The sequence below is a fragment of the Sinomonas sp. T428B genome (assembly GCF_056780155.1).
This window is the reverse complement of the sequence record NZ_JBRAZR010000001.1, coordinates 2,362,292-3,264,088: the sequence shown is the minus strand read 5'-3', so window position 1 is coordinate 3,264,088 and position 901,797 is coordinate 2,362,292. Positions and strand designations below refer to the sequence as shown.

Here is a 901,797-nt window from a genome sequence, read left to right as displayed (position 1 = left end):
ATCGTCGCCACGACGATCCTCGCCGTCGCCATCGAGGCCGTCTTCCACCTCGGCCCGGCCGGCCCGGACAACCCCGACGGCTGGCACCTCAACACCCCCGTGCTCTCGGGCCAGCTGCTCGCGGCCCCGGACCTGTCCCTCGTGGGCCAGTTCAGCCTCTTCGGCGCGTTCGAGCGCATCGGCGCGCTCGCGGCCGTGACCCTCGTGTTCACGCTCGTGTTCACGAACTTCTTCGACGCGATGGGCACGATGACCGGCCTCGCCAAGAGCGCGGGCCTGGCCAGGAAGGACGGGACCTTCCCGCGGCTCAAGGGCGCGTTCATCGTCGAGGGCTTCGGCGCGGTGGCCGGCGGCGCGGCGTCGGGCTCGTCGAACACCGTGTACGTCGACTCGGCGGCCGGCATCGGCGAGGGCGCCCGAACGGGCCTGGCCTCGGTCGTGACCGGTGCCCTGTTCCTCGGGGCCATGTTCCTCACGCCGCTCACGTCGGTCGTGCCGCTCGAGGTCGCCTCGTCCGCGCTCGTCGTCGTCGGCACGATGATGGCCGCGCAGATCCGGGAGATCGACTTCCGCAAGTTCTCGGTCGCGCTGCCGGCGTTCCTGACGATCGTCACCATGCCGCTCACGTACTCGATCGCGAACGGCATCGGCGTCGGCTTCGTCACGTGGGTCCTCGTGCGCGCCGCGAGCGGCAAGGGGAAGAAGATCCACCCGCTCCTGTGGGTCGTCGCCGCCGGGTTCGTCGTGTACTTCGTGCGCGGCCCGCTCAGCGCCCTCATCGGGGCCTGACCCCTTACTCACCCACCCCAAAGCCGCGCCCGACGGGCCCCGGAAGTGACGCTCCGGGGCCCGGCGGGCGCACCATTGACCTAAGCTTTCGCTCCCGGCGCGTGCCGGGTTCCGGCCCCTCGGGGGGCCGAGGAAGGGGGAGCCATGCTCGAGCTCCTGCGGGCGCTGCCTCGCTGGCAGTCCACCTCCGGCGGCGGGCCATGCGCCGTCGCCACTGTCGTCTCAGCCTCCGGGTCCGTCCCCCGGCCCGTGGGCACCTCGATGCTCGTCGCGGCCTCGCCGGACGGCACCCCGCAGGTGCTCGGGAGTCTCTCGGGCGGGTGCGTCGAGGGCGCCGTGGTCGCCTCGGCGCTCGAGGCGATGCACGACGGCGCCGCCCGGCTCGAGCGGTTCGGCTACAGCCTCGAGGACGCCTTCGCCGCGGGGCTCACGTGCGGCGGCGAGCTCGAGGTGCACATCGCGCCCCTGCCGGCGTCGGCCCTCGCCGAGCTCGCTGCCCGGGCCGCGCACGACGCCGACGGCGCGACTTCTGTCAACAACGGAGCCGGCGCGCCGCTCGCCGTCGTGCGCCGGCTCGACGGTGCCGCGCCCGATGCGGGGCACGGCCCGGCCCGCGGCGGCGAGCACGACGGCGCCGCTGCACTCGCGCTGCTGGGCCCCGCCGAGTGCGCGGCGCCCGCTGCCCTCGCCCATGCCCTCGGCGGGCTGTTCCCCGGGCGGCCAGGGCTCGCCGCGCGGGCCGCGGCGCTCGTGGCACCCGTCGTCGCGCAGGGAGTCACCGCCGTCGTGGCCCTCGAGCCGGAGGGAGGGTGCGCGGTCGCAGGACCCCATGTCGGCGACACACACCCCCATCTCGCGGTCACAGGACCCCATCTCGGCGGCACAGGACCCCACCTCGGCGAGACGGAGGTGGGGCCGCTGCGGCTGCTCGTCGAGTCCCGGCTCCCGGCGCCGCGCATGCTCGTCGTGGGCGCGAACGACTTCGGCGCCGCCCTCATCCCGGCGGCCCGGCTCCTCGGCTACCGCGTGACCCTCGTCGACGCCCGCCCGGCCTTCGCGGGCCAGGCCCGCTTCGCCCCCGGCGGACCGGCGGCCCCGGACGAGGTCGCCGTCGCCTGGCCGCACGAGTACCTCGCGGCCGAGGCCGCGGCCGGCCGGCTCGACGCCCGCAGCGCCGTGTGCGTCCTGAGCCACGACCCCAAGTTCGACATCCCCCTGCTCGACACGGTCCTCGGCCTGGACCTCGCCTACCTCGGCGCCATGGGCTCGCGCCGCAGCCACGAGCAGCGCATCGCCGCGCTCCTCGAAACCGGCCACGGGCCGCTCGACCTGGGCAGGCTGCGCTCGCCGATCGGCCTCGACCTCGGGGCCGTGACGCCGGCCGAGGTCGCGGTCTCGATCCTCGCCGAGATCGTCGCGTCCCGGCACCCCGGCGCCGGCATCAAGCCCCTGCGCGACCGCGGCGGACGGATCCACGCGGACGCCGGCCACACCTCCGCAGCACAGAAGGGACAGCCCTCATGGACCTGAACACGATCGAGGCCTGGGTCCCCACCGCGGACCCGGACGAGTGGCGTGAGGGCGACGCGTGGCTCGCCGGCGGCACCGTCCTCTACTCCTACGGGAGCCAGACGCTGCGCCGCCTGCTCGACCTCACCACGGCCGGCTGGGAGCCGGTGACACAGGACGACGGCGGGATCACCCTCGCGTCGACCTGCACGGTCGCGCGGCTGTGGGAGCTGGGCGACCCCGCCTCGGCGACGGCCGCGCGCTGGCCGGGGCTCGCCGTCGTGCGCCCGTGCTGCGACGCCTTCGTGGCCTCCTTCAAGATCTGGAACCTCTCGACCGTGGGCGGGAACATCGCGACGTCCCTGCCCGCCGGCCCGATGACGAGCCTGATCGCAGGCCTCGACGGCGTCGCGACCCTCTGGGGGCCCGGCGGCAGCGTGCGCGAGCTGCCCGTCGCCGAGCTCGTCACGGGGGACGGCACCAACGCCCTCGCCCCGGGGGAGCTCATCCGCTCGATCCGCCTGCCCGCGCACGCCCTCGAGGCCAGGACCGCGTTCCGGCGCCTGTCCCTGAGCAACCTCGGGCGCTCGGGCGTGCTGCTCATCGGGCGGAGGGACGGCGACGGCGGGTTCGTCCTGACCGTGACGGCCTCCGTCCGCCGGCCCGTGCAGCTGCGCTTCCCCGCCGGCGCGCTCCCGGACGCCCCCGGCCTCGGGGCCGCGATCGACACCGCGATCCCCGCCGACCTCTACCACGACGACATCCACGGCCTCCCCGCGTGGCGCCGGGACATGACCTACCGGCTCGCCGAGGAGCTCCGCCGCGAGCTCCTCGACTCGACGGGCCCGGGACTGCAGGAAGGAGCCTGAGACATGGCCATCGAGATCAACGGGCTGCCCTCCGAGGCCGCCCCGCGCCCGGGGCAGTGCCTGCGCACCTTCCTGCGCGAGCAGGGCGCCCTCGGCGTCAAGAAGGGCTGCGACGGCGGCGACTGCGGCGCGTGCACCGTGCACGTGGACGGCGTCCCCGTGCACTCCTGCCTCTATCCGGCCGTGCGGGCCGAGGGCCACGCCGTGACCACGATCGAGGGGCTCGCCGCGACGCGCGGCGAAGGCCACTCGCTGCACCCCATGCAGCAGCAGTTCGTCGACGCCCAGGGCTTCCAGTGCGGCTTCTGCACTGCGGGCATGGTCATGACGGGCGCGACGTTCGACGCCGGCCAGCTCGCCGACCTGCCGCGGAACCTCAAGGGCAACCTGTGCCGGTGCACGGGGTACGCCGCGATCGAGGCCGCCGTGTGCGGCACCGGGCAGGGCGGGCCGGCGGACGGCGGCTTCGGCCAGGACGTGCCCTCGCCCGCGGCGGAGCGCATCGTGACGGGCGCCGAGCGGTACACCCTCGACGTCACGGACGCCGAGGTCCCGGGCGGCCAGGGCGCGCTCCTGCACGCCAAGCTCCTCCGGTCCCCGCACGCCCACGCGCGGATCCGCTCGATCGACACCTCGGCGGCGCTCGCGGTCCCCGGCGTCGTGGCCGTCTTCACCCACGAGGACGCCCCGGACCTGCTGTACTCGACCGCGCAGCACGAGCTCGTGACCGACGACCCGGACGACATGCGCCTCTTCGACACCGTCGCGCGCTTCGTCGGCCAGCGCGTGGCCGCCGTTGTGGGCGAGACCGTGGCTGCGGCCGAGGCGGGCGTGCGCGCCGTCGTCGTCGACTACGAGGTGCTGCCCGCCGTCCTGAGCCCCGCCGCAGCCCTGGCGCCGGGCGCGCCGCTCGTCCACGGGGACAAGGACCCGGTGGCGACGCGCATCTCGGACCCGGGCCGCAACACGGTCGCCCAGCTGCACTCCGAGGTCGGCGACGTCGAGGCGGGGCTCGCTGAGGCGGACGCGGTCTTCGAGGACACCTTCCGCACCCAACGCGTCCAGCATGTGGCCCTCGAGACCCACTGCTCGATCGCGTGGACCGAGGGGGACCCGGCCGACGGCGGGCGGCTCGTGGTCCGCTCCTCGACCCAGGTGCCGTTCCTCGCCCAGCGGTCCCTGGCCCGGATCTTCGGGCTCCCGCGCGAGGCCGTGCGGGTCGTCACGGGGCGCGTGGGCGGCGGCTTCGGCGGCAAGCAGGAGATCCTGACGGAGGACGTCGTCGCGCTCGCCGCGCTGCGGCTCGGCCGCCCCGTGCAGCTCGAGTTCACGCGCTCCGAGCAGTTCCACGGGACGACGACGCGGCATCCGTTCGAGATCCGCGTCCGGGCCGGCGCGCGCCGGGACGGCACGCTCACGGCGCTCGCGCTCGACGTCGTCACGGAGACGGGCGCGTACGGCAACCATGGGCCCGGGGTCATGTTCCACGGATGCAACGAGTCCGTCTCCGTGTACCGGTGCGCGAACAAGAAGATCGATGCGCGCGCCGTCTACACCCACACCGTGCCCTCGGGAGCCTTCCGGGGGTACGGGCTGAGCCAGATGATCTTCGCGGTCGAGTCGGCCGTGGACGAGCTCGCCCGGGCCCTCGGCATGGACCCCGTGCAGTTCCGGCGCCGCAACATGGTCCGCAAGGGCGATCCGATGATCGCGTCCCATCCCGTGCCCGAGAAGGACGTGCTCTACGGCAGCTACGGGCTCGACCAGTGCATTGCGCTCGTGACCAAGGCCCTCCGGCGGGGCCGCGAGCGGGCCAGGGAGTTCCCCGGCGGCCCGCTCGGCACGGGCGAGCTCGGCCACGAGTGGCTCGTGGGGGAGGGGACGGCGCTGTCCATGATCGACACCGTCCCGCCCCGCGGCCACCACGCGCACTCGCGGATCGCGCTCCTGCCGGACGGGCGGATCGGGCTCGACGTCGGCACCGCCGAATTCGGCAACGGCACGAGCACCGTGCACGTCCAGCTCGCGGCGACCGCGCTGGGGGTGGGCGCGTCCGAGGTCGTGCTCCGGAACGCGGACACGGCGCTGACGGACCACGACTCCGGCGCGTTCGGCTCCACCGGGACCGTGGTCGCGGGCAAGGCCACGCTCGCGGCCGCCCAGGAGCTCGCGGCGCGGATCCTCGCCTTCGCCCGGCAGGAGCTCGGGGGCGAGGGATGGACGCTCGCCGACGGCGCCGTCGTGCGTCCCGGGAAGAGCGTCCCGCTCGCGGAGCTCGCGGCGGAGGCCGCGCGGGGCGGCACCGTGCTCGAGGCGGAGGGCCGATGGGGCGGGACTCCGCGCTCGGTCGCCTTCAACGTCCACGGCTTCCGCGTCGCCGTGCACCGCGGGACCGGGGAGCTGCAGATCCTCCAGAGCGTCCAGGCCGCGGACGCGGGCGTCGTCGTCAATCCCCGCCAGTGCCGCGGGCAGGTCGAGGGCGGCATCGCCCAGGCCCTCGGCGCCGCGCTGTGGGAGGAGGTGCGCCTCGACGAGACCGGTCGCGTCACGACGGACATCCTGCGGCAGTACCACATCCCGACCTTCGCGGATGTGCCCCGCTCCGAGGTGTACTTCGCGCACACGTCCGACGAGCTCGGGCCGCTCGGGGCCAAGTCGATGAGCGAGAGCCCGTTCAACCCCGTGGCCCCTGCCCTCGCGAACGCCATCCGCTCGGCCACGGGCCTGCGCTTCACGGAGCTGCCCATCACGCGTGACCGGATCTATCTCGCGCTCAAGGAGGCCGGCCTCGCCGAGCCGCTCCCCGCGGCCGGGGCCGTGACGGCCTAGGCGTCGCCTGCGCGGGCAGGCCGCCGCCCGCCCCCGCAGCGTGGACCTCTTGACCCTCCTTCTGGTATCCCGATAGAATTTCATGTATCAAAAAAATTTTTCCGAAATGCGGAAGATATGAGTCCATCGGATCCTGGAAAGGGGAGAGACATGTCCTACGACACGACCGCCGCACGGGGAGGCTCCGTCCTCCCCGGGACGCCCGCCGAGCGGTACATCCCGAAGGTGACGAACGTCGACCCAGACTTCTCGCTCCGGCCCGACCGCCACGAGCGCGCCCGCGCAGAGCGCGGACCGGCGGCGGGGCGCGGCTCCTGGGCCGCCCGCGTCCCGGTGATCAACTGGTTCGTCCCCCGCTGACCCACGCCTACGCAGCGACTGCTCCGCAGCCGTCCTCCTGAACCCTCAGGACGATGGCTGCGGAGCAGTCGTTAAAGCTCGTGAATCACGCGCCCGTGAAGTAGTGCGGCTCGGCCACGGGCTTCGACTCGGCCGAGCGACGCTCCCGCAGGAACACCGACGCCCCGACGATCACGGCCACCGCGAGGAACTCGCTCTGCCAGTTCTGGAAGGACTCGAACCAGAACTGGCTCGTGCCGAGGTACTCCCAGACGGTCACGCCGGGCTCGCCGTGGGCCATCTGCTCCTCGCTGTAGGCCTCGGCGCCCCGGACGGCGTGCAGGATGAAGGAGAGCGCGAAGAGGACGGCGAAGAGCATCGAGAGCGAGTGCTCGTAGACGGTGAGGATCCAGCCGCCCTTCTTCACGGGCCAGGGCGTGTCCGGGTTGACCTGGGCCGCGCGGGGGTCCTGGTCCTGCTTCGCGGGCTTCCCGAGAGGCTTGGACTCCGACGAGCCGCGCTGGTACAGGTACGCGGTGAGGATGACGTACATGCCCATCTGCAGGAATTCGGACTCCCAGTTCTCGAAGACGGCTTCGCCGAAGCTCCCGCTCGCGACATAGCCCCAGAAGGTCTCGAGGGCCTGGCCGTGGGCCATCTGCTCCTCGTTGTAGTGGTGCCAGCCGCTGACCGCGGTGCCGATGAGGAAGGCGAGGAACAGGGCGAGGTTGGCCAACAGGAGCCCGTTGTTCTTCAGGAATCTCTTCACGGAGGTCCTCCTTGCGCATCGTGCCCGAGACCGGGCGGTCTGCCTCTCTCCTACCCGCGGGGGCCGCGGTCACGCAGGGCAAAAGAAACCAGGGCAGCACAAGGCGACCCTCCCGTTGCGCGAGGAGGGCCGCCATGGCCGCCGTTGTGGACCCGGCGGCCGAGCCCCGCGCGCCGTCCGTCCAGGCCCATCGGGATGGCGCGCGGGGCGGTCTGTGAGGAGCCGGAGGCTAGCTGTCGCCCCCGGCGCTGCCGGTCGTGCCGGCGGTGACGTCGAGCAGCCGGTACCGCTCGATCGCCTCGCGCGGGGCCCCGGCCGGGACCTCGCCGCGGCGGGCCAGCTCGGCGAGGGTGCGCACCACGATGGAGTGCGAGTCGATCTTGAAGAACCGGCGGGCGGCGGCGCGGGTGTCGGAGAAGCCGAAGCCGTCCGCCCCGAGCACCGCGTAGTCGCCCGGGACGAACTGCCGGATCTGGTCCGGCACCGACTTCATGTAGTCCGAGACGGCGACGATCGGGCCCGAGGTGCCCGCGAGCTGCTGCGTCACGAACGGCACCGGGGCCTCGAGCTCTGGGTGCAGGAAGGCCTGCTCCTCCGCGGCCAGGCCATCCCGGCGCAGCTCGGTCCACGAGGTCACGCTCCACACGTCCGCCGCGACGCCCCAGTCCTCGGCGAGGATGCGGCGCGCCTCGACCGCCCACGGCACCGCGACGCCCGAGGCGAGCAGCTGCGCGCGGGGAGCGTCCGCCGAGAGCCGCGCGACGGCGTCGTCCGCCTCGCTGCCCTCACCCAGGCCGCCCGCGGGCAGCCGGTACATGCCCTTGAGCAGGGCGTCGACGTCGAGGCCCTCGGGCTCGGCCGGCTGGACGATCGGCTCGTTGTACACCGTGAGGTAGTACATGACGTTGGGATCGGGGTGGGCGCCGCCGTACATCCGCTCGAGGCCGGCGCGCATGATGTGCCCGATCTCGTACCCGTACGCGGGGTCCCACGTGATGACCGCGGGGTTGGTCGAGGCCAGGATCGGGGAGTGCCCGTCGGCGTGCTGGAGCCCCTCGCCCGTGAGGGTGGTGCGCCCGGCCGTGGCGCCGATGATGAAGCCGCGCGTCATCTGGTCCGCGGCGGCCCAGAAGGAGTCGCCGGTGCGCTGGAAGCCGAACATCGAGTAGAAGACGTAGATCGGCACGAGCGGCTCGCCGTGCGTCGCGTAGGACGTCCCGGCGGCTGTGAACGCCGCGACCGCCCCGGCCTCGTTGATGCCCGGGTGGATGAGCTGGCCCGCCGGGGACTCCTTGTAGGCGAGCACGAGGTCGCGGTCCACCGAGAGGTAGTTCTGGCCGTGCGGGTTGTAGATCTTCGCGGTCGGGAAGAACGCGTCCATGCCGAAGGTCCGGCTCTCGTCCGGCACGATCGGGACCACGCGCCGGCCGAACTCCTTGTCCCGCATGAGGTCCTTGAGCAGCCGCACGAACGCCATCGTGGTCGCGGCCTGCTGCTTGCCCGAGCCGCGGGCGGCGACGGCGTACGCGGACGACGGCGGCAGCGTCACCTCGGCGTGACGGCTGCGGCGCTCGGGGACGGCGCCGCCGAGGGCCGCGCGGCGGCCGAGGAGGTAGCGGATCTCGGGGGCGTCCATGCCAGGGTGGTAGTAGGGCGGGCGGTACGGGTCCGCCTCGAGCTGGGCGTCTGTGACCGGGATCCGGAGGTAGTCGCGGAAGTCCTTGAGGTCCTGCAGGGTGAGCTTCTTCATCTGATGGGTCGCGTTGCGGCCCTCGAAGTGGGAGCCGAGGCCGTAGCCCTTGACCGTCTTGGCCAGGATGACCGTGGGCTTGCCCTTGAACTCGGTCGCGGCCTTGTACGCGGCGTAGACCTTGCGGTAGTCGTGGCCGCCGCGCTTGAGGTTCCAGATGTCCTCGTCGCTCAGGTCCGCGACGAGCTCCTTCGTCTCGGGGGTCCGGCCGAAGAAGTGCTCGCGGACGAACTCGCCGTCCTCCGCCTTGAACGTTTGGTAGTCGCCGTCGGGGGTCTCGTTCATGAGCCGGACGAGGTGCCCCTCGCGGTCCTTGGACAGGAGCGAGTCCCACTCGCGGCCCCAGACCACCTTGACCACGTTCCAGCCGGCGCCGCGGAAGAACGCCTCGAGTTCCTGCATGACCTTGCCGTTGCCCCGCACGGGCCCGTCGAGACGCTGGAGATTGCAGTTGACCACGAAGGTGAGGTTGTCGAGCCCCTCGTTTGCCGCGAGCTGGAGCAGGCCGCGGCTCTCGGGCTCGTCCATCTCGCCGTCGCCGAGGAAGGCCCACACATGCTGGTCCGAGGTGTCCTTGAGGCCCCGGTTCGCGAGGTAGCGGTTCGACTGGGCCTGGTAGATCGCGTTCATGGGGCCGATGCCCATCGAGACCGTGGGGAACTCCCAGAAGGAGGGCATGAGGCGCGGGTGGGGGTAGGAGGAGAGGGCGTGGCCCTCGTGGGACTTCTCCTGGCGGAAGCCGTCGAGGTCCTGCTCCGTGAGGCGTCCCTCCATGAACGCCCTGGCGTACATGCCGGGGGAGGCGTGGCCCTGGAAGAAGACCTGGTCGCCGCCTCCGGGGTGGTCCTTGCCGCGGAAGAAGTGGTTGAAGCCGACCTCGTAGAGGGTCGCGGCGCCGGCGTAGGTCGAGATGTGGCCGCCCACGCCGACGCCGGGGCGCTGCGCGCGGTGCACGAGCACGGCGGCGTTCCAGCGCATCCACGCGCGGTAGCGGCGCTCGATCTCCTCGTCGCCGGGGTACTCGGGCTCCTGGTCCGCGGGGATCGTGTTGACGTAGTCGGTCGTGTGGACCAGCGGGACGCCGACGCTCTGCGCGCCCGCGCGAGCGAGGATGCTCCTGACCATGAACTGCGCGCGCTCCGTGCCGCGCTCGGCCACGAGCGAGTCGAAGGATTCGATCCACTCGGCCGTCTCTTCCGGATCGCGGTCCAGCGGTGCGCCGGAGCCGCCGAGGATGTGCTGGGTATGCTCGCCAGTCAACACGTCCAACCTCATTTCTGCGCGAGGGGTGCGCGCGCTCGTCCTCGGAACCTCGTTATCCCGGGGAAGATGTCCGCAGCCGCTCCACTGTTTCGTATAGTGGAAACTAAATACTGCAATGTGGATTAAGAGTCGCGTGTCGGGGTGATGCGCGTCAAGTTGGTGTCGCCCGCTTCTCTGGAGCGGGCGCGGGAGGGAGCGGGAGATGACGAACGCCGGCAACAACACCGAGAACGCGGAGAACACCACGCGGACGACGGCGGAGGCTGGCTCCCAGCCGAGGGTCGCCGTCGTGACCGGGGCCGGGTCGGGGATCGGCCGCGCCGTGGCGCGCAGGCTCTTGGGGGAGGGCTGGAGCGTCGTTCTAGCAGGGCGCCGGAGCGAGCCCCTCCGCGAGACGGGGGAGGGCTTCGGCGACCGCGCGCTCGCGGTGCGGGCCGACGTCACAGTGCCCGCCGACGTCGAGCGCGTCTTCGCCGAGGCCGTTGCCGCGTTCGGGCGCGTCGACGTGCTGTTCAACAATGCCGGCATGTTCGGACCGGCCGGGAATGTCGGGGAAGTGTCGCCGGAGGACTGGGAGGCGACCGTCGCGGTCAACCTCACGGGTAGCTTCCTGTGCGCGGGCGCGGCCTTCCGGACCATGGCCGCGCAGAGCCCGCGCGGCGGGCGGATCATCAACAACGGCTCCATCTCGGCGCACTCGCCCCGGCCGAGGTCCGTGGCCTACACCGCCACGAAGCATGCCATCTCTGGCCTGACCAAGAGCATCGAGCTCGACGGCCGGGAGTTCGGGATCACGTGCGGGCAGATCGACATCGGGAACACGCGGACGGAGATCATGGACACCCTGGGCGTCGGCGAGGGCGCCCTCCAGGCCGACGGGACCCGCCGAGTCGAGCCGACCTTCCCCGTCGAGGAGGCGGCGCGCGCCGTCGTCCTCATGGCCTCGCTCCCGCGCGAGGCGACCGTCGGATCGCTGCTCATCACGGCCTCGGGGATGCCCTTCGTCGGACGGGGGTAGCGCCCTTCGGGGGCGCGGCCGCGCCTGGGGGGAGGTCCGGAACCCCGACGCGCTCCCCAGCAGTGCGAGTTCCGCCGTCACGTGCTCTTCAAGCGCACTGCAGGGCGAGACACGCACTGCTGGTCGACCCCCGGTATGGGCTCAATGGACCATGTTCGACGGTATACCAAAGATTTCACAAAGTGGAAACAAAATTTCCCCTTGCGGAATTGATAGAAGCGGTCCTACCGTGGAAGCACAGCCCCTCAAGGGTGAGGGGCGCCACACTTCCCAAGGATTGGTATCCCCATGAAGCTCCAAGATCCGGCGGCGCTGAAGGCGAGTTCGGCGCCCGCGAAGAAGAAGCGGCTCTGGCAGTCGCTCTTCTTCCAGATTCTGATCGCCGTCGTGGCGGGCATCTCGATCGGCCACTTCTGGCCGGATCTCGGTGCCGACCTCAAACCCCTGGGCGACGGGTTCATCCGCCTCATCAAGATGATCATCGCCCCGCTCATCTTCCTCGTGATCGTCACGGGCATCTCGGCGGTCGGGGACGTCAAGGCCGTGGGCCGCGTGGGCGTCAAGGCGCTCCTCTACTTCACGGCGGCGACGCTCTTCGCGCTCGTGTTCGGGCTCGTCGTGGCCAACGTCGTACAGCCCGGCGCATCCCTGAACATCGATCCCGCGACGCTCTCACGGGACGCCCTCGACGCCAAGACCGGCGGGGCCGCCCCCAAGGACGCCGCGACGTTCATCCTCGAGGTCATCCCGGTCAGCGTCATCGACGCCTTCGCGGGCAACCACCTGCTCCAGGTGCTGTGCTTCTCGGTCTTCTTCGGTGCCGCCGTCGTGGTCATCGGCAAGGACCGCTGCGCCCCCGTCCTGTCCTTCTTCGAGGTCATCCTCGAGCTCGTCTTCAAGATCATGGCCTGGATCATGCGCGTCGCCCCGATCGGCGCGTTCGGCGCGATGGCCTTCATCATCGGCCAGTACGGCGTCGAGACCCTCGGGACCTTCGCGCTGCTCATCGCGGCCTGCTACGGCGCGGCCATCGTCTTCATCGGCCTGCTCTTCATCGTCGCGTGGTCCTTCGCCCGGGTCCCGCTGTGGCAGTTCCTCAAGTACACCCGCGAGGAGTTCCTGCTCGCCCTCGGCACCGCCTCGACCGAGTCGGTCATGCCGCGCATCATGGGCAAGCTCACCAACGCCGGCTGCTCCCGCGCCACCACGGGCCTCGTGATCCCCACTGGCTACTCGTTCAACCTCGACGGCGCGGCGATCTACCTCTCGATCTCCCTGCTGTTCCTCGCCCAGGCCTTCGGGCACCAGCTCGACCTCGGCCAGCAGCTCGCCGCCCTCGGCGTCCTCCTCCTGACCTCGAAGGGCATGGCCGGCGTCCCCGGGTCCTCGTTCCTCGCCCTGTCCGCGACCGCCGGGGCGCTCGGGCTCTTCCCCGTCGCGGGCGTCGCCCTGCTCCTCGGCGCCGACCGGCTCATGGACTCGATGCGCGTCGTCGTGAACCTCCTCGGCAACTGCGTCGCGACGTTCGTCGTCGCCAAGTGGGAGGGCCAGTTCGACCGCAAGGCCATGAAGCGGGCCTTCGACGGCGAGCTCACCAACGAGGACTCCGCGATCCTGCTCGGCCGCGAGGCGGAGTTCGAGCGCCAGGAGGAGGAGCGCGCCAAGCGCGGCGAGGCGCCCTCGCCGAAGTGGAGCGGCGGCCCCTATGAGGAGGACCTCCCCGAGTTCCAGATGTCCCGCCACGGCTCGGGCCACGCAGGCGAAGGCCACGTGGCCGAACCCGCCGCCGCAGACCAGCCGCGCTAGACGAGCGGCAGGACCTCCCCGAGGTCCGTGCGGGTTCCCGAGGCGCTGAGCTTGCCCGAGCTCAGCGCCTCGGCCCATGCCAGGGAGCCGGTCGCGAGCGCGAGCCACGTCGCGGCGTCCGTCTCCACGACGTTGGGCGGGGTGCCGCGCGTGTGCCGCGGCCCCTCGACGCACTGCGCGACCCCGAACGGCGGCACGCGCACCTCGACCGAGTTGCCCGGGACCCGCGCGGCGAGCTCCTCGAGCGTGTACCGCACGGCCGTCGCGAGCGTCTGGCGGGCGACGGCGGTAGTCGCCTCGCCCGTCTGGCCCGCCGAGCGCTCGGCGAGCCAGGCGGCGACGGCGGCGCGGCCGGCGTCGTGCGCGATCTTGCGGCGGGCAGCCATGAGTTCCTCCGTGTTCAGCAGTACCTGCGGCTAGTCCAGCAGCGCCGAGACGGCGGTCCCGAGCCGGATCCGGCCAACCTGCCGGCCCCCGCCGAGGACGGGCTCGACGACGCGCTCGAGCACGCGCGCGACGTCGGGGATGTCGACGGCGTCGGCCGCGGCGAGCATCGTGAGGCCGACGAGGGTCGTGGCCCGGACGTTCCCGTCGAGGACCTTGACGGCCGCCGTCGCGCCTTGGGGCGTCGAGAGGACGAGGAGCCCCTCGGCGCCGATCTTGGCGAGGATCCCGAGCTCCTCCATAACCACCGTGTTCTCGCGGTCGCGGCCCTGAACGGCCCACGGGTAGTCGAGCATCGAGGTGGCGACCGTAGCGGCGCGCGCGTTGGCCGAGGCGTCCCCCGGGGCCTTTGCGAGCCGCGAGTAGGCGCGAGCGAGGCCCGTGAGCGAGACGGCCGCGACGGGCGCGCCGCAGCCGTCGATGCCGAGATGCGCGATGGCCTCCTCGGTGTACTCCTCGACCGTGGCCCGCACACGCTGCTGCATCGGGTGGTTGGGCTCGAGGTAGCTGCGGCGGTCCCAGCCGTTCTCGACGCAGGCCCACAGGAAGGCCGCGTGCTTGCCCGAGCAGTTGAAGGCGAGCCTCCGCCGGCCCTTGCCCGAGCGCACGAGCCAGGCCCGCGCGTTCTCGTCCGCGGGCCACTCGGCCGGGCACAGGAGGTCTTCCTCGCGCAGGCCCGCCGCGGAGAGCATGCCCTCGACGACGTCCATGTGGTCGAGCGAGCCCGTGTGCGAGGCGCACGCGAGCGCGACCTGCGTCCCGCGCAGCGGGACGCCAGCCTGCATCGCGGCGAGCGTCTGGAAGGGCTTGAGCGTCGAGCGGGCGAAGACCGGCGTCCGGATGTCCCCGAGCTCGGTCACGACCGTCCCGTCCCCGGCAAGGACGACGGCGGAGCCGAGGTGCCGCGACTCGATGAAGCCGCTGCGCTCGATCACGGCGAGCTCGACGGCGTCGTCCGCCGAGAAGGTTGCGTGGGGGGCCATGCGAGAAGTCTATGGGGGAGGTCCCCCGATGCAGGCGAGCGCGGAGTGCGCCGCGCGGGGCCCGGCGGATACCCTTGGGGGCGTGAAGGTTCTCGTGATCGGCCCGGGTGGCCGCGAACACGCCATTGTCCGCTCCCTCCTGGCCGATCCCGCGGTGTCCGAGGTCCACGCCGCGCCGGGCAACGCCGGCATCGCCCAGGTCGTCCCGACGCACGCGATCGACGCCAACAGCCCCGAGGCCGTGACGGCGCTCGCGCAGAAGCTCGGCGTCGACCTCGTCGTCGTCGGCCCCGAGGCCCCGCTCGCCGCGGGCGTCTCCGACGCCGTCCGCGAGGCCGGGATCCCCGTGTTCGGCCCGAGCAAGGCCGCGGCCCAGCTCGAGGCGTCCAAGGCCTTCGCGAAGCAGGTCATGGCCGAGGCCGGCGTCCCGACGGCGATGGCCCGCGTGGCCGCGACCGCCGAGGAGGCGGCGGACGCCCTCGACGCGTTCGGCGCGCCCTTCGTGGTCAAGGACGACGGGCTCGCGGCGGGCAAGGGCGTCGTCGTGACCTCCGACCGGGACGAGGCCCTCGCGCACGCCCAGGCGTGCTTCGACGCGGGCGGGACCGTGGTCATCGAGGAGTTCCTCGACGGCCCCGAGGTCTCCCTCTTCGTCCTCTCGGACGGCCGGAACGTCGTCCCCCTCGCTCCCGCGCAGGACTTCAAGCGCATCTTCGACAATGACGAGGGCCCCAACACGGGCGGCATGGGCGCGTACACCCCGCTCGAGTGGGCGCCCGAGAACCTCGTCGCCGAGGTCGTCGAGCGCGTCGCGCAGCCGACCATCGACGAGATGGCCAAGCGCGGCACGCCGTTCGTCGGCGTCCTCTACTGCGGCCTGGCCCTCACGTCCCGCGGGACGCGGGTCATCGAGTTCAACGCGCGCTTCGGCGACCCCGAGACCCAGGCCGTCCTGGCCCGGCTCAGGACGCCGCTCGGCTCGCTCCTGCTCGCCGCCGCGACCGGCCGGCTCGACCGCGCGGAGAAGCTGCGCTGGGCGCCCGAGACGGCCGTCGCCGTCGTCCTCGCCTCCGAGCACTACCCGGACACGCCCCGCACGGGCGACCGCATCCGCGGGCTCAAGAAGGCCGCCGCGGTCGAGGGCGTGCACGTCCTGCACGCCGGCACGAAGCTCGGCGAGGACGGCAAGGTCGTCTCGGCCGGCGGCCGCGTCCTCGCGGTCGTGGCCCTGGGCGAGGACCTGACCCAGGCGCGCGAGCGCGCCTACGAGGGCATGGCAGAGATCAGGCTCGACGGCGGGCAGTACCGCCGGGACATCGCCGCCAAGGCGGCGCGCGGCGACGTGCGCGTCCCGGCCCCGTCCGGCCGGCGCGCCGCGCACGTGGCGGGGGCCGAGTGATGGCGGGCCTGGACGCCCAGAGGGGCTTCGCGGCGCAGGCGCCCGAGCTCGCGGGCTGGAAGCACGTCTACTCGGGCAAGGTCAGGGACCTGTACGAGCCCGCGGAGGGGCCCGGTGGGGCGCCGTTCGAGGACGCCGTGCTCGTCGTCGCAAGCGACCGGATCAGCGCCTACGACCACGTGCTCGAGAGCACGATCCCGGACAAGGGGCGGATCCTCACGCAGCTGAGCCTGTGGTGGTTCGAGCAGCTCGACGTCCCGCATCACGTTCTCGCCTCGACCGCCGCCGAGGGGGTCCCGGCCGAGGTCGAGGGCCGCGCGATGGTGTGCCGCCGGCTCGAGATGTACCCCGTCGAGTGCATCGCGCGCGGCTACCTCACCGGCTCCGGGCTGGCCGAGTACCGCGAGTCCGGGACGGTCTGCGGGATCCGGCTCGAGGACGGCCTCGTGGACGGCTCGCGCCTGGCGAAGCCCATCTTCACGCCCTCGGCGAAGGCCGAGGTCGGGGAGCACGACGAGAACATCACGTACGAGGACGTCACCGGCATGGTGGGCGACGACGCCGCGGCCCGGCTGCGCGACCTGACCCTCGGGATCTACTCCAAGGCCGAGGGCATCGCTAGCGAGCGCGGGATCATCCTCGCCGACACGAAGGTCGAGTTCGGGCTCGACCCCGTGACGGGCCTCATCACCCTCGGCGACGAGGTGCTGACCCCGGACTCGTCCCGGTTCTGGGACGCGGCGACGTGGGAGCCCGGCCAGGCGCAGCCTTCCTTCGACAAGCAGTACGTGCGCGACTGGCTCACCTCGGCCGAGTCCGGATGGGACCGGGCCTCCGGTGACGAGCCGCCCGCGCTGCCCGCCGACGTCGTCGAGCGCACCCGCGCCCGCTACATCGAGGCGTACGAGCGCATCACGGGACGCCGCTTCGCCTGACGCCGTAAGGGGAGGGCCCGGGCTCGGAGAGCCGACCCCGGGCCCTCCCTCATTCCTCGTCGGAGTGCGGATGCTCCGCCCGCTGGGCCGCGAGCCTGATCTCGAGGATCGCGTCCATGGTCTGCTGGACCTTCTCGGACGCGCCCGCGTAGCCGAACTGCTCGCGGGCGTCCTTGAGCATCTCGAGGGCCTCCTCATTGCTGCCGAGGGCCTTGAGCGCGCGCCCGAGGAGCAGGGCGACCTCGCCGGCGGTGTGCCGCCCGAGCACGGACTTCTCCTTGTGGATCGTCCGAAGGAGCTCGATCGCCGGGCGGATCTCGCCGTTGAGGTACAGCCAGCGGGCCCTGATGAAGCGGACCTCGAGCTGCTCCGTCCGCGAGCCGCCCACGATGCTCAGGGCGAGCTCGGCCCGCTCGATCGCGCCGAGGGTCGCCGGCTCGATGATGCCGCCCGAGAGGCGCACCGCGGCGGAGGCCTTGTTGAATCGGGCCCACAGCTCGATGTCGTTCGCGGGGGAGAGGAGCTGGGCTGCCCGCTCGTGGTGCTTGACGCCCTCCTCGTAGTCGGCACGCATGAAGGCCACGTTGCCGATGACCCACTCGACCTCGCCCGCGAGCTGGCCCATCGCGTCCTCGTCGATGAGGGTCTCGAGGATGCGGCATTGGTTCCAGGCCTCCTCGAGCTTGCCGCTCTCGGCGAGAGCGGCGATGAGGGCGCGCAGCGCGCCGATGTAGATGGTCGAGCCGGCCGGCAGCTGGGCTCCGATCCGGACGGCCTCTCGCGCGTGCTCGATGGCGGTGCTCAGCTGGCCGAGGCCGTGGCTCACGGCAGCGAGCATCTGACGGGCCCGCACTGCCAGGCCCGAGGACTCGGCCACGATGGGGTGCTCGAGGAGGTGCTGGACGATCCGCTGGCACTCGGCCAGCTCGCCCTGCTTCATGAGGCACTCGGCTTGCATGTAGGTCATGTTCCACCACGCGCTGTTGTTCTTGCCGTCGAGGGCGAACTGGGCGGCGGTGGCCGCGTGCGTGGCGGCCTGGGCGTAGTCCCTCAGGTCCCACGCCTGGCGCGCGTAGAGGCCGGCGAGGACGTACTCGGCGTCGTTCGCGCTCACGGGCTGGCTCCAGGCCTCGAGCGCCTTCGGCGCGAGCTGGAGGCGACGGGCGAGCTCCTGGATGACCTCCGCCGTGGGCTCCCGGCGACCGGTCTCGAGCAGCGAGATATAACTGGGCGAGTACAGGTCCTTCCCGAGCTCGGCCTGGGTGAGCCCGCGCTCGAGGCGCTCCGCCCTCAGCTTCTCGCCGAATCCACTCCCCACAGCGACCTCCTTGCCCAACGCTGCCGGATGACCGGCGTGTTTCCTTGCTTCGACCGCTGCGCGAACGCCTCGATACAGCGGGAGCTGTTGCTTGACAGCCCGTGTGGAAAATATTTTACTTGGTGTGTCAATCATGACAAAGCACGCTCTGCCCGAAACATCGCACCCGTTCTGGAAATAGTCTCCAGAACACAAAATAAGGACAAGATCATGCTGAAGAAACTCACCGCTGCTGTTGCCCTGGGGGGTTCCCTCGCCCTCTCGGGCGTCGCCGTCGCCCCGATGGCGACCGGCGAGTCGTCGGATACGTCGACGTCACCTGTCGCGATCGGCAACTGGCCGGACCCTATGTCCCAGCCTGCGGATAGCGACAAGCCCTCGAAGAAGGGCTGACGGCCCTCGACTCGGGAGCCTGTACCAGGGAGTGACAGCCTGGGCTAGGAGGCTGGCCAGACTGCAACCGCGTCGATGCCCCGGGGAGCGATCCCCGGGGCACCGCCGTTTCCAGGCCCCGGGGATTATGGGAATGGCAAAGGCCCCGCCGCCCAAAGGGCTGCGGGGCCTTCCGTATGGTCGGGATGACAGGATTTGAACCTGCGACCTCTTCGTCCCGAACGAAGCGCGCTACCAAGCTGCGCTACATCCCGATCCGCGCCTCAGGTCTCCCCGAAGCAACTCATCCAGAGTACCCGATACCGGCCACAGGACGAAATCGAAACGGCCCCCGGCGGGGCGATCTCAACGATGCGGGGTCACGTCCCAAGGATGCGGGGTCACGTCCCAAGGATGCGAGGTCAGCTCCCAAGGATCCGGGGTCGATGTCCTGACATTGCCCATGGATCGCAGGGAGGTGACCCCGCATGGCAGGGAGCAACCCGCATCGCAGGGAGGTGACCCCGCATCGCAGGGAGGTGACCCCGGATCGTTGTCAGACGAGGGAGTCCCGCCACGCCCCGTGGAGCGCGGCGAATCGTCCTCCCCGCGCGAGGAGCTCCTCGGGCGAGCCGTCCTCGACGATCCGCCCGCCGTCCATGACGAGGACGCGGTCGGCGATCTCGACCGTCGAGAGGCGGTGGGCGATGATCACGGCGGTCCGCGCGCCGCCGCCGTCGTCCGCCGCGCGCTCCCGCCCGGACCGCCCGGCCAGCAGGCGCGCGAGGCCCGCCTGCACGAGCCGCTCCGAGGGGACGTCGAGCGAGCTCGTGGCCTCGTCGAGGATGAGCACGGCCGGATCGGCCAGGACGGCACGGGCGAAGGAGATGAGCTGCCGCTGGCCGGCCGAGACGCGCCCGCCGCGCTTGGTCACGTCCGTGTCGTATCCCTCGGGGAGGTCCGCGATGAACTCGTGCGCACCGACGGCCCGCGCCGCCGCCTCGATCTCGTCGCGGGAGGCGCCGGGCCGGCCGAGCGCGATGTTGTCCGCGACGCTCCCCGAGAACAGGAACGCCTCCTGGGTGACCATGACGACGGCGCGTCGCAGGTCGCGCGTCGCGAGGCGCCGCAGGTCGACGCCGTCGAGCGTCACGGCACCTGCGGTGGGGTCGTAGAACCGCGCCACGAGCTTGGCGAGGGTCGACTTCCCGGCCCCCGTCGCCCCGACGAGGGCGACCGTCTGGCCTGCGGGGATCTCGAGCGAGAACTCGGGCAGGACCTCGGGGCCCTCACCGTAGGAGAATGCGACCGACGCGAACGAGACGGCGCCGCGCGCGCGGGGCAGCGGCACAGGGTCGTGCGGCGGCCGGACCGAGGGGACCTCCTCGAGGAGGCCCGAGACCTTCTCGAGCGCGGCCTGCGCGCTCTGGAACGAGTTGTAGAACATCGCCATCTGCTCGAGCGGGGCGAAGAAGCGCTTCGCCGAGAGCACGACGGCGAGCAGCACCCCGACGGCCAGCGTCCCCTCGAGCACGCGGAAGCCCGCGGCCAGGAGCACGGCCGCGACGGTGACGTTGCCGACGAGCGCGAGCCCCGGCTGGAACACGCCGTGGAGCTGGATCGAGCGCAGGGTCGCGGCGGCGTAGTCGTCGGCGAGCCGCCCGTACTCGTCTGCATTGCGGCGCTCCCGGCGGAAGGCCTTGACCGCGCGGATGCCGGTCATGGTCTCGACGAAGTGCACGATCAGGCGCGCGGAGACGACCTGCGAGGCCCGGTACGCCCGCTGCGAGTGCACCTGGTACCAGCGCGCGAGCACGGCCATCGGCACGGCGGCGGCGAGCATGATGAGCCCCGAGCGCCAGTCGAGCAGGAACACCGCCACGGCCGTGAACCCCATGAACATGAGCCCGGAGGCGAGCGCCCCCACGCCCGAGTCGAGGAGCTCGCGCAGGGCCTCGAGGTCCGAGGTCTGGCGGCTGATGATCCGCCCAGAAGTGTAGTGCTCGTGGAAGTCCAGGCTCAGGCGCTGGGTGTGCCGGAAGACGCGCACGCGCAGGTCCAGGAGCATCGCCTGGCTCAGCGCCGCCGTCGAGGTCACGTAGCCGGCGGTGAGCAGCGCCGTTGTGAGCGCCGCGGCGAGGTAGGCCCCGCCCGCGAGCCACATGACGCCCGCATTGCCGGTGGCCAGGGCCGGCAGCGCGCGGTCGATGCCGAAGGCGATGATGGCGGGGCCGGCCGCCCGCGTGGCCTGCGAGACGACGACCATCGCGAGGGTCGCGACGAGGCGCCCACGGACCGGGCGCATGAGGTCGCCGAGGAGCCGCAGCGAACGGCGCCGGACCGCCCGCGACGCCTCGCGGGAGAGGTCGAGGGAGTCCTCGCCGGCCGTCCCGAAGCCTGTCCCCGCGCCCGCCGTGCTCATCGCGCCTCCTCGAGGTCGCCGCGCTCCGTGTCTAGGTCCCGCGGCTCGTCCGGCAGGCTCGCGATGACCCAGCGGTAGTGGGCGCTGCGGGCGAGCAGCTCGGCGTGCGTGCCGACGTCCTCGATCACGCCGTCGTAGAGCAGCGCGACCCGGTCCGCGAGGGCCACGGTCGAGGGCCGGTGGGCGACGACGAGCGCCGTCGTCTCCGCGAGCGCCTCGCGCAGCCGCGCGGTGACGCGCTCCTCGGTCGCGACATCGAGGGCCGAGAGCGGGTCGTCGAGCACGAGGACGGCGGGCCGGGCGGCGATCGCGCGGGCGAGGGCGATGCGCTGCCGCTGGCCGCCCGAGAGGCTCAGGCCCTCCTCGCCGATGCGGGTGTCCAGCCCGTCCGGGAGCGAGTAGGCGAACTGGGCCTGGGCCACGTCGAGGGCCTCCGCGAGCAGCGCCTCGGCCTCCGGCCCCTCGCGCACGGCGGCGCCGAGGAGCACGTTGTCCCGCACCGAGGACGAGAAGAGGGTCGTGTCCTCGAACGCGACCGCGACGAGGCGGCGCAGCCGGACGAGCGGCAGGCGGCGCACGTCCACGCCGTCGATCTCGACCGAGCCCGCCTCGACGTCGTAGAGCCGCGGGACGAGCTGCAGGAGCGTGCTCTTCCCCGACCCCGTCGCCCCCACGAGCGCCATGGTCTCGCCCGGGCGCACCTCGAGCGTCACCCCGGCGAGCACGGCGGACGACGGCGCGTCCCCGCCCGGGCGGGCGGCGCCGTCGTCCGCTGCGCCACCACCCGCAGCGGGGGAGCGCGCGAAGCCGAAGACGACGTCCCGGAAGGCGAGGGCGCCGCGCGGGGCGGGCACCTGCTCGGGGTCGGGGGGATCCGCGATGGTGCTCTTGGCGTCCATGAGCTCGAAGTGGCGGTCCACGGCCGTCTTGGCCGTGAGCGCCATGCCGACGAGCATGCCGCTCGACTCGACCGGCTGCGCGATGGCGGCCGCGGTCGCGAAGAAGGCCGCGAGCGAGCCGATGCTCAGCTGTCCGGTCGCGGCGAGCCAGATCCCGGTGACGAGGCCCGCGCCGAGGGCGAGCTCGGGGAGGAGCGTCACGACAAGGCTGAACACGGCCTGATGGCGGGCCTTGGCGACCTCGGTCTCGCGCAGCCGGCCCGCCTGCTCGGCGAAGCTCTCGAGCGCCTCGCGGCCGCGGCCGAAGGCCTTGAGCACGCGGATGCCGTGGACGGACTCCTCGACGGTCGTGGCCAGATCGCCCGCGAGGTCTTGGCTGCGGCGGGTGGCCAGGGAGAAGTTCCGCCGGAAGACCGCGCCGTAGACCATGATCGGCACGGCGGCAGCGAGGAAGATGAGCGCGAGCTGCCACGAGAGCATGAACAGCAGCACGGCGCCGATCGCGACCGTGCTGACCGACACGACGAGGTAGATCGCCCCGAACGCGAGCCAGCGCCGCAGGAAGCCCAGGTCCGCGACCGAGCGCGAGAGCAGCTGGCCCGAGCCCCAGCGGTCGTGGAAGGCCACGGGGAGGTCCTGGAGGTGGTCGTACATCGCGACGCGCAGCTGCCGCTCGAGCTTCACGCTCGGCTGGATCACGAGGAGCCGGCGCAGCACCATCATCCCGGCCTCGAGCACGCCGAGGAGGAGGACGACGCCGGCCGCCGCCCACACGGCCGACGGCTTGGTCCCGCTCGCGACGAGCTGGTCGATCACGCCGCGCAGGACCTGGGGGACAGCGAGGGCGAGGGCCGAAGTGGCCAGGGCCGCGGCGAGGCCGGCGCCCAGGCGCGGGAGGATGGGCCGCACGATCGGGCCGAGCCGCGCGATGCTGCGGAAGAACGGCGTCGGCGGCACCGGGGCGCTGGCGGGGGCGGCGTCGGGGCCGTGTGCAGGGGCGCGCTGTGGCATGCCGGGGGCTCACCCGCCTCGGGGTCGGAAGGAACGGTGGCTGCGGACACCACCCTACGCCCGAGAACCGGGCCGGTGCTCACAGGCCGGACAGCGGGGGCCTGGGCGGCGACGCGGGCCGGCCTCAGACCCCGAGGAGCGTGAGCAGCACCGCCTCAGGGCGGCATGCGATCCGCACGGGCGCGAAGCGCGACGTGCCGATGCCGCCCGAGACATTGAGCGGGACGGTGCGGCCGGAGTTGTCCCAGTCGGTCAGGCCCTTGGCCCGCCACGTCGGGAGGTCACAGTTCGACACGAGCGCACCGTAGCCCGGGATGCAGAGCTGGCCCCCGTGCGTGTGGCCGGCGAGGATGAGCTGGGCGCCCGCGTCGGCGAAGTGGTCGAGGACGCGCTGGTAGGGCGCATGGATGACGGCGACCTTGAGGTGGGGCTTCTCCTCGTGGCCCGACGCGCCCTGCGGCCAGCCCGCGTACCGCTCCCGGCCCAGATGGGGATCGTCCACCCCCGAGAAGTCGAGGCGCACGCCGTTGAGCGGTACCGACTGGGACCGGTTGGTCAGGTCGATCCAGCCGGCGGCGCCGAAGCCCGCGAAGAGGGCGGGCCAGTCGAGCTCGACCCTCTTCGGCAGTGGTGTGCGCGACGACGGGCCCAGCAGGTAGCTCGCCGGGTTCCGCAGTGTCGGGGCGAAGTAGTCGTTCGAGCCGGGGACGAAGACCCCGGGGAAGCGAAGGAGGGGCCCGAGCGCCGCGAGGAGCGGCGGCACCGCCTCCGTGTGGCTCAGGTTGTCCCCCGTGTTGACCACGAGGTCCGGCTCGAGGTCGGCGAGGCTCGCGAGCCAGCGGGCCTTGGCGGCCTGGCCCGGGACGAAGTGGATGTCGCTCAGGTGCAGGACGCGCAGCGGCCGCGACCCGGCGGGCAGGACCCGCAGGGTCTCCTCGCGGAGCGTGAACTGGTCCTTCTCCCACCACCCGTACGCCGCGGCCGCGAGGCCCGCGCTCAGGCCCATCCCGGCCACGAGGGCCGCGCGCCGCGCACCGGTGCCGATCGCGGCGGAGGCGCGTGACGCCGTCGGGCGTCCCCCCGGAACCGCCACGCCGCTAGCCGTTGCCGTTCCCGTTGCCGTTCCCGCGGCCCGGATCCGAGGACTTGCTCGGCTCCTGGCTCGGCTCGGGCGCGGGGCTCGACGGCGCGGTGGTCGCCGGGGCGGAGGGCCGGGGCTGCGGCTGGCTGCCCTGGATCAAGGACGGCGGCGGGGCCTCGAAGCCGTCGTGCTTGTAGAGGCCGGCGACCTGGGCCATGTAGTCGCCCCACTGCGGGCCGGCGATGTACGCGCCGTCGACGACCTTGTAGAACTTGCCGTTGATCGTCACGTTGCGGCCGTAGCGCGAGCCGGGATCCTGCAGGGCCTCGCCGAAGAACGACGCCGTCACGAGCCCGGTCGTGTAGCCGAGCACCCAGGTCTGGCTGTTGAAGTTGTTCGTGCCGGTCTTGGCCGCCGCGGGGACGCCCGTCTTGGGGATCTGGTAGCCCGAACCCTTCGCGAGCACGTCCTGGAGCGCGAAGTTGACGCCCTTGGCGACGTCTGGCTTGATCACGTTCTGCTGGCAGCTCGGCGCCTGGCCGCCGATCCTCTGGCCCTTGATGTCCGTGACCTCGGTGACGGACATGGGGGTGCAGTACGTGCCGTTGCTCGCGAAGACCGCGAACGCGCTGGCCATGGACATCGGCGAGACGTTGTACGGGCCGAGGAGGCTCGAGAGCGTGGACATGTCGAGCTTGTCCTTGCCCTCGCCGTTGTGCAGCTGGACGGCGTCGACGATCCGCTGGATGTCGCAGAAGTCGTTCAGGCCGGCGGCCGTCGCGTAGGTCGCCGTGTTGATCGAGTTGTAGAGGCCGTAGTTGATGGGCATCGGCCGGTAGTAGCCCTCGTCGTTGTTCTGCAGGGTCGGGGCGGCGCCGAGGCCCTCCTCGGCGCTGTTGAAGGCGCCGGTGACCCGGTTGCAGGTGGTCTTCCACGCGTAGTTGAGCGGGTAGACGCGCCGAGAGGCGTCGACGGTCTGCGTCGCGGACTTGCCCTCGGTGAGCCACGCGGCGAAGGTGAACGGCTTCATGGTCGAGCCGGGCTGGAAGCCGCCCGCCCCGCCGAGGTCGTTGCCGTTGGCGTCCTTGCGGTCGACGTTGAAGTTGTACGTCGTCGTGAAGGTCGAGCCCTGGCCCGGGAGCATGCGCGAGTTCTGGGCCATCGCGAGGACCTTGCCGGTGCCGGGCTCGATCGTCAGGAGCGAACCGCCCCACTTGTCCGGGTTCGCGCCGGCCGTGGCGTCGACGCGGGCCTGGGCCGGACCCTGGAGGCGCGGGTCGAGCGTCGTCTTGATCGTCAGGCCGCCGCGGAAGACCTTCTTCTCGCGCTCGTCCGGGGTGGAGCCGTAGGCGGGGTCGTTGAGGATCGTATGCAGGACGTAGTCGCAGAAGTACTGGGCCTGGGCGGCGTAGGCGCAGCCCTGCTTCGGAGGGTTCGTCTTGAGCTCGATCGGGGTCGCGATCGCCTCGTCGTGCTGCTGCTTGTTGATCTTGCCGTGCTGCAGCATCGCGTCGATCACGAGGTTGCGCCGGGCGAGGGCGTTGTCCGGGTTGACCTCGGGGTTGTACAGCGTCGGGCTGTTCACGAGGCCCGCGAGGAGCGCTGCCTGCGGGATCGAGAGGTCCTTCGCGTCCACGGAGAAGAAGTACTGGCTCGCCGCCTGGATGCCGTAGGCGTTGCGGTTGAAGAAGACGATGTTGAGGTAGCCCTCGAGGATCTGGTCCTTCGAGTACTGCTTCTCGAGGGCGATCGCGAGCTTCATCTCGCGCAGCTTGTCGCCCACGCCCTTCTGGCCGTTGAGGACGACGTCCGTGTCCTTGCCCTGGGCGATGAGCGACTCGTTGATGACGTTTGTGACGTACTGCTGCGTGAGGGTCGAGGCGCCCTGCCGGTTGCCGCTGACGTTTGCCACGACGGCGCGCAGGATGCCGGTCGTGTCTACGCCGCCGTGCTCGTAGAACCGCGAGTCCTCGATGGCGATGATGGCGTCCTTGATGTTCTGCGACATCGCGTCGAGCGGGACGTGCGTGCGGTTCTCCGCGAAGAGGGTCGCGATCTCCGAACCGTCCGCGGCGAGGACCTTGGTGACCTGCCCGGGGGTGTCCACCGTGAGCTCCCCGGGGAGGCTCTCGAAGAACTGCACAGAGCCGTTGGCCGCGCTTCCGGTGACGGCCGCAGCGGGCACCATGAGGCCCGCCACGAGTACCCCGCAGATCGCGCTCACGCCGAGGAAGGCGAGGATCTTGCCGAGGGTTGTGGCCGTGTCGAAGACAGGGTTCTTGCCAGACGCCATGTGTAGGAGTCTACCGGGAGGGGCTAATCTGGCCTCATGACCGCCTGGGAATACGCCACCGTGCCCCTCATCGTCCATGCCACCAAGCAGATCCTCGACCAGTGGGGAGAGGACGGCTGGGAGCTCGTCCAGGTGGTTCCCGGGCCCGGCGGCAACGGCATGGTTGCCTATCTGAAGAGGGAGAAGCAGGCGTGACGGATTCGACAGCACAGGCAGCACAGGCCACCGCAGCGGACGGAACCGAGGTGACGAGCGCCGTCGAGCGCCGCCTCGCGGACCTCGGCCTGGCCATCCCCGAGGTCGCGGCCCCCGTCGCCGCCTACGTCCCCGCCCTCGTCACGGGCTCGACCGTCTACACGTCCGGCCAGCTCCCGTTCGTCTCGGGGCAGCTCCCCGCCACCGGCAAGGTCGGCGCAGAGGTGAGCGCCGAGGACGCGAAGAAGTACGCCGAGCTGTGCATCATCAACGCGCTCGCCGCGGTCAAGTCGCAGATCGGCGACCTCGACCGCATCACGCGGATCGTCAAGGTCGTGGGCTTCGTGGCCTCCGATCCGTCGTTCACGGGGCAGCCCGGGGTCGTCAACGGCGCCTCCGAGCTGCTCGGCAAGGTCTTCGGCGAGGCCGGCACCCACGCCCGCTCCGCCGTCGGCGTCTCGGTCCTGCCGCTGGACGCCCCGGTTGAGGTGGAGCTGATTGCCGACTTCGCTTAGGCGGCGCTTCGTCCTGCCCAAGCGGCTCCAGGGCGCGGCCCGCAGCTGGCTCTCCGACGAGGACCGGGCGCCGCGCTCGCCGCGCCCGGCCTCCTCGGTGGCCCTCGTCCGCGACTCCGCGGACGGGACCGAGACCTGGCTCGCCTACCGCCCCGGGGACTCGCCGCTCGGCCTCGTCGCGTTCCCCGGCGGGTCCGTCGAGAACGCCGACGAGGACACCTTCGACTGGTTCGGCCCGTCGGTCGGGCACTGGGCCGAGCTCCTCGGGACCCCTGACTACTCGCTCGCTCGCGTGCATGTCGTCGCGGCGATCCGCGAGCTGTTCGAGGAGACGGGCGTGCTGCTGGCCGGCTCCGACGAGTCGACCGTCGTCGAGGGCACCGGGACCGCCGACTGGGTGCGGGCGCGCGAGGCCCTCTCGGGCCAGGAGATCGGCTTCGCCGAGCTGCTGGCCAAGCGCGGCCTCGGCCTGCGCACCGACCTCCTGCGGCCCCTCGTGCACTGGGTGACCCCCGACTTCGCCCACCGCCGCTTCGACACGCGCTACTTCGCCGCGACCCTGCCCGTCGGGCAGACCCCGACGCTCCTGCCGAGCAAGGGCGTGTGGGGAGAGTGGGTGACCGCCGCGAAGGTCATGGCCGAGCGGGACACCTCCCATCTGGGCGACCGCGTCGGCCAGCCGGACACGCGCGGGCAGGTGCTCCCCGAGCTCCTCGTCCCCGCGACCGAGATCATCCTCGCGAAGATGGCCAAGGCCAAGGGCTGCATCGCCTACCTGAACCTCAAGCGCACGACCCACACGTACCAGGCCGAGCTCGTCGAGGACGCCGGGCAGCTCTTCCTCGAGGTCGAGGCCCCCAGCGCCGCGCCGCCCACCGAGGCGCTCAGCGTGGTCCCGCCTGGAGCGCGTCCGGCGGAGGCGCCGCAGGGCGACTGACGCCCGCCCGGACAGCGAAGGAGCCGGCCCCCGCTGGGGGCCGGCTCCTCCGTGCTCCGGGATGCCCTGCGCGGGTCAGCGCGAGCGCTGGCGCAGACGCTGCATGTCGAGGATGACGACGGCGCGGGCCTCCAGCCGGATCCAGCCGCGCTGGACGAACTCGGCGAGGGCCTTGTTGACGGTCTCGCGGGAGGCGCCGACGAGCTGGGCGAGCTCCTCCTGGGTGAGCTCGTGGGCCACGAGCACGCCGTCGGTCGCGGGGCGGCCGAAGCGGTCCGCGAGGTCGAGCAGGGCCTTCGCGACGCGGCCGGGGACGTCGGAGAACACGAGGTCCGAGAGCGAGTCGTTCGTGCGGCGCAGGCGGCGGGCGAGGGCCTGCAGGAGCTGGGCCGAGACCTCGGGGCGGTTGCGCAGCAGGGCGTTGAGGGACTCGTTCTTGAGGCCCGCGAGTCGCGTCTCGGAGACGGCGGTCGCGGTCGCGTTGCGCGGGGCCGGGTCGAAGAGGGCCATCTCGCCGAACAGCTCGCCCGGGCCGAGGATCGCGAGGAGCGACTCGCGGCCGTCGGGGGACGTGCGGCCGAGCTTCACCTTGCCGGAGACGATGAAGTAGAGCTGGTCGCCCTGGTCGCCCTCGCGGAACACCGAGGCACCGCGGGAGAGGTCCACCTCCGTCAGCTCGTCCGTCAGCAGGCGGAAGGCGTCGTCGTCGAGCGTTGCGAAGAGGGGCGCGCGGCGCAGTACCTCGATGTCCAAAGCAGTCTCCTAGTTCCGTTCAGTGCACTTCTTTTCAGTTCCACGTGCCGGGCCGGGCCGGGCGCACGTGCTGGCTCCGCCGTCATTGTTTCAGATCCCTCTCCGTTTTGTGACGAACTTGGCAGCCGACACAGGCCGCTCGAGGCCGGATTGGGCGCCTGCACAGCCCCGTCTTCCGCAGAAACACGCGGTTTGCCGCCACTGGGAGGCGGCCGCGGTCTCACAGCAGAGTGTCAGACGCCACGGATACACTCCGAAGGTGCTGTTCGGATTGACGATCCTCGACGTGGTCCTCGTGCTCGTGCTGATTGGCTATCTGGCCCACGGCATCCGGGCCGGCTTCGTCGTGAGCCTTGCCGGCATCCTCGGCTTCCTCGCGGGGGGAGCCGCCGCCTTCTTCGCCGTCCCGCTCGTGAGCCAGGCGCTCGCCGAGAGCGGCTGGCGGGCGGCCGGCGTCGTCATCACCGCCGTGGCGCTCATGGCGGCCGGCAACGCCGTCGGCTCCGCCTTCGGCCACCGCATTCGGCGCGGCATCACGTTCAAGGGGGCCGGCGCCGTCGACCGCGCCCTGGGCGGGGCCGTGAGCCTCGTCGTGACGGCCCTCATCATCTCGATGACCGCGTTCACGGTCTCGAGCATCGGCATCCCGTGGGTCTCGCAGCAGATCGCCGACTCACGGGTCGTGCGCGGAATCGACGACCTCACCCCCGAGGCCCTCAAGGAGCAGGCCGCAACACTGCGCGCGTTCGCCATCGGGGACGGCCTCCCCAAGCTCATCGAGGGCATCGGCGGGCCCGTCAACCCGGTCACGGTCCCGGACGAGGCCGCGGACACGCCCGAGCTGAGGGCGGCCTCGGAATCCGTCCTGCGCATCACCGGCACCGCGTTCCAGTGCGGCCAGAACCAGACGGGCAGCGGCTTCGTCGTCTCCCGGGACCGGGTGGTGACCAACGCCCACGTCGTGGCAGGGGTGGGGGAGCCCGTCGTCGAGCTCCAGGGCGGCGGAGCCCGCACCGGCCGTGTCGTGTACTTCGACGCGGTGCACGACCTCGCCGTGCTCGCCGTCGACGGGCTCGACGTGCCCTCAGTCCCGCTGACGTCCACGAGCCCGGCCGGCACGAGCGCCGCGTTCGCCGGCTACCCGCTCGGCGGGCCGTTCCAGACGCGTCCCGCGGTCATCCAGGGCACGACGACGGTCCTCGCCCCGGACATCTACGGCGCCAACGAGACGCCCAAGCAGGTGTACCAGCTCTCCGGCAACGTCCAGCAGGGCAACTCGGGCGGGCCGCTCCTGACCCTCGGAGGGCAGGTCACAGGCGTGATCTTCGCCAAGAGCGAATCGACCGAGGGCGTGGGATACGCGATCACGATGGAGGAGCTCCGCCCGGTCGCGGCCGCCGCCCAGTCGATGACGGCGCCGGTCCAGCCGGGCGTGTGCACGCGGAAGTAGGCCGCCCCGGCCGCCGGTGCTGACGCGCGGGGAGGCGGCCGGTCAGACCGTCGTGGCCTTGCGCTCTTCTGTGAGGTCGGCGAGGTACTCGACCGCGAAGCGGTAGCCAAGGACGCCCGCGCCCGCGATGACCGCCTTGCTGATGTCGCTGAGGTAGGAGTGGTGGCGGAAGGGCTCGCGCGCGTGCACGTTCGTGATGTGCACCTCGACGGTGGGGAGCTGGACGGCAGAGATCGCATCGCGGATCGCGACTGAGGTGTGCGTGAAGGCCCCCGCGTTGATGACGATGCCGAGCGCCGTGCTGCGGGCCGCATGGATCGCGTCGAGGAGGCCGCCCTCGTGGTTCGACTGGACGCAGTGCACCTCGAGGCCGTGGGCCGCCGCCGCCTCGGCGCACAGGCGCTCGACGTCGGCGAGGGTCGCCGTGCCATACTTCTCGGGCTCGCGCGTGCCGAGGAGGTTCAGGTTCGGGCCGTTGACGACCAGGATCATGCCGCGGGGGGTCTCTTCCGTCATGGGCCTTACTCTAGGCTGTCCCGCCGGCAGCCCTGCTCGCGTCCGGAGCCCGGCCTCACGCCCTCGCGTCACCTCCGAGCGCGCCGATCAGGCCGACCAGGGCCGTCGCGACCAGCAGCACCTGTCTCGCTACGAGACCGGTCCGGGGCTGCGAGACCGGTCCATCCAAGGCCGGTCCCGCGAGGACGCGCCGGTTCCGAACCAGTGGAAGCCCCGGACGGAGGGTGGCGCGGGCCGTCGAGGGTCAGTCACGTCGCTGTGCCTGGTGCCCGAGCGCCCGTCGGTTCGGCCCCACGATCCTCTCCGGACTCCCTCAAGTGCTCCTCCACAGCCGCATGTTCCGGCCTGTCATCCACATGGGAGGGTCCGAGGCTCTCTGGCCCCGCCTGCAGCGGGACAGTGAACGCATGGACACGAGAGTCTTGGAAGCCCGGCTCGCCGAGGTCTGGCCGGACGGGGATGTCTGCACCGCCGCGCACCTCCGAATGGCAGGGATCGGCGACCGGCAGTTGGCCGCGGCCGTGGCAGCCGGTCTGCTCGTCCGCGTGCGGCGCGGCGCCTACGCGGTCGCCTCTGCCTGGCGGACCCTCGCCCCATGGGAACGGCAGTCTCGCAGGCTCGAGGCCCACATCCGCACTGTGAGCGGGGCCGTCTACTCGCATTCGAGCGCTGCCATCCTGCACGGAGCACGGGTCTGGGACGCGGGGAGTACGTCCACGTCACGACCTCCTACCGGAACGGGCAGCGCAACCACGGCATCGACGTGACTTCGCACTGCCATCCGCTGCCCGAGACGGCAGTCGTCGCCGTCAACTCGTCGTGGGGATCCGTTCTGGCGACGTCGCCGGCGCGCACCGCGGTCGACTGTGCGAGAACGCTCCCACTCGAAAAGGGCCTGGTCATCATGGACAGTTTCCTAACCGCGAGTGCGAGCAAGAAGGACATCGCCGCCGAGCTTGAGGCAGCGACCACGACTCGGGGAATCTCTGTGGCACGCCGCGTTCTCGCCCTTGCCGACGGCCGGTCGGGAGTCGGTGGGGGAAACGCGTCTGCGCTTGCTCATGACGCTGCTCGGCATCCCCGAACCCGTGCTGCAGTTCTGGCCCAAAAGGCACTCCACACAAGGCAGTGCTCGCAGAGCGCCGCCGCGAAGCGGCCATCATGGAACGGGGCTGGCGCTTCATCAGGATCAGGTGGAGCGACCTCGAAAGGCAAGGGCCGGCCTCGTGCGAGGCCGGCCTTCGGCGGCGGTTCGGGATCAGCCGGCAGGGTCAGCCGGCGGCAACCTCCTCGGCGTGGATCAGGAGCGCGTGCTCCGGGCGGAGGATCGGCAGCGGGAGGCCGACCTCGGCGAGGAACCGGCCCGTGGCCGTCGCGCCGTCCGCCATCCATGCGGGCGGGGCGATCTGGGTGAACGTGTCCTTCCAGTCCGCGTCCTCGGGCGTCGGCAGGACCGCCGAGACCCGGTAGGTCCGCTCGGGGTCGAGCCCCGGGACGCCCACGCGCCCGGGCATCTCGGCCGCGAACGTGCCCAAGGCGACGGCCGCGAAGAGGCCCTCCCCGCCGTCGTGCGCGACGACGCCGTGCAGGCGCAGGTTCGGCTCGGCCACGTCCGCGTTCACGCGCACGCCCGAGTGCAGGAGCCCGCGGTGCCGCTTGAAGAGCGCGATCGCCCGGCGGAGCGTGGCCCGATCCGCCTCGATGGCCTGCCTGATGTCCCACTCCATGCCGAAGTGGCCGAAGAGGGCGGTCACGGCGCGGAACGAGATGTCGTGCACGCGCCCTGTCGTATGCGAGTGCGTCGGGCCCACGTGCGCGCCCACGAGCTCGGGCGGCAGGACTGCCTGGGTCCAGCGCTGGATGGTCTGCCGCTCGAGGGCGTCGTTGCAGTCCGACGCCCACACCCGGTCGGTGCGCTGCAGGATGCCGAGGTCCACGCGGGCCCCGCCCGAGGAGCAGGACTCGATCTCGACATGGGGGTGGGCCGCCTTGAGGGCGTCGAAGAGCCGGTACGCGGCGAGCGTCTGCTCGTGAACGGACGGACGGCCGCCGCTGCCGTGCTCCGTGAGGTCCCGGTTCTGGTCCCACTTGAGGTAGGAGATGCGGTTCCCGGACAGGAGCGCGTCGAGGCGGTCGTAGATGTACTGCCACGCCTCGGGGTTGGCGAGGTCGAGGACGTGCTGCTGGCGCCACTCGAGGGGGAGCCGCCCGCCCTCCTTGTGCGAGACCGCGGCCGGGCCCACGATCCACTCGGGGTGCTGCCGGGCCACGTCGGAGTCGAGGTTCACCATCTCGGGCTCGACCCACAGGCCGAACTCCATCCCGCGCGAGGTCACGGCGTCGACGAGCGGGGTGAGGCCATCGGGCCACAGGCCCTCGTCGACGTACCAGTCGCCCAGGCCGGCCGTGTCGTCGCGGCGCCCGCGGAACCACCCGTCGTCGAGCACGAACCGCTCGACGCCGAGCTCCGCCGCGGACTCCGCGAGCTCGATGAGCGGCTCGATGCGGTGGTCGAAGTAGACGGCCTCCCACGTGTTGAGCACGACCGGCCGCGCCCGGCCCGACCCGCCGACCTCGCCCTGCGTGCCCACGTGATGGGGGCGCGCGCGGAACCAGTCGTAGAAGCGCTCGGTCACGCCGTCGAGGCCGCGGTCCGAGAAGGCCGCGTAGAGGACGGGGGTCGTGTACGAGGCGCCGGGGGCGAGCAGGACCTCGCCCGGGCCGAGGAGCTCCGACGCGCCGAGCATGCGGCGCCCGTCTGCGAGCGAGTCGAGGTACTGCTCGTGGTTGCCGGACCAGCCGAAGTGCACGGCCCAGACCCGACCCGAGCGGTTGGAGAAGCCCGCCGTGCCCGCGGCGACGAGGAGCGAGGAGTCGTGGCCCGTGCGGCCGTGCCGGCCTGTGCGCACCCAGGTCCCCTGGGCGATGGCGTGCCGCTGGGGGTGGTTCTCGCGGCACCAGCGGCCCGTGAGGTCGAGGAGCTCCGCGGTCTCGCCGGGCACGGGCAGCACGGCGCTGAGTTCCTCGAGCTGGTACGCGCTGCCGCCTGTGTTGGTGAGCGTGTGGGAGAGCTCGAGGAGCCCGCCGGGGTTGAGGCGGAGCGAGGTCTCGAGCTCGAGCCCCGCCTCGTCGTCGCGCTGGCGCACGACGGCGGTGCTCGCCCCCGCGGGACCGTCGCCGGGATCGGTGGTCATCTCGGCCGAGACGACCCGCAGGGCGGGGGAGAAGCCGAAGCCGGGCAGGCCCGCTCCGCTGCCGACCGAGGCGGTGCGGTGCCCGCGGAGGCCGGGACGGCCGAGCCAGCCCGAGGAGGCCTGGGGGACGAGGCCGGCGACGACCGCGACGTCGAGCGCGGAGTGCGGGACCGGCGGGGCCAGGAGGCCGAGGTCGGGGAGGTCAGCACCCAGGTCAGCGCCCCAGTGGACGATCTGGGCCTCGCCAGAGTCGAAGGCGAGCACGAGGCTCGTGCCGGCTGCCCGGAGGTGCAGTGGGGTCAAGGAGTGCATGGGTTCGCTTTCACGTGGTGCCGGAGGGTTGCTGCGGGCGCTGGGGCCGGTCCCGGCGGACGGTGCCGCGGGGACCGGCCCCTGCGAGGCGTCGGTCCTACTGGAAGAGGGCGTTGACCTGCTCGTTGGCCTGGCTCAGGGAGCTGGCCGGCGCCTTGCCGGAGACGACGGCGTCCATTGCGGGCTTCATGATGCCATCAACCTTCGCGGCATTGTCCGCGATGGGGAAGAGGAAGGTCGTCTTGTCCGCCACGTGCTGGGTGAACGGGGTCACGTCCACGCCCTTGGCCTTGAAGGCCTCGGCGGCCTTCTCCGAGGAGGACTTCACGGCCGGGAAGACAACGGCCTTGGACGCGACCACGTCCTGGCAGGCCGCGGAGCCGAGGTACTCGACCCACTTGACGGCGGCGTCCTTCTTCTTCGTGCCGGCCCAGATCGAGTCCGCGAGGCCGTTGAACATCGAGGCGCGCTCGCCGTTCGGGCCCTCGGGGGTCGGGGCGATGCCGACCTCAACGCCCTTGTAGCCGGTGTACTGGCCGATCATCCACGAGCCGCTGGTGTTGATCGCAGCCTTGCCCGCGGCGAACGTGTCCGCGACCGAGCTGCCCACCGTCGTCTCGAGCTTGGGCATGTAGCCCTTCTCGATGAGGCCGGCCCACCAGGCGATGGTCTGCTGGAACCTCGGGTCGTCGTACTGGAACTCCTTGCCCCACGGGTTCTTGTCTGTGTGCGTCCAGCCGGTCGTGGCCGTGAGGAAGCTCCACTGCGTCTGGCCCTGGCCCGAGCCGGCGTTCTCGAGGCCGAGGCCGTAGACGGCCACGTTGTTCTTGTCGAAGCCGGGCTCGTCGCCGCGGACGCCGTTCTTGTCCACGGTCAGCCGGGCAATGACCTTCTCGTAGGACCCGCCGTCCTCGGGGTTCCACGTGAGGGACTTCATCTGCTCCTCAGAGACCCCGGCGTCGGCGAGCATCTTCTTGTTGTAGAACAGCGCGACGGTGTCCCAGTCCTTCGGCAGGCCGTAGCGCTTGCCGTCCTGGCCGGCCCAGAGGTCCGCGAGGCCCTCGTTGTACTGGGCGAGGTCCACGCCGTCCTTGGAGACCGCGTCGTCGAGGGCCAGGAGCTGCTTTTTGTCCGCGTACTCGGCGTACTTCGAGACGTGGTTGGTGAACACGTCCGGGGCCGTGCCGGCGACGAAGCCGTTGGTCAGGGTTCCCCAGTAGTCGTCCCAGCCGCGCTGGGTGACCTTGACGGTGATATCCGGGTTGGCCTTCGTGAAGTCGTCGGCGCACTGCTGGTAGGCGGGCAGCTGGTTCGCGTCCCACAGCCAGTAGCTGATCTCGCCCTTCGCGGAGTCGCCTCCGCCCGAGCTGCCGCTTCCGCAGGCCGAGAGGGCGAGGGATGCGGCGGCCGCGAGGGCGACGGCGCCCCAGGCCTTGTGTGCGAGTGCTTTCCTCATTTTTCCGGGGGTCCTTTCAGGACAGGGGTGTGGTGGGGGTATGGGTGGTGCGGGAGGGGGAGGTGCGGGGAGTCGGGGACGGGCTACTTGATGCCCGAGAAGCCGATGGAGTTGACGATCTTCCTGCCGAACGCGGCGAAGAGGATCAGGACGGGCAGGGCCGAGACGAGGGTCGCTGCCATGAGGCCGGACCAGTCGGGGGCGCCCTGCGGGGACTGCGATTTGAACACCCCGAGGCCGACCTGGAGGACGCGCGCGTCCGGCTCGGTCGCGACGAGGAGGGGCCAGAAGTACTCGTTCCACTGGCCGATGAAGGTCAGGAGCGCGAGGGTCGCGATCGGGGCGGCCGCGTTCGGCAGGATGATCTGGAAGAAGATCCGCAGGTGCTTCGCGCCGTCGAGCATCGCCGCCTCCTCGACCTCGCGGGACATGTTGAGGAAGAACTGGCGCAGGAAGAAGATCGCGAACGGGGTCATGAAGACGTAGGGCAGCACGAGCCCGAGCATCGAGTTCAGCAGGCCGAGGTTCTTGATGAGCAGGAAGTTCGGCAGGGCCGTGAAGATCGGCGGGACGAGCATCGTGCCGAGGAAGAGGCTGAACACCGCGTTGCGGCCGCGCCAGCGGAGGCGGGCGAAGGCGTAGGCGGCCATCGCGCTGAAGAAGACCGCGCCCGCCGTCGTGATCGAGGCGAACAGGACCGAGTTGCGCAGGTAGACCCAGAAGTCGATGGCGGCGCCGGAGCCGCCCTCGGTGATCGCCTCGGAGGCGGTCTGCAGGCCGAAGACGCGCTTGAACGCGCCGAGGCTGAACTCGGCGGGGAGCAGGCTCCCCGAGTTGGCGGCCAGGGCTCCGTTGGTGGAGAGGGACGTGCGCAGGACCCAGTAGAAGGGCAGGACCGTCACGAGGATGGCCAGGACCAGGAGCGCCCAGGCCCCGGCGCGGCGCCAGGAGAGGGAGTGGCGGGTGGGGCGGAGGAAGCTGCGGGCGGGGCGGAAGAAGCGGCGGGCGGCGGCGCTGCTGCCGGAGGCGGGCCGGGTCGCGCGGCTGGTTGCGGTGCTCATGGCGGGGACTCCTTAGTCCAGGTCCGACTCGTTGCCCTTGAGGAACTTCATCTGGATGAAGGCCACGAGGGCGAGGATGAGGAAGAGGATGACGGCGATGGCCGAGGCGTAGCCGAAGTCGGACTCCGTGAACGCCTTCTGGACGATGTAGAACTGGATCACGCGGGTCGCGTTGACCGGGCCGCCGGCGGTGGTCACGGCGACGGTGTCGAAGACCTGGAACGAGCCGATGACGGTCACGACGAGGACGAGGACCAGCACGGGCCGCAGGAGCGGCAGGGTGACCTTCCGGAACGTCTGGAAGGGCGAGGCGCCGTCGAGGTTGGCGACCTCGTAGAGGTGCCGTGGGATGGCCTGGAGGCCGGCGAAGATCAGCAGGGCGGTGTAGCCCATGTGGCGCCACGTGTTGATGAGCGCCTGGGTCGGGATGGCCCACTCCTCGCTGCCGAAAAAGGCCACGCGCGGCAGGCCGAGGCCCTCGATGAGCTGGTTCGCGATGCCGATCTGGTAGTCGAGCATCCAGAACCACAGGAGCGCCGCGATGACGTTGGACATGAGGTACGGCAGCAGGAGCGTGCCGCGGACGAGCGTCGACTTCGCCACCCGGTCCATGAGGAGCGCGATCCCGAGCGCCAGGACCGTCTGGAGGGCGATGTTGATCACGACGTACTGGGCCGTGACGCCGAGGGCGTTCCAGAAGAGGGGGTCCTTCGCGAGGGCCTCGTAGTTCTTCCCCCCGACCCACTCGGGGTCCCCGAGGATGCTGTACTCCGTGAAGCTCAAGTAGATGCCGCGGAGGGTGGGGACGAGGAAGAAGACGATGAAGCCGATCATCGCCGGGGCGATGAAGAGCATGGCGATCGTGAAGTCCCCTCCGAAGGCCCGGGCGCGTCGCGGCGTCTCCGCCCCCGAGTCGGTTCTGCGCGGGGGCCTCCCGGGCGCCCGGCGGGCAGACGGCGCACTGGCAGTCGTGGTGGTCATCGTCGATCCTCCGGAATGTGATGCGGCTAACAGCGTGAATAGGAATCTACACGAGTAACTCGACAGGGGGCAAGAGGATTTCATTGGAGCTGCTGACCTCAGCTGGCTTGCGCGTCAGGTCTATTGACTCGAGTAACTCAACGCTGCGAGACTCGGCGCATGACCTTCACCCTCGGTATCGTCGGCGCGGGACAGTTCGCCGGCCAGTTCGCCAAGCTCTTCGCCGCCCACCCGGAGATCGCCGCCGTCCACGTCACGGACGTCCTGCCCGAGCGCGCAGAGGCGCTCGCGGCCCGGCTCGGCCTCGCGGGCACGTACCCGAGCTTCGGGGCGATGCTCGACGACGGCGGGCTCGACGCCGTCGCCATCTTCACCCAGCGCTGGACGCACGGCCCGCTCGTCGTCGAGGCTCTGCGGGCCGGCAAGCACGTCTACTCGGCTGTGCCCATGGCGGTCAGCGAGGGTGAGATCGCCGAGATCATCGAGGCCGTCCGCGAGACCGGCCTGACCTACATGATGGGCGAGACGAGCTACTACAACCCCGCGACCGTCTATGCCCGGCGGCGGCATCACGATGGAGCCTTCGGCCGCATCTTCTACGCCGAGGGCGACTATGTGCACGACATGGACCTGGGCTTCTACGAGGCCTACCAGTACTCTGGCGGGGCGGAGTGGAAGCGGACCGCGAGCTACCCGCCCATGCTCTACCCGACCCACTCGGTGGGCGGAGTCCTCGGGGCCATCGGCGGCCACGCCGTGAGCGTGAGCTGCATCGGCGTGCCCGACGAGCGCGGGGACGGCGTCTTCGACCGGGGCGTGAGCATGTTCGGCAACGACTTCTCCAACGCCTCGGCCCTGTTCGAGCTCGCCGGGGGCGGGTCGATGCGCATCAACGAGTTCCGCCGGGTCGGCTACCCCTCCCACCTGCGCGAGAGCCGCTTCCGCTACTTCGGCACCGAGGGCAGCTTCGAGCAGCTCGTCGAGACGGCGGTGTGGCAGGACAAGGAGGGCTTCGAGGACGTCTCGGCGCAGCTCAGGGCCCAGCGCACCGTCGACCTCGACGACCCCTCGCTCGCCGAGGTCGCCCCGGCCCTGCGCGAGGCCTTCGTCTCGGGGCTGGCCCCGGTGCACGACGCCGGGCGGCTCCCCGTCGAGCTCCGCGGCCTGCCCAACGGCCACGAGGGCAGCCATCACTTCCTCGTCGACGACTTCGCCACCGCGGTCGCGAACGGCGCGCTCCCGAGTGTCAACGCGTGGGAGGCTGCGCGCTATACCCTCCCGGGCATCGCCGCGCACGAATCCGCCCTCCGCGGCGGAGAGCGGATCCCCGTGGCGGACTTCGGCGACGCCCCAGCCCGTCTGGGCCGAGGCGCAGCGGGGCAGGTCCCACACGGCGCCCTGCAGGAACGCGGCTAGCATGGTCGCCATGACGCACCAGCCAGCTCCTGCCAGGCCGGCCGTCACCCGCAAGGACGTCGCCCGGCTCGCCGGCGTGAGCACCGCCGTCGTCAGCTACGTGATGAACGGTGGGCCGAAGCGGGTCTCGCCCACGACGGAGGCCAAGGTGCGGCAGGCGATCAGCGCCCTGGGCTACCGGCCCAACGCGGCCGCGCGCGCCCTCAAGCTCGGCTCGTCGGAGATGCTCGGAATGGTCGTGCCGGACGCGACCAACCCCTTCTTCGCCTCTCTCGCCCGGGCGGTCGAGGTCGCTGCCGCCGAGCGCGGCTACGCCATGCTCCTGGCCGACTCGGACGGCTCGCTGCGCACCGAGCGGCGGCTCGTCGAGAACCTCGTCGGCCGCAGGGTCGACGGCGTCTTCCTCTGCAGCGTGCTCTTCGAGCCGGACCTGACGGACCTCGAGCAGGCCGAGATCCCCGCCGTCCTGCTCAACCACAGCGCCGAGAGCCCCGGCTTCAACTCTGTCGGCGTCGCCTTCCAGGACGGCGGCCGCATGGCCGTCGAGCACCTCGTTGGCCACGGCCACCGGCGCGTCGGGCTCGTCATGGGCACGAACACCGGCGGCGACCTCGACGCGCGCGAGGTCGGCTGGCGCCAGGGCGTCCGGGAGGCCGGCCTGCCCGAGGGGCCGGTCCTGCGCGTGCCCTTCACGCGCGAGGGCGGGTACCGCGCGGGTCAGGACCTCATCGCCTCCGCCGACAGGCCCGCGGCCGTGTTCGTCAGCTCCGACCTGCAGGCCGTCGGGCTCCTGCGCGCGGTCCACGAGGCCGGGCTGCGGATCCCCGACGACCTTGCGATCTTCTCCTTCGACGGCTCGGCCGAGGCGGAGTACAGCTGGCCCCCGCTGAGTACGGTCGCGCAGCCGGTCGAGGCGATGGCCCGCGCCGCCGTGGACGCGCTCATCGACGCCGAGACCGGCAAGCCCACCCAGAGCCAGATCTTCCCTGTCGAGCTCGTGCTCAGGAGCTCATGCGGCTGCCCGTGAGGCTGCCCGTTCCCTGAGGCGAGCACGACGGCGGCGGCACACCCTTGAGGGGTGCGTCGCCGCCGTCGTCCTTCATCCAGACCGGCCGGTGCTACTTCCGCAGGTCCGCGGCGATCTGCTGCATGACGCTCGGGTCGGCGAGGGTCGTCGCGTCGCCCGGGTCGCGGCCCTCGGCGACGTCCTTGAGCAGGCGGCGCATGATCTTCCCGGAGCGGGTCTTGGGCAGCTCGGGGACGATGAGCACGTGCTTGGGCTTGGCGATCGGGCCGATCTCCTTGCCGACGTGGGCGCGCAGCTGGGCGGACGCCTCGTCTGCACTGCCTGTCTCGGCATCCGAGCGCAGGATCACGAACGCCACGACGGCCTGGCCGGTGGTCTCGTCCGCGGCGCCGACGACGGCGGCCTCCGCGACCCACGGGTGCGAGACGAGGGCGGACTCGATCTCGGTGGTCGAGAGGCGGTGGCCGGAGACGTTCATGACGTCGTCGACGCGGCCCAGGAGCCAGACGTCGCCGTCCTCGTCCTTCTTCGCGCCGTCGCCGGCGAAGTACATGCCCTCGAACCGGGACCAGTACGTGTCCTTGAACCGCTCCGGGTCGCCCCAGATCGTGCGCAGCATCGACGGCCAGGGCTCGCGGACCACGAGGAAGCCGCCGTGCCCGTTCGGGACCGAGTGGCCCTGCTCGTCCACGACGTCCACGGCGATGCCGGGCAGGGGGACCTGGGCGGAGCCTGGCTTGGCCGCGGTCACGCCGGGGAGCGGGGCGATCATCATGGCCCCCGTCTCGGTCTGCCACCAGGTGTCGACGATGGGCGCCTTGTTCCCACCGATGACCTCGCGGTACCACATCCACGCCTCGGGGTTGATCGGCTCGCCGACCGTGCCGAGGACGCGGATGCTCGAGAGGTCGTACTTGTCCGGGATCTCCCGGCCCCACTTCATGAAGGTCCGGATCGCGGTGGGGGCGGTGTAGAGGATCGAGACCTTGTACTTCTGCACGATCTCCCACCAGCGGCCCTGGTGCGGGGAGTCCGGGGTGCCCTCGTACATGACCTGGGTCGCGCCGTTGACGAGCGGCGCGTAGGCGACGTACGAGTGCCCGGTGACCCAGCCGACGTCGGCCGTGCACCAGTACACGTCCGTCTCGGGCTTGAGGTCGAACACCGCCGAGTGCGTGAAGGCGGTCTGGGTGAGGAATCCGCCGGTGGTGTGGAGGATGCCCTTGGGCTTCCCGGTGGTGCCCGAGGTGTAGAGGATGAAGAGCGGGTGCTCGGCGTCGTGCCCGACAGCGGTGTGCTCGGGCGAGGCGGCCGCGAGGAGCTCGGACCAGTGCAGGTCGCGGCCCTCGGTCCAGTCGATGTCCTGGCCGTTGCGCCTGACGACGACGACGTGCTCGACCGTGTGCCCCGGGGCCGAGAGCGCCTCGTCCACGGCGGGCTTGAGCGAGGACGGCTTGCCGCGGCGGAACGTGCCGTCCGCGGTCACGACGAGCTTGGCCTCGGCGTCGTCGATCCTCGAGCGGAGCGCGTCCGCGGAGAAGCCGCCGAACACGACCGAGTGGACCGCACCGATGCGGGCGCACGCGAGCATGGTCACGACGGCCTCGGGGATCATCGGCAGGTACACCGCGACCCGGTCGCCCTTGGCCACGCCGAGGGACTCGAACGCGTTCGCCGCGCGCTTGACCCGCTCGGTCAGCTCCGCGTAGGTGATGGTCTCGGTGTCGCCCGGCTCGCCCTCGAAGTGGATCGCGACCCGGTCCCCGAGCCCGTTCTCGACGTGCCGGTCCAGGGCGTTGTACGCGGCGTTGACCTCCCCGCCGACGAACCACTTCGCGAACGGCGGCTCGGACCAGTCCAGCGTCTGGCCGAAGTCCTTCGACCAGGTCAGCAGCTCGCGGGCCTGCTTCGCCCAGAACGCGGTCCGGTCCGCCGCGGCCTCGGCGTAGATGCCCTCGCCCACGTTGGCGGCTGCGGCGAACTCGGGCGACGGCGGGAACTGGCGCTCCTCGTGGAGCAGGTTCTCGAAGGCGTCTCCTTTGACGGTTTCCTGGGACATGGGAGTCCTTTCGGCTCGTTCCTCGCGGTCTCCAGCGGCGTGGCCCCGCCCGCGGGAGCACCCGCGCGGCTGTGAGGTCGAGCACACCGCTGCCTGCTCCCACACTAGCGCCCTCCGGGTAGCCGGGACGTTGCGCGCATCACACTTCGGCGCCCGGCGGCCGCTGCCCTGCGGTGGGCGGTAGACGCACGACGGCGAGCGGTCGCCTTCCGCGCGATGGCGGCGGTGCACGGCGTCTAGGTGGGGCCCGCGCGGTTGGCTAGGCTGGCATGGAGAAGAGGCGAAGGAGTGACCATGTCTGAAGCGAGCTACGGCCCGGCGGAGAAGCCCCGGCCGGGTGGACCCGGCGCCAGCCGGAACGAGGCCGTGGGCCATCCCGGCCCCGGCGAGCGACGCCGGAACGAGGCGGTCCTCGGGCCGTTCACCGTCCGTGACCTGACCCTGCTGGGCGGGGTGCTCATCACGTTCGTGGGGTCGCTCCTGCCGCTCCTCCAGCGCAACGTGCTGCTGAACCTGTGGAACGCGCAGAATGTCTTCTTCCTCGCGATCGGGTTCCTGCTCCCGGCGGCCGCCGCGGGGCTTTTCGTCTGGCGTCGGCTCGATCCGCACCGCTCCCTGCGCGTCGGCTCGCTCTCCGTGGACCAGTTCGCGTCCGTCGTGGCCGTGCTGTCCTGCTCGTACTATTTCGTGTTCACCGTCACGACGTTCACGCCCGGCGCCGTGGTCGGGCTCCTCGGCGGCGTCGCGCTCGTCGCGGCAACGACCGCGGCCCGCGTCGTCCCGCCCTTCGCCGGCGACTTCGACGGCCGCCCCGCGACCCCCGCCCACATCGTGGCCCGGGATGCCGTCCAGCCCGTCCACCGTCCCGCCGGCGCCGACACGTCCGCGCGGGTGGGGGCGGCCGCTGGCCCCTCCGCAGAGGACCGCGCCGGCGCCTCCGCCGACGAGGACCGGTCCGCCGCGTGGTTCGGCGCCGGCTGGGCCGCCTCGGCGGCAGGATCCGGCGCCGCCGCCGGAGCGGGCCTGGCGGGCGCTGGCGCCCGCGAGGCCGGCGCTGGGGCCAAGGAGCCGGGGCCCTCGGCTGGCTCCGCACCCACGGGGACCGCTGCGGAGAGGCCGGTGCCTGCGGGCGCGGCTCCTGCTGGCTCGGCACGCGGGGGTGTGACCCCGTCGGCCGACGACGTCGCCCGCCCCGACGAGGCTCCCTCGACCGCGGCACAGGCGGCCGTGGGCGTCCGGGGACCCAGCACCAAGGAACCCGGCGCCGTCGACGCTCGCGAGGCCCGGGAGTCCGAGGGGGCGGCCGGTGTGGAGGCGCGCGAGGCCCGTGAGCCGGAGCGGGCTGCCGGTGTCGAGGCGCGCGAGGCCGCGGCTGCGGGCGGCGGCCGCGCTGGGCAGCGTCCGGCGGCGGCCGATGCAGCGCCAGGTGCCGCCGACGCTGCTGCACCGGCAGGCGCAGGGGCCGGCGGCAGGGCCGGCGCGCCCTCGCAGCTGGCCCCCCAGGACGCCGGCCCGGAGACAGCCGCCATGCCCGCCGGACGGGCTCGAGGCGAGGTCGAGCGCGAGAACGGCAGGCAGTTCCGGGACCGGATCGCCGAGGAGCCGGAGGAGACGGCCGCCCTGCCGGGACCCGCCCGGGCACGAGCTGACGAGCCGGCCGGAGAGTATGAGCCGGCCAGGGCCGAGACCGAGGCCTACGAGCCTGCTGCCCCTTGGCCGGCCCGCGGGGCAGCCGACGAGCGGCGGTCCGAGCGGGCCCAGCCGTGGCTCGAGGGCACTGCGTACGGGGAGGCCGACGGCGAGGCGTATGGCGCGCCCGAGTCCGCCGGCCCGGCGACGGCGGTGTTCCCGTCCACAGCGGGCGCCGGGGCAGGCGGGGGCGGCGGAAGCGCGGCCGGCGCCCTCGGCGGTTCCGAGAGCATCGGTGCCAGCCGGCCGTTCGACGAGCCGGCCCAGCACTACGAAGCCTTCTGGTTCGCCGTGAGCCAGCCGCGCACCGCGGTGGACGCGATGACCGGCGAGCCGCTCTTCATCCTCGAGCCGGGTCAGTGGATCCTCGCCCTCCAGGACAGGGGGAACGAGTTCGTCGTGCAGAACACGGACGGCCGCGTGGGAGTCCTGCGGGAGCTCTCGGGAATCGAGCGGGGCTGAGCACGACGGCGGCGCAGGCCCGGCGTAGGCGCAGGCTCAGCCCGGACGAGTCGCCCTTGGCCCTCAAGCGGAGGGCACGCAGGATCAACCGCGTGCTCGCCGAGGTGTACCCCTATGCCCACGCCGAGCTCGACTTCAGCGACCCGTTCGGCCTGCTCGTCGCGACCGTGCTCAGCGCACAGACCACGGACGTCCGTGTGAACCAGGTGACGCCCGTCCTGTTCGCCCGGTATCCAGACGCCCGCGCGATGAGCGAGGCCGAGCTCGCCGACCTCGAGGAGATCATCCGTCCGACGGGCTTCTTCCGGGCCAAGGCCAAGAGCCTGCACGCCCTGTCGGCGCGGATCGTCGACGAGTATGACGGCGTGGTGCCCGGCACCCTGGCCGAGCTCGTCACCCTCCCGGGAGTGGGGCGCAAGACCGCGAACGTCGTGCTGGGCAACGCCTTCGGCGTGCCGGGCATCACGGTCGACACGCATTTCGGGCGGCTCGCGAAGCGCTTCGGCTGGACTGCCTCGGACGATCCCGTCGTCGTCGAGCGGGACGTCATGGAGCTCTTCGAGCCGGCCGACTGGACGATGCTCTCCCACCGGGTCGTCTTCCATGGGCGCCGGGTGTGCCTGGCCCGCCGGCCCGCCTGCGGCGCCTGCCCTGTGGCCTCCCTGTGCCCCTCGTTCGGCTCCGGCGAGACCGATCCCGAGAAGGCCCGGCGCCTCCTGCGGTTCGAGCTGGCTCCTGGCAAGGAGGAGCTGAGGGCGGAGATGATCGCCAACGCAGACAGGGCCGCGGCGATCCGCCAGCGCACTGAGGCCACCGCCGCGCGTGGCGCGGAGGCCGGGGCCGCCGATGCCGTGGGGGAGGAAGGGTGAACGCCCGCGCCGACCTCGAGGCCCTCGTCGCGGACATCACCGCCGGAAGGAAGGACCCCTTCGACCGCCGCTGGCATCCGAGGACGCTCAAGGGGCCGTCCCGGGCGGCGGCGGTCCTCGTGCTCTTCGGCGCCCTCGACGACGTCCCCGCCCAGTCGGATCGGCCCCTGGCCCCTTCGGAGCTGGACATCCTCCTGCTCGAGCGGGCGGCGACGCTCGGGTCCCATCCTGGGCAGGTCGCGTTCCCCGGAGGGGGTCGGGATCCCGAGGACGGCTCGCTCGTGGAGTGCGCCCTCCGCGAAGCCAGAGAGGAGACCGGCCTCGACCCCGAGGGTGTGGACATCCTCGGCGAGCTGCCGCCGCTGGGCATGGCGTTCACGGGCTTCCTCGTCTCGCCGGTCATCGGCTGGTGGTCGTCGCCCTCCAAGGTCCGCGTCGTGGACTACGGGGAGTCGGCGCAGGTCTTCCGCACTCCCGTTCGCGACCTCCTGGACCCGCGGAACCGGGTCATGGCCGTCCTGCACCGCAGCGGGGCGCGGTTCGCAAGCCCTGCATTCACCGTCAACGGGGTCCTCGTGTGGGGCTTCACCGCGATGGTGCTTGACTCCCTCTTCGAGGCCCTCGGCTGGGCCGTCCCGTGGGACCGCGGCCGCGAGCATCCCGTCCAGCCCTAGCGAACGGCGGCTGCCGGCTGGGAGAGAGCCGGGCCGGCCGGCTGCTGCGCCGCCTCCGCCGCGGCCTCCCCGAAGGTGAACGTGACATCCCGGACACCGGCGGCGGCGTCGAGGCGGTCTGCCCAGTAGTTGTCCTCGAGTGTCGCCGCCCTGGCGAGGGTTCCGAGTGCGGACAGTTCGGCGCCAGCGCTGCCGGGCAGGGACAGCTGGCTCTGGAAGCCGCCGGGCCCAGTCACGGATCCGGCGGCCAGATCGAGGGTCACACCCGGCGCGAGGCCAATCGGCTCGGGCTCTCTGATGGACGGCCACGCGCCCTCGGGGAGACCAAGGACCTCGGCGATCCTCGCGCGCCCGCCATCGGCGCCGGCCGGAGCCTCTTCCTCCGGGGCGGGCAGCTCCGGCTTCGGGAGCAACTCGCGGGCGGCCGTGGTCATGGACTCTTGGGACCCTCGGACGGCCCGGGCGACAACGGTTCCCCCACCCTTCTCCATGGCAGCGCGCACGGTGCCCCTGGTCGCGAGGCCCCGCCCGGACTCTGGCGGGGTTCTGCACTCCGCCGTCCTCAGGAGCGTGCTGCGGACCGTGGAGCTGTGATTCCATCCGAGCACGAGCGTCCTCTCGGCGGCGCCTTTGCCGAGCTTTCCCGCCACTGCCGCGATCTGCTTGTTCGCGATCTTGCCGGCCAGGGCTAGCGGCCCGTTCGTGGCAAGCGTGAAGAGCCAGTGGTCGGTGACCTTCTGTGCCCCCTCTCCGAGCCGGCGCAATGGCTGGGGCAGCCTTCCCATGGCCCACTGGGACATCCTGGCGGCGAGACCGTCGAGGGCCTCCTTGATCTTCGTGATGCGCCCGGCCACGGATCGGGCGAGGGAGGCAAGACGCTGGAAGAGGGACGCGAACCTCCCCCCGGCAGCCACCACGCGGGCGATGGCGGCCGCGCCGCCGACGAGGGCCCCCGCCCCGAAGGTCACGAAGGACAGTCCGGCGCTCACGGCGGCGGTGATGGCGGCGTCCCTGCCCAGATTGATGATCTCCTGCTGGGCCTCGCGGTGGGCCTCGTCGATATGGCCTGCCAGATCGCGGCACGCCGTCGACAGCTCAGTGGCTCCGGCAGCCAGATCGCTGAGCCCGGTATCTAGCGTCCGCGTCCGGTCCGCGGCCGCCGCGGCCATCGGGCCGCTCATCGTGGCAAGCGTGCCCGCGGCGCTGGTCATCGCCGTCGTCCGGGCCGCGGCCAGGCCCGCGGCGAGCTGTGACCACTGCACCGCGGCGGCCTCGAGCCGCCCGGTGCTGCCGTTGGGCCAGACCGTTCCGATCAGGGCGACGGCCGCCTGGACGATGGGGTCGCCATGCCCGACGGGCACGCCGCCCCTGGCCTCCGGGAGGGAACGCATCACGGCCTCCGGCCACGCCTGTGCGGGGGTGGGCGCCGGCGCCGGCTCTCCCCCGAACCAGCCTTCCGTCGCGTGGTAGGCCGCGGCGGACTCGTTGAGGGCATGCACGTGGTCGCCGAGCCTGTTCCCGACCTCGGCGGCGAGGCCCAGTAGCCGGGCCGCTGCCGGATCGTAGGCGGACGCCCAGTCGCTCCCCGCCGGGTCGTTGCCGGCCATGCCCCCGCTCCCCGCGAGCCCTTCCGCCGCGGCGTCGGCGGCCGCGAGCAGATCCCCCTGCGCCCGCGCCACGTGGGCGGCGCAGTCGACGAGCCCCTGCGGATCCACGGCGATCACTGCCATCCTGTTCCCCCGTCCCGCTCGTTGCGTGCTTCGACGTCCACGCTAGGACCGCCGTCGGCCCGATGGCCCGGGAAAGTCACCCTCTGTGGACAACTCCGCCATTCCGGCCTGCCTGTGGAGGAGAAGTGCCGGCGAGGGCGGCTACTTCGCCTGGTCGTAGGAGTCGACGACGGCCACGCTCAGGGGGAATTCGACCGGTGCGCCCGGGAACAGCAGGCGTCCCGCGGATCGCGCGGACTCCTCGACGGCGGCGGCGCACGCCTCCGCTGCGGACTCCTCGGCGTGGAGCATGACCTCGTCGTGGAGGAAGTACACGAGCTCGGCGCGCAGCCCGTCGCGCCGGAGCCGGAGCAGCCTGAGCCGCAGCTCGGCGATCCAGCACTCGGCCCACTCGGCCGCGGTGCCCTGGACGATGAAGTTGCGCGTGAAGCGCCCCCGGTCGCGGGCGATGGCATCCGCCCGGCGCTGCTCCTCGGCCGTGGCCGTCCGCTGGGATGCCAGCCACCGCTCTGACGGCGGAGGCGTGCTCCGCCCGAGGTGGGTCGTCACGCGGAGGCCGCGCTCGCCGTCGCGCGCTGCCTGCTCGACGAAGCCCACGGCGCGCGGGTAGAGGCGCGCGAGCTGGGGCATGAGCCGGCCGGACTCGCCGGTCGTCGCACCGTAGATGGCGCCGAGCAGGGCGACTTTGGCCTGGCCGCGGTCGCCCCCGAAGCCCGCGGCGGCGATCCCGGCGTAGAGGTCCTTCCCCCGGGCCGCGGCGGCCATCGCCTCGTCGCGGGCGAGGGCGGCGAGGACCCGCGGCTCGAGCTGCGAGGCGTCCGCGACGATGAGCCGGTGCCCGGGCAGGGCCCGCGCCGCTGACCGCACCTGTGCGGGGATCTGCAGGGCCCCGCCTCCCCGGGACGACCACCGGCCGGTCACGACGCCGCCCACCACGTACTCGGGCCGGAACCGCCCGTCCGCGACCCATGCATCGAGCCACGCCCAGCCGTTCGCTGTGAGGAGCCGAGCCATCTTCTTGTACTCGAGCAGGGGCGTGATGGCCGGATGCGAATACTCCCTGAGCTCCCACGCGCGCGTCGTCCGCGCCTCGATCCCGGCGCGGTGCAGGGCACGCATGAGCTCCTGCGGAGAGTCGGGATTCATTCCCGGGGCGCCGAGGAGCGCCCGCAGCTCCGCCGCCTTCGCCTCGAGGAGCGCGGGCCTGGAGCCTGCGGGCGGGCGGGGGCCGAGCCGTTCGGCGAGGACGGCATCGTGCACGTGCGCGTCCCAGGGCACGCCGGCATGCTGCATCTCCGCGGCGGCGAGCGAGCCGGCGGACTCGGCTGCGAGCAGGAGCGCCAGCCGCGGGCGGTGCGGGGAGCGGGCGAGGGCGGCGAGCTGTTCGGCGAACTCGGCCGCGAGCGTCTCGGGCGGTGGTCCCGCGGTCGCCGCGTGCTCGAAGAGCGAGCCCTGGTGCGGGGAGGGAGGAAGCCCGGGCAGGCCGTTGGGCGGGGCGGGCTGCCCCGCCTCGGCGACGGCGGGCCCGGGGACGTACCCCGAGGCGTAGGCGGAGTGGGCGAGGATCGCCGCGGACAAGGAGAGGTCGTGGCAGCGTTCGAGCGGGACGCCCTCCGCGAGGAGCCGGGGGTACCAGTCGGGCGTCCGCCGCCAGACCCAGCGGGGGCGCTCAGCGGCCTCGATCGTCCGGGCCGCCTCCGCGAGGCCGTCCTGTGCGAGGCGCTCGGGTGCCCCCGAAGGGCTGCCCGCGGCGTCGAGGCGCTGCAGGAGCACGGCACCGTCCGGGGCGGAGGCGACGAGCACATGCATCCATCCATTGTCCCGGGCGGGGAGGACAAGACTCGTCCTCCACACGGAGCCGCCCCGGCGTGTTGTCCACATAGCCCCAGGCTCCGGTTCCCCGGGTCTGGGCCCGGGGCGAGGGTGGGCGCATGGCAACGGAACAGCTGGGCAGGGGGACGGCCGGGGAGGCCTGGATCCCCGACGACGGGGCGGTGGTCTGCTGCATCACCGCGGACCTTGCGCTGCGGGAGGACTGCGCCCGCGTCGCCGCCGCCGCGGGGCTCGGCTTCGACGCGGTCTCGACGGCCGAGGAGGCCGGTCACCTGTGGGCGGGCGGCTCCCTCGTCCTTCTCGGGGCTGACGTCGCCGACCTGCCGCCGCAGCGGCGCCAGGACGTCATCCTCGTGGGCCGCGGAGGGGACCGGGCCGTCCTCTGGGCGCGGGCCGCGGTCCTCGGGGTCGAGCACGTCGCCGAGCTCCCCGAGGCGTCCGGCTGGCTCGTCGAGTTCCTGGGGCGCCGGCGCAGCAGCACGGTGCGGGGCAGCGTCCTCGGCGTGATCGGCGGCTGCGGCGGGGCCGGGGCGAGCACGACGGCGGCGCTCCTCGCGGCGGCCTGCTCCCTCGGCGGCAGCCGGACGCTCCTCGTCGACGGGGACCGCCTCGCGGGAGGGCTCGAGCTCTGCGTGAGCGCCCGGGCTCCCGAGGGGCTGCACTGGCCGGATGTCGTGGCGGCAAGCGGTCCCATCAATCCCGACCAGCTCGAGGCATCGCTCCCGCGCGTCGGCGGCCTCGCCCTGCTGTCCTGGCCGGCGGGTGCTGAGCCCGCGGCGAGGGTCCCGGGCACCGCCGTCGCGGGCGCCCTCGACGCCGCCAGGGCGGCGTTCGATGTCGTCATCGTGGACGTCGGCCGCGGGCGCGAGGCGATTGAGGACTTCGGATGGGCCAGCGATCGCCTGGTCGTGGTGGTCCCGAGCAGGCTGGGCGGCGTGCTCTCGGCCGCGCAGCTCGTCCACGAGCTCCCGCCAGTCCCGGTGGGCGTCCTCGTGCGCGGCAGGCCAGCGGAGGGCATGGACGCCGAGCAGCTCGCGGATGCAGTCGGCTGCCCGCTCGTGGGGCGGGTCCCGACGCTGCGCCGTGCGCCCGCCGCCGCCGAGTCGGGACGGCTCCTCGAGCTGTCCCGGCGCCGCGACGTGCGGAGGCTCGCCGAGGCGGTCGTAGCCCCTGACCCGGAGCCGGACGACGGCGAGGCGCTCCGGGTGGGGCTCCGGCTCGCCGGACGGAGGCGGCGGCCATGAGGCTCCAGGGGGCCGTCGACGACGGGCTGCTCGACGCCGTCCGCCGCTCGGTGCTCGCCGAGCCCGGGCCGGTGACGCCCGCGAGGATCGCGGCCGCCGTGCATGCGAGCGGCCGCCTCCTCGGAACGGCGGGAACCCTCGCCGCGATCGACGCCATCTCCGCCGAGCTGCGCGGCCTAGGACCGCTCCAGGCCCTCGCGAACGATCCGCACGTCACGGACATCTTCGTCAACGGGCCCCGCGACGTGTGGGTGGACCGCGGCCAGGGCCTCGAACGGGCCGGGGGCGTGCCCTTCGACTCCGAGGATGCGGTGCGTGCGCTCGCCGTCAGGCTTGTCGCCGCCGGGGGCCGGCGCCTCGATGACAGCAGCCCCTGCGTCGACGTGCGCCTGCCCGGAGGGTACCGCGTCCATGCAGTCCTGCCGCCCGTCTCGACTGCCGGCACGCTCCTGTCGGTCAGGATCAGCCGCGAGCGGACTCTGAGCCTGGACGAGCTCCAGGCAACGGGCACCGTGCTGCCCGTCCAGCGGGAGGTCCTGGAGGCCCTCGTCGCGCAGAAGCGCAGCTTCCTCGTCAGCGGCGCCACCGGGGCGGGGAAGACGACGCTCCTGAGCACGCTCCTGGGCCTCATTCCGGACGACGAGCGACTGGTCCTCGTCGAGGACGCAGCCGAGCTCGCGCCCGAGCATCGCCATGCCGTCACACTCGAAGCCCGGCACGGGAACGTCGAGGGCGCCGGCCGGGTCGATCTGGCCGAGCTCGTGCGCCAGGCCCTGAGGATGAGACCGGACTGGCTCGTGGTCGGGGAGTGCCGCGGCGCCGAGGTCAGGGAGCTCCTGGCGGCCCTCAACACCGGCCACAGCGGGGCCGGGACGATCCATGCCAACAGCGCGGAGTCCGTCGTCGCCCGGCTCACCGCCCTCGGCGCGCTCGCGGGCATGACCCCCGAGGCGACGACGCTCCAGGCCGCCAGTGCGCTTGACGCCGTCGTACACCTCGAGCGCGCCCCTCAGGGCCGTCGAGTCGCGAGCATCGCCGTCGTGGCCGAGGTGGCGGGACGCCTCTTGATCTGCGACGCCCTCGTGCGCGACGACGGGGGCGAGCCGGGCCACTGTCGGCAGGGGCCCGGATGGGCGGACCTCGCCTCGATGCTGGGACTGGGTCGCCGTCTGGGAGCGGTCGCATGAACGAGCTCGTCCCCGCCGCGATCCTCGGGGCCGCACTGTTCCTCTCCTTCCTCCTCGTGCGTCCTCTCAGGCGTGGACCAGAGGCGGCGTCGGCGGCGGATCGCTCAGGTCCCGGTGGGAGGAGGGGCGTGCGTCGGGGATCCCGGGGGCCGGCAGGAGACCTCCAGAGCGCTTCCCTCCTCGTCGCGCAGATCTCCGCGCTGCTCAGGGCGGGCCGGTCGCCGGCCCAGATGTGGGCGCAGGCCGCCGAGATCCACGGTGAGGCCCGAGGTGGCGCCCACGGAGGCGACGGGACCCGCCGCACCGCCGCGCCGGCGGGGCTGCGAGCAGGGCGGGCAGGCAGCTTGGGTCCGGCCCCTGCGACGTGGGAGGAGACGAGCTCGCGGGTCCTCGCGGCCGCCGCGCACGCGGCATCGCTCGGCCGCCCCGTCGCACCGGCCATCCGAGCCGAGGCAGGAGTCGCCGCGAGCCGCAACGCAGAGCATTCCGGCGGGGCACGTGGGCGCTCCGCTGCGATCTGGGGCAGCGTCGCTGCGTGCATCGAGACGGCGGAGGCCTCGGGTTCCCCGCTCGCGGCGGTCCTCGACCGGCTTGCTGCACAGTTCGAGTCCGACGCCGACGCGGCCGCCGCCCGGGGCGTGGCGCTCGCGGGGCCGAGGGCGACGGCGAAGGTCCTCAGCGTGCTCCCGCTGGCCGGGCTCGGACTCGGCATCCTCATGGGCGTGGACCCGCTAGGGCTCCTGCTGTCCACGCCCCTCGGGGCGGCGTGCCTCACGGTCGGGAGCGTCCTGACCCTCCTGGGCCGGTGGTGGTCGTCGAAGCTCGTGAGCGCGGCATCGGAGGAGCGATGAGCCTCATGGTCCTGGCCGCCGGGGTCGCCGCGGCGATCTCGGCCACCGCCCTGTGGCTGGCCGGCCCTTCACACGGGCTGCGTCGGGCCGTCGCTCCGGGGACCCGAGCAATGCCCGGGCGGGTCCGACCGGAAGGCGTAGGCGCCGCAGCGGACACTTCGGCTCCTGCCCCCGGCCGGGACGAGGCCACGCGGCGGAGCGGGCCTGAGAACGCCTCGCTCCTGCTCGAACTCATCGGATCCATGCTCGAGGCCGGCCTGCCGGTGGCCCGCGCCCTCGAGGTCGTCGCCCCGGCCGCCGGGGCCTCCGCAGCGCCCCTCGCGCGCGTGGGGGCGGCGCTTCGACTCGGAGTGGGCTGGCAGAGCGCCTGGCCACCCGTCGAGCCCCGGACTGTCCTCGGCGAGCTCAGGGAGGCTCTGCACTTCGCCGCCGGGACCGGAGCGCCTTCGGCCGAGCTCCTCTATGCCCGGGCGAGACAGCTCCGGCGGACCCGCCACCGGGAGCTTGAGCGGCGGGCGGCAGCACTCGGAGTGAGGCTCGTTGTCCCGCTCGGCGTGTGCTCGCTCCCGGCGTTCCTGTGCCTCGGAGTAATCCCCGTGCTCCTCGCGATGCTTCCCGGCGGTTGAGTGCCGCCCCCATCAACGTCCTGCCGCATCCCGCGTCAGGAGGCGCCGCCGACGCGGCGCGCCCGTCCCCGCCACCCGGTGGGGAGCCAGCAAGGAGGAACCATGTCCATGTCCACCACCGCCAGCGCGCCGGGAGCCTCACCCGAGGCCCTGCCCGAACTCGACCCCTCCCGCCCCGACGGCCTCGCGCAGGTCATCGAGCTCTTCCCCGGATCCACGGCCTTGGGACCCGATGTTCCCGGTGGGGGCCCGGCAGCGGGGCGCGGCCAGGCACCTGGCAGGGCGTCTGCCATGCACCGGGCCGCGACAGCGGCACGAGGCCGCATGCGTCGGGCCCGCCGCCGATGGGCAGTGCGCGTGCAGCTCCTGCGCCTGTGGCTCGGCAGCCGAGCCGCCGGGGAGCACGGCATGGCAACGGCGGAGTACGCCATCGCCACCTTGGGAGCCGTGGCCTTCGCCGGCCTCCTCGTGGTCATCCTGCGCAGTGAGGAGGTCCGGGGGTTCCTCCTCGGCATCATCCGCGCGGCCTTGGCGATGCCGTGAAGTACCTCCGTGGGGCCGTCGGGTCCCCTCGGGGCCCGGCGGCCTCGCGGGGAACCGTCACGGCGGAATTCGCGGTGGCCATCCCGGCCGTGATCGTCCTCCTCGGCGTGCTGCTCAGCGCCGTGGCCGCGGGGGTGTCGCAGCTGCGCGCCGAGGAGGCGGCGCGGGCAGCCGCCCGCAGCCTCGCACGGGGAGGAGGAGCTCAGGGGGCGGGCCAGGAGGTGTCCCGAGTCGCGGGCCCGGAGGCGGCGCACACGGTCGAAGCCGCGGGTGCGATCGTGACCGTCCGTGTCACCCTTCCCGTGCCTGGACCTCTCGCGGCGGCTGCCGGCCTACGAGCCAGCGCGGCCGCGAGCCTGACGGCGGAAGGGCCGCCATGAGCGGCAGGGCCGGCCGGCCGAACCGCGTGGCACGGGGGACCGCAGGGGACACTGCGGTAACGCCGCCGGCGCGTCGCAGCGCCGAGCGGGGCGCCGGAACGATCCTGGCGCTAGGCCTCGGCCTGCTCCTCATCGTCGCCTCCGGAGCGGTCGGCGTCCTCGGCCAGGCGCTCGCCGCTTCGTCGCGGGCGGCCGCCGCCGCTGACCTCGCCGCGCTCGCTGCCGCCGACGCCGAGCGGGGGCTCAGGCCGGGCCACGCATGCGCCGTGGCGGCCGAAGCGGCGGGCCTCAACGCCGCGACGATCGCCTCCTGCGAGGTCGAGATCCCCGGGAGCACGGTCCGGGTCGTCGTGAACGTCGACGGCGGGTCGCTGTGGGGTCCCGTTCCGGGCCGTGCCAGGGCGGGACCGCCACCCTGAGCGAGTCCAGCAGCGTTCGAGGGCCCGACAGCCTTCATCTATCGAGCGGAGCGGCTTCCCTGCGGCGGTCAGCCCACCCTCGCTGTGGATCAGAGCATGGTCGGCGGCGGTCAGCCGACCGTCGGCGCAGGAGCGGATGCCGCGCTGCTCAGGACCGCGCCGAGGAGCGTCACCGCGCCGGACTTGTCCAAGGGATTGTTCTTGTTCCCGCACTTGGGGCTCTGGACGCACGAGGGGCAGCCGGACTCGCATTCGCAGGCCTCGATGGCCTGCTTGGTCGCCGTGAGCCATTCGCGGAGCCTGTCGTAGCCGCGCTCGGCGAATCCCGCACCGCCCGGGTGCCCGTCGTACACGAAGATCGTGGGCTCCTCCGTGTCCGCGTGGAGCGCCGTCGAGACGCCGCCGACGTCCCAGCGGTCGCTCGAGGCGACGAGGGGGAGCAGGCCGATGGCGGCGTGCTCGGCCGCGTGCAGGGCCCCCGGGAACTGTGCCTCGGCGAGCCCGGCGGCGGCGAGCGTCGGGCCCGGGACCGTGATCCACACGGCCTTCGTGAAGAGGTCCCGGGCCCCCAGCTCGAGGGGCTCCTCGCCGAGGACCTCGTTGGAGATGAGCGCCTTGCGCTGGAAGGAGACGACTTGGGTGGTGACCTTGACCTCGCCGAAGTGGACCCCGACGGGGCCCCACTGCTCGGAGCGCAGGCCGCTCAGGACCTCCACCGTGGTGATGTCCCGGGCTGTCGTGTAGTAGTCCGGGTTGACTCTCCGGACGACGACGCAGTGCTCGGCCTCGTTGAGCTCCTCGACGAGGTAGCTCGCGCCCTGGTGCACGTAGATCGCACCCTGGTGGGCCTGGTAGTGCGTCTGCGGCGAGTCCATCGAGCCGAGGAGGAGGCCGGTGTCCGCCTCGATGATGCTCACGGGCCCGCCGCCTGCGGCGCGCAGGTTCACCATGGCCGCGGCACTCTCGGGGTGCGTCCAGTACCAGCCCGACGGCCGCCGCCTCAGGTAGCCCTGCGCCTCGAGCTGGCCCAGAAGGGACTCCGTGGTCGGGCCGAACAGGTCGAGGTCCGCCGGGCCGATCGGCTTCTCCGCCGCCGCCGCGCACAGGTGGGGGCCCAGCACGTACGGGTTCGAGGGGTCGAGGACCGTGGCCTCGACCGAGACGTCGAAGATGGCCTCGGGATGGTTGACGAGGTACGTGTCGAGGGGGTCGTCGCTCGCGACGAAGGCGGCCAGCGCCTGCTGCCCGGCGCGCCCCGCACGCCCGATCTGCTGGAAGAGCGACGCCCGGGTCCCCGGCCAGCCGGCCACGAGCACCGCGTCGAGGCCGGCGATGTCGATCCCGAGCTCGAGAGCCGAGGTGCTCGCCACGCCCAGCAGCTCCCCGGAGCGGAGCCTCCGCTCGAGCTCGCGCCGCTCCTCGGGAAGGTATCCCGAGCGGTAGGCCGCGACGCGTCCGGGCAGGCTCGGGTCCACCTCGTCGAGGAGGCGCTGGGAGATCGAGGCGATCGCCTCCGCGCCACGGCGCGACTTGATGAAGGCGATGGAGCGCACGCGCGAGGAGACGAGGTTGGTCAGCAGGTCGGCGGTCTCCGCGATCGCGGTGCGGCGCTGCGGGGCGCCGTTCTCGCCCTTCGACTCGGTCAGGCCGGGCTCCCAGAAGGCCACCTCGGTGGCGCCGTGCGGCGAGCCGTCCTCGGTCACGGCCGAGACGGGCGCGCCGATGAGGCGCGAGACCGAGGCCTCGGGATCGCCCGAGGTGGCCGAGGCGGCGACGAAGACGGGCTCGGACCCGTAGTACGCGCAGACCCGCCGCAGCCGACGCAGGAGGTTCGCGACGTGGGAGCCGAACACGCCCCGGTAGGAGTGGGCCTCGTCGATGACCACGTAGCGCAGCCGGCGGAAGAACGCGGCCCACCAGGCATGGTTGGGCAGGATCCCGAAGTGGAGCATGTCCGGGTTGGCCAGGATGACGTTGGCGTGCTCGCGGATCCACCGCCGCGCGGCGGGCTCCGTGTCGCCGTCATACGTCTCGGCGCGCACCGTCGGGAGGCGGAGGGCCCGGATGGCGGCGAGCTGGTCCGCGGCCAGCGCCTTGGTCGGCGAGAGGTACAGGACCACGGCGCCGTCCGCATGCACCCGGCCCGGCTCGGCCGCGACCCTCAGCTCGGCGCGGTGGACGGCGTCCAGGGCGGGCAGCTGATAGGCGAGGGACTTCCCGGAGGCTGTCCCCGTCGCGAGCACGACGTGCTCGCCCGCATGGGCGCGGGCCGCGGCCTCCGCCTGATGCGTGTACGGCTCATCGATGCCCAGCCTTGCATAGGCCTGGACGAGGTCCGGGTGCGCCCACTCGGGCCACGGGGCATGCAAGGCCTCGCGTGCCGGGATCGTGTGGACATGGCGCAACTGCTCCGGAGCGGGGGAATGGCCCAGGAGGGGGATCAGCGAGTCATGCGCGGCCACGGAAGCATTCTGCCAGCCCGGAGAAGGGCACCCGTCAGACGCAGGGGGACGATCGGCCCCCGACGGCGTCCCCTCCAGCCGGACCGGGCCGCGGCCCCAGGGAGGATCCCCTGTCCCCGGTCAGTCGCTGAGGGAACCGCCCTCGGTGGTGCCGGGGTTCGTCAGCATCAGGACGCTGGAGACGTCGTTCCAGCCCAGGTGGTGGTACAGGTGCTGCCCGTCGCTCGAGGCGATGAGCAGGCCCTGCTCGAGGTCGTGCTCGCTCATCGCGGCCGTGAGTGCCCGCATGATGAAGCTCCCGAGGCCCCGTCGGCGGAATGCGGGCTCGGTGATGATCCTGTCGAAGACCGCGTACCCGTGGGTCACGGCGACGTGGCCGCGGGCGGCCAGGACCCCTCGGTCCGTCGTGACGGTCACGGTCGCGCTGTGGTCCTCGATCTCGGTCGAGAGCCTGAGCTCGTCGTCGTTGAGCCACGGCTCCTCGACGTCCTTGCCCTCGAAGTCCATGACCATGAGCTCCTGGTCGGCTGCGAGGACCACGAGGCCGTGCTTCTCCGCGAGGGCGCGGTAGCGGACGTGGTCCTCGGTGAGGATCGTGAGGATCCGCGGCTGGGCCTCGGCGGTGAACGCGGCGAGGGTCGCGAAGTCGTCGTCGCTCGGGTCGGCGGCGAACGTCTCCCAGTCGCCGGACTTGTCGGCGAGGCGGACGGCCCGGAACGAACCGACGTTGCGCACCTCGTAGCGGCGCGTGGAGGCCCAGCCCTCGACCCAGATGTCCAGAAGTTCGCTCAGCGATGCCTCACCCATAGCGATGACCATACCGGCCGCACTGTGGACTGATAAGGCCCGTGACAGAACTGTCACCGGCCGTTCACTGCCACGCTTGCGTACCCTTGATGGGTGGCCCTGCACCGTATTGTCCTCTTCTACTGCTTCACCCCGCTCGCCGATCCGGAGGCCGTCCGGCTGTGGCAGCGCACCCTGTGCGAGGGCCTCGGGCTCACGGGGCGCATCATCGTCTCGCCGGACGGGATCAACGCGACCGTCGGCGGCGAGCTCGGCGCCGTCAAGCGCTACCTGCGAGCCACCAAGGAGTACCCCGGGTTCCGCGGGATCGACGTCAAGTGGTCCGAGGGCGGGGCCGAGGACTTCCCGCGGCTGTCCGTCAAGGTCCGCCCGGAGCTCGTGACGTTCGGGGCCCCGGAGGAGCTCGTCGTGGACGAGGGCGGGGTCGTCGGCGGCGGCGAGAAGCTGACCCCCGGGCAGCTCCACGAGCTCGTCGACGCCGGCCGCGCCTCCGGCCGCGAGGTCGTCTTCTTCGACGGCCGCAACGCCTTCGAGGCCGAGATCGGCCGGTTCAAGGGCGCGGTCGTCCCCGACACCGCGACGACGCACGACTTCCTGGCCGAGCTCGATTCGGGCAAGTACGACGGCCTCAAGGACCAGCCCGTGGTCACCTACTGCACGGGCGGGATCCGCTGCGAGGTCCTCACGGCCCACATGCGCCAGCGCGGCTTCCAGGAGGTTTACCAGCTCGACGGCGGGATCGTGCGGTACGGCGAGCAGTTCGGCGACGCGGGCCTGTGGGAGGGCTCGCTCTACGTCTTCGACCGGCGCATGCGCCTCGAGTTCAGCCCCGACGCGGTCACGATCGGCCGCTGCGCGCGCTGCGAGTCGCCGACGAGCGACTTCCACAACTGCGCCAACCCGGCCTGCCGGGAGCTCACGCTCTACTGCTCCGCGTGCGCGGCGTCGTCCGAGCCGCTCGTGTGCCCCGGCGGGTGCGGGTACTCTGCCGAGCTGGACCTGCCCGGGGCAGGCGCGCCAGGTACGGACTTGCCCCGGGCGGACGCGCCCGGCGCGGACGCGCCCGCCCCCGCCGGCGTCAGGGGCGCGTGAGCCGGAAGGCGACGTTCGACGGCGCGTTCCCGGCGGCGGCGAAGACGACCTCGACGGTGCCCGCCTCCGGGACCGTGATGACGCGGGCGTGCGCCCGGTTGCAGCCGAAGTCGAGCGCGAGCGGGACGCTGTCCCCGACGCGCACGGTCACGCTCGCGGACCCCGGCCCGCGGCACACGAACCGTACGGTCGTCGTCCCCGCGGCCACCGCGGCGTGGAGGGCCTGAGGCTGCGCGCCCGGGTGCACGGCGGCCGCGCCGAAGCCGACGGACTGGCCGTGCTCGTCCGGGAGCATCGCCCGGGCCCACGAGCGCAGGACGCGGCCCTCGAAGAGCTCGTCGAGCGGGGCGTCGCGCGGGTACCAGCCCCGGCTCCGGCTCTGGGCGGCAGCCGACGCCGCCGCTGCCGCGGCCGACGCGCTGGCCTCGGCGGCCGCGCTCGCGGACGCCTCGCGCTGCCCGAGCGGCGGCAGGCCGTCGTCGTACGCGTAGGCGCACCCCGTGAGCCATGCGCCCGCGCAGGCCGCGAGCACGGCCAGAGGCGAGGCCCTCGCCGCGGTGCGCCCCCGACGGCGTTCACCGCCTTGGCGGTGAACGCTCTGGCTCTGACCGACCACACGTCCATTGTCCGCACCCGGCCCGTGCCCCGCCACGCGCCCGAGCCAGTGGGAGCCGCGGGCCCCTGCGGACCGGGCAGCACCAGGCGGCCGCCCGAAAGGCCCGCCCGGCCGGGGCGCCGCCTAGACTTTCCCGGGTGAACAGCGCAGAGCCCGTCCAGCCGGCTCCCCTCGATGCCCCCGCCGCCGACCGGCCCGAGCCGCTGCGCGCGCTCGCGGCCGACCTCGCCGCGGCGGGCTTCACCGTCGACGGGGTCGCGGAGCTCCTCGGCCCGTCCGCGCACGCGGCCCTCGGCCGCGACCAGATCGTCCCGGCCCTCATGGCGACCGCCCGCGCCGGTGAGGATCCGCGCCGGGCCCGGCTCGCCGCCGTCGTGCGCTTCTTCCTCCTGGCCCGCCCCCTGTCCGCCCGGGAGCTCGACGCCGTCCTGCCCGCCGTCGGCGCGGAGGGGCTGCTCGCGCTGCGGCTCGCCGCCCCGGCCGACGGCGGACGCCTCGCCTCCACGGTCGACCTGCGCCCGTACGCGTGGGACGGCGCCGCGGGCCAGACGCAGCTGTGGGTCGCCTCCGACCTGGCCGCGCACCAGCGCCCCGGTGTGCTGCGCGCGGACCACGTCCTCGGGATCGGCCATGCGTCGGCGACGCTCGTCCAGGCGACGGCGCGCAGGCCCGTCGCCCGGGCCCTCGACCTGGGCACCGGCTGTGGGATCCAGGCCTTCCACCTGCTCGAGCACGCCGAGCATGTCGTGGCGACGGATGTCTCGGAGCGGGCGCTCGCCTTCACGCGGTTCAACCTCCTGCTCAACGCGCCCGCGCTCGGGATCGACCCCGAGAACCCTGGGGAGCGCATCGAGCTGCGGCTCGGATCCCTGCTCGAGCCCGTGGCGGGGGAGCGGTTCGACCTCGTCGTCTCCAACCCGCCCTTCGTCATCACGCCCCGCACCGCCGGGGAGTCCGCGGAGGAGCAGTTCACCTACCGGGACGGGGGCCTCCCCGGGGACCAGATCGTCGCGGACCTCGTCGCGGGCCTCGGGGGCGTGCTCGCCGAGGGCGGGACGGCGCAGCTGCTGGGCAACTGGGAGATCCCCGACGGCGCCGAGTGGCACGAGCGCGTGCGCCGCTGGATCCCCGAGGGCCTCGACGCGTGGGTCCTCCAGCGCGAGGAGCTCGCCCCCGAGCAGTACGCCGAGACGTGGCTCGCGGACGCGTCCCAGCAGCGGGACCCCGCGGCCTACGAGGCCTCCTACGCGGCCTACCTCGCCGACTTCGCCGCCCGGGGCACGGGTGCGATCGGGTTCGGCGCCGTCTGGCTCCGCCGCCCGGCCTCCTGGCAGGCGCGCCTGGACCGGTTCGAGGAGCTCACGCACCCGCTCGAGCAGCCGATCGGGCCCCACTGGGGCGCCGCCGTCGAACGGGCCGACTGGCTCGCCGGGGTCGGCGACGGGCTCGCGGGGGAGCGGCTCACCGTCGCCGACGACGTCACGGAGGAGCGGCACCAGCGCCCGGGCGCCGAGCACCCCGGGGTGATCCTCCTGCGCCAGGGTGCCGGGTTCCGCCGCACGAACCTCATGAGCACGGAGCTCGCGGGCTTCGTCTCGGCGTGCGACGGCGAGCTCACGGCCGGGCAGATCGCGACGGCGCTCGCGGCCCTCCTGGGCAGGGACGATGAGGCCTTCCGCGAGGGCCTGCTCGCGGAGGCCGCGAACCTCGTCCTCGACGGCTTCCTCGTCCCCGCCGAGCGGCCCGGCGCCGCCCCGGCTGGCGCCCCGACGGAAGCCGCGCAATTATGAAGAGAAAGCTTGACACCATAGCAAGTGTGGCGTTAATTACACTCCAACATCACATCGACGAAAAAGCAGCATGAGCGAGAAGAAGCGCAGCCCCCGCACCGAGAACCCGGTAAGGATCACCGATCCGAAGGCCATCCGGGCTCTCGCCCATGCGGCGCGGCTCGAGGCCATCAACGAGCTCTACTCGAGCCAGAAGAGCCGCACCGCCACGGAGCTCGCGGCCTTCACCGGGCTGACGCCCAGCGCCATGAGCTACCACCTGCGGGCGCTCAAGAAGTGGGGCATCGTCGTCGACGCGCCCAGCGACGGGGACGGCCGCGAGCGGCGCTGGAAGGCCGCCGGCACAGACCTCAACCTCGACACCGCGACGACCGGCCAGACGCCAGGCCTCGCGATCGTGGACATGGAGCTCGAGTCGCTCCGCCGGCGCATCTCCGCGCATGCGAGGCACCGCGAGGACGCCCTCCGCCACGGCCAGCCGGACGAGAGCCCCGTCATGGTCGTCTCGGGCAACGTCCTCAAGCTGACGCTCGAGCAGCGCGCCGAGTTCAAGCGGCGCATGTCCGCGCTCCTCGACGAGTTCGAGCCGGACGAGACGCCCGGGAGCGAGGAGCCGGAGGGTGCCGAGCGGATGTACGTCCTGTGGTCCATGCTCCCCGAGGTCCGGGAGAGCGCCGCCGCCCCCGCGAAGCCGCGCTCCCGGCGCGCGAAGGCGGCCCCGACCGACAGCTGAGCCCGCGCCTCCGGCGCGGGGGATGTCCACATAGGACGGGCGGCGCTTGCGCTCCGGCCGCCGTCGTATGGTGAACTAGGGACTTGCGCGGCCGCCGCCGCGCCCCCAGCGCGCCCCAGGGGCGGGCAGGACTGTTGCTGTTTCCGAGGAGTAGCGTGGCCACGAAGGCTAAATCCGGCAAGAAGCTCGTGATCGTGGAGTCGCCGGCCAAGAGCAAGACCATCGCCCAGTACCTGGGCGAGGGCTTCGAAGTCGATGCCTCGATGGGCCACATCCGCGACCTCCCGCAGCCCTCGGACCTCCCGGCCGAGCTCAAGAAGACCTCGGTGGGCAAATTCGCCGTCGACATCGAGCACGGCTTCGAGCCGTACTACGTCGTCTCCCCGGACAAGAAGAAGAAGGTCGCCGAGCTCAAGGCCAAGCTCAAGGACGCCGACGAGCTCTACCTCGCCACCGACGGTGACCGCGAGGGCGAGGCCATCGCGTGGCACCTGCTCGAGGTGCTCAAGCCCAAGGTGCCCGTGCACCGCCTGACCTTCCCCGAGATCACCAAGGAGGCCATCCAGCGCGCGATGGCCGAGCTGCGCGACGTCGACGAGTCGCTCGTCGACGCGCAGGAGACCCGCCGCGTCCTCGACCGGCTCTACGGCTACGAGATCTCGCCGGTGCTGTGGCGCAAGGTCGCGGGCGGCCTGTCCGCGGGCCGCGTGCAGTCGGTCGCGACCCGCCTCGTCGTCGAGCGCGAGCGCGAGCGCATGGCCTTCCGCACCGCCGAGTACTGGGACCTGACGGCGACGCTCGCGCCGGCGTCCGGAGCCGGGGCGGACGACGGCGGCGCGCGCCAGAGCTTCACGGCGCGCCTCGCGTCGGTCGACGGCAAGAAGGTGGCCAGCGGACGCGACTTCGACGACCGCGGCCAGCTCACCGCCAAGAACGCCCAGCTGCTCGACGAGGCAGCGGCCCGCGCGCTCGCCGACGGGCTCGAGGGCGCGGAGTTCGCCGTCCGCTCCGTCGAGGAGAAGCCGTACACGCGCCGTCCGGCGGCCCCGTTCACGACCTCGACCCTCCAGCAGGAGGCGGCCCGCAAGCTGCGGTTCTCGGCGCGCGTGACGATGCAGCTCGCGCAGCGCCTGTACGAGAACGGCTACATCACCTATATGCGTACCGACTCGACGGCCCTGTCCGACCAGGCCGTCACGGCCGCGCGCCGCCAGGCCTCGGAGCTGTACGGCACCGAGTACGTCCCGCGCTCGCCGCGCGTCTACGCGTCGAAGTCCAAGAACGCGCAGGAGGCCCACGAGGCCATCCGCCCCTCGGGGGACTCGTTCCGCACCCCGGCGCAGGTCGCCAAGCAGCTCTCGGGCGACGAGTTCCGCCTCTACGAGCTCATCTGGAAGCGCACGGTCGCGTCTCAGATGGAGGACGCGAAGGGCTCGACCGCGACGGTGCGCCTCGGCGCGGTCGCCGTCTCCGGCGAGGCCGCCGGGCGGGACGCCGAGTTCGCGGCCTCCGGGACCGTCATCACCTTCCGCGGCTTCCTCGCCGCGTACGAGGAGGGCCGCGACGAGGCGCGCGAGGACACCGAGAACGCAGGGAGTGCCGGGAACGCCGGGGCGCAGGCCGCCGGCGAGGGCGGCCGCCTCCCCGCGCTCACCCAGGGGCAGGCCCTCGACGCCCTCGAGCTCGCGCCCAACGGGCACCAGACCTCCCCGCCGCCGCGGTACACCGAGGCCTCGCTCGTCAAGACGCTCGAGGAGCGTGGCATCGGCCGCCCCTCCACCTACGCGGCGACCATCTCGACCATCATGGACCGCGGCTACGTGCGCTCTCGCGGCACGGCCCTCGTGCCGAGCTGGATCGCGTTCTCTGTCGTGCGCCTCCTCGAGGAGCACTTCCACGACTACGTCGACTACGACTTCACGGCGGAGATGGAGGAGGACCTCGACCGGATCGCCGCGGGCGAGCAGGCCGGCTCCGAATGGCTCAGCCACTTCTACTTCGGCGACGACGACAACCCCGGCCTGACCCGGATCGTCAACGGCCTCGGGGAGATCGATGCCCGCGAGGTCAACTCGGTCGAGATCGCCCCGGGCATCGTCCTGCGGGTGGGCAAGTACGGCCCGTACCTCGAGAAGCCGCTGCCCGAGGGCGCCCCGGAGGGCACGGTCCCCGAGCGCGCCAACGTCCCGGACGACCTCGCCCCCGACGAGCTCACGGCCGAGAAGGCGCGCGAGCTCATGGAGAGCGCGGGTCCCGAAGAGCGCGTCCTCGGCACCGACCCGCTCACCGGGCACACCGTCGTCGCCAAGAACGGGCGCTACGGCGCCTACGTCACCGAGGTGATCCCCGAGCCGACCCCCGAGCAGCTCGCCGCCCAGCCGGTCGAGTACTACAAGAACGGCAAGCCCAAGCCGCCGAAGAAGCCCGCCAAGGTCAAGCCGCGCACGGGCTCGCTCTTCAAGTCGATGACTGTCGACACGGTCACGCTCGAGGAGGCTCTGGCCCTCATGAGCCTGCCCCGCCGCCTCGGTGAGGACGCGGAGGGCAACGCCATCACGGTGCAGAACGGCCGCTTCGGCCCGTACCTGAAGAAGGGGACCGACTCGCGGTCGATCGGCAGCGAGGAGGAGATCTTCACGATCACCCTCGAGCAGGCCCTCGAGATCTACTCCCAGCCCAAGACCCGGGGCGGCCGCACTGCGACCCCGCCGCTTGCGGAGTTCGGCGAGGACCCGACGTCGGGCAAGCCGATCGTGGTCAAGGAGGGCCGCTTCGGCCCGTACATCACGGACGGGGTCACGAACATCACCGTGCCGCGCAGCACGGCCATCGAGGAGCTCACGCGCGAGCGTGCGATCGAGCTGCTCGCCGAGAAGCGCGCGAAGGGCCCGGCCAAGCGCCCGGCGTCGCGCGGCCGCTCCGGCGGAGGCCGGACGAAGGCAGGAGCGAAATGAGCGAAACGCACGGGACCAGCGAGGACGGAACAGCGACTGGGACTCCCGGAACGCCGGCGGAGGGCGACGGCGGGGTCCCCGCACACCTCGACCCCGCCCCGCTCACGGAGCTCGAGGAGGCCCTAGCGGCGGCCGCCGAGAACCAGGGCGGCGAGGGGGAGAACGCCGAGACGGCGCCGATCCTCGCGTTCCTCAACGGCCTTGTGTGCCTGCTCGTGCCCGAGCCCGTGCCGGGGGAGACAGAGTACGTCGAGCCGCTCGTCCTCACGAACGGCGAGGGCAAGCCGCTCGTCGCGGCCTTCACCCACCGCGCGAGGATCCGGCCGGACTTCCTCGAGCACGCCCCCACGGTCGTGGAGACGCAGGGGGCCCTGCTCCTGCAGAACCTCGGCACCGAGCTCGGGGTGGTCCTCAACCCGGGCAGCGCATACGGCTTCGAGCTCAGCAGCGAGCACGTGGCCGCCGTCCTGCGCGACTTCCGCCCGGCAGAGCCGGGCGAGACCGTGCCGGGAGAAGCCGTGCCGGGCGAGACCGGCTCGGGCCAGGCCGGGGAATAATAAGCTCATGCGTCTAGGCGTCCTCGACATCGGTTCGAACACCGTGCACCTGCTCCTGGTGGACGCCCATCCCGGCGCTCAGCCCGTCGCGTACGCGTCGCACAAGCGCCCGCTCTCCCTTGTGAGGTTCCTCGACGCGGACGGGAGCATCAACGAGGCGGGCCAGCGCGAGCTCGTCGACTTCGTCCAGGAGGCCTGGGCGTTCGCGGGCAGGCATCACGCGGAGGACCTCCTCGCGTTCTGCACCTCGGCGATCCGCGAGGCGACGAACGGGGAGGCCGTGCTGGACCGGGTCCAGCGCGAGGCGCACGTGATGCTCCAGGAGCTCACGGGGCCCGAGGAGGCGGCGATGACCTTCTTCGCCGTCCGCCGCTGGTACGGCTGGGGCGCCGGGACGATCCTCGACCTCGACATCGGCGGCGGCTCGTTCGAGCTCGCGATGGGCCACGACTCCCTGCCCGCCGTCGCCACCTCCGTGCCGCTCGGAGCGCAGCGCCTCACCCGGGACTGGCTGCCCGAGGACCCGCCGAGCGCCAAGAGCATCAAGGACGTGCGGCGCTACATCCGGGAGACGCTCAAGCCCGTGGTCAAGGACTTCGAGCCCTTCGGGCCGCCCAACCTCGTCACCGGGACGTCGAAGACCTTCCGCTCCCTCGCCCGCATCTCCGGGGCGGCGCCGTCCGCGGCGGGCCCCTACGTCCGCCGCATCCTGACCCGCACGGACCTCGGCCTGTGGGCCCAGCGCATCTCGGCCATGGCCGCCTCGGACCGCATCCACCTCCCGGGCGTCTCCGAGGCTCGCGCCCGGCAGCTCCTCGCGGGGGCCCTCGCGGCGGAGGCCGCGATGGAGCTGTTCGAGATCGAGGAGCTCGAGATCTGCCCGTGGGCGCTGCGCGAGGGCCTCATCCTCCGCCGCCTCGACCAGCTCGTCTTCGAGGGCCCGCTCGAGCCGCCGGCGCACATCGAGCCCATCGCGAGCGAGCGGCTCAGGGCCGCGCGCCTCCACCCGTCGAGGGCGCGCGCGTGACGGGCGCCGAGCAGATGCCGGCAGAGCAGATGCCGGCAGAGCAGATGCCGGACGGACACACGCCGTTCGGGCGGACGTCCGGGGGCCAGAGAGCGGCCGGGACCGAGGGGGAGCAGATGCAGGACGTGGTCAGCGATGAGGTCCTCGACCGACACATCCCCGTGGCCCTCTCGAGCGCGTCCGTGTACCCGCTGAGCATCCACGACGCGTTCGCGGTGGCCTCCGACCTCGGCTTCGACGGGGTCGAGGTCATGGTCACGAACAACGCCACAAGCCAGAAGGCGGACGAGCTCATCCATCTGGCCGAGCGCTATGGCCAGCCGATCGTCTCGATCCACGCACCGACCCTCCTGCTGACCCAGCAGGTCTGGGGGCCGGCGTGGAACAAGATCAGCCAGTCGTGCAAGATGGCGCTCGAGGTGGGCTGCGACACGATCGTCGTCCACCCGCCGTTCCGCTGGCAGGGCGCCTACGCGGAGACCTTCGCCCACGGCGTGCGGGACCTCGCGGACGCGTTCGGCGTCCGGATCGCCGTCGAGAACATGTACCCGTGGCGGGTCCGCGGTCGGGAGACCCTCGCGTACCTGCCCCACTGGGACCCGGTCGGGCAGGGGTACCGCGACGTGACCTGGGACTTCTCGCACGCCGCGACCGCGCGGGAGGACAGCCTCGCCGCGCTCAAGGCCCTCGGAAGCACCGTGCGGCACGTGCACCTCACCGACGGCTCGGGCCGGACCTTCCGCGATGAGCACCTCGTCCCCGGCCGTGGCACGCAGCAGGTGGCCGAATGCCTCCAGTACCTCGCGGGCAACGGCTTCGAGGGCGCCATCGTGGCGGAGATCAGCACCCGCAAGGCGCGCGGGGCGGGGGACCGGGAGCGTCTGCTCGCCGAAACCCTCGAGTTCGCCCGCACGCACCTCGGGCAGACCGTCACGCGCTAGGGGTTTTAAACGCAGAACGCCGGGACGGTATAGCAGGAAACATTGGGGGGAAATCTCCTGCACCGCCCCGGCGTCTGGGACCAATCCGGAGAACCGGACGGGCCCATCACTCGCACCTAATGAGTGGTTCCACCATACGCCCGGCGTCTGGGAGGATGCCACGGTTTTGGCTGGGAGTACCCTGTGAGACCGGGCCGGAGGGGCCGCCCCGAAGCCCCGGAAAGCGGGAAGGGCGCCGGCAGGCGGGAGGTGTGAACCAACCCGTGCTGCCGGCGCCCTGTGCAGCGGATCCGGGGAGACCCGCCGCTTCCATCACTCGCACCCTGTGAGGTAGTCCCCACTCTAGGAAGCGCCTATGGGAGGACCCCGGGCGATTCATGGGAGCAAGCTGGGAATGCGAGCCGATGCCCCGGCTGGCAGGATGGGGGCATGACCAACAAGATCGCCTTCCTCGGCTGCGGATCCATGAACGAGGCCATCATGTCGGGCCTGCTGGCCTCGGGGGTCCATGCGACCGACGTCGTGGCCACGGTGCGCCGCTCCGAGCGGGCCGCCCAGCTCGCCGCGAAGCACGGCGTCACCGTCATCGCCACGAGCGAGGAAGAGGAGGCGAACCTTGAGGCCGTCCGCGGCGCCGGGGTCGTGATCCTCGGCGTCAAGCCGGTTGGCATCGCCGACCTCGCGGCGTCCATCGCCCCGGCGCTCTCCCCCTCGACCGTCGTCGTGAGCGTCGCCGCCGCCGTGTCGATCGCCCAGCTCGAGCGGGCGCTCCCGGAGGGGCAGCCCGTGATCCGCACGATGCCCAACACCCCCGCGCGCGTGGGCCGCGGCGTCGTCGCCCTCGCCGGCGGGACGCACGCGGGTCCCGAACATGTAGCCCGCGCGACCGAGCTGTTCTCCGCCGTCGGCTACGCGGTGACCGTGCCCGAGGACCAGATCGACGCCGTCTCCGCCGTGAGCGGTTCGGGCCCGGCCTACGTCTTCTACCTCGCCGAGGCGATGGCCGCCGCGGGGGAGGCTCTTGGCCTCGACCCGGAGCTGTCCCTCATCCTCGCGCGCGAGACCGTGGTGGGGGCGGGCCTCATGCTGGCCGAGCCCGGCGCCGACCCGACGGCCCTGCGCCGCGGGGTCACGAGCCCGAACGGGACCACCGAGCGCGCCATCGCCGTCTTCGACGAGCGCGGGCTGCCCGGCATCGTCGCCGACGGGGCGAAGGCCGCGACGGCGCGCAGCCAGCAGATCACGGCCGAGCTCGGCTGATCGCCCGACCCGAGCATCGGTGAGGTGAGGTCGTGCGCGCCGAACCGCACCCCATCACGGGCCAGCCCTTCGACTCGCCGGTGCCTCCGGGGGCCGGGTGGCCCGGCGACCCCGCGACCGCAGAGACGCCCGTCGCCCGCTCGGCGTCGGACGTCGCACGCCTCGCGGCGGCCGCGACGACCGTGGAGGAGGTCGACGCGCGGAGCTCCGTCTGCCGAGGATGCCCGCGCCTCGTCGAGTGGCGGGAGGCCGTGGCCGTCTCGGGCCGCCGCGCGGCCTTCGCGGCCGAGCCCTACTGGGGGCGGCCCGGCCCGTCCTTCGGGGACCCCGCGGCGCGGAAGCTCATCGTCGGACTCGCGCCCGCGGCCAACGGCACCAACCGCACGGGCCGGATGTTCACCGGCGACCGCTCCGGCGACTGGCTCTACGCCGCCCTCCACCGCACGGGCTACGCGAGCCAGCCCGTCTCGCTCGCCGCGGGGGACGGCCTGGTGCTGACAGGGCTCCGCATCCTCGCCTCGGTGCGCTGCGCCCCGCCCGCGAACCGGCCCACCCCGGCCGAGCTGGCCGCGTGCGGGCACTGGCTCGACCGGGACCTCGCCCTCACGGCGGCGTCGCCGCAGGGGCTCGACTCGGTGCTCGCGCTCGGCGGCATCGCGTGGAACGCCGTGCTCGCCGCGGGGCGGCGCCTCGGGTGGGACGTGCCGCGGCCCAAGCCCGCGTTCGGGCACGGGGCCGAGGCGCTGCTCGGCCTCCAGGGCGAGGGCCTCTCGGGGCGAGGCGCCGTCCGGCTCCTCGGCTGCTACCACGTGAGCCCGCACAACACCTCTACGAAGCGCCTCACCGAGGAGATGCTCGACGCCGCCCTGCTGCGGCTGTGAGGTGCCTGCGCCCCTCCTACGGCCTCGCGGCGAAGCGCTCGAGGAGGTCCACGTGGCCCGAGACGATGAGCATGTCCCGGCTGCTGACCTTGGTGTGCGGCTGCGCGTAGGTGAAGTCCTCGCCCGGGCTCTTCACGCCCACGATCGTCACGCCGTACTTCGAGCGGACCTGGGACTCCGCAAGCGTGAAGCCCTGGGTCTCCTTCGGCGGGTACATCTTGACGATCGCGAAGTCGTCGTCGAACTCGATGAAGTCCAGCATGCGCCCGCTCACGAGGTGCGCCGCACGCACGCCGGCGTCCGCCTCGGGGTAGATCACGTGGTTCGCGCCGATGCGGGTGAGGATCTTGCCGTGCGAGGGCGTGATCGCCTTGACCCAGAGGTGCTCGATGCCCAGGTCCACGAGGTTCGCCGTGATGAGCACCGAGGACTCGATCGAGGTCCCCACGCCGACGACGGCGGACTGGAACTCCTGCGCGCCGAGCTGGCGGAGCGCGTCGATGTTGGTCGCGTCCGCCTGCACGACGTGGGTCAGGGTCCCGGACCACTTCTGGACAAGGGACACGTCCCGCTCGATCGCGAGGACCTCCCGGCCCTGCTTGACGAGCTGTTCGGCGGTCGCCGAGCCGAACCGGCCGAGCCCGATGACGAGCACCGGCGCCGAGGGGTGCGGGCGGCGGGTCGACGGGCTGGTGGAGGGACTGGGGCTAGCCAATGATCGGCCTCTCTTCGGGGTAGTGGTAGAGCTGGATGCGCTGCCGGACCGTCAACGCCGACGCGAGCGTGATCGTGCCCAGGCGGCCGGCGAACATGAGCGCCGAGAGGACATAGGCGCCCGCGGGCGGGGCCTCGGCGCTCAGGTTCGTGCTGAGCCCGCAGGTCGCGAACGCCGAGATGACCTCGAACATGATCCGGTCCAGGGGCTCGGCCGTGATGGCGGCCATGAGGAAGCAGCCGACGAGCACCATCGTCGCGCCAGCGACCATGACCGAGATCGCGACGCGCAGGGCACTCTCGGGGATCGTGCGGCCGTAGGCCTTGACGTCGGCATCGCCGCGCACCTCCGCCATGATGGCCAGGAACATGACGGCGATCGTGGTGACCTTGATGCCTCCGCCCGTCGACGCCGAGCCCCCGCCGGCGAACATGAGGGCATCGGTGAGCAGGAGGGTCGTGCCCTCCATCTGGTTCTGATCGACGAGGTTGAATCCGCAGGAGCGGGTCATGACGGAGGCGAAGAGGGCGTGCAGGATCTTGTCCCCCGCCGTCATGCCCGCGATGGTGCGCGGGTTGTCCCATTCCATCCAGCCCCACAGGATGGTGCCCAGGCCCACGAGGATCGCCGAGACCTGGATCGTGAGCTTGACGTGCAGGCTCCAGCGCGACCAGCGCAGCCCCGCCTGGCGCAGGCCGAGGATCACGGGGAACCCGAGCGAGCCCACGAACCCGCCGATCATGAGCGGCACGAGGATCCACAGGTCCTCCTCGTACGGGACGATCCCGTCCGAGTGCGGGGTGAACCCCGCGTTGTTGAACGCGGAGATCGAGTAGAAGACGCCGTGCCACAGCGACTGCCACCAGCCCTCGCCCAGCACGAGGAACCGGCCTGTGAGGACCACCGCGAGCGTCCCCTCGATCACGACCGACGTCACGATCACGACGCGCAGGAGCTCGCCGACCTCGCCGAGGCGGCTCGAGTTGTTCAGCGCCTCCTGGGCGATGAGCTTGCTGCGAAGGCCCAGCCGGCGGGACACCATGAGGGTCAGGAGCGAGGCGATCGTGAGCGTGCCCAGACCGCCCACGAAGATCCCGAGCAGGATCACGAGCTGCCCGAAGAACGTCCAGTGCACCGCCGTCGAGACGACCGTCAGGCCCGTGACGCACACGGCGGAGACTGCGGTGAAGAGGGCCTGATGGAGCGGGGTGACCTCGCCGTTCGCGGCCGAGATCGGCAGCGAGAGCAGCGCGGTGAAGACGAGGATCACGGTGGTGAACGCGAGCATCGCGAGGCGCGCCGGCGACGAGGCCGCGACGCGGTCCACGAAGTCGCGCAGGCCCGTGAGGGGACCGAGCCCCTCGCGCTCGGGCGCCGGCTCCCACACCTGGGGTGTCTGGGCCATGGGGTACGTGTCCCTCCGACATCCTCGCCGCCCGGGGGCGGCCACTATCTGTCTCAGTAAACCACTCGCACGCCCCTGTCGCGGCACCGTTGGCACGACGGCGCCCGCCCGCCGTCGTCGGCATCGCGCCGGCTGCCTGTGGCCGGTCGGGTAGCCTTGCAGCATGTCCGATCCCGCAGCGCAGCCGGAGGCCGCCGGCCTCCCCGGCGCCGCACCGGGGGACGGGCACCGGACCCGTGTCGCGTGGAGCGAGGAGCTGCTCGCCTACGACTTCGGCCCCGGGCACCCGATGAACCCCGCGCGGCTGGACCTCACGGCCCGCCTGTGCCGCGACCTCGGCCTCTTCGGACACCCGGCCGTGCACGTCGCCGCTCCGCACGTTGCGGACGACGCCGAGCTGGGCACCGTGCACACGTCCCAGTACATCGCCGCGGTGCGCCGCGCGAGCGAGGACCCGGCGCGGGCCGACCCGCTGCGGGGACTCGGCACCGAGGACGACCCGGCCTTCGCCGGAATGCACGAGGCGGCGGCCCGGATCGCGGGCGCGTCCCTCGAGGGGGCCGAGGCCATCCTCGACGGATCGGCCCTCCACGCCGTGAACTTCGCCGGCGGGCTGCACCATGCGGCGGCGGACCGGGCGAGCGGTTTCTGCATCTACAACGACGCCGCGGCGGCGATCCGGCGGCTCCTGGACGGCGGGGCCGCGCGGGTTGCCTACATCGACATCGACGCGCACCACGGCGACGGCACGCAGGCCATCTTCTGGGACGAGCCGCGCGTCATGACCATCTCGCTGCACGAGAGCGGCCTGAGCCTCTTCCCCGGGACGGGCTTCGCGAACGAGACCGGCGGGCCCGACGCCCCGGGGACGGCCGTCAACGTCGCCCTCCCCGCGGGCACCGGCGACGCCGGATGGCTGCGCGCCTTCCACGCGACCGTCCCGCCGCTCGTCGAGTCGTTCCGGCCCGACGTGATCGTGAGCCAGCACGGCTGCGACGCGCACGGCCTCGACCCGCTCACGAACCTCGCAGTCTCGGTGGACGCGCAGCGCGCGGCCGCCCTGACCATCGCCTCGCTCGCGCGTCGATTCTGTGAGGGCCGCTGGCTCGCCACGGGCGGCGGGGGGTACGAGGTGGTCGAGGTCGTGCCCCGGGCGTGGGCGCACGTGGTGGGGATCGCCGTCGGGCGCCCCGTGCAGCTCGGCGCGCCGACGCCGCCCGAGTGGCGCGACTACGTCCGCGAGCGGTACGGCCGCACGGCGCCGGCGGTGATGGGGGAGGGCACGGACCTGTGGTGGCGCTCGTGGGACATCGGGGTCAACCCGAACGACGCCCTCGACCGGTCGGTCATGGCCACCCGCAAGGAAGTCTTCCCGCTCCACGGGCTCGACCCGTGGTTCGACTGAGGCGCCACGCACGCCGCCGCGGCCGCCCGAGGTTCGGGCTGCCCGTCACATACCGAGGAATGAGTAGGCTGGGGACATGGTGACAGACATCTTCGCCGTCATCGCGGACCGGACGCGCAGGGACATCCTGGACACGCTGCGCACGGGCGACAAGGCGGTCGGCGAGCTGGTCGAGGCCCTCCAGGCCAGCCAGCCCACGGTGTCCAAGCACCTCAAGGTCCTCCGGGACGCGGGCCTCGTCACGACCCGCGCACAGGGCCAGAAGCGCTTCTACACGCTGCGCCTCGAGCCGCTCGGCGAGGTCGGGGGCTGGATCGAGGGGCTGCGCACGACGGCGGGGTCCCCGGACGCCGCCGCCTCGTCGGCCGCCGAGGACGGCGCGGAGGCCGCGGCCCACGAGAGCGTGGTCCTCGACGCCCCGGCCGTTGCGCAGCCTGTGTCGGCTGCCGGAGCGGCCGCCGGCGAGAGGCAGGCCGCCCTCATCGGGGAGCGTCCGGCGGCTGCTTCCGCGGGTGCCCGGGCCTTGGAGGCCGACGGCGGGGGCGAGCCGGCCGCCGTCGTGCGCGCCGCGAGCGGGGCGCCTGTCGTACCCGCGGCGACCTCCGGGCCCATCGGGCCGGCGGCGGGGGACGAGAGCCGCCCGGCACAGATCCAGCGGACGGTCGAGCGCACGGTCGAGCGGGCCGCGGCACGGGCGACGGAGCTCATGGCCAACCTGCCGAAGTTCGGCCGGCGCCGGTAGCGCCCGTTTGCTGGGAAACGTCAGGCGCGCGGTGCGGCGATCGCCGTCGTGAGGCGGTGTGCCTCGGCCATGAGGAGCTCGCCGAGCTCCTCGCGGCGGCCCGGGCGGAAGCGCGGCTCGATGCCCGTGAGCGAGAGCGCCCAGGCCGGGCGGCCCGCCGGGTCGAAGACCGCGGCCCCGAGGCCGTAGGAGCCCTCGACGATGAGCCCCGGGTTGACCGCGTAGCCGAGCTCGCGCGTCTCGGCCAGCCGCTCGCGCAGCGGCCCCGCGGCGTGGGTGGGCCCGAAGCGCGCGGTGCGCTCGCCGTCGTCCTCGATGATCGGCCCGGCCTCCTCCTCGGGCAGGAACGCGAGGATCACGAGCCCGGCCGAGGCGACGCCGAGCGGGAACCGCACGCCCTCGTAGAGCACGAACGAGCGGACGGGGAAGCTGCCCTCCTCGCGGGCCAGGCACACTGTCTCGTCGCCGCGGCGGATCGAGAGGAACGCCGACTCCCCCGTGGCCTCGGCGAGGCGGCGCAGGGCGGGACGGGCGAGGTGCTCGACGGCGAAGCGGCCCGCGGCGACCGTGCCCATGACGTACAGCTCGGGGCCGAGGTGCCAGCGGCCCGTGGCCTCGTCGAGGTCGAGGAGCCCCTCGGCGGCGAGGGCGCGCAGGAGGCGGTGGACGGTGGGGCGGGTCAGGCCCGACGCGCGGACGATCCCCGCGAGCGAGAGCCCGGTGCCGCCGGTGCGGGCCACGATGCGCAGCAGCTGGGCCACCCTGCCCACGACCTGCGTGCCCTGCACATCCGCCACGAGTCCCCTTTCCCGCCGTCGGACTACTGGAGGAGAGTCTAGGCGGGCTACTTCTCCTCGGGCGGATCGCCCCGGTGTTGCCGCAGCGCGCGGCCCGCCTCGAGGTCCTCCTCAGCCTTCTCGTGCTTCTTGTCCAGGACCTTCGTGTCCTTGGGCGGCAGCTGGAGCTCGTCCTCGGCCTCGATGCCGGCCTGGAGCTGGCGGCCGCGCTCGAGCTCGGCGTCGATCTCCGCGCCGAAGAGCAGGGACATGTTCAGCAGCCACAGCCACAGCAGCAGGATCACGACGCCGCCGAGCGCGCCGTACGTCTTGTTGTAGTTGGCGAAGTTCGCCACATAGAACCCGAAGCCGGCGGTCGCGATGATGAACACGACGAGCGCGATCGCCGAGCCGACGCTCATCCAGCGGAACTTGGGTTGGCGGACGTTCGGGGTGAAGTAGTACAGGACCGCGATGAGCGCGATCGCGAGGGCGAGCGCCACGGGCCACTTCGCGATGTCCCACACCATGACGGTGGCGGCACCGAGCCCGATCACGGAGCCGACGGCCTCGGCCACGTCGCCGCTGAGCACGAGCATGGCCGCGATGACGGCGACGACGATGATCGAGAGCGCCGTCACGCCGAGCATCGTGCCGCGCAGCTTGACGAACCCGCGGCCCTCCCCGATCTCGTAGATCCTGTTCATTGCCCGGCTGAACGCGCCGACGTACCCGGACGCCGACCACAGGGCGCCCGCGACGCCGCCGATGAGCGCGAGCCCGGCCGCCGGGCTGTTGACGAGCTCCTCGAGGGGACTCCGCAGGGTGTCTGCCGTGGTGCCTGGGGCGATGCCCTCGACGATGTCCATGAGCCCCGACACCGTGGTCTGGGCCTGCCCGAAGAGTCCGAGGAGGGACACGAGCGCCAGCAGGGCGGGGAAGAGGGACAGGATGCCGTAGTAGGTCAGCGATGCCGCGAGGTCGGGGCACTGGTCATCGCTGAACTCGCGGAACGTCTTCTTGGCGATGTACTTCCACGACGGCTTGGTGATCTCCCGGAGTTCGTCCGGCTTCGCGCCGTCGTCGGGGTGGGGAGCCTGATGCCCCTTCCGGGCCGTCTCGGCCGCGTCCTGCTGCTGCTCGCTCACGGATCACTCCTCTGCTCGCTTGCAGGGAATCGATCCCCCGGACAGGGCGTGTCGAAACCAGCGATCTGGCTGCCTGGCCGGGACCGGAGCGCCGCTTGAGGGCCTGGAGGAGGCATCCTCCGGCCCACCCCGATGCGGGGTCACCTTCCAGCGTTGCGGGGTCAGGTCCCTGCGTCGCGGGGTCAGGTCCCTGCGTTGCGGGGTCACCTTGGCGAGAGGTGACCCCGCAACGTTGAGACGTGACCCCGCATCGTTGAGACATGACCCCGGATTCTTGAGATGTGACCCCGGATCGTGAGAGGTGATCCCGCATTCTTGGGAGGTGACCCCGCATTGTTGGCGGGCGGGGCTAGGCCTTCCCTCCCCACCAGGAGTTGCCCCACGTGAGCGCGGCGAGGTCGGCCTGGCCGCGGAGGCTCGGATGGAAGTAGTCGAGCCGGCTCACGTGCTCCGTGCCGAACTGGAAGGCGAACGTCGCCCCGCCGTCGTACAGGCAGAAGCCGGGAAGTGCGGCGCACTCCTGGCCGAGGATCGTGTTGAAGTCGATGACGCGTTGCCGGACCGTCTGGCGATCCTGCTCGGTGTTGGAGGGAGCGAGCATGGACTGGCAGATGTCAGCCACGGACCAGACGAACCGGGCCGTGGAACTGCCGTTGAAGAGCTGCCACAGGCGGTAGATGTCCGGGATGCTGCTCACGAAGACGTGACCGCCCGGCAGCCCCGCGTGCAGGGTCGCGAGGCCGTCGCGGACCTGCTGCCGGAATGTGTCGGGGGAGGTCATCGTCGAGGGCGAGGATGTGCAGGCGTCGTTGGCGCCGATCAGCACGGTCGCATAGTCGGGACCTGCGGACAGCGTGCCCTGCGAGACCGCCGCGGAGGCCTGGCCGGCGAGGTGGGCGGCCCGCGCCCCGGGGCTCGAGTTGTTGTAGGCGACGACGCCCGGGTTGAGCGTTGCGCGGATCCGCTCGCGGTGGCTGTAGATGCCGTCCCAGAACGCGCTGCCGGTGGACCACGAGTTGGCGGGGTGGTTGCCGTACCAGCAGCAGGCGTTCGTGGCCTGGGTCACCGAGTCGCCGAGGGCCACGATGCTGGCCGGAGGCGGAGGAGGGGCCGCGGAGGCGGGAATGCCCGAGACGAGCGAGAGGGAGACGAGGAGAGTGAGGAGGACTATGCGGGCGGCCTTGTGCATGGCGACCTCCGGAAGCCGGCCCGTCGCATGCCTCCACGCGGCGTCTGGGAGCCGGCGTCTTCGTCCACGGTAGCCGCTGGTGTGAGGAGCCGCGAGAGAACCGGCGCTATCTCTTGACCGGCCGAGCGGGCGGGTAGCAACGGCTAGCGCGCCTCGCCGATCCGTCGCGTGCCCACCTGCTGGTGCGCCATGCCGTCCCTGCCGGCGAGGTTCTCGGTCGAATGGTGGTAGCGCGTGCCGGCCACGTCCACCCAAGCCTGGGGCGAGTGCTCGCTGGCCACCACCCACAGCCCCTTGCTGTCCATGCTGAGGATGCGGAGCACCCCCGCATCCGTGACAGCGTAGGCGTACTTCCGCTCGTCGTCGTCCAGGAACTCCTGGCTCGCGCCGCCGGCCCAGACAATCTCCACGGTCATTCGGCCATCGCCTTCCCTGGGCCGCGCCGCCGTCCGCGACAAGGGCCCGTGCTCCCTGACGCTACTCCTCGCGGCGCCCGGCCAGAAGGCCTGCAGCGACCGGGCGGCAACCCGAGGGCGGGCTCAGGCGAGGCGCGCCACGGTGCGCCGCGTGGGTCGGGCCGGCTCGCTGCCCGCGAAGAGCTCGGGGGAGGCGGCCTGGATGCGCTCGATGTCGTCGAAGACCGCGCGCAGGTGCGTCCGGAGCGCGTCGATCGCGCTCGAGGTCTCCTGCGCCTCGATCGCGTCGACGACGGCGGTGTGCTGCTCGAGCAGGACGGCGAGCGGGCGCGTCCCGGACAGGCTCAGGCGGCGGGCGCGGTCGAGGTGCGCCTTGGCGGAGTTCACGGCCGCCCACGCCGAGACGTGGCCGCCGAGACGGAGGAGCTCGCGGTGGAACTCCTCGTCGAGCTCGAAGAACCGCTCGGCGTCGTTCGCGTCGACGGCCTCGCGCTGGCGGGCGAGGTTGCCGCGCACGGCGGCAAGGTCGTCCGGGCCGCGACCCGAGGTGTCCGCGAGCGAGGCGCACTCGATCGCCTCGCGGACGAACTGGGCCTGCGAGACCCGAGCGATATCCACGAGCGAGACGAAGGACCCGACCTGCGGGTAGACCTCGATGAGGCCCTCCTCGCGCAGGAGGATGAGGCTCTCGCGCACCGGCGTCCTGCTCACGCCGAGCTCCTTGGCCAGATCGTTCTCGGAGAGGGGCTGGCCGGGCGGGAGCTCGAGCGAGATGATGCGCCGGCGCAGGGTGTCGAGCACGCTGTCCCGGGTCGAGGAGCGCGACGACCGCTGCTCGGCTGGTGTTCGCATGCAACGAGTCTAACCCGTTGACACACTAGAATGGCAGTGCTTGTATGGTAGCAGTCCGGAGAGCCTCCGGGACCTGATCCCCCTCCACATCCCCGAGCTCATCGCCTGCAAAGGAGCACTGATGACCGAGAGCATCGCGCCGCCCGCCACCGGGACGCACCGCACCACCCGCGAACTCGCCAAGGTCGCAGCGTCCGGCTGGCTGGGTACCGCCATGGAGTTCATGGACTTCCAGCTGTATTCGCTTGCCGCTGCCATCGTCTTCAACAAGATCTTCTTCCCCGATGTCAGCCCCGTGATCGGCCTGATCGCCGCGATGGCCACCTACGGCGTCGGCTATGTGGCCCGCCTGGCCGGCGGCATCTACTTCGGCCGCATGGGCGACCGCCTGGGACGCAAGAAGGTCCTCGTCATCACCATCGCCCTCATGGGCCTCTCGACCACGCTCATCGGCATCCTCCCGACGTACGCGATGATCGGCATCTGGGCCCCCATCCTCCTCGTCGCGCTCCGCCTGGCCCAGGGCTTCGGCGCCGGCGCCGAGATCGCCGGCGCCACCGTGATGCTGGCCGAGTTCGCCCCGGTCCGCCGCCGCGGCCTCATCGCCTCGCTCGTGTGCCTCGGCACGAACTCCGGCACGCTCGCAGCCTCGGCCGTCTGGGCGATCCTCGTGGCCGTGCTGTCCGAGGATCAGCTGCTCAGCTGGGGCTGGCGCATCCCCTTCCTGGCCAGCTTCCTCATCCTGGTCTTCGCCCTGTGGGTCCGCCGCTCCCTCAAGGAGAGCCCCGTCTTCGAGCAGCGCGAGGACGTTGTCGACGGCGTCGCCCTTTCCAAGGCCGAGGCGTCAGTCAAGGAGGGCAAGCTCGAGCAGGCCCTGCACCAGCGCAAGGGCAAGGCCTTCCTCATCGCGCTGGCCCTGCGCTTCGGCCAGGCCGGCAACTCGGGCCTCGTCCAGACGTTCCTCGTCGGCTACCTCGCCACGGTCCTCCTCGTCGACAAGACCGTCGGCACGACGGCGATCATGTACGGCTCGATCATCGGCTTCGCCACCATCCCGCTCGTCGGCATCCTGGGCGACCGCTTCGGCCGCCGCCCGCTCTACCTCGCGCTCACCGCTGCCACGGCCGTGTTCGCCATCCCGATGATGTTCATGATCACGAGCGGGAACACGGCGCTCATCACCGTGGCCATGATCATCGGCCTCAACCTCGGCGTGCTGAGCCTGTTCTCCATGGAGAGCGTCACGATGGCCGAGTTCTTCGGCGCCCGCACCCGCTTCACCCAGCTCGCCCTGGCCAAGGAGATCGGCGGCATCCTCGCCACCGCGATCGGCCCCCTGCTCGCCGCGACGCTCACGGCCGTGACCGGACACTGGTGGCCGCTCGCGGCGATGCTCGTCGGGTATTCGCTGATCACGCTCGTCGCCGCCCTCGTCGGCCCCGAGGTCCGCGGCCGCGACCTGGTCCGCCTCGAGGACGCGGTATGAGAGCCGTCGTCGTCCATGGCCCCCGGGACCTCCGCGTCGAGGAGCGCCCCGACCCCGCCCCGGGGTCGGGGGAGGTGGCCATCGCCGTCGAATGGGGCGGGATCTGCGGCTCGGACCTCTCCTACTGGAAGCACGGCGCCTCCGGCACCGCCACCCTCAAGGGCCCCTTGGTCCTCGGCCACGAGATCGCCGGGCGCATCGCCCGGATCGGCGCCGACGTCCGGGGACTCGAGGTCGGCCAGCCCGTCACGGTGCACCCCGCCCAGCTCGTCGGCGGCGGCGTCATGGAGGCCCGGCTGGCCGGGCGAACCAACCTGTACCCCCGGGTGAGGTACTTCGGCTCCGCCGCCTTCGACCCGCACACCGACGGCGGCTTCGCCGAGCTCAAGCTGGCCCGCGCGGACCAGATCCGGCCCCTGCCGAAGGCGGTGGATACACTTCATGGCGCGCTCGCCGAGCCGCTGGCCGTGGCCATGCACGCGGTCAAGCGCGCCGGCGTCCTCGCGGGCAAGGACGTCCTCGTCAACGGGGCCGGCCCGATCGGTGCCCTCGTCGTCGCCGCGGCGAAGCACGCCGGAGCCCGCTCGGTCACCGCCGCCGACATCAGCGACGCGTCGCTCGCGCGGGCGCGCGCCATGGGAGCGGATGACGTCGTCAACGTCGCCGCGGGCAGCCTGCCGGAGGACTTCGTGGTGGTCTTCGAGGCGACCGGCGTCCCCGCCGTCCTCGGCGGGGTCCTGGGCGCGACCGCCCGCGGGGGCACGCTCGTCCAGGTTGGAAACCTTCCCGGGATCCCCGCCCCCTCCGTCCTCGGAGATCTCGTGACCCGCGAGATCACGTGGATCGGCTCCTACCGGTTCATCGACGAGATCAGCGACGCCGTGACCGCCATGGCGTCGGGCCTCGACGTCAGCCCCATCATCAGCCACACCTTCGAGGCCGAGCAGGCTCAGGCCGCCATGGAGCTCGCCGCCGACCCCCAGTCGGACAGCAGCAAGGTCATGCTCCACTTCGGCACCGCCTAGGCCACGGCGCCCTCGACACAGAAACCAGAAGGACCACCGTGAAGATCACCGATGCACGCGTCGTCGTGTCATCCCCCGGCCGGAACTACGTCACCCTCGTCATCGAGACGGAGGACGGCGTGACCGGCGTCGGGGACGCGACCCTCAACGGCCGCGAGCTCGCCGTCGCCGCGTACCTCAGCGAGCACCTGTGCCCCATGCTCATCGGCCGCGACGCGCGCCGCATCGAGGACACGTGGCAGTACTTCTACAAGGGGGCATACTGGCGCCGCGGCCCGGTGACCATGACCGCGATCGCCGCGATCGACGTCGCCCTCTGGGACATCAAGGGCAAGGCCGCGGGCATGCCCGTGTACGAGCTCCTCGGCGGGGCGGCCCGCGATGGCGTCATGGTCTACGGCCACGCGAGCGGCAGCACGCTCGAGGCGCTCAGCGCGGACTTCCAGGCCCATCTGGACCTCGGCTACAAGGCCATCCGCGCCCAGGCTGCCGTGCCCGGGCTCGACAAGACCTACGGGATCGCCCCGGCGGACAACATCTACGAGCCGGCGAGCGGCAACGTCCCGCAGGAGGACCGCTGGGAGACCTCGGCCTACCTCGACTTCGCGCCGGCCATGATGCTGCACCTCCGCGACGAGTTCGGCTACGGCGTGCACCTCCTGCACGACGTCCACCACCGGCTCACCCCGATCGAGGCCGGCCGGCTCGGCGCGGCGCTCGAGCCGTACCGCCCGTTCTGGATGGAGGACCCGACGCCGGCCGAGGACCAGTCCGCGTTCCGGCTCCTCCGCAGCCACACGACGACGCCGGTGGCCGTGGGCGAGGTGTTCAACTCGATCTGGGACTGCCAGCAGCTCATCACCGAGCGCCTCATCGACTACATCCGCACGTCGGTCTCGCACGCCGGGGGCATCACGCACCTGCGCCGGATCTTCTCCCTCGCGGACCTCTATGGCGTTCGCTCGGGCTCGCACGGGGCCGGGGACCTGTCCCCGGTCTCGCTCGCCGCGGCGCTGCACGTGGACCTGTCCATCCCCAACTTCGGGATCCAGGAGTACATGGGCCACCGCGAACCGGCGTCCGAGGTGTTCCGCACCTCGTACACGTTCGTGGACGGCTACATGCACCCGGGCGACGCCCCGGGGCTCGGCGTCGAGTTCGACGAGGAGGCGGCCGCCGCCTACCCGTTCGACCCGAAGTACCTGCCCATCAACCGCCGGCTCGACGGGTCGGTGCACGACTGGTGAGCGCGAACCAGGCCGCCGCTGGCGGCACCCAGCCGTTCGACGTCGTCGTGCTCGGCGAGGTCCTCCTCGAGATCGCGACCGACGCGCCCGCCGCCCAAGGCACTCCGGCGACGCTCGGCGTCTCCGGCGACGCGCTCAACGTCGCGGCCGCCGCTGCCGCCGCGGGCGCCCGGGTGGGCCTTGTGGCGGTCCTGACCGACGACGAGCTCGGCCGCTCGATCGCCGCCCGGGTCGCGGAGCTCGGCGTCTCGACCGAGCTGCTGCGCTTCCGCCACGGCCAGCAGGGCATGTACCTCCTGCACTGCGACCCGAGCGGCCAGCGGGAGTTCTCCTACGCCCGCGCCGGCAGCGTCGGCTCGACCCTCGGCCCCGCGGACCTCGACCCGGACGTGCTCGCCGCGGCCGGCGCCGTCGTGGCCAGCGGCATCACGTGCGCCATCTCGGCCACGGCCCGCGCGGCGGTGCTCGAGGCGGCCCGCCTCGCGCGGCGGTTCGTTTACGACCCGAACCACCGGCCCCGGCTCGCCTCCGCGGAGGCCGCCGCGGCCGACCTGCGCGAGATCGCCCCGCGCGCCTTCCTCGTCACGCCGTCCTCGCCGGGGGAGACCGCGGCGCTGCTCGGGGCCGGCACGCCCGCCGAGGCCGCCGCCGTCCTGCGCGGCTGGGGCGCGCGGAACGTCGCCGTCACGTGCGGCGCCGAGGGAGTTCACGTGGTCGGGGCAGGCTCAGGAGACACGGACGACGGCGGGGCCTGGGTCGAGGCGGTCCCCGCGCCGGCCGTCGTGGACCAGACCGGCGCCGGGGACGCGTTCCTCGGGACCGTCGCGGCCCGCCTCGTGCTCGGCGACGGCCTGCTCGACGCGGTCCGGCTCGGCGCGGCGGCGGCCTCGCTCGTCGTCGGCGGCAGGGGCGGGACGTCCTCGCTGCCGAGCCTCGAGGCGACGCGGGCGCACGCCGCTTCCGCCGGCACTCATGCGGAGAAGGGGTCCGCGGCATGGAGCGCCTGAGCTACGCGTCGCTGGCCCGCAGCTCCGGCCCCCGGCCCCGGTTCGGTCCCGGCGAGATCACGCCAGGGATCGTGCACCTGGGCGTCGGGAGCTTCCACCGCGCCCACACCGCGGTTTTCACTGAGGACGCGATGGCGGCCACGGGCGAGCGTGCGTGGGGGACGGTGGGGGTCACCCAGCGCTCGGACGCCGTCGTGCGCCAGCTCGCGCCGCAGGACTGCCTCTTCACGCTCTCCGAGCGCGGGGACGGCGCGGCCCCGCTGAGCGTCGTCTCGGGCATCACAGGGATGCTCGCGGGGCGGGCCGAGCCGGACGCCGTCGTGGCCAGGATCGCCGACCCCGGCATCCACGTCGTGACGCTCACGGTCACCGAGAAGGGCTACCGGATCGACCCGCTCACCGGCGGGCTCGGCCTCGAAGACCCCGAGGTTCGGGCCGACCTCGCGGGCGCCTCGCCGGTCACGGCCATCGGGCAGCTCGCCCGCGGCCTCGAGGCCCGGCACCGCGGCTCCGGCGCGCGGCTCACCGTGGTCCCGTGCGACAACCTCCCGGCGAACGGGGCGCTCACGCGGCGCCTCGTGGGGGAGTTCGTCGACGCGCTCCCCGCCGGCGAGGCGCCCGGACTGGCCGACTGGATCGCCTCCTCCGTTGCGTTCCCGAGCACGATGGTGGACCGCATGGCGCCGGCCACGACGCCGGCCGACCTCGACGCCGTCGAGCGCGTCCTCGGGCTGCGCGACGAGGCCGCGGTCGTCGCCGAGCCCTTCCGGCAGTGGGTCATCGAGGACGGCTTCGCCGGCCCGCGACCCGCCTGGGAGGCCGCCGGCGCGGTCCTGACCGACGACGTCGAGCCGTGGGAGACCGCCAAGCTGCGGATCCTCAACGCGGGCCACTCCCTCCTGGCGTACCTCGGCCTCGCCGCGGGCCACGCGACGATCGCCGAGGCCGTGCGGGACGAGGCCTTCGAGGCCGCCTGCCGGGGCCTCATCGGGGATGAGGTGCTGCCGACGGCGGTCCTCCCTGAGGGGCTCGACGGCGAGGAGTACGCGCGCTCCGTCGTCGCCCGGTTCGCCAACCCGGCCCTCGGGCACACGACGGCGAAGGTCGGCACCGACGGCTCGCAGAAGCTCCGGCTCCGGCTCCTGCCGACCGCCGCCGCCTGCCTCGCGGCGGACCGCGAGCCGCGCTGGGCCGCGCTCGCCGTCGCGGCATGGATGCACCACGTTGCGACGGCGTCCGCCGCCGGCGGCGCCCTGGCCGACCCCCTCGCGGGGACCCTGACCGCCGCACTGCGCGACCGGCCCGCCGGCGCCTCGGCAGCCGACGTGCTGCTGGCCCTGCCCGAGGTCTTCGACCCGGCCCTCGCTGCCGATCCGCGCTTCGCCGCCCCGGTGCGGCACTGGTACGAGCTCCTCGACGCCCACGGCGCGACGGGCCTGAGAAGGGAGATCCTCCATGGCTGACGCCCCTGCTTTCGCAGACGCCACCGACGTTCTGAACGTCTCGCCCGTCATCCCCGTCGTGACCCTCGACGACCCGCACGACGCCGTCCCCGTCGCCCGGGCGCTCGTCGGCGGGGGAGTGGGCATCATCGAGCTCACGCTCCGCACCGAGACGGCGCTTTCCTCGCTCGAGCGCATTGCCGCCGAGGTCCCCGACATCGTCCTCGGGGCCGGAACGGTCCTGACGCCCCGGCAGGCGAAGGCGGCGGCCGACGCCGGGGCGCAGTTCCTCGTCTCGCCGGGCGCGACGCCCGCGCTGCTCGACGGCGCCGCCGAGGCCGGCGTGCCGCTCCTGCCGGGGGTCGCCACCGTGAGCGAGGCGCTCCAGGCCCTCGAGCACGGCCTCAGCGCGCTCAAGTTCTTCCCGGCCGGGCCGGCGGGCGGGCCCGAGTACCTCGCCGCGCTCGCGGCCCCGCTCGCCGGGGTGACCTTCTGCCCGACCGGCGGGATCGGCGCGGCCACGGCGCCGGACTACCTCAGGCTGCCCAACGTCGCGTGCGTCGGCGGGAGCTGGCTCACGCCCCGGGACGCCGTGGCGGCGCGGGACTGGGGCCGGATCGCGGAGCTCGCGCGCGGCGCGGCGGCGCTCGGGGTCACCGCCGGCTGACCGTGACCTTGAAGCCCGGCGACGCCCCTGACGAGGCGGCCGCCGGAGTGGATCCGGCGGCCGCGGAGCTGGGGCCTACTTGGCGGCCGCGACCGGCTCCTTCTGCTCCGCCACGGGCCTCGAGCCGGCCGAGGGTGACGTGCGCCTGCGGAACGTGAACCACTTGCCCAGACCGCCGGCGCCCGAGCGGTTCTTGTTGAAGATGTCGAACGCGACGGCGAGGAGGAGGACCAAGCCCTTGATGAGCTGCTGGTAGTCGGTTCCGAGGCCCAGGATGGACATGCCGTTGTTGAGCACACCCATGATCAGGCCGCCGATCATGGCTCCGGCGACGGTGCCGATGCCGCCCTGGACGGCTGCGCCGCCGATGAAGGCCGCGGCGATGGCGTCGAGCTCGAAGCCGGTGCCGCCCGCGGGCTGGGCCGAGTTGAGCCGGGCGGTGAAGATCAGGCCGGCCAGCGCGGACAGGACGCCCATGTTGACGAAGAGCCGGAAGGTCACGCCCCTGGTCTTCACGCCGGAGAGCTCGGCAGCGTGCAGGTTGCCGCCGAGGGCGTAGATATGGCGGCCGAAGACGCTGTTGGCCATCACCGCGCTGTAGCCGACGACGAGCACCGCCAGGACGACGAGGACGATCGGGGTCCCGCGGTAGCTGGCCAGCAGGAAGGTCATGGCGAGCATGAGCAGGGCGCTGAAGCCGATCTTGGTGAAGAACCAGGCGGCCGGCTCGTTCTCGAGGTTGAACTTCAGGCGGATGCGGCGCTGCCGGACCTCCTGGATGAGGAACGCCGCCGTCGCCCCCACGCCGAGGATCACGGTGAGCCACTCCACGACCGAGTTCCCGCCGCTGATGTCCGGGAGGAAGCCGCCGCCGAGGGCCCGCAGCTCGTCGGGGAAGGGGGTGATCTGCTGGTTCTTCAGGGTGATGAGCGTCAGGCCGCGGAAGATCAGCATGCCGGCGAGGGTGACGATGAACGCGGGGATGCCGACGTAGGCGATCCAGTAGCCCTGCCAGGCCCCCACGAGGGCCCCGACGAGGAGGCACGCGGGGATGGCGAGCCACCAGGACCAGCCCCAGTGGACGATCATGACGCCGGCCATGGCGCCGATGAACCCGGCGATGGACCCGACGGACAGGTCGATGTGGCCGGCGATGATCACCATGACCATGCCGATGGCCAGGATGAGGATGTAGCTGTTCTGCACCACCAGGTTGGTGACGTTCTGCGGCTGCAGCAGGATGCCGTCGGTGAGGCCCTGGAACAGCAGGACGATCAGGATCAGGGCGACGAAGATGCCGACCTGCCGGAGCCGGTTGGCCAGGAAGCCCAGGGATTCTCGGAGGGCGGACATTGGCTATTCCTTCTCTTGGGTCATGTAGTGCATGAGGGTCTCCTGGGTGGCCTGCTCGATCGGGACCTCGCCCGTGACCCGGCCTGCGGCCAGGGTGTAGATGCGGTCGCAGATGCCGAGGAGCTCGGGCAGCTCGGAGGAGATGACGATGATGGCCTTCCCCTCGGCGGCGAGCTTGGCGATGATCGAGTAGATCTCGTACTTGGCCCCGACATCGATGCCCCGCGTGGGCTCATCCAGGATGAGCACCTCGGGGTCCGAGAACATCCACTTGCTGAGCACGACCTTCTGCTGGTTGCCGCCGGAGAGCTTGCCGACGACGGCGGCGACGGAGGGCGCCTTGATGTTCATGCTCTTGCGGTAGCCCTCGGCGACCAGCGTCTCCTGGTTCCTGTCCACCCACCCGCGCTTGACGAGCTTCCGGAGCCCCGCCATGGAGACGTTGCGCTGGATGTCCTCGATGAGGTTCAGCCCATAGTGCTTGCGGTCCTCGGTGGCGTAGGCGAGCCCGTTCTCTATCGCCTGAGGTACCGTGGACGTGTTGATCTCCCGGCCGTTCTTGAGGACGCGGCCCGAGGTGGCCTGGCCGTACGTGCGGCCGAAGACGCTCATTGCGAGCTCGGTGCGGCCGGCGCCCATGAGCCCGGCCAAGCCGACGACCTCGCCCTTGCGGACGGTGATCGTGGCGTTCTGGACCACCATGCGGGAGGGGTCCTGGGGATGCTGGACGGACCAGTCCTCGATCCGCAGCACCTCCTCCCCGATCGTGGGGTCGCGGTCCGGATAGAGGCTCTCGAGGTCACGGCCCACCATCCCGCGGATGATGCGTTCCTGGGTGATCCCGTCCTTGAGGCGCAAGGTCTCGATGGTCTTGCCGTCGCGGATGATCGTGACCGCGTCGGCGACGCGGCGGATCTCGTTGAGCTTGTGGCTGATGATGATGCTCGTGACTCCCTGCCCCTTGAGGTGCAGGATCAGGTCCAGAAGGTGACCGGAGTCCTCGTCGTTCAGGGCGGCTGTGGGCTCGTCGAGGATGAGCAGCTTCACCTGCTTGGAGAGTGCCTTGGCGATCTCCACGAGCTGCTGCTTGCCGACCGTGATGTGCTGGATGGGCGTGGCGGGGTTCTCGCTCAGGCCCACTCGGGCGAGCAGCTTGGACGCCTCGAGGTTGGTCTTCTGCCAGTCGACCCAGCCGCGGCTGGCCTGCTCGTTGCCGAGGTAGATGTTCTCGGCGATCGAGAGGTACGGGCTCAGCGCGAGCTCCTGGTGGATGATCACGATCCCGCGCTTCTCGCTGTCGCTGATGCTCGAGAAGTGGCAGGGCTCGCCCTCGAAGAGGATTTCGCCGTCGAAGCTGCTGTGCGGGTAGACCCCAGAGAGCACCTTCATGAGGGTGGACTTGCCGGCGCCGTTCTCGCCGCAGATCGCGTGGACTTCGCCACGGTTGACGTCGAGGCTCACGTCCTGGAGCGCCTTGACTCCGGGGAAGGTCTTGGTGATGCCGCGCATCGACAGAATGGGTGTCTGCATCTGGTTCTCGCTGACTCCTGCGCTGCAGGGGTAGGGCGGGGCCTCGCCTCCTGCGGCGAGGCCCCCGCCCGGGAGGCTACTTGACGTCGGCTTCCGTGTAGTAGCCGGAGTCGATGAGCTCCTTCTGGTAGTTGTCCTTCGTGACGATCACGGACTTGAGCAGGTAGGAGGGGACGACCTTGACCTTGTTGTTGTAGGTCTTGGAGTCGTTGATCTCCGGCTCCTGGCCCTTGAGGACGGCGTCGACCATCTTCACGGCCTGGGAGCCGAGCTGGCGGGTGTCCTTGAAGATCGTCGAGTACTGCTCGCCGGCGATGATCGACTTCACCGAGCCCTTCTCCGCGTCCTGGCCGGTCACGATCGGAAGGCTGCCCTTGGCGTAGCCGCCGGTGCTGGTCAGGGCCGAGATGATGCCGATCGAGAGGCCGTCGTAGGGGGAGAGCACGCCGTGCAGCTTCGTGCCGGAGCTGTAGGCGGACGTGAGGAGGTCCTCCATGCGCTTCTGCGCCACGGGGGCCTGCCAGCGCAGGATGGCCGCCTGCTCGAAGTTCGTCTGCCCGCTCGGGACCTTGAGGGCGCCGGAGTCGAGGTACGGCTTGAGCGTGTCCATCGCGCCGTTCCAGAAGAAGCCGGCGTTGTTGTCGTCCGGGCTTCCGGCGAAGAGCTCGATGTTGAACGGGCCCTTGCCCGCGACCTGCTTGCCGCTCGCGTCCACGAGCCCGAGGCCGGTCAGGAGCGAGGTGGCCTGCTGCACGCCGACCTGGTAGTTGTCGAAGGTCGTGTAGTAGTCCACGTTGGGCGTGCCGTTGATGAGCCGGTCGTAGGCGACGACCTTGACGTTCTGCTCCTTGGCCTTGGCCAGGACGTCGGTGAGGGTGGTGCCGTCGATCGCGGCGATGATGAGGGCCTTGGCACCCTTGGTGAGCATGTTCTCGATCTGCGAGACCTGGGTCGGGATGTCGTCGTTGGCGAACTGCAGGTCCGTCTTGTACCCGAGCTTCTTGAGCGACTCCTCAACGTTCTTGCCGTCGGCGATCCAGCGCTCGGAGGTCTGGGTCGGCATCGAGATGCCGACGAGCGAGGTGCTGGGGTCCGCGGATCCGCCCCCTCCGCCGCCGCCGCCGGCGGCGCTGCCTCGGGTGCCGCAGCCCGTAACGGCGAGCATGAGGGCCAGGACGACGGCGAGCGCGGCCCAGAGCTTCTTGAAATTCACGATGTGTCTCCTCCCGGGGACCTCGCGGTCCGCGTGCTGGGTGCTGTGAGGCAGGCGCCTGGAGCTGGCCCGCGTCGCCTTCCCTCCCGTTCGAGGGAGTAGGCTGCCACGTCCCGCGGCGGCGCTGCCGGCGGTGAGAACGTTCACAACGGCACCACGATAAGGGCCTCCCAGAATGTGAGTCAAGCAACATGTGAACGTTCACCAAATGTCGCCTCCGGCCTTGACGCCGGCTCCTGTGAGCGTTCACACTGATCTCGACCTCCTTTGCTCCGTTCGTTCCCCCTTCCCTCATCCCGGCTCCCCAGCCGACAGACTGGAGAATCCCCATGAGCACAACACCGGCCGGGGCCGCGCTGCCCCGATACGTCATCGGCGTCGACTACGGCACGCTTTCGGGACGCGCCGTCGTCGTCCGCGTGAGCGATGGCCGGGAGATGGGCAGCGCCGTCCACGAGTACGCCCACGCCGTCGTGACCGAGCGCCTGCCCGGGGGCGGCGAGCGGCTGCCCGCGGACTGGGCCCTGCAGGTGCCCGATGACTACCGCGAGGTCCTACGCCGCGCCGTGCCCGAGGCCGTGAAGAGCGCCGGCGTCGACCCGGCCGACGTCATCGGCATCGGCACGGACTTCACCGCCTGCACGATGGTGCCGACGACGGCGGACGGCACGCCGCTGTGCGAGCTCGACGGGTTCCGCGACCGCCCCCACGCCTACGTCAAGCTCTGGCGACACCACGCGGCCCAGCCCCAGGCCGACCGGATCAACCGGCTCGCCGAGGAGCGCGGCGAGGCGTGGCTGCCCCGCTACGGCGGCCTGATCTCGAGCGAGTGGGAGTTCGCCAAGGGCCTGCAGCTGCTCGAGGAGGACCCCGAGGCCTACGCGGCGATGGAGCACTGGGTCGAGGCCGCGGACTGGATCGTCTGGCAGCTCACCGGCCAGTACGTCCGCAACGCGTGCACCGCCGGCTACAAGGGCATCTACCAGGACGGGGAGTACCCGTCGGAGGATTTCCTGGCCGCGCTCAACCCCGACTTCAAGGACTTCGTCTCGGCCAAGCTCGAGCACCGCGTCGGCCAGCTCGGCGAGGCCGCGGGAAGGCTGAGCGAGCAGGCCGCCGAGTGGACCGGCCTCCCCGCCGGGATCGCCGTCGCCGTCGGCAATGTCGACGCGCACGTCACCGCTCCCGCCGCGAAGGCCGTCGCCCCGGGGCAGATGGTCGCGATCATGGGCACGTCCACGTGCCACGTCATGAACGGCGAGGAGCTGCGCGAGGTCCCGGGCATGTGCGGCGTGGTCGACGGCGGGATCCTCGCCGGGCGCTGGGGGTACGAGGCCGGGCAGAGCGGCGTCGGAGACATCTTCGGCTGGTTCGTGAGGACCGGCGTCCCCGCCGCCTACGCCGAGGAGGCAGCGCGCCGTGGGCTCGGCCTGCACGAGTACCTGACCGAGCTGGCCTCGCTGCAGCGGATCGGGGAGCACGGCCTGCTGGCCCTGGACTGGCACAGCGGCAACCGCTCGGTGCTCGTGGACCACGAGCTCTCCGGCCTCCTCGTCGGCCAGACCCTCGCCACCAAGCCCGAGGACGTCTACCGCGCCCTGCTCGAGGCCACGGCCTTCGGCACGCGGACGATCATCGAGGCCTTCAACGCCTCCGGGGTCCCCGTGAGGGAGCTCATCATCGCGGGCGGCCTCGTGAAGAACCCGCTGCTCATGCAGATCTATGCCGACGTCACCGGGCTCCCGCTCTCCACGGTCGGATCCGACCAGGCCCCCGCGCTCGGCTCGGCGATCCACGCCGCCGTGGCCGCCGGGGCGTACGACGGCGTCGAGGCGGCGTCCGCTGCGATGGGAGCCGATGCGGCGGCCGTCTACACGCCGATCCCCGAGAACGTGGCCGCCTATGAGCCGCTCTTCGCCGAGTACACGGCCCTGCACGACTACTTCGGCCGCGGCGGCAACGAGGTCATGCACCGCCTCAAGGCGATCCAGCGGAAGGCGATGAGCGCCGAGACCGTGGGGGCTAACGCATGAGCGCCCTCCTGGACACCATCGCCCGCCTGCGCGCCGAGGTCTGCGCCCTGCACTCTGAGCTGACCCGCTACGGGCTCGTCGTCTGGACGGCCGGAAACGTCTCGGCCCGGGTGCCCGACGAGGAGCTCATGGTCATCAAGCCCTCCGGCGTCTCCTACGACGACCTCACCCCCGAGTCCATGGTGGTCACCGACCTCCACGGAACCCCGGCGGACGGCGAGTGGGGCAACCCCGGGCTGGCCCCGTCGTCGGACACCGCCGCCCACGCCTACGTCTACCGGCACCTGCCCGAGGTGGGCGGCGTCGTCCACACCCACTCGACCTACGCGACGGCATGGGCCGCGCGGGGCGAGCCCATCCCGTGCGTGCTGACCATGATGGGCGACGAGTTCGGCGGCGACATCCCCATCGGCCCCTTCGCCCTCATCGGGGACGACTCGATCGGCCAGGGCATCGTCGAGACGCTCAAGAACTCGAACTCGCCCGCGGTGCTCATGCAGAACCACGGCCCCTTCACGATCGGCAGGGACGCCCGCTCCGCCGTGAAGGCCGCCGTCATGTGCGAGGAGGTGGCCCGCACCGTGCACATCGCCCGCCAGCTCGGCGAGCCCGAGCCCATCGACGCCCGGCTCATCGCCTCCCTCTACGACCGCTACCAGAACGTCTACGGCCAGTAGCGCCGAGCCCAGAACCCTCAGGAGAACCCCATGGCCGATGCGCCTAGCGCAGCACACATGTCCCTCGACGGCTACGAGGTCTGGTTCCTCACCGGCAGCCAGCACCTCTACGGCCCCGAGACCCTCGCCCAGGTCGCCAAGCAGTCCCGCGAGATCGCCGAGGCGCTCAACGCCTCCTCCGACGTGCCGGTGAGGCTCGTGTGGAAGCCCGTGCTCACCGACTCCGACGCGATCCGCCGCGCGGCCCTCGAGGCCAACTCGGCGGACCACGTCATCGGCGTGACCGCGTGGATGCACACCTTCTCCCCGGCCAAGATGTGGATCCAGGGCCTCGACGCCCTCCGCAAGCCCCTGCTGCACCTGCACACCCAGGCCAACGTCGAGCTGCCCTGGTCGGAGATCGACTTCGACTTCATGAACCTGAACCAGGCCGCCCACGGCGACCGCGAGTTCGGCTACATCCAGGCCCGCCTCGGCGTGCCGCGCAAGACCGTCGTCGGGCACGTCTCCCACCCCGAAGTGGCCCGGCAGATCGGCGTCTGGCAGCGCGCGGCCGCCGGATGGGCAGCCGTCCGCGGCCTCAAGCTCACCCGCTTCGGGGACAACATGCGCAACGTCGCCGTCACCGAGGGGGACAAGACCGAGGCCGAGCTCCGGCTGGGCGTCTCCGTCAACACGTGGTCCGTCAACGAGCTCGCCGAGGCGGTGCACGCCGCCTCCGAGTCCGACGTCGACGCGCTCGTCGCGGAGTACCAGGACCTCTACGACGTGGTCCCGGAGCTGCAGAAGGATGGCGACCGGCACGAGTCCCTGCGCTACGGGGCCCGGATCGAGCTCGGCCTGCGCTCCTTCCTCGAGGCCAACGGCTCGGCCGCCTTCACCACCTCGTTCGAGGACCTCGGCGAGCTGCGCCAGCTCCCGGGCCTGGCCGTGCAGCGGCTCATGGCCGACGGCTACGGCTTCGGCGCCGAGGGCGACTGGAAGACCGCCATCCTGGTCCGCGCGGCGAAGGTCATGGGCGCAGGGCTGCCCGGCGGCGCGTCCCTCATGGAGGACTACACGTACCACCTCGTGCCGGGCGAGGAGAGGATCCTCGGCGCGCACATGCTCGAGGTCTGCCCCTCGCTGACCACGTCCAAGCCGCGGCTCGAGATCCACCCGCTGGGCATCGGCGGCAGGGAGGACCCGGTGCGCCTCGTGTTCGACGCCGACCCCGGGCCGGGCGTCGTCGTCGCCCTCTCCGACATGCGGGACAGGTTCCGGCTCGTCGCGAACGCCGTCGACGTCGTCGACCTCGACGAGCCGCTGCCGAACCTGCCGGTGGCCCGCGCGCTCTGGAAGCCGCAGCCGGACTTCGCCACGTCCGCCGCGGCGTGGCTCACCGCCGGCGCCGCCCACCACACCGTGCTGAGCACGGCCGTCGGCCCCGAGGCCTTCGAGGACTTCGCCGAGATGGCCCAGACCGAGCTGCTGCTCATCGACCAGTCCACGACGCTGTCCCAGTTCAGGAAGGAGATCCGGTGGAACCAGGCGTACTACAGGCTCGCGGGCGGCCTCTGAGCCCCGGCCCGGCGCGGATCCGCTCGATGAACGGGGCCCTCGAGTACGAGATCTCGGCCGGCGACTACACCGCCGTCGTCACCGCCCGCGGCGGGGCGCTGCGCACGCTGACCTTCGGAGGACGGGACCTCGTGGTGCCCTTCGCCGCGGGCGGCCCGATCCCGGACTACCGGGGCGTCATCGCCGCCCCCTGGCCGAACCGGATCGCGGACGGGCGCTACGCGTTCGACGGCGCCGAGCACCGCCTCCCGGTCAACGAGCCCGAGCGGGGCTGCGCCCTGCACGGGCTCGCCTTCGGCCGGGATTGGCGGCTCGTGGACGCCGACGGGCGCTCCGTCACCCTCGCGCTGGACCTCGCCGCGGCCCCGGGCTACCCGTTCCGGCTCCGGCTCGAGGCCTCCTACACGCTCGACGACGGCGGGCTCGCCTGGGAGGTCGCCGCGCTCAACACCGGGCGGACAACCGCGCCCTACGGCGTCTGCCCGCACCCGTACCTGCTGGCGGGGGAGTCGCCGCTGGACGAGTGGGAGCTCGAGATTCCGGCCGAGACCTTCCTCGAGGTCACCCCGGACCGGCTCCTGCCGGTCGGGACCCGGCCGGTCGAAGGGCACGCGTTCGACTTCCGCCGGCCCCGGCGGATCGGGGCGACGGAGATCGACCACGCCTTCACCGGCATCCAGTTCGACGACGCCGGAAGCGCCCGGGTGGAGGTCTGGGACCCGGCGGGCACGGGCGTGGCGATGGAGTGGGACGCCTCCTGCCCCTGGCTCCAGGTCCACACCGCGGACAAGGAGCCGCCGCTCCCCACCCGGCTCGGGCTCGCCGTCGAGCCGATGACCTGCCCGCCGGACGCCTTCAACAGCGGCACCGACCTCGTGCGCCTCGCGCCCGGCCAGGAGCGCCGAACCCGCTGGCGTATCGTGGGGCTGACGCGCTGACGCATGCGCGATGCGCGCAGGAAAGGGCCAGATGACACTCGAACCCGCCGTCAAGCGGGCACCGGTGATGAAGGACGTCGCCAAGATGGCGGGCGTCTCGTACCAGACCGTCTCCCGCGTGCTCAACGGCCACCCCAACGTCAGCGCGAGCGCCCGCGAGCGGGTCGAGGCCGCCATCGCCGCACTCGGCTACCGGCGCAACACCGTCGCCCGCAGCCTCGTGACCCGCCGCTCGCAGACCATCGGCGTCCTGGCGTCCGAGCTCGGGCAGTACGGCCCCTCGCACGCGCTCCTGGGCCTCGAGCAGGCGGCCCGCGACGCCGGGTACTTCGTCAGCATCGCCACGCTGCGCGAGGTCACGCCGGAGGCCGTCCAGGACGCCCTCGGCCACTTCGCCGACCAGGCTGTGGACGGCATCGTCGTGATCGTCCCTCACCCCGGCCTGCTCGAGGCGCTGGACCGCATCGAGCACGCGTTCCCCGTCATCGCGGCGACGTCGGACCCGGACCGGCCGGAGGCCGGTGCCGGGGTGGACCAGCGGCTGGGGGCGCGGCTCGCCGTGCGGCACCTCGTGGAGCTCGGGCACACGCGGATCGGGCACCTCTCTGGCCCCGCGGACTGGTACGACGCCGCCGAGCGCGTCCGCGGGTGGCGCGAGGCCCTGGACGAGGCGGGGCTTCCCGCGGACCTCCTCATCGAGGGCGACTGGACGGCCGCACGCGGCTACGAGGTCGGGCTCGAGGTGGCTCGCTCCCGGGAGGCGACCGCCATGTTCGTCGCCAATGACCAGATGGCCCTCGGCCTGCTCCGTGGGGTCCAGGAGTCGGGGCTTGCCGTCCCCCGGGACCTGAGCATCGTCGGCTACGACGACCAGCCCGAGGCTGCCTACTTCTTCCCGCCGCTCACGACCGTCCGGCAGGACTTCGAGGCCCTGGGCCGGCGTTGCATCGAGGCGCTCCTCGCGGCCCTCGACGAGGGCCGCCCCGCTGCGCGCAGCGTCGAGCCGCAGCTCGTCGTGCGGTCGACGACGGCGGCCCCTCCCGACGTCGTCGCGCGCTAGGCGTCCCCGGGCGCGAGCCATTGTCCAGCGCGGGGGCACACCCTACGATGCTTCCCGGGAGAGGGACTGGTCTCGCCCGACCATGCCTGAGGGGCGCTCCATGACCGACTTCTTCACCCTCCAGCCCGGCGAGACCCCAGCTCCAGTGCCGTCGGGGCCGATCCTCTGCACGGGGACGGCGGCCATGCGCCGCATCCACCGCGTGTTCCTCTGGGCCTACGACGAGGCGCCGGGCCTCGTGCACTCCGCCGAGCCCGGCGACACCGCGCGTGCCGCCTACGTGGGGGAGGTGCTCGGGAACTTCGACATGATCCTCCACGTCCACCACGAGGGCGAGGACCTGCTCATGTACCCGCAGCTCGCAAAGCGGGCACCCGCGTGCGCCCTGCACGTGGAGCAGATGCTCGAGCAGCACCGGCAGGTCGCGCGGCGGCTCGAGGCCATCGAACCGCTCCGGCTGCGCTGGATGGAGACGGCGGACGCCGACATCCGCGACGAGCTCGCCGAGCGCTACGAGGAGCTGTCTGCCGTCCTCAAGGTGCACCTCCGCCGCGAGGTCACCGAGGTGATGCCCGCCGTCGACCGGGTGATGACCGCGAAGGAGCTGGCCGAGGCAGCGCAGCACGGGACCAACAGCTTCGACAGGCGCCTCATGATCGCCTACCTCGGGATGGTGCTGGCCACGAATCCGCCCGGCGAGCGCGAGGAGCTCTTCAAGGAGATCCCCGCGCCGGTCCGCCTGGCCTACCGCCTCGTGGGGCGCAGGATGTACCGGAAGCAGTACGCGACGCTCTTCCCGGGGCGCACCATCCCCGAGACGCTGTAGCCGCTGGCCTATGGCCCCGCGGACTCAGTCCCGCCGGCCGCGCCTTTTACGGCCGCGCAACGAGCCCGTCCCTGCGCCGAAACGACCGCGCCCGAAACTGGCCTGAACCCCCGCGATCCACAGGGGGCCCAGGACAGGAGGTCGGCATGGCCACGTCGTTCACCACGGGCGCAGGGACGGCCGTCGCTCCCGCCGTCCCCCCGGCGCGGCTGCGGTCCGCCCTGCACACGGCGCAGGAGGGTGCCGCGCACGACGGCGCCGGGCTCGGCCCCGAGCTCCTCGCCGAGCTGCGCCTCCTGGCCCGCCAGCCCGGGCTCCTCGTCGCGTGCAACTACGGCGGCACGCTCACGGCTGTCGACGGGCAGACGACCGAGACGCTCCCGCTCGACGCCGCTGCCGTCGCCCTGCGGGCCCTCGCCTCGCTCCCGGAGACCCATGCGGCGGTCGTGTCCGGCCGCTCGCTGCGGGACCTCGCCGCCGTCTCTCGGCTCCCGGCCGAGGTCCACCTCGTCGGCTCGCACGGCCACGAGTTCGATCTCGCGTTCGCCTACGGGGTCCCGCTCGCGCTCGAGGCGCGCCTGGCGTCCGCCGCGTCGGCGCTCTCCGAGGCGGCGGGCGCGCTCGGCGGCGTCGCGATCGAGCGCAAGCCCGCAGCCGTCTCGCTGCACCTGCGCGAGGCCGAGCCGCCGTCGGCCGCGCGCGCCGTCGAGCTCGCGCGCTCGGTGGCCGCCGCCCACGGGCTCGAGCCGCTCGAGGACGGGGCCGTGCTCGACCTCCTGGGGCTCCCGCCCGCCAAGGACGCCGCCCTCGCACGGCTGCGCGGCCAGCTCGGCGCGACGGCGGTGCTGTTCGCGGGCGACGCCGAGAGCGACGCGCGGGCCATCGCCTCGCTGGGCAGCGGCGACCTCGGGCTCTTCGTCGGGAGCAGGCCCGGGGGAGCGGGGGCCGCCCACCGGCTCAAGGACCCGGCGGCCTTCGCGCACGTCCTCGCGACCCTGTTCGAGCTGCGCCGCGCCTGGCTCTTCGGCGAGGAGGCCGTGGGCCTCGAGCGGCACACGATGCTCGGCGACGGCTCCTCGACCGCGCTCCTGACCCCGGACGGGACGCTGTGCTGGATGACCCACCCGCTGCCGGACTCGGGCTCGCTCTTCGCCCACCTGCTCGGCGGCGAGCCAGCGGGGCACTTCACGGTGGGGCCTGCAGCCGAGTCACGGCTCCTGGGCCAGCGCTACGTGGACGGGACCATGGTCGTCGAGACACGCTGGGCGGACCTCACGGCCACGGACTACCTCGAGCCCTCGCCCGAGGGGATCACCCAGCTCGTGCGCGTCCTGACGGGGCCCGGGCGGGCGCGGATCGTGTTCGCGCCCCGGCCGGACTACGCGGGCGCGCCGTTCGGGATCGAGGCCCGCGGCGAGTTCCTGCACGTCGTCGGCACGTCCGAGCCCGTCGTCCTGCACGCCCCCGGCCTGCGCTTCGCCATCGCGAGCGACGGCCGGCACGCGACGGCGACGGCGGAGGCGGACCTCTCCGGCGGCCCGCTCGTCCTCACGCTGCGCTGCGGCGACCCCGATCCCGCGGAGCCGGACCCGGCCCACGAGCCCCTGCGCCGCGCCGCCGTCGTGCGCGCCGCCCGCGAGTGGGTCGCCTCGCTCGAGCTGCCGGCAGTCAAGCCCTCGCTCGTGGCCCGCTCGGCGCTGACCCTCCGGCACCTCGTGCACGAGCCGACCGGCGCCGTCCTCGCCGCGCCGACGACCTCGCTGCCCGAGGGCATCGGCGGCACGCGCAACTGGGACTACCGGTACTGCTGGCTCCGCGACGCGTCGCTCACCGTGCGGGCCCTCGTGGATCTCGGCTCGACCGCCGAGGCCGACGGCTTCCTCGATTGGCTCGGCCGGATCCTCGCCGCGGCGGCGGGACCCGAGTGGCTGCACCCCCTCTACTCGGTCACCGGGGCGCAGCTGGCCACCGAGGCCACAGTCGAGCACCTGCCCGGCTACGCGGGCTCCCGGCCCGTCCGGGTCGGCAACGCCGCGGACCACCAGGTCCAGCTCGACGTCTTCGGGCCCGTCGCCGAGCTCATCGACGCGCTGTCGGAGCGCACCGGCGAGCTGCCCGAGTCCCACTGGGACCTCCTGTGCCAGCTGGCGGCGGCCGTCGAGGCCCGCTGGCACGAGCCGGACCACGGCATCTGGGAGGCCCGCATGGCACCGCGGCACCACGTCTACTCCAAGGTCCAGTGCTGGGTCACGCTCGACCGCGCCCTCACCGTCGCCCGCCGCCACGGGCGCGAGCCGGGCCGGGGCTGGGAGCCGCTCGCCGCCGTCGTGCGCGAGGAGGTGCTGCGGCGCGGCTGGCACGAGGGCTCGGCGTCCTACACGGTCGCGTACGGCAGCCCCGACCTCGACGCCGCCGTGCTGCACGTGGGCCTGTCCGGGATGCTCGATCCGCTCGACCCGCGCTTCCTCGCGACGGTCGCGGCCGTGGAGCGCGAGCTGCGCGTCGGGCCGACGGTGTTCCGGTACACGTACGACGACGGCCTGCCGGGCCTCGAGGGCGGCTTCCACCTGTGCACGTCCTGGCTCATCGAGGCGTACCTCGCGGTCGGGCGGCGGGAGGACGCCGAGGAGCTCTTCGCGCGGCTCGCCGCGCTCATGGGCCCGACAGGCCTCCTGCCCGAGGAGTACGACCCGGCCACCGAGACGCACCTGGGCAACCACCCGCAGGCGTACTCGCACCTGGGCTTCATCCGCTGCGCCCGGCTGCTGGGAGCCTATGCGGCATCGCAGCACGCTGGAAGGACCCCGGAATAATGGCGTGTTGCGATGCGGGGCTGGGAGGGACAGCCCCGCTCAGTCGGAGAAGACCGTCTGCGGCGGCGTCGGGTGGACGTGCTGGACGATCTCGGCCGCGACGTCACGGAGCTTGACGTTCCGGTTGTTCGATGCCCGCTTCAGGACGTCGAAGGCCTCCTCGGTCGAGCAGCCGCTGCGCGCCATGACCACCCCGATGGCCATGTCGATCACGGTCCGGTTGAGCATGGCCTTCGCGCGGTTCTCCGCGCGGTCCCGCTCGTCGGCGTAGCGCACGGCGAGGTTGAGGGCCCACGAGCTCTCGTTGCGGAGCCTGCCGATCGTGGCGAGGAGCTCGCGGCGCCCCGCAGGGCGGGTCGGGACCTCGCCGAGGATCGCGAGGCCCGCACGGGCGTCCCTCCCCGCCCGGGCCGGTACCACGAGGAGGCCGTGGCCGTCCTGGGCCGCCCAGCCCTCGGGGGCGGGGTGCGCATGGGACGTCGCAGAGGCGTCGAGGACCCTCACGAGGTGGGGGTCCTTGCGCGCGAGCCGATCCTGGAGGGAGGCCTCGAGCGCGTCGCTGCTCGCGGCCGTGAGCGCCGGCCGATTCCTGCGCTGGAGGACGATCCCGCAGTGGTACGTCCCGTAGCGCGCGAGCCGCGCCTGCGTCCGGTCGGCGAGAGCCGCCAGGAGCGGGGGGAGGTCAGGGGTGGCCAGCAGCAGATGGATCAGCTCATGCGCGGCCGGATGGTCCGCTGGCCGGGCAGCCATGGTCTCGCTCCTTCGGGCAGGGCCCGGCATACGCCGAGGCCTCGGTTGGACCGTGCCCGATTCTTGAGCGGTGGGTACGTCGTTTCGCGATGCAAAACGCTTGTACTGCGGTTCATCTTCGTCGGCGGCGGGGAGCGGGTCAAATCGATTCCATGGAAAGTTCCGGTCTGTGGCGGCGGAGGCGGGTTCCCGCCATCAGTTCCCGCGGACGGGCCCCGTGCTGGCCCGGACGACGAGGCGGGGCTCGACGTCGACGTCGTGCTCCGGATCCCGCCCCTCGAGGAGTGCCCAGAGCCGGGTCCAGGCCTGCTCGCCGAGATGCGTATGGGGGACGGAGGCCGTGCTGAGGGCGGGGGAGGTGTAGCGGGCGAAGGGGATGTCGTCGAACCCGGTCACGGAGAGCTGCCCGGGCACCTCGACGCCCTCCTCGTGCAGCGCGGCGAGGAGGCCCATCGCGACGAGGTCGTTGAAGCACACGGCCGCGGTCGCGCCGGAGGCGAGGACCGCCGCGGCGGCGGAGTGCCCGTCCTCGAACATCGCGCCGCAGGGGATCCCGACGACCTCCGCGCCCTCGACAGGGTGCAGGGGCCGGCCCAGCCCCTCGCGCCGGGCCTTGTCGCCGTGGCTCGCCGGTGGGCCCGCGACGTAGGCGATCCGCCGGTGCCCGAGGTCATGGAGGTGGTCGACGATGCTCCGGATCCCGGTCGCGTAGTCGACCGAGAGGACCGGGATGCCGGGCACGTTCGAGGTCCGGTTCACGAGGACCGCCGGGGCGAGCTCGGGCAGGAGCGCCTCGAGCTGGTCGGCGTCCATGCGCGGCGCGACGAGGACGAGCGCGTCGCAGCGCCGCCGCGCCTCGCGCGCGAGGATGACCTCCTCGGCGTGGTTCTCGACGGAGTCCGCGACGAGCACGCGGTAGCCGTCCCGCGCCGCGGCGCGCGAGAGCCCGCGCAGGGTCTCCTGGAACATGGGGTTCGCGAGGTCCGGGACGACGATCGCGACCGTCTGGGTCCGCCCGATCGCGAGGCTGCGGGCCACGGTGTTGGGGGAGTAGTTGAGCTTGGCCGCGGCGGCGCGCACCCGCTCGCCGATCGCCGGGTCCACCGTCGAGAGCCCGTTCATGACCCGGGAGACCGTCGCTCGGGAGACCCCGGCCTCCGCCGCGACGTGGGCGATGGTCACGCGCCCCGCGGCGCGGGTGCTCATGCGGGCCATCGGTCCTCCGTGATCGTGCCTGCGCACAGGATAGCAACCGGTTACGCATTGCCTGCAGGGACGTCCTTACCCGGTGTTACGGCGTGTTGCGATGCGGCGTTTGCCCTGCGGGCCGGGGCCGGGCTATGGTCCAACGCATGATCAAGCGTTGGTATGCGTATTTTGCGTTGGCTCTGGAGGGCCAAGCGTAGCGTTTCGCGTACCGACTCCAGAGCCAACAGGGCAGGGACCTCACGGTCCTTGCCCTTTGCCATTCCAGCGGCAGGCTCTGGTCCCTCGAGGGCCTGTCACAGCAAGGACAGGAACCCCATGAATCCCCAGGCCACCAGCATCCAGAGCACCGGCAGCATCCAGGCCGCCGCCCCCTCCGCCTCCGCGACCGGCAACCTCCGCGTCGCCGAGTTCACCGCCCTGCCCACCCCGGGTGAGCTCCTCGCCGAGCTCCCGCTCACCGCGGCGGCCGGGCAGACCGTCACCCGGGGCCGCGACGAGGTCCGCGCCATCATGGACGGCCTGGACGACCGCCTCCTAGTCATCGTCGGCCCGTGCTCGATCCACGACCCCGAGGCTGGCCTCGACTACGCCCGCCGGCTCGCCGCCGTCGCCCGCGGCCTGCGCGAGGACGTGCTCGTCGTCATGCGCACCTACTTCGAGAAGCCGCGCACCACCGTGGGCTGGAAGGGCCTCATCAACGACCCCCACCTCGACGGCAGCCACGACATCGCCGGCGGGCTGCGCGCCGCGCGCGAGTTCCTCCTCGGCGTGCTCGGCCTCGGCCTGCCCACCGCGACCGAGTTCCTCGAGCCGATCAGCCCGCAGTACACCGCGGACGCGATCGCGTGGGGCGCGATCGGCGCGCGGACCTCGGAGAGCCAGATCCACCGCCAGCTCGTCTCGGGCCTGTCGATGCCCGTGGGCTTCAAGAACGGCACCGACGGCGGGCTCCAGGTCGCGCTCGACGCGTGCGGGGCCGCCGCCGCGCCGCAGGCCTTCCTCGGGATCGACGACGACGGTCGGGCCGCCCTCGTCTCGACCGCCGGCAACCCGGACACGCACGTGATCCTGCGCGGCGGCTCGGACGGGCCGAACTACGGCGCCGAGCACGTCGCCCAGGCGTCCGCGAAGCTCGCCGGCAAGGGGCTCAACCCGCGGCTCATCGTCGACGCGAGCCACGCCAACTCGGGCAAGGACCACCACCGGCAGGCCGAGGTCGCGCTCGAGATCGGCGCGCAGCTCGCCGCCGGCGGGGAGGCTGCGGAGGCCGTGGCCGGCGTCATGCTCGAGAGCTTCCTCGTGGGCGGGGCGCAGCCGCTCGACGTCGCGGACCACGCGGCCGGGCGCACCCAGCTCGTGTATGGGCAGAGCGTGACCGACAAGTGCATGGACTGGGAGGTCACCGAGGAGGTCCTGGGCCAGCTCGCAGAGGCCGTCCAGGCCAGGCGCGTTCACAAGAACCACTCCAGCCACTAGAGTTCTTTGTATGACTGCGATGGGCGACTTCTCTTCCTCGCGCTTTCTCACTGTGGCCGAGGTGGCGGAGGTGATGCGTGTCTCGAAGATGACCGTATACCGCCTCGTCCACGCGGGGGAGATGCCGGCGGTGCGCTTCGGGCGCTCCTACCGGGTCCCCGAGGCAGCCGTCGAGCAGTACCTGCGCAGCGCCGTCGTCGAGGGCCGGAGCGAGACCGCCTGACGCGTGCGGTATTCTGTTCAGGATCGTTTTACGTCACGTCACCAGCAGTTGGTTGAAAGCCGCCTGAGCGCGCGCCCGGCCAGCGGCGCGGGGCACCAACTGTAAGGAACTTACTGTGGGTTCGGTTATCAAGAAGCGCCGCAAGCGCATGGCCAAGAAGAAGCACCGCAAGCTGCTTCGCAAGACTCGTCACCAGCGCCGCAACAAGAAGTAGGCGCCCGGCCTCGACGAGGCCTGTGACGCGAGGCCCGTCCCTCCGACGAGGGGCGGGCCTCGCCGCATTAACGCGAGGTGGGGGCCTGCGTCGCCGACGTGGGGGCCTGTGCCGCCGACGTGGGGGCGTGGGAACGCCGAGGTGCGGCTAGCCGCGGATGCGCGCGAAGCCCTTCCACAGGCCGTACGCGACGCCGCCGAGGGTCGCGAGCTTGAGTCCCAGGGTCGCCGCGCGCCTCCCCGAGCGGAAGTCGTAGACCGGCCAGTTGTGCGTCCGCGCATGGGCGCGCAGCCGCACGTCGGGGTTGATCGCCACGGGATGGCCCACGAGGGACAGCAGCGGGATGTCGTTGTGGGAGTCCGAGTACGCCCAGCAGTTCCGCAGGTCGAGCCCCTCGCGCTTGGCGAGCTCCGCGACCGCGACGGCCTTGGCGGGCCCGTGCAGCATCTCCCCGACGAGCCGCCCGGTGTAGGCGCCCCCCTCGATCTCGCCGACGGTCCCCAGCGCTCCGGTGAGCCCGAGCCGCTCCGCGATGACCGAGGCGATCTCGATGGGCGTCGCCGTCACGAGCCACACCCGGCGGCCCACGCGCAGGTGCTGCTCGGCGAGGGCCCGGGTCCCGGGCCAGATGCGGGACTCGATGAACTCGTCGTACACCTCATTGCCCAGCGTGCGGACGTCCTCGCTCATGATCCCCGTCGCGAGCGTGAGCGCGGCTGCCTGGATGGCATGCACGTCCCCGAGGTTCTCCCCGCGGAAGATGAACGCGGCGTGCTTCCACGCGAAGCCGAGCGCGTCGCGGAGCCGGAACGCGCCGCGGGCGTACATCGTGCGGCCCACGTGGAACAGGCTCGCGCCCTTCATGAGGGTGTTGTCGACGTCGAAGAAGGCCGCCTCAGCGGGCCGCTCGGGCCGTGCGGGGCGTGCGCGGACCCGGGCCTTCTTCTCGTCAGGCATGCCACGAGTCTAGCGAGGACGCCGGCGGGCGCCCGGATTCCCGGCCCGGCCGCGGCGGCGGCGCGCTACCGTATGGGCGCGCTACCGTATGGGGGTGCACACGCCGGAGATAGTCCTCGTCACCAAGAACCAGTGCCACCTGTGCGAGGCGGCGCGCGACGTCGTCGCCCGCGTCGCCGCCGACGCCGGGCTCGGGTGGTCGGAACAGAGCATCGACGACGACGCCGAGCTGCACCGCCGCTTCGCCGAGGAGGTCCCGGTCGTCCTCGTCGACGGCGTCCAGCGGGACTTCTGGACGATCAACGAGGCCCGCCTCCGCAGGATCGTCGCGGCGGCCCGCGAGGGTTGAACGTCGGCGGCTCAGGTTTTTGCGCCCGCTGCGGCCCAGTCCTAGAGTGAATCAGGCCGCCGGGGCGGCACAGGCCGAGGGAGGACTCACGTGACTGGACAGGGCAGGACGCCGGGGGAGTCCCCTGCCGGCAAGGGCCTGCCGCCCGCCGTCGTGGCCCGCCTCACCGTGTACCTGCGAGCCCTCAACGGCTTCATTGCCGACGGCGTCGAGCGCGTCTCCTCGGACGCCCTCGCCGAGGCGTCGGGCGTGAGCTCGGCGACCCTGCGCAAGGACCTGTCCCAGCTCGGCTCCTACGGCACGCGCGGCGTCGGCTACGAGGTCGAGAACCTCCAGCAGCACCTGTCCGTGGCGCTCGGGCTCACGCGGGACTGGCGTGTGGCCATCGTCGGCGCCGGAAACCTCGGCCGGGCGCTCGCCCGGTATGGCGGGTTCGGCACGCGCGGCTTCGACGTCGTCGCCCTGCTCGACACGGACCCGCAGATCATCGGCAACGAGGTCGGCTGGCTGCGCGTCGCGGACGCGGCGAACCTCGAGGCCATCTTCCGGCGCACCCGCACCAACATGGCCGTCCTCGCGCTCCCCGCCTCGGTGGCCCAGGCCGTCTGCGACCGGGTCGTGGCCGCGGGCGTGCGCAGCATCCTCAGCTTCGCCCCGACCATCCTCCAGGTCCCCGAGGGCGTGACCCTGCGCAAGGTTGACATGGCCACCGAGCTGCAGATCCTCGCCTACCACGCCCAGCGCGGGGAGTCAGGCGGGCAGAGCGGCGAGCCCGCCTCGGGGAGCGACGTCAGCGCATGAAGCCGACGCCGAGGCGTGCGGCCCTGCGGGCCGCGAAATAGGCGTTGGCCGTCGGCATCCAGGCCGCGACGACCGAGGCGACGAAGCACGCCGAGGCCACGTAGCTCGGCACGTACGCGAGGACCGGGCCCGTGTAGACCATCTCGAGGGGAATGCCCAGCGTGACGAGCAGCGCGAGGGAGCCGGCGATGGACAGCAGCCCGAGGCACGCGAACACGGTCGAGACGATGCGCACCCAGTTCATGCCGGTCCGGATGCCCAGGCCCAGGAGGACGTAGATGCCTGCCTGGAACAGGGCCGAGATCCACATGCCCGGGACCAGGAAGGCCGTGATCTGCTCGATGAGGCCGGGCGGGAGGGCCTCGCCCGAGATGGCCGACGCCTGGGAGAAGATCTCCCGCATGTAGACGAGCACCTCCTCGAGGATCAGCGGCACGGCGATGAGCGGCAGGATGCCCGTGGCGATCATGAGCCAGAACGAGACAGAGACGCTCACCGGCCGCTGGATCCCGAAGGAGGGCATGCCGGGGAACGTGCCGCTGGGCAGCTGGCTCGGCCACGGGCCCTGGTAGGCGTCCGACGGCGCGTGGGCGCCTGCCTGCTGCGGCTCCTGACCCTGCGGGTAGCCCGGGCCCTGAGGATAGGCGCCGGCCTGGGGATTGTGCTGCGTCATGTGTCACTCTCCCTGATCTGGTGGTTGATTCACTGTCCGTACGGGTTGCCGAGACTGGGGCCTCGCGGCGTGTAGGGGCCGGTGAAGCCGTCCTGGCCCGCCAGGAATGCCGTGACCGGCGGGCGGAACAGGAGAACGATCGTCGTGATCGCGAGGGCGATCGTGATGAGGGCGAAGATGCTGCCCCCCACGATGCTTCCGAGGGTCAGGCACAGGAACACCGTGCCGAGGGTGCGGGCCCAGCGGCGGCCCTTGCGCAGGAACACGGCGCAGAGCACGAGCACCGCCGCGTTGACGATCGCGCAGGCGAGCACGAACCACACGAAGGCGTCCATCGCGCTGCGCAGCTGCTCGAACGTCACGCCTGTGGCCGCGCCGCCGGCCTGCTCGAAGACCGAGCGCAGCTCGTCGTCGGGAAGGTTGAGCAGCATGGCCGACGTGACGGCGGAGATGACGACCTCGGCCACGGCCGTGAGGATGAACATCAGCGACGCTGTCCGGACAGCGCTCTGCGATGCGGCCGCGGACGGTGCGCTGCCGAACTGGCCGTAGCCTGTCTTGCCGTATGCGGGCGGCTGCTGGCCGTAGCCGCCGAAGGGGGGCGGCTGCTGCCCGGGTTGCGCGTACTGCGGCGGCTGCTGGCCGGGCTGGCCGTACTGAGGCGGCTGCTGCCCGGGCTGCCCATACTGAGGCGGCTGCTGCCCGTACTGCCCGTACCGCGGCGGCTGCTGCCCCTGCTGCGGCGGCTGGGGCGCGTACTGCCCGTACCGCGGTGCGGGCCGGCCGCCCTGCTCGTGGCCATTGGCACCCTGGGCCCCGTTCGCGCCGTTGCCCTTCGGCTCGTCCGCGCCCTCGTCGCGGCCGGGCCCGCCGCTGCCGCCAGGTGAGGAGTCGTGCGTCATCCGGTCAGGCCCGTCCCGCCACGCGCTGGAACCACGCCTGCGAGTTGGGCACCCACATGAGCACGGTGGCGACCGCGGCGACGACGAAGCCGAAGAAGTTCGCCCCGCCGTCGCCGCCCAGAGCAAGGAGGGACAGCAGAAGCGAGACGCCGGTGAGGACCGTCAGCGCGAGGCGCGCCCACTGCTTGCCCTCCTTCATCCTCAGGGCGAGGATGACCTGCGCCGCCGCGAGGACGATGCCGAGCAGGACGAGCACGAGCAGGATCGCGCCGAAGCCGCCCATCGCCGCGGTGAGCGCGATGCCGGCCAGGAAGCCGAAGAGGCCGAAGACCACGCCGAGGGCACCGCTGATGAGCCAGATCCAGTACGAGACCTTCAGTTCGGTGGGCAGGCCCTCCACCCTGAACATGCCTGAGAAGCCGCCGGCCGGCATGACGTCCTGGAACGAGCGCGGCCTGTCGGCCGGCATCTGGAACGGGCTGCCCGCCTGCGCGGCGGCGGGCTCACCGTAGGGCTGCTGCCCGTATGACGGCGGTTGGTTGCCGTAGGGCGGCTGGCCGTACGACGGCGGCTGGTTGCCGTAGGGCGGCTGGCCGTACGACGGCGGCTGGTAGCCGTAGGGCGGCTGGTCACCGGAGGGTTGGCCGCCAGAGGGCCCGGCGCCGTACGGCTCCTGGCCGTACGGGCTCTTCTGCGGCTGGCCGTAGGGGCTCTCATACGGGTTGGGCCGGGGCTTGCCGTCGGGGTCCTGCGGACCCGGCTGCTCATTAGGGGTGCTCATGCCGTCACTGTATCCGCGCGGCGGCATGCCGACTAGGTCCGAGGGACGCCCGTGGCCCCGCCCCGGCGAGGGCCGGGACGGGGCTGCCGGAACGGGGCTGCAGGGCCGGGATGGACCGGCCAGGCAGGGAGGATCAGGCCTGCGGCGCGATGAACGCGAGGTCGAGGGAGATGACGACCTTGTCCGAGACGAGCACGCCGCCGGTCTCGAGGACGGCGTTCCACGTGAGGCCGAACTCCTTGCGGGAGATCGTGGTCTCGCCGGAGAGGCCTGCGCGCGTGTTGCCGAAGGGGTCGAGGGCCGTGCCGTTGAACTCGGTCTCGATCGTGACCTGACGGGTCACGCCCTTGATCGTGAGGTCGCCAGTGACGTCGAAGTCGTCGCCGTTGGCCTCGATCGACGTGGACGTGAAGGTGATCTCGGGGAACTGCTCGACGTCGAAGAAGTCGGCGCCCTTGACGTGTGCATCCCGGTTCGCGTCGCCCGAGTCGAAGGACGCCGTCTTGATGACCGCGGTGGCACGGGTGCCGACGCCGTCTCCGACCTCCACGGTCCCGGAGACATCGGTGAAGCGGCCGCGGACCTTGCTGATGCCCGCATGGCGGACGGTGAAGGCAACCTCGCTGTGCGAGGGGTCGAGGGTCCAGGTGCCGGTGGTGAGTTCGGGGGCGATGGTCGTCATGGCAATCTCCTTTTGATTGAAGCATCAACTAACTGATGACTCCATAGAATCATGCATATGCATCTATCGCAAGGCCCTGTGGCCGACGTCACTCAGGCAACTCCCGGGTGGACGTGCTACTTCTACAATTCGTAGAACCAACACGGCCCGGTCTGCCGCGATTTCGCCGCTGCCCGGTACCTTTGAGAAACTGGATGTCATGCCCTCCTCAACCGTCCATCTGCTGCGCCACGGCGAGGTGTTCAACCCTGCCGGCGTGCTGTACGGCCGGCTCCCGGACTTCCACCTGTCCGAGCTCGGCCTGCGCATGGCCGAGTGCCTCGCCGAGCACTTCGCGCAGCAGGCGCACGACGGCGCGCGGTTCGCCTACATCGCGGCCTCGCCCCTCACGCGGGCCCAGGAGACGGCGGCCCCGACCGCCGCGGCGCTCGGGCTGACGGTGGAGACCGAGCCGCGCATCATCGAGGCCGAGAACCACTTCGAGGGGCTCAGGGTCAGCCGGCTCGAGCTCATCAAGCCGAAGCACTGGCGCTACTTCGCCAACCCCCTGCGGCCCTCGTGGGGCGAGTCCTACGAGGCCCAGGCCGCGCGCGTCCTCGAGGCCGCGGCGGATGCCGCGCGCATCGCCGTCGAGCGCGGGGGAGACGGCGCGCAGGCGATCCTCGTCGCCCACCAGCTGCCCATCTGGGCCGCGCGGCTCAAGGCCGAGGGCCGCCGCCTCGCCCACGATCCGCGCCGGCGCGAGTGCACCCTGACCTCCGTGACGAGCCTCGACATCGACGCCGCGACCGGCGCCGTGACGGCCGTGCGCTACGCGGAGCCGGCGGCCTGGCTCCTGCCCGGCGCCGCCACGACCCCCGGCGCCTGAGACGCGAGAGAGCAGAGCATGACCCAGCACGATCCCGCCCCCGGAACCAGCCGCGGCCTCTCCCGCAGGCGGCTGCTGGCTGCCGCCGGCGCGGTCACGGCCGCAGGCCTCGCGGCGGTCCTCTCCGGCTGCGCCGCCGAGGACCCGCTCGCCGCGCAGGCCCGCGCCGGCGACAACAAGAACTACGTCGCCGGGGACGGATCGGTGACCGAGTACGCCGCGGGCCAGCGCAAGGACCCCATCGCGTTCACGGGCACCCTCTACGACGGCACGCGCGTGGCCTCCTCCGAGTTCGCGGGCGGGGTCACGGTGCTGAACTTCTGGTTCGCCGCGTGCGCGCCGTGCCGCGTCGAGGCCCCCGAGCTCGAGGCCCTGCACGCCGAGTTCGCGCCCCAGGGCGTGCGGTTCTTCGGCGTGAACCTCCGCGACGAGAAGGGCACCGCCGAGGCGTTCGAGCAGACCTTCGGCATCACCTACCCGAGCTTCAACGACCGCGACGGCCAGGTCCTCCTCGCCGTCTCGGGCATGGTGCCGCCGGGCGCCGTGCCGACGACGCTCGTGCTCGACAAGCAGGGCCGCGTGGCCTCGCGCATCCTCGGCCAGCTCGAGCGCGGCACGCTCAAGGCCCTCATCACCTCCGCGGCGGCCGAGTAGCGTGGGCGTCCCGGCCAACACCTTCAGCGACGCCGTCCTCAACGGCTCGCTGCTCATCGCGCTGCCCGTCGCGCTGCTCGCGGGCCTCGTCTCCTTCCTGTCCCCGTGCGTCCTCCCGCTCGTGCCCGGCTACCTCGGCTACGTCACGGGCCTGACCGGCGTGGACCTCGAGAAGCAGCGGCGCGGGCGCATGGTCGGCGGGATCGGGCTGTTCGTGCTCGGGTTCACGGCGGTCTTCGTCGCGACCGGGGCCGTGTTCGGCCAGCTCGGCTCGTGGCTCGCGATCTCCTCGGGCTGGCTCACCCGCGTGCTCGGCATCGTCGTCGTGCTCATGGGCATCGTCTTCATGGGCGGGCTCGGGATCTTCCAGCGCGAGGCGCGCGTCCACGCCCGCCCGCCCGCGGGCCTGTGGGGCGCGCCCCTGCTCGGGGTCACGTTCGGCCTTGGCTGGGTCCCCTGCATCGGCCCGACCCTGGCTGCCGTCCAGCTCCTCGCCTTCTCGGACGGCGCGAGCGCCTACAAGGGCGCCCTCCTGACCTTCGTCTACTGCCTCGGCCTCGGCATCCCGTTCGTGCTCATCGCCCTCGGCGTGCGGCGCGGGCTCGGGGCCATGGCGTTCTTCAAGCGCCACCGCCGGGCCCTCCAGGCCGCCGGCGGAGGCCTGCTGATCCTCGTCGGCGTCCTCATGGTCTCCGGCGTGTGGAGCCAGTGGATCAGCCAGCTGCAGATCTGGATCGGAACCGTGGAGCTGCCCGTCTGATGAGCGAGAAGAACACTGCACCGCCGGACAAGCAGCTCCAGCCCGAGGCGCCGGGCAAGCAGTCCCAGCGCCCCGACGTCGCCCTTCCCGCCCTCGGCGTGCTCGGGATGCTGCGCTGGGCCTGGACCCAGCTGACGAGCATGCGGACGGCGCTCTTCCTGCTCCTGCTCCTGGCCGTCGCCGCCGTCCCGGGCTCGCTGTTCCCGCAGCGCCCCGCGAACCCCGCCGTCGTCACCCAGTACCTCAAGGACCACCCCGACTACGGCCCGGTCCTCGACGCGCTGCAGATGTTCGACGTCTACTCCTCGGCGTGGTTCTCGGCCGTCTACCTGCTCCTGTTCATCTCGCTCATCGGCTGCATCGTCCCGCGCGCCATCGCCCACTGGAAGCAGTGGCGCTCCAAGCCCCCGCGCACGCCCGCGCGGCTGAGCCGCCTGCCCGAGTACGGCACGCTCGTCGTGCCGGCGGACAGGGGCCTCGCGCCGGACGAGGCGGCCGAGCAGGCCGCCGGCGTGCTCAAGCGGCGCGGCTACCGTGTGGACCTGCGCCCGGCTGGAGACGGGACGGGATTGGCCTCGGTGGGCGCCGAGAAGGGCTACCTCAAGGAGCTCGGCAACCTCTGCTTCCACGCGGGGCTCATCGGCGTGCTCGTCTCCGTCGCGGTGGGCGGGCTCTTCGGCTACAGCGGCCAGCGCACGCTCGTCGAGGGCGAGACGTTCGTCAACACGCTCGTCGGCTACGACACGTTCACGCCAGGGACGAACTTCCAGTCCTCCTCGCTCGAGCCGTACTCGCTCCAGCTGGACAAGTTCGAGGTCCGCTACGACCGCGAGTCGGTCAGGCAGTTCGGCCAGCCGCTGGACTTCACGGGGTACCTGACCACGAAGGACTCCCCGGACGCCGAGGCGCAGCAGCGCATCCTCAAGGTCAACGACCCGGTGGCCATCGGCGGGACGAGCGTGTACCTCGTGGGCAACGGCTACGCGCCCATCGTGACCGTGCGCGGCGGGGACGGGCAGATCGCCTACCAGGGCCCCATCCCGTCGATCCCGACCGACGCCGTCTACACCTCGACCATCGTCATCAAGGCCCCGGACGCGCGGCCCACGCAGCTGGGCTTCGTCGGCTTCTTCCTCCCGACCTCGGTCGAGGGCCAGGACGGCGTGTCCTTCAGCGCCGACCCGGACCCGCTCAACCCCCAGCTCAACCTCAACTCCTACGTGGGGGACCTGGGCCTCGACGCCGGGAAGCCGCAGAACGTGTACGCGCTCGACGTCGCGAAGCTCACCCAGGTGAACGGCCGGGACAAGCCCGCGGGCGGCATCGTGCTCGGGGCGGGCGAGACGTACACCCTCCCCGACGGGCAGGGCTCGATCAGCTTCGACGGGCTCAAGCGCTTCGTCGCGCTCGACATCCACCACAACCCGGGCCAGGCCGGCGCGCTCGCCTTCGCGGTCTTCTCCCTCGCGGGCCTCGTGGTCTCGCTCTTCCTGAGCCGCCGGCGGCTGTGGGTGCGCGTGGGCCGGCACGTGGACGGGCGCACGATGGTCGAGTACGGCCTGCTCGCCCGCGGCGAGGACCACGGGCTCGCGGCCGAGGGCCGCGCCGTCCGGGCGGCCCTCGCCGAGGCCTGGGGCCTCCCGCCCGGAGCGGGCGAGGCGCCCGGCGCTGGCCAGGCGGAAGGCACAGCGCGCGCGCCGGGCGCCGACGCCGACGCGAGCCCCACGACTACCACCCCCACGCACAAGGACGCATGATGCCTGAGATCAACCCCTTCCTCGGCTCCTACAGCGAGCTGTTCATGCTGCTGACGGCGGGGACCTACGCCGTCGCGTTCTTCGCGTTCGCGTGGGACGTCGCCACGAGCGGTCGCGTCGCCCAACTCGACGCCGCGCGGCTCGCCGACGAGAAGGCGGCGGCCCGGGCCGCGCAGTCCGCCGCCCAGGCGGGCGGCGCCGCGGGAGGCGGCACCGCGGTCGCGACCGCCGTCGTCGCCGACCCGGGGCTCAAGTACGTGGGCAAGCGCAAGGCCGCACGCGTGGGCGTCGCGCTGAGCATCCTGGGCCTCGTGCTGCACGCCGCCGGCGTCCTGACCCGCGGCATCGCGGCCGGGCGCGTGCCGTGGGGCAACATGTACGAGTTCTGCACGACCGGCGCCTTCCTCGTCGTCGCGGTCTTCCTCGCGGTCCTCATCCGCCGCGACCTGCGCTTCCTCGGCATCTTCGTCCTGGGCCTCGCGACGGTCATGATGGTCGCCGCCGCCGTCGCGTTCTGGACACCGGTGGGCCACCTCGTCCCGGCCCTGCAGAGCTACTGGCTCGTCATCCACGTCTCGATCGCGGTGCTCTCCTCGGCCCTGTTCACGCTCACGTTCTCGCTCGGCGTGCTGCAGCTCATCCAGGGCCGCCGCGAGGCCCGCATCGCCGCCGGCGAGCCCGAGCGCGGCGGGTTCATGCGGCTCGTGCCGAGCTCGCTCACCCTCGAGACGCTCAGCTACCGGATCAACACCATCGCGTTCGTCGGCTGGACCCTGACGGTCATGTTCGGCGCGATCTGGGCCGAGAAGGCGTGGGGCCGCTTCTGGGGCTGGGACACCAAGGAGGTCTGGAGCTTCGTGATCTGGGTCGTGTACGCGGCGTACCTGCATGCCCGCGCGACCCGCGGCTGGAGCGGGGCCCGCGCCGCGTGGCTCTCCATCACCGGCTACCTCTGCGTGATCTTCAACTTCACGGTCGTGAACATGTACTTCTCGGGGCTGCACTCCTACTCGGGGCTCTGATCCCTGGGGCTCTGTGCGGGCCCCGGTACTCCGGGCCCTGGTGCTCCTCGCTCTGGCGCTCGGCGCCGATCCGGTCGCACAACAGGCTTGGCCCGGCATGGCAGGCCCGCGCCATGGCCTGTTGTGCCGGGCGCGGCCTGTGCAGCCAGAAGTACCTCGTGAAGGGGATCGCGACGACGGGACTCAAGTGACGCCGTCGGCCGCGTGGCTCACGGGGGGTGGGCGCCAGGGGCGCGCTAGGTGAGAGCGCGCCGGCCTCAGAGCCCGCGCAGGAAGTCGGGGTCGTCGTCCGGGGCAATCGGGCGGCGGCCCCGCCCCCTGCCCGCGGCGGGCGGGGGAGTGGCCTTGCGCGGGCGCCCGAAGATGAACCAGAGGGCGGTGCCGACGGCCGGCAGGAGGGACACGAGGAACCAGCTGGTCTTGGAGAGGCCGCCGCGGACGGAGCCGCGGTCGCTCAGCGCGCAGTCGACCACCCCGTAGAGCCAGACGGCGAGGACGAGGATGATGGGCAGAGCGCGGATCATATGGCCATTTTAGTAAGCTCGTCCAGTGGCTTCACTCAAGTACTTCCTGATCCGCACCGTCCTCTTCGTGGTCCCGTTCGCCGTCTTCATGGCCCTCGGGATCGGCGGGCTCCTCTCGGCGGTCTACGCCGTGCTCATCGCCTTCGCCATCAACTACCTCTTCCTGCGCCGCCAGCGCGACGACGCCGCCGAGGAGGTCCGGGACGTCTTCGGCGGCCGCAAGCAGGTGCGCACGAGCAGGGAGCTCGAGGACGCCGAGGCCGAGGACGCGCTCACCGAGGAGCCCCGGCCCGAGGAGCCCCGGCCCGAGGAGCCCCGGCCCGAGGAGAAGCCCCGGAGCCAGCGCCCGGGCGAGGAGCCCGAGGGCAAGCAGGAGCCCGAGGGCAGGCCCGAGGACCGGGCCTAGCTAGACCGAGACCCCGAGCACGATCGCGAGCGAGAACAGCGCCGCGTAGCCGAGGTTCATGAGCCCGGTCTGCTGCAGGACGGGGATGAGCCGGATCCCGCGCTTGCCTCCCAGCATGAGCCAGACCGGTGTCAGGCACGCGGGCACGAGCAGCAGCACGAGCAGCATCCACGGGTTCCACGGCACGAGCACGAGCGGGGAGAGCACTGCGATCCCGAGCATCCACACGTAGGCCTTCCGGGCCCGCGTGTCGCCCAGCCGCACGGCCATGGTCCGCTTCCCGGAGACGCGGTCCGTGGGGATGTCCCTGACGTTGTTGGCCATGAGCAGCGCGTCCGCGATGAGGCCGGTCCCGACCGCGCCGATCCACGCGGCAGGGCTGAGCGTGCCCGCCTGCGTGTACGCCGTGCCGAGCGTGGCCACGAGCCCGAAGAACACGAACACGAACACGTCCCCGAGCCCGAGGTAGCCGTACGGGTTCTTCCCGCCCGTGTACCCCCACGCCGCGGCGACGCAGCCGAGGCCGACGAGGAGCAGCCACCACGTCTGCGACAGGATCACGAGGAGCAGCCCGAACACCATCGCGGCGCCGAACGCGATGAACGCCGCGCGCTTGACGGCGGCCGGCTCGGCCGCGCCCGAGCCCGTGAGCCGGAAGGGCCCCACCCGGTTGTCGTCCGTGCCGCGGACGCCGTCGGAGTAGTCGTTCGCGTAGTTGACGCCGACTTGGAGCAGGAGGGCAACGAGCGCGGCCAGGACGGCGTTGAGGGGCCTGAACGCGCCGAGCCCGAACGCCGCGGCGCTGCCGATCACCACGGGCGCGACGGCCATGGGCAGGGTCCGCGGCCTCGAGCCGGCGATCCACTGGGCGGGAGTTGCCACGTGTTGAGTCCTCTGGTTCTGGGTCTGGTACTGGTCGGTGCGGGAGGGCGTGGTTGCGTGGCTCATGGCTCCGGATGGTCTGCGGAGCGCTGCGCGGAGCGTTGCGCCGAGCGCAGGAGCTCGGCCAGGGCCGCGCGGTCGGGCTTGCCCGTCGCGAGGTGCGGGAGGGCCTCGAGCACGACCCACACCTTGGGCGCGAGGCGGCCCAGGCGCACGACGGCGTCGGCCCGGACCGCGGTCAGGTCCGCCTCCGGGGCGAGCACCACCGCGGCCGCGAGGGCCTGGCCCCACTCCGGGTCGTCCACGCCCGCGACGAACGCCTCGCGCACCGCGGCCAGGGCCTCGAGCTCGGCCGCGACCCGCGCGGCGGAGGCCTTCACGCCGCCGGTGATCACGACGTCGTCCGCGCGCCCGAGCACGTGGAGGCGCCCGTCGTCGTCCACCTCCCCCAGATCCGAGCTCACGTACCAGCGCATGCCGCCCTCGTCGGTGCGGAAGTGCTCGGCCGTGCGCTCAGGGTCGCCCACGTAGCCGGCCGCGACGACGGCGCCGCCGAGCCACACGCGACCGTCCACGAGCTCGACCTCGACGCCCTCGAGCGGCTCGCCGTCGTACACGCAGCCGCCGCACGTCTCCGCGGAGCCGTAGGTCGTCACGACGTGCACGTCCTCCTCGCGCGCCCGCTCGAGCAGCCGTGGGGGGATCGGGGCGCCGCCGAGCAGGACGGCGTTGAAGCGCCGCAGGGCGGCCATGACGCGCGGGGACGCGTCGTCGAGGAGCCGCCGCAGCTGCGTGGGCACGAGCGAGGTGTAGCGGATGGGGTCGGTGAGCTGCTCGGCCGCCTCGGCGAAGGCCTCCGGCGTGAAGCCCTCCGAGAGGTCCATGGGCCATGGGCGCGTGCCCGCGAAGAGCGAGCGGACGAGGACCTGGACGCCCGCGACGTACTCGAGCGGCAGGGCGAGCAGCCACTGGCCCTCGCCCCTGAGCGCGATCGCGGTGCCCATCGAGGAGGCCGCGAGCGCGTCGACTGTGAGGGCCGTCGCCTTGGGCGCGCCGGTCGAGCCGGAGGTGCGCACGACGACGGCCGTCCCCTCGGGCAGCCCGGCGGCGGCCTGCGACGGGCGCCAGAGCCGCCACGCGGCGTCGTCCGCGGCGCCGGCGAACGCGCTGCCCGAGGCCCCTCCCGCGGGGCCGAACTCGACGGCGGGGCCCTCTCCCGCGAGCGCGGCGGCGAGGGCGGTGAGCACTGGGTTCAGGTTCACGGCCGGCGCCTCTAGAAGTAGTAGGGGAACGGGGTCCAGTCGGGCTCGCGCTTGGCGAGGAACGCGTCGCGGCCCTCGACGGCCTCGTCCGTCATGTACGCGAGGCGAGTCGCCTCGCCCGCGAAGACCTGCTGGCCGGCGAGCCCGTCGTCGGCGAGGTTGAAGGCGAACTTGAGCATGCGCATGGCCTGGGGCGACTGGCGGGCGATGTCCGCGGCGTACTCGAGCGCGACCTCCTCGAGCCGCGCGTGGTCCACGGCCTCGTTCACGGCGCCCATCGCGACCATGTCCTCGGCCGAGTACTCTCGGGCGAGGAAGAAGATCTCGCGGGCTCGCTTCTGCCCGATCTGGCGGGCCAGGAGCGCCGAGCCGTAGCCGGCGTCGAACGATCCGACGGTCGCGTCGGTCTGCTTGAACTTCCCGTGCTCGCGGCTCGCGATCGTGAGGTCCGCGACGACGTGCAGCGAGTGCCCGCCGCCGGCGGCCCAGCCGTTGACGACGGCGATGACCACCTTGGGCATGGTCCGCATGAGCCGCTGGACCTCGAGGATGTGCAGCCGGCCGGCGCGGGCCGGGTCGATCGTCTCGGCTGTCTCCCCCGACGCGTACTTGTAGCCCTCGCGGCCGCGGATGCGCTGGTCCCCGCCGGAGCAGAAGGCGTGGCCGCCGTCCCGGGGGGAGGGGCCGTTGCCCGTCAGGAGCACCGTGGCGACATCCGGCGTCATGCGAGCGTGGTCCATCGCGCGGTAGAGCTCGTCCACGGTGCTGGGGCGGAAGGCGTTGCGCACCTCGGGCCGGTCGAAGGCGATCCGCACCGTGGGCAGGTCGCGGACGACGGCGCCGGAGGCGTCCCGCTCGACCTGCCGGTGGTAGGTGAGGTCCTCGAAGCCGAACCCCTCGACCTCACGCCAGCGGCTCGGGTCGAAGGTGTCGGAGACTTTCTCGGGGAGGCCTGGCAGTTCAGTCTGTGCGGGGGTCACGTCTAGAGAGTCTAGTCGGGCCCGCCGGGCGGGTGGACGATGGTCGCATGGAGGTCGTGGCCGTCGACACACCCCAGCTCGGGGACCGCAGCTACCTGGTCCACGACGGCGAGGTCGCGCTCGTCGTCGACCCGCAGCGGGACACGGACCGGATCGAGGAGGCCGCGCGGGCCGCGGGCGTGCGGATCACGCACGTCGCCGAGACCCACCTGCACAACGACTACCTCACGGGCGGGCTCGTCCTTGCCCGCGCCCACGCGGCGGCCTACCTCGTCGGGGCCGAGGAGCAGGTCGCCTACGAGCGCGAGCCGGTCGCGGACCGGCAGGAGTTCCGCGTGGGCGCCCTCTCCGTCACGGCCCTCGCGACCCCCGGGCACACCCACCACCACGTCGCCTACATCGTCCGCGGCGGCGGCAGGACCGCGGTGTTCTCCGGCGGGAGCCTGCTCTATGGCTCGGTGGGCCGCACGGACCTCGTCGCGCCCGGGGACACGGAGGGCCTGGCGCGCGACCAGTACGCCTCGGTGCGCCGCCTCGCGGACGAGGCCGGGCCCGACGCCGAGCTGTACCCCACCCACGGCTTCGGGTCCTTCTGCTCGATCGGGCCCGCGGCACGGGCCGATTCCTCGACCGTCGGCGAGCAGCTGCGCGCCAACCACGCGCTCACCGACCCGGACGAGGACCACTTCGTCGCCGAGCTCCTCGCGAACCTCACGGCCTATCCCGCGTACTACGCCCACATGGCCCCGCTCAACGCCCATGGCCCCGGGCCCGCGCGGCTCGCGGTCCCCGAGCCGCTCGACGCGCACGAGCTCGGGCACCGCCTCGAGGCGGGCGAGTGGGTCATCGACGTGCGCCGGCGCGTGGCCTTCGCGAGCAGCCACCTGCGCGGGAGCGTGAGCTTCGAGTACGGGCGCGGGACGAGCTTCACCGCCTACGTCGGCTGGGTCATCCCGTGGGGCCAGAAGCTCACGCTCGTCGGCCCGCGCGGGGACGTCGAGAAGGCCGTGCGGGACCTGACCCGGATCGGCATCGACTCCCCGGATGCGGCCCTCGGCGAGGACCCGGGCGCCCTCGTCCCGGGCGCGGAGCTCGCGTCCTTCCCCCGCACCGGCTGGGAGGAGCTCGCGAGCGGCAGGCTGGAGGGCGACGTCGTCCTCGACGTCCGCAGGGTCGAGGAGCATGCGGAGGGGCACGTCGCGGGATCGGTCAACGTCCCCCTGCACGAGCTGCTCGGGCGGCTCGACGACGTGCCGCCCGGGCGCGTCTGGGTCCACTGCACGTCGGGGTACCGGGCGGGGGTCGCGGCGAGCCTGCTCGCGAGGGAGGGGCGCGACGTCGTGCTCGTCGACGCCCGCTTCGAGCGCGCGGGAGAGCTCGGGGTGCCGATCGAGCGCTAGCGGCTCACGAGATGCAGAACTCGTTCCCCTCGGGGTCCGCCATCGTGTACCACGAGTGCGGGCCCTGGCGGGCCTCCCACAGGAACTCCGCGCCGCGGGACTCGAGCCTGGAGCGGACCTCGTCCTTGTCGTCCCCGTCGAGGTTGATGTCGAGGTGGATGCGGTCCTTCACCGTCTTGGGCTCGGGCACGGGCTGGAAGAGTATGCGCTGCCGGCCCTTCTGGCCCACCTCGTCGGGCGGGCAGATCGCCGCCCCGTCCACCCAGACGAGCCGGCCGCGGTGCACCGTGGTGTCCGCCTCGGTCGCGTGGCCGGCCTCGATCATGCTGCGGATGAAGGCCTCGTCCGTCGGCTCGACGATCCAGCCGAGGGTCTCGGCCCACCAGTCGGCCTGGGCATGCGGGTCGTGGCAGTCGACGGCCACCTGGATTCTGTACGCCATGACCCCACGGTAGGTTTCGCGCGGTGACATCGGAAGGCGCCCGAGGACAGGGGCCGTCCGCTGTGACCTTCGGTGACCGCGCGTGACTCCACATGAGTGCCTGCTTGACTCGCGCGGCGCCTGCTTGACACGCCAGTGGCGTCCCGGGACCCTAGAACGCATGGTCCGCTGATCCGCTTCCCCGACCCCTGTCCGCCCGGGCTCGGCGCGTGCCCGCGCGAGCCCGTGAGCTTGATGAAGCGAGGCCAGACCATGACCGCACCTCTTCAGCACACCCACCAGACCGCCGTGCACGTCACCGTCACCGGCGTCTCCCACGGCTACGGCGACCGGCTCCTCCTCGACGGCGTGGACCTCGTCGTCGCCGACGGCGAGCGGATCGCCGTCGTCGGCGAGAACGGCGCCGGCAAGTCGACGCTCCTGCGGCTCCTCGCCGGCGTCGAGCGCCCCGACGCGGGCACCGTCGCCGTGCACGGGCGCGTCTCCCGGCTCGCCCAGACGTACGACGCCGGCGCGACCGTGGGCGGGCTTCTCGCCGAGGCGTCGGCAGCGGCCGCGCACACACCGGACGCGCACATCCCGGAGGGGGAGCTCGAGGCGCGGGTCCGGGCGTCCATCGCGCTCGAGCGGCTCGGCGTCGGCCGCCTCGCGCGCGAGGAGGCCGACCGCACCCTCGGGAGCCTCTCCGGCGGGGAGGCCGAGCGCGTGTGCCTGGCCCTCGCGCTCGCGGACCCGGCCCCGATCCTGCTGCTCGACGAGCCGACCAACCACCTCGACGCCGCGGCGCTCGCGTGGCTCGAGGCGGAGCTCGCGGCGCGCAGCGGGATCGTCGTGGCCGTTTCGCACGACCGCGACTTCCTCGAGCGCTTCGCCCGCGTGGTCCTCGAGGTCGACGCCGACCGGCGCGCCGTGCGCCGCTACGGGACCGGCTACGGCGGGTACCGGGCCGCGAAGGCCGCCGAGCGGCGGGCCTGGGAGCACGAGTACGCCGAGTGGGTCGCGGCCAAGGAGCACGAGCGGGCCAAGGCCGCCGCCGTGACCGGCCGCGTCGCCTACGGGCGCATGACGGACAAGGACAAGTCCGGGTTCAACTACTTCGGCCAGCGGGTCAGCGCGGCGGTCGAGAGCCAGATCCGCTCGGCCCGCGAGCGGCTCCGGCGGCTCGAGGCTGCGCCGGTCATGCCCCCGCCCCGGCCCCTGCACCTCGCGGCCGCCTTCGAGGTCGAGGAGGGCGCGGCCGTGTCCGTCGAGGGCGCGTCGGTCCCGGGCAGGCTCGAGCCGGTGGACCTCGAGCTCGGGCCGGGGGAGCGGCTGCTCGTCACGGGGCCCAACGGGGTGGGCAAGTCGACCCTGCTCGGCGTCCTCGCGGGCGCGATCCCGCATGGGGGCTCCGTCCGGTCGGCGGTGGGCGAAGGGACGGCACCCAGCGAAGGGGAGTCGCCCCGCGGCCCGCGGCGGGCCGCCGTCGCCCTCCTCGCCCAGGAGCTGCCGCCGCCCGCGGACCCGCACGCGCGCCTGCTCGCGGCCTACGCGGCGGGCCTCCCCGGCGACCTCGACGAGCACGCCGAGCGGCTCCTGCACGTGGGCCTGTTCAGGGTGCAGGACTTCTTCGTGCCGGTCGGGTCGCTCTCGGCCGGGCAGTACCGGCGCCTCGCGCTGGCGCGCCTGCTCGCCGGCCACGCCGAGCTCCTGCTCCTCGACGAGCCGACCAACCACCTCGCGCCGCTGCTCGTGGGTGAGCTCGAGGCGGCCCTCGAGAGCTACCGCGGCACGCTCGTCATCGCGAGCCACGACCGTGCCCTCGGGCGCTGGTTCTCGCGTCTCGAGGGCGGGCGCGAGCTGCGGCTCACGGCTGCTCGAGGTGGACCAGGAACTCGACCTGCCCGGCCGGCTCGACCTTGACGAAGCCGAGGTCCGGGGCCTGGATGCCGTAGTCGGAGACGGTCACGGGGATCGAGCCCGAGGCGGAGACGCGCTCGCCGCCGCGCACCACGGACAGCGTCGCGGTCACGTCGCGCTTCTGGCCCGCGAGCTCGAGCGTGCCGGCGACGGGGACCTGGACCGGGTTCGCCCCGATCTGGGGCAGGGTGACCGGGGTCCCGAGCGTGAAGGTCGCCGTCGGGAACTGGCTCGTGCGCAGGGCCGTCGAGCGGAAGTAGCTGTCGCGGTTGCCGCTGTCGGTCGTGATGCTCGCGACGTCGACGACGACCGTCGCCGCCGTCAGGACGCCGTCGGCCACCGTCGCCGTGCCGCCGACCTTCTCGGTGCGGCCGACGACGGTCACGTCGGCGCCGTTGAGCACCTCGTCGATGCGGTAGCCGGCCTGGGAGCCGGAGGCGACGTTCCACGTGCCGTTGTCCTCGGCGGTGGGGCGCTCGGCAGTCGTCGCGAGGAGCGTCGGGGAGCTTGCCGTGGGGCTGGACACGGAGAGCGGAGCCCTGGCTTCGGGCTGCATCGCGGCGTAGATGCGCGGCCCGGCGACGACGGCGACGACGGCGACGACGGCCCCGAGCAGCCCGATCAGGAGCCAGAGTCTGCGTTTCTTGGTCACGGAATCCCCTCACGTAGGTTGACGCTTCACGTGATCCACGGGCAGGGGCACGGAGTGGTTCCCGCCGGTGCCTGTGCGCCTACTGTGCGAGCGAGGAGAGGTCCAACGAGTACATGAGGACCACGCTCAGGGCGTTCTTGAGCGCGTGCAGGAAGAAGCTGAACATGAGGTTGTTCGCCGTCCACGCGTACGCGAAGACCAGCACGAGCCCGAGGCCCAGGTACGGCGCGAGCGACTGGAAGGTGATGGCCTCTCGGCCGGCGATGTGCAGCGCCGCGAACAGGAGCACCGAGGCGGTGTAGCAGATCCACCGGTTGACGTAGAGGCTCAGCTTGCCGATGAGGAGGTGGCGGAAGATGTACTCCTCGACGAAGGGCCCGATGAGGATGAGCAGCGGCGCCGTGAGGTACCAGGGCACCTGCTGGGCCATGTCCTCGAGCCCTGTCTGGTTGACGGAGACCTGGACCCCGCCGGCGAGCATGACGACGAGGACGGTCACGATGAGCATCGCCACGAGCATGAGCGGCAGGACGCCGAGGGTGAACCACGGCCGCGTTCCGAGGATCCGCAGGTCGCGCGCCACATACTGCCGGGCGGCGAGCAGCGCGACGACGAACACGACCCCGTAGACGCCGAGGTTGAGCAGGAACGTCGCTGCGGTCGGATCGGCGGCCACCGCGGCGAGCTGGCTGAGGGGCAGCAGCGCGGCGGCCAGCGGCAGGGCCAGGTACAGCAGGACGGCGAGGCCGTCCAGTGCCGTGTAGCGGCCGAAGCGGCGCGGCCTAGCGGGTGCGGAGGTCGAACGTGGCAGCATCGTCGAGTCAACGAACAGGGGATCTGCCCCGTTCCGGGTTGACCCGGAGAGGGCAGGGTGAGAATCTTTATAGAACGAACGGTCGGTAACTAATGTCGGTGCCGACGCCCACGCTCGAGGACTATGCATAAGGAAGTGCACATGGCTGAGGCCTTTCTGATCGGCGGCGCGCGCACCCCGGTGGGGCGCTACGGCGGCTCGCTCTCCTCCGTCCGTCCCGACGACCTCGCGGCACTCACCGTCCGGGCCGCCGTCGAGCGCGCGGGCATCGACCCCGCCGCGGTGGACGAGGTCATCCTGGGCAACGCGAACGGCGCGGGCGAGGAGAACCGGAACGTCGCGCGGATGGCGTGGCTCCTGGCCGGGTACCCGGACAGCGTCCCGGGCATCACGGTGAACAGGCTGTGCGCATCGGGCCTCTCGGCGATCATCATGGCGAGCCACATGGTCAAGGCCGGCGCCGCGGACCTCGTGGTCGCGGGCGGCGTCGAGTCGATGTCCCGCGCGCCGTGGGTCATGGAGAAGCCCGCGGCGGCGTTCGCCAAGCCCGGGGCCGTGTTCGACACCTCGATCGGGTGGCGCTTCACCAACCCGGCCTTCCTCTCCGGGGAGCTCTCCCGCGACGGCAAGGCCACGTTCTCGATGCCCGAGACCGCCGAGGAGGTCGCACGGGTCTACGGGACGTCCCGCGAGGACTGCGACGCGTTCGCGGTCCGCTCGCACGAGCGGGCCCTGGCCGCGATCGAGGCGGGCCGCTTCGCCGAGGAGATCGTCCCCGTGACGGTGACCGGGAAGAAGGGCGCCCAGACCGTCGTCGACACCGACGAGGGGCCGCGGCCGGGCACGACGGCGGAGGTCCTCGCCGGGCTGCGGCCCGTCGTCAAGGGCGGCTCCGTCGTGACCGCCGGCAACGCCTCGTCCCTCAACGACGGGGCCTCGGCGATCGTCGTCGCCTCCGAGGGCGCCGTGGAGAAGTACGGCCTGGCCCCGCGCGCCCGGATCCTCGAGGGCGCCTCGGCGGGCGTCGCGCCGGAGGTCATGGGCATCGGCCCGGTCCCGGCCACGCAGAAGGTCCTGGACCGCGCGGGCCTGTCCGTCGGGGACCTCGGCGCCGTCGAGCTCAACGAGGCGTTCGCCTCCCAGTCTCTCGCCGTCATGCGCGAGCTCAAGCTCGACCAGGACATCGTCAACGCCGACGGCGGCGCGATCGCCCTCGGCCACCCGCTCGGCTCCTCGGGGTCGCGGCTCGTCGTGACCCTTCTCGGCCGGATGGACCGCGAGCTCTCAGGCGGGAGCCGGAGGCTCGGCCTCGCGACGATGTGCGTCGGCGTCGGGCAGGGCACCGCGCTGCTCGTCGAGGGCCTCTGATGGCCGCCGAACCGATTCAGGACGACGGCGCTCCGCGCCTTGACGCCTCCGGCTTCACGACGCTGCGCATCGCCGAGGGCGCGGACCGGCTGCATGCGACGCTGCACCGGCCCGAGGTCCGCAACGCGATCGACCAGGTCATGGTGGACGAGCTGCACGCGGTCTGCGCGCACCTCGAGGCGCATCCCAAGGTCCTCATCCTCTCCGGGACCGCCGCGGACCGGGACGGCGGGGCGAAGGGCATCTTCGCCTCCGGGGCGGACATCGCCCAGCTGCGCGAGCGGCGCCGCGACGACGCGCTGGCCGGGATCAACTCCACGGTCTTCGACCGGATCGCGAAGCTGCCGATGCCGGTCATCGCCGCGCTGGAGGGCTACGCCCTGGGCGGCGGCGCCGAGCTGGCCTACGCGGCCGACTTCCGCATCGGCACCCCGTCGCTGCGGATGGGCAACCCGGAGACGGGCCTCGGGATCATGGCCGCGGCCGGGGCGACGTGGCGGCTGCGCGAGCTCGTCGGCGAGCCTCTCGCGAAGGAGGTCCTGCTCGCGGGCCGCGTGCTGACCGGACAGGAGTGCCTCGACGCGGGCCTCGTGACCGAGCTCGTCGAGCCCGAGCAGCTCCTGCCCGCCGCGCACGCGCTCGCGGACCGCATCGCCGCGCAGGATCCGCTCGCGGTCCGGATCTCGAAGGCCGTCTTCCACACCCCGCGGGAGGTCCACCCGCTCATCGACACCCTGGCCCAGGGGATGCTCTTCGAGTCCCAGGCCAAGTTCGACAGGATGCAGGCGTTTTTGGACAAGAGCAGGAACAAGACCAGGGACGGGAAGCAGTGATGGGCACGATCAACCTGGCCGAGGGCCTCCCGAAGCGCGTCGGAGTCCTCGGCGGCGGGCGCATGGGCGCCGGCATCGCGCACGCGTTCCTCATGGGCGGGGCGAAGGTCGTCGTCGTCGAGCGCGACGACGACGCCGCCGCCGGGGCCCGGGAGCGGGTCGAGGCCTCGGTGGCCAAGAGCATCGAGCGCGGCGGTGTCGAGTCCTCCGCCGCGGAGATCCTCACGTCGTTCGCCACGAGCACCGACTACGCGGACTTCTCCCTGTGCGACCTCGTCGTGGAGGCGGTCCCCGAGGACCGGGAGCTGAAGACGACGGCGCTGACCGCCGTCGAGCGCGAGCTGAACCCGCACGCGTTCCTGGCCACGAACACCTCGTCCCTGTCCGTGACGGGCCTGGCCGAGTCCCTTGCCCGGCCCGAGCAGTTCCTGGGCCTGCACTTCTTCAACCCCGTCCCGGCCTCGACCCTGATCGAGGTCGTCATCGCCGCGAAGACGTCCCCGGAGGCCGAGGCCGCCGCGCGCGGCTGGGTCGAGGCGCTCGGCAAGACGGCCGTCGTCGTGCGCGACGCTCCCGGCTTCGCCTCCTCACGCCTCGGCGTGGCCATCGCGCTCGAAGCCATGCGGATGGTCGAGGAGGGCGTCGCGTCCGCCGAGGACATCGACAACGCGATGGTGCTGGGCTACAAGCACCCGACCGGGCCGCTCAAGACCACCGACATCGTGGGCCTCGACGTGCGCCTGGGCATCGCCGAGTACCTGCATTCGACGCTGGGTGAGCGCTTCGCCCCGCCCCAGATCCTGCGCGACAAGGTCGCCGCGGGCGAGCTCGGCCGCAAGACGGGCAAGGGCTTCTACGACTGGACCTGACCCCGCATCGCAGGGACCTGACCCCGCATCCTTCATGGGGGATGGGGGGTCACGTCTCAACGATGCGGGTCACCTCTCAACGATGCGGGGTCACCTCCCGACGATGCAGGCCCCTCGGTTCAGGGGCGGCTGGCCCCCGTCCGCGCTGTCCTCGAGGGTGAGCCATCGGTGGGAACAGTGGGAGGCGTTCCTGGAACGTCCGTCCACCAGCCCGCCCAGGCCGTGAGGGCGAGGATCTTCGGTTCGCTGGTGGATGCCTGCTCGGTGCCGTACGCCACTGTCGGTCTCCTTCTGGCTCAAGTTCCCGGGTCCTTCCAGTGTCTGGAGCCGGTGTTTCCGCCAGATGTCGCTCGTGCAACGGGGAGGGAAGAAACCTCTCTCGCTGATGGGGCGCCGCTGCCCGCCCGGCGGGCGGCTACGCTGGGCCGCATGGACACCGCCGAGCCGCTCGAGCCCGTCGCCTGGGAGGGCGCGGTCAACGCCCGCCGCGTGCGCGGGGAGGTGTTCCGGATGGGGCGCAGGGAGTGGCTCACCGAGCGCGGGTGGCGGCAGATGCGCGACGACGGGATCCGCACCGTCATCGACCTCCGCAACCCGGGCGAGCAGCACCGGCGCCCAACCGACCCCGAGGTGCCCTCCGGTGCGACGGCGGGCATCGCCGTCGTCAACGCCCCGACCGAGGACCCGGCGCATCCCGAGCACGCCGAGCTGTTCGCCGACCGCGTCCCGCCCTACCTCAACCACCCCGACGGCTACGCCCACATCGTCAGGCTCTTCCCCGAGCGGCTCGTCGCGGTCTTCCGCGCGATCGCCGAGGCGCCCGCCGGCGTCGTGCTCCACTGCTCGGCGGGGCGGGACCGCACCGGCCTGGTCGTGACGATGCTCCTGGCGCTCGCGGCGCCCGGCGGGGCGCGCGAGGCGGCGGCCGTGCACGACGAGGCGAGCGTGCGCGGGATCAACGAGTGGCACCGGATCAGCCCCGTGCGGCACCCCTACGAGCGCTACCATGACGATGCCGAGCTCGCGCCGCTGCTCGCCGGCCGGCGCGAGGCGCTGACCGGCTTCGCGGACGGGCTCGACGTCGAGGGGTACCTCCTGGCGCACGGCCTCACCCGGTCCGAGCTCGCCGCCGTGCGCTCGAAGCTCGCCGGCTGAGCCTCAGTGCCGCGGGAGCTGGGCGGGCTTCACGTGGCTCACGACGGCGGGGTAGTAGCCCCGGGCGTAGCCAGTCGCGTTCGGGTGCAGGTTGAACAGCGAGCCCGGATCGTTCGGATCCAGCACGAGCGGCGTGAACCACGGATCCGCGGTGCCGAGCTCGTGACCGGCGAACTTCTCGACGACGGAGACGAACTGCGTGTTGGCGACCGGGCCGAGGCCCGCGGCGATGGCACCATTGAGCGCGTTGATCGCGGCGTTGAAGGCCGCCGCCTCCTCGAGGCTCAGGATTCCCGCTCCGGGGAGAGGCGCCGCGGGGTCCGCGGTGATCAGGTGCGGGTATCCGGCCCAGGCGATGCGGGCGTTCGGGGCGAGCGCCCGCAGCGTCGCGGCCGTCGCGGTGACGCCCTCGCGGAAGGCCGGGAGCGCGGCCGCGACCGTGTCGAACAGCGCGTCGCACGTGCCGCCGGCCTGCTTCAGCGCGAGGCATTGCCACAGGATCGACTCGAATCCCAGGTCGTTGCCGCCCGCCGTCAGCGTGACGAGGTCGGTGGCCGGGCCCAGGTCGCCGCGGCTCGCGGCCAGCTGGGCCTCGAAGACGATCCTGTCGAGCCGGGCCCCGGAGCACGAGTAGTCGCCGTCGAGCTCGACCCCTCGCAGCGCGTCGAGGAGCGTCACGTGGTCCGGCCCCGAGACAAAGCACTGGATCGCGAGCCCGGCGTACTCCGGATTGGGCTCGAAGGACGGGGCGCTCGCGCCCCAGCCGGCCGAGTAAGAGTCGCCGAGGTTCACGTAGTCGAGGGGCGGGGGCGCGGCGGCGCTTGCGGGGGCGGCCCCGGCCGTGGCAAGGACGACGGCGACGGCGGCGCCGATCCGGCGGATCCGGGCGGGAGCGGTCATGGCGACTCCTGATGTACTCATGGCACAACCAGAACCTGCGCCGCCCCAAAGCGCGCGGACGCCGGTCGCTGCGCCGGTCGGTCCAGACCCGAGACATCCTCCGCCCTCGCGTGGGGGCGCGTACAGGGCCGGAGCAGAAGCCCCTCGTCCTCCACGGGCCGAGCGTGTATTCTTAGTTCATTACCGAACGGCCGGTCAGTAATTGGGCGGCCCACGGAAGCCAGCCTCGCCTCTGAAGAAGGATCCGTCGACGATGACCACTGCCCCGGAAGCCCCCGCCACGGACGCCGCATCTGCCATGGTCGTCCCCAGCTACATCCGCGATGCCTGGTGGACCCCTGCCCAGGAAGCGGCGGGAGCACGAGCCGCCCACGGTGCCGAGGTTCGCGATGCCAGCACAGGCGAGCTCCTCGCCGTCGTCAACGCCGACGGCCTCGACCTCGCCGGCATGGTCGAGCACGCGCGCACGGTGGGCCAGAGGGAGCTCGGCGCGCTGACCATCCACGAGCGCGCCCTCAAGCTCAAGGAGCTCGCCCAGTACCTCAACGCGCGCCGCGACGAGGTGTACGAGCTCTCGTACCGAACCGGCGCGACCAAGGTCGACTCGATGGTCGACGTCGACGGCGGCATCGGCGTGCTCTTCACCTTCGGCTCGAAGGGCCGCCGCGAGCTGCCCAACACGAACGTGATCGTGGACGGGCCCATGGAGAACCTGTCCCGCGACGGCTCCTTCGTCGGCGAGCACATCTACACCCGCATCCCGGGCGTCGCCGTGCAGATCAACGCCTTCAACTTCCCGGTGTGGGGCATGCTCGAGAAGTTCGCCCCGGCCTTCGTCGCCGGCGTCCCCACGATCGTCAAGCCCGCGACCCCGACCGGCTACGTGGCCGAGGCGATGGTCCGGCTCATGGTCGAGTCTGGCATCCTCCCGGCGGGCTCGATCCAGCTCGTCTCCGGCTCGGCCCGCACCCTCCTCGACGAGCTCGACTACCGCGACATGGTCTCGTTCACGGGCTCGGCCTCGACGGCGAACATGCTCAAGTCGCACCCCAACGTGCTGCACGGCGGCGTGCGCTTCACCTCGGAGACGGACTCGCTCAACGCCGCGATCCTGGGGCCCGACGCCGTCCCGGGCACCCCCGAGTTCGAGGCGTTCGTCAAGTCCGTGGTCACCGAGATGACGGTCAAGGCGGGCCAGAAGTGCACCGCGATCCGCCGGGCGATCGTCCCCGCGGAGCTCGTGGACGCCGTCGTAAGCGCCATCGCCGCCCGCGTGGGCGAGCGCGTCGTGCTCGGCGACCCGCGCGCCGAGGGCGCGACCATGGGCGCGCTCGCCTCGCTCGGCCAGCTCAAGGACGTCCGCGGGGCCGTCGAGTCGCTCGTCGCGGCCGGCGGCCGGATCGCCGTCGGCTCCCTCGACGCCCCGGAGGTGCTCACCGCGAGCGGCGAGCGGACGGTCGTGCCCGACGGCGCGTTCATGTCGCCCCTCGTCCTGACGTGGGACGACGTCCGCGCCCCTGCCCTCCACGGCACCGAGGCGTTCGGCCCGGTCTCGTCGGTCGTCGGCTATGCCTCCCTCGAGGAGGCCATCGAGCTCGCGGCGCTCGGCTCCGGCTCGCTCGTGGCCTCGGTGTGCACGAACGACCCGGCCACCGCCCAGGCGCTCGTGACCGGCATCGCGGCGCACCACGGACGCGTGCTCATGCTCAACCGCGAGGATGCCAAGACCTCGACCGGGCACGGTTCCCCGGTCCCGCACCTCGTTCATGGCGGCCCCGGCCGCGCTGGCGGCGGCGAGGAGCTCGGCGGCATCCGCTCGGTCAAGCACCACATGCAGCGCACGGCCCTCCAGGGCTCCCCGAACATGCTCACGGCCGTCACGGGCGTGTGGCACACGGGTGCGGACCGGCGCCTCGCGGACCCGGCGGACCCCTCGGCGCACCCCTTCCGCAAGTCCCTCGCTGAGCTGCGGATCGGCGACGCCGTCCGCTCGGACCTGCGCCAGGTCACCCTCGAGGACATCACCGCCTTCGCGAACGAGACCGGCGACACCTTCTACGCCCACACGAACGAGGAGGCCGCGGCGGCCAACCCGTTCTTCCCGGGCATCGTGGCCCACGGCTACCTGCTCGTGAGCTGGGCGGCGGGGCTGTTCGTCTCGCCCGAGCCCGGCCCGGTCCTGGCCAACTACGGCCTCGAGAACCTGCGCTTCATCACGCCGGTCCCCGCGGGGGACTCGATCCGGGTCACGCTCACGGCCAAGGAGATCACCCCGCGCGTCACGGACGAGTACGGCGAGGTCCGCTGGGACGCGGTCCTGACCAACCAGGACGACGAGATCGTGGCCACCTATGACGTGCTCACTCTCGTGGCGAAGGAGTGGCCGCAGGCCTAGCCACACGGTCTCGTCGGGGCTGGACCGCGGGGCGCTTAAGGAGTGCCCCGGGATTAAAATGGGCCGCGTCAGTTCCCCTCGTGGAGGTGCTCCATGACCAACCTCGCAACAAGACCGACAACCACCATCCTGACCGTGGCGGACGAGGCCCGCGCCAGGAACTTCTACGAGGGAGCGCTCGGGCTCCCTGTCCGCGGAAAGGATCCGACCGGGATGACGATCCTCGGTCTGGAGGGATCCGCATCGCTCGGCCTCATGGTGGATCCGAAAGCGGTCCACTCGGGCCACCCCGCCCTGACGTTCGAGGTCGATGACCTCGACAGGACGATGGCGGATCTCGAAGGGCACGGCGTGCACTTCGAGGACTACGACCTGCCTGACATCAAGACGGATGACCATCACATCTGGACCAAGGGCGGCGATCGCTCCTCGTGGTTCGCCGATCCCGACGGCAACATCATCTGCCTGCATCAGGGCGGGGTCATCGAATACAACATGTGACGACGCTCGTCGCATAATGCACGACGGCGGAGGGCCGGGCAGGTGCCCGGCCCTTCCGCATGCGCCCGGGACGCTCCTTTCAGCGCTCCTCTGCGCCCGCGTCCGGTGCGTCCCAGCATTCGATCCACAGCGGGCCGCCCGCCGTGGCCGCGCGCGAGACCGGTTCGAGGCCGCCCGTGGCGGGGTCGATCCGGTAGGCGCTGACGTGGTCGGACAGCTCCCCGCACACGAGCAGGAACCGGCCCGAGGGATCGATCGCGGAGCCGCGCGGCTGGGCCTCCGTCTCGGTGTGGCCCGCGAACGCGAGCCGCCCGTCGGCGTCGACCGTGAAGGACGCGAGCATGCTCGTCGAGCGCTCCGTCGCGACGAGCACGCGCCCGTCCGGGGTGAGCCGGAGGTCCGCGCACCACACGACCCCGACGCCCGGGTCCGGCGTGCTGGGGGAGCGGACGATGCCCGGCGCGAGCCCCAGGCCCTCGACCGCGGATGTGCGCTGGAGCAGCGAGAGCCCGCCGGTCTCGGGGTCGCGCACGAGCACGTCCACGTCCCCCGAGAGCTCGTGCAGCACGTACACGCGGTCGCCGGCGGCGTTGAGCCGCAGGTGCCGCGGGCCCGAGCCGGGCATCGCGGCGAGCTGCCCCGCGGGGCGCACGACGCCGTCGCGCGTCGCCTCGAGCGGGAACCACGAGACGCGGTCGTCGCCGAGCGAGGCCGTGTACACGTGGCGGCCGTCCGGGCTCGGGACGGCGCAGTGCGTATTGGGGCCGGAGCGGTACTCCGTTGCCCTCGGCCGCGGCGTGGCGGCCGCCTCGGCCGCATGCGGCCCCGCGGCCTCGGGCACGGGGAACCGCGCCATGAGTCCCTCGTGGTACGAGGCGCTCAGCAGCTCCCGGCCGCCCGGGGCCAAGGCTAGGAAGCACGTGCTCGCGGGTGCCTCGCTCTCGGCAGACGGCGTCGCCGCCCCGGTCTCGGGGTCGAGGGCGAGCGCGATGGTGCGCGGCGGCGTGCCGTTCGCCCCCGCGTACAGCGTGCCCGCGGGGTCGAGCGCGAGCGCCGAGACCCGTCCGAGCCCCTCGGCCCGGGACAGGGGCTCGAGTCGGCCCGAGGCGGTGTCGAACGAGAGGGTGTCGACGGCGCCGCCGCCGGCGCACGCGATGAAGACGAGGGTCCGGGACATGCTCAGAGCCCGAGGGTGTCGAGGATGGGGAGGTGGGTGCGGACGGCGGTGCGGGCGTCTGCTGCGGTGGGGGCGTTGAGGGCGAGGGCGGCGAGGTCCTGGGCCTGGGGGAGGGTGATGGTCTTCAGGACGGTGTTGACGGCGGCCAGGGCGCGGGGGGACATGGAGAGGGTGGTGACGCCGAGGCCGACGAGGACGGCGGCCAGGGCGGGGTCGGCGGCGGCCTCGCCGCAGACGCCGACGGGCTTGGGCCGGCCGTCGGGGTTCTCGGCGGTGCGTTCCGCGGCGCGGGCGGCGCCGTCGCAGGTGGCCTTGATCAGGTGCAGGACGGCGGGCTGCCAGGGGTCGTTGAGGGTGGCGAGGGGGCCGAGCATGCGGTCCGCGGCCATGGCGTACTGGGTGAGGTCGTTGGTTCCGAGGGAGGCGAAGTCGGCGTGGTGGAGGATGTGCTCGGCGGTGAGGGCGGCGGAGGGGACCTCGACCATGACCCCGGCGGTCTTGAGGCCGGCCTCGCGGGCGAGGCGGGTGAAGTGGGCGGCCTCGTCGGGGGTGGCGATCATGGGGGCCATGACCCAGACGTCGGCGTCATTCTTGGCGGCGGCGTCGGCGATGGCGGCGAGCTGGCGGGCCAGGACCCCGGGGGTGGTGGAGTCGGTGCGGTAGCCGCGCACGCCCAGGGCGGGGTTGGGCTCGTCGGCGTTGGTCAGGAAGGGCAGGGGCTTGTCGGCGCCGGCGTCGAGGGTGCGGACGACGACCTTCTTGCCGGGGAAGGCGGCCAGGACGGCGGAGTAGGCGGCGACCTGCTCGTCGTGGCGGGGCTCGGTGTCGCGGTCCAGGAAGCAGAACTCGGTGCGCAGCAGGCCCACGCCCTCGGCGCCGGCGGCGGCGGCCTTGGCCGCGTCCTTGCCGGTGCCGACGTTGGCCAGCAGGGGCACGGGGTGGCCGTCGGCGAGGGTGTTGGGGCCCTCGAACACCGCCAGCGCGGCGGCCTGGGCGGCCCAGGCGGTGGCGGCGTCGCGCTCGGTGGGGCCGGGGTCGATGGCGACGGTGCCGGCGGCGCCGTCGACGTAGACCAGGGTCCCGTCCGGGATCTCGTCGACGCCGGGGGCGGCGACGACGGCGGGCAGGCCCAGGGCGCGGGCGAGGATCGCGGTGTGGGACTGGGGGCCGCCGCCGGAGGTGACCAGGGCCAGGACCTTGGTGGGGTCCAGGGTCGCGGTGTCGGCGGGGGCGAGGTCCTCGGCGGCCAGGACGAACGGCTCTGGCGAGTCGGGGATGCCGGGGGCGGGCAGGCCCGCGAGCTCGGCGACGATCCGGGCCCGGACATCGGCCACGTCGGTCGCGCGCTCGGCCATGTAGCCGCCGAGGGCCTTGAGCTTCTCCGCCACCGCGGTGCCGGACTCCCACACCGCGCGCTCGGCGGTGCGGGGCCCGCCGTCGGCGGCGGGGTCGAGCAGTTTCACGGCGCCCTTGACCAGCATCGGGTCCGCGGCCATGAGCGCGGTGGCCTCGAGCACCCCGCGCGCGTCACCGGTCGCGGTCGCGGCGCGGGCCTTGAGCTCGGCCTGGACGGCCTTGGCCGCGGTCCGGATCCGCTCGGCCTCCTCCAGCGGGTCGGCCCCCGCCACCGCCCCCGCCGGGGGCTCGGAGACCGGCGCCGGCATCTGCCGCACCCGGCCCAGGACACGCCCCGGGGTCACACCGACGCCGTGAAACTGCTGCATGAGGGATTCCTTTCGGGAGGGCCGAAGGGGCCGGGGGCGCCTCGTGAGGAGTGAGACGCAGGTAACTGTCGCGTTACCCTAGCGGCTATAGCACTGCTATAACAAGCCCCTGTCGTGATGTCCGTCACAGAACGCGGGCCGCGTCGGCAGATCAGGGGTGGAGTGACGCAGTTCACTTTTGGGTCTTGTTATAGCGTTGCTATATCCACTACGCTAGCGGCCATGCGTGAATCAGGGACCGGTGCCAGCGACGGCGCCGCCGGGGAGAAGACGCCGCGCGCCTCGCCCCGGGAACGCCTCATCCAGGCGGCCATGGAGCTCGTGGCCGCCTCGGGAGGGGCAGCAGTCTCGACGCGGCAGATCACCGACCTCGCGGGCGTCACTGCCCCGACGCTCTACCACCACTTCGGGGACAAGGACGGCCTCATGGAGGCCGTCATCGCCCGGGGCTTCGAGGAGTTCGTCGAGCGCGAGGTCAGCATTGAGCGCTCGGACAGCCCTATCGAGGACGTCAAGAGGCTCTGGGACGTGCATGTCCAGTTCGGCGTCACCCACGCGCAGCTGTACATGCTCATGTTCGGCGGCAGCGGTCCGAGCCGCCGCCGGCCCGTCGTCGTCACCGAGGCGGAGAGGCTCCTCGAGGCCGAGCTCGTCCGGGTCGCGGCGGCGGGACAGCTCGCCGTGCCGCCCCTCGAGGCGGCCCGGGCCATCCTCGCCGCCACGATCGGCGTGACACTCATGCTCATCGCCGATGCCCCCGCTGACGCGGAGGGCCCCGAAACCGTGGCCGACAGCCAGCTCTCGGCCCAGACGCGGGACGCCGTCCTGCGCTCCATCCTCACCGACCCCGGCATCCTCGATGCCCCCACCGCAGGGGCGCCGGCGGGGAAGGGCGGGCCGCCCAGCTACGTCGCTGCGGCCATCGCCCTCAACGCCACGCTCCAGTCCTCGCACCCGGACCAGCTCTCCGGCACCGAGATGAAGCTCTTCCTGGAATGGCTCCACCGGCTCTCCACGGCGCAGTCGCCCCTCGGCGAGGCCCGGGAGCCGCACCAGGGGAGCTGACACCCCCTCTTTCGCAGCCGCACGCTGCCTCCGCCAGACACAAGCAGGAGAATCCATGTCGACCACAGCAGCGCCGTCACGCCTGCACACGGCCAGGGCCGGAGTGCAGAAGTTCGGCACGTTCCTCTCGGGCATGATCATGCCGAACATCGGCGCCTTCATCGCCTGGGGCCTCATCACCGCCCTCTTCATCGAGAAGGGCTACCTCCCCGTCCCCGAGCTCGGCGGCTTCGGGACGAACGCCGAGGGCGTCAAGAACGTCGGCCTCGTCGGCCCGATGATCACCTACCTCCTCCCGCTGCTCATCGCCTACACGGGCGGTCGGATGGTCTACGACGTGCGCGGCGGCGTCGTCGGCGCGATCGGCACGATGGGCGTCATCATCGGCGCCGGCATCCCGATGTTCATCGGCGCGATGATCATGGGCCCGCTCGGCGGCTGGACGATGAAGAAGCTCGACTCGATCTGGTCGCACAAGATCCGGCCCGGGTTCGAGATGCTCATCAACAACTTCTCGGCCGGCATCTGGGGCGCGATCCTCGCCCTGCTGGGCTTCTACGGCATCGCCCCCGTCGTCGCGGCCTTCAGCGCGGCCGCCGGGAACGTCGTGCAGTTCCTCGTCAACAACGGCCTCCTGCCGCTGACCTCGCTCCTCATCGAGCCCGCCAAGGTCCTGTTCCTGAACAACGCCATCAACCACGGCGTCCTGACCCCGCTCGGAACCCAGCAGTCGCTCGAGCAGGGGAAGTCGATCCTCTTCCTCCTCGAGGCGAACCCGGGCCCGGGGCTCGGCCTGCTGCTTGCCTACATGCTGTTCGGCCGCGGGGCCGCGAAGGCCTCCGCCCCCGGCGCCGCGATCATCCACTTCCTCGGCGGCATCCACGAGATCTACTTCCCGTACGTGCTCATGAAGCCGATCCTGATCCTCGCCATGATCGGCGGCGGCATGACCGGCATCGCGACCCTCGCGCTGACCAACTCGGGCCTCGTCGCCCCGTCCGCACCGGGCTCGATCATTGCGGTCCTGGCCCAGACGTCCCGCGACTCCTACGTCGGGGTGATCCTCGCCGTCGTGCTCGCCGCGACGGTCACCTTCCTCATCGCGTCGCTGATCCTGCGCGCGTCCAGGAACCGGGAGGAGGGCGACCTCGCGGCCGCCACCGCCCAGATGGAGGGGATGAAGGGCAAGAAGTCCATGGCCTCGACCGTGCTCGGCGGCGCGGCCACTGGCGCCGGCACGGCGACCCTGACGGGGACCGGCGTGAAGAACATCGTCTTCGCATGCGACGCCGGCATGGGCTCCTCCGCGATGGGCGCCTCGGTGCTGCGCAACAAGATCAGGGCCGCGGGGCACGACGACGTCTCGGTCACCAACGCCTCGATCGCGAGCCTCACGGACACCTACGACCTCGTCGTCGTCCACCAGGACCTCGCCCTCCGGGCCCGCGAGAAGACGCCCAGCGCCCAGATCGTCACCGTGGACAACTTCATGGGCAGCCCGCGCTACGACGAGATCGTCGACGCGCTCGACGCCGAGGGAGCGGCCCCCGGCACCACCGCGAGCGCCGCCGAGGCACCCGCGGCCGCCGCGCCGTCGTCCGCCACGGCAGCACCCGCAGCCGCCGCCGAGGCCCCGGCCCGCGCGGGCGCTCAGGTCCTGGCCCCGCAGTCGATCCTGCTCCAGGGCGCGGCGGCGGACATGGCCGGCGCGATCGACGAGGCCGGCCGGCTGCTGCTCGCAGTGGGCGCCGTCGACGGCGCGTACACCGCTGCGATGCACGAGCGCGAGTCCTCGGTCTCGACCTACATGGGCAACTTCCTCGCGATCCCGCACGGGACCAACGAGGCGAAGGACCACATCAAAGCCTCGGCCGTGACCTTCGCCCGGTACGCCGAGCCGATCGACTGGAACGGCAAGCCGGTCAAGTTCGTCGTCGGCATCGCGGGCAAGGACAAGGAGCACCTCGGGATCCTCGCGAGGATCGCCAAGGTCTTCGGCGACAAGGAGCAGGTGGCGCGCCTCGAGGCGGCCTCAAGCGTGGACGAGGTCCTCGAGATCCTCGGGAAGGTGAACGCGTGACGGCGCAGGGGCAGAAGACCGCCGTCCACTTCGGGGCGGGCAACATCGGCCGCGGCTTCGTCGGGCTCCTCCTGCACAACGCGGGCTACCGGCTCGTGTTCGCCGACGTCGCGGCGCCGCTCATCGACGCCCTCAGCAGCACGCCGTCGTACACCGTGCACGAGGTGGGCGAGGGCGGCGGCGAGCACACCGTCGACGGCTACGAGGCCGTGAACTCCGCCTCCGACGAGGCCGGCCTCGTCGAGCGGATCGCGCGGGCCGACGTCGTCACGACGGCGGTGGGGCCGAACATCCTGAAGTTCGTCGCCCCCGCGATCGCGCGCGGCCTGGCCGCGCGCCCCGCGGGGGAGGCGCCCCTCGCGGTCATGGCGTGCGAGAACGCGATCAACGCCACGGACATCCTCGAGCGCGAGATCCGTGCCTCCGCCGCCGCCGACGGCCTCGACGGCGCCGGGGTGGACGCCCGCGCGGTCTTCGCGAACACCGCCGTGGACCGCATCGTGCCCAACCAGGAGCCCGGCGGCGGGCTCGACGTGCGGGTCGAGCCGTACTTCGAGTGGGCCATCGAGCGGGGTCCGTTCGGCGGCGCCGTGCCCGAGATCCCGGGCGTGACGTGGGTCGACTCCCTGGGGCCGTACATCGAGCGCAAGCTCTTCACGGTCAACACGGGCCACGCCGCGGCGGCGTACTTCGGCCGGGCCGCGGGCGCCGAGAAGATCTCGGACGCCCTCGCGGGCCCCCGCGTGCGCGAGCGCGTCGAGGCGGTGCTCGCCGAGACGAAGGCGCTGCTCGTGGCGAAGTACGGCTTCGCCCCCGAGGAGCAGGAGGCCTACGTGCGCAAGATCCTGGACCGCTTCGCGAACCCGGAGCTGCCGGACACGGTCGAGCGCGTGGGCCGGGCGCCGCTGCGCAAGCTCAGCCGGCACGAGCGCTTCGTCGGCCCGGCCGCGGAGCTGGCCGAGCGGGGCATGGGCGCCGAGGCGCTGCTCGAGGCCATGGGCGCGGCGCTCGCCTTCGACGCGGCCGACGACGACGAGGCCGCGCGCCTGCAGGCGCTCCTCGCGGGGGACTCGCCCGATGAGCAGCTCGCCGAGGAGATCACCGGCCTCGCGCCGGGGCACCCGCTGCACGACGACGTCGTGCGGCTCGTCAGGACGGCCCGCACGGCCCGCCAATCCTGACCGGCGCCAAACCCCACCGACGCGGGGTCACCTCCCAACGTTGCGGGGTCACCTCCCAACGTTGCGGGGTCACGTCTCAGCGTTGCGGGGTCACGTCTCGGCGTTGCGGGGTCACGTCTCGGCGTTGCGGGGTCACGTCTCGGCGTTGCGGGGTCACGTCTCGGCGTTGCGGGGTCACGTCTCGGCGTTGCGGGGTCACCTTTCAAGGATGCGGGGCCATTGTCAGCTCAATGACCCCTCATCGTAGGGAGGTGACCCCGGATCGCAGGGAGGTGACCCCGCAAGGTGGTCAGAGGGCGATGCGGAGGATCCTCGAGTCGGCGCCCTCGTTCGTTGCGAGCCACAGCTCGCGAGCGGTGCCCGGAAAGCGCGCGGCGTCGGGCACCACGACGATGTCGCGCAGCCGACCGTACTCGCCGCGGAAGTGCTCGCTGGCCCCGGGAAGCTGCCCGCCGCCGTCGGGCGCGAACCCCGCGCCCGGGAGCGGGACGCGCCACAGCCGCTGCCCGCGCAGGCACGCAAGGTACGCGACGTCGTCGGCGATCGCGAGCGCGCTCGGCGAGGCGTCCCCCGTGCTGGGCCACACGTGCGCGGCGGGCACGCTCCCGTTGCTCACCCGGGCCCCCGTCACGTCCGGCCAGCCGTACTGCTGGCCGGGGGCGATGAGGTTGAGCTCGTCGTCGCGCTCGGGCCCGAACTCGCTCGCCCAGAACCGCCCGCGCGAGTCCCACGCGAGGCCCTGGACGTTGCGGTGCCCATAGGAGTAGGTGCGGTTGCCGAAGGGGTTGCCGGGGGCGGGGGAGCCGTCGGGGGCGACGCGCAGGATCTTGCCGCCGAGGCTGTCGCGCTCCTGCGCCGAGGCGCGGCGGGTCGCATCCCCCGTGCCGATGTACAGGAGCCCGTCCGGGCCGACCTTGAGCCGGCCGCCGTTGTGGATCGAGGCCTGCGGGATGCCATCCACGAGGATGCGCTCGCCGCCGAGCCGAGAGCCGTCCCAGCGCAGGGCGACGACGCGGTTGGCTCCCTGGGCGGAGTAGTAGACGAAGACCGTGCCGTCGTCGGGGAAGGAGGGCGCGAGCTCGAGCCCGAGCAGCCCGCCCTCCGCCGTGCCGGTGCGGATGGCGATCCGCGCCACCTCGCGATGCTGGCCCCCGCCCGCCGCGATCTCGAGGATGCGCCCCGTGCCGCGCTCGGTCACGAAGGCCGAGCCGCCGGGCAGGAAGGCGATCGACCAGGGCGTGTCGAGGCCCTCGGCCACGGTGCCGACGACGCGCGGCAGGCCGGGCGTGCCCGCACCTACGGTCGGGGCGCCGCCGGTCGGGGCTCCCGTCGGCGGGACGGCCGTGGGCACCGCCCCCGTGGGCGCTGGGCCCCCGGTCGCGGAGCCGTCCGGGCTGGGCGCGGGGGCGGGCGACGGCGTGCACGCGCCGAGCGCGGCGAGGGCGCCGGACGCGGCGAGCGCGAGGGCGGCCCGCCGGCTCGGCTCAGGGCGTTCCGTGCCGTGACTGCCCACCGCATGCACCCCCTGCCTGGGAGAAGGCATGAAAAAACCTGCATCGCGCCATTGAGATGCAGGTCACGCCAAGAAGTCTAGTGGGCGGCGGGCGGGAAACCAAGAGCGGGACTCCGCCCGGCCCCGCCCCCAACCTCCCGCAGACTCCCGCGTCAGCTGCGCGTGTGCAGCCCGTCGAAGAGCACGGCCACGACGTCGTCGGCGAGCTTCTCGGGCGAGAGCGGGCCGCCGGGGCGGTACCACTCGACGATCGAGTTGATCGTGCCGAAGAGCAGGCGGGAGGCCGTGCGCGGGTCGATGTCGCTGCGGACCGTGCCCTCCTCGCGGGCCTGGCCGATGAGCTCGGCGACCTTGCGGTCGAAGGCGCGGCGGCGCTCGAGCGCGGCCCGTTCCGTCTCGGTGTTGCCGCGCAGGCGCAGCAGGAGGGTCACGAAGGGCAGCTTCTCGGTCAGGACGCGCACCGTCGAGCGGACCACGAACTCGAGCCGCTCCTCGGCCGTGCCCGTCTGGGAGGCAGGGGCCTCCCAGACGGACTCGAGGCCGCCGAGGGCCTGCTCGAGCGCGAGCGCGAGCAGGTCCTCCTTGGACGGCACGTGGTGGTAGATCGCCGACTTCGAGATGCCCAGGTTCTCCGCGAGGATCCCCATGCTCGTCGCGTCATAGCCGTGGCGGTTGAACACCTCGACGGCGATGTTGAGCACGGACTGCTGGTCGTAGCCGGGACGGCCCCGGCGGCCAGCGGGCGAAGCGGTCGTGGAACTGGGCATGGAGTACAGCCTAGGCCTCGTTGCGGCGATCGTAGATCCGGCGCAGCTTGCCGTTCGAGCGCTCGAGCGAGCCGGGCTCGACGACGTCAATGTGGCACGAGGAGCCGATGTGGATCTTGATCTGCTGCTTGAGGGTGGCGCCCGCGTGCCGGCGCTGCTCGGGCGTCGTGCCCTCGCGCGGCTCGATCTTGACGGTGAGCTCGTCCATCCGGCGCCCGGCGGGTCGGGTCAGCTCGAGCTGGAAGTGCGGGCTGAGCTCGGGGATGCGCAGGGCGATCTCCTCGATCTGGGACGGGAAGAGGTTCACGCCGCGCAGGATGATCATGTCGTCCGTGCGGCCGGAGATGCGGCCCATCCGGCGGTGCCCTGGCCGCGCGGTGCCGGGCTGGAGGGTCGTGAGGTCCTTCGTGCGGTAGCGGATGATGGGCAGCGCCTTCTTCGTCAGGGACGTGAAGACGAGCTCGCCCTGCTCGCCGTCGTCGAGCGTCCTGCTGAGGTCGAAGGGGTCCACGATCTCGGGGCGGAAGTGGTCCTCCCAGATGTGCGAGCCGTCCTGGGTCTCGACCGCCTCGCCCGCGACGCCCGGCCCCATGACCTCGGAGAGGCCGTAGATGTCGCACGCCTTGATGCCGAACATCTCCTCAAGCTCATGCCGCATCTCCTGCGTCCACGGCTCAGCGCCGAGCACGGCGTATTTGAGCGAGGTCGCGCGCGGGTCGAGGCCGCGGTGCAGCATCGCGTCGCCGATCGTTAGCAGGTAGGTCGGCGTGCACAGGATCGCGTCCGGCGCGAAGTCCTCGATGAGCTGGATCTGCTTCTCGGTCTGGCCGCCGGACATGGGGATGACCGTGCAGCCGAGCTTCTCGGCGCCGCCGTGCGCGCCGAGCCCACCGGTGAAGAGGCCGTAGCCGTAGGCGTTGTGCACCTTCATCCCCGGGCGGACGCCGGAGGCACGCAGGCACCGGGCCACGAGCGTGGCCCACGTGTCGAGGTCCTCCTTCGTGTATCCCACGACCGTGGGCCGGCCGGTCGTGCCCGAGCTCGCGTGCACCCGCGCCACCTCGGACATGGGCACGGCGAACATGCCGAACGGGTACTCGGCCCGGAGGTCCTCCTTCGTGGTGAAGGGGAACGTCGCGAGGTCGCCGAGCTCCCTGAGGTCCTGGGGGTGGACGCCCGCCTCGTCGAACTTGCGCTTGTAGAGCGGGACGCGCTCGTACGCGTACGCGAGGGTCTCCTTCAGGCGCGTCAGCTGGAGGGACTCGATCTGGTCCCTCGACATGCTCTCCTCGGCGTCGAGGACCGCGGGGGCGGGAGCGTTCGAGGTCTCGGGGGCGGGTGCTGTCTGAGTCACGGCTTGCTCACTTCTGGATCGGGCGGGGGCGGGCGGGGAAAGGGGGCTGGGGAGGACGCTCAGCGCTTGGGAATCGTGCGGGAGCGCCCGCGGAACTCGGCCACGAGCCGGCCGGGGTCCTCGTCGGTGTGCGGGTGGCCGTCGGGCCCGGCGAAGACCTGGACGTCGTAGATGCCGCTGCGGCCTGCGTGGGCGCGCCGGGCGGCGACGGCGGTGATCCGCTCGCCCTCGTGGGCGGGGGCCAGGAAGTTGACGTCGACGCCGGCCGCGACCGTGATCGTCGAGGCCTGGTCCTCGTCGGGGCTGTGCGGGTTACACGCGAGGGCGAAGGCCGAGTCGGCGATCGCGAAGATCATCCCGCCGTGGGCGATGCCGAAGCCGTTGAGCATCTCGCGCCGCAGCGTCGTCGCCACGGTGGCCGTGCCCTCGCCGAGCTCGAGGACCTTCAGGCCCATCCACTCGGTTGCGTAGTCGTCCGTCAGGATTGGGTGAGCCAGCGTGTGGGCGGGAGCAGCATCGCTCATGAGTGGGCCTCTCGCAATTTTTACCGAACGTTCATTAGGTAATCTTATCCCGCCGCATGTGTCAAGGAGCACAGCTCCCGATTGGTGGCTGAAAAACACCAGCGGAAGCGGCGGCGGGGGCGTGGCGCGCGGCGGCCCAGCTGGAAGGATGGACCCATGGCACGAGGCATCTATGTCAGCGCTACCACTCCGGGATCGGGGAAGTCCCTCGTGGCCCTCGGCCTCGCCGAGACCCTCCACCGGCAGACGGACAGGATCGGCTTCTTCAAGCCGATCGTCCTCGGCGACGACGCCTCGGCGGACCCCATGGTCGCCCTCATGCGCCGCCGCTACGGGCTGGACGCCGCCGCGTGCCGGGGCGGCCTGACGGCCCAGGAGGTGCGGCAGCTGCTGGCCTCCGGCGACCGGAGCGAGGTGGAGGCGCGCGCCGTCGAGCTCTACTCGGAGATCGCCCGGCGGTGCGACGTCGTGATCGTCGAGGGGACGGACCTGACGGGCCAGGACTCCGCCGTGGAGTTCGACCTCAACGCCCGCCTCGCGAACAACCTCGGCTGCCCCGTGGTCGCCGTCGTCAGCGCCAAGGGCCTCACCCCGGAGGAGACGGCCGACGCCGTCGACGTCGCCCGCAAGGAGCTCGCCGCCGAGCGCTGCAGCCTGCTCATGATGATGGTCAACCGCGCCGCGCCCGACGACGTCGAGGCCATCCGCTCCTCGGTCCGCCTGGGCGCCATGAGGCGGCCCGTCTACGTCCTGCCGGAGCTGGAGGAGATCACGCGTCCGACGACGGGGGAGGTCGCCGGGGCGCTCGGGCTGCGCCAGCTCGCGGGATCCGCGGACATGGAGCGCGAGGTGCGTGGGATCAAGGTCGCGGCCATGACCGTCGCGAACTTCCTGGGCGCGCTGCGCGAGGGCGACCTCGTGATCACCCCCGGCGACCGGGCCGACGTCGTGGTCGGGGCGCTCGCGTCGACGTTCTCGCCCGAGTTCCCGGTGCCCTCGGCCATGGTCCTCACGGGCGGCCTCGTCCCGGACTCGACCATGCTCCCGCTGCTGGCCCACGCCCCGTTCCCCGTCTTCACGTACGGCGAGGACACGTACCACGCGGCCCGGGACGTCGCGGAGGTCCGCAGCGAGATCTGGAGCGGCCACCAGCGCAAGGTCGCCTCCGCCCTCGGCGCCTGGTCGCGGCACGTGGACGAGGAGGAGCTGCTCGAGCGGCTGCAGCTTCCGCGCCCCGAGCGGATGACGCCGCTGCGCTTCCTCCACGAGCTCATCGGGCGGGCACGGGCCCAGCGCCGGCACATCGTGCTGCCCGAGGGCACGGACGTGCGCATCCTCCGGGCCGCAGAGATCCTCGCGCGACGGGACGTGTGCGACCTGACGCTGCTCGGGAGCGAGGGGGCGGTCCGCGAGCTCGCCGCGGCCAACGGCATCTCGCTCGAGGGCATCGCGGTCGTCGACCCGGCCACGAGCGAGCTCCGCGGGCGCTTCGCCGAGGAGTACGCGCGGCTGCGCGCGCACCGGGGCGTGGACCTGGCCAGGGCCCTCGAGGTCATGCTGGACGCGAGCTACTTCGGGACCATGATGGTCCAGCTCGGCCTCGTCGACGGCATGGTCTCGGGCGCCGCACACACGACGGCGCACACCATCCGGCCCGCGCTCGAGTTCGTCAAGACGGTCCCCGGCGTGCGGATCGTCTCCTCGGTGTTCCTCATGCTCATGGCGGACCGCGTGCTCGTCTACGGCGACTGCGCCGTCGTCCCCGATCCCGACGCCGAGCAGCTCGCCGACATCGCGCTCGCCTCGGCCGAGACCGCGGCCCAATTTGGTGTCGCCCCCCGCGTGGCGATGCTCAGCTACTCGACGGGCGGCTCGGGCTCTGGCGCCGCCGTCGACAAGGTGCGCGAGGCCACCGAGGCCGTCCGCCGGCGCCGGCCCGACCTCCCGGTCGAGGGGCCCATCCAGTACGACGCCGCCGTCGAGCCCACGATCGCGGCCTCGAAGCTGCCGGGCTCCGACGTCGCCGGGCAGGCGACGGTGTTCGTCTTCCCGGACCTCAACACCGGCAACAACACGTACAAGGCGGTCCAGCAGTCGGCGGGGGCGGTCGCCGTCGGCCCCGTCCTCCAGGGCCTCAACAAGCCCGTCAACGACCTCTCCCGCGGGTGCACGGTCGAGGACATCGTCAACACGGTCGCGATCACCGCGATCCAGGCCCAGAACTAGGAGGCCCCATGCTCATCCTCGTCATCAACTCCGGATCATCCTCGCTCAAGTACCAGGTGCGGGACCTCGAGGCGGGCACGGTGCTCACCGAGGGGCTCATCGAGCGGGTCGGCGTGGGCAACGGGGGAGGGGGCGACGGCGAGCCCACCGGCCCGCGCGACCACGCCGAGGCCCTCGATCTCGTGGACGGGGAACTGCACGAGGTCCTCGGCGACCGCACGGTCGACGCCGTCGGGCACCGCGTCGTCCATGGCGGCGAGCGGTTCGCCGAGCCCGTGCTCGTGACGAACGAGATCATCCGGGCGATCGAGCGGCTCAACCCGCTCGCGCCGCTGCACAACCCCGCCAACGTCCTGGGCCTGCGGGCGATCGCCCAGAAGTGGCCGGACATGCCGCAGGTCGCCGTCTTCGACACGGCCTTCCACCGCACGATCCCCGAGCGCGCCTGGCGCTACGCCGTGCCGGACTGGCTCTACACCCACCATGGGATCCGCCGCTACGGCTTCCACGGCACCTCGCACGAGTACGTCTCCCGCCGTGCCTCGCAGCTGCTGGGAATCGAGCCCGAGGCGTTCGACGGCGTCGTCCTCCACCTCGGCAACGGCGCCTCCGCGACGGCGGTCGCGGGCGGGCGCAGCGTCGACACCTCGATGGGCTTCACGCCCCTCGAGGGGCTCGTCATGGGGACGCGGTCGGGGGACATCGACCCCTCGATCCTCGTCTTCCTCGCCCGCCACGGCCACGGACCCGACGAGATCGACGACCTGCTCAACCGCGAATCGGGGCTCAGGGCCCTGGCGGGGTCCAACGACATGCGCACGGTCGTCGAGGCTGCGGAGGCCGGGGACCGCCGGGCGGCCCTAGCCCTCGATGTCGCCTCCTACCGGCTCGCGAAGTACATCGGGGCGTATCACGTGGCGGTCGGCGGGGCGAAGGCCGTCGTGTTCACGGCGGGCATCGGCGAGAACTCCGCGGCGTTCCGGGCCCGGGTCGCGGCCCAGCTCGGGGCGCTCGGCATCGAGCTCGACGATGCCCGCAACGCAGAGCGCTCGAAGGAACCCCGAGTCATCTCCACGCCGGGGTCGGCCATTCCGCTCCTCGTCGTCCCCACGGACGAGGAGCGGGCCATCGCGGAGGCCACGGCAGCGGTGGTCGAGCGGGCTTCGGCCGGATCGCGGCCCGTCGGCTGAGCAGGGGCAGCGGGAGACCCGCCTGCTCCTGCCCGGCCGGCCTACTCCTGCCCGAGCTGGGCCTGAATGGCCGCCAGATCGTAGTAGCGGTGCTCCTCGGCGATCCGTCCCTGGGCATCGACTCGGCTGAAGGAGGCGAACTTCTGCTCGATGCGTCGCCCGGTGGGCGGCAGCTCGCCGTCGGGCAGCGCGAGCGGCCCGGACTGGGTTCCCGTCAGGTCGAATTCGGCGGCAACCGTCTCGCCGGACGCCACGACGTTGGTCACCGTGGCGTTCAGGTCGGGCATCGCGGTGAAGAAGGCGGCGACGTCCTCCTCGATGGCTGCACGCCCGCGCAGCGGGTCAGGATACTGGGGATCGACGACGACGGCGTCGTCCGCATAGAACGCGGTGAACCCGGTCGCGTCGTGGGAGTTGAAGGCAGACAACTGGTCGCGGACGAGCTGCTCAAGGGACGTCCGTCCTGCGGCATCTGCTCCCGTTCCCTGCATTGAGGTGGACATGGCGAGCTCCTTTCAAGCGGTGGGACACGACCATGGTCGATCCGGCCCGGAGCCCGGTCAACGCTTCGTCGAGGCAGTCACTGAACGCGTCGACAGCGACGCGTCGAACCTGTCCAGCATCCGGTGGAAGCTCTCCTCGACGTCGCGGGGGAGGCCGAAGCCGCCGGCCTGCTCGAGGCTCACCCAGCCGTGCAGCGCGGCCCGCAGCGCCCACACGGCGTCCACCTCGTAGTCGCCCTCGAGACCGTAGCCGCGGAGGGCATCCGTGACCACGGTGAGCACCCTGCCGGCCGCGGCGACGAGTGCCTCGTCGCGGCTGTCGGGGCTGCGGAGGGTGGCGGCGTACCGCCCGGGATGCTCGAGCGCGTAGGCGCGGTAGGCGGACGCGAGGGCCTGCAGTGCCTCGGCCCCGGAGCGCCCGACGGCGGCCGCCGAGAGCCGGGCGGCGAGCTCCTCGAGCGCGAGCAGGCAGACCTCGTGCTGCAGCGCGTCGAGGCCCGCGACGTGGTTGTAGAGGCTGGGCGTCCTGACGCCGAGCTCCTGGGCGACCGCCGCGAGGCTCAGCTGCGCGAGTCCGCGCTCGTCGGCCAGGGCCGCAGCGGCGGCCACCACCCGGCTGCGGTCCAGGCCGGCCCTAGGCACCGGCGTCGACCTCCCTGAGGAAGCGGACGATCTCGGGGGAGACGAGCTCGGCGTACTCGGCGTGCGGGTAGTGCCCCGACCCGGGGACCATGACGGCGCGGCCGCCCAGCCGGGCGGCGACGTGCTCCGCCTCGGCCCGCGGGTCCGGGAAGTCCGGGTCGCGCTCGCCCATGACGACGAGGGCCGGCGCCCGGACCAGGCCCAGCCTGGCCTCCGCCTCGGCGTGCGAGGTGCGCGTCGTCGCCGTGAAGGCGCGCCAGTAGTGCCGCCGTCGTGCACTGCCGACGACGGCGGCGAGGTGCTCCGCGAAGCCCTCCGGCCTCCGGCCGGGGTACAGGTTCGCGACGTAGCGCTTGAGGACGAGTGGGCCCCATGGGCGCACGAAGGCGAGGCGCAGGAGGGCCGCCACGGCCCGGCCCGTGGGAGGGTTGCGGACGAACGGGCCGATCAGGACGAGCCCCCGGACCAGCTCCGGGGCCTCGGCAGCGGCCCAGACGGCGGCACCGGCGCCCATCGAGCTCCCCGCGAGCACGGCCGGGGTGCCCAGCTCGCCGAGCAGGGCCAGGATGTCCCCGCCGGTCGGGACGTCGCCGTACTCGCTGAAGCCCGCGTCGCTGTCGCCGTGCCCGCGCAGGTCCATGACGGCCACCGAGAAGCCGGCCCGGGCCAGGTCGGCCGCGAGGAAGCGGTAGGACAGGCGGAGGTCGCCCATGCCCGGCACGCACACGACGAGCGGGCCCTCGCCGTGGAGCTCGTAGGCGACCCGCCCCTCGGGGCGGGAGAGGTGGCGGGGCGGCGCCATGCCGAAGCGGGCAGCATCCTGAACGTCGCTATTGCTCATAGTTAACAGACTAATGGCATTAGTTTCGCGGCGTCAGCCCTCCGGTTTCACGTGTCCAGAAGGTCCCTCGCGCCGAGGGCGTCGGCGACGAACGCGTAGTCCCACGCCCGCTCCCGCCACGCCTCGTAGCGGCCCGAGGCGCCGCCGTGTCCGGCATCCATCTCGGTCTTGAGCACCACCGGCTGCCCGCTCGTCGTCGCCTCGCGCAGGGCCTGGACCCACTTCGCGGGCTCGACGTACAGCACGCGTGTGTCGTTGAAGCTCGTCACGGCGGCGACCTTGGGGTACGCGGCGGGCCGGACGTTCTCGTACGGCGAGTAGGACTTCATGTAGGCGTACACCTCGGGGTCCTCGAGCGGATTGCCCCACTCCTCCCACTCGAGCGCCGAGAGCGGCAGCTCCGGATCGAGGACCGTGCTCAGCGCGTCGACGAAGGGCACCTGGGCGACGGCGGCCGCGTACTTCTCCGGCGCGAGGTTGAGCACGGCGCCGATGAGCAGCCCGCCGGCCGAGCCGCCCATGCACGCGATCCGCGCCGGGTCCGCCCAGCCCGAGGCCACGAGCCAGTCGGTCGCGGCCACGAAGTCCGTGAACGTGTTCCGCTTCGCGAGCTTCTTGCCGTCCTCGTACCAGCGCCGGCCCAGCTCGCCGCCGCCGCGCACGTGCGCGGTCACGAACACGATCCCGCGGTCCAGGAGGCTCAGGCGCGCGATCGAGAAGCCGGGGTCCATGCTGACCTCGTACGAGCCGTAGCCGTAGAGGAGCACGGGGTTCGTCCCGTCGGGGACGAGCGACGCCCGCCGGAGGATGGACAGCGGCACCCGCGTGCCGTCGTCGGCCGTGGCCCACGCCCGCTCGGCGACGTAGTCGGCCGGGTCGTACCCGCCGAGCACGGGCGTCTCCTTGCGCAGGAGCAGCTCGCCCGTGGCGAGCACGTAGTCGTAGATGCGCGGCGGCGTGACGTAGGAGGTGTAGCTCAGGCGTGCCATGGGGGAGTGGTAGTCGGAGGCGCCCGCGCCCGCCGTGTAGAGCTCCTCGCCGAACGCCGGCTCCGCGAACGACGGCGTGCCCCCCTCGGCCGCGGACCGCACCACCTCGTCGCGGGCGGCGAAGCGGACGGTCTCGATGGTGTCCCGGCGGAGGGAGAGGACCACGTGCGTTGCGGTGACGGACGCGCCCTCGATCTTGACGGCGTCGTCGTGCGGCACGACGGTGGACCAGCGCTGCTCGGCCAGCGGGCGGGCGAACTCGGCGAGCGGGGCGAGCGAGACCATGTTGTTCACGGCCTTCCGGTCCGCCTCGTCTCCCGGCCCCGCGCCGCGGTTGTGCGTGAGCAGGACCTGCGTGGCGCCGTCGTGCTCGAAGAACTCGGGCGAGTAGAGGACGCGCTCCTCGCGGCCGATCAGCACCTCGAGCTTCGCATCGGGGTCCTCGAGGTCCAGGTAGCGGGACTCCGAGTACTCGGAGTTGCCGATGCCGACGTGCAGCCAGCGGCGGTCCGGCGAGGTATCGATCCCGGTCCACTGCGCGACGTCGTCCTCCTGGTAGAGGACCTCGTCCTGCTCGACGGGGGTGCCGAGGACGTGCACGCGCACCTGGTAGGGGCGCCAGGACTCGTCCGCGACCATGTAGAACAGGCGGCCGCCGTCGGGGGCGAACTCGAGCCCGTAGAAGACGTTCTCGATCACCTCCGGGAGGAGCTCGCCCGTGCGCAGGTCCTTGATCCGCAGCGTGAACGTCTCGTCGCCGGACGTGTCCACGGCGTAGGCGTAGAGGTGGCCGTCCCTGGTCACCGCCGCGGCCCCGACGCTGAAGAACGGGTGGCCCGCGGCCTCGGCGTTGCCGTCGAGGAGGACGTGCTCGCCCGGGACCGGGACCCCGGGCTCGACGGCCGGCGGCGTCCAGTCGGCCGTGAGGTCCCCGGTGTCAGTGGCCGCGACACGGCAGTAGATGGGGTACTGCTGGCCCTCGACGGTGCGCGAGTAGTACCACCACGCGTCCTTGCGGCTCGGCACGGACAGGTCCGTCTCCTGGGTGCGCCGCTTGATCTCGTCGAAGATGGCGTCACGGAGGGGCTGCTGGTCCGCGGTCACGGCGTCGGTGTAGGCGTTCTCCGCGCGCAGATGCGCGATGACCTCGGGGCTGTCCTTGTCCCGGAGCCACTCGTACCCGTCCACAAAGGCGTCGCCATGGTGGGTGCGGGCGTGCGGGACCTTGCGGGCAGCGGGCGGCAGCGGGGTCGAATCCGTCATGGCCCAACCCTAGCCCCGCCTTGGGTCGATGCCCCGTCGAGCCGATAGCATCGGCGGGGACGGCGTGAGGGGGCCGCGTGCTTCAGCCCCTGCGGAAGGAGTGCGGCCCATGGCGGACACCGAGGTGCCGGTGCGCAGTGCGAACGGGGGGCGGCGTGCCCGCCGCGGCCAGAGGACCCCCCGGCGCCGGGCCCGAGCCCTCTGGTGGTGGCTCGGGGGCGTGGCGCTCGTGCTCGCCGCGTGCGGCGTCCTGGCCGCCCAGGCCCTGTGGCTCCGCTCCGACCTCCTGCGTGCCGCCGAGCTCGCTTCCCGCCTCGAGTCCGAGCTCGCCGAGCGCCGCCTCCCCGAGGCCCAGGCCACGCTCGACGAGCTGCGCGAGAGCGCTGGCGGCGCACGCTCCGCGGCCTCCGGGCCGCTGTGGGACCTCGCGGGCCTCCTGCCGTGGATCGGGCCGAACGTCCGTGCGGGGACGGCGGCGGCCCAGGCCGCTGACACGCTCGCCTCCGGGACGCTGGCCCCGCTGGTCGAGCTCGCCTCGACCGTCGACCCGGCCGCGATCCTGCCCGGCAGCGAGCCCAAGGACCTCGCGCCCCTGGCCCAGGCGGTGCCCAAGGTCGAGGCCGCCGCGCAGGCCGTGCGCTCGGCCGAGGAGCTCCTCGCCGCGGTGGACACGTCGGAGCTCGTCCCCCAGCTCGCCGGGCCGGTGCGCTCGGCGCACGACGACGTCGCCCGGCTGCGCGGGCTCGTCGACACCGGGGAGGCCGCCATCCGCATGGCCCCGGGCCTGCTCGGGGCCGACGGGCCGCGGACGTACCTCGTGCTCGTGCAGAACAACGCCGAGGCCCGCGCCTCCGGGGGCATCCCGGGGGCCCTCGTGGAGGTGACCCTCGACCGCGGCGCGATGACGCTCGGGAAGCAGGGCTCGGCGAGCGGCCTGGGCTCCTTCCTTCCCCGGATTCCCGTCGACCCGGTTCAGCAGCGCATCTACAGCACCCGGCTCGGCCGCTACATGCAGGACGTGAACCTCACCCCCGACTTCCCGACGGCGGCGGCCACCGCCGCGGCGATGTGGGAGCGCGAGGGCGGCAAACACGTCGACGGCGTCGTCTCGCTGGACCCCGTGGGCCTCGGCCGCCTCCTCGGGGCGCTCGGGCCGGTCGACCTCGAGGGCCGCGAGTTCGCGCCCTTCCGGGCTGCGGGGCTGCCCGCGACGCTCACGGCGGAGAATGCGACCCGGACCCTGCTTTCGGATGTGTATCGGATCGAGAAGCCGGAGCTGCAGGACGTCTACTTCGCCGCCGTGGCCCGGGAGATCTTCGCGTCCTTCTCGTCGGCCGACGCCGACCCGGCGGCCCTCGCGCGGGCCCTCACCGCCGTCGTCGGCGACGGAAGGCTCTTCTTCTACTCCTCGCACCCCGAGGAGCAGGCCACCATCGCGGGATGGGACGTCGGCGGGGCGATCGACCGCCCCGGACCCGACGACGCCAGATTCGGCGTGTACTTCAATGACGGCACCGGGGCGAAGATGGACTATTACGTCCGCAGGACGGTGGAACTCGTCCGGGAATGCGCGGCCAACGGCACGCGAATTGTGGCCAGGGTCACGCTGGAGAACACCGCGCCGGCGGATGCTGCGACATCGCTTCCGGCATATGTGACAGGAAAGGGTGCCTTCGGCATCCCGCCCGGAAGTGTGCAGACGAACGTCATCGCCTATGGGCCCGGGAAGGCAGCCGTCGAGAGCGTGCGCCTCGACGGGCAGCCGTACACCCTCCACCCCGACGTCCACGCGGGCCGGCCGCTGACCACGGCGGTCACCCGTCTGGCCCCCGGGCAGAGGGCCACGCTCGAGTTCGCCTTCGTCCGGATCCCCGAGGGGCCTCTCGCGCTCGATGTGACACCCGGGGTGCAGCCAAAATCGCAGGTGGTGCGGCCTCCGTCCGGCGAGTCCTGCGCCGCCTCGGGGTAGCGCCGAGGACGCCGCGTGACCAGCCGCGGAATTTCCTGTGACGCGGATATTTCTTGCTCGTCTGTTAAGTTTATTGACCGTTATTTGTGCGCTTTTCGGTTTTTTCCTCATCGTGCTAGTGTCCGAAAAGTGCCTTTGGGGCATCTCGGGTGTCATCGTGAGATCCATCGGGTGCGTGTGCCGAAGTCTCCGCGACGGCCGTGGCCCACTAAGGGCTTCGACAACAAAGTCTTGAGGGGGACTTGACCATGAAGAAGATCTACGCAGCACTTGCACTGGCCGGTTCGATCGCACTCGCCGGGGCTGCCCCGGCCGCCGCCACCAACTACCCGGCCCCGACTCCGGCAGCCGCCGTTTCCGTCAGCATCGTTACTCCCGGAGTGGCCTTCACGTTCTCGGGCTCCGGCCTCGCGGGCAACGAGCCCGTCATCATCGATGTCGTGGCCATCCCGGGCGGTCCCAACGCCGCCGGTGGTTCCGCGGGCGCCGCGCTCAGCGTCCCGTCGGGCCTCATCGTCCTGGCCGAGAACCAGCGGCTCACCACGACCACTGATGCCAATGGCAACTTCTCCACCTCCATCGTCATCAACGAGCCCGGCACCTACCGTCTGACCGGGACCGGCCAGACGTCCGGCGTCTCGGTCTCGGCGACGGTCACCGTGACCGGCGGCGGTCTCGCCAACACCGGCGGTGGCGCCGCGACCGGCGGCCTCGCCAACACCGGCATGGACCCGGCCCTCGTGGGCTGGTCGCTCGTGGGTGCCGGCGCCGTGGCTGCCGGTGCCGCCGCGGTCGTCGTCGCGCGCCGTCGCAGCAGCGCTGCCACCCGGATCTGATCCGGTTCCAACCAGAACAGCTCGACATGGCGGGGCAGGTGCGCGAGCACTTGCCCCGCTTTGCTGTCCGCGCGCGGCGGGACGCCTGTGAGGACAAGGGCGGACTGCTAGGGTGGGCCGGTGAACCCCACTCCACCCCTTTCGCTCCTGGTCGTCTGCACGGGCAACATCTGCCGCTCGCCCTTCGCGGAGCGCTGGCTGCAGCAGGCCTTCGACGCCCTGGCCCCCGGCCAGGCCGTCGTGGCGAGCGCGGGGACGCGAGCCCTCGCGGGGCATCCCGCCCACCCGTCGGTCGCGGGCCTCGAGGAGAGCTCGGGCCTGAGCTTCGAGAGCTTCACCGCCCGGCAGCTGACCGCGGCCATGGTGCGGGAGGCGGACGTGGTCCTGACCATGACGGCCCAGCACCGTGCCCAGGTGCTCGACGTCGCCCCGGCGGCGCTCAAGCGCACCTTCCTGCTGCGGGAGCTCGCCCGGCTGCTCGAGTCCACGCCCGGCCTTCCGGGCCCGGCGGAGGGCGGCCTGAGGGCCTCGTGGCGGGGCATGGCCGCGGCCCTGTCGGCTGGACGGCGCGCGTCCGTCCCGGACGACGACGTCGTGGACCCGTATGGCGGCGGGCCCGAGGACTACCGGCTCATGGCCGAGCAGATGGTCCCCGCACTCGCCGTTTTGATGAAGCACGTCCAGGCCCTCGTCTGACGTCCGCCGGGGACGCCTCCGGTAGACTCTCGTGACGTATGCGCGCTGGCGGTCTAGGGGGAGGAAACCGTACGTGGAGTATGAGAATGAGCAGCGGGGCGCGCAGGATCTGACCCTGGGCGACTATCTGAGGGTCGCTCGCCGCTACTGGCGGGGAATCGTGGCCATCACGGCGCTCACGACCGCCCTCGCCTTCGGCTGGTACCTCATGCAGCCTCGCATCTACGCGGCCGAGTCCAGCGGCGTCGTCATCACCGTCGGTGGCGACAACCTGAGCCTCTCGCTCGCTGGCGACAACCTCGCGAAGTCGCGCGCCAAGAACTACAAGTCGGTGGCTGAGTCGGCCCTCGTCGCGGAGCGAGTGGCCCGCGACCTCGGCCTGAACCGCACCGCACCGGAGCTCGTCGCCGCCGTGTCCGTGACGGTCCCGCAGGACACGACGGAGATCCGGGTCACGGCGAAGTCCACGGACCCGTCCGAGGCCCAGCGCGTCGCCGACGCCTGGATCACCGCGCTGTCGGAGCAGGTCCGCGAGATCGAGCAGTCGGCCGGCGAGGCTGACCTTCCGCCCGTGCGGGTCGTGACGCTGGGCCGGGCCGTCCCGCCGGAGGAGCCCGTCTCGCCCAACGTGCGCCTCACGCTCGGAATCGGCGTCGGCGGCGGCCTCCTGCTCGGCCTCGCCTACGCGATGATCAGGCACCACGTGGACCGCCGCATCCGCAACGCGGCGGAGATCGAGCAGCTCTTCAGCCTGCCGGTCGTGGGCACGCTGCCCGTCGACCACAGCCTCGACGCCAACGCCAAGGTCCTCGACGGCCAGAACGGCAGCCGCGCGATCAACGAGGCCTTCCGCGAGCTCCGCACGAACCTGCACTTCATCGACGTCGACAACCCGCCGCGGGTCCTGCTCGTCACGAGCTCGGTGCCCTCCGAGGGCAAGTCCGCGGTCGTGTCCAACCTCGCCGCGACCATGGTGGCCGCCGGCGAGAAGGTCGTCGTCGTCGACTGCGACCTGCGCCGCCCCACGATCCACTCGATCTTCGACGTGGTCCCCGGCGTCGGCCTGAGCGACGTGCTGGCGGGCCGGGCAGACGTCGAGGACGTCCTGCAGGAATGGTCCGGCTCGCCGAACCTCCAGGTCCTCGGCGCGGGCCGCATCCCGCCGAACCCCTCCGAGCTCCTCGGCTCGCGGGCCATGCGCTCGCTCCTCGAGCGGCTCGCGCAGGATGCCTTCGTCCTCGTCGATGCCCCGCCGCTCCTGCCCGTCACGGACGCCGCGGTCCTCTCGCGCGCCGTCCACGGCACGCTCGTGGTCACCCGCGCGGGGCAGACGACGACGGACAGCCTCGGCCGCGCGCTCGGCAACCTCGAGAAGGTCCGCGGCACCGTGCTCGGCGTCGTCCTCAACTGCGTCCCCACGAAGGGCCCCGAGTCCTACACGTACGGCTACTACGGCACGTACGGCGCGGACCCGGAGGGTCACAGCGCGGAGGGTCAGAGCGCAAAGGGTCGCGGCACGAAGGGCTCGGGTACCAAGGGCTCGGGCACCAAAGGCTCGGGCAAGGGCCGCTCGTCCCGGGGCGGGGCCGAGCTGACGCCGGCCGCGGCCCCCGTCGAGGCGCCAGCGCCCGTGGCAGCGCCGGCATCGGATGCCGGCCAGGCCGACTACCCGGAGCCCGCCTACGCGCAGGAGCAGTACGAGGCCCCGGCACAGGCGCACGCCGCCTACGACGACGAGCCGTTCGACTACGCGGTGTCCTATGACGAGGCCGGGGAGGACACGCGGCCCCGCGAGGACGCCGAGTGGCCGCCGTACCCCGCCCCCGTCCCCGTCGACCGCCCGGAGGGCGGCCGAATGGAGGACGAGGACCCGATCTGGCTCCCCGCCAAGGTCAGGGACAGCTACCGCGGCCGCCGCTCCGCGGGCCCCGACTACGACTCCTAGGCCGGGCGCCAGGGGACGGCTGGCAGCACCACCAGAAAATGCGGGCCCCGGGGATGCGATGAGCATCCCGGGGCCCGCTGTTCTGCTGCCGTACATCAGCAGCGCTACGGCTACGCCTGCGGAGCCTGGACCATCCCGGAGCCCACGTCGGCCGGGTCCGTCCCGGAGGCGAGCCCGCTGTGGGTGCCGGAGGCGACGAGCTTGGACTGGAGCAGGACCGGGCTGAGGGGGCCCTGGGCCAGGAGCTTCTCCGCCCAGAGCGCCGTCACGCCGGCCACGTGCGGGGTCGCCATGCTCGTGCCGCTGATGGTCTTCGTGCCGCCCGCAAGCCAGGCGCTCTTGACCCCGACGCCGGGGCCCGCGACCGTCGCGAGCGTATTGGAGAAGGGCGCGACGGTGAACCCGCTGCCGTTGCCCTCGGCCAGGGCGGCGACGGAGACGACGCCGTAGGCCGCGGCCGGCGGGGCCACGTTGATCTCGTAGGCGGGGTTGCCGCTGCGCTCGCTCTCGTTGCCGGCCGCCGCGACGACGAGCGTCGTCTGGGCCACCGAGGCCCTGGCGTTGAGCAGGTTGGCGACCTGCTCGAAGAGCCGGATGTTCGCGCGGTAGTCCTCGAGGGCGATCGACGTCGCCGCCGGGATGGGCAGGCGGTTGACCCTCACGAGCTCCTCGACCCAGCCCGGGAAGTCGATGCCGAGCGACATGGAGATGACGTTGGCCCCGTTGTCGGCGGCCCACAGCATCGCGCTCGCGAGCGTGTCGCTCCCGCCGCCGCTCGGGCCGCCCAGGACCTTGCCGATGAGGGCCTTCTGCACGCCGCGGGCGACGCCGATTCGCTCGCCGTCGAGGTCGCGGCCGAAGATCGTGCCCGCACAGTGCGTTCCGTGCCCGTGGTCGTCCTCGGCGCTGCCCGCGCCGGTGAAGTCCTTCGTGGTCAGCTGCACGCCCGCGAAGGCCGGGTGGTCGGCGTCGATGCCGGTGTCGAGGACGCAGACGGTGACGCCCGCGCCCGTGAAGGGCGACGTGTCCGCGCCGACGGCCTTGACGCCCCACGTCGTGGCGGCGGCAGCGGCCTCCTCCGCCTCGAGCGGCTCGACGAGCTTGAGCGGCATCGCCCTCGCGATGCTCAGGACGGTGGGGTCGTTGCGCAGGGCGCTGATGGTGGCGGCGGAGGGGTTCTCCTCCGTCTCGAGGACGGCGGAAGCCGCGGCCTCGCGGGCCTCATCGTCAGCGCCGAGCCCGCGGGCGCGGGGGCCGTCGAAGGGATCACGCGTGGCCCGGATGCCGGGCGCGCGGAGGATCACCAGACGTGGTGCGGGTGAAGGAGAGGGAGAAGGAGCAGTCATGGCGGGCCTCACAGCAGTCGGTGCCTCTCGGTGGGCGTACCCGGGAGAATGCTCCCGGATTAGTCCATCGAATGTAGTAAAAGGGTAGGCCTGGGCGGGAATCCGGTCAATGTATCGCGAGCGCCTTTGCGGGGAAGGGATCTGCGCGCTTGACCCCGGGTGTGGCGTCGCATATTCTGAACGAACGGTCGGTAATTATTTAGAGGAGGAGACATGGCAGCTGCGTCCCTGCAGCCCGTGCCCCAGCCCCAGCCCGGCAAGGACACTGACGTCCTGACCGAGGCCGACGCGGCGGGCCAGGCATACTTCGATCGCATCATCGCCGAGGACTCGCGCATCGAGCCCCGCGACTGGATGCCCGCGGCCTACCGCAAGACGCTCGTGCGCCAGATCTCGCAGCATGCGCACTCGGAGATCATCGGCATGCAGCCCGAGGCCAACTGGATCACGCGCGCGCCGAGCCTCAAGCGCAAGGCCATCCTCATGGCCAAGGTCCAGGACGAGGCAGGCCACGGCCTGTACCTCTACTCGGCCGCGGAGACCCTCGGGACTTCGCGCGACGAGCTGAACCAGCAGCTCCTCGACGGCAGGGCCAAGTACTCGTCGATCTTCAACTACCCCGCCCGGACCTGGGCCGACATGGGCGCCATCGGCTGGCTCGTCGACGGGGCCGCGATCGCCAATCAGGTCCCCCTGTGCCGCGCGAGCTACGGCCCCTACGGCCGGGCCATGGTCCGCATCTGCAAGGAGGAGTCCTTCCACCAGCGGCAGGGCTTCGAGATCCTGCTCGAGCTCTCGAACGGCACCCCGGCCCAGAAGCAGATGGCGCAGGACGCCGTCAACCGCTTCTACGCCCCCGCGCTCATGATGTTCGGCCCGCCGGACGAGGACTCGCCGAACTCCAAGCAGTCCATGGCGTGGAACATCAAGCGCTTCTCGAACGACGAGCTGCGCCAGCGCTTCGTCGGCATGATCGCCGAGCAGGTCAAGGTCCTGGGCCTGACCCTCCCGGATCCGGAGCTCCGCTACGACGAGGAGACCGGGACGTGGATCCACATGGACCTCGACTGGGCTGAGTTCAAGGCCGTCATCGCCGGCAACGGCCCCTGCAACGCCCAGCGGATGGCGCGCCGCCGCGAGGCCCACGAGAACGGGGCATGGGTGCGCGAGGCCGCGAGGGCGTACGCCGAGAAGGCCGCGAAGAAGCAGGCCGCCAAGAACATCACGATCGGAGCAGCATAAGTGAGCGAGCAGACCAACATCTGGCCCCTGTGGGAGGTTTTCGTGCGCTCCAGCCGCGGCCTCTCCCACGTGCACGCGGGCTCGCTGCACGCGCCGGACGCGTCGATGGCCCTGCGGAACGCGCGCGACCTCTACACGCGCCGCAACGAGGGCGTGTCCATCTGGGTCGTCCCCTCGGACGCCATCTCGTCCTCGGACCCCGACTCCAAGGGCGCCTACTTCGAGTCGCCGCAGGGCAAGGACTACCGCCATGCGACGTACTACACCAAGAGCGAGGGCGTGAAGCACCTGTGAGCCACGAGACCCACGCGCCCGCCCATCCCGACCACTCCCTCGACAGCTTCGGCGACGCCGCGGCGTCGGCCACGCGGGTCACCCCCGGCAACGCCCTGCGCCCCGAGGACATCGCCCTCGCGAAGGACGCCCCGGCCGAGGAGGTCGCGCAGTACGCGCTGCGCCTCGGCGACGATTCCCTCATCCTGGCCCAGCGCCTGAGCCACTGGATCTCGCGTGGCCCCGAGATCGAGGAGGACATCGCCCTCGGCAACATCGCCCTCGACGTCCTCGGCCACGCCCGCTCGTTCCTCTCCTACGCGGGCCACGCGTGGGGCAAGACCGAGGACGACCTCGCCTACTGGCGCGAGGAGGAGGAGTTCCGCTCAGCGTGGCTCTTCGAGCAGCCCAACGGCGACTTCGGCGTCACGATCGCGCGCCAGCTCGTCGTCTCCGTCTACCAGTACCTCCTCTACTCGCGCCTCGTGGACTCGTCCGACGCGACGCTCGCCGCCATCGCGGCCAAGGCGCTCAAGGAGGTCGACTACCACCGCGACCACGCGATCCAGTGGACCCTGCGCCTCGGCGACGGGACGGAGGAGTCGCACCGCCGCATGCAGGCGGCGCTCGAGCTCGTGTGGCCCTACGTCGGCGAGCTCTTCGAGGACGATGCGCTCATCGACGCCGTGGGCGACGCGGGCGTGCGCCCGTCGAGCCTGCGCGCGGAGTTCGACGCCGGGATCGCCCAGGTCCTCGAGGAGGCGACCCTCACGGTCCCGTCCGTGCCCTTCGCCTCGGGCGGCGGGCGGCGCGGCGAGCACACCGAGCACCTCGGCTACATCCTCGCCGAGATGCAGGTCCTGGCCCGCAAGCACCCCGGCGCGACGTGGTAGCACCACCAGCAGCAGAGAGCAGAACGAGGAGGCCGGCCATGATCACGACCGACGACGAGGTCCTCGCCCTCGCGGCCACCGTCACCGACCCCGAGATCCCCGTGCTGAGCATCGCGGACCTCGGGATCCTCCGTGACGGTCGCCTCGCCGCGGACGGCACCGTGCACGTGACGATCACCCCGACCTACTCTGGCTGCCCGGCGATGGACGCGATCCGCGAGGACCTCACGGCGGTGTTCGCCCGGGCCGGTCACGAGCGCGTCGAGGTCGACCTCGTGCTGTCCCCGGCCTGGACGACCGACTGGATGACGGCCGAGGGCAAGGCGAAGCTCGAGCAGTACGGCATCGCCCCGCCCACCGGCGCAGCCCACGTGGCCGGCGCCGCCCGGCCCGTCCGCCTCGGCCTCACCGTCAAGTGCCCCCAGTGCCATTCGCTCAACACGCGCGAGATGTCCCGCTTCGGCTCCACATCCTGCAAGGCGCTCTACGTCTGCCAGGACTGCAAGGAGCCCTTCGACTACTTCAAGGTGCTCTAGATGACTGACCAGCTGAGCGCGGCGTCGGCCGCAGAAAGTACAGCCGCAGACGACACCGTCGCCGCGGACCACACCGGTGCGGCCGGCGAGGCCGCCGCGGAGGGGACCGCACGCCGTCGTGCGTCCTTCCACACGCTCGAGGTGACCGAGGTCCGCCGGCTCACGAACGACGCCATCGAGGTCACGTTTGGCGTCCCGGCGGAGCTCACCGAAGAGTACGACTACATCCCCGGCCAGTACGTGGCCCTCCGCACCCGGCTCGCGGACCCCGCCCAGGGCGGCGAGGAGCGCGAGGTGCGCCGCAGCTACTCGATCTGCGCCGCCCCGCGCCGCTTCGAGGACGGCAGCAGCGAGATCCGGGTCGCGATCAAGCGCGACCTCGGCGGCATCTTCTCGACGTGGGCGAACGAGAGCCTCGCCCCGGGCGACCGGCTCGACGTCATGAGCCCCGCCGGGGCCTTCATCTCGAAGCACCGCATGACGGACCTCAACGACCCCTCGAGCATCGACACGGACGCCGAGCACACGTTCGTCGCCGTCGCGGCCGGCTCGGGGATCACGCCGATCCTCGCGATCGCGAAGACCGTCCTCGCGGCCGACGAGAACGTCCGCTTCGACCTCATCTACGCGAACAAGGCCGCGATGGACGTCATGTTCGTCGAGGAGCTCGCTGACCTCAAGGACAAGTACCCGTCCCGGTTCGCGCTGCACCACGTGCTCTCGCGCGAGCAGCGCATCTCGCCGCTGCTCTCGGGCCGCGTCGACTCGGAGAAGCTCACGACGCTGCTCAGCACCGTGATCCACGCCGAGGACGTCGACGAGTGGTTCCTGTGCGGGCCGTTCGAGCTCGTCCAGCTCGTGCGCGACACCCTGGCCGCGCGCGGCGTCGAGCCAGAGAAGGTCCGCTACGAGCTCTTCACGACCGGCACGCCCACGCACCTCGAGGGCAACATCGGCCGGCCCGTCGTCGAGGACGAGTCTGGGGCGAACTTCGAGATCGAGTTCCGTCTGGACGGGCTCTCGGGCACCGTCAAGAGCCCCGTCTCCGCGAACGAGACGATCCTCAACGCCGCCCTGCGCGTGCGCCCCGACGTGCCGTTCGCGTGTGCCGGCGGTGTGTGCGGCACGTGCCGTGCGAAGCTCGTCTCGGGCTCCGTCGAGATGGCGGAGAACTACGCGCTCGAGGCCGACGAGCTCGAGCGCGGCTACGTCCTGACCTGCCAGTCCCGCCCGACGACGGACGCTGTGTCCGTCGACTTCGACGCCTGATCCGCCGGGAGAGTGCCGATGATCGACCTGACCGTTGCCGAGGGGGTCGCCGAGGTCGTCCTCGACGCCCCGGCCAAGCTCAACGCGCTCGACGAGGCCGCGCTCGCCGAGCTCTCGGACGCGTACGACGACGCCGCTGCCGCCGCCGCGCGCGGCGAGGCGCGGGCGCTGCTCCTGCGGGGTGAGGGCCGGGCCTTCTGCGCCGGCCGGGACATCTCCGGGGTCACCCCGGCGGACGACGACGTGCTCGGCTACCTCGGCGGAATCGTGACGCCCCTGCTGCAGAAGATGGCCGCGTTCCCCGCGCCGAGCTTCGCCGCGGCCCAGGGTGCCTCGCTCGGGGTGGGCCTCGGCCTGCTGCTCGCGACCGACGTCGTCTACGTGGCCGAGGACGCCAAGATCGGCTCGCCGTTCGCGAACCTCGGAGCGACCCTCGACTCGGGCGGCCACTGGTACTTCACCGAGCGGCTCGGCATGCACCGCGCGCTCGACCTCGTCTACACGGCCGAGCTCATGAGCGGCGCCGAGGCCGTCCGCGCCGGGATGTTCAGCCGGTCCTTCCCCGCCGACGAGCTCCTGCCGCGCACGCGCGAGACCGTGGCCCGCGTGGCCTCCGGCGCGACCGGCGCCTTCCGCGCGTCGAAGGAGCTCGTGGCCCAGATCCGCGACCGCCGCCTCGGGCTCTGGGAGTCGATGGACGCCGAGAACAGGGCCCAGGCGCAGCTGTGCGCCTCCGAGGACTACGCCGAGGGGTTCAAGGCCTTCCAGGAGAAGCGCCGCCCGGTCTTCGCCGGCCGCTGACCCTCGATGAGGGGACATGACCCCTCAACGGAAGGGATGTGACCCCTCAAGGGAGGCCTCCGGTTGAGGGGTCATGTCCCGGCGCTGTGGGGTCACTCCGCCGCGATGAACGCGTGCACGCTCGCATGGTTCATCGCCGTCGACGCCTCCTCGGGGCTGGGACACTCGGCGGACATCCGCATCGCCGTGCCCGCCGCGGGCACGGCGCGCACGGCCAGGCGCGTGTGCGCTTCCGTGCCGTCTATGTGGGTGACGCGCAGCGCCGCCCCTGCCATGTCCACGAGCGGCCCCGAGCGCGAGCCCAGCGTCGAGACGACCGTGAAGCCCTGCTCCGTCACGTCCGCCCGCGCGGCCTCGCCCCGCAGGTCCTCGATCGCGGCCTCGAGCGCCGCGTGGGTCGCCGCGGTCTCCGTGTCCTGGGGGGCCGCCTCGCCCGGCGAGGCCGTCCGCGTCGGCGGGATGGGCGCCGTCGTGCCCGGAGCCGCGTCGTTCGCCGCCGGCGACTCTCCCGCTGTCGTCGTCCCCGCCGTCGTCCGCGCCGCCCTCAGCGGCACTGCGCGGAACACGAGGGTGCAGCCGGTGTCGGCGACGTAGCGCAGCTCGTCCCGAGCGGCCGTGAGCCGGTACGAGGCGTTCGGCTCGGGGTGCCATGCGGGCGGCGCGGTGAAGGGCAGCGGGTCGGCGAGGCCGTACGCGTCGAGGTCCGTCCGCGCGGTGGGCGTGCCCGCGGTGGTCGGCGGCGCCGTCGGGCTCGGGGAGGGCGAGGCGACCGACACTGGACCGGCGGGCATGAGCAGGCCCGCCACGGCGACGACGAGGCCGATCCCGACGAGCACGCAGGCCGCGACGAGCGCCCACATCCACAGGGGCCTGCCGCCCGGCTGCCCGGGCGCCGGCGCGTCGCTGCTCATGGCACTCCTGACTGGTCGTTGGGCCTGGGACAACGATCCCACGTCATCGGGTGTCGAGATCCTCGAAGACGAGGAACGTCTGCGTGTCGAGGACGCCGGGCATGCTCTGGAGCTGGTCGAACACGACGCGGCGCAGGTCCGTGTTGTCCACCGCGCGCACGAGGATGATGACGTCGAAGTCCCCGCCCACGAGTGCGATGTGGTGCACCTCGGGGATCGCGCGCAGCCGCTCCCGCAGCTCGCGCCACGACTGCTGGCGGACCTTGAGCGTCACATAGGCGCTCGAGCGCAGGCCCGCACGCAGCGGGTCGACGAGCGCCGTGTACTTCGTGATGACCCCGTCCGCCTGGAGCCGCGAGATCCGGTTGTACGCGTGCGCCCGCGAGATGTGCACGTTCTCGGCGATGGTCGTGACCGAGCGGCGCGCGTCCTCGGTGAGCTGGGCGAGGATCGCGCGGTCGACGTCGTCGAGCGGCCGGGGCTCGACCGGCGCCTGATGCCGCTCCTCGGTCGTGTGCAGATCGTCCACTCGGGCCTCCTGTGATCCGGGTCATGGTGTCGGTTCGTCTTTGGCGAGGCGCCTTCCGGCACCACTTTTCCACGATTCTCCCCGAATGTGGATACGAAAAGCAGCTCAAGCGGATACTTGAGGCAACACGTGCGGCCCGTCCGCACCGGTCCAGCGGCGCACCGAGGAGGAGCCATGACCATCCCCGCCGAGGCCCAGCAGGCCATCAAGAGCTTCGGGATCACCCTCGAGGACTACCTGCTCCCCGTTCACGGGCGTGTGCAGCAGATCCAGATCCTCGACCCGTCCGGGCGGCTCCTGCCCGAGGAGGAGCGCGGCTCCGCCCCGGGGCACGAGTACCCCATCCCGCCCGGCGAGGAGCTGCTCGAGGCCTACCGCCACCTCGTGATCGGCCGCCGGGTCAACGACCAGAACTCGGCCCTCGTCCGCCAGGGCCGCATGGCCGTCTACCCCTCGAGCCACGGGCAGGAGGCGTGCCAGGTCGCCGCAGCCCTGTGCCTGGGCGAGGGCGACTGGATGTTCCCCACCTACCGCGACTCGGTCGCCGTCATGACCCGCGGCGTCGACCCGGTCGAGACCATGACCCTGTTCCGGGGCGACTGGCACGGGGGCTACGACCCCAAGGAGCACCGCGTCGGCATCCAGTGCACCCCGCTGACGACCCAGCTCCTGCACGCCGTCGGCGTCGCGCACGCGGCCAAGCTCCGCGGCGAGGACACCGTGGTCCTCGCGATGTGCGGCGACGGCGCGACGAGCGAGGGCGACTTCCACGAGGCGCTCAACTTCGCCGCCGTGTTCCACCTCCCGGTGATCTTCTTCGTCCAGAACAACCAGTACGCGATCTCGGTCCCGCTCGCGCACCAGACGGTCGCGCCGTCGCTCGCGCACAAGGCCATCGGCTACGGCATGGCCGGCGAGCGCGTGGACGGGAACGACGCCGTCGCCCTCCTCGCCGTCCTGGACCGCGCCGTGCGCCTCGCGCGCTCGGGCTCGGGGCCGCTGCTCGTCGAGGCCTACACGTACCGCATGCAGGCGCACACGAACGCCGACGACGCGACCCGGTACCGCCCGGAGGCCGAGGTGCAGGCCTGGGCGGCCAAGGACCCGCTGGTGCGGATGCGCGAGTACCTCCGCGGCGAGGGCGTGCTCACGGACGACGCCGAGGCCTCCTTCGCGGCCGACGCCGAGGACGTCGCGCGGCAGCTGCGCGAGGGCCTCGGCGCGGACGCCGCCGTCGACCCCGCAGACCTCTTCCGGTTCGTCTACACCGAGCCGACGCCCCAGCTGCGCGAGCAGGCGGCTCTGCTTGCAGAGGAGCAGGACCGCGAGCTCGCCCGAGACGAAGCCTCCGGAAAGGAGCACTGACCATGAGCACCGTCGCCGAGGCCGCCGCCGCGCGCGCCGCCGCCAGCGCGGGCCCCGAGCCCCTCACGTTCGCCAAGGCCCTCACCGCCGCCCTGGCCGATTCCCTCCGCACGGACGACTCCGTCGTCGTCTTCGGCGAGGACGTCGGCACCCTCGGCGGCGTCTTCCGGATCACCGACGGGCTGCAGAAGGAGTTCGGCGAGCAGCGGGTCTTCGACACCCCGCTGGCCGAGTCGGGGATCGTGGGCATGGCCGTGGGCATGGCCATGAACGGCCTGCGCCCCGTGCTCGAGCTCCAGTTCGACGCCTTCGCCTACCCCGCCTTCGAGCAGATCATCAGCCACGTCGCCAAGATGCACAACCGCACGCGCGGCAGGGTCCGCCTGCCCATGGTGCTGCGCGTGCCGTACGCGGGCGGGATCGGCGGCGTCGAGCACCACTGCGACTCCTCGGAGGCGTACTACGCCCACACGCCGGGGCTCAAGGTCTGCACGCCCGCGACCGTCGCCGACGCCTACCGCATGCTCCGCGAGGCCATCGCGAGCGACGACCCCGTCGTGTTCCTCGAGCCCAAGAAGCTCTACTGGTCCAAGGACCTCGTGGACCTCGAGGCGCTGCGCGCGGAGTTCGACGGGCGGCCTGCGGGCAGCGACGGGCGCGCCGTCGTCGCCCGCGCCGGCACGGACGCGACACTCATCGCCTACGGGCCCACAGTGGGCACGGCGCTCGCCGCCGCCGAGGCCGCCGCGGCCGAGGGCCGCTCGGTCGAGGTCGTGGACGTGCGCTCGATCGTGCCGTTCGACGACGAGACCGTCACGGCGTCCGTGCTCAAGACCGGCCGCGCCGTCGTCGTCGCTGAGGCCCCGGGCTTCGCGTCCGTGGCGTCGGAGATCGTCGCGCGGGTCCAGGAGCGCTGCTTCCACTCGCTCGCCGCTCCCGTGCGGCGGGTGACCGGCTTCGACATCCCGTACCCGCCGCCCAAGCTCGAGCACTGGCACCTGCCCAGCGTCGACCGCATCCTCGACGCCCTCGACGACCTTCAGTGGGAGGACTGATGACCGTGGCCAACCAGACTGCGACATCCCGGACCTTCGCCCTGCCGGACCTCGGGGAGGGGCTGACTGAGGCGGAGCTCGTGCGCTGGCTCGTCGTCGTGGGCGACGAGGTCGCCGTGGACCAGCCCATCGCCGAGGTCGAGACCGCCAAGGCCGTCGTCGAGGTGCCCTCGCCCTTCGGCGGGACGGTCGCCGAGCTGCATGGCGAGCCGGGCGAGACCATCGACGTCGGGGCCCCGCTCATCACCGTCGCCCAGCCCGCCGAGATGGGGGCTCCTGCCGCCGAGATGGGGGCCAGAGAGGGGGCCGCCTATCGGACCGAGGAGCGCGCGGGCTCCCGCAAGCCCGCCACGCCGGCCGCGCAGGCGTCCGGTTCCGGCAACGTCCTCATCGGCTACGGGACCCCCGGCGGGGCGAGCGGCGGCCGCACCCGGCGACGCAAGGGGGGCTCGCCGTCGTCCGCTGCGGCGCGGGAGGTGCCGCCCGCATGGCAGGGAAGCACGACGGCGCCAGGCCGGGCCGTGCGGGTCGTCTCGCCGATCGTCCGTCGGCTCGCCCGGGACCTGGGCGTCTCGCTCGCGGGGGTCACGGGCACCGGGCCCGACGGGCTCATCATGCGGCGTGACATCGAGTCTGCCCCCACCTCGGCGGCACAGGCCCCCACTTCGACGGTGCAAACCCCCATCTCGGCGGCGCAGGCCCCCATCTCGGCGGGGGTGGACGGGCGGACGGGGCTGCCGGTCGCGTCCCGGACCCCGGTCAAGGGCGTGCGCAAGGCCGTCGCGCAGGCGATGGTCCGCTCGCGCACCGAGATCCCCGAGGCGACGGTCTGGGTCGACGCGGACGCGACGGCGCTCGTCGAGCTCCGCGCGGACCTCAAGCGCCGCGACCCCCACGGGACGCCGAGCCTGCTCGCGTTCATCGCCCGATTCGTCCTCGCGGGCCTCGCGAAGTACCCCGAGCTGAACACCCGCGTCGACGGCGGGGGCGACGCCCAAGAGATCGTCACGTTCGACGGAGTGAACCTCGGCTTCGCGGCGCAGACGGACCGCGGCCTCGTGGTCCCGGCCATCCGCGGCGCCCAGGCCCTGAGCGCGCGCGGCCTCGACGCCGAGATCCGGCGCCTCACGGCCCTCGCCCGCGAGGGCAAGGCCTCCCCGGCGGACCTCACGGGAGGGACCTTCACGCTCAACAACTATGGGGTGTTCGGCGTCGACGGCAGCGCCGCGATCATCAACCATCCCGAGGCGGCGATCCTCGGCGTCGGGCGCATCGTGGACCGGCCCTGGGCCGTGCGCGGCGAGCTCGCGGTGCGCAAGGTCGTCCAGCTGACCCTCACCTTCGACCACCGGGTGTGCGACGGCGGGACGGCCGGCGGCTTCCTGCGCTACGTCGCCGACGCGGTCGAGCAGCCGGGAAGCGTCCTCGCCGACCTCTAGGCCGCCGCATGGCAGAATCGGGGGAACCGGAATCTGGCAGCAGGCCCGGCGCAGGGCCCGAGGAAGGACGGCAGCACATGGCCGCATGGCGGGAGCTCGGCGGGGACACTCATGTCCTCGCGCTCGAGCCGCTCAGGCTCAACATCGGACTCGTCGTGGGGACGGAGCGGGCGCTCGTCGTCGATACCGGCCAGGGCCCACGCCAGGGCGCAGAGATCCTCGCAGCGGTGCGGGAGAAGACCGACCTGCCGCTCGTCGTCGTCAACACGCACGCGCACTACGACCACTACTTCGGCAACGCCGTGTTCGCGGCCGACGGCGTGACGGAGTTCTACGCACACGAGAACGCCGCCGCGACCATCGCCGAGATGGGCGACGCCGAGCGGGCGGCTGTCGCGGAGGCGGAGCCGGAGATGGCGGCGGGGGAGGGCGAGAACACGCAGATCGTCGTCCCGACGGCGATCGTGCGGGACCAGCCCGTCCTCGTGGACCTGGGCGGGCAGTCCGTGACGCTGTTCTACCTCGGCCGGGGCCACACCGACGGCGACCTCCTCGTCGGGACGGGGACGACGCTCTTCAGCGGCGACCTCATCGAGGAGGGCGCGCACCCCGAGTTCGGCGACTCGTACCCCGAGGAGTGGGCGGACGTCCTGCGGCACATCTCCGCCCTGCGGCACCGGTACGAGAACCTCGTCCCGGGACACGGCGGCCTCTGCAGCGACGCCTTCGTGCGCACCATGGCGGATACGATGGCGACGGCGGTGCGCTCGGCACGGCAGGCAACCCGGGAGACGCCCCAGGACGCCACGAAGGCGATCCCGATTCTCCCGTACGGGCCGGAGCAGTCTCGGCTGTTCATCCACCGGCTCAAGGCCAGCTCCGTGCGCTAACGTAGTGCCGCCAAGGATGGGCGGACGAGGGGAACAGCATGGCTGAGCAGGGCGGCAACCACGTGCCGATGACGAGGCGCGAGGCGCGTCGCCGACGCGAGGCTCTGGAGGGGGCCCAGGCGCCCGCCCCCGCGGAGCCGCCCGCGGAGCCCGAGGCCCCGGCCGAGGAACAGCCCGCGGATCCGGAGCGACTGGCGGGGCCCGCGGAACCGGAGCCCCCGGCCGAGGCCGCTGAGCCCCAACTCCCGGCAGACCCCGAGTCCCTGGCCGAGCCGGCCGCAGAACCCGCCCTCGCCGAGACTGGTCCGGCCGCCGTCCTGGACCCCCGGACCACTGTCGTGCCGACCGTGCAGCAGCCGCCCCTTTCCGAGGTGCCCGCCGCCCGCGCGCCGCTCGCCGAGGTGCCCGTGGTTGACCTGCCCGTGACTCCCGAGCCCCAGTGGGCTGCCCCGGCACCGCCGCAGGAGGCGCCCGAGCCCGCCGCCCAGACGCCTCAGCCCGCCGCCCCGGCGCCGCAGCAGGAATCGCCTGAACCGCCGCCGTCGGCCCCGGCGACTCCCGCGGGCGCGGCCCCGGCCGGCTTCGTCCGCTCCGCCCCGGTCACGCCCCCGAGGGGCTGGCGCGGGTTCATCTACCGCCTCACAGGCGGCGCGGTGAATCTCGGGCCGAGCGCCCAGCAGCGCTACGAGCAGGCCCTCGAGGAGCAGATCGCCCGCCGCCTCGACGGCAGCTGGAACACGGCGTTCCTGTCGCTCAAGGGCGGCATCGGCAAGACCTCGACGACGGTCGGCGTCGGCCTCACGCTCGCCGAGCTGCGCCCCGACCCGCCCTGCGCGATCGACGCCAACCCCGACGCGGGCGACCTCGTGGAGCGCGCCCTCGGCGAGGGCTCCTACGAGTCCGAGCGGCAGCACTCGATCACCGCCCTCATGCGCGACTGCGACAAGGTGACCTCGCGCTCCGAGCTCGGCGCCTACCTGCACCAGGCCGGCGGGCTCCACCTGCTGGCGGGCGAGCAGGACCCCGAGCTCTCCGACTCGCTCACGGGGGACGAGTACCGCCGCGTGCACCAGCTCGTCTCCCGCTACTTCGGGGTGACGCTCACCGACTGCGGCACGGGCGTGAGCCACCCGGCGATGCAGGGCATCCTCCAGGACGCGGACAGCATCGTCGTCGTCGCCGGCTACGCCGTGAGCGGCGCCAAGCGTGCGCGCGACACGCTGCACTGGCTCGCCGCGCACGGGTACGAGCGCCTCGCGAAGGGCGCGATCGTCGTCGTCACCGACAAGGACGGCGTCTCCGGGAGAGTCGACAAGGAGGCGATCGAGGACACGCTCGCCGGCATGTGCAAGGCGCTCATCACCGTCCCGCACGACAAGTCCATGGCGGACGGCGACCTCGTCTCCCTCGCGACCCTCAAGCCGGACACCCGGCACGCCTACCGGGAGATCGCGGCCGCGATCGTCTCGGGCTACGAGCGCTGACGCCGGGAGGCCGAGGAGCAAAGGCAGGGCCCGGCGCCTGCCCCCACAGGCGCCGGGCCACCACAGTCATGGGCGCCGCGGCTGCCCCCAATAGCAGCCGCGACGCCAGCCCCGGAGCAACCCGCGCAAAGGTGCGGCATTTCTCCAGTGACTGTAGTTATGAAGCATAGCGACGCTCTCGCTTGGAAAGCAATGGGGACATGTTCCCCGCGCCCAAGGTGGGAGGGTGGCCCGGTGCCTGGCGCGGGGCTAGCGGCGCCGCGCGGCTCCCGCGAACAGCCAGGCCGCTCCGACGCCGAGGAGGTACCCCGTGATGACGATGAGCGCGCAGCCGGCCCAGAAGTAGTTCGTCGTGCTCGCCTCCTGCCCGACGAGCGGCGCGATGCGCACGAGGGCCACAGCCGCGATCGTAGCCGCGACCATCCCGCCGGCCGCGGGCACGGCGAGCCACGCGTGCGAGGACGCCCAGTGCGCCCCCGGCCCGTCCCACACGTTCCAGCGCCACCCGGCGCGCATCACGATCCACCCGGCGGGGGCCATGAAGGCCGCGACGACGAGGAACGCGGCGACGACGTCGGCGGGCCGGTGCCATTGGTTCACGAGGGTCGAGGCCCCCGAGGCGACGGCGAACGTGCTGCCCGCGAAGGCGAGGAACGGGCGCCATCGGGGCGAGGCCACGAGGAACACGGCGGCCGCCGCAGAGGCCGCGAGCGTCGTGTGCCCCGAGGGCAGCGAGTTCTCGGTGAGGGTCTCAACCCCCCGGAAGGGCCGCGTGAGGAGGTCTGCCTTGAGCACCTGCGTCGTGACGTTCGCGCCGGCCGCGGCCACGACGGCGACGAGCGCGGCGAACCACCGGCCCCGGAAGACCGCCGCGTAGCCGAGCGCCACCGCGGCGACCACGACCGAGATCGCGGGCATCATGTCGAGGAAGCGCAGCGTCGCCTTCCCGGCCGCGCCATACATGCCCACGGCCTCGACGAGCGCGGACTCGTCGATGTACTGGCCCGTGGTCGTGCGCACGAAGAAGAGGTACGTGCCCATGAGCCCGGCGAGGGCCGTGAGCGAGGCGAGGAGGAAGGGCCCGGGTCCGGCCGCCCCCGCGCCGCCCGGGCGCCCCGGCGGGTCCAGGACTCGACGGTGGGTGGGGGGAGCGGCCATGTCTTCAAGCGTCCCACAGGAGGCTGGGAGATGCCTCCGGCCTCTCGGGAGAGGGGTGCCTGACGGGCACTTGACACGTGTTAGGAGTCACATCTACGATTCCTAACACGTGTTAGGCGCGGCCCGTGTGCCGTACAACCTTCAAAGGAGAGTCATGGGCGACTCCATCCGGCTGCGGGACATCTCGCGGCGAACCGCCCTCGGTGCCCTCGGTGTAGGAATCCTCGGGGCGACGGCGGCCTCGTGGCCCCGCCTCACCGGAACCGACATCCCCGGCCGCAACGACGGCAGCCTCAGCATCGCGATCCTCGGCACGGCGGCCGACGCCGCGGCCCGGCAGAAGGCGGTGGACGCGTTCCGGCGCCTCCACCCCGAGATCAGGGTCCGCGTCCAGGCCATCCAGGCCGTGGACTGGAAGGACTTCTTCAGCAAGATCCTCACGATGGTCGCCGCCGGCAACCCGCCCGACGTCGTCTACGTCGCCACCGAGGGGGCGCAGCTCTTCGCCGAGAAGCTCGCCGAGCCCCTCGACGAGTTCGTCCGCCGGGACGCGGACGCCATGGCCGAGTACTTCGCCGACGTCCACCCGAGCCTCGTCGAGGCGTTCATGTACCGCGGCAGCCTGTACCAGCTCCCCCTGGACTGGAACGCGGCCAACATGTACTACAACACCTCGGTCTTCGCGGCCTCTGGCCTCTCCCGCCCCGCCGACGACTGGACGCACCTCGACTTCCGCGCGGCGCTTGCCGCCATGCGCCGCGCGAACCCGGACGGCTTCACCCCGTACTACTGGACGAACCGGCTCTTCGGCGGCGTCGTCCCGTGGCTCTACGCCAACGGCACGTCGTTCCTGACGGAGGAGCGCGCCGCGGGAGGCGACTGGCTCTGGGACCGCTTCTACGGGACGGATCCCTCGCGGGCGTCCCGCTCCGGCGGGTACCTCTGGGAGACGCCCAACGCGGAGGACCCTCGCGTCGTCGAGACCTTCGACTTCCTCCGGGGGCTGGTCCAGGACGGCCTCGGGGTCCGGCCTGAGGAGGGCGGCGGGAACTCCCTCGTCGGGCTCTTCGCCTCGGGCCGGATCGGCACGACGCCGGCGGGCGGCTACTGGGTCCAGGGCCTCGCCGAGGCCGGCATGGGGCCCGAGGCGTTCGACGTCGCGTTCTTCCCGCGCTGGGCGAGCGGGCCGGCGTCGGCCGCGCAGCGCCACCAGTTCGGCACCGCCGGTTACGCGATCATGAAGACCGCGAAGGACAAGGACGCCGCGTGGGAGTGGGTCAAGTTCAGCGCCTCGCGCGAGGCCATGGAGCTCATCTTCTCCACCCCCTCCACGACCCCGGCCCGCCGCTCGATGGTCAACGAGGCCCTCTACGCGGGCAAGGGCCCGGCGCACTGGAAGGTCTTCTACGACACCCTCGACCGGTTCCCCACGACCGGCCCCATCCCCGCGCCGCCCCAGCAGGCCGCCGTCGAAACCGCCCTCATCAAGAACGTCTCGCTCGCCGTGAGCGGGGACGAGCGGCAGCTCAAGGCCGCGCTCGCCTCGCTCCAGGGCGACCTCGAGCTCGCCCTCAGGAGGACCCCATGAGCACCGCGCTCGCCCGGCCCCGCCCCGCCCGCCCCGGCCCGGCCCCCGCTCCCGGCGCGTCGCCGTCGGCGGCCCGCGGCTCCCGGGCCATGGCCTGGCTGTTCCTCGCGCCGACGATCGTCGGGATGGGCGTGTTCACGCTCGTCCCCATCGTCGCCTCCGTCCTCCTCGCGTTCTTCCGCTGGGACATCATCAGCGCCCCGCAGTTCGCCGGGCTCGCCAACTTCACCGAGATCGCCTCCGACCCGACGGTGCGGGTGGCCTTCGGCAACACGATCGGCTTCGTGGTCGTCGCCGTCGTGCTCCAGCTCGGCGTCGCGCTCGGGCTCGCCGTCCTCGTCCAGGAGCGGCTGCCGAACTGGCTGCGCGTGTTCTTCCGGTCCGCGTTCTTCTTCCCGCTCATCCTCTCCGCGGCGAGCGTCTCGATCTTCATGAAGTACCTCTTCAACGAGCAGTTCGGGGTGGTCAACTGGCTCCTCGGCACGGTCGGCGTGCCGGCGGTCCCGTGGCTCACGACGCCGGCCGGGTCGGCGTGCGTCGTCGTGCTCGTCTACGGGTGGCAGAACTTCGGCTTCTCGTTCCTGCTGTTCCTCGGCGCCCTGTCCTCGATCCCGCAGGAGACCTATGAGGCCGCGTCGATCGACGGCGCCACGGGCTGGCGCAGGCACCGCCACGTGACCCTGCCGCTCATCAGCCCCACGACCCTCGTCGCCTCCGTCATGGCGATCATCAACGCGCTCCAGGTCTTCGACCAGCCCTACGTCCTCACACGCGGCGGCCCCGGGGACTCGACCCGCACCGCCGTCATGGTGATCTTCGAGACCGCGTTCCAGCGCCTCGAATTCGGCAAGGCCTCCGCCATCGGCGTGGTCCTCATGCTCCTCATCATGGCCGTGACGGCCCTCCAGTTCCGGCTCAGCAAGCGCTTCGTCTTCTACCAGTGAGGCCTGACATGACCACCACCGCCTCTTCCGCCCCCGCCCCCTCGAACCGGGGTGCCCGCCCGGGAACCCGCGCCGGCCGGGACCTCCACCCTGACGCCCCGGCGAGCCGCCGCCGTCGTCCGTTCGACTGGTCCCTCGCCGGCCGTGTCGCCGTGCTCGTCCTCGCCGCGGCCCTCACGCTCGGGCCCGTGCTTTGGACGCTCTCCACGTCGCTGCGCCCGCCGGCCGACTCGCTCCGGCTCCCGCCGTCGTTCCTGCCGCTGAACCCCGACGTCACCTCCTACGCGCAGGTGTTCAAGCAGGTCGACATGGCCCTGCTCGTGCTCAACAGCGCGCTCGTCACCGGGCTCATCGCCGTCGGCCAGATGGTCTCCGCCGCGCTCGCGGGGTACGCGTTCGCGTTCCTGAGATTCCGCGGCAAGGGCGCCCTGTTCTCCCTCGTGCTCGCCACCATGATGGTCCCCGTGCAGGTCACGATCGTGCCGGTGTTCATGCTCATCCGCGGCATGGGCCTCTCCGACACGCTCCTGGCGCTCATCCTCCCGGCCATCCCCACGGCGTTCGGGACATTCCTCATGCGCCAGTACTTCCTCGGCCTGCCCGCCGAGCTCGCGGAGGCCGCGGCGATCGACGGCGCGTCCCCGTTCCGCATCTTCCGCTCGGTCTACGCGCCGCTGGCCATGCCGGGCCTCGCGATCGTGGGCATCCTCGCGTTCAACTTCCACTGGAACGAGTTCTTCCGGCCCCTGATCCTGACCATCTCCGAGCAGAACTTCACGCTGCCCCTCGGCCTCGTGTCCCTCCAGGGGAATATGGGCACCGGGAGCATCTCGGTGGTCCTCGCCGGCGTCGTCCTGTCCATGATCCCCGCCCTGGCCGTCTTCCTCGTCGGCCAGCGCTCCCTCCGCGACGGCCTCACGGCCGGTGCGGGCAAGTAGGAGGCACCCGTCCATGACCTCGGCCCATACAGCGCACACGGCACCTGCCGCAGCCCCCGTCGCCGGGGCGCCTGCCGCCGTCGGCCACCCCGACCGCTCCTTCCCCCGCCTGCACCCGCGCCCCGCCCGGGGCTGGGTCAACGATCCGAACGGCATCGTCTTCGCCGACGGGCGCTGGCACGTCTTCTTCCAGTACAACCCGGAGTCCGCCCGGCACCACCGCATCCACTGGGGGCACGTGAGCTCCCCGGACCTCGTCCGCTGGGAGGGGCACCCGATCGCCCTGGCGCCGCAGGAGGGCGGGCCGGACGCCTACGGGTGCTGGACCGGCGTCGTGACCCTCGACGCCGGGATCCCCACGGCCGTGTACTCCGGCGTGGAGGACGCGTCCGGGCGCTCGCAGGTCACGCTGGCCCGCGGCTCGGGGGACCTCGGGGAGTGGACGCAGGAGGGCGCCGTCGCCGCCGGGATGCCGGAGGACCCGCGCGTCGTCGCCGTCCGGGACCCGTTCCTCTTCGAGTTCGGCGGCCGGCGCTGGGCCATCCAGGGCGCGGGGCTGGACACCGGGCACGCCGCCCTGCTGCTCTACGCCGCCGACGACCTCGAGGCCTGGGAGTACCACGGCGTCTGGCTCACGTCGGAGGAACCCGTCGCCGCCGGGCTGCCGGCCGCGAACGTCTGGGAATGCCCGCAGCTCGTGCGATCGGGCGAGGCGTGGGTGGCCGTGGTCTCGCTCTGGCGCGACCACGAGCTCACCGGCGTGGGGCACCTGGTCGGGTCCCTGGCGCTCGACGAGGCAACCGGCCTGCCCGCCTTCTCGCCCCGGACGCACGGCATCACCGACCTGGGCGGCTCCTTCTACGCGCCCCAGGCGATCCAGGCCGGGGACCGCGTGCTCGTGTGGGGCTGGGCGAAGGAGGCAGCCCCGCCCGGGGTGCGCGGTCGGTCGGAGGAGGACTGCGACGCCGCGGGCTGGTCCGGGCTCCTGACCTTCCCGCGCGAGCTGCGGGTGCGCGATGACGCCCTCGAGCTCGCCCCGGCGCCCGAGCTGGCGGCGCTGCGGGCGGAAGAGCTGCCGGGGTTGGCGCACGACGGCGCCGCCCGGCGTGCGCTGCCCGACCAGGCCGAGGCGGTGGTCACCGGCTCCGGCCCGGTGCGCCTCATGCTGGGCGGGGCGACGGTGTGGAGCGGGGAAGTGGCCGAGGGGGAGGAGCTGCGCGTGTTCGTGGACGCCTCGATCATCGAGGTGTACCGCGGCGGCGGTGCGGCGACGACCCTGCGGGCCTACCCCGACGGCGCCGAGGAGTACCGCCTCGAGCTCGGCGCCGGGGTCACGGCCAGGGCCTGGCGCCTGGCCGTCCCGGCCTGACCCTCGCGGCGCTCGGCGGCCTAAGGGGACGACGCTCCTCAGGCGGGCGCGGGCCCGGTGGACTCGCGCGGGACGAGCTCGCAGGGGATGAGGACCGGCTCGCCCGCCGAGCGCTGTGCCCGGCCCGGCCCGCCGTCGTCAAGGGCTGCGAGCACCGCACGCATGGCCTCCTCGCCGATCCGCCGCAGCGGCAGCTGCACGGTGCTCAGCGGCGGAATCATGACGGCGGCGACGCGTCGCTCGTCGTCGTAGCCCATGATCGAGACATCGCGCGGCACGTCGAGGCCGAGGCGGGCGGCGGCGAGCACCATGCCCACCGCGGCGCGGTCGTTGCCCGCGAGCAGCGCGGTGGGGCGCTCCGACGCGGGCGCGGAGAGGAGGGCCGTGGATGCGGCGTGCCCGGGGGCGATGTCGAAGCCGCCCTCGAGCACCCAGTCCTCGCGCACCGGGAGGCCGGCCTCCGCCATGGCCGCGCGGAAGCCCGCCTCCCGCAGCGCGACGGCGGGGGAGGAGTACTCGCCGCCGAGGAAGGCGATCCGCCGGTGGCCCAGGGCGATGAGGTGGGCGGCGGCGTCGTGCCCCCCGGCCACCTCGTCGGGCTGGACGGACGTCAGGGCCCCGGCCCCGGGCGGGGAGTCCGGCGAGGCGTAGCAGTTGGCGAGCGCGGCGGGCAGGGTCAGCATGCCCTGGGGGACGTGGAGCTCGTGCAGGCCCACCGTGACATAGATGAGCCCGTCGACCCGCCGGTCCAGGAGCGTCTTCACGGCGTCGAGGTCCCGCTCCGCGTCCTGCTCGGTGTCTGTCGCCAGGGTCACGAAGCCCCGGCTGCGGGCGAGGGCGTCCGCCCCGGCGATGATCTCGCCGTCGAATGGGCTCGTGACGGCCGCGTCCGAGACGAGCCCGATGACGCGGGTCCGCTGGTCGCGGAGGCTGCGGGCGATCGCATTGGGGGTGTAGTTCAGCTCGGCCGCCGCCGCGAGGATCCGCCGCTGGGACTCCTTGGCGACGTTGCCCTCCCCGCGTCCGTTGAGCACGAGGGAGACGGCGCTGCGGGACACTCCGGCGCGCCGCGCGACGTCGAGGGCTGTGGCCTTGCGGGTCATGGCCGCAGTGTACCTGACACGTGTGCGGTCGCCGAGGTGCCCGGCCCTCTCACAGGAGCCTCCGCTAGGGTCGGGGACGTGGAGCAGGCATGGGAACAGTGGTGGGCAGCCTTCGCGTCGGGATTCGCGCGGACGGTGCCGCCGTCCGTCGGAACCCTCGAGCTGGCCCTCGTCCTGGCCGCTGCCGGGGCCCTGTGCCTCGTGCCAGCCCTGTGGCGCCACTTCGGCCGCTTCGTCACGATCGTGCACGAGCTCGGTCACGCGCTCGCCGGGATCGCGACCGGCATGAGGATCACGGGGATCACCCTGCGCATGGACCAGGGCGGCACGACCCACGGCGTGGGCCGGGGCCGCTCGGTCTGGTTCGGCTTCTGGGGCTACCCCGCCCCCGCGCTCGCGGGCCTCGGCCTCGTCTGGGCCGCCTCGGCGGGATGGGGCCGGGCCTCGCTCTCGGGCGCCGTGCTCGTGCTCGTCGTCGCGCTCGCGCTTGTCCGCAACGGCCAGGGCGTCCTGATCCTCGCGGGGGCGATCGTCGCTGCCGGCGCGATGGTCGTCGTCGTGCCGCCCGAGGCCCAGACGCACGTCGCGCTCGCGGGCGGGATTGGCCTCCTGCTCGGCGCAGCCCGCGACTGGTGGAACCTCGTCTCGGTCCACACCGGCCGGCGCCGCGAGCTCGCGAGCTCGGACGCCTTCATCCTCGCCCAGCGCACGGGCGTCCCCGCCGTCCTGTGGCTCGGCGCCTTCGCGGCCGTGATCGGCGGCTGTGGGGCGGCGGCCTGGACCATCCTGGCCTGACTCTGGAGTTGGAGCCTCATGCCGGGGAACTGCGGCGGCCCCCGGCTCCCAGATCCCCGCGTCACCCGCCACCCCCGTTCTTCAGCAGTCTCTAGAGTGGCAGCATGACCGAACCAGCCCCGCGCCTGCCCGACCTCGAGGAGCTCACGGCGCGCGCCGCCGTCGTGCGCGTCCCCCTGCGCGTGCGGTTCCGCGGTGTGACGGAGCGCGAGGCGCTCCTGCTCGAGGGGCCGGCGGGCTGGGGCGAGTTCGCCCCGTTCCTCGAGTATGGCGACGCCGAGTCGGCGCGCTGGCTCGCGAGCGCCGTCGAGGCGGCGTGGGAGGGCTTCCCGGCGGCCGTGCGGCCGCGCGTGCCCGTCAACGCCACCGTTCCCGCCGTCCCGGCCGCCCGCGTGCCCGACGTCCTCGCGGCGTTCGGCCCGGTGGAGGCAGTCAAGGTCAAGGTCGCCGAGGCGGGCCAGACCCTCGCGGACGACCTCGGCCGCGTCGCCGCCGTGCGCGAGGCCCTGCCCGAGGCGGCGCTGCGCGTGGACGCGAACGCCGGCTGGAGCGTCGCGGAGGCCGTCGAGGCGCTCGGGCAGCTCGAGCCCTTCGGCCTCGAGTACGCCGAGCAGCCCGTGGCCGGCGTCAACGGCCTCGCCGAGGTCCGCGCGCTGCTCGCCGCGCGCGGCACGCCCGTTCGCATCGCGGCCGACGAGTCCGTGCGCAAGGCCGAGGACCCGCTGCGCGTGGCCCGCGCCGGCGCCGCGGACCTCATCGTCGTCAAGGCCGCGCCGCTCGGGGGAGTGCGGCGGGCCCTGGCGATCGTGCGCGAGGCCGGGCTGCCCGCCGTCGTGAGCTCCGCCCTCGACACCTCGGTGGGGCTCGCCGCCGGCACGGCGCTCGCCGCGGCGCTGCCCGAGCTGCCCCACGCGTGCGGGCTCGGCACCGGCGCGCTGCTTGCGGCCGACGTCGTGGCCTCGCCGCTCGTGCCCGACGGCGGCTTCCTGCCGGCCGGCCCCGCGCTCGCCGCGCGGGCCATCCCGGATCCGGGCCTCCTCGAGGAGTGGGCCGCGCCCGAGGAGCGCCGGCGCTGGTGGCTCGAGCGGCTCGGGCGGTGCCACGCGGTGCTCGCGGCCTGACCCTAGCGCAGCCTCGTCCCCGGTGGAAGGGCGCCGGCGGAAAAGGGAGTTTGCCTTCAGTTAACCTCTGGGTGGATCCCGCGTCGTCTCGGACTGGTTCCGTGGGGACGTTCGTGCCCAGACGCTCCGGAGGATCCCATGCCCGCTGAGAACCAGCGCCCCACCCTGCTCGGTCTGCCCATGCTCGGCCACGTCCGCGGCAAGCGCAGCGCCGTCACGTGCGCGCTCAAGTGCGACAACGCGTGCGCAGGCGAGGTGTGCAACACCTCGAAGAACAACTACTTCCGCGACATCGTCGAGGGCCAGCTCTCCCGCCGCTCGGCCCTCGGGCTCGGCCTCGCCGGCGCCCTCACGCTCGCGCTCACGGGCACCGGCACCGGCCGGGCCGATGCCGCCGGGCTGTCCCAGGCCGTGAAGACCGCCGCCCCGACCAAGCTCGACTTCACGCCGATCTCGCCGGTGAACTACACCGTCGACGAGTTCACGGTCCCCGGCGGCTACGCGTGGAAGCCGATCATCCGCTGGGGCGACCCGCTGTTCCACGACGCCCCTGCGTTCGACGCCGCGAACCAGACCCCCGAGGCGCAGGCCCGCCAGTTCGGCTACAACAACGACTTCTCCGCGATCATCGAGCTCGAGGGCTCCAAGGGCCGCAACGCCGTGCTGTTCGCGAACCACGAGTACACGAACAACGCCCTCATGTTCTCCGACGCCGAGCTGGCGGCCGACCCCGCGCGCGCCCGCGCCGTCGCCCGCGCTGCCCACGGCCTGACCGTCGTCGAGCTCGAGCGCAAGAACACCTCCGAGGCCTGGAGCTACGTCAAGGGTGCCCCGCGCAACCGCCGCTTCCTCATGGACACGACGTACGAGCTCACCGGCCCGGCCGCCGGGTCCGACCTGCTCAAGACCAAGGACGACCCGGCTGGCCGCTGGGTCAAGGGCACGCTCGGCAACTGCTCCGGCGGCGTGACCCCGTGGGGCACGGTCCTCTCGGGCGAGGAGAACTTCAACGGCTTCTTCGTGGGCAAGAACGTGAACTCGCTCGACGCCAAGGCCGTGAGCCCGGAGCAGAAGCGGTACGGCCTCACCACCTCGGCGACCTCGCAGAGGTGGGAGCTCGACGACCCCCGCTTCAACGGCAACAACGCCGGATATGAGAACGAGCCCAACCGCTTCGGGTGGATCGTCGAGGTCGACCCGCTCGACCCGACGTCGACCCCGAAGAAGCACACCATGCTCGGCCGCCTCAAGCACGAGGGCGCCAACATCCACGTCGCCGCCAACGGCAAGGTCGTCGCCTACACGGGCGACGACGAGCGCTTCGACTACCTCTACAAGTTCGTCTCGCGGGACACCTACCGCGCCGGCGGAACGGCCGCGGACCGTGAGCACAACAAGACCCTGCTCTCGGCCGGCAGCCTCTACGTCGCGAAGTTCTCCGGCGACTCCCCGGCAGCCGAGATCGACGGCTCCGGCAAGCTGCCGTCCGATGGCGCGTTCGACGGCACGGGCGCGTGGCTCCCGCTCGTCGTCGACGGCGTCTCGGCGATCGATGGCATGACCACCGAGCAGGTCCTCGTCTACACGCGCCTCGCCGCGGACCTCGCCGGGGCGACCAAGATGGACCGCTGCGAGGACGTCGAGCCGAACGCGCTCACGGGCAAGGTCTACGTCGCGTGCACGAACAACTCGAACCGCGGCGTCGGCAGCAATGCCGTGGCCGACGAGGTCAACCCCCGCACGCAGAACCGCGACGGGCACATCGTCGAGATCACCGAGGACGGCGGCGACCAGACCGCCACGACGTTCACGTGGAACCTCCTCATGCTCTGCGGCGACTACGCCCAGGGCGACACGGTCTACTTCTCGGGCTTCCCGAAGGAGCAGGTCTCGCCGATCTCGTGCCCGGACAACCTCGCGTTCGACTCGGTTGGCAACCTGTGGATCTCCACCGACGGCGCCCCGAGCGGCATCGGCTACAACGACGGCCTCTTCAAGGTGACCCTCGAGGGCGCCGAGCGCGGCAAGGTCGAGCAGTTCCTCTCCGTCCCGCGCGACGCCGAGACGTGCGGCCCGATCGTCCGCGACGCCGAGCGGCACGTGTTCGTCTCGGTCCAGCACCCGGGCGAGGAGGGCACCTACGCGGCGCCCAACTCGTACTTCCCGGACTATGTGCCCGCCGGCGTCCCGGCCGGCCCGGGCCAGTTCTCCGGCCCGCGCCCGGCCGTCGTGCAGGTCTTCCCGGCCGCGCAGGCCCGCTAGCCCTGGCGGCCGGATGGGGCCCGCCCCGGCCGGCCTGCCTAGGATGGGGGCGTGAGCCCCCTCAGTTCCCTCGACGCCGCCCGCGAGGCAGTCTCCGGACTCCTCGCGGGCGGCGTCCGTTTCGCCGTCGTCAGCCCTGGCTCGCGCAGCGCCCCCATGGCCTACGCCCTCGCGGAGGCGGAGGGGCGCGGGCTGCTCGAGCTGGCCGTGCGCGTCGACGAGCGCGCGGCCGGCTTCACGGCGCTCGGCGCCGCGCTGTCCTCGTCGCGGCCGACGGCGGTGCTCACCACGAGCGGCTCGGCCGTCGGGAACCTCGTGCCGGCGATCATGGAGGCCAACCACGCGGAGGTCCCGCTCGTCGTGCTCTCGGCGGACCGGCCAGAGGACCTCCACGGCACGGGCGCCAACCAGACCACCGAGCAGTTCGACCTCTTCGGCGAGCACGTGCGCTTCGCGAGCTCCGTCGCGGCGGGCGAGCCGCCGTCGTCGGCCGTGAGCACGGCGCTCAGCGCGGCCTCCGGCGTGCTGAACGGCATCCCGCCAGGCCCCGTCCAGCTCAACCTGTGCTTCCGGGACCCGCTCGTGCCGGAGGACGGCTGGGAGCCCCCGGTGGGCGGGTCGGCCGGCTGGGAGCTGCAGCTGGGGTTCGAGCGGCCCATCGTCGCCGCGTACGGGGGCCTCCCGCCGCGGCGCACGGTCGTGCTCGCCGGCCACGGCGCCGGGCCGCTCGCCGAGGCCTTCGCGGCCGCGCACGGCCTGCCGCTGCTCGCCGAGCCGTCCTCGAACGCGCGGTACGGGAGCCACGCCGTCGGCCCCTACCGGCTCCTGCTCGACGGCCACCCCGGGAAGGAGATCGAGCGCGTCGTCCTGTTCGGCCGGCCCACGCTCTCCCGCCCGGTGACGGCCCTGCTCGCCCGCGAGGGCGTCGAGACCGCGCTCTACCACCCGCGGCCGGTCGCGTGGTTCAGCGAGGGGCGGCGCCGCGAGCGCCTCGTCGCGGACCTCGACGAGCTCTCGGTCTTCGCCGGCCGGGGCGCCGAGGGCTGGCTCGACGCGTGGCTGCTCGCCGGCGCGGCGGCGCAGGAGGCCATCGACCGCCTGCTCTCGGCGCCCGGCGCCGCGCTGAACGGGCCGCGGCTGGCCCAGCTCGTGTGGCGGCACGCCGCGGGCCAGCTCATGCTCGGCTCCTCCAACGGGATCCGGGACGTCGACCTCGCCGCGGCCCCGCACACCGAGCCCGCCGCGCGGGTCTTCGCGAACCGCGGCCTCTCCGGCATCGACGGCACGGTCTCCACCGCCGCCGGGCTCTGGCTCGGGAACCGCGCCGAGACGACCGTGCTCCTCGGGGACCTGACCTACCTGCACGACGCCGGCGGGCTGCTCCTCGGCCTCGGCGAGGCCGAGCCGAACCTCCGCTTCATCGTGCTCAACGACGCCGGCGGGGCGATCTTCGGCCTCCTCGAGCACGGGGCCGTCGGCGGGGACGCCGCGACCCGCCCGGGTGCGGCGTCCGCCGTCGAGCGCCTCTTCGGCACCCCGCACCGGGTGGACCTGCGCGCCCTCTCGGCCGCGTACGGGCTGCGGCACACGGTCGTGCGGACCCAGGCCGAGGCCGCGGCCGCGCTCGCGGCGCCCCGGTCCGGGGGACGCGAGGTCGTCGAGGCGCGCGTGGACCGGTCTGGCCTGCGGGGGCTGCACGCGCGGATCCGCGAGGCGGTCGGGGAGGCGACGCGCCACGGCGGGTGAGCGCGGCTCCGACGTCGCTCTGGGCAGGCCGCGCGGCCCTCACGGGGTCGGGGTAGGCGTCGGCTCGGCGGGCGCGGGGGAGGTCGTCTCAGGCGTCGGGGGCGCCGGGGACGTCGTCTCGGACGGCGACGACTCGGACGGCGTCGTCCCGGCTGGCGCGGGCGCGGTTGTCGCCGCGGTCGACGGCGGTTCCGTCGCCCCGGGGACTGAGCCCTCGGCCGGCCCCGGAGTCGGGGACACGGCCGGCTCGACGGGCGGGGCCTGGCCGAGGATGCCGACGATCTCGGCCTTGAAGGACTCGAGCTGCGCCGTGATCTCGCTCAGGGAGAAGGTCCTGATGGCGTGCGCGAAGTCCGTGAGCCGGCCCCAGACGTCGCCGAGGGCCAGCAGCTCCTCCTCGCCGGGCCGTTCCTCGAGCGAGAGCACGAGCTGGTTCGCGATCGCGGCGGTGATGCACCGGTAGCAGTCGTAGTTCGCGGCCACGGCGAGGTTCTGCGGGACCACGACCCGCGCGTCGTCCATGATCAGCACGACCTGGAAGGCGACCGCGACGGCGACGCAGTCCGTGCACGAGGCGTAGGCGTGGGCCTCGTTCACGTTGGGCACCTCCTCGCCCTCGGCCCACACCAGCGCGAAGGCGAGGTCGTAGGTCGCGGCGCCGTCCGCCGTCGCCACGGCGAGGGCCTGGTTGTCGCCCTCTGCGGGGGGCAGCGGCGCGTCGAACGGGAACACCCACGCGTCGGACTGGTCCCCGCCGGCCGTGCCCGGCCCGGCGCCGCCGTCCGCGGACGACGTCATGCTGGCGCCGGCTTCGCGGGGAACAAGCACCATGGCGAGGGCGGGTTTGTCCCGGGTGGGCAGCTCGGCGCCCTCCTCGAAGACCGCCACGAGAGGCTTGCCGCTGGCCAGCCGCCCCTGCGCGGCGGTGCCACCGGCCGGCCGGACGGGCGTCTCGCCCGTCGCTGCGGGGCGCATGCCCGCCGCGGTCTGGACCCCGTCGACGAGGGCGGCGAGATTCCCCCTCTCATCGGGCTCGATGGGCCGGTAGCTTCCCTCGTGGGGCCACCATGCCCACGCGGCGGCAGTGATGAGGGATGCGCTCAGCGCGGCCGCGGCCACCCGCTTGACCGTGGAGCCGCGGCTCCACCGCGCGAGGCCCAGGAGCCATCGCGTGGCCATGCGGCCGAGGATCAGCGCGCACGCCACCACGGGTAGGCCGACGGCAAGCATCTCGAAGGAGTGGCCGGCCACGTCGAGGGAGCGGCCCCAGCCCCACGCGGCGGCGACCACGCCGGCGTCGTCCCGGAGGGCCGCCCAGGCACTGCCCACGAGGCGTGGGACCGCCGCGACGAGGGCGATCAGCAGGAGCGCCATGAGCGGGATCGTCACGAGCACCCAGAGCGTGATCACCGCCCGCGCCCACGGCTTGAGCACCCTGTTCTCGGGCGAGTTCCACCGATGCGGCAGGAGCCCGAGGAGGGCCGGCCTGATCCGTCGGTAGAGATCCGGGACGCCGGTCAGGTCGGCCAGCAGGTGGTAGCCGTCGAAGCGCAGGAGCGGGAGGAGCTGCTGCACCATCTGGAGGATCTGGGTCGCGACCAGGAGCAGGACCGCCTCCCAGCCCGTCCACCACCAGACGGCGAACGTGAGCACCACGACGATCGCATTGAAGTACAGCCCCCCGAGGTCTGTGCGGACGCGGCCGGCCCGCCCGAGGCGGTAGCTGTCCGTGACGTCGGTGTAGAAGGCCGGCCACACGATGTAGAGGCCCGCGCCCATCGCGCCCGGCACGGCGCCGCCGTAGCGGGCCGCCGCCGCGTGCCCGAACTCGTGGAAGCCCCCCGAGAGCACCGACACGAGGAAGACGAGCAGGAGCAGGTGCGGCCGCTCGAAGGCGTCGTAGGCCGAGGCGCCGAGGCCCCGGTCGAAGAAGACCCACGCCACGACGGCGAGGAAGCAGGCCAGGGCCGCTGAGACGGCGAGGGGCCTGAACAGCACCCGGAACGGATCGGTCAGCCGCCGGGTGGTCTGCGGGTCGGTGATCGCGAACCGCGGTTTGAGGCCGAGCAGGGGATTCGAGCGCTTGAGCTCAGGCTCGGAGCCGTCCGGGTTCGCGATGAGGCCGAGCGGCCTGAGGTGGCCGTCGACCAGGGCCCGGACGTCGGCCTCGGTGACGGCGCGGCCGAGACCGCGCCCAACGAGCTCGGCGATCTCGGCATGGCCGCGCCGGCCGTCCGCGGCGTTCAGCACGAGATAGAGCAGGGGCGTGAGCTGGAGGACCTGCCCGTCGTGCCGCCTCACGAGGGCAGGTGGGGTCCGGTACCCGGACCCCACCATCTCGCCGAGGAGCTGAACGCCGTCGACGCGCGCTGGGGCGTCGACGAGCGTGCTCATGGCGTCGGCTCAGTGGAGGACTGGTCGATGTCGGAGACCTGGTCGGAGGTCGCCACGGCCTCGCCGGTGATGGACTGCGTGATGATCGCGTCCTGCTGGGCGATGGCCGTCGACTGGGAGTCCTCGGACAGGATGTTGGCAGCCACAGCGGCGTCGATGGGCGCCGCGACGTTGGCGTTCGCCGCGACGGCGCCGTTGATCGGCGCGGCAAGGTCCGCATCCAGGTCGACGTTGACGTCGACGTTGAGGAGGTCGCCCTTGAGCAGGTCGCCCGTGTTGAGCCGGGTGATCGCGTCCGTGACGTCGTCGACCACCTCGCCGGTCGTGCCCACGAGGTTGCCCGCGGCGTCGAGGACCTGGCCGGTGAGCGGATTCAGTGCGCCGATCACGTTGCCGGCGGCGTCCACGACATTGCCCGTCGCGGCATCGAGGGTGCCGACGACGTTGCCGGCACCATCGAGGATCGACGCGCCGTCCACGATGTTCGTGACCGTGCCGATGAGGTTGCCGGCCGTGTCGACGACGACGCCGGTCGTCTCGTTGAGCGTGCCGAGGACGCTGCCGTCGGGGGCCAGGACGTTGCCCGTCGCGGAGTCGAGCGTGCCGATGATCGTGCCCGCCGAGTTGACGACCACGCTGCCGTCGACCGGCTCGACCGCGGCAGCGGCCGCGGCGCCGTCGGCCAGCTCGGTACCTGCCGGTGCGGCCAGGAGGCTGGCCTGCTGGTCGCCTTCGGCGGCGGGCTCCTCGGTGTCGCCCTGGTCGATCGAGCTGTCCTGGATGCCGGTTGCGACGGCGTCCGCCTGGACCGTCTGGGTGACCTGGACGCCCTGGTCTGCCAGCGACTCGGCGATCGAGCCGTCGCTCAGGAGGTTGGCGCTCACGGCTCCGTCGATCGGCGCCACGACGTTGGCGTTCAGCGCCACCGCCAGGTCGATGGGCGCCGCGCCGTCGATCGCGAGGTCGATGTCGGCCGCGAGGTCGAGGATGGAGACCACCTCCTTGTCCGGCAGGGCCGTCACGCCCTCCTGGGCGAGCTCGTCCGGGGTCAGGGGTGCGGAGTCCCCTTCCGGGGTCAAGGGTGTGAAGTCGTCGGTAGTCATGATTCCCCCTCTACGGCCGTCCGGCGCAGGAGGCGCCGAGGAAGCGGCCGTTCTCTTGTCGTCACTACCACGGGGGCAAGTACCCAGCGGCCTGCTGCGCCAAACCGCTGCCTCGGGTGAGACGCCGAGAGGGCCTCGGTAGGGGGATTAAACGGTCACGGTGAGGGTCGCCGTGTACCCGGCCGCGGCGCTGCCCGTCATGGCCGCGAGCTGGTGCACGGCGCCGTCGTCCCGGAAGACCGTGTCCCGGCTGAGCGGCGTGTTGGGGAAGTTCCGCCGGCTCGTGGCGTAGGCGGGGGTCGCGTAGACGTCGTTGCACGCGGCCTCGGTGAGCGCGACCTGGCTGACCTTGAGCACCTGCCCCGTCGAGTTGATGTTGGTGAGCGAGTCGAAGACCTCGAAGTGGATGTGGGGCCAGCGGCCGTTGTACGCGCCCGGGAAGATCGTCGTGAAGGTGACCTGGCCGTCGGCGTTCGCCTCCTGGACGCCGCGGAGGAAGTTCTCGTCGAGATAGCCGGGGTCGTACATCGAGTACCGGCCGTCCTTGTCGCAGTGCCACGCGTAGACTGCGGCTCCCTTGAGCGGGGTGCACCCGTTGGCGTTGTCGAGGAGCGTGAGTGTGAGCGTGAGCGGGACGCCCTCGGCGCGGTTGATCTCCCCGCCCCCGAAGCTGCCGGTGATGTCGCTGCGCACGATCCCGGACTCCTCGAGGACGTTGGGCCCGTTCGTGCCGTCGCCGGGGAAGGGCCCGCCGGTCTCGCCGGGCATCTCGACGCCGCACTCGGCGATCGCGCGCGTCACCGTGGGGGAGGGGGTCGCCGCGGCGCTGCCCGTCGCCGTGCCGCTCCCGGGCGCGGAGGACGACGGCGAGGCGGCCGCCGCCGTCGTCGTCGCCGTCGGGCCCTGGCCCGTGCCGGGCGTGCACGCGGCGAGGGCGGCGGTCGCGCCGGCGCCGAGGGCGAGGCCGAGGGCCCGCCGGCGCGTGAGGAGTGTGGCCAGATCGAACTCGAGGCCGCGGTCGTGGTCCGGGTGGGGCGTGTGCGTCATGTGTTCATGGTGGCCGGGAACCCCAGTCGGCGGCTATGGCCTTGGGGGAAGGGGCTCGCTGTGACGACCGAGCGTCAGGGTGACGAGCGTCACGCCCGCACATTCGTCGCCTGAGCGACAGGATCTCTGGGTCTTCTCTCGTGAGAGCCTCAGCTGCGCTGTCCTCTCTGTAGGCTCGCGGCTGGATCGGTGGTCTGGTCGCGATTCGGCGCGCCTGGCCGTCCGGAATCCCAGAATGCCCTCGGCGCTCCGGACTTGATTCCGCCCCCGGTCTGTTGTCCAATGGTGAAACATTAGTTGCCTGTGATGCACATCTCATTCCACTGGGGACGGGGTAGGATGAGGCGTCGCTTAGCACTTTTGACAGGTACCTCCAAGTAAAGGTAGAGATATGACTTTCTCCGCGAAGCTCGCCGCCACCGGCGTCGCAGTTCTCGCCGTCGGGGCCCTCACGCTCACGGCCTGCACCAACGCCTCGGAGACCGGCGGGTCTGCGCAGACGGGCGGAACGGCGTCCGCGGCACCGGCGTTCGACCCGGCCTCAGTGAAGAAGGACGACTCTCTCGCCGCCCAGGTCCCCGACGCGATCAAGTCCAGGGGCAAGCTCATCGTGGGATCGGATACCTCCTACGCTCCGGCCGAGTTCCTCGGCGGGTCCGACAACCAGACGCCCATGGGCTACGACGTCGACCTCGCCAAGGCGATCGCCGCGAAGCTCGGCCTGACCGCGGACATCCAGACCGCCGAGTTCACCGGCATCCTGCCGGCCCTCGGCCCCAAGTACGACCTCGGGATCTCCTCCTTCACGATCAACTCCGAGCGCCTCGCCGCCGTGAACTTCGTGAGCTACTTCAAGGCCGGCACCTCGTGGGCCGTCCAGCGCGGCAACCCCAAGAACTTCTCCCTCGACGACGTGTGCGGCAAGAAGGTCGGCGTCCAGACGGGCACCGTCCAGGAGGATCCGGACCTCGCGGACCGCAACAAGAAGTGCAAGGACGAGGGCAAGCCGCCCATCGAGATCGTCACGCTCAAGACCCAGACGGACATCAACACGCGCCTGGTCAACGGCTCGATCGACGCGATGGCGGCCGACTCGCCCATCATCGGCTACGCGATCACCCAGACGAACGGCGCCGTCGAGAAGATCGGCGACACCTACGACTCCTCGCCGCAGGGCATCGCCGTCGCCAAGAGCGACATGGCCTTCACGCAGCTGATCCAGAAGACGGTCACGAGCCTCATGGAGGACGGGACGTACAAGAAGATCCTCACGGCCTGGAACAACGAGGACGGCGCGATCCCCGCCGCCGAGGTCAACCCGGCCGTCTGATGACCATGACTGTTCACAAGGCCGAAGAGGCCACCGCGAAGGGCGGTGCGCCGGAGCTCATCAAGGCGGTTCCGGTGCGCCATCCCGGCCGATGGGTCGGCGCCGCCCTCATCGTCCTCCTCCTGGTCCTCGCGGGCCAGAGCCTCGCCACGAACCCCCAGTTCCACTGGGAGACGGTGGCCCTGTACATCCTCGACGTCAACGTGGTCCGCGGCGTGGGCTGGACGCTCCTGCTGACGGTCCTGTCGATGGCCATCGCGATCGTCCTCGCCATCCTCCTGGCCTTCATGCGGCAGTCGGACAACCCGATCTTCCGCTGGGCCAGCTGGGTCTGGGTCTGGTTCTTCCGCGGAACCCCCGTGTACACCCAGCTCATCTTCTGGGGCCTCGTCGCGGTGCTCTACCCCAAGATCGCCCTGGGCGTCCCGTTCGGGCCGGAGCTGTTCAGCTTCAGCACCCAGGACGTGCTCACGGCCTTCTGGGCTGCCGTGCTCGGCCTGGGCCTGAACGAGTCTGCCTACCTCGCGGAGATCTTCCGCGCGGGCCTCAAGTCCGTGGACAAGGGCCAGATGGAGGCCGCCGAGGCCCTCGGCATGCGCAAGGCCAGGATCATGTGGCGGATCATCCTGCCGCAGGCCATGCGCGTGATCGTCCCGCCGACCGGCAACGAGACGATCGGCATGCTCAAGACGACCTCGCTCGTCCTGGCCGTGCCGTTCACCCTCGACCTGACCTTCGTGACGAACTCGCTCGCGAACCGGACCTACCTGCCCATCCCGCTGCTCATCGTCGCGGCCACGTGGTACCTCGTCATCACGAGCATCCTCATGGTCGGCCAGTACTACATCGAGCGGCACTACGGGAAGGGCATCGACGTCCTCGCCCCCGTCGCCGTGAATCCCGCGGCGGTGAAGGCGGCGCAGGCCGGCAGGACGACCGCCGTGACCGGCGGCGAGACCGAGGAGAGCGGACGATGAGCGCACCCGCTGCGGAGACCACCCACCACCTCGCCCCCGGGGCGAAGGAGCTCGTCCGGATCGAGGGCGTGCACAAGTTCTTCGGCGAGCACCATGTGCTGCGGGGGATCGACATGACCGTCCGGCAGGGCGAGGTCGCCGTCCTCATCGGCCCGTCCGGGTCGGGCAAGTCAACCCTCCTGCGCTGCATCAACCAGCTCGAGACGATCAGCGCCGGCCGGATCTACGTCGACGACGAGCTCGTCGGCTACCGGGAGAAGAGGGGGCGCCTGCACGAGCTCAGCGTCAAGGAGATCGCGCGCCAGCGCCGCAACATCGGCATGGTGTTCCAGCGCTTCAACCTCTTCGGCCACATGACGGCCGTCGAGAATGTCATGGAGGCCCCCGTCCAGGTCAAGGGCCAGGACAGGGCCACGGCGAAGCGGCGCGCGCTCGAGCTCCTCGACCGCGTGGGCCTGTCCGACCGCTCGAACCACTACCCGGCGCAGCTCTCGGGCGGCCAGCAGCAGCGCGTCGCGATCGCCCGGGCGCTCGCGATGGACCCCGAGCTCATGCTCTTCGACGAGCCGACCTCGGCGCTGGACCCCGAGCTCGTCGGCGATGTGCTCAACGTCATGAAGGACCTCGCCAAGTCCGGCATGACCATGGTCGTCGTGACGCACGAGATCGGCTTCGCCCGCGAGGTCGGAGACACCCTGACCTTCATGGACGGCGGCGTCGTGGTCGAATCGGGCAACCCCCGTGAGGTCATCGCCAACCCCCAGCACGAGCGCACGAAGGGCTTCCTCAGCCGGGTCCTCTGACGATGGGCCACACAAGGGAAGGGACATGACCCCTCAACCGGTATCTCCGGTTGAGGGGTCATGTCCTCTTGGCTGAGGAATCACTTCCCCACCGTTGAGTGGCCACGTCTCGTCATGTGACCGGCCAAGATCCGGCCCACTGACCGGCCAGATCTTGCCCGCCGACTGGCCAGAAGTTCTAGCGCTCGATGCCGAGCGCCTCGAGCATGGGGCGAAACTTGGCCCAGGTCTCGGCGAGCTCGGCCTGCGGCTGCGACGCCTCGACGATGCCGCAGCCGGCGTACAGGCGCATCGTGGTCGGCGTCTCGATGACCCCGCCGCGCAGCGCGATGCCCCACTCGCCGTTCCCCGCGCCGTCGAGCCAGCCCACGGGGCCGGCGTACGGACCCCGGTCGAGCTCCTCGAGCTCGCGGATGAGGGCGCCCGCGACGAGGGTCGGCGTCCCGCACACTGCGGCCGTCGGGTGCAGCGCGTTCACGAGCGCGAGCGACGTCGGCACGTGCCCCTCGACCTCCGCGAGCTCGGCCTTGACGTCCGAGGCGAGGTGGAACACGTTGGGCAGCTCGAGGATGAACGGCTCCTCGTGCGAGTTCATGGCCTCGGAGAACGGCTCGAGCGCCACGGTGAGGGACTGGATCGCGATCTCGTGCTCGTGCCGCTGCTTCGCCGAGCCCGCGAGCACCCGCGCGGGGTACCCGTCGCCCTGCCCGACGGCGTCGCGCCGGTCGAGCGTGCCGGCGAGCACGCGCGCCTGCGCCGTGCGCCCCTCGACCTGGATGAGCATCTCCGGCGTCGCACCCACGAGGCCGTCCACGCCGTACACCCACGTGTCCCGGTAGGCCGCCGCGAGCCGCCGCAGCACCTCGGCGCGCGGGATCCCGGCGGCGTCCTCCACGACGATGTCCCGCGCGAGCACGAGCTTCTCGAGCTCGCCCGCGCGGATGTGCCGCACCCCGGCGGCCACGGCATCCATCCAGCGCTGCTGGCCGAGCGCGCCCGGCAGGAGCGCGGCGTGGCGATGCGCCGCCGGTGGCAGGGCTGCAGACGGCGAGAGCGCGGACGACGGCGAGTGCGCGCCGTCGTGCGCCGGGTCGGCCGACGGCGAGCGGGCGCCGTCGTGCGCCGCAGCCCGCGGGCCGCCCGCGGCGACGATCCGCGCGACCGCGTCCCGCAGCGAGGCCTCGGTTGGCACGGTGCCGTCGGTGCTCAGCTGCGTGGCCCACGCGCGCCCGTCGCGGATGCCGAGCACGATCTCGGGCACGATGAGCCGCGAGAGGAACCGGGAGGTCTTCGAGAATGCGAAGCTGCCGAAGGCGAGCGGGCCCGTGCCCGGGTGGCCGACGGCGTCGTCGACCTCGGCCTCGAGCACGAGGTGCTTCCACCACGCCTCGGCCTCGATGAACCGCTCGGGGCCGGTCACCGTGAACCGCGCCGCCTCGCCGAAGCCCAGGTGGCCCTCCCCGCGCCGCGTCCAGCACTGGACCGCGCCCTCCGCTGCACCCTCTGCCTCCCCCTTTGCCTTCGGCGCGTCCGCGAGAAAAGCGGCCAGATCCTCGGCGGGGAAGTCGTCCCCCAGGTCGATGCTGAGGGCGCGGAGGGGGTGGCTCATGATGGATCAAGAGTACGCGCTAATCTTTGGCACAATGGTGCGGGTGATCAGCGCAGGCAGCAGGGCATCCCTCGAGAAGCGTCCCGACGAAGTCGCGAGCATGTTCGACGAGGTGGCGCCCCGGTACGACGTCGTGAACGACCTCCTCTCGCTCGGCCAGACCCGCCGGTGGCGCAAGGTCGTCGTCGACGCGGTCGACGCCGCACCGCACCAGCGCGTCCTCGACCTCGCCGCCGGAACGGGCACCTCCGCCGAGCCGTACGCGGACGCCGGCGTGGACGTCGTCGCATGCGACTTCTCGCTCGGCATGCTCCGGGTCGGCAAGCGCCGCCGCCCGGACATCGACTTCATCGCCGGGGACGCGACGAACCTGCCGTTCGCCGACAACGCCTTCGACGCCGTCACGATCAGCTTCGGGCTGCGCAACGTCAACGACCCGCACAGGGCCCTGCAGGAGATGCTCCGCGTGACCAAGCCGGGCGGGCGGCTCGTCGTCGCGGAGTTCTCCTCCCCGGTCAACCCCCTGTGGCGCACCATGTACCTCGAGTACCTCATGCGCGCCCTGCCCGAGATCGCCCGCCGCGCGTCCTCCAACCCGGACGCCTACGTGTACCTCGCCGATTCGATCCGGGCCTGGCCGGACCAGGACAACCTCGCCGCGTGGCTCGTCGCCGACGGCTGGGAGAACGTGACGTACCGGAACCTGACCGGCGGGATCGTCGCGGTGCACCGGGCGCACAAGCCCGAGGCCCCCGCCTCGACACCGGGCCCGCTCGCCAAGGCCCGCCGCGCCCGCCGCGGCACGCGCTGACCCGATGGAGGTCCTCGTCATCGGGGCCGGCCCCGCCGGCTCCACCGCCGCCCACTACCTCGCGCGCTCCGGCGTGCCGGTCACGGTCCTCGAGAAGACGCGCTTCCCGCGCGAGAAGGTCTGCGGCGACGGCCTGACCCCGCGCGCCGTCCGCGAGATCCAGCTCCTCGGCCTCCCGCACGCCGAGGCGGACGGCTGGCGGCGCAACCGTGGCCTACGCCTCATCGCCGGCGGGCGCACGCTCGAGCTCCCCTGGCCGGCCCTCGGCGACTTCCCGGACTACGGCCTCATCCGCACGAGGCTCGGCTTCGACGCCGAGCTCGCCGAGCATGCCCGCACCGCGGGCGCCAGCATCCTGGAGGGCCACGCCGTCACCGAGGTGATGGACGACGGCGGCCGCGTCGTGGGCGCGCGCGCCCACCTCCTCGACGGGGACGGCCGGCGGACGGGCGAGACGCGCGAGTTCCGCGCCGACGTCGTGCTCGCCGCCGACGGCAACTCGACCCGCGCCGCCGTCTCGCACGGGCTCGCCAAGCGCGACGACCGCCCGCTCGGCGTCGCCTACCGCACGTACTTCACGAGCCCCCGCCACGAGGACGACTGGATGGAGGGCTGGCTCGAGCTGCCCGGCCGGGACGGCAAGCCGCTGCCCGGCTACGGCTGGGTCTTCGGCGTCGGCGACGGCACCTCGAACGTGGGCCTGGGCATCCTCAACTCCTCCAAGGAGTTCGGCAAGCTCGACTACCGCCAGGTGCTGCGCGACTGGACGGCCGGCATGCCGGGGGAGTGGGGCTTCACCGAAGAGAACCAGGTCGGCCCGGTGCGCGGCGCCGCGCTGCCGATGGGCTTCAACCGCACCCCGCACGTCGTGCCGGGGATGGCCCTGCTCGGCGACGCGGGCGGGATGGTGAGCCCCTTCAACGGCGAGGGCATCTCGTACGCGATGGAGTCCGCCCGGTTCGCGGCCCAGTACCTCGTCGACGCGGCCTCGGCCCAGCGCGCGGCGGGCCTCGCGCGCCCGTCCGCGGCCGACGTCGACCGTCGCCTCGCCGCCTACGCCGACCGGGTGCGCGCGGAGTGGGGGAGCCACTTCACGCTCGGGCGGATGTTCGCCGCGCTCATCGGGCACCCCGCCGTCATGCGCGCCGCGCTCGCGACCGGCATGCCGATCCCGCCGCTCATGCGGCTCGTCGTGCGGCTCCTCGCGAACCTCGCCGACCGGCCGGGCACGAGCCCGGCGGACGCCGCGATCCGTGTCCTCGAGTCGCTCGTCCCCGCGACCTCCAACACCCACCGCCCCCGCACGCCTGCGCCCGCCCGGCGCCCCGAAAGCTAGGCTTGACCCGTGACGACTTCTCGAGACCACAGCTGGACGCATGCCGGGCACGGACGCCCGCAGTCCGCTGAGCCGGCCCCGACCACCACGGCGATCGCCGCCGGCCTCCAGCTCCCCGTGGGCTTCGCCGCCATCGCGGAGGACGCCGAGCTCGGCCCGGCGATCACGACGAGCATGGCCCGGGTCGAGAAGCGCCTGCGCGAGGCAATCGCGAACTCCGACCCGCTCGCGGATGCGACGAGCCGGCACCTCGTCGAGGCCGGCGGCAAGCGGATCCGCCCGCTCCTGACGATCCTGTGCTCGCACCTCGGGGACCCGGAGCGGCCCGAGGTCCTGCAGGCGGCCGCCGTCGTCGAGCTGACGCACCTCGCGACGCTGTACCACGACGACGTCATGGACTCCGCCCCGTACCGCCGCGGCGCCCCCACGGCGCACGAGGTGTGGGGCAACACCGTCGCGATCCTCACGGGCGACCTCATCTTCGCGCGCGCCTCGATCCTCGTCTCCGAGCTCGGCGGCCGCGCCCTGTCCATCCAGGCCCGCACCTTCGAGCGCCTGTGCCTCGGCCAGCTGCACGAGACCGTCGGACCGCGCGAGGGGGAGGACCCGGTCGATCACTACCTGTCCGTCCTCGCGGACAAGACCGGCTCGCTCATCGCGGCCTCGGGCCAGCTCGGGGCGATCTTCTCGGGCGCGCCGGACGAGTACGAGTCCGTGCTCGTGGAGTACGGCGAGAAGGTCGGCGTCGCGTTCCAGCTCGCCGACGACGTCATCGACGTGACCGGCGGCAAGGCCTCGTCCGGGAAGTCCGCTGGGACCGACCTGCGCGAGGGCGTCCCCACGCTCCCCGTCCTGCTCGCCCGCCGCGCTGCGGACGACGGCGACGCCTCCGCAGCGGGCGTCGTCGCCCTCGTCGACGGGGATCTCACGAGCGACGAGGCCCTCGCCCGGGCGGTCGAGGCCCTGGCCGCGCACCCAGCGACGCGGGAGGCCTGGGCCGTGGCCCGCGAGTGGGCCGACGCCGCGAAGGCCGCGCTCGCGCCGCTGCCCGAGGGCGTCGTGAAGGCCTCGCTGGCCGCCTTCGCCGACGCGGTGGTCGACCGCACCGTCTAACCCCGCCCCATCCAACGCTGCGGGGCCACCTCCCAACGATGCGGGGTCACCTCCCAGCGTTGCAGGGTCACCTCCCAACGATGCGGGGTCACCTCCCAGCCTTGCAGGGTCATCCCTGACCGTGGATGCCTTGTGGAGGGGAAGTGCGCTCGCGCCTAGCGATGCCTCTCGGCCCATCTGCCTGTGGATAACGCTGAGCCGGCTCGGACCATTGGTGCCAGCATGTGGCCATGAACGCTCCCGCGCCTCACGCGGCGCTCCTCGACACCCCCTTCACGGCCGCCGATGCCCGGCACCACGGCCTGGACTACTTCGCCCTGCTCCGCGAGGACGTTCGGCACGTGAGCCGAGAGCTCTACGTCCCCGGCGAGGGCCAGGCTGAGCTCCTCGATCGAGTCCGAGCGCACCTTGCCGTGACGCCAGGCGCCTGGGCATCGCATCGGACGGCCGCCGCCATCCACGGGTTATGGCTTCCAGGCACTGCTGACGACCATTCGCTGCTCCACCTCAGCAAGCCCACCGAGCTCCCGAGAGTCAGACGTGCCGGCGTTGTCGGGCACCGGGTGAAGATTCGCCCCGACGAGGTGGTCGACGTCGAACCCGGAATCCGGGTGACCAGTCCGGCCAGGACATGGCTGGATCTCGGCAACGAGCTAGGGCCTGTGGCGCTCGTGGCCCTCGGTGACCAGCTGATCCGCATCCCGCGGGCTGACTTCGAGGGCCGGGAGCGCCCGTACGCCACGAGGAGCCTTCTGGCTGCGCTGCTCCAGGCGCATCCGAAGATGCAGGGCGTGGCTAAGTGCCGTGCTGCGCTGGCAGACATGCGCGTCGGGGCAGACTCCGTGCCGGAGACGCTCTTGAGGCTCTGTCTCCTCGCTTATGGATTCCCTGAGCCGGAACTCCAGATCGTGCTGCGGGCGTACGACCCCTTCTCGCCCAGTGGCGACATGGGCTACCGAAGCGTCAAGGTCGTCCTCCAGTACGACGGCGGCCATCACGAGAGCGATGAGCAGCGCGAGCGCGATGCCCGCCGGGACGCTGCTTTCCGAGCTGCCGGATGGGTCGTCATCATCGTGACGGCAGAGGACAGACACGACGATTTCGGCCGGGTTCGGGCCGAGCTGCGGAAGTACCTCGGCAGCCGCTGACCCCGCATCGTAGGGAGGTGACCCCGCAACGCTGGGAGGTGACCCCGCAACGCTGGGAGGTGACCCGGCAACGTGGGTTAAAGCGGATGGCCCCGGGAGGCGGTAGAACCGCTCCCCGGGGCCGTTTCCGTTCGCACCCGGATCCACTGGAGGCTAAGTAGTGAACCCACGATCAAGCATATGACAGATCCGTCAAAAAGCAAATAGACCCCGTCAATGATGTGTGAACTCCAGAGTCACACCGAAGCAGGGCTAGCCCTCGTCGTCCTCGGAGAAGACCCACTCGAACATGTCGAACGTGAACTCGGAGAAGGTTCCGTCCTCGGACACCCACTCGCCCCGCGCGTTGTTCTTGCGGTACACGATCGGGTCAGGCACGCGCAGGTCCCCGGACCGGAACCCCCACGTGAACTGCTCCTCCTCGTCCTCGAGGAACATGAGGAACCCCTCGTCGTCGACCTCGAGCTCCTCGGGGTCCCAGAAGTAGTGGTACGCCTCCATGAGCTCGCTCCCGCCCAGGGCGAGGTAGAACTCGCGCAGAGCGAGCGGGATCGAGAAAGCATGCTCCTCGAGCGCGCCGTCGAGCTCCTCCTCGGAGAGGCCGTCGCTGGGCTGCCAGGGATCCTCGAGGTACTTGGGGACAAGCGCGCGGAACTTCTCCAGGAACATCTCGCTCATGCTGCTCATCCTAGTCGCGGGCGCGGCCCTCGTTTCGGCCGGGTAAACGCCCTCGGGGGTACGCTCCACTCATGACTGACGACATCCTCGTGGCCTGCGCCCACGGAACCAGCAACGCCGAGGGCAAGGCAGCGATCCTCGAGGTTGTCGAGCAGATCCGCGCCGCCCGCCCGGGCCTGACCGTCCTCGACGCGTACGTCGACGTCCACGGCCCCGAACTGCCGGAGGTCGTCGCCGGCCTGCCCGAGGGGGCGCGCGCCGTCGTCGTCCCGCTCCTGCTGAGCGTGGGCTACCACGTCAAGGTGGACATCGCGAAGGCGGTCAAGTCCCGCCCTGGGACCCTGGCCGCGGGGCCCCTCGGCCCCGACGAGCGCCTCGCCGGGCTCCTCGCGGAGCGGCTCCGGCAGGCGGGCCTCGAGGCGGAGGACGCCGTCGTGCTCGCCGCCGCGGGGTCCTCGAACCCGCGCGCCGCGGTCGACGTCGAGCGGCTCGCCGACATGCTGCGGCGCCTCGTCCCGAACCGGATCCTGCCCGGCTACGGGGCGAGCGCGAGGCCGAGCGTCCCCGACGCCGTGTCGGAGCTGCGCGACGAGGAGGAGGGGCGCGTAGTCGTCGCGAGCTACCTCCTGGCCCCCGGCTACTTCCACGACCAGCTCGCCAAGGCCGGTGCCGACGCCGTCGCCGCGCCGCTCCTGCCCTCGCCCGTCATCGCCGAGCTCGCCCTGGACCGCTACGACGCGGCCCTCGCCGCCGCGCAGTGACCCCGGGCCCAGCGGCCCCCGGTCCAGGGTCCGAGCCCGGGAGGCGACCCTCCGCCGCGCTCCTCGTTGTGCTCCTCGCCGCGATGGGCGTCGGGCCCATCCTCAACTACGGCCTGAGCGCCGTGAGCCCGCTCATCATCGCGGACCTCGGCATCAGCCAGTCGCAGTTCGGCATGCTCGCGGGCGCCGTGTTCGCCTCGGCCGCGGTGAGCAGCTTCTCGCTCGGGCGGCTCAGCGACAGCACGACGACGCGCCAGCAGCTCGTCGTCATCTTCGGCGGGACCGCCGTCGCCCTCGTCGCCGCGGCCCTCGCTGGCACCTACTGGCTCCTCCTCGCGGCCGCGCTCCTGGCCGGGCCCGCCCAGTCGCTCTCGAACCCCACGACGAACCGCGTGATCGCCACGGAGGTCCCGCACGCGAAGCGCGCCGGCTGGATCGGCGTCAAGCAGTCGGGCGTCCAGGCGAGCCAGCTCTTCGCGGGCCTCTTCTTCCCGGCCGTCGCGCTGTGGCTCGGCTGGCACGGCGCCTTCGGCCTCGCCGCCGTCGTCGCCCTCGGGCTCCTCGCCTTCGCGCTCCGCACGGTCCCGCGGCAGGCCCCGCGTCCGCGGACGACGGCGCCGCGCGGCCGGGGCGGCGCGCTCGGCTTCCCGGTGTGGCTCTTCGCCGGCTTCGCGTTCTGCTCGGGCCTGGGCATGCAGGCCACGAACGTCTACCTGCCGCTCTTCGCCGTGCGCGAGCTCGGGTTCCCGCTCGTGCTCGCCGGCGCCGCCGCGGGCGTCTCCGGGATCGTCGGGGTCTCCTCGCGCATCCTCTGGGGGCGGCGCATGGCCCGCGGCGCCCGCCCGTCGGGCCTCTTGGCCATCCTCGCCGTCGGCGCGGTCGCGGGCATCGCGTGCCTCCTCGGCGCCGGCGCGTGGCACGCGCCCGCGCTCCTGTGGGCCGGCGTCGCCCTCCACGGCGCGACCGTGCTCGGGGCCAACGTCATCACCAACGCCGCCGTGCTCGTCGTCGTGCCCCCCGAGCGGATCGGCGCCGCGTCCGGCGTCCTCTCGATGGGCATGTACGCGGGCTTCGCCCTCGGGCCGCTGCTCATGGGCGTCCTCGCCGACGCGACGGGCGCGTTCGACGCCGGGTGGCTCGCCGTGGGCGCGGGCTACGCCGTGTGCCTCCTGCTCGCCCTGTGGCTGCGCCGGTACGGGGCCACGCACCCATGGAGCTCGTTCCAGCGCTAGGTGAGTCAAGCCTTCCCCGTCACATTGCGCGGGTATGCGACGAAATGTGTCCTCGGGTGACCCTCCATGTCACATGCCGTAGGGCGGGACCGCGTGGCGTCCGTACCCTCGAATGCATGAGTGAGACTGCTGCACCCGAGCGCACGGAGCGACCCGCCCGCGCGGCTCAGGCCCCGGCGCGGCCGGCCCGTCCCCGCGCGTCCAAGCCCAATGGGCAGTGGAAGGTGGACGGGACCACCCCGCTCAACGCCAACGAGACCTGGAAGCAGGAGGACGGCGGGCTGAGCGTCCGCGAGCGCATCGAGACGATCTACGCCAAGGGCGGCTTCGACTCGATCGACCCGACGGACCTGCACGGCCGCTTCCGCTGGTGGGGCCTCTACACCCAGCGCAAGCCCGGGATCGACGGCGGCAAGACCGCCACGCTCGAGCCGCACGAGCTCGAGGACCGCTACTTCATGATGCGCGTGCGCATCGACGGCGGCGCGCTCACCACCGAGCAGCTGCGCGTCGTCGGCCAGATCTCGGTCGACTTCGCCCGCGGCACGGCGGACATCACGGACCGCCAGAACATCCAGCTCCACTGGGTCGAGGTCGAGAGCGTGCCGGAGATCTGGCGCCGCCTCGAGGCCGTCGGCCTGCACACGACCGAGGCCTGCGGCGACGTCCCGCGCGTCATCCTCGGCTCGCCCGTCGCCGGCATCGCCGCTGACGAGATCATCGACCCGACGCCGCAGATCCACGAGATCGCCGAGCGCTACATCGGCGACGAGTCCTTCGCGAACCTGCCGCGCAAGTTCAAGTCCGCGATCACGGGCCACCCGTCCCAGGACGTGGTCCATGAGATCAACGACATCGCGCTCGTCGGCGTCGTCCACCCCGAGCTGGGCCCGGGCTACGACCTGTGGGTCGGCGGCGGGCTCTCGACGGCGGCGCACCTCGCCGTCCGCCTCGGCACGTTCGTCGAGCCCTCCCGCGCCGCCGAGGTGTGGGCCGGCGTCACGAGCATCTTCCGCGACTACGGCTACCGCCGCCTGCGCAACCGCGCGCGCCTGAAGTACCTCGTCCAGGACTGGGGCGCCGAGAAGTTCCGCGAGGTCCTCGAGACCGAGTACCTCTCCGCGCCGCTCCCCGACGGCCCCGCCGCGGTCAAGCCGTCGACGCCGGGCGACCACGTGGGCGTGCACGCGCAGAAGGACGGGAAGTTCTACATCGGCGCCACCCCGACCGTGGGCCGCGTCTCGGGCGAGATCCTGCTCAAGCTCGCGGACCTCATCGAGGCCCACGGCTCGCAGCGCCTGCGCACGACCCCGCACCAGAAGCTCGTCGTGCTCGACATCGAGAAGGACCGCGTCGACTCGCTCGTCGCCGGCCTCGCGGAGCTCGGGCTGTACGCGAACCCGAGCCCGTGGCGCCGTTCGACCATCGCCTGCACGGGCATCGAGTACTGCAAGCTCGCGATCGTGGACACGAAGGACACGGCGACTGCTGCTGTGGCCGAGCTCGAGAAGCGCTTCGAGGCGGAGCCGGCCAAGGACGGCAGCGGCGCGAACGCCCTGCTCAAGCCGCTGACCCTGCACGTCAACGGCTGCCCGAACTCGTGCGCCCGCATCCAGACGGCGGACATCGGCCTCAAGGGCCAGCTCCTGCCGGACGGCAACGGCGGCCAGACCCCCGGTTTCCAGGTCCACCTCGGCGGCGGCCTCGCCTCCGACACCCGCGAGGAGGCCGGCACCGGCCGCACCGTGCGCGGGCTCAAGGTCACCACGGAGGACCTGCCCGACTACGTCGAGCGCGTGACCCGCCGCTACCTCGCCGACCGCACCGGCGAGGAGCAGACCTTCGCCGAGTGGGCCCTGGCAGCCGACGAGGAGGCCCTGCAGTGAGCACCGTGACGAAGCGCTCCCCCGAGGAGCTCAAGGCCCTGGCCGAGGCCGGCGCGGCCGAGCTCGGCTGGGACGCCTCCGCCGAGGAGGTCATCGGCTGGGTGGCCCGGAACTTCGCGACCGAGGCCACGACCGTGGCCTGCTCGATGGCTGACGCCGTCCTGCCGGCCCTCGTCGCGGACCAGCTCCCCGGCGTCGACGTCCTCTTCCTCGACACCGGCTACCACTTCCCGGAGACGTACCAGACCCGGAACGAGGTGGCCGAGAACCTGCGCGTGAACATCGTCGACGTGACGCCGCGGCAGACTGTCGCCGAGCAGGACGCCGCCGAGGGCAAGGACCTCTTCGCCCGCGACCCTGCCCGCTGCTGCGCCCTGCGCAAGGTCGAGCCGCTCTCCCGCTCGCTCGCCGGCTACGAGCTGTGGTTCACGGGCGTGCGCCGCGACGAGGCCCCGACCCGCACGAACACCCCGCTCGTGACGTGGGACGAGAAGAACGGCCTCGTCAAGGTCAACCCGGTCGCGCCGTGGAGCTTCGACCAGCTGGTCCAGTACTCCGAGGACAACCTCCTGCCGGTCAACCCCCTCCTCGCGAAGGGCTACCTCTCGATCGGCTGCGCGCCCTGCACGCGGCCCGTCGCCCCAGGAGAAGACCCCCGTGCCGGGCGCTGGTCCGGCACTGACAAGACAGAATGCGGGCTCCACGTATGAGCACTCGAGTTGAAGAGACGGTAGACAGCGTGACGCACGAGTTCCCGGCGGCCGAGCCGGCCGCGGCTCAGGCGGCCGTGGCCGCCGAAGTCGGCCCGGCCCTGCCCCTGCTCGACGCCCTCGAGGCCGAGGCCATCCACATCATCCGCGAGGTCGTCGCCGAGTTCGAGCGCCCCGCGATGCTGTTCTCGGGCGGCAAGGACTCCGTCGTCATGCTCCACCTCGCCGCGAAGGCCTTCTGGCCCGGCAAGGTGCCCTTCCCGGTCCTGCACGTGGACACGGGCCACAACTTCCCGGAGGTCCTGGACTTCCGCGACCGCACTGTCGCCCGGCTCGGCCTCAAGCTCGTGGTCGGCTCCGTCCAGGAGTTCATCGACCGTGGCGAGCTTGCGGAGCGCGCCGACGGCACCCGCAACCCGCTCCAGACCGTGCCCCTGCTGGACGCGATTGAGCGGAACAAGTTCGACGCCGTGTTCGGCGGCGGCCGCCGCGATGAGGACAAGGCCCGCGCCAAGGAGCGCATCCTCTCCCTGCGCGACGAGTTCGGCCAGTGGGACCCGCGCAACCAGCGCCCCGAGCTGTGGAACCTGTACAACGGCCGCCACACGGTGGGGCAGCACGTGCGGGCCTTCCCGATCAGCAACTGGACCGAGCTGGACATCTGGCGGTACATCGCCCGCGAGAACATCGAGCTGCCCTCGATCTACTACGCGCACGACCGCGAGGTGTTCCACCGCGACGGCATGTGGCGCGCGATCGGCGAGTTCTCCCAGCCGCGCCCGGACGAGGACGTCGTCGTCAAGACCGTGCGCTACCGCACCGTCGGCGACATGTCCTGCACCGGCGCCGTGCTCTCCGACGCGTTCACCGTGGACGACGTCGTGCGCGAGGTCGCCGCCTCGACCCTCACCGAGCGCGGGGCCACCCGCGCCGACGACCGCATCTCCGAAGCGGCGATGGAAGACCGCAAGAAGGACGGGTACTTCTGATGACCTCGACCCCGATCGACATCGTCGAGTCCGCCGAGGCCGTGCTGGGCTCCGGCTCCCTCTTCCGGTTCGCCACCGCTGGCTCGGTCGACGACGGCAAGTCCACCCTCGTGGGCCGGCTCCTGCACGACTCGAAGGCCATCCTCGCCGACCAGCTCGACGCCGTCGCCCGCACCTCCGCGGACCGTGGCTTCGGCGGCGAGAAGGGCGGCCTCGACCTGGCCCTCCTGACCGACGGCCTGCGCGCCGAGCGCGAGCAGGGCATCACGATCGACGTCGCGTACCGCTACTTCGCGACCGACCGCCGCAACTTCATCCTCGCGGACTGCCCGGGCCACGTGCAGTACACCAAGAACACGGTGACGGGCGCGTCCACCGCGGACGCCGTCGTCGTGCTGATCGATGCCCGCAAGGGCGTGCTCGAGCAGACCCGCCGGCACCTCTCCGTCGTCGCGCTCCTGCGGGTGCCGCACGTCGTCGTGGCCGTGAACAAGATCGACCTCGTGGACTTCTCCGAGTCCGTGTTCTCGGCGATCGCCGAGGACGTCGCGCGGGTCGCGGGGGAGCTCGGGCTGCGCGACGCCGTCGCCGTGCCGGTCTCCGCGCTCGACGGCGACAACGTCGTCGACCGCTCGAACCGCACCCCGTGGTACGCCGGGCCGACGCTGCTCGAGCTCCTCGAGACGCTCCCGAGCACCGACGAGCTGGACGACGAGCACGAGGCGTTCCGCTTCCCGGTCCAGACCGTGATCCGGCCGCAGGGCGCGCTCGCGCCGGGCCTGTCCGAGGACGAGTTCCGTGACTACCGCGCCTACGCGGGCCAGGTCACCGAGGGCGTCGTGCGCGTGGGCGACCGCGTCGCCGTCGTGACCCCCGGCCAGGCGCCGCGCGAGACCACCGTGGTGGGCATCGACGTCGCCGGCCGCACGCTCGAGGAGGCGGCCGCGCCGCAGTCCGTCGCGCTGCGCCTCGCCGACGAGTTCGACATCTCGCGCGGCGACACGATCGCCGCCGCCGGCACGCTCCCGGAGAGCTCCGCCGACCTCTACGGCTCGCTGGCCTGGCTCTCGACCAAGCCGCTGCGCGAGGGCGCGAAGGTGTACGTCAAGCACGGCACCTCGACCGTGCGCGGCCTCGTGCGCGCCGTGACCGGCAAGCTCGACCTCGAGTCCTTCGAGGTGTCCCCGGCGTCCGGCCTCGAGCTCAACGACATCGGCGAGGTCCAGATCCGCCTGGCCGCGCCGCTGCCGCTCGAGCCGTACGCGACGCACCGCCGCACCGGCGCGTTCCTCGTGATCGACCCGCAGGACGGCAACACGCTCGCCGCCGGCATGGTCGGCACGCACCCGGGCGACACCGAGGACGAGCGGTACTGGATCTGACGTTCTCCTCCTGAACACACCAGAACGACGACGGCGTCCGCCACCTCCTCGAGGTGGCGGGCGCCGTTTCCGTTGGGCGCCCCGGAGTGGCTCTACGCTCGTTCCATGGCCGCCGCCCCGACCCCGTTCGCCGCCGCCCTCGCCGCGGGGGAGACGCTCGTGCTCGACGGCGCGCTGGCCACCGAGCTCGAGGCCCGCGGCTGCGACCTCGACGACCCGCTCTGGTCCGCGAAGGTCCTCCTCGAGGCGCCCGGGCTCATCGCCGCTGTCCACGGCGACTACTTCCGCGCGGGCGCGCGGGTCGCGACGACGGCGAGCTACCAGGCGTCGGTGCCAGGCTTCGCGCGGCGAGGCCTGAGCGGCGAGGAGGCTCTCGGCGTCGTGCGCGAGAGCGTGCGTCTCGCCGACGGCGCGCGCCGCGCCCGCCTCGGCGACCACCCGGCGTCGCCCGCCCTCTTCGTCGCGGGCTCGGTGGGCCCCTACGGCGCCTACCTCGCCGACGGCTCGGAGTACCGCGGGGACTACACGCTCACTCGGGCTGAGTACCTCGACTTCCACAGGCCCCGGGCTGAGGCGCTCCTCGAGGCCGGCGCCGACGTGCTGGCGTGTGAGACCCTGCCGAACGCCGCCGAAATCGGCGCGCTGGCCGAGCTCGTCGGCGAGCTCGGGGCGGCCGCCTGGTTCAGCATGACCCTCCGCGACGCGTCGCACCTCAGCGACGGCACGCCGCTCGCCCGCGTGGCGGCGGAGCTCGCGGGCCGGCACGGGGTCGTCGCGCTCGGGGTCAACTGCGTCGCGCCGGCGCTTGTCGGGCCCGCGCTGGCCGAGCTCGCCGCGCACACGGACCTGCCGCTCGTGGCCTATCCGAACTCCGGGGAGGCCTACGACCCGGCGGTCAAGGCCTGGCGCAGCGGCGCGCACGACGCCGGCCTGCTCGCCTCGCGCGCGGGGGAGTGGGCGGCGCTCGGGGCCCGGCTCATCGGCGGCTGCTGCCGGACGACGCCGGCGGACATCGCCGCCCTCGCACGCGCCCTCGAGTGAGCGGATCCGCGCACAGACCATCCGTTTGGACGGGTAGCCGTACCCCCAACCCGCGTGATCCAATGGGCGGTGTTCGACCGGTCGCCCGAGTCCGACGCCGGCCTCGGAGAGAGGAAGGATGACGATGACCGACAGCAAACAGGACGGATCCCCGGCCGCCCCCGACAGCGTCACCTCGCACGGCAGCGAGAGCGAGAACCCGGCGATCGACTCGCCCCAGCCCAAGGCCCACCGCCCGCGGACGAACGCGGACTGGTGGCCGAACCAGCCCGACCTCTCCGTGCTCCACGCCCATCACCCGGCAGGCAACCCGCTCGGCTCGGGCTTTAGCTACCGCGAGGAATTCCAGAAGCTCGACGTCGAGGCGCTCAAGCAGGACATCATCGAGGTCCTGACCACGCCGCAGGACTGGTGGCCCGCCGACTTCGGCCACTACGGCGGCCTCATGATCCGCATGAGCTGGCACGCCGCCGGCACCTACCGCGTCTTCGACGGCAGGGGCGGGGCCGGCGACGGCAGTCAGCGCTTCGCCCCGCTCAACAGCTGGCCGGACAACGCCAACCTCGACAAGGCCCGGCGCCTGCTGTGGCCGGTCAAGCAGAAGTACGGGCAGAAGGTCTCGTGGGCGGACCTGCTGGTCCTGGCGGGCAACGTCGCGCTCGAGTCCATGGGGTTCAAGACCTTCGGATTCGCCTTCGGCCGCGAGGACGTGTGGGAGCCCGAGGAGATCTTCTGGGGCCCCGAGGACGCGTGGCTGGGCGACGAGCGCTACGTGAGTGAGTCGGAGATGGCACCCGTGGTCGGCGCCACCGAGATGGGCCTCATCTACGTCAACCCCGAGGGCCCCAAGGGCAACCCGGACCCGGCCGCGGCGGCGGCGTTCATCCGCGAGACCTTCGGGCGCATGGCGATGAACGACGAGGAGACCGTGGCGCTCATTGCGGGCGGGCACACCTTCGGCAAGACGCACGGCGCGGCCGACGCCGACGCGCATGTCGGCCCCGAGCCCGAGGCCGCGAACCTCGAGAACCAGGGCCTCGGCTGGCTCAGCACCTACGGGAGCGGCAAGGGGCCCGACACGATCACGTCCGGCCTCGAGGTCACCTGGACGGACCGCCCGACGCAGTGGAGCAACAGGTTCTTCGAGATCCTCTTCGAGCACGAGTGGGAGCTCACCAAGAGCCCCGCGGGTGCACACCAGTGGGTGGCCAAGGATGCTCCCGAGATCATCCCGGATGCCTACGACCAGGAGAAGAAGCATCGCCCGACGATGCTCACGACGGACCTCTCGCTCCGTGTCGACCCGACGTACGAGAAGATCTCCCGGCGGTTCCTCGAAAACCCCGACGAGTTCGCGCTCGCGTTCGCCAAGGCCTGGTACAAGCTCCTGCACCGCGACATGGGCCCGGTCGGCCCGCACCTGCTCGGGCCCTGGGTCCCGGAGCCGCAGCTCTGGCAGGACCCGATCCCCGCCGTCGACCACGGGCTCATCGACGACTCCGACATCGCGTCCCTCAAGACGAAGCTCCTGGATTCCGGCCTGTCTCCGGCCGAGCTCGTCTCCACGGCGTGGGCCGCCGCCTCCACCTTCCGCAAGACCGACCGGCGCGGCGGCGCCAACGGCGCCCGGATCCGGCTCGAGCCCCAGCGCAGCTGGGAGTCGAACCAGCCCGAGCAGCTGGGCCGTGTGCTCGAGGCGCTCGAGGGCGTCCAGTCGGAATTCAATGGGGCGCAGGACGGCGGGAAGAAGGTGTCCCTCGCGGACCTGATCGTCCTCGGCGGCTGCGCCGCCGTCGAGAAGGCGGCGCGTGACGCCGGCGTCGACATCACGGTGCCGTTCCGGCCGGGGCGGGCCGATGCCTCGCAGGAGCAGACGGACGTCCAGTCGTTCCAGTACCTCCAACCGCGCGCCGACGGGTTCCGGAACTACGTACGGCCCGGGGAGAAGCTCCAGCCCGAAACGCTCCTCGTCGACAGGGCCTACCTGCTAGACCTCTCCGCCCCGGAGATGACGGCGCTGGTCGGCGGCATGCGGGCGCTGGGGGCGAATCTCGGCGGCTCGCAGCACGGTGTCCTCACGGACAGGCCGGGCGTGCTGACGAACGACTTCTTCGTCAACCTCCTGTCCCCGGGGACCCAGTGGAAGGCCTCGGAGTCCGAGGAGGGCGTCTACGAGATCCGCGACGTCGGCAGCGGGGAGACGAAGTGGACGGCAACCGCCGTCGACCTCGTCTTCGGCTCCAACTCGCAGCTGCGCGCCCTCGCCGAGGTCTATGCGAGCGACGACGCGAAGGAGAAGTTCGTCCGCGACTTCGTCGCCGCCTGGGCGAAGGTCATGGAGCTGGACCGCTTCGACCTCCGCTGAGATGGGCTGCACTGCAGGGCCGGCCGCTCACGTGGCCGGCCCTGCACCGTACCGGGGAAAAGAGACCCGGTCAGGATCGGCCGCCTCTGCGCGGCGTACCAACGACTCCCGGGGGATGTCCATGGCGCTCCGTCGCACACTCCGCACCGTACTGCCCGCTCTCGCCGCCGCCGGCGTCCTGGCCCTCACTGGCTGCGCCGGGGGCTCGGCGGAGAACCCGTCACCGAGTGCATCGAGCAGCTCGTCGGCATCGGTCCCGACCAACGACGCCCGCCCGACGCCGGCCTCGTCGACGGAACCCGCGCGCAACATTCCGGTCCCCGAGCTGCCGGAAGCGGCGAAGCAGAACACGCGAGAGGGCTTTGAGGCCTTCGTGCGGTACTACGTCTCTCTCCTGGACTACGCGTATCAGACCGGTGACACAGAACCCGCCCTGGACAATGCCCACGAGGGCTGCACCCTGTGCGGAACCTCTGCGAAGAACATTGACGCGACGACCGCGGCCGGCGGGTGGATCACCGGGGGACGCCTGAACCTGTCCGGATTCTCCACGGAGGGGACCCCGGACAGCAACGGTCGATGGACGGCGACCGTCGAACTCCATCAGACGGAGATCAGCAGCGTCTCTCCTTCCGGCACCGTCTCGACGCCGACGCCGGCAACAAACGCGACACTTCTGGCAACAGCGGAATATGCCAACGGTCGGTGGTCGATGGTCGACCTCGGACAGCCTGGTGCCGCCCGCCAGTGAATGTCGGCCGGACGTCCTTCTCCTCTCGGGGACGGGCCGGAAGCCCCCGTGTGACGCTCCATGACGCAACGTGACTGCCCGTGACCGCACCCTTGGGGCGCGACTACGCCGTCCCTACGCTTGAACCCATGATCCCGCAGCCGCCTGTCGACCGCCGGGGCACTGTGCCCCGATGTCGGACCTCACGATAGGCCCCATCACCCCCGTCGGCAGGCCGATCTTCGGCCTGCGATTCTGCGAGACCAAGGACCATTCATGAGCGAAACGACCAAGACCCCAGAGACCGTGCGCATCACGGCCGAGTCGGCCGACCAGGAGGCGAAGCGAGGCCGCGGCCTCAAGATCGGGATTGCCGCCGCCGTCGTGCTCCTGCTCGGTGCCGGCGCCGCCATCGCGACCGTCGCCTCCAGCGCCAGCCAGTCCCAGCCGTCACAGAGCGCGGCAGCCGCCGTCGGAACGCCGGCCCCGCAGCTCCGCCTCGGCTACTTCGGCAACGTCACGCACGCGCCCGCCCTCGTGGGCGTGCAGAACAGCTTTATTGCGGACGCGGCCAAGGCGGCCGGCACCGAGACCTTCAGCACCCAGGTGTTCAACGCCGGCCCTGCCGCGATCGAGGCCCTCAACGCCGGCGCGATCGACGCGACCTACATCGGCCCGAACCCGGCCATCAACTCCTTCGTCAAGAGCAACGGCGAGTCCGTGGCCGTGATCGCCGGCGCCGCCGCCGGCGGGGCGCAGCTCGTCGTCAAGCCCGAGATCACCTCCCCGGAGCAGCTCAAGGGCAAGGTGCTCGCGAGCCCGCAGCTCGGCGGAACGCAGGACGTCGCCCTGCGCGCCTACCTCGGGGAGCATGGCTTTGCCACGAACCCGAACGGCGGCGGTGACGTCACGATCAACCCGACTGAGAACGCCCAGACCCTCAAGCTCTTCCAGGACGGCAAGCTCGACGGCGCGTGGCTGCCCGAGCCGTGGGCCTCGCGCCTCGTGCTCCAGGCCGGCGCGAAGGTGCTCGTCGACGAGAAGGACCTCTGGGACGGCGAGGGCACGGGCAAGCCGGGCCAGTTCCCCACGACGATCCTCATCGTGAACAAGAAGTTCGCGGCGGAGCACCCGCAGACCGTCGAGGCGCTCCTCAAGGGCCACGTCGAAGCCGTCAACTGGCTCAACCAGGCCAGCCCGGCGGACAAGGCGAGCACGATCAACGCCGCCCTCAGGGCCTCCTCGGGCGCCGAGCTCCCGGGGGACGTCATCGACCGGGCCCTCGCGAACATCACCTTCACGACCGACCCGCTCGCGGGGGCCTTCCCGAAGCTCCTGCAGGACGGCGTCAAGGCGGGGGTCACGAAGGACGCCGACATCAACGGCCTCTTCGACCTCCGCGCACTCAACGCCATCCCCGGCCACGAGAAGGCCAGCGCCGCCGGCCTCGGCCAGGACTGACCGGGCCCGGACCAACCCGGCCAGGAACCCCACAGAAGGAATCGACATGACCGTACTGCTCGAGAACCTCGGCAAGCGCTTCGGCGCGGGCGCACCCGTCCTCGACGGCGTCAGCGCGAGCATCGCCCAGGGCGAGTTCGTCGCGCTCCTCGGCGCCTCGGGCTGCGGCAAGTCGACCCTGCTGAACATCATCGCCGGCCTCGAGCGCCCCACCTCGGGTGCGCTCGAGGTCCCGGCGGACGGCGCGGCGTTCATGTTCCAGGACGCCGCGCTCTACCCGTGGCTCACGGCCCGCGGCAACATCGAGCTCGCGCTCAAGCTCCGCGGCGTCGGCAAGGCCGAGCGCAGGGCGCGGGCGACGGAACTCCTCGACCTCGTCCACCTCGGCGAGGCCGGCGACAAGCGCCCGCACGAGCTCTCGGGCGGCATGCGCCAGCGCGTCGCCCTCGCCCGGGCCCTGTCCCAGGACCGCCAGGTCCTGCTCATGGACGAGCCCTTCGCCGCCCTCGACGCCATCACCCGCGACCTCCTCCACGAGGAGCTCACGCGCATCTGGCGCGAGACCGGCCGTACCATCATCTTCGTGACCCACAACGTCCGCGAGGCGATCCGCCTCGGGCAGCGGGTCCTGCTCCTCTCGTCGCGCCCGGGCCGGGTCGTCGCCGAGTGGGCGGTTCCGGAGGAGACGAAGAACGACGCCGCCGCTGTCGCCGCCCTCACGGGGGACGTCACCGCCCGCCTGCGTGAGGAGATTGCACGCCATGCCAAGTAATTCCACCCTCGAGAGGGACACGGTGAGCACTCAAGCACCAGGCCACGCGCAGCCGCAGTCCTCCGACGCGGAGCTGCGGACCCTCGAGGCCGGCCTCGACCACCTCCAGTCGGACACGTCCCGCCGCCGACGGGACTGGACCCGCGCGCTCCTGCCGATCGCCGCCGTCGTCGTCCTCGTCCTGGCCTGGCAGCTGTACGTGAGCCTCGGCCTCAAGCGCCGCGACCTCGTCCCGGGCCCCTTCGACGTCCTCGCCTCCCTCGCGGAGCTGTGGGGCGAGGGCAAGGTCCAGGAGTCGGTGTGGACCTCGCTCCAGCGCGGCCTGCTCGGCTTCGCGGTGAGCGTCGTCGTCGCGACCCCGCTCGGCCTGCTCCTCGGCCAGGTCAAGACCCTGCGCCGGGCCTTCGGGCCGCTCATCTCGGGCCTCCAGGTCCTGCCGTCCGTCGCGTGGGTCCCGGCCGCGATCATCTGGTTCGGCCTCACGGACGCGACCGTATATTTCGTGGTGCTCATGGGCGCCATCCCGTCCATCGTCAACGGCCTCATCTCCGGCATCGACCAGGTGCCGCCGCAGTACCGCTCCGTCGCGAAGGTCCTCGGGGCCTCCCGCGCCGAGCTCGCCCTCCAGGTCATCCTCCCCGCGTCCCTCCCCGGTTATGTCGCGGGCCTCAAGCAGGGCTGGGCGTTCTCGTGGCGCTCGCTCATGGCGGCCGAGATCATCGCCGTCGGGGGGACCATGGGCTTCGGCCTCGGCTCGCTCCTGGACCAGGGCCGCACGCTCAGCGACATGGGCGTCGTCATGAGCGCGATCCTCATCATCCTCTTCGTGGGCATCCTCATCGAGCTGGCCGTCTTCGGCCCGATCGAGCGCCGGCTGCTGGCCCGCCGCGGCCTCCTCTCCGGGAGCACGCGCTAGCCCCACCTGCACGGCCTGCCCCACGGCCCCGTCCCTCGCGCCCGTCCGGGCGAGGGGCGGGGCCGCTGCCGTGCCGGCCCCGCATCGCGGCGCGGGACGCTATGTGACGCAGGGTTACCTAGCGTGAACGGCTGTGTCGATGTGTTGCCGCTGCCCCGGGGCGGCAGCCTACCGTTGATTCATGGCACTCCAGGACCTCTATCCCGCGGCGCTGCGCCTGCTGGGGCGCCCCGTCCTCGTGGTCGGCGGCGGCCGGGTGGCCGCGCGCCGCGCGCAGGGCCTCCTCGACGCCGGCGCGATCGTCACCGTCGTCGCCCCGGAGGCGCACGACGACGTCGCGCGCCTCGCGAGCGCCGGCCTCCTCACGCTCGTGCCCCGCGCCTACGAGACCGCGGACCTCGACGGGGTCTGGTTCGTGCAGACCGCCACGGGCGTCCCCGCCGTGGACGCGCGCGTGACCGCCGAGGCCGAGGAGCGCCGGATCTGGTGCGTCAACGCCGCCGACCACGAGGCCTCCGCCGCGTGGACCCCCGCCACCGTCCGCGTCGACGACGTGACCGTGGCCGTGAATGCCGGGGGAGACCCGCGCCGGGCCAAGGCCCTCAAGGACGCGATCGCCCTCGCCCTGCGCACCGGCAAGCTTCCCCTGCGCCGCCACCGGAAGAACTCCAGCCGCCGCCCCGGCCGTGTGGCCCTCGTCGGCGGCGGCCCCGGCGACCCCGGGCTCATCACCGTCCGCGGCCGCCAGCTCCTCGCGGAGGCCGACGTCGTCGTCGCCGACCGCCTCGGCCCGCGGGACCTGCTCGGCGAGCTCGCTGAGGGCGTTCGCGTGATCGAGGTCGGCAAGGCGCCCGGCGCCCACCAGGCCACCCAGTCCGAGATCAACGCGATCCTCGTCCGCGAGGCCCTCGCGGGGCACGTCGTCGTCCGCCTCAAGGGCGGGGACCCGTACGTCCTCGGCCGCGGCGGCGAGGAGGCGGAGTTCTGCCGAGAGCACGGCGTCGACGTCGAGGTCGTCCCCGGCGTCACGAGCGCCGTCTCGGTGCCGGCGGCCGCCGGCATCCCGGTCACGCACCGCGGCCTCGCGACCGGCTTCAGCGTCGCCACCGGGCACGACGAGCTCACGGAGCTCCCGGCCCGCCCCGACCACACCATCGTGCTCCTCATGGGCGTGCGCCGGCTCCCCGAGTCGGTCGCCGTCCTGCGCTCGCGGGGGCTCGGCGCGGAGACGCCCGTCGCCGTCGTCGAGCGCGGCTGGACGCCCGAGCAGCGCGTCACGATCGCGACCCTCGGTACCATCGTTGACCGGGCCCGCGCCGTCGGCGTCGCCAACCCCGCCGTCGTCGTGATCGGCGATGTGGTGCGCGTGAGCCCGTACGCCCGGGCGCACTTCCCGGCACCCCTGGCCTCCCGCACGACCCCCTGACCATCAGCACTTCCGGACTCTTCAGAACGAACAGAAGGAACACAGCCGTGTCGAACTCCCCCCTCGCTCAGCGCGCCCTCCGCGTCGCCGTCGTCGGCTCCGGTCCCGCCGGCGTCTACGCCGCCGACCTCCTGACCAAGAGCGCGCCCGTCGCCTCGGGCGAGCTCACGCTGAGCATCGACCTCTTCGACCGCTACCCGGCCCCGTACGGCCTCATCCGCTACGGCGTCGCGCCGGACCACCCGCGCATCAAGGGCATCGTCAACGCCCTGCACAAGGTCCTCGACCGCGGCGACATCCGGTTCTTCGGCAACGTCGACTACGGCACGGACCTGAGCATCGAGGACCTCCGCAAGCACTACGACGCCGTCATCTTCGCCACCGGCGCGATCAAGGACGCGGACCTCAACATCCCGGGCGTCGAGCTCGAGGGCTCCTTCGGCGCGGCCGACTTCGTCTCGTGGTACGACGGCCACCCGGACGTCCCGCGCGAGTGGCCGCTCGAGGCCAAGGAGATCGCGGTCATCGGCAACGGCAACGTGGCCCTCGACGTCGCGCGCGTCCTCTCGAAGCACGCCGACGAGCTGCTCGTGACCGAGATCCCGGACAACGTGTACCGGATCCTCAAGGAGTCACCGGTCACGGACGTGCACGTCTTCGGCCGCCGCGGCCCCGCGCAGGTCAAGTTCACCCCGCTCGAGCTGCGCGAGCTCTCGCACAGCCACGACGTCGACATCGTCCTCTACCCCGAGGACTTCGAGTTCGACGAGGCCTCCGACCGCGAGATCCAGACGAACAACCAGGTCAAGACGATGGTCGGCACCCTGACGAACTGGATCGCCGAGCAGCCCGAGGACCCGGCCGAGCTCACGGCCTCCCGCCGCCTGCACCTGCACTTCCTGCAGAGCCCGGTCGAGATCTACGACTCGCCCGAGACGCCGGGGAAGGTCGCCGGGATCCGCTTCGAGCGCCAGGAGCTCGACGGCACCGGCAACGTCCGCGGCACGGGCGAGTTCCTCGACTACCCGGTCCAGGCCGTGTACCGCGCGATCGGCTACTTCGGCTCGGCCCTGCCCGACGTCGAGTTCGACCACCGCCGCGGCGTCATCACGAACGACGGCGGGCGCGTCCTCGACGCCGACGGCACCCACGTGCCCGGGCTCTACGCGACGGGCTGGATCAAGCGCGGCCCGGTCGGCCTCATCGGCCACACCAAGGGCGACGCCCTCGAGACGATCAACTTCCTCCTCGAGGACCGCGAGTCCCTGCCCTTCGCCGCCGAGCCGGCCGAGGAGGCCGTGACCGAGCTGCTCGCCGCCCGCGGCGTCGAGTACACGACGTGGGAGGGCTGGATCGCCCTCGACGCGCACGAGAAGGCCCTCGGCGCTGCCGCCGAGCCCGCCGTCACGCACAAGGGCGAGGTCGCGCGCGAGCGCGTCAAGGTCGTCTCCCGCGAGGAGATGGTCGCGATCTCGAACGGCGCGGCGATCACCGCCGGCTGACGCCTGCCGAGTCCGCCCCCGCTCCCCAAATGTTGGGTTGAGCAGGGTTCGCACCCGCGGCACCCTGCTCAACCCAACATTTCGCGTCAAGGAGCCGGACCCAGTCAGGCCTTCGCGACCTTGCGCACCGCGAGGGCCAGGTAGAGCTGGACCCTGTCCGCCGTCACGGCCGGGTCGTAGCCCGTGAGCTCGGCGATCTGCCCGAGCCGGTAGCGCACGGTGTTCCGGTGCAGGTTGAGCTCCTCGGCGACCTGCGCGACCGAGCCGTTGAGGTTCAGATACGTCTCGAGGGTGTGCACGAGCTCCGACCCGTGCTGCGCGTCGAAGCGCACGAGCGGCCCCACGGCCTCGCCCGCCATGTCCGCGAGCGGCACGTCCTCGCTCGCGAGCAGGAGCGAGGTCAGGCTGAGCCGCTCGGGCTCGTTGACGTCGAGCCCGCGCGTCGCGGCCTCCTTGGCCTCGAAGTAGCTCCACCGCAGCCCGTTCGGCTTCGTGTAGGAGCCGCCGATCCCGATCGTCGCGTGGATCCCGGCCTCGGTGAGGTGGTCGGCGAGGAGGCGGCCCAGCCGCGGCGCCCGCGCGCCGTCGTCCTCCACCACGACGACGAGGTCGTGGTCGAGCGTCGCCGAGACCGCGTTCTCGAGCGCCGCCGGCAGGGTCGTGCCGCGCAGGTTCTTGTGGTGCGCGGCAGACTCCGCGAGCAGCACGACGTTGCGCCGGGTCGAGTTGACGCCGACGCCGGCGAGGCGGCGCGAGGCCTCGTCCGCCTCGAGGGTGCCGCGCACGACGTCGTTCATCACCTGCCCGGCGAGCGCGCGCTGGGCCTGGCGCTGCTTCATGAGGTTGTTGAGCTCGAGGCTGATGAGGTTCTGCGCGTAGGAGATGATGCCCGTGTCCTCGAAGGGCTTCTTGGCCCAGAGTGTCGAGGCGTCGCGCCGGCCCGTCGGGATGGGGTAGGCGACCCAGCGGTCCATCGACGGGGTCCCCGCGTCGGGGCTCGAGGCGTAGAGCTGGGCGGTGAACTGGGTCAGGACGAGATCCGTGGAGAGCATCTCGCCGAGGTTCTTCAGCACGTCCGCGAGGCCGCCGCCCGTCAGGAGCGAGCGCGCGAGCACCTGGTGGCCGGCGATGAGCCGCTCGAGGCTCGCATAGTGGTCGGCCGAGTGCGAGTCGGCGACGAGCTTGCCGATGGCCATGAAAGGCGTGTGGTACGGGACCTCGAGGACCGGCACGCCCCAGCGGTTGGCCTCGGCGATGAGCGCCGGGGGGATCTCGTCGTGGCCGAGGCCCACGCCGAAGCCGATGCCGAGCGTGCCCGCGCGCTGGAGGACGCGGACGAACCGGCGCTGCTCGACGGCGCTGCGCTGGCGCGCGCCGGTCGTGAGCACGAGCTCGCCGCCGGAGAGGAACGGGGCCGGGTTCTCGAGCTCCGTCACGGCCACCCACTGGATCTCCGTCCCGAGCGTCGACCCGGCAGATCCGGCGAGCCGGAGTCCCAGTTCGGGGCGTGCGAGGAGGTCGGAGAGCGTGAGCGCCATGCCCACCATCATAGGCTTCAGCGCTGGCCGATCGCACTACGTCTGAGAGGCAAGGTGGTGCGATCGGCCATTCCTGCTGTGGCGCCGCTCGCATACCGTGGAAGGCGACGCAGGCGAGGAGCGCCCCGGGCGCCGCTGCACTGAAAGGAAAGACTTCACATGGACATCCAGTACCGTCTCGAGCAGAAGCGGAAGGTCCTCCACGACTTCCCCGGCCCCAAGTCCCTCGAGCTCGCGGCCCGCAGGGCCCAGGCCGTCGCCGCCGGCGTCGCCTCGTCCGTGCCCGTCTATGTGGCCGATGCCGACGGCGGCATCGTCCACGACGTCGACGGCAACTCCTTCATCGACCTCGGCTCGGGCATCGCGGTGACGACCGTGGGCGCCTCCGACGCCGCCGTCGTCGGCGCCGTCAAGGAGCAGGTCGAGCACTTCACGCACACGTGCTTCATGGTCTCCCCGTACGAGGGCTACATCGCCGTGGCCGAGAAGCTCAACCAGCTGACCCCGGGCGAGCACGCCAAGCGCACGGTCCTGTTCAACTCCGGCGCCGAGGCCGTCGAGAACGCCGTCAAGATCGCCCGCGTCGCGACCGGCCGCAACGCCGTCGTCGCCTTCGACCACGCCTACCACGGCCGCACGAACCTCACCATGGGCCTGACGGCGAAGGCCATGCCCTACAAGCACGGCTTCGGCCCCTTCGCGCCCGAGGTCTACCGCGTCCCGATGAGCTACCCGTTCCGCGAGGAGAACCAGCAGATCACGGGCAAGGAGGCCGCCGAGCGCGCGATCCTGCAGATCCAGAAGCAGATCGGCGCCGACCAGGTCGCCGCGATCATCATCGAGCCCATCCAGGGCGAGGGCGGCTTCATCGTCCCGGCCGAGGGCTTCCTGCCGCGGATCGCGGAGTTCGCGAAGGAGAACGGCATCGTCTTCATCGCGGACGAGGTCCAGTCCGGCTTCGCCCGCACGGGCGAGTGGTTCGCCGTCCAGCACGAGGGCGTCGTCCCCGACCTCATCACGACGGCGAAGGGCATCGCGGGCGGCATGCCGCTCTCTGCCGTGACCGGCCGCGCGGAGCTGCTCGACGCCGTCCACGGCGGCGGCCTCGGCGGCACCTACGGCGGCAACCCGGTCGCGTGCGCGGCCGCGCTCGCCGCGATCGAGACGATGGACACGCAGGACCTCCGCGGCCGTGCCCGTGAGATCGAGGCCACGGTCAAGGAGCGCCTCGGCCGGCTCCGCGACGAGCTCGGCGAGGGAGGCATCATCGGCGACATCCGCGGCCGCGGCGCCATGCTCGCGCTCGAGTTCGTCAAGCCCGGCAGCGCCGCGACGACGAAGCTCCCGGATGCCGACGCGACGAAGAAGATCGCCGAGTACTGCCTCAAGGAGGGTGTCATCATCCTCACGTGCGGCACCTACGGCAACGTCGTCCGCCTCCTGCCGCCGCTCGTGATCGGGGACGAGCTGCTTGCCGACGCCCTCGATGTCCTCGAGGCCGCGATCCGCAGCGTCGCGTAGCTATCCCGGTAGAGTCTGCGGTAGACCGCAGACCGGACGTGGGCGCCCGGCATGTGCCGGGCGCCCACGGGCGTCTCTGCCCTGACGTGAGTGTCCAGCACCAGGAGGTGGGCCATGCGCTACATCGTCGGATACCAGCCGGATGCCCGGGGGGCGGATGCGGTGGCCCTGGCCGTCGCGATCGCCCGCGCGCAGGGCGCCGAACTGGACCTCGTCTTCGTGCTGGCCGGGGACGTGCCGTACATTCCCGCGAGCCCCGACGGCAAGCGCGTCGACGTCGACGAGCAGCTGATCCTCACGGCCCAGGGGGACGCCCTCCGCCTCGTCCCCGAGGGCGTCAAGGCCACCTTCCACGTGCGCCGCGCACACTCCTTCGCGGCGGCGCTCATCGAGGCCGCCGTCGAGTCCGAGGCGGCCCTGATCGTCATCGGCGCGGCGAGCACCGGGCTCTTCAAGCGGTACACCGTGGGCAGCGTGGCCAACGCCCTCCTGCACGCCTCGCCCGTCCCCGTGGCCCTCGCACCCCGCGGCTACCACCGCACGGACCCGATCGAGCGGCTCACGGCCTTCATCGGCAGGCGCGAGGGCGCGGACGCCGCGATCGACGTCGCCCTCGTCGCGGCGAGCCGGCGCAACGTCCCGCTCCGCTTCGTCTCCCTCGTCGAGCTCGACGAGCCGGGAGAGTTCGGCGAGAACATCAACGCCGCGCACCGGCACGCGAACACGGTGCTCACCGAGGCGGCCCACAGGCTCCCGGAGGGGCACGAGGCGACCGTCGAGGTCGCCCACGGGCGCACGTTCGAGGAGGCCGTGGACAACCTCGACTGGCTCGAGGGCGAACTCGTGATCGTCGGCTCCTCGCGCCTGGCCCAGAACCGCCAGATCTTCCTCGGCTCCATGGCCAACAAGGTCCTGCGGGCCCTGCCCGTCCCCATGGTCGTCGTCCCGCGCGACTACGAGCGCGCCGAGTCCCACCCCCTGGGCTAGGGAGGAGCCATGGTCGGCTTCGCCGCAGGCATCGCCTCGTCCCCGGACCATCCGGAGGCCGTCCCGCTGCACGGCCTGGCTATCCGGCACCACAAGAGCGGCGCGGCCGTGCTCTCCGCCCAGGTCCCCTCCGGCGGCCACCTTCTGCACCTGTCCATGGCGACGTGCGTGTTCAACGACCTCCATACGGCGGCTGCCGTGCGTGGCATCGGCCTCGGCAGGGTCGAGGTCCGGGCTGACGGCGCCTTCGACGCGGAGCTCACACGCTCGACCGGGATCGCCGTCGAGGTGGACCTCGAGGGCGCCGCCCCCGAGGCCGAGCTCGAGGCCCTCGTCCGCGAGGTCGTCGAGAACGCCCTGCCCGGTGCGACAGGCATTGCCCGGCACGGACAGGCCTTGCCCGGCACGACAGGCCCGCGCCAACGCCTGCTGTGCCGCTTGAAGCCTGTCGAGCAGGTGACAGGCTCATATGGAGGCGAGCACAGGCAGCCGCGGTGTGAGACGAAGTTGTCCACAGACTCACCGCGGCCCGCCCCATAGGCCGGGCCGCACGGCAGGCTGCAGGGATGAAGCCCACCCAGATGCGCGGCCTCATCGAGGCTCGCTGGCCCGAACCACACGTTGCGTCGACATCCGAGCTAGCTGCCGCCGGAATCGACCACCGCGTCCTGACGGAGGCGGTGCGCCGCAAGGAGCTCGTTCGCCTGAGGCGAGGGGTGTACGTTCGGCGGGCCTACTGGCTGACCCTGGCCCCCTGGGATCAGGAGAGGCTCAGGATCGAGGCCCATTGGCTATCGACCCAGGGTGGTGCGGTCTACAGCCACTCGACTGCGGCGAGGATCCTGGGCTGCCGCACGTGGGGTACTGACGGCGCAGTCCACGTGACGGTCCCGTACTCAGGGTCGAGGACGAGCCACGGGGCGGATGTCCGAGCACACTCCCTGTACGTTCCGGAGGAGGACATCGTCCCCGTCCGCCTCGGTCCGGGAAGACTGGCGCGGTCGACGTCCCTGGAGCGATCCGTGGCGGATGTCGCCAGGATCCTGGACCCGGAACGCGCCGCCATCATCGGGGACCATGCGCTGAGGCTCGGCGCGTCACTGGACGGAATCAGGGCCGCGGCGGAAAGGTCGGGGGCGGCTCGTGGGGCACGGCGGATCGAGAACCTCCTCGGCCTCCTTGATGGCAGGTCCGAGTCTCCCGGGGAGACCCGGACGCGGTTCGCTCTGGCCGCTGCGGGACTGCCCAGCCCCATCCTCCAGTACCGGATCGAGACGTCGGAGGGCGAGTATCGAGCCGACTTTGCCTGGCCTGACCTGCTGGTGATCCTCGAGTTCGACGGGGATGCCAAATACTTCGACTACCGCCCCACGCAGGAGGTCCTGCTCGCCGAGCGCCGACGAGAGCTCGCCCTCGTCGCTGAGGGGTGGACGGTGGCGAGGGTGCGCTGGGCGAACCTCTCGGTCCCCGGACAGATCGCCTCCACGGTCCTCTCTGCGTTCGAGAGGGCGCGCAAACTGGCCGCATGACGGTCGAATTCCTCAGCCAGGAGCCCGACAGGCCGTGCCCTTCACAACAGGCCGGCGCCGACGCCTGTTATGAAGGCAAGGGCCTGACGTGAGGGCAAGCGCCTGCCATTCAGTCAGGGCCCGGCCTGCTGGTCCTGAGCAGTCCCCTAGTCGCGCGCGGATCCACCGGCCGCCAGCCCTGCGGCCCGGAGGCCGGCCCGCCGGCGCCGGGCCATGAGGAGGGTGTCGGCGGTCAGGACGAGGATCGCGAGCCACACGATCCCGAAGCCGATCCACCGCCCGGGGGCCATGTGCTCGCCGAGCAGGGTCACGGCGAGCAGGAACTGGGACAGTGGGGCGATGTACTGCAGGAGCCCGATGGTGGTCATGGGCAGCCGGCGCGCGGCCGCCCCGAAGAACAGCAGGGGAGTGGCGGTGATGACGCCGCTCGCGGCGAGCAGCCAGAAGTGTCCCGGGCCGTGGCCCGTGAGGGTGAGGGTCCCCGCGGCGGCGAGCCAGGCGACGACACCGAGGGCCGCCGGCGTGAGGACCACCGTCTCGACCGTGAGGCTCGTGACGGCGTCGACCGTCGCGCCCACCCGGTTCTTCACGAGCCCGTAGAAGCCGAAGCTGAACGCGAGGATCAGCGCGATCCACGGGACCTGCCCGTAGGCGACGGAGAGGACGAGGACCGCGACGCTGCCGATGCCGACGGCGGCCCACTGCAGCGGCCGGAGCCTCTCCTTGAGGACGAGCACACCGAGCAGCACCGAGACGATCGGGTTGATGAAGTAGCCGAGCGAGGCCTCGATGGCCTGGCCGTTGAGCACGCCGTAGGTGTAGGTGAGCCAGTTGACGCCGATGAGCGCCGCGGCGAGGGCGAGCGCGCCGAACGCCCGTCCGCTGCGCAGGACGGCGCCGAAGGCCCGCCACGAGCGCGCGACGGTGAGCAGGGCGAAGCACACGATGAGGGAGAACAGGACCCGGTCGGCGACGATCTCTACGGGGCCGGCGGGGGCGAGGGTGATGAAGTAGAGGGGAAGCAGGCCCCACAGGCCGTAGGCTCCGATGCCGAAGAGGAGGCCGACCGAGGAGGCCGGGGGTCCCGAGGGATTCGCCGGGGCCTTCCCCGAGGCTGCTGGGGTGGGGGCGGGGGCATCGGCGATCTGCTTCTCGGTCACGAGCGTAGAACATCCATGCCCCTGTCATGTATTCCCCGGCCCGCACCGGGGGCGCCAGCGGTAGACTAGGCGGTTGTGCGTGGCCGCCGGCCGCCAGCCAGCATCCCGGAAGGAAACCCTGTGCCTGAAGCCCCCGCCGAGCCCACCGTGCAGCGCGATTCCGTGCAACGGCCGTTGCGGGTCGCCATCATCGGTGCCGGCCCCGCCGGCGTCTACGCAGCGGACATCCTGACCAAGTCGAACGAGGTCAAGGACGGCGAGGTCGAGGTCAGCATCGACCTGTTCGACCAGTACCCGGCCCCGTACGGCCTCATCCGGTACGGCGTCGCGCCGGACCACCCGCGCATCAAGGGCATCGTCAACGCCCTCCACAAGGTCCTGGACCGCGGCGACATCCGCTTCATCGGGAACGTCACTTACGGCCGTGACCTGACGCTGAGCGACTTCCGCGACTTCTACGACGCCGTCATCTTCGCCACGGGCGCGATCCGCGACGCCGAGTTGGACATCCCCGGCATCGGGCTCGAGGGCTCCTTCGGCGGGGCGGACTTCGTCTCGTGGTACGACGGCCACCCGGACGTCCCCCGGGACTGGCCGCTCGAGGCCAAGGAGGTCGCGGTGATCGGCAACGGCAACGTGGCCCTCGACGTCGCCCGCATGCTCTCCAAGCACGCCGACGACCTGCTCGTGACCGAGATTCCGGACAACGTGTACCAGGCCCTCAAGCGCAGCCCCGTCACGGACGTCCACGTGTTCGGCCGCCGGGGCCCTGCCCAGATCAAGTTCACCCCGCTCGAGCTGCGCGAGCTCTCGCACTCCCGGGACGTGGACATCGTCCTCTACCCGGAGGACTTCGAGTTCGACGAGGCCTCCGACGAGGCGATCAAGACGAACAACCAGGTCAAGACCATGGTCAACACGCTCGCGAACTGGATCGCCGAGGACCAGGACACGGGCGCCTCGCGCCGCCTGCACCTGCACTTCCTGCAGAGCCCGGTCGAGATCTACGACTCGCCCGAGACGCCGGGGAAGGTCGCCGGCATCCGCTTCGAGCGCATGGAGCTCGACGGCACCGGCAACGTCCGCGGCACGGGCGAGTTCCTCGACTACCCGGTCCAGGCCGTGTACCGGGCCATCGGCTACCACGGCTCCGAGCTCGCGGAGCTCGAGTACGACGAGCGCCGGGGCGTGATCCCGAACGAGGCCGGGCGCGTCCTGCGCCCGGACGGCACCCCGCTGCCGGGCGTCTACACGACGGGCTGGATCAAGCGCGGCCCGGTCGGCCTCATCGGCTACACGAAGGGCGACGCCCTCGAGACGATCGGCTGCCTGCTCGAGGACCGCGACGACCTCCCGCCCGCGACGAACCCGGACGAGCACGCGATCATCGCCCTGCTCGAGGAGCGCGGCGTCGAGTACACGACGTGGGAGGGGTGGAACGAGCTCGACGCGCACGAGAAGTCGCTCGGCGAGAAGTTCACGGCGGAGAGCGGCGTGCAGCGCGAGCGCGTCAAGGTGGTCCCGCGCGAGGACATGATCCGTATCTCCCGCACCCCCGAGAGCCGCTGAGCGGAGCGGGACGGGGGATCTGCCCCCGTCTCGCATCCTGAGACATTCTGAAGGTCTCGCCCACTGGACGCCTATAGTTGTCGGGTTTGTGCCATCCCCCCGAACACCAGGAGTCTGGAATGCAGATCCTCCGGACCAAGCCGATCGAGACCACGATCGCGGACTCCCACGAGCCGGGCCGCCGCCTCAAGCGCACCCTGAGCACGTGGGACCTCATGATCCTCGGCGTCGCCGTCGCCGTCGGTGCCGGCATCTTCTCCGTCGGCGCCAAGGCCGCGGCGAACTTCGCCGGCCCGGCCGTCACCCTCTCGTTCGCCGTCGCCGCCGTCACGTGTGCCCTCGCGATCATGTGCTACGCCGAGTTCGCCACCGCGATCCCGGTGGCCGGCTCCGCCTACGTCTTCACCTACGCGACCATGGGCGAGCTCCTGGCCTGGATCATCGGCTGGAACCTCATCCTCGAGCTCTTCACCGCAGCGGCCGTCGTCGCGAAGTACTGGGGCCTGTACCTGAGCAAGGTCTTCGCCCTCGTGGGCATCGAGATCCCGCCGAGCATCCCGCTCGGGCCCGTCGAGCTCGTCTGGGGCCCGTTCCTCGTCGTCTCGGTCTTCACGGTCCTGCTCGTGCTTGGGACCAAGCTGTCCGCGCGCGTGGGCAACGTGTTCACGCTCGTGAAGATCGCCGTCGTGCTCTTCGTCATCGTCGTCGGCTTCTTCTACGTCAGGGCCGAGAACTACGCGCCGTTCATTCCCGACGCCGTCCCCGCCGAGGGCGCGGGCGGCACCGAGGTGCTCAAGCAGTCGCTGTTCTCGTTCCTCACGGGCGCGGCCCCCGCCCAGTACGGCCTGTTCGGCGTCTTCGCCGGCGCGGCCCTCGTCTTCTTCGCCTTCATCGGCTTCGACGTCGTCGCCACCTCGGCCGAGGAGGTGAAGGACCCGCAGAAGACCCTTCCGCGCGGCATCTTCGGCGGCCTCGCGCTCGTGACGCTCCTGTACATCCTCGTCTCCCTCGCGCTCACCGGCATGGTCTCCTACACGACCCTTGCAGAGGCCGAGTCGCCCACGCTCACCACGGCGTTCGAGGCCGTGGGCAACACCGACGCCGCGAAGGTCATCGCGTTCGGCTCGCTCGTGGGCCTCACGACCGTCATCATGGTCCTGCTCATGGGCCTGTCCCGCGTCATCCTCGCGATGAGCCGGGACGGCCTCCTGCCCCGCGCGCTGTCGGTGACCAGCGAGAAGCGCGCGACGCCGGCCCGCCTCCAGGTGATCTGCGGCATCGCCGTCGCCCTCGTGGCCGGCCTCACCAACGTGGACGTGCTCGAGGAGATGATCAACATCGGCACGCTCTCGGCCTTCGTCGTCGTGAGCCTCGGCATCCTCGTCCTGCGGAAGAAGCGCCCCGACCTCAAGCCGGCCTTCCGGGTCCCCGGGGGCAAGGCCGTGCCCGTCCTCTCGGCGATCCTGTGCCTCTATCTGATGACCAACCTGGCGGTCGAGACATGGATCTACTTCACGGTCTGGCTCCTTCTGGGTTTCGCCATCTACTTCCTGTACGGTCAGAGAAATTCGCGTCTCAATGAGCGCTTCGCGGGGCCCCGCGAAGCGGTCGAGGCGAGGACCGACATGGGGGAAAGCAGTGGGCAATGAGGTCAAACCAGCCGTGCCACGGCATTTTGCAGAATTTGTCATACAGATGATTGCTTCGGTCTAGGATAGGTCACATGGCGCGACCTCCTCGTCCTGAGCGGAAGACTGAACTGCTCGAGCAGATCCTCGACTACCTCCTGGAGTCGACGCTTGCAGACCTGACCTTCCGCAGCCTTGCTGATGGGCTCGGCATCAGCAGCTACGTGCTCGTCTACCACTTCGGGAACCGCGAGCAGCTCGTCGGTGAGATCATCCGCGGCATCACCTCTCGGTTCGAGGGGATCGACGCCGGAGCGCCCTCGGCGGGCGTCCGCGAGCTCGTCGAGTGGGCCCGCGGCGCCTTCGCCCTGACCCTCGACCACCGCGGCCGGCACCTCCAGCGGCTCGAGTTCGAGGCCGCCGTCCAGGACGTCGTCGCCCCCGAGCCCCGCCGCGTGGGCGCGGAGCTCACCGAGCGCTGGTCCGGATTCCTGAGCGACTGGCTCGTGGGCATCGGCATGGCGCCGGAGCGCGCGCGGCCCGTCGGGCGGGCCTACGTCGGCGCCATCATGGGCACGCTCTACGACTTCGTCATCACGGGGGACAGGGAGGCCGCCCTCGCGTCCTTCGACGTCCTCGCGGAGGACTTCGCCTCGCGCCTCGCAACGGGTGGGGGGCCCATGGCCTCCGCCCGGCGCGGGGAGCTGAAGTCCTCCTGAGGCGCGACGACTGACAGAAGGGGCCCGGTGCATCGCACCGGGCCCCTTCTGTCATGGCCGCTGATCATCCTCTCTGCGCCACTGGATCCCGTGTTGCCGACATCGAGGCGAAGAGCTCCCGAAGCCCGAACGTCCACGGCTCGAGTTCCTCGGCCCTTCCGACCTCGTTCACGAGAGTGCCGAGAAGGCGGCTGGAGATCGAGACCCGGTCGCCGAGCACGTGGGTGAAGCCCTGGCCGGGTTCGGCCCTGTCCCGGGTGGGAGCGAAGAGCGTGCCGGTGAACAAGGCGAAGCCGTCGGGGTACTGGTGGTGCGGGCCATACGTGGCTGCGACGAGCTCCTCGAGCGGGCGGCTGATCCTGGCCAGGCTGTTGCGGCCCTCGAGGACGAATCCGTCGGGGCCCTCGACGTGCAGCAGGATCTCCTCAGACCGGAGCGAATCCAGATCGAACTCCCTCTCGAACAGGCGGATGAGCGGGCCGATCGCGGTGGAGGCGTTGTTGTCCTTGGCCTTTCCCAGCAGCAGGGCGCTCCTGCCCTCGACGTCTCGGAGGTTCACGTCGTTGCCGAGGGTCGCCCCGACGGGCCGGCCGCCCGAGTCGACGATGAGCACGAGCTCCGGCTCGGGGTTGTTCCATTCGGAGAAGGCCGGGATGCCGATCAGCGCCCCGGTGCCCACCGCGGACAGGACCGGGGCCTTCGTGAAGACCTCCGGGTCCTTGCCGATGCCGACCTCGAGGTACTGAGACCACAGCCCTTCCCCGACGAGGACCTCCTTGGCCCGCTCGGCCTCCGCGCTGCCCGGGCGCACGCCGTCGAGGCTGCCGCCCAGGGCACCGCCCACCCTGGCTCGCAGCTCCGCGGCCCGGGAGGGATCCCCTCCTGCCCGCTCCTCAATGACACGCTCGATCATGCTGTCCACGAAGGTGACGCCGCACGCCTTGACCACCTGTAGGTCGATGGGGGCCAGGAGGCGTGGGCGGGATGCGTCGCGGTCCAGCGTGGCCTCGAGCAGCTCAAGGGTGTCCCACCGCGGGGACTGACGTCCGACGGCGGCGCGCACCCGCTCGGCGGGGGAGGGGGTTTCGACGAGCTCGGCGACCGTGGGCGCGACGGCCTGGAGGTCGAAGGCCTCCTCCCCGATCACGGCGACCACACGCGGCGCGCGGGCAAGCGGATCCCACACGCGGCCGACGAGGAGTGCGTCCTCGGCATCGTCCGGCAGGAGTGCACGGGCCTCGGGTCGCCTCATGCCCGGTCTCCGCCCGGCCGGTGCCACACGCCGTCGATCCGCTGCGGCACCCGCCACGGATTCCCATCGCGCAGCGGCTCGGGCAGCCGGTCCTGCGGCCAGGACTGGAAGGCAACAGGGCGCAGGAAGCGCCGGATGGCCGCCGTTCCCACTGACGTCGACATCGAGGTGGAGGCAGGGTAGGGGCCGCCGTGCTGCTGGGCGTAGCTCACGGTCACGCCCGTGGGCCAGCCGTTCCAGAGCACCCGGCCGCTGATCTCGGCCAGGCGGACGCAGAGCCCATCGAGGTCGTCGTCTGCCTCGGCGTGGACGCCGGTGGTGAGCTGGCCCTCGAGCAGGTCTGCGAGCTCGACCAGCTCCGCCTCGTCCCGGTACTGCACCACGATGCTGGCAGGACCGAACATCTCCTGGCGCAGGATCCCCGGGTCGCGCCGGACGGCGTCGCCCGTCGTCGCGAGGACCGTGGGCTGCGGGGCCTCGTCGAAGCTGCCCTCCAGCAGCACCTCGACGCCGTCGCGGTCGGCGACCGAGCGGACGGCCCTCGTGTAGCCCTCGTGCAGGCGCTCGGTCAACAGCGGTGCAGGCCTGAAGCCTTCCAGGGCCTCCGCGATGCGGTCGCGGACCTCCCCCGCACCGCTTGACGGAACGAAGAGCAGGCCAGGCTTGGTACAGAACTGCCCCATGCCGAGCGTGAAGGACGCCGCGTAGCCGGCCAGGATCTCGGGCCGACGGGCCTCCCAGGCGCGCCGGGTCACGAAGACGGCGTTGATCCCGCCGAGTTCGCCGAAGAAGGGGATGGGCTCCGGGCGGGCGGCGATGCGGTCCAGCAGCGCCCTGCCGCCCGCCGTCGAGCCCGTGAACCCGACCGCCTTCACGAGCGGGTGCTCGACGAGGGCCACCCCGGCCTCCCGGCCGGTGACGAGGGCGAAGAGCCCGGCGGGCGCCGAGGCCTCCTCGAGACCACGGCGCACGGCCTCGGCTGTGAGCGCGGCAAGCTCGGGGTGCCCGTCGTGGCCCTTGTGCACGACGGCGCAGCCGGCGGCGAGTGCCGAGGCGCTGTCCCCTCCCATGACGCTGAAGGCGAAGGGGAAGTTGGAGGCCCCGAACACGCCGACGACGCCGAGGGGGATGTTGACCCGCCGGAGGTCCGGCCGGGGGCCCATGCCCCAGTCCGGGTCCTCGTGGTCGATGACGGCGTCCAGGTGCTCCCCGGCCCGGACCTCCTGTGCGAGGAGGCGCAGCTGGAACACGGTGCGGCGAAGCTCCCCACGGAGCCGCTCGGGCCCCAGGTGCGTCTCCCGGGAGCCGACGTCCACAAGCGGGCCGGCCGCCTCCTCGAGGGCGGCCGCGATGGACTCGAGCCAGCCGGCGCGGGTGGCGAGGTCCACGTCGCGGGCCAGCTCGAAGGCGGTCTGGGCGCGCTCGACGGCGGCGTCCAGCTCTTCGCGGGACGTGGCCGATGGTGTGGACGTGGGCGCGGGAGCGGTCATCGGGCCCCACCCGCCGCCACGAGGCCGGGAGCTGTCACGGCCGCGCGGCCGCCCACCTCCAGCCAGCCCGGCCCGGACGGGAATTCCCACCGCGCCCTCGAGGGGGCGAGCATCTCCGCGCCGGTGCCCGGGAGCAGGGGAGCGGAGTAGCGGCCGCGGACGATCCTCACAGGCTCGGCGAAGTGCTCGTGCAGGTGGTCGACGTACTCGATCATGCGCCCCTCCTGACTGGCCGAGATCGAGGCGTAGTCGAAGAAGGAGAAGTGCTGGACGAGCTCGCACAGGCCAACGCCGCCCGCATGCGGGCATACCGGCACGCCGAAGCGTGCCGCAAGGAGCAGATTGGCGATGTTCTCGTTGACGCCGGCCACGCGTGTCGAGTCGAGCTGCAGGACGTCGATGGCCTTGGCCTGGAGCAGCTGCTTGAAGATGATCCGATTGGCCACAGCCTCGCCGGTGGCGACGCGGACCGGCGCGACGCCGGAGCGGATGGCGGCGTGGCCGAGGATGTCGTCGGTGCTGGTGGGCTCCTCGATCCAGTAGGGCTCGAACTCGGCCAGCTGCCTCACCCACTCGATCGCCTCCGGCACGTCCCAGCGCTGGTTCGCGTCGATGGCGATGGGCAGGTCCCCGACGGCCTCGCGGGCGAGCCGCAGCCGGCGTCGGTCGTCCTCGAGGCTGCCGCCGACCTTGAGCTTGATCATGGAGAAGCCTTCGGCGGCAGCCTCCTTGCTCAGGCGCACGAGCTTCTCGTCGCTGTAGCCCAGCCAACCCGGGGACGTTGTGTAGGCGGGGTAGCCCTCGGCCTTGAGCGAAGCGATCCGCTCGGCCTTGCCGATCTGGCCGGCCTGCAGGATCTCCAGGGCCTGGGCCGGCGAGAGGGCGTCGCTGATGTGGGTGAAGTCGACGACGTCGACGATCTCCTCGGGGGACATCTCGCTCAGCAGCAGCCAGAGCGGCTTGCCCTCGCGCTTGGCCCGCAGGTCCCACAGGGAGCTGACGAGCGCCCCGCAGGCCATCTGGCTCACGCCCTTCTCCGGGCCGAGCCAGCGCAGCTGCGAGTCATGGACGAGCCTGCGGGAGGCGCCGCCGAGGTCGTTGATCAGCTCCTCGGCGTTGCGTCCCCGCATCAGCTCGGCGTAGGCCTCTATGGCCTTGACGATGATCTCGTTGCCCCGACCGCACGTGAAGACGAAGCCGTGGCCCTCCTCGCCCTCGTCCGTTCGGGTGATGACGTAGGCGGCGGAGTAGTCGGGGTCCACGTTGACCGCGTCAGAGCCGTCGAGCTCGAGCGAGGTCGGGAAACGGACGTCCTGGACGGTGATAGAGGCAATGCGGGACATGGAACTCTCTGTCTCTTCGGCGAGTGCCCTGAGGGCTGGAAAGAATCCTATATGAATGCCTTGAATCATATAGGAATGCCTCAAGCCGTCAAGGGGGGCCAACGAAGAAAGCCCCAGTCATGGTGGCTGGGGCTTCAGGGTGCCGCGTGGGACTAGGGGATGAGGCGCGGCCTGGGCATCGCGGGGGCCTGCAGGGGCCCGAGGGCTGCCGGCCCCTCGAAGGCCTGGGCGAATCGGTCGAAGGACTTCAGGATGTGCCTACCCATGGCCTCCTCCGCGCCCACGGGGTCGCAGTCCCCGATGGCCGCTGCAATCTCGCGGTGCTCGGCAAGCGTGATGTCCCCTTCCACGTCGGCCGGGTACAGGCGGAACGTGTGCAAGTGGCAGTGGGTCTGGGCATATGCCTGCCGGACGACCGGGTTCTCCGCCGCGGCGAGGATCAGGTCGTGGAAGCGGGCGTCGTGGGCCACGAGGTGCTGCCGGATGTCGCCTCCGTGCGCGATCCGTTCCTCGAGGGCGTCGAGTTCGCGCTGCAGGATGCGTCCGGGGTTTGAGAGGCGGTCGACGGCGGCGGACCTCGCCGCCCAGGGCTCGACGAGCAGCCGGAACTCGAAGAGCGAGCGGAGCTCCGACGGCTCGAGCAGGGGCGTCGTGCTGTACCCGCGGCCGGGGCTGTAGACCACGAGGTTGTCGCCTTCGAGCCTCTGGAGCGCCTCGCGCACCGGGGTGGGCGAGACCTGGAGGCGGCGGGCCAAGGCGTCGATGTTGATGCGCTCGCCGGGCGCCAGCTCCCCGTCGAGGATCGAGGCCCGCATGACGGTGTAGGCCTCGCCTGCGGCGGCCTTGGCCTTCGGCGCCTCGGCGGCTGAACCCTCGGCCGTTCTGCGTGCCGCCATCGTGCCTCTCTTCCCTTCGGGTGCTGGGGGAAGTCTAAGCGAGGCCGGGCCGGTGCCGGGTCGAGCCGGCGTGGGGTGGCGGCCCGTTGAGGATCCGGGGTTGACCTGCATCACATGACCTATATGATTGCATCCGTTCCTATATGATTCCGCGGCGGCGGCTCCGCCATCCCCATCCTTCGCTGATCCAGCGACCGGCCATGTCCATGTCAAAGGAGACCCGCATGACTGCCCTCGGTAGCCCCACCGGGAAGGCGCGCACGGACTCAGGCGCGCCCCCAACCCGTACTATGACAAGAATGCGCTGGGCCATCATCTGGCTTGCCTTTGTGGGCCTGAGCATCAACTACCTGGACCGCTCGAGCCTCGGCGTCGCGCTTCCCTTCATGGGGGAGGACTTCCACCTGACGGCCACCCAGCAGGGCCTCATCTTTGCGGCGTTCTTCTGGGCCTACGACTTCTTCCAGCTCGCCGCCGGCTGGTACGTCGACAAGGTCGGCCCGCGCCGATCCTTCACCCTGGCTGCCATCTGGTGGTCGATCTTCACGATGGCCACCGCTTTTGCCCGCGGCTTCTGGAGCCTCTTCGCCGCGCGCTTCCTGCTCGGCGTCGGTGAGAGCCCCGCCCCGAGCACCTCGGCCAAGGTCGTGGCCACCTGGTTCCCGGTGCGAGAGCGCGCCTTCGCCACGAGCATCTGGGATTCGGGGTCCCGGGTCGGCGCGGTCATCGCCCTTCCGATCGTCACGCTCCTCGTCTCTCTGACCTCGTGGCAGGGCGTCTTCATCATCATTGGCGCCCTCGGCCTCATCTGGGCCGTCGTGTGGTGGAAGGTCTACCGCGATCCCCAGGAGCACCCGAAGGTGGGCGCCGGAGAGCTCGCCTACATCCAAGCCGGCGGGGCCCGGGGCAGCGGGAGCGACGAGGAGGCCGCCGCGAGGCTGCCCTGGCGTGCGCTCTTCAGGTACCGCACCATCCTCGCCATGATGTTCGGCTTCTTCTGCCTCAACAGCGCGATCTACTTCTTCATCACGTTCTTCCCGAGCTACCTCGTCAAGGAGCGCGGATTCGACCTGCTCAAGCTCGGCTTCTTCGGCGCCATCCCCGGCATCTGCGCCGTCCTCGCGGGCTGGCTCGGCGGCTACCTCGCCGACAGGGCGGTTCGCAGCGGCCACTCAGTGAACAAGGTGCGCAAGACCGCCATCGCCGGCGGCCTCGCCGGCGGCTCGGTCATCATGTTCGCGGCCCTCGTGCCCGAAGCCTGGATGGCGCTCGCCCTCCTGTCCGTTGCGTACTCGAGCCTGACCGTGGCCGCCACGGGCATCTGGTCGCTCCCCGCCGACGTTGCGCCCAGTTCCCGCCACGTCGGCTCGATCGGCGGGCTCCAGAACTTCGCCTCGAACCTCGCGGGCATCTTCACCCCGATTCTCATCGGCCTGCTCGTCGACGCGACGGGATCCTTCGTGGCGCCTCTCGCCGTGATCGGCGGCATCGCCCTCCTCGGTGCGGTCAACTACGTGTTCTTCATGGGCCGCATCGAGCGGCTCAAGGTGCCCGCGGCCGCCTAGCCAGGCGCCGCCAAGACGTGGCGGACATGCAGAAGGGCCCGGTGCAGGTTGCACCGGGCCCTTCTGCGGCTTCGGGAAGCGTCAGCCGATCTTGTTGGCGGCCTCGGCCTGCGACGGGCTCTGCTGGCCGAGCTCCGCGCGGAGCTTGGCGCCGAGCTCGGCGTCGACGTTGGTCCAGTACTGGATCGCGCGCTCCTTGATGTCGGCGCGCTTCACGCCGCCCACCGCGCCCGCGATGGTGTTGAGGAAGCGGGCGCGCGCGGCGTCGTCGAACACCTCGCGGTAGAGGATGCCGGCCTGGACGAAGTCGCTGTCCTCAGCGTGCAGGGAGTGCGCGGCGAGGGTCAGCTCGCCGTCGTTCTCCCAGCCGCCGCCCGGGTTCTGCGGCTCAACAGCGGCGGGGCCGCCGAAGGTGTTGGGCGCGTAGACCGGGGTCTCCGGGGAGTTGAAGCTGATCCGCGAGGCGCCGTCCTGGCTGTAGTTGCGCACCTCGGTCTTCGGGGCGTTGACCGGCAGCTGGGCGTGGTTCGTGCCCACGCGGTAGCGGTGCGCGTCCGCGTAGGAGAAGATGCGCGCCTGCAGCATCTTGTCCGGCGAGGCCGCGATCCCCGGGACGAAGTTCGACGGCGCGAAGGCGGCCTGCTCGATCTGCGCGAAGTAGTTCTCCGGGTTGCGGTTCAGGGTCATGGTGCCGACCTTGATGAGCGGGTAGTCCTTCTTGGACCACACCTTCGTCAGGTCGAACGGGTTGTAGCGGTAGGTCTTCGCCTCCTCGTACGGCATGACCTGGACGAAGAGCTCCCAGCTCGGGAAGTTGCCCTCGGCGATGTTCTCGTAGAGGTCCTGGATGTAGTAGTCGGCGTTCTCGCCGGCGATGCGCTCGGCCTCCTCGCCGGTGAGGTTCTCGACGCCCTGGTTGGTGTGGAAGTGGTACTTGACCCAGAAGCGCTCGCCCTCGGCGTTGATCCACTGGTAGGTGTGCGAGCCGTAGCCCTGCATGTGGCGCCACGTCTTGGGGAGGCCGCGGTCACCCATGAGCCACGTGACCTGGTGGGCCGACTCGGGGGAGAGGGTCCAGAAGTCCCACTGCATGTCGGCGTCGCGCAGGTGGCTGCCCGGGAGGCGCTTCTGCGAGTGGATGAAGTCCGGGAACTTGATGCCGTCGCGGATGAAGAACACCGGGGTGTTGTTGCCCACGAGGTCGTAGTTGCCCTCGGAGGTGTAGAACTTCACCGCGAAGCCGCGCGGGTCGCGCCACGTGTCGGGGGAGCCGTTCTCGCCCGCGACGGAGGAGAAGCGGATGAGCATCTCGGTCTCGACGCCCGGCTGCAGGAAGGCGGCCTTGGTGTACTTCGAGACGTCCTCGGTGGTCTTGAAGGTGCCGAAGGCGCCGCCGCCCTTGGCGTGCACGACACGCTCCGGGACCCGCTCGCGGTTGAACTGCGCGAGCTTCTCGACCAGGTAGTGGTCGGTGAGGATGATCGCGCCGTCGGCACCGACGGACTTCGAGTGCGAGTCCGAGGTGACCGGCGCGCCAGACTGGGTCGTCGAGTAGTTGACCGTCATGTCTCTCCTTTGTGTTCCTTGTATTTGCTGTTCGTTGAGCCGGAAGATCGGTGGGCCGCTGGCGGTCGGTGCGCTCAGCCGGCGGCCGGGGCGGGTGTCTGCGAGGCGGCGCAGTCGGCGCAGATGCCGACGTAGGTCACGTCCGCGATCATGATCGTCATGCCGTGGGAGTCGCTCGGGGTGAGGCACGGAGCGTGCCCGACGGCGCACTCGACGTCCTCGACCCGGCCGCAGATCGAGCAGATCGCGTGGTGGTGGTTGTCGCCCACGCGCGTCTCGTAGAGGGCCGGGGAGTGCGGCGGCTCGAAGCGGCGGAGCATCCCGAGGTCGGTCAGGTCCCCGAGTACGACGTACACCGACTGGGGCGTGATGTCGGGCAGTTCTTCGCGGGCGGTGGCGAGGATCGCCTCGGCCGGGGAGTGGGGCTGGCGGTCGACGGCGGCCAGGACGGCCAGGCGCTGCTTGGTCACCCTGCGCCCGTGCGCGCGCAGGGCCGCAGCCCACTGCGTGTGCTCGGTGCTTGGTTCCATGGCTCCATTGAACCACTTATTTTGATCCACTCACAATAAGGTGAGCCTTAGCTGGGTAAGGACTACGCTGGTGGCCTCGAGGAGGGAGCGGGATGCGCCGATTCGGCGAGCGTCAGGTGGTCCATGACGACATCAATCTGTGGGCATACTCGGGCGGGTCCGGGCCCCGCACGTTCGTCCTCGTGCACGGCATCGGGGTCTCCTCCGTCTACTACCGGCCCCTCGCCGAGCAGCTCGCCCGGCACGGCCGCGTGCACGTCCTCGAGCTCCCGGGCTTCGGCAAGGCCCGCACGCCGCGCCGGCCCCTCTCGATCGAGGAGTTCGCCGAGGAGGCCTGGAAGGCGCTCGACGCCCTCGGCGCGAGCGAGCCGATCCTCATCGGACACTCGATGGGCTGCCAGGTCGTGGTCGAGATGGCCATCCAGCGCCCCGGCCCCCAGCCCATCGCCCTGCTCGGGGCCACCGTGAACGTGCGGGAGCGCACGGTCCCCCGCCAGGCGCTGCGGCTCGCGCACGACAGCCTGATCGAGCCCCTCGGCGTGACCCCGATCATCTTCGGCGACTACGTCCGCTGCGGCGTGCCCTGGTACGTCGAGACCCTCCGGGAGATGATGCGGCACCGGATCGAGGAGCGCCTGCCGCTCGTCGAGGCCCCGGTCCTGCTCGTCTGCGGCCGCCGCGACCCCATCAGCCCTCCCGACTGGAACGAGACGCTCGCGAGCCTCGCCCGGCGGGGCCGCACCGTCGTCGTCCCGCGCGAGGCGCACGTCGTCATGTACCGCGGCGCGCGCGTCGTCGCGCACTACCTGCTCGAGGAGGCCGAGCGCGCCGGGAGGCTGCCGTGACGGGGCCCCGCACGCTCCGGCGCTGGGCCTGGATCGCCTCCGGGCTCGCCCGCGACGCCGGCTACGCGACGCTCGGCCAGCTGCGCGGCCTCTCGCCCCTGTGGTCCTGGGTCCCCGCCCGCGCGCCGGCGCCGCCGGCGCCCGCGCGCCGGCCGCCCGCCGTCGTGCTCCTCCCCGGGATCTACGAGCCCGCCGCGTTCCTCGCCCCGCTCGCCCGCTGGCTCGAGGCCCGGGGCCACCACGTGGTCTCGGTGCCCGGGCTCGGCTGGAACCTGCGCACCATCCCGGAGTCCGCGCAGATCGTCGGCGCGTACCTGACCGGGCTCGGGATCCGCGACGCCGTCGTCGTCGCGCACTCGAAGGGCGGGCTCATCGGCAAGCAGCTCATGGTCGCCGGCGAGCCGGGCCTCGTGGCGGGGATGGTGGCCGTGGCCACGCCCTTCGAGGGCCACCGCTTCTCGCGTCTCGGGCCGACGCCGGCCCTGCGCGGCTTCCGCACGCGGGACCCGGTCATCCTCACGCTCGCCGCGGACCTCGAGGCGAACACGCGGATCGTGACCATGCGGGCCGAGGTGGACCCGGTCGCGTTCCACGGGACCGAGCTCCCCGGATCCGTGAACCTGACCCTGCCCGTCGTGGGGCACTTCCGGATCCTCGGGCACCCGCTCTTCCTGACCCGGCTCGCGGAGGTGCTCGAGGGCGGGCGGTTCGGGCAGGGCAGAATGGGCGCCGAGCGAACCGGGGACCTGCAGCGCGGGGACCAGGCGCGCGGGGACACGGCGACACCGTGAAACGTTGAGTCCAGCAGGAGGGATGCACCGTGCACAAGCACTACAACGGACTCAAGACAGCGGCGCTCTTCGGCGTGCTCTGGGCGGTCCTGCTGGGCCTCGGCGGGCTCGTCGGGGCCTGGACGCGCAGCGGCTCGCCGATCTGGATCTTCGCCCTGCTGGGCGTGGCCATGACGTTCTACAGCTACTGGAACAGCGACAAGATCGCGCTGCGCTCCATGCAGGCCTACCCGGTGAGCGAGGCCGAGGCGCCAGGGCTGTACCAGATCGTCCGCGAGCTCTCGCAGCGGGCCAACCAGCCGATGCCGCGCATCTACATCTCGCCCACGCAGTCGCCGAACGCGTTCGCGACCGGCCGCAACCCGGAGAACGCCGCCGTCTGCTGCACCGAGGGCATCCTCCGCCTGCTCGACGCGCGCGAGCTGCGCGGGGTGCTGGGCCACGAGCTCATGCACGTCTACAACCGCGACATCCTCACGTCCTCGATCGCCGCGGCCGTGGCCGGCGTCATCACCTCCGTGGCCCAGTTCGCCATGTTCTTCGGCGGCGGGGGCAGGGACCGGAACGTCAACCCGATCGCCCTGCTCGCCCTGAGCCTGCTCGCGCCCTTCGCGGCCTCGCTCATCCAGCTCGCGATCTCCCGCACACGTGAGTTCGACGCCGACGAGGACGGCTCGCAGCTCACCGGCGACCCGCTCGCGCTCGCCTCGGCGCTGCGCAAGATCGAAGGCGGCGTCCGGATGGCGCCGCTGCCGGCGGACCAGCGGCTCGTCAACACGTCCCACCTCATGATCGCGAACCCGTTCCGCGGCGGCATGGGCCTCGCGAAGATGTTCGCGACGCACCCGCCGATGGCCGAGCGGATCGCCCGGCTCGAGCACCTGGCCGGGAGGCCTCTGGGCCGCTGACGGCCGGACTCCCCGGGGGCGACTAGGCTTTCGGGGTGCGACGATTGCTGGCCGATACGACACCCCTGACGGAGAGCCCGGACTTCCGGCGCATGTGGGTTGGCCAGCTGCTGAGCATCCTCGGCGCCCAGCTGAGCGTCACGGCCGTGAGCCTGCAGGTCTACGACCTCACGCGCTCGAGCTTCCATGTCGGCCTCCTGGGCCTCGTCGCCCTCGTCCCGTTCGTCCTCGCGGGCCTCTACGGCGGCGCGATCGTGGACGCGCACGACCGCCGCACGGTCGCGATCGCCTCGGCCGGGCTCCTATGGGGCACGAGCGCCCTCATCGCCCTCCAGGCCTGGCTCCGGCTCGACAGCATCGAGCTCATCTACGTCCTCGTCGCGCTCCAGGCCTTCGGCTCCGGGATCAACATGCCCGCCCGGAGCAGCATCATCCCGCGGCTCATCCGGCCCGAGCTGCTCGCGGCCGCGAACGCGCTGAACATGATCACCTTCGGTCTCGGCGGGGCCGCCGGGCCGCTCCTGGCCGGCGCGTTCGTCGCGACGATCGGCTACGGCTGGACCTACACGCTCGACGTCCTGTCCTTCACCGTCGCGATGTGGGCGCTCTTCAGGCTCCCGCCCCTCCCGCCCGAGGGGGCCGTGCGGCGCGCCGGGCTGCGCTCCGTCGCCGAGGGCTTCGCGTTCCTCTCGACCCGGCCCAACATCCGCATGACCTTCCTCGTGGACCTCGCGGCCATGGTCTTCGCGATGCCTCGGGCACTCCTGCCGGCCATCGCCGCCCTCGCCCTCGGCGGCGGCGCCGCGACGGCCGGGCTCCTCCTGGCCGGCATCGCCGTCGGGACCTTCCTCGGCGGGCTGTTCTCGGGCCCGGTCGCGCGGCTGCGCTGGCAGGGGCGCGGCGTCGAGCTCGCCGTCGTGGCCTGGGGCGGGAGCATCCTCGCGTTCGGCGCCGTCGTGCTCGCCGCGGACGGCTCCCCGGGCGCGGCCCCCGAGGCGGCGACGTGGTGGGTGGTCCCCGCGTTCCTCTGCATGGTCGCGGCGGGCGCAGCCGACGCCGTGAGCGCGGCCCTGCGCTCGACCATCCTCCAGGCCGCGACACCGGACGCAATGCGGGGGCGCCTGCAGGGCGTGTTCACCGTGGTCGTGGGCGGCGGGCCCAGGATCGGCGACGTGTTCTCGGGCGGCGTGGCCGCATGGCTCGGGGAGGGGCGGGCCGTCGTCGCCGGGGCCCTTCTGTGCATCGTCCTCGTCGGCGTCCTGCATCTCGCCCAGCCGCGCTTCGCGCGCTACGACGCGACGGCCCCCGCACCGTAGCCCTGCTGCGGACTTGCTCCGGCAGTAAACCGCTATTGTGGATGCGGATTTTTCTGCCCGTCAGCGTTATTCTCGACACTGGCCGGTGCGCCGCTGACGGGCCCGGCAAGCTTGAGAACCAGGACAACTGCATGTGGGGGGAGCATGGCAACGACGCCGCCCGAGGGCTTCACGCCGGAGTACGACAACGACGGAACGACCGTGATGCACTACGAGGGCCCGACGGTCGAGGGCGACGGGTGGAACATCCTCACGTCCTGGTCACCGGACTCTGGTTTCCTGCTCTGGCCTGCGAGGATCGGTGGCGAAGAGCAGTTCACACCGGCCCAGGCGCTTGAAATGGGCCGCGCCCTCATCACAACCTCTGAGAAGTACGGTGCTCGTTGGCCTGACTGAAGCCCGAAGGACCTGCTCATGCTGAAGGCCCGCCCCTTGGGGGCGGGCCTTCGTGCTATTTCAGCGGAAGTTCACGAACTGGAGGTCGGCTTCCTCGAAGCCCTTGAGCAGGGCGATCGTGGCCTGGAGGTCGTCGCGGGACTTCGACGAGACGCGCAGCTCGTCGCCCTGGATCTGCGCCTTGACGCTCTTGGGCGCCTCGTCGCGGATGAGCTTGGAGATCTTCTTCGCATGCTCCTGCGAGATGCCCTCCTTGATGGAGGCCTCGATGCGGTACTCCTTGCCCGAGGCGAACGGGTCGCCGGCGTCGAGGGACTTGAGGGAGATGCCGCGCTTGATGAGCTTGGACTCGAAGACGTCGAGGACGGCCTTGACGCGCTCCTCCGAGTTGGCCTTCATGAGGATCTTCTCGCCGCTGAAGTCGATCTCGGCGCCGACGCCCTTGAAGTCGTAGCGCTGGGCGATCTCCTTCTGGGACTGGTTGAGGGCGTTGGCGACCTCCTGCTTGTCCACCTTGCTGACAACGTCGAACGTCGAATCTGCCATGGATGCCTCCGGGATGGGGTGTGTGGATACTGCCATCCAGCCTAGCCCGCCGTCCTCCGCGCCGGGGCTGCCCGCGGGTGCCCGCTCCCACAGTTCACTCACAGCCGAACCCCAGCGGGCTCGAACCGGACGCTGGCAGCGTTGGATCCACTGGACGAACCGACGTAAGGAGGATCCGTGGCTGGAACGCCTGCCAACGAGTCTGACCAGCGGGGGCGCGCGAACTGGTCGCGGCGGTCGATGGTCGCCGCGGCCGCGGGCAGCCTCGGGGCCGCCGCCGGCGGAGTCGTCGCGGCAGCCAGCGGGGTCGTCGCGGCGGCCACGCTCGCGACGGGGATCGTCATGTCCCCGACGCCGGCGCCCTCGGCCCGCCTCGACGGCGTCCACGCGGACCTGCAACGCGCCGTCGCCCTCCACCAGATCACCGAGGAGCAGGCGGCGTTCCTCGAGGCCCAGCTCGCGCGGGAGATCCTGGCGGACGGCGGCGACGAGGACCCGGACGACGGCGACGGGGAGCCGAACGCCGTCACCGCGCCGCCGTCGTCGAGGGCCTGAGAGGGCGCTGGCCCAGGCCCTCCCGCCCGATTCGATTTGTGGCGGATTGTTCTGTAAGGTTGTCTTGCTCGCACCGCGGAACACCGGGCCACTGGATCCGGTCTCTGTGGGGCTGCGCGCTCTGGCAGATTACCCGAGCGGCCAAAGGGGGCTGACTGTAAATCAGCTGGCATTGCCTACGGGGGTTCGAATCCCTCATCTGCCACCAACGGGAGAACGCTCCCGGTCTTCGGACCGGGGGCGTTCTTCGTCTTCCGCCCCACCCACATCCGCTGCCCTTGGCCGCATGTGCGGCCGTAACCAGGGCAGCAGAAGCGGGTCAGGGCAGCAGAAGCGGGCCAGGGCAGCACATGCGGGCCAGCGTCCGTGGCCCTACGACGGCCCAGCCGTCAGCCGCCCACGTGCACGATGGCCGGGTCCGGGTGCATGAGGAACCCGGTGTGGCTGATGTTGTGCGCGTACGCCCCGGCCATCCCGAAGACCACGAGGTCCCCGGCGCGCACGGCCGGGACGGGGACGCGCCGGGCCAGCACGTCCTTCGGCGTGCACAGCTGCCCCACGAAGGTGACGGGCCCGCCGTCGGACGCCGGGCGCTCCCACGGCGCGTCCCAGCCGTCCTCGGCCAGGACGGCGAGCGGCTGGCTGTGGCCCTTCGCCGCGGGGGTGCGGAGGTGGTGCGTCCCGCCCGAGCAGACCGCGAACCACTCGCCATGGCTGCGCTTGACGTCCAGGACGCGGCCCGCGTACCAGCCCGAGTAGGCGGACACGGCCCGGCCAGGCTCGATCCGCAGCGTCACCCCGGGATGGGCGGTGGCCACGCGGCCGATGTGGGCGCCGTAGTCCTCCCAGTCGAAGGTGCGCGACGGGGTGGAGTAGTCGACGTCCATCCCGCCGCCCACGTTGACCTCGCGCAGCGCGATCCCGTGGTGCGCGGCGAACCCGGCGACCCACGCGGCGATCCCCTCGGCCTGCGCCGCGCACTGCTCGGGCCCGAGGCCGCTCGCGAGGTGCGCGTGGACGCCCAGGACCTCGATGCCGGGGAGCCCGGGCAGCTCGCGCGCCGCGGCGTCGGCCTCCTCCGGGTCCATGCCGAACGGGCTCGGGGCGCCGCCCATCGTCAGGGCCGGCCCGGCCGCGGGGCCGGGGTCCGGCGAGGCGTGCCCGGCGGCCGGGATGTTGACCCTCAGCAGGACCGCGGCCCGCACTCCGGCCGCCCGGGCCGTCGCGTCGAGCCGCCGCAGCTCGTGCAGGCTCTCGACGTGGACGCGGGCGACGCCGGCCGCGACGGCGGCGGCGAGCTCGCCGTCGGTCTTCCCGGGCCCGCCGAAGGCGAGCGGGACGCCGGGCGCGACGGACCGGACGTGGGCGAGCTCGCCCCCGCTGGCCACCTCGAGCCCGTCCACGTGCCTGGCCACCGTCGCGATGACCTCCGCGTCGGGGTTGGCCTTGACCGCGTGCAGGAGCTCGACGCCGGTCCCGGCGAGCGCCGCGCGGATCCGCGTGACGTGGGCGCGCAGGTGGGCGAGGTCGTAGACGTAGGCGGGCAGCGCGCCGTCGTGCGCGAGCTCCCGGACGGCGGCCTCGACGGCGGGGGTCAGCGGGCTGCCGGCGGGGAAGGCGCCAGCCAGGGCACGGGCGCGGCCTGGGGCGGTGGGGCTCCCAGCGGGGGCGGCAGGGGCGGGGGAGAGGGCGGTCATCGGATCTCCTCGGGGACGGCGCGGCCGAACGGGTTGGGGAAGGGCACGTAGCCTGCGAAGCGGTCCGCGCGGCGCTGCCAGCGGACCATGAGGTTGGTCTTGGCCGGCAGCGGGACGCCGGCGAGGAGGGCCCGCAGGCGCGCGGGCTCGCCGAGCTCGGCGCTCGCGGACGCGACGGCCTCGCCGAGGCCGTCCCACAGCTCCGCCTCGAAGGCCGGCGCGCCGGGCACGAGGTCGGCGAGGGCCCCGGCCATCTCGGCGAGGTGGTTCACGAACAGGCAGTAGGCGATCCGGTTCCAGCCCCGCTCCTCGTCGTAGCCGGCGTTCTCGGCGATCTGGGCGGGCAGGGACGCGAGAGCCTCGGCGTGCCGGTGCGTGAGGAGCTTGGTGCCCTCGAGGTCGCGGGCGAGCACGCGCACGGGCAGCGAGTCCTCGCCCAGGACCACGAGGATGTTCTGCAGGTGCGGCTCGAGCACGATCCCGTGCACTGCCCAGAGCCGCAGGACCGGCGGCACGAGCAGGGCGAGGTAGAGGCTCCACCACTCGCGCGCCCAGGCCGCCGGATCGGCCGGGGAGGCCGCGTCCATGAGCTCGGCGAGCCGCGTCCCGGCCGGGACGGAGTCGGGCAGGGCGGCGAGGCTCGCGGCGAGGTGGACGCGCTCGCCGGCGGCGTGGTGCGGGGCGATGCCCGCGCGGACGATCGAGCCGAGGCCCTCGAGGAGCGCGTGCCGGTCCTCGGCGGTCCCGAACCCCTCGGGCAGCGCGACGCTGCGCGCGGCCGGCTCGGGCAGGACGGCGAAGCCGGCGTGCCGGGCGGAGACCTCGGCGAGCGGGGCCTCGAGGAGCTGCGTGAGGGCGACGGCGCCGGAGAGCTCGTAGTCGGCGTTCTTGCGCAGGCAGTTGGTGATCCGCACGCTCAGGCTCGTCTTGAGGAAGACGTCCGCCTCCGGCTGGTAGAGGGTGCGCACGCTCGCTGTGGGGTACAGCGGCAGGCCCGCCTCGCCCAGATCGAGCAGGACGCCGTCCGCGAGGGCCCCGGCGAGGACCGGGCTGAGGCGCGGATCCGAGCTCAGGATCTCGAACTGCCACGGGTGCACCGGGATGGCCTTCCAGCCCTCCGGGACGCCCGCCGCCGCCTCAGCGAGGAGACGCTCGGTCGCGGCGTGCTCGTCGAAGCCCGCGCCCGGGGTGCTGTGCTCGACGACGCGGTCCGCCCGGGCGGCGAGCCAGCGCAGCGGGAACGCCGTGCGGGTCTCGGGCGAGAACCGGCGCCACTGCGACGGGTCCCCGGAGCGCCACTTCGGCGCGGGATGGCGGGGGTGCCCGGCGATGAGGCCCTGCTCGGAGTCGACGAAGACGGCCGGGGCGCCCTCCAGCGGCGCCCCGGACGTCACGGCACGCTCGAGGGGCCGCGTCGCCAGGATGTCGGCGAGGCCGTCGCGGCTCGCGGCGGCCTGGGCCGCGAACTCCTCGTTGGGCACGCCGGTCCGGGCGGTGAGCTCGGCGCCGACGAGCCGCGCGAGCGCGTCGAGCCCGAGGTCCTCCCACTCGCCGCCGCGCTCCTCGCCGCTGCGGTAGAGCTGGACCGGGCCGTCGAAGCGGTGGGCCGCGACGGGGGAGACGCGCAGCACGCGGGCCCGGAGGAGCTTGCCGAGGTGCGGGAGGCGCACGAGGAGGTGACCGGCGTCGAGCGCGGTCTGGCCGTCGGGGCCGGCCGTCTCGCGCACGAGGCAGCCGAGCAGGGTGTGGGCGGACGCGGTGTCGGCGTCGAGGACGCGTCCGGCGGCGAGGAGTGGAGCAGTCACAGGGAACTCCGTTCGAGGGTCGGGACGGGGGTCTGGTGCTGGCGGACATCAGGGGTGCGGCCTGCCGTGCGGGGCGCGGTGAACCTCCGGGCGCTGAGGGCGAGGGCAGCGCCCGCGAGGACGGGCAGGACGAGCGGGGCCGCCGCGCCGAGCCCGAGGGCCCCGGCGGCCATGGCGCCCGAGGCGGAGGCCCCGGCGAGGACCGCGCCGGCCTTTGAACCGGACTCGACGCGGCCGAAGAGGCGGCCGGTGCTTCCTGCGGCTGCGGCCGCCGCCTCGCTCGCGAGGAGCGACAGGGCCGGGAGGCCGAACGCGAGCGCCGCGCCGAGCAGGAGGCGGCCGACGCCGAGCCACACCGCGGGTGCCTCGCCCGCGGTGAGCAGGGTGGTGACAGCGGGGCCCAGGGCCGGGGCCAGGGCGGGGCCGGGGACGCCGCCCAGGGCAGGGCCCGCGGCGGGGGCCAGATGGGCCGCCGCCGAGGCCGCGGCGAACGCGTAGCCGAGGGCGAGGCCGAGCCGGGCTCGCCCCCGCAGGAGCCGGAGCATCCCCCAGGCCGCGGCGAGGTAGACCACGTGCGGGGCCGCGAAGAGCGCCCCGGCCGCGGCGGGCGGCAGGCCCGGGACGAGCTGGGCGGCGAGGGGGATGAAGTACGGGTACGTCACCACCGTCACGAGCACAAAGCCGGCCTCCGCGAGGCACAGCCCCCACACGCTGATGGCCGCGGGGCGCTCGGGAGCGGCTGGCGACGGGGCGGTGTTGGACGACGCTGCGGTGTCGGACACCGGGGCGGCGCCGGCCGGAGACACAGACCCCGCTCCCGGCGCTGCCAGGACGAGCGTGCCCACTGCGGCGGCCAGCGGCAGGAGCGCGGCGAGCCCGTACATGGCCCGGACGTCGAGCACGGCCGAGAGGACGCCCGCGAGCAGCGGCGCCGCGACGAGCGCCGTCCGCGCCGAGCCCTGCATGAGCGCGAGGGCCCCGGCCAGGCGGTCGCCCGTCAGGCCCGCGCCGAGGTAGGCGGTGCTCGCCGCGTACGTCCCGCCGAGCAGGCCCTGGAGGGCGAGCGCGAGGGCGAGCGTGCCGACGTCCTGCGCGCAGGCTGCGAGCGCGAACGCGGCGGCGAGCCCGAGCTGGGCGCGCACGAGCAGCGGCTTGGGACCGTGGCGGTCCGCGAGCCGCCCCCACACCGGCGCCGCGAGCGCGGTGCACAGCGTGGGCAGGACGTAGAGCAGGCCCGCCCACGCCGCGCCGGGGTCCCCGAGCTCGGGCAGGAGCCGCGAGAGGTACGGCGGCAGGCCGAGGGCGGCGAAGGCCGAGGCGCAGTGGGCCGCGGCCACGGCGGCCACATGCCGCCGGCGCAGGGTGCCGGGTGCATCGGGGGCGACCGTGGCCGGCGCGCTCACCGGCGCGCTCATGGGCGGGCTCCCGGGCCGGCTCCGAGAACGTCGGCCGAGCGCCGCAGCCAGTTGGGCCCCGTGCGCAGGTAGTACTTGTTGACGTCGGCGCAGCCCAGGCGCTCCTTCGGCAGGAGCGTCCCGGCCGTGACCATGCCCTTGACCGGGAGCGCCTCGGCGTCGAGGATCCGCTCCCGCAGCAGGCCCGCGGCGGCGACCGATCCGGCGTCGTGCGGGTCGCACCAGCGCTCCGCGGCCTCCTCGAGCCGCGTGCGGGCCAGCGCGAAGAGGGAGGCCCGCAGGCCGCCGTCCCCGCCGGCGAGGCCGTCCGCGACGGCCCCGACGCACAGGTGCAGGGTGATGGTCGTGACCATGTCGGCGAGCTCGCCCGGGTCCTGGACAGCGATGCGCGGGTCTGCGAACGTCTCCGCGGGCACGCTCCGGCCGAGCGCCGCCGAGAGCCGGGCCAGGTCGATGCGGCCGCTGTCGTTGTCCTTGTACACGAGCCGCAGGCCAGCCGGTCCCTGCGCGACGGTGATGTTCTGCTGGTGCGCCTCGAGCGCGATCCCGTAGCGCAGCCACAGGGCCACGTGCCAGTCCAGGAGCAGGCCCACGTACGCGTCGAACCACGCGACGGCGTCGAGGCCGGCCTCCGCGGCGAGCAGGTCCAGGACCGTCCCGCCGCCCCCGGGCGCGGGGGCCGGGAGCGCCGCGAGCGGGGCGAGCCGGTCCCCCTCGAGGCCGCGCGGGAATTCCCGGACGAGCACGGCGCGCAGGTCGCTCGCGCTGTCCGCCCAGCGGGTCTCGTGGGCGAGCAGGACGCACTCCGCAAGCTCGGGCTCCTGGGCCAGGACCTCGCCGAGAAGGGACTCGAACACCTCCCCGCCAGCGAGCGAGCCCGGCTTGATGGTGCGCCGGTTGCGGCTGCCGAGCGTCGCCGTCGGCAGCGGGAGCTTGAGGTGGACGCGCGGGTCGTCCACGAGCGCGACCGTGCGGGTCGAGAGGGTGGGCACGACGGCGGGCCCCGGCGCGTCGACGCACGGAACCTCGCCGCGCGCGGCCGTAAGCGGGTGCACGGGCAGCGCGACGAGCTCCTCGTCGGCCCCGGCGGGGAGGCCGAGCTGGCTGGGGCTCGGCCACCAGGCGGGCAGGGCGGCGCCGAGGGCCGCGGAGAAGCGGACGTCGGTGCGCGGCACGACGGTCCAGCGGAGCCGGAACTCCGGCGCGTACTCGGGGGCGTAGGCGCGGACCTCCTCCTCGGAGAGCCCCCAGCGGCAGCGGCCTGTCGGGTGCACAGGGTGGTCGCGCAGGGCCGCGACGGCCTCGAGGGGCAGGAGCCCCGCGCAGCCGCGCGCCGGCTGCCCGGCGAGCCGTGCGTAGAGGCGCGGCGCGGCGTCGTCGTGCAGGCGGACGACGGCGGACGTCTGCCGGCACTCGTCCGTGAACGCCGCCCACCCGGCCGCGGCCTCGGGGTCCTCGGCGGGATCCGCGACCGGGGCGAGGGCGGCGAGGGCGCCCTCGAGCGTGTCCTCGAGCACGAGGCGCGCGCCCGGGCCCTCGACGGCGATGCACGCCTCGGCGAGCCGCCAGGGGGCGAGGAACCCGTCGGGCCGCACGGGCAGGTGGACCGCCCGGCCGTCGGGCAGCGGCGCGGACCACCAGGGGCCGTTCCACGCGCGGCGGTCCCCGGACGCGGGCAGGCCCCGTGGCCGCGTGCCGAGCTCGCCCCGGGACTGGATCCCGAGGTGGTCCTCGCGCAGCAGCGTGTCGAGCACGCGCAGCATGAGCGCGTCCAGGGACGGCAACGCGCCGGGCGCTGCAGTGTGCAGGGAAGGCGCGGCAGCAGGCAGGGCTGCGGCTCGTGCAAGGGGCGCAGCGGCGCTCACGCGCTGACCACCCAGCGGTTGGCCGCGACGAAGTCCTCGACGGCATCGGAGGCGCCGTCGGCCGTGGGCGCGATCGCGTGCACGACCGAGAGGTAGTCCCGGTTGGTCCCGTGCAGCGGCGCCGTGACACCGGGCTCGCGCAGGCGGCGGTGACCGAGCACGACGCCGCCGGGCAGCTCGGCGGTCTGCGGCTCGGGGGACTCGGAGAGGGTCCCGGGGGCCCCGGCGGTCAGATAGCGGATGTGCACGTGGCGGTCGATGCCGGCCGCCGCCGGCACGTGCGTGGGCAGCGGCTCGCCGAGGTGGACGCGCAGGAGCGCCTCGAAGAGGTCCACGCCGAGCAGCTCAGAGCAGATGAGGTCCATCGTGTCCCCGATGAGCCGGTAGTTGACTTCGATGATCCTGGCCCGGTCGCTCTGGACGACGAACTCCGTGTGGCACGCTCCGAAGCCCACGCCGAGGGCGGCAAGCTGCGCCCGCAGGTGCCCCTCGACGGCCGGCGGCAGCGCCCCGACCCAGTCGCGGCGGGACTCGGTGAAGTACGGCGGCTCGCCGAGCGTCGTGCGCCACGAGCTCACGTGCCGCAGCTCGGTGCCGTCCCCGAGGGTCTCGTACGTGTACAGCGGGCCGGCGAGGTACTCCTCGGCGACGAGGGTCGCGTCGGGGCGGCGCTCGCGGATGTCCGCGACGCGGGCGGCGAGCTCGGCGAGGTCCGCGACGAGCACGACGTCCTCGCTCGCGACCCCCTCCCGGGGCTTGACGACGGCGGGGAACGGCAGGAGCGCGGCGGCCTCGACGGCGTCGTCGCCCGGGCCGATCTCGGTGCTCTCGACCGTGTCGAGCCCGGCCGCGGCGAGGACGCTGCGGGTGAGGGACTTGTTCTTGCACCGCAGCGTGGCACGCCAGTCCTTGCCCGGGAGGGCGAGCAGCTCGGCCGCGAGCGCGGTGGGGGTCTGGAGGTGGTCGCTGTTGCTCAGCAGGGCCGCGGGCGAGCCGTGCCGGGAGGCGAGGGCCTCGACGCGCGCGGCGACGGCACCGGCGTCGCGCACCTCGGCACGCTCGACGGCGGGGCGCACCCCGGCCTCGAGCCGCGCGTAGGCGGCGGCGTGGGCCTCGGGATCGTCGGTGAGGACGACGACGGGCCGGCCCAGCCGCGCGGCGGCCGGCAGGAGGCCGAGGGTCACGGAGTCGGTGGGGTTCAGGGCGGTCAGGTACAGGGTCACGGGCCGGGCTCCAGACGGGGTCGGCGGGGCCGCCCGCGGCGGCCCGGTTCGGTAGTTAGGCGAGGCTAACCTAAATCACCATCCGGCCACGGAGTCAAGCCGCAGCGCCGAGCCCGCGACCAATTTGCTCACAAAACGCTTGCGTATTACAAGTGATGTCGCGGCGTGCCTCCAGCGGCGCCCGCCGCCCGCCCGGACCGCAGCCGAGAGGACACCGAAGGATGCTCAAGCCCAACGCCGTGAAGGCCAAGCTCGGCGCCGGCGAGGAGGCCTTCGGGCTCTTCTGCTCGCTGCCCGTGCCCCAGATGGTCGAGATGATCGGCTGCGCCGGCTTCGACTTCGTGGTCCTGGACACGGAGCACGCCCTCGTGGACCCCGAGAGGCTCGAGAACCTCGTCCGCGCCGCGGAGGCCGTGGGTCTCACGCCGTTCGTGCGGGTCCCGGAGGGCGACGCCGGCGCTGTGCTCAGAGCGCTCGATGCCGGCGCCCTCGGCGTCGTCGTGCCGCACGTCCGCTCGGCGGACGACGCCGCCGCGGCCGTGCGCGCGGCCCGGTACCACCCCGAGGGCGAGCGGTCGCTCAACGGAGGCCGCCCGGCCGGCTTCGGCGCGATCCCGGCGCAGGAGTACATCCGGCGCGCCAACGCCGAGGTCATGGTCGTGGCCCTCGTCGAGGACGCCGAGGGGGTCGCCGCGATCGAGGAGATCCTTGCCGTTCCGGGCCTCGACCTGGTCATGCCCGGCCCCGGGGACCTCTCCCAGTCCTACGGCGTGCCGTGGGAGACGCGGCATCCCGCGGTGCTCGACGCCGTTGACCGCCTCGCTGATGCGTGCGCCGCGGCGGGGGTGCCCTTCTGCCCGATCGCCCGCAGCGCCGAGTCGGTCGAGCGGTGGCGCGTGGCGGGGGTCAGGGCTTTCTCGCTCGGCGAGGACCGGGACCTCGCCGCGGGCGCCCTCCGCGCGCAGCGGCGCCTCGCGGAGGCCGCGCCCGTGGTGTGAAGACCGGCCGCTGCGGGGAATGATCTCCCAGTACCGCGCGTTGGAATACAGGAACCGCCATCAACAGTGAGGAGAGCGGGCATGGCAACGCAGAACATCACGGGCGAGCAGTTCGCCGAGACCATCGAGAACAACGACATCGTCCTCGTGGACTTCTGGGCGTCCTGGTGCGGTCCGTGCCGCCAGTTCGCGCCGACCTACGAGGCCGCGTCCGAGAAGCACCCGGATGTCTTCTTCGCCAAGGTCGACACCGAGGCCGAGCAGCTCCTGGCCGCCCAGGCCAACATCACGTCGATCCCGACCCTCATGGCCTTCCGCGAGAAGGTCCTCGTCTTCTCGCAGCCGGGCGCCCTCCCCGCGTCCGCCCTCGAGCAGGTCATCACGGCGGTGAAGGACCTCGACATGGAGGACGTGCACCGGAAGGTCGCCGAGGCGCAGGCCCAGGGCCAGCAGAACTGACCCCCGTTCCGGCCGGCGCACGCCGCGCGGCCGGCCACAGACGACGGCGCCGCTCCCCACCCTGGGGAGCGGCGCCGTCGTCTGTGGGCCCGGCTGCGGAAGGCTAGACGCGCTCTAAGGTGACCGGCTCGGCGAGCAGGGCGCTGAGGGACTCGTTGAGGTCCTGGAGCGCGATGCCCTTCGAGTGCCGGTCGAGGTCCTCCTCGCTGGCCCAGGCCTCGGAGAGCACGATCCGCTCCTCGGATTCCTCGGTGATCTCGTACTGGAGGCAGCCCGGCTCGCGCTGGACCTCCTCGATCGCGATGTCCAGGGCCAGCTTCACGCGGAAGAACTCGCCCTCATTGGGGATGAAGGTCGCCGTCAGGCGCACGGGTTCGGTCATGGTCTCCAAGACTAGTGCCAGCGGTGGTCCTGGACGCTCATGCGAGGACCGTACCGCGGTGCCCTGATGCCCGAGGCGCCGAGCAGCCGCACCACGCGCTGCCGGTGACCCCGCCACGGCTCGAGCAGGCGGAGCATGCCGGCGTCGTCCGTCCGCTCGCCGGTGAGCGCGTAGCCGACGAACTTCGCGAGGTGGTAGTCGCCGACCGAGACGGAATCGGGGTCGGCGTGCGTGCGCTGCGTGACCTCGGCCGCGGTCCACACGCCGATCCCGGGGATCGACTGGAGCGCAGCGGAGGCCTCCTCCGCGGTGCGGGCGGCGAGCCGCTCGAGGGCCGATGCCGAGCGCAGCGCTCGCATGACGGTCGCCGAGCGCTGGGGCCCGACGCCGGCCCGGTGCCACTCCCACGAGGGAATGCGCAGCCACGCGGCGGCGTCGGGGGCGACCATGAGGCCGGCCGGCGCGAGCGTCCCCGCCCCCGGGGCGGGGGTCCCGTAGCGCCGGACGAGATAGCGGTACGCGCGCCGCGCCTCGAGGGTCGTGACCTTCTGCTCGAGGACCGTGGGCACGAGGGCGTCGACGATCCGGCTCGTCGCGGGCAGCCTGAGCGCCGGGTTCCGCCGCCGGGCCTCGCGCGCGGGGGCCGGGAGCGTCGCGAGGTAGGCCTCGTCGTCGAACGCGGACCAGTCGTCGGTGAGGCCGAGCATGCCCGGCGCCGCCTCGACGGCCGACGCCGCCCCGTCGCCCCACGCGCGCGCCCTCAGCCGCGCGCCGTCGTGCGTCACGAGGAGCGACGCCGTGCCCTCCGCGGTGCGGAAGGCCGCCCACAGCCCGCCCGCAGCCCGCGCGAAGCACGGGTCCCCGTCGCCGCGCTGGAGCGGGAACCAGGTCGCGGCCAGCGAATAGCGGTCGGGGGCGTCCCACGTCCCCTCCGCCTGGGGGCTGTGGCCCACGAGCGGCCGGCCTGCAACGGGCCGGCCCGCGGCAGGCCGGCTGGCCGAGGAGGGGGGAGCGAGGGTCACAGGACCATCGTGTCACGGCAGGCCGACAGGATTCGCGCCGAGCGCGCCTCCCATGTCCGCAGACCGCGCGCGGTTCCCTTGACGGGGAGTTCACGCGCCGAAACAATCCCACTGTGGCGCGCGTCACGCGCCCGTCCACTCTGCGGAAGGATGGCCATGTCCGGAAAAGTCGTGCACTTCGAGATCCCCGCAGACGACAGGGATCGCGCCCGGAATTTCTACACCGAAGCCTTCGGCTGGACCCTCACGCCGGTGCCAGAGATGGACTACACGATGGTCGGTACGACGCCCAGCGACGAAAGGGGCGCGCCCACCGAGCCGGGTGCCATCAACGGCGGGATGTTCACGCGCGGCGACGAGTTCCCGAAGACGCCGGTCATCACCGTGGATGTCGAGGACATCGACGCTGCCCTGGCCCGCGTCGAGCGCTTCGGCGGCAGCACGGTCACGCCCAAGATCCCCGTCGGGGACATGGGCTTCGCGGCCTACTTCAAGGACACCGAGGGCAACGTCATGGGGCTCTGGCAGAACGCCGGGCCCAACCCAGGGCAGTCCTCCCAGCCTCCAGCCCAAGGCTGAGGGCAGGGGCTCTGGCGCAACGGCCGCCGGCGGAGCGGGCATGGCCCCCGAGATCGCACGCTCGGCGCCGTCCTCGACGGCCTTCGTGGGGCGCGCGCCCCGCGGGCCCCACGACGAGCCCGTGCGTGTGCGCTCGTGGGACCGCTTCGAGGAGGTCTTCGGCGCCGCTGACGCCCCCGGGGCCCCCGACACCGCGGAGGTCGCCCTCGCCGTCGCCGTGCGCGGCTTCTTCGCCAACGGCGGGGCGGACGCCGTCGTCGTCCGCATCCCCCGCCGCGGCGGCGCGGGCGGTCCCGCCCAGGACGCGGAGGACGCCGCGGCGGCGACCGCGGACTTCGTCGGCGACCAGCGGCGCGCCACCGGGACGGGCCTGTACGCGCTGGACGCCGGGCCGGCCGGGGCCGAGGACGTCGACCTCCTCGTGATCCCGCCCTACCTCCCGGCCGCGCCTCAGGAGCCGTTCGGGGACATCGACTACGCGGGCCTCCTGCCCGAGGCCCTCGCGTGGTGCGGCGCCCGCCGCGCGTTCCTCGTGCTCGACCCTCCGGCGGCGTGGGAGTCCGTCGCCGACGTCGACCCCGCGCACCCGGCGCTCGCGCACGGCTCGCCGGACGCGGCCCTCTACTTCCCGCGCCTGCGGCGGGCCGACGGGCTCCGCCGGGTCCCGCCGTCGGGCGCCGTCGCGGGGGTGATCGCGCGCACGGATGCCGCGCGCGGACCCTGGAAGTCTCCCGCGGGCCTCGCCGCGCGGCTCGCCGGGGGCGAGCCGGAGATGGCCGCGGGGGCGGACGCCTCGACCATGCTCAACAGCTACGGGGTCTGCCCGCTGCGCACCTTCACGGGATCGGGGCCGGTCGTGTGGGGGGCGCGCACGACGGCGGCCGGCTCGGCCGAGTGGCGGTACATCGCCGTGCGCCGCACCGCGCTCGCGGTGCTCCAGGACGTGGAGCGCGGGACGGCCTGGGCGGCGTCCGAGCCGAACGGCCCCAGGCTCTGGGACGCGCTCCGCGAGGCCGTCGAGGACTACCTGCAGGCCCTCTGGCGGGACGGGGCGTTCCCCGGCTGGACGACCGAGGTGAGCTACTTCGTCCGCTGCGGCGAGGACACGGCATCGCGCGAGGAACTCGCCGCCGGGACCGCCGTCGTGCTGATCGGCCTCGCGATCCAGCGGGCGGGGGAGTTCTCCCTCCTGCGGGTGCCCGTCGCCACGGCGGACGCCGCCGCCGCGACGCCGCCAGCGGCTAGAGTTGGGGCGTGAAGTACGCCAACTCCGTCGTCGAGCTCATCGGCCGCACCCCCCTCGTGAGGCTGAACAAGGTCACCGAGGGGATCAAGGCAACGGTCCTCGTCAAGCTCGAGTACCTCAACCCCGGCGGCTCCATCAAGGACCGCATCGCGCTGCGGATGATCGAGCAGGCGGAGGCCGACGGGCGGCTGGCCCCCGGCGGGACGATCGTCGAGCCCACGAGCGGCAACACCGGCGTCGGCCTCGCCCTCGTCGGGCAGCAGAAGGGCTACAACTGCATCTTCGTGGTCCCGGACAAGGTCGGCGAGGAGAAGCGCGCGGTCCTCTCCGCCTACGGCGCCGAGGTCGTCGTGACCCCCACCGCCGTCGCCCCCGACTCGCCTCAGTCCTACTACGGCGTCTCGGACCGCCTCGTGAAGGAGATCCCCGGCGCCTTCAAGCCGGACCAGTTCTCCAACCCCGGCGCCCCCGCGAGCCACTACGAGACCACGGGCCCCGAGATCTGGGCGGACACGGACGGCAGGGTGACACACGTCGTCATCGGCGCGGGGACCGGCGGCACCATCACGGGCACGGGGCGCTTCCTCAAGGAGGTCTCCCAGGACCGGCCGGAGTCCGAGGGCGGGCGCGTGAAGGTGATCGGCGCGGACCCCGAGGGCTCGGTGTACTCGGGCGGCACGGGCAGGCCCTACTTCGTCGAGGGCGTCGGCGAGGACATGTGGCCGGAGAACTACGACAGGAGCGTCCCCGACGAGGTGCTCGCCGTGAGCGACGCCGACTCGTTCGCCATGACCCGCCGGCTCGCCCGCGAGGAGGGCCTCCTGGTCGGCGGCTCCTCCGGCATGGCCGTCGTCGCGGCCCTGCGCGCGGCGAGGGACCTGCCCGAGGACGCGATCGTCGTCGTCATCCTCCCCGACTCCGGGCGCGGCTACCTCGCCAAGATCTTCAACGACGACTGGATGCGCTCCTATGGCTTCCTGCCGAGCGGCTCCGAGAAGACCGTCGGGGAGCTGCTCCAGGGCAAGGACGGGCGGATGCCGGACCTCGTGCACACGCACCCGAACGAGTCGGTCCGCGAGGTCATCGACATCATGACGGAGTACGGCGTGAGCCACCTGCCCGTGCTCTCCGCCGAGCCGCCCGTCGTCATGGGCGAGGTGCTCGGCGCCGTCGACGAGCGCACTCTGTCGGCGAAGCTGTTCCGCGGCGAGGCCAAGCTCACCGACAAGATCGGCGAGCACATGGGAGACCGGCTCCCCGTGATCGGCTCGCTCGAGGGGCAGGCGACGCTGCTGAAGATGCTCTCCGAGGAGGACGCCGTCATGGTCACCTCCGTCGGCGCCCCGATTGGCATCCTGACCCGCCATGACCTCCTGGCGAACCTGAACAAGTGAACCTGAACCAGCGAAGGGGACACCGATGACCGAGCAGCAGCCGACCACCGGCTTCAACACCCGCGCCATCCACGCGGGCCAGGCCTTCGAGCCGCGCACGGGCGCCGTCGTGCCCCCGCTGCACTTCTCCTCGACCTACGCCCAGGACGGGATCGGGGGGCTGCGCGAGGGCTACGAGTATGGCCGCGGCACCAACCCGACCCGGGACTCGCTCCAGGAGCAGCTCGCCGCGCTCGAGGGCGGCCGCCACGCGTTCTCCTTCGGCTCGGGCCTCGCCGCCGAGGACGCGCTCATCCGGGCGCTGTGCGTGCCCGGGGACAGGATCGTGCTCGGCAACGACGCCTACGGGGGCACGTACCGCCTCATCTCGCGCGTCCTGGGCCCCTGGGGCATCGAGAACCAGCCCGTGGACATGTCGGACCTCGATGCGGTGCGCGCGGCGGTGGGGGCCGGCGCGCGCATCGTGTGGCTCGAGACGCCGTCGAACCCGCTCATGAAGATCACCGACATCGCCGCTGTCGCGCAGATCGCCCACGACGCCGGGGCGGTCTTCGTCGTCGACAACACCTTCGCGTCCCCCTACCTGCAGACCCCGCTCGCGCTCGGGGCGGACATCGTCGTCCACTCGACCACGAAGTACATCGGCGGGCACTCCGACGTCGTCGGCGGCGCCCTCGTGCTCGACGACGACGAGATGGCCGGGAAGATCGGCTTCGTCCAGTTCGCCGTCGGCGCGGTCTCGGGGCCGATGGACGCGTTCCTCACGACGCGCGGGCTCAAGACGCTGGGGGTGCGCATGGAGCGGCACTCGGACAACGCCCAGCGGATCGCCGAGTGGCTTGTCGGCCGGCCCGGCGTCGAGAGCGTGCTCTACCCGGGCCTGCCGGACCACCCGGGCCACGAGCTCGCGGCGCGCCAGATGCGCCGGTTCGGCGGGATGGTCTCGGTCCAGTTCACCGGCGGGGAGTCCGCGGCCCGGAAGGTCGCCGAGTCCACCGAGCTGTTCACGCTCGCCGAGTCCCTTGGCGGCATCGAGTCGCTCATGAACTACCCGTCCGAGATGACGCATGCCTCCGTCAAGGGCACCGAGCTTGCCGTCCCGGTCAACCTCGTGCGCCTCTCCGTCGGCATCGAGGACGCCGACGACCTCATCGCAGACCTCGACCAGGCCATCTCCCGCCTCTAGCGACCCACCCCCAAGGATTCCCTGACATGCCGCAGCCCTCCTCCGCGCCCTCCCTCACCAAGGCCCCGTGGTTCCGCCCGGCCGCGATCGCCGTCGGGGCCCTCGTGGCCCTCACGGTCCTCGTGCTCGTGGCCAAGGGGCTGCGCAGCACCGACGGCGTGGCCTCGTTCATCCAGGCCTACCCCGGACACGCCCCGCTGCCGGAGGGCACCGCCCAGGGGCTTCCGGCGTGGCTGAACTGGCAGCACTTCCTCAACCTGCTCTTCCTCGTCCTGATCGTGCGCTCGGGCCTGCAGGTCCGCTACACGACGCGGCCGCAGGGCTACTGGAAGCGGAACAACAAGGGCCTCATCAAGACCAAGGGCCAGCCCAAAAAGATCAGCCTCGACCTCTGGTTCCACCTGTGCCTCGACGTGCTGTGGGTGCTCAACGGGCTCGTGTTCATCGTCCTGATCTTCGCGACCGGCCACTGGGTCCGGCTCGTGCCGACCACGTGGGACGTCTTCCCGCACGCCCTCTCCACCGCGATCCAGTACGCCTCGCTCGACTGGCCGCTCGAGAACGGCTGGGTCAACTACAACGCGCTCCAGCAGCTCACGTACTTCGCGGTCGTCTTCATCGCGGCCCCGCTCGCGATCATCACGGGCCTGCGCATGTCCGGCGCGTGGCCGGCGAAGGCGCCGCGCCTGAACAAGGCGTTCCCCATGGAGTGGGCCCGGGCCGTGCACTTCCCGGTCATGGCGTTCTTCGTGGTCTTCGTCATCGTCCACGTCACGCTCGTCCTCACGACCGGCGCGCTGCGCAACCTCAACCACATGTTCGCGGCGCACGACGGCGGCGACTGGCTCGGGTTCATCTTCTTCGCGGTCGCCTTGCTGGTCATCGTGGGCCTGTGGCTCCTCGCCCGGCCGCTCTTCCTGCGGCCCGTGGCCTCGCTCATGGGAACGGTGACGAGGAACTAGCGCGGGGGCCCGCCGCCGGCGCTCAGGAGTAGCGGAGCTTCTCGGAGGCGATGTACCAGCGGCCGTGCCGCTCCTCGCAGGCCAGGACGCCGGAGCCGGCGAGGTCGAGCTCGGAGCCGTCGGCCGTGGTCCCGGAGACGGTCCACTCGACGAGGACCTCGGCCTGCCAGCCGTCCTCGACCACGCCTGTCACCGTGAACCGGAGGGGCAGGCCCAGCCGCATGAGGTCGTCGATCGCGACGGCGGGGGGTATGGCCGCCTCGTCCTCGGCGTCGCCGAGCGTGACGGTCGCGCTGGGCAGGTACAGGTCCTCGAGCGCTGCGGCGTCCCGGGCCGCGAAGCCGTCGATGAGTGCCCCGCACAGCTGCGCGAGCGAACGCTCCCCGGCCTCCGGGCGGTCCGTCATGGCCGTTCCCCTCCACCCCGGCGCCCCGCGGCCCCGCGTCATCTGAGAGTGCGATCGCGCCGCGTCATGACGCCTGTATGAACTTCGTGCCCGAGGTTCCGCCGGGCCGGCCCGGGCTCGCGCGCCGACCTGCCAGAATGGGCCGCATGAGCGAGCGAACTCCGTTCTTCCCCGCCCGCGAGCACCGTCTGGGGCTCGCCGAGCTGGGCGTCCTGGACCGGCGACGCACCCTGCTCGGGCTCGCGCTGGCGTTCGCCCTTCCAGCCATCGTCGAACTGGCGGTCGTCGCGACTGGATACACCAACTTTCCGATCATCATGCTACTGCAGCTCGCCGCGGCCGTCGTGGTGGCGGTCGTTGGCGGACTGTGGCCCGCCGTGACCGCCGTGGTCGTCGCCGCGCTCGCGCTCAACTGGTTCTCGACCGACCCCGTGGGCAGCCTGCTCGTCGCCGAGCCGGAGGCCGTCGTCGAGCTCGCCGTCTTCCTCGCCGTCGCGTGCTCGGTGGCCCTCGCGGTCGGCGCGTCGGTGCGGCGCTACGAGCAGGCGACCCGCGCCGCCGCCGAGTCGGACGCGATGAGCGAGCTCGCGCTCGGCATCCTCGGCTCGACCGCGGACACCGAGGAGTTCCTCGAGCGCGTGCGCGCCACCCTCGGCCTCCGCGCCGTCACGCTCCTGGCCCGCCACACGGACGACGACGAGGGGCGGCTCGGCGGCCCCGCCGTCCCGCCCGAGGCCCTCCGCCGCGGCGGGTGGGACGTCCTCGCGAGCGTCGGCGAGGCGCCGCCCGTGACCCACGCGGCCGCGGACGACGCCGTCGCCCCCGACGGCTGGTACACCCTCCTTGCCGCCGGGCGCCGGCTCGATCCGGGGGAGCGGCGCATGATGCAGGCCTTCGGCGCCTACCTCGTGGCCATGCGCCAGCGGGCCCAGCTCGCCCTCAGCCGCGAGGACAACCGCCGGCTCGAGGAGGTCAACACGATCCGCACCGCGATCCTCCGTGCGGTCTCGCACGACCTCCGTACGCCCCTGGCCGGGATCAAGCTCAGCGTGAGCAGCCTGCGCCAGCCCGCCGTCGAGTTCTCCCCCGAGGAGGAGGCCGAGCTCCTCGCCACGATCGAGGACTGCACGGACCGGCTCGCGCTCCTCGTGGACAACCTCCTGGACATGTCCCGGATCACGGCGGACACGGTCCGCCCGTTCCTGCAGCCCGTGCACTGGCGCGAGGTCCTCCCGCGCGCGCTGCCCGAGGGCGGCCGGGTCGTCGACGTGATCCCTGCGCAGTCGCCCCCGGTCGAGGCGGACCCGGTGCTCCTCGAGCGCGTCGTCGCCAACCTGTTCGAGAACGCCCTGCGCTACGCGCCCGGGCAGGTCGTCGAGTTCGCCGCCCGGAGCGGCGTGCCCGGTCCCGACGGCCGGCCGTGCGGCGAGCTGCGAATCATCGACCACGGCATGGGGGTCCCGCCGCAGGACCTGCTGACGATCTTCCGCCCCTTCCAGCGCCTCGGCGACGCCCCCGGGGGCGGCGGCGTCGGCCTGGGCCTCGCCGTCGCGAAGGGCTTCGTCGAGGCCATGGGCGGCCGGATCGAGGCGGAGGAGACCCCGGGTGGCGGGCTCACGATGGTCGTGTCCCTCCCGCTGTCGCAGGGCGCAGTGCCCGCGCGGACGCCGGGCGCCGGGAGGGCCGGCGATGCCCGCTGAGCTGGCGCCCACGACCGTCCTCGTCGTCGAGGACGAGGCCCAGATCGCGCGCGCCCTGCAGATCAACCTGCGCGTCCACGGCTACGAGGCACTGACCGTCCCGAGCGGCGAGGCCGCCCTCGGCCTCGCCGCCGAGCGGCACCTCGACATCGTCGTGCTGGACCTCGGCCTGCCCGGGATGGACGGCGTCGAGGTGATCCGGCGCCTGCGCGAGTGGACCTCGGTGCCGATCATCGTGCTCTCGGCCAGGCACGGCTCGGAGGACAAGGTCGAGGCCCTCGACGCCGGCGCGGACGACTACGTGACGAAGCCGTTCGGCCTCGAGGAACTCCTCGCCCGGCTCCGCGCGGCCGCCCGCCGGGGCCAGCGCGCCCCCGAGGAGCCGGCCCGCGTGCAGACGGGGGACCTGAGCGTGGACCTCGCGGCCCGCCGCGTGACGCGGAACGGCCGGCAGGTCCGCCTGACGCCGACTGAGTGGAGCATCCTCGCCCTCCTCGTCCGGCGGCCCGGGGCGCTCGTGACCCAGCGCGAGATCCTGACCCAGGTGTGGGGCCCGGCCTACGCGAAGGAGACCCAGTACCTGCGCGTGTACCTCGCCCAGCTGCGGCGCAAGCTCGAGGAGGATCCCGCGCATCCCCGGCACCTCCACACCGAGGCGGGGATGGGCTACCGCTTCGACCCGTAGCGGCCCGGCCCGTCCTCGCCCGCGGCCCGCGGGGGCGGCGCTACCCTGAGGGCATGAAGTCTGCTGTGATCCAGGCCGTGTGCCGCGTCCACCAGCTGCTGCCGGACGAGGGGACGGTGGGCGTGACCGCTATCGACAAGCGCCCGGTCGAGGGCTCGGTGCGCGTGCGCCGGCTCGGCCTGCACGGCGACGTCCAGGCGGACCGCGCGAACCACGGCGGCGAGGACAAGGCGCTCTACGCCTATTCCGCGTCCGACGCCGCGTGGTGGGCCGAGGCGCTCGGCCGCGACGTCCCGCCGGGCTTCTTCGGCGAGAACCTGCGCATCGCCGGCCTCGAGCCGTCGGAGGCCGTCATCGGCGAGCGCTGGCGCACGAGCGGCGGGGTCGTGTTCGAGGTGACGATGCCGCGCATCCCGTGTGCGACCTTCGGCCGGCGCATCGGCGTCGAGCGATGGGCGCGGCGGTTCACCGAGGAGGGTCGGCCCGGGGCGTATCTGCGCGTCGTGGACCTCGGCGAGGTCGGCGCGGGGGACACCCTCGCCGTCGTCCACGTCCCGCCGCACGGGGTCACGGTCGGGGAGTGGTTCCGCGAGCCCACCCGGGAGCGCGCCGAGACCCTCCTCGACGCCGACGCCGAGGGCGAGTTCCGCATGGCTCCGGCCCTGCGCCGCTACGTCGAGAAGGCCGTGGAGCGTCCCTAGCGGGCCTCGTCCACGATCCTGGCCGGGGTGCCCCTGTGCCCAAGTTCACCGCCGGCTCCACGCTGAGGGGGGAGGGCGCCGTCGTCCATGCCGTATAGTGGATGTATCCCCCACTATCCGGAATTCCCTTCTCCTGCCCAATTCTTGAGGCAGGACTGGTTGCGTGTTGGGGCCCGCGGAGCGGGCAATTTCATAGGGGAGTCCGGCTGAAGCAAAACGCTGTACGGGTGCATGTGACGCCGGACGCAGCGAGGAAGCCTTGCCACGGGATTGAGAGAGCGCCGGGCTTCGTCCCCGACCGACGAGCCCCCGGCTCCTGAAACCCGACAGGACACACGCATGTCTGAATCCACCCAGGACCTCACCCCCGAGACCGAGCTCCCCGCCGACGAGACCGCCGCGGCCGCAGAGGCCACCCCCGAGGCGCAGGCTGCTGAATCCCCGGCCCCCGCGGCCGAGAAGCCCGAGGCGCAGGCCCCCGAGGCCGAGGCGCCTCAGGCGCAGGCCCCCGCCGACGACGAGGGCGACGGCGTTCGATTCTCCGACCTCGGCATCGACGCCCGCGTCCTCACCGCGCTCGACGACGTCGGCTACGAGAAGCCCTCGCCCATCCAGGCCGCGACGATCCCGCTCCTGCTCGCGGGCCGCGACGTCGTCGGCCTCGCGCAGACCGGCACGGGCAAGACCGCGGCGTTCGCCGTGCCCGCGCTGTCCCGGCTCGCCGAGCTGCATGACCTGAACGGCCCCTCCCGCTCGACCCAGGCGCTGGTGCTCGCACCGACTCGCGAACTGGCGCTGCAGGTGGCGGAGGCCTTCACGTCCTACGCGAAGCACCTCGAGGACTTCACCGTCCTGCCCGTCTACGGCGGCTCGGCCTACGGCCCCCAGCTTGCGGGCCTGCGCCGCGGCGCCCAGGTCGTCGTCGGCACGCCCGGCCGCGTCATCGACCACATCGAGAAGGGCTCCCTGGACCTCTCGGAGCTCCAGTACCTCGTGCTGGACGAGGCCGACGAGATGCTGCGCATGGGCTTCGCCGAGGACGTCGAGCGGATCTTCCAGGAGACCCCGGAGGACCGCCAGGTGGCCCTCTTCTCCGCCACGATGCCGTCCCAGATCCGGCGGATGTCCAAGCAGTACCTCAACAACCCGGAAGAGGTGACGGTCAAGTCCAAGACCACTACCTCGGCCAACATCCGGCAGCGGTACGTGCAGGTCATGGGCCCGCACAAGCTGGACGCGCTCACCCGCATCCTCGAGGTCGAGGAGTTCGACGGCGTCATCGCCTTCGTGCGCACCAAGATGGCCACCGAGGACCTCGCCGAGAAGCTCAAGGCGCGCGGCTTCCAGGCCGCCGCGATCAACGGCGACATCGCCCAGGCCCAGCGCGAGCGCACGGTCGAGGCGCTGCGTGCGGGCAAGGTCGACATCCTGGTTGCCACCGACGTCGCGGCGCGCGGCCTCGACGTCGAGCGGATCAGCCACGTGATCAACTACGACATCCCGACGGACACGGAGAGCTACGTCCACCGGATCGGCCGCACCGGCCGCGCCGGCCGCAGCGGCGACGCGATCCTGTTCATGACCCCGCGCGAGAAGTACCTGCTGCGGGCCATCGAGAAGGCGACCCGCCAGGCCGTGGAGCAGATGCACCTGCCCACCGCCGAGACGGTCAACACGCTGCGCATGAACAAGTTCGCCGAGCAGATCACCGAGACGCTCGAGTCCGAGGACGTCTCGATGTTCCGCGACCTCATCGCCTCCTACGAGGAGGAGCACAAGGTCCCGGCCGCCGAGATCGCCGCGGCGCTCGCCGTCATGGTCCAGGGCGACGAGCCGTTCTTCGTCAAGGAGCTCCCGGCGGCGCCGGAGTTCCAGCGGCGCGAGCGCGGCAAGGACGGCTTCGGCTCCCGCGGCCCGTCCCGCACCCTCACCGAAGGCAACGCGACGTACCGCATCGCCGTCGGGCGCCGCCAGCGCGTGCTCCCGGGCTCGATCGTGGGGGCCCTCGCGAACGAGGGCGGCTTCCACTCGAGCCAGATCGGCGGGATCGACATCCGCGCCGACCACTCGCTCGTCGAGCTCCCGGCGGAGCTCTCGGCCGAGCAGTGGCAGGCCCTGTCCAAGACCCGGATCGGCGGCGAGCTCATCAAGCTCGAGCTGGACTCGGGCCGCCGTCCCAACCGCGAGGGCGGCTACGAGGACCGCAGTGACCGCGGCGGCCGTGGCGGCTACGGCGGGGGCCGGGGCGGCTACGGCGGGGGCCGCAGCGACCGCGGCGATCGTGACTTCGGCGGAGACCGCGGCGGACGCGGCGGCTTCGGCGGCGACCGTGGTGACCGCGGCGGCCGTGGCGGCTTCGGCGGGGACCGGGGCGAACGCGGTGGCTTCGGCGGCGACCGCGGTGGCCGGGGTGGCTTCGGCGGCGACCGCAAGCCGCGCCAGGGCAAGGACGGCGGCCGCGGCCGGAAGTGGTAGCAGCCGGACGTGGTGAGGGCCGGTAGCGGTACCGGCCCCGTGACCCGCGCGGGAATCTGAACCTCATTCAGGGCCCCGGACCAACAGGTCCGGGGCCCTGCTGCCTTCGTCCCCCAGAGGGGTGGCTCCGATTTGGACCCGCCCTCACGGGTGCTGTAGAGTATCTGTCTGTTGCCCCCCTAGCTCAGTGGTAGAGCGCCATCTTGGTAAGATGGAGGTCACGGGATCGATTCCCGTGGGGGGCTCTCGCAAGGAGGGTCCGTGTCAACCGGTCGTTGGCCGGATGGCACGGCCTTTTTCCTTGTGTGTGGCGGTGTAGCTCAGCTGGTTAGAGCGCACGACTCATAATCGTGAGGTCCCGGGATCGAGTCCCGGCACCGCTACGATCAAGGGGTCCGTCCCGAGGACGGGCCCCTTTGTCGTCCCCCAGCTTTGTCGTTCCACAGTGCAGAAGGTGACATGCCCGAGCCCGCCCTGCCCCCTGCCGCGTCGCGCCCCGACAGCCCCCCCAGCTGGTCTCGCCTGATCTACGGCTGCATGGGCCTGGGCGGGGCCTGGGGCTCCTCGCACTACGGCGCGGCCGAGGTGGACCACGCCGCCGAGGCCATCGAGGCCGCGCAGGGGATCGGGATCGACCGCTTCGACCACGCGGACATCTACCGCGGGGGCACGTCGGAGTCAGTGTTCGGCGAGGTCCTCGCGCGCAGCCCCGGGCTCCGCGAGCGGGTCTGGATCCAGGGCAAGGTCGGCATCCGCCTCGGCGAGGACGGGCTCGACGCCTACTACGACCTGAGCGCCGAGGCCATCCAGGACCGCGTCCGCAGCACCCTCGGGCGACTGCGCACCGACTACCTCGACTGCCTGCTCCTGCACCGCCCCGACCCGCTGCTCGACCCCGCCGAGGTGGGCGCCGCCGTCGTCCGCCTCCTCGGCTCCGGAGCGGTCCGCGCCGTGGGCGTCTCCAACTTCTCCGGCGCGCAGATGGCGGCCCTCGAGGAGCACCTGCCCGGGCCGCTCGCGGCGAACCAGCTCGAGCTCAGCCTCGGCCGGCACGACTTCGTCGACAGCGGCATCCTCGTCAACCACGCCGAGGGCGCCGGCGTCGCCTTCCCCCACGGGACGCTCGAGCACTGCGCGCGGACGGGCACCGAGGTGCAGGCGTGGTCGCCGCTCGCGGGCGGGCGGTACACGGGGCGCCCGAGGGCGGTGCACGGCCAGGCGGGGCCCCTCGCCGAGGCGGAGGTCCGCACGGCGCGGCTCGTGGCACAGATGGCCGAGGCGAAGGGGGTCACGCGGGAGGCCGTCGTCCTGGGCTGGCTCATGCGCCACCCCGCCCGCATCGCGCCCGTGATCGGCTCGGCGAACCCCCAGCGGATCGCCGCGTGCGCGGGTGCCGAGGCTGTCGCGGCGTCGATGACCCGCCCCGAGTGGTACGCCCTCTACACAGCCGCGAGGGGCCGGCGCGTGCCCTGACCTGGGTCCGGGAGGCGCTGCGGCTAGCCCCGCGGCAGGTCGATCTCGAGCGCGCGGGCGGCGACGTCGTCGAGCGCCCTGCGCACCGCGCCGAGCGTCACGGCACGGCCGCCGAGCGGGGAGACCTCGACCCTCGCCGGCGTCGCCGTCAGGGCCGGGAGCTCCGCGCGGAGCCGGGGGAGGAGCCGTGACGCCGCGCCCGCGACGGCGCCCCCGATCACCACGAGCTCGGGGTTGAACACGGTCGAGAGGATGGCGACGACCCGCGCCATGACGAGCGAGATGCGGTCGAGGATCGCCTTCGCGGCCTCGTCGCCCCCGGCGGCGGCGGCGAAGACGGCCTCCGCGCTCACGTCCTCCGGCCGCAGGCCGCTGAACGTGCCGCCGAGCCCGGCGAAGCCCCCCTGTGCGGCCGCCTCGGCGCCCCACTCGCGCGCGAGCTGCGCGATGCCCGCCGGCGCGCCCACGCCGTCGACCATGCTCAGGAACGCGAGCTCGCCGAAGCCGCCGCCGTGCCCGCGCAGGAGGCGCCCGGACTCGAGCACGCCCGCGCCGACGCGTTCCCCGGCGAGCATGACGGCGACGTCCTCCACGCCCCGCGCGGCACCCCGCCACTGCTCTGCGAGGGCCGCGAGGTTCGCGTCGTTCTCGAGCAGGACCCGCCAGCCGAAACGCGCGCCGAAGGCCTCGGCGAGGCCGAGGTCGAACTGGCCCCAGAAGGCCTGGCCCCCGACGACGCGCCCGTCCCGGTCCACGGGTGCGGCCATGCCCGCGCCGACGGCGAGGACGTCCCCGGGGTGGCGTCCGCACGCCTCGAGCGCCCGCAGGGCCGTCGCGGCGACGGTCTCGATGCGCTCGGCCTCGGGGTCGGAGGGCATCCGGCTCGTGGCCTGCGCGAGGGACTCGCCGCGCAGGTCCGCGACGATCACCGTCGTCTTGGCCACGCCGAGGTCGATCCCGAGCACCACCCCGGCGTCGGCGCGGAAGGCGAAGTGCCTGGCCGGCCGCCCCTTCTGCGGCCCGGGGGCGCGCGGGACGTCTGGCTCCACGGCCCAGCCCCGCCGCACGAGGTCCTCGCAGACGGCGATGACCGTGGCGCGCGTGAGGCCCGTGTGGTCCATCAGCTCGCTCACGCTCAGCACGCCGGGGGCCGTCCGGAGCACCTCGAGCGCGGCGCGGGCGTTGACCCAGCGGACCACATGCGGGCCCGGAGCGGTGATGTCCTGCACGGCCTTGACCTCCCTCGCGGACGCTTCACATAATGTTCCTGCGACTAAATTTAGAGTCTAAATAAGGAGCTGGCCAGCAGGCCGGTCCACGCCGCCCCACAACACCTCCTGAGGAGCACCGGTGTCCACCACCCCCGTGACCCCCGTCCCCGACGCCGACTGGTGGCGCCAGGCCGCCGTCTACCAGATCTACCCGCGGAGCTTCGCCGACGCCAACGGCGACGGCATCGGCGACCTCAGGGGGATCATCTCGCGCGTGCCCTACCTGAAGGAGCTCGGGGTTGACGCCGTGTGGCTCAGCCCCTTCTACCCCTCGGCCCTCGCCGACGGCGGCTACGACGTCGACGACTACCGGAACGTCGACCCACGCCTCGGCACCCTCGAGGACTTCGACGAGATGTCCCATGCCCTGCATGCCGCCGGCATCCGCGTGATCGTCGACATCGTCCCGAACCACACCTCGAACCGGCACGAGTGGTTCAAGGAGGCGCTCGCCTCGCCGAAGGGCTCGCCGGCCCGCGAGCGGTACATCTTCCGCGACGGCAAGGGCGCCAACGGCGAGCTGCCGCCGAACGACTGGACCTCGATCTTCGGCGGCGGCGCGTGGGAGCGTGTCACCGAGCCCGACGGGACGCCGGGGCAGTGGTACTTCCACCTGTTCGCGAAGGAGCAGCCGGACCTCAACTGGGACAACCCCGAGGTGCACGAGGACTTCAAGAAGACCCTGCGCTTCTGGTCTGACCGCGGCGTCGACGGCTTCCGCATCGACGTGGCCCATGCCCTCAAGAAGGACATGGACGCGGCGCATGACGACCTCGAGACGATCCACCGCGCCGACCTGTTCTCGATGGGGGAGCACCCCCTGTGGGACCGGGACGAGGTCCATGAGATCTATGCCGAGTGGCGAGCGGTCTTCAACGAGTACAACCCGCCGCGCACCGCCGTCGCCGAGGCGTGGGTGCACGCGGACCGCCGGGCCCGCTACGCCTCGCCCGAGGGCCTCGGCCAGGCCTTCAACTTCGACCTGCTCGAGTCTGACTTCGACGCCGTGCAGTACCGCGAGATCATCGCCAAGAACCTTGCCGAGGCGGCCGCGACCGGGGCCTCCTCGACGTGGGTGTTCTCCAACCACGATGTCGTCCGCCACGCGACCCGCTACGGACTGCCGAAGGGCGGCGGCCACAGGGGCCACGGCCAGGACGGCAGGGCCTGGCTCCTGCGCGGCGGGGACCCCTCGGAGGTCGACGTCGAGCTCGGCCTCCGCCGGGCCCGGGCAGCGACGGCGGTCATGCTCGCGCTCCCCGGCTCGGCCTACCTCTATCAGGGCGAGGAGCTGGGCCTCCAGGAGGTCGGCGACATCCCCGACTCCGAGCGCCAGGACCCCACCTTCTTCCGCAACCGCGGCGTCGAGATCGGGCGCGACGGCTGCCGCGTGCCCCTCCCGTGGGAGGCCGCGCCGGCCGAGGGCACGTCGTTCGGCTTCGGCTCGAACGGCTCCCACCTGCCGCAGCCGGCATGGTTCGGCCGGTACGCCGCGGACCTCCAGGCCGCGGACACCGGGTCCACGCTCTCGTTCTACCGCCGCGCCCTCGCGCTGCGGCACGAGCTCCAGGGCGCCGAGCGCCTCACGTGGCACGAGAGCGCGGACGACGACGTGCTCCACTTCGAGCGACCGGGCGGCTGGCACGTCGTGGCCAACTTCGGGGACGCGCCGGTGAGCCTGCCCGAGGGCGAGCTCGTGCTCGTGAGCGCCGAGAGCGAGGACGGCAAGCTCCCGGCCAACGCAACGGCCTGGGTGCGCTCGCTCGCCTGATCCCGCCGCGGCTTGCCACGCGAGAGGCCTGCGGCGGAAGGGCCCTGCCCTTCCGCCGCAGGCCTCTGGCATGAAAGCCTTGAGCAGTCCGAGACGATGCCGAGGAGGAAGCCATGCCTGAACTCAATCTCGACTACGGCCCGGGGGCCCGCCACGAGAGCCACGACTTGGACGAGGAGCGCTCGTGGGCGCTCCTGGGAGCGTCCGGCCTCGGCCGCGTCGGCTTCGTCTTCGAGGGGCGCGTGAAGCTGTTCCCGGTCAACTACATCGTGCTCCACGGCGCGCTCTACTTCCGCACGTCGCGGGATGGGGAGGTCGCCGCGAGCCTCCCGCAGCAGGGCGTCGCGCTCCAGACCGACTCGGCGAGCCCGGCGCTCCAGTCCGGCTGGTCCGTCCTCGTGTCCGGCGCCGCGGAGGCCGTCGAGGACCGCGAGGAGCTCACGGTGCTGTTCGGCCACATGACCGAGGAGCCCTGGGCAGGCGGCATCCGCGACCTCTTCGTGCGGATCGTGCCCGAGAGCGTGAGTGGCCGGCAGGTCTATCTCGCGCACTGATGCAGGCCCTGCTCCGCAATTAATCCAGTGTATTGACATATTAGGGATTATGGCGTGGACTTAAGGCGTCACGGGGTGGGGGGCCCGATTCTTCGACCGAGCACTATGAGTCAGGGGAGTCAGATGGCCGAGCAGAAGGGCGCGGGCACGGACGTGCCCGGCCGACATACCGAGGCGGCGCTCGCCGTCCGCGCGGGAGCAGCGGAGCCGGGCGAGGGTCGCGAACCCGAGGCGCGGGAGGCGGAAGGCGCGCGCAGCGGGCCCCGGCCGGACGACCGCTCCGGCATCCAGTGGTGGGAGACGTGCGGCGGCTGGAGCGTCCGCTACGCGATGGGCACGTTCTGAGCCGCTGGGCTGCCTCCCAGGCGCAACGATGGGCCGGGCCAACCGGCCCGGCCCATCGCACGATACTGCGCCTCCTGCGGCCGCTCAGACGGTGACGGTCTCCGAGTAGGCCGTCGAGTCGCCCTTGAGCGACTGGCTGCGCTTCCCGTCGATGCTGGCGGGGACCTCGCCCGCGATCGTCACGCGGTTGAGGCGGCGGGGCTGCTCGCCGTAGTTCGCGGGAGCGTAGTGCTGCGTGATGCGGTTGTCGAAGAGGACGAGCTGGTTCGGCTCCCAGTTCACGCGGACCACGTTCTCGGGGCGGGTCACGTAGGCCTGGAGCAGCCGCAGGATGTCCTTGGACTCGGTGTTGGAGAGCCCGACAATCCGCAGACGCTGCGCGAAGCCGCCGATGAACAGCCCCCGCTCCCCGGTCAGGGGGTGGACGCGCACCACGGGGTGCGCGGTCTCGAAGTGGATGCGGGTGAACTCCTTGCGGCGTTCCTCGGCGTTCGCGTGCTCGAGGTTCTTCGGCACCGAGTAGTCGTAGTCGTTCGTGTGGATTGCCCAGAGCGTGTCCGCGAAGGCCCGCAGCTCGTCCGGGAGGTCCCGGTAGGCGCCCGCCGCCGAGGCAATGAGCGTCTCGCCGCCGTACTCGGGCAGCGTGATGGCGCGCAGGGTCGAGGCCTGGGGCGGGTTCACGACGAACGTGACGTCCGTGTGCCAATTGTTCGCGGAGCCGTCCTCAGAGTCGACAGGGAGGACCTCGGCGGCTCCGTCGACGCTCTTCACGGTGGGATGGGCGTTCGTGAGCGGGCCGAAGTGGCGTGCGAACCGCACCTGGTCCTCGTCGGTGCGGATGTTGGCCTCGCGGAACACGAGGGCCTTGTGCACGTTGAGCGCCTCGCGGACCGCCGTGACCGTCTCGGGCGAGAGGTCGCCCGAGATGTCGAGGCCGCGGATCTCGGCGCCGATCCGCTCGCTGAGCTTGCGGAACTGCAGGGTCCCGTCCGGGGTCTGGACGGCGTCGGTGAGTGTGCTGGTCATGGGAAGCGCCTTTCGTCGGTGTTCTTCGATGGATGGGATGGCTGGGTGCGGTGCGGGTGCGGGGCTCACGCGTTGACGGCGGTGCGCCAGCGCGAGAAATGCCGTTCGAGGGCCACGAGGCCGCCGTTGACGGCGACGCCGAGGAACGCGATGGCGAGGATGCCGGCATACATGTCCGGGATGAGGAAGCTGGACTGGGCGTTGACGATGAGGTATCCCAGCCCGGCCTTGGCCCCCACCATCTCGGCCGCGATGAGCACGAGGATCGAGGAAGTCCCCGCCATGCGGACGCCCGTGAAGATCGTGGGCACCGCGGAGGGCAGGATGACCTTCCGGAACAGGCTCAGCCGCCCCAGCCCGAGCGAGCGGGCCGCCCGGACGAGGAGCGGGTCCACCGTCCGTACGCCGGCAATCGTGTTGAGCAGGACCGGGAAGAAGGCCGCGTACGCGACGATCGTGATCTTCGACTCCTCGCCGATGCCTAGCAGGAGCGTGAACACCGGCAGGAGCGCGAGGGCCGCCGTGTTGCGGAACAGCTCGAGCAGCGGGTTGACGAAGCTGTCCAGGCGCCGGTACCAGGCCACGAGCAGGCCGAGCACGACGCCGGAGGTCACCGCGATGCCGAAGCCCGTCGCCGAGCGGGCGAGGCTCGCGCCGGCGTGCGCCTGAAGCTGGCCCGTCGCGAGGAGGCGCCCGACGGCGGCGAGCACCTCGTGCAGGGGCGGCAGGAACACGCGCGTGCTCGGGCTGGCCAGGAGGGGGCCGAGCTCCCACAGCGCCAGGAAGGCCACGATGGCCGCCGACTTCCAGCCGAGGCGCCCCACTGCCGCGGCTGCGCGCCGGACGGACAAGGTCCGTTCCGACCAGGTCCGGGCCAGTGCGGTGGGCTGCGACGGGCGGGCGTCCCGGGGGTGGCCGGCGGCGTCGCCGTGCAAGGGCGTCGCGGCCGTGGCGCTGTGGGGCTCGTCGAAGGGGAGCGCAATGCGCTCCTGGGTATGAACGGGCGCGGTCATGATGCGGAGCTCCTCTCGGAGTCGGAGTCTGTGTCGGTCTCGTGCAGGAGGGCCCAGACCCGGTGGCGGGCCTCGACGAAGGCGGGCGTCGCGCGCACGTCGGTGTCGTCGTCGTGCTCGGGGAGGTCGATCCGGACCTGGTCCTTGAGCCGCCCCGGCCGCGTGCTCAGGACGGCGACGCGCTGGCCGAGGTAGACGGCCTCGTCGATCCCGTGGGTGATGAAGACGATCGTCTTGCCGGTCGCGCGCCAGATGCGCAGGAGCTCGTCCTGGAGCTGCTCGCGGGTCTGCGCATCGAGGGCCGCGAACGGCTCGTCCATGAGGAGCACGTCGGGCTCGAACGCGAGCGCCCGGGCGATCGCGACCCGCTGCTTCATCCCGCCCGAGAGCTCGTGCGGGTACCGGTCCTCGAACCCGCCGAGGCCGACGAGCGCGAGGTACTTCCGTGCGCGCTCGGCCCGTTCGCGCCGCGGCAGCTTCGTGTCCTCGAGGCCGATCTCGACGTTGGCCTGGGCTGTGCGCCACGGGAAGAGCGCGTACTGCTGGAACACGACCGCGCGGTCCCGTCCCGGCCCGGTGACCGGGGCGCCGTCGACGAGGACCTCGCCCTCCGTCGGCGTCGAGAGCCCCGCGAGCAGGTCCAGGACCGTCGTCTTGCCCGAGCCGGACGGGCCCACGACCGTGAGGAACTCGCCGGGGGACACGTCGAGGCTCAGGCGGTCGACGGCGGTGAGCACCGAGCCCTGCGGCTGCTCCTTCGTGGGGCGGACGTCGAAGCGCTTGACGACGCCGCGCAGGCTGATCTTGGGCTGGGCGACCGGGGACGGTGCCGCTGTCTGGACAGGGGCGCTCATGCCGCCGCCCCCGTGACGAGGCCGTTGAACTCGTTCGTGAAGAGCTTCCCAGGGTCGAGGGGCCCGGTGATGATCCCCGAGTCGCGGAGCCAGGGCTCCCAGCGGGTGAAGTCCTCGGCATGGATCTCGCCCTTGGGCGGGACTCCCGGGCTCTTCCAGTACTGGAGGGTCTCGGTGGACTCGTTGCGGCCCCGGGCCTGGATGATCTTTGCGTAGCGGGCGATCACGTCCTCTCGCGGAGTCGTTCGCGTCCACTCGATCGCCTTCGCGACGCCGGTCGCGAACGTCCGCACGATGTTCGGGTTCGCCGCGATGAAGTCGTTGCGGAACACGTACGGCCCGCCCGCGAAGGTGCCGAAGATCTCAGAGTCGGTGAACAGGCGGCGCAGGCCGCCGGCGGCCGCGGCATGCTCCTGGAGGGGACCACCGAGGGTCCCGGCCTCCACCTGGCCGCGGCGAATGGCCTCCTCGGTGTCGTTCGGAGGGACGACGACGAGCTGGACCTGCTTGATCTCGTCGGGGCTCAGGCCGTTCTTCTGCAGGTAGGTCGTGATGACCGCCTCGTGGTGCGCGCCGAGGGTGTTGACGGCGATCTTCTTGCCCAGGAGGTCCCGGGCGGAGCGGATGGGGCTCGACTCGAGGACGTAGTAGCCGTTGAAGGTCAGCTCGTCCGAGCCGTAGTAGTTCACGATGGCCGTCACGGGCGCGCCCGCCTCGATGAGCTTCACGACGGCGCCGGCGAACGCGCCGCCGAAGTCCGTCTGGCCCGTCGCGGCGGACTGGATGTCCTGGGGCCCGCTCGTGGTGTTGCCGATCCACGAGAGCGTCACGTCTCCGAGGTAGCCGAGGTCCGCGGCGAGCTCCGGGAAGGTCACGGCGTTGGCCGAACCCTGGTACCTGAGCACCTTGGCTTCGGTGCCTCCGCCGGCTGAGGCTTCACCCCCGCACGCCGAGACCGCCGCGCCCACGGCGACGGCTGTCGTCAGGCCCAGGATGAACTGGCGTCTCTTCATGGTCGGTTCCTCTGCTGTGGTTCGGGTTCGGCGTGTGGGTGGAATCGGCTCGTCGACCGGGGTGGACACGATGGAAGCGCACTCGACGGGGGTGGGGAAAGCGCGCCGTTCATGCCGCGACGCGAGGCTCAACGCGGCGTCGTCCGGCTCAACGAGGAGTCGCGGAGGGCCATCCTGGGACACATGGCGGCGCGTGACGCCGGGGGTCGGCGTGCGACGCGCCCGCTGGCGTGGATGCCCCCTCCCTGTGACCGACGCGGCATAATGTGCCAGCCGGGGGCCTCGGGGGCTACCGTTGAACCATGACCTCAACGACTGCCGCCGACTCGGCACGCCCGGCCAGCGAGGGCCGCCCGTCCCGATCGATCAGCCCCGAGATCGCCCGTTCGTGGCTGCTCGTCAATGCGATGAAGACGGAGCTCTTCGACGAGTCCGCGGCCTCCCGGGCCGACGCGATCGTCCTCGACATCGAGGACGCTGTGGACCCCTCACAGAAGGACCAGGCGCGCGAGAACGTCTCCCGCTGGCTCCACGGCGGCGGCCGTGCCTGGGTGCGCGTCAACGACGCCACGAGTCCCTTCTGGGCCGACGACCTCGCGGGCCTGCGCGGCAACCCCGGCCTGCTCGGCATCATGCTCGCCAAGACCGAGTCCGCGGACCAGGTGACCGAGAGCTTCCACCGCATGGACGGCAAGACGCCGGTCATCCCGCTCGTCGAGTCCGCCGTGGGCATCGAGGAGGCCAACCACATCGCCAAGGCGCAGGGCGCGTTCCGCCTCGCGTTCGGCTCTGGCGACTTCCGCCGCGACACCGGCATGGCCGCGACGCAGGAGGCCATGGCCTACCCGCGCGCGAAGCTCGTCGTCGCGTCCCGCGTGGGCAACCTGCCGGGCCCGATCGACGGCCCGACCGTCGGGACGAACCACCCGATCCTGCGCGAGCAGAGCGCCATCACCGTCATGATGGGCATGACCGGCAAGCTGTGCCTCGCGATCGACCAGACCACCGTCATCAACGAGGTCATCAGCCCGACGCCGTCGGACGTCGCGTGGGCCTCCGACTTCATGCGGGACTTCGAGGCCAACGGCCGCGTGATCCGCGACGGCTCGGACCTGCCGCGCCTCGGCCGCGCCGAGAAGATCATGAAGCTCGCCACGGCCTTCGGCGTCCAGCCGGCGCTCTGAGCGCCTCGGACCGCGATCCCTGTGCTGAACGACTTCTGGGAGACCGCGTCCCCGCTGTACAGGAAGGTCGTGCTCTCGGGCATGGCCTTCCTGGGCGTGGGGATCGCGCTCAACATCGCCGCGAACCTCGGCCGCATCACGTGGCTGCTGTACGCGTCCATGGCGATCATCGGCGTCGGCCTCGTGACCCACCTCGCGGGGATCGGCATCCGCGCCCGGGACGCGAAGCGCCGCGCCCGGCGCTGACCGCCCCGCCGCCGTCGCCCTCCCCTTTGCGGGGTCACCTCCCAACGTTGCGGGGTCACCTTCCAGCGACGCGGGGTCACCCGCCCTACCCGATAGGCTTTTCCCCATGGCCATCAACCCTGACCTGCAGGGCCGCGTCTACCCGCCCGCCGAGGCGTACGACGTCGGCCGCGAGAAGATCCGCGAGTTCGCGCGCGCCGTCAAGGCGCAGCACCCAGCCCACTTCGACGTCGAGGCCGCCCAGGCCCTCGGGCACGCGGACCTCGTTGCCCCGCCGTCGTTCGCGATCATCGTCGCGCAGCGCGCGGACGCGCAGCTCATCGAGGACCCGGAGTCGGGCATCGACTTCTCCCGCGTGGTCCACGCCGAGCAGCGGTTCACGCACCACCGCCCGATCGTCGCCGGCGACCGCCTCGTCGCGGAGCTGCACGTGGACCAGGTCCGTGCGATGGGCGGCGGCGCGATGATCACGACCCGCGCCGAGATATCCGGCGAGGACGGCACCAAGGTCGCCACCACGACGTCGTCCATTCTCGTGAGGGGAGAGGGCCAGTGAGCGCCGTCGAGAGCACCGTCAGCAGGCCCGAGTTCGAGACGCTCGAGAAGGGGCAGGAGATCGGCCGCCGCGAGGTCTCCGTGACCCGCTCCGACCTCGTGCGGTACGCCGGGGCCTCAGGCGACTTCAACCCGATCCACTGGAACAACGACTTCGCCGTCTCGGTCGAGCTGCCCGGGGTCATCGCCCACGGCATGTTCACGATGGGCGCGGCCGTCCAGCTCGTCGTCGACTGGGCGGGCGACCCGGCCGCCGTCGTCGACTACCAGACCCGGTTCACGAAGCCCGTCCCCGTCGAGGACACGACCGGCACGGACGCGCCGGGCGCGGTCGTCGAGGTCGTGGGCACCGTCGGGGCGCTCGACGCCGAGGCCCGCACCGCGCGCATCGACCTCGCCGTGACCTGCGCCGGCCAGCGCGTGCTGACCAAGGCGCAGGCGGTCGTGAAGCTCCCGTGACCCTCCTGTCCTCGCTGACCACGTCCCAGGTGGGCGGTCCCGCGGCCCGGTACGAGGAAGCGCGCACCGAGGCGGAGATCATCGACGCCGTGCGCACGGCGGACGACGCCGGGGAGCCGCTGCTCATCATCGCCGGCGGGTCGAACCTCGTCGTGTCCGACGACGGGTACCCGGGGACCGTGCTGAAGGTCGCCTCTGAGGGGCTCGCCATTGACGACGCCGACACGTGCGGCGGCGCGTCCCTCACGGTCCAGGCAGGGCACGTGTGGGACGACGTCGTCGACTACGCCGTGCGGCACGCCTTGAGCGGGCTCGAGGCCCTCTCAGGCATCCCCGGCTCGACGGGCGCGACGCCCGTTCAGAACGTCGGCGCCTACGGGGCCGACGTCTCCCAGACCATCTGGCAGGTGCGCACGTGGGACCGTCAGGCGGCGGCTGTGAAGACGTTCGTCCCTTCCGAGCTGAACTTCGGCTACCGCGACTCGCTGCTCAAGCAGACCACCGTCGAGGGATCGCCGCGGTACGTCGTGCTGAGCGTGTCCTTCCAGCTCCCGCTCGGCCGCATGGGCGCCCCCGTGCGCTACGCGGAGCTCGCGCGCGTCCTCGGCGTCGAGCAGGGGGAGCGGGCCTCCGCCCTCGACGTCCGCCGTGCCGTCCTGAACCTGCGCGCGTCCAAGGGCATGGTCCTCGACCCCGAGGACCGGGACACGTTCTCGACCGGCTCATTCTTCACGAACCCCGTGCTGAGCGAGGCCGACGCCGCCTCCCTCCCCGAGGGCGCGCCGCGCTACCCCGCTGGGGACGGGCGGGTGAAGACCTCGGCCGCATGGCTCATCGAGCGCGCGGGCTTCCCCAAGGGGTACGGGCTCGCGGCGGACAGCGTCACGGGCGGGCGCGCCTCGCTCTCGACGAAGCACACCCTGGCCCTGACCAACCGGGGCGACGCGAGCGCCAAGGACCTCCTGGCCCTCGCCCGGGAGGTGCGCGACGGCGTCCGGGCCCGGTTTGGGATCGAGCTGCACAACGAGCCGCTCCTCATCGGCCTGGAGCTGTGAGCCGCCCGCCCGTGTGACGGCTGCCCCCCTCAGGCATGATGGGGGCATGGGACGGTCAGCCCGGCCACTGGGCACGACGACGCTCGCCCGCCTCCGGCTCGCCGCGCAGGGCCTGCTTCCGGCCGCCTCCGTGGGGGAGGCGCTCGGGCAGGCCGCCGACCCGGCCGAGGCCGTCCGCCGCATGGGCGCCCTCCAGAGCCAGGACCTCCAGTCGGGGCTGCTCGCCGCGGGCGTGCGGACGAAGGTGGGGACAGCGTCCGGCGTGGCGAACGCCCTGGCGAGCGGCGCCGTCGTGCGCACGTGGACCATGCGCGGCACCCTCTTCCTCGTCCCGGCGGAGGACGCGCGCATGTTCGTGCGGCTCGCCGAGGATCGGATCATGCGCTTGGCGGCCCCGCGCCACCGCGACCTCGGGATCGCCTCCGACGACGTCGACGCCGCCCGCCGCGTGGCCGAGTCGGCGCTCGCGGGCGGGAAGGGGCTGACCAGGCCAGAGCTGTTCGAGGCGTTCGAGGCGGCGGGCCAGGCCACGAAGGCCCAGCGCGGAATCCACCTGCTCTCGATCCTGAGCCATCGGCTCGTGCTCGTGCAGGGGCCCCTGCGGGGGAGGCAGCAGGAGTTCCGGCTCGCGGACGAGTGGCTGCCCGCCGACTCCGGTCCGTCCGGAGACGACGCGCTCGAGGCCATCGCCCGCCGCTACATCGCCTCCCACGGGCCGGTCGACGAGCGCGACTTCGCCTGGTGGCTCGCCCAGCCGCTCGGCGTCGTGCGCGGACCGTTCCGCGCCGCCGCCGCGGAGGCCGCCGTCGTCTCCTCCGACGGCCGCGAGCTGTACTGCCTGCCAGAGGTCGCCGAGCTCGCGGGGACCCGCGTGGGGGAGCGGGCAGTCGTCGCGGTGCCCGGCTACGACGAGCTCGCGATCGGGTACCCCGACCGCTCGGTGGCGATTCCGTCCGAGTACCTCGACCGCGTCATCCCGGGCGTCAACGGGGTCTTCAAGGCCATGATCATGGTGGGCGGCCGGGCCGTCGGGACGTGGACCAAGAGCGGGAAGGCCTCGGCACCGCGCCCCGAACCGGTCCTGTACGAGGAGCTGTCCCAGTCCGCCTCCGCGGGGGTGGACAGGGCCCTCGCGCGGATCCAGGCCTACTGGGCGGGGTAGACCGGGGCGCTTGCGTGGGTGGGGCTCACTGGCCCGTGCTTGCTGGGGTCATCAGGCATATCTGCTGCCGAAGCCCGCATGGGCTGCCCTTCGCCGCATCCGCGGCTCGGAGCAGGGCCGCACTTGCGGCGGAGGGCAGCTGATGCGTTTCCGCCGGGCTTCGGTGGGGCGCAGCTGCTCGGGACCCGTACGGCCAATCCACGCCGCAGTTGTCCACAGGCGGGCGTCGGCTCGTTGCCCCGGGGCTCGAGCGCACGCGAGGATCGCCGCATGGACAGACGGATTGCGGAAGCCCTCATCCGGGCTAGATGGCCGGGTACGGATGTCGTTTCCACAGCTGGCCTTCGCGCCGCCGGCATCGATGACCGGCTCGTGACCAGCGCGGTCCGCGCGGGCGCCGTCGTGCGGCTGCGCCGTGGGGCGTACATCCTGGCCCGCCGCTGGCAGGCCCTCGCTCCATGGGAGAAGGACCTGGCGCGCGTTGAGGCACACTGCGAGGCCACCGGGGCCGCAGCCGTCTACTGCCTCTCCAGCGCCGCGAGGCTCCACGGGCTTGCGGTGTGGAGCCCGAGGCTCGGGAGGGACGTGGCAGCGCCTGTCCATGTGGCGACAGACTATGCCGGCTCAAGGACGAGCCGTGGCCCGGACGCCTTGTCCCATCAGCTCAGCCTCCGGCAGGAGGACGTTGTCATCGTCGTGCGGGGCACGAGGCGCCTGAGGGCCACATCATTGGCCAGGACCGTAGCGGATTGCGCCCGGTTCCTGCCATTCGAGGAGGCCGTGGTGATCGGCGACAGCGCCCTCCATCGGGGCGTCCCGATGGACGACATCGTGCAGGCACTCGCGGCAGGATCAACGCGTGGTCGGAGGAGGGCGATCAAGGTTCTGAGCTTTCTCGAACCTGCGACGGAGTCTGTCGGTGAGTCCCGTACGCGGATGCTCCTCGAACAATTGGGCTTCGACAAGCCCGTCGTCCAGCTTGAGCTGCACACCCCGGACGGGACCTACCGGGCGGACTTCGCGTGGGTCAAGCTCAAGATCATCATCGAGTTCGATGGCGAGGGCAAGTACTTGGACTACCAGCCGACTCCGGCGGTGCTGCTGGCCGAGCGGCGCCGGGAGAGCCTCCTCATGGAACAGGGCTGGATCTTCGTGAGGCTCCGGTGGGCCGACCTGGAGCGCCCGGAGGACGTGCGACGCAGGCTCGATGCCGCCATCGCCCGCGCGCAGCGGCGTTCGGCCTGAGGGGACAGCGGCCTGCGGTCGCAGAGGACCGGAACAGCTGCCCTCAGCCGCATGTGCGGCCCGGATCCCGGCCGCTGATGCGGCTGAGGGCAGCCCGTGCGGCTGAGGGCCGGAGTTGGGCACCCCCGATGGCTGCAGCACAACGCCAAAGGGGGGCCGGATCCCAGCGGATCCGGCCCCCCTCGATGCTGGCCCCGGCGTCAGAGCGTGCCGGTGGCGATCTTGAGCATGCGGCGCAGCGGCTCGGCGGCGCCCCACAGGAGCTGGTCGCCGACGGTGAAGGCCGAGATGTACTCGGGCCCCATCTCGAGCTTGCGGATGCGGCCCACCGGGATGTCGAGCGTGCCCGAGGCGGCCACGGGGGTCAGCTGCTCCATCGAGGCCTGCTTCTCGTTGGGGACCACCTTGGCCCACTCGTTGTCTGCGGCAAGGAGCTTCTCGATCTCGGCCACGGAGAGGTCCTCGCGCAGCTTGAGCGTAAGCGCCTGCGAGTGCGAGCGCATGGCGCCGATGCGCACGCACAGCCCGTCCATGACGACCGGCTCGAGCGCGGAGCCCGCGGCGGTGCCGAGGATCTTGTTGGTCTCGACGCCGGCCTTCCACTCCTCCTTGGACTGGCCGTTGCCGAGGTCCGCGTCGATCCAGGGGATGAGCGAGCCCGCGAGCGGGACGCCGAACTGGGTCGCGTCCACGCCGCCGCGCTGGGCGGCGAGGACCTTGCGGTCGATCTCGAGGATGGCCGACGCCGGGTCGGACAGCTCCGCGGCGACCTCGCCGTTGAGCGTGCCGAACTGGGTGAGGAGCTCGCGCATGTGGCGCGCGCCGCCGCCCGAGGCGGCCTGGTACGTCATGGACGTGCCCCACTCGACGAGGTTGTTCCGGAACAGCCCGCCGAGGCCCATGAGCATGCACGAGACGGTGCAGTTGCCGCCGACGAAGTCCTTCACGCCGGAGGCGAGGCCCTCGTCGATGACCTGACGGTTGACCGGGTCGAGGACGATGATCGAGTCCTCGTTCATGCGCAGCGTCGAGGCGGCGTCGATCCACAGGCCGTCCCAGCCGCGCGCGCGCAGCTCCGGGTGCACCTTCTTGGTGTAGTCGCCGCCTTGGGCGGTGACGATGATCGGGAGCTTGGCGAGCGCGTCGACGTCGAACGCGTCCTGCAGCGCACCGGCGCCCTCAGCGAACGACGGGGCAGCGCCGCCCGCGTTGGACGTCGAGAAGAAAACGGGGTCGATCGAGGCGAAATCGCCTTCATCCTGCATGCGCTCCATGAGGACGGAGCCGACCATGCCACGCCAGCCGACGAAGCCTACCGAAGAAGTCATGGGTTCTATTCTACGGACGACGGCGAGTGCTCGCCTGTTGTGTCCATCTCACCGTAGGCTGCCGCGCTCCCGGCAGCCTACGGGAGCCTCACTTGAGGGGATCGGGGAGCCCACGCTTGCGCCGCAGGGCCTTGGCCCGGGCCTCCCGGAGGGTCGCCTGGACGCCGATCCACGTGAAGGCGGCCGAGACGGCGGCAGCGAGAAGACCGAGCCACACGGGGCCCTCGGGGGTCCAGAACGAGAAGACGAAGGCCACGGCGCACGCGAGGGTCAGCGCGACCATCACGACCGAGAGGATCGTCATGCCCCACACGCTGCGCACCTGGGATTCGAGGCCGTGGGTGGAGTTGCCGTACTCGTCGAGGGTGTAGCTGTGGAGTTCGCCGTCCTTGCCGCGGGCGAGGATGCGATGCCCGCCCTTGGTGGCGAGCTCCCGGTGGAGCGCGCGGGCCTGCTCGTCGCGGAGGGCCCTCAGGAGATCCTTGGCCATGGTCAGCCGCGACGGACGTCGTCGATCGCGGCGAGCAGGGCGGCGTCGTCGGCGGGCGACTCGTCCACGGCGTCCGTGCCCGGAACGTAGGTGCCGATGGTCCAGCCTGTCGCGCCCGCCTTGACGAGGAGGCGGCGGCCCTGCGGATCATCGGGGCGTGCCAGCGACGCGCCGCCATCGCGGTTCTGCTCGAGATGGTTGCGGATGATGAACAGCATCGCCTGGGAGGCGGAGAGGTCCGGCCGCTGGGCCATGGCCCACCAGGTGTGGAAGGCGCGGGGCTGCAGGAGGACGCCGATTCCCTCTGCTTCGAGGAAGGCCACGCGGTCGACCGAGTCGGCCGTCAGGAGGGAGAGGTTCACGAGCCGCTCGGTGCGCCCCAGAGCCTGGACGAGGGCAGCGATCGGGCCGGACACCTCGAGCTCGTCGTCAGGGGTTGCCGTGGCGAGGCCTCGGGCCACGAGCGAGGATGCCCCCGCGGACACGATCAGCTCGTTGCCGAGCTGGTCTGCCAGGCCAAGGGCCACCGCCGTCGATTCGGTCGACGGCCCGGGCTGGAAGGCGAACAGGGCTGCGAACTCGGCGAAGCCGAGGCCGATCTGGTCGGGGTAGTCGGTCGACGGCGTCTGGGTCTGCTCTGCGGTACTCGTCATGGAAGCCTCCTGTGGGTCAGAATCCGAAGAAGTCGCCGACGGCCTTGGCGCCGTCGGAAATCGCCCCGCCGACGGCCTTGGCTCCGTCAGCCACCGCGCTGGCAGCACCGTCCACGGCGTTCTTGACGGCGGGCACGTTGTCGTAGAGCGTCCATCCTGCCGTGATCACGCCGGCGACGACGTTGGCCGGTGGCGGGGCGAAGACCGACGCGACTCCCAGCGCGGCCTTGGCGGACGAGGCGATGCCGCCCGCAACGTTGCCCTCGCTGAACTTGTCGATGGCCGAGATCCCGTCGATGCCGGCCCCGAGCACGCCGAGGCCCTTGGTGGCGACGTTGAATGTCTTGAAGGCCTTCGAGTCCTCGGCAAGGCCAGCGAGCTTGTGCCAGTTGCCGCTCACGGCGTCGCTCGAGGCGTTGAAGACCCGGCTCAGGCCCGAGGCGATGGATTCGTCGGGCCAGTACTGCGGCTTCGCGACGTCCCACGCGAGCCGCGCGTAGGAGGAGAACGGGTTGACGGCTCCCGCCCCGAAGGTCTTGGCCATGACCGAGAGGTCGAAGACTCCAGCCCGGATCTTCGGGAAGGCCTTGATCATCGACCACGTGGACCAGCCCTTGCGGAACGGCGAGTTCTTGTCCTCGAGCCAGTTCGGGATCCACGGGTTGTCGTTGAACTCCGAGGTCCCGCCACCGCCGGGGCCGCCGCTCGGCGCACCCGGCCCGGGCGCGCTCGCGGTGCGCGACCCGTACTCGGCGCTCGTGGCCTCCTGCGCCTCGGCGTTGGCGGCCAGGGTGCGTGCGTTCTCGCTCAGCGCGGCGGCGAGCTTTGCGAACGCCGGACGGTGCAGTTGGGCCCACTGCCGGGCGAACTCCTCGGCGTCCTTGCCGCCCCACACCTGTGGCAGGCGCGATGTGAGCTGGTCGATCGAGCCCTGGACGTTCTTGATCGACGTGGACTTCATGGTGAACTGCTTGCCGAGTGCCCTGAGCTGCTCAGGGTTCGCCCCTTGCTGGATGGTCAACGTTCCCCCCTTTCGTGCAATGTCTGCAGCCAACGTACCCGCGTACCAATCCGCTCCGCGATGGGGACGTCTCCCCTCGGGGCGAGCGCAGGCGGGCGAGCGCCGCCGTCATTCAGGGGTCTGTGCCCGGCATGCGCTCAGGCCTGCCGGAAGCGCTCGATGTGCTCGAAGACGGCGGCCTCCCCGAGCAGGCCCTCCTCCTCCGCCCGCTCGGCCCCCGTGGAGAGGAGGCCGACGGCGTAGGCGGCGCCCTCGCGCCTGACGAGCAGTCGGTGCCCTGGGTCCGAGTGGTTCAGGAGCGATGCACGGGCTTGAGGGCGCGCGTCGAGGTGCGCCCTGACGAGGGCGAACTCAGCGTGGGCGCCCGCGAGTCCGGGCTGGCAGGCCCGGAGGAACCAGCCCGAGGCCACGCGCTGGGCCAGGATCGCGTGGTCACTGCCCTCGATCGAGAAGACCGTGTCCGCTGCGCCAGGGGCCTCGAGGTCGATCTGGATCCAGCGGGTCGCGGAGCCGAGCGCGTGGGCCATGGCCGCGACGGCGCCGCCCAGGGAGAGCCCGCCCTCGCCGTCGGCCCTGGCGAGGGCACGGGCGACCAGGGACGAGACGCCGGCCGCGATGCAGTCCGGTTCCGCGAGCTCCCGATCGAGGCCGATGGTCATCGCGGTGGCCTCGGCCTGTGCACCGCCGGAGAGACTGACGAGCGCGGCAATCTCGGCGACGCCGAAGCCGAGGGATTCGGGGAGGACAGTGGCCGGCACCGCGTCACTCGGATGGGCCGTCTGCGTCATCTCAAGCCTCCTCAAGCAGGGAACCGAAGCTCGTCCGGCCTCGCGGACCTCCACTCGGGCCACGCTATCGGCGCAGGGGTGCGACGGCGATGGGGAGCACTCCCCATGGAGGGCGTCGGCCCTGCGGAACCTATCCCCGCCGAAACCTATCCCCTGCGGAATTCCGCGATGCGGTACCGCACCCCCGAGACCGAGGTGAGCCATCCGCCGTCGTCCGGGGTCACGGCCTCGAGCCGCCACTGGGTCCCGAGAGGGGGCGCGAAGGTGTCGCCGTCCGCGTCGCTGTCCAGGATCGTCACCATCGCGAGGTCCGCGAGCGGCATGGCCTCTTCGAAGATCTCCCCGCCGCCGATCACCCACACGAGGTCGCCGCCCTCGGCCTCGGCCGCCGTCGCGAGCGCCTCCTCGAGGGAGTGCACGACGACGGTGCCGGGCGCCTCCCAGCTGGGCTGGCGGGTGATGACGATGTTCGTCCTGCCGCTGAACGGGCGGTACTTCTCGGGGATCGAGTCCCACGTGCGCCGTCCCATGACGACGGGATGGCCCGTGGTCGTCGCGGCGAAGTGCTTCATGTCCTCGGGCACGTGCCACGGCATGCCGCCGTCCCGGCCGATGACGCCCTCCTGCGTCTGCGCCCAGATGAGCCCGATCACACCGCCACCTCAGCCCGGATCGCCGGATGGTGCCGGTACCCGACGACCTCGAAGTCCTCGAAGCGGTAGTCGAAGATGCTTTCGGGCCGGCGGCCGATGGCGAGCTGCGGCGGCTCGAACGGCTCCCGCGAGAGCTGCTCGCGGACCTGCTCGAGGTGGTTGTCGTAGATGTGGCAGTCCCCGCCAGTCCACACGAAGTCGCCCACCGTGAGGTCGAGCTGCTGGGCCACCATGTGCGTCAGGAGCGCGTAGGAGGCGATGTTGAAGGGGACGCCGAGGAACATGTCCGCGCTGCGCTGGTACAGCTGGCACGAGAGCCTCGCGGGCCCATCCTCGGAGGGCGCGACGTAGAACTGGAAGAACGCGTGGCACGGCGGCAGGGCCATGTTCTCGATCTCGGCCACGTTCCACGCCGAGACGATGTGCCGGCGCGAATGGGGGTTGGTGCGCAGGGACTCCATGAGCCCGGCGATCTGGTCGATGTGCCGCCCGTCCGGCGTGGGCCACGAGCGCCACTGGACGCCGTAGACGGGACCCAGCTCGCCGGCGTCGTCCGCCCACTCGTCCCAGATCGTGACGCCCTGCTCCTGGAGCCAGCGCACGTTCGAGTCCCCCCGCAGGAACCACAGCAGCTCGAGGGCGACCGACTTGAAGTGCACGCGCTTCGTCGTCACGAGCGGGAAGCCCTCGGACAGGTCGAAGCGGATCTGCCGGCCGAAGACGCTGCGCGTCCCCGTGCCGGTGCGGTCGTCCTTGTGGACGCCGTGCTCGAGCACGTCGCGCAGGAGGTCCTCGTAGGGGGTCGGGATGCTCACCCCGCCAGTCTAGCCACCCGGTCAGTCATCGAACGGGCGGACCTGCTCGAGCGCGACGACGCGGTGCGTGCCGGCCAAGGGCACGTGGAACACGATGAGCTCCCCGGGCGCGAGGTACGGGTCCGAGGACGGCAGGCTGGCCTCGAGCCCCTCGTCGAGGTACGCGGCGAACTGCTTCAGCAGGGTCGGGAGCACGGGCCGGTGCGAGCACAGGAGGGCCGGCTTCCCCTTCTCGAACAGGCGCACGACGGCGGCGGCGGCCTTGTGCGGGCGGCGCTCGTGGCGGTGCTCGGTCAGGTCCTCGACCAGCCGGATCTTGATCTTCTTCTTCGAGCCGCGCACGTACGGCAGCACCGTGTCGACGCACCGGCGCCACGGGCTCGTCACGACCCGCTCGGGCCGCCAGACCCGCAGGAGTCTGCCGACGGCCTGGGCCTGCCGGACGCCGGTCGCGGCGAGCGTGCGGTCGCCCTCGGCCTTGGTCCATGAGCTGCGCGGCTTCGCCTTCGCGTGGCGCAGGAGGATGAGCGGCCGGGTGTCGAGCGCGCCTCTCGCGTCCGCCTCCTCGAGGGCGTCGAGGGGCTCGACGTCCGAGCGGTTGCTCAGCAGGACCCGTGCCTCCTCGACGCTGCACCAGTGCACGACGTCGACCTCGTCGCCATCTGGCTTGATCTTGTCCCCGGGGCCCACGCGCATGGCCCAGTAGTGGACCGACTTGAGGCCTGCGGCGACCTCGTAGTGGGTCGTGGGCAGCGGGACGCCGAGGGGGACGTCGAGCCCGATCTCCTCGCGGATCTCCCGCGAGGCGCACTCGTGGAGCGTCTCGCCGTCGTCGAGCTTGCCCTTGGGCCAGGACCAGTCGTCGTAGCGCGGCCGGTGGATGAGGAGCACCTCGAGCCCGCCTGCGTTGTGCCGCCAGGGGATCGCCCCCGCGGCGCGCACGGCGACGGGCTGGTCGCTGAGGGCCGGATGCTCGTCGACAGGGGTGTCGGACATCAGCGGCGGCTCGCAGCGCGCTGCCGGGCCCTCGAGGCGAGCAGCCAGGACTGGATGTCCTCGAGGTGGTTGTCCCCGTCGAGGTGGTGGCGCGTCCACACGCCCTCGCGATCGAGGTGCCAGGACGCCGTCGAGTCGGCGAGGTAGCGGTCCAGGAGCCCGATGAGGTCCGTGATGTCCTCGCGGTTGCGCAGCTGCACGAGGGCCTCGACGCGGCGGTCGAGGTTGCGGTGCATCATGTCTGCCGAGCCGATGTACACGACCGGGTTGCCTCCGTTCGCGAACGCGAAGACCCGCGAATGCTCGAGGAAGCGGCCCAGGACCGAGCGGACGGTGATGTTCTCGCTCAGGCCCGGCACGCCCGGGCGCAGCGCGCAGATCCCGCGGACGATCACGTCGACCTTCACGCCCGCCTGCGAGGCCCGATAGAGCGCGTCGATGACCGCCTCGTCCACCATCGAGTTGACCTTGATGATGACCCGGGCGCGCAGCCCGGCCCGTGCGTTGCGGATCTCCGCCTCGATGCGGTCGATGAGGCCCGAGCGCACCGAGCGCGGCGCCACGAGCAGGCGCTTGAAGGTCGACTTCGGCGCGTACCCGGAGAGCTGGTTGAAGAGCTTGGAGAGGTCCTCGCCGACCTGCTCGTCACAGGTCAGCAGGCCGAGGTCCTCGTAGTAGCGGGCCGTGCGCGGGTGGTAGTTGCCCGTGCCGATGTGGCAGTAGCGGCGCAGGCCGTCGTTCTCCTGGCGCACCACGAGGGAGAGCTTGCAGTGCGTCTTGAGCCCCACGATGCCGTACACGACGTGCACGCCGGCCTGCTCGAGCTTGCGGGCCCACGAGATGTTGGCCTGCTCGTCGAAGCGGGCCTTGATCTCGACGAGGGCGAGGACCTGCTTCCCCGCCTCGGCGGCGTCGATGAGCGCGTCCACGATCGGCGAGTCGCCGGACGTGCGGTACAGGGTCTGCTTGATCGCCTGGACCTTCGGGTCGGCCGCGGCCTGCTCGAGGAACGCCTGCACCGACGTCGAGAACGAGTCGTACGGATGGTGCAGGAGGATGTCGCGGCGGCGCATCGCGGCGAACACGTTCGCGGCCTTGGACGTCTCGGACTCGTTGAGGAACCGCGACGTGTGCGCGAGGTGCTTGGGGTAGTGCAGGTCCGCCCGGTCGATCCCGGCGATGACGCTGAGCCCCCGCAGGTCCAGAGGGGTGGGCAGCTGGTACACCTCGCTGTCCTCGACCCCGAGCTCGCGCACGAGCAGGGCGAGGATGTTCGGGTTGATGTCGTCCGTGACCTCGAGCCGCACCGGAGGCCCGAAGCGCCGGCGCAGGAGCTCCTTCTCGAGCGCCTGGAGGAGGTTCTCGGCGTCGTCCTCCTCGACCTCGAGGTCCTCGTTGCGAGTGACGCGGAACGTGTGGTGCTCGAGGACCTCCATGCCCGGGAAGAGCTGGTCGAGGTGGACCGAGATGAGCTCCTCGAGCGCGATGAAGCGCGCCGTGCGCCCGGGGACGGTGCCGGCGCGGGGGCCGTCGATCGCGATGAGCCGGGGGAGCTGGTCCGGCACCTTGAGGCGCGCGAAGAGCTCCTTGTCGCTGATCGGGTTGCGGACCACGACGGCGAGGTTGAGCGAGAGCCCCGAGATGTACGGGAAGGGGTGGGCCGGGTCGACGGCGAGCGGGGTCAGGATCGGGAAGACCTGCTCGGCGAACATCTGGCTCAGCCGGGCCCGGGACTCGTCGTCGAGCTCGGCCCAGTGGACGAGGTGGATGTGCTCCTGCTCGAGCGCGGGGCGGATCTGGTCGGCGAAGACGCGCGCGTGCCGCTCCTGGAGCCGGTGCGCCTCCTCGGAGATCTGGTCGAGCACCTCGATGGGGCTCAGGCCCGCGGGGGAGGGGACGGCGAGGCCGGTCGCGATGCGGCGCTTGAGGCCGGCCACGCGGACCATGAAGAACTCGTCGAGGTTCGAGGCGAAGATCGAGAGGAAGCCGACCCGCTCGAGGAGGTACAGCGAGGGGTCCTCCGCGAGCTCGAGGACGCGGGCGTTGAACGCGAGCCAGCTCAGCTCGCGGTCGAGGAAGCGGTCGGGGCCCACGACCTCGCCCTCGGGCTCGAGCCGGGGCGCGAACTCCGGGATGTCGATCCGGTCCTGGGTCGCGCGGGAGGCGGGCACCTCGGAGGAGCCGAAGACGGGCTGGGCGCGCGGGGCGGTCACCGCGAACGACGCCGCCTCCGCGCCGACCGTTGTGGCGTCGCCGAGCGCTGTGCTGAGCCCGGCCGACGCCTGCAGGGACGCGCCGTCGGAGGCGGGGGGCGCGTCGAAGGCGGCGCTGGCGGGATAGGTGATGTCAGTCTGCGGCTCCGTTGCTGCACTGCTCTCGTTCTGGGCGGCTTCAGTCATGGTTCCTCCGCAGGAGCTGGTCTCTTGCTGACAACCCTACTAGCGTGCGGCGCCCGCGGGGGCATACAGGATGTCCTGGTCCCAGAGGGTGAATCCGAGGCGGCGGTACAGGGCCACGGCGGCCCGATTGTCCGCGTCGGTGTAGAGCATGACCGTCGCGAGGCCCTGGGCGTGCAGGTGGTCGATGCCGTGGAGGGTCAGGGCCCGGCCGAGGCCGCGGCCCTGCGCCTCGGGCACGACGCCGACGGCGTAGACCTCGCCGATGGCACGGTGCTCGCCGTGGGCCGGGTGGACCTTGGTCCAGTGGAAGCCGAGGATCCTGTCCTCGGGATCGACGGCGAGGAAGAACCCCTCGGGGTCGAACCAGTCCTCCGCCATGCGGGCCTCGAGGTCGCTGCGGCGCAGCGCCCCCTGCTCGGGGTGGGTCGCGAAGGCGGTCCGGTTGGCCTCGAGCCACGCGTCCTCGTCCTGGCCGGGCCGGAAGGCGCGGATCGTCACGCCCTCGGGCAGCGGCCCCTCGGCCTCGTGCGGGTGGCGGACGAGCACCATCTTCCAGAGCTGGCGCTCGGCGACGAAGCCGTACGCGGCCGCGAGTTCGGCGGCGGCCTCGTGGTTGCCGTGGGACCAGGCCTTGAGGCCCGTGAAGCCCGCCGGCCCGCGCAGCTCGCGGATCGCCTCGATGAGCCGCGCGCCCACGCCCTGGTTGCGGTAGTTCGGATGGACCGCCAGCTCGGCGACCCCGGAGCCGTCCGGGGCGAAGGCGATCGCCGCGACCCCCGCGAGGTCCTCGGGCGCCGAGGACCCCGAGGTGTCGTCGAGCGCGTGCACGGCGACCGTGAGCAGCTCCTCGGAGCGGGTCTGCGGCGAGCGCATGAGCACCGTGGTCTGCTCCGAGAGGGAGGGGTTGCCGTCGGAGTCCTCCGCGGCCGCGAGGAGGTCGCGGACCTCGGACCAGAGGGCCTGCGGGACGCGGCCTTCGACGACGGTGGCGGGCCAGTCCTGCGGATATGCGCTCGTCATGGACGCAAGGCTAGCGAAAGACGCCCGGAAGGACACCGATCGTGGCCGCTCCCGCCCTTTTTGACGCCCGGCGGGGCCCTCGGGTAATGTCGTGGTCCTGCCGCAGCACCGCGGCACGAGGGGGATCCACCAGTGGGGTGGCTTTGATACGTTCGACCCGTATGTCCTCCACCCTTTGACGAGGGCCCCGCACGGCGACCGCTACGGCGCGTGCGGGGCCCTCGTCGTCGTCCGCGGGTCGACGAGGGGCCGCCGGGGAGTCAGCACGTCCAAGAGGCGGGGCCGCGGGCCTGTACAGACAGGCCCGCGACGACAGCGCATCCCGTTGCCAAGTGTTTCCCCGATGTTCACCGGAGATCGGCCCGCACGCCGGCGATCGGGCCGATGCCCACTTGTACGCTCAGCTCATGACCTCTGAGACCGGTGCGGCGCCTCCCCTGCACCGCCAGCTCGAGGCGGAGATCCGCAGCCGCATCGCGTCGGGGCGGTGGCGTCCCGGGACGAGCCTGCCGAGCGAGGCGTCGCTGAGCGCCGAGTTCGGCGTCTCCCGCGGCACGGTGAGGCAGGCGCTCATGGGCCTGCGCGACGAGGGCCTCCTCTTCGGCGGGCGCGGCAGGCGCCCGATCGTGCGCTCGGGGGCAAAGAGCCAGCCGTTCTCGACCTTCCTGTCCTTCACGGAGTGGGCCCGCAGCCAGGGCCTCAACCCCGGGCAGCGCACGCTCGAGGTCGCGCGGCGGGAAGCCGGGGCGGAGGCGTGCTGCGCCCTCGAGCTCCCCGACGGCGCCCAGGTCGTCGACATCCTGCGGCTGCGCCTGCTCGACGACGAGCCGGCCATGCTCGAGCGCAGCTCGTTCGTGCTCGACGTCGGGCGGCTCATCTTCGACTTCGACCTCGAGTCCGGATCAGGGTCCATCGTCGAGTTCCTCGGCCAGCGCGGCGTCGCCCTGGACCGGGCGCACCACACGATCGACGCCGTCGCGGCCTCGACGGCGGACGCTCAGCTGCTCGGCATCGCCGGCGGATCGCCGCTCCTGCGCGAACGCAGGACGACGTTCGACGCCAGCGGGCGCCCGGTCGAGTATTCGGACGACCGCTACCTGCCGGCCCTGACGAACTTCAGCATCGAGAACCGCGTGGGCCGCGCCGCGCCGCTCGTGCGGCACAGGCCGTAGAGGGATTCGTCAGACGTCGCTGAGCTCGTCCTCGCTCAGCCGTGTCAGCGTGAGCCGGTAGCCCACGTTGCGGACGGTGCCGATGAGGCCCTCGTGGTCCGGGCCGAGCTTTGCGCGGAGGCGACGGACGTGCACGTCGACGGTCCGCGTGCCGCCGTAGTAGTCGTAGCCCCACACCTCCGTGAGCAGCTGCTGGCGGGTGAACACCCGGCCCGGGTGCTGGGCGAGGTACTTGAGGAGCTCGAACTCCTTGAAGGTCAGGTTCAGGGCCTCGCCGTTGACCTTGGCCGTGTAGCTCGCCTCGTCGATCACGACGCCGGCCGCGCGGATCTCCGTCTCGGGCTCCTCCGCCGTGGATGTCCGCGAGATCGCGAGCCGCACGCGCGCCTCGACCTCGGCCGGGCCGGCGGAGTCGAGGATGATGTCGTCCACGCTCCAGGCCGAGGACACGGCGGCCATGCCGCCCTCGGTCAGGATGAGGATGAGCGGCGCCCCGAGGCCCGTGGCCCGCAGGAGCTGGGTGAGGGACCGGGAGCCGACCAGATCCTTGCGTGCGTCGAGGAAGATGACGTCGCACGGGTCCGCGTCCAGCAGGGCCGTCGGCTCCGCCGGCAGGATGTGGACGCGGTGGTTGAGCAGCTCGAGCGCAGGGAGGACGTCGACCGACGAGCCCTGGGCGTTCGTCAGCAGCAGGATGTGCGACACGGTTCCTCCCGAGGATCTGGCTGCACGTCGTCGGGCAGGGGTACCTTTGTTTGCCGATTATAGGCGGCGGCCGCTCGCGGCTGTCGGATGTGTCACGGCGGCCGAGTCGCAGCCCCTGCTCCCATGAGGCAGGATGGCAGTGTGATGGAGACGGCAGCATGAGTAGGGTCACAGCCGCGACAGCTGCTATACGGCCGAGGGGGGCCACCGCGTGAAGCCTTGGGTCGGGTCGGTGTCCGGAGGGGCCATCGCCGTCGCCGGAACATCCGCCATCGTCGCGGCGGGCTGGGGTGGTCCGCTCGCGCAGCTCGCGGCCGTCACGGCCGTGGCCCTCGCCGTGGGCTTCGGCTGGCCGCACTTCCTCGGCATCCCCGCGAAGAAGACCAACAGCGCCGTGATCGCCGCCGCCGGCATCGCCTCGGCCGTGGCCGCGACGTTCACCCCGGGGCCCGAGTACCTCGTGTGGACGCCGCTCGCGGTCGGCGCCGGCGTCATGGCGGTCGCGGTCGTGCAGCTGCTCCGCGGGACGGGCCAGAGCCACCGGCTCGAGTCGGCCTTCGGCGCGGGCGCGGGCGTGCTCCTGTGCAGCCTCGGCGCTGGCTGGATCGCGACGGCCCGGCTCACGGGCGCCGGGTCGATGCTCCTCGTGGCGGGGATCAGCACCGCCGTCGCCCTCCTCGTCGGCATGATCCGCTGGCCCGACACGCTCGTCGCCCCCCTCGCGATCGCGTTCGCAGGCCTCGCGGCGCCGCTCGCGGGGCTCGTCCTCGCCGACGTCGCCGTCGTGCCCGCCGCCGTCGTCGGCGTCGCCGTCGGCGCGGTGCTCGCCGCCTTCCGCCGGCTCAACAGCATGCGCCCCTTCAGGCTCGCCCCGCCCGGACTCGTGGCGCTGGGCCTCGCGCCGGCCTTCGCCGTCGGCGCGATCGCCTACTTCCTCGACCGGATGCTCGTGCCCTGAGCCCATCGCGGCACGGGTTCTCCGGGGCCAGCTGGAGGGCCCGTCCCCCGGGCGTCACATGGGCGGACCTGTGGCAGCCGTCACGGACAGGCGCGGGGGCCGAGGCGCTACGATGACGCTATGAGCGTTGTTGCCTTCGAGATCTTCTTCCTTGTCCTCCTTGCCGTCGCCGGAATCTCCATGGCGTGGTTCGCCGGCCTCGTCGTCTGGAAGCTGTTCAAGGGCCAGCGCTGACGCTGGAAAAGACACCACACGACCCTGAGCCAGGCCTGAAGGAAGCACAGTGCCCATCGAGATCCCGTCCGGTCTGACCCCCGAGCTCGTCCCGCTGTCGTGGCTGATCGGGGAGTGGGAAGGGCGGGGCCGGCTCGGTGCCGGCGAAGCCGGCGACGAGCACTTCGTCCAGCGGGCCGTGTTCGCCCACAGCGGCTTCCCCTACCTGAGCTACACCGCCGAGAGCTGGCTCGCCGACGAGCAGGGCAACCGGATCCGTCCTCTCTCGACCGAGACGGGCTTCTGGCAGCTGGACCGTCCGCTCACTGACGCGGACGGGGGGCCTGGGCTCGTCCCCGCCGACATCGTCCCGGCGTACAAGTCCGCCGAGGAAGTCGAGTCCCTGCGCAACGGGCAGGACGCGTTCGACATCGCCGTCACGATCCTGCACCCCGGCAGCATCGCCGAGCTCTACTACGGCCAGATCAAGGGCCCGCAGATCGAGCTCTCGACGGATGCCGTCCTCCGCGGGGCCCACTCCCGCGACTACAAGGCCGCCACCCGCATCTTCGGCCTCGTCAACGGCGACCTCTTCTGGCGCTGGGACGCCGCCCTCGGCGGCAACGCCCTCGCCCCGCACGCCTCGGCGATCCTGCGCCGCGTCTCGGCCCCGGCGGCCAACCAGCCGCCGTCCGAGGGCGGCGACGCGTCCTAGAGGGATGGAACCGACGCACACGCGCGTTGACACTGACATGACCTACACATCCATCCTGCTCGGCCGGCCCGGCGCCGTCGCGGACGGCGGCCTGGACTCCGGCGTCGCCGCCCACTACGGCGACCCCGTGCGCGAGCAGCGCGAGCTCGCCGCCGGGCGGGCCGCCGTCGACCTCTCCCACCGCGGCGTCGTGACCGTCGCCGGCCCCGACCGGCTCACGTGGCTCACGACCCTCTCCTCGCAGCAGGTCGCCGGGCTGCGCCCGGGCGAGTCGAGCGAGCTGCTGCTGCTCAGCGTCCAGGGCCGGATCGAGTACGACGCCCGGATCGTGGACGACGGCGAGCGCGCGTGGCTGCTCGTCGAGCCGGCCGAGGCCGAGGGGCTCGCGGCGTGGCTCACGTCGATGAAGTTCATGCTCCGCGTCGAGGTCGAGGACGCCTCCGCCCGCTGGGCGGTCCTCGCGGCGACCCGGCGGCTTGACGCCCTCGCGCCGTTCGGCCCCGCCGCCACTGATGGCGCCCAGCTCGTCTGGGAGGACCCCTGGCCGCGCATCGCCCCGGGCGGCACGAGCTACGCGGCCATCGAGGAGTCGGGCCACCCGGGCCTCGAGCGGCCCTGGTTCGAGCACGTCGTCGAGCTGTCCCGGCTCGAGGAGGCCGTCGACGCGCTCGCGGCCGACGGCGTGGGGCTCGCCGGCGCGATGGCCGCGGAGGCGCTGCGCATCGCCGCGTGGCGGCCGCGCTGGGGCGCCGAGACGGACGATCGCACGATCCCGCACGAGCTCGACCTCCTGCGCACCGCCGTGCACCTCTCCAAGGGCTGCTACAAGGGCCAGGAGACCATCGCCCGCGTGCACAACCTGGGCCACCCGCCCCGGCGGCTGACCCTCCTCCAGCTCGACGGCTCCACCCACACCCTCCCCGCCGCGGGCAGCGCCGTCTACGCCGCGGGCGCCGGCCCGGACACCGGGGCCAAGCCCGTCGGCCGCGTGACGTCCGTGGCCCTGCACTGGGAGATGGGGCCCATCGCCCTCGCCGTCCTGAAGCGCAGCACGGACCCGGCGGCCCAGCTGGCGGTCCACGGCGAGGCCGAGGGTGAAGTCTATGCCGCCTCGCAGGAGGTCATCGTCGCCCCCGACGCCGGCGCCGCCGTCGCGCGTCCCACCGGATTCCTGAGGAGGAACGCATGAGTGAGCACGCGCGCCACGCGCAGGACGCCGAGAAGGGCGCAGCCCCGGACGACGACGTCATCGCGCTCGCCGGGAAGCTCTTCGACGCGGCCCGTGCCGGGGACGAGGCCGTGCTCGGCGCCTACCTCGCGGCCGGCGCGCCGGCGTCGCTCGCCAACCAGTCCGGCGACACGCTCATCATGCTCGCCGCCTACCACGGCCACGCGGGCGCCGTACGCCTCCTCGGCGAACACGGCGCCGACGCGAACACGGCGAACGACCGCGGGCAGACCCCGCTCGCCGGCGCGGTCTTCAAGGGGTACGCCGACGTCGCCGAGGCCCTCCTGGCCCTCGGCGCGGACCCCGACGCCGGCGCCCCCACGGCCCGCGAGGCGGCCCAGATGTTCGGCCGCACCGAGATCCTCGGCCTCTTCGACAGCGCCCGCTGACCCCCGGTCCGGGGCAGCTCCACGCACCCCTTGCCGGCCCACATGGGGAGAACTCCCCGCGGGCTGGGTGAGCGCTCCGACGCTGCGGTAGCCTCGTGGTGCCGGCGCGCCTGAGGACGTCTCTGACGTCAGGGCCCCGGCCAGCACAGACTGCAGGGAACTGCACAGACTGCAGGGAATTGGGGCCGGACGCCAATGTGCCATGGCTGGCCCCGTTCCGCGAGGGGAACGGGAGAATCAAGTGCGTCGAGCTGGGGGGCTGCTGCGCCGCCATGCCGCGAAGGTGATCACGGGGACCGCGATGTCCCTCGTCGCGGCGGTCCTCGTGGCCGCCGCCATCTTCTACCCGGGCTTCCGCTCCGTCTCGGCCGAGCTCAACGACGGCGGCGTGTGGGTCACCAACGGCTCGATGAACATGGTGGGCCACCTCAACTTCTCCTCCAAGGTCCTCGACGGCGGGGTGGCCGCCCGCTCGGCGAGCTTCGACGTCGTCCAGGAGGGCCGCGCCGTCGCCGTCCAGGACAAGGGCGTCGGGACCCTGAGCCCCGTCGATGCGGCCGAGGTGCGGCTCACGGCGGACCTCTCCTTCGGCGGCAGCGGCACCGCGGCGTTCGGCACGACGACGGCGGCCCTCGCCGACCCGGGCAAGGGCAGGCTGTGGGCGCTCGGCCTCGACAGCCTCACGGGCTTCAACCCCGAGACCACGGAACCGACGGTTGAGGACGTCCCCGGCGTCGTCGCGACCGTGACCGCCGAGAACGAGGTCGTGGGGGTGTCCCCGGCCCGGGCCGAGATCGTCCGCGTGCCCGAGGGCGGCGAGCCGCGCTTCTCGACGGTCGAGGGCCTGAGCACCTCCGCGAAGGTGCAGCTCGCGGCCGTCGGGGGCGACGCCGTCGTCCTCGATGCCGGGTCCGGGACCCTGTTCCTCCCCGGCGGCGACCGCGTCCAGCGGGACGACTTCCGCAGTGCCCAGCTCCAGGAGAGCGGGCCCGACGCCGACGCGGTGGCGGTCGGGACGTCGAAGGGCGTCGCCCTCGTGCCGCTCGGCGGCGGCGAGCCGCGGATTCTCGAGGCTGCCGGCGGGCGCGAGGGACTGCCCGCTCGGCCCGTCCAGCAGGGCGGCTGCGTGCACGGCGCATGGGCCGGCACGGGCGTCTACCTGCGCGCGTGCGGCTCCGGGGCGCCCGAGCTCAAGGACATCCCCTCCGCGCGCCCGGACTCCGAGCTCGTGTTCCGCACGAACCGCGACCTCGTCGTCCTCAACGACGTCCGCGGCGGCAACGTCTGGCTCGTCACCGACCAGATGCAGCTCGTGAACAACTGGCAGGAGATCGTCCCGCAGAAGCAGACCAAGACGGGGGATCAGGAGGATTCCGCCGAGGTCATGCTCCAGAAGGAGCTGCCGGACCGCAGCGAGGAGAACAAGCCGCCGGTGGCGATGCCGGACGACTTCGGGGTCCGGCCCGGCCGGACCGTCATCCTGCCCGTGCTCCTGAACGACACCGACCCCGACGGCGACGTGCTCTCCGTGCGCGCGATCGGCCCCGCCCCGCGCCTGGGCCAAGTGCAGACGATCTTCAACGGCGCGGCCCTGCAGGTCGTGGTCGGGGCCGAGGCCACGGGGTCGGAGGCGTTCGAGTACGAGGTCTCGGACGGTCGCGGCGGGACCGCGACCGCGCGCGTGAACCTCACCGTCCGCGGGGACACCGCGAACGCGGCGCCGCGGCAGGTACGGGTCAACACGATAGCCGTCGAGCAGGGCACCTCTGTGTCGCAGAACATCCTCGGCGACTTCGTCGACCCGGACGGCGACGAGGTCTTCCTCGCCGGGGCGAGCACGGCGGGCGACGGCGACTCGGTCCGGTTCCAGACGGACGGCACCGTGATCTTCCAGGACGGCGGGAAGGCCGTCGGCAAGAAGGAGGTCACCGTCCGCGTCTCCGACGGGCGGGACGTCGCCGAGGCCACGATCCGCGTCGACGTCCGGCCCCGGGGCACGCTGCCCCCGCAGACCACCCCGGACCACGTCCGCACGGGCACGGGCGAGCCGATCGTGGTCTCCCCGCTCGCGAACGACATCGACCCCTCGGGGACGGGCCTGCGCCTGCTCAAGGTCGAGCCCGTGCCGGGACTCGACGTCGTCATGAACTCCGAGGACGGCACGTTCTCGGCGACGGCGGCCGAGCCGAAGGTCTACTACGCCGTCTACCTCGCCTCGAACGGCGCCGCGACCGCGCAGGGCCTCGTGCGCATCGACGTCGAGCCCCGCAGCCAGGACTCGGGCGCGCCCGTGGCCGTGCGCGACGTCGCGCTCCTGCCCGCAGGCGGCAACGTCCTCGTGGACCCTCTCGCGAACGACACGGACCCGGCCGGCGGCGTGCTCGTCGTCCAGTCGATCTCGCTCCCGCAGGGCGCGCCCGTGACGGTCTCGATCATCAACCACGCGGTGCTGCGCATCACGGACACCCGCGGGCTCAAGGAGCCGCTCTCGATCGGGTACGTCGTCTCGAACGGGGACAAGACCGCGAGCTCCACCGTCACGGTCACCCCGGTCCCCGCGCCCGAGAAGCTCGAGCCGCCGGTCGCCAAGAACGACGAGGTCGTCGTGCGCGCGGGGGACACCGTCACGATCCCCGTCCTCGGCAACGACTCGCACCCGAACAACGTCCCGATCTCGCTCGACCCCGCGCTCGTCGAGGTTCCGGACCCCGCCATGGGGCAGCTCTTCGTGGACCAGGACAAGCTCCGCTTCTCGGCCGGGCCCACCGCCGGGACCGTGTACGGGATCTACCAGGTCGTGGACCCGGCAGGCCAGAAGGACTCGGCCAAGGTCTCCATCACCATCCGCGCCGCCGATCCGACGCAGAACGCCCAGCCCGTGCCCAAGAACCTCACCGCGCGCGTGCTCGCGGGGCACACCGCCAAGGTCGCGGTGCCGCTCGACGGCGTCGACCCCGACGGCGACTCGGTGACGATCACGGGGATCGAGAAGGCCCCCGCGCTCGGGACGGCGATCGTCAAGGACGGCTACATCGAGTACAGCGCCGCGAACAACGCGAGCGGCAAGGACACCTTCACCTACGTCGTCGAGGACCGGTTCGGTGGCCGCGGGGTCGCGACCGTCATGGTCGGCGTGGCCGCCGTGCCGAACTCGAACCAGAAGCCCATCGCCGGGGACGACACGGTCTCGGTCCGGCCGGGCCGGCCCGTCTCCGTCGACGTCCTCGCGAACGACACCGACCCCGACGGGGACACCGTACGGCTCGTCGGCGACGGCTTCGAGATCCCGGAGGGGGCCGAGGCCCGCGTGGACGAGGGGCGCGTGGTCGTCACCGCGCCGAACCGCGCCGGCACCGCGACCGTGCGCTACACGATCGACGACGGGCGCGGCGGCCGGGCCGTGGGCAGCATCGTGGTCGAGGTCACGCCGGACGCCGAGCTCAAGGCCCCGATCGCGCGCGACGACCGCGTCAACGCGATGGACGTCGCGGGCAAGACGACGTTCCAGGTGGACGTCCTCAAGAACGACGAGGACCCGGACGGCGTCGCGAGCGACCTCTCGGTCTCGGTGCCGCAGAGCGCGGCCGACGCCGGGACCTCCGTGAGCGGGCGGACCGTCACCGTCGCGCTCTCGCAGGAGCCGCAGGTCATCCCGTACACGGTCACGGACGTCGACGGGCTCACGGCGACCGCGATCCTGTGGGTGCCGGGCCTGAGGGACCAGCGGCCCGTGCTCAAGACCCTCGACCCGGCCAAGGCCAAGGCAGGCGAGGCCCTCGAGCTCAGACTCTCGGACTACGTGGCCGTCCGGCCCGGCCGGACCCCGCGGATCACGACAGAGGGCTCGGTCACCGCGGTCGCCGCGGACGGCAGCCCCCTCGTCAAGGACGCCGGCACGCTCCGCTACACCGCGCTGCGCGAGTACGGCGGCCTCGCCTCGATCACGTTCGAGGTCACCGACGGCTCCGGGCCGGACGATCCGGACGGGCTCAGGAGCGTCCTGACCGTCCCGATCGAGGTCGAGCCCACGGCGGACAAGCCCAACACGCCGCCCACCTTCGCCACGAGCACCCTCGAGGTCGCCCAGGGCGAGGACGCAGCGCAGCTCGACCTGCGGGCCGCGACGAGCGACCCGGACCCGGGCGACATCGACCGGATGGCGTTCCGCCTGGCCTCCGAGGCGCCCGCCGGCCTGCAGGTGAGCCTCGACGGCTCGGTCCTCAGGGCCAAGGCCGACGGCGCCGCGAAGGGCGCGGGCGGGCAGGTAACCGTCGAGGTCGACGACGGCCGCAGCAGGGTCTCGGGCGCCGTGACCCTGCGGGTCGTGGGCTCGACCCGCCCGCTCGCCCTCGCCAACCCGGACGCGGTCCCCGAGGCCAAGGCAGGGGCGCCCGTGGACGTGCCAGTCCTCGCGAACGACGCGAACCCGTTCCCCGGCACCCCGCTCAAGCTCCTGAGCGCGAACGTCGCCGGCGGGGGCAGCGCGCGGGTCGAGGGCGACCGCGTCGTCGTGACCCCGAGCGCTGGCTTCCACGGGCAGCTCACCGGCTCCTACCGGATCCAGGACGCGACCGGCGACCCCGACCGGGAGGTCGAGGGCTCGTTCACGGTCACTGTGCGGGACCGGCCGGACGCCCCCAGCGCGCCCGTCGTGGACAGCATGGCGAGCCGCCAGGTCGTCCTGCACTGGGCGCCGCCGGCGAACAACGGCGCGGAGATCACCGGCTACAGGGTGCTCTTCGACGGCCGCGGCCAGCCGTGCCCGACCAACACGTGCACCGTGACGGGCCTGACCAACGGCACGCAGTACACGTTCACGGTCCTCGCGATCAACGCCGTCGGCGAGTCCGCTCCCGGCCCCGCCTCGGCCCCGGTCACGCCGGACGCGAAGCCCTCGCAGCCCGCGCCGCCGCAGCTCACGCGCGGGGACAAGAGCATCAGCCTCGCCTGGACGCCGCCGGCCAACGAGGGAACGCCGATCACGAACTACACGATCGAGCTCTCCTCGTCCCAGGGCATGATGCAGAAGACGGTCGGCAACGTCACGTCCCTCACGTGGGACGGGCTCACGAACGGCGTCGAGTACCGGGCCCGCATCCAGGCGAAGAACGGCGCCAAGGACCCGTCCGACTGGTCCGGGCTCTCGGCGGCGGCCAAGCCCGCCGGCGTCCCGCTCGCGCCGTCGGCACCCACGGCGACGCGCACGACGTCGGCCGTCAACGGCGGCGTCGTCGACGTCACGTGGGCCTCGGAGCCGCTCAAGAACAACGGCGACCCGGTCACGGGGTACGTCGTGAAGGTCTACCGCAACGGCGCCTTCGAGAAGCAGACCCCGCGCACGACCGCCACGGCGCAGCAGATCACGGGGCTCGACAACGCGAGCACGTACACGTTCTCGCTCGTCTCCTACAACACCGTGGGCGCGTCCCCCGAGGGGGCGCGGAGCAACGGCGTCGTGCCCTACGGCAAGCCCGGCGCGCCGACGGGCCTGACGGCGACCCCGACCAACACCTCGAACGCGGGGCAGCAGGTGCAGCTTGCGTTCACCGCGCCCGCCAACAACGGCGACCCGATCTCCGGCTACCAGTACTCGGTCAACGGGGGCACGTGGCAGAGCCTGGCCGCGAACAGGGTCGTGGGCGGGCTCACGAACGGCACGCAGTACAGCTTCGCCGTCCGCGCCGTGAACTCGGCAGGACCCGGCCCGGCGAGCAACGCCGACTCGGCCAACCCCTACGGCCAGCCCAGGACGCCCGTCGTGAGCGCGAGCCAGGACGGCATCCGGGTCCAGATGAGGTGGAACACGGGCGCGAATGGCGGGTACGACAACGGCCGCGAGAGCGTGGTCACGGTCGTGATCGACGGGAACCAGGTGGCCAACGACGGCGCCGCCACCGTGGGGAACGGCCCCGACGAGGCGCACTCGATCAGGGTCACGGCCTGCGTCAAGGGCGATCCGGCGAACTGCACGAGCAACTCCGCCTCGGCCCGCACGGCCTCGCCGACGGCGAGCCTGGCGAAGGGCGCCCTGACCCAGGGGGCCTCGGGCTGCCCGTCCAACAACTGCTACTGGTTCGACGTCACGGGCCGGAACTTCCACCCCAACGCGACGGTCACGGTCAAGTGCTGGAACGACGGCGGCGGCGCGCACGTCTTCGCCCAGTACAGGGACCAGACGGACGCGAACGGGTACTTCCGCAACGCGAACGACTGCTACCTCGGCAAGGACTCGAACAACTACTGGAGCAACGGCTGGGTGACCGTCGACGACGGCCAGGGCGGCACCGCGAGATCGAACAACAACAACTGGTAGCCGTTCCCAGCCGGGGGACAGGCGCCAGGCCTAGGATGGCACCCGTGAAGACGAGCAGGAGCGACGTGGGCGCGGGCCGGACTGGGGAACGGCGAGCAGGCGAGGAATCCGCGAGCGGGGGGACCGCCGTCGTGCGCGGCGATCGCCCCGAGGCCATGGAGCGCCCGTGGCCGACGCTGTGGTCCCTCGTGATCGGGTTCTTCATGATCCTCGTCGACTCGACCATCGTCTCGGTGGCGAACCCGGCGATCATGCGGGGGCTCGGGGCGGACGTCGGCGCCGTCATCTGGGTCACGAGCTCGTACCTGCTGGCGTACGCGGTGCCGCTGCTCATCACGGGCCGCCTCGGGGACCGCTTCGGCCCCAAGGCGATGTACCTCACGGGACTCGTGATCTTCACGCTCTCGTCCCTGTGGTGCGGGTTCGCCGGAAGCATCGGGATGCTCATCGCCGCCCGGGCCGCCCAGGGCATGGGTGCGGCGCTCATGACTCCGCAGACCATGGCGGTCATCACGCGGATCTTCCCGCCGGACCGGCGCGGCGCTGCGATGGGGCTGTGGGGTGCGACGGCGGGCGTCGCGATGCTCGTGGGGCCGATCCTCGGCGGGCTGCTCGTCGACGGGCTCGGCTGGGAGTGGATCTTCTTCGTCAACGTGCCCGTCGGGATCGTCGCGTTCGTCGCGGCGGCCCGGTTCGTGCCCTGGCTCGCAACCCACCCGCACCGGTTCGACCTCGTCGGCGTCGTGCTCAGCGCGGCGGGGATGTTCCTCATCGTCTTCGGCATCCAGGAGGGGCAGACGTATGCCTGGGGCAGCATCGCCGGGCCGATCACGGTCTGGGGCGTGATCGTCGCCGGCGTCGTTGTCATGGCCGGCTTCGTGTGGTGGCAGAGGACCACGCGCGGTGAGCCGCTCCTGCCGCTCGGGCTGTTCCGGGACCGCAACTTCTCGCTCGCGACCCTCGGGATGTCGACGGTGGGGTTCGCCGTGACCTCGTTCGGCCTGCCGACCATCTTCTACTACCAGCTCGTGCGCGGCATGACGCCTACGCAGTCCGCGCTCATGATGGTCCCCATGGCGCTGCTCTCCGGCGGCCTCGCGCCGCTCGGCGGGCGGCTCGTGGACAAGGGCCACGCGAAGGCCATGAACATCGCGGGCCTGACGCTCTTCGCGCTCGGGCTCGTCCTGTACGCCGTGCTCCTGACGCCGGACATGCCGATCTGGCTGCTCCTGATCCCGAGCGCCGTCGTCGGGCTGGCCAACATCGGCATCTGGGGCCCGCTCGCGACGCTCGCCACCCGCGGCCTGCCGCCGCACCAGGCCGGTGCCGGGTCCGGGTTCTACAACACGACCCGGCAGGTCGGCGCGGTCCTCGGCAGCGCGGCCATCGCGGCGCTCATGCAGGCCCGGCTCGCGGCCGAGCTGCCCGGGCCCGGATCCGGGGCCCCCACTGGAGAGTACGCTGGCGGCACCCTTCCCGCCGAGCTCCACGCGGGCTTCGCCGCGGCGATGGCCCAGTCCGTGCTGCTGCCCGCCGCGGTGCTCGCGCTGGGCCTCGCGGTCGCGTTCTTCTTCGTCCGGGTACCCCCCGCCGCCCCCGCGGTCACCCTGGCCGAGCACTGACCCCCTTCCCGGCGAGATGGGGTCCTGTGACGCCGAAGTGGGGTCCTAGGACGTCGAGGTGGGGGAGTGGGACGCCGAGGTGGGGGAGTAGGACGCGAAGGTGAGGGCCCGCAATGTCGTATCTGCTGCCGAAAGCCGCATGTGCGGCCGGGATCGAGGCAGCAGATGCGGCCGAGGGCAGCTGTTGCCGCGGCGGCAGTCACTGGCGCGTACGACGGCGCACGCCTTGGCGGGCGCCCCGACCTCGGCGTTCCTAGGGCCCCATTTCGGCGGTCAAGGCCCCCATCTCGGCGGTCAAGGCCCCCACCTCGGCGTCAGCGGCCGGGGGCCAGGGCCACCGAGGCGATCCTGCCCGACGGCGTGATCCCGAGCCCGTCGGCGAGGCGCAGGCCTGCGATCTGGTGCGAGGGCACGTCGAACTGCACGATGAGCCCCTCCGCGAGGGCCTCGTGGATCGCGACCGAGGCGATGAACTTGCCGAGCCCGCGGTGCCTGTGCGCGGGCGCGACGAGCACGCCGAGGTCCGCGAGCAGCCCCTCGACCTCGGCGTAGGCCGCGCAGGCGGCCGGCCCGTCGTCGAGCAGGAGCGTGAAGCGGTGATCGCGCCGCATGAGCTCCGCCGAGGCGGCGTCGTCGGGCGGGCAGCGCATCTCGAGCTCGATCGCCTCGGGCGCGGCCCGGGAGATCTCCGGCTCGGTCCCCGGCTGGTCGAGCGGGAGGTAGTCGGCGAAGCCCAGGACGCCGGAGCGCAGCCGGTGCCCGCCGGCCCCGGCGAGGCGCAGGAGCGCCCCGCCGGCGAGCAGGTCGTCGTCGGGAAGGCCCGCCCCGGCCTCGACGAGGGGCGTCGGCCCGCACAGGGCCAGCTGCCCGAAGAGCTCGACGGCGACCAGCTCGGCGGCGCTGTCGCGGCACCCGAGGAGGCGCCCGCCGTCGTCCGAGAAGCTCAGGTCCGGCAGGCCGAGCCTTCGCGCCCACGCGAGCCGGACGACGTCCCGGCTCCCCTCGTGGAAGGTCTCCGCCATGCGCCCCTCCCCTCGGCTCAGCCGAAGAGGACGGCGGCCTCGTCGTAGCGGTGCTGCGGGACCGTCTTGAGCCGGCCGAGCGCCGAGTCGAAGGCCACGTGCGCGATCTCGGTGCCGTTGAGCGAGACCATCGTGCCCCATCGGCCCTCGACGACGGAGTCGATCGCTGCCATGCCGAGGCGCGTCGCGAGGACGCGGTCGAACGCGGTCGGGACGCCGCCGCGCTGGATGTGCCCGAGGATCGTGGCCCGGGTTTCGATGCCCGTGCGGGCCTCGATCTCGGGGGCGAGCTGATCGGCGATGCCGCCCAGCCGGGGGCGGCCGAAGGTGTCGAGCCCGCGCTCGGAGTGCGGGGCATTCATCCCCTCGAGCACGAAGCCCTCGGCGACGACGACGACGGGCGCGCGGCCGCGGTCGTGGGCCATCTTGACCCACTCGACGACCTGGTCGATGCTGACCTTCTGCTCGGGGATGAGGATCGCGTGCGCGCCCGAGGCCATGCCGGCGTGCAGCGCGATCCAGCCGACGTGACGGCCCATGACCTCGGCGATCATGCAGCGGTGGTGCGACTCGCCGGTGGTCCGCAGCCGGTCGATCGCCTCCGTGGCGATCTCGACGGCCGTGTCGAAGCCGAAGGTGTAGTCCGTCGCGTCGAGGTCGTTGTCCACCGTCTTGGGCACGCCGACGATCCTGAGGCCCGCGTCCGTGAGGCGCTTCGCGGCCGCGAGGGTGCCCTCGCCGCCGATCGCGATCATCGCGTCGATCCCGTGCCGCTCCATGTTGGCCTTGATGACGTCGGGCCCGCCGCCGGCCTCGAACGGGTTGGTGCGGGACGTGCCGAGGATCGTGCCGCCCTGCTTCGCGATGCCGCGCACCATGGTGCGGGGGATGTCGACGATGTCGCCCTCGACCACGCCCCGCCAGCCGTCGCGGAACCCGACGAAGGACTGACCGTGGACGGCGATGCCCTTGAGCACGGCGCCGCGGATGACGGCGTTGAGTCCTGGGCAGTCGCCGCCGGAGGTGAGGATGCCGATCTTCATGAAGGCCCTTTTCGGTTGGCGGCCGCCCCGCGTCGGAAGGTCGAAGGGGGATGGCGACGGTGGCGCGGCCGGAACTGGTGATTCAAGAGCGCCACGTTGAGCCCACCGGACATTCTAGCCACCCCAGCCGTCAATCGTGACGCAGAGCACAGCCGCATGACGCCGGCGGTGCACGACGCCGGCCTCCCGCCGCGGGCGCGGGCCCCGCCGCACGCCGTGCCCAACGCGCGCGTGAGGGCCCCCGATCCTCGCGGATCGGGGGCCCTCACTGGGGTGGCGTTTCAGGCGTTCGGCCCCTTCGGCCCGGACGGGCCCCTTCCGAGGGCGCGCCGCTGCAGGGCGTCCTCGAGGATGATCCGGCCGTCCTGGTTCGGGATGAGGATCCACGCCACGATGTAGGCGAGGAACGCGGGCCCGGGCAGAAGGCACAGGAGCAGGAACCCGATGCGGACGAACGCGACGTCCACGTTGGCCTTGGCGGCGAGGCCGGCCAGGACTCCTCCGAGGATCCGGCGCGGTCCGCGCCGGAGGCCGCTCGAGCGGATGGCTGCGAAGAACTTGTCCATGGATCCTCCTGATGTCTCACTCGGGGCGTGTGTCACTCGGTCGGGGCGGACGCGGCGCCGGGAGTCGCGGCCCCGCCGTCGGTGCCCTCGGATCCGTCGGCGCGGCCCCCGCCGTCGGCCGCTACCCTGCGCCGGCGCCCGGCGGCTAGCAGGCCGCCGACCACGAGGCCCAGGCCCGCGAGGAGCATGACGCCGGCGGCAGCGTACCCCGGTTCCACGTGCAGCCAGCCTAGCCGGTCCGCCAGGATGAGCGCCCCGATGGCCATGACAACTGCCCCCCACACGATCGTGCCCACGGCGGGGCCCTGCTTCTCGGCGATGTTCCCGATGTTCTCGGACCTCTGGTCGTAGTCCTGCATGCTCATGTCAGTGCTCCTCTTCGATCCGGACGCTGCTCAGGGCGGCGTCGAGCTCCAGCACGAGGGTCGCGCCAGGGCGGTCGGCGTTGTAGGTCTGGGTGTCCCGCTGCGAGATCCCCGCGACCGTGCGGGGTCCGAGCCGGACCTCGGACAGGCTGGCGTCCGTGCGGACCTCGACCGGGATGCCCTGCGGGATCTCGATCGCGACCGAGCTCAGCGCGACGTCCAACCGCACCGTCCTGTCGTCGGCGAGCGGCCCGGCGTTGTCCAGCGCGGAGAGGTCAACCGTGCCCTCCGCCGCGGCGATGTCGTACCCGCCGGAGACCTCGGCGATGGTGGCCGGCGCGTAGGCGACGCGGGACGGGCCGCGGGAGTCGGCGAAGCGGTTGATGCCCTGGGCGATCCCGGCCGAGACGATGGCCACGATCGCGAAGAGGGTCAGGATGCCCGCGGTGCGCCCGCGCAGGCCCGCGACGACGATCCCGAGGCCGAGGGCGATGGCCGCGATCGCCCAGATCCCGCCGGTCGCGCCCACGCTCGGCATGCCGGCCCGGTCGAGGGCGAGCAGCGTGCCCGCGATGAGCGCGGTCAGGCCGACGACGACGGCGACGTACGCTCCGCCCGGGCCGCGCCTCCGGGGGACAGGCGGGGGAGGCGGGACGGGGGCGGGGGTAGGGACCGGTGTCCCGTAGAACGGCGGCGGGGCGGACGCGTGGCCGGGCGCCCCGGGACCGCCCGGGGTGCCTGGAGGAGTCGCGTACGACGGCGCGCTGGCCGCCTTCGCGTAGAACGTGTCGCCGGGCGCGGGGACGCCGGGCTGTGTGGCGCCGGGGTGGGGCATGCCGGTCTGACCCGTGCCGGTCTGGGGCATGCCGGGCTGGAAGCCGGGGCCGCCCCCGGGGGCAGGGGCAGCCGCCATCGCGCTGCGCCGACGGGATCCGCGGACGATGCTGTAGACCGCGAAGGCGACGACGGCGACCCAGAAGAGCCCCCAGAACGCCCCACCCACGCCGCGCTCGCCGAACCAGAAGCCGGCGCGGGCGCCGCCGAGGCCGAGGATCGTCACGAGGACCGCGCCCGTCATGCCGGCGGTCCAGCGGCCGCGGCCGGCCTCCTGGAGGTGGATTCGCCCGTCGGGCTCCGGCAGCAGGAGCCAGGCCAGGCCGTAGGCGAGGACGCCTATGCCGAGGAACAGCGCGGCGACGATGAAGAGTCCGCGGATGAGGATCGGGTCGACGCCCCAGCGGTATGCGAGGCCGCTCGAGACGCCGCCGAGCCAGCGGTCGCCGCCGCGCACGACGCCGAGGCCGCGGATCCAGCCGAAGAAGTCGGTGGGGCGTCCCGGCGCGGGGGCCGGGCCGGGGACGGGCGCGGGCTGGGGGCCGCCGGGCTGAGTGCTGCCCGGCTGCCTGCCGCCGGGCACGTCCTCCGGCTGGGGCCCGGGGAGAGGGTCGGGGCGGTCGGGGTCAGGGTGCTGATTGCTCATGCGTCCATCGTTCCGCCGCGCGCTCTGCCCACCCATCGGGGGAACCCCTGACCGCACCCTGAACGGACCCGGGGATGCGGCCGGGAACGCCCCTGACGCGGTCCAAAGGTGCTTGGATTGAGGGCATGAACACCGTGCCCGTGCGCCCGCCCCTCGTCCGGGGGGAGGACCGCCTCCTCGCGGGCGTGTGCTCGGGCCTCGCGCGGCACCTCGGGGTCCGCGTCGACGCCGTCCGCTGGATCATGGCAGCCACGGCGATCCTCGGCGGCGCGGGGATCGTCTTCTACGCGTGGCTCTGGATTATGGTGCCCACCGCGGCGGAGGCGGCCAAGCGCGCCGCCCGCCGCCCGGCGTCGCCCATCGCCCCCACCGTGAGCGCCGTCCCCGACCCCGCGCTGCGGCAGCTCGCCGTCCCTCGGTACGCGCGCGAGATCCTGCTCGGGCTCGTCCTGCTGCTGGGCGCGTTCGTGCTCGGAGGAAGCCTCATCGGCATAGACGTCCCGCTCGACACCGTCGTGCCCATCGCGGCGATCCTCGGCGGCGTCGCGCTCGCGTGGATGCAGCTCGACGAGGCCCGCCGGGAGCGGCTCGTCCGCGGCGCCGGGACCGAGCGCTGGACGGGCTGGCTCCGGCTCGGCGCGGGGCTGGCGCTCGTCGTCGCCGGCGTCGCGCTCGCGGTCTCCGGCAGCCAGTGGAATGTCCTCGGCACGGCCCTGCTCGCCTCCTTCGCGGTCCTCGCCGGCGTCGCCCTCGTCCTCCTGCCCTGGGGGCTCAAGTTCTGGCGCGAGTACGGGGCGGAGCGCGCCGCGCGGGTCCGCGAGGAGGAGCGTGCCGAGATCGCGGCGCACCTGCACGACTCGGTCCTCCAGACCCTGGCCCTCATCCAGCGCCGCGCGGGCAGCGAGGCGGACGTGACGCGCCTGGCCAGGGCGCAGGAGCGGGAGCTGCGCGAGTGGCTGTACCGCGACTCGCGGACCTCGAGCGGCTCGTTCGAGGACCGGCTCACGTCGGTCGCGGCCGAGGTCGAGGACGCGGTCGGCGCGCCGATCGACGTCGTCCTCGTCGGCGAGGCGCGGGACGCCGCGGACGGGCAGGCCCGGCGCGACGCCTACGAGGCCCTGCTCCAGGCCGCGCGCGAGGCCATGCTCAACGCCGCCCGGCACGGCGGCGGCGGGCCCGTCTCGGTCTACGCCGAGTCGCGTGAGGGGACGGTCGAGGTGTTCGTGCGGGACCGCGGGCCCGGGTTCGACCTCGACGCGGTCCCCGCGGACCGGCTCGGCGTCCGCGAGTCCATCATCGGCCGGATGCGCCGCCACGGCGGCGAGGCGGCGATCGCGAGCGGCGCCGACGGCACCGAGGTGCGGCTGCGGCTGCCCGGAACGGAGGAGACATGACGACCGACCCTCACGCGGAGCAGGCCGCCCCGGCGCCCGGGACCCGCGAGCCAGGCCCTGTCACCGTCGTCATCGTCGACGACCACACGATCTTCCGCTCGGGCCTCAAGGCCGATCTGGACGAGCGCGTCGCCGTCGTGGGCGAGGCCGGGACGGTCGAGGACGCGGTCGCCGTCATCGACTCGGTGCGGCCGCAGGTCGTGCTGCTCGACGTGCATCTGCCCGGCGGCCTCGGCGGCGGGGGGCGGGAGGTGCTCACGCGGTCGACGGCGCTGCTTCCGCACGTGCGCTTCCTCGCCCTGAGCGTCTCGGACGCCGCGGAGGACGTCGTCTCCGTGATCCGCGCTGGGGCGCGCGGCTACGTGACCAAGACCGCGTCCGGCCCCGAGATCACCGACGCCGTCCTGCGGGTGGCCGAAGGCGACGCCGTGTTCTCGCCCCGGCTGGCCGGCTTCGTCCTCGACGCGTTCGGGACCTCGGCCGTTGCGGACGTGGCCGACGACGAGCTCGACCGGCTCTCGGCGCGCGAGCTCGACGTCATGCGCCTCATCGCGCGCGGCTACACCTACAAGGAGGCCGCGAAGGAGCTGTTCATCTCGGTCAAGACCGTCGAGACGCACGTCTCGGCCGTGCTGCGCAAGCTCCAGCTCACCAACCGGCACGAGCTCTCCCGCTGGGCCGCGGACCGGAAGATCTGGTAGCCCCGGAAAAACGACTGCTCCGCCGCCGTCGTTCTGAACAGCCAGAACGACGGCGGCGGAGCAGTCGATGGAGAGGCGCTGGGCGCTACTTGGCCGTGCCGAGGAATTCGGCGAGGCGGCCGACGCCCTCCGCGAGGTCCTCGTCGCCGAGGGCGTAGGAGAGGCGCACGTAGCCGCTCGGGCCGAACGCCTCGCCCGGGACGATCGCGACCTCGACCTTGTCCAGGACGAGCGCGGCGAGCTCGGCGGAGGTCGCCGGGCGGATCCCGCCGAGCTCGCGGCCGAGGAGGCCGCGGACGTCGGCGTACGCGTAGAAGGCGCCGTGCGGCGTCGGGCAGTCGACGCCGTCGATCGCGTTGAGCGCCGAGACCATCGCCTTGCGCCGGCGGTTGAAGGCGACCTTCATCTCCTCGACCGCGTCGAGCGGGCCGGCGACGGCGGCCAGGGCGGCGATCTGCGAGACGTTGGAGACGTTGCTCGTCGCGTGCGACTGGAGGTTGGTCGCGGCTTTGATGACGTCCGCCGGGCCGATCATCCAGCCCACGCGCCAGCCCGTCATGGCGTACGTCTTCGCGACGCCGTTGAGGATCACGACCCGGTCGCCGAGCTCGGGGGCCGCGGTCGCGATCGAGGTGAAGGGCACGCCGTCGTACGTGAGGTGCTCGTAGATCTCGTCGGTGATGACCCACAGGCCCTTCGACGCGGCCCACTGGCCGATCTCCTTGACCTGCTCGGGCGAGTAGACCGCGCCGGTCGGGTTGGACGGCGAGACGAAGAGGAGGATCTTCGTCCGGGGCGTGAGGGCGGCCTCGAGCTGCTCGACCGTGACGAGGTAGCCCTGCTCAGGGCCGGCGAAGACCTCGACCGGGACGCCGCCGGCCAGGCGGATCGCCTCGGGATAGGTGGTCCAGTACGGCGTGGGCACGATGACCTCGTCGCCCGGGTCCAGGAGCGTCGCGAAGGAGTTGTAGACGGCCTGCTTGCCGCCGTTGGTCACGAGCACCTGGCTCGCCGCGGCCTCGTAGCCCGAGTCGCGCAGGGTCTTCTTCGCGATGGCCTCGCGCAGCTCGGGCAGGCCGGCGGCGGGGGAGTAGCGGTGGTACTTGGGCTGCCGCGCGGCCTCGACGGCGGCGTCGACGATGTACGCGGGGGTGGGGAAGTCCGGCTCACCGGCGCCGAAGCCGATCACCGGCCGGCCCGCGGCCTTGAGGGCCTTCGCCTTCGCATCAACGGCCAGGGTGGCGGATTCGGCAATGGATCCGATGCGCTGGGAGACACGCGCGGAGGTCATGGGTGGTCCTGTCTGTGTGGGGGCATGGCACTGACCCTCCTACTCTATTCGCTGGCGCCCCGCGGCCGGCGGCACAGGGACCCGGTTCGACGCACGGGCGGAATATGCGTAGACTTGATCCTCGGTATCGGAACCGCGAGAGTGGCCCGTGCCTGGGATTTCTGGCTCGTCCTCAGGGACGACGGCGGTGCGCACCGCCGCGCCGGATCCTTGGTATGGTGGTCCAGCGGCAAGTCCGCACCGAAGGGTAGTGGCGCAATTGGTAGCGCAGCGGTCTCCAAAACCGCAGGTTGCAGGTTCGAGTCCTGTCTGCCCTGCGCAAGGAACGGCCCGGCTTGTCCGGGCCATTCCAGCACCCACAGAACGGATCCGGCGGGGAAGTCCTGCGGGCGAGACGGATGAGCGAGGAATCGGTGACCGAAACAGCTGCGAGCAGCTCTCCGGGCCGCCCCAAGCAGGCCAGGAAGCTCAGCTTCTTCGGCCGCATCGCCCTCTTCATCCGCCAGGTGATCGGCGAGCTCCGCAAGGTCGTGACGCCGACCCGCCAGGAACTCCTCACCTACACGATCGTGGTGCTGGCGTTCGTGGCGGTCGTGATGGTGATCGTCTTCGCCCTCGACTTCGTCTTCGGCATCGGCGTCGGGTGGGTCTTCGGGGGCGAGTCCGCCGACAGCTAGCCGGGGTCCGCAGACCGTGGTCCGGTGCCGGGAGAACCGGCGCCCGGGTCAGGGTGTGCGGATGACGCATTTAAGTCGCATTGAGGAAAGCAGGAGACGAAGTGTCTGAGCACGAGCTCGAGGAACGCGGTACCGAGCAGGAGGAGACTGCCCTTCCCGCAGCCGACTTCGGCGACTCCGCGGACGACTCCGACCAGGGCGCCTTCGAGCCGGCGTTCTCCGACGTGGCTGATGCATCGGCTGAGGACGAGTACGGGGCCGAGGACGAGTCGGCCGATGAGGACACTGTCGACGCTGCGGAGCCCGGCGGCGAGGAGTCCGAGTACGGCGACGCCGAGGAGGGCGTCGGCGCCGAGGAGGGCGCGCCGTCGGCCGCCCCCGAGCAGGCCCTCGACCCCGCCGCGGCCGCGGAGGAGTTCAAGGCCAAGCTGCGCCGCCAGCCGGGCGACTGGTACGTCATCCACTCCTACGCCGGCTATGAGAACCGCGTGAAGGCGAACCTCGAGACCCGCATCCAGACGCTGGACATGGAGGATTTCATCTATGAGATCCAGGTCCCGATGGAGGAAGTCGTCGAGATCAAGAACGCCCAGCGCAAGATCGTGAACCGGGTCCGCATCCCGGGCTACGTCCTCGTGCGCATGGACCTCACCGACGCCTCGTGGGGCGCCGTCCGCCACACCCCGGGCGTCACGGGCTTCGTGGGCAACGCCCACAACCCCGTCCCGCTGACCCTCGACGAGGTCTTCTCGATGCTCGCCCCGGTGTTCGAGCAGGAGCAGGCCGCCGAGGCGAAGGCCGCGGGCAAGGCCGGCCAGAAGGCCGCCGCCGCGCCGGTCAACGTCGACTTCGAGGTCGGCGAGTCGGTCATCGTCAAGGAGGGCCCGTTCGAGACCCTCCCGGCCACGATCTCCGAGATCAAGCCCGAGTCGCAGACTCTCGTGGTCCTCGTCTCGATCTTCGAGCGCGAGACCCCCGTGACCCTCGCGTTCAACCAGGTCTCGAAGATCTAGGGACCCGACAACACAAGACTTCGCCCCGGGACCGGATGCTTTGCCGGACCCGGGGCGGCCGACTGCCTCGCCAGGGCAGTCATCACCTGGGCGGCGCTCCTGCTGCTCAGGAAGCACTGGAAAGAAGGACCTACATTGGCTCCCAAGAAGAAGGTCACCGGCCTTATCAAGCTGCAGATCCAGGCAGGTGCCGCCAACCCGGCCCCGCCGATCGGCCCTGCGCTCGGTCAGCACGGTGTCAACATCATGGAGTTCTGCAAGGCGTACAACGCCGCGACGGAATCCCAGCGTGGCAACGTCATCCCCGTGGAGATCACGGTCTACGAGGACCGCTCCTTCACGTTCATCACCAAGACCCCGCCGGCCGCCGAGCTCATCAAGAAGGCCGCGGGCGTGCAGAAGGGCTCCGCGACCCCGCACACCGTGAAGGTCGCCAAGCTCACCGACGCGCAGGTCGAGGAGATCGCCAAGACCAAGCTCGAGGACCTCAACGCGAACGACGTCGAGGCCGCGAAGAAGATCATCGCCGGTACGGCCCGCAGCATGGGCATCACCGTCGAGGGCTAAGCCCTCACCCACACAACAAAGAATGACGCCGGCGAGTCCCGCCGTCGTCCGTGGCAGGGCCGAGCGCGGCCCACTGAGACCACAACTGCACAAGGAGAACAAGAGCAGCATGGCAAAGCGCAGCAAAGCATATGAGGCAGCCGCCGCGAAGATCGAGGCCGGCAAGCTGTACGCCCCGGCCGAGGGCGTGGCCCTCGCCAAGGAGATCAGCACCTCGAAGTCCGACTCTACCGTCGAGGTCGCGTTCCGCCTCGGCGTCGACCCGCGCAAGGCGGACCAGATGGTCCGCGGCACGGTGAACCTCCCGCACGGCACCGGCAAGACCGCCCGCGTCGTCGTCTTCGCGACGGGCGACAAGGCCGCGGCCGCTGAGGCCGCCGGCGCCGACTTCGTCGGCTCGGACGACCTGATCGAGCGCATCCAGGGCGGGTGGACGGACTTCGACGCCGCCGTCGCGACCCCGGAGCTCATGGGCAAGGTCGGCCGCCTCGGCAAGATCCTCGGCCCGCGCAACCTCATGCCGAACCCGAAGACCGGCACGGTGACCCCGGACGTGGCCAAGGCCGTGACCGACATCAAGGGCGGCAAGATCGACTTCCGCGTCGACAAGCACTCGAACCTGCACTTCATCATCGGCAAGGCCTCCTTCGACGCCCGCCAGCTGGCCGAGAACTACGCCGCCGCCCTCGACGAGGTCCTGCGCCTCAAGCCGTCGGCGTCCAAGGGCCGCTACATCCAGAAGGCCACGGTCACCACGACCTTCGGCCCCGGCATCCCGGTCGACCCGAACGTCACGAAGGTCGTCCTCGACGCCTGAGTGAGCGCACCGGCACGCTGAGCGAGACTGCCCGGCACGGCAGCCATACAGCACGCCCCCTCCCGCCGCGGGAGGGGGCGTGCTGCATTTTCTTTAACAGTTCCAGGGTTTCGCACGTCGTAGACTCCGACCATGAGCGCCGAGTACCGCGTTCAGCGGCTGAGCCTTCCTGCGTCCCTCGAGGCGCGGGACGCTGCCCCCTTTCTGGAGTTCTGCCGCCTCGCCGACGAGGTCCAGAGGCAGATCTGGGGGCACGAGGACCGCTGCGCCCCGGCCGCCTACCGCCTGCGCGCATGGCGGGACTCCGCCTACGAGTCGACGGCGCTCTTCTTCGTCCGGGCCGGGGACCGCATGGTCGGCCGGGCCTGGTGCCGCGTCCCGCTGCAGGAGGACCTCGGCCGGGCACAGGTGCGCGCCGAGGTCCTCGACGGGCACGCGGGCCGGGGGATCGGCCGGCTCCTGCTCGATGCGGCCGTCGAGGAGGCGCGACGGCGGGGCCGCACCCTCCTCGACACGTACACCGAGCACCCGGCTTCGACGCTGCCGGCGCGCGCCGCCGCGCCGAGCGCCGTCGTTGCCTCCACCGGGACGGGTGCCGTGCCCGCAGAGGCGCGCTCGGTCCGCTTCGCGCAGGCCGCGGGGTTCGCGCTGAGCCAGGTCACGCGCTTCAGCGAGCTGGTGCTGGACGAGCACGAGGCCTCCTGGCCGGCCCTCGAGGCGGCCGCAGCGGCGAAGGCCGGGTCCGACTACGAGGTGCTCCTCTGGGAGGGCGTCCCGCCCGAGCACCGGGCGGCGATGGCGGAGCTGTTCGGGCGGATGTCCATCGACGCCCCGCAGGGAGAGGACGTGTACGAGCCGGAGCGCTGGGACGCCGACCGGGTTGCGGCGCTCGACCGCATGCTCAACGAGGCGGGAACGGTGCCGCTCTACGCCGTCGCGCGGCACCGCGGCACGGGGGAGTTCGCAGCGTACACGGCGCTGTGGGTGCGCGAGGGCAAGGAGGACGTGGCTGACCAGGACGACACGCTCGTGCGCCTCGGCCACCGGGGCCGCTCCCTAGGGATGCTCATCAAGCTCGCGAACCTGCGCGCCTACCGGCAGCGCTTCCCGCAGGCGGCAAAGGTCCTGACGTTCAACGCGGCGGAGAACGAGCACATGCTCGCCATCAACACAGCCCTCGGGTTCCGGCCTGCGGGGGCCGACGGCGAGTGGTACCGGAGGCTCGCATGAGCGACGACGCCGTGGGCACCGCCCGGGGCGCCGCCGTCCCCGAGCCCGCTCCCGGACCCCGCGCCCGGCCGCGGCCGCGGGGCACCGCGACCGGGGCCGAGGTCCGCGCGCTCATCGCCGCGGCCGCCGCGATCGCCGCGGGCCTCGCCGTCGCCCTCGCAGCCTTCGCCGACCGGCGCCCTGCGCTCTCGGGCGACCAGGGGGTGGGGGACATCGCGGCGATTGTGGCGGGCGTCGCCTCCGCGCTGGCCTTCGCGGTGGCCTACCGCCGCTCCTACGCCGATCCGGACCGGCGGTGGCTGGCCGAGCGGCCCCTGTGGCGGCGGCTCCTCGGGCTCGTGGCGCTCGCGTTCGCCCACGCGGCGATCGCGTTCATGGTGACCTGGGCGAGCTTCCAGATCTTCCAGCGGGCCTTCACGGGCGTGAGCGTGGACACCTTCGCGGCCGCGCTGCTCACGGCGGTCGCGGCGGCCCTCGCGGCCTACTCGAGCCACCAGTCGGGCTCTCGGATGGACAGCTACGCCCTCTCCAACCTCCTCGCGACGTACCTCGCGGCCGGGGTGCTCACCTCCATGGTCACGACGAGCCGGACGAACTGGTGGGAGGTCAACTTCAGCGTGCTCGGAGCGGCGGACTATGGGGTCGCCCTGGCGTTCAACGCGACCCTCGTGACCGCCGGCGCGGTCATCGCGCTCCTCGCCGAGTACATGACCCGCGACCTGCGGGCCCTCGACCTGCACCGCGCGCGCTCGGGGGAGGGCGCGGCTGCGACGCGCGAGCGCCCGCTCATCGCGTGCTTCGTCCTCACCGGGATCTTCCTCACGGGCGCGGGGCTCGTGCCCGTGGACGTGTTCATGCCCGTGCACAACTCGCTCGCGACGGCGATGACGGCCGCCTACACGGTCCTCGTGCTCGGGGTCCGGGCCTGGCTGCCCGGGCTGAGCCGGACGTTCTACCTGGCCGGGTACGCGATGCTCGGCGCGGCCGCGCTCTCGGTCCTGCTGTGGTGGCCGCTCGGCTACTACACCATGACCGGGATGGAGCTCGTCGTCGCCGGCGTGATCCTCGCGTGGCTCGTGCTCTTCACGCGCCACCTGGCTGCCGCGGTCGAGGACGCGCGGCGGGCCGACACGCAGCCGGCCTGACCCCCCGCGCCGCGTGCTGCCGCCGGGCGGCGGGTGGTGCGAGACTGGGCGCATGCTGCTCGACGAGCTCGTCTCCACGGCAGAGGCGGTCGCCTCCACGCGCTCGCGGCTCGCGAAGGTCGAGGCGCTCGCGCAGCTGCTGCGGCGGCTCGCCCGCGAGTCGCCAGACGAGGTGGGGCTCGCCGTCGGGCTCCTAGTGGCCAGGCCGCGGCAGGGCCGGGTCGGCGTCGGCTGGCGCGGGCTCTCGCAGTCCCGGGGGGATACGCCGGCGGCCGCGGTGCCGTCGCTCACCGTCGCCGACGTCGACGCGTTCCTCGACCGGCTCGCCGCCACGTCCGGTACCGGGTCCGGGGCGGCGCGCGCCGAGCTCCTGGGCGGGTTCATGCGGCGCGCCACCGAGCGGGAGCAGCGGTTCCTCGTCGGGGTGCTGCTCGGGGAGATGCGCACGGGCGCCCTCGAGGGCGTGCTCGCCGACGCGATCGCGGCCGCGGGCGGCAGGCCGGCCGCGCTCGTGCGGCGCGCGGCCATGCTGTCGGGCGACCTCGGCGAGACGGCCCGGATCGCCCTGGCCGGGACTGAGGAGGACCTCGCGGGCGTCGGGCTCGTCGTCGGCCGGCCCGTCCTGCCGATGCTTGCGGCCACGGCGAAGACCCCGAGCGAGGCGCTCGCGTCGACGGGGGAGGCCTCGGTCGAGGTCAAGCTCGACGGCGCGCGGATCCAGGTGCACCGGGCGGGCCACGACGTGCGCGTGTTCACGCGCAGCCTCGCCGACATCACGCACCGCGTGCCCGAGGTCGTCGACGTCGTGCGGGCCATGCCGGCGCGGGACGTCATCCTGGACGGCGAGACGCTCGCCCTCGACGAGGACGGGGCCCCGCGGCCGTTCCAGGAGACCATGTCCCGGTTCGGGGCCGACGCGGCGCGCGAGGCGGTGCTCCGGCCCTGGTTCTTCGACGTCCTGCACGTCGACGGAAGGGACCTGCTCGACGAGCCGCTCGCCGTGCGCCGCGCCGAGCTTGTCAGGCTCGCGCCGGAGCACATCGTCCCGGGCGAGGTGACCGGCGATCCCCAGGCCGCCGAGCGCTTCTCGCGCGAGGCGCTCGCCGCCGGGCACGAGGGCATCATGGTCAAGGCCATCGGCTCGCTGTACGCCGCGGGCCGCCGCGGCTCGAGCTGGATCAAGGTCAAGCCCGTCCAGACGTACGACCTCGTGGTCCTCGCGGCCGAGTGGGGCAACGGCCGCCGGCAGGGCTGGCTGTCGAACCTGCACCTCGGCGCGTACGACCCGGAAGGGGAGTTCGGCGAGCCGGGCGGCTTCGTCATGGTCGGGAAGACGTTCAAGGGCCTCACCGACGAGATCCTGCGCTGGCAGACCGAGCACTTCCCGACCATCGAGGCCCGCCGCGACGCGCACGCCGTCTACCTCGAGCCGGTCACCGTCGTCGAGATCGCGATCGACGGCGTGCAGCGGTCCTCGCGCTACCCCGGAGGGATCGCGCTGCGCTTCGCGCGCGTCAAGCGCTACCGCGACGACAAGCGGCCCGGCGAGGCGGACACCATCCAGACGCTGCGGGCCCTGCTGCGGTAGCGGCGGGCGGCTCACGACGGCGGGTGGGCCGGGCGCGCGGGGCGCGCGGCCGGCGTCGTGCGCACCGGCGATTTGGTGAGGCGTGCAACGTCCCGTACAGTTGAAGGACCAAAGACCGCCGGTCGTTGGATGCTGCGTGCCGAAAGCCGGGACGCGCTCCCAACTGAAAGTCCCCGTCCGGGGGCGGCCTGCGCAGGTGAACCGAGCGAAAGCCTACAGGCCGCACAGCGGCCCGCATGCCACGCCCCGTGCATCTGCGCGGGGCGTTCCTGTTTCCCGGGGGCCGGACAGCCGGCACTGTTTCCCCGGAAGGAGGGTTATGGCAACGCCTACCAAGGTGGCAGCAGTCGAGGAGATCACCAAGGATTTCCAGGAGTCGACCGCTGCGGTCCTGACCGAATACCGCGGGCTCACCGTCGCCCAGCTCAAGCAGCTGCGTCGTTCGCTCGGCACCGAGAACAAGTTCTCGGTCGTCAAGAACTCCCTGACCGCCATCGCAGCCAAGGAAGCCGGTGTCGACGCGTTCGACGGCCAGCTCGCCGGGCCGACCGCGATCGCGTTCATCAAGGGTGACGCCGTTGCGGCCGCCAAGAGCCTGACCGACTTTGCCAAGGACAACAAGCAGCTCATCATCAAGACGGGCTACTTCGAGGGCAAGGCGCTCGACGCTGGCGAGGTTGCCGCCCTGGCAGCCCTGGAGTCCCGCGAGCTGCAGCTCGCCAAGGTTGCCGGCGTCCTCAAGGCGCCGATGGCCGCGGCTGCGCGCATCATCGACGCCCTGCGTCTCAAGCTCGAGGAGGAGGGTGGCGCTCCGGCTGCCGCCGAGGCTCCCGCTGCTGAGGCCGAGGCCCCCGCTGCTGAGGAGGTTGCGGCTCCGGCCGAGGCCGCCGCAGCCACCGAAGAGGCCTGACCTCTTCCCCCAACCCCCACTCTCTCGGTGCGCCGCCTGACTGTCTAGCGGGGCACCACCAAGCGAAAGGACGCCAACCATGGCGAAGCTCACCCAGGACGAGCTGATCGAGGCCTTCAAGGAGCTCACCATCATCGAGCTCTCCGAGTTCGTGAAGAAGTTCGAGGAGGTCTTCGAGGTCACCGCTGCTGCCGTGGCCGTCGCCGGCCCGGCCGGCGGTGCCGGCGAGGCCGCCGTCGAGGAGGAGAAGGACTCCTTCGACGTCATCCTCGAGGCCGCTGGCGACAAGAAGATCGCGGTCATCAAGGAGGTCCGTGGCCTCACGTCGCTCGGCCTCAAGGAGGCCAAGGACCTCGTCGACGGTGCTCCGAAGGCCGTCCTCGAGGGCGCCAACAAGGAGACCGCCGAGAAGGCCAAGGAGGTCCTCGAGGCCGCCGGCGCCACGGTCACCCTCAAGTAGTTCCCGCCCGCACCGCAGGCCCCGCGCCTGCACCGCGTGCTCGAAGGGCCCCGCAGTCCGATCCAATCGGACTGCGGGGCCCTTCCGCGTCCCCGCCGAGGCGGCGGAGCCGGGGGTCAGGCCGGGTCGCTGATGTCCGCCACCGTCGCGCCGAGGGCACGGACGAGCTGCCCGGAGTCGACGAACGCGCTGCGCCCATGCGCTCCCGCTCCCATGGAGACGCGCCCGGTGATCGCCGCGTCCGCGACGACGGGCCACGCCGTCGTGGACCCGAGCGGCGTGATGGTCCCGCGCTCGTAGCCGGTCGCCTCGAACGCGACGTCGGCTGGCGGCAGCGAGAGCCGGTTCACGCCGAGCAGGGCCCGCAGCTTGGGCCACGAGATCTGCCGGTCGCCCGGGATGAGGGCGAACAGGAACGTCCCGTCGGGGCGCTTGACCACGAGGGACTTCACGATCTCCCGCGGCTCGATGCCCAGGATCGCCGCGGCCTCCTCGAGGCTCCGCGCCGCGGCGCGCTCCGCCACGTGGACGTCGAGGCCGTGCTCCCTCGCGGCGGCGAGGAAGCGCGAGTGGCCGTCGGCGCCCGGGGGAGCGCCGCCGTCGTGCGTCACCACGGCTGCTCAGTCCCTGTACAGGAGGAGCGCCTCGCCCTGCCCGCCGCCGCCGCAGAGCGAGACGGCGGCCCGGCCCGAGCCGCGCCGGGCGAGCTCGTGCGCCGCGTGCCCCGCGAGCCGCGCGCCCGAGGCACCGATGGGGTGCCCGAGGGCGATCGCGCCGCCGTGGATGTTGCACTGCCCGAGCGGGTAGCCGAGCTCCTTGAGCGACTGCACCGCGACGGAGCCGAACGCCTCGTTGATCTCGATGAAGTCCAGGTCCGCGGTGGTCCAGCCGGCACGCTCGAGGGCGTCGGCGATTGCGTTGGCGGGCTGGGAGTGGAGCGAGTTGTCCGGTCCGGCGACCTGCCCAGGGCGCCCGACGACGGCGAGCCAGGACAGGCCGTGGTCCTCGGCGTAGGCGCGGCTCGTCAGCACGAGCGCGGCGGCGCCGTCGGAGAGCGGCGAGGAGTTCCCGGCCGTGATGGTGCCGTCGGTCGCGAAGGCGGGCCGGAGCGGGGCCAGGGTCTCGACGGTGGTGGCGGGGCGGACGCCCTCGTCGTCCGTGAGGGTGACCGGCTCGCCCTTGCGCGGCTTGACGGTCACGGGGGCGATCTCGCCCTCGAAGACGCCCTCGGCCTGGGCCTTGGCGGCCCGCTGGTGCGATGCGGCGGCGACCTCGTCCTGCGCGAGCCGGTCGATCCCGAGCGTGAGGTTCTTCGACTCCGTCGAGAGGCCCATGGATTGGCCGTCGAAGGCGTCCGTGAGACCGTCGTGGGCCGCGACGTCGAGGGCTCCGACCGTGCCGTAGGTCCAGCCCTGGCGGGAGCCCGGGAGCACGTGCGGGGCGCGGGTCATGGACTCCTGGCCGCCGGCGACGACGACGGTCGCGTCACCCGCGCGGATCATGCGGGCCGCGTCGATCACCGCGGTCAGGCCCGAGAGGCAGACCTTGTTGATGGTCACGCAGGGCACGTTCCACCCGACGCCGGCCGCGACGGCGCTCTGCCGGGCCGGGTTCTGGCCGGCGCCGGCCTGGAGCACCTGACCCATGATGACGGCGTCGACAGCGGCCGCTCCCGTGCCGCTGCGCTCGATCGCCGCCCGGATCGCGTGCGCCCCGAGCTCGACGGCGGTGAACGGGGCGAGCTGGCCGTTGAGCCTGCCCTGCGGCGTGCGGGCCGCGGACAGGATGACAACGTCGTTGTTGTCGGAGCTCATGGTTCCCTCTTCCTTGACGGTTCCTGCGGGTTGGGTCTGGTACCTGTGCTCAGGCTACCCCCGGGGCCACGCGCCCGCATTCGGCTGTGCCCGCCGTGTGCCCTCCGTGTGCCCGCCGCATTCTGCTGGGATCGCAGCGGTGTACAGTTGTCTCGCGCGGCAGGGCAGAGGGGCCTTGCGGGCCCGGCTTCCTTCCCGAGGCACTTGACCGGAACCCGGACGTGCGCTAGACACGCGCGCACGTTTGGGGTATCTTGGATCTTTGCGTTCTCCCTTTTAACCTCCAGCCTTCATATAGCGGTGGGCTCGTGGGCGGCGGTCCTTCAACAGAAGAAGTTGGCGGGTAGCCGCGCGTCGGGGGAGGGTGCGGACAATCCTGAAGGTCTGTGGAAGGATCCCTCTTGGTCGCCTCGAGCACCTCTGACTACCAAACCGCTAGCACCGACGGTGCGAACCGCCGTCTCTCTTTCGCCAAGATTCACGAACCGCTGGATGTTCCGAATCTCCTTGCCCTCCAGACCGAGAGCTTCGACTGGCTCGTCGGCAACGAGCGCTGGCAGGCGCGGGTCGCGCAGGCCCAGGCCGAGGGCGACGACAGCGTCGCCACGACGAGCGGCCTCTCCGACATCTTCGAGGAGATCTCCCCGATCGAGGACTTCCAGGGCACCATGTCCCTGAGCTTCTCCGAGCCGGAGTTCGCCGACCCGAAGTACACCGTCGCCGAGTGCAAGGACCGCGACGCCACCTACTCGGCCCCGCTGTACGTCAAGGCCGAGTTCATGAACAACAACACGGGCGAGATCAAGCAGCAGACCGTGTTCATGGGCGACTTCCCGCTCATGACCGAGAAGGGCACGTTCGTCGTCAACGGCACCGAGCGCGTCGTCGTCTCGCAGCTCGTCCGCTCTCCGGGCGCCTACTTCGAGCGCACCGCCGACAAGACGAGCGACAAGGACATCTTCACCGCGAAGATCATCCCGTCCCGCGGCGCGTGGTTCGAGCTCGAGATCGACAAGCGCGACCAGGTCGGCGTCCGTCTCGACCGCAAGCGCAAGCAGTCCGTGACCGTCCTGCTCAAGGCGCTCGGCTGGACCGAGGGCCAGATCCTCGAGGAGTTCGGCGAGTACGACTCGATGCGCGCGACGCTCGAGAAGGACACCACCGAGACCCGCGAGGACGCGCTCCTCGACATCTACCGCAAGCTCCGCCCGGGCGAGCCGCCCACGGTCGAGGCCGCGCAGTCCCTCCTGGACAACCTCTACTTCAACCCGAAGCGCTACGACCTCGCCAAGGTGGGCCGCTACAAGCTCAACCGGAAGCTCGGCGTCGAGCGCGCCCTCGGTGAGAAGGACGCCTCCGTCCTGCACATCGAGGACATCGTCGCGATGATCAAGTTCCTCGTCGCGCTGCATGCCGGCGAGAAGTCGATCAAGGGCACCCGCGACGGCGCCGAGACCGACATCCGCGTCGAGGTCGACGACATCGACCACTTCGGCAATCGACGCATCCGCGCCGTCGGCGAGCTCATCGAGAACCAGGTCCGCACGGGCCTGTCCCGCATGGAGCGAGTCGTGCGCGAGCGCATGACGACGCAGGACGTCGAGGCGATCACGCCGCAGACCCTCATCAACATCCGCCCGGTCGTGGCCGCGATCAAGGAGTTCTTCGGGACCTCCCAGCTGTCGCAGTTCATGGACCAGAACAACCCGCTCTCGGGCCTGACCCACAAGCGCCGCCTCTCGGCGCTCGGCCCCGGCGGCCTGTCCCGCGACCGCGCGGGCATGGAGGTCCGTGACGTCCACCCGTCGCACTACGGCCGCATGTGCCCGATCGAGACCCCTGAAGGCCCGAACATCGGCCTCATCGGCTCGCTCGCGTCCTACGGCCGGATCAACCCGTTCGGGTTCATCGAGACGCCGTACCGCAAGGTCAACGGCGGCATCGTCTCCGACGAGGTCGCGTACCTGACCGCCGACGACGAGGCCGAGGTCCAGATCGCCCAGGCCAACTCGCCGCTGAACGAGGACGGCAGCTTCGCCGAGGACATGGTCCTCGTCCGCCAGCGCGGCGGCGGCGGCGAGCCCGTGCTGATCCCGGCCGACGAGGTCGAGTTCATGGACGTCTCCCCGCGCCAGATGGTGTCGGTCGCGACGGCCCTCATCCCGTTCCTCGAGCACGACGACGCCAACCGAGCCCTCATGGGCGCGAACATGCAGCGCCAGGCCGTGCCGCTTGTCCGCTCCGAGGCGCCAGTCGTCGGCACCGGCATGGAGCGCGCGGCCGCCGTGGACGCGGGCGACGTCGTCGTGGCCAAGAAGGCCGGCGTCGTCACCGAGGTCTCGGCGGACCTCGTCGTCGTGCTCAACGACGACGGCACCGAGACGAACTACCGGATCGGCAAGTTCGCCCGCTCGAACCAGGGCAACTGCTACAACCACCGCGTCCTCGTCGACGAGGGTGTCCGCCTCGAGGTCGGCGGCATCATCGCCGACGGCCCGGCGACGGACCAGGGCGAGCTCGCGCTCGGCAAGAACCTCCTCGTGGCGTTCATGTCGTGGGAGGGCCACAACTTCGAGGACGCGATCATCCTCTCGCAGCGCCTCGTGGCCGAGGACGTCCTGTCCTCGATCCACATCGAGGAGCACGAGATCGACGCCCGCGACACGAAGCTGGGCGCCGAGGAGATCACGCGTGACATCCCGAACGTCTCGGAGGAGGTGCTCTCCCAGCTCGACGAGCGCGGCATCATCCACATCGGTGCCGAGGTCGAGGCGGGCGACATCCTCGTCGGCAAGGTCACCCCGAAGGGCGAGACCGAGCTGACCCCGGAGGAGCGCCTCCTGCGCGCGATCTTCGGCGAGAAGTCCCGCGAGGTCCGCGACACGTCCCTCAAGGTCCCGCACGGCGAGTCCGGCACGGTGATCGGCGTGCGCGTGTTCGACCGCGACAACGACGACGAGCTGCCCCCGGGCGTGAACCAGCTCGTGCGCGTCTACGTGGCCGCCAAGCGCAAGATCACGGACGGCGACAAGCTCGCCGGCCGCCACGGCAACAAGGGCGTCATCTCCAAGATCCTCCCGGTCGAGGACATGCCGTTCCTCGCCGACGGCACGCCCGTCGACGTCGTCCTCAACCCGCTCGGCGTGCCCGGCCGCATGAACGTCGGCCAGGTCCTCGAGACGCACCTCGGCTGGGTCGCCAAGACCGGCTGGAAGGTCGAGGGTGAGCCGGAGTGGTTCAAGAACCTGCCGAACATGCCGCGCGAGACGGGCCCGAACCAGACCCTCGCGACGCCGGTGTTCGACGGCGCCCGCGAGGAGGAGATCGCCGGCCTGCTCGACTCGACGAATGTCACGCGTGACGGCGACCGCCTGATCAACTCCTCGGGCAAGGCCCAGCTGTTCGACGGCCGCTCCGGCGAGCCGTTCCCGGACCCGATCTCCGTGGGCTACATGTACATCCTGAAGCTCCACCACCTCGTGGACGACAAGATCCACGCGCGCTCGACCGGCCCGTACTCGATGATCACCCAGCAGCCGCTCGGGGGTAAGGCGCAGTTCGGCGGCCAGCGCTTCGGCGAGATGGAGGTGTGGGCCCTCGAGGCCTACGGCGCCGCCTACACGCTCCAGGAGCTCCTGACGATCAAGTCGGACGACATCCACGGCCGCGTGAAGGTGTACGAGGCGATCGTCAAGGGCGAGAACATCCCCGAGCCGGGCGTGCCCGAATCCTTCAAGGTCCTCATCAAGGAAATGCAGTCCCTGTGCCTGAACGTGGAGGTCCTCTCCGCCGACGGCCAGACCATCGAGATGCGCGATGCCGATGATGCGGTCTTCACCGCTGCGGAGGAGCTGGGCATCGACCTCTCCCGCGACGAGCCCAGCTCCGTCGAAGAGGTCTGACCTCCTCCCCGCACCGGCACGAACGACTTAGAGACACGAGAGATAAGGGACCACATTGTCCAGCGAATCCTCCTTCGGCCTCATGCAGATCGGCCTCGCGACCGCGGACGACATCCGCGCCTGGTCGCACGGCGAGGTCAAGAAGCCGGAAACCATCAACTACCGCACCCTCAAGCCCGAGAAGGACGGCCTCTTCTGCGAGAAGATCTTCGGCCCGTCCCGTGACTGGGAGTGCTACTGCGGCAAGTACAAGCGCGTGCGCTTCAAGGGCATCATCTGCGAGCGCTGCGGCGTCGAGGTGACCCGCGCCAAGGTCCGCCGCGAGCGCATGGGCCACATCGAGCTCGCTGCGCCCGTGACGCACATCTGGTACTTCAAGGGCGTCCCGTCGCGCCTCGGCTACCTGCTCGACCTGGCCCCGAAGGACCTCGAGAAGGTCATCTACTTCGCGGCCTACATGATCACGAAGGTCGACGAGGAGCGCCGGCACGAGCAGCTGCCGAACCTCCAGGCCGAGCACGACCTCGAGCGCAAGCGCCTCGTGGACAACCGCGACTCCGACATCGCCGCCGTCGCCCGCGACCTCGAGGAGGAGCTGGGCCGGCTCGAGGCCGAGGGTGCCAAGGCCGCGGACAAGAAGAAGGCCCGCGACCTCGCCGACAAGACGATGGCGACCATCCGCAAGCGCGCGGATGCCGACATCGAGCGCATGGAGGCGGTCTGGGACCGCTTCAAGAACCTCAAGGTCGCAGACCTCGAGGGCGACGAGGCGCTGTACCGCGAGCTCCGCGACAAGTACGGCATGTACTTCGAGGGTTCGATGGGCGCCGAGGCGATCCAGAAGCGCCTCGAGTCCTTCGACCTCGAGGCCGAGGCCGACAACCTGCGCGACATCATCCAGAACGGCAAGGGCCAGCGGAAGACCCGTGCGCTCAAGCGCCTCAAGGTGGTCAACGCGTTCCTCACCACCGAGAACAAGCCGCAGGGCATGGTCCTCGACGCCGTCCCGGTGATCCCGCCGGAGCTGCGCCCGATGGTCCAGCTGGACGGTGGCCGCTTCGCGACCTCCGACCTCAACGACCTGTACCGCCGCGTGATCAACCGGAACAACCGCCTCAAGCGACTGCTTGACCTCGGTGCGCCGGAGATCATCGTCAACAACGAGAAGCGCATGCTCCAGGAGGCTGTGGACTCGCTGTTCGACAACGGCCGCCGCGGCCGCCCCGTGACGGGCCCGGGCAACCGCCCGCTCAAGTCGCTCTCGGACATGCTCAAGGGCAAGCAGGGCCGGTTCCGCCAGAACCTGCTCGGCAAGCGCGTCGACTACTCGGGCCGTTCGGTCATCGTCGTCGGCCCGCAGCTCAAGCTGCACCAGTGCGGCCTGCCCAAGCAGATGGCCCTCGAGCTTTTCAAGCCGTTCGTCATGAAGCGGCTCGTGGACCTCAACCACGCGCAGAACATCAAGAGCGCCAAGCGCATGGTCGAGCGCTACCGCCCGCAGGTCTGGGACGTGCTCGAGGAGATCATCACCGAGCACCCGGTGCTGCTCAACCGTGCGCCCACCCTGCACCGCCTCGGCATCCAGGCCTTCGAGCCGCAGCTCGTCGAGGGCAAGGCCATCCAGCTGCACCCGCTCGTCTGCGCCGCCTTCAACGCGGACTTCGACGGCGACCAGATGGCCGTGCACCTGCCGCTGAGCCCGGAGGCCCAGGCCGAGGCCCGCATCCTGATGCTGTCCTCGAACAACATCCTCAAGCCGTCGGACGGCCGTCCCGTGACCCTGCCCTCGCAGGACATGATCATCGGCCTGTACCACCTCACGACCAAGCGTGAGGGGGCCGAGGGCGAGGGCCGCGTGTTCTCCTCGGTGGCCGAGGCGATCATGGCGCACGACGCCCGTGAGCTGCACCTCAACGCGCAGGTCAAGATCCGCCTCGAGGGCTTCGTCCCCTCCGCGGAGCGCCCCGCGCCCGAGGGCTGGGAGCCCGGCACGCCGGCGCTGATCGAGACGTCGCTCGGCCAGGTCATCTTCAACGAGACCCTGCCCGAGGACTACCCGTGGGTCGAGTCCGTCGCGGACAAGGGCCAGCTCTCCCGGATCGTCAACGACCTCGCGGAGCGCTACCCGAAGGTCGTCACGGCCGCCACGCTGGACAACCTCAAGGACGCGGGCTTCTACTGGGCGACCCGCTCGGGCGTCACGGTGGCCATCTCGGACATCGCCGTGCCCGACGCGAAGCCCGGCATCCTGGCCGGCTACGAGGACCGCGCGGCGAAGATCCAGAGCCAGTACGACAAGGGTCTGATCGACGACGAGGAGCGCCGCTCCGAGCTCATCGAGATCTGGGACAAGGCGACCACCGAGATCGCGTCGGTCATGCGCGAGTCCATGCCGAAGATGAACACCATCAACCGCATGGTCTCCTCGGGCGCCCGTGGTAACTGGATGCAGGTCCGCCAGATCGCGGGTATCCGCGGCCTCGTGGCCAACCCGAAGGGTGAGATCATCCCGCGCCCGATCAAGTCCTCCTACCGCGAGGGCCTGTCGGTCCTGGAGTACTTCATCGCGACGCACGGTGCCCGCAAGGGTCTGGCCGACACGGCTCTCCGTACGGCCAACTCGGGCTACCTCACGCGTCGACTCGTGGACGTCTCCCAGGACGTCATCGTCCGCGAGGAGGACTGCGAGACCGAGCGCGGCCTCAACGTCACGATCGCGGTGCCGGACCACAACGGCGAGCTCGTCAAGGACGAGAACGTCGAGAACACGGCGTACACGCGCACCCTCGCGGTGGACGTGACCGACTCCGAGGGCAATGTCCTCGCGGAGGCCGGCGCCGACCTCGGCGACGTGCTGATCGACACGCTCATTGCCGCCGGCATCCAGGAGATCCGGGTCCGCTCGGTGCTCACCTGCGAGTCCGCCGTCGGCACGTGCGCGAAGTGCTACGGCCGCTCGCTCGCCTCGGGCAAGCTCGTGGACATCGGCGAGGCCGTCGGCATCATCGCGGCCCAGTCGATCGGTGAGCCCGGCACGCAGCTGACCATGCGTACGTTCCACACCGGCGGCGCCGTCTCGGCTGGCGGTGGCGAGGACATCACCCAGGGTCTGCCCCGTATCCAGGAGCTCTTCGAGGCCCGCACCCCCAAGGGTGTGGCCCCGATCTCCGAGGCCGCCGGCCGCGTGACGATCGAGGACACCGAGAAGCAGCTGCGGATCGTGCTGACGCCGGACGACGGCACCGAGGAGATCGCCTACCCGGTCTCCCGGCGTTCGCGCCTGCTCGTCGAGGACGGCGACCACGTCGGCGTCGGCCAGCGGCTCGTGAACGGCCCGATCGACCCGAAGCAGGTCCTGCGCATCCAGGGCCCGCGCGAGGCGCAGAAGTTCCTCGTCGACGAGGTCCAGGGCGTGTACCGCAGCCAGGGCATCGGCATCCACGACAAGCACGTGGAGGTCATCGTCCGCCAGATGCTGCGCCGCGTCACGGTCATCGAGTCCGGCGACACGGAGCTGCTCCCGGGCGAGCTCGCCGAGTCCCGCCGCTACCGCGACGAGAACCGCCGCGTCGTGTCCGAGGGCAAGAAGCCGGCCTCCGGCCGTCCCGAGCTCATGGGCATCACGAAGGCGTCGCTCGCCACGGAGTCCTGGCTCTCGGCCGCGTCCTTCCAGGAGACCACCCGCGTCCTCACGCAGGCGGCCATGGAGGGCAAGAGCGACCCGCTGCTGGGCCTCAAGGAGAACGTCATCATCGGTAAGCTCATCCCCGCCGGCACCGGCCTGCCCCGCTACACGGAGGTCACGGTCGAGCCCACGGAGGAGGCCAAGGCGACGCTCTTCACGGGTCCGAGCGCGTTCAGCGACTTCGCCTACGACCCGCTCAGCGGCGACGGCGTCCAGGAGTTCCACGCGATCCCGCTGGACGACTACGACCTGGGCGGCGACTTCCGCTGATGTCGCGCCGCCCGCCGTCGTGAGCTGCTGAGACGCACGACGGCGGGCACGCACCACGGGCGGCCGGCACCCCTTCGGGGGCGCCGGCCGCCCGCGCGTATACACCCCGGCCCGTCCCCGTCGAGATGGGGGACTGGGACGCCGAGATCGGGGACTGGGACGTCGAGGTGGCGCCGAATGCCGAGGCGGGCAATCGGGGCCTATGTCGCATCAGCTGCCCTGGCCGCCCGCATCAGCGGCCCTGGCCCGCATCAGCGGCCCTGGCCCGCATCAGCGGCCCTTGACCGCGAGGGCGGCCCGGAGCCGGGCCGCCCTCGCGGCCAAAGGCCGCACAAGTTGCGGGACAGCGAGCTCGCGGCCAAAGGCCGCACAGGTTGCGGGACAGCGAGGCAATGCTTCTCGCGATGCCCGGAGGAGACCGGTCAGCCCCCATCTCGGCGTCCGCCCCCCACTTCGGGGTCACCCGCCCCCATCTCGGCGGTCTTGTCACCCCATCTCGGGGGTCAGAAGCCCCCATCTCGGCGTCCGTGGACCCGACATCGGGAGCCTCCCGGAGGTCCGGTTCGGCGCGGATGAGCGCGCGTGATAAGCTTTCTTCGATTGTTTCTGTGTGGCAGTGGATGAAGGCCGTCGGAATCTGGGCGGAGACGCCGAGCGAATCGACGGGGCCTGTTTCCGGGTTGCGGGGTTGGTGCGCAACGAATGCCACACTTTTGCACGCCTACGGTCGGTTGCCGCAGCGAGTGCGAAGCAACCGACATTGCCCGCCGCCCCGTTGAGGGAGACGCGGGCGAACAGTTCAACGAAGTACGGAGAACACGAAAGTGCCTACTATTCAGCAGTTGGTCCGCAAGGGCCGCACGCCGAAGGTCTCCAAGACCAAGGCTCCTGCCCTCAAGGGCAACCCGATGCGCCGTGGCGTGTGCACTCGCGTGTACACCACGACCCCGAAGAAGCCGAACTCTGCCCTCCGCAAGGTCGCCCGTGTGCGCCTCACCGGTGGCGTCGAGGTCACGGCCTACATCCCGGGCGTCGGCCACAACCTGCAGGAGCACTCGATCGTGCTCGTGCGCGGCGGCCGTGTGAAGGACCTCCCCGGCGTCCGCTACAAGATCGTCCGCGGTGCCCTCGACACCCAGGGTGTCAAGAACCGCCAGCAGGCCCGCAGCCGCTACGGCGCGAAGAAGGAGAAGAAGTAATGCCTCGCAAGGGTCCTGCACCGAAGCGTCCCCTCGTCGTCGACCCGGTCTACGGCTCGCCGCTCGTGACGCAGCTCATCAACAAGGTTCTCGTGGACGGCAAGAAGTCCACCGCTGAGCGCATCGTCTACGGCGCCCTCGAGGGTGCCCGCCAGAAGACGGGTGGCGACCCCGTCGCCGCGCTCAAGAAGGCCATGGACAACGTCCGCCCGACCCTCGAGGTCCGCTCGCGCCGCGTCGGCGGCGCCACCTACCAGGTTCCGGTCGAGGTCAAGCCGGGCCGCGCCACCGCGCTGGCCCTGCGCTGGCTCGTGGGCTACTCGAAGGCCCGCCGCGAGAAGACGATGACCGAGCGTCTCCAGAACGAGATCCTCGACGCTTCGAACGGCCTCGGTGCCGCGGTGAAGCGCCGCGAGGACACCCACAAGATGGCCGAGTCGAACAAGGCCTTCGCCCACTACCGCTGGTAATACCAGCGTTCGCCGCCGGCCCCACGAGGGCCGGCGGCGAATGTGCAGCCAATTAGGGACAAACAGGGAGACACCGTGGCACTCGACGTGCTTACCGACCTCAGCAAGGTCCGCAACATCGGCATCATGGCGCACATCGATGCCGGCAAGACCACCACGACCGAGCGCATCCTCTTCTACACGGGCGTGAACCACAAGATCGGCGAGACGCACGACGGCGCCTCGACGACCGACTGGATGGAGCAGGAGAAGGAGCGCGGCATCACCATCACGTCCGCGGCCGTGACCTGCTTCTGGAACAAGAACCAGATCAACATCATCGACACCCCCGGCCACGTGGACTTCACGGTCGAGGTCGAGCGCTCCCTGCGCGTGCTCGACGGCGCCGTCGCCGTCTTCGACGGCAAGGAGGGCGTCGAGCCGCAGTCCGAGACGGTGTGGCGCCAGGCGGACAAGTACAACGTCCCGCGCATCTGCTTCGTCAACAAGATGGACAAGCTCGGCGCCGACTTCTACTTCACGGTCGACACGATCATCAAGCGCCTCGGTGCCAAGCCGCTCGTCATGCAGCTCCCGATCGGCGCCGAGAACGACTTCGTCGGCGTCGTGGACCTGCTCTCCATGAAGGCCTTCGTGTGGCCGGGCGACGCCAAGGGCGACGTGACCATGGGTGCTGCGTACGAGACCCAGGAGATCCCCGCCGACCTTCGCGAGAAGGCCGAGGAGTACCGCCACCAGCTCGTCGAGGCCGCCGCCGAGGCGTCCGAGGAGCTCACGGAGAAGTACCTCGAGGGCGAAGAGCTGACCATCGACGAGCTCAAGGCGGGCATCCGCAAGCTCACGGTCAACTCGGAGATCTACCCGGTCTTCTGTGGCTCCGCGTTCAAGAACCGCGGCGTCCAGCCGATGCTCGACGCGGTCATCGACTTCCTCCCGTCCCCGCTCGACGTGCCCGCCATGATCGGCCACGACCCGAAGGACGAGTCGGTCGAGATGACCCGCAAGCCGAGCGCCGAGGAGCCGTTCTCGGCCCTCGCGTTCAAGATCGCTGCGCACCCGTTCTTCGGCCAGCTCAACTTCATCCGCGTGTACTCGGGCAAGGCCACCTCCGGCCTGCAGGTCCTGAACTCCACGAAGGGCAAGAAGGAGCGCCTCGGCAAGCTCTTCCAGATGCACGCCAACAAGGAGAACCCGGTCGAGGAGGTCTCGGCGGGCCACATCTACGCCGTGATCGGCCTCAAGGACACCACGACGGGTGACACGCTCTGCGACGTCAACAACCCGATCGTCCTCGAGTCGATGACTTTCCCGGAGCCCGTGATCTTCGTGGCCATCGAGCCGAAGACCAAGGGCGACCAGGAGAAGCTCTCCACCGCCATCCAGAAGCTCTCTGCTGAGGACCCGACGTTCACCGTCTCCCTCAACGAAGAGACCGGCCAGACCGAGATCGGCGGCATGGGCGAGCTCCACCTCGACATCCTCGTGGACCGCATGCGCCGCGAGTTCAAGGTCGAGGCCAACGTCGGCAAGCCGCAGGTGGCCTACCGCGAGACCATCAAGAAGAAGGTCGAGAAGGTCGACTACACGCACAAGAAGCAGACTGGCGGTTCCGGCCAGTTCGCCAAGGTGCAGGTCACTTTCGAGCCGCTCGAGACCTCCGAGGGCACGTTCTACGAGTTCGAGAACGCCGTCACCGGTGGCCGCGTCCCGCGTGAGTACATCCCGAGTGTGGACGCCGGCATCCAGGACGCCATGCAGTTCGGCATCCTCGCGGGCTACCCGATGGTGGGCGTCAAGGCGACCCTCATCGACGGCGCCTACCACGACGTCGACTCCTCGGAGATGGCGTTCAAGATCGCTGGTTCGCAGGTGTTCAAGGAGGGCGCGCGCCGCGCCAACCCGGTCATCCTCGAGCCGCTCATGGCCGTCGAGGTCCGCACGCCCGAGGAGTACATGGGCGACGTGATCGGCGACCTGAACAGCCGCCGTGGCCAGATCCAGGCCATGGAGGACGCTGTCGGCGTCAAGGTCGTGCGTGCCCTCGTGCCGCTGTCCGAGATGTTCGGCTACATCGGCGACCTTCGCTCCAAGACCCAGGGCCGCGCTGTCTACTCGATGCAGTTCGACAGCTACTCCGAGGTCCCGAAGGCCGTTGCCGACGAGATCATCCAGAAGTCGCGCGGCGAGTAGTTCTGGACCGCGACCCGTCGCCGTCGTGCGCGCGCCTTGCGCAGTCTGCGCAGTGCAGAGAAGCACGGACGACGGCGGTGGGTCGCCCTCCGCGCGGGGGCCATCTCCCGCGTGATTTCACGAAAAAACACAGCCCCAGTAGACTTGCTGGAGTTTCAGCCGCGACAAGCGCGGTTGGAAGCAGTCTTCTGAATACGTTCTAGGAGGAACACGTGGCGAAGGCAAAGTTCGAGCGGACTAAGCCGCACGTCAACATCGGCACCATCGGTCACGTTGACCACGGTAAGACGACGCTGACTGCTGCCATCTCGAAGGTGCTTGCCGACAAGTACCCGGATCTGAACGAGAAGCGCGACTTCTCGTCGATCGACGCTGCTCCCGAGGAGCGCCAGCGCGGCATCACCATCAACATCGCCCACATCGAGTACCAGACGGAGAAGCGCCACTACGCTCACGTCGACGCTCCGGGCCACGCTGACTACATCAAGAACATGATCACGGGTGCGGCGCAGATGGACGGCGCCATCCTCGTGGTTGCCGCCACGGACGGCCCGATGGCCCAGACCCGTGAGCACGTTCTGCTCGCCCGCCAGGTTGGTGTTCCCTACCTGCTCGTCGCGCTGAACAAGGCCGACATGGTCGAGGACGAGGAGCTCCTCGACCTCGTCGAGATGGAGGTGCGCGAGCTCCTCTCCTCGCAGGGCTTCGACGGCGACAACGCCCCGGTCGTGCGCGTCTCGGGCCTCAAGGCCCTCGAGGGCGACCCCAAGTGGGTTGCCTCGGTCGAGGAGCTCATGGAGGCTGTCGACGAGAACGTTCCGGACCCGGTTCGTGACCGCGACAAGCCGTTCCTCATGCCGATCGAGGACGTCTTCACCATCACCGGCCGCGGTACGGTCGTCACGGGCCGCGCCGAGCGCGGTACCCTCGCCCTCAACTCCGAGGTCGAGATCGTCGGCATCCGCCCGATCCAGAAGACCACGGTCACGGGTATCGAGATGTTCCACAAGCAGCTCGACGAGGCCTGGGCCGGCGAGAACTGTGGCCTCCTGCTCCGCGGCATCAAGCGCGAGGACGTCGAGCGTGGCCAGGTTGTCGTCAAGCCGGGCTCGATCACCCCGCACACCGACTTCGAGGCGAACGTCTACATCCTCTCCAAGGACGAGGGTGGGCGTCACAACCCGTTCTACTCGAACTACCGCCCGCAGTTCTACTTCCGCACCACGGACGTGACCGGTGTCATCACCCTCCCCGAGGGCACCGAGATGGTCATGCCGGGCGACAACACTGAGATGACCGTTGCGCTCATCCAGCCGATCGCCATGGAGGAGGGCCTCGGCTTCGCCATCCGCGAGGGTGGGCGCACCGTCGGCTCGGGCCGCGTCACCAAGATCATCAAGTAGTCCTCACCGGACTGCAGCCCACGGGCTGATCTGAGGAAGACCCCGTCGCGTATGCGGCGGGGTCTTCCTCGTGCCTGGACTTTCCTCATGCCTCCTCGGCGGCCGTGGCCTCCGGGCGCCGGCGGCTCTGGGCGAGGCGCCGGAGCCAGTAGTAGGAGGCCTTCGGGGTGCGCTCCTGGCTCTCGAAGTCCACGTGGATGAGCCCGAAGCGCTGGGTGTAGCCGGCCGCCCACTCGAAGTTGTCCATGAGGGTCCAGACGTACCAGCCGCGCAGGTCCACTCCCTGTGCGGCGCCGCCGGGCCCGCAGGCGGTGAGCGCCGCCTCGAGGTGACCGGAGAGGTAGTCGATCCGCTCGTCGTCGTACACGAGACCGTCCGCCTGCTCCGGCTCCGGGAAGCTCGCCCCGCTCTCGGTGATGTACACGGGCGGGAGGGCGGCGCCGTAGCGCTGCTTGAGCTCGCGCAGGACGACGCCGCAGTGCTCGGGCGAGATGGGCCAGCCGAAGCCGGTGCTCGCGTACTCGGGGAAGTCGGCGAGGTGGAACGGGACCGCCTTCATCGCCTTGGTCGCCACCACGCCATCGGGCGTCGGGCCGGGCCCGCGGCGGATGCGCGCCGGGTAGTAGTAGTTGACGCCGTAGAAGTCGATCGGCTGGTGGATCGTCGCGAGGTCCTCGGGCCTGGGGTCGCGCAGGGCGTGGAAGAATTTCCGGGCCAGTAGGGGCGGCTTGGGATAGCGGCCGAGGAGCACGGGGTCGGCGTAGAGCCGGTTGACCATGAGGTCGACGACGCGCGCGTGGATCCGGTCCAGGAGGTGCATCCCCGCGGGGTGCACGGGTGCGTGCATGTTGGTGATGCCGACGGCGCCCCGCGCGCCGGAGGCCCGCAGTGCCTGGACCGCGAGGCCGTGGGCGAGGAGCTGGTGGTGCACGGCCGGCATGGAGTCGAAGAGCAGCTGCTTGCCCGGGGCGTGGATCCCGACGGCGTAGCCGTTGAGGGTGACCGAGACGGGCTCGTTGAGGGTGATCCACCGGTCCACGCGGTCGCCGAAGCGGCGCCCCGCCTCGGCGGCGTACTCGCCGCAGCGCTCGGCCGTCTCGCGGCTGAGCCACCCGCCGTCGAGCTCGAGGGGGAGCGGCGTGTCCCAGTGGTACAGCGTCGCCATGGGGGAGAGGCCGAGCTCGAGCATCCGGTCGATGAGGCGGTCGTAGAAGGCCCAGCCCTTCTCGTTCCACGCGCCCCGTCCGTTCGGCTGGACCCGCGGCCACGCGATCGAGAAGCGGTAGGAGTCCACCCCGAGGTCCGCGGCGAGCCGCAGGTCCTCGTCGCTGCGGTGGTAGTGGTCGCACGCGACCGCTGCCGAATGGCCAAGCGCGATGGCCCCGGGCTTCTCCGTGAAGCGGTCCCAGCCGCTCGGGCCGCGCCCGTCCTCGTTCAGGGCGCCCTCGATCTGGAACGCGGCCGTCGCGACGCCGAGGACGAAGTCGGGCGGGATGCGGGCGGCGAGGCGGTCGACGGCGGAGGGGGCCAGGGCGGGCGTCTCGCCTGGGGCGGCTTCCGCGGGCGGCGTGGCGAGGCCGAGGGGCGGCGGTGCCTCGTCGGCGTCCTGCGGGTCCGCGGTGGGCATGGGACCATGATCCTCACGCGGCGCCGGGAGGGCAATGGGGGGTCCGGGGGCCGCGGCCGGCCGCTCGAAGGCCCGATTCGCTATCCCCGCGGATCTCTGGCAGACTAGATGAGTTGTTCAAGCGCTCCTTCGCGTCCCGATCCGGATAATGCCGGGTGCAGGGTCCAGGCTGGGGCCCAAATATGACCCACTTCCGCAGGATTGGCTACGGGTACGTGCGTGCGAAAATCGCGACACGCCCGACCGCGGGGGTCGGATAGGCCGGCTGTCTGAGGAACCCGGGAGGCCCGGATTCAGGCAGTGCGGCCAGTGGTGGTCAGGACCTTGAATGCTTCGGCAGCCACGTGAGCTGAAACAGAACAGTGCAGTGCTAGACAGACGAAAGCGAGTCAGGCGATATGGCGGGACAGAAGATCCGCATCCGGCTGAAGTCGTATGACCACGAGGTCATCGACACTTCGGCTCGGAAGATCGTTGAGACGGTCACGCGCGCAGGCGCAACGGTGGTCGGCCCCGTGCCGCTGCCGACGGAGAAGAACGTGTACTGCGTCATCCGCTCTCCGCACAAGTACAAGGACAGCCGCGAGCACTTTGAGATGCGCACGCACAAGCGGCTGATCGACATCATCGACCCGACGCCGAAGGCCGTCGACTCGCTCATGCGTCTCGACCTGCCGGCCGACGTCAACATCGAAATCAAGCTCTAGAGGGAGGTGCTGAGAGAACTATGACCACGACCCGCAACGTGAAGGGCCTGCTGGGCACGAAGCTCGGCATGACCCAGGTCTGGGACGAGAACAACAAGCTCATCCCCGTCACTGTCGTTAAGGCTGACTCCAACGTCATCACGCAGCTGCGCAACGCCGAGACCGACGGCTACACCGCGGTCCAGATCGGCTACGGCCAGATTGACCCCCGCAAGGTCAACAAGCCGCTCACCGGCCACTTCGAGAAGGCCGGCGTGACCCCCCGCCGCCACCTCGTCGAGGTGCGCACGGCCGACGCCGAGGCATACGAGCTGGGCCAGGAGCTCTCGGTTGAGCTCTTCGAGGCCGGCCAGAAGATCGACGTCGTCGGCACCACCAAGGGCAAGGGCTTCGCCGGTGTCATGAAGCGCCACGGCTTCTCCGGCGTCGGCGCCTCGCACGGTGCCCACAAGAACCACCGCAAGCCCGGCTCCATCGGCGCTTGCGCCACCCCGGGCCGCGTCTTCAAGGGTCTGCGCATGGCTGGCCGCATGGGCAACGAGCGCCACACGACCCTCAACCTCACCGTCCACGCCGTGGACACCGAGAAGTCGCTGCTCCTCATCAAGGGTGCCCTTCCGGGTGCCCGCGGCTCGGTCGTCCTCGTCCGCACCGCCGTGAAGGGAGCCTGAACTCATGGCTAACACTGTGAACGTCGAACTTCCCGCCGAGATCTTCGACGCCCAGACCAACGTGCCGCTGCTGCACCAGGTCGTCGTCGCCCAGCTCGCCGCCGCGCGCCAGGGCACGCACTCGACCAAGTCCCGCGGCGAGGTTGCCGGCGCCGGCCGCAAGCCGTTCAAGCAGAAGGGCACCGGCCGCGCCCGTCAGGGTTCCGTCCGCGCCCCGCACATGACCGGCGGTGGCGTCGTGCACGGCCCGACCCCGCGCGACTACAGCCAGCGCACCCCCAAGAAGATGAAGGCCGCCGCCCTCCGCGGTGCCCTCTCGGACCGCGCCCGCAACGGCCGCATCCACGTCGTGGAGTCCCTGGTCACCGGCGAGAAGCCGAACACCAAGGCCGCCCTCGGCGTCCTGCGCTCCGTGTCCGAGCGCAAGAACCTTCTTGTCGTGCTCGACCGCGCTGACGAGCTTGGCGCCCTGTCCGTGCGCAACCTCACCGAGGTGCACGCACTGTACGCGGACCAGCTCAACACGTACGACGTGCTCGTCTCCGACGACGTGGTCTTCACCAAGGCCGCCTTCGACTCGTTCGTTGCGGCGAAGTCCAAGAACGAGGAGGGCTCCAAGTGAGCAGCACCTACAAGGACCCGCGCGACGTCATCCTCGCGCCGGTCGTCTCCGAGAAGAGCTACGGCCTGATCGACGAGGGCAAGTACACGTTCCTCGTGGACCCGCGCTCGAACAAGACCGAGATCAAGCTCGCGATCGAGAAGATCTTCTCGGTCAAGGTTGACTCGATCAACACTCTCAACCGTGCCGGCAAGCGCAAGCGCACCAAGTTCGGATGGGGTCAGCGCAAGAGCACCAAGCGTGCGATTGTCACCCTCAAGGACGGCACGATCGACATCTTCGGCGGTCCGCTCGCCTGAGCGGAGACCACTTTAACGAGGAACAGGTAAATGGCAATCCGTAACTACAAGCCGACTACGCCGGGCCGCCGTGGCTCGAGCGTGGCCGACTTCGCAGAAATCACGCGTTCGACGCCGGAGAAGTCCCTGGTTCGCCCGCTCCCCAAGAAGGGCGGCCGCAACAACACGGGCAAGATCACGACGCGCCACAAGGGTGGCGGGCACAAGCGCCAGTACCGTCTGATCGACTTCCGCCGCCACGACAAGGACGGCGTCGACGCCAAGGTCGCTCACATCGAGTACGACCCCAACCGCACGGCTCGCATCGCCCTCCTGCACTACGTCGACGGCACGAAGCGCTACATCATCGCGCCGAACAAGCTCGCCCAGGGCGACATCGTCGAGTCCGGCCCGGACGCCGACATCAAGCCCGGCAACAACCTGCCGCTGCGCAACATCCCGGTCGGTACCGTGATCCACGCCGTCGAGCTCCGCCCCGGTGGCGGCGCCAAGATGGCCCGCTCCGCCGGTGCCTCGGTCCAGCTCGTGGCGCGCGAGGGCAAGTACGCCCAGCTCCGCCTGCCGTCGGGCGAGGTCCGCAACGTCGACGTCCGCTGCCGCGCGACCGTCGGCGAGGTCGGCAACGCCGAGCAGTCGAACATCAACTGGGGCAAGGCCGGCCGCATGCGCTGGAAGGGCGTCCGCCCGACCGTCCGCGGTGTCGCCATGAACCCGGTCGACCACCCGCACGGTGGTGGTGAGGGCAAGACGTCCGGTGGTCGTCACCCCGTCAACCCCAACGGCAAGCCCGAGGGCCGCACCCGCCGCCCGAACAAGGCGAGTGACAACCTCATTGTCCGTCGTCGTCGTACTGGCAAGAACAAGCGATAGGAGCCTGGACACATGCCACGCAGCCTGAAGAAGGGTCCTTTCGTTGACCAGCACCTCTTCGTGAAGGTCGCCAAGGAAAACGAGAAGGGCACCAAGAACGTCATCAAGACCTGGTCCCGCCGCTCGATGATCGTCCCCGACATGCTCGGGCACACGATCGCCGTGCACGACGGACGCAAGCACGTCCCGGTCTTCGTCACCGAGTCGATGGTCGGGCACAAGCTCGGCGAATTCGCCCCGACGCGGACTTTCCGCGGCCACGTGAAGGACGACAAGAAGGGCAAGCGCCGCTGATTCCTGCCGCAAGGCAGGCCCAGCAGCGCTGAGCTCTGAGAAAGAGAAGGAAAGCAATGGAAGCCAAGGCTATTGCGCGGCACATCCGCGTGACGCCGATGAAGGCCCGGCGCGTCGTCAACCTTGTTCGTGGCAAGCAGGCGAATGAGGCTCTGGCGATCCTGAAGTTCGCCCAGCAGGCAGCTTCGGAGCCGGTCTACAAGGTCCTCGCGTCCGCAGTCGCGAACGCCCGGGTCCTCGCCGACCGCGACGGGATCGCGTTCGACGAGAGCGACCTCTACATCAGCGAGGCGTTCGTCGACGAGGGGCCGACCATGAAGCGGTTCCAGCCGCGTGCCCAGGGCCGCGCGTACCGCATCAAGAAGCGCACCAGCCACATCACCGTGGTCGTCGCGACGCCCGAGAACGAGGAGGCCCGGTAAATGGGACAGAAGGTCAACCCGCACGGGTTCCGACTCGGCATCACCACGGACCACGTCTCGCACTGGTTCGCGGACAGCAACAAGCCCGGCCAGCGCTACAAGGACTTCGTCCGTGAGGACGTCAAGATCCGCCAGCTCATGACCACGGGCATGGAGCGCGCCGGCATCGCCAAGGTCGAGATCGAGCGCACCCGCGACCGCGTCCGCGTGGACATCCACACGGCCCGCCCGGGCATCGTCATCGGCCGCCGCGGCGCCGAGGCCGACCGCATCCGCGGTGAGCTCGAGAAGCTCACCGGCAAGCAGGTCCAGCTGAACATCCTCGAGGTCAAGAACCCCGAGATCGAGGCTCAGCTCGTGGCCCAGGGCATCGCGGAGCAGCTCTCGAGCCGCGTCGCGTTCCGCCGCGCCATGAAGAAGGCCATGCAGTCGGCGCAGCGCGCCGGTGCCAAGGGCATCCGCGTGGCCTGCTCGGGCCGTCTCGGCGGCGCCGAGATGTCCCGCTCGGAGTTCTACCGCGAGGGCCGTGTGCCGCTGCACACGCTCCGCGCGAACATCGACTACGGCTTCTACGAGGCCAAGACCACCTTCGGCCGCATCGGCGTGAAGGTCTGGATCTACAAGGGCGATGTGACCTCCAAGGAGCTGGCTGCCCAGGCCGCCGCCGCTCCGTCCCGTGGCCGCGGCGACCGCGGCGACCGTCCGGGTCGCCCCGGTGGCGAGCGCCGCCGTCGTCCGTCTGGCGACCGCCAGCAGCAGGCTCCGGCCGAGGCTGCTGCCCCGGCCGCCGAGGCAGCTGCCCCGGCAGCAGAAGGAGGAGAGGCTTAAATGCTTATCCCGCGTCGTGTGAAGCACCGTAAGCAGCACCACCCGGGTCGTTCCGGCGCTGCGACCGGTGGCACCAAGGTCACCTTCGGCGAGTTCGGCATCCAGGCCCTCTCCCCGGCCTACGTGACCAACCGCCAGATCGAGTCCGCTCGTATCGCCATGACCCGCCACATCAAGCGTGGCGGCAAGGTCTGGATCAACATCTACCCGGACCGTCCGCTGACCAAGAAGCCTGCCGAGACCCGCATGGGTTCCGGTAAGGGTTCGCCGGAGTGGTGGGTCGCCAACGTCAAGCCGGGCCGTGTGCTCTTCGAGCTCTCCGGTGTGAACGAAGACGTGGCGCGCGAGGCCCTTCGCCTTGCCATCCACAAGCTCCCGTTGAAGGCGCGCATCGTGCGCCGCGAAGGTGGTGAATGAGAATGGCAGTCGGTTCGAAGGATCTGACGGCTGAGAAGCTCGACCAGCTGGACAACGAGCGCCTGTTCGAGGAGCTCAAGAAGGCCAAGGAAGAGCTGTTCAACCTGCGCTTCCAGTCGGCCACCGGCCAGCTCGAGAACCACGGCCGCCTGCGCGCCGTGAAGAAGGACATCGCGCGCATCTACACCGTCCTGCGTGAGCGCGAGCTCGGCATCCGTGCGGAGGCTGCGCCCGCCGTCGTGGACGCCAAGGACGAGAAGAAGGCGTCCAAGAAGGCTGACAAGGCCGAGTCCGCCGAGGAGGACGCCAAGTGAGCGAGAACCAGGAGAACACCGTGGCAGAGAACGCTGCCCCTGCCCACGAGCGTGGTTACCGCAAGACCGCCCGCGGCTACGTCGTGTCCGACAAGATGGACAAGACGATCGTCGTCGAGGTCGAGGACCGCGTGAAGCACTCGCTCTACGGCAAGGTCATCCGCCGCACCGAGAAGCGCAAGGCCCACGACGAGAACAACACCGCCGGCATCGGCGACCTCGTTCTCATCGCGGAGACCCGCCCGCTCTCCGCCACCAAGCGGTGGCGCCTCGTCGAGATCCTCGAGAAGGCCAAGTAACCAGGCCCCTCGCGGATCCCGCGGATTTCGGAAGGCCCGTCCCCTCGCGGGGGCGGGCCTTCCGCCGTCTCCCGTATCGGCATGTATCTCGACGTGGGTCCCTGGACGGCCCCGGCAGTTCGGTTCCCGCCGTGAAGTGCGCTTCAAGCGCACTTGATGGCGAAAGCCGAACTGCGCGACGGCCGAAGCCCGGAGACGACGAGCAGGCCGCGGAGGCGGGAAGGCCTTTCGAGGTCAGACCAGGTCCAGCGGATCACGGGATGGCCGAGCGCGAGGAGCCGGTTCTCCCGCCTCTTCTCGCGCTTGATGACCACGACGGGGTCCTGGCCGTCGGTCATCCTTGCATTGAAGTACTTGCCCCAGCCATCCATCTCGCCGACCCGCTCCTTGCCGGATCCAGTCGCCGGCGCCCCTGGTCCGGTGGGCCACGCGAAGTCGGTGTGACCGATGATGCCCAGGGCATCCGAAAACTCCCGCTGGAGTTCCGGCTCGGGGAAGCCGAAGAGCAGCATGAGCGCCCGGCTGACCGACTCGCCGGGAGACTGCGCGCCTGCCCGGGCGAGGGCGGCGATGGCTGCCGCGCGTCGTCGATGGGTCTGGAACGCTAGCGCCTCGATAGATGCGAGCACCGATGCCCGGTCCAGCAGCGGGGTCCAGGGGTCGAGGCGCAGCACGCCATCCGCAACTGTCAGTGCCCGAGCAAACTTGGCATGGACCATGGACTCGACGAGGGCCTGGGCGACGGGCACGGCCGCGTATTCACCGACGGGTTCGCGCTCGAGGACGACGTGGTGGTGCCGCCGAACCCGCGGGGGAGCCAGCGAGCGAGCGCGCTCGGCGAGGTCAGAGGCCCCCGCCACGGCGAACGTCGCGGCATTGACGCCAAGCCTCGTGGTCGACGACGTTGCGACGTCGATGGTGGGAGGAGCCTTCACGACGGGGAGGCCCCTGAGGAAGAGTGCCGTCTCTCCGCAGTAGACGGCGCCGGGGTTGGCCCACGAGTGTGCCGCGAGGGCGAGCCTGAACCGCGAGGGCTCGTCGAGGGAGACCCAGGCCTCGGTGGACACGTAGCTGCCCCGGCGCAGCCTGATCAGGTCGCCAGCGGCGAAGGGACGCCTCGGGTCCGTGTCCCGTACAAGGAGGTCGAGCAGGTCCGCGGGCTGAGGGTTCGCTGGTGCAGTCATGCCCTCAGCCTCGTGGCAGTCTGCCTCCTCGGACCGGTGGAACGGGGCCTATGTGGATGACACGCCGCAGTTGATTCCCGGGAGGAGATGTCGGGCAGTTCAGCTCTCGCCGTGGAGTGCTCTTCAAGCGCACTTCTCGGCGAGAAGCGCACTGCCCGTGGCCGGACTGCGGGGGTGCCGGGCGGCCGGGGGCGGATGCGGAGTGGACAGGGGCGGCGTGGTACGATATTGAGCTTGTACGGCTGGCTCCGCCATGCCGTCGCAACACCTCGTGAACTTTTCGTGCCACCGCATAATGCCCTTCATCCCGGAAGGGAGCGCCCCGGCGCTGCCCTCGGGCAGGAAGGGGACACATGCGTGCGGCACGGAGGTTCAGGTCCGACTCTGGCCACATCCAGGCGGATCGAGAGACACCCCATCAACCGTTCCGCAAGGCTCGTACCGCAGCAGGACCGCGGCCCGAGAACCGGCGAGACGTAAGGAGTAGAAGTGATTCAGCAGGAGTCGCGGCTCAAGGTCGCCGACAACACGGGTGCGAAGGAAATCCTCACCATCCGCGTTCTCGGTGGTTCCGGTCGCCGCTACGCAGGCATCGGCGACGTCATCGTCGCCACCGTCAAGGACGCGATCCCTGGCGGCAACGTGAAGAAGGGCGACGTCGTCAAGGCTGTCGTCGTCCGCACCAAGAAGGAGCGCCGCCGCGCGGACGGCTCCTACATCAAGTTCGACGAGAACGCGGCAGTCATCCTCAAGAACGACGGCGACCCCCGTGGTACCCGCATCTTCGGCCCGGTTGGCCGCGAGCTGCGCGACAAGAAGTTCATGAAGATCGTCTCGCTGGCTCCGGAGGTGCTCTGACTCATGGGCGCAAAGATCAAGAAGGGCGACCTGGTCCAGGTCATCACCGGCTCCAAGCAGGACAAGGGCGGTGACAAGGGCAAGCAGGGCAAGGTCCTGAAGGTGTTCCCCGAGACGAGCAAGGTTCTCGTCGAGGGCATCAACCGCGTCACCAAGCACGTCAAGGCCGGCCAGACCCAGCGCGGCACCAAGACCGGCGGCATCGAGCAGGTCGAGGCCCCGATCCACGTTTCGAACGTGGCCCTCGTGGACCCCGAGACCAAGAAGCCCACCAAGGTCGGCTTCCGCCTCGAGACCGTGGAGAAGGACGGCGTCTCCAAGACCGTCCGCATCCGCTACTCCAAGGCCACCGGGAAGGACATCTGATGACTGAGACTGTCGAGACTCCGGTCAAGATCGTGCCCCGTCTGAAGACGAAGTACGCCGAGAGCATCAAGCAGGCCCTCAACGAGGAGTTCAAGTACGAGAACGTCAACCAGGTCCCGCGCCTGGTCAAGGTTGTCGTGAACATGGGCGTCGGCGACGCCGCCAAGGACTCCAAGCTCATCGAGGGCGCTGTTCGCGACCTGACCCTCATCACGGGCCAGAAGCCGCAGGTCACCAAGGCCCGCAAGTCGATCGCCCAGTTCAAGCTGCGTGAGGGCATGCCGATCGGCGCCTTCGCGACGCTGCGCGGCGACCGCATGTGGGAGTTCGTGGACCGCCTCGTGACGCTCGCTCTGCCGCGTATCCGCGACTTCCGCGGCCTCTCCGGGAAGCAGTTCGACGGCAACGGCAACTACACGTTCGGCCTCACCGAGCAGGTGATGTTCCACGAGATCGATCAGGACAAGATCGACCGCCTCCGCGGCATGGACATCACGGTTGTCACGACCGCCAAGACCGACGCCGAGGGCCGCGCGCTCCTCAAGGCGCTGGGCTTCCCGTTCAAGAACGAAGACTGAATCACTACATGAAAGGTCCGTCCCGCGCCCGAGTGGCACGGGAGGGAAACCGTCATGAGGAAGGGCACGAGCCCACATGACTATGACTGATCCCGTCGCAGACATGCTTACCCGTCTGCGCAACGCCAATGCGGCCTACCACGACGCGGTGACCATGCCGTCGTCGAAGCTCAAGGTCCGCGTTGCTGAGATCCTTAAGGCCGAGGGCTACATCGCCGGCTACAAGGAAGAGGACGCCGAGGTCGGCAAGAAGCTGACCCTGGACCTCAAGTTCGGCCCCAACCGCGAGCGTTCGATCGCCGGTGTGCGCCGCATCTCCAAGCCGGGCCTCCGCGTGTACGCGAAGTCCACGAACCTCCCGCACGTCCTGGGCGGCCTCGGCATCGCCATCCTGTCGACCTCTTCTGGGCTCCTGACCGACCGTCAGGCCGCCAAGAAGGGCGTGGGCGGCGAAGTCCTCGCATACGTCTGGTAAGGGAAGGAAGAAGAAGATATGTCCCGCATTGGACGTCTCCCCATCACCGTCCCGGCCGGCGTCGAGGTCAAGGTCGACGGCTCCCTGGTGACCGTGAAGGGCGCCAAGGGCGAGCTGACCCACACCGTGGCCAGCCCCATCGAGGTCGCACTCGAGGACACCACCATCTCGGTGACCCGCCCGAACGACGAGCGCCTCTCGCGCTCGCTGCACGGCCTGACCCGCACCCTCATCTTCAACATGATCGAGGGCGTGACCAAGGGCTACGAGAAGAAGCTCGAGATCGTCGGCACCGGTTACCGCGTGCAGGCCAAGGGCTCGGACCTCGAGTTCGCGCTCGGCTTCTCTCACCCGGTGAACATCACGGCGCCTGAGGGCATCACGTTCACCGTCGAGGGTCCGACGAAGTTCTCGGTCTCCGGCATCAACAAGCAGCAGGTCGGCGAGGTCGCTGCCAACATCCGCAAGCTGCGCAAGCCCGACCCGTACAAGGGCAAGGGCATTCGCTACGCCGGCGAGGTTGTCCGCCGCAAGGTCGGAAAGGCTGGTAAGTAACCATGGGTCTGGGCATCAACAAGAAGCGCGTGGCCAAGTCCAAGCAGCAGGCTCGGGCTCGCCGTCACTTCCGCCTCCGCAAGCGCATCGTCGGTTCGGCCGAGCGCCCCCGCCTGGTCGTGAACCGCTCCTCGCGCCACGTGTTCGTCCAGGTTGTCGACGACAGCAAGGGCATCACCCTGGCCTCGGCCTCGACGCTCGAGGCCGACCTCCGGGCGTTCGACGGCGACAAGACCGCCAAGGCCAAGCGCGTCGGCGAGCTCATCGCCGAGCGTGCCAAGGCTGCCGGCATCGAGGCCGTCGTGTTCGACCGCGGTGGCAACAAGTACCACGGCCGCGTGGCTGCGATCGCGGACGGCGCACGTGAAGGTGGGCTGGCCCTGTGACCGCAGAGAACGCAAACGCAGAGAAGGTTAACGTGACCGAGCAGAATGCAACCGAGGCTGCTGAGTCCGCTCCCGCCACCGAGGAGCGCCGCGGCGGTCGTCGTGGCGAGGGTCGCGGCCAGGGCCGCGGCGAGCGCGGTGGCCGTGGCGGCCGTGACCAGCGTGACGCCGAGAAGAGCCAGTTCATCGAGCGCGTGGTGACCATCAACCGCGTTGCCAAGGTCGTCAAGGGCGGCCGTCGCTTCAGCTTCACCGCCCTCGTGGTGGTGGGTGACGGCAACGGTCTCGTCGGCGTCGGCTACGGCAAGGCCAAGGAGGTCCCCGCGGCCATCGCCAAGGGCGTTGAGGAGGCGAAGAAGTCCTTCTTCCGCGTCCCGCGCGTCGGCACGACGGTCCCGCACCGCGTGCAGGGTGAGGCCGCCGCAGGCGTCGTCATGCTGCGCCCGGCCGCCCCGGGTACCGGTGTGATCGCCGGTGGTCCGGTCCGCGCCGTGCTCGAGTGCGTCGGCATCCACGACGTCCTGTCCAAGTCCCTGGGTTCCTCGAACGCCATCAACATCGTCCACGCGACGGTTGAGGCGCTCAAGAGCCTCGAGGAGCCGCAGTCCGTGGCCGCCCGCCGTGGCCTGGCCCTGGACGAGGTGGCCCCGGCCGCCCTGGTGCGCAACCTCCAGAACTCGAAGGCAGGTGCATGAGTCGTGGCGAAGAACCTGACTCCCTCCGACGCGACGTTGGAGATCACCCAGATTAAGGGCGTCATCGGCGCCAAGCAGAACCAGCGCGACACCCTGCGCTCGCTCGGCCTCAAGCGGATCGGCCACACGGTCGTCCGCAAGGCCGACGCGATCACCGTGGGCTACGTCAACACGGTTCCGCACCTCGTGAAGGTTGAGGAGGCGAAGTAGGAATGGCAGAGAACGAGAAGAGCTCCGCGCTCAAGGTCCACCACCTGCGTCCTGCTGCCGGTGCCAAGACTGCCAAGACCCGTGTCGGTCGTGGTGAGGGCTCCAAGGGCAAGACCGCTGGCCGTGGCACGAAGGGCACGAAGGCCCGCTACCAGGTCAAGGCCGGCTTCGCCGGCGGGCAGCTCCCGCTGCACATGCGCCTGCCGAAGCTCCGCGGCTTCAAGAACCCGTTCCGGGTCGAGTACCAGGTCGTGAACCTGGACAAGCTCTCCGAGCTGTTCCCGGAGGGTGGCGCCGTGAGCGTGGAGGCCCTCGTCGAGAAGGGCGCCGTCCGCAAGAACGAGCCCGTCAAGGTCCTCGGCTCCGGCGACATCACCGTCAAGGTCGATGTCACGGCGCACGCCTTCTCCGCGTCCGCCGCGGAGAAGATCGCCGCCGCCGGCGGCTCCACCACCGTCCTCTAAGGACGGAACCGGAGCGCAGCGGCGAGCTGTGAAGCGCTAGGCCGCCGTCGCCGTCGTACGTGTTATGCGTACGACGGCGGCGGCGGCCTTTCGCGTTCGGCGAGCCGGGCGTGCGGAGGGAGAGCACAGGTACGACGGCGGCGGCGGCCTTTTCGCGTTCGGCGAGCCGAGCGTGCGGAGGGAGAGCACAGGTACGACGGCGGCGGCGGCCTTTTCGCGTTCGGCGCGTCCTGTGTGCCGCTCGGCGCAGCGAAACGAGTGCTGATTATCCGCTCAGAGGCCCCTGCCGCTAGACTCAAGAGCTGGACCCCAGCTCCGGTAGGCCACCCATGCCCCGGAGCCCACGACCCTACATTCCTCGGATGGGGAGGAGAAGCGTGCTTTCTGCGATCGGCCGGGCTTTCCGGACGCCCGACCTGCGGCGCAAGCTGCTGTTCACGCTGGGCATCATCACGATCTTCCGCCTGGGCGCCTTCATCCCCGCGCCGGGAGTCAACTACGCCAACGTTCGCCAGTGCCTCGATCCCGCGGTGACGGGCGGGCAGACCGGCATCTACCAGCTCATGAACCTGTTCAGCGGCGGCGCGCTGCTGCAGGTCTCGGTCTTCGCGCTCGGCATCATGCCGTACATCACGGCGTCGATCATCGTCCAGCTCCTGCGCGTGGTGATTCCGCGGTTCCAGGAGCTCTATGACGAGGGCGCCGCGGGCCAGAGCAAGCTCACGCAGTACACGCGGTACCTCACGATCGCCCTCGGCCTGCTGAATGCGACGACGCTCGTCTCGCTCGTGCGCTCGGGGCAGCTGTTCCCGAACTGCCAGCTGCCGATCATCCCGGACCAGAGCATCATCACGACCCTGCTCGTGGTCATCACGCTCACGGCCGGCACGGGCCTCATCATGTGGCTCGGGGAGCTCGTGACGGAGAAGGGCATCGGCAACGGCATGTCGCTGCTCATCTTCACCTCGATCGTGGCGGCGTTCCCGACCGCGCTCGGGGCCATCTGGACCTCGAAGGGCCCGGGCACCTTCTTTGTGGTCCTCGCGATCGGCCTCGTCACGACGGCGCTCGTCATCTTCGTCGAGCAGTCCCAGCGCCGCGTCCCGGTGCAGTACGCGAAGCGCATGATCGGCCGCCGCACGGTCGGGGGGACGAGCACGTACATCCCGATCAAGGTCAACATGGCCGGCGTCATCCCCGTGATCTTCGCGTCCTCGATGCTGTACCTGCCTGCCCTGATCGCGCAGTTCAACACCCCGACGGACGGCTCGCCGATCCCTGGCTGGGTCGAGTGGATCAACAACAACCTCACCCGCGGGGACCACCCGATCTACATGGCGGTCTACTTCGCCATGATCATCTTCTTCACATACTTCTACGTCGCGATCACCTTCAACCCCGAAGAGGTCTCCGACAACATGAAGAAGTACGGGGGCTTCATCCCCGGCATCCGCGCCGGGAAGCCCACTGCGGACTACCTGCAGTACGTACTTTCGCGCATCACGCTGCCGGGCGCCCTGTACCTCGGCATCGTGGCTCTCATCCCGCTTGTCGCCCTCGTGCTCGTGAACGCGAACCAGAACTTCCCGTTCGGCGGCACGTCGATCCTCATCATGGTGGGCGTGGGTCTCGAGACGGTCAAGCAGATCGATGCGCAGCTCCAACAGCGACACTACGAAGGACTACTGCGATGACGAGAATGCTGCTCATTGGCCCTCCCGGATCCGGCAAGGGCACCCAGGCCGAACGGATCTCGGACCGCCTCGGCATCGTCGCGATCTCCACCGGCGACATCTTCCGCTTCAACGTCAAGGAGCAGACCCCGCTGGGGCTCGAGGCGAAGAAGTACATGGACGCCGGCGACTTCGTTCCGGACAGCGTGACGAACGACATGGTCCGCGACCGCCTCTCCCAGGACGACACGGCCAACGGCTTCCTCCTTGACGGGTACCCGCGCACCGTCGCGCAGGTCGAGTACCTTGACGGGATCCTCGCCGAGAAGGGCCAGTCCCTCGACGTCGTCCTGCAGCTCACGGCGGACGACGAGGAGCTCGTGACCCGGCTGCTCAACCGCGCCCAGGAGACGGGCCGCAGCGACGACACCGAGACCGTGATCCGGCACCGGCTGGACCTCTACCACGAGCAGACCGAGCCGGTCGTGGCCCGGTACGAGGAGCGCGGCGCGCTGACCCGCGTCGACGGCATCGGCGCCATCGACGACGTCACCGACCGCGTGCTCGCTGCGATCGAGAGCGTCCGCTCGGCCTCCTGACCGGGGGTCGCAGTCGGCGGGACGCACGACGACGAGGGGCGCCGCCCGCGGGGATCACACCTTGCGGACGGCGCCCTGTCCATGAGACGAGAGTGTCGAGGACGCGAGGGTGTCCACGACAGGAGAGAGGACGGCTGTGATCGGCCAGCGGAAGATCGAGTACAAGAACAACGGGCAGCTGCGCATCATGGCTGAGGCCGGGGCGCTCCTGTGCCGTGCCCTCGATGCAGCCGTGGCCGCCGCCGTCCCCGGCGCGACGACGGACGACCTCGACGCGGCCTTCGCCGCCGTCGTGGACGCCGCCGGCGCGCAGTACAACTTCCTCGGCTACCACGGGTACCCCAAGCACATCTGCGTCTCGGTCAACGACGAGGTCGTCCACGGCATCCCCGGTGAGCGCGTGCTCGCTGACGGGGACGTCGTCTCGATCGACGGCGGCTGCGTGGTCCGCGGCTGGCACGCCGACTCCGCGCGCACGGTGATCGTGGGTGAGGCGGACCCGGAGGACGCCCGGCTCTCCGAGGTCACTCGCCAGGCCATGTGGCACGGTATCGCCGCCTTCGCGCACGGGAGCTACATCGGGGACATCGGCGACGCCATCGACGACTTCGTCTCCGGCCAGGACGGCGCCCCGCTCGGCATCCTCGAGGACTACGTGGGCCACGGCATCGGCTCCCAGATGCACATGGCGCCCGACGTGCTCAACTACCGCACCGGGCACCGCGGGGCCAAGATCAAGCCCGGCATGGCGCTCGCGATCGAGCCGATGCTCGTGCGCGGATCGATCGACACGAAGGTGCTCGACGACGAGTGGACCGTCGTGACGACCGACGGCTCGCGGGCCTCCCAGTGGGAGCACTCCGTGGCGCGGCACGCCGGCGGGATCTGGGTTCTCACCGCGCCCGACGGCGGCGCGTCCGAGCTCGAGCCGCTCGGCGTCACGCCGGTGCCGATCCCGGCATAGCGCCCCCAGCCACGCGCGACGGCGCCGCCCGCCTGCGGAAGGCGGGCGGCGCCGTCGTGCGTCTGGTGTGGTGCGCGCGTCCGGCCGCCCCTCGGCGCGGCAGAATGGGCCGCATGGGTTCCCTCCTCGACGTCCCCGGCCTGCGCGTCGGCCATGCCCAGCGGACCGGCGGCGGCTGGCTCACGGGCGTGACGGCCGTGCTCGCCCCGCCCGGGACCGCAGGCGGCGCCGACGTCCGGGGCGGCGGCCCCGGCACCATCGAGACCGACGCCCTCGACCCCTCGACCCTCGTGCAGACCGTCGACGGCGTCGCGCTCTGCGGCGGGAGCGCCTACGGGCTCGCCGCGGCCGCCGGCGTCCAGCTGTACCTCGAGTCCGTCGGGCAGGGGTACGGCGTGCTGGGCGGCGTCGTGCCGATCGTCCCGGGCGCCGTGATCTTCGACCTCGGCCGGGGCGGGGACTTCGCGGCCCGCCCCGACACGGCGATGGGCTTCGCCGCGGCGGCGGCCGCCGTCGGTCTCGGAGACCTGAAGGACACCGACGACGTCGGGCTGCGGGGCTGCGTCGGGGCCGGCACCGGTGCGGTGCTTGGCCGCGGGCTGTACAAGGGCGGGGTCGGGATGGCCTCGCAGGCCCTGGCCGGGGGACCCGTGCCGGGGCCGCCGGGGGCGCCGGAGGTCGTGCTGCCGGAGGGGATCGTGGTGGGGGCCCTCGCCGTCGTCAACGCCGCGGGGCTGCCCGTCTTCCCGGGGCAGCCGGTCGCGGCGGTGGGAACCGGGGCGGCGCCGGTCGGGCCGAACACGACCCTCGCCGTCGTGGGCACGAACGCGGCCCTGACCCCGGCGGAGTGCCGCCGGCTGGCGACCGCCTCGCATGCCGGGCTCGCCCGGGCCCTCGATCCGAGCCACACGAGCGTCGACGGGGACACCGTCTTCGCGCTGTCCACGGGGGCCGTGCCACTGGCGCCGGTAGGGGACGTGGGGCGGACGGTGGCGCACGTCATGCTGCAGGCCGCGGCGGCGGAGGCCGTGCGGCTCGCGATCCTCGACGGCGTCGCCCGGGCCACCCCGGTCGAGACCCCGGCGGGCAGGTGGGACCCGTACCCCGTGCCGTGAGTGGATCCGCCGAAGGCGGGTCCGGGGACGCCGATCCGTGCAGCTTTCCCCAGAATCCTGCCACCGGCGTCGGCATGTCCCAGCTTGAGACCGCGTGTCGCACTCTCCTGTGCGGCCCTTTTGGGGAAACCTGCGCGCCGGCCCGACAGGAGCCCGCCGATCCGCGCAAGAGAAGGTTGCTCGAGTTGTCCACATGGAGAAGGCATCCCCGTTCGGGCCGCTCGGGAACGCCCACGATGGCAGAGTGGACAAGCTCCTCGAGGCCATGCGGCGGCACAATGGCGTGGCCCGAGCCAAGGAGTTGCGAGAGGCGGGGGTCAGCCGCAGGGAGCTCGAGGCTGCTCTGACCGCGGGCCTCGTCCAGCGCGTGCGCCCAGGGCTGTACGTTCTGCCCGACGCAGACCCGCTTCTGGCTCGTTGCGCAGCGACCAACTCTTTGCTTACGTGCGTGTCCGCTGCCAAGCAGCATGGCCTATGGCTGCTCCACCCCTCAGAGGTCGTGCACCTCCTACGTCCGGATGGCAAGTTCCGTTCAGACAGGGCCGTGGTTCATCGGGGAAGCTGGGCGCCGGGAGAGCCCGGTTCATTCACCGCATCCCTCATCGACACTCTCATGCATGCGTTGACATGCCTCCCGGAACTCGAGGCGCTCGTGATGGTCGAATCAGCCATTGCCCAGAAGCGGGTCTCGATCTTGGAGCTGCGCTCACGCCTGCGCGGACCGGGCAGCCTTCGGGGCCTCGCGATCCTCGACCTCGTCGACCACGGGGCCGATTCGCTGATCGAGACGCTGGCCCGGGTCCACCTCAGGCGAGCAGGGCTGCGGGTCGAGCCGCAGGTCAAGGTGGAGGGCGTCGGCTGGATGGACCACCTTGTCGAGGGCTGTGTGGACGTGGAGCTTGACGGGCAGACGCATCAGCAGCCGGCCAGCCGATACAACGACTATGCGCGGGACATCAGCGCCCAGGCGAGAGGATACGCCGTCGCACGATTCGGATATGCAGACGTGGTCTTCCGGCCCCAGCTTATGGTGCACCAGGTGCAGGAGGTGGTGGCGCGGCGTCTGGCCATGGGTGCGCTGCCGGCGCGGGCCGCGTGACGCTCCACAATCAGGAGTGTTGCCTTGTATGGTCCAAGGCACCTAACGCGGGACGGCTGGAGTGTGCAGCTTTCCCCAGAAAGGGGGGCAGGAGCGCCGACGCGCTGGCCGAATATCCAGCACACAGGCCTGCGGCCGTGGCTTCTTGAGAGACTTGCCCGACTCGCGGGACTGCTTTTTGGGGAAACTTGCTCGTCCGATATCAAGGGCTGTTGGGGAAATGCGCTGGGCGGGCACGACAGGAGCGGGCCGGACCAGGTCGCATGAGCGCCACCGCCGTGTACCATGGGCGGATTTAACTTCACGCCCCGGGTGGCGTAGCATTGATTGTTGGCTGTCGGCCCATCCATGCCCTCTGGGAGGTGCAGGGGCGTCAGCCAGAAACCATACACGTCCGTCAGGGGCCTCGTGCGCCCGGCGGCACAACAGTTAGCGGAGGCTATGGCCAAGAAGGACGGTGTCATCGAGATCGAGGGCGTCGTGACGGAAGCGCTGCCCAACGCGATGTTCCGCGTTGAGCTGACGAACAAGCACGTCGTGCTCGCACACATCTCTGGGAAGATGCGTCAGCACTACATCCGCATCCTCCCTGAGGACCGCGTGGTGGTGGAGCTCAGCCCGTACGACCTGACCCGCGGCCGGATCGTCTACCGCTACAAGTAAGCAGCGTCCGCCGGGGGCACCCGGAGGCAATGCTGACCACCTGCGACAACACGCAAAGGAAGCGCCATGAAGGTCAAGCCGAGCGTCAAGCAGATCTGCGACAAGTGCAAGGTGATCCGCCGCAACGGCCGGGTCATGGTGATCTGCGAGAACCCGCGCCACAAGCAGCGCCAGGGCTGACCCGCTGCGGGACCTCCCGCACGGAAGCAGCTCGGGCAACGCCCACGCAATAACTAGAGAAGGCAGCACAAGCTGCGCTGGGACGATTCAGGGCCCGGACAGCTGACCCCCGGCCCGGAGGCTGGGGCCGCACACGAACAGTGCGGGTGTACTGCCTACGACCTCCGGAATACACAAGGAGAACCGCCACTATGGCTCGTCTCGCTGGCGTTGACATTCCCCGCGAAAAGCGGCTGGAAATCGCGCTCACTTACATCTACGGCGTGGGTCGCACCCGTGCGAAGGAGACGCTCGCTGCCACGGGCATCAGCCCCGACGTCCGCGTGAAGGACCTCTCGGACACTGAGCTGGTCCAGCTGCGTGACTACATCGAGGGCAACTACAAGGTTGAGGGTGACCTCCGCCGCGAGGTGGCCGCCGACATCCGCCGCAAGGTCGAGATCGGCAGCTACGAGGGTCTGCGCCACCGCAAGGGCCTCCCGGTCCGCGGCCAGCGCACCAAGACCAACGCTCGTACCCGCAAGGGTCCGAAGCGCACTGTCGCCGGCAAGAAGAAGGCCGGCCGCTGATAGCGGTCGCGTCACCTGAGAACTTCACGTAGGAGAAACGCTAAATGCCCCCGAAGACTCGTGCGACGTCGGTCCGCAAGCCGCGCCGCAAGGACAAGAAGAACATCGCGCTCGGTCAGGCGCACATCAAGAGCACCTTCAACAACACCATCGTGTCCATCACGGACCCGACCGGTGCTGTGATCTCGTGGGCCTCGGCCGGCGAGGTCGGCTTCAAGGGCTCGCGCAAGTCCACCCCGTACGCCGCGCAGCAGGCCGCTGAGTCCGCCGCGAAGCGCGCCCAGGAGCACGGCCTCCGCAAGGTCGACGTGTTCGTCAAGGGCCCGGGCTCCGGCCGCGAGACCGCCATCCGCGCCCTGCAGGCTGCTGGCCTCGAGGTCGGCTCCATCCAGGACGTCACCCCCAGCGCCCACAACGGCTGCCGCCCGCCGAAGCGCCGCCGCGTCTAACAGGTTGTCGGGGCCGGCCGGTGCCGTCCGGCCGGCCGCGCGCCGTCGTGCGCTTTTTTCGAGCCAGAAGCACGACGGCGCGTGGCCGGCTGAGGCGGCCCGGCAGGCTTCATTACTGAGTTCAGACCACTTTTCCAATCCATCTGTGTTGCGTCATATAGCGGATGCTCGCTGAAAGGAAAACCTAGTGCTTATTGCACAGCGCCCCACCCTGTCTGAAGAAGCAGTATCCGAGAACCGCTCCCGCTTCGTCATCGAGCCGCTGGAGCCGGGGTTCGGCTACACCCTCGGCAACTCGCTGCGCCGCACGCTGCTGTCCTCGATCCCGGGGGCGGCCGTGACCAGCATCCGGATCGACGGCGTGCTGCACGAATTCACCACGGTTCAGGGGGTGAAGGAGGATGTCACCGAGATCATCCTCAACCTCAAGAACCTGTCCATCTCCTCGGACCAGGATGAGCCCGTCGTCGCGTACCTGCGCAAGCAGGGCCCCGGCGTCGTGACGGCCGCGGACATCGCTCCGCCGGCCGGTGTGGAGATCCACAACCCGGACCTGCACATCGCCACCCTGAACTCCAAGGGCAAGTTCGAGCTCGAGCTGACCATCGAGCGCGGCCGCGGCTACGTCTCCGCTGCCCAGAACAAGTCCGCGGACGCGGAGATCGGCCGGATCCCGGTCGACTCGATCTACTCGCCCGTGCTCAAGGTGACCTTCCGCGTGGAGGCCACCCGTGTCGAGCAGCGCACCGACTTCGACAAGCTCATCGTCGACGTCGAGACGAAGCCGGCCATCAAGCCGCGCGACGCCGTCGCCTCCGCCGGCACGACCCTCGTCGAGCTGTTCGGCCTCGCCCGCGAGCTGAACACCGCCGCCGAGGGCATCGAGATCGGCCCGTCCCCGACGGACGCCGCACTCGCCGCGGACATGGCGCTGCCGATCGAGGACCTGGACCTCACCGTGCGCTCGTACAACTGCCTCAAGCGCGAGGGCATCCACACCGTGGGTGAGCTCGTGGCCCGGTCCGAGGCGGACCTGATGGACATCCGGAACTTCGGCGCCAAGTCGATCGACGAGGTCAAGGCCAAGCTCATCGAGCTCGGCCTCTCGCTCAAGGACTCGCCTCCCGGGTTCGACCTCGCCGCTCGCGCTGCCGCGATCGACGAGGACGAGGCTCCGTTCGGCGACGACGAGCTCTAGAGAACACTTTTGCCCGCGGCCGGGTGAGACCGGCGGCGGACCACACGAGGAGAAACGACAATGCCTGCACCCGCCAAGGGTCCGCGTCTGGGCGGTGGCCCGGCGCACGAGCGCCTCATGCTCAACAACCTTGCTGCTGCTCTGTTCGAGCACAAGCGCATCACCACGACCGTGACGAAGGCCAAGCGCCTCCGCCCGGTGGCCGAGCGCCTCATCACGTTCGCCAAGCGCGGCGACCTCGCCTCGCGCCGTCGTGTCCAGGCCGCCATCTCGGCGCGCACGAACACGAACAAGGGCATCATCCACGAGCTCTTCACCGAGATCGCCCCGCAGCTCGCCGAGCGCAATGGCGGCTACACCCGCATCACCAAGATCGGCAACCGCAAGGGCGACAACGCCCCCATGGCCGTGATCGAGCTCGTCCTCGAGCCGGTCTCTGCGAAGCAGGCCGTGGTGCGCGAGGCCGAGAAGGCCACCGCCAAGGCTGCTCCGGCCGAGGTCGAGGAGACCCAGGCGGCCGAGGCTCCCGTCGAGGTCGAGGAGACCCAGGCTGAGGCCGCCGCCGAGGCTCCGGCCGAGGAGAAGAAGGCCGACGACGCCAAGTAAGGCGCCGTGACTCGGCCCCACTAGACTGGGGCGCATGAGTTCCGAGAAGGCCCCCGTTCCCGCTTCAGGGAACGGGGGCCTTCCCGCGTCCGGCGACGGTGAATCTGGCGCCGATGCCGGCGCCGAGGCGCGCGTCCGCGTTCGCCTCGACCTCGCGTACGACGGCGGCCCCTTCAGCGGGTGGGCCGTCCAGCCAGGGCTCCGCACGGCCCAGGGCACGCTCGAGGAGGCGCTCGCCCTCATCCTCCGCCGGCCGGTGCGCGTCGTCGTCGCCGGCCGCACCGACGCGGGCGTGCACGCGCGCGGGCAGGTCGTGCACCTGGACCTGGCCGAGGGCGAGTGGCAGCAGCTCGTGCGCCGCTCGGCCGAGGCACCGGAGACCGTCCTCGTCCGGCGCCTGCGCGGAGCCCTGAGCCGTGCGCTCGGGGAGGCGACGGGCGCACTCGAGGTGCGCTCCGCCGTCGTGCCTCCCCAGGGCTTCGACGCGCGCTTCTCCGCCCTGTGGCGCCGCTACTCCTACCGGATCGCGGACCGGCCCGAGCACTGGGACCCGCTCCTGCGCGGGATCACCCTCTGGCACAAGGCCCCGCTCGACGTCGGCCGGATGAACGGCGCCGCCGCGCAGCTGCTCGGCCTCCAGGACTTCCTCGCCTTCTGCAAGCCCCGTGAGGGCTCCACGACCGTGCGCGAGCTCCAGGAGTTCTCCTTCGAGCGGACGCACGACGGCGTGGTGCTCGCCCATGTGCGCGCCGACGCCTTCTGCCACAACATGGTCCGGGCGCTCGTGGGCTCCGCGCTGCGCGTCGGCGAGGGCCTTGAGCGGACGGAGTGGCTGCACGAGCGGATGCTGGCGCGCGTGCGCGACGCCAAGACGCGGCTCGCGCCGGCCCACCCGCTCGTGCTCGAGGAGGTCGGCTACCCGGAGACGGCCGAGGGGCTCGCCTCCCGCGCCGAGCAGACCCGGGCCCTGCGGGACGCGATCGACGCCGGCTGAGCCGCGCTGGGCCGCTTCGGGGAGCGCCTACGACGCCGCCGGGATCCTGAGCGTGAAGAGGCTCCCGCGCTCCGGCTCGCTCTCGAATCCGAGCTCGCCGCCGTGCCGCTCGGCGATCATGCGGGTGATCGCGAGCCCCAGGCCCATGCCCGGGATGTGGGCGCGTCTGGCGGCGTCACTGCGGAAGAAGCGCTCGAAGACGCGGGGCTGGTCCTCGGGCCGGATGCCCATGCCCGTGTCGGCGACGCCGATCGTGATCCACCCGTCGTCCGCGTGGGCGCTGAGCGTGACCGTCCCGCCCGAGGGCGAGTACTTGATCGCGTTCGAGAGGAGGTTGTCCACGGCCTGGCCGATGCGGAAGGGGTCCGCCTGAGCCGGGAGCGGGTCCTCTACGTCGACGTCGATCCGGATCCGGGCCGCCTTCGCCACCGGTTGGGCGGACTCGGCGCGCTCGAGGAGCGTCTCGGCGAGGTCCGTGGGCACGGGACGCACGGGCAGCCTCTCGGACGAGGAGGCAAGGAGGTCGGTCGCGAGGCGCAGGAGCCGCTCGGCGCTGGCATGGGCCACGCCGAGGCGGCTGACGGCGGGCTGGGAAAGCCCCGGGTCGTCGAGGACGAGCTCGACGTGGCCCAGGACCGAGGTCAAGGGGGAGCGGAACTCGTGCGCCACGGTCCGCACGAGCTCGGCCTTGGCATCGACGGCGCGCATGAGGTCCGTGACGTCGTCGAACGTCGCCACGGCGCCGCCGTTGGGCCCGTCGAGGGGGAGGCTGCGGACGGCGAGGGCCCGGGCGGCGTCGCCCTCGCCGAGCCAGAACACCTCGCCATGGAGGGGCTCGCGGTTGGCGGCGCGGCGGAGCGGGTGCTGGTCGGGCTCGACGGGGGTGCGCCCGTCCTGCATCCGCAGGGGGAGGTCGGCGAGGTTGACCGCCCTGAGGCCGCCCGTCACGCCGGCATCCTCGAGGAGGGACAGGAAGCGCCGGTTCGCCCGCAGGGGGCGGGCGTCCTCCGAGAGGGCCACGATGCCTGTGTCGACAGCGTCGAAGATCGCGGCGAGCAGTCGCTCCGCCGTCTGCGCCTGGTCGAGGAGGCCGCGCAGTTGCTCCCGCTGGCGCTCGAGTTCCCTTGCCTGGGTGCGCAGCCCGGCCCCCGCGGCGCGGATGGCGAGGGCGACGGTGAACATCCCCAGCGGCAGGACGATGGTGCCGGTCACCTGGCCCGGGGTGGGGTTGGGCAGGCCCGACAAGAGGTTGGGCAACGCGATCGCGAAGGGCGCGAGGAGGCTCAGGGGGAGGACCCACGCGGCGCGCATGGTCGAGGCGGCCAGCCAGATGACCGGGAAGACGGCGAGGTTGCCGACCCCCACGATCTGGCCCTCGCCATTGCGCAAGATCCAGATCGAGACGAGGTCGAGGAGCGGGATGGCCAGGGGCGCGTTCTCCGGCAGGCGCTCCCATGGCACCGACAGGCACGCGATGCCGAGCACGACCTGGAGGCCGAATCCGATGACGAGGCCCCACGGCGCCTTGGCCCCCGCTGCCGGGAGTTGGGTGGTCGCGGCGACGACAATGAACGCGGTGAGGGGCAACTGGCAGAACGCCACCCGCGCACGCGGCCCAAGCCGGCGGAAGACCAGGCTCGCCCGGCTGACCAGCGCCTGCTCGCTGACGGTCACGGTGCTCCTTCGCAATGGTTTGCCATGTCAAGTCATGCCATGCTTCTAGCAGTCATTCTGCGACACAAAAACTAAGCTGGGAATGACGCGCGTGTCGACAGGAGGACAGGAATGGACGAAATGGGCACGGCTCTCGTCGTCGAGGATGACGACGACGTCAGGCAGCTACTGCGCGACATCCTCGAGCAGGCGGGCTTCACGGTGCACACGGCGTCGTCAGGCCGCGAGGGGGTCGAGCTCGCGCGCGAGCACAGCCCGGTGGTGGTGACGCTCGATATCGGGCTGCCGGACTTCGACGGGCTCGAGGTGCTCCGGCGGATCCGCCAGATGACGGACGCCTACATCGTCATGCTCACGGGCCGGGAGGACGAGACGGACACGCTCCTGGCCCTCCAGGCCGGGGCCGACGACTACATGACCAAGCCCTTCCGGCCCCGCGAGCTGCGGGCCCGGCTTGCTGCGATGCTCCGCCGGCCGCGGTCCTCGGTCGCGCTCGCGTCCACCGGGGACCCGGCGGCGGCCGCTACGCCGCACGCCGCGGCGCCGCCCGCCGTCGTGCCCCGCGCCGCCCAGCCCTCCCACGTCATCCAGCACAACGGGCTCACGGTGGATACCGCGACGCGGACGGCGACCCTCGAGGGCCAGGAGCTGGACCTCACCCGCAGCGAGTTCGACCTCCTGCGGGCGCTCCTGACCGGGGGCGGGCGCGTCCTGACCCGGTCCGAGCTCGTGCGCGTGGCCCGGGGCGACAGGTTCCGAGTCGACGCCTACATCAGCGAGGCGGACGAGCGTGCCGTCGAGGTCCACATCGGCAACCTGCGCAAGAAGCTTGCCGACGATCCGCGCAGCCCCCGCTGGCTCATCACGGTGCGCGGCGTGGGGTACCGGCTAGCGCCGTCGCGGGGATAGGTGACCCCGCATCGTTGGGAGGTGACCCCGCATCGTTGGGAGGTGACCCCGCGTCGTGGGTGGCGGGGCGGCAGGTTCTACGTGAGCTCTGCGCCGTTCGTCTCGAGGGCGCGCGCCGTGTCGTCGCCGCAGGCTTCCACGTCGCGAAGGAGGGGGCGCAGCGCCCGGACGCCGCCGGTGCGCAGTCCCGTCTCGAGGCCAGCTGCAAGACCCTCGAGACGGCGCGCCCCCACCATCGCGGAGGACACGCGCATGCTGAGGATGGCATCCATGGCGCCCTCCGCGTCGTCCCGGGAGACGGCAGAAGCGAGCGCCTCGCGGCGGCGGGGCCACATGCCCGCGAACTCGCGGGCAAAGGACGTCGCTGCCCTGGGGCCAATGTCCTCAGCCAGCTCGCGCAGGACCACATGGTCCAGGAGGGGGCCTCCTCGAGCTGTGCTGTCCTCGTTCCCGGACGCGGCCATGATCGACTCCTTGATAAGCATCCGAGACCTACGCTCCTGAGAATATAGCAATCGTGTTGATAACGGCAGGGCCGAGAATTGCGATGAACAGCACGGGGAAGATGAAGAACAGCAGCGGGAAGAGCACCTTCACGGGCAGTTTCATGGCCTGCTGCTCGGCCCGCTGGCGGCGCTTCACGCGGAGCGACCGGGCCTGGACGCGCAGCACGCGGCCGATCGCGATGCCGTACTCGTCCGCCTGGATGACGGCCTGCACGAAGCTGCGGACCTCCGGCACCGTGGTGCGCTCGGCGAGCCCGAGATAGGCCTCGCGCCGGTTGCGGCCCACCTGCATGTCCTGGAGCGTGCGCACGAGCTCCTCCGCGACGGGCCCCTTGCCCGTGCTCCCCGCCCGAGCCAGGGCTGCCTCGAAGCCGAGGCCCGCCTCGACCGAGATGAGCAGCTGGTCCATGATGTTCGGCAGCTCGCGCTGGATGGCGGCCTGCCGCTCCTTCCCGCGGCTGTACAGCAGGAGGTCCGGGATGAAGTAGCCGAGGAACACGAGGAACAGCGCGAGGAGGCGCAGGATCGGCGACGGCCCCGTGACGAGCATGAGCCCGCCTGCGGTGGCCCCGGCCAGCCCGAGGGCAGGCTTGGCCGCGAGGAGCCGGCCGAGAGGCATCGAGGCCGGGCGCCCGGCGAGGGCGAGCATCCTGTCGAGCCGGCGGATGTAGGACTCCGGCGTGAGGGCTCGCGCGATCCGCTCGAGGACGACAGCGCCGCCCGCCGAGGTGGGCGCGGCGCCGGCCGGGGCGAACCCGCGGGTGAGGTTGGTGCGCACTGCCTTGGCCCCGCCGCGGTCCGCGGAGAGGGCCATCCAGCTCAGGGCTGCGACCGGGAGTGCCACGAGGAGGGCTGCGGCGAGGATCAGCATGGTCTCTCTCCTAGAACCTGATAGCGATGAGCTTGCGCAGCCAGAGGCCGCCGATGGTCATGAGCACTGCCGATGCGCCGATCATGGCCCAGCCGAGGGGATCGGTGAACAGGGGGGTCATGTACGAGGGGTTGATCACCATGAGCAAAGTGACGATGCCGAGCGGCAGGGCCATGAGGATGTAGGCGGAGAACTTGCCCTCGGCCGCGAGCGCAGCGATGTGGCCCTTGATCTCGCCGCGCTCGCGGATCGTCTCGTTGACCTGGTCGAGCACCTCGGCGAGGTTGCCGCCGACCTGGCGGTTGATCTGGATGGCCTGCGCGATCCAGACGAAGTCCTCGCTCTGCATGCGCTCGGCTGTCTCCTCGAGGGACTCGAGCAGGTCGCGGCCGAGGGACGTGTCCCGCACGATCCGGCGCATCTCGTGGGCCGTGGGCTCGGGGCTCTCGGCGGCCGCGGCGTCGATCGCGCGAAGGATGCTGTGGCCCGCGCGGAGGCCGCCGGAGAGCAGGTGGAGCATGCTGTCCAGCTGCCCCGCGAAGGCCTTGCGCCGCTTGGCGATGCGCATGCCGACGAGGAAGCGTGGGGCCAAGGGTGCGATCACCGCCAGGAGGAGCCCCAGAGGCAGGCTGCCGAGGACGAGGCCCGCGGCGAGACCGACGAGGGCGCCTGCGCCGGCGAGGATCGTGAGCTCGGCCTGGCCGATCCGCATCCCCGCGAGATCCAGCTTCTCAGGGGCGACGAGCTGCAGCCGCCGGCCGCCGATCCACCCCTGCAGGGCGGTCGTGGCCCCCGCCGCCGCCCGCTCGATGAGCGAGCCCGAGGGGGCATGCGGGCGCCGCCGAGACAGGGGCAGCTTCGCGACGCCGGGCCGGATGGCCAGGACGGAGGCCGCGCCGCCGGCGGCGAGGATGAGCGCGGGGCCGAGGATCAGTTCCATGCCGCCCCCTGGCCGACGCCGACGGGCTGGGCGCCGAAGACGCTCGGGCGCACGTGGATCCCATGGTCCTCGAAGCGCTCGAGGAAGCGGGGGCGGACCCCCGTGGGGATCGGCTTCCCGAGGAACTTGCCGTTGGCGTCGACGCCGGCGGCGAAGTCGAAGACGAACGCGTCCTGGAGCGTCACGACGTCTCCTTCCATGCCCTGGACTTCGGTGATGTGGGTGATGCGGCGCGTGCCGTCGCGCAGGCGCGAGATCTGGACGACGAGGTCCACGGCCGAGGCGATCTGCTCGCGGATGGCCCGCAGCGGCAGGTCCATGCCGGCCATGAGCACGAGGGTCTCGAGGCGCGCGATGGCGTCGCGGGGCGAGTTCGAGTGCACGGTCGAGAGCGAGCCGTCGTGGCCGGTGTTCATGGCCTGGAGCATGTCGAGCGACTCGCCGCCGCGGACCTCGCCGACCACGATGCGGTCGGGCCGCATGCGGAGCGAGTTCTTGACGAGGTCGCGGATCGTGACCTCGCCCTTGCCCTCGGTGTTGGACGGGCGGCTCTCGAGCCGCACGACGTGCTCCTGCTGGATCTGGAGCTCGACGGCGTCCTCGATCGTGACGATGCGCTCGCCGTCCGGGATGAAGGAGGAGAGCACGTTGAGCAGCGTCGTCTTGCCCGTGCCCGTGCCGCCCGAGACGATGACGTTGAGCTTCGCCTCGACGCACGCGCGCAGGAGCTCGGCCATGTCCGGCGTGAACGTGCCGAACCCGATGAGGTCCTTGACCGTGAGGGGGATCTTGCCGAACTTGCGGATCGTCAGCGACGAGCCGCCCACGGCGAGCGGCGGGATGACCGCGTTGACGCGCGAGCCGTCCTCGAGGCGCGCGTCCACGAGCGGGGAGGACTCGTCGATGCGGCGGCCCACGCGGGAGACGATGCGCTCGATCACGGTCCGCAGCTGCGCCTCGGAGGAGAACCGCAGGCCCGAGAGGGTCAGGCGGCCCTTCTGCTCGATGTAGATCTGGTCGTGGCGGTTGACCATGATCTCGGTGACCGTGTCGTCGTCGAGCAGGCGCTGGAGCGGGCCGTAGCCGAGCACGTCGTCCTCGACGTCGCGCAGCAGGCGGGAGCGCTCCTGGGCGCTCAGCGGCACCTGCTCCTCGTCGATGACGTGCATGAGCTCCTCGCGGGCGGCCGCGCGGAGGTCCTTCTCGGTCGCGCCGGAGTCGCCGAAGCGAGCGCCCATGCGCTCGAACAGGGCCGTTGCGGCGCGCTGCTTGATGCCTGCGAGGGCGTCGGCGGGCACGGCCGGGGAGGCCGTCTTCGCCACGGGCGCGAACGTGTTGGCCAGTGCCGTCGAGGTGTTCACCGCTCCGGCCTGGGGCGCTGCGGGCGCCTCGGGGACGGCGACGGACGACGCCGGGGATGCCGCCGCCGTCGTCGGCATCGGTGCGGGCACGGACGCGCCGGGGAGCGGAGCGCCGCCGGGGAGCGCGGCACCCGTGGAGGCGAGGCGTTCGGAGAGCTTCATGCGACCACGACCCGTCGGTGGGAGCGCCGTGCGGCGCGGGAGCTGTCACTGGGGGAGAGCCGCTCGACGACCTCGCCGAGTGCCGCCGTCGCCCGGTCCCCGCGGCGCGGCGACTGGAGGACGGGGATGCCGCGGTTGGTCGAGTAGGCGACCGTGCGCGAGCGTGGCACGCTAACGTCCACGGGAACGCCCAGGGTCACCTCGATGTCCTTGACCGTCAGGCCGACCTTCGGGTCCGCCATGTTGAGCACGAGGTGGCGAGACTCGGGCACGAGGCCCAGGTGGGCGAGGACCTCGAGGCTCGAGCGGAGCCCGCGGACGCCCGGGACGTCCATGCCGGTGACCCAGACCGCGTCCGAGCAGGCCTCGAGGCCCGCGAGGGTGATCTCGCCCAGGCCCGGCGCCGTGTCGATGACGACGTAGTCGAACTGCTCGGCGAGCTGGCCGATGAGGTGGCTGACCTGCTCGGGGGTGATCGAGTCTGCCTCAGCGGGGTTCCGCGGCGCGCACAGGGCGTAGAAGCCGCCCGGGTGCAGCGTGAGGAACGCCTTGAGCACGAGCGAGTCGCGGGCCGCGGCCGGGGTCACGGCGTCGGTCAGGGTGTGCTCAGGCGCGAGGTCGAGGCCCGAGGCGACGTCCCCGAACTGCAGGTCGAGGTCGAGGACGCACACGCGCAGCGGCGCGGTCCGGCCGAGGCCGACGGCGACGTTGGTCGCGAGGGTCGTCTTGCCGACGCCGCCCTTGGGGGAGAAGACGCCGATGACGCGTCCCCGGTGGGCGGTGGATCCCTCCTGCGCCTGGGCGGCGGCGGAGCGGCCGCGGCTCTCGGCGGCCTGGGCGCCGCGCTGGAGGACGACGCGGAGCTGCTCGGCGTCGATGGCGGGGGAGACGACGTCCCGGATGCCCGCGCGCATCGCGGTCAGGGCCAGCTCTGCGTCGGCCTCGGCGGCGAGCAGCATCGTGACTCCGGGGAAGCGGATGTCCATGACGGTCGCGAAGCGCAGGGCCGGCTCGAGGGCCACGCCCGGTCCGATCACGAGGACCTCGGGGACGGCGCCCAGGGCGGCGAAGAGCTCCTCCGGCTGGTCCGGAAGCCCGGCGCCGGCGAGGACGCGCAGCGTGCCCGGCAGCCCGCCGTCGACCGCCGCACCCATGCGCTGGGCGAAGTCGGCGTCCGGGGAGACGAGGACGAAGAGGCTCACTGGTACACCTTCTTCCGGTCGATAGGGCTGGTGGCGGAACGGGTGGCGTCGGCGGGCTCCTTGCTGAGCCAGATGCTGCCGTACTCGGCGGTGAAGACGATCTTCTGGGCCTGCTCGTCAGTCACAGCAACGGTGAACAGGAGCGATCCGGCCGGGAGGGCGGTCCCTGTTTCCGCCGTCTCGGGCTGCGGGGCCCGCTGCACCGAGGTGAGCAGGACCCTGTGCATGGCGAGTGAGGTGCTCTCCGGGCCCTGGCCGGACGGGACGGCGCCGTTGTCGAAGGAGAGGAAGAGGCCCACCGTGTCTCCGGCGGTGAGCCGGCCGCCGACGGCGCGCTGCGGGTCGAGCTGGAAGGAGACCTCCTGGAGGCCCTTGGGCACCGGGACGGTGCCGGGCTGGGCGAGGGTCTCGGGCGAGGCGAGGCGATCGGAGAGGAGCTGCTCGCCCGGCGTGAGCGCCGTCGTCGTGACCGTGCCGGCCTGCCCGTCGAGCGAGGTGAGGGCGGTGGGGACGACCGCGTCGGCCGGGAGGGTGCGCGTCTCGAGGGACGCCGCAAGCTCCTCGACCTTGGTTCCCTCGGGCACCGCCTTGGCCACGACGAGCACCTCGGTGGGCGTGAGTCCGGCCATGGCCCGGCGGTCTGCGCCGCCGGCGTAGGAGAGGACCAGGGCCACGCCGAGGACCGCGGCCACGAGGGCGACGGTGCCAGCGACGAGTCGGGACTTCATGATGCTCCTGAGGGTGAGGGGTGCTAGCGGGTGATGCGGACGACTCGGGTGCCGAGACCGTCGACCGGTCCGAGCGTGTAGCCGTCCGCGAGGGAGACGTAGGTGATGAACTTGCCGATGATCCCGCGGCATTCGCCACGGCACTCGAGCGAGGACGGGACGTCCGGGCTGGTGTTGCGGAAGGTGTTGGGCAGGCTTGAATCGCCGCTGAACTTCCAGCCGACGACCGAGTAGGCGGCGAAGCCCATGAGCGAGTAGACGGCCGAATTGCCGGTTCCTGTGACCGCGGTGAAGACCGGGAGGAGCACGACGACCTTCCGGCCGGCCTGCAGCTCGCTGCCCCACTTGGTCAGCGTCGCCGAGCAGTTTCCGGGAGCGTTGTTGCCCGGGTCGCTGCCGCCCTCGGCGAGGGCCACGTCGATCGAGCCGCCGCACTGGCCGGCGTCCTGGACGAGCCAGCCGAAGCCGCCGGGGGCCACGGCGCCCGAGGGGCCGTAGTTGCAGTCGGGGTTGAGGTTCTTGCCGTGGTCCTGGAGCAGCTGCATGCCGCCGTCGACGAAGCCCTGGACCTGGCAGACCGAGAAGGCCAGCGGGAAGGCCGTCCGGCCGGCCCTCGGGCTGCCCCACACCGCACCGGCCCGCGCGCCCACCGCAGCCTCGGAGCTCCCGAGGACGTTGGCGAGGTAGAGCGCGACGGCGCCCGGCCGCGCACCGGCCTCGAGCGCGCCGGTGACGACGGTGACGCGGCGGGCGGACGTGTCGACCGTGAGGCTCGAGATGAGGCTCGAGGCGTCGCCCGCGTTGCGGTCTGCCAGTTCCTTGGCCAGGGGCGAGCCCTGCACGCACGCGGGGTCCGCCGTGGAAGCCGCGCACTTCTGGGCGAGCGCCAGTGCAGCGGCGTCGGCGCCGCTCTGCAGCTGGGCTCGCTCGGCGAAGAGGAGCCCGCCGTCGACGGCGATGGCTCCGAAGGCGAGGATCACCGGGAGGAGGATCGCCGTGAGGACGGCGATGGCTCCGCGCTCGCGGTGAGCGCCGGCGTCGTGCTTCCGTGCAACCGTGATCAGCCGCCGCACAGCATGACCCCCTTGCCCTGAAGGTTGAACGAGCCGAAGAAGCCCGTGCTCGGAACGGTGTAGGACACCGTCACGGTCACCCGTGTATCGGGAGTGCAGGACGCAGGGGAGACCGTGATCGCCGAGTCGGGGATGGTGCCCAGGGGGGACGCGGCGGACTTGGCTGCCGTGCGGGCTGTCGTGGCGCTGTTTTCGAGGGCCATGGCGCGCACCCCCTCGCGTGCGGCGAAGGTGAGTGTCTGCTCGGCGTTGAAGACGCGGCCGAAGTCGATGATGCCCAGGAGGATGGCCACGAGGACCGGGAGCACGAGGGCCATCTCGACGGCTGCGGCGCCCCGCTCGCGATCGGTCCTGCGCATCGGTCCTCCTCTCGTGTGGTCAGTGGCTGGGATCTTGGGTGTTCCGGAGGGATCAGGAGGTGGGGACCTTGCCGGCCACGTTGTTGAACATGGTCGACAGGTTTCCGCCGAGGGCCGTGACGGCGACGATGATCACGACGGCGATGAGGGCGACCATGATGCCGTACTCGACGGCGGTGGCGCCCTTCTCGCCCGAGACGGCGCGCTCCTTGAGCTTGATGCCGGCGGTGTGCAGGGTGGCGATGAGAGAAAGCACTTTTGCTCCTGTGGGTGCGGTGCGGATGGGGTTGTCGGCTGGCCGATTACCAGTCCCACTCAAGACGATAGGAGTGGATTTCCCATGGACAGAGCGTTCTTGGGGGATGCTCGCAGAAGCCTTGAAGCGGGGTTTTTTCCTGCGCTTTCGCTGAGGGAACGCAGGGCGGTGCGTCTGCCAGAAGTGCCTGGCCGAAAATGAGAACGCCTCCCGGCCGGCAGGACACCTGCGGGCCCGGAGGCGTTCAGGAGGAATCAGGTGGTAGGGATCTTGCCCTTCACGTTGTTGAACAGGGTGCTGAGGTTTCCGCCGAGGGCCGTGACGGCGACGATGATCACGACCGCGATGAGGGCGACCATGATGCCGTACTCGACGGCGGTGGCGCCCTTCTCGCCGGAGAAGGCGCGCTCCTTGAGCTTGATGCCGGCGACGTGCAGGGTGGCGAAGAGAGAAAGCATTTTTGCTCCTGTAGGTGCGAGTGGTTTCTATTCCGGCTGGCTGACCACCAGCTCCACTTATGACGATAGGAGCGCATTTCTCAGGGGCAGAGCGTTCTTGCGGGATGCTTGCAGAAGGCTTGAGCACGGGGTGTTCCTTGCGCTTCCGCTGGGGAAACTTATGGGTTGAGGGCGCGCGAGTAGGAGCCCCCTCCCTGTTCTGGGTACAGGGAAGGGGCTCCGGTCTGAGGGCCCTGCTCTACATGAACGCGTTGACGACGTTTACTGCGGCGGGACCGAGAATGACGATGAAGAATGTCGGGAAGATGAACAGGACGAGCGGGAAGAGGATCTTCACGGGCATCTTCAAGGCGTGTTCTTCGGCCCGCTGTCGGCGTTTCTGTCGCATTTCAAGTGCTTGTGCCCGCATGACGTTGGCGATCGCGATGCCGTACTGGTCTGCCTGAACGACCGCCCGCAGGAAGGTCGTCAGATCAGGGGAATCGGCGCGAGCAGCGAGATCGAGGTAGGCCTCGCGGCGTGACCGGCCCACTTGGATATCCTGGAGCGTCCGCACAAACTCGTGAGCCAGCGGGCCGGTGGTGTTCTGCGCCGCCTTGGTCATTGCGCTTTCAAAGCCGACGCCAGCCTCGACAGAGATCAGCATCTGGTCGAGCACGTTCGGCAGGGCGATCTGGATGGCATGTCGTCGTTTCTTGGCGGTGTTGATGAGCAACAAGTCGGGGAGGAAATAGCCGAATGCGCCAAGTCCGATAAGCAACGCAACCAACGGGCCGGAGAAGTTCGGCAGCAGGAACAGGAGTCCGACCACCAGCCCGCCTGCCGCGAGGATCGTCTTGAACACAATGATGCGTTCGAGAGGCCACGCCTTCGGCCGGCCAGCTCCCGCGAGCTTGCCATCCAGCCAACCGGCGTATCCGACCGGTACTGCCTTATGAGCGAGCCGGGTCAGCGCTTCAGGGATAGAGGCCGCGGAACTCTGGGGGGTATTCTTGGCCAGCCCGAGGTTCTGTTCGATGAGCCGGCGTGACGTGCGGTCGGCGACGACGAGGGCCCACGTCAGGTAGGCGGCAGGCGCCACGACGAGGAGAATGGCGCTCAGGGCGATGATGTTCATGTCTGTGCTCCTAGTACTTGGGCCGAACGAGCCGCAGCATCCAGAGTGTCCCGATGGTGAGCATCACGGCGGCGACGCCGAGCATGATCCAACCCGGAAGCGTCGTGTAGAACACATGCGCGTATGTCGGGTTGATGAACGAGATGACGATCAGGAGGACGACGGGCAGCCCGTCCAAGACGATGGCCGAGAGCCTGCCTTCCGCGGTGAGGGCCCGCACCTGCCGTCCCAAGTAGGCCCGTTCCCGGATCGTATTGTTGACGTTATCCAGAACCTCGGCAAGGTTGCCTCCGACCTCACGCTGTGTCTCGATGGCCTGGGCGGTCCACAAGAAGTCTTGGCTTTTCATGCGCGCCGCGGTCTCGGCCATGGATTCCCCCAGATCTCGTCCGATCCGGGTCTCATTAACCACACGGCGCAGCTCGTCGGACATTGGCTGGGCGGACTGATCCGCGGCGGTGTCGACAGCCCGGAGGAGGCTATGGCCGGCGCGCAGGCTGCCAGTAAGGAGCTGGAGCATGTCGGGCAGCTGCTCGGCGAACTTGCCCTGACGCTTCGAGGCCTTGAGGTTGAGCCAGACGAGCATGCCGATGACAAACAGCACTGCCAAGAGGACACCGAGACCGAGATTGACAAGGAGCGCTCCCAAGACGGCCAGACCGAAGGCGCCGGAAACGCAGATGACGATGAAGCTCGCTGCTGTTAGGGATACACCTGCTTGCTCGAACTTGTCCGCCGCCAAGAGCTTGAGCTGGCGCCCGTGGAGCTGCTTGTTGACAGCTTCCACGGCCTTGACTGCAACCGCGGACAACGCCGATTCGTCCTGCTTGGCCGACTTTGGCCGACGCCGGTCCTTATCAACAGTCCGTCTGGACTTTATCCAAGTGACGACCGCTCCAGCGAGCCCCGCGTACACGCCCGCCAGGCCGATGACGAGCAACAACGTGCTATCCACGGCCCACCCTCCCGAACTGGCTTCCGAAAACCGCCGGACTCAGCGGGATGCCCAGCTCCGCGAAGCGCTCCGTGAATCGAGGACGGACACCTGTGGGGATCGGGCGTCCGAGAAAGCGACCTGATGAATCCACTCCGGCGGTGTAATCGAAGAGGAAGGCGTCTTGGAGAGTGACGACATCCCCTTCCATTCCCTGGACCTCCGTCACGTGTGTAACGCGCCGGGTTCCATCGCGAAGACGAGTCAGATGGACGATGAGGTTCACGGCGGATGCCACTTGTTCACGGATGGCCCGGAGCGGCAGGTCCATGCCAGCCATGAGCACGAGGGTCTCCAGGCGGGCGATCGCGTCGCGCGGGGTGTTTGCGTGGACTGTGGACAGCGAGCCGTCGTGGCCGGTGTTCATGGCCTGGAGCATGTCCAAGGTCTCCCCTCCACGGACCTCGCCGACGACGATGCGGTCGGGCCGCATGCGGAGCGAGTTCCGGACGAGGTCGCGGATCGTGATGGCACCGGTACCCTCGATGTTGGGCGGGCGGCTCTCGAGCCGGACGACATGTTCCTGCTGTAGCTGGAGCTCGACGGCGTCCTCGATCGTCACAATGCGCTCGCTGCGCGGGATGAAGGAGGACAGAACGTTGAGGAGCGTCGTCTTGCCCGTACCGGTGCCGCCCGAGACGATCACGTTGAGCCGGGCAGCGACGCACGCCTGTAGGAGCTCGGCCATCTCGGGCGTGAGCGACCCTATCGAGATGAGTTTCTCGACGCTCAGGGCCTCCTTCGAGAATTTGCGAATGGTGAGGGCCGCTCCGTTGACTGCAAGCGGCGGGATGATGGCGTTGACGCGCGAACCGTCGGCGAGTCGGGCATCGACGAGCGGCGACGATTCATCGATGCGGCGGCCAACGCGCGACACGATGCGCTCGATGACCTTGCGGAGCTGCTCCTCGGACGCGAACGTGGTGGAGGTGGGGGACAGTCGGCCATCGCGCTCGACGTACACTTGGTCCGCTCGGTTGACCATGACCTCCGTGACCGACGGATCGTCGATGTATCGCTGGATGGGGCCCAACCCGAGGACATCGTCCATGACCTCATTGATAAGGCTGTCCCGTTCGCTCGACGTGAGCGGGACGTCCTGCTCGGCGACGACGGTTCTGAGCTCGTTGCGGACGTAATCGTGCAACTGGCGCTCGTCAAGCGACTGATCGGCGATGCGGGCGCCGACGCGCTCGTAGAGATCCTCTGTGACCTGTTCCTTGAGGTCGCGCAGGGCTCGGCTCGATGCCTCGGACATTCCGGGTGCGGAGAGAGTCGCCACCTGCCTGGCCTCGGCGTCGGCTGCGGCCTTCGCGTCGACGCGCACTGACAGCGTCGATGATGGCGTTCTGTCGAGGACTTGGGTGTCCGTCACCACGGTCCCGCTGTGGGGGTCTGCTGTGGCGTCGGGCTTCTCGCCACCGCTGGCCCGTGCGGCCTGGAGCCTATCGAAAAGACTCATTGGAACACCTCCCGGCGATGGGTCTGGCGATGGTTCTTGTCCCACTGCGGCTTGAACCGCTCGGCGAGCGAGCGCAGCCCCTTGGCGACGGGATCCCTCAGGCCGTCCTGGAGCAGGGGGACGCCCCTGTTGGTGCTGAGTGGAATTGCCCGCGAACGAGGCAGCACCACGTCGACGGGGACCCCCAGTGTGGCCTCGACGTCCTTGACGCTGATACCCGCCTTGCGGTCCGCCATATTGAGTACGACGATCCGCTTCTCCGGCAGGAGGTGCAGATCCTCGAGGACTTCCAGTCCCGTCTTGAGGCCGCGGACGCTGGGGATGTCCATCCCGCAGACCCAGACGCCGTCGGTCGCCTGCTCGAGGACGGCAAGCACGTGCTCGCCGAGCCCAGGGGAGGTGTCGATGACGACGAACTGGAACTGCGTAGTGAGATGCTTGATGAGCTCCGCGACGACCGGAGCGCTGATGCGGTCCGCATCCGCCGGGTTCCTTGGCGCGCAGAGCGCATAGATGCCCGCGGGATGCGCCGTCAGGTACGTCTTGAGGGAGAGGACGTCCTGCGGGCCGGTCGCCGCGTCGACGATCGTCCGCTCTGGGGTTAAGCCAAGGCCGCTTGCGACGTCGCCGAACTGCAGGTCGAGGTCGACGACGACCGAGGACATCGGCGCGATCCTGCCGAGAGCCACCGCGATATTTGTCGCGATGGTGGTCTTGCCCACTCCGCCCTTGGGCGACATGACCGCGATCACACGGCCTTGCCCCTGTTCCAGTCTGGATGCCCCCTCCGCGAACAGGGAGCCAGCAGACCGCGTGGCAGCCGCCTGGGCGGCCTCCTCGAGATGGTCTCGCAAGATCTTGGAGTCCATGTCCGGGGCCACAAGGTCCCGTACGCCAGCACGCATGGCCGACAGCGCAAGATCAGGCGTGGCCTGTGCGGCATAGACCGTGCTGACGTGAGGCATGACGACATCCAGCGCGGCGGCAAACCGCAGGACGTCATCGGTGCGCAGGTCCGGCCCGAGGACGAGGACTTCGAGCGGCTCGCCCACGAGTTGACCTATGACATCGGAAACGTCGGCGGGGAGGTAGTCAGCCTGAAAGGCCTGGAGGGAGCCGGCCAAGCCAGCTGCGGCCAGCCGGGTCTTGTGTTCGAAATCCGCATCAGCGGTGATCAGGGCGAAGCGGCTCATCGGAACACCTTCGTCCGGTCGACTGTCCCTGCGTTGTTCTCGAGGGCAGTGCCGGGTTCTTTCGAGAGGTAGATGGTGCCAAATTCGACCGCGAAAACGAGGCGTTCCGCCTCGGCTGCCGGCCGAGCAAGCGTCACGAGGTACACCCCGCCGCCGGATTCACTGGACTTGGCGCCTCCCGAAGCCTTTTCCGAAGCCGCAGCGGAGTTGTCGGGAGCTGCTGCTCCTGATCCTAGCTGCACGCCCGTGACCAAGACCTTGTGGAAGGTGAGCTGGGTCTGGCCTCCGTTCGCGCCCTCACCGGAGAGCGAGATGAACACGCCAACGGTGTCGCCAGCGGAGAGCGCCCCCCCGACGACGCGCTCGATCGGAAGCCTGACGGTCACCTCCTGCATGCCCTCGGGGACGGCCACGCGGCCCTTCCCCTCGACCTCATCGGGTGACGAGAAGCGGGAGGCCAGGAGCACTTCGCCCGGCTGGAGGGCAACGGCGGCGACTTTCCCCTGGAGGTCGTTGAGATCTGTCACGGCCCCGTCAGCAAGTGCGGCAGCAGGCAGAGACTTCTTGGTGACCGCGTTGCCCAGCGCTGCAGCCGGCGTATTGGCGGCAACTGTTGCCTGCACGACGTAGACCTCACGGGTCTCCGTGCCGGCGAAGGCGCGACGCTCGGCGCCATTAACGTAGGTAATGAGAAGTACGGTGCCGATGATTGCGACAATCAAAGCGGCCACGCCTCCCAGTAGGCGGGTCCTCACGGGAATCTCCTTAGGTTAGTGATGAGTTCGTGCTAGTCGATGAGCTGATAGCTCTCGGTGCCGTAGTTGCCGCCACCAAGCTGCTCCCACGATTCGAGGGATTCGAACTTGACAAAGCGGCCGATGATGCAGCGCTCGCTGCCCGCGCAATTGACGTTGGAGGGGAGCGAGGCCGGGATGTAAGTGAAGGGCTTGTTGCCCCCACCACTGAACTGCCAGCCGGCGATCTCGAGCGTGGCGTAGCCCAGGATGTGGTACTCGGCCTTATTTCCCTGGTACGCGGCGTAGTCGAAGATCGGGAAGGAGACCTCGACGCTCTTGCCGGCCTGGAGATCGGTGACCCAGCCTTCCAGGACTGGCTTGCAGTCGGTGTCGGTGCCGGTGTTGCCGGGATCAGACGCGATGGTTTCGTCCACCGCAGTCGCGGCCTCGCACGAACCTGACTCCTTAAGCCAGCCCCATCCCCCGGGGATGGTCTGACCGCTCGCGTTGCGCGTGCACTCGTGGTCGGTTGTCGAGCCGGCGTTCTTGCCGGCGCCGGGCTTGTATGAGAATTCCTGGAGGTCGCCGGATTGCGCGCCGCTCGAGAGGTCGAAGCATGTGTTCGACAGCGCCAGTGGGAAGCCCTTCCCTGCTCCCGGGTAACCCCATTCCGCCGTTGCTGCGGCCTCGACCTGCGCCGAGACCATGCCGAAGATCGGCGCGAGCACGAGGGAGAGACCCGATGCAGGCGTCGACGACTGGACCGTCACGGTTGTGCTCGATGGAAACGTCACTGAGGCAGGGATCGTTGTTCCGTGGTTCGAGTTCGCGGGGGTGTATTGCGCCGCAAGCCCGTCGGCAGAGCTCGTGCAGCTCCCAGGGTCCTTGACGCAATTGCCCGCGATCGCTAAGGCCGAGGCGTCCGCACCGTTCTGCAGCTGCGCCTTCTCGGCCGCCATCCGGCCGATGTCGACCGCCAAAGCGCCAAAACCGATGAGGGCAACCATGAGGACCGCGACGATGACGGCCACGGCTCCGCGTTCGTCGGCCCGGGGCTCCTGGTTCTTGCGGATACCTATCAGCCGCCGCATCGCATGGCTCCTATTCCAGTGAGATCGACGGGGCCCCACCCGAACCAGTTGCCCGTGAGCAGGTCCAGCTGGCCCGTGACCGTCGACGTGACTTGGGACTCCGAAGTCGGGCAGGTTCCGGCATCGACGGCGATCGTGTATCCGGCCGCGACATTTTGTGCGGCACTGGACGCCTCAGTGGCGTCCTTAGTGATCGCCATTGTCCTGGCTGCTTCGCGGGCGGCATTGGAAAAGACAATTTGGGCATTGTAAATGCGCCCGAATTCGATAATTCCGAAGACGAGCGTCAGCAAGATTGGCAGAATGAGTGCGAACTCGACGGCGGCAGCGCCGCGGTCACGGTCCCCTCTATCTGAAGCTGTCATGGCTCCCCCGGTTGAATGATGGGAATAGGGTGCGGCGAGCGCCGTGAGATGTTCGGGACCTCATGGCGCTCGCCGCGCGACGGAAGGGCTAGAGGCTACTGTCCGGCGGGTGCGGGTGCGGCCGGGAGTGCGTCGCTGACCTGCTGGAAGAGGGCTGCGATCTGGGGCCCGAGAACCGCGACCACCACCATGACGAGGACGGCGATGAAGGCGACCATGATGCCGTATTCCACCATGGTCGCTCCCTTCTCCTTCTCGTTCTTGCCCGTGATGTCGTTCCAGAAGGTCATAAGGGAGACCAGAAACTTGTCCATGATTTTGTCCTTTGCATTAGGTGATGCGGGTGGATTTCGGTCCCTTGAGCGGCGTCCCCCAAATTAGGTCCGCCGGGTTCCGATGCACTAAGCATTCCGGCCGGAAAAGTTGAAAACCATCCGTAGTGGTACTCGACTTCGGGACAAAACAGATGTTTTGTATACGTGGCGCGAGGGGAACCTACTCGGTTCCGCGGATGGGGGTTACTTGGACGCCCGCTGGCTGTACTCGGAACTCGGCCCCGGATCCCTTGCAATCATTGGGGAGAGCGCGAGAGCCCTCCCGCCAGCTCGCTTTGACCCGCCAAGTGGCCCCGGGGTACCCTTGATAGTCGTTGTGCGTGTCCTAGCTCGATGGTGCGCGCCGCGGGAGTGTCCAGTTGCAGGACGCCGGCTCCCGGGGCGCATTCGAGACACACGGGATGACTGGTCTGGGAGCCCTCACCTCTGGTCCGGTAGCGCACCGAAGAACGGGGTGTATCTCACCGGCGCCCCACCAGACCAAGAACGAAGGCAATAACTGTGCGTACGTACACTCCGAAGCCCGGCGACGCCGACCGTCAGTGGCACGTCATTGACGCCACCGACGTCGTCCTGGGTCGCCTTGCCAGCCAGACCGCAACACTGCTGCGCGGGAAGCACAAGCCGACCTTTGCGTCCCACATGGACATGGGCGATTTCGTCATCATCATCAACGCTGACAAGGTCGCCCTCACCGGCGCCAAGCTGCAGCAGAAGCGCGCCTACCGCCACTCGGGCTTCCCGGGCGGTCTGACCTCGGTCACCTACGCCGAGCTCCTCGAGAAGAACCCGGTGCGCGCCGTCGAGAAGGCCGTCAAGGGCATGCTCCCGAAGAACAAGCTGGCCGCCCAGCAGCTGTCCAAGCTCAAGGTCTACGCGGGCCCGAACCACCCGCACGCTTCGCAGCAGCCGAAGACCTTCGAGATCACCCAGGTCGCCCAGTAGTCCTGGCCACTACCTAGACATTCACCAAGGAGAATCACTGTGGCTCAGAACGAAGAGCTTGCCCCGGCCGCTGAGGCCGAGGAGAACCTGACCAGCTACACGAGCGAGAGCGCCCCGGCCGGCGAGGCCGCCGTCAAGCGCGAGCGCCCCGCCCTCACGGTCTCCGGCGCTGCTGTCGGCCGCCGCAAGGAGGCCGTGGCCCGTGTCCGCGTTGTCCCCGGCTCCGGCCAGTGGACCATCAACGGCCGCTCGCTCGAGAACTACTTCCCGAACAAGCTGCACCAGCAGGAGGTGAACGACCCGTTCAAGCTCCTCGACCTCGAGGGCGCCTACGACGTGATCGTCCGCATTCACGGCGGTGGCCCCTCGGGCCAGGCCGGCGCTGTGCGCCTCGGTGTCTCGCGCGCTCTCAACGAGATCGACGTCGAGAACAACCGCCCGGCCCTCAAGAAGGCCGGCTTCCTGACCCGCGACGCCCGCGTGGTCGAGCGCAAGAAGGCCGGTCTCAAGAAGGCCCGCCGCGCGCCGCAGTACTCCAAGCGCTGATTTCAGCCTTCTGGAAGGCCCGTCCCGCATTTGCAGGGCGGGCCTTCCCGCTGTCCTGAAGTCGAGTACCCCACACCCCCGGCAAGTGGTGCCTTTCGACACCGCGCTCCGTAGAGTCCCCCCACTCGCACCTACGACCCCTGGGGGACACATGAGCACTTCCCGCGCGCGATCACGCGCCCTCACCACGGCCGCCGCTGCCTCTCTCGCAGCCGCGGCGTCCTTGGTGGCCATCCCGGCCTACGCCGACACGCTCGCCGCCGACGGCGACACGCTCACCCCGGGCGCCGACGTCGCCCTCGGCGAGATCCCGTGCGGCCAGGCTGTCCCGTTCGACGCCGCGCTCGCCCTCGTGCGCGCGGGCGTCCCGGGCACGACGCCGGTCTTCGCCAATGGCGCGACCGTCGCCTTCGACGCCGGCACCGCCTCGGGCATGCCCCAGGGCGCATGGCTCGGCTACCCCAACGACTGGCCGGTCATCCAGCTCCCCGAGGACTGGAGCTCTCTGCCCGACGGCACCGTGAGCCCGGCCGCCCACTACCAGATGTCCCTCGAGTCGACCGTTGAGGGCCCCGGCGAGGTGACCCTGCGCTGGTACGCCGGCGGGCCGTCGGCGAACACCGCAGAGGAGGGCGCCTTCGTCACCGCGGACCACCGCATCACGTGGACGACCGTCGGCTGCAGCACCAACACGCCCCCGACGACGCCAGGCCAGGTGCAGGCCAGCACCACCGTGACCCGCACCGGAGTGGGCCTGAGCTGGGCCCCCTCCGTCGACCCGGACGGCGACGCCCTGACCTACACCCTCGAGACCCGCGACCAGGACGACGCCGCGTGGAGCACGGTCCTCACCGGCCTGGCCGGCACCGCCGTCACCCTCGCCCAGCCGCCGGAGGGCCGCCGCGCCTACCGGGTCATAGCCGTCGAGCAAGGCACCCAGACGCAGAGCCTGCCGGGCACGCCCGCGGCGACGATCGTCGTCGACCGCGGCGTCCCGAATTCGCCGACGGCGACGACGAGCCGCGCGCCGGAGTACACCACCCCGGGCGGCACGCGCTGGTGGCGCGACAACGTCGGCATCACGTTCGCCTCCGCGGGCGACGCGAAGCTCCCGGACGGCTCGGCCGGCAGCGGCGTCGTCTCCGTCACGGGTACGACGACGGTGGCCGCGGCGGGTGCCTTCACGCGCACCGGCACGGCCACCGACGCCGCCGGCAACACGGCGTCGTCGACCGTCTCCGGCGCGCTCGACGCCGTCCACCCCTCCGTCGCGCTCGCCTGCCCCGCCGAGGCGACGCTCGGCTCGTCTGCGTCCGCGGCCTGGACGGCGTCGGACGAGGCGGGCGGCTCGGGGCTCGCGACGGCGGCGGCCGGGCAGCTCGCCCTCGACACCTCGACCATCGGCACGCGCACCGCGACGCTCGCCTCGGGCCAGGTGCGGGACCGCGTCGGGCACTGGTCCGAGGCCGCCGGCTGCTCGTACCGGGTCGTCTACCCGTTCCAGGGCTTCTTCCGCAGCGTGGACACGGACCGGGTCAATACCGCCAAGGCCGGGCGGGCCGTTGCGCTGAGCTTCAGCCTGGGCGGGAACCGCGGGCTCGGCGTGCTTGCCGAGGCGCCGACGTTCACGGTGACGGGCGGGCCGCTCGCGGGCGAGGAGATCGTCCAGTCCGGCAAGCTCCCCGGGCCGGGGCTCACCTACGACGCCGCCACGGGCCAGTACACGTACCTGTGGCAGACCGACCGGACATGGATCAACCGGAGCGGGACCGTCGCGCTGCGGCTCGCCGACGGCACGGTGCACACGGCCGTGTTCTCGTTCAAGTAGCGCCAACCGAGTACCAGGGGGCCTCGGAGTGCGTACACCCGAGGCCCCTGTAGGTACTCAAAAAGCGGTACTCGACTTGCCAAACCAGTGGTGCGTTAGCCCCCGCAGGGGGACAGACTTCTCTACATCGACTTCCCCGACGGGCCCAATGAAGGGACTCAGATCATGGACCGCAGCCGCCATACCACCGCCGAAGCCGCCTCCTTCCTGGTGGTCCTGGGTGGGGGAGCTGCAGTCACTGATGCCGCCGGCAGAGGGACTGCGTCTGCGACGGCGCCGTCCTGTTCCTTCAAGTAGAAATCTCCAGGGACATGTCCCGTTTCAGAAAGGGGAGTTCCATGGCCCACTCACTCATTCCGAGCAGGCGGCTCGGACGTCCGGCACCGCTCTCCCGCACCGGCGGGGCCGAGCCAATGGAGTCGGCCCAGCACTGCCGGCTCGACTGGATCGGCGAGGAGCTGGCGGCCCTCGGGCCCTATGTCGAGGAACTCAGGGGCCGCGTCGCGGCCCTCCGCGCGGCAGGCAACGATGCCGAGGCCCGCGCGCTGCACGCGAGGGCGGTCTGCGAGGCAGGCCGTACCCTCGTCACTTTGGACCTCGCTCGCACCGACGTGCGGCGCAGGGGACGGGCGGAGGAGCTGTGGGGGGACGTCACGGGCAGCGTGGTCTACGCGTTCGTGACGTCTAGCTCTCCCTCGACCGTCGGGGAAGTGAGGCGGGAGGTGCGGCGGCTGCTGGGGGCGCCGTACCCGGGCGAGCCCTACGACCCGGAGCTCGCCCTGTGGCGGGAGTTCCTGCGCTCATGCGTTGAGGGCCACCACGCGGGCGATCCCGCGCCGGAGCCGGCGCCGCACATGCCCGGGACGACGGGCCGGTCCTGGCCCGGGAGCCAGGTGGTCGAGCTCGTCTCGGCGATGCACCGGCTCGGCCTGCTCTCGGTGGCCGGAGCCTACGCCGCGGCGCGGGTCTGGGGAGTCGTCGACATCACGGACAGGACCTCCTGGGAGGCTGCCTGGTACCGCAACGCCGAGGTCCTCGAGCTCGCCATCCCGGAGCCGCGCCTCGCCGCCGAGGAGCTCACGGGCGCCGTCCGCGCCGTCCTCGACGACTGGACCTTCCCGCTGCTCGGGATGGACCTGCCCGCGGCACAGCCGGCCCAGGCCCCGCGTGCCATAAAGGAGGGCGTGTGGTTCCGACGTCGGCGCACTACGTAGACTTGGCCGGGTGACTAGGCTCTTCGGCACAGATGGCGTGCGTGGGCTGGCCAACGGCCTGCTCGACGCGCAGCTCGCACTCAAGCTCTCCCAGGCGGCCGCCGTCGTCCTCGGACACCGGCAGGTGGAGGGCGGCACCCGGCCCCGCGCCGTCGTCGCCCGCGATCCGCGGGCGTCCGGCGAATTCCTCAGCGCCGCCGTCGAGGCGGGCCTCGCCAGCGCTGGCGTGGACGTCTTCGACGCCGGCGTCCTCCCGACCCCGGCGGCCGCCTACCTCGTCGCGGACCTCGGCGCCGACTTCGGCGTCATGATCTCCGCGAGCCACAACCCGGCCCCGGACAACGGGATCAAGTTCTTCGCCCGCGGCGGGCACAAGCTCCCCGACGAGACCGAGGACGAGATCGAGGCGCTGCTCACGGCGGAGCCGCTGCGCCCGACCGGCGGCGCGGTCGGCCGCATCCAGCGCTTCTCGGACGCCGAGGACCGCTACATCGTCCACCTCCTCACCACGCTCCCGCACCGGCTCGACGGCCTCACCGTGGTCCTGGACTGCGCGCATGGCGCCGCGGCCGGCTGCTCGCCGCAGGTCTTCAAGGACGCCGGCGCGAAGGTCATCGTCATCGGCGCGGAGCCGGACGGGCTCAACATCAACGACGGCGTCGGGTCGACGCACCTCGAGCAGCTCCAGGCCGCCGTCGTCTCCCACGGCGCGGACCTCGGCATCGCACACGACGGCGACGCGGACCGCTGCCTCGCCGTCGACCACGAGGGCGCGGTCGTGGACGGCGACCAGATCATGGCGATCCTCGGCCTGGCCCTCAAGGAGGCGGGCAAGCTCAAGGACGACGTCCTCGTCGCGACCGTCATGAGCAACCTCGGCCTCAAGATCGCCCTGCGGAACGCCGGCGTCTCGATCCGCGAGACCGCCGTGGGCGACCGCTACGTGCTCGAGGAGATGCGCGCCAACGGGTACTCGCTCGGCGGCGAGCAGTCCGGGCACGTCATCTTCTCCGACTACGCCACGACCGGCGACGGCGTCCTCACGGGCCTCCAGCTCGCCGCGCGCATGGCGGGCACCGGCAAGACGCTCAAGGAGCTCGCCGCCGTCATGACGCGCCTGCCGCAGGTGCTCATCAACGTCAAGGGCGTGGACAAGGCGCGGGTCGCGGCGGACGACGGCGTGGCCGCGGCTGTCGCTGCGGCCGAGGCCGAGCTGGGGGAGACCGGGCGGGTGCTCCTGCGCCCCTCGGGCACCGAGCCCGTGGTCCGCGTGATGGTCGAGGCGGCCGATGAGGAGACCGCCCACGCGATCGCCGAGCGGCTCGCGGGGGTCGTGCAGAGCCAGCTCGCCCTCGCGTAGGTCTCTTCAGGGCAGGGGAGCGGGGCCGGCACCAGGTGTCGGCCCCGCTCCTTTTAACTGCCCGCCTACTTGTGGATGATGATCTGGCCCTGGCTGATGGCCGTCGCCGGGGCCGCGTCGTCGCCGCCGCCCAGGTTGCTGTCGTAGACCACCGCGTCAGCGGCGTCGGTGATCTTGATCCGGAACCTGTCCGGCGTACCGTCCTCGGCGGTCAGCAGGAACCTGTAGCCGCTGACCCCGTTGACCGTGCCGGCGCCCTTGTAGATCGCCTTGTTCCCCGCGACCACGAGCCAGTCGTAGCCCGTGGACTTGAAGTTCAGCGACCCGGCGTGGAACTGGAACTCGGTGTTGCCCGACGGCGTGGTGGCGCCCTTGTTGTACTTCGAGACGAAGCCGAAGGTCGCCTTGCCCGTGAGTGTCGGGTCCGGGGTGTACGCGCCGGCCGGGGAGTTGATCCAGCCGCCGCCGGTCACGAAGCCCGCCGACGGGTCGTAGACCACGACGTAGGTGCCGGCCGCGACGGAGTCCGAGCCGCCGTCGTCGTCCGTGACCGTCGCCGAGACCCAGTACAGGCCAGCGGCCGTGAAGGCGTGGCTGCCGGAGCCGCTCGTGCTGCCCGCGGGGAGCGCGACGTCCGACGACGTGGCGTCGCCCCAGTCGAAGTGCGCCGTGAACGTGTCCGCCGCGCCCGGGTCGGTGAAGCCGAAGGACGCCGTCACGGGCGTGCCGACGGGGACCGGGCCGTAGGTGTCGAGGGTGAGGGCGTCGGCGTCGGGCGCGACGTTGGTGACCGTCACGGTCGGGGTCGCGACCGCCGTCGCGGTCCCGCCGAGCACCGTGCGGGACGCGCTGACCGTGAGCTGGTCCGCGCCGTCGTCCAGGCCCGCGTAGTCGACGGTCGGGCCCGAGGTGCCGAGGAGCGAGCCGATGGCCGGGGCGTCGTCCGCCCACGTGATCGTGTCGTAGTTCGTGGCCGTCGCGGTGAGCGCGACCGTCGAGCCCTCGGGCACCGAGGCGTCCGGGACCGAGACCGTCGGGCAGCCCGTGACCTCGACCGTGACGGGGGCGAAGCCGACCGTGGCGCCCTGGTCGTCCGTGTAGGCGATGGAGGAGTGGATGTCCTTCGTGCCGCAGGTCGTCGCGGCGTGGGCCACGGTGTAGGAGAGGGTCGCGTTCTCGTCGCCGAGGTCGCCGATGTTCCACGTGATCTGGTTCCCGGCGATCGCCGCGGAGCCCTTCGATGCCGTGATGTTCGGTGCGGCGGCGAACACGAAGTCGGGGGAGAGGGTCGCGGTCACGCTCGCATTTGTCGCCCCCGGCAGGGTCACGCCGGCCACGAGATCGTCGACGAGGTCCGCGAGGCCCGCAAAGTCCGCCGTGCTGAAGACCCGTGAGGGATCGCCGGCGATGCTGCCGAGCTCGCCGGGGTTCGCGCCGGCGACGCCGACGGCGTACGTGACGATGCCCTGTGCCCGTGCGTTCGCGGCCGCCGTGCTCGTGGCGCCGGGGTCGTTGCTGAACCCGTCGGTGAGCGTGATCATCACGAGGTTGCGGGACGGATCGGCCCCGAGCATCGAGGTGGCCAGATCGATGCCTTCGTTCGTGTAGGTCAGGCCGCCGAACAGGCGGTTCGGGAACGCGGCATCGAGCTGGGCGTGGTTCGTCGTGAGCGCGACTTGGGTCGTAGCGTCGTCGGAGTACTTGACGATGCCGGCGCGGCCGCCGTTCGTGAAGAGGCCCTCGGTCACGAGGCCCGCAAGGACGTTCGTGTTGAAGGTGGCCATCTGCGAGTGCTCGCCCGCATCGATCGAGCCGGACTCGTCCACGACGAACACGACGTCCGTGGGCGTGGTCTCGATCGTGGACTCGCCGTCGAGGGTCAGGGTGACGGTGGTCTCGCCGCCGAGGTCGATCGGATCGGGGGCGTTGCCAGAGCCCGGGGTCGGGGCGGCGAAGGCCGTACCGGGGGCCGCGACCGTGGCGATCGAGAGGACAGCGGTGGCCGTGGCCGCCGCGAGGACGCGCCGAAGCCGCGTCTGGGCATGGCGGGGTAGGGACATGGACATGCGGAATCTCCCAGGGTGGGGCACGCGCAAAAGGCGTGCGTCATCAGGTGCGATGAGTGCCGGCCGCGAGGAGCTCGGCCGGTAGTTGCGGGACGTCAGGTGCTGAGTCGGTGCTGGCCCAGCATCCCCATGCCGGGCCGGCGGAATAAATCCTACGACTGGATTAATTGGCTGGCAAGGCTGGATTTCGTCACCCGATGGCTCACACGGTGGCTGCGGATGCTGGAGCCATGGAACTCAACGACCTCCTCACCAGCACCGCCTACCGCATCGACGCCGAGGGCACCCGCACCCAGTCCCGCATCCTCGACGTCCTCGCCGCCGCCGTCCGCCGCATCGCGCCCGGCGCCGCCGCAGCCCTCGTCGACTGGGAGGGCACCGAGATCGCGCGGCAGCGGGCGTTCGGGATCGTCCACGGGATCGTCCTGCACGAGCTCGACGAGCGGGACCGCGACATGGTCCTGTTCAGGCTCGATTCCCTCGCCGCCTCCCGCGCCCTCGCCCGCGTGGCGTGAGTCCTGCTAGGTTGGCCGTGTGCTCCGGGTGCGCCTGATCGGCAGCATGTCCCTGGAACGCGACGGCGTCCCCCTGCCGGCACCCCGCGGCCGCAAGTCGTGGGCCGTGCTCGCCAGGCTCGGCCGGACCGCCAAGCCCCTTCCGAGGCACGTCCTCGCCGACGAGCTCTTCGCCGACGCGGACGATCCCCTCGGCGCCCTCCGCTGGACGCTCGCGGAGCTCCGCCGCGCCGTCGGCCTTCACGAGGCATTCCGCGGCGACCCGCTCCCGCCCCTCGTCTCCGCCGGCATCGAGACGGACGTGGGCGAGCTCGCCCGCGGCGTCCTGCCCGAGCCCTGGCCGGAGGGCCGGTTCCTCGAAGGGCTCGACGCCGGGGCCGGGGCGTCCTTCGCGGCATGGCTCGCCGTCGAGCGGCACCGCGTGGACGGCGAGCTGCTCGCCGCGATGCGCGGCGAGGCGCTGCGGGCCCTCTCAGGACGGGAGGCCGAGCGGGCCGTTGCGCTGGCAGGCGCCATGGTCCGGCGCGCCCCCTACGACGAGGGCCACCACGTCCTGCTCGTCAAGGCGCTCGCGCAGTCCGGGGACGTCGACTCCGCCGTCCGGCAGGCCGAGGCCTCCGAGCGGCTCTTCGCCCGCGAGCTCGGCGTGACGGCGTCCCCGGCCATCCGCGCCGCGACCCGCCCGAGCTACGCCGCGCCCGTGCCGGGCGTCGGGCAGCGCACCATTGCGACATCCCAGCTCGAGGCCGGCCTCGCCGCGCTCGCGGCCGGGGCGGCCGATGCAGGGGTCGAGTGCCTGCGCTCCGCAACCCAGGCCGCCGAGCTCGCGGGCGACGCGCGGCTGTTCGCCCGTTGCCTCACCGAGCTCGGCACGGCGCTCGTCCACGCCGTCAGGGGATACGACGACGAAGGCGCCGTCCTGCTCAGCACCGCCCTCGAGCGCGCGGGCGCGGCAGGCGACGGGCAGCTTGCCGCGAAGGCCTACTCCGAACTCGCCTACACGGACATCCTGGCGGGCCGGCGGGCGAGCGCCACGCAGAACCTCGCGACCGCCGAGACCCTCGCGGGCGAGGACCTCGCGCTCCGCGCAGCGATTGCGGGGTTCGCCGCGATGAACCTGCACGACGGCGGGGACGCCCGGGCCGGGGCGGAGCGCTTCGGTGAGGCCCTTGAGCTGAGCCGGGCGGCGGGTGCCGCGCGGCGGGAGGCCTGGGTCCTGGGCCTGGGTGCCCGGAGCCTGTACGCGCTCGGCCGGATCGGTGATGCATCACAGTGGGCCAGGGACTCGTGCCGGGCGGCCGACCACGAACGGTGGACCGCCTTCCGGCCCTGGCCCGAGGCGTGGCTCGGCCACATCGACCTGACCCTGGGACGCGACCCCGTGAGCGTGCGCGAGTCGGCCGAGGCGACGTTCGTCCTCGCCCGCCAGATCCAGGACCCGTGCTGGGAGGGCCTCGCGGCCAAGACCGTCGGCCTGACGCACCTCGCCACCGGCGACCCCGCGACGGCCCTGGCCTGGATGGAGAACGCCGCGACCCTGTGCCGGCGCGTCACGGACTCGTACCACTGGCTCGACGTCGAGATCCTCCTCGCACTGGCCGAAGCGGCGTGGGCCGATGGCCGCGCGGAGCGGGCCGTCGGCGCCGCCCACCGCGCGCTCGGCCTGGCCGCGGAGGGGGCCATGGAGGCGCACGTCGTGCGCGGCCAGGCATTCCTGGCACGAACCGCCGGTGCCGCCTGATCCTTGACGCTAGGGTGGCCACATGCGCACCCCGCCGCCCGCCGTCGTCCGCGTCCTCCAGAAGCTCGGCGCCGCGCTGCAGCGCGCAGCCGGCGCGCTCCAGCCGCCGCAGGCGCGCTTCCTCGAGGTGAGCGGCGGCGTCGCCGCCGTGCTGCTGCTGAAGGCGGCACTCGAGACGCGGCTCGTGGAGCCGCTCGCGGCCAGACGGGCGACGGCTGCGGAGGTTGCCCGGGAGCTCGGGCTGCACGCGGACATCGTCCACCGGGTGCTGCGCGGACTGGCCGTCTACGGGATCACGCGCCTCGGCAGGGACGGCCGGTTCTCGCTGACCCGGGTCGGGGAGCTCCTGCTCGAGGACCACCCGCACTCGATGGCCGGCTGGATCCGCTACATGACCTCGGACGCGAACCTCGCCGGCTGGCGGCGTCTCCCGGAGAGCCTGCGGGACGGGCGGCCGGCATTCAACGCAGCGACCGGCCGCAGCATCTGGGAGCACTTCGCCGAGCACCCCGAGGAGGAGGCCGGCTTCGCGCGGACCATGAACGAGCTCACACTCGTGTCCGCGCCGTTCATCGTCGCTGCCTACCCGTGGCCGGAGTCGGGGACCGTGTGCGACGTGGGCGGCGGGACCGGGGCGATGCTCGCCGAGGTGCTGCGGGCGCGGCCCGCGCTCGACGGCGTGCTCGTGGACCAGGCGGGGCCGCTCGCCTCGGCGGGGGAGTACCTCGCCTCCCGCGGGGTCGCGGCGAGGGTGCGGACCGTGGAGGGGGACCTGTTCGGTGGGTTCGACGCCGCGGCCGACGTATACCTGCTCAAGGACGTCCTGCACGACTGGGACGACGCCCAGTGCCGGGCCATCCTCGGCTCCGTGCGGGCGGCGGCGCCCGCCGGGGCGTGCGTGCTGGTCCTCGAGTGGCTCCAGGAGCCGAACGTGGCCGCGTTCCCGGTCTCGGTCTCGGACCTCATGATGCTCGCGCAGACCGAGGGCCGCCAGCGCTCCGCCGCCGAGCTGCAGGCGCTTGGCGCGGCGGCCGGCTTCGCGCCGGGGCGGGTCATCGACACGGGGGTGTACGGGATCGTGGAGCTCGTGGCTGTCTAGCGCGCGGCCCGCTCGGATGCGCCCGCGGGACCGGCGCTGCCGGTATCCGCGAGCAGCAGCCGCGGGATGGCTGCGAGGGTCATGAGCGGGAGGGGGCCCGTGAACACCGGGGCCCCGAGCATGACGGCGGGGGCCAGCAGGAAGGCCCATCCCCTCCGGGCCGCCATCAGTGTCAGCGCGAGGGCAGTGACGCAGCGCAGGACGAAGCTCACAGTGCTGTCAGGGGTGTTGCTCCGGTTCGTGATCAGGAAGCGGATCCAGTCGATCCACTCCTGCGGGCTGATGAGTGCGGAGACGAGGACCACGAGCGCCGTGGCGCCGGCCCCCCACGCTGCTCCTCGCCAGTCGCGGCGTGCGGCATGCCAGAGCAGGCCGACGCCGGTCGTCACCTTCGTCAGGATGGGGAAGGCCCAGGCCTCGGAGCGGCGCACGGCCAGCGCGGCCGCGGCTCCGAGGAGCAGGTAGATGTTCCCGACGATCAGTTCCGGAAGACAGGTGACGGCGACGGGGATGGCGAATCGCAGCGGAAGAGGGCGGACCAGCCAGAACAGCACCGCGGCCAGGAACAGCGTCCACAGGAGGCTGAACGCGGGCCACGGCAGCAGGGCGACCGGCCGGATGATCTGCAGGAAGGCGGGGGAGTAGAGGTAGGCGTCCGGCTGGCCGGGTCGAGTCCCATACTCGAAGGGGCCCTGCGCCGCGAGCCAGTAGGCGTGTGAGTCCTCCCCCCATCTGGCGTCCGTGAGCAGGTGGCGGACGATCATGTTGAGCGCGGCGAGTGCTGGAATCCACAGGATGAATGGTGCTGCCTTGGCCACGAGCGGGAACCGGCGCGCGAAGACGCTTGCCAGTCCCCACCTGGAGGCGCCCTCGGCGGTCACGGGCCGTGGGGGTGACTGGATCATTGCTGTTCCTCCGAGGAGCCGGGCATTTCCGCTTCCATCGTGGGGCAGCTTCACCGCCCGCTGGGCTAGGACCAGTCAAGGATTGGCACAGCATTTCCTCCAGTGGCCGCGGAGGGGCCCATGATGCTCGCTGCAAGGCCACCATCAGGGCGGCGTTGGAACGGCCGAAACCTGGCCGGCGCGCATGGCATAGTTCGGGCGCTCCTGACGCCGAGGATGCCGGCGGCGGGCTGAAGGGTCTCAGCCTCGGGGCATGCCGTGGGGCCCCAGCGCATCGCGCTGAGGCCCCACGTTCAATACAGTTCTCTGCTACCAGTCGAGGGACCGCTTGCTCGTCTCGGGCAGTCGCGAGCAGGCGACGAACGCCATGATGCACACGGCGACGAGGTAGAAGGCCGGGGAGAACTTGTTGCCGGTCTGGGCAATCAGCCATGTGGCGATGAAGGGAGCCGTCCCGCCGAACACCGTATAGGCGAGGTTGTAGGTCGTGGCCGACGCCGTGTACCGGACCTTGGTCGGGAACAGCTCGGACATGAGCACCGCGGTGACGATGCCTGTGAGGACCGCGCCGATGCCGAGGAGGAACTGCCCCAGCACGGCGAGGCTCAGGTTTCCGGTGGTGCCCAGCATGAAGGCGGGGAAGACCGCGGCGATGAGGATCGCGCAGGCGCCCATCGTCGTCCTACGGCGCCCGATGCGGTCTGAGAGGCGTCCCGCGAACGGGCAGAGGAGGCCGGCCAGCACCTGGCAGATACAACTTGACAGCAGGGCCGCCGGCTGGCTGAGGCCGCCCACGACCTGCAGGAACGTCGACATGTAGGTCGTGAAGGTATAGAAGGACAGGGCGGTGGCGGCGATGAAGCCGGCCAGCGTCAGGATGGTCCGCCAATGCTCGCGGATCGTCTCGCGCAGGGGAGAGGCAGCGACTTCCTTGTCCTCTTCGATGTGCTGGAAGAGAGGCGTTTCGTCGAGCTTAAAGCGGAGGTAGAACCCGAAGAAGCCGAGGGGAAGGGCCAGGAGGAAGGGGATGCGCCATCCCCACTCGCTCATGGCGGTGGGCCCGAGGATCTGTGCCAGCACAAAAGTGAAGCCGGCCGCGAAGGCGAAGGACCAGAACGTGCTGACGGGGACGAAGCTCGCGTAGGTGGCCTTCTTCTCCCGCGGTGCATGCTCGATCACATAGGCGCAGGCGCCGGCGTATTCGCCGCCCGCCGAGAAGCCCTGAACGCAGCGGGCCAGCACGAGCAGGAGCGGCGCCCAGATTCCCAGTGCGGCGAAGTTCGGCAGGAGGCCGATGAAGGCCGTCGAGCCCGAGATGAGCAGGACTGTCAGCGAGAGCGTCTTCTTGCGCCCGATGCGGTCTCCGAGCCTGCCGAAGAAGATCCCGCCGATGGGCCGCAGGGCGAACGCCACGGCGAACACCGCGAACGTCTCGAGCAGGGCCGAGGTCGGGTTGCTGCCGGGGAAGAAGTTGGCCGCGAGGACCGTGGCCAGATAGCCGTAGACGGCGAAGTCGTACCATTCGATGAAGTTGCCGATGGCAGCCGCGGAGATGACTTTCTTCATCACGGCTAGGTCGGGGGCTGCTGTCTTCTCAAGGGGTTCGATAGCGGACATGATCCCGCCTCCTGTTGGGCGGCGGGCCGCTCTGCGTGCGGGCCGCCAGTCGGGCGCTTAGTGGACAGGTTGACGCTGTGGATCCCGGGCTGTGGTCCCGGTCACTTCGAGCGGCATATACGAACTGTATTAGAGCCAGCGTCATCTGAACAGGGGCCGGACCAAGATCTTTGGAGGTAATCGAGTGTTTCCAGCGTGTTTCCGGGGTTCTGCAGCCGCTGGAAGTAGCGATTCGGAGCCACTCTTCCCATTGACAAATACCGGTCGTATTATTTCGAGCACAGACGAGGCATCCTTCGCCTCGGTCTCAGGAAGGACAACCAGTGACGGCAGAGAAGACCATCAGCCCGGGAACGGTGCACGAGGACAGCATCGTGATCGACGGGCTCATCATCGCGAAATGGGAGCGGGACCTCTTCCTCGACATGCGCAAGGGCGGGCTCACGGCGGCCAACTGCACTGTCTCGGTCTGGGAGGGTTTCCAGGAGACGGTGAACAACATCCTTGAGGTGAACCAGCTCATCGAGGACAACAATGAGCTCGTTAGGCCGGTCAGGACGACGGCGGACATCCGCGCGGCGAAGGCCGAGGGCAGGACGGGCATCATCCTGGGCTTCCAGAACGCCCACGCCTTCGAGGATCAGCTGGGCTACGTCAGCATCTTCAAGCAGCTCGGCGTCGGCGTCGTGCAGCTGTGCTACAACACCCAGAACCTCGTCGGTACCGGATGCTACGAGCGCGACGGCGGGCTCTCGGGCTTCGGGCGCGAAGTAGTGGCGGAGATGAACCGCGTGGGCATGCTGTGCGACCTCTCGCATGTGGGTGCGACGACCTCGAAGGAGGTCATCCTCGAGTCCTCCAAGCCCGTCTGCTACTCCCACTGCCTTCCGTATGGGCTCAAGGCGCACCCGCGGAACAAGACCGACGAGGAGCTTCGCTTCATCGCTGACCACGGCGGCTTCGTCGGAGTCACGATGTTCGCGCCCTTCCTCGCCAAGGGAACGGACTCGACGATCGACGACTACGCCGAGGCGATCGAGTACGTCATGAACATCGTCGGTGAGGACTCGATCGGCATCGGCACCGACTTCACCCAGGGGCAGGACCAGCGGTTCTTCGAGTGGCTCACGCATGACAAGGGGTACGCCCGGCGCCTGACCGAGTTCGGGGAGATCATCAATCCTCTGGGCATCCGAACGGTCGGCGAGTTCCCGAACCTCACTGAGACCCTCCTCAAGCGGGGCCATTCAGAGCAGCGCGTGAGGAAGATCATGGGTGAGAACTGGATGCGGGTCCTCAACGACGTCTGGGGCGGCTGATGGGAGCGCCACAGGTCCCCATCGACGTCGACTCCGAGACGGGCAGGTGGAGCACCGACTCCCTGCCCATGGTCTACGTCCCCGTCCACTTCTTCGTGAACAATCACCTCGCCGTGGAGAAGGAGCTGGGCGTGGACCGCTACGCCCAACTCCTCTACGACGCCGGCTACGCCTCGGCCTGGCATTGGTGCGAGCACGAGGCCGCAGGGCACGGCCTTGCCGGTGCGGACGTCTTCGAGCACTACTTGACGAGGCTCTCGCAGCGCGGCTGGGGCCGGTTCGAGATCCTGGACCTCGATCTCGACGCCGGCACCGCCTCCATCGCCGTCCGGCACTCTGTGTTCACCCGGCCGGAGGGCGGGACGGGCGACTATATGTTCACGGGATGGTTCGCCGGCGCCATCGACCAGATCCTCAACGCTGCCGGCAGTGAGGTGCGCACCCGGGCCGAACAGCTCTTCCACGAGGGCCAGGACGACGCCGCCTATGGCCTATTCCGCGTCGGGCCGCGCTAGCTCCACGGAGGGAAGGATGTCGCCGCCCAGATCAATGGGACCGCCCGGATTCTCTGTGACAAAGCTGAGGATGCGGTCGCGGAAGAGGACCACGTGGCGGGACGCGATGGCTTCGGCTGTATCCGGGTCGTGGTCCTCGTACGCGTCGATGAGTTCGGTATGGTCCTTCTGGACCTGAAGGAAGTGGTCGTGGAGCGACTCCCAGGACGTCGCACCCCCGAAGGCGAGATAGCCCAGCCTCTGGCCCTGGTCGTGGATCGAGCAGGCCATGCTGGCGAGGTAGCCGTTGCGCGCGGCGGTAGCCTCCAGCCGATGCAGCTCCGCATTGCTGGAGGCCACCTCCGCCGGTCGCTGGCGCTCGATGGCCTTGACCACCTTGGCCTCCGCCCGGCGAAGCTGTGTGATGTCCGACGGCGTCGCGCGCGTCGCAAGGAGCCGGGAAATGGCCCGGGCTGCGACCATGTGCGCCTGGAACAGGCTCGAGAGGTCCAGCAGATCGAGGGGCCTGACGAAGAATCCGCTCTTGCCCTGGTCTGCCACAATGAGCCCCTCGGACGCCAACAGGAACAGGGCCTCCCGGGCCGGGGTCCGACTGATGCCAAGCTTCTCGCTGATCCGCATATCGTCCACCACGGAGCCAGGCGCGAGCTCAAGGGTCATGACCTGCTTCTTGATCTCCGCATACGCGCGTTCCATGACAGATCTCTGGCGGCCGGCCATGCCCTCACCCCTCGTATTACGACGGTATACGTGTAGGGGTACACTACCTCACCTTGTCCGCGGAAGGCCGGTCACGCTGGAGCCAGAGGGCCCCCGACGCCAAGTTTCTATCAACAGCCGCGACTAGCATCCGCACCAACGGCACTCCGTCCTCCGAGCTCGATGGCTCCGCCAGACAGGGCGGGTGTCCTTCGCGGAGGACATCAGCTACGTCGCGATTGGCCCCGAAACCTGGACAGGTGGCCACGCCCTCACCCAAACGTGGTGATCAGACCTTCCCGGCCTCTTCCGCGAGGCGCCGCTCGAGGGCATTGGCGACCCGCCGGCGGTACAGCCCCACGCCCGAGATGGACGTCAGGAGCAGGCCCGCGGCGGCGAACATGACGGGGCCCGGGCTGATTTCGAGGGGCTTCCGGGATACCTGGCTCGTGGCGACGTGGCCGTCGTCGGGTGTGGCTTCATTCCTGGTGTGAGACGCGCGGAGGCTCGCGGAGGCGGATGGACTCGCCGACTCGGTCGCCGCGGAGGGGGACGGCGAGGGCTCCGCGGTGGCTTCGCCCGGGGCAGGGAGGCCCTGTTGGCGCACGGCCGGTGCCGGGGCCGTCTGACCGCTGCCGCTGGGGACGGGAATCGTAGTGGCCCCTTGGACCGGGCCCGGCGCCGTCGGGACTTGGCGGGTGGGGGCTGCGGGTGCCTGCGGGGTTGTCGTACTCGGGGCCGCCGTCGGCTGCGGTGCAGGCGCCGTGCTGGTGGTGGTGCCGGAGGGCGTCGGAGTCGCCGTTGTCGACGGGGTGGGGGACGACGACGGAGATGTCGCCTTGAGCGAGTACGACAGGGTCGGGAGGGGGGACGAGAGGAGGGAGTCTTCGGCCTCGATGCATGCAGTCACTGGCAGGCGCTCGGGCTCACACTGAGCAGCCTCCGCCGGAGCCGCGGCAGAGAGGCCCGCACCCGTGACTGACGCAGCCAGGGCCATCCCGGCAGTCAACGGAGCAATCATGGGTCACTAGCCTACACAGTGTTCAAAGAATGCGACGTCGTGCTTGTCACGCTCCCGGTGGGCGGGCGCACGGCCTGGGGATCATCCATCGGCACCGGTGCGGATCCTCCCGCGGCGGATCGGGGCAGTCGCTCCGGCCGTCCCTAGTCGTCGGGGTTCGTCCGGCTCTCGAACTTGGGGAGCATTTCCAGGACGCGGGCTCGGAGCTCTCGGATGCGGAAGGGCTTGGCCATGGCGGCGGTGATCCCGGGGTGGGCGCCGGAGATGAGGTCCACTCGGCCGGTGAGCAGCAGGATCGGGATGTCGGTGAATCCGCGCAGGTCAGCGGCGGTGTCGAGGCCGTTTCGGTCCGGAAGGCCGTAGTCCAGAAGGACGACGTCGGGGCGGTGCTCGCGCGCGGCCTGGACACCGGTGCCGCTGGTCGAGGCTTCGCGGACTGTGAGCCCCGCACTGGACAGGGCGATGCTGATGAGGCGTCGGACGTCGTCGTCGTCTTCGATGACCAGGGCGATGCATTCAGCGGGCATGGGTGTCCCTCTCCCTTACGGGGTGCGGTGGTCGGGTGCGGGATGGGGGTCGGGGAGGTGGACTGCGAAGGTGCTGCCCTGTCCGGGGGAGCTCGTGCAGTCAATGGTGCCGCCGTGGGCGGTCGCGATGGCCTTAGCATCGTCGCGTGGAGGAGGAGCCCTATCTGGAACAGCTGGCCTGCCGCCATGCCCGGGTGCCAGACCGCGACGATGACTGCGGCAAGGCCGGCGGCCAGGGTCAGGGGCAGCCGGCTCAGGATTACCCCGCCTTCCGGGAGACATCTCGTACAAGAACCTGCGTGCTGCGAACGGCCGCGCATCCCTGCCCCGAGATTCTCCCAACCGCGCTCTCCCCCACTGGACCCGGAAATGCTGCCACCCCCCATTGACACCCTCCGCCGTCCCCTTACAAGACCGTCAGGCAAATTTCAGTAGACGTCCCGTGTAAAATGCTTGCCTCTTTCCTTCCGTGGTCCAGCAGACGGAGGCTCTTGGAAAGAGGGCAGGCATTTGGTGCGGAGCAGGCGAACGTTCTCTCCGGGGGCACTCCCTAGAGGAGAGGCACGTGCAACGGGTTTAATCAAACGCGAAGCAGGGCCGCCAGGTTCATGCGGATCAACTGGCGGCTCAATGATGAATGGGTCTGCCGGAGGTGGCGGCGGTCAGAACTGGTCGGGAGAATCGATCGATTCTGCGACAGTGATCTCAGGGGCTGTGTTGGGATCCCCGCCTACGGAACCAATGAATTTCTGAAGTTCAGGGTCCGAGAAGAAACTCTGGAACGCGTTCACTGATTCCCATTCGTCATTGACGAGAACGAACCCGTCGCCAACGGCGAACCGGTGGTGGAGGGCCCCATGCTCCTTCGCCCGCTCAGCGATCTTGCGGTAGTCGTCCGCGCGTTCGTCGAGAGACTTCATGAATGCGTTGGTGTCGCCGGAAACCTTGACCGCGACAATGACAGACATGGCGATTGACCTCCTGCGTTCGTGAGACCGCTGCTCATGTTAGGAAGCTCCGCGAAGGCAGACAAGAGCGGGAGTTGACTCGTGGAGCCTCTGGAGAGAGTGGGTCCCCGTGAAGGGGCCGGGTACCTCTAGTCCCGGGAGGCCTTGAGGGAGTCCCGGATCTCAGTCAGGAGCGCAATCTGCGGATCGACCTTCTCGCCCTGGTCCTCGTCCTTGATGGCCAGCTTGCGATTGCGGCGCTCGATGAAGTGGTTCATCGGCATGACGACGACGAAGTAGATCGCCGAGGCGACGAGCAGGAAGTTCACGACGGCGGTCAGGAACACGCCGAACCTGACGTCGCCGAAGGCGAGGAAGTCGTTGAAGTTCGGCTCGCCCACGAGGAGCGAGATCAGCGGCATGAGGACGCTCTTGACCAGCGCGTCCACGACGGCGCTGAACGCCGTACCCATGATGACGGCCACGGCCAGATCGATGACGTTGCCCTTCATAATGAAGGATTTGAATCCACTCAGCATGCCCACACCCTATCGGGGCGCTAGACGCCAGAGGAAAGGGCGGGACGGAGTTGCAGTCCGTCCCGCCCTGCGGGAGAAAGCCCGAGTGTCAGACGGCGCAGCCGCCGTTGGCGATGGTGGAATCGATCTTTGCGATCTCCGTCTGCACGCTGCCCAGCTGTCCCTGCAGGGTGGTGACCGTCGTCGTCTGGGCGGCGATCGCCTCCTTGTTCTGCTTCTTCTGGGCTTCGAGATTCGCTAGCACGGTCTTGGCCTCGGTGACCTTCTTGTCGAGAGTGGTCAGCTGCGCCTGGAGATCCTTGAGCCGGGCCTCGGTGGCGCTGATCTCGCCTTCGAGGCTTGTGAGCGTCGCGAGCAGCGGCGTGACCCGGGCGTTCAGTGCGAGGATCTCGGCCTCCTTGGCGGCGATCTGCGGGTTCAGCACCTCGAGCGCGGCCACGAGCTTGGCGATCTCGGCATTGAGGTTGGTGACCTCGCCCTGCTTCACGGCGACGGCCTGGGTCGCCGCGTCCAGCTCCCCCTTGAGGGTGGACAGCTGCGACTCGAGCGTGGCGATCTCAGCGCCCTTGGCCGTCACCGCGGCCTCGGCCTCCAGGAGCCGCTGGTCCGCGGCGGCCTTCGCCGCATTGAGTTCGGTGAGCTTGGCCTGCTGCTTGGCCACCTCCTGCTGTGCGGCCTCGAGATTCTCGGTGAGCCCAGGGAGGGCCGCCTCGAGGTTCTTCACGACGGCCTCCTGGTCCACGACGGCCTTGGCAGCTGCCGTTGCGGCGGCTTGGAGACCGGAGAGCTCCGCGGTGAGGGTCGCCAGGACGCCTTGCTGGACCTGCACGGCGGCGGTGGCGTCCTGGAGGCGGATCTGGCCGGAGCTGAGCTGCGTCTGGAGCGCCGCGATCTCGGCCTCCTTCGCCGTCACGACGTTGTTCGCGGTCGTGAGGCTCTCCTGGAGCGGAGCGGTCTGCGTCTGCAGCGCGGCGCTCTCCTGCTTCTTGACCAACAGGGCCGCGTTGAGCGTCTGCACCTGGGTCTGGAGGAGCGCGAGATTGCCGTTCAGACCATTGATGAGAGTGGTCTTGTCGGCGATCTGTGTGGTGAGGATGGGAAGCTCAGCCTCGTACTGGGCGATGAGCGCCTCGCGGTTCTTCTTCTCGCCGTCCTTGTTGTCCTTGATGGCCTTGAGGCGGGCGATCTCCGTCTCGAGGAAGGTCTTGCGCGCCTGGAGGGCTGCGAGTTCGCTGATCGCCTGCCGCAGCTGGTTCTGGACTGTGGTGATCTGCGCCTGCTTGGCGGCGATCTGGTTCTCGAGGCCGGTGATGTCCTTGAGGGCCTGGTCGATCGCGGCCTGGTTCGCTGCCACGGCATCAGCCGCCTTCTGGGCATCCTGCTCAAGGGCCGTCAGAGCAGTACGGGCATCGGCCAGCTGAGTCATCGTGGCGTCCACGGCCGCGGCGGCGTTCGCCTGCTCAAGCTGGAGTGTGCCGAGCAGGGTCTCGGCGTCCGCGATCTCGGCGGTCTTGTCGGCCACGGCCTTCGCGGCGGCCTGGGAGGCCGTTGTGAGCTGGGCGAGCGTGCCCTGCGCCTTCTCCACAGCGGCGCGCTGGGCGTCGAGGGCGTCCTGAGCGGCGGTGGCGTCTCCTTCGAGGCGGGCAAGCTCGGCAGCGGCAGCCTCCACTGTAGCGGCTGCGCCCGCGGCATCATCCGCCGCCTTGTCGGCGGCCTGGACGAGGGCCGCGAGCTCGGACTGCGCAGTGGCAATCTCCAAGGTCTTGGCCGCCACCGCGGCCCCGGCCGCATCGGCGGTGGCCTTCCGCGCATCGAGCTCGGAGGTGGCGGTGGCGAGCTGAGACCGCGTCTCCGCAAGGTCGCCCTCGAGGCCGGCCTTCTGGGCGGCGAGGTCGGCGCTCGCGGCCTTGGCGGCGGCCAGTTGGTCCAGCAGCGGGTTGAGGGTGTCCTGCGTCTCCTGGAAGGAGGCCTGCAGGCGGGCCAGCTCGGCCCTTGCTTCCACGATCTCCTGCTCGGTGTCGGTCGTCGACACGGCGAGCGACGAGAGCTCAGTGTTCTTGCCGCTGATGTCCGTGTTGAGCTGCCCATTCTGCGCGTCGAGATCGGCGATCTCCTTCTCGAGCCCGGCAATACCGGCCGTGAGCGTGTCGGCCCGAGTCTGCAGCGCCGTGCGCTGGGCCTGGAGCTCGGCGATCAGCACGGCGTTCTTCCGTGCCGCTGCCTTGAGCAGGCCCTCTTGAACCACGCCCCGATGGGAGTACTGGTTGACGACGCCGCTGCATATGCCCGCCTGCGAGCCTGCCGGAGCGGCGACGGCGGCGGGTGCGGAGACGGCGAGCATCCCGCTGAGGATCCCGGGGACGACGACGGCGGCCGCGAGTCGCGCGATCTGAGGTGTGGAGCGGTTCATGGCGGGTCCCCTTGGGAGCGGTTCTGCGGCGGTGCAGATGGTGGTGACGAGTGCATTTCTCACGCTACGGACTGGGGTGCGGGTTGGTCTGCGGGTCCGCGCACCCGACTTTGCCCGCGGACTACGCGTCTTTCCGGAACATCACTACTTGGCCGTCCCAGCCGGGTACTCAGGCCAGGGAACGCCGCCGCCCCGGCGACCTGCTCGGGCAGAGCACTGGACCGGCCGCACCCCTGCTGATACAGCTGAAGCATGCGCAAGTGGATCGGCACAGCGTGGGCACTCGCGTTGTGCGCCGCCGTGCTGACCGGCTGCGGGATCTCCATCCCCTCAGACCCCGAGGGCACCCTGGATCGGGTCAGGGGAGGGGTGCTGCGGGTCGGCGTGACAGAGAACCCCGGGTTCGTGGAGCTTCGCGGCGGCGGCGAGCCGCGGGGAACCGAGCCCGAGCTCGTCCGCGAGTTCGCCGCCGCCCTCGGCGCCGACGTCGAGTGGGTCGAGGGCACCGAACGGGAACTCGTGGAAGGGCTCCGGGAGGGCGAGCTCGACGCCGCGGCGGGCGGCTTCCGCGACGACTCGCCGTGGCAGGAGAAGGCCGGCATGACCCGGTCCTACGGAGAGACGGTGGACGAGCAGGGCAGGAAGGCCAAGCACGTCCTGCTCGTCCCCGAGGGAGAGAACGCCTTCCTCCTCGAGCTGGACACCTTCCTCGAGGATCGGAAGCAGCGATGAGCAGGCAGGCGGCCCCGGCCCGGTTCGGAAGAACGGAGCTGCCCCCCGAGCAGCGGGAGGCGCTCCGCAGGGCCAAGCGCCTCGAATGGATCTCGCTCGGGACCCTCTCGGGCACGGCCGTGCTCGTGTTCCTGGTGCTGGGCAACTCCCAGGCGATGAAGGTGGCATGGGTCGAGGACATGCTCTCGCTCCTGCCGCCGCTCGCGTTCCTCGTCGCCGGACGCTTCATCCGGCGCCAGCCGGACCGGGAACACCCCTATGGCTTCCACCGCTCCATCGGCATCGCCCACCTCGTCGCGGCGGTGTCGCTCGTCGCGATGGGCGGCTTTCTCGTCGTCGACTCCGCGATCGACCTTCTCCAGGCAAAGCCCCCCACGATCGGCGGGGTGGCCCTCTTCGGCCAGACCGTCTGGCTCGGCTGGCTCATGATCGCCGTTCTCGCCGTCACGTCCGTCCCGCCGGCCATCCTGGGCCGGAAGAAGATGAAAGTCGCCGAGCAGCTCCACGACAAGGTCCTCTACGCCGATGCCGAGATGAACAAGGCGGACTGGCTGACGGCCAGCGCCGCGATCATCGGGATCCTCGGGATCGGCGTGGGGCTCTGGTGGGCCGACGCCGCCGCCGCGATCCTGATCTCGGTGGACATCCTGTACGACGGCGTGAGGAACCTCCGCGCGGCGGTCGCCGGACTCATGGACAAACGGGCGAGGACTTTCGACGACAAGTCCCCGCACCCGCTGAAGGAGCGGATCGAGGGCTACCTCCGCGGCCTGGATTGGGTTGTCGCGGCGGAGTCACGGGTCCGGGACCTGGGCCACGTCTTCCATGTGGAGGCGTTCGTCGTGCCCCGGGACGGTACCGTGCCGCCGCTCGACGTGCTGCAGAGGACCCGCCAGGCCTGCGGTGCCCTCGACTGGAAGATCCACGACATCGTGCTCGTCCCCGTCGAGGAGCTGCCTGGCCGTTCCGTCCAGGACGGCGAGGCCTAGGCCCGGGACGCCGCGGGCTACTCGGGGGCCGAGCCCTTCTCGATCTTCCGCGCGAGGCCGATGATCTTCTCCAGGTCCCGCCGCGACTCGAGTCCGTGGACCCGGCCCCGCACGCCCTGCGCGAGCTCCTGGATCTCCTTGGCAGCGTCGGCCCACTCCCGCCGTTCCATCCCCTCTTCCTCGTCCATCGTTCCTCCACCCCCATCTGTTCCATGATTTTCACGCCGCCAGCGCTGCTGGCAAGACTTCAGTACGTCGGCGCCGCCGGCAGCCCGAGGTACTCCTCGAGCGTGGCGATGCCGCGCGCGTGCATGTCCGCCGCCGCCTCGACGCCGATGTACCGCAGGTGCCACGGCTCGTAGTAGTAGCCGGTGGTCTCGTGGTGCCACCACGGGTACCGCACGATGAACCCGTACTCATGCCCGTGCGCCGCCACCCACACCGCCGCGGGGGTGTCCTTGAAGCAGGGCATGAGCGAGCACGCCCCGCTCGGGTCCGCGATGTCGAAGGCGAAGCCGGTCTGGTGCTCCGAGTAGCCCGGGCGGGCCGACGCGACGTCTGCCGCCTCCTGCCCCTGCCGTGCGACCCAGCCATCGTATGTCGTCGCCTGCGTCGCGTAGGACCGGTAGCCGCTCAGCAGCACCATCTGCACCCCGTCCCGCGCCGCCGCGGCGAACATCGCCTCGGCCGCACGCGCCGTCGTCGGGTTCAGCTGCGCGCCCTCGCCGGCCGCCGCGAGCGGGACGGCGGGCACGGTGAGCGGCGGCGCGTAGTCGATCGGCGTGAGCGGGGTGCGCTTGTTCACGACGACGAGCGGGCTCGCCGGGTCGGCCGCCGCCGCCGGCCGCACCGCCGACGTGGGGGCCTGCGACGCCGAGATGGGGGTCTGGGACGCCGACGTGGGGGCCTGCGCCGTCGAGGTGGGGGTCTGGGACACCGAAACGGGGGCGGACGACGGCGGGCCGGTCACCGCCGTCGCGGACGTCGCCGTCGACCGCGGCGCCGCGGGGGAGCAGGCGCAGAGCGCGAGGGGGAGGGCCACGGCCAGGAGCACTAGCGCACCCGTGCTACGACCTGCCACGGCTCACACCTTTCTCAAGAGCATGCGCCGGATCGAGTGGTCCCCGTCCTTGGTGAGCACGAGCTGCGCCCGTCCCCGGGTGGGGAGCACGTTCTGGATGAGGTTCGGCTCGTTGATCCGCTTCCAGATGCTGCGCGCGGTCCTGACGGCCTCCTCGTCGGAGAGCGAGGCGTACCGGTGGAAGTAGCTCTCGGGCTGGGCGAACGCGCCCGAGCGCAGCTTGAGGAACCGCTCGACGTACCACTGCTCGATGTAGCTCGTCTTCGCGTCGACGTAGAGGGAGAAGTCGAAGAAGTCGCTCAGGGCCAGGCCGGTGGTCCCGTCGTGCCGCGGGCGGGCGGGGGCGAGGACGTTGAGGCCCTCGACGATGAGCACGTCCGGCCGCCGGACCACGACCTCCTTCCCGGGAACGATGTCGTACGTCAGGTGCGAGTACCAAGGCGCGCGGACCTCCTCCGCGCCGGACTTGATCTCGGCGACGAAGCGCAGGAGCCCGCGGCGGTCGTAGGACTCGGGGAAGCCCTTGCGCTCGAGCAGGCCGCGCCGCGTCAGCTCGGCGAGCGGGAGCAGGAAGCCGTCGGTCGTGATGAGCTGCACGTCCGGCGTCGAGGGCCAGCGGCGCAGCATCTCGCGCAGCACACGCGCGATCGTGGACTTGCCCACGGCCACGGAGCCGGCCACGCCGATCACGAACGGCGTGCGCTGGGTGCGCTCGCCGAGGAACGTGTTCGTCGCGGAGTGGAGCTGCTCGGAGGCCTCGACGTAGAGATTCAGGAGGCGCGAGAGCGGGAGGTAGACGTCGCGGACCTCGCGCAGGTCGAGGGGGTCGCCGAGGCCGCGGATGCGGTCGACGTCCTCCTGGTTGAGGGGCTGCTCCATACGGTCCGCGAGGCGGGCCCACGTGGCACGGTCGAGTTCGACGAAAGGCGTTGCGCCATCGCCGTCGAACTCGGATCTCTGCAGACTCACCATGGTGATTCTGCCAAGTGGCGTGCGCTACGCGAAATAAGGCGGGAACCTGCCCGCCGGTAGGATGGACGGCATGTGTGGAATCGTCGGCTACGTTGGCCGCGCCGAGGCGCGCCCCAGCCACAGTGCCCTGGACGTTGTGATCGAAGGACTGCGCCGCCTCGAATACCGCGGGTATGACTCCGCGGGGGTGGCCGTGGTGGTAGACGGCTCGATCGAGTCGCGCAAGAAGGCTGGCAAGCTCGCCAACCTCGAGAAGGAGCTCTCGGAGCGCCCGCTCCCCGAGAGCATCACGGGCATCGGCCACACCCGGTGGGCCACCCACGGCGGCCCCACGGATGCCAACGCGCACCCGCACCTGGCCGACGGCGGGAAGCTCGCCGTCATCCACAACGGCATCATCGAGAACTTCGCCTCCCTCAAGGCCGAGCTCACGGCCAAGGGCGTCCAGTTCCTCTCCGAGACGGACACTGAGGTCGCCGCGGCGCTCATCGGCGACATGTACCGCGGCGCGGCCGACGGCGACATCACCAAGGCGATGCAGCTCGCCTGCCAGCGGCTCGAGGGCGCGTTCACGCTCCTGGCCGTGCACGCGGAGCAGCCCGGCGTCGTGGTGGCCGCGCGGCGGAACTCGCCGCTCGTCGTCGGACTCGGGGACGGCGAGAACTTCCTCGGCTCCGACGTCTCGGGCTTCATCGACCACACGCGCCGTGCCGTCGAGCTCGGCCAGGACCAGATCGTGACGATCACGTCCGAGACGTTCGAGGTCACCGACTTCTTCGGCAAGCCCGCCCAGGGCAAGGAGTTCGAGGTCTCGTGGGACGCGGCCTCCGCGGAGAAGGGCGGCTTCCCCTCCTTCATGGAGAAGGAGATCCACGACCAGCCGGCCGCCGTGCACGACACCCTGCTGGGCCGCTCCGACGCCTCCGGCCGGCTCGTGCTCGATGAGCTGCGCATCGACCCGGAGGAGCTCAAGCGGGTCGACAAGATCATCGTCCTCGCGTGCGGCACGGCCGCGTACGCGGGCCTCGTGGCCAAGTACGCGATCGAGAACTGGTGCCGCATCCCGACCGAGGTCGAGCTCGCGCACGAGTTCCGCTACCGCGACCCGATCGTCGACTCGAACACCCTCGTGGTCTCGATCAGCCAGTCCGGCGAGACCATGGACACGCTCATGGCGGTGCGGTACGCCCGCGAGCAGGGCGCCAAGACGGTCTCGATCTGCAACACGAACGGGTCCACGATCCCGCGCGAGTCGGACGCCGTGCTCTACACGCACGCCGGCCCGGAGATCGCCGTGGCCTCGACCAAGGCGTTCCTGGCCCAGATCACCGCCGCGTACCTGCTGGGCCTCTACTTGGCACAGCTGCGCGGGAACATCTTCTCGGGCCAGATCAAGGACGTCCTCGCGGACCTCGCCAAGATCCCGCAGAAGATCCAGAAGATCCTCGACTCCGCGGGCCCGCTGCGCGAGCTCGCCCGGAGCATGAAGGACGAGAAGTCGGTCCTGTTCCTGGGCCGCCACGTGGGCTTCCCGGTCGCGCTCGAGGGCGCGCTCAAGCTCAAGGAGATCGCGTACATCCACGCCGAGGGCTTCGCCGCGGGCGAGCTCAAGCACGGCCCGATCGCGCTCATCGACGACGGGCAGCCCGTGTTCGTCGTCGTGCCGTCCCCGCGCGGGCGCAACTCGCTGCACTCCAAGGTGGTCTCCAACATCCAGGAGGTGCGGGCCCGCGGGGCGCGCACGCTCGTGATCGCGGAGGAGGGCGACGAGGACGTGCGCGAGTACGCCGAGCACGTCTTCTACGTCCCGGAGACTCCGGTGCTGCTCATGCCGCTGCTGACGACGGTCCCGCTGCAGATCTTCGCTGCCGAGCTCGCCTCCGCGAAGGGCTACGACGTGGACCAGCCGCGCAACCTGGCCAAGTCGGTCACAGTGGAGTAGCCCCTTCTTGCCCGCGACGACGGGCGCGGGGAGGTACGACGGCGATGGGCCGGCTCGGATGCTCGGGCCGGCCCATGCTAGTCAGGGCTTGCGGTGCCGGCCGTGGCGGTGGACCTCCTTGCCCTCCTTCTCGTACGGGTCCCGGGTCACCTCGATCCAGTAGCTCTCCCGGCCCTTCAGCCGGCCGGCACCCGGGCCGGGGCCGGGGATCTGGGCCGCGGCGAGGTTCGGCATCGCCGGGTCGCGTCCGGAGCCGTGCGTGGCCGCCCCGGACCAGTGCAGCCGCTCGGTGGCGGGGGACTTCCAGATGCGGAACAGTCGCATCTGAATCACCTCCTCGGGGATGTAGTACCCATTGTCCCGCCTGATGTGCGGAAACGTCAGAGGCACGGGGCGTCAGAGCAGGACGTCGAGCGTCACGAAGCTGTAGCCGGCCGCGCGCAGCTGCGCGATGAGCGCGGGGAGGGCGTCGGCGTCGAGCGTCGAGCCGTCCTGGGGGTGCGAGCCCACGTGCATGAGCACGATCATCCCGGGCGTCTGCGCGGCCATGACCCGCGAGACGACGAAGCCGGGCCCGCGCCTGCCGCCCATCGTCCCCTGCCAGCCGAGCGAGTCCACGGTCCAGCGCACCGCCGCGTACCCGTTGGCGTTGACCGCGGCGATCGTGCGCGCGTCGCGATCGCCGTAGGGGAAGCGGAACAGCGGCCGCGGATCGGCGCCGCCGGCCAGGATCGCGGCCTGCGCCCGGACGAGCTCGCTCGCGATCTGCGCATCGCTCAGGCCCCTGAACGCCGCGTGCGTCATGGAGTGGTTGGCGAGCCGGTGGCCGGCGGCGGCGATCTCTGCGACCCCGGAGGGGTTCCCCAGCGCCCACTGGCCCGTGACGAAGAACGTGGCCGCGACCTGCTCGGCGCGCAGGGTCGCGAGGATCGGGGCGAGGCCCGCGCTGCCCGCGCCGGCGTCGAAGGTCAGGGCCGCAATCCGGCGGGTGGTCGGGATCCGCTCGATGTCCAGCCCGCGCAGGGCGTCGGGGAGGGCGTTCGACGGCGCCGGCACCGGCTGCGGGCTCGGCACCAGGCTGCCGGGCTGGGGCGGGGGAGCGGGCGCGGGGAGCTCCGAGGGGTTCGCGGGCTCCTGGACGGGGCCGGCCGGCTCCTCCGGCGGCTCGATCCTGGCCCCCGGCGGCGGGGGGACGATGCCGCCCGGCTCATCCGTCGCCGTCGGGCTGGGCTCGCCCGGGGCGACGGATACCGATGGGCTGCTCCCGCCCAGCGGCCCGGCCGTCGTTGCGGGGGCGCTGGTGGTGGGCGGCGCCGTCGTGCCTTCGAGGCCGCTCGGGCGCAGGACGGCGACGGCGATCGCCGCGGCCGCGAGCAGCAGGGCCGCGATCACCGAGATGACGAGGGCGAGCCGACGCCCGCCGAGAACCGCCACGGGGCGCTCCTAGCATTCCTGTGCTACGACACTACGCCCCGGAGCCCCCGCGCGCGAGGCGCCCTCCTCTCCGGCCCTCAATCCGAAGGCCAAGGGTTCCCACCCTGCGCCCAATGTCCCACTCCGCCCTGTTCACGTCATGCGTATCAGGTACTCGAATTCGCGGTACAAGCGGGCCAGCAGTACGCGGGCAGCAACCCGAGTACTCATCCCGCGCGCTTGACGGGTCCGGGGGGGCATCTGCCCGTCTGGTCAGGGGCAAGTATCCGGAGGCCCCCCTTCCAAGTATCCGGAGGCCCCGCTTCCAAGTAGTCTGCGGCCGCGGTTTCCGTGGGATACGCGTAGCCGCAAGTGTAGGAACCGCCCTGTGCGCTCTGACACAGTCGAATGGCATCGGGCAGCGATTCCACGAAGCCCGGACTCCATCAGCCCGAGGCTTTCCGCGAACAGCTGCGGCCTCACCCAGCAAGGGGGACATCCCATGAACAAGCTCTCCAGCAAGAAGAAGATCGCCGTCGCCGCTGCCACCGCCGGCATGCTCGCACTGGGCGGCGGCGCTGCCATCGCCTACTGGACCACCACCGGGTCCGGCGGCGGCTCGGCGGCAGCGTCCGACGGCGGCGGCACGGTGACTCTCCACGCCACGTTCGACGGCGGCATCGCGCCGGGCACGTCGAAGTCGGTTGCCTACACCGCCGACAACGCGACCGACTCGAGCACTCAGGTCGGCGCGCTGACGGCCACCGTGACCACGAGCAACGCCGGCTGCCTTCCCGCCTGGTTCACGGTGACCGCTAACACCTCCAACTCCCGCGTGCTCGCCAAGAGCACCGGCACCTCGGTCGGCACCGGCACCCTGACGTTCAGGGACCTTGACGTCAACCAGGACGCCTGCAAGGGCGCCACGATCACGGTGACCGTCGGGAGCATCTAGTCGGGCGGCCGGCGGGGGCTTCTGGGGCCCCCGCCGGCTCCATGCGGCAGGCAGTTCCGCGTTTCAGGAGGGGTGGAAGCAGTGCACGGTCTCACAGGCTCGGTCCGGGCCTCATGGCGCGCCGCCGGTCCGGCCACCAAGCTGCTCCTGCCGGGGCTGCTCATCCTGGCTCTCGTGATGCTGATCCCGGCGGGATCGATCTTCGCCGCAGGCCCGACGGCCAAGCCGTCCTTCACCGTCCAGGTCAGCCCCGCGAGCCAGTCCGTGGTCCGAGGCTCCGCGGCGAGCTACACCGTCACCGTCTCCTCCGTCGCGGGATTCGCCGGGACCGTGGCGCTCAAGGCCGATGGGCTGCCCTCCGGGTCCACCTCCTCATTCGCTGCACCATCAGTCAGTCTCGCCTCAGGCGGCTCAGCCTCCTCAACCCTCACGGTGACGACGTCGGGCACATCCCCGGTCGGCACTTACAGCATCAAAGTGCAGGGGACCTCGGGGAAAACCAGCGCCTCAACCACCGCGGGGCTCACGGTCAACTACCCCGTCTCGGGATCCTTCACGCTGGCCAGCTCTCCCTCGAGCCTGGCCCTCGCGCCTGGGTCCTCCGGCGTCTACAGCCTCGCCATCGCCCGCTCCGGGGTGCCAGGCCCGATCTCGCTGAGCATCCTCAGCGGGCTCCCCTCGGGGGTTACCGGGAGCTTCAGCCCCAATCCGGCGGGCGGCGACTCGGCCACTCTCCAGATCACTGTCAGCCCCGTGGCCACGGCCAGTACCGCGACGCTGTACCTCGTCGGCTCAGGCAAGGACGCCGCCGGCAAGACCCAATACGCCTACGCGAGCGTCCGGCTGGAGATCATCACGAATGCTCGGGACTTCACCATCTCCGGGGAGACCGCAGCCCCTCTCGCGCCGGGCCTGACCCGCCCGATCGACCTCAGCCTCTCGAACCCGAACACGCGGCCCATCTCCGTCACCAACCTCTCGGTGTCCATCGCAAGCGTCGAGCGGACCGCTGCCGCCGCCGCCGCCGGCCTGCCCTGCAGCGCCGGGGACTACGCCGTCGTCCAGTACCAGGGCCCGTACCCGCTCAGCGTCGCACCGGGCAGCAGCTCCCTCTCGGGCCTCGGGGTGGCGTCCGGCCAATGGCCCGCGGTCCGGATGCTCGACACGCAGGCGAACCAGGACGGCTGCAAGGGAGCCGTGCTTCGCTTGTCCTACTCCGGCTCGGGACAGGGGAACTGACATGTCCACGGCAACCCGCCGCCTCGCACGCGTCGCCATCGCGACCGGCCTCCTCGTCGGCGCCACGGGCACGGCCTACGCCTTCTGGGGCACCATCGGGAGCGGCGGCGGCTCCGCCGACGCCGGCCAGCTCCAGGTCCTCACCACGGAGGCGAGCGTCCAGCCCTCCGGCCAGTCCCTGCTCGCGCCGGGGACCAGCGCCGACGTCGTCGTCCGGGTCGTCAACCCGAATCCCTACGAGGTGCAGCTCTACAGCGTCACGGCCGACGGCGCCGCCACCGCAGATGCCGCCCACCCGCAGTGCGTTACGACGGGCGTCTCGTTCCAGGCGCCAACAGCCCCGCTGTCGCCCCAGGTCAGCATCCCCGCGAACGCGACCCAGACCGTCACCCTGTCCGGTGCCGCGGCCATGGACCTCGGCTCGGACCCTGGCTGCCAGGGCGCCGTCTTCCGCCTCCCCCTGACCCTCGAGGTGCGCAAGTGATCCAGGACCATCCGCGGCCAGCCGCAGAAACCCCCACGCCCTCGCGCCGCGCCGCGTCCATCGGCCGCCGGACGGCGGCGGTCCTGGCCGCCGCCGTGCTGCTGACCGGCCCGGGGGCCGGCGCCTTCGCCTTCTGGCAGGCCAGCTCGAGGACGAGCGACGCCGTGGCGGCGGCCGACACGCTGCCCCAGGGTGCCAGGCCGACGGTGGCGACGAGCGGGCACGACGTCGCCGTGTCGTGGGACGCCGCGACCACCGCCGGCGGCAGGGCTGTCACGGGCTACGCCCTGACCCGGTACGACGCCGCCACCGGCGGCACGGGGATCCCCGCGACGGGCGCCTGCGCCGGGACCGTCAGCGCGCTCTCCTGCACGGAGGCGGGCCTGCCCGGAGGAACGTGGTACTACACGGTGACCCCTGTGATGGGCCGCTGGACGGGAGCCGAGGGGCCCCGTAGCGCCGCGGCCGTGACCGACGCCGCGGCGCCCACGGTGACCGTCGCCTCCGTCTCGCCCGGCCCCAACGCCGCGGGCTACAACAACACCAGCCCGGTGATCGTCACGCTCGTCGCGCAGGACGAGGCGGGCGGCTCCGGCGTCGCGAGCGTCGCCTACGTCCTCGACGGCGGCCAGCAAGTCTCCGTGCCGGGGACGACGGCGGACGTCACCGTCAGCGGCGACGGCAGCCACACGCTCGTGTACTCCGCGACGGACCGGGCCGGGAACACCTCGGCCAGCCAGTCCCTCACCGTGAGGATCGACACCGCCCGCCCCGGCGCACCCACCCTCGCCGTCCCCGCCGTCGTCAATGGCGCGAACGCGGCGGCGGTCCCGGTCACCGGCGCTGCCGAGGCCGGCAGCACCGTGACGGTGACGGCCAGGGACGGATCGGGGACGACGTCGACCCGATCGGCGATCGCGGACGGCTCCGGGTCGTGGGCCCTGGCCCTCGACGCGAGCGGCCTGGCCGACGGAACGCTGACGTTCTCGGCCACCGCCACGGATGCCGCCGGCAACGCCAGCCTGGCGACGTCGGCCACGGCCGGCAAGGACGCCACGCCGCCCGGGACCCCGACGCTCAGCGCGCCGGCCCTGGTCACGGGCGCAACGGTCTCGTCCGTGAGCGTGAACGGAACGGCCGAGCCCGGCGCCGCCGTGGCCCTGCGCATCGCCGATGCCGGCGCCGCCCACATCCTGACGCGGAACCTCACGGCCGACGCCGGCGGCCTGTGGAGCGCCTCGGGTCTGAACCTCGGGGGGCTGGACGAGGGCCAGCTGACCTACACGGCGACGGCGACCGACGCCGCGGGCAACGCGAGCCTGACGGCGTCCCGGACGGGCACCAAGGACGCGGTCTCGGCGACGCCGACGTTCACTTCAATCACCGGCACGACGCTCGCCAACGGAAGCATCGGCATCACGTCCGAGCAGGCCAAGGCCGTGCGGATCGACGGCAGGTCCGACGCCGGGGCCACGGTCACGGTGACCGCGGCCGACTCGTCTGCCCCCACGCGGACCGTCTCCTCGACCGTCACCGCCGACGCGGGCGGCGTATGGTCAGTGACCTACAACCTGAGCGCCTTCGCGACGGGTCCGGTGACCTTCACGGCCCGGGCCACCGATCCCGCGGGCAACGTCAGCGGCCTCGCCACGGCGTCCGGGCGCATTGGCGCCAGGGTCAGCAACGTGACGCTGCAGAACGTCTCCGGCACCTCTGGGAAGGCCGACACGGGCGACCGCGTGGTCATCGAGTTCTCCTCCAGGATGAACGCCTCGACCTTCTGCGCCTCGTGGACGAACTCCGCGGTTACCAACACCCTCTCCGGTGCCAACGTCGTGACCGTCACGATCGTCGACGGAGGCGTCTCGGGCGGGAGCAGCCTCCCCGACCGGCTCACGGTCGGCGCAACCTGCGGGACGACGAGCTTCGTCCTCGGCGAGGTCTCGCTCGACGCCAACTACGTCGACGGCGGAAACCTCATCTTCAAGGGCAACGGCAACTCGACGGCGGCCTCGCAGGTGAGCCTGACGCCGTCGGGCATCCTCACGGTGACGCTGGGCGCCAACGCGACCAACGGCAAGAACATCACCCAGCCGACCCAGCCCATCCCGCCCGGGGCGACGCCGAAGTACACCCCGGCGCAGGGCCTGGTGGACGACTCCGGAGTCCCCCTGAGCACGACGCAGGTGTCGGGGACGGCCTCGAGCTTCTAAGAGATGAGTCCTGAGCATGCCCATCTTCCACCAGGCGCAGCAGTTCGCCGAGATCATCCAGCTCGACGCCCCCTTCGATGAGGACGAGGACAAGGCGCTCAGACTGAAGCTGTTCCTGAAGGCCGTGAAGCGCTGGGTCCGGGACATGCCCGAGGGGGTAGAGATCCGCGGCGAAATCCGCGTCGGCCTCCACGGCACGACCGGCACCGAGCTCTGGATTGTCCTGCTCGACCCGCAGGCCCGGGAGATCGGCCGGGTGCCCGTCGGTGCGACGGAGATCGGCACCGATCCGGCGAATTCGTTTGTGGCCGTCCGGATCGCCCGCGAGGCGTCTGCGGTCGCCAAGCTGAGAAGCTTCTGATGGACGCCGGATCCCTTCACAGAACGCGCCCGCCCCCGCACGATGGCAGGATGACGACGTCGGACGGTGACGACCAGCCTGATGCAGCCGCTGAGCCTCAGGCCACCGGCTCGGTGAAGGTAGACGCCGGGGCCCTGACGACGGCCATTGTCGCCGCTGGCGCCGCCTTCTTCGCCCAGCCCGGGGACTGGACGTTCCTCTCGGTGGTCCTGGGCATCGCCTTCCTGCTGGTCCTCCTGGCCTACCATCGGCCCCTCGACAGCGACTCGACCGTGCAGGGCATTTTCGTGCGCGGGGCCTTCGCGGGGACGGTTGCCCTCTCGCTCTGCATCATCGCCGGGCCGCCGCTGCAGGTGGCGGCCGAGAACGCCGGGATGGCCCGCGAGCGGTACGAGGCGGCCGACGCCGTGACCGAGTGGGTCAGCTGGGCCTGGGTCCCGATCACTCTCGTCGTCTATTGGTTCGAGCCGAGGATCACGAGGGCCCTGATGCGAGGCAGGCGGGGACCCCGCGCTCGCGGCTAGCACCACGACCCGAATGAGTCAGGCCCGGAGGAGGCCCCGGACGTAGGCGGCCTGGCCCACGTGCTGGGTCGTGTCGTTGAGCACGTTCACGAGCCGGACGGCCGCCGTGATGTGCGGGGTCCAGCGGAGGTCGACAATCCTCCCGAAGTCCTCGATGCGCAGGTCTCGCAGGATCGCGACGACGCGGGTGTGGACGGCCTCGTGGTAGCCGCGGAGCAGGTCCGCGTCGCCGACCGTGAAGGCCTCGACCTCCTCGGGCCGGTGCCCCAGGCCGGTCGCGCCCGGAGCGTAGGGGAGGCCGAAGCTCTCCTCCCACGCGGGCCACACCTGGCCGGGCGGGATCTCGTGGTTGCCGCGTGCAGGTGGCCGGCCCCCGGCGAGGACGGCGGCGAGCGAGGCGAAGTGGTCGTCCTCGATGCGCGTCAGGTGCCACACGAGCCAGCCGATGGGGTTCGCCTTGGGACCGGGCCGGTGGAGCAGGTGCTCGGGGCCCATGCCCAGCAGGGCGTGCCCAACCCCCTCGCGGACCCGCTCGAATCCGTCCTCGAGGATGCGGGCCGCCCACAGCGACTGTGCGTTCATGTGCCCCAAGGTAGACCCGGCGCGCGCGGCAGGGGAGGGGCCAGGGGGTGGGAGGCGAGGCCACGCCGTCGGACGCTCCGGGGGCTCCGGCGAGCTGGAAAATGCCCCTCGTTTCGGGCAATGCCCCGCGCCGCGGGTCGGGGCATTCTCCCAAAGCCGGGGCGCTGTCACACGCTACGGGGCTCCATGCCTTCGACGCCGAGCGTGGACGGCTCCTCGCCGGCCGAGCGGAAGCCGATCAGCTGCGGCCCGGGGGCCGTGCAGCATTCGGTGTCCGCTGGGGCGCCCACGGACGACGGCGCGTCGCGCCTCGTGTCGGCGTCGGCGGAGCAGACGCCGGTCTCGGGGAGCTCGAGCTGGACGGTGTTCGCGGCCTGGCGGTCCCCGGCCAGGGCGGCGGCGACGGACCGGACCTGCTCGTAGCCGGTGGCCAGGAGGAACGTGGGGGCGCGGCCGTAGGACTTCATGCCCACGATGTAGAAGTCCTTCTCCGGGTGCGCGAGCAGCCTCGCCCCGTGCGGCGGCACGGTGCCGCAGGAGTGGAACTCGGGGTCGATGAGAGGCCCGAGGCCGCGAGGCGCCTCGACGGCGGGATCCAGCTCGAGGCGCAGCTCCCGCAGGATGTCCAGGTCCGGCCGGAAGCCGGTGCAGGGGACGACGACGTCTGCCTCGAGGGTGCGCCCGTCGCCGGCCTCCACGACGACGCCCGAGTCGAGGGCCTTGAGCGAGCCGATGCCGAAGCCCGCGTGCAGCTCGATGGTGCCCGCCTCAACGAGGCGGCGCAGGCGTGAGCCGAGCTGGCCGCGCGCCGGCAGCCCGTCGGCGTCACCCCCGCCGTAGGCCTTCGCGGCGGACATGCCCCGGACGGCCCATAGGATGGACGTCCCCGGCTCGGCCCTGACGAGCTCGGCGAGGCTGACGAGCGTGTTCGCCGCGGAGTGACCGGCGCCGATCACGAGGACCCGGCGCCCGGCGAAGCGCGCCCGGTCGCGGCCGACGACGTCGGGCAGCGGTGATGAGATCCGTGCGACGGCGTCCGCCTCGCCCGCCGCTGGCAGGCCGGAAGTCCCGAGCGGGTTGCGGTGGGCCCACGTGCCCGAGGCGTCGAGAACGGCCGCGGCCTCGACGTCCCGCAGTGTGCCGTCCGTGTACTGCACGCGCACGCTGAAGGGAGCGGCGTCTCGGTCACGGGAGTGGGTCTTGTCGAGACCTTGCCGGGTCACGGCGACGACGCGGGAGCCCGTCTGCAGCCGCGAGGCGATTTCCGGCAGGCTCGCGAGGGGAGCGAGGTAGCGGTCGACGAGCTCGGCGCCATAGGGGAGGGCGGTGGGCCTGGGCGCCTCCCAGCCGGACGCCTCGAGCAGGCGGACGGCGGCGGCGTCCAGGTTGTACCGCCAGGGGGAGAAGAGGCGGATGTGGCGCCATTCGAACACGGCGGCCCCGGCGGCGGGACCGGCTTCCAGGACGAGGGGCTCGAGCCCGCGTTCGAGCAGGTGCGCGGCCGCCGCGAGCCCGACTGGCCCCGCACCGATCACGACAACGGGAAGCGTGGCCTTCTCATCCATGGAGTGTCCTCTTCGGGTCGTTTCTGTGTTCCTGGCGAAGGGGGCTAGCAGCAGTCCTCGTCGTCACAGCATCCGCTGTCTCCGCAGCATCCTGTCCTCACGTGGCTCACCCCCTTCCCTGGCTCGGGCCTACTGGGCGTCCGGGTGCCGGGCCGGCAGGAGCTCGGAGATGAGAACCTCGACCCGGCCGCGGATCTCGTCCCGGATCGGCCGGACGGAGTCCACGCCCTTGCCGGCCGGGTCCTCGAGGACCCAGTCCTCGTAGCGCTTGCCCGGGAAGTACGGGCACTCGTCGCCGCAGCCCATGGTGATCACGACGTCGGACTCCTTGACCGCCTCGGTGGTGAGGACCTTCGGGACTTCGGCGGACATGTCGATGCCGAGCTCCGCCATGGCCTCGACGGCGGCCGGGTTGACCCTGTCCGCGGGCTGCGATCCAGCCGAGCGGACCTCGATCTCGCCCCGCGCGAGGGACGTGAGGAACGCCGCCGCCATCTGGGAGCGCCCGGCGTTGTGCACGCAGACGAACAGGACGGAGGGCTTCTTGGCGGTCTCGGTTCTCACGTGGATTCTCCTGGGCTGCAGTTCATTGATGGTTGTCGATGGAGGGAGTATTGGGCGTGTATCGATGGATGTCAATGTGTGCCGTGGTCCAAGGCAGGCCGGTGTCACGCGGCGGACAGCCTCCCCGCGAAGTCGCAGACGCGCCGGGACAGGTCCTCGTACGCGTGCTCGAACGCCTCGTCCGTCCCGCGGCGCACGGGATCCGGCACGGACCAGTGGACGCGGCCGAGGCCGGCGAGCTCCTCGTGCGCGCTGTCGCAGACGGTCACGACGAAGTCCCCGTCCCCGAGCGCCTCGTCGAGCCGGCGTGGTGAGGCCTCAAGGATGAGCCCGTGGCGACGGGCGACGGCGGCCGCCCCCGGCGCGATCCGCTCGGCCGGGTGCGTGCCCGCCGAGGCCGAGGGGACGGCGCTGGCCTGGGACCACAGCGCATCCGCGAGCTGCGAGCGCGCGGAGTTGGCCGTGCACACGAAGAGGACGCGCCGGGCGCGGTGCTCGATGCCGGGAACCAGTCCGCTCAGGGCGCCGTCGGCGAGCCGGAGGTAGCTGCGGCGCCGGTCGCCCTCGGACCGGTGCCGCGTGACGAGGCCCGCGGCCTCGAGGGTGCGCAGGTGGTGCGAGAGCAGGTTCGAGGGCATCCCGAGCTCGGCCTGCAGCTCGGTGGGCGAGAGGTCACCCGCCGTCAGCAGGTCGACGATGCGGAGCCGGCCCGCGTCGGCCAGGGCCGCGTGCTTCGCGACGCGCTCCCTGAACTCCGGAGTTTGCTCAATGTCCATTGGTTCAAGTTTGACTGAGCTAATTCTGCTGGGTCAAGCTGGTCCCCATGAGTTCCTCCCAGCAGCCGCTCTGGCGCCGCGCCGTCGCCGAATTCCTCGGCACGGCCCTCCTCGTGACCGTCGTCGTGGGCTCCGGCATCGCAGCCCAGCGGCTCTCCCCGGGCGACGTCGGCCTGCAGCTGCTCGAGAACAGCATGGCCACCGTCTTCGGGCTGACCGTGCTCATCCTCGTCCTCGGGCCGATCAGCGGGGCGCACTTCAACCCCGTCGTCTCGATCGCGGACTGGATCCTCGGCCGGCGCGCCGGCGCGGGTCTGAGCCTGTCCGAGCTCGGGGCCTACGTCGCCGCACAGGCCACCGGCGCCGTCGGCGGGAGCGTCCTCGCGAACGCGATGTTCGACGTCGGCACGTCCCTCTCGACCAAGGAGCGCGCGACGCCGGGCCGCCTCCTCGGCGAGGTCGTCGCCACCGCGGGGCTCATCCTGCTGGTCTTCGCTCTGGCCCGCACCAGCCGTGGCCTGCTCGCCGCCCCGGCCGTCGGCGCCTACATTGGCGCCGCATACTGGTTCACGTCGTCGACCTCGTTCGCGAACCCGGCCGTGACGTTCGGCCGCGTGTTCAGCGACACCTTCGCCGGCATCGCGCCCGGCTCCACGCCCGGGTTCGTCGGCGCGCAGCTCGTGGGCGCCGCCGTCGGGCTTGGCCTGGTCCTGGTCCTCTTCCCGGCGGCGGGGCACGCAGCGGACGACGTCATCGTCCCCCATCCCGCGGAGGCCGGCCCCGGACATTGATGTCCTTCGATGCATGCCCATAATGGGGTGCATGAACCCTGCGCAAGCACTTGACCCCGCCGTGGACACGTCCTGCTGCCCGCCGGCCGCGGGGGCGGGGATCGGGCCCGAGGAGGCCGCGCGGAGGGCGCTCGTGTTCAAGGCGCTCTCCGACCCGAACCGCCTGCGCCTGCTCTCCATGGTCAAGGCCGGCGAGTCGGGGGAGTGCTGTGTGTGCGACCTGACGGAGCCGCTGGAGCTCGGCCAGCCCACCGTCTCACACCACCTGAAGGTTCTGGTTGACGCTGGCCTCCTGCACCGGGAGAAGCGCGGCACGTGGGCGTACTACTCCCTCGTGCCCGGCGCGCTCGAGCGGGCCGCTGCACTGGCCACCGATCTGTGACCTCCTCGCGGCGGCGCCCGGGCGTACCCTGATTGCAGGCTCACCTCCTGCCAGGCCAGAGGGCGGGCCAACGGGGAGGGCCAGGGGGCTGGCAATCAGGAGACGCGATGTCCTGCGCTGGACGCGGAATCGTTCTCGTCGTGGCTGCGGCCATGGGGCTCTCGGGCTGCGCCCCGGCCGAGCCCGCGCCGCCGCCCAGCGCCGCGCCGTCGTCCTCGGTCCCCGTCGACGAGCCGGTGGACTCCTTCTCCTTCGCCGTGATCGGCGACGTGCCCTACGGCCCGGCGGACACAGCGGCCTTCCCGCGCAGGGTCCGGGACATCAACCAGGACGAGGGGCTGGCTTTCGTGGTCCATCTGGGGGACATCAAGGACAGCGAGAGCCCGTGCACGGACGAGCACTTCGAGACTATCCGCGGGTACTTCGAGGACTTCACCCGCCCGCTTGTCTACACCCCGGGCGACAACGAGTGGACGGGCTGCCATCGGCGCGAGGCGGGGGAGTACAACCCGCTGGAGCGGCTGTCGGCGGTGAGGCGCATCTTCTTCGGCGAGGACCGTGCGCCACTGGCTCGACGGCTCGCCGAGAGGTCGCAGGCCGGCCGCGGGCTGCCCGAGAACGTCCTCTTCTCCCTCAGCAGCACGTCCTTCGCCACTCTCCACCTCGTGGGGTCCGGCAACGGCACGGACCCCTGGGCCGGCCTCGGCCTCACGGCCCAGACGCCGGAGCAGGCGGCCGAGGTCGTGGACCGCACGGCCGCTGCCGTCCAGATGATCGGCGCGGTCTTCGCGCAGGCCCGGGAGAAGGGGGACAGGTCGGTGCTGCTCTTCACCCAGGCGGACATGTTCCCGCCGGGGACCCCGAACCCGGGCTTGGCGGCGTTCCAGCCCGTCGTGCAGGCCCTGGCCGCGGAGGCCGCGGCCTTCGATGGCCCCGTCTACCTCTTCAACGGCGACACCCACACCTACGTGGCGGACATCCCCCTCGACGCCGGCTCGCCCTGGCTCGCGTTCTACGGGCTCTCGGCGCCGTCGCCGCAGATCCACCGCATGACGGTCACAGGGGGAGAGGGTGTCAGGAGCTGGACCAAGGTCAGGGTCTTCCCGTCCTGGAGCTCGGGCGAGGGCGAGGTGGCCGTCGCGTGGCTGACGGTGCCCTACAGCGGCTGACCCCGCCACGCTGCCGGCCGCCCGCGGGCGGGGGACAGCCCGCGGCTAGAGTAGCCGCATGGCTATCATCGGCATCGGCGTGGACGTCGTGGACATCGCACGGTTCGAGCGTCAGCTCGAGCGCACCCCCGGCCTGAGGGACAGGCTCTTCGTCCCCGCCGAGCGGGAGCTGCACCCGCGCTCGCTGGCTGCCCGGTTTGCGGCCAAGGAGGCCGTCGCGAAGGTCCTCGGCGCCCCGGCCGGGATGAACTGGCAGGACTGCTGGATCGGCTTGAGCCCCGCCGGCCCCGAGCTCCAGATCAAGGGCACCGTGCTGGCAGTGGCGGAGGGCCGCGGCGTGAAGCGCTGGCACCTGAGCATGAGCCACGACGGCGGGATCGCCACCGCGATGGTCGTCGCCGAGGGCTGAGGGCCCCGGTCTGCCCCCTGCGGCAGGGGCGACGGCCGCTTAGCCGACCAGTGAGTCAGAGCTGAGCGAGTGCCAGGCCCGGTTGTGGTAGACGAGCGGGCGGGCCTGCCCGGTGTGGCTGTCCGCGGCGGATTGGCGGCTGACCTGCAGCACCTGCACCGCGACGACGGTGGAGTCGCCGGCGGTCATCTCGCTGACGATGACTCCCCGGAGCCAGGCACTGGCCCTGGGCAGAACGGGCTCTCCAGTGACCAGACGTGACCAGGTGGAGGTGTCCTCGAAGCGGTCGATGCCGCCGGTGGCGAACGTCGTGGCGAGGTCGACCTGGTCAGCCCCGAGCAGGTGGACGACGACCGTCCCGGCCTCGCGGATCTCCGGGGCCGCGGACGAGTGCGCGGACAGCGAGAAGGCCACCATCGGCGGGTTGGCGGAGACGGAGAAGACGGAGCTCGCCGTCAGGCCCACGGGGCCGCTCGCGCCCTGGGCGGTGATGATGGCGACGCCGGCCGGATGGTTGCGGAAAGCCGCCTTGAAGTCGTCGACGTCGACCATTTCCGGGTGGCGATTGACCGTGCGGGGCAGCCGGCGGGCCGCGAGGACATGCTGTGTTGCCATACGAGTGCCTTGGGGTTGTGGGCGTCGAAGCTGGGCGCTTCAACAGCCGAATTCGATTGGTAAGCCTTACCTAACCCCCCTGACGCACCGTAGCAGGGCTTTCAATTACCTCACAACCAGCTGACGTAATAGACGGGTCTGTGACGGCTCACACTCCACGGGACTCGGCGAGGCGGCGCATCCAGTAGCGGAACCAGTTGTCGCCGAAGGGCAGGTACACGCGCACCTGGATCCCCCGGACCGTGAGCTCGTCGAGGACTTCCGGCCTGACCCCGAGCAGCTGCTCGATCGTCACGGGGCCGAGCGCACCCAGGATCGCCTCGCGGAGGACGCCGTCGTGGGTCGCGAGGGCGAAGGGCGCTTCCGCCGCGGAGATCCTGTGCGCCAGGCGCAGGTAGGCGATGTCCGTCGGCTCGCCGAAGGGCAGGGCCAGATCGGACGACTCGACGTAGGCGCCCTTGACCAGCCGGATGTGGACGCCGGCCTCGAGGAGCCGATCGACATCCCGGGGCGTGCGGCGGAGGTTCGCCTGCGCCGTGGCGCCGAGCCGGTCGGCCAGACCCCTGCCCGCGACGTCGAGCACGCATCCCAGCACGGCGTCGGCGCGCGCGTGGTCCTCGGCGCCGACCTGGATGCGCCGGTGCGCCGGCAGCGCCTGCGCGATCGTCGCGAGGTGCTCGGCGCAGGCCGCCGGGTCGATGTCGAGGCCCAAGTGGGAGAGGTCGACCGAGAGCCACACGTCCTCCGGCAGCTCGGCGAGCTCGCCGGCCAGCCGCCGGTAGTCCTCGGCGACCCGGGCCGCGACGGCCGGGTCGGCCACCTGCTCGCCGAACTGGTCGATGCTGCAGCCGATTCCGCGTGCATGCAGCTGCCGGGCTGCGCGGACGGCGTCGGCCGCCTCGGTGCCGGCAACGTAGCGCGACGCCGCCCGCCAGGCCGCGTGCTGTCCCTGCGGCACGGCCTTGACGGTCCGCTCGAATCCCTTGCTGGTGGCCAGGCGAAAGAGGACTGTGCGATCGATCGACATGGCCACATCCTGCCATCAGTCGCCGTCGGCCTCCCCGCCAGCTCGGGGCGCGGGCAGGATCTGCAGGCCGGTTGCCGCCGGGGCAGAGGCGGACGACGGCGCGCAGCAGCTGTCCGCTTCAGCCTCGCCGGCCGCTGTGCTCGGCACAGTGCAGCACACGTCGCCCCGCCAGGCGTTGACGCCCTCGCGGACGGCGATCCCGGCGATCACGAGCGCGGCGCCGGCGTCGGCCCACCACCAGCCCAGCGCGCTGTTCAGGACCAGCCCGACGAGCAGCACCGCGGAGAGGTACGTGCACAGGAGCGTCTGCTTCGAGTCCGCCACCGCCGTCTTCGAGCCGAGCTCCCTTCCGGCGCGGCGCTGGGCCCACGAGAGCACCGGCATGACTGCGAGGCTCAGCGCGGCGACCACGATCCCTGGTGTGGAGTGCTGGGCCTGCCCGGCGCCCAGGAGGGATCGGCCGGCGTCGATCGCGACGAACGCGGCGAGCGCGAAGAAGGAGAGCGCGATGATCCGCAGCGTCAGGTGCTCGCGCCGCTCCGGGTTCTTCGAGGCGAACTGCCAGGACAGTGCCAGCGCCGAGGCGACCTCGATCACCGAGTCCAGGCCGAAGCCGATCAGCGCGGAGGAGTCGGCGACGCCGCCGGCCCACAGGGCAACGACGGCCTCGACGACGTTGTACGTGATGGTCGCGGCCGCGAGCAGCCGGATGCGCCGGGCCAGGACCGCCCGGCGTTCGGCGGCGGAGGGGGCCTGCAGGAGGGAACTCATCCCAGGCGCCTCCCGTCCGAGGCGCAGCAGGCCGGGTCGACGGCCAGGACGACGCCGATGAGGTCCCGGATGGCGTGGCCCAGCCGGGCGTCCGCCAGTTCGTACCGGGTCCTGCGCCCGTCGGGAACGGCCACGACGAGGCCGCAGCCCCGCAGGCACGTGAGGTGGTTGGACATGCTCTGCCGCGACACGCCCAGGGCTTCGGCGAGCTCGGACGGGTAGCCCGGCCCCTCCGACAGCGCCAGGAGAATCCGGGCTCGGGTCGGGTCCGAGACGGCATAGCCGAAGCGGGCCAGGACAGGGGCCTTCGCGACTGATCCGGGGGCAAGCGTCGTCTCCACGCCACAACAATACATTGATCGATGTATCCACGCGATCCTGTACAGAACGCTGCTATGGGGGTCTCGCCGATGCCGGACAGGCGCGACGCCTCCCATGGTTAGGAGCGTTTGGCCCCGAGCCCTGTCGGTCCCCTGGGCCTGAAGACGGAGAGCCCAGGGTGACCAGGAGGGCGGCCAGGGCCGCCGAGGCGTGCAGGATCGGGGAGGCGGCGGAAATGTGGGCATGTACATCAGGAGCACCGTGGCCGCCAGCAGCGTGATCGCGAGCTTGGCCAGCACCCAAGAGTGGCGCACGAGGCCCCAGACCGTGCCCAAGGCTTGGACGCTGCCGGTCAGCGGGGTCAGAGGGAAGCCAGGAGATCGGCGCAGGCGGCTTCGCAGCGCCGGCAGACTTCGGCGCAGATCCGGCAATGCTCGTGCATGCCGGCGTGGCGTTCGCATTCCTCCGCGCAGGCCTTGCATGCGATGCGGCAGGCCTCCAGGGCGGCGCGGGTGAGCTTGGCGTCGTATCCGGTGTGACGGGAGAGGATGTTCCCCGTGGTGGCGCAGATGTCGGCGCAGTCGAGATCCGTGCGGATGCACTTCACCAGGTCCGCCACCATGTCCTCGCTCAGGCACGCGTCCGCGCAGGCCACGCTAGTCTCGGCCACCCAGGCTGGCCAGAGTCCAACATCACGCGTCCTCGCCTCACAGGATTCGCCAAGGTTCTGCCGTAGTTCCGTCGTTGCGGACCTGCCGTGCAGCACGATGTACCGGTGACCCTTCCAGCGTCGGGAGCCGGTGCTCCAGCGCCATAAGAAGGGGCTTCGAATTCCATCGACGCTGGGAGTGCTGTGCACATGAATCGCTTAGTCAGGCTGGCAGTGGCCGGCCTTGTGTCCTGCTTGGCCGTGCTGTTCGGGATCAGCCTCCCGGCCGAGGCCGCGGGGCGGGCCGACATCTCGCTGAGCGCCTCGAGTGGGCCGGCCGGGGCATGGCTCACCGTGACCGGCTCCGGGTTCGCCAGGCAGGCAGGGGGAACGGTGACGGCCGGATCCTTGGCCGTCCCGATCACCACCGACGCCGACGGCGCCTTCACCGCGGCCGTGACCATCCCCGCCACCTCGGCGGCGACGGTCACGGTGACCGCCGCGACCGGGAAGCGCTTGGCGTCGGCCGAGTATGCCGTGACCTACAGCCCGGCGTCCCTCCGGGCCGGCCAGCAGGCCGCAGCTGCCGGTGAAGCCTTCACGGCCATGAAAGCCCCGGCGACGGCCACGGCCACCTCGCTACCGCCGAAGAGCGCCGACGCCCTTCGGTTCGGGGTCTCCACCCCGGGCGGCCCGCTTGCCTCGGCCGAGCTGGACGCCGTGGCCACGATGGTCAACGAGAGCCCCTCGATCGTGATGTCCTACAAGGACTTCAGCCAGGCGGCCCCTATCGCGGACCTCAACGCCGTCGACGCCCGCGGCGCCACGAGCCTGGTTACGTGGGAGCCGTGGCTGTGGAGCGGGAACGGCGCCAACCAGCCCGCCTACGCCCTCGACCGCATCACGGCCGGGGACTTCGACACCTACATCCGCAGCTGGGGCACGGCCCTGGCCTCGTGGGGCAAGCCTGTGATGCTCCGGTTCGCCCACGAGATGAACGGCAACTGGTATCCGTGGGCCGAGGCCGCCAACGGCAACGGCCCCGGCGACTACGTGGCCGCGTGGCGGCATGTGCACGACGTCGTCGCCTCCACGGGCGCGACCAACGTCCAGTGGGTCTGGGCGCCGAACGTCCCGTACTGGGGGTCCACCCCGCTGACCGGCCTCTACCCCGGCGCCGGCTACGTGGACGTCGTCGCCCTCGACGGCTACAACTGGGGCACCTCCCAGTCCTGGAGCGCCTGGACCTCGCCCTCGGCGCTCTTCGCCCAGGGCCTGAGCGAGCTCCGGTCCCTGGCCCCGGGCAAGCAGATCATCGTCTCCGAGACCGCCTCAGCCGAGGCCGGCGGGTCGAAGGCCACGTGGAACACCGACCTGGTCGCCTACCTCAACGCCCAGCCCGACGTCACCGGCTTCGTGTGGTTCCACCACAACAAGGAAGTCGACTGGCGGATCAACAGCTCCACGAGCTCCGCCAACGCGCTGGCCGCCGCCCTGGCCGCCAGGAACTCGTAGCCGGATGCACGCCGTGCCGCGCCCGCCGTCGACCTCGCCGCCTCATGAGCGCGGCGGCGCGCGCGGCACGTCGAACCGAGGGGAGGCCCCGATGGGACGCATTGTCAGCCACCAGGCCGTGGTCCGCATCCTCGCGGCCCTGACGATCATCCTCGGCGTGAACTACATCGTCTGGCGCTGGCTGTTCTCGGTGAACTGGTCGGCGGCCTGGATCAGCGTGCCGCTGGTCATGGTCGAGACCTACAGCCTCATCGACTGCTTCCTCTTCGGCGTCACCATGTGGCGGCTGCGGAGGCGCCCCGCGCCCCCAGCCGCGCCCGAGGGCCTGACCGTGGACGTCTTCATCACCACGTACAACGAGCCCATCGACCTGGTCATGACGACGGCGCTCGCCGCCCGCCGCATCCGGTACCCGCACAACACGTGGGTGCTGGACGACGGCGCGCGGCCGGCGATGCAGCAGGCCGCCGAGGACGCCGGCATCGGCTACATCACCCGCTCCCCGGAGTGGGAGAACCGGCCGCGGCACGCCAAGGCCGGGAACCTGAACAACGCCCTGGCCGCCACCCAGGGCGAGTTCCTCCTCATCCTGGACGCGGACCAGATCCCGGACCCCGACATCCTGGACCGCATGCTCGGGCACTTCACGAACGAGTTGGTCGCGCTCGTCCAGACCCCGCAGTGGTTCTACAACGTCCACGACGCGGACATCCTGGGCAGCCAGGCCCCGCTGTTCTACGGCCCCATCCAGCAGGGCAAGGACGGCTGGAACGCGGCCTTCTTCTGCGGCTCCAACGCGCTCATCCGGCGCGAGGCGCTCATGCAGGTAGGGATCATGGTACGTACGTCCGCCTCGCCGTGCGCACGGCGCGCCGGGAGCTGCGCCGGGACACGCCGGTCGGCGTCGTCACCGCCGACCTGGCCGCCATCCGGGCCGACCTGGGCGAGATCGGGCGGCTCTCCGGGCAGACCATCCCGGCCGACGCGCTCGGCTCGAGCGACGTCGTCGACCGCCTGTCCCGGCGGGACTGGTCGCCCATCGGCGCCATCCGGTCCGTCCGCAGGATGGTCCGCGCCCTCGACGTCGACCGCGCGGACGAGGCTATCCCGGTCATGCCGATGGCCACGAACTCCGTCACGGAGGACATGGCCACCTGCATGCGCCTGCACACCCAGGGGTGGGAGAGCGTCTACCACCACGAGATCCTGGCGAAGGGCCTCGCCCCCGAGGACCTCCGGACCATGATCACCCAGCGGCTCCGCTGCGCCCAGGGCACCATGCAGGTGTTCCTGCGGGAGAACCCGCTCCTGCAGAGGGGGCTCAGCGCCGGGCAGCGGCTCATGTACTTCGCGACCATGTGGAGCTACCTCTCGGGTTTCGCCGCCGTCGTCTACCTCGTCGCGCCGATCATGTTCCTGTGCTTCGGCGTGATGCCGGTGGCCGCGTTCAGCGTCGACTTCTTCGCCCGGCTGGTCCCGTTCCTCGTCGTGAACCAGATCCTGTTCTGGGTCGCTGCCCGGGGGAGGAGGACCTGGCGGGGGCAGCAGTACAGCGTGGCCCTCTTCCCGGTGTGGATCAAGGCCTGCGTCACCGCCGCCGGCAACGTCCTGTTCGGTCGGAGCCTCGGCTTCGCGGTCACCCCGAAGACGAGGCAGGACGGCGGGCCGCCCTGGTTCCTGATCCGCCCCCAGCTGATCGCCATCGCGGCCCTCATCGTGGCCGGGGTGACCGGGCTGATCCGCATGTTCACCGGCCTCGGCGCCCCCGCGGGCACCCTCGTCAACGTCGCCTGGGTGGCCTACGACCTGGTGATCCTGAGCGTCATCATCCGGGCGGCCACCTACAGGGGCTTCACCCCCGCCTCGAGGTGAGCCGGCCCAGCGCCCGGGATGCTGGGCGTCCCTTCCTGCTCGTCATGGATCCCGAACCGCCACGATCCTCGGCGTGTCGGGCACGGGGACGCCGTGTCGAAGGCCATGACGAGCACGAAGGGACGCGTCAGCGAGCAGGACGAGCCGCCGTCTGGGTTCTGTACACCTGCTCCCTGCCAAGAGCACACTCGTCTGAAGGTAGGCCACCGTTGTGGAGGCGCAGATGAGGTCCACACTCGGCGCACGGCTGAGGAAGCTCTACGACAACACCCCGCTGCCGGCCGACCAGGCAGTCGGCATGGCGGTTGAGATGCTCCTGAGCCGGCTGCGGCCAGCGCCGATGCCAGGTCCCCGGCCGCTCCTGAGGACGGCGGGTGCCGGGCTCGCGGTGCTCGGAGGCGGCCTCATCGCGTGGGCCATGAGCGAACGACGGCGGCGCTCCCGCGGCCCCTTCGACCTCGAGCACCCCGACGAGCTGGTCACCACCGGACCGTACGCCTACACGAGGCACCCCATGTATGTGGGATGGTGGCTCGTCCATCTGGGCGCGGGGCTCTACAGGGGATCGTCCTGGAGCCTCGTGACGCTGCCGGCGGCACTGCTCGTCGAGCATCCCGGGGTCCTCCGCGAGGAGGCCACGCTCAGGGAGCTGTTCGGCCAGGCGTATCAGGAGTATGCGGCGGGAGTTCCCCGCTACATCGGGGAACGCAGACGCCGTGGAGCAGGCCGCCCGATCGCTCGTCGACGCCGGGCACGGCGCGATCGGCATCGCCTGCGACGTCGCCGGGGCGATCGTGAACTGCTCCTCCCTCGGCGGTCTCGTGGGCCTGCCGGAGCGCGCCGCCTACCACGCCTCCAAGCCTGGGGTCATCGGGCGAAGAGCGCCGCCGTCGAGTACGCACCTCGGGGCATCCGCATCAACGCCGTCTGCCCGGGCGTCGTCGAAACGCCCATGGTCGCCGGCATGCTCGAAGGCCAGGCCGAGGCCATGGCCCAGATCATCAAGCAGCAGCCCATCGGCCGCCTCGGCCGGGCCGAGGAGGTCGCCGCCGCCGTCGTCTGGCTCTGCAGCTCGGCGGCCAGCTTCGTCGTCGGCACCGCGCTGCCCGTGGACGGCGGCTTCACCACCCACTGACGGCGGACGCCGCTCAGCTGCTCGCGGGCGTCCCTGCTCGGTCGATCAACTCGGGCGCGGTCCAGCTGGCGAGCAGCCGCATGGCCTCAGCCGTGGGGGAGCCCGGCTCGACGGTGAAGACGAGCATCACGAGGCCCGGATCGGTGGCGAGCTCAAAGGACTCGTAGCCGAATTCGAGATCCCCGAGCTCCGAGTGGGTCAGCAGCTTCGCCCCGGAGCGGTACCGGAAGATGTCGTGGGAGGCCCAGAGGGCCCGGAACTCCTCGCTCTGCGTCGACAGGGTTCCGATGACCTCGACGAGCTCGGTGTCGTAGGGGTCCTGCGCGGTCGCTGCATGCAGGAGTGCGACGACGTTGTGTTTCGAGTGCAGGCCCGGCCGATCCGGTTGAACGCGAGCTTGCCCCGCTCCAGGCGCGCGTAGTAGTCCGAGCTGACCCCGGCGAGGTGGGCGACCTCTTCGCGGCGCAGGCCGGGAACCCGGCGGCTGCCGCTGTAGCACGGGACGCCGGCCTGCTCCGGGCTGAGGCGGGCGCGCCGGGACGTCAGGAAGCTGCTGATCTCGGCTCGGGAATCCATATTTTCAACGCTACGCCGGGCCGCCGGATCCAGGCATGGCCCACTGGACCAGGGTCCGGCAGGTCCTGTCTCGTTCCGCCGGCACGGGCTTGGCTGGAAGCCCACCATCACACCATGACCCCGAAAGGAACCATCCTCGCGATGTTCAAGAACACCACGCCCCTGAACCGACGGCTGCTTCTGCAGGGCTCCGCGGCCTACGGGGAGAGCGAGGGCCTGCCGCGGAACCTGGAGGACCCCAGCCACCGCGTGGGAGAAGGCCGAGACGCGGCACTTCAGCCAGAACGCCTACGATCTGGCCCTGGAGCCCAAGGAGCTCATGGTCATCCCGGGGGCCTCGCACTTCGACCTCTACGACCGACCCGAGCACGTCGAGCCGGCGGTGGCCGATGGGCGCGTTCTTCGCCGAGCATCTGAGCGACGACGCTGGCTAGTCCTTGCCCTGCCCCTTGCCGCCATCCTTGCGTTCCCCGTCCTTCTTCTCGTCTGGCTTGTCCTCGTCGGGCTTCTGCTCCGGGGGCCGTGACTGGGTGGGAGGAGTCACGGGGGCAGTGGGCGCCTCGGCCGCAGCAAGCTGTGCCTGGACGTCGGCCCGGACCAGGGCGATGGCCTCGGCGATCCGTGTCCGCCGCTCGGCGCCGATCCTGCCCTCGCCGGCGCTGCGCTCGACGTCGGCCGACAGCCGGTCGAGCGTGGTGAGCGCCGTCGCGAAGTCGCCTCCGCCGGCGGCTTGGCGGACTTCCGCGACGGTCGACTGGAGCTCCCGCGCCGTATCAGCGTCCAGTCCGGCGGGGGAAGGTCCACAGCCGGCGAGGGTGGCGGCGAAGGCCAGGGCTGCTGCGGCCCGGCGCTGCCGCTTCAAGGACGCGGGAGTCATGGCCGCACGCTTTCTTCGAGCTGCCGCAGGTGGTCCTCGAGAGATCCGGTAAGCGTCGGGGACGGTGCCGGGGCCGATGGTGGTGACGAGGGCGTTCCGGTTGCGAGGGCGACGGCGAGTACCACCCCAGCGGCGAGTACGAGAGCCAGAGAGACCCACAGGAGAGCCAGACGCCGGCTTGCTCGCCACCGCCTAATGCTCGGGGCGATGGGCTTCGGTTCGGCGGCCCTCCCAGGAGATCTGTCCGGGGGCGGAGGAGCTGCCGTCAATCCGAGTGTGGAATTGGTCAGCTGGCCCGTGGCCGGCCGGGGGAGGAGCGGCCGCCGCTGGGGGCCCTGACGCTCGTCGACGTGGGGGATAGAGGCCGAGCGGGTCAGGACACGAGTCGCAGGCGCTTCCCCGACGGCGGACGACGGCGAGGCAGGCTGCCGCAGAAGGCGGGCGACCGCGCCGGCGCTGGGCCTGTTCCTCGGATCCCGGGCCGTCATCGAGGGCAGCAGGGAGCCCCATGGCTCTCCCAGCTGTTCCGGGATCCGGGGATCTCGCGAGAGGCGGGCGGCGGCCGCCTCAAGGGCAGGCCCGGGAAATTCGGGTCTCCCCGTGAGGCATTCGAGCAGGACCAGCCCGAGCGCGTAGACGTCGGTGGGCGGGCCGACGTCGTGGCCCTGGCCCTGCTCCGGGCTGAGGTATGCGGCCGTCCCGACGGTGGCGTTGGCGACGGTGAGCCTGCTCGCCGCCGCAAGCCGGGCGATGCCGAAGTCCGTCAGCTTCGCTCCGGTCGATCCCTGCTCCCAGCCGAACGGCAGAAGGATGTTCCCGGGCTTGACGTCTCGGTGCACGATGCCGCGGCTGTGGATGTACTGGAGCGCCGCCGCTACATCGGCTCCCAGTCGGCGTGCCTGTCCCTCGGCGAGCGGACCCTCGCGCAGCCGGGCGTGCAGGTCGGTGCCAGTGACGAGCTCCATGACCAGGAACTGCACGGGGTCGTTCCCGGGATCGGGCGAGGCACCTGTTCTGGGGTCGATCCCGGCGTCGTACAGGGTCACGAGCCCGGGATGGCTGAGGCCGGCAAGGAGCCGCATCTCTGAGCGGCGTCGCTCGAGGGCCCCGGGATCGGCCTCCTCACTGCTGTCCGTGCGGAAGGCCTTCACCGCCACGCTGCGGCCGAGGACTTCGTCGTAGGCCCGGTACACGGTGGCCATGCCGCCCTGACCCAGGACGCTGACCAACCGGTATCGACCGCCCAACAGGGCGGTCATCTGGCCGGCCATGCCCTCGTCCCTCGTGCTGGCTTCGTCCACTGTCCTGGCCCCTCCGCCCTGCCGCCCTCCTGCCAGAGTATTCGCGGCCAACGAGGCCCTCACGGGCTTGTCAGCGTTTCACGTGGACACTGCCCCATGGAGCAGGTGGCAAACAGAACCGGGTTTCCCGCGATTTCAAGCCGCCGGGAGCCACTCGGAGCCTGCGGGAACGGCTCTCGTGTCACGCTCTTCAGCTGTCGTGGGGCTGTCCTTACAGTGGGAGCCGCGGCCCCTTCTTTCTCGAGAGCGCTGGACATCAATGTCCCAGCAGCGTCCCCTGAACGGCTTGGTGCTGGCATGCCTGAAGGTTCCATGAGGCAAAGGAGTGGATCATCATGTCCGAAGAAAACAAGGCCCTGGCCCGTCGTTCATGGGAGGCTCCCAACAACCCGGACATCATCGACGAGGTGTACGCCCCGGACATGGTCTGGCACGATCCCGGCCTCGAGATCCGGGGTACACAGGAAGCCAAGCAGTTCGTCGCCGGATACAAGAAGGCCTTCCCCGATCTCGATGTGACGGTCGAGGATGAGATCGCCGAAGGGGACAAGGTCGTCAGCCGGTGGACGATACGCGGCACGCACCAGGGCGAGACGGAGGACTTCGGCCCTGCCACCGGGAAGCGGATGGAATTGAAGGGAATCTCCATCAGCCGCATCCAGGACGGCAAGATCGTCGAGGAGTGGAACAGCTACGACAATCTGGGCGTGCTGCAGCAGCTGGGGCTGGCCCCTGGACAGTAGCCCGCCGGGGGCCGTCGTGGAGGTGCCTTCATGCACGACGTGATCATCAGCGGGGGCGGCCCGACGGGGATGATGCTGGCCAGCGAGCTGCGGCTCCACGGCGTGGACGTGCTGGTGCTGGAGAAGGACGCGGAGCCGAGCCAGCTGGTCCGCTCGCTCGGCCTGCATCCGCGCAGCATCGAGATCATGGACCAGCGCGGTCTGCTCGGCCGGTTCCTCGAGCATGGGCGGCAGTACCCCCGGGCCGCCCGCTTCGCCGGGATCGACAAGCCCTGGCCGGCCACGCTCTACACGGCGCACGACTACGTCCTCGGCATCCCGCAGCCGGTCACCGACCGCCTGCTGGCCGAGCGCGCCGTCGAGCTCGGCGCCCAGGTCCGCCGCGGCCGGGAGCTGACAGGCGTCGAGCAGGACGACGGCGGGGTGACGGCCGTGCTGGCCGACGGCGCGCGGCTGCGCGCGCGCTGGCTGGTCGGGTGCGACGGCGGCCGGAGCCTCGTGCGCCGCCTCCTCGGCGTCGGGTTCCCGGGCCAGCCGGCGCAGACGGAGTGGCTCCTGGGGGAGGTGGAGGTGACGGCGCCGGCCGACGAGCTGGCCGCGGTCTCGGACGAGGTCCGCAGGACCCACAGGGGCTTCGGCATCGGCCCCGCCGGGAACGGGCTCCACCGCGCCGTCGTGCCCGCCGCGACCGTGGCCGAGGACCGCACCACGCCGCCGACCCTCGAGGAGTTCCGGACCCAGCTGCGGGCCTACGCGGGCACGGACTTCGGCGCCCACTCGCCGCGATGGCTCTCCCGCTTCACGGATGCGACCCGGCTGGCCGAGCAGTACCGCACGGGCCAGGTGTTCCTGGCCGGGGACGCCGCGCACGTCCACCCGCCCCTGGGCGGACAGGGGCTCAACCTCGGCATCCAGGACGCGTTCAACCTCGGCTGGAAGCTCGCCGCCGAGGTGAGGGGCTGGGCGCCGGAGGGGCTGCTGGACAGCTACCACGCCGAGCGGCGCCCGGTCGCCGACGACGTGCTGACCCTCACCCGCGCCCAGTCGGAGCTCATCTCCCCGGAACCGGGCCCCCAGGCGGTGCGCCGGCTGCTGACCGAGCTGCTCGACTTCGAGGACGTGAGCCGGTTCCTCGTCGAGAAGGTCACCGGGATCGGTATCCGCTACGACCTCGGCGAGGGCCATGAGCTGCTCGGCAGGCGGCTGCGCGACCTCCGGCTGTCGCGGGGTCGCCTCTACGAGCTGACGCATGAGGGCCGCGGGCTGCTGCTCGACCAGACGGGCGGGCTCTCGGTGGCTGGATGGGCGGACCGCGTGGACCACGTCGTCGACGTCAGCGAGGAGCTGGACGTGCCCGCGGTGCTGCTGCGGCCCGACGGCCATGTGGCCTGGGCCGGCGACGACCAGGACGACCTGCTCGGCCACCTGCCGCGATGGTTCGGTCCCGGCACCGAGAAGCGCCCGCGGCCGGAGCCATAGTCCGGACGGGAGTCGGTCGGCCTCCGGAAGCGCTGGTATTGTTCTCACCCCGGGCACGGCCGGGACCAGCAGAGCATCGAGAGGACGTGCAATGGGGCACGAGGACGCGGACGCGAACTCCAAGGATCGGGTGGCGGAAGCCGCAGAGAACATCCGGCTCCTGGCCGAAACGGTCCTCGGGAGACTGCACGGGCTCGAGTCCCGCAAGGCCGTCGAGCGCATCATCCGCCTGGCGAAGGATCTGGAGAAGGACCAGAGGGGGCGGCCGGCAGCCGGATGAAAGAGGCCTTCTGGGCCTAGAGGCGCCGAAGCCCTTGCTGTGGGCGGTCAGTGCTCGTCGTAGTGGTCTTCGTGCTCGGCATGGCGATGACCGTCGTGCATGTAGTCCACATGATCGCCGTGCTGGACCTTCTCGTGGGTGCAGTCCGGCCCGCCGTGCCGGTGGTCGGCGGGCGTGTGCTCCGCGGGGTCGTCATGCTCGTCGTAGTGGCCGTTGTGTTCCGCATGCCGGTGGCCGTTGTGGATGTAGTCCACGTGGTTGCCGTGCTGGACGGTGACGTGGTCGCAGCCCGGCGCGCCGTGCTGGTGCTCAGTGAGGGTGTGTTCGGCGTGGATTTCTTCAGTCATGGCTCATATAGAGACATCGCGTCTCTGTGTGGCGCAAGGCCTCGCCCACTTCTTCGAACCGCTAGCGCCCGGCCGGCTGCGGCACGGTCTGCGGCATGCCCGCGCCGAGCGGGGCGAGCGGGCGCGGCGCCGCTGCGGGGCGCACGACGGCGTGCTCCCCGGCCGGGCGGGGGGCGTCGCGGTGCGCCGTGCGCGCCTTCTGGACCGAGGCGAATCCGAGGACGAGCCCGAACAGGCCGCACGAGGCCCACAGCAGGAATCCGAGGTCGAGCGCCGGGCCGGCCAGGATCCCGGCAGCGGTTGCGGCAAGAGCAGTGACGGCAGCAGCCAGCGCAGCGCGCTTCATGAATGTGTCCCCCCATGGAACCCCGGCGGAGCCGGTACCTACACGACGTCGCCGGTTCAGTTCAAGTCACATCCCGGCGGCTCTGCCATCTTATCCCGCCCCGCGGAGGAGAAAATCCACTCGCCGCATTTTTTACGCCCAGTTCAGACGAGCTTTTCCGCAAGCCAGCCCCCAAGCTCCGCCTCACTAGACTGGCGAACCATGATCGAGCTCTTCACCGGTGCCCAGGTCCGCGCCGCCGAGCGGCCACTGCTCGACGCCGGCGAGGGGCCCGCGCTCATGGCGAGGGCCGCGCACGGGCTCGCCAACGCCGTCGTCCGCGAGCTGCGGCGCACCCGGGGACGCGTGTACGGGAGCCGGGTCGCAGCCGTCGTCGGCAAGGGCAACAACGGCGGGGACGCGCTCTTCGCGCTCGCCGAGCTCGCCCGACGCGGGGTGCGCACGACGGCGGTGCTCGCCTCGGGCTCGGCGCACGCCGAGGGCATCGCGGCCTTCGAGCGCGCGGGAGGGCGGGTGACGAAGGAACTCGAGCCGGTGGACGTCGTCGTGGACGCCGTGCTCGGCACGGGCTTCTCGGGGGAGTACCGGCCCGCGCTGGAGCGGCCGGACGCGCTCGTGGTGGCCTGCGACGTCCCCAGCGGCCTCGACGCGGACACCGGGCACGCCGGCGAGGGCGTGTGGCGCGCGGACGTGACCGTGACGTTCGGCGCGGCCAAGCTCGGGCTCCTCGTGGGCCGGGGCCGCGAGCTCGCGGGGCGCATCGACGTCGTGGACATCGGGCTCGGCCCGCGCCTGCCCGAGCCCGAGGCGCGCGTGCTCGGCCCCGGGGACGCTGCCGTGCTCCTGCCCGGCCCGCGGGACGGCTGGCACAAGTACTCCCGTGGCGTGCTCGGGATCGTCGCCGGCTCCGAGCGGTACCCGGGCGCGGCCGTGCTCGCGTCCGCGGCGGCGTCCGCGGCCGGGGTGGGCATGGTGCGGCTCGTCGCGCCGGACCCGGTGCGGATGCTCGTGCTCGCGGAGTGCCCGGAGATCGTGGGCTCGGCGGAGCCGCACGGGCGCGTGCAGGCGTGGGCGGTCGGGCCCGGGATCGCGGACGACGCCGGCCAGCTCCGCGCGCTCGAGGCCGCCCTCGCGTCGGGGCTGCCCGCGGTAGTCGACGCGTCCGGGCTCGAGGCCCTGGGCGAGGGGACCGCGCTGGGGGAGCACGTCGTGCTGACCCCGCACGCGGGGGAGCTCGCCGCGCTCCTGGGCCGCCTCGGGCCGGACGCCCCGGAGCGCGCTGAGGTCGAGGCCCGGCCGCTTCAGTGGGCGCGCGAGGCCGCCGCCCGCACGGGCGCGACCGTGCTGCTCAAGGGCCCGTCCACGGTCTGTGCGGCCCCGGACGGCGCGGCGTTCGTGCAGCCCGACGGGCACCCGTACCTCGCGACCGCCGGCTCGGGGGACACGCTCACCGGGCTGCTCGGGGCGCTGCTCGCAACGGCGGGCGGGGGAGCGGGCACGGGCGACGGCGGCACCCCCCGCCCCGTCGAGCTCGCCGCCGCGGCGGCGCTCGTCCACGGGACGGCGGGCCGAATCGCTGCCCAGGCCGGGCCGTTCGGGGCCAACGTGCTGGCCGGGGCCATGCGGGAGGCCGTCCGGCGGCTGCGCCCGGCCTGAGCTCATTGATCGTGGATGGCCCTGTTCGAACCCGCGTGGCTCGCCGGGGCTTCAGACGTCGAGGGGTGTCTGAAACTGCACAATTCAGGGCGGACACAGGGTGCAGACCTGCGTCTGGCCGCCTGAGTTGTGCAGTTTCTGACACCCAGACGGGCCCCGGTCCATCCGGCGTGGTCGTGCGGGAGGCCGTCCGGCGTCTGCGCCCGGCCTGAGCCGGAGGCGCACCCTAGTAGAGTGCGAGGCGGTGGTCCAGTCACGGGATTCCGCCCGTAACGAAATGCGACACAGATGTGATCTGGGCTACTTTCTTCCCCGTGACTACCACCGCACTTTCAACCGCGCTCGTGTCTGTCCGAAACGTCAACAAGTACTACGGCCAGCATCATGTCCTGAAGGACATCAGCATGGAGGTCTCCCAGGGAGAGGTGGTCGTGGTCATCGGCCCCTCCGGCTCCGGGAAGTCCACGCTCTGCCGCGCGATCAACCGTCTCGAGACCATCGAGGACGGGGCGATCTTCATCGACGACAAGAAGCTCCCCGAGGAGGGCAAGGATCTCGCGAAGCTGCGGGCCGACGTCGGGATGGTCTTCCAGTCGTTCAACCTGTTCGCCCACAAGACCATCCTCGAGAACGTCACGCTGGGACCGATCAAGGTCAAGGGCGTCAGCAAGGCCACCGCGGAGAAGGAGGCGATGGCCCTCCTCGAGCGGGTCGGCGTCGCGCACCAGGCGCCCAAGCTCCCCGCCCAGCTCTCGGGCGGCCAGCAGCAGCGCGTCGCGATCGCCCGGGCGCTGGCGATGAAGCCCAAGGTCATGCTCTTCGACGAGCCGACCTCCGCCCTCGACCCCGAGATGATCAACGAGGTCCTCGACGTCATGGTCCAGCTCGCCAAGGAGGGCATGACCATGATCGTGGTCACCCACGAGATGGGCTTCGCCCGCAAGGCCGCCGACCGCGTCGTCTTCATGGCCGATGGGCAGATCGTCGAGCAGGCCACCCCCGAGCAGTTCTTCACCAACCCGCAGAGCAACCGGGCGAAGGACTTCCTCTCCAAGCTCCTCACCCACTGACACCTGAACCCAACCCCATCGCATTTGGGCCGAGAGGCCCCTGAAGAATCCTGCATCAACCCGGGCCGGGCAAGCTCCGATGAAGAAGCTTGCCTGGGCCGGCAGGCGCGTGAAGAAGATCGCATCTGGGCCAGACGCACGCTCCAACGACGAAGCGTGCGCCTGGGCCAGGCCTGAACAAAGGAATATTGGAAATGGCACTCTTGGGAACCAAGAAGGCTGTGCTGGCCGCCGCCACCGCGGCGCTCGCACTCGCCCTGTCCGCCTGTGGCGGGGGGACCGGCGGCGGGACCGCCTCCCCGGTGGCGAACCCGACCTTCGAGGCCGGCAGCTCGATGGACACGTTCGCCAAGGCGGGCACCATCAAGATCGGCACGAAGTTCGACCAGCCGCTCTTCGGCCAGAAGGGCCTCGACGGCAAGCCCGTCGGCTTCGACGTCGAGATCGGCAAGGCCATCGCGGCGAAGCTCGGCATCCCCGCAGACAAGATCGAGTGGGTCGAGACCGTCTCCGCGAACCGCGAGGCGTTCATCGAGCAGGGCCGCGTCGACCTCGTCGTCGCGACCTACACCATCAACGACGCCCGCAAGCAGAAGGTCGACTTCGCGGGCCCGTACTACGAGGCCGGCCAGGCGCTCATGGTGAACAAGGACAACACCACGATCACCAAGCCCGAGGACGTCACGGGCAAGAAGGTCTGCTCCGTCACCGGCTCGACCCCGGCGAAGACCATCGTGGAGAAGTACGGCGCCGAGCTCGTCCCGGCCGCGACCTACTCCGCGTGCCTCGAGCCGCTGCGCAACAAGCAGGTCGAGGCCATCACGACGGACAACGTCATCCTCGCCGGCTTCGTCGACAAGGAGCCGGACGCCTTCAAGCTCGCCAGCGAGGAGACCTTCACGAAGGAGCCCTACGGCATCGGCCTCAAGAAGGGCGACACGGTCTTCCGCAACTGGATCAACGACCAGCTCGAGGCGTTCGAGAAGGACGGCACGTACAAGAAGGCGTGGGAGGGCACCGCGGGCAAGGTCATCAAGACCGTCCCGGAGCTCCCCAAGATCGACCGCTAAGGGAAGCCCATGGACGTGATCATCGAGAGCCTCCCGATCTACTGGGATGGCTTCCTCCGCACCCTCTTCCTCGCCGTCGTCTCGGGCATCATCGCCCTCGTGACCGGCACCATCCTCGCCGCCATGCGGGTCTCGCCCGTGAAGGCGCTGCGCGGCTTCAGCATGGCGTTCGTCGAGATCGCCCGGAACACGCCGCTGACCATCGTGTTCTTCTTCTGCGCGATCGTGCTGCCCCGCCTCGGGGTCCGCTTCGAGCAGTTCGAGGTCGCGGCCATCATCGCGCTCTCCGGCTACACGTCGGCGTTCGTCGCCGAGGCCGTGCGCTCGGGCGTCAACAGCGTCCCCGTGGGCCAGGCCGAGGCCGCCCGGAGCATCGGCCTGACCTTCGGACAGGTCCTGAACCTCGTCGTCCTGCCCCAGGCCCTGCGCACCGTCGTCCCGCCGCTGATCAACATCCTCATCGCCCTCGTGAAGAACTCCTCTGTCGCCGGCGCGTTCTTCGTGCTCGAGCTCTTCGGGCACGCCCGCCAGCTCGCCAACGACCACGGGGACGCCGTCATGTGGGTCCTGACAGGAACGGCCGTGTTCTACCTGCTCATGACAGTCCCCCTGGGCATCCTGGCCCACCGCGTCGAGAAGAAGGTGGCGATCGCCCGATGACCAGCGTCCTGTACGACGTCCCCGGCCCGAAGGCCCGCCGCGTCTCGCTCACCGGATCCGCCATCGGCATCGTCCTCATCGTCGCCGTGCTCGCCTGGGCCGTGTGGACGCTCGCCCAGCAGGGCATCTTCGAGGCCGAGCGGTGGGAGGTGTTCGCCATCCCGGACGTGTGGCGCCTCCTCGCCGAGGGCCTCTGGGCCACCCTCAGCGCCGCGGCCATCGCCGCCGCCATCGCGTTCCCGCTCGGCCTGGCCCTGTCGCTCCTGCGCATCTCGGACATCCCGGCCATCCGGATCCCGACCCAGGTCGTCCTCGAGTTCCTGCGCGGCATGCCCGTGGTGCTCATGATGCTCTTCGTGCTGCTGGTCTTCGCGACGAACCAGTTCATCGCCGTCGTGGCGGGCCTGGTCCTCTACAACGCCGCGATCTTCGCCGAGATCATCCGCGCCGGCATCCAGTCCCTGCCCAAGGGCCAGCGCGAGGCGGGCCTCGCGATCGGCCTCACGAGCTTCCAGTCGCGCATGGCCATCGAGCTGCCGCAGGCCATCCGGCGCATGCTGCCCTCGCTCGTCGCCCAGCTCGTCGTCCTGCTCAAGGACACCTCGCTCGGCTACATCGTGGCCTACGAGGAGCTCCTGCGGAAGGTGCAGATCATGGCCGACTTCCTCGGCCCCGACTTCCTCTTCCCCGTGTTCTTCGTCGCGGCCGGGATCTACATCCTCATCAACCTCAGCGTCTCGCGCCTGGCGATCTGGATCGAGCGCCGCGGGTCGAAGAAGGCCGCCGGCGGCATCGCCCACGTCCCGCCCGCCGGCCCCGCCACCACCGAGGAGCAGGAGGCCTAGCCCACCCCCGCGCCGACGCATGAGGGCCACCTCCTTCGGGAGGCGGCCCTCAAACGTCTTCCAATCAAGCAGGAAGGGGTGCCATCGTGGCGTCATGAGCCGTACATCCGGTGGTCCGGAGTCGTCAGGAGGTGCAAACCCGCCTGGGGGTGGTGCCTGGCGGAGCAGCGCCCGCGGCCGTCGCCTCCTCGCTGTCGCTGTGGCGATCGTGCTCGCGCTCGGAGCTGCGCTGGTGGTGATCCTTCTCACCACCCAGCGCCCCTCCCCTCCAGGGGCCGGCCCTACTCTGCCGGAGCTGCGGCCGGGGCCGATGAACATCCTGATCATGGGCAGCGACATCCGCGGGAGTGCGCGGCAGGCCCTGCAGGGCCAGGCGGCCACTGGGGGCGCCACGGACCAGCACGCTGACATGATCATGCTGATCCACATCCCGGAGGATCGTCGCCGGATCTACGGGATCTCCATCATGCGCGACAGCTGGATGCCCATCCCGGGCCACGGTGACTCGAAGATCAACGCGGCTCTGGGGTCCGGCGGGCCACAGCTCGTCGTCGACACCGTCAGCGGGCTCCTCAAGACTCAGATCGACCACTACGTGCTGACGGACTTCGACGGCTTCAAGGCGCTCACGGACGCGCTCGGAGGCGTCGACGTCAACGTGACGATGCCGTTCACGGCGGACTTCGACACGCACCACACGTTCACGCAGGGGATGAACAGGCTGGATGGCCAGGCTGCCCTCGAGTTCGTCCGGGCGCGCTACGTGTTCCCGGACGGCGACTTCCAGCGTGTCCGGAATCAGCAGACGTTCGTCCGCGCGGTCATCACGCAGTTGCTGAGCACGGGAAAGGTCCGGGACCCGGCGAGCGCCATCGGGATCATCACCGCCGTCTCGCCCCATCTCGTGGTGGACCAGTCCTTCGACCCGATGACCATGGCTGCCCTCGGCTACGCGCTGAGGGACGTGGACCCGGCGTCGTCCGTCTTCTTCACCCTCCCGACGTCCGGCACAAGCACATCGCCGGATGGGCAGTCCATTGTGCTGCCCGACTATGAGGGGATCGCTGAGGTCTCGGCGGCCCTGGCCTCCGATGGGCTTGCTGACTACGCCGCGGCCCACGGGTTGTGACCCCAGACAGCGGTAGGAGATGAGATCCCCTGCCCCGGTCCGGTCTAGTAGAGGAAGACGTCGACGACGAGTGCCGCCACGGCGCCGAGCACGGCGAGAAGGACCACGCGCCGGCCAGGGCCTGCCCGCAGTGGGCCAAGGCCCAGGACAAGGGCCAGCGCCGCCAGGGCAAACACGGCCGATCCGGTGTCCTGCCAGCTGACCGGGAACACGGGGATGGGGGCATCGACGAAGAACTGCGGGGCATTGACCGCCCGGAGGATGGCGTTCCACGCGAAGGGCCCGGCGAAGGCCCCCACTGCCACGGCCGCCAAGGTCGCCGGCCGTCGTTCGCGTGCAAGGAACGCGAGGATCAGCGCCCCGAGGGCCGACAGCGCCGCGCCATAGGCGATAGTCGTCCACGCCAACATCACTGCCTCCCTCACGCTCATGTCCTGGGCCTCTGGCAGGTCCAAAGCCAAGGCGGGCCTCCATCGCACCGCCGGGCAGCATTCAAGCACCGGGCACCCGCTCCCACCAGAGAGTAACGAGGATGTGTGCATATCTATGCACACATGCACTTTAGGGGTGGTGTCGGATGCTCGCGGTTCTGCAGGATGTGACGTACCGGCGGCTGTTCGGGCACGGCGCTGACGATCAAGATGCTCGCGCACGTGGGCTTCGCGCCGATGTCGGAGATGTGGGTGATGCTGACAGATGACGCCCTGAGACGGAGATCAGCCAACGCCTTGGAAAGGCTCCTGCAACGGTGGTGACATGGCAGCGTGACTGGCGAGCAGACCGCGCCCGGCTTCGCAATCTGGAAGGAAGGAACCTCCCATGAGCCCGCCGCAGATCCACGACGTGATTCCGCTGCGAGAGGCGACCAAGGCATGGTTCAAGATCTCCCTGCAGACCTTCGGCGGCCCCGCCGGCCAGATCGCCGTCATGCAGCGGTCCCTGGTCGACGAGCACCGCTGGATCGGGGAGCGCCGCTTCCTGCACGCCCTGTCCTACTGCATGCTTCTGCCCGGGCCGGAGGCCCAGCAGCTGGCCGTCTACATCGGCTGGCTGCTCAACGGCACCCGCGGCGGGCTGATCGCCGGGACCCTGTTCGTCCTGCCCGGCGTGGTCGCCCTGCTGGCCCTGTCGGCGGTCTATGTCGCCTTCGGCGAGACCCCGGTGGTCACGTCCCTGTTCACCGGCCTGTCGGCGGCCGTGCTGGCCATCGTGGGCCAGGCCGTACTCAAGGTCGCCGCGCGGGCCCTGCGGCACTGGACCATGACCCTCCTGGCCGTGGCCGCCTTCCTCGCCCTGACCGTGTTCGGCATCCCCTTCCCGGTCGTCGTCCTGGCAGCGGCGGCCATCGGTTGGGGCATTGGCCGGCTGCGCCCGGCCATCATGGCCCAGCCAGCGAAGCCCGAGGCCGAGGACGGGACCGCCCCATTGATCTCCGATGACGCCCTGCACCACACCCAGCCCTCCTGGAGGCGGGCCGCGCTCATCGTGGCCGTGGGCGTGCCGCTCTGGCTCGCACCGGTCGCCGTCGCCTTCGCCCTCACCGGCGCTCACAGCGTGTTCACCCAGCAGGGCCTCTTCTTCGCCGGCACCGCCCTGGTCACCTTCGGCGGGGCCTACGCCGTCCTGGCCTACGTCGCCCAGCAGGCCGTGGCCGCCTACGGCTGGCTCGCCCCCGGTGAAATGGTCCGCGGCCTTGCCCTGGCCGAGACCACTCCAGGCCCGCTGATCATGGTCGTGCAGTTCGTGGCCTTCCTCGGCGCCTTCCGCGCCCCCGGCGCCCTGGACCCATGGACCGCCGCGGTGCTGGCATCGCTGCTGACGACCTGGGTCACCTTCGTCCCCTGCTTCCTGTTCATCTTCCTCGGCGCCCCCTATGTCGAACGCCTCCGCGGCAACGGCAACCTCTCCGCCGCCCTGACGGGAATCACCGCCGCTGTCGTCGGAGTCATTGCCAACCTCGCCGTCTACTTCGCCGCCCACACCCTCTTCGCTGCCACCAGCACCATGGACTGGGGCCCCATCCACCTCGAGCTCCCGCGACTCGACAGCCTCCAGCCAGTGCCCCTGCTCATCGCCGCAGCAGCCATGGTCATGATCTTCAGGCTCCGCTGGAGCGTCCTGCGTACGCTCGGAATCAGCGCCGCCGCCGGGCTCATCCTCGGCCTCCTCACATAGCCCAAGATCGCCCGTCCGCGGCAGCAGTGCTTTGCCAAGTCAGGGAACCGAGAATGCCGAATGGCGACGGTTCCGAATATGAGGCTCCACCAGGACAGGGTGGCGGCCGTGAACTCCACGACCACGGCTGCCACTTTCTTGGGCAACCGGGTCAGTGAGGGGATTGCGCCCAACCACCATAGTGCGGGACGGCTTGCCGCGGGAGAATCAGCGCTATAGGGGAGTCGTTGTACGAGCGCCGGGACGATGTCTCACACCACCCGAGGCGGGCTGTCCATGAAGGACTTCGACCAGTTGCAGGCACAGCTTGGGCCGGCGCGGGCCCTGAATCGGCCGGGCGTGGGCGTCGAGCACGTGCTGGTCGTACTGCCGTCCTTCAGTGTCGGCGAGTCGCTGCTGCACCATTACGCCTCCCGGATTCCGGCGCTGGAGCACCGCTATCTGGTCACCCTGCTGATGCTGCACCGGATCCAGTCCTGTGAGCTGGTGTTCCTGACCTGTCAGGCACCCGGCCAAGAGGTGATCGACTATTACACGTCGCTGGTGCCCGCAGACCGCCGGGCAAGTGTGCGGGCCCGCTTCCGGCTGACGGTTGTGCCTGACGACACGCCGCGTCCCATCGCGGCCAAGCTGCTTGACCGGCCCGAACTGCTCAAGGAGCTGCGGAGTTCGTTCGGGGATCGGCCTGTCTTCATTGGCCCGTGGAATGTGACCGACAGTGAGGTCGAGGTGGCCCTGCAGCTGCAGGCGCCGATCGACGGGACTCCTCCCAGTCTCTGGCCGCTTGGGTACAAGAGCGCAGGCCGACGGCTGTTCGCCGAGGCAGGGGTCCCGACCCCCGTTGGGCGTGAGGACGTCCGCACCGTCGAGGATGTGGTGGATGCCATCGCCGCGATCCGGGCTGCCCGACCGAGCTCTCGTGGCGTAGTGATCAAGCTCGACAACAGCGGCGCCGGTGACGGCAACGCAGTCATCGACCTGCGGCAGGTTGGCGGTGGACCCGCAGCGGACGAGCATGTCCGTAAGCGGGTGGCGGCGCTGCCGGAGTGGTATCTGCGCGACCTTGGTGCCGGGGGCGTGGTCGAAGAGCTGATCGCCGGCGCCCAGTTTGCCAGCCCCAGCGTGCAGCTGGACATCTCGCCGTACGGTGAGGTGGCGGTGCTGTCCACCCACGAGCAACTGCTCGCTGGCGATAACGGCCAGGTGTATATCGGGTGCCGGTTCCCGGCCGACCCGGAGTATGCGCGTGATCTGGCGTATCACGGGCAGGCCGTCGGCGCCCAGCTCGCCGCGCGTGGTGCCATTGGGCGCGCGAGTGTCGACTTCGCGGCCGCGAGCGATGGCGCCGGTGGCTGGCAGGTGTTCGCGCTGGAGGTCAACCTTCGCAAGGGCGGTACCACCCATCCCTTTGCTGTGCTTCGGAACCTAGTTCCCGGCGCATACGACGCCGACGCCGGGCAATGGGTGGCCGACGACGGCACCCCTCGTTGGTACTGGGCGACTGACAACCTGGTCGACCCGGGCTGGCTCGGGCTTCCGCCCGCAACCGTGATCAAGGCCGTCGCTGATGCCGGCCTGCAATTCGATGATCGAACTGGGACCGGTGTGGTGCTGCACATGCTGTCCTGCTTGGCCGTGGATGGCCGTTTCGGTCTGACCGCGATTGGACGGACCCCCGAGCAGGCGGCCGACTTGTACTACGCCACCAAGTCCGCAGTCCCGACGGTTACACCACCATCGGGATGAAGGGGGGTCGTCGATCTGGCGGATGAGCCCAGTCGATGGAACTGTTGCATCACCCCATCCCTGGCATGCCGGGCATGCCTGGCATCTCCGGCATCCCCGGCATCACTGGCGCCATTGGCGTCAGCGCCACGCCAATTGCGATCGCGACCAACGCGAAGGCGACCGTGCGGTTGGCAAGCCGTTGCCAGGGAAGCATCTTCTCCACGGCGATGAATGCGCCCACCAGCGCCATCCAGCCGACGCTCATGACCCCGAGAGCGAACAGCGCCACCATGAGCGCCCAGCAGCAGGTGACGCACCACGTGCCGTGCTCGATCCCCAGACGCAGAGCCCCGACGTACCCATGCCGGAAGCGACGCAGGATGAAGTCCATGGGCGTCCGGCATTTCATGAGGGCAATGTTCTTGGCCGGCGTGAATTGGTAGACCGCCGCGCCCATAATCACCGCCGCTGCCACATACCGGCCCCCCGGATCGGAGGCGAGGAAGCCCGGGGCGAGGGCCGCGACGGCAGCGTAGAGCGCGTAGGCGACGAGGCCGAACACCGTCCACGCGATCAGATAGCCAACCACGAAGACGGACGTGGAACCCCGCGGAGCAGGACGTCCCGTCGCACGGCGATGGCGACTGATTCGTCCATACGCGACCACCATTGGTGCCACCGAGGGAAACATCATCGCGGCCAGCATCACCACCCACGTGGTGAGGAAGAAGCCCAGAGGTCCCGGCTCCGTCCAACGCCCCATGTCCATCCCGGACATCTGCACGGCAGTGACGGCCCAGCTCACGGCTGCCAGCACGAGCAGGACCGCGACCAGGCCGGCAGCGCGCAGGTCAATCCCGAAAAATGTGGCGCGCGCCGAAGCGTGCGCCACATTTCCCGGACTCATGTTCCGGCGCCACGGCAAACCCGCGGTCATGCCCGACCCTTAGGGGCGCCCTCGGCCATCTCGCTGGCGAAGGAGAACTCTGCGCTCTCGCCGTAGACCCCTTCGTAGTCGATGCCGAAGAGACCATTGCGCCCGGGAGCCTTTCCGATCATGAACTCATCGGCGAAGCCGTACATCGCGTTCTTGACCGTCGTCACGCCACCACCGGGTCCCGGCAGCGACTCAAACCTGATGTTCGAGCCTTCCCCTACAGAGGCGGACGGGTTCTCGCCATCGGTGAACGTGACACTGGCGCGCTCAACACCCAGCCATTCCCCATACAGCGCGGCGAAATCCGCGAACGGGCCACCCTCGTCGCCGTGGAGGATGCGTTCGACGGCAGTTGCCTGTGCATCCGATGCTCCCTCGTCGACGACGACGCCCAGCTTCCAGTTGCCCGCGCTCAGGTTTGACGGGAACAAGTTGGTGAAGGCGAAGTCGACTCCCGAAAGATCGGTGCCATCGAGCTTCCCGCTGGCGATATGGAACACGGCGATGCCGCGGCACTCGCCGTTCGGGCCGGTCGGCGGACCGTCAACCGGGCACGGGCAAACCAAGGAACAGCTGCAGCTTGCAACATACTTCCCGGACATTTCCCACGACATAGGACCCTCCTCGCTGGCGTTATCGCCTAGCGGAGCGCCCCCAGCTGCGCAGCGCCGGACACACATGCTGAACGGGACCGGAAGCCCGCTCATAAAAAACGGTACGCCCGCTCTCGGGCGTGTCACAACAGGCCGTTCAGACGTCAGCGCCAGAATTCCGTGAGCTGCCCGGCGAGGCTCTGGCCTTGGTCATAGCCGGCTCGAGCGGCGGCCGGACGGAGCGACAGATCCATGGCATTGGCGCCGAACAGGTGCTCGGAGTTGCCGTCGGGGAAGATCGTTTCGACCCTGCTGCCGTGTGCGCGGAGTTCGTCCACCTGGTCTGCGAGATGCATGCCCCAGTCCACCGGAGTCCGCGATCTGCCGCCGAGAGGTGACAGCACGAGCACCCGCGAGTATCCGGCGGCCAGATCGGCATTGTCGGCGTTGGAGCGGTACCCGCCGTCGATGTACCGGCCTCCGCCGATCCCATAGGCGAAGCCATTGGCGCAGCTGGCAGCCACGGCGTCCACCAGGTCGACCCCGCTGTGGCTGTCGAACACGACGGGTTCACCGGTGCGGGCATTGACGGCGGTGATGACCACCGCCTGCTGAGGCCAGTGCGGGCTGGGCAGCCGCGAGGCGACGGTGGCGCGCCACTGTGTCTGCCGGGTGCCGTCCGACGACGACTCCGCCTCGAGCGCCGCGGCGCCCATTCTGCGGCGCATGTCCGCCGCATCCTCAGCGGCGACGATGATCCTGCCCGTCCGCTCCATCAGGTCCCCCGCGGACCTGATCGGGGCGGACCTGACCGGAGCCTGTCCACCGCCGGATCGGGCGGGACCGGCCGTTGGCTGGGCTGTCGTAGCAAGGACTGCGGCATACAGATCGGTCGGGGTCGCGCCGGTGATCTGGGCCGCGGCCGTCGAGCCTGCCGACGTCCCGATGATCAGATCGGCCGCGGTCACGTCCAGACCGGCGTCGAACAGGCCGGCGACGACGCCGATCAGCCACGCGTTGCCTGTCGATCCGCCGCCGCCGAGGACCAGCGCTCGCTCGGTGGAGGTGGGGTGCAGAGGTGAAGAAGGTGTTGTGTTCATGGGAGTCGCCCTTCGGAATTGCCTGGGGGGCGCTCCCAGTGGCGACTACCTCAGTCGCGCGATCGTGGACTGCGGGGGAGCACCCACTGCGGACACTGCGTTCACGGGTCTCACCTCCTGTCATGGAACACGATCGCCCCCATGCTGACACTTCGGCAAGGCAGACGCAAACGCCGCATGCCATCATGCGAAGAGATTCGCTCAGGGAATTGTTCTGCGAACAAGCGCGGATAATGCGAAAGCCAGCGGTCAAAGCATTGAGTGGATGAGTCTGAGCGAATCCACGCAAAAAGGCCGAAAGGCAGCGCATCTTCACCCAACGATGAAGACCGCGGAAAAAAGAGAACTGGCCTTGACGATTGTTTCAGTCAGTCAATGCGGCCGAAGCTCTTCAGCAGCGCCGGCCTAGCCGGCGGCCGGTCGTAACGGCATCCAACCCCCCAAACGGTTCCCCCATGAACACGCGAAACGCAACCAATATGGGTCCTCTCGCCTAGACCCGTCAAGGCCTACGAGATCCGAGCGGGGCGTGCGGCGAATTACGTCCCTATTCTTCGCAATTGCCCTATTGACACGTCTCTGCCCGCCTTGCCAGCATTCGGTCTGTCAGTTTCGTCTGATCCCCAAAGTGCTGCGAATGGATCAGCGGACGGCGATCGTGAATATTTTGATCAGCCTGTGTTTGTTATCAGACTGCGTCTCGTGGGGGACGGGACGGGATGACTGGCTGGCCCGTGGGTGGTTGCACCGGGCTCGCGATCGCACCTTAAACGCTTTTGCCTATCGACAGGCCGCGCTCCATCGCGCCCTCAAAGCCCGAAAGAAACGGAGTTCAGCAATGAGCGTGTCAACCGAAGCTCCCGCCACGCATGCCCGAACGAGCCGGACCACCGGCACGCCCCAGACGCGGGCCACAGTCCAGAACTCCTTCGCCCCGGGAGCGGTGGATCTGCCCTCGCTCGTCCCGACCATGTTCACCTTCATGTTCCGGAACATCGCCAGTGACGGCTTCATCTTCAGCGATCCCCAGTCGCCGGGCGATATCTCCCGTGACTCGAGGCCGGGCTGCATCATCGCGGCCCCGTCCTTCCCGGCGGAGACCCCTGGGACCGACGAGGACTACGTCTTCAACTGGGTGCGGGACGGGGCCATCACGGCCATGGAGGTGGCCAAGGCCATCCTGCCCACCGACCAGGACGGGTCGGTGCAGACGCTCAACGACTACGTGACCTTCGCCGACCTCTGCCACTCCAACGCCCAGCCGACCAAGGGCCACGCGTGCTTCGCCATTGCCGGCGACGCCCGCCCCTGGACCGAGCAGAACGACGGCCCGGCCCTGCAGTCGATCACGCTCCTGGCCGCCTACGACCAGCTCGACGCGAACGCCCAGAAGCTCGCGGTCGGGCTCGTGAACGAGAACGTGGCCTTCCTCCTCGGCGTCTACGAGGACCCCACCACGAACCTGTGGGAGGAGCACACCGGCTACAGCTTCTTCGCCCGCTCCGCCCAGCTGCGCTGCTTCGAGGAGATCCAGGCAACGACCGTCGCCGGGATCGAGAAGCCGGCCGCCCTGCAGCCGGCCATCGATTGGCTGCGCCAGGCCATCGCGGGCCACTGGGACGGGAGCAAGTACGTGAGCATGATGGCCGATCCGGGCAACGGGGCCCCGCCATCGCCCCAGGACCCGGTCGTCCCCGGCTACGACCCGAACATCGACATCGTCCAGGCGGCCGTCTACGGCGCGGTTCCCGTCACCGACCCAAGGCTGCTGGCCACGGCGGCCCAGCTGCGCTCGCAGTGGGAGGAGGGCGGAATCGCCTTCTACCCGATCAACAAGGCGGACAAGGAGCAGTTCGGCATCGGGCCGATGTTTGGCCGCTACCCGGGGGACGTGTACGACGGCGACGCCGCGCACCCGGTGCTCGGCGGCCACCCCTGGGCCCTCTCGACGTGCAACGTCGCCGAGCTGCACTACAGGCTGGCCGCCGAGATCGTGGCCAGCGGCACGGTGCCCATTGACGAGCTGTCCGCGCCCTTCTTCGCCCAGTCCGGCATCGACGGGACGACGGAGCCGGCGGCGGCCGCGGCCGCCCTGGCGGCCACCGGCGACGCGATGGTGCGCGCCGTCGTCTACCACAGCGACCACCTCGAGCTCTCCGAGCAGTTCGACGGCACCACCGGCTACGAGCGCAGCGTCCGCAACCTGACGTGGAGCTACGCGGCCTACCTGTCCGCCATGCGAGCCCGCGCCGACGTCGTCTGAGCCCGTAGCACCAGGAGGAGTGACATGTACGTGAGATTCCCCCACGGGGCGGCGAACCGCACCGACCCCGCGGCGGCGGCGGAGGTCCTCTACGACGCCGTGATCGTCGGCGGCGGGATCGCCGGCTCCATCATCGCCTCGCGGCTGAGCGAGGCCGGCAAAAGGGTGCTCATCCTCGAAGCGGGCTCGGCCGAGGACATCACCCTGAAGGGCTACGAGGGCTACCTCGAGCGCTTCTACTCGGCGACGAGCAAGGACAACCAGGCGCCCTACCCGGTGGTGGCCAACGCCCCGATGCCCCGCGGCACCGACGCCCGGCGCATCGCCCCGGGCACGCCGGACGCCTCGGCCTACATCGTCCAGAACGGGCCCTTCGCCACGGACACCACCTACACGAGGGTCCTCGGCGGCACGACCATGCACTGGGAGGCCAAGACGCCGCGGATGCTGCCGGACGACTTCCGCATGCGCACGCTCTACGGCGAGGGGGCCGACTGGCCGCTGACCTACGAGGACCTCGCCCCGTACTACAATGAGGCCGAGCGCGAGATCGGCGTCTCGGCCGACGTCGAGGACCAGGCCTACCTCGGGACCACCTTCGACGAGGGCTACGTCTACCCCATGAAGGGGCTGCCCCTCTCGTACCTGGACCAGATGGTCGCGAGGGACGTCGACGGGATGCCGGTCGAGCTCGACGGCGAGAAGCGCCAGCTGCGGGTCCGGCCGTGGCCGCAGGGCCGGAACGGGATACCGAACCCGGCGTACGACGGCGGGAAGGGTTACGTTCCGCGGGGGGCGGTGAGCACCTTCCAGGTCGAGCTCGGCGGGCGCTGCCAGGGCAACAACAACTGCGTGCCCCTCTGCCCCGTGCAGGCCAAGTACCACGCCGGCAAGACGCTCGCCGTGGCCCTCCAGAGCGGCCGGGTCGACCTCGTGGCCCAGGCCGTGGCCTACAAGGTGCACGTCGACGGGCAGACCGGCCGGGTGACCGAGATCGAGTACCGCCGCTACGACAAGCCCGACAGCACGAGCTTCACCACCCTGAGGGCCCGGGGCCGGCTGTTCATCCTGGCCGCCAACGCCGTGGAGAACCCCCGGCTCATGCTGGCCTCCGGCCTGCGGAGCTCGAGCGGGATGATGGGACGGAACTTCATGGACCACGCCTACCTGCTCGCGTGGGCCCTTCTCCCGGAGGTGGCCGGCACCTTTCGGGGCACCAACTGCACCGGCGGGATCACGGACCTGCGCGCTGGCCACTTCCGCCGGCGGCAGGCCGCCTTCAGCGTCGACATCCACAATGACGGCTGGGGCTGGGCCCGCGGGGCACCCATGACGGACCTGATCGACCTCGTGGACGCCGGCGGCCGCTATGGCGAGAGCCTGCGGCAGGGCCTCGTGGACCGGGTGTCCCGGCAGCTGCAGCTCGCGTTCATGGTCGAGGTCCCCGCCAACCCGAGCAACCGGATCACCGTGGACCCGGCCTTCACGGACCACCTGGGGAACATGCGGCCCATCCTCACCTACGACATCCCCGACTACACGATGCGCGGGGTGGCGTACGCCCGGCAGCTGTCGAAGCGGATCTTCGCCCGCCTCGGGGCCGAGGACCACACGGAGTACGACCCCGCCTTCTGGGGCTACGCCGTCCACGAAGGGGAGGGCTACGAGATCCGAGGGGGCAACCACCTCGCCGGCACCCACATGATGGGCCGCGTCCCGACGACGTCCGTGGTCAACGCGGACCAGCGCTCCTGGGACCACCAGAACCTCTACATGGTCGGCGGGGGGAGCATGCCCACCGTGGGCACCTCGAACGTCACGCTCACCGTCGCGGCCCTGTGCCTGCGGAGCGTCCGCGCCATGCTGGCCCAGCTCGAGGCCGAGACCGCACCGATCAGGGTCGCCTCTAACGGCGCCGTCCGTCCCCACCCCCAGGAGGTGTCCCAGTGACCGCGACGACCATCAACACCCGTGACGACCTCATCGCCTACCTGCACGCGGCGATCGCGCTCGAGCACGCCACGATCCCCCCGTACCTGACCGCGCTCTACTCGATCCACCCCGGCACGAACTCCGACGCCGCCCACGTCATCCGGGTAATCGTGGTGGAGGAGATGCTGCACTTGACCCTCGCCGCCAACGTCCTGAACGCCATCGGCGGGACCCCGGACCTGACCCGCCCGGGCTTCGTGCCGGACTACCCGGCCTACCTGCCCGACGGCGAGGACGACTTCACCGTGGACCTGCGTCCCTTCTCGCGCGAGGCTATCGAGACGTTCTGCAGGATCGAGCGGCCCGGCTCCGCTCCCGCGGGCCACTCGCGGCTCGTGCGCATTGCCGACGGCGGGCGGCGGCCCCTGGTCTCGAGCCCGACGGTCGAGGGGATGCGCTTCTACAGCATCGGCGAGTTCTACGAGGAGATCATCGAGGGGCTCGAGGAGGTGGCCGCGGCCGATCCGGGGCTCTTCAGCGGCGACCCGGCCAGGCAGGTGGGGCCCGAGTACTTCTACTCCGGCGGCGGTGCGGCGATCCCGGTCGTGGACCTGGACTCGGCCCGGCAGGCGCTGCAGTTCATCTCCGAGCAGGGCGAGGGCCTCGACTCGGGCATCTACGACGACGACGGGGAGCTCGCGCACTACTACCGGTACCGGCAGCTGCAGCTCGGCCGCTACTACCAGGCCGGCGACCACCCCGACTCGCCCTCTGGCCCGCCCCTCACCGTCGCGTGGGACGAGGTGTTCAGGGTCAAGGTCAGCGCCAAGCTGGCCGACTACCCGCCCGGATCGGAGCTCGCCGCCATGGCGCAGGGCTTCAACGCCGACTACGGGGACTTCCTCGCACTCCTCACCCAGGCGTTCAACGGCCAGCCCGCCCTTCTGCTCGACGCCGTGCAGTCCATGTTCCGCCTGCGCGACGGGTTCAACCGGCTCGTGCGCAACCCGCTGCCGGGCAGCGGCGGGCTCCACGCCGCCCCCACCTTCGAGGTACCGACGGCGGACCGGACAGCGCTCGATGCCGCCCGGACCGCCGGCGACGCGCAGGCGGTGGGCCGGTGACCGCCGAGCCGTTCGGTGAGTTCCTCCGCCTCTCGGCCGACCTCACGGACTTCGAGGAGACCGACCTGCTCGGCACAGGGCTGGCCCATGAGTATCTGGCCAAGGTGAGGGCCGCCTGCGGCGACGACGTCGTCGTCGGCCTTCTGGACGCCTACCGCGCCGCCCGCGCCGAAGCGACAGGTGACGACGGGCGGTGCGACCCGACCCTGCTCGACCGGGCCCTGCGCCACCGGATCTTCAGTGACGAGCGCCTCGGGCCGGTGGCGCGCAACATCGTCAAGCTCTGGTACGCGGGGATGTGGTACGGGCTGCCGCCCGAGTGGACCGACCGGTACGGGGCCCACGCCGCGGCCGAGACCTCCACCGTCACCTCCGCCTCCTATCAGGAGGGGCTGCTGTGGCGGGCCATCGGGGCCAACCCCCCGGGTGCCAAGGCGCCCGGCTACGGCTCCTGGGCCAAGCCACCCCGGATCGAGCACCGCTTCCTGAAAGGGGCACAACGATGACAATGCAAGAGGACCGCCTCTACCGCCTCGGCCCGGACAGAGTGAAGATCGGCGTCTGCTGCACCCTCTGGTGGAACGACGACTTCCCGACCATCGACGCCGGCATCACTTTCGGCCAGGCCGTGAGCGAGATGGCGCTCGCGGGCTTCCAGGGCTGCAGCATCGGGCACAAGTACCCCTCCGACAACGCCACGCTCAAGGCCGCCCTCGACCTCCGCGGCCTGGAGATATCCGAGCCGTGGACGAGCACGTACTTCACGATCAAGAACATGCGGCAGAAGACGATCGCCGCCTTCGAGGAGACGCTGGCCCGCCTCAAGGCACTCGGCGGGACCGAGCTCGTCGTGGCCGAGTTCGGGGCCTCCTCGCACCTGCTCCCCGTGGACGTGTTCGCCGACCGCCCGGTCTTCACGGACGCCCAGTGGGATGACCTGACCTCGGGCCTCGAGGAGCTCGGCAAGATCGCCAGGTCGGCCGAGATGAGGCTCAGCTACCACCACCACATGGGCACGGGCGTCATGTACCGGGCCGACATCGACCGGCTCATGGCCTCGACGGATCCGGAGCTGGTCCACCTGCTGCTCGACACGGGCCATGTCGCCTTCGCCGGCGACGATCCGCTGGACGTGGCCCGGGCCCACGCGGACCGCATCGGCCACGTGCACCTCAAGAGCGTCCGCCCCGAGGTCGTGAGCCGGGTCCGCGAAGAGGGCCTCTCGTTCCAGGAAGCCGTGGAGCTCGGCGTCTTCACGGTGCCGGGCGACGGCGCGATCGACTTCCGGCCCATCCTCGACGTGCTCGCCGACGTCGGCTACGAGGGGTGGCTGGTCGTGGAGGCCGAGCAGGACCCGAACAAGGCCAACCCGCTCGAATACGCCAAGAACGCCCGCGCCTACCTCGAAGACGTCCTGGGCTGGTAGGGGGAGATCAGGAATGAACGAGACATCAGCGCGAGACGTGTTCTTCAGCTTCTTCATGTTCACCGCCGACCTGAGGCCGCAGGACCCGACCTACACGGAGACCCTGATCGACCATCTGCGGGCCCTCACCGAGATGGGCTACGACGGCTTCGACCTGCACATCGCGCCCCAGCCGCCCGGCGTCGACCACCGGCGCGAGGTCGAGGCCTATGCCGATCTCAAGACGGCCTTCGACATCGCAGGGCTCGCGGGGGCGAAGTTCACCACCAACGTCGGGACCACGCGGACGTTCGACCCGACGTCGCCCTATGAGGAGCAGCGCCGGCAGGCCCTGGCCTACCTCAAGTCCCGCGTCGACATCACGCGGGTCCTCGGCGACGACGACTCGATCATGTCCGGGCCGTTCCTCTACCCCTATGGGGTGTTCCCGGTGACGGACGCCAACGAGCCGATCTGGTCCGACGCCCTGCGGGACTGGATCAAGCCCCGCTTCCACGCGGCGCGCGCCGTCTTCGAGGAGCTCGCGGAGTACGCCGCAGCGCAAGGGGTCAAGCTCGCCGTCGAGCCCGTCAAGAGCTGGGAGACGCCCCCGCCCAACATGGTCTCGGAGGCGCTGGACTTCCTCGACACCCTCGGGAACCCACACGGCGCCGGCGTGACGATCGACACCGCGCAGGTCGTGATGGAGAGCCAGGGCCCGGGGGTCTTCCGGGAGAACGTGGCCCGGGCCGTGAGGCAGGACCGGCTCCACTACGTCCACATCTCGGCACCCGACCGGGGTGCGGTGCACGACAGCTGGATCCCGTGGGAGACCATCCTGAGCGAGGTGGAGCCGGTCTACAGCGGGCCCTACCTGGTCGAGGTGTTCAACGCGATCCCGCCGTTCGACAGCTCCATGCGGATGGCCCGCCGCCGCTTCTGGCGCCCGGGCGAGGACGCGCCGTCGTCCGCCGCGAGCGCGTACGACGTCGCCCGGGCCGCGCTCGCGGAGCTGCGTGAGCAGATCGCCCTGTACGCGCAGGCCCGTTCCGATGCGACGCTGCTGGCCTACACCGGAGAGGACGACTGATGCTGGCCCAGGTGTCGGACCCCATCGTCATGGTCGTGAAGCAGGCGGGCGGCGTCCGTCTCCACACCTTCGTCTCCTCCTTCGAGTACAGCAACATCGCCAACGCGACGCACATCATCGAGACCGCGAACCAGCTGGTCCTCGTCGACTCGCAGTTCCTCGTTCCCTATGCGCGGGCCTTCAGGGACTACGCGGACAGCCTCGGCAAGCCGATCAGGAGGCTGTACCTCTCCCACCGGCACCCCGACCACTGGTTCGGCACGGGCGCCGCGTTCGCCGACACCCCGATCTACGCGCTGCCGGAGACCATGAAGTTCATCCAGGAGCACGGAGAGGACTCGAGGAGCGACCACTGGAAGCTCGGCGACCTCGTCCCGGACCAGATCGTCGTCCCGGGGGAGGTTGTCAGCCTGGGGGAGGAGACGATCGACGGGGTCAGGTACCTCTTCGACTGCGTCACGGACACCGAGATCGACTTCCACCTCACCATCCGGCTCCCCGAGCTGGGGGTGTACTTCGCCCAGGACCTGATCTACAGCGGCACCCACCTGTACCTGTCGCAGGACATGGGCCACTGGATCCGGGTCCTGCAGGAGATGCTCCTGACGGACTACGAGCTGTTCATGCCCGGCCACGGCCTGCCGGCGGACAAGAACGAGGTGGCCCGGAACGTCGAGTACCTCAGCGCCGCGCAGCAGGCGATCGGCAACGGGCTCACGGACAGCGCCTTCAAGGACTTCATGCTCCAGCGCTACCCCGAGCGCAAGTGCCCGGGGATCTTCGACATCTACCTGCCCCGGCTGTTCGGCGGCGCGAGCAGCTACTGACTGGAGGCCAACACATCATGGACGCGGCATACACCGTAGGGCAGTACCTCGTAGACCGGCTCCACCAGCTCGGCCTCGAGCACCTGTTCTCCATCGCGGGGGACTACTCGATCGACTGGGTGAACCGGTACGTCACGCCGAGCGGCATCGAGATCATCGAGGAAGTCAACGAGGTCAACGCCGGCTATGCCGCGGACGGCTACGCGCGGCTGAAGGGAATCGGCGCCCTCTGCGTGACCTACTCCGCGGGGGCCTTGTGCGCCGTGAATGCCGTGGCCGGGGCCTACGTCGAGAAGGTGCCGCTCGTGCTGATCAACGGCACGCCGAGCATCAAGAAGACCATCACCTTCGAGCAGACCGGGTTCAGCGCGCATCACTTCATCACCGGGCGCGAGACGGACCTCCAGTCGTTCGAGCACATCACGTCCGCCGCCGTCCGCGTGGACAGCCCCGACCTGGCGCCGATGCTGATCGACTATGCGCTGACGCGGTGCATCAGCGAGCGGCGTCCGGTGTACATCGAGCTCCTCCAGGACATGGTCGACTTGGAGTGCGAGCCGCCGAGGGGCGAGCTGAAGCCGGCCAGGGCGATCTCGGACGAGACGAGCCTGGAGGAGTCCGTCGCGCGGATCTGCTCACGGCTCGAGAGCGCCGAGAACCCGCTCATCTGGGTCGGCGTGGAGGTGGACCGCCTCGGCCTCCAGCAGAAGACGACGAGCCTGATCCAGCAGCTGAAGGTTCCCTTCGTGACGGAGCTCCTGAGCAAGGCCGTCCTCCCCGAGGACGACGAGCTGTTCGTCGGCGTGCTGGACGGCCAGGCGTCATCGGCGGCCGTTCAAGACCTGGCCAGGACGTCCGATTTCATCCTGGCCCTCGGCGTGTGGCTGACGGACATCAACTCGCTGGGCTGGAGCCCGGACTTCGACAAGACCGCGTTCGCCTCGTTGGATGCGGTCAAGCTCGGAACCTACTTCGGCGGGCAGGTGGCGCTGGAGCACCTGATCGACGGGATCCTGGAGAAGCAGCCCGCGCCCAAGGTTCGGAACCTGGAGGCGGCACTGGCCTTTACCGGATCGACCGCGGCTTTGACCGACGAGATCACGTACCAGGGGTTCTACGATTTCATCCGGCCGTACATCGGCGAGAACACCATCGTCGGCAGCGATGCCAGCATGAACTACTTCGGCAGCATGCTGCTCGAGGTGCCCACGCCGGGCGCGTTCATCGCCCAGTCGTCCTACTCCTCGATCGGCTACATCGCGGCGGCCGCGACCGGCATCTGCCTGGCCAAGAGGCCCGAGCAGAGGGTCATGGTCTTCTCCGGGGACGGAGGCTTCCAGATGACCGCCCAATGCCTCTCGACCCAGACGCGCTTCAGGCTCAACCCGATCGTCTTCGTCCTCGACAATGGCGTCTACGGGGTGGAGCAGTGGCTCGCCGATGCGTCTGTCTTCCCCGCCGGCAAGCCGTTCTACAAGTCCTGCATCCTGCACCCGTGGAACTACAGCAAGCTGGCGGAGGTGTTCGGCTGCGAGGGGTGGAAGGTCAGCACCTATTGGGAGCTGGAGGAAGCCGTGGCGGGCGCCTTGGCGAACTCGAACAGCCCGTCCATCATCCAGGTCGTGGTGCCTGACCACTCGATTCCCGAGAATGCGGAGTGGAAGGCGCATTAGTGGCTCTTCGTGATTCGTTGGCATTGGCTCGCGAACGGTGGCCTATTAGGCCTAGCACGACCTGCTGGCGGTTCAGGAGCTTCCTCCGCCGCTCAATCCCGAGGCCATCTGGCGGTATGCGGCAGTATCGGACACGGCTCGCGGCATCCACAGTCTCGGCGGCGTCCTGAACGTTCTGGGCGTCGCTCACATCTTGGCCAGACGCCTCAGGCGAATCTGGCGCGAGCATCAGCTTGGCGTATTGACCCTGTTCCGCGAAGTAGGACCGTCGCCTGGAGAGGCGGCATGTATCACAGGGTGTGCACTATCCCGGCGGTTAGGACGCTCGGATGAGATGCACGCCGAGAAGCGAGGCGTCGGCGGCGTACGTGTCGCTGCCGCTGGCCGCGTTCCGGTCCACTCGGATGACCATCGGCGTCGTGCCCCTCGCCTTCCCAGAGGCGATCTTGAAACGGATCGCCTGCCCGGCCACACCTGGTGTGGGCTGGGGCGTTCCGGGATTGGCCGTGTTGCCGTTGCTGGTGAGCTGGCCGTGGACGATAAATGAGTAGTTCAGGTCCCAGATGACGTTTCCGACGGCACTGTCCGTGGCCGCCCAGACGATGTAGGCGTCGAAGGTCTCCCAGTCGTTGGGGAGGGAGGCGATCTGCCCGACGACCTGTTCGATGGTGGAGGCGTCGAACTGCCACGCTATGGGGTAGCCGACGCCGGGTTGGCCGGTCAGGCTCGGGGAGCCGGTGATCGCGCCCATCGCGGACGCGGGGAGGTAGACCTGATCCGGGATGAGTGTGGTGGAGTCGATTCCGCCGAGGGCGCAGGAGCGGAAGGCGTAGCGGCCGAGCCCCGAGGCCGCGGGCGAACCCGTGAAGCCCCACCCGTCCGCCGTCTCGACGCTCACGTTGTTGAAGTCGCACTGCCTGTTCGTGGAATCCACGTCGAAGCCGTGCCCCGCACTTCCGGTGTCTGTCCCGACGGCTCGGAAGTGCACGTCGCGGACGAGGGCCCGGATGCTGTTCCGCGCCACGAGGCCAGACTTCCCGAGCTGGAGCCCGAACACCCCCTCGACGGTGATGGTGTCGCAGTTGTTCAAGACGATCCCATTCGACAGAGAGCCTCCCACCCCCGCGTTCCCTGACATGTCCACGCCGCGGATGCTCGAATTGTTCACGTACGTCAGTGAGATGACGTCGGCCCTGGTCTCGGTGTGCTTGCTGTCCCGGATGGTGATCTTGGAGTGCGGGTTGCCGCTCGCGCCGGTCACCACGATGTGCCGGCCGAGGCCGTTCGAGTCGAAGAAGTTTCCCTCGATGATCCCGTGGAGCACCTTGGCTGCGGGCGTGATCTCGATCGCGGCGTCGGTGGGAGCATTCCCGATGTTGTGGAATCGGCAGTCGCGGACGGTGTTGCCGCGGTTCTGATCGGCGTTCGGGCCAGAGTGGTAAAGGGAATCCTTGCCGTCGATCACGACGCCCTTCAGGCAGTTGGAGAACATCGTCTCGGCGTCGAACATGGCGTTTCGGCCGCGGGTGCGGGCGCCGATGGCCAGGCCCTGGAATGTAGTCCCACGGATCGCGGCATCGATGTTCCCGTCCCGGTCGCCATAGAGGTCCAGGCCGATGACGGTGGCGCCGGCGCCGTTGGTTGCGGATGGGTCTCCGAGGAGTGCGATGTCCTCGAGCACGAACCCCGGCGCCTTCACGACGAGCATGACAGTCGAGGCGATGGTGCAGCGGATGGATACGGCGTAACCATCGCGGGGAGCGCCGAGGAAGCGCAGGTTCGGGGTCGTGATGGTCAGAGATCCAGAGACCCTGTAGAAGGCGCCGGAACCCGTTGCCGGGAAGAAGACCGTGCCACCCGGGCCGGATGCGTTGATGGCCGCCTGGATGGCCGCCGTGTCGTCCGTTGCTCCGTCGCCCTTCGCGCCGTACGCTTTGACGCTCAGGGGCGCAGCGTCCTTACGCGCGAACGCTGTTGAGAGATCGGGCAGCTGTGCCGCTGGGATCTTGGAGGCAGGGTCCAGTGTGGCGACGCCGGATGGCGCGCCCTTCTCGGCGAGGGGCACGTAGCTGCCGGGCTGGTTCTTGTCGCCGGGGGCCGCGTGGGCAGCGGCCGCGGCCACCATTGACGCGCTTGTGGTGGCCGCGATTGCGGTGCCGAACCTCAGCAGTCCACGGCGCCCCGTGTCCGGGGTCGCAGCCCGGGGCGGCTTTTTCCTACCGATCATGCAAAGAACGGTACGGATACAGGCAGCATGCGAGCCAGCGTGACGAGTACGCGGATATTGGGCCCCTGCGCGGCCCTGGCTACTTAGTCGACCGCCGAGGTACTCAGCCGCGGATGCTTTGTGGCGGGCCGCGGGGTGGTGCGGGGGCGGAGCCGCCTGTTCTCGTCGGTTCGGGCACGGCGGGAAAGCCACCATGCGAGCGCGAGGGCCAGCAGGAGGTAGCCGAGGACTTCGTACAGGGAGCCCCGGAGGACGATGAAGAGCAGGGCTGCGACGGGCGCCTGGGCGAGCGCTGCGAAACTGAACACCGCGCCCTGTCCGCGGCGGCGGGCGACGAGTGCGCCGAGGAGAAGGAATGCGACGATGACGCCGGTCCATCCGGCGATGAGAAATGCTTCACCCCAGAGTGGCATGGACACGTTCGTGTAGCCCATGCCGGTCGACGTGGCGACAACGGGTCCGCTGGCGTGTCCTTGGACGCCTTGGCTGAGCCCTGGAATCCAGCGGAAGAACGGGGCGATCAGCAGATCTTCCCTGCTGGGCAGGTCGCCGCCGATGACGCCGTCCATGGAGACGGCGCGTACAAGCATCTCGAAGGCGTCGAAGTCGAAGCTGGTGAGGCTGACCTTGGGGCTGAGCGCTTCGATCTGGGTGGCTCCGGTGCCGTCGCCGCGCAGGACGTCGAGGGTCGGGAACACGGTGACGAAGAGGAAGACGATGCCGCCCGGGAGCCAGCGCAGCGCCACGGGGCGCAGCATGACGGCTGCGAGGGCTACCAGGACGCTTCCCGTGAGGAATCTTGACCCGATGAACGGGTTCGCCGCGTACAACCCGGCCAGCACGCTGGCGGCGACAAGGAGTGGCGAAGTCCTCGCCCCGGCCTTCCGTGCCGCGATCGCCAGCGCCGGGACAATGATGGCCCCGGCGGTGGAGAAGAAGTACAGGGTCCCGAACGCTGGGATGTCGTCACGCGCGATTAGGGCGTCCTGGAATTCTTTCCGTCCCGAGAACAGACCGTCTCCCATGAGGGCGCTGAACGCGATGACGGAGACGATGTGCAGGGCCATGAGGGTGGAGATGGCCTTGGCTGTGCGGGGGTACGTGCTCGGGCTGATGGAAGTGCGTTTGAGGGGTGGCCGGCGCAGGCGTTTGGGCAGGATCGCTCCCGCAGCGATGGCCGCGTAGGTCACGAGGATGATCTGCTGGGCCGTTACCAGATGTCGCTCGTCGGGGTCGAACCCCCACGGGAATACCCCTGCGCCCAACTGGTAGGCGGGGGCGAGGCCCAAGAACAGGAAGCACCACACCCACAGCACGGACCATGCGATGCTGTGTCGCCTCGACATCACGGATGCAAGGATCAGGAAGGCGGGGATGATGACCAGCGCCACGGCCTGGGTCACCACTGCTTCCGTCCTGAAGGGAGACTGGACGAGCTCGGATATGGCGTCAGCAGCCAGCCAGCCCGTCAGCAGGGCGTATGCGAAGAAGAGCGTGACCGGCCACCATGGGAGTCTCTTGCCGTAGACCGACGCAGCCATGTAGTCCCCCCTGTTTGGCGGGCCCTCCGGGGTCCGCTCCTCAATCACTCAGGATATCGGTCGGAGGACGACGAAGCCGCCCCCACTTGACCGCTCGGGGTCGAGGTGGGGGGAGCTCGTCACACGGGGGACGCTTGGAGGGCCACGGTGAAGGTGGCGTCTTCGTTGCGGGCACCCTGATGGCCGCACCGGAGTCCTGGTACGCCTGCAGCTCTGGGTAATCGCCGGCGTTCAGATAGACGAGATCGGTGAGTGCTTAGTCACCCCCGAGGTACTTGTTATTCCAGGGCCCGCACAGCGGGCACGTGGTCGCGGGCGCTGTCAGGGAGACCGTCCAGCGGCTGGGGCTGGCCCGGGCCTCCCCGCTGTTGCCGGCATCCAGGAGGACTTGGAGCTGCGCGAGGACGGCCTCGGCCATGCGGCGCCCGCCGGCGTCGTTCGCGTGGATGCCGTCGGCGCTCAGGCCAGCCTGCCATGTGCCGTCCGCTTGGGCGACGCCGCTCGTGACGTCCACCCAGCCGATCCCCTCGGAGCGCGCCCAGCCAGACAGCAGGGAGTTCACCTCGAGAACCTCCTCCCCGAGCGATTGCGACGGCGGCACGGAGACGAGGACGGGCTGTGCCCCGGCCTCCTCGACGGCACGGGCGAGGGCCTCGACGTCGGCGGCGGTCTGGGCGGGGGAGGAGCCCGCGAGCAGGAGGTCGTTGGTGCCTGCCTGCACGAGAACACTCCCGCCGAGGGCTGTAGCCTCCCGCGCCCATGTGCGCAGCTCCACGGAGGTCTTGCCTGGGTGGGAGGAGAGCACACCCTCCGTCACGCCCGGCAGGGCCCCGGCGGCGACCGTCCGCTCGAACCACGAGCCGGGCCAGCTCGAGTGCGAGTCGCCCAGGACGCTGACGGCCGTCAGTGCGCCCACCGGTCCCGCGGCCGCGGCAACGCCGCCGCGGGCATGTCCGCCAGCGGCGGGTGAGGGCGCGGCGGGCGACGGCGGGGCGTCCTGCGCCGGGGCGGGGGAGCAGGCAGCGAGTGCCAGCGCGAGAGCGGCCGCCGCGGTCAGCAAGCGACGCATGAGGACTCCATGCCTCCCATGATGAGCGATGCGCGGTCCGCGGGCGATTCCCTTCCTCCTCGCGCGGTGTGACGGCGCTGGTTTGATCGCGGGGCGTAACTCGCGGTATGTGTGGGGATGGGAACGTGCGGCCGTGCGTTCGGACCACATCGAAGGGGGCAACGATGAGTCGTCAGAAGACGAGTGAGCGTGGGCGCTACGAGCGCGAGAAGTGGCGCATGCAGAATCAGAAGAAGATCGACACGGCAAAGACCGTGATCGTGCTGGGCCTCGTCGTCATGGTGGCCGGGTTCATCATCTTGAACTGGCGGTAGGCCGGAGGCCCGGCGCCTCTGGGGTCAGGAGACGCCGGGCACTGCCGCAAGCAGGAAAGATCAGAAGGCCCCGGCGCTGCCCACAACTGCCTTGAACGTCTTGAAAAGGATGACGATGTCACCCATAAGTGACCAGTTCTCTACGTAATAAAGATCCAGTCGGATGCTCTCCTCCCAGCTAAGCCGGGATCGGCCGCTAACCTGCCACAGCCCGCTCATACCAGGCAGGACATAGAGACGCCTGTGAGCAGCCGAATCGTAGAGAGCAACTTCCATGGCTCTTTGAGGTCTTGGACCCACCAAGCTCATACTTCCTGTCAGGACATTGAAGAGCTGAGGCAACTCATCGAGGGAAAATTTCCGGAGATATCTTCCTACGGCAGTGATTCGAGGGTCATTTGTCACCTTGAACAGCGGCTTGTCGTCAGTTCCCTGGCTCTTCAGAAGCTTCTGGAGCTCTGAATCTGCCCCCGTTCGCATTGAGCGAAACTTGAGCATATGGAACGTCTGTCCTTGGAGTCCCACTCGTTCCTGGACATAGAAGACAGGACCGCGGCTTGTGACCTTGACCAAGAGAGCAATCAATAGCATAAGGGGAGACAAAGCGAGAATCAGCATTGCTGCGAACGCAATGTCAAATGCGCGCTTCGCGACTCGCTTGCCCCCTGTGAGCTTGGGGGTGGATACGTGAATCAGCGGCAACCCAGCCAGGGGTTGCGTGTGGATCCGGGGACCAGCCACATCTGTTAATGCGGGGGCTAGAATCATCCCGATGTCACGCTCGGCTAGTTCCCAACTTAGACGCCGTAGATCTTCGGGATGTACATGAAAACCGGCTGAGACCGCCACAGCGTCCACCTCAAGGGCTTCGATTGTTGCGATCATCCCTTTTATCCCCGGAGTCGCTGTACGAATTGTCACGCCGAGACCGTTTAGAGTGTCTGTATTGACCTCGGTAGGAACATAGGCCGCCACTGGAAGGTAACCAGATGCAGGCACACTATTCAGGGAACGAATCAAATGAGCGGCGGAGGAGGGGTTACCAACGATCATGACTCGCAGACTGCTCTGGCCGTGCGCGCGCTCGATAGCCAATTTTTGGCGGAGCAGCCATCGCGCGATAAGTAGCCCGAGAAGCCCAGCCGGGAAAGCCAAGCCTACAAATCCCCTAGCTATCTCAATCCGAGAGGCGTAGGAAATTACGGCTACAGCGCCAAAAAGCCATGCCGAGGCCGCGAATACTCTCTTGTACTCCTCCGCCCCAACGCCCAATATGGTCGGTTCGCGTGTACCCCAGAGTCCGAGCATGGCCCACCAAGCCAGGGCGAGACCTGCAGAAATCATGGCATACCGCATGTCGTCAGCGGGAGCCTGATCAAGATTCGAAAGCGTGAATCTGCCGACGTACGCTCCGGACACGGCCCAGACCACTACAGCGGCGTCAACTAAACGGAGACGCCGCACATGCTTCTGCCGCCATATTTCGGCTATTCGAGCGTCAACAGCTTCCTCGGACCGTGCCCGAAGGTCGATGTCCATTAACTCACCCCAATCGGCGTCGCGTTACGCGCCGCACCCAAAGCTTCTTCAAATACCCTTTTCCCACTCGAAAAATTCGGCGGTAGAACGAGAAGTCCTTCGATATCCGCACTTCTCGAAGAGTCGATTCGAAGGAAGATTGTTATCCTTCACTCCTGCCAGGATCACAACTGGCTGAGCCACATGGCGAGCGAGCGCTAGTTCCGCTTCCGTCAGCAGTTGCGACCCCAATCGTTGGCCTCGCAATTCAGGACTCACGGCAAGAGAAATTTCCCACTTTTCCCCCTCGGTCGACATTTTGTCGAATCGGACCGTTCCCGCTGGTATATTCCCGCGGTAAGCCATGAAAAGTTGACGGTCTTCGCGAGCCAGTGTCTCAGCCAACCATTGAATATGGTTACCCCACGTCAAAGGCTGAGTGTTCCTCGAAGCCTCTCGAACACGCGGATCATTCCGCCACTCAAAGAGGTTGGAGGCATCGCTCAACGTCGCTCTCCGGAGGCGAAGTCCGTTGACGTTAGCCAACAGGCCGAATTCCCAGGCCTTGACGATTCGTGAAGCCCCGTGGACATCGATTCTCGGATCGGACTCACTTCTGAAATTGGGAAGCATTGCCAACGAGGCAACTATTCCTCCGGAGCGTCTGGTGAGATCCGTGGCGCTTCCCAGGCCGATCATTGACTTCGAGCTCGTCATATACTCATAATTAGCCGCTTGATTGTCAGCTTGGGCCAGTACGGCCGTCGGGACTCCAGCGGCCGCTAACTCCCATACGGTGGTGCCTGCGGCCGAAATGGCCGCGTCTATACTGCCGAAGAGACTCACGACATCTTCGGACGGCTTCGTCCAATGGATCTCGTACGAGCCCCGTGTCTCCGTATATTCTTCTGGGATTCCTGGGATCACTGCATAGCAGATCGAATGCGGAACAGCCGCGCCCCACAATGAGACAACCTCGGCACCGACCCCTGAGGCATCAGTACCGCCCATCATGACCAATATTTTGGGTGGACTGTTGGAATCGCCCTTGGAGCGCCTCCGGCGGCGAGATGCGGCCACGGCCACGGCCTTCCGTAATGGAAGGTAGTCCAGTCCACGAAGGTGCGTTGAGGAACCAGCGCCTTGCCTATATTGAAGCTGTGCCTCCGGCGACGGATCAACGATGAAGTCTGCGGTGCGGGAACCGTGGGAGCCGTCTTCCATATTGGAAAATGAGATCCCAGCTGCTTGAGCGGCAACGTGAAGATCCATAGGAGCTGTGTAACTGTCACAGTGAATCAGATTCGCATGGACGTCTTGTGCCAGGCCGATTAGGCTCTCAACAGACCCAGCAGAATCGAGGAAAGGAATTTTCCGCTGCGAGAGAGCATGGAGTCCAAAGTCGGTCGTGACGTTCCCTGCGAAGGCGACTTCATGGCCGGCAGAGAGGGCAGCCTCGGCAAGAGCGATCGATCGAATGAGGTGTCCAGCGCCCGACGAACGCGTCGCATCGCAGTGGAAGAGGACCTTCACGTCTCATCCTTCCCTAAGGGCCTTCTGCGGGACATCCTCATTGAGTGCTGAAATTTCTGGATGTGCACTCATGAGTGCTACGAGTTCTCCCCAAGGTACGATTCGATCGCCTGTAAGCTTCACAAGTTCGGTGATGGCGCGATGGTCTGAGGGAGTATCTAGCGTCAGTCGAAATTTCGAAGCGTCGGGACGTGTGAAAACCCCGAGCTGCGAAAAGCTCATCGAATCGTCGTAGAGAAGGCTCGTAACATGCGTCCGGTGGTACCGCTCTCGCGTGTCAGATGCGCTCATCAACGCCTGAACCCGCGCACACTCCACATCCAAACCCCGGGGCAGCGTCCTATTAAGGGTGGTCGCTACATAGTCCACATTGTCGTTGTATCGCCATATGCTGGCGACGGCATCGATCAAGGCGGGATCGAGAAGGGGGCAGTCTGCGGTGAGCCGGATAATGGCGTCTGCCCTAGTTTCATGAGCTGCATCAATGAATCGCGTGAGCACGTCCTCGAGGGGACCCCGTATGCATCGCACGTTCCTCTCCTCGGCAAAGGCAGCCAGGACATCGTCAGTGGGATCGACGGATGTGGCGAGAACGACTTCGTCGACCTCCCTGCTCGCTTGGGCGGCGCGGAATACCCAATCCAAAGCTGGACGTCCGGCCAACGGCAAGAGCACTTTGCCTGGCAGACGTGTAGATGTCATTCGGGCCTGGATGACTGCAACAACGCGCTTTGTCACTTCGGCTGGCCTCCCATATCAGCCCCCACGAACTGCCGACCGAACCGCATCGCAAATTTCTGACAGCTCGGGCTCATTCAGTCCGGCGAACATTGGAAGCGAGATCTCGCGGCTGTAGAAGTCCTCTGCTCGGGGGCATAGGCCCCGTTCGTAACCGAGGTCCTGAAAAACGGGATGCCAGTACGCGGGAATGTAGTTCACTTGAACACCGATTCCCTGGGCTCTCAGCTTCTCGAATATCTCTCTACGACGACCAGATTCCACGCGCAGCGGATAAAGGTGCCACATGGGATCAGTGCCGGGCTCCTGCCACGGCAGTTCGACCTCATCCAGATCGCCTAGTGCCTGTGCATAAAATTCGAAGACAAGTTTACGCTTGCGCTTGAATTCATCCAGCCTCTTAAGTTGGCTAATTCCAAGCGCCGCCAACACGTCCGGGAGACGATAATTCAGCCCAAAGCTGTGGACTTCTTGATGCCAGGGTCCTTCATCCGGAGTGCGCTGGCTCGCCTTGTCTCTGACGAGTCCATGGTTCTTGAAGCGCCGACAGGCGACACTGAGGACATCGCTGTCAGTTACGACGGCCCCACCCTCGGCAGTCGTCAGGTTCTTTGTGGGGAAGAATGAGAAGGTTGTCAGGTCAGCCTGAGAACCGACGAGCCTACCCTCCCTCTCGGATCCCACAGAGTGAGCTGCGTCCTGGATGATGGTGACGTCGGGGCCTACAACATCGCGCAAGAGAGGAATGTTTGAGGGTAGACCGGCATAGTCAACGGTCGTTACGACCCGCGTCCTCGAACTAATATGCTGCCGAACAGCATCGGGATCGAGGTTGCCGGTTCGCGGGTCGATGTCAGCGAAGATGACCTTAGCTCCCGTCAGGGCAGCAGCGGCCGCGGTGGCAACGAAAGTCAAGGGTGTCGTGATCACCTCATCGCCCTCGCCGAGGTTCAGGGAATTGTAGGCGACGTGCAGGGCCGCTGTCCCTGACGTGACAGACACGGCATGCTTGGCTGACACTGCGGCGGCGATAGCGGACTCAAACTGGTCAACGGTTGGCCCGGTCGTTAACCAATCGCCCCTGAGAACGTTGACTACAGCCTGGATGTCTTCGTCATTTATCGATTGCCGGCCGTAGGGAATCATCGGCCCGCCCTCTCCTCTTGCTCAATGAGGGCACGGATCTCATCGACGGACAGCCAGTGGTCGTTGGTGTGCGACTGGAATGAAAAATCATCAGGCATTTGGACGCCATTGCTAGGAGGCGTGAAGCCCCAGCCACTCAGGTGAGGGGTCACGACATATCGGCTATCGATCATGAGTGTCCGCCGGGCATCGTCAAGCGCGATCATCTCTTCATGCAGCTTCTCACCCGGACGGATTCCGATTTGATGAGTAGCAGCGCCGGGAGCGATGGCCTCGGCAAGATCTGTAATTCGCAGTGAAGGAATCCTGGGAACATAGAGTTCCCCTCCGGACATCATGTCGAAAGAATCGAGCACAAACTTGACGGCTTGGGGGAGCGTGATCCAGAAGCGGGTCATACGGTTGTCCGTAATCGGCAACGAATGTCCCTCTGCTGCGAGTTTCTTCCAGATTGGAACAATGCTGCCACGGGAGCCCATAACGTTCCCATAGCGCACGACGGAGAATCGCGTCTCGTATGAAGCGGCATAATGATTGGCAGAGATAAACATACGGTCTGCACAAAGCTTGGTAGCCCCATACAAGTTGATTGGGCTGGAAGCCTTGTCCGTTGACAGCGCGACAACACGCTTCACACCGGCATCGATACAAGCATCGATTACGTTCTGCGAGCCTCGAACATTCGTTTCGATATATTCGAATGGGTTATATTCGGCGGTGTCGACCTGCTTGAGTGCGGCGGCATGGATGACATATTCAACCCCGTGGAGAGCGCGATCAAGCCGCTTGCGATCGCGGATGTCCCCAATGAACCACCTGAGTCGCGGGTCATCCTTGAACATCCGCCGAACTTCGAGTTGCTTTAGTTCATCCCGGCTAAATACAACTAGGCGACCAACATTGCGAGTCTCAAGCAATTCGCCAATTAGCGCCTTGCCCAAGGACCCAGTGCCGCCTGTGATGAGAATAGACGCGCCAGAAAGATCGTTCATTAGTTTCCCCAATTTCAGGAACGTTCGGCTTGCCGGTTTTTCTGAGTGGCCATCCAACGTTCCGTTGTACCCGCCTCGCCCGGTCGGAGCGAGCCAACATCGCGACCCGAGCCTACACCAGCGCGCGAGGAAGCTTGCATGGCATTGCAAGTTCGGCCCACCGCATTACCAGAACGAACGTTTGCGTTTCCCGGAGGCTTGACAAGCTGACCAGGCCAAGCCGCCGGCAAGGCCGCGAACCCGGACCAGGGGACCGGCCATGGTCCGATTCGGCGGGCACGGCCAAAGTGAGCTAACTTGGATGATAAGGGGCACGGCTGGTGCCACACCCGACTTCCAGCGTCCGGGGGGATCGTGGAGTTCTCTTTCGTTGAGTAGCGCAATTATCCGCCGGTCAATCGGCTATTTATCCGCGACTCTTGCCCCAGTCGTCACAAACTTCGCCGTGACGCCCGTCGTAGTGCGAATTCTGACTCCTGAGGACTATGGAGTCGTCGCGTTATCGATAACATTTTTTCAGTTCGGCATCGTTATCCTGACGTTCGGTTTAGCGGCCTCTATTACTCGACAGGCAATCATCAACAAGTCGGGTCCCTCCGGTGCGGCCGGCACGCTGGTGATAGGCGCAGTTTCCTCGGTCGCCCTGTTCATGCTCTCCGCCGGCTCTCTACCCGTTTGGGGCGGCCTGCTTCTGCCAGGCCCACAAGCCCAATTGCTGTTGTATCCACTCGTTTCCTCGCTGGGATTGGCCATTCTTCAGAATGCGCAATCGTTATTTCGGGCAAGTGAGCGTGTCACGGCCTTCGTGGTCACTGGCGTCTTGGCATCAGTTTTGGCACCCACGGCCGGCGTTGTCCTTCTAATGTCGTTAGGTGCTTCAGCCGAGACCTATTTGCGAGGGCAATCATGCGTCCATCTCCTGGTCGGTGCATTCTCGGCTGCCTACGCAGTGCTGCTGCACTATCCGCGATTCAACACTGGGGTATTCCTCGAGAGCCTGCGCATCGGGCTGCCCACGGTTCCCCACCAAATCGCAATTAGCCTCATGACTCTTGTTCTCGTGAGCGTGGCTGCTCACTTTTCGAGTCTGGATGTCGCTGGTTCCCTCCAACTTGGCCTGCTAATAGGCAGCGCCCCGATGCTGTTCTTGGGTGCTCTTAACAACGTATGGGCGCCCTGGATATATAGAAGTTCTGGCGAAAGGCGCCAGGTCCTGCTCGATTCGTCCCTTCGTATCGTGATGCTGATCGTCGTTGGTATGATGGGAGGTTTCTTGGTACTTGCTCCTTTTGTATCGGAGCTCGTCGCGGGACGCTTGACCAGCCTTTTGCCAGTGGCTCAAGTAGCAATTATTGCTTCAATCGGTACTCCATTCATGGCCATGTACCTAGCTAACATTCACATGGTCTTCATATCCGGTAGGACGTCAGCTCTCGCCTTAACCACACCCACCGTTGCATGTTCATCCGTGGCTCTAGGAGTTGCGGCGTTTTTTCTCTGGGGACGCGACGTCCGATTTCTGGCTCTGACTCTCCCGCTGTTTCAGTTCGGGCAGTGGCTTATTGGAGCATATCTCCGGTCGCGCCGGAGCCCTATAGAAGTATCATTTCGCCACTTCGCCTATGAATTCGTGACAATTTTCGGCATGAGTCTCATAGGGTACCTGCTGAGCGGGCATCCTCTCGAGGTCCTAAGCGTCGCGCTCAGCGCGACCGCGCTTCTCGGGTGGGCAAGAAGAGACTTGGTAGTAGCAGTCCTTGAAAGGCGAAAAGCGAGTGTCTGACAATATCGGAATTATCTGCATGGCCGTCTACCAGCCAGATCCGCGTCTTCTCCGGATGCAGGTGGATTCACTGAAGGCGCAAACAATAGCGGATTGGAAGTGTCTAGTCGGCGTAGACGGCGAAGACCGTGAGGCCCTGCAGCTCCTAAAGCTGGTTATCGGAGAGGACGACCGCTTTTCGGTATTGGCCTTTAAGGAGCGTGTAGGCTTCTATCGTAATTTCGAACGTCTCCTAGCGCGAGTTCCGGCGGAGGCAGAATGGGTCGCGTTGGCAGACCAAGATGACTACTGGTACCCAGAGAAACTTGAGCGACTTCTGCCGATGCTCGAGGGCTACAGCATGGTCTCCGGGCAGGCCAGGCTGGTAAGGGTCGTCGACGATGGACTGAGTCCAACACCCACTGGGAAGACGGAACGGCGTTGCGACGGATTGGGTAGCTTGATGCTCGATAACGCTGTGTCAGGCGCCCTTTGTGTGTTCCGGGGAAGTCTGCTGCGAGAAGCCCTCCCGTTCCCGTCCGCCACGGATGTCGCCTATCACGATCACTGGCTGGGAGTATGCGCATCGCTCTGCGCCGGGCTGCACTTCTCTCCTGTCATCGTGCAGGACTACGTCCAACACGCCAGCAACGTGATCGGCGAGGAGAGTCATGGACCACTCAGGCGCCTTCGCTCGCTTTTCCGACGAGCCGGTGCAGGCGGCGCGATTCCCTACCTCGTCCTCGAACGCTGGGGATGGCGGGTCAGCATGGGGCGCACTGCTCTAGGGCGGGCCAAGGGTGCGTCCACCGCGCACAGGGAGGTACTCAATGCGTTCGGCCGGAATAGATTCAGTCTAAGACTCCTGAGGCTCGTTCTTGAGGCCGTCCAGAAAAATTCAGTATCGCGTCTCAGGGTTGCTGCACTGGTATTTGCTTCTTTGCTTGCACCGGTCTACGAGAGGAAACCTCGCTATGGCGAACGCCACGTCTGAATGGACTTTAATCACCGTTACCTATAACAATTCTTCGGAACTTGTAGAGTGGTGGTCAGGTACCGACTTGGGCGACGTGAAATGGATTGTCGTCGATAACAACTCCAGCGATGGCACCGCGGACACAGCCGCCGCCCTAGGGGCAGACGTCGTTCGTCTCGGGAGAAACGTTGGATTCAGCAGGGCTAACAATGTCGCCCTCGAGAGGACGACAAGCGAACTCGTAGCCTTTGTAAATCCGGATGTTCGGATCGACGCATCCTCCCTGCCGGAAATCGCCAAGTTGGTGCGCGAGCGCGAAGCCGTCGTGTGTCCCCAGCTGACCAACCCGGATGGGAGCCCCCAACCCAACGGACGAGGTCTTCCATTCCTGATTGATAAGCTTGCTCACCGCGGTGTCAAGCTGCCAGGCAGCAGGCTTTCTGACTATATACCGCCCACGAATTCGGCTCCGACCTTTGTAGCTTGGGCAATGGGTGCGGCAATTTGCGCTCAAACCAAGCCACTTCAGATTGCCGGAGGGTGGGACGAAAGATACTTTCTCTACTATGAGGACCACGCCTTCGGCCTGGATGCATGGAGGAGAGGCCAGGAAGTAATTGTTCTGCCTTCAGCCCGATGGACCCATGCTTGGAAGCGCGAGACCAAGGGCATCCGACTAAAGCCCTGGATGCGGGAAATCGCCTCGGCAGCACGATTCTACTCGCAATACCCCGGCCTCTTGGTTCCGGGAGGGGGCCGGCGCAGAGAGTGGCTAGGCCGACCCCACAAATTCGGTACCGTTCTGGGAGCTGAACCCACTGCGGTCGACACACATGATTGAACCACTTAAGGGGGAAACTTGAAGGGCACTGATCAATTGACGGATCTAAACGTTTCAGGCAAGTCGAAGTCTTTGACGGTCGCCTATTACCTTCCGCAATTCCATGCCATACCGGAGAATGACAAGTGGTGGGGTGAAGGATTTACGGAATGGACAAATGTACGACGGGCTCTCCCGCAATTTGATAGTCACGATCAGCCTCGACGGGCAGGCGAGCTCGGGGAGTATGATCTGACCTCTACCGATGTGATGCATCGTCAGGCGACACTGGCCAAGGCTCACGATATTGATGCCTTCTGTTTCTACTTCTATTGGTTTGACGGCCACAGGCTTCTGGAGCGGCCCTTGGATAACTACTTGGAATCTGGGCCAGAATTTCCCTTTTGCATCTCTTGGGCAAATGAGAACTGGACTCGACGCTGGGATGGAAAAGAGCACGAAGTACTTATCGGCCAAAACTATTCCAGTGAAACTGCCGCTAGTATCTTCGAGAGCTTTCTACCGTATTTCCGAGACGCAAGGTACCTACGGATCGATGGTGCCTTGGTTCTTCTCGTTCACCGAATCGATCACATTCCCCATTCTCGGGAAGTTATTGAGCAGTGGCGACTGTTAGCGCGAGAACAGGGCCTTGGCGAGCTGCACGTAATTGCGTCTGAGACTAAGGTGGGCATTAACCCGGTTGCCTATGGAGTTGATGCAATTGCTGAATTTCCTCCCGTGGGCTCCAACACCCTGGGCTCAGCGCATCTGTTCCCAGTAGCAGGCCTCAGCCCCGAATTTGCGGGTCGAGCCATGTCCTACCCGCGGATGGCTCGTCGTTTCATGCGCAGAGGAGAACCCAAGTTCACGCGGTACAAGGGCGTGGCTCCAGGCTGGGACAATACGGCAAGACGGGGAACTAGGGCTACTATCTATTTGGGTAGCCACCCTGAGATTTATGGGCGTTGGCTAGCACATGCTCGCAAGCGAGAGGAGTCGCGTTCGGAGGGACCGGGACTCGTGTTCGTAAATGCATGGAATGAATGGGCCGAAGGTGCATATCTAGAGCCAGACGACACTTGGGGTTCGGCATTTCTCGAGGCTACTAGGCGCAATTGGTTGCCTGACCGCCTGCCGGAGCCGGCGCCGATCGGCGCGCCGTCAATTCCATGGCTACGCTCACTCCTGCACGCATTCCTGGGAAGTTGCTTGTCCGCTGCACGCCGTGTCAGGAATCGTTAATCATGCGAGCGAATGTGTTTGCACGCTTTCGTCAGCGGGCGGCCTATTCGGGATTTCTGAGCGATCTGGCCAGAGAGGTTGAAGATTCGCTGAGGCAAGGTGATCATTTGCGTCACAGACGCCAAAGGTCCCGAGCATTAATCTCCCTCGCGTTCCTGGTGCTTCTTGCGTTGAGGGGAGCACGAAGACATTTTCTAGTCGCGCCCTCGGTCCAGACAATAGTCGCCCTTGCTAACCCCGTGGCGCATGGAGCGAGATTCGGTAGGGCAATCCGCGAGGCCCTCGTTTCGGAGGAGTTTCGCCTTTTAGCGGACCGTCGGTTGACAGACAATGCGATCCTTCCTGCAGTATTCCACTTTCCTGGTCTCACAGTCCGATCCTTATCCGGTTTTGTTACTCTTGGCCGTCTTGTTCGTGCACTGCTGCTTCGTCGATATCTCAACGTTGGCGACCTCATCCCTTCCGGAATGGATCGGCTATATTTCGAAGCCCTTTTCATCGTGCAGGCAATTCGCTATGAACTCAGCAGTCTTATTGTTGCTCAACGTCCGGACTCGCCGCTTTGGCTGACCGATTTTGATCGTCACGCGTACAGTAGGCCCCTAATCTGGTGCGCGCGCATGCGCGGCCACCACACAGCCACACTCGTTCATGGAACGCCGGGGCAGACCTACCTTCCACCGATAGCGTCAGAAGTCCTTGTGTGGGGTGACATACAGAAGGAGTGGTTTGAAGTTAATGCTCCACAATGCCGAGTTCATGTCGTGGGTCGTCCCGAATTCAAGGATCGCGTGGCGACTACGCCACCTAGTAGGCTGCGGATCACGCATTCCTGCGAGGTCCTCACCTCGACAGAAGTCGCTCGGTTAGCCAATTTAATTAGGAGCGCATATGAGTCGGGGATGACCGTATCATTTCGACCTCACCCATCCTCGTCCCGAACGGATCTAGACGCTTCTTGGCAGTCGATTGTGGGAGATGATGTCACGTTCGAGGAGGCCCGCCAGCCCCTTATCGAAACGGTCACGCCCGGCGACGTGTTCGTGGGTGTGGTTTCGACAGCTCTTATCGACGCGATCACACTAGGCGTGCCGGCGTTAACCGTCGCTGATGATTCGCGTGGCCTGCCCTGCGATCTTGAGGCGCTGCGTCGTGAAAGCTCCTTTGATGACTCGAGTGCGATTGAGGCAGCTGGCGTAGTTTCCCGACGAGTCCGCGCGAATATGCTAAGTGCGACGGGGGATGAAGCAGCCTCTCGCCTGGTTGCCGCAGTTAGATCGATAAAGTCTATCGATGAATCCCCGAATGTTGCAAGTCAGGAGATTTCTAAATGAGTATTCAGTCATTGTTGGAGCCTGGCGCCAAGCCACTTATTGTCGCTGAGATCTCAGGAAACCATAATGGGGATCTGGGACGCGCCCTGGCCATTATTGATGCGGTGGCTGATGCGGGGGCCGGCGCCGTAAAGTTCCAAACTTACACCGCCGACACGATAACTATACCGAGCACTCATCCTCGGTTTCGCATATCTGAGGATCATCCACTCTGGGGCGGGCGTACATTGTACGATCTCTACGAAGACGCCCACACTCCATGGGCCTGGCACGAAAAGCTATTCAGTCACGCTCGTTCTCGCGGTTTGATTCCATTTTCCAGTCCATTCGATCACAGCGCCGTCGCACTGTTGGAGAGTCTGGATGCGCCCATGTACAAGATTGCATCGCTGGAGATCGGTGATGTCGAATTGCTGCGTGCAGTTGCGAGAACCGGTAAGCCCGTCATCATTTCAAATGGCGCTTCATCATTGACTGACCTCGACCTCGCAGTCCGGACCATCCGGAGTGAGGGGAACGACGACATCGTCATTCTCTGTTGCACATCGTCGTACCCGGCTGATCCCAGCGAATCGAATCTTCGGGGCCTTCCTGTCCTGGGGAAGACGTTTGGAGTGCAGACAGGGCTTTCCGATCACACGTTAGGAATCGGGGTCGCTGTTGCTGCTGTAGCTCTCGGCGCATGTCTCATCGAGAAGCATGTAACTCTCGACCGAGCCGACGGAGGTGTTGACTCTCAATTCTCTCTTGTCCCGGCCGAACTGGAGCAACTGGTTCTTGAAACTGAACGGGCATGGTCCGCAATGGGAAGTCCCACGTTCATGCCCACGGCGGGTGAGGGCGAAAGCCTTCGGCTTAGGCGCTCGTTGTGCGTCGTTCAGGACGTGCGAGCCGGAGAGGAAGTGACCGCAACCAATGTCCGTAGCATCAGGCCAGCTGGGGGATTGGAGCCCAAGTATTTCGAGCAGGTTCTGGGACGAACCTTCAGGGCGGACGTCATGAAGGGGTCTCCGCTGACGTGGGACATCATCTAGCATTTGTTACTCCGCAAATGTGATGCGGCCGGGGCTCAGCTTGCACGGGTATTCCCATGCTGATGATGCCCCGGCCGTGTGTTCCAGCAAATGAGGAGGTCCCGGTGGCCGCCAGTCGAATGCCGAATGTTGTTGATTGGCCTAATTCAAAGTCGCCGGCGTGATGCTATACGGCCGACTGAATCATCGCCCCCCGACGAATTCTCCCTGCGAACCTCTGGCAGGACATGGCCTTGCTCCGCATTGCTCTGGGTCCTCCGAACTGGGGGTAATCCTTACTCCACTTTGTGCCCGTGCTAACCCAGCTTAGATCGGTGCTGCGATACTGGCCTCCATTGACGAATTTTTGGATGAGTCGGTGAATGTCAGCAAGTCAAGCAGATACTTTCCGTAGCCACTCTTGAGGAGCGGTTCGGCGCGCTGGCGCAATTCATCGTCCGTTAAGAATCCGACCCTCCATGCAATCTCCTCAGGCGCGCCAATCTTAAGACCCTGGCGATTTTCGACTGTTCGAATGAAGTTTGAGGCATCGTTGAGGTCCGCAAAAGTACCGGTGTCCAACCATGCTGTGCCACGGTCGAGTAGTTCTACGTGCAGTCTGCCCTTGTCCAGATAAGTGCGGTTGACGTCAGTGATCTCGAGCTCGCCACGCGCGGATGGCTTCAGATTCTTTGCTATTTCAACGACGTCGTTGTCGTAGAAGTAGAGCCCTGGGATTGCATAGTGGCTCCGAGGCTGAGTTGGCTTTTCCTCTAGGGAGATAGCGCGCCCATTGTCGTCGAATTCAACGACTCCATACGAGGTGGGGTTCTTAACCCAATAACCAAAGACTGCAGCGCCATTGATTTCCGCATGACGGCGAAGCTGAGTGCCCATGCCGGTGCCGTAGAAGATGTTGTCGCCCAAGACCAGCGCTACCGTGTCACTGCCGATGTGTTCTTGTCCGAGGACGAATGCCTGCGCCAGGCCGTCCGGAGACGGCTGCTGAACATACGACAAGCTGATCCCGAACTGCGAGCCGTCTCCAAGCAGTCGCTGGAATGAGGGTGCGTCATGCGGGGTGGTGATAATGAGGATGTCACGTATGCCCGCTAGGATCAGCGTCGACAGCGGATAGTAGATCATGGGTTTGTCGTAGACGGGAACCAACTGCTTGCTGATTCCGTGTGTGATTGGGTGCAGACGCGAGCCGGTCCCACCGGCCAAGATGATTCCCCTCATGCTTATATGATTCAGGTCGGCACGCACTCTTACCAAATCACTGCCGAGATTGCGCGGCAGGGCGACATAAAGGAGGCGCCGGTGATTGAGGGTTACCCTGTCGCCTCAGAATTGAGGTCTCGGTCAAGCTAGCTTTACGAGGCGAATGCGTAGGCTCCGAGCCCGATGGTCACGACGATAAGGATCGCCAGGCCGATGATCTGCAGGATCGCGTGGCGGCGCTCCCGGCCGGAGTTGAAGCGCTTCTTGGGCATGGTGGACATGGTGCGTTCCCCTTCTTCGGCCCCCACTGGCCGGTCCCCGAGTGATTTCCCCTGGGAGTATGGTATCGGACCAGCCGTTTTTCTATCCGGCGTTCTGTTTATCCGCCGTTTGACTGGCACCGCGTGCGCTGCGCCTGCTACTGCCCTGAGCCGCGATCTTTCCCGCGCCTGCGGCCAAGGCATCCCTGAGCCATGGATGCCTCTGCTTGTTCGAGACCCAGTTCATGATCCGTGAGCCCGTCACGGCCCGCTGGGCCGGCTTCCGCCTGGCCGCGTCGTAAGCGGCGAGCCCTTCCGGCGCGCTCTCAGCGGCCAGGAGCGCGTCCGCCAGCGCGAGCCCGTCCACGAGCGACTCGCACCCGCCGCGCCCGAGGTGCGGCGCCATCGCGTGAGCCGCGTCCCCCACAAGGGCGACGTTGCCGGAGACGAAGCTCCGCAGCGGGACCGCTTCCTCGATCCGCCGCCGGTCGATCTGATCCGAGGTCACCGACTCCAGGACCTCGTGCACCTGCGCATGCCAATCCCGGTAGAGCCCGCGCAGCACGGCGAGCGGTTCGTCGTCGCGCGTCCCCGCCAGGTCGGTGCGCACGCCGGCGTACCAATTGGAGCCGCCGCCCGGGAACGGCGCCCGGCCGAAGATGAGGCTCCGGCCCCAGGTCTCGGACGCGGTGGAAGTCTCGATCGGGGCGACGCCGCGGAAGGCGACCACCCCGGCGTCGCGCAGGCGAGCCGCCGGGAAGGCGGCGGCCCGCACGGCGCTGTGCACGCCGTCGGCCGCCACCACGACGTCCGCGGCCGGGAGATCCTCCAGCGACGCAACGGGGGAGTCCCACTGCACCGTGCCCTCGCGCAGGCCGGCGAGGAGCGACTCGAGCAGCGCCATCCGCGCCACGCCCCGCGAGCCCTCCGGCAGCGCGAGCCGCGCGAGCACGCGCCCGTCGGGGCGCAGGAGCTCGCCCGAGCCGACGCTCACCGACGCCAGCCCCTCGGCCGCGCCGAGCTTCTCGAGCGCGGCGTACGCCGTGGGCCACAGCGCTAGGAGCGTTCCCGCCGTCGAGAGCCCGGCATGGCGTTCCCGCACCTCGACCTCCCAGCCGCCCGCCGCGAGCGAGCGGGCGGCCGCGAGGCCCGCGATGCCGGCGCCGACGATGACCGCAGTGCCTCTCATGCCGCCAAGGTACTACGCCTGTAGTAGGCCTGTCAGCAGTGCGGCACCCCGCTCTGGGCGGACCGGCCGATCGTGGTGCCCGCGGCGACCTGCCAGCGGCCCGAGTAGCTCTTGCCCTGGTAGCTGCCGCCCACGATGTAGTACCACTCGTCCGTGCCCTGGTCGAGCACGGTTCGCACGTCGTAGCACCTCACGGTGATGACAGTCCCGGGGTAGAGCCACGGCCAGCCGTTGGTCACGCCGTCGCACGTGTGGGTGTACCCGGATTTGCCGAACCACGAGGACCCCGAGCCGTTGTCCGTGCAGTTGCGGGTCGGGCCGTTCACGAGCTGCGTCTCCCACGTCGTCTTCTGCGGCCCGCTCTGCGCCGAGGCGCTCGCGATGGGCCCGCCCTGGCCGATCGAGTTGAACGTCTGCACCCGGATGGAGTGCTGCTCGCTGTACCCGCCGGTGTTGATGGTCCGCGAGCCGGAGGCCGCCACCGTCTCCCAGCCGCCGCCGTCGATGCTGATCCTCGTCTGGGCGACGTCATTGGTCGAGGCCGACGGCGAGGACCACGAGAGCGTGAGCGAGCGCTGGTTCTCGGCCCCGTTCTGGCCGGACGCGCCCGGCGTGCCCGGGGAGCCGTACGGGGTCGCGGGGGCCGCGGGCGTCGGGTCCGAGCTGGGGGCGCGGGTCGAGTGCGCGGTCACGGACACGGTCGTCGCGGTGCCGTTCGCGAATCCGCCCACCGTCTGGCCGGGGGAGATCGGGCCGGACTGGCCCGTCGAGGCCGAATACGTGTACGTGACCTCGTCCGCCGTCGAGCCGTTGCGCTGCGCGGCCGTGAGCGGCGTGAAGTCGATCTTCAGCGCCCGCCCGGCGCCGCCCGTGTTCGCCGGGGTCGCCGTGACGGAGGAGACCGAGCCGAGCTTGCCGACGGCGCGCCGCGGCGCCGAGGGGCTGCTCACCGGGCCCCTGCCCGCCTTGTTCTCGGCCTGGACCGTGAACGTGTACGCCGTCTCGGAGGTCCCGGCCGTGAAGGTGGCGGTGGTCGAGGTTCCGGGCACGGTCTGCGTCTGGGCCGCGGCACCGCCGCCGCTCATCGTCACGTGGTACGCCGAGATCGGGTCGCCGTTCGTGGCCGGCTCGGACCACGTGACCTTGATCTGCGCCGAGGTGCCCACGGCGGGCGCGCTCTGGCTCGTCGGCGGGGCCGGCTGGCCCGGGGGAGCGGCCGGGTTCTCCGGCGCGGAGTACGGGCTCCAGTCCGAGGGCGTCGGCGCGTCGTTGACGGCCTGGACCCGGACCACGTACTCGACCCCGTTCGTCAGGCCCGTCCACGTGTAGGCCAGCCCGGTCACGCCCTGCTTCGCCGCGACCCCGCCCGCCGGGGCGGGAGAGATCTCGAGGTTGTAGCTCTTCACGGGCGAACCCGTGGTCGCCGCGGCCGGCCACGTCACGTCGAGCTTCCCGTCGCCGAACCCGAGCGTCGGCGCGCCCGGCGGGCTCGGCTTGACGTCGGGCCGCACCTCGGCCGAGACGGGCGACGGCGCCGACTCGCCGACGTCGTTGGACGCCGTCACCGTGAACCGGTACGCCTTGTTGTTCGTCAGGCCCGTGAGGGTGCACGTCGTGGCCGGGCAGTCCTGGCTGAAGCCGTCGCCGCGCACCGTGTACTTCTCGATCGGCGCGCCGTTGTCCGCCGGCGGGGCCCAGCGCAGCACGGCGGTGCGGTCCCGCACGTCGCTGGCCGTCGGGGCCGCGGGGGCGTCCGGCTCGGCGCGGACGGTGAGCCGCAGCCGGCCCTCGACCTGCCGCGCCCGGTCCCCGGTGCGGTCCTGGACCGTGTACCGGACCACGAGGAGGCCCTTGTAGCCCGAGGCGGGCGTGACCTCGACCGTGCCGCCCGAGAAGCCCGGCTGGCCGGCCGCCTGCCCGGTCTCGACGACGGCGCCGACGAGCGTGAGCGGGCCGTCCTGAAACGGGTTGATGTCGTTCGCGAGGACGTCCACGCGCTCGGTGCGGCCCGCGTTCGCGGCGGGCACGGCGTCGTCGTTCGCCACCGCGAGCGGCCGGCTCGACGCCGTCGCCGTGAGCGTGAACTGGGCCGTGACCGGCTCCGAGCGGCCGTCGGTGGCCGAGACGGCGAGCACGCCCGTGCGGCCGGCCTGGGTGCCGTCCGCGGTGCGGAGCTTGAGCACCGGGCCGTCCACCGAGGCCGTGAAGCCCTCCGGGGCGGAGCCCTCGACGGCGAAGCGCAGCCGGCCGCGGTCGCCGTCGTCCGGGTCCTGCGCGAGCAGGTCCAGGCGCACCTGCGCCTCGTCCCCGGCCGGGACCTCGGCGCTCGTGCCCTGGAAGGTGGGCCGGTGGTTGGCGTTCGAGGGCAGGACCCTCGTGCGGATGGTCAGGGTCGAGGTGAGGCCCTCCGGGTCGTCGGGGCCGGTGCCGTCGGTGACCTCGAAGGTGACCGAGCCGGGGCCGGAGAAGTCCTCGCGGGCGGCGTAGCGCAGCGTCGATCCGTCCCCGGAGACCATGCCCTCGGTGGGCGCGCCCACGGCGCTGAGCCCGTCCATGACCGTGATCCGCGGCGTGCGGCCCTCGCGGACGCGCACCCACTGGCGCAGGTCGAGGTCGGTTGCGGTGCCGGCCTTGACCTCGACGACCTCGTCCCTGGCCAGGACCGGGTGCTGCTGGCCGGCGGCCGGGACCCACACGATCGCCGTCGCCGTGAGCCCGTCCGCGTCCGTGACGGTGTACGGCAGGGCCTGCTCGGCCGGTGCCAACGGGACGATCACGGAGCCGTCCGGGCCCAGCTGGGCGGGCGAGCCCTCGGGCAGGCCCACGCGCAGGTCCGCCGAGCGGCCGTCCGGATCGGAGTCGTTCGCCAGGACCGGGACCTGGACCGTCGTCCTGCCCCGCATCTCGGCCTGGCTCACGACGTCGTCCGCGGCGGCCGGGGGCTTGAGCGGGCTCTCGGGGCTCGACTCGACCCGCACCGACGCCGTCGCGCGCCCGCCCTTCGGGTCCTGGACCGTGTACCGCAGGCTCACGATCCCGGGCTCGCCCGGCGCGGTGAGCTCGATGAGCCCGCGCGGGTCCACGCTGGGCTGGAGGGCGTCCACGCCCTCGAACGCATCCGCGACGAGGGCGAGCCGGTCGCCGTCGGGGTCCGCGTCGTTGCGCAGGGCGTCGACGGCGACCCGGCGGCCGGGGCGGACCGTGACCGAGTCGTCCGCCGGTTGGGGGAGCTGGTTGACCGCGCCCTGCGGCGCGACGCCCACGAGCACCGTGCCGACGGCCTCGGCGCCGAGCCGGTCCCTCACGCGGTAGGTGAAGGTGTCCGTGCCGGCGGAGTCCGCGGCGGCCTGGTAGTCGATGAAGCCGGGCCCGGGCAGGGCCGTGCCGAGGGCCGGGCCGCGGTCCAGGCCCACGAGCTCGGTCGAGTCGCCGTCCGGGTCGATGCCGTGCAGCGGCACGGGGATGCGCACGGTCCCGCCCGCGAGCACGCGGGCCGTGAGGTTGCGCGGCTGCGGGGCCGCGTTCGGCGCGCCCTCGGCGGCGCGGATCCGGATGGTCACCTGCTCGGAGTCGACCTGGCCGGAGGCGTTGCGGACCTTGTAGATCGCGTAGACCGTGGCCGGGTTCGGGCCCGCGACGAAGCGCAGCATCCCGCCCGAGGTGAACGCGAGGCCGTCCCCGGGTGCGGGCGACTGGACCAGCTCGGGGACGAGCGTGAGCTCGCCGCCGTTCGGGTCGACGTCGTTCGCCAGGACCGGGATGCTCACCACGTCCCCGGCGCGCACGTCCGCCTCGTCCGGGTTGGCCTGCGGCGGCAGCGGCTTCTCGGGCGCGGGGAGGACGACGACGGCGATCTCGCCCGTCGCGCTCGCCCGGCCGTTGGAGACGGTGTACTTGATGCTCAGGGTCCCGCTCGCGCCGACGTCGGTGACGCGCACCAGGCTGTGGTCCAGGATCGCGACGCCGAGCGGCGTCCCCGGCGGGACGCTCACCGACTGCACGACGAGCACGCCGCCGGCCGGGTCGGTGTCGTTGCCGAGCACGTCCACGAGCACGCTGCCCCCGGCCGGGACGGCGGCCACGTCCCGCACCGCGACCGGCGTGCCCTCGCTGTTGGCGGGCACGACGTCGACGCGCACGAGCTGCCGCGCGCTCGCCGGGCCGTTGGTCACGACGTACTCGACGTAGTGCGTCCCCGGGCGGTCCGCGCGGAACGTGAACGTCTGCTGGTCCGGGTTGAGGGTCGCCGTCACGCCCGACGGGGGAGTGACGAGGGCGAGGCGGAGGCTGCCGCCCTGCGGGTCGGCGTCGTTCAGGAGCGGGGCGACCTTGGTCTCGACGCCCGCGATGGCCGTGACGTGGTCGGCGAGGGCGATCGGGGCCTCGAGCGAGCCGGCCCGGACGTCGACGACCACGTCCGCCGTCGCCGTCGTGCGCCCGTCCGAGACGCCCACGGTGACGCGCTTGCGGCCCGGCGCGGCGCCGCCGTCCGTGAAGGTCAGGGTGCCGCCCGGGGTGATGCGGACGCGGTCCGCGGGGTCGGGGGTCTCGGCGGAGACGAGGAAGAGGTCGTCGCCGTCCGGGTCGGTCCAGTCGGGCAGGACCTCGCGCGTGGCCTCCTTGCCGACGCCCACGATGAGCGGGTTGTTCCGGCCCTGTTTGGGCTGCGGGGCGCGGTTCACGTCCGGCGGGACGATCTCGAGCGCGACCGAGGCCGAGGCCGTGAGGCCGCGCCCGTCGTCGGCCGTGTAGCTGAAGGAGTCCGTGCCGCGGGCGTCCGCGGGGAGCGTGACCTGGAAGCCCGTGCTGCCGTAGACCTCCTCGAGTGTGCCCGCCGCGGGCCGGGACTCCGCCGCGACGGTCAGGACGTCGCCGTCCGGGTCCGAGTCGTTCTCGAGGACCGGCAGGAGGGTCGTGCGGCCGGGGCGGACGCCGAAGCGGTCCTCCTTGGCCACGGGCGGGTTGTTCGGCTTGGTGCGGTCCGGCAGCTGCGCGCTCTGGACCGTGTCCGGGGACTCCTTCTCGGCGTCCACCGAGCTCGTCTGCACGGGGACGACCTCGTCCCAGTTGTTCACGATCATCATGTCCTCGGAGACGAGCCAGACCGTGCCGGCGCTCGTGTCGTTGAGGACGACGAGGTTGCGGTTGACGCGGAAGACGAAGGTCGAGCGCTCCGAGGCCTGGGGGATCTGGCGCCGGCTCGTGTCGCCGTTGCAGTCCCGCACGTAGGCGGCCGAGCCGGACCACGCGCCGTAGACGCACCCGGCCACGCGCACGGGCGCCGCGGGGACGCCCTCGGCGCCGGCCGGGACTGTGCGGGCCGGGGCGCCGTCGAGCGGCTGGAGCACGAGGCCCGACGGCGCCGCGACGGCCACCGCGTCCGCGGCCTCGCCGCTCTGCTGGAGTCGCCCGCCCTTGCCGCCGGGGACCTCGACGGTCTTTCCGCCGGGGAGGAAGAGGAGAGCGGCGTCCGGGTCGAAGGCCACGGGCCTCTCGCCGACGAGGGCGATCTGGACCTGCTTCGCGCCCGCGAGCTCGGTGAAGCCGGTCTCCTCGCGCGAGCCGCCGGGTCTGATGGTGGTGACGAGGCCCTTCTCGGGGTCCGCGACGGCGACCGTGTCCGTGGGGCCGACGGCCGCTTTTGAGCCCCTGCCGCCCTCGACGAGCGGCGGCTGGTTCTCGAGGTCCGCGCCGGGGAGCGTGGACTGCGGGAGCACCCAGACCTTGCCGGCGGAGGGGTCGGCGACCGCGGCCGTGTCGGCACCGAGCGTCAGCTCCGCGCCCGCGGGCAGGCCCTGCTCGCCGCCGAGGCGCACCTCCGCCGGGTCGACGCGGTTCGCCGCCGAGGCGCCCGCGTCCTGCACGAGGACGGTGCCCTCGCGCTGGAGCACGTCGAAGTCCGAGGACGCGGCGAGGACGGCGCCGTCGAGGGTCTTCGAGGCGAAGTTCAGCCGGCCGACGGCGTTCTTCGAGGTGTTGGTGACCCAGATGCCGCCGTCGTTGAGCTCGGGTCTCGGTGAACCCCGGGTACAGCAGCGCGGCGGCGGCCACGGCGGCCGCCGTCGTCGTGCTGGCAGCGGTGGTCAGCTGGCGCCTTCTCGCGCCAGCCCATGACAGGATCCCCATGAATGCTCCCCCCCGGATTGAGGGCGCACGGGCAGACACCCCTCGGGAGAGTCTAGGGGCAGGCCCCACGGAAAACCGGCCGTCGCCGATGGGGAGAACTCCCCAGCCCGGCCCCCGTACCTACGGTGCCAACCCACCTTGCGGGGTCACCTCCCTACGTTGCGGGGTCAGCTCCCTACGATGCGGGGTCACCTCCCAACGTTGCGGGGTCACGTCCCTAGGATGCGGGGTCAGCTCCGGCTGAGACGGCGGCGCGGACCACGAGCTTCAGGGCTTCGGCGACGTCGGCGTCCGGGTCGACCGCGAGCCGGTGCATGATCATCCCCTCGGCCGCGGCCATGACGGCGGTCGCCGCGACCGACGGCGCCGTCGCCCCGTACGCTTCGAGCGCGGCCTCGGTGATGGCCCGGAACCGCGCGCGGCCGGCCAGCAGCGGAAGCCGCACGTCGTCGTCGTGCGTGCCCTCGAGGAAGAGCACGTACCGGGCCGTGGTGCGCACCCGGAAGGGCCCGGTGAGGGCCAGGACCATGGACGTGACGAGCTCCGCGAAACCCTCCGGATCCGGGGGCAGCGTGCCAGTGTCCGCGCCACCCACCTCCTGGTCCACGATGCGCTCGACGACGCCGGCCACGAGCGCGGCGCGGGTACGGAAGTGGTTGGAGGTCGAGCCGCGGGGCAGGCCGGCGGCGTCGTCGACCCGCACGTGGGTGAGAGCGCGCAGGCCCTGGGTGCCGAGCAGCTCCACCGCCGCGTCGAGCGCCCTCTCGCGTGCAGACATGGCACCAACTCTAGGTCGCGGGCCGGAGCCGGTGACCCCGCATCGCAGGGACGTGACCCCGCATCGCAGGGAGGTGACCCCGCAACGCAGGGAGGTGACCCCGCAACGTTGGGTTAGGGCTGGCCGTTGACCGCGATGATGGCCACGTCCGTCCAGCCGCCAAAGGCGAGGATCGTCTGGGTGGGCGGCGGCTGGCCCGGGATGTCGAGGGGCGAGTGGAAGAAGCGGTGCAGGTTCCGGTGGACGCCGGAGCCGATCATGTGCCCGACGCCGTCGGTGCCGTCCGTGGCGCGGCCGGGGCGCGTCCAGTCGATCATCGTGTACTCGGCGCACGCGCCGTCGGAGGCGGGGCGGGAGAGGATCACCACGGTGTGGTCCGGCGAGACCGCGCGGACGTTGAAGGGCTTGGGGCCGGCATCGGCGAAGACGACCTTGTCGCCGAGCGTGAGATGGCGGAAGTCCATGGGGCCCCTCCGGAAGAGCGATGTCTAGCACGAATAGTGTAAGCGCTTGCGCAAAGACGCGCGAGGCGTTCAAACAACGTCCTCGAATGTGACGCAGGACATACGCGTGGGTGCCTCGCCGAGCACGCCTGTCGGCGGCGTCCGCTAGGGTCACTCCCATGGACGCGAGAACCGAAGGCGCCTTCTGGGGCGCCCGGCCTAGGCCACTCGGGACGGACTTCGCGCTCGCCACCGCCCCCGAGGCGGAGCGGGTAGAGGTCTGCCTCGTCGATGCCGACGGCGCCGAGGAACGGGTCGAGATGGTGCGCAGGGCCGTCCTCGTGGGCGGGGCCGTGCGGTGGGAGGCCAGCATCCCCGGAGTCCTCGCGGGCCAGCTCTACGGCTACCGCGTGCATGGGCCCTGGGACCCCGACCACGGCCTGCGCTTCAATCCCGCCAAGATCCTCCAGGACCCGCGCGCGCTCGCCGTCTCCGGCCGCAACGAGTGGGGCCAGGAGATGCACGCGTACCGGTTCGGCGCCCCGCGCGAGATGGACACCTCGGATTCCCTCGGGCACGCGATGCTCTCCGTCGTCGTCGACCACGGCGAGTACGACTGGGAGGGCGACAGGCCCCCGCGCACCCCCTACAACGAGACCGTCATCTACGAGGCCCACCTCAAGGCCCTCAGCAGGCTCCACCCCGAGGTACCCGAAGCGCTCAGGGGAACCTACGCCGGGGCGGCCCACCCCGCCGTCGTGCGCCACCTCGCCGACCTCGGCGTGACGGCCATCGAGCTCATGCCGCTGCACCAGTTCGTGCACGACGCCGTGCTGCGCGAGCGCGGGCTCGCGAACTACTGGGGCTACAACACAATCGGCTTCTTCGCCCCGCACTCGTTCTACTCCTCGTCGGGGGACCGCGGCCAGCAGATCTTCGAGTTCAAGGAGCTCGTCAAGGCGTACCACCGCGCGGGGATCGAGGTGCTGCTCGACGTCGTCTACAACCACACGGCGGAGGGAAACCACCTCGGCCCGCAGCTGAGCTTCCGGGGAATCGACAATGCCGGTTTCTATCACCTCGTTCCGGGGGATGAATTCCACTACATGGATTACACGGGAACGGGGAACTCGCTCAATGTCGGCAACGCGCATGCGCTCTCGCTGGTCATCGACTCGCTGCGCTACTGGGTCACCGAGATGCATGTGGACGGGTTCAGGTTCGACCTCGCGGCGACGCTCGCGCGCGAGGAGGGCACCGTGGACATGGTCTCGCCCTTCTTCGAGCTCGTCGCTGCCGATCCCGTGCTCAGCAGGGTGAAGCTCATCGCCGAGCCCTGGGACGTGGGCCCCGGCGGCTACCAGGTGGGCCATTTCCCGCAGCAGTGGACCGAGTGGAACGGCCGGTTCCGCGACTGCGTGCGCGACTTCTGGCGCGGCGAGCAGGGCACGCTCCGCGAGCTCGCGATGCGCGTGGCCGGCTCCTCGGACCTCTACCAGGACGATGGCCGCAAGCCGAGCGCCTCGATCAACTTCGTCACCGCGCACGACGGCTTCACGCTGCGCGACCTCGTCTCGTACAACCACAAGCACAACGAGGCCAACGGCGAGGGCAACCGCGACGGCGAGAACCACAACCGCTCGTGGAACTGCGGCGTCGAGGGGCCCACGGACGATCCGCTCATCCTCGAGCTGCGCGCCCGCCAGCAGCGGAACCTCCTCCTGACCCTCATGCTGTCGCAGGGCGTGCCCATGCTCTCCCACGGCGACGAGCTCGGCCGGACCCAGCACGGGAACAACAACGCCTACTGCCAGGACAGCGCGCTGACCTGGATCGACTGGGAAGCGGCCGACGCCGAGCTGCTCGACTTCACCCGCCGCCTCATCCGCCTGCGCCACGAGCACCCGGTGTTCCGGCGGCGCAGCTTCTTCGACGGCTGCCCCGTGGCCCCCGCCGAGGGCGAGCCCCTGCCGGACATCGCGTGGCTGGACGCGGACGGGTCCATGATGGGTGCAGAGGACTGGGACAATGACTGGGCCCGCTCCCTCGCCTTCTACCTCAACGGGGCCGCCGTCCCCGGCACCGGCCGGCACGGCTCGGCCGGCGATTCAGACTTCCTCGTGATCCTCAACGCCGCGGAGAACGACGTCGAGTACCTCATCCCGTCCGGTCACTTCCCCGCGAAGTGGACCACGTCCCTCACCACGTGCTCGCGGCAGCTCGTGGGGGAGACGACGGCGGCGGGAGAGCGATTCGTGGTCCCGGCGCGCAGCGCCGTGGTCCTCGAAGCAGTCACGGACAGCCCAAGGAGCTGACATGGACATCTGGCCCGGAACCGCCTACCCGCTCGGAGCGACCTTCGACGGGACGGGGACGAACTTCGCCCTCTTCAGCGAGGCGGCAACCCACGTCGAGCTGTGCCTCTTCGACGAGGATCGCAACGAGAAGCGTGTGCCCATGACCGAAGTCGACGGCTTCGTGTGGCACTGCTACCTGCCCCACGTGCAGCCGGGGCAGCTCTACGGCTACCGCGTGGGCGGTGCCTACGACCCGGACACCGGGCAGCGCTGCAACCCCAACAAGCTGCTCCTGGACCCCTACGCGAAGGCGGTCAAGGGCGAGCCCGACTGGGCGCAGCCCCTCTTCCCCTACAACTTCGGGGACCCCCGCAGCCGCAACGACGAGGACTCGGCCGCGCACATGATGCTCGGCGTCGTCACGAGCCCGTTCTTCGATTGGCAGGGCGACTCCCTGCTCAAGATCCCCTACCACCGCACCGTCATCTACGAGGCCCACGTCAAGGGCCTCACCGAGGCGCACCCGGAGGTGCCCGAGGAGCTCCGGGGGACGTACGCGGGGGTGGCCCACCCCGCCGTCGTGAACCATTTGACCAAGCTCGGCGTGACCGCCCTCGAGCTCATGCCCGTCCACCAGTTCGTGGACGACGCCACGCTGCTGGAGAAGGGCCTGTCCAACTACTGGGGCTACAACACGATCGGCTTCTTCGCCCCGCACAACGGGTACTCCTCGAGCGGGGACCGGGGCCATCAGGTCCAGGAGTTCAAGGCGATGGTCCGCACGCTCCACCAGGCGGGCATCGAGGTGATCCTCGACGTGGTCTACAACCACACCGCGGAGGGCAACCACCTCGGCCCCACGCTGTCCTTCAAGGGCATCGACAACGGCGCCTATTACCGGCTCGTCGAGGACGACCCGCAGTACTACATGGACTACACGGGCACGGGGAACTCGCTCAACGTCCGCCACCCGCACGCCCTGCAGCTGCTCATGGACTCGCTGCGGTACTGGGTCACGGAGATGCATGTGGACGGGTTCCGCTTCGACCTCGCCGCGACCCTGGCCCGCGAGTTCTACGACGTCGACAAGCTCTCGAGCTTCTTCGAACTCATCCAGCAGGACCCGGTGGTCTCGCAGGTCAAGCTCATCGCCGAGCCCTGGGACGTCGGCCCCGGCGGCTACCAGGTGGGCAACTTCCCGCCGCAGTGGACGGAGTGGAACGGCAAGTACCGCGACACCGTCCGCGACTTCTGGCGGGGCGAGCCGGCGACGCTCGGCGAGTTCGCCTCACGGCTCACGGGCTCGGCCGACCTCTACCAGCACACCGGGCGCCGCCCCGTCGCGTCGATCAACTTCGTGACGGCGCACGACGGCTTCACGCTGCGGGACCTCGTCTCCTACAACAAGAAGCACAACGAGGCCAACGGCGAGGGCAACGAGGACGGCGAGAGCCACAACCGCTCGTGGAACTGCGGCGCCGAGGGGCCTACGGACGACAAGGCCGTGCTCGAGCTGCGCGCTCGGCAGCAGCGCAACTTCATCGCCACGCTCCTCCTCTCCCAGGGCGTCCCCATGATCTCGCACGGCGACGAGCTGGGCCGCACGCAGCAGGGCAACAACAACGCCTACTGTCAGGACACGCCGCTGTCCTGGATCGACTGGGAGAGCGCCGACGGCCCGCTCGTCGAGTTCACCGCCGCCGTGGCCCGGCTCCGGGCCGAGCACCCCACCTTCCGCCGCAGCCGCTTCTTCAACGGGCGCCCCGTGCGCCGCGGCGAGGGCCAGCCCCTGCCGGACATCGAGTGGCTGCGCGCCGATGGCGAGCCCATGGTCCCGGAGGACTGGGACATCGCGCTCGGCCGCAGCGTCGGGGTGTTCCTCAACGGCAACGGCATCCGCGGGAAGGACTCGCACGGCCGGCTCATCACCGACAAGAACTTCCTGCTGTACTTCAACGCCGACGCCTCGGAGGTGGAGTTCCGCATCCCCCCCGATGAGTACGCCCCGGGCTGGGACGTTCTGCTCGACACCTCCGGCGAGACCGCCGGGGTGACCGAGATCCCGAGCGGCGCCCTCCTGACCATGCCCGCCAAGAGCATGGTCGTGCTGCGGGCCCACGAGCGCAAGGAGGAGATCGACCACTCCGTGGCCGCGTCCCTCGCCGCGCAGGCCAGCTCGAGTACGAGCAACCAGCCGACCTCGAGCCGCGCGGGCAAATAGCACCGAGCCGCCCGGCCGCCGACCCGCGAAGGAGCACTGTGAAGATCCCAGCCTCGACCTACCGACTCCAGATCCGGCCCGGCTTCACGCTCTCCGACGCGGAGGCGATCGTGCCCTACCTGCGCTCGCTCGGCGTCGGGTGGCTCTACCTCTCGCCCCTGCTCGAGGCGACCGGCGACTCCGAGCACGGCTACGACGTGTGCGACCCCTCCCGCGTCGATCCGGCGCGCGGCGGCGCCGAGGGGCTCGCGTCCCTCTCCGCCGCCGCGCGCGCCGCCGGCCTGGGCGTGCTCGTGGACATCGTGCCCAACCACGTAGGCGTCGCGGTGGCGGCGGAGAACCCATGGTGGTGGTCCCTCCTGAAGGAGGGCCGGGACTCGCGCTACGCCGAGGCGTTCGACGTCGACTGGGACGCCGGGGGCGGCAAGGTCCTCCTGCCGATCCTCGGCTCGGAGGACGATCTGACCATCCTGCGGCTCGAGGACGGCGAGCTGCGCTACTACGACCACCGCTTCCCGCTCGCGCCCGGGACCTGGACGCAGGGCGACACCCCCCAGGCCGTGCACGCGCGCCAGCACTACGAGCTCATCCCGTGGCGCCTCGCCGACACGCGCCTGAACTACCGCCGCTTCTTCGCCATCAACACCCTTGCCGGCGTGCGCGTCGAGGTGCCCTGGGTGTTCGACGAGGCCCACGCCGAGGTCCGGCGCTGGTTCGACGAGGGCCTCGTGGACGGGGTCCGGATCGACCACCCGGACGGACTCGCCGACCCGGCCGGCTACCTCGTCCGGCTGCGGGAGGCCACGGGCGGGGCGTACACCCTCGTCGAGAAGATCCTCGAGGGCCACGAGGAGCTGCCCGAGGGGTTCGAGTGCGAGGGCACGACAGGCTATGACGCCCTCGGGCTCGTGGACCGGCTCTTCACCGACCCGGACGGCGAGGACGCCCTCACCAAGCTCGACACCGAGCTGCGCGGGGGCGAGCCCGCGGACTTCGGGGAGATGGTCCACGGGACCAAGCGCTGGATGACGGACGGACTCCTCCGGGCCGAGATCCTGCGCCTGGCCCGGCTCGCGGTGGACGATCCGGTGGTCGACGTCGGGCTGGCGGCCGCCGTCGAGGGGGAGCCGGAGGCGGCCGACGCCGAGGCGAGCCTCGGGCGCGAGGAGGAGCCCGCCGTCGTCCGCGATGACGAGGAGGCGGACCCGCTCGAGACGGCCGCGGACGCGCTCGCCGAGATCGCCGCGCAGTTCCCCGTCTACCGCACCTACCTCCCCGAGGGGCGCGAGGTGCTCGCCCAGGCGTGCCGGGACGCGAAGATGGCCCGGCCCGACCTGGCCGCGACGGTCCGGGGGCTCGAGCCCCGGCTCGCCGACCCGACGCAGGAGCTCGCCATCCGGTTCCAGCAGACCACCGGCATGGTCATGGCCAAGGCCGTCGAGGACACCGCGTTCTACCGGTACACCCGGCTCGGCACGCTCACCGAGGTCGGCGGCGACCCGACCCAGTTCTCGGTCTCCGCGGACGAGTTCCACGCCCGCATGGCCGAGCGCGAGCGGCACCAGCCGCACACCATGACGACCCTCACGACCCACGACACGAAGCGCAGCGAGGACGCCCGCGCCCGCATCAGCGTCCTGTCCGAGCTCGCGGACGAATGGGCGGCGCTCGTGCCCCGGCTCAACGCGTTCGCGCCCCTGCCGGACGGGCCGCTGTCCAACCTGCTCTGGCAGGCGGTCCTCGGCGCGTGGCCCGCGGACGCCGAGCGGCTCGTCGGCTACGCCCTCAAGGCGGCCCGCGAGGCCGGCGTGCACACCCGCTGGACCGCGCCCGACGAGGAGTTCGAGACCGCCGTGCGCGCGCTCGTGGACATCGCCCTCGTCCCGGGCGAGGTGCACCGGCTCCTCGGGGAGCTCTCGGAGCGGATCGACGGGCACGCGGCGTCCAACGCGCTCTCGGCCAAGCTCGTGCAGCTCGCGATGCCCGGGGTTCCGGACGTCTACCAGGGCACCGAGTTCTGGGACCGCTCGCTGTGCGACCCGGACAACCGGCGCGGCGTCGACTTCGCCGCCCGCGCCGCCGCGCTCGAGGCCCTCGACGCCGGCGCCCCCGTGCGTGGGCCGTTCGTCCAGGAGGCCAAGCTGCTCGTCGTCTCGCGGACCCTCCGGCTGCGCCGCGACCGCCCCGAGCTGTTCAACGGCTACGGCGCCGTCGAGGCGCACGGGCCCGCAGCCGAGCACCTCGTCGGGTTCCGGCGCGGCGAACGCGGGGCGATGGCCCTCGCGACGCGCCTGCCGGTCGGGCTCGAGCGCCGCGGGGGCTGGGGCGAGACCATGGTGCACGTGTCCCGGCCGATGCGGGACGCCTTCACCCAGACCAGGTACGAGGCCGGCGGGCACCACGTGGGCGAGGTCCTCAGGGCCCTCCCGGTGGCGCTCCTGATTCCAGAGGAGGGGGAGTAGACAATGGCTGAGCGAGCCGTGGCCGAGCGGAGGGCAGTGGAGCCGAAACCGGGAGCGGCGCGGGAGCCGAAGCCCCTCGGCTGGGTCTGGGCCCCCCGGCCCCACCGGGTGGAGCTCGTCCTCGGGACCGGGGCCAAGCAGGAGCGGCTCGCCCTCGAGGCGCGCGACCGCGCGTGGTGGGCCCCGCCGTCGGACGACGCCGGGCGGGTGGCCGCGGCGCTCGCGGCGGGGGAGCGCTACGGCTACGTCCTCGACGGCGAGGGGCCCTACCCGGACCCCCGCTCGCTGCGCCAGCCCGACGGCGTGCACGAGCTCTCGGCGGGCTTCGACCCCGGGGCGCACGTGTGGGCGGACGGCCGGTGGTCCGGCCGCGAGCTCGCGGGCTCCTCGGTCTACGAGCTGCACGTGGGCACCTTCACGCGCGGGGGCACGTTCGACGCCGCGGTGGAGCGGCTGCCGTACCTGGCCGACCTCGGCGTCGGCTTCGTCGAGCTCCTGCCGGTCAACGCGTTCAACGGCCCGCACAACTGGGGCTACGACGGGGTGCTGTGGTCCGCAGTGCACGAGGGCTACGGCGGCCCGGCCGCGTACCAGCGCTTCGTCGACGCCGCGCACGCGGCGGGGATCGGCGTCATCCAGGACGTCGTGTACAACCACCTCGGCCCGAGCGGGAACTACCTCCCGCAGTACGGCCCCTACCTCCTGCCCGGCGCCGCGACCGGGTGGGGCGACGCCGTCAACCTCGACGGGCCCGACTCGGACGAGGTCCGGGCGTTCATCCTCGCCAACGCGCGCCTGTGGCTCGAGGATTACCGCGTCGACGGGCTCCGCCTCGACGCCGTCCACGCCTTCGTGGACCGCCGCGCGCGCACGCTCCTCGAGGAGCTCCAGGACCTCGCGGACGACGTCGCGGCCCGCACCGGCCGCACGAAGGTCCTCGTCGCCGAGTCGGATATGAACAACCCGAGGCTCATCGACCCGCGCTCCCGCGGCGGGTACGGCCTCGGCGGGCAGTGGAGCGACGACTACCACCACTCCGTCCACGTGGCCCTGACCGGCGAGACCGAGGGCTACTACGAGGACTTCGCCGACCCGGAGGCCCTGCCCAAGGTCCTGCGCGGCGGCTTCTACCACGACGGCTCCTACTCGAGCTTCCGCGGGCGCAGCCACGGGCGGCCGATCGATCCGGATCGCGTGCACCCCTCGCAGCTCGTGGTCTGCAGCCAGAATCATGACCAGGTGGGCAACCGCGCCGTCGGGGACCGGCCCAGCGCGCGCTTGGGCTACGACGGCCTCGCGGTCGCCGCGGTCCTCACGCTCGCGGGCCCGTACACGCCCATGCTCTTCATGGGGGAGGAGTACGGGGCGAAGACCCCGTGGCAGTTCTTCACGTCGCACCCCGAGCCCGAGCTCGCCGAGGCCACCCGGGAGGGCCGGCTCAAGGAGTTCGAGCGGATGGGCTGGGACCCGGCCCTCGTGCCCGACCCGCAGGACCCGGCCACGCGCGAGCGCTCGATCCTCGACTGGGCGGAGGCGGAGACGCCCAACGGCGCACGCCTGACCGCGCTCTACCGCCGGCTCCTCGCCGTGCGCGCCGAGCTTCCCGGCCTGTGGGACGGCCGGCTCGACGAGACGGAGGTGCTCTCCGGGACGGCCGAGCCCGGCGAGGCCTCTGACGGAGGCGCGGCCCGCTGGATCACGTGGCGCCGCCCGGGCGCTGCGGTGTGCGTGGGCTTCGGCCCGGGCCCCGTGTCGGTGCCCCTGCCCCCGGGGCTCCCGGTCAGGATTGCCGTCTCGACGGACGAGGGGTGCGCACTCGAGGGTGCAGAGGTGCGCCTGCCCGGGCTCGCCGCCGTCGTGCTCGCGACTGGCTGAGAGCAGCCTGTCAAGAGGCTGAGAGGACATGGCGCTCGCAGGGCCGATTTACGGCGTGTGTCACGCCGGTCGACAATCCCCGGGCCACAGCATCTCCAGTCCTTGGATTAAACAGGCGATTGTCCCTAGATCTTGGCGTGTGGCGGTCCTACCGTGTGCTGTCGGGGGAATCGACAACTCACTCTGAGCCTAGGGGCAACCATGCATCGACGTGGGTCTTTAATTGCCGCCGCCGCCAGCGCCGTGGCACTCTCGCTGTTCGGAGTCCCCGGCGCGGCCGCCCACCCGGACGGCCAGCACGGGATGGACGAGGGGCACCTGATCGGTGCCGGGGAATTCGGGAAAGTCGATTTCGTCGACAAGGTCGACGTGACCAACACGCCCGACCTCATCGCGGACGTGGCCGTCTCGCCGGACGGCAACACCGCCTTCCTCGCCAACTGGGGCGAGCCGGACTGCGCCGGCCCGGAGACCGGCGGGCGGACCAGCCCGGACGCGGGCGCGTACATCGTGGACATCTCCGGCGTCGACCGGGATCCGCGGGAGGCCGCCCGGCAGATCGGCTTCATCCCGTCCCATCAGGACACCCGCCCCGGTGAGGGCATGCAGGTCATCGAGGTGACCACCGGAAGCTTCAGCGGCGAGATCCTCGTCATGAACAACGAGCCGTGCGGCAAGAACGCCAAGGGCGGCGTCTCCCTCTGGGACGTCACCGATCCGCGGGACCCGAAGAAGCTCTCCGAGCACTTCGGCGACCGCGAGCCCGGGGCACGTGACACTCATGAGATCCACAGCGCCTTCGCGTGGGACGCGGGGGAGCGCGCGTACGTCGTGATGACGGACAACCTCGAATTCCCGGACGTGGACATCCTCGACATCACCAACCCCCACCGGCCGCGCCTCGCCGCCGAGTACAACCTCAACGACTTCAACGTCGCCCAACCGGAACTCGGCCTGACGGACTCCTTCCTCCACGACATGGTCGTCAAGCAGATCGAGGGCCGCTTCATCATGCTGCTCTCGTACTGGGACGGCGGGTACGTCCTTCTGGACGTCACCGATCCCGCCAACGCCGTCTTCCTCGGCGACACCGACTTCGCCGCCCTCGACCCTCAGCTCTTCGAGGCTCGGGGAGTCTCGCTGACCCCTGAGGGCAACGCCCACCAGGCCGAATTCACCATCGACAACCGCTTCTTCATCGGCACGGACGAGGACTTCGCGCCCTACAGGACGGGGCCACTCCAGATCACCACGGGCGAGTTCGCGGGAGAGTACGGCTCGGTCGTGGTCCCCGGCGGCCAGCCGCCGGCGGTCCTGGGCGACCTGACGCTCAACGGGCCCGCCGTGTACGGCGGCTACGGCTGCCCGGCCTCCGCGCCGGTGCCGACGCCGGGGAGCATCTCGGGCTACGTGGAGAGCCTGCAGCCGGGCGAGGAGAAGATCCTCGTGCTCCAGCGCGGGCCCGTGGGCGATCCGAGCGCGCCCGAGGATGCGTGCTTCCCGGGCGAGAAGGCGCATGTGGCCGCCCAGGCGGGGTGGGACGCCGTGCTGTTCGTCAACCACCACGCCGGGGAGGCCGCCGGTGGTCAGCCCTTCTGCGGCTCGGGTGCCTTCGTCGATGCGATCGTGGCCGTGTGCACCACCCACGAGGCGTTCCACAAGCTCTTCGCGCTCGCCCCGGTCGGGGGCCCGTGGACCTATCCCGAGAACCTGGCCATCGGCACGGTCGGCGAGAGCATCGAGGTCGGCTCGATCTTCGACGGCTGGGGCTACGTCCACCTGTTCGACGCCAAGACCCTCCAGGAGCTCGACACGTTCGCCATCCCCGAGGCCCACGATCCGGACTTCGCCCTCAAGTATGGGGACCTGAGCGTCCACGAGGTTGCCGTCGATCCGCAGGATCCTTCGCTGGCCTACCTCTCGTACTACTCTGGCGGGCTCCGCGCCGTGCAGATCCAGTGTTCCAACCCAGCCGACACCGCCACATGCGAGCTCGTCGAGGTCGGCGGCTACCTGGACCAGCACGGCAACGACTTCTGGGGCGTGGAGACCTTCATCGGCGAGGACGGCCGGACGTACATCCTCGGCAGCGACCGCGACAGCGGCCTCTGGATCTTCGTGGATCCGTGACGGGGGAGGGCCCTCGCGACCCCTGATCAGGGGGCGGGAGGGTCTTGGCACTCTCGGGGTGAGAGTGCTAAAACATTGCCGTCGGGAGAGATCCCGACCCGACAGACAAGGAGTGAACACCCCCCGATGGGGCGAGGAAGGAGTGATTCCTCATGGCTGATTTTGACCCGATTCGTGAGTTCGACCGCCTGACCGGAGCCCTATTTGGCCAGCGCAACAGCGGGCCCCGGCTCATGCCGATCGACCTCTACTTCGAGAACGACCACTACATCCTCAACGCCGACCTGCCCGGCATCGACCCCGGGTCCGTCGACATCGACGTGGACGGCCAGCTGCTGACCATCCGTGCCGTGCGCACCCTGCGCGGGCACGAGGGCGTCAAGTGGCTCGCCCGGGAGCGCGAGGGCGGTGCGTTCCTGCGCCAGCTCACCCTCGGCCAGGGCATCGACACGGAGAGCATCTCCGCGACGTACAACAACGGCGTGCTCGCGGTGACCATCCCCGTGCACGAGCGGGCCAAGCCGCGCAAGATCGAGGTCAGGACCGACGTCGAGAACATGCAGGTCGAGATGGGCCGCGACAAGGCGCCCAAGGATCTCGGCGAGCGCCAGGAGGGCCAGCGGCAGGTCGGAGCCTGACCGGCTGCCCACCGTCCAGGTCGGATCCCTCGATGGCCGGCCCCCTCATGGGGCCGGCCGTCGGCTGTCTGAGAAGGCGACGGGCGACGCCGAGTCAGTCGCCGCTCGTGTGGCGTGCCCGCTGGACGATGAGCGGGTCCGGAGCGCAGGCCACGTCCGGGTCCTTTCCGTCGTACTCGATCTGGCTCAGGAAGTGGCGCATGGCGTTGAGCCGTGCCCGCTTCTTGTCGTTGGACTTGACGGTGATCCAGGGCGCATGGTCGGTGTCGGTGCGCAGGAACGTCGCCTCCTTCGCCCGCGTGTAGTCCTCCCAGCGGTCCAGGGAGGCCAGGTCCATCGGCGAGAGCTTCCACCGCCGCACCGGATCGATCTGCCGGATCGCGAACCGGGTGCGCTGCTCGAGCCTGGTGACCGAGAACCAGAACTTGGTCAGGTGGATGCCGGAGTCCACGAGCATCCTCTCGAACTCCGGGGCCTGCCCCATGAAGGTCTCGTACTCCTGCTCGGTGCAGAAGCCCATGACCCGTTCGACGTTGGCCCGGTTGTACCAGGACCGGTCGAACATCACGATCTCCCCGGCAGTGGGAAGGTGCTGGACGTACCGCTGGAAGTACCACTGGCCCAGCTCACGGTCCGACGGCTTGCCCAGTGCCACCGCCCTGGCCGAGCGCGGGTTCAGGTGCTCGGTGAACCGCTTGATCGTCCCGCCCTTCCCCGCGGCGTCGCGGCCCTCGAACACGATGACGTGCCTCTGGCCGTTGTCCTGGGCCCAGTACTGGAACTTCAGCAGCTCGACCTGGAGCCGGTACTTCTCCAGGTCGTACTCCTCGCGCGTCATCCGGTCCTCGTAGGGGAAGTCCTCCCGCCACGTCTCCACGGCGGATCCGCCCGGGTCGATGAGCTCCGGGTCTTCGCCCTGCCCGCCGCGCACGGTATAGCCCTCGTCGACCAGGCGGTCAATGGCCTCCCGCAGGTTCTCCCGGACCCACCACCGCTGCTCGACCGACTCGTGCCTCCCACCCTCTGCCATTGGCGGATCCTTTCGAAGCGGCGTCGGAGCGTTGCCGCAGTGTAGCCCACGCGGGCGCAGGCCACGCCTGCTCGTGGAGGTGTTCTGAAAACGTGCCCGGCAGGGGTGGCGGTCCCCTGTCTGGAGGCTCCTAGAATGCGTCATGGCCAAGGCACTGGAAGCGGGCGTCGCCGCCGTCGTCGACGCGTCCCCGGCGGACAGGTTCCCGGCGCTGCAGGCGCTGCCGGGTGTGGCGGGAATCGGCGAGACGGCCGAGGCGCTCGTGCTCGACGAGTACTTCGACACCGAGGATCTGCGCCTGGCGCGCAGGGGAATCGCCCTCTGCCGGCGCACCGGGAGCGCCGACGAGGGCTGGCATCTGGAGACGGCCGACGACGTCGGGCAGGGGTCGCGGCACGAGCCCCTGGGCGCGGGGGAGGATCCGCCCGCGGCGCTGGCCGAGGCGGCGCAGGCCCACCTGCGCGGCAGGGCGGTGCATCCCGTCGCCCGGGTGACCATCAATCGGCGGACTTCCCCCCTGCTCGACGGCGCCGGCCGCGTCGTGGCGGAGGTCAGCGACGACCACCTCAGCGGCGAGCCCCTCGGCGCGGAAGGCTCTGCGGAATCCTGGCGGGAGTGGCGGATCGAGGTTGCCGACGGTCCGGACGGGTTGGGCGAGGAGCTGGCGAAGGCCTTCGCGAGGGCCAGGCCCGACGACGGGCTCGGTCACCTCTCCCGGACGCTCGGCCCCGCCCTGTCCGATCTCGACGGCGGGCGCCGCAGGCCGATGAACAGGACCGTCTCCGCCTTCCTGGACTACGCCCAGGAGCAGGCCGACATTCTGCTCGACCTGGACCCCCTCGTGCGTGAGGACGCCCCGGACTCCGTCCACCAGATGCGGGTCGCGTCCCGGCGGCTGCGCTCGGCCCTGTCCACCTACCGCAAGGCCGTGGGCAAGGAGCGCGGCAAGGCCCTCCGGGACGAGCTCAAATGGCTCGGCCAGGTCCTCGGCCGGGCCCGGGACGCCGAGGTCATGCGTGAACGCCTCGCCGAGATGGTCCGGGAAGAGCCGGGGGAGCTCGTCCTCGGGCCCGTGTCGCAGGCCATCGCAGAGGACCTCGGCGCCGAGCACCACGCGGCCACGGCCGGCGTGGCCGAGGCACTGAGATCGCAGCGCTACTTCGCTCTCCTGGACGGCATCGAGGCCCTCATCGGGGACCTGGCCGAGGACGCCGGCCCGAAGGGGAAGCGGCCCACCCCCCGCAAGCTCACCAAGCGGGACGCCAAGAGGCTGCGCGAGGCGATCCGCACCGCCGCCGAGGCCCGGGGCACCGACGACGCCGATGTGCGCCTGCACGAGGCACGGAAGGCCGCCAAGAGGCTCCGCTACGCGGCCGAATCCGCCGCCGCCTTCGGGGCGGGCAAGGCCGCGAAGCTCGAGAAGCGCGCGCACAGGATCCAGCAGGTGCTCGGCGAGCACCAGGACAGCATCGTCACCGCCGAGCTCCTGCGCCGCCTCGCGACCGAGGCGCACGCCCGCGGGGAGAACGCCTTCACCTACGGCCGCCTCCATGCGCGCGAGACCCAGCTCGCCCGGGAGACGGAGGCCGAGTTCTACAGGCTCCGCAGGAAGCTGCCCCCGGCCCTCGGCGGCTGACCCAGCCGCCCCGCGTCGTCCGCGCCGTGGTTGGGTAACGTGTCCGTCAACGCCGTTGAGCGGAAGGGGTATACGAGCATGGAACGCTGCGCACTCGTGGTCAACCCGATCAAGGACGGGGTCGAGGCCCTCGTGGAGGCCTTCAGGGCGCGCTGCTCCGAGTTCGGGGCCGAGCCGATCATCCTCGAGACCACGGTCGAGGACCCCGGGGGCGGGATGGCCCGCGAGGGGGTCGCGTCCAGGGCCGGGCTCGTCGTCGTGGGCGGAGGCGATGGGACGGTGCGCGCCGTGGCGGGCGAGCTGGCAGGCACGGGCGTGCCGGTCGGCGTCGTGCCCCTCGGCACGGGCAACCTGCTCGCGCGGAACCTGGAGATCCCCATCGACGACATGCCGGCGGCACTCGCGGCCGCGTTCGGCCCCCGCGAGCGGCGCATCGACGTCGCCTGGGCGCGGATCGACGAGGGGCATGAGCTCGCGTGGGTCGTCATGGCGGGCATGGGCCTCGACGCGACGGTCATGGCCAGGACCAACGACGACCTCAAGGCCAGGGCGGGCTGGCTCGCCTATGTCGTCTCCGCCGCGCAGAGCATCGTGGGGGACGCCTACCGGATCAGGGTCGACGTCGACGGCAGGCTCGCGCTCGAGCGGCGCCAGCGCGGCGTCATGGTGGGCAACTGCGGGAAGATCCAGGGCGATGTCGAGGTCTTCCCGGGCGCGAAGATCGACGACGGGATCCTCGACGTGCTCGCCGTCGCGCCGCGCGGGGCGCTCGGCTGGTTCCGCGTCGCGACAGCGCTCCTGAGCCGCGTCCGCCGCCACAACCCCCCTGACCTCGGGCACTTCACCGGCCGGACCGTCCGGGTCGCCTCCTCGACCCCGCACGACGTCCAGCTCGACGGCGAGCACCTCGGCATGGGCAGGCGACTGGCCTTCCGTGTCGACCCGGGGGCGCTGACGGTCCGCATCCCCGAACGGGCATAGGATCGACCCCTGTGACGTACATCGCAGCAGCTGACCGCTATGAAACGATGCAGTACCGCCGCGTGGGCCGCAGCGGGCTCAAGCTCCCAGCCATCTCCCTGGGCCTCTGGCACAACTTCGGCGACGACAAGCCCTTCGAGATCCAGCGGGACATCCTGCGCAGGGCCTTCGACCTGGGCGTGACCCACTTCGACCTCGCGAACAACTACGGCCCGCCCGCCGGGAGCGCCGAGGCGAACTTCGGCCGGCACCTGCGCGACGACTTCCGCCCGCACCGGGATGAGCTCGTCATCTCGACCAAGGCCGGCTACCACATGTGGGAGGGCCCCTACGGCGAGTGGGGCTCGCGCAAGTACCTCATCTCGAGCCTCGACGCCTCGCTCAAGCGCATGGGCCTCGAGTACGTGGACATCTTCTACTCGCACCGCTTCGACCCCGAGACGCCGCTCGAGGAGACCATGGGCGCGCTCGACTTCGCGGTGCGCTCGGGCCGGGCGCTCTACGCGGGCATCTCGTCCTACTCGCCCGAGGACACCCTCGAGGCCGCCCGCATCCTGGCGGACCTCGGCACGCCGCTGCTCATCCACCAGCCCCGCTACTCGATCCTGGACCGCTGGACAGAGCAGGGCACCCCGGACCTCTACGAGGCGCTCGACAAGGTCGGCGCGGGCTCGATCGTGTTCAGCCCGCTCGAGCAGGGCCTCCTGACCGACCGCTACCTCCAGGGCATCCCGGAGGGCTCCAGGGCCACCAAGGAGCACTTCCTCAAGTCCGCCTCGATCACTGCGGACAGGCTCACCCTCATCCGCGACCTCAACGAGGTGGCGGAGTCGCGCGGGCAGTCCCTCGCGCAGATGGCCATCGCGTGGACCCTCCGGCCGCGGCCCAACGGCGCCGCGCCGGTCACGAGCGCGCTCATCGGGGCGTCCTCCGTCCGCCAGCTTGAGGACTGCCTCGGCTCGCTCGAGAACCTGGACTTCAGCGACGACGAGCTGGGCCGGATCGAGGCCGTCGTCGCGGGGTGACCCCTCGCGAAGGCGACGAGCACGCGGACGGGGGCGCCGGCGTCGTGTGCCAGCGCCCGCCGCGAGCGTCATATATCAGAGGTTTCGGCGTAATATATCAGAGCTTCTTGCCGAGCCCGACGCCCACCGCAGTGTGCAGGCCAGACGTCGAGGCCTTCGTCCCGGTGCCCTTCATCACCTCGCCGGGGATGCGCTTGCGCCCGAGGAGGAAGTATGCGATCGGGCCGAGCCCGTTCATGAGCGTCCCCAGTGCCCACGCGCCCTTCGGGCCGTTGACCTGGTCCGCGGGCCGCTTGGCCAGGTCACGCAGGGCGAGGCCCTGCAGCGTCATCTGGACCGCGGCCCCGAGCACGACGCCGAACCGCTGGCCGCCGCTGAGTTCACTCCACTTCTTCTTTCTGCGTCCCATGCGGCCAGTCTAGGCAGGCGCTGCACAGGTCAGGGAAGGGCCCACGCCGGGTAGGATGGACGATGCTCTCCGGCGCGCACCCGCAGCCCGGCCGGGGGACCGATCTACTCAAGGAGTCACGTGTCAGAGAAGAAGATCCGAGTCGCCATCGTCGGCGTGGGCAACTGCGCCGCCTCCCTCGTGCAGGGCGTCCAGTACTACCGCAACGCCGACCCGGCTGACACGGTCCCTGGTCTCATGCACGTCGAGTTCGGCGAGTACCACGTGGGCGACATCGAGTTCGTCGCCGCGTTCGACGTCGACGGAAAGAAGGTCGGCTTCGACCTCGCCGAGGCGATCGTCTCGAGCGAGAACAACACGATCTCCATCGCCGAGGTCCCGCCGACGGGCGTCACCGTCCAGCGCGGCCACACCCTCGACGGCCTCGGCCGCTACTACCGCGAGACCATCGAGGAGTCGGTCCTCGAGCCGGTCGACGTCGTCGCCGCCCTCCGCGAGGCCCAGGCCGACGTGCTCGTGTGCTACCTCCCCGTCGGAAGCGACGAGGCCGCGAAGTTCTACGCCCAGTGCGCGATCGACGCCGGCGTCGCGTTCGTCAACGCCCTGCCCGTCTTCATCGCGAGCACTCCGGAGTGGGCCGAGAAGTTCCGCGCCGCGGGCGTGCCGATCGTCGGCGACGACATCAAGAGCCAGATCGGCGCGACCATCACCCACCGCGTCCTCGCGAAGCTCTTCGAGGACCGCGGCGTGACCGTCGACCGGACGTACCAGCTCAACGTCGGCGGCAACATGGACTTCAAGAACATGCTCGAGCGCGACCGCCTCGAGTCCAAGAAGGTCTCCAAGACCCAGGCCGTGACCTCCAACGTCGAGGCCGAGCTCGCCGACCGCGACGTGCACATCGGCCCGTCCGACTACGTCCAGTGGCTCGACGACCGCAAGTGGGCCTTCGTGCGCCTCGAGGGCCGCAACTTCGGCGACGCCCCCGTCTCGCTCGAGTACAAGCTCGAGGTGTGGGACTCGCCCAACTCCGCGGGCGTGATCATCGACGCGATCCGCGCGGCGAAGATCGGCCTCGACCGCGGCATCGGCGGCCCGCTCACCTCCCCGAGCGCCTACTTCATGAAGTCCCCGCCGGAGCAGAAGGCCGACGACGTGGCCCGCGCCGACGTCGAGGCCTTCATCCGGGGCGAGCGCGAGCGCTGACCGGCACGCATCCCTTCAGGCGGGCGCACGACGGCGGGTTCCCAACCCGCCGTCGTGCGCCCGCCGTCGTTGTGGGCCAGTAGGCGGCTGCCATCAGTTTTCGTTGCCGCTCGGCGCGCGCTGGCCGTGTACGCCCCGAGTCCTATTGAGGTCACCAAGAAGGCCGCACCCGCGGCCTCAGGCCCGAGCAGCAATCCCACGCTCATGACACCGGTGTCGATTACCAGGACCAGGAAATGAATCCATGCCATTTTCCTCACCTCACGGCTTTCTGCTGGGCACTTTGCCGAGGCCCTGGCCGGTCGATCAGTCCCGCTCAGGCGCTCCTGTGCGCAGGACCTGGAAATCTGCTCCCAGTTCAACGTCAACTTCGGAGCCGTCTGGAAGAATGATCTCCACCTCATATGCGGAGCCGCCTTCGCTCTCGCGTTCCACTTCGCCAATCCTGCCCTGACCGACCTTCGCCAGCGCTGCTTGTCCTGCCCTGTCCCGATCGGCGGCGCTCAACGGCTGTCCTGAGTCGCCGTCCTGGCCCTCCACCGTGACCACCTGGAACGAGCCATCAAGCTCCACCTCAACTCGGCTGCCGCTGTCCAGCTGCACGTTCACCTCATAAGAAGTGTTCCCGTCATTGTCAGTCTGTGCGCTTGTGACGGCGCCCGGACCGGTTCGGGCTATGGCCGCATCGCTGGCCCGCTGCAGAGCGGTTCCGCTCAAAGGCTGATCATCGACCGGAGTGCTGCTGGCCGCCGCAACGGACGCTCCGCTCATGGCGGCCGCTGCTGCGGTAATGCCGGTGATCAAAAGGGTCTTCCTGCCCATGACAGTCTCCTGTTTTGTGACCCGAGCAGATTCTTATGGTGTCCATCCAGTGTGCTCTCGAAGCTTCTCTGCCCTCAAAATCGGCTCGACGAATCTCAGCCAGAGCACAGCATGCCTCAGTCAACCCACAGCCGGACCGCCGATGCAGTCCAGGCGCTCCCATGCACCCTCGGCGAGGGGTGTTTCAGGCGGGCTCGGGGACGCATCCTTGGTGCATGGGTGCCGCCAAGCAGCCTCCGCATTCCGGAAAGCCTCCGCATTCGGGAAAAGTGCGCACTCGCCGCTGGGGCGTGCGCAAGCGGGCCACGGCCACGGCAGTCGCCTTTGTGGCGGCCGCGCTCATCGTGGGCGGACTGATCCTCCTGCTGCTGCTTCAGAACGCTCTGGTGGCATCTACTGAAACTCTGACACGGCTGCAGGCCGAGGACGTGATTGCCCACATCGCAGAACAGGATCTTGATGAAGCGCGGCAATACGTCACGTCTGCGGCCCGCCCAGGCCAGTACATCCAGATATTGGATCCTGACGGATCGGTCTTCGCCGCGTCCGTTCCTGCCACGGCCGCGACGCCGATCACGACGCTGCGCCCAGAAGCGAAGCAAACCCTTTCCGAGCGCGTTTCCGGGCTGAAGGGCCTGTTCAACGATGAGCTGTACGTCGTTGCCACGGGAGTCGGAGAGGACGAGAAGGTCTACACCGTCGCTGTAGGCGCCTCGGTGCGAGTGCAGTCCGACACGGTCGCCACGGTGGCGTGGTTCATCCTTGGGGCCGCACCACTGTTGCTGGCAGGGGTCGGCGTCGGGGTCTGGATGCTCGTCGGACGGTCGCTGCGCCAGGTCGAGCGGATCCGCAGCCAAGTCGCGGGCATTAACGCCAGGAGCCTGAACGGCCGTGTCGAGGTGCCTCAGACGTCCGACGAGCTCCAGGCCCTGGCACTGACGATGAACATGATGCTGGACCGGCTACAGGCTTCGGACCTCGAACAGCGACGCTTCGTCTCTGACGCAAGCCACGAACTACGCAGCCCTTTGGCGACGCTCGGAGCCGGACTGGAAATCGCGGCCGCTGATCCGTCCGGGGCCACGTGGGAGGAGATGAAGGAGGTCCTCGCCGGGGAAACGGCGCGCATGCGCTACCTGGTCGAGGACCTGCTAACCCTGGCAAGGACCAATGACGGGGGCCTGCATCTCGACCTGGCAGATGTGGATCTTGATGACGTCCTGAATGACGAGGTCCGCCGTCTGCGCTCCACCAGCAAACATGAGATCGAGGCCAGTCTTGAACCGGCCCGGATCACAGGCGACGTCCGGCGCATCGGCCAGGCAGTCAGGAACGTCCTGGACAACGCGGAGCGTTACGCCCAGTCTCGGATCAGCATCCAACTGCGCAACTCGCTCGACGGCGTCGTGCTCACCATCGACAACGATGGCCCGCCCGTGCCGGTTGCCGAACGCGAGCGGATCTTTGAACGCTTTGTACGGCTGGACGAAAGCCGGTCTCGCGACAGCGGTGGCAGCGGCCTGGGATTGGCCATCGCGGCAGCCATCATGAGCGCCCATGGGGGCCGGATCCGCTCGATGGAAGCTCCGGACGGCAGCGCCCGGTTCGAGTTGGCATTCCCCGCTCAAGCGGAGTCGGCCGAGAAAGCCCCGCTTCGGCGGCTCACTCCGCTGCAGGGGCCGGGGGAAGAGACGCGGAAGGGCGGTCGGGGCTGAGCATGTACCCCATTCCCCGGACAGTTGTCAGGGTGTGCAGCCCGAAGGGGGCATCGATTTTCCGCCGCAGGTAGCCGATGTACACCTCGACGACGTTATCCCCTCCCTCGAAGGCGGAATCCCAGACGTTCTCGATGATTTCGGACTTGGAAACGACCTGCTCGTGCCTGCGCACCAGGTAGTACAGCAGCGCGTATTCTTTGGCCGTGAGCCCAATGGGGATATCGCCGCGGCGAACACTGCGGCTCACGGAATCCAGGGTCAAGGTTCCGACCGAGAGAACCATCGGCCGCTCAGGCGCACCGCGGCGCATGAGGGCCCGGATACGAGCGACCAGCACCAGAAAGCTGAAGGGCTTGGTGAGGTAGTCATCCGCCCCGAGATCGAATGCGTCCGTCTGGTCATATTCACCATCTTTTGCCGTCAGCATCAGGACCGGCGTCCAAATCCGGTGTTCCCTGATTTCCTTCAGGACGTCGTATCCATTCTTGAGGGGCAGCATCAGGTCCAGGAGGATCACATCATAGGGATTCTTGATCGCGGCCCTCGCACCGCTGACGCCGTCGTGTGCCAGATCCACGACGAACCCCTCATTGCGCAGTCCGCGGCGAATCGTTTCGGCAAGCACTTTCTCGTCGTCGACGATCAGGATCCTCATGACGGCTGCGCCTCCCGGTTGATACGGACAGTATCCGTAGCTCGTTGGGACTCCACCAGAGGCGGGTGCGTGTCGCTCTCCGTCAGCCGCCGCTCCGCCACCGGGCGTCCGTTGCCCTCCACCAGGCCAACTGCAGCATCGGCCTCGGAGGGTCAAGCAACACGCCCTAGTGAACCGGTTTAATACGTCCCCAGTTTCTTCGCGGCTGGGGAGCACAGGTATCTTGATCCGTGGGTCGTGCAAAGGCTCCGCCGAGGGAGCGCGCGATGGATTGGGGGGCGCTCCCTCGGTCTTTTCCCATCAGGGTCAAGCCTCAGAAGAGGCCCGTGACCCGGCCCTCGTCGTCGACGTCCATCCGCAGGGCCGCGGGCGTGGCGGGCAGGCCCGGCATCGTCATCATCTGCCCCGTGACCGCCACGACGAACCCTGCCCCCGTGCGCGCCCACAGCTCCCGCACGTGCACCGTGAAGCCCTCCGGCGCGCCGAGCCTCGTCGGGTCGTCGCTGAACGAGTACTGCGTCTTGGCCATGCACACCGGGAGGGCGTCCCAGCCGTTCTCGCGGATCTGCTCGAGCTGACGCTGGGCGCGGTCCGAGAACACGACGCCGGCCCCGCCGTAGACCTCGCGCACGATCGTGCCGATCTTCTCCTCGATCCCCGCCTCGAGCGGGTACAGCTGCCGGCACCGCCCGGGGGACGCGAGCGCGGCGAGGACCTCGCGCGCGAGGGCGTCGCCGCCGTCGCCCCCGCCCCCGCGGCCCCACACGTCAGCGACCGCGGCCCGCACGCCGGCCTGGGCGCACCAGCGCACGACGGCGTCGAGCTCGCCCGCCGAATCCGCCGCGAAGCGGTTGACGGCCACGACCGGCTCGAGCCCGAAGCGGCGCACGTTGGCCACGTGCCGGGCCAGGTTCGCGAGCCCGCGCCCGAGCGCGGCCTCGTCCGGGGTGCCGAGCCGGTCCTTGGGCACGCCGCCGTGCATCTTGAGCGCGCGCACCGTCGCGACGAGCACGACGGCGGAGGGCGCCACGTCCGCGGACCGCGCCTTGATGTCGATGAACTTCTCGGCGCCCAGGTCCGCGCCGAAGCCGGCCTCGGTCACGACGACCTCGGCGAGCCGGCGCGCCGTCGTCGTCGCGAGGACGGAGTTGCAGCCGTGGGCGATGTTCGCGAACGGCCCGCCGTGGACGAGGGCCGGCGTGCCCGCGATGGTCTGGACGAGGTTCGGCTTGATGGCGTCCTTGAGCAGGAGCGCCATGACGCCGGCCGCGCCGACGTCCCAGGCCGTGACGGGCCGGCGGGCGTACGTGTAGCCGACCGTGATCCTGCCGAGGCGGTCCTTGAGGTCCCGGAGCGAGGACGCGAGGCAGAAGACGGCCATCACCTCGGAGGCCACCGTGATGTCGAAGCCGTCCTCGCGCGGGACGCCCTGGGCCGGGCCGCCGAGGCCCACGACGATGTCCCGCAGCGTGCGGTCGTTCATGTCCATGACGCGCCTCACGGCGATCCGCCGCGGGTCGATCCCGAGGGCGTTGCCCTGGAAGATGTGGTTGTCCACGAGCGCGCACATCGCGTTGTTGGCGGCCGTGATGGCGTGGAAGTCGCCCGTGAAGTGCAGGTTGATGTCCTCCATCGGCAGGACCTGCGAGCGGCCGCCGCCCGTCGCGCCGCCCTTCATGCCGAGGATCGGGCCGAGGCTCGGCTCGCGCAGGGCCACCATCGTGCGCTTGCCCGCCCTCGCGAGGGAGTCCGCGAGCCCGACCGTGAGCGTCGACTTGCCCTCGCCCGCCGGGGTCGGGGAGATGGCCGAGACGAGCACGACCTGCCCGAGCGGGCTTTCCGTGCCGGCAGCCGGCAGCCGGCCGACGTCGACCTTGGCCTTGTAGCGGCCGTAGAGCTCGAGCGCGTCGGCCGGGATCCCCGCGGCCGCGGCGATCTCCTCGATGGGGCGGAGGGTGGCGGCCCGCGCGATCTCGAGATCGCTGGGGGGAGAGGCGCTGGGCGTCGCTGCCGTGGCGGTCATGCCGCCACCCTACCCCCCACCGCCTCCCAGCACTGCGGGGTCACGCGCCCGCGTCGCGGGGTCACCTCCCAACGCTGCGGGGTCACCTCCCAGCGTTGCGGGGTCAGGTCTCAGCGTTGCGGGGTCAGGTCTCAGCGTTGCGGGGTCAGGGCGATGCCGCGGCGGCCAGGCGCGCGGCATGCTCGCGCATCGCTGCCCGGTACGCCGTCCGCGTCGCCGCGGCGGTCTGCTCCCAGCCGAACCGCTCGGCGTAGATCGAGGCGGCGACGCCGAGGTCGTGCCGCGTCTCCGGGTCGTCGTGGAGCTGCTCGAGCACCGCCGCCCAGTCTGCCGCCTCGTGCCCGTCGACGAGGAACCCCGTCCGGCCGTCGCACACGGCCCTCGTGAGCCCGCCGACCCGGGCGGCCACGACCGGGGTCCCGCATGCCTGCGCCTCGAGGGCCACGAGCCCGAACGACTCCGACGCGCTCGGCATCGCGACGACGTCCGCGGACCGGAACCAGTCTGCCAGCTCCGGCGCCGGCACCGGCGGGAGCCTCCGCACGACGCCGTTGAGCCCTTCAGCCTCCGCGAGCAGGTCCAGGTCGAGGCCCGCCGAGCCGCTCGGCGCCCCGACGATGCTCACCCGCAGCGGGATGTCCGGCCGCCGCCGGCGCAGCTCGCCCGCGGCGGCGACGAGCACGTGCGGGCCCTTGAGCCGCTGGATCCGCCCGGCGAAGAGGACGTGGAACTCGTCCGCGCCCACGCCCCGCTCGGCCCGGGACCTGGTCCGGAATGCCGGCCGGAACACGGAGAGGTCCACGCCGGGGGCGACGACGTCGACGAGGTCCTCGTCGGCGTCGTAATGCCGCACGAGCTCGTCCCGCTCCGCCGGGGTGTTGGCCGTGAGCCGCGCCGAGGCGTCCACGAGCCGCTGCTCGCCGCGCTCGCGGTTGCTCGGCTCGGGAGTGTCGCCCGCCGGCAGGTGCAGGTTCTTGACCCGGGCCATCGTGTGCATCGTGTGCACGTGCGGGACGCCGAGCTCCGCGGCGACGTCGAGGCCCGCCATTCCTGAGACCCAGTAGTGCGAGTGCACGACGCCGGTCGGCTCGCCTCCCGCGTCCTGTGCGGCGGCGATGCGGCGCAGCACCCCGGCAGCGAACTCCGCCGCCAGCGGCGGCATCTGCTCCTTCGCGAGCCGCCGCCGCGGCCCGGCCTCGACGTGGTGCACGAGCGCCCCGGGGGCCAGCACGACGGTGTCCGGCTGCGCCGGATCTGTCGCGCGGGTGAAGACGTCGACCTGCAGCCCGGTCCCCGCGAGGGCCCGGGCAAGGTGGGACACGTAGACATTCATGCCCCCGGCGTCGCCGGCCCCGGGCTGCTCGAGGGGGGACGTGTGGAGGGAGATCATCGCCACGCGGTCGAGGTGCTGCACCCTCCCAAGGCTACGTGCCGCGCTAAGGGCCCCGCGCGTCGTGACGTCTTGTCCGGGCGCTGGAGGCGGGCGTAGGTTGACTCCGTCCGACTGCCGGGGGACCGCTACCGCACCGCAGGAGCATGCCATGAGCAACCTTGAACGTCTGCAGGCCGGCTTCCGGGCGGCCTTCATCGAGCGGAACATCGACGCCGTCGACGAGTACTGGGCCGAGGACTACATCCAGCATTCGGCCCTCGCCCCGGACGGCCGCGAGGGCCTCAAGCAGGCCCTGCGGCAGATGGGCGAGGGCTTTGACTACCACCTCGTCCGGACCATCGAGGACGGCGATTTCGTGGCCCTGCACGGCGTCTATACGGGCCTCGGCCCGGCCCCGCTCGTGGCCTTCGACCTCATGCGCGTCGTGGACGGGAAGAACGCCGAGCATTGGGATGCCCTGACGCCGGTCGTCGGGCAGACGGTGAGCGGTCGCTCGCAGACCGACGGGCCGACGACGATCGAGGACCTCGACCGGACCGAGGAGAACAAGGAGCGCGTCCGGGACTTCCTCGAGAAGGTGCTGGTGGGCGGGGACTTCTCTGCGCTCGCTGACTACATCTCCGCGGAGCAGTACGACCAGCACAACCCGGGCATCGCCGACGGGCTCGACGGGCTGGGCGCCGCCGTCGCCGCCCTGTCCGCGGCGGGCAAGACGCTCGCGTACCGGAAGGTGCACCACGTCGTGGGGCAGGGGAACTTCGTGCTCGCCGTCTCGGAGGGTGACCTCGGCGGGCCCATGGCCTTCTGGGACCTGTGGCGCCTCAAGGACGGCAAGCTCGTGGAGCACTGGGACGTGGTCCAGCCGATCCCGGCGGAGCTCCCGCACGGGAATGGGATGTTCTGAGCCGCGCCGGTGACCCCGCATCGCAGGAAGGTGACCCCGCAACGCAGGGAGGTGACCCCGCATCGTTGGGAGGTGACCCCGCAACGCTGGGAGGGCGCCCGCCGGGCCAGCCCGGCGCCGTCGTGCGCCGCGAGTAGACTCGGGGCGTGACTTCCGAACCCACCCCGACCTCCTCCAGCGTGCCCACGTCCCGCCTGCCCGAGCGCGCCGCCGTCGTCGACCTCGACGCGATCCGGCACAACGTCGGCGTGCTGCGGAAGGTCGCGGAGCCGGCCCGGGTCATGGCGGTGGTCAAGGCGGACGGCTACGGGCACGGAGCCGTGCCGGTCGCGCGGGCCGCGCTCGAGGCGGGGGCGTCCTGGCTCGGCGTCGCGCACATCAGCGAGGGCCTCGCCCTGCGCGCGGCCGGGATCGACGCGCCGATGCTCGCGTGGCTGCACACGCCGGACTCCAACTTCTCGGCGGCGGTCGCGGCCGGGATCGACCTCGGCTGCTCGGGCTGGGAGCTCGAGCGGATCGTCGCGGCCGCGCGCGAGCAGGAGCGGCCCGCCCGGGTGCACCTCAAGATCGACACGGGCCTGGGCCGCAACGGCGCGACCCCGGACCGCTGGGACTCGCTCGTGGGCGAGGCCGTCGAGTACCAGGACGAGGGGCTCCTGCGCGTCGTCGGCGTCTTCAGCCACCTCGCCGTCGCGGACGAGCCCGACCGCCCCGAGACGGACACCCAGCTCGACGCGTTCCGCGAGGCCGTCGCGCTCGCCGAGGACGCCGGCTGCGACCTCGAGGTGCGGCACATCGCCAACTCGCCCGCCATCTTCTCCCGGCCGGACGCGCACTTCGACCTCGTCCGCGCGGGCATCTCGGTCTACGGGCTCTCGCCCTTCGAGGACCAGTCCTCGGCGGACCTCGGGCTGCGCCCCGCGATGACCGTCCGCGCCACGCTCTCCCAGGCCAAGCGCGTCCCCGACCGCCAGGGCGTGAGCTACGGGCTGCTCTACCGCACCCGCGGCGCCTCGACGCTCGGCCTCGTGCCGCTCGGCTATGCCGACGGCGTTCCGCGCACCTCGAGCGGCGGGCCCGTGCGGATCGCGGGGGAGACCTACCCCGTCGTGGGGCGGGTCGCGATGGACCAGGTCGTCGTGGACCTCGGGCCCGGCGCGGACGTTGATGCATACGCGGGCGCCGAGGCCGTGCTCTTCGGCTCGGGGGACGACGGCGGCCCCACCGCCGACGACTGGGCCCGCGCCGCCGGGACCATCAACTACGAGATCGTCACGCGGATCAGCCCGCGCGTCCCGCGCGTCTACATTGGGGAGGGCGCGTGAGCGGCGGGCCCGGGCCCGTGCCCGAGGCGCCCGGCGGCGCCGCCTGGGAGATCGCCTTCGCGCCCACGACGGCGGAGCAGACCCAGGCGCTCGGCGCGGCCCTCGCGGGGGTGCTCCGCGCCGGGGACCTGCTCGTGCTCACGGGCGAGCTCGGCGCCGGCAAGACGACCTTCACGCAGGGCCTCGGCGAGGGCCTCGGCGTGCGGGCGGGGATCATCTCGCCGACGTTCGTGCTCGTGCGGATCCACCCGAACCTGCCCGACGGCCCCCGGCCCGGCGGCCCGGACCTCGTGCACGTCGACGCATACCGGCTCGCCGGGGCCGGGGAGGTCGACGACCTCGACCTCGAGAACTGGGCCGACACCGCCGTGACGGTCGTCGAGTGGGGCCGCGGGCGGGTCGAGCACCTCGCCGAGAGCCGGCTCGACATCGAGCTGCGCCGCGCCGGGGCTCCCGCCGCCGGGCCGTCCGCCGGGACCGGCCCCCTCGACTTCGACACCGAGGACGACGACGAGCCCCGCCTCATCGTCATCCGCGCCTTCGGCCCCCGCTGGGCCGCGCACCCCGAGGTGCACTGGCCCGCCGTCGAGCGCGTCGGTGCCCCGGGCCTCCACGCCCCCGCCGAGATGGGGTCCCACGACGCCGAAATGGGGTCTGGTAACGCCGAGATGGGGTCCCAGGACGCCGAGATGGGGGCCCACGACGCCGAGATGGGGGCCCACGCCGTCCCGACGAAGGAGGAGGCCCAGTGATCATCCTCGCCATCGACACGTCCGCGATCGCCTCCGCGGCGCTCATCCGCTGCCACGAGACCACGGACGGCGCCGCTGAGGATGCGGCCGTCCTCGCCTCGTTCGCGACCGAGGACACCAAGTCGCACGCCGAGGTCCTCGCCCCGGGCATCCGCGCGCTGCTCGCGGAGCAGGACCTCGGGCCCGGGGACGTCGAGCGCATCGTCGTGGGCATCGGCCCGGGCCCGTTCACGGGCCTGCGCTCGGGCATCGCGACGGCCCGCGCCCTGGCCTTCGCGTGGGACGTCCCGCTCCACGGGGTCATGAGCCTCGACGCCCTCGCGTGGGACGTCCTCGCCGCGGAGTCCACGGATGACGCCGGCGGCGGCCCGGGCGCCGGCGGCGCGGCCACGCCGTCGTCCGCCCGGGCAGCGGACGGCGACTTCGTCGTCGCGACCGACGCCCGCCGCAAGGAGCTCTACTGGGCGCGCTACGGGGGCGACGGCGTGCTGCGCGACGGCCCGCACGTCACCTCCCCGGGCGAACTCCCCGCGCTCCCGGTCTACGGCGCCGGGGCGGGCCTCTACCCCGAGCAGCTCGCGGGCGCGGGGGCGCGCCGGGTCGGCGCATTCGACGCCGCGCAGCCCACCGCCGCGTCGCTGGGCCTCGTCGCCGCCGCTCGCATCGCCGCGGGCCTCCCGCTCGCGGGCACGGCCCCCCTCTACCTGCGCGAGTCCGACGCGCAGGTCCCCGGCCCGCGGAAGCGCGCCCTGTGAGCGGCGAGGCCGCGCGCCCCGGCCTGCCGGACGGCATTGTGCTCCGGGACATGACCGAGGCGGACGTGCCCGAGGTGCACGCGCTCGAGCGGCTCCTCTTCCCGGCCGACGCCTGGCCCGAGTACATGTTCCGCGAGGAGCTCGCCCAGGCCGACACGCGCCAGTACTGGGTCGCCGAGGAACGGACCCCCGAGGGGGCGCGGATCGTCGCGTACGCGGGGCTCATGTGCGTGCCGCCGATCGCGGACGTGCAGACCATCGCCGTCGTGCCGGACCTCGAGGGCCGGGGGATCGGCTCGGCGCTCCTGACCGGGCTCATCGACGAGGCCCGCCGGCGGGGCGCCGCCGACGTCCTGCTCGAGGTCCGCGCCGACAACCCGCGCGCGCAGGCCCTCTACCGGCGGTTCGGCTTCGTCCAGATCCACCTCCGCCGGCGCTACTACCGCGACGGCGTCGACGCGCTCATCATGCAGCTGCCGATCGCCCCCGCGGGCGCGGCCGGGGCCGGCGAGGCCCAGGAAGGGAACACCGAATGAACCGCGAGGCCCCCCTCGTCCTCGGGATCGAGTCCTCGTGCGACGAGACCGGAGTCGGCGTCGTCCGCGGCACGCGCCTGCTCGCCAACACCGTCTCCTCCTCGATGGACGAGCACGTCCGCTTCGGCGGCGTCATCCCCGAGATCGCCTCGCGCGCGCACCTCGACGCGATGGTCCCGACGCTGCGCGAGGCCCTCGCCACCGCCGGCGTTGCCCTCGATGACGTCGACGCCATCGCGGTGACCTCCGGCCCCGGGCTCGCGGGCGCGCTCATGGTCGGCGTGTGCGCGGCCAAGGCCCTCGCCGTCGCGCGCGGCAAGCCGCTGTTCGCCGTCAACCACCTCGTCGCCCACGTCGGCGTCGGGCTGCTGGACGACGGCGTGTACGGCGGCGCGCTGCCGGCGGACCTCGGGGCGCTGCTCGTCTCGGGCGGGCACACCGAGGTGCTGCGGGTGCGGAACATCGCCCGGGACGTCGAGCTGCTCGGCTCCACGATCGACGACGCGGCCGGGGAGGCCTACGACAAGGTGGCCCGGCTGCTGGGGCTCGGCTACCCGGGCGGGCCGGCCATCGACCGGATCGCGCGCGACGGCGACCCCCGCGCCGTCCGCTTCCCCCGGGGCCTCACCCAGCCCAAGTACATGGGCACGGCCGAGGACCCGGGCCCGCACCGCTACGACTGGTCCTTCTCCGGGCTCAAGACCGCGGTGGCCCGATGCGTCGAGCAGTTCGAGGCCGCCGGGGAGCCGGTCCCGGTCGCGGACATCGCGGCGTCCTTCCAGGAGGCCGTCGTGGACGTCATCACGTCGAAGGCCGTCCTGGCCTGCCGCGAGCAGGGCATCCGGAACCTGCTCTTGGGCGGGGGCGTCGCGGCCAACTCGCGGCTGCGGGAGGTCACTGCGGCGCGGTGCGAGTCCGCGGGGATCTCCCTCGCTGTTCCTCAGTTCTCGCTGTGCACGGACAACGGGGCCATGGTCGCGGCGCTTGCGGCACGGGTCATCATGGACGGCGGGGAGCCCAGCGACCTCGGCTTCGCGCCCGAGTCCTCGCTGCCCGTGACGTCGGTGACGGCGTAGCGCGGGGCCTGTCGGGCCAGCGCGTCAGAAACTGCACAACTGAAGGACGATTTTGCCGCCCCGGCGGCGACCAGGCGCGCTGAATTGTGCAGTTTCTAACGTCACGCCTCGGAATCCGGCCAAGACGGGGTTATCCACAAGTGGCGCCATGACGTCCTCTCCATGGGGAAGCCCGGGCAGCATGGGAAGGTGGACCACGTCGTTGAATTCCTTGCAGCCGTTGGTGGAAGTGCCCGGACGGGACAGCTCCTGCGCCACGTCTCGGCCCGGCACCTGGCAATGGCCGTCCGATCCGGTGCCGTCCTCAGGGCGGGCCAGGGCATCTACGCGCTGAGCGCCTTGGGGGAGGCGGAGCGGCTGGCCCTGACGGGGCGGGCCGTCCTCTTCGGCAGGTCCGCCGCCATGGCCCACGGGCTTGGGGTCCTGCACCGGCCCGAGAGCGTCGAGCTGGCCGTCCCGCGAGGGCACCGCACCAGGAAGGTCCCGGGCACCGTGGTCGCGACGCGACTCCTGCCTCCCGCTGACCTCGTGGCCAAGGGCGCAGTCCAGGCGACGTCGGTGTCCCGCACCGTGCTGGACTGCGCCGCCGCGCTGCCGTTCGCGGAGGGGCTGGCCGTCGCTGACTCGGTCCTGCGGCTCGGGAAGGTCAGCCCAGACCAGCTTGTCGAGGCGGCGGGCCGGTGGGTGGGACGGAACCGGAGGGCCCAGGAGAGGGTCCTGCACGCGATGGACGGCCGAGCAGCGAACGCCTTCGAGTCAGGGCTCCGGGCCGCGTGCCTCGAGGCCGGGGTCGTCATGGAGCCGCAGGCCTGGATCCCCACCGCCCGGGGCGACTATCGCGTCGACCTGGCCAAGCAGCGGGTGCTCGTCGCCGAGGCGGACAGCTTCAAATGGCACGGCGGGCGCGATGCCCTGCACCGGGACTGCACGAGGTACAACGAGCTCGTCCGATCAGGGTGCACCGTCCTCCGCTTCAGCTGGGAGCACGTCATGTTCGAGCGGGCCTGGATCGGCGAGGTGGTCTCGGACGTCGAGAGGCGTCTGAAACTGCACAACTCAGAGCGGAATCGGGGCAAGAGCCTGCGACCAGCCGCGTGAGTTGTGCAGTTTCTGACAGCCAGAGGTGGCGCCTCAGGCGTTCTCGAGCTCCGCGACCACGATCTTCTTCTGCTGCATGAAAACGCGGATCTGCTCGGGGCGCCTCATCAGCTCGCCCATGTTGGCCGGGATGATCTGCCAGCTGACCCCGAACCGGTCCTTGCACCAGCCGCACTGCTCGGACTCGGGCACGTGCGAGAGCTTGGACCAGTACTCGTCGATCTCCTCCTGGTCGGCGCACGAGACGACGAAGGAGATCGACTCGTTGAAGGTGAACAGCGGCCCGCCGTCGAGGCAGACGAAGTCCACGCCGTTGAGCGTGAACTGCCCGTTGATCACCTTGCCCGACGTGCCCTTGAAGTGCTCGTCGAGCGACTCGTCCGGGTACTCGTCGATCCGATTGATGCGCGAGTTCGGGAACACGCTGACGTAGTACTCCATGGCCTCCCGGGCCTGGCTGTCGAACCACAGGCACGGCTGGATGGGTGAGAGCTCTGCCATGATGACCCCTTTGCTCGTACCTGGCGTGGTCGCGGCCACGCTACGCCTCCGCGGCGGCGCAGTCGAGGCGCCGATGAGGTTCAGCGCCGGCGGCGGCGCCACTCCAGCAGGCCCTCGACCCCCGCGTACACGGCCGCGGCGACCGCGGCCCACAGGGCCGCCGTCGGGTGCGAGGTCAGGGCGAGGACGAGCGCCGCGAGGGCGAGGACAACCGTGATCCGCAGCGGCGAGCGCCGCCGGACCGAGGCCCGCCGCCCGCCGGGGCCCCGGCTCACCCGACGTGGCCCTCGCGCATGAGCTTGGCCTCTTCGAGCACGACGGCGCGCAGGTCGCCGCCGTGGGTCTCCGCGACCCGGCGCTGGCGCTGGTAGCCCGCCCCGCGGCGGATGATGCCCTCGACGTCCCGCAGCTCCACCGCGCAGCCGAGGTCCCGGGCGACGGGCTCGAGCCGGTCGAGCGTCTCGGCGAGATGCTCGGTCACGAGCTGCTCGTTGCCCGCGGCGTCGGTGATGATGATCGCGTCCAGCCCGTACCGGGCCGCGCGCCACTTGTTCTCCTGCACGTGCCACGGCGGCATGGTCGGGATGGTCCCGCCGGCGTCGAGGGCCCGGGAGGCCTCCTCGACGAGGCACTGCGTGAGCGCGGCGATGGCCCCGATCTCCTCGAGCGTCGAGAGCCCGTCGCACACTCGCATCTCGATCGTCCCGAGTCGTGGGACCGGCCGGATGTCCCAGCGGATCTCGCTGATGACGTCGATGACCCCGGTCGTGAGCATGTCCTGCACGTAGGCCTCGAACCCGGCCCAGTCGGGGAACTGGAACGGCAGCCCGGCCGTGGGCAGCTGCTGGAACATGAGCGCCCGCTGCGAGGCATAGCCAGTGTCCTCGCCGCTCCAGAACGGGCTCGACGCCGAGAGCGCCTGGAAGTGCGGGAAGTAGTTGACCAGGGCGTCCAGCACGGGCATGGCCTTGTCCCGCCGGTCGAGGCCCACATGCACGTGCACGCCGTAGATCACCATCTGCCGGCCCCACCACTGGGTGCGGTCGATGAGCTTCGCGTACCGCTCCTTGTCCGTGACCGGCTGGAGCCGCGGGGGGCTGAACGGGTGGCTCCCGGCGGAGAAGAGCTCGACGCCGAGCCGGTCCGTCACGGCGCGGACCGCGGCGAGGGACTCGGCGAGGTCGGCCTTCGCGTTCCCGACGGTGTGATGGACGCCCGTGACGATCTCGACCGTGTTGAGCAGCAGCTCCTGGTGGATGCGGGGGCAGGACTCCTCGAAGAGGTCCGCGCGCTCCGACTGGAGCTGCGAGAGGACCTGCGGGGCCACGGAGACCAACTCGCCCCCGTGCTTGTCGACGAGGGCCATCTCCCACTCGAGCCCGAGGGTGGACTGCTCGGACTGGGCGAAGTCGATCTTCAGGTATCCACCCCCGTGGGAAGCCGGCAGACAGTGCCGCCGGCGCTGGTCATTCGGTCCCTTCAGTCTAGGGCAGCCGTCGGGGGGCGGCCCCGGGCCGCGGCGCGCGCCGCCGTCATGATCGCGTCATGCCCGGGCGAGGATCTCCTCCGTCCGGGTGGAGTCGGGCAGGCAGCCGTAGCCGAGGCTCCGTCCGGGCGCGAGCCGGGCGGCGATGAACGCCTCCGCGACGGCCGACGGCGCGTTCCCGACCAGGAGCGTCGCCTCGAGGGCGAGGGCGAGGGCCTCCGCGAGGGAGCGGGCCCAGGCCTGCGCCTCCTCGGGCTCGCGGGCGGCGTCCGCCATGAGGGCGAGCGCGCGCTCGAGGTGGGCGTCGAGGACGGGATCGGCGCCCCGGTGCTCCTCGAGCTCCTCGGCGAGCACGTCGGCGGAGTCCGGCTCGCGGGTCAGCGCGCGCAGGACGTCGAGGGCCACGATGTTCCCCGAGCCCTCCCAGATGGCCATGACGGGCTGCTCGCGGTAGCGCAGGGCGAGCGGGAAGTCCTCGATGTAGCCGTTGCCGCCCAGGCATTCGATGGCCTCCGCCGCGTGCGCCGGGCCCCGCTGGCAGACCCAGAACTTGGCGGCGGGCACGGCGATCCGGGCGAACGCGCGCTCCCGGGCCGCGTCGGCCCCCGAGACGGCGGCGGGCGCCTGCGGGACGCCCGGCTCTCCGCCCGGCTCCCAGCCGGGGCGGAGGCCTCCCTCGGGAGGCGACCACACGGCGTCGTCCGCGGCGGCCAGCCGCATCCCCAGCGCCGTCGCCGCCTCGGACTCGAGCGCGAGGTCCGCGAGCACAGCCGCCATGAGCGGCTGGTCGGAGAGCAGCCGGCCGAACGCGCGCCGGTGCTGCGCGTGCCACAGGGCCTCGGCGACGCACTGCCGCATCCCGGCCGCGGTGCCCAGGACACAGTCGAGCCGGGTCTCCTGGACCATCCCGAGGATCGTGCGCAGGCCCCGGCCGGGCTCCCCGATCCGCCAGCCCAGCGTGTCCTCGAACTCGACCTCGGCCGAGGCGTTGGCCCGGTTGCCGAGCTTGGACTTGAGCCGCACGAGCCGGAACGTGTTCCGCCCGCCGCCCTCGAGCATCCGCGGGACGAGGAAGCACGAGGGCCCCTCGGGCTCTTGGGCGATGACGAGGAACGCGTCGCTCATGGGCGCCGAGCAGAACCACTTGTGGCCGGTCAGCAGCGCCGTGCCGCCGCCGGCGTCGCGCGCGACGGTCGTCGTGGCGCGCAGGTCCGAGCCGCCCTGCCGCTCGGTCATCGCCATGCCCATGAGCGCGCCGGGCTTCTGCCCGGCGGGGGCGAGCCGCGGGCTGTAGCCCGTGCCGAACAGGCGGGGAAGCCACACGCGCGCGACCTCGGGCTCGGCCAGGAGCGCCGGCACGGCCGCGTGGGTCATCGAGACCGGGCACGCATGCCCCGGCTCGGCCTGGGCGAAGAGCATGAACACCGCCGCTCGGGCCACGTGGCCGCCCGGGCGCGGGTCCGCCCACGGCGACGTGTGCGCCCCGTTCGCGACGGCCGAGGCGAGCACGTGGTGGTACGCGGGGTGGTACTCGACCTCGTCGGCGCGCTCGCCATAGCGGTCGAGGACGTGGAGCTCCGGGGCGTGCTCGTTGGCGAGCCGGGCGTACTCCGCGAACTCGTAGGAGCCGACGAGCCGGCCGACCGCCGCGAGGCTTCCGGCCGCCCACGCCGCGCCGTGGCGTGCGACGGCCTCGACGAGGGCCGCGTTGGCCGTGAACTCGTTGAGCCCCACACGGGGCGGGGGCTGGTTCCGGCCCAGCGGCTCGGGGTGCCTCTCCGCCTCGACGGCCTCGTCGGGCTGCCGTTCGCCCCGCTCCGGGGGCGGCCAGGCGGGCCCCGCGTGGGCCCGTGTCTCCGGCGGCTCCAGAGTCTCCTGGCCCGTCGGGTCGCCGTCCGTTCCGGGACGCCGGTCAACCTCCACCGGCAGGCTGCTCTCGCTCGGGGCCGTCATGCATATATTGCACACCTGTGCTGGGCCGGGGGCCAGAGGTGCGGAGTTGGCATATGAGAATGGTTCTCATATGCTGCTGGCATGCACGTCTCCCTCCTGAGTTCCCTCGATCCCCACTGCCGGGGCACTGCCGCAGCCAGGCTCGCGGCCGCGCACCGCGGCTCGGTCGTGCTCCAGCACGACCTCCTCGACGGCGGCGTCGTGCTCCGCCAGACGTACGACGGCGGGCGGCTGGCCGAGCGCGCGGAGACCCCGCTCGAGCACGGCTGCCTCACCTGCACGGTGCGCCTCGATGTCGTCCCGGCCATCGAGCGGCACCTCGCCGCCGGGACTGAGCACCTTGTCGCGGCCCTCCCGGCGGGGGTGAGCGTGGGCATGGTGCTCGCGGCCCTCCGCGAGGCGTTCGGGCTCGACCCCGACGGCCGCGGGATCCATGCCCCGCTGCGCATCGACACCACGGCGCTCGCCGTGGACCCCTCCGCCCTCGAGGAATCCATCTGGGAGCGCGGAACGCTCTTCGAGTCCTCCCTCACGGCCTCGCCGGACGACGACCGCACGCCGGGGGAGTTCCTCGTCGGCGAGCTAGCCGCCGCGGACACTGCCTTCGCCGTCCCCGGCCTCGCCGCGAGCCTGCTCGCGACCGGGGCCGAGACGTCGCCCGCCTGGGCGCGCGGCACCGAGCTGCTGTCCGAGATCGCGCCGCACGCCGCCGTCGTGCGCCCGGACGAGGACTACCGCCCGGGCTGCTTCGACGGCCCCGAGGCCGCCGCCCGCTCGCGGCGCGGCGAGGTCCGCGTGCCCGCCGCCGGCCTGTCCGGGCGGTTCGGCACGCTCCACCACCGGCTCGAGCGGCCGCTGCACCCCGGCCGCCTGCGCGACGCCCTGCCGGAGCTCGCGGCGGGCAGCCACTGGCTCCGCGGGCGGCTGTGGGTCGCCTCGGCGCCGGGGCAGCGGATCGCGATCAACGGCGTCGGCCCGCGCGTGTGGTTCGAGGCCACCGGGCCCTGGCCCGAGGCCCCCGAGACGCCGGGGGCGCCGCGGCGCTGCACCGAGGTCGCGGTCACGGCCGACGCCGAGGACCTCGACGCCGAGCAGTTCCGGGGGCTGCTCGACGGCTGCCAGCTGAGCCCCGCCGAGCTCGCCGCCGGCCCCGACGCCCTCGCGTCCGATCCGTTCGGCTTCGCCGACGCCTGACCCGCTCCACCCTCAACCAACTACTGGAGGTACCGCCATGAAGGTCCGCAACTCGCTGCGCGCTCTCAAGAAGATCCCGGGGGCGCAGATCGTGCGCCGCCGCGGGAAGACGTTCGTGATCAACAAGAAGAACCCGCGCTTCAAGGCCCGCCAGGGCTAGTGCCGGCCGTCGCGGGTGGGTTCGGGGCCGGCGCGGCACTAGCCTTGGTGCCGTGCCGATCCTGAACAAAGACATGACCCTGTGCATCTCGCTCTCGGCCCGGCCGAGCAACAACGGGACGCGCTTCCACAACTTCCTCTACGAGGCGCTCGGCCTCAACTGGATCTACAAGGCCTTCGCGCCCACGGACCTCGGCCAGGCGATCGCGGGCGTGCGCGGCCTCGGCATCCGCGGCTGCGCCATCTCGATGCCGTACAAGGAGGAGGTCATCGCGATGGTCGACAAGATGGACGCCTCGGCCGCGGCGATCGATTCCGTCAACACGATCGTCAACGACTCCGGGGTCCTGACCGCGTACAACACGGACTACACGGCGATCGCGCAGCTCATCGAGAGGAACGCGATCGACCCGGCGTCGTCCGTGCTCCTGCGCGGCTCCGGCGGGATGGCCAAGGCGACCGCCGCGGCGTTCCGCGACGCGGGCTTCGGCGACGTCGTCATCGTGGCGCGCAGCGAGGCCTCCGGGCGGGCGCTCGCAGACCTCTACGGGTACACCTGGGAGCCGACCGTCGAGGCGGCGCTCGAGGACGCCCCGGCGGACGTCGTCGTCAACGTGACCCCGATCGGCATGGCCGGGGGCCCGGAGGCGGACGCGCTGTCCTTCCCGCAGGAGGTGATCGACGCGGCATCGATCGTGTTCGACGTCGTGGCCGTCCCCGCCGAGACCCCGCTCATCCGCGCCGGCCGGGAGGCTGGCAAGACCGTCATCACGGGCTCCGAGGTCATGACCATCCAGGCGCTCGAGCAGTTCGTCCTGTACACGGGCATCACGCCGACGCCGGAGCAGGTCGCGGCGGCGGAGGAATTCATGCGCGCCCAATAGCGCCCGCCCCCGTTGCGGGGTCACGTCTCAACGTTGCGGGGTCACGTCTCAACGTTGCGGGGTCACCTTTCAGGGATGCGGGGTCACACTGACCCCGCATCGCAGAGAGGTGACCCCGCATCGTTGGGAGGTGACCCCGCATCGCAGGGAGGTGACCCCGGATCTCAGGCGGGCTCGACGACCGCGGCGACCCGGTGCTCGCCGATCCGGGTCAGCACGAGGGTCGCCTTGCCGGTCGCGTCCTTCTTCTGCCCGGCAAGGAGCACCTTCCGCAGCTCGTCGGGCGTGACGGCGGCGCCGCGCTTCTTGATCTCGAGCACGCCGATGCCCTGCTCCCGCACCCACGCGCGCAGGGCCTTGACGTGGTACGGGCGGACCTCGAGGACCTTGTAGGCCCGCGCGAACGGCGTCTCGACGAGCTCAGGCGCGCACACGTACGCGATGTGCGGGTCTAAGAGGTGCCCGCCGATCCGCTCGGCGAACTCGGCCACGAGCCCGGCCCGGATCACGGCGCCGTCGGGCTCGTACAGGTAGCCCTCGAACGGCCCCACGTGCGGCTGCGCGCCGCCGCCGAAGTCCGTCTCGGCCACGAGCTCGGCCGCGCTACCGTGCCCGAGCACGAGGGCCGCTCGGCGCACGGTCGGGCGCCGAAGGGCGTTGAAGTAGAGCGCGACCTCGGCCACGTCGCCGTCGACCGAGACCCATTGCGCCTCGCACCCGGCCGGGACGGACTCGTGCGGCAGCCCGGGCCCGAGCTTGACCCCGACGGGCAGCCCGCGCGCAGCGAGCGACTCGACGAAGGACAGCGGCGGCGAGAACGCCTCGGGGTCCCAGATCCTGCGCGTCCCCGAGCTCGACGTCTCGCGCCGCGCGGGGTCGAGCCACACGCCGTCGACCCCCTCGAGCGGCACCGACTGGGCGTCGGCGTGCACGACGCGGGCCTCCGGGAACGGCATGAGGTTGACGGTCGCGCACGCCGCCGTCGCCTCGTCGACCTCGACGGCGGTGACCTCCAGGTCGAGGGAGGCCATCGCGAGGGCGTCCGCGCCGAGCCCGCAGCCGAGGTCCGCGACGTGCCGCACTCCGGCGTCGACGAACCGGCGTGCGTGCCGCGCCGCGACCGAGAGCCGCGTGGCCTGCTCGAGCCCCGCCCGGGTGAAGAGCATCTGCGACGCGAACTCGCCGAACTTCGTCGCGGCGCGGGCGCGGAGCCGGGCCTGGCTCAGGACGGCGGCGACGAGCTCGGAGGAGTGGCCCTCCTTGCGCAGCCGGGAGCCGAGCGTGAGCGCGTCCTCCTCGCGGTAGGGCCCGAGCGAGTTGAGCAGGTCCCACCCCTCGGAGGTCAGGAGGGGTGCGAGCTGGTCCGGGGCGTTCTCGTCGTGGGCCATGCATCCAGCGTAGTTCGATAGGGTTGACAGCATGGAGACGACCCCGACTGTCCCCCCGTCCGCGCATGGTGGAAGGGGCCTCGCCCAGCTCGCGCGCCCCGTCCTGATCGTGGGCGTCGTCGTCGTGGTCGTCGCGGGCCTGCTCTTCGCCGTCGTCCTGGGCCTTGACGCGTTCACCGCGACGGTGTACTCCGTCGGCGGGAAGAGCATCAGCGACCCGACGCCCGAGGCCGCCGCGCTCCGCGACCAGTACGCGGGTGCCAAGGTCGCCGCGATCATCGGGCTCGTGCTGGGCGCGATCGCCGTCGTGGGTGCCGCCGTCGCGATGTACGCGACGCGCGGCCGGGACGCGGACGACGACGGCGGCGGCCTGAGCTTCGACGAACTCACCCGGGACTAGCGCGAGCGGCAGCGCCCGGAGCGACACCCTTGGCACTCGCCTTGACCGAGTGCCAGCCCGCTCACTAGAGTCGCAGTAGCACTCGGCACCGTCGAGTGCTAACCATGTCAGGCACGCTCCCGGCACCCGCGACGACGGTTGCTTGCCCGGCTCCCTACCCGTGAACCCGTTCATGAAAAGGAGAGATCCGTGTCGGTCTCCATCAAGCCCCTCGAGGATCGCATCGTCGTCAAGCCGCTCGAAGCGGAGCAGACCACGGCTTCCGGCCTCGTCATCCCGGACACCGCCAAGGAGAAGCCGCAGGAGGGCGAGGTTGTCGCCGTCGGCCCCGGCCGCGTCGATGACAACGGCAACCGCGTCCCGGTCGACGTCACGGTCGGCGACGTCGTCCTCTACTCCAAGTACGGCGGCACCGAGGTCAAGACCGGCGGCGCCGAGTACCTCGTGCTCTCCGCCCGCGACGTCCTCGCGATCGTCGTCAAGTAGCGCCGTGCGCGACACCCCGGCCGCCCAGTGCGGCCGGGGTGTCGCGCGTTGCACAGAAGGAGAAGCGAATGGCTAAGCAGCTCGCATTCAACGACGACGCCCGCAAGGCCCTCGAGGCCGGCGTCGACAAGCTCGCCAACACCGTCAAGGTCACGCTCGGCCCGCGCGGCCGCAACGTCGTCCTCGACAAGAAGTGGGGCGCGCCCACCATCACGAACGACGGCGTCACGATCGCCCGCGAGGTCGAGCTCGAGGACCCGTACGAGAACCTCGGCGCCCAGCTCGCCAAGGAGGTCGCGACCAAGACCAACGACGTCGCCGGCGACGGCACGACGACGGCGACCGTCCTCGCCCAGGCCCTGGTCAAGGAGGGCCTGCGCAACGTGGCCGCCGGCGCCGCCCCGGGCGAGATCAAGCGCGGCATCGAGGCGGCCGTCGAGGCCGTCGTCGGCCGCCTCGCGGAGAACGCGAGCGAGGTCTCCGGCCGCCAGGTCGCCAACGTGGCCGCCATCTCGGCCCAGTCCGAGGAGATCGGCGACCTGCTCGCCGAGGCCTTCGACAAGGTCGGCCAGGACGGCGTGATCACGATCGAGGAGTCCTCGACCACCCAGACCGAGCTCGTGCTCACCGAGGGCATGCAGTTCGACAAGGGCTACCTGTCTCCGTACTTCGTCACCGATGCGGAGCGCCAGGAGGCCGTCCTCGAGGACGCGCTCATCCTCATCAACCAGGGCAAGATCTCCTCGCTGCAGGAGTTCCTCCCGGTGCTCGAGAAGGCCCTCTCGGCCTCGAAGCCGCTCTTCATCATCGCCGAGGACGTCGAGGGCGAGGCGCTCTCGACGCTCATCGTGAACAAGATCCGCGGCACGCTCAACGTCGTGGCCGTCAAGGCCCCGGGCTTCGGCGACCGCCGCAAGGCCATGCTCCAGGACATCGCGACCCTCACCGGCGCCCAGGTCGTCTCCCCGGAGGTCGGCCTGAGCCTGGACCAGGTCGGGCTCGAGCAGCTCGGCACGGCCCGCCGCATCACGGTCACGAAGGACACGACCACGATCGTCGACGGCGCCGGCTCGGCCGAGGACGTCGAGGGCCGCGTCGCGCAGCTGCGCGCCGAGCTGGCCCGCACGGACTCCGACTGGGACCGCGAGAAGCTCCAGGAGCGGCTCGCGAAGCTCGCCGGCGGCATCGGCGTCATCAAGGTCGGCGCCGCGACCGAGGTCGAGCTCAAGGAGAAGAAGCACCGCATCGAGGACGCCGTGTCCTCGACCCGCGCGGCCCTCGAGGAGGGCATCGTGGCCGGCGGCGGCTCCGCGCTCGCCCACGCGGTCCGCGTGCTCGACGAGGACGAGAAGGTCAAGTCCCTCACGGGCGACGCCGCCGCCGGCGTCGGGATCGTGCGCCGCGCCCTCGTCCAGCCGCTGCGCTGGATCGCCCAGAATGCCGGCTTCGACGGCCACGTCGTCGCCGCCCGCGTGGCCGAGGCCGAGGTCAACCACGGCTTCAACGCCAAGACCGGCGAACACGAGGACCTCCTCGCGGCCGGCGTCATCGACCCGGTCAAGGTGACCCGCTCGGCGCTGCTCAACGCGGCCTCGATCGCGGCCCTCGTCCTCACCACGGAGACCCTCGTGGCGGACAAGCCGGCCGAGGACGCCGACGCGCACGCGGGCCACAGCCACTAGGCTCCGGCGCGCGCAGTACCCCGGCGGCGGGTTCCCTTCCCCACGGAAGGGGGCCCGCCGCCGTCATGCGCCCGCGTGGCCTTCCTCACGTGGCCGCCGTGAGGAATACGCGCGAGCCCGCCGAAAGTTACGATAGAAGCCACCGCACAGACCAGACCCGTAAGCACTGGCTGGTCATCAGCGCAACCGCCTCACCTCCGCCGACCCCCGGCACACGGCCAAGGAGCACTCATGACCACGCCCCAGCCCCCCGCACCCGAGCACGACCCGTTCGGCTTCCTGGGCCTGACCTACGACGACGTCCTCCTCCTCCCCGGCCCCACGGACGTCATCCCGTCCGAGGCCGACACCTCGACGCGCCTCTCGCGCCGCATCCGCCTCGGCGTCCCGATCCTCTCCGCTGCCATGGACACGGTGACCGAGGCCCGCATGGCGATCAGCCTCGCCCGCCAGGGCGGCATCGGGATCCTGCACCGCAACCTCTCGATCCAGGACCAGGCCGACCAGGTCGACCAGGTCAAGCGCAGCGAGTCGGGCATGATCACCAAGCCCGTCACGGTCGGCCCGGATGCGACGCTCCAGGAGCTCGACGACCTGTGCGCCCACTACCGCGTCTCGGGGCTGCCCGTTGTGGACGGCAACCGCAAGCTCCTCGGCATCATCACGAACCGCGACATCCGCTTCGTCCCCGGGGACCAGTTCGCCACCCGCAAGGTCCACGAGGTCATGACACCCATGCCGCTCGTGACCGCGAAGGTCGGCGTGGGCCGGGACGAGGTCATCGGCCTCCTCGGCAAGCACCGCATTGAGAAGCTCCCGCTCGTCGACGATGACGGCATCCTCCAGGGCCTCATCACCGTCAAGGACTTCGAGAAGGCGGACCAGTACCCGAACGCGACGAAGGACGACGCCGGGCGGCTCCGCGTCGGCGCCGCCGTCGGCTTCTTCGGCGACGGGTTCGAGCGGGCGATGACCATGGTCGAGGCCGGCGTCGACGTCCTCGTGGTCGACACCGCGAACGGCCACAGCCAGGGCGTGCTCGACATGATCGCCCGGCTCAAGAAGGACCCGGCCGCGGCGCATGTGGACGTGATCGGCGGCCAGGCCGCGACCCGCGAGGGCGCGCAGGCGATCGTCGACGCGGGCGCGGACGCGATCAAGGTCGGCGTGGGCCCGGGCTCGATCTGCACGACCCGCGTCGTCGCCGGCGTGGGCGTCCCGCAGGTCACCGCGATCTACGAGTCCTCGAAGGCGGCCATCCCCGCCGGCGTGCCGATCATCGCCGACGGCGGCCTCCAGCACTCGGGCGACATCGGCAAGGCGATCGTGGCCGGGGCCGACTCGGTCATGCTCGGCTCGCTCCTCGCCGGCACCGCCGAGGCCCCCGGCGACCTCGTGTTCATGAACGGCAAGCAGTTCAAGTCCTACCGCGGCATGGGCTCGCTCGGCGCGATGCAGACGCGCGGGAAGAACACCTCGTACTCGAAGGACCGCTACTTCCAGGCCGACGTCCCGAGCGACGAGAAGCTCGTCCCGGAGGGCATCGAGGGCCAGGTCCCGTACCGCGGCCCGCTCTCCGCGGTGGCCCACCAGCTCGTCGGCGGCCTGCGCCAGACCATGTTCTACGTCGGCGCGCACACGATCGACGAGCTCAAGGCCAAGGGCAAGTTCGTCCGGATCACCGCCGCGGGCCTCAAGGAGAGCCACCCGCACGACATCATGATCACCGCCGAGGCGCCCAACTACCGCCGGTAGCGCCGGTAGCGGGCACCGCGCCCCGCAAGGGCGGCGAGCACAGACGACGGCGGCCCTCACCTCGCGAGGTGAGGGCCGCCGTCGTGCGTCGGAGCCGCGGGCTGGGGAGCCTACTTCTGCGGCAGGTGCGGGTCCACGCCGTACTTCTCGGCGAGGGCCGTGAGCACGCCGTGCGCGCCCTGGATGCTGACGGAGGTCGCGAACACGCGGTCGTCGACCTCGAGGACCTCGCCCTTGAGCGTGGACCACAGCGGGTTCGACATGAACGTCGCCTTCTGCGCGCGGGACTTCTCGCCCTCGGCGGTGTCCTGGCCGAAGGCCGAGACGAGGATGAGGCCGGCGTCCGCGGTCGGGAGCTGCTCCTGGGAGAGCTCGACGAGGATCTTCTCCTTGGAGTCCGGCTGGCCCTGGGGGCGCGGGATGCCGGCGTCGTTCATGATCTCGCCGAGGAACGACGTCGAGGAGTACAGGCGCGCGGTGTCCTCGCCGGCGAAGCGGAGGTAGGAGTACGTCAGGCCCGGGTTCTTCTTCAGGATCTCCTCGCCGACGGCCTTGGCGCGGTCCTTGTACTCGGCGATGAGCTTCTCGGCGAGGTCCTTCTTGCCGAGGGCGTCGCCGAGCATGACGATGTTCTGCTTCCACGACGGGCCCGTGGAGACGGACATGATCGTCGGGGCGATCTTCTCGAGCTGGCTGTAGAGGGCCTCGTGGCGCACCTTGGCGGAGACGATGAGGTCCGGCTGCGCCTCGAGGATCTTGTCGAGGCTCGGCTCGGCGAGGGCGCCGACGTTGACGGCGTCCTTGGTCAGCCCGCTCACGTCGCCGAGGTAGGACGGGAAGGACTCGTCGCCCTTGCGGTAGGTCGTGTAGCCGGCCACCTCGGCGCCGAGGAGGAGCGCGGCGTCGGTGTAGCTCGCGTCGAGCGTGACAACGCGCAGGGGCTTCTTCTCGATCGTCGTCGAGCCCATCGCGTGCTCGATCGTCTTGGGGAACTGGGCGTCCGCGGCGGCGGTCGTCGGCGCGGCGGCCGGGGTCTGGCCGCCGCAGGCGGTGAGGGCGAGGAGGCTGAGGGCTGTGGCGGCGGCAGCCGCGACGCGAGTGATACGGGTGCGCTTCATGGGTCTCTCTGTCACAGGGGGGCAGGGATGCACGACGGCGGTGGCCCGCCATCGGGTGTCACTAAGGCAAGCCTTGCCTGAGTTTCGTCGTAGACTGTACCGGCGTGTTTCAAATACGCGCAATTCGACTTGCGTAATCCAAAGGGAGGCCAGTGGCAGCGACCCTCGTACCGCCCCGCGCCCGAGCCAGGACCCTGCCCCGCAGGCGGCCGCTGCTCGGGCTCGCCGTGGGAGCCGGCGTCCTCGCCGTGGCCCTCGCGCTGAGCCTCGCGATCGGGGGCCGCCCCACGAGCCTCGACGAGCTCGCCCACGCGCTCTTCACCCCGGACGGCTCGGTCGCGGACCTCGCGATCCGCGAGCTGCGCTGGCCCCGCACCGTCAACGGCCTCGTCGTCGGGGCGTGCCTCGGGGTGGCCGGCTGCCTGAGCCAGGGGCACACGCGCAACGCCGTCGCCGACCCCGGGCTCCTCGGCATCTACCCGGGCGCCGCTCTCGCCGTTGTGGGCGGCTCGCTCGTGCTCGGCGGGGCGGGGACGACGGCGTACGCCCAGGCCGCGCTCGCGTTCACCGGGGCGGTGGCGGCCTGCGCGGTGGTCTTCGCGGTCGGCTCTGCCACCCGGCACGGCGTGACCCCCGTGACGCTCGTGCTCGCCGGCGCCGCAGTCTCGGCGCTTGCGGGCGGGTTCGTCTCGTTCATCGTGCTCAGCTCCGACGCGGCCCTGGACACGCTGCGCTTCTGGCAGCTCGGCTCCGTGGCCGTCCGCGGCGGGCTCGTGCCCCAGATGCTCCCGTTCGTCGCCGTCGGCCTGGCCCTCGCCGCCGCGAACATCGGCCCGCTCAACGCTCTGGCCCTCGGCGAGGACACCGCTCGCTCGCTCGGCGTCTCGGTGGCCCGGGCGCGGTTCCTCGGCCTCGCGTCGCTGGCCCTGCTCGCCGCCTGCGCCGTGACGCTCGCGGGGCCGATCGCGTTCGCGGGGCTCCTCGTCCCGCACGTCGTCCGCGGCCTCGTCGGCGCCGACTACCGCTGGCAGCTGCCCGGCTGCGCCCTGCTCGGCGCGGCCCTGCTCCTGTTCGCCGACACGGCCGGGCGGGTCATCGCCCGCCCGGGCGAGCTGCCCGTCGGCGTCGTGCTCGCCGTCGTCGGCGCGCCCTTCTTCGTCCACCTGGCCCGCCGGCGCAGGCTGGTGACCCTGTGAGCCTCCTGCAGCGGGCGGGCCGGAAGGCGCCCGCCCAGGCCCCTGCGGCGGTGGTGGGGGAGAGGCGGCAGGCCGCGCGGCCCGCCCGGCCCGCCGGGGCGCGCGCCGTGCGCGTCGGCCCCGTCTCGCTCCTCGTGCGGCCCCGGCTCGTGGCGATCTCGGCCGCCGCCGTGGCGCTGCTCGTGCTCGCCGTCGTGGGCCACCTCATGCTCGCCGGCCGCCCCTTGACCCTCGCCGACGTGCTGGGGGCGCTCGCGCAGGATCCCTCCGTGCCGGCGCGGACGCAGCTCATGGTCATCGAGTTCCGCCTCCCGCGGACCCTCGCCGGCGCCGTCGCGGGCGCGTGCCTCGCGGTCTCGGGGGCGATCACGCAGACCGTCGCGCGGAATCCGCTCGCGACCCCCGAGATCCTCGGAGTCACCTCGGGCGCCTCGGTCGGGGCCGTCGCCGTCCTCGTCCTCGCGGGAGCCGGGGCCGGCGGCGCGAGCGGCGTTGCGGCCACCGTCGGCATGCCCGCTGCTGCGATGGGGGGCGCCCTCGTCTTCGGCATCGGCGTCTTCCTGCTCGCCTCACGCCGGCGGCAGGCAGCGCTCGACTCGACCCGGCTCGTCCTCGTCGGCCTCGGCGCGACCGGGTTCGCGACGAGCCTCGTGACGTGGCTCCTGACCCTCGGCGACGTCTCGAACGCCGGGCAGGCCCTGACCTGGATGATGGGCTCGCTCAACGGCCGCGACTGGGAGGCGGTGCTGCCCGCGGTCACCGCGTGCGTGCCCCTGCTCGCGATCGCCGCCTTCTCCGGGCGCTGGCTCACGCTCAGCAGCTTCGACGACGACACCTCGCGCGGCCTCGGGCTCCCGCTCGGGCGCAGCCGCCCGCTCCTGCTCCTGCTCGCCGTGCTCCTGGCCGCCGTCGGCACGGTGCTGGCCGGGCCGCTCGCGTTCGTCGCGCTCGTGTGCCCGCTAGCGGCCCGCATGGTCGGACGCACGGTCGTGCCCTCGATCGCGGTCACGGCCCTCGTCGGCGCCTCGTTCACGGTCGCGAGCGACCTCATCGCGGGCTTCACCCTCCCGCACGCCCTGCCCGTCGGCGTCCTGACCACCGTGGTCGGCGCCCCCGTCCTGATCGCCCTCGTGCTGCGGAGCCAGAGGGGACAGTGGAGGAAAGCATGAAGAATACCCAGGACGCCTCCCCGATCCTCGCCGCGGAGGGCCTGAGCCTCGGCTTCGACGGCCGCACCGTGGTCCACTCCCTCGACCTGGCCTTCGAGCGGGGGACGGTGACCACCGTCATCGGCCCCAACGGCTGCGGAAAGTCGACGCTCCTGCGCGGCCTCGGCCGGCTCCTGCGGCCCGAGTCCGGGCGCGTGACGCTCGACGGCGCGCACATCGGCTCGATGGCCCCGCGCGCCGTCGCCTGCAAGCTCAGCGTCCTGCCGCAGACGCCCCAGGCCCCGGCGGGCCTCACCGTCGGCGAGCTCGTGGCCCGCGGGCGGCACCCGCGCCAGCGCTGGTACCAGCAGTTCACGGGCGGCGACGAGCGGGCAGTCTCGGACGCGCTCGCCGCGACCGACATCTCGGACCTCGCGGGCGTCCCGCTCGAGGACCTCTCGGGGGGCCAGCGCCAGCGCGCGTGGATCTCGATGACGCTCGCCCAGGAGACCGAGCTGCTCCTGCTCGACGAGCCCACGACCTACCTCGACCTCGCCCACCAGGTCGAGGTGCTCGAGCTCGTCCAGCGGCTCAACCGCGACCTCGGCCGCACGGTCGTCATGGTGCTGCACGACATCTCCCTCGCCGCGCGCTACTCCGACCGGATCGTGGCGATGCGCGACGGGCGGATCGTCGCCTCCGGCACGCCGGCCGAGGTCATCACGCCGCGGCTCCTGTGGGACGTCTTCGGGCTCAAGGCCCAGGTCATCGCCGAGCCCACCGACGGGCGCCCGCACGTCGTGCCCATCGGCGGCTGCCGCGTGGTCCGCGCCGTGTCGTAGGGACACCTCCGGGCGGACGACGGCGGCCCTCACCCGCTCGGGTGAGGGCCGCCGTCGTCTGTGGTCGCCTAGGGGAGCTCGACCGCCTTGGCCAACTTGACCGCCTAGGCCAGGGCGATCTTCGTGTCGTCGACCTGGAACGTGGTCGCGAGGGAGTAGTCCTCGGCGCCGAGGAAGCGCAGGGTGACCGTCTTGCCCTTGAAGGCGGAGAGGTCGAGCGTCCTGAGCACGTAGGCCGAGCCCTTGTCCTTGTTCGAGAACGTCGCGAGCGTCTTCGTCGTCGTCCCGTCGATGATCTGGACGCGGAAGGTGTCGTAGGCGGTACCCGTGCCCTCCTCGCTCAGGACCCGCAGGTAGAAGGACAGGGACGCGGTGCCCGTGCCCGTGGGGACGGCGATGCGCTGGTCGAGGCGGTAGCTCGTGGACTTGCCCCAGCCGTTGAGCGCCGCGAAGCCGGAGCCGCTGCGGGCCGAGGAGCCGGTCTCGAACGTGTCCGAGTAGTTCGAGGTCCACGAGGTGCCGGCGGACTCGAAGCCCGGGTTGAGCAGCGCGTTCGCGTTCGTCGGAGTGCTGGTCTGCGTGGGGGTCGGAGTGGGCGTAGGGGTCGGGGTGGGGGTCGGCGTCGGGCTCGGCGACGCCGTGCCGAGCAGGGCCATCGTCGCGGCGGCGTCGGAGAGCCCGGCGCCGCAGCCGAGCGTGCACCCGGCGGGCATCGGCCGCGTGCCCTGCTTGAGCGTGGCCTCGACGTCGGCTGACGTCATGGTGGGCCGGGCGGCCTTGATGAGGGCGGCGAGGCCCGCGACGTGCGGGGTGGCCATCGAGGTGCCTTGGTAGAAGGCGTAGCCCGCGGCGGCCGGGACGGTCGTGCCGCTGTTGAGCGTCGAGAGGATCCCGCCGCCGGCCACGCGCACGTCGCCGCCGGGGGCCGTCAGGTCGACGGTCGCGCCGTAGTTGGAGAAGTAGGAGAGCCCGCCGCTCGGGTTGCTCGCCGCCACGGTGACGACGCCCGCGCAGTTGGCCGGCCGCGTGTTGGCCGCGTCCTGCGCCGCATTGCCCGCGGCCACGACGACGGTGGTGCCGCGGCTCACGGCGCTGTTGATCGCGTTCTGGTACGTCGTGCCGCACGTCCCGGCGCCGCCGAGGCTCATGTTGATCACGTGGGCGCGGTTCGCGATGGCCGGCACGCCCGAGACGGCACCGCCCGAGGCCCACACGATCGCATCAGCGATGTCCGAGAGCATGCCGCCGCACTTGGCCAGGACGCGCACTGGGACGACCTTCGCGCCGGGCGCGACGCCGGCCACGCCCGCCGCGTTGCCCGTCACGGCAGCGACCGTGCCGGCAACGTGCGTGCCGTGCCACGAGGAGTTCGCGGCCTGGCTCTGGCCGCACTCGCCGGCAGCGTACCAGTCGCCCTCGTCGCGCGGGTTCGCGTCGCGGCCGTTGCCGTCCCGGGCGGAGGCGGCGTCGGAGACGAAGTCGTAGCCCGGGACGATGTTCGCGTCCAGATCGGGGTGCGCCGTGATCCCGGTGTCGAGGACGGCGACGACGGCGCCGGTGCCGGTCGAGACGTCCCACGCGCCGGGGAGGCGCTGTCCGTTGGTGCCCGTGAAGTCCCACTGCTGGGAGTAGCTCGGGTCGTTGGGGGTGAGCGAGGGCTTCATGAGGGCGTCCGGCTCGACGTACTCGACGGCGCCGGAGGCGGCGATCCCGGTCATGAACGACTTGGCCTCGGTGTCGCTGAGCGCGCGGTCCGTCGCGACGAGCGTCGCACCGGTGGCGAGCTGGCGGACCTCGCGGGGGGAGAGGCCCAGCTGCTGGGCGATGCGGCCCCACGCCTTGGCGCGGGAGCTCGCGTTGGCACCCGCGGGGCCGGGCAGGAACTGGACGATGAACTGCGAGTACTGCTGCCCGGGCAGCGCGTTCTGGACGAACGCGGTGCCTGCGGCGGCGCCATTGGGGCCGGGCGTCGGATCAGGCGCGGCGAGGGCGGGGGCCGCGGCGAGCGCGGCGGAGCCGACGGCGGCGGCGAGTGCCAGGGCCAGGTGCGCCCGGAGCCGACGGGGCGTGTTCGGCATTGATTCTCCTCGTTAGCGGGCGCGGTGGAGCCCGGAAGGTGCAGGTGCGGTGGTGGGAGGCGGGTTTCGCGTATCGTCCGCGTTCCGCCGGGTCAGTGATTCCAGAGTAGGATCGGCACCCCCGGCGCAGGCGCAGGGGAGCCCCAGCTTGAGCACAGGATTCCCCGGGCAAGGACGGCGTCCCCGGCCATGTGCCCCGGGCTCCGGCGCGGGCGCCCCAACCCCGGTCCAGTAAGGTAGGAGCCGTGACTTACGAGATCGAGATCGGCCGCGGCAAGCGCGGGCGGCGTGCCTACTCCCTCGACGACATCGCGATCGTCCCGAACCGCCGGACCCGGGACCCGCACGACGTGTCCGTCTCGTGGCAGATCGACGCCTACCGCTTCGAGATGCCGGTCATCGCCGCGCCGATGGACTCGGTCATGTCCCCGGCCACCGCCATCACCCTCGGCAAGCTCGGCGGCCTTGGCGTCCTCGACCTCGAGGGCCTGTGGACGCGGTACGACGACCCGGAGCCCGTGCTCGAGGAGATCGCCGCGCTCGAGGGCGGCTCGTCGAGCCCCGCCGTGACGCGGCGCCTCCAGGAGCTCTACTCCGAGCCGGTGCAGCCCGATCTCATCACCTCGCGCCTCGCCGAGATCCGCTCCTCGGGCGTCACCGTGGCCGGCGCGCTCACGCCGTCGGGCACCGTCCAGCACTACAAGACGGTCCTCGCGGCGGGCGTCGACCTCTTCGTCATCCGCGGCACGACCGTCTCGGCGGAGCACGTCTCCAAGACGCACGAGCCGCTGAACCTCAAGAAGTTCATCTACGAGCTCGACGTGCCTGTCATCGTCGGCGGCGCGGCCGGGTACACGCCCGCGCTGCACCTCATGCGCACGGGCGCCGCGGGCGTGCTCGTCGGCTTCGGCGGGGGAGCGACGACGACCACGCGCCGGGCCCTCGGGATCCACTCGCCGCTCGCCTCGGCCATCAGCGACGTCGCGGCCGCCCGCCGCGACTACATGGACGAGTCCGGCGGACGCTACGTGCACGTCATCGCCGACGGCGGGATGGGCACCTCCGGGGACATCGTCAAGGCGATCGCGATGGGGGCCGACGCCGTCATGCTCGGCTCCGCCCTGGCCCGCGCCGACGAGGCGCCCGGCCGCGGCTGGCACTGGGGCGCGGAGGCGCACCACGCCGAGACCCCGCGCGGCGAGCGGGTCAACGTCGGCACGGTCGGCCCCATGGAGGAGGTCCTCTTCGGCCCCGGGCACGATGCCGGCGGCAAGGCCAACCTCATCGGCATGCTGCGCCGCTCGATGGCCACCACGGGATACTCGGACCTCAAGGAGTTCCAGCGGGTCGACGTCGTCGTGTCCCCCTACGCGGGCCGCTGAGGCTGCCTAGACTCTCGTAGGAGCAGGTTTCACCGAGCTGAAGGGGGCCTGGCATGACGGGGAGGCTCAGCCCGGAGGGCCGCGAGGCGGCGCTCGCGCGGATGCGCGAGAGCAGCGAGCACGGCCGCGAGCTCGACGTGCTCATCGTCGGCGGGGGGATCGTCGGCGCGGGCGCCGCGCTCGACGCCGCGACCCGAGGACTCGACGTCGGCATCGTCGAGGCCAGGGACTGGGCCTCGGGGACCTCCTCGCGCTCGTCCAAGCTCATCCACGGCGGCCTGCGCTACCTCGAGATGCTCGACTTCGGCCTCGTGCAGGAGGCGCTCCAGGAGCGCGGGCTGCTCCTGCAGCGCATCGCCCCGCACCTCGTGCGCCCCGTGCCGTTCCTCTACCCGCTCACGCGGCGCTTCTGGGAGCGCCCGTACGTGGGCATCGGCATGCTCCTCTACGACACGCTCGGCCTCACGAGCGGGCACAGCAACGGCGTCCCGGTGCACAAGCACCTCTTCCGCCGGGGCACCCTGCGCGCCGCCCCGAGCCTGCGCGAGGACGCCATGATCGGCTCCATCCGCTACTACGACGCGCAGGTCGACGACGCGCGGATGGTCGTCTCGGTCGTCCGCACCGCCGCGCACTACGGCGCGCACGCGGCGAACCGCGTCGCCGTCGTCGACTTCCTCCGCGAGGGCGAGCGGGTGGTGGGCGCACGGGTGAAGAACCAGGAGGACGGCTCCGAGTTCCCGGTCCGGGCCAAGCAGGTCATCAACGCCACGGGCGTGTGGACCGACGAGACCCAGGCCCTCGTCACCGACCGGGGCCAGCTCAAGGTGCGGGCGTCCAAGGGCATCCACCTCGTCGTGCCGCGCGACCGCTTCCAGTCCACAGTGGGGCTCATCCTGCGCACGGAGAAGTCGGTCCTCTTCGTCATCCCGTGGGGCCGGCACTGGATCATCGGCACGACCGACACCGACTGGCGCCTCGACAAAGCCCACCCCGCGGCCTCGAGCAAGGACATCGACTACGTGCTCGACCACGTCAACCGGGTGCTCAAGCGGCCGCTCACCCGCGAGGACGTCGAAGGGGTCTACGCGGGGCTGCGGCCCCTGCTGGCGGGGGAGAACGAGTCGACGGCGAAGCTCTCGCGCGAGCACGTCGTCGCCCACCCCGTGCCGGGGCTGGTCGTCATCGCCGGCGGCAAGTTCACGACCTACCGGATCATGGCGCGCGACGCCGTCGACGAGGCCACGCGCGCGATGGACGAGCGCGTGCCGCCCAGCTGCACAGACCGCGTCCCGCTCGTCGGGGCGGACGGCTTCCGGGCGGTGTGGAACCGGCGCCAGCGCCTCGCCGACAAGGCGGGGGTCCACGTGGCCCGCGTCGAGCACCTGCTCAACCGGTACGGCTCCCTGGCCCGCGAGGTCCTCGACCTCATCGCCGAGCGGCCCGAGCTCCGCGCGCCCCTGCCCGGCGCCGACGACTACCTCGCGGCCGAGGTCGTCTACTCGACGACCCACGAGGGTGCCCGCCACGTGCACGACATCCTCACCAGGCGCACGCGCATCTCGATCGAGGCGTGGGACCGCGGGGTCTCCGCGGTGCCGGTCGTGGCGGACCTCATGGCGCCCCTGCTCGGCTGGAGCGACGTGCAGCGGGACAAGGAGGTGGCCCACTACCTCGCCCGGGTCGAGGCCGAGCGGCTGAGCCAGCAGCAGCCCGACGACGAGTCGGCGGACGCCGCGCGGATGGGTGTCGACGACATCGTCCCGGTAAAGTAGCACCATGCCCCTCCCCGGACCGTTCGACCGCTATGACGCCCAGCTGACGACGCCGGGCCTCGTCATCCTCGAGATGGTCGCGGAGGACCGGGCGGACGCCGCGCGCCAGCTCGCCCAGCGGCTCAAGGACTCGGGCCGCGTCGACGACCTGGACGCCTTCCTCGCCGACGTCGCCTCGCGCGAGCACCAGCTCGCGACGGGCCTCCCGGGCGGGATCGGCCTCCCGCACGCGCGCAGCGAGCACGTCCTCCAGCCCTCGATCGCGGTCGGCGTGGCCAAGTACGGCCACCCCCTCGACTTCGGCGCGATGGACGGCCCGGCCAACGTCGTCCTGCTCATCGCCACCCCCGCCTCCTCGTTCTCCGAGCACCTCGAGGTGCTCGCGACCCTCGCCCGGTCCCTGTCCAAGGAGGGCTTCCGCGAGTCCCTGCGCCGCGCCAACGACGCGGACATCATCGCCGAGCTCATCAACTCCTCCCTCGTCTTCGCGGACCACTAGACCGGGGCCCCGGGGCCCGTTTGCGTTTTCTACAGCGTGTCGGAGTACCGTTAATGGGTGCTCCGAACTGCCCTCAAGCCCCAGTGGATCGCAGCGCTCGTCGGAGCGCTCCTGGTCTCGTGGGTGTTCGTGCTCCTGAGCCAGTGGCAGTTCTCCCGCTCCGTCTCCGAGGCGCCCCCGGCCGTGCGCACGACCGAGGAGGTCCGCCCGCTCACCGAGGTGATCCGCCCGGGCGAGTTCTTCCCCGCGTCCGCCGCGGACCAGATGGTCAGCGCCGAGGGCAGCTTCGACCCCGCCCGGCAGGTCCTCGTGCGCGATCGCCTGCAGGACGGCCGCAAGGGCTGGTGGGTCGTCACGGCGTTCGCGGTCGACGGCGCGCCCTCCGTCGGCGGGGAGGCCGGCACCGTGATCCCGGTCGCCCGCGGCTGGGTGAAGGCACCCGAGGACGCCGGCCCGCCGCCGTCGGGCCCCGTCCGGCTCACGGGGCGGCTCCTGCCGTCCGAGGCCCCCGCAGCCGAGAAGGACCTTGCCGAGGGCGAGGTCGCGACTCTGTCCGTCGCGCAGCTTATCAACCTCTGGGACGTGCCGAGCTACCCCGGGTTCGTCGCCTCGACGTCCGAGGTCACCCCCGAGGGCGATGTCTCCGCCGCGGCCGGCGGAGGCCTCGAAGCGCTCACGATCGAGCCGCAGCCCCTCGAACAGCCGGTCAACTGGCTCAACGTCTTCTACGCCGTCGAGTGGTTCGTCTTCGCCGGCTTCGCGGTCTTCCTGTGGTGGCGGCTCGTCCGCGACGACTACGAGCGCACGCAGGACGCGATCGCCGATGCGGCTGCCGCAGCAACCGACCCAGTACCCCCCGGCGACGCCGGGCCCGCCCGAACCGGAGGAACACCGTGATCGATCCCCAGCCCGCCGCGGGCCGTACCGTGAGGCAGCGCCGCTTCGGCGGGACCGTCGCGCAGATCAGGACCGCGCTCAAGCTCTACCGTGTGCTGGCCTACTCGACAGGCATCATGCTCCTGCTCCTGTGCGCCGAGATGACCGCCCGCTACGCGTTCGGGAAGTTCCTCTACGCAGGCGGCACCGACGCCCTCACGGGCCAGCCGTTCGGCTTCGGCCTCGCCGACGCAGAGCCCGCCGGCGTCCTCGGCGGGGTGAACCTCTCGATCGCGATCCTCATCGTGCACGGGTGGATGTACGTCGTGTACCTCATGTCCACCTTCCGTCTCTGGACGCTCATGCGCTGGCCCTTCGGGCGGTTCATCCTCATGGCGCTCGGCGGCGTCGTGCCGTTCCTGAGCTTCTTCGTCGAGCGCAGGATGCACGCCGAGGCCGAGCGGGAGCTCGAGGCGCACCCCGAGGCGGGCCAGGGGTACTGAGGCGGGCGCCACACCCGCCGTCGTCCGTGAGGCGGGGGCCACACCCGCCGCGGCCGGGCCCGCGCGTTCCGGTACCCTAGACGGGTGACTACAGCTTCCCAGACCGCGGGCGTGCAGACCGCCCACAGGCCGGTGCTGGTCGTGGACTACGGTGCCCAGTACGCGCAGCTCATTGCACGGCGCGTGCGCGAGGCCAAGGTGTACTCGGAGATCGTCCCGCACACCCTGACCACCGAGCAGATCCTGGCCAAGAACCCCGCCGCCATCATCCTCTCCGGCGGCCCGTCGAGCGTCTACGCGGAGGGCGCCCCGACCGTCGGGGCCGACCTGTTCGAGGCCGGCGTCCCGGCCTTCGGGATCTGCTACGGCTTCCAGGCCATGGCCAACGCCCTCGGCGGCCGCGTCGCCCAGACCGGCCTGCGCGAGTACGGCGCCACCGTGACCACCGCCATCGGGGAGCCGCACTCCCTGCTCGCGGGCATCCCCGCCGAGCAGAATACCTGGATGAGCCACGGCGACTCGGTTCACGAGGCCCCCGAGGGCTTCGAGGTCCTCGCGACCACCGCCGGCGCCCCCGTCGCCGCGTTCGTCAACCGGGAGAAGGCCCTCGGCGGCGTTCAGTGGCACCCCGAGGTGAGGCACTCCCAGTTCGGCCAGAAGGTCCTCGAGAACTTCCTCTTCGACGTCGCGGGCCTCGAGCCCAACTGGACCACCGGGAACATCGTCGAGGAGCAGGTCGCCCGCATCCGCGAGCAGATCGGCGACGCGCGGGTCATCTGCGGCCTGTCCGGCGGCGTCGACTCCGCGGTCGCCGCGGCGCTCGTCCAGCGTGCCGTCGGCGACCAGCTCACGTGTGTGTTCGTCGACCACGGTCTGCTCCGCGAGGGCGAGGCCGAGCAGGTCGAGCGTGACTTCGTCGCCGCGACCGGCGTCAACCTCTACGTCGCCAACGAGCAGGAGCGCTTCCTCTCCGCGCTCGCCGGTGTCACGGACCCCGAGCAGAAGCGCAAGATCATCGGCCGCGAGTTCATCCGCGCGTTCGAGGAGGCCGAGCGGGCCATCATCGACAAGGCCAGGGCCGAGGGCGAGCAGATCAAGTTCCTCGTCCAGGGCACGCTCTACCCGGACGTCGTCGAGTCCGGCGGCGGCGAGGGCACGGCCAACATCAAGAGCCACCACAACGTCGGCGGCCTCCCCGAGGACCTGCGCTTCGAGCTCGTCGAGCCGCTGCGCGCCCTGTTCAAGGACGAGGTCCGCGCCGTCGGCCGCCAGCTGGGCCTGCCCGAGGAGATCGTCAACCGGCAGCCCTTCCCCGGCCCGGGCCTCGGCATCCGGATCGTCGGCGAGGTGACCGCCGAGCGCCTCGACCTCCTGCGCAAGGCCGACGCGATCGGCCGCGCCGAGCTGACCGCCGCCGGCCTCGACAACGAGGTCTGGCAGATGCCCGTCGTGCTCCTCGCCGACGTGCGCAGCGTCGGCGTCCAGGGCGACGGCCGCACCTACGGGCACCCGATCGTGCTGCGGCCGGTCTCGAGCGAGGACGCCATGACGGCCGACTGGTCGCGCCTCCCGTTCGACCTGCTGGCCAGGATCTCCAACCGCATCACCAACGAGGTCGAGGGCGTCAACCGGGTCGTGCTCGACGTCACGAGCAAGCCGCCGGGAACTATCGAATGGGAGTAGCCCCGCGCCGGTAGGCCCGCCGAAGCGGGTTCTGCCGGGCCGCTCGGCCCCGGGACGGCCGGCACACCCGCACCGCGGGAGTGCCGGCCGTCCCTTATTTTGGCCTGCTGCAGCGTTGCACGGCCCGGGTCCGAGCTGTGGCAGGCTAACCTCGAGGCTATGCCGAGATGGTCCACAGGCAGGCGGGCAGCCGCGCTCGCCGACGCGGAGGAGAGCACAGACGTGTCTGAGACGAGCACAGCCGAGGCCGAGAGCCGACTCGAGGCGTGGCTGTCGTCGCTGCCCGGCGTCACCGGGCCGGACACGATGCTCGGCTTCGTCCCCGGACCCGAGGGCACCATCGACCTCACCCGGGGGCACGCCTCCGGCCTCGCCCAGCTCCTCGCCGGCCGCCGCACCCGCCTCTCGACCCTCCTGCGGGACCGGCAGGAGTACACTGTCGCGGCCCGTGCGGCACGCAACCTCCGCGCCAAGTCCTATGAGCTGGCCAACGAGCGCGGCGTCGACGCCGGCCACCTCGCGGCCGGACTCGCCACCTGGACCTCCGCGGTCGGCGGGCGTCCGCGGCGCGTGAGCGCGCCGGTCCTGCTCGCCGCCGTCGCCCTCACCGTCCGCGCGGAGCAGGACGACTTCGAGCTCCGGCTCACCGAGCCGGCCCGGATCAACCCTGCACTCGTGAGGCACCTCCGCTCCGTGCACGGCATAGACCTGGACAAGGCCGCGATCGAGCGCATGGCCTACAGCACCGCCCGCCTCGACCCGCAGCCCGTCCTGGACCGCATCCGCACGCTCGTCGCGGGGATCCCCGGCGCCGAGGTCGAGCCAAGACTCTTCGTCTCCACCTTCGCCGACCTCGAGGAGTCCCTCGAGGACCCGTCGATCACGGCGGCCCACCCCGTCCTCACTGCCCTCGCGGCGGCCTCGGGGGCCGTGCACGCCGCCCCGGACCCCCTGCCCGAGGACCGTTTCCCGCCGCTGGATGAACGCGACCCCGCCCAGGAGTTCCTGGTCCTCGACGCCGACCCCGAGCAGCAGCGCGTCGTCGACGCCGTCCGCGCGGGCGACTCCGTCGTCGTCGAGGCGCCCCCAGGCACGGGCCAGACTCAGACCGCCGTGAACGCCCTCGCGACCCTTGTCGACGCGGGCCGCTCGGTGCTCGTCGTCGCCGAGCGCCGCGCGAGCCTCGCCGAGCTTCACCGCACGTGCGAGGCCCTGGGGCTCGGCTCGCTTGTGCTCCAGCTCGGCGCCACCGCGGGCCCCGGCCAACTCCGCCAGCAGATTGTGCGCGCGATCGTGCGCAGCGAGAAGGCGGAGGAGCCGAGGCTCGAGGGCATCCACCGCGTGTTGCGCGAGCGCCGCCACCAGCTCACCGACCACGTCGCCTCCCTCCACAACGTGCGCGAGCGCTGGGGCTGCTCGCCCTACCAGGCGATGCAGTCCCTCGCCGCGCTCACCTCCCTGCACCCCGCACCGTCGACGACGATCCGGCTCAAGCGCAGCGTGCTCGACAGCATCCGCGACCGCACGGAGCTGGCCGAGCGCCTCCGCCGGGCCGCCGAACTCGGCAGCTTCAGCACCGAGACGAGCCAGAGCCCGTGGCACGGGGCCCGGCTCATGACGCGCCGCGAGACGGAGGAGGCGAGGGAGCTCGCCTCCCGCCTCGCGGGGGAGCTCCCCGCCCTCGAGGAGCGCATGCGGGCGATTACGGAGTACGCCGCCATCCGGCTCGAGGACACCGTCGGCGGTTGGGGCCGCCAGGTCGAGCTGCTCGTCGCCGTGCGAGAGAGCCTGGACAAGTTCATGCCCGACATCTTCGACCGCCCCGTGGACGACCTCATCGCCGCGACGGCCTCCTCGGCATGGCGGCGCGAGCGCGGCATCGAGGCCACGGCCATGCAGCGCTCGCGCCTGCGCCGCGTCGCGAAGGAGTACGTGCGTCCGGGCGTGCACCTCGCGGACCTGCACTCCTCGCTCGTGCTCGTCCAGCAGCAGCGCGAGCAGTGGTCCGCCTACGCGACGTCCGCCCGGCACCCGTCGGTCCCGTCGGGGCTCGCGGACCTGCGCCAGGCCTACCGGGCCCTCGAGAACGGCCTCGAGCGGCTCGGGGCCCACCTGAGGCCGACCAGCGCCGGCGGACAGCTCCTGGACGTCCCGATCGCCGAGCTCTCGGCCCGCCTCGCCGCCCTGTCGGAGGACACCCCGGCGCTGCGCACCCTCCCGGAGCGCACGCTCCTCGAGGACCAGCTGCGGGAGCGCGGTCTCGGCGAGCTCCTCGAGGACCTCGCCCGGCGCGAAGCGCCGGCCAACGTCGTCGGCGCCGAGCTCGAGCTCGCGTGGTGGCAGTCGGTCCTCGAGGCCATGATCAGCGGCGACGACTACCTCGCCATGTCCGACGGCGAGCAGCTGCGCCGCGTTGAGGCCGACTTCCGGCGGGCCGACCGGGCGCATATCGCGAGCGGCAGCGCCCGCCTCCGCTGGAAGCTCGCCCGCGAGTGGGCCGAGGGGATCGCACGGCACCAGCGCGAGGCGGACGCACTCCGGGGGCTCCTGAAGGACGGGCGCATCAGCCTCGAGGCCCTCGAAAGGCAGTCGCCGCGCCTCGTCCGGCCGCTCGTCCCGGTCTGGACCTGCAGCCCCTACGCGCTCTCCGCGGCGGTGCCGCGCGACCACCGCTTCGACGCCGTCCTGATCCTCGACGCTGACACGATGCCCCTGCGCGCGGCCCTGCCCGCGATCGGCCGGGCACAGCAGATCGTCGCCTTCGGCGACGCCCAGGTCGCCAACCCCCGGCCGTTCTCCGTCGGGGTCGAGGTCAGGGCCGGCTACCGGCCCGCCGCCGCGGTCGAGAGCGCCTTCACGGGCCTGGCCCGCGTCCTGCCGACGGTCGCGCTGAGGACCCTGTACCGGGCAGTGGACGAGGACCTCGGCCTCCAGCTGAGCCGGCGATTCTACGGCGGCACCTTGCGACGGCTCCCCGATGGGCACTCCGTCACGGGCCTCGACCGCCCCTTCGTCGTCGAGTACCTCCCGGACGGGACGGGGCTGCCGAGCGGCGACGACGGCGGCGTCGAGTCCGTCGCGGCAGAGGTCAACCGCGTCGTCGACCTCGTGTTCGAGCACGCGCGCCACTGGCCCCAGACATCGCTCGCGGTCATCACGGCGAGCTCCCACCACGCTGGCCGGGTCGGCGAGGCCATCCGGCTCCAGATGGCCAACCACCCCGACCTCGCGGGCTTCTTCAGCGGCGGGGAGGAGCCCTTCCGCGTCGTCCACGTGGACCGCGCAGGCGGGCTCGTGCGCGACCACGTGATCTTCTCCCTCGGCTTCGGGCGCACGCCGCACGGCCGGGCCATGCACCACTTCGGCCCGCTGAGCGAGCCCGGCGGCCGGCGCCGGTTCGCCCTCGCCATGAGCCGCGCCCGCCAGAGCATGCACGTGCTCACGTGCTTCCAGCCCTCCGAGCTGGATGCCGCGAGGCTCAGCGAGGGCGCCGTCGACTTCTACGAGCTCCTGGACCGCGAGCTCGGGGGCAACACCGAGCTCGGCACCCGGGCCACGAGGGCCGCAGAGAGCGCCGAGGCGCTCGGGGCCGATCCGCTCGTGACCGATCTGGGGGACCGGCTCGCGTCCCGCGGCGCCCGCGTGTGGCTCCACTACGACGGCGCGATCGACATGGCGGCGGCCATCGATCCGCTCCTGACCATGGGCCGCGAGGAGCATGAGGCCAGCGTCCCCGTTGCCATCGAGTCCGACGGCACCGAGCGGTACCGCCGCCTGAGCGTGCGCGAGCGGACGCGGCAGCGTCCCGAGCTGCTCGAGCGGCTCGGGTGGAAGCCCGCGACGCTGTGGACCATCGAGGTGTTCACCGACCCGAGTGGGTGCGCGGACAGGATCGCCCGCGACCTCGGCCTCGAGTCGCACGCCGACGAGGGCGGCTCCGCCGGCTTCCTCCTCGGACCCGTGCTCGAGACGGCCCCTGTCCCGAGGAGTCAGGCCGCCGAGCCTGGGGCTCTCGCCCACACGGGAGCCCGGGACGGGGACGGGAATGACGACGACGCGGGCGGCCGCTTTGGCGAGGAGGTCGACGACGCGTCTGCGGGGGAATATGGCGCGGTGGACTACAGCTCGGGGGACGCCGGCACGGCTGAATACGACGGCGGTGAATACGACGCCGAGTACGACGGCGCCGAGTACGGCACGGCCGAGGGCGACGCCCCTGACTACGCGACCTCGGACCCCGAGGAGGCAGGCGGCGCGGGCGGCACCATGCGGCCCCGCGCCAGCACCGGCGAGAACGCGGACCAGCGACACAACGATGAAGGGCAGATGCCGCAGCCGGACGACGCCGGACTCCGCCGCCCGCGGGGGGGACGCCGGGTGAGCATCCCGGGCACCGGACCGGCCTCCGCCGACGCCGCCGAGGAGCCGGTTCCGGGGCTCGCCCCCGGGCAGGAGCGAGCCGCCGCCTCCGAGAAGGAACGCGACCGCTGGATCAAGGAGCAGCGGCCCCCTCACTGGGGCTGAACGTACGACCGGAGTTGAGCGCCTCGCTGGGGCCAAGCCTTTTGTTGAGGCCGGGCCGCCCGCCGGCGTCGAGCGTCTCGCCGGGGCCGGGGCGCCATCGGTGCGGGCAGAGCCCCGCCCGCTGGGCGCCTCGCTCACCGGCCCCCCGCCTCGACGAGGACGAAGAAGACCTTGCCCTGGGCCGAGGCGCCCGCGATCCGCTGCGCCTGCTCGGGGGAGGCCCCGACCACGAGGAGCCCTTCGGCTTCCTGCGTCCCGAGCCACTGCCCGGCCGGCCCGCCGCCCGAGGCGCCCGGCGTCCACAGGACGGGGACCCGTGAGGCGAGCATTGTCCCGGCGCCCCCAGGCCCGCCCGTGTCCGTGCTCAGCACGAGGTCGATGAGCTGCCCCGGACTCAGGAGCTGGAGGGAGGCCGCATCCGCGACCCGCACGGGGACCGCCGCGGTCCCCGGAGCCGTCCCGGCCAGAAGGCCAGGCCCGACGAGGGCGGCGTCTGTGATGATCTCGCCGCGGCGCACCGCGCCCGCGATGCGCTGGCCGACGAGGCCCGAGGGCCCGGACGGCGCGCCCCGCGGAACGGCCTCGGCCGGGAGCCGTGCGACCGTCAGGTCGGCTGGGTCGAGCTGGGCGCCGGCCGGCAGGTCGCGGGCCGCGACGGCCACCGGGGCCATGGCCGCGGACGGCGGCGTCAGCTGGTAGACGGCAGCCCCGACCGCGATGCACGCGAGGGCGGCGGCGAGAGTCCGGCGCCGGCGCTCGAGGAACCGCCGAAGCGGGCTGCGTGGCGTGGGGGACCACAGCCGCGGCATGGACCGCCCGGGTGCACGACCGGGAACGGGACGCGCAGAGGCGTAGCGCGCCGGGGAACGGGGCCGCGTGGTGCGCAGCAGGTGCTCAGGGCGGTGGGGTTGGCTCATGCCCCCGACGGTAGGCAGCAGACAGCCCCGTGGGGGGCCGGCGGGCGCCCTATGTGGACGACCCGCCGGGGAAGGTAGCTGTGGAGGGGGAGTGCGTCAGGACGACGCGCTGGCCGCCGCGGGGGTCTTGGCCGTCGACGACGCCGTCGACGAGGCGGAGGACCCCGCGGGGACACTGCTGCCGCCGCTGCGGGAATCGGTGCGGTAGAAGCCGCCGCCCTTGAAGACGACCCCGACGCTGTTGAACTTCTTGCGCAGGGTGCCGGAGCACTCGGGGCAGACTGTCAGGGACTGGTCGCTGAAGGACTGGACGATCTCGAACGCGTGGTCGCAGTCCTTGCAGGCGTAGGCGTAAGTGGGCACGGTAACTCCTTGCTCAACCGGGCGGAGGCCCCTCGAGACTTGCCCGTGGGCGGCGTCGCCGTCCGCGGGCTAGCAGTCATGGCCTCCGAGTGCCAATTCTAACAGTCCACCGTCCCGGGACATTCCCGCGCTACGCCTGGGCGTCGCCCAGCACCACGGCGCCCCCGGGGGTGATGGCCGTCCCGACCCGCCGGTCGAGCAGTTCGTCGGGCACCTCGCCCTCGGCGAGCAGCTCGTCGTCGTACACCACCGCAGCGGTCGGGACCTGGAGGCCGAGGGTGTCCAGCCGCGCGAGGAAGCGGTCGTAGTAGCCGCCGCCCTGGCCGAGGCGGCGCCCGGCGACGTCGAGCGCCGTCGCCGGCAGCACGACGGCGGAGAGCGGCCCGCGGCCGTCCGGCCCCTCGCCCGCGGCGACCTCGACCGTGTCCAGGAGCGGCCCGTGCGGCTCCTGGACGGGTGCGTAGCGGCTGCGCACGAAGGGGATGCCCGGCCACCACTCGACCCATCCGAGCTGGCGCTCCGGCAGGCACACCGGCAGGAGGACCCGCAGGCCGTCCGCGTGGAGGGCCCCGAGGAGCCCCAGCGTCGGGGGCTCCGCGCCGACGCCGAGGTACGCCGTCACGGTCCCGCCCTCGGCCACGTGGGCCTCCGCCCACGTCCTGCCGTGGGAGGCGATCCGCTCGCCGGCGGCCTCGCGCTCGCGCGGGTCCATGGCTCGACGGGCCGCCCACAGGCGTGCCCTCAAGGCTGACTTGAGCTCGGCAGTCTCCACACGCCGACTCTAGCCGCCCGCCCCGCTGGCACGGGAAGAAGCCCCTGCCCCGGGAGGCCGTCGTATAGAGTGGCAGCGTGTCTACCACCGCTTCAGTCAGGAAAGCCGTCATCCCCGTGGCCGGGCTGGGCACCCGGTTCCTGCCGATGACGAAGGCCATGCCCAAGGAGATGCTGCCGGTCGTGGACAAGCCCGCGATCCAGTACGTGGTCGAGGAGGCCGTCTCCGTGGGCATCGACGACATCCTGATGATCACGGGCCGCAACAAGCGGGCGCTCGAGGACCACTTCGACCGTGTCCCCTCGCTCGAGGCGACGCTGGAGGAGAAGGGCGATGCGAAGAAGCTCGCCGCGATCCAGCAGTCGAGCAACCTCGGCGACATCCACTACGTCCGCCAGGGCGACCCCAAGGGCCTCGGCCATGCCGTGCTCTGCGCCGAGCGGCACGTGGGCAACGAGCCCTTCGCCGTGCTCCTCGGCGACGACCTCATCGACGAGCGCGACCCGCTGCTGGGCGAGATGATCCGTGTCCAGCAGGCCACCGGCGGCTCCGTCGTGGCGCTCCTGGAGGTCGACCCCGAGCAGATCTCCGCGTACGGCTGCGCCGACGTCACGGCCGTCTCGGGCGAGGACTTCGTCCAGGTCCACGGCCTCGTCGAGAAGCCGGACCCCGCCGACGCCCCCTCGAACCTGGCCATCATCGGCCGCTACGTCCTGCACCCCGCCGTCTTCGACGTCCTGCACCAGACCGCGCCGGGGCGCGGCGGGGAGATCCAGCTGACAGACGCCCTCCAGACCCTCGCCCACCAGGAGGGCGAGGGCGGCGGCGTGTACGGCGTCGTGTTCCGCGGCCGCCGCTACGACACGGGGGACAAGCTCTCGTACCTCAAGGCCGTCGTCCAGCTCGCGTGCGGGCGCGACGACTTCGGCGGGGATCTCATGTCGTGGCTCAAGGACTTCGTGGCGGACGGGGCGCAGGCCCCCGCCGCTCGGCGCTGACTCCGGCATGTGGGCTTCGGGCTTCTGGCCCGTGACCCTGCACGCCGGCGACCTCACGCTCCGGCCGCTGCGCTACTCCGACCGCTCGGAGTGGATGGCCGTCCGGGCCCGGAACCGCGACTGGCTCGGCCCGTGGGAGGCCTCCAACCCGCATCCCGACGCCGGCCTGCCCACCTTCCGGCAGATGGTCGGCTCCCTCACGCACCAGGCGCGGGAGGGCACGGCCCTGCCGTGGGTCATCACCCTCGCCGACCCGCGCCGGCGCAAGCCGCCCATCGTCGGGCAGCTCACCGTCTCCTCGATCATGTGGGGCTCGGCGCTCATGGCGACGCTCGGCTACTGGGTGGACCGCGAGCACGCCGGCCAGGGCATCGCCCCGACCGCCGTCGCCCTCGCCACGGACTACTGCTTCCGCGAGCTCGGCCTGCACCGGATGGAGATCAACATCCGCCCCGAGAACGCCCCGAGCCTGCGGGTCGTCGAGAAGCTGGGATTCCGGCACGAGGGGCTCCGGCCCCGCTACCTGCACATCAACGGGGAGTGGGCGGACCACGAGTCGTTCGCCCTCACCGCGGAGGAGGTCCCCGAGGAGGGGCTGCTCGAACGCTGGCTCGCCTCCCAGGGCTGACGCGCCCGGCTGCGCCTGCATCGCGTCCCGCTTCTCGCGACACACCGACGGCAATGCCCGACCCCTCCGCGCGATCCTCCTACGGTTTTGACTATGGACTTCGCCCTCAGCAGCTCGACGGTGCTCGGCGCCGCTGTGCTCCTCTGGCTGCTCTGGGTTGCCCCCTACCTCCTGCGCCGCCGCCGATCGGCCCAGCCCGCCGGCGAGGCGACGATGCTCATGGACGACGGCGCCTCGGCCGCCGGCGCTCCGGTCACCGGCGCTGCCGGCGCCTCTGGTGCGGCACCCGGGCACGGGCTTCCCGGGTCCTCCGGCGGCGCGTCAGGGCATGACGCTGGCCCGCCGCCCTCCCAGGCGCAGCGGGAGACGACGGCGGCCGCTCCGCCACCGTCGTCGTCGCCCGCGACGCCGGGTGCCGCCGGGCAGCGCTCCTCGACCGCGCCGCGCCCACCGCGCCTGCGGATCCGGTGGGGCCGCCTCGCCGTGGCTGCCTTAGGCTTCGTCGCCCTCGTTGCCTGCCCTATCACGCTCGTGCTCGTCGCCTTCGGCGCCCCGGCGCTCGTCCCGGTCGGATGCGCCGCGGCAGCGGCGACATCCGTCGCCGTCCTCCGCTCCCTCGCCGTGCGCGACAGGCGCCGACGTGTCGACGCCGCCTTCAGCTCGGCCATGGGAGCCCCGTCGGCCCCCGCCCCGGCGCGCCAGGGCGGCGGGCCGAGCGAGGTCTTCGACGCCGGATTCGCCCCGGAGCCGCCGCCCCGGCCGCTGAGCCGGGAGGAGCTGCGCGCCGCCGCCCTCGAGGTGGCCAAGGCGTCCCAGGCCAGCGCCGAGGAGGCCGCCCGGGCCACCGGGCAGGCGGACGATACGTGGGAGCCGGTCGGCGTCCCGAAGCCCGCCTACGTCGAGGCCGCCCGGGCCGAGCGCCCCGAGCCGGGGCCGCTCGAGGCGCCCGAGGAGCCCAAGCCGTCCGCCAAGACGGCGATCAAGCCCAAGGCGGACGCACCCGAGCCGGGCACCGTGCCAGGGGTCCCTGCCCTGGCCCCGCGGCCCACTGGGCGTCCGACGGGAGCGCTCGGCAACCTCGACGCCATCCTCCAGCGCCGCCGAGCCTGAGCCCCCTTCTCCGCGACGCGCGGGGCCGGTGCCGTCTGGCCTCCCGCGGCTGCGGGTACGCTCGCCCGTGTGGGAAGTCTCCTCGTAGCCGGCGGAACCGGCACGGTTGGCCGCGCCGTCGTGCGTGAGGCGGCGGCCCGCGGCTGGGAGGTCCGGTCGCTGAGCCGCCGGCCCCCGGCGCCCGCGGCCGCCGTCGACGGCGTCGAGTACCTCATGGGCGACGCCGCCACGGGCGTCGGCCTCGCAGCGGCGCTCGACGGGGTCCAGGTCGTCGTGGACACGCTCGAGGGCCGGAGCGGGCGGGCGCGGCGTGACTACCCCCTGGCCGGCCGCCGCCTCCTCGACGCGGCCCGCGGCTCGGGCGCCGAGCGTGCAGTGTCCCTCTCGATCGTCGCCGTCGACCGCTTCCCGATCGCCTTCTACCGCTCCAAGCTCGCGAAGGAGCGCGTCTACCGTGACCACCCGCTGCCCACGGCAGTGCTGCGGTGCGCCCAGTTCCACGAGCTCGTGGCGTCCTTCTTCGCGGCGGGGGCGCGCCTCGGCGTCGTCCCGTGCCTGCGCGGCGCCCGGCTCCAGCCGATCGACGTCCGCGACGCCGCCAAGGCGCTCCTGGACGCCGCCGATGGGCCGGTGGACGGCCACAGCGCGCTCACGGTGTGCGGGCCCGAGACCCGGCCCATGACGGAGCTCGCGGCGGCCTGGAAGCGAGCCATAGGATCCACGGCCCGCACCATGGAATTCCCCGTCCCGGGGCGCTCGGGACGGGTGCTCAGGGAGGGCGGGAACCTCGTCGAGGAGGGACCCCGGGGGACCGTTACCTTCGAGCAGTGGCTCGCGGAACGGCCCCCCTCGGCGGAGGCGCCGCGACGCGGCCGCCGATTTGGTTTCCGGCCCCTCTCCCAGTAACGTAGATCCCGCACCGCGGGGTCTTAGCTCAGTTGGTAGAGCGCTTCGTTCGCATCGAAGAGGTCAGGGGTTCAAATCCCCTAGGCTCCACGTCCATGCCGTGATGCATTGGCGGCACGCGGGAATGCCCCCGGTCCCTGTGGACCGGGGGCATTCTGCTGTCCCGGAGCGGGGCGGGCCGGAGCGCGGAGCGCCGCCTAGAGCCAGTGCTTGCTTTTGAACACGAGGTACAGGATGACCCCCGAGAGCAGCATGAGGACGAGAGCGAAGGGGTAGCCGAGCGTCCATCCGAGCTCCGGCATGTGGGTGAAGTTCATCCCGTAGACCGCCGCCACGAGGCTCGGGGCGAAGAAGATGGCCGCCCACGAGGAGATCCGCTTGACCTGCTCGTTCTGGGCCGCGCTCGCCTCGCTCTGCCGGTTCGCCGTCAGGGTCCCGTCGAGGACCAGGGCGTTCTGGAGGATGTCGCGGAACGAGTCCGCGCGGGAGATGAGTTGCTCGACATGGTCGTGGACGTCGCGCAGGTTGCGCTGGAGCTCGACGTCGACCCCGTACTTGCCGAAGCCGCCCTCGAGGGCCTCGATGACGGGCCGCAGCGGGTGCAGGGCGCGCTGGAACTGGATGACCTCGCGCGCGAGCTCGTAGATGCGCCGCGAGACGGTGTGGTCGCCCGCGAAGAGCTGGTCCTCGATCTCGTCGATGTCGTTCTCGAGCCCGTTGACGACGGGTCGGTAGTCGTCCACGACCCGGTCCAGAAGCGCGTAGAGCACGGCCTCGGGCCCGCAGCGCAGGAGCTCGGGATCGGCCTCGAGCCTCTTCCGCACGAGACCGACGCCCGCCGTCTCGGCATGCCGGATGGTCACCACGAAGTTGGGGCCCGTGAACACGTGCAGCTCGCCGAACTCGACCGTCTCGGACTCGTCAAGGTAGCGGGCCGGGCGCAGGACGACGAAGAGCGTCTTGTCGTAGCGCTCCATCTTGGGCCGCTGGTGGGCGTGAATGGCGTCCTCGACCGCGAGCGGGTGCAGGCCGAACTCCTGTGCGACAGCGGCCATCTCGTCCGGGGAGGGCCGGTAGAGCCCGATCCAGGCCATGCTTCCCCCGGCGGCCGCAAGCGTCTCGAACGTCTGCTCGAGGCTCTCGGGGTGCGCGGCACGCCGGCCGTCGATGTACACCGCGTTGTCGATGATCGTCACGGCCCCATTATGGTCCGCCCTCTTCGCGGGACGCGGAGGCCGGGCCCGGGCAACGAGCAAAGGAACCGTTGCAAAGGACTGCTTGCAAAGGATTCTTTGCAAGTGTACCGTCGAGGGCATGCAGCACAGACCCGAGCACGCGCCGTCGCGCACCGTCGACGTCGCCTCGCTCAAGGCCCTCGCCCACCCGCTGAGGGTAGCCATCCTCGAGGCCGTCTCGCGCTACGGGCCCCAGACCTCGGGGACCCTCGCCGAGCTGCTCGGCGAGTCGACGGGGGCCACGAGCTACCACCTCCGCCAGCTCGCGAAGCACGACTTCCTCCGCGAGGTCCCGGGCCGCGGCACGGCACGCGAGCGCTGGTGGGAGCGGCCCAAGGGAAGCCTCCAGGTCGTGACGCGGGAGCTCGCCGAGAATCCGGCAACGCGCGAGGCGGCCCAGCTCGTGAGCCGCGAGTTCGAGAACAGCCGCGCGGCTGCGCTAGCGGACTTCGTGGAGAGGGGCTGGCTCGAGGAGCCTGCCGAGTGGGCCGACGCCGCCATGCTCAGCACGCTCAACCTCCGGCTCACCGTCGAGCAGCTTGCCGACGTCTCGGCCAGGCTCGCCGCCTTCGTGGACGCGCTCGCCGAGGAGCTGAGGACGGACCAGCCGCCCGAGGGGTCGCGGGCCGTCCAGCTGCACATCAACGCCTTCCCGCTGCCCGGGCTCCGCGAGCCGCGGCCGGCTCCCGGCACCCACGACCAGGAGGAACAGTGAACGTCAGGCAGCACGTCAGCCCCCGCCGGCCCAGCGCCGTCGACGGGATCGTCCACCGGGTCGGCTCGGCCCTCGTGGCCTGGGCCGAGCGGCCCCGCGCCCCGCGGGTCGACACCGCCCGACTCCTCGAGCTGGGGGAGCTGCGGGACGCGGCGCAGGCGGCCAGCCACTCGGGCATCCGCTTCTAGCCCGGCGCCCGGCAGGGCGCCTCTTCGAACAGGGCGCCTCTTCGGACAGGACGCCTCTTCGGGCAGGGACCTACTCGGGCAGGGGGCCGCGGCCAGGGATCTGCTCGAAGACGAGGGTCGTCTCCGTGTGCCCGACCACCGGGTCGGTCGTGAGGTTGTCCAGGACCCAGTCGCGCAGCTCCTCGGTGCTGCCGACGGCGATGTGCAGCAGGTAGTCCACGGCGCCGGAGGTGTGGAAGGTCGCGAGGACGCCCGGCAGGTGGGGCACGCGGGCGGTGAAGCTGTCGATCTGGTCCCGGTCGTGCGCCCTCAGCCGCACCGAGATGAGGGCCTGGACGGACCGGCCCACGGCGGCCAGGTCCACCTTGGCCTCGAAGCCCGTGATGATCCCGCGCTCCGAGAGGGCGCGCGTGCGCATGAGCGCCGTCGAGGGCGCGATGCCCACCATCTCGGCGAGCTGCTTGTTGGTCACGCGCGCGTCTTCGACGAGGGCGGCCAGGATGCGGCGGTCGACGTCGTCGAGCGGCTCGCCGCCCACCGGCCGGTGGCCGACCGGTGCCTGCGGCCGGTCCATGCTCGGCGTGCTCACGAGCGCTCCCTCCTGCTGACGCGCCTTCGGGCGCGACCCCCATGATATGCGAGCGTCGTCACGCGCGGTGCACGACGGCGGAGGCCGCCGCCGTCGCGAGCGCGGCGGCCGCGACGCACGCCGCGAGGCCGCCCCAGCCCAGGCCGTGGAACACGACGCCGCCGGCCCACCCGAGCAGGCTCGAGCCCGCGTAGTAGAAGAGGTTGTAGAGCGAGGCCGCCTGGGCGCGCCCCGTCGTCGCGAGCGCCCCCGTCCAGCCGGAGGCGATGCCGTGCGCCGCGAAGAACCCGGCCGTGAACACAAGGAGGCCCGCGAGGACGACGGCGAGCGGCTCGGCCGCCATGACGAGCGCGCCCGCCGCCATGGCGAGGGTGCCGGCCACGACGACGGCGCGGCGGCCGAAGCGCGCGGCTGCCCGCCCGGCGAGCCCAGAGCTGAAGGTCCCGGAGAGGTAGGCGAGGAAGACGAGGCTCACGACCGCCGCCGGCAGCCCGAAGGGCGGGGCCTCGAGCCGGAAGCCGAGGTAGTTGTAGACCGCCACGAAGGCCCCCATGAGCAGGAAGGCCTGGGCGTAGAGCATGGCGAGCCGCCCGCTGCGCAGCTGGGCGGCGAGCCGCCGGAGCGCGTCGCCGGCGGCGGCCCGCAGGCCTCCCGCGCCGGGGGCGGGGACGAACCCGCGCGACGGCGGGGCCAGGGCGATGAAGGCCGCTGCCGCGGCGGCGCCCAGGACGGCGACCGCAAGGGTCCCCGCGCGCCAGCCGGCGGCGTCCGCGAGCGGCCCGGCGACTAGGCGGCCCGCGAGCCCGCCGACGGTCGTCCCGGCCACGTACGTGCCTGCGGCGATGGCGGCGTGCGCCCGGCCCACCTCCTCGCTCAGGTAGGCGATCGCGACGGCGGGCACGGCGCCGAGCCCGGCGCCCTCGAGGAAGCGCAGGGCCAGGAGCGCCTCGAAGGAGGGGGAGAGGGGCGCGATCAGGCCGAGGGCCGTCGCGGCGACGATCCCGGTCCGCATGGCCCGCACGCGCCCGATCCTGTCGGCGGCGAAGGACCACGGGAGGACGGCGGCGGCGAGCCCGATCGTCGCGAGCGAGACGGTGAGGGCCGCGAGCGCCGGGTCGACGCCGAGGTCGGCCGAGATCCGCGGGAGGATCGCCTGGGTCGAGTAGAGTTGGGCGAACGTCGCCACCCCCGCGCACGCGAGGGCCGCGATGAGCCGGCGGTAGCCGCGGCTGCCCCGCGCGTGCCCGGCCCACTCGATGGCGGCGGGGGCTGTCTCCTGGTCGGCGCTCATGCCGCCCAGCGTAGGGACGGCAGAATCGATGCGTCCAATGCATTTTCCATGGGAAAGTATGTCGAGAACGCATGGATCGGGAGGAGCCCCATGACCGAGAGCCACGCCGCCGCGCCCCTGCACACGGACATCGCCCGGCTGCTGCCCCTCCTGCCGGTCCTCGACGCCGTCGGCCAGACCCGGCACGTCACGGCCGCCGCGGAGCTCCTCGGCGTCCCGCAGCCCACGGTGAGCCGCGCGCTCGGCCGGGCCTCCGCCGTCGTCGGCACCGACCTCGTGCGCAAGGACGGCCGCGGGATCCGGCTCACGCCGGCGGCGGAGCAGCTCCTGCCCGCGGTGCGCGCGGCGCTCGACGAGCTCCAGCGCGGCCTCGACGCCGTGCACGAACGCGCCCAGCAGGCCCGCGGGCTCGTGCGGCTCAGCTTCCAGATGACCTTCGGCGAGGTCGCGGTGCCCGTGTTCGTGAGCGGGTTCCACGCCTCGCACCCCGAGGCGCGCTTCGAGCTCATCCAGGGCTCCCGGCAGAGCTGCCTCGACGCGCTCGCGGAGGGCCGCGTCGACCTGGCCATCGTCTCGCCCCGCCCCGAGCCGACGCGGGGCATCGAGAGCGCTGTCCTGCACGTCCAGCCCGTGCGCCTCGCCGTCCCCGCGGGGCACCCGCTCGCGGGCCGGCGCCGGGTCCGCCTGGCCGAGGTCGCGGGGGAGCCGTTCGTGGCCCTCGAGCGCGGCTTCGGGATGCGCAGCATCCTCGACCGGCTCGGCCGCGACGCGGGCTTCACCCCGGACATCGCGTTCTCGGGGCAGGACACCCGCACGCTCCTGGGTCTCGTCTCGGCGGGTCTGGGCGTCGCCGTCGTCCCCCCGTCGCGCGAGGGCCACGCCGCGGCCTACGCGCCGGGCCTCGGCTGGGCCGAGCTCGAGCTCGAGGATCCAGGGGCCAGCCGGGACATCGGCTTCGTGTGGCCCCGCCGGATCGGCGAGCCCCCGCAAGTGCGGATGTTCCGCGAGCACGTCCTCGGCCTCGCCCCCGGCGTCCTCGCCGACGCGTTCGGCCGCTAGCGGCGGCATGAGGCCGAGCCTGGCGCGGCCCTCCCGTGGCGGTCGGCGCGCGCCTAGGGTGGGGCCATGGCTACTGCACCGCGCATCGCGCTCGCCTCAGGGCACTCCATCCCGCAGATCGGCCTCGGGACGTGGCCGCTCGACGACGCCGGGGCGGCCGGCGTCGTGTCGCTCGCCTTCGGCCTCGGCTATCGGCACGTCGACACGGCCGAGAACTACGGCAACGAGGCCGGCGTGGGCGAGGGCATCCGGCGCTCGGGGGTCCCGCGCGAGGAGGTCTTCGTCGCCACGAAGTTCAACCGGCGGTGGCACAGCGTCGACGGCGTGCGCTCGGCGTGGGAGAACAGCGTCCGCCGGCTCGGGCTCGAGTACCTCGACCTGTTCCTGGTCCACTGGCCCAACCCCGACCAGGACACGTACGTCCAGGCCTGGGAGGGTCTCATCGCGCTGCGCGAGGAGGGGAAGGTCCGCTCGATCGGCGTCTCCAACTTCACCCCGGCCCACCTCGACCGGATCATCGACGCGACGGGCGTGGCGCCGGACGTCGACCAGATCCAGCTGAGCCCCTACTGGGTCCAGGCCGGGGCCCGGGCCGCGCACCGCGAGCGGGGCGTCGTGACGGAGGCGTACACGCCGATCGGGCGCGGCACCGACCTCCTCCGGGCGCCCGCCGTCGTCGCCGCCGCCGAGGCGCACGGCGTCACGCCCGCCCAGGCCGTGCTGCGGTGGCACACACAGCAGGGGATCGTGGCCATCCCGAAGTCCTCCGACCCGCAGCGGCTCGCGCAGAACCTCGACGTGTTCGGCTTCGACCTCACCGAGGCCGAGATCGCCGCCCTCGACGCCCTCAACGGCTCGGGCCCCGAACAGGCGGACCCGGACGCGTTCGGCCACTGAGGGCTCACCCCGCGAAGCGCGCCACCGTCTCCGCCGCCGGCTCCTCGCGGGCGGACCGCCAGGCCGTCCCCGCCCACAGGCTCGTCCGGGACGGGTCACCGGCCGCGACCGACGCCGCCCGGAGGGGCGCCGTGAGGTGGTGGATGACCGGGTAGGCCGCAGGGGCGTCGGGGTGCCGGCGCATGAAGCCGTTCTCGAGCCCGCGCGCCCACTTGCCCGAGAACGCCCGGGTCGGCGCCGTGCGCTCGAACCCATCGGGGCCGGAGGAGGCCAGGGCGGCCCGGTGCACGGGATTCGTCCCCGCCTCGGGCGTGCGCAGGAACGCGGTGCCGAGCTGCACCGCCGCCGCGCCGGCAGCGCGGGCGGCCGCGGCGTCGTCGGGCGTGCCGATCCCGCCGGCCGCCACGACGGGGAGGGCGACGGCGGCCCGCACCGCCGCGACGAGCTCGGCGAGGGTGCCCTCCCACGCGGGCAGCGGCAGGAATGCCCCGCTGTGGCCGCCCGCCTGCGGGTGCTGGACGACGACGGCATCGGCCCCGAGCTCGGCGGCTGCCCGCGCCTCCTCCGGCCCCGTGACGGTCTGGAGCACGAGGGTCCCGGCCCGGTGCAGCGCCGCCACGGCGTCCGGCGCCGGCAGCCCGAAGGTGAAAGAGACCGCGGCCGGGGCGCGCTCGGCCAGGAGCGCGAGCTTCGCCGGGTACGCGTCGTCGTCGTCCCAGCGGGGCTCCGGCACCTCCGCGCCCACCGCGCGCGCCTCCCCGGCGAGGAGGTCGCGGTAGGCGAGCACCGCCCGCCGGTCCACCTCCGCGGTGTTCGGCACGAAGAGGTTCACGCCGAAGTCCACTGTTCCCGCCGCGCCCATCACGTTGAGCTCGGCCTCGAGGGCCGCGGGGGACTTGAGGCCGCCCGCGAGGAAGCCGAGGCCGCCCGCCCGGCCCGCCGCGAGCGCGAGCTCAGGCGTGCTCGGCCCGCCGGCCATCGGCGCCGCGACCACTCCCGCCGCCCCTGCCAGTTCCTCCATGCCGTTCCTCCCTGAACATCGACCTCGCTCTGACGCGTGCCGCGCCCCTGCGGGGCACCCGATCAGTACTCTAGGGGGCGTGAACGAGACCCCAGGCGCCCCCGCGTCCCCAGCAGGCCCCGGCAGCACCCGGCCCCTCGTGGGCCTGGACATCGGCGGGACCAAGACCCGGGGGATCAAGGTCCTCGGAGGCGAGGTCGTGGCTGACCTCGAGGTCGGCAGCGCGAACGTGCAGAACGTGAGCCGCGAGGCCGCCGCGGCGAACCTCGCCGAGCTGTTCGCGCGCCTCGACGCCGCGGACGCGGATCAGGTCTTCGCCGGCGCCGGCGGGATCGACACGGAGGCCGACGCCGAGGCCCTCGCCTCCCTCATCCGCCCGCACGTCCCCGCCGCGCACGTCAGCGTGGTCCACGACTCCCGCCTCCTGCTCGCGGCGGGCCGGGCCGGCACGGGCGTCGCCGTCATCGCCGGGACGGGCTCCGCCGCGTGGGGCACGAACGGCGCCGAGGAGGCCCGTGCCGGGGGCTGGGGCTACCTCCTCGGCGACGAGGGCAGCGGCTACTGGCTCGGCCGCGAGGCCGTGCGCTACAGCCTGCACCGCATGAACCTCGGCCTCGAGCCTGACGCCCTCACGAGAGCGCTCCTGGACAGCACGGGCCTCGCCGAGCCCAACGAGCTCATTGCGCACTTCCACTCCGAGGACACGGACCGGCGCTACTGGGCCCAGCGCTCGCGGGTCGTGACCGAGGCAGCCGAGGCGGGCCACGCCGGCGCCCGGTTCATGGTGGACCAGGCCGCGCACGACCTCGCGCGCATGGCCGCGCAGGTCGCCCGCCAGCTCGGGATCGAGGGCCCGGTGATCCTCGGCAGCGGCCTCGGGATGCACGTGCGCCTCCTCCAGGACGGGTTCCGGGCCTCGCTCGCGGAGCACGGGATCGAGGACGTGCGGATCCTCGACCGCGACCCGATCTTCGGGACCATCGAGCTCGCGCTCGCGGCCCGCTCTGGCCGGGGCGGGGAGCCGGATCTACCCTGAGGGGTGCGCCCGAGCACGTCCTTCGAGCCGGGGCCGCGTGTATATGGACGTCGTCGCCGTCGTCGTCCCCGTGGACCGGCCGCTGGGCGAGAACCGCCTCGAGCGGACGCTCGTCGCGGCCTGGGACTCTGGCGCCACCCCGCTCGTCGTCGTCACCAAGGCGGACCTCGCGGGACTGGCGGACGACGTCGTCGCCCGCCTCGCGCGGGACACGGCGGGCGCCGTCGTCCTCACCACCGCCGCGGAGGCGGGCGACGGGACGAGCTCGCAGCCCACTGCCCCGAGGGCACGACCATGGCCTTCCTGGGCCCCTCGGGGGCCGGCAAGTCCACCGTCGTCAACGCTCTCGTGGGCCGCGCCGTGCACGGCACGGGGCCGGTCCGCCGGCGACGGGCGCGGCCGGCACACGACGCCTCACGGGAGCTCGTCCCGCTGCCGGGCGGCGGCTGCGCGCGCGGAGCCAGCGGGACGCCTACCGGCGCGGCGCAGAACGCCGGAGGTAGCGCGAGGGGCGTCGCGGTGCGCTGGTAGGCTCGCACCGCGAGGCGGTCGAGGTGCAGGAGCCGGACCCATGTTTGGAGTTCCGCGGGTCACCACGTGCCCAGCACCCCGCCTCGAGGAAGGAACACCATGAGCCACCCACGTCCCGCGACGCGCCGCCGGGCTCTCAGCCTGTTCGCCGGCCTCGCCGCCGCTGCCGTCTCGTTGGCCCTCGCCGGATGCGGCGCGGGCTCGAACCCGCTCGAGAGCCAGGCGGGCACCGGGGCCGCCACTCCGGGCAAGGAGCTCGTGATCGGCTCGGCGGACTTCACCGAGAGCCAGGTCCTCGCCGAGGTCTATGCCGGCGCCCTCAACGCGACCGGGATCGCGGCATCGACCAAGCCCAACATCGGCTCGCGCGACGTCTACTTCAAGGCGATCCAGGACGGCTCCGTCGACGTCGTCCCGGACTACTCGGGCAACCTCCTGCTGTTCGTGGACAAGGATGCCACCGAGGTCTCGGCCGACAAGATCGCCAAGGCACTGCCCGAGAAGCTGCCCGAGGGGCTCGGGATCCTCGAGCCGTCCAAGGCCGAGAAGAAGGACGCCATGGTGGTCACCCGCGCCACCGCGGCCAAGTACGAGCTCACGAGCATCGAGGACATGGGCAAGGTGTGCTCCGAGCTCGTCATCGGCGCGCCGGCGGCCTTCGCCGAGCGGGCGTACGGCCTGCCCGGGCTCAAGGAGAAGTACGGCTGCGAGCCCAAGAAGCTCGAGCCGTTCGCCGACGACGGCGGCCCGCTCACCCTCAAGGCCCTCCTGACCGACCAGGTGCAGGTCGCCGACATCTACACGACGACGCCGTCAATCGCCGACAACGACCTCGTCGTGCTCAAGGACCCGAAGGACAACTTCATCGCCCAGCAGGTCCTCCCGCTCATCCGGACCTCGGCAGTCCCGGACGCGGCGCGCAACGTCCTCAACGAGGTCTCCCGCAAGCTCACGACGGACGACATCATGAACCTGAACCGGGCCGTGAGCGGCAACCAGAAGCAGAGCCCCGCGGACGCCGCGAAGGCCTGGCTCAAGGAGAAGGGCCTGGCCTCCTAAACGCCGCCGCGCGGGCAACGGGGTGTGAGCGGAATCTCGCCGGGAGCCGCTCGCACCCTGTGGCATATTTGGACAATGGCCCAGTTCACGCAGTCCTCCAAGCTCCACAACGTCCTCTACGACATCCGGGGACCGATCCTGGAGGCTGCCCAGCAGATGGAGGCCGAGGGCCACCGGATCCTCAAGCTGAACATCGGCAACCCGGCGCCGTTCGGCTTCGAGGCCCCCGACGCGATCCTCGTGGACATGATCCGGCACCTGCCGCACGCGCAGGGCTACAGCGACTCCCGGGGCATCTTCTCGGCCCGGACCGCGGTCTCGCAGTACTACCAGACCCGTGGCATCCAGAACATCCACGTCGATGACATCTATCTGGGCAACGGCGTCTCCGAGCTCATCACGATGTCCCTCATGGCGCTGCTCGAGCCCGGCGACGAGATCCTCATCCCCATGCCCGACTACCCGCTGTGGACGGCGTCGGTCGCGCTCGCGGGCGGGCGCCCCGTGCACTACCTGTGCGACGAGGAGCAGGACTGGGAGCCGGACCTGGACGACCTCGAGGCCAAGATCTCGCCGCGGACCAAGGGCATCGTGGTGATCAATCCGAACAACCCCACCGGGGCGCTGTACTCGGACTCGACCCTGCGGCACATCGTCGCCCTCGCGGAGAAGCACGGCCTGATCGTCTTCGCGGACGAGATCTACGAGAAGATCCTCTACGACGGCGCCACGCACACGAACATGGCCAGCCTCACCGGCGAGGACGTGCTCTGCCTGACCTTCTCGGGCCTGTCCAAGGCCTACCGGGTCTGCGGCTACCGGGCCGGGTGGATGGCCATCTCCGGACCCAAGCAGGCCGCGGCGGACTACCTCGAGGGGATCAACCTCCTGGCGAACATGCGCCTGTGCGCGAACGTGCCCGCGCAGCACGCGATCCAGACGGCGCTGGGCGGGTACCAGAGCATCAACGACCTCATCCTGCCCGGCGGGCGGCTGCTCGAGCAGCGCAACAGGGCCTACGAGCTGCTCAACGCGATCCCCGGCGTGTCCACGCGGCAGGCCAAGGGCGCGCTGTACCTGTTCCCGCGGCTCGACCCCGAGGTGTACAAGATCAGCGACGACGAGAGGTTCGTCCTGGACCTGCTGCGCGAGCAGAAGATCCTCGTCTCCCACGGCCGGGCCTTCAACTGGCACGCACCGGACCACTTCCGCATGGTCACGCTCCCGGCCGTGGCCGACATCGAGGAGGCCGTGGGCCGGATGGCTGACTTCCTGGCCCGCTACAAGGGAAACTAGGCCGAGGGCATACGTCCGGCACCCTGCCGGGCGGTGAGAGTGGGGTGCCATGGCTGCCAAGGGGTTCGACGGCGATCTTGCGGAGCTGCTCCGCGTCCGTGAGGGCTTCCGCCTGACGGGCGTGGACCCCGGATCCACGCCCGGCTACCGAGGGGCGAAGTCCGACGGCGAGGGGCTCCTCGCGGAGCAGGACTTTGTCCTCGCGGAGCTTCAGGAACGCCTCTACGCGGCCGGCCGGGACGGCGACGCGCCGTCCCTCCTGCTCATCCTCCAGGCCATGGACACGGCCGGGAAGGGCGGGATCGTGAGCCACGTCGTGGGTGGGGTGGACGTCCAGGGCGTCAAGCTCAAGGCGTTCAAGGCGCCCACGGACGAGGAGAAGGCCCACGACTTCCTGTGGCGGATCGAACGCGAGCTGCCCGAGGCAGGCATGCTCGGTGTCTTCGACCGCTCCCACTACGAGGACGTCCTCATCCACCGGGTCCACGGCTGGGCCGACGAGGCGGAGATCGAGCGACGCTACGGGGCCATCCGGGACTTCGAGGAGCGTCTCGTGGCCGGCGGCACCACGCTCCTGAAGGTCATGCTCCACATCTCCAAAGACGAGCAGAAGGAGCGACTCCTCGCGAGGCTCGACGATCCGGTCAAGCGTTGGAAGTACAACCCGGGCGACGTCGACGAGCGGCTCCAGTGGGACCACTACATGGACTCCTACCAGCGCGTCTTCGAGCAGACCGCGACCTCGCTCGCGCCGTGGCACGTCGTCCCAGCCAACAAGAAGTGGTATGCGCGTATCGCCGTCCAGCAGCTGCTCATCACGGCGCTCGCGGACATTGCCCCGGACTGGCCCGAGCCGCTGTACGACGTCGAGCACGAGCGCTCGCGGGTCGCGGCGAGCTGAGGCTAGTCCGCGTCGGTGCCAGCGCCGCCGCCGGCGCCGTGTCCGTTCGAGGGCTGCTGGCGGGCGGCATCCAACCGTCGCCGGGCGCCCTCGAGCCAGTCCTCGCAGCGCCGCGCGAGCGCCTCGCCCCGCTCCCACAGGGCCAGCGACTCCTCGAGGCTCACGCCGCCGGCCTCGAGCCGGGACACGACCGCGACGAGCTGCTCCCGCGCGTCCTCGTAAGAGAGTCCGTCGAGGTCCTCCCCGCCTGCCGGAGGGGACTCGGGTGCTTCAGCCATGGATGGCTCCTTCCTCAGAGTTTTTCGGGCCCTGCGCTAGCGCGGGTCATCGGGACCCGCTCGCCCTCGGACCGCGCGGCGAGCTCCCCCCGGGCGAGCCGCAGCCGCAGGGCCGTCCCCGCCGGGGCGATCTCCGGGTCCTGCACGACCGCGCCCGGATGGGCCGGCGTGCCGGGGACCCCCTCGGCGAGCTGGACGACGGCGTAACCGCGGTCCAGCGTCTGCTGCGGCGAGAGGGCGCGGACCTGGGCGCGCAGGTGCGCGACGGCGTCGAGCCCGCGCACGACGGCGGCGTTCACCGCGGCGTGCGACCGGCCGCGGAGGCGCTCGAGCTCCTCGTGCCGCAGCTGGACCATGGCCTCCGGCGCGGCCAGAGACGGCCTGCTGCGGACCGCCGCGATCCTGTCGGTCTCGCGCTCCACGAGCAGGCGGACCTGCCGCTCGAGCCGGTCGCGGCACTGGCGCACGCGCGCGAGCTCCTCGGAGACCTCGGGGACGATGCGCTTCGCGGCGTCCGTGGGTGTCGAGGCGCGCAGGTCCGCCACGTCGTCGAGGATCGGCCGGTCCGCCTCGTGCCCGATCGCGCTCACGACCGGCGTCGACGCCTCCGCGACGGCGCGGACGAGGGCCTCGTTGCTGAACGGCAGGAGGTCCTCGAGCGATCCGCCGCCGCGCGCGATCACGATCACGTCCACCTCAGGGCGCGCGTCGAGCTCGCGCAGGGCCGCCATGACCTCCGAGACGGCGTTCGCCCCCTGGACCGCCACCTCGCGGATCTCGAAGCACACGGCCGGCCAGCGCAGCGCGGCGTTGCGCAGCACGTCCTTCTTCGCGTCGGAGTCGCGGCCGGTGATGAGTCCGATGCAGTGCGGGAGCAGGGGGAGCCGGCGCTTGCGCGAGTCCGCGAAGAGTCCCTCCGCCCCGAGGGCCTGGCGCAGGCGCTCGACGCGGGCGAGAAGGTCCCCGAGCCCCACGGGCCGCATGTCCCGGACCGCCATGGTCAGCCGGCCGGTCTTGAGCCACATCTCCGGCTTGACGAGCGCCACGACCCGAGAGCCGCGCTCGACCGGCTCGCGGAGCCGGGCCATGACCGTGCCCCACGCCGAGGCCGGGAGGGAGATCTCCTGGTCGACGTCACGCAGCGTCAGGTAGGCCGTGCCGCCGCGCCGGTTGAGCTCGATCACCTGGCCCTCGATCCAGACCTGCGGCGCGCGCTCGATGTGCTCCTTGAGCTTGCGGGAGAGGACATGGAGCGGCCAGGGGTTGTCGGGCGTCGTGTCAGCGGCTCGCGCGGGCAGCGTCGAAGGATCGCGTCCTTCCGTGTCCAACCCTTGCGGGTCCAGTCCTTCCATCTCTGCCACCATAGTTCAGGACTATCACGCGGCACCGACACTCGATGGCCGCCGTCGGGCCCCGGCTACGATGGACGGGTTGTCGACCCCCGGGAAGTCCATGCGCACCGTGCTCTCCGCCCTCTCCGTGCTGCTCGCCGTCGTGCTCGCCGCCGCGGCCGTTCCGGCCCTCTGGGTCGAGCGGAACATCGTCGACGAGGCCGGATTCGTCCGCCTCCTCTCGCCGCTGCGCGAGGACGAGGCGTTCTTCGACGCGCTCGGCACCTCGATCGCCACGACGGCCGTCTCCGCCTCGCGCGTGCCGGAGCCGCTCCGGCCGGCCTCCCAGGAGCTCGCCGCGGGCGTCGTCGACGGGCTCACCCAGGACGAGCGCTTCCCCGCTGCCTGGGACGAGACCCTGCGCGCGAGCCATGCTGCGAACTTCGGGCCGGACGCCCCGGTCGACGCCGTGACGCTCCAGCTGCGGCCCCTCGCCGACCTCGTGCTCGCGCGCGTGGGCGAGTCGCTCGGCCTCGACCTGCCCGAGGCCGGGAGCCTCGCGGTCCAGGCCGGTTCAGCCCAGCAGCGCACCGCCCTCACCGCAGTCCAGCACGCCGCCGCGCTCTCCGGGCCGCTCTGCGCCGGCGCCGTGCTGGCCCTCCTGCTCGGGCTGCTCGCCGCACGACGGCGGGGCGTCGCCCTCGCGTGGGCTGGCCTCGGCCTGCTGCTGGCGGCCGCGGTCCTGGGCGCGGGGACGTTCCTCGTCTCCTCCATTGCGGGCGCCCAGGCGGGCTCGGGGACAGTGTCGACGCTGTTCGCGCAGCGCGCCGGTCAGCTCGTGGCGGACGGCTTCGCACCATGGAACGCGGCGCTCGCGGTAGCCGGGGCTGTCCTCCTCCTGTCGGGAGGCATCCTCGGGGCGCGGCGGAGGCGGCAGCTCGCGCGCCGGTAGCATGGACGCATGACCTCCTCTCCCGTCGCCCTTTCCATGCCCACGGTCCCGCGGCGCCGCCGCACGCCCGAGGACGTGGCCCAGGCCGCCCCGGTCGTGGGGGAGAAGAAGGTGCTCCTGGCCGCCCCGCGCGGCTACTGCGCCGGCGTCGACCGTGCCGTGATCGCCGTCGAGAAGGCCCTCGAGCACTACGGGCCCCCCGTGTATGTGCGCAAGCAGATCGTGCACAACAGGCACGTCGTCGAGACCCTCGAGGCACGCGGCGCCATCTTCGTCGACGAGACCGACGAGGTCCCCGAGGGCGCCCTCGTGGTGTTCTCGGCGCACGGGGTGAGCCCCGCCGTCGTCAACTCCGCCGCCGATCGCGGCCTGCGCACCATCGACGCGACCTGCCCGCTCGTGACCAAGGTCCACCGTGAGGCCGTGCGCTTCGCCAGGAGCGACTACGAGATCCTGCTCATCGGCCACGAGGGCCACGAGGAGGTCGAGGGCACGTACGGAGAGGCGCCGGACCACACCCAGATCGTCAACTCCCCCGAGGAGGCGGACACGATCCAGGTCAGGGACCCGGACCGGCTCATCTGGCTCTCCCAGACCACGCTCTCGGTGGACGAGACGATGGAGACCGTGCGGCGCCTGCGCGAGCGCTTCCCTAACCTCCAGGACCCGCCGAGCGACGACATCTGCTACGCGACGAGCAACCGCCAGGCGGCGATCAAGAAGATCGCGCCGCAGGCGGACCTCGTGATCGTGGTCGGTTCAGCGAACTCCTCGAACTCGGTGCGCCTCGTCGAGGTGGCCCTCGAGTATGGCGCGAAGGCCGCCTACCGCGTCGACTTCGCCAACGAGGTCGACGAGTCCTGGTTCGAGGGGGTCGCGACCGTGGGCGTGACCTCCGGCGCGTCCGTGCCCGAGGTGCTCGTCCAGGACGTCCTGCGCCTTGCCTCCGAGTACGGCTATGGGACGGTCGAGGAGGTCGTCACGGCCGAGGAGGACATTCTCTTCTCCCTGCCCAAGGAGCTCCGCGCCACGCTCAAGGACGCCGGCGACGCGAGCCGCGGCCTCGGCGGCAGGGGCCAGCGCCCCCAGGGCTGAGCTCAGGCGGAGTCGCGCAGCCCGCCGTCGAGGCCCTCGACGTCTCCCGAGAGCCGGCGTCCGGCGAGCCCACTGTCCCGGAGCTGCTCCTCGTCGAGCAGCTCGCTCGCGCTCAGCACGCGCGGGGTCGACTCGAGCGGGGGCACCTCCGGGAGCGATTCGGCAGAACCCGGGTCGAGGGCGCTGATCCGCCGCGCGGTGGGCAGCACGCGGGATTCGAGGGTGCCCACGAAGCTGTTGTAGCGCTCGACCGAGGTCTTGAGCGACGCCCCGAGCTTGGCGACATGCCCGCCCATGGTGCCGAGCCGGCTGTACAGCTGCTGCGAGAGCTCGAACAGCTCGCGTGCGTTCTCCGTGAGTAGCTCCTGGCGCCAGCCGAAGGCCACGCCCTTGAGCAGGGCCATGAGGGTCGCGGGGGATGCGAGGGCAACGTTGCGGGCGAAGGCGTGGTCGAGGAGCCCCGGGTCCGTGCGCAGGGCCTCGGCGAGGAACGACTCGGCCGGGAGGAAGCACACGACGAGCTCGGGGCTCGCCCCGACCGCCTCCCAGTACTTCTTGGACCCGAGCGCATCCACGTGGGCACGCAGCGCCTTGGCGTGCTCGGCGAGGTGCCGCTCCCGCAGGGCCGCCCCGGCGGGGCTGGCATCCTGCGCGTGCTCCTGCGCCTTGAGGTACGCGCCCAGGGGCACCTTGGAGTCGACGACGATCCGCTTGCCGCCGGGAAGCGAGACCACAAGGTCCGGCCGGACGCCGCCCGACTCCCCGGATGCCGACACCTGCTCGGCGAAGTCCACGCGCTCGAGCATCCCCGCGGCCTCGACGACGCGCCGCAGCTGGACCTCGCCCCACGTGCCGCGCGAGGCGTTGTTGGCCAGCGCCGCCGTGAGCGCGTGCGCTGTATGCAGAAGGGCCGCGTCGGACTCCCGCGCCGCCTGGAGCTGCTGCGCGATCTGGCCGTACTGCTCGACCCGGTCCCGCTCGAGCAGGGCGACCTGCCGCTGGACGGCTCCGAGCTTCTCGGCCACGGGCGCGAGGGCGTGCAGGACCGTGTTCTCCTGCTCGTCGAGCGAGGTCAGCGCGGCGTTCTGCCGTGCGAGCAGGTCCCGCTCCGCGCTCGCGGCCGCGAGCCGGGCCTCCGCCGACGCGAGGCGCGACTGCAGCGCGGGCAGCCCCGCGCCGTCGTGCGCGGCCCGCCGCCGCTCCCACACCGCTCCGGCCAGCGCGCCCACGACCAGGGCGAGCAAAGCCACGAGCACCATCACGAGAGTCTGTGTTCCGTCCATGGCCCCACCCTCGCACGGGCGTCCGACAATCCTCGCGACGGTATGATGGATGACCGTGGCTCTCACTATCGGTATCGTCGGACTCCCCAACGTCGGCAAGTCGACGCTCTTCAACGCCCTGACCCGCAACCAGGTCCTCGCGGCGAACTACCCCTTCGCGACGATCGAGCCGAACGTCGGCGTCGTGAGCCTCCCAGACCCGCGCCTGAGCCAGCTCGCCGAGATCTTCGGCTCCCAGCGCATCCTGCCCGCGACCGTCTCCTTCGTCGACATCGCCGGCATCGTCAAGGGCGCCTCCGAGGGCGAGGGCCTCGGCAACCAGTTCCTCGCGAACATCCGCGAGGCGCAGGCCATCGCGCAGGTCATCCGCGTCTTCGACGACCCCGACGTCGTGCACGTCGACGGCAAGGTCGACCCGCGCTCCGACATGGAGACCATCCACACCGAGCTCATCCTCGCCGACCTCCAGACGCTCGAGAAGGCCATCCCGCGCGTCGAGAAGGAAGTGAAGATCAAGAAGCGCGAGGCCAGCGAGCTCGCGGCGATGCAGGCGGCCCAGAAGGTCCTCGAGCGCGGCGACACGATCTTCTCCTCGATCGCCTCCGACAAGCTCGACATGGCCGCGCTCAAGGATCTGAGCCTGCTGACCGCGAAGCCGTTCATCTACGTCTTCAACTGCGATGAGGGCGTGCTCGGCAGCCCCGAGAAGCAGGCCGAGCTGCGCGAGCTCGTCGCCCCGGCGGACTGCATCTTCCTCGACGCGAAGCTCGAGGCGGACCTCGTCGAGCTCTCCGAGGAGGAGGCCCGCGAGATGCTCGAGATGAACGGCCAGGAGGAGTCGGGCCTCGACCAGCTCGCCCGCGTCGGCTTCCACACGCTCGGCCTCCAGACGTACCTCACGGCCGGCCCCAAGGAGGCCCGCGCCTGGACGATCCGCCAGGGCGACACGGCCCCGCAGGCAGCCGGCGTGATCCACTCCGACTTCCAGCGCGGCTTCATCAAGGCCGAGGTCGTTCACTTCGACGACCTCATCGACGCCGGCTCGATGGCCGAGGCCAAGGCCCGCGGCAAGGTCCGCATCGAGGGCAAGGACTACGTCATGGCCGACGGCGACGTAGTGGAGTTCCGCTTCAACGTGTGATCTGGCCCCTTTTTGGCCTGAAATCACGCGGTTCAGCCTCTGCAGTGCGTCTGTGCAGGGCGTCCCGGACCGTCTGACCGCGGCTCGTTGCGGCCGGTCTGGGTTCGGGTTCGCGCAGGTCGAGCCTGCTCCACAGAGGGCAAGGACCACGCGGAGCGCGAAGGGGGCGGTGGAGACGAGTATGACGGCGACCATCGTTCCGGTGTCATTCATTCCTGACCACGCTCCAAAGGATGCCTGCCCGAGCAGCCTCAGGCGTAGGCGTTGCCAGCGTCTCTGGCCGGGTGGTCATGGAGGCTGAGACCGACGATGATCCAGCCCGCCCCGCACAGGGCATAGATCAGGGCGCCGAACCACAGCGGCAGCCAGTTGAGGGCGAACATCATCGGCCACAGCGGCAGGATGAAGAGCGCGACGGCGCCCAGCAGTATCAAGCCAGGCCCCAGCCGTCTCGGATGCTCCTGAAGGCCATCACCCTCTCTGGCCAGCAAAAGACCAGTGAGGATCAGGGCCACCCCGAGGACGGGCATGCCCAAGCTGACACCGGCAAAGGTCGGAGGGGAGAACCCGATGAGCAGACCCGCCACCGCGACGAGGCCGAGGACAAAGGCCAGCAGTGTGAGTATCCGGGCAGCGAACTTCAAAGCCCTGCGTCCCGTGCGGAGGGCAGACAGGAAGGAGAACGCCGCCCAAGCCGCCAGCAGGAGCGCAAGCGCGCCGGGAAGGTTGTAAAGCCCGAACAGCCCTGTGCTGACGATCACGGAGTAGCCGAGGTCCTCCCTCCACACGACGTCCGGTCCGGAGGGCATCAGAATGCGGAGGTATCCGTGGATGATCCAGAGCGCGCCTCCCGCTGCCATGGCCCAGACGACCGCACTGCCGCGGCCGAGCATCCGGTTGGCGAAATGCCACGTTGGGGCTTCCATGGCAGGTTCCTTCCTTGCTTGGGGACTTGTCGCCCCTAGTAGCCGCCCCGGTCGCATTCGGCCGTGAGCCCGCGGAGCGCTCCCGCGAGGTCCTCGGTGTCACTGGACCATGCCTTCTGTGCGACCGTCTGGGCGTGCTCGCGCCATGCCGTGAGCGTGCTCGGCAGGTCCTCCGCGAGGGCCGTGATGGTCGCGAGGGCTCCGACCGCGGTGCTGGCGTCGTCTGCCCACAACCGAGCTGCACCGCACATCCCGATCAGCTTCACGGCGGAGTTCCGGGACGGACGTACAGCCATCCCTGTTGGGCCATCAGCGCTCCACCAGTCGGGTGCGACCGCTGACCTCCACGCGCTGGCGGCGCAAAGGGCATCAGGCCGCTTCAGCCTCCCGGCTGGGCTTCCCGGTGCTCGGTGAGGATTTCGGACAGTGTGGCGAGGTTGGCGCGCACCTGTCGTGCGTACGCCTTGTTCACGAGGCCATCAGCTATGCGGCCGAACACCCCACCAAGGCCGGAACCGGCTTCGAGGCGGTACTCCACCCGGGTGCCCCCGGCCTCCGGGGCGAGGGTGTAGGTGCCGGTGAAGTCGATCTTCCCCTCCACGGACTTGATGGTCTGCTTCGTGGGGCGGTCCAGGTCGGTCACCTCGACAGTCCAGTCGAAGGTCCTGCCGAGAATCTTGCTCTTTCCCTTGAACCGGGACCCGACCTGCACGGGCCCGTCGCCTTGGAGTTCGCTGGTCAGGATGGTTGCGTCGTACTCGGGGAGGTGTGCGGGGTCGTTGAGGTAGTCGAAGACCTCCTCGGGCGGTACCGGGATAATGATGCTCTCTTCGGTGACGGGCATTGCCGTCTCCTTTCTTCAGAAGGGTGCCCTCGGCGGGCCACCCTTGCGCGGATCCGGGTCGTGCTCGCGAGGTGGCGTGCACGGTGTCCGGCGTTGTCCGGCATTGAGCGACTGACTCGTCGAGAGTGGGTGAATGGACGGCGCCCTGTGTGGGCTGGATGCGGTGTACCCCGGCCGGTCTGATCGTGGGCCGGTGGATTCGGGGGTAGCTCCGCCGAGCCGGTTCAGGCGCCGACTACGGGGGCGTGCCTGTGCCCGAGGTGGAGATCGCCCAGTGCCTCCCGCAGCATGAGGCCGCCGACGAGGGCCCACGCCAGCGCGGCGGGCACCGCGAAGAGCACGGCCGCGGTCTCGGTGTTGAAGAGGGGGAGGACCGCGCTTGTCACCATGGCCGCTATTGCTGCCCACCTTGGCACGATCCTCGTGACCAGGGCGTGGACGGCACCAGCGACGAGGCCAATCCACATAGCCCAGAATCCTCCGGCACCCAAGACCCACCATCCCCATGACTCGTTCGCGGTTCCCGCCAAGAAGACCCTGAACGCACTCAGGGATGCGAGTCCTGCCGCGACCAATGCCGCAGCGGTGATCGCCGCCCAGTAGCTCCGGCCCTTCGCCCGCGCCAAGGCGGCAAGTCCGAGGATGCCGATGACGGCGAGGAGGATTGAGGTCACGGCGAAGACTGCGACTGTTGGCGTGGTGATCCTATACGCCCCTGCGGTGCCCTCAGGGGCGAGGGACTCCATGTATGCCGCTGCAGCGCCGAGCAGGCCGCCAAGGACGGCTGCTGCGCCGCCCAAGGCGGCTAGGGTCGCTGATCTTGTGCTCATGTGGTGGGTGTTCGCGTGGGTTGTCATGATGACGAACCTCGTTCTTGGGGAGTATTCAGATGGCGCCATTGTGGGCGCGATGCGGTGTACCCCCAGCAGGCTCTCCGCAGGATGTGAGCGACTGTCCCAGACCGCTTCAAGTTATAACTCCAGCGTCTGGAATGACACAACCGACCAATCAGTCTCGTTGCCGACTTCGTTCCGGCCGAGATGACATAGCCGTGGAGCCCGGCTTCAGCGTCTGGTCCCAGCTGACTCCGGCAGGGGCGACGTGCGTGGTTGACCACGGCTGCCGCTCGTCGGAAGGTTGGGGCGTGGGCATCACACCAGCGGGACGGTCCTTGGCGATGCGGCTCGTCGGAGTGGGGGTGCCTGAGGACCTGGCCCTCGTGTTCGCCGAGGCGAGCACGAGCCCCGCTGGTGAGCGCACCGGGGATGCCGCCGCCTGCGTCCTCGAGCCGTCGGGTGCGCGGCAGGCCGTCCGTCACCTGGAGGAGCAGCTGGCCGGCAGCGTGCAGCCCCTCGGCAGGGTATTCACGCTGCTGGGCGTGGCTGCTCTGCTCTTCGGCGCGGAGGAGGGCTCCCGCATCGTGCTGCACTACATGCCCGCCGCCGTGAAGGCCCTGCAGGAGATGGCCGACGAGCCCGAGGACGCGCCCCGAGAGGACTCGCTGCTCGCATCCGCGGCCCGGGCGGAGCCGCTGATGCTCAAGGCCGCGCTGAAGCAGGCGGCCTCGTCGGATCCCCACTACGACCACCAGCTGTACATGGACGAGTCGGTCCTGCTGCCCGGGTTCATCGTGGCCGATCGGGACGGCGCGGAGCCGGTCGAGCTGAGCGGGGCCCTCGTGACGACCCCGAAGGAGATGATCTTCGTCCTCAGCGACGCCGTCCTGTCGGAGGCCACGGCGCGGCTGATCCCCGAGGGGCTGCTGGAGCACGGCACCCTGAGCTTCCGGCTGGAGGAGCTCACCGCCGCGACGTTCTACCTGCCCGACGCCTTCGGCGACGTGGGGGAGGCCTCGCGAGTGGACTTCGGGCCGTCCCCGGACGACGACGTGCACGCGCACTTCGAGCTCGAGGGCCACCGCCAGCTGAACGTGCGTCTGCTGTACGCCCGGTGGCCCGCCGGCAGGCAGGAGGGCCTGAGGCGGCGGCTCGCCGCCGTCGTGGAGCGCGTGGGGGACGCCTTGAACCGGTGAGGCACCAGAACATCAGTTTTTTATATTTGTGTGTGGTTCATCACAGATGGGTAACTCAGGATTGCGGCGCCATCAGGGGACTTCCTCGATGTGTCGTAGCCGAATTCACCCGGATGATGGAGAGAAAAACTATGCGGTTTGCAACGAAATCAATGGCAGGAGCGGCTCTGGCAAGCGGACTGCTGCTCACGGCCGGCCTCGCCCCGGCACACGCGCAGCAGTCGGGGCTGGTCAATGTCGAAGTCGGTGACGTCCTGAGCAACAACAACGTCAACATCGGCGTTGCGGCTCAGCTGGTCGCCAATGTCTGCCCGAGCGTGAACGTGGGCAACATTGCTGTGCTTGCGTCCCAGGCCGCGCGAAGCGGGTCGGCCACCGCCGTCTGCGAGGCCACCGGTGACACGATTAGAATCACCCAGGCGGCGGGCTAGTCCACGCTCGCCCCAACTGAAGGCTGCCACGCCCGGAGAGGCTGTGGCGGCCTTTTCTCATGCCGTTCTCGCGTGCCGCTAGGCTGGCAGGCACCGGCCGCCTTCGGCGGCAGCAGCCTAAGGGGAAGGCGGTCCGCTGTGTCTGTCATGGAACCCACTGCGAAGCTTGCCGATGAGACCGTCGAGGACCTCGAACGCTGGTGGCGGGCGGCGAACTACCTCTCCGTCGGCCAGATCTACCTGCGCGACAACCCGCTCCTGCGGCGCCCGCTCGAGGCCGCGGACGTCAAGGCCAGGCTCCTCGGCCACTGGGGCACAACGCCGGGGCTGAACTTCGTCTACGCCCACCTCAACCGCGCGATCATCGAGCGCGACCAGGCGATGCTCTTCGTCACGGGCCCGGGACACGGCGGCCCCGCGAACGTCGCGAACGCCTACCTCGAGGGCACCTACGCGGAGGTGTACACGCGCTTCGGCGACGACGAGGACTCCCTGCGCGAGCTCTTCCGCCAGTTCTCCTACCCTGGCGGCATCCCGAGCCACGCGGCGCCGGAGACGCCGGGGTCGATCAACGAGGGCGGAGAGCTCGGCTACTCGCTCGCCCACGCATTCGGCGCCGCCTTCGACAACCCGGACCTCGTGGCCGTGTGCGTCGTGGGCGACGGCGAGGCCGAGACCGGCCCGCTCGCGGGCAGCTGGCAGTCCACGGCCTTCCTCGACCCCGTGCACGACGGCGCCGTCCTGCCGGTCCTGCACCTCAACGGGTACAAGATCGCGAACCCCACGGTCCTTGCCCGCCGGCCCGAGGAGCAGGTCCGCGCGTACTTCGAGGGCCTCGGCTGGGCGCCGCGCTTCGTCGCCGTGGAGGACCCCCAGGACCACCCGGCCGCCCACCGGGCCTTCGCCGCCGCCCTCGACGACTGCCTCGACGAGATCGCGGACATCCAGCGCCGCGCCCGGACCGGGCCCGGGCGTCTCTCGGGGGAGGCCCCCGAGCCGTGGCCCATGATCGTGCTCCGCTCGCCCAAGGGCTGGACCGGGCCAGGGGAGGTGGACGGCCAGCAGGTCGAGGGCACGTGGCGGGCGCACCAGGTCCCGCTGTCCGGCATCCACGAGGATCCGGGCCACCTGGCCCTCCTCGAGGAGTGGCTGCGCTCCTACCGCCCCGAGGAGCTCTTCGCGGACGACGGCGCGCGCTCGCTGGAGCTGGGAAGGCTCGCCCCCAGCGGCGACCGCCGGATGAGCGCGACGCCGCACGCGAACGGGGGCCGGCTCCTTACCGACCTCAGGCTCCCCGACGCGGCGGCGCACATGGTCCCGGTGGAGGCGCCCGGCGTCGTCCGTGAAGGGGCGATGGGGAACCTCGGCGGGTGGCTGCGCGAGGTGATCCGCGCCAACCCCACCACCTTCCGGCTCTTCGGCCCGGACGAGACCGCCTCCAACCGCCTCCAGTCCGTCTACGAGGCCACGGACAAGGCCTGGCAGGAGCGCATCGACGACGTCGACGAGCACCTCGCGCGGGCCGGGCGCGTCATGGAGGTCCTGAGCGAGCACCTGTGCCAGGGATGGCTCGAGGGCTACCTCCTCACAGGCCGGCACGGCGTGCTCACCTCCTACGAGGCGTTCGTGCACATCGTCGACTCGATGTTCAACCAGCACGCCAAGTGGCTCAAGGTGCATCGCCAGCTCCCGTGGCGCATGCCTGTCGCGTCGCTGACCTACCTGCTCTCGAGCCACGTGTGGCAGCAGGACCACAACGGCTTCTCGCACCAGGACCCGGGCTTCATCGACCACGTGGTCAACAAGAAGGCCGAGGTCGTGCGTGTCTACCTGCCCGTGGACGCGAACACCCTCGTGGCCACGATGGACCACTGTCTGCGCAGCCGGGACTACGTCAACATCGTGGTGGCGGGCAAGGCGCCCGCCCTGCAGTGGCTCGGGTCGGAGGAGGCCAAGCTGCACTGCGCCCGCGGGATCGGCGTCTGGGACTTCGCCGGCAGCGAAGTGCCCGGCCAGGAGCCGGACGTCGTGCTCGGCTGCGCGGGCGACGTGCCGACCGTGGAGGCGGTCGCGGCCGCGCAGCTCCTGCGCCGGGACCTGCCCGAGCTGAGGGTCAGGGTCGTGAACGTCGTGGACCTCATGCGCCTCCAGGATGAGCGCGAGCACCCGCACGGCCTGCAGGACCGCGAGTTCGACGCGCTCTTCACGGTGGACAGGCCCATCGTGTTCGCGTACCACGGCTACCCCTGGCTCATCCACCGTCTCACGTACCGCCGCAGGAACCACGGGAACCTCCACGTGCGCGGCTACATCGAGGAGGGCACGACGACGACTCCCTTCGACATGGCGATGCTCAACCGGATCGACCGGTACCACCTCGCGATCGACGTCATCGACCGGGTGGCCGGGCTCGCCGTCCGGAGCGCCTCGGTCCGGCAGCGCTACGAGGACGCCCTCGAGCGCGCCAGGGCCCACACGCGCGAGCACGGCGAGGACCCGGCGGAGATCCGCGACTGGACCCTCGAAGGGCCCTGAGCGCGGCTCCGATCGCGGCGCTGCCGGTGCGGAGGGACTGATTGACGACGGCATGCTACCGCCGGGTATGGTCCCGGCGGCCGCCGAGGATCTGATTGGGAATCTCCAATCGCACACCGCTGCGGCCCTCCGCAAGAGACGGAACCTGAAAGATATGTTGCATCTCTATAACGACCGTGATCTGAAACGTGACTTTCGTAGCCAGTCGGCGCCCTGCGCGTCTAGGCTGTCGAACATGTGAGGCGGGCCACGCCTTCCGTGGGGGGAGGGGCCGTCTGGCCGGGGCCGATCCCGGCTCCATCACACACAAGCAAAATAGGAGGCGGAATGCGTTTCGGGCGTATTTCCAAGGCGATCGGGCTCGCGGCCGCGACGGCGCTCGCACTCAGCGCCTGCGCGACCCAGGGGTCCGGCCAGGGGGCCACCCCCACAGGCCAGGCCAGCGCCAAGCAGGGCGGCACAGTTACTGTCGCGGAGACCAACGGCTTCAGCAGCTTCAATCCCCTGACCGCCGACGGCAACGTCGACGTCAATGGCCACATCGGCTACGCGACGCACTCGAGCTTCATCTACATCGACAACAAGCTGAACATCGTGCGAAACGAGAAGTTCGGCAAGTACGAGAAGCTCTCGGACGATCCGCTCACCGTCAAGTACACGGTCAACGAGGGTGTGAAGTGGTCCGACGGCACCCAGGTCAGCGCTGCCGACCTCGTTCTCTCCTGGGCCTCGGGCTCGGCCTACTACGACGACTCCAAGAAGGAGGGCGAGACCACCACCGGAACGGTCTACTTCCAGACCGCCGCGGACACCTCCGGCCTCAACCTCACGGAGTTCCCGGAGCTGGGATCGGATGGCCGGAGCATCACGCTGAAGTACTCCAAGCCCTACGCTGACTGGGAGCTCGCCTTCAGCTTCCCGGGCAACGGCGGAGTGGACGTCCCGGCGCACGTCGTGGCCAAGAAGGCCGGCCTCGCGGACGCCCAGGCCCTCGTGGACCTGCTCAAGGGCATCAAGCGCGGCGATCCTGACAATCCGGCACCGCCGAATGACACCCTCAAGAAGGTCGGCGAGGTGTGGAACACGGCCTTCGACTCGAAGACCCTCCCGGCGGACACGAGCCTCTTCCTCTCCAACGGCCCCTTCATCGTCAAGGACGTCGTCCCCGAGCAGTCGGTGACCCTCGTCCGGAACAAGGACTACAACTGGGGCCCCATGCCCAACGTGGACCAGATCGTCGTCCGGACGATCGGCAGCGCCCCCGCGCAGGTTCAGGCTCTGAAGAACGGCGAGGTCGACGTGGTCAACCCGCAGGCCTCGGCTGACACTGTCGAGCAGCTCAAGGCCATCCCGGGGGTCACGCTCCTCCAGGGCAAGCAGCTCGCGTACGACCACCTCGACCTCAACTACTACGGGGTCTTCGCGGACCAGGATGTGCGGACTGCCTTCATGCTGACCGTTCCGCGCAAGGACATCGTGGACAAGATCATCAAGAAGATCGACCCCGAAGCCTCGCCGCTGGACTCGCAGCTCTTCGTGCCAGACCAGGCGGCCTACGCCGACTCGGTGAAGAACAACGGCTCCTCGGCCTACCAGAGCGTGGACATCGAGAAGGCGAAGCAGCTCCTCGCGGGCAAGACCCCTGAGGTACGCATCATGTACAACAAGGACAACCCCAACCGGGCTGACGCCTTCTCGCTCATCCGCGAGTCCGCCGAAAAGGCAGGCTTCAAGGTCGTCGACGGCGGGCTGGGCAAGGCCGACTGGAGCAAGGCCCTGGGCAACGGCACCTACGACGCGTCCATCTTCGGCTGGATCAACTCGGGCGTCGGTGTCAGCGGAACCCCGCAGATCTTCAAGACGGGCGCGGGCTCCAACTTCAACAAGTTCTCGGACCCCGAGGCGGACAAGCTCATGGACGAGCTCGTCGTGACCACTGACAAGTCGAAGCAGGATGACCTCCAGCAGCAGATCGACAAGCGCATCTGGTCCACGAGCTATGGGCTGCCCCTCTTCCAGTCGCCGGATATCAAGGCGTACTCGGACAAGGTCGACGGCGTGAAGGAGATGCCCAACCAGACGGGTGTCTGGTGGAACCTCTGGGAGTGGTCGGTCAAGTAGTCCGCCGGCTCGACCACACGAAGCGCCGGGGCTGAGCGTCATGGCCCCGGCGCTTCCGGCGTCCATCGCACCTTCTTTTTCGATCCACGAGGGACAAACCCACCATGGTGACCTACGTTGTCCGGCGGCTCATCACGGCCGCCTTCATCCTCCTCGGCGCCTCATTCCTGGTCTACAACCTGACGGCGATCTCTGGAGACCCCCTTGAGGAGTTCCGGGCCAGCAACGCCCCGAACGCGCCCCAGCTCATGCAGGCCCGCAGCGAGCTCCTCGACCTCGACACGCCCGCGCCGGTCCGGTACTTCAAGTGGCTCGGCGGCGCGGCCCAGTGCCTCGTGCCTTTCGCGGGCCGATGCGACCTCGGCCGCAGCATCTCCGGCCAGCCGATCACGGAGGCCCTCGGCATCGCACTCGTCCAGACGCTCACCCTCGTGACGGCGGCGACGGTCCTGGCGATCCTCATGGGCATCGCCCTCGGCATCGTCACGGCCCTGCGCCAGTACAGCGCCCTCGACTATGGCGTGACCTTCATGGCCTTCCTCTTCTTCTCCCTGCCGATCTTCTGGGTCGCCGTCCTGCTCAAGGAGTACGGCGCGATCGGCTTCAACAACTTCCTGCGCGAGCCCGAGATCCCCTGGTACATCGCGGCAGGGATCGGCGCCGTCGTCGGCCTCGTCGCCGCGGTCGCCGTGGGCGGCGAGCCCAAGCGGCGCGCGATCATCGGCGGCAGCGCCTTCGCGTTCGTGACAGCGCTGCTCATCCTCGCCTCCATCACCCGCTGGTTCCGCTTCCCCGGGCTCGGCCTCGCGGTCATCCTGCTCGCCGGCGTCGGCCTCGCGTTCGCCGTGGCCGTCCTCGTGGCGGGGCTGAACAACCGGCGCGCGCTGTATGCCGGCCTCACCACCGTCGGCATCGGCCTGGCCGCCTACTTCCCGGTCCAAGGGCTGCTGAACCTCGCGACGCCGCTCATGATCCTCCTCCTCGCGATCGCGACCGTGCTCGTCGGCGTTGGCGTCGGCTGGGCCTTCGGCGGGTACGACCGGGGCCAGAACATGCGGGTCGGGGGCATCACGGCCTTCCTCGTCGGAGGCATGATCGTCCTGGACCGCTTCCTGCAGGCCTGGCCGGCCTACTTCGACAACGGCAAGATCCGCGGCCGGCCGATCGCGACGATCGGCGCCCAGACACCGAATCTGGACGGTGACTTCTGGATCTCGGGCATCGATTCGTTCACCCACCTCGTCCTGCCGACTGTCGCTCTCATCCTCGTCTCGCTCGCGAGCTACACGCGGTTCACGCGCTCGTCGATGCTCGAGGTCATGAACATGGACTACATCCGTACGGCCCGGGCGAAGGGCGTGAGCGAGCGCGCCGTCGTCATGCGCCACGCGTTCCGCAACGCGCTCATCCCGATTGCGACCGTCGTGGCCTTCGACATCGGTGCGCTCATCGGCGGCGCCGTCATCACCGAGACGGTCTTCGGCGTGCGCGGCATGGGCTTCATGTTCCTCGACGGGATCTTCCACGTGGACCCCAACCCGGTCATGGGCGTCTTCGTGTGCGTCGCCATCACCGCGATGGTCTTCAACCTCATCGCCGACGTCGCCTACTCGGCCCTCGACCCACGCGTAAGGGTGAAGTGACATGTCCCAGCCATCCCAGCAGAATGAGCTGATCGCCGAGCGCGAGATCCTCGCCGAGCCGGCTGCGTCCGCACCGCTGCGCGGCGAGACCAAGGGCCTGAGCCAGGGCCAGATCGTCCGCAGGCGCTTCTTCGGCCACACAGGGGCCCTCGTCGGCCTCGTCGCCTTCGCCGCCATCCTCCTGCTCGCCTTCACGTCGGTCGGCTGGGGCCCGATCCCCGGCTGGTGGAAGTACAACCACGAGCAGGTCACCCCCCTCGTCAACGACGGCCAGCCCACGCTCACGCTGTGGCCACTCGCGGCCGGCGAGCACCCCTTCGGACAGGACCGGATCGGCCGCGACCTCTTCGCCATGACCATGCGCGGGGCGCAGCAGTCCATCACGGTCATGCTCATCATCGGGCTCGTGGCGGGCTTCATCGGCGTCCTCGTCGGCTCCCTCGCGGGCTATTTCCGCGGCTGGGTCGAGGCGATCCTCATGCGGCTCACCGACGTGGTCATCATCATCCCCGCGCTGCTCCTCGCGGCCGTCATGTCCCGCACCGCCGGCCGGCGCGACGCCGACAGCTGGTTCAGCTCCTTCGCGGCGACCAATGGCGTCGTGGTCCTGGGCATCTTCCTGGGCCTCGTGCTGTGGGTGGGCCTCGCGCGGCTCGTTCGCGGCGAGTTCCTCACGCTCCGGGAGCGCGAGTTCGTCGACGCGGCCCGCATTTCCGGGGCGTCCAACCTGCGGATCATCTTCAAGCACATCCTGCCCAACGCAGTCGGCGTCGTGATCGTCAACGTCACGCTCACCATGAGCGCCGCGATCCTCCTCGAGACCGCGCTGAGCTACCTCGGCGTCGGCGTCAAGGCCCCGGACACGTCCCTCGGCCTGCTCATCTCGCAGAACCAGGAGGCGTTCTCGACGCGGCCCTGGCTGTTCTGGTGGCCCGGCCTGTTCATCGTGCTCATCTGCCTGAGCATCAACTTCATCGGCGACGGCCTGCGCGACGCGTTCGACCCGCGGCAGAAGAAGTTCAACGCCAAGCGGGCCGTTGCGAGGGCCGGTGCTCCGTCGTCTGGGCCAATCGCGGGCACGACGCCGGTCGTCGCCCCGGGCGTGGCAGGCACCACCGCGGGGGCCGGGACGCCGGACGGCGCGGTGACGCCCAACGGCGCCGGGCCCGGCCCGGAGGGCCGCAGCTGATGTGCGGGCCCGCGATCCGGCCGCAGGCCTCAGGCGGCGCCGAGCGTGGCCACCGACGCCGCGGCGAGCACGAGCGTGGCCGCGAGCTCGCGCCACGCGATGCGCTTCGCGACGGGCGTCTCGTCCGTGCGGCCGGCGTGCGCGCTGCCGGAGGCGAGGGCTTCTGCCCAGCGGGAGCGCACGAGCGCGGCCGCCTGGCCGGAGTCGGTGTGCTTGAGGTCGCCCGGCCGGACGGAGCGCGCCGGGCCGTAGGTGGTCTCGGGCAGCCCGTCGAGGTGCTCGGGCCGCGCGTTCCGGGCACCCCAGACGCCGGGCGCCGGCGCCGCCCACGCCGTGAAGCGGCCGTGGTCCGTGATGAGCGTGAGGGCGTACTTCGTGTCGACGTGCGCGAGGGCATCCCACGGCACGCCGATGCTGCGGAACGGGTTGCGCAGCTCGACGCCGGCGTCGCTCACGAGCACCGCGGGACGCCAGAACAGGACCCACCCCCCGGCGCCGAGCAGGGCGAGCGGCGCGACGAAGCGCAGCCCGGCGAGGCCCGCCGTCGTGAGCGTCACGGCGAGGCCGAACGCGGCCAGGCCCCACGAGAGCCACGCGAGCACCTTGTTGCTGCGCGCGGTGAAGGTCTCGGTCCGGCCGGTGTGGCTCAGGGCATGCATGCCCCCATGAAACAGGATTCGCCCGGGGACGGCGAACGCGGGCACCGCGGCTGTACCCCGACAACGGCGACGCACGGAAGGACGGTCTGACGATGGCGGAGAACCTTGGACGGGCCGGCGGCCCGCGGCAGGGCCCAGCCGGAAACGGAGACGCTGAGGCGACGGGGAGGACCGAGAGGGTCGGCGCCCCGCTCGTCAAGGGTGAGAAGGTGCTCGAGGTCCGCGGCCTGAGCGTGGACTTCGGCGTCGAGAAGGAGTGGATCCCCGCCGCGATCGGCCTCGACTACGAGGTCCGCGCGGGCGAGGTCCTCGCGATCGTCGGCGAGTCGGGCTCCGGGAAGTCGGCGAGCTCGATGGCGCTCCTGGGCCTCCTGCCCTCCAACAGCCGCGTCTCGGGCAGCGTCCGCCTCTCCGGCCAGGAGCTCCTCGGCAAGGACCAGAGCCGCGTCCGGCAGGTCCGCGGCAAGGACGTCGCCGTGATCTTCCAGGAGCCCATGACGGCGCTCAATCCCGTGTACACAATCGGGAGCCAGATCGTCGAGACCGTGCGGCTGCACAACCCCGTCTCCCCGGACGAGGCGAAGGAGCGGGCCCTGCGGATGCTCGAGCTCGTCGAGCTCCCCGACCCGGAGAAGGCGTACAAGTCCTACCCGCACCAGCTCTCGGGCGGCCAGCGCCAGCGCGCCATGATCGCCCAGTCGCTCTCGTGCGATCCCAAGCTGCTCATCGCGGACGAGCCCACGACGGCCCTCGACGTGACCGTGCAGGCCGAGATCCTCGACCTCATGCGGCACCTCAAGGACAAGCTCAACTCAGCCGTCATCCTCATCACCCACGACATGGGCGTGGTCGCCGACCTCGCCGACCGGATCGCCGTCATGCGCAAGGGCGTCATCGTCGAGACGGGCACCGCGGAGCAGGTCTTCTCGGCGCCCCGGCACGAGTACACCCAGGCGCTGCTCGCGGCCGTGCCGCACCTCGGGCAGGGCAGCGAGGCCGATGCTGACGTGGACATCACCGCGGCGCTCGCCTCGGCGACCGGCGTCGAGCTCGCTGTGGTTGACGCCGAGGAGCTGGCCGCGCGCGAGCGCGAGAACGAGGCGGCGCTCGCCTCGGTGACCGACGTGGAGGCCGAGCAGGGGCGGCGGGGGACCCCGGTGCTCGAGCTGCGCGACGTCGCGATCGAGTACCCCAAGCAGGGTCGCGTGCCGGCGTTTCGCGCGGTCGAGGGCGCGAACCTCACGGTCTACCCGGGGCAGGTCGTGGGGCTCGTGGGGGAGTCGGGCTCTGGCAAGACGACGATCGGCCGCGCCGCCGTCGGACTGCTCGACGTCGCCGAGGGCTCGCTCAAGGTCGTGGGCACCGAGATCTCGGGCCTGAGGCGGAACTCGCGCGAGCTGCACGCGCTGCGGCGCTCCGTGGGCATGGTCTTCCAGGACCCGTCGTCGTCGCTCAACCCGCGCCTGCCGATCGGCGAGTCGATCGGCGAGCCCATGCTCCTCGCGGGCGTCGCGAAGGGGGCGGCCCTCCAGCAGCGCGTCGAGACGCTCCTGGACCAGGTCGAGCTCCCGCGCTCGTACCGCAACCGCTACCCGCACGAGCTCTCCGGCGGGCAGAAGCAGCGCGTGGGCATCGCGCGGGCGCTCGCGCTCGAGCCCAAGCTCATGGTGGCCGACGAGCCGACGTCCGCCCTCGACGTCTCCGTCCAGGCCAAGGTCCTCGAGCTCTTCCAGGGCCTGCAGCGGGAGCTGGGCTTCGCGTGCCTCTTCGTCACGCACGATCTCGCCGTCGTGGACGTCCTCGCGGACCACATCTGCGTCATGCAGCGCGGTCGGATCGTCGAGCAGGGCTCGCGCGACGCGATCCTGCGCAACCCGCAGGAGACGTACACGCAGCGCCTCCTCGCGGCCGTCCCGCTGCCGGACCCCGAGAAGCAGCGCGAGCGGCGGGAGCTGCGCGAGCTGCTCGCGGCGAGCGGCATCGAGTAGGCCGGGGGAGGGGCCGTCGGCGGTTGGGCGGCCCGCACAGGACAGGGCCGTCGGCGGAGCCCCGGCCCGCACAGGACAGGGCCGTCGGCGGAGCCCCGGCCCGCACAGGACAGGGCCGTCGGCGGAGCCCCGGCCCGCACAGGACAGGGCCGTCGGCGGAGCCCCGGCCCGCACAGTAAAATAGTGGATGCTGGCCTGCTGAGGGTCCGCTCCGCTGTGCCGTCCGCCGCCCGGACGCGCCGGGACCCCGCCGTCGAAATGAATCGAGCCTTTACGTATGTCTGAAACCGTCCTGGCGTCGCGCACCGATCTGCGCAACGTCGCCATCGTCGCGCACGTCGACCACGGGAAGACCACCCTCGTGGACGCCATGCTCAAGCAGACCAACTCCTTCGCCGCGCACGGCGAGGTCGAGGACCGCGTGATGGACTCCGGCGACCTCGAGCGCGAGAAGGGCATCACGATCCTCGCCAAGAACACCACGGTGCGCTATGCCGGACCGGCGGCGGCCGAGGTCGGCGAGCCCGAGGGCATCACGATCAACGTCATCGACACCCCCGGCCACGCCGACTTCGGCGGCGAGGTCGAGCGCGGCCTGTCGATGGTCGACGGCGTCGTCCTCCTCGTCGACGCGTCCGAGGGCCCGCTGCCGCAGACCCGCTTCGTGCTGCGCAAGGCGCTCGCGGCGCACAAGCCCGTCATCCTCGTGGTCAACAAGACCGACCGCCCCGACGCGCGCATCGACGAGGTGGTCCACGAGACCATGGACCTCCTCCTCGGCCTGGCCTCTGACCTCGCGGACGAGGTCCCGGACCTCGACCTCGACAAGGTCCTCGACGTCCCGGTCGTGTACGCCGCCGCCCGCGTCGGCGCGTCCTCGCTCGAACAGCCGGCCGACGGCGCCGTGCCGGGCAACGACAACCTCGAGCCGCTGTTCGAGACGATCCTCAAGCACATCCCGGCCCCGACGTACGACCCTGAGGGCGTCCTCCAGGCGCACGTGACCAACCTCGACGCGTCGCCGTTCCTCGGCCGCCTCGCGCTCCTGCGCATCTACAACGGCACGCTCCGCAAGGGCCAGCAGGTCGCGTGGGCACGCCAGGACGGCACGCTCAAGACGGTCAAGATCACCGAGCTGCTCGCCACGAAGGCGCTCGACCGCGTCCCGGCCGAGTCCGCGGGCCCCGGCGAGATCGTCGCCGTCGCCGGCATCGAGGACATCACGATCGGCGAGACGCTCACCGACGCCGAGACCCCGCAGCCGCTGCCGCTCATCACGGTCGACGACCCGGCGATCTCGATGACGATCGGCATCAACACCTCCCCGCTCGCGGGGAAGGTCAAGGGCGCGAAGGTCACCGCGCGCCAGGTCAAGGACCGCCTCGACAAGGAGCTGATCGGCAACGTCTCGATCCGGGTCCTGCCGACCGAGCGCCCCGACGCGTGGGAGGTCCAGGGCCGCGGCGAGCTCGCCCTCGCCATCCTCGTCGAGCAGATGCGCCGCGAGGGCTTCGAGCTCACCGTCGGCAAGCCGCAGGTCGTGACCAAGAAGGTCGACGGCCAGGTCCTCGAGCCGATGGAGCACATGACCATCGACGTGCCCGAGGAGTACCTCGGCGCCGTGACGCAGCTCCTCGCCGCGCGCAAGGGCCGCATGACCAACATGTCCAACCACGGCACCGGCTGGGTCCGCATGGAGTTCATGGTCCCCGCGCGCGGGCTCATCGGCTTCCGGACGAAGTTCCTCACCGAGACCCGCGGCGCCGGCATCGCGTCCTCGATCTCCGAGGGCTATGAGCCGTGGGCCGGCGAGATCGAGTACCGCACCAACGGCTCGCTCGTGGCCGACCGCGCGGGCGTCGCGACCCCGTTCGCGATGATCAACCTCCAGGAGCGCGGCACCTTCTTCGTCCAGCCCACGGCCGAGGTGTACGAGGGCATGATCGTCGGCGAGAACTCGCGCGCCGACGACATGGACGTGAACATCACCAAGGAGAAGAAGCTCACGAACATGCGCTCCTCCACGGCGGACTCCTTCGAGGGCCTCACCCCGCCGAAGACCCTCACGCTCGAGGAGTCCCTCGAGTTCGCCCGCGAGGACGAGTGCGTCGAGATCACGCCCGAGGACATCCGCATCCGCAAGGTCATCCTCGACGCGAACGAGCGCATCAAGGCCGCGCGCGCCCGCGCCCGCGCCTGACCCCCAGGGGTTCTGGCCCCGACCGGGCGCACGACGACGAGCGGCGGCTTCCGCACGGAAGCCGCCGCTCGTCGTCGTCCGGGCCGAGACGCCTCAGGCGGTGGGGTCGCGGTGGTGGGCGATCATGAGCGAGGTGGGCTCGCCGTCCGGGTCGCTCGGCATGGCGCGGTACTCCTCGACAACGTCCCGCAGCTTGGCGAGCATCTCCTCGCGGTGCCTCGCGTTGAGCTTGAGCCCGAGCCGCCAGACCTCGATGTCCTCGGGCGCGAGCTCCGCGGTCTCCTGGATGAACGTCTCGATGAGGATCGGCGCGACGCCCTCGACCTGCTGGCCCCACGAGCGCCGCGTGGCCAGGTAGGGCACCTCGCGGGCGCCGCGCGTTCCCCGGCGCTCGTCCTGCGCCTCGAGGAAGCCAGTCGCCACGAGCGTGCGGACGTGGTGCAGGCACGAGGCCGGATTGATCCCGAGCAGCCCGGCGATCTCCTTGTTCGTGCGCGCCTGGTGGAGGCACAGCCGCAGGATGCGCAGGCGCAGCGGGGAGCTGAGCGCCCGGGCCTTCGCGGCGTCGTCGGTCGGAGCCATGCAGCAACTCTAGGCCTTGAGTGATTGACTTTTGCCAATCACTGGGCGCAGGCTGGGCGCATGCGGCCAGCCACGCGCCCCACAGCCGGCACTCCGCTCGGGCGGAACCGATCCTTCCTCGCCCTCTGGGGCGGCCAGGGCATCAGCCAGCTCGGCGTCCAGCTCGGGCAGCTGGCCCTGCCGGTCCTCGCGGTGGCCGTGCTGGGCGCGGGGGAGATGGAGCTGGGCGCGCTCAATGCCGCGGGGACGGCCGCGTTCCTCGTTGTCGGGCTGCCGGCCGGGGCGTGGGTGGACCGCTGGCTCAAGCGCCGCACGATGATCCGCGCCGACCTCATGCGCATGGCCGCCATGCTCGCGGTCCCCGCCCTCTGGGCGATCGGCCAGCTCGAGATCTGGCACCTCTATGCCGTCGCCGCAGTGGTCGGCGTCGCGACGGTCTTCTTCGACGTCGCCTACCAGAGCTACCTCCCGCACCTCGTCGAGCGGGAGCAGGTCCCGGCGGCCAACGGCCGGCTCGAGGCGACGGCCCAGGTCGCCCGGCTCGGCGGCCCTGCCCTCGGCGGCGCGCTCCTGGCCGCCGTGAGCGCGCCCGTGCTCTTCCTCGCCGAGGGCGCCGGCTACCTCGCCTCCGCCCTCTTCCTCGGCCGGGTGCGGGACCGCGAGGAGCCCGCGCCGCGCGCCGAGCGCACCCGCCTCGCCGCCGAGATCCGCGAGGGCGCGGCCTTCGTGGCCGGCCACCCGCTGATCCGCCGCGTGGCCCTTTCGACGGCGGGCTTCAACCTCTTCTCCTCGGTCGTGTTCGTGCTCGCGCCGCTCGTCGTGCTGCGCGAGCTCGCCCTCGGTCCCGCGGGGCTGGGCCTCATGCTCTCCGTCGGCTCGGTCGGCGGCATCCTCGGCGCCCTGGCCGTGCCCCGGCTCGCGCGCCTGGCCGGCGAGGGCGCGCTCATCCCGCTCGGCGGGCTGCTCGGCGTCGCGGGCATCGCCCTCGTCCCGCTGGCCCTCGCCGCCGAGGGGGCCACGGCCCTCGCGATGCTGTGCGCCGGGGAGGCCGTCATGGCCTTCGGCGTCATCGTCTACAACGTCATGCAGGTGAGCATGCGCCAGCGCGTGTGCCCGCCGCGGCTGCTCGGGCGCATGAACGCCTCGATCCGCTTCCTCGTGTGGGGCGTCATGCCGGTCGGATCGCTCGCGGGAGGCTGGCTCGGGGAGCACCTCGGCCTGGCCCCGACGCTCTGGGTCGGCGTGGCCGGCCAGGTGCTCGCGCTCGCGCCCGTCCTCGTGGGCCCGTTCTTCGCCCTGCGCGTGCTCCCGGATGCCGTGACGAGCGACGCCGCGCGGAGGGGAGCAGAGGGCAGCGCCGCCGCCGGGAGGGGAGAGCGCTAGGCCCGCGGGCCGGCGTCGTGCGCCCCGAAGCGCGGGGCGCGCCGCGGCGGCGGAGGCGGGACGGGCTTGGCCGCGACCACGTCGGCGAGGCGCACGACGACGTCGCCCCGGCGGGTGCGCACGCTCGCCTCGTCCGGGGTGCAGGAGAGCAGCTCGCCGAGCGCGTCGGTGAAGCCCTCGTCGAGGCGGTAGCGCACGACGACGCGGGTGCCCGGAGGCAGGCTCCGCAGGGCTGCGGCAGGGGAGGCTGGCGAATCCGGCACGCTCCATCGTAGGCATGCCATGCGGCCCGCACTGCCGGGGCCGGATGCTACGCCACGTGTCCGGGTGGATTGGCGTCTCCAGGCCGGGGATAATAGGCTCGTTCGGCCGCGGGAGAGCGGGGGATGAGACAAGAGAGGGTGGCACCGTGACCTACGTGATCGCACAGCCGTGCGTGGATGTGAAGGACAAGGCCTGCATCGAGGAATGCCCGGTCGACTGCATCTACGAGGGTGAGCGGTCCCTGTACATCCACCCGGACGAGTGCGTCGACTGCGGTGCGTGCGAGCCCGTCTGCCCTGTCGAGGCCATCTACTACGAGGACGACGTCCCCGACGAGTGGGCCGACTACTACAAGGCCAACGTCGAGTTCTTCGACGACCTCGGCTCGCCCGGCGGCGCCGCCAAGGTCGGCAACACGGGCAAGGACCACGCCCTCATCGCGGCCCTGCCGCCGCAGAACCAAGACCACTGAGCGTGCAGACCGGCAGCGGTGCCCCCGGGGCAGCGGAGGCCGCGGCTCCCGTCCGAGCCTTCGGCCTCGACCTCCCGGACTACCCGTGGGAGGCCATGGCCCCCTACGCGGCCACGGCCAAGGGGCACCCCGACGGCGCCGTGAACCTCTCCATCGGGACCCCGGTCGACCCGACGCCCGAGGTCGTCCAGGAGGCCCTCCGCGCGGCCGCGGACGCGCCCGGCTACCCGACCGTCCACGGGACCCGCGCCCTGCGCGAGGCCGTCGTCGAGTGGTTCGCGCGGCGCCGGGGGGTGACGGGCCTCGACGAGCAGGCGGTCATGCCGACCATCGGCTCGAAGGAGCTCGTGGCCTGGCTGCCGTTCCTGCTCGGCCTCCGGCCCGGTGACGTCGTGGTCCGGCCCAGCGTCGCCTACCCGACCTACGACATCGGGGCCCGCCTTGCCGGCGCCACCGCCGTCGCCGCGGACTCCCTCGACGAGCTCGACGCCGAGACCCTCGCCCGGGTGCGGCTCGTCTGGGTCAACTCGCCGGGCAACCCCACCGGCGCCGTGCGCGGCGCGGACGAGCTGCGCGCCGTCGTCGACCGCGCCCGCGCCCTCGGCGCCGTCGTCGCCTCCGACGAGTGCTATGCCGAGCTCGGCTGGGGCCCTTGGGACGTCCAGCGCGGCGGCGAGGCCGTCCCGTCGGTGCTCGACCCGCGGGTGACCGGCGGTGACTTCACCGGCCTGCTGGCCGTGTACTCGCTGTCCAAGCAGTCCAACCTCGCCGGGTACCGGGCTGCGTTCGTGGCCGGGGCGCCCGAGCTCATGCCGAACCTCGTCAACAGCCGCAAGCACGCCGGCATGATCGTGCCGTTCCCCGTGCAGGAGGCCATGCGGGCGGCCCTCGCGGACGCCGCCCACGTCGAGGCGCAGAAGGAGCTCTACCGCGCCCGGCGCAAGCGGCTCCTGCCCGCCCTCGAGGCCTTCGGCCTGACCTTGGCCCACTCCGAGGCCGGCCTCTACCTGTGGTGCACCGCGGGCGAGGACACGTGGGCCACGGTGGGCCGGCTCGCCGAGCTGGGCATCGTCGTCGGGCCCGGGGTGTTCTACGGCGAGGCCGGCTCCGGCTTCGTCCGCGTGGCGCTCACCGGCAGCGACGAGCGGATCGACGCGGCCGTGGAGCGGCTCACCCGCCGCTAGTAAAGCGTTTGTGAGGGGACTCACAGGCCCGCCTGCACGATTAGTGCCCCGTGCGGATCTGGGAGTAGCTTTGGTGTGTTGCGAGCTACCTCTTGAAGGGGAACCATGACTGAGATGAACGGCGCCGTCCTGCGCCACGAGGGCGGAGACCTCAAGCTCCCCCGCATCGCCGCCGTCGAGGGAAACGATGGCTACGACGTCTCGAAGCTGCTCAAGGAGACGGGCGCCGTCACCTTCGACCCGGGCTTCATGAACACGGCAGCCACGACCTCGGCGATCACGTTCATCGACGGCGATGAGGGGATCCTGCGCTACCGCGGCTACCCGATCGAGCAGCTGGCCCAGCACTCGAACTTCCTCGAAGTGTCCTACCTGCTCATCTACGGCAACCTGCCGACGGCCGCCGAGCTGGACGCCTTCGACCAGCGCATCCGCCGGCACACGCTCCTGCACGAGGAGCTCAAGAACTTCTTCGCGGGCTTCCCGCGCGACGCGCACCCGATGCCCGTGCTGTCCTCGGCCGTCTCAGCGCTGTCGACCTTCTACCAGGACTCCCTGGACCCGTTCAACGACGAGCAGGTGGAGCTCTCCACGATCCGCCTCATGGCGAAGCTGCCCGTCATCGCCGCGTACGCGCACAAGAAGTCCATCGGCCAGGCCCTCCTGTACCCGGACAACTCCATGAACATCGTGGAGAACTTCCTGCGCCTCTCCTTCGGCCTCGCCGCCGAGCCGTACGAGCTCGACCCGCTCATCGTGAAGGCCCTCGACACGCTCCTCATCCTGCACGCCGACCACGAGCAGAACTGCTCGACGTCGACGGTGCGCCTCGTGGGCAGCGCTAACGCGAACCTCTTCGCCTCGGTCTCCGCCGGCATCAACGCGCTCTTCGGTCCGCTCCACGGCGGCGCCAACGAGGCCGTGCTGAACATGCTCCGCCGCATCCAGTCCGAGGGCATCAAGCCCGAGGACTTCATGGAGAAGGTGAAGAACAAGGAGGACGGCGTCCGGCTCATGGGCTTCGGGCACCGCGTCTACAAGAACTACGACCCCCGCGCGAAGATCATCAAGGCCACCGCGCACGAGGTGCTCTCCAAGCTCGGCGGCAACGACGAGCTCCTGGACATCGCGATGCGCCTCGAGGAGAAGGCCCTCGCGGACGACTACTTCATCCAGCGCAAGCTCTACCCGAACGTGGACTTCTACACGGGCCTCATCTACAAGGCCATGGGCTTCCCAGAGAAGATGTTCACGGTCCTGTTCGCGATCGGCCGCCTGCCGGGCTGGATCGCCCAGTGGCGCGAGATGATCAAGGACCCGCAGACCAAGATCGGCCGCCCGCGCCAGCTCTACGTCGGCGAGGAGAAGCGCGACTACCCCGTCCGCTGACGCCCGCCCGTTCAAAGGACGACGACGGCCGGTGCCTTCCGCTGGAAGGCACCGGCCGTCGTCGTCCCCGGAACCCGCAGGGGATCAGGCGGACTGGTAGCCCTGGGGGTTGTTCTTCTGCCAGCGCCAGTGGTCCTCGCACATCTGCTCGACGGTCTTGACGGTGGACCAGCCGAGGTCCGCGAGGGCCGCGGACGGGTCCGCCCAGAAGGCCGGCAGGTCGCCCGGGCGGCGGGGCGCGATCTCGTAGGGGATCGGCGCGCCGACGGCCTTCTCGAACGCCGCGTGCATCTCGAGCACGCTCGTGCCCTTGCCCGAGCCGAGGTTCCAGCGGTGCACGCCCTCGTGGCTCGTCAGGTACGTGAGCGCGGCGACGTGGCCCTCGGCGAGGTCGACGACGTGGATGTAGTCCCGCAGGCACGTGCCGTCGGGCGTGTCGTAGTCCCCGCCGAAGACCATGAGCTTCTCGCGCCGGCCCACTGCGACCTGGGCGATGAACGGCACGAGGTTGTTCGGGATGCCCTGGGGGTCCTCGCCGATGCGGCCCGAGGGGTGCGCTCCGACGGGGTTGAAGTAGCGCAGGAGGGCCACGCGCCAGCGGGGGTCCGAGGCGCCGAGGTCGCTGAGGATGTCCTCGATCTGCTCCTTGGTGCGCCCGTAGGGGTTCATGGCCCCGATCTCCATCTTCTCGATGTAGGGCGTGGGGTTGTGCCCGCCGTAGACGGTCGCGGACGAGGAGAAGACGATGGTGCGCACGGCGTGGCGGTCCATCGAGCGCAGGAGCGCGATCGTGCCGGCGACGTTGTTGTAGTAGTAGTCGAGCGGGATGCCGACGGACTCGCCGACGGCCTTGAGCCCGGCGAAGTGGATCACGGCCTCGGGCGCATGCTCGGCGAACACCGCGTCGAGCGCCGCCTCGTCGGTGATGTCCGCCTTGACGAACGCGGCCTCGCGGCCCGCGAGCTCGCCGACGCGGCGCAGGGCCTCCTGGCTGGAATTCACGAGGTTGTCCACCACGACGACGTCGTGCCCGGCCTCGAGCAGGGTCAGGACCGTGTGGGAGCCGATGTAGCCGGTGCCGCCGGTGACGAGGATGCGCATGGCCTCCATCCTAGCCAGCGGGGCGACTCCGGCGCCCGGGCGCGCGGCTGTGTTGCGGGGCGGCCGGGCACAGGTGTGCTAGAGAGGACGGGTGCCCAGAATTGTTGACCCGGCGGAGCGCCGCCGGGAGGTCGTGGAAGCCGTCAAGCGGATCGTCGTCGCGGACGGGCTCGAGCGGGTCTCGCTGCGCGAGGTCGCGGCCGAGGCGGGCCTCGTCGTCGGCTCCGTGCGGCACTACTTCGACACCTCGGCCGAGCTGCTCGTGCACTCCTTCGAGGCGGTCGCCGACAGCGTCCTCGGCCGCGTCGAGGCCGCTTCGCCCGGGGAGGCCGGCGGCCGCGCGCAGAACGCCGAGGAGGCCGTCGTGGCACAGCTGTGCCAGCTCCTGCCGCTCGACGAGCCGCGCGCCGTCGACCTCTGCGTGTGGACGGCCTTCAAGCTCGCCGCCCGGACCCGTCCGGAGTTCGCCGCGACGGCCGAGCGCAGCCATCGCGCCGTGGCAGCCGCCGCCGGCCGTTCCGTCCTGGCCCTGCGCCCGGAGGCCGGGCACGAGGAGCTCGTCCGGGAGGCGGAGCGGCTCCTCGCCGTCGTCGAAGGCCTCGGCCTGCATGCCATGCTGCAGGGGAGGTGGCTCGACGCGGGCCTGTGCCTCGCCGTCCTGAGGGCCCAGGTCGCGAGCGTGGGCACCGCGGTGCCCGTCTGAGACGCCGAACCGGGCCCGCCGGGGCCGGTCCACGGGAATACACTGGGAGAGCAGACCGGCAAGGAGCGTACGACCTATGCACCATACTGGCGGACCTGGGTGGCGGATCACGATGGACACCTCCGGACCCATGCTTCTGGCGCTGTACCTCAAGGACAATGCGGGACTCGAGAACGCGGGGATGCCGCCCATCGCCCCCGCGCAGCCGAAGGTCCGCGAGTCCGACCACCACCAGCTCACCGCCCACGTCGGCGGGGTTCCCGCGCTGCGGCGCGAGTGGGAGGCCTGGTGGTCGAACCTCATCCGCAACCATCCGGACATGTCGCCGGAGCTCTCGCCCCCAGGCTTCGCGGCGTTCCACGGCGCCCCCGCGCTCCAGCGCTCCCTGCAGGCGCACTTCGGCGCCGCGCTGACGTGGGCCCGCGAGCGGCGCAGCGAGTACGAGCGGCTCGAGCGCCGGCGCGAGGAGGCGGGTGCGACGGACATTCTGCGGGAGATCGTCGAGGCCCGGCAGCTCGAGGTCGGGGACGGCGCGCGGGACTTCGAGCTCACGATCATCGAGCTGCCGCTCGCGCAGGAGCGGGCGTGGCTCGTCGACGCCGACAAGCTCATCATGAGCCAGTCGCTCCTCGAGGACACCGAGGTCTTCCGCAGCTACATGCAGCCGGTCGTCGAGCTGCTCGTCTGATGGGCGTCTAGGGGGCCTCGTGGCCGGCTAGGGGGCCTCGGCGAGCGTGATCGAGACGACCCCGGCCGGGGCCGCGGACTCGGCCCAGCCCTTGCCGCCGTCGCGCACCCATGTGTGGCCCGCGACGTCGACCTCGGTCACGGCGAGCTCCTTCGCGTTGGCGACAGCCCACTGCGCGATCGACCACGCGAGCGTGCCCTCCGCCGGGACGCTCACGGTGCGGCCCGCGGTGCTGGCCTCCATCGCGCCGTAGGCCTGCGTGAGCTCGGAGCGCAGGGCCTTGACGTCCCCGGCGGCCTCGGGCTTGCGCAGGGTGCACGTCAGGGCGGCCTCCGAGTGGCCGGTCAGGGCGGAGGCGAAGGCGCGGGCCATGTCCTCGTGCTCGGCGTAGGCCTGAGGGAATGCCGAGCGCTGGACCTTCTGGGCGGCGTCGGTGATGGAGAGCGCCTCATAGCCCTCGATCTTGATGAGGACGTCATAGAACGCGTTCGTGGCGTACGCGGGGTCCATGATCTGCGCCTCGCTGCCCCAGCCCTGCGAGGGGCGCTGCTGGAAGAGCCCGCGCGAGTCGGGGCCGGCGCCGTCCCCGTAGTTGATGTTCCGGAGCCTCGACTCCTGCATCGCGGTCGCCAGGGCGATGGTCGCCGCCCGTGGGGGGAGGCCGCGGCGCACGGCGATCGCCGTGATGAGCGAGGCGTTGGCCGCCTGGTCCGTCGCGAGGGACTGAGTGCCGTCGCCGAGCGGTGCCGTGCAGCCTTCGACCACGGGCGTCTCGGTCCTGTTGAGGACCACTGCCGCGATGTAGACGCCCACCACCGCGAGGGCGAGGGCGACGACGATGGTGAGGGCACGCCGCACTCTGCGGGCGAGGGCCATCGGTGATGCTCCTAGGGTGTGGGTTCAGGAAGCCGCCGGGCTCCGGACCGGACCGGGGTCCCGGCGGGCGCGCGCCTGCTGGCCTGGCGTGCGCCCGCGGGGAGGGCTCAGTTGGCGTGCAGCGCCTCGTTCAGCTCGACCGTCTGGCCGGCGCGGGCGAGCACCTCGACCTGGCCGGTCGTCGAGTTGCGGCGGAACAGGAGGTTGGGCTGGCCCGAAAGCTCGATGGCCTTGACTACCTTCTCCGCGTCCTCGCCGAAGGAGTCCTTGAAGCCCGGGATCCGCACGCGAGTGCCCGCCGTGACGTAGAGGCCGGCCTCGACGACGGAGTCGTCGCCGATCGAAATGCCCACGCCCGAGTTGGCGCCGAGCAGGACGCGCTCGCCGAGCGTGATGCGCTCCTTGCCGCCGCCCGAGAGGGTGCCCATGATCGACGCGCCGCCGCCGACGTCGGTGCCGTCGCCGACGACGACTCCCGCCGAGATGCGGCCCTCGACCATCGACGTGCCGAGTGTGCCGGCGTTGAAGTTCACGAAGCCCTCGTGCATGACGGTCGTGCCCTCGGCGAGGTGCGCGCCGAGGCGCACGCGGTCGGCGTCGGCGATGCGCACGCCCGCGGGGACGACGTAGTCCACCATGCGCGGGAACTTGTCCACGCCGTAGACAGTGACGGGGCCGCGGCGGCGGAGCCGGGCGCGCGTCGCCTCGAAGCCGGCGGGCAGGCACGGGCCGAAGTTCGTCCAGACGACATTGGCGAGCTTGCCGAAGATGCCGTCGAGGTTGATCGAGTTGGGCGTCACGAGCCGGTGCGAGAGGAGGTGCAGGCGCAGGTAGGCGTCCGCGGTGTCGGCCGGGGCCTGGTCGAGGTCGATCTGGACGAAGACGACCTTCGTCTGGGTGCCGCGCTCGGCGTCGTCGCCGTTCTGCGCGGCCTCGACGAGCTCGGCCGGGGCGGCGTCGACCACGGCGTCGTCCGAGAGGTGCTCGGCGGCGGTGCCGAGCGCCGGGGCCGGGAACCACACGTCGAGGACGGTCGCCTCGCCGGGGGTGCCGTCGGCGGCCGAGGCCACGTGGATCGTCGCGAGGCCGAAGCCGTGGGCAGAGCGGAGTGCGGCAGGGGTCTCAGTCATGGTTCCCAGTCTATCGGCGGGGAGACGGGCGCTTCGAACTAAGCTGGGGACGTGACTGCCCCCACCGCGCCCGCCCCGATCCTGCTGGACCTCGCGCAGGACGTCGCCCTGCTCACCGCCGCGATCCTGGACATCCCGAGCGTCTCGGGAGGCGAGACCGCGCTCGCCGACGCCGTCGAGCATGCCCTGCGCACCCAGACCTCCCTCGAGGTCACGCGCGACGGCGACGCCATCGTCGCGCGCTCGGCGCTCGGCCGGGCCGAGCGCGTCATCCTCGCCGGGCACCTGGACACCGTCCCCCTGCCGACCACCGAGGGCGCCCGGGGCACCGTCCCCTCGTCGTGGGACGGCCCGCCGGGGGAGGGCGTCCTGTGGGGCCGCGGCGCGACGGACATGAAGAGCGGCGTCGCCGTCCAGCTCGCGCTCGCGGCACGGCTCTTCCCGACCGCGCCGGTGGCCCTCGCCGCCGCGATGGCCGGAGCGGACGCGCACGACGCCGGCGACCCGCCGTCGGCCCTCGACGCGGCGGAGTCGGCGGGCGCGGTGGAGTTCGCGGGCACGCCCGCGCCTGAGCGCGACGTCACCTTCGTCTTCTACGACCACGAGGAGGTCGAGGCGGCCAAGAGCGGGCTCGGCCGGCTCGCGCGCAACCACCCCGAGCTGCTCGCGGGCGACTTCGCGATCCTGCTCGAGCCGACGGCCGGCACGGTCGAGGGCGGGTGCAACGGCACGCTGCGCGTCGAGGCCACGACCGTCGGCGAGGCAGCGCACTCGGCACGGGCCTGGATGGGCTCCAACGCGATCCACGCCGCCGCCCCGATCCTTGCGCGGCTCGCCGCCTACGAGCCCGCGACCGTCAGAGTGGACGGGCTCGACTACCGCGAGGGCCTCAACGCCGTCGGGATCGCGGGAGGCACGGCGGGCAACGTCATCCCCGACCGGTGCACGGTGACAATCAACTACCGGTTCGCGCCGGACAAGACCATCGAGGAGGCCGAGGCGCACGTGCGCGAGGTCCTCGACGGGTTCGACGTCGTGCGCACTGACGGAGCGTCCGGGGCCCGCCCGGGCCTCACGCACCCTGCCGCCGCCGCGTTCGTCGCGGCCGTCGGGCAGGAGCCCAAGCCCAAGTACGGCTGGACCGACGTCGCGCGGTTCTCCGAGCTCGGCGTCCCGGCGGTGAACTTCGGCCCCGGCGATGCACTCCTGGCACACAAGGACGACGAGCGCGTGGCCGCCGACGCGATCCGGGCGTGCCTGGCGTCGCTGGCCAGCTGGCTCGCTCCCTAGGAGCCCGCGGACGTCAGAGGGCCGCCTCCCGAAGGAGGTGGCCCTCATGCGTCGGCGCGGGGGTGGGCTAGGCCTCCTGCTCCTCGGTGGTCGCGGGGCCGGCGGGCGGGACGTGGGCGATGCCGCCGGCGGCCTTCTTCGACCCGCGGCGCTCGATCCAGATCGCCAGGCGCGAGACGCTGAGGTTGATGAGGATGTAGATCCCGGCCGCGACGAAGAACACGGGGAAGAGGAAGTCGGGGCCGAGGAAGTCGGCCATGATCTGCACCTTCCGCAGGAGCTCCTCGTAGGCCACGATGTAGCCGAGCGAGGTGTCCTTGAGCAGGACGACGAGCTGGGCGACGAGCGAGGGCAGCATGCGCCGGATGGCCTGCGGCAGCTCGATGGCCATGCGCGACTGGAAGCTCGTGAGGCCGATCGCGAGGCCCGCCTCGCGCTGGCCCCTGGGCAGGGACTGGATGCCGGCGCGGATGATCTCGGCGAAGATCGCGGCGTTGTAGAGGACCAGGCCCGCCACGACGGCGATGAACTGGTTCGTCGCGAAGACCAGCAGCACGAAGAGCATCATGAGCACCACGGGCATGCCGCGCAGGAACTCGAGGACGACCTGGGTCGGGATCCGGATGGCCGGGATGTCCGAGATGCGCAGGAGCGACAGGGCCAGGCCGAGCGGGAACGCGATGGCGGCGGCGATGGCCGCGGCGCTGAGGGTGGCCCAGAGGCCCTCGGCGAGGAGGCGCCACACGTCCGGGATGGCGAACACCTCCCACCGCTCGGCCTCGAAGATGCCCTGCTGGGCGAGCGTCCACACGGCCCAGGCGAGCACGGCGACGATGAGGACGATGCCGATGGCGGATCCGGTGAGCGAGACGCGGCGGGCCTTCGGGCCGGGGACGTCGTACAGGACGCTGGTCATCGGGCGATCGCCACCTTCTTCTCGACGCGGTGGGCCAGGATGCCCAGGGGGACTGTCATGAGCAGGTAGAACACGGCCGTTCCCGTCAGGACCCACATGACGGCGTCCCCGTGGTCGTTGGCGAGCTGGCGGGCGTGCCCGAAGAGCTCGAGCACGAAGAACGCGCCGGCGACAGAGGAGTTCTTCACGAGGGCGATGAGGATGTTGATCAGCGGCGGGACGACGGTGCGCAGGGCCTGGGGCAGGACGACGAGGTTCAGGACCTGTCCGAAGGTCAGGCCGATGCTCCGGGCGGCCTCGGCCTGGCCCACGGGGACGCTGTTGACGCCCGAGCGCACGGCCTCGGCGACGAACGCCGACGTGTAGCCGGAGAGCGCGATGATGGCCGCGACCTCGAACTGCTCGAAGCGGACCCCGAGGCGGGGCAGCACGATCGCGCAGAAGAAGAACACGATGGTCAGCGGCGTGTTCCGGGCGATCTCGACGAACGCCATGCTGAAGCCGCGCAGCGCCTTCACGGGCGAGACCCGCATGGCGGCGAGGATGGTGCCGGTCACGAGGGCGATGATGCCCGAGACGACGGCGAGGAAGAGGGTGCGGAGGAAGCCATCCCAGTAGATCGGGAGGCTCTCGATGATCACGTCCATGGGCTTCCTTGGTCGGGTCGTGGAACTCGAACGCCCGCCGCCGCCGGCTGGGGCCGGCGCGCGGCGGGCGTCGGGTTCAGGCGGACGGACGCTGGATCAGTAGCGGTCGATCTTGGGGAGCTCCGGGACGGTCTTGATGACCTTGCCCGCGGTGCCCTCCCACGCCTTCTTGTACGTGCCGTCCTTCTCGAACGCCTCGAGCTGGTCGTTGATCCAGTTGCGGAAGACCGTGTCGCCCTTCTTGAGGCCGATGCCGTAGGGCTCCTTGGTGAAGGTCTCCTCGCTGGCGAGCTTGAAGGCGTCCGGCTCCTTGTCGACGAAGCCGGCGAGGATGACGTTGTCCGTCGTGATGGCCTCGACCTGCTTGTTGCGCAGCGGCTCGAGGCACGCGGAGTAGGTCGCGGCCGGGACGAGCTCGGCGCCGTACTTCTCCACGATGGTCTTCGCCGGGGTCGAGCCGGTGACGGAGCAGACCTTCTTGCCCGTGACGTCCTCGGGCTTGGTGATCGTGGTGTTGTCCTTGTTCACCATGAGCGCCTGGCCGGCCTCGTAGTACGGGCCCGCGAAGTCGACCTTCTGCTTGCGGGCATCGTTGATGGTGTAGGTCGCGACGACGAGGTCGACGCGGCCCTGCTCGATGAACGCCTCGCGGTTCGCGGAGACGGTCTCGACCCACTCGATCTTGTCTGCGGGGATGCCGAGCTTCGCCGCGATGGCCTTGCCGATCTCGACGTCGAAGCCGACGGGCTTGCCGTCGAGGCCCTTCTGGCCGAAGAGCGGCTGGTCGAACTTCGTGCCGATCTTGATGGTGCCCGCCTTGGCGAACGTGTCCATCGAGCTGCCGGCCTCGAAGGTCGGGTTCGCCACCGGGGAGGCGGTCCCGCCGCCGGTCCCCCCGCCACAGGCGGACAGGGCGAGTGCGAGCGCCGCGGTGGCGGCGGCCAGCACAGCCTTCTTGGTTCCGAAGAGTGCCATTTCCAGCATTCCTTTCTTCTCGGGCCTGCAGGCCCAGATGCGAGCGAGGTGATGCAGTCCGAGGGTCAGTGGGTGAGCAGCTTGGAGAGGAAGTCCTTCGCGCGGCTGCTCTGCGGGTTGGTGAAGAACTGCTCGGGGGTGGCCTGCTCGACGATCTGCCCGTCGGCCATGAAGACGACGCGGTCGGCGGCCTTGCGGGCGAAGCCCATCTCGTGGGTCACGACGATCATGGTCATGCCCTCCTTGGCGAGCTGGACCATGACGTCGAGGACCTCGTTGATCATCTCGGGGTCGAGGGCGGAGGTCGGCTCGTCGAAGAGCATGACCTTGGGCTTCATCGCCAGCGCCCGGGCGATCGCGACGCGCTGCTGCTGGCCGCCCGAGAGCTGGGCGGGGAGCTTGGGCGCCTGCTGTGCGACGCCGACGCGCTCGAGGAGGGCCATGGCCTCCTTGTCGGCGGTGGCCTTGTTGACGCCCTTGACCTTGATCGGTCCCAGCGTGACGTTCTCGAGGATGGTCTTGTGGGCGAACAGGTTGAACGACTGGAAGACCATGCCGACGTCGGCGCGGAGGTGGGCGAGCTCCTTGCCCTCCTCGGGGAGCTTCTTCCCGTCGATGAAGATCGCCCCGCTCTCGATCGTCTCGAGGCGGTTGATCGCGCGGCAGAGGGTGGACTTCCCGGAGCCGGAGGGTCCGATGACCACCACCACCTCGCCCTTGGAGACTTCCATGTTGATGTCCTTGAGGACGTGGAGCTGGCCGTAGTGCTTGTTCACGTCCTTGACAGACACGAGCGCGGCAGGTGTGGCGGCGGTAGTCATAGGGAAAATGTAACGGAGATCATCCCGGGCGGCTCCGCGCGGGACACGCCGAACAGCAATCGTGATTGAAGCGAGACTAGCCTTGGGACCTATGAGCACCGATTCCGCGCCAGACAATGCCCCGGACCCCCAGCGGGCGCATGTGCCCTCGCGGCGCAAGGGCCCGCTCGAGCTGCGCCGCCGCCAGACTCAGCAGGGCACTGCAGACCAGCACCTCCTCGACACCCACGGCGCGGGGCGGTTCGTCCACACCGACCCGTGGCGGGTCATGCGCATCCAGAGCGAGTTCGTCGAGGGCTTCGGCGCGCTCGCCGAGCTCGGGCCCGCCGTGAGCGTCTTCGGCTCCGCCCGCACCGCGCCCGGCAGCGGGTACTACGAGACGGCGGTCGAGATCGGCAGGCTCCTCGCCCAGTCCGGCGTCGCCGTCATCACGGGCGGCGGGCCCGGCTCGATGGAGGCGGCGAACCGCGGTGCCGTCGAGGGCTCGGGGACCTCGGTGGGGCTCGGCATCGAGCTGCCGTTCGAGACGGGCCTCAACCCGTGGGTCGACCTCGGCATCAACTTCCGCTACTTCTTCGCGCGCAAGACCATGTTCGTCAAGTACGCGCACGGCTTCGTGGTCCTCCCCGGCGGCCTCGGGACCCTCGACGAGCTCTTCGAGGCCATGGTGCTCGTGCAGACCGGCAAGGTCACCTCCTTCCCGATCGTGCTCGTCGGCTCCGCCTTCTGGGGCCCGCTCCTGGACTGGCTGCGCGACACTCTCGTGGGCAACGGCATGATCTCGCCTGCGGACATGGACCTCATCCAGGTCGCCGACACCCCGGAGGATGCGGTCAGCCTCGTCCTCGCCGGTTTCGGCGACGACGAGCGCCGGGGCGGCATGTTCGGCAGCGCCGAGGAGGAGGACTGGGCCGAGGGCGTCGCAGGGGGAGCAGCGCAGGCGGAGGAGGCGTGAGCTTCTTCCTCGTCTTCCTCGCGATCCTGCTCGCCGCGGGGCTCGTGTGGTTCGCCGCCGGCGTCGTGCGCGGGCGCCCCGCGCTCGAGGGCGAGCCAGCCGACGGGTTCGACGAGCCGCCGGCGCAGCTGCCGCCGGTGCTCCTGCCCGAGCACCCGACGCCCGACGACGTGGACCGCGTGCGCTTCTCCCTCGCCTTCCGCGGCTACCGCATGGACCAGGTGGACCAGGTCCTCGAGACGCTGCGCGACAGGATCGGCGTGCAGGCCGCGCTCATCGAGGCGCTCACCGAGCAGCTGCGCCAGCGCCGGGCCGAGGACGCCGCCGGCCGCCCGACGGACGCGTGAGCCAGTCAGACGTGGTCCGGGAGAGGGCCACTGCGCCCTACCCCGTCCACGCGGCCCTCGGCTCAGCCGCGCGCCGGGCGGGGGAGTGGCTCGCGGCCCGGCCGTGGTGGCTCCAGGTCGTCCTCGTCTACGCGGCGTCCCGGGCCGTGGGCCTCGCGGTCTTCGCGGCGGCCGCCTACCACCAAGGCGTCAACCCCTGGTACGGGCCGCAGCCGGACTACGCCCGCTTCGTGCAGATCTGGGACGCCGAGTGGTACGGCCGGATCATCCGGGACGGCTACCCCTCCGAGCTCCCGCGCTCGGCGAGCGGCGCCGTCCAGGAGAACGCGTGGGCGTTCTACCCTGTCTTCCCGCTGCTCGTGAAGGGGCTCGCTGCGGCGAGCGGGCTGCCGTGGCAGGCCGTCGCCCAGGCCGTGGCCGTTCTCGCGGGCCTCGGCGCGTGCCTCATCGCGTACCGCCTCTTCCGCACGGCGGCCGGTCCTGAAACCGCACTCTGGGGCGTCGCCTTCGTCGCCTTCTTCCCCATCTCCGCGATCCTGCAGGTGCCCTACGCCGAGTCGCTCGGCCTGCTCCTGCTCGCGTGGTCCCTGCTGTGGATCGTCGAGCGCCGGTACGCCGCGGCGATGCCCGTCGTCGTCCTCATGAGCCTCACGCGTCCCATCGGGGTGCCCATGGCCGCCGCGCTCGGGGCGCTCCTCGCCGTACGCTGGTGGCGCCGCCGGGAGGCGGGCACGACGGCGGGCGAGCTCGCGCGGCTCGCGGGGCTCGCCGTCGTCAGCGGGGCCTCCGCCCTCGCCTGGCCGGCCATCGCCTGGGCGGGCACCGGCGAGATGACCGCGTACACGCAGACGGAGACCGTCTGGCGCGGGGGCCCGCTCGAGCTGTTCGTCCCGTGGTTCGAGACGGGGCAGTTCCTGTTCGGCCCCGTCGGGGGCGTCCTCGCGCCGCTCGTCCTCGTGGCGGTCGCGGCGCTCGCGCTCACGAGCACGGCGGTGCGCCGGAACGGCCTCGAGCTGCAGCTGTGGTGCGCGGCGTACATCCTGTACCTGCTCGCCGTCCTGCACCCGCAGACGAGCACGTTCCGGATGATGCTCCCGCTCTTCCCGCTCGCGCTCGCCGCCGCGGGGGCCTCCCGCTCGCGCGCGTTCCGGTGGTCGACGCTCGGCTTCTTCGTCCTGCTCGAGATCGTCTGGGTCCAGTGGCTGTGGGTGTGGACCCAGCTTCCGGGGGGCGGCGACTGGCCCCCCTGACCGGCACGCGCGTACCGGTCCTTGCCTACTTGAAGGTATGCCGGCTGGTAATGTTGTCAGCAGCACGCAGTGCCTGCGACCGACTGGAGGGGAAGAGCACATGGCAGCCATGAAACCGCGAACCGGTGATGGGCCGATGGAGGTCACCAAGGAGGGCCGCAGCCTGATCATGCGCGTGCCGCTCGAGGGAGGCGGCCGCCTGGTCGTCGAGCTCAACGCCGAGGAGGCCGCCGAGCTCAAGGAATGCCTCGTCGGAGTCACCGAGTAGCCACCGCAGGCCTCGTACAGGAGGGCCGGTCCGAAAGGACGGGCCCTCCTGCTGCGTCTCGGGGCCGGGATTCAGCGGCGCACGGCCAGGAGCAGCCCGTCGCCCGTGGGCAGGATCGAGACGGAGAGCCGCTCGTCGGCGCGCAGGGCCCGGTGGAGGCTCCGCAGGCCCGCCGTCGTGGGCTCGCGGTGCGCCGGGTTCGAGACCCGGTCCCGGTCGAGGGCGTCGTTGAGCACGAGCAGCCCGCCGGGGCGCAGGAGGCGCACGGCCTGCTCGGCGTAGGCGGGGGCGTTGGCCTTGTCCGCGTCCACGAGGACGAGGTCGTAGGCCCGGTCCGTGAGCCTCGGCAGGACGTCCGCGGCGCGGCCGGGGATCGCCCGGATCCTGCTCGAGGGCACGCCTGCCTCGGAGAAGGCCATGCGGGCGGCCTTGAGGTGCTCGACGTCGCGGTCGATCGTCGTCAGGACGGCGGTGGGGGCGAGGCCGCGCAGGAGGCATACCCCCGAGACGCCCGCGCCGGTGCCGATCTCGACGGCTGTGTGGGCCTTCGCCGTCGCGGCGAGGACGGTCAGCGCCGCCCCCACACCGGGGCTCACGGGGGTGACCCCGAGATCGTAGGAGCGCTCGCGCGCGCGGGCCAGCACGTCGTCCTCCGCCGCGAACCCCTCGGCGTAGGACCAGCTGCTGGACTTCTCGGAGCTCATGGGCGCGCTTTCGTCTCGGGCTTTCGTCTCGGGGGCTGATCCAGCCTATCGCCTCGCACGCGTCAGGCCGCGGTACGCCCTTGGCGGAATGAACAGGCAACTCCCAGACAAGGCTGGCACACTGGGGCTTCAGTGGCCCGCCGTCACGGCGGTGGGCGAATCGAGCGAGCGAAGGCAGGTGCGTGGACGTGACGGCTGGATCTGCTGCGGCCACCGAGACCCCCTACGAGTCCCCCGAGGCGTGGGTTCCGCCGACGTGGGAAGAAGTCGTTGCCCAGCACTCCGCGAAGGTCTATCGGCTCGCGTACCGCCTCACGGGCAACCAGCACGACGCCGAGGACCTCACCCAGGAGGTTTTCGTCCGCGTCTTCCGCTCCCTCGAGAACTTCAAGCCCGGCACGCTCGACGGCTGGCTCCACCGCATCACGACGAACCTCTTCCTCGACCAGGCCCGCCGCCGGAGCCGCATCCGCTTTGACGCGCTCGCGGACGACGCCGAGGCGCGCCTCCCGGGCCGCGAGCCCGGGCCCGAGCGCAGCTACGAGATGAACAACCTGGACCTCGACGTCCAGGCAGCGCTCGAGGAGCTCCCGCCGGACTTCCGCGCCGCCGTCGTCCTGTGCGACCTCGAGGGGCTCTCCTACGACGAGGTCGCCGACGCCCTGGGCGTCAAGCTCGGGACGGTGCGCAGCCGCATCCACCGCGGCCGCACGCTCCTGCGCGAGAAGCTCGCCCACCGGGACCCCCGCCGGGGCACCGCGAAGAAGCGCCTCGCGCTTCCGCGGGTGGCCCGCGGACTCCGCTAGGAGGGCCCGTGGGTACGTCCCCCTGGTCAGCGCTGCGCCCGGAGAGCCACCCCAGCACGGCCGCGCACGTGCGCTCGTGTCCCGAATGCCGCGGCCGGCTCGAGGCGCGGCGCCGCTACTTGGCCGCCCTGCGCGAGGCCGACGTCCCTCAGGCGAGCAGCTGCCTCCAGGAGCGGCTCCTCCGGCAGACCCAGCACCTTGCGGCACAGGCCGAGCTTGCCGAGGCCTCCTCGCGGCGGCGCAGCGGGGGAGCGCTGCGCGCCGGCCTGTCCGTCCTCGCGGGGGCGGCGGCGGCCGCCGCGGCCCTGGCCGTGACCGCGTACGGAGTCGCTGGCGACCCTCCCGCCCGGACGCCCCTGCAGGGGACCGAGGCGTCCTTCGTCCTCGCGTCGTCCTCGCTCGCGCGCCTGGGTTCCGCCGACGGTGCGTTGGGCGCCCAGGCCCCGGGCGGGCCGGCGGGGGCGGCGCTGGGCACCGCGCCGCTCCTCGAGGATCCCCTCGAGCGCATCGGGCGCGGCCTGCGGATCGTCTTCGGGGCCTCGTGCCGTCCGTGACCTCATGATGCAGCGACCTCATGACGCCGTGATCGGATGAAACTGCGCGCGATCCCGGCCCCATCCAGTGAATCGCCCGCTCTCGCGGGCAGACGGTAGTGTTGCACGCGTGTTCGGAATCAACGGCCCCGAGTTCATCCTCCTGCTGGTCATTGGCATCCTCGTGATCGGCCCCCAGCGGCTGCCCGAATACACCCAGAAGCTCACGAACATCGTCAAGGAGCTGCGCCGCATGGCGAGCGGGGCGAGGGAGCAGCTCAAGGAGGAGACCGGCGTCGATCTCAACGAGGTGGACTGGCGCAAGTACGACCCGCGCCAGTACGACCCCCGGAAGATCATCCGCGAGGCGCTCCTCGAGGAGCCGTCCGCGCCGGCCGCCGTCACCGCCGGCGCCGCGGCCCAGGCCTCGCCGCCCGCCCCGGAGCGCACCGTCGAGCGGCTCGCGGCAGGGGAGCGCGCCCCCTTCGACACCGAGGCGACCTGAATCCCAGAGCACGCCAGGCCCTCAGGGGAGGCTAGCCGACCGGGGTCACCCCGAGGCTGCGGCCCGCGAGGCCGCGCGGCTGCGCCGCGAGCCGGTCCGCGACGGCGCGGAGCGCTGCAGCGGACGGCGAATCCGGGCGCGAGAGCACGATCGGCACCCCCGCATCGCCACCCTCGCGGAGGGCGACGTCGAGCGGCACCTGGCCCAGGAGCTCGACGGGCACCCCGAGCGAGGCAGAGAGCCGCTCGGCGACCCGGGCGCCGCCGCCCGAGCCGAACACCTCCATGACCGTGCCGTCGGGCAGGATCAGCCCCGACATGTTCTCGATGACCCCGGCGACCCGCTGCCCGGTCTGCGCCGAGACCGTCCCGGCGCGCTCCGCGACGTCGGCCGCCGCGGCCTGCGGGGTCGTGACGACGAGCAGCTGCGCGTCCGGCAGAAGCTGGGACACCGAGATCGCGATATCGCCCGTGCCCGGCGGGAGGTCGAGGAACAGGACGTCGAGGTCCCCGAAGTACACGTCGCCGAGGAACTGCTCGAGCGCCCGGTGCAGCATCGGCCCACGCCACGCGACCGGCTGGTTCCCCTGGACGAACATGCCGATCGAGATGACCTTCACGTCGTGGGCCACTGGCGGAAGGATCATGTCGTCCACGCGCGTGGGCGTGCCCGTGACGCCGAGGAGCGCGGGGACGGAGAAGCCGTGGACGTCCGCGTCCACGATGCCCACGCGCAGGCCGCGGGAGGCGAGCTCGCACGCGAGGTTGACCGTGACCGAGGACTTGCCGACGCCGCCCTTGCCGCTGGCCACGGCATAGACCTTCGTGAGGGAGCCCGGCTTGCCGAAGGGGATGCCGCGCTCGGGCCGCAGCCGGTCCCGGAGCTCCTGGCGCTGCTCGGGGGTCATGACGTCGAGCACGACGGCGGTCTCCTCCACGCCGGGCACGCTCGCCAGGGCTGCGCGCACGTCGGCGTCGATGGTCCCACGCAGGGGGCACCCGGCGATGGTGAGCAGGACGCGGACGGTGACCCTGCCGCCGTCGGCCGTGACCTCCTCGAGCATCCCGAGCTCGTCGATCGGCCGGCGCAGCTCCGGGTCGATGACAGTGTGGAGGGCGGCGCGGACGGCCGCGAGGTCGACCGCGCTCACGCCTCGCCCTCCGTCCCGTGGCCAGACCTGGCGGGGTCGACGACGTCCGCAGGCTTCACCTTGGGGATCTGCTGCGTGCGCGGCGCGCGGGTCTTCTTGTCCTTGCGCCGCTTCAGCGGGCCCTCGCCCTCTGCCTCCTCCTGCTCCGAGAGCTCCTCGAGCATCGCGCGCAGCTCGGCGCGGACGAAGTCGCGGGTCGCGACCTCGCGCAGCGACAGGCGCAGCGACGCGAGCTCGCGCGTGAGGTACTCGGTGTCCGCGAGGCTGCGCTCGTTGCGCGTGCGGTCCTGTTCGATCTGGACGCGGTCGCGGTCGTCCTGCCGGTTCTGGGCGAGCAGGATGAGGGGCGCGGCGTACGAGGCCTGGAGCGAGAGCAGGAGCGTCAGGAGGGTGTAGTTCAGCGCCCTGGGGTCGAACTGGAGGTTCTCGGGCCCCCACGTGTTCCACGCGAGCCACGCGATGCAGAAGAGCGTCATGTAGAACAGGAACTGGGGGGTGCCCATATACCGGGCGAAGCGCTCTGCGAAGCGGCCGAAGGCGTCGGGGTCCGGGTTGAACCGCGGCATGAGCCTCCCGCGCTGCTCGAGAGGAGTATCCAGACCGGGCAGCTTGCGGGGTTCAGCCAAAGCGTCCTCCGAACTTCCTCAGCGGTTCGCCGTCCTCGTGCACGCGCCAGTCGTCCGGCAGGAGGTGGTCGAGGAGGTCGTCAACAGTCACCGCCCCCACGAGGCGGCCATCGGCATTGACGATGGGTACAGCGTTCAGGTTGTACTGGGCCATCGTCCGCGCGACCTCGCTGATCGAGTCGAGGTCCCGCATCGGCTCGAGGCCCTTGTCCACGATCATGCCGAGCTGCTCTGGGGGCGCCGCGCGCAGGAGCTGCTGGATGTGGACGGTGCCGAGGTAGCGCCCCGTGGGCGTCTCGAGCGGGGGCCGGCAGATGAAGATGGCCGAGGCCAGGGCGGGGGTGAGCTCCTCGCGGCGCACGTGCGCGAGGGCCTCGGCGACCGTCGCCTCGGGCGGGAGGATCACGGGCACTGGGGTCATGACCGAGCCTGCAGTGCCCTCGTCGTACTGCAGGAGGCGCCGGACGTCCTCGGCGTCCTCGGGCTCCATGAGCTGCAGGAGCTCCTCGGCCTTGTCGGCAGGGAGGTCGGCGAGGAGGTCGGCGGCGTCGTCCGGGTCCATCTCCTCGAGGACGTCTGCCGCGCGCTCGAGGTCGAGGGAGGAGAGGATCTCGACCTGGTCGTCCTCGGGCAGCTCCTGGAGGACGTCGGCGAGGCGCTCGTCCTGGAGCTCCGAGACGACCTCGAGGCGCCGCGCGTCGCTCATCTCCTGCATCGCGTCGGCGAAGTCGGCGGGCTTGAGGTCCTCGTGGGTCGCGAGGAACTGCGCCGCGCCGCGCACCTGGCCGATCCCATCGCGGGTGTCCTCCCAGTCCACGAGCTGTGCCGAGCCGCGGCGCAGGCCGCGGAAGCTGCGGCCCTCGGGGGCGCGCCGCACGAAGAGCTTGCTCACGAGCCAGTCGCCGTTGCGCTGCTGGTCCATCGCGAGGTCCTCGATGACGGCCTCTGTGCCGTCCTCGACAAGCGTCACCCGCCGGTCGAAGATGTCCCCGAGAACGAGCTGCTCCGCCCCGCGCTGCTCGAAGCGGCGGAGGTTGATGAGTCCGGTGGTGATGATCTGGGACTGGTCCATGCTCGTGACACGGGTCATGGGCACGAACACGCGACGCTTGCCGGGGACCTCGACGACGATGCCCACGGCCTGCGGCGGCCGCTTGCCGCGGGGGATGACGACGACGTCGCGGAGCCGCCCCACACGGTCGCCCACCGGGTCGAACACGTCGAGGCCGAGCAGCCTGGCGACGAAGACGCGGGCGGGGTTCGAACTCACGCTGTCTAGGCTACTCCAGCGCCGGACTTCTGCTCACTCTGAGCTGAAACCCGCCCGGTGCACAGACTCGCGGGTAAGAATAGTGGCATGTCCAACATGTTCGGTTCTTCGAAGCCTCTCGACGAGGCCCGCGCCCTCCCGCAGGGGGAGACGGTCGGGTCCTACACCTCCTACCTCGATGCGCAGAAGGCCGTGGACTACCTGGCTGACCAGCAGTTCCCGGTCGAGCTCGTCGCGATCGTCGGCAACGACCTCAAGCTCGTCGAGCGTGTCACCGGCCGGCTGAGCTACCCGCGCGTGGCCCTCAACGGCGCGCTCAGCGGCATGTGGTTCGGCCTGTTCGTGGGCGTCCTGCTGTCCTTCTTCACGCCGAACGGGAGCTACTTCTCGATCATCACGTCGGTGCTCATGGGCGCGGCGTTCTTCATGCTCTTCGGCATCGTCACCTACGCCATGCAGCGCGGCAAGCGCGACTTCACGTCGACGAGCCAAGTCGTCGCGAGCAGCTACGACGTCGTCGTGGGGCACGAGGTCGCGCACGACGCGCGCCGGCTCCTGTCCCAGCTGCCGATCGGCCAGGGCAGCGCGGGCTGGAGTCACGGCCATCCCGGCCAGTCCGGGTACGGCCCGTCGGGATACGGCCAGTCCGGCTACGGGCAGGGCTGGGGCCAGTCAGGCTATGGACAGTCGGGCTACGGGCAGCCCGGGCAGGGTTCCGCCGACCACGGGCAGGGCCAGGCCCAGCCGTGGCACCCGCAGGAGCCCGAGCCCCAGCGGCCCGCTGGCTGGTCGGACCCGTACGGCGTCAAGTCCGGCGAGGAGCACGCGCCGGAGCAGCCGCAGGGCGCGCCCCCCGCACCGCCGGCGCACGCGCCGAGCACGCGCTACCCCGATCTCCCGGACGGCCGCCCGCAGTACGGCGTGCGCGTCGAGCCCAGCCAGCACGCGGGGGAGCCCGGGCACACGCCGCACGAGGAGGCGCCGCGCGCGCCTGAGGAGGGCCCGGAGCACGCGGCGGAGCACAAGCACGACGACGGCACGCACCGCGGCGCCTGACCTCGCCGAATTTTCAAACGCCGCATCGCAAAATGCTGGAGTCCGGAGACCTTCAGCGTGTTGCGATGCGGCGTGTGTGGATGGGCGGGGCAGAGTCAGCGCAGGGACGCCATCCAGGCCTCGACGTCCTCGGGCGTACGGGGCAGGGCCGCGCTGAGGTTGACCGGGCCGTCCTCGGTCATGAGGACGTCGTCCTCGATGCGCACCCCGATGCCGCGGTACTCCTTGGGGACCGCGAGGTCCTCGGCCTTGAAGTACAGGCCCGGCTCGATCGTGAACACCATTCCGGGGGCGAGCTCGCCGTCGAGGTAGAGCTCCCGGCGGGCCTGGGCGCAGTCGTGCACGTCGAGGCCGAGGTGGTGGCTCGTCCCGTGCGGCATCCAGCGGCGGTGCTGCTGGCCCTCTTCCGAGAGCGCCTCGGCCGCGGGGACGGGGAGCAGGCCCCACTCCTCGAGGCGCGCCGCGAGGACCTCCATCGCGGCCGCGTGGACCTGCCGGAACTTCACGCCCGGGCGGGCGGCGGCGAAGGCGGCGTCCGCGGCGTCGAGCACCGCCCGGTAGATCCGCCGCTGGACCTCTGAGAAGGTCCCGCTGACGGGAAGCGTGCGGGTCACGTCCGCGGTGTAGAGCGACTCGGCCTCGACGCCGGCGTCGACGAGCAGGAGCTCGCCCTCGCGCACCGCGCCGTTGTTGCGGATCCAGTGCAGGACCGTGGCGTTGTTCCCGGATGCGGCGATGGTGTCGTAGCCGAGGTCGTTGCCCTCCTCGCGGGCTTTGGCGAAGAACGCGGCCTCGACCACGCGTTCGCCCCGGCGGTGTGCGACCGCGCGGGGGAGGGCCCGGACGATCTCCTCGAAGCCCTCCGCGGTCGCCGCGACGGCGGTGCGCAGCTGCTCGACCTCCCACTCGTCCTTGACGAGGCGCAGCTCGGACAGGGCCTCGGCGAGCTGGTCGTCGAGGGCGTCGTACACGCTCAGGTCGAGCGACTCAGGGTCCTGGGCAGTGTTGTAGCGGGCCGTGTCCACGAGCGCGTCGAGGTTCTCGTCGACCTTGCGCACGAGCCGGACGGAGATCCCGCCGATCTCCGGCGCGCCGACTCCCTTGGTCACCGCGACCTCGAGCCCGTCGAGGTGTGCCGTCGGCAGGCCGAGGCGGGCCTCGAGCTCGGCGAGGGTGGGGCGGGCTCCCACCCAGAACTCGCCCGAGCGCGGGTCGGCGTAGAACTGCGCCGAGTCACGGCCGGCGAGCGGGCGGAAGTAGAGCGTCGCGGTGTGCTGGCCGCCGCCGTCGCCGGTCCCGGCCTCGGCGGGCTCGAGGACGAGTACGGCGTCGGGCTCGTGGTCGAGGCCGAGGCCCGTGAGGTGGGCGAACGCCGAGTGCGGACGGAAGCGGTAGTCGGTGTCGTTGGAGCGGACCTTGAGCGGCCCGGCGGGGATGACGAGACGCTCGCCGGGGAAGCGTTGGGAGATCGCCCGACGGCGCCGGGCGGCGTGATCGGCGACGGCGTCGCGCGCAGGGAGGGTGGTGTCCGCGGGCGCCCAGTGGGAGGCCATGAACGCCTTGAAGGCGTCCGACGACGGCCGCTGCGAGCGGTTGGTGGCGCGCTCCTCGAGCGGCTGGGACGCGGGGCCGGTTTCCGTGAACTCCTCGGCGGGATCTGAAACAGTCACCGTGCCATTGTTCCACCGGCTCCGATGATGTCCAGCCCGGCGCTATCGTGGGGGCGTGAGGATCGATCTGCATGCCCATACGCGCGTCTCCGACGGAACGGAGACGCCCGCGGAGCTCGTGGCCGCCGCTGCCGAGGCGGGCCTGGACGTCCTCGCGATCACGGACCATGACTCGACGGCGGGCTGGGACGAGGCGTCGGAGTCGGCGCGCAGGCACGGAATCGTGCTCGTGCCGGGCATGGAGGTCTCGTGCCGCACGCTCGAGGGAATCAGCGTCCACGTCCTGAGCTACCTGCACGACCCCGCGCACCCGGGCCTCCTCGAGGAGATCACGAAGGCCAAGGACGCGCGCCTGTCCCGCGCGGAGCACATCGTCTCGCTCCTCTCCGAGGACTACCCGCTCTCGTGGGACGACGTCACGCAGCACGTCGCGCCCGGAGCCACGGTGGGGCGGCCGCACATCGCCGACGCCCTCGTCGCCGCGGGACTCGTCGGGGACCGGACCGAGGCCTTCGCGACGATCCTGTCCTCGCGCTCGCGCTACTTCGTCCAGCACTACGCGCCCGAGCCGGCCCTCGCCGTCGCGCTCATCCGCGAGGCCGGCGGCGTCCCCGTCTTCGCCCATCCCGTCGCCTCCTCCCGGGGCCGGACGGTCGGCGAGGACGTGTACCGCGAGATGATCGACGCCGGGCTCGCGGGCCTCGAGGTCTACCACCGGGACAACCCCGCGGACCGCCGCCCCTTCCTGCTCGGCCTCGCGCGCGAGCACGGGCTCCTCGTGACGGGTTCGTCGGACTACCACGGGGAGGGCAAGCCCAACCTGCTCGGCGAGAACCTCACGACGCCCGAGGCATTCGGCGAGATCGAGCGCCAGGGCCGGGGCACCGCCGTCGTGCGCCCCTGAACCCGCGCGAGAAACGGCTCCGCGCCGCCGGTGCGGCTTTCTTTGCACGGATGCTTGACCCACTCTGAGAACCGCCGCGTACTCTGGCGGTACTGGGGACGGCGCCCCGCGCCAGCATGATCGGTCTCAACGCCACACAGAGACGGAGCCCCAATGTTCAGGAAAGCTTTGGCGACCCTTGGCGTCGTCGCGGCACTGACGTTCATCCCGACGACCGCGTTCGCCCACAACTGTAGCAACGTGAGCCGGGCGCCCTACGGCGGCACCGACTACGTCCTGGTCACGGACCCGTGGGGCAACCAGGTCCACGTCCACTTCGCGGGCAAGTGGATCTACGTGCAGGAGGAGGGTCTCTGGATCTTCCTGCCGGATCGTGGAGTGCCGAACGGCGTCCTGCTGTCCAATGGCGTGTGCAGCCCCGGCAACCCCGGAGGCGACGTCCGCCAGACGGACCACGGCATCCAGCTCCTCAGCGGCTGCTGACGCTCAGCCCCTGACCACCCGCGCGGACGGGAGCCTGCTCGCCATCACCTCGACAGCCTCGGGGTTCTCGTCCACGCACACGAACCGGCGCCCGAGCCGCTGGGCCACCGCGCCCAGCGTGCCGGAGCCGGCGAAGAAGTCCAGCACCCAGTCGCCCGGGCGGCTCGACGCGGCCACCATGCGCCGCACGAGCCCCTCGGGCTTCTGCGTGGGATAGCCCGTCTTCTCCCGGCCCGTGGGCGAGACGATCGTGTGCCACCAGACGTCGGTGGGCAGCTTGCCGCGCTCGCGCTTCTCGGCCGTGACGAGGCCCGGGGCCATGTACGGCTCGCGGTCCACCTCGTCGCTGTCGAAGTGGTAGCGCTCCGGGTCCTTGACGTAGACGAGGATGTTGTCGTGCTTCGTGGGCCAGCGCCGCCGCGTCCTCGCGCCGTAGTCGTAGGCCCACACGATCTCGTTCAGGAAGCAGTCGCGGCCGAAGATCGCGTCCAGCATGACCTTGGCATAGTGCACCTCGCGGTAGTCGAGGTGCAGGTACAGCGTCCCGTCCTGGGACAGGAGGCGCCACGCCTCGACGAGCCGCGGCTCGAGGAACGCCCAGTAGTCGCTGAACGCATCGTCGTAGCGGTGCAGCGCGCCCTTGATGGTCTCGTAGCGCTGGCCCGAGAAGCCGGTCCGGTCCCCGTCGGGATTGCGCACCATCGTCAGCTCCTGCCGGCGCTGGGCGCGGCCGGTGTTGAACGGCGGGTCGATGTAGACCATCGTGAACGCGCCGTCGGGCAGGGTCGGGAGGAACTGGGCGTTGTCCGCGTGCACCACGAGGTCGGGCCCCGCGGGGGACCAGAGCCCGGGGGCCCGGCCGGCGCTGTCCGCGCACGGCCGGGCCCCCTCGACAGGCTGGCTCGCCACTTCCCGGCTACTCGGCCTCGATGCGGCTGACAACCTCGCCGTTGACGCGGCGGGTCCGCGAACGACGGCGGCGGGCGGCTGCGACTCCGCGGTCCACCGGGGTGCCGTCCCCGGCGGCCGAGAGCTGGACGGCCGCGGCGGGGGAGGTCCGGCGGGCCGGTGCGCTCTTGGCCTCTGCCGGTGCCCCGCCCTGGCCGCCAGCGGCCTGGCCGCCCTGCTCGGAGCCCTCGGCGGCGGACCCGCCGCGGCGGCGGCGCCGGCGGCGGCCCTCGCCGCTGGGCTCGCTGTGCGCCTGGCGGTCGGCGCGGCCGTGGCCGTGCCCGGACTTGCCCGCGCCCTCGACGGGGGCCTCCGCGGTGGCGGCGGCAGCGGCGTCGTCGGCCGCGGCCTCGGAGCGGGAGCCCCGGCGCCGGTTGCGGCCCGCGCCCTTGTCCTGCCTGTCCTCGCCGGCCTTCGGGCCCTTCTCGCCGCGGCGCTCGCCCCGCCCGGAGCGGCCACCCTTCTTGCGGCCAGGCTCGCCGAGGTCCTCGAGCACCTCGGCGTCGACGCCCTCGAGGACGCGCTTGTCGCGGGGGAGGCGGCCCTTGGTCCCGGCGGGGATGTCGAGGTCCGCGAAGAGGTGCGGCGAGGAGGAGTACGTCTCGACCGGCTCCGGGACGTCGAGGCCGAGCGCCTTGTTGATGAGGCTCCAGCGCGGGACGTCCTCCCAGTCGACGAACGTCACGGCCGTGCCCTTGTTGCCGGCGCGGCCCGTGCGGCCCACGCGGTGGAGGTAGGCCTTCTCGTCCTCGGGGCACTGGAAGTTGATGACGTGCGTGACGTCCTCGACGTCGATGCCGCGTGCGGCAACGTCCGTTGCCACGAGGACGTCCACCTTGTTGTTGCGGAACGCGCGGAGGGCCTGCTCGCGCGCGCCCTGGCCGAGGTCGCCGTGCAGCGCCGCCGCGGCGAAGCCGCGGTCGACGAGCTCCTCGGAGAGCTTCGCGGCCGTGCGCTTGGTCTTCGTGAAGATGATCGTGCGGCCTCGGCCCTCCGCCTGGAGGATGCGGGCCACGACCTCGTCCTTGTCGAGGTGGTGCGCGCGGTAGATGACCTGCCGGATGTCCTTCTTGGTCACCGAGTCGTCGTTCGGGTCCGCGGCGCGGATATGCGTCGGCTGGCTCATGTAGCGGCGGGCCATCGCGACGACGGGGCCGGGCATGGTGGCGGAGAACAGGAGCGTCTGGCGGACCGCGGGGACCGCGCCCATGAGCGTCTCGACGTCGGGGAGGAAGCCGAGGTCGAGCATCTCGTCGGCCTCGTCGAGGACGATGACGCGCACGTTCTTGAGGTTCAGGTGGCGCTGGCGGTGCAGGTCGATGAGGCGTCCCGGGGTGCCCACGACGACGTCGACGCCCTTCTGGAGCGACTCGATCTGCGGCTCGTACGCGCGGCCGCCGTAGATGACCTCGACGCGCAGGCTCGTGCGGCGGCTCGCCGTCTCGAGGTCCTTGCTGACCTGGACGGCGAGCTCGCGCGTCGGGACGACGACGAGCGCCTGGGGCGCGCCGGGGACGGGCAGCTTCGCGTAGTCCGGGTGGTCCGCGGGGATAGTGCGCTGCAGGACGGGGATGCCGAAGCCGAGGGTCTTGCCCGTGCCCGTCTTGGCCTGGCCGATGATGTCGTGGCCGCCGAGCGCCACACCGAGCGTCATCGACTGGATCGGGAAGGGGTGCAGGATGCCCGCGTCCGCGAGGGACTGGGCGATCTCGGGGACGACGCCGTAGTCGGAGAACGTCTTCTGGCTCTCCTGGCGCACGGGCGCGTCGTTGGTGATGGTCTCTTCGGTCTCGAGGGTCTCCGTCCCGGTGTCGTCGGTCAGGAGCTCGTGGGTGTGCACTTCGTTCAAGGAGTAGGGTCCTTCTCCATCTGGGCCCGAGCGGGTTCATGCGTCGACGGACGCTGCCGGCCTCGCAGGCCGGTCAGAGCGTCCGGAGCAGGTGCGCGCGCCGGCCGTCCAGTGGAAGCCGATCGCGGGCTTGTCGAGCGCCGACCGTCAGGGCCGGCAGGGAGAAAGCAGATCGCGGCAGTACGACCGGGCATCCAGTAACCCTCCAAGGATACCTTGGAGGCCCCATATCACTGGAATCGTGGCGCACGACACGCTCCGGGTGCCCGCCAGCCGCGGGATCAGGACCGCTCGAAGCGGACCCTGCGCGCCATGACGTCCGCCTCGACGAGCCGGACCCTGACCGTGGTCCCGGACACCATCTCGCCGTCGCAGCGCGCCGTGACGGGCGGGTCCGCGAGCTGGATGGTGCCGAACGGACGCGGTCGCGTCCCAGAGGCCCTGTCACCGGCGGCGTCTCCGGCCGCCGTGTCCCCGACGGCGGCGCCGTTCTGCGAGCTCTCGATCCGGTCGAGCGGCGAGTCGCTGCGCGAGCCCCGGCCGCCGTCGCGCTGCCGTGGGCGCCCGTCGTCGTCGCCTGGCTCAGACTCGTCTGGCCGCGAGCCGGAGACCACGACGGCGTCGAACTCCTGCCCCACGCGGTTGACGAGCAGCGCCGCCTCGACGAGGTCCAGCGACGCCCGCTCGACCCGGCCCGCGAGCTGGTCCGAGGCGGCCATGAGGGCGGGCAGCTCGGGCAGGGCCTCACGCGCCCAGGCCGGCACCTCGTGCCCGTTCGCGTGCGCATGGCAGATGACGAGGACGAACCTGTCGACGAGGCGGCGCAGGGGAGCGGTCGTGTGCGCGTATGGCGCGCCGATCGCGGCCTGCGACGTCTCGGCGGGCGGCCCGCCGTCGAAGGGGGTGTACGCGGCACCGCGGAAGAGCGCCCCCGCCGCGTGCAGGATCGCGAGCTGGCGGGGATCGGAGGCGTCGAGGGTGCGGAGGTACTCGCCGTAGGGCGTCTCGCCCTCCCAGGGCCTGCCGAGGGCGCTCGTCTGGCGGCGGAAGTGCCGCAGCGAGCGCTCGTCGGGCTCGGGCATGGTCCGCAGGATCCCGACACCGCCGTCGAGCATGAGCCGGGCCGCCGCCATGCCCGTCATGAGGGAGATCTGCGCGTTCCAGTCCTCGACCGGCCGGGAGGGGGAGGCCTGGATCCCGTAGCCGCCGTCGGCCGTGATGATCTCCTGCTCGGGCGTGTTCAGGCTCGCCCCGCCGCGGGCCGCCTCGAGCCTGATGCGCAGGGGGCCGACCTCCTTCAGGAGGGTGAGGGTCTCGACGGCGGTGCCCGCGTCGATCTGCGCCTGCGCCTGCGCGTAGGAGAGCTTCGCCCGGCTCCGGACGCGGGCCCGCTCGAGGCCGACGCCGGCCACCTCGCCGTCCGCGCCGAGGCGGAAGTCCCAGACGAAAGCGCTCCGCACCTGGTCGGCGAGGAGGCTCCCGGCGGCGTCGCTGATCTGTGCCGGGTGCAGGGGGACCTTGCCGTCCGCGGCGTAGATGGTCTGGCCGCGGCGGCGGGTCTCGGCGTCGAGCGCCGTGCCCGGCTCGACGAACGCGGGCACGTCGGCGATCGCGTAGCGCACGCGGTAGCCCCCGCCGTCGCGCTCGATGTGCAGGGCCTGGTCGAGGTCCGTCGAGGTCGGCGGGTCGATCGTGACGAACCCGAGCCCGGTCAAGTCGGCCGCTGGCAGCTCGAGGGCCGCGATGGCGCGCTGGGCGTCGGCGACGGCATCCTCCGGATAGCCGTCCTCGAGGCCGAACTCGGCCCGCAGCGCCGCGAAGGCCGCCTCGAGGAGGGCGCGGCGGTCCGCGGGGGCGGCCTCGGAGACCTTCGGCGTCACGTGATGGTGCGGCACGGCGCCAGCCTAGCCCCGCGGGCTCAGCCCTGCACCCCGAAACGGCGCGGATGCGCCGGGAAGACCCCGAGGATGCGGACCTCGGTCGAGAAGAACGCCAGCTCCTCGAGGGCGCGGGCGAGCGGCGGCTCGTCCGGGTGCCCCTCGACGTCGACCATGAACATCGTCGCCGCGAACTTTCCCTCGACCATGTAGCTCTCGAGCCGGGTCATGTTGACCCCGTTCGTGGCGAACCCGCCGAGGGCCTTGTAGAGCGCGGCCGGGAGGTTCCGCACCCGGAACACGAAGCTCGTCACGAACGACTCGGTCCCCGCCTGCGGGTACTCGCGCGGCGGGGCGAGGACCACGAACCTCGTGGTGTTGTGCTTCTGGTCCTCGATGTCCGAGGCCAGGACGGTGAGCCCGTATCGCTCCGCCGCGAGCGGCGGGGCGATCGAGAGCCGCGTGGGGTCACCCCACTCGGCGACCTCGCGGGCCGAGCCCGCGGTGTCCCCGGCGACGACGGGCGTGAGCCCGTGCGCGCGGATGAAGCCGCGGCACTGGGCCAGGGCGTGCACGTGGCTGTGCACTTCGCGGGCGCCCTCGAGCGTCGCGCCCGGGATGCCCATGACGGCGAACCGGATCCGCAGGAAGTGCTCGCCGATGATCTGCAGGCTCGTGTCCGGCAGGAGGAGGTGTATGTCCGCGACCCGGCCTGCGACGGTGTTGTCGATCGGGATCATCGCGAGCTGCGCCTGCCCCGAGGTCACGGCCGCGAACGCGTCCTCGAAAGTCGCGCACGCGAGCGTCTCGGCGCCGGGGAAGGCCTCGAGCGCTGCCATGTGGGAGTTGGCGCCGGGCTCGCCCTGGTAGGCGACGACGGTCATGCGCGCGAGGGCGCGGGAAGCCCGGAGGGGACCGGGAGATCCGGGAGCTGGGCGCGCAGGCGCGCCGCGGCGTCGGCCGGGTCCTCGGCGTCGGTGATCGCGCGCACGACGACGATGCGGCTCGCCCCGGCGTCGACCACCTCGGCGACATTGCCGTGGTCGATACCGCCGATGGCGAACCACGGCAGGGGGGCCTGCCCGGCGTCGAGCGCCTCGCGCGTGCGCCCGGCCGCGTGCTCGACGAGGCCGAGGCCCACGGCGGCACGTCCCGGCTTGGTCGGGGTGGCCCAGAGCGGGCCGGTGCAGAAGTAGTCGAGGGAGCCGCCCGAGATGGCGGCGTCGACCTGCTCCGGCGCGTGCGTCGAGAGGCCCACGGCCACGGAGCCGTCGAGGATGCGGCGCACGGCGGGGAGCGGAAGGTCCTTCTGGCCCACGTGGAAGACGGGGGCGCCGGAGAGCGCCGCGATGTCGGCGCGGTCGTTCACGGCCCAGAGCTTCCCGTGCCGTTCGGCGACCGCGCGGAGCACCGCGAGGAGCTCGAGCTCACGGGCGGCCTCGATGGTCTTGTCGCGCAGCTGGATGATGTCCACGCCGCCAGAGAAGGCGGCGTCGAGGAAGTCCTCGAAGTCGCCGCGGTCGGTCCGGGCGTCGGTGCACACGTAGAGCTGGGCGTCGGTCAGGAGCATGGCAACTAGACTAGTCGCCAGTACTGCGGGAGCCCGCGAGTGTGACCAGGGGTCACTGTGCGGCGGGCTGAGAGGGCAAGCGCCGACCGCCACACCTGATCCGGGTCATGCCGGCGGAGGGAAGGAACCATGGACAGCACCGACGTCATCGTCGTCGGCGGGGGCGTGATCGGCCTCGGCATCGCGTGGGAGGCCGCCCGCGCGGGGCGGCGCGTCGTCGTCGTCGACCCCGAGCCTGGCAGCGGCGCGAGCTTCGCCGCCGCCGGGATGCTCGCGGCCGTGAGCGAGTACCACTACCAGGAGGAGCAGCTCCTCGGCCTCATGCTGGCCTCGGCGGCCGCGTGGCCGGAGTTCGCCGGGAGTGTCGGGGCAGACTGCGGCTACCTGCGCACCCCCACCCTCTGCGTCGCCGGCGACGCCGCGGACCGCCAGGCCTTTGCCGACCTGCGCGCTGTCCAGGAGGGGCACGGGCTCGCCGTCGAGCCGCTCTCCGTGCGCGAGGCCCGCCGCCGCGAGCCGCTCCTGGCCCCCGCGCTCGCGGGCGCCTTCGAGATCGCCGCGGACCACCAGGTCGACCCGCGCCGGCTCGTCGCCGCGCTGCGCGACCGCCTCGGCGAGGGCGCGATCCTGCGGGCGCGCGCGGCGTCGCTCGTGTGGGAGGGTCCCGCCGTCGTCGGCGTGCGGCTCGAGGGCGGGCGCGGGCTGCGCGCCGCGGAGACCGTCGTTGCCAACGGCCTCGGGGCGCGCGAGCTCGGCGGGCTCCCGGTGGAGCTGCCGCTGCGGCCCGTCTACGGCGACATCCTGCGCCTGCGCGTGCCCGAGCGCCTGCGCCCCCTCCTGGGCGCGACCGTGCGCGGCCTGGTCCGCGGGCGCCCCGTCTACATCGTGCCCCGGGCCGACGGGACGGTCGTGATCGGCGCGACGCAGCGCGAGGACGGCTCGGAGGGCGTCTCGGCAGGGGGCGTCTACGAGCTGCTGCGCGACGCCCAGGCACTCGTGCCCGCCGTCGCCGAGCTCGAGCTCTGCGAGACGACGGCGCGCGCCCGGCCCGGGACGCCCGACAACGCGCCGCTCCTCGGACGGGTTCCGGCGGACGGCGGCGAGGCGGGCGACGGCGGGGGCGACGTCCCGGGGCTGATCGTCGCCACGGGCTTCTTCCGGCACGGCGTGCTGCTCACGCCCGCGGCGGCAGCGGTGTGCGTGGGGCTGCTCGAGGGGCGCCGCGACCCGCGCTGGGACGTGTTCAGCCCGGGCCGGTTCGGGCACAGAGGCATCCCCGCGCTCGGGGGGTCCACGGCCGCGAGGCCATCGGCCGCCGACGCGGCCGCGAACGGAGGCATGTGACATGACGACAGCGATCACGGTGAATGGCCAGCCGCGGGAGCTCCCGCAGCCGGCGACCGTCCTCGCCCTCGTGGCGGAGACCACGGGGCGGGCCATAGGGAGCGACGGCAGGCCGGCCGACGGCGGCCGGCTCGGCGTCGCCGTCGCTCTCAACTCCGACGTCGTGCCCCGCGGCAGCTGGGCGGCGACGCCGCTCGCGGCGGGCGACGCCGTCGAACTCGTCACTGCGATGCAGGGAGGCTGACATGACCCAGGAGACGACCAACCGCCCCGCCCTCGGGCTCGCCCAGGACCCCGATGACCCGTTCACGGTCGACGGCGTCACGCTGGGCTCGCGGCTCATCATGGGCACCGGCGGCGCGCCGAGCCTCGAGGGGCTCGGGCTCGCCCTCGAGGCGTCCGGGACCGAGCTCACGACCGTCGCGATGCGCCGCTACTCGCCGGCCGAGCAGGGCTCGCTCTTCCAGCTCCTCGTGGACCAGGGCATCCGCGTGCTGCCCAACACCGCCGGGTGCTTCACCGCCCGCGACGCCGTGCTCACGGCCGAGCTCGCGCGCGAGGCCCTCGAGACGGACTGGGTCAAGCTCGAGGTCATCGCCGACGAAACGACCCTCCTGCCCGACCCGATCGAGCTCGCCGACGCGACCGAGCAGCTCGTGGGGCGCGGCTTCAAGGTCTTCGCCTACACGAACGACGACCCCGTCCTGGCCCGCCGGCTCGAGCAGCTCGGCGCCGTCGCAGTCATGCCGCTCGGCGCGCCCATTGGAACAGGCCTCGGGATCCTGAATCCGCACAACATCGAGCTCATCGTGGCCCGGGCCGGCGTTCCCGTCGTGCTCGACGCGGGTATCGGCACGGCCTCGGACGCGGCCCTCGCGATGGAGCTCGGCTGCGACGCGGTGCTCCTGGCCACCGCCGTCACGCGCGCCCAGGACCCGGTGCGGATGGCCACGGCCTTCCGGCATGCCGTCCAGGCCGGGCGCCTCGCGTCGAGGGCCGGCCGGATCCCGCGGCGTGAGCACGCCCTCGCCTCGAGCCCGATGGAGGGCCGCGCCGAATTCCTCTGAGCCCCGCACGGGGTGCTGCGCGGGGGAGTCCGGCCGCGGGGGCCGGAGAGAGGGCGTCGCGGCCCCGTGACGGCGAGGCCCGCGCGGCCTACCCTCTTCAGCATGGAGGCGCTCAGCGACGAGCAGGTCGAGATCGAACTCGAGCAGCTGCCCGGATGGCTCCACGCGGGCGGCGGCATCGCGACCGTCTACAGGCTGCCGAGCTCGGCGGCCGCGCTCGGGTTCATCGCAGCGGTCGGGGAGGTCGCCGAGGAGCTCGGACACCACCCCGACCTGGACTGGCGGTACAACCGCGTGATCCTGCGCTTCAGCACGCATGACGCGGGCGGGCGGGTCACGATGAGGGACATCGAGGCGGCCCACCGCTGCGTGCTCCGCGCCGCCGCGCTAGACGCCGTCGCCCAGCCCGAGCGGCTGCCAGAGGTGTAGCGGTCAGCGCTTGAGGATCTCCGTGAGCCGCTCCGTGTCCGCCTTCGTGCGGCGACGGACGACGACAGCGGCCACGGCGACCGGCGCGGCGATCCCCGCCGCCATCGGCAGGACCCACGGCATCCACGTCAGGCCGGCAATGTAGCCGGTGCCGAGTCCCACGAGCACGATCCAGAGGACGCATGCCGCGGCGACCGCGACCGCGACGGGGAGCATGATGCCGTACTTGCCGTGGCGGCGGTCCGAGGCCCAGACCGCGAAGCCGGCCGCCGCCGCGACGATCATGTCGATGACGAGGGACCAGACGGTCTCCACAGCCGGCCCTGCCTCAGAGGGCGCCGAAGCCCACGCGCCGCGGCTCCTGGGCGCCGAGCTCCACGTAGGCAAGGACGGAGGCGGGGACGATCACCTGGCGGCCCTTCTCGTCGTCGAGGCGGAGCTCCTTGCCGCTGCCGATCGCCTCCGCAACGAGCTTGGCCACCTCGTCCGCGTCTCGGGGGGACTCGAGGACGATCTCGCGGCCGACGTTCTGGATGCCGATCTTGATTTCCACAGGCAGACTCCTTGCTTTTCTGGCGCACGGGCCCTCACGGGCCGACTCCTATGTACCTTATGCCTCTTTGGGGAAGCGCGAGATGCCGCGCCACGCGAGCCGCGAAACGAGGTCGGCCGCGACGTCGATGTCGAGCGTGTTCGAGGTCTCGAGCCAGTGGCGCGCACTCACCTGGGCCATGCCCGCAAGCCCCCTGCCCAGGAGCTGGGCTTCGACGAGGGGCAGCTTCGTGTCCGACGCGATGACCTCGGCGATCGCCTCCGAGAAGCCGCGGTTGAAGGTCTCGAGGCGCGAGGCGACGTCCGTGTCGTTGAGCAGGTCCGACTGGAAGACGAGCCGATGCGCCTGGTCGTCGGCGGCGATGAACTCGTAGTACGCCCTGATCACTGCCCGCACGCGCTCACGGTTGTCCGTCGTGGAGCCGAGGGCCTTCTTCATGAGGTCGGATAGGGACGCGAGGTGGCTGTCGAGGAGGGCGAGGTACAGGTCCCGCTTGGAGGGGAAGTGCTGGTACAGCACGGGCTTGCTCACGTGCGCGGCCTCGGCGATCTCGTCCATGGCAGCGCCGTGGTAGCCGTTGGAGGCGAAGACCTCGAGAGCTGCGGAGAGCAGCTGGGCCCTCCGTTCGTCCCGGGGGAGCCGCGGGGAGCGTGCGGAGGCCGCTTGGGGTTCGGTGCTCACTGCTGATACCTCTCTGGCGGTTCGGACATGTGGAACCTTGCCCGAACGGTAGACCCTACTCTACCCGCCGGTCATGTGATGCCCGTCCGTGTCGCCGCGCCATGGCCGGGAGGCCTAGATTGGGAACATGGCCACCCAGGTTCGCTCCGCCCTCCCTCCGCTCGTCGAGCCCGCGGACTCACTCACTCCCGAGGAACTCCAGCGCTACTCGCGGCACCTGATCATCCCCGAGATCGGCAACGAGGGGCAGCGACGGCTCAAGAACGCCAAGGTCCTCGTCGTCGGCGCGGGGGGCCTCGGCTCGCCCGCCCTGCTCTACCTGGCCGCCGCGGGCGTGGGCACGATCGGGATCGTCGAGGACGACGCCGTCGAGCTCAGCAACCTCCAGCGGCAGGTGATCCACGGGGTCGCCGACGTCGGCCGGCCCAAGGCCCACTCCGCGCGCGACGCGATCCTCGGGCTCAACCCGCTCGTCGACGTCAGGCTCCACGAGGTCCACCTCGACTCCAGCAACGCCCTGGACATCTTCGCCGGGTACGACCTCATCCTCGACGGGACGGACAACTTCGCGACCCGCTACCTCGTCAACGACGCCGCGGCCATCCTCGGCAAGCCCTACGTGTGGGGTTCGATCTTCCGCTTCGACGGCCAGGTGAGCGTCTTCTGGGCCGACCACGGCCCCACCTACCGGGACCTCTACCCCGAGGCGCCGCCCGCGGGGTCCGTCCCCTCGTGCGGCGAGGGTGGCGTGTACGGCATGCTGTGCGCGGCGATCGGCGCCTCCATGGTGACCGAGGCCGTCAAGCTCATCACCGGCGTGGGCCGGACCCTGCTCGGCCGAGTCCAGCTCTATGACGCCCTCACCGCGACATGGCGCGAGCTGACGGTGGCGAAGGACCCGGACGCCGAGCCGATCACCGAACTGATGGACTACGAGGCGTTCTGCGGCATCGCCCCGGCAGGGACGCCGGGGACCGAGCGGACCGTGAGTGCCGCCCAGCTGGCCACGATGCTCGCCGCCCGCGAGGAGGGCCTGCGGGACTTCGAGCTCATCGACGTGCGCGAGCCGGGCGAGGCCTCCATCGTGGGCATCCCGGGGGCGCGTCTCATCCCGCAGGGCCGCCTCCTCTCCGGGGACGCCTGGTCCGAGGTGCCCCGGGACCGCGAGGTGGTCTTCCACTGCAAGAGCGGCGCGCGTTCGGCCGCCGTCCTCGCGGCGGCCCTTGATGCCGGCTACACGGACGTACGGCACCTCGAGGGCGGCGTCCTCGCGTGGGTGCGGGACGTCGAGCCGGCCAAACCGGTGTACTGAGCCGCACGGGGGTTCGCCGCAGCTCCCCAGCCTTGAGCCTGAGGCCCTACCGGAATTGACTTCCTGCCCGCGCCGTACCGGCGTAGCCGCCCAAATGGTGGGGAGGTTCGGCGGGAAAGCTGGGGGGCTCCGGCGCGGCCTCATGCTGCCGCCGCCGTGAGGCGAGCTGCACCGGCGCCCAGCGCGCCGTCGTGCGTCACCCAGCCCGGTATCAGCCCGCGCGGGTGTGCGTGACGGGGCAGTCGGCGTCCGTGGGGGCCGGCGGGGGAGCGGCCGGGCCGGGCGTCGGCGGGAGCATCCGGGGCACCTCGACGGCGATGCCGTAGAGCGCCTCGAGCGCAGCGAGGTACTCGTCCTCGCGGCCCTCCGCGGCGAGCTGGCGGGCACGCACCGTCGGCGTGTGGAGGAGCTGCTTGACCATGCGGCGCATGGCGAACTCGACCTCCTCGGCTGCGGCGGTGCAGCCGTGCCGGGCGCGGACCTTCTCGATCTCGGCGTCGAGGACGGCCATGGTGTGCTTGCGCAGGGCCACGATCGCGGCGTCGGCCTGACGGGCCTGGCGCTGGGACTCGAAGTCCTCGGCCGCCGCGGTCACGATCGCGCTGGCCTGGGCCAGGGCCTCGGCCTGCTCCTGCGGGGCGGCGAGGCGCACGGACTCGAGCGTAATGAGCTCGACGCCGTCGAGCGAGCCGACGGCGGGGTCGAAGTCATGGGTGAGCGCGAGGTCGATCACGATGAGCTGCTGGGGCGAGTCCTCGCGGATCGCGGCCAGCTCGACGGCCTCCATCGCGGCGTCGGAGCCGCTGCAGCCGATCAGGACGTCCGCCTCGGCGATGGCGCCGGGGAGCTCCTCGCCGGCGATGGCCCGGGCGCCGCGCGCGGCGGCGAACTCCTCGGCCCGGCCTGAGGACGAGTACACGCCCACGTCGTGGCAGCCGCGCTCGCGCAGGAGGGCCATCGTGGCCCCCGCGTAGGCGCCGGTGCCGAACAGGACGGCCTTCTTGTCCGCCCACGCGCGCACGTCGGCGAGGTCTTCGGCGAGGTCGAGCGCGACGGAGACGATCGAGAGGCCGCGGCTCCCGAGGGCGGTCTGCGCGCCGACGTCCTTCGCGGTCTTCGAGGCGGTCTGGAACAGCCGCACGAGGGACGGCGTCGCGGTGCCCTCCTGCTGGGCGGAGATGAGGGCGCGGCGCACCTGCCCGGCGATCTCGCGCTCGCCCACGACGGCGGAGTCGAGGCCGGAGCTCACCGCGAACAGGTGGCGCGCGACGTCGCGGCCCCCGTTGACGGTGAAGGCGCTGGAGACCGTCTGCTCGGCCAGGCCGCTGCGCGCGCTGATCTCGCTCACGATCGCGGATCGCGCGGCGTCGACGTCCTCGGCGGTGGCCGCCTCGGCGTAGATCTCGTACCTGTTGCAGGTCGCGAGGACGACGGCGCCGCTGAGCGCGGGGGAGGACGCGGCTGCGCTGGCCACGCCCGAGGAACCGTTGCTCAGCGTCGCAACGGTCTCGAGGTCGATATCGGCGTGTGTCGCCACCAGGGAGAAAACAACCACAGCGGCACCATCATAGCTTTTCGCCCGGATGTAGAAAACGAATCGCGAGAGAGACAGCCTGTCGCCATGAGGGTGGGTGCCCTCTGAGAGAATCGCCGTATGAACCTGAGCGCAGACCACCCCCTCAAGGACGGACGGACGGCCCAGTCGCCCCTCATCACGGCATACCGCGGCGGGAGGCCAAGCCGGAAGCCGGTATGGTTCATGCGCCAGGCCGGCCGCTCGCTCCCCGAGTACCGCAAGGCCCGCGAGGGCGTGAGCATGCTCGAGTCGTGCCTCCGCCCCGAGCTCGCCGCCGAGATCACCCTCCAGCCCGTCCGCCGCCACGACGTCGACGCAGGCATCTTCTTCTCCGACATCGTCATCCCGCTCAAGCTCGCCGGCGTCGGCGTCGAGATCGTCCCGGGCGTGGGCCCGGTCCTCGACCGGCCCATCCGCACCGCCGAGGACGTCGCCGCCCTCCCGCGCCTCGAGGACTCGGCCTTCGAGCCCATCCGCGAGGCCGTGCGCCTCACGGTCGCCGAGCTCGGCACGACGCCGCTCATCGGCTTCGCGGGAGCGCCCTTCACCGTCGCCGCCTACATGGTCGAGGGCAAGCCCTCCCGCGACCACCTCGGCCCGCGCACGATGATGCACGGGGACCCGGGCACGTGGGCGGCCCTCATGGAGTGGACCGCGGAGGCCTCGGGCCGCTTCCTCCGCGCCCAGATCGAGGCCGGCGCGTCCGCGGGCCAGCTCTTCGACTCGTGGGCGGGCTCGCTCGGCCTCGAGGACTACCGCCGCTACGCCGCCCCCTCCTCCTCGAAGGCCCTCGACCACGTCCGCGACCTCGGGGCGCCGCTCGTGCACTTCGGCACCGGCACCTCCGAGCTGCTGGGCGCGATGTACGAGGTCGGCGTCGACGTCGTCGGCGTCGACTACCGCCTGCCGCTGCACGAGGCCAACCGCCGCCTCGGCGGGCGGGTGGTCCTCCAGGGCAACATCGACCCCGCCTTCCTCGCCGCCCCGTGGAACGTCCTCGAGGCGCACGTGCGCGAGGTCGTGCGCGCCGGCGCGTCCGCCCCGGGCCACGTGATCAACCTCGGCCACGGGGTTCCGCCCGAGACGGACCCCGACATCCTGACCCGCGTGGTGGAGCTCGTCCACTCGATCACCCACTGATGTCCTCCCAGGCTGCCCCCTCCGTCGGCGAGCCGGCCGCCGTGCCGGCCCCGGCGTCCGACGACGGCGGCGGCCCGGCCCGCGCCGTCGTCGTCGGGGGCGGCGTCTCGGGCCTCGTCGCCGCCCTCGAGCTGCGCCGCGCAGGGCTGGCGGTGACGGTCCTCGAGGCAGGCCTGCGCTGGGGCGGCTGCGTCGGCGAGCACGAGGTCGGGGGACTGGCCCTCGACAGCGGCGCCGAGTCCTTCGCGACGCGCACCGACGCGGTCCCTGGGCTCCTGGCCGAGCTCGGCCTCGCCGGCGAGATCGTCGAGCCGCACCCCTCGGGGGCCTGGGTCCTCCTGCCCGACGGTCCCCAGGAGCTGCCCAAGACCGGAATCCTCGGCATCCCCGCCAACCCGTGGGACCGCGAGGTCCGCTCCGCGCTCGGCCTCTGGGGGTCGCTGCGCGCCTCGGCCGACGCGTGGCTCCCCGCCGCCACGCCGCGCGGGCAGTGCAGCGTCGCCCAGCTCGTGCGCGCGCGCATGGGGCGGCGCGTGCTCGAGCGGCTCGTGGCCCCCGTGGTCGGGGGCGTGCACTCGGCGGACCCGGAGCTGCTCGACGTCGACATGGTCGCCCCCGGCCTGCGCCGGCTCATGGCCGAGCGGGGCTCGCTCGCGGCCGCGGTCGCCGCCCAGCGCGGTGCCGCGGGCGGCGCCAAGCCGGGCTCCGCCGTCGCCGGCCTCCGCGGCGGCATGAACCGCATGGTCTCGGCGCTCCTCGCGCGGCTCGAGGACGACGGCGTGCGGCTGCTCGCCGGGCACCGCGCCGAGCGCCTCGATCGGCTCACGGCACCGGACGGGAGCGTCCGGTGGCGCGTCGGCTCGGCCCTCGAGCCGGCCGCTGACGAGCCCGAGGGCGCGCGGCCCCGGACCGCCGTGCACGAGGCCGAGCTCGTCGTCGTCGCCCTCGGCGGGCCCGCCGCCGTCGAACTCCTCTCCGACGCCGTGCCCGAGCTCGCGGGCCACGAGCCCGTGCCCGGGCCGGAGGTCAAGCTCGTGACCCTCGTCCTCGACTGCCCCGCCCTCGATGCCCGCCCGCGCGGCACGGGGATCCTCGTCGCGCCGCAGGTCGAGGGCGTCCAGGCCAAGGCCCTCACGCACGCGACCTCGAAGTGGCAGTGGCTCGCGGACGAGGCCGGGCGCGGGACGCACGTCGTGCGGCTCTCCTACGGTCGGGGCGGGGTCCCGGGGGTCCTGCCCAGCAGCGAGCCGGAGTCGGACGACGAGCTCTTCGCGGCCGGGCTCAGGGACGCCTCTGCCCTCCTCGGCGTGCCGCTCACGCCCGAGCAGGTCCTGGGCTGGGACGTCGTGCGCTGGGAGGGCGCCCTGCCCTTCGCCGCCGTCGGCCACAGGGACCGGGTCGCGGCCGTCCGCCGGCTCGTCGCCGAGCAGCCCGGGCTCGCCGTCGTGGGCGGCTGGGCCGCCGGCAACGGACTGGCCGCCGTCGTGGCCGACGCCCGCGAGCAGGCCCTCGCGCTCGTCGGCTCCCTCTCGGGACGGCCCGCCGGGGAACCGCCGGCGTGAGCTTCATCACTTCTACGTCCTGTAGAACTCTGTGGATTCGATTTGCCGTTGCGTTAGGAGCACACTGGAAACCATGAGCCACACTTCCGTCGAATCTGTCACCAAAGCCGGGGACGAGGGCGCTGCAGAGACGCAGCAGTTCTTCACCCTCTGGACTGTCTTCCGGCGCGTGCCTGGCGCCCCTGCGCCGACTGATGGCGCGGTGACGGAGTTCGAGAAACTCGTCGCGCGGCTCGCCGAGGGCGGCGTGACCCTGCGCGGCGCCTACGACGTCTCGGCCATGCGCGCCGACGCCGACGTCATGGTCTGGCTCCACGGTGCCGAGCCCGAGGCCCTGCAGCAGGCCGTCCGCGACATCCGCCGCAGCTCGCTCTTCGCCGGCGCCGAGATCGCCTGGTCCGCGATGGGCGTGCACCGTGAGGCCGAGTTCGCCAAGAACCACACGCCCGCCTTCTCGCGCGGCGTCGAGCCCAGCACGTGGCTCACGGTGTACCCGTTTGTCCGCTCCTACGAGTGGTACCTCCTGCCGACCGACGAGCGCGCGCGCATGCTGCGCGAGCACGGCATGCTCGGCCGCGACTTCCCGCAGGTCATCTCCAACACCGTCTCCTCGTTCGCCCTCGGCGACTGGGAGTGGATTCTCGCGCTCGAGGCCCCCGAGCTGACCGACCTCGTGGACATGATGCGCCACCTGCGGTACTCCGACGCGCGCAACCATGTGCGCGAGGAGGTGCCCTTCTACACGGGCCGCCGCATCTCCGTCGCCGAGGTCGCCGAGGTGCTCGCGTGAGCACCGTCGGCATCGAGGTGCCCGGGGCGGTCGCGCCTCTGGCTGTGAGCACGTCCCCGAATCCCATCACCGAGACGGGACGCCTCGCCCCCGTCGAGTACGACGCCGTGCTGCTCGCCTCCTTCGGCGGCCCCGAAGGCCAGGACGACGTGATCCCGTTCCTGCGCAACGTCACGCGCGGGCGCGGCATCCCGGACGAGCGGCTCGAGGAGGTCAGCCACCACTACCGCGCGTTCGGCGGCGTGAGCCCCATCAACGCGCAGAACCGCGAGCTCAAGGCGGCGCTCGAGGCCGAGCTCGCCGCCCGCGGGATCGGGCTGCCCGTCTACTGGGGCAACCGCAACTGGGCGCCCTACATGCCCGCGGTGCTCGAGGAGATGTACGGCGCCGGCCACCGCCGCGTCCTCATGCTCTCCACGAGTGCCTACACGTGCTACTCGAGCTGCCGCCAGTATCGCGAGGACATCGGCCTCGGCCTGTCTGAGACCGGGCTCGACGGGAAGCTGCAGGTGGACAAGGTCCGCCAGTACTTCGACCACCCGGGCTTCGTGGAGCCTTTCATCGAGGGCACCGCGGCCGGCCTCGCCCAGGTCCGCGAGGCGCTGCGCGCGGCCGACGGCTCCCGCGACTCCGAGATCCGTGTGCTGTTCGCGACACACTCCATCCCCACCCGCGACGCTGAGGCCGCAGGGCGTGCCGACGGCGAGCCGCGCGAGTTCGAGGGCGGGTCAGCCTACGTGGCCCAGCACCTCGCCGTCGCCCGGGCCGTTATGACGGCAGTCGCCGGCGAGGCCGACCGCATCGCCTGGGACCTCGTCTACCAGTCCCGCTCCGGCGCCCCGCACGTTCCCTGGCTCGAGCCCGACATCAACGATCACCTCGAGGCGGTCGCAGGCGAGGGCGTCAAGGGTGCCGTGATCGTGCCCCTCGGCTTCGTCAGCGACCACATGGAGGTGGCCTGGGACCTCGACACCGAGGCCCTTGAGACCTGCCGGGAGCTCGGCATCGAGGCCGTCCGCGTGCCGACACCGGGCACCCATCCTGCCTTCGTCGCAGGCCTCGTGGATCTGCTCTGCGAGCGGCTCCCGGACGGCTGGCGCGGTGCCCAGCACATCGCCGAGCGTCCGCACGTGACCGCGCTCGGCCCCTGGTACGACGTCGTCCCCGCCGGCGACTGCGAGAACTTCCGCGGTGCCAAGCCCGTCATCGCGGAGGCGGGTTCCACTGTCGGCACCGCCCACTCCCCGTACCCGGAGGTCTGACCATGGCCGTGCGCATCGGCACCCGCGGCAGCGCGCTCGCGCTGACGCAGACGCAGCAGACGGCGGACACGCTCGCCGCCGTGGGCGGCTTCGCGACGGAGCTCGTCCGCATCAAGACCGAGGGCGACGTCAGGACCGGATCCCTCGCGTCCCTCGGCGGGACGGGCGTGTTCGTCACGGCCCTGCGCGAGGCCCTGCTCGCCGACCGGTGCGATGTGGCCGTGCACTCGCTCAAGGACCTGCCGACGGCGGGCGAGCCCGGCCTCACGATCGGCGCCATCCCTCCGCGTGAGGACGCACGCGACGTCCTGTGCGCCCGCGACGGACTCAAGCTCGCCGACCTCCCGACCGGTGCCCGCGTCGGCACCGGCTCGCCCCGCCGCGCGGCGCAGCTGCGCGCAGCCCGCCCCGACCTCGAGGTCCTGGACATCCGCGGCAACGTCGACACGCGGCTCGGCCGCGTGCCCGGCCTCCCCGGGAACGCGCCGGACGCGCCCGGCGACCTCGACGCCGTCGTCCTCGCCGCCGCCGGCCTGACAAGGCTCGGCCGCACCGACGTCGTGACGGAGTACTTCGAGCCCGAGGTCATGCTCCCCGCGCCCGGCCAGGGTGCGCTCGCCGTCGAGTGCCGGACCGAGGACGCGCCCGTGCGCGAGCCCGGCTCCGCGGGCCCCGCCACGGGGGAGGGCGTCCTCGCCCAGGCCCTCGCCGCGATCGACGACGCCGACACCCGCCTGGCCGTGACGGCCGAGCGCGCGCTGCTCGCGCGGCTCGAGGCCGGCTGCGCCGCGCCCGTTGGGGCGCTCGCACGGCGCAAGGGCTCGATGCTGCACCTCGACGCCGTCGTGTGCTCGGTGGACGGCACCCGCTCGCTGCGGCTGACCAAGGCCACGGACGGCCTCACCGAGGTCGGGGCGACCCTGCTCGGGATCGAGCTCGCAGAGGACCTCCTCGCCGAGGGCGCCGCGGACCTCGCGGACCTGGGCGCCTGATGGCCGCTGCAGCCGCACCCGGCGGGGAGCTCTCCGGCCGCCGGGTGCTGCTCACGCGCAGCCCCGACCGGGCCGGGGCCATGGCCGCGGCCCTCGCCGCGGCGGGCGCCGAGCCCCTGCTCCTGCCGCTCATCGACTTCGAGCGCGCCCCCGACCAGGCCGCGCTCGCCCGCGCGCTCGCGCGGCTCGCCGCCGGCGGCTACGACTGGCTCGTCGTCTCGAGCATCACGACCGTCCGCGCGCTCAAGGAGCTTGCGGCCGCCCAGGGGGCGCACCTCGCCTCGCTCGTGCCCCACGGCGTGCGCGTCGCGACGATCGGGCCCAGCTCGCGCCGCGTCCTCGAGGCCGAGGGCCTGCGCGTGGACCTCGCCCCCGAGGGGAAGCAGTCCGCCGAGGGCCTCGTCGAGCTCTGGGGCTCCGCCGGGGCCACCGAGGGCGCGGACGACGGCGCGGGGCCGGCGGGGGAGGACGGCTCGCCCGTCCGGGTCCTCCTGCCCCAGAGCGACATCGCCGCCGAGACCCTCGCCGAGGGCCTGATCGCCCGCGGGTGCGAGGTCGAGACCGTCGTCGCGTACCGCACGGTCGACTACCCGGCCGCCGAGTCCCGGCGGCTCACCGCACCCCTCGCCGGAGGCGAGCCGGCCGGGCAGGCCGCCCCCGTCGTCGTCCTCACCCCGGACGAGGCGAGCGGCGAGCTCGCCGCGGGGCGGCTCGACGCCGTCGTCGCGGCCTCCCCGAGCGCGGCCCGGCGCATCCACGCCGTCCTGCGACCCCTCGACGCGACCGCGCTCATCGCGATCGGCGAGCCGACCGCCGCCGAGCTGCGCGCCCTCGGGCTCGCCGCCGCGGCCACCGCCTCGACGCCCACTCCGGGGGGCATCGTCGACGCCGTCGTCCGCGCGCTGGGAGTCCGTGATCCGGCTCCCGCCGAACCCGCCCGTCCCCCGTCCGTTCCCCTCGTCCCTAAGGACAGCGCATGAGCTTCCCCCGCCACCGTCCCCGCCGGCTCCGCCAGACCCCCGCGATGCGGCGGCTCGTCGCCGAGACCCGCCTGCACCCGGCCGAGCTCATCCTGCCCGCCTTCATCCGCGAGGGGCTGAGCGAGCCCGCGCGGCTGCAGTCCATGCCCGGCGTCGTGCAGCACACGGCCGACACACTCAAGCGGGCGGCGGTCGAGGCCGCCGAGCTCGGCCTCGGCGGGATCATGCTCTTCGGCGTGCCGGAGGAGCGCGACGCCGAGGGCTCGGCCTCGCTCGACCCGGACGGCGTGCTCAACGCCGCGATCCGGGCGGTCCGGTCGGAGGTCGGGGACTCGCTCGTCGTCATGAGCGACGTGTGCCTCGACGAGTTCACCGACCACGGGCACTGCGGCGTGCTCGACGCCCAGGGCCGCGTGGACAACGACGCGACCCTCGAGATCTACGGTCAGATGGCCGTCGCGCAGGCCGAGGCGGGCGCGCACGTGCTCGGGCCGAGCGGCATGATGGACGGCCAGGTCGCCGTCATCCGCGAGGCGCTCGACACGGCCGGGCACCAGGACACCGCGGTGCTCGCCTACGCCGCGAAGTACGCCTCGGCGTTCTACGGCCCCTTCCGCGAGGCCGTCGACTCGCAGCTCACCGGCGACCGCCGGACGTACCAGATGGACGCCGCGAACCGCCGCGAGGCGATCCTCGAGGTCGAGCTGGACCTCGAGGAGGGCGCCGACATGGTCATGGTCAAGCCGGCCATGAGCTACCTCGACATCCTCGCCGACGTCGCCGCGATGAGCCCCGTTCCCGTGGCCGCGTACCAGATCTCGGGGGAGTACGCGATGATCGAGGCGGCGGCGGCGAACGGGTGGATCGACCGGAAGGCCGCGATCCTCGAGTCCGTGCTGGGCATCCGCCGCGCCGGAGCCAACTCCGTGCTCACGTACTGGGCGCCGGAGATCGCGGGCTGGCTCAGGGAGGCCTGAACCCCTCGCAGCGGGCGGGAATGATCCCCGGGCCTCTGGGGTTTGGATGCATATGCATCAAGAAACCGGCGGCGCATCGTCCCCCGTCCTCCTCGGCCTCAACACCTTCGGCGACGTCGGGCTCGGTCCCGGCGGCGAGCCCAAGCCGCACGCCCAGGTGATCCGCGAGCTCGTCGACGAGGCCGTCCTCGCCGACCAGGTCGGGCTGCACGCCTTCGGCGTCGGGGAGCACCACCGCAAGGACTTCGCCGTCTCGGCCCCGGAGGTCGTCCTCGCCGCGATCGCCTCCCGCACCGAGAACATCAAGCTCGCCTCGGCCGTCACGGTACTCTCCTCCGACGATCCCGTCCGCGTCTTCCAGCGCTTCTCGACCCTCGACGCCGTCTCGTCGGGCCGCGCCGAGGTCATCCTGGGCAGGGGCTCGTTCATCGAGTCGTTCCCGCTCTTCGGCCTCGACCTCGACGACTACGAGCTCCTCTTCGAGGACAAGCTCGAGCTCTTCGACCGCGTCCGGTCGCAGAAGCCGGTGCACTGGGAGGGCAGGACGCGCGGGCCCATCCATGGCCTCACTGCCTATCCGCACCTCGAGTCCGGGCTGCTCGACACGTGGATCGGCGTCGGCGGCACGCCTCAGTCGGTCGTCCGGGCGGCGCAGTACGGCTACCCGGTCGCGTTCGCGATCATCGGCGGCGAGCCCGCGCGCTTCGCGCCGTTCGTGGAGCTCTACAAGCGCTCGCTCGAGAAGTACGGCAAGCCCTACACGATGCTCGCGACCCACTCCCCGGGCCACCTCGCCGAGACCGACGAGCAGGCCCGCGAGGAGCTCTTCCCGCACTGGCTCGCGATGCGCAACCGCATCGGCGCCGAGCGCGGCTGGGGCCCGGGCAGCCGCACCGAGTTCAACGCGCAGGCCTCGCGCACCGGCGCCCTCTACGTCGGCTCGCCGGAGACCGTCGCGCGGAAGATCGCGGACACGCACCGGGCCCTCGGCACCGAGCGCTTCGACCTCAAGTACTCCAACGGCACGCTCCCGCACGAGGCCATGATGAAGAGCATCGAGCTCTTCGGAACGAGGGTCGCCCCGCTCGTGGCGGACATGCTCGCCTGAGGCGAGCGCCCGGCGTCATCCGCCGGCGCCCAGACGAGTCGGGGCGACGGCGTGGGGGAGAATGGAGGGCATGACCACCTCCGAGGACCTCTTCGCCCGTGCCCGCTCGCTCATGCCGGGAGGGGTGAACTCGCCCGTGCGCGCCTTCGGCTCGGTGGGCGGCACGCCCCGGTTCCTCGTGTCCGCCAAGGGCGCGTACGTCACGGACGCCGACGGCCGCGACTACGTGGACCTCGTCTGCTCGTGGGGCCCTGCGCTCCTCGGGCACGCCGTCCCCGAGGTCCTCGACGCCGTCCACGCCGCGGTGGACCGGGGCCTGTCCTTCGGCGCGTCGACCCCCGACGAGGCGGCCCTGGCCGAGCTCGTGATCGGGCGCGTCCCCGCCGTCGAGCGCCTCCGCATGGTCTCCACGGGGACCGAGGCGACCATGACGGCGATCCGGCTCGCGCGCGGGTTCACCGGCCGCGACCTCGTCGTGAAGTTCGCCGGCTGCTACCACGGGCACGTCGACGGGCTCCTCGCCTCCGCCGGCTCCGGCGTCGCGACGCTCGCCCTGCCCGGCTCCGCCGGCGTCACCGCCGCCACGGCCGCCGAGACGCTCGTGCTGCCCTACAACGACCTCGGCGCCGTCGAGAAGGCGTTCGCCGAGCACGGGTCCCGCATCGCTGCCGTCATCACCGAGGCGGCGCCCGCCAACATGGGCGTCGTGACCCCGGGCGAGGGCTTCAACGAGGGGCTCCGCCGCATCACCGCCGAGCACGGCGCGCTCTTCATCTTGGATGAGGTCCTCACGGGCTTCCGCACCGGCCCTGCCGGCTACTGGGGGCTCACGGGCCAGCGCGAGGGCTGGGCGCCGGACCTGTTCACGTTCGGCAAGGTGATCGGCGGCGGGATGCCCGTGGCGGCGCTCGGCGGCCGGGCCGAGGTCATGGACCACCTCGCGCCGCTGGGGCCCGTGTACCAGGCCGGGACCCTCTCCGGGAATCCCGTGGCCATGGCGGCGGGCGTCGCGACGCTGACCCTCGCGACCGACGCCGTCTACGCCCACATCGACGCGCGCTCGCTCGAGCTCTCCGGCGCCCTGGCCGCCGCGCTCGACGCCGAGGGCGTCGACCACACGATCCAGCGCGCCGGGAACCTCTTCTCCGTCGCGTTCGGCACGTCCGCGCGCGGCGTGGCCGACTACGCCGACGCCCAGGCCCAGGAGGCCTTCCGCTACGGGCCCTTCTTCCACTCGATGCTCGAGAGCGGCGTGTACCTGCCGCCGAGCGTCTTCGAGGCGTGGTTCCTCTCGGCCGCGCATGACGACGACGCGATGGGCCGCATCGTCGATGCCCTGCCGGCTGCGGCCAAGGCCGCGGCCGCGGCGCTTCCGGGGGCCTGAGCCGGCGGGACATGACCCCTCAACCGAGTCTGGTTGAGGGGTCATGTCCCCTGCGTTGAGGGGTCATGTCCCCTGGGCTGAGGGGTCATATCCCTACGCCAGCCCGCCTCCGAGGAGCCCCGCCGCCTGCTCCGCGAGCAGGAGCGCCCCGATGCCGATCATGATCACGCCGCTCGCGAGCGTGACGATGCCCGCCGCCCGCGGCCGCGCCCGGAGGATGCGCCGGGCGGCGACGGCCACGAGGCTGTAGACCACCACGGTGAGCAGGATGTGCGTGGCGCCCATCGCCGCCGTCTGGGCCGCGACCGGGACCTCCGATCCCTGGACGATGAACTGCGGCATGACCGCCACGAAGAGCAGGAGCGCCTTCGGGTTGATGCCGCTCGTCGCGACGCCGCGCAGGTAGTCGCGCACGGCCCCGCCCTCACGCCCGACGGCGCCGCTCAGCGCCGCGCCCGACGGCAGGGCCGCGTCCTCGCGACCGGCGGCGCCTGCGAACCCCGCGGCCCGCCAGCCGCGCGCCGTCGTGCCCCCGAGCCAGAGGAGGTACAGCGCGCCAGCGAGCGAGAGCCACGAGACGACGTCGGGCCGCCCCGCGAGCACGACGCCGAGCCCCGCCGCGACGAGCGCCGTGTGGAGGATGTATCCCGAGCAGAGCCCCGCCACCGACGGCACAGGGGAGCCCGGCCGCAGCCCCGCGGCGATCGTGTAGGCCCAGTCGGCGCCGGGCGTGAGCGTGAGCGTGAGGGCGACGGCGGCGAAGCCCAGCAGGGCCGAGAATTCCATGGCGCAAGACTAGGGACTTGGCCGAGCAATGTGCTCACCACTTCTGGCCCTCGGGAGCCTCTCTGGGATAAATTCTTATCGTGATCGACCAAATCGACAGAAGCATTTTGCGTGCCCTCCAGTCGGACGGGCGGATGACGGCGACGGCGCTCGCCGCCGAGGTGGGCCTCACGGTCGCCCCGTGCCACCGCCGGCTCAAGGACCTCGAGTCGAGCGGGGTCATCCGCGGGTACCGGGCCGAGGTGGACCCGGCGCAGGTGGGCCTCGGCTTCGGGGCGATGGTCTTCACGACCCTCCGCGAAACCTCGCAGGAGACGATCCGGGCCTTCGAGGACGCGGTCGTGGCCCAGCCGCAGATCGTCGAGGCGTACAGGCTCTTCGGCGACCCCGACTACCTCCTGCGCTGCGTCGCCGCCGACCTGCCCGCGTACCAGCGCCTCTACGACGAGCACCTCGCGGCGCTGCCCGGGGTCGCGAAGCTCACCTCGACGATCGTCATGCGCGATCTCAAGGGCAGCGGCGGCCTGCCGGTCTAGCGGTCCCTTCGACGCCGCGACGCACGACGGCGGGGTCCCCACCCGGGTGGGGACCCCGCCGTCGTGCCTGGAGCCTAGAGTGAGCGGGCCCGTCTAGAGGACGTCGCTCAGGAAGCGCTGCAGCCGCTCGGTCTGCGGGTCGCCGAAGACCTGCTCGGGATGGCCGCTCTCGACCACGACGCCGCCGTCCATGAAGGCGACCTTGTCCGAGACGTTCCGCGAGAAGCCCATCTCGTGGGTCACGACGACCATCGTCATGCCGCCCTTGGCCAGATCCGCCATGAGCGCCAGGACGCCCTTGACGAGCTCGGGGTCGAGGGCGGAGGTGGCCTCGTCGAAGAACATCACCTCGGGCTTCATCGCGAGGGCCCGGGCGATCGCGACGCGCTGCTGCTGCCCGCCGGAGAGGTTGGCCGGGCGTGAGTCGGCCTTGTGCTTGAGCCCGACGAGCTCGAGCTGGGCCAGGGCCTCGTCGCGGGCCTGCTCCTTCGGCAGCTTGCGCAGCTTGCGGAGGGCGAAGGCGACGTTCTCGCCGACTGTCTTATGGGGGAACAGGTTGAACTGCTGGAAGACCATGCCGATGCGGCGGCGCAGCTCGTCGGGGTTGTCCTTGAGCACCGAGCGGCCGTCGAGGATGATGTCCCCGGCGTCCGGCTCGATGAGGCGGTTCATCACCCTCAGCAGCGTCGACTTGCCGGAGCCGGACGGGCCGATCACGGACGCGGTCGTGCCGGCCGGGACGGCGAGGTCGATGCCCCGCAGAACCCTGTTGCTCCCGAAGGCGAGGTGGATGTCCCTCGCCTCGAGGGAGCCGGAAGCGAACTGGCTCATGCGTGGGCCCCCTTCCCGACGACGGCTGCCGCCTCGTCCGGCTCCTTCTTCTCGGGTTTGCCGGTGCGCAGGCGCGCGTCGATGAAGTTCACGAAGTGCGTCAGCGGAATGGTCATCGCGAGGTAGAAGAACGCCGCGGCGACGTAGCCGGACAGGTTGCCGCTGCGGGCGGCGGCGTCCTGGCCGATCTGGAAGAGCTCCCGCTCGGACGCCAGAAGGCCCAGGGTGAAGACGAGCGAGGACTCCTTGATGAGCGCGATGAACTGGTTCACGAGCGCCGGGAGCACGCGGCGGATGCCTTGGGGCACCACGACCAGACGGAGCGAGGGCCCATAGCCGAAGCCGAGGGCGCGCGCGGCCTCGAGCTGGCCCTTGTCGACGCTCTGGATGCCCGAGCGGAAGATCTCGCCGACGTAGGCGGATGCCATGAGGGACAGCGCTGCGATGCCCATGGGGTACGGGCTCGCGATGCCCGTGATCTCCCGGAAGATCGGCCCGAAGCCGAGGCCGATCACGAGGATGGTGAGAACCGCCGGGAGTCCACGGAACACGTCCGTGTACACCCTGGCGGCCCACCGCGCCACAGGATTGCGCGAGATGCCCATCAGGGCCAGCACCATCCCGGCCACGCAGCCGATGACGCCGGAGACGATCGCCAGCACGAGGGTGTTCGGCAGGCCGACCGCGAACATGGCCGGAAGAATGTCGCCGATCGCCTTCCAGTCGAGGAAGGTCTCGCCGAGTCGGTCCAAGTAATCCATGTGACGCCTGTCAGTCGATCAGCTGGTCGGGACCTTGACGGCCTTGCTGCCCGGCTTCCAGCCCTCGGGGGTCTGCTCCTTGAGGGTCGGCCGGTCCGTGTACCACTGCGCCGTGAGCTTGCCCCACGTGCCGTCGGCGATCACCTCGTCGAGCGCGGAGTTCAGCGCGTCGACGAGCGGCTGGTTGTCCTTGGCCACTGCCCAGGCCGTGAAGTTCTGGGTGTTGACCTTCTTCTCGGCGATGACCGTGCCGTCCTCGGCCTTGACCTGGCCCTCGGCCTGCTGGGACGGGGCGACCCACACGTCCACCTGGCCGCTCTTCACGTTGGCGTAGACGGTGTTGTAGTCCGGGAACCGGACGGGCTCGAGCTGGAGCGTGTTGGTCACGAAGTCGTCCTGCACCGTGCCCTGCACGACGCCGATCCGCACGCCCTGCTTGAGGTCGTCGAAGGTCTTCACCTTGGCGTCCTGCTTGGTCACGATCGCCATGTAGCCGAAGTCGTAGCCGTTGGTGAAGGCCACCGTCTCGCGCCGGGCGTCGGTGGTGGAGATGGAGGAGGACCCGACGTCGAACTGCCTGTTCTTCACCTGGGCGAGCAGGCTCTGGAACTTCGTCGAGGCGAACTCGACCTTGAGGCCGAGCTTGGCGGCGACGGCCTTGAGGAGCTCGTTGTCGTAGCCGGTGAACTCGCCCTTCTCGTCGATGAAGATGTTCGGCGGGGCGTCCGAGAGCGTGCCGACGCGGAGGGTGCCGTCCGTGATGAGCCCGAGCTTCGACGCGTCGATGTCGGCCAGCGGGGTCACGTTCTCGGTCGTGTACTTGTCCAGCGTCTGCTGGTCGCTGCCTTTGAGGGCGTCCGTCGGGGTCGAGGAGGGCGCGGTAGCGCCGCCGCACGCGGCCAGCGAGATCGCCAGGACGGCGGCGGCGGGGACGGTGCTGAGCCACTTGAGGGCCTTGAGCTTCATCGAGGTCTCTTTCCTTGCGTTCCGCGCGAGGGTCTCGCGCTGGTCGTGCGGGGCGTGTGGGCGCACGAAAGCACGTCACACTCTGCACGCGGGGATGAACTCCATTATGGTGGAGAGGCCCCCAGAGTGCCTTCGCGCGAACATATTCCGCAATAACCGGCTTCGAGCCGAAGGATCTTCGATTTTTGGAGGACGGTGCCGTGCCCTCGTCGCTCTGGAGGGGCCCGGCCGAAGGCCTGAGAGGCGATGTTCGCGGGGGAGGCCCACCGCCGTCCTGTGAGTTATGTCTCAGATCCGGGGCCCAGCGTCCCGGCCATCAGGGCCAGCGGGACTTTCCGCGGTCGCGATGCCCTCGTCAGAAGCCCCCCTGGCCCCCGTCGCCTGGGGCGAGCACGGGCCAGTCGCCCTCGACGACGGCCGAGGGCTTGGTCTTGCGCAGGTAGGCCTGGAAGTCCGCGGCCTGCGCCGACGACCAGTCCACCTGGCTGCGGTGCAGATGAGCCGCCGGCTTGTGCAGCTCGGGGAAGCGCGAGGCCATGGCGTCGAGCAGCTGCGCCGCGGCGAGCGCGTCCGCGGCAGAGCTGTGCGCGTCGGTCAGGATCACCCCGTACTGCTCGCACAGGGCGCCCAGGGTGCGCTTGCCGCGGCGGAACTTCTCGACCTGCTTGTTGATCACATACGGGTCCAGTACGGGGAACCTCGTGAGCTGCGGCAGCCCGTGGCGCGCGCACTCGGCGGCCATCACCGTGAAGTCGTAGGCCGCATTGAACGCCACGACCGGCGTGCCGGCGTCGAACAGTCCCTGGAGCGTCGCTGCGACCTCGCCCACGACCTCGCGCGCGGGGCGGCCCTCGGCCCGGGCCTTCTCGGTCGTGATGCCGTGCACCTCGGCGGCCTCGGCAGGGATCTCGACGCCGGGGTCCGCGAGCCACTCGTGCTCGGCCTCGACCGTCCCGTCGGCTCCGAGCACGACGATGCTCGCCGTCACAATCCGTGCCGCGCGGGAGTTGCGTCCGGTGGTCTCGAGGTCGAAGGCCGCCCGGGCCTGCGTGTGCCAGCTCATGGCCCACACGCTATCCGGGCGGACCGACAGTTCTGGCGCGGCCACGCCCGCGGCAGCCGGATTCCGCCGATCTGCCCCGTAGGCTGGGGGGATGCGGGAGGAGTACGTCGAGGCGGTCCTGGCCGTCGTCGACCTCGTGCCCGCCGGCAGCGTGCTCGCCTACGGCGACGTGGCCGAGCTCCTCGGCGCCGGCGGCCCGCGCCAGGTCGGGGCCGTCATGTCCCGCCACGGGGGCCAGACGGCCTGGTGGCGGATCCTCCGGGCCTCCGGGGGTGCGCCCGAGGGGCACGAGGCGCGGGCCCTCGCGCACTACATCGAGGAGGGGACTCCCCTGCGGGGCGACCAGCACGGCGGGTGGCGCGTGGACATGCCGCAGGCACGCTGGGCGCCGAGCGACGAGGAGCTCGAGGCCGTCGAGGCGATCGCCGAGGCCCTGGACCGCAGAATGCATGGCCCCGAGGGGCACGGACGAGAACTGTCGGAGCCCGGCAGTGGAATGGACCCATGACCGCGACAGCCACCGCCGCAACAGCCATTGCAGCACCAGCAGTCGCCGCGACAGGCGCGGCACCCACCCCCCAGCTGCGCCTCCTCGCCCCGGAACCGCGCTCCGCCGGAGCGTCCTGGTCGCCGTCCCCCGACCAGGCTGCCGTCCTGGCCCTCACGCGCGGCTCTGGCCCGGTCCTCGTCTGGGGCGGCCCCGGCACGGGGAAGAGCAGCGTGCTCGTCGAGGCGGCGGCCGTCCGGGTCGAGCGCGACGGCGTCGACCCGGCGGGGGTGCTCCTGCTCGCGCCCGCCCGCGCCGCCTCGGCGCGGCTGCGCGACGCCTTCACCGCCCGGCTCGACCGCAGCCTCAGCGCCCCTCCGGCCCGCACATGGTCCTCGTACGCGTTCGACCTCATCCGCCGCGCACGGGCCGAGGGCCGCCTCGACTGGCTCCCGCGCGCTCCCCGCCTGCTCTCCGGCGCCGAGCAGGACCTCATCGTCAAGGAGCTCCTCGAGGGCCACCGCGAGGCAGGGACCGGGCCGGCGTGGCCGGACGGGTTCGAGGCGGCGCTGCCCACCCGCGGGTTCCGCCACGAGGTGCGCGTGCTCTTCGACCGGATCACCGAGTACGGCACGACGGCGGACGAGCTCGCCGAGCTCGGGCGCCGCGCCGGCCGGCCCGAGTGGGCCGCGGCCGCCCAGCTCTACGCCGAGTACCGCGACGTCCTCGAGCTGCGCATGCCCGAGGCCTTCGACCCGGCGGGAATCATCACCGCCGCCCGCCAGATCCTCCTCGAGGACCCTGAGCTCCTCGCCGCGGAGCGAGGCCGCCTCGAGCTCGTGTGCGTGGACGACGTCCAGGAGTCCAGTCCGTCCGTCCTCGAGCTGCTCGCGGTGCTGGGCGAGGGCCGCGACGTCATCGCGACGGCGGCACCGGACGTCGTCGTGCAGGGATTCCGCGGCGCCCGGCCCGAGCTTGTCCCGCGCCTGCGGGAGCTCCTCGGCGGCGTCACCGAGCTCTCGCTGACCACCTCCCACCGGCTGCCGGCCGGCATCGCGGCGGCCTGGGAGGACGTGGCCCAGCGCATCTCCGCCGTGCCCGGCGGCCAGGCCGCGAGGCGCCTCGACGTCCCTGGCGCGAGCCCGGAGCAGGAGCCGTCAGTCGAGGCGCATGTGCTCCACTCGTCGCTCCACGAGCTGCGCTACCTGGCCCACCGCATCCAGGACGCGCGCCTGCTCGGCGGCGTCGAGTACGGCCAGATGGCGGTGATCGTGCGCTCGGGCGTCAAGCTCGCGCAGATCCAGCGGTACCTCGCGGGCCGCGACATCCCGGTCAAGGTCCCGATCGCTGAGACCGCCGTCCGGGACGAGGCGGCCGTGCGTCCGCTCCTGACGGCCTACCGGATCGCGCTCGAGCCGGGGGAGCTGACGGCGGAGACCGCCGTCGAGCTGCTGTCCTCGCGGGTCGGCGGCGCGTCGGCGCTCGAGCTGCGGCGGCTGCGCCAGGCGCTCCGGCAGCTCGAGCTGTCCTCGGGCGGCGGCCGCTCGAGCGACGCCCTGCTCGTCGAGGCCCTCGAGGTCCCCGGCACGCTCGACGCCCTCGGCACGGAGGCCCAGGCGGCGCGGCGCATCGGGCGCATGCTCGTGCGCGGGCGGGCCGCCGCCGCCGAGCCGGGCGCCACGGCCGAGACCGTGCTGTGGGCCCTGTGGGAGGCCGCGGGCCTCTCGCGCCGCTGGTACGAGCTCGCCCTCGCAGGCGGCCCGCTCGGCCTGCGCGCAGACCGAGACCTCGACGCGCTCATGGCCCTCTTCCATACGGCCGAGCGGTACGTGGACCGCCTGCCGGGAGCCTCCCCGGCCCAGTTCCTCGACTACCTCACGGAGCAGGAGCTGCCCATGGACACCCTCGCCCCCCGCGCCCAGGCGGAGGACGCCGTCGAGCTCCTCACGCCGGCCAGCGCCGCCGGCCGGTCGTGGCGGCTCGTGTTCGTCGCAGGCCTCCAGGACGGGGTCTGGCCGAACACGCGGCTGCGCGGCGAGCTGCTCGGGAGCACCCTGTTCACGGACTGCCTCGAGCTCGGCGTGGTCTCGGCCCTGCTCGTGAGCACGCGCTCGCGCCTGCGCGACATCCGCTACGACGAGCTGCGCAGTTTCTCCGCGGCCATCTCGCGCGCGTCCGAACGCCTTGTCTGCACCGGCGCGTCCAACGAGGACGAGGTTCCGTCCCCCTTTCTGGACTACGTGGCCCCGCCGCCCGAGGGGGAGCCGACACGGAGGTACACCGACGTCCCCCGCACGCTCGGCCTCCGGCCCCTCGTCGCGGAGCTTCGCCAGGCCATCGAAGCCAGCGCCGTCGGGGCAGAGGCAGGCGATGCCGCCGACGCCGACGCGCCCGTCGCCGCGGCGCTCCTCGCCCGCCTCGCCCATGCCGGCGCCCCCGGGGCCCACCCCGGCCAGTGGTACGGGCTCGCGCCCCTGAGCAGCGACGGTCCCGTCGTGCCGGAGGACGGCACCGTGTACGTCTCGCCCTCCAAGGTCGAGACCGCCACGAAGAACCCGCTCGACTGGTTCGTCTCGGCCGCCGGGGGAGAGGCCGCGACCGACTTCGCCCGCAGTCTCGGCACGCTCGTGCACTCGATCGCCCAGGATCTTCCCTCCGGGACGGCGGCCGAGTACCTCGCGGAGCTCCGCCGGCGCTGGCCGAGCCTCGGCCTGCCGGACACGTGGGAGGGCGAGCTCGACTTCGACCGGGCCACGTCGATGGTGGACAAGCTCGCGGAGTACGTGCGCACCAACGGACGCGAGCTGCTCGGCGTCGAGGTCGACTTCGAGGCGCCCCTCGGCGCCGTCGGGACAGCCGAGATCGCGGCGCGGACGGTCCTGCGGGGCCAGGTCGACAGGCTGGAGCTCGACGGCGAGGGGCGGCTCGTCGTCGTCGACCTCAAGACCGGACGGAGCAAGCCCAAGGCGGCAGACATCGACCAGCATGCCCAGCTCGCGGCCTACCAGGTGGCCATCGCGGCAGGGGCCTTCGCCGACGGCGAGGGGGCAGACGCCGCCCCGGGCGCCCCGCCCGGCGCGCCCCCCGGCGGGGCCGAGCTCGTCCAGCTCGGCGAGAAGACCAAGAAGCTCACGGTGCAGCAGCAGTCGGCCCTCGAGGACGCGGCCTGGGCCGTCGCGCTCGTCGAGCGGGCCGCCGAGGCCATGTCCGGCGTCGCGTTCGAGGCCAGGCACGAGCCGGGCGCCGGCTTCGCGGGGGGCTGCAGGCTCCCCGAGCTGTGCCCGCTCTGTGCCCGGGGACGGCAGGTGACCGAATGAGCACGTCGACGGAGGCCGGCCTCGGGGACGGCCTGCGCCGGGGCCCGCAGGGGCTGCCCGAGCCGGGGTTCAGCCCCGAGGAACTCGCGGACCTGCTCGGGCAGCACCGGCCCACGCCGCAGCAGTCCGAGATCATCAGTTCGCCCCTCGAGCCGCGGCTCGTCGTCGCGGGCGCGGGCTCGGGCAAGACGGCCACGATGGCTGACCGCGTCGTGTGGCTCGTCGCCAACGGCTGGGTGCGGCCCGACGAGGTCCTCGGGGTCACGTTCACACGCAAGGCGGCGGGCGAGCTGTCAGCCCGCATCAGGGCCCAGCTGGCACGGCTCGCCCGGCTCGCGCGGCGCGGCGTCGAGGGCATCGCCCCGGCCGCGGCGGACCCCGAGTGCCTCGACCCCACGGTCTCGACGTACCATGCGTTCGCCAACACCGTCGTGCAGGACCACGGCCTGCGGCTCGGGGTCGAGCGCGACGCCGTGCTGCTCGGCGCGGCCCAGTCGTTCCAGCTCGCCGCCCGGGTGGTCGAGGCCTACGACGGCGGGACGTGGGCCGGGTTCCCGGCCAAGAGCACCCTCATCGCCGCCGTCCTGCAGCTCTCGGGCGAATGCGCCGAGCACCTCCGCGAGCCCGGGGACGTGCGGGCCTGGCTCGAGGCCGAGGCCGAGCGGTTCGAGGCCCTTCCGCTCTCGGCGGCGGGCAAGCGAGGCCCGGCCACGGCCGCCGCGGCGCTGCTGTCCACGCTCCGTGGCCGCGCGCTCGTCGCCGGGCTCGCGGCCCGCTACGCGGAGGCCAAGCGGGCCCGCGGCGCCCTGGACTTCGGCGACCTTGTGGCCCTGGCGGCGCGCGTGGCCACGACCGTCCCCGAGGCCGGGCAGCTCCTCCGCGGCCAGTTCCGCACCGTGCTCCTGGACGAGTTCCAGGACACGTCGCATGCCCAGCTCGTCCTCTTCTCGACGCTCTTCGGCGGCGGGCACGCCGTCACCGCCGTGGGCGATCCCAACCAGTCGATCTACGGCTTCCGCGGCGCCTCCGCGGGGCAGCTCGAGAGCTTCCCCGCGACCTTCCCGCGGAGCACCGGCGGCGGCTGGGCGCCGGCGTGGACCAGCCACCTGACGACGGCGTGGCGCAACGGCGTCACGATCCTCGCCACGGCGAACGCCGTCGCGGGACCGCTCGCGGTCTCTCCCGCCTACGCCTCCGACAGCGCGGGGGTCGAGGTCCGCCGGCTCGAGCCGCGACCCGGGGCGGGTGATGGGCGCGTCGTGCTCGGCCGCTTCTGCGACGAGCGTGCCGAGGCCGCCGCCGTCGCTGACCAGCTCCAGGCGTTCGACGCCGCGTGGCCGCGCCTGGACGGCCGTGCAGCGGGCGACGGGGGCATCGAGGGGCCGACGATGGCGGTGCTCTGCCGCAAGCGCTCGCAGTTCGCCGCGATCCGCAGGGAGTTCGAGCGCCGCGGCATGCCGTTCGAGGTCGTGGGCCTCGGCGGCCTCCTGGACACCCCGGAGATCATCGACGTCGTCTCGGCCCTGCGCGTCATCGCCGACCCGGGCCGCTCGGACGCCCTCATGCGGCTCATGGCGGGAGCCCGGTGGAGGATCGGGCCCGCGGACCTCATGGCGCTCGCGGACTGGTCCCGCCACCTCGCGGCACGCCGCGCCGCGGCCGCCCGTCCCGGGGAGCAGGACCTCGACGCGGCCGGCACCGTCGACGAGGTCCTCGTCGAGGGGGACCTCGCCGAGGCCGCGAGCCTCGTCGAGGCGGTGGACCGGCTGCCCCGGCCCGGGTGGACCTCCGGCGCGGGCCGCTCCCTCACCCCCGAGGGGCTGGCTCGGCTCACGCGGCTGAGGGACGAGCTGCGGGGCCTGCGCGCCGTGGCGGGCGACGACCTCGGCACGCTCATCTCGCACGTCGAGCGGGCGCTCCTTCTCGACATCGAGCTCGCGGCCAGGCCTGGCACCTCCGTGCACGAGGCCCGGCGCAACCTCGACGCGTTCCAGGAGGCCGCCGCGTCCTTCCTGGCCCAGTCCGAATCCTCGGACCTCCTGGCGTTCCTCGCGTGGCTCGAGGCGGCGGCCGAGGAGGAGTCGGGCCTCGACATGGCGCCGTCCGAGCCCACGCCCGGCGCCATCCAGCTGCTGACCGTCCACGCGTCGAAGGGCCTCGAGTGGGACGCCGTGGCCGTCGCCGGCCTCAACCGGGGGATGTTCCCGGGCGGCAGCAACGACCGCTGGACGAGCGGCCAGGCGGCGCTGCCCTGGCCCCTGCGGGGTGACGCACGGGACCTCCCGCAATGGGACACGGACCACCCCGACCAGAAGGGCTGGGTCGAGGCCGAGAAGCTGTTCGCCGAGGATGCGAGCGAGCATTCCGAGCGCGAGGACCGCCGGCTCGCGTACGTCGCCTTCACCCGTGCCCGGTCGCTCCTCGTGGCCACCGGGTTCGGGTGGAGCAGCACGCGCAGCAGGCCGATGGAGGCCTCGCCGTTCCTGCTCGAGCTCCACGAGGCGGCCGCCGAGCACGGGTTCTCCGTCCTCGAGTGGTGCGAGGATGCGGACCTGCCCGAGGAGAACCCGCTGCGGGCCGAGGCCGAGCGCGCGATGTGGCCGTACGACCCCCTCGAGGGGCCGTCGGACGCCGCCACCGGCCAGCGGCGCAGCCTCGCCCCGGGACGCAGGGCCGCGGTCGAGGCAGCCGCCGCTCGGGTGCTCGCCGCCCTGCACGATCCGGGCGAGGGCCCTGCGGCGGGGGAGAGCTCCGCCCCCGGGGGAACCGACGCCGACGATTCCGAGGCGGCCGCGGCGTGGGAACCCCCCAGAGGCGTGGTGGCGTCCAGCGCCCGGGCGGAGGCCTGGCTGCGCGAGGCCCGGCTGCTCCTCGCCGAGCGCGCCCGTGCCGAGGACTCCTCCCACGTCCGGCTCCCCGAGCACGTCTCCGCCTCGACCCTCATGGCCCTCGGGGAGGATCCGGGCGCGGTCGTGCGGCAGCTGCGTCGCCCCGTGCCCCGCCGACCGGGCATGGCCGCCCGGCGCGGCACCGCCTTCCACACGTGGGTCGAGGAGCATTTCGGCACGAGCGCGATGCTGGACCTCGATGGCCTCGACAGCTCCGACGAGCACGTCGACGAGGCCTACGACCTCAAGAGCCTCGTGGCCGAGTTCAAGCGCTCCGAATGGGCCCACCGCCGGCCGGCCTTCGTCGAGGTGCCCATCGAGACGCGCATCGGGCCGGTCGTGGTCCGCGGCCGCATCGATGCCGTGTTCCAGGACGCCGACGGCGGCTGGGAGCTCGTGGACTGGAAGACCGGCCGCGCCCCCTCAGGCCGCGACGCCCGTTCCCGGTCCGTCCAGCTCGCGGTCTACCGGATCGCCTGGTCGAGGCTGCACAACGTCCCCGTCGAGAGGATCAGGGCAGCGTTCTGCTACCTCGCGGATGGCAAGGTCGTGCGGCCGGACGCCCTGGCGAGCGAGGCCGAGCTCGAGGCGATCGTGGCCGCCGCCATCGGCTGAGCGGGCGATGCGCGAGCGGGCGAGCCGGGCAGCGGAGACGAAGTCCCGGCTAGGCCGTGGGCCTCGGCACGAGCGGGATCGCGTCCGTCGCCTCGTCGGGCCCGCCGGCCGCCGCCGCAGCGCCCTCGGGCCGCGGCTCGCGGTCAGCCCCCGGGCGCTGGCCCTGCTCCTGCGTGTGGGTGTCGGCCAGACGCACGTCGGTGTCGGCTGTGGCGCGCTGGTCCTCGCTGGAGTGTCCTGTGCCGGATGAGGGCCCGGCGCCGCGGCCATCGCCGTCATCCGGCCCGTCGCCGTCATCGGCTGGGGAGTCGGCGCCCGGGGACTCGGTGCCCGCGCCCGCCGACTCTGCCTCGGCGTCGTGCGCCTCGATGTCCTCGGCGAGCTGGGCGAGCATCTCCTCGCCGTCCTTGGCAGACTCAGCGTCCCCGAGGGCGATGGCCTTGACGAGGTACTGCGCCAGGGCGAACTCGGCGGCGAGGGCCGCGCGCCGCGCGAGCTGCGGGTCGACGGGCTCGGTGCGGGCCTCGTGGTAGGCGGCGAGGACGGCGTCGACAAAGGCGGGCTCGTTCGAGGCGACGAGCCAGGCGATGTCGTCGGCCGGGTCGCCGATGCGCAGGTCCGTCCACCCGGTGACGGCCGTGACGCGGTCGTCGTCGACGAGGAGGTTGTCCTCGTGCAGGTCCCCGTGGACCACGGTCGGGTGGAAGCGCCACATCGTGACGTCCTCCATGGCCTGTTCCCACCGGCGCAGGAGGACGGGCGGGATCTTGCCCGTCGTCGCGGCCTGGTCCAGCTCGTTGAGCCGGCGCTGGCGGAACTCGTTGGCGGTGTAGATGGGCAGGTCCGCGCGGTCGACGATGCTCTGGGGGAGGGCGTGGATCGCCGCGAGCGCCCGCCCGATGTCCTCGGCGAGCTTGGGGGACCCGGCCGCGAGCTCGTCGAGGCCCCGCACGGTCCCGGTGAGGTTCGTGTACACGCAGGTCGTGAGCCCCGCGAGCCGCACGGTGCCGGCGACCGCGGGCATCTGGAACGGCAGCTCCGCGCGCACCGAGGGCTCGAAGGCCCGCAGCACGAGCATCTCCGTCTCGAGCCGGGCGCTCGCCTCCGTCCCGCGCGGTGCGCGGATCCGCCAGCGGCGGCCGTCGGCGGTCTCGAGCAGCGCGGCGTCGAAGTCCGTCGCGTCGTCGGGGGAGGGGGCGACGGCGGTGGGCTGCAGTCCGGGGACGGCGGCGGTGGCGATGGCGGCCAGCTCGAGCGGTGTGCGTCTCACCTTCTCCACGGTAGCCCGCGCCGTGCCGCCGATCACGGCCCGCGCGCGGCGAGTCGCCGTGGCCCAGACCACTGTCCGGCCCAGACCACTGTCCACAGGGGCGCCCCGCGTTGTGCGGGTGTCGGAGGGGGTCAGTACCGTAGAGGGTATGACTTCCGGCCCCCTCCCCGTCAGCACTGTGCGTGCGCCCGGCTCCCAGCGCTCGCATCCCGAGGCTGCGGGTCGGCTGGCCGAGACGCTCCTTCCCGTGGCCCCGGCCGCCATTGACCGCCGGTCCGCCGAGCGCGCCGAGGCCTCCTTCCTCCCCGACGTGCTCCGCGCCTCAGGCACCGTCGCGCTCCTGGTCTCCCAGCGGCGGGCAGCCTTCGACGGCGCGCGGCTCGCGCTGATCCCGGCCAGGCTCCTGCCGGCCGCATGGCTCGAGGGGCTCGTCGTGTACCTCGGCCGCCTGGCCGAGGACGGCGCGGCGCATCCCGCGGGGGAGGGCGCGCAGCCGGGCGCCGACGTCGTCCTCGTCGCCCTGCCCGAGCCCGTCGAGCCCGCCGAGGGCGTCATGTCGGAGCCGGCCGTCCCAGCGCCTGGCCTGCTGCCCGACGGCACCCACTGGGCGGGCTTCCGGGAGGCCGGGGCGGGGCTCGACGCCGTTGAGGCGGCCCTCCTCATCGAGGCCACGGCGATCGCCAACTGGCACGAGGCCCACGTGCGCTGCCCCCGCTGCGGCACCCCGACCGACGTCGTGCACAGCGGCTGGGTGCGCCGCTGCCCGCAGGACGGCTCGGAGCACTTCCCCCGGACGGACCCCGCCATCATCGTCACGGTCGTGGGCCCGGACGGCCGGGTGCTGCTGGGCACGGGCGCGCAGATGCGCTCGACCATGTACTCGACCCTCGCCGGCTTCGTCGAGCCCGGCGAGTCCCTCGAGCAGGCCGTGGTCCGGGAGATCGCGGAGGAGGTGGGCGTGCGCGTCACGGACTGCCAGTACCTCGGATCCCAGCCATGGCCCTTCCCCGCCTCGCTCATGCTCGGCTTCACCGCCCGCACGGAGGACGTCGCCGCGGAGCCGGACGGCACCGAGGTCGTCCGCGCGCGCTGGTTCGAGCGCGACGAGCTCCAGGCCGCCGTCCTCTCGGGCGAGATCACGCTCCCGAGCCGGCTCTCGATCGCCCGCGCGCTCATCGAGCACTGGTTCGGCGGCCGCATCGCCGAGCCCGCGGGGACCGGCCGATGAGCTCCGGCGAGCCGGGCCTGATCGAGGAGGCCCCCCGCTTCCCCGAGGGCAGCCTCGAGCAGCGGCTCCTCGGCGGGCTCGACGAGGAGCAGCGTGAGGTCGCGACCACCCTGCACGGGCCGGTGTGCGTGCTCGCCGGCGCGGGCACGGGCAAGACGAGGGCGATCACGCACCGCATCGCCTACGGCGTCCACACGGGCGTGTACTCGCCGCAGCGGCTCCTCGCGGTGACGTTCACTGCTCGCGCCGCCGCCGAGATGCGCAGCCGCCTGCGCGACCTCGGCGTCGGAGGGGTCCAGGCGCGCACGTTCCACGCCGCAGCGCTGCGCCAGCTGCAGTACTTCTGGCCGCAGGCCGTGGGCGGCGCCGTGCCGGGCCTGCTCGAGCACAAGGCGCAGACCATCGCGGAGGCGGCGCGCAGGCTCCGCCTCACTGTGGACCGTGCCGCGATCCGGGACCTCGCCTCGGAGATCGAGTGGGCCAAGGTGTCCATGCTCACGCCCTCGACGTACCTCCAAGGGGCGACGGGCCGCGGCGAGCCCGGCGGGCTGCAGCCGCAGACGGTGGCGCGCCTCTTCCAGGCCTACGAGGACGTCAAGGTGGACCGGAACCTCATCGACTTCGAGGACGTCCTGCTCATCACGGTCGGCATCCTCCAGGAGGACCCCAAGGTCGCCGCCACCGTCCGGGAGCAGTACCGGCACTTCGTGGTCGACGAGTACCAGGACGTCTCGCCGCTCCAGCAGCGGCTCCTCGAGCTGTGGCTCGGCGGGCGCGAGGAGCTGTGCGTCGTCGGCGACGCGAGCCAGACGATCTACTCCTTCACCGGCGCGACCTCCGCGCACCTGCTCGAGTTCGGCAAGCGGCACCCGAGCGCCGCCGTCATCCGGCTCGTGCGGGACTACCGCTCGACGCCGCAGGTCGTCCGGCTGGCCAACGAGCTCCTCTCGGCCAGGCGCAGCGGCGGCCCGGCCGCGGATGCCCGCTGGGCCGAGCCCCTCCGGCTCGTCGCGCAGCGTCCCTCCGGGCCGGAGCCGGAGTTCGCCGAGTGCACCGACGACGAGGCGGAGGCCGCCGCCGTCGCCCGCCGCATCGCGGCGCTCATCGCCGCGGGCACCGAGCCCAAGGACATCGCCGTGCTCTTCCGCACGAACGGCCAGTCCGAGGCCTTCGAGCAGGCCCTCAGCGCCGCGGGCATTGGCTACCAGCTGCGCGGCGGCGAGCGCTTCTTCAACCGGCGCGAGGTCCGCGACGGCCTGCTCCAGCTCCGCGGCGCCGCGCGCGCCGACGCGGACGACGGCGTGCCGCTGGCCCAGCGGGTGCGCGACGTCCTGTCCTCGCTGGGGTACTCCGAGCAGGCGCCGACGGGAGGCGGCGCGACGCGCGAGCGCTGGGAGTCACTGGCCGCCCTCGTGGCCCTCGCGGACGAGCTCTCGGCCGCGCGGGGCGAGGGCTTCGGCCTGCCGGACTTCGTCGCCGAGCTGCAGGAGCGCTCCGCCGCCCAGCACGCCCCGGCCGTCCAGGGCGTGACGCTCGCGTCCCTGCACGCGGCCAAGGGCCTCGAGTGGGACGCCGTGTTCCTCGTGGGCCTGAGCGAGGGCCTCGTGCCGATCTCCTTCGCGGACACTCCCGTGACCGTCGACGAGGAGCGGCGGCTCCTCTACGTCGGCATCACGCGGGCCCGAGAGTTCCTGCACCTGTCCTGGTCGCTCTCGCGGACCCCGGGCGGGCGCGCCCACCGCCGGCCCTCCCGCTTCCTCGACGGGCTGCGCCCGGCGGGGGCCACCTCCGCGCACTCCCAGGGCGGGGCGCGGCGGGCCCGGCGCGAGCTCAAGGCCCCCACGGCCTGCAGGGTGTGCGGCACGATCCTCGCCACCGGCGCGGAGCGCAAGGTGGGCCGGTGCTCGAACTGCCCGCCGACGTACGAGGAGGCCACCTTCGAGGCCCTGCGGGCGTGGCGGCTCGAGCAGGCGCGCGAGGCCGACGTTCCGGCCTTCGTCGTCTTCACCGACGCGACCCTCACGGCCATCGCCGAGGCGAAGCCCTCGAGCCTCGGGGAGCTGTCCCAGGTCGCAGGGGTGGGCAAGGCCAAGCTCGACCGCTACGGCGAGGCCGTCCTGGAGCTGCTCCGTGACGCCTGAGACGACGCCCCGCGTCGAGGTGCGCCGCTCGGCGCGCCGGAAGAAGACCGTCTCCGCCTTCTGGGAGGGCGGGACCGCGGTCGTGGCGATCCCGGCCGCCTTCACGCGCGCCCAGGAGGCGCACTGGGTCGAGCGCATGGTCACGCGGCTGAGAGAGGACACGGCACGGCGCAGCGGGCCCGCCGGCGACGAGGCGCTCCTGGCCCGAGGGCGCGAGCTCTCCTCGGAGTACCTCGGCGGACGGGCGCGCCCCGCGTCCATCCGCTGGGTCACGAACCAGCGGCGGCGCTGGGGCTCCTGCACGCCCTCGCAGCGCACCATCAGGCTCTCGCACGAGCTCCAGGGCATGCCCGGCTGGGTCGTCGACTACGTGATCCTGCACGAGCTCGCGCATCTGCTCGTCTCCGGCCACGGGCCGGCCTTCTGGCGCCTGCTCGAGGGATACCCGCGGCTCGACGAGGCCAAGGCGTTCCTCGCGGGGGTCGCCTTCGCGGGGACACGGCCCGGAGGGCCTCCGGGAGGGGGCGCGGACGACGGCGGCTGGGGCCTTATCGACGACGAGGAGCAGGTCTAGACTCTCGCCCATGAGCGAGCTCCCAGCCAGCTACAGGAAGTACCTCGAGGGCCGAGACCCGATCTTCATCGACACCGTGCGGCCCGTCCTGCTGCAGTCGGCGGCGGACCAGACGGCGGGTGTCCGGATCGTCCTGGACCCGCACCTGCTCCAGGCCCACATCGACGAGCGGATCCCGTACGGGCAGATCATCGAGGACGTCGACTAGCCGCAGGGCCGCCACGGCGATCCGCTGTGGCGGCCCTGCGGCCGTCTGCATCGTCTGGATTTCTGCTGGACATCTGCCCCGGGACGACGCCTAGGCGCCCTTGCCCGCGGAGCCGCCCTCGTCGTCGTCCGCCGGGGCGTCCTTGCTGCCAGTGCTGTCGGTGCCCTCGTCCCCGGCCTCGGCCGGGGTGTCGAAGCCGCCGGCGAGGAGCTTCGCGAGGGCCTCGTCCACCTCCGAGTCCTTGGCCTCGGCGAGCGAGCGGCGGCCCGAGAAGCCCTTCGGGTCGTCGAGGTCCTCGGCCGTGGGCAGGAGGTCGGGGTGCTTCCAGATGGCGTCGCGGCCGGCGATCCCGCGCTCCTGCGACAGCGAGTGCCACAGGACGGCGGCATCGCGCAGCCGGCGGGGCCGCAGCTCGAGGCCCACGAGGGACGCGAAGGCGTGCTCGGCGGGACCGCCCGTCGCGCGGCGGCGGCGCACGGCCTCGCGGAGGGCCGGCGCCGAGGGCAGCACGCGCTCGGTCGCGGCGGCGGTGAGCTCGTCGACCCAGCCCTCGACGAGCGCGAGGGCCGTCTCGAGCTTGGCCAGGGCGGCGTCCTGCTGGGGGGTGCGCTGCGGCATGAACACGCCGCCCTGCAGGGCCTCCTGCATCGACTCGGGGTTGCTCGGGTCGATGTCCCGCGCGAGCTCCTCGATCCGGGAGACGTCGATGTGGATCCCGCGGGCGTAGTCCTCGATCGTGCCGAGCAGGTGGCCGCGCAGCCACGGCACGTGCATGAACAGGCGCGCGTGCGCCGCCTCGCGCACAGCGAGGTAGAGGCGCACGTCCCCCTCCGGGAGGCCGAGGCCCTCGCCGAACTTCGCGACGTTGGCCGGAAGGAGCGCCATCTCGAGGTCCACGAGCGGCACGCCGATGTCGGAGGAGCTCACGACCTCGCCCGAGAGCGCGCCGATCGCCGCGCCGAGCTGCATGCCGAAGATCGCCCCGCCCATGTTGGTCAGCATGCTCGAGGCGCCGCCGAGCAGGCCCTTCATCTCCTCGGGCATCTGCTCCGAGAGGGCCGTGGAGAGGGCCGTCGCGATGCTGTTGGCGACGGGCTCGGTGAGCCGGCGCCACGTTCCCATCGTGGCCTCGATCCATTCGGCGCGGGACCAGCCGCGGCCGATCAGGCCCGTGGACGGGAAGTCGGTGGCCTGGTCGAGCCAGAGCTCGGCGAGGCGCAGCGCCTCGTCGACGTCGCGGTTCTGCGTCCCGGAGACGGAGGGGTCCTTCGCCGCGGCCGCCGTGCGGCGCGCGTGGTCGTGGGCGAGCTGCCAGTTCACAGGGCCCTCGCCCGCGGGGGCGGCCATCATGGACTGGACCTGCTCGAACATCTGCCGGAGGACGGCCGGATCGCTCGGCAGGCCCGCGGCCTTGGCGATCTCGGTGGGATCGATGCCGCCCTGGCCCCCCATGAGCTTGCCGAAGAGCTCGGACAGCGGGTCCTGAGGCTCGTCGTCGTGGCCCGAGGGCTTGTCTGGAGTGGTCATGGTGCCGCCGATCACTGCGTCTGGATGGGGAGGGACACCCTCACGGTACCGCGGGCCAGCACACGTGTCTGCGGCGGGCAGGCCCCTTTCGCTGTCGGCACACAGGGGGCACACGGAAGGGGTTCAGGACGATGGCCTAGGCTGTCATGAGCCACGGCGGAGGAACCCGCCGCCAGGCACGGGCAGATTCAGGCAGGCGAGGGGGAACGGGCGCGTGGGCAGCAGGGGATTCGCAGCGGCGGTCAGCGGGGCGGCGGCGCTTGTGCTGGGGCTGACGGTCGCGAACGTCCCCGTGCCGTACGTCGTCGAGATCCCCGGGCCGACCTACAACACGCTCGGCGAGACAGGCGGGAAAGAGGTCGTCACGGTCTCTGGCCGCGACTCGTACGACGCCGGCGGGAACCTCGACATCACGACCGTCTACGTGCACGGCGGGCCCAACACGGACGTCGGCCTGCTCGAGCTCGCCCGCTCGTGGTTCGACCCGACGGTGGCCATCCTCCCCGAGCGGGTCGTCTACCCGCCGGACGTCACGCGCGAGGACGTCGCCCAGCAGAACGCGGCGCTCATGCAGGATTCAGAGGGCACGGCCGTCGCCGCGGCCCTGGGCGAGCTGGGGATCCCGTTCACCCAGCACCTTGACGTGGCCGCGATCCTCGAGGACTCGCCCTCGGCCGGCCGCCTCCGGGAGGGGGACCGGCTCGTGAGCGTCGGCGGCCGGGCCGTCGGCTCCCTGGCAGACGTCCAGGACGTGCTCGCGGCGGGCGGCGGCGCGCCGGTCGCCGTCGTCGTCGAGCGCGACGGCGGCGAGGCGACCGAGACCGTCACGCCCACGCGCCGCGACAACCGCTGGGTCATCGGGGTCGGGATCAGCTACAGCTTCGAGTTCCCGATCGACGTGCAGTTCGAGCTCGGCAGCGTGGGCGGGCCGAGCGCGGGGATGATGTTCGCGCTCGCCGTCCTCGACAAGCTCACCCCCGGGGACCTGACGGGCGGGCGGCACGTGGCCGGGACGGGGTCGATCGGGCCGGACGGCAAGGTCGGCTCGATCGGGAGCATCGCGCAGAAGCTCCAAGGGGCCCGGAGCGCGGGAGCCACGCTGTTCCTTGCGCCGGAGGCCAACTGCGACGACGTCGTGGGGCACATCCCGGAGGGGCTCGCCGTCGTGAGCGTCAGGACGCTCGCGGACGCACGGGCCGCCGTCGAGGGCTATGCCCGCGGCGAGGACCCTGCGGGCATGCCCCAGTGCACGGCTGGCTGACCCACCTGCGGGCCGACGCCGAATCGTTACCGTGGCCGGTTCCCCGCGCGGGAACTGCGGCGCTGGGCCGCGCGTGCTTGACTTAGACCGGCACGCCCTGCGCGCCGCACCGACCGCGCTGGTCCCGAGAGTGGACCGGCACCGACACAGCTCCCGACACCGCACCGACAACGAGGTACACCGTGACATCGCGTCCCGCAGGCAGCTATAGCCCACCCCGCCGCAGGAGGGGGGCGCTCATCCCGACGCTCGTGATCGCGGGCATCCTCGTGGTCGGATTCGTCTTCCTCGCCCAGCTGTGGACCGACGTCCTGTGGTACGAGCAGCTCGGTTTCCTCGAGGTGTTCGTCCGGCAGAACATCGCCCGGGGGACGGTGTTCCTCATCGCGGCGCTCGTCATGGCTGTCTCCATCTACGCCGCCATGCGCATGGCGTACCGGGCCCGTCCCGTGTACGCCCCCGACGGCGGCCCGCAGGACCCGCTGAGCCGGTACCAGGAGCAGCTCGAGCCCGTCCGGCGCATCGTCATGGCCGCCGTGCCGATCGTCTTCGGCCTCTTCGCCGGGGCCGCCGCGGCGAGCCAGTGGCAGAAGATCGCCCTCTTCTTCAACCAGGAGCCCTTCGGCGCCACCGACCCCCAGTTCGGGCTCGACTTCAGCTTCTACCTCATGACCCTGCCGTTCCTCGGGACCCTCGTCGGGTACCTGCTCGGCGTCGTGGTGATCGCCGGGATCGCGGGGCTGCTCACGCATTACCTCTACGGCTCGATCCGGATCAGCGAGAGCGGCGTCTACACCGCGCGGCCCGCCCAGCTGCACCTCGCGATCTCGGGCGCCGTCCTGCTCGCGCTCATCGCGGCGAACTTCTGGCTCGACCGCTACAGCTCGCTCTACAGCTCCGCCGGGCGGGTCTCCGGCGCGCTCTACACCGACGTCAACGCCGTCATACCGACGAAGGCGATCCTCGCCATCGCGGCCGCGATCGTCGCCGTCCTGTTCGTCGTGGCGGCCGTCGTGGGCCGCTGGCGCCTGCCGCTCATCGGCACGGCCATGCTCGTGATCACGGGAATCCTCGCGGGCGGCGTGTACCCGTGGGTCATCCAGCAGGTCCAGGTCCGCCCGTCCGAGCAGAACGTCGAGCGGCCCTACCTCAAGCGCAACATCGACCTGACCCGCGCGGCCTACGGGCTCGACCAGGTCGAGGTCCAGGACTACCGGGCCACGACCGACGCGACCCCCGGCGCGCTCCGCGAGGACGCGCAGACGACGGCGAACATCCGCCTCCTCGACCCGACCCTCGTCTCCTCGACGTTCCAGCAGCTCGAGCAGTACCGTCCGTACTACCAGTTCGCCCCCTCGCTCAACGTTGACCGCTACACGATCGACGGCAAGCTCCAGGACACCGTGATCGCGGTCCGCGAGCTCAACCCGCAGGGCCTCTCCCCGAACCAGCAGTCCTGGTACAACAACCACATCGTGTACACGCACGGCTACGGCGTCGTCGCCGCCTACGGCAACAAGTCGTCGGTCGAGGGCAAGCCGGTCTTCATGCAGTCCGGCATCCCGTCCACGGGCGTGCTGGGGACGGACGACAGCTACGAGCCGCGCATCTACTTCGGCGAGTACTCGCCCGAGTACTCGATCGTCGGCGCGCCCGACGGCGCCCCGGCCCGCGAGCAGGACCGTCCCCAGGGCGGCGCCGGCGAGACCCAGTACACCTTCGAGGGCGACGCCGGCCCCAACGTCGGCAGCCTCTTCAACAAGCTGCTCTACGCCGTGAAGTTCCAGAGCACGGACATGCTCTTCTCCGACGGCGTCAACGCCGAGTCGCAGATCCTCTACGACCGCAACCCGCGCGAACGCATCGAGAAGGTCGCGCCGTACCTCACGATCGACGGCAATGTGTACCCCGCCGTCATCGACGGCCGGGTCAAGTGGATCGTCGACGGGTATACGACGAGCCAGTACTTCCCGTACTCCCAGCAGCAGCAGCTCCAGCAGGCCACGGCCGACTCCCAGACCGCGGCCAACCGCTCGAGCCAGCTGCCGGCGTCGACCGTGAACTACATCCGCAACTCGGTCAAGGCCACCGTCGACGCCTATGACGGGTCCGTGACCCTCTACGCGTGGGACGACCAGGACCCGCTGCTCAAGTCCTGGCAGAAGGTCTTCCCGAGCACGGTCAAGCCCATCTCCGAGATGTCCGCCGGGCTCATGAGCCACGTGCGCTACCCAGAGGACCTCTTCAAAGTCCAGCGCGAGCTCCTCGGCCGCTACCACGTGACCGACCCTGACCGCTTCTACAACAACAGCGACGTCTGGAGCGTCCCGAACGACCCGACGGTCACGACGGCCGGGGTCAAGCAGCCGCCCTTCTACATGAGCCTGAAGATGCCGGACCAGGAGGCGCCGGCCTTCCAGCTCACCTCGAGCTTCATCCCGCAGATCGTCGAGGGCGGCACCTCCCGCGAGGTCATGTACGGGTTCCTCGCCGCGGATTCCGACGCCGGCAGCCAGGCCGGGGTGAAGGGCCCGGAGTACGGGAAGCTCAGGCTCCTGCAGCTGCCCACGGACACCCTCGTGCCGGGCCCCGGACAGGTGCAGAACAAGTTCAACTCCGACCCGACCGTCTCCCAGGCGCTCAACCTGCTGCGCCAGGGCGCCTCGGACGTGCTCAACGGCAACCTCCTCACACTCCCCGTGGGCGGCGGCCTGCTCTACGTCCAGCCGGTGTACGTGAAATCGACGGGCACGACCTCGTACCCGACCCTGCAGCGCGTGCTCGTGGCCTTCGGTGACAAGATCGGCTTCGCCCCCTCGCTCGACGCCGCGCTCGACCAGCTTTTCGGTGGCGACTCGGGCGCCGCGGCCGGTGACTCGGACAAGAATGGCCAGGCCCCGGCCCAGCCGCAGCCGCCGACCGGTGACGGGACCGCGGACGCACGGGCGGAGCTGAGGACGGCCCTCTCTGATGCGAACCAGGCCATCCGGGACGGGCAGACGGCCCTCGCCGCCGGCGACTTCGCCGCCTACGGCGAGGCGCAGAAGAGGCTCTCCGCGGCGCTCCAGCGGGCGCTCGACGCCGAGGCGAGGGTCTCGGCGGGCGCGGGTACCCCCGCGGCGCCGGCCCCCACGGCCCCGGCTCCCACCGCATCGCCCACTCCGAGCCAGTAGCCGCGCACCCCGCGGGCCCGCCCCGGGCGGGTCCGCGGGGACGGATTTGGCCCCGCGTTCGCCTGTTGGTAATGTTGTCTGTGCGCCGCGGGGTGGAGCAGTTCGGTAGCTCGCTGGGCTCATAACCCAGAGGTCGCAGGTTCAAATCCTGTCCCCGCAACTCATGCGAAGGCCCCGGTCCGTACGTCGGACCGGGGCCTTCGCGCATGCCCCGGGGCCCGCGGTCCCGCGGCAGGGGCCTAGAGCTTGTCCAGATCCGCCTCGTCCACGGCTGCGGAGGACGCTTTGGCGCTGTCCCCACGGCCGATCGCGGCGGGGGAGGAGCCCTGCTTGAGGGCCGCGAGCCGGGCCTCGATCTCGGTCTGCTCGCCGAGGTCCTCGAGCTCGTTGAACTGCGCGTCGAGGCTGCTCGCGGCGAGCTCCTGCTGCCCGCGGACCTTGGCCTCCTCGCGGCGGATCTTCTCCTCGAAGCGGCTCACCTCGCTCGTGGGGTCCATGATGTCGATGCTGCGCAGGGCATCGTGCACCTGCGCCTGCGCGGCAGCGGTCTTGCTGCGCGCGACGAGCTCGTTCCGCTTGGCGGTGAGCTGGTTGAGCTTGTTCTTCATCTGCTCGAGGCCGCTCTTGAGCCGGTCCACGACCTCGGTCTGGCTCGCGATGCTCGGCTCGGCGCTGCGCGCCTCGTTCTCCGAGGAGATCTGGCGCTGGAGCGCGACCTTGGCGAGGTTGTCGAACTTCGCGGCGTCCGCGTCGTTGCCGGCGTTCCGGAATTCGTCGGCCTTGCGGGAGGCGGCGAGGGCCTTGTTGCCCCAGTCCTGGGCTGCCTTGACGTCCTCGGCGTGGTCCTCCTGGAGCATCCGCAGGTTGCCGATGGTCTGGGCGATCGCGGACTCGGCCTCGGCGATGTTGTTCGTGTAGTCGCGGACCATCTGGTCCAGCATCCGCTGCGGGTCCTCGGCCTGATCCAGCAGGGCGTTGATGTTCGCCTTCGCGAGCTGTGCGATCCGACCGAAGATGGACTGCTTTACCATGGTGCTCCCTTTCGTTGGTGGAACGTTCGCTGTGTTCGCACGGCCTAGAAGCTGCCGCCGTCGCCGCCGAAGTCTCCTCCGCCGCCGAAGTCTCCTCCGAATCCCCCGCCGTCGCCGCCCCAGCCGCCGCTGAAGCCGCCGCCGTCGCCCCAGCCGCCTCCGCCGTGGTGGTGGCCCCCGCCGGAGAGGATGGAGTTGATGATGATGCCGCCGAGGACGGCTCCGGCTATCCCGCCGCCGTCCCGCCGTCCGCCGAACATGCCGCCGTAGCCCGGGCCCCCGCCCCAGCCCGAGCCCGCGAAGCTGTCCACGTCCTGCTGCGCGATCTGCCCGGCCTGGGAGGCCAGCGCGTTCGCCTGCTGCGCGTAGGCGAGGGCCGTCGTCGGGTCGCTGCGCGAGATGGACAGGGCATAGTCGAGGTTGCGCTGCGCCTCGGCGAGGCGAGTCCTGGCCTCGGAGCCGACGCCGCCGCGCCGGGCCGCGATGTAGTCGCTCGTCGCGGAGATCTGCGCCTGCGCGCTCATGATCGCCTGCTGGAGCGAGGCCTCGGCCCGCTGTTCCTGCTGCTGCCGGTCCCGGACGGCGGAGAGCGCGTCGTCGAGCTGCTCGTGCGCCTTCTCGGTCCGCTCGAGGAGGGCAATCGGGTCGACCTTGCCCGCGTCGAGCTCCCGGCGAACCTCGGCGAGGGCGGCCTCGACGCCGGCGACGGTCGTCTCAAGTCCCGCGTGCTGTCGGGAGGAGGCCATCGCCTTGGCCTGCGCGAGGTCCGACTGGGTGTCGGCGAGGGCCGCCTCGAGCCCGTGCTTGGCCGTGTCGAGCGACGTGGCGGCCTTGTCGATCGCGTCGAGGAGCACGCGGCCCTGTTGGAGCGCCTGCTCGGCCGCCCGCACGGCGACGGCGGCCTGGCCGGTCTCGCCGGTCTGGAGCAGCTCTCGGGCCCGGGCCGAGGCGTTGTCGACGAACGCCAGCCGCTCCGCGGCCTGGCTGACATTGTCCGCCACCTGGTCCACGGACCGTCCCGCGTAGTGCTCGCGGAGGGCTGCGAGGGCGGCCTCCGCCGTGACGAGCCGGGCGTCGGCCTCGGCGGCCCCCGAGTCCACGGTCTTCAGGGCCCCCGGCGCGTTCCGCTCGAGCTCGCGGAGGGCGTCGAAGTCCGCCTTCTGCTCGGCGAGGGACTGGATCGCGGCCTCGGAGCGGCGGATGATGTCCCCGAGCCACGTGCGCTGCTGCTCCTCCGTGTCCGGGATGTGGTCGTCGAGCTGCTGCTGGAGCTTGAAGGACTCGCTCAGGTGCGTCCGCGCCTCGGCGAGCGCCGCCGTGAAGGCCGCGACGGCCTCGGACCCGTAGGAGGCCTCGGCGAAGGCCAGCTCCTGCTCGCTCGAGCGGACGGCGTCGTCGGCCCTGACGAGCAGGCCGTTGGCCTTCGTGCGGAGCTCGGGCACGCTCATCGCGGCGAGCGGGTCGAGCTCCCCCTGGCCGGGGCCGAGGGATCCGGGGGCGCCCTGCTTCACCGCGGCCTTCCGGCGGCGCGCCAGGACGTAGGCCCCCGCGGCTCCCACGGCGAGGAGGCCGCCGCCGATGAGCCACGGCGCGGCGCCCGGGCCGCCAGAGGAGACCTCGCCGCTGCCGCCGCCTGCGGCGTCGCCCACCGCCTTGGCCGTGTCCACCGCCGCCTGGGCGAAGTCGGGGTTGCCGCCCGTCAGGTTCGGCACGATGGCGTTCTGGATGATCGCGGCGCGCTTCGAGGAGAGCTGGGTGTTCCGGCTGCTGGTCGCGAGCTGGTACTGGCCGCTCGTGGCGACGGCGAAGAGGACGTCCTGGGCGCCCATGCCCTTCATCCTTGCGACGGCGTCCGCCCAGCCGGCCCTGTCGCTGGGATTCGTGAAGGCGTCCACGATCACGACGTAGAGGTTGACGCCGTGGTCCGCGCGGAGCTCGTCGATCGCACCCTCGACCTCGCCCGCGCGGCCGCCGAGGGATCCGGTACGGTCGACGATGTTGGTGCCGGAGGGGATCGTGACCGGGTCCGTCGCCCATCCCGGGGCAGCGGGCAGGAGAACGAGCAGGACCGCCGCGAGGGCCGTCAGGAGAGTCTTCCGCGTCGAACGCATGGCGCAACCCTTCGCTCCGCCCGGGGGCGTCGGCCCCGGGTCCGCACCGCCCCCTCGCGCGTGGCGCAGCGGGGGCTGGCACGTCACCTCGATTCTATGGGCCGCCCCTGCCGGCGCGTCAGCGCTCCCTTCCGCCCGAAGCGAAACAGCCTGAAGGGCTATCGGGAAGCTCCCAGCGAACTTCCAGAGAACAGAAGCGTCAGGCACAGCTTGTGGAGGCATAGTGGTAGCAGTTCAGGAAAGGACGCGAGTGATGAACGAGACCGATGCACCCCGTGACGACGACGCCCGCACCGTGAGCGGCCCGCAGCGTGCGGCTGGCGAGGGCGGGGAGCGCGCGACGGCGGCCGGCTCGACCGAGCGGATGCCCGCGCAGGGCTTCGCCTGGCCCCAGCAGCCCTCCCAGCCCCCGCAGGGCTATGGCAGCAACGGGCCGCAGGCTCAGCCCGGCCAGTACGGCAGCAGTGCGCAGTCGGGGCAGTTCGGCCCCCGGCCGCAGGGCTACGCCCAGGGCTATCAGGCTCCCGGCCAGCAGCCCCAGGGCTCGTCCTTCTACCGGCCGGGCCCGAGCACTTCCCCGCAGCAGGGGCGGCGCTGGGGGACCGGCGTCCTCGTCGGCGGGATGCTCGTCGCCGGGCTGCTCGGTGGCGGCGTGGCCGCGGGGAGCGCGGGCCTGCTCGCCCCCCAGGCGACCGGCACGTCGTCGACCGCCCAGAGCGCGCCGATCATCGTCAACAACCAGGACAGCGTCAACGCCGTCACGGCCGCGGCCGCGAAGGCCGCGCCGAGCGTCGTGACGATCGGGGTCACCGCAGGCAACTCGTCTGGCACCGGCTCCGGCGTCGTGATCGACGACCAGGGCCACATCCTCACGAACACCCACGTCGTGACGCTCGACGGCCAGGCGGCCAACCCGTCCATCGAGGTCCGTGCGAGCAACGGCTCGGTGTACAAGGCCACCCTCGTGGGCACGGACCCGCTCTCCGACCTCGCCGTGGTCAAGGTCGACGGCGCGCAGCTGCCGGCGGTCACGTTCGGCGACTCCTCGAAGCTCAACGTCGGGGACATCGCCGTGGCCATCGGCGCGCCCCTCGGCCTGGACAACACGGTCACCGACGGCATCGTCTCGACGCTCAACCGGACCATCTCCGTCGCGTCCTCAGCGGCCCCCGAGGGCGGCGACAACTCCCAGGGCAACGGCAAGGACGACTTCCAGTTCGCGCCCCCCGGGCAGGGCCAGCAGCCCAGCGGCGCCCGGAACAGCGTGAGCATCAACGTCATCCAGACGGATGCGGCCATCAACCCCGGCAACTCCGGCGGAGCCCTCGTCGACAGCAAGGGCCAGCTCATCGGCATCAATGTCGCGATCGCCTCGGCGGGCTCAGGGGACGCGAGCGGCACGGCCGGCAACATCGGCGTGGGGTTCAGCATCCCCGCCAACTACGCCCACCGCATCGCCGACGAGATCATCGCCAAGGGCAAGGCCAGCCACGGGCAGCTCGGCGTGTCGGTGCGCCCGCACGCGGCCAACGGCACGAGCTCGTCGTTCTCCTCGGGGGCGCAGGTCGAGGAGGTCACCGGGGGTGGGGCGGCCGACACGGCGGGCATCCGCAGGGGCGACGTCATCACGGGCTTCGCCGGCCGGCACATCGGCGACGCGAGCGAGCTCACCGCGGCCGTCCGCGAGCAGGCCGCCGGGGCCACCGTCAAGGTGACGCTCGAGCGCAACGGCCAGGCAATGGAGCTCGACGTGACCCTCGGCGGAGTCTCGTAGCGGGCCCGCGGAAGCGTCCCGCCGACACAGGACGTCAAAAAGAGCAGGCGCGGGGCCGGGGCGTGTGGTTAGCTAGGGCGTGCCCGGCTGCCGCATGCCGCGGGCCCGCTTCGGCGTGCCCCGCCCGGCGGACGGGTCGCATGTGTGCCGCGGACCCTCCGCGGCCGAAGCGGCGAGTATGGAAGGCCATGGACCGTGGGAGACACCCTCAAGATCGTCGTGCTGGTCAAGCACGTCCCCGACGCGCAATTCGACCGTCACATCGGCGCTGACCGCACCCTCGACCGCTCCGAGAGCATCCTCTCCGAGCTCGACGAATACCCCCTCGAGGCGGCACTGCAGCTGAGCGAGGCCCGGGGCGGGGAGAAGGCCGGCAACGAGGTCATCGCGCTCACGATGGGCGGCCCCGACGCCGCGAACGCCCTGAAGAAGGCGCTGCAGATCGGCGCCGGCTCCGGCGTGCACCTCACCGACGAGGCGCTCGCTGGCTCCGACGCGGCCGCGACCTCCCTCGCGCTCGCCGCGGCCATCCGGCACCTGGGCGACGTGGACCTCGTGATCGCCGGCATGGCCTCGACCGACGGCGAGACCTCTCTCGTCCCCGCGCAGCTCGCCGAGCGCCTCGGCCTGCCGCAGCTGACCTTCGCCTCCTCGCTCGAGGTCGAGGGGCGCACCGCGCGGATCCAGCGCGACGGGGATGGCCACTCCGAGACCGTCGAGGCCGAGCTGCCCGCAGTCGTCTCGGTCACGGATCAGATCAACGAGCCCCGGTACCCCAACTTCAAGGGCATCCTCGCGGCCAAGAAGAAGAAGATCCGCACGCTCTCGCTCGCCGAGATCGGCGTCGACGCAGGGCAAGTCGGTGCCGTCGGCTCGCTCACCGCCGTCGAGTCGGCCGAGCCCCGCCCGGCCCGCACCGCGGGCACGATCATCACGGACGAGGGCGACGCCGGCGTCAAGCTCGTCGACTTCCTGGCCGCCCAGAAGCTCATCTGAGGGAGAACCCCATGACTGCCGAAACTTCCGCCTCCGCGGCGAACGTCCTCGTCGTCCTCGATGCCCCGGGCGAGTCCCTCAGGAAGGCCCAGCTCGAGCTGCTGTCCGCCGGCCGCATCGTCGGCGGGATCGCCGTCGCCTCGACCGGCCCTGTCAGCGACGGCGTCCGCGCCCAGCTGGCCGAGTACGGGGCCTCGACCGTATTCGTGCCGGAGGGTGCCGACCTGTCGGAGTACCTCGTCGGCCCGACCGCCGCATGGCTCGCCGACGTCGTGGCCGCTGCGTACGCCGGCGGAACCCCCATCACGCACGTCCTGTTCGACAACTCGCCGGCCGGCCGCGAGGTCGCTGCGCGGCTCTCCGTCCGCCTGGGCGCGGGCGTCGTCACCGATGTCGTCGCCCTCGAGGCCGACGGCGTCGGGCACAAGTCCGTCCTCGCCGGCTCCTACGAGGTCCGGGCCCGCGCGACGACGGGCGTCGCGATCTGGACGGTCAAGGCGAACATCCTCGAGGCGACCCCGGCGCCCGCCGGCGCCACGGCCGAGGCCGTGGCCGTCCCCGTCCCCCAGGACTCGCTCGCCCGCGCTGCCCGCGTCACCGCCCGCACCGAGAAGCCCGTCTCCGGGCGCCCCGAGCTGACCGAGGCGCGCGTCGTCGTCGCCGGCGGCCGCGGCACCGACGGCGACTTCGGCCCGATCGAGGAGCTCGCCGACGCGCTCGGCGGCGCTGTCGGCGCCTCGCGGGCCGCGGCCGACGCCGGCTGGGTCAGCCACGACCTGCAGGTCGGCCAGACGGGCAAGACCGTCTCGCCCCAGCTCTACATCTCGGCGGGCATCTCCGGCGCGATCCAGCAGAAGGCCGGCATGCAGACCGCCAAGGTCATCGTCGCGGTCAACTCGGATCCCGAGTCCCCCGTGTTCGAGATCGCGGACTTCGGGATCGTCGGGGACCTCTTCGACGTCCTCCCGCAGGCCACGGCCGAGATCAAGCGGCGCCGCGCCTGATGGCAGAAAGCCCCTTCGACCCGGAGCGTCACGCAGTGCGCCGGGTCGTCGCCTTCGGTGCCCACCCGGACGACCTCGACTTCGGCGTCTCCGGGACCGTCGCGGCCTGGTCCGCGGCGGGCGTCGAGGTGCACTACTGCATCATGACCGACGGCGACGCCGGCGGCTTCGACCCGGCGCACCGGGCCAGCATCGTCGCGATGCGCCATGAGGAGCAGCGCGGTGCCGCGGCCCTCGTCGGCGTCGAGGACGTGCACTTCCTCGGCTACCGCGACGGCTACCTCGAGCCCACGCACGAGGTGATGCGCGACGTCGTCGAGCTCATCCGGCGCGTGCGGCCCGACGTCGTCGTCGCGATGCACCCCGAGCGGAACTGGGACCGGATCCAGAAGTCGCACCCGGACCACCTCGCCTGCGGCGAGGCGGTCACGCGGGCGATCTACCCCGCGGTCGAGAACCCGTTCGCGTACCCGGAGCTCGCGGAGGCGGGCCTCGACGCGTACCGGGTCCCGTGGCTGTGGCTCTACGCGGGCCCGGCCGAGCGGATCAACCACCGCGTGGACGTGAGCAAGTTCGTGGACACCAAGATCGCCGCGCTGCAGGTGCACATCAGCCAGCACCCGGACGTCGAGTCGATGGAGGAGTCCGTGCGCTCGCGCATGCGCGCCGCGGCCGCGGCGGAGGGACTGCCGGAGGGATCCTCGGCCGAGGAGTTCCACGTCGTCTCGGTCAACAACCCGGACACGATCGCGGGCTTCTGACCCCATCCTCCGGCGCGCGGGCCCCCCGGGGCCCGCGCCAAGGGGCCTCAGCCCTGGGCGCCCGCGAAGCCGTTCTGGCGCCACGCCTCATAGACGGCGATCGAGGCCGCGCTGGCGAGGTTGAGCGACCGCCGGGAGGGCTGCATCGGCAGCCGGAGCCGCGCGGTCACCCGCGGATCGGCCAGGACGTGCTCGGGCAGGCCCACGGACTCGGGGCCGAAGAGCAGGACGTCGCCGGGCTCGTACGCGACCTCTGCGAACGGCGTCTCGCCGTGGGACGTGAAGGCGAAGACGCGCGCGGGCAGAAGGGCCGCGAGGGCGTCGTCGAGCGTCCGGTGGACTGTCACGACGGCGAGGTCGTGGTAGTCGAGGCCGGCCCGGCGCAGCTTCGCATCCTCGAAGTCGAAGCCGAGCGGCTCGACGAGGTGGAGCTCGCAGCCCGTCACGGCGGCGAGGCGGATGGCGTTGCCCGTGTTGCCGGGGATCTCGGGCGTGTAGAAGAGGATGCGGAACACGCCCTCCATCCTAGGCGGCTCCCGGTGCCCCTGGGCTCAGTGCAGCCCCGTCAGCAGCCGCGCGAGGGCGGGGACGAAGACCGTGTTCGGCTGGGGGCCGGACGCGAGGAAGAACCTGAGCTCGCGCGCGAACTTGGCCGGGTTGAGGGGCTCGATGATCCCCTCAGCGCCGCGGCGGACGTCGATCACGGGCTCGTGAGGGTTCTCGCCCTGGGTCTGCACGAGCACGAACCCCTGCACGTTGAGCTCCGGGAACAGGTCCTGGAAGTGCCTGACCTGCTCTGCGAGCCGCGGGGGCGCCACGACGCGGCCGCCGTGCAGCAGGTGCGCGCCGTCCCACGCGTAGTTGCCGCGCGGGACGAGCATCGAGTCGATGAGCGCGAGCCGGTAGCCGGCCAGCACGGCGTGGGCGATGTGGCTCGAGTCGACGGGGGAGCGCAGGCCGTTGAGCAGCCGCGCCGAGGGGATCTCGGCGAGCACGTGGCGGCGGATGAGCGCTGCGGTGCGCATCTCGCGCTGGATCCGGGCCTCCGCGCCGAAGAGCCCGCGCCGCCGGGGCTGGCCGTGCTCCGGGCGGGCCGCGAGCTCCGCCGGGACGAGGGGCGTGGCGCCGGGGACGAAGGGGGGCTCGTACACGGCGGGCTCGCCCGCGAGGTTCCGCTGGCCGGGGGCGCGGCCGCGGGCCTGGGCGCGGAATCCGGCGGCGGGAGCGGACGACGGCGTGGTCCCCGGCCCGGCGGGGCGGGCCGCCTCGCGCCGGGGAGGCTGGGTGGAGGCCGAGAAGTAGCTGCGGTCGTAGGCGGCACGCCGTGCGGGGTCGGAGAGCACCTCGAAGGCGAGGGCGACCCGGTGGAACTCCTCGGCGTCGCCCCCGTGGTCAGGGTGGTGGGTCCTGGCGGCCTTCCTATAGGCGCGCTTGACGTCGTCCGGCGACGCGGTGACGGGGACGCCGAGCACCTCGTAGTGGGAGGGTACGCGCGCCGTCATGCGTCCATCCTAGGCGGCGGGCCCGAGCGGACCCTGTGAGCGGGCGCGGGGCCAGGGTGGGCCCGGCGCGCAGGCCTGCGTACCGGATGGCTAGAGTGGAGGTGTGCCTGTCTACCTCGATCACGCGGCCACGACGCCCGTGATGCCGGCGGCGCTCGCGGCGTACACGGAGCAGATCGCCCGCGGCGGCAACCCCTCCTCGCTGCACGCGGTGGGGCAGGCCGCGCGGCGCGCCCTCGAGGACGCGCGCGAGTCCCTCGCCGCCTCGCTCGGGGCGCACCCGACCGAGGTCATCTTCACCTCGGGCGGCACCGAGGCGGACAACCTCGCCGTGAAGGGCCTCTACTGGGCCCGCAGGGCCGAGGAACCGCGGCGGCGACGCATCCTGTGCTCGGGCATCGAGCACCACGCTGTCGCCGACACGGTCGAGTGGCTCGCGGCCCACGAGGGGGCCGAGGCCGTGTGGCTGCCGTGCGACGCGGCCGGAACGACAAGCCTCGAGGCGCTGCGCGCCGAGCTCGCCCGCGAGCCCGAGACGGTCGCGCTCGTGGCGCTCATGTGGGCCAACAACGAGGTCGGAACCGTCCAGCCCGTGCTCGAGGCCGCCGCCCTCGCGGCCGAGCACGGCGTGCCCGTGCACTCCGACGCCGTCCAGGCCTTCGGCCACCTCCCCGTCGACGTGGCCTCCTCGTCCCTCGCGACGGTGGCCGTGAGCGGGCACAAGGTCGGCTCCCCGGTGGGGACGGGCGCGCTCGTCGTGCGCCGCGACGTCGTCCTTACGCCCGTCCAGCACGGCGGCGGACAGCAGCGCGGGCTGCGCTCTGGCACGCTCGACACCGCGGGGGCGGCGGCGTTCGCGGCCGCGGCGGCCGAGGCCGTGGCCGTGCTGACCGAGGAGGCCGCCCGCCTCGGCCGGCTGCGGGCCGCGCTCGTGGACGGCGTGCTGCGTGCCGTGCCGGACGCCGTCCTGAGCGGCCCCGGCCCCGGAGCCGACCCCGCGACCCGCCTGCCCGGGATCGCCCACTTCACCTTCCCCGGCTGCGAGGGCGACTCGCTCCTGTTCCTCCTCGACATGGCGGGCATCGCGACCTCGACAGGCTCGGCGTGCACGGCCGGCGTCCCGCGCCCCTCCCATGTGCTGCTCGCGATGGGCCGCGGCGAGGAGCAGACGCGCGGGGCGCAGCGCTTCAGCCTCGGCTGGAGCTCGACGCAGGACGACGTCGACCGCCTCGCCGCGGCGATCGGGCCCGCCGTCGCGCAGGCCAGGGCCGCGGGACTGGCGGGCCGGGAGAGCGCGATCGAGACCGCGAGCACCCGGGGGCGGCCGCGGGGGTAGGCGCACCCGGCCAGCAGCCCATCCCGGAGCCCGGCGGGACCCACTAGGCTGGCTGGACTCCGGCGAGCTCGGGCAGCGGCACGGACGTGTCCGCGAGCCGCGCCTCCCCGACCGGCTCCTTCGAAGTGATGAGCGCCTTGATGGCCTTCTGCTGCTTCGGCGTGTTGACGTTCATGCCGGCCACGACCGCCCCGTCGCGCAGCCACAGCGCGACGAAGCCCTCCCGCGCGGCCTCGACCGAGTCGATCCGGCCGCGCACCACGAGCCTCGCCCCGCGGGCGAGCTGCGTGTAGCCCGAGTACTCCATGCTGAGCCCGGCCTGGTCGGTATAGAAGTACGGCGCGTTGTCCATCCGCGCATCCTGGCCCAGCATCGCCCTGGCAGCGACCTTGCCGCCCGTGAGCGCGTTGTGCCAGTGCTCGCTGCGCACGTGGTCCCCCGTGGCGGGCTGGAGCGAGCTCGCGACGTCGCCCGCCGCGAAGACGTCCGGCGCGCTCGTGCGCAGCGACGCGTCGGTCTCGATGCCGTCGCGCAGCCTCAGCCCGGCCTCCTCCGCGAGGCCCGTCTCGGGCTCGACGCCCACGGCGACGACGACGAGGTCCGCCCCGAGGCGCTCGCCGGTGTCGAGGACAGCAGAGGCGACGGCCTCGCCGTCGGCCCCGGCGTGGAACTCGACGGGGTGCGCGGGCAGCCGGAAGCCGACGCCGAGGGCCTCCTGGGCGCGCCGGAAGACGTCCCCGAACGGCGGCTCGAGCTGGCGCAGGACCGAGCCGTGCCGGCCGAGCACGGTGACCTCGTTGCCGTACTCGCGCGCCGCGAAGGCGACCTCGAGCCCGATCCATCCCGAGCCGACGACGAGCACGCGCCGGCCGCCGCGGGAGAGCTCCTCCCTGAGCCCGATCGAGTCCTCGAGGCGGCGGAGCGTGTGCACGCCTTCGAGCTGGGCGCCGGGGATCGCGAGGGCACGGGGGCTCGCCCCTGTCGCGATGAGCAGCTTCGAGTAGGGCAGGAGGGCATCCGTGTCGAGGCGCAGCATGTGCGCGGCCGGGACGAGCTGGACGCCGTGCCGGCCGGTGAGGAGCTCGACGTCGTTCTCCTCGTACCAGCGCGGGGGGTTCACGGCGAGGTCTGCCTCGCCCTCCTTGCCCCGCAGGAACTCCTTCGACAGCGGCGGGCGGAGGTACGGGGCCCGGCGCTCGGCCCCCACGAGCTGGATCGGCCCGTCGTAGCCCTCCTGCCGGAGCGTCTTGGCCGCGGTACCGCCGGCCAGGCCCCCGCCGACGATGAGAATGGGGTGCTGCACGGTTCCCTCCCTGGCGAAGGGCGGCGCCGCGGGCCGGTGCCCCGCAGCCACCGCCGGGACCCGGCCGCCGCCGGGCACCCTCCGGCTAGAATAGACCGGTGCGAGTTCTGGCAGCCATGAGCGGGGGAGTGGATTCCGCGGTCGCCGCTGCCCGCGCCGTCGAGGCCGGGCACGACGTCGTCGGCGTCCACCTCGCCCTCAACCGCATGCCCGGGACCCTGCGCACGGGAAGCCGTGGGTGCTGCACCATCGAGGACTCGAACGACGCGTGGCGCGCGTGCGACAGGCTCGGCATCCCCTTCTACGTGTGGGACTTCTCGGAGCGCTTCAAGGCGGATGTCGTGGACGACTTCGTCGCCGAGTACGCCGCGGGCCGCACGCCCAACCCGTGCATGCGCTGCAACGAGCGGATCAAGTTCGCCGCGCTCCTCGAGAAGGCCCTCGCACTCGGCTTCGACGCCGTCTGCACGGGCCACTATGCGAAGGTCGTCCGGGACGCGGACGGCAACCCCGAGCTGCACCGGGCCTCCGACTGGGCCAAGGACCAGTCCTACGTCCTCGGCGTCCTGACGGCAGAGCAGCTCGAGCACTGCCTCTTCCCGCTCGCCGATGCGGCGTCCAAGGCCGAGGTCCGCGCCGAGGCGGAGCGCCGCGGCCTGTCGGTGGCGAAGAAGCCCGACAGCCACGACATCTGCTTCATCTCGGACGGGGACACGCGCGGCTGGCTCGAGGAGCGCATCGAGATGGAGCCGGGGGACATCGTCGACGAGACCGGGGCCAAGGTCGGCGAGCACGCCGGCGCGAACGCCTTCACGGTGGGCCAGCGCCGGGGGCTGCGCCTCGGCCGCCCCGCGCCCGACGGCAGGCCGCGGTTCGTGCTCGAGGTCCGGCCCAAGGACAACACCGTCGTGGTGGGCCCCGAGCGGCTCCTGGCCGTGGCGGAGATCCGCGGGATCAGGGTCTCGTGGGCCGGGCTGCCGCCGGCCGAGGCCACCGACGCCGCGTGGGGCATCGAGTTCGCGTGCGAGGCCCAGGTCCGGGCGCACGGTGACCCGGTCCCGGCGCGGGCGAGGCTGGAGCGCGCAGAGCGCGAGGGCGCGGAGCCGGGAGAGGACGACGCCGTGCTCGTCGTGACGCTCGACGAGCCCCTGCGCGGCGTTGCGCCGGGACAGACGCTGGTCCTGTACCAGGGCACGAGGGTCCTCGGCCAGGCCACGATCGACACCGCCCGCGCCCGCGAGCGCGTGGGGGATGGCCAATTACTCCATTCGATGCAATAATCGGGATGCAAGCGGTCCGTCTGGGGCCGTCCCTCTGCTCGGGCGGTGCGTCATGGCAGCTGAAGGATTCCAGCCGGGAGTCGGCTACGGTGCCGAGCTCATCGATCTGACCGTGCTCGCCGAGGGGCCCTTCACGGGCAGCCCGGCGGCCCTCGCGTCCGTGCGCGTGCCCCACGAGCGCGTGCACTCCGGCCCCGCCGGGGCGCGGCTCGACGTCCGCGTCCGCCGCCCCGGCCGCGACGAGGCCGAGCCCATCGCGCTCTCCCTGGACGGCACCGCGTGGGGGATCGACGACGTCAGCCCGCCCGAGGACCTCGAGGAACTGCTCGGCGACAGCCGCTTCCTCGCCCAGCACGTCTACGCCGTCGCCTCCGACACGCTCCAGATGTTCGAGCGCACGATGGGCCGGAGGCTCGGCTGGGCGGCCGGGCACCGGCTGCGCATCGACGCGTACGATTCGGCGGACTTCCGCGCCACGGGCTACGACCCGCAGGCCCAGCTCGTCCGCTTCGGCCACCGGGCCGACAGGCGCGCGCAGCGGCACGTCCCCATGGCCCTCTACCGTGATCTCGTGGCGCACGAGGTCACCCACGCCGTGCTCGACGGCTACCGGCCGCGCTGGGCGGACGCGAACGCGCTCCTCGACGGGTTCGCGCTGCACGAGGCCGTCGCGGACCTCGTGGCCATGCTCTCGGTGTTCTCCTCGGCGGACCTCGTCGAGCGGCTCCTCGAGAGCGAGGCGCAGGCGCGCCGCGCTGGCGGGGCCCAGGAGGAGACAGCCCCGGCGGCGGCGGGCGGCGGCGGGGCGGGGGAGCGCGGCGACGACGAGATCCTCCGCTCGGGCCTGTTCGGCCTCGCGGACGGCCTCTTCTCGCGCGGCGCCGTGCGCCGCCCGCTCGATCGGCCCGTCCCCTTCGAGTGGCAGCTCGACCCGGAGCCCCATGCGCGCGGCGAGATCGTCGTGCAGGCGGTGCTCAACGCCGTCGTCGACCTGTGGCGGCAGCGGCTCGACTGCCCCGGCGGGCGCGCGAGCCGCTACCAGGTGGCCCAGTCGGGCGCCAGGGTCGGGCAGCACGTCATGGGCATGATCATCCGGGCGCTCGCCTACCTGCCCCCGGTGGACCCGACGTGGACGGACCTGCTGCGCGCGGTCCTGGCCTCGGACCTCGTCATGATGCCCGCCGACGTCCCGCCATGCCCCGGCTCGCGCGGCCTCGGCCGCCCCCGGCCGAAGGGCTACCGCGAGGTGATCCGGGACCGGTTCTGGGACATCGACCTCTCGACGGACCCGGACAGCCGGCTCGACGGCCTCGATGACCTCGAAGGCCTGCGCTACCCCGTCCGGCTCTCGGCACTCTCGTCCGACCCCGAGGAGGTCAACCGCTTCATCTGGGCCAATCCCCGGCTCATGCGCGCCATGGACCTCGACGAGGACACGGGGGTGCGTGTGGACCGCGTCCGCCCGACCGTCCGGGTGGCCCCCGACGGGTTCGTCGTGTCGGAGATCTGCGCCTCGTTCGTCCAGGAGGTCCTGCTCACGCGCCGCGAGGCGAGGGACCGGCTCGGCGTGCGCATCCAGGGCGACTACGCGGTGGTCCGTGGGGGCGGCACCCTGCGCTTCGACGAGGGCGGCCGCCTCTGCTACGCCGCGCTCAAGCCCGTCATGAACGCCGAACGGCAGCAGGCGCGCGCCGCCGTCGCCCGCGCCGAGCGCGAGCGTGCCGCGCTTCCGCTCGTGGGCTACCACGCCGTCGACGAGCGCGACGGCGTCGCCGCCTGAAGGCCGTCACGCCACGCGGTCTATGCCACTTTCTCAGTGCCACCAGATGGCGGCTCGCTGGTCCGGCGTCCCCTCGAGCTGGGCGCGCTGGGAGAAGCGGGCGGCCCGCAGCGCCGCCGAGACGGCCCGGTGCGTGTCGCCGCGCGTCGCGTCGGGCCGCTCGGCGAGCGCGGCGAGCCAGAAGTGCGTGAACGCGCCGGCGTAGCGCTGGCCGAAGAGGGCGTCTGACGCCGTCTGGTCCGCCCGGCAGGCGGCGAACAGCACGGGGCCCGGGCCCGCTCCGACGAGGTCCCGCAGCCCGCGCCGGTCGGCCCGCTCGGCGGCGTCGAGGCCGGAGGGGGTCGGGGGCGGGACGAAGCGCGGCGCGCGCCCGGGCAGGAGGTCGAACGAGCGCAGGCCCGTGCCGCTGTGGCACGTGTCGAGCACGACGTCGGCGGGCACCTCGGCGGGGATGCGGCGCAGGAGCGCGTGGAGCTCGTCGTCGGCGATGACGCTCGCACGGTCCCAGTGGTCGCCGGCCGTGGCGAGGTCGTACGCCGCGAGGGCCTCGTCCATCTGGTCCGGCTCGTCGCCGTCGTTGTCGGGGACCTGCGTCCCGTGGCTCGCGTAGGTGAAGACGAGCTGGTCCAGCCTGCCCTCTGCGGTGCGCTCGGCCATGTCCGCGAGGCGGTCGACGATCGCGTCCTTCGTGGCCCGCGCGTCGGTCAGGACGGTGACTTCGCGGTCCGCGAAGCCGTAGCCGGAGCGCAGCACCTCGGCGATGTCCTCGGCGTCGTTGACGCAGCCGCGGAGCCAGTGCGAGTCCGGCAGCCGCGCGAACCGGTTGATGCCCACGCACAGCGCAGCCCTCGGCATGGCGCCTTCCTCCTCGTCTCGCGCTGGGTTCAGGGTAGGCCCAGGTTCGCCGGCCGTACACCTTCCGGCAGCCCCGCGTCCGCCGGGGCCGCCTAGCCTGCCGCGTGCGCCCCGAGGCGGGGCGCGCGGCCGTCCCGCGGCGCCGACCCCTTCGATCCCTCTGAGGAGCCCTCATGACCCCATCCCGTCCCGCCCGCAGCGTCCGCGCCCTCGCCGGAGCCGGCGCCGTCGCCCTGGCCGCCGCGGCCCTCGTGACCGGAGCGTCCCCGGCGTCCGCCGGCGAGGCCCCCGGCCCGCTCGGGTCCGAGGAGTCGTTCAGCTTCGCCGTGACCGGCGACGTCCCCTACGGCGCGGCCGACGTCGCGGAGTTCCCGGGCAAGGTCGCCGACATCAACGCGGACGCGAGCCTGGACTTCGCCGTCCACGTGGGCGACATCAAGAACGGCTCGAGCCAGTGCAGCGACGAGTACTTCGCCCGCATCCGCGCCGACTTCGATGCCTTCGACATGCCGCTCGTGTACACCCCCGGGGACAACGAGTGGACCGACTGCCACCGGGTGAACAACGGCGCGTACAACCCGCTCGAGCGGCTCGGCGCCCTGCGGGAGGCCTTCTTCGCCGAGCCCGGCACGACGCTGGGCGCGAGGATGCCGGTGCGCTCGCAGGCCGGGATCGGCCTGCCCGAGAACGTCTCCTTCGGCGTCCAGCGCGTCGCGTTCGCCGCCGTCCACATCGTGGGCAGCAACAACTCGACCCTGCCCTGGACCGGGCTCGGCGAGTCCGAGCCCACGCCCGAGCAGCTCGACGAGGTCGCCCACCGCACCGAGGCCGGGCTCGCGCTCCTGCGGGAGACGTTCGCCGCGGCGAAGCAGCGCCGGGACCGCGCCGTCGTGGTCTTCACGCAGGCGGACATGTTCGACCCCGGCTACCAGGACGGCTGGGCGATCGACGCCTTCACGCCCTTCGTGCAGGCCCTGGTCGACGAGGCGACGTCGTTCGGCGGGCCGGTCTACCTCGTGGACGGGGACAGCCACGTCTACCACGCGGACTCCCCGCTCGCCCCCGGCTCCGAGTGGCTCGCGCGCTACGGCGTGGCCGGCTCGGCCGCCAACCTGCGGCGGGTCACGGTCGAGGGCGCGGCGGGCGTCGGCTCGTGGCTCCGCTTCTCCGTCGCGCCCCACGCCGCCCGCGACGAGGACGTCGTGAGCTGGGCCCATGTGGCCTACACGGGCTGACCGGCGGCGCACGAGCCGGCCCGACGCCCGGGGGCGGACGACGGCGTGCGGCGAGTGCCGCCGTCGTCCGCCCCGTGCCCGGGCGGCACCCGAAGGTTACCGTTCGGTCTCAATGCCTCAAAGAATCCTTTCAGTTTCGGGTTTCGGTGGTTCAATCGACCCATCAGGACTGTGCCCTGGCTCACACGGCCGCCACCGCGGCCAGCCTGCACGGTGCGGATTCGACAAGAGAAGGCCATTGATGTCCAAGACCACAGCGGCATTCAGGGGCGCGATCGCCCTCGCCGGCATCTCAGCCCTCGCCCTCACGGCCTGCACGGGGCCGTCGGGCGGCGGCACCGGGGGAACCCCGACGGGAGGCGGACCCATCACCGTCGGAACCACGGACAAGGTCACCTTCCTCGACCCTGCGGGCTCCTACGACAACGGCTCGTTCATGGTCATGAATCAGATCTTTCCGTTCCTGCTCAACTCCAAGCCCGGCGGCGCCGAGCCCGAGCCGGACATCGCGGAGTCGGCGTCCTTCACGGCGCCCACCGAGTACACCGTCAGGCTCAAGAGCGGCCTCAAGTGGGCCAACGGCGATGCCCTCGACTCCGCCGACGTCAAGTTCACCTTCGACCGGCAGGTCAAGATCAACGATCCGAACGGCCCCGCATCGCTTCTGAGCAACCTTGCCAGCGTCGAGGCCAAGGACCCGACGACGGTCGTGTTCCACCTCAAGGCGGCCAACGACCAGACGTTCCCGTTCGTCCTCACGAGCCCGGTCGGCCCGATCGTCGACGACAAGGCCTTCCCGGCGGACAAGGTCATGACGGACGAGGAGATCATCGAGAAGAAGTCCTTCGCCGGGCCCTTCACGATCACGACCTACCAGAAGAACCAGCTCGTCTCCTTCAAGGCAAACCCCGACTACAAGGGCCTCCTCGACAAGCCCGCCACCGACACGGTCAACCTCAAGTACTACGCCAACTCCAACAACCTCAAGCTGGACGTCCAGCAGGGCAACATCGACGTCGCGTGGCGCGCGCTCACGGCGACCGACGTCGAGAGCCTCGCCTCGGACTCGAAGGTCAAGGTCCACAAGGGCGCCGGCGGGGAGCTGCGCTACATCGTCTTCAACATCGACACGATGCCGTTCGGCACGAAGACCCCCGAGGCCGACCCGGCCAAGTCCCGCGCCGTGCGCCAGGCCATGGCGCACCTCATCGACCGCGAGGCCATCGCGCAGCAGGTCTACAAGGGCACCTACCTTCCGGCGTGGTCCTTCGTCCCGGACGGCTTCGCCGGCGCCACGACCCCGCTCAAGTCCCGGTACGGGGACGGCAACGGCAAGCCGAGCGTCGAGAAGGCCCGCAAGGTCCTCGCCGACGCCGGCGTCACGACGCCGCTCGCGCTCAACATCCAGTACAACCCGGACCACTACGGCCCCTCGTCGGGCGACGAGTACGCGATGGTCAAGCAGCAGCTCGAGTCCTCGGGCCTGTTCACCGTCAACCTCCAGTCCACAGAGTGGGTGACGTACCAGAAGGACCGGGTCAAGGACGTCTATCCGATCTACCAGCTCGGCTGGTACCCGGACTACTCGGACGCGGACAACTACCTCACGCCGTTCTTCACGAAGAACAACTTCCTCGGGAACCACTACGACAACCCCGAGGTGCAGGACCTCATCGCGAAGCAGCTCGTGAACCCGGACAAGTCCGCCCGCGAGGCCCAGCTCGGTCAGATCCAGGACGCCGTGGCCGAGGACCTCTCGACCCTGCCGCTGCTCCAGGGCGCGCAGGTCGCCGTGGCCGGCGCCGGCGTCAAGGGCATCGAGACGACCCTCGACGCGTCCTTCAAGTTCCGCCTCGGCGTGCTGAGCAAGTAGCCCGAGCACGCCCTTCACGCGCCCAGCGGCGGGAGCCTCGCGCCTCCCGCCGCTGGGCGCGTGGACCAGGAGCCTCCCACCACCATGACTGCATTCACCGAAACACCCCCGGAGGCCGCGGGGACTCCCGCTCCCGTCGCCGTCGCGAAGGCCGCCGGAGGCGGGCTCGGAGCCTACCTGCTCATCCGGTTCCTGCTCATCCTCCCGACCATCCTCATCCTCGTGACGCTCGTCTTCTTCCTCATGCGCCTCACAGGGGATCCCATCACGGCCGCCGTGGGCGGACGCCTGCCCCCGGACCAGCTCGCGGCCCGGATCCGCGACGCCGGCTACGACAGGCCCCTCCTCATCCAGTACGTCGAGTACATCGGACAGGTCTTCACGGGCAACTTCGGCCGGACGATCTCGGACAACCGGCTCGTCACGGAGATGCTCGCGACCTTCGGCACGGCCACGCTCGAGCTCGCCGTCAACGGGCTCGTCGTCGCCCTCCTCGTCGGGATCCCGCTCGGGATGCTCGCCGCGCACCGCCGGGACAAGGGCGCCGACGCCGCCCTCCGGGTCTCGGCGATCCTCGCCTACGCGACGCCCCCGTTCTTCTCGGGCCTCCTGCTCAAGCTCATCTTCCCCGTATGGCTCGGCTGGTTCCACGTGGCCGGACGCGCCTCGACGTCGACCGAGCTCGCCCTCTCGGGCCTCGCCGCCCCGAGCGGCATCTACTGGCTCGACGCGCTGCGCAGCGGCAACATCCCGGCGTTCTGGGACGTCGCCTCGCACTCGGTGCTCCCGGCGCTGACGCTCGGCCTGCTCACGGCGGGCGTCTTCCTCCGCCTCGTGCGCACGAACCTCATCGGGACGCTCGGCAAGGACTACGTCGAGGCCGGCCGCTCGCGCGGCGTGAGTGAGTTCCGGCTCGTGACCAAGCACGCGTACCGGCCGGCCCTCATCCCGATCATCACGGTCATGGGCCTGCAGATCGCCCTCCTGCTCGGCGGCGCGGTCCTGACGGAGACCACGTTCGAGTGGAAGGGGCTCGGGTTCCAGCTGGCCCAGTACCTCACGGCCAGGGACTTCGTCGCCGTCCAGGGCATCGTCGTCCTCCTCGCCGTGATCGTCGCGGTGACCAACTTCATCGTGGACGTCGTGGCCGCGCTCATCGACCCCCGAGTGAGGTACTGACATGCCCGTACCCAACCCGCCGGTTCCCGTCCTCGAGCGCCGCGAGCCGCTCGTCAACCGGCTCCCGGTCGTCTCGCACCTGCGCCGCAGCGCCGGCCTCCAGCGGGGGATGCTCGTCGTCGGGCTCGTCCTGACAGCGGCCTTCCTGCTCATGGCGGCCTTGGCGCCGCTCATCGCCCCCTACGGCTACTCCCAGATCGCCGACGCGGCCGGGAACTTCCCCGCGCAGCAGGCGCCCAGCCCCAAGCACGTGTGGGGGACGACCGTCGGCGGGTTCGACGTCTTCTCCCGCACAGTGTGGGGCGCGCAGACGGCGGTGCTCGTCATCATCGTCGCCGTCGCCCTGTCGATCTTCGCGGGCGTGGCCCTGGGGCTCGTCTCCGGCTACCTCGGCGGCTGGCTCGACCGGATCCTCGTGGTCGTCGCGGACGCCGTCTACGCCTTCCCGTCGCTGCTCGTGGCGATCGTCATGTCGATCGTCATCAGCCGGGGGCAGTCGAGCCTGTGGGGCGGCGTCTTCGCCGCGGCCGTCTCGATCACGGTCGTGTTCATCCCACAGTACTTCCGCGTGGTCCGCGCCGAGACGATCCGGCTCAAGGCCGAGCCCTTCGTGGAGTCCGCCAAGGTGGTCGGCGCCTCGAGCTGGCGCATCATGGCGCGGCACATCTACCGCAACGCGACCCGCAGCATCCCGCTCATCTTCACCCTCAACGCCTCGGAGGCCATCCTGACCCTCGCCGCACTGGGCTTCCTCGGCTTCGGCATCGAGCCGACGAGCGCTGCGGAGTGGGGCTTCGACCTCAACAAGGCCCTCTCGGATGTCACGGCGGGCATCTGGTGGACGGGCGTCTTCCCCGGCCTCGCGATCGTGCTGGCCGTGCTCGGCCTCACGCTCGTGGGCGAGAGCATGAACGACCTCGCCGACCCTCGCCTGCGTGCGCGCCGCAAGCGCCGGGCCGCAGGCCGGGCAGCACGGCGGACGACGGCGGCGGGGCGGGCGACGCCGGGAGAAACGCGATGAGCGCGCCCCTCGAGCCCGCACCGCAGCGGCCGGAGGAGACGGTCCTCAGCATCGACCGGCTCGAGGTGACCTTCGCGACCGACGCCGGAGACGTCCCGGCCGTGCGCGGCGTGAGCCTCGACGTCCGCGCGGGCGAGGTCGTCGCCGTCGTGGGCGAGTCCGGCTCCGGCAAGACGGTCACGGCCAAGACGATCCTGGGCCTCCTGCCCGAGACCGCGACGAGCTCAGGCGCCGTCGTCATCAGCGGCCGCAACGTCCTGGCCCTCCCGCCCTCGGCCCTGCGCGCGCTGCGCGGGCGGGACGTCGCGATGGTCTTCCAGGAGCCGTCCACGGCGCTCAACCCCGTCTTCACGGTGGGCTGGCAGATCGCCGAGGGCATCCGCGCCCACCGGGGCCGGGTCGGGGCCGGCGGGCGGGCGGGGAGGGTGGGCCGGAAGGAGGCCCGGGAGCGGGCCATCGAGGCGCTGCGCAAGGTCGGCATCCCCGAGCCCGAGAAGCGCGTGGACCACTATCCCCACCAGTTCTCGGGCGGGCAGAAGCAGCGGGTCGTGATCGCGGCGGCCCTCGCCCTCGACCCCTCGCTCATCGTCGCGGACGAGCCCACGACGGCCCTCGACGTCACGGTGCAGGCCGAGATCCTCGAGCTCCTGCGCGACCTGCGGGACCTCTACGGGACCTCGATCGTGCTCATCACGCACAACATGGGCGTCGTCGCGGACCTCGCGGACCGAGTCGTCGTCATGTACCAGGGCGAGGTCGTCGAGGAGGCGCCCGTGCGCACGCTCTTCGCCGAGCCCCGCGAGGACTACACCCGCAGCCTCCTCGCCGCCGTCCCGCACCTGGGCCGCGAGTCGGCGTCGGAGGGCGCCACGTCGCGCCTCCACCAGGACGGCGAGGTGCTCGTGCGAGCGCAGGACCTCGAGATCGTGTACCCGGGCAGGCTCGCCAGCCCAGCGTTCCGCGCCGTCGAGGGGGTCTCGTTCACGGTCTCGGCGGGCGAGGTCTTCGGGCTCGTCGGCGAGTCCGGCTCGGGCAAGACGACCATCGGCCGGGCCATCGCGGGCCTCAACCGGGCCACGGGTGGGAGCCTGAGCGTGCTCGGGCACGAGATGGTGGGCTTCCGGGAGCGGGCCTTCCGGCCGCTGCGCAAGGACATCGGCTTCGTCTTCCAGGACCCCGCCGCGTCCTTCAACCCGCAGCTGACCGTCGGCGAGTGCATCGCCGAGCCGCTCGTCGTCCACCTGGACCTCCCCTCGGCGGCGGTGAGGCGGCGCGTCGGCGAGCTGCTCGAGTCGGTCCAGCTGCCGGCGTCGTACGCGTCCCGGTACCCCCACGAGCTCTCCGGGGGCCAGCGGCAGCGGGCCTCGCTCGCGCGCGCCCTGGCCCTCGAGCCGCGGCTGCTCATCGCCGACGAGCCCACGTCGGCGCTCGATGTCTCGGTCCAGGCCCGGGTCCTCGGGCTCTTCCGCGAGATCCAGGCCGAGCTCGGCTTCGCGGCCCTGTTCATCAGCCACGACCTCGCGGTCGTGGACGAGCTGAGCCACTGGGTCGGGGTCCTGTACAAGGGCCGCCTCGTCGAGCAGGGGATCGGCAGCCGGGTCATGGGCGCGCCCGAGCACGAGTACACGCGCCGGCTCATCGCCTCGCTCCCCGTCCCGGACCCCGTCGAGCAGGCCGAGCGGCGGCGGGCCCACCGCGCGCTGCTGGGCGGCTGAGGCGAGGGGTGACCCCGGATCGTTGAGAGGTGACCCCGCATCGTTGAGAGGTGACCCCGGATCGTTGAGAGGTGACCCCGGATCTGTGAGTGTGATGGGGGTCACCTTCCTAGGATGCGGGGTCACGTGCCTAGGATGCGGGGTCACTTTTCTAGGAGGCCTCGCCGGCGACGACGATCCTGATGTTGAACTGGGCCGTCCCGAGGCGGCTTGTGAGCCGGATCCACAGGGGCAGGTACATTTCGAGGCCCCGCGCGGCGTCGATCCCGCCGAGGTCCCGGATCCGCTCGGGGAGCCAGCCGATCGAGGCGAGGAGCTCGGCTGTCTGGGCCTTCGCGGCGGCGTCGTCGCCGGCCAGGAACACGTCGTGCACCCCGCCGCCGACCCCGGCGGGATCGACCATGACCGGGGCCGTGACCGTGTTGAGCGCCTTCACGACGCGCAGGCGCGGGAATGCGCGCTGGATCTGCTCGCCGAGGCTGTCCCTGTTCGCCACCGTGAGGGAGGGCGGGAAGCCCACGGAGAAGTCCAGCGGGTTCGCGATGTCGATGAGGACCTTGTCCCCGAGCGCGCCCTCGCCCGCCGCCCGGAGCGCGTCGAGGGAGGCGCTCCCGGCCGTGGCGTTGACCAGGAGCCTGCCCGCCTCGGCCGCCCCCGCGAAGTCCGTCGCGACGGCCCCGTGCGCGGCCGCCCACTCGCGCGCCTCAGGCTTGGCCGCGTCCCGCGAGCCGATGGCGACGGCATGGCCCAGCGTCCGCAGCCTGGCCCCGAGCGTCCGTCCGACCGTCCCGCTGCCGAGGATCCCGATCTCCATGCGCCGTCCGCCTCCGTCCTGTGCCGGGCGGCCGCCCGGCACCACAGGCCTACCCCGTGCTGCACGGACCGGTCAATGCCCCGGCGGCCCATAGACTGGGCTGCATGACCGAGCAGCACAACAGCGACCCAGCCATGCCCGACGCCGCCCCCGAGTACGACCCGGGCGCGAGCTCGCTGGGGACGAGCGTGGCGCCGGCCGTGATGGAGGAGCTGCTCTCGATCCGCTCGAGCATCGACAACATCGACGCGACCCTCGTCTACCTCCTCGCCGAGCGCTTCAAGGCCACGCAGAAGGTCGGCTTCCTCAAGGCCCGCCACCAGCTCCCGCCCGCGGATCCCGACCGCGAGGCCGCCCAGATCGCGCGGCTGCGCCGCCTCGCCGAGGAGGCCCACCTCGACCCCGCGTTCGCAGAGAAGTTCCTGAACTTCATCATCAGCGAGGTCATCCGGCACCACCAGGCCATCTCCGAGGACCACGAGACGCGCCGCGCCAACGGGGCAGCCGGCGCGGACGCCTGACGATGGCGGGGCAGGTCACCGCGACGGCCCTCGGGGACTGGCCGGGGACGGACCCCCTCGAGGCGGCCAAGGCGATCCGCGGCGAGCTCGGCAGTCCGCACCTGCCGTTCCTCGCCGAGCTGCCCGCGCGCGGTGTCGGTTCGGATGCCGTGGGGCGTACAGCCTCCCTCCTCGTCGACCTCCACGCGGACGTCCAGCCGCACGGGTGGCGGCTCGTGGACCGGCCCGGGCAGGACGCGCAGCGCGCCGCATCGGCCCTCGCGACGGACCTCAACGTGCTCGCCGACGTCGCCGGGGCCGAGGAGCGCCCGGCCGAGGGCCTCGCGGTCCGCGTCCTCGGGCCGGTGAGCCTCATGACCGCGCTGTACGTGCATTCGGGGGAGCGCGCACTCGTCGACGCCGGAGCGCGTCGGGACGTCGCGCAGTCCCTTGCGGCCGGGCTGCCCGCGTTCCTCGAGCGCGTGCGGCGCACGGTCCCCGGCGCCGCGCTCACGGTCCAGCTCGACGAGCCGGACGCCGCGCGTGTCCTCGCGGGGCTCGTGCCCACAGCGAGCGGCTACCGCACGCTGCGCGCTCTCCCTCGCGCGGAGGCCCGTGCCGTCTGGGCCGAGGCCGTGGAGGCCCTGCACGCCGCGGGCGCGGAGGCCATCGTGTCGCTGCCGGCGTGGGAGGCGCCGATCGCGGACCTCCTCGGAGCGGGCGCCGACGGCGTCGCGCTGCCGCTCGCGGACCTCGGGGTGCCCCAGTGGGAGGAGCTCGCGGGGGCTGTCGAGGCCGGGAAGCGGCTCTGGCTCGGCGCCCTCCCGGACGACGGCGCCCCGCGCACCCGCACGGGGGAGCTCGCCGAGCGCGTCGTGCGGCCGTGGCGGCAGCTGGGCCTGCCGCTCGCGGCGCTCGACGCCGTCCGGCTGACCCCGGCGGGCAGCCTCGCCGCGTGCACCCCGGGGGAGGCGACGGCGCGGCTCGCCCGGCTGGTCAAGGTCGCCGACGCGGTCAACCAGACCGCGCTGGGCTGAGGCACGGGCCTGGAGGCACTGGGCTCAGGCGCGCGCCACGGCGCGCCTAGAATGAATCAGGCATGCGCAGCGCGCCAGAAGCGTCCCTGCGCCCGATGTGGGGGAGAGTGGAAGGCATGAAGGCACGCATTCTGGTCGTCGACGACGACGAGGCCCTGGCCGAGATGATCGGCATCGTCCTGCGCAACGACGGCTTCGAGCCGGTCTTCTGCGCGGACGGCGCCCAGGCCCCGGACGTGTTCCGGGCGCAGAAGCCCGACCTGGTCCTCCTGGACCTCATGCTCCCCGGCCTCGACGGGATCGAGGTCTGCCGGCAGATCCGCTCCGAGTCGGACGTGCCGATCGTCATGCTGACCGCGAAGTCGGACACCTCCGACGTCGTGCGCGGCCTCGAGTCCGGCGCCGACGACTATGTGCCCAAGCCGTTCAAGCCGGCCGAGCTCGTGGCCCGCGTGCGCGCGCGGCTGCGCCCCGGCGAGACCAAGGCGCCGGAGACCCTGCGCATCGGCGAGGTGACCATCGACGTCGCCGGCCACACGGTCAAGCGCGGCGACGAGTTCATCTCGCTCACCCCGCTCGAGTTCGACCTCCTCGTGGCGCTGGCCCGCAAGCCGTGGCAGGTGTTCACGCGCGAGCTCCTCCTCGAGCAGGTCTGGGGCTATCGGCACGCGGCGGACACGCGGCTCGTCAACGTCCACGTCCAGCGGCTGCGCTCCAAGATCGAGCGCGACCCCGAGGCACCCGAAGTGGTCCTGACCGTCCGGGGCGTGGGCTACAAGGCCGGGACCTGACCGAGAGGACCCCTGAAGCGGACGTGGACACGGAGGAGCAGCGCGCAGCCCCGGCCCAGCCGGAGCCCCCGCACGACGACGGCGCGCTCGAGCGTGCCCGGGCGTTCGCCGCGCTGACCCGCCGCGCCGTGCGGGAGCAGGCCGTCCCCGCGATCCGGCGGGCCCGGGCCTGGGCCGTCGAGGACTGGAACTCCGCCCGGCTCCCGGCCCGGATCCGCCTCGCGCGGCTCCTCGTGCGCCGGTGGTCGCGTTCCGAGCGCCCCCGGGACCGGGCCAGGCTGATGGCCAGGCGGTCCAGGACCCTCGCCGTGAGGGCCGGCCGCGGGATCGTCGCGGGCGCAGCCGGGATCGTTCCCCGGATCGCCTCCGTGCGCGGGGGCTTCGTTCGCCGCTGGCGCCGCTCGCTCCAGTTCCGCACGGTGCTCGTCACGCTCATGCTGACGTTCATCTCGTTCCTCGCCGTCGGCGCGTACCTGTCCAACCAGATCGCCAACAACCTCTTCCAGGAGCGGCTCACCCAGGCGGAGCTGCAGACCCGTCAGGCCGTCGAGCAGGTGCAGGAGACGTTCGACGGCGCCCAGGTCACGGACCAGCAGGGTGTGCTCAAGCTCGTCAACGACACGCTCGACCAGCTCGAGGCCCGCGAGTCCGTGTCCCCTCGGCAGTACGTGTTCCTCGCCGTGCCGAACCAGGACCAGCCGCGCAACCGCTGGGTCGACAGCCGCGCGTCGTACCTGCGCACCGAGAACGACATCCCCCTTTCCCTCCGGGAGGCCGTGCAGGGATCCCAGCAGGAGCAGTTCTGGCAGTCGGTCCCGCTCACGACGGCGAACAACGAGGTGCACCCGGCGATCGCCGTCGGGAACAAGGTCAGCTTCGGCGGCACGGTGTACGAGCTGTACCTCCTCTACGACATCCAGACGGCGCAGCAGACGCTCGACGACATGCAGAACGTGCTGTGGTTCGGCGGGATCTTCCTGCTCCTGCTCATCGGAGCGATCGTCTGGATCGTCACGCGCAGCGTCGTCTCGCCCGTGAGCCACGCCGCGGCGGTCTCCGAGAAGCTCGCCGCGGGCCAGCTCGAGGAGCGCATGGCGGTCGAGGGCGAGGACGAGGTCGCCCGCCTCGGCGCGGCCTTCAACCACATGGCCGCGAACCTCCAGGACCAGATCACGGCCCTCGCGACCCTGTCCCACATGCAGCAGCGCTTCGTCTCGGACGTGAGCCACGAGCTCCGTACCCCGCTCACGACCGTCCGGATGGCGGCCGAGGTCCTCTACGACGCGAGGGACGAGTTCAACCCCGTCACGAAGCGCTCCGCCGAACTGCTCTACAACCAGGTCGAGCGCTTCCAGGCCCTCCTGAACGACCTGCTCGAGATCTCGCGCTTCGACGCCGGGGCCGCGATGCTCGACTCCGAGGCCCAGGACATCGTCGCCGTCGTGGGCAACGTCATCGAGTCGGCGGCGCCCGTCGCCGCCGATGTCGGCTCGGAGGTGCGCTTCTTCACGCGCTCGCCGAGCATCATCGTCGAGATGGACGCCCGGCGGATCGAACGCGTCCTGCGGAACCTCCTGCTCAACGCGCTCGAGCACGGCGAGGGGCGCCCCGTGGAGGTCTTCGTCGCCGCGAATTCCGACGCCGTCGGCATCGCCGTGCGCGACCACGGCATCGGGATGACCCCAGCCGAGGCCGCGCGGGTCTTCGACCGCTTCTGGCGGGCCGACCCGGCACGCGCGCGCAAGACCGGCGGCTCGGGCCTCGGCCTCTCGATCGCGACCGAGGACGTCAAGCTCCACAACGGCTGGCTCCAGGCGTGGGGCAGGCCGGGGGAGGGCTCATGCTTCCGGCTCACCCTCCCGCTGCGCCGGGACGGGCAGATCAGCGACTCGCCCGTGGCGCTCGAGCCCCCCGCCGGCGACGTCGCCCTCATGGAAGGGCAGGCGACGCGCGGCGTCGTCGTCGGCACGGGCGCCGTCCCGCCGATCGGTGAGCAGGCAGGGGAGGCGCCATGACCCGCCGCCCGTTCGCCGCCGTCGTCGTCTGCCTGGCCGTGATCCTCGCCGTCCTCGCAGGCTGCGCCCGCATGCCCACCACGGGGCCCGTCGGCCGGAGCGAGGACAGCGCTCTCACGGGCGGCAACGCCCCGCAGTACATCCCTCCAGGGCCCCGCGACGGCGCGAGCCCGCAGTCGATCATCGAGGGCTTCTTCAACGCCGGGAGCGGCTACCAGAACGACTTCACGGTCGCGCGGCAGTTCCTGGCCCCCGCGAACGCCGTCTCCTGGAAGCCGAGCCAGCGCACGCTTGTCTACCGCGGAAGCGCGACCGTCGTGACCACCGGACGCGAGAACGAGTACCGCTACGAGATGGACCTGGCGTACTCCGTGGACGCCGATGGGATTGCGACCCCGTTCCCCGCCGGCACCCGCGAGTCGATCGACGTGAGCCTGTCCTCGATCGATGGCCAGTGGCGCGTCTCCAAGCTCCCGGACGGGACCGCCATCCCGGAGGAGACGTTCAAGGTCCTTTACAAGGCCTTCCCCGTGTACTTCTTCGACCCCTCCTTCTCCACGCTCGTGCCGGACGTGCGCTGGTTCATCGACAACTCCGGTGTCGCGAAGTCCCTCGTGAGCGCGCTGCTCGCGGGGCCCGCGCCGTACCTGCGCTCCGCGGTCGCGAGCGCCTTCCCGCCCGGGACGCGGCTCGAGCGGGAGTCCGTGCCGATCGTGGACAGCATGGCCCAGGTCGACCTCACGAGCGAGGTCCGCGACGCATCCTTCACCGACCGGCAGCGCATGCACAGCCAGCTCGTGCGCACGTTCAGCGGGATCACGTCGGTGGTGGGCGTCTCCCTGCGCTCCAACCTGAGCGAGGTGGCCCTCGTCGACCCGTCCGCGGGCGGCCAGGCGCCCGAGCCGACGGTCGACCCGAAGGTGCCGGGGTGGCAGGTCGCCGTGGCCGGCGGCGAGCTCGTCCTGTACGCGGACCGGCAGGCGAGCCGCATCGACGCCCTGCGCTCGGTGGCGCAGTTCGGCCCGGAGCACCCGGCCGCGGCCTCGTCCCAGGGCGTCTTCGCCTTCATCGGCTCGGGCCCGGGGCTGTACTCGGTCGTGCCCAACCAGCCCGCCCGGCTGCTCGACGCGCGGACCCGGCTGAGCCCGCCATCGATCGGACCCGGCGGGTGGGTCTGGAGCGCGGGGCCGGGCGCGGACGGCGGGACGGAGGTCATCGCATTCCGGCCGCAGGGCGTGGCCGAGGGCGCGGACGTGCCGAAGGCCGTCCTGGAACCCCCATGGCTCGCCGGACGGGTCATCGAGGACGTCCGCGTCTCGCGGGACGGGACGAGGGCCCTCGTGCTCTCCGCGGCCAGCGGGCAGACGGTGCTCCAGCTTGCCGGGATCGTGCGCGGGACCGACGGCACCCCGCGCGAGCTCACGTCGCCGATCACCCTCAATGTCGGGCAGGAGCAGTATCGGCGTGCCGTGTGGGTGGACGACCTGACCGTCCTTGTGTCCGGCCTGTCCGCGGCGGACCCGGTCACGCCGGCCCTCGTCTCCCTCCGCGGCGGGGAGCCCCGCCAGCTGCCGCCGCTCAACGGCATCCAGTCCGTCAGTGCCGGCAATGGCGACCAGGAGGTCTACGCCCAGACCGGCGCGGGCGTCTTCCAGCTCGTGCGCAACTCGTGGGTCGAGCTGGGCAAGGGCGTCGAGGACCCGGCCTTCGCGGGCTAGCTGTACCGCCGGGAGTCTCCCGGGTTTTCCACATCACTGGGGGAGCCCCTCCCCGGATCCGGCGCGCCCCGTCAGGCTGGGCACATGGACGACGGCGGGATCCCCGGGGCCGGTGGGACGGCGCGGCATGCGGCCGGGCCGCGCACGTGGGCCGGTCGGGCCGCCGCGGGGCTACGCGCCGCCGCCGGCGACCTGCTCGGGCTCGTGGTGCCCGGCGACTGCGTCTCGTGCGGCGCGCCCGAGCTGCTCCTGTGCATCGCCTGCCGGCGGCGCCTGAGGGCCCTGACGTCGACGCCGCGGCGGGTCGAGGCGCACGCGCCGGCGCTCGTCGAGGAGGACGGCGGCGTCCTCCTCGCGGCCGTCGCCGCGGGGCCCTACCGGGACGAGCTCTCCCTCGGGGTCCTCGCGTTCAAGCGGCACGGGAGCGCCGAGCTCGCGGCCGAGCTCGCCTCAGTCCTCGCGCGGGCGCTGCACGCCGCGGTCGGGGGAGAGGAGGTCTGGCTCGTGCCCGTCCCCACGACCGCCTCGGCCTACCTCCGGCGCGGCTTCGACCCGCTCGGCCTCCTCCTCGCGCGGCTGCGGCGCGAGGACAGGCTCCCGCCCCGGGCGGTGTGGGCCGAGGCCCTGCGGCCCCGCCGCCTCCGCCCCACCGAGCGACTCGCTGCCGTGGCGCGGGCGGTCCTCGGGACCGGGGCCGCCCAGAAGGGGCTCGGCCGGCGCGCCCGGCGCTCGCACGCGTCGGGCTCGCTCGCGGCGCGTGACCGCATCATCCTTCGACCTGTCCGCGGACGGTCCATACGGCGGGGAGATGACGGGATGGCCACGCTGCGCGGCCGCCGCTGCATCGTCGTCGACGACGTGCTCACGACCGGTGCCACCGCGCGCGAGGCCGCCCGCGCACTCGAGGCCGCGGGCGCCGTCGTCCTCGGGCTCGTGGTCCTCGCCTACGTCCCGCTGCCCGACGTGGCGGACGAGCCGGGCGCTCCGGAGGCTCCGGAAGCACCGGACGCGCCCGGGCCGGGCGACTACGCTCCGAGCGGACAGTTCGGAAATGCGGGCAACAAGGGGTGAATAAACGGTGTCCATCCACTAACGTCGGTTATGGGTTCCATAGCGAGGAATCTGTCGATAGCGGCTCAGGAAAGGGGCTCGACTGTCACGGTGAGCTCTGCTTCCTCAGCTGTTTCGGGCTGAACTCAGAAGTTTCTGGAGGGCACCATGGAGTTCAAGATCAGCGGACGCAACCTGACCGTGTCGGATCGCTTCCGCGAGTACGCGAGCGAGAAGCTCGAGAAGATCGGAACGCTCGCGGACAAGGTCCAGCGTATCGATGCCAAGTGCTCTAAGCAGAACGGCGCCCGCTCGGGCGGCGACCAGCTCACCGTCGAGCTCACGGTCACCGGACGCGGCCCCGTCATCCGTGCCGAGGCGACGGCCCCGGACAAGTTCGCAGCTTTCGACCTCGCCTACGGCAAGCTCCTCGAGCGCCTGCGCCGGGCCAAGGACAAGCGCAAGGTGCACCACGGCAAGCACGCCCCTGTGGGCGTCGGCACTGCGACGGCCGCGCTGCCGGTCGTGAGCGGAAGCACCCCCATCTACGCAGAGCACGCCCTCGACGTCCCATCCGGGAAGCTCGACAGGCGTGAGGCGGAGGAGCGCTCGCCCTACGAGATCGAGAACGACATTCCCGCGGGAGATTCGCCGGTCCTCATCCGGCGCAAGGTCTTCCCCGCCGCGACGCTGACCCTCGACGACGCCGTGGACAACATGGAGCTCGTCGGCCATGACTTCTACCTCTTCATCGACGCCGACACGAACACACCCTCCGTCGTGTACCGGCGCCGGGGGTGGACCTACGGCGTGATCAGCCTCGACCGGGCCTGCGAACCGGGCAAGACGAAGGTCGAGGAGCGCATCCTGGCGTACCGCTCGGACGACGAGAGTGCCGTCGTCTCGTAGCCGAAGGCCCGGCGCGGCCTTGAGGCATGGGCCGGCGCCGGGACAGGCCGGGGCGGGGGTCGCATGGCAGCGTCCCTGACCCTGGCCCAGGCCCGGCGCATCGCGCTCGCGGCGCAGGGACTGCACCGCCCCCGGCCCACCGGCCCCGCCACGGCGAGGTCGGTGGGCCGGACCTTCGCCCGGATCCAGCTCGCGCAGATCGACTCCGTCAACGTCCTCGTGCGCAGCCACTACCTGCCGTTCTTCTCGAGGCTGGGCCCGTACGACCGTGCCATCGTGGACAGGCTCGCGTCCCGGAGCCCCCGGCGCATGATGGAGTACTGGGCGCACGAGGCCAGCTTCATCCGCCCGGAGCATTTCCACGCCCTGCGGGCGTGGCAGAAGCGCGCCTGGGTCGGCGCCGGAGGCCTCGACCCCGCCCTGCGCGAGGACATCGAGGCGCGCATCCTCGAGGCCCTGGCGCACGGCCGCCCGCAGACGGCGGCCCAGCTGACCCAGCGGCTCGAGCACGACGCCCCGAAGGGCGACGCGTGGGGATGGAACTGGAACCCCGTCAAGCGCGTGCTCGAGGGCCTGTTCGAGGCGGGCACCGTGAGCAGCGCGGCCCGGACGGCCCAGTTCGAGCGCCGCTACGCGCTCACCTCTGCCGTGCTGCCGCCCGGCATTCCCGACGGCGGCGCGGCGGACCCCGACGAGGCGATCCTGGCCCTCACCGAGGCCGCCGCCCAGGCGCACGGCATCGGGACGGTGCGATGCTTCGCCGACTACTTCCGCCTGCCACTGCGCGCGACGGCGTCCGCCGTCGACCGGCTCGTCGCCGCCGGCTCGCTCGAGGAGGCGTCCGTCGAGGGCTGGCCCGACCGGCTGTACCTCCACCCGGCCGTCGCGGCGCCCCGCACCGCGACAGGACGCGCGCTCCTGAGCCCGTTCGACTCCCTCGTCTTCGAGCGCCGGCGCCTCGAGCGGCTCTTCGGCTTCCGGTACAGGATCGAGATCTACACCCCCGCCCCGCGCCGCGAGTTCGGCTACTACGTCCTGCCGTTCCTCCTGCGCGACCGGATGGCAGCGCGGGTCGACCTCAAGGCCGACCGCGCGTCCCGGACGCTCCTCGTGCAGGCCGCGCACGCCGAGCCCGACGCGCCGGACGACACGGCGGCGGAGCTCGCCGACGAGCTGCTCCTCATGGCCAGCTGGCTCGGCCTGGACGATGTGAGGGTCGCCGACCGCGGAAGGCTCGCCCCCGCCGTCGCCCGCGCAGTGGGTGACCGGAACCTGAGCGCCTCCTCGCACGTGTCTCCCGTAGACTGAGATCCGCCCGCCCGCGGACCGGGGGCGCGCCAGCTGCATGCACAGAACCGCCATTGACAAGGGAGCACAGCCACCGTGGCAAACCTTCTCGAGAAACTCCTGCGCACCGGCGACCGCCGGACGCTCAAGCAGCTGCGCGTGTACGCGGACGCCATCAACGCCCTCGAGGACGAGTTCCGCGGCTTCACCGACGCCGAACTGCGCGGCGAGACGGACCGGCTCAAGGCTCGCTACGAGGACGGCGAGAGCCTCGACGACCTGCTGCCCGAGGCCTTCGCGGCCGTGCGCGAGGCCGCGGGCCGCACGCTCGGGATGCGGCACTTCGACGTCCAGCTCATGGGCGGAGCGGCCCTCCACCTCGGCAACATCGCCGAGATGAAGACCGGCGAGGGCAAGACGCTCGTCGCGACGGCGCCCGCGTACCTCAACGCCCTCACGGGCCAGGGCGTCCACGTCGTCACGGTCAACGACTACCTCGCCGAGTACCAGTCCGAGCTCATGGGGCGCGTCTACCGCTTCCTCGGCGTCTCGAGCGGCTGCATCCTGGCCAGCATGGACCCGGCGGAGCGCAAGAAGCAGTACGAGGCCGGCATCACCTACGGCACGAACAACGAGTTCGGCTTCGACTACCTCCGCGACAACATGGCCTGGGACCGCAGTGAGCTCGTGCAGCGCGGGCACCACTTCGCGATCGTGGACGAGGTCGACTCGATCCTCATCGACGAGGCCCGCACGCCGCTCATCATCTCGGGCCCCGCCCAGGGCGACGCCAACCGCTGGTACTCCGAGTTCGCCAAGCTCGCCCTGCGCCTCGGCGAGGGCGACTACGAGGTCGACGAGAAGAAGCGGACCGTCGGCGTGCTCGAGCCCGGCATCGAGAAGGTCGAGGACTACCTCGGCATCCACAACCTCTACGAGTCCGCGAACACGCCGCTCATCGGCTTCCTCAACAACGCCATCAAGGCCAAGGAGCTGTTCAAGCGGGACAAGGACTACGTGGTCCTCGACGGCGAGGTTCTCATCGTCGACGAGCACACTGGCCGCATCCTCCCGGGCCGCCGCTACAACGAGGGCATGCACCAGGCCATCGAGGCCAAGGAGGGCGTCGAGATCAAGGCGGAGAACCAGACGCTCGCCACGATCACCCTTCAGAACTACTTCCGCCTCTACTCCAAGCTCTCCGGCATGACGGGCACCGCCGAGACCGAGGCCGCGGAGTTCATGAGCACGTACAAGCTCGGCGTCGTGCCCATCCCGACCAACAAGCCCATGGCGCGCATCGACCAGTCGGACCTCGTGTACAAGAACGAGGTGGTCAAGTTCGACGCGGTCGTCAAGGACATCTCGCGCCGGCACGCGACGGGGCAGCCCGTGCTCGTGGGCACCACGAGCGTCGAGAAAAGCGAGTACCTCTCCAAGGCCCTGGCCAAGGCCGGCGTCCGCCACGAGGTGCTCAACGCCAAGAACCACGCCCGCGAGGCCGCCATCGTCGCGCAGGCCGGCCGCAAGGGCGCCGTCACCGTGGCCACGAACATGGCCGGCCGCGGCACCGACATCATGCTCGGCGGCAACGCCGAGTTCATGGCCGTCGCCGACCTCGCTGCCCGCGGCCTGGACCCGGAGGAGAACGCCCAGGAGTACGAGGCCGCGTGGCCCGAGGCCCTCGAGGCGGCCCGGCAGGCGGTCAAGGACGAGCACGAAGAGGTCCTGGCACTCGGCGGGCTGTATGTCCTCGGCACCGAGCGGCATGAGTCCCGGCGCATCGACAACCAGCTCCGCGGCCGCTCCGGGCGCCAGGGCGACCCGGGCGAGTCCCGCTTCTACCTCTCGCTCACGGATGACCTCATGCGCCTCTTCGGCACGGGCGGTGCCGAGCGGCTTATGGCCTCGAGCCTGCCCGACGACACGGCGCTCGAGTCGAAGATGGTCTCCCGGGCGATCCAGTCGGCGCAGGCCCAGGTCGAGGGCCGCAACGCTGAGCAGCGCAAGAACGTCCTCAAGTACGACGACGTCCTCAACCGCCAGCGCGAGGCCATCTACGGCGACCGGCGCCGCATCCTCGAGGGCGACGACCTGCACGAGAAGGTCCAGTACTTCCTCGAGGACACGCTCACGGCCATGATCGAGGCCGCGACGGCCGAGGGCAACGGCGACGACTGGGACTTCCACGCCCTGTGGACCAACCTGCGCACCGTGTACCCCATCACGCTCACGCCGCAGGACATCATCGACGAGGCCGGCGGCAAGCCCCGGGTCACGGTCGAGATGCTCAAGGAGGAGATCCTCTCGGACGCCAAGCTCGTCTACGCCCAGCGCGAGGAGGCCCTCGGCTCGGAGATGATGCGCGACCTCGAGCGGCGCGTCGTGCTCTCCGTGATCGGGCGGAAGTGGCAGGAGCACCTCTACGAGATGGACTACCTCAAGGAGGGCATCGGCCTGCGCGCGATGGCCCAGCGCGATCCGCTCGTCGAGTACCAGCGCGAGGGCTACGCGATGTTCCAAACCATGATGGAGGCCATCCGCGAGGAGTCCGTGGCCTTCCTCTTCAACCTCGAGGTCAAGCCGGCCGAGGCCCAGGAGGGCGCCCCGGCGCCCGGGCTCGAGGCGCCCGCGCGGCCCGTCCAGCTCCAGTACACCGCCCCTGCGGAGGACGGCTCGACCGAGACCCACGTCGAGCAGGCGCGCTCGGCCAAGGCCGCCCAGAACGGCGGCGGTGCAAAGTCCGGGCAGCCCGGCGGTGGCGCCAAGGCAGGGCATTCCGGAGGCTCCGGCGCCAAGGGCGGTCCCGGGCGCCGCACGCGGCGCCGCTGACGGCCCGGGCTGGACACGAGGACGGCGGCCGGCTCCCCACAGGGGGGCCGGCCGCCGTCGTCATGATTGCTGGACGCTCCCTGGCTCGTGGCCGCGGCTCGGGACTCACCCGATCTCGAGGGCCGTGACCTTCCAGCCGCCCCGGTCCGAGGCCTCGAGGCGGAGGGCGACGGCGCGGCAGCGCGCCGCGTCGACCACGACGACTGCGGCCTCGTAGACGCCCGGCTTCACGAGGGTGGCGCGTGCGGCCTTCACGACGGCGGCGCGGTGGACGAGTGCCAGCCGCCGTCCCGAGGGCCCCTGGCGGCCTGCCGTGCTGGCGCGGCTGAGCTCCGCGCGCAGCTGGACCGGGGCGAGCAGGTCGCGGTGGAGCCACAGGGCGAGCTGCTGGACGGGCCGCGTGCCGGCGAGCGCCTCCATGGCCGCCAGCGTGATGGTGGCGGCGAGGCGGCGGACCTCCTCCGCCTCGTCGGGCGCCGGGACGGCGCGCAGGCGCCGGACCGGCGGCTCGGGCCGGAGGTCCTCCGGGACTGCGGCGAGGGCCGCGCTGCCCGCGGTCCGCGCCCGCCCCCGCTGCGCCTGGGCCGATGCGGGCTCGGCGGGCCTTGGACGGTGGAAGCGGAGGACGTCCGCGGTCCGGGGCCCCTCGGGGACGGCGTCCGCGCGCCGCTGAGCAGTGCGGCCGGCCGCCGTGCCGGGGACGTCGATGGGTGCGGTCATGGCGTGCTTCCTTCTCTCGGGGCTGCGGGATGGGCGGCGGCTGAAGTGTTGCCGGCGCAGGCAAGTCCTGTGGCCGGCGGTTGCTGGCCTCTTGGCCTTGGGCAGGTGGTGTGGCTGGCATGAGGTTGCTGGCGTGATGGCTCTGGCACGGCCTACGGGGGCGGCAGGAGCAGCTGCCCGGGCCTGACGAGGTCGGGGTCGCTGCCGATGACGCTCGCATTCGCGGCGTACCAGCGCGGCCAAGCCTCGGCGATGTCGAGGTCAGTCGCGCCCGGTCCGAGCTGCCTGGCCGCGATGGCCCACAGCGAGTCGCCCGGGCGGACCTCGACGGCGGCCGGTGCGGCGGCCACTCGCGTCGGCTGCCTGACGAGCGGACCCGCCGCCAGCGGAGGCGCCGCCGGAACCCACGCGGCCTCCGGGACGGACTCCTGGGGCTCTGCCGCCGCCACGGCAGGGGCGGCGTCAGCCTGGGCGGCACGTGCAGGCACCGGGGCGGCGAGCGGCGCGGCGGCCTGCGACACCGGGGCCGGCTGCCACGCAGGGTCCGGCAGGGACGGAGCCGCATGCACTGCTGGGGCCGCGACGAGGCTCAGGCCGAGCGTCATGAGCGCGAGTCGGCGCATGAAGGCGGGGGCGAAGGCCCCGGTCCAGCGCGACGCCCCCCGGGCCCCCGCTGCCTGCAGGAGGGCGGAGACCACCGCGAGGGCCATCGCCAGGAGCCACCACACGACGACCACGAGCCCCGCCACGCTCGCGACCAGCCCGAGCAGGACCGTGACGGTCCGGGGCGAGGCGGCGTCGAGGGCGGGCGGTGCCATGCGCAGCCAGTCGCCCCGGGCCCCGGGCGCGGCGTCGCCGGCGAGCATGCCTCCGGCGGCGACGAGGACCGCCCCCAGCGCGAGGACCGCGGCCGTCACGAGCCCGTCCACCGCGAGCTGCTGCCTGCGCGTGTTCTCCATCGTTCCCCCCCGAAACGCGGTGGCGGCGAGCCGTGTCCCACCGGTTTGATGTAGTTTGATGCTGTTTGATGAGTTCTGGACAAGTTTGAGCATTAAAAGCCGCTCTTGTCCAGCCTTCTGGTGATTTGCGGTGAATTGACCGACCGCGGCCCCGCTCCCTAGGGTGGGGCGCATGCGCTGGGACAGCCTGTTCGACGACTTCGAAGCACAGCTGGCCTCCGCCGCGCGGCTCGAGCAGGAGGCCCAGGTGGCCGAGCTCGTGCGCGCCGAGCAGGCGGGGATCGGGATCGTCGAGAGGCTCAGGGGCCAGGGGAGCGCTCCGGTCGAACTGCTCCTGCGTGCGGGGGTCCGCCTGCGGGGTCCCGTGAGCCAGCTCGCGGACGCGTGGTTCGTGGTCGATGCCGCCCCGCACAGCACCCTCGTGCCCGTCGGGGCTGTCGTGTCGGTAGCGGGGCTGGGGCGCGGCGCGCGGTCGGAGGGGTCTGCGGTCCGCAGGTCCCTGACCCTCGCGTCCGGGCTGCGCGCCCTCGCGCGCGACAGGGCCGTCGTGTCCTGCCTGGCCGACGGCGGGGCGGGGGAGCCGCACGTCATCGCGGGCACGATCGACACGGTGGGGAGGGACTACCTCGAGCTCTCGGTGCGTCTGGACGACGCCTGGGCTGCGCCGTCGGCTGCGACTGCGCTCGTGCCGTTCGGGGCCCTTATCGCGGTGCGCTCGGGCGGCTGATGGCGCTCAGGGAAACCAAGGCCGCGAAAGGCGTGGGGAGACCGAGGCGGGAGTCGGGAGGGCGCTGCTGTGTGGGGCCGGGTGAGGTCTGCGGGGTCAGCCGGCGGTGTGGGAACGGCGTCCCTCGGCGAGCAGCTTCTCGGCCTTGGCGTAGCTGGCCTGGATGTACTCCTCGAGCTTGACGTCCTCGACCCGCCACTGGCCGCGGCCGCCCACTTGGATGGCCTTGAGCTCGCCGCTGCGGACGAGGGCGTACGCCTGTGCCGAGCTGATCTGGAGCTGCTCGCATACATCCGCGAGCGTCAGGAAACGAGGCATGGAAACATTGTGCCAGCTCTCGGGGTGGATTGGCCCAGATTGATCTGGTTATCCACAGTTTGATGCCGTTTGATGCCCTGTGACTTGGGATCGGCCTCGGGCGCCGCAAGAATGTCCCCGGGGGGCCGGCCCTGCGGCCCGTGACTGAGGGGGAACCAATGCCCGCTGCCGAGAATCCGCCCGGCGCTCGGCTGTCCAAGCCGTCCTGGAAGGACCCGCGGCTCCTCGTGGGGCTCCTGCTCGTGCTGGCCTCAGTGGCGGGGGTCGTGGCTCTCGTCGACGCCGCGGACCGCACTGTCGAGGCGTATGCCGCGAAGGAGGACATCGCAGTCGGGCAGACGGTCGATGCCGACAAGCTCGTCCGGATCGACGTCCGCCTCGGGGATGCCGAGGGCCGCTACCTGACTCCCGAGAGCCTTCCGGAGGGCAGGATCGCCCTCCAGCGCGTTCCCAAGGGCGACCTCGTCGCGGCCTCGGTGCTCGGCGAGCCCAGGGCGCTCGACCGCAAGCCCGTGGCGATCAGCGTCGAGGAGGCCCTGCCCGCCGAGGCGGTCGCGGGGACGCGCGTCGACGTGTGGGTCGCGCTGCCGGACGGGCGGAACGGATTCGCCGAGCCGAAGCTCCTGGTCCCCGGTGCCGAGATCTCCCACGTCGAGGCGGCGTCGTCCACCCTCGGCGGGAGCCGCGAGACGCAGGTCCTCGTGCTCGTCGAGGACGGCAAGCTCGCCCAGCTGCTCGGCGCCCAGGCGAACAGCGCCAAGGTCTCGCTCGTGTGGAACCCCGCCGGAGGCAGACGATGAGCATCCCGGTCGTCACGATCGGCGCCGGCCAGGCCGAGCTCGTCGGCTCGCTCGAGCGCCTGCACGGTCCGGTCACGGTCGTGCGGCGCTGCTCCGAGCTGGCCGAGCTCATCGCAGCGTGCCAGACGGGACTCGCGCGCGCCGCCGTCGTCGCGGGCGGGACGGGGGACATCACGGCGACGCTCGTCGACCGCCTCGCCGCCGTCGGCGTCGCCCTGGTGGGACTCACGGACGACGACGCCGAGCGGCTCAGGCTCGACGGCCTCGGCGTGCTCGCTGCGCCGGAGGCTGTGCCGGCGGCCGAGCTCGCGAACCTCATCGCCGAGGCGGTGGAGCGCGCTGCCGCCTTCACCGCCTCCGCTCTGTCGGCGCCGTCCGCGTCGTTCGCGCTCGCCGGGGCCCGCCCGCTCGCGGAGGCCTCGGAGGAGCATGGCCCGGAGGAGCCGGCCGGCGACGGGGAGATCATCGCCTTCTGGGGGCCGATCGGATCTCCGGGGCGCACGACCCTCGCGGTCAACTGCGCGGCGGAGCTCGTGGCCGACGGCCGCAGCGTCGTGCTCGTGGACGCCGACCCGTACGGGGCCTCGGTGGCCGGCGCCCTCGGCCTGCTCGACGACTCGGCGGGCCTCGCCCAGGCGTGCCGCCTCGCGGACCAGGGCGTCCTGGACCGCCGCGCGCTCGAGCGCGTCGCCGTCCCCGTCGTCACCGGCGGAGGGACGCTGCGCGTCCTGACCGGCCTCACCCGCGCGGACCGCTGGCCGGAGCTGCGTGCGGCGGCCCTCACGACGGTCCTCGAGCGCTGCCGCGAGATCGCCGAGGTGGTCGTCGTCGACGCCGGGTTCTGCCTCGAGGCGGACGAGGAGCTCAGCTTCGACACGATGGCGCCGCGCCGCAATGCCGCCACGCTGCGGAGCCTCGAGCTCGCCGACCGGGTGTTCGCCGTAGGCTCGGCGGACACGGTCGGCATGCCCCGGCTCGTGCGTGCGCTCTCGGAGCTCGAGCGGGCCGTGCCCTCGGCGAGCCCCACCGTCGTCTTCAACAAGGTGCGGGCCTCGGCGATCGGCCGCTTCCCCGAGAGGGCGCTCCGCGAGGCCTGGGAGCGCTTCGGTCCGGGGATCCCCATCGGGGCGATGATCCCCCACGACGCCGAGGTCGCCGACGCGGCGCTCCTCGGAGGGTCCGTGCTGCTCGAAACGTCGCCGGAATCCCAGATCCGGACGAGCATCGCCGGACTGGTGTGTACACCTGCACAGCGGAATCGCCGATTCGCCATACGAGGTACCAAAGCAGGCCTCAGGGCAGCGCGTTAGGCTCGACGTGAGCGCTGCGCCGTAGCAGCACCGTCCAGTGGAGGCGAGCCCGAGTGTCGACCGGTACTGCCCAGCAGACCCCGTTCCCATCCGCAGACCAGGAATCCCGGTTCCTCGCGGACTACTACGAGCACCTGGCCGAGGAGGATTCCCAGTCCTACCCGGCGGACCAGCTCGCGGGAAGGGCGCGGGAGCACTGGCGGATCGGAGACGAGCGCACCCCCGGGACCGCGAACATCGCGGTCGTCGACGAGGCCGGCCGCAGCGTCGTCTACATCGTCACGGACGACATGCCGTTCCTCGTCGACTCTGTGAGCGCGGAGCTCGTGCGCCAGCAGATGGCGATCCACCTCGTCGTGCACCCGATGTTCGTCGTGACCCGCCGCCGCAGCGACCACTCCCTCGTCGCCGTCGAGCGCGTCCCCTCCCAGTGGGGCATGACGAGCGGCGACACGGCCACGATGCCGCGGCTCAGCGCGCTCGCGGCGGAGTCGGAGAACATCACGTCGATGGAGTCGTGGATCGCGATCGAGACCAACCGCGCCGGCGCCACGCAGCGCACCGAGATCGTCGAGGGCATCCGCCGCGTCCTCGGCGACGTGCGGGCGGCCGTCGAGGACTGGCAGCCGATGCGCACCAAGGCCCTGGAGATTGCCGAGAGCCTCGGATCCGTCGCCGGGGCCGAGGACATCCCGGACCTCGTGCCGACCCAGGAGCTCCTGCGCTGGCTCGACGCCGGCAACTTCACCTTCCTGGGCTACCGCGAGTACGACCTCAAGACGGTCGACGGCGAGGACGTGCTCGAGCTTGTCGAGGGCAGCGGCCTCGGCCTGCTCCGGGGCGACGGCGCCCACGCCCTCCAGCACCTCACGGCCCAGGGGCAGGAGCACGCCCGCGAGCGGCGAGCCCTCGTCATCACGAAGGCCAACTCGCGCAGCACCGTGCACCGCCGCTCCTACCTCGACTACATCGGGATCAAGCGCTTCGACGCGAGCGGCAGGGTCGACGGCGAGCGCCGCTTCATCGGCCTCTTCGCCTCGAGCGCCTACACCCAGTCCGCCCGCGCAGTGCCGATCGTCAAGGACAAGATCGCCGAGGTCCTGCGCCGCTCCGGCTTCCCCGCGGACTCGCACTCGGGCAAGGACCTCATGGCCATCCTCGAGACGTACCCCCGCGACGAGCTCTTCCAGATCGACGCGACCACGCTGCTCGACACGGTCACGCGCGTCCAGCGCCTCCAGGAGCGCCGGCGGACCCGGCTCTTCCTCCGCCCGGACATCTACGGGCGATTCATGAACGCCGTCGTCTACCTGCCCAAGGACCGCTACAACACAGCCGTGCGCCGACGCATCGAGCAGGAGCTCGAGCGGGAGTTCCACTCCTCCTCGATCGACTACGACTCGCACATGAGCGACTCGGCCCTGGCCCGGCTCTACTTCCGCATCCGCCTCCCCAAGGGCGCGGACGCGAAGGCCGTCGACCTGCGCAGCGTCGACACCGCGGCGCTCGAGCAGCGGCTCGTCACCGCGACGCGCTCGTGGAGCGAGGGCATCGCCCAGGTCCTGCACGAGAACCGGCCGTTCGCCGAGGCCGAGCACCTGTCCGCGCTGTGGGCAGAGGCCTTCCCGGCCTCGTACCGCGTGGACTACACCGTCGAGGACGCCCTCGAGGACCTCACGCGCTTCGAGGCGTACGCCGCCGAGCGGGCGGCGGCCGAGAGGGGCCCCGAGGAGGAGGCGCCCGAGCGGCCCGCCGTCCACGTCTACCTCCCGCACGACGCCGGCGAGGCCCTCGAGGAGGACGCGCGCGTCAAGCTCTACCTCCTCGAGCCCAAGAGCCTGACCCAGATCCTGCCGTTCTTCCACAACCTCGGGCTCGAGGTGCTCGACGAGCGCCCCTTCGAGATCGAGACCGGCGACGCCCGGGAGTTCTTCCTCTACGACCTCGGGCTCAAGTACCCGCCGGGCGCGGACCCGCTCTCGACGGGAAAGCTGCTCGCCGACGCGTTCGGGCAGGCCGTCTCGGGCGAGACGGAGTCGGACAGCCTCGACCGCCTCGTGCTGCGCGAGGGCCTGCGCTCGCGCCAGGTCGCGATCCTGCGCAGCTACGCCAAGTACATGCGCCAGATGGGCAACACGAACTCGTTCGGCTTCATGGCGGACACGCTCCTGGCGAACCCCGAGGTGACCCGCCGCCTCGTGCAGTACTTCGAGGCCAGGTTCGACCCCTCTCTCGGGGACGCCGAGCGGGCCGAGACCTCCGCACGCCTGCGCGGCGAGCTCACCGAGGCCCTCGACCAGGTCCCGACGCTCGACGCCGACCGGCTCCTGCGCACCTTCATCAACCTCATCGACTCGACCCTGCGCACGAACTTCTACCTCGACCGCTCGTACCTGAGCTTCAAGCTGCTGCCCTCGCAGATCGAGGGCCTGCCCTCGCCCAAGCCGGCCTACGAGATCTGGGTCTACTCGCCCCGGGTCGAGGGCGTCCACCTGCGTTTCGGCAAGGTCGCCCGCGGCGGCCTGCGCTGGTCCGACCGGCGCGAGGACTTCCGCACCGAGATCCTCGGCCTCGTCAAGGCCCAGGTCGTCAAGAACGCCGTCATCGTCCCGACCGGCGCCAAGGGCGGGTTCTTCGCCAAGCGGCTCCCGGACCCCGCGCTCGACCGCGCCGCCTGGGTCGCCGAGGGCGTCGAGAGCTACAAGACGTTCATTCGCGGCCTGCTCGACATCACCGACAACCGCGTGACGGTGCTCGAACAGGATGCAGCGGGGGACGGCGCAGTGGCGACCGAGAAGGTCGTGCCGCCGGCCGGCGTCGTGCGCCACGACGGCGACGACTCCTACCTCGTGGTCGCCGCCGACAAGGGCACCGCGACGTTCTCGGACATCGCCAACGGCCTCGCCGCCGACTATGGCTTCTGGCTCGGCGACGCCTTCGCGTCGGGCGGCTCGGTCGGGTACGACCACAAGGCCATGGGCATCACGGCCCGGGGCGCGTGGGAATCCGTCAAGCGGCACTTCAGCGAGCTCGACCTCGACACCCAGACCGAGGAGTTCACGGTCGTCGGCGTAGGCGACATGTCGGGCGACGTCTTCGGCAATGGCATGCTCCTGTCCGAGCACATCCGCCTCGTCGCGGCCTTCGACCACCGGCACATCTTCCTGGACCCGACGCCCGACGCCGCGTCCTCCTTCGCGGAGCGGCGCCGCCTCTTCGCCCTTCCGCGCTCCTCGTGGGACGACTACGACCGCGCCCTCATCAGCGCCGGCGGCGGGGTCTACCCGCGCTCGGCCAAGTGGATCCCGGTCTCGGAGGAGGTCCGCGCCGCGCTCGGCCTGCCAGAGGGCATCGAGCAGCTGAGCGTCAACGAGATGCTCAGGGCCGTGCTCCTGGCGCCCGTGGACATGCTGTACAACGGCGGGATCGGGACCTACGTCAAGGCGAGCACGGAGACCAACGCCGAGGTCGGGGACAAGGCCAACGACGCGATCCGCGTCGACGGCCGCGACCTCCGCGTCAAGGTAGTGGGCGAGGGCGGCAACCTGGGCTTCACCCAGCGGGGCCGCATCGAGGCCGCCCTCCAGGGCGTCATCCTCAACACGGACGCGATCGACAACTCCGCGGGCGTCGACTGCTCCGACCACGAGGTCAACATCAAGATCTTCATCGACCGGATGGCGGCCGCGGGGAAGCTGGACCCGGCCGAGCGCACCGAGTTCCTTGCCTCCATGACGGACGAGGTGGCCCGGCTCGTGCTCGAGGACAACATCGACCAGAACATCCTGCTCGTCAACGACCGCGCGAAGATCGCCGAGTGGAGCCCGAGCTTCGAACGCCTCATGGACTGGCTCGAGGAGAAGGCGGACCTCAAGCGCGACCTCGAGGCGCTCCCGACGACCGAGGAGCTGCACCGGCGCCTCGAGCAGGGCCAGGGGCTGACGTCTCCCGAGCTGTCGGTCCTCGCCGCCTACGCCAAGATCGAGCTCACCGAGGCCCTGCGCGCCTCCGATCTCGCCGATGACCCGTGGTTCCGCGACACGCTGCGCCGGTACTTCCCGCGCCAGCTCGTCGAGCGCTTCGACGCGGACCTTGACAGCCACCCGCTGCGCCGGGAGATCATCGCGACCGTCGTCGCGAACGACATGATCAACCTCGGCGGCATCACCTTCGCCTTCCGCACGATCGAGGAGACGAGCGCGACCCAGGCCGCGGTGGCCAAGGCCTTCGTGGCGCTGCGTGAGATCTACCGGATCGAGGACATGACGGAGGCGCTCAACGCGCTCCCGGCGTCGTTCCCGACTGAGCACTGGACGGCCATCCACCTCGACATCCGCCGGCTCCTCGACCGGGCAGTCCGCTGGCTCCTGCACGAGGGCACCGGGGGGAAGAGCATCGCCGACATCGTGGCCCAGTACGAGCCGACCATGTCCTCGCTGCGGTCGCGGCTGCCCGAGTTCCTCCACGGACAGGACGCCGACCGGGTCTCGGGCCTGCTCGAGAAGGCGAAGGACTGGGACCTGCCGATGGAGCTCGCGCAGCGCTGGGCGGAGCTGTTCGAGAGCTACGCGCTCCTCGACGTGGCCCGGATCGCCCAGACCAGCGGCGCCCCCGTCGAGCGGGTCGCGAGCCTCTACTACACGGTGTTCGACCGCTTCCGCGTCGACGCGCTGCTCGAGCGCATCACCGCGCTCCCGCGGCGGGACCGGTGGCAGTCGCTCGCGCGTGCGGCGCTGCGCGACGACCTCTACGGGACCGTGGCGGACATCACCCGCTCGGTGATGGAGGCCTCGTCCGCGGACGCCGCCCCCGAGGAGGGACTGGCCGCCTGGGAGGCGCAGAACGAGGAGCAGCTCGAGCGGGCCGCGACGATGTTCGCCGAGGTCAACGCCCTCGAGAGCGACGACATGGCGTCCCTCTCGGTAGCATTGAGGCTGCTCCGGTCGATCGTGCGCCACTAGGGAGGCGCCTCGCCGGGCACCTGTGACTCGAGACGACAAGGCGGTGCAGTGGCCATCTTCACGGACCCCATCAGGGAGCATGCTGATTTCGGTCCGGGGGATGCCGAATGGCTGCACCTCCTTGTCGGCGACTGGCAGCTCGTTGCCGACCTCGCGTTCGCGGACCTCGCGCTGTGGTTCCCGCATCCCGACGACGGCTACGTCGCCCTCGCCCACGTGCGGCCCTCGACGACCCACACGGTGTTCCACAGCGACTTCGTCGGGGAGAAGATCCGCCCGGACCTGCGGGCGATCGTGGACCGTGCGTGGGAGAGCCAGTCGATCGAGCGCAGCCACGAGACGAGCTTCAACGCCGAGATGGCCATGCGCGTCGAGGCGGTGCCGTTCGTGCGCAACGGCCGCACGCTCGCCGTCGTCACCTCGCACATGGACCTCTCGAGCTCTCGTATGCCCAGCCGCCTCGAGCTGACCTACCGGCAGTGCGCGTACGACCTCCTGCGCATGGGGACGCTCGGCCTGTGGCCGGACTTCGCCTCGCCGACGGGGTCCCGGCGGGGCGCCCCGCGCGTCGGCGACGGCCTCATCCGCCTCGATGCGGAGGGGATCGTCCAGTACGCGAGCCCCAACGGCGTCTCGGCCTTCCGCCGGCTCGGCGGGATCGAGTCCCTCGAGGGCCGCTCCCTCGCCGAGGTCGCGGCGGGGCTGCTCAAGGACCGGCGCATGGTCGACGAGACGCTGCCGCTCGTTGTCACGGGCCGCATGCCGTGGCGCAGTGAGATCGAGTCCCGTGGCGTGAGCCTGTCCCTGCGCGCGATCCCGCTGCGCGATGAGCACGAGCGCTTCGGCGCCCTCGTGCTGTGCCGTGACGTCTCGGAGCTGCGCCGCCGCGAGATGGAGCTCGTGACCAAGGACGCGACGATCCGGGAGATCCACCACCGGGTCAAGAACAACCTCCAGACCGTCGCGGCGCTCCTGCGCATGCAGTCCCGGCGGATGAAGAGCGACGAGGCGAGGCAGGGCCTCGAGCAGGCGATGCGGCGCGTCGCGACGATCGCGCTCGTCCACGAGACCCTCTCCCAGGGCCTGGCACAAACGGTCGACTTCGACGAGCTCATCGGCCGGCAGTTCCGGCTCTCGGTCGAGGTCGCGACCGAGGGCCAGCACGTCGCGACCGAGCGCCGGGGCGAGTTCGGCGAGCTCGAGAGCGACTTCGTCACCCCGCTTGCCCTTGTCATCAACGAGCTCGTGACGAACGCCGTGGAGCACGGCCTCGCGAACCGCTCGGGGACCGTGTGGCTCACGGCCGACCGCCGGGCGGACTCCTCGGGCAGCGAGGTCCTCGAAGTCACCGTCGAGGACGACGGCGTGGGGCTGCCGGAGGCGAAGACCCGCCACGAGGGCCTCGGGCTGCAGATCGTGCGCACGCTCGTCACGAGTGAGCTCGGCGGGACGATCGAGTGGGGGCAGCGCGACGGGGGCGGAACGTGCGTGCGGATCGTCCTCCGGCCGCGGCACGACTGAACCCGCTCGCGCCTCTGGGACGGCCAGGAGCCGCAGCAGCAGAACAAGCAACAGATGAAGGACCGCCCGGGACAGCGATGCTGTTCCGGGCGGTCCCTTCGTCAGGCCCTGCCGGCCATAGGCGTCCTAGGACGCGCGGCGCGCGCGGGCGGCGCGGCGCTTGAGGGCGCGGCGCTCGTCCTCGCTCATGCCGCCCCAGACGCCGGCGTCCTGGCCGGACTCGAGCGCCCACTGGAGGCACGTGTCGACGACCTGGCAGCGGCGGCAGACACTCTTCGCCTCTTCGATCTGGAGGAGGGCCGGCCCGGTGTTCCCGACGGGGAAGAACAGCTCGGGGTCCTTGTCAAGGCAGGCCGCGCGGTCACGCCAATCCATGGGGTAGTGCAACTCCGTTCTGGGGGGTACGGCGGGCTTGTGAAAAGATTCACGAAGCCGCTCAAAGCAAAGGGGCCTTTGGGGGCCCCGCGATCAACTCCGTTAAAGGTTGTCACGTTAACTGTTTGTAAACAAGGGTTCCGAGCAAGGATTCCAGCCTGTGGCGGGAGGTTTGCGTCACACGTGTGGCGTGAGTCTCAGGGCGTCTGTGACCTTGTCCGCATGCGCCCCCGGACAGCTCCGGTAGGGTGCCGGTGTGCCCACCGATGCCGACTCCCGGCCCCCGCGTCCTTGGACGTTGACCGCGCTCGTCGCGATCGTCCTCGCCGAGGCGCTCGTCCTCCTCGGCCTGGCTGTGTTCTACGCAGTCGGCCTCGTGAGCGGCGAGGCCAGGGTCTCCCCGGGCGGGGCCCTCTTCACCCTCCTCCTTTTGGCGGCCGTGGGCGCGTGGCTCGTCGCCGTGGGAGCCTTCCTGTGGCGCGGTCGCCGCTGGACCCGGGCAGGGACCCTCGTCGTGCAGCTCTTCGCCCTCGCCATCGGGGTCCCGACGCTCTCGTCGGGCTTCGTGCTCTATGGCGTGCTCATCCTCGTCCCGGCTGTCGCAGCGTGCTTCCTCCTCTTCGAGCGCAGGGTTCTTCTCTTCACACAGCCGGCGTCTGAGGAGCCTCGCGGCTGAGCCCCGCGGGCCCGTCCTCTGCCATCAGGCTTGCCGGCGTCCGGTGGCCGAGCTGGACGTCGACGCACGTGCCGTCGATGACGGCCACTGCCCGGCCGGGCGGGACGCGGCCCGGCACGTCCACCCGCACGCCGAACACATCGCCGTCGCCCGGCGCACGGGGCGCGAGCAGGAGGCCCGTCCCGCTCGAGCGCGCCGTGAGGGCGAGCGGGCAGCGTGCGTAGAGGTTCGCGCTGTAGCCCGCCGTTGCGACCACCGAGCACCCCGCCTCGACGAGCCGGGACGCGAGCTGCTCCTCGTCCGGTGTGAGCCCGTCGGCGTCGTCGACGGGGACCACCGGCCGGACGTCCCCGGAGGATGCTTCCGCCAGAGCTCCGAGGAGCCGCTCCCAGAGGAGGGCACGATCCTCCCGTCCCGCCGGCGCGAAGGCGACGTGCGGGTTCATGACTGGAAGCGCGTCGAGGAACGCGGTCTTCCCCGTCCCGGGGCCGCCGAGGACGAGCAGCACGTCGCCGTGCCCCAACGTCAGGCCGAGCGGCGCGGCCTCGTCCCCGGCCACCCCCACGAGCAGCCGCGTCCGGCCGCCCGGGGATACCGGGTCGAGGGCCGCAGCGGCGGAACCGTCTCGGGCGGCCATCCGGCGGGCGGCGAGGTCGTGAGCCCGGACGACGCGCGGGAGGGGATCAATGCGGAAGGGCCGCGGCTCAAGAGTGCTGCCACGGCCCTCGGCCCGGGCAGGGGCGGGGACGGGGCCATCGAGCGCACAGCACTGCACCGCGGAGGGTCGGGGCCCTGCGGGGGAGCCGGGCCCGGAGCCCATGCCGGACCCCACGCTCCCGCCGAGCATGGCGCTCCCGCCGGCCAGGTCGCCTGCGCTGGCGGCCGTCCCCACCCCGAGGATCGTGCCGACCGCCGCAGCGCGCCCGACGACCGAGGGCATCGCCGGGAGCCGGGGCCACGACAGGCGCGCCTCGTCCGTCGCGCCGTGCGGGAAGTACAGGCGCGAGGGCATGCCGGTGAACGCCCGGGACGCCACGAGCTCGCGCTCGCCGGAGGCCACGAGGACGAGCCCGGCGCCGGGACCGTCCCGCACGAGGTCGTTGAGCGTCTCCTCGGCCCACGCGTACGGGCTCTGGCGGAGGGCGGAGATCCAGCTTCCCCAGCCTGAGACGGCCAGCACGATGGGCGTCTCGCCGCGGCCGCCGAGCCGCGCCGAGCATTCCTCGGCGAGCCGGGCGACGACGCGCGCGGCCCTTCGCACCTCGCCGAGGCTGACGTGCGCGCCCACCCGCGGGTGCCCGCGAAGTCCCGCGAGGGCGCCGTCGGCGTCGAGCACATAGAGGTGCCGGACGTCTGTCGAGCAGGCGAGCTGGCCCGTGACGGCCGCGAGGGCTGCGGAGGTGCCCGCCATTGGGGGGCCCACGAGCGCGAGGTGGCCGTGGTCGGCGGGGCTCCAGAAGAGGCGCTCCGTCCGCTGCTCGTGCGGCAGGTCGACGGCGCCGAGCAGGACGGGCTCGTCGTAGCCCGGACCCGGCTGCTCGCCGTCGAGCCGCAGGGAGATCCGCGCGGGCAGCGGGGGAGCGACGGGGCGCCTGATGGGCCCGGCGCCGAGACGTTCCCATGCGGCTCCGGCGGCCTGAACGAGGGGCCGGGCGGCCTCGGCGGGGGAGGGCTCGAGGTTCACGCCGGTCTCGCCTCGGCGCCCCTCGAGCCACGCCACGGCGGCGTGCACGCGCACGGACCGGTCTGCTGCGCGGCCCGCACCGAGGCCGAGCGACGCGGTCTGGAACTCGAGGGGCTCGGCGCCCCCGACGCTGAGGTATGCGCGCCCGGGGAGCCGCACGGAGATCCGCCCGGCGGCCGGGCTGCCGACGATGTCGGACGATTCGGCCTCGCTCTGCAGCCGCAGCGCCAGAGCTGTCGTGACGTTGGCCCGGATGTCCGCCGAGACCGCGCCCTGAGGGCGCTGGGTCGCCATGACCAGGTGCATGCCGAGGGAGCGCCCGACAGTGGCCACCCGCATGAGCTCGCCGAGCGCCGCCGGCGCCTCCTCGACGAGCATGCGGAACTCATCCACGACGAGCATGAGGCGGGGGAGGCCGGTGCCGCCGCGGCGCACATAGTCGCCGAGGTCCGCGGCCCGGGAGGAGGCCAGGAGCCGCTCGCGCCGCTTGAGCTCGGCCCGGAGCGAGGCAAGCGTCCGGTCCATGCCGCCGGTCGCGAGGTCGGTCACGAGCCCCACGCAGTGCGGCAGCCCGGCGAGCGGCTCGAGGCCGGATCCGCCCTTGAAGTCGAGGAAGAGGAAGGTGACCCGCTCGGGCGAGGCCAGCGCCGCGGCGCCTGCGACGAGGCTGCGCAGCAGCTCAGACTTCCCGGAGCCGGTGGTTCCGGCGACGAGGAGGTGAGGGCCGTCCGCGACGAGGTCCAGGACGACGGGCCCCGCGGCCGAGAGGCCGAGCGGGACGGGGAGCGCGTCCGGTGAGGCGTGCGCGGACCAGGCGGCAGCGAGCGCGTCCGCCCCGAGGGCGGTGACCTCGTCGAGACCGCATCGCTCGGGCACGCGCCCCGCGCGCCGGACGTTGCCACGAGCCCCCGCCCGGCGCGCCGCGGCGTCGAAGACCGGGCCCGGCACGAGGTCGGGAACGAAGTCCTGCGCCGCACCTCCTGCGATGAGGCGCGCGCGGCGCGTGCCGAGCCGGATCTCGGCGTCGGGGGAGGGGCCGACGAGCCCCTCCAGACCGACCACGGCCCAACCGCGGGCGGCCCCGACGGCAGCACAGGCCTCATGGGCCACCCGAGAGGTTCCGGGCAGGAGCACGACGACGGCCCGGCCTGCGGCAGGCCCCGCGGCCTCCAGGGCGTCTGGATCGGCGGCCTCGGCGTCGGACAGGATCCGCGTGCGGGGCAGGAAGCGCGCCGCGAGCCGGGTCGCCAGCGTGCCTCCCGCCGCGAGCACGACCGTTCCCTCGGCGGCCGGGAGGGCTGCCACCTGGAGGAGGACCCACCGCAGGAGGGCCTCGACCGACGCGTCGCCCCCGTGCACGGCCACCCGGCCGACGAGCGGGAGCGTCAGCGGGACGGCCGTGAGCACGGGCGGATCGATGCCGGCATCGGCGGGTTCGACCGTGACGTTTGCCGGCAGGTCGGCCGTGCCGAGACGGACGTGCACGGTGCCGTCGGGTCCCCCCCTGCCCTGGCCGGAGGCGGCGGCCGTGGCCCCGCCCGCCCTGCACAGCACCCCGGCGTCCGGGGCCGCGCGGCGGCGGCGCGCGTCGTCCTCGTTCGCCGCCGCGGTGAGGCGCCGCTCGAACTCCCGGCGGGCAGAGCGGCCCTCGACGAGCGGGATGAGGAGCGAGACGGCCGAGACCGCCGTGAATGCGAGGAACATCCACATGCCGGTCGCGACGGCCATCCCGACGCCGAGCAGGACCGGCAGGACAGCCATGGTGATCATCGCGGCCCGTCGCTGTGGTGGGGCGCTGCGGACCACGCGGAGGGGTTCCGGCGCGGGCGCCCCCGCCGCGGCGTCGAGAGTCGGGGCCTCGGCCGCGAAGACCAGAGTGCACGTCGTCGCGCCCATCCGGATCTGCTGCCCGGCGGCAATGCGGATGCTCCCGCGGACGCGGCGCCCGTCCACCCACGTGCCGTTCGTGCTCCCCGCATCGCGGAGCACGACGCCGGCGTCGCCCACCTCGATCGCGGCATGCTCGCGCGAGAGCTCCGGATCGGCGAGGACGGCGTGGGGGCCGGTACCCGGGGCGCCTCCGCGTCCGAGCCGCAGCGTCCCCCGCGCCAGCGGCACCACGGTGCCGGCCGCGGGCCCCGCCTGCACGACGAGCGCCAAAGGTGCAGCTGCCCGCTGTTCCCCCGGTGCGGCCGCCACGAGCACCGCGCCGCTGCACAGCGGCGCCCGGCCCGCTGCGAGCCGCTCGAGCGGGACGCCCTCGACTGAGAGACCCGAGGCCCCGTGGATACGCAGGAGCTCCGCGGCGATCTCGTGTCCCGGCGCCCCCTCCGGCACCTCGAGGACGAGCTCGTGGCGGATGCCCCCGCCAAGCGCGCCTCTGGCGGTCGGCGTGACGAGCGTGCAGTGCAGTTCCATCGATCCCCCCTGGCCTCGCTCCAAGGCTAGGCGCGGTGCCCGCGCGGACCGGCCCGGGAGACGCCTCCTGTGGATAACCTCGGGGCCATGGGCCGGGGCACGTGGAGCCGTCCGGTAGTCTTGGACCGCAGGAAGGCCCCTGCCATCGCAGAGGCATGCCCCGAAACAGGAGAGTTTGTGGACGCTGATCTCGTCGTCGTCGGATCCGGATTCTTCGGCCTCACCGTGGCCGAACGCGCCGCCAAGGAGCTCGGAGTCAAAGTCGCAGTGATCGACCGCCGGCACCACATCGGCGGCAACGCGTACAGCGAGATCGACCCCTCCACGGGCATCGAGGTCCACCGCTACGGAGCCCACCTCTTCCACACTTCGAACGAGAAGGTCTGGGAGTACGTCAACCGCTTCACGACCTTCACCAACTACGTGCACCGCGTCTACGGCGTGCACAAGGGCGAGGTCTTCCCGCTGCCGATCAACCTCGGCACGATCAACCAGTTCTTCCGGGCGAACTACGGCCCCGCCGAGGCCAAGGCCCTCATCGAGGAGCAGGCCGGGGAGCTCGCCGGGACGGACCCGCAGAACCTCAATGACAAGGGCATCCAGCTCATCGGCCGCCCGCTCTACGAGGCCTTCATCAAGCACTACACCGGCAAGCAGTGGCAGACCGACCCCAAGGACCTGCCGGCCGGGATCATCTCCCGCCTCCCCGTTCGCTACACGTACGACAACCGCTACTTCAACGACACCTACGAGGGCCTCCCGACCGACGGGTACACCGCGTGGATCGAGCGCATGGCGGATCACCCCAACATCACGGTCAAGCTCTCCACGGACTTCTTCGACTCGTCCCAGCCGCTGAGCAAGGCCAACGTCGTCGGCAACGTCCCCGTCGTCTTCACCGGCGCCGTCGACCGCTACTTCGACTACGCCGAGGGCGACCTCTCGTGGCGCACGATCGACTTCGAGGAGGAGATCCTCCCGGTCGGCGACTTCCAGGGCACGTCGGTCGTGAACTACAACGATGCGGACGTCCCCTACACGCGCATCATCGAGCCGCGCCACTTCCACCCCGAGCGCAACTACCAGACGGAGAAGACGCTCATCATGCGTGAATTCTCGCGCTTCGCCGAGAAGGGCGACGAGCCGTACTACCCCGTCAACACGGAGGCCGACCGCGCCAAGCTGCTGGCCTACCGCGACCTCGCGAACGCGGAGAAGGACGTCCTCTTCGGCGGGCGCCTCGGCACCTACAAGTACCTCGACATGCACATGGCCATCGGCTCGGCCCTGAGCATGTACGAGAACAAGATCAAGCCGCACTTCCAGGGCGGCCAGACGCTCGTGAGCGGAGGGGTGGACGCGTGACTGTCATCAACGAGGCCCCCATCGACGAGCTCCGCGAGGCGGGCTACCTCACTCTCCAGCGCGTCGTGCTCCCGGAGGCGACGCAGGTCGACACCGCCCAGCTCTACGTGGACTCGACGATCGCGACGTCCGCGCCGTTGAGCACGATGAACGGCTCCCAGCAGAAGGGCCGCGACCGGCAGCAGCTCGTCGCGACCTCGATCGCCGCCTCGATCGCCCACGTCGAGGACTTCCTGTCCCGGACCTCGATGCGTGTCCGGCCGGGTGCCCGGCTGTCCTTCGGCACGTACTTCAACGCCTTCCCGGCCAGCTACTGGCGCCGCTGGACCCACGTCGACGCCGTCCGGCTGAACATCAAGACGACCGGGGCGGGCTCCGTGCTCGTCTACAAGTCCAATGCGCGCGGATCCCTTCAGCGCGTGGCGTCGGCGCGAGTCCAGGGGACCCAGATCTCCACCTTCGAGCTGACGCTGGAGCCCTTCGGCGACGGCGGCTGGTACTGGTTCGACCTCGTCGCAGGCGCTGAGGCTCTCGTCCTGGAGGCGGCCGAGTGGCAGACCAAGACGGACAAGAAGATCTCGACCTCCGTCACGCTCGAAATCACGACGCTGAACAAGACGGACTTCTGCATCCAGAACCTCAAGACGCTCGGCAGCGCTCCCGAAGCCCTGGAACACGTGCGCGAGGTCGTCATCGTCGACCAGGGAACCTCGAAGGTGGCGGACGCCGAGGGCTTCGCCGAGGCCGAGGCGGGGCTGGGTGGCAAGCTCAGGATCATCAACCAGGACAACCTCGGCGGTTCGGGCGGCTTCGCCCGCGGCATGTTCGAGGCCGTGGAGAACGGCAGCGACTACGCCCTCCTGCTCGATGACGACGTCATGATCGAGCCGGAGAGCATCAACCGCGTCGTGACCTTCGCCGAGCTGTGCAAGAAGCCGACGATCGTCGGCGGGCACATGTTCGACCTCTACAACCGCACCGTGCTCCACACGTTCGGCGAGGTCGTGAATCCGTACCGGATCCAGCCCTCGCTGCCCAACGAGGACGCGATCCTCGGCCATGACTTCGCGCTCTCCAACCTCCGCCAGACGCCTTGGCTCCACCGGCGCACGGACGTGGACTACAACGGCTGGTGGATGTGCCTCATCCCGACGGCCGTGATCCGGGAGATCGGCCTCGCCCTGCCGGTGTTCATCAAGTGGGACGACGCCGAGTACGGGCTCCGGGCCCGCGACCGCGGCTTCCCCACTGTGTCCATGCCCGGGGCTGCCGTCTGGCACGTCTCGTGGATCGACAAGGACGATCTGGTCGGCTGGCAGGCATACTTCCATACCCGCAATCGCCTGATCACGGCGCTGCTGCACAGCCCCTACGAGCTCGGCGGGCGCGTGGTCCGCGAGTCTCTCCAGCTGGATGTCAAGCACCTGATCTCGATGCAGTACTACACGGCCCGAGGACGTGTCATGGCCCTGCGCGACCTCCTGCAGGGGCCCAGCCATCTCCATGACCTCCTCCCGGTCAAGCTTCCTGAGATCCGGTCGATGGCCAAGGACTTCAGCGACTCCAGGTTCAAGCCCGAGCCGGAGGACTTCCCGAGCCCCAAGATGGACAAGCCCCCCCGGAAGGGCCAAGGCTTCCAGTCCCCGGGCTACGTCAAACTGCTGCCCTGGACGGCCAAGACCGTGGCCCGCCAACTCCTCAAGCCGGTCAAGCCGGTCAGCAAGGAACGTCCCCAAGCGCTGATTCCGCACCAGGACAACCGCTGGTGGCGGATGTCGCAGTACGACAGCGCCCTCGTCTCCAACGCAGAGGGCACGGGCGTCAGCTGGTACCAGCGCGATCCGCAGACACTGCGCCAGACCCTCGCGGAGGCAGGGAAGCTCCACACGCAGATCCTCCGCCAATGGCAGAGGCTCCGTGCCGACTATCGGAGTGCGCTCCCCGAGATCACCTCCATTGAGACGTGGCGGAAGACCTTCGAGAAGCACTCTGACCTAGGAAAGTCGTCATCTTGACCGTCCAAGCTCTGGGCCAGCCGGGAAAGGGCCGGGGCCTCCGTGACGTGCTGGCCTCCCGGTTCCTGCTCAAGCTGCTGGTCGACAAGGAGATCAAGGTCCGGTACCGGGGCTCTCTGCTCGGCCTCGTCTGGTCCTATTTCAAGCCCGGGCTGCAGTTCGTGGTTTTCTACATCGCACTCGGGGTCTTCCTCGGCCTCGAGAAGGGGCCCCGCAATCCCACGGGCCTGTCGAACTATGCGATCTACCTGTTCTCCGGGATAGTGCTGATCAACTTCTTCTCCGAGGCGCTCGGCAATGCCGCACGCTCAATCGTCAACAACGGCAGCCTGATCAAGAAGATCTATTTGCCCCGGGAACTCTTCCCGGTTGCGTCGGTGTGGGTGTCGGGGGTGCACCTCGTGCCCCAGATCGTGATCCTGCTGGCGGCATGCCTGATCGTCGGGTGGCGGCCCGACATCATGCAGCTGGTGGCCGCGCTCTCGGGCTTCATCATCGTGGCGCTGCTGGCCCTCGGGCTGGGGTTGCTGTTCGGCGCGGCCAACGTCTACTTCCGGGACGCCGAGAACTTCGTCGACTTGCTCCTGATGATCGCCACGTGGGCTTCCCCCGTCATGTACTCGTGGCAGATGGTGCGGGACCGCATGGGGGAGGGGTTCTACTTCTTCTACCAGATGAACCCGATCAGCGTGGGCGTCGAGGCGTTCCACTACGCCTTCTGGTTCCCGACCACTGACGGTTCCTCCGCCGTACCCGATCAACTGCTGACCCTCTGGATTCCCATCGGTCTTGCCGTTTCGCTCGCCGTCGTCATCATCGGCCAATTGACCTTCAGCCGGCTCGAGGGCCGGTTTGCCCAGGAGCTCTGAATGTCCACCGCCGTCGAAGTCCGGGGAATCACCAAGAAGTTCGTGCTGCGCCATTCGCGCTCGATCAAAGAGGCCATCGTCTGGCTGGTCAAGGGGCGCAAGGGGGAGCTGACCGAGACCTTCGACGCCCTCAAGGACGTCAGCCTGACGATCAAGCAGGGTGAGACCGTTGCGCTCCTGGGCTTCAATGGCTCCGGCAAGTCCACGCTGCTGAAGCACATCTCGGGCGTCATGCTGCCGGACGAGGGCATGGTGCTCACGCGCGGCCGCGTGGCCGGCCTGATCGAGGTCGGCGCCGGATTCCACCATGACCTGACCGGACGCGACAACGTCTACCTCAACGGCGCGATCCTCGGCATGGATGAGGAACAGATCAAGGAGCGCTTCGACGACATCGTCGCGTTCTCCGAGATCGGGCAGTTCATCGACACCGAGGTGAAGTTCTACTCCTCGGGAATGTACCTGCGGCTGGCCTTCTCCGTGGCCGTTCACACGGATCCCGAGGTCTTCCTCGTGGACGAGATCCTCGCCGTGGGCGACGAGCCGTTCCAGCGGAAATGCCTCGAGAAGATCCATGATCTGGCCGCGCAGGGCAAGACGCTCGTGGTCGTCAGCCATGATCTCGACCTCGTCTCGCGCGTCTGCGACCGGGGAGTCGTCCTCGAGCACGGTCGCGTCATCTTCGATGGGCCGATCGCCGAAGCAGTGGCGGTGCAGCGGGGGCGCTAGGGCTGCGTCTCTTACCACGGCTGGGGTTCGGGCCGACAGGCTGTGGGGTGGCTCGCGATGCTGCCTGACCGAAGGCCAGTGTGAGCAGGGTGAGCCTCTGCTGTCCGTACCGGCTACCAATGCCCACCAGCACGGGATCAAGGCCAGTGTCGCCGAGCCTGAGGATCAGAGGGCCAGCCGGAAACGGCGCGGCTCCAAGGCCTGATGTTCAGATCACCCGCATGCGGTGATCTTGTAGAGGCGGGCCGAGCCCTGGGAGTCGACGAGTGACAGGCCCGGGTTGTTGGCCAAGTTCTTGAGGCCGGGACCGGAGTGGTCACCGCCATGGACCTCTCTGTCGCCGAAGTCCAGGACGTATCGGGCGTCGAGCTCACGTACCGAGTCGCAAACCGAAGGATCGGAGGAAATGTTGTTGAGGTTGTTGTAGATGTTCTGCAGGGCGGGCGGAACGTGTGCGATGACGTGCAGCTGCACATTCCGCCGGTCAGCGAAGGCATAGGAGAGCGCTGTTCCTGTGTATGGGTTTCCGATGACGACAGCGTCTTCAGGGGTGTCGTTGTCGAGTCGCTCAAGCAGGGCGAGCTCGTCCGGGCTGATGAGGGCGGAATTCTCTGTGAGCTGGTACATGCGGGCGGCATTGGCCGAGGCATGTTGGACGTTGCCCCTTTGGCTGGCGCCGAAGAACACGATGATGACCACCGCGGCAGCGAGGACAGGAAGAATGCCCGAGCTCCCCGATAGGGAGTTGGGTCGCGCTCGCTTCCAGATTCGGCTGGCAGAGTCGACGACAAAGTCGGCCCCGGCTACGACCAACAGGAGCGCAGCAGTGGGCAGCAGTGCAGCGATGCGGTAGCTGTCGTTGTACCAGACTCCCGTGAGGAAATCTCGTAGTTGGCCTCCGGGATAGCCCGCAATGACGGTGTAGAGGATGGCGAACGCGGCATAGGCGAGTACGGGCCAGACCGGGAGCTTGCGCCGGAGAATGCCCCACAGGCCAAGGACTGCAAGAGCCCCGAGAACCCACGCCGCGGGCAGGCCAATAGGGGCAAGCAGCAGCATTTCACCGAAAGCCTGGGGCGGAGTCATGTAGGGACCCCAGAAGGCTGCCTCTTTCGGAGGCCGGACCTTCAGCCAAAGACCGAGGACCAGCCCTGCGACGAGCGCGGTCTCTGCGGCAAGGAGGACGGCGGGCTTAGCGAGTCGCCCGAGCCCGTCCCTGCGCCGTCGAACGAGGGCGGCGAGGCGGTTCCACAGGCTTGGAGCCCAAATGCTCGCGGCGAAGACAACCCAAGCCATGAAGGTCGTCGGGTGGGATCCAGCCGTTCCCGCGACGGACAAGGCTGCAACCCCGGCTGCGGCCAGCACCGGAGCCTTTCCGACTGAGGCTCGGGTCCACTGGAAGAAGAGTGCGGTGAGGGCTACTGAGGCCGGAAGCGTGCTGATGGCCAGGAGGTTCGGGTAGAGCACCCCGAAGTCCAGCATGAGCAGCGGGAACGCACCCAGACCGGAGGCAGTTACTGCAGCCGCTACGGTCGGCACCGGGCGATGACCGTACACGGATCGCGCCAGCAGAAGGCAGCTGAATGGCCACACAATGGCGGCAATGACCACGTTCACCACGTTGACGGCAACCGGAATATCCAGGCCGAGGGCGAAGCCGACAGCGGAGACCAGAGCGTGCCAGCCAGCGGGATAGTACGGCTGGTCGGTCATGTGCCCAACGGTCAGGGACGAGGCTTGCCCTGTGTCCTCGATGTAGCGCAGGACGTTCAGGTGGTAGACGTTGTCATACGACTGGGAGATGTGGCTCGGTTCCCCGAATACCGTCATGCAACGCCAGGCAATCAGGCCGGTCCCGACGACCACCGCCGCCCATGACAGTGCCGTCCATGGAATTCGTCCACCCGGAACGGCATTCTGTCCCGGTTCTCCTGGCCGTGAAGCCTGTAGAAGCTCTGGGGCGAAGGCTCCGTTTCGGGTCCTCGGGACCGCGTTCAGTGCCCTGCGCAGACCGAAGAACAAGGCCGCGGCAAGCAACATGGCACATCCCGCGAGAGCGGCATACGTCCACTGGATTCCCAAGAATGGAAGGAGCGTAGAGGCCACCACGGTCAGACCAACCGTCAGCGCGGGAGCCGCAAGCAATGCGGTTGACCAGCGCGTACGCACTACGAGGGCTATGAGCAGGCCCGGGGCAATAACCATCGCTCCCGCTGCACACAGTTGCGGGGCTAGGGGAATCCAGTTCACGTTGTCGGCGCCCCGCTTAGGACTCTTGCAGAAGCTCGAGGAGGTACGCCCCGTAGCCGCTCTTCACGAGAGGCTCGGCCCGTTCCCGGAGCTCGTCGTCGCTCAGGAAGCCTTGGCGCCAGGCGATCTCCTCGGGTGCGCCAATCTTCAGTCCCTGCCTGTTCTCCACGGTGCGGATGAAGTTTGAGGCGTCGTTCAGGTCGTCAAACGTCCCCGTGTCAAGCCAAGCAGTGCCACGGGGGAGGATCTCCACCTGCAGCTTGCCCCGTTCGAGATATGTGCGGTTGACGTCCGTGATCTCCAACTCCCCACGAGCGGACGGCTTGAGCCCCTTGGCGATCTCGACGACGTCATTGTCGTAGAAGTAGAGGCCTGGGACGGCATAGTGGCTTTTCGGCTTCTCGGGTTTCTCCTCAAGTGAGATCACCTTGCCGGACCCATCGAACTCGACCACGCCATAGGCCTTGGGGTCCTTGACCCAGTATCCGAAGACGGCCCCACCGTCAATGTCCGCGTGGCGGCGGAGCTGCGTTCCCATGCCCTGCCCATAAAAGATGTTGTCGCCCAGGACCAGGGCAACCGTCTCGGACCCGATGTGTTCCTGTCCCAGGATGAACGCCTGCGCCAGGCCGTCCGGCGAGACCTGCTGCACATACGTGAAGTTGACTCCGAACTGGGACCCGTCCCCGAGGAGCCGTTGGAACTGACCGGCATCATGGGGGGTTGTGATGATGAGGATGTCGCGGATGCCGGCAAGAATGAGCGTCGACAGCGGGTAGTAGATCATCGGCTTGTCATAGACAGGGACGAGCTGCTTGCTGATGCCGTGGGTGATCGGGTGCAGTCGCGACCCGGTGCCACCGGCAAGGATGATTCCGCGCATAGGCCCAATCATTCCCCACGGCCCCGGTTGGGGCCAAAACGGCGGAATGCTGCCTAGGCTGACACGCGGGGGCCTGAGCGCCCCCGGATTCCGTCCCGGACGCCTGCCAAGGCGTTCCTCAGGCGGCCAGTGCGACCGGGCGCGAGGACGGAGACGATGGCCAGGTGCCGCAGGTCGGTGAGAATGCCCCGAAGGGCCCACCGCGGGTGACGGCGGCCGTAGGAGCGAATCAGGAGCAGACGATTGCGGCATATGTAGTAGTAGCGCCAAGGAGCGGCCGTGCGGACGCGAAGAGGCGTAGCGCCAAGTCGAATCGGGACGCCCAAAACGCGTGCGGGAACCAGCGTGCCGAGGCTGTGGCAGAGCCTTGCATCCTCGGCGAGCAGCGGCGACAGCCCGGCATCGAGCGCACGGAGGTAGAACTCGCTGTCCACTCCGTCGATGAAAAGGTCCTCCCGGAACCCGCCGATCTGATCGAGGACGGCGAGAGGGATCAGCAGTCCAGACTGCACCGGCTCTTCGCTCAGTATGCTGCGGCCGACGCGCTTCGCGCCGCGGTGGGGGAGCCCGGTCACGACGGCGGGGGCCACCATCCCCACCCTCAGCCCATCCTCCGCACCGATGCGGGCGGTCCGCAGGAGAGCCGCGACGAAGCCTCGCTCGACGCTGGAATCCTGGTCGAAGGTGGCGATGGAGCCGTCGGCAGGAAGGAGTGGGCGCAGCCGTGCGACCCCACGGTTGAGGGCGGCGGCGATGCCGCTGTTTCGGGGCAGGCGTTCGACGATCGCGCCCCGCGCCTCGAGCTCGCGGTAGAGATCCTCCGGCGGGTAAGGACTGCCGTCGTCGACCACGACCACCCACGGCAGCTGGCCGAGCAGCAGTTCGACGTTGGCGAGGAGCTGCTGGCTGGGGTTGAAGGCACTGATGACGGCACCGACGCAGCTTTCATGGTCCTCGGCGGAGGTCAAGGTCAGGGCTCCAAGTGTTGAGTAGGGCCGGGTCAGGGCAGGAGGGCGTGCCGTGCGAGCACCGCGGCGCTGCGGGGGTGGCGGGCGAGAAGCGCCCGCGGCAGCAGGACTGCGGCGTGCGCCCGCGAGGTCAGCCGCAGCTCAGCGGCGCGCGCTGCCGAATTCCAGCCGTGCTCCCTGCACAGTCTTGCCGCGAGCTCGAAGTACTCCCGTTCGCCTTCAAAGCGGGACCCATCCACCAGCTTCGACACGGAAGCGCTGTCGGCATGGCGCCGGTAGGCAAAGCAGATGTCAGGGACGACCAGGAGATCCTCGCCCCCCAGCAGCATGTCGATGATGAGGGCGAGGTCTTGGATGACCGGAAGGCCGTCGCGGAAGTCGTACTGCTGGAGTCGGTCTCTCCGGAAGGCGAGGGAAGGCCAGTACAACCAGTCTCCGTGCAGGAGGGACGTCACCAGCTGCTCCCCGCCAAAGAGGTGCGGCACGGAGGTCCTTGGGCGCAGCAACCGCTGCTTCACAAAGTCCGTCAACGTGCAGGACGGCCTTCCGGCCTTGTTGATGACTTCGATGCCGGGCTGGATGATGGACGCTTCTGGGAAGGCACGGTGTGCCTCCAAGATCACGTCAACATAGTTGGGCAGCAGGACGTCATCGCATCCCACCACGGCGACCAGCTCCCGCTTGGCGGAGCGGATCGCCGTCCGGAAGTTGGCAGTGATGCCCTCGTTGATCTCCTTCTTAACGTAGGTGATACGAGGATCATCCAGCCCTTCGACGTACTCCTGGACCTCCGACGACGGGTACGCGTCGTCGAGGACAGTCAGGTGCCAGTCTGGGTTTCGCTGGGCGAGCACGCTGTCCACCGTCTGGCGCATGTAGTCGGCATCCCCCCAATAGGGGATGAAGATGTCGAGCGACACGAGGGCTCAATCCCCGAGCTTCTCGCCCGGTCGGTCCAGCTGCTGCGCTGACTCTAGACGTTCGAGCTGCACCCGCAGGATGGCCACTTCCTCGGCCAGCGTCCGTGTCTCGTCCTCCACGACAGAGATTTCCCAGGAGAGGTGAAGGCAGACGCCGAGCAGCATCAGGATGCTGAGAATGAAGAGGAGGTTCGACGGCAGCTGCACCCCCACCATCACGGCTGCTGCGTAGAGCAGGTCGGGGAAGGCCGCGAGGATAAGGGTCGTGATACCGACTGCGAGCCACCAGAAGGCATACTTCTCGCGCAGCTTCTTGCGCCGCACCATTTCCGCAACAAGGGCGACGATGAGGAAGGCAAGGATGAAGGCGGCCAGATTAGCCACGGGCGTCTCCTGGGATCAGTTCCGCGGTGTCCGCCAGATGCGAGCGGCGACGCGTCAGCGCGAAGGCCAGGGCAAGGATCGAGCGGCCGAGGTAGATAGCTGCCTTGAAGGGGTTGTGACTGGGCGTTCCGCCTTGTCGCGGTCGCATCTCGACAGGCACCTGGGTGACACGGAGCCCCGAACGGATCGCGACCACGAGAGAGTCGATGGTATCCCCGAGGTACTCTGCCGGATAGTGGTCCAGGTACTGCGTGATGGCTCGGTCGTTGGCGGCCCGGAAACCGCTCGTGACGTCGGTGAGACGGGTTTTGGCCAGGCCCGAGATCGTCTTTGCGAGGAAGGTCATGGCCCACTTGCGGGGGCCACTGACGGTGTAGTCCCCCCGGTCCGCAAACCGTGCCCCGATGGAGATGTCGGCGTGCTCGAGACCCGCGAGGACCTCGCGAATGTTGCGCGGGTCATGCTGCCCATCGGCGTCGACTTGGATCACCCGGCGGTAGCCCATGCGACGGGCGTACTTGAAGCCCGCGCGCATGGCACCTCCCACGCCGAGGTTGAAGGGCAGATCGAGGACCGTTGCGCCTGCCGCTGCTGCCAACTCTGAGGTGTTGTCGGTGGAGCCGTCGTTGACGACGAGGACGTCGTAAGAGGCTTCGGCAGCGAGTACTTCGGCCACGGTGCTGCCCACCGACTCCGACTCGTTCCATGCCGGCATGATGATGAGCACCCGTGAGGGGGCGGGGCTGTGCATGACTTCCAAGTTACCGCATTCCGAGATCCGTGGTTGGCCACTGGCCCCTCTGTCAGGGTGCAGGAGGCCGTACCTCCCCTCAGGAGGCCGCGCCTCGCGCCAGCTCCATGACTCTGGCCACACCCACGGGCGACTGCTTCACGCTGGACCACTCCACATGTGGCCAGAAGAGACGCGCGAGGAACCTTGTGCGACGAGTTCTGCAGTCGGCGCATAGTAGATAGGCCTCGCCAAGGGGTTTCCGCCAGGAAGCTAGAGTGAGGGTCATGGTCCCTTCCCCTTCGTCCCCGCGGACTCGAGTCAGCGTCTGCATGGCGGCCTATCGCGGTGAGGCCTACATCGCAGAGCAACTCGAGTCGATCCTTGCTCAGCTCAAGGACGATGACGAGGTTGTCGTCGTCGACGACTGCTCTCCGGACGGGACCGCGGATGTAGTTCTCTCAGTCGACGATCCCCGCATCCGTCTCATCCGTCACCAAGTCAACAAGGGCTACGTACGGGCCTTTGAGACGGCAGTATCCGAGAGCCGCGGGAGCTTCGTGTTCCTCTCAGATCAGGACGACGTCTGGCTCCCGGGCCGGGTCGAGAAGATGCTCTCCGCCCTTGAACGCAATCTGGTGGTCGCCAGCAACTTCGCCATGCACGGCGGGGCGCCGCGGCCCTGGATTCCCCGCCTCAGCTCGCGGATGAACGGACGTCGGCTGGCGAATCTGGTCGGCATCCTCATCGGATACCGCGCCTACTACGGCTGCGGAATGGCTTTTCGCCGCGAGGCTCAAAGCCTCTTCCTGCCGATTCCCTCCTATGTGCGAGAGTCGCACGACCTGTGGCTGGCCATCTGCGGGGCCGTCAGGGGCTCCCTGGCGCACCTGGACGTCGATACGCTCGAGCGGAGAGTGCATGGAGCCAACCAGACGCCGGAGGGTTTCCGTGCCCTGCCGAAGATCCTCTCGGCACGCCTGATGTTCCTGAGGCTGATGGCTGAGGCGTGGCGGCGGAACCGGCAGTGGGAGAGGCGACGAGCTTCATGACTCCCGGAGCAAGTCCTTGGTGCGGTCCCCTGCAGATGCGGTAGGGAACTGGCGGCACCTGTACAGTAGGACGGGGTCGGCTGCCCTCGGTAGCGAGCGTTCATTGAGATCTAGGCAGGTTTAGCACCTCATGCAGGACACGTTACTGAAGTTGTGGCGGCGGTTGTGGGCGATGATCCACCGGGGCTACGTCATCAAGTTCCTCATCGTCGGGGGACTCAGCTTCGCGATCGATCTGGGGACGTTGGCACTTCTCCATGAGGTCTTCGACGTCGGTCTCTGGCTGGCGACGCCCGTTGCCTTCATCATCAGCCTGTTATTCAATTTCGGAGTCCAGCGGAGTTTTACCTTCAGGTCTACGAATAGGCGTGATGTCAGCTTCTTGAAGTACATCGCTCTGGTTGTTTTCAACATCGGAGCGACGGATGTCATTGTCAATGTCCTGGCAGGGATCGGCATCTCCTACGCCATTGGCAAGGTTGTCTCGACCGTCTTGACGATGATCTGGAACTACCTCCTCTACCGCCACTGGATCTTCAAGCATCCTGTTGAGAAGGAAGCCGTGGGGGAGCTCCCGACAACCAAGTGAGGCGCGGCGGAGTGCGGCTCGCCGGAGGCGTACACCTGACCTTGCAGGCGCTCTTCCTTGAGGGGCAGCGCTAGGATCCTCTGCATCGCCTGCTTCATCCGACGTCGTCTCGACGGCAGAAGGAAGCCGCCCAAACTGGGCGTGCGAGCCGTCGATGGCGTTGCCCCTGAACCTCTCAGGGAACCAGACGTGGTTTGTTGCGCCCGCGACTGCCTGGCGATGCGCTGGACATATCTTCGCGTGCGGCCCCGCAGCGAGGATGCGCCGTGGAGAACCAACGTCTAGTCGTTCGGCCCTGTGACACTTTCCCCTTGCCCGAGGGCCACTGGCGGACAACCCGGTTCAGGCCATCTCAGCCGGAAACCCTGAATCGAGTCGACGTGGGCAAGGTTCTAAGAGACCTTGTAGATGAACATCTGGCTTCCTGACCACTGGAGGGTCCTGTCTGGGGTGAGGCAGGGCTGGGTCAGGGGGCGGGTGGAGGCGATGCCGGCGAGGTTGGGAACACGAGCCTTCAGGTCGCACGGGTCGGCGCGGACGATTGCCGTATCCGAGCCATTACTGCCGAAGTTCAGGCCCGGTTCTGAGAGCCATTGGAAGTAGATGAAGCCTCCGCCTCGGTTCCAGTCCTTCTCGTGGGAGCCGTCCGGATCGAGTTTGGCCCATTCGTCCTTGTTCGGGCCCGAGCGCTGGAGACCGCTCAGGGAGGGCACCCCGTTGGAGAAGGCAACGTTGTCGAACCACGGGGAGTCCGAGGCCCAGACCTGTCCGGCCTCTCTGGCGGCGCGGCCCTGCTCCCGGAGGTATGTCGCAGTGGCTGAGTCCCGAAGGTCGCCGAGGCCGAACAGCAGGGGGTTGGTGTTGATCACCGGGAGCACGGCCAGCGCGGTCACGAGGGCCATGGGCCAGAGCCGGTCATGGAAGCGGGTCAGGCACAGGACGGCGACGCCGACGGCGATGGCCACTGCTGCGATGGACGAGGGCCGTATGTTCGGAAGGTAGCTCTGCTGGAGCTGCGAGGCGGCGTAGGCAGAGACGAGGCCGCATCCGAGAGCGGCAAGCAGGGGGATCTTCCAGCCTGTGGTGCCCTTGAGCCGGGCGAGCAGGAGGCAGAGCAGGATGGTGCCGATGATTCCGCAGACCTGGGCCGCGCGGGCTGGCTGCACGTAGTTCAGGACGGGGAGCAGCGGGCCCAGGGCGCCGAAGTTGACGGTGCACCAGGCCAGCCAGACCAGGCCGAAGGCCGACATCACGAGAATCGCGACGTTGTGCCGTATCGGCCGGATGCTGACGAGCCCTATCAGAAGGACGGCGGCCCAGACGAACGTGACCGTGTACGCGGTCGAGAGCTCGCTCTGGTTGCTGCCGATGGGGGACATGTCCCGCATGGCCCCGAGAGCGGGGGCGCCGAAGAGCATTCCGAAGTCGATGGCCGTCCCGCCCGAACGCCGCGAACCCGGGTAGACGGTGTCCAGGAGGGCCGCCATGCCCGCGCGGTTCTCCCACAGGGTGCCGGCGGCGAAGACAACGGTGCAGAGCCCGGCGCTGCCGAGAGCGAGGAGCTTGGGCCTCCAGGGCCCTCTGGCGGCGAAGATCCATGCGACCGACGCCGTGAGCACCGGCAGGCCCAGGACGATGGACCAGGGGATGTAGAAGCTGGGCATGCCGGCCAGGAGGATTCCGGAGGCCAGGCTCTGCAGCACGGGCACGGCACGCCGTCCCCGGCTGAAGTTGGTGTAGGCCATCAGGAGCAGGCTCGAGCCGGCCACGGTGTAGGCGATGAGCTGGATCGGCATCATGGTCCACCACGACGAGGCGGGGGCCAGGGAGATCAGGGCGGCGGCCAGCCACCCCCACCGGCGTGCCGCTCCCAGCTGGGCGAACCATGTCGGCAGGAAGAGGAACAGGAGCAGGGCGGGGAGCCACCAGTGGGCAGCAAAGACCATCGCATCCGGCAGGAACGCGGCGCTGCGCAGCATCGTGGAGTCGAAGAAGACGACCGACTCGAAGATGCCGCCGGACGGATAGCGGTGCACGAGGCCCGCCGGGGCAGCCAACGGGCTCGTGGACGGATCTCCGCCCGTTGCCATGATCGACAGGACGATCGGCGAGAACGCGTTGTACTCGTCCGCGCGAATCTGAGACGACGGGCCGATCTGGAGACCGAGGGGCGCCTGAGGATCCTCGCGGAGGGGCGGCATTCCTATCGACGACGTGGTCGCCCCCAGAAGCACCAGCACCACATAGGCGAGGACAACAAGGGCCCGCAACGCATTATCCTGCCGCCGAACCCAAGGCAGTGCGCGCGCCCTGGGCCTCTGAGCAACCAGCTCTTCAGTGGATATCGTCGTCAAACCTGATCCTCATACCGTAGGAGCCACCATGACAGGGTTGGCAGGTGGGCGACCTCCGCCTCATGCCTCCATGGACGGAAATTCGGACAGCAACCTCAGAATGCTAGCCCATGAGTCACCTGCCCTCGGCAGGCGCGCAAGCTGTGGCGGAAGGCCGTCCCGCCCCAACTCTAGGAGACCTTGTAGATGAACATCTGGCTTCCTGACCACTGGAGGGTCCTGTCTGGGGTGAGGCAGGGCTGGGTCAGGGGGCGGGTGGAGGCGATGCCGGCGAGGTTGGGAACACGAGCCTTCAGGTCGCACGGGTCGGCGCGGACGAATGTCACGTCGAAGCCGCTGTTGCCGAAGTTCAGGCCCGGTTCTGAAAGCCATTGGAAGTAGATGAAGCCTCCGCCTCGGTTCCAGTCCTTCTCGTGGGAGCCGTCCGGATCGAGTTTGGCCCATTCGTCCTTGTTCGGGCCCGAGCGCTGGAGACCGCTCAGGGAGGGCACCCCGTTGGAGAAGGCAACGTTGTCGAACCACGGGGAGTCCGAGGCCCAGACCTGTCCGGCCTCTCTGGCGGCGCGGCCCTGCTCCCGGAGGTATGTCGCAGTGGCTGAGTCCCGAAGGTCGCCGAGGCCGAACAGCAGGGGGTTGGTGTTGATCACCGGGAGCACGGCCAGCGCGGTCACGAGGGCCATGGGCCAGAGCCGGTCATGGAAGCGGGTCAGGCACAGGACGGCGACGCCGACGGCGATGGCCACTGCTGCGATGGACGAGGGCCGTATGTTCGGAAGGTAGCTCTGCTGGAGCTGCGAGGCGGCGTAGGCAGAGACGAGGCCGCATCCGAGAGCGGCAAGCAGGGGGATCTTCCAGCCTGTGGTGCCCTTGAGCCGGGCGAGCAGGAGGCAGAGCAGGATGGTGCCGATGATTCCGCAGACCTGGGCCGCGCGGGCTGGCTGCACGTAGTTCAGGACGGGGAGCAGCGGGCCCAGGGCGCCGAAGTTGACGGTGCACCAGGCCAGCCAGACCAGGCCGAAGGCCGACATCACGAGAATCGCGACGTTGTGCCGTATCGGCCGGATGCTGACGAGCCCTATCAGAAGGACGGCGGCCCAGACGAACGTGACCGTGTACGCGGTCGAGAGCTCGCTCTGGTTGCTGCCGATGGGGGACATGTCCCGCATGGCCCCGAGAGCGGGGGCGCCGAAGAGCATTCCGAAGTCGATGGCCGTCCCGCCCGAACGCCGCGAACCCGGGTAGACGGTGTCCAGGAGGGCCGCCATGCCCGCGCGGTTCTCCCACAGGGTGCCGGCGGCGAAGACAACGGTGCAGAGCCCGGCGCTGCCGAGAGCGAGGAGCTTGGGCCTCCAGGGCCCTCTGGCGGCGAAGATCCATGCGACCGACGCCGTGAGCACCGGCAGGCCCAGGACGATGGACCAGGGGATGTAGAAGCTGGGCATGCCGGCCAGGAGGATTCCGGAGGCCAGGCTCTGCAGCACGGGCACGGCACGCCGTCCCCGGCTGAAGTTGGTGTAGGCCATCAGGAGCAGGCTCGAGCCGGCCACGGTGTAGGCGATGAGCTGGATCGGCATCATGGTCCACCACGACGAGGCGGGGGCCAGGGAGATCAGGGCGGCGGCCAGCCACCCCCACCGGCGTGCCGCTCCCAGCTGGGCGAACCATGTCGGCAGGAAGAGGAACAGGAGCAGGGCGGGGAGCCACCAGTGGGCAGCAAAGACCATCGCATCCGGCAGGAACGCGGCGCTGCGCAGCATCGTGGAGTCGAAGAAGACGACCGACTCGAAGATGCCGCCGGACGGATAGCGGTGCACGAGGCCCGCCGGGGCAGCCAACGGGCTCGTGGACGGATCTCCGCCCGTTGCCATGATCGACAGGACGATCGGCGAGAACGCATTGAATTCATCGGACCGGATCGGTGAGGACGCGCCGATCTGGAGACCGAGGGGCGCCTGAGGATCCTCGCGGAGGGGCGGCATTCCTATCGACGACGTGGTCGCCCCCAGAAGCACCAGCACCACATAGGCGAGGACAACAAGGGCCCGCAGCCCGTTGTCCGCACTAAGGGCCCAGGTGGACAGGCTCTTCGTAGCCTTGCGAATCACCGGTGCTGAAGGGGCAATCGTTGTCAATCCGGTAATCCTCAAGCTCTTGTCGCCTCGATGCAGGTGCTACTGATGGTGTCGCGACCCGCCCTCCGCCACCGCTTGGCTGGCGGACGGCGGATCGCAACCCTCGCATGCTAGCGCATCGGCCTCTATGGCGGCCCTCAGAGACTGCCCACGGCCTTGGCCGCCAGATAGCCCTCACTTCGCGTGCCCCCTGCAGCGTGGAACCACAGGGTCCCGTCGGGGCGGCGCCCCACGAGGCCTGGTCGGCCGTCGGCGCTGTTGTACCCGGCCTCGACGATGCGGTCATAGACGTTCCAGCCGGTGCCGATCTGCCGGGCGGGCTGGTAGCCTCCCGCGGCGTCTCCGGCGTAGAACCACAGCGTCCCGTCTGGCCGCCGGGCCACGAGATCCGGCCGGCCGTCGGAGTCCAAATCCTGGACGCCGGTGATCTGGTCGTAGATGTTCCACCCGGTGCCGATCCGCTGACCAGTCCGGTAGCCGCCGGTGCCATCGCCGGCATAGAACCACAGCCCCCCGTCCGGCTGGCGGGCCAGAAGGTCCGCCACACCGTCACCGGTGATGTCGCCCACGCCGAGGATGCGGTCGAAGATGCCCCACCCGGTGCCGATCTGCCGTGCGCTCTGGTAGTTGCCGAGCCCGTCCCCGGCATAGAACCAGAAGGTGCCGTCGGGCCTCCGGGCCACGAGGTCCGGCCGGCCGTCGCGGTTGGTGTCCCCAACCCCGGCGATCAGGTCATAGATGTTCCAGCCCGTTCCGACGAGCCGGCCAGTCTGGTACCCGCCAGCGCCGTTGCCGCCGTAGAACCACAGCGCACCGTTGGGCTGCATGGCTGCCAGGTCCGAGGAGCCGTCCGCGTTGGAGTCCAGAATCCCGCTGAGCTGCGAGAAGATCTGCCAGCCGGTGCCGATCTGGCGCCCCGCCTGATAGGCAGGCTCGAACCGCATGCCGTCGCCGGCGTAGAACCACAGGCTGCCGTCTGGGCGGCGGGCGAGGAGGTCGGGCCGGCCGTCGGCGTTGTTGTCGCCGACTCCGAGGATGCGGTCATAGAGCTCCCAGCCGGTGCCGATCCGCCGGGCGGGCTGGTAGCCTCCCGCGGCGTCTCCGGCGTAGAACCACAGCGTCCCGTCTGGCCGCCGGGCCACGAGGTCCGGCCGGCCGTCGGCGTCGAAATCCTGGACGCCGGTGATCTGGTCGTAGATGTCCCACCCGGTGCCGATCCGCTGACCAGTCCGGTAGCCGCCGGTGCCGTCGCCGGCGTAGAACCACAACCCTCCGTCCGGGTGGCGGGCCAGAAGGTCCGCCACACCGTCACCGGTCATGTCGCCCACGCCGAGGATCCGGTCGTAGATGCTCCACCCGGTGCCGATCTGCCGCGCGCTGGAATAGTTGCCGCGACCGTCCCCGGCATAGAACCAGAAGGTGCCGTCGGGCCTCCGGGCCACGAGGTCCGGCCGGCCGTCGCGGTTGGTGTCCCCGACCCCGGCGATCAGGTCATAGATGTTCCAGCCCGTTCCGACGAGCTTGCCAGTCTGGTAGCCGCCAGCGCCGTTGCCGCCATAGAACCACAGCGAACCGTCAGGCCTGCGGGCAACCAAGTCCGGCCGTCCATCGCTGTTCGAATCCATGACCGCGGCGAGAAGGGACGACGTTTGGAGGGGCGTCCCGTCGGGAGTACTGGCAAGAGCACGGAGCTGGTCCATAGAACCGTAGAAGACGTCTTGGTCTCCGGGAAAGGTTGCCACTGTCGTCCGGCTCTGATCCGCGTACTGGTCGGCGTACTGCCAGAACGTGTACTTGCCCCAGCCTCCGTACATCCAGGGCGATTCAGCCCACCATGCTGCGGCCCAGAGGGGATTGGTCGAGGCGAACCGCGTTGAGCCGCCGAGGCACTCGTTCCAGAACGAATAGCTCGTGTAGATCACTGCCTGCTTGTTTGTCCTGGCCGCGTACCGGGCCGTGAAGTCTGCGACCCACGCCTCGAGCTGGGCGGGCGACTGGCTGTAGCACCGGTTGATGCCCTCGTTGTAAGGGTCGCCGTTGTAGAAGGACGGGTGGTCTTCGATGTCGAGAACCCCGGGCAGCGTGATCCCGTCGGGGCTCCACCCGCCGCCGCTCGCGACAAAGGCATCCGCCTGAGCGGCGCCGGATGAGAGATTGGGCCGGGCGAAGTGGTAGGCGCCGCGGATCAGGCCGACTGAGGCTGCCCCGTTGTACTGCTGGGCAAAGTAGCTGTTGGAGCTCCATGTTCCCTCGGACGCCTTGATGTAGGCGAAGCGGGCTCCCTTGGATCGGACGTAGTTCCAGTCGACGTTGCCCTGCCACCCGCTCACGTCGAGACCGAGGGGCTGGCCCACTGTCGATGACGGTTGTTCGGGCACGGACGGCTCCCCGTAGTTGACCGTGGGGAGCGAGAGCAGTCCCGGGAGGGACCGACTTCCGATGCCGCCCGCTGCGGACCGCCGCGACTGGGGGCCGAGACCGGCCTTGGCGTCAGTTCGGCTCGTTCCCATCGACGCACCGTTGCGCTGCAGCGCCGCGAGATCCGTGGGGTCTTCCTTGGACTTCCCGACGGCGGCGTCAGCGGGCGGCACGCTACTGGGGGCCGGGGAGGGGGTCGGGGATCCCGCCGGCGAAGGGGCTGGAGATCCCGGGACAGCAGGCATGCTCGGAGCCACAGGGGAAGGGGTGGGCGATGGCAAGGGGACCGCGGAGGCCGGGAGGGCTGTACAGGTGAGACTCCACGACAGGATCAGGGCGGCACTGGCCGCTCGTCTGCCGAACCGGGTCCGAGTCAGCACATCGGGCTCCTCATGGCGATAGGTAAGAGACGGCTTCTCCTTCGCGAGGATAGCGCGCGTGTTGTCGATGGGACCAGAGTTATAGGTGTTGTTTGGCGACGGCGGTCCCAACCCGCCGCTTCGGTAGGCTATGGGCCATGCAGAAACTCCTCGTGACCGGCGGGGCCGGGTTCATCGGTTCCAACTTCGTCCACTACACGGTGGACAACACCGACTACCACGTGACGGTGCTCGACAAGTTGACCTACGCCGGGAACCGCGCCTCGCTCGAGGGCCTGCCCGCCGACCGCTTCGCCTTCGTCCAGGGTGACATCGCGGATGCCGCGACGGTCGAGCGGCTCGTCGCCGAGGCCGACGCCGTCGTCCACTACGCGGCCGAGAGCCACAACGACAACTCGCTGCACGACCCGCGCCCGTTCCTCGACACGAACATCATCGGGACCTACACGCTCATCGAGGCCGCGCGGAAGCACGGGAAGCGCTTCCACCACATCTCCACGGACGAGGTCTACGGCGACCTCGAGCTCGACGACCCCACGCGCTTCACCGAGCAGACGCCGTACAACCCCTCGAGCCCTTACTCCTCCACCAAGGCCGGCTCCGACCTGCTTGTCCGTGCGTGGGTCCGCTCCTTCGGGCTTGAGGCGACGATCAGCAATTGCTCAAACAACTACGGGCCGTACCAGCACGTCGAGAAGTTCATCCCGCGCCAGATCACCAACGTGATCGACGGCGTCCGCCCCAAGCTCTACGGCAAGGGCGAGAACGTGCGCGACTGGATCCATGCCAACGACCACTCCTCGGCGGTCCTGACGATCCTTGAGAAGGGCGCCATCGGCGAGACCTACCTCATCGGCGCCGACGGCGAGAAGAGCAACAAGGAGGTCGTCGAGCTCATCCTCACCGAGATGGGCCAGGCGGCCGACGCCTACGACCACGTCATCGACCGCCCGGGCCATGACCTGCGCTACGCGATCGACTCCACCAAGCTCCGCACGGAGCTCGGTTGGAAGCCCGAGTACTCCGACTTCGAGGCCGGCCTCGCCGCGACGATCCAGTGGTACCGCGAGAACGAGGCCTGGTGGCGCCCGCAGAAGGCGGCCACGGAGGCGAAGTACAAGGAGCTCGGCCAGTGACCGAGTTCTCGAAGCCCCTCGCCGCGACCGAGACGACTATCCCCGGCGTCGTCCTCTACGACCTCCCCGTCCATGGGGACAACCGCGGCTGGTTCAAGGAGAACTGGCAGCGGGAGAAGATGCTCGCGCTCGGGCTGCCAGACTTCGGGCCGGTGCAGAACAACGTCTCGTTCAACGAGACGGCGGGCACGACGCGCGGCATCCACGCCGAGCCGTGGGACAAGTACGTCTCCGTCGCGACCGGCCGTATTTTCGGTGCCTGGGTCGACCTGCGCGAGGGCCCGACCTTCGGCGCGGTCTTCACGGCCGAGCTCGACCCCTCGAAGGCCATCTTCATCCCCCGGGGCGTCGGCAATGCGTTCCAGACGCTCGAGGACGGCACGGCCTACACCTACCTCGTGAACGACCACTGGTCCGCCGACGCCCAGGGTCAGTACACGTTCCTGAACCTCGCCGACGAGACGGTCTCGATCCCGTGGCCCATTCCGCTCGAGCGGGCCGAGCTCTCCGACAAGGACCGCGCGCACCCGCGACTGGCCGATGTCGCGCCCATGCGGCCGAAGAAGACCCTGGTTCTCGGCGCCAACGGCCAGCTAGGCCGGGCGCTCCGGAAGGCCTACGACGCCGCTCCTGCCGCGGCGAACGTCGAGTTCGCGACCCGGGCCGAGTTCGACCTCGCCGACCCTGCCGCATACGCCTCCCGCAACTGGAGCCAGTACGAGGCGATCGTCAACGCCGCGGCCTACACCGCCGTCGACAAGGCTGAGACGCCAGAGGGGCGCCGTGAGGCATGGGCCGCCAATGTCACCGCCGTGGCCGCGCTGGCCCGGATCGCGGTCGAGCACCGGCTCACGCTCGTGCACGTCTCGAGTGACTACGTGTTCGACGGGACCAAGGACTCCCCCTACACCGAGGACGACGCCGTGTGCCCCCTCGGGGTCTACGGCCAGACCAAGGCGGCCGGCGACGCGGTGGTCTCCGTGGTCCCGCGGCACTACATCGTGCGGACCTCCTGGGTGATCGGCGACGGGAACAACTTCGTGCGCACCATGGCGAACCTCGCGGCCAAGGGCGTCAAGCCCTCGGTCGTCGACGACCAGGTGGGGCGGCTCTCGTTCACGGAGGACATCGCCGCGGGCATCCGCCACCTCCTCGAGTCGGGCGCTCCCTTCGGCACCTACAACCTCACCAACGATGGCGAGCCGCACTCATGGGCCGAGATTGCCGCTGATGTCTATCGGCTGAGCGGTCATGAGCCAACGGACGTCAGAGGGGTGACGTCTGCCGATTATTTCAGGGGCAAGGATGCAGCTCCTCGGCCCGCTTCGAGTGTGCTTAGCCTCAAGAAATTGGAGCAGATCGGCTTCAAGGCCGAGCTTGAGGCGAAGCGCCTTGAAGAATATGTTCCGGTTGATGAGTAGCATCACTCAGAGGGGTTGACCCACAATATCCCGACCTCATGGGCTTCGATGGTCTCGTGTCGCCCATAATTGCCCCGCTGCGGATTGGCCTTCATTCTCGCGATTCTCTCGCGACAGAAGCGAGCAGGCCGCATTCAATGGTTGTGTGATTCAATGGCACGTGACTCAGGAGAAGCAACGATGAGGAAGACTGGGCCAAGTGCGCTCTTAGGCCGACTAGGAGGATTCAGCGCTTCCCTCGTATTCTCTACGGCCGTAAACCTCATCGCGATTCCTTTCGTCATTGTGAATCTCGGCGCAGAGGTATGGGGACAACTGGCCGTCGTCATGTCGACCGCGGCAGTGGTTGGGATCTTTGTCGGGTTCGGCTGGGGAACGGTGGGTGCGGCGACGACAGCAGGCACCGCCGAACGCGAACGCCCATTAATGTACATCAATTCATTTACCAGCCGTTCGTACCTGTTTCTTTTCGCAGTGGTGCCAGCTGTAGCTGTTTCAACGGCAATCACGAATCTCGATCTGCTGCCAACGGTGATCGCTACCATTGCATACCTCCTGCCATTTGTCGGAGCGTCTTGGTATTTTGTAGGCGAGTCTAAGCCTTGGAGGCTGTTTATTCTCGATGTCCTCCCGCAGGGACTCGGCACCGTCGCAGGAACAGTTTCGACCTTTGTATCCCACGAAGTCTGGACCTATGTCGCGTTCCAGCTGTTGTTCAATCTTATTGCCGTCACCGGAAGCGTGACTTTCATCGGGCGGCTCCTGCCTAGCTCATCGCTTCCACTCGATTTCTCGCTTGTTCCCGCCATGCGAAGACTGAGAGATCAATGGCATGGGGTGGTAGCAGCAGGAACCGGAACCATCAACAGCAACGGTCCGCTCATTGCTGTTACCCTCATAGCGCCCGCATCGCTTCCGATCTATGCCCTGGCCGACAAGCTGCTCCGATATGGGATTGCCGCCTTCGGCCCTGTCTTGCAGCTCATTCAGGGGTGGATTCCGGCCGGCGGAGCGTCAAGGCAGGACAGCAGGGTACGTCGGGCCGCCGTCCTGGCGCCGGTCTTCGGAGTCGTCGGCGGAATTGGGCTTACAGCTTTCATGCCTCTCGCCGCTCAATTGCTTTCCGCCGGTCACCTCGCGATCGATATCAGTCTGACCTTGCCTTTTGGTATGATTTTCTGCAGCGTTCTCGTTGCTCAGATCATCGGCTTGGCCTGCCTCATCCCTATCGGAAAGGGACGGGAGCTTGCCACATCCACCGCAATCGGGGCCGCTCTGACTGTCGTGGTCATGGTTGTACTCGGCCGAATACTGGGTGCGCCCGGAGTGGCCTGGGGCGCGGCCACTGGCGAAGTTATGGTCGCACTTTATCAGCTGAATGTCGTCCGGCAGTACTTCCGCAAGATCCGTTCTTCGAAATTGCGCATTAATGCCTAGAGCAATCAGAGGTCGATAGAAATGGGAGGCAATCGAGAGGTGAGCGCACCTGGAATCGATGAGAACCGATCTCGATACTCGGAAGCCTTTGGTGTGGTTGCGATGGCCGCATACCAGCCAAACCTCTCGCTTTTCCGATCGCAGCTTCTTTCGATAAAGAACCAGACGCACAAGAATTTCCAGTGCCTGATTTCGGTCGATGGCAATCCGGAGCCGCTGAGAAAGTTTCTGGACGCCGAGATTTCAGATCCACGCTTCATTATTGTGGGTCATGAGGACAGGCTTGGGTTCTACGGAAATTTCGAGCGGGTGCTGTCGGAGATATCGGACTCTCCCGCCTGGGTTGCCCTCTCGGATCAGGATGACTTCTGGTATCCTGAAAAGCTTTCACTGATGCTGCCCTATCTGGACGATTATGCCTTGGTCTGCGGGCAGGCGAGGGTCGTCGATGCTGAGACGGGGAATACGTACGCTCCTACGACAGCAAGGCGCAACGTGCCGCTGTCCGATCTCATCGCGCAGAATCAGGTGACGGGAGGGCAGACCATCTTCCGCAGGGAGCTCCTCGAACTCGCTCTTCCTTTCCCACGATTGCCTACCGTCACCGAAGTCCATGATCACTGGCTGGCCGTCTGTGCAGCGTCGAGCGGGGGGGCCTTGGTACTCGACGAGGTCGTTCAGGACTATGTTCAGCACGGCAGCAATGTGCTCGGAGAAGTCGGTAGGGGCGTGAATCTGTACCGAAGCCTCCAGCATGTCCGCAGGATTGCTGATCGCTTCGAGGGAGGCCACGGTTTCGGGCAGATGCTTGAAGCGAGCCGGAAACTCTCCTATGGCTGGCGGCAGACGATGGTCGATACGCTGGCTCAGCGACTTCCAAGGCGAACCAACGAATTCTCGGACGTTGAGGCCGCATTCTCCTCCCGGCACACGTGGCGTAAGTCCGTGGGAGCCCTTCTCTCCGGCTACCGCAGAGGGAACATAGCTGCGTCTTGTCTAGTCGAATTCGTCGCCGGGACACCGGGTGAGATAGTGCGAAAATTGCGAAGGGCGTCCCCCTAGCCCTAGCGCTTCATTGTCGCGAAGGCCCTTGCCCGTAGGCTAGGTCCATGCCACAGACTGCACGAATCACGAAGGCCGTCATTCCCGCCGCAGGCCTCGGCACCCGTTTTCTGCCCGCCACGAAGGCCATGCCGAAGGAAATGCTCCCGGTCGTGGACGAGCCCGCCATCCAGTACGTCGTCGCAGAGGCGGCCAAGGCGGGGCTCGACAACGTCCTCATGATCACCGGCCGCAGCAAGCGGGCCCTCGAAGACCATTTCGACAGGGTTCCCCACCTCGAGTCCGTGCTCAAGGCCAAGGGCGACGAGCGGCGCCTCGCCGCCGTCCAGGAGTCCAACCACCTCGGCGACATCCACTACGTCCGCCAGAGCGATCCGAAGGGCCTCGGGCATGCCGTGCTGTGCGCCAAGCGGCACGTCGGGAACGAGCCCTTCGCAGTCCTGCTCGGCGACGACCTCATCGACGCACGCGATGAGCTGCTCACCGAGATGATCCGCACCCAGCAGGCCGTCGGTGGGTCAGTCATCGCGCTCATGGAGGTCGATCCGGCCCAGATCTCCGCCTACGGCTGCGCCGACGTCGAGGCGGTCGAGGGCGAGGACTTCGTCCGCGTCCGCGGCCTCGTCGAGAAGCCCGCGCCCGAGGACGCGCCGTCGAACCTCGCGGTGATCGGCCGCTACGTGCTCCACCCCGCGGTCTTCGACGTGCTCGAGCGCACGGCTCCCGGCCGCGGGGGCGAGATCCAGCTCACGGACGCCCTCGAGGCCCTCGCCGGGACCGAGGGCGAGGGCGGCGGCGTCCACGCCGTCGTCTTCCGCGGCCGCCGCTACGACACGGGCGACAAGGCCAGCTACCTCAAGGCCGTGGTCACCCTCGCCGTCGAGCGCGAGGACCTCCGCGACGAGCTCCGCCCGTGGCTCAAGGAGTTCGCGGCCACCCTCTAGACACCGCCCTCTAGACGGGGTCGGACGGCGGCGCCCCGGCCAGACATGGGCACATGTCTATTCCGAGCGCCGCCGTCCCGATCGCTGGCTGCCTCGACAGGTGCTCCTGAAGTACCCCAGCCGCATCGTGGCCTCATGCCGGTCTCGTGACGGAGTTATCCACAGCATGAACAAAGCTGACGCGGGAGTTTACTGAATCCGTTAGTCTTGCCAGTGCTGTCGGGGCCAGGGTCCGACGCCGCGATTCCGTCAGGGGGGGACTGTGGAGGCACTGCGCATTGTCGAGGGGGAGGTCCGCGAGCTCATCAGGCTCCGTGGGATCGACCCGCTGGGGCAGTCCGTGGAGGTCAAGCGCCTCGTCGAGGCCGCCATCCTCGATTACGACGAGCGCGCGCTCCTCGGTGCCGTCCCGCCCCTCGGCGCCCTCGACGCCGCCCGCAGGAGCGTCTTCGACGCTGTAGCCGGCTTCGGTCCGCTCCAGCCGTTCCTCGACGATCCCACGATCGAGGAGATCTGGCTCAACGCGCCGCACGAGGTCTTCGTGGCCCGCAACGGCGAGTCCGAGCTCACCGGCGTGACGCTCACCGAGCAGCAGGTGCGCGACCTCGTGGAGCGCATGCTCAAGTCTTCGGGCCGCCGGCTCGACCTTTCGAGCCCTTTCGTGGACGCCGCCCTGCCGGACGGTTCGCGCCTGCACGTCGTCATCCCCGACGTGACGCGCCGGCACTTTTTCCGAACTACCTAGGTCGTGGAGCAGGCTTCTTCGTCGGCCCCGCTGTCCGATGACGGATCCCTCATCGCGACAGGGGTCGGGAGGCAACTTTCCGGTGGATGGCCGGAATGGAACCGAAACGGGTGCAAGCGATGGCCACTGGTGGTCTACTGCATCCGGAAGGCGATTGTGTCGGAGCCGCTCCTCCATTGGAGATCCCCGCCGGCCAACGACATCTCTACTGGGCGGGACACGAAGTCGATCACCCAGTGTTTCTGCGATGCGCGATCCTCGGGGCAGCCCATGGCGCCCACACCGAGGCGGTCCACGACCATCGTGCTGCCGGTGATCGTCACCGGTCCGCTCAAGGGTCCGCAGGGGGTCGTCATCGTCAGGTAGAGGGTTCCGTCTATGGACTCCAGCTCTGCCGTCACCGAACCCGCTCGCACCCACGGGAGATCGGCGCCGCCGCCGGACGTGCTCGCGATGCTGGCGTATCTGCCGCAGTGGGCTGTCGGCAGGAATTGTGCGCACTCGGCGGTTGGCCCTGCTGTCGTGGTCCCCGCACGAGCTTCGCCGGGATCGGCAGCGGGCGTTCCGCACGAACTGAGCAGTCCGCCGAGCACGGCAAGGAGGGTCGCCCAACGCCACCGCTTCGTCACCTTCGCAACCCCCTCGACTCGCTCCGGCGATCAACTCTGCCTGAAGGATAGGTGTCGGTTTCCACCGCGGGTCACTACGGTGCTGTCACGTTCGGGTCACACTCTCATGAACCACGGCTTCCTCCTTCGGGGTTTCCGCTACGAGTCGTGGGCATGGGCAAGGTGGTAGTCGTTGCCCGTCGACGGTCGATGTCGTGCATCTGTGCGAGTTTCGCCTCCGCTGCGGTGAGGCTGGTCTGGAGTCCTTCGACCTCGCCGAGCCAACCGTTTGCCTCGGCTTCCTTGATGCGTTCGCGGAGGTTGGCAGCGATTTTGGTCAGCCGTTCTTTCTGGGCTGGGTCTGGTCGGAGGAGGGAGCAGCGGATGCAGGCGTGCTCGTGCTGGCAGCCGCTGCCGTAGGCGCGGCCGCAGGTCCCGAGCTCGACCTTGCGGGTGACGAAGTGGCGCTCGAACTCGTCCCATTCTTCGGGGGTTGGCTCTCTGTATTCTTCGCTTGGCCTCGCCTGTCGTCGTCTGGCGATGAAGCTGCGGTGCTCGCGGATCACGTGCTGCGGATAGACCGCGGCGTATCCCTGGGTTGTGATGATCGACTTGTGGCCCATCAGCTGCTGGATGATGTGTGGTGGCATTCCGGATGCGAGGGCATCGGTGGCGAAGATCCGTCGGAAGTCATGCGGCGTAAGGTGAATCGGCCGGCCGGAGACCTGGATGTCGGCGCGGCTGAGCAGCCCGTTCAGGAGTTTGCGGATGGCGCCGGGGCTGACGACTCTGGAGATGCCCCCTCTCTGCCTGCCTTGGAACAGGAACGGAAGCGGATCCGACCAGACCTTCTCGTAGGCGTCGTAGCGCTGGACGAGCGGAACGGTCCCGTCGGATCCGCGCACTCTCGAGATCACTTCGGCCAGGACATGGGCCAGCTCGGGGCCGGCGACCAGGAGGCGTTCCTCGTCGGATTTGCTCGGTGCAATGTGGAGCAGCGGCACGACCTCGCCGGTCTGCGGGACGGTGTACGGCTGGAGGGACAGGTGTGTGAGTTCGAGCAGCTCCTCGATGCGGATCCCGGAGTGCCTCAGGATTTCGACAGCAGCCCAGATCCAGAACGCCATGTCTTCCCGGTCGGTCAGGTCATTGGTCTGTCCGGGCCGCCGCACCCGTGTCGGCGAACTGGGAGTAACCTGCACGACCTCCCATTGGTGCCCGTCGAGGGTCACGACGGCGCCGTTTCCGGCGGCTGAAGCCTTCTGGAGCTGGTCGTGGGCCTGTGTGAGTTCGGCTTCCGCGGCCGCGACGAGCTGGGGGAGGATCGGGGCAAGCTGTCTGATCTTGTGGTGCTGCTCCGAGATCCGCCGGCGCCGGTCCTTGGTGCTTCCGGCGGTGTCATGGTCGTAGATGAACTGGGGTGCGACCCATTGGGCCCAATAGGCGTCCTGCTGGGCCCAGAGCGCAATATCGGAGTAGAACGCGGCCACGGTGTTCATCACCTCTCGGTAGCCACGGCGTGGCCTGCCGTCCGAGAGCGTCCTGATCCGTTCTTTCCAGTCCTCGCCCTGTTCTGGCGTCAAGTCGAAGCCGGCGGGTTGGCCATAGTGCTGGACGACGTCCGCCCAGAACAGGGATGCCAGCCGGGACGCGATGCTGTTCAGGCTTGTGTAGTCCAGGGAGGGCTGCCGTGACTTGAGGTATCGGACCAGGACGCTGCGCTGGGGTTCGGCGATGTTGTGCTGGTCCACCAGCTGTTCGCAGGTCCTGCGGCCCGGGCGGTGGACCCGGCCTGGGAAGTTGACGGAGTTGCTCTGCAGCCAGCCGAGTTCGCGCAGGACGTGCCAGACGGAGGCCAGTCGCTTTGACGCCACCGTCCGGCCGTCGTTGTATGCCCGGGACATGGTCACCACATCGTCGGCTGTGATCTGGTGGATTGGCTTGCCTGTCTGGGCGACCAGCTGCCCGCCGCTTGTCAGCACGGCAGCCTGGCTGACGGGCACCAGGCTCAACGTCGCAACCCGGTCCTCGAACAGCTTCCAGGTCTCGGCATCCCGGTCGCGGCCGATCGTCGGCCAGAACTGCAGGCGCCGCCGGTTCATCCAGACATAGGACGGACGCACGAGGTCCAGCGAGATCAGCCAACGAAGCGAACGGTGGTAGTCAGCGGCTTCCCACGGTTCCAAGTTCCGGCGGACCATCGGATAGAGCCAGCTCCGACCGGTCGGCCCGGACTCCTCGATCGCACTCTGCCAGCGCTCCTGCCACGTGGCGCCGTCATGGGCTCCCAAGAAGCCGACCAGCTCCGTGACAGCCGACCTCAACGACGGATCGCGTTCCACGACAGCTGCGACGACCTCCTCAGAGCCTGCCCCAGCGAGCTCACCGAACGGCACCTCAACGGCGTCGACGGGTCCGACCGGGTGCACCTGCGAGGGCGCCCGTCGCCTGGGCACCCGTCGATGAACGGCGGTCGTCATGACGACTGCCCCCACAGGATGTCCAGGTCCTCCTGCGCGTAGCGCAGCGTCTCACCCGGTGTTGCATCCGACGGCGGAGGAGTCAGGACTGCACGGTGTGCGGCAATCACGTCCTCGATCCGCGGAGTCGAATAGACCGTCAGCGTCTCCAGAGAGGCGTGACCGAGGATTTCCTGCACGTGGTGCGGCGCCATCCCTGCATCGAGGGCCCGGATCGCGAACGTGTGCCTGAGGTCATGCAGTGTCCAGTTGCTGCCGAGCGCATCGTTCGCCCTCCGCAGGACCGCGCGGAACGCGTCATAGCCCAGCCGCCGGCGTGGTTCCCGTTCGGTCACCCACAGCTCGTCCTCAGCGCCAGCATGGCCCCGCTCGATCAGGTAGAGCCGCAGCCAGATCAGCGCGTGACCGCCGACGGGCACCTGACGGAGCTCGCCGCCCTTGGTGAGGATCGTGATCAGCGAGTCGCCCCAGTCGATATCGCCTCCCTTGAGGCCCAGGATCTCGCTCGCACGCGCGCCGCTGGTGACGTAGAAGGCGAGCAGTGCGCGGTCGCGGTTGCACCGCAGGCGGCGGAACAACGACTCGAACTTGTCATCGGGGATAGCCCGGGGCACCCGCCGGATGGTCTTCTGCCGGTAGAGCTCGCGCGGCGCTCTCCTATACGGCTCCAGAGGGTTGTGGTGGCCGTTCGAGTGAGGACTCCGCTGCGGAAACGGATTCACCAGGACTGGCCCACCGCCGCGGCGATGGAACTCGTAGAAGCTCCGCCCTGCGGTCAGGACCCCGTTGATCGCCGAGGCTGAATACTTCGAGCCCAGATTGGGCTTGCCGGTAACGCCGTTGATGCCGGGACGACCTCCGGGCAGCCGCTTCGCTCCGACGAACTTGTCGGCACTTCGCATCCACAGCACGAACTCCTGGGTGTCGCGATCGCGCGCCTCCAACCAAGGCCGCCCAATACTCCAGAGGAACCGCAGATAGATCAACAGGCTGTTCGCGTAGGTCCGGACCGTCAGCTGCGAACGGTCGCACGCGATCAGATTGCGAAACCACTCAGTGGCCGGAAGGAATTCGTCGTCGAGCGCGTCCAGAATTCGATAGCCCGGCACACCCGCGATCGGCACCACCTTGCCGAGTTCGGCAACCGACACTGACTCGCCCCGCTGGTGCGCTGGTTCGCTGTCTCCCGCGTCCATGGCATCAAGATCGCACCGGTGGGGAAGCAAAAGAGACAGCGACACGAAGCAATTTCGGCTTGATAGTTCGGTTAGTTTATCGGGCCGTGAACATCCGCAAGTTCGTGGTCAAGGCCAGCCGGCTCGAGCACCTCGTGGACCTGGGTTCCCTCACGCCGCAGGCGGCGCGCTTCCTGGGCGCGGCCGTCGCCGGCGGGCTCAACGTCCTCGTCTCGGGCGCCACCCAGGCCGGCAAGACGACCATGCTCAACTGCCTGGGCGCGTCGATCGGCTCGCGGGAGCGCGTCGTGACGGTCGAGGAGATCTTCGAGCTCCAGTTCCCGCTGCGCGACGTCGTCGGCCTGCAGTGCCGCCAGCCGAATCTCGAGGGCACGGGCGAGATCCCGCTCCGCCGCCTCGTCAAGGAGGCGCTGCGCATGCGGCCGGACCGGCTCGTCGTCGGCGAGGTCCGGGAGGCGGAAAGCCTCGACATGCTCATTGCCCTCAACAGCGGGCTTCCCGGAATGTGCACGATTCACGCGAACTCGGCGCAGGACGCGATCACCAAGCTCTGCACCCTGCCGTTGCTGGCCGGGGCGAACATCTCCTCCTCATTCGTCGTGCCGACCGTCGCCGCCTGCATCGACCTCGTCGTGCACTGCACGCGCCAGCCCAACGGCCGCCGCCAGGTCAGCGAGATCCTCGCCGTGGGCCAGCGTGTCGAAAACGGGATCATCGAGACCTCGACCGTGTTCTCCCTTGAGCCCGACGGCGTCCTGCGGCCCGGGGCCACCGGGCTGCCCGCAGTCGAGAAGTTCGCCCGCGCCGGGATCGACGTGTCCCTGCTCCTCGAGGCCGCCTGATGGCCGCCGCGCTGGGCCTGGCCGGAGGGATCGGGCTCTTCCTCGTCTGGTGGTCCTTCTGGCCCCTGCCCGTCCGCACCGTCCGGACCAAGCGTCTGGGGCGGCTCCATGCGCTCAGATAAACTAACCGAACTATCAAGCCGAAATTGCTTCGTGTCGCTGTCTCTTTTGCTTCCCCACCGGTGCGATCTTGATGCCATGGACGCGGGAGACAGCGAACCAGCGCACCAGCGGGGCGAGTCAGTGTCGGTTGCCGAACTCGGCAAGGTGGTGCCGATCGCGGGTGTGCCGGGCTATCGAATTCTGGACGCGCTCGACGACGAATTCCTTCCGGCCACTGAGTGGTTTCGCAATCTGATCGCGTGCGACCGTTCGCAGCTGACGGTCCGGACCTACGCGAACAGCCTGTTGATCTATCTGCGGTTCCTCTGGAGTATTGGGCGGCCTTGGTTGGAGGCGCGCGATCGCGACACCCAGGAGTTCGTGCTGTGGATGCGAAGTGCCGACAAGTTCGTCGGAGCGAAGCGGCTGCCCGGAGGTCGTCCCGGCATCAACGGCGTTACCGGCAAGCCCAATCTGGGCTCGAAGTATTCAGCCTCGGCGATCAACGGGGTCCTGACCGCAGGGCGGAGCTTCTACGAGTTCCATCGCCGCGGCGGTGGGCCAGTCCTGGTGAATCCGTTTCCGCAGCGGAGTCCTCACTCGAACGGCCACCACAACCCTCTGGAGCCGTATAGGAGAGCGCCGCGCGAGCTCTACCGGCAGAAGACCATCCGGCGGGTGCCCCGGGCTATCCCCGATGACAAGTTCGAGTCGTTGTTCCGCCGCCTGCGGTGCAACCGCGACCGCGCACTGCTCGCCTTCTACGTCACCAGCGGCGCGCGTGCGAGCGAGATCCTGGGCCTCAAGGGAGGCGATATCGACTGGGGCGACTCGCTGATCACGATCCTCACCAAGGGCGGCGAGCTCCGTCAGGTGCCCGTCGGCGGTCACGCGCTGATCTGGCTGCGGCTCTACCTGATCGAGCGGGGCCATGCTGGCGCTGAGGACGAGCTGTGGGTGACCGAACGGGAACCACGCCGGCGGCTGGGCTATGACGCGTTCCGCGCGGTCCTGCGGAGGGCGAACGATGCGCTCGGCAGCAACTGGACACTGCATGACCTCAGGCACACGTTCGCGATCCGGGCCCTCGATGCAGGGATGGCGCCGCACCACGTGCAGGAAATCCTCGGTCACGCCTCTCTGGAGACGCTGACGGTCTATTCGACTCCGCGGATCGAGGACGTGATTGCCGCACACCGTGCAGTCCTGACTCCTCCGCCGTCGGATGCAACACCGGGTGAGACGCTGCGCTACGCGCAGGAGGACCTGGACATCCTGTGGGGGCAGTCGTCATGACGACCGCCGTTCATCGACGGGTGCCCAGGCGACGGGCGCCCTCGCAGGTGCACCCGGTCGGACCCGTCGACGCCGTTGAGGTGCCGTTCGGTGAGCTCGCTGGGGCAGGCTCTGAGGAGGTCGTCGCAGCTGTCGTGGAACGCGATCCGTCGTTGAGGTCGGCTGTCACGGAGCTGGTCGGCTTCTTGGGAGCCCATGACGGCGCCACGTGGCAGGAGCGCTGGCAGAGTGCGATCGAGGAGTCCGGGCCGACCGGTCGGAGCTGGCTCTATCCGATGGTCCGCCGGAACTTGGAACCGTGGGAAGCCGCTGACTACCACCGTTCGCTTCGTTGGCTGATCTCGCTGGACCTCGTGCGTCCGTCCTATGTCTGGATGAACCGGCGGCGCCTGCAGTTCTGGCCGACGATCGGCCGCGACCGGGATGCCGAGACCTGGAAGCTGTTCGAGGACCGGGTTGCGACGTTGAGCCTGGTGCCCGTCAGCCAGGCTGCCGTGCTGACAAGCGGCGGGCAGCTGGTCGCCCAGACAGGCAAGCCAATCCACCAGATCACAGCCGACGATGTGGTGACCATGTCCCGGGCATACAACGACGGCCGGACGGTGGCGTCAAAGCGACTGGCCTCCGTCTGGCACGTCCTGCGCGAACTCGGCTGGCTGCAGAGCAACTCCGTCAACTTCCCAGGCCGGGTCCACCGCCCGGGCCGCAGGACCTGCGAACAGCTGGTGGACCAGCACAACATCGCCGAACCCCAGCGCAGCGTCCTGGTCCGATACCTCAAGTCACGGCAGCCCTCCCTGGACTACACAAGCCTGAACAGCATCGCGTCCCGGCTGGCATCCCTGTTCTGGGCGGACGTCGTCCAGCACTATGGCCAACCCGCCGGCTTCGACTTGACGCCAGAACAGGGCGAGGACTGGAAAGAACGGATCAGGACGCTCTCGGACGGCAGGCCACGCCGTGGCTACCGAGAGGTGATGAACACCGTGGCCGCGTTCTACTCCGATATTGCGCTCTGGGCCCAGCAGGACGCCTATTGGGCCCAATGGGTCGCACCCCAGTTCATCTACGACCATGACACCGCCGGAAGCACCAAGGACCGGCGCCGGCGGATCTCGGAGCAGCACCACAAGATCAGACAGCTTGCCCCGATCCTCCCCCAGCTCGTCGCGGCCGCGGAAGCCGAACTCACACAGGCCCACGACCAGCTCCAGAAGGCTTCAGCCGCCGGAAACGGCGCCGTCGTGACCCTCGACGGGCACCAATGGGAGGTCGTGCAGGTTACTCCCAGTTCGCCGACACGGGTGCGGCGGCCCGGACAGACCAATGACCTGACCGACCGGGAAGACATGGCGTTCTGGATCTGGGCTGCTGTCGAAATCCTGAGGCACTCCGGGATCCGCATCGAGGAGCTGCTCGAACTCACACACCTGTCCCTCCAGCCGTACACCGTCCCGCAGACCGGCGAGGTCGTGCCGCTGCTCCACATTGCACCGAGCAAATCCGACGAGGAACGCCTCCTGGTCGCCGGCCCCGAGCTGGCCCATGTCCTGGCCGAAGTGATCTCGAGAGTGCGCGGATCCGACGGGACCGTTCCGCTCGTCCAGCGCTACGACGCCTACGAGAAGGTCTGGTCGGATCCGCTTCCGTTCCTGTTCCAAGGCAGGCAGAGAGGGGGCATCTCCAGAGTCGTCAGCCCCGGCGCCATCCGCAAACTCCTGAACGGGCTGCTCAGCCGCGCCGACATCCAGGTCTCCGGCCGGCCGATTCACCTTACGCCGCATGACTTCCGACGGATCTTCGCCACCGATGCCCTCGCATCCGGAATGCCACCACACATCATCCAGCAGCTGATGGGCCACAAGTCGATCATCACAACCCAGGGATACGCCGCGGTCTATCCGCAGCACGTGATCCGCGAGCACCGCAGCTTCATCGCCAGACGACGACAGGCGAGGCCAAGCGAAGAATACAGAGAGCCAACCCCCGAAGAATGGGACGAGTTCGAGCGCCACTTCGTCACCCGCAAGGTCGAGCTCGGGACCTGCGGCCGCGCCTACGGCAGCGGCTGCCAGCACGAGCACGCCTGCATCCGCTGCTCCCTCCTCCGACCAGACCCAGCCCAGAAAGAACGGCTGACCAAAATCGCTGCCAACCTCCGCGAACGCATCAAGGAAGCCGAGGCAAACGGTTGGCTCGGCGAGGTCGAAGGACTCCAGACCAGCCTCACCGCAGCGGAGGCGAAACTCGCACAGATGCACGACATCGACCGTCGACGGGCAACGACTACCACCTTGCCCATGCCCACGACTCGTAGCGGAAACCCCGAAGGAGGAAGCCGTGGTTCATGAGAGTGTGACCCGAACGTGACAGCACCGTAGTGACCCGCGGTGGAAACCGACACCTATCCTTCAGGCAGAGTTGATCGCCGGAGCGAGTCGAGGGGGTTGCGAAGGTGACGAAGCGGTGGCGTTGGGCGACCCTCCTTGCCGTGCTCGGCGGACTGCTCAGTTCGTGCGGAACGCCCGCTGCCGATCCCGGCGAAGCTCGTGCGGGGACCACGACAGCAGGGCCAACCGCCGAGTGCGCACAATTCCTGCCGACAGCCCACTGCGGCAGATACGCCAGCATCGCGAGCACGTCCGGCGGCGGCGCCGATCTCCCGTGGGTGCGAGCGGGTTCGGTGACGGCAGAGCTGGAGTCCATAGACGGAACCCTCTACCTGACGATGACGACCCCCTGCGGACCCTTGAGCGGACCGGTGACGATCACCGGCAGCACGATGGTCGTGGACCGCCTCGGTGTGGGCGCCATGGGCTGCCCCGAGGATCGCGCATCGCAGAAACACTGGGTGATCGACTTCGTGTCCCGCCCAGTAGAGATGTCGTTGGCCGGCGGGGATCTCCAATGGAGGAGCGGCTCCGACACAATCGCCTTCCGGATGCAGTAGACCACCAGTGGCCATCGCTTGCACCCGTTTCGGTTCCATTCCGGCCATCCACCGGAAAGTTGCCTCCCGACCCCTGTCGCGATGAGGGATCCGTCATCGGACAGCGGGGCCGACGAAGAAGCCTGCTCCACGACCTAGGTAGTTCGGAAAATCCAGCAGGCGGGCATCCAGCGGGTCACGCCCGCGGGGCTCGTCGCATCGAGCCTCGCGCTCGGGCTGTTCACCGCGCTGCTCTTCTACATCGTCACCGCAGCGGCCCCCGTCGGGCTGTGCTTCGGGCTCTTCGCCGCCGCGCTCCCCGTGACCCTGGTGCGCTGGCAGGCCGCACGCCGGGCCGCCGTCCTGCGCGAGCTGTGGCCCGACGTCGTCGACCACCTCCGCTCAGCCATCCGGGCGGGGCTGTCGCTGCCCGAGGCGCTCATGCAGCTCGGCTACAAGGGCCCGGAGCCGCTGCGCGGCGTCTTCCTCGACTTCGCCGCCGACTACCGCTCGGGCGGGAGCTTCGGCGTCGCCCTGGACCGGCTCAAGGAGCGGCTCGCTGACCCCGTCGGAGACCGCATTGTCGAGGCCCTCCGCCTGACCCGGGACGTCGGCGGAACGGACCTCGGCCGGCTCCTCGGCACGCTCGCCGACTTCCTGCGGGAGAGTGCGCGCACCCGCCGCGAGCTCGAGGCCCGGCAGTCCTGGACCGTCAACGCCGCCCGCCTCGCCGTCGCCGCGCCGTGGATCGTGCTGCTGCTCATGTCCACACGGCCCGAGGCGATGGCCGCCTACGCGAGCCCGACCGGCCTCGCGGTCCTGGTCGTGGGGCTGGTGGTCTCCGTGTTCTGCTACCGCCTCATGCTGCGCATCGGAGCGCTGCCCCAGGAAGAGCGGGTCCTGCGGTGACCGGCACCACGGCGCTCGCCGTCCTGGCCGGGACGGTGCTCGGCGTCGGGCTCTGGATCACTTTCGTCCGCCTCCCGGCGATGCGTCGGGTGACGTTCACGGAACGGGTGGCCCCGCAGTTGCGGTCCGTGGACCGCCGCTCGAGGCTCCTGCGGGACGAGCCGGCAAGCCTCACCCCGTTCGGCCCGCTCGAGCAGGTCCTGCGCCCGCTCCTGCACGACGCCGTCGGCTCGCTGTCGCGGCTCAACCTCGGCAACGCCGCGCTCGCTCGCCGCCTGGCCAAGGCGGGGTCGGCCAAGTCGCCGTTGGACTTCAGGGCCGAGCAGCTGCTCTGGGCTGGCGCCGCCTTCGTGGTGGCGACCGTCCTCGCCGTCGTGAGCGCGCTGTCCGGGCGGGTCAACGCCGTCTTCGCGGTCCTCATGGTCGTCGCGGCGACGGCCGCGGGCTTCATGGCGCGCGAATACGTCCTCAGCTCGGCCATCGCGAAGCGCCAGCAGCGTATCCTGCGCGAGTTCCCCTCGATCGCGGACATGATGGCCCTCGCCGTCGGGGCGGGGGAGACCGCCGCGGGCGCCCTGGACCGCACGGCGAAGGCATCGAGCGGCGAGCTCGCGCGGGAATTCGCCACCGTGCTCGCCCACACTCGCTCGGGGACGCCGCTCGTCGAGGCCCTGCATGGCCTGGGGGACCGCATCGACCTCGCACCCATCACCCGCTTCGTGGACGGCCTCGTGGTCGCGATCGAGCGGGGAACGCCCCTCGGGGACGTGCTGCGCGCGCAGGCGCAGGACGTCCGGGACGTCGCCAAGCGCGAGCTCATGGAGGCCGCAGGCAAGAAGGAGATCGGCATGATGGTGCCGCTCGTCTTCGGGGTGCTCCCGCTCACCGTCGTCTTCGCCGTGTACCCGGGCGTCGCCGCCGTGACCCTGGGCTTCTGACTGATCGATCCACATCACGAGAGAGAACCACCCACTAGGGGGAAGGGGAGCCATGAACACCATTACCAGGGCGGGCATCCTGCTGGGGATGCTCCCGGCCCTGCTCACGGCGCGCGCCGTGAGCAGGGCCGAGGAGAGCGAGCGCGGGGATGTCCCCGGCTGGGTCATGATCACGCTCATGTCGGCCGTGCTCGTCATGGGGCTCCTCGCGCTCGCGGGCCCCGCGCTCGAGGGCCTGTTCCAGCAGGCCATGAGCAAGGTCAGCAAGTAGAGGCGTGGAGTCCCACCGACCCCGCGGTGCCCGCCCGTCGGAGCGTGGCTCCGCCGTCGCGGACTTCGTCATGGTCGGCGGCCTCATGACCGTCCTCGCGCTCTCGGTCATCCAGCTCACGCTCGTGCTGCACGTGCGCAACGTGCTCGTCGACGCGGCCGCCTCGGGCGCACGGTACGGTTCCCTGGCCGACAGGACGCCGCAGGACGCCCAGCAGCGGGCCCGGGAGCTCATTACCGGCGCTGTAGGCCCCGACTACGCGGGCGACGTCCGCGTCGGCGAGGCCGAGGTCGCCGGGATCCGCAGCATCGAGGTCCGCGTCGTCGCGCCCATCCCCGTCGTCGGGCTCATCGGGCCCTCGGGGGCTATGGAGGTCGCAGGACATGCCCCGCTCCAGTGAGCGCTTCCGCGCCCGGGCTGCCCTCCTCGCCGCGGCCTGCCGCAGGGCCGAGGGCCCCGCGGCGGAGCGGGGGAGTGCCGTCGTCGAGTTCGTCGCGCTCGGGCTCCTGGTCCTCGTCCCCGTCGTCTACTTCGTCCTGACGGTCGGCTCGCTCCAGGGCGCCTCCTTCGCCGCCGTAGGAGCCGCCGACCACGCGGCCAAGTCGTTCGCGCAGGCCCCGGACGAGGCAGCGGCCCACGCCGCCGCAGAGGCCTCGGTGCGCGTGGCCATGGCCGACTTCGGCCTCGCCGGCCACACGGCCCGCCTCGAGCTCGCCTGCGACCGCGATCCCTGCCTCCAGGCCGGAGCGGCCGTCTCGGCCCGGGTCCACGTCGAGGTCCCCCTGCCGCTGAGCCCCACGGGCCAGGGGTTCGGGCTCACCGTGGGCCGCGTGGACGCGTCGGCGACCCAGATCGTGGGGAGGTTCCGATGAGGGGGGTGCGCATCGCCGTCGTCCGCCGCCTGCGGGAGAGCGCACGCGGCGACGCGTCCGGCCAGATCATCGTCCTCACCCTCGGTTTTGCCGTGCTGTGCCTGCTCGTGGCGACAACGGTCATGGGCGTCTCGGCGGTCTACATCGAGCACAAGAAGCTCCTCTCGGCGGCCGACGGCGCAGCGGCCGCCGCCGCCGACAGCTTCACCCTCGCGGACACGGCCTCGGAGGAGGCGCCGCCTGCCGCGGCGCTGTCCGAGGACAGGGTGCGGGGCGCGGTCTCCACGTACCTCGAGCGAGACGGCGCCGGTGCGCGCTTCGAGCGACTTGCCATCGCGTCGGCGACGGGCACGCCCGACGGCCGCACGGCGACGGTGAGCCTCACCGCGTTCGCACGGGTCCCCCTCGTGGGCATCGTGCTCCCGGAGGGCGTCCCGATCCAGGCCACCGCGAGCGCGCGGGCACGGCTCGTGCGGTGAAGACGGCCGTCCCGCCTCATGGCGTAATCTTGGATGGATATGGCTGAGATCGACTTCCCCACAGAAATCCGCGCGCTCCGCGGCACCCACGCATCCATCGAGCAGGTGACGGATGTCGAGTCTCTGCGCGCGGAGATCGCCGAGCTCAGCGAGGCGGCCGGCGCCCCGGACCTGTGGGACGACCCGTCCACCGCGCAGCAGGTGACCTCGCGCCTGTCCCACCGGCAGTCGGAGCTCGAGCGCGTGGAGAAGCTCGGCGAGCGCATCGACGACCTGGAGGTGCTCGTCGAGCTCGCCCAGGACGAGGGCGACGCCGATTCCCTCGCCGAGGCGGCCAGGGAGCTCGACTCGATCCGGAAGGCCCTCGAGGAGCTCGAGGTCGTGACGCTCCTCAACGGCGACTACGACGAGCGCGAGGCCGTCGTGACCATCCGCGCGGGCGCCGGCGGCGTGGATGCCGCGGACTTCGCCGAGATGCTCATGCGCATGTACTTGCGCTGGGCCGAGCGCCATGGCTACCCGACCAAGGTCATGGACACGTCCTACGCCGAGGAGGCCGGCCTCAAGTCGGCTACCTTCGAGGTCAACGCGCCCTTCGCCTTCGGCACCCTTTCCGTCGAGGCCGGGACCCACCGCCTCGTGCGCATCAGCCCCTTCGACAACCAGGGCCGCCGGCAGACGTCCTTTGCGGCCGTCGAGGTCATCCCGCTCATCGAGCAGACCGATCACATCGAGATCCCGGACAACGAGATCCGCGTGGACGTCTTCCGCTCCTCGGGGCCGGGCGGCCAGTCCGTCAACACGACGGACTCCGCAGTCCGCCTGACGCACATCCCGACGGGCATCGTTGTGTCGATGCAGAACGAGAAGTCGCAGCTGCAGAACCGCGCCGCCGCGATGCGCGTCCTCCAGTCCCGCCTCCTCCTGCTCAAGAAGGAGCAGGAGGACGCCGAGAAGAAGGCGCTCGCGGGCGACGTCAAGGCCTCGTGGGGCGACCAGATGCGCTCCTACGTCCTGAACCCCTACCAGATGGTCAAGGACCTGCGCACGGAGCACGAGGTGGGAAACACCTCGGCGGTGCTCGACGGCGACATCGACGACTTCATCGACGCCGGCATCCGCTGGCGCGCGGGACAGCGCCAAGGCGCTGCTAGCTGACCTCGGCGCCTAGGCGCTCCCGCGCCCAGCCCGGAATGATCGGCGCGTCGGGATGGATGTCAGCCGGCCAGCCGGAGGCCGCTCATCGACGTGCCGAGTTCGCGGGGCGCGCCGAGCACGGCGCCGGCAAAGGGAGCGTAGAAGGCGGATCCGTCCGTGCGGATCGTCACGATGCCCGACTCTCCGGCTACGAAGCCCTTCACGAACCGCCACGTGACCACGCCCCGCCAGGGTGCGGTGGTCGGAGGCGACACGAGGGCCGGCTGGTCGGGCGAGCCCTCCTGTGACATGTCCCGGGAACCTCGGTCCGGGAGGAGGTAGATTCCCCCGGCGGTGTCCTGGGCTGCAACAGGTGGCACGGGGTCGCCCTGGCACCATTCGTCCTTGCCCAGGCCGTAGTCGTCCAGCTCGGAGAGGCCGAGGGCAACCGGTACGTCGAAACCGCCGGCGATCCTGCCCTTCAGGAGGGTGACCCGCCCATCGAGCCGCTGGACGAGGAGATCGTAGACTCCATCCCGATTCCAGTCAGGCGTGTAGAGCCTCACGGCTCCAGAGAGGCCAGTCGCGATGGTCGTGGGACTGCCAAGGGAGCCGGTTCCGTTCGACGGGCGATTCGTCACGGTGCCGTTGGCGTCCAAGGCCACGACGTCCCCTGCGCCGCGGATCGAGGCCAGTCGCAAGTCGGCGGGGACCGGACTCTGCGCGGTTGCCGGACAGGTGCCAGCAGCGTGTGGCAGCGTGCCCACGACCTGCGTAGGCGGGGGCGAGGGTGGTGGCGGCGTCGGGCTCGGCGAAGGCGAGGTGCCAGGTGCGGAGACCGTCCCTGCTGGCAGTCGGGAGTAGCCGAAGAGGTTGACGACACCCCACATGGCGTAGCGGCTCGGCGTCGTCTGCCACGTGCCGTCGGTGAACGTGACCCCGATTCCCATGACGTTCAGGCGCGGGTCGGTGAGGATCGCGTTGTGCGCGGGCGAGGTCTTCCACCAGGCCACCATCTCCGCCGCGTTGCGGTCCCAGCGGACTGCGATGACCTCGCCGGCCCCGCGGTCGGGCGAGAGCGCCCGCGGGTCGGTCCAGAAGGAGGGCCGGTGCTCGATGACCTCGCGCGAGGCGATGTAGTTCGACCACTCCTGGGCCATGCCCGCGATGGTCGCGTGGTACTGGATCCTGCCGAGGCCGAGGGAGGCCCGGTAGCTGTTGATCGCATCGAAGACGGCGCGGACCTGGGCCGAGTTGTCGTCCCGCACGAGGTGGTCGGCCGAGGCCTGCAGCAGCGGCTGCACGGACGTCACGCTCGGCGCCACGCCGAGGTCGGTGATGTGGACCGGCGGCGGCTCCGGGAGGGGTGGCGGGCCCGTGGGCGCCTGCGCCGTCTCAGCAAGGGGCCTGGAGCGCTCCGGCTCGCCGAGGACGACGCCGAGCGGCCGGGCCTGCGCTGCCTCGGCCGGGACGGGGGCCGGCTCGGCGGTCTGGCTCACCGACGGGGCCGGCTGCGGGACGGTGGCTCCGGGCAGCGAGAGGGCTGTGAGCAGTGCGAGGCAGAGCGCGGCCGTCTTCTTCATAGGTCCCCCCTCGCCAGTGAAGCCTGCTCGCCACAGGCTAGGCCCTGACGGCCGCACCGTCCAAGGGGACGGCGCATGAAAGGACCTCAGGAAGAGCATCCCGGCGCCGAACTCCGACACGCCGCGGACGGTCGCGGACTGGGGCGGGCGCATGTGCCTATAGTCGAGCCGCCGGCGGCCTTTCCCCCAATCAAGCCCGTGCGCCGGCAACGGATGCCCTGCGTCCCGACGGGCCCGGAAGAGCCATGATCCGCTTCGAGAATGTCACGAAGGTCTACGACAGGAAGGCCCGGCCGGCGCTGGACTCTGTCTCCCTGGAGATCGAACGGGGCGAGTTCGCCTTCCTCGTCGGCGCATCGGGCTCCGGCAAGTCCACCTTCCTGCGCCTCGTCCTGCGTGAGGACCGCGCCACGAGCGGAGGGGTCTTCGTCGCCGGCCAGAACGTCGCCTCGCTCTCGAGCTGGCGGGTGCCGCGTCTGCGCCGGGGGATCGGCGTCGTCTTCCAGGACTTCCGGCTCCTGCCGCAGAAGACGGTCTTCGCCAACGTCGCGTTCGCGATGCAGGTGATCGGCCGCAACCGCAGCATCATCCGGGACGCCGTCCCCGAGGTCCTCAAGACCGTGGGCCTCGAGGGCAAGGAGCACCGCATGCCGCATGAGCTCTCCGGCGGCGAGCAGCAGCGCGTGGCGATCGCGCGCGCCGTCGTGAACCGGCCCGGCATCCTCCTCGCCGACGAGCCCACCGGCAACCTCGACCCCGCGACCTCGCAGGGCATCATGGCGGTCCTCGACAGGATCAACCAGAACGGCACGACCGTGGTCATGGCCACGCACGACACCGACATCGTCAACTCGATGCGCAAGCGCGTCATCGAGCTCCAGGACGGGCACGTCATCCGGGACGAGGCCCGCGCTCTCTACACGTCCCTCATCCCGTCCGTTCCGGCCCCGGGGGAACCCGGCAAGGCGGACGGCGGCGAGGCGGAGGGGCGCGCATGAGGGCCGCGTTCATCCTCGGGGAGATCGCCGGCGGCCTGCGCCGGAATGTCTCGATGGTCGTCTCGGTCATCCTCGTGACCTTCGTGTCGCTCACCTTCGTCGGCGCGGCGGGCATGCTCCAGCTGCAGATCACGCAGATGAAGGGCTACTGGTACGACCGTGTCCAGGTCGCCATCTTCCTGTGCGGTGAGGGCTCGACGGCGCCCGGCTGCGTGAGCGGGCCCGTCACCAAGGACCAGCAGGCCGCGCTGACCGGTCTGCTCGAGTCTCCGGCCGTCGCCCAGTACGTCAACGACTACCACTACGAGACGAGCGAGGAGGCGTACGAGCACTTCAAGAGCCAGTTCGCGAACTCGCCGATCGTCGACTCCGTGACCCCGGACCAGCTCCCGTCCTCCTTCCGGATCAATCTAAAGGACCCGGAGAAGTACCAGATCATCAGCGAGACGTTCTCGTCGCAGCCCGGGGTCGAGACGGTCATCGACCAGCGGCAGCTGCTCGAGCGGCTCTTCTCCGTCATGAACGGGGCCTCGCTCGTGGCGATTGTGATCGCGGGCATCATGATTGTGTGCGCGATCCTGCTCATCGCGACCACGATCCGGCTTTCGGCCTTCAGCCGCCGGCGCGAGACGGGCATCATGCGGCTCGTCGGGGCGTCGAAGCTCATGATCCAGCTGCCGTTCGTGCTCGAGGGTGTCATCGCCGCCGTCGTCGGGGCCGTCCTCGCCTCGGGGACGCTCTGGGCCGTGTCCCGGTTCTTCCTCGGGGAGGTCCTGGCCAAGCAGTATCCGGACACGGCCTTCATCTCGCCGGCGCAGACGCTCGTGCTCGCGCCGCTGCTCATCGCCATGGGGGTCGTGCTCGCTGGTGTATCGTCGATTCTGACCCTCCGTCGCTATCTCAAGGTCTGACCCGACGGGAGGGAACGGGGGATGCACATGAACGCACGGACGCGTGCAGAACGCTCAGCCGCCCGCAGGAACCGCCTGCGCCGCATGGGGGGCGCCGCTGCCGCGCTAGCGCTCGTCGCCGCCCTCTGCGCCTCCGGCCCCGCGGCCACCGCCGACGAGCTCGACGACCAGAAGGCTCGGCTCGCGCAGCAGGCCCAGGACGTCCAGCATTCCCTCGAGTTCCTCGACGGGCGCATCGCGCAGGCGGCCGCGGACCTCGCGACCTACCAGGCCCAGCTGCCCGGCGCGCAGCAGGCCCTCCTTGAGGCCCAGGGCCGCGTGACCGCCGCGACCAATGAAGTCAACGCCCTCGCGGTCCGCGTCGACGCGGCCCAGCAGTCGAAGGCCAAGATCACTGCGCAGCTCGAGGCCGACCGGGGGAAGATCGACGAGACGAAGAAGCTCATCGGCCAGATCGCGAGCCAGGCCTACAAGACCGGCGGCGTGCCCTCGAACCTGAGCCTCATCTTCGGCTCGGCGGAGGGCGGGAGCCTCACCGGCTCGATCGACCTCGCAGACCAGGCCATGCGGAGCCAGAACTCCGCGCTCGAGAAGCTCTCCCAGCAGAGCGCCGCGAACGTCAACGCCGAGGCACGCCTGGCCGCCGTCGAGGAGGAGATCCGCGACCTCAAGGCCAAGGCAGACGAGGCCCTGCGCAAGGAGCAGGCCGCCCGCGACGAGGCCGCGGCCCGGAAGGCCGAGGTCGACAAGCTCATCGAGGACACGGCGAGGCTCAACGCCGAGCTCGAGGCGGCGCGCCCTGCCATCCAGCAGCAGATCGCCGACCTCAAGGCCCAGCAGGACCAGGTCGCCGCGCAGATCGCCGAACGCGACCGCCGGCTCCGCGAGGCGTGGGAGGCCGAGCAGCGGCGCATTGCCGAGCAGCGCGCGGCAGAGGCCCGCGCCGCGGCGCTCGCCGCGGGGCAGGCCGCCGCCGCCGCAGAGGCCGCGGCCCAGGCTGCTCGCGATGCCGCCGTCCAGGTCGGCTCGCCGTCTGCCTTCGGACTCATCAACCCGTTCCGCGGCGTCCCGATCACCTCGGGCTTCGGCTGGCGTGCGACTCCTCCCGGCTCGATCGACTTCTACGGCACCGGCGGCTACATGCACACGGGCATCGACTTCGGCGCGGCCTGCGGCACGCCGGTCTACGCCCCGGCAGCCGGGACGATCACGACGGCGGGCTGGCTCAGCAACGGCGGCGGCAACACGGTCATGATTTCCCACGGCGTGGTCCAGGGGAACTCGCTGACCACGGTCTTCTACCACAATTCCTCGGTAGCGGTGCGCGTGGGGCAGTACGTGAGCCAGGGGCAGCTCATCGCGTACTCGGGCACGACGGGCAACTCGACAGGCTGCCACTCGCACTTCGAGACCTGGCTCAACGGCTCGCCCGTGGACCCAATGAGCCTGCTGTAGACTGATGTGTCCGCGCCGGCACCGCCCGGCGCCGCCCACGACGGATCCGGCGGCCCGCGCCGCCGATGAAGGACAAGGAGTCAGGCCGTGCCCAGAGAGAGTGGCCGGAAGGCAGTGGCCACCAACCGCAAGGCCCGGCACGACTACCACATCCTCGACACCTGGGAGGCGGGCCTCGTGCTCATGGGCACCGAGGTGAAGTCGTTGCGCGAGGGCCACATCTCCCTCGGCGAGGGGTTCTGCCAGTTCACCAACGGGGAGCTGTGGCTCGAGGCCGTGAACATCCCCGAGTACACCCAGGGCAGCTGGACGAACCACCCGTCCAAGCGCCGGCGCAAGCTCCTCCTGCACCGCGAGGAACTGGCCAAGATCGAGCACAAGGTCAACGAGTCCGGGCTCACGGTCGTCCCGTTGCAGGTCTACTTCCACGACGGCCGCGCCAAGGTCGAGATCGCCCTGGCACGAGGCAAGAAGGACTACGACAAGCGCCAGGCCCTGCGCGAGTCCCAGGACAAGCGCGAGGCCCTGCGCGAGATGCGGGAACGCAACCGGCGCCGCTGACCTCCGACCGCCGCAGGCACCGAATGCGGGAAGGATCTCTCATGCCCAGAACAGGCGCCATGGCCGGACTCGCCATCGGCGCGGGAGTCCTGGCTGTCCTCGCCCTCATGGCCGTCCTCCTGCCGCGCGTCTGGGCGACCCCGGCGTCAACGGGCACGGCGCCCGCGTCCCCGAGCGGGCCCACTGCCTCTCCGCCCCCAGGCACGGTGGAGGCCTCGCCGTCGCCCGCCGCCACCGACGGGACGCCGACCGCGGCGCCGAGCCCGCCGCCCAGCCGCGCCCGGCAGGTCCTCGCCGCGCTGAGCCTCGAGCAGCGCGCGGGGCAGGTCATGATGGTCGGCTCGCCCGTCTCGGGCCCGGACGCGGTCACGCTGGGCGCGCTCGCCCGGACCGGGATCGGCAACGTGTTCCTGCGCGGGCGCACGACGGCGGGCGCCGCGGCCGTCGCGGGCACCGTCGCCGCCCTGCGCGCTTCAGCGACAGTCCCGACGCCGGCAGGCCCGGTCGCGCCGTTCGTCGCGACCGACCAGGAGGGCGGGTACGTGCAGATCATGCGCGGCCCGGGGTTCAGCGACATCCCGTCGGCCCGGGCCCAGGGCACAATGGACCCCGCAGCCCTCCGCGTCGCCGGGGCCGCTTGGGGCCGCGAGCTCGCCGCCGTCGGCGTGAACGTGAACTTCGGGCCCGTGCTGGACACGGTGCCGTCCCCGGCGTTCGCGCCCTACAACCTGCCCATCGGGGCCTGGGAGCGCGAGTACGGCTATTCGCCGGAGGCGGTCTCGGCGAGCGGGCTCGCGTTCGCCCAGGGGATGGCGGATGCCGGCGTCGCGGCCACGCCGAAGCACTTTCCGGGTCTCGGCCGGGCCACGGCCAACACTGACACGAGCATGGACGTCGCGGACCCCGAGACGACTCGCAGCGACCCGTACCTCGTCCCCTTCCGGGATGCCGTGCGCGGGGGCGCCGAATGGGTCATGCTCTCGAACGCGCTCTATCCCGCAATCGACCCGGGCAGCTTCGCGGTGTTCTCCCCGACGGTCATCCAGGGCATGCTCCGCGGCGATCTGGGCTTTGCTGGCGTGGTCATCTCCGACGACGTGTGCGACGCCGTGCAGCTCTCGGCCGTCCCGCCGGAGCGGCGTGCGGCCGATCTCATTGCCGCGGGCGGGTCGATGGCGCTGTGCACGAACGCCGGCCTGGCGCCGCGGCTCTGGCAGGGGGTCGTGGACCGGGCCCGCACCGATCCGGCGTTCGCGCGGGCGCTCGACGCCGCGGCGCTCGAGGTGCTCGAGGCGAAGGAGCAGGCGGGGCTCCTGCCGGGCTGAACGATCCCTCGGGAATACCTGCACCGGCGCACACGCTATACTGAATGTCCGGCCGCCGAAAGGCGTGCCGGGTCAGTGTCACAGCTGAAGCAGTTTGACAACTGAAGAGGGGATGATCGGTTTCGACGATGTAGGTCGCGACAGGTGAAGCGGGCCGAGGATGCAGAGTCATCTCGTCAACGCTCTCTGCAAACCAATAAGTGCCAACTCTAAGCGCACTGACTTCGCCCTCGCTGCCTAAGTAGCGAGCAAGTCCGTCAGCCCGGGAATGCTATCGTCCCGGATCCTGGCGTCGATTAGATAGCCACTGCTGGCAGTCCTCGTCATCGGGGCTGCCGGGACTCTTTGATGACTGGGCCCGGGTCAGCCACTGGCGTGCATGATGGCTGGGGCCGAGAAATCCCGAAGCACGCTGCGCCCGGAGAAGCCCTGGCAAAGCCGCATCGGACGGGGGTTCAATTCCCCCCATCTCCACTACTGTGAACAGCAGCGCCCCCGGTCTCTGGACCGGGGGCGCTGCTGTGTCTGCACTCGGGCTACCGCCCGAGGATGCAGCCCGGGTGGGAGTGGTCGCTGTGCACCCAGAGCGAGTCGGCCACCTCGTCGGCGACGTCGAAGTCGCGCTCCTGCCCGCCATGGCCGATCCGCACGACGAGGGGCCCGCCGAAGGGCTTGCGGCGCACGATGCGCACGTCGGCGTCGAGCACGATGTGCTCCGTCGCGAGGTAGCGCAGGAGGTCCGGGTTGTCGTCGCTGATGCGCGTGATCCGGCCCTCGTGGCCCGGGTCCAGGTCGCTGAGCCGGTGCGCGTCAGGGCGGTGGACCTGACCGGAGGCGCTTGGGATGGGGTCCCCGTGCGGGTCCCGGTCGGGGTGCCCGAGCTTGGCCGCGAGCCGCTCGACAAAGAGGTCCGAGACGGCGTGCTCGAGCTGCTCGGCCTCGTCGTGGACCTCGTCCCAGCGGTAGCCCAGCTCGTTGACGAGGAACGTCTCGAGGAGCCGGTGGCGGCGCACCATGGTCAGGGCGAGGTCCCGGCCGGCCTCGGTGAGCCGCACCGCCCCATAGGGGCGGTGGTCGACGAGGCCCTGGTCCTTGAGCTTGCGGACCATCTCGGAGACGGAGGAGTTCGCGACGCCGAGGCGCGCCGCGAGCTGCGAGGAGGTGATGGGCTTGTCCTGCCACTCCGTGAAGGAGTAGATGACCTTCACGTAGTCCTCGATCGAGGAGGAGGGGGCGCTCTTCACGACACCAGCCTACCCAAGCGCCAGAGGCACGGCCCGCCATGCCTGGGTCAGGTAGGGGAGGGCCAGGGCCTCTCCGGGGGTGTGGCCGAGGTGCTCGAAGAGGTACCACGCGAGGTTGTCCTCGACCTTCGCGCGGTGCCGGGCCGAGGCGTGCAGGTAGTAGCTGCGGGACTTGGCGAGCTCGACGATCCCCTCGGGCGTGATCGCGTCCTCCCAGCGGAAGAGCGCGGCCTCCCAGCCGACGAGCTCGGGGCCCGACGGCGGGCGGTAGTCGGGCTTGTGGACGTCGCCCGCGTGCATGATGCGGGAGAGCCGGTGGACCCAGGGGACCGTCGTGTCGAGCTGGTTCCACACGAGCCCCGCGCGCCCTCCCGGGCGCAGGAGACGCGCGGCCTCGCGGGTCGCCGCGCCGATGTCGAACCAATGCCAGGCCTGGGCCGCGACAACGAGGTCGGCGCTCGCGTCGGCCAGGCCCGTCGACTCGGCGGGGGCCACGACGCAGCGCGCGCCCGGATGGAGCCGGGCGAGCTGGGCGAGCATGTCCGCGCTCGGGTCGACGGCGGTGACTTCGAGCCCCCGGGCGATCAGCAGCGCGGTGAACTTGCCCGTGCCGGCGCCGAGGTCGACGGCGGTGCGGGCGCCGGCGGGGACGAGCCAGTCGGCGGCCTCCTCGGGGTACCCCGGCCGCACACGTTCGTAGTGCTCCCCGCCGGCCTCGAACGCCCTGGCGAGCTCGCGCCGTCGTGCATCGCCGAGCTTCGGCCCGCCGCGTCCCATCGTTCCCTCCTGACGTCCCCCAGCAATCTACCGCAGCCCGCCGCGGGCCGGCGGCCGGGAGTGCGTCAGGAGTCGGTGCCGCAGGGCGCCGCGCCCGCGGTGCCAGGCGTGTTGGGCGCCCAGTGGGGGAAGACGCGCGTGTCCCGGGCGGGGACCCAGCGGCCGGCGTCGACCACGTAGTCGAGCCCGAGGCCCTTCTCGACGAGCTGGCGGACGCCGCCGACGAGCCGCTCGACGTCCTCGAGCCGGGAGCCGACGCCGAAGCTCGCCCGGAGCGAGCCCGAGGCGAGGCCCAGACGGCGCAGGACCGGATGGGCGCAGAAGCGGCCGTCCCGGACGCCCACGCCGTGCTCGGCGGAGAGGTAGGCGGCCGTGAGGCCCGCGTCGTGGCCCGCGACGGAGAAGTTGACGACGCCGATCGCGCCTCCGCCAGCGGCGGGAGTGGAACTGCCCGGGTCGCCGCCGTCGCCCGCCTCGGAGTCGGCGAAGAGCCGGTGCACGGTCACGCCGTCGACCCCGGACAGCCCGTCGATGAGCGCGGCCCGCAGCTGCTGCTCGTGCCGGTGCCAGAGGCCCTCGTCGAGGTCCCCGAGGACCTGGGCGGCTCGGGCGATCGTGGCGGCGCCGAGCACGTTGGGGGAACCGCCCTCGTGCCGCGCCGGGCCCTCGGCCCACGTGACGGCGTCGAGCCGGACCTCGCGGACCGCCCCGCCGCCGGCGAGGTGCGGGCGGCCGGCATCGAGCCAGTCCGGCCGTCCCAGGAGCACGCCGCTGCCGAACGGCGCGTAGAGCTTGTGGCCCGAGAACGCGAGGTAGTCGATCCCCGTCCCGGCGACGTCGATGCGTCGGTGCGGAGCGAGCTGCGCGGCGTCGACCGCGATGCGGGCGCCGTGCTCGTGGGCGAGCTCGGCGAGGGTCGCGAGCGGCAGGACCTCGCCGGTGACGTTCGAGGCGCCCGTGACGGCGAGGAGGCTCACGCCCCCGTCGGAGAGCTGGAGCCGGACGCGCTCGAGCGTCTCGGCGATCGTGCCCGCCGCGATGACGCTGCGGTGCGGCCGGGCCTGCCACGGGAGGAGGTTCGCGTGGTGCTCGAGGTCGAGGTAGAGGACGTCGCCGCGCGCGGGGAGGCAGCCCGCGAGGAGGTTGAGCGACTCGGTCGTGTTGCGCGTGAAGATGACGGCGTCGTCGTCGCGGCCGCCGACGAAGCTCCGCACGATCGCGCGGGCATTCTCGTACACGCTCGTGCTGATCTGGGAGGCGTACCCGGCGCCCCGGTGCACGCTCGCGTAGTAGGGGAGCACCTCGTTCAGGTGGTCCGCGACCTCCGCGAGGGCCGGGGCCGAGGCGGCGTAGTCGAGGTTCGCGTAGCGGACCTCGCCGCCGCCCACGAGCGGGGCGCGCAGCTCCGAGCCGACGACCTCGGCGAGCGGCGCGGCCGCGTCGGGGTACGCGTCGCGGGAGATGATCGGGGCGTGGGAGAGGGCAGTGCTCACGGGGCATACCTCGCATGAGTGAGGGACCGCAGGGTCCGCGCTTGCCGCATCCGCTCCGGACCGGCCTGGTCGTCACCCGGGGCACCCCACCGCGGTTGGAGGGTTGCCGGCCAGCAAACCGGGGTTTCGCGCTGGCACTCGTGACCTGTCCACGACATTAGGGCACGGGCACGCCCCCGCGCACCCGCGCCGCCCCTATGACGCGGAATGTGACACGCCCGCGTCACATGGGCGGGGTCCGGGTCAGAGCAGGTCGTCGTACCCGGGGTTGAGGCGGCCCAGCGCCTCCGAGTGCAGGATGCCGTTGGTCGCGAGGGCGTTGCCGCCCCACGGGCCCTCCTTGCCCTCGAGCGACGTGAAGCGGCCGCCGGCCTCGGTCACGATGGGCACGAGCGCGGCCATGTCGTAGAGCGCGAGCTCGGGTTCGGTCGCGATGTCGACGGCGCCCTCGGCGACGAGGCAGTACGACCAGAAGTCCCCGTAGGCGCGCGTGCGCCACACGTCCTCGGTGAGCGAGAGGAAGTCGTCGAGGTTCCCGCGCTCCTTCCAGCCCGAGAGGCTCGAGTAGGACAGCGAGGCGTCGCCGAGCTTCGCGACGTTGCTCACGTGCAGCCGCGTCGCGGAGGCGAGCGAGCGCCCGGTGTACGCCCCGGCGCCCTTCGCGGCCCACCAGCGCCGCCCGAGGGCGGGGGCGCTCACGACGCCGACGACGATCTCGTCCCCGTCCGCGAGGGCGATGAGCGTGGCCCACACGGGCACGCCCCTGACGAAGTTCTTCGTGCCGTCGATCGGGTCGATGATCCAGCGGCGGGAGCCGTGGCCGGTCGTGCCGAACTCCTCGCCGACGACGGCGTCGCGCGGGCGGGAGCGCGAGAGCTGGCCCCTGATGGCCTCCTCGGCGGCGCGGTCCGCGTCCGTGACGGGGGTGAGGTCCGGCTTCGTCTCGATCTTGAGGTCGAGGGCCTTGAACCGCTCCATGGTCTGGGCGTCGACGGAATCCGCCAGGACGTGGGCCAGTCGGAGGTCGTCGTTGTACGTCTCGGGCGCGTGGTTCATGCACCCACGCTATCCCGTCGGCGGGTCGGACGGCTGCAGGCGCGGGCTTCACTCGCCGGGCGGCTGGGCGCCCAGCTCCTTCGTCTCCTGGCCCTCCTCGCGGCGGTCCGCCCCGAGCAGCCGGCGCAGCGACGCGAGGCGGGCGGGGCCGGCGTCGCCCGCGTGCCCCTCGGCGACCCAGGCGTCGAGGCCGCAGCCCACGGCCGAGGCGTCGTGCCGGCAGCCGCGCTCGCAGGCCTCGGTCCCCGGCTCGAGGTCGCCGAACGCGTGCAGGATCCGTTCCGGGTCGACGTGGGCGAGGCCGAAGGAGCGGATGCCGGGGGTGTCGATGATCCAGCTCCCCGGCGCGGCGTCCTCGAGCCGCAGCGCGAGGGCCGACGACGACGTGTGCCGCCCGCGCCCGGTCACCGCGTTGACGCCGCCCGTCGCGCGGTCGGCCCCCGTGAGCGCGTTGACCATGGTCGACTTGCCCACGCCCGAGTGCCCCAGGAGCACGGTGACGCGGCCCTCGAGCTCGGCGCGCAGGGCCCGCACGGCATCCTCGTCGAGCCGGGCCGAGGAGCCGTCCGCACCGCGCGCGTCGATGCCGCGCGCCTCCTTTCGCCCGCCCTCCGCACGGGGCGTCGCGTCGCCGTCCTCGGGCCCGTCCGGCCCTGCCGCTGTCCGGCTCACGACGACGGCGAGCGGCAGCTGCTCATAGGTCGCCAGGAGCGGGGCCGGGTCCCGCAGGTCCGCCTTCGTCACGAGCAGGAGCGGCTCGATCCCGGCGTCGTAGGCCGCGACGAGCGCGCGGTCGATGAACCCCGTGCGCGGCTCCGGATTCGCGGCCGCGACCACGATCACGAGCTGGTCGGCGTTCGCGACGACGACGCGCTCGACGGGGTCGGTGTCGTCCGCGCTGCGTCGCAGCAGCGTGCGACGCTCCTCGACGCGGACGAGCCGCGCGAGCGTGTCGGGCCGCCCGGAGACGTCGCCGACGAGGGCGACGAAGTCGCCGGGGACCACCGGGGTGCGGCGTAGCTCGCGCGCCCGCGCGGCGACGACGATCCGCTCCTGCGGGGTATCCTCGGCGACGACGGCGGTGTACCGGCCGCGGTCCACTGTCACGATCCTGCCGACGACGGCGTCCTCGTGGCTCGGCCGGTCCTTCGTGCGCGGGCGACTGCCGCGCTTGTTCGGCCGGATGCGGACGTCGCTCTCGTCCCACTCCCGGGGCATGTCAGGCGCCGGCTCCCCGGTCCGCGGGGGAGGGCTCGCCGGCCCCGCCGTGCGTGTCAGAGGCCTGACCGCCCCGGCTGTCTGCGGTGGGCCGGGCGCCCTGGCCGAGCATGTTGGCCCACATCTGCGGGAAGTCGGGCATCGTCTTGGACGTCGTGGCGATGTCCTCGACCTCGACCCCCTCGACGGCGAGCCCCCAGATCGCGCCGGCCGTCGCCATGCGATGGTCCGCATAGGAGCGCACGATGGCGCCATGCAGCGGGGCCGGGCGGATCACGAGCCCGTCCTCGGTCTCCTCGGCGTCGCCGCCGAGGCGGGTGATCTCGTTCACGAGCGCCGCGAGGCGGTCCGTCTCGTGGCCGCGCAGGTGGGCGATGCCGGTGAGCCGGGAGGGCGTGTCGGCGAGGGCGCACAGGGCCGCTACGGTCGGGGCGAGCTCGCTCGTGTCGGCGAGCTCTGCGCCCGTGATGCGCTCGCCCCCGCGGACGGTGAGGGTCCCGCCGTCGAGCGTCACCTCGGCGCCGAGCTGCGGGAGGATGGTCCGCCACGCATCCCCGACCTGGGTCGTGCCGACGGGCCAGTTGGGCACGCGGACGGTGCCGCGCGTCGCGAGCGCTGCTGCGAGGAACGGGCCCGCGTTGGAGAGGTCCTGCTCGATGCGCACGTCGAAGGCGCGGATCGGGCCCGGGGCGACGACCCAGTGGTAGGGGACGGAGTCGTCGACCTCGACGCCGAGCTCGCGCAGGACCGCGACGGTCATGGCGATGTGGTCGAGGCTCGGCACCGGCGGGCCGACGTGCTCGAGGTGCAGCCCGTCCTCGAAGCGCGCGCCGGCGAGGAGGAGGGCCGAGACGAACTGGCTCGAGCCGGAGGCGTCGAGGACCACGTGCCCGCCGGGGACCGAGCCCGTGCCGTGGACGGTGAACGGGAGCGAGGACGGCCGGCCGCCCTCGGGGGAGGAGAGCCCGATGCCGAGGGCCTCGAGCGCGTCGATGACGGGGCCCATGGGGCGCACGCGCGCGTGCGGGTCGCCGTCGAACGCGACGCTCCCGCTGAACAGCGCGGCAATCGGGGGCACGAAGCGCATCACGGTGCCCGCGAGGCCGCAGTCGACAGCAGCCGTGCCGGGGGCCTGGCCGGCGCCCTGCCCGACCCGGAGGGGGGTGACCTCGAGGTCGGGGCCGAAGTCGCCGTCGCCCGGGACCTCCGTCACGGTCGCGCCGAGGGCGCGCAGGGCGCCCACCATGAGGGCCGAGTCCCGCGAGTGCAGTGGAGCGCGCAGGCGGCTCGGCCCCTCGGCGAGGGCCGCGAGGACGAGGTAGCGATTGGTGAGCGACTTCGAGCCGGGCACCGTGACGGTCGCGTCGACGGGGCCCGTGGCGAACGGGGCCGGCCAGGCAGCGGTCACGAGAGCACGCCCGCCGCGGTCTCGCGGGCCTCGCGCGCGGCGGAGCTGACGGCGCGCTGGGCGCGGCGGCCGGCCTTCTCGGCGGCGTGCAGCTGCCGGCGGCCGGCCTTCTCCGCTGCGTGGAGCTGGCGGCGGCCCGCCTTGGCCGTGTCGGCCGCGAGGTGCTGGGCGCGCCACGCGAGCGAGGGGCGGCCGGCGGTGTCGACGGCGGCGATCAGGACGCCCCCGGCGAGCGAGAGGTTCTTGAGCAGGCCGGCCCGGCGCGCGGTGCGGCCCTCGGGCGAGCTGATGTCCGCGCTGCGCCACTCGACGAAGGCGTTGAGGGCGCTCGTGACCGCGAGGACCGTCGCGGAGAGCCGGGGCGCCTTGCCGAGCGCGTACAGCACGCCGGCTCCGAGCTGCGCCCCGCCGAGCGTGCGCGCGAGGACGCGCTCGTCGATGCGGATGGGCAGCGCGTCCGCGGCGCGACGGAGCACCGGGGAGAGCTGTTCCGCTGTGTCGTCCGCGTTCTTCAGCTTGTCCGCCCCGGCCACGATGAACGACGAGGCGAGGAGCGGTCGGGCGATGAATCGGACTGCGGTCATGAGGCCTCCTGGAGGTTCTGCGGGCGTGCTCCGACGGTCCCCAGTCTCGCACCTTTGGGGAATATTTTCCTGCGAACGCGGCGTTGTGCCGGGCACAGGATGAGCGGAAATATCCGCAGACACGCCGCAGACAAGGAAGGAGGCTGCGTGCTGGTCCTCGACCGTCCCGTGCCGGCCCCGACAGTAGACTGGTCGGCAATGAGCAGCGCCCAGCCCCGCGAGCCCGAGACCGACCTCGACGATCCGAGTGTCGTGGACGACGGCGCCGCTGGCCCGCGCGCCGCGGACGACGGCGCCTCTGCGGGCGTGGCATCCGAGACCGCCGACGAGCGTCGCGCCCGGTTCGAGCGGGACGCGATGCAGTACGTCGACCAGCTCTACTCGGCCGCGATGCGCATGGCGCGCAACCCCGCCGACGCCGAGGACCTCGTCCAGGAGGCGTACGCGAAGGCCTTCGCGGCGTTCCACCAGTACCGCCCGGGGACGAACCTCAAGGCCTGGCTCTACCGGATCCTGACGAACACGTACATCAACCTGTACCGCAAGCGGCAGCGTGAGCCCCAGCAGGCGGGCACGGACACGGTCGAGGACTGGCAGCTGGCCCGCGCCGAGTCGCACACGTCCACCGGCCTGCGCTCGGCCGAGACGGAGGCGCTGGACCACCTCCCGGATTCCGACGTCAAGGAGGCCCTCGCGTCGATCCCCGAGGAGTTCCGCCTCGCGGTGTACTTCGCGGACGTGGAGGGCTTCGCGTACAAGGAGATCTCCGAGATCATGAGCACACCCATCGGCACCGTCATGAGCCGGCTGCACCGCGGGCGGAAGATGCTCCGCGACAGGCTCGCGGACTACGCGGCCGAGCGCGGGTTCGCGGGCGCGCGTGCGGCGGTCGCTGCGCAGAGCACAGCGCAGAGCACGGCTCAGGGCTCAGGAGAGATCACACCGCAGGACACAGCCCAGGAGAACCAACGATGAACGACTGCCAGGGACTGGGCGACTGCGACGACAGCCGCCTGCAGCGCCTCTACGAATACCTCGACGGGGCCCTGCCGGCCCACGATGTGGCCGAAATCCGCGCGCATCTCGAAACGTGCTCGGAATGCCTCGAGGAGTACGACCTCGAGTGCATGATCCGCTCGGCCATGAAGCGCAGCTGCCACGAGCAGGCGCCGGACAAGCTCAAGGTCTCGATCCTGGACAAGATCCACGCGCTGCGCGCCGAGGCGTGACGGGGGCCCCTGTCCTCGATGTGGGGCGTGGCGGCGGGGGCACGCGCTGATACAGCAGGAGGCCCCTGACCAGACGGTCCGGGGCCTCCTGCATGCTCGGCGTGCGCTCAGGTGTTGGGGCGCTTGCCGTGGTTCGCGCCGCCGCGCTTGCGGTCACGGCGCTTGCGTGCTCGCTTGCTCATAGCTGGCCTCCTTCGACGTAGTTGGACTGCTTGGCCGAGAAGGCCGCCCCCCAGTCTCCCACACGCGCCGGGCAGAGCCTAAACGGAACAGGGCCGCAGCGCGGGGCGGCAGCGCGGCTCAGCGGAGCGAGTTGCGGATGGCGATGCGGGCCTGGTCGAGGACCGCGCGGAGGGTCTCGAGGGGGACCTCGCCGAGCGGGCGCGTCGCGCTGTGCGTGCGCAGCTCGATGCGGACATCGTCGCGGAAGGACTGGACGAGCATCTCCGCCTCCGCGAGCCGTCCGGCCCCCTCCCTCCGTCCCGCATCCGACGGCGGCGTGGTCTGCGTCCCCTGCCCCGTCGCCCCCTGCCCCGAGGACGGAAGCTGCGCCGTCGCGGCCGCGCGCCGGGCCGTGAGCCTCGCGGTCTCGGCCGTGGCGGCGAGGTCCGCGCGCAGCCCACGCATGCTGGCCTTGAGCTCGGTGCGGAGCGAGTCGGCGAGCCGGTGCACCGAGGCCGCGATGTCCTCCTCGACGTCGGCGAGGTCCCCCCGCCGGGCGTCGAGCTCGGCCCGGCCAGCGTCCGTGACGGAGTACAGGGTACGGCGCCCCTCGGGCCGGGTGTGGACGAGGCCCTCCTCCTCGAGCTTGGCCAGGCGCGGGTAGACCGTCCCCGGGCTGGGGGAGTAGGCCCCGCCGAAGCGGTCGCTCAGGGCGCGGATGAGCTCGTAGCCGTGCTTGGGCCCGTCCTCGAGGAGCGCGAGCAGGTATAGCCGCAGCGCCCCGTGGGCGAAGACCGGAGGGGCCATCAGCCCATCGCCTCCTCGGGCGCCGCCTGCGGGGCCGGATCCTGGAGTCGGTGAACGACGGCGATGTTGCCCGAGACCGTGTTGGCCCGCAGGAGCATGAGCTTGGCGTCGGGGCCGAGGATGGCGGCGAGCTTGCCGCCCGCGGGGCTGAAGCGCTGGTCGTCGACGACGATCGTCCCCGACGCCGTGTTGGCCGACAGGTCCACGCCGACGTCATGCGGGAGGCGGATGGTCAGGTCGCCGCTGACGGTATTGGCCCCGAGATCCTCGCAGAAGCCCGAGGGGTCGAACATGAGGTCCCCCGAGACCGAGTTCGCGCGGATGTGGCGGAGGTCCCCGGACGCCGTCACCTCGCCGGAGACGGTCTTGGCCGTGAGAACGCCGTCGTGGCCGCGCGCGATGACCTCGCCCGAGACCGTGCTGATGTGGAGCTCGCCGGCGGTCCCGTCCGCCATGATCGAGCCGGAGACCGTATTGAGCCGGGTGTGCGGCCGCGCCCCGGAGACGAGCCCGTCCCCGCTCACCGTCCCGATCTCGACGACGGTCCCGGGCGGGACCACGATGCTCACCACGGCGTGGTTCTCGCTCGTGCCGGCGACGGTCCCCATGAGGTTCTTGAACCAGCCCTGGGCGCCGTGCAGCTGATGGCGGACCTCCAGGCGCCCGCCCTCGAGGCTCACGCTGATCGGGTCCCCGCGGACCTCGGTGACCTCGATGCGCGCTGTCTTGCTGGCACTGCTGCCGGCACTGTCGCCAGCACCGCTGTCCTCCTGGACGAGGACGTCGAGGCGGCCGGCGACAATCCCCGCCTTGAGCGAGGAGACTCCCTCGAGGTCGATGGTCTGTGGTTCGATGATGGACCAGCTTTCCGCGGACATTTCCCCTCCTGGTGCAGAACCCGGCGCTGACGCCAAACGCGATATATCGCATCGGGCCATCTCACGATATATCGCGTCTTGGGAGAGGGCAAGACCCGGCGAAGCCGGGGCTCGACGGGGAAGCGCCTACTGCGGCTGCGGCAGCCGCAGCCAGGGGAACCAGCCCCGGTGCAGCACGAGCCAGGCAATGAGCCCGTAGCCCGCCTGGCCTGGGGCGCCCGCGTTGGCGGCCAAGTCGCCCCGCCACTGCTCGTGGTTCAGGAGCGGGGAGAACGTGTCGACGTAGTAGTGGTTGCGCCGGGTCGTGACGTCCGCGAAGGCCGTGTTGAGCTCGGCGAGCCGCCGGTTCTGCGCCGGGTCGAGCGTAGGCGGCGGGCCCACGACGAAGACCTCAGTGCTGTTCTGTTGGGCTGAGTCGAGGATGTTCGCGACGTTGAGCCGGCTGCGCGCGGGCGTGATCCCGAACGCGATGTCCCGGCCAGAGAGGCCGATCACGAGCCGGTTCTCGAAGCCGTCGCCGAACCGGCGCAGGGCCTCGCCCTCCCAGCGGGCCGCGAGCCCTTCCGTGCCCTCCTCTGGGGCCGCGAGGACGTAGCTCTCGAGGGTGAGCTCCTCGCGCGGCGTGCGGGCCAGGACCCGGCCGATCCATCCGAGGGCCCGTGGATCTCCATTGCCCGCCAGCAGCTCGTCGCCGATCGCCGTGAGGCGAAGCTTCCTCTCCTGCGCCATCCGCTCTCCCCTCGTCACGGGCCCGCGCCCTCTCGGCTTCCGAGTCTATCGAAGGAAGGACGCCCTGCCGGGCCGCCATGCGCGCCGGCCGGCCGGGGGCCGGCGAGCTGAGAACACCTCAGACGACGACGGCGGCCGGCCCCCTCGCCGAGGAGGGAGCCGGCCGCCGTGACTGGGGCCCGCGCTATGCGCGGACGTAGGCCTCGCGGGAGAAGGCCTCGCGGAGGAGGATCTCCTGCTCGGCCGTGTGCCGCTTCATCGAGCCGGCGCTCGTGGAGGCGGAGGCCGGGCGCGAGACGACGCGGATCCGCCGGTCGAGGGCCGGGGCGAGGTTCAGGGCCATGTACGGCCACGGGCCCTGGTTCGCGGGCTCGTCCTGGGCCCAGACGACGTCGGCGTTCGGGTACTTCGCGAGCTCAGCCTCGATCTCCGCCTGCGGCAGCGGGTAGAGCTGCTCGACGCGGATGATCGCGGTCCTCGTGTCCTTGGCCTTGGCCCGGGACGTGAGCAGGTCGTAGTACAGGCGCCCGGAGACCAGGATCACGCGGTCGACGGCCGCGGCGTCGAGCTGCTCGTGCTCGCCGATGACCGGCTGGAACGAGGCCGACGTGAAGTCCTCGACCGAGGAGGCCGCGCCCTTGAGGCGCAGCAGCTGCTTCGGCGTGAAGACGATGAGCGGCTTGCGCGGACGGCTGTACGCCTGGCGGCGCAGTAGGTGGAAGTGCGACGCCGGCGTGCTCGGCTGTGCGACGACCATGTTGTCCTCGGCGCACAGCTGCAGGAACCGCTCGATCCTCGCGGACGAGTGGTCAGGGCCCTGGCCTTCGTAGCCGTGCGGCAGGAGCATGACGAGGGAGGAGCGCTGGCCCCACTTCTGCTCGGCCGAGGAGATGAACTCGTCGATGACGGTCTGGGCACCGTTGACGAAGTCGCCGAACTGGGCCTCCCACAGCACGAGCGCGTCGGGGCGCTCGACTGAGTAGCCGTACTCGAAGCCGAGGGCGGCGTACTCGGAGAGCGACGAGTCATAGATCGAGAGCTTCGCCTGGTCCTCCGAGAGGTTCGCGAGCGGAGTCCACTCGGCGCCCGTCGAGCGGTCGTGGAAGACGGCGTGGCGCTGCACGAACGTGCCGCGGCGCGAGTCCTGGCCCGCGAGGCGAACCGGGACGCCCTCGGTGATGAGCGAGCCGAAGGCCGCGATCTCGCCGAAGCCCCAGTCGATGCCGCCCTCGCGGGACATCTGCTCGCGGCGCTCGAGGAGCTGCTTGAGCTTCGCGTGGACCGTGAAGCCCTCGGGCACCTGCACGTGGGCCTGGCCGATGCGGGCGAGCAGCTCGGCGCTGATCGCCGTCGAGCGCGGCGAGCGGACGGCGTTGTCGTCCTGCTGCTGCGCGATCGGGCGCTCGAGGTCCGCGACGGCCTTGGCGTCCGCCGTGACCACGGGGATCGGCGACGTCTGCGCTGCGTGCGTCTCCGCGAAGACCCGCTCGAGCCGCTCCTGGTAGTCGCGCAGGAGCTGCTCGGCCTCCTCCTGGGTGATGTCGCCGCGGCCGATGAGGCTCTCGGTGTAGAGCTTGCGCACCGAGCGCTTGGCCTCGATGAGGTTGTACATGAGCGGCTGCGTCATCGACGGGTCGTCGCCCTCGTTGTGGCCGCGGCGGCGGTAGCACACGAGGTCGATGACGACGTCCTTGTGGAACCGCTCGCGGAAGCGGTACGCGAGCTGTGCCACGCGGGCGACGGCCTCGGGATCGTCGCCATTCACGTGGAAGACCGGCGCCTGGACCATCTTGGCCACGTCCGTCGAGTACACCGACGAGCGCGATGCGGACGGCGAGGTGGTGAAGCCGACCTGGTTGTTCACGATGATGTGGATCGTGCCGCCCGTGCGGTAGCCGCGCAGCTGCGAGAGGTTGAGCGTCTCCGCGACGACGCCCTGGCCCGCGAAGGCCGCGTCGCCGTGGACGAGGATCGGCAGGACGGGGAAGGCCTCGCCCTGGTCGAGGCGGTCCTGCTTCGCGCGGACGATGCCCTCGAGCACGGAGTCGACAGCCTCGAGGTGGGAGGGGTTCGCGGCCAGGTAGACCTTGGTCTGCTTGCCGTTCTCGGCCGTGAAGGTGCCCTCGGTGCCGAGGTGGTACTTCACGTCGCCCGAGCCCTGGACGCTGCGCGGGTCCTGGGTGCCCTCGAACTCGCGGAAGACCTGCGCGTAGGTCTTGCCCGCGATGTTCGTGAGCACGTTCAGGCGGCCGCGGTGCGCCATGCCGATCGCGACCTCGTCGAGGCCGTCCTCGGCGGCCTCGGAGAGGACGGCGTCGAGCAGCGGGATGAGCGACTCGCCGCCCTCGAGCGAGAAGCGCTTCTGCCCGACGAACTTCGTCTGCAGGAAGGTCTCGAAGGCCTCCGCCGCGTTCAGGCGGGACACGATGCGCAGCTGCTCCTCGCGGCTGGGCTTCTTGTAAGGGTGCTCGATCTCGTCCTGGAACCACTGGCGCTCGGCCGGCTCCTGGAGGTGCATGTACTCGGTGCCGGTCGTGCGGCAGTACGCGTCGCGGAGCACGCCGAGGATGTCGCGGAACTTCATCTTCGGCCGGCCGCCGAAGCCGCCCGTGGGCCACTCGCGGTCGAGGTCCCACAGCGTCAGGCCGTACGTGAGCACGTCGAGGTCCGGGTGCTTGCGCTGGACGTACTCGAGCGGGTTCGTGTCCGCCATGAGGTGCCCGCGCACGCGGAAGGCGTGGATGAGCTGCTGGATCCGGGCCACCTTGTTGATGGCATCCTCGGGGTTGACCTGCAGGTCCGGGCTCCAGCGTACCGGCTCGTAGGGGATGCGCAGGGACTCGAAGATCTCGTCGTAGAAGCCCTGCTCGCCGAGGAGCAGCTGGTGCACGATCCGCAGGAACTCGCCGGAGCCGGCGCCCTGGATCACGCGGTGGTCGTAGGTCGAGGTCAGGGTGATGACCTTGCCGACGGCGTTCTGGGCGAGGATCTTCTCCGAGGAGCCCTGGAACTCGGCCGGGTACTCGAGGGCGCCGACGCCCACGATCGCGGCCTGGCCCTTGGACAGGCGCGGCACGGAGTGCACGGTGCCGATGCCGCCGGGGTTGGTCAGCGAGACCGTCGTGCCCGCGTAGTCGTCGGCCGTGAGCTTGCCGTTGCGGGCGCGCTTGATGAGGTCCTCGTACGTGTGCCAGAAGTCCGAGAAGTTCATCGTCTCGGCCTTCTTGACGTTGGGCACGACGAGCAGGCGCGTGCCATCGTCCTTCGGCAGGTCGATCGCGATGCCGAAGTTCACGTGGGCGTGCTGGATGGCGACCGGCTTGCCGTCGACCTCGTCGTAGGAGACGTTCATCGAGGGCATGAGCTTGAGCGCCCGGATCACGGCGAAGCCGATGAGGTGGGTGAAGGAGACCTTGCCGCCGCGCACGCGCGTGAGGTGGTTGTTGATCACGACACGGTTGTCCATGAGCAGCTTCGCCGGGACGGCGCGCACCGTGGTCGCGGTCGGGACCTCGAGGCTCGTGACCATGTTGGTCGCGATGGCCTTCGCCGGCCCGCGCAGCGGGGAGACGATGTCCTCCTCGATCGTCTCGTCCTTGGCCGTCTTCGGCAGCTGGGCGGGGATGAGGCCAGTCGACGAGGGCTTGGCGCCGTCGCGGACGACGGCGGCGGCACCCTTCTTCGGCGCGCTCGCCGGCGCGGCCTGCTGGCCCGCGGCGGGCTGGGCGGGTGCCGGCTGGGCGGCGGGGGCGGGCTGCGGAGCCGGAGCCGGAGCGGCCTGCGGAGCCGGGGCCGCGGCGGCGGGGGCTGCAGCAGCAGGTGCCGTCGTGGCCTGGGACGCAGCCGGAGGCGCGGCCTGCTGGGTCGACGACGTGCTGGCGGTTGTCGCGTCCGCGGCCGGCGCCTTCACCGTGCCGTTGGACGTGTGGCCGCTGTCCGAGTCGAACGACTCGAACAGCGGCCACCACTTGGAGTCCACGGAGTTCTTGTTCTGCTGGTACTGCTCGTAGAGTTCGTCCACAAGCCACTCATTGCCGCCGAATTCCTCGGGCAGGCGGTGGGTTGGCAGTTCTGGCACTGGAGATACGCCTCTTCCATCGATACGTTGGCCCGCCGTCCGCGGCTCCGTGCCTGGCGCCCGGGCGCATGGCCGCTAGGGGCCCAAACGCTGCTGTCCAGAGGCTGCCGGATCCGCCGACCGCCGTGGTCCCCATCAAGGGGAACACGCTCCTGAACAGTGTAGTGACCCCTCGTGATAAAGGGGCAATCTGAGGCCGGTATCACAGTGAGAGGCCGACGCCGCGCCGAACACCAGCGCTGATACGCTGGAAGCACTATGGACGGCCCCTCTAGATGCCGGCCCGGACGCAGGCGCCTTGGGCGCGCCCGCGGCCGCCGCGCCGGCAGACACCGTGTACTTGCCCCCTCTGACTCGCGCGGCCGAGCCCCCGCCACGGACCCCAGGCCAGGTGCCTGAGCATGGAATGGATCCTGCTGGCCGCTGGCTTGGCCCTCATCCTCGGCACCGGGTTCTTCGTCGCCGTCGAGTTCTCGCTCGTCGCGCTCGACCGGGCGACCGTCCAGCGCAGCATCGACGCCGGTGAGCCGGGCGCCGAGGCGCTCCTGCGCTGCCTCAAGACCCTCTCGACCCAGCTCTCGAGCTGCCAGCTGGGCATCACCCTCACGACGCTCCTGACGGGGTACGTCATGGAGCCTTCCGTCGGGAAGCTCCTCGAGGCCCCGCTCGCCGCGGTCGGCGTCCCGGCAGCGCCCGCCGTCTCGCTCACGGTCGCGATGGTCCTGGCGACGCTGTTGTCGATGCTCATCGGCGAGCTTGTGCCGAAGAACCTCGCGATCGCCCGCGCGCTCGCCATCGGCCGCGCCGTCGCCCCCGCCCAGCTGGTCTTCACCGCCGTCTTCAAGCCCGCGATCCTCCTCCTCAACGGCTTCTCCAACCGGGTCCTGCACGCGATGGGGATCGAGGCCAAGGAGGAGATCTCGGGCGCGCGCTCGCCGGCCGAGCTCGCCTCGCTCGTGCGGCGCTCGGCCGAGCTCGGGACCCTCGACGAGGGCACCGCCCGCTTCGTCGCCCGCACGCTGAGCTTCTCGGAGCGCACGGCGGCGGACGTCATGACCCCGCGCATGCGCGTGACGACCGTCGAGGCGACCGAGTCCGTCGACGCCGTCGTGGACGCCGCCCGCCGCACCGGCCACTCGCGCTTCCCTGTCATCGGCGACTCCCCGGACGACATCCGGGGCGTCGTGCACGTCAAGAAGGCCGTCGCGGTCCCGCCCGAGCGGCGTGGCCAGGTCGAGGCAGGGGCCATCATGGCAGACGTCCTGCGCGTGCCCGAGACGATCCACCTCGACGCGCTCATCTCCCAGCTGCGCGAGGGCAACCTCCAGCTCGCCGTCGTGCTCGACGAGTACGGCGGCACGGCGGGCATCGTGACCCTCGAGGACCTCGTGGAGGAGATCGTGGGCGAGGTCTCCGACGAGCACGACCGGCTCGCGCCCGGCGTCCTGCAGAGCGCCGCGGGCGACTGGTACTTTCCGGGGCTCATGCGCCCCGACGAGGTCTCGGAGCAGGTGCCCGGCCTCGTGGTCGAGGACAGCCCCGCCTACGAGACTGTCGGCGGGTTCGTCATGAGCTCCCTCGGGCGCATCGCGTCGACGGGCGACTCGGTCGACCTCGACGGCGGACGCCTCGAGGTCATCCGCATGGACGGCCGGCGCGTGGACAGGCTCAAGTTCGTCGCGGCGCGCGCGGAAGCCGTGCCCGCCGAGCGCGGCAACGGCGGGAGGGCCGCGTGATGGGGGACTGGACCGGAATCGTGTGGCTCGCCGTGCTCCTTCTCGGCAACGCCTTCTTCGTCGGCGCCGAGTTCGCCATCATGAGCGCGCGCCGCAGCCAGATCGAGCCCCTCGCCGAGGGCGGCTCGGGCCGAGCCCGGACGACGCTGCAGGCCATGGAGAGCGTCTCGCTCATGCTCGCGTGCGCGCAGCTGGGCATCACCGTGTGCTCTCTGCTGATCCTCCAGGTCGCCGAGCCGGCCATCCACCACCTCATCGGCGACCCGCTCCACGAGCTTGGGCTCCCCGAGGAGCTCGCGGACGGCGCCGGGTTCGCCGCGGCGCTCGCGATCGTCACGTTCCTGCACGTGACGTTCGGCGAGATGGTGCCGAAGAACATCTCGGTCTCGGCCGCCGACCGTTCGGCGCTCCTCCTGGCCCCGGCGCTCATGGGCGTCGCGCGCGTCGTCAGGCCCGTCATCCACCTGCTCAACGGCAGCGCGAACGCGATCCTCCGCCTCCTGCGCGTCGAGCCCAAGGACGAGGTGACCTCGAGCTTCACTCTCGAGGAGGTCCAGTCGATCGTCGAGGAGTCCACCCGCAGAGGCCTCGTCGACGACGAGTCGGGCCTGCTCTCGGGAGCGCTCGAGTTCTCCGACCTCACGGCCGGGAGCATCATGGTCCCCGTCAGCGAGCTCGTGGCCCTGCCCACGACGACGACGCCCGCGGAGTTCGAGAAGGCGGTTGCCAAGACCGGCTTCTCACGCTTCCCGATCGTGGACGACGAGGGCGACCTTGCGGGCTACCTCCACGTCAAGGACGTCCTCGCGATCTCGCCCGACGCCCGCGACCGCCCGATCGGCGAGGCCCGCGTCCGCTCGCTCGCGAACCTCGGGGTCGAGGACGAGATCGAGGACGCGCTGTCGGCGATGCAGAAGTCGGGCTTCCACCTCGCCCGCGTGATCGGCCCCGGGGGCGCCACGCTCGGCGTGGTGTTCCTCGAGGACGTCATCGAGCAGCTCGTCGGGGAGATCCGGGACGCGACCCAGAGCCGCGGCGCCCGGCGGTACGAGAACGGGGCCGCGGGGCACTGACGAACGGCTAAATGTGAATTGTTCCCAAGAAGCGCTACAGTGGGGGAAGAAGTTGCGACCCGTTCTCATCTTGAGCGGGTCCGTCCGGCGCCGAGGCGCCGCCCAGTCACGATGAGAACCGAGGAACCTGTGCGCTCTGTCCTTGCCCGCACCGCTACCGTCCGCACTGTTGCTGCCCGAGTCGCTCTGACCGGTGCCGCCGCAGCCTCCCTGCTCCTGACCGCTTGCTCGCCGGCACAGACCGGAGCCAGCGGCGCCGCGGGCGGCGCCGGCGGCCAGATCGCCGTCGTCGCCTCGACCAACGTCTATGGCGACCTCGTCGAGACCATCGGCGGGGACCGGGTCGAGGTCACCTCGATCGTGAGCAAGCCGACGCAGGACCCGCACTCGTACGAGGCCACGGCGCAGGACCGGCTCGCCGTCTCCAAGGCTCGCCTCGTCGTCGAGAACGGCGGCGGCTTCGACTCGTTCCTCGGCCCGCTCGTGCATGAGGCGAAGCTCGGCCAGGATGCGGTCATCACGGCCGTCGAGGTCGCGGGGCTCGAGGCGCCCACTGACGGGGCCCACAGCGAGGCGGCGCACAGCGGGGAGGCCCACAGCGGGGAGGCCCACAGCGACGAGGCGCACACCGAATCGGCCGGCGCCACCCCCGAGGCCGGAACGGATCCGCACGCCGGCCACAACCACGCCTTCAACGAGCACGTCTGGTACGACGTCCACGCGATGGGCAAGGTTGCGGCGGAGATCGCCGAGCGGCTCGGCCAGCTCGACCCGGCCTCGGCCGAGGCGTTCACCGCCCGTGCCGCAGAGGTCACGGCCAAGCTCGAGGCCGTCGAGTCCACGCTCGAGCAGGTCAAGGCAGCCCACGCAGGGCAGGCCGTGGCCATGACCGAGCCCGTGCCGTTCTACCTCCTCGAGGCCGCCGGCCTGGAGAACGCGACGCCCGAGGCCTTCACCGAGGCCATCGAGGAGGAGCAGGACGTCCCGCCGGCCGCGCTCAAGGAGACCCTCGACCTCGTCTCGTCCAAGCGCGTCGCGCTGCTCGCCTACAACCCGCAGACCGAGAGCCCCCAGACCCAGGCCGTGCGCAAGGCGGCCGAGGATGCCGGCGTGACGGTCGTCGAGTTCACCGAGACGCTCCCGGAGGGCAGCGACTACGCGGGCTGGATGCAGTCCAACGCCGAGGCGGTCGCGAAAGCCCTCGCGTGATCGACGACAGCCTCACCGATGAGACTCTGGTCGACGACCGTCTGGTCGCCGACCGCCGGGTCGACGACCGGGCGCTGGGCGGCAGGACTCGGCCGGCTGCCCTAGACTCAGAGGTCATGACACGTCAGGCCGATGCCCCGGCGGTACGGCTGCGCGGCGCGAGCCTCGCCTTCGGCCCACGGCCCCTGTGGACGGGGCTCGACCTCGACGTCCGCCCCGGCGAGTTCTTCGCCGTTCTCGGGCCCAACGGCAGCGGCAAGACGAGCTTCCTCAAGGCGCTGCTCGGCGTCGTTCCCCTCACCGCGGGGACCGTCGAGGTCGCCGGCCGGCCCGCGGGCCGCGGCGAGGGCATCGGCTACATCCCCCAGCAGCGCTCGTTCGCCCCGGACACGCCCCTGCGTGCGCGCGACCTCGTGGCGCTCGGCCTCGACGGGCACCGCTGGGGCATCCGGCTCAATGGCCGCGCGGTCGCGGCGCGGGTCGACGAGCTCCTCGGCACGGTCGGGGCCCTCAGCTACGCGAAGGTCCCCGTGGGGCAGCTCTCGGGCGGCGAGCAGCAGCGGCTGCGCGTGGCCCAGGCGATCGCGTCCCGCCCCCGCGTCCTGCTCTGCGACGAGCCGCTCCTGTCCCTCGACCTCAAGCACCAGCAGGCCGTGAGCCAGCTCATCGACGCCCAGCGGCGCGAGCACAACACGGCGGTCGTGTTCGTCACCCACGAGATCAACCCGATCTTGGACTACGTGGACCGCGTCCTCTACCTCGCGGACGGGAAGTTCCGCGTCGGCGAGCCCGAGGAAGTCATGACGACAGAGGTCCTGTCCGAGCTGTACGGCAGCCGCGTCGAGGTCTCGCGCGTCAACGGGCGGATCGTCGTCGTCGGGCTGCCGGACGCGACGACCCACCACCACGAGCAGCTCGACCCCCACCAGAAGGAGCCCGCGTGAGCTTCGGCGACATCCTCGGCGCGGTGTTCTCGTTCGAGAACTACGGGGAGATCCTCGCCCTCGTGCAGACCTCGGTCTGGGCGGGGGCGGTCCTCGGCCTCCTCGGCGGGATCGTGGGCACGTTCGTCATGAAGCGGGACCTCGCCTTCGCCGTGCACGGGATCTCGGAGCTGTCCTTCGCCGGGGCGGCGTTCGCGCTGCTCGTCGGGACGGACGTCGTCGCGGGCTCGCTCGTCGGCTCCATCGCGGCCTCGCTCCTCATCGCCCTCATGGGCGGGCGCGCACGCGAGAAGAATTCCGTGATCGGGGTCCTCATGCCCTTCGGGCTCGGCCTCGGCATCCTCTTCCTCGCGCTCTACGAGGGCCGGGCGGCCAACAAGTTCGGGCTGCTCACGGGCCAGATCGTCGCGGTGGACACGGTTCAGCTCCAGCTCCTGGCGGTGACCGCGCTCGCCGTCGTGCTGGTCCTCGTGGCCGTGTGGCGCCCCCTGACGTTCGCGAGCGTCGACCCCGAGATGGCCGTCGCGGCGGGCGTGCCCGTGCGGGCCCTCTCGATCGTGTTCCTGCTCGTTCTCGGCGTGAGCGTCGCCCTCTCGATCCAGGTCGTCGGGGCCCTGCTCGTCCTGGCGCTGCTCATCACGCCCGCCGCGGCGGCGCTCAAGGTCACGTCGTCGCCACACCTGACCCTCGTGCTCAGCATCGTGTTCGCGGTCGTCGCGACCGTCGGCGGGATCCTGCTCGCCCTCGGCGGCCGGCTGCCGATCAGCCCCTACATCACGACGCTCTCGTTCCTCATCTACGCCGTGTGCGCCGTCATCGGCTGGGCCAAGCGGCGGCGCGGGCGCAACGGACGCGTCCTGCAGGGCAGCGAGCGGGAGCGCACGACGCCGGTCGCAGCCTGAGCGGCGACGTCGCCTGAGCGCGGGACAGGCGTCCGGGTCAGGCCCCGGAACCGATCAGGCCTCGGCGGCCTCGCGCGCGACGATCGCGGTGCACTCGGGGCAGAGGCCGAAGATCTCGACCGTGTGCTCGATCGCGGTGTAGCCGTGCTCGCGCGCCACGCGGCTGGCCCACGTCTCGACCGCGGGCGCCTCGATGTCGACCGCTCGGCCGCAGCGCCGGCACACGAGGTGGTGATGGTGGCCCGTGGCGTCGCAGCGGCGGTAGACGGCCTCGCCGTCGTCCGTGCGGAGGACGTCCACGAGGCCCTCGTCTGCCATGGACTGGAGGATCCGGTAAGTCGTGGCCAGGGAGACGGAGGCGCCCTCGTCGTGCAGGATGCGGTGCAGGTCCTGCGTGCTGACGAAGTCCTCGAGCCGGTCCAGCGTCGCCGAGACGGCGAGCCTCTGCTTCGTCACCCTCTGCTCGCGGCCCGCACGGCGCGCCGCGCCGTGCGCCGTCGTCTCGGCCACGTGTCCTCCCGGCCCTAGTTCTGATGGCTTGCTGGTCTTCAAGCCTAGCAAGCGCCCGGAACCAGACGGTGCTGAGAACTAGACTGGCCGCCATGAGGCTGACCAAGTACATCCATTCGTGCGTCCGGATCAGCAAGCCTGTCAAGAACAGCGGGGACAGCGGGGCCAGTGCCGACAGCGGCGAGCGCGTGCTCGTCCTCGACCCCGGGAACTTCTCGGAGGTCGAGGAGGCGCTCGACGGCGCGCACGCGCTCCTCGTCACCCACGAGCACCCCGACCATGTCGACGTCCCGCGCGTCGCGGCGGCGCTCGCCGCGGACGGCGGGATCCAGGCGTGGGCTCCCGACGGCGTCGCGCGCGCCCTGCGCGAGGCCGCGCCGGAGGCCGCGGGCCGGATCCACGCGGTCGAGCCGGGATCGGAGTTCGAGGCGGCGGGCTTCGAGGTGCGGACCTTCGGCAGCCAGCACGCCCTCATCCACGCGAGCGTCCCCGTCGTGGCGAACATCGGCTACCTCATCGACGGGACCGTGTTCCACCCGGGCGACTCGTTCACGGTCCCCCACGGCGTCGAGGTGCCCACGCTGCTCGTCCCGATCCACGCCCCGTGGAGCAGGGTCGGGGAGGTCCTCGACTTCCTCATCGCCGTGCGGGCGAAGCGGGCCCTGCCCATCCACAACGCCCTCCTCAACGATCGCGGACTCGGCGTCGTCGAGAAGCACGTCCAGCGCGTGAGCGGCCAGTACGGCACCGAGTACGTGCGCCTCGCTCCCGGCGAGTCGACCGAGCTCTAGGGCCAGTCAGCCCGGCCAGCGGCCCGTCGCGAAGAACTCCTCGAGGGTGCGGGCGAACGGCGCCGGGTCGAGGCCCCGCTCCGCGAGCCACGCGTCGTCGCCGTAGGAGCCCTCGTAGCGCGAGCCGGCGTCGCACATGAGCGTGACGATGCTCCCGCGCTCGCCCGCGGCGGCCATCTCGGCCACGAGCTGCCACACGCCCCAGAGGTTCGTGCCCGTGGAGGGCCCGGCGTCGAGCCCGAAGCGCTGCCTCGCGTCCCGCATCGCGGCGACGGACGCGCCGTCGGGAACCTGCAGCATGCGGTCCACGATGCGCGGGTTGAAGCTCGGCTCGAGCCTGGGCCGGCCGATGCCCTCGATCCGCGAGCCCGTGCCCAGGGCCGCGGTGCCCGAGGCCCAGCTCGGGTAGAAGGCCGAGCCCTCGGGGTCCACGACGGCGAGCCGCGTCGCGAGGCGGCGGTAGCGGACGTAGCGGCCGATCGTGGTGCTCGTCCCGCCCGTCCCCGCGCCGACGACGATCCAGCGGGGCACGGGGTGCGGCTCGAGGGCGAGCTGGTCGAAGACCGTCTCGGCGATGTTGTTGTTCCCGCGCCAGTCGGTGGCCCGCTCGGCGTAGGTGAACTGGTCGAGGTAGTGGCCTCCGCAGGCCTCGGCGAGGCGCGCGGCCTCACCGTACACCTCGCCGGCGGACTCGACGGTGTGGATGCGGCCGCCGTAGGACTCGATGAGGGCGAGCTTCTCGTGGCTCGTCCCGCGCGTCACGACGGCCGTGAACGGAACGCCGATGAGCCGCGCGAAGTACGCCTCGGACACGGCCGTGCTGCCGCTCGAGGCCTCGACGACCATCGTGCCCTCGCGGATCCAGCCGTTGACGAGGCCGAAGAGGAACAGGGAGCGGGCCAGACGGTGCTTGAGGCTGCCCGTGCGGTGCGTCGACTCGTCCTTGACGTACAGGTCCACGCCCCACTCCGGTGGAAGCGGCACGGCATGCAGGTGGGTGTCGGCGCTGCGGCGCGCGTCCGCCTCGATGCGGCGGACGGCCTCGTCCGCCCAGGCGCGCTCGCCGCCAAAGGTCCCTGGGGTGGCTGGTGCTCGTGAATCCACCGCACCAGCCTACGCGCGGGGCTAGGGTGGGAGTGCGTGCGCGCACACCCCAGCGCGCGCCAGTGACGGTCCTCACGAAGGAGTGGCGATGAGCACACAGCAGGTCCTGGTCTCGGCGGGAGACCTCGCGCGCCGGATGGACGCCGGGATGCGGACAGTCGTCCTCGACGTCCGCTGGCAGCTCGGCGGCCCCGACGGGCGCGCCGCCTACGCGCAGGGCCATGTCCCCGGCGCCGTGTACGCGGACCTGCCCACGGAGCTCGCCGTCCCCGTCGCGTCCGGCAGCCCGGAGGAGGCGGCCGGCGGCCGCCACCCGCTCCCGGCCCCCGAGCGGTTCGAGGAGTCGGCGCGGAGGTGGGGGATCGACGACGGCGACGCTGTCGTCGTGTACGACGACTGCGGCGGGCAGTCCGGGGCGAGGGCGTGGTGGATGCTGCGCGACGCCGGCGTGGCGGACGTGTGGATCCTCGACGGCGGCCTCGCGGCCTGGCGGCGGGCCGGACTCCCGCTCGAGACGGGCCACGAGATGGCTGCCCTCGGGAGCGTCCACCTCCGCCCTGGCCAGCTTCCCGTGATCGGCGCCGACGAGGCCGCGGCCTTCCCCGGCGTGCTCCTCGACGCCCGCGCCGGCGAGCGGTACCGCGGCGAGACCGAGCCCGTCGATCCGCGGGCGGGGCACATCCCCGGTGCCGTGAGCGCTCCCACCGCCGTGAACCTCGCCCCGGATGGGACGTTCCTCTCCGCCGCGGCCCTGCGCGAGCGCTTCGCCCGGCTCGGCGTGCAGACCGGCCGGCCCGTGGCCGTGTACTGCGGCTCGGGGGTCACCGCCGCCCACACGGTCGCCGCCCTCGCGCTCGCCGGGATCGAGGCCGCCCTCTATCCGGGCTCGTTCTCCCAGTGGTCCCGCGACCCGCAGCGCCCCGTTGCCGTCGGCGCTGAACCGTACGGGACGGCGCGCGGGATGAGCCAGGCCTCGTCGCACGGGACGGCCCATGGGATAGCGTCGGCCCCATGACACCAGGACGCCCCGTCATTCCCGGCGCGGACAAGCTCGCCCGGGACCTGACCGCCGAGAGGAAGCCCATGACCACCATCTTCACCAAGATCATCGACGGCGAGATCCCGGGCCGCTTTGTTTGGAAGGACGACGACGTCGTGGCCTTCCTGAGCATCGGCCCCCTCGCGGAGGGGCACACGCTCGTCGTCCCGCGCGAGGAGGTGGACCGGTGGACGGACGCCTCGCCGGAGCTCTTTGCGAAGGTGGCCGCCGTCGCGCAGACCATCGGCAAGGCGCAGGTCGAGGCGTTCGACGTCGAGCGGGCCGGCGTCATCATCGCGGGCTTCGAGGTCCACCACCTGCACGTGCACGTGTGGCCGGCGAGCTCCGAGGCCGAGTTCGACTTCAAGCGCGCCCAGCACAACCCCGACCCGGCGGTCATGGACGCCGCGGCGGAGAAGATCCGCGCCGCCCTGCGCGCCGCGGGCCACGGGGAGTTCGTGCCGGAGTCCTGACTCAGCCCCTGACTCTCGACCCCTGCCCTTTCACCCTCTGCCCCTCAACCCCGGCGGGGCGTCATCGCGACCATGCCCGCGTAGGTGAAGCCCCCGCCGAAGCCGAAGAGCAGGGCGGGGGCGTCTGCAGGGACCCGGCCCGCGTGCCACCAGCGGCTCAGGCCCAGCGGGACGCTCGCGGCGGACGTGTTGCCGGACTCCGTGACGTCGGTGACCACGACGCGGTCTGCGAGGCCGAGCGCCTCGGCGAGCGGCTCGATGATCCGGAGGTTCGCCTGGTGCGTCACGAGGACCTCGATGTCGCCGAGCGTCAGGCCGGCCCGCTCGACGGCGGCACGGGCGTGGCCCGCGGCTTCGGTGAGCGCCCACCGCAGCACGTCCCGGCCGTTCTGGGAGAACATTCCCGACGGCGGGGAGATGGTCACCGAGCCTGCCATCGCGGTCTTCGACCCCCACACGACCGGGCCGATGCGCGGCGTCTCCGAGGCGCGCACGACGGCGGCGCCGGCGCCGTCCGCGGTGAGCACCGCCGTCGTCCGGTCGCTCCAGTCCGTGACCGAGGAGAGCTTCTCGGCGCCGATGACGAGCGCGTTCGTGGCCGAGCCCGTGCGGATGGACTGGTCGGCCACGGCGAGGGCGTACTCGAAGCCCGAGCAGGCCGTGTTGACGTCCACGATCCCGGGGCCGGGCCTGTCCGCCCCGGTGCCGAGGCCGAGGGCCTCGGCGACGCGGCCGGCCGTGTTGGGGGAGCGCTCCTCGGCCGTCGTCGTCGCGACGACCACGAGGTCGATCTCCTCGGTGGCCGTGCCGGCGTCCTCGAGCGCGTGCCGGGCGGCATCCGTGGCGAGGTCGGCGACGGTCTGGCCATCGGCGATCCGGCGGGTCACGATGCCCGTGCGCTGGCGGATCCACTCGTCGGAGGTGTCCATCATCGTCTCGAGCTCGTGGTTGTCCATGAGCCGGGACGCCTCGGCATGGCCGAGGCCGGCGATCTCGGTGCCGGCGGCCGTCGGGGGGAGGCGGAGCTCGGGCATGGGGTCCTTTCGTGCGGTGGCTGGAACTGCTGGGGGAGGGGCAGGGGTGGGGGCGGGCAGGGCGGAGAGGCCAGCGGTGACGAGCGGGCAGCGTCTACGCGGGGGCGAGGGCCTCGTTCAGGGCCTGGCGGACGCGCTTCTCCGAGACCTTCCCGGCGGTGCCGAGCTCGACGGCGAAGAGGCTGACCCGCAGCTCCTCGATCATCCAGCGCACGCGCTCGAGCTTCGCGCGGTTCCGGCCGCCCGCGCCCAGGGCTGCTGCGGCGTCGTCGTAGTCGTCCTCGAGGGACTGGACGGCGGCCATCGCGACGGCGTCGCGCTGGACGTTCGAGGGCATCTTCTCGAGCCGGCGCTCGATCGCCGCGAGGTAGCGCGGAAGGTGCACGAGCTGGGCGTAGCCCGTCTGCGCGACGAAGCCCGGGTACACGAGCTGCTCGAGCTGGGCCTTGATGTCGTTCAGGCCAGAGACGAGGGCGAGGCTCGTCGTGCCCCGGAGCGCCTTGCCGATGCGCAACGACGCGGCGAGGACCTGCTCGACGATCGCCGTGACCGCGAAGACCGTGTCGATGAGCTCGGCGCGGACCTCGTCGTAGAGCGCGTCGAAGGCCTCGCGGTCCCAGGGCAGGGCCGCGGGCACGAGGCGGTCGATGGCCGCCAGCACGCAGTCCGCGATGAGATCCGCGACGGAGCCGTGCGGGTTCTGGCTGAAGGTGAGCTTCTCGCGGTTGTTGAGGTGCTCGAGGACGTAGCGGTCCGGCGGCGGGACGCGCAGGGCCAGGAGGCGGATGACGCCGGCGCGGTGCGCCGCGAGCTGGTCCTCCTCCGTCTGGAAGACCCGCAGGCCCGCCGTCCCGCGCGAGCCCTTGGCCGGCCGGGTGCCGCCGGCTTCGCGCTGCTCGCGCTGTTCATCGACGAGAGCCGGGTAGCCGGTCACCGTGTGCCCCGCGACCGTCGTGCTCGCGGTGCGCGGGATCGTGCCCACGCTCCACTCGGTGAGCCCGGTCCTCTCCGTGACGCCCCCGCGCTCGGCGAGGCCCCCGCGCTCGGAGGGGCCCGCCGTCGTGCTCGCTGACACCGATGCCGCGGTGCCAGACGCCCTTTTCGGGTGCGTACCCCCCGACTTCGACGGTGCAGCCCCCCTTTTCGGCGGCAGGCCCCCCGACGTCGGCGGGGCGGGGGTTGCGCCGAGGGACTCGGCGATGGCCCGGCGCGTCGCAGGGGCGAGCTGCTCCTTGAGCGCGACGAGGTCCTTGCCCGCGCCGAGCACGTTCCCCTGGGGGTCGACGACGCTGAAGGCCATGATCAGGTGCGGCGGGACCGCGTCCCAGTTCCACGACCCGGGTGGCACGATCTGGCCCTTGAGCCGGCGCAGCACGAGCTCGAGGGAGTCCGTGAGGGAGTCCTGCGCGGGGTCGAAGTCCGCCTCGAGCGCCGCGACCGCCTGCCGGGCGACGTCCGGCGCGGGCACGAAGTTCTTGCGCACCTGCTTGGGCAGCGACTTGATGAGGGCCGTGACGAGCTCGACCCGCAGGCCGGGGATCTGCCAGCGGAACGGCTCCGGATCGAGCTGGTTGAGGAAGAGCACGGGGACCTCGGCGGTCACGCCGTCGCCCGGCTCCGGCGTGCCGCCGGGAGCCACGGGATGGAACTCGTAGGTGAGCGGGAGGTCGAAGCCGGCCTGGCGCCAGACGGTCGGGTACGCGCCGCCGGCGGTCTCGACCGTGTCCTCGGCCTCCTCGCGCAGGAGGAGGGCGCGGTCGAAGTCGAGCAGGTGCTCGTCCTCGTGGCGGGCCTTCTTCCACCACGCGTCGAAGTGCCGCTCGGAGACGACGTTCTCCGGGACGCGCGCGTCGTAGAACTCGAACAGCGCCTCGTCGTCCACGCGCAGGTCGTGCCGGCGCATGCGGGTCTCGAGCTCCTCGACCTCCTCGAGCAGGGCCCGGTTCCGCTTGAAGAAGTGGTGGCGCGTGTTCCACTCGCCCTCCACGAGGGCGTGCCGGATGAACAGCTCCCGGGCCACCGGCGGATCGATGCGGCCGAAGTTCACGCGCCGCTGCGCCACGAGGGTCACGCCGTAGAGCGTGACCTTCTCGTAGGCCATGACCGCGCCGGCACGCTTGGACCAGTGCGGCTCGGAGTAGGAGCGCTTGACGAGGTGGGGAGCGACGAGCTCGGCCCATGCGGGGTCCATCTTCGCGGCGGTCCTGGCCCAGAGCCGGCTGGTCTCGACGAGCTCGGCGGCCATGACGTACGTCGGGTTCTTCTTGAACAGGGCCGAGCCGGGGAAGATCGCGAAGCGCGTCCCGCGGGCGCCGAGGTACTCCCGGCCGCGCTCGCCCTTGCGCTCGTCGAGCAGGCCGATCTGGCTCGTCAGGCCCGCGAGCAGCGACTGGTGGACGGCGTCGTGCTTGCCGACGGCGTCAAGCCGGACCTCGCCGCGGCCCGGGCCCGCGCTGATGCCGAGTGGGCGGGCGAGCTGCCGCAGCTGGGCAAAGAGCTCCTGCCACTCGCGCACGCGCAGGTAGTTGATGAACTCGGCCTTGCACAGGCGCCGGAACGCCGAGGAGGAGAGCTCGTGCTGCTTCTCCTGGAGGTAGTTCCACAGGTTGAGGTAGCCGGTGAAGTCGGAGTTCTCGTCCTTGAAGCGCGCGTGCTTCTCCTCGGCGGCCTGCTTCTTGCCCGTCTCCGCGGACGGCCGCTCGCGCGGGTCCTGGATGGTCAGCGCCGCGGCGAGGACCATGACCTCGCGGACGCAGTCGCGCCTCGCGGCCTCGACGATCATGCGCCCGAGGCGGGGGTCGACCGGCAGCTGGGCGAGCTGGTGGCCGACGGCGCTGAGCCCGCCCTTCGCGCTCTTCCCGCGGTCCTTCCCGTCCTCCGCCGGCTTCCCGTCCTTTCCGGTCTTCCCGTCTCCCGAGTCCGCGAGCGCGCCGAGCTCGCGCAGGAGGGCCACGCCGTCGTTGATCGCCCGCGACTCTGGCGGCTCGACGAACGGGAAGGCCTCGACGTCCTTGGGGCCCCGTGCGATCCCCATGGCGGTCATCTGGAGGATGACGGCCGCCAGGTTGGTGCGCAGGATCTCGGGGTCGGTGAACTCGGGCCGCGAGAGGTAGTCCTCCTCGGAGTACAGCCGGATGCAGATGCCGTCCGAGACGCGGCCGCAGCGGCCCGCGCGCTGGTTCGCCGACGCCTGGGAGACGCGCTCGATCGGCAGGCGCTGGACCTTCGTCCGGTGGGAGTAGCGCGAGATGCGGGCCGTGCCCGTGTCGATCACGTACTTGATCCCGGGCACGGTGAGGGAGGTCTCGGCGACGTTCGTGGCCAGGACGATCCGCCGCCGCGCACCCGGAGTGAAGACCCGGTGCTGCTCGGCAAGGGACAGCCGCGCGAACAGGGGCAGGATCTCGGCGTCCGCCATGCGGGGGTTGCGCTGGATCCGGCCGGCGAGGGCCTCGGCGGCGTCGCGGATCTCGCGCTCCCCGGAGAAGAAGATGAGGATGTCCCCGGGCGCCTCGCGCGAGAGCTCGTCGACGGCGTCGCACACGGCGTCGAGCGGGTCGCGGTCCTCCTCGAGCGGATCGTCGGAGGAGCCCGCGTCCTCGTCGTCGCCCTCGTTCGAGGGTTCCGCGACGAGCGGCCGGTAGCGGATCTCGACCGGGTAGGTGCGGCCCGAGACCTCGAGGATGGGGGCGGGCTTCGGCTCGCGGCCGGTGCCATCGCCGCCGTCCGCCTGCTCGCCGTCGGCCTCCTGGGCGAAGTGCCGCGCGAAGCGCTCCGGGTCGATCGTGGCCGAGGTGATGATGACCTTGAGGTCCGGCCGCTGCGGGAGGACGCGCTTGAGATAGCCGAGGATGAAGTCGATGTTGAGGCTGCGCTCGTGGGCCTCGTCGATGATGATCGTCGAGTACTTCTTCAGAAGCCGGTCCCGCTGGATCTCGGCGAGCAGGATGCCGTCGGTCATGAGCTTGATGCGGGTCTGGGGCCCGACCTCGCCCGTGAACCGGACCTGGAAGCCGACCTCCTGGCCGAGCTCGACCCCGAGCTCCTCCGCGATGCGCTCGGCGACCGTGCGAGCCGCCAGGCGGCGGGGCTGCGTGTGCCCGATGAGGCCCTTCTCGCCGAGGCCCAGCTCGAGGCACATCTTGGGGATCTGCGTGGTCTTCCCGGAGCCGGTCTCGCCCGCGATGATCGTCACCTGGTGGGCGGCGATGGCCTCCATGAGCTCCTCGCGGCGCTCGGAGACGGGGAGGGCGGCGGGGTACGTGATCGTCAAGGCCATGGCTGGTCCAGTCTAGTTGCCCGGCTCTGGTTGCCCGGCGCGGTTGCGCTCGCAGACGCGAGAAGGCCCCGCCGAGTCGAGGACGACTCGGCGGGGCCTTCTCGCTCGCAGACGCGAGAAGGCCCCGCCGAGTCGAGGACGACTCGGCGGGGCCTTCTGACGACGTCCACGGACATCGATGGATGTGCCCTCGATAGGATTCGAACCTACGGCCTTCTGCTCCGGAGGCAGACGCTCTATCCCCTGAGCTACGAGGGCAGCTCGTCCCGGTGGGAACTCACTGAGCTTATCAGCTGCCCGGGGTGCCGATGCAAACCGCGCTCACACGACGAGGAGGAGGGGGCGCTCGGCGAGGCCGACGGCGATCTCCTGGCCCCAGCCGGCGTCGAGCCGATCAGCCTCTATGCCGTCGCCGAACACCACGAGCTGGCTGGACATGACCGTGATGCGGAGCTCCTCGCCGCGGGCCAGGACGCCCTCGGTCAGCGCTGTGCCGGTGGCCGGCGACGGCCACGCCTCGCGGACGAACCATGCGAGCCAGTCCTCGGTCGGCAAGGGTAGGCGGCGGCCCCCGCGGTCCCGGGCGATGGATGCGCACCAGCCCGTCGCGCCCGTGCCGCTCGAGACGATGACGCCGGACGAGGACTGCCGCTCGGAGACGCCCTCCGGCGTGGCCACGGCGTATCGGGCCGACTGGTGGGAGGCGTGGCCGATGAACACCTCGTTGAGGGCGCAGAGCTCCTGGCCGTCGTCCAGCCGCGCACTGACCATCGTGAGCTCCTCGCACGCGAGGGCCGACGCCGAGGCCTCGGCTGCCGCGCCGAGGAGCCGCACCGCCTCGTGGGGAGCATGCCGGACGAGGCTTCCGGCGTTGACGCCCGGCAGCGGGTTCACCCCGATGACGGGCTGGCCGGCGAGGTACTTCGCGGTGTTGGCCACGAGCCCGTCCTGCCCGACGACGGCGACGACGTCGTCGGGCTCCCAGAGGAAGCGGCTGAGGTCGGAACGCTCGATCTCCGCGAGCCGCCAGGCGAGGGGGAGGGCGTCGCGGACCTGCCCCCGCGCGGCCAGGACGACGTCGTGCTGCTCCTCGACCTCCGAGAGGCTGCGCCCGCGCACCCTGAGGAAGAACTCGGCCTGGCCGCGGGTCGCATGCCGTTCGAGGAGCTCGTCGAGCTCGGTGCGCCGGTGGACGAGCACGAGCCTCGGCTTTGCCATGGGGGCTCCTAGATCTCAGGGGCCGCGGAGCCCGTCGGGCCCGCGGGGTGCGAGGCGAGGCGGCTCAGGGCCGTGATGGCCGAGGTGAGCATGTCCGGGGTGATGGTGAGGCTCTCGATGGCCGGGAGCCGTCCCGCGGCGTCGCGCAGCGCCAGAGTGAGGAGCGTCCCCTGGTCTACCGTCCGGTACGCCTCGAGCGAGGCGGCCTCCCTCGCCGCCTCGGCCTCGCCCACCATCCGGATCTGCCCTGCCTCGGCCTCCGCCGCGAGCCCGCGCTGAGCGGCCTGGGAGCGGGCACCGATCAGGCCGGCCGCCGCGCGCTCCTCGGCCTCGAGCCGGGCGTTGGCGCCCTCCTGGGAGACGAGCCGCTCGCGCTGGACGGCGAGCTGGATCTGGTTCGCAAGCTCGTTCTCGGAGATGGCGCGTTCGCGCTCGACGGCGAGGGCCCTCCGCTCGTAGGTGGCCCGATCGGCCTCCGACTGCAGCTGCTCACGCACGGGGGTCTGCAGGGCTCGTTCGACGTCGGCTTCCGGACGGACCGCGAGGACGCGGACACCGATGATGCGGATGCCCGTGCTCACGAGGCGTTCGTCCTGTGCGAGCCCGGCCGTGAGCAGGTCGCGGAGGTCGCCGATGCCCCGGGCGAGGGCCTCCGCAAGGGTCACCGTGGCGAGGTGGTCGATGCTGAGGCTCTGGCAGAGCTGGCCGACGATCGTGGACACCTGCTCCCGCCCCCGCGGCGGACGCTTGGAGTCCTCGCGCATGGCGAAGTCGAGGCGGGCCGAGACGGTGATCGGGTCCGCGAATCGGTAGGTGACGTTGGCCTGGACGCTCACGTCCTGATGGTCGCGGGTGAACGCGTGGAAGAGCGTGGGGAGTTCCTGGTCGTCCACGGGCACCTCGCTGAGCACGGAGGTCGCGGGACGGAACCAGAAGGCCTGGCCCACCCCCTGATGCCGTACGACGCCCTTCTGCAGGTGCACGACGTAGCCCGTCGGGCTGCCCAGGAAGTGGTTGACCCAGGGATAGTGCCTGATGACCGCCATGGCTCCTCCTGCCGGCTAATTCTCGTCATTTTGACGATAAAAGGATTCTGGGGCCGGGGGATGATTATTGTCAAGGTGACGATAATCCGGATACGGTGAGGCCGTGCCTTCGACTCCTTCCGGCCTCCCGTGCCTTCCCGTCGCGGCCGACGTCGTCGCCCTGACCGTGCGCGATGGCTCTCTCAGCGTCCTGCTCGTCACCCGCCTCATCGAGCCCTTCAAGGGACGGCTCGCATTGCCCGGCGGCTTCGTCACGGCGGGGGAGGACGTCGGTGAGGCGGCGAGCCGGGAGCTCGCGGAGGAGACCGGCGTCGAGCGCGTGCCCGGGCACCTCGAGCAGCTGGCGACCTACGGGCCCCGGGGACGCGACCCGCGCGGGGACGTGCTCACGGTCGCCCATCTGCTGCTCGCGCCCGACTTCCCCGTGCTCGTCGCGGGCAGCGACGCCGAGCATGCGGGCTGGTTCCCCGTGGCGGATGCCCTGGGCGGCGAACTCGCGCTCGCCTTCGACCATGAGCGGATCCTGCGCGACGCCGTCGAGCGCGCCCGTTCGAAGCTCGAGTATTCGCCGCTCGCTGCGGCTTTCTGCGGCGAGGAGTTCACGATCGCCCAGCTGAGGGGGGTCTACGAGGCCGTGTGGGGCGCGCGGCTCGATCCCCGCAACTTCCACCGCAAGGCCACCGGGACGCCCGATTTCCTCGAGGACACGGGAAAGGTCTCCTCCGGCGAGGCCGGGCGGCCCGCCGCCCTCTTCCGGCTCGCTGACCGCGCCCGCGCCGAGCCCGGCCGCGCGGTGCTCAACCCGCCCCTCATGCGGCCGCGCGTGCCGTAGCGGCGCGGGAATCGGCGCAGTGGGGCGGCGAGGGGAGGCGCCGGGAGGCCTGGCGGGATGAGGAGAGCGGGGGATGCCCGGCGCGTCAGAACGGCGGCGGGTCTTTGCGCACGACGACGGCGGGAGGCTCGGGTGGCTCAGACCGGTGCCGTCGAGGTGGCGGCGGCTCGGGGTGAGTGGACGCTGCCGAGCGCGGGCCGAGGATGTGGTCGCGCTCCGTGTGGCCGGCAGGGTAGGTGCGGCCGAGGAGGGTCTCCCAGAGGAGTTCGCCCTGGACGGTTGGGGGCCCGCCATTCGGGGCGCGGTTCCCCGCGCGGCGCCGGAGGTGGAAGAGCGACAGGGACTTGAGGGCGTGGTGCTTGCGGCATAGGAGGGCCAAGTTGTTCGCGTCGGTCGTTCCGCCGTCCTGCCATTCGATCGTGTGGTCGACTTCGGCCCGCTCAGCGGCACATGTGCAGTTGGGCACGATGCAGGTCCCGTCGCGGTATTCGATGAAGCGACGCAGCCCCGCGGGCGGCCGATAGGCCGCGCGGCCCAGGCTGAGCGGGACGCCTTCCATGTCGGTCAGCAGCCGCTCCCAGGTCGGGGCGGCCGCGGCGAGCCGGCGCGCGGTCGTCGCGTCGATGACGCCGTACCCCTCGAGCTCGGCCACGTCGTCTGAGGCGCCGAGCAGCACGGCGGCGGGGATGTGCACCACGATCTCAGCCTTGATGTTGGAGCTGAAGTCCTCTGGAATCTGCGGGGCTTCGGCCTTCCCGGACTCGACGACCGTTGCGGACGTCCCTTGTGCGCCGCTCAGTTTCGGGGCCTCGGCCCCGCCCACCGGCGCGAGGGACAGGGCGAGGTGGGCGAAGGTATCGGCGCGCAGTTGCGGGAGGGTCCGATGCTCGCCCTCGACGGCGTGCGCCGCACGGGCGAGGGCGTCGACCCGGTGATAGACCGCCAGCCCAGTCTCGGCGGGCAGGAGCGCCGTGAGGGTGCACATGCCGTCCTCGGCGGGCTCGTACCAGACGCCCCGGTCGGCGCGCGCCTTGGCCCTGCGCTGGGTGATGGACTCCGGATGCAGGCGCTCGCGCAGGTCGCGCGCGACCCGGCGGAACTCGCCGGAGGTCCGTAGATGCCCCCGTCGGGTGCGGACGCGTCGAGGGCCTTGGCCTCGAACTCTGGCACCGCGCTGTCGGGGAGGGTCGCGGCCTGCTCGACGAGGGTGCGGGCATGTGCCTCGGTGATGTCCCCCGAGGCGAGGGCTTCATAGGTGCCTTCATGCCGTCCCATGAGGGCTTGGGAGTAGTTCAGGGTGCGGGCCGCTGCATTCTCGGACGTGCCCAGCACGAGCGCGAGCTCCGAGACCGCGACGGCGTGGGCATGGTCTCCGCCCAGCCGCACCGGCTGGCCGGCGCGCCCCTCGAGCGGCTCCTCGGCGATCAGATGGGCCATGCGGTCCACGAGCAGAGCGCGCATCGAGGCGTTGAAAGCATCAGAGTCCGCAATCGCCTGGAGCCCCTTGAGGATGCCGTCGAGCGTGTCGAGCGTGCCAGGCGCAAACGAAAGAGTTCCCTGGAGGGCTTCCGGATGGCGGGAAGCGAAGGCGAAATCAGGCGCCATCGGCTGTTCGGCCAGCCCTGACATTCGCTCACCCCCCGAGCGGCGAAATCCATTAGAAGATGTGTACGAATCCTAGTGGACTGAAGGCCGTGATGGAAGATAAATATCCTAAAATCTCCGGGAATCCTTCAAAGCGGACGAGGCCTGCCTCGAGCATCTTTAAGCGGCAGGGGCAGGGGTTGGTCAAGGAGGATAAGAGCTTCGTCGGCGGGCTCCACCGACATGCCCGGCCTCGTTTCCCGACCAAGATCTCGGTCGTGATCCAGTCACAATCTTTGAAAACGGAACCGCTATTGCAAGGAGCGGCCCGTAACTTCGGCTTAGCACAGGGGCCTGGCCAAGTGAACGGATTCGGCGCCTCGGCAACCCTGTACTCGGAGGTCCTAATGGACAACGCGACTAGGCTCCTCGCGCTCGCCGCAGAGGAATTCACAGGCCTTTGGGACATGGTCCTAGAACTCGCCGGTAGTGGTTCGAATGCCAACGAGCTCTACGTCGGCGGCCCATTCGATATAGCGATTCCCGAACCTGTGGCTCGAGACGAGGTCCCCGCCCTTCTATCTCCTGGGGCAGCTTGGCCGAATACCTGCGGAACGTGAGAATCCCCACGTCCCGGGCTCCGCGGCTCGGCCCACGGTGCGGGACGGTATACCGTCGCCCCCATGAGCGAGGGCAGCACTGGATGGGGCCGACGGCGGCCGTGGCGGGGACGGATCCTCGTCCTCGCCGGCATCCTCGCGGTGGCCTTCACGCTCCGGTCGGCCGTCACCGTGGTCCCGCCCGTCGCCGGCGCGATCGGCCAGGACATCCCCATGCCCTCGTGGCTCCTCGGCGTCCTGGGCATGCTGCCGACGGCCCTTTTCGGGCTCAGTGGACTCGCCACGCCGGCCCTCATGCGGCGCACGGGCCCGGAGTCGCTCGCGATCGGAGCGATGGGCGCGGCCGCCCTCGGCCAGGTCCTCCGGGCCGCAGCGCCGGAGTCGGGGCTGTTCCTTGCGGGCACGGCGATCGCGCTCGCGGGCATGGGCGCCGGCAACGTCGTCCTGCCGCCTCTGGTCAAGAAGTACTTCCCAGACCGCCCGGGCGTCCTGACGGCGCTCTACGTGACCGTCCTCAGCCTCGGCACCGCCGTCCCGCCCGCGCTCGCGGTGCCCGTCGCGGACGCCGCCGGCTGGCGCGCCTCCCTCGCCTGGTGGGCGGCGCTCAACCTCATCGCGGCCCTGCCGTGGCTCGGCCTCCTGCCCCGCTGGAGGCACGACGGCGGCGAGTCCCCGCGCGCAGGCCGGGCACCCGCCGTCGTGCGCGGGGACGGCGGCGACGACGCCCCCGGTGCTGCTGGCCCCCGGGCCCGCATCACCCCGCCCCCGCCGCTGACGGGTCCGGTGAGGGTGTGGCGCTCGCCGACGGCCTGGGCGCTCGCGCTCGTCTTCGGCTGCACGTCGCTCAACACGTACGCGATGTTCGCGTGGATCCCCTCGGTCTTCGCGGACGCTGGCCTGGCGCCGCACGAGGCGGGCCTGCAGCTCGCGCTGTTCTCCGCCCTCGGCCTGCCGCTGAGCCTGCTCGTCCCGCTGCTGGCCTCGCGCCTGCGCTCGCCGTGGCCCATCGTCGTCGCCGGCGTCGTGTGCTTCGCGGCCGGCTACGCAGGCCTGTGGCTCGCCCCCGGCGCCGCGCCGTCGCTGTGGTCGGCGCTCACCGGCCTCGGACCCGCGACCTTCCCCCTCGCCCTCCTGCTCGTCAACCTCCGCACCCGGACGCAGCGCGTCTCGGGCGCCCTCTCCGGCTTCTCGCAGGGCGTCGGCTACACGCTCGCGTGCGTCGGGCCCGTGCTCACCGGTTGGCTCCACGACGCGACGGGGGAGTGGGCGGCGTCGTTCGCGTTCCTCGGCGCGACGCTCGCGGTGCTCGCCGCCGCCGGCTGGGTGGTCAGCCGGCGGGGCTTCGTGGACGACGACGAGGGCGTCGTCGCCACTCGGTGAGTGCCCTGCGTCGCATCCCGGTTCAGGCAGTGGACGCGTTTCAGGGCGGCCACGCCGCGCCGGTAGGCTATACGCCGTGACTCCCGAAGAACTCTCCGCCGCTATCTCTGCCTGCCTCGCCGACGCCGTCCGCGCCGGCGAGATCTCTGTGGACGTGCCGGAGGACATCCGCGTGGAGCGCCCCAAGAACCGCGACCACGGCGACTGGGCCACGAACATCGCCCTGCAGCTCGGCAAGAAGGCCGGCATGAACCCGCGCGAGCTCGCGGGCATCCTCGCCGAGCGCCTCGGCGGACTCGAGGGCATCTCGTCCGTGGACATCGCGGGCCCCGGCTTCCTCAACGTCCGGCTCGACACCGCCGCGGCCGCAGCCCTCGCGAAGGCCATCGTCGAGGCCGGCGAGGCCTACGGGACGAACGACACCCTCGCCGGGCACGTCGTCAACATGGAGTTCGTCTCGGCGAACCCCACGGGCCCGCTGCACATCGGCCACACCCGCTGGGCCGCCCTCGGCGACTCGATCGCCCGCGTCCTGCGCGCCTCCGGCGCCCAGGTCACCCGCGAGTACTACATCAACGACGCGGGCAGCCAGATGAACGTGTTCGCGAACTCCGTCCTCGCGCGCCTGCACGGCCGCGACGTCCCCGAGGGCGGCTACCCGGGCCAGTACATCGTCGACCTCGGCCACGAGGTCCTCACCGCCCACCCCGACGTGCGCGAGCTCACCGAGGACGCGGCCCTGCCGATCGTGCGCCACGCCGCGTACGAGGCGCAGATGAAGGACATCAAGGCGACCCTCGCGGCCTTCGACGTCTCGTTCGACGTCTACTTCTCCGAGAAGTCCCTGCACGACGCCGGCGCGATCGAGTCCGCCGTCGCCCGCCTGCGCGAGCAGGGCCACGTGTTCGACGAGGACGGCGCCGTGTGGCTGCGCACGACCGACTTCGGCGACGACAAGGACCGCGTCCTCATCCGCGCCAACGGCGAGCCCACGTACTTCGCCGCCGACGCCGCCTACTACCTCTCGAAGAAGGACCGCGGCTTCGGCGAGAAGATCTACCTCCTCGGCGCCGACCACCACGGCTACGTCAACCGCCTCAAGGCCATCGCCGCCTGCGCGGGCGACGACCCGGAGACGAACATCGAGGTGCTCATCGGCCAGCTCGTCTCGGTCAACGGCGCCAAGCTCTCCAAGCGCGCCGGCAACATCATCGAGCTCAAGGACCTCATCGAGTGGCTCGGCAAGGACGCGGTGCGGTACTCGCTCGCGCGCTTCCCCGCCGACTCGCCGCTCACCCTCGACCCCGAGCTGCTGAAGAAGAACACGAACGAGAACCCCGTGTTCTACGTCCAGTACGCGCATGCCCGCTCGCGCGGCGCGGCGCGCAACGCCGTCGCGGCCGGCGTCGAGCGCACGGTCGACGGTGTCGACGCCTTCGACGCCGCGCTCCTGGACCACAAGACCGAGAACGAGCTCATCGCGCACCTCGCGGCCTACCCCTCGATCGTGGGCAAGGCCGCCGAGTTCCGTGAGCCGCACCGCGTGGCACGGCACCTCGAGACGATCGCGGCCGCCTACCACTCGTGGTACGACAACTGCCGCATCGCGCCGCTGGGCGACGAGGAGGTCACCGACCTCAACCGCACCCGCCTGTGGCTCAACGACGCCACGAGCCAGGTGCTGGCCAACGGGCTCAGGCTGCTGGGCGTCTCGGCGCCGGAGAGGATGTAGGCAGTGGGACAGACCGCACCGGCGCCCGCCTCGAGCGGCGCCTCGCCGCTCGCGCCCGCCTGGCTGGACGTGCCCGCGGACCTCAACGCGCTCGAGCCCAAGATGTGGGCGCACGACGTCGAGCGGACCGCGGGCGGGGAGCTCGCCGTCGGCGGACTCGGCGTCGCGGAGCTCAAGGAGCGCTTCGGCACCCCCCTGTTCGTGCTCAGCGAGGCGGACTTCCGCCGGCGTGCGCGCGAGTTCAAGGACTCGTTCGACGCCGCGTTCGCCGACGTGTGCGGCGGCGTCGACGTCTACTACGCGGGCAAGTCCTTCCTGTGCAGCGCCGTGGCCACGTGGGTCGCGCAGGAGGGCCTGCGCCTCGACACCGCCTCGGGCGGCGAGCTCGCCGTCGCGGCCAAGGCGGGCCTCGCGGGCGAGTCCATCGGGCTGCACGGGAACAACAAGTCGGACGCCGAGATCGTCCGCGCGCTCGACATGGGCGTCGGGCGGATCATCGTGGACAGCCTCGACGAGCTCGAGCGCGTGGCCCGGATCGCTGCCGCGCGGGGCACGGACACCCCCGGCGCCGTGCCCGACGGCGGCGACGCCGGCACCGAGGCCCCCCGGGCCAAGGTCATGCTGCGGCTCACGCCCGGCGTCCACGCGCACACCCACGAGTTCATCGCGACCGCGCACGAGGACCAGAAGTTCGGCCTCTCGATGGCGCCGGGCACGGCCAGCGCGGGCTTCGTCGGCGAGCACGGCGGGGCCGCTGCCAGCGCCGCGGAGGAGGCCGTCGCGGCGGCCGTGGACCACGACAGCATCGAGCTGCTCGGCGTGCACTGCCACATCGGCTCGCAGATCTTCGACCCCGAGGGCTTCGAGCTCGCGGCCGTGAAGCTCCTTGAGTTCGTCGCCGCGATGCGCCCGGCCTACGGCGCGGCCCTGCCCGAGCTCGACCTCGGCGGCGGCTACGGCATCGCCTACCTGCCCGGGGACACCCCCCGCCCGCCGGCCGAGATCGCCCAGGCACTGGCCGGCGTCGTGCGCGACACGTGCGCGCGGCTCGGCATCGACGCCCCGCGCATCTCGATCGAGCCCGGCCGCGCGATCGTCGGCTCGACGACGTTCACGCTGTACGAGACGGGGACGATCAAGGACGTCGTCGTCGATGTGCCAGGCGCGGATGCTCCGGACTCCGCCGATGCCACGGCCGCATCCACTGCCATACGGCGTTATGTCTCCGTGGACGGCGGCATGAGCGACAACGCGCGCCCCGTCCTGTACGACGCCGACTACTCGGTCACGCTCGCGTCCCGCACCTCGGCCGCGCCCGCCCAGCTCACGCGGGTCGTGGGCAAGCACTGCGAGAGCGGCGACATCGTCGTGCGCGACGCGTACCTGCCCGGCGACGTGCGGGCGGGGGACCTGCTCGCCGTGCCGGGCACCGGCGCGTACTGCTGGGCCCTGGCGAGCAACTACAACTACCTCGCCCGCCCCGGCGTCGTGGCCGTCGACGGCGGGTCCGCCCGCTGGATCGTGCGCGGCGAGACCGAAGAAGACCTGCTCTCGCGCGACATGGGAGCCTGAAGCTGATGGGAGACCGAATGACGGACAGGACCCTGAAGGTCGCGCTGCTGGGCGGCGGCACGGTCGGCGCGCAGGTCGCGCGCATCCTCCTCGACGACGCCGAGGCGCTCACCGCGCGGGCCGGGGCCCGCCTCGAGCTCACGGGGATCGGCGTGCGCAACGTCGACGCCCCGCGCGACGTCGACCTCCCGCGCGAGCTCTTCACGGCCGATTCCGAGGCCCTCGTCGAGGGCGCGGACCTCGTGATCGAGCTCATGGGCGGCCTCGAGCCCGCCCGCACGCGCATCCTGCAGGCGCTCAACCGCGGCGCGTCGGTCGTGACCGGCAACAAGGCCCTCCTGGCCCAGGACGGCGCGGCGCTCTTCGACGCGGCCGAGCGCACGGGCGCCGAGCTGAACTTCGAGGCCGCGGTCGCGGGCGCGATCCCGATCATCCGGCCCATCCGCGAGAGCCTCTCGGGCGACCGCATCACGCGCGTGCTCGGGATCGTCAACGGCACGACCAACTTCATCCTCGACGCGATGGACACGACCGGGGCGCAGTTCGCCGACGTCCTCGCGGAGGCGCAGCGCCTCGGCTACGCCGAGGCGGACCCGACGGCCGACGTCGAGGGGCTCGACGCCGCGGCCAAGGCGGCCATCCTGGCCTCGCTCGCGTTCCACACGCGCGTCTCGCTCGACGACGTGCGGTGCGAGGGGATCACCAAGGTCAGCGCCGAGGACATCGCCGCGGCCCAGGACGCGGGGTTCACGATCAAGCTCCTCGCGATCGCCGAGCTCGTCTCGACGCCGGGCTCGAACAGCGCCGAGGGCGTGAGCGTGCGCGTGCACCCGACCCTCCTGCCGCGCAAGCACCCGCTCGCCGCGGTCCACGGCGCCTTCAACGCCGTCTTCGTCGAGGCCGAGAACGCGGGCTCGCTCATGTTCTACGGCGCGGGCGCCGGCGGTGCCCCGACCGCGTCGGCGATCATGGGCGACGTCGTCTCCACCGCCCGCCGGCTCGTCCAGGGCGGTCCCGGGCGCACCAACACGTCCACGCGCGACCTGCCGATGGTCGGCCCCGAGTCCGTGACGACGAGCTACAGCATCGGCCTCGAGGTCGCCGACCAGCCCGGAGTCCTCTCCCGCGTCGCGTCCGTGTTCGCCGATCACGGGGTCTCGATCGAGACGATGCGCCAGCGCATCGACGGAGCCGGAGCCCAGGGCGTGCCCAGCGGGCGGGCGCTGGCCGACGGGCGCGCCGAGCTGCGCTTCGTCACCCACGCGGCCTCCGAGGCCGCCCTCGCCGCCACCGTGGCGGACATCAGCAACCTGGACGTCGTCGAGTCCGTGACGAGCGTCCTGAGAGTCGAAGGAGTCTAGTGGCCCACCAGTGGCGCGGAGTCATCCGCGAATACGCCGACCGCCTGCCCGTCACCGAGTCGACCCGGGTCATCACCCTGGGCGAGGGCGGCACGCCGCTTGTGCACGCCCAGAAGCTCTCCGAGCTCACGGGCTCGGACGTGTACCTGAAGGTCGAGGGCATGAACCCGACCGGCTCCTTCAAGGACCGCGGCATGACCATGGCCATGACCGCCGCCGTCGCGGCCGGCGCGAAGGCCGTCGTCTGCGCCTCGACGGGCAACACGTCCGCCTCCGCCGCGGCCTACGCGACCGCCGCGGGCCTCACGTGCGCCGTCCTCGTCCCCGAGGGCAAGATCGCGCTCGGCAAGCTCTCGCAGGCGATCGCCCACGGGGCGACCCTGCTCCAGGTCGACGGCAACTTCGACGACTGCCTCGAGATCGCGCGCAAGCTTGCCGAGTCCTACCCGGTGTTCCTCGTGAACTCGGTCAACCCGGCCCGCATCGAGGGCCAGAAGACGGCCTCGTTCGAGATCGTCGACGCCCTCGGCGACGCCCCGGACATCCACGTCCTCCCGGTCGGCAACGCGGGCAACATCTCCGCGTACTGGAAGGGGTACAAGGAGTACGCGAAGGACACGGTCTACGGTGAGTCTGAGGAGACCGCCGCCGAGGGGACTGAGGACAGCCGCACCCTCCCCGCCGTGTCGACGAAGCTTCCCGTCATGTGGGGCTTCCAGGCGGCCGGGGCCGCCCCGTTCGTCGCGGGCCACCCCATCACGCACCCCGAGACGATCGCCACTGCGATCCGCATCGGCAACCCGGCCTCGTGGGACACGGCCGTCGCCGCGCGCGACGAGTCCGGCGGCCTCATCGACGCCGTGACGGACGAGGAGATCCTCGTCGCGCACCGCTGGCTGTCCGCCAAGGAGGGCGTCTTCGTCGAGCCGGGCTCCGCCGCGTCGGTCGCGGGCCTGCTCAAGCAGCACGCCGCCGGCAAGGTGCCGAGCGGGAAGACGATCGTCTGCACCGTCACGGGCCATGGGCTCAAGGACCCGCAGTGGGCCCTGCGCACGGAGGACGGCAGCGAGGTCGAGCCGGTCAAGGTGAGCAACGACGTCGTGGCCGTCGCCGCCGCGCTGGGGCTCGAGTCGGCCGTCTGATGTCGGCAGTTCCCCGCGAGCAGGATCTCGGGCTGCGCCTCGTCCGGCCGGGACAGCGCGTCACCGTGCGCGTCCCGGCCACGAGCGCCAACCTCGGCCCCGGCTACGACAGCCTGGGCATCGCCCTGGCCCTGTACGACACCGTCACCGTCGAGACGTCGGACGACGGCGCACTCGAGTTCGACCTGCGCGGCGAGGGCGCGGAGTCCCTCCCGCGCGACGAGAGCCACCTCGTGGTCCGCACGATCGACGCGGCCCTGGCCCGCCTCGGCTACGCGCGCTCGGGCCTCAGGCTCACGGCGGAGAACGTGAGCCCCCACGGCCGCGGGCTCGGCTCGTCGGCGTCGGCCACTGCCGCCGCGGTCCTCGCCGCCGCGGCGCTCGTCGATCCGGCCGACAGGCCCAGCCGCGAGTGGGCGCTCCAGCTCTGCAGCGAGATCGAGGGGCATCCGGACAACGTCGCGCCGGCCATCTTCGGCTCTCTCGCGCTCTCGTGGCAGGAGGGCGAGTCGTTCCGCACGGCCGTCGCCGAGGTCGTGGACACGGTGGTCCCGATCGTTGCGATCCCGGACTTCGAGCTCTCGACCGAGCTCGCCCGCTCGCTCCTGCCCTCCTCGGTCCCGCATCATGCCGCGGCGGCGAACTCGGGCCGCGCCGCGCTGCTCGTGCACGCGCTCACGCGGGACCCGTCCCTCCTGCTCCCGGGCACCGAGGACTACCTGCACCAGAGCTACCGCTCGACGGCCATGGAGCCGAGCGCCGTGCTCATCGAGCGACTGCGCGCCGAGGGGCATGCGGCGGTCGTCTCGGGCGCGGGGCCGACGGTGCTCGTGCTCGCGGACGGCGAGGACGAGGCGGACGAGGTCCAGGCGGCGGTCGAGCGGTTCGCGCACGGCGACGGCGCCGGGACGCTGGACGCGGAGCAGGGTGGGCAGTCGGTGGTCACATGGCGTGTTCTGCGGCTGGCCGTTGACCGCGAAGGTGCTAGAGTGGAGGTTGCACCCGCGGTGAATCTGCCTCAGTGAGGCGTACCGGGTTTCTAGAAGCCTCTTGCGCCCCTTCCTGATGCCAGGTTCCCGGCAGAGGGTGCCGCCCCTCCAGCTCTGCAGCCGGTCAGGCTGCTCGCGGCTGTCCCCGCAAGCAGCTCACTGATCCTCCCGCACGCTCGGGGCGGGCTGTTCGACTACGGCCCTGCCCGGCCTTTCGGCCCCGCAGTGCCCCCAGCCTGGCCGCCGCTCGAGTCGGTGGCCACGACCACGCTGCGCTGGCTGACGAAGCTCGCGTAGTCGACTCCGGAAGGATCATCCGTGACACAGACCACTGAGCTGACCCCAGCCGTGGAATCCTCCGCCACCGAGTCCAAGGGCATTGCCGGCCTCAAGCTGGCGCAGCTCCAGGCTCTGGCCTCCCAGCTGGGTATCACCGGTGGGTCCCGCATGCGCAAGGGCGATCTCGTCGCCGCGATCTCCGCGCACCAGAAGGGCGAGCCCGTGAGCCGCCCCTCGGGCCGCGGCGCCGCGAAGGCCGCCCCGGAGACTGCGGCGCCTGAGGCCGCCGCGGGCCAGGCTCCGGCCGAGGCCGCTGCCGCCCCTGCTTCTGCCGAGGCCGCCGCTGAGGCCCCCAGCCGTGGCCGCGGCCGGACCCGCCGCCGCGCGGGCAGCGACGGCGTCGTGACCGCCGGTGCTGCGGCTGCCGCGGCCGCCGCTGGCGTCGCCGCGCCCGAGGCCGCGCCGGCTCAGCCTGCCATCGAGCAGCCGACCCTCGAGCAGGCCGCCGAGGCCCCGGCCGAGGCCACGCGTCCGAGCCGTGCGCGCGGCCGCAGCCGCCGCGCCGAGGCCGCCCAGGGCGCAGCCGCCGAACAGGCAGTCGCCGGGCAGGCAGTCGCCGGGCAGCCGGCCGCGACGGCCCCGTCCGAGGCCGCCGCGCCCGTGACGGAGGCCCCGGCTGAGGCCCCTGCCGAGCAGGCCGCTGTGCAGGCTCCCGCTGAGCGGGCTCCGGAGCAGGCCGCCGAGGCCGCCCCCGCCGAGGCCGGCGAGGGCCGCCGTCGCCGTGGCCGCGAGGGCCGCGAGGGCCGCGAGCGTGGAGACGAGGGCCAGGAGCGCCAGCCGTCCCGCCGCGAGCGCGAGGAGGCCGAGGAGGAGGGCGGCCGCCGCTCCCGCCGCTCGCGCCGTGGACGTGACCGCGACCGCGAGGGCATGGACCAGAGTGGGCGCCCTGACCGCAACGAGCGCTTCCGCGACCGCAACGAGCGGCGCGGCGATCGCCGCCGGGGCGCCGGCCCCGAGGTCGACGAGACCGAGGTGACCGAGGACGACGTGCTCGTGCCCGTCGCCGGCATCCTCGACGTGCTCGAGAACTACGCGTTCATCCGCACGTCCGGCTACCTGCCGGGCCCGAACGACGTCTATGTCCCGCTCGCGCAGGTCAAGAAGAACGGGCTGCGCAAGGGCGACGCCGTCGTCGGCGCCATCCGCGCCCCGCGCGACGGCGAGGACGGCGGCAACCCGGGCAATCCCGGTGGCCGTCAGGGCCAGGGCGGACGCCAGAAGTTCAACGCGCTCGTGCGCGTCACGAGCGTCAACGGCAAGACCGCCGAGGAGATGAAGGGCCGCGTCGAGTTCAACAAGCTCGTCCCGCTCTACCCCTCCGAGCGCCTCCGCCTCGAGACCGAGCCCAAGAAGATCGGCCCGCGCGTCATCGACCTCGTCGCGCCGATCGGCAAGGGCCAGCGCGGCCTCATCGTCTCGCCGCCCAAGGCCGGCAAGACGCTCATCCTGCAGTCCATCGCGAACGCGATCACCATCAACAACCCCGAGGTCCACCTCATGATGGTGCTCGTGGACGAGCGGCCCGAAGAGGTCACGGACATGCAGCGCTCGGTCAAGGGCGAGGTCATCGCCTCGACCTTCGACCGCCCCGCGGACGACCACACGACGGTTGCCGAGCTCGCGATCGAGCGCGCCAAGCGCCTCGTGGAGATGGGCATGGACGTCGTCGTGCTCCTCGACTCGATGACCCGCCTCGGCCGCGCGTACAACCTCGCGGCGCCGGCCTCGGGCCGCATCCTCTCGGGCGGTGTCGACTCGGCCGCGCTCTACCCGCCGAAGCGCTTCTTCGGCGCGGCGCGCAACATCGAGAACGGCGGCTCGCTGACGATCCTCGCCACGGCGCTCGTCGAGACCGGCTCCAAGATGGACGAGGTCATCTTCGAGGAGTTCAAGGGCACCGGCAACATGGAGCTCCGCCTGTCCCGCGCCCTCGCGGACAAGCGCATCTTCCCGGCCGTGGACGTCAACGCGTCCGGCACGCGCCGCGAGGAGAACCTGCTCTCGCCGGAAGAGGTCAAGATCATGTGGCGCCTGCGCCGCGTGCTCTCGGGCCTCGACACGCAGCAGGCCCTCGAGCTGCTCACGACGAAGATCCGCGAGACGGGCTCGAACGTTGAGTTCCTCCTCCAGGTGCAGAAGACGACGCTCGCCTCCAAGGGCGAGAACGACAAGCACTAGCGACTCTCGGCGGCGGCCGGCCCTGGGCACCCAGGCGCCGGCCGCCGTCGTCAGTGTTTAAGTTTGACGAGACGACGAAAGGCCCCCCGACATGTTCGAGTCCGTGCAAGGACTGCTGGACGAGCACGCTGACCTGCAGAAGCAGCTCAGCGACCCCGCCGTGTACCAGGACCAGGCGCTCGCGCGGAAGCTCGGCCGCCGCTCTGCCCAGCTCAACGGCATCGTCGAGGCCTACGGCCGCTGGAAGCAGCTCGGCGACGACCTCGAGGCCGCGCGCGAGATGGCCGCGGAGGACCCGGAGTTCGCGGCGGAGGTGCCGGACCTCGAGGCTGGCCTCGAGACCGCCCAGGAGAGGCTGCGCCGACTCCTCATCCCGCGCGACCCGAACGACGCCCGCAACGTGATCCTCGAGGTCAAGGGGGGCGAGGGCGGCGACGAGGCGGCCCTGTTCGCGGCCGACCTGACCCGCATGTACACGCGGTTCGCGGAGTCGAAGGGCTGGAAGACCGAGATCCTGTCCTCGACCGAGTCGGACCTCGGCGGCTACAAGGACATCCAGATCGCGGTCAAGGGCTCCTCCAACGACCCGGCCGACGGCGTCTACGCGCACCTCAAGTTCGAGGGCGGCGTCCACCGCGTCCAGCGCGTGCCCGTGACGGAGTCGCAGGGCCGCATCCACACGTCCGCCGCGGGCGTGCTCGTGTTCCCCGAGGTCGACGAGCCCGAGGAGATCGAGATCAACGCCAACGACCTCAAGATCGACGTGTACCGGTCCTCGGGGCCCGGCGGCCAGAGCGTCAACACGACCGACTCGGCCGTGCGCATCACCCACCTGCCCACGGGCATCGTCGTGGCGATGCAGAACGAGAAGTCGCAGCTGCAGAACCGCGAGGCCGCGATGCGCGTCCTGCGCTCGCGCCTCCTCGCGCACCAGCAGGAGCAGATCGACGCCGAGAACGCCGAGCAGCGCAAGTCCCAGGTCCGCACGATGGACCGCTCGGAGCGCATCCGCACCTACAACTACCCCGAGAACCGGATCGCGGACCACCGCACGGGGTACAAGGCGTACAACCTCGACGCCGTCATGAACGGCGATCTCGGCCCCGTCATCCAGTCCTGCATCGACATGGACGAGCAGGCCCGCCTCGACGCGATCGGCGAGTGAACATTCAGTGAACGGGCAGCCCGAGGGTGCAGGCGCGACGGCGCACGAGGACCTCGGCACCGCCCTGCGCTCGGCAGCGGCCCTGCTCGCCGAGGCGGGGGTGCCGAGCCCGCGGGCCGACGCCGAGCAGCTCGCCGAGCACCTGCTCGGCTGCGGCCTCGGCCCGCTGCGCGCCCTCGCGATCACGGGCGCGCCCGTGCCGGCGGGCTTCTGGGACCTCGTGTCCGAGCGGGCCCGAAGGATCCCGCTCCAGCACCTCACGGGCGTCGCGCACTTCCGCCACGTCAGGCTCTCCGTCGGGCCCGGGGTCTTCGTGCCCCGGCCGGAGACCGAGGGCGTCGTGCAGCTCGTGCTCGACTGGCTCGCGGAGCGCTTCGGGCCAGTACAGTCCGGACAGGATGGGCAGTCTGGGCAGGATGGGCAGCATGGGCAGCCCGCGCAGTCCCGGCGGCCCGTCGTCGTCGACCTCGGCACGGGCTCGGGCGCGATCGCGGCCTCGATCGCCCACGAGCACCCCGGCAGCGAGGTCCACGCGGTCGAGCTCTCGGAGCTCGCCTACGCGTGGGCGCAGCGGAACCTCTCGCCCTACGGCGTGGACCTCGTGCTCGGGGACCTGCGCACGGCCTTCCCCGCGCTCGACGGGACGGTCGACGCCGTCGTGAGCAACCCGCCCTACATCCCCGCCGAGATGGTCCCGCGCGACCCCGAGGCAGCCGAGCACGACCCGGACCTCGCCCTCTACGGCGGGGGAGGGGACGGCCTCGAGATGCCGCTCGCGGCGGCCGCCACCGCCGCCCGGCTCCTGCGCCCCGGCGGGTTCTTCGCCATGGAGCACGCCGAGGTGCAGGGCGAGCCCATCGCCCGGCTCCTCGCCCGCGACCCGGCGTGGACCGCCGTCGCCTCGCACGCGGACCTCAACGGCCTCCCGCGCGCGACGAGCGCGGTGCGCGCCTGAGCCCGGTCCGGACGGCAGGGCCCCGCGTGGAAGAATGGGGGCCGTGACGACCACGACCTACAACTGCACGGATCCGGAACAGCGCGCCGAGGGCCTCGCCCACGCCCAGCGCGCGATCGCCCAGAAGCGGTGCGTGGTGATGCCGACCGACACGGTCTACGGCATCGCGGCCGACGCGTTCTCCGCCCAGGCCGTCGCGACGCTCCTCGCGGCGAAGGGCCGTGGCCGCTCGATGCCGCCGCCCGTGCTCATCCCGCGCCTGCAGACCATGGACGGGCTCGCGACCGAGGTCCCCCCGGCCGCACGGGCCCTCGCCGAGAGGTTCTGGCCGGGGCCGCTCACGCTCATCGTGCACGCCCAGCCCTCGCTCACGTGGGACCTCGGCGAGACCCGCGGGACCGTCGCCCTGCGCATCCCCGACGACGAGCTCGCCCAGGCGCTGCTGACCATCACGGGCCCGCTCGCCGTCTCGAGCGCCAACCGCACGGGCCAGGCCGCGGCGCAGACCGGGGCCGAGGCGCGCGAGCAGCTCGCGGAGAGCGTCGAGGTGTATCTCGAGGACGGCTTCCGGCCGCGGAATGCCGCGGACCCGGGTGGGCCGGGGAGCGGCGTGCCCTCGACCATCGTCGACTGCACGGGAGAGCGCCTGCGGATCGTCCGCGAGGGGGCGCTGAGCCTCGCAGAGCTCCGGGACGTCGCGCCGGAGCTGCTGGGCAAGGACGAGGAGCCTGCGGCTACCGGTGCGTCCGATGCAGCCGGACCCGCGCCGCAGCAGCCTCCCGCAGCACAGCAGCAGCCCGGGGAGTAGGCAGCACCCCGGCCTCCTCGGCCCAGCCGGGCGCCTGCGCCTGGCCGAACCACATGACCTCCGCCCGGCGCACGGCCCCCTGGAGCCGCCCGCCCGCGAGCCGCGAGAGCGCGTAGCCCGCGGCCACCGCCCCCCGGCACAGCGGCGCGGGAAGCCGCAGCGGGGCGCGCCCGCCGGCCGCCTCGAGCACGCCGCGCACGGTCATGCCCTCCCACGGCTGGAGCACGAGCAGCCGGTCCGGCTGCGCCTCGGCGACGTCGACCGCGAACTGCGCGAGCGCCGCGAGCGAGCTGACGGGCGACGGCGCGTCCCCGGCCCCGGCGACAGAGGCGAGCGGCGAGGCGGCGACGCGGGCGAGCGACGCCGTCGTGCCCCGTCCCGGGCCCTGGACGCTCGTGGCGCGCAGCACCGTCAGCAGGCCCTCAGGCAGCCGCGGGGCGAGCAGCCGCAGCACGGACTCGCCGAGGGCCTTCGAGCGCGAGTACGGCGAGAAGGGGCTGGCCTCCCACGTCTCGTCGAGGACCGGGCGCTCGCCCTGCACCGCCGCGCTCGAGAGGTGCACGAGCCGCGCCGCGCCGGAGCGCGCGCACGCGAGCGCGAGCACGGCCGGCCACAGGGCGTTGGCGCCGTAGAGCAGGTCGTCCTCGGCGGCGTCGGGCGAGGCGAGGCCGGCGGCGTTGACGACGAGGGCGCGGGGGGTGATGCCCGCGGCCACGCGGGCGACGAGGTCCTCCCGGGCCTCAGCGGCCTCGAGCACGGCCTCGGGCCTGCGGGCTGAGGTTGCGAGCCGCTCCGCGCGCGAGGCCTCGAATCGCAGGCGCCGGGCGGTCAGCTCCTCCGCGACCCCGCCGCCCACGAAGCCTCCCGCGCCGAACACGAACCAGTGCGGGCGGGCATGCGGGAAGTGCGGCGTCTTCTCGGGCATGCCCACTATCGTAGGCGGGCAGGACGTCAGCGAGGTCCGGAGCACCTGCGCGCAGCAGGTATCGTGAACGTGCCCAGCCCCCCGCAAAGAGGTCCTGAACGCACTATGAGCCGTGCCCCCCGCGTCGTCGCCGTCGTCGTGAGCTTCAACCGCCGCGAGCTCCTGGCCCGCACCCTCGCCGGGATCGCGGGCGGCGAGCTGCTGCCGGCCGCGGTCGTCGTCGTCGACAACGCCTCGACGGACGGCTCGGCGGACATGGTGCGCGGGCTAGACCTCGGCCCCGGCCTTGTCGTTGACCTCGTCGAGCTTCAATCCAACGTCGGCGGTGCCGGCGGCTTCACGGTGGGGATCGAGCGCGCGGTCCTCGACCATGCTGCGGACCTCGTGTGGGTCATGGACGACGACACCGAGCCGCAGCCCGGCACGCTCTCGGCCGCGGTGCAGGCGTGGACCGACTATGCACCCGCCCCCGAGCAGCGTCCTACCGTCATGGCAAGCCGCGTCGAGTGGACCGACGGCCGGGAACATCCGATGAACACGATGGACGAGTGGTTCGCCGCGACGCCCGAGCAGAGGCGCCGGGCGGCCGCCGTCGGCGCCAAGGCGATCCGCAGCGCATCGTTCGTCTCGTGCTTCCTCGCTGGCGACGCGGTCCGCGCCCTGGGCCTGCCCATCGCGGAGTACTTCCTGTGGGGCGACGACTTCGAGTACACGACGAGGCTCGCCCGGTTCCACGACGCGATCCAGGTCCCCGCCTCAGTCGTAACGCACCACACCAAGACGTTCGGCACGACCGACGTCGACCCGGGGCCGCGCTTCTACTACGAGGTCCGCAACCGGTTCTGGCTGTACGGGCGGGGCCGGTCTCTGGCGCTGTGGGAGCGCCTGGCCTTCACCTTTGCGACGGCGAGGATCTGGGTGCGCACCTTCGCCAAGTCCACGGACCGCCGCACCCTCGCGGGCTGTCTTGTCCGGGGCGTCCGCGACGCCGTCCGGGCCCCCCGACCCAACGCCGAGGTGCTCGACGGCGTCTACCCGCTGCGCCCGGTTCCCGCCCCGCCCCCGGCCGAGGAGTTGACGGCCGGGCAGCCCTTCAGCCTCCTCATGCCCGTGTACGGCGGCGACACCCCCGAGCGCTTCCGCCGCGCCCTCGCGTCGAGCACCCGCGAGCAGGAAAGGCCCCCGGCGGAGGCCGTCATCGTGCGCGACGGGCCGGTGGGCGCCGAGCTGCAGGCCGCGCTCGACGAGGCGGCGGACATCGCCGGGCCCGGCACCCAGGTGCGGGTCATCGAGCTCGCTGACAACGCGGGCCTCACTTCGGCCCTCACCATCGGCCTCGCGGAGTGCACGCACGCCGTCGTCGCCCGGGCGGACGCTGACGACGTCTCGCTCCCGCGGCGCTTCGCCGCCCAGCTGCCGGTCATCGAGGCCGGCGCGGACCTCGTGGGCAGCGCGATGGACGAGATCGGGGACGACGAGGACGTGGTCCTCGCGCACCGGGCCGTGGAGACGGCGCCGTCGGCCATCGCGCGCACGGCCCACGCACGGAACCCCTTCAACCACCCGACGGTGGTGTTCCGGCGCGCGGCGGTCGACGCCGTCGGGGGCTACCGGCACGTGCCCGCGGCGGAGGACTGGTGGCTGTGGGCGCGGATGATCGCGGCGGGCGCCAACGTGCGCAACCTCGCCGAGCCGCTCGTGCGCTACCGGGTCTCGGGGGGAGCCTACGAGCGCAGGGGAGGCCTGCGAGCGTTCCGCGGCGACGTCGTCGTCCAGGGCCAGTTCCTCGTAGGCGGCTTCGTCGGCCCCGGGCAGTGGCTGCGCAACGTCGGCGTGCGCGCCGCCTACCGGTTCCTGCCGACCTCGGTGCGCACCCGGCGCTACCGTCGGATGGTCGCCCCCCGGTGACCCCCGGCGTCGTGCGCCGGACGGGGGCGGCGCACGAATCGGAGTATCTTGGTTCAGCATCACGCCAGGCCGCGAGAGCGGCCGCCCGCAAGAGAGAGTCACTGAAACGACCATGACCGAGCGCGCAACCACTCCGGAGGCCCCCAGGCCGGTGCTGTGGCGCTGGATCCAGTTCATCCTCGACGCCGGCGCCTGGACGCTCGCGATCCTCATGGCCGTGGTCCTGCGGTACGAGCTCACGGAGCAGACCATGGCGCCCAACGGCGTCGCGGTCTTCGCCCTGCTCGCGATCGGCAGCCAGGCCCTGGTCGGGTTCAGCATGGCGCTGTACCAGGGCCGGCACAGCTTCGGGAGCTTCGAGGAGGCCAGGCTCCTCGTCGCCGTGACGCTCATCGTCGCGACGATCCTCGTCCTGCTCAGCACGTTCCTCGGCTTCACGCTCCAGATCCCACGCAGCACGGGTGTCATCGCGTTCCCGTTCGCGGCCCTCTTCATGGCCGCGACGCGGTACGCCAAGCGCATGGTCGTCGAGAGCAAGGCCAAGCCCGGGGCGAACGCGCAGCAGGCCCTCGTCTACGGTGCGGGCTTCCTCGGGACCAACCTCGTCACCCGCATGATGCAGGACCCGGCCTCGCCCTACTTCCCGGCGGGCTTCGTGGACGACGACCCCGCGAAGAAGCACCTGCGGGTCTCCTCGGTCCAGGTGCTCGGCACGGGAGACGACCTGCCGGAGCTCGTCCGGCGCACGCGCGCGACGGTCCTCATCCTCGCCTTCGCCTCCGCGGACGCGGCCTTCATCCGCGGCGTCTCGGACCACGTCGCGGGGCTCGGGGTCAAGGTCCTCGTCCTGCCGCCGCTGAAGGACATGCTCGGCGGCGGCTCGCACAGCGTCACCGACTTCCGCGAGGTCGCGGTCGAGGACCTCATCGGCCGGCGGCCCGTGGACATCACGGTCGAGGACATTGCCGGGTACATCACCGGCAAGCGTGTCCTCGTCACGGGGGCCGGCGGCTCGATCGGCTCGGAGCTGTGCCGCCAGATCCACCCGTTCGAGCCGGCCGAGCTCATCATGCTCGACCACGACGAGACGGCCCTCCAGCAGACGCAGATCTCCCTCACGGGCCGAGGCCTCCTCGCCGGCAACGACACCGTGCTCGCGAGCATCCGCGACGGCGAGACCCTCGCCGCGGTCTTCGCCGAGCGCCGGCCCGAGGTCGTGTTCCACGCGGCGGCCCTCAAGCACGCGCCGCTGCTCCAGCAGTACCCGGCAGAGGCGTGGAAGACGAACGTCCTCGGCACGCTCAACGTCCTGCGCGCCGCCGAGGCCGCCGGGGTCGAGGCCTTCGTGAACATCTCGACGGACAAGGCCGCCGCGCCCACGACGGTCCTCGGGCACTCGAAGCGCATGGCCGAGCGGCTCACGGCGTGGATGGCCGGGCGGACGGGGCGCAAGTACGTCTCGGTGCGCTTCGGCAACGTCATGGGCAGCCGCGGGTCCATGCTGCCCCTCTTCTCGGAGCAGATCCGCAACGGCGGGCCCGTCACCGTGACGCATCCCGAGGTCACGCGCTTCTTCATGACGATCCCGGAGGCGTGCCAGCTCGTGATCCAGGCCGGGGCCATCGGCACCGGGGGAGAGGTGCTCATCCTCGACATGGGCGAGCCCGTGCGCATCCTCGACGTCGCGCGCCGCATGATCGCGATGTCGGGCCGGGACATCGAGATCGTCTACACGGGCCTGCGGCCGGCCGAGAAGCTCCACGAGGACCTCGTCGACCCGGACGTCGCGGACGTGCGCCCCCTGCACCCGAAGATCTCGCATGCGTCGGCCTCCGGCATCGCGCCCGACCAGCTCGACTACGACCGCTGGCTCGCCGAGTGCGAGCGCAGCGAGGAGGCCATGATCGAGGCCAAGGTGCAGGAGGAGACCGAGCTCTCGCACGAGAGCCTGCGGGGATCGGGGGCGGCATGAGCGTGCTGCCGGGCGAGGCGCCCCTGGCCCTCCTCGCGGGCATCGTCGCCTTCATCGTGAGCGCGGTCCTGCCCGTCGTCGCCCACCCGCTCCTCGCCCGCCTGGGCGTCGTCGACCTGCCGAGCGAGCGCTCGTCCCACACCCGGCCGACCGTGCGCGGCCTGGGGCTGACCATCGCCGCCGGCCTCGCCGCGGGCTGGGCCGTCGCCTTCGCGACGGGCGCCGCGGGCGACGGCGTGTGGCTCGCCGCGTGCGTCGTCGCCGGGTCCGCGGCGGCCGCCGCCGTCGGCTGGGCCGAGGACCTGAGGGGCCTGTCGATCGTGAGCCGCGCGGGCCTGCAGCTCGCGCTCGGCGCCGCGGGGACGCTCGCGCTCCTGCTCGTGACGGGCAAGGGGCTCTGGTGGCTGCCGTTCGGCGCGATCGCGGTCGCCGCGTACATCAACGTCGCGAACTTCATGGACGGCGTCAACGGGATCTCGGGCCTGCACGCCGTCGCCGTCGGCGGGCTCTACGCGGCCGCCGGCGCCGTCGTGGGCCAGGCCTGGCTCGTCGCCGCGGGGATCCTGCTCGCGGCCGCCTTCGCCGGCTTCCTGCCCTGGAACCTCGTGCGCGGCCGCATGTTCATGGGCGATGTCGGCAGCTACCTGCTCGGGGCGAGCATCGCGTTCGCCGCGGTCGCCGCGTTCCTCGCCGAGATCAGGCTCGAGTACGTCTTCTCGCCCGTCCTCGTGTACCTCGCGGACACGTTCACGACGCTCGTGCGGCGCATGGCCGCCGGGAAGCGCTGGTACGCCTCGCACCGCGAGCACGTGTACCAGCGGCTCACGGACGTCGGCCTGAGCCACGTCGCCGTCTCCGCGCTCGTCACCGCCGCGACCCTGCTCGTCGGGGCCGCGGGGTTCTACGCCGTGTCCGCGGTGCCCGCGGGGACCATCGCCGCGCAGGCGGGCGCCGCCGTCGTGCTCGTGGCCTACCTGACCTCGCCCCGCTGGATCGGCGCGCTCCGGCGGGCCGGACGCCGGGTGTGACGGGCGCATGACGGAGCGGTTGGGCGGGGGAGAGCCTCGAGTTCTATGGCGTGTAGAATAGACGTGACCTTCCCACCGCCGGCCTCCTGACATGCAGGCCGCCGACGATCGGCATGACATGACCCGAATGACGCACCGACTGGGCCGCTCCGGCCCTCGGGGCGTCGTCGGCTCCCCATGGCTCGGTCTCGCGGTCCGGTGCACCGGCGCCAGCGCTGCCGTCGCGGCCGTGCTCGCCGGCGTCGCACTGTTCGTCGGGGGACCGGCCGGAGGCCCAGGCGCCGCCGGGAGCGTTGCGTTCGCGGCCGGCGTCGTCATCGCGTTCTTCGCGATCAGCCTCCTGGCCGGGCACGCGTTCGGCCGCCGGAACCCCTCCGGCGCGATCGGCGCGTTCGCCGTGGTCTACGTGCTCAAGATCGTCGGATTCGCTGCGCTCCTGCTGTGGCTCGGTCGGCCCGAGTGGGTCGACGGCCCCTGGTTCGGCGCCTCCGGGATCGTGACGGTCGTGGTGTGGCAGGCCGTGGAGGTCATCTCCTTCGGCCGGCTGCGCCTCCTGATCTTCGATGACTCGGATGGCTCCAAGGCTCGTGAGGAGGGGCCCCGTGGCTGACCGCGACGAGCGCCTCGGCGGCCGCGGCGAAGGCGCTGGAAACCCTGAAAACGGCCCAGAGAACGGTACCGGCGGCGACGGCGGCTACAACGCCGGCATGGCGGTCTTCAGCTACGTCATTGGCGGGATCGTTGTCTGGAGTTTGATAGGGTGGGGGCTGGACAATCTCCTGAAAACCCGCTGGCTTGTGCTCGCTGGCGCCCTCGTGGGGATTGCCGGCGGCATCTACCTGACCATCAAGCACGGGCTCTTCTCGCAGCGTCGCACGGATCCCCACGGGAGCACCGACGGCCGGGATGCGACGGGCGAGGAGCGCGGCTGATGGAGCACCCGAAAATTTCACATGTGGGGGACGAAGCCACTCGCCCCAGCATCTGCCCGACGATGGACACTGCAGAGAGGAATTGCGTTGACCCCGCTCGCGCTTCCGGCCGCTGACGACGGCGCCTTCACCCCGCCCACCCTCGAGGACATGCACCTCCCGGCCATCTTCCCCTGGGGCGAGGGCGAGGGCTTCTCGAAGCAGATGCTGCTCGTGCTCCTCTCGGTCGTCTTCATCGCCTGGTTCTTCATCGCAGCATCGCGCAAGGGCCAGCTCGTCCCGGGCAAGCTCCAGTTCCTCGGCGAGAGCGCGTACGGCTTCGTGCGCAACTCAATCGGCAAGGACATCATCGGCGGCAGGGACTTCATGAAGTTCGTCCCGCTCCTGTTCGCGCTGTTCTTCTTCATCCTCGTGAACAACATCTACGGCGCCGTCCCGTTCTTCCAGCTGCCGACGATGTCGCACGTGGGCGGGGCGTACTTCCTCGCCGGCTTCGTCTACGTGGTGTGGATCGGCGTCGGCCTGCGCAAGTACGGCCCGCGCTTCATCAAGCTCACGATCGTCCCGAGCGGCGTGCCGTGGTTCATCCTCCCGATCGTCGTCCCGATCGAGATCATCTCGAACTTCATCGTCCGCCCGATGACCCACAGCCTCCGTCTCTTCGCGACCATGCTGGCAGGCCACCTCGTCGTCGCCCTCGCCGGCTCCGGCATCGCGTTCCTCATCGCCCAGGAGAACATCCTCCTCCAGGGCACGTCGCTCCTCGTGCTGGTCGGCGCGACCGCCATGTACATGCTCGAGGCGCTGATCATGGTCCTGCAGGCCTACGTCTTCACGCTGCTGACCGCGATCTACATCCAGGGCGCGCTGCACGCCGACGCCCACTGAGACTTCCCCCTCAAGGGGGATGAACCGAACCGCTAATCTGCCCGCGCGGGCATTGTGAAAGGAAAACAATGGAAGGCAACCTCAACCTCGTCGGCTACGGTCTCTCCGCTATCGGCGGTGCCATCGGCGTGGGTCTCGTCTTCGCTGCCTACATCAACGGTGTGGCCCGTCAGCCGGAGGCCCAGCGCGTCCTCCAGCCGATCGCGTTCCTTGGCCTCGCGCTGACCGAGGCGCTCGCGATCCTCGGTCTCGTGTTCGCCTTCGTGCTCTGATCCAGCACGAGGCACAACACCGAGCCAGTACCGAGTAGATAGGAGGGGTGGAGCATATGAACACGCTCATTGTTCGCGCCGCCACCGAGGGCGCCGCGAGCCCGCTCATGCCGAACTGGTGGGAGGTGCTCGTCACCGCCATCGGCTTCGCCGTGCTGCTCTTCATCGTCGTCAAGTTCGTCGTCCCGGCGTTCGAGAAGACGTTCGCTGAGCGTGCCGAGGCCATCGAGGGCGGCATCGCCAAGGCCGAGAAGGCCCAGGCTGAGGCTTCCGCCGCCCTCGAGGAGTACAAGAAGCAGCTCACGGACGCCCGCACCGAGGCCAACCGCATCCGCGAGGAGGCCCGCGCCGAGGGCGCCCAGATCCTCGCCGAGCTCAAGGAGAAGGCTGCGGCCGAGTACGACCGCATCACCGAGCAGGCCCACGCGCAGATCGAGGCCGAGCGCCAGCAGGCGGTCGCATCGCTCCGTGCCGAGGTCGGCACGCTGGCCACGACGCTGGCCGGCCGCATCGTCGGCGAGTCCCTGGACGACGACGAGCGCGCCTCCCGCGTGGTGGACCGCTTCCTCGACGAGCTGGAGTCCCAGAACGCAGGTGCAGCGAAGTAATGGCAGGAGTATCGAGCGAATCGCTGGCCGCAGCGCTTGCGGACCTGGAGACCACGCTGCCCACGGCCTCGCTGTCGCTGGCACGCGAGCTGTTCGGTGTCCTGGGCATCTTTGACAGCTCCGCGGGCCTGCGCCGGGCGCTGACCGATCCGTCCCGCGAGGGCGCGGAGAAGTCGGCCTTGGTGCGCAGCCTGCTGGAGGGCAAGGTGTCCGCCGACGCCGTCGAGATCACGGCCAAGCTGGCCGCCTCGCGGTGGGGCGACGCCCGCGACATCAGCGATGCACTCGAGACCCTTGCCTCGACCGTGGCGATCGCCGTGGCCGAGCAGGGCGCCGGCGCGTCGAACGGGCTCGGCGGTCTGGAGCGCCTCCAGAACGACCTGTTCGCGTTCAACCGCGTGGTCGAGGGCAACCACGAGCTCCAGGCTGCCCTGACCGAGCCGCAGGCGTCCGCCGAGGCCAAGCGCTCCCTCGCACTCCGGATCGCTCCGGAGGCGTCGGAGGAGGCGAAGCTCCTCATCGGCCAGGCGGCCGCAGCTCCGCGCGGGGCCAAGCCGACGGCGCTCGTCGAGAAGTTCGCCGCACTCGCCGCGAGCCGCCAGAAGCGCTGGATCGCCGAGGTCGCCGTCGCGCGCCCGCTCACGGCCGTCCAGGCAGAGCGCCTCCAGGCGGGGCTCAACGGCCTCTACGGCCGCGAGCTCAAGATGAACACGACCGTGGACCCGCTGCTGATCGGCGGACTCCGCGTGACGGTCGGCGACGAGGTGCTCGATGCCTCGACCGTGGCACGGCTCGGGGAGCTGCGCCGCCAGCTGGCCGGGTACGCCCGCTGAGGCAGCACACTTCGTAGTAGACAATCCGGTCATCGCAGACAGATCCGCTCCGATGACCATGACACTCAAGAGAGCAGGGACTGCAAGATGGCCGAATTGACCATCAACGCCGACGACGTCCGCAATGCGCTGAATGACTTCGCGGCTTCCTACGAGCCCGGTACGGCTGAGCGCGTCGAGGTCGGCCGTGTGACCACCGCGAGCGACGGCATCGCCCGTGTCGAGGGCCTCCCCTCGGTCATGGCGAACGAGCTCCTCCGCTTCGAGGACGGCACGCTGGGCCTGGCCCAGAACCTCGACGTCCGCGAGATCGGCGTCATCATCCTCGGCGACTTCACCGGCATCGAGGAGGGCCAGGAGGTGCACCGCACCGGCCAGATCCTCTCGGTCCCGGTGGGCGACGCCTTCCTCGGCCGCGTGGTCGACCCGCTCGGCCAGCCGATCGACGACCTCGGCCCGATCGCGGCCGAGTCGTCCCGTGCCCTCGAGCTCCAGGCGCCGGGCGTGACCCAGCGCAAGTCGGTGCACGAGCCGATGCAGACCGGCCTCAAGGCCATCGACGCCATGATCCCGATCGGCCGCGGCCAGCGCCAGCTCATCATCGGCGACCGCCAGACGGGCAAGACGGCCATCGCCGTCGACACCATCATCAACCAGAAGGCCAACTGGGCCTCGGGCGATGTCGTGAAGCAGGTCCGCTGCATCTACGTCGCGATCGGCCAGAAGGCCTCGACGATCGCGGCCGTGCGCCAGACCCTCGAGGACCACGGCGCGCTCGAGTACACGACGATCGTCGCCTCCCCGGCGTCCGACCCGGCCGGCTTCAAGTACCTCGCGCCGTACGCGGGCTCCGCGATCGGCCAGCACTGGATGTACGGCGGCAAGCACGTCCTGATCATCTTCGACGACCTGTCCAAGCAGGCCGAGGCGTACCGCGCCGTGTCGCTGCTCCTCCGCCGCCCGCCGGGCCGCGAGGCCTACCCGGGCGACGTGTTCTACCTGCACTCCCGCCTGCTCGAGCGCTGCGCCAAGCTCTCGGACGAGCTGGGCGCGGGCTCGATGACCGGCCTGCCGATCATCGAGACCAAGGCGAACGACGTCTCGGCGTACATCCCGACGAACGTCATCTCGATCACCGACGGCCAGATCTTCCTCCAGTCGGACCTGTTCAACGCGAACCAGCGTCCTGCGGTCGACGTCGGCATCTCGGTCTCCCGCGTCGGCGGCGCCGCGCAGGTCAAGTCGATGAAGAAGGTCTCGGGCACGCTCAAGCTCGACCTCGCCCAGTACCGCGACATGCAGGCGTTCGCGATGTTCGCGTCGGACCTCGACGCCGCGTCCCGCCAGCAGCTCACCCGCGGTGCGCGCCTCATGGAGCTGCTCAAGCAGGGCCAGTACACGCCGTTCCCGGTCGAGGAGCAGGTCGTCTCCATCTGGGCCGGCACGAACGGCCACCTGGACGACGTCCCGGTCGAGGATGTCCGCCGCTTCGAGGCGGACTTCCACGACTACCTCAAGCGCAAGACGTCGGTCCTGACCACGCTCGGCCAGACCAACGTCCTGGACGACGACACCGTCGAGGCCCTCAAGTCCGCCGTCGTGGACTTCAAGAAGGGCTTCTTCGGCGAGGGCGATGACCGCCTGGTCGGCGCCGGCCACGAGGAGCACGACGCTCTGGCCGAGGGCGACGTCACCCAGGAAAAGATCGTCAAGCAGAAGCGCTGATTCCCTGCTGCTGAGCGGATGGGCCGGGGCCCGCAGCCCCGGCCCGTCCGTCAAGCGAGGGTGAGGAAAGGACAAGAATGGGAGCCCAGATCCGGGTCTACCGCCAGAAGATCGCCTCGACGACGTCGATGCGCAAGATGTTCAAGGCGATGGAGCTGATTGCTACCTCCCGCATCGGCAAGGCCCGCGCCCGTGTGGCCGCGTCCCTGCCGTACGCGAATGCCATTACTCGCGCCGTTTCTGCTGTCTCCTCTTCGTCCGAGATCGACCACCCGCTGACCACCGAGCCCACTCAGGTGCGTCGTGCGGCGGTGCTGGTCCTCACGGCAGACCGAGGCCAGGCCGGCGCCTACTCGGCCAGCATCCTCAAGCAGGCCGAGTCGCTCACCGAGCTGCTGCGCGGAGAGGGCAAGGAGGTGGCCACGTACCTGGTCGGCCGCAAGGGCCAGGCCTACTTCGACTTCCGCGGCCGCGCCTACGAGCAGGTGTGGACCGGTGGCACCGACAATCCCGAGTTCGCCACGGCCCGGGAGATCAGCAAGGTCCTCCTCGAGGCCTTTGCGACCCGGTACGAGGACGGTGGGGTCGACGAGATCCACGTCGTCTACACGCAGTTCAAGTCGATGGTGGTGCAGGAGCCGACCGTCGTCCGCCTGCTTCCCCTCGAGGTCGTCGAGGAGAGCGCCACGGACGCGAACGAGCTCCTTCCGCTGTACGAGTTCGAGCCGGAGCCCGAGCGCGTGCTCGACGCGCTCCTGCCGCGCTACATCGAGTCGCGGATCTTCGCGGCGATGCTGCAGTCGGCGGCCAGCGAGCTGGCGTCGCGCCAGCGGGCGATGAAGAACGCGGGCGACAACGCGACGGACCTGATCAAGAAGTACACGCGACTGCGCAACACCGCCCGCCAGGCGGAGATCACGCAGGAGCTCACCGAGATCATCGCCGGCGCCGACGCCCTCAACGCCTGAGCCGGACGGCGCGCAGGCACCACTGAATAGACTGATTCCACGCCATCTACCAAGAAGTGAGAGAGATGACTGCCACTGCCTCTGAAGCGGTTGCGACCGCCGGCGCGACGGGCCGCATTGCCCGCGTGATCGGTCCGGTTGTCGACGTCGAGTTCCCGGCCGACGCGATCCCGGAAATCTACAACGCCCTCACCACCGAGATCACGCTCGGCGGCACGACCCGGACCATCACGTTCGAGACGGCCCAGCACCTCGGCGACAACCTCGTCCGCGCCATCTCGCTGCAGGCGACGGACGGCCTCGTCCGCGGCACCAAGGTCGTCGACCTCGGCTCCCCGATCTCGGTCCCCGTCGGCGACGGCGTCAAGGGCCACATCTTCAACGTCCTCGGCAAGCCGCTCGACGTCGACGAGTCCGAGATCCAGGCCTCGGACCACTGGCCGATCCACCGCAAGGCCCCGTCCTTCGCCCAGCTCGAGGGCTCGACCGAGATGCTCGAGACCGGCATCAAGGTCATCGACCTCCTCACCCCGTACATCAAGGGTGGGAAGATCGGCCTCTTCGGCGGCGCCGGCGTCGGCAAGACCGTCCTCATCCAGGAGATGATCACCCGTGTTGCCCGCAACTTCGGTGGCACCTCCGTGTTCGCCGGCGTCGGCGAGCGCACGCGCGAGGGCAACGACCTCTGGGTCGAGATGGATGAGGCCGGCGTCCTCAAGGACACCGCCCTCGTGTTCGGCCAGATGGACGAGCCGCCGGGAACGCGTCTGCGCGTGGCCCTCACGGCGCTGACCATGGCGGAGTACTTCCGCGATGTGCAGAACCAGGACGTGCTGCTCTTCATCGACAACATCTTCCGCTTCACCCAGGCGGGCTCCGAGGTGTCGACCCTCCTCGGCCGCATGCCGTCCGCGGTGGGCTACCAGCCGAACCTCGCCGACGAGATGGGCCTCCTCCAGGAGCGCATCACCTCGACGCGCGGCCACTCGATCACGTCGATGCAGGCCATCTACGTGCCGGCCGACGACTACACCGACCCGGCCCCGGCCACGACGTTCGCGCACCTCGACGCGACGACCGAGCTCTCCCGCGAGATCGCCTCGCGCGGCCTGTACCCGGCCGTGGACCCGCTGACCTCGACGTCGCGCATCCTCGACCCGCAGTACATCGGCCACGACCACTACAACACGGCCGTGCGCGTCAAGCAGATCCTCCAGAAGAACAAGGAGCTGCAGGACATCATCGCCATCCTCGGTGTCGACGAGCTCTCCGAAGAGGACAAGATCGTCGTGGCCCGCGCCCGCCGCATCCAGCAGTTCCTCTCGCAGAACACCTACACCGCGAAGCAGTTCACGGGTGTCGAGGGCTCGACCGTCAGCATCAAGGACACGATCGAGGGCTTCAAGGCCATCTGCGACGGCGAGCTGGACCACGTGGCCGAGCAGGCGTTCTTCAACGTCGGCGGCCTCGACGACGTCGAGCGCAACTGGGCCAAGATCCAGGAGCAGACCAAGTAGATGGCTGAGCTCGAGGTCGAGATCGTCGCGGCGGACCACTTCGTGTGGTCCGGCCCGGCGAAGATGGTCAAGGCCCGCACGGCGGACGGCGAGGTCGGGATCCTTCCCGGCCACACGCCCCTGCTGGCAATCCTGCATGCGGGCGAGATTGCGATCGAGCCGGTGACCGGCTCGCGGATCACGGCCACGGTCGACGGCGGCTTCTTCTCCGTCGACAGCAACCGTGTCGTGATCGTCGCCGACAACGCGAAGATCGGCGAGTCGGCCGCGGGGACCCGTTAGCCAGACCTCGATGGACGAATCCGCCATTCCGTTCATCGTCCTGGCAGCGGTCTTCCTGCTCCTAGCAGCGATGCTCTGTGTCCTCGGGGTGCGCCGCGCCGTCCTGCGGCGCACCCTGGGCACGGTGGATGCCTCCATCTCCATGGCCTCCGGGCCGTGGCGGATGGGGGTTTGCCGCTATCAGGACGCTGAACTGGAATGGTTCCACCTGCTCTCGCTCAGCCCCGTGGCCAGGCACCGCTTCACCCGCAGCTCCCTCGAGCTGCTCGGGCGGCGCGCGCCCACGGAGGCCGAGCGGGCCAAGGTCCAGGCCGACGTGGTGATCGTCGAGCTGCGCTACCTTGACGAGAGCGTCCGCTTCGCGATGGACTTCAACGCCTACGCCGGCCTCGCCTCCTGGCTCGAGGCCGGGCCCGTCGTGGGCGTCGGCCACTGGCGCTGAAGCGCGACGCGATGGACGCCCTGCTCGAACTTCGCGTCGTGGACGGCCCGGTCGCGGTGGCCTGCTGGGCCCTCGCCGCCGCCGGCGCCGCCTACCTCGCCTGGAGCCTTGTCTCCCGCCGCCCGCGGATGCGCGGGGCGGCCCTCCTCGCGGGCGCGGCCCTCGCCGCCCCCGCCCTCACCCTCCTCGTGCACAGGTTCCTCGTGGACGTCGCGAACGTCTTCCCCTCGGACCTGCCCCCCGAGGTCCTGTTCTTCACCGGCCTCGGCCTCTTCGGCGTGCTCCTTGCTGCCACGTGCCTCGTGCGCTGGGGGCGCGAGGCGCGCGCATGGGGACGGCGGGTGCTCGCCGTGGCGTCCGCCCTCGCCGTCGTCGTCCTGGCCGCGCAGCAGATCAACGCCTACTTCGGCCTCAACATCACCCTCGGCGATCTGACCGGCTCGAGCCTGAGCCGGATCGAGGCCCTGGATCCTGGCCTCGAGCGAGGGGGAGCGCCAGCTGTTCCCCTCGCGGGCTGGACTCCGTCCGAGGAGCTTCCATCCACCGGCGACCTGCGCCGCGTGCAGCTGCCCAACACCGAGTCGGGGTTCGCGGCCCGCGAGGCGTTCGTCTACTTCCCGCCTGCCTACTCCTCACCCACACGCCCCGAGCTGCCGGTGCTCGTGCTGATGGCCGGGCAGCCCGGCGGCCCGGCCGACTGGCTCACGGGCGGGCAGCTGCGCGGGCGGATGGACCGCTTCGCCCGCGAGCACAACGGCGTCGCGCCGGTCGTCGTCGTCGTCGACCCGATCGGGAGCCCGTCCGCCAACACGCTGTGCATGGACACGAAGCTCGGCCGGGCCGAGACGTACCTCGTCTCAGACGTGGTGCCGTGGATCAAGGAGCACCTGTCGGTCTCGACGGACGCGGGCGCATGGGCCGTGGGCGGCTTCTCCTTCGGGGCGACCTGCTCCGTCCAGCTGCTCGCCAAGCACCCGGAGGTGTTCGGCTCCGCGCTGGCCTTCGCCGCGGAGAAGGAGCCGGCCCTCGCCAAGGAGCGGTCCAAGACGATCCAGGGGGCGTTCGACGGCGACACGGCGGCCTTCGAGGCGCAGCTCCCCGCGCACTTCTTCGCCCAGGGCGGCCACGAGGGCCAGTTCCTCTTCCTTGCCGCGGGCGGCCGGGATCCGGACTTCGTCGCTCAGGCCCAGGTCATCGCGGGGCAGGCCAGGGGCGGCGGCGTCGACGTGAACGAGGAGGTCGTGCCGGGCGAGGGCCACTCGTGGGAGATGATCGGCAAGGCCATGCCCGTCGGGCTCGAGCGGCTCGCCGAGCGCTGGGGCCTGCCGTGAGCCTCCGGGGCACCCTCGGGTCCGCGGCGACGGCAGCGGCCCGCAGCCTCGGCCGCATCCCCCTCACCGTCTCGCTCATCGCTGCGCTCTGGGTGGTCGGGCTCGCCACGGGGAGCATCCTCGCGGGCCCGCCCGAGGACGTCCTCGCCGTCGTCGGCGGCGACATCGGCTCGCTCCGGGCGGGCCAGTGGTGGGGCGCCGTCACGTCGATCTTCTTCGTCACGAACCCGCTCGCCTACGCCGGCGCGACCCTCGTCCTGGCCATCCTCGTCCCCGTGGCCGAGACCGCCTACGGCCCGCTCCGGGCCGCCCTCCTCTTCGTGGGCGGCCACGTGGCCTCGATCACCGTGTTCTTCGCCCTCACCCAGCTCGCGCGGCTCGGCGGCGACGGGTGGATCGGGGCGATGGTCGAGGACCCCGTGCTCGGCCCCTACCCGGCGGCGCTGTTCGCGGCCATGGCGGCGAGCCCCTCCCTCGGCGTGCTCTGGCGCCGCCGGCTGCGCGCCGCCGTCCTCGGGATCTCCGGGACGCTCGCGCTCTACGTGGGCCACTCGGAGACCGTCCTCGGGCTCATCGGCGCCCTTCTGGGGCTCGTGGCCTGCTGGTGGTCCGCCGCGGCCCACCCCGAGCAGCACGTCGTCCTCCCGAGCGTGCGCGAGCGGCGCAACCTCCTGGCCCTGCTCGTGACGCTCGCGGCCGTAGGCCCCGTCCTCGCGGCCCTCTCCCGGAGCCCCTCGGGGCCGCTTGCCCTCGTGCGTGACATCGTCCTGAACCCCCTGCCCGCCCTGGCCCAGCTCCGCGAGGACTGCGGCGGCGCCGTCGACGCCGCATGCCTCCAGGCGGCCCAGCCCAACGCGCTCTCCCCGGTCGGCTACGCGACGGCGCTCGCCCCCATGCTCATCCTGCTCGTGTGCGCTGAGGGCCTGCGCCGCGGGCGCTCGGTGGCCCTGCGCGTCGCGATCGCGGTCCAGCTCGCGATCGGCGCCCTCGCCGTCGGCTACCTCGCGCTCTTCCTCCAGATCCCCTTCACGCCGCGCCGTCCCCGCTTCGGCCTCGTCACTTCGGGGTTCGTCCACCTGCTGCCGATCGCGCTCACTGCCGTCGCGCTCGGCGTCGTCCTCTGGCTCAGCCGGGACCTCTTCCGCGTCGAGACGGCCCGCCGCCTCCGCCGCCGGCTCGAGGCCGTGGGGGCCGGGCTCGGGCTCGGCCTCGTGCTCTCCTACGCCCTCCTGTGGTGGCAGGGCGGCGGCCCCGGCCGGCGCGAGGGCATCTGGGGGCTCGCGGCCGAGCTCGTCCGGCAGTACCTGCCGGCCCCGATCCCGAGCAGCTATGCGGCCGCCTTCCGCGGCCGCGGCGACGCCGAGCTCTGGCTCTTCACGCACAGCGGGCTCATCCTGTGGACCGCGGCGCTCGTCATCGTCGCCTTCGCCGTCCTGCGCGGGCGGCAGACGCTTGGGACGAGGGACGACAGCCTCGAGCTCGCCCGCTCCCTCGCGCGGAAGGGCGGCGGCTCGCTGTCCTGGATGACGCTGTGGCCGCCGAACCACTTCTGGTTCGACTCGCATGCGACGGCGGGCCTCGCCTTCCAGCAGCACGGCACGGTCGCGCTGTCCGTGGCCGGCCCCATCGGCGCGCCCGGGCGCGGGCCCGCCGCCGTCGCCGAGTTCATCGCGTACTGCGCCGAGCACGCCCTCACCCCGTGCTTCTACTCCGTCACCGACGAGCTGTGGCCGACGCTGCGCGCCCGGGGCTTCCGCAGGGTCGAGGTGGCCCAGGAGACGCGGCTCTCGGTGCGGGAGCTAGAGTTCGTCGGCAAGGAGTGGCAGAACGTCCGCACGGCCGTCAACCGGGCCCGGAAGCTCGGCGTGCGGGCCGAGTGGACGCGGTACCACGAGCTCGCGCCGCAGCAGCGCGCCCAGCTGAGCGTGCTCTCGGAGGAGTGGTCCGCGCAGAAGGCCCTCCCCGACATGGGGTTCACCCTCGGGGGCCTCGACGAGCTCGACGACCCAGACGTCAGGCTGTGCCTCGCGCTCGACGCCGAGGACCGCCTCCACGGGGTCACGAGCTGGCTGCCCGTCTTCGAGCACGAGCGGATCGTCGGCTGGACCCTGGACTTCATGCGCCGGGGCCCGGACGCCTTCCCCGGGGTCATGGAGTTCCTCATCGCCTCGGCCGTGGCGGAGCTGCGCTCCTCGGTCGAGTGGATCTCGCTCTCGGGCTCTCCGCTCGCGGCGGACCCCGCGGGGGAGCGGGCCGAGGTGGACCGCGGCGACGAGCTGCTCTCGAGGCTGCTCGACGCCGTCGGCCGCGTCCTCGAGCCGGTGTACGGGTTCCGCTCGCTCGCCAAGTTCAAGTCGCGCTTCCAGCCCGAGTACCACGCGCTCTACATGTACTACCAGGACCCGCTCCAGCTCCCGGCCATCGGCCAAGCGCTCGCCGCCGCCTACCTCCCCGGGCTCACGATGCGGCACCGCATGCGGCTCCTCCGCAGCCTCGTCGGCTGACGGTGCGAAAGTTTATTTACAGGTCAAGTAAATAATGATGCGGGGCGTGCCCGTAAGAGGCCGATGGGCCCCGGATTTCTCCGGGGCCCATCGTCTGCTGCGTCAAGGGCAGCGTTGTCGATCAGAGGGCGGTGACGCCAGTGGCCTGGGGGCCCTTGGCGCCCTGGCCGATCTCGAATTCGACGCGCTGGTTCTCCTCGAGCGTACGGAAGCCGTTCGACTTGATCTCCGAATAGTGCACGAAGACGTCAGCCTCCGCGTCATCCGGGGTGATGAAGCCGAAGCCCTTCTCAGCGTTGAACCACTTGACGGTTCCCTGTGCCATGACCTGCGTTCTCCTGTGGAATTGCAACGGGACACCGGCGCTTTCTGCGCCGGTCGGGTTACTCCGCGGGAGGACCCGGTCGTGCCGGGAACTCCACGCTCGCAACGGTCTTGCGAGCATGCATTGCATGGAAAAACACTGCTACCTACATCAAGACTGCTCCTAGCCAATCATGATGGCTGAACGGTGGTCAACGGCATTGACGTGTTTTCCCCAGACATTTGGCGAATTTCCGGTAACGATGCGTCAAACAGGCATCTCATCAGACGCGCCGCGTCATTCAGGGCCTCGTCTAGACGTCCCGGGAATGGCCCAGGAGCCGTCCGCCGCGCACGACGGCGAGCGGCCGCAGCTGCGCATCGGCCGCCACGAGGTCGGCACGGAGGCCGCGGCGCAGGCTGCCGATCTCGTCCTCGCGGCCGAGCACCGCCGCGGGGACGGCCGTGGCCGCGGTGACGGCGTCCGTGAGCGGGACGCCTGCCGCCGCCGTCCGCGCGACGACCTCGATGAGCGTCGCGGTGCCGCCGGCGATCGTGCCCGTCGCGTCGAGGGTCGCGACGCCGCCGTCGACCGTCACGCCGGACGGGCCGAGCGTGTAGCGCCCGTCGCCGAGTCCCGCAGCGGCCATCGAGTCCGTCACGAGGGCGATGTTGGCTGCCCCCACGAGCTCGAAGACTGTGCGCACGGTCGCCGGGTCGAGGTGGACGCCGTCGGCGACGAGCTCGACGACGGCGCCGCCCCGCGACGCGGCGCGCAGGCAGGCCGCGACGGGCCCGGGGGAGCGGTGGTGCAGCTGGGGCATGCCGTTGAAGAGGTGGGTGACGGTGGGCAGCCCCTCGGCGCCGTCGAACCCAGCGGCCGATAGCGCGTCCCGCGCCTGCTCGAGGGACGCCGCGGCGGTCGCGTCGTCGCAGTCCGTGTGCCCGAGCGAGGGGGTGACGCCGTGGGCCGTGAGGAGGTCCACGAGGGCCGCGGCCCGGGGGAGCTCGGGGGCGTAGGTCATGGTCACGAGCCGGCCGTCCGAGGCCTCGATGAGCTCGGCGGCGAGGTCGAGGTCAGGGTCGAGGATGAACTCGGGGTTCTGGGCGCCGCAGCGCGCGTGCGAGAGGAAGGGGCCCTCGAGGTGGATCCCGGCGACGAGGTCCTCGGCGTCGAGGCGCGAGAAGAGGCCGATGCCGGAGAGGAGCACCTCGCGCGGCGCCGTGACGAGGCTCGCGAGGAGCGTCGTCGTGCCCCGGCCGTGCAGGAACGCGAGGGCGCGGCGCGCCTCGTCCTCGCCGGCGTTCGGGAAGTCGACGCCCGCGGCGCCGTGGCAGTGCAGGTCGATGAGTCCCGGCAGCAGGACCGCGTCTGGGGGGAGGTCCAGTTCGATCCCGCTGAAGCCCCCGGCGCCGGGCTCGGCGCCGAACTCGGCCTCGAACTCGTCGGCGGGGCCGGCGAAGACGATCCGGTCGTCCTCGGTGGCGACGACGCCGGCGTCGACCGTCGTCCCGTCGCTCACAATGCGCCCGCGCGCGACGAGGCGCGTCGGGACGCCGGCTTCGGGGGAGGGGGGCGTCGGAGAGGTCATAGCACGATACTAGGCGAGCCGCCTCGCGGCGCCGGTCCCATCCGGCGCGCGGCCTCCGACGCTAGAAGAGGCGGGACTCGACGTCGTCCACGCCGCGCATCGCGTCGTAGTCGAGCGTCACGCAGTCGATCCCGCGGTCCTGGGCGAGCACCCGGGCCTGGGGCTTGATCTGCTGGGCCGCGAAGATGCCGCGCACGGGCGCGAGCAGCGGGTCGCGGTTGAGCAGCTCGAGGTAGCGCGTGAGCTGCTCGACGCCGTCGATGTCGCCGCGCCGCTTGAGCTCGACGGCGACGGTCGTGCCCGCCGCGTCCCGCGCGAGGATGTCGACCGGCCCGATCGCGGTGAAGTACTCGCGGCGGATGAGCGTGAAGCCCTCCCCGAGCGTCTCGATCTGCTCGGCGAGGAGCCGCTGGAGGTCCGACTCGACGCCGTCCTTGATGAGCCCGGGGTCGAGGCCGAGCTCGTGGCTCGAATCGTGCAGGTGCTCGTGGATGTTCACGATGAGGCGGTCGTCGGTCTTCGCCGACTGGACGGACCACTGCTCGACGACGCCGGCCTCGAGCTCGGCCTCCTCGGGCGTGTGCACGCGCAGGGTCGCGGGCGGGCTCATCCAGTTGAGGGGCTTGTACGAGCCTCCATCCGAGTGCACGAGCACCGAGCCGTCAGCCTTGACCACGAGCAGCCGGGTCGCGAGCGGGAGGTGGGCCTTGAGCCGGCCGACGTAGTCCACGGAGCATCGGGCAATGACGAGTCGCACCCGAGCACTCTACCGGAGCCGCTGCCGCGGGCCCGGGCGGCGGCCGGGCGGCGGCCCGGACGGCGGCATGGAGCGTCGCCGGTGAAGGGTCCAGTCCCCGGGCACGGCAGAATGGTGCCCATGCCCCGCTCCAACCGTCCCCGCCGCCGTCCGACGCCGCCCCGCAGCGTGCGCGAGGCCGCGGACCTGGGCGAGGACCGCGAGGACTTCAATCCCGAGCGCGTGCTCGCCGGCTTCGCGCGGCTCGAGTCCGCGCCCGACGGCGAGTGGCGGGTCCGCCAGGTCACGACCCGCAGCGCGGCCAAGGACTACACGTGCCCCGGCTGCTCGCGCACGATCCCGCCCGGCACGGCACACCTCGTGGTCTGGGCCGACGACCACCTCTTCGGCGAGGCCGCCGGGATCGCCGAACGGCGGCACTGGCACACGCACTGCTGGCGGACGCGGACCTTCAGGTTCCGCTGACCCTTCCCGGCACCGGCTGGCCGTGGCCGCGCAGTGGCCGCTTTCGGCCGGCCGCTAGGCTGTCACCATGCCGTTCGACCCCGCGTCCTATGAATTCAGCCCGTCCGCAGGCCCCGTCGAGATCCGCGCCAACACGGTCCTCCCCGCCCGCCGGGAGAACATCGAGCTGCGCACGCAGGACGGCCTGACGCTCGTCGGCGAGCTGGCCCTCCCGGCGGACCGGGAGCCCGAGGCGACCCTCATCACGCTCCACCCGCTGCCCACGCACGGCGGCTTCATGGACTCGCACGTGTTGCGCAAGGCCTCGTTCCGCCTCCCCGCGCTCGCGGGCCTCGCGGTGCTGCGCTTCAACACGCGCGGGACCTCGAGCCCGCGCGGGACGAGCGAGGGCCGGTTCGAGGAGGGTGTCGGCGAGCGCGCCGACGTCGAGGCCGCCGTCACCTTCGCCGTCGAGCGCGGCCTCCCGACGCGCTGGCTCGTGGGCTGGTCCTTCGGCACCGAGCTCGCGCTCAAGTACGGGGCGGTCGAGCCCGTCGCCGGCGCTACCGAGGGCGCCGTCCTGCTCTCCCCGCCGCTCCACCGGGCCGTCGACGCCGACCTCGACGCCTGGGCCGCCTCGGGGCGCCCGCTCACGGCGCTCGTCCCCGAGCACGACGACTACCTCCGGCCGGCCGAGGCCGCCGAGCGCTTCGCCCGGGTCCCCCATGCCCGCGTGGTGGGCGTCGAGGGCGCCAAACACCTGTGGGTGGGGGAGCGGTTCGTCCACCGCGCGCTCAGCGAGATCGTGGACGAGGTCACGGACGCGGGCTCGGGCGCCGCCGGGCTCCCGACGTCGTGGGAGGGCCCGGTCGCGACGGCCGCCGGCTGAGCTGGGCGCGACTGCGGGAGGCGACTGCGGGACGCGCCGCGGCGGGGCCTAGTGCTGGTCCTGCCGCACGATGTAGACCTCGCGGATCAGCAGCATGACGGCGGCCGCGGTGGGGATCGCGATGAGGGCCCCGAGGACGCCCAGGAGGCTGCCGCCGGCGATGACCGAGATGACGGCGACCGGCCCCGGGACCGCAACGGCCTTCTGCATGATGCGCGGCGAGATGAAGTACGCCTCGAACTGCAGGTAGGCGAAGTACGCGATCGCCATGACGAGCGCCGTCTGCCAGCCCCCCGTGAGCGCGATGAGCGAGATGAGCACGCCCGCGACGACCCCGCCGACGAGCGGGATGAACGCGAGGAAGCCGACGACGAACGCGAGCAGGGCCGCGAACTGGATCCCGAGCAGGCCCATGACGGCGAAGGCGAAGGTGGCGTTGAGGGCGGCGACGCACACCTGGCCGATGACGTAGTTGCCGACCGAGCGCGTGATCTCCTCGCCCAGGGCCTCGACCCGGGGCCGGCGCGAGCGCGGGGCGAGCCGGTAGCCCCACCGCTTCATCGCGGGCAGGGCCGAGAGGAAGTACAGGCTGAGCACGACGACGACGAGCACACCGAAGAGCGAGTTCGCCACGGTCGTCCCGAAGCCGAGCACGCCGCCGAACACGTTCGTGATGGCCTCCGAGTTCTGCCCGAGCTTCTGCAGCTCCTCGGTCACGCGCTCCTTGATCCCGAACTGCTCGTCGATGCTGCGGTAGAAGTCGGAGGCGACGAAGTCCTCGATCCACCGCGGCACGTCGCCCACGAGCTCGCCCACCTGCTCGACCATCGTCGGGATGAGCGTGCCGAAGAACGCGCCGAGCACGGCGAAGAGGCCCAGGATCGTGCCCGCGATGCCCACAGCCCGGGGGACGCGCCGCCCCTCGAGCCAGCGCACGACAGGATCGAGGCCGAGGGCGATGAACAGCGCTGCGAGGATCCACAGGAGCAGCTGCGTCGTGTGGGAGGCGATGTAGTAGAGCGCGAGGGCGATCCCCACACCCACGGTCCCCATGAAGCCCATGTACAGCGGGTGCTTGTTCGACATCCGTGGCCCCGGCCGCCCGAACGGCGCGTCCTCGCTCGGTTCCGTGCCCGTCTCCTCGCTCTCGAGAACGGGCGGCATCTCGAACCGCACGCGCGGCTGGGCTCCGGGGAGGGGAGTGCGGAGGCGCCGGGCCGCGCCCCGGAGGATCATCCCGAGCCCGCCGTGCGGGTGGGGCGGGGGGCCGCTGGGACCGGCAGGGGAGGTGTCTGCCCCGCCGCTGCCGCCGGCCGCTCCGGAACCGGCCTGGCGGTGTTCTGCCACAGGATGCGCCTTCCCCTCGGTGCCCGCGCCGGAGGTCCGCCGCAGCCTTGCGGCCACCCTACCAGCCGGTCCGGCTCGGGCTTTTGATCACGATTTGGTTACCATTGGAGGGTCTGTGTCCCCAACGCAAAGGTGAACCCGTGCGACTGAAGACCGCAGCTGCAATCCTGCTGCTCGGCCTCATAGCCCTCGTGGCCGGAATCGGCCAGCTCTCCTGGTGGGCCCCCGCCGAGCACGTCACGGCCGTGCTCCCGGCCGACAGCCAGGATGCCCCGCTGACCGTCATCGACCCGGGGCTCCGCGACCTGCGCGGCGGCGATGCGACCCTCACGATCCGCTCCGAGGGCAGCTTCACGCTCTCGGCCGCCCGGCCCGATGACGTCGAGGCCTGGGTCGGACCGGCGGCCCACAACACGATCGACGGCGCGTCCGAGGACGGCCGGACCCTCAACGTGACCCACACCGACGGCGAGGCGACCTCGCCGAACCCCGCCGGTGCGGACCTCTTCGCCGCGAGCCAGAGCGCGTCCGGCACCCTCGAGTACCGCTGGGAGCTCCCGGACGACGGCGAGTGGCGGCTCCTGCTCGCGAGCGACGGCTCCGCCCCCGCCCCGCGTGACGTGACCATCACGTGGCCGAGCAACGCGACCGCCCCGTGGGGCGTCCCGCTTATCGTCCTCGGGTCCCTCGCGATCCTCGCGGCCATCGCCCTCGCCCTCCTCGCCGCCCGCCGCGGCCCGGGGGCCGGCCCCGGCCGGGGCTCCGCAGCCGGCCGGACGCGCCCCGCCTGGCCGGCGCCTTCAGCCGACCGCGGGCGGCCGGGGTCCGCTCCCCGCACGGCGGCGCCGTCGTCCTCCCCGCGCGCCCGCGGGCTCGGCCTGCGCACCGCAGCGGCGGGGACGGCAGTGTTCGCGGGTGTCGCCGGCTTTGGCGCGGCCATCCCCGCCGCGCACGCCGCGACGTCGCCGGCCACCGCGGCGGAGAAGGTCCTCACGGACGAGCAGCTCACGCGCATCCTCGACCAGACCGGCAACGCGGTCCAGGCCGGCGACGACGCGAAGGACGCCGCCAAGCTCGCCCCGCGCGTCGACGGCACCGCCCTGCTGACCCGCACGCAGAACTACAAGGTGCGCGCCGCCGTCGCGAGCGCCCCCGCGCTGTCCCCGGTCCGCGCGTCCGAGCTGCTCACGAGCGTCGTCACGACGCGGCGCGAGTGGCCCCGCACCGTCGTCGCCGTGACCCAGGGCGAGGGGAACACGACGCCCCAGCTCCTGACCCTGCGGCAGGCCAGCGCCCGCGAGAACTACAAGCTCCTCGAGGCCGCCCCCCTCCTGCCGGGCGCGACCTTCCCGAGCACGTCCCGCGCAGGCGTCGAGCAGCTCGCGCTCGAGGACAAGGGCGGCCTCGCCGTGAGCCCCGCCGAAGCCCTTTCCGGCATCGGTGACCGGCTCACCTCCCCGGACAGCAGCTGGAAGGACCGCATCCCCGAGAACGCGTACATCGCGGACACGCACGGCTACCAGGCCGACATCGTGTCGAGCAGCCCGAACGGCAACTTCAAGTTCAGCCACACGCTGCTGCGCGACGAGGCCTTCGCCTTCCGCACGGCCGACGGCGGGGCGATTGTCCTCGCGCCGCTCGACTTCACCGTCGAGGGCACGCCGAAGGCCGAGGGCGACAAGGTGACCCTCGCCGACGACGCGGCCGCCCTCGCTGGCGGCAAGGAGGCCACGACCAAGATGGTCCTGACCTTCCGCGAGTCCGTCATGCTCTACGTGCCGAAGGACGGGGCCAGCCAGAACGTGACGCTCATCGGCGCGACCCGCAACCTCACCGCGGCCAGCGTGGGCTGACGCCGTTCTCCAGGCCCGCCACGCCCTCGAGGGGCGTGCCGGAGCTTGAGGCGCGAGGGGCGCCGGCCGCACGCGCGGCCGGCGCCCCTGCTGTCTCTCGAGGTGTGCCGGGGCCGTTCCCCGGGCAGCCTCTGCCCGTCCTGCCCGGCTTCGCTAAGCTGGGCCCATGAGCGTTCCCGGTTCCCGCCAGCCCCAGCCGCAGCTGAACCTCCGCGGCGCCGTCGACCTCTCCGCCCTCAAGGCCCGCGCGACCGCCACGCCGCCGCAGGCGCCGCAGGCGCCTCAGGCGCCGGCCGCCGGCCGGGCCCCCGCAGAGGACGCCGCCCAGGGCGCCCCCGCCGCCGAGGCAGCCCCCGCGTCCCCGGGCGCGGGCGGTGCCGTCGAGATCGACGAGCGAACGTTCCCGGAGCTCGTCCAGCGCTCGGGCGAGGTGCCCGTCGTCGTGCTCCTGTGGGCGTCCTACTCGCCGGAGTCGCAGCGCGTGCGCGACGAGCTCGGCGCCATCGTCGCCTCGTACGCCGGCCGCCTCCTGTACGCGACCGCCGACGTCGAGGCCTTCCCGCAGCTCGCCCAGGCGTTTCAGGCCCAGGCCGTCCCGACCGCCGTCGCGATCCTCAAGGGCCAGCCCATCCCGCTCTTCCAGGGCGCCGCGGCCGAGGAGCAGTCGCGCCAGCTCTTCGACGAGCTCCTGCGCGTCGCGGCCGCCAACGGCGTGACCGGCACAGCCGACGGTGGCCCCGCAGGCGCGGAGGCGTTCGCCGAGCCCGAGCTCCCGCCGCTGCACCAGGAGGCCTTCGACGCGATCGACCGCGGGGACTTCGCCGCGGCCGAGGCCGCGTACCGCAAGGCCCTCGCCGAGCAGCCCGCGGACCGGGAGGCCAAGGCGGGCCTCGCCCAGGTCCAGCTCATGGCGCGCGGCGCCGGGATCGACCAGGCCGGCGCCGAGCGGCTGCGCGCCGCAGCCGCAGACGCCCCGGACGACGTCGACGCCCAGCTCGCCGTCGCGGACCTCGACATCCTCGGCGGGCACGTCGAGGACGCCTTCGCCCGGCTCGTGGGCCTCGTGGGGCGCACCTCGGGGGACGAGCGGGAGCGCGCCCGCGTGCGCCTGCTCGAGCTGTTCGAGGTCGTCGGCGGGACAGACCCGCGCGTGTCGGCGGCCAGGGCGCAGCTGGCCCGCGCGCTGTTCTGAGCCCCGATGTCGAGGTCCTGCGACGCGACGGCACCGGCTGGGACCACGCCGTCATCGTCGGTTGGCGTGGAAGCGCGAAGCATCGCCGACACCCGGCGCTGTGCGGTGACTCCACGCCGTCGTCCGTCATCCGGGGGGAGCCGCCCTCGTTCTGACGGGCCTTCCTGGCGGACCTTGACGGGCGCTCCCGGTTTTGCGGCACGCGGGAGCCTGCCCCTAAACTGAACACTGCGCAGGGGAGTATCCCAAGCGCTGCACACGTCAGCACGTAGGGCGCGGGAGCCCGGCCGGGTGCAGCGGCCAGCCCAGATGTTCGGGGGATGGCGGAGAGACTTGTGGCGATAGCGCCTACCTGCGAAAGGGACTTATACCTCATGTCCGTCTCACCCCTTGTCTGGGGCATCACGATCGTTCTGATCCTGGGGCTTCTGGCCTTCGACTACTTCTTCCACATCCGCAAGGCCCACGTGCCGACGCTCCGCGAGGCCGCGATCTGGTCCTCGATCTATGTGGGCGCCGCGATCCTTTTCGGCATCCTCGTGCTCGTCTTCGGCGGTGCCGACGCGGGCGGCGAGTACTTCGCCGGCTTCATCACCGAGAAGGCCCTCTCGGTTGACAACCTCTTCGTGTTCCTCGTGATCATGGCAAGCTTCCGCGTGCCGCGTGAGGACCAGCAGAAGGTCCTCCTCTTCGGCATCGTGTTCGCGCTCATCGCGCGCACGGCGTTCATCTTCCTCGGCGTCGCGCTCATCAACAGCTTCTCCTGGATCTTCTACGTGTTCGGCATCATCCTGCTGATCACGGCGGGCAACCTGCTCAAGCCCGAGGATTCGGGCGAGGAAGAGGCAGACAACTTCATCATCCGCCTGGCCCGCAAGTACCTGCGCACGTCCCAGCACTACGACGGAGACAAGCTCTTCACGGTCGAGAACGGCAAGCGCGTCCTGACCCCGATGCTCCTCGTCATGGTCGCGGTCGGCGGCACGGACCTGCTCTTCGCGCTCGACTCCATCCCCGCGATCTTCGGCCTGACCCAGGATCCGTACATCGTGTTCACGGCGACTGCGTTCTCCCTCATGGGCCTGCGCCAGCTGTTCTTCCTCCTCGACGGCCTGCTGGACCGCCTCATCTATCTCTCGTACGGCCTCGCCGCGATCCTCGCCTTCATCGGCGTCAAGCTCGTCCTGCACGCGCTGCACGAGAACACCCTGCCGTTCATCAACGGCGGCAACCACGTCGACGTCTTCGAGATCACGACCGGCCTGTCCCTCTCGGTGATCGTCGGCGTCCTGCTGCTGACCGTATTCGCCTCGCTGTTCAGCAAGGCCGGCAAGGCCCACGCGGCGGTCAACAACGCCCGCCGGCACGCCGAGAGCTACCTCGACCTCGAGTACACGGCCGACGCCGCCGAGCGCGAGCGCGTGTACCGCGCGCTCCTCGAGGAGGAGCAGGCCATCCTCGCGATGGACAAGAAGTACCGTGACAAGGTCAAGGACATCGAGGAGATCCGCGAGAAGATCGCCGAGGCCCACGCGCGGCACGCGGAGTTCGTGGCCCGCTAGCCGGAGACCTTCAGTGCGCGCGTTCAAGTGGCCGTATGCGGAGAACGAGGGCGCGGCCGGGGCGGCGGCCGATTGGGAGTCCACACCATATCTGGACACGCCGGGCTCATGTGCCGAGGTTGGCCGGGCCTTTCCATGAGGACTCATCGACGGGGACGCCTATGACCGGATCCTCGATGCCGCCGGCGAGCCTGGCCGGGCCTGATTGGCCACGCTGCAGGGCGTGCTACCGAGAACTGGGCGGCGGCCCGCAGCGCCATCGTGGAGCCCTGGAGGAGAGCGACTGCCATGAGCGGCAGACCCCTAGCGCCTTCCTCGCACGAGCCGCCACCACGATGAGTGGGATGAGTACCTATAGTGGGATCAGCCCTTGGCCTAGGGGGATCAAGCGCTGACAGACCGCCGGCGGACGTGGGTCCTTGGCCAGATGCGGTCCCGCCTCCGCCCTGCGGAGGAGGGGAGGCTCGTCCTCGCGGGGGATCCCGTGGCGCGCGGCACCTTGCTAGCGTGGGGCCATGAGCGGCCTCGTCCCGCCCCCGGCGGCCTCTGCCCACCCCTCGGCGGCCTCCGCCGTGGCCCTGTCCCTCCGCGGCCTCGTGAAGGCCTTCTCGGGAAAGCCCGCCGTGAGCGGGATCAGCCTCGACGTCCCCGTGGGGTCCCTCTACGGGCTCGTCGGCCCCAACGGCGCCGGGAAGACGACGACGCTGTCCATGGCCACGGGCCTCCTGCGCCCTGATGCCGGGACCGCCCACGTGTTCGGCGTCGATGTGTGGGGCGACCCACTCGGCGCGAAGCGGCTCATGGGGGTCCTGCCGGACGGCGTCCGCCTCTTCGATCGGCTCACGGGCGCGCAGCTCATCACCTACGCCGGGCTCCTGCACGGGCTCGACCGGCCCACGGCCGTCGGGCGGACCCACGAGCTGCTCGAGGCGTTCGGGCTCGCCGAGGCCGCGGGCACCCTCGTCGTCGACTATTCCGCCGGCATGACGAAGAAGGCGGCCCTCGCGGCGTCGCTCGTGCATGCCCCCCGCCTGCTCGTCCTCGACGAGCCCTTCGAGTCCGTGGACCCGGTCTCGGCGGCGAACATCCGGGGCATCCTCGCCGACTTCGTGGCCGGCGGAGGGTCGGTGATCGTCTCGAGCCACGTGATGGACCTCGTCCAGCGCATGTGCGACCATGTCGCCGTCGTGGCGGCCGGCCGCATCCTCGCCGCCGGGACGGTCGATGAGGTGCGGGCGGGCTCGACGCTCGAGGAGCGCTTCGTCGAGCTCGTCGGCGGACCGGGCCGCACGGAGGGGCTGACATGGTTGCGCACCTGATCTCGCTCAAGCTCCTCCTGCTGGCCAACGGCCTGCGCCGGAACGTGTGGCAGGCGGTCGGGATGGGCGTCGCCACCCTCTACGGGCTCGGCCTCGTCGGTGCCGCGGCGGTCGGGCTCGCGGCCCTGCGCTTCGTTGACGCCGCGTCGGCGGAGATCGCCCTGGTCCTGGGCGGCTCCGCGCTCGTGGCCGGCTGGGCCCTGGCCCCTATCGTCATCGCTGGCGTCGACCTCACGCTCGACCCCGCCCGCTTCGCGCCCTACCCGATCCCGCGGCGGCAGCTGCTCGCGGGCCACGCGCTCGCGGCGCTCATCGGCGTGCCCGGCCTCTGCACTGCCCTCGTCCTCGCCGCGACGACGCTGACCTGGACCCGGGGGGTCGCGCCCCTCGCCGTCTCCGCGGTCGGAGCGGCCCTCGCGCTCGGCCTGTGCGTCGTCGTGAGCCGGCTGGCCGCGAGCCTCGCCTCCGAGCTCGCGGCGTCGCGCCGCTTCCGGGACGGCAGCAGCCTCGTCCTCCTCGTCCCGCTCGTGCTGCTCGGGCCCCTCGTGAGCCTCGCGGTGCCCGCGCTCTCCGACGCGGCGGCCCTCCGAGGGGCTGCCGGGGTCCTCGCGTGGACGCCCCTCGGCGCGGCGTTCTCCGCCCCCGCTGACGCCGCCCAGGGGCTCGGGGCCGCGGCCGCCGCGAAGCTCGGCATCGCCGCCGTCTCCCTCGCCCTCGCGGCATGGGCCTGGTCCGCGGCCCTCGCCCGGGCCCTCGTGCACACGAGCGGCGGCCGGCGGTCCCGCGGGGCCCGCGGCCGAGTGGGAGAGCCCCGCCGGACGGGCCTCGGCCGCGCAGGCCTCGGCCTCTTCGCCCTCGTGCCGGCCACTCCCGCCGGGGCCATCGCCGCCCGGTCCCTCGCCTACTGGGTCCGGGACCCACGCTACGGTGGAGGGCTCCTCGTCGTCCCGCTCCTGCCCGTCGTCCTCTACGCCGCGTCCCTCGGCAAGGAGGGCGCGGGCGGGCCGCTCGATGGCCCCTTCGCCCTGAGCGGCCCGATCGTCGCGTTCGTCCTCGCGTGGAGCATCTCGGCGGACGTGTCGTACGACTCGACAGCCTTCGCCCTGCACCTCGCCTCGGGCGTGCGGGGCCGCGACGACCGGTGGGGCCGGGCGCTCGCCCTCCTGTCCTTCGCGCTGCCGGTGACCGTCGCCGTCACGGCGGTGCCGTTCGCGGTCGCGGGGGAACCTGATGGATGGGCGATGTTCCCGGCGGTGCTCGGGCTCTCGCTCGGCGTCCTGCTGAGCGGGACGGGGCTGTCCTCGCTCGTCTCCGCCAGATTCGCCCTCGCGGTGGCGCTGCCGGGGGAGAGTCCCTTCAAGAAGCCCTCCGGCAACATGGGCCTCACGATGGGCGTCCAGTTCGCGGGCATGCTGGCCCTCGGGGTCCTGGCCGCCCCGGAGGCCGTGCTCATGGTGGTCGCGCTCGCGACGGGGCGGCCGGCCTACGGGTGGGCGTCGCTCGCCGTCGGCACCGTCCTCGGCTCGGCCCTCCTGGCCGGCGGCGCGGCCCTCGGCGGGCGCGTGCTCGACGCCCGTGGCCCCGAGCTGTACGCATCGCTCGTGCGCTTCGGCTGAGGGGTGCAGGATGATCCACGGAGAGGGGTGCGGGCCATGGAAGTAGTCATCCTCCGGGACGGGCGCGAGGTGGGCCGTTCCGCGGCCTCGGCGTTCGCGCGCCTCGTGCGCTCGCGGCCCGACGCCGTCCTCGGGCTCGCGACGGGCTCCTCGCCGCTGCCCGTGTACGACGAGCTCGAGCGGCTTGTGCGCGAGGAGGGCCTCGACTTCTCCCGCGCGACGGGCTTCGCGCTCGACGAGTACGTGGGGCTTCCGGCCGGGCACCCGGAGTCCTACCGCGAGGTGATCCGCCGGGACTTCGCAGACCGCGTCGGGCTCGACCCCGCCCGCATGCACAGCCCGGACGGCGGCGCCGCGGACCTGCCCGCGGCCTGTGCCGCCTACGAGGACGAGATCCGGGCCGCCGGCGGGATCGACCTTCAGATACTCGGCATCGGCACGGACGGGCACATCGGCTTCAACGAGCCGGGCTCCTCGCTCGCCTCGCGCACGCGGATCAAGACCCTCACCGAGCAGACCCGGCGGGACAACGCGCGCTTCTTCGGCTCGCCGGCCGAGGTTCCCCACCATGTCGTGACCCAGGGCGTCGGGACGATCATGGAGGCCCGCCACGTCGTCCTCGTCGCCACCGGGGCGACGAAGGCCGAGGCAGTCCACGGGCTCGTCGAGGGGCCGGTCACGGCGATGTGCGTCGCCTCCGTGCTCCAGTTCCACCCCCACGCGACCGTGATCGTCGACAACGCCGCCGCGTCCACCCTGAAGCTCGCCGACTACTACCGGCACGTCTACGACAACAAGCCCGACTGGCAGGAGCTCTGAGCGGGCGCGCACCGGCCGGGCACGGCGCGCGCGCAAGGGTGTCCACAGGGCGCCCGCGTACCATGAATCCATGACCACCATGCCACCGGATCCGTTCGACTCCGACCCCCGCGACCCCTCCCGGGGCGGCTCGACCGCCACGATTGAGCGCGAGGAGCTCCGCGAGGAGCTCGAGCCGGGGGACCGCGAACGGTTCTCCCACTACGTGCGCAAGGAGAAGATCATGGAGTCCGCCCTCACCGGCGAGCCCGTGATCGCCCTCTGCGGCAAGGTCTGGACTCCGGGCCGCGACCCCAAGAAGTTCCCCGTGTGCCCCACGTGCAAGGAGATCTACGAGGGCCTGCGCCCCGGCAACGACGACGACAAGTCCTGAGTGCCGCCCGCACGCCGCGCCCGCGGGCGCGGCGCCGCCCCCGATGCGGCCGCCCCTGACGGGAAGGCCGCGGGCGCCCGCGCGCGGGCCGGGCTCCTCGCACCCGCCCGCCGCGCGCTCGTCGTCGGCCTCCTCGCGATCGTCACGTGCGGCGCGTTCGAGGCCATGGCCGTCACGACCGCGATGCCCGTCGTCGCAGCCGAGCTCGGCGGGCAGGGGGCCTACGGGCTCGCGTTCTCGCTCTTCCTCACGGCCTCGATGGCCGCGACCGCCGCGGCCGGGCCGTGGTGCGACCTCCGGGGAGCGCGCCCCGCGCTCCTGACGGGGCTTGGCCTCATGTGCGCCGGGCTCGTCCTCGGTGGGGCGGCGTCCGACTTCGCCGCCTTCACCCTCGGCCGCATGGTCTCCGGGCTCGGCGCGGGCTTCATGATCGTCGCGGTCTACGTCGTCATCGGCCAGGTGCTGCCCTCGGCCCTCCAGCCGGCCATGTTCGGCTGGTTCTCCGCCGCATGGGTCGTCCCGTCCCTCGTAGGGCCGTACGTCTCGGGCCTGCTCGCCCAGCACGTGAGCTGGCGCTGGCCCTTCCTCGGCGTCGTCCCCATCGTCGTGGCCGCGATGGCCCTCGTCTGGCCCCGGGTCCGCTCGCTCGGCCCGCCGGCGGCGGGCGCGGAGCCCTCGCAGTCTCGCTCGCCCGGGGACGGACGACGGCGCGCCCTCCTCGGCGTCGTCCTCGCCGCGGGCATCGCGGCCGCGCAGTGGGCCGTCGTGTCTGCGGCCGACCCGGCCTCGCCCGTGCGCGTGGCCGCCTCGGCTGCGGGCCAGGGAGCCGGGCCCGTGGCAGGCCCCTCGTTGGCACTGGTCGCCGTCGCCTGCCTCGGCGTCGTCGGGACGGCCGCCGCCGCGGTGGCGGCGCGCCGGCTCATCCTGCGCGGCACCTGGACCGCCCGGCGCGGGCTGCCGGCCGTCATGGCCGTGCGCGGGCTCATCACCTTCGCGTTCTTCGGCGCCGAGGCGTTCATCCCGCTCCTCCTCGTGGACCGGTACGGGCTCGAGCCCTCCATCGCCGGCCTCGCGCTCACCGGGGGCGCCCTGGGCTGGACGGCCGGCTCGTTCGCCCAGGCCCGCGCGTGGCTCCCACGGACGGCCTACCTGGTGCTCGGGCCGGCCGCGATCGCCGCGTGCCTCGCCTCGGTCGCCGCGTGCGTGGCCGCCGGCGCGCCCGCCTGGGCGATCCCGGCCGCGTGGATCCTCGCGGGCGCGGGAATGGGCCTGGCCATGTCCACGACCTCGGTGGCGACCCTGGACCTGAGCGACGCGGCCGAGCGCGGCAGGAATTCGGCCAGCCTCCAGTTGGCCGATATGCTCGGTGGAGTGATTGGAACCGCCGGAGCCGGAAGCCTGTACGCCCTGCTGCTCGACCCCTCCGGCACCCCCGGCACCCCCGGCGCCCTCGGGTTCGCCCTCCTGACCGGGGTCCTCGCGGTTCCCGCCCTCGTCGGCGCGTTCGCCGGCACGCGCACGCACGCGCCGTCGCCCGCCGACCGGAAGGCCCCCCGCGCATGACGGACACCCTCTTCGGCGGGCCCGCCACCCCCTCCCTCCCCCCTGCATACCCCGAGCGCGCCGCCTGGGGCACCGCCCCCAAACTGCGCGCTTGGCAGCAGGAGGCCCTCGAGAAGTACCTGGCGCTCGCGCCGCGGGACTTCCTCGCCGTCGCGACGCCGGGCGCCGGCAAGACGACGTTCGCGCTGCGGGTCGCCTCGACGCTCATCGAGCGCGGGACCGTCAACCGGGTCACGATCGTGGCCCCGACCGACCACCTCAAGCGCCAGTGGGCCGACGCGGCCGCGCGCGTGGGGATCGCGATCGACCCCAACTTCAAGAACTCCGACGGCCAGCACGGGCGCGGCTTCATGGGCGTCGCCGTGACCTACGCGCAGGTCGCGAGCAAGCCGCTCCTGCACCGCGCCAAGACCGAGGCCGCGCGCACGCTCGTGATCCTCGACGAGATCCACCACGGCGGCGAGTCGCTCTCGTGGGGCGACGGCCTGCGCGAGGCCTTCGACCCCGCCGTCCGCCGCCTCGCCCTGACGGGAACCCCGTTCCGCTCCGACACCTCGCCGATCCCGTTCGTGGACTACGCGGAGGACAAGGACGGCATCCGTCGCTCGAAGGCCGACTACACGTACGGCTACGGCCAGGCGCTGCGGGACCACGTGGTCCGCCCCGTCATCTTCATGGCCTACTCAGGCCAGATGCGCTGGCGCACGAGCGCGGGCGAGGAGATGGCCGCCTCCCTCGGCGAGGCCGCCGTCACGAAGGACGTCACCGCGCAGGCCTGGCGCACCGCCCTCAACCCGCAGGGGGAGTGGATCCCCGCCGTGCTCGCCGCGGCGGACCGGCGCCTCACCGAGGTGCGCCGCTCCGTGCCCGACGCCGGCGGCCTCGTCATCGCGACCGACCACGAGGACGCACGCGCCTACGCGGGGCTCCTCAAGAAGATCACGGGCCAGTCGCCGTCGGTCATCCTCTCCGACGACGCGAAGGCCTCGGGCAAGATCGAGGAGTTCTCCGAGGGCGACCAGCGCTGGATGGTCGCGGTGCGCATGGTCTCCGAGGGCGTCGACGTCCCGCGCCTCGCCGTGGGCGTGTACGCGACGTCGACGTCGACCCCGCTCTTCTTCGCCCAGGCCGTGGGGCGCTTCGTGCGCGCCCGGAAGCGGGGGGAGACGGCGTCGGTCTTCCTGCCCTCGGTGCCGCAGCTGACGGTCCTCGCCAACACCATGGAGGCCGAGCGGGACCACGCGCTCGACCGGCCCGTGAGCGACGAGGACGGGCTCATGGACCTCGAGGAGTCGCTCATGGACGAGGCGAACCGCGAGGAGAAAGCCTCCGACACGCTCACCAAGGGCAAGTACGAGGCGCTCGAGTCCCAGGCCGCCTTCGACCGGGTGCTGTTCGACGGCGGCGAGTTCGGCACCGGGGGAGAGGTCGGCTCCGACGAGGAGCTCGACTTCCTGGGCATCCCAGGCCTCCTCGACGCGGATCAGGTCGCCGCGCTCCTGCGCCAGCGGCAGCAGGAGCAGGTGTCGCGGCGGAGCAAGCGGCCGACGTCGTCCCCTGCCGGCGTGCCCGACCACCGGCGCCTCATGGACCTGCGCAACGAGCTCGCCAAGAACGTCTCCGCGTGGAGCGCCCGGACCGGGACGCCGCACGGGATGGTGCACAACAAGCTGCGCGAGCTGTGCGGCGGGCCGGCCGTCGCCCAGGCGAGCGAGGAGCAGCTGCAGGCCCGGCTCGCCAAGCTGCGGGACTGGTTCGTCGGACGGACCTGATGGCCCTGACGGGTGCGGGCCCGCGGGCTAGGCTCTGGGCATGGAGCACAGCACCCGCCTGACCGAGCACGTGAACGCCACTCCGGAGAAGGTCTGGGCCGTGCTCACGAACGTGCCCCGGGCCGCGGAGACCCTCTCGGGCGTCACGCGCGTCGAGATGCTCACAGAGGGCGCCTACGGCGTGGGGACGCGCTGGAGGGAGACCCGGACGATGGCCGGCCGCGCCGAGACGGTCGAGCTGTGGGTCGCCGAGGCCGAGCCGGCCCGGTCCACCACGATCAAGGCCGCCCAGGGCGGGGCCGACTACACGACCCGCTTCACCCTGATGCCGCGGGACGGGGGCACGGAGCTCGCGGTGGACTTCTCGGCGAAGACGGTCCGGCCGTCAGTGGCCACGAGGGTCATGATGGCGCTCTTCGGCAGGATCGGCATGGCCGTGAGCCGGAAGGCCCTCGCGAAGGACCTCGCCGAAATCAAGGCGAAGGCAGAGTCCCTCTAGCCCCGCCCAGCGGAACCGACCTGCAGCCAGCGGAGCCCGACCTCCAGCTAGCGGAGCTCGACCCCGGCGGCCTCGAGCTCCCTGTACGTCGGCTCGAGATCGGGGGCGATGCCCGCGGCCAGGTCCGTGAGCACCGCGGTCCGGTAGCCCGAGCGCGCGGCGTCGAGCGCCGTCGCCCGCACGCAGTAGTCCGTGGCGAGGCCGGCCACGTCCACCTCCTCGACGCCGTGCTCGCGCAGCCACGAGTCGAGGTCCGGCGAGTCGTCGGAGATCCCCTGGGCGTCGCCGGACTGCGCGAGCCGCCCCTCGAAGCCCGAGTACGCCGCGGCGTACTGGCCCTTCCGGAACATGGCGTCGACGCGGGAGACGTCCAGCGCGGGGTGGAAGTCCGCACCGGGTGTGCCGGCGACGCAGTGCGGCGGCCACGAATCGACATAGTCCGGCGCGTCCGAGAAGTGCGTGCCGGGCTCGACGTGCCAGTCCTGGGTCGTGACCACGGCGTCGTAGTCCGCCCCGTGCTGCGCCAGGAACTCGGTGAGGCCCGCGGCCACGGCGGCACCGCCGTCGACCGCGAGCGAGCCGCCCTCGCAGAAGTCGTTCTGCACGTCCACCATGATCAGCGCGCGCTTCATGCGTTAATTCTCCGTCCGGATCAGCGGTCCTCGTAGAGCGTCGGGATCGCCGGCTCGCCGCGGTGCATGCGGTGCACGGACGCGGGCAGCTCCGCGAGCGACGCCGCGTGCCGCGCCCGGGCGCGCTCGACTCCCTCGGGGCCGGTCCAGCCCGGCTTGAGCTCGCCGTCGACGATGAAGTGCTCGAGCAGTGGCCGATCGTTGCCGTCGTCCTCGGGGCGGCGGCCGATCCCGACGACCTCGGCGCTCGCGACGCCCCGCTCGTCGAGCCGGCGCAGCGCGTACTTGCGCCCGCCCACGCTCGCCTTGTTCTTGGCGGCCTTCGCGACCGAGACGACGGTGCCGTCCTCGTCCGTCCGGCTCACGAGCTTGTAGACCATCGACGCGGTCGGCGCGCCGGAGCCGGTCACGAGCGCGGTGCCGACGCCGTACGCGTCCACGGGCGCGGACTGCAGGGCCGCGATCGCGTACTCGTCGAGGTCGGACGTGACCATGATGCGGGTGTTGACGTTGCCGAGGTCGTCGAGGAGCGCCCGGACCCAGTGGGCCTGCTCGATGAGGTCGCCCGAGTCGAGCCGCACCGCGCCCAGCCGATCCCCGGCGATCTCGACGGCCGTGCGTACGGCCGCCTCGACGTCGTACGTGTCCACGAGCAGCGAGGTGCCCACGCCCATCGAGCTGACCTGCGCCTCGAACGCGTCCCGCTCCGTATCGTGCAGGAGCGTGAACGAGTGCGCGGCCGTGCCGACGGTCTTGATCCCGTAGCGCAGGCCCGCGGCGAGGTTCGAGGTGCTCGAGAAGCCCGCGATGACGGCGGCGCGGGCCGCGGCGACGGCGGACTCGTCGTGGGTGCGGCGCGAGCCCATCTCGATGCAGGGCCGCCCGCCCGCCGCCGTCGTCATGCGCGAGGCCGCGGAGGCGATGGCCGAGTCGTGGTTGAGCACCGAGAGGATGTACGTCTCGAGGATGCACGCCTCGGCGAACGTCGACTCGACGATGAGGATGGGCGAGTTCGGGAAGTACGCCTCGCCCTCGGCGTAGCCGAACACGTTCCCGGAGAAGCGGTAGTCCGCGAGCCAGTCGAGCGTCTCGCCGTTGACCACGTGCGTGCGATCGAGGAAGGACAGCTCCTCGTCGGTGAAGCGGAACTTCGTGATGCCCTCGAGCAGGCGCCCGGTCCCGCCCACGATCCCGTACCGCCGCCCGTCCGGGAGGCGCCGCGCGAAGGCCTCGAACACGCACTGCCGGTGCGCTGCACCCGAATGCAGCGAGGCCTGGAGCATCGTGAGCTCGTAGTGGTCCGTGAACAGCGACGTTCGGGGCTGGGTCCAGGGGCTCGTGTCAGTCACGCGGTTCACTCTAGCCGCCCGGAACGGGGGACCCGCCGGGATCCCGGGGGCACGCGCGGGGCCCCGCGCGGCGGCTTCCGGCCCAGTCCCCCTGCCTAGAATGGAGCCCATGATCATGAGCGTCGCCACTGAGCCCTCGCAGGAGGTCGCGGGCCAGACAGTCCCAGACCCGACGGCAGCGCGGCAGTCGCCGTGGAACCTCGTCGTCTGGAACGATCCCGTCAACCTCATGAGCTACGTCAGCTACGTGTTCCAGACCTACTTCGGCTTCTCCGAGGCCAAGGCGGACGCCCTCATGATGCAGGTGCACACCGAGGGACGCTCGGTCGTGACGCAGGGCTCGAAGGAGTCCGTCGAGCAGCATGTGGTCGCGATGCACACCTACGGCCTGTGGGCCACGATCGAGAGGGCCGGCGAGGATGGCTGATCCGTTCATCTACGGCCACCGCGGTATCACGGGGCGCCTCGAGGACGCCGAGCGCGAGCTCCTGCGGGGCCTGTTCAACGACGTCGTCGGCATGCTCGAGTCGGAGGAGGAGGCGCACACGGACCCGCTCGAGGCGCTCGTCGGGCTGAGCCCGAACGCGAGCGAGCCGGAGGATCCGGCGCTCGCGCGCCTCCTGCCGAACGCGGTCAAGGACGACGCCGACGCCTCCCTCGAGTTCCGCCGCCTCACCGAGCGCTCCCTCCGCCAGGGCAAGGTGGGCGCCCTGCGCGCGGCCGCCCTCAGCCTCGACGCCGCGCACCTCGTGCTCGACGACGCTGCGGCCCGCCACTGGTCGACGGCGCTCAACGACGTGCGCCTCGTCCTCGCCGAGCGCCTCGGCATCCGCTCGGAGGAGGACGCCGAGCGGATCCACGCCAAGACCGACTGGTCCGAGGCGGAGGACGTCGACACCTACCTCGCGCTCGTGTACAACTTCGTCACGTGGCTCCAGACGACGCTCATCGAGGCGATGCTCGACGCGCACCGCGTGCGCTCGACCGGGGGCGGCGATGACTGAGCTGCCCCGCTCCGAGCGCCCGATCGGCATCTTCGACTCGGGCGTGGGCGGCCTCACCGTGGCGCGCGCGGTCATCGACCAGCTCCCGCAGGAGTCGATCGTCTACGTCGGCGACACGGCCCACGGCCCCTACGGCCCGCTCCCGATCGCCGAGGTGCGCGCGTTCGCGCTCGGGGTCATGGACGAGCTCGTCGACTCGGGCGTCAAGGCCCTCACGATCGCCTGCAACTCGGCCTCCGCCGCCGTCCTGCGCGACGCGCGCGAGCGGTACACGGCCCGCTACGGCATCCCCGTCATCGAGGTCATCCAGCCCGCGGTGCGCCGCGCCGTCGTCGCGACGCGCAACGGGAGGGTCGGCGTGATCGGGACGAGCACGACGATCGGCTCGCGCGCCTACGAGGACACGTTCGCCGCGGCCCCCGGGCTCAGCATCACCTCCGCCGCGTGTCCCGAGTTCGTGCGCTTCGTCGAGGCCGGCGTCACGACCGGGCCCGAGCTCCTCGAGGCGGCCGAGTCCTACCTCGCCCCGCTCAAGGCCGCGGAGGTCGACACGCTCGTGCTGGGCTGCACGCACTACCCGCTGCTCACGGGCGTCATCTCCTACGTCATGGGCGACGGCGTGACGCTCGTCTCGAGTGCCGAGGAGACCGCCAAGGACCTCTACCGGGCGCTCGTGGGCCACGGCCTCGAGCGCACGGGCGCCGCGCCGCCCGTGCACCGCTTCGTGGCGACGGGGGACCCGGCCCAGTTCGAGGTCCTGGCCCGGCGCTTCCTCGGGCCCGAGGTGCAGGGCGTCCAGCACGCGGACCACGTCTCGGCCCGGTACCCGACGGCGAGCCTCGCGCAGATCACGCCCGAGATGATCGAAGATGCCCGCGCACGCGGCGGGTCGGCGCGGATCTCCCACTTCGCGGCGGGCGAAGCGGGCAGGATGGCACCGTGAAGCTCACCATCGTCGGCTGCTCGGGCTCCTTCCCGGGCCCGAGCTCGCCCGCCTCGTGCTACCTCCTGACGGCCAACGACGGCGAGCGGGACTGGCGCATCCTGCTCGACCTCGGCTCGGGGGCCCTCGGCGTGCTCCAGCGCTACATCCACCTCTCGGACATCGACGGCGTCCTGCTGAGCCACCTGCACCCGGACCACTGCATCGACCTCACGGGCCTGCACGTGGCGGTGCACTGGGATCCGCACGGCTGGCCCTCGGGGCGTGTGCCCGTGTGGGGGCCCGCGGCCACGGCCAAGCGGATCGCGATCGCCCTCGACATGGAGCCGCCCGCCGACCTCGACGAGGACTTCGAGTTCCACAGCTGGACCCCGGGGGAGAAGATCGAGTTCGGCCCGTTCCGCTTCGAGGCCATCACGGTGCGGCACCCCATCGCCGAGGCCTACGCCATCCGTGTCGAGGCCACCGAGCCCGACGGCGCTGGCGGCGAACGGCGCAGCGTGCTCGCCTACTCGGGGGACACCGACTCGTGCCCGGGCCTCATCGAGGCCGCGCGGGGCGCGGACATGTTCTTGTGCGAGGCCGCGTACCACGAGGGCCGCGACGACGCGATCGAGGGTGTCCACCTCACCGGCCTGCGGGCCGGGCAGGCCGCGCAGGACGCCGGCGCCCGCCGCCTGCTCCTGACGCACCTGCCCGTGTGGAACGATGCGAACCGCTCGGTCGAGGAGGCCCAGCGGGCCTACGACGGCCCGATCGCGGTCGCCGTCGCCGGGGTCCACTACACAATCTGATCCCCCCGGCCCCTGCGCCGGACGATCTAGGGCGCGGGTCTACCAGCGGGGATGCACGGTCTCGCGGAAGAACCGGTCGTAGATGCGCCGCACCCCGGCGTCGAACGCGGGGCCGAGCGCTCCCGCCCCGCCGGCAGCGGCGGCGTTGGCCCGCGCCTGCGCCGCGTTCCTCGCCCCGGGGATCACCGTCGAGACGGCGGGCCGGGAGACGATCCAGGCCAGGGCGGCCTGGGACGTCGTGAGGCCCTGGGGAACGAGCTGCTCGAACTCGGCCACGGCGTCCAGGCCCTGCTCGAAGTCGACCCCCGAGAACGTCTCGCCGACGTCGAACGAGGATCCGTCGCGGTTGTAGCTGCGGTGGTCGTGCTCGGGGAACTCGGTCGAGCGGCTGTACTTGCCGCTGAGCAGGCCGGACGCCAGGGGCACGCGCACGACGATCCCGACGCCCGCCTTCCGCGCCGCCGGGAAGACCTCATCCTCCGGCTTGAGGCGGAACGGGTTGAAGATGATCTGCACCGAAGCGACGCCTGGCCGGGCTATCGCGGTGAGCGCCTCCTCGGTCGTCTCCACGCTCACGCCGTACGCCCGCATCACGCCCTCCTCGACGAGCTGGTCGAGGGCGTCGAAGACCTCGTCGCTCGAGTAGACGGGGGTCGGCGGGCAGTGCAGCTGGACGAGGTCCAGCGTGTCCTGCCGGAGATTGCGCCGCGAGCGGTCGAGCCAGCCGCGGAAGTTGCCGAGGCTGTAGTTCTCCGGCACCTGCGGCACGCGCCGGCCCATCTTGGTGGCGACCATGACCTCCGCCCCGGGATTGCCCTGGAGCCAGTCGCCGATGATCTGTTCGCTGCGCCCGTCGCCGTACACATCGGCGGTATCGAAGAACGTCACCCCCGCCTCGGCGGCGGCGTCGAGCACCTCAACCGCGTCAGACCTGCCGACGTCGCCCCAGTCGGCCCCCAACTGCCATGTCCCCAGCCCGATCGCGGACACCCTCCGGCCGGTCCGTCCCAGCATGCGCTCTTCCATGCCTTCCGACTATAGGCGCTCAGGTCGAGGCCCACTGTCGACGGCTAAGCTGGAGCCATGACCCCAAGCACCTCCGACGGTTCCATGTCCGTGCGCGCCGACGGCCGGTCCCCGGACCAGCTGCGCCCCATCTCGATCACCCGGGGATGGTCCAAGCAGGCGGAGGGCTCGGCCCTCATCGAGTTCGGGAACACGCGCGTGCTGTGCACGGCGTCGTTCACCGAGGGCGTCCCGCGCTGGCTCAAGGGCGAGGGCCGCGGCTGGGTCACCGCCGAGTACGCGATGCTCCCGCGCGCCACCAACACCCGCTCCGACCGCGAGTCGGTCAAGGGCAGGATCGGCGGGCGGACGCACGAGATCTCCCGCCTCATCGGCCGCTCGCTGCGCTCGATCATCGACACGAAGGCGCTCGGCGAGAACACCGTCGTCCTCGACTGCGACGTCCTCCAGGCCGACGGCGGCACCCGCACCGCCGCGATCACGGGCGCGTTCGTCGCGCTCGCCGAGGCCGTGCGCTGGGCCAAGGACAAGGGCCTCATCGAGCCCGGCGCTGAGCCCCTCATCGACACCGTCTCTGCTGTCTCGGTTGGGATCATCGACGGTGTGCCCATGCTCGACCTGCCCTACGTCGAGGACGTGCGCGCCGAGACGGACATGAACGTCGTCGTGACCGGCTCCGGGAAGTTCGTCGAGGTCCAGGGCACGGCTGAGGGAGCTCCGTTCGACCGCGAGGAGCTCGACAGCCTCCTCGACCTCGCGCTCCTGGGCACCGCGCAGCTGGCGGATATCCAGCGGGAGACACTGGCGGAGGCCCTCAGGTGAGCGCCCAGCCACGGCTCGTCCTGGCCACGCACAACCAGGGCAAGCTCGCCGAGCTGCGCGCGCTCCTGCGGGGCCAGGTCCCGGGCCTGGACGTCGACACGCAGGTCGTGGACGCCGGCGCCGTCGGCGGTCCGGACGTGGTCGAGGACGGCGTGACGTTCGCCGAGAACGCGCTGCTCAAGGCCCGCGCCGTCTCCGCGGCGACCGGGCTGCCCGCGATCGCGGACGACTCCGGCCTTGCCGTCGACGTCCTCGGCGGGGCCCCGGGGATCTTCTCCGCCCGCTGGGCCGGGCGCCACGGCGACGACCGGGCCAACCTCGAGCTCCTGCTCGCCCAGCTCTCGGACGTGCGGGACGGGCACCGGCAGGCGGCGTTCGTGTGCGCCGCCGCGCTCGTCGCCCCGGGCGCGGAGGTGCCCGAGACGGTCGAGACCGGCCGGCTCGACGGAACGCTCCTGCGCGAGCCGCGCGGCGAGGGCGGCTTCGGCTACGACCCCATCCTCCAGCCCCTGGGCCTCGAGGTCAGCTGCGCCGAGCTCACGCGCGAGGAGAAGAACGCGATCAGCCATCGCGGCCAGGCGTTCCGCGCGCTCCTGCCGGCGATCGTCGCGGCGCTCTCCGACACCCCCTGAAAGGCCGAGAACCACAAACGCCGCATCGCAACACGCTCGAAAGGACGTGCCTTTCGGGTGTGTTGCGATGCGGCGTTGTGCTGATGCGGGATACGGCTGATCCGGGATACGCGGCTGATGCGGCGTCCGTGCCCGGGGAGGCTACTTCCCGTCCGGGTGCGTCTTGCGCTCCTCGACGGGCTCGTGCTCCTCGATGAACTCGTCCACGACGTCGGTGCCGAAGCGCTCCGCCTGCTTCTTCGCGGAGATGCCGCGGACGAACTCGAGGATGATCGGCAGGACCGAGACGAGGACGATCGCGATGAAGATGATGTCGATGTTGTTCCCGACCCACTCGTACTGCCCGAGCCATGCGCCGAGCAGCGTCACGCCACCGCCCCACAGGAGGGCGCCGATGACGTTGTAGAGGAAGAACTTGGCCTTCCCCATCTGGGCCACGCCCACGATCACGGGCACGAACGTGCGGATGATCGGCACGAAGCGGGCCAGGATGAGTGCCTTGCCCCCGTGCTTCTCGAAGAATGCGTGCGCCTTCTCGACGTTCTCGCGCTTGAACAGGCGCGAGTCGGTCCGGTTGAAGATCGCCGGGCCGGCCTTCGAGCCGATGAGGTAGCCGACCTGGTTGCCGAGGATCGCGGCGACGATGATGAGGCCCGCCATCGCCCAGAGGTTGAACTGGATGGCCCCCGTCGCGACGAGGAGTCCGGCGGTGAAGAGCATCGAGTCGCCCGGCAGGAAGAAGCCCACGAGCAGCCCGGTCTCGGCGAAGACGATGCCGCACACGAGGAGCACGACCCACGGCCCCAGCGGCGAGTTGCGCAGGAACACGTCCGGGTTGAGCCAGTCGGGCAGGAACGAGGCCATGTGAGGCTGCACAGCGAGGGCCTGCACGGCCAGCCCGTTGAGCGCCTCGGTCGCAGCGGGCAGGGAGGTCAGGAGCGTCGGAGTCACCCCCCAAGCCTACGGGAGAAAGCCTGTGAGCCCGCTGTGGCGTGTGGCTCACGGGCGGCGGGCCGGGGCGCGGCTAGACTCGTCGCCGTGCCCCTGGACTTCACTGCGATCGACTTCGAGACGGCCAATGGGTTCCGGGGATCGCCCTGCTCGGTGGGCCTCGTGCGCGTCCGGGGCGGGCGCGCCGTCGAACGCGCGCACTGGCTCATGCGGCCCCCGGAGGGCCACGACCACTTCGACCCACGCAACGTCGCGGTCCACGGCATCCGCCCGGAGGACGTCGCGCACGCGCCCCGCTTCGCCGAGGTCTTCGCCGAGATCGGCGGGTTCATCGGCGACGACGTCCTCGCCGCCCACAACGCGGCCTTCGACCTCGGCGTGATCCGGTCGGCACTCGAGGTCAGCGCCATGCCCGCCCCCGCCTACGACTACGCGTGCACCGTGGTCCTCTCGCGCCGCACCTACGACCTGCCCTCGCACTCGCTGCCCTTCGCCGCGCGGGCCGCCGGCGTCGAGCTCGAGCGCCACCACGACGCGGCGGAGGACGCGGCCGCCTGCGCGGGCGTCCTCGTCGACATCGCGAGGCGGCACGGGGCGGAGAGCGTCGCGGGGGTCTACGGCGCGCTGGGCCTCGCGCTCCCGCGCCAGGACGGCTTCGTCCCCGGAATCGACGAGCCATCGCGTCCGACGGCCCGGGCACTCGCCCGGACGGGCCCGGGTGCGCCGGGCAGGGGGCGCACGACGGCGGGCAGCGGCCCGCGCTCGCGCCCGGCCGGCACGCACCGGGCGTGGGGGCAGTGGCCGACCGAGGGCGCGAACCCCGCGGCGAACGAGGCAGCCGACCCGAACCACCCCCTGTTCGGCCACCGCATCGTCTTCACGGGCGCGCTCGGCATGACCCGGGCCGAGGCGAAGGAGCGCGCGGCGGTCCTGGGCGCCCAGCCCGCGAGCACCGTCACCCGTGCGACGACGATCCTCGTCGTCGGCGACGGCTTCGTCGCCGCGGACCTCGTCTCCGGCCGCGTGACGTCCAAGGCCCGCCGGGTGCTCGAGCTGCGCGAGAAGGGCCAGCGGGTCGAGGTCCTCTCCGAGGCCGAGTTCCTGCAGATGCTCGGCGGGCAGTGGCCCGCCCGCAGCGCCTAGTCCCCGCCAGTCCCGCCAGTCCCACGAGCTCCCGCGGTCACGCGGAGCAACAGTCCTTCCGGCCCCGGGGCACGAGTCCCTAGGCTTGCCGGCATGACCGAGCCATCCCGCATCGCAACCGCCGACGCGACACATCTCGTGAGCCTCGCGCCCCGCAGGAGCCCCCTGCGGCGGGCATTCGCCTTCCCCAACCCCGTCAACGAGTACGCCGCGCGCGCGACCGCGGGCATCGTCGTCGTCCTGAGCCTCGCTGCGCTGCTGACCCAGGCAGGGTGGGCGCTGTGGGCCATCGCGATCGGCTTCGCCCTGCGCGTCGCCGGCGGGCCCCGCTACTCGCCGGAGGGCCGGCTCGCCGTGCACGTCATTGCCCCGCGCCTCGGCCCGGCGCGGCTCGTCGCGGGACCGCCCAAGCGCTTCGCCCAGGGCATCGGGCTCGTCGTCTCGAGCGCCGCCGCGGTCCTGCACGCGTCCGGCCTCGTCGTCGCGGCGTGGGGCGTCCTGGGCGTGCTCGTCGTGGCCGCGTCGCTCGAGGCCTTCGTCGGGTTCTGCCTCGGCTGCTGGATCTTCGGCCGGCTCCAGGACGCCGGCCTCGTCCCGGCCTCGGTGTGCGAGGCCTGCTCCAACATCCGCGGCGCCAAGAGCTGAGGCCGATCGAGCCGCAGCGTGCCGGAGCGGACGCTGACCCAGCCCGCGCTCAGGCGCCGGTAACCTCCGCGAGGCGCGCCGCCACGCCGTTGACCGCCGCCATCCCCGCCGTCCGCTGGATCCACGGGGCCGGAACGGCGTCCCGGCCCCACAGCGTCCCGAGCAGTGCGCCCGCGATAGCGGCCGCGTCGCTACCGTGCGCCGCGGCGAGGCCGACGCCGGCCGCGAAGGCCCCGTCCAGGGGCTCACCGGACCGCCCTGCGCTCTCCGCTGCGAGGACGGCCGAGGCTGCGCGCCCGAGGGCAGCGGCAGCGGGGGGAACGCCCGCGTCCACGCCCCCGATCCCGTCCAGGGCGGCGAGGACGTCCGGGTCCACGACCCGCAGCGACGCCACCTGGGCACGCGCCGAGGCGAACGCCGTGACGGCGTCGGCCCCGAGCGCGAGGTAGTGGGCCGTCGCGGCGACGGCGACTGCGGCCTGGACCGCGGGCGCGGCGCCGTGGGTCAGGTGGGCGGCCTCAGCGCTCATCTTCGCGACGGCCGCGGCCGGGATGTGGGGGACGAGGCCGAAGGGGGCGGCGTGCGCGGCGGCCCCGGCGTCGTCGTGCTCCAGGCCGAGCGGGCGGGACGGCGTCCCCATCTCGCCGGAGGCGAGCGAGTCGACCCACGCCGGCAGCGGGCGCGCGGGCACGCGCACCCCCTCCTGGCCGTCGAGCCAGCGGGCCTGCGCGACGGGGGCCGAGGGGGCGACCTGCACCCCCTGGCCGCTGAGCCAGCGCAGCGACGCGAGCCACACGCACGCCGCCTCGTCCGCGTGCACGCCGTCGTTCGCCCACTCGATCGCCTCGACGAGCGCGTCCGCCGTGAAGAGCGTGAGCTGGCCGGCGGCGCCGAGGGGGCGCGGAGCGGAGCCCTCGGCACCTGGGGTGCTGGGGTCGGGCCCGGCGGGCTCGAGGCCGTCTGGGTCGAGGGCGGCCGCCTCGGCGACGGCGGCGCCCGCGAGGCAGCCGTGGATCCGCTCGGCGGCGGTGGGGGTGCTCATGGGCCACAATCTACCGGGTATCCTGCACGGGCAGAGCTGGGCCCGCACCGCCGAGGGGAGCCGGCCGCCGCGATGTTGAAGGGACGAGAAGACTCATGCGCGAACCCGCGTGGCGCAGGCAAGGGACCACCCCCGACTACCGCTTCTCGCTCGCGAACGAGCGCACCTTCCTCGCGTGGCTGCGGACGGCGCTCGCGCTTCTGGCCGGCGCCGTCGCCCTCGACCAGCTCACGCCCAACATCGCGCCGGCCCTCGTGCGCGGAATCCTCGCCGTGGCCCTCGCCGGAGTCGGGGCGGCGCTCGCGGTGCTCGCCTACCGCCGGTGGTCCCTCGCCGAGCAGGCCATGCGCCACGGGCGCGAGCTGCCGTTCTCGCGGGTCATGCTCGGCATGACCGTCGTCGTGGCCCTCGCCGCGCTCGCCTTCGCCGTGCTCGTCGTGGTCCGCCCGTGACCGTCCCCGCCGCGCCCGGCGCCGGGGGAGAGGCGCGGGACCCCGGGCTCCAGCCCGAGCGCACGGCCCTGGCGTGGCGGCGCACCCTGCTGTCCCTCATCGTCCTGGACCTCCTCGTGTGGCGCGCGTGGCTCATCGCGGCGGACGACGGCGGGCGCGGCCCGGGCGTTGTGGCCGCCCTGGGCGTGTGCGCGGCCGCTGCGGCTGCGGCCACCGCCGTCCTCGGCCTGTGCGCGCGGGCCCGCCGGCGTGAGCTTCGTCACGGCACCCAGGCGCCGCCAGCCGCCCTCATGCGCTGGGCTACCGGCGCCCTGCTGCTGCTCGGTGCGGCGACGATCGCCGTCGTCGTGCTCGAACGGTAACCTTCACTGGGACCGGCGCAGGCCCCGCCGCCCCCTGCGGGCCACCGCAGAGCCAACGAAAGCTCCACGAAAGAGGACTTCCATGACCACCACCGTGGCCGACCGCACGACCGAGAGGGCGCCCGAGTACGGCGTCGTCGCCAAGCTGTCCGCCGAGGCCTTCGGCACGTTCCTGCTCGTCTTCGGCGCGCTGGGCGTGGCCCTGTTCAGCAACCCCTCGGCGGCGCCGATCCCGACGCCGCTCGCGCTCGGCCTGGCCCTCGCGGTCGGCATCGCGGCCGTGGGCCACGTCTCCGGCGGCCACTTCAACCCGGCGGTGACCCTCGGCCTCGCGGTCGCCGGGCGCACCAACTGGCGGCTCGTCCCCGGGTACATCGCGGCGCAGCTCGTCGGCGGCCTCCTCGGGGCGCTCGTGCTCTGGGTCAGCGTGCGCACGCTGCCGAACCTGAGCGACGTGACGACGATCTTCTCCCAGCTCTCCAACGGCGTCGACGACCGCTCGCCGAACCAGTTCCCGCTCGCTGCCGGACTCCTCGCCGAGGTCGTGTCCACGGGCGTCTTCATGACGATCGTCCTCGCTGTGACGAGCCGCCGCGCGATCAAGGGCATGGCGCCGTGGGCCATCGGGCTCGGCCTCGCCGTCCTCGTCCAGGGGATCGCACCGATCACGAACGCGAGCCTGAACCCCGCCCGCTCGACCGCCACCGCGGTGTTCGCCGAGTCCGGCGTGCTCTCCCAGCTCTGGCTCTTCTGGGCCGCGCCGATCCTCGGCGCCGTCATCGTGGGGCTCATCTTCCGCGGCTTCGGCTCGCCCGAGGACCTGCACCGCGCCACGGCCGGCGCGCTCGGCGACCTCACCGCCGAGGCCACGCGCGACGACGGCACGCGCGTCTCCGACGCGGCGGCCGCGACGGAGGCGGCCGGCGCGGCTGCCGCAGACGCAGAGGCCGCAGAGGCAGGGGCTGCTGGCGCACCGGTTGCCGGCGCACCCGCTGCCGGCGCACCCGCTGCTGCCGAGCCTGAGGCGCCTGCCCCCGCACCGAAGCGCAGCCCCGAGGACGACGCCCGGGACTTCTTCGACAAGAACCGCTGAGTCCACCTACCACCGCATCCGGAAGGAACGGCAGGTCCCGCCACGCGCCGGGACGGCCGCTGGCTGGTGGCGCCGCAGAATTGTCGGTGCCACCGGCTAGCCTCGCTCGCATGAAGATCCTCCACACCTCGGACTGGCACCTCGGACGCTCGTTCCACGGCGTCGGAATGCTCGCCGCGCAGGGCGAATGGCTCGACGGCCTCGTGCAGTTCGTCGAGCGGGAGGAGGTCGGGCTGGTCCTCGTCGCCGGGGACGTCTACGACCGCGCCCTGCCCGCGGTAGACGTCGTCGACCTCCTCGACTCGGCCCTCGTGCGCCTCGTCGAGGCCGGGGCGCAGGTCGTCATCAGCAGCGGCAACCACGACTCCGCGGTGCGGCTCGGCTTCGCCTCGCGGCTGCTCGAGCACGGCGGTGTCCACCTGCGCACACGCGTCGAGGACATCGCCTCGCCCGTGCTCGTGCCCCTCGGCGACGGCACACAGCTCGCCGTCTACGCCCTGCCCTACCTCGAGCCGCGGCTCGTCGCCGACGCGCTCGGGGTCTCGGAGCCGGGGCACACCGCCGTCACGCGCGCGGCGCTCGACCGCGCCCGCGCGGACCTCGAGGCCCGCCGTGAGGGCGGGCCGGTCCATTCGATCGTCATGGCACACACGTTCGCCGGCGGGGGAGCGCCCTCGGACAGCGAGCGGGCGCTCTCGATCGGAGGGCTCGACGTCGTCCCGGTGAGCCTCTTCGACGGCTTCGACTACGCCGCGCTCGGCCACCTGCACGGCCGGCAGGAGCTCTCGCCGACGGTGCGCTACTCTGGCTCGCCGCTGGCCTACTCCTTCTCGGAGGCGCGCCAGGCCAAGGGGGCCTGGCTCATCGAGGCCGGGCCGTCAGGCCTAGGCTCCGTCGAACCCGTGGCCTGGCCGAGCAGCCATCGCCTCGCCGTGTTGCGCGGACCCCTCGACGGGCTTCTCACCGACCCGGCCCATGCCGAGGCCGAGGGCGCGTACTGCCACATCACCCTCATCGACGACGAGCGGCCGCAACGTGCCATGGAGCGTCTCCGGGCCCGCTTCCCGCTCGCCGTGTCCCTCGCCTTCGAGCCCGAGGGCGGGCCGAAGGACGCCGGCGAGAGCTACCGCTCGAGGCTCGCCGCTGCGCGCACCGACCTCGACGTCTGCTGCGGCTTCCTCGAGCACGTGCGCGGCCGGGGCCCGAGCGGCCCGGAGAAGGCGGCCCTCGGCGAGGCCCTCGAGGCCGCTCGGCTCGCGGAGGTGTCGGCATGAGGCTCCACCGGCTCGAGATCACGGCCTTCGGCCCGTTCGCCGGGACGGAGCGGATCGACTTCGACGCCCTCGCCGAGCACGGCCTCTTCCTGCTCAACGGCCCCACGGGGGCGGGCAAGACGTCCATCCTGGACGCGGTGTGCTTCGCGCTCTACGGGACCCTCCCAGGTGCCCGGCAGGGCAGCCGCTCGCTCAAGAGCCACCATGCTGCTGCGGACGCCGAGCCCTCCGTGCTCCTCGAGTTCACGGCCCAGGGCCGCCGCTTCGAAGTGCGCCGCACGCCCGAATGGTCCAAGCCGAGCCGGCGGGCCTCGGCGGGCTGGTCGGTGCAGAAGGCCTCGACCCACCTGAGGGAGCACGTCGACGGGGAGTGGACGGCCCTGACGGCGCGCAACGATGAGGCCGGAGCGGTCCTCGCCGACGTCCTGGGCATGGGGCGCGAGCAGTTCACGCGGGTCGTCATGCTGCCCCAGGGCGAGTTCGCGTCCTTCCTGCGCTCGAAGGCCGCCGAGCGCGTGGCCCTGCTCGAGAAGCTCTTCGGCACCCAGCGGTATGCCGACGCCGAGGAGCAGCTGACCCAGCTCGCCCAGGCCGCACGCACCGAGGCCGAGCAGTCCGAGCGCGCCGCCGCGCTCCCCCTCGCGCAGCTCGAGGCCGAGCTCGCTGCCGTCCCGGACGCGATCGCCATGGCTAGCGGCGCCGTAGAGGGGGTCGGCTCCGCGGAGGGCGGCGCCGCACAGGGGCCCGGCCCCACCGACGAGGGCGCATCCGCCGAAGCGGCCGCGGAGGCCCCGCTGATCTCAGCACGGGTGGAGGCCGAGTCCGGGCGCGCCCTGTTCCGGGCGGCGGAGCGTGTCTATGCGGCCCAGTCCGCGGAGGCGGCCGAGGCGCAGGCGCGGGCCAAGGCAGACCTCGAAGCGGCGCGCGAGGCCGCTGAGGCCGCCGCCCGCTCGCTCGAGGACGCGGGAGAGCTCGCGAGGGCGCGGGAGCGCCGGGCAGCGTGGGAGGACGCGGGTCCCGAGCACGCCCGTCGCGTCGCCGCACTCTCGGCCCACCGTGAGGCCGTGGGCCTGCGGCCGCACCTCGATGAGTGCGAGCGCACCGCTGCGGACGAGCGCCGTGCCCTGAGGGAGGCGCTCGCGGCGCTTGAGGACGCCCATGCCGCCGGCTGGGTCTCCGAGACAGCGGAAGAGTCCGAGTCCGAGGAGTCTCGGGAATCCGGAGCGTCGCCCAGCCCTGCCCTCCCCGCCGCAGCCCTCGTGCGCCGTGCCGCGGCGGAGGCGTCGGCGGACGCCGCCGTGCTCGCCGACCGGCTGCCGGCCGAGAGGGAGCTCGGGGAGCTCGAGGCCCGGCTCGAGCGCGAGGACGGCGAGGCCCGGCGGCTCACCGGTGCGCAGGCCCGCGCCGCCCAGGAGCTCGAACAGGCGACGGCCCAGGCGGAGGAGCTCGCGTCCTCGCGAGCGCGGCTCGAGCCTGTCGCGGCCGGGCTCGGCCTCGCCCGCATCGAGGAGGACGCCGCCCGGGCGGTCTTGGAGGCCGTCCAGGAGCACGCGACGGCAGCGCCCGCCGCGTCCGCGGCCGCCGAGGCCCACACTCGTCTGCGGCAGGACTCGCTCGACGCGCGAGAGCGCTGGCTTGCGCTGCGGGAACGGCGGCTCGACCAGTCTGCGGCCGAGCTCGCCGCGCGGCTCGAGCCCGGCGCCGCCTGCCCCGTGTGCGGCTCAGAGGAACACCCGCAGCCCGCGCAGGGGGCCGAAGATCCCCTCGGCCTCGTGGATGCCGAACGCGCCGCCGCCGAGGAAGCCGAGGCGGCCTCGGCACGGGAACGCGCTGCCCATGAGGCCCTTGGTGCGGCGCGCGAGCGGCTCGCCGCCGTCGACGCCCGGGGCGGCGCAACGGACCCGGACAAGGCAGCGCGGGCCCTCGAGGAGGCCCAGGCCGAACTCCGACTCGCCGAGTCGGCGTCGGCCCAGCTCGCCGAGGTCGCGGGCAGGCTTGAGGCCGCAGGGCGCCGCCGCGAGCTCGCGGCCGCCGCGCTCGCCGAGGCGACGACTGCCCACACGCGGGCAGTGGAGTCCCTCGAGCGGCTCCGCTCGGAGGTCGAGCGCCGGCGGGACGAGCTGGCTGTCTGGCGGGCGGGATACCCCACCCTCGCAGCCCGGCAGGCGGATGTCGCGGCCAGGGCGCGCACGCTCGACTCCCTCGAGCAGTCCGTCCTGCGCCACACCTCCGCGGCGGCGGCCCTCGGGCGTGCGCGGACTGCCTTCGCCGAGGCCCTCGCAGCCACGCGGTTCCCGGACGAGGCAGCGGTGCTTGAGGCGCTGGTCCCCGAGCACGAGGCCAGCGCCCTCGAGGACGCCGTGCGCGCCCACGAGGCCGAGGGCCAGCAGCTCGGCGGCCTCTTCGACGCGGCGGCCGTGCGGCGTGCGCTCGCGGCCGAGTCCGCCGGGCTTGCGGTCGCGCCCGAAGAGCTCGCCGCGCTCCGCGCCCGCGAGGCCGAGGCCGAGGCGCGCCGTGGCAGGGCCGAGGCCGCAGCGCACGCTGCCTCCGCCGCAGAGGCCCGTCGGCGCAGGCTCGAGGCCCAGTTCGAGGCGTGTGTCCCGGCCCTCGAGGGCTCCCGCGACCGGGCCGACATGCTCGCCGAACTCCTCCGGACGGTGCGCGGCCAGGGCGAGAACGCCAAGCGCATGTCCCTGCACAGCTACGTCCTCGCGGCCCGGCTCGAGCAGGTGGCCCACGCGGCGACCGAGCGGCTCCTCGCGATGAGCGACGGCCGCTTCACGCTCGAGCACAGCGACGCCCTCGCCGCCCGTGGCGCCGCCTCGGGCCTCGGCCTCGAGGTCCACGACGGCTGGACCGGGCAGCGCCGCGATCCGGCGACCCTGTCCGGGGGAGAGTCGTTCATGGCCTCCCTCGCGCTCGCGCTCGGGCTCGCGGACGTGGTCCAGCACGAGTCCGGGGGCATCGACATCGAGACGCTCTTCGTGGACGAGGGCTTCGGCAGCCTCGACGAGCAGTCGCTCGAGCAGGTCATGGACGCCATCGAGGGCCTGCGGGCGGGCGGCCGCGTCGTCGGGCTCGTGAGCCACGTGCCCGAGCTCAAGCAGCGGATCCCGGCCCAGATCCGGGTCGCCAAGGGCAGGACGGGATCCCACGTGAGCCTCGCCGGCACTGGCTGCGGAGCCTAAGGTGCGTCTGACGGGGCCCGCATCTGCCCCCCCGTCCGTTCCGACGGTTTGAAACGAGGTCGTCCGAGGCATGGTTCGCGAGGTAAAGCCGCCGGGATCGCCAAGGTCGTTGTATTTCAGATAATCTGAGTTGTGTACATCTACCCTAAGGGAAAGGCAGCCTACGATGTCCGACGTGGAGACCAGCTATCCCCTGGCCGAGGATCTTCACTGGCTGATGGCCCGGCTCGCGCGCAGCCTGGGCGTGGTCGAGGCCGAAGCTGTTGAGCCCTACGGGATCAGTCTGCGGGAGTTCGTCGTTCTTGCCGAAGTGGAGCGGGAGGCTGGCCGGAGCCAGCTCGCGGTGGCGCGGGCTGCCGCGGTTGACCGCAGCCTGATGGTGACCGTGGTCGACTCGCTGGAGTCGAAGGACTACATCGTTCGGACCCCGCACCCCACCGACCGTCGAGTGCGGACGCTGGGGATCACGCCGGCCGGGCGCGACGTCCTCGCGAAGGCGGCGATAGCCGTCCGCGAGGCGGAAGACCGGCTCCTCTCCTCGCTCCCGGCCAAACATCGCCGGGACCTCCGCGTGATCCTGGGAGACTTGGCCGCGAACGCGGACAGGGCCGGGTTCGACATCTATCCCTGCGTCTGAACCCCGGCCCCTGCCGATTCAGGCCCGGCAGGTGCTGAACGTCAGCTGCATGCCCTCGTCCTGCACCCGATCCAGAAAGTGGTGACGTCCTTGGCTGTGCGGCCGGCTCGAACCACGCACTACTCCGGACTGGAGTCACTGCCGGGAGCGGCGATCGGAGCCATGCCGACATTGAAGTTCTGTCCGAACACGCCGTCGGGGTCCCAGGTCGACTTGATGGCCCGCAGTCGGCCGAGGGCCGGTTCGGGGAAGGCGGCCATGAGGTCGCGGTCGGTGTGCTCGGACTGGAAGCTGAGGTAGAGCCCGTCGGCCAGATCGTGCAGCGGGGCCCAGGCGGTGTCGAGGGCGGTCGCGCCGGCTTCGGCGACTGCGGTCAGCTGGAGGGTCTGGTGGCGGTGGGCGAAGGCGGTCGCGTCGGGTGGCACGTCGTTGATCGTGCCACCCATGCTGCGGATCTGGACCATGCCGAACGCGGCGGATTGCAGCCCGTCTGCGACCAGCCGGCCGACCGCCGGGGTGAGCCGGCCGAAGATCCCGTTCCTTGTCGAGGCCCGCTGCTGTCCGGCGTGCCGTGCGCCGGTCGCCGGGATGATCGAGGCGTAGGGAGTCAGCTGGGCGTGCCCCCTCAGTGAGCCGGGCAGCTTGCTGAACGGCTCGATGGCCCGGGCTGCGGCGGTGGCGTCGCTGCCGGCGTACACGACCGTGGCCTGGGCGAAGGGCTGCGGTCCGCCGAGCAGGTAGAGGAATGCGCTGACTTCGCGCGGTGCGCGGTCGAGGAGCGCTGCCCACGCGTCGAGGAACTCCGGCAGGTCGGCGGGCGCATAGCCCAAGGAGGCGTGCCCGACGAGGTCGAGCTCGGCGGCGTCGAACTCGAAGGCGGTGACGATGCCGACGTTTGCTCCGGCGCCGCGGAGCGCCCAGAACAGGTCGGGGTTCTCGTGCGGGGAGGCGCGATGGAGACGGCCCTCGGCAGTGACGACATCCGCGGCGACGAGATGGTCGATCGTGAGGCCGAACTGACGGCCGAGAAGGCCGATGCCGCCCGAGGTGGCGAGGCCGCCGACTCCGACGTCGCCGGAGTCGCCCGAGGAGATCGCCAGCGACCATGGGCGAAGTGCACGGGCAACCTGACCCCAGCGTGCACCGGCGCCGATCCTGACGCGCCGTCCTTCGAGCCGCTCGACGCGGTTCAGCTGGCCGAGGTCGATGACGGTGCCGCCGTCGTTGGTGGCGCGGCTGCTGATGCCGTGCCCGCCGCTGCGGATCGCAAGGGGGCCTTCGTGTTCGCGTGCGTGGGTCAGCGCTGCGGCGACGTCTTGGTCGGAGCGGGGGCGCAGGATCCGCGCGGGGGATCCGGTCGCGGTGTAGACGTGCCGCAGTGCCTGGTAGCCGGGGTCGCCGGGTTGGATGGTGTCGAACATTGTCAGTCCTCCTCCTCAGCTACGGGGGTTGCTGGACACGGGGCCGTCCTCGGCGCTGACGTAGTAGTGCAGTACCTCGGAGGTGAGCGGGCTGGTTCCGGCCAGCAGTTCGGCCAGGTGAACACCGACCGCTTCGGCGGGGATCCAGCCGGGGTTGTCGATTCCGGCGAGCTGCCGCTGCCGGGTCCGGATCACGCCGAGGATGACCTGGTAGACGCGCGGCCCGTGCGGGCCGAGCTCGGCGGCCAGTGTTCGGGTCATCGATTTGGTGGCTGCGGCGGTCAGTGCCACGCCGGCGGATCCCGGGAAGGGGATGTCGGCGCTCATGCCGTTGAGCTGCAGCAGGAGCCCGTCACTTCGCAGCACCGGGACCAGGGGCGGTAGGCGCGGAACACGGTGGTCTGGTTGGCTGCGAGGAGCTCGGACCACTCGTGGTCGGTCAGCTGCAGGAGCGGCTTGCGTCCCTGGTTGCCCCAGGATGCAACGCTGACGACGGCGCCATCGAGCTGCCCGTGTCGGCCAGCGAGGTCGCGGACTGCGGCGTCGAACTCGCTGTCGAGGGCATCGACCACGACCGGGACGAAGCCTGCCTCCGGGACGCGCTTGGCGAGGTCGTTGAGCCGCTCTCGGGACCGCGAGGTCGCGAGCACCGTCGCGCCGGCCTGGAGAAGTGTCTTCGTCACTCCCTCGCCGACACCTCCGGTGGCTCCAAGCACGAGAACCTTCTTGCCGGCAAGGTCCACGCTGCCTTGTGACCACGGGGTTTCGTTGAATGCGTCCATGTTCCTGTTCCCTTCTTCCTGTCTCACATGGATGTGGTTGGCCTAGTCAGGGTTTGCGGGGCTGGTCGTGGTCGAGTCGAACGATGTCAATCGACGTCGGGCACCGATCTCTGCGGCGCTGAGGTTGGCGGCGGGGTCGTTCCAGTCCTGCACCGCCACGTTGCGCGGTCGATCGTCCTCGGGGTGCAGTGCGACGGTGACGATCGCCGGTTCGCAGTGGCGGGCGGTGACCACGATGTGGTGCAGGCCGGTGGAGAGGCCCGCGATCTCGTAGTCGCCGTCCGTGTTGGTGGCGGTGCGCCGGAGCTCGTCGCCTGACTCGTCGAGCACCGACACGAACGCGTTCGGCACGGGCCCCTCCGAGAGGGTGGTGATCCGTCCGTGGAGCCGTGCGAGCCCGCGTCCGCCGGTGGTCTTGGGTTCCTCGGTCGCCTTCTGGTCTGCGAGCCGTGCCGCGGCCGCCTTCCGTTTGCGGACGCTCGTCCACGTCAGCAGGGCCGCTCCGGCAAGTGCCCAGGAGGAGAGCACGAGCAGTGGCTGGGCCACGCCGACTCCGGAGGCGTAGGACGTGGCGCGGACCGCATCGACGAAGGCGGCGAAGGGCAGTACATCATTCAGCCAGGCGACCACGCCCGGGAGCATGTCGCCGTTGACGGTCGCTCCGGACGAGGGAATGCCCAGCACGAGCACGAACGTCATGGCGACCGGCATGAAGTACTGCCTCAGGTTCAATGCGGCGGCCGTGGTGAGCCAGCCGATCGTCTGGGTCAGCAGGAAGCCATAGAGCAGCAGCCGGAGATCCGACGGGATGACGTCCAGGCCGACGGCCACCACGTGGGTCATGACAGCGGTGAACGCGCCGGTGGCGGCGATCGCGAGGAGTTTGCGCCGCAGGGGCCACATGCCCAACTGCAGCAGCACGATCGAGGTGATCAGGCCGATGAGCAGCTGCGGAAGTCCGTAGAAGAACAGGCTGACGCCGCTGACGTCGCCGGCCGCGGTCGGCTTCACGTCGACTACGGGCGCGTCCATTCCGAGGGCCTGGGGGAGGACCTCGGTGAGGTAGTCCGCGCGCAGCGGGCTGGCACCGGAGGACACGTAGATGTTTTCGCCCGTGATGGCCGCGGCCGCCTGCCCGGTCTCCACCGCATGCCGTGCGGCCGTGCTGCTGTCGGCCTTTTCGACGCCGAAGCCGTCCGGCACGACTCTGCCGAGTGCAGCGGTGACGGCGGTGGCGTCGGAGGCCGGTGCGACGACGACCCGCATGCCATGCGGAGCCGGGTGGTGAAAGCTGTAGAGGCCGATCAGGGTGAAGGCGGCGGCGAAGAAGAAGGGGAACCAGAGGAACGACGCGACGCGTCGGGCGGTCGGCTGCGGTGCGCGGGCTTGCACGGTGGTGTCCTGTCGTTTGGTGATTGTCGGGTCCCGTGGCTCCGCGGCCGCACGGGCCGCGGAGTCACGGGCAGGGTTCGAGGTTTCTTGGCGCTGGATCAGCTGGCGGCAGCTGTTGCGGCTGCCTTCATGGCCAGCCAGGACTGGATGCCCTTGGCCATCGACGGGACATGCTCGCGCATCAGCTGCTGGAGGTGGACAGCGGTCGGCGACCGGTGGTCGTATTCGAGCTCGCCTGCCAGCGAGTACCACGTGACCGGAATCGCACCTGCGGCGACCATGCGCTGGACGGCGACGTTGTGGGTCTCCTTGGTCACGCTGCCGCTGGCGTCGACGACGACATAGACCTCGTAGCCCTCGCGCAGCGCGCCGAGGACGCTCTGCAGGACGCAGCCCTCGGTCGAGACGCCGGCGATGGCCAGCTTGGTGCGTCCCGTGGCCCGCACGGCCGCGGCGAAGGTCTCGTCGGCGAACGCGTTCGTGGCACCGGGCCGCTCGATGATCTCGTGGTCGCCGAGCACCTCGAGGAGCTCGGGGTACAGCGGGCCGGACGGCTTGCCCGGCAGGCCGTTGGTCACCACCAGGCCGGTCTCGAAGAGCTTGGCCGTCTTGGCAAGTCCCACGACGTTGTTGACGTGCTTGCCGATCTCGGTCGAACCCAGGATGTTGGCGAAGCCGACCGCGTGGTCGATGAGGACGATCGTGGTGTTCTCCGGGGTGAGGCGCTCGGGGACGGACATCTGACTTCCTTTCGTTCGGTGATCTCCTGTGAGATCATCTGAATACAGACGATCCTAGACCAGATAATCATGGGATCGCAACCCCTCGGGGTGGAAGGAGAGAAGAAGTGACTGGGACCGTCGGGATGACGCTGAACGACGACGCGCACTGGCTTCTGGCGCGGCTGGCCCGCAGCTTTGGATGGGTCGAGCAGCAGGTGATCGCCAAGTTCAGCATCACGCTGCGCGAATATGTAGTGATGACCGAGGTCCACGCCGGCCCCGGGCGCAGCCAGCTTGCGGTCGCGCGTGCCGCGGCAGTCGACAAGAGCATGATGGTCACGGCCGTCGACAGGCTCGAGGTTCGGGGCCTCCTGGTGCGAGAGCCGATGCCGGCGGACCGGAGAATTCATGCACTGTCCCTCACGGACGAGGGCCGACGTGTCCTGCACGAGGCGCACTCGGCGGTCCGCGCTGCCGAGACGGAACTCCTAGCGGTGCTGCCCCCTTCACAGCGAGCCGAACTCCTCGACTCCTTGAGGCGACTCTCCGCGGAGGCAGTGGCTGTTGGAAATGACGTCGCCGCATGCATATGAGGTGCTCTGGGATGGGCCGCAAACAGGGCCATCCGGCAGCTTCAGAGCCTGGGCTAGGATGGTCTCGCTACTGGGTCCTGCGCGGCGGGTGGCAGGGACGCCGCGCGCTCACGTCAGGTGTGCCCGTGCCCGTCCGCGTCTCCTTCCTTGCCCGCTACGCCTCCCTGCCGTCCCTGGCCGGGACGTCGTTCATTCCCATCGCCTTCGTCGCGAGGCTGCCCCTCGCGATGCTCACCGTCGGGACGCTCACGGCCGTGGCCGTCGCGACGGACTCGTACGCCCTCGGCGGTCTCGCGGCCGGGGCCGTCGGCCTCGGCGCCGCGGTCGGCGCGCCCCTGCTCGGCGGCCTGGCCGACCGGCACGGGCAGCGCCACGTGGTCCTCGCCGCCGGGCTGCTCAACGCCGCCGCGATGCTCGCCGTCGTCCTCGCGAGCTATCCGCCGCTCGAAGCGGGCGACGTCCCGCCGTGGGCGGTCGTGGCGGCGTCCTTTGCGGCGGGGGTCACGACGCCGCAGGTCGGGCCCCTCGCCCGCGCCCGCTGGATGGCGCTCACGGCCGGACGGAGCCGCCGGGCGCTCGAGCTCGATGCCGCCCTCTCCTACGAGGGGACGGCGGACGAGGTGACGTTTGTCCTCGGCCCCGCGCTCGTGGGCGCCCTCGCGGCGCTCGCAGGACCGGGGATCCCGCTCGCCGTCGCCGCGCTGCTCACGGCGGCATTCGTGAGCGCCTTCGCGCTGCACCCCACGGCCGCGGCCGCCCATCCCGCCGGGCAGGCCGAGCAGGCCAGGGTCCCCGTGCGGGCGTGGCTCATCGTCTTGGTGCCGGTCGCCGCGATGACGGCCATGGGGACGTTCTTCGGCGGGATGCAGGCAGCGGTCACGGCCTTCGCGGGGGAGCGCGGGGCGGCCGAGGTCGGCGGGCTGCTCTACGCAGCGGTCGGGGCGACCTCCGCCGTGACGGCCCTGAGCGTCGCAGCGTGGAGCCCGCGCATCGCCCTGCCGGTGCGCTGGGCGGCCTGCGCCGCGGCCATGGTCGTGGCCGCGCTCCTGCCCATCGCTGCTGACTCGTTCGAGAGCCTTACAGCGGCGCTCCTGGTCCTCGGCCTCCCCGTGGGTCCGATCATGGTCACGGTCTATGCCGTGGGCGGCCGTGTGGCACCGCAGGGGAGGGCCGGCACGGTCATGACGGCCCTCGCGAGCGGCCTCGTCGCTGGCACGGCGCTCGGCTCGGGCCTCGCGGGGGCACTCGCCGAGTCGGGGGGAGTGTCCGCCGCGTTCGGCGCACCGCTGGGGGCAGCGGCCGGGCTCCTCGTGCTCGGCGCGGTGGCCGCCGCGGCCCGGTGGGGGAATCACGCCGACTGAGCCGCGCCGTCGATGCGCGCAAGCCTTTGACAGGTGATTCCCTGACGCGCTGTCCCCTCGAACGAGTACACGTTACTCGTGCGCGCTCAGAGGCAGCCGGGTTGAAATGTGGGCACGTACGTAAGGTGGAAGAGGGTACGGCCATGGCACTGGTGACCGAGTATGCGCCTGCGGGTGTGACCGAGTGGAGCGGAGGCTCCGGGAGCCGGCCGGGCCGGCATCGGGTGAGGTCCACGATGGTCCTGATCGTCCTGGCCATGCTCGCCGTCGTGTCGGTCGTGCTCACGCAGGTGACCTTGAGCACTGCTGGAGGCCCCACGCCGACGGCGGCGGGACCGGTGCCCGCTGCACAGGGACTGGTCCTTCCCCAGCCTGGGATGGCCGCGTCGGCCGGCCTTTCACCGGAGAGCAGGGCGGACGCTCTGGAGGCCTATGGGAAGCTGCCACTGTCGTTCGTGGCGAACGCCGGCCAGACCGATGAGAGCGTGCGCTACTACGCACAGGGCGCCGGCTTCGGCTTCTTCTTCGCCGAGGACAAGGCCGTCCTGTTCCTGGCCAAGGGCGACCGCGGCCACGCGCTCGAGATGAGCTTCCTGGGCTCCAGCCCGAACGCGACGCTCGAGGCGGGCGAGCCCGCTCCGGGGAAGGTGAACTACCTGACGGCGGGCGAGAGCCACACCGGCCTGCACACCTACCAGCAGCTCGTCTACCGGGGTCTCTGGCCGGGCATCGACATGGTCTTCGCCGGCCGGGACGGGACGCTGAAGTACGAGTTCCACGTGGCGCCCGGAGCCGATCCCTCCGACATCCGCCTCTCCTACGGTGGCGCCGACGGCCTCGCGCTCGGCCCCGCAGGTGCGCTGCTGATCTCCACGCCGCTGGGAAGCCTCAGCGACTCCGCGCCGCGCAGCTACCAGCAGATCGGAGGAAAAGAGGTCGCGGTCCAGAGCAGCTTCTCGCTCGAAGGCCACTCCTACGGCTTCGCTCTCGGCGGCTACGACCGAGGCCAGCCGCTGGTGATCGACCCGGCCCTCGCGTACTCGACCCTCCTCGGGGGGAGCGGCACGGACGAAGGCGCCGGGGTGGCCGTCGACGCCGCGGGCAGCGCCTACGTGACGGGGTTCACCAGCGCCGCGGACTTCCCGACCACGGCCGGCGCCTTCGACACGTCCTCTGGTGGCTTCGAGGACGCCTTCGTCACCAAGCTCTCGCCCACAGGATCGAGCCTCGTCTACTCGACCTACATCGGGGGGAACTCCACGGACCTGGGCACCGGCATCGCCATCGACGCCGCGGGCAGCGCCTACGTGACCGGCGAGACGTTCTCCACCGACTTCCCGACCACGGCCAGCGCGTTCGGCCCGACCTTCAACGGAGACTGGGACGCCTTCGTCACCAAGCTCTCGCCCACAGGGTCGACCCTCCTCTACTCGAGCTACCTCGGGGGGAGCGGCCCGGACTTCGGCAACGGCGTCGCCGTCGACGCCGCGGGCAGCGCCTACGTGACCGGCGAGACGTCGTCGGCCGGCTTCCCGGCCACGGCCGGCGCCTTAGACGCCGCTGCCAACGGGGGCTTCGACGCGTTTGTCACCAAAGTGGACCCCACCGGTGCGAGCCTCGCCTACTCGACCTACCTCGGAGGGGCCGGCAACGACTCCGGCAACGCCGTCGCCGTCGACGCCGCCGGCAGCGCCTACGTGGCGGGCCACACGAACTCGGCCGGCTTCCCGGCCACGGCCGGCGCCTTCGACACCGCCCTCAATGCTCTCACCGACGCCTTCGCCGCCAAGCTCTCACCCACGGGGTCGAGCCTGGTCTACTCGACCTACCTCGGGGGAAGCGGCTTCGACTTCGGCAACGGCGTCGCCGTCGATACCGCGGGCAGCGCCTATGTGTCTGGCGAAACGAACTCGTTCGACTTCCCGACCACGGCCGGCGCGTTCGACACCACCTACAACGGCGGCTTCCGGGACGCCATCGTCACCAAGCTGAACCCGGCCGGCTCGGCCCTCGCCCACTCGACCTTCCTCGGGGGGAGCGACAATGACTTCGCCCCCGCCGTCGCCGTCGACGCCTCGGGCAGCGCCTACGTGACCGGCAGGGCGGGCTCGGCCAGCTTCCCGACCACGGCCGGCGCCTTCGACACCAGCTTCAACGGCGGCGGCGACGCCTTCGTCGCCAAGCTCAACCCGGCCGGCTCGGCCCTCGTCTACTCGACCTTCCTCGGGGGGACCAGCGCCGACGTAGGCTTCGGCGTCGCCGTCGACGCCTCCGGGGACGCCTACGTGGCCGGGTTCACCAGCTCCGCGGACTTCCCGACCACGGCCGGCGCCTTCGACATCACCTTCAATGGCGGCTTCCGCGACGCCTTCGCCGCCAAGCTCTCGCCCGGCCCCGGTGCCCCGGCCACGCTCACGCTCGCGCCCCAGGCCGACACGAACGACGTCGGGACCCAGCACTGCGTGACGGCCACGGTGAAGGACGCGGGGGGCAACGCAACCCCGGATATCACCGTGCGCTTCACGGTCACCGGCTCGGTGACCACCAGCGGATCGGCCACCACGGACGCGAACGGGGAGGCGGCCTTCTGCTACCAGGGCCCCGAGCTCCCCGGCGCGGACACGATCACCGCCTTCGCCGATACAGACAACGACACGACCCAGGGTCCGGGTGAACCCTCCGGCACCGCGACCAAGGCCTGGAGGCTACCGACCAGCACACCGCTCTGCCAGGTCAAGATCGAGACCGGCGGCACGATCATCGCCGCCAACGGCGACAAGGCGTCCTTCGGCGGCAACGCCCAGTCAAGCGCCGCCGGCAGTGTCAAGGGGCAGCAGCAGTACCAGGACTTCGGTCCCACCCAGCCGCAGAGGGTGAAGTCCACGCGCATCCTCGCCTTGACCTGCAACCCGGAACGCACGCAGGCAACGATCTTCGGCCGCGCCACGATCGACGGCCAGGGCTCGCACCATTTCCGGATCGATGTCCAGGACCTCGGAGAGCCCGGCAAGGGCAAGGACACCTACCGGATCGTGCTCGACACCGGCTACGACTCCGGCACGCAGACGCTCAGGAGCGGCAACATCCAGATCCGCTAGCCCCGACCGCACGCGCCAGCGGCCGCGCCCCCACTGCTGGGGCGCGGCCGCTCCCGGGTCGAGGGGGCTCAGCCGATGGCGTCCTGGATCCGCCTGGCCGCGGCGGCGAGGGCCGCTCCGATCCGCTCGGGGTCGGTGATCCCGCCGAAGTAGACGACGGCGAGGGCGGCGGGCCGCTGGTGCGGGATCCTGATCGGCACGGCGACGGAGGAGACGCCCGGGAGGACCTCGTCGTGGCTCAGCGAATACCCCCGCTCGCGGGCCGTGTCGGCGTCCTCCCGGTACGGGATCCCGGGGGCCCGCTGCTCCCACTCCTCGCGCCCGAGGGCGGACTGGATGGCGATGCCCGGGGCGCCCTGGTCGAGGCTGTGCCGCGTGCCGGGCCGCTGAGCGAGCGAGACCCCGTTGTGCTGCGGCTCGACGGTCGCGAGCGTGATGCACTCGCCCCGGTCCCACACGGCCACGAACGCCGTCATCCTGAGCTCAGAGGCGAGCCGGCCCAGCTCGGGCAGCGAGGCCGTCTGGAGGTCGCGGGAGACCGACCGGGCGAGCACCGAGAGCCCCGCCCCGGGGCTGAGCCGGCCGGACTCGTCCCGCGTGACGAGCGCGTGGTCCTCGAGGGTGCGCACGATCCGGTAGGCGATTGACCGGTGCACCTCGAGCGCGGCCGAGAGCTCGGCGATCGTGAGCGGATTCCTGGCGTCGGCGAGCACCTCGAGGGCGCGGATGCCCCGGGAGAGGGTCTGGGAGTGCGGACCGGACTCCGCGGCGGTGCGTGGCATCTGACCATCCTAGGATTCGGGCTTGGGCCGGGCTCGGCGCGCGGGGCCTTGTGCGGGGCGTGACGCGCGGCCTACAGTGTGTTTGCTCTATATAAGCACGGACTGTTCGATAATCGAATGCCAGACGCCAGCAGTCTTGAACACCCGAGAGCCTCCCACCAGAGGACTGCCGAGGAGCTTGCCCACCGCTTCCGCGGCAGCCTCGGCCGCTTCGCCACGGGCGTTGCCATCGTGGCCTTCGACGGCCCCAGCGGCCGCCATGGCATCACCGTCAACTCCTTCACGTCCGTCTCGCTCGAACCCCCGCTCGTGCTCGTGAGCATCGCGCGCACCGCCCGTGCCCACGACGAGCTCGCCGGCCGCCCCTTCTCGGTCAACATCCTCGGGGCGGAGCAGAAGGCCCTCGCCCTGCACTTCGCGGGGAGGCCGGGGCTCGAGCCCCAGTGGGTCGAGGGTCCGACAGCGCCGCGGCTCGCCCGGCCGCTGGCCTTCTTCGTGTGCACCCCCTGGGCCGCCTACGACGGCGGGGACCACACCCTGTACGTCGGCGAGGTCGTGGACTTCAACCACCGCCCCGGCGACGCCCTCGCCTTCCACGGCGGCCGCTTCACGGCCATCCCCGAGAGCGAGCTGGGCGTCGAGGACCTCCTCTAGCCCGTCCGGGGCGAGCGCCCCCACCATCAGATCGACGACTGGAGAGAAAGCCATGGGCATCCGCACCGGGGACGAGTTCCTCGCCAAGCTCAACGCGATGCGCCCGCACCTCGTGATCGACGGCGCGATCGTCTCCGAGAACCTCACCGAGCACCCCTCGTTCAGGGGGCTGGCGCGCAGCTACGCGGCGCTCTTCGACCTCCAGCACGAAGCCGAGCACCGCGACGCGCTGACCTACCCCTCGCCGACCTCGGGCGAGCCGGTCAACGTCTCCTTCCTCGTGCCCCGCACCAAGGAGGACCTCGAGCGGCGGCGCGCCGGCATGACCGTCTGGGCGCGGTACTCCCACGGCTTCCTGGGCCGCACCGGGGACTATATGAACTCCGCGCTGACCGCGCTGGCCACGGCGAAGAAGTTCTTCGCCCAGGCCGACCCGGCGTTCGGCGAGCGCATCGAGGCGTACTACGAGATGTGCCGCGAGAACGACCTCCTCGCGACCCACACCCTCATCCCGCCGCAGGCCAACCGCTCCGTCTCGGGCTCGGAGCAGCTCGGCGGCCAGCTCGCCGCGCGCGTCGTCGAGGAGCGCGACGACGGCATCGTGGTCCGCGGCGCGCGCATGCTCGCGACCATCGCCCCGATCGCGGACGAGCTGCTCGTCTTCCCCTCGACCCTCCTGCGCGGCGGGCCCGACGACGTCCCCTACTCGTTCGCGTTCGCGGTCCCGAACGATGCCCCGGGCCTGCGCTTCCTCTGCCGCAGGGGCCTGCACTACGGCGGCGGCCACCACGACGAGCCGCTCGCGAGCCGCTTCGAGGAGGTCGACGCCGTCGTCGTGTTCGACGACGTCTTCGTGCCGAACGAGCGCGTCTTCATGCTCGGCCACCCGGAGCTGTGCAACGCGTGGTACGCCGAGACCGGTGCCGGGCCGCTCATGACCCACCAGGTCGTGACCCGCACGCTCGCCAAGAGCGAGTTCTTCCTCGGGCTCGCCTCGGAGATCGCCGAGGCTATCGGCATCGACGGTTTCCAGCACATCCAGGAGGACCTCGCCGAGCTCATCCGCAACGTCGAGATCGGCAGGGCGTTCATCGTCGCCGCGGAGGCCCAGGCGGGGCTCTCCGACGACGGCGTCATGCTCCCGCACTGGCCGACCCTCAACGCCGCCCGGAACTGGTACCCGAAGGCGTCCCAGCGGTACCCCGAGATCATCCGAAAGTTCTGCGCCTCGGGCCTCATGGCCCTCCCGGGCGAGGCCGACCTCGATGTGGCGCGCGAGGACATCGAGATGTACCTCCAGGGGAAGTCGCTCACGGGCCCGGAGCGGATCCGGCTGTTCAAGCTCGCCGCCGATGCCTCGGTCACGGGCTTCGCCGGGCGGCAGGCGCTCTACGAGTACTTCTTCTTCGGCGACCCGGTCCGCATGGCCGGCGCCCTCGTCAACAGCTACGACCGCGAGCCCCTGCGGGAGCGGATCCGCGAGCTCCTGCACCGCGAGGACTGAAGGGGCTGTGCGCCACCTCACACTTCATGTATTCTCTCTTTATTGACCGACCAATCGGTCAGTAATGGGCCTCGGCCCCCGCACCCTGAAGAACGACGGAGTTCGAATGTCCAACGCTGTGAACGCCGGGCGGCCGGCAGCCCACCAGATGTCCCGGGAAGAGCGCAAGGTCCTCGCAGGCACCCTGGTCGGAACCACGATCGAGTGGTACGACTTCTTCATCTACGCCCAGGCGGCCGGCGTCGTCCTCGGCCCGCTGTTCCTCGCCCCCGTTGCGCAGGAGAGCCCCGGCCTCGCGCAGATCATCGCCTTCGCGACCATCGGCATCTCCTTCCTGTTCCGCCCCCTCGGCGCCATCGTCGCAGGGCACCTCGGGGACCGGCTCGGGCGGAAGAAGATGCTCGTCTTCACCCTCATCCTCATGGGCGCCTCGACCTCGCTCATCGGCGTCCTGCCCACCTACGCCCAGATCGGCGTCCTCGCCCCGGTGCTGCTCATCTTCCTGCGCATCCTCCAGGGCTTCTCGGCGGGCGGCGAGTGGGGCGGCGCCGCGCTCATGTCGGTCGAGCACGCACCGAAGCACCGCCGCGGCTTCTTCGGCGCGTTCCCCCAGATCGGCGTCCCGATCGGCATGATCCTCGCGACCGCCACGCTGTGGGTCCTCACGACGACCATGGGCCCGGCCTTCAACGAGTGGGGCTGGCGCATCCCGTTCCTGTTCTCGATCGTCCTCATCGTCGTCGGCTACCTGATCCGCCGCGCGGTCGAGGAGAGCCCGGTCTTCAAGCAGCTGCAGCAGCGGCACAAGGAGTCCTCGGCCCCGCTCGGCCAGCTGTTCCGCTACAACTGGCGGCAGGTCGCCCTCACGGCCGTCATCTTCATCGCGAACAACGCCGCCGGCTACCTGCTCATCGCCTACTTCGCCACCTACGCCGTCGGCGCCCTCAAGATGGACCGTCCGAGCGTCCTGCTCGCGACCACGCTCGCCTCGTTCGGCTGGCTCGTCTTCACGCTGTGGGGCGGCATCCTCTCCGACCGGCTCGGGCGCGTCCGGACCTTCCAGATCGGCTACGCGTTCCTGGCCCTGTGGGCCGTGCCGATGTGGTTCCTCATCGACACGCGGAACATCGTCTGGTACTTCGTGGCGCTGTTCGTCATGACGTTCGGCCTCGGCCTGAGCTACGGCCCGCAGTCCGCGCTCTACGCCGAGATGTTCCCCGCCAAGGTCCGCTACTCCGGCGTCTCGATCGGCTACGCGCTCGGCGCGATCCTCGGTGGCGCGTTCGCCCCGACGATCGCCGAGGTGCTCATGAACGCCTTCCGCGCCTCGTGGACGATCGGCCTCTACATTGCGATCGCCGCGGTCATCTCGCTCATCGGCGTCTCGCTCGTGCGCGAGACGAAGGGTGCGGACCTGCACGTCGCCGAGGCGCACGCCGAGTACCTCAAGGAGCACCCGGAGGCAGCGCGCTGACGCGGCTCTGAGGCGGCCGCTCCGGCCCTTCCCGGTGCGCACGACGGCGGGCCTCCCCTTCGCGGGGAGGCCCGCCGTCAGCATGTGGCCCGGGCCCTGTGCTCCGGGCCGTGTGGTCCCAGTCTGGAACCGTGCGCTCGCAGTCAAGGCCCGTGCACTCGGCTCGCGGCACTGTCCGCCCTCGGGGCGGCATGGTGGATCCATGAGCACACTGGTCGACAGCCCTCCGGCCCGCACGGCGCCGCACGCCACGGCGCCGCACGCCACGGCGCCGTCCGCCACGGGGATGGCGCGGGCGCGCCTTGCCGCGGCCGCCGCGGCGGCGGGCGCCGCAGCTCACCTGTCGATGCTCCCGGCCGGCGGGTGGATGGCGGCGCTCGGCGTCGCCATGGCCGCTGCATGCGTCCCGTGCGCCTGGCACCTGTGGCGCCGCCCGTCAGCGCGCGCTGCTCGGGCGCTCCTCGCGATGTCGCTCGCCATGGTGCTCGTGCACGCCGTCCTCGTGTTCGCCCCGGATCGCGCGGCCGCCCAGGGGGCGGCGACGCACGCGCACCCCGGGACGCATGTGGCCGCCTCGACGACCGCCTCGGGCACCACGGGAGCGGGCGAACACGCCGAGGCGATGCTCGCCGTCGTCGGCGCGGACCTCGCCGCGGCCTTCCTCGCCGCGGCCTGGATGGGCGCCGCCCGCAGGGCCAGGCCCGGGCGCGCAACAACAGCGACTAGCGCTGCTTGGTCGCTTCCGGCCGGAAGCGGGCCTTCGCCGTCGAGCGCATGACCTCGGAGAGGTCGCGAATCTGCTGGAGGGCCCGGTCGAGCAGCTGCTCCATCCGGAGGGCGTCGATGCGCACGTCCTCGTCGGCGAGGAGGAGGAGCGTCTCCCACAGGAGCGACTTGCCGGTCACGGCGCTGATGAGGGATTCGAGTTCGAGCTGGCCCGAGTGTCCCGCGCGGGAGTGGCCCGGATTGAGCGGGTCGAGCTTGGCGGCCTGCTCACCGACCCACGAGATGGCCTGCTTGTGCCCAGGAAGCTTCAGGTTGAGGCCCTCCGCGATCCCCTTGAGCTCGTCCGAGTCCTCGCGGATCTCGTTGGCCAATCTCTCGAAGGTGGGGCCGTACGGGGTTCCGTCCCACACCTTCGCCGCCTCGTCGAAGAGCCGCTTGCCTGCGTTGGAGGCGATGATGTGGCTGTGCAGGTAGTTGGCGAGGACGTCGTTGTCGACGTGTCGCTTGGTCTCCGGGGCTTCGCTCATGGTTCCTCCTGGCGTGGGTGCCGATGCCGTGCCTTGTTTACCCGGAGCGTGGGCGGTTTACCCGGAGCGTGGCAGGCCAAGCGCCGAGCCCAGGCACCGTGCGGGCGCGAGGCGTCCGCCACATTCGAGCCCGCCCCCGCGCTCGGCGGCATAGGGTGGCCCGGTGAGCACCACGGCCAATCCCGACGACGGCACCCCGATCTCCTACGATCTGGCGGGGGAGGGCCCCGCCGTCGTGCTCCTGCACGGCTCGGCGCTGTCCAAGGCGATCTGGCGCGGGCTGGGCTACACCGCCGCGCTCGCCGGGCACACGGTGGTCCGGATGGACCTGCGCGGCCACGGCCGCAGCGGCAAGCCGCACGACCCGGAGTGCTACCGCATGCCCCGGCACGCGACGGACGTCCTCGCTGTCCTCGACGCGGCGGGGATCGACCACGCGCATGTGGTGGGCTACTCGCTCGGCTCGCGGGTCGCCTTCTCGCTCGCGGCCACCGCCCCGGCCCGGGTCGCGAGCCTCACGGCGCTCGGCGGGACGTTCCGGCCCCAGCGCGGCGAGGTCGAGAAGGTCTTCTTCCCCGGCTATCTCGAGGCGCTCCGCTCAGGCGGCGTCACGGCCTTCGTCGAGGGCTTCGCCGCCGAGGGCCGTCCCCTGGACCCCGGCACGAGGGCCGCGTTCCTCGCGAACGACGGCGCCGCGCTCGCAGCGTGCTTCACGGCCACCGAGGAGGATCCGGGCCTGCCGGAGGCCGTCGTCGCGCAGCTCGCGCTGCCGGCCCTGCTCATGGCCGGCACGCGCGACCGCGCGAGGCTCGCGGATTCGCGCCGTGCCGCGGAGCTCATGCCGCGGGCCCGGTTCGTCGAGCTGCCCGGCCGCACGCACGCGGGCACCCTCGCGCCGGCGGGGCCCGTGCTCGGGGAGCTCGTGCCCTTCCTGCTCAGCCAGCAGCGGGGCCGATCGGCTGCAGGCGCCATGGGACGCGTATAGCCCTTCTGGAAGCCGAATCGGGTTCCCTTGTCCCCTGTTTCGAGATGCTCGAGAGGCGTATGCTCATTACAGGCCTGCGGGACGGGCGAGGGAGCCGAAAGGCTGAGAGGCCAGAAGATCGAAGGATTGACTGGCGACCCCAACTACCTGATCCGGACAATACCGGCGAAGGGAAATCGCCTCGCAGGTCTTTTCATGCCCTGAAGCAGGCTGATCGTCAGTTGCCCCTGGCCGCCGTTGCGCCTCCGGCTCCTTCATGGAGTCGCCAGGACCGGGCGAGCGCGAGGGAGACCAGGACCGCGGCGAGCACCGCCGCCCCGAGGTGCGTGACGACCATGAGGTGGAGGTCCCCGTGCGCCGCGTCGGCCGTCGCGGCGGGGTCGAGCGCCGGGTCGGGGATCGCGCTCGGGATCGGAGCGGACGCCTGATCGGCCGGCGCCGTCCGGCCGTGGTGGCCCGTGACACCCTGGGACCCGGCGGTGAAGGCCGCTGACGTGACGACGAGGTGGAGCGCCTGCTGCGAGAGGCCGCAGAAGAGCGCGATGGACCACGTGGGCACGAGAGTTCGCGAGACGGCCGCGGCGGCGGCGAGCCCGAGGAGCGCCGCGCACGCGAGGGCAACGGCAGGGGACGGGAGCTCGCCGCCAGCGAGGAAATGCGCGGCGACCGCGAGCCCCGTGCCCCCGGGGCCGGCGGCGAGGGCCGCGGCGACCGCGCGGCGTCGTGAGTGTCCTGTCCTGGCGTCCATGCACTCCCTTCGGAACGGGGGCCGGCATCGGATGGGGCTATGCGCCCGCGCGGTACGACGACGGCGGCTCGCCGAAGGCGGCGCGGAAGATGCGGCTGAAGTGGGCGGAGTCGGTCAGGCCCCAGCGCGCGGCGATGGCCGTGACGGGCCGGTCCGCGAGCACCGGGTCCCGCAGGTCGCGGCGGCAGCGCTCGAGCCGGCGCTCGCGGATCGAGGCCGAGACTGTCGTGCCGTGCTCGCGGAAGAGGTCGTGGAGGTGGCGGGTCGAGATGTAGTGCGCCGCCGCGATGGCCCCGGGTGAGAGCTCGGGGTCGCCCAAGTTCGCCTCGATGAAGCGGTGGATCCGGGCGAGGAGCACCTGGTGCGGGTCGCGGGAGGTGGCGGAGCGGGCGTCGAGCTCGCCGTTGAAGAGCGTCGTGACGAGGTCGAGGGCGTTGCGCGCGAGCCGCGTCCCATTCGGCCCGCCGACGGCGCCGAGGTTCTCGGACAGCCGCACGAGGAAGGGCGCCACGAGGGCGCCCAGGCCGTGCTCGCTGCTCATGGCCGTGGCCGTGATCTGGGACATCGCGTCGGCCGGGAGGTCGACGGCCGAGTGCGGGAACATGAGCACGAGCGAGCGGAAGTCGCCGTCGAACGCGAGCGTGTACGGCCGGTCCGTCGAGTACACGGCGAGGGTCCCTGGCTGCAGGACCGCCTCGCGGCCGTCCTGGAGCAGGAGGCCCGTGCCCGAGAGCTGGATGCTGAGCTTGAAGTACCGGCGGTCGGCCGCCGCGATGAGCTCCGGCGTCCGCGTCACGGCGTGGCTGCTCGCGGCCACCTCGATCAGGCTCAGGTCCTCGCGCGCCACGTGCTTCCCCCGCATGCTCCCGTGGAAGGGCCCACGGCGGTCGGCTTGGACGGCGAGCGGGACGAACGAGGCGGACACCGCGCGGCGCCACGTGTCGAAGTCATGCGCGAGGGTCACGTCGAGACCCTCGTCGGCTCCCGCGGGCGTGTGCGCGATGGTCTGGGCGCTCACGACGCGCCCCCGAGGATGCCGTCGAGGAGGCAGTCGAGCTGCGCCACGAGCTGCTCGGCGGAGTGGTGCCCCGGCGAGAGTGTGGCCGTGATCTGCGCCCCCAGGACCAGGTCCATGATGGCGCCCACGTGCGCCTCGGCGGCCCGTGCGTCGGCTCCCTCCTCGCGGAGGAACCCCGCGATCGAGGAGCGCCACTGCTCCATCGAGCGCTCGTGGAGGGCGGTCTTGGCCGGGTCGCGCAGGGCCTTCTGCCAGAAGGCGATGGCGACGCGCGCCTCGGCGAGCTTCTCGGCGTCGAGCGGCAGGATCTCGTGGCAGTACGCCCGCAGTGCGGCGCGGCCGGAGAGGCTGGCCGTGGCCGCCTCCATGCGCCGGTTCGTCTGGGCGAAGATGTGCTCGAACGCGAAGTCGAGGAGCCGGTCCTTCGTGGGGAAGTAGGGCTTGAGGGCACCGTTGGCGAAGCCGGCCTCGGCCGCGATGTCCCGCATCGTCGCGGCGTCGAGACCCCGCTCCGCGATGACCCGCCACGTGGCGTCGACGAGCTCGAGGCGCCGCTGGTCGTGGTCCACGATCTTCGGCATCGCCGTCCTCCGACCTTTTTTTCTACACCTGTTGTGATTCACCTTACAGGCCGTTATTGTCTACGTCCATAGAAAAAAAAATCCTGCGACCCCGGAGAAGCCATGAGCACCGAGACGACCACGCACCCCTGCCACGGCTACGGCGAAAGCCCCGACACCGCAGCCGACGGCGTGTCCCAGCACCCGGCGTCGGGCGCCTATGCCCTCGCCACGGCCGAGGAGGTCGCCGCCGTCCGGGGCATCCTCGAGGCCGCGGGGCTGTGGCGCGAGACGACCCGGGTGGCCTACCTCGGCCTCGTCGAGCCGCGGCGCGGCTCGGCAGCCAGGGGAGCGCCCGCCGTCGACCGCCGCTTCCGCGTGTTCCTGCACGACGTCGCCGGCGCCCGCCCCCACGACGTCACCGTCTCGGTCACGCGCGGCGAGGTGGACTCCGCCGTCGAGCTCGACACCGCGGCGACCGGCGAGCTGCCCGTCCTCGAGGAGGAGTTCGAGGCGGTCGAGGAGATCCTCAACGCCGACGCCCGCTGGCTCAAGGCCCTCGCTGACCGCGGCCTCGACCCGGCCACCGTGCGCGTCGCGCCCCTCTCGGCGGGCGTGTTCGAGTACCCGGAGGAGAAGGGCCGGCGCATCCTGCGCGGGCTCGCCTTCGTGCAGGAGCACCCGACCGACAGCCCGTGGGCGCACCCCGTCGACGGCCTCGTGGCCTACATCGACACCGTGAACCGCAGCGTGGACCGGGTTTTGGACTTCGGGCCGGTCCCGGTTCCCGCCGAGCACGGCAACTTCACCGACCCCGAGCTCACGGGCCCAGTCCGCACGAGCCAGAGGCCGATCGAGATCACGCAGCCCGAGGGGCCGAGCTTCACGGTCACGGGCGGCAACCACGTCGAGTGGGAGCGGTGGAGCCTGGACGTCGGCTTCGACGTGCGCGAGGGCCTCGTGCTGCACAACATCGCGTTCGACGATGCCTCGGGTGGGGACCCGGGCGCCCGCACCGAGACGCGCCGCCGCCGGATCCTCGACCGCGCGTCGATCGCCGAGATGGTCGTCCCCTACGGCGACCCGTCCCCGGTGCGCTCGTGGCAGAACTACTTCGACACGGGCGAGTACCTCGTGGGCCAGTACGCAAACTCGCTCGAGCTCGGCTGCGACTGCCTCGGCGAGATCACCTACCTGAGCCCGGTCGTGAGCGACCCGTTCGGCAACCCCCGCGAGATCCGCAACGGCATCTGCATGCACGAGGAGGACTCGTCCATCCTCGCCAAGCACTCGGACCTCTGGACCGGCGTCAACTACGTCCGGCGCAACCGCCGCCTCGTCATCAGCTTCTTCACGACGATCGGCAACTACGACTACGGCTTCTACTGGTACCTCTACCTCGACGGCACGATCGAGTTCGAGGCCAAGGCCACCGGCGTCGTCTTCACGAGCGCCCAGCCCGAGGGCGACTACCAGTTCTCGTCCGAGATGGCGCCCGGCCTCGGCGCCCCGTTCCACCAGCACCTCTTCAGCGCGCGCCTGGACTTCGCGCTCGACGGCGGGCCGAACCGGGTCGAGGAGGAGGACGCCGTGCGCGTCCCGATGGGCCCGGGGAACGAGCGCGGCAACGCCTTCACCCGCAGGCGCACGCTCCTGGCCCGCGAGTCCGAGGCCGCTCGCGACGCCGACATGGCCGCCGGCAGGAGCTGGATCGTGAGCAACCCGACCTCGCTCAACCGCCTCGGCGAGCCGGTCGGGTACAAGATCCACCCGCAGGGCCACCCCACCCTCCTGGCCGACCCGGCGTCGTCGGTCGCCGGCCGCGCCGCCTTCGCGACCAAGGCGCTCTGGGTGACCCGGTACGACGAGGCCGAGCGCTACCCGACCGGCGACTTCGTCAACCAGCACCCGGGCGGGGCAGGCCTGCCCGCCTACCAGGCCCAGGACCGCGACCTCGACGGGACGGACCTCGTCGTGTGGCACACGTTCGGCCTCACGCACTTCCCGCGCCCCGAGGACTGGCCGATCATGCCCGTGGACCATGTGGGCTTCAGGATCCGGCCCGAGGGCTTCTTCGACCGCAGCCCCGTCCTCGACGTCCCCGCCCCGGCGAAGGGCGACGGCGGGCACTGCCACCGGTAGCACCGGATCTCTCGGGCGGACAAGAGCCGTTCGCTGTGGGACAAGTCACGGGCGCGGCGGCCGCAGCACGATAGGTGCAGCGGCCGCCGCGCCCGTTCCCGCAGCCGCCTGCTTGCCTTCGCCCCATCCCTACGCACTACTTAGCTGGAGGACCCATGAGCATCTCGACGAGCTCGCACCTGACGCCGGGGGAGGTGGCCGTGACCCGCCAGCGCCGCCTCGGCGTCGCCTCCGTGACCCTCATGATCATCGCGGCCTCCGCGCCGCTGACCGTCCTCGCCGGGGGAGTGACGACGACGTTCGCCGTCACCGGGCTGCTCGGCGTGCCGCTCTCGTACCTCGTCCTCGGCGCGGTCCTCGCGGTCTTCGCCGTCGGCTACGCGGCGATGAGCCGCCACGTGACCAACGCCGGCGCGTTCTACGCCTACGTCTCCCAGGGCATCTCTCGCCCGGCCGGCGTCGGCGTCTCCCTCGTGGCCCTCATGGCCTACAACCTCATGCAGGTGGGCATCTACGGCCTCTTCGGCTTCACCGTCTCGTCCCTCCTCGCGGAGCGGTTCGGCCTCGACGTCCCGTGGTGGATCCCGGTCCTCGCGTGCATCGCCGTCGTGGCCGTGCTCGGCATCAATCGCGTGGACCTCTCGGCGAAGGTCCTGGGCGCGCTCGTCGCCCTCGAGTTCCTCGTCGTCCTCGTCTACGACATCGCCGCGTTCGCCGTCGCCCCCGAGGGCATCACCGCCGAGCCGCTCGCCCCCACGAGCCTCCTGCTCCCTGGCGTCGGCGCCGTCCTGTCCTTCGGCATCGCGGCCTTCATGGGCTTCGAGTCCGCCGCGATCTACGGCGAGGAGGCCAAGGACCCGCACCGCACCATCCCGCGGGCCACCTACACCGCCGTCGGCGTCATCGCCGTGTTCTACGCCGTCTCCGCCTGGGCCATGGCCGTCGGGGTGGGCCCGTCGCAGCTCGCGGCCGTGGCGGGGGAGCAGGGGCCCGGGCTCGTCTTCGCCTTCCTTGCCGAGCGCCTCGGCGTCCTCGCCGCCGACATCGCGCAGCTGCTCTTCGTCACAAGCCTCTTCGCGGCGCTCGTGAGCTTCCACAACGCCGTGGCGCGGTACTTCTTCTCGCTCGGCCGGGAGCGCGTCCTGCCCGCCTGGCTCGGGGGGACGAGCCGCCACGGCGCGCCGCGGGCCGGCTCGCTCGTGCAGACGGGCATCGCGATCCTCGTCACCGCCGGGTTCGCCGCGGCCGGCACGGGCTCCGAGCTCGGCCCGCTGTACCCCGTCCTGACCATGTTCACGTGGCTCACGAACGCGGGCGCGATGGGCCTCGTGCTGCTCATGGCGATCGTCTCCGCCGCCGTCGTCGGCTTCTTCCGCCGCCGCGACCTCGGTGCGGGACCCTGGACCGCCGTCGTCGCGCCGTCCCTGGGCGCGGTCGCGCTCGCGGCGGTCTTCGGTCTCATCGCGGCCAACTTCGACGTCCTGCTCGGCCAGACCGAGCCGAGCCCGCTCAGCTGGGTCCTGCCGGCCATCGTCGTCCTGCCCGGCCTCGCCGGCATCGCCTGGGCCCTGCGCCTGCGCCGGACGGATCCGGCGCTCTACGGGCGGATCGGGCACGGCGAGGAGGGCCGCGCCGCGCACCACCTGGGCGAGGACACGTGACCCCAGGCCTCCAGCCTCAGCGCTACGCTCCGCATGCCGTCGCGTCCTACCGTGGATGTGACGGCATCGGCGCGTTCAGGGCGCACGGAGGGGAGGGTCCATGGAGGGCAAGCGCGAGGAGGAGCAGCGCGAGCGGCTCGAGCGCCTCGCCGGTCTGCGCGCCTCCGGGGGAGCCCACTCCCCGGAGGAGGCCGAGGAGCTCGCGCGCGAGGAGGAGCTCAACCGGAAGCGCCGGGAGATCGACACGGCCCGAAGGGCCGACTACCTCATCCGCGAGGCCATGGCGCGCGGGGAGTTCGACCACCTCAAGTACGCGGGCAAGCCCATCCCGAACCTCGACAATGTCAACGATCCAGACTGGTGGATCAAGGGCCTCATCCAGCGCGAGCAGCTCACGGGCCTCGGCCCCGAGGCACTCCTCCTGCGCGTCGAGGACGCCCGGCTCGCCGACACCCTCGACGCCCTCTACACCGAGCAGCAGGTCCGCGACACCGTCGAGTCCTTCAACCGCAGGGTCATCGAGGCGCGCCGCCAGCTCCTCGGCGGTCCGCCGGTCGTGACCAAGACCCGGGATGTCGAGACTGAAGTCCACGCCTGGCGCGCCCGGCGCGAGGCGCGGGAGGCCGCGGAGGCTGCGGCCGCGGCGCACGACGACGAGGCCGCCGCCCGCGAGGGGCGGCGGCCTTGGTGGCGGCGAAGGGGTGGACGAGGCGAGCGGCGGGGTCAGTAGCTCGCCGGCCGCCCGTCGCCGTCCGCTCCTGCCTCGCCTGGGCCGTAGAGTGCCGTGAAGCGCCAGGCGAGCTCCTCGCTCGAGCGCGCGAGGATCGAGACGTCCGCGCCCACGAGGACGAAGCGCGCCCCACAGGAGAGGTAGTGCCGCGCCGTCGCCTCGACGAACGCGTTGACGCCCGCGGGCTTGCCGGCCGCCTCCGCCGCCTCGAGGCAGCGCTCGACGGCGGCGCGCACGTCGTGGTGCTCCTGCTGCCCGAGCAGACCCATGGACGCGGCGAGGTCGGACGGGCCGATGAAGATCCCATCCACGCCGTCGACCGCCAGGATCTCCTTGACGTTCTCCACGGCCTCGGCCGTCTCGATCTGGACCATGAGCGAGATCGTCTCGTCGGCCCGTGCGAGGTAGTCCGGGATGCGGTTCCAGCGTGCCGCGCGGGCCAGGGCGGAGCCGACGCCGCGCACGCCGTGCGGCGGGTACCGCACGGCCGCGACGGCGGCAGCCGCCTGCTCGGCGTCGTTCACCATGGGGATGAGCAGGTTCTGCGCCCCGAGGTCGAGGTACTGCTTGATGAGCACGGTGTCGTTCCACGGCAGGCGCACGACCGGCAGGACGTCGTAGCCGTGCACGGCCTGCAGCTGGGCGAGGACCGACTCGAGCGAGTTCGGGCTGTGCTCGGCGTCGATGAGGAGCCAGTGCGCGCCCGAGCCGGCCATGATCTCCGCGACGAGCGGGCTGCCGGAGCACACCCACAGGCCGATCCGCGGCCCGCCGCCCTCCCCGGGGGTGCGCGCCGCGGCCTCGGCGAGGGAGTGCCGGAAGGTCTTCTCGGGCTCTAGACGAAACGGCATGTCACCGTCCCCAGGGGCCCGTAGTCCGCGTACACCGTGTCCCCCTCGTAGACCCACATGGGCCGGGTGAACGAGCCCGCGAGGATGAGGTCCCCGGCGCGCAGCTCCTGCCCGTGCTGGGCGAGCTTGTCCGCGAGCCACGCGACGCCGGTCCCGGGGTGGTTGAGCACGCCCGCGGCCACGCCGGTCTCGATGATCTCCTGGTTGCGGTACAGGAGGGAGGAGACCCAGCGGAGGTCAGTCTCGTGCGGCCGCACCGGGCGCCCGCCGACGACCATCGCTCCCATCGCGGCGTTGTCCGAGATGGTGTCCACGATCGTGCGGCCCTCCATCTCGATCCGTGAGTCGAGGATCTCGAGCGCCGGGACCACGTACTCCGTCGCGTCGAGGACGTCGAAGAGCGTGATGCCGGGGCCCTTGAGGTCGGCGCCGAGCTTGAACGCGAGCTCGACCTCGATGCGCGGGTGCGTGTAGCGCTTCCACTCGACGGTCGAGCCGTTCTCGAGCACCATGTCGTCGAAGATGACGCCGTAGTCCGGCTCGGTGATGCCCGTGGCCGCCTGCATCGCCTTGGAGGTCAGGCCGATCTTGCGCCCGACGACGCGCCGGCCCTCGGCCTCGAGCCGCGAGGCCCAGAGCTTCTGCACGGCGTACGAGTCCTCGATGTCCATGCCCTCGTAGCGGTCGTGGAGGAGGGGGACGGGTGTGCGCGTCCGCCCCGCCTCCACGAGCTCGTCGGCGATGGCCGCGATGGTCTGCTCGTCGAGCATGGGCTAGACCTGGCTTCCGAGCTTGAAGCCCTTGGACGCCTCGCCGTGGTACGAGCCGGACTCGTCCCCGGCGCGGGTGTAGGAGAAGCCGTCGGCGCCGATGGTCACGGCCATCTCGGACTTGTCCTCGCGCTTGATAACCTCCTGCGGGTTGCCGTCGAGGTCCAGGACGAGCGAGGCCTCGGTGTACCAGCTCGGCACGACGGGGTTGCCCCACCAGTCGCGGCGCTGGTTGTCGTGGACGTCCCACGTGATCGTGGGGTTGTCCGGGTCGCCCGTGTAGTAGTCCTGCGTGTAGATCTCCACGCGGTGGCCGTCCGGGTCGAGGATGTAGAGGTAGAAGGCGTTGGAGACGCCGTGGCGGCCGGGGCCGCGCTCGATCCGGTCGGACATGCGCAGTGCGCCCATCTTGTCGCAGATCTGGATGATGTTGTGCTTCTCGTGGGTCGAGAAGGCGATGTGGTGCAGGCGGGGGCCGTCGCCACCGGTGAGGGCGGTGTCGTGCACGGTCTGCTTGCGGTGCAGCCACGCGGCGTACGTGACGCCGTCGGAGTCCTTGATGTCCTCCGAGACGCGGAAGCCGAGGCCCTCGAGGTAGGCGCGGCCGCGGGGGACGTCCGGGGTGACCTGGTTGAAGTGGTCGAGGCGCACGAGCTCGCCGGCGGAGTAGAGGTCGTAGCGCATGTGCAGGCGCTCGACGTGCTCGACGTCGTAGAAGAACTCGTACGGGAAGCCGAGCGGGTCCTCGACGCGCACCGCGTCGCCGATGCCGCGGACGAAGCCCTCCTTGCGGCGCTCGGTGCGGCAGCCGAGCTCCTGGAAGTACGCCTCGGCCTTGTCGACGTCCTCGGGCGTGCGCACGCGGAACGCGAACGCGGCGGCCGCGGCGACCGGGCCCTTGCGGAGCACGAGGTTGTGGTGGATGAACTCCTCGAAGGAGCGCAGGTAGATCGCCTCGTCGTCCTCGTAGGTCACGTGCAGGCCGAGCAGGTCGACGTAGAAGTCGCGGGACTTCGCCAGGTCCGTGACGACGAGGTCGAGGTAGGCGCAGCGGACGATGTCCGGGGCCGGCACCGAGGGCGTGGGGATAGCGTTCGCGGTCATGGGATTCTCTTCCTCGAGAAGGGCTGGCTACTGGTCGTTGGTGGAGGAGGCGGCGACGACGTCGGCGGCCACCGGGGCGGCGCCGAACTTGGGCGTGTGCACGTCGCCGAGCGTGATGTGCACGGCCTGCTGGTCGGTGTAGAAGTCGATCGAGCGGTAGCCGCCCTCGTGGCCCAGGCCCGAGGCCTTGACGCCGCCGAAGGGCGAGCGGAGGTCGCGGACGTTGTGCGAGTTGAGCCACACCATGCCGGCCTCGACCGACTGCGCGAAGTTGTGAGCGCGCTTGAGGTCGTTGGTCCAGATGTAGGCGGCGAGGCCGTACTTGGTGTTGTTGGCCAGGGACAGGGCCTCCTCGTCCGAGTCGAACGGGGTGATCGCCACGACCGGGCCGAAGATCTCCTCCTGGAAGATCCGCGCGTCCGGCTTGACGTCGGCGAACACCGTCGGGGCGACGTAGGAGCCGTTCTCCTGGCCCTCCGGCAGGTTCTCGGGGCGGCCGCCGCCGGCGAGCAGGCGGCCCTCCTCCTTGCCGATCTCGACGTAGCTCATGACCTTCGCGTAGTGCTCGGGGTGCACGAGGGCGCCGACCTGGGTCTTCGGGTCGGACGGGTCGCCCACCACGATGTTCTTGGCCCGCTCGGCGTAGCGTTCGGTGAACTCGTCGTAGACGCTGCGCTCGACGAGGATGCGCGAGCCGGCCGTGCAGCGCTCGCCGTTGAGCGAGAAGACGCCGAAGAGGGTCGAGTCGATCGCTGCGTCGAGGTCGGCGTCGGCGAAGACGACGGCGGGGGACTTGCCGCCGAGCTCCATCGACATGCCCTTGAGGTGCTGGGCGCAGTTGCGGAAGATCGTCTGCCCGGTCGAGGACTCGCCCGTGAAGGAGATGAGCGGGACGTCGGGGTGCTTGACGAGGGCGTCGCCCGCGGACTCGCCGAAGCCGTTGACGAGGTTGAACACGCCCGCCGGGAGGCCGGCGTCCTCGAAGATCTGCGCCCACAGCGAGGCGGAGAGCGGCGTGAACTCGGCCGGCTTGAGCACCACGGTGCAGCCCGAGGCGATCGACGGCGCGAGCTTCCAGGACTCGAGCATGAACGGCGTGTTCCACGGCGTGATGAGGCCGGCGACGCCGATCGGCTTGCGGTTGACGTAGTTCAGCTGGGTGCCGGGGACCTTGAGCGCCGTGTCGTGCTGGGCCACGATGAGGTCCGCGAAGAAGCGGAAGTTCTCTGCCGCGCGCTGCGCCTGGCCGCGGGCCTGGGTGATCGGCAGGCCCGTGTCGAAGGTCTCCATCTCGGCGAGGCGGTCCTCCTGCGCCACGACGGCGTCGGCGATCGCGTAGAGCACCTTGGCGCGCTCGCGGGCCTTCATCTTCGGCCACGGGCCGTTGACGAACGCCTCGCGGGCGGCGGCGACGGCGGCGTCGATGTCCGCCTTCTGGCCCGAGGCCGCGGTCGCGTAGGCGGTGTTGGTGACCGGGTCGAGGACCTCGAAGGTCTCGCCGCCGATCGAGTCGACGAACTGCCCGCCGATGTAGTGCTGGAGGTGGGTCGGGAGGTTCTCGGGGACGAAGTGCTGGCTCATGGAACTGCTCCTGATGGTCGGGTTCGAAGAATCTGGGCTTGCTGTGGTCAGAGGGTCACGAACGAGGCGAGCGGGCCGCCCTCGCCGGCGGAGGCGCGGCTGTGCTCGAGGTAGGCGTTGAGCGTCGCGGAGCGGTGCTCGCGGGCGGCCTTCTCGATCTGCTCGGAGCTCGCGCCGGACTCGATGAGCGTCAGCAGGTGCTCGTGCTCCTCGACGGACTGCTCGGCCCGCTCGGGCACGTAGCTGAAGGTCGAGCCGCGGAGGGCCTTGAGCCGGTTCCAGCCGCGGTGGACGAGGTCGAGGATGTGCGGGTTCGGGCAGTGCTCGAACAGCACCGAGTGGAATTCGCGGTTCAGCGCGGTGAACTGCACGGGGTCGAAGTCCGCCAGGCACTCGCGCATGCGCGCGTTCACCTCGCGGGCCGCGGCGATGTCGGCGGGGCCGACGGCGGGCGCGGAGAGGGCGGTCGCCGCACCCTCGACGAGGCTCAGGGTCTGCATCGTGTACAGGTACTCGACCGGGTCGATGCCCGCGACCGTGGCCCCGACGTTCTTCTCGAAGCTCACGAGCCCCTCGGCCTCGAGCCGGCGGACCGCCTCGCGGACGGGGACGACGGAGATGTCCAGCTTGTCCGCGACCTGCGAGAGCACGAGCCGGGCCCCGGGCTCGAGCGCCCCGCTGACGATCTGCTCGTGCAGCCACTCGTAGGCCCGCTGGGACTTGCTCTCGGCCTTGCCGGCGGCCTTGCTTGAGGTCTCAGCCGCGGTGGTCATGCCCGCCCCGCAGTTTCCTGCTCGTACTTTGCCCGCCACTGGGCATTCATCGGGAACAGGCCGTCGACGGCGTGCCCCTCGGCGACCCGCTCCGCGACCCACGCCTCCTCGCGCTCCTGCGCGACGGCGTCGTCCGCGACCTCCGCGGCCAGGTGCGCGGGGAGGACGACGAGGCCGTCCTCGTCGCCCACGATCACGTCGCCGGGCACGACCGCCGCGCCGCCGCACGAGACCGTGTCGTCGACGCTCCACGGGACGTGCTTGCGGCCCAGGACCGCGGGGTGGCCGGTGGCGCCCCACGCGGGGATGTCCATCGCGCTCACGGGGCCGAGGTCGCGGATGCCGCCGTCGGTGACGACGGCCGCGGCGCCGAGCACCTGGGCGCGCAGGGCGAGCACGTCGCCGAGCGTGCCGGAGCCCTTCTCGCCGCGGGCGTCCATGACGAGGATGTCGCCGGGGCGGAGCGAGTCGACCGCGCGCTTCTGCGCGTTGTACCCGCCGCCGAACTCCTTGAAGAGGTCCTCGCGGGCCGGGACGTAGCGCAGGGTGCGGGCCGTGCCGACGACCTTGACGCCCGGCTTCGTCGGGGTCAGGCCCTCGATGTGGCAGTTCTGCATCCCGCGGCGGCGCAGCTGGACGCTCAGGGTCGCCGTGCCGACGCTCCGCAGCTTCTCCTCGAGCTCGGGCGTGAGGATGCTCGCGGGGCGGGTGTCCTGGGACTGCTCGGCGGATGCGGGAGAGCCAGAGGACACGGCCGACGGCGCGTCCCCGGCGGGTGCCTCGCCCGCCTCTGCGAGGCCCGCCGCCTCGGCCGAGCCCCACGCGTCGATGCGGTCGGCATCGGTGAGCTGGGGCATCGCCCCGAACGGCGCGAGCTCCTGGTCCGTCTCGACGACCTTGTTGGCGAGCCGCCCGGTGGTGAGCCGCGTGCCGTCGGCCGTCTCGCCGTCGACCTCGACCTCGACGAGGTCGCCGGGCTGGGCCACCGTCGCGCCGGCGGGGGTGCCGGTGAGGATGATGTCCCCGGGCTCGAGGGTCATGAGGCGGGAGAGGTCCGCGACGAGCTGTGCGAACGGGAAGAGCAGGGTGGCCGTGGAGTCCTCCTGGACGAGCGAGCCGTTGATCCACATCCGCACGCGCAGGTCGTGGGGGTCGAGCTCCTGCGCCGGGAGGAGGACGGGGCCGACCGGGGCGATCCCGTCCACGCCCTTCGAGCGGAGGTTGGAGCCCTTGTCCGGCCAGCGGAGGTCGGCGAGCCCGGCGTCGTTCGCGGCGGTGACCGAGCCGACGTGCTGCCACGCGTCCTCGAGCGAGACGCCGCGGGCGCGGCTGCCGATCACGAGGGCGACCTCGCCCTCGACGGTGAGGAGCTCGACGCCGCGCGGGCGGCGCAGCTCCGCGCCGTCGAGCGCGAGGGAGGTCGCGGGCTTGAGGAAGTACGAGGGGACGGCCGGAGTGCGCCCGCGCTGCGCGGCGCGGCTGGGGTAGTTGAGGTGGACGGCGATGACCTTGCCGGCGGCGTCCAGATGTTCCTGCGTGAGGTGCTCCACGGAGGCCTCCCCTTCGAGTCTCGGATCGTATACGAAAATCGTATACGAAGTTATCCGGTGGTTCAAGGGGCAGTGTGACGCGCACCATGGAAGTCAGCAGGAGGCGCTCATGAGGATCGGGCTGATGGGGGACGTGATGCTGGGCCGGCTCGTGAACCAGCGCCTGCGCCGCGAGGTCCCGGGGTACGTCTGGGGCGACCTCCTGCCGGTCCTCGCCCGCGCCGACGTGCGCTTCGCAAACCTCGAGTGCGTCATCGCCGACGGCGGCCTGCCGCAGCCGCGCAAGGTCTTCCACTTCCGCTCGGACAGCAGGAACATCGCGTGCCTCGAGGCCGCGGGGATCGACGTCGTCTCGCTCGCGAACAACCACACCCTCGACTACGGCCTCGACGCGTTCCGTGAGATGCTGCCCGTCCTCGACGCCCACGGCATCCTGCACGCGGGCGCGGGCCTGGACGCCGCCGCGGCCCAGCGGCCGGCGGTCCTCGCGGCCGGGGGCACGACCCTGGGCGTCCTGGCGTTCAGCGACAACGAGCCCGGCTGGGCGGCCGGCGCCGCGTCGCCGGGGATCTTCCACGTGCCCACGGACCTCGCCGATCCGCGCACGCACGCACTCGTCGAACTCGTGCACCGCGTCAGCGGCGAGGTCGGCTTCCTCTTGGTCTCGGCCCACTGGGGGCCGAACTGGGGCACGGCCGTGCCGCCCGAGCACGCCGCCCTCGCGCACGCGCTCGTCGACGCGGGGGCGGACGCCGTGTTCGGGCATTCCGCCCACATCTTCCGCGGCGTCGAGGTGTACCGGGGCAGGCCCCTCATCTATAGCGCGGGGGACTTCGTCGATGACTACGCGGTGGACGAGGTCGAGCGCAACGACCAGTCCTTCCTCTTCCTGCTGGATGTCGACGACCGTGGGCGTGCGGTGGTCCCGACCGCCCTGCGCCTGTTTCCTACCCTGATCGCGGACATGCAGGTCAGGCGGGCGGGTGTGGAGGCGCAGGGGATCGCCCGGCGGATGCAGCGCCGCAGCGCCGAGCTGGGCACCGAGGGGAGCTGGCTCGACGAGGAAGGGTGCCTCGAGATCCGCTGCGAGGGCCAGGTCTAGTGGGCCAGGAACTCGATCGCGGCGTGCTTGAAGGCCCTCGCCGTCACCGCGTTGACGTGCGTGCGCCCCGGGAGCACGAGCAGCTCCGCGGCGGGCACGAGCTCGCGGAGCCTGTCGATTGTCCCGAGGCGCTCGTCCTTCTCGCCGGCGACCATGAGAATCGGCTGCCGCGGCACGGCCTCGGCGGGATCGTACGGCTCCTCCTTGACGCCCTCGACGAGCGAGAGGAGGGCGTACATGTCCGAGCCGGGGGAGGCCTGCGCCATGGACACGAGCGTGGCCGTCGAGGGGTCCTCGATCGGCGTGCCGTCCGCGAGGAAGCGCTGGGCCGCGACGAGGTCGAACTCCGCGAGGGGGTCGCGGCTGCTAGGCCCGCCGAGCACGAGCCGACGCACGAGCGCGGGCTGGGTCGCGCCGAACTCCCACGCGAGGCGCGAGCCGAGCGAGTAGCCGACGACGTCGAGCCCCGTCTCGGGCCGGCCCTCGGCGATCGGCCGGGCCCCCGCGTCGGTCACGATCTGCAGGAGGTCGGCGCGGATCCGGCTGGGGGTGTACGAGTCGACGTCCTCGGGGGCCGCGCTCGCGCCGTGCCCGGGGAGGTCGACGGCGATGACCCGCCGCCCTGCCTCGAGCAGCGCCTGGATCCACCCGCTCCGCTCCCAGTTGAGCTCGACCGAGGAGGCGAAGCCGTGGAGGAGCAGCACGGGCGGGAGCGCCGCCGGCGTCTCGGGCTGCGCCGTGACGACGTTGAGCCCCGGGTCCGTCCCCTCGACGGTGTGGTGGGGCGCAGTGCCCGTGTGCCGTCCTGCCGTCGTCTCCATGAGTCCCCGTTCCCTTGAGTAGGTGATGTCGTCAATCCTCGTCCAGAGTGGGCCGCAACCGGACGCGGCGCGTCGGCGCGCCCTCGGCGGGCACGGTGCCGACGATGCCCGCGGCGTCGTCGGGGACCTCGAAGACGATGAGCGGCTCGCCGACCCTGATGACCTCGCCCGGTGCGCCGTACACCCTGAGGACGCGGCCGGCCTGAGGGGAGGGGAGCTCGAGCGCGGACTTGGTCGTCTCGACCTCGACGAGCGGCTGGTTGCGCTCGACCTGGTCGCCCTCGGCCACGAGCCATTCGAGGACGGTGGCCTCGATGAGCCCCTCGCCGAGGTCCGGGAGCGGGAAGGGGATCTCAGCCACGCCTGTACTCCAATACTCGCTGGATGCCGAACAGGATGCGGTCGATGCTCGGAATGTACTCGTCCTCCAGGTCGCCTGACGGATACGGTACGTCGAACCCCGTGACGCGCTCAACGGGTGCCTTGAGGGTGGCGAAGCAGCGCTCGGTGATCCTCTGGGCCACCTCCGCGCCGAGGCCCGCCGTGAGCGGTGCCTCGTGCACGACGACGGCGCGGCGCGTCTTCGCGACGGACGCGGCCAGGGCTTCGGTGTCGATGGGCTTGAGCCAGCGCAGGTCCACGACCTCGACGTCGACGCCGTCCTCGGACGCAAGCTCGGCGACCTGCAGGCAGCGGGACACCATGGCGCCCCATGCGATAAGGGTCAAGTCACGGCCCGCGCGGGCGACGCGCGCGCCGTCGTCGTCCGCTCTCTCCCGCTGAGCCTCGGTGAGCACGGGCCCCTTCTGCCAGTAGCGCGACTTCGGCTCCATGAAGACCACCGGGTCGTCGGAGCGGACCGCCGCCTTGAGGAGCGTGTACCCCTCCTGCGGATCCGCCGGGCACACGACCTTGAGGCCGGGCACGTGGGCGAACACCGCCTCGAGGCTCTCCCCGTGGTTTTCCGGGGCGCGGATGCCGCCGAAGCTCGGCACGCGCAGGGTCACGGGCATGCGCAGGGCGCCGCGGGAGCGGTAGTGCATGCGGCCCAGCTGGGTGACGATCTGGTTCATGGCCGGGTAGGCGAAGCCGTCGAACTGGACCTCGGGCACCGGCCGGAACCCTGCCATCGCGAGGCCGATCGAGAGGCCCAGGATGCCGGACTCGGCCAGGGGCGTGTCGAAGACGCGCTGGGGGCCGTGCTCGGCCGCGAGCCCGCTGGTCACGCGGAACACGCCCCCGAGCGTGCCGACGTCCTCGCCGAACGCGAGGACCTTCGGGTCCTCGGCGAGGAGCTCGGAGAGCGCGAGGTTGAGCGCCTGCTGGAGGGACAGCTGCCGGGGCTCCTCGGAGGCCTCAGCCACCCCCGCTGCCTCAGTCACGCCCGCCGGCTCAGTCATGCCCGCCGCCTCAGTCATGCTCCGACTCCCTCCTCCACGCGGCCCGCTGGCGCAGGAGCTCCTCGGTGGGCTCGGCGAAGACGAGGTCGAACATCTCCGCTCCCGGGCGCGGCCCCAGGGCGAGGACGCCCTCGCGGACGCCCTCGGCCTCCGCGGCGGCGGCCGCCTCGCAGTCGGCGAGGAAGGCCTCGTCCGCGAGGCCCTCGCCGAGCAGCCGCGCCCGGAGCCGCCCGAGGGGGTCGGCGCCGGCGTCGCGGCGCTCGTCGTCGAGCGTGCGGTAGCGGCCCGGGTCGTCGGCGGTCGAGTGGGGGCCCCGACGATAGGTGAGGGCCTCGACGAGGACGGGGCCGCGGCCCGCGCGGGCGTGGGCGAGGGCGCGGCGCATCGCGGTGACGACGGCGGCGGCGTCGTTCCCGTCGACCTGCAGGGCTGGCATGCCGTACCCGGCTCCGCGGGCGGCCACGCTGCCGCCGGCGACCTGCTTCTCGGTTGGCACGGAGATCGCCCAGCCGTTGTTCTGCACGAAGAAGACCACCGGCGCGGCGAACACGGCAGCGACGTTCATCGCCTCGTGCACATCGCCCTGGCTCGACGCCCCGTCGCCAAGGTAGGCCACTGCGACACCCAGTCCCTCCACAGGGCCCTGCGGGTCTCCGGGTGATGTCGCGGCGAGCCGCTGGCCGTGCGCCCAGCCAACGGCGTGGAGCACGGAGCCGGCGACGACCGCCTGGATCGGCGCGAGCCGGTGCTTCGCGGCGTCCCACAGGCCCCCGTGCCAGATGGCCTTGTGGGTCGCCATGTACTCGACCATGTCGACCCCGAGCGTCCTTGCGACGCCGGCCTCGCGGTAGGTCGGGAAGAGGAAGTCGCGCTCGCGGTCGACGGCGAACGCCGAGCCGACCTGTGCGGCCTCCTGGCCGAGGAGGGGCGCGTAGCCGGGGAGGATCCCCTGCCGCTGCCATGCGATGGCGGCCTCGTCGAGTCGCCGGACCGAGCTCATGAGGCGGTAGAGGTCGCGCAGCTCCTGGCCCGTCACGGCCTGGGCCGCGGGCAGTTCGGGCAGGGGCGGGGCCGGGCGGCCGGCGGCGCCGGACCTGCCGAGGGTCTGCAGCGTCTGCATGGCGACAACCTAGGACCGTCGCACACGTGTTCAAGCAATCCGTAGAGGGCTGTACACGCTGCTGTCAGCCCGCGTCGAGTGGGCTGCGTCACGTGGCAGTGTGTGCAGTGTCAGGCTGTGCAGTGCAGTGCGCGGGATGCGAGGGAGCCCCGGGCCGGACGCTCTTCGCGTCCGGCCCGGGGCTCCCTTCCCGTCAGGCCTTTCGGTATTCGCCGTCAGGCGTCGGTGCGCTCGGCCTCCCGAGCAGTTCCGGCCTCTTGGGCAGTTCCGGCCGCCTGCGCGGCCTTCGCGGCGGCGGCCCGGCGTCGCAGCCAGCTGCCGGCTGCGATGACGGCCACGAGCCCGAAGGTGCTCAGGAGCTGCCCGCGCGAGTCCTCGGCGGCGAGGCCGACGGCGAAGATGGCCGCGAGCAGCGCCATGCCGAGGCCGGTGAGCCACGGGAAGCCGGCCATGCGCAGGGGCAGCGCGGCGTCCGCTCCGCCCGCGGTGCCCGCAGCAGCGGCAGCCTTGTCCGCGCGGCGGCGCAGCACGAACTGCGAGACGAGCGCCGAGCCCCATACGACGAGGCACGTCGAGCCGACGAAGTTGAGCAGGAGCGGGAGCACCTTCTCGGGGAACAGGAGCTCGAGCACGGTCGCGGCGAAGCCGAACGCCACCGAGGCGAGGACGGCCGCGGCCGGCACCTTGGCGCCCGTGAGCGCCCTGAGGAAGCGCGGTGCCTCCTCGCGCTCGGCGAGCGAGAAGATCATGCGCGAGGCGCCGTAGAGGTTGGCGTTGAGCGCCGAGAGGAGGGCGACGACGGCCACGAGCGTGATCGCCACGGCGGCACCGGGCATCCCGGCGACCCCGAGCACGGCGGCGAAGGGGCTCTTGAGCCCCGGGGACGTCCACGGGACCACGGCGGCGATGACCAGGATCGAGCCAACGTAGAAGACGAGGATGCGGGCCACGACAGTCTTCACGGCCTTGGCGACGCTGCGGGCCGGGTCGCGGGTCTCGGCCGCGGCCACGGAGACGATCTCGGTGCCGCCGAAAGCGAAGACCACGACGAAGAGCGCGGTCGCGATCCCCGTGAGTCCGTGCGGCGCGAAGCCGTCCGCCGTGAGGTTGGCCAGCCCGGGAGAGGCCACGCCGGGGATCCAGCCGAAGAGCAGTGCGGCGCCGATGAGGAGGAACGCAATGATCGCGGCGACCTTGAGGAGCGCGAACCAGAACTCGAACTCGCCGAAGTTCTTCACGCCCGTGAGATTCACGGCGGTGAACACTCCCATGAAGACGAGCGCCATGAGCCAGACCGGCAGGGCCGGGACGAGGGTCGCGAGCAGTCCAGCGGCGCCGAGGGCCTCGGCGGCGATGACGACGACGAGCTGGAGCCACCAGAGCCAGCCGACCGTGGCGCCGGCCGCGCTGCCGAGCGCCTTGGAGGTGTAGACGGAGAAGGCGCCGCTGTTGGGGTTGGCGGCAGCCATCTCGCCGAGGGCCCACATGACGATGATGATGAGCGTCCCGGCCACGAGGTAGGAGACGAGCACGGCGGGCCCCGCGGCCTGGATGCCTGCGCCTGAGCCGATGAACAGGCCCGCGCCGATCGCGCTGCCGAGGCCCATCATGGTGAGCTGGCGCGGCGACATCGAGTGACCGAGCCGGGCGCCCCCCGTCGGGCGGACCTCCGTTGGCCCGGCCGTGGACGAGGGTGCCGACGCCTGTGTCGTGAGCCCGTCTGCAGTGTGCATAGCTGTCATATCCGTCTTTCGGAGTGCGGTGGCCTGGCGCCGGATGGACGCCTTCGACCAGAGGACGACGACGACGATAGCGCCTTTCGCGACCCGGTGTGTGGTGCATCTCACGTCCCTGTGCATCCTGTGCAGTCGAGAGCCCCAGACCCCGGCCGGGCTAGTCACAATGCGCAGTGCATGCGCGGGGGCGCATCAATCTGTAGCATCGTGCCGACCGCCCCGCGGGGCCAGGCGAGCGATGGAGGAGCCATGAAGGTCGACGAGCTGGACGCGCGGATCGTGAGGCTCTTCACGGACGAGCAGCGGATGTCGGTGCTCGAGGCCTCCCGCATCCTGAGGGTCGCCCGCGCGACGGTCCAGGCGCGCCTCGACCGCATGGTCTCGAACGGGGTCATCGCGCGCTGGGCGCCCCAGCCCGAGCCGCGCGCCTTCGGCTTCCCCGTCGTCGCCTACTGCTCGCTCACGATCCACCAGGGCTTCGGGCACGACGCCGTCGCGGCGGCCCTCTCCGAGATCCCGGAGGTCCTCGAGGTGCACACTGTCTCGGGGGACAGCGACTTCCTGGCGCGGGTGGCCGCCCGCTCCAATGCCGACCTCCAGCGAGTGCTCGATGCCATCACCGCGACGCGCGCCGTCCTCCGCTCCTCGTCGGTGATCGTGCTCAACACGCACTTCGAGGGCCGCACCCTCCCGCTCCTCGAGGCCGCCGCCCGCGGCTGAGCCGGTTCCCACAGTCCCGCTGGCGAGCGTCATCATGTTGCAGCCGGCAGGGCCCCGCGCGTATGATCACTTAAAGTCATTTTGACTTTAACTAGCGGTGACGATGCGGCAAAGGAAAGCCGCTCGGGCCGTACTCAGCCCGGCCCGAGGAGGTGGCATGGTCCCCGCGCAGTTCCCGCTCGCCGTCGGCGGCGCCAATGTCGCCGAGCGGGCGCAGCTCCCGCCCTCGCTCGCGATCTCGACGGTGATCTTCGCGCTCAAGCCCGCGCCCGACGGCCGCCCGACGCTCTGGCTCCCGCTCGTGCGCCGCGTGCGCGAGCCGTACCGCGGCTCCTGGGCGCTCCCGGGCGGGCCGCTCACGGCGAGCGAGTCCCTCGAGGACGCCGCGCGCCGCAACCTCGCGGAGACCACGGGCCTCGACCCGGCCTACCTCGAGCAGCTGTACGCCTTCGGCGGCCTGCGCCGGGCCAAGCGCCCGGGCAGCGGCAGCCAGCGCGTCGTCTCGATCGTCTACTGGGCGCTCGTGCGGGCGGACGAGACGGAGTTCGGGCAGGGGCTGAGCGAGGAGCGGGACAACGTCGCGTGGCACCCCGCCGAGCCCTCGCACGGCGGCCCGGCCGAGCTCGCCTTCGACCACCGCGAGATCGTCGACTACGCGCTCTGGCGCCTGCGGAACAAGATCGAGTACGCCCAGGTCGCCTACCACCTGCTCGGCGAGATGTTCACGCTCGCCCAGCTGCGCGAGGTGCACGAGGCCGTCCTCGGCCGCACCCTCGACCCGGCCAACTTCCGCCGCCAGCTCAAGGGCACTGCCGACCTCGAGGCCACCGAGCACTACCTCGAGGGCGGCCGGCACAGGCCCCCTCGCCTCTACCGCTACACGGGCCCCCGTGGCCTGGGATCCCCCTCGTCCGCACCCACTACCAGGAGCACGCCATGACCTCCGTCGCCACCAGCATCAGCCTCATCACCCGCGCCGAGGCGGAGCGCCAGTCCCAGGGTTCCCTCGGCGCCGCCGGGAGCACGTGCAGCACGGACCTCGCCAAGGGCCCGTGGGAGTTCGACGCCGCCGAGGCGCTCCGCGGCCTGCCCGCCTACGGTCCGGGCGCGTCCAGCGGCGACGTCGCGCCGGCGTCGACCCCCCGCCAGGGGCAGCTGCCCCAGGAGTACCGTGACGCGTCGGAGGCCGAGCTGCACGAGCGCATCCGCGCGGCCAAGGCAACCCTCGGGGACCGCGTCGTCGTCCTCGGCCACTTCTACCAGCGCGACGAGGTCGTCGAGCACGCCGACTTCGTGGGCGACTCGTTCCAGCTCGCGAATGCGGCCCTCACGCGGCCCGACGCCGAGGCCATCGTGTTCTGCGGCGTCCACTTCATGGCCGAGACCGCGGACATCCTCTCGCGCGACGACCAGGCCGTGATCCTGCCCAACCTCGCCGCCGGCTGCTCGATGGCGGACATGGCGGACATCGACTCCGTCGAGGCCTGCTGGGCGCAGCTCGAGGAGCTCTTCGGCACGGAGCCGGACGAGGACGGCCGCGTCCCGGTCATTCCCGTGACGTACATGAATTCCTCGGCCGCGCTCAAGGGCTTCTGCGGCGAGCACGGGGGGATCGTGTGCACGTCCTCGAACGCGGCGACGGTGCTCGAGTGGGCGTTCGAGCGGGCCCAGCGCGTCCTGTTCTTCCCCGACCAGCACCTCGGCCGCAACACGGCCAAGGCCATGGGCGTCCCGCTGGAGCAGATGCCGATGTGGAGCCCGCGCAAGCCCTGGGGCGGCACCGACCCGCAGACCCTTGAGGACTCGCGCGTGATCCTGTGGCACGGCTTCTGCTCCGTGCACAAGCGCTTCAGCGTCGCGCAGATCGAGAAGGCCCGCGCCGAGTACCCGGGCGTGCGCGTCATCGTCCACCCCGAGTGCCCCATGGAGGTCGTCGACGCCGCGGACGAGTACGGCTCGACCGACTACATCCGCAAGGCCATCGCCGGCGCCACCGAGCCCACGGTCTTTGCCATCGGCACCGAGATCAACCTCGTCAACCGCCTCGCGGCCGAGTACCCGCAGCACACGATCTTCTGCCTCGACCCCGTGATCTGCCCGTGCTCGACCATGTACCGGATCCACCCCGGCTACCTCGCGTGGGTCCTCGAGGGCCTCGTCGAGGGCGAGGTCCGCAATCGCATCGAGGTTCCGGCCGGCGTCGCCGGCACCGCGCGGGTCGCCCTCGAGCGCATGCTGGCGGCGCGGCCGTGACGAGGGCTGTGCGCGGGGCGGGTGCGCGGACGACGGCCTCGCGGCGCCTCGTCGTCGTCGGCAGCGGCGTCGCCGGGCTCGTCGCGGCGATCCGCGGCGCCGAGGCGGGTGCCGACGTCCTCCTCCTGACGAAGGCCAGGCTCGAAGACAGCAACAGCATGCTCGCCCAGGGCGGGTTCGCCGCCGTGCTGCCCGAGGGGCAGCGCGCGCCCGGCGACACCGTCGCGAGCCACGTCGCCGACACCCTCGCCGCGGGCGCGGGCCACGGCGACCGCCGCGCCGTCGAGGCCATGTGCGCCCGCGCCGCGGCGGCCGTCGACGCCCTCATCGCCCAGGGCGTCGTCTTCGACCGCGACGCCGACGGCCGGCTCTCCCTCGGCCTCGAGGCCGCGCACGCCTTCCCCCGCATCCTGCACGCCGGCGGGGACGCGAGCGGGGCGGGGATCACGCGCGCCCTCGCTGACGCCCTCCGCATCCTCGCCGCACAGGGCCGCGCCGAGATCGTCGAGGGCGCCATGGCCACGGAGGTCGTGCTCGACGCCGGGCGGGTCGCCGGGGTCGAGTACGTCGCCGGCCCAGCAGGGGACTCCGGTCCCGCAGTCTCAGGCGCACGACGGCGGGTCGACGCCGACGCCGTCCTCCTCGCCACCGGGGGAGCGGGCCGGCTCTACGCCCAGACCACCAACCCGGCCGTCGCGACGGGCGACGGCGTCGCCCTCGCCTTCCGTGCGGGGGCCCGCCTGGCAGACCTCGAGTTCTACCAGTTCCACCCCACGGCCCTCCAGACCGTCGGCCCCGACGGTCGGCTCCGGTCCCAGCTCGTCTCCGAGGCCGTGCGCGGCGAGGGCGCCGTGATCAGGGACGCCCACGGCCGGCGCTTCGTGGCCGACTACCACCCGCTCGGCGAGCTCGCGCCCCGCGACGCCGTCTCCCGCGCTCTCGCCCTGCACCGCCGGGCCGGGGGCGGGCAGGCCTTCCTCGACGCGACCGGGCTCGAGGACCTCCACGGCCGGGGCTTCCTCGCCCGCCGCTTCCCGGGCCTCGACGCCATGACCCGCGCTGCCGGATTCGACTGGCGCCGGGAGCTGCTCCCGATCGGGCCCGCCGCCCACTACTGGATGGGCGGTGTCGTGACGGACCTGGACGGCGCCACGAGCGTGCCCGGACTCTACGCCGCCGGCGAGGCCGCGCGGACCGGAGTCCACGGCGCCAACCGCCTCGCCTCCAACTCGCTGCTCGAGGGCGCCGTGTTCGCCGCCCGGGCGGTCGAGCACTTCCTGGCCGGGGACCGGCATGCGTGGCCCGCGGCCGCGGACGCCCGGACCGGGCTGCTCGGGGAGGCCTACGGCGAGCAGCCGGTGCCTGCCGTCGCGGATACCGACGGCGGCGGGGCCCGCGGGACGGAATCCGGCCGTGCGCCCGAGCTCCTCTCGGGCGACGCCGGCCGCGACCGGCTCGCCGCCGCGATGGAGGCCGACGCGGGGGTCCTGCGCGAGGCGGACGGCCTCGCCCGGCTGGCCCGCACCCTCGGCGAGTGGGCCGCGGAGGAGCCCGAGACGGCCAACCTCCTGACCCTCGGCCGGCTCCTGACGGCTGCCGCCGCGGCCCGCGAGGAGTCGCTCGGCGCCCACTTCCGCCTCGACTTCCCCCAGCGGCGCCCCAGCCGCCCAGACCTGACCGCCCGCGCCGGCGACCCGCTCTTCGGCGAGGCTCCCGCAACGGCGGGGGTCGACGTCGTCCGCCAGCCCGCGCTGGCAGGAAGGAACGCCTGACATGACAGCCGCAACCCCGGCCCCGGTCCCGCCCGCCCCGATCCCGCTCGCGCCCATCCCGCTCCCGGCGGCCGCGGTGCGCCGCGTCCTCGAGGCCGCCTACGCCGAGGACGCCCCGAGCGGCGACCTCACGTCGCTCCTGCTCATCCCCGCCGGCGCCCGCGCGACGGCCGAGCTGCGCGCCCGCGAGGCGGGCGTGTTCTCGGGCGGGCCGATCGTGGAGGCAGGGTTCCGGCTCCACGACCCCGAGGCCGAGGTCGAGCTCCTCGCCGCCGAGGGGGAGGCCTTCGGGCCGGGAGCCGTGCTCGCACGCGTCACAGGGGAGGCACGGGCCATCCTCACGGCCGAGCGGGTCGTGCTCAACCTCGTCCAGCGCATGAGCGCGATCGCCGCGCTCACCGCGCGGTACGTGGCCCTGACGGCCGGGACGAAGGCCAGGATCGTCGACACGCGCAAGACCACGCCCGGCCTGCGCGAGCTAGAGCGCTACGCCGTGCGCTGCGGCGGCGGGCGCAACCACCGCTTCAGCCTCTCCGACGCTGTCATGGCCAAGGACAACCACCTCGCCGTGCTCACGGGCGGCGACCCGTCGCGGCTCACCGAGGTGCTCCGTGCCGCCCGCGAGCGGCTCGGCCACACGACGCATGTCGAGGTCGAGGTCGACCGGATCGAGCAGATCGAGCCCGTGCTCGCCGCAGGCGTGGACACGGTCATGCTCGACAACTTCACGCCCGCCGAGCTGCGCGAGGGCGTCGCGCTCATCGCCGGGCGGGCCGTCGTCGAGGCCAGCGGCGGGGTGAACCTCTCGACCGTCGCCGAGATCGCCGCGACGGGCGTCGACGTCATCTCGGTGGGGGCGCTGACCCATTCGGTGGTCAACCTGGACCTCGGGCTCGACGTCGTGCTCGAGGGCGCGCCGGGCGCCCGCCGGGAGGCCGACGTCGTGACCGCCGGGACGGGACGGCCATGATCTACCTCGACGCGGCCGCGACGACCCCAGTCCGCCGCGAGGTGCTCGAGGCCATGTGGCCCTACCTCACGGGGGACTTCGGGAACGCGTCGAGCCACCACGAGCTCGGGGCAAGGGCCCACGAGGCCCTCGAGGGCGCGCGGGCCGAGGTCGCCGGCGTCCTGGGGTGCCGCCCGTCCGAGGTCGCCTTCACATCCGGCGGCACAGAGGCGGACAACCTCGCCGTCAAGGGCATCGCCCTCGCGCGCCGAACCGCTGATCCACGCCGCAACCGCATCGCGGTGAGCGCGATCGAGCATCCCGCCGTGCTCGAGTCTGCGCGGAGCCTCTCCCGCCTGCACGGGTTCGCCGTCGACGTCGTGCCGGTCGACGCCCAGGGGCGGGTCTCGCCCGAGGCCCTCGCCGCCGTCGTAGGGCCCGAAACGGCCGTGGCCTCGGTCATGTACGCGAACAACGAGGTCGGCACGGTGCAGCCCGTGGCCGAGCTCGCCGCCGCCGCCCGGGCCGCGCGCGTCCCCTTCCACACGGATGCCGTCCAGGCCGCCGGCTGGCTTCCCCTCGGCGTGGGCGCCCTCGGCGTCGACGCCCTGAGCATCTCCGGCCACAAGCTCGGCGCGCCGAAGGGGGTCGGCGCGCTCTTCGTCTCCGGGCGCACCGTCGTCGAGCCCCTCATCGACGGCGGCGGGCAGGAGCGCGGCCTGCGATCGGGCACGGAGAACGTCGCCGGCGCCGTCGCCCTCGCCACGGCGCTGCGGCTCGCCGAAAGCGAGCGGACGACGGCGGCCGAGCGGCTCGCGCTGCTGCGGGACCGATTCATCGGGCGAGTCCTCGACTCCGTGCCCGACGCCGTGCTCACCGGGCACCCGACCGAGCGGCTCCCGGGCAGCGCCTCCTTCTGCTTCCCGCGCGTGAGCGGCGAGTCGGTGCTGCTCGAGCTCGAGCGTCGAGGAGTTGTGTGCTCCTCCGGGTCCGCCTGCGCGGCCGGTTCGAGCGACCCTTCGCACGTCCTGCTTGCCCTCGGCCTCGATCCAGCGGTGGCCCAGACGGCCGTGCGCTTCACCCTCCCCGGGACCGTCACCGCCGAGGAGCTCGACGCGGCCGCGGCCGCCGTCGCCGAGGCCCACGACGTCGTCGCCGGGCTCGGCGCGCGCTAAATCGTTCGCAGAGCCACGCGGTGACCGGCCGCGATGGTTCGGGAGGTGCCCCGCAGCAGCCGGCCGGCCCGCTAGAAGGGTGGGGGTGGGTCGGTGTGGGGGTAGGTCCTGTGCTTTCGGCCTGAGGGGCCGGTCCATTCGAGGGTGCCTGGTGGGGGACTGTCTGGTGTCTTGGGCGGTGGGGTGTCGGGGCTGTCTGAGGAGTCCTGCCCACTCTCGTGCTCTGTTCCTTGCCTGCCTCCGATGTGCCGGACTTTCCAGTAGCCGAGGGTCTTCTGGCGGTGGTGTTCTCGGCAGAGGAGGGCGAGGTTCCCGACGTCTGTCTCGCCGCCTTGGGACCAGGCGTGGGTGTGGTCGGCCTCGCAGGCGGGGCCGGGCTTGTCGCAGGCGGGGAAGGTGCAGGTCGCGTCGCGGATTGTGAGGAAGCGGCGCATCGCGGCGGTGGGGGCATACTTCACACGGCCGATGGCCAGCGGGGCGCCGGTGTCCGGGGCGACGACGAGCTTCGTCCAGGTCTTGATCTCCGCGGCGAGGCGGCGGGCGGCCTCGGGGTCGATGGGCCCGTAGCCGAGGATCTCCCCGGGGGTCTCTGAGGTGCCGGCCAGGGTGGCTGCGGGGACGGTGATGACGAGCTCGGTCCGCACGCCCCCGGCCGGGCCGCTGGCCGAGCCGGTCCCGGTGGTGAGGAGGAGGTCGGTGAGGGCGTCGGCGCGCAGCTGGTTGACGGTGCGGGCCTCGTCGGGGGCCTGGAGGGAGCGGGCGATCGCCGTCAGGCGGGTGTCGATCAGGGCCCCGGTCTCGAGGGGGAGGAGGGCGGTGAGGTGGGCCATGCCGTCCCCGCACGGGGTGATGTCCACGCGCCGGTCGGCCATGGCCTTGGCCTTGCGCTGGGCGAGGGGCGTGTCGGCGTAGTCCTCGGCGAGGCGGTGCAGCCGTCTCCCGAGGGCGCCGGGGGTGGGGACCAGGTCGGGGTCCTCGGGCGCGGCGGTGGCCGCGGCGGCGGTGGCGAATTCCTCGAGGCGGGCGGCGGGGATGGGGGTGGCGGCGTCGAGGATGACCGCGGCCCGGCGCCGTGTCATTCTGCCGGCGCGCATGGCGGTCAGGACGGGGGCGATGCTCGGGTGGGTGAGGGCGAGGGCCTCCTCGACCATGGCGCGGGTGGTGCGCTGGGCGAGCTTGAGGACCGCGGCGGCCTCGGAGGCGGCCACGGCGGGGGCGTCGAGCCGGTCCACGGGGACCTCGCTGGAGGAGCCCTCGGCGCGGGTGAGCGCGGCGAGGAGGAGGACTCTGTCGGCGTCGAGGCGGGCCTGGTCGGCCTCGTTCGCCTCGAGCGCGTCCAGGAGCTCCGCGGCGCGCTCGAGCCGGATCTGCGCCATCGCCGCCCCCGGCGAGGGCAGCTCGCCGGATGGGTCCGACGGACCTCCCACGGCCCCGGCTCCCGGGGCACCGGTCGAACCCTCGGCCTCGGCCGGGGCCTCGCCTTCGGCCGGGGGCTCGCCCTCGGCCGGGGGTTCCTGGCCGGCTGGCCGCTCCTGGCCGGCCGGGAGCGGCTGGTGGGTGTGGCCGCAGGCGCACCGGCACACGTCCTTCGTCCCCGGGAGCGGGTCGAACAGGTCCGGGTCGAACCGCGGGGCCTCGATCCAGCGCACCTTCCCGGAGCAGATCGCGGCGAAATCCTCCGGACTCATCGGGTCCACGACCCCAAGCTCCTCCGGGCTCAGGTCATCCCAGCCCTCGGGCTCGGCCACGTCCAGGTCCCAGTCGGGCACAGGCGACCCGGGGAGGGGCGCGGCGGGGACGCGACCGCCGGCGGCCCGCTCCTCGAATCCCTGTTCCCCTGCCATGGACCTACCCTCGCGCAGGGCTCCGACAATTCTCGGCGCGGGTCGAGGGGTCTGGGCTGAGCGGATGTCGACGGGCTGGCGAGGGTAGAGGGGCAGGCGGCGCGTGTCACCCAGGCCAGTGCGGCCGTCAGGCGTCGCGGGCCCGACGGAAGACCCAATTTCTCAAAAGCAAGAACCTCACCACCGTGGCCGCCCAGCCGGCGATCGTCGTCGTCCACAGCTCCTGCGCGACGTCGGCGCCGGGCGCGAGCCAGTGCAGCGCGGCAAGGCCCCCGGCGGTGAGGGCCAGCGCGACAGCGAGGGCGAGGAGCCCGTGGAGGTGGTCTTGGGCGAGGCGTCCCGGGCCACGCACCTTGAAGGTGAGGCGCCGATTGAGTCCGGTGTTCATGATCGAGGTCAGGATGAGGGCGACGGCGTTCGCAGCCTGCGCACCCAGCCAAGGCCGGCACAGCGCGTAGAGCGCGAGCGAGGCAGCAGTGCAGAGGACGCCGACCCCCGCGAAGCGAGTGAGCTGGCGGACGAGCGGGACTCGCCACAGGGACCGGGGCCTCCGCGGGGAGGGGCGGCTCCACGGCCGAGCGGACCGCCGAGTGGGCGGTACGGCAACTGAAGCTGGGGACAGCCCGAGGCCCCGACGTTCCGGTGCAGGGAGCTCCGGCCGCGTCGGGGCCTCGAAGGACGTGCGCTGCTGGTCCATGGGACCCAGCCTTTCATGCACTGCTGTGCGGGCTGTGGGCCAGGCCTGTGCTCAGCGCCGCACGACGGCGGGGCTCGCCTGGGGTGGTGGGCCTCGCCGTCGTGTGGTGGCTGGGTTGGTGGGGGTTAGCGGGTGCGGGTGGGGCGGTTGGCGATGACGGGGGCGGCGCCGGTGTGGCCGTCGCGGGCGGCGGCGATGGCGCGGATCTTCTCGCGGGAGGCGTACCAGCCGATGACCATCAGGACGCAGGCGACGGCGGTGGCCAGGAGGGTCCAGGGCGAGTCGGCCAGGACCATGACGAGGACGGCGGCGAGGAACAGGAGGGTGGCGTAGCCGGTGTAGGGGGCGCCGGGCATGCGGAAGGCGGGGCGTTCGGTCCAGCCGCGCTTGGCCCAGCGCTGGAGCTGGATCTGGCACAGGACGATGGTGGCCCAGGTGGTGATGATGCCCACGGAGGCGACGTTGAGCACGATCTCGAAGGCGTCGGCGGGGACGAGGTAGTTCAGCGGCACGCCCAGGAGGGACACGGCGGCGGTGATGGCGATGCCGCCGTAGGGCACGCCGGCCTTGTTCATGCGCAGGGCGAAGGCGGGGGCGGAGCCGGCGGCGGCCATGGAGCGCAGGATGCGCCCGGTGGAGTAGAGGCCGGCGTTGAGCGAGGACAGGGCGGCGGTGAGCACGACGAGGTTCATGATGACGTCCACGCCCTGGACGCCGATGGAGCCGAAGAAGGTCACGAAGGGGCTCACGCCCTTCTGGTAGGAGGTGAAGGGCAGCAGCAGGGACAGGAGGATGACGGAGCCGACGTAGAACACGGCGATGCGGGCCACGACGGAGTTGATGG

The 901,797-nt window shown here is 71.3% G+C and carries 803 protein-coding genes, 8 tRNA genes, 1 other RNA gene, 7 pseudogenes and 1 riboswitch (2 of these 820 only partly in view); of the genes and pseudogenes, 507 read left to right on the top strand and 312 right to left on the bottom strand.

Annotation, left to right across the window (positions count from 1 at the left end):
- The 5 genes from ACUYMY_RS15055 to ACUYMY_RS15035 all read left to right on the top strand — a co-directional run.
- On the top strand, positions 1-789 hold the 3' portion of the coding sequence (locus ACUYMY_RS15055; protein ID WP_481704335.1) for an NCS2 family permease. 822 nt of this gene lie to the left of the window's left edge; the window shows 789 of its 1,611 coding nt (coding positions 823-1,611); the start codon falls outside the window, past its left edge; its stop codon occupies positions 787-789.
- Between the two features lie 144 nt (positions 790-933).
- Complete coding sequence (locus tag ACUYMY_RS15050; protein ID WP_481704334.1) at positions 934-2,319, top strand: XdhC family protein; 1,386 nt, start codon at positions 934-936, stop codon at positions 2,317-2,319.
- The gene (locus ACUYMY_RS15045; protein ID WP_481704333.1) at positions 2,310-3,167 is read left to right on the top strand and encodes an FAD binding domain-containing protein; all 858 of its coding nucleotides are present in this window, start codon (positions 2,310-2,312) and stop codon (positions 3,165-3,167) included. Before ACUYMY_RS15050 ends, ACUYMY_RS15045 begins: the two co-directional genes overlap by 10 nt.
- Before the next feature lie 3 nt (positions 3,168-3,170).
- Positions 3,171-5,996: a molybdopterin-dependent oxidoreductase gene (locus ACUYMY_RS15040; RefSeq protein WP_481704332.1), complete on the top strand. Its 2,826-nt coding sequence runs from the start codon at positions 3,171-3,173 to the stop codon at positions 5,994-5,996.
- A 150-nt stretch (positions 5,997-6,146) separates the two neighbouring features.
- Positions 6,147-6,356, top strand: coding sequence for a hypothetical protein (locus ACUYMY_RS15035; RefSeq protein WP_481704331.1), 210 nt, complete (start codon positions 6,147-6,149; stop codon positions 6,354-6,356).
- A gap of 85 nt (positions 6,357-6,441) precedes the next feature.
- On the opposite strand, the gene ACUYMY_RS15030 is transcribed toward ACUYMY_RS15035, so the two are convergent.
- Together ACUYMY_RS15030 and aceE are read right to left on the bottom strand one after the other, a co-directional pair.
- Positions 6,442-7,104, bottom strand: a complete 663-nt coding sequence (locus tag ACUYMY_RS15030; RefSeq protein ID WP_481704330.1) for a DUF6766 family protein — start codon at positions 7,102-7,104, stop codon at positions 6,442-6,444.
- Positions 7,105-7,333: 229 nt separating this feature from the next.
- Positions 7,334-10,117, bottom strand: a complete 2,784-nt coding sequence (aceE, locus tag ACUYMY_RS15025) for a pyruvate dehydrogenase (acetyl-transferring), homodimeric type (RefSeq protein WP_481704329.1) — start codon at positions 10,115-10,117, stop codon at positions 7,334-7,336.
- Positions 10,118-10,319: 202 nt separating this feature from the next.
- Between aceE and ACUYMY_RS15020 the strand changes: the two genes are divergently transcribed.
- Together ACUYMY_RS15020 and ACUYMY_RS15015 are read left to right on the top strand one after the other, a co-directional pair.
- Positions 10,320-11,135 (top strand): SDR family oxidoreductase, encoded by an 816-nt coding sequence (locus tag ACUYMY_RS15020; RefSeq protein ID WP_481704328.1) that lies wholly within the window; start codon positions 10,320-10,322, stop codon positions 11,133-11,135.
- A gap of 288 nt (positions 11,136-11,423) precedes the next feature.
- Positions 11,424-12,941, top strand: coding sequence for a cation:dicarboxylate symporter family transporter (locus ACUYMY_RS15015; RefSeq protein WP_481704327.1), 1,518 nt, complete (start codon positions 11,424-11,426; stop codon positions 12,939-12,941).
- Here ACUYMY_RS15015 and ACUYMY_RS15010 read toward each other — a convergent pair.
- Positions 12,938-13,327 (bottom strand): sterol carrier family protein, encoded by a 390-nt coding sequence (locus tag ACUYMY_RS15010; protein WP_481704326.1) that lies wholly within the window; start codon positions 13,325-13,327, stop codon positions 12,938-12,940. The two genes, ACUYMY_RS15015 and ACUYMY_RS15010, sit on opposite strands and share 4 nt — an antisense overlap.
- A gap of 30 nt (positions 13,328-13,357) precedes the next feature.
- Positions 13,358-14,368, bottom strand: coding sequence for an asparaginase (locus ACUYMY_RS15005; RefSeq protein WP_481704325.1), 1,011 nt, complete (start codon positions 14,366-14,368; stop codon positions 13,358-13,360).
- A gap of 82 nt (positions 14,369-14,450) precedes the next feature.
- Between ACUYMY_RS15005 and purD the strand changes: the two genes are divergently transcribed.
- Together purD and ACUYMY_RS14995 are read left to right on the top strand one after the other, a co-directional pair.
- Positions 14,451-15,767: a phosphoribosylamine--glycine ligase gene (gene purD / locus ACUYMY_RS15000; RefSeq protein ID WP_481704324.1), complete on the top strand. Its 1,317-nt coding sequence runs from the start codon at positions 14,451-14,453 to the stop codon at positions 15,765-15,767.
- Positions 15,767-16,702, top strand: coding sequence for a phosphoribosylaminoimidazolesuccinocarboxamide synthase (locus ACUYMY_RS14995; protein ID WP_481704323.1), 936 nt, complete (start codon positions 15,767-15,769; stop codon positions 16,700-16,702). Before purD ends, ACUYMY_RS14995 begins: the two co-directional genes overlap by 1 nt.
- Positions 16,703-16,751: 49 nt before the next feature.
- Here the strand turns inward: ACUYMY_RS14995 and ACUYMY_RS14990 are convergent, their stop codons facing one another.
- The gene (locus ACUYMY_RS14990; RefSeq protein ID WP_481704322.1) at positions 16,752-18,020 is read right to left on the bottom strand and encodes a helix-turn-helix domain-containing protein; all 1,269 of its coding nucleotides are present in this window, start codon (positions 18,018-18,020) and stop codon (positions 16,752-16,754) included.
- A 210-nt stretch (positions 18,021-18,230) separates the two neighbouring features.
- Here ACUYMY_RS14990 and ACUYMY_RS14985 point away from each other — a divergent pair, with 210 nt between their 5' ends.
- Entirely contained in the window at positions 18,231-18,413 is a 183-nt protein-coding gene (locus tag ACUYMY_RS14985; RefSeq protein ID WP_481704321.1) for a hypothetical protein, read from the top strand.
- A gap of 177 nt (positions 18,414-18,590) precedes the next feature.
- On the opposite strand, the gene ACUYMY_RS14980 is transcribed toward ACUYMY_RS14985, so the two are convergent.
- The 5 genes from ACUYMY_RS14980 to ACUYMY_RS14960 all read right to left on the bottom strand — a co-directional run bounded on the left by ACUYMY_RS14980 (position 18,591) and on the right by ACUYMY_RS14960 (position 26,098).
- Positions 18,591-18,667, bottom strand: a tRNA-Pro gene (locus tag ACUYMY_RS14980).
- 281 nt (positions 18,668-18,948) lie between these two features.
- Positions 18,949-20,814 carry an ABC transporter ATP-binding protein gene (locus tag ACUYMY_RS14975; protein WP_481704320.1) on the bottom strand — a complete coding sequence of 622 codons (1,866 nt, stop codon included), beginning with the start codon at positions 20,812-20,814 and terminating at the stop codon, positions 18,949-18,951.
- A complete protein-coding gene (locus tag ACUYMY_RS14970) occupies positions 20,811-22,724 on the bottom strand; it encodes an ABC transporter ATP-binding protein (RefSeq protein ID WP_481704319.1) in 1,914 nt (637 codons plus the stop codon). The genes ACUYMY_RS14975 and ACUYMY_RS14970 overlap by 4 nt, the downstream gene beginning before the upstream one ends.
- 124 nt (positions 22,725-22,848) lie before the next feature.
- Positions 22,849-23,769, bottom strand: coding sequence for a metallophosphoesterase (locus ACUYMY_RS14965; RefSeq protein WP_481705074.1), 921 nt, complete (start codon positions 23,767-23,769; stop codon positions 22,849-22,851).
- Between the two features lie 52 nt (positions 23,770-23,821).
- Complete coding sequence (locus ACUYMY_RS14960; RefSeq protein ID WP_481704318.1) at positions 23,822-26,098, bottom strand: transglycosylase domain-containing protein; 2,277 nt, start codon at positions 26,096-26,098, stop codon at positions 23,822-23,824.
- A 36-nt stretch (positions 26,099-26,134) separates the two neighbouring features.
- Between ACUYMY_RS14960 and sp36 the strand changes: the two genes are divergently transcribed.
- The 3 genes from sp36 to ACUYMY_RS14945 are packed head-to-tail and all read left to right on the top strand — an operon-like array spanning position 26,135 to position 27,745.
- On the top strand, positions 26,135-26,293 hold the full coding sequence (sp36, locus tag ACUYMY_RS14955; protein WP_481704317.1) for a Sp36 family protein: 159 nt from the start codon (positions 26,135-26,137) through the stop codon (positions 26,291-26,293).
- Positions 26,290-26,808, top strand: a complete 519-nt coding sequence (locus ACUYMY_RS14950; RefSeq protein ID WP_481704316.1) for a RidA family protein — start codon at positions 26,290-26,292, stop codon at positions 26,806-26,808. The genes sp36 and ACUYMY_RS14950 overlap by 4 nt, the downstream gene beginning before the upstream one ends.
- Positions 26,792-27,745, top strand: coding sequence for an NUDIX hydrolase (locus ACUYMY_RS14945; RefSeq protein WP_481704315.1), 954 nt, complete (start codon positions 26,792-26,794; stop codon positions 27,743-27,745). Before ACUYMY_RS14950 ends, ACUYMY_RS14945 begins: the two co-directional genes overlap by 17 nt.
- Before the next feature lie 75 nt (positions 27,746-27,820).
- On the opposite strand, the gene ACUYMY_RS14940 is transcribed toward ACUYMY_RS14945, so the two are convergent.
- On the bottom strand, positions 27,821-28,498 hold the full coding sequence (locus tag ACUYMY_RS14940) for a Crp/Fnr family transcriptional regulator (protein WP_077489001.1): 678 nt from the start codon (positions 28,496-28,498) through the stop codon (positions 27,821-27,823).
- A 262-nt stretch (positions 28,499-28,760) separates the two neighbouring features.
- Between ACUYMY_RS14940 and ACUYMY_RS14935 the strand changes: the two genes are divergently transcribed.
- Positions 28,761-29,948: a MarP family serine protease gene (locus ACUYMY_RS14935; RefSeq protein ID WP_481705073.1), complete on the top strand. Its 1,188-nt coding sequence runs from the start codon at positions 28,761-28,763 to the stop codon at positions 29,946-29,948.
- A gap of 42 nt (positions 29,949-29,990) precedes the next feature.
- On the opposite strand, the gene aroQ is transcribed toward ACUYMY_RS14935, so the two are convergent.
- Positions 29,991-30,464 (bottom strand): type II 3-dehydroquinate dehydratase, encoded by a 474-nt coding sequence (gene aroQ / locus ACUYMY_RS14930; protein ID WP_481704314.1) that lies wholly within the window; start codon positions 30,462-30,464, stop codon positions 29,991-29,993.
- A 407-nt stretch (positions 30,465-30,871) separates the two neighbouring features.
- Here aroQ and ACUYMY_RS14925 point away from each other — a divergent pair, with 407 nt between their 5' ends.
- Positions 30,872-31,231: a type IV toxin-antitoxin system AbiEi family antitoxin domain-containing protein gene (locus tag ACUYMY_RS14925; protein WP_481704313.1), complete on the top strand. Its 360-nt coding sequence runs from the start codon at positions 30,872-30,874 to the stop codon at positions 31,229-31,231.
- 504 nt (positions 31,232-31,735) lie between these two features.
- On the opposite strand, the gene ACUYMY_RS14920 is transcribed toward ACUYMY_RS14925, so the two are convergent.
- The 4 genes from ACUYMY_RS14920 to ACUYMY_RS14905 all read right to left on the bottom strand — a co-directional run bounded on the left by ACUYMY_RS14920 (position 31,736) and on the right by ACUYMY_RS14905 (position 37,468).
- Positions 31,736-33,961 carry an alpha-galactosidase gene (locus ACUYMY_RS14920; protein WP_481705072.1) on the bottom strand — a complete coding sequence of 742 codons (2,226 nt, stop codon included), beginning with the start codon at positions 33,959-33,961 and terminating at the stop codon, positions 31,736-31,738.
- A 106-nt stretch (positions 33,962-34,067) separates the two neighbouring features.
- Positions 34,068-35,426, bottom strand: a complete 1,359-nt coding sequence (locus ACUYMY_RS14915; RefSeq protein WP_481704312.1) for an ABC transporter substrate-binding protein — start codon at positions 35,424-35,426, stop codon at positions 34,068-34,070.
- An 83-nt stretch (positions 35,427-35,509) separates the two neighbouring features.
- Entirely contained in the window at positions 35,510-36,487 is a 978-nt protein-coding gene (locus tag ACUYMY_RS14910; protein WP_481704311.1) for a carbohydrate ABC transporter permease, read from the bottom strand.
- Positions 36,488-36,499: 12 nt separating this feature from the next.
- A complete protein-coding gene (locus ACUYMY_RS14905) occupies positions 36,500-37,468 on the bottom strand; it encodes a carbohydrate ABC transporter permease (RefSeq protein ID WP_481704310.1) in 969 nt (322 codons plus the stop codon).
- A 159-nt stretch (positions 37,469-37,627) separates the two neighbouring features.
- On the opposite strand from ACUYMY_RS14905, the gene ACUYMY_RS14900 reads away from it, so the two are divergent.
- Positions 37,628-38,884 carry a Gfo/Idh/MocA family protein gene (locus tag ACUYMY_RS14900; protein ID WP_481704309.1) on the top strand — a complete coding sequence of 419 codons (1,257 nt, stop codon included), beginning with the start codon at positions 37,628-37,630 and terminating at the stop codon, positions 38,882-38,884.
- A gap of 1 nt (position 38,885) precedes the next feature.
- On the top strand, positions 38,886-39,911 hold the full coding sequence (locus ACUYMY_RS14895) for a LacI family DNA-binding transcriptional regulator (RefSeq protein ID WP_481704308.1): 1,026 nt from the start codon (positions 38,886-38,888) through the stop codon (positions 39,909-39,911).
- A gap of 91 nt (positions 39,912-40,002) precedes the next feature.
- Here ACUYMY_RS14895 and acs read toward each other — a convergent pair whose 3' ends face one another.
- Complete coding sequence (gene acs / locus ACUYMY_RS14890) at positions 40,003-41,970, bottom strand: acetate--CoA ligase (protein ID WP_481704307.1); 1,968 nt, start codon at positions 41,968-41,970, stop codon at positions 40,003-40,005.
- A 294-nt stretch (positions 41,971-42,264) separates the two neighbouring features.
- Here acs and ACUYMY_RS14885 point away from each other — a divergent pair, with 294 nt between their 5' ends.
- From ACUYMY_RS14885 to ACUYMY_RS14875, 3 genes are read left to right on the top strand one after another with little or no spacing between them, the layout of a single operon-like run.
- Entirely contained in the window at positions 42,265-44,121 is a 1,857-nt protein-coding gene (locus ACUYMY_RS14885; RefSeq protein WP_481704306.1) for a hypothetical protein, read from the top strand.
- Positions 44,118-44,990 (top strand): endonuclease III, encoded by an 873-nt coding sequence (gene nth / locus ACUYMY_RS14880; protein ID WP_481705071.1) that lies wholly within the window; start codon positions 44,118-44,120, stop codon positions 44,988-44,990. Before ACUYMY_RS14885 ends, nth begins: the two co-directional genes overlap by 4 nt.
- Entirely contained in the window at positions 44,987-45,664 is a 678-nt protein-coding gene (locus ACUYMY_RS14875; RefSeq protein ID WP_481704305.1) for an NUDIX hydrolase, read from the top strand. Before nth ends, ACUYMY_RS14875 begins: the two co-directional genes overlap by 4 nt.
- Here ACUYMY_RS14875 and ACUYMY_RS14870 read toward each other — a convergent pair.
- On the bottom strand, positions 45,661-47,394 hold the full coding sequence (locus ACUYMY_RS14870) for a WXG100-like domain-containing protein (RefSeq protein WP_481704304.1): 1,734 nt from the start codon (positions 47,392-47,394) through the stop codon (positions 45,661-45,663). The two genes, ACUYMY_RS14875 and ACUYMY_RS14870, sit on opposite strands and share 4 nt — an antisense overlap.
- Before the next feature lie 141 nt (positions 47,395-47,535).
- The gene (locus ACUYMY_RS14865) at positions 47,536-49,203 is read right to left on the bottom strand and encodes a bifunctional 3'-5' exonuclease/DNA polymerase (protein ID WP_481704303.1); all 1,668 of its coding nucleotides are present in this window, start codon (positions 49,201-49,203) and stop codon (positions 47,536-47,538) included.
- 122 nt (positions 49,204-49,325) lie between these two features.
- Between ACUYMY_RS14865 and ssd the strand changes: the two genes are divergently transcribed.
- The 7 genes from ssd to ACUYMY_RS14830 all read left to right on the top strand — a co-directional run bounded on the left by ssd (position 49,326) and on the right by ACUYMY_RS14830 (position 54,477).
- Positions 49,326-50,471: a septum site-determining protein Ssd gene (gene ssd / locus ACUYMY_RS14860; RefSeq protein WP_481704302.1), complete on the top strand. Its 1,146-nt coding sequence runs from the start codon at positions 49,326-49,328 to the stop codon at positions 50,469-50,471.
- Positions 50,468-51,658, top strand: a complete 1,191-nt coding sequence (locus tag ACUYMY_RS14855) for a TadA family conjugal transfer-associated ATPase (RefSeq protein WP_481704301.1) — start codon at positions 50,468-50,470, stop codon at positions 51,656-51,658. The genes ssd and ACUYMY_RS14855 overlap by 4 nt, the downstream gene beginning before the upstream one ends.
- 128 nt (positions 51,659-51,786) lie before the next feature.
- Entirely contained in the window at positions 51,787-52,509 is a 723-nt protein-coding gene (locus ACUYMY_RS14850; protein WP_481704300.1) for a type II secretion system F family protein, read from the top strand.
- Positions 52,506-53,135 (top strand): type II secretion system F family protein, encoded by a 630-nt coding sequence (locus ACUYMY_RS14845; protein ID WP_481704299.1) that lies wholly within the window; start codon positions 52,506-52,508, stop codon positions 53,133-53,135. The genes ACUYMY_RS14850 and ACUYMY_RS14845 overlap by 4 nt, the downstream gene beginning before the upstream one ends.
- Before the next feature lie 108 nt (positions 53,136-53,243).
- Complete coding sequence (locus ACUYMY_RS14840) at positions 53,244-53,678, top strand: DUF4244 domain-containing protein (RefSeq protein ID WP_481704298.1); 435 nt, start codon at positions 53,244-53,246, stop codon at positions 53,676-53,678.
- Positions 53,675-54,058: a TadE family type IV pilus minor pilin gene (locus ACUYMY_RS14835; protein WP_481704297.1), complete on the top strand. Its 384-nt coding sequence runs from the start codon at positions 53,675-53,677 to the stop codon at positions 54,056-54,058. Before ACUYMY_RS14840 ends, ACUYMY_RS14835 begins: the two co-directional genes overlap by 4 nt.
- A complete protein-coding gene (locus tag ACUYMY_RS14830; protein ID WP_481704296.1) occupies positions 54,055-54,477 on the top strand; it encodes an Rv3654c family TadE-like protein in 423 nt (140 codons plus the stop codon). Before ACUYMY_RS14835 ends, ACUYMY_RS14830 begins: the two co-directional genes overlap by 4 nt.
- Before the next feature lie 110 nt (positions 54,478-54,587).
- On the opposite strand, the gene ACUYMY_RS14825 is transcribed toward ACUYMY_RS14830, so the two are convergent.
- Entirely contained in the window at positions 54,588-56,939 is a 2,352-nt protein-coding gene (locus tag ACUYMY_RS14825; protein WP_481704295.1) for a DEAD/DEAH box helicase, read from the bottom strand.
- Between the two features lie 120 nt (positions 56,940-57,059).
- Entirely contained in the window at positions 57,060-57,746 is a 687-nt protein-coding gene (locus ACUYMY_RS14820; protein WP_481704294.1) for a GNAT family N-acetyltransferase, read from the bottom strand.
- A 93-nt stretch (positions 57,747-57,839) separates the two neighbouring features.
- Here ACUYMY_RS14820 and trhO point away from each other — a divergent pair, with 93 nt between their 5' ends.
- Complete coding sequence (gene trhO, locus ACUYMY_RS14815; protein WP_481704293.1) at positions 57,840-58,838, top strand: oxygen-dependent tRNA uridine(34) hydroxylase TrhO; 999 nt, start codon at positions 57,840-57,842, stop codon at positions 58,836-58,838.
- Here the strand turns inward: trhO and ACUYMY_RS14810 are convergent.
- The gene (locus ACUYMY_RS14810) at positions 58,825-59,370 is read right to left on the bottom strand and encodes a hypothetical protein (RefSeq protein ID WP_481704292.1); all 546 of its coding nucleotides are present in this window, start codon (positions 59,368-59,370) and stop codon (positions 58,825-58,827) included. The two genes, trhO and ACUYMY_RS14810, sit on opposite strands and share 14 nt — an antisense overlap.
- Before the next feature lie 221 nt (positions 59,371-59,591).
- Here ACUYMY_RS14810 and ACUYMY_RS14805 point away from each other — a divergent pair, with 221 nt between their 5' ends.
- The 8 genes from ACUYMY_RS14805 to ACUYMY_RS14770 all read left to right on the top strand — a co-directional run bounded on the left by ACUYMY_RS14805 (position 59,592) and on the right by ACUYMY_RS14770 (position 69,597).
- Positions 59,592-61,244, top strand: coding sequence for a DUF7059 domain-containing protein (locus tag ACUYMY_RS14805; RefSeq protein ID WP_481704291.1), 1,653 nt, complete (start codon positions 59,592-59,594; stop codon positions 61,242-61,244).
- Between the two features lie 70 nt (positions 61,245-61,314).
- Entirely contained in the window at positions 61,315-61,977 is a 663-nt protein-coding gene (locus tag ACUYMY_RS14800) for an ArsR/SmtB family transcription factor (protein WP_481704290.1), read from the top strand.
- 155 nt (positions 61,978-62,132) lie between these two features.
- Positions 62,133-64,931, top strand: coding sequence for a type I DNA topoisomerase (gene topA, locus ACUYMY_RS14795; protein ID WP_481704289.1), 2,799 nt, complete (start codon positions 62,133-62,135; stop codon positions 64,929-64,931).
- Positions 64,928-65,488, top strand: coding sequence for an SseB family protein (locus tag ACUYMY_RS14790; RefSeq protein WP_481704288.1), 561 nt, complete (start codon positions 64,928-64,930; stop codon positions 65,486-65,488). The genes topA and ACUYMY_RS14790 overlap by 4 nt, the downstream gene beginning before the upstream one ends.
- A gap of 7 nt (positions 65,489-65,495) precedes the next feature.
- The gene (locus tag ACUYMY_RS14785; protein ID WP_481704287.1) at positions 65,496-66,515 is read left to right on the top strand and encodes a Ppx/GppA family phosphatase; all 1,020 of its coding nucleotides are present in this window, start codon (positions 65,496-65,498) and stop codon (positions 66,513-66,515) included.
- Between the two features lie 116 nt (positions 66,516-66,631).
- Positions 66,632-67,456 carry a sugar phosphate isomerase/epimerase family protein gene (locus ACUYMY_RS14780; RefSeq protein ID WP_481705070.1) on the top strand — a complete coding sequence of 275 codons (825 nt, stop codon included), beginning with the start codon at positions 66,632-66,634 and terminating at the stop codon, positions 67,454-67,456.
- A gap of 429 nt (positions 67,457-67,885) precedes the next feature.
- Positions 67,886-68,716 (top strand): pyrroline-5-carboxylate reductase, encoded by an 831-nt coding sequence (proC, locus tag ACUYMY_RS14775; protein ID WP_481704286.1) that lies wholly within the window; start codon positions 67,886-67,888, stop codon positions 68,714-68,716.
- Positions 68,717-68,748: 32 nt separating this feature from the next.
- Positions 68,749-69,597: a uracil-DNA glycosylase gene (locus ACUYMY_RS14770; RefSeq protein ID WP_481704285.1), complete on the top strand. Its 849-nt coding sequence runs from the start codon at positions 68,749-68,751 to the stop codon at positions 69,595-69,597.
- Positions 69,598-69,613: 16 nt separating this feature from the next.
- On the opposite strand, the gene ACUYMY_RS14765 is transcribed toward ACUYMY_RS14770, so the two are convergent.
- Together ACUYMY_RS14765 and ACUYMY_RS14760 are read right to left on the bottom strand one after the other, a co-directional pair.
- A complete protein-coding gene (locus tag ACUYMY_RS14765; RefSeq protein ID WP_077489106.1) occupies positions 69,614-70,252 on the bottom strand; it encodes a potassium channel family protein in 639 nt (212 codons plus the stop codon).
- Positions 70,253-70,304: 52 nt separating this feature from the next.
- Positions 70,305-71,717 carry a TrkH family potassium uptake protein gene (locus ACUYMY_RS14760; RefSeq protein ID WP_481704284.1) on the bottom strand — a complete coding sequence of 471 codons (1,413 nt, stop codon included), beginning with the start codon at positions 71,715-71,717 and terminating at the stop codon, positions 70,305-70,307.
- A gap of 289 nt (positions 71,718-72,006) precedes the next feature.
- Here ACUYMY_RS14760 and ACUYMY_RS14755 point away from each other — a divergent pair, with 289 nt between their 5' ends.
- Positions 72,007-73,122 (top strand): acetoin utilization protein AcuC, encoded by a 1,116-nt coding sequence (locus tag ACUYMY_RS14755; protein WP_481705069.1) that lies wholly within the window; start codon positions 72,007-72,009, stop codon positions 73,120-73,122.
- Positions 73,123-73,198: 76 nt separating this feature from the next.
- Positions 73,199-73,864: an ArsR/SmtB family transcription factor gene (locus tag ACUYMY_RS14750; protein ID WP_481704283.1), complete on the top strand. Its 666-nt coding sequence runs from the start codon at positions 73,199-73,201 to the stop codon at positions 73,862-73,864.
- A 20-nt stretch (positions 73,865-73,884) separates the two neighbouring features.
- Here ACUYMY_RS14750 and ACUYMY_RS14745 read toward each other — a convergent pair whose 3' ends face one another.
- The 5 genes from ACUYMY_RS14745 to ACUYMY_RS14725 form a co-directional block, all read right to left on the bottom strand.
- Complete coding sequence (locus tag ACUYMY_RS14745) at positions 73,885-74,652, bottom strand: IclR family transcriptional regulator (RefSeq protein ID WP_481705068.1); 768 nt, start codon at positions 74,650-74,652, stop codon at positions 73,885-73,887.
- Positions 74,653-74,708: 56 nt separating this feature from the next.
- A complete protein-coding gene (locus tag ACUYMY_RS14740) occupies positions 74,709-75,788 on the bottom strand; it encodes a YihY/virulence factor BrkB family protein (protein WP_481704282.1) in 1,080 nt (359 codons plus the stop codon).
- A gap of 349 nt (positions 75,789-76,137) precedes the next feature.
- Positions 76,138-76,977: an SGNH/GDSL hydrolase family protein gene (locus ACUYMY_RS14735; RefSeq protein ID WP_481704281.1), complete on the bottom strand. Its 840-nt coding sequence runs from the start codon at positions 76,975-76,977 to the stop codon at positions 76,138-76,140.
- A gap of 143 nt (positions 76,978-77,120) precedes the next feature.
- Positions 77,121-77,393, bottom strand: coding sequence for a hypothetical protein (locus tag ACUYMY_RS14730; RefSeq protein ID WP_481704280.1), 273 nt, complete (start codon positions 77,391-77,393; stop codon positions 77,121-77,123).
- A gap of 123 nt (positions 77,394-77,516) precedes the next feature.
- On the bottom strand, positions 77,517-78,245 hold the full coding sequence (locus tag ACUYMY_RS14725) for a GntR family transcriptional regulator (RefSeq protein ID WP_481704279.1): 729 nt from the start codon (positions 78,243-78,245) through the stop codon (positions 77,517-77,519).
- A gap of 121 nt (positions 78,246-78,366) precedes the next feature.
- Here ACUYMY_RS14725 and ACUYMY_RS14720 point away from each other — a divergent pair, with 121 nt between their 5' ends.
- Genes ACUYMY_RS14720 through eda form a run of 6 tightly spaced genes read left to right on the top strand, consistent with a single transcriptional unit; the run spans position 78,367 to position 85,119 of the window.
- A complete protein-coding gene (locus ACUYMY_RS14720; RefSeq protein WP_481704278.1) occupies positions 78,367-79,731 on the top strand; it encodes an MFS transporter in 1,365 nt (454 codons plus the stop codon).
- Entirely contained in the window at positions 79,728-80,756 is a 1,029-nt protein-coding gene (locus tag ACUYMY_RS14715; RefSeq protein ID WP_481704277.1) for an L-idonate 5-dehydrogenase, read from the top strand. The genes ACUYMY_RS14720 and ACUYMY_RS14715 overlap by 4 nt, the downstream gene beginning before the upstream one ends.
- Before the next feature lie 38 nt (positions 80,757-80,794).
- Positions 80,795-82,003 carry a D-mannonate dehydratase ManD gene (manD, locus tag ACUYMY_RS14710; protein ID WP_481704276.1) on the top strand — a complete coding sequence of 403 codons (1,209 nt, stop codon included), beginning with the start codon at positions 80,795-80,797 and terminating at the stop codon, positions 82,001-82,003.
- The gene (locus ACUYMY_RS14705) at positions 82,000-83,010 is read left to right on the top strand and encodes a PfkB family carbohydrate kinase (protein WP_481704275.1); all 1,011 of its coding nucleotides are present in this window, start codon (positions 82,000-82,002) and stop codon (positions 83,008-83,010) included. Before manD ends, ACUYMY_RS14705 begins: the two co-directional genes overlap by 4 nt.
- Entirely contained in the window at positions 82,998-84,473 is a 1,476-nt protein-coding gene (locus tag ACUYMY_RS14700; protein ID WP_481704274.1) for a mannitol dehydrogenase family protein, read from the top strand. Before ACUYMY_RS14705 ends, ACUYMY_RS14700 begins: the two co-directional genes overlap by 13 nt.
- On the top strand, positions 84,466-85,119 hold the full coding sequence (eda, locus tag ACUYMY_RS14695; protein ID WP_481704273.1) for a bifunctional 4-hydroxy-2-oxoglutarate aldolase/2-dehydro-3-deoxy-phosphogluconate aldolase: 654 nt from the start codon (positions 84,466-84,468) through the stop codon (positions 85,117-85,119). The genes ACUYMY_RS14700 and eda overlap by 8 nt, the downstream gene beginning before the upstream one ends.
- Positions 85,120-85,194: 75 nt before the next feature.
- Here the strand turns inward: eda and mmsB are convergent, their stop codons facing one another.
- The 3 genes from mmsB to chvE all read right to left on the bottom strand — a co-directional run bounded on the left by mmsB (position 85,195) and on the right by chvE (position 89,215).
- A complete protein-coding gene (gene mmsB / locus ACUYMY_RS14690) occupies positions 85,195-86,472 on the bottom strand; it encodes a multiple monosaccharide ABC transporter permease (RefSeq protein ID WP_481704272.1) in 1,278 nt (425 codons plus the stop codon).
- 3 nt (positions 86,473-86,475) lie between these two features.
- Complete coding sequence (mmsA, locus tag ACUYMY_RS14685; RefSeq protein WP_481704271.1) at positions 86,476-88,002, bottom strand: multiple monosaccharide ABC transporter ATP-binding protein; 1,527 nt, start codon at positions 88,000-88,002, stop codon at positions 86,476-86,478.
- 76 nt (positions 88,003-88,078) lie between these two features.
- Positions 88,079-89,215, bottom strand: a complete 1,137-nt coding sequence (gene chvE / locus ACUYMY_RS14680) for a multiple monosaccharide ABC transporter substrate-binding protein (protein ID WP_481704270.1) — start codon at positions 89,213-89,215, stop codon at positions 88,079-88,081.
- A gap of 329 nt (positions 89,216-89,544) precedes the next feature.
- On the opposite strand from chvE, the gene araB reads away from it, so the two are divergent.
- The 7 genes from araB (at position 89,545) to ACUYMY_RS14645 (ending at position 99,122) form a co-directional block, all read left to right on the top strand.
- Positions 89,545-91,248, top strand: a complete 1,704-nt coding sequence (gene araB / locus ACUYMY_RS14675) for a ribulokinase (protein ID WP_481704269.1) — start codon at positions 89,545-89,547, stop codon at positions 91,246-91,248.
- Entirely contained in the window at positions 91,245-91,925 is a 681-nt protein-coding gene (locus tag ACUYMY_RS14670) for an L-ribulose-5-phosphate 4-epimerase (protein WP_481704268.1), read from the top strand. The genes araB and ACUYMY_RS14670 overlap by 4 nt, the downstream gene beginning before the upstream one ends.
- Before the next feature lie 30 nt (positions 91,926-91,955).
- The gene (gene araA, locus ACUYMY_RS14665; RefSeq protein ID WP_481704267.1) at positions 91,956-93,485 is read left to right on the top strand and encodes an L-arabinose isomerase; all 1,530 of its coding nucleotides are present in this window, start codon (positions 91,956-91,958) and stop codon (positions 93,483-93,485) included.
- A gap of 26 nt (positions 93,486-93,511) precedes the next feature.
- On the top strand, positions 93,512-94,423 hold the full coding sequence (locus ACUYMY_RS14660) for an aldose 1-epimerase family protein (RefSeq protein ID WP_481704266.1): 912 nt from the start codon (positions 93,512-93,514) through the stop codon (positions 94,421-94,423).
- A gap of 31 nt (positions 94,424-94,454) precedes the next feature.
- Positions 94,455-95,483, top strand: a complete 1,029-nt coding sequence (locus ACUYMY_RS14655; protein ID WP_481704265.1) for a LacI family DNA-binding transcriptional regulator — start codon at positions 94,455-94,457, stop codon at positions 95,481-95,483.
- Between the two features lie 100 nt (positions 95,484-95,583).
- On the top strand, positions 95,584-96,309 hold the full coding sequence (locus ACUYMY_RS14650; protein ID WP_481704264.1) for a hemerythrin domain-containing protein: 726 nt from the start codon (positions 95,584-95,586) through the stop codon (positions 96,307-96,309).
- Positions 96,310-96,455: 146 nt separating this feature from the next.
- Positions 96,456-99,122: a trehalase-like domain-containing protein gene (locus tag ACUYMY_RS14645; protein WP_481704263.1), complete on the top strand. Its 2,667-nt coding sequence runs from the start codon at positions 96,456-96,458 to the stop codon at positions 99,120-99,122.
- A 39-nt stretch (positions 99,123-99,161) separates the two neighbouring features.
- Here ACUYMY_RS14645 and ACUYMY_RS14640 read toward each other — a convergent pair whose 3' ends face one another.
- Together ACUYMY_RS14640 and ACUYMY_RS14635 are read right to left on the bottom strand one after the other, a co-directional pair.
- On the bottom strand, positions 99,162-99,872 hold the full coding sequence (locus tag ACUYMY_RS14640; protein ID WP_481704262.1) for an ANTAR domain-containing protein: 711 nt from the start codon (positions 99,870-99,872) through the stop codon (positions 99,162-99,164).
- A gap of 195 nt (positions 99,873-100,067) precedes the next feature.
- Positions 100,068-101,087: a LacI family DNA-binding transcriptional regulator gene (locus tag ACUYMY_RS14635; protein ID WP_481704261.1), complete on the bottom strand. Its 1,020-nt coding sequence runs from the start codon at positions 101,085-101,087 to the stop codon at positions 100,068-100,070.
- A gap of 309 nt (positions 101,088-101,396) precedes the next feature.
- On the opposite strand from ACUYMY_RS14635, the gene ACUYMY_RS14630 reads away from it, so the two are divergent.
- From ACUYMY_RS14630 to ACUYMY_RS14620, 3 genes are all read left to right on the top strand, one after another.
- Positions 101,397-102,557 carry a 3-deoxy-7-phosphoheptulonate synthase gene (locus ACUYMY_RS14630; RefSeq protein WP_481704260.1) on the top strand — a complete coding sequence of 387 codons (1,161 nt, stop codon included), beginning with the start codon at positions 101,397-101,399 and terminating at the stop codon, positions 102,555-102,557.
- A 10-nt stretch (positions 102,558-102,567) separates the two neighbouring features.
- A complete protein-coding gene (locus ACUYMY_RS14625; RefSeq protein ID WP_481704259.1) occupies positions 102,568-102,780 on the top strand; it encodes a helix-turn-helix domain-containing protein in 213 nt (70 codons plus the stop codon).
- Positions 102,781-102,895: 115 nt separating this feature from the next.
- Positions 102,896-102,994: a 30S ribosomal protein bS22 gene (locus ACUYMY_RS14620; RefSeq protein WP_003792170.1), complete on the top strand. Its 99-nt coding sequence runs from the start codon at positions 102,896-102,898 to the stop codon at positions 102,992-102,994.
- A 147-nt stretch (positions 102,995-103,141) separates the two neighbouring features.
- Here the strand turns inward: ACUYMY_RS14620 and ACUYMY_RS14615 are convergent, their stop codons facing one another.
- Positions 103,142-103,951, bottom strand: a complete 810-nt coding sequence (locus tag ACUYMY_RS14615) for an HAD family hydrolase (RefSeq protein ID WP_481704258.1) — start codon at positions 103,949-103,951, stop codon at positions 103,142-103,144.
- A gap of 94 nt (positions 103,952-104,045) precedes the next feature.
- On the opposite strand from ACUYMY_RS14615, the gene ACUYMY_RS14610 reads away from it, so the two are divergent.
- Together ACUYMY_RS14610 and ACUYMY_RS14605 are read left to right on the top strand one after the other, a co-directional pair.
- The gene (locus ACUYMY_RS14610) at positions 104,046-104,300 is read left to right on the top strand and encodes a glutaredoxin family protein (protein ID WP_481704257.1); all 255 of its coding nucleotides are present in this window, start codon (positions 104,046-104,048) and stop codon (positions 104,298-104,300) included.
- Between the two features lie 90 nt (positions 104,301-104,390).
- The gene (locus ACUYMY_RS14605; RefSeq protein WP_481704256.1) at positions 104,391-105,101 is read left to right on the top strand and encodes a redox-sensing transcriptional repressor Rex; all 711 of its coding nucleotides are present in this window, start codon (positions 104,391-104,393) and stop codon (positions 105,099-105,101) included.
- On the opposite strand, the gene ACUYMY_RS14600 is transcribed toward ACUYMY_RS14605, so the two are convergent.
- The 4 genes from ACUYMY_RS14600 to ACUYMY_RS14585 all read right to left on the bottom strand — a co-directional run bounded on the left by ACUYMY_RS14600 (position 105,091) and on the right by ACUYMY_RS14585 (position 108,139).
- A complete protein-coding gene (locus ACUYMY_RS14600; RefSeq protein ID WP_481704255.1) occupies positions 105,091-105,774 on the bottom strand; it encodes a hypothetical protein in 684 nt (227 codons plus the stop codon). The two genes, ACUYMY_RS14605 and ACUYMY_RS14600, sit on opposite strands and share 11 nt — an antisense overlap.
- A 29-nt stretch (positions 105,775-105,803) precedes the next feature.
- Positions 105,804-106,676 (bottom strand): hypothetical protein, encoded by an 873-nt coding sequence (locus ACUYMY_RS14595; protein ID WP_481704254.1) that lies wholly within the window; start codon positions 106,674-106,676, stop codon positions 105,804-105,806.
- A 4-nt stretch (positions 106,677-106,680) separates the two neighbouring features.
- Positions 106,681-107,457, bottom strand: a complete 777-nt coding sequence (locus ACUYMY_RS14590) for a hypothetical protein (RefSeq protein WP_481704253.1) — start codon at positions 107,455-107,457, stop codon at positions 106,681-106,683.
- Between the two features lie 133 nt (positions 107,458-107,590).
- Entirely contained in the window at positions 107,591-108,139 is a 549-nt protein-coding gene (locus tag ACUYMY_RS14585) for a YceI family protein (protein WP_481704252.1), read from the bottom strand.
- Between the two features lie 199 nt (positions 108,140-108,338).
- On the opposite strand from ACUYMY_RS14585, the gene ACUYMY_RS14580 reads away from it, so the two are divergent.
- Genes ACUYMY_RS14580 through ccsB form a run of 5 tightly spaced genes read left to right on the top strand, consistent with a single transcriptional unit; the run spans position 108,339 to position 113,200 of the window.
- Positions 108,339-109,007 (top strand): histidine phosphatase family protein, encoded by a 669-nt coding sequence (locus ACUYMY_RS14580; protein ID WP_481704251.1) that lies wholly within the window; start codon positions 108,339-108,341, stop codon positions 109,005-109,007.
- 18 nt (positions 109,008-109,025) lie between these two features.
- On the top strand, positions 109,026-109,661 hold the full coding sequence (locus ACUYMY_RS14575; protein WP_481704250.1) for a TlpA family protein disulfide reductase: 636 nt from the start codon (positions 109,026-109,028) through the stop codon (positions 109,659-109,661).
- A 1-nt stretch (position 109,662) separates the two neighbouring features.
- Entirely contained in the window at positions 109,663-110,421 is a 759-nt protein-coding gene (locus tag ACUYMY_RS14570; protein WP_481704249.1) for a cytochrome c biogenesis CcdA family protein, read from the top strand.
- The gene (gene resB / locus ACUYMY_RS14565) at positions 110,421-112,178 is read left to right on the top strand and encodes a cytochrome c biogenesis protein ResB (protein WP_481704248.1); all 1,758 of its coding nucleotides are present in this window, start codon (positions 110,421-110,423) and stop codon (positions 112,176-112,178) included. Before ACUYMY_RS14570 ends, resB begins: the two co-directional genes overlap by 1 nt.
- Complete coding sequence (gene ccsB / locus ACUYMY_RS14560; protein ID WP_481704247.1) at positions 112,178-113,200, top strand: c-type cytochrome biogenesis protein CcsB; 1,023 nt, start codon at positions 112,178-112,180, stop codon at positions 113,198-113,200. The genes resB and ccsB overlap by 1 nt, the downstream gene beginning before the upstream one ends.
- Before the next feature lie 257 nt (positions 113,201-113,457).
- Here ccsB and ACUYMY_RS14555 read toward each other — a convergent pair whose 3' ends face one another.
- On the bottom strand, positions 113,458-113,724 hold the full coding sequence (locus ACUYMY_RS14555) for a PLDc N-terminal domain-containing protein (protein ID WP_481704246.1): 267 nt from the start codon (positions 113,722-113,724) through the stop codon (positions 113,458-113,460).
- Positions 113,725-113,749: 25 nt separating this feature from the next.
- Here ACUYMY_RS14555 and ACUYMY_RS14550 point away from each other — a divergent pair, with 25 nt between their 5' ends.
- Positions 113,750-114,130 (top strand): DUF4229 domain-containing protein, encoded by a 381-nt coding sequence (locus ACUYMY_RS14550; RefSeq protein ID WP_481704245.1) that lies wholly within the window; start codon positions 113,750-113,752, stop codon positions 114,128-114,130.
- On the opposite strand, the gene ACUYMY_RS14545 is transcribed toward ACUYMY_RS14550, so the two are convergent.
- The 3 genes from ACUYMY_RS14545 to ACUYMY_RS14535 all read right to left on the bottom strand — a co-directional run bounded on the left by ACUYMY_RS14545 (position 114,131) and on the right by ACUYMY_RS14535 (position 117,254).
- A complete protein-coding gene (locus ACUYMY_RS14545; protein WP_481705067.1) occupies positions 114,131-115,012 on the bottom strand; it encodes a 1,4-dihydroxy-2-naphthoate polyprenyltransferase in 882 nt (293 codons plus the stop codon). It lies immediately after the preceding gene.
- 62 nt (positions 115,013-115,074) lie between these two features.
- Positions 115,075-116,274, bottom strand: a complete 1,200-nt coding sequence (locus ACUYMY_RS14540; protein ID WP_481704244.1) for an AMP-binding protein — start codon at positions 116,272-116,274, stop codon at positions 115,075-115,077.
- Between the two features lie 11 nt (positions 116,275-116,285).
- The gene (locus tag ACUYMY_RS14535; RefSeq protein WP_481704243.1) at positions 116,286-117,254 is read right to left on the bottom strand and encodes a 1,4-dihydroxy-2-naphthoyl-CoA synthase; all 969 of its coding nucleotides are present in this window, start codon (positions 117,252-117,254) and stop codon (positions 116,286-116,288) included.
- A gap of 47 nt (positions 117,255-117,301) precedes the next feature.
- On the opposite strand from ACUYMY_RS14535, the gene ACUYMY_RS14530 reads away from it, so the two are divergent.
- Positions 117,302-118,654: an MBL fold metallo-hydrolase gene (locus ACUYMY_RS14530; RefSeq protein ID WP_481704242.1), complete on the top strand. Its 1,353-nt coding sequence runs from the start codon at positions 117,302-117,304 to the stop codon at positions 118,652-118,654.
- A gap of 4 nt (positions 118,655-118,658) precedes the next feature.
- Here ACUYMY_RS14530 and ACUYMY_RS14525 read toward each other — a convergent pair whose 3' ends face one another.
- On the bottom strand, positions 118,659-119,096 hold the full coding sequence (locus ACUYMY_RS14525) for a VOC family protein (protein ID WP_481704241.1): 438 nt from the start codon (positions 119,094-119,096) through the stop codon (positions 118,659-118,661).
- Positions 119,097-119,348: 252 nt separating this feature from the next.
- Between ACUYMY_RS14525 and ACUYMY_RS14520 the strand changes: the two genes are divergently transcribed.
- Positions 119,349-120,998 carry an ATP-binding cassette domain-containing protein gene (locus tag ACUYMY_RS14520; RefSeq protein WP_481704240.1) on the top strand — a complete coding sequence of 550 codons (1,650 nt, stop codon included), beginning with the start codon at positions 119,349-119,351 and terminating at the stop codon, positions 120,996-120,998.
- On the opposite strand, the gene ACUYMY_RS14515 is transcribed toward ACUYMY_RS14520, so the two are convergent.
- Both ACUYMY_RS14515 and ACUYMY_RS14510 read right to left on the bottom strand, forming a co-directional pair.
- Positions 120,943-121,647, bottom strand: coding sequence for a YceI family protein (locus tag ACUYMY_RS14515; RefSeq protein ID WP_481704239.1), 705 nt, complete (start codon positions 121,645-121,647; stop codon positions 120,943-120,945). The two genes, ACUYMY_RS14520 and ACUYMY_RS14515, sit on opposite strands and share 56 nt — an antisense overlap.
- A 79-nt stretch (positions 121,648-121,726) precedes the next feature.
- Complete coding sequence (locus tag ACUYMY_RS14510; RefSeq protein ID WP_481704238.1) at positions 121,727-122,461, bottom strand: CPBP family intramembrane glutamic endopeptidase; 735 nt, start codon at positions 122,459-122,461, stop codon at positions 121,727-121,729.
- A gap of 141 nt (positions 122,462-122,602) precedes the next feature.
- Here ACUYMY_RS14510 and ACUYMY_RS14505 point away from each other — a divergent pair, with 141 nt between their 5' ends.
- From ACUYMY_RS14505 to ACUYMY_RS14490, 4 genes are all read left to right on the top strand, one after another.
- Positions 122,603-123,829: an acetyl-CoA C-acyltransferase gene (locus ACUYMY_RS14505; RefSeq protein ID WP_481704237.1), complete on the top strand. Its 1,227-nt coding sequence runs from the start codon at positions 122,603-122,605 to the stop codon at positions 123,827-123,829.
- Positions 123,829-124,662, top strand: coding sequence for an enoyl-CoA hydratase/isomerase family protein (locus tag ACUYMY_RS14500; RefSeq protein ID WP_481704236.1), 834 nt, complete (start codon positions 123,829-123,831; stop codon positions 124,660-124,662). The genes ACUYMY_RS14505 and ACUYMY_RS14500 overlap by 1 nt, the downstream gene beginning before the upstream one ends.
- On the top strand, positions 124,662-125,531 hold the full coding sequence (locus ACUYMY_RS14495) for a 3-hydroxyacyl-CoA dehydrogenase family protein (protein ID WP_481704235.1): 870 nt from the start codon (positions 124,662-124,664) through the stop codon (positions 125,529-125,531). Before ACUYMY_RS14500 ends, ACUYMY_RS14495 begins: the two co-directional genes overlap by 1 nt.
- 429 nt (positions 125,532-125,960) lie before the next feature.
- Complete coding sequence (locus ACUYMY_RS14490) at positions 125,961-126,686, top strand: tyrosine-protein phosphatase (RefSeq protein WP_481704234.1); 726 nt, start codon at positions 125,961-125,963, stop codon at positions 126,684-126,686.
- A 3-nt stretch (positions 126,687-126,689) separates the two neighbouring features.
- On the opposite strand, the gene ACUYMY_RS14485 is transcribed toward ACUYMY_RS14490, so the two are convergent.
- Positions 126,690-127,586 (bottom strand): SGNH/GDSL hydrolase family protein, encoded by an 897-nt coding sequence (locus ACUYMY_RS14485; protein ID WP_481704233.1) that lies wholly within the window; start codon positions 127,584-127,586, stop codon positions 126,690-126,692.
- Positions 127,587-127,839: 253 nt separating this feature from the next.
- Between ACUYMY_RS14485 and paaZ the strand changes: the two genes are divergently transcribed.
- Together paaZ and ACUYMY_RS14475 are read left to right on the top strand one after the other, a co-directional pair.
- Positions 127,840-129,981 (top strand): phenylacetic acid degradation bifunctional protein PaaZ, encoded by a 2,142-nt coding sequence (gene paaZ / locus ACUYMY_RS14480; RefSeq protein ID WP_481704232.1) that lies wholly within the window; start codon positions 127,840-127,842, stop codon positions 129,979-129,981.
- Positions 129,982-130,074: 93 nt separating this feature from the next.
- A complete protein-coding gene (locus ACUYMY_RS14475; RefSeq protein WP_481704231.1) occupies positions 130,075-130,482 on the top strand; it encodes a VOC family protein in 408 nt (135 codons plus the stop codon).
- Positions 130,483-130,561: 79 nt separating this feature from the next.
- Here the strand turns inward: ACUYMY_RS14475 and ACUYMY_RS14470 are convergent, their stop codons facing one another.
- Both ACUYMY_RS14470 and ACUYMY_RS14465 read right to left on the bottom strand, forming a co-directional pair.
- A complete protein-coding gene (locus ACUYMY_RS14470; protein WP_481704230.1) occupies positions 130,562-131,659 on the bottom strand; it encodes a lactonase family protein in 1,098 nt (365 codons plus the stop codon).
- 2 nt (positions 131,660-131,661) lie between these two features.
- Positions 131,662-133,383 (bottom strand): phosphoenolpyruvate--protein phosphotransferase, encoded by a 1,722-nt coding sequence (locus ACUYMY_RS14465; RefSeq protein ID WP_481704229.1) that lies wholly within the window; start codon positions 133,381-133,383, stop codon positions 131,662-131,664.
- Between the two features lie 222 nt (positions 133,384-133,605).
- Between ACUYMY_RS14465 and ACUYMY_RS14460 the strand changes: the two genes are divergently transcribed.
- Genes ACUYMY_RS14460 through ACUYMY_RS14450 form a run of 3 tightly spaced genes read left to right on the top strand, consistent with a single transcriptional unit; the run spans position 133,606 to position 137,709 of the window.
- Positions 133,606-134,448, top strand: coding sequence for a TetR/AcrR family transcriptional regulator (locus ACUYMY_RS14460; protein ID WP_481704228.1), 843 nt, complete (start codon positions 133,606-133,608; stop codon positions 134,446-134,448).
- 55 nt (positions 134,449-134,503) lie between these two features.
- On the top strand, positions 134,504-136,528 hold the full coding sequence (locus ACUYMY_RS14455) for a PTS mannitol transporter subunit IICBA (protein WP_481704227.1): 2,025 nt from the start codon (positions 134,504-134,506) through the stop codon (positions 136,526-136,528).
- Positions 136,525-137,709: a mannitol-1-phosphate 5-dehydrogenase gene (locus ACUYMY_RS14450; RefSeq protein WP_481704226.1), complete on the top strand. Its 1,185-nt coding sequence runs from the start codon at positions 136,525-136,527 to the stop codon at positions 137,707-137,709. Before ACUYMY_RS14455 ends, ACUYMY_RS14450 begins: the two co-directional genes overlap by 4 nt.
- A 289-nt stretch (positions 137,710-137,998) precedes the next feature.
- Here ACUYMY_RS14450 and ACUYMY_RS14445 read toward each other — a convergent pair whose 3' ends face one another.
- The 4 genes from ACUYMY_RS14445 to ACUYMY_RS14430 all read right to left on the bottom strand — a co-directional run bounded on the left by ACUYMY_RS14445 (position 137,999) and on the right by ACUYMY_RS14430 (position 141,867).
- Positions 137,999-139,252: a PQQ-dependent sugar dehydrogenase gene (locus ACUYMY_RS14445; RefSeq protein WP_481704225.1), complete on the bottom strand. Its 1,254-nt coding sequence runs from the start codon at positions 139,250-139,252 to the stop codon at positions 137,999-138,001.
- A gap of 122 nt (positions 139,253-139,374) precedes the next feature.
- Complete coding sequence (locus ACUYMY_RS14440) at positions 139,375-139,989, bottom strand: TetR/AcrR family transcriptional regulator (protein ID WP_481704224.1); 615 nt, start codon at positions 139,987-139,989, stop codon at positions 139,375-139,377.
- A gap of 10 nt (positions 139,990-139,999) precedes the next feature.
- Positions 140,000-141,271: a phenylacetate--CoA ligase PaaK gene (gene paaK, locus ACUYMY_RS14435; protein WP_481705066.1), complete on the bottom strand. Its 1,272-nt coding sequence runs from the start codon at positions 141,269-141,271 to the stop codon at positions 140,000-140,002.
- 131 nt (positions 141,272-141,402) lie between these two features.
- Positions 141,403-141,867, bottom strand: a complete 465-nt coding sequence (locus ACUYMY_RS14430) for a hotdog fold thioesterase (RefSeq protein WP_481704223.1) — start codon at positions 141,865-141,867, stop codon at positions 141,403-141,405.
- Between the two features lie 156 nt (positions 141,868-142,023).
- On the opposite strand from ACUYMY_RS14430, the gene pta reads away from it, so the two are divergent.
- Entirely contained in the window at positions 142,024-144,093 is a 2,070-nt protein-coding gene (gene pta, locus ACUYMY_RS14425) for a phosphate acetyltransferase (protein ID WP_481704222.1), read from the top strand.
- 8 nt (positions 144,094-144,101) lie between these two features.
- On the top strand, positions 144,102-145,283 hold the full coding sequence (locus ACUYMY_RS14420; RefSeq protein ID WP_481704221.1) for an acetate/propionate family kinase: 1,182 nt from the start codon (positions 144,102-144,104) through the stop codon (positions 145,281-145,283).
- A gap of 41 nt (positions 145,284-145,324) precedes the next feature.
- On the opposite strand, the gene ACUYMY_RS14415 is transcribed toward ACUYMY_RS14420, so the two are convergent.
- From ACUYMY_RS14415 to ACUYMY_RS14400, 4 genes are read right to left on the bottom strand one after another with little or no spacing between them, the layout of a single operon-like run.
- Entirely contained in the window at positions 145,325-145,786 is a 462-nt protein-coding gene (locus tag ACUYMY_RS14415) for an ester cyclase (protein WP_481704220.1), read from the bottom strand.
- Between the two features lie 57 nt (positions 145,787-145,843).
- Complete coding sequence (locus tag ACUYMY_RS14410) at positions 145,844-146,428, bottom strand: TetR/AcrR family transcriptional regulator (protein WP_481704219.1); 585 nt, start codon at positions 146,426-146,428, stop codon at positions 145,844-145,846.
- On the bottom strand, positions 146,421-147,269 hold the full coding sequence (locus ACUYMY_RS14405; protein ID WP_481704218.1) for an alpha/beta fold hydrolase: 849 nt from the start codon (positions 147,267-147,269) through the stop codon (positions 146,421-146,423). The genes ACUYMY_RS14410 and ACUYMY_RS14405 overlap by 8 nt, the downstream gene beginning before the upstream one ends.
- A 47-nt stretch (positions 147,270-147,316) precedes the next feature.
- Positions 147,317-149,521 carry a S9 family peptidase gene (locus ACUYMY_RS14400; RefSeq protein WP_481704217.1) on the bottom strand — a complete coding sequence of 735 codons (2,205 nt, stop codon included), beginning with the start codon at positions 149,519-149,521 and terminating at the stop codon, positions 147,317-147,319.
- Between the two features lie 109 nt (positions 149,522-149,630).
- Here ACUYMY_RS14400 and ACUYMY_RS14395 point away from each other — a divergent pair, with 109 nt between their 5' ends.
- The 4 genes from ACUYMY_RS14395 to ACUYMY_RS14380 all read left to right on the top strand — a co-directional run bounded on the left by ACUYMY_RS14395 (position 149,631) and on the right by ACUYMY_RS14380 (position 154,967).
- Positions 149,631-151,490 carry a DUF4012 domain-containing protein gene (locus ACUYMY_RS14395; RefSeq protein WP_481704216.1) on the top strand — a complete coding sequence of 620 codons (1,860 nt, stop codon included), beginning with the start codon at positions 149,631-149,633 and terminating at the stop codon, positions 151,488-151,490.
- 248 nt (positions 151,491-151,738) lie between these two features.
- Positions 151,739-152,326: an LPXTG cell wall anchor domain-containing protein gene (locus ACUYMY_RS14390; protein WP_481704215.1), complete on the top strand. Its 588-nt coding sequence runs from the start codon at positions 151,739-151,741 to the stop codon at positions 152,324-152,326.
- Positions 152,327-152,446: 120 nt separating this feature from the next.
- The gene (locus ACUYMY_RS14385) at positions 152,447-153,022 is read left to right on the top strand and encodes an arsenate-mycothiol transferase ArsC (protein ID WP_481704214.1); all 576 of its coding nucleotides are present in this window, start codon (positions 152,447-152,449) and stop codon (positions 153,020-153,022) included.
- A gap of 73 nt (positions 153,023-153,095) precedes the next feature.
- Positions 153,096-154,967, top strand: a complete 1,872-nt coding sequence (locus ACUYMY_RS14380) for a tyrosine-protein kinase domain-containing protein (RefSeq protein WP_481704213.1) — start codon at positions 153,096-153,098, stop codon at positions 154,965-154,967.
- Positions 154,968-155,077: 110 nt separating this feature from the next.
- Here ACUYMY_RS14380 and ACUYMY_RS14375 read toward each other — a convergent pair whose 3' ends face one another.
- Entirely contained in the window at positions 155,078-156,271 is a 1,194-nt protein-coding gene (locus tag ACUYMY_RS14375) for a S8 family peptidase (protein ID WP_481704212.1), read from the bottom strand.
- A 255-nt stretch (positions 156,272-156,526) separates the two neighbouring features.
- On the opposite strand from ACUYMY_RS14375, the gene paaA reads away from it, so the two are divergent.
- The 3 genes from paaA to paaC are packed head-to-tail and all read left to right on the top strand — an operon-like array spanning position 156,527 to position 158,721.
- Complete coding sequence (gene paaA / locus ACUYMY_RS14370) at positions 156,527-157,555, top strand: 1,2-phenylacetyl-CoA epoxidase subunit PaaA (RefSeq protein WP_481704211.1); 1,029 nt, start codon at positions 156,527-156,529, stop codon at positions 157,553-157,555.
- Positions 157,556-157,849, top strand: a complete 294-nt coding sequence (gene paaB / locus ACUYMY_RS14365; RefSeq protein ID WP_481704210.1) for a 1,2-phenylacetyl-CoA epoxidase subunit PaaB — start codon at positions 157,556-157,558, stop codon at positions 157,847-157,849.
- Positions 157,846-158,721 carry a 1,2-phenylacetyl-CoA epoxidase subunit PaaC gene (gene paaC, locus ACUYMY_RS14360; RefSeq protein ID WP_481704209.1) on the top strand — a complete coding sequence of 292 codons (876 nt, stop codon included), beginning with the start codon at positions 157,846-157,848 and terminating at the stop codon, positions 158,719-158,721. Before paaB ends, paaC begins: the two co-directional genes overlap by 4 nt.
- A gap of 1 nt (position 158,722) precedes the next feature.
- Here the strand turns inward: paaC and ACUYMY_RS14355 are convergent.
- Positions 158,723-158,800: pseudogene (locus ACUYMY_RS14355) on the bottom strand (hypothetical protein); the annotation flags it as partial.
- Between ACUYMY_RS14355 and paaD the strand changes: the two are divergent.
- Genes paaD through ACUYMY_RS14340 form a run of 3 tightly spaced genes read left to right on the top strand, consistent with a single transcriptional unit; the run spans position 158,763 to position 161,327 of the window.
- Positions 158,763-159,257, top strand: a complete 495-nt coding sequence (gene paaD / locus ACUYMY_RS14350; protein WP_481705065.1) for a 1,2-phenylacetyl-CoA epoxidase subunit PaaD — start codon at positions 158,763-158,765, stop codon at positions 159,255-159,257. The pseudogene ACUYMY_RS14355 and the gene paaD overlap by 38 nt on opposite strands.
- A complete protein-coding gene (paaE, locus tag ACUYMY_RS14345) occupies positions 159,258-160,526 on the top strand; it encodes a 1,2-phenylacetyl-CoA epoxidase subunit PaaE (RefSeq protein WP_481704208.1) in 1,269 nt (422 codons plus the stop codon).
- A gap of 18 nt (positions 160,527-160,544) precedes the next feature.
- Entirely contained in the window at positions 160,545-161,327 is a 783-nt protein-coding gene (locus tag ACUYMY_RS14340; RefSeq protein WP_481704207.1) for an enoyl-CoA hydratase/isomerase family protein, read from the top strand.
- 92 nt (positions 161,328-161,419) lie between these two features.
- On the opposite strand, the gene ACUYMY_RS14335 is transcribed toward ACUYMY_RS14340, so the two are convergent.
- Both ACUYMY_RS14335 and ACUYMY_RS14330 read right to left on the bottom strand, forming a co-directional pair.
- Positions 161,420-162,238: a hypothetical protein gene (locus tag ACUYMY_RS14335; protein ID WP_481704206.1), complete on the bottom strand. Its 819-nt coding sequence runs from the start codon at positions 162,236-162,238 to the stop codon at positions 161,420-161,422.
- A gap of 43 nt (positions 162,239-162,281) precedes the next feature.
- Entirely contained in the window at positions 162,282-162,767 is a 486-nt protein-coding gene (locus tag ACUYMY_RS14330) for an Lrp/AsnC family transcriptional regulator (protein ID WP_481704205.1), read from the bottom strand.
- Between the two features lie 174 nt (positions 162,768-162,941).
- Here ACUYMY_RS14330 and pdhA point away from each other — a divergent pair, with 174 nt between their 5' ends.
- From pdhA to ACUYMY_RS14305, 5 genes are all read left to right on the top strand, one after another.
- The gene (pdhA, locus tag ACUYMY_RS14325; RefSeq protein WP_481704204.1) at positions 162,942-164,132 is read left to right on the top strand and encodes a pyruvate dehydrogenase (acetyl-transferring) E1 component subunit alpha; all 1,191 of its coding nucleotides are present in this window, start codon (positions 162,942-162,944) and stop codon (positions 164,130-164,132) included.
- Positions 164,133-164,134: 2 nt separating this feature from the next.
- The gene (locus ACUYMY_RS14320; RefSeq protein WP_481704203.1) at positions 164,135-165,187 is read left to right on the top strand and encodes an alpha-ketoacid dehydrogenase subunit beta; all 1,053 of its coding nucleotides are present in this window, start codon (positions 164,135-164,137) and stop codon (positions 165,185-165,187) included.
- Positions 165,187-166,626, top strand: a complete 1,440-nt coding sequence (locus tag ACUYMY_RS14315; RefSeq protein ID WP_481704202.1) for a dihydrolipoamide acetyltransferase family protein — start codon at positions 165,187-165,189, stop codon at positions 166,624-166,626. The genes ACUYMY_RS14320 and ACUYMY_RS14315 overlap by 1 nt, the downstream gene beginning before the upstream one ends.
- Positions 166,627-166,703: 77 nt before the next feature.
- Positions 166,704-167,516: an MBL fold metallo-hydrolase gene (locus ACUYMY_RS14310; protein ID WP_481704201.1), complete on the top strand. Its 813-nt coding sequence runs from the start codon at positions 166,704-166,706 to the stop codon at positions 167,514-167,516.
- A 38-nt stretch (positions 167,517-167,554) separates the two neighbouring features.
- A complete protein-coding gene (locus tag ACUYMY_RS14305; RefSeq protein WP_481704200.1) occupies positions 167,555-169,000 on the top strand; it encodes a MinD/ParA family ATP-binding protein in 1,446 nt (481 codons plus the stop codon).
- Positions 169,001-169,249: 249 nt separating this feature from the next.
- Here ACUYMY_RS14305 and ACUYMY_RS14300 read toward each other — a convergent pair whose 3' ends face one another.
- Positions 169,250-170,158 carry a phosphatase PAP2 family protein gene (locus tag ACUYMY_RS14300; protein ID WP_481704199.1) on the bottom strand — a complete coding sequence of 303 codons (909 nt, stop codon included), beginning with the start codon at positions 170,156-170,158 and terminating at the stop codon, positions 169,250-169,252.
- A 154-nt stretch (positions 170,159-170,312) separates the two neighbouring features.
- Here ACUYMY_RS14300 and ACUYMY_RS14295 point away from each other — a divergent pair, with 154 nt between their 5' ends.
- Genes ACUYMY_RS14295 through ACUYMY_RS14280 form a run of 4 tightly spaced genes read left to right on the top strand, consistent with a single transcriptional unit; the run spans position 170,313 to position 174,997 of the window.
- Complete coding sequence (locus ACUYMY_RS14295) at positions 170,313-171,746, top strand: extracellular solute-binding protein (RefSeq protein WP_481704198.1); 1,434 nt, start codon at positions 170,313-170,315, stop codon at positions 171,744-171,746.
- A complete protein-coding gene (locus ACUYMY_RS14290) occupies positions 171,743-172,690 on the top strand; it encodes a carbohydrate ABC transporter permease (protein WP_481704197.1) in 948 nt (315 codons plus the stop codon). The genes ACUYMY_RS14295 and ACUYMY_RS14290 overlap by 4 nt, the downstream gene beginning before the upstream one ends.
- 8 nt (positions 172,691-172,698) lie before the next feature.
- Positions 172,699-173,628: a carbohydrate ABC transporter permease gene (locus tag ACUYMY_RS14285; protein WP_481704196.1), complete on the top strand. Its 930-nt coding sequence runs from the start codon at positions 172,699-172,701 to the stop codon at positions 173,626-173,628.
- Positions 173,629-173,641: 13 nt separating this feature from the next.
- A complete protein-coding gene (locus ACUYMY_RS14280; RefSeq protein ID WP_481704195.1) occupies positions 173,642-174,997 on the top strand; it encodes a GH32 C-terminal domain-containing protein in 1,356 nt (451 codons plus the stop codon).
- Positions 174,998-175,035: 38 nt separating this feature from the next.
- Here ACUYMY_RS14280 and ACUYMY_RS14275 read toward each other — a convergent pair whose 3' ends face one another.
- On the bottom strand, positions 175,036-176,100 hold the full coding sequence (locus tag ACUYMY_RS14275; RefSeq protein WP_481704194.1) for a LacI family DNA-binding transcriptional regulator: 1,065 nt from the start codon (positions 176,098-176,100) through the stop codon (positions 175,036-175,038).
- Positions 176,101-176,178: 78 nt separating this feature from the next.
- Between ACUYMY_RS14275 and ACUYMY_RS14270 the strand changes: the two genes are divergently transcribed.
- From ACUYMY_RS14270 to menD, 4 genes are all read left to right on the top strand, one after another.
- On the top strand, positions 176,179-176,895 hold the full coding sequence (locus ACUYMY_RS14270) for a M50 family metallopeptidase (protein WP_481704193.1): 717 nt from the start codon (positions 176,179-176,181) through the stop codon (positions 176,893-176,895).
- 104 nt (positions 176,896-176,999) lie between these two features.
- Positions 177,000-178,016 carry an o-succinylbenzoate synthase gene (locus tag ACUYMY_RS14265; RefSeq protein ID WP_481704192.1) on the top strand — a complete coding sequence of 339 codons (1,017 nt, stop codon included), beginning with the start codon at positions 177,000-177,002 and terminating at the stop codon, positions 178,014-178,016.
- A 138-nt stretch (positions 178,017-178,154) separates the two neighbouring features.
- A complete protein-coding gene (locus ACUYMY_RS14260) occupies positions 178,155-180,278 on the top strand; it encodes a PhoX family protein (RefSeq protein ID WP_481704191.1) in 2,124 nt (707 codons plus the stop codon).
- Between the two features lie 51 nt (positions 180,279-180,329).
- Complete coding sequence (menD, locus tag ACUYMY_RS14255; RefSeq protein WP_481704190.1) at positions 180,330-182,024, top strand: 2-succinyl-5-enolpyruvyl-6-hydroxy-3-cyclohexene-1-carboxylic-acid synthase; 1,695 nt, start codon at positions 180,330-180,332, stop codon at positions 182,022-182,024.
- A gap of 39 nt (positions 182,025-182,063) precedes the next feature.
- Here menD and ACUYMY_RS14250 read toward each other — a convergent pair whose 3' ends face one another.
- The 3 genes from ACUYMY_RS14250 to ACUYMY_RS14240 form a co-directional block, all read right to left on the bottom strand.
- Positions 182,064-184,418: a zinc metalloprotease gene (locus ACUYMY_RS14250; RefSeq protein WP_481704189.1), complete on the bottom strand. Its 2,355-nt coding sequence runs from the start codon at positions 184,416-184,418 to the stop codon at positions 182,064-182,066.
- Positions 184,415-185,521 (bottom strand): hypothetical protein, encoded by a 1,107-nt coding sequence (locus tag ACUYMY_RS14245; protein ID WP_481704188.1) that lies wholly within the window; start codon positions 185,519-185,521, stop codon positions 184,415-184,417. The genes ACUYMY_RS14250 and ACUYMY_RS14245 overlap by 4 nt, the downstream gene beginning before the upstream one ends.
- 147 nt (positions 185,522-185,668) lie before the next feature.
- The gene (locus ACUYMY_RS14240; RefSeq protein WP_481704187.1) at positions 185,669-186,568 is read right to left on the bottom strand and encodes a dioxygenase family protein; all 900 of its coding nucleotides are present in this window, start codon (positions 186,566-186,568) and stop codon (positions 185,669-185,671) included.
- A 391-nt stretch (positions 186,569-186,959) separates the two neighbouring features.
- On the opposite strand from ACUYMY_RS14240, the gene ACUYMY_RS14235 reads away from it, so the two are divergent.
- The 3 genes from ACUYMY_RS14235 to ACUYMY_RS14225 are packed head-to-tail and all read left to right on the top strand — an operon-like array spanning position 186,960 to position 189,678.
- A complete protein-coding gene (locus ACUYMY_RS14235) occupies positions 186,960-187,898 on the top strand; it encodes an ABC transporter substrate-binding protein (RefSeq protein ID WP_481704186.1) in 939 nt (312 codons plus the stop codon).
- Positions 187,899-187,903: 5 nt separating this feature from the next.
- Positions 187,904-188,875, top strand: a complete 972-nt coding sequence (locus ACUYMY_RS14230) for an amino acid ABC transporter permease (RefSeq protein WP_481704185.1) — start codon at positions 187,904-187,906, stop codon at positions 188,873-188,875.
- The gene (locus tag ACUYMY_RS14225) at positions 188,872-189,678 is read left to right on the top strand and encodes an amino acid ABC transporter ATP-binding protein (protein WP_481704184.1); all 807 of its coding nucleotides are present in this window, start codon (positions 188,872-188,874) and stop codon (positions 189,676-189,678) included. The genes ACUYMY_RS14230 and ACUYMY_RS14225 overlap by 4 nt, the downstream gene beginning before the upstream one ends.
- Before the next feature lie 178 nt (positions 189,679-189,856).
- Here the strand turns inward: ACUYMY_RS14225 and ACUYMY_RS14220 are convergent, their stop codons facing one another.
- A complete protein-coding gene (locus ACUYMY_RS14220) occupies positions 189,857-191,287 on the bottom strand; it encodes an isochorismate synthase (RefSeq protein WP_481704183.1) in 1,431 nt (476 codons plus the stop codon).
- A 46-nt stretch (positions 191,288-191,333) separates the two neighbouring features.
- Between ACUYMY_RS14220 and ACUYMY_RS14215 the strand changes: the two genes are divergently transcribed.
- The 4 genes from ACUYMY_RS14215 (at position 191,334) to ACUYMY_RS14200 (ending at position 195,695) form a co-directional block, all read left to right on the top strand.
- Entirely contained in the window at positions 191,334-192,098 is a 765-nt protein-coding gene (locus tag ACUYMY_RS14215) for a demethylmenaquinone methyltransferase (RefSeq protein WP_481705064.1), read from the top strand.
- A gap of 4 nt (positions 192,099-192,102) precedes the next feature.
- Positions 192,103-193,434, top strand: coding sequence for a geranylgeranyl reductase family protein (locus ACUYMY_RS14210; protein ID WP_481704182.1), 1,332 nt, complete (start codon positions 192,103-192,105; stop codon positions 193,432-193,434).
- Positions 193,435-193,443: 9 nt separating this feature from the next.
- The gene (locus ACUYMY_RS14205; RefSeq protein WP_481704181.1) at positions 193,444-194,547 is read left to right on the top strand and encodes a polyprenyl synthetase family protein; all 1,104 of its coding nucleotides are present in this window, start codon (positions 193,444-193,446) and stop codon (positions 194,545-194,547) included.
- A 230-nt stretch (positions 194,548-194,777) separates the two neighbouring features.
- A complete protein-coding gene (locus ACUYMY_RS14200) occupies positions 194,778-195,695 on the top strand; it encodes a DUF559 domain-containing protein (RefSeq protein ID WP_481704180.1) in 918 nt (305 codons plus the stop codon).
- Between the two features lie 252 nt (positions 195,696-195,947).
- Here ACUYMY_RS14200 and ACUYMY_RS14195 read toward each other — a convergent pair whose 3' ends face one another.
- Positions 195,948-196,373 carry a hypothetical protein gene (locus ACUYMY_RS14195; RefSeq protein WP_481704179.1) on the bottom strand — a complete coding sequence of 142 codons (426 nt, stop codon included), beginning with the start codon at positions 196,371-196,373 and terminating at the stop codon, positions 195,948-195,950.
- A gap of 71 nt (positions 196,374-196,444) precedes the next feature.
- On the opposite strand from ACUYMY_RS14195, the gene ACUYMY_RS14190 reads away from it, so the two are divergent.
- The 14 genes from ACUYMY_RS14190 to ACUYMY_RS14125 all read left to right on the top strand — a co-directional run bounded on the left by ACUYMY_RS14190 (position 196,445) and on the right by ACUYMY_RS14125 (position 213,546).
- Positions 196,445-197,134 carry a sirohydrochlorin chelatase gene (locus ACUYMY_RS14190; RefSeq protein ID WP_481704178.1) on the top strand — a complete coding sequence of 230 codons (690 nt, stop codon included), beginning with the start codon at positions 196,445-196,447 and terminating at the stop codon, positions 197,132-197,134.
- Between the two features lie 83 nt (positions 197,135-197,217).
- On the top strand, positions 197,218-198,366 hold the full coding sequence (locus ACUYMY_RS14185; protein WP_481704177.1) for an MFS transporter: 1,149 nt from the start codon (positions 197,218-197,220) through the stop codon (positions 198,364-198,366).
- Between the two features lie 116 nt (positions 198,367-198,482).
- On the top strand, positions 198,483-200,252 hold the full coding sequence (locus ACUYMY_RS14180) for a nitrite/sulfite reductase (RefSeq protein ID WP_481704176.1): 1,770 nt from the start codon (positions 198,483-198,485) through the stop codon (positions 200,250-200,252).
- Positions 200,249-200,962 carry a phosphoadenylyl-sulfate reductase gene (locus tag ACUYMY_RS14175; RefSeq protein WP_481704175.1) on the top strand — a complete coding sequence of 238 codons (714 nt, stop codon included), beginning with the start codon at positions 200,249-200,251 and terminating at the stop codon, positions 200,960-200,962. The genes ACUYMY_RS14180 and ACUYMY_RS14175 overlap by 4 nt, the downstream gene beginning before the upstream one ends.
- Positions 200,959-201,951, top strand: coding sequence for a sulfate adenylyltransferase subunit CysD (gene cysD / locus ACUYMY_RS14170; protein WP_481704174.1), 993 nt, complete (start codon positions 200,959-200,961; stop codon positions 201,949-201,951). Before ACUYMY_RS14175 ends, cysD begins: the two co-directional genes overlap by 4 nt.
- On the top strand, positions 201,951-203,333 hold the full coding sequence (locus ACUYMY_RS14165) for a sulfate adenylyltransferase subunit 1 (protein WP_481704173.1): 1,383 nt from the start codon (positions 201,951-201,953) through the stop codon (positions 203,331-203,333). The genes cysD and ACUYMY_RS14165 overlap by 1 nt, the downstream gene beginning before the upstream one ends.
- 105 nt (positions 203,334-203,438) lie before the next feature.
- Entirely contained in the window at positions 203,439-204,374 is a 936-nt protein-coding gene (gene mmuM / locus ACUYMY_RS14160; RefSeq protein WP_481704172.1) for a homocysteine S-methyltransferase, read from the top strand.
- 124 nt (positions 204,375-204,498) lie between these two features.
- Positions 204,499-206,739: a catalase/peroxidase HPI gene (gene katG / locus ACUYMY_RS14155; protein WP_481704171.1), complete on the top strand. Its 2,241-nt coding sequence runs from the start codon at positions 204,499-204,501 to the stop codon at positions 206,737-206,739.
- A 121-nt stretch (positions 206,740-206,860) separates the two neighbouring features.
- Positions 206,861-207,490, top strand: a complete 630-nt coding sequence (locus ACUYMY_RS14150; protein WP_481704170.1) for a DUF6318 family protein — start codon at positions 206,861-206,863, stop codon at positions 207,488-207,490.
- A 255-nt stretch (positions 207,491-207,745) separates the two neighbouring features.
- Complete coding sequence (locus ACUYMY_RS14145) at positions 207,746-208,930, top strand: ABC transporter substrate-binding protein (RefSeq protein ID WP_481704169.1); 1,185 nt, start codon at positions 207,746-207,748, stop codon at positions 208,928-208,930.
- Positions 208,931-208,976: 46 nt separating this feature from the next.
- Positions 208,977-209,702, top strand: a complete 726-nt coding sequence (locus tag ACUYMY_RS14140) for an ABC transporter ATP-binding protein (protein WP_481704168.1) — start codon at positions 208,977-208,979, stop codon at positions 209,700-209,702.
- The gene (locus tag ACUYMY_RS14135) at positions 209,692-210,618 is read left to right on the top strand and encodes an ABC transporter permease (RefSeq protein ID WP_481704167.1); all 927 of its coding nucleotides are present in this window, start codon (positions 209,692-209,694) and stop codon (positions 210,616-210,618) included. The genes ACUYMY_RS14140 and ACUYMY_RS14135 overlap by 11 nt, the downstream gene beginning before the upstream one ends.
- Before the next feature lie 181 nt (positions 210,619-210,799).
- Positions 210,800-212,044 (top strand): uroporphyrinogen-III C-methyltransferase, encoded by a 1,245-nt coding sequence (gene cobA / locus ACUYMY_RS14130; RefSeq protein WP_481704166.1) that lies wholly within the window; start codon positions 210,800-210,802, stop codon positions 212,042-212,044.
- Between the two features lie 47 nt (positions 212,045-212,091).
- A complete protein-coding gene (locus ACUYMY_RS14125) occupies positions 212,092-213,546 on the top strand; it encodes an FAD-dependent oxidoreductase (protein WP_481704165.1) in 1,455 nt (484 codons plus the stop codon).
- A gap of 104 nt (positions 213,547-213,650) precedes the next feature.
- On the opposite strand, the gene ACUYMY_RS14120 is transcribed toward ACUYMY_RS14125, so the two are convergent.
- Entirely contained in the window at positions 213,651-215,084 is a 1,434-nt protein-coding gene (locus ACUYMY_RS14120) for a PucR family transcriptional regulator (protein ID WP_481704164.1), read from the bottom strand.
- A gap of 159 nt (positions 215,085-215,243) precedes the next feature.
- Here ACUYMY_RS14120 and gabT point away from each other — a divergent pair, with 159 nt between their 5' ends.
- The 4 genes from gabT (at position 215,244) to ACUYMY_RS14100 (ending at position 219,121) form a co-directional block, all read left to right on the top strand.
- Positions 215,244-216,605, top strand: coding sequence for a 4-aminobutyrate--2-oxoglutarate transaminase (gene gabT, locus ACUYMY_RS14115; protein WP_481704163.1), 1,362 nt, complete (start codon positions 215,244-215,246; stop codon positions 216,603-216,605).
- A 114-nt stretch (positions 216,606-216,719) separates the two neighbouring features.
- Positions 216,720-217,592, top strand: coding sequence for a universal stress protein (locus tag ACUYMY_RS14110; protein WP_481704162.1), 873 nt, complete (start codon positions 216,720-216,722; stop codon positions 217,590-217,592).
- Between the two features lie 9 nt (positions 217,593-217,601).
- Positions 217,602-218,132: an OsmC family protein gene (locus ACUYMY_RS14105; protein WP_481704161.1), complete on the top strand. Its 531-nt coding sequence runs from the start codon at positions 217,602-217,604 to the stop codon at positions 218,130-218,132.
- Between the two features lie 26 nt (positions 218,133-218,158).
- Complete coding sequence (locus tag ACUYMY_RS14100) at positions 218,159-219,121, top strand: type IV toxin-antitoxin system AbiEi family antitoxin domain-containing protein (RefSeq protein ID WP_481704160.1); 963 nt, start codon at positions 218,159-218,161, stop codon at positions 219,119-219,121.
- A gap of 146 nt (positions 219,122-219,267) precedes the next feature.
- Here ACUYMY_RS14100 and rarD read toward each other — a convergent pair whose 3' ends face one another.
- Positions 219,268-220,281 carry an EamA family transporter RarD gene (rarD, locus tag ACUYMY_RS14095; RefSeq protein ID WP_481704159.1) on the bottom strand — a complete coding sequence of 338 codons (1,014 nt, stop codon included), beginning with the start codon at positions 220,279-220,281 and terminating at the stop codon, positions 219,268-219,270.
- A 120-nt stretch (positions 220,282-220,401) separates the two neighbouring features.
- Here rarD and ACUYMY_RS14090 point away from each other — a divergent pair, with 120 nt between their 5' ends.
- From ACUYMY_RS14090 to ACUYMY_RS14080, 3 genes are all read left to right on the top strand, one after another.
- Positions 220,402-221,850 (top strand): FAD-dependent oxidoreductase, encoded by a 1,449-nt coding sequence (locus ACUYMY_RS14090; protein WP_481704158.1) that lies wholly within the window; start codon positions 220,402-220,404, stop codon positions 221,848-221,850.
- Between the two features lie 119 nt (positions 221,851-221,969).
- Complete coding sequence (locus ACUYMY_RS14085) at positions 221,970-223,499, top strand: APC family permease (protein WP_481704157.1); 1,530 nt, start codon at positions 221,970-221,972, stop codon at positions 223,497-223,499.
- 74 nt (positions 223,500-223,573) lie between these two features.
- Positions 223,574-224,197: a TetR/AcrR family transcriptional regulator gene (locus ACUYMY_RS14080; protein ID WP_481704156.1), complete on the top strand. Its 624-nt coding sequence runs from the start codon at positions 223,574-223,576 to the stop codon at positions 224,195-224,197.
- A gap of 64 nt (positions 224,198-224,261) precedes the next feature.
- Here the strand turns inward: ACUYMY_RS14080 and ACUYMY_RS14075 are convergent, their stop codons facing one another.
- From ACUYMY_RS14075 to ACUYMY_RS14060, 4 genes are all read right to left on the bottom strand, one after another.
- Positions 224,262-225,449, bottom strand: coding sequence for a fumarylacetoacetate hydrolase family protein (locus ACUYMY_RS14075; RefSeq protein ID WP_481704155.1), 1,188 nt, complete (start codon positions 225,447-225,449; stop codon positions 224,262-224,264).
- Entirely contained in the window at positions 225,446-226,939 is a 1,494-nt protein-coding gene (locus ACUYMY_RS14070; RefSeq protein WP_481704154.1) for an aldehyde dehydrogenase (NADP(+)), read from the bottom strand. The genes ACUYMY_RS14075 and ACUYMY_RS14070 overlap by 4 nt, the downstream gene beginning before the upstream one ends.
- The gene (locus tag ACUYMY_RS14065; protein ID WP_481704153.1) at positions 226,936-228,282 is read right to left on the bottom strand and encodes an enolase C-terminal domain-like protein; all 1,347 of its coding nucleotides are present in this window, start codon (positions 228,280-228,282) and stop codon (positions 226,936-226,938) included. The genes ACUYMY_RS14070 and ACUYMY_RS14065 overlap by 4 nt, the downstream gene beginning before the upstream one ends.
- Positions 228,283-228,434: 152 nt before the next feature.
- Positions 228,435-229,178 (bottom strand): GntR family transcriptional regulator, encoded by a 744-nt coding sequence (locus ACUYMY_RS14060; protein WP_481704152.1) that lies wholly within the window; start codon positions 229,176-229,178, stop codon positions 228,435-228,437.
- A 299-nt stretch (positions 229,179-229,477) separates the two neighbouring features.
- Here ACUYMY_RS14060 and ACUYMY_RS14055 point away from each other — a divergent pair, with 299 nt between their 5' ends.
- Positions 229,478-230,743: an MFS transporter gene (locus tag ACUYMY_RS14055; protein WP_481704151.1), complete on the top strand. Its 1,266-nt coding sequence runs from the start codon at positions 229,478-229,480 to the stop codon at positions 230,741-230,743.
- An 81-nt stretch (positions 230,744-230,824) separates the two neighbouring features.
- Here ACUYMY_RS14055 and ACUYMY_RS14050 read toward each other — a convergent pair whose 3' ends face one another.
- Both ACUYMY_RS14050 and ACUYMY_RS14045 read right to left on the bottom strand, forming a co-directional pair.
- Positions 230,825-232,309, bottom strand: coding sequence for a catalase (locus ACUYMY_RS14050; protein WP_481704150.1), 1,485 nt, complete (start codon positions 232,307-232,309; stop codon positions 230,825-230,827).
- Between the two features lie 74 nt (positions 232,310-232,383).
- On the bottom strand, positions 232,384-232,839 hold the full coding sequence (locus ACUYMY_RS14045) for a Fur family transcriptional regulator (protein ID WP_481704149.1): 456 nt from the start codon (positions 232,837-232,839) through the stop codon (positions 232,384-232,386).
- 92 nt (positions 232,840-232,931) lie between these two features.
- Between ACUYMY_RS14045 and ACUYMY_RS14040 the strand changes: the two genes are divergently transcribed.
- From ACUYMY_RS14040 to ACUYMY_RS14020, 5 genes are all read left to right on the top strand, one after another.
- Positions 232,932-233,684 (top strand): alpha/beta fold hydrolase, encoded by a 753-nt coding sequence (locus ACUYMY_RS14040; protein ID WP_481704148.1) that lies wholly within the window; start codon positions 232,932-232,934, stop codon positions 233,682-233,684.
- Positions 233,681-234,475 (top strand): esterase/lipase family protein, encoded by a 795-nt coding sequence (locus ACUYMY_RS14035; protein ID WP_481704147.1) that lies wholly within the window; start codon positions 233,681-233,683, stop codon positions 234,473-234,475. Before ACUYMY_RS14040 ends, ACUYMY_RS14035 begins: the two co-directional genes overlap by 4 nt.
- Positions 234,476-234,504: 29 nt before the next feature.
- Positions 234,505-235,383, top strand: a complete 879-nt coding sequence (htpX, locus tag ACUYMY_RS14030; protein WP_481704146.1) for a zinc metalloprotease HtpX — start codon at positions 234,505-234,507, stop codon at positions 235,381-235,383.
- A 35-nt stretch (positions 235,384-235,418) separates the two neighbouring features.
- Positions 235,419-236,699, top strand: coding sequence for an MFS transporter (locus ACUYMY_RS14025; RefSeq protein ID WP_481704145.1), 1,281 nt, complete (start codon positions 235,419-235,421; stop codon positions 236,697-236,699).
- Between the two features lie 144 nt (positions 236,700-236,843).
- Positions 236,844-237,095, top strand: a complete 252-nt coding sequence (locus tag ACUYMY_RS14020) for a hypothetical protein (RefSeq protein ID WP_481704144.1) — start codon at positions 236,844-236,846, stop codon at positions 237,093-237,095.
- 60 nt (positions 237,096-237,155) lie between these two features.
- Here the strand turns inward: ACUYMY_RS14020 and ACUYMY_RS14015 are convergent, their stop codons facing one another.
- A complete protein-coding gene (locus ACUYMY_RS14015) occupies positions 237,156-237,641 on the bottom strand; it encodes a YajQ family cyclic di-GMP-binding protein (protein WP_481704143.1) in 486 nt (161 codons plus the stop codon).
- 177 nt (positions 237,642-237,818) lie between these two features.
- On the opposite strand from ACUYMY_RS14015, the gene ACUYMY_RS14010 reads away from it, so the two are divergent.
- Positions 237,819-238,196 carry a hypothetical protein gene (locus tag ACUYMY_RS14010; protein WP_481704142.1) on the top strand — a complete coding sequence of 126 codons (378 nt, stop codon included), beginning with the start codon at positions 237,819-237,821 and terminating at the stop codon, positions 238,194-238,196.
- 123 nt (positions 238,197-238,319) lie between these two features.
- Positions 238,320-238,404 (top strand) — tRNA-Tyr (locus ACUYMY_RS14005).
- A gap of 181 nt (positions 238,405-238,585) precedes the next feature.
- Here ACUYMY_RS14005 and ACUYMY_RS14000 read toward each other — a convergent pair.
- Genes ACUYMY_RS14000 through ACUYMY_RS13980 form a run of 5 tightly spaced genes read right to left on the bottom strand, consistent with a single transcriptional unit; the run spans position 238,586 to position 246,201 of the window.
- The gene (locus ACUYMY_RS14000) at positions 238,586-239,893 is read right to left on the bottom strand and encodes an alanine racemase (protein ID WP_481704141.1); all 1,308 of its coding nucleotides are present in this window, start codon (positions 239,891-239,893) and stop codon (positions 238,586-238,588) included.
- Positions 239,890-241,698, bottom strand: a complete 1,809-nt coding sequence (locus ACUYMY_RS13995) for an IucA/IucC family protein (protein WP_481704140.1) — start codon at positions 241,696-241,698, stop codon at positions 239,890-239,892. The genes ACUYMY_RS14000 and ACUYMY_RS13995 overlap by 4 nt, the downstream gene beginning before the upstream one ends.
- Positions 241,695-243,113: an MFS transporter gene (locus ACUYMY_RS13990; RefSeq protein WP_481704139.1), complete on the bottom strand. Its 1,419-nt coding sequence runs from the start codon at positions 243,111-243,113 to the stop codon at positions 241,695-241,697. The genes ACUYMY_RS13995 and ACUYMY_RS13990 overlap by 4 nt, the downstream gene beginning before the upstream one ends.
- A complete protein-coding gene (locus tag ACUYMY_RS13985) occupies positions 243,110-244,978 on the bottom strand; it encodes an IucA/IucC family protein (RefSeq protein ID WP_481704138.1) in 1,869 nt (622 codons plus the stop codon). The genes ACUYMY_RS13990 and ACUYMY_RS13985 overlap by 4 nt, the downstream gene beginning before the upstream one ends.
- A complete protein-coding gene (locus ACUYMY_RS13980) occupies positions 244,975-246,201 on the bottom strand; it encodes an ATP-grasp domain-containing protein (protein ID WP_481704137.1) in 1,227 nt (408 codons plus the stop codon). Before ACUYMY_RS13980 ends, ACUYMY_RS13985 begins: the two co-directional genes overlap by 4 nt.
- A gap of 221 nt (positions 246,202-246,422) precedes the next feature.
- Between ACUYMY_RS13980 and ACUYMY_RS13975 the strand changes: the two genes are divergently transcribed.
- Positions 246,423-247,199: an HpcH/HpaI aldolase family protein gene (locus ACUYMY_RS13975; protein WP_481704136.1), complete on the top strand. Its 777-nt coding sequence runs from the start codon at positions 246,423-246,425 to the stop codon at positions 247,197-247,199.
- Between the two features lie 81 nt (positions 247,200-247,280).
- Positions 247,281-247,658, top strand: a complete 378-nt coding sequence (gene trxA, locus ACUYMY_RS13970; RefSeq protein WP_481704135.1) for a thioredoxin — start codon at positions 247,281-247,283, stop codon at positions 247,656-247,658.
- 103 nt (positions 247,659-247,761) lie between these two features.
- Here trxA and ACUYMY_RS13965 read toward each other — a convergent pair whose 3' ends face one another.
- A complete protein-coding gene (locus tag ACUYMY_RS13965; RefSeq protein ID WP_481704134.1) occupies positions 247,762-248,040 on the bottom strand; it encodes a putative quinol monooxygenase in 279 nt (92 codons plus the stop codon).
- An 11-nt stretch (positions 248,041-248,051) separates the two neighbouring features.
- Positions 248,052-248,993, bottom strand: a complete 942-nt coding sequence (locus ACUYMY_RS13960; protein WP_481705063.1) for a DNA-3-methyladenine glycosylase family protein — start codon at positions 248,991-248,993, stop codon at positions 248,052-248,054.
- A gap of 225 nt (positions 248,994-249,218) precedes the next feature.
- Between ACUYMY_RS13960 and ACUYMY_RS13955 the strand changes: the two genes are divergently transcribed.
- Genes ACUYMY_RS13955 through ACUYMY_RS13935 form a run of 5 tightly spaced genes read left to right on the top strand, consistent with a single transcriptional unit; the run spans position 249,219 to position 254,429 of the window.
- Complete coding sequence (locus tag ACUYMY_RS13955) at positions 249,219-249,641, top strand: VOC family protein (RefSeq protein ID WP_481704133.1); 423 nt, start codon at positions 249,219-249,221, stop codon at positions 249,639-249,641.
- Between the two features lie 40 nt (positions 249,642-249,681).
- A complete protein-coding gene (locus ACUYMY_RS13950) occupies positions 249,682-250,899 on the top strand; it encodes a phage tail sheath family protein (RefSeq protein ID WP_481704132.1) in 1,218 nt (405 codons plus the stop codon).
- Positions 250,896-252,281 (top strand): cystathionine beta-synthase, encoded by a 1,386-nt coding sequence (locus ACUYMY_RS13945; RefSeq protein WP_481704131.1) that lies wholly within the window; start codon positions 250,896-250,898, stop codon positions 252,279-252,281. The genes ACUYMY_RS13950 and ACUYMY_RS13945 overlap by 4 nt, the downstream gene beginning before the upstream one ends.
- 25 nt (positions 252,282-252,306) lie before the next feature.
- Positions 252,307-253,467: a cystathionine gamma-synthase gene (locus ACUYMY_RS13940; protein ID WP_481704130.1), complete on the top strand. Its 1,161-nt coding sequence runs from the start codon at positions 252,307-252,309 to the stop codon at positions 253,465-253,467.
- A gap of 26 nt (positions 253,468-253,493) precedes the next feature.
- Positions 253,494-254,429: a cytochrome b/b6 domain-containing protein gene (locus ACUYMY_RS13935; RefSeq protein ID WP_481704129.1), complete on the top strand. Its 936-nt coding sequence runs from the start codon at positions 253,494-253,496 to the stop codon at positions 254,427-254,429.
- A 22-nt stretch (positions 254,430-254,451) separates the two neighbouring features.
- On the opposite strand, the gene ACUYMY_RS13930 is transcribed toward ACUYMY_RS13935, so the two are convergent.
- The gene (locus ACUYMY_RS13930; RefSeq protein ID WP_481704128.1) at positions 254,452-254,835 is read right to left on the bottom strand and encodes a Cif family virulence factor; all 384 of its coding nucleotides are present in this window, start codon (positions 254,833-254,835) and stop codon (positions 254,452-254,454) included.
- Between the two features lie 146 nt (positions 254,836-254,981).
- Between ACUYMY_RS13930 and ACUYMY_RS13925 the strand changes: the two genes are divergently transcribed.
- The 7 genes from ACUYMY_RS13925 to ACUYMY_RS13895 all read left to right on the top strand — a co-directional run bounded on the left by ACUYMY_RS13925 (position 254,982) and on the right by ACUYMY_RS13895 (position 261,869).
- Positions 254,982-256,535, top strand: a complete 1,554-nt coding sequence (locus tag ACUYMY_RS13925; RefSeq protein ID WP_481704127.1) for a sensor histidine kinase — start codon at positions 254,982-254,984, stop codon at positions 256,533-256,535.
- Positions 256,525-257,220: a response regulator gene (locus tag ACUYMY_RS13920; protein ID WP_481704126.1), complete on the top strand. Its 696-nt coding sequence runs from the start codon at positions 256,525-256,527 to the stop codon at positions 257,218-257,220. The genes ACUYMY_RS13925 and ACUYMY_RS13920 overlap by 11 nt, the downstream gene beginning before the upstream one ends.
- 53 nt (positions 257,221-257,273) lie before the next feature.
- Positions 257,274-257,921: an MOSC domain-containing protein gene (locus ACUYMY_RS13915; RefSeq protein ID WP_481704125.1), complete on the top strand. Its 648-nt coding sequence runs from the start codon at positions 257,274-257,276 to the stop codon at positions 257,919-257,921.
- A gap of 339 nt (positions 257,922-258,260) precedes the next feature.
- Positions 258,261-260,396, top strand: coding sequence for a DEAD/DEAH box helicase (locus ACUYMY_RS13910; RefSeq protein WP_481704124.1), 2,136 nt, complete (start codon positions 258,261-258,263; stop codon positions 260,394-260,396).
- 173 nt (positions 260,397-260,569) lie between these two features.
- Positions 260,570-260,641 (top strand) — tRNA-Thr (locus tag ACUYMY_RS13905).
- Between the two features lie 64 nt (positions 260,642-260,705).
- A tRNA-Met gene (locus tag ACUYMY_RS13900) sits at positions 260,706-260,779 on the top strand.
- A 76-nt stretch (positions 260,780-260,855) separates the two neighbouring features.
- Positions 260,856-261,869, top strand: a complete 1,014-nt coding sequence (locus ACUYMY_RS13895) for an aldo/keto reductase (RefSeq protein ID WP_481704123.1) — start codon at positions 260,856-260,858, stop codon at positions 261,867-261,869.
- Between the two features lie 23 nt (positions 261,870-261,892).
- Here the strand turns inward: ACUYMY_RS13895 and ACUYMY_RS13890 are convergent, their stop codons facing one another.
- On the bottom strand, positions 261,893-263,098 hold the full coding sequence (locus ACUYMY_RS13890) for an ROK family transcriptional regulator (protein WP_481704122.1): 1,206 nt from the start codon (positions 263,096-263,098) through the stop codon (positions 261,893-261,895).
- Between the two features lie 121 nt (positions 263,099-263,219).
- Here ACUYMY_RS13890 and ACUYMY_RS13885 point away from each other — a divergent pair, with 121 nt between their 5' ends.
- The 3 genes from ACUYMY_RS13885 (at position 263,220) to ACUYMY_RS13875 (ending at position 265,810) form a co-directional block, all read left to right on the top strand.
- Positions 263,220-264,911, top strand: a complete 1,692-nt coding sequence (locus tag ACUYMY_RS13885; protein ID WP_481704121.1) for a glycoside hydrolase family 13 protein — start codon at positions 263,220-263,222, stop codon at positions 264,909-264,911.
- 113 nt (positions 264,912-265,024) lie between these two features.
- Positions 265,025-265,465 (top strand): pyridoxamine 5'-phosphate oxidase family protein, encoded by a 441-nt coding sequence (locus tag ACUYMY_RS13880; protein WP_481704120.1) that lies wholly within the window; start codon positions 265,025-265,027, stop codon positions 265,463-265,465.
- Between the two features lie 123 nt (positions 265,466-265,588).
- Positions 265,589-265,810, top strand: coding sequence for a hypothetical protein (locus tag ACUYMY_RS13875; protein ID WP_481704119.1), 222 nt, complete (start codon positions 265,589-265,591; stop codon positions 265,808-265,810).
- Positions 265,811-265,894: 84 nt separating this feature from the next.
- Here the strand turns inward: ACUYMY_RS13875 and ACUYMY_RS13870 are convergent, their stop codons facing one another.
- The 4 genes from ACUYMY_RS13870 to ACUYMY_RS13855 all read right to left on the bottom strand — a co-directional run bounded on the left by ACUYMY_RS13870 (position 265,895) and on the right by ACUYMY_RS13855 (position 269,716).
- Positions 265,895-266,836, bottom strand: coding sequence for a TauD/TfdA dioxygenase family protein (locus ACUYMY_RS13870; protein WP_481704118.1), 942 nt, complete (start codon positions 266,834-266,836; stop codon positions 265,895-265,897).
- Positions 266,837-266,901: 65 nt separating this feature from the next.
- Positions 266,902-267,849: an ABC transporter permease gene (locus ACUYMY_RS13865; protein ID WP_481704117.1), complete on the bottom strand. Its 948-nt coding sequence runs from the start codon at positions 267,847-267,849 to the stop codon at positions 266,902-266,904.
- Positions 267,846-268,703 (bottom strand): ABC transporter ATP-binding protein, encoded by an 858-nt coding sequence (locus ACUYMY_RS13860; protein ID WP_481704116.1) that lies wholly within the window; start codon positions 268,701-268,703, stop codon positions 267,846-267,848. Before ACUYMY_RS13860 ends, ACUYMY_RS13865 begins: the two co-directional genes overlap by 4 nt.
- Entirely contained in the window at positions 268,700-269,716 is a 1,017-nt protein-coding gene (locus tag ACUYMY_RS13855) for an ABC transporter substrate-binding protein (RefSeq protein WP_481704115.1), read from the bottom strand. Before ACUYMY_RS13855 ends, ACUYMY_RS13860 begins: the two co-directional genes overlap by 4 nt.
- 302 nt (positions 269,717-270,018) lie before the next feature.
- On the opposite strand from ACUYMY_RS13855, the gene ACUYMY_RS13850 reads away from it, so the two are divergent.
- From ACUYMY_RS13850 to ACUYMY_RS13820, 7 genes are all read left to right on the top strand, one after another.
- The gene (locus tag ACUYMY_RS13850; RefSeq protein ID WP_481704114.1) at positions 270,019-270,900 is read left to right on the top strand and encodes an HpcH/HpaI aldolase/citrate lyase family protein; all 882 of its coding nucleotides are present in this window, start codon (positions 270,019-270,021) and stop codon (positions 270,898-270,900) included.
- Between the two features lie 21 nt (positions 270,901-270,921).
- Positions 270,922-271,146 (top strand): DUF3188 domain-containing protein, encoded by a 225-nt coding sequence (locus tag ACUYMY_RS13845; RefSeq protein ID WP_481704113.1) that lies wholly within the window; start codon positions 270,922-270,924, stop codon positions 271,144-271,146.
- 106 nt (positions 271,147-271,252) lie between these two features.
- Positions 271,253-271,702, top strand: a complete 450-nt coding sequence (locus ACUYMY_RS13840; RefSeq protein ID WP_481704112.1) for an FAS1-like dehydratase domain-containing protein — start codon at positions 271,253-271,255, stop codon at positions 271,700-271,702.
- Positions 271,699-272,160 carry a MaoC family dehydratase gene (locus ACUYMY_RS13835; RefSeq protein ID WP_481704111.1) on the top strand — a complete coding sequence of 154 codons (462 nt, stop codon included), beginning with the start codon at positions 271,699-271,701 and terminating at the stop codon, positions 272,158-272,160. Before ACUYMY_RS13840 ends, ACUYMY_RS13835 begins: the two co-directional genes overlap by 4 nt.
- Positions 272,157-273,215 (top strand): UDP-N-acetylmuramate dehydrogenase, encoded by a 1,059-nt coding sequence (locus ACUYMY_RS13830; RefSeq protein ID WP_481704110.1) that lies wholly within the window; start codon positions 272,157-272,159, stop codon positions 273,213-273,215. Before ACUYMY_RS13835 ends, ACUYMY_RS13830 begins: the two co-directional genes overlap by 4 nt.
- A 46-nt stretch (positions 273,216-273,261) precedes the next feature.
- Positions 273,262-274,377 carry a winged helix DNA-binding domain-containing protein gene (locus ACUYMY_RS13825; RefSeq protein ID WP_481704109.1) on the top strand — a complete coding sequence of 372 codons (1,116 nt, stop codon included), beginning with the start codon at positions 273,262-273,264 and terminating at the stop codon, positions 274,375-274,377.
- Positions 274,378-274,647: 270 nt separating this feature from the next.
- A complete protein-coding gene (locus ACUYMY_RS13820) occupies positions 274,648-275,622 on the top strand; it encodes a type IV toxin-antitoxin system AbiEi family antitoxin domain-containing protein (RefSeq protein ID WP_481704108.1) in 975 nt (324 codons plus the stop codon).
- A gap of 200 nt (positions 275,623-275,822) precedes the next feature.
- Here the strand turns inward: ACUYMY_RS13820 and asd are convergent, their stop codons facing one another.
- From asd to mshD, 10 genes are all read right to left on the bottom strand, one after another.
- Positions 275,823-276,950 (bottom strand): aspartate-semialdehyde dehydrogenase, encoded by a 1,128-nt coding sequence (gene asd, locus ACUYMY_RS13815; protein WP_481704107.1) that lies wholly within the window; start codon positions 276,948-276,950, stop codon positions 275,823-275,825.
- A gap of 88 nt (positions 276,951-277,038) precedes the next feature.
- Positions 277,039-277,440 (bottom strand): hypothetical protein, encoded by a 402-nt coding sequence (locus ACUYMY_RS13810; protein WP_481704106.1) that lies wholly within the window; start codon positions 277,438-277,440, stop codon positions 277,039-277,041.
- 2 nt (positions 277,441-277,442) lie between these two features.
- Positions 277,443-278,093: a hypothetical protein gene (locus ACUYMY_RS13805; protein ID WP_481704105.1), complete on the bottom strand. Its 651-nt coding sequence runs from the start codon at positions 278,091-278,093 to the stop codon at positions 277,443-277,445.
- A 16-nt stretch (positions 278,094-278,109) separates the two neighbouring features.
- Positions 278,110-279,114, bottom strand: coding sequence for a WXG100 family type VII secretion target (locus tag ACUYMY_RS13800; protein ID WP_481704104.1), 1,005 nt, complete (start codon positions 279,112-279,114; stop codon positions 278,110-278,112).
- A 137-nt stretch (positions 279,115-279,251) separates the two neighbouring features.
- The gene (locus tag ACUYMY_RS13795) at positions 279,252-279,902 is read right to left on the bottom strand and encodes a hypothetical protein (protein ID WP_481704103.1); all 651 of its coding nucleotides are present in this window, start codon (positions 279,900-279,902) and stop codon (positions 279,252-279,254) included.
- 146 nt (positions 279,903-280,048) lie between these two features.
- Positions 280,049-280,555 (bottom strand): dihydrofolate reductase, encoded by a 507-nt coding sequence (locus tag ACUYMY_RS13790; protein WP_481704102.1) that lies wholly within the window; start codon positions 280,553-280,555, stop codon positions 280,049-280,051.
- Positions 280,552-281,370 (bottom strand): thymidylate synthase, encoded by an 819-nt coding sequence (locus ACUYMY_RS13785; RefSeq protein ID WP_481704101.1) that lies wholly within the window; start codon positions 281,368-281,370, stop codon positions 280,552-280,554. The genes ACUYMY_RS13790 and ACUYMY_RS13785 overlap by 4 nt, the downstream gene beginning before the upstream one ends.
- A 21-nt stretch (positions 281,371-281,391) precedes the next feature.
- On the bottom strand, positions 281,392-282,369 hold the full coding sequence (locus tag ACUYMY_RS13780; RefSeq protein ID WP_481705062.1) for an NUDIX hydrolase: 978 nt from the start codon (positions 282,367-282,369) through the stop codon (positions 281,392-281,394).
- Entirely contained in the window at positions 282,366-284,765 is a 2,400-nt protein-coding gene (locus ACUYMY_RS13775) for an RNA degradosome polyphosphate kinase (protein ID WP_481704100.1), read from the bottom strand. Before ACUYMY_RS13775 ends, ACUYMY_RS13780 begins: the two co-directional genes overlap by 4 nt.
- 39 nt (positions 284,766-284,804) lie before the next feature.
- Positions 284,805-285,785, bottom strand: a complete 981-nt coding sequence (gene mshD / locus ACUYMY_RS13770) for a mycothiol synthase (RefSeq protein ID WP_481704099.1) — start codon at positions 285,783-285,785, stop codon at positions 284,805-284,807.
- A gap of 407 nt (positions 285,786-286,192) precedes the next feature.
- Between mshD and ACUYMY_RS13765 the strand changes: the two genes are divergently transcribed.
- The gene (locus ACUYMY_RS13765; RefSeq protein ID WP_481704098.1) at positions 286,193-286,957 is read left to right on the top strand and encodes a GntR family transcriptional regulator; all 765 of its coding nucleotides are present in this window, start codon (positions 286,193-286,195) and stop codon (positions 286,955-286,957) included.
- A gap of 9 nt (positions 286,958-286,966) precedes the next feature.
- Here ACUYMY_RS13765 and ACUYMY_RS13760 read toward each other — a convergent pair whose 3' ends face one another.
- On the bottom strand, positions 286,967-287,662 hold the full coding sequence (locus ACUYMY_RS13760; protein WP_481704097.1) for a winged helix-turn-helix transcriptional regulator: 696 nt from the start codon (positions 287,660-287,662) through the stop codon (positions 286,967-286,969).
- 211 nt (positions 287,663-287,873) lie between these two features.
- On the opposite strand from ACUYMY_RS13760, the gene ACUYMY_RS13755 reads away from it, so the two are divergent.
- From ACUYMY_RS13755 to ACUYMY_RS13730, 6 genes are all read left to right on the top strand, one after another.
- Complete coding sequence (locus ACUYMY_RS13755; RefSeq protein WP_481704096.1) at positions 287,874-288,620, top strand: permease; 747 nt, start codon at positions 287,874-287,876, stop codon at positions 288,618-288,620.
- 283 nt (positions 288,621-288,903) lie between these two features.
- A complete protein-coding gene (locus ACUYMY_RS13750; RefSeq protein WP_481704095.1) occupies positions 288,904-289,548 on the top strand; it encodes a nitrobindin family protein in 645 nt (214 codons plus the stop codon).
- A gap of 37 nt (positions 289,549-289,585) precedes the next feature.
- Complete coding sequence (gene ygfZ / locus ACUYMY_RS13745; protein ID WP_481704094.1) at positions 289,586-290,737, top strand: CAF17-like 4Fe-4S cluster assembly/insertion protein YgfZ; 1,152 nt, start codon at positions 289,586-289,588, stop codon at positions 290,735-290,737.
- Positions 290,734-291,165 carry an ankyrin repeat domain-containing protein gene (locus tag ACUYMY_RS13740; RefSeq protein ID WP_481704093.1) on the top strand — a complete coding sequence of 144 codons (432 nt, stop codon included), beginning with the start codon at positions 290,734-290,736 and terminating at the stop codon, positions 291,163-291,165. The genes ygfZ and ACUYMY_RS13740 overlap by 4 nt, the downstream gene beginning before the upstream one ends.
- Positions 291,166-291,406: 241 nt before the next feature.
- Positions 291,407-297,478, top strand: coding sequence for an Ig-like domain-containing protein (locus ACUYMY_RS13735; RefSeq protein WP_481704092.1), 6,072 nt, complete (start codon positions 291,407-291,409; stop codon positions 297,476-297,478).
- Between the two features lie 155 nt (positions 297,479-297,633).
- Positions 297,634-299,100 carry a DHA2 family efflux MFS transporter permease subunit gene (locus tag ACUYMY_RS13730; RefSeq protein ID WP_481705061.1) on the top strand — a complete coding sequence of 489 codons (1,467 nt, stop codon included), beginning with the start codon at positions 297,634-297,636 and terminating at the stop codon, positions 299,098-299,100.
- 314 nt (positions 299,101-299,414) lie between these two features.
- Here ACUYMY_RS13730 and ACUYMY_RS13725 read toward each other — a convergent pair whose 3' ends face one another.
- The 5 genes from ACUYMY_RS13725 to ACUYMY_RS13705 all read right to left on the bottom strand — a co-directional run bounded on the left by ACUYMY_RS13725 (position 299,415) and on the right by ACUYMY_RS13705 (position 303,576).
- The gene (locus ACUYMY_RS13725; RefSeq protein ID WP_481704091.1) at positions 299,415-300,122 is read right to left on the bottom strand and encodes a GNAT family N-acetyltransferase; all 708 of its coding nucleotides are present in this window, start codon (positions 300,120-300,122) and stop codon (positions 299,415-299,417) included.
- A 17-nt stretch (positions 300,123-300,139) separates the two neighbouring features.
- Entirely contained in the window at positions 300,140-301,165 is a 1,026-nt protein-coding gene (locus tag ACUYMY_RS13720) for a 6-phosphofructokinase (protein WP_481704090.1), read from the bottom strand.
- Positions 301,166-301,446: 281 nt separating this feature from the next.
- Positions 301,447-301,731, bottom strand: a complete 285-nt coding sequence (locus tag ACUYMY_RS13715; RefSeq protein WP_481704089.1) for a PspC domain-containing protein — start codon at positions 301,729-301,731, stop codon at positions 301,447-301,449.
- A gap of 32 nt (positions 301,732-301,763) precedes the next feature.
- A complete protein-coding gene (locus ACUYMY_RS13710) occupies positions 301,764-302,096 on the bottom strand; it encodes a hypothetical protein (RefSeq protein ID WP_481704088.1) in 333 nt (110 codons plus the stop codon).
- 1 nt (position 302,097) lies between these two features.
- Positions 302,098-303,576 carry a PspC domain-containing protein gene (locus tag ACUYMY_RS13705; protein ID WP_481704087.1) on the bottom strand — a complete coding sequence of 493 codons (1,479 nt, stop codon included), beginning with the start codon at positions 303,574-303,576 and terminating at the stop codon, positions 302,098-302,100.
- A gap of 125 nt (positions 303,577-303,701) precedes the next feature.
- Between ACUYMY_RS13705 and ACUYMY_RS13700 the strand changes: the two genes are divergently transcribed.
- The gene (locus tag ACUYMY_RS13700; protein ID WP_481704086.1) at positions 303,702-304,970 is read left to right on the top strand and encodes an ATP-binding protein; all 1,269 of its coding nucleotides are present in this window, start codon (positions 303,702-303,704) and stop codon (positions 304,968-304,970) included.
- The gene (locus tag ACUYMY_RS13695; RefSeq protein WP_481704085.1) at positions 304,967-305,671 is read left to right on the top strand and encodes a LuxR C-terminal-related transcriptional regulator; all 705 of its coding nucleotides are present in this window, start codon (positions 304,967-304,969) and stop codon (positions 305,669-305,671) included. The genes ACUYMY_RS13700 and ACUYMY_RS13695 overlap by 4 nt, the downstream gene beginning before the upstream one ends.
- Before the next feature lie 85 nt (positions 305,672-305,756).
- Here ACUYMY_RS13695 and ACUYMY_RS13690 read toward each other — a convergent pair whose 3' ends face one another.
- Positions 305,757-306,962, bottom strand: coding sequence for a pyridoxal phosphate-dependent aminotransferase (locus ACUYMY_RS13690; protein ID WP_481704084.1), 1,206 nt, complete (start codon positions 306,960-306,962; stop codon positions 305,757-305,759).
- Positions 306,963-307,206: 244 nt separating this feature from the next.
- Here ACUYMY_RS13690 and ACUYMY_RS13685 point away from each other — a divergent pair.
- The 10 genes from ACUYMY_RS13685 to rplL all read left to right on the top strand — a co-directional run bounded on the left by ACUYMY_RS13685 (position 307,207) and on the right by rplL (position 315,369).
- Positions 307,207-307,279 (top strand) — tRNA-Trp (locus ACUYMY_RS13685).
- An 81-nt stretch (positions 307,280-307,360) separates the two neighbouring features.
- Positions 307,361-307,639 (top strand): preprotein translocase subunit SecE, encoded by a 279-nt coding sequence (gene secE, locus ACUYMY_RS13680; protein ID WP_481704083.1) that lies wholly within the window; start codon positions 307,361-307,363, stop codon positions 307,637-307,639.
- A 101-nt stretch (positions 307,640-307,740) separates the two neighbouring features.
- Entirely contained in the window at positions 307,741-308,652 is a 912-nt protein-coding gene (gene nusG / locus ACUYMY_RS13675; RefSeq protein WP_481704082.1) for a transcription termination/antitermination protein NusG, read from the top strand.
- A 135-nt stretch (positions 308,653-308,787) separates the two neighbouring features.
- The gene (gene rplK, locus ACUYMY_RS13670; RefSeq protein ID WP_077490622.1) at positions 308,788-309,219 is read left to right on the top strand and encodes a 50S ribosomal protein L11; all 432 of its coding nucleotides are present in this window, start codon (positions 308,788-308,790) and stop codon (positions 309,217-309,219) included.
- Positions 309,220-309,328: 109 nt separating this feature from the next.
- A complete protein-coding gene (rplA, locus tag ACUYMY_RS13665) occupies positions 309,329-310,036 on the top strand; it encodes a 50S ribosomal protein L1 (RefSeq protein WP_481704081.1) in 708 nt (235 codons plus the stop codon).
- Between the two features lie 132 nt (positions 310,037-310,168).
- The gene (locus ACUYMY_RS13660; protein WP_481704080.1) at positions 310,169-311,266 is read left to right on the top strand and encodes a GNAT family N-acetyltransferase; all 1,098 of its coding nucleotides are present in this window, start codon (positions 310,169-310,171) and stop codon (positions 311,264-311,266) included.
- Complete coding sequence (locus ACUYMY_RS13655) at positions 311,263-312,411, top strand: DUF998 domain-containing protein (RefSeq protein WP_481704079.1); 1,149 nt, start codon at positions 311,263-311,265, stop codon at positions 312,409-312,411. The genes ACUYMY_RS13660 and ACUYMY_RS13655 overlap by 4 nt, the downstream gene beginning before the upstream one ends.
- A gap of 52 nt (positions 312,412-312,463) precedes the next feature.
- Complete coding sequence (locus ACUYMY_RS13650; RefSeq protein ID WP_481704078.1) at positions 312,464-313,999, top strand: ATP-dependent DNA ligase; 1,536 nt, start codon at positions 312,464-312,466, stop codon at positions 313,997-313,999.
- A gap of 319 nt (positions 314,000-314,318) precedes the next feature.
- Positions 314,319-314,909 (top strand): 50S ribosomal protein L10, encoded by a 591-nt coding sequence (gene rplJ, locus ACUYMY_RS13645; RefSeq protein ID WP_481704077.1) that lies wholly within the window; start codon positions 314,319-314,321, stop codon positions 314,907-314,909.
- 79 nt (positions 314,910-314,988) lie between these two features.
- Positions 314,989-315,369 (top strand): 50S ribosomal protein L7/L12, encoded by a 381-nt coding sequence (gene rplL, locus ACUYMY_RS13640; RefSeq protein ID WP_481704076.1) that lies wholly within the window; start codon positions 314,989-314,991, stop codon positions 315,367-315,369.
- Between the two features lie 116 nt (positions 315,370-315,485).
- Here rplL and ACUYMY_RS13635 read toward each other — a convergent pair whose 3' ends face one another.
- Positions 315,486-315,980 carry an aminoacyl-tRNA deacylase gene (locus ACUYMY_RS13635; RefSeq protein WP_481704075.1) on the bottom strand — a complete coding sequence of 165 codons (495 nt, stop codon included), beginning with the start codon at positions 315,978-315,980 and terminating at the stop codon, positions 315,486-315,488.
- 9 nt (positions 315,981-315,989) lie between these two features.
- Positions 315,990-317,183, bottom strand: a complete 1,194-nt coding sequence (locus ACUYMY_RS13630; protein ID WP_481704074.1) for an acetyl-CoA C-acetyltransferase — start codon at positions 317,181-317,183, stop codon at positions 315,990-315,992.
- 401 nt (positions 317,184-317,584) lie between these two features.
- Here ACUYMY_RS13630 and rpoB point away from each other — a divergent pair, with 401 nt between their 5' ends.
- The 6 genes from rpoB (at position 317,585) to tuf (ending at position 330,302) form a co-directional block, all read left to right on the top strand.
- Positions 317,585-321,085, top strand: a complete 3,501-nt coding sequence (gene rpoB / locus ACUYMY_RS13625; RefSeq protein WP_481704073.1) for a DNA-directed RNA polymerase subunit beta — start codon at positions 317,585-317,587, stop codon at positions 321,083-321,085.
- Positions 321,086-321,140: 55 nt separating this feature from the next.
- A complete protein-coding gene (locus ACUYMY_RS13620) occupies positions 321,141-325,040 on the top strand; it encodes a DNA-directed RNA polymerase subunit beta' (protein WP_481704072.1) in 3,900 nt (1,299 codons plus the stop codon).
- A gap of 824 nt (positions 325,041-325,864) precedes the next feature.
- Positions 325,865-326,239, top strand: a complete 375-nt coding sequence (rpsL, locus tag ACUYMY_RS13615; protein ID WP_077490633.1) for a 30S ribosomal protein S12 — start codon at positions 325,865-325,867, stop codon at positions 326,237-326,239.
- Entirely contained in the window at positions 326,239-326,709 is a 471-nt protein-coding gene (gene rpsG, locus ACUYMY_RS13610) for a 30S ribosomal protein S7 (protein ID WP_077490634.1), read from the top strand. The genes rpsL and rpsG overlap by 1 nt, the downstream gene beginning before the upstream one ends.
- Positions 326,710-326,784: 75 nt before the next feature.
- On the top strand, positions 326,785-328,899 hold the full coding sequence (fusA, locus tag ACUYMY_RS13605; protein WP_481704071.1) for an elongation factor G: 2,115 nt from the start codon (positions 326,785-326,787) through the stop codon (positions 328,897-328,899).
- A gap of 212 nt (positions 328,900-329,111) precedes the next feature.
- Positions 329,112-330,302 carry an elongation factor Tu gene (gene tuf / locus ACUYMY_RS13600; protein WP_481704070.1) on the top strand — a complete coding sequence of 397 codons (1,191 nt, stop codon included), beginning with the start codon at positions 329,112-329,114 and terminating at the stop codon, positions 330,300-330,302.
- Between the two features lie 85 nt (positions 330,303-330,387).
- Here the strand turns inward: tuf and ACUYMY_RS13595 are convergent, their stop codons facing one another.
- Entirely contained in the window at positions 330,388-331,929 is a 1,542-nt protein-coding gene (locus ACUYMY_RS13595; RefSeq protein WP_481704069.1) for a GH1 family beta-glucosidase, read from the bottom strand.
- Positions 331,930-332,327: 398 nt separating this feature from the next.
- Between ACUYMY_RS13595 and rpsJ the strand changes: the two genes are divergently transcribed.
- From rpsJ to rpsQ, 11 genes are read left to right on the top strand one after another with little or no spacing between them, the layout of a single operon-like run.
- Positions 332,328-332,636, top strand: coding sequence for a 30S ribosomal protein S10 (gene rpsJ / locus ACUYMY_RS13590; protein WP_043119398.1), 309 nt, complete (start codon positions 332,328-332,330; stop codon positions 332,634-332,636).
- Between the two features lie 20 nt (positions 332,637-332,656).
- On the top strand, positions 332,657-333,307 hold the full coding sequence (rplC, locus tag ACUYMY_RS13585) for a 50S ribosomal protein L3 (protein WP_481704068.1): 651 nt from the start codon (positions 332,657-332,659) through the stop codon (positions 333,305-333,307).
- Between the two features lie 4 nt (positions 333,308-333,311).
- Positions 333,312-333,929, top strand: a complete 618-nt coding sequence (gene rplD / locus ACUYMY_RS13580) for a 50S ribosomal protein L4 (RefSeq protein ID WP_481704067.1) — start codon at positions 333,312-333,314, stop codon at positions 333,927-333,929.
- Positions 333,926-334,228 carry a 50S ribosomal protein L23 gene (gene rplW, locus ACUYMY_RS13575; RefSeq protein ID WP_481704066.1) on the top strand — a complete coding sequence of 101 codons (303 nt, stop codon included), beginning with the start codon at positions 333,926-333,928 and terminating at the stop codon, positions 334,226-334,228. The genes rplD and rplW overlap by 4 nt, the downstream gene beginning before the upstream one ends.
- 30 nt (positions 334,229-334,258) lie before the next feature.
- A complete protein-coding gene (gene rplB / locus ACUYMY_RS13570; protein WP_481704065.1) occupies positions 334,259-335,098 on the top strand; it encodes a 50S ribosomal protein L2 in 840 nt (279 codons plus the stop codon).
- A 12-nt stretch (positions 335,099-335,110) separates the two neighbouring features.
- A complete protein-coding gene (rpsS, locus tag ACUYMY_RS13565; RefSeq protein WP_345884064.1) occupies positions 335,111-335,392 on the top strand; it encodes a 30S ribosomal protein S19 in 282 nt (93 codons plus the stop codon).
- A 56-nt stretch (positions 335,393-335,448) separates the two neighbouring features.
- A complete protein-coding gene (gene rplV / locus ACUYMY_RS13560; RefSeq protein WP_481704064.1) occupies positions 335,449-335,814 on the top strand; it encodes a 50S ribosomal protein L22 in 366 nt (121 codons plus the stop codon).
- Entirely contained in the window at positions 335,815-336,642 is an 828-nt protein-coding gene (gene rpsC, locus ACUYMY_RS13555) for a 30S ribosomal protein S3 (protein ID WP_481704063.1), read from the top strand.
- A complete protein-coding gene (gene rplP, locus ACUYMY_RS13550) occupies positions 336,643-337,059 on the top strand; it encodes a 50S ribosomal protein L16 (protein WP_481704062.1) in 417 nt (138 codons plus the stop codon).
- Positions 337,060-337,061: 2 nt separating this feature from the next.
- The gene (rpmC, locus tag ACUYMY_RS13545) at positions 337,062-337,373 is read left to right on the top strand and encodes a 50S ribosomal protein L29 (protein ID WP_481704061.1); all 312 of its coding nucleotides are present in this window, start codon (positions 337,062-337,064) and stop codon (positions 337,371-337,373) included.
- On the top strand, positions 337,370-337,672 hold the full coding sequence (rpsQ, locus tag ACUYMY_RS13540; protein ID WP_481704060.1) for a 30S ribosomal protein S17: 303 nt from the start codon (positions 337,370-337,372) through the stop codon (positions 337,670-337,672). The genes rpmC and rpsQ overlap by 4 nt, the downstream gene beginning before the upstream one ends.
- A 143-nt stretch (positions 337,673-337,815) precedes the next feature.
- Here rpsQ and ACUYMY_RS13535 read toward each other — a convergent pair whose 3' ends face one another.
- The gene (locus ACUYMY_RS13535) at positions 337,816-338,856 is read right to left on the bottom strand and encodes a hypothetical protein (protein ID WP_481704059.1); all 1,041 of its coding nucleotides are present in this window, start codon (positions 338,854-338,856) and stop codon (positions 337,816-337,818) included.
- A 489-nt stretch (positions 338,857-339,345) separates the two neighbouring features.
- On the opposite strand from ACUYMY_RS13535, the gene rplN reads away from it, so the two are divergent.
- From rplN to ACUYMY_RS13430, 21 genes are all read left to right on the top strand, one after another.
- Positions 339,346-339,714 carry a 50S ribosomal protein L14 gene (rplN, locus tag ACUYMY_RS13530; RefSeq protein ID WP_043119386.1) on the top strand — a complete coding sequence of 123 codons (369 nt, stop codon included), beginning with the start codon at positions 339,346-339,348 and terminating at the stop codon, positions 339,712-339,714.
- 3 nt (positions 339,715-339,717) lie between these two features.
- A complete protein-coding gene (gene rplX, locus ACUYMY_RS13525) occupies positions 339,718-340,080 on the top strand; it encodes a 50S ribosomal protein L24 (RefSeq protein ID WP_481704058.1) in 363 nt (120 codons plus the stop codon).
- Positions 340,080-340,658 (top strand): 50S ribosomal protein L5, encoded by a 579-nt coding sequence (gene rplE, locus ACUYMY_RS13520; RefSeq protein ID WP_481704057.1) that lies wholly within the window; start codon positions 340,080-340,082, stop codon positions 340,656-340,658. The genes rplX and rplE overlap by 1 nt, the downstream gene beginning before the upstream one ends.
- Positions 340,659-340,734: 76 nt before the next feature.
- A complete protein-coding gene (rpsH, locus tag ACUYMY_RS13515) occupies positions 340,735-341,133 on the top strand; it encodes a 30S ribosomal protein S8 (RefSeq protein ID WP_481704056.1) in 399 nt (132 codons plus the stop codon).
- An 18-nt stretch (positions 341,134-341,151) separates the two neighbouring features.
- Positions 341,152-341,688, top strand: a complete 537-nt coding sequence (gene rplF / locus ACUYMY_RS13510; RefSeq protein WP_481704055.1) for a 50S ribosomal protein L6 — start codon at positions 341,152-341,154, stop codon at positions 341,686-341,688.
- Between the two features lie 2 nt (positions 341,689-341,690).
- Positions 341,691-342,074, top strand: a complete 384-nt coding sequence (rplR, locus tag ACUYMY_RS13505) for a 50S ribosomal protein L18 (RefSeq protein ID WP_481704054.1) — start codon at positions 341,691-341,693, stop codon at positions 342,072-342,074.
- Positions 342,075-342,106: 32 nt separating this feature from the next.
- On the top strand, positions 342,107-342,769 hold the full coding sequence (gene rpsE / locus ACUYMY_RS13500; protein WP_481704053.1) for a 30S ribosomal protein S5: 663 nt from the start codon (positions 342,107-342,109) through the stop codon (positions 342,767-342,769).
- Between the two features lie 3 nt (positions 342,770-342,772).
- On the top strand, positions 342,773-342,979 hold the full coding sequence (gene rpmD, locus ACUYMY_RS13495; protein WP_481704052.1) for a 50S ribosomal protein L30: 207 nt from the start codon (positions 342,773-342,775) through the stop codon (positions 342,977-342,979).
- 2 nt (positions 342,980-342,981) lie between these two features.
- Positions 342,982-343,443, top strand: a complete 462-nt coding sequence (gene rplO, locus ACUYMY_RS13490; RefSeq protein ID WP_077491072.1) for a 50S ribosomal protein L15 — start codon at positions 342,982-342,984, stop codon at positions 343,441-343,443.
- A 377-nt stretch (positions 343,444-343,820) separates the two neighbouring features.
- Positions 343,821-345,137: a preprotein translocase subunit SecY gene (gene secY / locus ACUYMY_RS13485; RefSeq protein ID WP_481704051.1), complete on the top strand. Its 1,317-nt coding sequence runs from the start codon at positions 343,821-343,823 to the stop codon at positions 345,135-345,137.
- A complete protein-coding gene (locus tag ACUYMY_RS13480) occupies positions 345,134-345,715 on the top strand; it encodes an adenylate kinase (RefSeq protein ID WP_481704050.1) in 582 nt (193 codons plus the stop codon). Before secY ends, ACUYMY_RS13480 begins: the two co-directional genes overlap by 4 nt.
- Before the next feature lie 136 nt (positions 345,716-345,851).
- The gene (gene map, locus ACUYMY_RS13475) at positions 345,852-346,679 is read left to right on the top strand and encodes a type I methionyl aminopeptidase (protein ID WP_481705060.1); all 828 of its coding nucleotides are present in this window, start codon (positions 345,852-345,854) and stop codon (positions 346,677-346,679) included.
- Positions 346,680-346,792: 113 nt separating this feature from the next.
- On the top strand, positions 346,793-347,794 hold the full coding sequence (locus ACUYMY_RS13470) for a P1 family peptidase (protein ID WP_481704049.1): 1,002 nt from the start codon (positions 346,793-346,795) through the stop codon (positions 347,792-347,794).
- Between the two features lie 244 nt (positions 347,795-348,038).
- Positions 348,039-348,893, top strand: coding sequence for a type IV toxin-antitoxin system AbiEi family antitoxin domain-containing protein (locus tag ACUYMY_RS13465; RefSeq protein WP_481704048.1), 855 nt, complete (start codon positions 348,039-348,041; stop codon positions 348,891-348,893).
- Positions 348,894-349,334: 441 nt separating this feature from the next.
- Positions 349,335-349,556, top strand: a complete 222-nt coding sequence (gene infA, locus ACUYMY_RS13460; protein ID WP_011775571.1) for a translation initiation factor IF-1 — start codon at positions 349,335-349,337, stop codon at positions 349,554-349,556.
- 66 nt (positions 349,557-349,622) lie between these two features.
- Complete coding sequence (gene rpmJ, locus ACUYMY_RS13455; protein WP_011775570.1) at positions 349,623-349,736, top strand: 50S ribosomal protein L36; 114 nt, start codon at positions 349,623-349,625, stop codon at positions 349,734-349,736.
- A gap of 191 nt (positions 349,737-349,927) precedes the next feature.
- Positions 349,928-350,305 carry a 30S ribosomal protein S13 gene (rpsM, locus tag ACUYMY_RS13450; RefSeq protein ID WP_481704047.1) on the top strand — a complete coding sequence of 126 codons (378 nt, stop codon included), beginning with the start codon at positions 349,928-349,930 and terminating at the stop codon, positions 350,303-350,305.
- A 44-nt stretch (positions 350,306-350,349) separates the two neighbouring features.
- Entirely contained in the window at positions 350,350-350,754 is a 405-nt protein-coding gene (rpsK, locus tag ACUYMY_RS13445) for a 30S ribosomal protein S11 (protein WP_077491065.1), read from the top strand.
- Between the two features lie 187 nt (positions 350,755-350,941).
- Positions 350,942-351,952: a DNA-directed RNA polymerase subunit alpha gene (locus ACUYMY_RS13440; RefSeq protein ID WP_481704046.1), complete on the top strand. Its 1,011-nt coding sequence runs from the start codon at positions 350,942-350,944 to the stop codon at positions 351,950-351,952.
- A 60-nt stretch (positions 351,953-352,012) separates the two neighbouring features.
- Positions 352,013-352,558 carry a 50S ribosomal protein L17 gene (gene rplQ / locus ACUYMY_RS13435; protein WP_481704045.1) on the top strand — a complete coding sequence of 182 codons (546 nt, stop codon included), beginning with the start codon at positions 352,013-352,015 and terminating at the stop codon, positions 352,556-352,558.
- Positions 352,559-352,592: 34 nt separating this feature from the next.
- Entirely contained in the window at positions 352,593-353,552 is a 960-nt protein-coding gene (locus ACUYMY_RS13430) for a tRNA pseudouridine synthase A (RefSeq protein WP_481704044.1), read from the top strand.
- A gap of 27 nt (positions 353,553-353,579) precedes the next feature.
- On the opposite strand, the gene ACUYMY_RS13425 is transcribed toward ACUYMY_RS13430, so the two are convergent.
- Positions 353,580-355,226 (bottom strand): sensor histidine kinase, encoded by a 1,647-nt coding sequence (locus ACUYMY_RS13425; RefSeq protein ID WP_481704043.1) that lies wholly within the window; start codon positions 355,224-355,226, stop codon positions 353,580-353,582.
- 111 nt (positions 355,227-355,337) lie between these two features.
- Here ACUYMY_RS13425 and ACUYMY_RS13420 point away from each other — a divergent pair, with 111 nt between their 5' ends.
- Positions 355,338-356,135, top strand: coding sequence for a response regulator transcription factor (locus ACUYMY_RS13420; protein ID WP_481704042.1), 798 nt, complete (start codon positions 355,338-355,340; stop codon positions 356,133-356,135).
- A gap of 77 nt (positions 356,136-356,212) precedes the next feature.
- Here ACUYMY_RS13420 and ACUYMY_RS13415 read toward each other — a convergent pair whose 3' ends face one another.
- The 18 genes from ACUYMY_RS13415 to ACUYMY_RS13330 form a co-directional block, all read right to left on the bottom strand.
- Positions 356,213-356,599, bottom strand: coding sequence for an Hpt domain-containing protein (locus ACUYMY_RS13415; RefSeq protein WP_481704041.1), 387 nt, complete (start codon positions 356,597-356,599; stop codon positions 356,213-356,215).
- Between the two features lie 28 nt (positions 356,600-356,627).
- The gene (locus tag ACUYMY_RS13410) at positions 356,628-357,512 is read right to left on the bottom strand and encodes a type II secretion system F family protein (protein WP_481704040.1); all 885 of its coding nucleotides are present in this window, start codon (positions 357,510-357,512) and stop codon (positions 356,628-356,630) included.
- Between the two features lie 10 nt (positions 357,513-357,522).
- Entirely contained in the window at positions 357,523-358,452 is a 930-nt protein-coding gene (locus tag ACUYMY_RS13405; protein WP_481704039.1) for a type II secretion system F family protein, read from the bottom strand.
- Complete coding sequence (locus ACUYMY_RS13400; protein ID WP_481704038.1) at positions 358,443-359,975, bottom strand: TadA family conjugal transfer-associated ATPase; 1,533 nt, start codon at positions 359,973-359,975, stop codon at positions 358,443-358,445. The genes ACUYMY_RS13405 and ACUYMY_RS13400 overlap by 10 nt, the downstream gene beginning before the upstream one ends.
- Entirely contained in the window at positions 359,972-361,177 is a 1,206-nt protein-coding gene (locus ACUYMY_RS13395) for a CpaE/TadZ family protein (protein ID WP_481704037.1), read from the bottom strand. The genes ACUYMY_RS13400 and ACUYMY_RS13395 overlap by 4 nt, the downstream gene beginning before the upstream one ends.
- Positions 361,174-361,905 carry a Flp pilus assembly protein CpaB gene (gene cpaB / locus ACUYMY_RS13390; protein WP_481704036.1) on the bottom strand — a complete coding sequence of 244 codons (732 nt, stop codon included), beginning with the start codon at positions 361,903-361,905 and terminating at the stop codon, positions 361,174-361,176. Before cpaB (ACUYMY_RS13390) ends, ACUYMY_RS13395 begins: the two co-directional genes overlap by 4 nt.
- A 23-nt stretch (positions 361,906-361,928) precedes the next feature.
- A complete protein-coding gene (locus ACUYMY_RS13385; RefSeq protein ID WP_481704035.1) occupies positions 361,929-362,978 on the bottom strand; it encodes a pilus assembly protein TadG-related protein in 1,050 nt (349 codons plus the stop codon).
- Positions 362,966-363,337, bottom strand: coding sequence for a TadE/TadG family type IV pilus assembly protein (locus ACUYMY_RS13380; protein WP_481704034.1), 372 nt, complete (start codon positions 363,335-363,337; stop codon positions 362,966-362,968). Before ACUYMY_RS13380 ends, ACUYMY_RS13385 begins: the two co-directional genes overlap by 13 nt.
- Before the next feature lie 52 nt (positions 363,338-363,389).
- Positions 363,390-363,593, bottom strand: a complete 204-nt coding sequence (locus ACUYMY_RS13375; RefSeq protein WP_481704033.1) for a Flp family type IVb pilin — start codon at positions 363,591-363,593, stop codon at positions 363,390-363,392.
- Positions 363,594-363,847: 254 nt separating this feature from the next.
- Positions 363,848-364,051 (bottom strand): Flp family type IVb pilin, encoded by a 204-nt coding sequence (locus ACUYMY_RS13370; protein WP_481704032.1) that lies wholly within the window; start codon positions 364,049-364,051, stop codon positions 363,848-363,850.
- Positions 364,052-364,289: 238 nt separating this feature from the next.
- A complete protein-coding gene (locus ACUYMY_RS13365; protein ID WP_481704031.1) occupies positions 364,290-365,168 on the bottom strand; it encodes a type II secretion system F family protein in 879 nt (292 codons plus the stop codon).
- Between the two features lie 10 nt (positions 365,169-365,178).
- Complete coding sequence (locus ACUYMY_RS13360; protein WP_481704030.1) at positions 365,179-366,123, bottom strand: type II secretion system F family protein; 945 nt, start codon at positions 366,121-366,123, stop codon at positions 365,179-365,181.
- Positions 366,116-367,624 carry a TadA family conjugal transfer-associated ATPase gene (locus ACUYMY_RS13355; protein WP_481704029.1) on the bottom strand — a complete coding sequence of 503 codons (1,509 nt, stop codon included), beginning with the start codon at positions 367,622-367,624 and terminating at the stop codon, positions 366,116-366,118. The genes ACUYMY_RS13360 and ACUYMY_RS13355 overlap by 8 nt, the downstream gene beginning before the upstream one ends.
- Positions 367,621-368,817: a CpaE/TadZ family protein gene (locus tag ACUYMY_RS13350; protein WP_481704028.1), complete on the bottom strand. Its 1,197-nt coding sequence runs from the start codon at positions 368,815-368,817 to the stop codon at positions 367,621-367,623. The genes ACUYMY_RS13355 and ACUYMY_RS13350 overlap by 4 nt, the downstream gene beginning before the upstream one ends.
- Positions 368,814-369,572 carry a Flp pilus assembly protein CpaB gene (cpaB, locus tag ACUYMY_RS13345; RefSeq protein ID WP_481704027.1) on the bottom strand — a complete coding sequence of 253 codons (759 nt, stop codon included), beginning with the start codon at positions 369,570-369,572 and terminating at the stop codon, positions 368,814-368,816. The genes ACUYMY_RS13350 and cpaB (ACUYMY_RS13345) overlap by 4 nt, the downstream gene beginning before the upstream one ends.
- Before the next feature lie 32 nt (positions 369,573-369,604).
- Positions 369,605-370,645, bottom strand: coding sequence for a pilus assembly protein TadG-related protein (locus ACUYMY_RS13340; RefSeq protein WP_481704026.1), 1,041 nt, complete (start codon positions 370,643-370,645; stop codon positions 369,605-369,607).
- Positions 370,633-371,010: a TadE/TadG family type IV pilus assembly protein gene (locus ACUYMY_RS13335; RefSeq protein WP_481704025.1), complete on the bottom strand. Its 378-nt coding sequence runs from the start codon at positions 371,008-371,010 to the stop codon at positions 370,633-370,635. The genes ACUYMY_RS13340 and ACUYMY_RS13335 overlap by 13 nt, the downstream gene beginning before the upstream one ends.
- A 95-nt stretch (positions 371,011-371,105) precedes the next feature.
- Positions 371,106-371,324, bottom strand: coding sequence for a Flp family type IVb pilin (locus tag ACUYMY_RS13330; protein WP_481704024.1), 219 nt, complete (start codon positions 371,322-371,324; stop codon positions 371,106-371,108).
- 522 nt (positions 371,325-371,846) lie between these two features.
- Here ACUYMY_RS13330 and rplM point away from each other — a divergent pair.
- The 5 genes from rplM to glmM all read left to right on the top strand — a co-directional run bounded on the left by rplM (position 371,847) and on the right by glmM (position 377,238).
- A complete protein-coding gene (gene rplM / locus ACUYMY_RS13325) occupies positions 371,847-372,290 on the top strand; it encodes a 50S ribosomal protein L13 (protein WP_481704023.1) in 444 nt (147 codons plus the stop codon).
- A 39-nt stretch (positions 372,291-372,329) separates the two neighbouring features.
- A complete protein-coding gene (gene rpsI / locus ACUYMY_RS13320) occupies positions 372,330-372,836 on the top strand; it encodes a 30S ribosomal protein S9 (RefSeq protein WP_481704022.1) in 507 nt (168 codons plus the stop codon).
- 151 nt (positions 372,837-372,987) lie between these two features.
- A complete protein-coding gene (locus tag ACUYMY_RS13315; RefSeq protein WP_481704021.1) occupies positions 372,988-374,664 on the top strand; it encodes a PxKF domain-containing protein in 1,677 nt (558 codons plus the stop codon).
- A gap of 338 nt (positions 374,665-375,002) precedes the next feature.
- Complete coding sequence (locus ACUYMY_RS13310) at positions 375,003-375,878, top strand: hypothetical protein (protein WP_481704020.1); 876 nt, start codon at positions 375,003-375,005, stop codon at positions 375,876-375,878.
- 10 nt (positions 375,879-375,888) lie between these two features.
- Positions 375,889-377,238: a phosphoglucosamine mutase gene (gene glmM / locus ACUYMY_RS13305; RefSeq protein WP_481704019.1), complete on the top strand. Its 1,350-nt coding sequence runs from the start codon at positions 375,889-375,891 to the stop codon at positions 377,236-377,238.
- Positions 377,239-377,303: 65 nt separating this feature from the next.
- Here glmM and ACUYMY_RS13300 read toward each other — a convergent pair whose 3' ends face one another.
- Entirely contained in the window at positions 377,304-379,304 is a 2,001-nt protein-coding gene (locus ACUYMY_RS13300) for a VWA domain-containing protein (RefSeq protein ID WP_481704018.1), read from the bottom strand.
- Between the two features lie 230 nt (positions 379,305-379,534).
- Between ACUYMY_RS13300 and ACUYMY_RS13295 the strand changes: the two genes are divergently transcribed.
- Genes ACUYMY_RS13295 through ACUYMY_RS13285 form a run of 3 tightly spaced genes read left to right on the top strand, consistent with a single transcriptional unit; the run spans position 379,535 to position 382,659 of the window.
- Entirely contained in the window at positions 379,535-379,819 is a 285-nt protein-coding gene (locus tag ACUYMY_RS13295) for a hypothetical protein (protein ID WP_481704017.1), read from the top strand.
- Between the two features lie 46 nt (positions 379,820-379,865).
- Complete coding sequence (locus ACUYMY_RS13290; protein WP_481704016.1) at positions 379,866-381,560, top strand: AfsR/SARP family transcriptional regulator; 1,695 nt, start codon at positions 379,866-379,868, stop codon at positions 381,558-381,560.
- A 22-nt stretch (positions 381,561-381,582) separates the two neighbouring features.
- Positions 381,583-382,659 carry a methyltransferase gene (locus tag ACUYMY_RS13285; RefSeq protein WP_481704015.1) on the top strand — a complete coding sequence of 359 codons (1,077 nt, stop codon included), beginning with the start codon at positions 381,583-381,585 and terminating at the stop codon, positions 382,657-382,659.
- Here ACUYMY_RS13285 and ACUYMY_RS13280 read toward each other — a convergent pair.
- Together ACUYMY_RS13280 and ACUYMY_RS13275 are read right to left on the bottom strand one after the other, a co-directional pair.
- Positions 382,656-383,564, bottom strand: a complete 909-nt coding sequence (locus ACUYMY_RS13280; protein ID WP_481704014.1) for a glycosyltransferase 87 family protein — start codon at positions 383,562-383,564, stop codon at positions 382,656-382,658. The genes ACUYMY_RS13285 and ACUYMY_RS13280 overlap by 4 nt on opposite strands.
- A gap of 309 nt (positions 383,565-383,873) precedes the next feature.
- Positions 383,874-385,130: an MFS transporter gene (locus ACUYMY_RS13275; RefSeq protein WP_481704013.1), complete on the bottom strand. Its 1,257-nt coding sequence runs from the start codon at positions 385,128-385,130 to the stop codon at positions 383,874-383,876.
- A 374-nt stretch (positions 385,131-385,504) separates the two neighbouring features.
- On the opposite strand from ACUYMY_RS13275, the gene ACUYMY_RS13270 reads away from it, so the two are divergent.
- Positions 385,505-386,500, top strand: a complete 996-nt coding sequence (locus ACUYMY_RS13270; protein WP_481704012.1) for a dipeptidase — start codon at positions 385,505-385,507, stop codon at positions 386,498-386,500.
- A complete protein-coding gene (locus ACUYMY_RS13265; protein WP_481704011.1) occupies positions 386,500-387,015 on the top strand; it encodes a DUF5943 domain-containing protein in 516 nt (171 codons plus the stop codon). The genes ACUYMY_RS13270 and ACUYMY_RS13265 overlap by 1 nt, the downstream gene beginning before the upstream one ends.
- Here ACUYMY_RS13265 and ACUYMY_RS13260 read toward each other — a convergent pair.
- The 5 genes from ACUYMY_RS13260 to ACUYMY_RS13240 form a co-directional block, all read right to left on the bottom strand.
- Positions 386,992-387,735, bottom strand: coding sequence for a GntR family transcriptional regulator (locus ACUYMY_RS13260; protein ID WP_481704010.1), 744 nt, complete (start codon positions 387,733-387,735; stop codon positions 386,992-386,994). The two genes, ACUYMY_RS13265 and ACUYMY_RS13260, sit on opposite strands and share 24 nt — an antisense overlap.
- Positions 387,736-388,878: 1,143 nt before the next feature.
- Positions 388,879-389,262, bottom strand: coding sequence for a response regulator transcription factor (locus ACUYMY_RS13255; RefSeq protein ID WP_481704009.1), 384 nt, complete (start codon positions 389,260-389,262; stop codon positions 388,879-388,881).
- A 662-nt stretch (positions 389,263-389,924) separates the two neighbouring features.
- Positions 389,925-390,230 (bottom strand): hypothetical protein, encoded by a 306-nt coding sequence (locus tag ACUYMY_RS13250; RefSeq protein ID WP_481704008.1) that lies wholly within the window; start codon positions 390,228-390,230, stop codon positions 389,925-389,927.
- A gap of 128 nt (positions 390,231-390,358) precedes the next feature.
- Positions 390,359-390,748 carry a large conductance mechanosensitive channel protein MscL gene (gene mscL / locus ACUYMY_RS13245; RefSeq protein WP_481704007.1) on the bottom strand — a complete coding sequence of 130 codons (390 nt, stop codon included), beginning with the start codon at positions 390,746-390,748 and terminating at the stop codon, positions 390,359-390,361.
- Between the two features lie 88 nt (positions 390,749-390,836).
- Entirely contained in the window at positions 390,837-393,158 is a 2,322-nt protein-coding gene (locus ACUYMY_RS13240; protein ID WP_481704006.1) for a coiled-coil domain-containing protein, read from the bottom strand.
- A 252-nt stretch (positions 393,159-393,410) separates the two neighbouring features.
- Between ACUYMY_RS13240 and ACUYMY_RS13235 the strand changes: the two genes are divergently transcribed.
- Together ACUYMY_RS13235 and ACUYMY_RS13230 are read left to right on the top strand one after the other, a co-directional pair.
- On the top strand, positions 393,411-393,890 hold the full coding sequence (locus tag ACUYMY_RS13235; protein ID WP_481704005.1) for a transporter substrate-binding domain-containing protein: 480 nt from the start codon (positions 393,411-393,413) through the stop codon (positions 393,888-393,890).
- On the top strand, positions 393,887-394,879 hold the full coding sequence (locus ACUYMY_RS13230) for a cation diffusion facilitator family transporter (protein ID WP_481704004.1): 993 nt from the start codon (positions 393,887-393,889) through the stop codon (positions 394,877-394,879). Before ACUYMY_RS13235 ends, ACUYMY_RS13230 begins: the two co-directional genes overlap by 4 nt.
- Before the next feature lie 17 nt (positions 394,880-394,896).
- Here the strand turns inward: ACUYMY_RS13230 and ACUYMY_RS13225 are convergent, their stop codons facing one another.
- From ACUYMY_RS13225 to coaA, 3 genes are read right to left on the bottom strand one after another with little or no spacing between them, the layout of a single operon-like run.
- Positions 394,897-395,067 (bottom strand): hypothetical protein, encoded by a 171-nt coding sequence (locus ACUYMY_RS13225; protein ID WP_481704003.1) that lies wholly within the window; start codon positions 395,065-395,067, stop codon positions 394,897-394,899.
- Between the two features lie 59 nt (positions 395,068-395,126).
- Entirely contained in the window at positions 395,127-395,960 is an 834-nt protein-coding gene (locus ACUYMY_RS13220; protein WP_481704002.1) for a M15 family metallopeptidase, read from the bottom strand.
- A 3-nt stretch (positions 395,961-395,963) separates the two neighbouring features.
- On the bottom strand, positions 395,964-396,932 hold the full coding sequence (gene coaA / locus ACUYMY_RS13215; protein ID WP_481704001.1) for a type I pantothenate kinase: 969 nt from the start codon (positions 396,930-396,932) through the stop codon (positions 395,964-395,966).
- A 70-nt stretch (positions 396,933-397,002) separates the two neighbouring features.
- Between coaA and glmS the strand changes: the two genes are divergently transcribed.
- Positions 397,003-398,874 (top strand): glutamine--fructose-6-phosphate transaminase (isomerizing), encoded by a 1,872-nt coding sequence (glmS, locus tag ACUYMY_RS13210; protein ID WP_481704000.1) that lies wholly within the window; start codon positions 397,003-397,005, stop codon positions 398,872-398,874.
- Positions 398,875-398,955: 81 nt separating this feature from the next.
- Here the strand turns inward: glmS and ACUYMY_RS13205 are convergent, their stop codons facing one another.
- Both ACUYMY_RS13205 and ACUYMY_RS13200 read right to left on the bottom strand, forming a co-directional pair.
- On the bottom strand, positions 398,956-399,198 hold the full coding sequence (locus ACUYMY_RS13205) for a hypothetical protein (protein WP_481703999.1): 243 nt from the start codon (positions 399,196-399,198) through the stop codon (positions 398,956-398,958).
- A gap of 72 nt (positions 399,199-399,270) precedes the next feature.
- Positions 399,271-400,308 carry a polysaccharide deacetylase family protein gene (locus ACUYMY_RS13200; protein WP_481703998.1) on the bottom strand — a complete coding sequence of 346 codons (1,038 nt, stop codon included), beginning with the start codon at positions 400,306-400,308 and terminating at the stop codon, positions 399,271-399,273.
- Positions 400,309-400,789: 481 nt separating this feature from the next.
- On the opposite strand from ACUYMY_RS13200, the gene ACUYMY_RS13195 reads away from it, so the two are divergent.
- The 6 genes from ACUYMY_RS13195 (at position 400,790) to ACUYMY_RS13170 (ending at position 406,063) form a co-directional block, all read left to right on the top strand.
- Complete coding sequence (locus ACUYMY_RS13195; RefSeq protein ID WP_481703997.1) at positions 400,790-401,242, top strand: hypothetical protein; 453 nt, start codon at positions 400,790-400,792, stop codon at positions 401,240-401,242.
- 72 nt (positions 401,243-401,314) lie between these two features.
- Positions 401,315-402,481 carry a COG1470 family protein gene (locus ACUYMY_RS13190; protein WP_481703996.1) on the top strand — a complete coding sequence of 389 codons (1,167 nt, stop codon included), beginning with the start codon at positions 401,315-401,317 and terminating at the stop codon, positions 402,479-402,481.
- A gap of 1 nt (position 402,482) precedes the next feature.
- Positions 402,483-402,965 (top strand): hypothetical protein, encoded by a 483-nt coding sequence (locus tag ACUYMY_RS13185; RefSeq protein ID WP_481703995.1) that lies wholly within the window; start codon positions 402,483-402,485, stop codon positions 402,963-402,965.
- On the top strand, positions 402,962-405,178 hold the full coding sequence (locus ACUYMY_RS13180) for a beta strand repeat-containing protein (protein WP_481703994.1): 2,217 nt from the start codon (positions 402,962-402,964) through the stop codon (positions 405,176-405,178). The genes ACUYMY_RS13185 and ACUYMY_RS13180 overlap by 4 nt, the downstream gene beginning before the upstream one ends.
- A 16-nt stretch (positions 405,179-405,194) precedes the next feature.
- Complete coding sequence (locus tag ACUYMY_RS13175) at positions 405,195-405,539, top strand: hypothetical protein (RefSeq protein ID WP_481703993.1); 345 nt, start codon at positions 405,195-405,197, stop codon at positions 405,537-405,539.
- A gap of 50 nt (positions 405,540-405,589) precedes the next feature.
- Positions 405,590-406,063 (top strand): hypothetical protein, encoded by a 474-nt coding sequence (locus ACUYMY_RS13170; protein WP_481703992.1) that lies wholly within the window; start codon positions 405,590-405,592, stop codon positions 406,061-406,063.
- Between the two features lie 18 nt (positions 406,064-406,081).
- Here ACUYMY_RS13170 and ACUYMY_RS13165 read toward each other — a convergent pair whose 3' ends face one another.
- The 4 genes from ACUYMY_RS13165 to ACUYMY_RS13150 form a co-directional block, all read right to left on the bottom strand.
- Entirely contained in the window at positions 406,082-406,645 is a 564-nt protein-coding gene (locus tag ACUYMY_RS13165; RefSeq protein ID WP_481703991.1) for a mycothiol transferase, read from the bottom strand.
- A 167-nt stretch (positions 406,646-406,812) separates the two neighbouring features.
- A complete protein-coding gene (locus ACUYMY_RS13160; RefSeq protein WP_481703990.1) occupies positions 406,813-408,210 on the bottom strand; it encodes an FAD-dependent oxidoreductase in 1,398 nt (465 codons plus the stop codon).
- Positions 408,211-408,339: 129 nt separating this feature from the next.
- Positions 408,340-408,774, bottom strand: coding sequence for an arsenate reductase ArsC (locus ACUYMY_RS13155; protein WP_481703989.1), 435 nt, complete (start codon positions 408,772-408,774; stop codon positions 408,340-408,342).
- 104 nt (positions 408,775-408,878) lie between these two features.
- On the bottom strand, positions 408,879-409,550 hold the full coding sequence (locus ACUYMY_RS13150) for a metalloregulator ArsR/SmtB family transcription factor (protein WP_481703988.1): 672 nt from the start codon (positions 409,548-409,550) through the stop codon (positions 408,879-408,881).
- Between the two features lie 47 nt (positions 409,551-409,597).
- Here ACUYMY_RS13150 and ACUYMY_RS13145 point away from each other — a divergent pair, with 47 nt between their 5' ends.
- The 4 genes from ACUYMY_RS13145 to ACUYMY_RS13130 all read left to right on the top strand — a co-directional run bounded on the left by ACUYMY_RS13145 (position 409,598) and on the right by ACUYMY_RS13130 (position 412,301).
- Entirely contained in the window at positions 409,598-410,341 is a 744-nt protein-coding gene (locus tag ACUYMY_RS13145) for an aquaporin (protein WP_481703987.1), read from the top strand.
- 31 nt (positions 410,342-410,372) lie between these two features.
- Positions 410,373-410,723 carry an ArsR/SmtB family transcription factor gene (locus ACUYMY_RS13140; RefSeq protein ID WP_481703986.1) on the top strand — a complete coding sequence of 117 codons (351 nt, stop codon included), beginning with the start codon at positions 410,373-410,375 and terminating at the stop codon, positions 410,721-410,723.
- Between the two features lie 107 nt (positions 410,724-410,830).
- Positions 410,831-411,892, top strand: coding sequence for a metallophosphoesterase (locus ACUYMY_RS13135; RefSeq protein WP_481703985.1), 1,062 nt, complete (start codon positions 410,831-410,833; stop codon positions 411,890-411,892).
- A gap of 58 nt (positions 411,893-411,950) precedes the next feature.
- A complete protein-coding gene (locus ACUYMY_RS13130) occupies positions 411,951-412,301 on the top strand; it encodes a holo-ACP synthase (RefSeq protein WP_481703984.1) in 351 nt (116 codons plus the stop codon).
- Between the two features lie 39 nt (positions 412,302-412,340).
- Here the strand turns inward: ACUYMY_RS13130 and ACUYMY_RS13125 are convergent, their stop codons facing one another.
- The 5 genes from ACUYMY_RS13125 to ACUYMY_RS13105 form a co-directional block, all read right to left on the bottom strand.
- Positions 412,341-412,916 (bottom strand): flavin reductase family protein, encoded by a 576-nt coding sequence (locus tag ACUYMY_RS13125; protein ID WP_481703983.1) that lies wholly within the window; start codon positions 412,914-412,916, stop codon positions 412,341-412,343.
- Between the two features lie 148 nt (positions 412,917-413,064).
- On the bottom strand, positions 413,065-413,943 hold the full coding sequence (locus ACUYMY_RS13120) for a proline dehydrogenase family protein (RefSeq protein WP_481703982.1): 879 nt from the start codon (positions 413,941-413,943) through the stop codon (positions 413,065-413,067).
- Positions 413,944-413,958: 15 nt separating this feature from the next.
- The gene (locus ACUYMY_RS13115; protein ID WP_481703981.1) at positions 413,959-414,714 is read right to left on the bottom strand and encodes a cation diffusion facilitator family transporter; all 756 of its coding nucleotides are present in this window, start codon (positions 414,712-414,714) and stop codon (positions 413,959-413,961) included.
- The gene (locus ACUYMY_RS13110; RefSeq protein ID WP_481703980.1) at positions 414,711-415,070 is read right to left on the bottom strand and encodes an ArsR/SmtB family transcription factor; all 360 of its coding nucleotides are present in this window, start codon (positions 415,068-415,070) and stop codon (positions 414,711-414,713) included. The genes ACUYMY_RS13115 and ACUYMY_RS13110 overlap by 4 nt, the downstream gene beginning before the upstream one ends.
- Positions 415,071-415,396: 326 nt before the next feature.
- Positions 415,397-415,801, bottom strand: coding sequence for a four-helix bundle copper-binding protein (locus tag ACUYMY_RS13105; RefSeq protein WP_481703979.1), 405 nt, complete (start codon positions 415,799-415,801; stop codon positions 415,397-415,399).
- 144 nt (positions 415,802-415,945) lie between these two features.
- Here ACUYMY_RS13105 and ACUYMY_RS13100 point away from each other — a divergent pair, with 144 nt between their 5' ends.
- The 3 genes and pseudogenes from ACUYMY_RS13100 to ACUYMY_RS13090 all read left to right on the top strand — a co-directional run bounded on the left by ACUYMY_RS13100 (position 415,946) and on the right by ACUYMY_RS13090 (position 420,206).
- Positions 415,946-417,199 carry a glycoside hydrolase family 26 protein gene (locus tag ACUYMY_RS13100; RefSeq protein ID WP_481703978.1) on the top strand — a complete coding sequence of 418 codons (1,254 nt, stop codon included), beginning with the start codon at positions 415,946-415,948 and terminating at the stop codon, positions 417,197-417,199.
- A 91-nt stretch (positions 417,200-417,290) separates the two neighbouring features.
- A pseudogene (locus ACUYMY_RS13095) lies at positions 417,291-419,071 on the top strand (glycosyltransferase).
- Between the two features lie 223 nt (positions 419,072-419,294).
- Entirely contained in the window at positions 419,295-420,206 is a 912-nt protein-coding gene (locus ACUYMY_RS13090; protein ID WP_481703977.1) for a methyltransferase family protein, read from the top strand.
- Positions 420,207-420,219: 13 nt separating this feature from the next.
- Here ACUYMY_RS13090 and ACUYMY_RS13085 read toward each other — a convergent pair whose 3' ends face one another.
- The 3 genes from ACUYMY_RS13085 to ACUYMY_RS13075 all read right to left on the bottom strand — a co-directional run bounded on the left by ACUYMY_RS13085 (position 420,220) and on the right by ACUYMY_RS13075 (position 422,960).
- Positions 420,220-420,705, bottom strand: a complete 486-nt coding sequence (locus tag ACUYMY_RS13085; RefSeq protein ID WP_481703976.1) for an MmyB family transcriptional regulator — start codon at positions 420,703-420,705, stop codon at positions 420,220-420,222.
- 507 nt (positions 420,706-421,212) lie between these two features.
- Positions 421,213-421,659 carry a hypothetical protein gene (locus ACUYMY_RS13080; protein ID WP_481703975.1) on the bottom strand — a complete coding sequence of 149 codons (447 nt, stop codon included), beginning with the start codon at positions 421,657-421,659 and terminating at the stop codon, positions 421,213-421,215.
- The gene (locus ACUYMY_RS13075) at positions 421,656-422,960 is read right to left on the bottom strand and encodes a serine/threonine-protein kinase (RefSeq protein WP_481703974.1); all 1,305 of its coding nucleotides are present in this window, start codon (positions 422,958-422,960) and stop codon (positions 421,656-421,658) included. The genes ACUYMY_RS13080 and ACUYMY_RS13075 overlap by 4 nt, the downstream gene beginning before the upstream one ends.
- A 335-nt stretch (positions 422,961-423,295) precedes the next feature.
- On the opposite strand from ACUYMY_RS13075, the gene ACUYMY_RS13070 reads away from it, so the two are divergent.
- The 3 genes from ACUYMY_RS13070 to ACUYMY_RS13060 all read left to right on the top strand — a co-directional run bounded on the left by ACUYMY_RS13070 (position 423,296) and on the right by ACUYMY_RS13060 (position 425,462).
- Positions 423,296-423,703, top strand: coding sequence for an ester cyclase (locus ACUYMY_RS13070; protein WP_481703973.1), 408 nt, complete (start codon positions 423,296-423,298; stop codon positions 423,701-423,703).
- 30 nt (positions 423,704-423,733) lie between these two features.
- Positions 423,734-425,182 (top strand): rifampin monooxygenase, encoded by a 1,449-nt coding sequence (rox, locus tag ACUYMY_RS13065; protein ID WP_481703972.1) that lies wholly within the window; start codon positions 423,734-423,736, stop codon positions 425,180-425,182.
- Between the two features lie 91 nt (positions 425,183-425,273).
- The gene (locus ACUYMY_RS13060; RefSeq protein ID WP_481703971.1) at positions 425,274-425,462 is read left to right on the top strand and encodes a hypothetical protein; all 189 of its coding nucleotides are present in this window, start codon (positions 425,274-425,276) and stop codon (positions 425,460-425,462) included.
- A gap of 47 nt (positions 425,463-425,509) precedes the next feature.
- Here the strand turns inward: ACUYMY_RS13060 and ACUYMY_RS13055 are convergent, their stop codons facing one another.
- Complete coding sequence (locus ACUYMY_RS13055; protein ID WP_481703970.1) at positions 425,510-425,809, bottom strand: hypothetical protein; 300 nt, start codon at positions 425,807-425,809, stop codon at positions 425,510-425,512.
- 61 nt (positions 425,810-425,870) lie between these two features.
- Positions 425,871-426,155, bottom strand: coding sequence for a hypothetical protein (locus ACUYMY_RS13050; protein WP_481703969.1), 285 nt, complete (start codon positions 426,153-426,155; stop codon positions 425,871-425,873).
- A 201-nt stretch (positions 426,156-426,356) separates the two neighbouring features.
- Between ACUYMY_RS13050 and ACUYMY_RS13045 the strand changes: the two genes are divergently transcribed.
- From ACUYMY_RS13045 to ACUYMY_RS13020, 6 genes are all read left to right on the top strand, one after another.
- Complete coding sequence (locus ACUYMY_RS13045; protein WP_481703968.1) at positions 426,357-427,811, top strand: NAD(P)H-hydrate dehydratase; 1,455 nt, start codon at positions 426,357-426,359, stop codon at positions 427,809-427,811.
- Positions 427,812-428,155: 344 nt separating this feature from the next.
- Entirely contained in the window at positions 428,156-428,881 is a 726-nt protein-coding gene (locus ACUYMY_RS13040; protein ID WP_481705059.1) for an amino acid ABC transporter ATP-binding protein, read from the top strand.
- Between the two features lie 194 nt (positions 428,882-429,075).
- On the top strand, positions 429,076-429,951 hold the full coding sequence (locus ACUYMY_RS13035) for a glutamate ABC transporter substrate-binding protein (RefSeq protein ID WP_481703967.1): 876 nt from the start codon (positions 429,076-429,078) through the stop codon (positions 429,949-429,951).
- A 9-nt stretch (positions 429,952-429,960) separates the two neighbouring features.
- Positions 429,961-430,611, top strand: coding sequence for an amino acid ABC transporter permease (locus tag ACUYMY_RS13030; protein WP_481703837.1), 651 nt, complete (start codon positions 429,961-429,963; stop codon positions 430,609-430,611).
- A complete protein-coding gene (locus ACUYMY_RS13025; RefSeq protein ID WP_481703966.1) occupies positions 430,608-431,456 on the top strand; it encodes an amino acid ABC transporter permease in 849 nt (282 codons plus the stop codon). The genes ACUYMY_RS13030 and ACUYMY_RS13025 overlap by 4 nt, the downstream gene beginning before the upstream one ends.
- Before the next feature lie 325 nt (positions 431,457-431,781).
- Positions 431,782-432,585, top strand: a complete 804-nt coding sequence (locus tag ACUYMY_RS13020; protein ID WP_481703965.1) for an LCP family protein — start codon at positions 431,782-431,784, stop codon at positions 432,583-432,585.
- A gap of 44 nt (positions 432,586-432,629) precedes the next feature.
- Here ACUYMY_RS13020 and ACUYMY_RS13015 read toward each other — a convergent pair whose 3' ends face one another.
- Positions 432,630-433,016, bottom strand: a complete 387-nt coding sequence (locus ACUYMY_RS13015) for a hypothetical protein (RefSeq protein WP_481703964.1) — start codon at positions 433,014-433,016, stop codon at positions 432,630-432,632.
- A gap of 388 nt (positions 433,017-433,404) precedes the next feature.
- On the opposite strand from ACUYMY_RS13015, the gene chrA reads away from it, so the two are divergent.
- Positions 433,405-434,760, top strand: a complete 1,356-nt coding sequence (chrA, locus tag ACUYMY_RS13010) for a chromate efflux transporter (RefSeq protein ID WP_481703963.1) — start codon at positions 433,405-433,407, stop codon at positions 434,758-434,760.
- 276 nt (positions 434,761-435,036) lie between these two features.
- Positions 435,037-436,506: a peptide ligase PGM1-related protein gene (locus tag ACUYMY_RS13005; RefSeq protein WP_481703962.1), complete on the top strand. Its 1,470-nt coding sequence runs from the start codon at positions 435,037-435,039 to the stop codon at positions 436,504-436,506.
- A gap of 49 nt (positions 436,507-436,555) precedes the next feature.
- On the opposite strand, the gene ACUYMY_RS13000 is transcribed toward ACUYMY_RS13005, so the two are convergent.
- The 3 genes from ACUYMY_RS13000 to ACUYMY_RS12990 form a co-directional block, all read right to left on the bottom strand.
- On the bottom strand, positions 436,556-437,425 hold the full coding sequence (locus tag ACUYMY_RS13000) for a DUF2182 domain-containing protein (protein WP_481703961.1): 870 nt from the start codon (positions 437,423-437,425) through the stop codon (positions 436,556-436,558).
- Positions 437,422-438,039: a DUF1326 domain-containing protein gene (locus ACUYMY_RS12995; RefSeq protein WP_481703960.1), complete on the bottom strand. Its 618-nt coding sequence runs from the start codon at positions 438,037-438,039 to the stop codon at positions 437,422-437,424. Before ACUYMY_RS12995 ends, ACUYMY_RS13000 begins: the two co-directional genes overlap by 4 nt.
- 143 nt (positions 438,040-438,182) lie before the next feature.
- The gene (locus ACUYMY_RS12990; protein ID WP_481703959.1) at positions 438,183-439,118 is read right to left on the bottom strand and encodes a patatin-like phospholipase family protein; all 936 of its coding nucleotides are present in this window, start codon (positions 439,116-439,118) and stop codon (positions 438,183-438,185) included.
- A gap of 838 nt (positions 439,119-439,956) precedes the next feature.
- Here ACUYMY_RS12990 and ACUYMY_RS12985 point away from each other — a divergent pair.
- The 8 genes from ACUYMY_RS12985 to ACUYMY_RS12950 are packed head-to-tail and all read left to right on the top strand — an operon-like array spanning position 439,957 to position 449,432.
- The gene (locus ACUYMY_RS12985) at positions 439,957-441,381 is read left to right on the top strand and encodes a glycoside hydrolase family 15 protein (RefSeq protein WP_481703958.1); all 1,425 of its coding nucleotides are present in this window, start codon (positions 439,957-439,959) and stop codon (positions 441,379-441,381) included.
- Between the two features lie 24 nt (positions 441,382-441,405).
- Positions 441,406-443,331 carry a GMC family oxidoreductase gene (locus tag ACUYMY_RS12980; protein ID WP_481703957.1) on the top strand — a complete coding sequence of 642 codons (1,926 nt, stop codon included), beginning with the start codon at positions 441,406-441,408 and terminating at the stop codon, positions 443,329-443,331.
- Entirely contained in the window at positions 443,328-444,437 is a 1,110-nt protein-coding gene (locus tag ACUYMY_RS12975) for a ferritin-like domain-containing protein (RefSeq protein ID WP_481703956.1), read from the top strand. Before ACUYMY_RS12980 ends, ACUYMY_RS12975 begins: the two co-directional genes overlap by 4 nt.
- Positions 444,434-444,943: a hypothetical protein gene (locus tag ACUYMY_RS12970; RefSeq protein ID WP_481703955.1), complete on the top strand. Its 510-nt coding sequence runs from the start codon at positions 444,434-444,436 to the stop codon at positions 444,941-444,943. The genes ACUYMY_RS12975 and ACUYMY_RS12970 overlap by 4 nt, the downstream gene beginning before the upstream one ends.
- Positions 444,940-445,863: a myo-inosose-2 dehydratase gene (iolE, locus tag ACUYMY_RS12965; RefSeq protein WP_481703954.1), complete on the top strand. Its 924-nt coding sequence runs from the start codon at positions 444,940-444,942 to the stop codon at positions 445,861-445,863. Before ACUYMY_RS12970 ends, iolE begins: the two co-directional genes overlap by 4 nt.
- A gap of 13 nt (positions 445,864-445,876) precedes the next feature.
- Positions 445,877-446,932 carry a sugar phosphate isomerase/epimerase family protein gene (locus ACUYMY_RS12960; protein ID WP_481703953.1) on the top strand — a complete coding sequence of 352 codons (1,056 nt, stop codon included), beginning with the start codon at positions 445,877-445,879 and terminating at the stop codon, positions 446,930-446,932.
- A complete protein-coding gene (locus ACUYMY_RS12955) occupies positions 446,932-447,759 on the top strand; it encodes an MBL fold metallo-hydrolase (protein ID WP_481703952.1) in 828 nt (275 codons plus the stop codon). The genes ACUYMY_RS12960 and ACUYMY_RS12955 overlap by 1 nt, the downstream gene beginning before the upstream one ends.
- 17 nt (positions 447,760-447,776) lie before the next feature.
- Complete coding sequence (locus ACUYMY_RS12950; protein WP_481703951.1) at positions 447,777-449,432, top strand: alpha-keto acid decarboxylase family protein; 1,656 nt, start codon at positions 447,777-447,779, stop codon at positions 449,430-449,432.
- 316 nt (positions 449,433-449,748) lie between these two features.
- Here the strand turns inward: ACUYMY_RS12950 and ACUYMY_RS12945 are convergent, their stop codons facing one another.
- The 3 genes from ACUYMY_RS12945 to ACUYMY_RS12935 all read right to left on the bottom strand — a co-directional run bounded on the left by ACUYMY_RS12945 (position 449,749) and on the right by ACUYMY_RS12935 (position 454,269).
- Positions 449,749-451,659, bottom strand: a complete 1,911-nt coding sequence (locus ACUYMY_RS12945; protein WP_481703950.1) for a glycosyl hydrolase family 28-related protein — start codon at positions 451,657-451,659, stop codon at positions 449,749-449,751.
- Positions 451,660-451,742: 83 nt separating this feature from the next.
- Entirely contained in the window at positions 451,743-453,200 is a 1,458-nt protein-coding gene (locus ACUYMY_RS12940; protein ID WP_481703949.1) for a hypothetical protein, read from the bottom strand.
- Between the two features lie 256 nt (positions 453,201-453,456).
- Positions 453,457-454,269: an SGNH/GDSL hydrolase family protein gene (locus ACUYMY_RS12935; protein WP_481703948.1), complete on the bottom strand. Its 813-nt coding sequence runs from the start codon at positions 454,267-454,269 to the stop codon at positions 453,457-453,459.
- A gap of 164 nt (positions 454,270-454,433) precedes the next feature.
- On the opposite strand from ACUYMY_RS12935, the gene ACUYMY_RS12930 reads away from it, so the two are divergent.
- A complete protein-coding gene (locus ACUYMY_RS12930; RefSeq protein ID WP_481703947.1) occupies positions 454,434-454,583 on the top strand; it encodes a hypothetical protein in 150 nt (49 codons plus the stop codon).
- 60 nt (positions 454,584-454,643) lie between these two features.
- Here the strand turns inward: ACUYMY_RS12930 and ACUYMY_RS12925 are convergent, their stop codons facing one another.
- The 5 genes from ACUYMY_RS12925 to pseB are packed head-to-tail and all read right to left on the bottom strand — an operon-like array spanning position 454,644 to position 460,510.
- A complete protein-coding gene (locus tag ACUYMY_RS12925) occupies positions 454,644-456,122 on the bottom strand; it encodes a sugar transferase (protein WP_481703946.1) in 1,479 nt (492 codons plus the stop codon).
- A gap of 48 nt (positions 456,123-456,170) precedes the next feature.
- Entirely contained in the window at positions 456,171-457,634 is a 1,464-nt protein-coding gene (locus tag ACUYMY_RS12920) for a GNAT family N-acetyltransferase (protein ID WP_481703945.1), read from the bottom strand.
- 3 nt (positions 457,635-457,637) lie between these two features.
- Positions 457,638-458,372 (bottom strand): cytidylyltransferase domain-containing protein, encoded by a 735-nt coding sequence (locus ACUYMY_RS12915; protein WP_481703944.1) that lies wholly within the window; start codon positions 458,370-458,372, stop codon positions 457,638-457,640.
- A gap of 18 nt (positions 458,373-458,390) precedes the next feature.
- The gene (locus ACUYMY_RS12910) at positions 458,391-459,518 is read right to left on the bottom strand and encodes a DegT/DnrJ/EryC1/StrS family aminotransferase (protein WP_481703943.1); all 1,128 of its coding nucleotides are present in this window, start codon (positions 459,516-459,518) and stop codon (positions 458,391-458,393) included.
- A complete protein-coding gene (gene pseB, locus ACUYMY_RS12905) occupies positions 459,515-460,510 on the bottom strand; it encodes a UDP-N-acetylglucosamine 4,6-dehydratase (inverting) (RefSeq protein ID WP_481703942.1) in 996 nt (331 codons plus the stop codon). The genes ACUYMY_RS12910 and pseB overlap by 4 nt, the downstream gene beginning before the upstream one ends.
- A gap of 259 nt (positions 460,511-460,769) precedes the next feature.
- On the opposite strand from pseB, the gene ACUYMY_RS12900 reads away from it, so the two are divergent.
- From ACUYMY_RS12900 to pseI, 5 genes are all read left to right on the top strand, one after another.
- On the top strand, positions 460,770-462,293 hold the full coding sequence (locus ACUYMY_RS12900; RefSeq protein WP_481703941.1) for a lipopolysaccharide biosynthesis protein: 1,524 nt from the start codon (positions 460,770-460,772) through the stop codon (positions 462,291-462,293).
- 19 nt (positions 462,294-462,312) lie between these two features.
- Positions 462,313-463,266, top strand: coding sequence for a glycosyltransferase (locus ACUYMY_RS12895; RefSeq protein WP_481703940.1), 954 nt, complete (start codon positions 462,313-462,315; stop codon positions 463,264-463,266).
- Complete coding sequence (locus tag ACUYMY_RS12890; RefSeq protein ID WP_481703939.1) at positions 463,247-464,089, top strand: glycosyltransferase; 843 nt, start codon at positions 463,247-463,249, stop codon at positions 464,087-464,089. The genes ACUYMY_RS12895 and ACUYMY_RS12890 overlap by 20 nt, the downstream gene beginning before the upstream one ends.
- Positions 464,090-464,107: 18 nt before the next feature.
- Complete coding sequence (locus ACUYMY_RS12885; protein WP_481703938.1) at positions 464,108-465,313, top strand: glycosyltransferase WbsX family protein; 1,206 nt, start codon at positions 464,108-464,110, stop codon at positions 465,311-465,313.
- A gap of 1,330 nt (positions 465,314-466,643) precedes the next feature.
- Positions 466,644-467,681: a pseudaminic acid synthase gene (gene pseI, locus ACUYMY_RS12880; protein WP_481703937.1), complete on the top strand. Its 1,038-nt coding sequence runs from the start codon at positions 466,644-466,646 to the stop codon at positions 467,679-467,681.
- A gap of 306 nt (positions 467,682-467,987) precedes the next feature.
- Here the strand turns inward: pseI and rfbA (ACUYMY_RS12875) are convergent, their stop codons facing one another.
- The 6 genes from rfbA (ACUYMY_RS12875) to ACUYMY_RS12850 all read right to left on the bottom strand — a co-directional run bounded on the left by rfbA (ACUYMY_RS12875) (position 467,988) and on the right by ACUYMY_RS12850 (position 477,701).
- Positions 467,988-468,902, bottom strand: a complete 915-nt coding sequence (gene rfbA, locus ACUYMY_RS12875) for a glucose-1-phosphate thymidylyltransferase RfbA (protein WP_481703936.1) — start codon at positions 468,900-468,902, stop codon at positions 467,988-467,990.
- 134 nt (positions 468,903-469,036) lie between these two features.
- On the bottom strand, positions 469,037-469,165 hold the full coding sequence (locus ACUYMY_RS12870; RefSeq protein ID WP_481703935.1) for a hypothetical protein: 129 nt from the start codon (positions 469,163-469,165) through the stop codon (positions 469,037-469,039).
- An 82-nt stretch (positions 469,166-469,247) separates the two neighbouring features.
- On the bottom strand, positions 469,248-470,333 hold the full coding sequence (locus ACUYMY_RS12865; protein ID WP_481703934.1) for an FAD-dependent monooxygenase: 1,086 nt from the start codon (positions 470,331-470,333) through the stop codon (positions 469,248-469,250).
- Between the two features lie 32 nt (positions 470,334-470,365).
- The gene (locus ACUYMY_RS12860) at positions 470,366-476,224 is read right to left on the bottom strand and encodes an Ig-like domain-containing protein (protein WP_481703933.1); all 5,859 of its coding nucleotides are present in this window, start codon (positions 476,222-476,224) and stop codon (positions 470,366-470,368) included.
- Positions 476,225-476,676: 452 nt separating this feature from the next.
- The gene (locus tag ACUYMY_RS12855; protein WP_481703932.1) at positions 476,677-477,237 is read right to left on the bottom strand and encodes a TetR/AcrR family transcriptional regulator; all 561 of its coding nucleotides are present in this window, start codon (positions 477,235-477,237) and stop codon (positions 476,677-476,679) included.
- A gap of 113 nt (positions 477,238-477,350) precedes the next feature.
- Positions 477,351-477,701, bottom strand: a complete 351-nt coding sequence (locus ACUYMY_RS12850; RefSeq protein WP_481703931.1) for a hypothetical protein — start codon at positions 477,699-477,701, stop codon at positions 477,351-477,353.
- Positions 477,702-477,859: 158 nt separating this feature from the next.
- On the opposite strand from ACUYMY_RS12850, the gene glgX (ACUYMY_RS12845) reads away from it, so the two are divergent.
- From glgX (ACUYMY_RS12845) to ACUYMY_RS12820, 6 genes are all read left to right on the top strand, one after another.
- Entirely contained in the window at positions 477,860-479,995 is a 2,136-nt protein-coding gene (gene glgX, locus ACUYMY_RS12845) for a glycogen debranching protein GlgX (RefSeq protein ID WP_481703930.1), read from the top strand.
- A gap of 1 nt (position 479,996) precedes the next feature.
- The gene (gene glgX, locus ACUYMY_RS12840) at positions 479,997-482,198 is read left to right on the top strand and encodes a glycogen debranching protein GlgX (RefSeq protein ID WP_481703929.1); all 2,202 of its coding nucleotides are present in this window, start codon (positions 479,997-479,999) and stop codon (positions 482,196-482,198) included.
- Positions 482,199-482,236: 38 nt separating this feature from the next.
- Complete coding sequence (locus ACUYMY_RS12835) at positions 482,237-484,660, top strand: alpha-amylase family glycosyl hydrolase (RefSeq protein ID WP_481703928.1); 2,424 nt, start codon at positions 482,237-482,239, stop codon at positions 484,658-484,660.
- Positions 484,661-484,663: 3 nt separating this feature from the next.
- Positions 484,664-486,535, top strand: coding sequence for a malto-oligosyltrehalose trehalohydrolase (gene treZ / locus ACUYMY_RS12830; protein WP_481703927.1), 1,872 nt, complete (start codon positions 484,664-484,666; stop codon positions 486,533-486,535).
- 201 nt (positions 486,536-486,736) lie between these two features.
- Positions 486,737-488,665 carry an LVIVD repeat-containing protein gene (locus ACUYMY_RS12825; RefSeq protein WP_481703926.1) on the top strand — a complete coding sequence of 643 codons (1,929 nt, stop codon included), beginning with the start codon at positions 486,737-486,739 and terminating at the stop codon, positions 488,663-488,665.
- Positions 488,666-488,817: 152 nt separating this feature from the next.
- Complete coding sequence (locus ACUYMY_RS12820; RefSeq protein WP_481703925.1) at positions 488,818-489,303, top strand: Hsp20/alpha crystallin family protein; 486 nt, start codon at positions 488,818-488,820, stop codon at positions 489,301-489,303.
- A gap of 94 nt (positions 489,304-489,397) precedes the next feature.
- Here ACUYMY_RS12820 and ppk2 read toward each other — a convergent pair whose 3' ends face one another.
- Positions 489,398-490,333 (bottom strand): polyphosphate kinase 2, encoded by a 936-nt coding sequence (ppk2, locus tag ACUYMY_RS12815; protein WP_481703924.1) that lies wholly within the window; start codon positions 490,331-490,333, stop codon positions 489,398-489,400.
- A gap of 142 nt (positions 490,334-490,475) precedes the next feature.
- Here ppk2 and ACUYMY_RS12810 point away from each other — a divergent pair, with 142 nt between their 5' ends.
- The 3 genes from ACUYMY_RS12810 to ACUYMY_RS12800 all read left to right on the top strand — a co-directional run bounded on the left by ACUYMY_RS12810 (position 490,476) and on the right by ACUYMY_RS12800 (position 493,975).
- Positions 490,476-491,969 (top strand): CYTH and CHAD domain-containing protein, encoded by a 1,494-nt coding sequence (locus tag ACUYMY_RS12810; RefSeq protein ID WP_481703923.1) that lies wholly within the window; start codon positions 490,476-490,478, stop codon positions 491,967-491,969.
- Positions 491,970-492,047: 78 nt separating this feature from the next.
- Entirely contained in the window at positions 492,048-492,950 is a 903-nt protein-coding gene (locus ACUYMY_RS12805; RefSeq protein ID WP_481703922.1) for a diacylglycerol/lipid kinase family protein, read from the top strand.
- A gap of 11 nt (positions 492,951-492,961) precedes the next feature.
- The gene (locus ACUYMY_RS12800; RefSeq protein WP_481703921.1) at positions 492,962-493,975 is read left to right on the top strand and encodes an aldo/keto reductase; all 1,014 of its coding nucleotides are present in this window, start codon (positions 492,962-492,964) and stop codon (positions 493,973-493,975) included.
- Positions 493,976-494,072: 97 nt separating this feature from the next.
- Here the strand turns inward: ACUYMY_RS12800 and ACUYMY_RS12795 are convergent, their stop codons facing one another.
- Complete coding sequence (locus ACUYMY_RS12795; protein WP_481703920.1) at positions 494,073-494,384, bottom strand: PLD nuclease N-terminal domain-containing protein; 312 nt, start codon at positions 494,382-494,384, stop codon at positions 494,073-494,075.
- Positions 494,385-494,504: 120 nt separating this feature from the next.
- On the opposite strand from ACUYMY_RS12795, the gene ACUYMY_RS12790 reads away from it, so the two are divergent.
- A complete protein-coding gene (locus ACUYMY_RS12790) occupies positions 494,505-495,590 on the top strand; it encodes an inositol-3-phosphate synthase (RefSeq protein ID WP_481703919.1) in 1,086 nt (361 codons plus the stop codon).
- Positions 495,591-495,896: 306 nt separating this feature from the next.
- Here the strand turns inward: ACUYMY_RS12790 and ACUYMY_RS12785 are convergent, their stop codons facing one another.
- Positions 495,897-496,412 carry a PepSY domain-containing protein gene (locus tag ACUYMY_RS12785; protein ID WP_481703918.1) on the bottom strand — a complete coding sequence of 172 codons (516 nt, stop codon included), beginning with the start codon at positions 496,410-496,412 and terminating at the stop codon, positions 495,897-495,899.
- A 215-nt stretch (positions 496,413-496,627) separates the two neighbouring features.
- Here ACUYMY_RS12785 and ACUYMY_RS12780 point away from each other — a divergent pair, with 215 nt between their 5' ends.
- On the top strand, positions 496,628-498,127 hold the full coding sequence (locus ACUYMY_RS12780) for a sensor histidine kinase (protein ID WP_481703917.1): 1,500 nt from the start codon (positions 496,628-496,630) through the stop codon (positions 498,125-498,127).
- Here ACUYMY_RS12780 and ACUYMY_RS12775 read toward each other — a convergent pair.
- The 3 genes from ACUYMY_RS12775 to mshA all read right to left on the bottom strand — a co-directional run bounded on the left by ACUYMY_RS12775 (position 498,075) and on the right by mshA (position 502,222).
- The gene (locus ACUYMY_RS12775) at positions 498,075-498,785 is read right to left on the bottom strand and encodes a response regulator transcription factor (protein WP_481703916.1); all 711 of its coding nucleotides are present in this window, start codon (positions 498,783-498,785) and stop codon (positions 498,075-498,077) included. The genes ACUYMY_RS12780 and ACUYMY_RS12775 overlap by 53 nt on opposite strands.
- A gap of 313 nt (positions 498,786-499,098) precedes the next feature.
- The gene (locus ACUYMY_RS12770; RefSeq protein WP_481703915.1) at positions 499,099-500,808 is read right to left on the bottom strand and encodes a formate--tetrahydrofolate ligase; all 1,710 of its coding nucleotides are present in this window, start codon (positions 500,806-500,808) and stop codon (positions 499,099-499,101) included.
- A gap of 145 nt (positions 500,809-500,953) precedes the next feature.
- Positions 500,954-502,222: a D-inositol-3-phosphate glycosyltransferase gene (gene mshA / locus ACUYMY_RS12765; RefSeq protein ID WP_481703914.1), complete on the bottom strand. Its 1,269-nt coding sequence runs from the start codon at positions 502,220-502,222 to the stop codon at positions 500,954-500,956.
- 127 nt (positions 502,223-502,349) lie between these two features.
- On the opposite strand from mshA, the gene ACUYMY_RS12760 reads away from it, so the two are divergent.
- The 7 genes from ACUYMY_RS12760 to ACUYMY_RS12730 all read left to right on the top strand — a co-directional run bounded on the left by ACUYMY_RS12760 (position 502,350) and on the right by ACUYMY_RS12730 (position 508,647).
- Positions 502,350-503,105 carry a nuclear transport factor 2 family protein gene (locus ACUYMY_RS12760; protein ID WP_481703913.1) on the top strand — a complete coding sequence of 252 codons (756 nt, stop codon included), beginning with the start codon at positions 502,350-502,352 and terminating at the stop codon, positions 503,103-503,105.
- Between the two features lie 146 nt (positions 503,106-503,251).
- Positions 503,252-504,430, top strand: a complete 1,179-nt coding sequence (alr, locus tag ACUYMY_RS12755) for an alanine racemase (protein WP_481703912.1) — start codon at positions 503,252-503,254, stop codon at positions 504,428-504,430.
- Between the two features lie 17 nt (positions 504,431-504,447).
- Complete coding sequence (gene tsaE / locus ACUYMY_RS12750; RefSeq protein ID WP_481705058.1) at positions 504,448-505,182, top strand: tRNA (adenosine(37)-N6)-threonylcarbamoyltransferase complex ATPase subunit type 1 TsaE; 735 nt, start codon at positions 504,448-504,450, stop codon at positions 505,180-505,182.
- A complete protein-coding gene (tsaB, locus tag ACUYMY_RS12745; protein WP_481703911.1) occupies positions 505,179-505,937 on the top strand; it encodes a tRNA (adenosine(37)-N6)-threonylcarbamoyltransferase complex dimerization subunit type 1 TsaB in 759 nt (252 codons plus the stop codon). The genes tsaE and tsaB overlap by 4 nt, the downstream gene beginning before the upstream one ends.
- A gap of 50 nt (positions 505,938-505,987) precedes the next feature.
- Positions 505,988-506,473 (top strand): ribosomal protein S18-alanine N-acetyltransferase, encoded by a 486-nt coding sequence (gene rimI / locus ACUYMY_RS12740; RefSeq protein WP_481705057.1) that lies wholly within the window; start codon positions 505,988-505,990, stop codon positions 506,471-506,473.
- Positions 506,470-507,549: a tRNA (adenosine(37)-N6)-threonylcarbamoyltransferase complex transferase subunit TsaD gene (tsaD, locus tag ACUYMY_RS12735; protein WP_481703910.1), complete on the top strand. Its 1,080-nt coding sequence runs from the start codon at positions 506,470-506,472 to the stop codon at positions 507,547-507,549. The genes rimI and tsaD overlap by 4 nt, the downstream gene beginning before the upstream one ends.
- Before the next feature lie 189 nt (positions 507,550-507,738).
- Positions 507,739-508,647, top strand: a complete 909-nt coding sequence (locus tag ACUYMY_RS12730; protein ID WP_481703909.1) for a type IV toxin-antitoxin system AbiEi family antitoxin domain-containing protein — start codon at positions 507,739-507,741, stop codon at positions 508,645-508,647.
- Positions 508,648-508,680: 33 nt separating this feature from the next.
- On the opposite strand, the gene ACUYMY_RS12725 is transcribed toward ACUYMY_RS12730, so the two are convergent.
- The 4 genes from ACUYMY_RS12725 to ACUYMY_RS12710 all read right to left on the bottom strand — a co-directional run bounded on the left by ACUYMY_RS12725 (position 508,681) and on the right by ACUYMY_RS12710 (position 512,587).
- Positions 508,681-509,148 (bottom strand): VOC family protein, encoded by a 468-nt coding sequence (locus ACUYMY_RS12725; RefSeq protein WP_481703908.1) that lies wholly within the window; start codon positions 509,146-509,148, stop codon positions 508,681-508,683.
- Positions 509,149-509,228: 80 nt separating this feature from the next.
- The gene (locus tag ACUYMY_RS12720) at positions 509,229-509,423 is read right to left on the bottom strand and encodes a YwiC-like family protein (protein ID WP_481703907.1); all 195 of its coding nucleotides are present in this window, start codon (positions 509,421-509,423) and stop codon (positions 509,229-509,231) included.
- Positions 509,420-510,568 carry a glutamate--cysteine ligase gene (locus ACUYMY_RS12715; protein ID WP_481705056.1) on the bottom strand — a complete coding sequence of 383 codons (1,149 nt, stop codon included), beginning with the start codon at positions 510,566-510,568 and terminating at the stop codon, positions 509,420-509,422. The genes ACUYMY_RS12720 and ACUYMY_RS12715 overlap by 4 nt, the downstream gene beginning before the upstream one ends.
- 123 nt (positions 510,569-510,691) lie before the next feature.
- Positions 510,692-512,587, bottom strand: a complete 1,896-nt coding sequence (locus tag ACUYMY_RS12710; protein WP_481703906.1) for an acyl-CoA dehydrogenase family protein — start codon at positions 512,585-512,587, stop codon at positions 510,692-510,694.
- 81 nt (positions 512,588-512,668) lie between these two features.
- On the opposite strand from ACUYMY_RS12710, the gene ACUYMY_RS12705 reads away from it, so the two are divergent.
- Genes ACUYMY_RS12705 through ACUYMY_RS12695 form a run of 3 tightly spaced genes read left to right on the top strand, consistent with a single transcriptional unit; the run spans position 512,669 to position 514,824 of the window.
- Positions 512,669-513,781 carry a GTP-binding protein gene (locus ACUYMY_RS12705; RefSeq protein WP_481703905.1) on the top strand — a complete coding sequence of 371 codons (1,113 nt, stop codon included), beginning with the start codon at positions 512,669-512,671 and terminating at the stop codon, positions 513,779-513,781.
- A 37-nt stretch (positions 513,782-513,818) separates the two neighbouring features.
- Positions 513,819-513,941, top strand: coding sequence for a type B 50S ribosomal protein L36 (gene ykgO / locus ACUYMY_RS12700; protein ID WP_077489928.1), 123 nt, complete (start codon positions 513,819-513,821; stop codon positions 513,939-513,941).
- Positions 513,942-513,993: 52 nt separating this feature from the next.
- Positions 513,994-514,824 (top strand): shikimate 5-dehydrogenase, encoded by an 831-nt coding sequence (locus ACUYMY_RS12695; protein ID WP_481703904.1) that lies wholly within the window; start codon positions 513,994-513,996, stop codon positions 514,822-514,824.
- Between the two features lie 164 nt (positions 514,825-514,988).
- Here the strand turns inward: ACUYMY_RS12695 and ACUYMY_RS12690 are convergent, their stop codons facing one another.
- Complete coding sequence (locus ACUYMY_RS12690; protein ID WP_481703903.1) at positions 514,989-516,212, bottom strand: class I SAM-dependent methyltransferase; 1,224 nt, start codon at positions 516,210-516,212, stop codon at positions 514,989-514,991.
- Positions 516,213-516,243: 31 nt separating this feature from the next.
- Between ACUYMY_RS12690 and ACUYMY_RS12685 the strand changes: the two genes are divergently transcribed.
- The 4 genes from ACUYMY_RS12685 to guaB all read left to right on the top strand — a co-directional run bounded on the left by ACUYMY_RS12685 (position 516,244) and on the right by guaB (position 520,535).
- A complete protein-coding gene (locus tag ACUYMY_RS12685) occupies positions 516,244-516,612 on the top strand; it encodes a hypothetical protein (protein WP_481703902.1) in 369 nt (122 codons plus the stop codon).
- 189 nt (positions 516,613-516,801) lie between these two features.
- Positions 516,802-517,098: a co-chaperone GroES gene (gene groES, locus ACUYMY_RS12680; RefSeq protein ID WP_066499141.1), complete on the top strand. Its 297-nt coding sequence runs from the start codon at positions 516,802-516,804 to the stop codon at positions 517,096-517,098.
- Positions 517,099-517,166: 68 nt separating this feature from the next.
- On the top strand, positions 517,167-518,780 hold the full coding sequence (gene groL / locus ACUYMY_RS12675) for a chaperonin GroEL (protein WP_481703901.1): 1,614 nt from the start codon (positions 517,167-517,169) through the stop codon (positions 518,778-518,780).
- A gap of 231 nt (positions 518,781-519,011) precedes the next feature.
- A complete protein-coding gene (guaB, locus tag ACUYMY_RS12670) occupies positions 519,012-520,535 on the top strand; it encodes an IMP dehydrogenase (protein ID WP_481703900.1) in 1,524 nt (507 codons plus the stop codon).
- A 110-nt stretch (positions 520,536-520,645) separates the two neighbouring features.
- Here the strand turns inward: guaB and ACUYMY_RS12665 are convergent, their stop codons facing one another.
- Positions 520,646-521,653, bottom strand: coding sequence for an ABC transporter substrate-binding protein (locus tag ACUYMY_RS12665; RefSeq protein WP_481703899.1), 1,008 nt, complete (start codon positions 521,651-521,653; stop codon positions 520,646-520,648).
- A 152-nt stretch (positions 521,654-521,805) separates the two neighbouring features.
- Here ACUYMY_RS12665 and ACUYMY_RS12660 point away from each other — a divergent pair, with 152 nt between their 5' ends.
- Genes ACUYMY_RS12660 through ACUYMY_RS12650 form a run of 3 tightly spaced genes read left to right on the top strand, consistent with a single transcriptional unit; the run spans position 521,806 to position 524,839 of the window.
- Positions 521,806-522,849 (top strand): FecCD family ABC transporter permease, encoded by a 1,044-nt coding sequence (locus tag ACUYMY_RS12660; RefSeq protein WP_481703898.1) that lies wholly within the window; start codon positions 521,806-521,808, stop codon positions 522,847-522,849.
- Positions 522,846-524,018 (top strand): FecCD family ABC transporter permease, encoded by a 1,173-nt coding sequence (locus tag ACUYMY_RS12655; protein WP_481703897.1) that lies wholly within the window; start codon positions 522,846-522,848, stop codon positions 524,016-524,018. Before ACUYMY_RS12660 ends, ACUYMY_RS12655 begins: the two co-directional genes overlap by 4 nt.
- Entirely contained in the window at positions 524,015-524,839 is an 825-nt protein-coding gene (locus ACUYMY_RS12650) for an ABC transporter ATP-binding protein (RefSeq protein ID WP_481703896.1), read from the top strand. Before ACUYMY_RS12655 ends, ACUYMY_RS12650 begins: the two co-directional genes overlap by 4 nt.
- A gap of 104 nt (positions 524,840-524,943) precedes the next feature.
- Here the strand turns inward: ACUYMY_RS12650 and ACUYMY_RS12645 are convergent, their stop codons facing one another.
- A complete protein-coding gene (locus ACUYMY_RS12645; protein ID WP_481703895.1) occupies positions 524,944-526,917 on the bottom strand; it encodes a S8 family serine peptidase in 1,974 nt (657 codons plus the stop codon).
- Between the two features lie 245 nt (positions 526,918-527,162).
- Here ACUYMY_RS12645 and ACUYMY_RS12640 point away from each other — a divergent pair, with 245 nt between their 5' ends.
- The 7 genes from ACUYMY_RS12640 to ACUYMY_RS12610 all read left to right on the top strand — a co-directional run bounded on the left by ACUYMY_RS12640 (position 527,163) and on the right by ACUYMY_RS12610 (position 538,159).
- Entirely contained in the window at positions 527,163-528,299 is a 1,137-nt protein-coding gene (locus ACUYMY_RS12640) for a GuaB3 family IMP dehydrogenase-related protein (RefSeq protein ID WP_481703894.1), read from the top strand.
- A gap of 53 nt (positions 528,300-528,352) precedes the next feature.
- A complete protein-coding gene (locus tag ACUYMY_RS12635; RefSeq protein WP_481703893.1) occupies positions 528,353-530,074 on the top strand; it encodes a glycerol-3-phosphate dehydrogenase/oxidase in 1,722 nt (573 codons plus the stop codon).
- A gap of 4 nt (positions 530,075-530,078) precedes the next feature.
- Positions 530,079-530,573: a PTS sugar transporter subunit IIA gene (locus tag ACUYMY_RS12630; protein ID WP_481703892.1), complete on the top strand. Its 495-nt coding sequence runs from the start codon at positions 530,079-530,081 to the stop codon at positions 530,571-530,573.
- A 57-nt stretch (positions 530,574-530,630) separates the two neighbouring features.
- Positions 530,631-531,470 carry an SURF1 family protein gene (locus tag ACUYMY_RS12625; RefSeq protein WP_481703891.1) on the top strand — a complete coding sequence of 280 codons (840 nt, stop codon included), beginning with the start codon at positions 530,631-530,633 and terminating at the stop codon, positions 531,468-531,470.
- Entirely contained in the window at positions 531,467-531,952 is a 486-nt protein-coding gene (locus tag ACUYMY_RS12620) for a DUF3817 domain-containing protein (RefSeq protein ID WP_481703890.1), read from the top strand. Before ACUYMY_RS12625 ends, ACUYMY_RS12620 begins: the two co-directional genes overlap by 4 nt.
- A 132-nt stretch (positions 531,953-532,084) precedes the next feature.
- Complete coding sequence (gene guaA, locus ACUYMY_RS12615) at positions 532,085-533,635, top strand: glutamine-hydrolyzing GMP synthase (protein ID WP_481705055.1); 1,551 nt, start codon at positions 532,085-532,087, stop codon at positions 533,633-533,635.
- Between the two features lie 159 nt (positions 533,636-533,794).
- Positions 533,795-538,159 carry a DUF4011 domain-containing protein gene (locus ACUYMY_RS12610; protein ID WP_481703889.1) on the top strand — a complete coding sequence of 1,455 codons (4,365 nt, stop codon included), beginning with the start codon at positions 533,795-533,797 and terminating at the stop codon, positions 538,157-538,159.
- A gap of 134 nt (positions 538,160-538,293) precedes the next feature.
- Here ACUYMY_RS12610 and cpaB (ACUYMY_RS12605) read toward each other — a convergent pair whose 3' ends face one another.
- The 3 genes from cpaB (ACUYMY_RS12605) to ACUYMY_RS12595 all read right to left on the bottom strand — a co-directional run bounded on the left by cpaB (ACUYMY_RS12605) (position 538,294) and on the right by ACUYMY_RS12595 (position 540,211).
- Positions 538,294-539,076 carry a Flp pilus assembly protein CpaB gene (cpaB, locus tag ACUYMY_RS12605; RefSeq protein ID WP_481703888.1) on the bottom strand — a complete coding sequence of 261 codons (783 nt, stop codon included), beginning with the start codon at positions 539,074-539,076 and terminating at the stop codon, positions 538,294-538,296.
- A gap of 96 nt (positions 539,077-539,172) precedes the next feature.
- Positions 539,173-539,439, bottom strand: coding sequence for an FmdB family zinc ribbon protein (locus ACUYMY_RS12600; protein WP_481703887.1), 267 nt, complete (start codon positions 539,437-539,439; stop codon positions 539,173-539,175).
- A 130-nt stretch (positions 539,440-539,569) separates the two neighbouring features.
- Positions 539,570-540,211, bottom strand: coding sequence for a 5-formyltetrahydrofolate cyclo-ligase (locus tag ACUYMY_RS12595; protein WP_481703886.1), 642 nt, complete (start codon positions 540,209-540,211; stop codon positions 539,570-539,572).
- 77 nt (positions 540,212-540,288) lie between these two features.
- On the opposite strand from ACUYMY_RS12595, the gene galU (ACUYMY_RS12590) reads away from it, so the two are divergent.
- From galU (ACUYMY_RS12590) to ACUYMY_RS12570, 5 genes are all read left to right on the top strand, one after another.
- Positions 540,289-541,209, top strand: a complete 921-nt coding sequence (gene galU / locus ACUYMY_RS12590) for a UTP--glucose-1-phosphate uridylyltransferase GalU (protein WP_481703885.1) — start codon at positions 540,289-540,291, stop codon at positions 541,207-541,209.
- A 7-nt stretch (positions 541,210-541,216) separates the two neighbouring features.
- Entirely contained in the window at positions 541,217-541,837 is a 621-nt protein-coding gene (locus ACUYMY_RS12585; RefSeq protein ID WP_481703884.1) for a GNAT family N-acetyltransferase, read from the top strand.
- A 93-nt stretch (positions 541,838-541,930) separates the two neighbouring features.
- A complete protein-coding gene (locus ACUYMY_RS12580; RefSeq protein ID WP_481703883.1) occupies positions 541,931-542,947 on the top strand; it encodes a hypothetical protein in 1,017 nt (338 codons plus the stop codon).
- Between the two features lie 69 nt (positions 542,948-543,016).
- Positions 543,017-543,853 carry an SDR family oxidoreductase gene (locus tag ACUYMY_RS12575; RefSeq protein WP_481703882.1) on the top strand — a complete coding sequence of 279 codons (837 nt, stop codon included), beginning with the start codon at positions 543,017-543,019 and terminating at the stop codon, positions 543,851-543,853.
- A 17-nt stretch (positions 543,854-543,870) separates the two neighbouring features.
- A tRNA-Ala gene (locus tag ACUYMY_RS12570) sits at positions 543,871-543,943 on the top strand.
- Positions 543,944-544,050: 107 nt separating this feature from the next.
- On the opposite strand, the gene corA is transcribed toward ACUYMY_RS12570, so the two are convergent.
- Positions 544,051-545,049 (bottom strand): magnesium/cobalt transporter CorA, encoded by a 999-nt coding sequence (gene corA / locus ACUYMY_RS12565; RefSeq protein ID WP_481703881.1) that lies wholly within the window; start codon positions 545,047-545,049, stop codon positions 544,051-544,053.
- Between the two features lie 118 nt (positions 545,050-545,167).
- Between corA and ACUYMY_RS12560 the strand changes: the two genes are divergently transcribed.
- Together ACUYMY_RS12560 and ACUYMY_RS12555 are read left to right on the top strand one after the other, a co-directional pair.
- Positions 545,168-545,803 (top strand): ArsR/SmtB family transcription factor, encoded by a 636-nt coding sequence (locus tag ACUYMY_RS12560; protein ID WP_481703880.1) that lies wholly within the window; start codon positions 545,168-545,170, stop codon positions 545,801-545,803.
- Positions 545,800-545,991 (top strand): hypothetical protein, encoded by a 192-nt coding sequence (locus tag ACUYMY_RS12555; RefSeq protein ID WP_481703879.1) that lies wholly within the window; start codon positions 545,800-545,802, stop codon positions 545,989-545,991. Before ACUYMY_RS12560 ends, ACUYMY_RS12555 begins: the two co-directional genes overlap by 4 nt.
- A 70-nt stretch (positions 545,992-546,061) precedes the next feature.
- Here ACUYMY_RS12555 and ACUYMY_RS12550 read toward each other — a convergent pair whose 3' ends face one another.
- Both ACUYMY_RS12550 and ACUYMY_RS12545 read right to left on the bottom strand, forming a co-directional pair.
- Positions 546,062-546,565, bottom strand: a complete 504-nt coding sequence (locus ACUYMY_RS12550) for an Lrp/AsnC family transcriptional regulator (protein WP_481705054.1) — start codon at positions 546,563-546,565, stop codon at positions 546,062-546,064.
- Between the two features lie 73 nt (positions 546,566-546,638).
- Positions 546,639-547,871 (bottom strand): MFS transporter, encoded by a 1,233-nt coding sequence (locus tag ACUYMY_RS12545; protein WP_481703878.1) that lies wholly within the window; start codon positions 547,869-547,871, stop codon positions 546,639-546,641.
- 90 nt (positions 547,872-547,961) lie between these two features.
- On the opposite strand from ACUYMY_RS12545, the gene ACUYMY_RS12540 reads away from it, so the two are divergent.
- Both ACUYMY_RS12540 and ACUYMY_RS12535 read left to right on the top strand, forming a co-directional pair.
- A complete protein-coding gene (locus ACUYMY_RS12540; protein ID WP_481703877.1) occupies positions 547,962-548,930 on the top strand; it encodes a LysR family transcriptional regulator in 969 nt (322 codons plus the stop codon).
- A gap of 66 nt (positions 548,931-548,996) precedes the next feature.
- A complete protein-coding gene (locus ACUYMY_RS12535; RefSeq protein ID WP_481703876.1) occupies positions 548,997-549,827 on the top strand; it encodes an aldo/keto reductase in 831 nt (276 codons plus the stop codon).
- A gap of 4 nt (positions 549,828-549,831) precedes the next feature.
- Here the strand turns inward: ACUYMY_RS12535 and ACUYMY_RS12530 are convergent, their stop codons facing one another.
- Entirely contained in the window at positions 549,832-550,848 is a 1,017-nt protein-coding gene (locus ACUYMY_RS12530; RefSeq protein ID WP_481703875.1) for a nitronate monooxygenase, read from the bottom strand.
- Positions 550,849-550,927: 79 nt separating this feature from the next.
- Here ACUYMY_RS12530 and ACUYMY_RS12525 point away from each other — a divergent pair, with 79 nt between their 5' ends.
- The 5 genes from ACUYMY_RS12525 to ACUYMY_RS12505 all read left to right on the top strand — a co-directional run bounded on the left by ACUYMY_RS12525 (position 550,928) and on the right by ACUYMY_RS12505 (position 555,671).
- Positions 550,928-551,884 carry an N-acetylglucosamine kinase gene (locus ACUYMY_RS12525; RefSeq protein ID WP_481703874.1) on the top strand — a complete coding sequence of 319 codons (957 nt, stop codon included), beginning with the start codon at positions 550,928-550,930 and terminating at the stop codon, positions 551,882-551,884.
- A gap of 294 nt (positions 551,885-552,178) precedes the next feature.
- On the top strand, positions 552,179-552,415 hold the full coding sequence (gene rsgA, locus ACUYMY_RS12520) for a GTPase RsgA (RefSeq protein WP_481703873.1): 237 nt from the start codon (positions 552,179-552,181) through the stop codon (positions 552,413-552,415).
- Between the two features lie 99 nt (positions 552,416-552,514).
- On the top strand, positions 552,515-553,474 hold the full coding sequence (locus ACUYMY_RS12515) for an ABC transporter substrate-binding protein (RefSeq protein ID WP_481703872.1): 960 nt from the start codon (positions 552,515-552,517) through the stop codon (positions 553,472-553,474).
- 75 nt (positions 553,475-553,549) lie between these two features.
- Complete coding sequence (locus ACUYMY_RS12510; RefSeq protein WP_481703871.1) at positions 553,550-554,770, top strand: pyridoxal phosphate-dependent aminotransferase; 1,221 nt, start codon at positions 553,550-553,552, stop codon at positions 554,768-554,770.
- A 49-nt stretch (positions 554,771-554,819) separates the two neighbouring features.
- Complete coding sequence (locus ACUYMY_RS12505) at positions 554,820-555,671, top strand: PPK2 family polyphosphate kinase (RefSeq protein WP_481703870.1); 852 nt, start codon at positions 554,820-554,822, stop codon at positions 555,669-555,671.
- Between the two features lie 2 nt (positions 555,672-555,673).
- Here the strand turns inward: ACUYMY_RS12505 and ACUYMY_RS12500 are convergent, their stop codons facing one another.
- Positions 555,674-555,949: an exodeoxyribonuclease VII small subunit gene (locus tag ACUYMY_RS12500; protein ID WP_481703869.1), complete on the bottom strand. Its 276-nt coding sequence runs from the start codon at positions 555,947-555,949 to the stop codon at positions 555,674-555,676.
- Positions 555,950-555,963: 14 nt separating this feature from the next.
- A complete protein-coding gene (xseA, locus tag ACUYMY_RS12495; RefSeq protein WP_481703868.1) occupies positions 555,964-557,277 on the bottom strand; it encodes an exodeoxyribonuclease VII large subunit in 1,314 nt (437 codons plus the stop codon).
- Between the two features lie 103 nt (positions 557,278-557,380).
- On the opposite strand from xseA, the gene ACUYMY_RS12490 reads away from it, so the two are divergent.
- Both ACUYMY_RS12490 and ACUYMY_RS12485 read left to right on the top strand, forming a co-directional pair.
- Positions 557,381-558,232 carry a hypothetical protein gene (locus ACUYMY_RS12490; RefSeq protein WP_481703867.1) on the top strand — a complete coding sequence of 284 codons (852 nt, stop codon included), beginning with the start codon at positions 557,381-557,383 and terminating at the stop codon, positions 558,230-558,232.
- A 9-nt stretch (positions 558,233-558,241) separates the two neighbouring features.
- A complete protein-coding gene (locus ACUYMY_RS12485; protein ID WP_481703866.1) occupies positions 558,242-559,327 on the top strand; it encodes a 4-hydroxy-3-methylbut-2-enyl diphosphate reductase in 1,086 nt (361 codons plus the stop codon).
- A gap of 2 nt (positions 559,328-559,329) precedes the next feature.
- Here ACUYMY_RS12485 and ACUYMY_RS12480 read toward each other — a convergent pair whose 3' ends face one another.
- Positions 559,330-560,610: a DNA recombination protein RmuC gene (locus tag ACUYMY_RS12480; protein ID WP_481703865.1), complete on the bottom strand. Its 1,281-nt coding sequence runs from the start codon at positions 560,608-560,610 to the stop codon at positions 559,330-559,332.
- A 55-nt stretch (positions 560,611-560,665) separates the two neighbouring features.
- Between ACUYMY_RS12480 and ychF the strand changes: the two genes are divergently transcribed.
- Positions 560,666-561,751 (top strand): redox-regulated ATPase YchF, encoded by a 1,086-nt coding sequence (gene ychF / locus ACUYMY_RS12475; protein ID WP_481703864.1) that lies wholly within the window; start codon positions 560,666-560,668, stop codon positions 561,749-561,751.
- Between the two features lie 251 nt (positions 561,752-562,002).
- Here ychF and ACUYMY_RS12470 read toward each other — a convergent pair whose 3' ends face one another.
- The 4 genes from ACUYMY_RS12470 to ACUYMY_RS12455 all read right to left on the bottom strand — a co-directional run bounded on the left by ACUYMY_RS12470 (position 562,003) and on the right by ACUYMY_RS12455 (position 564,378).
- On the bottom strand, positions 562,003-562,677 hold the full coding sequence (locus ACUYMY_RS12470; RefSeq protein ID WP_481703863.1) for a hypothetical protein: 675 nt from the start codon (positions 562,675-562,677) through the stop codon (positions 562,003-562,005).
- A gap of 35 nt (positions 562,678-562,712) precedes the next feature.
- Positions 562,713-562,928 carry a hypothetical protein gene (locus tag ACUYMY_RS12465; RefSeq protein ID WP_481703862.1) on the bottom strand — a complete coding sequence of 72 codons (216 nt, stop codon included), beginning with the start codon at positions 562,926-562,928 and terminating at the stop codon, positions 562,713-562,715.
- A 128-nt stretch (positions 562,929-563,056) separates the two neighbouring features.
- Entirely contained in the window at positions 563,057-563,521 is a 465-nt protein-coding gene (locus tag ACUYMY_RS12460; protein WP_481703861.1) for an SRPBCC family protein, read from the bottom strand.
- 224 nt (positions 563,522-563,745) lie between these two features.
- Positions 563,746-564,378: a hypothetical protein gene (locus tag ACUYMY_RS12455; RefSeq protein ID WP_481703860.1), complete on the bottom strand. Its 633-nt coding sequence runs from the start codon at positions 564,376-564,378 to the stop codon at positions 563,746-563,748.
- 287 nt (positions 564,379-564,665) lie between these two features.
- On the opposite strand from ACUYMY_RS12455, the gene ACUYMY_RS12450 reads away from it, so the two are divergent.
- The 6 genes from ACUYMY_RS12450 (at position 564,666) to ACUYMY_RS12425 (ending at position 573,472) form a co-directional block, all read left to right on the top strand.
- Positions 564,666-565,553 carry a hypothetical protein gene (locus ACUYMY_RS12450; RefSeq protein ID WP_481703859.1) on the top strand — a complete coding sequence of 296 codons (888 nt, stop codon included), beginning with the start codon at positions 564,666-564,668 and terminating at the stop codon, positions 565,551-565,553.
- 131 nt (positions 565,554-565,684) lie between these two features.
- The gene (locus tag ACUYMY_RS12445; RefSeq protein WP_481703858.1) at positions 565,685-565,984 is read left to right on the top strand and encodes a hypothetical protein; all 300 of its coding nucleotides are present in this window, start codon (positions 565,685-565,687) and stop codon (positions 565,982-565,984) included.
- 147 nt (positions 565,985-566,131) lie between these two features.
- Positions 566,132-568,519: a phosphoketolase family protein gene (locus ACUYMY_RS12440; protein ID WP_481703857.1), complete on the top strand. Its 2,388-nt coding sequence runs from the start codon at positions 566,132-566,134 to the stop codon at positions 568,517-568,519.
- A 327-nt stretch (positions 568,520-568,846) separates the two neighbouring features.
- A complete protein-coding gene (locus ACUYMY_RS12435; protein WP_481703856.1) occupies positions 568,847-570,640 on the top strand; it encodes an ABC transporter family substrate-binding protein in 1,794 nt (597 codons plus the stop codon).
- Between the two features lie 104 nt (positions 570,641-570,744).
- On the top strand, positions 570,745-572,283 hold the full coding sequence (locus tag ACUYMY_RS12430; RefSeq protein ID WP_481703855.1) for an ABC transporter permease: 1,539 nt from the start codon (positions 570,745-570,747) through the stop codon (positions 572,281-572,283).
- Between the two features lies 1 nt (position 572,284).
- On the top strand, positions 572,285-573,472 hold the full coding sequence (locus ACUYMY_RS12425) for an ABC transporter permease (protein ID WP_481703854.1): 1,188 nt from the start codon (positions 572,285-572,287) through the stop codon (positions 573,470-573,472).
- Positions 573,473-573,501: 29 nt separating this feature from the next.
- On the opposite strand, the gene ACUYMY_RS12420 is transcribed toward ACUYMY_RS12425, so the two are convergent.
- On the bottom strand, positions 573,502-574,131 hold the full coding sequence (locus ACUYMY_RS12420) for a PH domain-containing protein (protein WP_481703853.1): 630 nt from the start codon (positions 574,129-574,131) through the stop codon (positions 573,502-573,504).
- A 92-nt stretch (positions 574,132-574,223) separates the two neighbouring features.
- On the opposite strand from ACUYMY_RS12420, the gene ACUYMY_RS12415 reads away from it, so the two are divergent.
- Both ACUYMY_RS12415 and typA read left to right on the top strand, forming a co-directional pair.
- The gene (locus ACUYMY_RS12415) at positions 574,224-576,119 is read left to right on the top strand and encodes an ABC transporter ATP-binding protein (RefSeq protein ID WP_481703852.1); all 1,896 of its coding nucleotides are present in this window, start codon (positions 574,224-574,226) and stop codon (positions 576,117-576,119) included.
- A 277-nt stretch (positions 576,120-576,396) separates the two neighbouring features.
- Positions 576,397-578,319, top strand: coding sequence for a translational GTPase TypA (gene typA, locus ACUYMY_RS12410; RefSeq protein WP_481703851.1), 1,923 nt, complete (start codon positions 576,397-576,399; stop codon positions 578,317-578,319).
- A 93-nt stretch (positions 578,320-578,412) separates the two neighbouring features.
- Here the strand turns inward: typA and ACUYMY_RS12405 are convergent, their stop codons facing one another.
- The gene (locus ACUYMY_RS12405; protein ID WP_481703850.1) at positions 578,413-578,901 is read right to left on the bottom strand and encodes a helix-turn-helix domain-containing protein; all 489 of its coding nucleotides are present in this window, start codon (positions 578,899-578,901) and stop codon (positions 578,413-578,415) included.
- A gap of 60 nt (positions 578,902-578,961) precedes the next feature.
- Between ACUYMY_RS12405 and ACUYMY_RS12400 the strand changes: the two genes are divergently transcribed.
- Positions 578,962-580,284, top strand: coding sequence for an MFS transporter (locus tag ACUYMY_RS12400; RefSeq protein ID WP_481703849.1), 1,323 nt, complete (start codon positions 578,962-578,964; stop codon positions 580,282-580,284).
- Here the strand turns inward: ACUYMY_RS12400 and ACUYMY_RS12395 are convergent.
- Positions 580,281-580,547, bottom strand: coding sequence for a putative acetyltransferase (locus ACUYMY_RS12395; RefSeq protein WP_481703848.1), 267 nt, complete (start codon positions 580,545-580,547; stop codon positions 580,281-580,283). The genes ACUYMY_RS12400 and ACUYMY_RS12395 overlap by 4 nt on opposite strands.
- Positions 580,548-580,693: 146 nt before the next feature.
- Between ACUYMY_RS12395 and fdxA the strand changes: the two genes are divergently transcribed.
- The 3 genes from fdxA to ACUYMY_RS12380 all read left to right on the top strand — a co-directional run bounded on the left by fdxA (position 580,694) and on the right by ACUYMY_RS12380 (position 583,593).
- The gene (fdxA, locus tag ACUYMY_RS12390; RefSeq protein ID WP_481703847.1) at positions 580,694-581,020 is read left to right on the top strand and encodes a ferredoxin; all 327 of its coding nucleotides are present in this window, start codon (positions 580,694-580,696) and stop codon (positions 581,018-581,020) included.
- Between the two features lie 2 nt (positions 581,021-581,022).
- Positions 581,023-582,204 (top strand): succinyldiaminopimelate transaminase, encoded by a 1,182-nt coding sequence (gene dapC / locus ACUYMY_RS12385; protein ID WP_481703846.1) that lies wholly within the window; start codon positions 581,023-581,025, stop codon positions 582,202-582,204.
- Between the two features lie 105 nt (positions 582,205-582,309).
- On the top strand, positions 582,310-583,593 hold the full coding sequence (locus ACUYMY_RS12380) for a citrate synthase (RefSeq protein WP_481703845.1): 1,284 nt from the start codon (positions 582,310-582,312) through the stop codon (positions 583,591-583,593).
- A gap of 84 nt (positions 583,594-583,677) precedes the next feature.
- Here ACUYMY_RS12380 and galE read toward each other — a convergent pair whose 3' ends face one another.
- Positions 583,678-584,694, bottom strand: a complete 1,017-nt coding sequence (galE, locus tag ACUYMY_RS12375; protein ID WP_481703844.1) for a UDP-glucose 4-epimerase GalE — start codon at positions 584,692-584,694, stop codon at positions 583,678-583,680.
- A 91-nt stretch (positions 584,695-584,785) separates the two neighbouring features.
- On the opposite strand from galE, the gene ACUYMY_RS12370 reads away from it, so the two are divergent.
- On the top strand, positions 584,786-585,397 hold the full coding sequence (locus tag ACUYMY_RS12370; protein ID WP_481703843.1) for a TetR/AcrR family transcriptional regulator: 612 nt from the start codon (positions 584,786-584,788) through the stop codon (positions 585,395-585,397).
- 76 nt (positions 585,398-585,473) lie between these two features.
- Entirely contained in the window at positions 585,474-586,085 is a 612-nt protein-coding gene (locus ACUYMY_RS12365; protein WP_481703842.1) for a hypothetical protein, read from the top strand.
- Between the two features lie 27 nt (positions 586,086-586,112).
- On the opposite strand, the gene ACUYMY_RS12360 is transcribed toward ACUYMY_RS12365, so the two are convergent.
- The gene (locus tag ACUYMY_RS12360; protein ID WP_481703841.1) at positions 586,113-586,961 is read right to left on the bottom strand and encodes a transglycosylase SLT domain-containing protein; all 849 of its coding nucleotides are present in this window, start codon (positions 586,959-586,961) and stop codon (positions 586,113-586,115) included.
- A 107-nt stretch (positions 586,962-587,068) separates the two neighbouring features.
- Positions 587,069-588,091, bottom strand: coding sequence for a 2,3,4,5-tetrahydropyridine-2,6-dicarboxylate N-succinyltransferase (gene dapD / locus ACUYMY_RS12355; RefSeq protein WP_481703840.1), 1,023 nt, complete (start codon positions 588,089-588,091; stop codon positions 587,069-587,071).
- 51 nt (positions 588,092-588,142) lie between these two features.
- Here dapD and dapE point away from each other — a divergent pair, with 51 nt between their 5' ends.
- Positions 588,143-589,381: a succinyl-diaminopimelate desuccinylase gene (gene dapE, locus ACUYMY_RS12350; protein WP_481703839.1), complete on the top strand. Its 1,239-nt coding sequence runs from the start codon at positions 588,143-588,145 to the stop codon at positions 589,379-589,381.
- Positions 589,382-589,448: 67 nt separating this feature from the next.
- Here the strand turns inward: dapE and ACUYMY_RS12345 are convergent, their stop codons facing one another.
- The 4 genes from ACUYMY_RS12345 to ACUYMY_RS12330 all read right to left on the bottom strand — a co-directional run bounded on the left by ACUYMY_RS12345 (position 589,449) and on the right by ACUYMY_RS12330 (position 592,740).
- The gene (locus ACUYMY_RS12345) at positions 589,449-590,297 is read right to left on the bottom strand and encodes an amino acid ABC transporter permease (protein ID WP_481703838.1); all 849 of its coding nucleotides are present in this window, start codon (positions 590,295-590,297) and stop codon (positions 589,449-589,451) included.
- A complete protein-coding gene (locus tag ACUYMY_RS12340; protein ID WP_481703837.1) occupies positions 590,294-590,944 on the bottom strand; it encodes an amino acid ABC transporter permease in 651 nt (216 codons plus the stop codon). The genes ACUYMY_RS12345 and ACUYMY_RS12340 overlap by 4 nt, the downstream gene beginning before the upstream one ends.
- 96 nt (positions 590,945-591,040) lie before the next feature.
- Complete coding sequence (locus ACUYMY_RS12335; protein ID WP_481703836.1) at positions 591,041-591,919, bottom strand: glutamate ABC transporter substrate-binding protein; 879 nt, start codon at positions 591,917-591,919, stop codon at positions 591,041-591,043.
- A 65-nt stretch (positions 591,920-591,984) separates the two neighbouring features.
- Positions 591,985-592,740, bottom strand: coding sequence for an amino acid ABC transporter ATP-binding protein (locus ACUYMY_RS12330; protein WP_481703835.1), 756 nt, complete (start codon positions 592,738-592,740; stop codon positions 591,985-591,987).
- Between the two features lie 91 nt (positions 592,741-592,831).
- On the opposite strand from ACUYMY_RS12330, the gene ACUYMY_RS12325 reads away from it, so the two are divergent.
- From ACUYMY_RS12325 to ACUYMY_RS12310, 4 genes are all read left to right on the top strand, one after another.
- Positions 592,832-593,695 carry an LOG family protein gene (locus ACUYMY_RS12325; RefSeq protein WP_481703834.1) on the top strand — a complete coding sequence of 288 codons (864 nt, stop codon included), beginning with the start codon at positions 592,832-592,834 and terminating at the stop codon, positions 593,693-593,695.
- Positions 593,692-594,042, top strand: coding sequence for a DivIVA domain-containing protein (locus tag ACUYMY_RS12320; protein ID WP_481703833.1), 351 nt, complete (start codon positions 593,692-593,694; stop codon positions 594,040-594,042). The genes ACUYMY_RS12325 and ACUYMY_RS12320 overlap by 4 nt, the downstream gene beginning before the upstream one ends.
- Complete coding sequence (locus ACUYMY_RS12315; RefSeq protein WP_481703832.1) at positions 594,039-595,292, top strand: hypothetical protein; 1,254 nt, start codon at positions 594,039-594,041, stop codon at positions 595,290-595,292. The genes ACUYMY_RS12320 and ACUYMY_RS12315 overlap by 4 nt, the downstream gene beginning before the upstream one ends.
- A 100-nt stretch (positions 595,293-595,392) precedes the next feature.
- Positions 595,393-595,560 carry a DUF3117 domain-containing protein gene (locus ACUYMY_RS12310; RefSeq protein WP_077489993.1) on the top strand — a complete coding sequence of 56 codons (168 nt, stop codon included), beginning with the start codon at positions 595,393-595,395 and terminating at the stop codon, positions 595,558-595,560.
- Positions 595,561-595,631: 71 nt separating this feature from the next.
- Here the strand turns inward: ACUYMY_RS12310 and ACUYMY_RS12305 are convergent, their stop codons facing one another.
- On the bottom strand, positions 595,632-596,264 hold the full coding sequence (locus ACUYMY_RS12305) for an O-methyltransferase (protein WP_481703831.1): 633 nt from the start codon (positions 596,262-596,264) through the stop codon (positions 595,632-595,634).
- A 188-nt stretch (positions 596,265-596,452) separates the two neighbouring features.
- Here ACUYMY_RS12305 and sigE point away from each other — a divergent pair, with 188 nt between their 5' ends.
- The 3 genes from sigE to ACUYMY_RS12290 all read left to right on the top strand — a co-directional run bounded on the left by sigE (position 596,453) and on the right by ACUYMY_RS12290 (position 598,108).
- On the top strand, positions 596,453-597,070 hold the full coding sequence (gene sigE, locus ACUYMY_RS12300) for an RNA polymerase sigma factor SigE (protein WP_481703830.1): 618 nt from the start codon (positions 596,453-596,455) through the stop codon (positions 597,068-597,070).
- 8 nt (positions 597,071-597,078) lie between these two features.
- Positions 597,079-597,624, top strand: coding sequence for a hypothetical protein (locus ACUYMY_RS12295; protein WP_481703829.1), 546 nt, complete (start codon positions 597,079-597,081; stop codon positions 597,622-597,624).
- Between the two features lie 109 nt (positions 597,625-597,733).
- A complete protein-coding gene (locus ACUYMY_RS12290) occupies positions 597,734-598,108 on the top strand; it encodes a twin-arginine translocase TatA/TatE family subunit (RefSeq protein ID WP_481703828.1) in 375 nt (124 codons plus the stop codon).
- A 31-nt stretch (positions 598,109-598,139) separates the two neighbouring features.
- Here ACUYMY_RS12290 and ACUYMY_RS12285 read toward each other — a convergent pair whose 3' ends face one another.
- The 3 genes from ACUYMY_RS12285 to ACUYMY_RS12275 are packed head-to-tail and all read right to left on the bottom strand — an operon-like array spanning position 598,140 to position 601,154.
- Positions 598,140-599,258, bottom strand: a complete 1,119-nt coding sequence (locus ACUYMY_RS12285) for an Mrp/NBP35 family ATP-binding protein (RefSeq protein ID WP_481703827.1) — start codon at positions 599,256-599,258, stop codon at positions 598,140-598,142.
- A complete protein-coding gene (locus ACUYMY_RS12280) occupies positions 599,255-599,824 on the bottom strand; it encodes a DUF1003 domain-containing protein (RefSeq protein ID WP_481705053.1) in 570 nt (189 codons plus the stop codon). The genes ACUYMY_RS12285 and ACUYMY_RS12280 overlap by 4 nt, the downstream gene beginning before the upstream one ends.
- A gap of 52 nt (positions 599,825-599,876) precedes the next feature.
- A complete protein-coding gene (locus ACUYMY_RS12275) occupies positions 599,877-601,154 on the bottom strand; it encodes a magnesium transporter MgtE N-terminal domain-containing protein (protein WP_481703826.1) in 1,278 nt (425 codons plus the stop codon).
- A gap of 87 nt (positions 601,155-601,241) precedes the next feature.
- Between ACUYMY_RS12275 and ACUYMY_RS12270 the strand changes: the two genes are divergently transcribed.
- Positions 601,242-602,210 (top strand): YflT domain-containing protein, encoded by a 969-nt coding sequence (locus ACUYMY_RS12270; RefSeq protein WP_481703825.1) that lies wholly within the window; start codon positions 601,242-601,244, stop codon positions 602,208-602,210.
- Between the two features lie 95 nt (positions 602,211-602,305).
- Here ACUYMY_RS12270 and ACUYMY_RS12265 read toward each other — a convergent pair whose 3' ends face one another.
- Positions 602,306-603,880, bottom strand: a complete 1,575-nt coding sequence (locus ACUYMY_RS12265) for an aminopeptidase P family protein (protein ID WP_481703824.1) — start codon at positions 603,878-603,880, stop codon at positions 602,306-602,308.
- A gap of 55 nt (positions 603,881-603,935) precedes the next feature.
- Here ACUYMY_RS12265 and ACUYMY_RS12260 point away from each other — a divergent pair, with 55 nt between their 5' ends.
- A complete protein-coding gene (locus tag ACUYMY_RS12260) occupies positions 603,936-604,784 on the top strand; it encodes a PHP domain-containing protein (protein ID WP_481703823.1) in 849 nt (282 codons plus the stop codon).
- A 168-nt stretch (positions 604,785-604,952) separates the two neighbouring features.
- Positions 604,953-605,267, top strand: coding sequence for a hypothetical protein (locus tag ACUYMY_RS12255; RefSeq protein ID WP_481703822.1), 315 nt, complete (start codon positions 604,953-604,955; stop codon positions 605,265-605,267).
- 3 nt (positions 605,268-605,270) lie between these two features.
- On the opposite strand, the gene ACUYMY_RS12250 is transcribed toward ACUYMY_RS12255, so the two are convergent.
- From ACUYMY_RS12250 to thiE, 5 genes are all read right to left on the bottom strand, one after another.
- Complete coding sequence (locus tag ACUYMY_RS12250; RefSeq protein WP_481705052.1) at positions 605,271-606,086, bottom strand: DNA-methyltransferase; 816 nt, start codon at positions 606,084-606,086, stop codon at positions 605,271-605,273.
- A 97-nt stretch (positions 606,087-606,183) separates the two neighbouring features.
- Positions 606,184-608,064, bottom strand: coding sequence for a DEAD/DEAH box helicase (locus tag ACUYMY_RS12245; protein WP_481703821.1), 1,881 nt, complete (start codon positions 608,062-608,064; stop codon positions 606,184-606,186).
- Between the two features lie 281 nt (positions 608,065-608,345).
- Entirely contained in the window at positions 608,346-609,959 is a 1,614-nt protein-coding gene (locus ACUYMY_RS12240; RefSeq protein WP_481703820.1) for an RNB domain-containing ribonuclease, read from the bottom strand.
- Between the two features lie 23 nt (positions 609,960-609,982).
- Positions 609,983-610,825: a prephenate dehydratase gene (locus tag ACUYMY_RS12235; RefSeq protein ID WP_481703819.1), complete on the bottom strand. Its 843-nt coding sequence runs from the start codon at positions 610,823-610,825 to the stop codon at positions 609,983-609,985.
- Positions 610,822-611,511, bottom strand: a complete 690-nt coding sequence (gene thiE / locus ACUYMY_RS12230; RefSeq protein WP_481703818.1) for a thiamine phosphate synthase — start codon at positions 611,509-611,511, stop codon at positions 610,822-610,824. The genes ACUYMY_RS12235 and thiE overlap by 4 nt, the downstream gene beginning before the upstream one ends.
- 129 nt (positions 611,512-611,640) lie before the next feature.
- Between thiE and thiO the strand changes: the two genes are divergently transcribed.
- The 4 genes from thiO to ACUYMY_RS12210 all read left to right on the top strand — a co-directional run bounded on the left by thiO (position 611,641) and on the right by ACUYMY_RS12210 (position 614,351).
- Positions 611,641-612,855, top strand: a complete 1,215-nt coding sequence (gene thiO, locus ACUYMY_RS12225; RefSeq protein WP_481703817.1) for a glycine oxidase ThiO — start codon at positions 611,641-611,643, stop codon at positions 612,853-612,855.
- A gap of 1 nt (position 612,856) precedes the next feature.
- Complete coding sequence (gene thiS, locus ACUYMY_RS12220; RefSeq protein WP_481703816.1) at positions 612,857-613,099, top strand: sulfur carrier protein ThiS; 243 nt, start codon at positions 612,857-612,859, stop codon at positions 613,097-613,099.
- A gap of 1 nt (position 613,100) precedes the next feature.
- Positions 613,101-613,922 (top strand): thiazole synthase, encoded by an 822-nt coding sequence (locus ACUYMY_RS12215; protein ID WP_481703815.1) that lies wholly within the window; start codon positions 613,101-613,103, stop codon positions 613,920-613,922.
- 102 nt (positions 613,923-614,024) lie between these two features.
- Entirely contained in the window at positions 614,025-614,351 is a 327-nt protein-coding gene (locus ACUYMY_RS12210; protein WP_481703814.1) for a 4a-hydroxytetrahydrobiopterin dehydratase, read from the top strand.
- Between the two features lie 3 nt (positions 614,352-614,354).
- Here ACUYMY_RS12210 and ACUYMY_RS12205 read toward each other — a convergent pair whose 3' ends face one another.
- The 3 genes from ACUYMY_RS12205 to ACUYMY_RS12195 are packed head-to-tail and all read right to left on the bottom strand — an operon-like array spanning position 614,355 to position 615,585.
- Positions 614,355-614,666 carry a hypothetical protein gene (locus tag ACUYMY_RS12205; RefSeq protein WP_481703813.1) on the bottom strand — a complete coding sequence of 104 codons (312 nt, stop codon included), beginning with the start codon at positions 614,664-614,666 and terminating at the stop codon, positions 614,355-614,357.
- 13 nt (positions 614,667-614,679) lie between these two features.
- Complete coding sequence (locus tag ACUYMY_RS12200; RefSeq protein WP_481703812.1) at positions 614,680-614,904, bottom strand: DUF3107 domain-containing protein; 225 nt, start codon at positions 614,902-614,904, stop codon at positions 614,680-614,682.
- A gap of 57 nt (positions 614,905-614,961) precedes the next feature.
- Complete coding sequence (locus ACUYMY_RS12195; protein ID WP_481703811.1) at positions 614,962-615,585, bottom strand: TetR/AcrR family transcriptional regulator; 624 nt, start codon at positions 615,583-615,585, stop codon at positions 614,962-614,964.
- Positions 615,586-615,712: 127 nt separating this feature from the next.
- Here ACUYMY_RS12195 and moeB point away from each other — a divergent pair, with 127 nt between their 5' ends.
- A complete protein-coding gene (gene moeB, locus ACUYMY_RS12190) occupies positions 615,713-616,897 on the top strand; it encodes a molybdopterin-synthase adenylyltransferase MoeB (protein WP_481703810.1) in 1,185 nt (394 codons plus the stop codon).
- Between the two features lie 211 nt (positions 616,898-617,108).
- On the opposite strand, the gene ACUYMY_RS12185 is transcribed toward moeB, so the two are convergent.
- Entirely contained in the window at positions 617,109-618,452 is a 1,344-nt protein-coding gene (locus tag ACUYMY_RS12185; RefSeq protein WP_481703809.1) for a glutamyl-tRNA reductase, read from the bottom strand.
- 99 nt (positions 618,453-618,551) lie between these two features.
- Here ACUYMY_RS12185 and hemE point away from each other — a divergent pair, with 99 nt between their 5' ends.
- From hemE to hemL, 9 genes are all read left to right on the top strand, one after another.
- Positions 618,552-619,613 carry a uroporphyrinogen decarboxylase gene (gene hemE / locus ACUYMY_RS12180; protein WP_481703808.1) on the top strand — a complete coding sequence of 354 codons (1,062 nt, stop codon included), beginning with the start codon at positions 618,552-618,554 and terminating at the stop codon, positions 619,611-619,613.
- The gene (hemG, locus tag ACUYMY_RS12175; RefSeq protein ID WP_481703807.1) at positions 619,613-621,175 is read left to right on the top strand and encodes a protoporphyrinogen oxidase; all 1,563 of its coding nucleotides are present in this window, start codon (positions 619,613-619,615) and stop codon (positions 621,173-621,175) included. The genes hemE and hemG overlap by 1 nt, the downstream gene beginning before the upstream one ends.
- A 73-nt stretch (positions 621,176-621,248) precedes the next feature.
- Positions 621,249-621,965: a hydrogen peroxide-dependent heme synthase gene (gene hemQ / locus ACUYMY_RS12170; RefSeq protein ID WP_481703806.1), complete on the top strand. Its 717-nt coding sequence runs from the start codon at positions 621,249-621,251 to the stop codon at positions 621,963-621,965.
- Entirely contained in the window at positions 621,962-623,227 is a 1,266-nt protein-coding gene (locus ACUYMY_RS12165) for a ferrochelatase (RefSeq protein WP_481703805.1), read from the top strand. Before hemQ ends, ACUYMY_RS12165 begins: the two co-directional genes overlap by 4 nt.
- A gap of 2 nt (positions 623,228-623,229) precedes the next feature.
- On the top strand, positions 623,230-624,219 hold the full coding sequence (gene hemC / locus ACUYMY_RS12160) for a hydroxymethylbilane synthase (protein WP_481703804.1): 990 nt from the start codon (positions 623,230-623,232) through the stop codon (positions 624,217-624,219).
- Positions 624,219-625,199 (top strand): uroporphyrinogen-III synthase, encoded by a 981-nt coding sequence (locus ACUYMY_RS12155; RefSeq protein WP_481703803.1) that lies wholly within the window; start codon positions 624,219-624,221, stop codon positions 625,197-625,199. Before hemC ends, ACUYMY_RS12155 begins: the two co-directional genes overlap by 1 nt.
- Complete coding sequence (hemB, locus tag ACUYMY_RS12150; protein WP_481703802.1) at positions 625,196-626,176, top strand: porphobilinogen synthase; 981 nt, start codon at positions 625,196-625,198, stop codon at positions 626,174-626,176. Before ACUYMY_RS12155 ends, hemB begins: the two co-directional genes overlap by 4 nt.
- A 52-nt stretch (positions 626,177-626,228) precedes the next feature.
- Positions 626,229-627,284 carry an LLM class flavin-dependent oxidoreductase gene (locus ACUYMY_RS12145; RefSeq protein WP_481703801.1) on the top strand — a complete coding sequence of 352 codons (1,056 nt, stop codon included), beginning with the start codon at positions 626,229-626,231 and terminating at the stop codon, positions 627,282-627,284.
- 70 nt (positions 627,285-627,354) lie between these two features.
- A complete protein-coding gene (gene hemL / locus ACUYMY_RS12140; RefSeq protein ID WP_481703800.1) occupies positions 627,355-628,668 on the top strand; it encodes a glutamate-1-semialdehyde 2,1-aminomutase in 1,314 nt (437 codons plus the stop codon).
- A 93-nt stretch (positions 628,669-628,761) separates the two neighbouring features.
- On the opposite strand, the gene ACUYMY_RS12135 is transcribed toward hemL, so the two are convergent.
- Complete coding sequence (locus tag ACUYMY_RS12135; RefSeq protein WP_481703799.1) at positions 628,762-629,454, bottom strand: LysE family translocator; 693 nt, start codon at positions 629,452-629,454, stop codon at positions 628,762-628,764.
- Between the two features lie 80 nt (positions 629,455-629,534).
- On the opposite strand from ACUYMY_RS12135, the gene ACUYMY_RS12130 reads away from it, so the two are divergent.
- Entirely contained in the window at positions 629,535-629,990 is a 456-nt protein-coding gene (locus tag ACUYMY_RS12130) for an Lrp/AsnC family transcriptional regulator (RefSeq protein ID WP_481703798.1), read from the top strand.
- Positions 629,991-630,083: 93 nt separating this feature from the next.
- Here ACUYMY_RS12130 and ACUYMY_RS12125 read toward each other — a convergent pair whose 3' ends face one another.
- From ACUYMY_RS12125 to ACUYMY_RS12110, 4 genes are all read right to left on the bottom strand, one after another.
- A complete protein-coding gene (locus ACUYMY_RS12125; RefSeq protein ID WP_481703797.1) occupies positions 630,084-630,821 on the bottom strand; it encodes an amino acid ABC transporter ATP-binding protein in 738 nt (245 codons plus the stop codon).
- On the bottom strand, positions 630,818-631,582 hold the full coding sequence (locus ACUYMY_RS12120; protein WP_481703796.1) for an amino acid ABC transporter permease: 765 nt from the start codon (positions 631,580-631,582) through the stop codon (positions 630,818-630,820). Before ACUYMY_RS12120 ends, ACUYMY_RS12125 begins: the two co-directional genes overlap by 4 nt.
- Before the next feature lie 18 nt (positions 631,583-631,600).
- The gene (locus ACUYMY_RS12115; protein WP_481705051.1) at positions 631,601-632,548 is read right to left on the bottom strand and encodes an ABC transporter substrate-binding protein; all 948 of its coding nucleotides are present in this window, start codon (positions 632,546-632,548) and stop codon (positions 631,601-631,603) included.
- Positions 632,549-632,903: 355 nt separating this feature from the next.
- Positions 632,904-633,611 (bottom strand): exonuclease domain-containing protein, encoded by a 708-nt coding sequence (locus tag ACUYMY_RS12110; RefSeq protein ID WP_481703795.1) that lies wholly within the window; start codon positions 633,609-633,611, stop codon positions 632,904-632,906.
- A 91-nt stretch (positions 633,612-633,702) separates the two neighbouring features.
- Between ACUYMY_RS12110 and ACUYMY_RS12105 the strand changes: the two genes are divergently transcribed.
- Genes ACUYMY_RS12105 through ACUYMY_RS12095 form a run of 3 tightly spaced genes read left to right on the top strand, consistent with a single transcriptional unit; the run spans position 633,703 to position 640,918 of the window.
- Complete coding sequence (locus ACUYMY_RS12105; protein WP_481703794.1) at positions 633,703-634,119, top strand: MGMT family protein; 417 nt, start codon at positions 633,703-633,705, stop codon at positions 634,117-634,119.
- Positions 634,116-637,415, top strand: a complete 3,300-nt coding sequence (locus tag ACUYMY_RS12100) for an ATP-dependent helicase (protein WP_481703793.1) — start codon at positions 634,116-634,118, stop codon at positions 637,413-637,415. Before ACUYMY_RS12105 ends, ACUYMY_RS12100 begins: the two co-directional genes overlap by 4 nt.
- Entirely contained in the window at positions 637,412-640,918 is a 3,507-nt protein-coding gene (locus tag ACUYMY_RS12095) for an ATP-dependent helicase (protein WP_481703792.1), read from the top strand. Before ACUYMY_RS12100 ends, ACUYMY_RS12095 begins: the two co-directional genes overlap by 4 nt.
- Before the next feature lie 49 nt (positions 640,919-640,967).
- On the opposite strand, the gene ACUYMY_RS12090 is transcribed toward ACUYMY_RS12095, so the two are convergent.
- Positions 640,968-642,188, bottom strand: a complete 1,221-nt coding sequence (locus ACUYMY_RS12090) for a macrolide 2'-phosphotransferase (protein ID WP_481703791.1) — start codon at positions 642,186-642,188, stop codon at positions 640,968-640,970.
- 148 nt (positions 642,189-642,336) lie between these two features.
- Here ACUYMY_RS12090 and nudC point away from each other — a divergent pair, with 148 nt between their 5' ends.
- The 4 genes from nudC to ACUYMY_RS12070 are packed head-to-tail and all read left to right on the top strand — an operon-like array spanning position 642,337 to position 646,339.
- Entirely contained in the window at positions 642,337-643,416 is a 1,080-nt protein-coding gene (nudC, locus tag ACUYMY_RS12085) for an NAD(+) diphosphatase (protein ID WP_481703790.1), read from the top strand.
- A complete protein-coding gene (locus tag ACUYMY_RS12080; protein ID WP_481703789.1) occupies positions 643,413-645,557 on the top strand; it encodes an ATP-dependent DNA helicase UvrD2 in 2,145 nt (714 codons plus the stop codon). The genes nudC and ACUYMY_RS12080 overlap by 4 nt, the downstream gene beginning before the upstream one ends.
- Positions 645,547-646,131 (top strand): M48 metallopeptidase family protein, encoded by a 585-nt coding sequence (locus ACUYMY_RS12075; RefSeq protein ID WP_481703788.1) that lies wholly within the window; start codon positions 645,547-645,549, stop codon positions 646,129-646,131. The genes ACUYMY_RS12080 and ACUYMY_RS12075 overlap by 11 nt, the downstream gene beginning before the upstream one ends.
- A gap of 10 nt (positions 646,132-646,141) precedes the next feature.
- Positions 646,142-646,339: a hypothetical protein gene (locus tag ACUYMY_RS12070; protein ID WP_481703787.1), complete on the top strand. Its 198-nt coding sequence runs from the start codon at positions 646,142-646,144 to the stop codon at positions 646,337-646,339.
- A gap of 90 nt (positions 646,340-646,429) precedes the next feature.
- Here ACUYMY_RS12070 and ACUYMY_RS12065 read toward each other — a convergent pair whose 3' ends face one another.
- The gene (locus ACUYMY_RS12065; RefSeq protein ID WP_481703786.1) at positions 646,430-647,866 is read right to left on the bottom strand and encodes a zinc-dependent metalloprotease; all 1,437 of its coding nucleotides are present in this window, start codon (positions 647,864-647,866) and stop codon (positions 646,430-646,432) included.
- A gap of 214 nt (positions 647,867-648,080) precedes the next feature.
- Between ACUYMY_RS12065 and ACUYMY_RS12060 the strand changes: the two genes are divergently transcribed.
- From ACUYMY_RS12060 to ACUYMY_RS12050, 3 genes are all read left to right on the top strand, one after another.
- Entirely contained in the window at positions 648,081-649,127 is a 1,047-nt protein-coding gene (locus ACUYMY_RS12060) for a YlbL family protein (RefSeq protein WP_481703785.1), read from the top strand.
- 182 nt (positions 649,128-649,309) lie between these two features.
- Positions 649,310-652,300 carry a UPF0182 family membrane protein gene (locus ACUYMY_RS12055; protein ID WP_481703784.1) on the top strand — a complete coding sequence of 997 codons (2,991 nt, stop codon included), beginning with the start codon at positions 649,310-649,312 and terminating at the stop codon, positions 652,298-652,300.
- 86 nt (positions 652,301-652,386) lie between these two features.
- Positions 652,387-652,460 (top strand) — tRNA-Met (locus ACUYMY_RS12050).
- Between the two features lie 79 nt (positions 652,461-652,539).
- Here ACUYMY_RS12050 and ACUYMY_RS12045 read toward each other — a convergent pair.
- Positions 652,540-653,331, bottom strand: a complete 792-nt coding sequence (locus ACUYMY_RS12045; RefSeq protein ID WP_481703783.1) for a PspA/IM30 family protein — start codon at positions 653,329-653,331, stop codon at positions 652,540-652,542.
- 44 nt (positions 653,332-653,375) lie between these two features.
- Entirely contained in the window at positions 653,376-655,442 is a 2,067-nt protein-coding gene (locus tag ACUYMY_RS12040; RefSeq protein ID WP_481703782.1) for a TPM domain-containing protein, read from the bottom strand.
- A 253-nt stretch (positions 655,443-655,695) separates the two neighbouring features.
- Here ACUYMY_RS12040 and ACUYMY_RS12035 point away from each other — a divergent pair, with 253 nt between their 5' ends.
- The 4 genes from ACUYMY_RS12035 (at position 655,696) to ACUYMY_RS12020 (ending at position 659,977) form a co-directional block, all read left to right on the top strand.
- Positions 655,696-657,216, top strand: coding sequence for a S1C family serine protease (locus ACUYMY_RS12035; RefSeq protein ID WP_481703781.1), 1,521 nt, complete (start codon positions 655,696-655,698; stop codon positions 657,214-657,216).
- 195 nt (positions 657,217-657,411) lie between these two features.
- Positions 657,412-658,212 (top strand): electron transfer flavoprotein subunit beta/FixA family protein, encoded by an 801-nt coding sequence (locus tag ACUYMY_RS12030; RefSeq protein ID WP_481703780.1) that lies wholly within the window; start codon positions 657,412-657,414, stop codon positions 658,210-658,212.
- Positions 658,213-658,223: 11 nt separating this feature from the next.
- The gene (locus ACUYMY_RS12025; RefSeq protein ID WP_481703779.1) at positions 658,224-659,216 is read left to right on the top strand and encodes an electron transfer flavoprotein subunit alpha/FixB family protein; all 993 of its coding nucleotides are present in this window, start codon (positions 658,224-658,226) and stop codon (positions 659,214-659,216) included.
- Positions 659,216-659,977, top strand: a complete 762-nt coding sequence (locus ACUYMY_RS12020) for a PIG-L deacetylase family protein (protein WP_481703778.1) — start codon at positions 659,216-659,218, stop codon at positions 659,975-659,977. The genes ACUYMY_RS12025 and ACUYMY_RS12020 overlap by 1 nt, the downstream gene beginning before the upstream one ends.
- Positions 659,978-660,024: 47 nt before the next feature.
- On the opposite strand, the gene ACUYMY_RS12015 is transcribed toward ACUYMY_RS12020, so the two are convergent.
- On the bottom strand, positions 660,025-660,492 hold the full coding sequence (locus tag ACUYMY_RS12015; RefSeq protein ID WP_481703777.1) for a tRNA (cytidine(34)-2'-O)-methyltransferase: 468 nt from the start codon (positions 660,490-660,492) through the stop codon (positions 660,025-660,027).
- 36 nt (positions 660,493-660,528) lie between these two features.
- Entirely contained in the window at positions 660,529-661,479 is a 951-nt protein-coding gene (locus ACUYMY_RS12010; protein WP_481703776.1) for a J domain-containing protein, read from the bottom strand.
- 103 nt (positions 661,480-661,582) lie between these two features.
- Here ACUYMY_RS12010 and ACUYMY_RS12005 point away from each other — a divergent pair, with 103 nt between their 5' ends.
- Positions 661,583-662,815: a cysteine desulfurase family protein gene (locus tag ACUYMY_RS12005; RefSeq protein ID WP_481703775.1), complete on the top strand. Its 1,233-nt coding sequence runs from the start codon at positions 661,583-661,585 to the stop codon at positions 662,813-662,815.
- A 43-nt stretch (positions 662,816-662,858) separates the two neighbouring features.
- Here ACUYMY_RS12005 and ACUYMY_RS12000 read toward each other — a convergent pair whose 3' ends face one another.
- Positions 662,859-664,118, bottom strand: coding sequence for an NAD(P)/FAD-dependent oxidoreductase (locus ACUYMY_RS12000; protein ID WP_481703774.1), 1,260 nt, complete (start codon positions 664,116-664,118; stop codon positions 662,859-662,861).
- Between the two features lie 98 nt (positions 664,119-664,216).
- Between ACUYMY_RS12000 and mnmA the strand changes: the two genes are divergently transcribed.
- Together mnmA and ACUYMY_RS11990 are read left to right on the top strand one after the other, a co-directional pair.
- Positions 664,217-665,398 (top strand): tRNA 2-thiouridine(34) synthase MnmA, encoded by a 1,182-nt coding sequence (gene mnmA, locus ACUYMY_RS11995; protein ID WP_481703773.1) that lies wholly within the window; start codon positions 664,217-664,219, stop codon positions 665,396-665,398.
- A 52-nt stretch (positions 665,399-665,450) separates the two neighbouring features.
- On the top strand, positions 665,451-667,178 hold the full coding sequence (locus ACUYMY_RS11990; RefSeq protein WP_481703772.1) for a gluzincin family metallopeptidase: 1,728 nt from the start codon (positions 665,451-665,453) through the stop codon (positions 667,176-667,178).
- Between the two features lie 33 nt (positions 667,179-667,211).
- Here the strand turns inward: ACUYMY_RS11990 and ACUYMY_RS11985 are convergent, their stop codons facing one another.
- Complete coding sequence (locus ACUYMY_RS11985) at positions 667,212-668,033, bottom strand: caspase family protein (protein WP_481703771.1); 822 nt, start codon at positions 668,031-668,033, stop codon at positions 667,212-667,214.
- Between the two features lie 173 nt (positions 668,034-668,206).
- Here ACUYMY_RS11985 and ACUYMY_RS11980 point away from each other — a divergent pair, with 173 nt between their 5' ends.
- The 5 genes from ACUYMY_RS11980 to ACUYMY_RS11960 all read left to right on the top strand — a co-directional run bounded on the left by ACUYMY_RS11980 (position 668,207) and on the right by ACUYMY_RS11960 (position 675,056).
- On the top strand, positions 668,207-669,268 hold the full coding sequence (locus ACUYMY_RS11980) for a hypothetical protein (RefSeq protein ID WP_481703770.1): 1,062 nt from the start codon (positions 668,207-668,209) through the stop codon (positions 669,266-669,268).
- A gap of 241 nt (positions 669,269-669,509) precedes the next feature.
- Positions 669,510-671,141 carry an ABC transporter substrate-binding protein gene (locus ACUYMY_RS11975; RefSeq protein WP_481703769.1) on the top strand — a complete coding sequence of 544 codons (1,632 nt, stop codon included), beginning with the start codon at positions 669,510-669,512 and terminating at the stop codon, positions 671,139-671,141.
- An 84-nt stretch (positions 671,142-671,225) separates the two neighbouring features.
- The gene (locus tag ACUYMY_RS11970) at positions 671,226-672,320 is read left to right on the top strand and encodes an ABC transporter permease (RefSeq protein WP_481703768.1); all 1,095 of its coding nucleotides are present in this window, start codon (positions 671,226-671,228) and stop codon (positions 672,318-672,320) included.
- 1 nt (position 672,321) lies between these two features.
- Entirely contained in the window at positions 672,322-673,341 is a 1,020-nt protein-coding gene (locus ACUYMY_RS11965) for an ABC transporter permease (protein ID WP_481703767.1), read from the top strand.
- On the top strand, positions 673,338-675,056 hold the full coding sequence (locus tag ACUYMY_RS11960) for a dipeptide ABC transporter ATP-binding protein (RefSeq protein WP_481703766.1): 1,719 nt from the start codon (positions 673,338-673,340) through the stop codon (positions 675,054-675,056). The genes ACUYMY_RS11965 and ACUYMY_RS11960 overlap by 4 nt, the downstream gene beginning before the upstream one ends.
- A gap of 151 nt (positions 675,057-675,207) precedes the next feature.
- On the opposite strand, the gene ACUYMY_RS11955 is transcribed toward ACUYMY_RS11960, so the two are convergent.
- Positions 675,208-675,870 carry an NADPH-dependent F420 reductase gene (locus ACUYMY_RS11955; RefSeq protein ID WP_481703765.1) on the bottom strand — a complete coding sequence of 221 codons (663 nt, stop codon included), beginning with the start codon at positions 675,868-675,870 and terminating at the stop codon, positions 675,208-675,210.
- A 104-nt stretch (positions 675,871-675,974) separates the two neighbouring features.
- On the opposite strand from ACUYMY_RS11955, the gene ACUYMY_RS11950 reads away from it, so the two are divergent.
- The 9 genes from ACUYMY_RS11950 (at position 675,975) to secA (ending at position 688,009) form a co-directional block, all read left to right on the top strand.
- The gene (locus tag ACUYMY_RS11950) at positions 675,975-676,391 is read left to right on the top strand and encodes a chorismate mutase (RefSeq protein ID WP_481703764.1); all 417 of its coding nucleotides are present in this window, start codon (positions 675,975-675,977) and stop codon (positions 676,389-676,391) included.
- A gap of 2 nt (positions 676,392-676,393) precedes the next feature.
- Positions 676,394-677,407: a uroporphyrinogen decarboxylase/cobalamine-independent methonine synthase family protein gene (locus tag ACUYMY_RS11945; protein ID WP_481703763.1), complete on the top strand. Its 1,014-nt coding sequence runs from the start codon at positions 676,394-676,396 to the stop codon at positions 677,405-677,407.
- 116 nt (positions 677,408-677,523) lie between these two features.
- A complete protein-coding gene (mtrA, locus tag ACUYMY_RS11940) occupies positions 677,524-678,198 on the top strand; it encodes an MtrAB system response regulator MtrA (RefSeq protein ID WP_481703762.1) in 675 nt (224 codons plus the stop codon).
- A gap of 281 nt (positions 678,199-678,479) precedes the next feature.
- Positions 678,480-680,213, top strand: a complete 1,734-nt coding sequence (gene mtrB, locus ACUYMY_RS11935; RefSeq protein WP_481705050.1) for an MtrAB system histidine kinase MtrB — start codon at positions 678,480-678,482, stop codon at positions 680,211-680,213.
- Entirely contained in the window at positions 680,210-681,931 is a 1,722-nt protein-coding gene (locus tag ACUYMY_RS11930) for an LpqB family beta-propeller domain-containing protein (RefSeq protein WP_481703761.1), read from the top strand. The genes mtrB and ACUYMY_RS11930 overlap by 4 nt, the downstream gene beginning before the upstream one ends.
- 84 nt (positions 681,932-682,015) lie before the next feature.
- Positions 682,016-683,002 (top strand): ComF family protein, encoded by a 987-nt coding sequence (locus ACUYMY_RS11925; protein WP_481703760.1) that lies wholly within the window; start codon positions 682,016-682,018, stop codon positions 683,000-683,002.
- A gap of 147 nt (positions 683,003-683,149) precedes the next feature.
- Positions 683,150-683,890 carry a ribosome hibernation-promoting factor, HPF/YfiA family gene (gene hpf, locus ACUYMY_RS11920; RefSeq protein WP_481703759.1) on the top strand — a complete coding sequence of 247 codons (741 nt, stop codon included), beginning with the start codon at positions 683,150-683,152 and terminating at the stop codon, positions 683,888-683,890.
- Positions 683,891-683,953: 63 nt separating this feature from the next.
- Complete coding sequence (locus ACUYMY_RS11915; RefSeq protein ID WP_481703758.1) at positions 683,954-685,198, top strand: winged helix-turn-helix domain-containing protein; 1,245 nt, start codon at positions 683,954-683,956, stop codon at positions 685,196-685,198.
- A gap of 75 nt (positions 685,199-685,273) precedes the next feature.
- On the top strand, positions 685,274-688,009 hold the full coding sequence (gene secA, locus ACUYMY_RS11910; protein WP_481703757.1) for a preprotein translocase subunit SecA: 2,736 nt from the start codon (positions 685,274-685,276) through the stop codon (positions 688,007-688,009).
- Between the two features lie 105 nt (positions 688,010-688,114).
- Here secA and ACUYMY_RS11905 read toward each other — a convergent pair whose 3' ends face one another.
- A complete protein-coding gene (locus ACUYMY_RS11905; RefSeq protein ID WP_481703756.1) occupies positions 688,115-688,729 on the bottom strand; it encodes an Rv3235 family protein in 615 nt (204 codons plus the stop codon).
- 152 nt (positions 688,730-688,881) lie between these two features.
- Entirely contained in the window at positions 688,882-689,688 is an 807-nt protein-coding gene (locus ACUYMY_RS11900; protein WP_481703755.1) for a LysM peptidoglycan-binding domain-containing protein, read from the bottom strand.
- 172 nt (positions 689,689-689,860) lie between these two features.
- Between ACUYMY_RS11900 and ACUYMY_RS11895 the strand changes: the two genes are divergently transcribed.
- Positions 689,861-690,415, top strand: coding sequence for a hypothetical protein (locus ACUYMY_RS11895; RefSeq protein WP_481703754.1), 555 nt, complete (start codon positions 689,861-689,863; stop codon positions 690,413-690,415).
- A gap of 96 nt (positions 690,416-690,511) precedes the next feature.
- Here the strand turns inward: ACUYMY_RS11895 and ACUYMY_RS11890 are convergent, their stop codons facing one another.
- Complete coding sequence (locus ACUYMY_RS11890) at positions 690,512-690,733, bottom strand: helix-turn-helix transcriptional regulator (protein ID WP_077490060.1); 222 nt, start codon at positions 690,731-690,733, stop codon at positions 690,512-690,514.
- 158 nt (positions 690,734-690,891) lie between these two features.
- On the opposite strand from ACUYMY_RS11890, the gene ACUYMY_RS11885 reads away from it, so the two are divergent.
- The 4 genes from ACUYMY_RS11885 to ACUYMY_RS11870 are packed head-to-tail and all read left to right on the top strand — an operon-like array spanning position 690,892 to position 699,325.
- The gene (locus ACUYMY_RS11885) at positions 690,892-691,533 is read left to right on the top strand and encodes a hypothetical protein (RefSeq protein WP_481703753.1); all 642 of its coding nucleotides are present in this window, start codon (positions 690,892-690,894) and stop codon (positions 691,531-691,533) included.
- Positions 691,530-692,843: a CpaE/TadZ family protein gene (locus ACUYMY_RS11880; protein ID WP_481703752.1), complete on the top strand. Its 1,314-nt coding sequence runs from the start codon at positions 691,530-691,532 to the stop codon at positions 692,841-692,843. Before ACUYMY_RS11885 ends, ACUYMY_RS11880 begins: the two co-directional genes overlap by 4 nt.
- 53 nt (positions 692,844-692,896) lie before the next feature.
- On the top strand, positions 692,897-697,804 hold the full coding sequence (locus tag ACUYMY_RS11875) for an NAD-glutamate dehydrogenase (protein WP_481703751.1): 4,908 nt from the start codon (positions 692,897-692,899) through the stop codon (positions 697,802-697,804).
- Positions 697,805-697,852: 48 nt separating this feature from the next.
- The gene (locus ACUYMY_RS11870) at positions 697,853-699,325 is read left to right on the top strand and encodes a sensor histidine kinase (RefSeq protein WP_481703750.1); all 1,473 of its coding nucleotides are present in this window, start codon (positions 697,853-697,855) and stop codon (positions 699,323-699,325) included.
- 126 nt (positions 699,326-699,451) lie between these two features.
- Here ACUYMY_RS11870 and ACUYMY_RS11865 read toward each other — a convergent pair whose 3' ends face one another.
- The gene (locus ACUYMY_RS11865) at positions 699,452-699,700 is read right to left on the bottom strand and encodes a WhiB family transcriptional regulator (protein ID WP_077490065.1); all 249 of its coding nucleotides are present in this window, start codon (positions 699,698-699,700) and stop codon (positions 699,452-699,454) included.
- A gap of 256 nt (positions 699,701-699,956) precedes the next feature.
- Here ACUYMY_RS11865 and ACUYMY_RS11860 point away from each other — a divergent pair, with 256 nt between their 5' ends.
- Positions 699,957-700,376, top strand: coding sequence for a hypothetical protein (locus ACUYMY_RS11860; protein WP_481703749.1), 420 nt, complete (start codon positions 699,957-699,959; stop codon positions 700,374-700,376).
- Here ACUYMY_RS11860 and ACUYMY_RS11855 read toward each other — a convergent pair.
- Positions 700,342-704,478 carry an FtsK/SpoIIIE domain-containing protein gene (locus tag ACUYMY_RS11855; protein ID WP_481703748.1) on the bottom strand — a complete coding sequence of 1,379 codons (4,137 nt, stop codon included), beginning with the start codon at positions 704,476-704,478 and terminating at the stop codon, positions 700,342-700,344. The genes ACUYMY_RS11860 and ACUYMY_RS11855 overlap by 35 nt on opposite strands.
- Positions 704,479-704,565: 87 nt before the next feature.
- On the opposite strand from ACUYMY_RS11855, the gene glf reads away from it, so the two are divergent.
- Genes glf through ACUYMY_RS11835 form a run of 4 tightly spaced genes read left to right on the top strand, consistent with a single transcriptional unit; the run spans position 704,566 to position 709,456 of the window.
- Positions 704,566-705,843, top strand: a complete 1,278-nt coding sequence (gene glf / locus ACUYMY_RS11850) for a UDP-galactopyranose mutase (protein ID WP_481703747.1) — start codon at positions 704,566-704,568, stop codon at positions 705,841-705,843.
- On the top strand, positions 705,840-707,858 hold the full coding sequence (locus ACUYMY_RS11845; RefSeq protein ID WP_481703746.1) for a glycosyltransferase: 2,019 nt from the start codon (positions 705,840-705,842) through the stop codon (positions 707,856-707,858). Before glf ends, ACUYMY_RS11845 begins: the two co-directional genes overlap by 4 nt.
- The gene (locus ACUYMY_RS11840) at positions 707,855-708,727 is read left to right on the top strand and encodes an ABC transporter permease (protein ID WP_481703745.1); all 873 of its coding nucleotides are present in this window, start codon (positions 707,855-707,857) and stop codon (positions 708,725-708,727) included. The genes ACUYMY_RS11845 and ACUYMY_RS11840 overlap by 4 nt, the downstream gene beginning before the upstream one ends.
- On the top strand, positions 708,728-709,456 hold the full coding sequence (locus ACUYMY_RS11835; protein WP_481703744.1) for an ABC transporter ATP-binding protein: 729 nt from the start codon (positions 708,728-708,730) through the stop codon (positions 709,454-709,456).
- 213 nt (positions 709,457-709,669) lie between these two features.
- Here the strand turns inward: ACUYMY_RS11835 and ACUYMY_RS11830 are convergent, their stop codons facing one another.
- The 6 genes from ACUYMY_RS11830 to ACUYMY_RS11805 form a co-directional block, all read right to left on the bottom strand.
- A complete protein-coding gene (locus ACUYMY_RS11830) occupies positions 709,670-711,661 on the bottom strand; it encodes a DUF6541 family protein (RefSeq protein WP_481703743.1) in 1,992 nt (663 codons plus the stop codon).
- Between the two features lie 61 nt (positions 711,662-711,722).
- Positions 711,723-712,589 carry a glucose-1-phosphate thymidylyltransferase RfbA gene (gene rfbA / locus ACUYMY_RS11825; RefSeq protein WP_481703742.1) on the bottom strand — a complete coding sequence of 289 codons (867 nt, stop codon included), beginning with the start codon at positions 712,587-712,589 and terminating at the stop codon, positions 711,723-711,725.
- A gap of 53 nt (positions 712,590-712,642) precedes the next feature.
- A complete protein-coding gene (locus ACUYMY_RS11820) occupies positions 712,643-713,557 on the bottom strand; it encodes a glycosyltransferase (RefSeq protein WP_481703741.1) in 915 nt (304 codons plus the stop codon).
- Between the two features lie 32 nt (positions 713,558-713,589).
- On the bottom strand, positions 713,590-714,477 hold the full coding sequence (locus ACUYMY_RS11815) for a glycosyltransferase family 2 protein (RefSeq protein WP_481703740.1): 888 nt from the start codon (positions 714,475-714,477) through the stop codon (positions 713,590-713,592).
- A 6-nt stretch (positions 714,478-714,483) separates the two neighbouring features.
- Positions 714,484-714,861, bottom strand: coding sequence for a DUF2304 domain-containing protein (locus tag ACUYMY_RS11810; RefSeq protein ID WP_481703739.1), 378 nt, complete (start codon positions 714,859-714,861; stop codon positions 714,484-714,486).
- Positions 714,854-715,612, bottom strand: a complete 759-nt coding sequence (locus tag ACUYMY_RS11805) for a glycosyltransferase family 2 protein (protein ID WP_481703738.1) — start codon at positions 715,610-715,612, stop codon at positions 714,854-714,856. Before ACUYMY_RS11805 ends, ACUYMY_RS11810 begins: the two co-directional genes overlap by 8 nt.
- Positions 715,613-715,878: 266 nt before the next feature.
- Between ACUYMY_RS11805 and ACUYMY_RS11800 the strand changes: the two genes are divergently transcribed.
- Positions 715,879-716,643, top strand: coding sequence for a glycosyltransferase (locus ACUYMY_RS11800; protein ID WP_481703737.1), 765 nt, complete (start codon positions 715,879-715,881; stop codon positions 716,641-716,643).
- Positions 716,644-716,773: 130 nt separating this feature from the next.
- Positions 716,774-717,232 carry a GtrA family protein gene (locus ACUYMY_RS11795; protein WP_481703736.1) on the top strand — a complete coding sequence of 153 codons (459 nt, stop codon included), beginning with the start codon at positions 716,774-716,776 and terminating at the stop codon, positions 717,230-717,232.
- A gap of 392 nt (positions 717,233-717,624) precedes the next feature.
- On the opposite strand, the gene ACUYMY_RS11790 is transcribed toward ACUYMY_RS11795, so the two are convergent.
- The 3 genes from ACUYMY_RS11790 to ACUYMY_RS11780 form a co-directional block, all read right to left on the bottom strand.
- Positions 717,625-719,502, bottom strand: coding sequence for a DUF7657 domain-containing protein (locus ACUYMY_RS11790; RefSeq protein WP_481703735.1), 1,878 nt, complete (start codon positions 719,500-719,502; stop codon positions 717,625-717,627).
- Positions 719,503-719,756: 254 nt separating this feature from the next.
- Positions 719,757-721,691, bottom strand: coding sequence for a DUF7657 domain-containing protein (locus ACUYMY_RS11785; protein ID WP_481703734.1), 1,935 nt, complete (start codon positions 721,689-721,691; stop codon positions 719,757-719,759).
- A 164-nt stretch (positions 721,692-721,855) separates the two neighbouring features.
- Positions 721,856-724,309, bottom strand: a complete 2,454-nt coding sequence (locus tag ACUYMY_RS11780; protein ID WP_481703733.1) for a GH25 family lysozyme — start codon at positions 724,307-724,309, stop codon at positions 721,856-721,858.
- 344 nt (positions 724,310-724,653) lie between these two features.
- Here ACUYMY_RS11780 and rfbB point away from each other — a divergent pair, with 344 nt between their 5' ends.
- The 6 genes and pseudogenes from rfbB to ACUYMY_RS11750 form a co-directional block, all read left to right on the top strand.
- Positions 724,654-725,652 carry a dTDP-glucose 4,6-dehydratase gene (gene rfbB, locus ACUYMY_RS11775; RefSeq protein WP_481703732.1) on the top strand — a complete coding sequence of 333 codons (999 nt, stop codon included), beginning with the start codon at positions 724,654-724,656 and terminating at the stop codon, positions 725,650-725,652.
- A complete protein-coding gene (locus ACUYMY_RS11770; RefSeq protein WP_481703731.1) occupies positions 725,649-727,073 on the top strand; it encodes a sugar nucleotide-binding protein in 1,425 nt (474 codons plus the stop codon). Before rfbB ends, ACUYMY_RS11770 begins: the two co-directional genes overlap by 4 nt.
- A gap of 180 nt (positions 727,074-727,253) precedes the next feature.
- On the top strand, positions 727,254-728,510 hold the full coding sequence (locus ACUYMY_RS11765; protein WP_481703730.1) for a lipopolysaccharide biosynthesis protein: 1,257 nt from the start codon (positions 727,254-727,256) through the stop codon (positions 728,508-728,510).
- 102 nt (positions 728,511-728,612) lie between these two features.
- Positions 728,613-729,572: a glycosyltransferase gene (locus ACUYMY_RS11760; RefSeq protein WP_481703729.1), complete on the top strand. Its 960-nt coding sequence runs from the start codon at positions 728,613-728,615 to the stop codon at positions 729,570-729,572.
- Positions 729,573-729,619: 47 nt separating this feature from the next.
- Positions 729,620-730,516: a UTP--glucose-1-phosphate uridylyltransferase GalU gene (gene galU, locus ACUYMY_RS11755; RefSeq protein WP_481703728.1), complete on the top strand. Its 897-nt coding sequence runs from the start codon at positions 729,620-729,622 to the stop codon at positions 730,514-730,516.
- A gap of 262 nt (positions 730,517-730,778) precedes the next feature.
- A pseudogene (locus tag ACUYMY_RS11750) lies at positions 730,779-731,246 on the top strand (CpaF family protein); the annotation flags it as partial.
- Positions 731,247-731,395: 149 nt separating this feature from the next.
- Here ACUYMY_RS11750 and ACUYMY_RS11745 read toward each other — a convergent pair.
- The 3 genes from ACUYMY_RS11745 to ACUYMY_RS11735 form a co-directional block, all read right to left on the bottom strand.
- The gene (locus ACUYMY_RS11745; RefSeq protein WP_481703725.1) at positions 731,396-731,662 is read right to left on the bottom strand and encodes an META domain-containing protein; all 267 of its coding nucleotides are present in this window, start codon (positions 731,660-731,662) and stop codon (positions 731,396-731,398) included.
- A gap of 332 nt (positions 731,663-731,994) precedes the next feature.
- Positions 731,995-734,211 (bottom strand): tyrosine-type recombinase/integrase, encoded by a 2,217-nt coding sequence (locus ACUYMY_RS11740; RefSeq protein ID WP_481703726.1) that lies wholly within the window; start codon positions 734,209-734,211, stop codon positions 731,995-731,997.
- Positions 734,212-734,345: 134 nt separating this feature from the next.
- A complete protein-coding gene (locus ACUYMY_RS11735; protein WP_481703727.1) occupies positions 734,346-735,545 on the bottom strand; it encodes a tyrosine-type recombinase/integrase in 1,200 nt (399 codons plus the stop codon).
- A gap of 83 nt (positions 735,546-735,628) precedes the next feature.
- On the opposite strand from ACUYMY_RS11735, the pseudogene ACUYMY_RS11730 reads away from it, so the two are divergent.
- The 11 genes and pseudogenes from ACUYMY_RS11730 to prfB all read left to right on the top strand — a co-directional run.
- A pseudogene (locus ACUYMY_RS11730) lies at positions 735,629-736,387 on the top strand (TadA family conjugal transfer-associated ATPase); the annotation flags it as partial.
- A gap of 198 nt (positions 736,388-736,585) precedes the next feature.
- Positions 736,586-737,785, top strand: coding sequence for a tyrosine-type recombinase/integrase (locus tag ACUYMY_RS11725; protein WP_481703727.1), 1,200 nt, complete (start codon positions 736,586-736,588; stop codon positions 737,783-737,785).
- 134 nt (positions 737,786-737,919) lie between these two features.
- Positions 737,920-740,136 (top strand): tyrosine-type recombinase/integrase, encoded by a 2,217-nt coding sequence (locus ACUYMY_RS11720; protein WP_481703726.1) that lies wholly within the window; start codon positions 737,920-737,922, stop codon positions 740,134-740,136.
- A 332-nt stretch (positions 740,137-740,468) separates the two neighbouring features.
- Positions 740,469-740,735 (top strand): META domain-containing protein, encoded by a 267-nt coding sequence (locus tag ACUYMY_RS11715; RefSeq protein WP_481703725.1) that lies wholly within the window; start codon positions 740,469-740,471, stop codon positions 740,733-740,735.
- A 150-nt stretch (positions 740,736-740,885) separates the two neighbouring features.
- Positions 740,886-741,623 (top strand): annotated as a pseudogene (locus ACUYMY_RS11710) (type II secretion system F family protein); the annotation flags it as partial.
- The gene (locus tag ACUYMY_RS11705) at positions 741,620-742,561 is read left to right on the top strand and encodes a type II secretion system F family protein (protein ID WP_481703724.1); all 942 of its coding nucleotides are present in this window, start codon (positions 741,620-741,622) and stop codon (positions 742,559-742,561) included. The pseudogene ACUYMY_RS11710 and the gene ACUYMY_RS11705, both read left to right, overlap by 4 nt.
- Positions 742,562-742,649: 88 nt before the next feature.
- Entirely contained in the window at positions 742,650-742,832 is a 183-nt protein-coding gene (locus ACUYMY_RS11700) for a hypothetical protein (RefSeq protein ID WP_481705049.1), read from the top strand.
- Positions 742,833-742,836: 4 nt separating this feature from the next.
- Positions 742,837-743,232 (top strand): TadE/TadG family type IV pilus assembly protein, encoded by a 396-nt coding sequence (locus tag ACUYMY_RS11695; protein WP_481703723.1) that lies wholly within the window; start codon positions 742,837-742,839, stop codon positions 743,230-743,232.
- Entirely contained in the window at positions 743,216-743,704 is a 489-nt protein-coding gene (locus ACUYMY_RS11690) for a hypothetical protein (RefSeq protein ID WP_481703722.1), read from the top strand. The genes ACUYMY_RS11695 and ACUYMY_RS11690 overlap by 17 nt, the downstream gene beginning before the upstream one ends.
- Positions 743,701-744,183: a pilus assembly protein TadG-related protein gene (locus ACUYMY_RS11685; RefSeq protein ID WP_481703721.1), complete on the top strand. Its 483-nt coding sequence runs from the start codon at positions 743,701-743,703 to the stop codon at positions 744,181-744,183. Before ACUYMY_RS11690 ends, ACUYMY_RS11685 begins: the two co-directional genes overlap by 4 nt.
- A gap of 39 nt (positions 744,184-744,222) precedes the next feature.
- Positions 744,223-745,341, top strand: a complete 1,119-nt coding sequence (prfB, locus tag ACUYMY_RS11680) for a peptide chain release factor 2 (RefSeq protein ID WP_481703720.1) — start codon at positions 744,223-744,225, stop codon at positions 745,339-745,341.
- Positions 745,342-745,400: 59 nt separating this feature from the next.
- Here prfB and ACUYMY_RS11675 read toward each other — a convergent pair whose 3' ends face one another.
- Positions 745,401-746,903: a CAP domain-containing protein gene (locus ACUYMY_RS11675; RefSeq protein ID WP_481703719.1), complete on the bottom strand. Its 1,503-nt coding sequence runs from the start codon at positions 746,901-746,903 to the stop codon at positions 745,401-745,403.
- Between the two features lie 245 nt (positions 746,904-747,148).
- Here ACUYMY_RS11675 and ftsE point away from each other — a divergent pair, with 245 nt between their 5' ends.
- The 6 genes from ftsE to ssrA all read left to right on the top strand — a co-directional run bounded on the left by ftsE (position 747,149) and on the right by ssrA (position 752,630).
- Positions 747,149-747,901, top strand: a complete 753-nt coding sequence (gene ftsE, locus ACUYMY_RS11670) for a cell division ATP-binding protein FtsE (RefSeq protein ID WP_481703718.1) — start codon at positions 747,149-747,151, stop codon at positions 747,899-747,901.
- Complete coding sequence (gene ftsX, locus ACUYMY_RS11665; protein ID WP_481703717.1) at positions 747,898-748,812, top strand: permease-like cell division protein FtsX; 915 nt, start codon at positions 747,898-747,900, stop codon at positions 748,810-748,812. Before ftsE ends, ftsX begins: the two co-directional genes overlap by 4 nt.
- 84 nt (positions 748,813-748,896) lie before the next feature.
- Entirely contained in the window at positions 748,897-750,267 is a 1,371-nt protein-coding gene (locus tag ACUYMY_RS11660) for a peptidoglycan DD-metalloendopeptidase family protein (protein WP_481703716.1), read from the top strand.
- Between the two features lie 87 nt (positions 750,268-750,354).
- Positions 750,355-750,828, top strand: coding sequence for an SsrA-binding protein SmpB (gene smpB / locus ACUYMY_RS11655; RefSeq protein WP_481703715.1), 474 nt, complete (start codon positions 750,355-750,357; stop codon positions 750,826-750,828).
- A gap of 41 nt (positions 750,829-750,869) precedes the next feature.
- Positions 750,870-752,153, top strand: coding sequence for a glycoside hydrolase family 3 N-terminal domain-containing protein (locus ACUYMY_RS11650; RefSeq protein WP_481703714.1), 1,284 nt, complete (start codon positions 750,870-750,872; stop codon positions 752,151-752,153).
- Between the two features lie 108 nt (positions 752,154-752,261).
- Positions 752,262-752,630, top strand: a transfer-messenger RNA (tmRNA) gene (gene ssrA, locus ACUYMY_RS11645).
- Between the two features lie 59 nt (positions 752,631-752,689).
- Here the strand turns inward: ssrA and ACUYMY_RS11640 are convergent.
- The 7 genes from ACUYMY_RS11640 to ACUYMY_RS11610 all read right to left on the bottom strand — a co-directional run bounded on the left by ACUYMY_RS11640 (position 752,690) and on the right by ACUYMY_RS11610 (position 759,933).
- Entirely contained in the window at positions 752,690-753,397 is a 708-nt protein-coding gene (locus ACUYMY_RS11640; protein ID WP_481703713.1) for a metal-dependent transcriptional regulator, read from the bottom strand.
- Between the two features lie 9 nt (positions 753,398-753,406).
- A complete protein-coding gene (locus tag ACUYMY_RS11635; protein ID WP_481703712.1) occupies positions 753,407-754,174 on the bottom strand; it encodes a class I SAM-dependent methyltransferase in 768 nt (255 codons plus the stop codon).
- Between the two features lie 65 nt (positions 754,175-754,239).
- Positions 754,240-755,667 (bottom strand): aminotransferase class V-fold PLP-dependent enzyme, encoded by a 1,428-nt coding sequence (locus tag ACUYMY_RS11630; RefSeq protein ID WP_481703711.1) that lies wholly within the window; start codon positions 755,665-755,667, stop codon positions 754,240-754,242.
- 32 nt (positions 755,668-755,699) lie between these two features.
- Positions 755,700-755,813, bottom strand: a riboswitch (SAM riboswitch).
- Between the two features lie 97 nt (positions 755,814-755,910).
- A complete protein-coding gene (hisN, locus tag ACUYMY_RS11625) occupies positions 755,911-756,723 on the bottom strand; it encodes a histidinol-phosphatase (RefSeq protein WP_481703710.1) in 813 nt (270 codons plus the stop codon).
- A 48-nt stretch (positions 756,724-756,771) separates the two neighbouring features.
- On the bottom strand, positions 756,772-757,941 hold the full coding sequence (gene rsgA, locus ACUYMY_RS11620; protein ID WP_481703709.1) for a ribosome small subunit-dependent GTPase A: 1,170 nt from the start codon (positions 757,939-757,941) through the stop codon (positions 756,772-756,774).
- A 1-nt stretch (position 757,942) separates the two neighbouring features.
- The gene (gene aroA, locus ACUYMY_RS11615; protein ID WP_481703708.1) at positions 757,943-759,349 is read right to left on the bottom strand and encodes a 3-phosphoshikimate 1-carboxyvinyltransferase; all 1,407 of its coding nucleotides are present in this window, start codon (positions 759,347-759,349) and stop codon (positions 757,943-757,945) included.
- On the bottom strand, positions 759,346-759,933 hold the full coding sequence (locus tag ACUYMY_RS11610; RefSeq protein ID WP_481703707.1) for a DoxX family protein: 588 nt from the start codon (positions 759,931-759,933) through the stop codon (positions 759,346-759,348). Before ACUYMY_RS11610 ends, aroA begins: the two co-directional genes overlap by 4 nt.
- 198 nt (positions 759,934-760,131) lie before the next feature.
- Here ACUYMY_RS11610 and ACUYMY_RS11605 point away from each other — a divergent pair, with 198 nt between their 5' ends.
- Together ACUYMY_RS11605 and rsrA are read left to right on the top strand one after the other, a co-directional pair.
- On the top strand, positions 760,132-760,908 hold the full coding sequence (locus ACUYMY_RS11605; RefSeq protein ID WP_481703706.1) for a sigma-70 family RNA polymerase sigma factor: 777 nt from the start codon (positions 760,132-760,134) through the stop codon (positions 760,906-760,908).
- On the top strand, positions 760,905-761,162 hold the full coding sequence (rsrA, locus tag ACUYMY_RS11600; protein ID WP_481703705.1) for a mycothiol system anti-sigma-R factor: 258 nt from the start codon (positions 760,905-760,907) through the stop codon (positions 761,160-761,162). The genes ACUYMY_RS11605 and rsrA overlap by 4 nt, the downstream gene beginning before the upstream one ends.
- Positions 761,163-761,269: 107 nt before the next feature.
- On the opposite strand, the gene ACUYMY_RS11595 is transcribed toward rsrA, so the two are convergent.
- The 5 genes from ACUYMY_RS11595 to ACUYMY_RS11575 form a co-directional block, all read right to left on the bottom strand.
- Positions 761,270-761,344 (bottom strand): 50S ribosomal protein bL37, encoded by a 75-nt coding sequence (locus tag ACUYMY_RS11595; protein WP_369299106.1) that lies wholly within the window; start codon positions 761,342-761,344, stop codon positions 761,270-761,272.
- Positions 761,345-761,462: 118 nt separating this feature from the next.
- The gene (locus ACUYMY_RS11590; RefSeq protein ID WP_481703704.1) at positions 761,463-762,131 is read right to left on the bottom strand and encodes a PadR family transcriptional regulator; all 669 of its coding nucleotides are present in this window, start codon (positions 762,129-762,131) and stop codon (positions 761,463-761,465) included.
- A complete protein-coding gene (locus ACUYMY_RS11585; protein ID WP_481703703.1) occupies positions 762,131-763,009 on the bottom strand; it encodes a DUF4097 family beta strand repeat-containing protein in 879 nt (292 codons plus the stop codon). The genes ACUYMY_RS11590 and ACUYMY_RS11585 overlap by 1 nt, the downstream gene beginning before the upstream one ends.
- A 126-nt stretch (positions 763,010-763,135) precedes the next feature.
- Positions 763,136-763,738 carry a GDSL-type esterase/lipase family protein gene (locus ACUYMY_RS11580; protein ID WP_481703702.1) on the bottom strand — a complete coding sequence of 201 codons (603 nt, stop codon included), beginning with the start codon at positions 763,736-763,738 and terminating at the stop codon, positions 763,136-763,138.
- 184 nt (positions 763,739-763,922) lie between these two features.
- Positions 763,923-767,816, bottom strand: a complete 3,894-nt coding sequence (locus ACUYMY_RS11575) for a multifunctional oxoglutarate decarboxylase/oxoglutarate dehydrogenase thiamine pyrophosphate-binding subunit/dihydrolipoyllysine-residue succinyltransferase subunit (RefSeq protein WP_481703701.1) — start codon at positions 767,814-767,816, stop codon at positions 763,923-763,925.
- Between the two features lie 401 nt (positions 767,817-768,217).
- On the opposite strand from ACUYMY_RS11575, the gene ACUYMY_RS11570 reads away from it, so the two are divergent.
- The 5 genes from ACUYMY_RS11570 to ACUYMY_RS11550 all read left to right on the top strand — a co-directional run bounded on the left by ACUYMY_RS11570 (position 768,218) and on the right by ACUYMY_RS11550 (position 773,680).
- Positions 768,218-769,552 carry a hemolysin family protein gene (locus ACUYMY_RS11570; RefSeq protein ID WP_481703700.1) on the top strand — a complete coding sequence of 445 codons (1,335 nt, stop codon included), beginning with the start codon at positions 768,218-768,220 and terminating at the stop codon, positions 769,550-769,552.
- Positions 769,552-770,625 carry a hemolysin family protein gene (locus ACUYMY_RS11565; RefSeq protein WP_481703699.1) on the top strand — a complete coding sequence of 358 codons (1,074 nt, stop codon included), beginning with the start codon at positions 769,552-769,554 and terminating at the stop codon, positions 770,623-770,625. Before ACUYMY_RS11570 ends, ACUYMY_RS11565 begins: the two co-directional genes overlap by 1 nt.
- A 129-nt stretch (positions 770,626-770,754) precedes the next feature.
- The gene (locus ACUYMY_RS11560; RefSeq protein ID WP_481703698.1) at positions 770,755-771,834 is read left to right on the top strand and encodes a metal ABC transporter solute-binding protein, Zn/Mn family; all 1,080 of its coding nucleotides are present in this window, start codon (positions 770,755-770,757) and stop codon (positions 771,832-771,834) included.
- 116 nt (positions 771,835-771,950) lie between these two features.
- Positions 771,951-772,778 carry a metal ABC transporter ATP-binding protein gene (locus ACUYMY_RS11555; RefSeq protein ID WP_481703697.1) on the top strand — a complete coding sequence of 276 codons (828 nt, stop codon included), beginning with the start codon at positions 771,951-771,953 and terminating at the stop codon, positions 772,776-772,778.
- Positions 772,775-773,680 (top strand): metal ABC transporter permease, encoded by a 906-nt coding sequence (locus ACUYMY_RS11550; RefSeq protein ID WP_481703696.1) that lies wholly within the window; start codon positions 772,775-772,777, stop codon positions 773,678-773,680. The genes ACUYMY_RS11555 and ACUYMY_RS11550 overlap by 4 nt, the downstream gene beginning before the upstream one ends.
- A 54-nt stretch (positions 773,681-773,734) precedes the next feature.
- On the opposite strand, the gene ACUYMY_RS11545 is transcribed toward ACUYMY_RS11550, so the two are convergent.
- Positions 773,735-774,190, bottom strand: a complete 456-nt coding sequence (locus ACUYMY_RS11545) for a Fur family transcriptional regulator (protein WP_481703695.1) — start codon at positions 774,188-774,190, stop codon at positions 773,735-773,737.
- Between the two features lie 92 nt (positions 774,191-774,282).
- Here ACUYMY_RS11545 and ACUYMY_RS11540 point away from each other — a divergent pair, with 92 nt between their 5' ends.
- Positions 774,283-774,981, top strand: a complete 699-nt coding sequence (locus tag ACUYMY_RS11540; protein WP_481703694.1) for an MBL fold metallo-hydrolase — start codon at positions 774,283-774,285, stop codon at positions 774,979-774,981.
- A 6-nt stretch (positions 774,982-774,987) separates the two neighbouring features.
- On the opposite strand, the gene ACUYMY_RS11535 is transcribed toward ACUYMY_RS11540, so the two are convergent.
- Positions 774,988-776,085, bottom strand: a complete 1,098-nt coding sequence (locus tag ACUYMY_RS11535; protein WP_481703693.1) for a PLP-dependent cysteine synthase family protein — start codon at positions 776,083-776,085, stop codon at positions 774,988-774,990.
- An 88-nt stretch (positions 776,086-776,173) separates the two neighbouring features.
- Between ACUYMY_RS11535 and ACUYMY_RS11530 the strand changes: the two genes are divergently transcribed.
- Positions 776,174-777,100, top strand: a complete 927-nt coding sequence (locus ACUYMY_RS11530) for a sulfurtransferase (protein WP_481703692.1) — start codon at positions 776,174-776,176, stop codon at positions 777,098-777,100.
- Between the two features lie 68 nt (positions 777,101-777,168).
- Positions 777,169-777,597 carry an HIT family protein gene (locus ACUYMY_RS11525; RefSeq protein ID WP_481705048.1) on the top strand — a complete coding sequence of 143 codons (429 nt, stop codon included), beginning with the start codon at positions 777,169-777,171 and terminating at the stop codon, positions 777,595-777,597.
- 44 nt (positions 777,598-777,641) lie between these two features.
- Here ACUYMY_RS11525 and ACUYMY_RS11520 read toward each other — a convergent pair whose 3' ends face one another.
- From ACUYMY_RS11520 to ACUYMY_RS11500, 5 genes are all read right to left on the bottom strand, one after another.
- A complete protein-coding gene (locus tag ACUYMY_RS11520) occupies positions 777,642-778,631 on the bottom strand; it encodes a beta-ketoacyl-ACP synthase III (RefSeq protein ID WP_481703691.1) in 990 nt (329 codons plus the stop codon).
- A gap of 94 nt (positions 778,632-778,725) precedes the next feature.
- Positions 778,726-782,910: an ATP-dependent RNA helicase HrpA gene (gene hrpA / locus ACUYMY_RS11515; protein WP_481703690.1), complete on the bottom strand. Its 4,185-nt coding sequence runs from the start codon at positions 782,908-782,910 to the stop codon at positions 778,726-778,728.
- Positions 782,911-783,095: 185 nt separating this feature from the next.
- Positions 783,096-783,168 (bottom strand) — tRNA-Arg (locus ACUYMY_RS11510).
- A gap of 63 nt (positions 783,169-783,231) precedes the next feature.
- Positions 783,232-784,128 carry a hypothetical protein gene (locus ACUYMY_RS11505; protein ID WP_481703689.1) on the bottom strand — a complete coding sequence of 299 codons (897 nt, stop codon included), beginning with the start codon at positions 784,126-784,128 and terminating at the stop codon, positions 783,232-783,234.
- Positions 784,129-784,136: 8 nt separating this feature from the next.
- A complete protein-coding gene (locus ACUYMY_RS11500; protein WP_481703688.1) occupies positions 784,137-785,174 on the bottom strand; it encodes an SPFH domain-containing protein in 1,038 nt (345 codons plus the stop codon).
- 103 nt (positions 785,175-785,277) lie between these two features.
- On the opposite strand from ACUYMY_RS11500, the gene ACUYMY_RS11495 reads away from it, so the two are divergent.
- Complete coding sequence (locus ACUYMY_RS11495; RefSeq protein WP_481703687.1) at positions 785,278-786,006, top strand: NUDIX hydrolase; 729 nt, start codon at positions 785,278-785,280, stop codon at positions 786,004-786,006.
- Positions 786,007-786,091: 85 nt separating this feature from the next.
- On the opposite strand, the gene ACUYMY_RS11490 is transcribed toward ACUYMY_RS11495, so the two are convergent.
- Complete coding sequence (locus ACUYMY_RS11490; RefSeq protein ID WP_481705047.1) at positions 786,092-786,472, bottom strand: HNH endonuclease signature motif containing protein; 381 nt, start codon at positions 786,470-786,472, stop codon at positions 786,092-786,094.
- 24 nt (positions 786,473-786,496) lie between these two features.
- Positions 786,497-787,129, bottom strand: a pseudogene (locus ACUYMY_RS11485) (DUF222 domain-containing protein); the annotation flags it as partial.
- Positions 787,130-787,371: 242 nt separating this feature from the next.
- Here ACUYMY_RS11485 and ACUYMY_RS11480 point away from each other — a divergent pair.
- The 11 genes from ACUYMY_RS11480 to ACUYMY_RS11430 all read left to right on the top strand — a co-directional run bounded on the left by ACUYMY_RS11480 (position 787,372) and on the right by ACUYMY_RS11430 (position 801,831).
- A complete protein-coding gene (locus ACUYMY_RS11480) occupies positions 787,372-787,632 on the top strand; it encodes a hypothetical protein (protein WP_481703686.1) in 261 nt (86 codons plus the stop codon).
- A gap of 641 nt (positions 787,633-788,273) precedes the next feature.
- Positions 788,274-789,590, top strand: coding sequence for an MFS transporter (locus ACUYMY_RS11475; RefSeq protein WP_481703685.1), 1,317 nt, complete (start codon positions 788,274-788,276; stop codon positions 789,588-789,590).
- 76 nt (positions 789,591-789,666) lie between these two features.
- Positions 789,667-791,322, top strand: coding sequence for an arginine--tRNA ligase (gene argS, locus ACUYMY_RS11470; RefSeq protein ID WP_481703684.1), 1,656 nt, complete (start codon positions 789,667-789,669; stop codon positions 791,320-791,322).
- A gap of 3 nt (positions 791,323-791,325) precedes the next feature.
- Positions 791,326-792,894 carry a diaminopimelate decarboxylase gene (gene lysA, locus ACUYMY_RS11465; protein WP_481703683.1) on the top strand — a complete coding sequence of 523 codons (1,569 nt, stop codon included), beginning with the start codon at positions 791,326-791,328 and terminating at the stop codon, positions 792,892-792,894.
- 17 nt (positions 792,895-792,911) lie between these two features.
- Positions 792,912-794,255: a homoserine dehydrogenase gene (locus ACUYMY_RS11460; RefSeq protein WP_481703682.1), complete on the top strand. Its 1,344-nt coding sequence runs from the start codon at positions 792,912-792,914 to the stop codon at positions 794,253-794,255.
- Positions 794,255-795,397, top strand: a complete 1,143-nt coding sequence (gene thrC, locus ACUYMY_RS11455) for a threonine synthase (protein ID WP_481703681.1) — start codon at positions 794,255-794,257, stop codon at positions 795,395-795,397. Before ACUYMY_RS11460 ends, thrC begins: the two co-directional genes overlap by 1 nt.
- A complete protein-coding gene (thrB, locus tag ACUYMY_RS11450; protein WP_481703680.1) occupies positions 795,397-796,422 on the top strand; it encodes a homoserine kinase in 1,026 nt (341 codons plus the stop codon). The genes thrC and thrB overlap by 1 nt, the downstream gene beginning before the upstream one ends.
- A gap of 282 nt (positions 796,423-796,704) precedes the next feature.
- On the top strand, positions 796,705-798,903 hold the full coding sequence (gene rho, locus ACUYMY_RS11445; protein ID WP_481703679.1) for a transcription termination factor Rho: 2,199 nt from the start codon (positions 796,705-796,707) through the stop codon (positions 798,901-798,903).
- Between the two features lie 91 nt (positions 798,904-798,994).
- Positions 798,995-800,068: a peptide chain release factor 1 gene (gene prfA / locus ACUYMY_RS11440; RefSeq protein WP_481703678.1), complete on the top strand. Its 1,074-nt coding sequence runs from the start codon at positions 798,995-798,997 to the stop codon at positions 800,066-800,068.
- A 7-nt stretch (positions 800,069-800,075) separates the two neighbouring features.
- Positions 800,076-801,023 (top strand): N5-glutamine methyltransferase family protein, encoded by a 948-nt coding sequence (locus ACUYMY_RS11435; RefSeq protein WP_481703677.1) that lies wholly within the window; start codon positions 800,076-800,078, stop codon positions 801,021-801,023.
- 43 nt (positions 801,024-801,066) lie between these two features.
- On the top strand, positions 801,067-801,831 hold the full coding sequence (locus ACUYMY_RS11430) for an L-threonylcarbamoyladenylate synthase (RefSeq protein WP_481703676.1): 765 nt from the start codon (positions 801,067-801,069) through the stop codon (positions 801,829-801,831).
- Here the strand turns inward: ACUYMY_RS11430 and ACUYMY_RS11425 are convergent.
- Complete coding sequence (locus ACUYMY_RS11425; protein WP_481703675.1) at positions 801,758-802,756, bottom strand: NAD-dependent epimerase/dehydratase family protein; 999 nt, start codon at positions 802,754-802,756, stop codon at positions 801,758-801,760. The genes ACUYMY_RS11430 and ACUYMY_RS11425 overlap by 74 nt on opposite strands.
- Positions 802,757-802,861: 105 nt before the next feature.
- Between ACUYMY_RS11425 and ACUYMY_RS11420 the strand changes: the two genes are divergently transcribed.
- The 16 genes from ACUYMY_RS11420 to ACUYMY_RS11345 all read left to right on the top strand — a co-directional run bounded on the left by ACUYMY_RS11420 (position 802,862) and on the right by ACUYMY_RS11345 (position 819,966).
- Complete coding sequence (locus ACUYMY_RS11420) at positions 802,862-804,664, top strand: glycosyltransferase (RefSeq protein WP_481703674.1); 1,803 nt, start codon at positions 802,862-802,864, stop codon at positions 804,662-804,664.
- Positions 804,665-804,776: 112 nt separating this feature from the next.
- Positions 804,777-806,636, top strand: a complete 1,860-nt coding sequence (locus ACUYMY_RS11415) for a polysaccharide biosynthesis protein (protein WP_481703673.1) — start codon at positions 804,777-804,779, stop codon at positions 806,634-806,636.
- Entirely contained in the window at positions 806,633-807,664 is a 1,032-nt protein-coding gene (locus ACUYMY_RS11410; protein WP_481703672.1) for an MraY family glycosyltransferase, read from the top strand. Before ACUYMY_RS11415 ends, ACUYMY_RS11410 begins: the two co-directional genes overlap by 4 nt.
- 118 nt (positions 807,665-807,782) lie before the next feature.
- On the top strand, positions 807,783-808,274 hold the full coding sequence (locus ACUYMY_RS11405) for a hypothetical protein (RefSeq protein ID WP_481703671.1): 492 nt from the start codon (positions 807,783-807,785) through the stop codon (positions 808,272-808,274).
- Positions 808,267-808,596 (top strand): AtpZ/AtpI family protein, encoded by a 330-nt coding sequence (locus ACUYMY_RS11400; protein ID WP_481703670.1) that lies wholly within the window; start codon positions 808,267-808,269, stop codon positions 808,594-808,596. Before ACUYMY_RS11405 ends, ACUYMY_RS11400 begins: the two co-directional genes overlap by 8 nt.
- 87 nt (positions 808,597-808,683) lie before the next feature.
- A complete protein-coding gene (atpB, locus tag ACUYMY_RS11395; protein WP_481703669.1) occupies positions 808,684-809,484 on the top strand; it encodes a F0F1 ATP synthase subunit A in 801 nt (266 codons plus the stop codon).
- Between the two features lie 68 nt (positions 809,485-809,552).
- Entirely contained in the window at positions 809,553-809,756 is a 204-nt protein-coding gene (gene atpE / locus ACUYMY_RS11390; RefSeq protein WP_005268527.1) for an ATP synthase F0 subunit C, read from the top strand.
- Between the two features lie 56 nt (positions 809,757-809,812).
- On the top strand, positions 809,813-810,364 hold the full coding sequence (locus tag ACUYMY_RS11385; RefSeq protein WP_481703668.1) for a F0F1 ATP synthase subunit B: 552 nt from the start codon (positions 809,813-809,815) through the stop codon (positions 810,362-810,364).
- On the top strand, positions 810,364-811,197 hold the full coding sequence (locus tag ACUYMY_RS11380) for a F0F1 ATP synthase subunit delta (RefSeq protein ID WP_481703667.1): 834 nt from the start codon (positions 810,364-810,366) through the stop codon (positions 811,195-811,197). The genes ACUYMY_RS11385 and ACUYMY_RS11380 overlap by 1 nt, the downstream gene beginning before the upstream one ends.
- A gap of 87 nt (positions 811,198-811,284) precedes the next feature.
- Positions 811,285-812,922 carry a F0F1 ATP synthase subunit alpha gene (gene atpA, locus ACUYMY_RS11375; RefSeq protein ID WP_481703666.1) on the top strand — a complete coding sequence of 546 codons (1,638 nt, stop codon included), beginning with the start codon at positions 811,285-811,287 and terminating at the stop codon, positions 812,920-812,922.
- Positions 812,923-812,999: 77 nt separating this feature from the next.
- On the top strand, positions 813,000-813,890 hold the full coding sequence (locus tag ACUYMY_RS11370; RefSeq protein ID WP_481703665.1) for a F0F1 ATP synthase subunit gamma: 891 nt from the start codon (positions 813,000-813,002) through the stop codon (positions 813,888-813,890).
- A 65-nt stretch (positions 813,891-813,955) separates the two neighbouring features.
- The gene (gene atpD, locus ACUYMY_RS11365) at positions 813,956-815,407 is read left to right on the top strand and encodes a F0F1 ATP synthase subunit beta (RefSeq protein WP_481703664.1); all 1,452 of its coding nucleotides are present in this window, start codon (positions 813,956-813,958) and stop codon (positions 815,405-815,407) included.
- A complete protein-coding gene (locus ACUYMY_RS11360) occupies positions 815,408-815,689 on the top strand; it encodes a F0F1 ATP synthase subunit epsilon (protein WP_481703663.1) in 282 nt (93 codons plus the stop codon). It begins immediately after the preceding gene.
- A 10-nt stretch (positions 815,690-815,699) separates the two neighbouring features.
- On the top strand, positions 815,700-816,131 hold the full coding sequence (locus tag ACUYMY_RS11355) for a DUF2550 domain-containing protein (protein ID WP_481703662.1): 432 nt from the start codon (positions 815,700-815,702) through the stop codon (positions 816,129-816,131).
- Positions 816,132-816,142: 11 nt separating this feature from the next.
- A complete protein-coding gene (locus ACUYMY_RS11350; RefSeq protein WP_481703661.1) occupies positions 816,143-817,462 on the top strand; it encodes an alpha/beta hydrolase in 1,320 nt (439 codons plus the stop codon).
- The gene (locus ACUYMY_RS11345) at positions 817,459-819,966 is read left to right on the top strand and encodes a bifunctional lysylphosphatidylglycerol flippase/synthetase MprF (RefSeq protein ID WP_481703660.1); all 2,508 of its coding nucleotides are present in this window, start codon (positions 817,459-817,461) and stop codon (positions 819,964-819,966) included. Before ACUYMY_RS11350 ends, ACUYMY_RS11345 begins: the two co-directional genes overlap by 4 nt.
- Before the next feature lie 121 nt (positions 819,967-820,087).
- Here the strand turns inward: ACUYMY_RS11345 and ACUYMY_RS11340 are convergent, their stop codons facing one another.
- The 3 genes from ACUYMY_RS11340 to nucS form a co-directional block, all read right to left on the bottom strand.
- Positions 820,088-820,291, bottom strand: a complete 204-nt coding sequence (locus ACUYMY_RS11340) for a cold-shock protein (protein WP_077490146.1) — start codon at positions 820,289-820,291, stop codon at positions 820,088-820,090.
- Positions 820,292-820,583: 292 nt separating this feature from the next.
- Positions 820,584-821,861: an N-acetylglucosamine-6-phosphate deacetylase gene (locus tag ACUYMY_RS11335; protein ID WP_481703659.1), complete on the bottom strand. Its 1,278-nt coding sequence runs from the start codon at positions 821,859-821,861 to the stop codon at positions 820,584-820,586.
- Positions 821,862-821,922: 61 nt separating this feature from the next.
- A complete protein-coding gene (gene nucS, locus ACUYMY_RS11330) occupies positions 821,923-822,618 on the bottom strand; it encodes an endonuclease NucS (protein WP_481703658.1) in 696 nt (231 codons plus the stop codon).
- A 120-nt stretch (positions 822,619-822,738) separates the two neighbouring features.
- Between nucS and ACUYMY_RS11325 the strand changes: the two genes are divergently transcribed.
- Positions 822,739-823,083 (top strand): ATP/GTP-binding protein, encoded by a 345-nt coding sequence (locus ACUYMY_RS11325; protein ID WP_481703657.1) that lies wholly within the window; start codon positions 822,739-822,741, stop codon positions 823,081-823,083.
- A gap of 67 nt (positions 823,084-823,150) precedes the next feature.
- Positions 823,151-823,951 carry an alpha/beta hydrolase gene (locus ACUYMY_RS11320; RefSeq protein WP_481703656.1) on the top strand — a complete coding sequence of 267 codons (801 nt, stop codon included), beginning with the start codon at positions 823,151-823,153 and terminating at the stop codon, positions 823,949-823,951.
- Between the two features lie 48 nt (positions 823,952-823,999).
- On the opposite strand, the gene ACUYMY_RS11315 is transcribed toward ACUYMY_RS11320, so the two are convergent.
- Positions 824,000-825,298, bottom strand: a complete 1,299-nt coding sequence (locus ACUYMY_RS11315) for an AI-2E family transporter (RefSeq protein WP_481703655.1) — start codon at positions 825,296-825,298, stop codon at positions 824,000-824,002.
- Positions 825,299-825,438: 140 nt separating this feature from the next.
- Between ACUYMY_RS11315 and ACUYMY_RS11310 the strand changes: the two genes are divergently transcribed.
- The 10 genes from ACUYMY_RS11310 (at position 825,439) to ACUYMY_RS11265 (ending at position 837,866) form a co-directional block, all read left to right on the top strand.
- Positions 825,439-827,151, top strand: coding sequence for a DUF8094 domain-containing protein (locus tag ACUYMY_RS11310; RefSeq protein ID WP_481703654.1), 1,713 nt, complete (start codon positions 825,439-825,441; stop codon positions 827,149-827,151).
- A gap of 166 nt (positions 827,152-827,317) precedes the next feature.
- Entirely contained in the window at positions 827,318-828,343 is a 1,026-nt protein-coding gene (locus tag ACUYMY_RS11305) for a co-chaperone YbbN (RefSeq protein ID WP_481703653.1), read from the top strand.
- A gap of 374 nt (positions 828,344-828,717) precedes the next feature.
- Positions 828,718-829,905, top strand: coding sequence for a TerC family protein (locus tag ACUYMY_RS11300; protein WP_481703652.1), 1,188 nt, complete (start codon positions 828,718-828,720; stop codon positions 829,903-829,905).
- A 515-nt stretch (positions 829,906-830,420) separates the two neighbouring features.
- Positions 830,421-831,224: an ABC transporter ATP-binding protein gene (locus ACUYMY_RS11295; protein WP_481703651.1), complete on the top strand. Its 804-nt coding sequence runs from the start codon at positions 830,421-830,423 to the stop codon at positions 831,222-831,224.
- A complete protein-coding gene (locus ACUYMY_RS11290; RefSeq protein ID WP_481703650.1) occupies positions 831,209-832,840 on the top strand; it encodes a transporter in 1,632 nt (543 codons plus the stop codon). Before ACUYMY_RS11295 ends, ACUYMY_RS11290 begins: the two co-directional genes overlap by 16 nt.
- A gap of 36 nt (positions 832,841-832,876) precedes the next feature.
- Entirely contained in the window at positions 832,877-833,659 is a 783-nt protein-coding gene (gene nagB / locus ACUYMY_RS11285; protein ID WP_481703649.1) for a glucosamine-6-phosphate deaminase, read from the top strand.
- Positions 833,660-833,729: 70 nt separating this feature from the next.
- Complete coding sequence (locus ACUYMY_RS11280) at positions 833,730-834,032, top strand: DUF3039 domain-containing protein (protein WP_481703648.1); 303 nt, start codon at positions 833,730-833,732, stop codon at positions 834,030-834,032.
- The gene (locus ACUYMY_RS11275) at positions 834,033-835,595 is read left to right on the top strand and encodes an MFS transporter (protein WP_481703647.1); all 1,563 of its coding nucleotides are present in this window, start codon (positions 834,033-834,035) and stop codon (positions 835,593-835,595) included.
- Positions 835,592-837,367 (top strand): DEAD/DEAH box helicase, encoded by a 1,776-nt coding sequence (locus tag ACUYMY_RS11270; RefSeq protein WP_481703646.1) that lies wholly within the window; start codon positions 835,592-835,594, stop codon positions 837,365-837,367. Before ACUYMY_RS11275 ends, ACUYMY_RS11270 begins: the two co-directional genes overlap by 4 nt.
- Positions 837,368-837,407: 40 nt before the next feature.
- Complete coding sequence (locus tag ACUYMY_RS11265) at positions 837,408-837,866, top strand: SRPBCC family protein (protein ID WP_481703645.1); 459 nt, start codon at positions 837,408-837,410, stop codon at positions 837,864-837,866.
- Positions 837,867-837,913: 47 nt separating this feature from the next.
- Here ACUYMY_RS11265 and ACUYMY_RS11260 read toward each other — a convergent pair whose 3' ends face one another.
- Together ACUYMY_RS11260 and ACUYMY_RS11255 are read right to left on the bottom strand one after the other, a co-directional pair.
- Positions 837,914-838,498 carry an isochorismatase family protein gene (locus ACUYMY_RS11260; protein ID WP_481703644.1) on the bottom strand — a complete coding sequence of 195 codons (585 nt, stop codon included), beginning with the start codon at positions 838,496-838,498 and terminating at the stop codon, positions 837,914-837,916.
- A gap of 20 nt (positions 838,499-838,518) precedes the next feature.
- A complete protein-coding gene (locus ACUYMY_RS11255; protein WP_481703643.1) occupies positions 838,519-839,847 on the bottom strand; it encodes a nicotinate phosphoribosyltransferase in 1,329 nt (442 codons plus the stop codon).
- 109 nt (positions 839,848-839,956) lie between these two features.
- Here ACUYMY_RS11255 and clpS point away from each other — a divergent pair, with 109 nt between their 5' ends.
- The 4 genes from clpS to ACUYMY_RS11235 are packed head-to-tail and all read left to right on the top strand — an operon-like array spanning position 839,957 to position 842,588.
- Positions 839,957-840,274 carry an ATP-dependent Clp protease adapter ClpS gene (gene clpS / locus ACUYMY_RS11250; protein ID WP_481703642.1) on the top strand — a complete coding sequence of 106 codons (318 nt, stop codon included), beginning with the start codon at positions 839,957-839,959 and terminating at the stop codon, positions 840,272-840,274.
- Positions 840,267-840,851 carry a DUF2017 domain-containing protein gene (locus ACUYMY_RS11245; RefSeq protein WP_481703641.1) on the top strand — a complete coding sequence of 195 codons (585 nt, stop codon included), beginning with the start codon at positions 840,267-840,269 and terminating at the stop codon, positions 840,849-840,851. Before clpS ends, ACUYMY_RS11245 begins: the two co-directional genes overlap by 8 nt.
- Entirely contained in the window at positions 840,844-841,794 is a 951-nt protein-coding gene (gene murI, locus ACUYMY_RS11240; protein WP_481703640.1) for a glutamate racemase, read from the top strand. The genes ACUYMY_RS11245 and murI overlap by 8 nt, the downstream gene beginning before the upstream one ends.
- Positions 841,791-842,588: an MBL fold metallo-hydrolase gene (locus ACUYMY_RS11235; protein ID WP_481703639.1), complete on the top strand. Its 798-nt coding sequence runs from the start codon at positions 841,791-841,793 to the stop codon at positions 842,586-842,588. The genes murI and ACUYMY_RS11235 overlap by 4 nt, the downstream gene beginning before the upstream one ends.
- Before the next feature lie 39 nt (positions 842,589-842,627).
- On the opposite strand, the gene ACUYMY_RS11230 is transcribed toward ACUYMY_RS11235, so the two are convergent.
- Positions 842,628-843,614, bottom strand: coding sequence for an aldo/keto reductase (locus tag ACUYMY_RS11230; protein ID WP_481703638.1), 987 nt, complete (start codon positions 843,612-843,614; stop codon positions 842,628-842,630).
- A 57-nt stretch (positions 843,615-843,671) separates the two neighbouring features.
- Here ACUYMY_RS11230 and rph point away from each other — a divergent pair, with 57 nt between their 5' ends.
- Both rph and rdgB read left to right on the top strand, forming a co-directional pair.
- Positions 843,672-844,436 carry a ribonuclease PH gene (rph, locus tag ACUYMY_RS11225; RefSeq protein WP_481703637.1) on the top strand — a complete coding sequence of 255 codons (765 nt, stop codon included), beginning with the start codon at positions 843,672-843,674 and terminating at the stop codon, positions 844,434-844,436.
- On the top strand, positions 844,433-845,068 hold the full coding sequence (gene rdgB / locus ACUYMY_RS11220; RefSeq protein WP_481703636.1) for an RdgB/HAM1 family non-canonical purine NTP pyrophosphatase: 636 nt from the start codon (positions 844,433-844,435) through the stop codon (positions 845,066-845,068). Before rph ends, rdgB begins: the two co-directional genes overlap by 4 nt.
- 141 nt (positions 845,069-845,209) lie before the next feature.
- On the opposite strand, the gene ACUYMY_RS11215 is transcribed toward rdgB, so the two are convergent.
- On the bottom strand, positions 845,210-845,932 hold the full coding sequence (locus ACUYMY_RS11215) for a DedA family protein (RefSeq protein WP_481705046.1): 723 nt from the start codon (positions 845,930-845,932) through the stop codon (positions 845,210-845,212).
- Positions 845,933-846,106: 174 nt separating this feature from the next.
- On the opposite strand from ACUYMY_RS11215, the gene ACUYMY_RS11210 reads away from it, so the two are divergent.
- Both ACUYMY_RS11210 and ACUYMY_RS11205 read left to right on the top strand, forming a co-directional pair.
- On the top strand, positions 846,107-847,162 hold the full coding sequence (locus ACUYMY_RS11210; RefSeq protein ID WP_481703635.1) for an exonuclease domain-containing protein: 1,056 nt from the start codon (positions 846,107-846,109) through the stop codon (positions 847,160-847,162).
- A gap of 93 nt (positions 847,163-847,255) precedes the next feature.
- The gene (locus ACUYMY_RS11205; RefSeq protein WP_481703634.1) at positions 847,256-847,807 is read left to right on the top strand and encodes a DUF4395 domain-containing protein; all 552 of its coding nucleotides are present in this window, start codon (positions 847,256-847,258) and stop codon (positions 847,805-847,807) included.
- A 49-nt stretch (positions 847,808-847,856) separates the two neighbouring features.
- Here ACUYMY_RS11205 and ACUYMY_RS11200 read toward each other — a convergent pair whose 3' ends face one another.
- Positions 847,857-848,849: an ADP-ribosylglycohydrolase family protein gene (locus tag ACUYMY_RS11200; RefSeq protein WP_481703633.1), complete on the bottom strand. Its 993-nt coding sequence runs from the start codon at positions 848,847-848,849 to the stop codon at positions 847,857-847,859.
- 95 nt (positions 848,850-848,944) lie between these two features.
- Between ACUYMY_RS11200 and ACUYMY_RS11195 the strand changes: the two genes are divergently transcribed.
- The 6 genes from ACUYMY_RS11195 to ACUYMY_RS11170 all read left to right on the top strand — a co-directional run bounded on the left by ACUYMY_RS11195 (position 848,945) and on the right by ACUYMY_RS11170 (position 855,855).
- Entirely contained in the window at positions 848,945-849,301 is a 357-nt protein-coding gene (locus ACUYMY_RS11195; protein WP_481703632.1) for a DUF202 domain-containing protein, read from the top strand.
- Positions 849,298-849,663 carry a DUF202 domain-containing protein gene (locus ACUYMY_RS11190; RefSeq protein ID WP_481703631.1) on the top strand — a complete coding sequence of 122 codons (366 nt, stop codon included), beginning with the start codon at positions 849,298-849,300 and terminating at the stop codon, positions 849,661-849,663. The genes ACUYMY_RS11195 and ACUYMY_RS11190 overlap by 4 nt, the downstream gene beginning before the upstream one ends.
- Positions 849,664-849,745: 82 nt before the next feature.
- Positions 849,746-850,756 carry an aquaporin gene (locus ACUYMY_RS11185; RefSeq protein WP_481703630.1) on the top strand — a complete coding sequence of 337 codons (1,011 nt, stop codon included), beginning with the start codon at positions 849,746-849,748 and terminating at the stop codon, positions 850,754-850,756.
- A gap of 110 nt (positions 850,757-850,866) precedes the next feature.
- Positions 850,867-852,030 carry an exonuclease SbcCD subunit D gene (locus ACUYMY_RS11180; protein WP_481703629.1) on the top strand — a complete coding sequence of 388 codons (1,164 nt, stop codon included), beginning with the start codon at positions 850,867-850,869 and terminating at the stop codon, positions 852,028-852,030.
- Complete coding sequence (locus tag ACUYMY_RS11175) at positions 852,027-855,218, top strand: AAA family ATPase (protein ID WP_481703628.1); 3,192 nt, start codon at positions 852,027-852,029, stop codon at positions 855,216-855,218. The genes ACUYMY_RS11180 and ACUYMY_RS11175 overlap by 4 nt, the downstream gene beginning before the upstream one ends.
- A 166-nt stretch (positions 855,219-855,384) precedes the next feature.
- Positions 855,385-855,855 carry a MarR family winged helix-turn-helix transcriptional regulator gene (locus ACUYMY_RS11170; protein ID WP_481703627.1) on the top strand — a complete coding sequence of 157 codons (471 nt, stop codon included), beginning with the start codon at positions 855,385-855,387 and terminating at the stop codon, positions 855,853-855,855.
- Positions 855,856-855,974: 119 nt separating this feature from the next.
- On the opposite strand, the gene ACUYMY_RS11165 is transcribed toward ACUYMY_RS11170, so the two are convergent.
- The 4 genes and pseudogenes from ACUYMY_RS11165 to ACUYMY_RS11150 form a co-directional block, all read right to left on the bottom strand.
- Positions 855,975-857,276 (bottom strand): FAD-binding oxidoreductase, encoded by a 1,302-nt coding sequence (locus ACUYMY_RS11165; RefSeq protein WP_481703626.1) that lies wholly within the window; start codon positions 857,274-857,276, stop codon positions 855,975-855,977.
- A 15-nt stretch (positions 857,277-857,291) separates the two neighbouring features.
- Positions 857,292-858,058 (bottom strand): annotated as a pseudogene (locus ACUYMY_RS11160) (SDR family NAD(P)-dependent oxidoreductase).
- Positions 858,059-858,100: 42 nt separating this feature from the next.
- On the bottom strand, positions 858,101-859,450 hold the full coding sequence (locus ACUYMY_RS11155) for a carboxypeptidase regulatory-like domain-containing protein (RefSeq protein WP_481703625.1): 1,350 nt from the start codon (positions 859,448-859,450) through the stop codon (positions 858,101-858,103).
- Between the two features lie 98 nt (positions 859,451-859,548).
- Positions 859,549-860,190, bottom strand: a complete 642-nt coding sequence (locus ACUYMY_RS11150) for an isochorismatase family protein (RefSeq protein WP_481703624.1) — start codon at positions 860,188-860,190, stop codon at positions 859,549-859,551.
- A 107-nt stretch (positions 860,191-860,297) separates the two neighbouring features.
- Here ACUYMY_RS11150 and ACUYMY_RS11145 point away from each other — a divergent pair, with 107 nt between their 5' ends.
- The 3 genes from ACUYMY_RS11145 to ACUYMY_RS11135 all read left to right on the top strand — a co-directional run bounded on the left by ACUYMY_RS11145 (position 860,298) and on the right by ACUYMY_RS11135 (position 865,224).
- Entirely contained in the window at positions 860,298-860,765 is a 468-nt protein-coding gene (locus tag ACUYMY_RS11145) for a MarR family winged helix-turn-helix transcriptional regulator (RefSeq protein WP_481703623.1), read from the top strand.
- Between the two features lie 125 nt (positions 860,766-860,890).
- Positions 860,891-862,126, top strand: a complete 1,236-nt coding sequence (locus ACUYMY_RS11140) for an MFS transporter (RefSeq protein WP_481703622.1) — start codon at positions 860,891-860,893, stop codon at positions 862,124-862,126.
- Positions 862,127-862,269: 143 nt separating this feature from the next.
- Positions 862,270-865,224: a DUF7948 domain-containing protein gene (locus ACUYMY_RS11135; protein ID WP_481703621.1), complete on the top strand. Its 2,955-nt coding sequence runs from the start codon at positions 862,270-862,272 to the stop codon at positions 865,222-865,224.
- Between the two features lie 68 nt (positions 865,225-865,292).
- Here the strand turns inward: ACUYMY_RS11135 and ACUYMY_RS11130 are convergent, their stop codons facing one another.
- Positions 865,293-866,006 carry an IclR family transcriptional regulator gene (locus ACUYMY_RS11130; protein ID WP_481703620.1) on the bottom strand — a complete coding sequence of 238 codons (714 nt, stop codon included), beginning with the start codon at positions 866,004-866,006 and terminating at the stop codon, positions 865,293-865,295.
- 117 nt (positions 866,007-866,123) lie between these two features.
- Between ACUYMY_RS11130 and ACUYMY_RS11125 the strand changes: the two genes are divergently transcribed.
- The 4 genes from ACUYMY_RS11125 to ACUYMY_RS11110 all read left to right on the top strand — a co-directional run bounded on the left by ACUYMY_RS11125 (position 866,124) and on the right by ACUYMY_RS11110 (position 870,416).
- Positions 866,124-866,660, top strand: a complete 537-nt coding sequence (locus tag ACUYMY_RS11125; protein WP_481703619.1) for a flavin reductase family protein — start codon at positions 866,124-866,126, stop codon at positions 866,658-866,660.
- 52 nt (positions 866,661-866,712) lie between these two features.
- Complete coding sequence (gene hpaB, locus ACUYMY_RS11120) at positions 866,713-868,164, top strand: 4-hydroxyphenylacetate 3-monooxygenase, oxygenase component (protein ID WP_481703618.1); 1,452 nt, start codon at positions 866,713-866,715, stop codon at positions 868,162-868,164.
- A gap of 106 nt (positions 868,165-868,270) precedes the next feature.
- Positions 868,271-869,638 (top strand): MFS transporter, encoded by a 1,368-nt coding sequence (locus ACUYMY_RS11115; RefSeq protein WP_481703617.1) that lies wholly within the window; start codon positions 868,271-868,273, stop codon positions 869,636-869,638.
- 202 nt (positions 869,639-869,840) lie between these two features.
- Positions 869,841-870,416 (top strand): hypothetical protein, encoded by a 576-nt coding sequence (locus ACUYMY_RS11110; protein WP_481703616.1) that lies wholly within the window; start codon positions 869,841-869,843, stop codon positions 870,414-870,416.
- Here ACUYMY_RS11110 and ACUYMY_RS11105 read toward each other — a convergent pair.
- The gene (locus tag ACUYMY_RS11105) at positions 870,361-870,891 is read right to left on the bottom strand and encodes a hypothetical protein (RefSeq protein ID WP_481703615.1); all 531 of its coding nucleotides are present in this window, start codon (positions 870,889-870,891) and stop codon (positions 870,361-870,363) included. The genes ACUYMY_RS11110 and ACUYMY_RS11105 overlap by 56 nt on opposite strands.
- A 163-nt stretch (positions 870,892-871,054) precedes the next feature.
- On the opposite strand from ACUYMY_RS11105, the gene ACUYMY_RS11100 reads away from it, so the two are divergent.
- Positions 871,055-871,876, top strand: a complete 822-nt coding sequence (locus ACUYMY_RS11100; protein ID WP_481703614.1) for an alpha/beta fold hydrolase — start codon at positions 871,055-871,057, stop codon at positions 871,874-871,876.
- A gap of 217 nt (positions 871,877-872,093) precedes the next feature.
- Here the strand turns inward: ACUYMY_RS11100 and ACUYMY_RS11095 are convergent, their stop codons facing one another.
- Genes ACUYMY_RS11095 through ACUYMY_RS11085 form a run of 3 tightly spaced genes read right to left on the bottom strand, consistent with a single transcriptional unit; the run spans position 872,094 to position 874,223 of the window.
- Positions 872,094-872,624: a hypothetical protein gene (locus tag ACUYMY_RS11095; RefSeq protein WP_481703613.1), complete on the bottom strand. Its 531-nt coding sequence runs from the start codon at positions 872,622-872,624 to the stop codon at positions 872,094-872,096.
- A gap of 37 nt (positions 872,625-872,661) precedes the next feature.
- Positions 872,662-873,627 carry an AraC-like ligand-binding domain-containing protein gene (locus ACUYMY_RS11090; RefSeq protein WP_481705045.1) on the bottom strand — a complete coding sequence of 322 codons (966 nt, stop codon included), beginning with the start codon at positions 873,625-873,627 and terminating at the stop codon, positions 872,662-872,664.
- A gap of 11 nt (positions 873,628-873,638) precedes the next feature.
- The gene (locus ACUYMY_RS11085) at positions 873,639-874,223 is read right to left on the bottom strand and encodes a TetR/AcrR family transcriptional regulator (RefSeq protein WP_481703612.1); all 585 of its coding nucleotides are present in this window, start codon (positions 874,221-874,223) and stop codon (positions 873,639-873,641) included.
- Positions 874,224-874,325: 102 nt separating this feature from the next.
- On the opposite strand from ACUYMY_RS11085, the gene ACUYMY_RS11080 reads away from it, so the two are divergent.
- The 3 genes from ACUYMY_RS11080 to ACUYMY_RS11070 all read left to right on the top strand — a co-directional run bounded on the left by ACUYMY_RS11080 (position 874,326) and on the right by ACUYMY_RS11070 (position 878,735).
- Positions 874,326-876,344 carry a primary-amine oxidase gene (locus tag ACUYMY_RS11080; RefSeq protein WP_481703611.1) on the top strand — a complete coding sequence of 673 codons (2,019 nt, stop codon included), beginning with the start codon at positions 874,326-874,328 and terminating at the stop codon, positions 876,342-876,344.
- A 155-nt stretch (positions 876,345-876,499) separates the two neighbouring features.
- Positions 876,500-878,005 carry an APC family permease gene (locus ACUYMY_RS11075; RefSeq protein ID WP_481703610.1) on the top strand — a complete coding sequence of 502 codons (1,506 nt, stop codon included), beginning with the start codon at positions 876,500-876,502 and terminating at the stop codon, positions 878,003-878,005.
- A 100-nt stretch (positions 878,006-878,105) separates the two neighbouring features.
- Positions 878,106-878,735 carry a DnaJ family domain-containing protein gene (locus ACUYMY_RS11070; RefSeq protein ID WP_481703609.1) on the top strand — a complete coding sequence of 210 codons (630 nt, stop codon included), beginning with the start codon at positions 878,106-878,108 and terminating at the stop codon, positions 878,733-878,735.
- On the opposite strand, the gene ACUYMY_RS11065 is transcribed toward ACUYMY_RS11070, so the two are convergent.
- Genes ACUYMY_RS11065 through ACUYMY_RS11040 form a run of 6 tightly spaced genes read right to left on the bottom strand, consistent with a single transcriptional unit; the run spans position 878,729 to position 885,364 of the window.
- On the bottom strand, positions 878,729-879,586 hold the full coding sequence (locus ACUYMY_RS11065; RefSeq protein WP_481703608.1) for an HpcH/HpaI aldolase family protein: 858 nt from the start codon (positions 879,584-879,586) through the stop codon (positions 878,729-878,731). The two genes, ACUYMY_RS11070 and ACUYMY_RS11065, sit on opposite strands and share 7 nt — an antisense overlap.
- Positions 879,571-880,356: a 2-oxo-hept-4-ene-1,7-dioate hydratase gene (hpaH, locus tag ACUYMY_RS11060; protein WP_481703607.1), complete on the bottom strand. Its 786-nt coding sequence runs from the start codon at positions 880,354-880,356 to the stop codon at positions 879,571-879,573. Before hpaH ends, ACUYMY_RS11065 begins: the two co-directional genes overlap by 16 nt.
- Before the next feature lie 3 nt (positions 880,357-880,359).
- On the bottom strand, positions 880,360-881,460 hold the full coding sequence (gene hpaD / locus ACUYMY_RS11055) for a 3,4-dihydroxyphenylacetate 2,3-dioxygenase (RefSeq protein ID WP_481703606.1): 1,101 nt from the start codon (positions 881,458-881,460) through the stop codon (positions 880,360-880,362).
- A 27-nt stretch (positions 881,461-881,487) separates the two neighbouring features.
- Positions 881,488-883,041, bottom strand: a complete 1,554-nt coding sequence (hpaE, locus tag ACUYMY_RS11050; RefSeq protein WP_481703605.1) for a 5-carboxymethyl-2-hydroxymuconate semialdehyde dehydrogenase — start codon at positions 883,039-883,041, stop codon at positions 881,488-881,490.
- A gap of 47 nt (positions 883,042-883,088) precedes the next feature.
- Positions 883,089-883,814: a GntR family transcriptional regulator gene (locus ACUYMY_RS11045; protein ID WP_481703604.1), complete on the bottom strand. Its 726-nt coding sequence runs from the start codon at positions 883,812-883,814 to the stop codon at positions 883,089-883,091.
- The gene (locus ACUYMY_RS11040; protein ID WP_481703603.1) at positions 883,811-885,364 is read right to left on the bottom strand and encodes a fumarylacetoacetate hydrolase family protein; all 1,554 of its coding nucleotides are present in this window, start codon (positions 885,362-885,364) and stop codon (positions 883,811-883,813) included. Before ACUYMY_RS11040 ends, ACUYMY_RS11045 begins: the two co-directional genes overlap by 4 nt.
- 109 nt (positions 885,365-885,473) lie before the next feature.
- Between ACUYMY_RS11040 and ACUYMY_RS11035 the strand changes: the two genes are divergently transcribed.
- On the top strand, positions 885,474-886,466 hold the full coding sequence (locus ACUYMY_RS11035) for a CapA family protein (protein WP_481703602.1): 993 nt from the start codon (positions 885,474-885,476) through the stop codon (positions 886,464-886,466).
- Here ACUYMY_RS11035 and ACUYMY_RS11030 read toward each other — a convergent pair.
- From ACUYMY_RS11030 to ACUYMY_RS11010, 5 genes are all read right to left on the bottom strand, one after another.
- The gene (locus tag ACUYMY_RS11030; RefSeq protein ID WP_481703601.1) at positions 886,463-887,287 is read right to left on the bottom strand and encodes an alpha/beta fold hydrolase; all 825 of its coding nucleotides are present in this window, start codon (positions 887,285-887,287) and stop codon (positions 886,463-886,465) included. The two genes, ACUYMY_RS11035 and ACUYMY_RS11030, sit on opposite strands and share 4 nt — an antisense overlap.
- A 31-nt stretch (positions 887,288-887,318) precedes the next feature.
- Positions 887,319-887,648, bottom strand: a complete 330-nt coding sequence (locus ACUYMY_RS11025) for a biotin/lipoyl-containing protein (RefSeq protein ID WP_481703600.1) — start codon at positions 887,646-887,648, stop codon at positions 887,319-887,321.
- A complete protein-coding gene (locus tag ACUYMY_RS11020) occupies positions 887,641-888,687 on the bottom strand; it encodes an alpha-ketoacid dehydrogenase subunit beta (RefSeq protein WP_481703599.1) in 1,047 nt (348 codons plus the stop codon). The genes ACUYMY_RS11025 and ACUYMY_RS11020 overlap by 8 nt, the downstream gene beginning before the upstream one ends.
- Before the next feature lie 10 nt (positions 888,688-888,697).
- A complete protein-coding gene (locus tag ACUYMY_RS11015; RefSeq protein WP_481705044.1) occupies positions 888,698-889,687 on the bottom strand; it encodes a thiamine pyrophosphate-dependent enzyme in 990 nt (329 codons plus the stop codon).
- 335 nt (positions 889,688-890,022) lie between these two features.
- Complete coding sequence (locus ACUYMY_RS11010) at positions 890,023-891,438, bottom strand: amino acid permease (protein ID WP_481705043.1); 1,416 nt, start codon at positions 891,436-891,438, stop codon at positions 890,023-890,025.
- A gap of 354 nt (positions 891,439-891,792) precedes the next feature.
- Here ACUYMY_RS11010 and ACUYMY_RS11005 point away from each other — a divergent pair, with 354 nt between their 5' ends.
- The 6 genes from ACUYMY_RS11005 to ACUYMY_RS10980 all read left to right on the top strand — a co-directional run bounded on the left by ACUYMY_RS11005 (position 891,793) and on the right by ACUYMY_RS10980 (position 898,412).
- Positions 891,793-892,263 (top strand): Lrp/AsnC family transcriptional regulator, encoded by a 471-nt coding sequence (locus ACUYMY_RS11005; protein ID WP_481703598.1) that lies wholly within the window; start codon positions 891,793-891,795, stop codon positions 892,261-892,263.
- Between the two features lie 157 nt (positions 892,264-892,420).
- The gene (locus ACUYMY_RS11000) at positions 892,421-893,203 is read left to right on the top strand and encodes an NUDIX hydrolase (protein ID WP_481703597.1); all 783 of its coding nucleotides are present in this window, start codon (positions 892,421-892,423) and stop codon (positions 893,201-893,203) included.
- A complete protein-coding gene (gene nadA / locus ACUYMY_RS10995) occupies positions 893,200-894,516 on the top strand; it encodes a quinolinate synthase NadA (protein ID WP_481703596.1) in 1,317 nt (438 codons plus the stop codon). The genes ACUYMY_RS11000 and nadA overlap by 4 nt, the downstream gene beginning before the upstream one ends.
- Positions 894,513-896,288, top strand: a complete 1,776-nt coding sequence (locus tag ACUYMY_RS10990; RefSeq protein ID WP_481703595.1) for an L-aspartate oxidase — start codon at positions 894,513-894,515, stop codon at positions 896,286-896,288. Before nadA ends, ACUYMY_RS10990 begins: the two co-directional genes overlap by 4 nt.
- A 1-nt stretch (position 896,289) precedes the next feature.
- Complete coding sequence (gene nadC / locus ACUYMY_RS10985) at positions 896,290-897,258, top strand: carboxylating nicotinate-nucleotide diphosphorylase (protein WP_481703594.1); 969 nt, start codon at positions 896,290-896,292, stop codon at positions 897,256-897,258.
- Positions 897,255-898,412, top strand: coding sequence for a cysteine desulfurase family protein (locus ACUYMY_RS10980; RefSeq protein WP_481703593.1), 1,158 nt, complete (start codon positions 897,255-897,257; stop codon positions 898,410-898,412). The genes nadC and ACUYMY_RS10980 overlap by 4 nt, the downstream gene beginning before the upstream one ends.
- Before the next feature lie 71 nt (positions 898,413-898,483).
- Here the strand turns inward: ACUYMY_RS10980 and ACUYMY_RS10975 are convergent, their stop codons facing one another.
- From ACUYMY_RS10975 to ACUYMY_RS10965, 3 genes are all read right to left on the bottom strand, one after another.
- Positions 898,484-900,256, bottom strand: a complete 1,773-nt coding sequence (locus ACUYMY_RS10975; protein WP_481703592.1) for an HNH endonuclease signature motif containing protein — start codon at positions 900,254-900,256, stop codon at positions 898,484-898,486.
- A 127-nt stretch (positions 900,257-900,383) separates the two neighbouring features.
- Complete coding sequence (locus ACUYMY_RS10970) at positions 900,384-900,953, bottom strand: GtrA family protein (protein ID WP_481703591.1); 570 nt, start codon at positions 900,951-900,953, stop codon at positions 900,384-900,386.
- Between the two features lie 125 nt (positions 900,954-901,078).
- Positions 901,079-901,797, bottom strand: partial view of an amino acid permease gene (locus tag ACUYMY_RS10965; RefSeq protein WP_481703590.1) — the 3' portion only. Its footprint extends 826 nt past the window's final position; only the last 719 of its 1,545 coding nucleotides appear in the window; its start codon lies off the right edge, out of view — the gene reads right to left on this strand; its stop codon occupies positions 901,079-901,081.

What these genes read in the sequence shown, in the direction of transcription:
- ACUYMY_RS14465 (WP_481704229.1), bottom strand. Translation starts at nt 133,383, where the DNA reads ATGCAGCAGTTTCACGGCGTCGGTGTGACCCCGGGGCGTGTCCTGGGC.
- ACUYMY_RS11975 (WP_481703769.1), top strand. Translation starts at nt 669,510, where the DNA reads ATGTCCAAGACCACAGCGGCATTCAGGGGCGCGATCGCCCTCGCCGGC.
- mtrB (WP_481705050.1), top strand. Translation starts at nt 678,480, where the DNA reads ATGGCCAGGCGGTCCAGGACCCTCGCCGTGAGGGCCGGCCGCGGGATC.
- ACUYMY_RS15020 (WP_481704328.1), top strand. Translation starts at nt 10,320, where the DNA reads ATGACGAACGCCGGCAACAACACCGAGAACGCGGAGAACACCACGCGG.
- ACUYMY_RS11855 (WP_481703748.1), bottom strand. Translation starts at nt 704,478, where the DNA reads ATGGAACTGCACTGCACGCTCGTCACGCCGACCGCCAGAGGCGCGCTT.
- ACUYMY_RS14445 (WP_481704225.1), bottom strand. Translation starts at nt 139,252, where the DNA reads ATGCCTTCTCCCAGGCAGGGGGTGCATGCGGTGGGCAGTCACGGCACG.
- araB (WP_481704269.1), top strand. Translation starts at nt 89,545, where the DNA reads ATGAGCACAACACCGGCCGGGGCCGCGCTGCCCCGATACGTCATCGGC.
- pta (WP_481704222.1), top strand. Translation starts at nt 142,024, where the DNA reads ATGGCACGAGGCATCTATGTCAGCGCTACCACTCCGGGATCGGGGAAG.
- ACUYMY_RS11085 (WP_481703612.1), bottom strand. Translation starts at nt 874,223, where the DNA reads ATGCCGAAGATCGTGGACCACGACCAGCGGCGCCTCGAGCTCGTCGAC.
- ACUYMY_RS11475 (WP_481703685.1), top strand. Translation starts at nt 788,274, where the DNA reads ATGAGCGAGGGCAGCACTGGATGGGGCCGACGGCGGCCGTGGCGGGGA.
- cysD (WP_481704174.1), top strand. Translation starts at nt 200,959, where the DNA reads ATGAGCACTCGAGTTGAAGAGACGGTAGACAGCGTGACGCACGAGTTC.
- ACUYMY_RS11010 (WP_481705043.1), bottom strand. Translation starts at nt 891,438, where the DNA reads ATGTCGCCGCGCCAGCTCACCATGATGGGCCTCGGCAGCGCGATCGGC.
- tsaD (WP_481703910.1), top strand. Translation starts at nt 506,470, where the DNA reads ATGAACCGCGAGGCCCCCCTCGTCCTCGGGATCGAGTCCTCGTGCGAC.
- ACUYMY_RS14455 (WP_481704227.1), top strand. Translation starts at nt 134,504, where the DNA reads ATGTCGACCACAGCAGCGCCGTCACGCCTGCACACGGCCAGGGCCGGA.
- ACUYMY_RS12995 (WP_481703960.1), bottom strand. Translation starts at nt 438,039, where the DNA reads ATGTCGTGGGAAATGTCCGGGAAGTATGTTGCAAGCTGCAGCTGTTCC.
- ACUYMY_RS13150 (WP_481703988.1), bottom strand. Translation starts at nt 409,550, where the DNA reads ATGGACATTGAGCAAACTCCGGAGTTCAGGGAGCGCGTCGCGAAGCAC.
- ACUYMY_RS14470 (WP_481704230.1), bottom strand. Translation starts at nt 131,659, where the DNA reads ATGTCCCGGACCCTCGTCTTCATCGCGTGCGCCGGCGGCGGCGCCGTC.
- ACUYMY_RS12690 (WP_481703903.1), bottom strand. Translation starts at nt 516,212, where the DNA reads ATGGCCCACGACGAGAACGCCCCGGACCAGCTCGCACCCCTCCTGACC.
- ACUYMY_RS12430 (WP_481703855.1), top strand. Translation starts at nt 570,745, where the DNA reads ATGGTGACCTACGTTGTCCGGCGGCTCATCACGGCCGCCTTCATCCTC.
- ACUYMY_RS13185 (WP_481703995.1), top strand. Translation starts at nt 402,483, where the DNA reads ATGTCCACGGCAACCCGCCGCCTCGCACGCGTCGCCATCGCGACCGGC.
- ACUYMY_RS12910 (WP_481703943.1), bottom strand. Translation starts at nt 459,518, where the DNA reads ATGATTCCCTACGGCCGGCAATCGATAAATGACGAAGACATCCAGGCT.
- ACUYMY_RS12780 (WP_481703917.1), top strand. Translation starts at nt 496,628, where the DNA reads ATGGGTGCCGCCAAGCAGCCTCCGCATTCCGGAAAGCCTCCGCATTCG.
- ACUYMY_RS12985 (WP_481703958.1), top strand. Translation starts at nt 439,957, where the DNA reads ATGAGCGTGTCAACCGAAGCTCCCGCCACGCATGCCCGAACGAGCCGG.
- hisN (WP_481703710.1), bottom strand. Translation starts at nt 756,723, where the DNA reads ATGAACCACGCGCCCGAGACGTACAACGACGACCTCCGACTGGCCCAC.
- hpaE (WP_481703605.1), bottom strand. Translation starts at nt 883,041, where the DNA reads ATGAGCCAGCACTTCGTCCCCGAGAACCTCCCGACCCACCTCCAGCAC.
- ACUYMY_RS13880 (WP_481704120.1), top strand. Translation starts at nt 265,025, where the DNA reads ATGCCTGAACTCAATCTCGACTACGGCCCGGGGGCCCGCCACGAGAGC.
- rpsG (WP_077490634.1), top strand. Translation starts at nt 326,239, where the DNA reads ATGCCTCGCAAGGGTCCTGCACCGAAGCGTCCCCTCGTCGTCGACCCG.
- treZ (WP_481703927.1), top strand. Translation starts at nt 484,664, where the DNA reads ATGGCTGAGCGAGCCGTGGCCGAGCGGAGGGCAGTGGAGCCGAAACCG.
- galU (WP_481703728.1), top strand. Translation starts at nt 729,620, where the DNA reads ATGCCACAGACTGCACGAATCACGAAGGCCGTCATTCCCGCCGCAGGC.
- ACUYMY_RS11260 (WP_481703644.1), bottom strand. Translation starts at nt 838,498, where the DNA reads ATGAAGCGCGCGCTGATCATGGTGGACGTGCAGAACGACTTCTGCGAG.
- ACUYMY_RS13860 (WP_481704116.1), bottom strand. Translation starts at nt 268,703, where the DNA reads ATGAGCGCCCCTGTCCAGACAGCGGCACCGTCCCCGGTCGCCCAGCCC.
- ACUYMY_RS14985 (WP_481704321.1), top strand. Translation starts at nt 18,231, where the DNA reads ATGCTGAAGAAACTCACCGCTGCTGTTGCCCTGGGGGGTTCCCTCGCC.
- ACUYMY_RS13285 (WP_481704015.1), top strand. Translation starts at nt 381,583, where the DNA reads ATGCGCACCCCGCCGCCCGCCGTCGTCCGCGTCCTCCAGAAGCTCGGC.
- hemG (WP_481703807.1), top strand. Translation starts at nt 619,613, where the DNA reads ATGTCCTCCCAGGCTGCCCCCTCCGTCGGCGAGCCGGCCGCCGTGCCG.
- ACUYMY_RS12530 (WP_481703875.1), bottom strand. Translation starts at nt 550,848, where the DNA reads ATGGAGGAACTGGCAGGGGCGGCGGGAGTGGTCGCGGCGCCGATGGCC.
- ACUYMY_RS12125 (WP_481703797.1), bottom strand. Translation starts at nt 630,821, where the DNA reads ATGAGCCAGTTCGCTTCCGGCTCCCTCGAGGCGAGGGACATCCACCTC.
- ACUYMY_RS11930 (WP_481703761.1), top strand. Translation starts at nt 680,210, where the DNA reads ATGACCCGCCGCCCGTTCGCCGCCGTCGTCGTCTGCCTGGCCGTGATC.
- rsgA (WP_481703873.1), top strand. Translation starts at nt 552,179, where the DNA reads ATGGCCTTCCTGGGCCCCTCGGGGGCCGGCAAGTCCACCGTCGTCAAC.
- paaZ (WP_481704232.1), top strand. Translation starts at nt 127,840, where the DNA reads ATGACCACTGCCCCGGAAGCCCCCGCCACGGACGCCGCATCTGCCATG.
- rpsM (WP_481704047.1), top strand. Translation starts at nt 349,928, where the DNA reads ATGGCTCGTCTCGCTGGCGTTGACATTCCCCGCGAAAAGCGGCTGGAA.
- ACUYMY_RS12560 (WP_481703880.1), top strand. Translation starts at nt 545,168, where the DNA reads ATGCAGCACAGACCCGAGCACGCGCCGTCGCGCACCGTCGACGTCGCC.
- glmS (WP_481704000.1), top strand. Translation starts at nt 397,003, where the DNA reads ATGTGTGGAATCGTCGGCTACGTTGGCCGCGCCGAGGCGCGCCCCAGC.
- rplX (WP_481704058.1), top strand. Translation starts at nt 339,718, where the DNA reads ATGGGCGCAAAGATCAAGAAGGGCGACCTGGTCCAGGTCATCACCGGC.
- ACUYMY_RS11570 (WP_481703700.1), top strand. Translation starts at nt 768,218, where the DNA reads ATGGAATGGATCCTGCTGGCCGCTGGCTTGGCCCTCATCCTCGGCACC.
- ACUYMY_RS14080 (WP_481704156.1), top strand. Translation starts at nt 223,574, where the DNA reads ATGGCGCGACCTCCTCGTCCTGAGCGGAAGACTGAACTGCTCGAGCAG.
- ACUYMY_RS12760 (WP_481703913.1), top strand. Translation starts at nt 502,350, where the DNA reads ATGAGCAACCTTGAACGTCTGCAGGCCGGCTTCCGGGCGGCCTTCATC.
- ACUYMY_RS13725 (WP_481704091.1), bottom strand. Translation starts at nt 300,122, where the DNA reads ATGGCGGAGACCTTCCACGAGGGGAGCCGGGACGTCGTCCGGCTCGCG.
- ACUYMY_RS14845 (WP_481704299.1), top strand. Translation starts at nt 52,506, where the DNA reads ATGAGCCTCATGGTCCTGGCCGCCGGGGTCGCCGCGGCGATCTCGGCC.
- ACUYMY_RS12010 (WP_481703776.1), bottom strand. Translation starts at nt 661,479, where the DNA reads ATGACGGCGCGCGTACCCTCCCACTACGAGGTGCTCGGCGTCCCCGTC.
- ACUYMY_RS14065 (WP_481704153.1), bottom strand. Translation starts at nt 228,282, where the DNA reads ATGTCCCGCATTGCCTCTATCACCGTCCAGGACGTCCGTTTCCCGACC.
- ACUYMY_RS13355 (WP_481704029.1), bottom strand. Translation starts at nt 367,624, where the DNA reads ATGAGTCTTTTCGATAGGCTCCAGGCCGCACGGGCCAGCGGTGGCGAG.
- ACUYMY_RS12280 (WP_481705053.1), bottom strand. Translation starts at nt 599,824, where the DNA reads ATGCCGCGGTTCAACCCGGACCCCGACGCCTTCGGCCGCTTCGCAGAG.
- ACUYMY_RS11135 (WP_481703621.1), top strand. Translation starts at nt 862,270, where the DNA reads ATGGCACTGGTGACCGAGTATGCGCCTGCGGGTGTGACCGAGTGGAGC.
- ACUYMY_RS11505 (WP_481703689.1), bottom strand. Translation starts at nt 784,128, where the DNA reads ATGGCAAAGCCGAGGCTCGTGCTCGTCCACCGGCGCACCGAGCTCGAC.
- asd (WP_481704107.1), bottom strand. Translation starts at nt 276,950, where the DNA reads ATGACTTCTTCGGTAGGCTTCGTCGGCTGGCGTGGCATGGTCGGCTCC.
- ACUYMY_RS12080 (WP_481703789.1), top strand. Translation starts at nt 643,413, where the DNA reads ATGAGCTCCGGCGAGCCGGGCCTGATCGAGGAGGCCCCCCGCTTCCCC.
- ACUYMY_RS13160 (WP_481703990.1), bottom strand. Translation starts at nt 408,210, where the DNA reads ATGGATGAGAAGGCCACGCTTCCCGTTGTCGTGATCGGTGCGGGGCCA.
- rplP (WP_481704062.1), top strand. Translation starts at nt 336,643, where the DNA reads ATGCTTATCCCGCGTCGTGTGAAGCACCGTAAGCAGCACCACCCGGGT.
- ACUYMY_RS12645 (WP_481703895.1), bottom strand. Translation starts at nt 526,917, where the DNA reads ATGCCGAACACGCCCCGTCGGCTCCGGGCGCACCTGGCCCTGGCACTC.
- ACUYMY_RS13165 (WP_481703991.1), bottom strand. Translation starts at nt 406,645, where the DNA reads ATGAACGCACAGTCGCTGTGGGCGGCCCGCATCCTCGAGGACGGATTC.
- ACUYMY_RS11530 (WP_481703692.1), top strand. Translation starts at nt 776,174, where the DNA reads ATGAGCACACAGCAGGTCCTGGTCTCGGCGGGAGACCTCGCGCGCCGG.
- ACUYMY_RS14730 (WP_481704280.1), bottom strand. Translation starts at nt 77,393, where the DNA reads ATGACCGTGGAGATTGTCTGGGCCGGCGGCGCGAGCCAGGAGTTCCTG.
- hemC (WP_481703804.1), top strand. Translation starts at nt 623,230, where the DNA reads ATGGCCGTGCGCATCGGCACCCGCGGCAGCGCGCTCGCGCTGACGCAG.
- ACUYMY_RS13935 (WP_481704129.1), top strand. Translation starts at nt 253,494, where the DNA reads ATGCCGCAGCCCTCCTCCGCGCCCTCCCTCACCAAGGCCCCGTGGTTC.
- ACUYMY_RS15035 (WP_481704331.1), top strand. Translation starts at nt 6,147, where the DNA reads ATGTCCTACGACACGACCGCCGCACGGGGAGGCTCCGTCCTCCCCGGG.
- pseB (WP_481703942.1), bottom strand. Translation starts at nt 460,510, where the DNA reads ATGAACGATCTTTCTGGCGCGTCTATTCTCATCACAGGCGGCACTGGG.
- ACUYMY_RS14420 (WP_481704221.1), top strand. Translation starts at nt 144,102, where the DNA reads ATGCTCATCCTCGTCATCAACTCCGGATCATCCTCGCTCAAGTACCAG.
- ACUYMY_RS12890 (WP_481703939.1), top strand. Translation starts at nt 463,247, where the DNA reads ATGGCGAACGCCACGTCTGAATGGACTTTAATCACCGTTACCTATAAC.
- ACUYMY_RS13265 (WP_481704011.1), top strand. Translation starts at nt 386,500, where the DNA reads ATGGGAGCGCCACAGGTCCCCATCGACGTCGACTCCGAGACGGGCAGG.
- cpaB (WP_481703888.1), bottom strand. Translation starts at nt 539,076, where the DNA reads ATGAGCCAACCCCACCGCCCTGAGCACCTGCTGCGCACCACGCGGCCC.
- ftsE (WP_481703718.1), top strand. Translation starts at nt 747,149, where the DNA reads ATGATCCGCTTCGAGAATGTCACGAAGGTCTACGACAGGAAGGCCCGG.
- thiO (WP_481703817.1), top strand. Translation starts at nt 611,641, where the DNA reads ATGGACAGCACCGACGTCATCGTCGTCGGCGGGGGCGTGATCGGCCTC.
- ACUYMY_RS13705 (WP_481704087.1), bottom strand. Translation starts at nt 303,576, where the DNA reads ATGAGCAATCAGCACCCTGACCCCGACCGCCCCGACCCTCTCCCCGGG.
- ACUYMY_RS14400 (WP_481704217.1), bottom strand. Translation starts at nt 149,521, where the DNA reads ATGACGGATTCGACCCCGCTGCCGCCCGCTGCCCGCAAGGTCCCGCAC.
- ACUYMY_RS13810 (WP_481704106.1), bottom strand. Translation starts at nt 277,440, where the DNA reads ATGGCCAAGGATCTCCTGAGGGCCCTCCGCGACGAGCAGGCCCGCGCG.
- ACUYMY_RS13470 (WP_481704049.1), top strand. Translation starts at nt 346,793, where the DNA reads ATGGGTTCCCTCCTCGACGTCCCCGGCCTGCGCGTCGGCCATGCCCAG.
- ACUYMY_RS11410 (WP_481703672.1), top strand. Translation starts at nt 806,633, where the DNA reads ATGAGCGTGCTGCCGGGCGAGGCGCCCCTGGCCCTCCTCGCGGGCATC.
- ACUYMY_RS11405 (WP_481703671.1), top strand. Translation starts at nt 807,783, where the DNA reads ATGACCCGAATGACGCACCGACTGGGCCGCTCCGGCCCTCGGGGCGTC.
- trxA (WP_481704135.1), top strand. Translation starts at nt 247,281, where the DNA reads ATGGCAACGCAGAACATCACGGGCGAGCAGTTCGCCGAGACCATCGAG.
- moeB (WP_481703810.1), top strand. Translation starts at nt 615,713, where the DNA reads ATGGCCACCCAGGTTCGCTCCGCCCTCCCTCCGCTCGTCGAGCCCGCG.
- ACUYMY_RS14575 (WP_481704250.1), top strand. Translation starts at nt 109,026, where the DNA reads ATGACCCAGCACGATCCCGCCCCCGGAACCAGCCGCGGCCTCTCCCGC.
- ACUYMY_RS12065 (WP_481703786.1), bottom strand. Translation starts at nt 647,866, where the DNA reads ATGACCACTCCAGACAAGCCCTCGGGCCACGACGACGAGCCTCAGGAC.
- ACUYMY_RS13175 (WP_481703993.1), top strand. Translation starts at nt 405,195, where the DNA reads ATGCCCATCTTCCACCAGGCGCAGCAGTTCGCCGAGATCATCCAGCTC.
- ACUYMY_RS15040 (WP_481704332.1), top strand. Translation starts at nt 3,171, where the DNA reads ATGGCCATCGAGATCAACGGGCTGCCCTCCGAGGCCGCCCCGCGCCCG.
- ACUYMY_RS11000 (WP_481703597.1), top strand. Translation starts at nt 892,421, where the DNA reads ATGGTCCCCGCGCAGTTCCCGCTCGCCGTCGGCGGCGCCAATGTCGCC.
- ACUYMY_RS11890 (WP_077490060.1), bottom strand. Translation starts at nt 690,733, where the DNA reads ATGCCTCGTTTCCTGACGCTCGCGGATGTATGCGAGCAGCTCCAGATC.
- ACUYMY_RS12270 (WP_481703825.1), top strand. Translation starts at nt 601,242, where the DNA reads ATGTCCAACATGTTCGGTTCTTCGAAGCCTCTCGACGAGGCCCGCGCC.
- ACUYMY_RS11525 (WP_481705048.1), top strand. Translation starts at nt 777,169, where the DNA reads ATGACCACCATCTTCACCAAGATCATCGACGGCGAGATCCCGGGCCGC.
- ACUYMY_RS11960 (WP_481703766.1), top strand. Translation starts at nt 673,338, where the DNA reads ATGAGCGCGCCCCTCGAGCCCGCACCGCAGCGGCCGGAGGAGACGGTC.
- ACUYMY_RS14615 (WP_481704258.1), bottom strand. Translation starts at nt 103,951, where the DNA reads ATGCCTGACGAGAAGAAGGCCCGGGTCCGCGCACGCCCCGCACGGCCC.
- ACUYMY_RS14785 (WP_481704287.1), top strand. Translation starts at nt 65,496, where the DNA reads ATGCGTCTAGGCGTCCTCGACATCGGTTCGAACACCGTGCACCTGCTC.
- ACUYMY_RS12580 (WP_481703883.1), top strand. Translation starts at nt 541,931, where the DNA reads ATGGACTTCGCCCTCAGCAGCTCGACGGTGCTCGGCGCCGCTGTGCTC.
- ACUYMY_RS11065 (WP_481703608.1), bottom strand. Translation starts at nt 879,586, where the DNA reads ATGCCGTTTCGTCTAGAGCCCGAGAAGACCTTCCGGCACTCCCTCGCC.
- ACUYMY_RS14755 (WP_481705069.1), top strand. Translation starts at nt 72,007, where the DNA reads ATGAACCCCGCGCGGCTGGACCTCACGGCCCGCCTGTGCCGCGACCTC.
- galE (WP_481703844.1), bottom strand. Translation starts at nt 584,694, where the DNA reads ATGCGCATCCTCGTCACCGGCGGCACCGGCTACATCGGCTCCCACACG.
- ACUYMY_RS12785 (WP_481703918.1), bottom strand. Translation starts at nt 496,412, where the DNA reads ATGGGCAGGAAGACCCTTTTGATCACCGGCATTACCGCAGCAGCGGCC.
- ACUYMY_RS13240 (WP_481704006.1), bottom strand. Translation starts at nt 393,158, where the DNA reads ATGAACCGCTCCACACCTCAGATCGCGCGACTCGCGGCCGCCGTCGTC.
- ACUYMY_RS14505 (WP_481704237.1), top strand. Translation starts at nt 122,603, where the DNA reads ATGGCTGAGGCCTTTCTGATCGGCGGCGCGCGCACCCCGGTGGGGCGC.
- ACUYMY_RS12980 (WP_481703957.1), top strand. Translation starts at nt 441,406, where the DNA reads ATGTACGTGAGATTCCCCCACGGGGCGGCGAACCGCACCGACCCCGCG.
- rplJ (WP_481704077.1), top strand. Translation starts at nt 314,319, where the DNA reads ATGGCAACGCCTACCAAGGTGGCAGCAGTCGAGGAGATCACCAAGGAT.
- ACUYMY_RS14500 (WP_481704236.1), top strand. Translation starts at nt 123,829, where the DNA reads ATGGCCGCCGAACCGATTCAGGACGACGGCGCTCCGCGCCTTGACGCC.
- ACUYMY_RS14070 (WP_481704154.1), bottom strand. Translation starts at nt 226,939, where the DNA reads ATGACCGCTCCCGCGCCCACGTCCACACCATCGGCCACGTCCCGCGAA.
- infA (WP_011775571.1), top strand. Translation starts at nt 349,335, where the DNA reads ATGGCCAAGAAGGACGGTGTCATCGAGATCGAGGGCGTCGTGACGGAA.
- ACUYMY_RS14415 (WP_481704220.1), bottom strand. Translation starts at nt 145,786, where the DNA reads ATGTCCACCTCAATGCAGGGAACGGGAGCAGATGCCGCAGGACGGACG.
- dapD (WP_481703840.1), bottom strand. Translation starts at nt 588,091, where the DNA reads ATGACTGAGACCCCTGCCGCACTCCGCTCTGCCCACGGCTTCGGCCTC.
- ACUYMY_RS11885 (WP_481703753.1), top strand. Translation starts at nt 690,892, where the DNA reads ATGCCCGCTGCCGAGAATCCGCCCGGCGCTCGGCTGTCCAAGCCGTCC.
- ACUYMY_RS13005 (WP_481703962.1), top strand. Translation starts at nt 435,037, where the DNA reads ATGAAGGACTTCGACCAGTTGCAGGCACAGCTTGGGCCGGCGCGGGCC.
- ACUYMY_RS11205 (WP_481703634.1), top strand. Translation starts at nt 847,256, where the DNA reads ATGACCGAGCCATCCCGCATCGCAACCGCCGACGCGACACATCTCGTG.
- ACUYMY_RS14995 (WP_481704323.1), top strand. Translation starts at nt 15,767, where the DNA reads ATGGCGGGCCTGGACGCCCAGAGGGGCTTCGCGGCGCAGGCGCCCGAG.
- ACUYMY_RS11015 (WP_481705044.1), bottom strand. Translation starts at nt 889,687, where the DNA reads ATGAGCTCGGTCCGGCGACTCGACGAGGCCGCCATCGCATGGCAGCGG.
- ACUYMY_RS13110 (WP_481703980.1), bottom strand. Translation starts at nt 415,070, where the DNA reads ATGTATTGTTGTGGCGTGGAGACGACGCTTGCCCCCGGATCAGTCGCG.
- hpaH (WP_481703607.1), bottom strand. Translation starts at nt 880,356, where the DNA reads ATGCTCGACGAGCAGACCATCGCGGCCATCGCCGACGAGCTCGTGGAG.
- ACUYMY_RS14220 (WP_481704183.1), bottom strand. Translation starts at nt 191,287, where the DNA reads ATGAGCCACCCCCTCCGCGCCCTCAGCATCGACCTGGGGGACGACTTC.
- ACUYMY_RS13080 (WP_481703975.1), bottom strand. Translation starts at nt 421,659, where the DNA reads ATGACTCCCGCGTCCTTGAAGCGGCAGCGCCGGGCCGCAGCAGCCCTG.
- ACUYMY_RS14910 (WP_481704311.1), bottom strand. Translation starts at nt 36,487, where the DNA reads ATGAGCACCGCAACCAGCCGCGCGACCCGGCCCGCCTCCGGCAGCAGC.
- araA (WP_481704267.1), top strand. Translation starts at nt 91,956, where the DNA reads ATGGCCGATGCGCCTAGCGCAGCACACATGTCCCTCGACGGCTACGAG.
- ACUYMY_RS12400 (WP_481703849.1), top strand. Translation starts at nt 578,962, where the DNA reads ATGCGGCCAGCCACGCGCCCCACAGCCGGCACTCCGCTCGGGCGGAAC.
- ACUYMY_RS11725 (WP_481703727.1), top strand. Translation starts at nt 736,586, where the DNA reads ATGGACGCGGGAGACAGCGAACCAGCGCACCAGCGGGGCGAGTCAGTG.
- atpD (WP_481703664.1), top strand. Translation starts at nt 813,956, where the DNA reads ATGACTGCCACTGCCTCTGAAGCGGTTGCGACCGCCGGCGCGACGGGC.
- ACUYMY_RS11980 (WP_481703770.1), top strand. Translation starts at nt 668,207, where the DNA reads ATGACCCCATCCCGTCCCGCCCGCAGCGTCCGCGCCCTCGCCGGAGCC.
- ACUYMY_RS12950 (WP_481703951.1), top strand. Translation starts at nt 447,777, where the DNA reads ATGGACGCGGCATACACCGTAGGGCAGTACCTCGTAGACCGGCTCCAC.
- ACUYMY_RS11335 (WP_481703659.1), bottom strand. Translation starts at nt 821,861, where the DNA reads ATGACCTCTCCGACGCCCCCCTCCCCCGAAGCCGGCGTCCCGACGCGC.
- ACUYMY_RS13910 (WP_481704124.1), top strand. Translation starts at nt 258,261, where the DNA reads ATGTCTGAATCCACCCAGGACCTCACCCCCGAGACCGAGCTCCCCGCC.
- ACUYMY_RS11350 (WP_481703661.1), top strand. Translation starts at nt 816,143, where the DNA reads ATGGACGCCCTGCTCGAACTTCGCGTCGTGGACGGCCCGGTCGCGGTG.
- ACUYMY_RS13430 (WP_481704044.1), top strand. Translation starts at nt 352,593, where the DNA reads ATGAGTTCCGAGAAGGCCCCCGTTCCCGCTTCAGGGAACGGGGGCCTT.
- hemB (WP_481703802.1), top strand. Translation starts at nt 625,196, where the DNA reads ATGAGCTTCCCCCGCCACCGTCCCCGCCGGCTCCGCCAGACCCCCGCG.
- ACUYMY_RS13170 (WP_481703992.1), top strand. Translation starts at nt 405,590, where the DNA reads ATGACGACGTCGGACGGTGACGACCAGCCTGATGCAGCCGCTGAGCCT.
- rox (WP_481703972.1), top strand. Translation starts at nt 423,734, where the DNA reads ATGCACGACGTGATCATCAGCGGGGGCGGCCCGACGGGGATGATGCTG.
- rpsJ (WP_043119398.1), top strand. Translation starts at nt 332,328, where the DNA reads ATGGCGGGACAGAAGATCCGCATCCGGCTGAAGTCGTATGACCACGAG.
- ACUYMY_RS14085 (WP_481704157.1), top strand. Translation starts at nt 221,970, where the DNA reads ATGCAGATCCTCCGGACCAAGCCGATCGAGACCACGATCGCGGACTCC.
- nadA (WP_481703596.1), top strand. Translation starts at nt 893,200, where the DNA reads ATGACCTCCGTCGCCACCAGCATCAGCCTCATCACCCGCGCCGAGGCG.
- ACUYMY_RS13955 (WP_481704133.1), top strand. Translation starts at nt 249,219, where the DNA reads ATGTCCGGAAAAGTCGTGCACTTCGAGATCCCCGCAGACGACAGGGAT.
- ACUYMY_RS14760 (WP_481704284.1), bottom strand. Translation starts at nt 71,717, where the DNA reads ATGGCCCAGACACCCCAGGTGTGGGAGCCGGCGCCCGAGCGCGAGGGG.
- ACUYMY_RS11660 (WP_481703716.1), top strand. Translation starts at nt 748,897, where the DNA reads ATGGGGGGCGCCGCTGCCGCGCTAGCGCTCGTCGCCGCCCTCTGCGCC.
- ACUYMY_RS12325 (WP_481703834.1), top strand. Translation starts at nt 592,832, where the DNA reads ATGAGCACCGATTCCGCGCCAGACAATGCCCCGGACCCCCAGCGGGCG.
- ACUYMY_RS14245 (WP_481704188.1), bottom strand. Translation starts at nt 185,521, where the DNA reads ATGACTACCGACGACTTCACACCCTTGACCCCGGAAGGGGACTCCGCA.
- ACUYMY_RS11035 (WP_481703602.1), top strand. Translation starts at nt 885,474, where the DNA reads ATGAGGATCGGGCTGATGGGGGACGTGATGCTGGGCCGGCTCGTGAAC.
- ACUYMY_RS14110 (WP_481704162.1), top strand. Translation starts at nt 216,720, where the DNA reads ATGCGCTACATCGTCGGATACCAGCCGGATGCCCGGGGGGCGGATGCG.
- ACUYMY_RS11760 (WP_481703729.1), top strand. Translation starts at nt 728,613, where the DNA reads ATGGCCGCATACCAGCCAAACCTCTCGCTTTTCCGATCGCAGCTTCTT.
- ACUYMY_RS14210 (WP_481704182.1), top strand. Translation starts at nt 192,103, where the DNA reads ATGGAGGTCCTCGTCATCGGGGCCGGCCCCGCCGGCTCCACCGCCGCC.
- hpaD (WP_481703606.1), bottom strand. Translation starts at nt 881,460, where the DNA reads ATGACCGCGAACGCTATCCCCACGCCCTCGGTGCCGGCCCCGGACATC.
- ACUYMY_RS11170 (WP_481703627.1), top strand. Translation starts at nt 855,385, where the DNA reads ATGTCCGACGTGGAGACCAGCTATCCCCTGGCCGAGGATCTTCACTGG.
- ACUYMY_RS14530 (WP_481704242.1), top strand. Translation starts at nt 117,302, where the DNA reads ATGGAGGTCGTGGCCGTCGACACACCCCAGCTCGGGGACCGCAGCTAC.
- ACUYMY_RS13920 (WP_481704126.1), top strand. Translation starts at nt 256,525, where the DNA reads ATGCCCGCTGAGCTGGCGCCCACGACCGTCCTCGTCGTCGAGGACGAG.
- ACUYMY_RS15010 (WP_481704326.1), bottom strand. Translation starts at nt 13,327, where the DNA reads ATGGCTGCCCGCCGCAAGATCGCGCACGACGCCGGCCGCGCCGCCGTC.
- ACUYMY_RS13695 (WP_481704085.1), top strand. Translation starts at nt 304,967, where the DNA reads ATGACGACCGACCCTCACGCGGAGCAGGCCGCCCCGGCGCCCGGGACC.
- ACUYMY_RS11125 (WP_481703619.1), top strand. Translation starts at nt 866,124, where the DNA reads ATGCCAGACGCCAGCAGTCTTGAACACCCGAGAGCCTCCCACCAGAGG.
- rpsH (WP_481704056.1), top strand. Translation starts at nt 340,735, where the DNA reads ATGACTATGACTGATCCCGTCGCAGACATGCTTACCCGTCTGCGCAAC.
- ACUYMY_RS14800 (WP_481704290.1), top strand. Translation starts at nt 61,315, where the DNA reads ATGAGCGAGAAGAAGCGCAGCCCCCGCACCGAGAACCCGGTAAGGATC.
- ACUYMY_RS12115 (WP_481705051.1), bottom strand. Translation starts at nt 632,548, where the DNA reads ATGAAGCTCAAGGCCCTCAAGTGGCTCAGCACCGTCCCCGCCGCCGCC.
- ACUYMY_RS14390 (WP_481704215.1), top strand. Translation starts at nt 151,739, where the DNA reads ATGAAGAAGATCTACGCAGCACTTGCACTGGCCGGTTCGATCGCACTC.
- ACUYMY_RS14100 (WP_481704160.1), top strand. Translation starts at nt 218,159, where the DNA reads ATGAAGCCCACCCAGATGCGCGGCCTCATCGAGGCTCGCTGGCCCGAA.
- ACUYMY_RS12545 (WP_481703878.1), bottom strand. Translation starts at nt 547,871, where the DNA reads ATGAGCGCCGACCAGGAGACAGCCCCCGCCGCCATCGAGTGGGCCGGG.
- ACUYMY_RS12455 (WP_481703860.1), bottom strand. Translation starts at nt 564,378, where the DNA reads ATGACAACCCACGCGAACACCCACCACATGAGCACAAGATCAGCGACC.
- ACUYMY_RS12930 (WP_481703947.1), top strand. Translation starts at nt 454,434, where the DNA reads ATGAGTCGTCAGAAGACGAGTGAGCGTGGGCGCTACGAGCGCGAGAAG.
- ACUYMY_RS11635 (WP_481703712.1), bottom strand. Translation starts at nt 754,174, where the DNA reads ATGGGACGCGGCGGGCCGAAGCTCGGCGATGCACGACGGCGCGAGCTC.
- coaA (WP_481704001.1), bottom strand. Translation starts at nt 396,932, where the DNA reads ATGGTGAGTCTGCAGAGATCCGAGTTCGACGGCGATGGCGCAACGCCT.
- ACUYMY_RS14645 (WP_481704263.1), top strand. Translation starts at nt 96,456, where the DNA reads ATGGCCACGTCGTTCACCACGGGCGCAGGGACGGCCGTCGCTCCCGCC.
- ACUYMY_RS12020 (WP_481703778.1), top strand. Translation starts at nt 659,216, where the DNA reads ATGGCAGAAAGCCCCTTCGACCCGGAGCGTCACGCAGTGCGCCGGGTC.
- ACUYMY_RS13740 (WP_481704093.1), top strand. Translation starts at nt 290,734, where the DNA reads ATGAGTGAGCACGCGCGCCACGCGCAGGACGCCGAGAAGGGCGCAGCC.
- ACUYMY_RS14585 (WP_481704252.1), bottom strand. Translation starts at nt 108,139, where the DNA reads ATGACGACCATCGCCCCCGAACTCACCACCGGCACCTGGACCCTCGAC.
- ACUYMY_RS13690 (WP_481704084.1), bottom strand. Translation starts at nt 306,962, where the DNA reads ATGACCTCCGCGCGTGTCTCCCAGCGCATCGGATCCATTGCCGAATCC.
- resB (WP_481704248.1), top strand. Translation starts at nt 110,421, where the DNA reads ATGAGCGAGAAGAACACTGCACCGCCGGACAAGCAGCTCCAGCCCGAG.
- ACUYMY_RS13870 (WP_481704118.1), bottom strand. Translation starts at nt 266,836, where the DNA reads ATGACCAGCACACTCACCGACGCCGTCCAGACCCCGGACGGGACCCTG.
- ACUYMY_RS12725 (WP_481703908.1), bottom strand. Translation starts at nt 509,148, where the DNA reads ATGGCAGAGCTCTCACCCATCCAGCCGTGCCTGTGGTTCGACAGCCAG.
- ACUYMY_RS11215 (WP_481705046.1), bottom strand. Translation starts at nt 845,932, where the DNA reads ATGGCCTCGTTCCTGCCCGACTGGCTCAACCCGGACGTGTTCCTGCGC.
- proC (WP_481704286.1), top strand. Translation starts at nt 67,886, where the DNA reads ATGACCAACAAGATCGCCTTCCTCGGCTGCGGATCCATGAACGAGGCC.
- ACUYMY_RS11675 (WP_481703719.1), bottom strand. Translation starts at nt 746,903, where the DNA reads ATGAAGAAGACGGCCGCGCTCTGCCTCGCACTGCTCACAGCCCTCTCG.
- ACUYMY_RS11915 (WP_481703758.1), top strand. Translation starts at nt 683,954, where the DNA reads ATGGCAGCGTCCCTGACCCTGGCCCAGGCCCGGCGCATCGCGCTCGCG.
- ACUYMY_RS13825 (WP_481704109.1), top strand. Translation starts at nt 273,262, where the DNA reads ATGGGACGGTCAGCCCGGCCACTGGGCACGACGACGCTCGCCCGCCTC.
- ACUYMY_RS14635 (WP_481704261.1), bottom strand. Translation starts at nt 101,087, where the DNA reads ATGGCCCGCATGAGCACCCGCGCCGCGGGGCGCGTGACCATCGCCCAC.
- ACUYMY_RS13330 (WP_481704024.1), bottom strand. Translation starts at nt 371,324, where the DNA reads ATGGACAAGTTTCTGGTCTCCCTTATGACCTTCTGGAACGACATCACG.
- ACUYMY_RS11905 (WP_481703756.1), bottom strand. Translation starts at nt 688,729, where the DNA reads ATGACCGCACCCATCGACGTCCCCGGCACGGCGGCCGGCCGCACTGCT.
- ACUYMY_RS12900 (WP_481703941.1), top strand. Translation starts at nt 460,770, where the DNA reads ATGGTCCGATTCGGCGGGCACGGCCAAAGTGAGCTAACTTGGATGATA.
- ACUYMY_RS14000 (WP_481704141.1), bottom strand. Translation starts at nt 239,893, where the DNA reads ATGACCGCCCTCTCCCCCGCCCCTGCCGCCCCCGCTGGGAGCCCCACC.
- ACUYMY_RS13965 (WP_481704134.1), bottom strand. Translation starts at nt 248,040, where the DNA reads ATGACCGAACCCGTGCGCCTGACGGCGACCTTCATCCCCAATGAGGGC.
- ACUYMY_RS14630 (WP_481704260.1), top strand. Translation starts at nt 101,397, where the DNA reads ATGAATCCCCAGGCCACCAGCATCCAGAGCACCGGCAGCATCCAGGCC.
- ACUYMY_RS11070 (WP_481703609.1), top strand. Translation starts at nt 878,106, where the DNA reads ATGGAGGGCAAGCGCGAGGAGGAGCAGCGCGAGCGGCTCGAGCGCCTC.
- ygfZ (WP_481704094.1), top strand. Translation starts at nt 289,586, where the DNA reads ATGACCTACACATCCATCCTGCTCGGCCGGCCCGGCGCCGTCGCGGAC.
- rfbA (WP_481703742.1), bottom strand. Translation starts at nt 712,589, where the DNA reads ATGCGCGGAATCATCCTTGCCGGTGGCACCGGGTCGCGACTGCACCCG.
- cpaB (WP_481704036.1), bottom strand. Translation starts at nt 361,905, where the DNA reads ATGAAGTCCCGACTCGTCGCTGGCACCGTCGCCCTCGTGGCCGCGGTC.
- ACUYMY_RS13405 (WP_481704039.1), bottom strand. Translation starts at nt 358,452, where the DNA reads ATGGAACTGATCCTCGGCCCCGCGCTCATCCTCGCCGCCGGCGGCGCG.
- ACUYMY_RS14475 (WP_481704231.1), top strand. Translation starts at nt 130,075, where the DNA reads ATGACCAACCTCGCAACAAGACCGACAACCACCATCCTGACCGTGGCG.
- ACUYMY_RS12630 (WP_481703892.1), top strand. Translation starts at nt 530,079, where the DNA reads ATGCCCCTCCCCGGACCGTTCGACCGCTATGACGCCCAGCTGACGACG.
- ACUYMY_RS13140 (WP_481703986.1), top strand. Translation starts at nt 410,373, where the DNA reads ATGAACCCTGCGCAAGCACTTGACCCCGCCGTGGACACGTCCTGCTGC.
- ACUYMY_RS11115 (WP_481703617.1), top strand. Translation starts at nt 868,271, where the DNA reads ATGTCCAACGCTGTGAACGCCGGGCGGCCGGCAGCCCACCAGATGTCC.
- ACUYMY_RS11805 (WP_481703738.1), bottom strand. Translation starts at nt 715,612, where the DNA reads ATGCACAGCCCCGCCCCCTCACGGGTGCTCATCATCATGCCGGCATGG.
- ACUYMY_RS13120 (WP_481703982.1), bottom strand. Translation starts at nt 413,943, where the DNA reads ATGTCGATCGATCGCACAGTCCTCTTTCGCCTGGCCACCAGCAAGGGA.
- ACUYMY_RS13805 (WP_481704105.1), bottom strand. Translation starts at nt 278,093, where the DNA reads ATGACGAGTACCGCAGAGCAGACCCAGACGCCGTCGACCGACTACCCC.
- ACUYMY_RS11580 (WP_481703702.1), bottom strand. Translation starts at nt 763,738, where the DNA reads ATGGCGCAGGAGAGGAAGCTTCGCCTCACGGCGATCGGCGACGAGCTG.
- ACUYMY_RS14320 (WP_481704203.1), top strand. Translation starts at nt 164,135, where the DNA reads ATGAGCACCGTCGCCGAGGCCGCCGCCGCGCGCGCCGCCGCCAGCGCG.
- ACUYMY_RS14960 (WP_481704318.1), bottom strand. Translation starts at nt 26,098, where the DNA reads ATGGCGTCTGGCAAGAACCCTGTCTTCGACACGGCCACAACCCTCGGC.
- ACUYMY_RS14855 (WP_481704301.1), top strand. Translation starts at nt 50,468, where the DNA reads ATGAGGCTCCAGGGGGCCGTCGACGACGGGCTGCTCGACGCCGTCCGC.
- ACUYMY_RS14105 (WP_481704161.1), top strand. Translation starts at nt 217,602, where the DNA reads ATGGTCGGCTTCGCCGCAGGCATCGCCTCGTCCCCGGACCATCCGGAG.
- ACUYMY_RS11955 (WP_481703765.1), bottom strand. Translation starts at nt 675,870, where the DNA reads ATGGAGATCGGGATCCTCGGCAGCGGGACGGTCGGACGGACGCTCGGG.
- ACUYMY_RS12335 (WP_481703836.1), bottom strand. Translation starts at nt 591,919, where the DNA reads ATGGCACTCTTCGGAACCAAGAAGGCTGTGCTGGCCGCCGCCACCGCG.
- ACUYMY_RS11270 (WP_481703646.1), top strand. Translation starts at nt 835,592, where the DNA reads ATGACGGACACCCTCTTCGGCGGGCCCGCCACCCCCTCCCTCCCCCCT.
- hrpA (WP_481703690.1), bottom strand. Translation starts at nt 782,910, where the DNA reads ATGGCCTTGACGATCACGTACCCCGCCGCCCTCCCCGTCTCCGAGCGC.
- rph (WP_481703637.1), top strand. Translation starts at nt 843,672, where the DNA reads ATGACCCCAAGCACCTCCGACGGTTCCATGTCCGTGCGCGCCGACGGC.
- ACUYMY_RS12465 (WP_481703862.1), bottom strand. Translation starts at nt 562,928, where the DNA reads ATGTGCGGTGCAGCTCGGTTGTGGGCAGACGACGCCAGCACCGCGGTC.
- ACUYMY_RS13535 (WP_481704059.1), bottom strand. Translation starts at nt 338,856, where the DNA reads ATGACTGCACCAGCGAACCCTCAGCCCGCGGACCTGCTCGACCTCCTT.
- ACUYMY_RS14230 (WP_481704185.1), top strand. Translation starts at nt 187,904, where the DNA reads ATGACTGTTCACAAGGCCGAAGAGGCCACCGCGAAGGGCGGTGCGCCG.
- ACUYMY_RS13290 (WP_481704016.1), top strand. Translation starts at nt 379,866, where the DNA reads ATGTCCCTGGAACGCGACGGCGTCCCCCTGCCGGCACCCCGCGGCCGC.
- ACUYMY_RS12025 (WP_481703779.1), top strand. Translation starts at nt 658,224, where the DNA reads ATGACTGCCGAAACTTCCGCCTCCGCGGCGAACGTCCTCGTCGTCCTC.
- ACUYMY_RS13090 (WP_481703977.1), top strand. Translation starts at nt 419,295, where the DNA reads ATGAGGTCCACACTCGGCGCACGGCTGAGGAAGCTCTACGACAACACC.
- ACUYMY_RS14670 (WP_481704268.1), top strand. Translation starts at nt 91,245, where the DNA reads ATGAGCGCCCTCCTGGACACCATCGCCCGCCTGCGCGCCGAGGTCTGC.
- groL (WP_481703901.1), top strand. Translation starts at nt 517,167, where the DNA reads ATGGCTAAGCAGCTCGCATTCAACGACGACGCCCGCAAGGCCCTCGAG.
- ACUYMY_RS13365 (WP_481704031.1), bottom strand. Translation starts at nt 365,168, where the DNA reads ATGAACATCATCGCCCTGAGCGCCATTCTCCTCGTCGTGGCGCCTGCC.
- ACUYMY_RS12460 (WP_481703861.1), bottom strand. Translation starts at nt 563,521, where the DNA reads ATGCCCGTCACCGAAGAGAGCATCATTATCCCGGTACCGCCCGAGGAG.
- ACUYMY_RS12710 (WP_481703906.1), bottom strand. Translation starts at nt 512,587, where the DNA reads ATGACGGCCCCGAGCGAGAGCAGCCTGCCGGTGGAGGTTGACCGGCGT.
- ACUYMY_RS14520 (WP_481704240.1), top strand. Translation starts at nt 119,349, where the DNA reads ATGACCGCACCTCTTCAGCACACCCACCAGACCGCCGTGCACGTCACC.
- ACUYMY_RS15045 (WP_481704333.1), top strand. Translation starts at nt 2,310, where the DNA reads ATGGACCTGAACACGATCGAGGCCTGGGTCCCCACCGCGGACCCGGAC.
- ACUYMY_RS13260 (WP_481704010.1), bottom strand. Translation starts at nt 387,735, where the DNA reads ATGGCCGGCCGCCAGAGATCTGTCATGGAACGCGCGTATGCGGAGATC.
- ACUYMY_RS12110 (WP_481703795.1), bottom strand. Translation starts at nt 633,611, where the DNA reads ATGAGCTGGCACACGCAGGCCCGGGCGGCCTTCGACCTCGAGACCACC.
- ACUYMY_RS12855 (WP_481703932.1), bottom strand. Translation starts at nt 477,237, where the DNA reads ATGTCTGCACGCGAGAGGGCGCTCGACGCGGCGGTGGAGCTGCTCGGC.
- ACUYMY_RS11765 (WP_481703730.1), top strand. Translation starts at nt 727,254, where the DNA reads ATGAGGAAGACTGGGCCAAGTGCGCTCTTAGGCCGACTAGGAGGATTC.
- ACUYMY_RS13895 (WP_481704123.1), top strand. Translation starts at nt 260,856, where the DNA reads ATGCCCGAGCCCGCCCTGCCCCCTGCCGCGTCGCGCCCCGACAGCCCC.
- ACUYMY_RS11420 (WP_481703674.1), top strand. Translation starts at nt 802,862, where the DNA reads ATGAGCCGTGCCCCCCGCGTCGTCGCCGTCGTCGTGAGCTTCAACCGC.
- ACUYMY_RS11685 (WP_481703721.1), top strand. Translation starts at nt 743,701, where the DNA reads ATGAGGGGGGTGCGCATCGCCGTCGTCCGCCGCCTGCGGGAGAGCGCA.
- ACUYMY_RS13295 (WP_481704017.1), top strand. Translation starts at nt 379,535, where the DNA reads ATGGAACTCAACGACCTCCTCACCAGCACCGCCTACCGCATCGACGCC.
- ACUYMY_RS11500 (WP_481703688.1), bottom strand. Translation starts at nt 785,174, where the DNA reads ATGGCGGTCATCAGGCACTATCCCTGGGTCAACCACTTCCTGGGCAGC.
- ACUYMY_RS11280 (WP_481703648.1), top strand. Translation starts at nt 833,730, where the DNA reads ATGACCACCATGCCACCGGATCCGTTCGACTCCGACCCCCGCGACCCC.
- ACUYMY_RS11985 (WP_481703771.1), bottom strand. Translation starts at nt 668,033, where the DNA reads ATGCCGAGGGCTGCGCTGTGCGTGGGCATCAACCGGTTCGCGCGGCTG.
- ACUYMY_RS14340 (WP_481704207.1), top strand. Translation starts at nt 160,545, where the DNA reads ATGATCGACCTGACCGTTGCCGAGGGGGTCGCCGAGGTCGTCCTCGAC.
- acs (WP_481704307.1), bottom strand. Translation starts at nt 41,970, where the DNA reads ATGTCCCAGGAAACCGTCAAAGGAGACGCCTTCGAGAACCTGCTCCAC.
- rplC (WP_481704068.1), top strand. Translation starts at nt 332,657, where the DNA reads ATGACCACGACCCGCAACGTGAAGGGCCTGCTGGGCACGAAGCTCGGC.
- ACUYMY_RS14165 (WP_481704173.1), top strand. Translation starts at nt 201,951, where the DNA reads ATGACCTCGACCCCGATCGACATCGTCGAGTCCGCCGAGGCCGTGCTG.
- ACUYMY_RS13060 (WP_481703971.1), top strand. Translation starts at nt 425,274, where the DNA reads ATGGGGCACGAGGACGCGGACGCGAACTCCAAGGATCGGGTGGCGGAA.
- ACUYMY_RS14915 (WP_481704312.1), bottom strand. Translation starts at nt 35,426, where the DNA reads ATGAGGAAAGCACTCGCACACAAGGCCTGGGGCGCCGTCGCCCTCGCG.
- ACUYMY_RS14700 (WP_481704274.1), top strand. Translation starts at nt 82,998, where the DNA reads ATGGAGCGCCTGAGCTACGCGTCGCTGGCCCGCAGCTCCGGCCCCCGG.
- ACUYMY_RS13145 (WP_481703987.1), top strand. Translation starts at nt 409,598, where the DNA reads ATGAGTTCCTCCCAGCAGCCGCTCTGGCGCCGCGCCGTCGCCGAATTC.
- ACUYMY_RS12485 (WP_481703866.1), top strand. Translation starts at nt 558,242, where the DNA reads ATGACCTCCTCTCCCGTCGCCCTTTCCATGCCCACGGTCCCGCGGCGC.
- ACUYMY_RS12435 (WP_481703856.1), top strand. Translation starts at nt 568,847, where the DNA reads ATGCGTTTCGGGCGTATTTCCAAGGCGATCGGGCTCGCGGCCGCGACG.
- rplF (WP_481704055.1), top strand. Translation starts at nt 341,152, where the DNA reads ATGTCCCGCATTGGACGTCTCCCCATCACCGTCCCGGCCGGCGTCGAG.
- ACUYMY_RS14265 (WP_481704192.1), top strand. Translation starts at nt 177,000, where the DNA reads ATGACCGAACCAGCCCCGCGCCTGCCCGACCTCGAGGAGCTCACGGCG.
- rplV (WP_481704064.1), top strand. Translation starts at nt 335,449, where the DNA reads ATGGAAGCCAAGGCTATTGCGCGGCACATCCGCGTGACGCCGATGAAG.
- ACUYMY_RS14525 (WP_481704241.1), bottom strand. Translation starts at nt 119,096, where the DNA reads ATGGCGTACAGAATCCAGGTGGCCGTCGACTGCCACGACCCGCATGCC.
- rplQ (WP_481704045.1), top strand. Translation starts at nt 352,013, where the DNA reads ATGCCTGCACCCGCCAAGGGTCCGCGTCTGGGCGGTGGCCCGGCGCAC.
- ACUYMY_RS13415 (WP_481704041.1), bottom strand. Translation starts at nt 356,599, where the DNA reads ATGGCCGCGTCCGGGAACGAGGACAGCACAGCTCGAGGAGGCCCCCTC.
- glgX (WP_481703929.1), top strand. Translation starts at nt 479,997, where the DNA reads ATGGACATCTGGCCCGGAACCGCCTACCCGCTCGGAGCGACCTTCGAC.
- ACUYMY_RS13380 (WP_481704034.1), bottom strand. Translation starts at nt 363,337, where the DNA reads ATGCGCAGGACCGATCGCGAGCGGGGCGCCGCAGCCGTCGAGATGGCC.
- ACUYMY_RS10980 (WP_481703593.1), top strand. Translation starts at nt 897,255, where the DNA reads ATGATCTACCTCGACGCGGCCGCGACGACCCCAGTCCGCCGCGAGGTG.
- ACUYMY_RS14495 (WP_481704235.1), top strand. Translation starts at nt 124,662, where the DNA reads ATGGGCACGATCAACCTGGCCGAGGGCCTCCCGAAGCGCGTCGGAGTC.
- ACUYMY_RS10975 (WP_481703592.1), bottom strand. Translation starts at nt 900,256, where the DNA reads ATGGCAGGGGAACAGGGATTCGAGGAGCGGGCCGCCGGCGGTCGCGTC.
- ACUYMY_RS11005 (WP_481703598.1), top strand. Translation starts at nt 891,793, where the DNA reads ATGAAGGTCGACGAGCTGGACGCGCGGATCGTGAGGCTCTTCACGGAC.
- ACUYMY_RS12145 (WP_481703801.1), top strand. Translation starts at nt 626,229, where the DNA reads ATGCATCAAGAAACCGGCGGCGCATCGTCCCCCGTCCTCCTCGGCCTC.
- ACUYMY_RS14650 (WP_481704264.1), top strand. Translation starts at nt 95,584, where the DNA reads ATGACCGACTTCTTCACCCTCCAGCCCGGCGAGACCCCAGCTCCAGTG.
- ACUYMY_RS13840 (WP_481704112.1), top strand. Translation starts at nt 271,253, where the DNA reads ATGGCCATCAACCCTGACCTGCAGGGCCGCGTCTACCCGCCCGCCGAG.
- ACUYMY_RS14295 (WP_481704198.1), top strand. Translation starts at nt 170,313, where the DNA reads ATGGGCGACTCCATCCGGCTGCGGGACATCTCGCGGCGAACCGCCCTC.
- ACUYMY_RS14625 (WP_481704259.1), top strand. Translation starts at nt 102,568, where the DNA reads ATGACTGCGATGGGCGACTTCTCTTCCTCGCGCTTTCTCACTGTGGCC.
- ACUYMY_RS14895 (WP_481704308.1), top strand. Translation starts at nt 38,886, where the DNA reads ATGGTCGCCATGACGCACCAGCCAGCTCCTGCCAGGCCGGCCGTCACC.
- ACUYMY_RS14750 (WP_481704283.1), top strand. Translation starts at nt 73,199, where the DNA reads ATGGTGACAGACATCTTCGCCGTCATCGCGGACCGGACGCGCAGGGAC.
- rplA (WP_481704081.1), top strand. Translation starts at nt 309,329, where the DNA reads ATGGCAAAGCGCAGCAAAGCATATGAGGCAGCCGCCGCGAAGATCGAG.
- ACUYMY_RS14185 (WP_481704177.1), top strand. Translation starts at nt 197,218, where the DNA reads ATGGGCGTCGGGCCCATCCTCAACTACGGCCTGAGCGCCGTGAGCCCG.
- ACUYMY_RS14300 (WP_481704199.1), bottom strand. Translation starts at nt 170,158, where the DNA reads ATGGCCGCTCCCCCCACCCACCGTCGAGTCCTGGACCCGCCGGGGCGC.
- ACUYMY_RS11095 (WP_481703613.1), bottom strand. Translation starts at nt 872,624, where the DNA reads ATGGACGCCAGGACAGGACACTCACGACGCCGCGCGGTCGCCGCGGCC.
- ACUYMY_RS12870 (WP_481703935.1), bottom strand. Translation starts at nt 469,165, where the DNA reads ATGTCCACCATGCCCAAGAAGCGCTTCAACTCCGGCCGGGAGCGCCGC.
- ACUYMY_RS14580 (WP_481704251.1), top strand. Translation starts at nt 108,339, where the DNA reads ATGCCCTCCTCAACCGTCCATCTGCTGCGCCACGGCGAGGTGTTCAAC.
- ACUYMY_RS12380 (WP_481703845.1), top strand. Translation starts at nt 582,310, where the DNA reads ATGACTGAGATGAACGGCGCCGTCCTGCGCCACGAGGGCGGAGACCTC.
- ACUYMY_RS11590 (WP_481703704.1), bottom strand. Translation starts at nt 762,131, where the DNA reads ATGGCCCCTCCGGTCTTCGCCCACGGGGCGCTGCGGCTATACCTGCTC.
- ACUYMY_RS11045 (WP_481703604.1), bottom strand. Translation starts at nt 883,814, where the DNA reads ATGACCACCGCGGCTGAGACCTCAAGCAAGGCCGCCGGCAAGGCCGAG.
- ACUYMY_RS11565 (WP_481703699.1), top strand. Translation starts at nt 769,552, where the DNA reads ATGGGGGACTGGACCGGAATCGTGTGGCTCGCCGTGCTCCTTCTCGGC.
- ACUYMY_RS13630 (WP_481704074.1), bottom strand. Translation starts at nt 317,183, where the DNA reads ATGAGCTCCGACAACAACGACGTTGTCATCCTGTCCGCGGCCCGCACG.
- ACUYMY_RS13020 (WP_481703965.1), top strand. Translation starts at nt 431,782, where the DNA reads ATGGGCAGCGACATCCGCGGGAGTGCGCGGCAGGCCCTGCAGGGCCAG.
- ACUYMY_RS14150 (WP_481704170.1), top strand. Translation starts at nt 206,861, where the DNA reads ATGGCGCTCCGTCGCACACTCCGCACCGTACTGCCCGCTCTCGCCGCC.
- ACUYMY_RS12805 (WP_481703922.1), top strand. Translation starts at nt 492,048, where the DNA reads ATGGAACGCTGCGCACTCGTGGTCAACCCGATCAAGGACGGGGTCGAG.
- ACUYMY_RS14925 (WP_481704313.1), top strand. Translation starts at nt 30,872, where the DNA reads ATGGACACGAGAGTCTTGGAAGCCCGGCTCGCCGAGGTCTGGCCGGAC.
- ACUYMY_RS14830 (WP_481704296.1), top strand. Translation starts at nt 54,055, where the DNA reads ATGAGCGGCAGGGCCGGCCGGCCGAACCGCGTGGCACGGGGGACCGCA.
- ACUYMY_RS11150 (WP_481703624.1), bottom strand. Translation starts at nt 860,190, where the DNA reads ATGTCCGTCCCCGAGCGCCTCACCCCGGAGAACACCACGATCGTCCTC.
- ACUYMY_RS12810 (WP_481703923.1), top strand. Translation starts at nt 490,476, where the DNA reads ATGGCCAAGGCACTGGAAGCGGGCGTCGCCGCCGTCGTCGACGCGTCC.
- ACUYMY_RS14590 (WP_481704253.1), bottom strand. Translation starts at nt 107,457, where the DNA reads ATGAGCACCCCTAATGAGCAGCCGGGTCCGCAGGACCCCGACGGCAAG.
- mtrA (WP_481703762.1), top strand. Translation starts at nt 677,524, where the DNA reads ATGAAGGCACGCATTCTGGTCGTCGACGACGACGAGGCCCTGGCCGAG.
- ACUYMY_RS11835 (WP_481703744.1), top strand. Translation starts at nt 708,728, where the DNA reads ATGTCCACCGCCGTCGAAGTCCGGGGAATCACCAAGAAGTTCGTGCTG.
- hemL (WP_481703800.1), top strand. Translation starts at nt 627,355, where the DNA reads ATGACCACCTCCGAGGACCTCTTCGCCCGTGCCCGCTCGCTCATGCCG.
- ACUYMY_RS12405 (WP_481703850.1), bottom strand. Translation starts at nt 578,901, where the DNA reads ATGGCTCCGACCGACGACGCCGCGAAGGCCCGGGCGCTCAGCTCCCCG.
- rpmC (WP_481704061.1), top strand. Translation starts at nt 337,062, where the DNA reads ATGGCAGTCGGTTCGAAGGATCTGACGGCTGAGAAGCTCGACCAGCTG.
- ACUYMY_RS14235 (WP_481704186.1), top strand. Translation starts at nt 186,960, where the DNA reads ATGACTTTCTCCGCGAAGCTCGCCGCCACCGGCGTCGCAGTTCTCGCC.
- ACUYMY_RS12215 (WP_481703815.1), top strand. Translation starts at nt 613,101, where the DNA reads ATGACCCAGGAGACGACCAACCGCCCCGCCCTCGGGCTCGCCCAGGAC.
- ACUYMY_RS11165 (WP_481703626.1), bottom strand. Translation starts at nt 857,276, where the DNA reads ATGTTCGACACCATCCAACCCGGCGACCCCGGCTACCAGGCACTGCGG.
- ACUYMY_RS14310 (WP_481704201.1), top strand. Translation starts at nt 166,704, where the DNA reads ATGGCCGCATGGCGGGAGCTCGGCGGGGACACTCATGTCCTCGCGCTC.
- ACUYMY_RS12650 (WP_481703896.1), top strand. Translation starts at nt 524,015, where the DNA reads ATGAAGAATACCCAGGACGCCTCCCCGATCCTCGCCGCGGAGGGCCTG.
- ACUYMY_RS12775 (WP_481703916.1), bottom strand. Translation starts at nt 498,785, where the DNA reads ATGAGGATCCTGATCGTCGACGACGAGAAAGTGCTTGCCGAAACGATT.
- ACUYMY_RS11795 (WP_481703736.1), top strand. Translation starts at nt 716,774, where the DNA reads ATGCAGGACACGTTACTGAAGTTGTGGCGGCGGTTGTGGGCGATGATC.
- ACUYMY_RS13225 (WP_481704003.1), bottom strand. Translation starts at nt 395,067, where the DNA reads ATGGACGAGGAAGAGGGGATGGAACGGCGGGAGTGGGCCGACGCTGCC.
- paaK (WP_481705066.1), bottom strand. Translation starts at nt 141,271, where the DNA reads ATGTCGAGGGACCAGATCGAGTCCCTCCAGCTGACGCGCCTGAAGGAG.
- ACUYMY_RS13370 (WP_481704032.1), bottom strand. Translation starts at nt 364,051, where the DNA reads ATGCTTTCTCTCTTCGCCACCCTGCACGTCGCCGGCATCAAGCTCAAG.
- ACUYMY_RS13255 (WP_481704009.1), bottom strand. Translation starts at nt 389,262, where the DNA reads ATGCCCGCTGAATGCATCGCCCTGGTCATCGAAGACGACGACGACGTC.
- ACUYMY_RS14640 (WP_481704262.1), bottom strand. Translation starts at nt 99,872, where the DNA reads ATGGCTGCCCGGCCAGCGGACCATCCGGCCGCGCATGAGCTGATCCAT.
- ACUYMY_RS11360 (WP_481703663.1), top strand. Translation starts at nt 815,408, where the DNA reads ATGGCTGAGCTCGAGGTCGAGATCGTCGCGGCGGACCACTTCGTGTGG.
- ACUYMY_RS12070 (WP_481703787.1), top strand. Translation starts at nt 646,142, where the DNA reads ATGAGCGAGCTCCCAGCCAGCTACAGGAAGTACCTCGAGGGCCGAGAC.
- ACUYMY_RS14865 (WP_481704303.1), bottom strand. Translation starts at nt 49,203, where the DNA reads ATGCATGTGCTCGTCGCCTCCGCCCCGGACGGTGCCGTGCTCCTGCAG.
- ACUYMY_RS11175 (WP_481703628.1), top strand. Translation starts at nt 852,027, where the DNA reads ATGAGGCTCCACCGGCTCGAGATCACGGCCTTCGGCCCGTTCGCCGGG.
- ACUYMY_RS14440 (WP_481704224.1), bottom strand. Translation starts at nt 139,989, where the DNA reads ATGCCCAGTTCCACGACCGCTTCGCCCGCTGGCCGCCGGGGCCGTCCC.
- ACUYMY_RS13655 (WP_481704079.1), top strand. Translation starts at nt 311,263, where the DNA reads ATGAGCGACGACGCCGTGGGCACCGCCCGGGGCGCCGCCGTCCCCGAG.
- clpS (WP_481703642.1), top strand. Translation starts at nt 839,957, where the DNA reads ATGATCATGAGCGTCGCCACTGAGCCCTCGCAGGAGGTCGCGGGCCAG.
- ACUYMY_RS11610 (WP_481703707.1), bottom strand. Translation starts at nt 759,933, where the DNA reads ATGACCGCAGTCCGATTCATCGCCCGACCGCTCCTCGCCTCGTCGTTC.
- ACUYMY_RS11265 (WP_481703645.1), top strand. Translation starts at nt 837,408, where the DNA reads ATGGAGCACAGCACCCGCCTGACCGAGCACGTGAACGCCACTCCGGAG.
- ACUYMY_RS13300 (WP_481704018.1), bottom strand. Translation starts at nt 379,304, where the DNA reads ATGTCCATGTCCCTACCCCGCCATGCCCAGACGCGGCTTCGGCGCGTC.
- ACUYMY_RS13135 (WP_481703985.1), top strand. Translation starts at nt 410,831, where the DNA reads ATGTCCTGCGCTGGACGCGGAATCGTTCTCGTCGTGGCTGCGGCCATG.
- ACUYMY_RS15050 (WP_481704334.1), top strand. Translation starts at nt 934, where the DNA reads ATGCTCGAGCTCCTGCGGGCGCTGCCTCGCTGGCAGTCCACCTCCGGC.
- ACUYMY_RS14595 (WP_481704254.1), bottom strand. Translation starts at nt 106,676, where the DNA reads ATGACGCACGACTCCTCACCTGGCGGCAGCGGCGGGCCCGGCCGCGAC.
- paaA (WP_481704211.1), top strand. Translation starts at nt 156,527, where the DNA reads ATGGCAGCTGCGTCCCTGCAGCCCGTGCCCCAGCCCCAGCCCGGCAAG.
- ACUYMY_RS14060 (WP_481704152.1), bottom strand. Translation starts at nt 229,178, where the DNA reads ATGGCGGCACGCAGAACGGCCGAGGGTTCAGCCGCCGAGGCGCCGAAG.
- ACUYMY_RS11325 (WP_481703657.1), top strand. Translation starts at nt 822,739, where the DNA reads ATGCCCCGCTCCAACCGTCCCCGCCGCCGTCCGACGCCGCCCCGCAGC.
- gabT (WP_481704163.1), top strand. Translation starts at nt 215,244, where the DNA reads ATGGACATCCAGTACCGTCTCGAGCAGAAGCGGAAGGTCCTCCACGAC.
- ACUYMY_RS13650 (WP_481704078.1), top strand. Translation starts at nt 312,464, where the DNA reads ATGCTGCTCGACGAGCTCGTCTCCACGGCAGAGGCGGTCGCCTCCACG.
- ACUYMY_RS12955 (WP_481703952.1), top strand. Translation starts at nt 446,932, where the DNA reads ATGCTGGCCCAGGTGTCGGACCCCATCGTCATGGTCGTGAAGCAGGCG.
- ACUYMY_RS14190 (WP_481704178.1), top strand. Translation starts at nt 196,445, where the DNA reads ATGACTGACGACATCCTCGTGGCCTGCGCCCACGGAACCAGCAACGCC.
- rplR (WP_481704054.1), top strand. Translation starts at nt 341,691, where the DNA reads ATGGGTCTGGGCATCAACAAGAAGCGCGTGGCCAAGTCCAAGCAGCAG.
- ACUYMY_RS13035 (WP_481703967.1), top strand. Translation starts at nt 429,076, where the DNA reads ATGGCACTCTTGGGAACCAAGAAGGCTGTGCTGGCCGCCGCCACCGCG.
- ACUYMY_RS13350 (WP_481704028.1), bottom strand. Translation starts at nt 368,817, where the DNA reads ATGAGCCGCTTCGCCCTGATCACCGCTGATGCGGATTTCGAACACAAG.
- ACUYMY_RS12470 (WP_481703863.1), bottom strand. Translation starts at nt 562,677, where the DNA reads ATGGAAGCCCCAACGTGGCATTTCGCCAACCGGATGCTCGGCCGCGGC.
- ACUYMY_RS12340 (WP_481703837.1), bottom strand. Translation starts at nt 590,944, where the DNA reads ATGGACGTGATCATCGAGAGCCTCCCGATCTACTGGGATGGCTTCCTC.
- ACUYMY_RS12550 (WP_481705054.1), bottom strand. Translation starts at nt 546,565, where the DNA reads ATGGACCGGCCGCAGGCACCGGTCGGCCACCGGCCGGTGGGCGGCGAG.
- ACUYMY_RS14075 (WP_481704155.1), bottom strand. Translation starts at nt 225,449, where the DNA reads ATGAGGCGACCCGAGGCCCGTGCACTCCTGCCGGACGATGCCGAGGAC.
- ACUYMY_RS14715 (WP_481704277.1), top strand. Translation starts at nt 79,728, where the DNA reads ATGAGAGCCGTCGTCGTCCATGGCCCCCGGGACCTCCGCGTCGAGGAG.
- ACUYMY_RS11340 (WP_077490146.1), bottom strand. Translation starts at nt 820,291, where the DNA reads ATGGCACAGGGAACCGTCAAGTGGTTCAACGCTGAGAAGGGCTTCGGC.
- katG (WP_481704171.1), top strand. Translation starts at nt 204,499, where the DNA reads ATGACCGACAGCAAACAGGACGGATCCCCGGCCGCCCCCGACAGCGTC.
- ACUYMY_RS12770 (WP_481703915.1), bottom strand. Translation starts at nt 500,808, where the DNA reads ATGACCGCCACGGCAGCGACGCCCAGCGCCTCTCCCCCCAGCGATCTC.
- ACUYMY_RS14485 (WP_481704233.1), bottom strand. Translation starts at nt 127,586, where the DNA reads ATGACCGCTCCCGCCCGGATCCGCCGGATCGGCGCCGCCGTCGCCGTC.
- ACUYMY_RS12515 (WP_481703872.1), top strand. Translation starts at nt 552,515, where the DNA reads ATGAGCCACCCACGTCCCGCGACGCGCCGCCGGGCTCTCAGCCTGTTC.
- ACUYMY_RS14225 (WP_481704184.1), top strand. Translation starts at nt 188,872, where the DNA reads ATGAGCGCACCCGCTGCGGAGACCACCCACCACCTCGCCCCCGGGGCG.
- ACUYMY_RS14250 (WP_481704189.1), bottom strand. Translation starts at nt 184,418, where the DNA reads ATGAGCACGCTCGTCGACGCCCCAGCGCGCGTCGACGGCGTTCAGCTC.
- nagB (WP_481703649.1), top strand. Translation starts at nt 832,877, where the DNA reads ATGGAAGTAGTCATCCTCCGGGACGGGCGCGAGGTGGGCCGTTCCGCG.
- ACUYMY_RS13795 (WP_481704103.1), bottom strand. Translation starts at nt 279,902, where the DNA reads ATGACGCAGACGGCCCATCCGAGTGACGCGGTGCCGGCCACTGTCCTC.
- guaB (WP_481703900.1), top strand. Translation starts at nt 519,012, where the DNA reads ATGACCACGCCCCAGCCCCCCGCACCCGAGCACGACCCGTTCGGCTTC.
- ykgO (WP_077489928.1), top strand. Translation starts at nt 513,819, where the DNA reads ATGAAGGTCCGCAACTCGCTGCGCGCTCTCAAGAAGATCCCGGGGGCG.
- ACUYMY_RS11300 (WP_481703652.1), top strand. Translation starts at nt 828,718, where the DNA reads ATGTCCGTCTCACCCCTTGTCTGGGGCATCACGATCGTTCTGATCCTG.
- ACUYMY_RS12035 (WP_481703781.1), top strand. Translation starts at nt 655,696, where the DNA reads ATGAACGAGACCGATGCACCCCGTGACGACGACGCCCGCACCGTGAGC.
- hemE (WP_481703808.1), top strand. Translation starts at nt 618,552, where the DNA reads ATGAACCTGAGCGCAGACCACCCCCTCAAGGACGGACGGACGGCCCAG.
- ACUYMY_RS10970 (WP_481703591.1), bottom strand. Translation starts at nt 900,953, where the DNA reads ATGGACCAGCAGCGCACGTCCTTCGAGGCCCCGACGCGGCCGGAGCTC.
- ACUYMY_RS13480 (WP_481704050.1), top strand. Translation starts at nt 345,134, where the DNA reads ATGACGAGAATGCTGCTCATTGGCCCTCCCGGATCCGGCAAGGGCACC.
- ACUYMY_RS13030 (WP_481703837.1), top strand. Translation starts at nt 429,961, where the DNA reads ATGGACGTGATCATCGAGAGCCTCCCGATCTACTGGGATGGCTTCCTC.
- ACUYMY_RS14180 (WP_481704176.1), top strand. Translation starts at nt 198,483, where the DNA reads ATGAGTGAGACTGCTGCACCCGAGCGCACGGAGCGACCCGCCCGCGCG.
- ACUYMY_RS12685 (WP_481703902.1), top strand. Translation starts at nt 516,244, where the DNA reads ATGGAGACGACCCCGACTGTCCCCCCGTCCGCGCATGGTGGAAGGGGC.
- thiE (WP_481703818.1), bottom strand. Translation starts at nt 611,511, where the DNA reads ATGCTCCTGACCGACGCCCAGCTCTACGTGTGCACCGACGCCCGGACC.
- ACUYMY_RS12895 (WP_481703940.1), top strand. Translation starts at nt 462,313, where the DNA reads ATGGCCGTCTACCAGCCAGATCCGCGTCTTCTCCGGATGCAGGTGGAT.
- iolE (WP_481703954.1), top strand. Translation starts at nt 444,940, where the DNA reads ATGACAATGCAAGAGGACCGCCTCTACCGCCTCGGCCCGGACAGAGTG.
- ACUYMY_RS13820 (WP_481704108.1), top strand. Translation starts at nt 274,648, where the DNA reads ATGGACAGACGGATTGCGGAAGCCCTCATCCGGGCTAGATGGCCGGGT.
- ACUYMY_RS13130 (WP_481703984.1), top strand. Translation starts at nt 411,951, where the DNA reads ATGGCTATCATCGGCATCGGCGTGGACGTCGTGGACATCGCACGGTTC.
- ACUYMY_RS14240 (WP_481704187.1), bottom strand. Translation starts at nt 186,568, where the DNA reads ATGACGCACACGCCCCACCCGGACCACGACCGCGGCCTCGAGTTCGAT.
- ACUYMY_RS11355 (WP_481703662.1), top strand. Translation starts at nt 815,700, where the DNA reads ATGGACGAATCCGCCATTCCGTTCATCGTCCTGGCAGCGGTCTTCCTG.
- mscL (WP_481704007.1), bottom strand. Translation starts at nt 390,748, where the DNA reads ATGCTGAGTGGATTCAAATCCTTCATTATGAAGGGCAACGTCATCGAT.
- hemQ (WP_481703806.1), top strand. Translation starts at nt 621,249, where the DNA reads ATGAGCCACACTTCCGTCGAATCTGTCACCAAAGCCGGGGACGAGGGC.
- ACUYMY_RS12795 (WP_481703920.1), bottom strand. Translation starts at nt 494,384, where the DNA reads ATGGGACGCAGAAAGAAGAAGTGGAGTGAACTCAGCGGCGGCCAGCGG.
- ACUYMY_RS11230 (WP_481703638.1), bottom strand. Translation starts at nt 843,614, where the DNA reads ATGGAAGAGCGCATGCTGGGACGGACCGGCCGGAGGGTGTCCGCGATC.
- ACUYMY_RS12420 (WP_481703853.1), bottom strand. Translation starts at nt 574,131, where the DNA reads ATGCATGCCCTGAGCCACACCGGCCGGACCGAGACCTTCACCGCGCGC.
- ACUYMY_RS14905 (WP_481704310.1), bottom strand. Translation starts at nt 37,468, where the DNA reads ATGACCACCACGACTGCCAGTGCGCCGTCTGCCCGCCGGGCGCCCGGG.
- ACUYMY_RS11415 (WP_481703673.1), top strand. Translation starts at nt 804,777, where the DNA reads ATGACCGAGCGCGCAACCACTCCGGAGGCCCCCAGGCCGGTGCTGTGG.
- ACUYMY_RS11425 (WP_481703675.1), bottom strand. Translation starts at nt 802,756, where the DNA reads ATGCCCGAGAAGACGCCGCACTTCCCGCATGCCCGCCCGCACTGGTTC.
- ACUYMY_RS11970 (WP_481703768.1), top strand. Translation starts at nt 671,226, where the DNA reads ATGACTGCATTCACCGAAACACCCCCGGAGGCCGCGGGGACTCCCGCT.
- ftsX (WP_481703717.1), top strand. Translation starts at nt 747,898, where the DNA reads ATGAGGGCCGCGTTCATCCTCGGGGAGATCGCCGGCGGCCTGCGCCGG.
- ACUYMY_RS12635 (WP_481703893.1), top strand. Translation starts at nt 528,353, where the DNA reads ATGACGGGGAGGCTCAGCCCGGAGGGCCGCGAGGCGGCGCTCGCGCGG.
- ACUYMY_RS14870 (WP_481704304.1), bottom strand. Translation starts at nt 47,394, where the DNA reads ATGGCAGTGATCGCCGTGGATCCGCAGGGGCTCGTCGACTGCGCCGCC.
- ACUYMY_RS12940 (WP_481703949.1), bottom strand. Translation starts at nt 453,200, where the DNA reads ATGGCTGCGTCGGTCTACGGCAAGAGACTCCCATGGTGGCCGGTCACG.
- ACUYMY_RS13925 (WP_481704127.1), top strand. Translation starts at nt 254,982, where the DNA reads ATGAGCGAGCGAACTCCGTTCTTCCCCGCCCGCGAGCACCGTCTGGGG.
- ACUYMY_RS12480 (WP_481703865.1), bottom strand. Translation starts at nt 560,610, where the DNA reads ATGGACGGAACACAGACTCTCGTGATGGTGCTCGTGGCTTTGCTCGCC.
- ACUYMY_RS13950 (WP_481704132.1), top strand. Translation starts at nt 249,682, where the DNA reads ATGGCCCCCGAGATCGCACGCTCGGCGCCGTCCTCGACGGCCTTCGTG.
- ACUYMY_RS13205 (WP_481703999.1), bottom strand. Translation starts at nt 399,198, where the DNA reads ATGCGACTGTTCCGCATCTGGAAGTCCCCCGCCACCGAGCGGCTGCAC.
- ACUYMY_RS14145 (WP_481704169.1), top strand. Translation starts at nt 207,746, where the DNA reads ATGAGCGAAACGACCAAGACCCCAGAGACCGTGCGCATCACGGCCGAG.
- ACUYMY_RS14120 (WP_481704164.1), bottom strand. Translation starts at nt 215,084, where the DNA reads ATGGCGCTCACGCTCTCCGACCTCCTCGCACGCCCCGAACTGGGACTC.
- ACUYMY_RS12155 (WP_481703803.1), top strand. Translation starts at nt 624,219, where the DNA reads ATGGCCGCTGCAGCCGCACCCGGCGGGGAGCTCTCCGGCCGCCGGGTG.
- ACUYMY_RS11735 (WP_481703727.1), bottom strand. Translation starts at nt 735,545, where the DNA reads ATGGACGCGGGAGACAGCGAACCAGCGCACCAGCGGGGCGAGTCAGTG.
- nadC (WP_481703594.1), top strand. Translation starts at nt 896,290, where the DNA reads ATGACAGCCGCAACCCCGGCCCCGGTCCCGCCCGCCCCGATCCCGCTC.
- ACUYMY_RS11925 (WP_481703760.1), top strand. Translation starts at nt 682,016, where the DNA reads ATGGACGACGGCGGGATCCCCGGGGCCGGTGGGACGGCGCGGCATGCG.
- ACUYMY_RS13000 (WP_481703961.1), bottom strand. Translation starts at nt 437,425, where the DNA reads ATGACCGCGGGTTTGCCGTGGCGCCGGAACATGAGTCCGGGAAATGTG.
- ACUYMY_RS12925 (WP_481703946.1), bottom strand. Translation starts at nt 456,122, where the DNA reads ATGGACATCGACCTTCGGGCACGGTCCGAGGAAGCTGTTGACGCTCGA.
- ACUYMY_RS11290 (WP_481703650.1), top strand. Translation starts at nt 831,209, where the DNA reads ATGGTTGCGCACCTGATCTCGCTCAAGCTCCTCCTGCTGGCCAACGGC.
- ACUYMY_RS11080 (WP_481703611.1), top strand. Translation starts at nt 874,326, where the DNA reads ATGAGCACCGAGACGACCACGCACCCCTGCCACGGCTACGGCGAAAGC.
- ACUYMY_RS13340 (WP_481704026.1), bottom strand. Translation starts at nt 370,645, where the DNA reads ATGCGGCGGCTGATAGGTATCCGCAAGAACCAGGAGCCCCGGGCCGAC.
- ACUYMY_RS11540 (WP_481703694.1), top strand. Translation starts at nt 774,283, where the DNA reads ATGAGGCTGACCAAGTACATCCATTCGTGCGTCCGGATCAGCAAGCCT.
- ACUYMY_RS11700 (WP_481705049.1), top strand. Translation starts at nt 742,650, where the DNA reads ATGCTCCCGGCCCTGCTCACGGCGCGCGCCGTGAGCAGGGCCGAGGAG.
- ACUYMY_RS13335 (WP_481704025.1), bottom strand. Translation starts at nt 371,010, where the DNA reads ATGACAGCTTCAGATAGAGGGGACCGTGACCGCGGCGCTGCCGCCGTC.
- ACUYMY_RS14315 (WP_481704202.1), top strand. Translation starts at nt 165,187, where the DNA reads ATGACCGTGGCCAACCAGACTGCGACATCCCGGACCTTCGCCCTGCCG.
- ACUYMY_RS11380 (WP_481703667.1), top strand. Translation starts at nt 810,364, where the DNA reads ATGGCAGGAGTATCGAGCGAATCGCTGGCCGCAGCGCTTGCGGACCTG.
- ACUYMY_RS12105 (WP_481703794.1), top strand. Translation starts at nt 633,703, where the DNA reads ATGCGGGAGGAGTACGTCGAGGCGGTCCTGGCCGTCGTCGACCTCGTG.
- ACUYMY_RS13410 (WP_481704040.1), bottom strand. Translation starts at nt 357,512, where the DNA reads ATGCTGATCCTCGCCGCAGCCCTCCTCGTGGCACTCCCGGTCGCAGCC.
- ACUYMY_RS15005 (WP_481704325.1), bottom strand. Translation starts at nt 14,368, where the DNA reads ATGGCCCCCCACGCAACCTTCTCGGCGGACGACGCCGTCGAGCTCGCC.
- ACUYMY_RS13310 (WP_481704020.1), top strand. Translation starts at nt 375,003, where the DNA reads ATGGCCCACTCACTCATTCCGAGCAGGCGGCTCGGACGTCCGGCACCG.
- ACUYMY_RS14395 (WP_481704216.1), top strand. Translation starts at nt 149,631, where the DNA reads ATGGCGGACACCGAGGTGCCGGTGCGCAGTGCGAACGGGGGGCGGCGT.
- rplL (WP_481704076.1), top strand. Translation starts at nt 314,989, where the DNA reads ATGGCGAAGCTCACCCAGGACGAGCTGATCGAGGCCTTCAAGGAGCTC.
- glf (WP_481703747.1), top strand. Translation starts at nt 704,566, where the DNA reads ATGGGCCGGGGCACGTGGAGCCGTCCGGTAGTCTTGGACCGCAGGAAG.
- ACUYMY_RS12960 (WP_481703953.1), top strand. Translation starts at nt 445,877, where the DNA reads ATGAACGAGACATCAGCGCGAGACGTGTTCTTCAGCTTCTTCATGTTC.
- ACUYMY_RS11480 (WP_481703686.1), top strand. Translation starts at nt 787,372, where the DNA reads ATGGTCTCCGCCCAGCCGCACCGGCTGGCCGGCGCGCCCCTCGAGCGG.
- typA (WP_481703851.1), top strand. Translation starts at nt 576,397, where the DNA reads ATGTCTGAAACCGTCCTGGCGTCGCGCACCGATCTGCGCAACGTCGCC.
- ACUYMY_RS13875 (WP_481704119.1), top strand. Translation starts at nt 265,589, where the DNA reads ATGGCCGAGCAGAAGGGCGCGGGCACGGACGTGCCCGGCCGACATACC.
- glgX (WP_481703930.1), top strand. Translation starts at nt 477,860, where the DNA reads ATGGACGCGAGAACCGAAGGCGCCTTCTGGGGCGCCCGGCCTAGGCCA.
- ACUYMY_RS11185 (WP_481703630.1), top strand. Translation starts at nt 849,746, where the DNA reads ATGACCACCACCGTGGCCGACCGCACGACCGAGAGGGCGCCCGAGTAC.
- ACUYMY_RS14335 (WP_481704206.1), bottom strand. Translation starts at nt 162,238, where the DNA reads ATGAGCAGCGACGCGCCGGCGCCCGGGCAGCCGGGCGGCAGGCCCCTG.
- ACUYMY_RS12100 (WP_481703793.1), top strand. Translation starts at nt 634,116, where the DNA reads ATGACCGCGACAGCCACCGCCGCAACAGCCATTGCAGCACCAGCAGTC.
- ACUYMY_RS11585 (WP_481703703.1), bottom strand. Translation starts at nt 763,009, where the DNA reads ATGTCCGCGGAAAGCTGGTCCATCATCGAACCACAGACCATCGACCTC.
- ACUYMY_RS12610 (WP_481703889.1), top strand. Translation starts at nt 533,795, where the DNA reads ATGCCGAGATGGTCCACAGGCAGGCGGGCAGCCGCGCTCGCCGACGCG.
- ACUYMY_RS14275 (WP_481704194.1), bottom strand. Translation starts at nt 176,100, where the DNA reads ATGACCCGCAAGGCCACAGCCCTCGACGTCGCGCGGCGCGCCGGAGTG.
- rsrA (WP_481703705.1), top strand. Translation starts at nt 760,905, where the DNA reads ATGAACGACTGCCAGGGACTGGGCGACTGCGACGACAGCCGCCTGCAG.
- ACUYMY_RS13280 (WP_481704014.1), bottom strand. Translation starts at nt 383,564, where the DNA reads ATGATCCAGTCACCCCCACGGCCCGTGACCGCCGAGGGCGCCTCCAGG.
- ACUYMY_RS14040 (WP_481704148.1), top strand. Translation starts at nt 232,932, where the DNA reads ATGCGCCGATTCGGCGAGCGTCAGGTGGTCCATGACGACATCAATCTG.
- ACUYMY_RS13865 (WP_481704117.1), bottom strand. Translation starts at nt 267,849, where the DNA reads ATGACCGCGCCCGTTCATACCCAGGAGCGCATTGCGCTCCCCTTCGAC.
- ACUYMY_RS13660 (WP_481704080.1), top strand. Translation starts at nt 310,169, where the DNA reads ATGAGCGCCGAGTACCGCGTTCAGCGGCTGAGCCTTCCTGCGTCCCTC.
- ACUYMY_RS13775 (WP_481704100.1), bottom strand. Translation starts at nt 284,765, where the DNA reads ATGACTGAAGCCGCCCAGAACGAGAGCAGTGCAGCAACGGAGCCGCAG.
- ACUYMY_RS11370 (WP_481703665.1), top strand. Translation starts at nt 813,000, where the DNA reads ATGGGAGCCCAGATCCGGGTCTACCGCCAGAAGATCGCCTCGACGACG.
- ACUYMY_RS13125 (WP_481703983.1), bottom strand. Translation starts at nt 412,916, where the DNA reads ATGGCAACACAGCATGTCCTCGCGGCCCGCCGGCTGCCCCGCACGGTC.
- ACUYMY_RS14285 (WP_481704196.1), top strand. Translation starts at nt 172,699, where the DNA reads ATGACCACCACCGCCTCTTCCGCCCCCGCCCCCTCGAACCGGGGTGCC.
- ACUYMY_RS11650 (WP_481703714.1), top strand. Translation starts at nt 750,870, where the DNA reads ATGCCCAGAACAGGCGCCATGGCCGGACTCGCCATCGGCGCGGGAGTC.
- rpsS (WP_345884064.1), top strand. Translation starts at nt 335,111, where the DNA reads ATGCCACGCAGCCTGAAGAAGGGTCCTTTCGTTGACCAGCACCTCTTC.
- ACUYMY_RS11020 (WP_481703599.1), bottom strand. Translation starts at nt 888,687, where the DNA reads ATGACTGAGCCGGCGGGCGTGACTGAGGCAGCGGGGGTGGCTGAGGCC.
- ACUYMY_RS15015 (WP_481704327.1), top strand. Translation starts at nt 11,424, where the DNA reads ATGAAGCTCCAAGATCCGGCGGCGCTGAAGGCGAGTTCGGCGCCCGCG.
- ACUYMY_RS14510 (WP_481704238.1), bottom strand. Translation starts at nt 122,461, where the DNA reads ATGCTGCCACGTTCGACCTCCGCACCCGCTAGGCCGCGCCGCTTCGGC.
- ACUYMY_RS12820 (WP_481703925.1), top strand. Translation starts at nt 488,818, where the DNA reads ATGGCTGATTTTGACCCGATTCGTGAGTTCGACCGCCTGACCGGAGCC.
- ACUYMY_RS13975 (WP_481704136.1), top strand. Translation starts at nt 246,423, where the DNA reads ATGCTCAAGCCCAACGCCGTGAAGGCCAAGCTCGGCGCCGGCGAGGAG.
- ACUYMY_RS11295 (WP_481703651.1), top strand. Translation starts at nt 830,421, where the DNA reads ATGAGCGGCCTCGTCCCGCCCCCGGCGGCCTCTGCCCACCCCTCGGCG.
- ACUYMY_RS13070 (WP_481703973.1), top strand. Translation starts at nt 423,296, where the DNA reads ATGTCCGAAGAAAACAAGGCCCTGGCCCGTCGTTCATGGGAGGCTCCC.
- prfA (WP_481703678.1), top strand. Translation starts at nt 798,995, where the DNA reads ATGTTCGAGTCCGTGCAAGGACTGCTGGACGAGCACGCTGACCTGCAG.
- ACUYMY_RS13915 (WP_481704125.1), top strand. Translation starts at nt 257,274, where the DNA reads ATGAAGTCTGCTGTGATCCAGGCCGTGTGCCGCGTCCACCAGCTGCTG.
- ACUYMY_RS12850 (WP_481703931.1), bottom strand. Translation starts at nt 477,701, where the DNA reads ATGGACTTCCGCCATCTCACGCTCGGCGACAAGGTCGTCTTCGCCGAT.
- ACUYMY_RS12500 (WP_481703869.1), bottom strand. Translation starts at nt 555,949, where the DNA reads ATGGCTGAAGCACCCGAGTCCCCTCCGGCAGGCGGGGAGGACCTCGAC.
- ACUYMY_RS13250 (WP_481704008.1), bottom strand. Translation starts at nt 390,230, where the DNA reads ATGTCTGTCATTGTCGCGGTCAAGGTTTCCGGCGACACCAACGCATTC.
- ACUYMY_RS14140 (WP_481704168.1), top strand. Translation starts at nt 208,977, where the DNA reads ATGACCGTACTGCTCGAGAACCTCGGCAAGCGCTTCGGCGCGGGCGCA.
- ACUYMY_RS11800 (WP_481703737.1), top strand. Translation starts at nt 715,879, where the DNA reads ATGGTCCCTTCCCCTTCGTCCCCGCGGACTCGAGTCAGCGTCTGCATG.
- ACUYMY_RS11880 (WP_481703752.1), top strand. Translation starts at nt 691,530, where the DNA reads ATGAGCATCCCGGTCGTCACGATCGGCGCCGGCCAGGCCGAGCTCGTC.
- ACUYMY_RS13015 (WP_481703964.1), bottom strand. Translation starts at nt 433,016, where the DNA reads ATGAGCGTGAGGGAGGCAGTGATGTTGGCGTGGACGACTATCGCCTAT.
- ACUYMY_RS12705 (WP_481703905.1), top strand. Translation starts at nt 512,669, where the DNA reads ATGCACGTCTCCCTCCTGAGTTCCCTCGATCCCCACTGCCGGGGCACT.
- chrA (WP_481703963.1), top strand. Translation starts at nt 433,405, where the DNA reads ATGAGCCCGCCGCAGATCCACGACGTGATTCCGCTGCGAGAGGCGACC.
- ACUYMY_RS13595 (WP_481704069.1), bottom strand. Translation starts at nt 331,929, where the DNA reads ATGCCCACCGCGGACCCGCAGGACGCCGACGAGGCACCGCCGCCCCTC.
- ACUYMY_RS13025 (WP_481703966.1), top strand. Translation starts at nt 430,608, where the DNA reads ATGACCAGCGTCCTGTACGACGTCCCCGGCCCGAAGGCCCGCCGCGTC.
- atpE (WP_005268527.1), top strand. Translation starts at nt 809,553, where the DNA reads ATGGAAGGCAACCTCAACCTCGTCGGCTACGGTCTCTCCGCTATCGGC.
- ACUYMY_RS13765 (WP_481704098.1), top strand. Translation starts at nt 286,193, where the DNA reads ATGACCTCTGAGACCGGTGCGGCGCCTCCCCTGCACCGCCAGCTCGAG.
- ACUYMY_RS14045 (WP_481704149.1), bottom strand. Translation starts at nt 232,839, where the DNA reads ATGGAACCAAGCACCGAGCACACGCAGTGGGCTGCGGCCCTGCGCGCG.
- mmsB (WP_481704272.1), bottom strand. Translation starts at nt 86,472, where the DNA reads ATGTCCGCCCTCCGAGAATCCCTGGGCTTCCTGGCCAACCGGCTCCGG.
- ACUYMY_RS11520 (WP_481703691.1), bottom strand. Translation starts at nt 778,631, where the DNA reads ATGCCCGAGCTCCGCCTCCCCCCGACGGCCGCCGGCACCGAGATCGCC.
- ACUYMY_RS13235 (WP_481704005.1), top strand. Translation starts at nt 393,411, where the DNA reads ATGCGCAAGTGGATCGGCACAGCGTGGGCACTCGCGTTGTGCGCCGCC.
- ACUYMY_RS13055 (WP_481703970.1), bottom strand. Translation starts at nt 425,809, where the DNA reads ATGACTGAAGAAATCCACGCCGAACACACCCTCACTGAGCACCAGCAC.
- ACUYMY_RS11105 (WP_481703615.1), bottom strand. Translation starts at nt 870,891, where the DNA reads ATGAGCGAAGCCCCGGAGACCAAGCGACACGTCGACAACGACGTCCTC.
- ACUYMY_RS13730 (WP_481705061.1), top strand. Translation starts at nt 297,634, where the DNA reads ATGGAGCGCCCGTGGCCGACGCTGTGGTCCCTCGTGATCGGGTTCTTC.
- ACUYMY_RS14490 (WP_481704234.1), top strand. Translation starts at nt 125,961, where the DNA reads ATGGACACCGCCGAGCCGCTCGAGCCCGTCGCCTGGGAGGGCGCGGTC.
- ACUYMY_RS14280 (WP_481704195.1), top strand. Translation starts at nt 173,642, where the DNA reads ATGACCTCGGCCCATACAGCGCACACGGCACCTGCCGCAGCCCCCGTC.
- eda (WP_481704273.1), top strand. Translation starts at nt 84,466, where the DNA reads ATGGCTGACGCCCCTGCTTTCGCAGACGCCACCGACGTTCTGAACGTC.
- hpaB (WP_481703618.1), top strand. Translation starts at nt 866,713, where the DNA reads ATGGGCATCCGCACCGGGGACGAGTTCCTCGCCAAGCTCAACGCGATG.
- ACUYMY_RS14050 (WP_481704150.1), bottom strand. Translation starts at nt 232,309, where the DNA reads ATGACGGTCAACTACTCGACGACCCAGTCTGGCGCGCCGGTCACCTCG.
- paaE (WP_481704208.1), top strand. Translation starts at nt 159,258, where the DNA reads ATGACTGACCAGCTGAGCGCGGCGTCGGCCGCAGAAAGTACAGCCGCA.
- ACUYMY_RS12865 (WP_481703934.1), bottom strand. Translation starts at nt 470,333, where the DNA reads ATGAGAGGCACTGCGGTCATCGTCGGCGCCGGCATCGCGGGCCTCGCG.
- ACUYMY_RS14290 (WP_481704197.1), top strand. Translation starts at nt 171,743, where the DNA reads ATGAGCACCGCGCTCGCCCGGCCCCGCCCCGCCCGCCCCGGCCCGGCC.
- ACUYMY_RS11200 (WP_481703633.1), bottom strand. Translation starts at nt 848,849, where the DNA reads ATGAGCACCCCCACCGCCGCCGAGCGGATCCACGGCTGCCTCGCGGGC.
- ACUYMY_RS13230 (WP_481704004.1), top strand. Translation starts at nt 393,887, where the DNA reads ATGAGCAGGCAGGCGGCCCCGGCCCGGTTCGGAAGAACGGAGCTGCCC.
- rpsK (WP_077491065.1), top strand. Translation starts at nt 350,350, where the DNA reads ATGCCCCCGAAGACTCGTGCGACGTCGGTCCGCAAGCCGCGCCGCAAG.
- ACUYMY_RS12305 (WP_481703831.1), bottom strand. Translation starts at nt 596,264, where the DNA reads ATGAGCTCCGAGAAGTCCAGCAGCTGGTCCTACGCCGAGGGGTTCGCG.
- ACUYMY_RS11195 (WP_481703632.1), top strand. Translation starts at nt 848,945, where the DNA reads ATGCGCGAACCCGCGTGGCGCAGGCAAGGGACCACCCCCGACTACCGC.
- ACUYMY_RS11945 (WP_481703763.1), top strand. Translation starts at nt 676,394, where the DNA reads ATGGCGGGGCAGGTCACCGCGACGGCCCTCGGGGACTGGCCGGGGACG.
- ACUYMY_RS13940 (WP_481704130.1), top strand. Translation starts at nt 252,307, where the DNA reads ATGACCGAGCAGCAGCCGACCACCGGCTTCAACACCCGCGCCATCCAC.
- ACUYMY_RS14430 (WP_481704223.1), bottom strand. Translation starts at nt 141,867, where the DNA reads ATGAGCGATGCTGCTCCCGCCCACACGCTGGCTCACCCAATCCTGACG.
- ACUYMY_RS13420 (WP_481704042.1), top strand. Translation starts at nt 355,338, where the DNA reads ATGGACGAAATGGGCACGGCTCTCGTCGTCGAGGATGACGACGACGTC.
- cobA (WP_481704166.1), top strand. Translation starts at nt 210,800, where the DNA reads ATGGCACTCCAGGACCTCTATCCCGCGGCGCTGCGCCTGCTGGGGCGC.
- rplD (WP_481704067.1), top strand. Translation starts at nt 333,312, where the DNA reads ATGGCTAACACTGTGAACGTCGAACTTCCCGCCGAGATCTTCGACGCC.
- ACUYMY_RS14735 (WP_481704281.1), bottom strand. Translation starts at nt 76,977, where the DNA reads ATGCACAAGGCCGCCCGCATAGTCCTCCTCACTCTCCTCGTCTCCCTC.
- ACUYMY_RS14195 (WP_481704179.1), bottom strand. Translation starts at nt 196,373, where the DNA reads ATGAGCGAGATGTTCCTGGAGAAGTTCCGCGCGCTTGTCCCCAAGTAC.
- ACUYMY_RS11990 (WP_481703772.1), top strand. Translation starts at nt 665,451, where the DNA reads ATGGCAGCTGAAGGATTCCAGCCGGGAGTCGGCTACGGTGCCGAGCTC.
- ACUYMY_RS12935 (WP_481703948.1), bottom strand. Translation starts at nt 454,269, where the DNA reads ATGCGTCGCTTGCTGACCGCGGCGGCCGCTCTCGCGCTGGCACTCGCT.
- ACUYMY_RS11895 (WP_481703754.1), top strand. Translation starts at nt 689,861, where the DNA reads ATGCGCTGGGACAGCCTGTTCGACGACTTCGAAGCACAGCTGGCCTCC.
- ACUYMY_RS12990 (WP_481703959.1), bottom strand. Translation starts at nt 439,118, where the DNA reads ATGAACACAACACCTTCTTCACCTCTGCACCCCACCTCCACCGAGCGA.
- ACUYMY_RS14600 (WP_481704255.1), bottom strand. Translation starts at nt 105,774, where the DNA reads ATGACGCAGCACAATCCCCAGGCCGGCGCCTATCCTCAGGGCCCGGGC.
- murI (WP_481703640.1), top strand. Translation starts at nt 840,844, where the DNA reads ATGACTGAGCTGCCCCGCTCCGAGCGCCCGATCGGCATCTTCGACTCG.
- ACUYMY_RS11830 (WP_481703743.1), bottom strand. Translation starts at nt 711,661, where the DNA reads ATGGTTATTGCCCCGGGCCTGCTCATAGCCCTCGTAGTGCGTACGCGC.
- thrB (WP_481703680.1), top strand. Translation starts at nt 795,397, where the DNA reads ATGTCGGCAGTTCCCCGCGAGCAGGATCTCGGGCTGCGCCTCGTCCGG.
- prfB (WP_481703720.1), top strand. Translation starts at nt 744,223, where the DNA reads ATGGCTGAGATCGACTTCCCCACAGAAATCCGCGCGCTCCGCGGCACC.
- ACUYMY_RS14020 (WP_481704144.1), top strand. Translation starts at nt 236,844, where the DNA reads ATGGCAACGACGCCGCCCGAGGGCTTCACGCCGGAGTACGACAACGAC.
- ACUYMY_RS12095 (WP_481703792.1), top strand. Translation starts at nt 637,412, where the DNA reads ATGAGCACGTCGACGGAGGCCGGCCTCGGGGACGGCCTGCGCCGGGGC.
- nudC (WP_481703790.1), top strand. Translation starts at nt 642,337, where the DNA reads ATGACTTCCGGCCCCCTCCCCGTCAGCACTGTGCGTGCGCCCGGCTCC.
- rimI (WP_481705057.1), top strand. Translation starts at nt 505,988, where the DNA reads ATGACCGAGGCGGACGTGCCCGAGGTGCACGCGCTCGAGCGGCTCCTC.
- ACUYMY_RS14975 (WP_481704320.1), bottom strand. Translation starts at nt 20,814, where the DNA reads ATGAGCACGGCGGGCGCGGGGACAGGCTTCGGGACGGCCGGCGAGGAC.
- ACUYMY_RS12540 (WP_481703877.1), top strand. Translation starts at nt 547,962, where the DNA reads ATGACCGAGAGCCACGCCGCCGCGCCCCTGCACACGGACATCGCCCGG.
- ACUYMY_RS14720 (WP_481704278.1), top strand. Translation starts at nt 78,367, where the DNA reads ATGACCGAGAGCATCGCGCCGCCCGCCACCGGGACGCACCGCACCACC.
- ACUYMY_RS13315 (WP_481704021.1), top strand. Translation starts at nt 372,988, where the DNA reads ATGAGCACTTCCCGCGCGCGATCACGCGCCCTCACCACGGCCGCCGCT.
- rpmJ (WP_011775570.1), top strand. Translation starts at nt 349,623, where the DNA reads ATGAAGGTCAAGCCGAGCGTCAAGCAGATCTGCGACAAGTGCAAGGTG.
- ACUYMY_RS12345 (WP_481703838.1), bottom strand. Translation starts at nt 590,297, where the DNA reads ATGACCAGCGTCCTGTACGACGTCCCCGGCCCGAAGGCCCGCCGCGTC.
- ACUYMY_RS13400 (WP_481704038.1), bottom strand. Translation starts at nt 359,975, where the DNA reads ATGAAGCTCTCCGAACGCCTCGCCTCCACGGGTGCCGCGCTCCCCGGC.
- ACUYMY_RS12510 (WP_481703871.1), top strand. Translation starts at nt 553,550, where the DNA reads ATGGCCCAGTTCACGCAGTCCTCCAAGCTCCACAACGTCCTCTACGAC.
- aroQ (WP_481704314.1), bottom strand. Translation starts at nt 30,464, where the DNA reads ATGACGGAAGAGACCCCCCGCGGCATGATCCTGGTCGTCAACGGCCCG.
- rfbA (WP_481703936.1), bottom strand. Translation starts at nt 468,902, where the DNA reads ATGAGGGGAATCATCTTGGCCGGTGGGACCGGCTCGCGTCTGCACCCA.
- rfbB (WP_481703732.1), top strand. Translation starts at nt 724,654, where the DNA reads ATGCAGAAACTCCTCGTGACCGGCGGGGCCGGGTTCATCGGTTCCAAC.
- ACUYMY_RS11320 (WP_481703656.1), top strand. Translation starts at nt 823,151, where the DNA reads ATGCCGTTCGACCCCGCGTCCTATGAATTCAGCCCGTCCGCAGGCCCC.
- ACUYMY_RS12585 (WP_481703884.1), top strand. Translation starts at nt 541,217, where the DNA reads ATGTGGGCTTCGGGCTTCTGGCCCGTGACCCTGCACGCCGGCGACCTC.
- ACUYMY_RS13115 (WP_481703981.1), bottom strand. Translation starts at nt 414,714, where the DNA reads ATGAGTTCCCTCCTGCAGGCCCCCTCCGCCGCCGAACGCCGGGCGGTC.
- ACUYMY_RS12040 (WP_481703782.1), bottom strand. Translation starts at nt 655,442, where the DNA reads ATGCGTTCGACGCGGAAGACTCTCCTGACGGCCCTCGCGGCGGTCCTG.
- ACUYMY_RS13275 (WP_481704013.1), bottom strand. Translation starts at nt 385,130, where the DNA reads ATGAAGAAAGTCATCTCCGCGGCTGCCATCGGCAACTTCATCGAATGG.
- rplO (WP_077491072.1), top strand. Translation starts at nt 342,982, where the DNA reads ATGGCAGAGAACGAGAAGAGCTCCGCGCTCAAGGTCCACCACCTGCGT.
- ACUYMY_RS12535 (WP_481703876.1), top strand. Translation starts at nt 548,997, where the DNA reads ATGGCTACTGCACCGCGCATCGCGCTCGCCTCAGGGCACTCCATCCCG.
- ACUYMY_RS11075 (WP_481703610.1), top strand. Translation starts at nt 876,500, where the DNA reads ATGAGCATCTCGACGAGCTCGCACCTGACGCCGGGGGAGGTGGCCGTG.
- ACUYMY_RS14200 (WP_481704180.1), top strand. Translation starts at nt 194,778, where the DNA reads ATGAACGCTCCCGCGCCTCACGCGGCGCTCCTCGACACCCCCTTCACG.
- ACUYMY_RS11605 (WP_481703706.1), top strand. Translation starts at nt 760,132, where the DNA reads ATGAGCAGCGCCCAGCCCCGCGAGCCCGAGACCGACCTCGACGATCCG.
- ACUYMY_RS14405 (WP_481704218.1), bottom strand. Translation starts at nt 147,269, where the DNA reads ATGAGCAATAGCGACGTTCAGGATGCTGCCCGCTTCGGCATGGCGCCG.
- ACUYMY_RS14055 (WP_481704151.1), top strand. Translation starts at nt 229,478, where the DNA reads ATGCGCTGGGCCATCATCTGGCTTGCCTTTGTGGGCCTGAGCATCAAC.
- ACUYMY_RS13710 (WP_481704088.1), bottom strand. Translation starts at nt 302,096, where the DNA reads ATGAGCATGCAGGACTACGACCAGAGGTCCGAGAACATCGGGAACATC.
- secE (WP_481704083.1), top strand. Translation starts at nt 307,361, where the DNA reads ATGAGCGAGGAATCGGTGACCGAAACAGCTGCGAGCAGCTCTCCGGGC.
- ACUYMY_RS12310 (WP_077489993.1), top strand. Translation starts at nt 595,393, where the DNA reads ATGGCAGCCATGAAACCGCGAACCGGTGATGGGCCGATGGAGGTCACC.
- atpA (WP_481703666.1), top strand. Translation starts at nt 811,285, where the DNA reads ATGGCCGAATTGACCATCAACGCCGACGACGTCCGCAATGCGCTGAAT.
- ACUYMY_RS14555 (WP_481704246.1), bottom strand. Translation starts at nt 113,724, where the DNA reads ATGATCCGCGCTCTGCCCATCATCCTCGTCCTCGCCGTCTGGCTCTAC.
- ACUYMY_RS11965 (WP_481703767.1), top strand. Translation starts at nt 672,322, where the DNA reads ATGCCCGTACCCAACCCGCCGGTTCCCGTCCTCGAGCGCCGCGAGCCG.
- rsgA (WP_481703709.1), bottom strand. Translation starts at nt 757,941, where the DNA reads ATGCCCCGGGAGTGGGACGAGAGCGACGTCCGCATCCGGCCGAACAAG.
- ACUYMY_RS12415 (WP_481703852.1), top strand. Translation starts at nt 574,224, where the DNA reads ATGGCGGAGAACCTTGGACGGGCCGGCGGCCCGCGGCAGGGCCCAGCC.
- ACUYMY_RS14260 (WP_481704191.1), top strand. Translation starts at nt 178,155, where the DNA reads ATGCCCGCTGAGAACCAGCGCCCCACCCTGCTCGGTCTGCCCATGCTC.
- mmsA (WP_481704271.1), bottom strand. Translation starts at nt 88,002, where the DNA reads ATGCAGACACCCATTCTGTCGATGCGCGGCATCACCAAGACCTTCCCC.
- ACUYMY_RS11245 (WP_481703641.1), top strand. Translation starts at nt 840,267, where the DNA reads ATGGCTGATCCGTTCATCTACGGCCACCGCGGTATCACGGGGCGCCTC.
- ACUYMY_RS12505 (WP_481703870.1), top strand. Translation starts at nt 554,820, where the DNA reads ATGGCTGCCAAGGGGTTCGACGGCGATCTTGCGGAGCTGCTCCGCGTC.
- ACUYMY_RS12120 (WP_481703796.1), bottom strand. Translation starts at nt 631,582, where the DNA reads ATGGATTACTTGGACCGACTCGGCGAGACCTTCCTCGACTGGAAGGCG.
- ACUYMY_RS14015 (WP_481704143.1), bottom strand. Translation starts at nt 237,641, where the DNA reads ATGGCAGATTCGACGTTCGACGTTGTCAGCAAGGTGGACAAGCAGGAG.
- ACUYMY_RS11900 (WP_481703755.1), bottom strand. Translation starts at nt 689,688, where the DNA reads ATGGAGAACACGCGCAGGCAGCAGCTCGCGGTGGACGGGCTCGTGACG.
- ACUYMY_RS14725 (WP_481704279.1), bottom strand. Translation starts at nt 78,245, where the DNA reads ATGCGAACACCAGCCGAGCAGCGGTCGTCGCGCTCCTCGACCCGGGAC.
- mshD (WP_481704099.1), bottom strand. Translation starts at nt 285,785, where the DNA reads ATGACGAGCGCATATCCGCAGGACTGGCCCGCCACCGTCGTCGAAGGC.
- ACUYMY_RS11690 (WP_481703722.1), top strand. Translation starts at nt 743,216, where the DNA reads ATGCCCCGCTCCAGTGAGCGCTTCCGCGCCCGGGCTGCCCTCCTCGCC.
- ACUYMY_RS11460 (WP_481703682.1), top strand. Translation starts at nt 792,912, where the DNA reads ATGACGGACAGGACCCTGAAGGTCGCGCTGCTGGGCGGCGGCACGGTC.
- rplE (WP_481704057.1), top strand. Translation starts at nt 340,080, where the DNA reads ATGACTGAGACTGTCGAGACTCCGGTCAAGATCGTGCCCCGTCTGAAG.
- ACUYMY_RS14135 (WP_481704167.1), top strand. Translation starts at nt 209,692, where the DNA reads ATGCCAAGTAATTCCACCCTCGAGAGGGACACGGTGAGCACTCAAGCA.
- ACUYMY_RS12445 (WP_481703858.1), top strand. Translation starts at nt 565,685, where the DNA reads ATGCGGTTTGCAACGAAATCAATGGCAGGAGCGGCTCTGGCAAGCGGA.
- ACUYMY_RS11950 (WP_481703764.1), top strand. Translation starts at nt 675,975, where the DNA reads ATGACCGAGCAGCACAACAGCGACCCAGCCATGCCCGACGCCGCCCCC.
- ACUYMY_RS13715 (WP_481704089.1), bottom strand. Translation starts at nt 301,731, where the DNA reads ATGGACAAGTTCTTCGCAGCCATCCGCTCGAGCGGCCTCCGGCGCGGA.
- ccsB (WP_481704247.1), top strand. Translation starts at nt 112,178, where the DNA reads ATGCCTGAGATCAACCCCTTCCTCGGCTCCTACAGCGAGCTGTTCATG.
- ACUYMY_RS13850 (WP_481704114.1), top strand. Translation starts at nt 270,019, where the DNA reads ATGACCTCAACGACTGCCGCCGACTCGGCACGCCCGGCCAGCGAGGGC.
- pdhA (WP_481704204.1), top strand. Translation starts at nt 162,942, where the DNA reads ATGACCATCCCCGCCGAGGCCCAGCAGGCCATCAAGAGCTTCGGGATC.
- ACUYMY_RS12135 (WP_481703799.1), bottom strand. Translation starts at nt 629,454, where the DNA reads ATGGAATTCTCGGCCCTGCTGGGCTTCGCCGCCGTCGCCCTCACGCTC.
- ACUYMY_RS12210 (WP_481703814.1), top strand. Translation starts at nt 614,025, where the DNA reads ATGGAGGCGCTCAGCGACGAGCAGGTCGAGATCGAACTCGAGCAGCTG.
- ACUYMY_RS12425 (WP_481703854.1), top strand. Translation starts at nt 572,285, where the DNA reads ATGTCCCAGCCATCCCAGCAGAATGAGCTGATCGCCGAGCGCGAGATC.
- ACUYMY_RS12235 (WP_481703819.1), bottom strand. Translation starts at nt 610,825, where the DNA reads ATGACCGTCGTCGCCTACCAGGGCGAGCCCGGCGCCAACTCCCACATG.
- pseI (WP_481703937.1), top strand. Translation starts at nt 466,644, where the DNA reads ATGAGTATTCAGTCATTGTTGGAGCCTGGCGCCAAGCCACTTATTGTC.
- ACUYMY_RS14655 (WP_481704265.1), top strand. Translation starts at nt 94,455, where the DNA reads ATGACACTCGAACCCGCCGTCAAGCGGGCACCGGTGATGAAGGACGTC.
- ACUYMY_RS13700 (WP_481704086.1), top strand. Translation starts at nt 303,702, where the DNA reads ATGAACACCGTGCCCGTGCGCCCGCCCCTCGTCCGGGGGGAGGACCGC.
- ACUYMY_RS11555 (WP_481703697.1), top strand. Translation starts at nt 771,951, where the DNA reads ATGACACGTCAGGCCGATGCCCCGGCGGTACGGCTGCGCGGCGCGAGC.
- ACUYMY_RS13050 (WP_481703969.1), bottom strand. Translation starts at nt 426,155, where the DNA reads ATGAAGCGCGCTGCGCTGGCTGCTGCCGTCACTGCTCTTGCCGCAACC.
- ACUYMY_RS12825 (WP_481703926.1), top strand. Translation starts at nt 486,737, where the DNA reads ATGCATCGACGTGGGTCTTTAATTGCCGCCGCCGCCAGCGCCGTGGCA.
- ACUYMY_RS12665 (WP_481703899.1), bottom strand. Translation starts at nt 521,653, where the DNA reads ATGAAGCGCACCCGTATCACTCGCGTCGCGGCTGCCGCCGCCACAGCC.
- ACUYMY_RS14900 (WP_481704309.1), top strand. Translation starts at nt 37,628, where the DNA reads ATGACCTTCACCCTCGGTATCGTCGGCGCGGGACAGTTCGCCGGCCAG.
- sp36 (WP_481704317.1), top strand. Translation starts at nt 26,135, where the DNA reads ATGACCGCCTGGGAATACGCCACCGTGCCCCTCATCGTCCATGCCACC.
- ACUYMY_RS13990 (WP_481704139.1), bottom strand. Translation starts at nt 243,113, where the DNA reads ATGAGCGCGCCGGTGAGCGCGCCGGCCACGGTCGCCCCCGATGCACCC.
- ACUYMY_RS14790 (WP_481704288.1), top strand. Translation starts at nt 64,928, where the DNA reads ATGAGCGAAACGCACGGGACCAGCGAGGACGGAACAGCGACTGGGACT.
- ACUYMY_RS13930 (WP_481704128.1), bottom strand. Translation starts at nt 254,835, where the DNA reads ATGACGGACCGCCCGGAGGCCGGGGAGCGTTCGCTCGCGCAGCTGTGC.
- ACUYMY_RS14970 (WP_481704319.1), bottom strand. Translation starts at nt 22,724, where the DNA reads ATGCCACAGCGCGCCCCTGCACACGGCCCCGACGCCGCCCCCGCCAGC.
- ACUYMY_RS11305 (WP_481703653.1), top strand. Translation starts at nt 827,318, where the DNA reads ATGAGCGTTCCCGGTTCCCGCCAGCCCCAGCCGCAGCTGAACCTCCGC.
- ACUYMY_RS14885 (WP_481704306.1), top strand. Translation starts at nt 42,265, where the DNA reads ATGTCTGAAGCGAGCTACGGCCCGGCGGAGAAGCCCCGGCCGGGTGGA.
- ACUYMY_RS13045 (WP_481703968.1), top strand. Translation starts at nt 426,357, where the DNA reads ATGATCGAGCTCTTCACCGGTGCCCAGGTCCGCGCCGCCGAGCGGCCA.
- ACUYMY_RS11865 (WP_077490065.1), bottom strand. Translation starts at nt 699,700, where the DNA reads ATGGATTGGCGTGACCGCGCGGCCTGCCTTGACAAGGACCCCGAGCTG.
- ACUYMY_RS13855 (WP_481704115.1), bottom strand. Translation starts at nt 269,716, where the DNA reads ATGAAGAGACGCCAGTTCATCCTGGGCCTGACGACAGCCGTCGCCGTG.
- ACUYMY_RS14460 (WP_481704228.1), top strand. Translation starts at nt 133,606, where the DNA reads ATGCGTGAATCAGGGACCGGTGCCAGCGACGGCGCCGCCGGGGAGAAG.
- ACUYMY_RS12440 (WP_481703857.1), top strand. Translation starts at nt 566,132, where the DNA reads ATGGAACCCACTGCGAAGCTTGCCGATGAGACCGTCGAGGACCTCGAA.
- rpsC (WP_481704063.1), top strand. Translation starts at nt 335,815, where the DNA reads ATGGGACAGAAGGTCAACCCGCACGGGTTCCGACTCGGCATCACCACG.
- ACUYMY_RS12945 (WP_481703950.1), bottom strand. Translation starts at nt 451,659, where the DNA reads ATGATCGGTAGGAAAAAGCCGCCCCGGGCTGCGACCCCGGACACGGGG.
- ACUYMY_RS12365 (WP_481703842.1), top strand. Translation starts at nt 585,474, where the DNA reads ATGCACCATACTGGCGGACCTGGGTGGCGGATCACGATGGACACCTCC.
- thiS (WP_481703816.1), top strand. Translation starts at nt 612,857, where the DNA reads ATGACGACAGCGATCACGGTGAATGGCCAGCCGCGGGAGCTCCCGCAG.
- ACUYMY_RS11180 (WP_481703629.1), top strand. Translation starts at nt 850,867, where the DNA reads ATGAAGATCCTCCACACCTCGGACTGGCACCTCGGACGCTCGTTCCAC.
- ACUYMY_RS12360 (WP_481703841.1), bottom strand. Translation starts at nt 586,961, where the DNA reads ATGGCCCTCGCCCGCAGAGTGCGGCGTGCCCTCACCATCGTCGTCGCC.
- ACUYMY_RS14660 (WP_481704266.1), top strand. Translation starts at nt 93,512, where the DNA reads ATGAACGGGGCCCTCGAGTACGAGATCTCGGCCGGCGACTACACCGCC.
- mmuM (WP_481704172.1), top strand. Translation starts at nt 203,439, where the DNA reads ATGGCCGCCGCCCCGACCCCGTTCGCCGCCGCCCTCGCCGCGGGGGAG.
- ACUYMY_RS11385 (WP_481703668.1), top strand. Translation starts at nt 809,813, where the DNA reads ATGAACACGCTCATTGTTCGCGCCGCCACCGAGGGCGCCGCGAGCCCG.
- ppk2 (WP_481703924.1), bottom strand. Translation starts at nt 490,333, where the DNA reads ATGGCAGAGGGTGGGAGGCACGAGTCGGTCGAGCAGCGGTGGTGGGTC.
- ACUYMY_RS14305 (WP_481704200.1), top strand. Translation starts at nt 167,555, where the DNA reads ATGGCTGAGCAGGGCGGCAACCACGTGCCGATGACGAGGCGCGAGGCG.
- ACUYMY_RS12330 (WP_481703835.1), bottom strand. Translation starts at nt 592,740, where the DNA reads ATGACTACCGCCGCCACACCTGCCGCGCTCGTGTCTGTCAAGGACGTG.
- ACUYMY_RS12045 (WP_481703783.1), bottom strand. Translation starts at nt 653,331, where the DNA reads ATGGTAAAGCAGTCCATCTTCGGTCGGATCGCACAGCTCGCGAAGGCG.
- ACUYMY_RS13195 (WP_481703997.1), top strand. Translation starts at nt 400,790, where the DNA reads ATGAACAAGCTCTCCAGCAAGAAGAAGATCGCCGTCGCCGCTGCCACC.
- ACUYMY_RS11110 (WP_481703616.1), top strand. Translation starts at nt 869,841, where the DNA reads ATGAGCACACTGGTCGACAGCCCTCCGGCCCGCACGGCGCCGCACGCC.
- ACUYMY_RS14840 (WP_481704298.1), top strand. Translation starts at nt 53,244, where the DNA reads ATGTCCACCACCGCCAGCGCGCCGGGAGCCTCACCCGAGGCCCTGCCC.
- hpf (WP_481703759.1), top strand. Translation starts at nt 683,150, where the DNA reads ATGGAGTTCAAGATCAGCGGACGCAACCTGACCGTGTCGGATCGCTTC.
- ACUYMY_RS13720 (WP_481704090.1), bottom strand. Translation starts at nt 301,165, where the DNA reads ATGAAGATCGGCATCCTCACCTCCGGCGGCGACTGCCCAGGACTCAAC.
- rplB (WP_481704065.1), top strand. Translation starts at nt 334,259, where the DNA reads ATGGCAATCCGTAACTACAAGCCGACTACGCCGGGCCGCCGTGGCTCG.
- ACUYMY_RS11130 (WP_481703620.1), bottom strand. Translation starts at nt 866,006, where the DNA reads ATGCCACGCACCGCCGCGGAGTCCGGTCCGCACTCCCAGACCCTCTCC.
- ACUYMY_RS14820 (WP_481704294.1), bottom strand. Translation starts at nt 57,746, where the DNA reads ATGGGTGAGGCATCGCTGAGCGAACTTCTGGACATCTGGGTCGAGGGC.
- ACUYMY_RS11030 (WP_481703601.1), bottom strand. Translation starts at nt 887,287, where the DNA reads ATGGAGACGACGGCAGGACGGCACACGGGCACTGCGCCCCACCACACC.
- ssd (WP_481704302.1), top strand. Translation starts at nt 49,326, where the DNA reads ATGGCAACGGAACAGCTGGGCAGGGGGACGGCCGGGGAGGCCTGGATC.
- ACUYMY_RS14780 (WP_481705070.1), top strand. Translation starts at nt 66,632, where the DNA reads ATGCAGGACGTGGTCAGCGATGAGGTCCTCGACCGACACATCCCCGTG.